Origin of the sequence: Proteiniborus sp. MB09-C3 (assembly GCF_030263895.1) — a bacterium.
Lineage (GTDB): Bacteria > Bacillota > Clostridia > Tissierellales > Proteiniboraceae > Proteiniborus.
Map to the genome: position 1 here is coordinate 1 of NZ_CP127161.1, position 922,746 is coordinate 922,746.

At 33.7% G+C, this 922,746-nt stretch carries 887 protein-coding genes, 9 tRNA genes, 9 rRNA genes, 1 other RNA gene, 7 pseudogenes, 6 riboswitches and 6 other annotated features (1 of these 925 only partly in view); of the genes and pseudogenes, 435 read left to right on the forward strand and 478 right to left on the reverse strand.

What is annotated here, in order from left to right:
• Positions 1-209 precede the first annotated feature (209 nt).
• The 15 genes and pseudogenes from QO263_RS00005 to QO263_RS00060 all read right to left on the reverse strand — a co-directional run bounded on the left by QO263_RS00005 (position 210) and on the right by QO263_RS00060 (position 8,638).
• Entirely contained in the window at positions 210-413 is a 204-nt protein-coding gene (locus QO263_RS00005; RefSeq protein WP_285624924.1) for a hypothetical protein, read from the reverse strand.
• 104 nt (positions 414-517) lie between these two features.
• A pseudogene (locus tag QO263_RS00010) lies at positions 518-742 on the reverse strand (ATP-grasp domain-containing protein); the annotation flags it as partial.
• A gap of 304 nt (positions 743-1,046) precedes the next feature.
• Positions 1,047-1,193, reverse strand: coding sequence for a sugar transferase (locus QO263_RS18905; protein WP_352169097.1), 147 nt, complete (start codon positions 1,191-1,193; stop codon positions 1,047-1,049).
• Positions 1,190-1,261 carry a sugar transferase gene (locus QO263_RS18910; protein WP_352169770.1) on the reverse strand — a complete coding sequence of 24 codons (72 nt, stop codon included), beginning with the start codon at positions 1,259-1,261 and terminating at the stop codon, positions 1,190-1,192. The genes QO263_RS18905 and QO263_RS18910 overlap by 4 nt, the downstream gene beginning before the upstream one ends.
• Positions 1,262-1,615: 354 nt before the next feature.
• On the reverse strand, positions 1,616-1,966 hold the full coding sequence (locus QO263_RS19090) for a DegT/DnrJ/EryC1/StrS family aminotransferase (RefSeq protein WP_502928678.1): 351 nt from the start codon (positions 1,964-1,966) through the stop codon (positions 1,616-1,618).
• Between the two features lie 409 nt (positions 1,967-2,375).
• A pseudogene (locus QO263_RS19095) lies at positions 2,376-2,528 on the reverse strand (DegT/DnrJ/EryC1/StrS family aminotransferase); the annotation flags it as partial.
• A gap of 15 nt (positions 2,529-2,543) precedes the next feature.
• Complete coding sequence (locus QO263_RS19100) at positions 2,544-2,714, reverse strand: hypothetical protein (protein WP_502928679.1); 171 nt, start codon at positions 2,712-2,714, stop codon at positions 2,544-2,546.
• 56 nt (positions 2,715-2,770) lie between these two features.
• Positions 2,771-3,145 carry a nucleoside-diphosphate sugar epimerase/dehydratase gene (locus QO263_RS00025; RefSeq protein ID WP_285624928.1) on the reverse strand — a complete coding sequence of 125 codons (375 nt, stop codon included), beginning with the start codon at positions 3,143-3,145 and terminating at the stop codon, positions 2,771-2,773.
• 98 nt (positions 3,146-3,243) lie between these two features.
• Positions 3,244-3,402 carry a hypothetical protein gene (locus tag QO263_RS00030; protein WP_285624931.1) on the reverse strand — a complete coding sequence of 53 codons (159 nt, stop codon included), beginning with the start codon at positions 3,400-3,402 and terminating at the stop codon, positions 3,244-3,246.
• Positions 3,403-3,653: 251 nt separating this feature from the next.
• Positions 3,654-4,081 (reverse strand): annotated as a pseudogene (gene fabZ, locus QO263_RS00035) (3-hydroxyacyl-ACP dehydratase FabZ).
• 67 nt (positions 4,082-4,148) lie between these two features.
• Positions 4,149-4,637 carry an AEC family transporter gene (locus QO263_RS00040; protein ID WP_285624933.1) on the reverse strand — a complete coding sequence of 163 codons (489 nt, stop codon included), beginning with the start codon at positions 4,635-4,637 and terminating at the stop codon, positions 4,149-4,151.
• Positions 4,638-4,642: 5 nt separating this feature from the next.
• On the reverse strand, positions 4,643-5,071 hold the full coding sequence (locus QO263_RS00045) for an AEC family transporter (protein WP_285624935.1): 429 nt from the start codon (positions 5,069-5,071) through the stop codon (positions 4,643-4,645).
• A gap of 168 nt (positions 5,072-5,239) precedes the next feature.
• Positions 5,240-5,392 (reverse strand): Spo0E family sporulation regulatory protein-aspartic acid phosphatase, encoded by a 153-nt coding sequence (locus tag QO263_RS00050; RefSeq protein WP_285624898.1) that lies wholly within the window; start codon positions 5,390-5,392, stop codon positions 5,240-5,242.
• A gap of 73 nt (positions 5,393-5,465) precedes the next feature.
• On the reverse strand, positions 5,466-7,229 hold the full coding sequence (locus tag QO263_RS00055) for an adenine deaminase (RefSeq protein WP_285624938.1): 1,764 nt from the start codon (positions 7,227-7,229) through the stop codon (positions 5,466-5,468).
• 50 nt (positions 7,230-7,279) lie between these two features.
• Entirely contained in the window at positions 7,280-8,638 is a 1,359-nt protein-coding gene (locus tag QO263_RS00060; protein WP_285624903.1) for an amidohydrolase, read from the reverse strand.
• 228 nt (positions 8,639-8,866) lie between these two features.
• Here QO263_RS00060 and QO263_RS00065 point away from each other — a divergent pair, with 228 nt between their 5' ends.
• Positions 8,867-9,418, forward strand: a complete 552-nt coding sequence (locus QO263_RS00065; RefSeq protein ID WP_285624905.1) for a helix-turn-helix domain-containing protein — start codon at positions 8,867-8,869, stop codon at positions 9,416-9,418.
• A 79-nt stretch (positions 9,419-9,497) separates the two neighbouring features.
• On the opposite strand, the gene QO263_RS00070 is transcribed toward QO263_RS00065, so the two are convergent.
• The 5 genes from QO263_RS00070 to QO263_RS00090 form a co-directional block, all read right to left on the reverse strand.
• Positions 9,498-10,184, reverse strand: a complete 687-nt coding sequence (locus QO263_RS00070) for a hypothetical protein (RefSeq protein ID WP_285624907.1) — start codon at positions 10,182-10,184, stop codon at positions 9,498-9,500.
• 16 nt (positions 10,185-10,200) lie between these two features.
• Positions 10,201-10,908: a DUF5058 family protein gene (locus QO263_RS00075; RefSeq protein ID WP_285624941.1), complete on the reverse strand. Its 708-nt coding sequence runs from the start codon at positions 10,906-10,908 to the stop codon at positions 10,201-10,203.
• Between the two features lie 140 nt (positions 10,909-11,048).
• Entirely contained in the window at positions 11,049-12,473 is a 1,425-nt protein-coding gene (locus QO263_RS00080) for an amidohydrolase (protein WP_285624944.1), read from the reverse strand.
• Positions 12,474-12,521: 48 nt separating this feature from the next.
• Positions 12,522-12,989 carry a nucleoside recognition domain-containing protein gene (locus tag QO263_RS00085; RefSeq protein ID WP_285624947.1) on the reverse strand — a complete coding sequence of 156 codons (468 nt, stop codon included), beginning with the start codon at positions 12,987-12,989 and terminating at the stop codon, positions 12,522-12,524.
• A gap of 74 nt (positions 12,990-13,063) precedes the next feature.
• Positions 13,064-13,717, reverse strand: a complete 654-nt coding sequence (locus tag QO263_RS00090) for a hypothetical protein (RefSeq protein WP_285624949.1) — start codon at positions 13,715-13,717, stop codon at positions 13,064-13,066.
• Positions 13,718-14,117: 400 nt separating this feature from the next.
• Between QO263_RS00090 and QO263_RS00095 the strand changes: the two genes are divergently transcribed.
• Positions 14,118-14,348, forward strand: a complete 231-nt coding sequence (locus QO263_RS00095) for a helix-turn-helix domain-containing protein (protein WP_285624951.1) — start codon at positions 14,118-14,120, stop codon at positions 14,346-14,348.
• Between the two features lie 157 nt (positions 14,349-14,505).
• Here the strand turns inward: QO263_RS00095 and QO263_RS00100 are convergent, their stop codons facing one another.
• From QO263_RS00100 to QO263_RS00150, 11 genes are all read right to left on the reverse strand, one after another.
• Positions 14,506-15,921, reverse strand: coding sequence for an RNA/DNA-binding domain-containing protein (locus QO263_RS00100; protein ID WP_285624953.1), 1,416 nt, complete (start codon positions 15,919-15,921; stop codon positions 14,506-14,508).
• Positions 15,922-16,204: 283 nt separating this feature from the next.
• Positions 16,205-16,534 carry a rod-binding protein gene (locus QO263_RS00105; protein ID WP_285624955.1) on the reverse strand — a complete coding sequence of 110 codons (330 nt, stop codon included), beginning with the start codon at positions 16,532-16,534 and terminating at the stop codon, positions 16,205-16,207.
• A 13-nt stretch (positions 16,535-16,547) separates the two neighbouring features.
• Complete coding sequence (gene flgG, locus QO263_RS00110) at positions 16,548-17,345, reverse strand: flagellar basal-body rod protein FlgG (protein WP_285624957.1); 798 nt, start codon at positions 17,343-17,345, stop codon at positions 16,548-16,550.
• Positions 17,346-17,402: 57 nt separating this feature from the next.
• Positions 17,403-18,476: a flagellar hook-basal body protein gene (locus QO263_RS00115; protein ID WP_285624960.1), complete on the reverse strand. Its 1,074-nt coding sequence runs from the start codon at positions 18,474-18,476 to the stop codon at positions 17,403-17,405.
• A 12-nt stretch (positions 18,477-18,488) separates the two neighbouring features.
• Positions 18,489-19,520, reverse strand: coding sequence for a rod shape-determining protein (locus QO263_RS00120; protein ID WP_285624961.1), 1,032 nt, complete (start codon positions 19,518-19,520; stop codon positions 18,489-18,491).
• Between the two features lie 325 nt (positions 19,521-19,845).
• Positions 19,846-20,100 (reverse strand): sporulation transcriptional regulator SpoIIID, encoded by a 255-nt coding sequence (spoIIID, locus tag QO263_RS00125; RefSeq protein ID WP_285624962.1) that lies wholly within the window; start codon positions 20,098-20,100, stop codon positions 19,846-19,848.
• A 119-nt stretch (positions 20,101-20,219) separates the two neighbouring features.
• On the reverse strand, positions 20,220-21,053 hold the full coding sequence (locus QO263_RS00130) for a M23 family metallopeptidase (RefSeq protein WP_285624963.1): 834 nt from the start codon (positions 21,051-21,053) through the stop codon (positions 20,220-20,222).
• A gap of 251 nt (positions 21,054-21,304) precedes the next feature.
• Positions 21,305-22,294: a stage II sporulation protein D gene (spoIID, locus tag QO263_RS00135; protein WP_285624964.1), complete on the reverse strand. Its 990-nt coding sequence runs from the start codon at positions 22,292-22,294 to the stop codon at positions 21,305-21,307.
• A gap of 189 nt (positions 22,295-22,483) precedes the next feature.
• Entirely contained in the window at positions 22,484-24,844 is a 2,361-nt protein-coding gene (gene hypD, locus QO263_RS00140; RefSeq protein ID WP_285624966.1) for a trans-4-hydroxy-L-proline dehydratase, read from the reverse strand.
• Positions 24,845-24,848: 4 nt separating this feature from the next.
• The gene (locus tag QO263_RS00145) at positions 24,849-25,757 is read right to left on the reverse strand and encodes a glycyl-radical enzyme activating protein (RefSeq protein ID WP_285624968.1); all 909 of its coding nucleotides are present in this window, start codon (positions 25,755-25,757) and stop codon (positions 24,849-24,851) included.
• A 271-nt stretch (positions 25,758-26,028) separates the two neighbouring features.
• Positions 26,029-27,426 (reverse strand): sigma-54 interaction domain-containing protein, encoded by a 1,398-nt coding sequence (locus QO263_RS00150; RefSeq protein WP_285624971.1) that lies wholly within the window; start codon positions 27,424-27,426, stop codon positions 26,029-26,031.
• 191 nt (positions 27,427-27,617) lie between these two features.
• Here QO263_RS00150 and QO263_RS00155 point away from each other — a divergent pair, with 191 nt between their 5' ends.
• Both QO263_RS00155 and QO263_RS00160 read left to right on the forward strand, forming a co-directional pair.
• Positions 27,618-27,764, forward strand: coding sequence for a hypothetical protein (locus QO263_RS00155; protein ID WP_285624973.1), 147 nt, complete (start codon positions 27,618-27,620; stop codon positions 27,762-27,764).
• Positions 27,765-27,890: 126 nt separating this feature from the next.
• Positions 27,891-28,100, forward strand: coding sequence for a hypothetical protein (locus QO263_RS00160; protein WP_285624976.1), 210 nt, complete (start codon positions 27,891-27,893; stop codon positions 28,098-28,100).
• A gap of 32 nt (positions 28,101-28,132) precedes the next feature.
• Here QO263_RS00160 and QO263_RS00165 read toward each other — a convergent pair whose 3' ends face one another.
• The 36 genes from QO263_RS00165 to QO263_RS00340 all read right to left on the reverse strand — a co-directional run bounded on the left by QO263_RS00165 (position 28,133) and on the right by QO263_RS00340 (position 64,595).
• Positions 28,133-29,923 (reverse strand): 5'-nucleotidase C-terminal domain-containing protein, encoded by a 1,791-nt coding sequence (locus QO263_RS00165; RefSeq protein WP_285624978.1) that lies wholly within the window; start codon positions 29,921-29,923, stop codon positions 28,133-28,135.
• A gap of 212 nt (positions 29,924-30,135) precedes the next feature.
• Positions 30,136-30,930 carry a DUF169 domain-containing protein gene (locus QO263_RS00170; RefSeq protein WP_285624980.1) on the reverse strand — a complete coding sequence of 265 codons (795 nt, stop codon included), beginning with the start codon at positions 30,928-30,930 and terminating at the stop codon, positions 30,136-30,138.
• Between the two features lie 5 nt (positions 30,931-30,935).
• The gene (locus tag QO263_RS00175) at positions 30,936-31,787 is read right to left on the reverse strand and encodes a MetQ/NlpA family ABC transporter substrate-binding protein (protein ID WP_285624982.1); all 852 of its coding nucleotides are present in this window, start codon (positions 31,785-31,787) and stop codon (positions 30,936-30,938) included.
• A 20-nt stretch (positions 31,788-31,807) separates the two neighbouring features.
• Complete coding sequence (locus tag QO263_RS00180) at positions 31,808-32,482, reverse strand: methionine ABC transporter permease (RefSeq protein ID WP_285624985.1); 675 nt, start codon at positions 32,480-32,482, stop codon at positions 31,808-31,810.
• An 18-nt stretch (positions 32,483-32,500) separates the two neighbouring features.
• Positions 32,501-33,484, reverse strand: a complete 984-nt coding sequence (locus QO263_RS00185; protein ID WP_285624987.1) for a methionine ABC transporter ATP-binding protein — start codon at positions 33,482-33,484, stop codon at positions 32,501-32,503.
• Between the two features lie 223 nt (positions 33,485-33,707).
• Positions 33,708-34,964 (reverse strand): UDP-N-acetylglucosamine 1-carboxyvinyltransferase, encoded by a 1,257-nt coding sequence (murA, locus tag QO263_RS00190; protein ID WP_285624989.1) that lies wholly within the window; start codon positions 34,962-34,964, stop codon positions 33,708-33,710.
• Positions 34,965-35,086: 122 nt separating this feature from the next.
• Positions 35,087-35,872, reverse strand: a complete 786-nt coding sequence (locus QO263_RS00195; RefSeq protein ID WP_285624992.1) for a YwmB family TATA-box binding protein — start codon at positions 35,870-35,872, stop codon at positions 35,087-35,089.
• 301 nt (positions 35,873-36,173) lie between these two features.
• Positions 36,174-36,575 (reverse strand): F0F1 ATP synthase subunit epsilon, encoded by a 402-nt coding sequence (locus tag QO263_RS00200; protein WP_285624994.1) that lies wholly within the window; start codon positions 36,573-36,575, stop codon positions 36,174-36,176.
• Positions 36,576-36,587: 12 nt separating this feature from the next.
• The gene (atpD, locus tag QO263_RS00205) at positions 36,588-37,988 is read right to left on the reverse strand and encodes a F0F1 ATP synthase subunit beta (protein ID WP_285624997.1); all 1,401 of its coding nucleotides are present in this window, start codon (positions 37,986-37,988) and stop codon (positions 36,588-36,590) included.
• A gap of 136 nt (positions 37,989-38,124) precedes the next feature.
• Positions 38,125-38,982: an ATP synthase F1 subunit gamma gene (gene atpG, locus QO263_RS00210; protein ID WP_285624999.1), complete on the reverse strand. Its 858-nt coding sequence runs from the start codon at positions 38,980-38,982 to the stop codon at positions 38,125-38,127.
• A 42-nt stretch (positions 38,983-39,024) separates the two neighbouring features.
• Positions 39,025-40,530: a F0F1 ATP synthase subunit alpha gene (gene atpA, locus QO263_RS00215; protein WP_285625002.1), complete on the reverse strand. Its 1,506-nt coding sequence runs from the start codon at positions 40,528-40,530 to the stop codon at positions 39,025-39,027.
• Positions 40,531-40,544: 14 nt separating this feature from the next.
• Positions 40,545-41,096, reverse strand: coding sequence for a F0F1 ATP synthase subunit delta (locus QO263_RS00220; RefSeq protein WP_285625006.1), 552 nt, complete (start codon positions 41,094-41,096; stop codon positions 40,545-40,547).
• Positions 41,084-41,596: a F0F1 ATP synthase subunit B gene (locus QO263_RS00225; RefSeq protein WP_285625008.1), complete on the reverse strand. Its 513-nt coding sequence runs from the start codon at positions 41,594-41,596 to the stop codon at positions 41,084-41,086. Before QO263_RS00225 ends, QO263_RS00220 begins: the two co-directional genes overlap by 13 nt.
• A 230-nt stretch (positions 41,597-41,826) precedes the next feature.
• On the reverse strand, positions 41,827-42,096 hold the full coding sequence (gene atpE / locus QO263_RS00230) for an ATP synthase F0 subunit C (RefSeq protein ID WP_285625011.1): 270 nt from the start codon (positions 42,094-42,096) through the stop codon (positions 41,827-41,829).
• A 53-nt stretch (positions 42,097-42,149) separates the two neighbouring features.
• A complete protein-coding gene (gene atpB, locus QO263_RS00235) occupies positions 42,150-42,851 on the reverse strand; it encodes a F0F1 ATP synthase subunit A (RefSeq protein WP_285625014.1) in 702 nt (233 codons plus the stop codon).
• Positions 42,852-42,926: 75 nt separating this feature from the next.
• The gene (locus QO263_RS00240) at positions 42,927-43,325 is read right to left on the reverse strand and encodes an ATP synthase subunit I (protein ID WP_285625017.1); all 399 of its coding nucleotides are present in this window, start codon (positions 43,323-43,325) and stop codon (positions 42,927-42,929) included.
• 4 nt (positions 43,326-43,329) lie between these two features.
• The gene (locus QO263_RS00245; RefSeq protein WP_285625020.1) at positions 43,330-43,554 is read right to left on the reverse strand and encodes an AtpZ/AtpI family protein; all 225 of its coding nucleotides are present in this window, start codon (positions 43,552-43,554) and stop codon (positions 43,330-43,332) included.
• Positions 43,555-44,035: 481 nt separating this feature from the next.
• Positions 44,036-45,382 (reverse strand): short-chain fatty acid transporter, encoded by a 1,347-nt coding sequence (locus tag QO263_RS00250; protein ID WP_285625022.1) that lies wholly within the window; start codon positions 45,380-45,382, stop codon positions 44,036-44,038.
• A gap of 116 nt (positions 45,383-45,498) precedes the next feature.
• Positions 45,499-46,164 carry a CoA transferase subunit B gene (locus QO263_RS00255; RefSeq protein WP_352169772.1) on the reverse strand — a complete coding sequence of 222 codons (666 nt, stop codon included), beginning with the start codon at positions 46,162-46,164 and terminating at the stop codon, positions 45,499-45,501.
• Positions 46,160-46,813, reverse strand: coding sequence for a CoA transferase subunit A (locus QO263_RS00260; protein WP_285625027.1), 654 nt, complete (start codon positions 46,811-46,813; stop codon positions 46,160-46,162). The genes QO263_RS00255 and QO263_RS00260 overlap by 5 nt, the downstream gene beginning before the upstream one ends.
• 19 nt (positions 46,814-46,832) lie before the next feature.
• Positions 46,833-47,654, reverse strand: a complete 822-nt coding sequence (locus QO263_RS00265; RefSeq protein ID WP_285625030.1) for a beta-keto acid cleavage family enzyme — start codon at positions 47,652-47,654, stop codon at positions 46,833-46,835.
• Positions 47,655-47,811: 157 nt separating this feature from the next.
• Positions 47,812-49,002 (reverse strand): thiolase domain-containing protein, encoded by a 1,191-nt coding sequence (locus QO263_RS00270; RefSeq protein WP_285625033.1) that lies wholly within the window; start codon positions 49,000-49,002, stop codon positions 47,812-47,814.
• Positions 49,003-49,031: 29 nt separating this feature from the next.
• Positions 49,032-50,210: an acetyl-CoA C-acetyltransferase gene (locus QO263_RS00275; RefSeq protein ID WP_285625036.1), complete on the reverse strand. Its 1,179-nt coding sequence runs from the start codon at positions 50,208-50,210 to the stop codon at positions 49,032-49,034.
• Positions 50,211-50,569: 359 nt separating this feature from the next.
• Positions 50,570-52,312 carry a sigma 54-interacting transcriptional regulator gene (locus tag QO263_RS00280; RefSeq protein ID WP_285625038.1) on the reverse strand — a complete coding sequence of 581 codons (1,743 nt, stop codon included), beginning with the start codon at positions 52,310-52,312 and terminating at the stop codon, positions 50,570-50,572.
• Positions 52,313-52,614: 302 nt separating this feature from the next.
• The gene (locus QO263_RS00285; RefSeq protein WP_285625040.1) at positions 52,615-53,439 is read right to left on the reverse strand and encodes a methyl-accepting chemotaxis protein; all 825 of its coding nucleotides are present in this window, start codon (positions 53,437-53,439) and stop codon (positions 52,615-52,617) included.
• Positions 53,440-53,930: 491 nt separating this feature from the next.
• Positions 53,931-54,590: a CoA transferase subunit B gene (locus tag QO263_RS00290; protein ID WP_285625043.1), complete on the reverse strand. Its 660-nt coding sequence runs from the start codon at positions 54,588-54,590 to the stop codon at positions 53,931-53,933.
• The gene (gene atoD / locus QO263_RS00295; protein WP_285625045.1) at positions 54,590-55,243 is read right to left on the reverse strand and encodes an acetate CoA-transferase subunit alpha; all 654 of its coding nucleotides are present in this window, start codon (positions 55,241-55,243) and stop codon (positions 54,590-54,592) included. The genes QO263_RS00290 and atoD overlap by 1 nt, the downstream gene beginning before the upstream one ends.
• Positions 55,244-55,449: 206 nt before the next feature.
• Positions 55,450-56,628, reverse strand: coding sequence for an acetyl-CoA C-acetyltransferase (locus QO263_RS00300; protein ID WP_285625048.1), 1,179 nt, complete (start codon positions 56,626-56,628; stop codon positions 55,450-55,452).
• 310 nt (positions 56,629-56,938) lie between these two features.
• Complete coding sequence (locus tag QO263_RS00305; RefSeq protein WP_285625050.1) at positions 56,939-58,375, reverse strand: sigma-54 interaction domain-containing protein; 1,437 nt, start codon at positions 58,373-58,375, stop codon at positions 56,939-56,941.
• A gap of 235 nt (positions 58,376-58,610) precedes the next feature.
• Positions 58,611-59,750 (reverse strand): non-hydrolyzing UDP-N-acetylglucosamine 2-epimerase, encoded by a 1,140-nt coding sequence (wecB, locus tag QO263_RS00310; protein WP_285625053.1) that lies wholly within the window; start codon positions 59,748-59,750, stop codon positions 58,611-58,613.
• A gap of 16 nt (positions 59,751-59,766) precedes the next feature.
• Positions 59,767-60,828 carry a glycosyltransferase family 4 protein gene (locus QO263_RS00315; protein WP_285625055.1) on the reverse strand — a complete coding sequence of 354 codons (1,062 nt, stop codon included), beginning with the start codon at positions 60,826-60,828 and terminating at the stop codon, positions 59,767-59,769.
• Between the two features lie 177 nt (positions 60,829-61,005).
• A complete protein-coding gene (locus tag QO263_RS00320; protein ID WP_285625057.1) occupies positions 61,006-61,455 on the reverse strand; it encodes a deoxycytidylate deaminase in 450 nt (149 codons plus the stop codon).
• 371 nt (positions 61,456-61,826) lie between these two features.
• Positions 61,827-62,438, reverse strand: a complete 612-nt coding sequence (gene upp / locus QO263_RS00325; RefSeq protein WP_502928727.1) for a uracil phosphoribosyltransferase — start codon at positions 62,436-62,438, stop codon at positions 61,827-61,829.
• 58 nt (positions 62,439-62,496) lie between these two features.
• Positions 62,497-62,946 carry a ribose 5-phosphate isomerase B gene (rpiB, locus tag QO263_RS00330; RefSeq protein WP_285625064.1) on the reverse strand — a complete coding sequence of 150 codons (450 nt, stop codon included), beginning with the start codon at positions 62,944-62,946 and terminating at the stop codon, positions 62,497-62,499.
• Positions 62,947-62,948: 2 nt separating this feature from the next.
• Positions 62,949-63,428 (reverse strand): low molecular weight protein arginine phosphatase, encoded by a 480-nt coding sequence (locus QO263_RS00335; RefSeq protein WP_285625067.1) that lies wholly within the window; start codon positions 63,426-63,428, stop codon positions 62,949-62,951.
• A gap of 114 nt (positions 63,429-63,542) precedes the next feature.
• Positions 63,543-64,595 (reverse strand): L-threonylcarbamoyladenylate synthase, encoded by a 1,053-nt coding sequence (locus tag QO263_RS00340; RefSeq protein WP_285625070.1) that lies wholly within the window; start codon positions 64,593-64,595, stop codon positions 63,543-63,545.
• 197 nt (positions 64,596-64,792) lie between these two features.
• On the opposite strand from QO263_RS00340, the gene QO263_RS00345 reads away from it, so the two are divergent.
• Positions 64,793-65,536, forward strand: coding sequence for a ZIP family metal transporter (locus tag QO263_RS00345; RefSeq protein ID WP_285625074.1), 744 nt, complete (start codon positions 64,793-64,795; stop codon positions 65,534-65,536).
• Between the two features lie 123 nt (positions 65,537-65,659).
• On the opposite strand, the gene QO263_RS00350 is transcribed toward QO263_RS00345, so the two are convergent.
• The 43 genes from QO263_RS00350 to QO263_RS00560 form a co-directional block, all read right to left on the reverse strand.
• A complete protein-coding gene (locus tag QO263_RS00350) occupies positions 65,660-66,193 on the reverse strand; it encodes a PIN domain-containing protein (protein ID WP_285625078.1) in 534 nt (177 codons plus the stop codon).
• Positions 66,186-66,944, reverse strand: coding sequence for an ImmA/IrrE family metallo-endopeptidase (locus tag QO263_RS00355; RefSeq protein WP_285625080.1), 759 nt, complete (start codon positions 66,942-66,944; stop codon positions 66,186-66,188). Before QO263_RS00355 ends, QO263_RS00350 begins: the two co-directional genes overlap by 8 nt.
• Before the next feature lie 3 nt (positions 66,945-66,947).
• Complete coding sequence (locus tag QO263_RS00360; RefSeq protein WP_285625083.1) at positions 66,948-67,286, reverse strand: helix-turn-helix domain-containing protein; 339 nt, start codon at positions 67,284-67,286, stop codon at positions 66,948-66,950.
• A gap of 213 nt (positions 67,287-67,499) precedes the next feature.
• On the reverse strand, positions 67,500-68,570 hold the full coding sequence (prfA, locus tag QO263_RS00365) for a peptide chain release factor 1 (RefSeq protein WP_352169774.1): 1,071 nt from the start codon (positions 68,568-68,570) through the stop codon (positions 67,500-67,502).
• A 137-nt stretch (positions 68,571-68,707) separates the two neighbouring features.
• Positions 68,708-69,637, reverse strand: a complete 930-nt coding sequence (prmC, locus tag QO263_RS00370) for a peptide chain release factor N(5)-glutamine methyltransferase (RefSeq protein ID WP_285625089.1) — start codon at positions 69,635-69,637, stop codon at positions 68,708-68,710.
• Entirely contained in the window at positions 69,631-70,512 is an 882-nt protein-coding gene (locus tag QO263_RS00375) for a DUF1385 domain-containing protein (protein WP_502928728.1), read from the reverse strand. Before QO263_RS00375 ends, prmC begins: the two co-directional genes overlap by 7 nt.
• 261 nt (positions 70,513-70,773) lie before the next feature.
• The gene (locus QO263_RS00380) at positions 70,774-71,049 is read right to left on the reverse strand and encodes a hypothetical protein (RefSeq protein WP_285625093.1); all 276 of its coding nucleotides are present in this window, start codon (positions 71,047-71,049) and stop codon (positions 70,774-70,776) included.
• Between the two features lie 145 nt (positions 71,050-71,194).
• Positions 71,195-71,665 carry an HAD family hydrolase gene (locus tag QO263_RS00385; RefSeq protein WP_285625095.1) on the reverse strand — a complete coding sequence of 157 codons (471 nt, stop codon included), beginning with the start codon at positions 71,663-71,665 and terminating at the stop codon, positions 71,195-71,197.
• A gap of 184 nt (positions 71,666-71,849) precedes the next feature.
• Positions 71,850-71,948, reverse strand: coding sequence for a putative holin-like toxin (locus tag QO263_RS00390; RefSeq protein ID WP_285625097.1), 99 nt, complete (start codon positions 71,946-71,948; stop codon positions 71,850-71,852).
• Positions 71,949-72,104: 156 nt separating this feature from the next.
• Complete coding sequence (locus QO263_RS00395) at positions 72,105-72,848, reverse strand: phosphate ABC transporter ATP-binding protein (RefSeq protein WP_285625100.1); 744 nt, start codon at positions 72,846-72,848, stop codon at positions 72,105-72,107.
• A complete protein-coding gene (locus QO263_RS00400; RefSeq protein WP_285625103.1) occupies positions 72,849-73,685 on the reverse strand; it encodes a PstA family ABC transporter permease in 837 nt (278 codons plus the stop codon).
• Positions 73,686-73,707: 22 nt separating this feature from the next.
• A complete protein-coding gene (gene pstC, locus QO263_RS00405; RefSeq protein WP_285625106.1) occupies positions 73,708-74,571 on the reverse strand; it encodes a phosphate ABC transporter permease subunit PstC in 864 nt (287 codons plus the stop codon).
• Between the two features lie 143 nt (positions 74,572-74,714).
• Positions 74,715-75,638: a phosphate ABC transporter substrate-binding protein gene (locus QO263_RS00410; RefSeq protein WP_285625109.1), complete on the reverse strand. Its 924-nt coding sequence runs from the start codon at positions 75,636-75,638 to the stop codon at positions 74,715-74,717.
• A gap of 199 nt (positions 75,639-75,837) precedes the next feature.
• Positions 75,838-77,121, reverse strand: a complete 1,284-nt coding sequence (locus QO263_RS00415; RefSeq protein ID WP_285625111.1) for a CapA family protein — start codon at positions 77,119-77,121, stop codon at positions 75,838-75,840.
• A 307-nt stretch (positions 77,122-77,428) separates the two neighbouring features.
• Positions 77,429-78,034, reverse strand: a complete 606-nt coding sequence (locus QO263_RS00420; protein ID WP_285625112.1) for a thymidine kinase — start codon at positions 78,032-78,034, stop codon at positions 77,429-77,431.
• A 91-nt stretch (positions 78,035-78,125) separates the two neighbouring features.
• On the reverse strand, positions 78,126-78,326 hold the full coding sequence (rpmE, locus tag QO263_RS00425) for a 50S ribosomal protein L31 (RefSeq protein WP_285625114.1): 201 nt from the start codon (positions 78,324-78,326) through the stop codon (positions 78,126-78,128).
• A 200-nt stretch (positions 78,327-78,526) separates the two neighbouring features.
• Complete coding sequence (gene rho / locus QO263_RS00430; protein ID WP_502928680.1) at positions 78,527-79,888, reverse strand: transcription termination factor Rho; 1,362 nt, start codon at positions 79,886-79,888, stop codon at positions 78,527-78,529.
• Between the two features lie 211 nt (positions 79,889-80,099).
• A complete protein-coding gene (glpX, locus tag QO263_RS00435; RefSeq protein WP_285625117.1) occupies positions 80,100-81,071 on the reverse strand; it encodes a class II fructose-bisphosphatase in 972 nt (323 codons plus the stop codon).
• Positions 81,072-81,197: 126 nt separating this feature from the next.
• Positions 81,198-82,502 (reverse strand): amidohydrolase, encoded by a 1,305-nt coding sequence (locus QO263_RS00440; RefSeq protein WP_285625119.1) that lies wholly within the window; start codon positions 82,500-82,502, stop codon positions 81,198-81,200.
• Positions 82,503-82,628: 126 nt separating this feature from the next.
• On the reverse strand, positions 82,629-83,720 hold the full coding sequence (locus QO263_RS00445) for an ABC transporter substrate-binding protein (RefSeq protein ID WP_285625122.1): 1,092 nt from the start codon (positions 83,718-83,720) through the stop codon (positions 82,629-82,631).
• A 33-nt stretch (positions 83,721-83,753) separates the two neighbouring features.
• A complete protein-coding gene (locus QO263_RS00450; protein ID WP_285625124.1) occupies positions 83,754-84,815 on the reverse strand; it encodes an ABC transporter ATP-binding protein in 1,062 nt (353 codons plus the stop codon).
• 28 nt (positions 84,816-84,843) lie between these two features.
• Positions 84,844-85,629: an ABC transporter permease gene (locus tag QO263_RS00455; RefSeq protein ID WP_285625126.1), complete on the reverse strand. Its 786-nt coding sequence runs from the start codon at positions 85,627-85,629 to the stop codon at positions 84,844-84,846.
• 5 nt (positions 85,630-85,634) lie between these two features.
• On the reverse strand, positions 85,635-86,459 hold the full coding sequence (locus tag QO263_RS00460; RefSeq protein ID WP_285625128.1) for an ABC transporter permease: 825 nt from the start codon (positions 86,457-86,459) through the stop codon (positions 85,635-85,637).
• A gap of 42 nt (positions 86,460-86,501) precedes the next feature.
• On the reverse strand, positions 86,502-87,425 hold the full coding sequence (locus QO263_RS00465; protein ID WP_285625130.1) for a nucleoside hydrolase: 924 nt from the start codon (positions 87,423-87,425) through the stop codon (positions 86,502-86,504).
• A gap of 1 nt (position 87,426) precedes the next feature.
• The gene (locus QO263_RS00470) at positions 87,427-88,407 is read right to left on the reverse strand and encodes a LacI family DNA-binding transcriptional regulator (RefSeq protein WP_285625132.1); all 981 of its coding nucleotides are present in this window, start codon (positions 88,405-88,407) and stop codon (positions 87,427-87,429) included.
• A 187-nt stretch (positions 88,408-88,594) separates the two neighbouring features.
• Positions 88,595-89,239: a fructose-6-phosphate aldolase gene (gene fsa, locus QO263_RS00475; RefSeq protein ID WP_285625134.1), complete on the reverse strand. Its 645-nt coding sequence runs from the start codon at positions 89,237-89,239 to the stop codon at positions 88,595-88,597.
• A gap of 11 nt (positions 89,240-89,250) precedes the next feature.
• Entirely contained in the window at positions 89,251-90,102 is an 852-nt protein-coding gene (locus QO263_RS00480; protein ID WP_285625136.1) for a class II fructose-1,6-bisphosphate aldolase, read from the reverse strand.
• A gap of 163 nt (positions 90,103-90,265) precedes the next feature.
• Positions 90,266-90,925, reverse strand: a complete 660-nt coding sequence (locus QO263_RS00485; RefSeq protein ID WP_285625138.1) for a hypothetical protein — start codon at positions 90,923-90,925, stop codon at positions 90,266-90,268.
• A gap of 289 nt (positions 90,926-91,214) precedes the next feature.
• Entirely contained in the window at positions 91,215-92,027 is an 813-nt protein-coding gene (gene kce, locus QO263_RS00490; protein WP_285625141.1) for a 3-keto-5-aminohexanoate cleavage enzyme, read from the reverse strand.
• Positions 92,028-92,030: 3 nt separating this feature from the next.
• Positions 92,031-92,420 (reverse strand): 3-aminobutyryl-CoA ammonia lyase, encoded by a 390-nt coding sequence (gene kal / locus QO263_RS00495; protein ID WP_285625143.1) that lies wholly within the window; start codon positions 92,418-92,420, stop codon positions 92,031-92,033.
• Positions 92,421-92,570: 150 nt separating this feature from the next.
• A complete protein-coding gene (locus tag QO263_RS00500) occupies positions 92,571-92,954 on the reverse strand; it encodes a response regulator (protein ID WP_285625145.1) in 384 nt (127 codons plus the stop codon).
• Positions 92,955-93,255: 301 nt separating this feature from the next.
• A complete protein-coding gene (locus QO263_RS00505; RefSeq protein WP_285625148.1) occupies positions 93,256-95,295 on the reverse strand; it encodes an S-layer homology domain-containing protein in 2,040 nt (679 codons plus the stop codon).
• A gap of 348 nt (positions 95,296-95,643) precedes the next feature.
• Complete coding sequence (locus tag QO263_RS00510) at positions 95,644-98,220, reverse strand: sulfatase-like hydrolase/transferase (protein WP_285625151.1); 2,577 nt, start codon at positions 98,218-98,220, stop codon at positions 95,644-95,646.
• Positions 98,221-98,365: 145 nt separating this feature from the next.
• On the reverse strand, positions 98,366-100,258 hold the full coding sequence (locus QO263_RS00515; RefSeq protein ID WP_285625153.1) for an S-layer homology domain-containing protein: 1,893 nt from the start codon (positions 100,256-100,258) through the stop codon (positions 98,366-98,368).
• A gap of 173 nt (positions 100,259-100,431) precedes the next feature.
• Positions 100,432-101,853, reverse strand: a complete 1,422-nt coding sequence (locus tag QO263_RS00520; RefSeq protein ID WP_285625154.1) for an S-layer homology domain-containing protein — start codon at positions 101,851-101,853, stop codon at positions 100,432-100,434.
• Between the two features lie 25 nt (positions 101,854-101,878).
• Complete coding sequence (locus QO263_RS00525; protein WP_285625156.1) at positions 101,879-102,961, reverse strand: acyltransferase; 1,083 nt, start codon at positions 102,959-102,961, stop codon at positions 101,879-101,881.
• Between the two features lie 333 nt (positions 102,962-103,294).
• Positions 103,295-103,564 (reverse strand): hypothetical protein, encoded by a 270-nt coding sequence (locus tag QO263_RS00530; RefSeq protein WP_285625159.1) that lies wholly within the window; start codon positions 103,562-103,564, stop codon positions 103,295-103,297.
• Positions 103,565-103,741: 177 nt separating this feature from the next.
• A complete protein-coding gene (locus QO263_RS00535) occupies positions 103,742-104,767 on the reverse strand; it encodes a stalk domain-containing protein (RefSeq protein ID WP_285625161.1) in 1,026 nt (341 codons plus the stop codon).
• Positions 104,768-104,902: 135 nt separating this feature from the next.
• Positions 104,903-106,069 (reverse strand): TolC family protein, encoded by a 1,167-nt coding sequence (locus tag QO263_RS00540; protein WP_285625164.1) that lies wholly within the window; start codon positions 106,067-106,069, stop codon positions 104,903-104,905.
• 278 nt (positions 106,070-106,347) lie between these two features.
• Entirely contained in the window at positions 106,348-108,990 is a 2,643-nt protein-coding gene (locus QO263_RS00545) for an S-layer homology domain-containing protein (protein ID WP_285625167.1), read from the reverse strand.
• Between the two features lie 308 nt (positions 108,991-109,298).
• Positions 109,299-110,915, reverse strand: coding sequence for a CTP synthase (gene pyrG / locus QO263_RS00550; protein ID WP_285625170.1), 1,617 nt, complete (start codon positions 110,913-110,915; stop codon positions 109,299-109,301).
• Between the two features lie 162 nt (positions 110,916-111,077).
• Positions 111,078-112,232, reverse strand: a complete 1,155-nt coding sequence (locus QO263_RS00555; RefSeq protein WP_285625173.1) for a S41 family peptidase — start codon at positions 112,230-112,232, stop codon at positions 111,078-111,080.
• An 83-nt stretch (positions 112,233-112,315) separates the two neighbouring features.
• Positions 112,316-113,254, reverse strand: coding sequence for a protease complex subunit PrcB family protein (locus QO263_RS00560; RefSeq protein ID WP_285625175.1), 939 nt, complete (start codon positions 113,252-113,254; stop codon positions 112,316-112,318).
• Between the two features lie 206 nt (positions 113,255-113,460).
• Between QO263_RS00560 and QO263_RS00565 the strand changes: the two genes are divergently transcribed.
• Entirely contained in the window at positions 113,461-113,730 is a 270-nt protein-coding gene (locus QO263_RS00565) for a hypothetical protein (protein ID WP_285625177.1), read from the forward strand.
• A 25-nt stretch (positions 113,731-113,755) separates the two neighbouring features.
• On the opposite strand, the gene QO263_RS00570 is transcribed toward QO263_RS00565, so the two are convergent.
• The 4 genes from QO263_RS00570 to QO263_RS00585 form a co-directional block, all read right to left on the reverse strand.
• Positions 113,756-115,246: an S-layer homology domain-containing protein gene (locus tag QO263_RS00570; protein ID WP_285625179.1), complete on the reverse strand. Its 1,491-nt coding sequence runs from the start codon at positions 115,244-115,246 to the stop codon at positions 113,756-113,758.
• A 74-nt stretch (positions 115,247-115,320) separates the two neighbouring features.
• Positions 115,321-116,997, reverse strand: a complete 1,677-nt coding sequence (locus tag QO263_RS00575; RefSeq protein ID WP_285625181.1) for a hypothetical protein — start codon at positions 116,995-116,997, stop codon at positions 115,321-115,323.
• A 5-nt stretch (positions 116,998-117,002) separates the two neighbouring features.
• The gene (locus QO263_RS00580; protein ID WP_285625183.1) at positions 117,003-123,287 is read right to left on the reverse strand and encodes an IPT/TIG domain-containing protein; all 6,285 of its coding nucleotides are present in this window, start codon (positions 123,285-123,287) and stop codon (positions 117,003-117,005) included.
• Between the two features lie 19 nt (positions 123,288-123,306).
• Positions 123,307-124,764 (reverse strand): hypothetical protein, encoded by a 1,458-nt coding sequence (locus QO263_RS00585; RefSeq protein ID WP_285625186.1) that lies wholly within the window; start codon positions 124,762-124,764, stop codon positions 123,307-123,309.
• A 287-nt stretch (positions 124,765-125,051) separates the two neighbouring features.
• Here QO263_RS00585 and QO263_RS00590 point away from each other — a divergent pair, with 287 nt between their 5' ends.
• From QO263_RS00590 to nagB, 3 genes are all read left to right on the forward strand, one after another.
• Entirely contained in the window at positions 125,052-125,633 is a 582-nt protein-coding gene (locus QO263_RS00590) for an S-layer homology domain-containing protein (RefSeq protein ID WP_285625188.1), read from the forward strand.
• A gap of 301 nt (positions 125,634-125,934) precedes the next feature.
• Positions 125,935-127,611: a flavin monoamine oxidase family protein gene (locus QO263_RS00595; RefSeq protein WP_285625191.1), complete on the forward strand. Its 1,677-nt coding sequence runs from the start codon at positions 125,935-125,937 to the stop codon at positions 127,609-127,611.
• Between the two features lie 197 nt (positions 127,612-127,808).
• Positions 127,809-128,534, forward strand: coding sequence for a glucosamine-6-phosphate deaminase (nagB, locus tag QO263_RS00600; RefSeq protein ID WP_285625193.1), 726 nt, complete (start codon positions 127,809-127,811; stop codon positions 128,532-128,534).
• A gap of 76 nt (positions 128,535-128,610) precedes the next feature.
• On the opposite strand, the gene QO263_RS00605 is transcribed toward nagB, so the two are convergent.
• Positions 128,611-128,892, reverse strand: coding sequence for a hypothetical protein (locus tag QO263_RS00605; protein WP_285625196.1), 282 nt, complete (start codon positions 128,890-128,892; stop codon positions 128,611-128,613).
• Between the two features lie 217 nt (positions 128,893-129,109).
• Between QO263_RS00605 and QO263_RS00610 the strand changes: the two genes are divergently transcribed.
• Positions 129,110-129,448 (forward strand): type II toxin-antitoxin system RelE family toxin, encoded by a 339-nt coding sequence (locus QO263_RS00610; RefSeq protein ID WP_285625198.1) that lies wholly within the window; start codon positions 129,110-129,112, stop codon positions 129,446-129,448.
• Positions 129,449-129,490: 42 nt separating this feature from the next.
• On the opposite strand, the gene kamE is transcribed toward QO263_RS00610, so the two are convergent.
• From kamE to spoIID (QO263_RS00730), 24 genes are all read right to left on the reverse strand, one after another.
• Complete coding sequence (gene kamE, locus QO263_RS00615; protein ID WP_285625201.1) at positions 129,491-130,249, reverse strand: lysine 5,6-aminomutase subunit beta; 759 nt, start codon at positions 130,247-130,249, stop codon at positions 129,491-129,493.
• Positions 130,250-130,311: 62 nt separating this feature from the next.
• Positions 130,312-131,871 carry a lysine 5,6-aminomutase subunit alpha gene (gene kamD / locus QO263_RS00620; protein ID WP_285625203.1) on the reverse strand — a complete coding sequence of 520 codons (1,560 nt, stop codon included), beginning with the start codon at positions 131,869-131,871 and terminating at the stop codon, positions 130,312-130,314.
• Positions 131,872-132,051: 180 nt separating this feature from the next.
• Positions 132,052-133,686: a lysine 5,6-aminomutase reactivase ATPase KamC gene (gene kamC, locus QO263_RS00625; RefSeq protein WP_285625206.1), complete on the reverse strand. Its 1,635-nt coding sequence runs from the start codon at positions 133,684-133,686 to the stop codon at positions 132,052-132,054.
• Positions 133,683-134,723, reverse strand: coding sequence for a lysine 5,6-aminomutase reactivase subunit KamB (kamB, locus tag QO263_RS00630; RefSeq protein WP_285625208.1), 1,041 nt, complete (start codon positions 134,721-134,723; stop codon positions 133,683-133,685). The genes kamC and kamB overlap by 4 nt, the downstream gene beginning before the upstream one ends.
• Positions 134,724-134,894: 171 nt before the next feature.
• On the reverse strand, positions 134,895-136,151 hold the full coding sequence (gene kamA, locus QO263_RS00635) for a lysine 2,3-aminomutase (RefSeq protein ID WP_285625210.1): 1,257 nt from the start codon (positions 136,149-136,151) through the stop codon (positions 134,895-134,897).
• Positions 136,152-136,180: 29 nt separating this feature from the next.
• Positions 136,181-137,218: an L-erythro-3,5-diaminohexanoate dehydrogenase gene (gene kdd / locus QO263_RS00640; RefSeq protein WP_285625213.1), complete on the reverse strand. Its 1,038-nt coding sequence runs from the start codon at positions 137,216-137,218 to the stop codon at positions 136,181-136,183.
• A 294-nt stretch (positions 137,219-137,512) separates the two neighbouring features.
• Positions 137,513-139,129 (reverse strand): sigma-54 interaction domain-containing protein, encoded by a 1,617-nt coding sequence (locus QO263_RS00645; protein WP_285625216.1) that lies wholly within the window; start codon positions 139,127-139,129, stop codon positions 137,513-137,515.
• A gap of 85 nt (positions 139,130-139,214) precedes the next feature.
• Positions 139,215-139,646: a hypothetical protein gene (locus tag QO263_RS00650; protein WP_285625218.1), complete on the reverse strand. Its 432-nt coding sequence runs from the start codon at positions 139,644-139,646 to the stop codon at positions 139,215-139,217.
• Between the two features lie 63 nt (positions 139,647-139,709).
• The gene (locus QO263_RS00655; protein WP_285625221.1) at positions 139,710-140,129 is read right to left on the reverse strand and encodes a YwiB family protein; all 420 of its coding nucleotides are present in this window, start codon (positions 140,127-140,129) and stop codon (positions 139,710-139,712) included.
• Positions 140,130-140,141: 12 nt separating this feature from the next.
• A complete protein-coding gene (murI, locus tag QO263_RS00660; protein WP_285625223.1) occupies positions 140,142-140,948 on the reverse strand; it encodes a glutamate racemase in 807 nt (268 codons plus the stop codon).
• A gap of 167 nt (positions 140,949-141,115) precedes the next feature.
• Entirely contained in the window at positions 141,116-142,480 is a 1,365-nt protein-coding gene (ypeB, locus tag QO263_RS00665; RefSeq protein WP_285625226.1) for a germination protein YpeB, read from the reverse strand.
• Positions 142,481-142,493: 13 nt separating this feature from the next.
• Positions 142,494-143,207: a spore cortex-lytic enzyme gene (sleB, locus tag QO263_RS00670; protein WP_285625228.1), complete on the reverse strand. Its 714-nt coding sequence runs from the start codon at positions 143,205-143,207 to the stop codon at positions 142,494-142,496.
• A gap of 157 nt (positions 143,208-143,364) precedes the next feature.
• Complete coding sequence (gene spoIIR / locus QO263_RS00675; protein ID WP_285625230.1) at positions 143,365-144,042, reverse strand: stage II sporulation protein R; 678 nt, start codon at positions 144,040-144,042, stop codon at positions 143,365-143,367.
• 173 nt (positions 144,043-144,215) lie between these two features.
• On the reverse strand, positions 144,216-145,391 hold the full coding sequence (locus tag QO263_RS00680) for a Ger(x)C family spore germination protein (RefSeq protein WP_285625232.1): 1,176 nt from the start codon (positions 145,389-145,391) through the stop codon (positions 144,216-144,218).
• Positions 145,375-146,490 (reverse strand): GerAB/ArcD/ProY family transporter, encoded by a 1,116-nt coding sequence (locus QO263_RS00685; protein ID WP_285625234.1) that lies wholly within the window; start codon positions 146,488-146,490, stop codon positions 145,375-145,377. The genes QO263_RS00680 and QO263_RS00685 overlap by 17 nt, the downstream gene beginning before the upstream one ends.
• On the reverse strand, positions 146,474-148,063 hold the full coding sequence (locus QO263_RS00690) for a spore germination protein (RefSeq protein WP_285625237.1): 1,590 nt from the start codon (positions 148,061-148,063) through the stop codon (positions 146,474-146,476). Before QO263_RS00690 ends, QO263_RS00685 begins: the two co-directional genes overlap by 17 nt.
• Positions 148,064-148,073: 10 nt before the next feature.
• The gene (locus tag QO263_RS00695; protein ID WP_285625239.1) at positions 148,074-148,289 is read right to left on the reverse strand and encodes a CLC_0170 family protein; all 216 of its coding nucleotides are present in this window, start codon (positions 148,287-148,289) and stop codon (positions 148,074-148,076) included.
• A 165-nt stretch (positions 148,290-148,454) separates the two neighbouring features.
• Positions 148,455-149,207, reverse strand: coding sequence for a nucleotidyltransferase family protein (locus tag QO263_RS00700; RefSeq protein WP_285625242.1), 753 nt, complete (start codon positions 149,205-149,207; stop codon positions 148,455-148,457).
• A gap of 22 nt (positions 149,208-149,229) precedes the next feature.
• On the reverse strand, positions 149,230-149,922 hold the full coding sequence (locus tag QO263_RS00705; protein WP_285625245.1) for a GntR family transcriptional regulator: 693 nt from the start codon (positions 149,920-149,922) through the stop codon (positions 149,230-149,232).
• 12 nt (positions 149,923-149,934) lie between these two features.
• Entirely contained in the window at positions 149,935-150,786 is an 852-nt protein-coding gene (gene ispE, locus QO263_RS00710; RefSeq protein ID WP_285625248.1) for a 4-(cytidine 5'-diphospho)-2-C-methyl-D-erythritol kinase, read from the reverse strand.
• Positions 150,787-151,068: 282 nt separating this feature from the next.
• Positions 151,069-152,634 (reverse strand): DUF3794 and LysM peptidoglycan-binding domain-containing protein, encoded by a 1,566-nt coding sequence (locus QO263_RS00715; protein ID WP_285625251.1) that lies wholly within the window; start codon positions 152,632-152,634, stop codon positions 151,069-151,071.
• 223 nt (positions 152,635-152,857) lie between these two features.
• A complete protein-coding gene (speE, locus tag QO263_RS00720; protein WP_285625253.1) occupies positions 152,858-153,700 on the reverse strand; it encodes a polyamine aminopropyltransferase in 843 nt (280 codons plus the stop codon).
• Positions 153,701-153,896: 196 nt separating this feature from the next.
• Entirely contained in the window at positions 153,897-154,163 is a 267-nt protein-coding gene (locus QO263_RS00725; RefSeq protein ID WP_285625256.1) for a Veg family protein, read from the reverse strand.
• Positions 154,164-154,309: 146 nt separating this feature from the next.
• On the reverse strand, positions 154,310-155,740 hold the full coding sequence (gene spoIID / locus QO263_RS00730; RefSeq protein WP_285625258.1) for a stage II sporulation protein D: 1,431 nt from the start codon (positions 155,738-155,740) through the stop codon (positions 154,310-154,312).
• Between the two features lie 263 nt (positions 155,741-156,003).
• Here spoIID (QO263_RS00730) and QO263_RS00735 point away from each other — a divergent pair, with 263 nt between their 5' ends.
• Positions 156,004-157,806, forward strand: a complete 1,803-nt coding sequence (locus QO263_RS00735) for a methyl-accepting chemotaxis protein (protein WP_285625260.1) — start codon at positions 156,004-156,006, stop codon at positions 157,804-157,806.
• Between the two features lie 526 nt (positions 157,807-158,332).
• On the opposite strand, the gene QO263_RS00740 is transcribed toward QO263_RS00735, so the two are convergent.
• From QO263_RS00740 to QO263_RS00805, 14 genes are all read right to left on the reverse strand, one after another.
• A complete protein-coding gene (locus QO263_RS00740; protein ID WP_285625263.1) occupies positions 158,333-158,596 on the reverse strand; it encodes a metal-sensing transcriptional repressor in 264 nt (87 codons plus the stop codon).
• A gap of 21 nt (positions 158,597-158,617) precedes the next feature.
• Positions 158,618-158,815 carry a copper ion binding protein gene (locus tag QO263_RS00745; RefSeq protein WP_285625265.1) on the reverse strand — a complete coding sequence of 66 codons (198 nt, stop codon included), beginning with the start codon at positions 158,813-158,815 and terminating at the stop codon, positions 158,618-158,620.
• Positions 158,816-158,952: 137 nt separating this feature from the next.
• On the reverse strand, positions 158,953-161,328 hold the full coding sequence (locus tag QO263_RS00750; RefSeq protein WP_285625268.1) for a heavy metal translocating P-type ATPase: 2,376 nt from the start codon (positions 161,326-161,328) through the stop codon (positions 158,953-158,955).
• A 320-nt stretch (positions 161,329-161,648) separates the two neighbouring features.
• Positions 161,649-162,851, reverse strand: a complete 1,203-nt coding sequence (locus tag QO263_RS00755; protein ID WP_285625269.1) for a thiolase family protein — start codon at positions 162,849-162,851, stop codon at positions 161,649-161,651.
• A gap of 128 nt (positions 162,852-162,979) precedes the next feature.
• On the reverse strand, positions 162,980-164,098 hold the full coding sequence (locus QO263_RS00760; RefSeq protein WP_285625271.1) for a muconate/chloromuconate family cycloisomerase: 1,119 nt from the start codon (positions 164,096-164,098) through the stop codon (positions 162,980-162,982).
• 32 nt (positions 164,099-164,130) lie between these two features.
• Positions 164,131-164,772: a 3-oxoacid CoA-transferase subunit B gene (locus QO263_RS00765; RefSeq protein WP_285625273.1), complete on the reverse strand. Its 642-nt coding sequence runs from the start codon at positions 164,770-164,772 to the stop codon at positions 164,131-164,133.
• Positions 164,765-165,454, reverse strand: a complete 690-nt coding sequence (locus tag QO263_RS00770) for a CoA transferase subunit A (RefSeq protein ID WP_285625276.1) — start codon at positions 165,452-165,454, stop codon at positions 164,765-164,767. Before QO263_RS00770 ends, QO263_RS00765 begins: the two co-directional genes overlap by 8 nt.
• Positions 165,455-165,473: 19 nt before the next feature.
• On the reverse strand, positions 165,474-166,199 hold the full coding sequence (locus tag QO263_RS00775) for a carboxymuconolactone decarboxylase family protein (protein ID WP_285625278.1): 726 nt from the start codon (positions 166,197-166,199) through the stop codon (positions 165,474-165,476).
• A gap of 50 nt (positions 166,200-166,249) precedes the next feature.
• Positions 166,250-167,740, reverse strand: a complete 1,491-nt coding sequence (locus QO263_RS00780) for an SLC13 family permease (protein WP_285625281.1) — start codon at positions 167,738-167,740, stop codon at positions 166,250-166,252.
• A gap of 34 nt (positions 167,741-167,774) precedes the next feature.
• A complete protein-coding gene (locus QO263_RS00785; protein WP_285625284.1) occupies positions 167,775-168,617 on the reverse strand; it encodes an alpha/beta fold hydrolase in 843 nt (280 codons plus the stop codon).
• A gap of 212 nt (positions 168,618-168,829) precedes the next feature.
• Complete coding sequence (locus QO263_RS00790; RefSeq protein ID WP_285629354.1) at positions 168,830-169,156, reverse strand: DUF3870 domain-containing protein; 327 nt, start codon at positions 169,154-169,156, stop codon at positions 168,830-168,832.
• 190 nt (positions 169,157-169,346) lie between these two features.
• Positions 169,347-170,837 (reverse strand): SLC13 family permease, encoded by a 1,491-nt coding sequence (locus QO263_RS00795; protein ID WP_285625287.1) that lies wholly within the window; start codon positions 170,835-170,837, stop codon positions 169,347-169,349.
• 370 nt (positions 170,838-171,207) lie between these two features.
• Positions 171,208-172,260 (reverse strand): Mrp/NBP35 family ATP-binding protein, encoded by a 1,053-nt coding sequence (locus QO263_RS00800; RefSeq protein ID WP_285625290.1) that lies wholly within the window; start codon positions 172,258-172,260, stop codon positions 171,208-171,210.
• A 169-nt stretch (positions 172,261-172,429) separates the two neighbouring features.
• Positions 172,430-173,161 (reverse strand): Crp/Fnr family transcriptional regulator, encoded by a 732-nt coding sequence (locus tag QO263_RS00805; protein ID WP_285625293.1) that lies wholly within the window; start codon positions 173,159-173,161, stop codon positions 172,430-172,432.
• 164 nt (positions 173,162-173,325) lie between these two features.
• On the opposite strand from QO263_RS00805, the gene QO263_RS00810 reads away from it, so the two are divergent.
• Complete coding sequence (locus QO263_RS00810) at positions 173,326-173,988, forward strand: hypothetical protein (RefSeq protein WP_285625295.1); 663 nt, start codon at positions 173,326-173,328, stop codon at positions 173,986-173,988.
• Between the two features lie 51 nt (positions 173,989-174,039).
• Here QO263_RS00810 and QO263_RS00815 read toward each other — a convergent pair whose 3' ends face one another.
• The 4 genes from QO263_RS00815 to QO263_RS00830 all read right to left on the reverse strand — a co-directional run bounded on the left by QO263_RS00815 (position 174,040) and on the right by QO263_RS00830 (position 176,817).
• Entirely contained in the window at positions 174,040-174,177 is a 138-nt protein-coding gene (locus QO263_RS00815) for a hypothetical protein (protein WP_285625297.1), read from the reverse strand.
• 32 nt (positions 174,178-174,209) lie between these two features.
• Entirely contained in the window at positions 174,210-174,788 is a 579-nt protein-coding gene (locus tag QO263_RS00820) for a 5-formyltetrahydrofolate cyclo-ligase (RefSeq protein WP_285625299.1), read from the reverse strand.
• A gap of 570 nt (positions 174,789-175,358) precedes the next feature.
• Positions 175,359-176,276, reverse strand: coding sequence for a cation diffusion facilitator family transporter (locus QO263_RS00825; protein WP_285625301.1), 918 nt, complete (start codon positions 176,274-176,276; stop codon positions 175,359-175,361).
• Positions 176,277-176,421: 145 nt separating this feature from the next.
• Positions 176,422-176,817, reverse strand: a complete 396-nt coding sequence (locus tag QO263_RS00830) for a phage holin family protein (protein ID WP_285625304.1) — start codon at positions 176,815-176,817, stop codon at positions 176,422-176,424.
• Positions 176,818-177,029: 212 nt separating this feature from the next.
• Here QO263_RS00830 and QO263_RS00835 point away from each other — a divergent pair, with 212 nt between their 5' ends.
• On the forward strand, positions 177,030-177,215 hold the full coding sequence (locus QO263_RS00835; protein WP_285625306.1) for a DUF1858 domain-containing protein: 186 nt from the start codon (positions 177,030-177,032) through the stop codon (positions 177,213-177,215).
• Positions 177,216-177,252: 37 nt separating this feature from the next.
• On the opposite strand, the gene QO263_RS00840 is transcribed toward QO263_RS00835, so the two are convergent.
• The 6 genes from QO263_RS00840 to QO263_RS00865 all read right to left on the reverse strand — a co-directional run bounded on the left by QO263_RS00840 (position 177,253) and on the right by QO263_RS00865 (position 182,375).
• The gene (locus tag QO263_RS00840) at positions 177,253-177,477 is read right to left on the reverse strand and encodes a glutaredoxin family protein (RefSeq protein ID WP_502928681.1); all 225 of its coding nucleotides are present in this window, start codon (positions 177,475-177,477) and stop codon (positions 177,253-177,255) included.
• A gap of 113 nt (positions 177,478-177,590) precedes the next feature.
• Positions 177,591-177,956 carry an ArsR/SmtB family transcription factor gene (locus QO263_RS00845; protein ID WP_502928682.1) on the reverse strand — a complete coding sequence of 122 codons (366 nt, stop codon included), beginning with the start codon at positions 177,954-177,956 and terminating at the stop codon, positions 177,591-177,593.
• A gap of 82 nt (positions 177,957-178,038) precedes the next feature.
• The gene (locus tag QO263_RS00850; protein ID WP_285625313.1) at positions 178,039-179,733 is read right to left on the reverse strand and encodes a hypothetical protein; all 1,695 of its coding nucleotides are present in this window, start codon (positions 179,731-179,733) and stop codon (positions 178,039-178,041) included.
• 59 nt (positions 179,734-179,792) lie between these two features.
• On the reverse strand, positions 179,793-180,674 hold the full coding sequence (gene rsmA, locus QO263_RS00855) for a 16S rRNA (adenine(1518)-N(6)/adenine(1519)-N(6))-dimethyltransferase RsmA (protein WP_285625316.1): 882 nt from the start codon (positions 180,672-180,674) through the stop codon (positions 179,793-179,795).
• Complete coding sequence (gene rnmV, locus QO263_RS00860; RefSeq protein ID WP_285625319.1) at positions 180,658-181,206, reverse strand: ribonuclease M5; 549 nt, start codon at positions 181,204-181,206, stop codon at positions 180,658-180,660. Before rnmV ends, rsmA begins: the two co-directional genes overlap by 17 nt.
• Positions 181,207-181,343: 137 nt before the next feature.
• Complete coding sequence (locus QO263_RS00865) at positions 181,344-182,375, reverse strand: resuscitation-promoting factor (RefSeq protein WP_285625321.1); 1,032 nt, start codon at positions 182,373-182,375, stop codon at positions 181,344-181,346.
• 494 nt (positions 182,376-182,869) lie between these two features.
• On the opposite strand from QO263_RS00865, the gene QO263_RS00870 reads away from it, so the two are divergent.
• The 6 genes from QO263_RS00870 to QO263_RS00895 all read left to right on the forward strand — a co-directional run bounded on the left by QO263_RS00870 (position 182,870) and on the right by QO263_RS00895 (position 188,348).
• Positions 182,870-183,433: a hypothetical protein gene (locus tag QO263_RS00870; protein WP_285625324.1), complete on the forward strand. Its 564-nt coding sequence runs from the start codon at positions 182,870-182,872 to the stop codon at positions 183,431-183,433.
• Positions 183,434-183,680: 247 nt separating this feature from the next.
• On the forward strand, positions 183,681-184,256 hold the full coding sequence (locus QO263_RS00875; protein WP_285625327.1) for a nucleoside recognition domain-containing protein: 576 nt from the start codon (positions 183,681-183,683) through the stop codon (positions 184,254-184,256).
• A 7-nt stretch (positions 184,257-184,263) separates the two neighbouring features.
• Positions 184,264-184,797, forward strand: coding sequence for a spore maturation protein (locus QO263_RS00880; RefSeq protein ID WP_352169146.1), 534 nt, complete (start codon positions 184,264-184,266; stop codon positions 184,795-184,797).
• 125 nt (positions 184,798-184,922) lie between these two features.
• Positions 184,923-185,168, forward strand: a binding site (T-box leader).
• 110 nt (positions 185,169-185,278) lie between these two features.
• On the forward strand, positions 185,279-187,246 hold the full coding sequence (gene metG, locus QO263_RS00885) for a methionine--tRNA ligase (RefSeq protein WP_285629157.1): 1,968 nt from the start codon (positions 185,279-185,281) through the stop codon (positions 187,244-187,246).
• A gap of 12 nt (positions 187,247-187,258) precedes the next feature.
• Complete coding sequence (locus QO263_RS00890) at positions 187,259-188,026, forward strand: TatD family hydrolase (RefSeq protein ID WP_285625330.1); 768 nt, start codon at positions 187,259-187,261, stop codon at positions 188,024-188,026.
• An 82-nt stretch (positions 188,027-188,108) separates the two neighbouring features.
• Positions 188,109-188,348 (forward strand): AbrB/MazE/SpoVT family DNA-binding domain-containing protein, encoded by a 240-nt coding sequence (locus tag QO263_RS00895; protein ID WP_285625332.1) that lies wholly within the window; start codon positions 188,109-188,111, stop codon positions 188,346-188,348.
• Between the two features lie 117 nt (positions 188,349-188,465).
• On the opposite strand, the gene rsmI is transcribed toward QO263_RS00895, so the two are convergent.
• The 11 genes from rsmI to QO263_RS00950 form a co-directional block, all read right to left on the reverse strand.
• The gene (rsmI, locus tag QO263_RS00900) at positions 188,466-189,311 is read right to left on the reverse strand and encodes a 16S rRNA (cytidine(1402)-2'-O)-methyltransferase (protein ID WP_285625334.1); all 846 of its coding nucleotides are present in this window, start codon (positions 189,309-189,311) and stop codon (positions 188,466-188,468) included.
• 7 nt (positions 189,312-189,318) lie between these two features.
• On the reverse strand, positions 189,319-190,068 hold the full coding sequence (locus QO263_RS00905; RefSeq protein WP_285625337.1) for a tRNA1(Val) (adenine(37)-N6)-methyltransferase: 750 nt from the start codon (positions 190,066-190,068) through the stop codon (positions 189,319-189,321).
• A gap of 246 nt (positions 190,069-190,314) precedes the next feature.
• The gene (gene fdxA, locus QO263_RS00910; protein ID WP_285625340.1) at positions 190,315-190,485 is read right to left on the reverse strand and encodes a 4Fe-4S ferredoxin; all 171 of its coding nucleotides are present in this window, start codon (positions 190,483-190,485) and stop codon (positions 190,315-190,317) included.
• A gap of 100 nt (positions 190,486-190,585) precedes the next feature.
• Positions 190,586-191,488 (reverse strand): PSP1 domain-containing protein, encoded by a 903-nt coding sequence (locus QO263_RS00915; protein ID WP_285625343.1) that lies wholly within the window; start codon positions 191,486-191,488, stop codon positions 190,586-190,588.
• A 5-nt stretch (positions 191,489-191,493) separates the two neighbouring features.
• Positions 191,494-192,474, reverse strand: coding sequence for a DNA polymerase III subunit delta' (gene holB, locus QO263_RS00920; RefSeq protein ID WP_285625346.1), 981 nt, complete (start codon positions 192,472-192,474; stop codon positions 191,494-191,496).
• 12 nt (positions 192,475-192,486) lie between these two features.
• Positions 192,487-192,939 carry a YaaR family protein gene (locus QO263_RS00925; protein ID WP_285625349.1) on the reverse strand — a complete coding sequence of 151 codons (453 nt, stop codon included), beginning with the start codon at positions 192,937-192,939 and terminating at the stop codon, positions 192,487-192,489.
• Positions 192,940-192,950: 11 nt separating this feature from the next.
• The gene (locus tag QO263_RS00930; protein ID WP_285625352.1) at positions 192,951-193,280 is read right to left on the reverse strand and encodes a cyclic-di-AMP receptor; all 330 of its coding nucleotides are present in this window, start codon (positions 193,278-193,280) and stop codon (positions 192,951-192,953) included.
• 179 nt (positions 193,281-193,459) lie between these two features.
• On the reverse strand, positions 193,460-193,786 hold the full coding sequence (locus QO263_RS00935) for a cyclic-di-AMP receptor (RefSeq protein WP_285625355.1): 327 nt from the start codon (positions 193,784-193,786) through the stop codon (positions 193,460-193,462).
• A gap of 13 nt (positions 193,787-193,799) precedes the next feature.
• Positions 193,800-194,426, reverse strand: coding sequence for a dTMP kinase (tmk, locus tag QO263_RS00940; protein WP_285625358.1), 627 nt, complete (start codon positions 194,424-194,426; stop codon positions 193,800-193,802).
• 40 nt (positions 194,427-194,466) lie between these two features.
• The gene (locus QO263_RS00945) at positions 194,467-195,888 is read right to left on the reverse strand and encodes an aminotransferase class I/II-fold pyridoxal phosphate-dependent enzyme (RefSeq protein ID WP_285625361.1); all 1,422 of its coding nucleotides are present in this window, start codon (positions 195,886-195,888) and stop codon (positions 194,467-194,469) included.
• Between the two features lie 197 nt (positions 195,889-196,085).
• Positions 196,086-196,268 carry a sigma factor G inhibitor Gin gene (locus QO263_RS00950; RefSeq protein ID WP_285625364.1) on the reverse strand — a complete coding sequence of 61 codons (183 nt, stop codon included), beginning with the start codon at positions 196,266-196,268 and terminating at the stop codon, positions 196,086-196,088.
• A gap of 214 nt (positions 196,269-196,482) precedes the next feature.
• Here QO263_RS00950 and QO263_RS00955 point away from each other — a divergent pair, with 214 nt between their 5' ends.
• Together QO263_RS00955 and QO263_RS00960 are read left to right on the forward strand one after the other, a co-directional pair.
• Complete coding sequence (locus tag QO263_RS00955) at positions 196,483-197,148, forward strand: protease complex subunit PrcB family protein (RefSeq protein WP_285625367.1); 666 nt, start codon at positions 196,483-196,485, stop codon at positions 197,146-197,148.
• 164 nt (positions 197,149-197,312) lie between these two features.
• Complete coding sequence (locus QO263_RS00960) at positions 197,313-197,492, forward strand: hypothetical protein (RefSeq protein WP_285625369.1); 180 nt, start codon at positions 197,313-197,315, stop codon at positions 197,490-197,492.
• A gap of 36 nt (positions 197,493-197,528) precedes the next feature.
• On the opposite strand, the gene QO263_RS00965 is transcribed toward QO263_RS00960, so the two are convergent.
• The 7 genes from QO263_RS00965 to QO263_RS00995 all read right to left on the reverse strand — a co-directional run bounded on the left by QO263_RS00965 (position 197,529) and on the right by QO263_RS00995 (position 203,698).
• On the reverse strand, positions 197,529-198,155 hold the full coding sequence (locus QO263_RS00965; RefSeq protein WP_285625372.1) for a 50S ribosomal protein L25: 627 nt from the start codon (positions 198,153-198,155) through the stop codon (positions 197,529-197,531).
• A gap of 78 nt (positions 198,156-198,233) precedes the next feature.
• Entirely contained in the window at positions 198,234-198,506 is a 273-nt protein-coding gene (locus tag QO263_RS00970; protein ID WP_285625375.1) for a pro-sigmaK processing inhibitor BofA family protein, read from the reverse strand.
• A 68-nt stretch (positions 198,507-198,574) separates the two neighbouring features.
• Positions 198,575-198,883, reverse strand: a complete 309-nt coding sequence (locus tag QO263_RS00975) for a DUF2508 family protein (protein WP_285625378.1) — start codon at positions 198,881-198,883, stop codon at positions 198,575-198,577.
• 230 nt (positions 198,884-199,113) lie between these two features.
• Positions 199,114-199,467, reverse strand: a complete 354-nt coding sequence (locus tag QO263_RS00980) for a DUF4870 domain-containing protein (RefSeq protein WP_285625380.1) — start codon at positions 199,465-199,467, stop codon at positions 199,114-199,116.
• Positions 199,468-199,655: 188 nt separating this feature from the next.
• On the reverse strand, positions 199,656-201,434 hold the full coding sequence (locus QO263_RS00985) for an aminopeptidase P family protein (protein ID WP_285625383.1): 1,779 nt from the start codon (positions 201,432-201,434) through the stop codon (positions 199,656-199,658).
• A gap of 208 nt (positions 201,435-201,642) precedes the next feature.
• Positions 201,643-202,389, reverse strand: a complete 747-nt coding sequence (locus QO263_RS00990) for a TIGR03915 family putative DNA repair protein (protein ID WP_285625385.1) — start codon at positions 202,387-202,389, stop codon at positions 201,643-201,645.
• A 1-nt stretch (position 202,390) separates the two neighbouring features.
• Positions 202,391-203,698, reverse strand: a complete 1,308-nt coding sequence (locus tag QO263_RS00995) for a putative DNA modification/repair radical SAM protein (RefSeq protein WP_285625387.1) — start codon at positions 203,696-203,698, stop codon at positions 202,391-202,393.
• A gap of 341 nt (positions 203,699-204,039) precedes the next feature.
• Here QO263_RS00995 and QO263_RS01000 point away from each other — a divergent pair, with 341 nt between their 5' ends.
• A complete protein-coding gene (locus tag QO263_RS01000; protein WP_285625389.1) occupies positions 204,040-205,377 on the forward strand; it encodes a TldD/PmbA family protein in 1,338 nt (445 codons plus the stop codon).
• 11 nt (positions 205,378-205,388) lie between these two features.
• Positions 205,389-206,618, forward strand: coding sequence for a metallopeptidase TldD-related protein (locus tag QO263_RS01005; RefSeq protein WP_285625391.1), 1,230 nt, complete (start codon positions 205,389-205,391; stop codon positions 206,616-206,618).
• A gap of 128 nt (positions 206,619-206,746) precedes the next feature.
• On the opposite strand, the gene eutH is transcribed toward QO263_RS01005, so the two are convergent.
• Positions 206,747-207,868, reverse strand: coding sequence for an ethanolamine utilization protein EutH (eutH, locus tag QO263_RS01010; protein ID WP_285625393.1), 1,122 nt, complete (start codon positions 207,866-207,868; stop codon positions 206,747-206,749).
• A gap of 443 nt (positions 207,869-208,311) precedes the next feature.
• Here eutH and abc-f point away from each other — a divergent pair, with 443 nt between their 5' ends.
• Positions 208,312-209,967 carry a ribosomal protection-like ABC-F family protein gene (gene abc-f, locus QO263_RS01015; RefSeq protein ID WP_285625395.1) on the forward strand — a complete coding sequence of 552 codons (1,656 nt, stop codon included), beginning with the start codon at positions 208,312-208,314 and terminating at the stop codon, positions 209,965-209,967.
• Positions 209,968-210,058: 91 nt separating this feature from the next.
• Here abc-f and QO263_RS01020 read toward each other — a convergent pair whose 3' ends face one another.
• From QO263_RS01020 to QO263_RS01045, 6 genes are read right to left on the reverse strand one after another with little or no spacing between them, the layout of a single operon-like run.
• Positions 210,059-211,300 carry a glutamate-5-semialdehyde dehydrogenase gene (locus QO263_RS01020; RefSeq protein ID WP_285625397.1) on the reverse strand — a complete coding sequence of 414 codons (1,242 nt, stop codon included), beginning with the start codon at positions 211,298-211,300 and terminating at the stop codon, positions 210,059-210,061.
• 58 nt (positions 211,301-211,358) lie between these two features.
• The gene (locus QO263_RS01025; protein ID WP_285625399.1) at positions 211,359-212,105 is read right to left on the reverse strand and encodes an ABC transporter ATP-binding protein; all 747 of its coding nucleotides are present in this window, start codon (positions 212,103-212,105) and stop codon (positions 211,359-211,361) included.
• On the reverse strand, positions 212,092-212,739 hold the full coding sequence (locus QO263_RS01030; protein WP_285625401.1) for an ATP-binding cassette domain-containing protein: 648 nt from the start codon (positions 212,737-212,739) through the stop codon (positions 212,092-212,094). The genes QO263_RS01025 and QO263_RS01030 overlap by 14 nt, the downstream gene beginning before the upstream one ends.
• A gap of 9 nt (positions 212,740-212,748) precedes the next feature.
• On the reverse strand, positions 212,749-213,558 hold the full coding sequence (locus tag QO263_RS01035; RefSeq protein WP_285625403.1) for an ABC transporter permease: 810 nt from the start codon (positions 213,556-213,558) through the stop codon (positions 212,749-212,751).
• Entirely contained in the window at positions 213,559-214,506 is a 948-nt protein-coding gene (locus QO263_RS01040; RefSeq protein ID WP_285625406.1) for an ABC transporter permease, read from the reverse strand.
• Positions 214,507-214,510: 4 nt separating this feature from the next.
• Positions 214,511-216,154: an ABC transporter substrate-binding protein gene (locus tag QO263_RS01045; protein WP_285625408.1), complete on the reverse strand. Its 1,644-nt coding sequence runs from the start codon at positions 216,152-216,154 to the stop codon at positions 214,511-214,513.
• Positions 216,155-216,388: 234 nt separating this feature from the next.
• Between QO263_RS01045 and QO263_RS01050 the strand changes: the two genes are divergently transcribed.
• On the forward strand, positions 216,389-217,162 hold the full coding sequence (locus QO263_RS01050; RefSeq protein ID WP_285625410.1) for a DUF364 domain-containing protein: 774 nt from the start codon (positions 216,389-216,391) through the stop codon (positions 217,160-217,162).
• A 58-nt stretch (positions 217,163-217,220) separates the two neighbouring features.
• Entirely contained in the window at positions 217,221-217,562 is a 342-nt protein-coding gene (locus QO263_RS01055) for a hypothetical protein (RefSeq protein WP_285625412.1), read from the forward strand.
• Between the two features lie 2 nt (positions 217,563-217,564).
• Here QO263_RS01055 and QO263_RS01060 read toward each other — a convergent pair whose 3' ends face one another.
• The 6 genes from QO263_RS01060 to QO263_RS01085 all read right to left on the reverse strand — a co-directional run bounded on the left by QO263_RS01060 (position 217,565) and on the right by QO263_RS01085 (position 230,743).
• Positions 217,565-218,359, reverse strand: a complete 795-nt coding sequence (locus tag QO263_RS01060) for a transglutaminase-like domain-containing protein (protein ID WP_285625414.1) — start codon at positions 218,357-218,359, stop codon at positions 217,565-217,567.
• A gap of 13 nt (positions 218,360-218,372) precedes the next feature.
• Positions 218,373-218,457, reverse strand: a riboswitch (cyclic di-GMP riboswitch).
• Positions 218,458-218,570: 113 nt separating this feature from the next.
• A complete protein-coding gene (locus QO263_RS01065; RefSeq protein ID WP_285625416.1) occupies positions 218,571-219,308 on the reverse strand; it encodes a class D sortase in 738 nt (245 codons plus the stop codon).
• Between the two features lie 163 nt (positions 219,309-219,471).
• Entirely contained in the window at positions 219,472-224,889 is a 5,418-nt protein-coding gene (locus QO263_RS01070; RefSeq protein ID WP_285625418.1) for a collagen binding domain-containing protein, read from the reverse strand.
• 213 nt (positions 224,890-225,102) lie between these two features.
• Positions 225,103-227,670, reverse strand: a complete 2,568-nt coding sequence (locus tag QO263_RS01075) for a GH39 family glycosyl hydrolase (RefSeq protein ID WP_285625420.1) — start codon at positions 227,668-227,670, stop codon at positions 225,103-225,105.
• 66 nt (positions 227,671-227,736) lie between these two features.
• Complete coding sequence (locus tag QO263_RS01080; protein ID WP_285625422.1) at positions 227,737-228,849, reverse strand: diguanylate cyclase; 1,113 nt, start codon at positions 228,847-228,849, stop codon at positions 227,737-227,739.
• 124 nt (positions 228,850-228,973) lie between these two features.
• On the reverse strand, positions 228,974-230,743 hold the full coding sequence (locus QO263_RS01085; RefSeq protein ID WP_285625424.1) for a methyl-accepting chemotaxis protein: 1,770 nt from the start codon (positions 230,741-230,743) through the stop codon (positions 228,974-228,976).
• Between the two features lie 440 nt (positions 230,744-231,183).
• Here QO263_RS01085 and QO263_RS01090 point away from each other — a divergent pair, with 440 nt between their 5' ends.
• Positions 231,184-231,603, forward strand: coding sequence for a HutP family protein (locus QO263_RS01090; RefSeq protein ID WP_285625426.1), 420 nt, complete (start codon positions 231,184-231,186; stop codon positions 231,601-231,603).
• Between the two features lie 241 nt (positions 231,604-231,844).
• Entirely contained in the window at positions 231,845-232,057 is a 213-nt protein-coding gene (locus QO263_RS01095) for a sulfurtransferase TusA family protein (RefSeq protein ID WP_285625428.1), read from the forward strand.
• On the opposite strand, the gene QO263_RS01100 is transcribed toward QO263_RS01095, so the two are convergent.
• Positions 232,054-232,950, reverse strand: coding sequence for a LysR family transcriptional regulator (locus QO263_RS01100; protein ID WP_285625430.1), 897 nt, complete (start codon positions 232,948-232,950; stop codon positions 232,054-232,056). The two genes, QO263_RS01095 and QO263_RS01100, sit on opposite strands and share 4 nt — an antisense overlap.
• A gap of 224 nt (positions 232,951-233,174) precedes the next feature.
• Here QO263_RS01100 and QO263_RS01105 point away from each other — a divergent pair, with 224 nt between their 5' ends.
• Positions 233,175-233,867, forward strand: coding sequence for a YeeE/YedE thiosulfate transporter family protein (locus tag QO263_RS01105; RefSeq protein ID WP_285625432.1), 693 nt, complete (start codon positions 233,175-233,177; stop codon positions 233,865-233,867).
• Between the two features lie 23 nt (positions 233,868-233,890).
• Positions 233,891-234,424 (forward strand): YeeE/YedE thiosulfate transporter family protein, encoded by a 534-nt coding sequence (locus QO263_RS01110; protein ID WP_285625434.1) that lies wholly within the window; start codon positions 233,891-233,893, stop codon positions 234,422-234,424.
• Between the two features lie 356 nt (positions 234,425-234,780).
• Here the strand turns inward: QO263_RS01110 and QO263_RS01115 are convergent, their stop codons facing one another.
• From QO263_RS01115 to QO263_RS01135, 5 genes are all read right to left on the reverse strand, one after another.
• Complete coding sequence (locus QO263_RS01115) at positions 234,781-235,566, reverse strand: ABC transporter ATP-binding protein (protein ID WP_285625436.1); 786 nt, start codon at positions 235,564-235,566, stop codon at positions 234,781-234,783.
• 67 nt (positions 235,567-235,633) lie between these two features.
• Positions 235,634-236,698: a taurine ABC transporter substrate-binding protein gene (locus tag QO263_RS01120; protein WP_285625438.1), complete on the reverse strand. Its 1,065-nt coding sequence runs from the start codon at positions 236,696-236,698 to the stop codon at positions 235,634-235,636.
• A 31-nt stretch (positions 236,699-236,729) separates the two neighbouring features.
• Positions 236,730-237,515, reverse strand: coding sequence for an ABC transporter permease (locus tag QO263_RS01125; RefSeq protein ID WP_285625441.1), 786 nt, complete (start codon positions 237,513-237,515; stop codon positions 236,730-236,732).
• Between the two features lie 140 nt (positions 237,516-237,655).
• Positions 237,656-239,356, reverse strand: coding sequence for an FAD-dependent oxidoreductase (locus tag QO263_RS01130; RefSeq protein ID WP_285625443.1), 1,701 nt, complete (start codon positions 239,354-239,356; stop codon positions 237,656-237,658).
• 79 nt (positions 239,357-239,435) lie between these two features.
• Complete coding sequence (locus QO263_RS01135; RefSeq protein WP_285625444.1) at positions 239,436-240,740, reverse strand: YeeE/YedE family protein; 1,305 nt, start codon at positions 240,738-240,740, stop codon at positions 239,436-239,438.
• 314 nt (positions 240,741-241,054) lie between these two features.
• Here QO263_RS01135 and QO263_RS01140 point away from each other — a divergent pair, with 314 nt between their 5' ends.
• The 4 genes from QO263_RS01140 to QO263_RS01155 all read left to right on the forward strand — a co-directional run bounded on the left by QO263_RS01140 (position 241,055) and on the right by QO263_RS01155 (position 244,916).
• Positions 241,055-242,074, forward strand: a complete 1,020-nt coding sequence (locus tag QO263_RS01140; protein WP_285625446.1) for an ABC transporter substrate-binding protein — start codon at positions 241,055-241,057, stop codon at positions 242,072-242,074.
• A gap of 1 nt (position 242,075) precedes the next feature.
• Positions 242,076-242,978 carry an ABC transporter permease gene (locus QO263_RS01145; protein ID WP_285625448.1) on the forward strand — a complete coding sequence of 301 codons (903 nt, stop codon included), beginning with the start codon at positions 242,076-242,078 and terminating at the stop codon, positions 242,976-242,978.
• A complete protein-coding gene (locus QO263_RS01150; RefSeq protein ID WP_285625450.1) occupies positions 242,971-243,747 on the forward strand; it encodes an ABC transporter ATP-binding protein in 777 nt (258 codons plus the stop codon). The genes QO263_RS01145 and QO263_RS01150 overlap by 8 nt, the downstream gene beginning before the upstream one ends.
• A gap of 107 nt (positions 243,748-243,854) precedes the next feature.
• Positions 243,855-244,916 (forward strand): muramidase family protein, encoded by a 1,062-nt coding sequence (locus tag QO263_RS01155; RefSeq protein ID WP_285625453.1) that lies wholly within the window; start codon positions 243,855-243,857, stop codon positions 244,914-244,916.
• A gap of 129 nt (positions 244,917-245,045) precedes the next feature.
• Here the strand turns inward: QO263_RS01155 and QO263_RS01160 are convergent, their stop codons facing one another.
• Positions 245,046-246,194 carry a glycosyltransferase family 4 protein gene (locus tag QO263_RS01160; RefSeq protein WP_285625456.1) on the reverse strand — a complete coding sequence of 383 codons (1,149 nt, stop codon included), beginning with the start codon at positions 246,192-246,194 and terminating at the stop codon, positions 245,046-245,048.
• 424 nt (positions 246,195-246,618) lie between these two features.
• Here QO263_RS01160 and QO263_RS01165 point away from each other — a divergent pair, with 424 nt between their 5' ends.
• From QO263_RS01165 to QO263_RS01180, 4 genes are all read left to right on the forward strand, one after another.
• Positions 246,619-247,254 carry a glycerol-3-phosphate acyltransferase gene (locus QO263_RS01165; RefSeq protein WP_285625459.1) on the forward strand — a complete coding sequence of 212 codons (636 nt, stop codon included), beginning with the start codon at positions 246,619-246,621 and terminating at the stop codon, positions 247,252-247,254.
• Between the two features lie 142 nt (positions 247,255-247,396).
• Positions 247,397-248,953 carry an ABC-F family ATP-binding cassette domain-containing protein gene (locus tag QO263_RS01170; protein WP_285625461.1) on the forward strand — a complete coding sequence of 519 codons (1,557 nt, stop codon included), beginning with the start codon at positions 247,397-247,399 and terminating at the stop codon, positions 248,951-248,953.
• A 357-nt stretch (positions 248,954-249,310) separates the two neighbouring features.
• On the forward strand, positions 249,311-249,526 hold the full coding sequence (locus tag QO263_RS01175) for a heavy-metal-associated domain-containing protein (RefSeq protein ID WP_285625464.1): 216 nt from the start codon (positions 249,311-249,313) through the stop codon (positions 249,524-249,526).
• A 36-nt stretch (positions 249,527-249,562) separates the two neighbouring features.
• Positions 249,563-251,416 (forward strand): heavy metal translocating P-type ATPase, encoded by a 1,854-nt coding sequence (locus QO263_RS01180; RefSeq protein ID WP_285625467.1) that lies wholly within the window; start codon positions 249,563-249,565, stop codon positions 251,414-251,416.
• 252 nt (positions 251,417-251,668) lie between these two features.
• On the opposite strand, the gene QO263_RS01185 is transcribed toward QO263_RS01180, so the two are convergent.
• The 20 genes and pseudogenes from QO263_RS01185 to QO263_RS01280 form a co-directional block, all read right to left on the reverse strand.
• A complete protein-coding gene (locus QO263_RS01185; RefSeq protein WP_285625469.1) occupies positions 251,669-252,676 on the reverse strand; it encodes a BMP family protein in 1,008 nt (335 codons plus the stop codon).
• A gap of 99 nt (positions 252,677-252,775) precedes the next feature.
• Positions 252,776-253,708, reverse strand: coding sequence for an ABC transporter permease (locus QO263_RS01190; RefSeq protein ID WP_285625471.1), 933 nt, complete (start codon positions 253,706-253,708; stop codon positions 252,776-252,778).
• A complete protein-coding gene (locus QO263_RS01195; RefSeq protein ID WP_285625473.1) occupies positions 253,709-254,809 on the reverse strand; it encodes an ABC transporter permease in 1,101 nt (366 codons plus the stop codon).
• Positions 254,810-254,847: 38 nt separating this feature from the next.
• Entirely contained in the window at positions 254,848-256,374 is a 1,527-nt protein-coding gene (locus QO263_RS01200) for an ABC transporter ATP-binding protein (protein ID WP_285625476.1), read from the reverse strand.
• Positions 256,375-256,644: 270 nt separating this feature from the next.
• A complete protein-coding gene (locus QO263_RS01205; RefSeq protein WP_285625478.1) occupies positions 256,645-257,412 on the reverse strand; it encodes a transposase in 768 nt (255 codons plus the stop codon).
• Between the two features lie 132 nt (positions 257,413-257,544).
• Positions 257,545-258,396: a DUF438 domain-containing protein gene (locus tag QO263_RS01210; protein WP_285625480.1), complete on the reverse strand. Its 852-nt coding sequence runs from the start codon at positions 258,394-258,396 to the stop codon at positions 257,545-257,547.
• Between the two features lie 16 nt (positions 258,397-258,412).
• On the reverse strand, positions 258,413-258,637 hold the full coding sequence (locus QO263_RS01215) for a DUF1858 domain-containing protein (RefSeq protein WP_285625482.1): 225 nt from the start codon (positions 258,635-258,637) through the stop codon (positions 258,413-258,415).
• 107 nt (positions 258,638-258,744) lie between these two features.
• Positions 258,745-261,069: a xanthine dehydrogenase family protein molybdopterin-binding subunit gene (locus QO263_RS01220; protein ID WP_285625484.1), complete on the reverse strand. Its 2,325-nt coding sequence runs from the start codon at positions 261,067-261,069 to the stop codon at positions 258,745-258,747.
• Complete coding sequence (locus QO263_RS01225) at positions 261,069-261,518, reverse strand: (2Fe-2S)-binding protein (protein WP_285625486.1); 450 nt, start codon at positions 261,516-261,518, stop codon at positions 261,069-261,071. The genes QO263_RS01220 and QO263_RS01225 overlap by 1 nt, the downstream gene beginning before the upstream one ends.
• Entirely contained in the window at positions 261,515-262,309 is a 795-nt protein-coding gene (locus QO263_RS01230; protein WP_285625488.1) for an FAD binding domain-containing protein, read from the reverse strand. Before QO263_RS01230 ends, QO263_RS01225 begins: the two co-directional genes overlap by 4 nt.
• 34 nt (positions 262,310-262,343) lie before the next feature.
• On the reverse strand, positions 262,344-263,099 hold the full coding sequence (locus tag QO263_RS01235; protein ID WP_285625490.1) for a GntR family transcriptional regulator: 756 nt from the start codon (positions 263,097-263,099) through the stop codon (positions 262,344-262,346).
• Between the two features lie 161 nt (positions 263,100-263,260).
• Positions 263,261-264,604 (reverse strand): uracil-xanthine permease family protein, encoded by a 1,344-nt coding sequence (locus QO263_RS01240; RefSeq protein WP_285625493.1) that lies wholly within the window; start codon positions 264,602-264,604, stop codon positions 263,261-263,263.
• Positions 264,605-265,374: 770 nt separating this feature from the next.
• Complete coding sequence (locus QO263_RS01245) at positions 265,375-265,974, reverse strand: nitroreductase family protein (protein ID WP_285625495.1); 600 nt, start codon at positions 265,972-265,974, stop codon at positions 265,375-265,377.
• A 50-nt stretch (positions 265,975-266,024) separates the two neighbouring features.
• Positions 266,025-266,726: pseudogene (locus tag QO263_RS01250) on the reverse strand (pirin family protein).
• 232 nt (positions 266,727-266,958) lie between these two features.
• Complete coding sequence (locus QO263_RS01255) at positions 266,959-267,267, reverse strand: winged helix-turn-helix transcriptional regulator (RefSeq protein WP_285625498.1); 309 nt, start codon at positions 267,265-267,267, stop codon at positions 266,959-266,961.
• Positions 267,268-267,423: 156 nt separating this feature from the next.
• Positions 267,424-268,797 carry a M1 family aminopeptidase gene (locus tag QO263_RS01260; protein ID WP_285625500.1) on the reverse strand — a complete coding sequence of 458 codons (1,374 nt, stop codon included), beginning with the start codon at positions 268,795-268,797 and terminating at the stop codon, positions 267,424-267,426.
• 162 nt (positions 268,798-268,959) lie between these two features.
• Positions 268,960-271,161: a DNA helicase RecQ gene (recQ, locus tag QO263_RS01265; protein WP_285625503.1), complete on the reverse strand. Its 2,202-nt coding sequence runs from the start codon at positions 271,159-271,161 to the stop codon at positions 268,960-268,962.
• A gap of 216 nt (positions 271,162-271,377) precedes the next feature.
• Positions 271,378-272,136, reverse strand: coding sequence for an ABC transporter permease (locus QO263_RS01270; protein WP_285625506.1), 759 nt, complete (start codon positions 272,134-272,136; stop codon positions 271,378-271,380).
• Positions 272,123-272,851 carry an ABC transporter ATP-binding protein gene (locus QO263_RS01275; RefSeq protein WP_285625509.1) on the reverse strand — a complete coding sequence of 243 codons (729 nt, stop codon included), beginning with the start codon at positions 272,849-272,851 and terminating at the stop codon, positions 272,123-272,125. Before QO263_RS01275 ends, QO263_RS01270 begins: the two co-directional genes overlap by 14 nt.
• Positions 272,851-273,795: an ABC transporter substrate-binding protein gene (locus tag QO263_RS01280; protein ID WP_285625511.1), complete on the reverse strand. Its 945-nt coding sequence runs from the start codon at positions 273,793-273,795 to the stop codon at positions 272,851-272,853. Before QO263_RS01280 ends, QO263_RS01275 begins: the two co-directional genes overlap by 1 nt.
• Positions 273,796-274,000: 205 nt before the next feature.
• On the opposite strand from QO263_RS01280, the gene QO263_RS01285 reads away from it, so the two are divergent.
• A complete protein-coding gene (locus QO263_RS01285; RefSeq protein WP_285625514.1) occupies positions 274,001-275,239 on the forward strand; it encodes a glycosyltransferase family 2 protein in 1,239 nt (412 codons plus the stop codon).
• Between the two features lie 67 nt (positions 275,240-275,306).
• Here QO263_RS01285 and QO263_RS01290 read toward each other — a convergent pair whose 3' ends face one another.
• On the reverse strand, positions 275,307-276,053 hold the full coding sequence (locus QO263_RS01290) for a SagB/ThcOx family dehydrogenase (protein WP_285625516.1): 747 nt from the start codon (positions 276,051-276,053) through the stop codon (positions 275,307-275,309).
• Positions 276,054-276,144: 91 nt separating this feature from the next.
• On the opposite strand from QO263_RS01290, the gene QO263_RS01295 reads away from it, so the two are divergent.
• Positions 276,145-276,330: a helix-turn-helix domain-containing protein gene (locus QO263_RS01295; RefSeq protein WP_285625519.1), complete on the forward strand. Its 186-nt coding sequence runs from the start codon at positions 276,145-276,147 to the stop codon at positions 276,328-276,330.
• A gap of 330 nt (positions 276,331-276,660) precedes the next feature.
• Here QO263_RS01295 and QO263_RS01300 read toward each other — a convergent pair whose 3' ends face one another.
• The 3 genes from QO263_RS01300 to QO263_RS01310 are packed head-to-tail and all read right to left on the reverse strand — an operon-like array spanning position 276,661 to position 278,193.
• Positions 276,661-277,140 carry a flavodoxin domain-containing protein gene (locus tag QO263_RS01300; protein ID WP_285625521.1) on the reverse strand — a complete coding sequence of 160 codons (480 nt, stop codon included), beginning with the start codon at positions 277,138-277,140 and terminating at the stop codon, positions 276,661-276,663.
• Positions 277,141-277,161: 21 nt separating this feature from the next.
• The gene (locus QO263_RS01305; RefSeq protein ID WP_285625524.1) at positions 277,162-277,548 is read right to left on the reverse strand and encodes an FMN-binding protein; all 387 of its coding nucleotides are present in this window, start codon (positions 277,546-277,548) and stop codon (positions 277,162-277,164) included.
• 15 nt (positions 277,549-277,563) lie between these two features.
• A complete protein-coding gene (locus QO263_RS01310; protein ID WP_285625527.1) occupies positions 277,564-278,193 on the reverse strand; it encodes a TetR/AcrR family transcriptional regulator in 630 nt (209 codons plus the stop codon).
• A gap of 412 nt (positions 278,194-278,605) precedes the next feature.
• Between QO263_RS01310 and QO263_RS01315 the strand changes: the two genes are divergently transcribed.
• A complete protein-coding gene (locus QO263_RS01315; protein ID WP_285625530.1) occupies positions 278,606-279,139 on the forward strand; it encodes a DUF6144 family protein in 534 nt (177 codons plus the stop codon).
• Positions 279,140-279,387: 248 nt separating this feature from the next.
• Here QO263_RS01315 and QO263_RS01320 read toward each other — a convergent pair whose 3' ends face one another.
• Positions 279,388-280,116 (reverse strand): hypothetical protein, encoded by a 729-nt coding sequence (locus QO263_RS01320; protein WP_285625533.1) that lies wholly within the window; start codon positions 280,114-280,116, stop codon positions 279,388-279,390.
• Positions 280,117-280,283: 167 nt separating this feature from the next.
• Between QO263_RS01320 and QO263_RS01325 the strand changes: the two genes are divergently transcribed.
• On the forward strand, positions 280,284-280,775 hold the full coding sequence (locus QO263_RS01325; protein WP_285625535.1) for a GyrI-like domain-containing protein: 492 nt from the start codon (positions 280,284-280,286) through the stop codon (positions 280,773-280,775).
• A gap of 142 nt (positions 280,776-280,917) precedes the next feature.
• On the opposite strand, the gene hflX is transcribed toward QO263_RS01325, so the two are convergent.
• Positions 280,918-282,174 (reverse strand): GTPase HflX, encoded by a 1,257-nt coding sequence (hflX, locus tag QO263_RS01330; protein ID WP_285625537.1) that lies wholly within the window; start codon positions 282,172-282,174, stop codon positions 280,918-280,920.
• Positions 282,175-282,933: 759 nt separating this feature from the next.
• Positions 282,934-283,521: a YdcF family protein gene (locus QO263_RS01335; protein ID WP_285625539.1), complete on the reverse strand. Its 588-nt coding sequence runs from the start codon at positions 283,519-283,521 to the stop codon at positions 282,934-282,936.
• Positions 283,522-283,778: 257 nt separating this feature from the next.
• On the opposite strand from QO263_RS01335, the gene QO263_RS01340 reads away from it, so the two are divergent.
• Entirely contained in the window at positions 283,779-284,237 is a 459-nt protein-coding gene (locus QO263_RS01340) for an Lrp/AsnC family transcriptional regulator (protein ID WP_285625542.1), read from the forward strand.
• Entirely contained in the window at positions 284,230-285,822 is a 1,593-nt protein-coding gene (gene pruA / locus QO263_RS01345; protein WP_285625545.1) for an L-glutamate gamma-semialdehyde dehydrogenase, read from the forward strand. The genes QO263_RS01340 and pruA overlap by 8 nt, the downstream gene beginning before the upstream one ends.
• A gap of 97 nt (positions 285,823-285,919) precedes the next feature.
• On the opposite strand, the gene QO263_RS01350 is transcribed toward pruA, so the two are convergent.
• The 13 genes from QO263_RS01350 to thiW form a co-directional block, all read right to left on the reverse strand.
• Positions 285,920-287,032 (reverse strand): hypothetical protein, encoded by a 1,113-nt coding sequence (locus tag QO263_RS01350; protein WP_285625548.1) that lies wholly within the window; start codon positions 287,030-287,032, stop codon positions 285,920-285,922.
• Complete coding sequence (locus QO263_RS01355; RefSeq protein WP_285625550.1) at positions 287,019-287,552, reverse strand: RNA polymerase sigma factor; 534 nt, start codon at positions 287,550-287,552, stop codon at positions 287,019-287,021. Before QO263_RS01355 ends, QO263_RS01350 begins: the two co-directional genes overlap by 14 nt.
• 518 nt (positions 287,553-288,070) lie before the next feature.
• On the reverse strand, positions 288,071-288,538 hold the full coding sequence (locus QO263_RS01360) for a (2Fe-2S)-binding protein (protein WP_285625552.1): 468 nt from the start codon (positions 288,536-288,538) through the stop codon (positions 288,071-288,073).
• 1 nt (position 288,539) lies between these two features.
• Complete coding sequence (locus QO263_RS01365; protein WP_285625554.1) at positions 288,540-289,373, reverse strand: FAD binding domain-containing protein; 834 nt, start codon at positions 289,371-289,373, stop codon at positions 288,540-288,542.
• Entirely contained in the window at positions 289,370-291,697 is a 2,328-nt protein-coding gene (locus tag QO263_RS01370) for a xanthine dehydrogenase family protein molybdopterin-binding subunit (protein WP_285625555.1), read from the reverse strand. The genes QO263_RS01365 and QO263_RS01370 overlap by 4 nt, the downstream gene beginning before the upstream one ends.
• A 549-nt stretch (positions 291,698-292,246) precedes the next feature.
• Positions 292,247-292,855 carry a methyltransferase family protein gene (locus QO263_RS01375; protein ID WP_285625557.1) on the reverse strand — a complete coding sequence of 203 codons (609 nt, stop codon included), beginning with the start codon at positions 292,853-292,855 and terminating at the stop codon, positions 292,247-292,249.
• A 140-nt stretch (positions 292,856-292,995) separates the two neighbouring features.
• Positions 292,996-294,207, reverse strand: a complete 1,212-nt coding sequence (gene tyrS, locus QO263_RS01380) for a tyrosine--tRNA ligase (RefSeq protein ID WP_285625560.1) — start codon at positions 294,205-294,207, stop codon at positions 292,996-292,998.
• A gap of 197 nt (positions 294,208-294,404) precedes the next feature.
• Positions 294,405-294,878, reverse strand: a complete 474-nt coding sequence (gene tnpA, locus QO263_RS01385; RefSeq protein ID WP_285621037.1) for an IS200/IS605 family transposase — start codon at positions 294,876-294,878, stop codon at positions 294,405-294,407.
• A gap of 154 nt (positions 294,879-295,032) precedes the next feature.
• Positions 295,033-295,290 (reverse strand) — a binding site (T-box leader).
• A gap of 261 nt (positions 295,291-295,551) precedes the next feature.
• Entirely contained in the window at positions 295,552-296,181 is a 630-nt protein-coding gene (thiE, locus tag QO263_RS01390) for a thiamine phosphate synthase (RefSeq protein WP_285625562.1), read from the reverse strand.
• Entirely contained in the window at positions 296,171-296,983 is an 813-nt protein-coding gene (gene thiM, locus QO263_RS01395; protein ID WP_285625565.1) for a hydroxyethylthiazole kinase, read from the reverse strand. The genes thiE and thiM overlap by 11 nt, the downstream gene beginning before the upstream one ends.
• Positions 296,941-298,179 (reverse strand): putative hydroxymethylpyrimidine transporter CytX, encoded by a 1,239-nt coding sequence (cytX, locus tag QO263_RS01400; protein ID WP_285625568.1) that lies wholly within the window; start codon positions 298,177-298,179, stop codon positions 296,941-296,943. Before cytX ends, thiM begins: the two co-directional genes overlap by 43 nt.
• Positions 298,172-298,978, reverse strand: coding sequence for a bifunctional hydroxymethylpyrimidine kinase/phosphomethylpyrimidine kinase (gene thiD / locus QO263_RS01405; RefSeq protein ID WP_285625570.1), 807 nt, complete (start codon positions 298,976-298,978; stop codon positions 298,172-298,174). Before thiD ends, cytX begins: the two co-directional genes overlap by 8 nt.
• 34 nt (positions 298,979-299,012) lie before the next feature.
• Positions 299,013-299,501 (reverse strand): energy coupling factor transporter S component ThiW, encoded by a 489-nt coding sequence (thiW, locus tag QO263_RS01410; RefSeq protein WP_285625572.1) that lies wholly within the window; start codon positions 299,499-299,501, stop codon positions 299,013-299,015.
• Between the two features lie 98 nt (positions 299,502-299,599).
• Positions 299,600-299,710, reverse strand: a riboswitch (TPP riboswitch).
• A 385-nt stretch (positions 299,711-300,095) separates the two neighbouring features.
• On the opposite strand from thiW, the gene QO263_RS01415 reads away from it, so the two are divergent.
• Positions 300,096-300,551: an 8-oxo-dGTP diphosphatase gene (locus QO263_RS01415; protein ID WP_285625575.1), complete on the forward strand. Its 456-nt coding sequence runs from the start codon at positions 300,096-300,098 to the stop codon at positions 300,549-300,551.
• Positions 300,552-300,759: 208 nt separating this feature from the next.
• Here the strand turns inward: QO263_RS01415 and QO263_RS01420 are convergent, their stop codons facing one another.
• Positions 300,760-301,647, reverse strand: coding sequence for a LysR family transcriptional regulator (locus tag QO263_RS01420; protein ID WP_285625578.1), 888 nt, complete (start codon positions 301,645-301,647; stop codon positions 300,760-300,762).
• A gap of 112 nt (positions 301,648-301,759) precedes the next feature.
• Here QO263_RS01420 and QO263_RS01425 point away from each other — a divergent pair, with 112 nt between their 5' ends.
• Positions 301,760-302,773 carry a YeiH family protein gene (locus QO263_RS01425; RefSeq protein WP_285625580.1) on the forward strand — a complete coding sequence of 338 codons (1,014 nt, stop codon included), beginning with the start codon at positions 301,760-301,762 and terminating at the stop codon, positions 302,771-302,773.
• Between the two features lie 74 nt (positions 302,774-302,847).
• Here QO263_RS01425 and QO263_RS01430 read toward each other — a convergent pair whose 3' ends face one another.
• The 6 genes from QO263_RS01430 to QO263_RS01450 form a co-directional block, all read right to left on the reverse strand.
• Positions 302,848-303,528 carry a P-II family nitrogen regulator gene (locus QO263_RS01430; protein ID WP_285625583.1) on the reverse strand — a complete coding sequence of 227 codons (681 nt, stop codon included), beginning with the start codon at positions 303,526-303,528 and terminating at the stop codon, positions 302,848-302,850.
• A gap of 6 nt (positions 303,529-303,534) precedes the next feature.
• Positions 303,535-305,007 (reverse strand): DUF1538 domain-containing protein, encoded by a 1,473-nt coding sequence (locus QO263_RS01435; RefSeq protein WP_285625585.1) that lies wholly within the window; start codon positions 305,005-305,007, stop codon positions 303,535-303,537.
• Between the two features lie 124 nt (positions 305,008-305,131).
• A complete protein-coding gene (locus QO263_RS01440; protein ID WP_285625588.1) occupies positions 305,132-306,865 on the reverse strand; it encodes an ABC transporter ATP-binding protein in 1,734 nt (577 codons plus the stop codon).
• The gene (locus tag QO263_RS18920; protein WP_352169176.1) at positions 306,852-307,388 is read right to left on the reverse strand and encodes an ATP-binding cassette domain-containing protein; all 537 of its coding nucleotides are present in this window, start codon (positions 307,386-307,388) and stop codon (positions 306,852-306,854) included. The genes QO263_RS01440 and QO263_RS18920 overlap by 14 nt, the downstream gene beginning before the upstream one ends.
• 34 nt (positions 307,389-307,422) lie before the next feature.
• On the reverse strand, positions 307,423-308,622 hold the full coding sequence (locus tag QO263_RS01445) for an ABC transporter transmembrane domain-containing protein (RefSeq protein ID WP_352169178.1): 1,200 nt from the start codon (positions 308,620-308,622) through the stop codon (positions 307,423-307,425).
• A gap of 203 nt (positions 308,623-308,825) precedes the next feature.
• Positions 308,826-310,097, reverse strand: a complete 1,272-nt coding sequence (locus QO263_RS01450) for a M14 family metallopeptidase (protein WP_285625591.1) — start codon at positions 310,095-310,097, stop codon at positions 308,826-308,828.
• A 176-nt stretch (positions 310,098-310,273) separates the two neighbouring features.
• On the opposite strand from QO263_RS01450, the gene QO263_RS01455 reads away from it, so the two are divergent.
• The 3 genes from QO263_RS01455 to QO263_RS01465 all read left to right on the forward strand — a co-directional run bounded on the left by QO263_RS01455 (position 310,274) and on the right by QO263_RS01465 (position 314,264).
• Complete coding sequence (locus QO263_RS01455) at positions 310,274-311,767, forward strand: spore germination protein (RefSeq protein WP_285625594.1); 1,494 nt, start codon at positions 310,274-310,276, stop codon at positions 311,765-311,767.
• Positions 311,760-312,917, forward strand: a complete 1,158-nt coding sequence (locus QO263_RS01460) for a Ger(x)C family spore germination protein (protein WP_285625597.1) — start codon at positions 311,760-311,762, stop codon at positions 312,915-312,917. Before QO263_RS01455 ends, QO263_RS01460 begins: the two co-directional genes overlap by 8 nt.
• 255 nt (positions 312,918-313,172) lie before the next feature.
• Positions 313,173-314,264, forward strand: a complete 1,092-nt coding sequence (locus QO263_RS01465; protein WP_285625599.1) for a GerAB/ArcD/ProY family transporter — start codon at positions 313,173-313,175, stop codon at positions 314,262-314,264.
• 67 nt (positions 314,265-314,331) lie between these two features.
• Here the strand turns inward: QO263_RS01465 and QO263_RS01470 are convergent, their stop codons facing one another.
• The 20 genes from QO263_RS01470 to QO263_RS01560 all read right to left on the reverse strand — a co-directional run bounded on the left by QO263_RS01470 (position 314,332) and on the right by QO263_RS01560 (position 335,432).
• The gene (locus QO263_RS01470) at positions 314,332-314,529 is read right to left on the reverse strand and encodes a cold-shock protein (RefSeq protein ID WP_285625602.1); all 198 of its coding nucleotides are present in this window, start codon (positions 314,527-314,529) and stop codon (positions 314,332-314,334) included.
• A 241-nt stretch (positions 314,530-314,770) separates the two neighbouring features.
• Entirely contained in the window at positions 314,771-315,664 is an 894-nt protein-coding gene (locus tag QO263_RS01475; RefSeq protein WP_285625603.1) for a TPM domain-containing protein, read from the reverse strand.
• Positions 315,661-316,722, reverse strand: coding sequence for a TFIIB-type zinc ribbon-containing protein (locus QO263_RS01480; RefSeq protein ID WP_285625605.1), 1,062 nt, complete (start codon positions 316,720-316,722; stop codon positions 315,661-315,663). The genes QO263_RS01475 and QO263_RS01480 overlap by 4 nt, the downstream gene beginning before the upstream one ends.
• Positions 316,723-316,745: 23 nt before the next feature.
• A complete protein-coding gene (locus QO263_RS01485) occupies positions 316,746-318,080 on the reverse strand; it encodes an SPFH domain-containing protein (protein WP_285625607.1) in 1,335 nt (444 codons plus the stop codon).
• 390 nt (positions 318,081-318,470) lie between these two features.
• A complete protein-coding gene (locus tag QO263_RS01490; RefSeq protein ID WP_285625611.1) occupies positions 318,471-319,877 on the reverse strand; it encodes an MATE family efflux transporter in 1,407 nt (468 codons plus the stop codon).
• 110 nt (positions 319,878-319,987) lie between these two features.
• Complete coding sequence (locus tag QO263_RS01495; protein ID WP_285629158.1) at positions 319,988-321,811, reverse strand: ABC transporter ATP-binding protein; 1,824 nt, start codon at positions 321,809-321,811, stop codon at positions 319,988-319,990.
• Positions 321,804-323,546 carry an ABC transporter ATP-binding protein gene (locus QO263_RS01500; RefSeq protein ID WP_285625614.1) on the reverse strand — a complete coding sequence of 581 codons (1,743 nt, stop codon included), beginning with the start codon at positions 323,544-323,546 and terminating at the stop codon, positions 321,804-321,806. The genes QO263_RS01495 and QO263_RS01500 overlap by 8 nt, the downstream gene beginning before the upstream one ends.
• A gap of 140 nt (positions 323,547-323,686) precedes the next feature.
• Positions 323,687-324,361 (reverse strand): flavodoxin family protein, encoded by a 675-nt coding sequence (locus tag QO263_RS01505; RefSeq protein ID WP_285625615.1) that lies wholly within the window; start codon positions 324,359-324,361, stop codon positions 323,687-323,689.
• Positions 324,355-324,927, reverse strand: a complete 573-nt coding sequence (locus QO263_RS01510) for a flavodoxin family protein (protein WP_285625617.1) — start codon at positions 324,925-324,927, stop codon at positions 324,355-324,357. The genes QO263_RS01505 and QO263_RS01510 overlap by 7 nt, the downstream gene beginning before the upstream one ends.
• A 13-nt stretch (positions 324,928-324,940) precedes the next feature.
• Positions 324,941-325,453, reverse strand: a complete 513-nt coding sequence (locus QO263_RS01515; protein WP_285625620.1) for a helix-turn-helix transcriptional regulator — start codon at positions 325,451-325,453, stop codon at positions 324,941-324,943.
• A gap of 215 nt (positions 325,454-325,668) precedes the next feature.
• A complete protein-coding gene (locus QO263_RS01520; protein ID WP_285625623.1) occupies positions 325,669-328,053 on the reverse strand; it encodes an ABC transporter permease in 2,385 nt (794 codons plus the stop codon).
• A gap of 5 nt (positions 328,054-328,058) precedes the next feature.
• Positions 328,059-328,730, reverse strand: coding sequence for an ABC transporter ATP-binding protein (locus QO263_RS01525; protein ID WP_285625625.1), 672 nt, complete (start codon positions 328,728-328,730; stop codon positions 328,059-328,061).
• 90 nt (positions 328,731-328,820) lie between these two features.
• Entirely contained in the window at positions 328,821-329,867 is a 1,047-nt protein-coding gene (locus QO263_RS01530) for a sensor histidine kinase (RefSeq protein ID WP_285625628.1), read from the reverse strand.
• Positions 329,860-330,546 (reverse strand): response regulator transcription factor, encoded by a 687-nt coding sequence (locus QO263_RS01535; protein ID WP_285625630.1) that lies wholly within the window; start codon positions 330,544-330,546, stop codon positions 329,860-329,862. Before QO263_RS01535 ends, QO263_RS01530 begins: the two co-directional genes overlap by 8 nt.
• Positions 330,547-330,768: 222 nt before the next feature.
• Positions 330,769-331,539, reverse strand: a complete 771-nt coding sequence (locus QO263_RS01540) for an amidohydrolase family protein (protein WP_352169185.1) — start codon at positions 331,537-331,539, stop codon at positions 330,769-330,771.
• A 26-nt stretch (positions 331,540-331,565) separates the two neighbouring features.
• Positions 331,566-331,730 carry a hypothetical protein gene (locus QO263_RS18925; RefSeq protein ID WP_352169187.1) on the reverse strand — a complete coding sequence of 55 codons (165 nt, stop codon included), beginning with the start codon at positions 331,728-331,730 and terminating at the stop codon, positions 331,566-331,568.
• A gap of 32 nt (positions 331,731-331,762) precedes the next feature.
• Positions 331,763-332,422, reverse strand: coding sequence for a class I SAM-dependent methyltransferase (locus QO263_RS01545; protein WP_285625632.1), 660 nt, complete (start codon positions 332,420-332,422; stop codon positions 331,763-331,765).
• Positions 332,423-333,002: 580 nt separating this feature from the next.
• Positions 333,003-333,887: an SPL family radical SAM protein gene (locus QO263_RS01550; protein WP_285625635.1), complete on the reverse strand. Its 885-nt coding sequence runs from the start codon at positions 333,885-333,887 to the stop codon at positions 333,003-333,005.
• 90 nt (positions 333,888-333,977) lie between these two features.
• Positions 333,978-334,874 (reverse strand): helix-turn-helix transcriptional regulator, encoded by an 897-nt coding sequence (locus tag QO263_RS01555; RefSeq protein ID WP_285625636.1) that lies wholly within the window; start codon positions 334,872-334,874, stop codon positions 333,978-333,980.
• A gap of 135 nt (positions 334,875-335,009) precedes the next feature.
• Positions 335,010-335,432: an acyl-CoA thioesterase gene (locus QO263_RS01560; protein ID WP_285625639.1), complete on the reverse strand. Its 423-nt coding sequence runs from the start codon at positions 335,430-335,432 to the stop codon at positions 335,010-335,012.
• A gap of 712 nt (positions 335,433-336,144) precedes the next feature.
• On the opposite strand from QO263_RS01560, the gene QO263_RS01565 reads away from it, so the two are divergent.
• Complete coding sequence (locus QO263_RS01565) at positions 336,145-337,614, forward strand: methyl-accepting chemotaxis protein (protein ID WP_285625641.1); 1,470 nt, start codon at positions 336,145-336,147, stop codon at positions 337,612-337,614.
• A 256-nt stretch (positions 337,615-337,870) separates the two neighbouring features.
• Here the strand turns inward: QO263_RS01565 and QO263_RS01570 are convergent, their stop codons facing one another.
• From QO263_RS01570 to QO263_RS01585, 4 genes are all read right to left on the reverse strand, one after another.
• Positions 337,871-338,080, reverse strand: a complete 210-nt coding sequence (locus tag QO263_RS01570; protein ID WP_285625643.1) for a hypothetical protein — start codon at positions 338,078-338,080, stop codon at positions 337,871-337,873.
• A gap of 305 nt (positions 338,081-338,385) precedes the next feature.
• Positions 338,386-339,153 carry a hypothetical protein gene (locus tag QO263_RS01575; protein WP_285625647.1) on the reverse strand — a complete coding sequence of 256 codons (768 nt, stop codon included), beginning with the start codon at positions 339,151-339,153 and terminating at the stop codon, positions 338,386-338,388.
• Positions 339,154-340,032, reverse strand: coding sequence for an ATP-binding cassette domain-containing protein (locus tag QO263_RS01580; RefSeq protein WP_285625650.1), 879 nt, complete (start codon positions 340,030-340,032; stop codon positions 339,154-339,156).
• Position 340,033: 1 nt separating this feature from the next.
• Positions 340,034-340,402, reverse strand: a complete 369-nt coding sequence (locus QO263_RS01585) for a GntR family transcriptional regulator (protein ID WP_285625652.1) — start codon at positions 340,400-340,402, stop codon at positions 340,034-340,036.
• 197 nt (positions 340,403-340,599) lie between these two features.
• On the opposite strand from QO263_RS01585, the gene sigV reads away from it, so the two are divergent.
• From sigV to QO263_RS01605, 4 genes are all read left to right on the forward strand, one after another.
• Positions 340,600-341,085: an RNA polymerase sigma factor SigV gene (gene sigV / locus QO263_RS01590; protein WP_285625655.1), complete on the forward strand. Its 486-nt coding sequence runs from the start codon at positions 340,600-340,602 to the stop codon at positions 341,083-341,085.
• A 20-nt stretch (positions 341,086-341,105) separates the two neighbouring features.
• Positions 341,106-341,993, forward strand: coding sequence for an anti-sigma-V factor RsiV (gene rsiV / locus QO263_RS01595; RefSeq protein ID WP_285625657.1), 888 nt, complete (start codon positions 341,106-341,108; stop codon positions 341,991-341,993).
• A gap of 331 nt (positions 341,994-342,324) precedes the next feature.
• The gene (locus QO263_RS01600) at positions 342,325-343,062 is read left to right on the forward strand and encodes a coiled-coil domain-containing protein (protein ID WP_285625660.1); all 738 of its coding nucleotides are present in this window, start codon (positions 342,325-342,327) and stop codon (positions 343,060-343,062) included.
• Between the two features lie 45 nt (positions 343,063-343,107).
• Positions 343,108-344,367, forward strand: a complete 1,260-nt coding sequence (locus QO263_RS01605; RefSeq protein WP_285625664.1) for a polysaccharide deacetylase family protein — start codon at positions 343,108-343,110, stop codon at positions 344,365-344,367.
• Positions 344,368-344,424: 57 nt separating this feature from the next.
• Here QO263_RS01605 and QO263_RS01610 read toward each other — a convergent pair whose 3' ends face one another.
• From QO263_RS01610 to QO263_RS01635, 6 genes are all read right to left on the reverse strand, one after another.
• A complete protein-coding gene (locus tag QO263_RS01610) occupies positions 344,425-344,580 on the reverse strand; it encodes a hypothetical protein (protein WP_285625667.1) in 156 nt (51 codons plus the stop codon).
• Positions 344,581-344,613: 33 nt separating this feature from the next.
• A complete protein-coding gene (locus QO263_RS01615; RefSeq protein ID WP_352169193.1) occupies positions 344,614-344,808 on the reverse strand; it encodes a cysteine-rich CWC family protein in 195 nt (64 codons plus the stop codon).
• Between the two features lie 113 nt (positions 344,809-344,921).
• Entirely contained in the window at positions 344,922-345,698 is a 777-nt protein-coding gene (locus QO263_RS01620; RefSeq protein ID WP_285625672.1) for an AlwI family type II restriction endonuclease, read from the reverse strand.
• 438 nt (positions 345,699-346,136) lie between these two features.
• Positions 346,137-347,066: a Dam family site-specific DNA-(adenine-N6)-methyltransferase gene (locus QO263_RS01625; protein WP_285625675.1), complete on the reverse strand. Its 930-nt coding sequence runs from the start codon at positions 347,064-347,066 to the stop codon at positions 346,137-346,139.
• 15 nt (positions 347,067-347,081) lie between these two features.
• Positions 347,082-348,386, reverse strand: a complete 1,305-nt coding sequence (locus QO263_RS01630; RefSeq protein ID WP_285625678.1) for a DNA adenine methylase — start codon at positions 348,384-348,386, stop codon at positions 347,082-347,084.
• Between the two features lie 399 nt (positions 348,387-348,785).
• Positions 348,786-349,511, reverse strand: a complete 726-nt coding sequence (locus QO263_RS01635) for an MBL fold metallo-hydrolase (RefSeq protein ID WP_285625681.1) — start codon at positions 349,509-349,511, stop codon at positions 348,786-348,788.
• 267 nt (positions 349,512-349,778) lie between these two features.
• Between QO263_RS01635 and QO263_RS01640 the strand changes: the two genes are divergently transcribed.
• Positions 349,779-350,135, forward strand: coding sequence for a PadR family transcriptional regulator (locus QO263_RS01640; RefSeq protein ID WP_285625683.1), 357 nt, complete (start codon positions 349,779-349,781; stop codon positions 350,133-350,135).
• Positions 350,122-351,132, forward strand: coding sequence for an HAAS signaling domain-containing protein (locus tag QO263_RS01645; protein WP_285625686.1), 1,011 nt, complete (start codon positions 350,122-350,124; stop codon positions 351,130-351,132). Before QO263_RS01640 ends, QO263_RS01645 begins: the two co-directional genes overlap by 14 nt.
• Before the next feature lie 333 nt (positions 351,133-351,465).
• Here QO263_RS01645 and QO263_RS01650 read toward each other — a convergent pair whose 3' ends face one another.
• Both QO263_RS01650 and QO263_RS01655 read right to left on the reverse strand, forming a co-directional pair.
• Positions 351,466-352,395 (reverse strand): GNAT family N-acetyltransferase, encoded by a 930-nt coding sequence (locus QO263_RS01650; protein ID WP_285625688.1) that lies wholly within the window; start codon positions 352,393-352,395, stop codon positions 351,466-351,468.
• 71 nt (positions 352,396-352,466) lie between these two features.
• The gene (locus QO263_RS01655) at positions 352,467-352,862 is read right to left on the reverse strand and encodes a helix-turn-helix transcriptional regulator (protein ID WP_285625691.1); all 396 of its coding nucleotides are present in this window, start codon (positions 352,860-352,862) and stop codon (positions 352,467-352,469) included.
• A gap of 540 nt (positions 352,863-353,402) precedes the next feature.
• Here QO263_RS01655 and QO263_RS01660 point away from each other — a divergent pair.
• Entirely contained in the window at positions 353,403-354,158 is a 756-nt protein-coding gene (locus QO263_RS01660) for a class I SAM-dependent methyltransferase (protein ID WP_285625693.1), read from the forward strand.
• Between the two features lie 246 nt (positions 354,159-354,404).
• Here the strand turns inward: QO263_RS01660 and QO263_RS01665 are convergent, their stop codons facing one another.
• The 9 genes from QO263_RS01665 to QO263_RS01705 all read right to left on the reverse strand — a co-directional run bounded on the left by QO263_RS01665 (position 354,405) and on the right by QO263_RS01705 (position 362,618).
• Positions 354,405-354,941, reverse strand: coding sequence for a GNAT family N-acetyltransferase (locus QO263_RS01665; protein ID WP_285625695.1), 537 nt, complete (start codon positions 354,939-354,941; stop codon positions 354,405-354,407).
• Between the two features lie 72 nt (positions 354,942-355,013).
• Entirely contained in the window at positions 355,014-355,658 is a 645-nt protein-coding gene (locus QO263_RS01670) for a flavin reductase family protein (RefSeq protein ID WP_285625697.1), read from the reverse strand.
• A 25-nt stretch (positions 355,659-355,683) separates the two neighbouring features.
• Complete coding sequence (locus QO263_RS01675) at positions 355,684-356,373, reverse strand: AlkZ-related protein (protein ID WP_285625700.1); 690 nt, start codon at positions 356,371-356,373, stop codon at positions 355,684-355,686.
• A gap of 122 nt (positions 356,374-356,495) precedes the next feature.
• Entirely contained in the window at positions 356,496-357,404 is a 909-nt protein-coding gene (locus tag QO263_RS01680) for a helix-turn-helix transcriptional regulator (RefSeq protein WP_285625703.1), read from the reverse strand.
• Positions 357,405-357,805: 401 nt separating this feature from the next.
• The gene (locus QO263_RS01685; protein ID WP_285625706.1) at positions 357,806-358,600 is read right to left on the reverse strand and encodes an ABC transporter permease; all 795 of its coding nucleotides are present in this window, start codon (positions 358,598-358,600) and stop codon (positions 357,806-357,808) included.
• Position 358,601: 1 nt separating this feature from the next.
• Positions 358,602-359,384 (reverse strand): ABC transporter permease, encoded by a 783-nt coding sequence (locus QO263_RS01690; RefSeq protein ID WP_285625709.1) that lies wholly within the window; start codon positions 359,382-359,384, stop codon positions 358,602-358,604.
• Positions 359,377-360,153: an ABC transporter ATP-binding protein gene (locus QO263_RS01695; RefSeq protein ID WP_285625712.1), complete on the reverse strand. Its 777-nt coding sequence runs from the start codon at positions 360,151-360,153 to the stop codon at positions 359,377-359,379. The genes QO263_RS01690 and QO263_RS01695 overlap by 8 nt, the downstream gene beginning before the upstream one ends.
• A 171-nt stretch (positions 360,154-360,324) precedes the next feature.
• The gene (locus QO263_RS01700) at positions 360,325-361,335 is read right to left on the reverse strand and encodes an ArsR/SmtB family transcription factor (protein ID WP_285625715.1); all 1,011 of its coding nucleotides are present in this window, start codon (positions 361,333-361,335) and stop codon (positions 360,325-360,327) included.
• Positions 361,336-361,865: 530 nt separating this feature from the next.
• Positions 361,866-362,618 (reverse strand): GNAT family N-acetyltransferase, encoded by a 753-nt coding sequence (locus QO263_RS01705; protein WP_285625718.1) that lies wholly within the window; start codon positions 362,616-362,618, stop codon positions 361,866-361,868.
• Positions 362,619-362,860: 242 nt separating this feature from the next.
• Here QO263_RS01705 and QO263_RS01710 point away from each other — a divergent pair, with 242 nt between their 5' ends.
• Positions 362,861-363,760 carry an AraC family transcriptional regulator gene (locus tag QO263_RS01710; protein WP_285625721.1) on the forward strand — a complete coding sequence of 300 codons (900 nt, stop codon included), beginning with the start codon at positions 362,861-362,863 and terminating at the stop codon, positions 363,758-363,760.
• Between the two features lie 258 nt (positions 363,761-364,018).
• On the opposite strand, the gene QO263_RS01715 is transcribed toward QO263_RS01710, so the two are convergent.
• The 6 genes from QO263_RS01715 to QO263_RS01740 all read right to left on the reverse strand — a co-directional run bounded on the left by QO263_RS01715 (position 364,019) and on the right by QO263_RS01740 (position 374,251).
• Positions 364,019-364,558, reverse strand: a complete 540-nt coding sequence (locus tag QO263_RS01715) for a DUF5698 domain-containing protein (protein ID WP_285625723.1) — start codon at positions 364,556-364,558, stop codon at positions 364,019-364,021.
• Positions 364,559-365,042: 484 nt separating this feature from the next.
• Positions 365,043-367,289: an RNA polymerase recycling motor HelD gene (helD, locus tag QO263_RS01720; RefSeq protein WP_285625726.1), complete on the reverse strand. Its 2,247-nt coding sequence runs from the start codon at positions 367,287-367,289 to the stop codon at positions 365,043-365,045.
• A gap of 739 nt (positions 367,290-368,028) precedes the next feature.
• Positions 368,029-369,780, reverse strand: a complete 1,752-nt coding sequence (locus QO263_RS01725; protein ID WP_285625730.1) for an ABC transporter ATP-binding protein — start codon at positions 369,778-369,780, stop codon at positions 368,029-368,031.
• Entirely contained in the window at positions 369,773-371,542 is a 1,770-nt protein-coding gene (locus tag QO263_RS01730; RefSeq protein ID WP_285625733.1) for an ABC transporter ATP-binding protein, read from the reverse strand. The genes QO263_RS01725 and QO263_RS01730 overlap by 8 nt, the downstream gene beginning before the upstream one ends.
• Before the next feature lie 199 nt (positions 371,543-371,741).
• Positions 371,742-372,839, reverse strand: coding sequence for an ArsR/SmtB family transcription factor (locus QO263_RS01735; RefSeq protein ID WP_285625736.1), 1,098 nt, complete (start codon positions 372,837-372,839; stop codon positions 371,742-371,744).
• 338 nt (positions 372,840-373,177) lie between these two features.
• Complete coding sequence (locus QO263_RS01740; RefSeq protein ID WP_285625739.1) at positions 373,178-374,251, reverse strand: NlpC/P60 family protein; 1,074 nt, start codon at positions 374,249-374,251, stop codon at positions 373,178-373,180.
• 429 nt (positions 374,252-374,680) lie between these two features.
• Here QO263_RS01740 and QO263_RS01745 point away from each other — a divergent pair, with 429 nt between their 5' ends.
• Together QO263_RS01745 and QO263_RS01750 are read left to right on the forward strand one after the other, a co-directional pair.
• Positions 374,681-375,946: a M28 family metallopeptidase gene (locus QO263_RS01745; protein ID WP_285625741.1), complete on the forward strand. Its 1,266-nt coding sequence runs from the start codon at positions 374,681-374,683 to the stop codon at positions 375,944-375,946.
• A gap of 365 nt (positions 375,947-376,311) precedes the next feature.
• Positions 376,312-377,217: an ABC transporter ATP-binding protein gene (locus QO263_RS01750; protein ID WP_285625744.1), complete on the forward strand. Its 906-nt coding sequence runs from the start codon at positions 376,312-376,314 to the stop codon at positions 377,215-377,217.
• A 117-nt stretch (positions 377,218-377,334) separates the two neighbouring features.
• On the opposite strand, the gene QO263_RS18930 is transcribed toward QO263_RS01750, so the two are convergent.
• Entirely contained in the window at positions 377,335-378,075 is a 741-nt protein-coding gene (locus tag QO263_RS18930) for a transposase (protein WP_352169205.1), read from the reverse strand.
• A 183-nt stretch (positions 378,076-378,258) separates the two neighbouring features.
• Positions 378,259-378,639: an IS110 family transposase gene (locus tag QO263_RS18935; RefSeq protein ID WP_352169207.1), complete on the reverse strand. Its 381-nt coding sequence runs from the start codon at positions 378,637-378,639 to the stop codon at positions 378,259-378,261.
• A gap of 368 nt (positions 378,640-379,007) precedes the next feature.
• On the opposite strand from QO263_RS18935, the gene QO263_RS01760 reads away from it, so the two are divergent.
• Entirely contained in the window at positions 379,008-379,856 is an 849-nt protein-coding gene (locus QO263_RS01760) for an ABC transporter permease (protein WP_285625747.1), read from the forward strand.
• Positions 379,857-379,859: 3 nt separating this feature from the next.
• Positions 379,860-380,648 carry an ABC transporter permease gene (locus QO263_RS01765; protein ID WP_285625750.1) on the forward strand — a complete coding sequence of 263 codons (789 nt, stop codon included), beginning with the start codon at positions 379,860-379,862 and terminating at the stop codon, positions 380,646-380,648.
• Between the two features lie 391 nt (positions 380,649-381,039).
• Here QO263_RS01765 and QO263_RS01770 read toward each other — a convergent pair whose 3' ends face one another.
• The 7 genes from QO263_RS01770 to QO263_RS01800 form a co-directional block, all read right to left on the reverse strand.
• Positions 381,040-381,639, reverse strand: a complete 600-nt coding sequence (locus QO263_RS01770; protein WP_285625753.1) for a HutD/Ves family protein — start codon at positions 381,637-381,639, stop codon at positions 381,040-381,042.
• 236 nt (positions 381,640-381,875) lie between these two features.
• Positions 381,876-382,754 carry a damage-control phosphatase ARMT1 family protein gene (locus QO263_RS01775; RefSeq protein WP_285625756.1) on the reverse strand — a complete coding sequence of 293 codons (879 nt, stop codon included), beginning with the start codon at positions 382,752-382,754 and terminating at the stop codon, positions 381,876-381,878.
• Positions 382,755-382,801: 47 nt separating this feature from the next.
• Positions 382,802-383,068, reverse strand: coding sequence for a DUF2087 domain-containing protein (locus QO263_RS01780; protein WP_285625758.1), 267 nt, complete (start codon positions 383,066-383,068; stop codon positions 382,802-382,804).
• Positions 383,065-383,835: a DUF2087 domain-containing protein gene (locus QO263_RS01785; RefSeq protein ID WP_285625763.1), complete on the reverse strand. Its 771-nt coding sequence runs from the start codon at positions 383,833-383,835 to the stop codon at positions 383,065-383,067. The genes QO263_RS01780 and QO263_RS01785 overlap by 4 nt, the downstream gene beginning before the upstream one ends.
• Before the next feature lie 244 nt (positions 383,836-384,079).
• A complete protein-coding gene (locus tag QO263_RS01790) occupies positions 384,080-384,805 on the reverse strand; it encodes a class I SAM-dependent methyltransferase (RefSeq protein WP_285625765.1) in 726 nt (241 codons plus the stop codon).
• A gap of 343 nt (positions 384,806-385,148) precedes the next feature.
• Positions 385,149-385,355 (reverse strand): hypothetical protein, encoded by a 207-nt coding sequence (locus tag QO263_RS01795; RefSeq protein ID WP_285625768.1) that lies wholly within the window; start codon positions 385,353-385,355, stop codon positions 385,149-385,151.
• A 57-nt stretch (positions 385,356-385,412) separates the two neighbouring features.
• Positions 385,413-385,541, reverse strand: a complete 129-nt coding sequence (locus QO263_RS01800; protein ID WP_285625770.1) for a helix-turn-helix transcriptional regulator — start codon at positions 385,539-385,541, stop codon at positions 385,413-385,415.
• A gap of 350 nt (positions 385,542-385,891) precedes the next feature.
• On the opposite strand from QO263_RS01800, the gene QO263_RS01805 reads away from it, so the two are divergent.
• The 4 genes from QO263_RS01805 to QO263_RS01820 all read left to right on the forward strand — a co-directional run bounded on the left by QO263_RS01805 (position 385,892) and on the right by QO263_RS01820 (position 388,497).
• Complete coding sequence (locus QO263_RS01805) at positions 385,892-386,962, forward strand: GNAT family N-acetyltransferase (protein WP_285625773.1); 1,071 nt, start codon at positions 385,892-385,894, stop codon at positions 386,960-386,962.
• A 171-nt stretch (positions 386,963-387,133) separates the two neighbouring features.
• Entirely contained in the window at positions 387,134-387,496 is a 363-nt protein-coding gene (locus tag QO263_RS01810; RefSeq protein ID WP_285625776.1) for a helix-turn-helix domain-containing protein, read from the forward strand.
• A gap of 242 nt (positions 387,497-387,738) precedes the next feature.
• Entirely contained in the window at positions 387,739-387,918 is a 180-nt protein-coding gene (locus QO263_RS01815) for an IS3 family transposase (protein ID WP_285625779.1), read from the forward strand.
• 9 nt (positions 387,919-387,927) lie between these two features.
• On the forward strand, positions 387,928-388,497 hold the full coding sequence (locus QO263_RS01820; RefSeq protein WP_285625782.1) for an IS3 family transposase: 570 nt from the start codon (positions 387,928-387,930) through the stop codon (positions 388,495-388,497).
• A gap of 65 nt (positions 388,498-388,562) precedes the next feature.
• Here the strand turns inward: QO263_RS01820 and QO263_RS01825 are convergent, their stop codons facing one another.
• The 20 genes from QO263_RS01825 to QO263_RS01915 form a co-directional block, all read right to left on the reverse strand.
• A complete protein-coding gene (locus QO263_RS01825; protein WP_285625785.1) occupies positions 388,563-389,129 on the reverse strand; it encodes a GNAT family N-acetyltransferase in 567 nt (188 codons plus the stop codon).
• Positions 389,130-389,365: 236 nt separating this feature from the next.
• A complete protein-coding gene (locus QO263_RS01830; protein ID WP_285625788.1) occupies positions 389,366-390,250 on the reverse strand; it encodes an alpha/beta hydrolase in 885 nt (294 codons plus the stop codon).
• Positions 390,251-390,580: 330 nt separating this feature from the next.
• On the reverse strand, positions 390,581-391,291 hold the full coding sequence (locus tag QO263_RS01835; protein ID WP_285625791.1) for an HAD family hydrolase: 711 nt from the start codon (positions 391,289-391,291) through the stop codon (positions 390,581-390,583).
• A 387-nt stretch (positions 391,292-391,678) separates the two neighbouring features.
• Positions 391,679-391,810, reverse strand: a complete 132-nt coding sequence (locus tag QO263_RS18940; RefSeq protein WP_352169686.1) for a M23 family metallopeptidase — start codon at positions 391,808-391,810, stop codon at positions 391,679-391,681.
• Positions 391,807-393,060, reverse strand: coding sequence for a serine hydrolase domain-containing protein (locus tag QO263_RS01840; RefSeq protein ID WP_285625793.1), 1,254 nt, complete (start codon positions 393,058-393,060; stop codon positions 391,807-391,809). The genes QO263_RS18940 and QO263_RS01840 overlap by 4 nt, the downstream gene beginning before the upstream one ends.
• A gap of 353 nt (positions 393,061-393,413) precedes the next feature.
• Entirely contained in the window at positions 393,414-394,502 is a 1,089-nt protein-coding gene (locus QO263_RS01845; RefSeq protein ID WP_285625796.1) for a hypothetical protein, read from the reverse strand.
• Complete coding sequence (locus QO263_RS01850) at positions 394,503-394,979, reverse strand: pyridoxamine 5'-phosphate oxidase family protein (RefSeq protein WP_285625799.1); 477 nt, start codon at positions 394,977-394,979, stop codon at positions 394,503-394,505. It abuts the gene before it with no gap.
• A gap of 96 nt (positions 394,980-395,075) precedes the next feature.
• Positions 395,076-396,056, reverse strand: coding sequence for a helix-turn-helix domain-containing protein (locus QO263_RS01855; RefSeq protein WP_285625801.1), 981 nt, complete (start codon positions 396,054-396,056; stop codon positions 395,076-395,078).
• A 596-nt stretch (positions 396,057-396,652) separates the two neighbouring features.
• Positions 396,653-397,132: a 23S rRNA (pseudouridine(1915)-N(3))-methyltransferase RlmH gene (gene rlmH, locus QO263_RS01860; RefSeq protein ID WP_285625804.1), complete on the reverse strand. Its 480-nt coding sequence runs from the start codon at positions 397,130-397,132 to the stop codon at positions 396,653-396,655.
• 19 nt (positions 397,133-397,151) lie between these two features.
• Positions 397,152-397,904 carry a 5'/3'-nucleotidase SurE gene (gene surE, locus QO263_RS01865; protein WP_285625808.1) on the reverse strand — a complete coding sequence of 251 codons (753 nt, stop codon included), beginning with the start codon at positions 397,902-397,904 and terminating at the stop codon, positions 397,152-397,154.
• Between the two features lie 37 nt (positions 397,905-397,941).
• On the reverse strand, positions 397,942-398,109 hold the full coding sequence (locus tag QO263_RS01870; RefSeq protein ID WP_285625810.1) for a CxxH/CxxC protein: 168 nt from the start codon (positions 398,107-398,109) through the stop codon (positions 397,942-397,944).
• Between the two features lie 128 nt (positions 398,110-398,237).
• A complete protein-coding gene (locus tag QO263_RS01875; RefSeq protein WP_352169688.1) occupies positions 398,238-399,026 on the reverse strand; it encodes an MBL fold metallo-hydrolase in 789 nt (262 codons plus the stop codon).
• 108 nt (positions 399,027-399,134) lie between these two features.
• Positions 399,135-400,391, reverse strand: a complete 1,257-nt coding sequence (gene murA, locus QO263_RS01880) for a UDP-N-acetylglucosamine 1-carboxyvinyltransferase (protein WP_285625816.1) — start codon at positions 400,389-400,391, stop codon at positions 399,135-399,137.
• Between the two features lie 96 nt (positions 400,392-400,487).
• On the reverse strand, positions 400,488-401,339 hold the full coding sequence (locus QO263_RS01885; protein ID WP_285625819.1) for a two-component system regulatory protein YycI: 852 nt from the start codon (positions 401,337-401,339) through the stop codon (positions 400,488-400,490).
• A 26-nt stretch (positions 401,340-401,365) separates the two neighbouring features.
• Entirely contained in the window at positions 401,366-402,817 is a 1,452-nt protein-coding gene (yycH, locus tag QO263_RS01890) for a two-component system activity regulator YycH (protein ID WP_285625822.1), read from the reverse strand.
• Between the two features lie 25 nt (positions 402,818-402,842).
• A complete protein-coding gene (locus tag QO263_RS01895; RefSeq protein WP_285625824.1) occupies positions 402,843-403,403 on the reverse strand; it encodes a hypothetical protein in 561 nt (186 codons plus the stop codon).
• A 99-nt stretch (positions 403,404-403,502) separates the two neighbouring features.
• Positions 403,503-405,305, reverse strand: a complete 1,803-nt coding sequence (locus QO263_RS01900; protein WP_285625827.1) for a sensor histidine kinase — start codon at positions 405,303-405,305, stop codon at positions 403,503-403,505.
• Positions 405,306-405,309: 4 nt separating this feature from the next.
• Complete coding sequence (gene yycF / locus QO263_RS01905) at positions 405,310-405,999, reverse strand: response regulator YycF (protein ID WP_285625829.1); 690 nt, start codon at positions 405,997-405,999, stop codon at positions 405,310-405,312.
• 324 nt (positions 406,000-406,323) lie between these two features.
• On the reverse strand, positions 406,324-407,148 hold the full coding sequence (locus QO263_RS01910) for a peptidase MA family metallohydrolase (RefSeq protein ID WP_285625832.1): 825 nt from the start codon (positions 407,146-407,148) through the stop codon (positions 406,324-406,326).
• A 97-nt stretch (positions 407,149-407,245) separates the two neighbouring features.
• On the reverse strand, positions 407,246-408,001 hold the full coding sequence (locus tag QO263_RS01915; RefSeq protein ID WP_285625835.1) for a polysaccharide deacetylase family protein: 756 nt from the start codon (positions 407,999-408,001) through the stop codon (positions 407,246-407,248).
• 303 nt (positions 408,002-408,304) lie between these two features.
• On the opposite strand from QO263_RS01915, the gene QO263_RS01920 reads away from it, so the two are divergent.
• Positions 408,305-409,552, forward strand: a complete 1,248-nt coding sequence (locus QO263_RS01920) for an IS110 family RNA-guided transposase (RefSeq protein ID WP_285629162.1) — start codon at positions 408,305-408,307, stop codon at positions 409,550-409,552.
• 229 nt (positions 409,553-409,781) lie between these two features.
• Here the strand turns inward: QO263_RS01920 and QO263_RS01925 are convergent, their stop codons facing one another.
• The gene (locus tag QO263_RS01925; protein WP_285625838.1) at positions 409,782-410,378 is read right to left on the reverse strand and encodes an MATE family efflux transporter; all 597 of its coding nucleotides are present in this window, start codon (positions 410,376-410,378) and stop codon (positions 409,782-409,784) included.
• A 45-nt stretch (positions 410,379-410,423) separates the two neighbouring features.
• Between QO263_RS01925 and QO263_RS01930 the strand changes: the two genes are divergently transcribed.
• Complete coding sequence (locus QO263_RS01930; RefSeq protein ID WP_285625841.1) at positions 410,424-411,764, forward strand: S8 family peptidase; 1,341 nt, start codon at positions 410,424-410,426, stop codon at positions 411,762-411,764.
• 46 nt (positions 411,765-411,810) lie between these two features.
• Here QO263_RS01930 and QO263_RS01935 read toward each other — a convergent pair whose 3' ends face one another.
• On the reverse strand, positions 411,811-413,337 hold the full coding sequence (locus QO263_RS01935) for a M23 family metallopeptidase (RefSeq protein ID WP_285625844.1): 1,527 nt from the start codon (positions 413,335-413,337) through the stop codon (positions 411,811-411,813).
• A gap of 174 nt (positions 413,338-413,511) precedes the next feature.
• Positions 413,512-414,291 carry a gluzincin family metallopeptidase gene (locus QO263_RS01940; protein WP_285625846.1) on the reverse strand — a complete coding sequence of 260 codons (780 nt, stop codon included), beginning with the start codon at positions 414,289-414,291 and terminating at the stop codon, positions 413,512-413,514.
• A 118-nt stretch (positions 414,292-414,409) separates the two neighbouring features.
• Between QO263_RS01940 and QO263_RS01945 the strand changes: the two genes are divergently transcribed.
• A complete protein-coding gene (locus QO263_RS01945; RefSeq protein WP_285625849.1) occupies positions 414,410-415,483 on the forward strand; it encodes a DnaD domain protein in 1,074 nt (357 codons plus the stop codon).
• Positions 415,484-415,488: 5 nt separating this feature from the next.
• Positions 415,489-416,484: an ATP-binding protein gene (locus tag QO263_RS01950; RefSeq protein WP_285625852.1), complete on the forward strand. Its 996-nt coding sequence runs from the start codon at positions 415,489-415,491 to the stop codon at positions 416,482-416,484.
• A gap of 135 nt (positions 416,485-416,619) precedes the next feature.
• Here QO263_RS01950 and QO263_RS01955 read toward each other — a convergent pair.
• The 14 genes from QO263_RS01955 to rpsF all read right to left on the reverse strand — a co-directional run bounded on the left by QO263_RS01955 (position 416,620) and on the right by rpsF (position 424,740).
• Positions 416,620-416,695, reverse strand: a tRNA-Thr gene (locus QO263_RS01955).
• A gap of 5 nt (positions 416,696-416,700) precedes the next feature.
• A tRNA-Asp gene (locus QO263_RS01960) sits at positions 416,701-416,777 on the reverse strand.
• A 172-nt stretch (positions 416,778-416,949) separates the two neighbouring features.
• A tRNA-Val gene (locus QO263_RS01965) sits at positions 416,950-417,025 on the reverse strand.
• A gap of 42 nt (positions 417,026-417,067) precedes the next feature.
• Positions 417,068-417,142, reverse strand: a tRNA-Glu gene (locus QO263_RS01970).
• Between the two features lie 130 nt (positions 417,143-417,272).
• Positions 417,273-417,348: transfer RNA gene (locus QO263_RS01975), tRNA-Lys, on the reverse strand.
• 350 nt (positions 417,349-417,698) lie between these two features.
• Positions 417,699-418,274 carry a GNAT family N-acetyltransferase gene (locus QO263_RS01980; RefSeq protein ID WP_285629164.1) on the reverse strand — a complete coding sequence of 192 codons (576 nt, stop codon included), beginning with the start codon at positions 418,272-418,274 and terminating at the stop codon, positions 417,699-417,701.
• A gap of 47 nt (positions 418,275-418,321) precedes the next feature.
• Positions 418,322-419,665, reverse strand: coding sequence for a replicative DNA helicase (gene dnaB / locus QO263_RS01985; RefSeq protein WP_285625854.1), 1,344 nt, complete (start codon positions 419,663-419,665; stop codon positions 418,322-418,324).
• A 79-nt stretch (positions 419,666-419,744) separates the two neighbouring features.
• The gene (gene rplI, locus QO263_RS01990; RefSeq protein WP_285625856.1) at positions 419,745-420,194 is read right to left on the reverse strand and encodes a 50S ribosomal protein L9; all 450 of its coding nucleotides are present in this window, start codon (positions 420,192-420,194) and stop codon (positions 419,745-419,747) included.
• Positions 420,194-422,200 carry a DHH family phosphoesterase gene (locus QO263_RS01995; protein WP_285625858.1) on the reverse strand — a complete coding sequence of 669 codons (2,007 nt, stop codon included), beginning with the start codon at positions 422,198-422,200 and terminating at the stop codon, positions 420,194-420,196. Before QO263_RS01995 ends, rplI begins: the two co-directional genes overlap by 1 nt.
• 22 nt (positions 422,201-422,222) lie before the next feature.
• Positions 422,223-423,179, reverse strand: coding sequence for a DUF2232 domain-containing protein (locus QO263_RS02000; protein ID WP_285625861.1), 957 nt, complete (start codon positions 423,177-423,179; stop codon positions 422,223-422,225).
• Positions 423,180-423,181: 2 nt separating this feature from the next.
• Positions 423,182-423,508: a MazG-like family protein gene (locus tag QO263_RS02005; protein ID WP_285625864.1), complete on the reverse strand. Its 327-nt coding sequence runs from the start codon at positions 423,506-423,508 to the stop codon at positions 423,182-423,184.
• Between the two features lie 224 nt (positions 423,509-423,732).
• Positions 423,733-423,966 (reverse strand): 30S ribosomal protein S18, encoded by a 234-nt coding sequence (gene rpsR, locus QO263_RS02010; RefSeq protein WP_285625867.1) that lies wholly within the window; start codon positions 423,964-423,966, stop codon positions 423,733-423,735.
• A 14-nt stretch (positions 423,967-423,980) separates the two neighbouring features.
• The gene (locus QO263_RS02015) at positions 423,981-424,433 is read right to left on the reverse strand and encodes a single-stranded DNA-binding protein (protein ID WP_285625870.1); all 453 of its coding nucleotides are present in this window, start codon (positions 424,431-424,433) and stop codon (positions 423,981-423,983) included.
• 22 nt (positions 424,434-424,455) lie between these two features.
• On the reverse strand, positions 424,456-424,740 hold the full coding sequence (rpsF, locus tag QO263_RS02020; protein ID WP_285625873.1) for a 30S ribosomal protein S6: 285 nt from the start codon (positions 424,738-424,740) through the stop codon (positions 424,456-424,458).
• A 225-nt stretch (positions 424,741-424,965) separates the two neighbouring features.
• Here rpsF and msrA point away from each other — a divergent pair, with 225 nt between their 5' ends.
• Positions 424,966-425,445 (forward strand): peptide-methionine (S)-S-oxide reductase MsrA, encoded by a 480-nt coding sequence (gene msrA / locus QO263_RS02025; protein ID WP_285625876.1) that lies wholly within the window; start codon positions 424,966-424,968, stop codon positions 425,443-425,445.
• Positions 425,446-425,554: 109 nt separating this feature from the next.
• A complete protein-coding gene (locus tag QO263_RS02030) occupies positions 425,555-425,872 on the forward strand; it encodes a hypothetical protein (RefSeq protein ID WP_285625878.1) in 318 nt (105 codons plus the stop codon).
• A gap of 187 nt (positions 425,873-426,059) precedes the next feature.
• Here QO263_RS02030 and QO263_RS02035 read toward each other — a convergent pair whose 3' ends face one another.
• The 5 genes from QO263_RS02035 to yedF all read right to left on the reverse strand — a co-directional run bounded on the left by QO263_RS02035 (position 426,060) and on the right by yedF (position 429,166).
• Positions 426,060-427,031: a WD40 repeat domain-containing protein gene (locus tag QO263_RS02035; RefSeq protein ID WP_285625881.1), complete on the reverse strand. Its 972-nt coding sequence runs from the start codon at positions 427,029-427,031 to the stop codon at positions 426,060-426,062.
• Between the two features lie 54 nt (positions 427,032-427,085).
• Positions 427,086-427,307, reverse strand: a complete 222-nt coding sequence (locus tag QO263_RS02040) for a DUF951 domain-containing protein (RefSeq protein ID WP_285625883.1) — start codon at positions 427,305-427,307, stop codon at positions 427,086-427,088.
• A gap of 88 nt (positions 427,308-427,395) precedes the next feature.
• Positions 427,396-428,271, reverse strand: coding sequence for a mechanosensitive ion channel family protein (locus QO263_RS02045; RefSeq protein ID WP_285625886.1), 876 nt, complete (start codon positions 428,269-428,271; stop codon positions 427,396-427,398).
• A 16-nt stretch (positions 428,272-428,287) separates the two neighbouring features.
• The gene (locus QO263_RS02050; RefSeq protein WP_285625888.1) at positions 428,288-428,554 is read right to left on the reverse strand and encodes a putative Se/S carrier protein; all 267 of its coding nucleotides are present in this window, start codon (positions 428,552-428,554) and stop codon (positions 428,288-428,290) included.
• Positions 428,555-428,566: 12 nt separating this feature from the next.
• Positions 428,567-429,166, reverse strand: a complete 600-nt coding sequence (yedF, locus tag QO263_RS02055) for a sulfurtransferase-like selenium metabolism protein YedF (RefSeq protein ID WP_285625890.1) — start codon at positions 429,164-429,166, stop codon at positions 428,567-428,569.
• Positions 429,167-429,539: 373 nt separating this feature from the next.
• Here yedF and QO263_RS02060 point away from each other — a divergent pair, with 373 nt between their 5' ends.
• Genes QO263_RS02060 through QO263_RS02075 form a run of 4 tightly spaced genes read left to right on the forward strand, consistent with a single transcriptional unit; the run spans position 429,540 to position 432,250 of the window.
• Positions 429,540-429,941: a hypothetical protein gene (locus QO263_RS02060; RefSeq protein ID WP_285625893.1), complete on the forward strand. Its 402-nt coding sequence runs from the start codon at positions 429,540-429,542 to the stop codon at positions 429,939-429,941.
• 16 nt (positions 429,942-429,957) lie between these two features.
• Positions 429,958-430,323 (forward strand): DUF2089 domain-containing protein, encoded by a 366-nt coding sequence (locus tag QO263_RS02065; protein ID WP_285625895.1) that lies wholly within the window; start codon positions 429,958-429,960, stop codon positions 430,321-430,323.
• An 18-nt stretch (positions 430,324-430,341) separates the two neighbouring features.
• Positions 430,342-431,859 carry a DUF4097 family beta strand repeat-containing protein gene (locus QO263_RS02070; RefSeq protein ID WP_285625898.1) on the forward strand — a complete coding sequence of 506 codons (1,518 nt, stop codon included), beginning with the start codon at positions 430,342-430,344 and terminating at the stop codon, positions 431,857-431,859.
• Between the two features lie 16 nt (positions 431,860-431,875).
• Positions 431,876-432,250, forward strand: a complete 375-nt coding sequence (locus QO263_RS02075; protein WP_285625901.1) for an SHOCT-like domain-containing protein — start codon at positions 431,876-431,878, stop codon at positions 432,248-432,250.
• A 35-nt stretch (positions 432,251-432,285) separates the two neighbouring features.
• On the opposite strand, the gene QO263_RS02080 is transcribed toward QO263_RS02075, so the two are convergent.
• The 5 genes from QO263_RS02080 to QO263_RS02100 all read right to left on the reverse strand — a co-directional run bounded on the left by QO263_RS02080 (position 432,286) and on the right by QO263_RS02100 (position 436,757).
• Positions 432,286-432,918 carry a LiaI-LiaF-like domain-containing protein gene (locus QO263_RS02080; protein ID WP_285625903.1) on the reverse strand — a complete coding sequence of 211 codons (633 nt, stop codon included), beginning with the start codon at positions 432,916-432,918 and terminating at the stop codon, positions 432,286-432,288.
• 33 nt (positions 432,919-432,951) lie between these two features.
• A complete protein-coding gene (locus QO263_RS02085) occupies positions 432,952-433,641 on the reverse strand; it encodes a CvpA family protein (protein ID WP_285625906.1) in 690 nt (229 codons plus the stop codon).
• Between the two features lie 32 nt (positions 433,642-433,673).
• Positions 433,674-434,801, reverse strand: a complete 1,128-nt coding sequence (locus QO263_RS02090) for a DUF5711 family protein (RefSeq protein WP_285625908.1) — start codon at positions 434,799-434,801, stop codon at positions 433,674-433,676.
• Positions 434,802-434,831: 30 nt separating this feature from the next.
• The gene (locus tag QO263_RS02095; protein WP_285625911.1) at positions 434,832-435,902 is read right to left on the reverse strand and encodes a YkvI family membrane protein; all 1,071 of its coding nucleotides are present in this window, start codon (positions 435,900-435,902) and stop codon (positions 434,832-434,834) included.
• Between the two features lie 63 nt (positions 435,903-435,965).
• Positions 435,966-436,757 carry an HAD-IIA family hydrolase gene (locus QO263_RS02100; RefSeq protein WP_285625914.1) on the reverse strand — a complete coding sequence of 264 codons (792 nt, stop codon included), beginning with the start codon at positions 436,755-436,757 and terminating at the stop codon, positions 435,966-435,968.
• Between the two features lie 359 nt (positions 436,758-437,116).
• Between QO263_RS02100 and QO263_RS02105 the strand changes: the two genes are divergently transcribed.
• Positions 437,117-438,319 (forward strand): polysaccharide deacetylase family protein, encoded by a 1,203-nt coding sequence (locus tag QO263_RS02105; RefSeq protein ID WP_285625916.1) that lies wholly within the window; start codon positions 437,117-437,119, stop codon positions 438,317-438,319.
• Positions 438,320-438,413: 94 nt separating this feature from the next.
• Here the strand turns inward: QO263_RS02105 and rrf (QO263_RS02110) are convergent.
• From rrf (QO263_RS02110) to QO263_RS02125, 4 genes are all read right to left on the reverse strand, one after another.
• Positions 438,414-438,530, reverse strand: a 5S ribosomal RNA gene (gene rrf / locus QO263_RS02110).
• Between the two features lie 88 nt (positions 438,531-438,618).
• A 23S ribosomal RNA gene (locus QO263_RS02115) occupies positions 438,619-441,559 on the reverse strand.
• A 207-nt stretch (positions 441,560-441,766) separates the two neighbouring features.
• Positions 441,767-441,842 (reverse strand) — tRNA-Ala (locus QO263_RS02120).
• 142 nt (positions 441,843-441,984) lie between these two features.
• Positions 441,985-443,592, reverse strand: a 16S ribosomal RNA gene (locus QO263_RS02125).
• 565 nt (positions 443,593-444,157) lie between these two features.
• On the opposite strand from QO263_RS02125, the gene yyaC reads away from it, so the two are divergent.
• Positions 444,158-444,727: a spore protease YyaC gene (gene yyaC / locus QO263_RS02130; RefSeq protein WP_502928685.1), complete on the forward strand. Its 570-nt coding sequence runs from the start codon at positions 444,158-444,160 to the stop codon at positions 444,725-444,727.
• A gap of 13 nt (positions 444,728-444,740) precedes the next feature.
• On the opposite strand, the gene QO263_RS02135 is transcribed toward yyaC, so the two are convergent.
• The 27 genes from QO263_RS02135 to ftcD form a co-directional block, all read right to left on the reverse strand.
• On the reverse strand, positions 444,741-445,022 hold the full coding sequence (locus tag QO263_RS02135) for a YkuS family protein (protein ID WP_285625918.1): 282 nt from the start codon (positions 445,020-445,022) through the stop codon (positions 444,741-444,743).
• Positions 445,023-445,079: 57 nt separating this feature from the next.
• Positions 445,080-445,964, reverse strand: a complete 885-nt coding sequence (locus QO263_RS02140; protein WP_285625919.1) for a diacylglycerol/lipid kinase family protein — start codon at positions 445,962-445,964, stop codon at positions 445,080-445,082.
• Between the two features lie 27 nt (positions 445,965-445,991).
• Positions 445,992-446,501: a DUF4446 family protein gene (locus QO263_RS02145; protein WP_285625922.1), complete on the reverse strand. Its 510-nt coding sequence runs from the start codon at positions 446,499-446,501 to the stop codon at positions 445,992-445,994.
• A 270-nt stretch (positions 446,502-446,771) separates the two neighbouring features.
• Positions 446,772-447,914 carry an aminotransferase class V-fold PLP-dependent enzyme gene (locus tag QO263_RS02150; RefSeq protein WP_285625925.1) on the reverse strand — a complete coding sequence of 381 codons (1,143 nt, stop codon included), beginning with the start codon at positions 447,912-447,914 and terminating at the stop codon, positions 446,772-446,774.
• Positions 447,915-448,058: 144 nt separating this feature from the next.
• Complete coding sequence (gene yqeB, locus QO263_RS02155; RefSeq protein ID WP_285625928.1) at positions 448,059-448,865, reverse strand: selenium-dependent molybdenum cofactor biosynthesis protein YqeB; 807 nt, start codon at positions 448,863-448,865, stop codon at positions 448,059-448,061.
• On the reverse strand, positions 448,862-449,455 hold the full coding sequence (gene mocA / locus QO263_RS02160; protein ID WP_285625931.1) for a molybdenum cofactor cytidylyltransferase: 594 nt from the start codon (positions 449,453-449,455) through the stop codon (positions 448,862-448,864). Before mocA ends, yqeB begins: the two co-directional genes overlap by 4 nt.
• Before the next feature lie 14 nt (positions 449,456-449,469).
• The gene (gene yqeC / locus QO263_RS02165) at positions 449,470-450,219 is read right to left on the reverse strand and encodes a selenium cofactor biosynthesis protein YqeC (protein WP_285625934.1); all 750 of its coding nucleotides are present in this window, start codon (positions 450,217-450,219) and stop codon (positions 449,470-449,472) included.
• A 7-nt stretch (positions 450,220-450,226) separates the two neighbouring features.
• Positions 450,227-451,246 (reverse strand): molybdopterin-binding protein, encoded by a 1,020-nt coding sequence (locus QO263_RS02170; RefSeq protein ID WP_285625937.1) that lies wholly within the window; start codon positions 451,244-451,246, stop codon positions 450,227-450,229.
• A gap of 389 nt (positions 451,247-451,635) precedes the next feature.
• The gene (gene ade, locus QO263_RS02175) at positions 451,636-453,366 is read right to left on the reverse strand and encodes an adenine deaminase (protein ID WP_285625940.1); all 1,731 of its coding nucleotides are present in this window, start codon (positions 453,364-453,366) and stop codon (positions 451,636-451,638) included.
• 86 nt (positions 453,367-453,452) lie between these two features.
• Positions 453,453-454,436: a xanthine dehydrogenase family protein molybdopterin-binding subunit gene (locus QO263_RS18945; protein ID WP_352169233.1), complete on the reverse strand. Its 984-nt coding sequence runs from the start codon at positions 454,434-454,436 to the stop codon at positions 453,453-453,455.
• Positions 454,433-455,710 (reverse strand): xanthine dehydrogenase family protein molybdopterin-binding subunit, encoded by a 1,278-nt coding sequence (locus QO263_RS18950; RefSeq protein WP_352169235.1) that lies wholly within the window; start codon positions 455,708-455,710, stop codon positions 454,433-454,435. The genes QO263_RS18945 and QO263_RS18950 overlap by 4 nt, the downstream gene beginning before the upstream one ends.
• 2 nt (positions 455,711-455,712) lie before the next feature.
• Positions 455,713-456,186: a (2Fe-2S)-binding protein gene (locus tag QO263_RS02185; RefSeq protein ID WP_285625943.1), complete on the reverse strand. Its 474-nt coding sequence runs from the start codon at positions 456,184-456,186 to the stop codon at positions 455,713-455,715.
• Positions 456,187-456,224: 38 nt separating this feature from the next.
• Positions 456,225-457,088, reverse strand: coding sequence for an FAD binding domain-containing protein (locus tag QO263_RS02190; RefSeq protein ID WP_285625946.1), 864 nt, complete (start codon positions 457,086-457,088; stop codon positions 456,225-456,227).
• A 295-nt stretch (positions 457,089-457,383) separates the two neighbouring features.
• Positions 457,384-458,706, reverse strand: a complete 1,323-nt coding sequence (locus tag QO263_RS02195; protein WP_285625949.1) for an NCS2 family permease — start codon at positions 458,704-458,706, stop codon at positions 457,384-457,386.
• A gap of 359 nt (positions 458,707-459,065) precedes the next feature.
• The gene (locus QO263_RS02200) at positions 459,066-460,880 is read right to left on the reverse strand and encodes an adenine deaminase (protein ID WP_285625951.1); all 1,815 of its coding nucleotides are present in this window, start codon (positions 460,878-460,880) and stop codon (positions 459,066-459,068) included.
• A gap of 21 nt (positions 460,881-460,901) precedes the next feature.
• Positions 460,902-461,186 (reverse strand): EutN/CcmL family microcompartment protein, encoded by a 285-nt coding sequence (locus QO263_RS02205; protein ID WP_285625953.1) that lies wholly within the window; start codon positions 461,184-461,186, stop codon positions 460,902-460,904.
• A 17-nt stretch (positions 461,187-461,203) separates the two neighbouring features.
• Positions 461,204-462,037 (reverse strand): hypothetical protein, encoded by an 834-nt coding sequence (locus QO263_RS02210; RefSeq protein ID WP_285625956.1) that lies wholly within the window; start codon positions 462,035-462,037, stop codon positions 461,204-461,206.
• Positions 462,038-462,103: 66 nt separating this feature from the next.
• Positions 462,104-462,385, reverse strand: a complete 282-nt coding sequence (locus tag QO263_RS02215; RefSeq protein WP_285629168.1) for a BMC domain-containing protein — start codon at positions 462,383-462,385, stop codon at positions 462,104-462,106.
• 18 nt (positions 462,386-462,403) lie between these two features.
• Positions 462,404-462,799: a BMC domain-containing protein gene (locus tag QO263_RS02220; protein WP_352169239.1), complete on the reverse strand. Its 396-nt coding sequence runs from the start codon at positions 462,797-462,799 to the stop codon at positions 462,404-462,406.
• A gap of 25 nt (positions 462,800-462,824) precedes the next feature.
• A complete protein-coding gene (locus QO263_RS02225; protein ID WP_285625958.1) occupies positions 462,825-463,340 on the reverse strand; it encodes a hypothetical protein in 516 nt (171 codons plus the stop codon).
• A gap of 19 nt (positions 463,341-463,359) precedes the next feature.
• The gene (locus QO263_RS02230) at positions 463,360-463,626 is read right to left on the reverse strand and encodes a BMC domain-containing protein (RefSeq protein WP_285625961.1); all 267 of its coding nucleotides are present in this window, start codon (positions 463,624-463,626) and stop codon (positions 463,360-463,362) included.
• 19 nt (positions 463,627-463,645) lie between these two features.
• Positions 463,646-465,010, reverse strand: coding sequence for a UbiD family decarboxylase (locus QO263_RS02235; protein WP_285625964.1), 1,365 nt, complete (start codon positions 465,008-465,010; stop codon positions 463,646-463,648).
• Between the two features lie 20 nt (positions 465,011-465,030).
• Entirely contained in the window at positions 465,031-465,585 is a 555-nt protein-coding gene (locus QO263_RS02240; RefSeq protein ID WP_285625966.1) for a UbiX family flavin prenyltransferase, read from the reverse strand.
• Between the two features lie 193 nt (positions 465,586-465,778).
• On the reverse strand, positions 465,779-466,390 hold the full coding sequence (locus tag QO263_RS02245; protein ID WP_285625969.1) for a cysteine hydrolase family protein: 612 nt from the start codon (positions 466,388-466,390) through the stop codon (positions 465,779-465,781).
• A gap of 98 nt (positions 466,391-466,488) precedes the next feature.
• A complete protein-coding gene (locus QO263_RS02250) occupies positions 466,489-468,087 on the reverse strand; it encodes a dihydroorotase (RefSeq protein WP_285625971.1) in 1,599 nt (532 codons plus the stop codon).
• 279 nt (positions 468,088-468,366) lie between these two features.
• Positions 468,367-470,037: a formate--tetrahydrofolate ligase gene (locus tag QO263_RS02255; RefSeq protein WP_285625974.1), complete on the reverse strand. Its 1,671-nt coding sequence runs from the start codon at positions 470,035-470,037 to the stop codon at positions 468,367-468,369.
• Positions 470,038-470,101: 64 nt separating this feature from the next.
• Complete coding sequence (gene ftcD, locus QO263_RS02260) at positions 470,102-471,046, reverse strand: glutamate formimidoyltransferase (RefSeq protein WP_285625976.1); 945 nt, start codon at positions 471,044-471,046, stop codon at positions 470,102-470,104.
• A gap of 805 nt (positions 471,047-471,851) precedes the next feature.
• Here ftcD and QO263_RS02265 point away from each other — a divergent pair.
• The gene (locus QO263_RS02265) at positions 471,852-472,547 is read left to right on the forward strand and encodes a cyclase family protein (RefSeq protein ID WP_285625979.1); all 696 of its coding nucleotides are present in this window, start codon (positions 471,852-471,854) and stop codon (positions 472,545-472,547) included.
• Positions 472,548-472,572: 25 nt separating this feature from the next.
• On the opposite strand, the gene QO263_RS02270 is transcribed toward QO263_RS02265, so the two are convergent.
• Together QO263_RS02270 and QO263_RS02275 are read right to left on the reverse strand one after the other, a co-directional pair.
• Positions 472,573-474,246 (reverse strand): PucR family transcriptional regulator, encoded by a 1,674-nt coding sequence (locus QO263_RS02270; RefSeq protein WP_285625982.1) that lies wholly within the window; start codon positions 474,244-474,246, stop codon positions 472,573-472,575.
• Between the two features lie 334 nt (positions 474,247-474,580).
• Entirely contained in the window at positions 474,581-475,219 is a 639-nt protein-coding gene (locus tag QO263_RS02275) for a cyclodeaminase/cyclohydrolase family protein (protein ID WP_285625985.1), read from the reverse strand.
• Between the two features lie 295 nt (positions 475,220-475,514).
• Here QO263_RS02275 and QO263_RS02280 point away from each other — a divergent pair, with 295 nt between their 5' ends.
• Entirely contained in the window at positions 475,515-476,327 is an 813-nt protein-coding gene (locus tag QO263_RS02280) for a formate/nitrite transporter family protein (RefSeq protein ID WP_285625988.1), read from the forward strand.
• A 45-nt stretch (positions 476,328-476,372) separates the two neighbouring features.
• Here QO263_RS02280 and QO263_RS02285 read toward each other — a convergent pair whose 3' ends face one another.
• The 33 genes from QO263_RS02285 to rpmH all read right to left on the reverse strand — a co-directional run bounded on the left by QO263_RS02285 (position 476,373) and on the right by rpmH (position 509,855).
• Positions 476,373-476,597, reverse strand: a complete 225-nt coding sequence (locus QO263_RS02285) for a MoaD/ThiS family protein (RefSeq protein WP_285629170.1) — start codon at positions 476,595-476,597, stop codon at positions 476,373-476,375.
• Between the two features lie 66 nt (positions 476,598-476,663).
• The gene (locus tag QO263_RS02290; protein WP_285625991.1) at positions 476,664-478,496 is read right to left on the reverse strand and encodes an aldehyde ferredoxin oxidoreductase family protein; all 1,833 of its coding nucleotides are present in this window, start codon (positions 478,494-478,496) and stop codon (positions 476,664-476,666) included.
• 199 nt (positions 478,497-478,695) lie between these two features.
• Complete coding sequence (locus QO263_RS02295) at positions 478,696-480,633, reverse strand: sigma-54-dependent Fis family transcriptional regulator (protein WP_285625994.1); 1,938 nt, start codon at positions 480,631-480,633, stop codon at positions 478,696-478,698.
• A gap of 84 nt (positions 480,634-480,717) precedes the next feature.
• Positions 480,718-481,182 carry an MOSC domain-containing protein gene (locus QO263_RS02300; RefSeq protein WP_285625998.1) on the reverse strand — a complete coding sequence of 155 codons (465 nt, stop codon included), beginning with the start codon at positions 481,180-481,182 and terminating at the stop codon, positions 480,718-480,720.
• Between the two features lie 4 nt (positions 481,183-481,186).
• Positions 481,187-481,630 (reverse strand): MOSC domain-containing protein, encoded by a 444-nt coding sequence (locus tag QO263_RS02305; protein WP_502928686.1) that lies wholly within the window; start codon positions 481,628-481,630, stop codon positions 481,187-481,189.
• A 115-nt stretch (positions 481,631-481,745) separates the two neighbouring features.
• Positions 481,746-482,219: a cyclic pyranopterin monophosphate synthase MoaC gene (moaC, locus tag QO263_RS02310; RefSeq protein WP_285626000.1), complete on the reverse strand. Its 474-nt coding sequence runs from the start codon at positions 482,217-482,219 to the stop codon at positions 481,746-481,748.
• 2 nt (positions 482,220-482,221) lie between these two features.
• Entirely contained in the window at positions 482,222-483,178 is a 957-nt protein-coding gene (moaA, locus tag QO263_RS02315) for a GTP 3',8-cyclase MoaA (RefSeq protein WP_285626002.1), read from the reverse strand.
• A gap of 23 nt (positions 483,179-483,201) precedes the next feature.
• Entirely contained in the window at positions 483,202-485,097 is a 1,896-nt protein-coding gene (locus tag QO263_RS02320) for a molybdopterin biosynthesis protein (protein WP_285626004.1), read from the reverse strand.
• A gap of 29 nt (positions 485,098-485,126) precedes the next feature.
• Positions 485,127-486,353, reverse strand: coding sequence for a molybdopterin molybdotransferase MoeA (locus QO263_RS02325; protein ID WP_285626006.1), 1,227 nt, complete (start codon positions 486,351-486,353; stop codon positions 485,127-485,129).
• A gap of 1 nt (position 486,354) precedes the next feature.
• Positions 486,355-486,981, reverse strand: coding sequence for an ABC transporter ATP-binding protein (locus tag QO263_RS02330; protein ID WP_285629174.1), 627 nt, complete (start codon positions 486,979-486,981; stop codon positions 486,355-486,357).
• Positions 486,982-486,988: 7 nt separating this feature from the next.
• Positions 486,989-487,687 carry an ABC transporter permease gene (locus tag QO263_RS02335; RefSeq protein ID WP_285626009.1) on the reverse strand — a complete coding sequence of 233 codons (699 nt, stop codon included), beginning with the start codon at positions 487,685-487,687 and terminating at the stop codon, positions 486,989-486,991.
• 252 nt (positions 487,688-487,939) lie between these two features.
• Positions 487,940-488,776, reverse strand: a complete 837-nt coding sequence (locus QO263_RS02340) for an ABC transporter substrate-binding protein (protein ID WP_285626011.1) — start codon at positions 488,774-488,776, stop codon at positions 487,940-487,942.
• Positions 488,777-489,039: 263 nt separating this feature from the next.
• Positions 489,040-489,161, reverse strand: a riboswitch (molybdenum cofactor riboswitch).
• A complete protein-coding gene (fdhD, locus tag QO263_RS02345; protein WP_285626013.1) occupies positions 489,130-489,912 on the reverse strand; it encodes a formate dehydrogenase accessory sulfurtransferase FdhD in 783 nt (260 codons plus the stop codon). (Overlaps the previous riboswitch by 32 nt.)
• Positions 489,913-489,920: 8 nt before the next feature.
• Positions 489,921-490,526 carry a molybdenum cofactor guanylyltransferase gene (mobA, locus tag QO263_RS02350; protein ID WP_285626015.1) on the reverse strand — a complete coding sequence of 202 codons (606 nt, stop codon included), beginning with the start codon at positions 490,524-490,526 and terminating at the stop codon, positions 489,921-489,923.
• Positions 490,527-490,535: 9 nt separating this feature from the next.
• Complete coding sequence (locus tag QO263_RS02355; RefSeq protein WP_285626018.1) at positions 490,536-491,024, reverse strand: MogA/MoaB family molybdenum cofactor biosynthesis protein; 489 nt, start codon at positions 491,022-491,024, stop codon at positions 490,536-490,538.
• Positions 491,025-491,026: 2 nt separating this feature from the next.
• A complete protein-coding gene (locus QO263_RS02360; protein ID WP_285626019.1) occupies positions 491,027-491,527 on the reverse strand; it encodes a ferritin-like domain-containing protein in 501 nt (166 codons plus the stop codon).
• A gap of 5 nt (positions 491,528-491,532) precedes the next feature.
• Entirely contained in the window at positions 491,533-494,211 is a 2,679-nt protein-coding gene (fdhF, locus tag QO263_RS02365) for a formate dehydrogenase subunit alpha (RefSeq protein ID WP_285626021.1), read from the reverse strand.
• Positions 494,212-494,216: 5 nt separating this feature from the next.
• Positions 494,217-495,164 carry an NADH-quinone oxidoreductase subunit G gene (locus QO263_RS02370; protein WP_285626023.1) on the reverse strand — a complete coding sequence of 316 codons (948 nt, stop codon included), beginning with the start codon at positions 495,162-495,164 and terminating at the stop codon, positions 494,217-494,219.
• A gap of 28 nt (positions 495,165-495,192) precedes the next feature.
• Positions 495,193-496,983 carry an NADH-quinone oxidoreductase subunit NuoF gene (nuoF, locus tag QO263_RS02375; protein ID WP_285626025.1) on the reverse strand — a complete coding sequence of 597 codons (1,791 nt, stop codon included), beginning with the start codon at positions 496,981-496,983 and terminating at the stop codon, positions 495,193-495,195.
• A 227-nt stretch (positions 496,984-497,210) separates the two neighbouring features.
• On the reverse strand, positions 497,211-497,582 hold the full coding sequence (locus QO263_RS02380; RefSeq protein WP_285626028.1) for a (2Fe-2S) ferredoxin domain-containing protein: 372 nt from the start codon (positions 497,580-497,582) through the stop codon (positions 497,211-497,213).
• A gap of 128 nt (positions 497,583-497,710) precedes the next feature.
• Positions 497,711-498,196: an NADH-quinone oxidoreductase subunit NuoE family protein gene (locus QO263_RS02385; protein ID WP_285626029.1), complete on the reverse strand. Its 486-nt coding sequence runs from the start codon at positions 498,194-498,196 to the stop codon at positions 497,711-497,713.
• Between the two features lie 646 nt (positions 498,197-498,842).
• Positions 498,843-499,739, reverse strand: a complete 897-nt coding sequence (locus QO263_RS02390; RefSeq protein WP_285626031.1) for a PhzF family phenazine biosynthesis protein — start codon at positions 499,737-499,739, stop codon at positions 498,843-498,845.
• Between the two features lie 733 nt (positions 499,740-500,472).
• Positions 500,473-501,357, reverse strand: a complete 885-nt coding sequence (locus tag QO263_RS02395; protein WP_285626033.1) for a ParB/RepB/Spo0J family partition protein — start codon at positions 501,355-501,357, stop codon at positions 500,473-500,475.
• Between the two features lie 5 nt (positions 501,358-501,362).
• Entirely contained in the window at positions 501,363-502,130 is a 768-nt protein-coding gene (locus QO263_RS02400) for a ParA family protein (protein WP_285626035.1), read from the reverse strand.
• Positions 502,131-502,477: 347 nt separating this feature from the next.
• Entirely contained in the window at positions 502,478-503,284 is an 807-nt protein-coding gene (noc, locus tag QO263_RS02405) for a nucleoid occlusion protein (protein WP_352169252.1), read from the reverse strand.
• A 126-nt stretch (positions 503,285-503,410) separates the two neighbouring features.
• Entirely contained in the window at positions 503,411-504,127 is a 717-nt protein-coding gene (rsmG, locus tag QO263_RS02410; protein ID WP_285626038.1) for a 16S rRNA (guanine(527)-N(7))-methyltransferase RsmG, read from the reverse strand.
• A gap of 16 nt (positions 504,128-504,143) precedes the next feature.
• Entirely contained in the window at positions 504,144-506,036 is a 1,893-nt protein-coding gene (gene mnmG / locus QO263_RS02415) for a tRNA uridine-5-carboxymethylaminomethyl(34) synthesis enzyme MnmG (protein WP_285626041.1), read from the reverse strand.
• Positions 506,037-506,191: 155 nt separating this feature from the next.
• On the reverse strand, positions 506,192-507,574 hold the full coding sequence (gene mnmE / locus QO263_RS02420) for a tRNA uridine-5-carboxymethylaminomethyl(34) synthesis GTPase MnmE (protein WP_352169254.1): 1,383 nt from the start codon (positions 507,572-507,574) through the stop codon (positions 506,192-506,194).
• 117 nt (positions 507,575-507,691) lie between these two features.
• A complete protein-coding gene (gene jag / locus QO263_RS02425; protein ID WP_285626044.1) occupies positions 507,692-508,321 on the reverse strand; it encodes an RNA-binding cell elongation regulator Jag/EloR in 630 nt (209 codons plus the stop codon).
• A 1-nt stretch (position 508,322) separates the two neighbouring features.
• Entirely contained in the window at positions 508,323-509,087 is a 765-nt protein-coding gene (locus tag QO263_RS02430; protein ID WP_285626046.1) for a YidC/Oxa1 family membrane protein insertase, read from the reverse strand.
• A gap of 15 nt (positions 509,088-509,102) precedes the next feature.
• A complete protein-coding gene (gene yidD, locus QO263_RS02435; RefSeq protein ID WP_285626047.1) occupies positions 509,103-509,312 on the reverse strand; it encodes a membrane protein insertion efficiency factor YidD in 210 nt (69 codons plus the stop codon).
• An 11-nt stretch (positions 509,313-509,323) separates the two neighbouring features.
• The gene (gene rnpA / locus QO263_RS02440) at positions 509,324-509,662 is read right to left on the reverse strand and encodes a ribonuclease P protein component (RefSeq protein WP_285626052.1); all 339 of its coding nucleotides are present in this window, start codon (positions 509,660-509,662) and stop codon (positions 509,324-509,326) included.
• A gap of 58 nt (positions 509,663-509,720) precedes the next feature.
• On the reverse strand, positions 509,721-509,855 hold the full coding sequence (rpmH, locus tag QO263_RS02445) for a 50S ribosomal protein L34 (RefSeq protein WP_285626055.1): 135 nt from the start codon (positions 509,853-509,855) through the stop codon (positions 509,721-509,723).
• Positions 509,856-510,562: 707 nt separating this feature from the next.
• Between rpmH and dnaA the strand changes: the two genes are divergently transcribed.
• The 27 genes and pseudogenes from dnaA (at position 510,563) to QO263_RS02575 (ending at position 539,676) form a co-directional block, all read left to right on the forward strand.
• Positions 510,563-511,900 (forward strand): chromosomal replication initiator protein DnaA, encoded by a 1,338-nt coding sequence (dnaA, locus tag QO263_RS02450; RefSeq protein ID WP_285626057.1) that lies wholly within the window; start codon positions 510,563-510,565, stop codon positions 511,898-511,900.
• Positions 511,901-512,149: 249 nt separating this feature from the next.
• Positions 512,150-513,256, forward strand: coding sequence for a DNA polymerase III subunit beta (gene dnaN / locus QO263_RS02455; RefSeq protein ID WP_285626059.1), 1,107 nt, complete (start codon positions 512,150-512,152; stop codon positions 513,254-513,256).
• Positions 513,257-513,312: 56 nt separating this feature from the next.
• On the forward strand, positions 513,313-513,522 hold the full coding sequence (locus QO263_RS02460) for an RNA-binding S4 domain-containing protein (protein WP_285626062.1): 210 nt from the start codon (positions 513,313-513,315) through the stop codon (positions 513,520-513,522).
• A gap of 98 nt (positions 513,523-513,620) precedes the next feature.
• Positions 513,621-514,736 (forward strand): DNA replication/repair protein RecF, encoded by a 1,116-nt coding sequence (recF, locus tag QO263_RS02465; RefSeq protein WP_285626065.1) that lies wholly within the window; start codon positions 513,621-513,623, stop codon positions 514,734-514,736.
• Positions 514,737-515,030, forward strand: coding sequence for an extracellular matrix regulator RemB (remB, locus tag QO263_RS02470; protein ID WP_285626067.1), 294 nt, complete (start codon positions 514,737-514,739; stop codon positions 515,028-515,030).
• Positions 515,031-515,088: 58 nt separating this feature from the next.
• The gene (gene gyrB / locus QO263_RS02475) at positions 515,089-516,999 is read left to right on the forward strand and encodes a DNA topoisomerase (ATP-hydrolyzing) subunit B (RefSeq protein ID WP_285626069.1); all 1,911 of its coding nucleotides are present in this window, start codon (positions 515,089-515,091) and stop codon (positions 516,997-516,999) included.
• Positions 516,968-517,117: pseudogene (locus QO263_RS18955) on the forward strand (MerR family transcriptional regulator); the annotation flags it as partial. The gene gyrB and the pseudogene QO263_RS18955, both read left to right, overlap by 32 nt.
• Positions 517,118-517,319: 202 nt before the next feature.
• Positions 517,320-518,303: an RnfABCDGE type electron transport complex subunit D gene (locus tag QO263_RS02480; protein ID WP_285626072.1), complete on the forward strand. Its 984-nt coding sequence runs from the start codon at positions 517,320-517,322 to the stop codon at positions 518,301-518,303.
• A complete protein-coding gene (locus tag QO263_RS02485; protein WP_285626074.1) occupies positions 518,300-518,905 on the forward strand; it encodes an RnfABCDGE type electron transport complex subunit G in 606 nt (201 codons plus the stop codon). Before QO263_RS02480 ends, QO263_RS02485 begins: the two co-directional genes overlap by 4 nt.
• A complete protein-coding gene (locus QO263_RS02490) occupies positions 518,906-519,535 on the forward strand; it encodes an NADH:ubiquinone reductase (Na(+)-transporting) subunit D (protein ID WP_285626077.1) in 630 nt (209 codons plus the stop codon).
• A complete protein-coding gene (locus tag QO263_RS02495; protein ID WP_285626080.1) occupies positions 519,532-520,122 on the forward strand; it encodes an NADH:ubiquinone reductase (Na(+)-transporting) subunit E in 591 nt (196 codons plus the stop codon). The genes QO263_RS02490 and QO263_RS02495 overlap by 4 nt, the downstream gene beginning before the upstream one ends.
• 10 nt (positions 520,123-520,132) lie before the next feature.
• Positions 520,133-521,233, forward strand: coding sequence for an NADH:ubiquinone reductase (Na(+)-transporting) subunit F (locus QO263_RS02500; RefSeq protein ID WP_285626082.1), 1,101 nt, complete (start codon positions 520,133-520,135; stop codon positions 521,231-521,233).
• Between the two features lie 155 nt (positions 521,234-521,388).
• Positions 521,389-523,821, forward strand: a complete 2,433-nt coding sequence (gene gyrA, locus QO263_RS02505; protein WP_285626085.1) for a DNA gyrase subunit A — start codon at positions 521,389-521,391, stop codon at positions 523,819-523,821.
• A gap of 103 nt (positions 523,822-523,924) precedes the next feature.
• Positions 523,925-524,236, forward strand: coding sequence for an STAS domain-containing protein (locus QO263_RS02510; RefSeq protein WP_285626087.1), 312 nt, complete (start codon positions 523,925-523,927; stop codon positions 524,234-524,236).
• 3 nt (positions 524,237-524,239) lie between these two features.
• Entirely contained in the window at positions 524,240-524,683 is a 444-nt protein-coding gene (locus QO263_RS02515) for an ATP-binding protein (RefSeq protein ID WP_285626090.1), read from the forward strand.
• Entirely contained in the window at positions 524,680-525,444 is a 765-nt protein-coding gene (locus tag QO263_RS02520; RefSeq protein WP_285626092.1) for a SigB/SigF/SigG family RNA polymerase sigma factor, read from the forward strand. The genes QO263_RS02515 and QO263_RS02520 overlap by 4 nt, the downstream gene beginning before the upstream one ends.
• A gap of 309 nt (positions 525,445-525,753) precedes the next feature.
• Positions 525,754-527,285, forward strand: a 16S ribosomal RNA gene (locus QO263_RS02525).
• A gap of 142 nt (positions 527,286-527,427) precedes the next feature.
• Positions 527,428-527,503 (forward strand) — tRNA-Ala (locus tag QO263_RS02530).
• A 275-nt stretch (positions 527,504-527,778) separates the two neighbouring features.
• A 23S ribosomal RNA gene (locus QO263_RS02535) occupies positions 527,779-530,843 on the forward strand.
• A gap of 77 nt (positions 530,844-530,920) precedes the next feature.
• Positions 530,921-531,037: ribosomal RNA gene (gene rrf, locus QO263_RS02540) — 5S ribosomal RNA — on the forward strand.
• Between the two features lie 172 nt (positions 531,038-531,209).
• Positions 531,210-531,767, forward strand: a complete 558-nt coding sequence (locus QO263_RS02545) for a uracil-DNA glycosylase (protein WP_285626096.1) — start codon at positions 531,210-531,212, stop codon at positions 531,765-531,767.
• A 34-nt stretch (positions 531,768-531,801) separates the two neighbouring features.
• Positions 531,802-532,383, forward strand: a complete 582-nt coding sequence (locus QO263_RS02550; protein ID WP_285626098.1) for a uracil-DNA glycosylase — start codon at positions 531,802-531,804, stop codon at positions 532,381-532,383.
• A gap of 640 nt (positions 532,384-533,023) precedes the next feature.
• Positions 533,024-534,555, forward strand: a 16S ribosomal RNA gene (locus QO263_RS02555).
• Positions 534,556-534,915: 360 nt separating this feature from the next.
• Positions 534,916-537,981, forward strand: a 23S ribosomal RNA gene (locus QO263_RS02560).
• Between the two features lie 77 nt (positions 537,982-538,058).
• Positions 538,059-538,175, forward strand: a 5S ribosomal RNA gene (gene rrf / locus QO263_RS02565).
• Positions 538,176-538,629: 454 nt separating this feature from the next.
• On the forward strand, positions 538,630-539,154 hold the full coding sequence (locus QO263_RS02570) for a transcription repressor NadR (RefSeq protein WP_285626101.1): 525 nt from the start codon (positions 538,630-538,632) through the stop codon (positions 539,152-539,154).
• Positions 539,155-539,406: 252 nt separating this feature from the next.
• Positions 539,407-539,676 carry a zinc ribbon domain-containing protein gene (locus QO263_RS02575; RefSeq protein ID WP_285626102.1) on the forward strand — a complete coding sequence of 90 codons (270 nt, stop codon included), beginning with the start codon at positions 539,407-539,409 and terminating at the stop codon, positions 539,674-539,676.
• A 296-nt stretch (positions 539,677-539,972) separates the two neighbouring features.
• Here the strand turns inward: QO263_RS02575 and QO263_RS02580 are convergent, their stop codons facing one another.
• A complete protein-coding gene (locus tag QO263_RS02580) occupies positions 539,973-540,179 on the reverse strand; it encodes a hypothetical protein (protein WP_285626104.1) in 207 nt (68 codons plus the stop codon).
• A gap of 221 nt (positions 540,180-540,400) precedes the next feature.
• Between QO263_RS02580 and QO263_RS02585 the strand changes: the two genes are divergently transcribed.
• The 6 genes from QO263_RS02585 to QO263_RS02610 all read left to right on the forward strand — a co-directional run bounded on the left by QO263_RS02585 (position 540,401) and on the right by QO263_RS02610 (position 547,760).
• Positions 540,401-542,170: a sigma-54-dependent Fis family transcriptional regulator gene (locus tag QO263_RS02585; protein ID WP_285626106.1), complete on the forward strand. Its 1,770-nt coding sequence runs from the start codon at positions 540,401-540,403 to the stop codon at positions 542,168-542,170.
• A gap of 277 nt (positions 542,171-542,447) precedes the next feature.
• Entirely contained in the window at positions 542,448-543,731 is a 1,284-nt protein-coding gene (locus QO263_RS02590; RefSeq protein WP_285626108.1) for an L-cysteine desulfidase family protein, read from the forward strand.
• Positions 543,732-543,934: 203 nt separating this feature from the next.
• Positions 543,935-544,142 (forward strand) — a binding site (T-box leader).
• Between the two features lie 169 nt (positions 544,143-544,311).
• Positions 544,312-545,589: a serine--tRNA ligase gene (gene serS, locus QO263_RS02595; RefSeq protein WP_285626110.1), complete on the forward strand. Its 1,278-nt coding sequence runs from the start codon at positions 544,312-544,314 to the stop codon at positions 545,587-545,589.
• Positions 545,590-545,897: 308 nt separating this feature from the next.
• Positions 545,898-545,974 (forward strand) — tRNA-Arg (locus QO263_RS02600).
• 24 nt (positions 545,975-545,998) lie between these two features.
• Positions 545,999-546,448, forward strand: a complete 450-nt coding sequence (gene tadA, locus QO263_RS02605; protein ID WP_285626112.1) for a tRNA adenosine(34) deaminase TadA — start codon at positions 545,999-546,001, stop codon at positions 546,446-546,448.
• Between the two features lie 118 nt (positions 546,449-546,566).
• Positions 546,567-547,760 (forward strand): MFS transporter, encoded by a 1,194-nt coding sequence (locus tag QO263_RS02610; RefSeq protein WP_285626114.1) that lies wholly within the window; start codon positions 546,567-546,569, stop codon positions 547,758-547,760.
• An 84-nt stretch (positions 547,761-547,844) separates the two neighbouring features.
• Here the strand turns inward: QO263_RS02610 and cls are convergent, their stop codons facing one another.
• Complete coding sequence (gene cls / locus QO263_RS02615) at positions 547,845-549,290, reverse strand: cardiolipin synthase (protein ID WP_285626115.1); 1,446 nt, start codon at positions 549,288-549,290, stop codon at positions 547,845-547,847.
• Positions 549,291-549,486: 196 nt separating this feature from the next.
• Here cls and QO263_RS02620 point away from each other — a divergent pair, with 196 nt between their 5' ends.
• Positions 549,487-550,242: a polysaccharide deacetylase family protein gene (locus tag QO263_RS02620; protein ID WP_285626117.1), complete on the forward strand. Its 756-nt coding sequence runs from the start codon at positions 549,487-549,489 to the stop codon at positions 550,240-550,242.
• Between the two features lie 132 nt (positions 550,243-550,374).
• Here QO263_RS02620 and QO263_RS02625 read toward each other — a convergent pair whose 3' ends face one another.
• Entirely contained in the window at positions 550,375-551,514 is a 1,140-nt protein-coding gene (locus QO263_RS02625; RefSeq protein ID WP_285626120.1) for a sodium/glutamate symporter, read from the reverse strand.
• Positions 551,515-551,745: 231 nt separating this feature from the next.
• Here QO263_RS02625 and QO263_RS02630 point away from each other — a divergent pair, with 231 nt between their 5' ends.
• The 3 genes from QO263_RS02630 to QO263_RS02640 all read left to right on the forward strand — a co-directional run bounded on the left by QO263_RS02630 (position 551,746) and on the right by QO263_RS02640 (position 553,188).
• On the forward strand, positions 551,746-552,177 hold the full coding sequence (locus QO263_RS02630; RefSeq protein WP_285626122.1) for a DUF1893 domain-containing protein: 432 nt from the start codon (positions 551,746-551,748) through the stop codon (positions 552,175-552,177).
• Between the two features lies 1 nt (position 552,178).
• Positions 552,179-552,592, forward strand: coding sequence for a DUF3842 family protein (locus QO263_RS02635; protein WP_285626124.1), 414 nt, complete (start codon positions 552,179-552,181; stop codon positions 552,590-552,592).
• Between the two features lie 62 nt (positions 552,593-552,654).
• Positions 552,655-553,188 (forward strand): ECF transporter S component, encoded by a 534-nt coding sequence (locus tag QO263_RS02640; RefSeq protein WP_285626127.1) that lies wholly within the window; start codon positions 552,655-552,657, stop codon positions 553,186-553,188.
• 58 nt (positions 553,189-553,246) lie between these two features.
• On the opposite strand, the gene QO263_RS02645 is transcribed toward QO263_RS02640, so the two are convergent.
• Positions 553,247-553,633, reverse strand: a complete 387-nt coding sequence (locus QO263_RS02645) for a pyrophosphohydrolase domain-containing protein (RefSeq protein ID WP_285626130.1) — start codon at positions 553,631-553,633, stop codon at positions 553,247-553,249.
• Between the two features lie 506 nt (positions 553,634-554,139).
• Positions 554,140-554,235, forward strand: a riboswitch (glycine riboswitch).
• A gap of 216 nt (positions 554,236-554,451) precedes the next feature.
• Between QO263_RS02645 and gcvT the strand changes: the two genes are divergently transcribed.
• The 19 genes from gcvT (at position 554,452) to QO263_RS02740 (ending at position 573,102) form a co-directional block, all read left to right on the forward strand.
• Positions 554,452-555,558 carry a glycine cleavage system aminomethyltransferase GcvT gene (gene gcvT / locus QO263_RS02650; RefSeq protein ID WP_285626132.1) on the forward strand — a complete coding sequence of 369 codons (1,107 nt, stop codon included), beginning with the start codon at positions 554,452-554,454 and terminating at the stop codon, positions 555,556-555,558.
• Positions 555,559-555,616: 58 nt separating this feature from the next.
• Entirely contained in the window at positions 555,617-556,000 is a 384-nt protein-coding gene (gcvH, locus tag QO263_RS02655) for a glycine cleavage system protein GcvH (RefSeq protein ID WP_285626134.1), read from the forward strand.
• 1 nt (position 556,001) lies between these two features.
• Complete coding sequence (gene gcvPA, locus QO263_RS02660; protein WP_285626137.1) at positions 556,002-557,342, forward strand: aminomethyl-transferring glycine dehydrogenase subunit GcvPA; 1,341 nt, start codon at positions 556,002-556,004, stop codon at positions 557,340-557,342.
• 1 nt (position 557,343) lies between these two features.
• The gene (gene gcvPB, locus QO263_RS02665; RefSeq protein WP_285626140.1) at positions 557,344-558,801 is read left to right on the forward strand and encodes an aminomethyl-transferring glycine dehydrogenase subunit GcvPB; all 1,458 of its coding nucleotides are present in this window, start codon (positions 557,344-557,346) and stop codon (positions 558,799-558,801) included.
• 120 nt (positions 558,802-558,921) lie between these two features.
• Positions 558,922-559,419 carry a hypothetical protein gene (locus QO263_RS02670; RefSeq protein WP_285626142.1) on the forward strand — a complete coding sequence of 166 codons (498 nt, stop codon included), beginning with the start codon at positions 558,922-558,924 and terminating at the stop codon, positions 559,417-559,419.
• A gap of 174 nt (positions 559,420-559,593) precedes the next feature.
• Positions 559,594-560,274 (forward strand): PAQR family membrane homeostasis protein TrhA, encoded by a 681-nt coding sequence (gene trhA, locus QO263_RS02675; protein ID WP_285626144.1) that lies wholly within the window; start codon positions 559,594-559,596, stop codon positions 560,272-560,274.
• A gap of 219 nt (positions 560,275-560,493) precedes the next feature.
• Positions 560,494-560,578, forward strand: a riboswitch (cyclic di-GMP riboswitch).
• Between the two features lie 93 nt (positions 560,579-560,671).
• Positions 560,672-561,712: a tetratricopeptide repeat protein gene (locus QO263_RS02680; protein WP_285626146.1), complete on the forward strand. Its 1,041-nt coding sequence runs from the start codon at positions 560,672-560,674 to the stop codon at positions 561,710-561,712.
• A 19-nt stretch (positions 561,713-561,731) separates the two neighbouring features.
• Positions 561,732-562,265 (forward strand): metalloprotease family protein, encoded by a 534-nt coding sequence (locus tag QO263_RS02685; RefSeq protein WP_285626149.1) that lies wholly within the window; start codon positions 561,732-561,734, stop codon positions 562,263-562,265.
• Positions 562,266-562,840: 575 nt separating this feature from the next.
• Positions 562,841-563,878 (forward strand): FecCD family ABC transporter permease, encoded by a 1,038-nt coding sequence (locus QO263_RS02690; RefSeq protein WP_285626152.1) that lies wholly within the window; start codon positions 562,841-562,843, stop codon positions 563,876-563,878.
• Positions 563,875-564,663: an ABC transporter ATP-binding protein gene (locus QO263_RS02695; RefSeq protein WP_285626154.1), complete on the forward strand. Its 789-nt coding sequence runs from the start codon at positions 563,875-563,877 to the stop codon at positions 564,661-564,663. The genes QO263_RS02690 and QO263_RS02695 overlap by 4 nt, the downstream gene beginning before the upstream one ends.
• A 62-nt stretch (positions 564,664-564,725) precedes the next feature.
• Positions 564,726-565,547 carry a radical SAM protein gene (locus QO263_RS02700; RefSeq protein ID WP_285626156.1) on the forward strand — a complete coding sequence of 274 codons (822 nt, stop codon included), beginning with the start codon at positions 564,726-564,728 and terminating at the stop codon, positions 565,545-565,547.
• A gap of 54 nt (positions 565,548-565,601) precedes the next feature.
• Positions 565,602-566,726: an ABC transporter substrate-binding protein gene (locus QO263_RS02705; RefSeq protein ID WP_285626159.1), complete on the forward strand. Its 1,125-nt coding sequence runs from the start codon at positions 565,602-565,604 to the stop codon at positions 566,724-566,726.
• A 348-nt stretch (positions 566,727-567,074) separates the two neighbouring features.
• On the forward strand, positions 567,075-567,848 hold the full coding sequence (locus tag QO263_RS02710; protein WP_285626160.1) for a hypothetical protein: 774 nt from the start codon (positions 567,075-567,077) through the stop codon (positions 567,846-567,848).
• Positions 567,849-567,977: 129 nt separating this feature from the next.
• A complete protein-coding gene (locus tag QO263_RS02715; protein WP_285626163.1) occupies positions 567,978-568,526 on the forward strand; it encodes an isochorismatase family protein in 549 nt (182 codons plus the stop codon).
• A gap of 24 nt (positions 568,527-568,550) precedes the next feature.
• Positions 568,551-569,423: a radical SAM/SPASM domain-containing protein gene (locus QO263_RS02720; protein WP_285626166.1), complete on the forward strand. Its 873-nt coding sequence runs from the start codon at positions 568,551-568,553 to the stop codon at positions 569,421-569,423.
• Positions 569,424-569,531: 108 nt separating this feature from the next.
• On the forward strand, positions 569,532-570,227 hold the full coding sequence (sfsA, locus tag QO263_RS02725) for a DNA/RNA nuclease SfsA (protein WP_285626170.1): 696 nt from the start codon (positions 569,532-569,534) through the stop codon (positions 570,225-570,227).
• A gap of 90 nt (positions 570,228-570,317) precedes the next feature.
• Positions 570,318-571,694, forward strand: a complete 1,377-nt coding sequence (locus QO263_RS02730) for an MATE family efflux transporter (protein WP_285626172.1) — start codon at positions 570,318-570,320, stop codon at positions 571,692-571,694.
• Between the two features lie 193 nt (positions 571,695-571,887).
• On the forward strand, positions 571,888-572,250 hold the full coding sequence (locus tag QO263_RS02735; RefSeq protein WP_285626173.1) for a demethoxyubiquinone hydroxylase family protein: 363 nt from the start codon (positions 571,888-571,890) through the stop codon (positions 572,248-572,250).
• 15 nt (positions 572,251-572,265) lie between these two features.
• Positions 572,266-573,102, forward strand: a complete 837-nt coding sequence (locus QO263_RS02740; protein ID WP_285626174.1) for a family 1 encapsulin nanocompartment shell protein — start codon at positions 572,266-572,268, stop codon at positions 573,100-573,102.
• Between the two features lie 32 nt (positions 573,103-573,134).
• On the opposite strand, the gene QO263_RS02745 is transcribed toward QO263_RS02740, so the two are convergent.
• A complete protein-coding gene (locus QO263_RS02745) occupies positions 573,135-573,854 on the reverse strand; it encodes an EcsC family protein (protein ID WP_285626175.1) in 720 nt (239 codons plus the stop codon).
• 363 nt (positions 573,855-574,217) lie between these two features.
• Between QO263_RS02745 and QO263_RS02750 the strand changes: the two genes are divergently transcribed.
• The 4 genes from QO263_RS02750 to QO263_RS02765 all read left to right on the forward strand — a co-directional run bounded on the left by QO263_RS02750 (position 574,218) and on the right by QO263_RS02765 (position 577,760).
• On the forward strand, positions 574,218-574,913 hold the full coding sequence (locus tag QO263_RS02750) for a response regulator transcription factor (RefSeq protein ID WP_285626178.1): 696 nt from the start codon (positions 574,218-574,220) through the stop codon (positions 574,911-574,913).
• A 90-nt stretch (positions 574,914-575,003) separates the two neighbouring features.
• Entirely contained in the window at positions 575,004-575,927 is a 924-nt protein-coding gene (locus QO263_RS02755) for an ATP-binding cassette domain-containing protein (RefSeq protein WP_285626180.1), read from the forward strand.
• Positions 575,920-576,687 (forward strand): ABC transporter permease, encoded by a 768-nt coding sequence (locus tag QO263_RS02760; protein WP_285626183.1) that lies wholly within the window; start codon positions 575,920-575,922, stop codon positions 576,685-576,687. Before QO263_RS02755 ends, QO263_RS02760 begins: the two co-directional genes overlap by 8 nt.
• A 155-nt stretch (positions 576,688-576,842) precedes the next feature.
• On the forward strand, positions 576,843-577,760 hold the full coding sequence (locus tag QO263_RS02765; RefSeq protein WP_285626186.1) for a sensor histidine kinase: 918 nt from the start codon (positions 576,843-576,845) through the stop codon (positions 577,758-577,760).
• A gap of 306 nt (positions 577,761-578,066) precedes the next feature.
• Here the strand turns inward: QO263_RS02765 and QO263_RS02770 are convergent, their stop codons facing one another.
• Entirely contained in the window at positions 578,067-579,257 is a 1,191-nt protein-coding gene (locus QO263_RS02770) for a coenzyme F420-0:L-glutamate ligase (RefSeq protein WP_285626188.1), read from the reverse strand.
• 119 nt (positions 579,258-579,376) lie between these two features.
• Between QO263_RS02770 and QO263_RS02775 the strand changes: the two genes are divergently transcribed.
• Complete coding sequence (locus QO263_RS02775) at positions 579,377-580,276, forward strand: LysR family transcriptional regulator (RefSeq protein ID WP_285626190.1); 900 nt, start codon at positions 579,377-579,379, stop codon at positions 580,274-580,276.
• A gap of 7 nt (positions 580,277-580,283) precedes the next feature.
• Here QO263_RS02775 and QO263_RS02780 read toward each other — a convergent pair whose 3' ends face one another.
• Entirely contained in the window at positions 580,284-581,201 is a 918-nt protein-coding gene (locus QO263_RS02780; RefSeq protein ID WP_285626192.1) for a hypothetical protein, read from the reverse strand.
• 200 nt (positions 581,202-581,401) lie between these two features.
• On the reverse strand, positions 581,402-582,955 hold the full coding sequence (locus tag QO263_RS02785) for an aldehyde ferredoxin oxidoreductase N-terminal domain-containing protein (RefSeq protein ID WP_285626194.1): 1,554 nt from the start codon (positions 582,953-582,955) through the stop codon (positions 581,402-581,404).
• Between the two features lie 587 nt (positions 582,956-583,542).
• On the opposite strand from QO263_RS02785, the gene QO263_RS02790 reads away from it, so the two are divergent.
• Positions 583,543-584,169 (forward strand): DUF2238 domain-containing protein, encoded by a 627-nt coding sequence (locus tag QO263_RS02790; RefSeq protein WP_285626195.1) that lies wholly within the window; start codon positions 583,543-583,545, stop codon positions 584,167-584,169.
• Between the two features lie 114 nt (positions 584,170-584,283).
• Here the strand turns inward: QO263_RS02790 and QO263_RS02795 are convergent, their stop codons facing one another.
• Positions 584,284-585,363, reverse strand: a complete 1,080-nt coding sequence (locus QO263_RS02795) for an XdhC family protein (protein WP_285626196.1) — start codon at positions 585,361-585,363, stop codon at positions 584,284-584,286.
• A 135-nt stretch (positions 585,364-585,498) separates the two neighbouring features.
• Between QO263_RS02795 and QO263_RS02800 the strand changes: the two genes are divergently transcribed.
• On the forward strand, positions 585,499-585,756 hold the full coding sequence (locus QO263_RS02800; protein ID WP_285626197.1) for a YkuS family protein: 258 nt from the start codon (positions 585,499-585,501) through the stop codon (positions 585,754-585,756).
• A gap of 79 nt (positions 585,757-585,835) precedes the next feature.
• Here QO263_RS02800 and QO263_RS02805 read toward each other — a convergent pair whose 3' ends face one another.
• Together QO263_RS02805 and QO263_RS02810 are read right to left on the reverse strand one after the other, a co-directional pair.
• Positions 585,836-586,162, reverse strand: coding sequence for a P-II family nitrogen regulator (locus tag QO263_RS02805; protein WP_285626198.1), 327 nt, complete (start codon positions 586,160-586,162; stop codon positions 585,836-585,838).
• A complete protein-coding gene (locus QO263_RS02810) occupies positions 586,163-586,534 on the reverse strand; it encodes a P-II family nitrogen regulator (RefSeq protein ID WP_285626199.1) in 372 nt (123 codons plus the stop codon).
• A gap of 286 nt (positions 586,535-586,820) precedes the next feature.
• On the opposite strand from QO263_RS02810, the gene QO263_RS02815 reads away from it, so the two are divergent.
• Genes QO263_RS02815 through QO263_RS02825 form a run of 3 tightly spaced genes read left to right on the forward strand, consistent with a single transcriptional unit; the run spans position 586,821 to position 590,415 of the window.
• Positions 586,821-587,522, forward strand: a complete 702-nt coding sequence (locus QO263_RS02815) for a response regulator transcription factor (RefSeq protein WP_285626200.1) — start codon at positions 586,821-586,823, stop codon at positions 587,520-587,522.
• A gap of 1 nt (position 587,523) precedes the next feature.
• Entirely contained in the window at positions 587,524-588,915 is a 1,392-nt protein-coding gene (locus tag QO263_RS02820) for a HAMP domain-containing sensor histidine kinase (protein WP_285626202.1), read from the forward strand.
• Positions 588,916-590,415: a hypothetical protein gene (locus QO263_RS02825; RefSeq protein WP_285626203.1), complete on the forward strand. Its 1,500-nt coding sequence runs from the start codon at positions 588,916-588,918 to the stop codon at positions 590,413-590,415.
• 257 nt (positions 590,416-590,672) lie between these two features.
• Here the strand turns inward: QO263_RS02825 and QO263_RS02830 are convergent, their stop codons facing one another.
• Positions 590,673-592,700 (reverse strand): class I tRNA ligase family protein, encoded by a 2,028-nt coding sequence (locus QO263_RS02830; RefSeq protein WP_285629180.1) that lies wholly within the window; start codon positions 592,698-592,700, stop codon positions 590,673-590,675.
• A 105-nt stretch (positions 592,701-592,805) separates the two neighbouring features.
• Positions 592,806-593,075, reverse strand: a binding site (T-box leader).
• A gap of 253 nt (positions 593,076-593,328) precedes the next feature.
• On the opposite strand from QO263_RS02830, the gene QO263_RS02835 reads away from it, so the two are divergent.
• Positions 593,329-594,819, forward strand: a complete 1,491-nt coding sequence (locus QO263_RS02835; protein ID WP_285626205.1) for an amidase family protein — start codon at positions 593,329-593,331, stop codon at positions 594,817-594,819.
• A 45-nt stretch (positions 594,820-594,864) separates the two neighbouring features.
• Complete coding sequence (locus tag QO263_RS18960; RefSeq protein WP_352169694.1) at positions 594,865-594,999, forward strand: zinc-ribbon domain-containing protein; 135 nt, start codon at positions 594,865-594,867, stop codon at positions 594,997-594,999.
• Positions 595,000-595,040: 41 nt separating this feature from the next.
• Here the strand turns inward: QO263_RS18960 and QO263_RS02840 are convergent, their stop codons facing one another.
• Positions 595,041-595,607 (reverse strand): acetylglutamate kinase, encoded by a 567-nt coding sequence (locus QO263_RS02840; RefSeq protein WP_285626207.1) that lies wholly within the window; start codon positions 595,605-595,607, stop codon positions 595,041-595,043.
• Positions 595,608-596,270: 663 nt separating this feature from the next.
• On the opposite strand from QO263_RS02840, the gene QO263_RS02845 reads away from it, so the two are divergent.
• The 31 genes from QO263_RS02845 (at position 596,271) to QO263_RS02995 (ending at position 626,355) form a co-directional block, all read left to right on the forward strand.
• A complete protein-coding gene (locus QO263_RS02845; protein ID WP_285626209.1) occupies positions 596,271-598,226 on the forward strand; it encodes an endonuclease MutS2 in 1,956 nt (651 codons plus the stop codon).
• 147 nt (positions 598,227-598,373) lie between these two features.
• Positions 598,374-598,649, forward strand: a complete 276-nt coding sequence (locus QO263_RS02850; RefSeq protein ID WP_285626211.1) for a DUF1905 domain-containing protein — start codon at positions 598,374-598,376, stop codon at positions 598,647-598,649.
• 44 nt (positions 598,650-598,693) lie between these two features.
• Entirely contained in the window at positions 598,694-599,569 is an 876-nt protein-coding gene (locus QO263_RS02855; protein WP_285626213.1) for an alpha/beta hydrolase, read from the forward strand.
• A gap of 288 nt (positions 599,570-599,857) precedes the next feature.
• The gene (gene dhaK, locus QO263_RS02860; protein ID WP_285626215.1) at positions 599,858-600,856 is read left to right on the forward strand and encodes a dihydroxyacetone kinase subunit DhaK; all 999 of its coding nucleotides are present in this window, start codon (positions 599,858-599,860) and stop codon (positions 600,854-600,856) included.
• 195 nt (positions 600,857-601,051) lie between these two features.
• On the forward strand, positions 601,052-601,687 hold the full coding sequence (gene dhaL / locus QO263_RS02865; protein WP_285626217.1) for a dihydroxyacetone kinase subunit DhaL: 636 nt from the start codon (positions 601,052-601,054) through the stop codon (positions 601,685-601,687).
• Positions 601,687-602,208 (forward strand): type 1 glutamine amidotransferase domain-containing protein, encoded by a 522-nt coding sequence (locus QO263_RS02870; protein WP_285626220.1) that lies wholly within the window; start codon positions 601,687-601,689, stop codon positions 602,206-602,208. The genes dhaL and QO263_RS02870 overlap by 1 nt, the downstream gene beginning before the upstream one ends.
• An 11-nt stretch (positions 602,209-602,219) precedes the next feature.
• The gene (dhaM, locus tag QO263_RS02875; RefSeq protein WP_285626222.1) at positions 602,220-602,618 is read left to right on the forward strand and encodes a dihydroxyacetone kinase phosphoryl donor subunit DhaM; all 399 of its coding nucleotides are present in this window, start codon (positions 602,220-602,222) and stop codon (positions 602,616-602,618) included.
• A gap of 49 nt (positions 602,619-602,667) precedes the next feature.
• The gene (locus QO263_RS02880) at positions 602,668-603,234 is read left to right on the forward strand and encodes a glycerol-3-phosphate responsive antiterminator (RefSeq protein ID WP_285626225.1); all 567 of its coding nucleotides are present in this window, start codon (positions 602,668-602,670) and stop codon (positions 603,232-603,234) included.
• A 58-nt stretch (positions 603,235-603,292) separates the two neighbouring features.
• Positions 603,293-603,640, forward strand: coding sequence for a Lin0368 family putative glycerol transporter subunit (locus QO263_RS02885; protein ID WP_285626227.1), 348 nt, complete (start codon positions 603,293-603,295; stop codon positions 603,638-603,640).
• 65 nt (positions 603,641-603,705) lie between these two features.
• Complete coding sequence (locus tag QO263_RS02890; RefSeq protein WP_285626229.1) at positions 603,706-604,038, forward strand: Lin0368 family putative glycerol transporter subunit; 333 nt, start codon at positions 603,706-603,708, stop codon at positions 604,036-604,038.
• A 56-nt stretch (positions 604,039-604,094) separates the two neighbouring features.
• On the forward strand, positions 604,095-605,594 hold the full coding sequence (gene glpK / locus QO263_RS02895) for a glycerol kinase GlpK (RefSeq protein ID WP_285626231.1): 1,500 nt from the start codon (positions 604,095-604,097) through the stop codon (positions 605,592-605,594).
• A gap of 227 nt (positions 605,595-605,821) precedes the next feature.
• Positions 605,822-607,264: an NAD(P)/FAD-dependent oxidoreductase gene (locus QO263_RS02900; protein WP_285626234.1), complete on the forward strand. Its 1,443-nt coding sequence runs from the start codon at positions 605,822-605,824 to the stop codon at positions 607,262-607,264.
• Between the two features lie 15 nt (positions 607,265-607,279).
• On the forward strand, positions 607,280-608,542 hold the full coding sequence (locus tag QO263_RS02905) for an NAD(P)/FAD-dependent oxidoreductase (protein ID WP_285629182.1): 1,263 nt from the start codon (positions 607,280-607,282) through the stop codon (positions 608,540-608,542).
• A gap of 1 nt (position 608,543) precedes the next feature.
• Positions 608,544-608,900, forward strand: a complete 357-nt coding sequence (locus QO263_RS02910; RefSeq protein ID WP_285626236.1) for a DUF1667 domain-containing protein — start codon at positions 608,544-608,546, stop codon at positions 608,898-608,900.
• 531 nt (positions 608,901-609,431) lie between these two features.
• Positions 609,432-610,364, forward strand: coding sequence for a CobW family GTP-binding protein (locus tag QO263_RS02915; RefSeq protein ID WP_285626238.1), 933 nt, complete (start codon positions 609,432-609,434; stop codon positions 610,362-610,364).
• Between the two features lie 11 nt (positions 610,365-610,375).
• Positions 610,376-610,717, forward strand: coding sequence for an ArsR/SmtB family transcription factor (locus tag QO263_RS02920; RefSeq protein ID WP_285626240.1), 342 nt, complete (start codon positions 610,376-610,378; stop codon positions 610,715-610,717).
• 3 nt (positions 610,718-610,720) lie between these two features.
• A complete protein-coding gene (locus QO263_RS02925) occupies positions 610,721-611,737 on the forward strand; it encodes a permease (RefSeq protein WP_285626243.1) in 1,017 nt (338 codons plus the stop codon).
• A gap of 20 nt (positions 611,738-611,757) precedes the next feature.
• On the forward strand, positions 611,758-611,988 hold the full coding sequence (locus QO263_RS02930) for a thioredoxin family protein (protein WP_285626245.1): 231 nt from the start codon (positions 611,758-611,760) through the stop codon (positions 611,986-611,988).
• Positions 611,989-612,005: 17 nt separating this feature from the next.
• A complete protein-coding gene (gene mnmL, locus QO263_RS02935) occupies positions 612,006-612,929 on the forward strand; it encodes a tRNA modification radical SAM protein MnmL/YtqA (protein WP_285626247.1) in 924 nt (307 codons plus the stop codon).
• A 226-nt stretch (positions 612,930-613,155) separates the two neighbouring features.
• Positions 613,156-614,433 carry a class 1 isoprenoid biosynthesis enzyme gene (locus QO263_RS02940; RefSeq protein WP_285626249.1) on the forward strand — a complete coding sequence of 426 codons (1,278 nt, stop codon included), beginning with the start codon at positions 613,156-613,158 and terminating at the stop codon, positions 614,431-614,433.
• Positions 614,434-615,285 carry a GNAT family N-acetyltransferase gene (locus QO263_RS02945; RefSeq protein WP_285626251.1) on the forward strand — a complete coding sequence of 284 codons (852 nt, stop codon included), beginning with the start codon at positions 614,434-614,436 and terminating at the stop codon, positions 615,283-615,285. It abuts the gene before it with no gap.
• 70 nt (positions 615,286-615,355) lie between these two features.
• Positions 615,356-615,880: a GNAT family N-acetyltransferase gene (locus tag QO263_RS02950; protein WP_285626254.1), complete on the forward strand. Its 525-nt coding sequence runs from the start codon at positions 615,356-615,358 to the stop codon at positions 615,878-615,880.
• Between the two features lie 294 nt (positions 615,881-616,174).
• Entirely contained in the window at positions 616,175-616,702 is a 528-nt protein-coding gene (locus QO263_RS02955) for an RNA polymerase sigma factor (protein WP_285626256.1), read from the forward strand.
• On the forward strand, positions 616,689-617,996 hold the full coding sequence (locus QO263_RS02960) for a DUF4179 domain-containing protein (protein ID WP_285626258.1): 1,308 nt from the start codon (positions 616,689-616,691) through the stop codon (positions 617,994-617,996). Before QO263_RS02955 ends, QO263_RS02960 begins: the two co-directional genes overlap by 14 nt.
• A 270-nt stretch (positions 617,997-618,266) precedes the next feature.
• Positions 618,267-618,725 carry a GNAT family N-acetyltransferase gene (locus tag QO263_RS02965; RefSeq protein ID WP_285626261.1) on the forward strand — a complete coding sequence of 153 codons (459 nt, stop codon included), beginning with the start codon at positions 618,267-618,269 and terminating at the stop codon, positions 618,723-618,725.
• Positions 618,726-618,811: 86 nt separating this feature from the next.
• Entirely contained in the window at positions 618,812-619,252 is a 441-nt protein-coding gene (locus QO263_RS02970) for a J domain-containing protein (protein WP_285626263.1), read from the forward strand.
• 40 nt (positions 619,253-619,292) lie between these two features.
• Positions 619,293-620,072: an APH(3') family aminoglycoside O-phosphotransferase gene (locus QO263_RS02975; RefSeq protein WP_285626264.1), complete on the forward strand. Its 780-nt coding sequence runs from the start codon at positions 619,293-619,295 to the stop codon at positions 620,070-620,072.
• 80 nt (positions 620,073-620,152) lie between these two features.
• A complete protein-coding gene (locus tag QO263_RS02980; protein WP_285626265.1) occupies positions 620,153-620,875 on the forward strand; it encodes an NAD-dependent protein deacylase in 723 nt (240 codons plus the stop codon).
• A 114-nt stretch (positions 620,876-620,989) separates the two neighbouring features.
• Complete coding sequence (locus tag QO263_RS02985) at positions 620,990-622,897, forward strand: ABC-F family ATP-binding cassette domain-containing protein (RefSeq protein ID WP_285626268.1); 1,908 nt, start codon at positions 620,990-620,992, stop codon at positions 622,895-622,897.
• A 153-nt stretch (positions 622,898-623,050) separates the two neighbouring features.
• Positions 623,051-625,429 (forward strand): excinuclease ABC subunit UvrA, encoded by a 2,379-nt coding sequence (locus QO263_RS02990; RefSeq protein ID WP_285626270.1) that lies wholly within the window; start codon positions 623,051-623,053, stop codon positions 625,427-625,429.
• Positions 625,426-626,355, forward strand: coding sequence for a serine hydrolase domain-containing protein (locus QO263_RS02995; protein ID WP_285626273.1), 930 nt, complete (start codon positions 625,426-625,428; stop codon positions 626,353-626,355). The genes QO263_RS02990 and QO263_RS02995 overlap by 4 nt, the downstream gene beginning before the upstream one ends.
• 69 nt (positions 626,356-626,424) lie before the next feature.
• On the opposite strand, the gene QO263_RS03000 is transcribed toward QO263_RS02995, so the two are convergent.
• Positions 626,425-626,604, reverse strand: coding sequence for an antitoxin VbhA family protein (locus QO263_RS03000; protein ID WP_285626276.1), 180 nt, complete (start codon positions 626,602-626,604; stop codon positions 626,425-626,427).
• A gap of 78 nt (positions 626,605-626,682) precedes the next feature.
• Here QO263_RS03000 and QO263_RS03005 point away from each other — a divergent pair, with 78 nt between their 5' ends.
• From QO263_RS03005 to QO263_RS03350, 72 genes and pseudogenes are all read left to right on the forward strand, one after another.
• A complete protein-coding gene (locus QO263_RS03005; RefSeq protein ID WP_285626279.1) occupies positions 626,683-626,823 on the forward strand; it encodes a hypothetical protein in 141 nt (46 codons plus the stop codon).
• Positions 626,824-627,241: 418 nt separating this feature from the next.
• Entirely contained in the window at positions 627,242-629,428 is a 2,187-nt protein-coding gene (locus QO263_RS03010; protein ID WP_285626282.1) for a DNA topoisomerase III, read from the forward strand.
• 229 nt (positions 629,429-629,657) lie between these two features.
• Complete coding sequence (locus QO263_RS03015; RefSeq protein ID WP_285626285.1) at positions 629,658-630,353, forward strand: response regulator transcription factor; 696 nt, start codon at positions 629,658-629,660, stop codon at positions 630,351-630,353.
• Positions 630,354-630,369: 16 nt separating this feature from the next.
• Positions 630,370-631,431 (forward strand): sensor histidine kinase, encoded by a 1,062-nt coding sequence (locus QO263_RS03020; protein ID WP_285626287.1) that lies wholly within the window; start codon positions 630,370-630,372, stop codon positions 631,429-631,431.
• A 138-nt stretch (positions 631,432-631,569) separates the two neighbouring features.
• Positions 631,570-632,337 (forward strand): ABC transporter ATP-binding protein, encoded by a 768-nt coding sequence (locus QO263_RS03025; RefSeq protein ID WP_285626289.1) that lies wholly within the window; start codon positions 631,570-631,572, stop codon positions 632,335-632,337.
• Positions 632,324-634,300, forward strand: coding sequence for an FtsX-like permease family protein (locus QO263_RS03030; RefSeq protein ID WP_285626291.1), 1,977 nt, complete (start codon positions 632,324-632,326; stop codon positions 634,298-634,300). The genes QO263_RS03025 and QO263_RS03030 overlap by 14 nt, the downstream gene beginning before the upstream one ends.
• Before the next feature lie 211 nt (positions 634,301-634,511).
• The gene (locus tag QO263_RS03035; RefSeq protein WP_285626293.1) at positions 634,512-634,964 is read left to right on the forward strand and encodes a bactofilin family protein; all 453 of its coding nucleotides are present in this window, start codon (positions 634,512-634,514) and stop codon (positions 634,962-634,964) included.
• A gap of 333 nt (positions 634,965-635,297) precedes the next feature.
• Positions 635,298-635,771: a GNAT family N-acetyltransferase gene (locus QO263_RS03040; protein ID WP_285626295.1), complete on the forward strand. Its 474-nt coding sequence runs from the start codon at positions 635,298-635,300 to the stop codon at positions 635,769-635,771.
• Between the two features lie 193 nt (positions 635,772-635,964).
• Positions 635,965-636,594: a nucleotidyltransferase family protein gene (locus QO263_RS03045; RefSeq protein ID WP_285626297.1), complete on the forward strand. Its 630-nt coding sequence runs from the start codon at positions 635,965-635,967 to the stop codon at positions 636,592-636,594.
• 418 nt (positions 636,595-637,012) lie between these two features.
• Positions 637,013-637,840: a DUF2785 domain-containing protein gene (locus tag QO263_RS03050; RefSeq protein WP_285626299.1), complete on the forward strand. Its 828-nt coding sequence runs from the start codon at positions 637,013-637,015 to the stop codon at positions 637,838-637,840.
• Positions 637,841-638,167: 327 nt separating this feature from the next.
• Entirely contained in the window at positions 638,168-638,290 is a 123-nt protein-coding gene (locus QO263_RS03055) for a class I SAM-dependent methyltransferase (RefSeq protein WP_285626302.1), read from the forward strand.
• A gap of 44 nt (positions 638,291-638,334) precedes the next feature.
• Entirely contained in the window at positions 638,335-638,598 is a 264-nt protein-coding gene (locus QO263_RS03060) for a class I SAM-dependent methyltransferase (protein WP_352169696.1), read from the forward strand.
• A gap of 50 nt (positions 638,599-638,648) precedes the next feature.
• Positions 638,649-639,431 carry a hypothetical protein gene (locus QO263_RS03065; protein WP_285626305.1) on the forward strand — a complete coding sequence of 261 codons (783 nt, stop codon included), beginning with the start codon at positions 638,649-638,651 and terminating at the stop codon, positions 639,429-639,431.
• Between the two features lie 81 nt (positions 639,432-639,512).
• The gene (locus tag QO263_RS03070) at positions 639,513-639,977 is read left to right on the forward strand and encodes an NUDIX hydrolase (RefSeq protein WP_285626307.1); all 465 of its coding nucleotides are present in this window, start codon (positions 639,513-639,515) and stop codon (positions 639,975-639,977) included.
• A 71-nt stretch (positions 639,978-640,048) separates the two neighbouring features.
• A complete protein-coding gene (locus QO263_RS03075) occupies positions 640,049-640,498 on the forward strand; it encodes a chromosome partitioning protein ParB (RefSeq protein WP_285626309.1) in 450 nt (149 codons plus the stop codon).
• Positions 640,499-640,585: 87 nt separating this feature from the next.
• Positions 640,586-640,771 carry a hypothetical protein gene (locus tag QO263_RS03080; protein ID WP_285626311.1) on the forward strand — a complete coding sequence of 62 codons (186 nt, stop codon included), beginning with the start codon at positions 640,586-640,588 and terminating at the stop codon, positions 640,769-640,771.
• Between the two features lie 536 nt (positions 640,772-641,307).
• On the forward strand, positions 641,308-642,012 hold the full coding sequence (locus tag QO263_RS18965; protein WP_352169292.1) for a UTP--glucose-1-phosphate uridylyltransferase: 705 nt from the start codon (positions 641,308-641,310) through the stop codon (positions 642,010-642,012).
• On the forward strand, positions 641,984-642,535 hold the full coding sequence (locus QO263_RS18970) for a UTP--glucose-1-phosphate uridylyltransferase (RefSeq protein ID WP_352169294.1): 552 nt from the start codon (positions 641,984-641,986) through the stop codon (positions 642,533-642,535). The genes QO263_RS18965 and QO263_RS18970 overlap by 29 nt, the downstream gene beginning before the upstream one ends.
• Before the next feature lie 207 nt (positions 642,536-642,742).
• Positions 642,743-643,171 (forward strand): GrpB family protein, encoded by a 429-nt coding sequence (locus QO263_RS18975; RefSeq protein ID WP_352169698.1) that lies wholly within the window; start codon positions 642,743-642,745, stop codon positions 643,169-643,171.
• A 237-nt stretch (positions 643,172-643,408) separates the two neighbouring features.
• Entirely contained in the window at positions 643,409-643,657 is a 249-nt protein-coding gene (locus QO263_RS03090; protein WP_285626313.1) for a hypothetical protein, read from the forward strand.
• A gap of 406 nt (positions 643,658-644,063) precedes the next feature.
• Positions 644,064-644,534, forward strand: coding sequence for a pyridoxamine 5'-phosphate oxidase family protein (locus QO263_RS03095; RefSeq protein WP_285626315.1), 471 nt, complete (start codon positions 644,064-644,066; stop codon positions 644,532-644,534).
• A 430-nt stretch (positions 644,535-644,964) separates the two neighbouring features.
• Positions 644,965-645,240 (forward strand): hypothetical protein, encoded by a 276-nt coding sequence (locus tag QO263_RS03100; RefSeq protein ID WP_285626318.1) that lies wholly within the window; start codon positions 644,965-644,967, stop codon positions 645,238-645,240.
• A 108-nt stretch (positions 645,241-645,348) separates the two neighbouring features.
• On the forward strand, positions 645,349-645,966 hold the full coding sequence (locus QO263_RS03105) for a cyclase family protein (RefSeq protein WP_285626321.1): 618 nt from the start codon (positions 645,349-645,351) through the stop codon (positions 645,964-645,966).
• A gap of 174 nt (positions 645,967-646,140) precedes the next feature.
• Positions 646,141-646,554, forward strand: coding sequence for a hypothetical protein (locus tag QO263_RS03110; RefSeq protein ID WP_285626324.1), 414 nt, complete (start codon positions 646,141-646,143; stop codon positions 646,552-646,554).
• A 168-nt stretch (positions 646,555-646,722) separates the two neighbouring features.
• Entirely contained in the window at positions 646,723-646,878 is a 156-nt protein-coding gene (locus tag QO263_RS03115; RefSeq protein WP_285626327.1) for an ASCH domain-containing protein, read from the forward strand.
• A gap of 293 nt (positions 646,879-647,171) precedes the next feature.
• Positions 647,172-647,951 carry a class I SAM-dependent methyltransferase gene (locus tag QO263_RS03120; RefSeq protein WP_285626329.1) on the forward strand — a complete coding sequence of 260 codons (780 nt, stop codon included), beginning with the start codon at positions 647,172-647,174 and terminating at the stop codon, positions 647,949-647,951.
• Positions 647,952-648,349: 398 nt separating this feature from the next.
• A complete protein-coding gene (locus QO263_RS03125) occupies positions 648,350-648,829 on the forward strand; it encodes an NUDIX hydrolase (protein ID WP_285626332.1) in 480 nt (159 codons plus the stop codon).
• Positions 648,830-649,303: 474 nt separating this feature from the next.
• On the forward strand, positions 649,304-650,380 hold the full coding sequence (locus tag QO263_RS03130) for a hypothetical protein (protein ID WP_285626335.1): 1,077 nt from the start codon (positions 649,304-649,306) through the stop codon (positions 650,378-650,380).
• Between the two features lie 788 nt (positions 650,381-651,168).
• Positions 651,169-651,732, forward strand: a complete 564-nt coding sequence (locus tag QO263_RS03135; RefSeq protein ID WP_285626337.1) for an NUDIX hydrolase — start codon at positions 651,169-651,171, stop codon at positions 651,730-651,732.
• A 178-nt stretch (positions 651,733-651,910) separates the two neighbouring features.
• Positions 651,911-652,843: an amidohydrolase family protein gene (locus QO263_RS03140; RefSeq protein ID WP_285626340.1), complete on the forward strand. Its 933-nt coding sequence runs from the start codon at positions 651,911-651,913 to the stop codon at positions 652,841-652,843.
• A 185-nt stretch (positions 652,844-653,028) separates the two neighbouring features.
• Positions 653,029-653,733: a nucleotidyltransferase domain-containing protein gene (locus tag QO263_RS03145; protein ID WP_285626343.1), complete on the forward strand. Its 705-nt coding sequence runs from the start codon at positions 653,029-653,031 to the stop codon at positions 653,731-653,733.
• 71 nt (positions 653,734-653,804) lie between these two features.
• Complete coding sequence (locus QO263_RS03150; RefSeq protein WP_285626346.1) at positions 653,805-654,014, forward strand: hypothetical protein; 210 nt, start codon at positions 653,805-653,807, stop codon at positions 654,012-654,014.
• 48 nt (positions 654,015-654,062) lie between these two features.
• Positions 654,063-654,407 (forward strand): hypothetical protein, encoded by a 345-nt coding sequence (locus QO263_RS03155; protein WP_285626349.1) that lies wholly within the window; start codon positions 654,063-654,065, stop codon positions 654,405-654,407.
• A 129-nt stretch (positions 654,408-654,536) separates the two neighbouring features.
• Positions 654,537-654,713: a hypothetical protein gene (locus tag QO263_RS03160; protein ID WP_285626352.1), complete on the forward strand. Its 177-nt coding sequence runs from the start codon at positions 654,537-654,539 to the stop codon at positions 654,711-654,713.
• A gap of 313 nt (positions 654,714-655,026) precedes the next feature.
• Positions 655,027-655,671 carry a hypothetical protein gene (locus tag QO263_RS03165; protein ID WP_285626355.1) on the forward strand — a complete coding sequence of 215 codons (645 nt, stop codon included), beginning with the start codon at positions 655,027-655,029 and terminating at the stop codon, positions 655,669-655,671.
• Between the two features lie 153 nt (positions 655,672-655,824).
• Complete coding sequence (locus QO263_RS03170) at positions 655,825-656,241, forward strand: NUDIX hydrolase (RefSeq protein WP_285626400.1); 417 nt, start codon at positions 655,825-655,827, stop codon at positions 656,239-656,241.
• A 163-nt stretch (positions 656,242-656,404) separates the two neighbouring features.
• Entirely contained in the window at positions 656,405-657,097 is a 693-nt protein-coding gene (locus tag QO263_RS03175) for a methyltransferase family protein (protein WP_285626403.1), read from the forward strand.
• Positions 657,098-657,341: 244 nt separating this feature from the next.
• Positions 657,342-658,100 carry a class I SAM-dependent methyltransferase gene (locus tag QO263_RS03180; RefSeq protein ID WP_285626405.1) on the forward strand — a complete coding sequence of 253 codons (759 nt, stop codon included), beginning with the start codon at positions 657,342-657,344 and terminating at the stop codon, positions 658,098-658,100.
• Positions 658,101-658,213: 113 nt separating this feature from the next.
• Entirely contained in the window at positions 658,214-658,384 is a 171-nt protein-coding gene (locus QO263_RS03185; protein WP_285626408.1) for a hypothetical protein, read from the forward strand.
• A gap of 65 nt (positions 658,385-658,449) precedes the next feature.
• Entirely contained in the window at positions 658,450-658,884 is a 435-nt protein-coding gene (locus QO263_RS03190; RefSeq protein ID WP_285626411.1) for a hypothetical protein, read from the forward strand.
• 271 nt (positions 658,885-659,155) lie between these two features.
• Positions 659,156-659,785 (forward strand): GNAT family N-acetyltransferase, encoded by a 630-nt coding sequence (locus QO263_RS03195; RefSeq protein WP_285626414.1) that lies wholly within the window; start codon positions 659,156-659,158, stop codon positions 659,783-659,785.
• Between the two features lie 114 nt (positions 659,786-659,899).
• A complete protein-coding gene (locus QO263_RS03200; protein ID WP_285626416.1) occupies positions 659,900-660,820 on the forward strand; it encodes a MerR family transcriptional regulator in 921 nt (306 codons plus the stop codon).
• 449 nt (positions 660,821-661,269) lie between these two features.
• Positions 661,270-662,094, forward strand: a complete 825-nt coding sequence (locus QO263_RS03205; protein WP_285626418.1) for a GNAT family N-acetyltransferase — start codon at positions 661,270-661,272, stop codon at positions 662,092-662,094.
• Between the two features lie 438 nt (positions 662,095-662,532).
• On the forward strand, positions 662,533-662,934 hold the full coding sequence (locus QO263_RS03210) for an ankyrin repeat domain-containing protein (protein ID WP_285626420.1): 402 nt from the start codon (positions 662,533-662,535) through the stop codon (positions 662,932-662,934).
• A 193-nt stretch (positions 662,935-663,127) separates the two neighbouring features.
• Positions 663,128-663,607 (forward strand): NUDIX domain-containing protein, encoded by a 480-nt coding sequence (locus QO263_RS03215; RefSeq protein WP_285626423.1) that lies wholly within the window; start codon positions 663,128-663,130, stop codon positions 663,605-663,607.
• A 504-nt stretch (positions 663,608-664,111) separates the two neighbouring features.
• Positions 664,112-664,657, forward strand: a complete 546-nt coding sequence (locus QO263_RS03220; protein ID WP_285626426.1) for a 2'-5' RNA ligase family protein — start codon at positions 664,112-664,114, stop codon at positions 664,655-664,657.
• A 266-nt stretch (positions 664,658-664,923) separates the two neighbouring features.
• A complete protein-coding gene (locus QO263_RS03225) occupies positions 664,924-665,364 on the forward strand; it encodes a DUF4275 family protein (protein ID WP_285626429.1) in 441 nt (146 codons plus the stop codon).
• A gap of 181 nt (positions 665,365-665,545) precedes the next feature.
• A complete protein-coding gene (locus tag QO263_RS03230) occupies positions 665,546-666,073 on the forward strand; it encodes an HAD-IIIA family hydrolase (RefSeq protein WP_285626432.1) in 528 nt (175 codons plus the stop codon).
• Between the two features lie 147 nt (positions 666,074-666,220).
• Positions 666,221-666,736: a hypothetical protein gene (locus tag QO263_RS03235; protein WP_285626435.1), complete on the forward strand. Its 516-nt coding sequence runs from the start codon at positions 666,221-666,223 to the stop codon at positions 666,734-666,736.
• Positions 666,737-667,024: 288 nt separating this feature from the next.
• A complete protein-coding gene (locus QO263_RS03240; protein WP_285626437.1) occupies positions 667,025-667,321 on the forward strand; it encodes a hypothetical protein in 297 nt (98 codons plus the stop codon).
• A 222-nt stretch (positions 667,322-667,543) separates the two neighbouring features.
• Positions 667,544-667,897 (forward strand): DUF6054 family protein, encoded by a 354-nt coding sequence (locus QO263_RS03245; RefSeq protein WP_285626439.1) that lies wholly within the window; start codon positions 667,544-667,546, stop codon positions 667,895-667,897.
• 88 nt (positions 667,898-667,985) lie between these two features.
• Positions 667,986-668,339: a hypothetical protein gene (locus QO263_RS03250; RefSeq protein WP_285626441.1), complete on the forward strand. Its 354-nt coding sequence runs from the start codon at positions 667,986-667,988 to the stop codon at positions 668,337-668,339.
• A gap of 147 nt (positions 668,340-668,486) precedes the next feature.
• Positions 668,487-669,401 carry a hypothetical protein gene (locus QO263_RS03255; protein WP_285626445.1) on the forward strand — a complete coding sequence of 305 codons (915 nt, stop codon included), beginning with the start codon at positions 668,487-668,489 and terminating at the stop codon, positions 669,399-669,401.
• Positions 669,402-669,817: 416 nt separating this feature from the next.
• Positions 669,818-670,270, forward strand: a complete 453-nt coding sequence (locus QO263_RS03260) for a GNAT family N-acetyltransferase (RefSeq protein WP_285626447.1) — start codon at positions 669,818-669,820, stop codon at positions 670,268-670,270.
• A gap of 99 nt (positions 670,271-670,369) precedes the next feature.
• Positions 670,370-670,711: a DUF3795 domain-containing protein gene (locus tag QO263_RS03265; protein WP_285626449.1), complete on the forward strand. Its 342-nt coding sequence runs from the start codon at positions 670,370-670,372 to the stop codon at positions 670,709-670,711.
• Between the two features lie 8 nt (positions 670,712-670,719).
• Positions 670,720-671,175, forward strand: coding sequence for a YdeI/OmpD-associated family protein (locus QO263_RS03270; RefSeq protein ID WP_285626452.1), 456 nt, complete (start codon positions 670,720-670,722; stop codon positions 671,173-671,175).
• A gap of 691 nt (positions 671,176-671,866) precedes the next feature.
• Complete coding sequence (locus QO263_RS03275) at positions 671,867-672,484, forward strand: lactate utilization protein (protein WP_285626454.1); 618 nt, start codon at positions 671,867-671,869, stop codon at positions 672,482-672,484.
• A 234-nt stretch (positions 672,485-672,718) separates the two neighbouring features.
• Positions 672,719-673,147, forward strand: coding sequence for a hypothetical protein (locus QO263_RS03280; protein WP_285626457.1), 429 nt, complete (start codon positions 672,719-672,721; stop codon positions 673,145-673,147).
• Between the two features lie 19 nt (positions 673,148-673,166).
• Positions 673,167-673,511 (forward strand): annotated as a pseudogene (locus tag QO263_RS03285) (GNAT family N-acetyltransferase); the annotation flags it as partial.
• A gap of 97 nt (positions 673,512-673,608) precedes the next feature.
• Positions 673,609-674,589: a ribose-phosphate diphosphokinase gene (locus QO263_RS03290; RefSeq protein ID WP_285626459.1), complete on the forward strand. Its 981-nt coding sequence runs from the start codon at positions 673,609-673,611 to the stop codon at positions 674,587-674,589.
• A 111-nt stretch (positions 674,590-674,700) separates the two neighbouring features.
• Entirely contained in the window at positions 674,701-675,405 is a 705-nt protein-coding gene (locus tag QO263_RS03295; RefSeq protein ID WP_285626461.1) for a DUF4309 domain-containing protein, read from the forward strand.
• Positions 675,406-675,554: 149 nt separating this feature from the next.
• The gene (locus tag QO263_RS03300; RefSeq protein ID WP_285626463.1) at positions 675,555-678,473 is read left to right on the forward strand and encodes an insulinase family protein; all 2,919 of its coding nucleotides are present in this window, start codon (positions 675,555-675,557) and stop codon (positions 678,471-678,473) included.
• Positions 678,474-678,602: 129 nt separating this feature from the next.
• Positions 678,603-679,184: a signal peptidase II gene (locus tag QO263_RS03305; protein WP_285626465.1), complete on the forward strand. Its 582-nt coding sequence runs from the start codon at positions 678,603-678,605 to the stop codon at positions 679,182-679,184.
• 225 nt (positions 679,185-679,409) lie between these two features.
• The gene (locus QO263_RS03310; protein ID WP_285626467.1) at positions 679,410-680,273 is read left to right on the forward strand and encodes a GNAT family N-acetyltransferase; all 864 of its coding nucleotides are present in this window, start codon (positions 679,410-679,412) and stop codon (positions 680,271-680,273) included.
• A 223-nt stretch (positions 680,274-680,496) separates the two neighbouring features.
• Entirely contained in the window at positions 680,497-681,456 is a 960-nt protein-coding gene (locus tag QO263_RS03315; protein ID WP_285626469.1) for a helix-turn-helix domain-containing protein, read from the forward strand.
• A 152-nt stretch (positions 681,457-681,608) separates the two neighbouring features.
• Positions 681,609-683,426: an ABC transporter ATP-binding protein gene (locus QO263_RS03320; protein WP_285626470.1), complete on the forward strand. Its 1,818-nt coding sequence runs from the start codon at positions 681,609-681,611 to the stop codon at positions 683,424-683,426.
• A complete protein-coding gene (locus QO263_RS03325; protein WP_285626473.1) occupies positions 683,423-685,153 on the forward strand; it encodes an ABC transporter ATP-binding protein in 1,731 nt (576 codons plus the stop codon). The genes QO263_RS03320 and QO263_RS03325 overlap by 4 nt, the downstream gene beginning before the upstream one ends.
• Positions 685,154-685,330: 177 nt before the next feature.
• A complete protein-coding gene (locus tag QO263_RS03330) occupies positions 685,331-686,239 on the forward strand; it encodes an aminoglycoside phosphotransferase family protein (RefSeq protein ID WP_285626476.1) in 909 nt (302 codons plus the stop codon).
• Positions 686,240-686,379: 140 nt separating this feature from the next.
• A complete protein-coding gene (locus QO263_RS03335; RefSeq protein WP_285626478.1) occupies positions 686,380-686,517 on the forward strand; it encodes a hypothetical protein in 138 nt (45 codons plus the stop codon).
• A gap of 67 nt (positions 686,518-686,584) precedes the next feature.
• Entirely contained in the window at positions 686,585-687,043 is a 459-nt protein-coding gene (locus QO263_RS03340) for a DUF441 domain-containing protein (protein ID WP_285626480.1), read from the forward strand.
• Positions 687,044-687,077: 34 nt separating this feature from the next.
• Positions 687,078-687,233, forward strand: coding sequence for a hypothetical protein (locus QO263_RS03345; protein ID WP_285626483.1), 156 nt, complete (start codon positions 687,078-687,080; stop codon positions 687,231-687,233).
• Between the two features lie 164 nt (positions 687,234-687,397).
• The gene (locus QO263_RS03350; RefSeq protein ID WP_285626486.1) at positions 687,398-688,207 is read left to right on the forward strand and encodes a VanW family protein; all 810 of its coding nucleotides are present in this window, start codon (positions 687,398-687,400) and stop codon (positions 688,205-688,207) included.
• A 47-nt stretch (positions 688,208-688,254) separates the two neighbouring features.
• Here the strand turns inward: QO263_RS03350 and alr are convergent, their stop codons facing one another.
• Genes alr through QO263_RS03365 form a run of 3 tightly spaced genes read right to left on the reverse strand, consistent with a single transcriptional unit; the run spans position 688,255 to position 691,948 of the window.
• The gene (gene alr, locus QO263_RS03355; RefSeq protein WP_285626488.1) at positions 688,255-689,463 is read right to left on the reverse strand and encodes an alanine racemase; all 1,209 of its coding nucleotides are present in this window, start codon (positions 689,461-689,463) and stop codon (positions 688,255-688,257) included.
• Entirely contained in the window at positions 689,463-690,869 is a 1,407-nt protein-coding gene (locus tag QO263_RS03360; protein WP_285626491.1) for a UDP-N-acetylmuramoyl-tripeptide--D-alanyl-D-alanine ligase, read from the reverse strand. The genes alr and QO263_RS03360 overlap by 1 nt, the downstream gene beginning before the upstream one ends.
• Positions 690,866-691,948, reverse strand: coding sequence for a D-alanine--D-alanine ligase (locus QO263_RS03365; RefSeq protein WP_285626495.1), 1,083 nt, complete (start codon positions 691,946-691,948; stop codon positions 690,866-690,868). Before QO263_RS03365 ends, QO263_RS03360 begins: the two co-directional genes overlap by 4 nt.
• 306 nt (positions 691,949-692,254) lie before the next feature.
• Between QO263_RS03365 and QO263_RS03370 the strand changes: the two genes are divergently transcribed.
• The 13 genes from QO263_RS03370 to QO263_RS03430 all read left to right on the forward strand — a co-directional run bounded on the left by QO263_RS03370 (position 692,255) and on the right by QO263_RS03430 (position 705,731).
• Positions 692,255-693,718, forward strand: coding sequence for a sigma-54 interaction domain-containing protein (locus QO263_RS03370; protein WP_285626498.1), 1,464 nt, complete (start codon positions 692,255-692,257; stop codon positions 693,716-693,718).
• 136 nt (positions 693,719-693,854) lie between these two features.
• The gene (locus QO263_RS03375) at positions 693,855-694,271 is read left to right on the forward strand and encodes a MaoC family dehydratase (protein ID WP_285626502.1); all 417 of its coding nucleotides are present in this window, start codon (positions 693,855-693,857) and stop codon (positions 694,269-694,271) included.
• A gap of 599 nt (positions 694,272-694,870) precedes the next feature.
• Positions 694,871-695,764: an intracellular short-chain-length polyhydroxyalkanoate depolymerase gene (phaZ, locus tag QO263_RS03380; protein ID WP_285626506.1), complete on the forward strand. Its 894-nt coding sequence runs from the start codon at positions 694,871-694,873 to the stop codon at positions 695,762-695,764.
• 85 nt (positions 695,765-695,849) lie between these two features.
• Positions 695,850-696,674: a methyl-accepting chemotaxis protein gene (locus QO263_RS03385; RefSeq protein ID WP_285626508.1), complete on the forward strand. Its 825-nt coding sequence runs from the start codon at positions 695,850-695,852 to the stop codon at positions 696,672-696,674.
• A 27-nt stretch (positions 696,675-696,701) separates the two neighbouring features.
• Positions 696,702-697,730 carry a 3-oxoacyl-ACP synthase gene (locus QO263_RS03390; protein ID WP_285626511.1) on the forward strand — a complete coding sequence of 343 codons (1,029 nt, stop codon included), beginning with the start codon at positions 696,702-696,704 and terminating at the stop codon, positions 697,728-697,730.
• A gap of 12 nt (positions 697,731-697,742) precedes the next feature.
• Positions 697,743-699,062 carry an acetyl-CoA hydrolase/transferase family protein gene (locus QO263_RS03395; RefSeq protein ID WP_285626513.1) on the forward strand — a complete coding sequence of 440 codons (1,320 nt, stop codon included), beginning with the start codon at positions 697,743-697,745 and terminating at the stop codon, positions 699,060-699,062.
• A 17-nt stretch (positions 699,063-699,079) separates the two neighbouring features.
• On the forward strand, positions 699,080-699,898 hold the full coding sequence (locus tag QO263_RS03400; protein WP_285626516.1) for an alpha/beta fold hydrolase: 819 nt from the start codon (positions 699,080-699,082) through the stop codon (positions 699,896-699,898).
• A gap of 15 nt (positions 699,899-699,913) precedes the next feature.
• The gene (locus QO263_RS03405) at positions 699,914-700,786 is read left to right on the forward strand and encodes a branched-chain amino acid ABC transporter permease (RefSeq protein ID WP_285626519.1); all 873 of its coding nucleotides are present in this window, start codon (positions 699,914-699,916) and stop codon (positions 700,784-700,786) included.
• A 12-nt stretch (positions 700,787-700,798) separates the two neighbouring features.
• Positions 700,799-701,854, forward strand: a complete 1,056-nt coding sequence (locus QO263_RS03410; protein WP_285626521.1) for a branched-chain amino acid ABC transporter permease — start codon at positions 700,799-700,801, stop codon at positions 701,852-701,854.
• Positions 701,832-702,650, forward strand: a complete 819-nt coding sequence (locus tag QO263_RS03415) for an ABC transporter ATP-binding protein (RefSeq protein WP_285629186.1) — start codon at positions 701,832-701,834, stop codon at positions 702,648-702,650. Before QO263_RS03410 ends, QO263_RS03415 begins: the two co-directional genes overlap by 23 nt.
• Before the next feature lies 1 nt (position 702,651).
• Positions 702,652-703,368, forward strand: coding sequence for an ABC transporter ATP-binding protein (locus QO263_RS03420; RefSeq protein WP_285626525.1), 717 nt, complete (start codon positions 702,652-702,654; stop codon positions 703,366-703,368).
• Between the two features lie 30 nt (positions 703,369-703,398).
• Complete coding sequence (locus QO263_RS03425) at positions 703,399-704,637, forward strand: ABC transporter substrate-binding protein (protein ID WP_285626527.1); 1,239 nt, start codon at positions 703,399-703,401, stop codon at positions 704,635-704,637.
• Between the two features lie 482 nt (positions 704,638-705,119).
• Positions 705,120-705,731, forward strand: a complete 612-nt coding sequence (locus QO263_RS03430) for a peroxiredoxin (RefSeq protein WP_502928709.1) — start codon at positions 705,120-705,122, stop codon at positions 705,729-705,731.
• A gap of 13 nt (positions 705,732-705,744) precedes the next feature.
• Here the strand turns inward: QO263_RS03430 and QO263_RS03435 are convergent, their stop codons facing one another.
• Complete coding sequence (locus QO263_RS03435; RefSeq protein WP_285626532.1) at positions 705,745-706,674, reverse strand: serine hydrolase domain-containing protein; 930 nt, start codon at positions 706,672-706,674, stop codon at positions 705,745-705,747.
• A gap of 321 nt (positions 706,675-706,995) precedes the next feature.
• On the opposite strand from QO263_RS03435, the gene QO263_RS03440 reads away from it, so the two are divergent.
• The 26 genes from QO263_RS03440 (at position 706,996) to QO263_RS03565 (ending at position 729,125) form a co-directional block, all read left to right on the forward strand.
• Complete coding sequence (locus tag QO263_RS03440) at positions 706,996-707,388, forward strand: ATP-binding cassette domain-containing protein (RefSeq protein WP_285626535.1); 393 nt, start codon at positions 706,996-706,998, stop codon at positions 707,386-707,388.
• Positions 707,389-708,008: 620 nt separating this feature from the next.
• Positions 708,009-709,559 (forward strand): ABC-F family ATP-binding cassette domain-containing protein, encoded by a 1,551-nt coding sequence (locus tag QO263_RS03445; RefSeq protein ID WP_285626538.1) that lies wholly within the window; start codon positions 708,009-708,011, stop codon positions 709,557-709,559.
• 354 nt (positions 709,560-709,913) lie between these two features.
• Positions 709,914-710,690, forward strand: coding sequence for an ABC transporter permease (locus QO263_RS03450; RefSeq protein WP_285626540.1), 777 nt, complete (start codon positions 709,914-709,916; stop codon positions 710,688-710,690).
• Position 710,691: 1 nt separating this feature from the next.
• Positions 710,692-711,465 (forward strand): ABC transporter permease, encoded by a 774-nt coding sequence (locus tag QO263_RS03455; protein WP_285626542.1) that lies wholly within the window; start codon positions 710,692-710,694, stop codon positions 711,463-711,465.
• Positions 711,466-711,622: 157 nt separating this feature from the next.
• Positions 711,623-712,582 carry an ABC transporter ATP-binding protein gene (locus QO263_RS03460; RefSeq protein WP_285626544.1) on the forward strand — a complete coding sequence of 320 codons (960 nt, stop codon included), beginning with the start codon at positions 711,623-711,625 and terminating at the stop codon, positions 712,580-712,582.
• A gap of 308 nt (positions 712,583-712,890) precedes the next feature.
• The gene (locus tag QO263_RS03465; protein WP_285626546.1) at positions 712,891-713,211 is read left to right on the forward strand and encodes a PadR family transcriptional regulator; all 321 of its coding nucleotides are present in this window, start codon (positions 712,891-712,893) and stop codon (positions 713,209-713,211) included.
• Position 713,212: 1 nt separating this feature from the next.
• On the forward strand, positions 713,213-713,902 hold the full coding sequence (locus QO263_RS03470; RefSeq protein ID WP_285626549.1) for a DUF1048 domain-containing protein: 690 nt from the start codon (positions 713,213-713,215) through the stop codon (positions 713,900-713,902).
• Positions 713,903-714,261: 359 nt separating this feature from the next.
• Positions 714,262-714,819: a biotin transporter BioY gene (locus QO263_RS03475; RefSeq protein WP_285626552.1), complete on the forward strand. Its 558-nt coding sequence runs from the start codon at positions 714,262-714,264 to the stop codon at positions 714,817-714,819.
• Between the two features lie 491 nt (positions 714,820-715,310).
• Entirely contained in the window at positions 715,311-715,793 is a 483-nt protein-coding gene (locus QO263_RS03480) for a PTS sugar transporter subunit IIA (protein WP_285626555.1), read from the forward strand.
• 234 nt (positions 715,794-716,027) lie between these two features.
• Complete coding sequence (locus QO263_RS03485) at positions 716,028-716,417, forward strand: YtxH domain-containing protein (protein WP_285626558.1); 390 nt, start codon at positions 716,028-716,030, stop codon at positions 716,415-716,417.
• A 101-nt stretch (positions 716,418-716,518) separates the two neighbouring features.
• Positions 716,519-716,974, forward strand: a complete 456-nt coding sequence (locus QO263_RS03490) for a hypothetical protein (RefSeq protein WP_285626560.1) — start codon at positions 716,519-716,521, stop codon at positions 716,972-716,974.
• A gap of 181 nt (positions 716,975-717,155) precedes the next feature.
• On the forward strand, positions 717,156-717,482 hold the full coding sequence (locus tag QO263_RS03495) for a winged helix-turn-helix domain-containing protein (protein WP_285626562.1): 327 nt from the start codon (positions 717,156-717,158) through the stop codon (positions 717,480-717,482).
• Positions 717,483-717,581: 99 nt separating this feature from the next.
• Entirely contained in the window at positions 717,582-718,427 is an 846-nt protein-coding gene (gene modA / locus QO263_RS03500) for a molybdate ABC transporter substrate-binding protein (protein ID WP_285626565.1), read from the forward strand.
• A gap of 9 nt (positions 718,428-718,436) precedes the next feature.
• Positions 718,437-719,090 carry a molybdate ABC transporter permease subunit gene (gene modB / locus QO263_RS03505; protein ID WP_285626567.1) on the forward strand — a complete coding sequence of 218 codons (654 nt, stop codon included), beginning with the start codon at positions 718,437-718,439 and terminating at the stop codon, positions 719,088-719,090.
• Between the two features lie 61 nt (positions 719,091-719,151).
• Positions 719,152-719,244 (forward strand) — tRNA-Ser (locus QO263_RS03510).
• Positions 719,245-719,256: 12 nt separating this feature from the next.
• An RNA gene (ffs, locus tag QO263_RS03515) (signal recognition particle sRNA large type) lies at positions 719,257-719,521 on the forward strand.
• Between the two features lie 220 nt (positions 719,522-719,741).
• Positions 719,742-722,408 (forward strand): HD domain-containing phosphohydrolase, encoded by a 2,667-nt coding sequence (locus QO263_RS03520; RefSeq protein WP_285626569.1) that lies wholly within the window; start codon positions 719,742-719,744, stop codon positions 722,406-722,408.
• Between the two features lie 90 nt (positions 722,409-722,498).
• Entirely contained in the window at positions 722,499-724,157 is a 1,659-nt protein-coding gene (gene dnaX / locus QO263_RS03525; protein ID WP_285626572.1) for a DNA polymerase III subunit gamma/tau, read from the forward strand.
• Positions 724,158-724,173: 16 nt separating this feature from the next.
• A complete protein-coding gene (locus QO263_RS03530; RefSeq protein WP_285626575.1) occupies positions 724,174-724,509 on the forward strand; it encodes a YbaB/EbfC family nucleoid-associated protein in 336 nt (111 codons plus the stop codon).
• 128 nt (positions 724,510-724,637) lie between these two features.
• Positions 724,638-725,237, forward strand: a complete 600-nt coding sequence (recR, locus tag QO263_RS03535) for a recombination mediator RecR (protein WP_285626578.1) — start codon at positions 724,638-724,640, stop codon at positions 725,235-725,237.
• A 1,240-nt stretch (positions 725,238-726,477) separates the two neighbouring features.
• Positions 726,478-727,143, forward strand: coding sequence for a class I SAM-dependent methyltransferase (locus QO263_RS03540; RefSeq protein WP_236915962.1), 666 nt, complete (start codon positions 726,478-726,480; stop codon positions 727,141-727,143).
• Between the two features lie 121 nt (positions 727,144-727,264).
• On the forward strand, positions 727,265-727,423 hold the full coding sequence (locus tag QO263_RS03545) for a DUF6438 domain-containing protein (protein ID WP_272879144.1): 159 nt from the start codon (positions 727,265-727,267) through the stop codon (positions 727,421-727,423).
• A gap of 186 nt (positions 727,424-727,609) precedes the next feature.
• A complete protein-coding gene (locus QO263_RS03550; RefSeq protein WP_236915961.1) occupies positions 727,610-727,849 on the forward strand; it encodes a hypothetical protein in 240 nt (79 codons plus the stop codon).
• A gap of 288 nt (positions 727,850-728,137) precedes the next feature.
• Positions 728,138-728,650, forward strand: a complete 513-nt coding sequence (locus tag QO263_RS03555) for a GNAT family N-acetyltransferase (protein WP_236915960.1) — start codon at positions 728,138-728,140, stop codon at positions 728,648-728,650.
• Between the two features lie 97 nt (positions 728,651-728,747).
• A complete protein-coding gene (locus tag QO263_RS03560; protein ID WP_236915959.1) occupies positions 728,748-728,903 on the forward strand; it encodes a hypothetical protein in 156 nt (51 codons plus the stop codon).
• A gap of 48 nt (positions 728,904-728,951) precedes the next feature.
• A complete protein-coding gene (locus QO263_RS03565; RefSeq protein WP_236915958.1) occupies positions 728,952-729,125 on the forward strand; it encodes a DUF6438 domain-containing protein in 174 nt (57 codons plus the stop codon).
• Positions 729,126-729,311: 186 nt separating this feature from the next.
• Here the strand turns inward: QO263_RS03565 and QO263_RS03570 are convergent, their stop codons facing one another.
• Positions 729,312-729,716: a four helix bundle protein gene (locus tag QO263_RS03570; protein WP_236915957.1), complete on the reverse strand. Its 405-nt coding sequence runs from the start codon at positions 729,714-729,716 to the stop codon at positions 729,312-729,314.
• Positions 729,717-730,258: 542 nt separating this feature from the next.
• On the opposite strand from QO263_RS03570, the gene QO263_RS03575 reads away from it, so the two are divergent.
• From QO263_RS03575 to QO263_RS03585, 3 genes are all read left to right on the forward strand, one after another.
• On the forward strand, positions 730,259-731,173 hold the full coding sequence (locus tag QO263_RS03575; RefSeq protein WP_236915956.1) for a ParM/StbA family protein: 915 nt from the start codon (positions 730,259-730,261) through the stop codon (positions 731,171-731,173).
• 5 nt (positions 731,174-731,178) lie between these two features.
• Positions 731,179-731,460 carry a hypothetical protein gene (locus QO263_RS03580; protein ID WP_236915955.1) on the forward strand — a complete coding sequence of 94 codons (282 nt, stop codon included), beginning with the start codon at positions 731,179-731,181 and terminating at the stop codon, positions 731,458-731,460.
• Between the two features lie 183 nt (positions 731,461-731,643).
• A complete protein-coding gene (locus QO263_RS03585) occupies positions 731,644-732,462 on the forward strand; it encodes a hypothetical protein (RefSeq protein WP_236915954.1) in 819 nt (272 codons plus the stop codon).
• A gap of 552 nt (positions 732,463-733,014) precedes the next feature.
• Here the strand turns inward: QO263_RS03585 and QO263_RS03590 are convergent.
• The 3 genes from QO263_RS03590 to QO263_RS03600 all read right to left on the reverse strand — a co-directional run bounded on the left by QO263_RS03590 (position 733,015) and on the right by QO263_RS03600 (position 733,920).
• A complete protein-coding gene (locus QO263_RS03590) occupies positions 733,015-733,302 on the reverse strand; it encodes a hypothetical protein (RefSeq protein ID WP_236915953.1) in 288 nt (95 codons plus the stop codon).
• A gap of 83 nt (positions 733,303-733,385) precedes the next feature.
• The gene (locus tag QO263_RS03595; protein WP_272879143.1) at positions 733,386-733,517 is read right to left on the reverse strand and encodes a hypothetical protein; all 132 of its coding nucleotides are present in this window, start codon (positions 733,515-733,517) and stop codon (positions 733,386-733,388) included.
• A gap of 58 nt (positions 733,518-733,575) precedes the next feature.
• Positions 733,576-733,920 carry a hypothetical protein gene (locus QO263_RS03600; protein ID WP_236915952.1) on the reverse strand — a complete coding sequence of 115 codons (345 nt, stop codon included), beginning with the start codon at positions 733,918-733,920 and terminating at the stop codon, positions 733,576-733,578.
• Positions 733,921-734,073: 153 nt separating this feature from the next.
• On the opposite strand from QO263_RS03600, the gene QO263_RS03605 reads away from it, so the two are divergent.
• On the forward strand, positions 734,074-734,364 hold the full coding sequence (locus QO263_RS03605) for a stage V sporulation protein S (RefSeq protein WP_236915951.1): 291 nt from the start codon (positions 734,074-734,076) through the stop codon (positions 734,362-734,364).
• A gap of 232 nt (positions 734,365-734,596) precedes the next feature.
• On the opposite strand, the gene QO263_RS03610 is transcribed toward QO263_RS03605, so the two are convergent.
• Positions 734,597-734,842, reverse strand: coding sequence for a helix-turn-helix domain-containing protein (locus tag QO263_RS03610; RefSeq protein WP_052221636.1), 246 nt, complete (start codon positions 734,840-734,842; stop codon positions 734,597-734,599).
• A 108-nt stretch (positions 734,843-734,950) separates the two neighbouring features.
• On the opposite strand from QO263_RS03610, the gene QO263_RS03615 reads away from it, so the two are divergent.
• Positions 734,951-735,838, forward strand: a complete 888-nt coding sequence (locus QO263_RS03615; RefSeq protein WP_236915950.1) for a diguanylate cyclase — start codon at positions 734,951-734,953, stop codon at positions 735,836-735,838.
• A 621-nt stretch (positions 735,839-736,459) separates the two neighbouring features.
• Here QO263_RS03615 and QO263_RS03620 read toward each other — a convergent pair.
• A complete protein-coding gene (locus QO263_RS03620; RefSeq protein WP_352169330.1) occupies positions 736,460-737,431 on the reverse strand; it encodes a transposase in 972 nt (323 codons plus the stop codon).
• Positions 737,385-737,765, reverse strand: a complete 381-nt coding sequence (locus tag QO263_RS18980) for an IS110 family transposase (RefSeq protein WP_285622916.1) — start codon at positions 737,763-737,765, stop codon at positions 737,385-737,387. Before QO263_RS18980 ends, QO263_RS03620 begins: the two co-directional genes overlap by 47 nt.
• Positions 737,766-738,707: 942 nt before the next feature.
• Here QO263_RS18980 and QO263_RS03625 point away from each other — a divergent pair.
• The 9 genes from QO263_RS03625 to QO263_RS03665 all read left to right on the forward strand — a co-directional run bounded on the left by QO263_RS03625 (position 738,708) and on the right by QO263_RS03665 (position 751,527).
• Positions 738,708-739,535, forward strand: a complete 828-nt coding sequence (locus QO263_RS03625; RefSeq protein ID WP_236915949.1) for a hypothetical protein — start codon at positions 738,708-738,710, stop codon at positions 739,533-739,535.
• Positions 739,536-739,815: 280 nt separating this feature from the next.
• Positions 739,816-741,483: a hypothetical protein gene (locus QO263_RS03630; protein ID WP_285626581.1), complete on the forward strand. Its 1,668-nt coding sequence runs from the start codon at positions 739,816-739,818 to the stop codon at positions 741,481-741,483.
• Between the two features lie 181 nt (positions 741,484-741,664).
• Positions 741,665-743,695, forward strand: coding sequence for a type I restriction-modification system subunit M (locus QO263_RS03635; protein ID WP_352169333.1), 2,031 nt, complete (start codon positions 741,665-741,667; stop codon positions 743,693-743,695).
• Positions 743,688-744,998 carry a restriction endonuclease subunit S gene (locus tag QO263_RS03640; RefSeq protein WP_285626586.1) on the forward strand — a complete coding sequence of 437 codons (1,311 nt, stop codon included), beginning with the start codon at positions 743,688-743,690 and terminating at the stop codon, positions 744,996-744,998. The genes QO263_RS03635 and QO263_RS03640 overlap by 8 nt, the downstream gene beginning before the upstream one ends.
• On the forward strand, positions 744,995-746,830 hold the full coding sequence (locus QO263_RS03645; protein ID WP_285626589.1) for a DUF262 domain-containing protein: 1,836 nt from the start codon (positions 744,995-744,997) through the stop codon (positions 746,828-746,830). The genes QO263_RS03640 and QO263_RS03645 overlap by 4 nt, the downstream gene beginning before the upstream one ends.
• A gap of 15 nt (positions 746,831-746,845) precedes the next feature.
• Positions 746,846-749,833 carry a type I restriction endonuclease subunit R gene (locus tag QO263_RS03650; RefSeq protein WP_285626592.1) on the forward strand — a complete coding sequence of 996 codons (2,988 nt, stop codon included), beginning with the start codon at positions 746,846-746,848 and terminating at the stop codon, positions 749,831-749,833.
• Between the two features lie 277 nt (positions 749,834-750,110).
• Positions 750,111-750,353, forward strand: coding sequence for a hypothetical protein (locus QO263_RS03655; RefSeq protein ID WP_236915943.1), 243 nt, complete (start codon positions 750,111-750,113; stop codon positions 750,351-750,353).
• Positions 750,354-750,394: 41 nt separating this feature from the next.
• Entirely contained in the window at positions 750,395-750,976 is a 582-nt protein-coding gene (locus QO263_RS03660; RefSeq protein WP_236915942.1) for a DUF7686 domain-containing protein, read from the forward strand.
• A 29-nt stretch (positions 750,977-751,005) separates the two neighbouring features.
• Positions 751,006-751,527, forward strand: a complete 522-nt coding sequence (locus QO263_RS03665) for a DNA-deoxyinosine glycosylase (RefSeq protein WP_285626594.1) — start codon at positions 751,006-751,008, stop codon at positions 751,525-751,527.
• A 327-nt stretch (positions 751,528-751,854) separates the two neighbouring features.
• Here QO263_RS03665 and QO263_RS03670 read toward each other — a convergent pair whose 3' ends face one another.
• Entirely contained in the window at positions 751,855-752,151 is a 297-nt protein-coding gene (locus tag QO263_RS03670) for a hypothetical protein (RefSeq protein ID WP_285626596.1), read from the reverse strand.
• 204 nt (positions 752,152-752,355) lie between these two features.
• Between QO263_RS03670 and QO263_RS03675 the strand changes: the two genes are divergently transcribed.
• The 4 genes from QO263_RS03675 to QO263_RS03690 all read left to right on the forward strand — a co-directional run bounded on the left by QO263_RS03675 (position 752,356) and on the right by QO263_RS03690 (position 754,781).
• Positions 752,356-752,745, forward strand: a complete 390-nt coding sequence (locus QO263_RS03675; protein ID WP_262429062.1) for a helix-turn-helix domain-containing protein — start codon at positions 752,356-752,358, stop codon at positions 752,743-752,745.
• Positions 752,746-752,747: 2 nt separating this feature from the next.
• Positions 752,748-753,539 (forward strand): ImmA/IrrE family metallo-endopeptidase, encoded by a 792-nt coding sequence (locus QO263_RS03680; RefSeq protein WP_502928687.1) that lies wholly within the window; start codon positions 752,748-752,750, stop codon positions 753,537-753,539.
• 1 nt (position 753,540) lies between these two features.
• Positions 753,541-754,107, forward strand: coding sequence for a PIN domain-containing protein (locus QO263_RS03685; RefSeq protein ID WP_091729318.1), 567 nt, complete (start codon positions 753,541-753,543; stop codon positions 754,105-754,107).
• A 476-nt stretch (positions 754,108-754,583) separates the two neighbouring features.
• Positions 754,584-754,781 (forward strand): hypothetical protein, encoded by a 198-nt coding sequence (locus tag QO263_RS03690; RefSeq protein ID WP_502928688.1) that lies wholly within the window; start codon positions 754,584-754,586, stop codon positions 754,779-754,781.
• A 342-nt stretch (positions 754,782-755,123) separates the two neighbouring features.
• Here QO263_RS03690 and QO263_RS03695 read toward each other — a convergent pair whose 3' ends face one another.
• On the reverse strand, positions 755,124-757,100 hold the full coding sequence (locus tag QO263_RS03695) for a hypothetical protein (RefSeq protein WP_138205140.1): 1,977 nt from the start codon (positions 757,098-757,100) through the stop codon (positions 755,124-755,126).
• Between the two features lie 410 nt (positions 757,101-757,510).
• On the reverse strand, positions 757,511-758,419 hold the full coding sequence (locus QO263_RS03700) for a tyrosine-type recombinase/integrase (protein ID WP_285626601.1): 909 nt from the start codon (positions 758,417-758,419) through the stop codon (positions 757,511-757,513).
• Between the two features lie 250 nt (positions 758,420-758,669).
• Between QO263_RS03700 and QO263_RS03705 the strand changes: the two genes are divergently transcribed.
• The 36 genes from QO263_RS03705 to QO263_RS03875 all read left to right on the forward strand — a co-directional run bounded on the left by QO263_RS03705 (position 758,670) and on the right by QO263_RS03875 (position 796,327).
• Entirely contained in the window at positions 758,670-762,449 is a 3,780-nt protein-coding gene (locus QO263_RS03705; RefSeq protein ID WP_285626604.1) for a KAP family P-loop NTPase fold protein, read from the forward strand.
• A gap of 251 nt (positions 762,450-762,700) precedes the next feature.
• Positions 762,701-763,063 (forward strand): IS66 family insertion sequence element accessory protein TnpA, encoded by a 363-nt coding sequence (tnpA, locus tag QO263_RS03710; RefSeq protein ID WP_285623717.1) that lies wholly within the window; start codon positions 762,701-762,703, stop codon positions 763,061-763,063.
• Positions 763,057-763,413, forward strand: coding sequence for an IS66 family insertion sequence element accessory protein TnpB (gene tnpB, locus QO263_RS03715; protein WP_285623714.1), 357 nt, complete (start codon positions 763,057-763,059; stop codon positions 763,411-763,413). The genes tnpA (QO263_RS03710) and tnpB overlap by 7 nt, the downstream gene beginning before the upstream one ends.
• 130 nt (positions 763,414-763,543) lie before the next feature.
• Complete coding sequence (tnpC, locus tag QO263_RS03720; protein ID WP_502928710.1) at positions 763,544-765,103, forward strand: IS66 family transposase; 1,560 nt, start codon at positions 763,544-763,546, stop codon at positions 765,101-765,103.
• Between the two features lie 199 nt (positions 765,104-765,302).
• Positions 765,303-765,431 (forward strand): hypothetical protein, encoded by a 129-nt coding sequence (locus tag QO263_RS03725; protein WP_279232922.1) that lies wholly within the window; start codon positions 765,303-765,305, stop codon positions 765,429-765,431.
• A 232-nt stretch (positions 765,432-765,663) separates the two neighbouring features.
• Positions 765,664-766,416 carry an aminoglycoside adenylyltransferase domain-containing protein gene (locus tag QO263_RS03730; RefSeq protein WP_138207003.1) on the forward strand — a complete coding sequence of 251 codons (753 nt, stop codon included), beginning with the start codon at positions 765,664-765,666 and terminating at the stop codon, positions 766,414-766,416.
• A gap of 248 nt (positions 766,417-766,664) precedes the next feature.
• Positions 766,665-767,105 (forward strand): hypothetical protein, encoded by a 441-nt coding sequence (locus tag QO263_RS03735; RefSeq protein ID WP_285626607.1) that lies wholly within the window; start codon positions 766,665-766,667, stop codon positions 767,103-767,105.
• A gap of 159 nt (positions 767,106-767,264) precedes the next feature.
• Positions 767,265-767,720: a hypothetical protein gene (locus tag QO263_RS03740; RefSeq protein ID WP_207207980.1), complete on the forward strand. Its 456-nt coding sequence runs from the start codon at positions 767,265-767,267 to the stop codon at positions 767,718-767,720.
• Positions 767,721-768,043: 323 nt separating this feature from the next.
• Positions 768,044-769,606, forward strand: a complete 1,563-nt coding sequence (gene istA / locus QO263_RS03745; protein ID WP_285626609.1) for an IS21 family transposase — start codon at positions 768,044-768,046, stop codon at positions 769,604-769,606.
• The gene (gene istB, locus QO263_RS03750) at positions 769,594-770,337 is read left to right on the forward strand and encodes an IS21-like element helper ATPase IstB (protein ID WP_285622950.1); all 744 of its coding nucleotides are present in this window, start codon (positions 769,594-769,596) and stop codon (positions 770,335-770,337) included. Before istA (QO263_RS03745) ends, istB (QO263_RS03750) begins: the two co-directional genes overlap by 13 nt.
• A 425-nt stretch (positions 770,338-770,762) precedes the next feature.
• Positions 770,763-771,620, forward strand: a complete 858-nt coding sequence (locus QO263_RS03755; RefSeq protein WP_285626611.1) for a TnsA endonuclease C-terminal domain-containing protein — start codon at positions 770,763-770,765, stop codon at positions 771,618-771,620.
• Entirely contained in the window at positions 771,601-773,760 is a 2,160-nt protein-coding gene (locus QO263_RS03760; RefSeq protein ID WP_285626614.1) for a TnsB C-terminal domain-containing protein, read from the forward strand. Before QO263_RS03755 ends, QO263_RS03760 begins: the two co-directional genes overlap by 20 nt.
• Positions 773,732-774,700: an ATP-binding protein gene (locus QO263_RS03765; RefSeq protein ID WP_285626616.1), complete on the forward strand. Its 969-nt coding sequence runs from the start codon at positions 773,732-773,734 to the stop codon at positions 774,698-774,700. Before QO263_RS03760 ends, QO263_RS03765 begins: the two co-directional genes overlap by 29 nt.
• 66 nt (positions 774,701-774,766) lie before the next feature.
• Entirely contained in the window at positions 774,767-775,480 is a 714-nt protein-coding gene (locus QO263_RS03770) for a hypothetical protein (protein WP_285626618.1), read from the forward strand.
• Positions 775,480-777,189 (forward strand): TnsD family Tn7-like transposition protein, encoded by a 1,710-nt coding sequence (locus QO263_RS03775; protein WP_285626621.1) that lies wholly within the window; start codon positions 775,480-775,482, stop codon positions 777,187-777,189. Before QO263_RS03770 ends, QO263_RS03775 begins: the two co-directional genes overlap by 1 nt.
• Positions 777,190-777,714: 525 nt before the next feature.
• Positions 777,715-778,578: a hypothetical protein gene (locus tag QO263_RS03780; RefSeq protein ID WP_052221605.1), complete on the forward strand. Its 864-nt coding sequence runs from the start codon at positions 777,715-777,717 to the stop codon at positions 778,576-778,578.
• 28 nt (positions 778,579-778,606) lie between these two features.
• The gene (locus tag QO263_RS03785; protein WP_052221604.1) at positions 778,607-779,200 is read left to right on the forward strand and encodes a hypothetical protein; all 594 of its coding nucleotides are present in this window, start codon (positions 778,607-778,609) and stop codon (positions 779,198-779,200) included.
• Positions 779,201-779,275: 75 nt separating this feature from the next.
• Positions 779,276-779,971: a Shedu anti-phage system protein SduA domain-containing protein gene (locus tag QO263_RS03790; RefSeq protein WP_285626623.1), complete on the forward strand. Its 696-nt coding sequence runs from the start codon at positions 779,276-779,278 to the stop codon at positions 779,969-779,971.
• A 212-nt stretch (positions 779,972-780,183) separates the two neighbouring features.
• Positions 780,184-780,927: a hypothetical protein gene (locus QO263_RS03795; RefSeq protein WP_285626626.1), complete on the forward strand. Its 744-nt coding sequence runs from the start codon at positions 780,184-780,186 to the stop codon at positions 780,925-780,927.
• 854 nt (positions 780,928-781,781) lie between these two features.
• Positions 781,782-782,405, forward strand: a complete 624-nt coding sequence (locus QO263_RS03800) for a DUF3885 domain-containing protein (RefSeq protein ID WP_285626629.1) — start codon at positions 781,782-781,784, stop codon at positions 782,403-782,405.
• A gap of 101 nt (positions 782,406-782,506) precedes the next feature.
• Complete coding sequence (locus QO263_RS03805; RefSeq protein WP_285626632.1) at positions 782,507-782,890, forward strand: hypothetical protein; 384 nt, start codon at positions 782,507-782,509, stop codon at positions 782,888-782,890.
• A 78-nt stretch (positions 782,891-782,968) separates the two neighbouring features.
• Positions 782,969-783,151: a hypothetical protein gene (locus QO263_RS03810; RefSeq protein WP_285626634.1), complete on the forward strand. Its 183-nt coding sequence runs from the start codon at positions 782,969-782,971 to the stop codon at positions 783,149-783,151.
• A gap of 424 nt (positions 783,152-783,575) precedes the next feature.
• Positions 783,576-784,541, forward strand: coding sequence for an ABC transporter permease (locus tag QO263_RS03815; RefSeq protein WP_285626636.1), 966 nt, complete (start codon positions 783,576-783,578; stop codon positions 784,539-784,541).
• 14 nt (positions 784,542-784,555) lie between these two features.
• Entirely contained in the window at positions 784,556-785,395 is an 840-nt protein-coding gene (locus tag QO263_RS03820) for an ABC transporter permease (RefSeq protein ID WP_285626638.1), read from the forward strand.
• 10 nt (positions 785,396-785,405) lie between these two features.
• Positions 785,406-786,362, forward strand: coding sequence for an ABC transporter ATP-binding protein (locus tag QO263_RS03825; RefSeq protein ID WP_285626641.1), 957 nt, complete (start codon positions 785,406-785,408; stop codon positions 786,360-786,362).
• A gap of 9 nt (positions 786,363-786,371) precedes the next feature.
• A complete protein-coding gene (locus QO263_RS03830) occupies positions 786,372-787,334 on the forward strand; it encodes an oligopeptide/dipeptide ABC transporter ATP-binding protein (RefSeq protein WP_285626644.1) in 963 nt (320 codons plus the stop codon).
• A gap of 152 nt (positions 787,335-787,486) precedes the next feature.
• Entirely contained in the window at positions 787,487-789,097 is a 1,611-nt protein-coding gene (locus tag QO263_RS03835) for an ABC transporter substrate-binding protein (RefSeq protein ID WP_285626648.1), read from the forward strand.
• A 161-nt stretch (positions 789,098-789,258) separates the two neighbouring features.
• Complete coding sequence (locus tag QO263_RS03840) at positions 789,259-789,708, forward strand: hypothetical protein (protein WP_285626651.1); 450 nt, start codon at positions 789,259-789,261, stop codon at positions 789,706-789,708.
• A gap of 185 nt (positions 789,709-789,893) precedes the next feature.
• Entirely contained in the window at positions 789,894-790,535 is a 642-nt protein-coding gene (locus QO263_RS03845; RefSeq protein ID WP_285629190.1) for a lactate utilization protein, read from the forward strand.
• A 52-nt stretch (positions 790,536-790,587) separates the two neighbouring features.
• Entirely contained in the window at positions 790,588-791,178 is a 591-nt protein-coding gene (locus QO263_RS03850; RefSeq protein ID WP_285626653.1) for a pyridoxamine 5'-phosphate oxidase family protein, read from the forward strand.
• 151 nt (positions 791,179-791,329) lie between these two features.
• A complete protein-coding gene (locus QO263_RS18985) occupies positions 791,330-791,548 on the forward strand; it encodes an aminotransferase class IV (protein ID WP_352169349.1) in 219 nt (72 codons plus the stop codon).
• Between the two features lie 27 nt (positions 791,549-791,575).
• Positions 791,576-792,244, forward strand: coding sequence for an aminotransferase class IV (locus QO263_RS03855; protein WP_352169701.1), 669 nt, complete (start codon positions 791,576-791,578; stop codon positions 792,242-792,244).
• 188 nt (positions 792,245-792,432) lie between these two features.
• Positions 792,433-793,254 carry a GNAT family N-acetyltransferase gene (locus QO263_RS03860; RefSeq protein WP_285626656.1) on the forward strand — a complete coding sequence of 274 codons (822 nt, stop codon included), beginning with the start codon at positions 792,433-792,435 and terminating at the stop codon, positions 793,252-793,254.
• 248 nt (positions 793,255-793,502) lie between these two features.
• Entirely contained in the window at positions 793,503-794,123 is a 621-nt protein-coding gene (locus QO263_RS03865) for a histidine phosphatase family protein (RefSeq protein ID WP_285626659.1), read from the forward strand.
• A 210-nt stretch (positions 794,124-794,333) separates the two neighbouring features.
• Entirely contained in the window at positions 794,334-794,843 is a 510-nt protein-coding gene (locus QO263_RS03870; protein WP_285626662.1) for a PDC sensor domain-containing protein, read from the forward strand.
• 14 nt (positions 794,844-794,857) lie between these two features.
• On the forward strand, positions 794,858-796,327 hold the full coding sequence (locus QO263_RS03875) for a methyl-accepting chemotaxis protein (RefSeq protein WP_285626664.1): 1,470 nt from the start codon (positions 794,858-794,860) through the stop codon (positions 796,325-796,327).
• Between the two features lie 458 nt (positions 796,328-796,785).
• Here the strand turns inward: QO263_RS03875 and QO263_RS03880 are convergent, their stop codons facing one another.
• The 3 genes from QO263_RS03880 to QO263_RS03890 are packed head-to-tail and all read right to left on the reverse strand — an operon-like array spanning position 796,786 to position 797,906.
• Positions 796,786-797,043, reverse strand: coding sequence for a hypothetical protein (locus tag QO263_RS03880; protein ID WP_285626667.1), 258 nt, complete (start codon positions 797,041-797,043; stop codon positions 796,786-796,788).
• 13 nt (positions 797,044-797,056) lie between these two features.
• Complete coding sequence (locus QO263_RS03885) at positions 797,057-797,401, reverse strand: anti-sigma factor (protein ID WP_285626670.1); 345 nt, start codon at positions 797,399-797,401, stop codon at positions 797,057-797,059.
• A gap of 1 nt (position 797,402) precedes the next feature.
• The gene (locus tag QO263_RS03890) at positions 797,403-797,906 is read right to left on the reverse strand and encodes an RNA polymerase sigma factor (protein ID WP_285626673.1); all 504 of its coding nucleotides are present in this window, start codon (positions 797,904-797,906) and stop codon (positions 797,403-797,405) included.
• A gap of 433 nt (positions 797,907-798,339) precedes the next feature.
• On the opposite strand from QO263_RS03890, the gene QO263_RS03895 reads away from it, so the two are divergent.
• From QO263_RS03895 to rlmD, 6 genes are all read left to right on the forward strand, one after another.
• On the forward strand, positions 798,340-798,609 hold the full coding sequence (locus QO263_RS03895) for a CD3324 family protein (protein ID WP_285626676.1): 270 nt from the start codon (positions 798,340-798,342) through the stop codon (positions 798,607-798,609).
• A 294-nt stretch (positions 798,610-798,903) separates the two neighbouring features.
• Positions 798,904-799,503, forward strand: coding sequence for a GNAT family N-acetyltransferase (locus QO263_RS03900; protein ID WP_285626678.1), 600 nt, complete (start codon positions 798,904-798,906; stop codon positions 799,501-799,503).
• Between the two features lie 20 nt (positions 799,504-799,523).
• On the forward strand, positions 799,524-800,555 hold the full coding sequence (locus QO263_RS03905; protein ID WP_285626680.1) for a class I SAM-dependent methyltransferase: 1,032 nt from the start codon (positions 799,524-799,526) through the stop codon (positions 800,553-800,555).
• A 237-nt stretch (positions 800,556-800,792) separates the two neighbouring features.
• Entirely contained in the window at positions 800,793-801,983 is a 1,191-nt protein-coding gene (locus tag QO263_RS03910) for a winged helix-turn-helix domain-containing protein (RefSeq protein ID WP_285626682.1), read from the forward strand.
• A gap of 65 nt (positions 801,984-802,048) precedes the next feature.
• On the forward strand, positions 802,049-802,378 hold the full coding sequence (locus QO263_RS03915) for a tRNA-binding protein (RefSeq protein ID WP_285626684.1): 330 nt from the start codon (positions 802,049-802,051) through the stop codon (positions 802,376-802,378).
• 136 nt (positions 802,379-802,514) lie between these two features.
• Positions 802,515-803,828, forward strand: a complete 1,314-nt coding sequence (gene rlmD / locus QO263_RS03920) for a 23S rRNA (uracil(1939)-C(5))-methyltransferase RlmD (RefSeq protein WP_352169703.1) — start codon at positions 802,515-802,517, stop codon at positions 803,826-803,828.
• 379 nt (positions 803,829-804,207) lie between these two features.
• Here rlmD and QO263_RS03925 read toward each other — a convergent pair whose 3' ends face one another.
• Positions 804,208-805,419 carry an AGE family epimerase/isomerase gene (locus QO263_RS03925; RefSeq protein WP_285626686.1) on the reverse strand — a complete coding sequence of 404 codons (1,212 nt, stop codon included), beginning with the start codon at positions 805,417-805,419 and terminating at the stop codon, positions 804,208-804,210.
• A 16-nt stretch (positions 805,420-805,435) separates the two neighbouring features.
• Positions 805,436-806,335, reverse strand: coding sequence for an SDR family oxidoreductase (locus QO263_RS03930; protein WP_285626688.1), 900 nt, complete (start codon positions 806,333-806,335; stop codon positions 805,436-805,438).
• A 600-nt stretch (positions 806,336-806,935) separates the two neighbouring features.
• Here QO263_RS03930 and QO263_RS03935 point away from each other — a divergent pair.
• The 9 genes from QO263_RS03935 (at position 806,936) to QO263_RS03975 (ending at position 815,494) form a co-directional block, all read left to right on the forward strand.
• Positions 806,936-807,448, forward strand: coding sequence for a ferritin-like domain-containing protein (locus QO263_RS03935; protein WP_285626690.1), 513 nt, complete (start codon positions 806,936-806,938; stop codon positions 807,446-807,448).
• A gap of 299 nt (positions 807,449-807,747) precedes the next feature.
• Complete coding sequence (locus QO263_RS03940) at positions 807,748-808,074, forward strand: helix-turn-helix transcriptional regulator (protein WP_285626693.1); 327 nt, start codon at positions 807,748-807,750, stop codon at positions 808,072-808,074.
• A 507-nt stretch (positions 808,075-808,581) separates the two neighbouring features.
• The gene (locus tag QO263_RS03945) at positions 808,582-809,025 is read left to right on the forward strand and encodes a GNAT family N-acetyltransferase (RefSeq protein WP_257531356.1); all 444 of its coding nucleotides are present in this window, start codon (positions 808,582-808,584) and stop codon (positions 809,023-809,025) included.
• Between the two features lie 608 nt (positions 809,026-809,633).
• Positions 809,634-810,341, forward strand: a complete 708-nt coding sequence (locus QO263_RS03950; RefSeq protein WP_257531358.1) for a response regulator transcription factor — start codon at positions 809,634-809,636, stop codon at positions 810,339-810,341.
• Positions 810,338-811,246 (forward strand): sensor histidine kinase, encoded by a 909-nt coding sequence (locus QO263_RS03955; protein ID WP_285626694.1) that lies wholly within the window; start codon positions 810,338-810,340, stop codon positions 811,244-811,246. The genes QO263_RS03950 and QO263_RS03955 overlap by 4 nt, the downstream gene beginning before the upstream one ends.
• A gap of 204 nt (positions 811,247-811,450) precedes the next feature.
• Entirely contained in the window at positions 811,451-812,374 is a 924-nt protein-coding gene (locus QO263_RS03960) for an ABC transporter ATP-binding protein (protein ID WP_285626696.1), read from the forward strand.
• On the forward strand, positions 812,358-813,104 hold the full coding sequence (locus tag QO263_RS03965; RefSeq protein ID WP_285626697.1) for an ABC transporter permease: 747 nt from the start codon (positions 812,358-812,360) through the stop codon (positions 813,102-813,104). Before QO263_RS03960 ends, QO263_RS03965 begins: the two co-directional genes overlap by 17 nt.
• 12 nt (positions 813,105-813,116) lie before the next feature.
• A complete protein-coding gene (locus QO263_RS03970) occupies positions 813,117-813,941 on the forward strand; it encodes an undecaprenyl-diphosphate phosphatase (RefSeq protein ID WP_285626698.1) in 825 nt (274 codons plus the stop codon).
• A 632-nt stretch (positions 813,942-814,573) separates the two neighbouring features.
• The gene (locus tag QO263_RS03975; protein WP_285626700.1) at positions 814,574-815,494 is read left to right on the forward strand and encodes a Vgb family protein; all 921 of its coding nucleotides are present in this window, start codon (positions 814,574-814,576) and stop codon (positions 815,492-815,494) included.
• Between the two features lie 3 nt (positions 815,495-815,497).
• Here QO263_RS03975 and istB (QO263_RS03980) read toward each other — a convergent pair whose 3' ends face one another.
• The gene (istB, locus tag QO263_RS03980; protein ID WP_285622216.1) at positions 815,498-816,241 is read right to left on the reverse strand and encodes an IS21-like element helper ATPase IstB; all 744 of its coding nucleotides are present in this window, start codon (positions 816,239-816,241) and stop codon (positions 815,498-815,500) included.
• Positions 816,229-817,791 carry an IS21 family transposase gene (gene istA / locus QO263_RS03985; RefSeq protein WP_285622221.1) on the reverse strand — a complete coding sequence of 521 codons (1,563 nt, stop codon included), beginning with the start codon at positions 817,789-817,791 and terminating at the stop codon, positions 816,229-816,231. The genes istB (QO263_RS03980) and istA (QO263_RS03985) overlap by 13 nt, the downstream gene beginning before the upstream one ends.
• Positions 817,792-818,137: 346 nt before the next feature.
• Here istA (QO263_RS03985) and QO263_RS03990 point away from each other — a divergent pair, with 346 nt between their 5' ends.
• The 8 genes from QO263_RS03990 (at position 818,138) to QO263_RS04025 (ending at position 827,375) form a co-directional block, all read left to right on the forward strand.
• Positions 818,138-820,879, forward strand: coding sequence for an ATP-dependent DNA helicase (locus QO263_RS03990; protein ID WP_285626701.1), 2,742 nt, complete (start codon positions 818,138-818,140; stop codon positions 820,877-820,879).
• Between the two features lie 300 nt (positions 820,880-821,179).
• A complete protein-coding gene (locus QO263_RS03995) occupies positions 821,180-822,820 on the forward strand; it encodes an ATP-dependent nuclease (protein ID WP_285626702.1) in 1,641 nt (546 codons plus the stop codon).
• Positions 822,817-823,920, forward strand: a complete 1,104-nt coding sequence (locus tag QO263_RS04000; RefSeq protein WP_285626703.1) for a UvrD-helicase domain-containing protein — start codon at positions 822,817-822,819, stop codon at positions 823,918-823,920. The genes QO263_RS03995 and QO263_RS04000 overlap by 4 nt, the downstream gene beginning before the upstream one ends.
• Before the next feature lie 685 nt (positions 823,921-824,605).
• Complete coding sequence (locus QO263_RS04005) at positions 824,606-825,103, forward strand: class I SAM-dependent methyltransferase (protein ID WP_285626704.1); 498 nt, start codon at positions 824,606-824,608, stop codon at positions 825,101-825,103.
• A gap of 38 nt (positions 825,104-825,141) precedes the next feature.
• A complete protein-coding gene (locus QO263_RS04010) occupies positions 825,142-825,288 on the forward strand; it encodes a hypothetical protein (RefSeq protein ID WP_285626705.1) in 147 nt (48 codons plus the stop codon).
• 107 nt (positions 825,289-825,395) lie between these two features.
• Positions 825,396-825,584: a hypothetical protein gene (locus QO263_RS04015; protein ID WP_285626707.1), complete on the forward strand. Its 189-nt coding sequence runs from the start codon at positions 825,396-825,398 to the stop codon at positions 825,582-825,584.
• A gap of 47 nt (positions 825,585-825,631) precedes the next feature.
• Positions 825,632-825,934, forward strand: a complete 303-nt coding sequence (locus tag QO263_RS04020; protein ID WP_285626709.1) for a hypothetical protein — start codon at positions 825,632-825,634, stop codon at positions 825,932-825,934.
• 445 nt (positions 825,935-826,379) lie between these two features.
• On the forward strand, positions 826,380-827,375 hold the full coding sequence (locus QO263_RS04025; RefSeq protein ID WP_285626710.1) for a virulence RhuM family protein: 996 nt from the start codon (positions 826,380-826,382) through the stop codon (positions 827,373-827,375).
• A gap of 195 nt (positions 827,376-827,570) precedes the next feature.
• Here QO263_RS04025 and QO263_RS04030 read toward each other — a convergent pair whose 3' ends face one another.
• The 3 genes from QO263_RS04030 to QO263_RS04040 form a co-directional block, all read right to left on the reverse strand.
• Complete coding sequence (locus tag QO263_RS04030; protein ID WP_285629194.1) at positions 827,571-828,434, reverse strand: IS3 family transposase; 864 nt, start codon at positions 828,432-828,434, stop codon at positions 827,571-827,573.
• A gap of 8 nt (positions 828,435-828,442) precedes the next feature.
• Positions 828,443-828,736, reverse strand: coding sequence for a transposase (locus QO263_RS04035; protein WP_285626712.1), 294 nt, complete (start codon positions 828,734-828,736; stop codon positions 828,443-828,445).
• A gap of 205 nt (positions 828,737-828,941) precedes the next feature.
• On the reverse strand, positions 828,942-829,382 hold the full coding sequence (locus QO263_RS04040) for a GNAT family N-acetyltransferase (RefSeq protein ID WP_285626713.1): 441 nt from the start codon (positions 829,380-829,382) through the stop codon (positions 828,942-828,944).
• Positions 829,383-829,491: 109 nt separating this feature from the next.
• Here QO263_RS04040 and QO263_RS04045 point away from each other — a divergent pair, with 109 nt between their 5' ends.
• The 12 genes and pseudogenes from QO263_RS04045 to QO263_RS04100 all read left to right on the forward strand — a co-directional run bounded on the left by QO263_RS04045 (position 829,492) and on the right by QO263_RS04100 (position 838,042).
• On the forward strand, positions 829,492-830,019 hold the full coding sequence (locus QO263_RS04045; RefSeq protein WP_285626714.1) for a GNAT family N-acetyltransferase: 528 nt from the start codon (positions 829,492-829,494) through the stop codon (positions 830,017-830,019).
• Between the two features lie 121 nt (positions 830,020-830,140).
• Positions 830,141-830,320 carry a hypothetical protein gene (locus QO263_RS04050; protein WP_285626716.1) on the forward strand — a complete coding sequence of 60 codons (180 nt, stop codon included), beginning with the start codon at positions 830,141-830,143 and terminating at the stop codon, positions 830,318-830,320.
• A 234-nt stretch (positions 830,321-830,554) separates the two neighbouring features.
• Positions 830,555-830,887 (forward strand): nucleotidyltransferase family protein, encoded by a 333-nt coding sequence (locus QO263_RS04055; protein WP_285626718.1) that lies wholly within the window; start codon positions 830,555-830,557, stop codon positions 830,885-830,887.
• Positions 830,853-831,179 (forward strand): HepT-like ribonuclease domain-containing protein, encoded by a 327-nt coding sequence (locus QO263_RS04060; protein WP_285626720.1) that lies wholly within the window; start codon positions 830,853-830,855, stop codon positions 831,177-831,179. Before QO263_RS04055 ends, QO263_RS04060 begins: the two co-directional genes overlap by 35 nt.
• A 495-nt stretch (positions 831,180-831,674) precedes the next feature.
• A complete protein-coding gene (locus tag QO263_RS04065; RefSeq protein WP_285626722.1) occupies positions 831,675-832,052 on the forward strand; it encodes a BlaI/MecI/CopY family transcriptional regulator in 378 nt (125 codons plus the stop codon).
• Position 832,053: 1 nt separating this feature from the next.
• A complete protein-coding gene (locus QO263_RS04070; RefSeq protein ID WP_285626723.1) occupies positions 832,054-834,957 on the forward strand; it encodes a M56 family metallopeptidase in 2,904 nt (967 codons plus the stop codon).
• Between the two features lie 39 nt (positions 834,958-834,996).
• Entirely contained in the window at positions 834,997-835,173 is a 177-nt protein-coding gene (locus QO263_RS04075) for a hypothetical protein (protein ID WP_285626724.1), read from the forward strand.
• A gap of 34 nt (positions 835,174-835,207) precedes the next feature.
• Positions 835,208-835,492, forward strand: a complete 285-nt coding sequence (locus tag QO263_RS04080; protein WP_285626725.1) for a type II toxin-antitoxin system Phd/YefM family antitoxin — start codon at positions 835,208-835,210, stop codon at positions 835,490-835,492.
• On the forward strand, positions 835,485-835,793 hold the full coding sequence (locus QO263_RS04085) for a type II toxin-antitoxin system RelE/ParE family toxin (RefSeq protein ID WP_352169367.1): 309 nt from the start codon (positions 835,485-835,487) through the stop codon (positions 835,791-835,793). Before QO263_RS04080 ends, QO263_RS04085 begins: the two co-directional genes overlap by 8 nt.
• Before the next feature lie 422 nt (positions 835,794-836,215).
• Positions 836,216-836,788, forward strand: a complete 573-nt coding sequence (locus QO263_RS04090; RefSeq protein WP_285626728.1) for a hypothetical protein — start codon at positions 836,216-836,218, stop codon at positions 836,786-836,788.
• 255 nt (positions 836,789-837,043) lie between these two features.
• Positions 837,044-837,232, forward strand: a pseudogene (locus QO263_RS04095) (recombinase family protein); the annotation flags it as partial.
• A gap of 300 nt (positions 837,233-837,532) precedes the next feature.
• Positions 837,533-838,042, forward strand: a complete 510-nt coding sequence (locus QO263_RS04100) for a hypothetical protein (protein WP_285626730.1) — start codon at positions 837,533-837,535, stop codon at positions 838,040-838,042.
• Here QO263_RS04100 and QO263_RS04105 read toward each other — a convergent pair.
• The gene (locus tag QO263_RS04105; protein ID WP_285626732.1) at positions 838,023-838,310 is read right to left on the reverse strand and encodes a transposase; all 288 of its coding nucleotides are present in this window, start codon (positions 838,308-838,310) and stop codon (positions 838,023-838,025) included. The two genes, QO263_RS04100 and QO263_RS04105, sit on opposite strands and share 20 nt — an antisense overlap.
• A gap of 251 nt (positions 838,311-838,561) precedes the next feature.
• On the opposite strand from QO263_RS04105, the gene QO263_RS04110 reads away from it, so the two are divergent.
• Both QO263_RS04110 and QO263_RS04115 read left to right on the forward strand, forming a co-directional pair.
• The gene (locus tag QO263_RS04110; RefSeq protein ID WP_285626734.1) at positions 838,562-838,831 is read left to right on the forward strand and encodes a type II toxin-antitoxin system Phd/YefM family antitoxin; all 270 of its coding nucleotides are present in this window, start codon (positions 838,562-838,564) and stop codon (positions 838,829-838,831) included.
• Between the two features lie 115 nt (positions 838,832-838,946).
• Positions 838,947-839,168 (forward strand): type II toxin-antitoxin system death-on-curing family toxin, encoded by a 222-nt coding sequence (locus QO263_RS04115; RefSeq protein ID WP_285629196.1) that lies wholly within the window; start codon positions 838,947-838,949, stop codon positions 839,166-839,168.
• Between the two features lie 413 nt (positions 839,169-839,581).
• Here QO263_RS04115 and QO263_RS04120 read toward each other — a convergent pair whose 3' ends face one another.
• From QO263_RS04120 to QO263_RS04130, 3 genes are all read right to left on the reverse strand, one after another.
• Entirely contained in the window at positions 839,582-840,547 is a 966-nt protein-coding gene (locus QO263_RS04120) for a helix-turn-helix transcriptional regulator (protein ID WP_285626736.1), read from the reverse strand.
• A gap of 270 nt (positions 840,548-840,817) precedes the next feature.
• Positions 840,818-841,714 carry an IS3 family transposase gene (locus tag QO263_RS04125; RefSeq protein WP_285629198.1) on the reverse strand — a complete coding sequence of 299 codons (897 nt, stop codon included), beginning with the start codon at positions 841,712-841,714 and terminating at the stop codon, positions 840,818-840,820.
• The gene (locus QO263_RS04130; protein WP_285626738.1) at positions 841,657-842,025 is read right to left on the reverse strand and encodes a helix-turn-helix domain-containing protein; all 369 of its coding nucleotides are present in this window, start codon (positions 842,023-842,025) and stop codon (positions 841,657-841,659) included. The genes QO263_RS04125 and QO263_RS04130 overlap by 58 nt, the downstream gene beginning before the upstream one ends.
• Before the next feature lie 745 nt (positions 842,026-842,770).
• On the opposite strand from QO263_RS04130, the gene QO263_RS04135 reads away from it, so the two are divergent.
• The 5 genes from QO263_RS04135 (at position 842,771) to QO263_RS04160 (ending at position 848,228) form a co-directional block, all read left to right on the forward strand.
• Entirely contained in the window at positions 842,771-843,247 is a 477-nt protein-coding gene (locus QO263_RS04135; protein WP_285626739.1) for a GNAT family N-acetyltransferase, read from the forward strand.
• Positions 843,248-843,606: 359 nt separating this feature from the next.
• Positions 843,607-845,118 (forward strand): IS1182 family transposase, encoded by a 1,512-nt coding sequence (locus tag QO263_RS04140; RefSeq protein WP_285626740.1) that lies wholly within the window; start codon positions 843,607-843,609, stop codon positions 845,116-845,118.
• Positions 845,119-845,611: 493 nt separating this feature from the next.
• Positions 845,612-845,983: a BlaI/MecI/CopY family transcriptional regulator gene (locus QO263_RS04150; RefSeq protein WP_285626741.1), complete on the forward strand. Its 372-nt coding sequence runs from the start codon at positions 845,612-845,614 to the stop codon at positions 845,981-845,983.
• The gene (locus QO263_RS04155) at positions 845,976-847,355 is read left to right on the forward strand and encodes a M56 family metallopeptidase (RefSeq protein ID WP_285626742.1); all 1,380 of its coding nucleotides are present in this window, start codon (positions 845,976-845,978) and stop codon (positions 847,353-847,355) included. Before QO263_RS04150 ends, QO263_RS04155 begins: the two co-directional genes overlap by 8 nt.
• Before the next feature lie 345 nt (positions 847,356-847,700).
• Complete coding sequence (locus tag QO263_RS04160) at positions 847,701-848,228, forward strand: hypothetical protein (protein ID WP_285626743.1); 528 nt, start codon at positions 847,701-847,703, stop codon at positions 848,226-848,228.
• Positions 848,229-848,404: 176 nt separating this feature from the next.
• On the opposite strand, the gene QO263_RS04165 is transcribed toward QO263_RS04160, so the two are convergent.
• Positions 848,405-848,932, reverse strand: coding sequence for a GNAT family N-acetyltransferase (locus tag QO263_RS04165; RefSeq protein ID WP_285626746.1), 528 nt, complete (start codon positions 848,930-848,932; stop codon positions 848,405-848,407).
• A gap of 138 nt (positions 848,933-849,070) precedes the next feature.
• Here QO263_RS04165 and QO263_RS04170 point away from each other — a divergent pair, with 138 nt between their 5' ends.
• The 14 genes from QO263_RS04170 (at position 849,071) to QO263_RS04230 (ending at position 858,859) form a co-directional block, all read left to right on the forward strand.
• Positions 849,071-849,277 carry a hypothetical protein gene (locus QO263_RS04170; RefSeq protein WP_285629360.1) on the forward strand — a complete coding sequence of 69 codons (207 nt, stop codon included), beginning with the start codon at positions 849,071-849,073 and terminating at the stop codon, positions 849,275-849,277.
• Positions 849,278-849,293: 16 nt separating this feature from the next.
• On the forward strand, positions 849,294-849,458 hold the full coding sequence (locus tag QO263_RS19105) for a hypothetical protein (protein WP_502928690.1): 165 nt from the start codon (positions 849,294-849,296) through the stop codon (positions 849,456-849,458).
• Positions 849,455-849,646 (forward strand): hypothetical protein, encoded by a 192-nt coding sequence (locus tag QO263_RS19110; protein WP_502928691.1) that lies wholly within the window; start codon positions 849,455-849,457, stop codon positions 849,644-849,646. Before QO263_RS19105 ends, QO263_RS19110 begins: the two co-directional genes overlap by 4 nt.
• A gap of 303 nt (positions 849,647-849,949) precedes the next feature.
• Complete coding sequence (locus tag QO263_RS04180) at positions 849,950-850,507, forward strand: DUF3795 domain-containing protein (protein WP_285626748.1); 558 nt, start codon at positions 849,950-849,952, stop codon at positions 850,505-850,507.
• A gap of 226 nt (positions 850,508-850,733) precedes the next feature.
• The gene (locus QO263_RS04185; RefSeq protein WP_285626750.1) at positions 850,734-851,093 is read left to right on the forward strand and encodes a helix-turn-helix transcriptional regulator; all 360 of its coding nucleotides are present in this window, start codon (positions 850,734-850,736) and stop codon (positions 851,091-851,093) included.
• Positions 851,094-851,125: 32 nt separating this feature from the next.
• Positions 851,126-852,001, forward strand: a complete 876-nt coding sequence (locus QO263_RS04190; RefSeq protein ID WP_285626751.1) for a methionyl aminopeptidase — start codon at positions 851,126-851,128, stop codon at positions 851,999-852,001.
• 264 nt (positions 852,002-852,265) lie between these two features.
• Positions 852,266-852,703 carry a hypothetical protein gene (locus tag QO263_RS04195; RefSeq protein ID WP_285626753.1) on the forward strand — a complete coding sequence of 146 codons (438 nt, stop codon included), beginning with the start codon at positions 852,266-852,268 and terminating at the stop codon, positions 852,701-852,703.
• Between the two features lie 607 nt (positions 852,704-853,310).
• The gene (locus tag QO263_RS04200) at positions 853,311-853,811 is read left to right on the forward strand and encodes an RNA polymerase sigma factor (protein ID WP_285626755.1); all 501 of its coding nucleotides are present in this window, start codon (positions 853,311-853,313) and stop codon (positions 853,809-853,811) included.
• On the forward strand, positions 853,804-854,868 hold the full coding sequence (locus QO263_RS04205; RefSeq protein WP_285626756.1) for a DUF4179 domain-containing protein: 1,065 nt from the start codon (positions 853,804-853,806) through the stop codon (positions 854,866-854,868). The genes QO263_RS04200 and QO263_RS04205 overlap by 8 nt, the downstream gene beginning before the upstream one ends.
• A 203-nt stretch (positions 854,869-855,071) precedes the next feature.
• Positions 855,072-855,815 carry a hypothetical protein gene (locus QO263_RS04210; protein ID WP_285626758.1) on the forward strand — a complete coding sequence of 248 codons (744 nt, stop codon included), beginning with the start codon at positions 855,072-855,074 and terminating at the stop codon, positions 855,813-855,815.
• A 54-nt stretch (positions 855,816-855,869) separates the two neighbouring features.
• The gene (locus QO263_RS04215; RefSeq protein ID WP_285626760.1) at positions 855,870-856,100 is read left to right on the forward strand and encodes a hypothetical protein; all 231 of its coding nucleotides are present in this window, start codon (positions 855,870-855,872) and stop codon (positions 856,098-856,100) included.
• A 31-nt stretch (positions 856,101-856,131) separates the two neighbouring features.
• Entirely contained in the window at positions 856,132-856,578 is a 447-nt protein-coding gene (locus QO263_RS04220) for a DUF3788 family protein (protein WP_285626762.1), read from the forward strand.
• A gap of 817 nt (positions 856,579-857,395) precedes the next feature.
• Positions 857,396-858,058, forward strand: a complete 663-nt coding sequence (locus tag QO263_RS04225) for a Dph6-related ATP pyrophosphatase (RefSeq protein WP_285626764.1) — start codon at positions 857,396-857,398, stop codon at positions 858,056-858,058.
• Positions 858,059-858,316: 258 nt separating this feature from the next.
• Positions 858,317-858,859, forward strand: coding sequence for a hypothetical protein (locus QO263_RS04230; RefSeq protein ID WP_285626766.1), 543 nt, complete (start codon positions 858,317-858,319; stop codon positions 858,857-858,859).
• A gap of 291 nt (positions 858,860-859,150) precedes the next feature.
• Here QO263_RS04230 and QO263_RS04235 read toward each other — a convergent pair whose 3' ends face one another.
• The 3 genes from QO263_RS04235 to QO263_RS04245 all read right to left on the reverse strand — a co-directional run bounded on the left by QO263_RS04235 (position 859,151) and on the right by QO263_RS04245 (position 864,808).
• On the reverse strand, positions 859,151-861,436 hold the full coding sequence (locus QO263_RS04235) for an SdrD B-like domain-containing protein (protein ID WP_285626769.1): 2,286 nt from the start codon (positions 861,434-861,436) through the stop codon (positions 859,151-859,153).
• Positions 861,437-861,674: 238 nt separating this feature from the next.
• On the reverse strand, positions 861,675-864,197 hold the full coding sequence (locus QO263_RS04240) for a hypothetical protein (RefSeq protein ID WP_502928692.1): 2,523 nt from the start codon (positions 864,195-864,197) through the stop codon (positions 861,675-861,677).
• Positions 864,198-864,265: 68 nt separating this feature from the next.
• Positions 864,266-864,808, reverse strand: a complete 543-nt coding sequence (locus tag QO263_RS04245; RefSeq protein ID WP_285626772.1) for an SdrD B-like domain-containing protein — start codon at positions 864,806-864,808, stop codon at positions 864,266-864,268.
• A gap of 392 nt (positions 864,809-865,200) precedes the next feature.
• Positions 865,201-865,396 (forward strand) — a binding site (T-box leader).
• 83 nt (positions 865,397-865,479) lie between these two features.
• Between QO263_RS04245 and serS (QO263_RS04250) the strand changes: the two genes are divergently transcribed.
• A complete protein-coding gene (gene serS / locus QO263_RS04250) occupies positions 865,480-866,760 on the forward strand; it encodes a serine--tRNA ligase (protein WP_285626774.1) in 1,281 nt (426 codons plus the stop codon).
• Positions 866,761-867,336: 576 nt separating this feature from the next.
• Here the strand turns inward: serS (QO263_RS04250) and QO263_RS04255 are convergent.
• The 8 genes from QO263_RS04255 to QO263_RS04290 form a co-directional block, all read right to left on the reverse strand.
• A complete protein-coding gene (locus tag QO263_RS04255) occupies positions 867,337-868,590 on the reverse strand; it encodes a M56 family metallopeptidase (protein ID WP_285626775.1) in 1,254 nt (417 codons plus the stop codon).
• 11 nt (positions 868,591-868,601) lie between these two features.
• Positions 868,602-868,961, reverse strand: a complete 360-nt coding sequence (locus tag QO263_RS04260) for a BlaI/MecI/CopY family transcriptional regulator (protein WP_285626777.1) — start codon at positions 868,959-868,961, stop codon at positions 868,602-868,604.
• A 433-nt stretch (positions 868,962-869,394) separates the two neighbouring features.
• Positions 869,395-871,749 carry a DUF4183 domain-containing protein gene (locus QO263_RS04265; protein WP_285626779.1) on the reverse strand — a complete coding sequence of 785 codons (2,355 nt, stop codon included), beginning with the start codon at positions 871,747-871,749 and terminating at the stop codon, positions 869,395-869,397.
• 201 nt (positions 871,750-871,950) lie between these two features.
• Positions 871,951-872,331: a DUF4183 domain-containing protein gene (locus tag QO263_RS04270; protein ID WP_285626782.1), complete on the reverse strand. Its 381-nt coding sequence runs from the start codon at positions 872,329-872,331 to the stop codon at positions 871,951-871,953.
• A gap of 42 nt (positions 872,332-872,373) precedes the next feature.
• Positions 872,374-872,586, reverse strand: a complete 213-nt coding sequence (locus tag QO263_RS19115; RefSeq protein WP_502928693.1) for a M24 family metallopeptidase — start codon at positions 872,584-872,586, stop codon at positions 872,374-872,376.
• A gap of 115 nt (positions 872,587-872,701) precedes the next feature.
• On the reverse strand, positions 872,702-874,987 hold the full coding sequence (locus QO263_RS04280) for an ABC transporter permease (protein ID WP_285626784.1): 2,286 nt from the start codon (positions 874,985-874,987) through the stop codon (positions 872,702-872,704).
• Positions 874,987-875,688, reverse strand: a complete 702-nt coding sequence (locus QO263_RS04285; protein WP_285626787.1) for an ABC transporter ATP-binding protein — start codon at positions 875,686-875,688, stop codon at positions 874,987-874,989. The genes QO263_RS04280 and QO263_RS04285 overlap by 1 nt, the downstream gene beginning before the upstream one ends.
• Positions 875,689-875,710: 22 nt before the next feature.
• Positions 875,711-876,304, reverse strand: a complete 594-nt coding sequence (locus QO263_RS04290) for a TetR/AcrR family transcriptional regulator (protein WP_285626790.1) — start codon at positions 876,302-876,304, stop codon at positions 875,711-875,713.
• Positions 876,305-876,639: 335 nt separating this feature from the next.
• Between QO263_RS04290 and QO263_RS04295 the strand changes: the two genes are divergently transcribed.
• Positions 876,640-876,810, forward strand: coding sequence for a hypothetical protein (locus tag QO263_RS04295; RefSeq protein WP_285626793.1), 171 nt, complete (start codon positions 876,640-876,642; stop codon positions 876,808-876,810).
• Positions 876,811-876,820: 10 nt separating this feature from the next.
• Here QO263_RS04295 and QO263_RS04300 read toward each other — a convergent pair whose 3' ends face one another.
• Entirely contained in the window at positions 876,821-877,078 is a 258-nt protein-coding gene (locus tag QO263_RS04300) for a hypothetical protein (RefSeq protein ID WP_285626794.1), read from the reverse strand.
• Between the two features lie 436 nt (positions 877,079-877,514).
• Here QO263_RS04300 and rsgA point away from each other — a divergent pair, with 436 nt between their 5' ends.
• From rsgA to QO263_RS04355, 11 genes are all read left to right on the forward strand, one after another.
• Complete coding sequence (gene rsgA / locus QO263_RS04305) at positions 877,515-878,561, forward strand: ribosome small subunit-dependent GTPase A (RefSeq protein WP_285626797.1); 1,047 nt, start codon at positions 877,515-877,517, stop codon at positions 878,559-878,561.
• Entirely contained in the window at positions 878,558-879,535 is a 978-nt protein-coding gene (locus QO263_RS04310) for a GNAT family N-acetyltransferase (RefSeq protein WP_285626799.1), read from the forward strand. The genes rsgA and QO263_RS04310 overlap by 4 nt, the downstream gene beginning before the upstream one ends.
• A gap of 633 nt (positions 879,536-880,168) precedes the next feature.
• Positions 880,169-880,924 carry a prolipoprotein diacylglyceryl transferase gene (locus QO263_RS04315; protein WP_285626801.1) on the forward strand — a complete coding sequence of 252 codons (756 nt, stop codon included), beginning with the start codon at positions 880,169-880,171 and terminating at the stop codon, positions 880,922-880,924.
• A gap of 361 nt (positions 880,925-881,285) precedes the next feature.
• On the forward strand, positions 881,286-882,155 hold the full coding sequence (locus tag QO263_RS04320) for a uroporphyrinogen decarboxylase family protein (RefSeq protein ID WP_285626803.1): 870 nt from the start codon (positions 881,286-881,288) through the stop codon (positions 882,153-882,155).
• 57 nt (positions 882,156-882,212) lie between these two features.
• Positions 882,213-882,869 carry a cobalamin B12-binding domain-containing protein gene (locus QO263_RS04325; protein ID WP_285626806.1) on the forward strand — a complete coding sequence of 219 codons (657 nt, stop codon included), beginning with the start codon at positions 882,213-882,215 and terminating at the stop codon, positions 882,867-882,869.
• Between the two features lie 15 nt (positions 882,870-882,884).
• Positions 882,885-883,901, forward strand: a complete 1,017-nt coding sequence (locus QO263_RS04330; RefSeq protein ID WP_285626809.1) for a methylcobamide:CoM methyltransferase MtbA — start codon at positions 882,885-882,887, stop codon at positions 883,899-883,901.
• A 7-nt stretch (positions 883,902-883,908) separates the two neighbouring features.
• Positions 883,909-885,699 (forward strand): ASKHA domain-containing protein, encoded by a 1,791-nt coding sequence (locus QO263_RS04335; protein WP_285626811.1) that lies wholly within the window; start codon positions 883,909-883,911, stop codon positions 885,697-885,699.
• Between the two features lie 63 nt (positions 885,700-885,762).
• Entirely contained in the window at positions 885,763-886,827 is a 1,065-nt protein-coding gene (locus QO263_RS04340) for a uroporphyrinogen decarboxylase family protein (RefSeq protein ID WP_285626812.1), read from the forward strand.
• A 158-nt stretch (positions 886,828-886,985) separates the two neighbouring features.
• Positions 886,986-888,032 (forward strand): MerR family transcriptional regulator, encoded by a 1,047-nt coding sequence (locus tag QO263_RS04345; RefSeq protein WP_285626814.1) that lies wholly within the window; start codon positions 886,986-886,988, stop codon positions 888,030-888,032.
• 323 nt (positions 888,033-888,355) lie between these two features.
• Positions 888,356-889,831 (forward strand): protein adenylyltransferase SelO, encoded by a 1,476-nt coding sequence (locus tag QO263_RS04350; RefSeq protein ID WP_285629202.1) that lies wholly within the window; start codon positions 888,356-888,358, stop codon positions 889,829-889,831.
• Positions 889,832-889,966: 135 nt separating this feature from the next.
• Complete coding sequence (locus tag QO263_RS04355) at positions 889,967-890,455, forward strand: M48 family metallopeptidase (RefSeq protein WP_285626816.1); 489 nt, start codon at positions 889,967-889,969, stop codon at positions 890,453-890,455.
• 185 nt (positions 890,456-890,640) lie between these two features.
• Here the strand turns inward: QO263_RS04355 and QO263_RS04360 are convergent, their stop codons facing one another.
• Positions 890,641-891,195 carry a cupin domain-containing protein gene (locus tag QO263_RS04360; RefSeq protein WP_285626819.1) on the reverse strand — a complete coding sequence of 185 codons (555 nt, stop codon included), beginning with the start codon at positions 891,193-891,195 and terminating at the stop codon, positions 890,641-890,643.
• 273 nt (positions 891,196-891,468) lie between these two features.
• Between QO263_RS04360 and QO263_RS04365 the strand changes: the two genes are divergently transcribed.
• The 12 genes from QO263_RS04365 (at position 891,469) to QO263_RS04420 (ending at position 905,110) form a co-directional block, all read left to right on the forward strand.
• Positions 891,469-892,179, forward strand: coding sequence for a DUF5058 family protein (locus QO263_RS04365; RefSeq protein WP_285626821.1), 711 nt, complete (start codon positions 891,469-891,471; stop codon positions 892,177-892,179).
• Positions 892,180-892,198: 19 nt separating this feature from the next.
• Positions 892,199-892,867 carry a hypothetical protein gene (locus QO263_RS04370; protein ID WP_285626823.1) on the forward strand — a complete coding sequence of 223 codons (669 nt, stop codon included), beginning with the start codon at positions 892,199-892,201 and terminating at the stop codon, positions 892,865-892,867.
• Positions 892,868-892,886: 19 nt separating this feature from the next.
• Positions 892,887-894,014 carry a M20/M25/M40 family metallo-hydrolase gene (locus QO263_RS04375; RefSeq protein ID WP_285626825.1) on the forward strand — a complete coding sequence of 376 codons (1,128 nt, stop codon included), beginning with the start codon at positions 892,887-892,889 and terminating at the stop codon, positions 894,012-894,014.
• On the forward strand, positions 894,004-895,356 hold the full coding sequence (locus tag QO263_RS04380; RefSeq protein ID WP_285626826.1) for an amidohydrolase: 1,353 nt from the start codon (positions 894,004-894,006) through the stop codon (positions 895,354-895,356). The genes QO263_RS04375 and QO263_RS04380 overlap by 11 nt, the downstream gene beginning before the upstream one ends.
• Positions 895,357-895,651: 295 nt before the next feature.
• Positions 895,652-897,412 carry an ABC transporter ATP-binding protein gene (locus tag QO263_RS04385; RefSeq protein WP_285626829.1) on the forward strand — a complete coding sequence of 587 codons (1,761 nt, stop codon included), beginning with the start codon at positions 895,652-895,654 and terminating at the stop codon, positions 897,410-897,412.
• On the forward strand, positions 897,384-899,123 hold the full coding sequence (locus QO263_RS04390; RefSeq protein WP_285626831.1) for an ABC transporter ATP-binding protein: 1,740 nt from the start codon (positions 897,384-897,386) through the stop codon (positions 899,121-899,123). The genes QO263_RS04385 and QO263_RS04390 overlap by 29 nt, the downstream gene beginning before the upstream one ends.
• Before the next feature lie 191 nt (positions 899,124-899,314).
• Positions 899,315-899,890 carry a DUF4342 domain-containing protein gene (locus QO263_RS04395; RefSeq protein WP_285626832.1) on the forward strand — a complete coding sequence of 192 codons (576 nt, stop codon included), beginning with the start codon at positions 899,315-899,317 and terminating at the stop codon, positions 899,888-899,890.
• Positions 899,868-900,551, forward strand: coding sequence for a response regulator transcription factor (locus tag QO263_RS04400; RefSeq protein ID WP_285626834.1), 684 nt, complete (start codon positions 899,868-899,870; stop codon positions 900,549-900,551). Before QO263_RS04395 ends, QO263_RS04400 begins: the two co-directional genes overlap by 23 nt.
• On the forward strand, positions 900,544-902,034 hold the full coding sequence (locus QO263_RS04405; RefSeq protein WP_285626837.1) for a sensor histidine kinase: 1,491 nt from the start codon (positions 900,544-900,546) through the stop codon (positions 902,032-902,034). The genes QO263_RS04400 and QO263_RS04405 overlap by 8 nt, the downstream gene beginning before the upstream one ends.
• Positions 902,035-902,195: 161 nt before the next feature.
• Positions 902,196-902,254: riboswitch (Fluoride riboswitch) on the forward strand.
• A gap of 57 nt (positions 902,255-902,311) precedes the next feature.
• A complete protein-coding gene (locus QO263_RS04410; protein WP_285626840.1) occupies positions 902,312-903,484 on the forward strand; it encodes a cation:proton antiporter domain-containing protein in 1,173 nt (390 codons plus the stop codon).
• Positions 903,485-903,755: 271 nt separating this feature from the next.
• Positions 903,756-904,643 carry a peptidylprolyl isomerase gene (locus tag QO263_RS04415; RefSeq protein WP_285626842.1) on the forward strand — a complete coding sequence of 296 codons (888 nt, stop codon included), beginning with the start codon at positions 903,756-903,758 and terminating at the stop codon, positions 904,641-904,643.
• A gap of 263 nt (positions 904,644-904,906) precedes the next feature.
• Positions 904,907-905,110 (forward strand): hypothetical protein, encoded by a 204-nt coding sequence (locus QO263_RS04420; protein WP_285626845.1) that lies wholly within the window; start codon positions 904,907-904,909, stop codon positions 905,108-905,110.
• 70 nt (positions 905,111-905,180) lie between these two features.
• Here QO263_RS04420 and QO263_RS04425 read toward each other — a convergent pair whose 3' ends face one another.
• Together QO263_RS04425 and QO263_RS04430 are read right to left on the reverse strand one after the other, a co-directional pair.
• The gene (locus QO263_RS04425; protein ID WP_285626848.1) at positions 905,181-905,780 is read right to left on the reverse strand and encodes a response regulator transcription factor; all 600 of its coding nucleotides are present in this window, start codon (positions 905,778-905,780) and stop codon (positions 905,181-905,183) included.
• Positions 905,781-905,785: 5 nt separating this feature from the next.
• Positions 905,786-906,829 carry a sensor histidine kinase gene (locus QO263_RS04430; RefSeq protein ID WP_285626850.1) on the reverse strand — a complete coding sequence of 348 codons (1,044 nt, stop codon included), beginning with the start codon at positions 906,827-906,829 and terminating at the stop codon, positions 905,786-905,788.
• 222 nt (positions 906,830-907,051) lie between these two features.
• On the opposite strand from QO263_RS04430, the gene QO263_RS04435 reads away from it, so the two are divergent.
• From QO263_RS04435 to QO263_RS04465, 7 genes are all read left to right on the forward strand, one after another.
• Positions 907,052-907,984: an ABC transporter ATP-binding protein gene (locus QO263_RS04435; RefSeq protein WP_285626852.1), complete on the forward strand. Its 933-nt coding sequence runs from the start codon at positions 907,052-907,054 to the stop codon at positions 907,982-907,984.
• Position 907,985: 1 nt separating this feature from the next.
• Entirely contained in the window at positions 907,986-909,041 is a 1,056-nt protein-coding gene (locus QO263_RS04440) for an ABC transporter permease (protein ID WP_285626855.1), read from the forward strand.
• Complete coding sequence (locus QO263_RS04445; RefSeq protein WP_285626857.1) at positions 909,028-910,158, forward strand: ABC transporter permease; 1,131 nt, start codon at positions 909,028-909,030, stop codon at positions 910,156-910,158. Before QO263_RS04440 ends, QO263_RS04445 begins: the two co-directional genes overlap by 14 nt.
• 318 nt (positions 910,159-910,476) lie before the next feature.
• The gene (locus QO263_RS04450) at positions 910,477-911,862 is read left to right on the forward strand and encodes a lipopolysaccharide biosynthesis protein (RefSeq protein WP_285626860.1); all 1,386 of its coding nucleotides are present in this window, start codon (positions 910,477-910,479) and stop codon (positions 911,860-911,862) included.
• Between the two features lie 214 nt (positions 911,863-912,076).
• Complete coding sequence (locus QO263_RS04455; RefSeq protein WP_285626862.1) at positions 912,077-912,541, forward strand: MarR family winged helix-turn-helix transcriptional regulator; 465 nt, start codon at positions 912,077-912,079, stop codon at positions 912,539-912,541.
• 46 nt (positions 912,542-912,587) lie between these two features.
• Positions 912,588-914,840 (forward strand): ABC transporter ATP-binding protein, encoded by a 2,253-nt coding sequence (locus QO263_RS04460; RefSeq protein ID WP_285626864.1) that lies wholly within the window; start codon positions 912,588-912,590, stop codon positions 914,838-914,840.
• Positions 914,837-916,684, forward strand: a complete 1,848-nt coding sequence (locus tag QO263_RS04465; protein ID WP_285626868.1) for an ABC transporter ATP-binding protein — start codon at positions 914,837-914,839, stop codon at positions 916,682-916,684. Before QO263_RS04460 ends, QO263_RS04465 begins: the two co-directional genes overlap by 4 nt.
• Before the next feature lie 57 nt (positions 916,685-916,741).
• Here the strand turns inward: QO263_RS04465 and QO263_RS04470 are convergent, their stop codons facing one another.
• From QO263_RS04470 to QO263_RS04480, 3 genes are read right to left on the reverse strand one after another with little or no spacing between them, the layout of a single operon-like run.
• The gene (locus QO263_RS04470) at positions 916,742-917,920 is read right to left on the reverse strand and encodes a quaternary amine ABC transporter ATP-binding protein (RefSeq protein ID WP_285626871.1); all 1,179 of its coding nucleotides are present in this window, start codon (positions 917,918-917,920) and stop codon (positions 916,742-916,744) included.
• Positions 917,910-918,785, reverse strand: coding sequence for an ABC transporter permease (locus QO263_RS04475; protein WP_285626873.1), 876 nt, complete (start codon positions 918,783-918,785; stop codon positions 917,910-917,912). The genes QO263_RS04470 and QO263_RS04475 overlap by 11 nt, the downstream gene beginning before the upstream one ends.
• A gap of 12 nt (positions 918,786-918,797) precedes the next feature.
• Complete coding sequence (locus QO263_RS04480; protein WP_285626875.1) at positions 918,798-919,778, reverse strand: ABC transporter substrate-binding protein; 981 nt, start codon at positions 919,776-919,778, stop codon at positions 918,798-918,800.
• Between the two features lie 382 nt (positions 919,779-920,160).
• Here QO263_RS04480 and QO263_RS04485 point away from each other — a divergent pair, with 382 nt between their 5' ends.
• From QO263_RS04485 to QO263_RS04495, 3 genes are all read left to right on the forward strand, one after another.
• A complete protein-coding gene (locus QO263_RS04485) occupies positions 920,161-921,273 on the forward strand; it encodes an ATP-NAD kinase family protein (RefSeq protein WP_285626878.1) in 1,113 nt (370 codons plus the stop codon).
• A gap of 23 nt (positions 921,274-921,296) precedes the next feature.
• Positions 921,297-922,241: a magnesium transporter CorA family protein gene (locus QO263_RS04490; protein ID WP_285626881.1), complete on the forward strand. Its 945-nt coding sequence runs from the start codon at positions 921,297-921,299 to the stop codon at positions 922,239-922,241.
• Positions 922,242-922,347: 106 nt separating this feature from the next.
• Positions 922,348-922,584 (forward strand) — a binding site (T-box leader).
• An 81-nt stretch (positions 922,585-922,665) separates the two neighbouring features.
• A protein-coding gene (locus QO263_RS04495) for an ABC transporter substrate-binding protein (protein WP_285626884.1) crosses the window boundary here: on the forward strand, positions 922,666-922,746 show its 5' end (the start). 891 nt of this gene lie beyond the right edge of the window; the window shows 81 of its 972 coding nt (coding positions 1-81); it begins with the start codon at positions 922,666-922,668; its stop codon lies off the right edge, out of view.

Genomic DNA, 922,746 nt, shown 5'->3' on the forward strand with positions numbered 1-922,746 from the left:
ACCCACTAATCCGAGGATTAAATTCCCAAACTACATACTCACCGTTATCTCTCTGGTGTACATCTGCACTTAAAAGGTCCTAGATGTTTGAGCTTTTCACCTATTGATATTCCAAGCTGAATTAAAGAATTATCTCTATAAGTTTTTATATGAAATGTTTCCCCAAAAATGTTTGAATAAGTTAACCATTCCCACAACGCTTACTGGTTTTAAACGTACATCATTAAAAACATGAATAGAGAGTATTGTTCACTATTTATGTACTCTTGAAACATAAGTTTTTCATCTTCAGGGATATCCATTGACTCCATTTCTTCAACGTCATATATTAATTGCTTCATGTTGTATAATAGATGTATACCAACACTTCTACTGCCTTTTCTTGGCTTTGCTATTATAGGAAATTTAATCAAACTTAATTCTATGTCCTGTTTAAGCTTTTCTTTTCTCAGTATATAAAATATGTCCTAGGAACCGGGATTTCATTTTTTGTACAAAATTCATAGGTCCACTATATTTATCCAAAACATATGTCCATTATCTTAGGGTCAGATATAATTGCCATAATATTATTTTCAGCAAGTTGGTCTTTATATTTGGCTAAAATAGGCAATTCTATATCATTAATTGATAGGATTCCCTTTATGTCGTTATTTTTACATATTTCTAAAAGTTTTGAATAATATTGAGAATCTTTAGCCATAGGTATCACAAAGGCTTTATCTGCATTTTGTAATGCCGGGGCATATCTTGTTACCTATCTGCAGCATATATGCAAATTCACCATTGGCGCTTTCTCTAAAGTGATCTATCAAGTAACCTCTTTGCCTAATACACTTTGTTATCAATATATTCATATATCTCTTCCATTCCTTTCATCTCTTGCACTGTCTCTTACCAAGCTCTCATAAATACTTTTTATTTTGCGTAAACTCGATTCCTTCTTCTTTAATAAATACTTTTTATTATTGTCTTGAAAATTATCATCATATCACAGACTTAGAGTTATATTGTCTACGTACTCAACATCTAAATTAAATTTATCTTTAACTAATAACGTCCGACCATGGACTTATTGCTTCCCAACCAGTTAGACCAGGTCTTACTTCAAGCGTGACATGACGCTTTTGGTGTTCATTATGTATAAAAGATAGATATTGTACTAGTAAAGGTCTTGGCCCTATAATACTCATATCGCACCTTTAAGTATATTAAGTAGCTCTGGAAGTTCATCTAATGATGTTGATCTTAGAACTTGCAAACTTAGTAAGCCTTACGCTATCTGGTAGCAACTTACCAAACTCATTTCTCTCATCTGTCATAGTTCTAAACTTATATAGAGTAAATATCTTCTCGTTTTAATCGGTCTTTCTTGTTTGAAAATTACTGGACTACCAAGTTTTTATTCTAACCATTACGGCCACGACCAACAAAACAGGGCTAAGTACTGTAATTGCTATCAAAGATAATATGAAATCCATTGGTCTTTTAAAAACATCTTCTATATAAACCACTATTCTGTGGTGACGGTTTTATATTAGATTTAGCTTCCAGTTTCCATTCTACTTCCACAACTCCTTAATCACATTACATATTCTGCTTAAATCCTCATCCATCATCTTTGTATCACTTGGCAAACAAACACCACTTTCAAATATCTTATCAGAGAAACTCCTTCGCCAATGAAATCATATCCTTCAAATACAGGCTGCATATGCATAGGTTTCCAAATAGGTCTTGACTCAATATTTTCTTTCTCCAAAGTTTCCATTACATCTAGTGGTTTAACTTGTCCACTTAACATTACACAACTTAACCAACAATTTGATTCATTCCATTTATTAATTGGCATAAACCGAATTCCATCAAGTTGTTCCAATTCTCTTTTATAAAAATCAAATATGTATTTCTTCTTAGTTACTCTTTTGATCCAATACCCTAAGCTGTCCTCTTCCAATACCAGCAACTATGTTTACTCATTCTATAATTATAACTTATTTCACTATGTTGATAATGCCTTGCCTGATCTCTGGACTGTGTAGACCAGAAACGAACCTTAGCAATCCTTTCTTCATTATCAGAAACTAACATTCCCTTGCACCAGAAGTGGTGATGATCTTGTTTCCATTAAAGTAGAAAATATCCCATAATCTCCAAAAAGTTTCCTGTATATTTGCACCTTTATATGTAGTTCCCAAACTCTCAGCAGCTTATCTTCCAATCAGAATTGCATTATGTTTCTTACAAATCTCAACAATCTTATCCATATCTACAGCAAGTCCATATAAAATGAACAACTAAAACAGCTTTAGCATTAGGGTACTTTTCAGCTTTCTCTAATGCTATCGGACTCATATTCCAAGTTTTGCTAATCACTATCTATAAACACACCGGTATTGCATTCTGATAAATAATCGGATTAGCTGCTTAGCTGAAAGTAAGACTTTGACAAAAACACAACGTCTCCCTTCACCAACTCCTGCGGCTTTAAGAGCCATATGTATAGCCGCTGTTCCGGAACTTAGTGCTGCAGCATGTCCACACTACCAACAACTGCTGCCTAGTTCCTTTTCAAATTCGTTCACATTCTTGCCAAGAGGTGCTATCCAATTTGTATCAAATGCTTCCTTTATGTACTCTTGCTCATATCCTTCATCGCTCATGTGTGGGGATGATAGATATATTCTACTATTAGTTGTTTTTTGTGTTGTCATAACCTATTGCTTCCTTTCGTCAAGTAGTTTGATAGTTAAACAGTTATTAGCTTCCTCTACCAAAAAAACCTAACCACCCTACCACCATCATACCCAACTTCCCCAAGCCTTCTTCTTATATCATCCTCATAGGTATAGCTGGTAATCACTATAGCATCATGGTTATATTTTTCTATATCGTCTCTTGATATTATCTTATATCCTAACAGTTTCTTGTTTTTCTTAGCCTCATCATCGTCTATTATTCCTGCTATATTTAGCCTAGATGCACCCCTGTCTCTTATTACACTAAGAATAGTCTCTGCTACTTCTCCTGCTCCGTATAGTAATATGTTTCTATAGCCTTTATCTTCTAATTTTTCTAAAAACCCTTCTATGTTCTCTTTCGCTAATCTATATAGTTTTAGTAGCTCATGCAGGTAAGTTATCAATAGATAATTTTTTCCTTCTCACTCCTGCTGATGTTATTTTATATTTCACTGTTTTCGTTGATATGTATTCTCTTATTATATATCCTTTTTCTTCATAATCATTGATATATACATTGATCCATAGAAGGTGCTGCATTTACTAGTTCTGCTAGTTCTTTTTGAGTTGTATCTTCACTATTTTCTATATGCTGAAGTATTGTAAGTTCTTTTAACTCTGCTGTTGGTGTAAAAAATTTAATATTTTTTATAAAGTCCAAACAAATCACTTTCCTTTTCAATCATTTGTTGAATGAACAATTATAATTATACTATTAGTTTTCTTTTTTTTTTATGAATTTGTCGAATGATTATAAGAATATCATTTTTTTTTTTTTTCTACACTATCCCATTTTTTTTTTTTTTTTATTTTTTCATATTTATAATATAAAAACCATCTTAAAATATATGTGAGCATATACTTTTTAACGGTCTTAGATCCTTCACTTGCGTTCAGGATGACAATAAAGTACTATTTATCTATTATCCCAAACATCAAAGTTCCTTTACAAGCCACTTCTCCATCTACATATGCTACTGCTTCTGCTTTGCCTATTCCTCTTCTCATGGATATAAGCTCTACTTCCATCTTTAGTGTGTCTCCGGGTCTTACTTGTTTTTAAATCTTACATCATCTATGCCTGCAAATACTGCTAGTTTGTCTTTGTTTTCCTCTAGAGTCATGACTGCCACTGCTCCTACTTGTGCCATAGCTTCTACTATTAGTACTCCTGGCATTAATGGATTATTTGGAAAATGTCCTTGAAAGAAAGGCTCATTTATAGTTACATTTTTTATTCCGATTGCTTTTTTCCCTTCTTCTAGTTCTATTATCTTGTCTACTAGAAGGAAAGGGTATCTGTGGGGGATTATGTTTTGTATTTCTATGTTGTTTAGCATTTAGTTTCCTCCTTGGATTTTTAAAATAGAGATCCTTCGCTGGCGCTCAGGATGACATATTCGTTCATTATAATGTTAGTAAATAAATTATCAATGGTGCTGTTAGCATATTTAGCAGTGTTGTAATAAATACTCCTTGGGATGCTAATTTTGAATCAGAATTGTATTTGGTTGCGAATATAGCTGTGTTTACTGCTGATGGCATACCTGTTAATGTTACTAGTACCCCTTTCACTATATCTGGCACTTTGAATACGGAAAATATTAGTATCATTGATATAGGGGCTATGAGGAGTCTTATAACTGCTAGTATATAAAGCTTTTTATTGCTCAGTACTTCTGATATTTTTATATCTGCTAGCATTGCTCCTGCTACAAGCATTGCAAGGGGTGTAGTTGTATCTCCTAATAGCTTTAATGGACTGTAGATTATATTCGGCAGCTTTACTGGAGATATGAAAACTAGCAGTCCTATAAATACTGAGATAATTCCAGGATTTATGAAGTTTTTCAATCCTGAATTGGTTTTATCTTCAATTGCATTATGAGCAGTCATATATTTTACTCTAGTGTCCATGTCAACAGATTGAATAGAAGATTGTATATTGCTCCATAAAATATTCCTATGTCTCCGAACATGGCTTTTAATATGGGAAATCCCATAAAACCAGTGTTAGGGAATACTATTAAAAAGCTATACACACCTTTTTGAGGCTCATCAGGTTTAAATACTTTATTGAATATAATTGCAATTATTATGACTATACCGTATGAAATAGCTCCATATATGAAGGTTAGCACAGAGTTATTAAGCATTTCTAATGAAAAGCTGTAGTTCATAGCTGTTATCATCATAAATGGAAGTGTTACGTTTAATATTAGTCCAGATAAATCTTTTATCATCTGGTCTGATATTACATTTTTCTTTTTAATTATGAAGCCTATTAATATTAAAATAAATAAAATCATTGTCTGGGTAAGTACTGTCATTAATAACCTCCGATTTTAATAATAAACATTAGTGCTCAAAGTCCATCTATAGAAAAGTACAATAATAAAAGAAGGCTTAAGCCTTCTTTCATTTATAATAACATTTTTTTGATATTATCGCCATATTTATTTAGGTTAAGGAATAAATTATGAAAGTACTGCTATCCTCTATTCTTTCTTCACTTTTATATATTCATATATAACCTTGTCCATTTCTTGGCTAATACCAAGCAATTCTTCTGCATTGCAGCCATCCATATCATCAGTAAGCCTATTTAGCTGTTCTCTCAGCCCTTCCATCCGTTTTTCTACTTCATACATGCGTATATCCCCCAATTCTTTGATTATGGAGCAAATCATAATATTATGCTTGCTCCATAAATATCCTAATCTATTATTTGATTAACTCAAAAACTGGGTTAATAATTTTTTGCTGCATTACATCAATAAAACCGTAATCAGTTACTGCATATTCAGGTATAGCAGCTAGACATATAAAGGAAAGAAACATAAACGGAATGCTTATAGTACAGCCTAGTTCGTGGATTTTAGAATTCAATATTTTTTTCTGTGAAGCTAGTTCCCATGCATCTAAATCTGATAGCAGACCTAAAATAGGATACTCCACTTCGCAAATAACCTCACCATTGTTAACTAGGACCTGACCTCCTTGGATATCTGCTATACGATTTACAGCAAGAGCCATGTCTTCAAAATTGGTTCCTAAAACTATTATATTGTGATTATCATGACCTACTGATGATGCAATCGCACCAGATTTTAAATTAAACCCCCCCATAAAGGCCTTGCCAATATTTCCATTTTTCCCATGACGTTCTACCTGTGCTATGTATAAAATATCCTGTTCTAAATCGCATTCAACAACTCCATCTTTAACAGGTAGTATAGCTTCCTGCCCAAATGTAATAGGTATCCAATCTAAAGTACGCATTACTTTTACTTTTGCTTCCTTAGCCTCTTTGTCCACCTTGATCATAAGGTCCTCAGCTGTAATTTTTTTAGACAATTTAATAGTGTTGAGAAGACAAGCTTTATGCTCTACCTTATCATAGCACTTGATTAGCTTGCTGTCTTCAACTACTAAATTTCCGCCTGATATTACAGACAATACCTTGAAGTCTTCTGGACCCTCTGAAATAATAATATCTGCACGTCTTCCAGGAGCCAAAGCTCCTATCTCTCTATCTAAATTAAATGCTCTTGCTGCATTTACAGTTACCATCTGTACAGCAGTAACAAAATCAATGCCATTTTTCAAAGCAGTACGTACAGCATCATCCAAATGTCCTCTTTCTACTGCATCAACAGTATGTAAATCATCCGTTACAATACTGCACATAGTTGAATCTAGCTTATGCTCTGTAATAGCCTTTAAACATTCTGTCATATTTCTCGCTGCTGAGCCCTCACGCATCATCAAATGACAACCTGCACGTAGTCTTTCAATTGCATCCTCTGTGCTAAGAGATTCATGATCAGTACTGACGCCCGCTGACATACAGGCATTCATAGCTGGTCCCTTCATCTCCGGAAGATGTCCTTGAAGTGATTTTCCCATAGACGAGGCTATTTCCATTGCTTTAATTAGTTCTGCATTTCCCTGCAGGAGATACGGTGCAACAATTTCAGATAGTCCCACTGCATCCCTACGACTAAGTGCCTTTTTTATGATTTCACTATTAAAGAAGCCTCCACTTGTTTCTAGTCCAGGAGCAAATGGTACATGAGAAGGCACTACAAAATAAATTTTAAGATCAGTTGCTTGTGCTTCATCTAGAACTGCTTCTATGGCTTCCAGTCCTCCAACAACACCAACCTCATGCATATCAGCCATTACTGCTGTAGTACCATGTGTCAGAACTATTTCAGCAAAACTCCTAATGCTCAAATTTGTGCTTTCAGGATGGATATGTCCATCAATAAAGCCTGGAAGAAGGTACTTACCTTTTGCATCAATAATCTTAGTATCTTCGCCAATACAATATTTAATATCTCCTACTGCAGCTATTTTTCCGTTAGAAACCGCAACTCCACCATCATACACTTCTTTCGAATAAACATTAACAATTTTCCCGTTTACAACAGCTAAATCAGCTTTTTTCATTCCCATAGAAACAGTCACTAATTGTTTGTCCATTCTTAACCCTCCATTTTAATTAATTTGTATTTTAATCTATAATACTATCCTTATATATATGGAAACCTATGAGGCAGCTGTATTCCAGCACGCTTATAAATCGCCGCTGCTCTTTTCTTAGCTTCATTTAAAATTGCACTTTCATCCACTGTCAATATTTTGCGCTCTCTCATAATCCACTTTCCATCGCATATGGTACTTTCAACATTAGATGAATGCATAGAAGTAACTAGATTTGCAATATTATCGTGAAGAGGAAGCATCCCCGGAGAATCAGGATTTATGATTATCATATCGGCCTTTTTACCAACCTCAATAGAGCCAATACTATTTTCTTCAAGAATAGCCTTGGCGCCATTTACGGTAACCATCCTAATAATTTCCTCAGCCTTCATAATAGTAGGATCTAACCTCCAGCCCTTATGAATAAGAGAAGTAAGCCACATTTCATCAATTAGATCCATACGATTGCTAGATGGAGCTCCATCAGTTCCAAGAGTTACACAGATGCCCTCTTTAAGCATTCTTGGTATCTTAGCAAATCCAAGTACTCTCATTGCAGCAGCTGGATTGTGTGAAACCTTGACCTGCTTATCTCTAAAGATATCCACTTCCTCATCAGTAAGCCAAACTGTATGAACTGCAAGAAAGTTTTTGTCAAGAACACCTAAGTTATCTAGATGTTTTACAATAGTAGCCCCTCTCGTTTCTAGTGCAAATTCAACTTCCTCCTTTACTTCTGCCACATGCATATGTACACCTACACCATATTTATCTGCAAGCTCCTTAGTTTGAATAATCAAATCATCAGAGTTATTAAAAATAGTACGCAATCCAAACCAGACTTGAACACGGCCATCAGCGGTATTGTGAAACTTACGTAAATCCTCCTCCTGTTTTTCAAGCTCTTCTCGTGTTGTTTTCTGCCAACGTGCAGGTAAGCCTTCTCCACAATCCATGACTGATTTTGCAAGCTTGGCACGAATTCCAATCTCACCAACAGCCTTTGCCATACTGCTTACAAATTGTCCTCCTGGCTCTGCAAATGATGTAACCCCTGCTCTAATTTGCTCAAGACAGCAAAGTAATGTAGATATATATGAGTCTTCCTCAGTTAAATTGCTTTCATATGGGAAAATGCGTTCATGTAACCAAGTCAAAAGGTTCACATCATCCCCAAGGCCTCTACCCAATTGCTGAGATGTGTGCACATGTGTATTGATTAGACCCGGCATTATAATCTTTCCTTTAACATCAACAATCTCTGCATCAGAAGCTATCAAAGACTGTTCTACATCCCCTACTGCCTTTATCCTATCATTCTCAATTAAAATACTTCCTTGGGTATATACCTGCTCTTTTTTGTTCATAGAAACTACAAAACCATTTTTTAACAATATCTGTCTCATTCCATCTCCTCCTTAGCCTTAGTTTGATTAAAAATCTTCCAGAGCTTTATCTTAAATAAAACACCTCCTTGAACTTAATTCTGTTGTACGCTACAATAAAAAATGTTCACTATTTTTAACATTCGCTATTTTTCGAAAATTTCCTCTAAATTTTTCAAATTTTATTTTATATGTTATTATTCTTGTATATGGTAATAATCAAAGGAGCTTTTAGAAAGGAGAGCAAAATTGGACATAGGAAGCATAATAAAAAATAAGCGTTTAGAAAGAAAAATGTCACTTCGTGAGCTAGCTACTAAGACAGGGTTATCTGCAAGTGCCATAAGTCAAATAGAAAATAATAAATCTATACCTAATATACTTACTGCTAAACAGCTAGCTGATGTTTTAGGTTTTTCGATTATTTCTTTTTTTCTTGATGATATAGATAGTAAAATTTCACTTGTACGAAAAGAGGAACGGAAAAAAATAATTCGCAACAAAAGCAAACATGGTAAATTAACAGAGGAACTGCTCACTAAGGAAAAGAATGAAATTTTAGGCGGTTTAATTACTATCCCTCCTTTAGCTGATTCGGGTAATGAAGTAAGCCATAGTGGCGAAGAAATAGTATATGTACTTGAAGGCGAAGTAATGTATACTCTAGTAGGAGTTAATAGTTATACGCTTAGAGCAGGAGACACCCTGACATATCCTTGCTCTATTCCTCACAAATGGTGTAACACCCACGACTCAAAGGAAGCAAAGATTTTGATGGTTGCTACATCAAAGGATTTTTAAATAAAAATGACTCCCCTTAAGATAAATAAAAGCCTAATATCTTAAGGGGAGAATACTTTTACCGCTGCTTCCTAAAAAATTAGTTCTTCCTTTCAGCTTTGATATTTTGTTTTTGGCCTTTGTTGTGTATCAATATATTTATCAGTATAGTCAGAATAATAGTTAGAAAAGTCTTCAAATATCCTGGAAGGAAATTTAGGTTTATTATGAGGAAAGAAACTGTAATAGCTATTATTCCAGATTTATAGTTTATAAGAGCAAATTGAGCAAATATGGCGCCAAATAAAGCTGGAACAATATAGCTAAGCAGTTCTATAAAACTGCTGGGCAGAACTTTAAGTGCACTTACTCCCCCTATGACTAATATAGCTAAAAATAAAGTATTAACCAGAGTTGATGATATAGCTCCTATAGTTGATATAATATCTTCCTTTGGTGTTCCTTGTTCTGCGCTTACAGCAGCTTTAGCAGCTAATACGCTAGGTAATCTCATGTTTTTGATATTGCCAGTAAGTGAAGACATATATGTTGCTGCTGGTCCCATAAGCAAAATGTAAGTCATTAAATCAGCTAAATTTACCCAGGTATGTCCAACCATTGCAGCCACTCCTAGAAATCCAGTAAAAATCCGATCCCATCCTGGATGATATCCTTTAAAAAAGCTCAAATATACAGCATATACAAAGCTAAAAACTATACCTAAACCTAATGTCAATTGACCCCAAAAATGTACTTTCTTATAATAATCCTTTGCAGAGCTTTCCATAACCTGTTCTCCCCCTCTAAGGAATCATAGCAACAACAATTACTGAAATAATAATAGAAAATGCAAGTGACCATTCCTTAACCCATAGAATTTTAAACTTCTCTCCAAGCTTTGTAACAACTAACACTGTTAAGAATGCAACTGCCACAGCAACTAAGTTCTTGTTACCTTTTTTTGCATAATCTAAAGAAAAATAGCCAAAGGATGCTAAGGAAGCACTAATTCCAATAATTTTTGCTAGATTCCTTTTATTAATTACTTTTTTACTTATATTCGATAATGATTTAGTAAATATAAGGGGCATAATGAGCATACAGCTACCTCCTAAACTCATTACCCAAACAGAGCATGTATAAGCAATAAGACTATAGTCTGGTGAGTTTATGCTAGTGCCAAGTGCAGCTGCGCCAAGCTCAGCAGCTGAAGCTTCAAATGTCGCATTGCCTATTACGCTTAACCGTGCCAGAGTTAGAGGGCCACCTATCTGCGCTACTAATCCTAATCCAACTATAAATATTGAAAGTGCAGGACCAACTGTAGTTATAATTCCTGATTTGGATGGCTTTTTTATTTCACTTGAAGAAATACCAAACTCTTTTCTATAATTTAAACTAATTTTAGAAAATACAAAAGTCTGAAAAAATACAAGCACTACTATGAGTAAGCAAAATATCCATGCAGCAGCACTATTGGCAACTTGCATCACTTGATCATGCAGAGTCATCACATCACCTCTTTATATGCCATAATTATATTGCAGTCTTTATATATGAATATTTGATATCATAAAGCTTTTATATGATTAGTCGTTTATATGGTTTACTGTGAGTTTAAGAAATAATCTATATTGTCTATAAAATACTCTTATTCTTGACCTGGTTTAATATTTTTAGGAAGCGGACATGTATATGGATATAAATTTAACTGTTCATTGTACTCTTTTTTCGCTCTCTCCAGAAGGTCTGAATCGGTCAATATATCTAATGCCATCATTGCTATAGCTTGTCCTGCACATAACATGCCTTTATGTCCTATGCTCATTCCAGAAGATACTACCTGCTGCCATGAATGATTAGCAGTACCAATAGGCTGAGCTGCTATAAAGAATTGGCACATAGGAGCTTGCCAGCTTACATCACCTGAATCTGTTGAATAAGGAGAAATTATACCCTCTGTCATATTTGATGAAATCTCATCATGAAGAGTTTTCTCAGCAACCTTGCTGTCAGATATACCGTAAGGAATCAACGATTTGACTTTGTCTGCAACAGTTATTCCTTTGCTTAGCTTTTCTGCAAAAACCTTATCTTCCTCTGTAAACTTAGGAGGACCTACTTTATTAAGATTTATCAAGGCTCTTTCAGAAAGTACCTTATTAGGCAAAGTATCAGATGAAGCACTGATAAGTCTTATATCTACTGTAGTCTCAGTAGCCATTGCCATTCCTTCTGCAATTTTATTCATTCGACTATATATTGACTCCACTTCAGCTCTTTTTGGAGCACGGATATAGTACCAAATCTCAGCTAATTCTGGGACAATATTAGGAGCTACTCCGCCCTTTGTTATAATTGAATGCATTCTAACATCTGGAGTAACATGTTCTCTTAAATAATTGACACCTACATCCATCAACACAGCCGCATCTAAAGCGCTTCTTCCTAAGTGAGGGTTGGTGCCTGCATGAGATGTCTTTCCATGAAATACATACTTAACTGAATACATAGATAACGCAGGAGATAGACTTACATAGGATACATTTACAGGATGCCATCTGACAATAGCATCTATTCCATCAAATACATTATCACGTACCATAAATACTTTTGCTGCTCCTCCTTCTTCAGCTGGACATCCAAAGTACTTTATCCTGCCTTTAATATCTAGTTTTTCCATAACTTTTTTAGAAGCAATAGCTGCAGCCATGCTTCCTACACCTAGCAGATTATGTCCGCATCCATGGCCTGAACCACTCGTAGGTTCTTTTGTAGTAGATATTTTATGTCCCATGTTTGGGAGAGCATCATATTCTCCTATCATAGCTATAACTGGTCCCTGTCCATTAGCCCATTCCGCAGTAAATGCAGTCTCGATTTCTGCTACTCCCTTAGCAATTTTAAATCCTTCCTTCTCAAATTCATTAATTAAAGTCTCACTAGACTCAACTTCTTGAAATTTAGTCTCGGCAATACTCCAAATTCTATCACTTATATCAGTAACTTTTTTTTCGTTATCACAAAACCATTGTTTTATGAGCTTATCAACATTATCCATTATTAAGCTATTCATACAACAATACACTCCTTTTATAATACATATTTTATGTGCTTTGGCTCATCAAGCTATAATCCTCATAAAAAGTCCTGCAATAACTGCACATATAATTCCAATTGCACAGTTAATTAAATATTTGTTGCTGGGTACATCTGCAACAGCCAAAACTCTACCAATAAACTGAACCTGGCTTCCTATGCATAAAATCATCGGTAGTATAATAGTTGCCTGTTTTGCATCAAGAATACCATTAGCTGCGAGAGAAGCAGCAGCCGCACAACCTCCAGATAGAGCCATAAAAGAAGTTAACAGAGCCATCATTGCTTCCCCTGGAAGTCCAAATACTGCCATGATAGGTGTAAATAATTTTCCTACTATATCAAGAATGCCTGTAACCTTTAATACTTCAATTGCAGAATACCCTAAAACAACGCCAGGCAACAAAGCATTAAACCACAGATTGATGCCTTTCCTAGCACCAATCAAAAATATGTCTATAAACCCAACCTTTTTCTCACTTACATTACTCATTTCATAACACTCCTTGTCTATTGATTTTATATAGGCCATATTGCTTTCTTGTACTCATCATGGCATATTGTTATTTATGCTTCTGCGGGAGCTTTCTTAGTCTTGCCTTCAAGCATATTTACATATAGTCTCATCATATTGCCTGCTAAAAATTTTAGAACCATTATAAGTAACAGAATTACTCCAGGTGCTACAGTTAAATATGGGAATAACAAAGCACCGTTACTATACAGCATCCCTATTATTGCAGCCCCAACGAATTCATAACTAAGCAATATGTCTCTTTCTTTTTCTGATATAACACCTTTATCTAGTAAATCTCTTGCAACAGCGGCACCAGTATCAGAGCTTTGCCAATTTGATACAATAGCTAATGTGGCCGATCCCGGAACACCTAAAATAGGCTTTGATATTGGAGTTAACAATTTTTGAGCTGCTGCAAGTCCTTTGTAGTGTTCAATAATTGTAACAAATGTTACTGCCATAAATACACCTGGAGCAATGGTTAAGGATTGAAAAAATCCTCCTCTTACACCATAGCCTCCTGCTCCCATTATCCCAGGTCTAGCCCCTTCAGCTATGGTTCCAAATTCTCCAATTAAAGTCTGAAGATCTAGTACTCTTAATGGACTTTCCATTTTGCCAAATATACCTGAGAAAAATAATACTGCAATCAATAATGATATATATCCACCTATGCCAACCTTATCTTTCTTGTTTTCTTCCACTGTATGACCTCCTCTGTAATTTATTTTTTCTTAGTAATCACTTTTCATAGCTTATAAACCTCTTGTTCTCACAGTCCAATTAATTACCATCTTCTTGACTTCTCATAATATTTTAAATTTTTTTGCAAAAAATAGTTCTTACTATATATAATCCTGTTGTGTAAATGTAGAAGATTTGGTAAAATATTATCATAAAGTTTGTTGCCGCAAGCTTTATGATAATTTGCTGAATTTTTTGATGCTATTTTTTTGATGTTTCAATATTTGAAACAGTATTTTGATTGCTCATCCTTAGTGTGCAATCCTTTTGTTCTCACCACCTTTTTAAAATATTTTTCGCTAATCGCGTACTTTAATTTTATGATATATCGCCATTAGCGAAATGTCAAGGGGTTTTTGTATGTTTTCTAAAGAAATTTTTGCTGAACGTATTAAAACATTACGTATAGAAAGAAATATCAAGCAGTCTGAACTGGGTGAAATAGTTGGTCTTACTTACACTGCAATTAGTGATATTGAACGTGGAAGAAGAACTACCACTATGGAAAAGTTAGATGCTCTAGCAGACTATTTTGAAGTATCAGTTGACTATCTTATGGGTAGAACTGATAATCCAAAGGTTAATAGGTAGTTTTGTGTTTATCAGCCTTTAGCTTAGAAAAACAAAACACTCTCGATTAATCGAGAGTGTTTTGTTTTAGTACTGTTATTGTACTAAGTTATGTTCTTATGACATATGGATTTTTCACCACTTTTTCTCTGCTTTGATACTTAATATTGTACAATTCTTAAGAATAATATTTCTGCTTTGGACTTGTGGGTTTGTCAGGAATTGTAAGCTTTAGTAAACCACCTTTTACTAATGGGTTGAGTACCTTTATTCTAAAATATCCTCTATTATTGAGCTTCATAAAATTCTGCATTTCTTCCCTACTTCGTGGTATTTTACAGAACTCTAATAGTATTCTTATATCTTCGTCAGCTTGGTCGGTAGCTTGGTCGGTAGCTTGGTCGGTAGCTTGGTCGGTAGCTTTAGTTATTAAAGGAATAATGGTTTTGAAAATATCTCCTTCAATAAAAGTAGGTTCTGAACCTGAGTATATCTTATTATATTTATAAATATTTCTAACTCCAGATCCCAGTTCATCAACCCAGCCAATTTCTTTGAAAAATTTCGCTATAGTAGGGTTCTTGGGAAACGGTGAAAAGTTTTCAGGGTCTATAATTCCTCTACCATGAGGTTTATTACTATTTTCTATAAATACTCTGTCTTTTTCGATAACAAGCTTTGCTGGAAATGGGTTTGCAAACTCTCTATGAATTAATACATTAGATATAACTTCTCTAAAAATTTTATCTCTAAGGCTTATCCTTTGATCCTTTTCCAGATAAAACTTATCATTAAGATGTTTAGCAACAAACTGCATTAATCTCTCATAGCTGTCTATCAAATTAGTTCTAATATCGTCTCTATCGTCATAACGATCTATGTCCTCTCTGCGAAGAATAGCATCCGTTCTATAATGAGGCAATGCAGCATGAATCAATTGGTCATTTCCAAAAATAAGAATCCCTGCTAATGTAATTCCTTCTTTCCCACTCTGTAAATCCTTGAGATACAAGCCAGCACTTTTTAAAAGCTCAAAATCATCCATCAACTCCCAAGGATGATTAGCTTTTTGATTGCTAGCTAGTTTTCTTATTTTTACAAATACATCACTTTTCAAATCTGAGAACTCTGCAAAAGGAAAGATTCGATTTTCTGTGTACGTTCCCTGTTTTCTCATATATAATCCAGAAACTAAATTTGTATTATCGGTAATATCAATATCACCATCTTCATTTCTATCATAAATTTTTCCATTGCACCTATGAACTTGAGAACTCTCTGGAACAAATATATATAATATGGTTTTCTCATCTATATTTACTTCTTGAATAGATAAATAAAATGTTGGACTGATTTTCTGAGGGTTATTCATAGAAGTCACAAAATCCTTTTTGACTTTTTTAACTGATCTGGGATTAATCCCTACGATATCGCCTTTATCTTCAATACCAAGAAAAAGATGTCCACCATTTCGATTTAGAAAAGCACAGACTGATTCAAAAACATCTCTACTTAATTTATCTTTGCTTTGCTTAAACTCAACAGTTATGCTTTCTCCACCAGCAAGAATTTCTTTTAGTCTTTTTATTTTCATAATATAACACCTGTCTTTTCTCATTCTAATATATTATGTATAGTTTTCACTAATTTTATTTTGAATCACTTTAATTATATCATCAATTTCATCTTACAAACAATAGTGTTATTTACAAATATTACTTATGAATTTTTTCTCAATTCTTTATCAAAAATCCTAATAAAACAAAAAATTTATATTTTACTTCAATTAGCACAAAAACTCCTTCTACAATTACTTTTTCTTGTAGAAGGAGTCTATTATGTTCGTCATCTTGTAATAACATTTCACTTAAACTATATCAAAGATTTCTTTTCATCTGATTATACAGAAGCTGTGCTATGCCTAAGCCGTTTTTGCTTGTGCTCATGGTTGAGGCTAATTCTTGGTCATACATGTCTTCGAACATTTCTGTGGCTGTACTTTTTTCTATTAGCTCACTTTCTGGTATTGTTGAACGCATGGATTTTAGAAGTATATGAGTAAATATGGACTCAAAATCCTGACATGCCTTCAATAGTGCTTTATCATCTTTTTTATTATTAGCACTTTCTGCAATCTGTTTTATTTTGGTTTCATTGTATTGGTTTGTATTTATCAACATATTAGTACTTGTATCTACTATGGACATATAATCACCCTATTTATCTTTTTAGGCTATTTGCCATTTGAAGCATTTCGTCTGATACTTGGATTGCCTTTGAGTTTATCTCGTAAGCTCTTTGAGCTGTTATCATTTTTACCATTTCTTCTACTACTTGAACATTGGAAGCTTCAAGGTATCTTTGTATGACTTTACTTTCCATTTCATCTGCTTCTAGTAAATATTCTTCACCAGATGCTGCTGTTTCACTGTATAGATTTTGTCCTTCGCTTAAAAGTCCTGCAGGATTCAAAAAGTTAACTAGCTTCAATCTTCCTAGCTCAACAATTTCACCATCTACATCCTTTGCAGTTATGTAGCCTAATTGATCCACATTTATATCCTTCATGCCATTTTCTATTATTATTGCATCATCATCTTCATTAAATACCATATATCCATCTGATGTCACTAGCATAGCCTCATCACCATCTACACTTAGCTTGAAGCTTCCATCTCTTGTATATCTTACCTGATCATTAGGCAATAGTACTGAAAAGAAACCTTCTCCATCTATGGCAAAGTCAAGGTCATTCTGTGTTTCCATTAAGCTTCCTTTTCTAAAATCTCTCGTTGTGGCACTAGGCATTACTCCGTGTCCTACTTCAAGATTCACCGGTGCTCCCTGATCATCTCTTAGGTTTGTCTTTTTGATTGCTACATATAGAAGGTCTTTGAATTCTGCCCTTTGGGTTTTATATCCGTTCGTATTTACGTTAGCAAGATTATTTGAGATTGTATCGATGTTTAATTGTTGAGACTTCATTCCTGTAGCTGCCGTATGTAAAGATCTTAACATTTATTTCACACCTTTCCTTACAAGCTGACGCCCAACGGACGCCACACATAATTGTTCTTATACTCTTCCCAATTCATTTACTACCTTCTCCAAAAGTTCATCCTGAGCCTTGATTACTTTTTGGTTGGATTCATAGCTTCTTTGGGCTGTTATCATGCTCACCATTTCTTTTATGGTGTTCACATTTGAAGTTTCTAGATAGCCTGATAGTAGTTGTCCATCAAAGAACGCTTCTTCTGCCTGTACATTATCAACTGTTCTATATAAATTATTTCCTTGTTTTCTTAGATATTCCTTATTGTCAATTCTCACTATATCTAGACTATTTTCGACTTGTCCTCCTACTATTATATCACCATTCTCACCAATTTCGAAGTCATTACTAGATAGTACTATAGGACCATTTTGTCCTAATACAGCATATCCTTCGTTAGTTACAAGTCCTCTATTAGCATTTAGTGTAAATGAACCATCTCTCGTGTAGGCTATTCCATTTGGAGTTTGTACTTTGAAGAATCCATCTCCTTGTAGTGCAAAGTCCAGCTTGTTTCCTGTTTCTGTTATGACGCCAGGTGTAAAATCTGTGGCTATCTTGTCAAATCTAACTCCGCCGCTTGTAGTACCTATAACATTAAATGGTGGAAATGTTATTAGATTATCTATTATCTGTCCACCTGAAATTACATTGCCTCTATAATCTATTTCAATATTTCTGTCTTCTACTCTAATTGGTCCGTTTTTGCCTAAAACATAATTCTCTCCGTCTGCTTTAAGCTCATCCTCTGTGTTTTTATAAAATGTTTTGAGATATCCATTGTCATCTACAATAAATCTCAAGCTTCTGCTATTTCCTACTCCTGCCGGAGTACTTACTTTAAAATATCCTGAGTCTATTGTTAATGTAAATATATCTCCATCTCTTTCAACATTTACTCCCCTAAAAGCTCTATGGTTGTCCATATCTATTCTATCATTGATCTTGCTTAGAAGTACTTCTGGAAAGGACTCCAATATAGCCATATCCTTTTTAAAGCCTGTAGTGTTTACATTTGAAAGATTATTTGATATTACTTCAATATTTTTTTGATTTGCCAATAGCCCAGATGCGGCTATATACATGGAATTATTCATTAGCTCAGCTCCTTATTCATAACTTCTTTTTCTTTGATCATCAGACAATACACTGTTTTCAAGAACATCAACCCATTCTAGCGCTTTTCCTGTCCCTGCTGCAACACAGGATATAGGGTCTTCTGCTATATGCACTGGTATGCCTGTACGTTTACTAATTAGCTTGTCCATTCCCCATAGCAGTGATCCTCCACCTGTCATCACTAGTCCAATATTTCCTACGTCAGCTGCTAATTCTGGTGGTGTTTTTTCTAAAACGGAATGGACTGTATCTGCTATTGCTGTTACTGGCTCTTCTAATGCTTCTAGCATTTCATATGAGGAAACGGTTATAGTTTTTGGAAGTCCAGTAACTAGATTTCTACCTCTTATTTCAATAGATACTTCTTGATCTCTTGGATATGCAGTTCCTACATTTATCTTTAACTCCTCTGCACTTCTTTCTCCTATCATTACATTGTGTTTCTTTCTTATGTATCTAACTATAGCTTCATCAAATTTATCTCCTGCTACTTTTATTGATTTGCTAACAACTATTCCACCAAGGGATATGAGGGCAACATCTGTAGTTCCTCCACCTATATCTACTACCATATGTCCAGTAGGCTCTGTTATATCAAGTCCTGCTCCTATGGCTGCTGCTATAGGCTCTTCTATTAAATAAGTTTTCCTTGCTCCTGCCTGATTACTTGCCTCTAATACTGCTCTTTTTTCTACTTCTGTTACTCCGCTTGGTACACATACGATGATTCTAGGCTTGAAAAGCATTCTTCCTGCTGCTTTCTCTATAAAATATTTAAGCATTCGCTCTGTAACTTCATAATCAGATATTACTCCATCTCTAAGTGGTCTTATGGCTACTATATTGCCTGGTGTTCTTCCAAGCATTCTTCGGGCTTCTTCTCCTACGGCTAATAGCTTGTTTGTGTTTTTGTCTATGGCCACTACTGAAGGCTCTTGCAATACTATTCCTTTTCCTTTTATGTATACTAGTATACTGGCTGTTCCTAAGTCTATTCCCATGTCAGATCTAAGTGAAAACATAATCGCACCTCTTCCCCTTTTATTATCAGATATGTAATCTTCGAGTAAACTCGAAGCTACTTTAGCAATACGATATGTAAACTCCAAATGAACTCGGAGCTAATCGAGCAGTGGTAACCCTCCACATGTGTTTTAATAATTCTCAATTCTCAATTGATATTTGTTAATTGTTATTTTCGCATAGTTATCCTTAATGAAAAGTATTTCTATAAATTTTCCAAAATTCCTCTTTTTTTTCTCTAATAAAACAAAAAATATTACTTCCACGTACGGAAATAATATTTTTCGTTATACCCGCTATATATAAAGTTGCATCTAATCATCATTAGTTGTTAATTGCTTTATACTTCATCTTTGTTGCTTTTCCACCTCTAATGTGTCTTTCTGCCTTATTCATATCAAGTACTTTTTTTACATCTCCTGCTACAAGAGGGTTTATCTTGGGAAGACGCTCGGTTACGTCCTTGTGCACGGTGCTTTTACTTACACCGAAAACCATAGCAGTTTGTCGCACTGTAGCATTTTCGTTTATGATATATTTTGCAATCTCTAACGCTCGTTCTTCTATATAATCTTTCAAATTCTGTTAACCCCCTTTGACGGTATTATTGAATTTATGAGTCTTTTTAAGTAATACTTATGCACAATTATAAAATATTAGAACTACTGAAATTCTGCTGTATTCTTATTTTTCAAAGATTATTTAATTTTCGGTAAATAATTTTTAGGATTTACATTTTTCCCATCTTTTAATACTTCAAAATGCAAATGTGGACCATCTGATAATTCAATTCCTACTCCCTTGCCTATTCCACTTATTGCATCACCTTTTTTTAATTTTTGACCTACCTTCACCATTTCATCTGTAGATAGGCAGCCATACTTGGTTTCTAATCCATTTCCATGATCTAAAGTAACTACTATTCCCAGCTCTGTATCTTTTTCTATTTCTTTTACTGTTCCATCTAATACTGCCTTCACTACTGTTCCTTCAGTTGCTTTTATGTCTATTCCATTATGTGTAGTCCACTGCTCTAATGTTTTTGAATATACCAATGTACTATCTGCATAATCCCTTAATAAATTTCCCAGAGTTGGCTGAGCCATTACTGTGGATGTTGGTTCTTCTTTAATAGAATTGCCTGAGGTTGATGTAACCTTTGTCTTTTGTTCTTCTGGAGTCACGGCTCCTTTGTCTTCTGTATCTTTGGTTGTTTCTTTTTCTGTTTCTCCATCTATCTCTATTAATGTGACATCTTTACTCTCATCTTCTTCTAAGTCTTCAATGTCATCATAATAGCCTTCCGCAAATTTTAAGTAATCCATATCTTGTAGATTGTTTGCTTTGTCAAAATTAGTTTTTGAGACCCAAACTGCTGTAGTTGTCACTATACATATACAAATAAATAAGATTACATAGAAGCCATCTTTATCTACAATAGATTTGGTTCTCCGCGATACTTTGTTTATTATTGGATTTTTTATTTTATTATTGCCTTTATTATTATCTGGTTCTTTATTAAACTCGTCCATACGCCTCACCTCCATTAGATATTGTGACCAATTATAGAAAATTCATACATAATATAAAAAAATTTTTTATAAAAAAAGAGATCCTTCGCTTACGCTCAGAATGACAAGCTGATATGAAAACCAGCTACTGCTTTTATTGTCATTCTGAACGAATGTGAAGAATCTCATTTAATTTTTAAGACTAATTTTCTACGAAACGACGATGACATCAATCCCTGCATATTCTTAGTTGTTTCAATAATTCTTAATTCTCAATTGTATTTCCTAATCTCTACTCCTTGATAATAATGCTTTAATATTTGCTCATACGAGCTGCCGTTCTTTGCCATAGCATTGGCTCCCCACTGACTCATACCTACTCCGTGACCGTTGCCTAAGGTTTCTATTACTATATTATCTCCTATAAGGTTGATTTTAAAATTAGTTGAATTTAAGCTAAAGGCTGTTCTAAAATCTCTGCCTTCAATAATTTTTTCTCCTATCATCAATTTCTTTATTCTGCCTGTTTCACTTTTGTCAGCTACTTTTATTACTTGTGTTACATTTTTCTTCGTAATTTCAATATTAGGCACCATTTCTTTAATCTTTTTGACAAAATCGTTGAATGTCATAGTGATACTTGAATGAAATTTAGGAGCACTTTCTTCATTTGGACTAGATACTGATCTTAGATAAGGCTTTAATGTTGCAAATACATTTTCCGAATCCTCTGTCATTCCTCCACTAGATGAATGGTACAGTGCATCTATCAGTTCTCCTTCAAATGTTACTACCATGCTTTTGGTCTCATCTACTGCCTGAACTATTTTAGGCCAATATTCTGTAGTCCAGCTTTGACCATGAGCCTGCTCTAGCTCCTCTAGTGTTAGATATGCCTGACAATGAACTCCTGTACAAAGTGGTGCTGTTATATGGTCAAGATGTCCGTCTTTAAATCTTTCTATTCTAGTCAATGCATAAGTTCTAGCTGCTATGGCCTGAGCCTTCAATGCCTCTATATGAAATGCTGCTGGCATTTCAGCAGCTACTACTCCCTTTAAGTATTCTTCCAGCTCCATTTCATCTGTATTACCTGTTTTTGTATTATATATTTTCACCAGTTCTTTACCCTCTATGATTTTCTGCTGATCGTTTTTTATTGGAGCTTTTCCTTTATCTACATCACAGCTTTTTACTAAAAATAATGGCAGCAGTATGGTCATAAAGAGAATGAAGATTATGTACATAGCAATGTTTTTCATAAGTGTTATCCCCCTGTTTTTTAAATTTGTAAAGTTGAGAAATCAATTCTATTTTAATTGTATGCAAGAGGGATAAGCTATATGAAAAAAATTAGAGATACTTCGCTAATGCTCAGTATGACACAAAAGCTGCCATTCTGAGACGCAGTCGAAGAATCCCTTTTTTCATTTCTCAACTCTCAATTGCATCTAAAATGCCCTGTGTTCAGTTCTAGCTATGATTTCATTCTGCAATTCTTCTGTTAAATCATTGAAATAATCACTATAGCCTGCTACTCTCACTATTAAGTCCTTGTACTCTTCAGTATTTTGCTGTGCCTTTCTTAAAGTATCTGCACTTATGACATTAAATTGTATATGATGTCCGTCTAGTTTGAAATAGGTTCTAACTAGATGCATTAGGTTTTCTATTCCTTCATCATCATTTAACAGTGATGGTGTGAATTTTTGATTTAGTAATGTTCCACCAGTTCTCAAATGATCCATTTTTGAGGCTGATTTTATAACTGCTGTTGGCCCTAATCTATCAGTACCTTGAACTGGCGATATACCTTCTGACTGAGGCATATGAGCTTTTCTTCCATCTGGTGTGGCACCTGTTACTGAACCAAAATACACATGACAGGTGGTAGGAAGCATATTTATTCTATAGGTACCTCCTTTTACAGATGGCCTGCCATTTACTGCGTTATAGAAATAATTAAAGGCTTCTCTCATTATTTCATCAGCATAATCATCGTCACTGCCATACCTTGGTGTCTTATTTAAAAATAGCTGTCTAATACGCTCCTTGCTTTCAAAATTATCTTTTAAGGCTTCTAGCATTTCATTCATAGTCAATGTTTTATTCTCGAAAACATGATATTTTATAGAGCTTAAGCTGTCTGTTAATGTGCCTATACCTACTCCCTGTATATACATGGAGTTGTATCTTGCTCCACCTGAATTATAGTCCTTGGCATTTTTTATACAATCGTCAATTATGATTGATAAAAATGGCGACGGCATGTATTTCATATATAGTTTTTCTATAATGTTGTTTCCTCGTATCTTTATATTTATAAAGTAATTTATTTGCTTTTCAAATGCAGACATTATCCCTTGGAAGTCATTAAATTCTCTTGGATCTCCTGTTTTTATTCCTATTTGCTTTCCTGTCTGCGGGTCTACTCCATTGTTTAGGGTTACTTCCAACACCTTTACCAAATTAAAATATCCTGTCAATATAAATGCTTCTTTACCAAAGGCTCCTGTTTCTACACATCCGCTGGTGCCTCCACATCTTGCATCTTCAATGGACTTGCCTTGTCTAAGCATTTCCTCTATTACTATGTCAGCATTAAATATTGAAGGCTGTCCCCATCCCTTCTTTATTATTTCGCTAGCTTTTTTAAGGAATTTATCAGGACTTTTTCTGCTTAGCTGAATATTTGAGCTAGGCTGTAACAGTCTCATTTCATCTATTACTTCAAGCATCATATAGCTTACATCGTTTACACCATCAGTACCATCTATCTTTAACCCGCCACAGTTTATATTTGCAAAGTCAGTATAAGTGCCGCTTTCCTTCAATGTAACTCCTACTTTAGGAGGCGCTGGCTGATTGTTAAATTTAATCCAGAAAAGCTGTAAAAGCTCCTTAGCCTTTTCTTCCGTTAATGTTCCTTCTTCTATTCCTTTTTTGTAATGGGGATAGAGATGTTGGTCTAATCTTCCTGGATTGAATGAATCCCATGCATTTAACTCTGTTATTACAGAAAGATGTACAAACCAATAAGCCTGCAACGCTTCATGGAAGCTTCTCGGATTATTAGCTGGTACATGACTGCATACATCGTAAATCTTTAACAATTCTTCTTTTCTTTTTGGATTTTCCTCCAATTCTGCAAGTCTTTTAGCCTCTAATGCATGTCTTTCACCAAAGATAATTATTGCATCACAGCATATTGACATAGCCTTAAGCTGTTCATGCTTATCGTAGGCAGCTAAATCGTTGATGAAATCCAGCTTTTCAATTTCTTTTTGAATTTCCTTTTTAAACTCTAAGAAGCCTTTATTAAATACTTTATTGTCTCCTACAGTGTGTCCAGGTGCTCTTTGCTCCATAAATTCAGTAAATATTCCTGCATTGTAGCAGTCCTTCCATTCCTCAGACATCTGGTCAAATAGTAGGTCTCTTATGGACTTGCCTTTCCAGAAGGGTATTATTTCTTCTGCTTGAATTCTCTTTGACTCTTCATCTACTCTAAAAAACACTTTTTCTCTTTTATCAATGGTTTCAAAATCCTCTATGCTATGGCAGCAAAGCTCAGGATAAGTTGGTGTAGCCTTGGGTAATGGTCCTCTTTCTCCTACTATAAGCTCACCTTCGCCTATGTATACTGTCTTGTTTTCCATAAGCTCTTTAAATGTCAATGCCCTTAGAACAGGAATTGAAACTTTGCCTTGATATTTTTTATAGGCATTAGTTACTATCTGTGCCCTTTCCACAGAAATAGTAGGAACAGCATCTAAGCTCCTTTGTCTCAAAATTCGTACTCTTTCATTCATGTGATCATCCCCCTATCTTAACATTTATACCACAGCCTCTGATTATATCGGCACTAAAGTCCATTGCTTCTTTAGTTGGTTCTTCTACCTCTAACATTCTGTATGATTTACCAAGTCTATTGTATTTTTCCTGCCCAATCCTATGATATGGCAGTAGATTTACCATTTTTACATTGGGTAAGGTTTTAATAAAATCCCTAAAGGCTTCTAAATCTTCCTTACTGTCATTTATCCTTGGTATCATAGGTATTCTAATAATCACTTCTTTGTTTAAGTCTCTTAATAGTTCAAGGTTTTCTAATATCATTCTATTCGGAACACCAGTATACTTTTCATGTTTGATAGAATCCATCTGTTTTAAATCATATAGAAATAAGTCTGTTAACTGACTGACTTCTTCCATTATCTCTTTTGATGCAAAGCCACAGGTATCAATGATAGTATGTATTTCAAGCCTTTTCATTTCCTTTAATAATGCAATCAAAAATCTTGGCTGCATTAGTGGCTCTCCTCCAGAAAATGTGACCCCACCCTTTGATTGCTGGAAAAAATCCTTATCCTTCAATATCTCTGATACTACTTCGTCTACGGTCATGACCTTGCCTGCCATTTTTCTGGCTTCGGCATAGCACACCTTTGCACATTCACCACAATGGACACATTCTTTTATGCTTGTAATAACCATGCCATTTACTTCTTTTATTGCATTTTGCTTGCATGCTTCTATACATGCCTTGCAGCTTATACAACGATTTGGGAATAGCAAAAGCTCGCTTTTTATCTCCTGACTTTCAGGATTGTGGCACCACCAGCAGCTTAAAGGACAGCCTTTTAAAAACACTGTCGTTCGTATTCCCGGACCATCGTGTATAGAATATTTCATTATGTTAAAAACTCTACCTTCTATAACCATCACCCCTGTTTTATCCCTTTACCTATATATTTTTTAATAGCAAGTTTTATGCCAGAAAAAGAACTAAAAAGAGCTGATATCTGAGACGTTCGTCTAGAAACGCTCTTAACTGAGTCCTTACGGGCAGAAATTGAGACTGGTTAAGAATATGGATTTAAGTTTGAAAATTGAGAGCTGATTTAAAATAAGAAAAAGCCTAAGTACTGGAATGAGTACTTAGGCTTTTTAGGATTAAAAAGTCCTATTTTTAGGACTTTTTAATCTAAGGATATTATAATTCGTACCTTTTTAATTTTCCATGCAGAGTTTGTTTAGGAATTTTTAGGGCTCGTGCTGCTTTGGCGCAGTTTTGTCCTGATTCTTCAAGAGCTGCTTTAATAAGATGCTTTTCATATTCGTCTACAGCATCCTTTAGGCTTGTACCTTTTGGCAATGATGATTCAGTCAATTTTACCTTGGCATCTTTTACGCAGGATGTAGTTTGAAGCTGTAAATCTTCTAAGGTTATATATTTTCCTTCTGCAAAATTCATAGTTGATTCAATAATGTTTTGCAGCTCCCTTACGTTTCCTGGCCAGTCATGATTAAAAAAGTATTCATTTACTTCCTTATCCACTCCTTTGATGGATTTGTTCATTTTGCTATTGCATGTATTTATAAAATGCTCAACTAGCATTGGAATATCTTCTTTTCTTTCTCTGAGAGGAGGTATGCGAAAATATATAACATTCAGCCTGTAGTACAAATCCTCCCTAAGTGTTTTCTGTTCTACTAGTTTTCTAGGTTCTATATTTGAGGCTGCTACTATTCTAACATCTACAACCTTAGTTTTAGTGCTTCCTACTCTCCTTATAACTCCATCTTCTATTACTCTAAGCAGCTTTGATTGTAGCTCCAAATTCATGGAATTCAATTCGTCTAGGAATAGTGTTCCTCCATCGGCCAATTCAAACAATCCCTGTTTGTCTTTAGCTCCTGTAAAGCTACCTTGTACTGTACCAAAAAGTATACTCTCAAGTAAATTTTCTGGCAATGCTCCGCAGTTTTGAGCAATAAAAGGCCTATTTCTTCTGCTGCTTAAGTTATGTAAGCTTTGAACTATAAGCTCTTTTCCTGTTCCTGTTTCTCCGAAAACAAATACTGGAGAGTCACTATTGGCAACTTTTTGGACCTTTTTCTTTAATTCCGCTATAGGAGTACTATTGCCTATTATGTCTACAAGTCTATACTGACTACCATTGGGTAAAAACTTATTTTCACCTGTCCCCTTACCATGTAATGTACTATGCAGCATAAGTATCTTTTCAGATAATTCCTTTACATGGGTTAAATCCTTGAAGATTTCAATGGCACCCTCTATTTTGTCTCCCTTTATTATAGGTATTGTTGATGTAACAATTGAAACATTTTTCCCTTTACAATTTATGTAGTTTTGAACATGATTTATTATTGGCTTTTTACTATTTATTACTTTATAAAAGGTGCTATTATCTTTATTTATGTTTGGAAATACCTGAAAAATATTTTTACCTACTGCTTCTCGTGGACTAAAGCCTGTAATATTTATGGATGGTTCGTTGAAATAGACAATGCTAAGATTTGAATCTACGACTATTACTCCTTCTTCTAAATGGCTAATCATTAATTCAATAATCTTTTTATAATCCATATGAGCCACCACCGTTCTTTTATGAATTGAGAACTGAAAGTTGAGAATTGAGAATTAAAGGAAGAAATACTGCTATATATTAAATTGTATAATATATTGAAATGAAATGCCATAGAATTTATTCTTGAGATGATGATATAGTCATTATATGGTATAATGAATGTGAATATTGGTAAAAGGTGATGATATTATTGGAAATCATATATTCTAAAACAGCAGCAAAGGCTATTATCTCAATGAACAAGAATACTAGGGAAAGAATAAAAATAGGAATAGAAGGACTAGTTGATATTTCTCCTAAAGGAGATATTAGACAGATGCAAGGAATAGAGCAATAATATTTCGCTTAAGGATAGGTAAGTATAGAGTATTGTTTGAATATATTATGAAAAATGAGGAAAGATTTCTATTTATAAAGGATATCGGATCTAGAGGAGATATATATAAATAAAGGAGATGGTACCATGACCCAAATAACTAAACAAATTATCGAAATGATAGATATGTTACCTGAAAAGGAACAAATATTAGCTTTTGAGTTTATTAAGAGAATGGTTCTCGCTTGGGATAATGATTTTACAAAATTAACACCATCAGAAAGAGAGACTTTAAAAAAAGCGGATGCTGAACTTATTAATAATGAATTTTTAAGCCATTCCGATGTATGGAGCTAAAGTAAAAAAGACGAGTTTCCTCGTCTTTTTTGCTAGTTTGCTGGTATTAATATCTGTTGTCCTGGGAATATTAGGTGTGGATTCTTTAGGCTATTGAATTCAGCTAGTTTTTCCCATACTGTTCCAAATTGTTTTGCTATCTTCCATAGTACATCTCCAGGTTTTACTACATATGTTTGTGTTGTAGCTGCTGCTGGTTCTTCTTTTTTTGGCTCTTCTACTGATGGTTGTTCTACTGCTGGTTCCTCAACTTTTGGTTCTTCTACTTCTGGTGTTTCCTCTACTACCTTTTCTATAACTGTCATTCTTGGTCTAGCTTCAGCTGGTATTGAATCTAGTCCTTTAACGTAGTCTATAAGCACTTCGTCAAGAGCTTGTAATTCAACTACTAATTTACCTTCTTTGAACATTACATAGTCGTCTCCACCTACTGCCATGAAGTCGTTTGTAGCCACTTTATATATTTTATCTAAATCTAGAGCTTCTCCGCCTATCTTAACATCCTTAACTCTCTTTCCTGCTTCCTCGTTTAAATCTAAAGTAAATGTAGCACCTGCAACTTGTGCAAATGAACCTGCCAAGTCTGGATAGCTTTTTGTTCCATGCTCAAGAGCTGCTAATATTTGAGCTCCTGTATATTCTTTAACTATTACATAATTTCCAAATGGAAGAACTGTAATTATATCTCCCATAGTGATATCTCCAGCTTTAATAGATGCTCTTATTCCACCACCATTGGTAATAGCCATGTCAGCACCTGAAGCCGCTAGCATAGCATCTGTAATAAGATTTGAAAGGTTAGTTTCTCCACCTCTTACATGTTCTCTTACACCATCAAGTTCCACATCAGTTTTTGCTACTATTTCTGAAGTAATAACTTTGTTCTCTTCTTCAATTTCAGTGATTATTGCAGCAACTGTAGCATCTGTCTCTAACTCTGCTGCTTCATCTTTACTAAATAATGTAGGTTCTACAGCTGTTAATTTTCCATCTTGGAATGTTAATTCAACTATACCTAGATTATTATTATATTCGCCTGTTGATACTATCTTAGTAGCTTTGTCTGCATTGTCTATAGTATCTAAAGCTGAGTGACTATGTCCGTCTATAATTAAATCTATTCCTTCAACATTGTCTCTTACTTTATAAGATGTATCTACGCTTTCTTTATCAATTCCCAAGTGTGCTACTGCTATTATAGCATCTACGTTCTTTTCTTTTAATTCTGCTACTATCTTTTTAGCCGCTTCTACTGGATCTGCAAATGTTAGACCTTCAACATTTTTAGGATTAGTCTTGTAAGCTGTCTCTGGAGTTGAAAGACCAAATATACCTATTTTAAGTCCTCCTACTTCTTTTATTACATAAGAATCTAAAAGTGTAGTTCCATCTTCTTTTACTAGATTTGATGATAGTAAAGAGAAATTCATTAATTCTTTAAGCTCTAATAATCTCTCTTGTCCATAGTTGAAGTCATGATTTCCAGGAGTCATTACATCATAACCTATAGCATTCATAACTTTAACTATACTCTCACCTTTTGAAATTGTAGCGAAAGTTTGTCCATGTAGAGTATCTCCTGCATCTATTACTAGTACGTTAGGATTAGCTTCTTTAATAGCTTTTATTTTAGTTGCTACTTTTGCAAATCCTAGGCCATCTGCAACTCTTGAGTGCGTATCGTTTGTATGTACTATTGTAACTGTTACCGCGTTATCTGCTGCTTCCTCTGCGTATACTCCCGCAACTGGAGCAAATACTAGCCCTAGTACCATTGAAAGCATAACTAGTAGGCTAAGAATTCTTGTTTTCTTAAAATTCATTTTACATCCTCCTTTTGTATTTTTAATTATATTTTTATTTTTCTGCATATATTAAATGTTATTCTACAGATAAAAGAAAATTCCTGCCAATTTATAAAAATTGTACGAGGCTATATATTTGAATCACTTTTCATATCTGAATATCATTCCCTTTTGTAAAATTATAATATCCTATGCATGAAAAAAAGACGAGATTTCTCTCGTCATAGATACTATTTTAAATACAAACCAGTATAATAATTTTTATCGTATACTATGTCTAAATCATCTCGTCCTTCCTCTTTAAGCTTGGACTCAATTATTGATTTATTTTTATTTGGCTCTATGGGATTTATGGTAGCATATATACCATCTACCACTGTAGAAAATCTATTGAATGGCATACCTATACCAATTTCATCATCGCCCCAGCCACACATATGTCTAGTTCCTGAGCATAATAAGCTTACATTGATATTGTTGCTCTCGTATGGATAAGCGGTACATTCTGAGCACACTGCATTGTTACCTAGCATCTTAAAGGAACTGTATGCGCCATACATATAAGTGTAGCCTTGTATTATTCTCATTGCATTATATGAACTGGTTATTATCAAAACAACATCTGGATTTTCCGTATATTCCTCTAATGGCTTTATCATTACTCCGTATGCCTTATGTTTACACATAGTCATGTTACTGATAGTATTTTTTGATGTGGTCAAATCCTGATATAATCCTGATTTGCTATGGTATCTGCCTGAAGTAATGATTTCATCAGCTTCTAAAATTCCTAAGTTCCTCGCAGATGCAAGGCAGCCAAAATTCTCTAAAGTTGCTTTAATTGAATAGCCGCTCATGGCAGTCTTCACCATAACACAATAAGGAGATTTTGCTCTTAGTTTTTTGGCATTTGCTTCTTCAAATTCTTCCTCTGTAAATAGAAACTTTACACCTACTACTTTTCTTTTTAATTCAAGAGAACAATTTACTTTACTTATAATGTCTCTTAGCTTTACTGCATCCATTTTAATTACTCCTGTTCAAATAATTTGTATTTGCCTTGGAAGTGGTCATTAAATTTGTCTTTATATTCATCTGATGTAAGTAAACTGATTACATCCTTAGCCCATTCTGATTCAACATCTTCACTTCTTGTTATTATACCAATTGGAAAATCTTTATTCTGTACGTCTTCATATAAGTATTCATCAGCCTTAACTACTCCAGATTCTGCCATATAAACTGCAGGTGAAATCAATGCATCTACATCGTTTATACTACGTGCTGTATGAATAATATCAGTTTCAATTAATTTTATATTTTTAGGATTATCTTCTATTTCGAGGATTGTATAGAATGGTCCTGTTTTTTCTCCTAATGTTATTAAACCAGCATCTTTTAAGATTATTAAACTTCTGCTTAAGTTAGTTGGGTCACCAGGTACTGCTATTTGTGCATTCATTGGAAGCTCATCAAGTGACTTAATCTTTGCAGAGTAAATGCCAAAGAAAGAATAGTAATAATATGGTTCAACCATTGCTAAGTCAGCATTGTTTTCTTTGTTGAAGGTTTCCATCCATGGCTTGTGATTTGCTAATATACCATCTAAGTCACCATCTTTTAGAGCTGTAGCTGGTAGCTGATTAGCATCAAACATAATTACTTCTACATTGTATCCCTTGTCTTTAAGACCTTCTTTAACCCATTGTAATACTGGTTCTGTTGTTGAAAGACAGCCTAGTTTTATATCCTTTTTTGCTGCAGATGAATCATTATTAGCATCGTTATTAGCAGGTGCTTTCTCTCCACTGCAAGCTGCTAGTGAAAGTAGCATTGTCATAGCTAATATAAGTACAATAGCTTTAATTGATTTGTTCTTCATTTTAGTGTCCTCCTAGTATTTTATAATATTTTTTTATATAACAAATTCCCAACACTTTGAATAGCCTGTACCATTATGAATAATATAAATACAGAAGTATAGAGAATTGTGTTGTTAAAGCTTTGATATCCATAGTTTAAGGCCACTGCTCCTATGCCTCCTGCACCAACTGCTCCTGCCAGAGTAGTTGCTGACAAAAAGCTTATGGCAGACAATGTTGTACCTGCTACTATACTAGGTATCGCTTCCTTTACCATGACTCTCGTGATTATTTGCCAGTCTGATGCGCCAAATGATCTGGCAGCTTCAATTAGTTGCTTGTCTACTTCGTTTAAGCTATTTTCTATAATTTTAGCCAAAAATGGCGTAGCTGCAACTGTCAATGGTATTATAGCTGCTTTTTCTCCTATTGTTGTACCTACTGCTAGTCTTGTAATAGGTGACATAGCCACTATAAGTATGATTATAGGAAATGATCGTATACTATTTACTATAAAATCAACTCCCTTGTAAATCCATTTTTTAGGTCTTAGGCCTTTTGGTCCATATGTAACTAATACAATGCCAAGGGCAAAGCCTAAAACAAATGCCAATACCATAGAAGCTGACAGCATTCTAAGTGTAGCTAATATGGAAGGAGCTATAATAGTATTGAAATATTTTAACCAGTATTGCCAGTATTCTTGTGAGGTCATTTTTTCACCCCTTTCAAACTAATCCAATGAATAAATGTTCTTATCGATTAATTCCCAACTTACATTGTTTAATTTTAGATAATCTTCTACAGATTTATAGTGTTCATTAGAAACATTTATAATAACTGAACCGAGTATTTTGTCTCTGTAAGATTCCATATCTCCTCCCAGTATTGAGAAGTCTATGTCTAACTGTCTTGCCATTCTAGTAATTATAGGCATGGTAGTAGTGTTTTGTGCAAGAAGTATGCGTAAATTTGTTCCCTCCTTGGGCAATGTTATATCACTTTCACCAATGAGATTTTTCAATGCCTTTGGTTGTTTCAAAAATATATCTTCTACCATTCCGCTGGCAGCTACTACTCCATTTTCAAGAATAGATATTTCCTCGCAAACATTAGTTATTACGGACATTTGATGAGTTACTACTATAACTGTAATTCCTAACTGCTGGTTTAATTGAGTTAATAAATTTGTTATTGACTTTGACGTTTTAGGGTCAAGTGCTGATGTTGCTTCATCACACAGCAATATTTTAGGATTCAAAGCTAATGCTCTAGCTATGGCTACCCTTTGTTTCTGACCACCTGATAGTTCTTTAGGTTTTTGATGTATTTTATCTGGAATTTCAACTAGTTCTAAAAGCTCCTTAACCTTCTTATCTATTTTTTTAGAATCATATTTCCAGCATTTAAGAGGCAAAGCTATATTTTCATAAACAGTTAGCCTGCTAAGGAGTGAAAAGTGCTGAAATATCATTCCGATGTTTTTTCTAAATTCTCGTACATCACTGGGATTAAGATGCTTTAGATCCACCCCATCTACAATTAAACTACCTTCATCGTAGGTCTCTAATCCATTAATACATCTTAAAAGAGTAGATTTTCCAGCACCACTTCTACCAGCCAATCCATATATTCTGCCCTTTTCTATTTGTAAATCTACTCCACAAAGTACAGGAGTATCTCCATAGGATTTTACTATGTTGTTAGCTAGAATCATAGGAATTTACCTCCTCCTAAGAATAGTTCCTTTTACACGATAACAGATGTGAGTTATATAGTAAAATCAAATTATTTAATAGTTTGTCTTCAGAGTATTGATAAAATCAATACTTTTTTTATGACTTTTTTGTTAACTTTTACAAAGAAAAAAGCTAGTTTGTTATCCCTAGACTCTAATATTCTTCTCAGAAAAATAAAAAGGACAAGGTTTCCCTTATCCATTAATCTTCTTTTCTATATATTTTAGCCCCTAAATTTGCGAGTTTTTGTTCTATGTCTGTATATCCTCTATCTATATGGTATATATCGCTTATTTCTGTAGCTCCATCTGACACTAAACCTGCTAATATAAGTGCTGCACCTGCTCTTAAATCTGTAGCCTTTACTGGTGCTCCCATCATATTTTTAGTACCTTGTATAATTGCGCTTCTTCCATCTATCTTTATATCTGCGCCCATTCGTTTTAGTTCGTCTATATGCATAAATCGATTTTCAAATACTGTCTCTATCATTATACTTGTACCCTCAGCTATACTCATAAGCGCCATAAATTGCGATTGCATATCTGTAGGAAATCCTGGGTATGGAAGAGTCTTTATATCTACTGCTTTTACTCCATTATTAGCAATTACCCTTACTGTATCTTCTCCTTCTTCTACTTTTACTCCTGCTTCTATAAGCTTAGCTATTATGGGCTTAATATGGCTTGGTATTACATTCTCTATTAAAACATCTCCTCCAGTAATCGCAGCTGCTACCATGTACGTTCCTGCCTCTATTCTATCTGGAATCACTGAGTGCTTCACTTTACCTAGTTCTGTTACTCCCTTTATCTTTATATTATTAGTGCCTGCTCCTTTTATATCTGCTCCCATTTTATTAAGAAAGTTGACTAGGTCTACAATTTCAGGCTCCATTGCAGCATTTTCTATTATAGTTTCTCCTTTTGCCATAGTAGCTGCCATTATAATATTTTCAGTAGCTCCTACACTTGGAAAATCAAGATATATTTTATCTCCTATGAGTCTATCTGCACTAGCTTCTACATATCCATGACCTACATCTATCTTTGCTCCCAATGCCTTAAAACCCTTTAAATGCAAATCTATAGGCCTTGTTCCTATTGCACAGCCACCAGGAAGAGATACTCTTGCTTTTCCCATGCGGGCCAACAATGGTCCCATTACCAAAAAAGAGGCCCTCATTTTTCTCATTAACTCATAAGGTGCTTCAACATTAATAATTTTCGAAGAATTAATTTCTAAGCTATTTTTACTAGCTCTATTTATGTCAACCCCTAAAGATGCAAGTACATCACTTATTACGTCTACATCATCTAAAGCTGGAATATCTTCAAGAGTACATACTTCCGAAGACAGAAGTGAAGCTGCTATAATTGGTAATGTAGAGTTCTTTGCTCCACTAATCTTTACAGAGCCTTTTAAAGCTGGGCTCTTTTCAACAATTATCATTGGCACGGTGTCTGTTCCTCCCTTTACGTTCATTTGTTTAGGTAGTTTTCCAATTACGCCCTATCTAAAGTAAGATCCTTCGTTACACTCAGGATGGCAATTCGTTTCAGTTGTTAATCCTCAATTATCTAGTATCCTATTGTAATTATTGGGTAACCCATAGTTATGTATGTTTTCCCCTCATACTCATTATAACTCAATGCAATGTTTAAATTCATCTTTTTATTTCCTGTATATATAGTTCTATCTAAATTTGGCGAATAAGCGGAAATACTCACAATATCGTCCCCTAATAAGCCTTCTACCTTTTTGCTGTTTGTTGCTGAAAGAATTTTTGTTATTTTCTTAATTATATTATCCTTATTCAATTCTGCCTCAAAAGTCCCAATAATGCAATAGGTAATTTCTGTTTTTATATTGTATACTTTACACAAATTATCAATTTTTCTTCTTATTTCTGCAATTTCTGCATAATCATCATCCATAATAATATCTATCACTATGCTAGTCTCTCTGCTATTTTTTTCTCTTTCAAAATATGAATAAAGTATTACTGTTACCTGATTATCATATTTATCCTTTCCATACATAACTAGCTGCAAGCTATCAAATGTTTCGCTATGCGAACTCATATGTCCTTCATTTTCAATGCTGTAATCTGCTTTTTGTTCTATCAGTCCTAATTCTTTTATAATATGTTTCTTCATACTTCTAAGTTGTTCCTCATCCTTATATAGTTCGTTGACTATTCCGCTAAAATTAAGGTTGAGGCTGGAAAAATCTGCTCCTGTTTCTTCAAAGGCTTTTATAAACAGTTCTTCGTCATTGAGATTTGTTTTCTCTGCATATGCAGAATTAATAAATGCTAGTATAACTATAAGTCCAATTGACAGCATCCCTTTTATAATTTTCATTTGCTCCCTCCATTGCACAAATTAAGGAAAGGACTTAAAGAAGCAAAAATGTAAAGGGGGACAAAACATTTTTGCTGTGAAGCCATCCTTCCCTCATATCAAGTATTAACATCTAATGGGGGGTTTTATACACGGTAAATTTAAAATTTATAAAAAGATAAATTCTTCATTTACGCTTATAATAAAGCAAAAATTAATAAAAAATAGGGACTGTCAGGAAACCATTCTTAATTATATCCGTGCGGAAATAATTTAAGAATGCCCCTAAACAGACCCTATCGCCTCAAATCGAGTGCATATTTTATTCTTTTTCTTCTGCTATTCTTATTCTATTTACTGCTTTTCTAAGAGCAATCTCTGCTCTGGCTACATCTATGTTGTCTCTTCTTTTTAGTCTTTCTTCTGCTCTTTGCTTTGCTTCTTTTGCTCTAGTTACATCTATTTCTTCAGGCCATTCTGCTGAATCTGAAATAATAGTTGTCTTTTCTTTGGTAACTTCTACGTAGCCTCCAGCAATAGCAGCTATTCTTGTTTTACCATCTTTTTTGATTTTGATTCTTCCTATATCAAGCGGTGTTACTAACGGAGCACGACCTCTAAGTATTCCTAAGTCGCCTTCTACACCTCTTACAATTACCATGTCTACTTCTTCCTCGAAAAATTTCCTATCAGGAGTTACTATTTCTAGCATAAACCCTGCCATTTATAGCACCTCCTAATATCCCATTTTTTTAGCTTTTTCTACAGCTTCATCTATTGTTCCTACAAATAAGAATGCAGACTCTGGTAAGTTATCGTGCTTGCCTTCAAGTATTTCTTTAAATCCTCTTACAGTTTCACTAATTGGTACATATTTACCTGCCATACCTGTAAACTGCTCTGCAACGCTAAAAGGTTGAGATAGGAAACGTTGAATTCTTCTAGCACGTGCAACTGTTATTTTATCGTCATCAGATAATTCATCCATACCAAGTATGGCTATAATATCTTGAAGCTCTTTATATCTTTGTAAAATCTCTTGTACTTGACGCGCTACATTGTAGTGCTCTTCCCCTACAACTAATGGATCTAGAATTCTAGATGATGAATCTAGTGGATCAACTGCTGGATATATACCTAGCTCTGATATCGCACGAGATAGAACTGTTGTAGCATCCAAGTGGGCAAAGGTAGTAGCCGGTGCAGGGTCTGTTAAGTCGTCAGCAGGCACATAAACAGCCTGAACCGATGTAATAGAACCCTTCTTAGTTGATGTAATTCTCTCCTGAAGCACACCCATCTCTGTAGCTAATGTAGGTTGATATCCAACGGCACTTGGCATACGTCCAAGTAAAGCTGAAACCTCTGAACCTGCTTGCGTAAATCTAAATATGTTATCTATAAATAGAAGTACGTCCTGTCCTTGCACATCTCTAAAGTATTCTGCCATTGTAAGTCCTGTAAGAGCAACTCTCATCCTTGCTCCTGGCGGCTCATTCATCTGACCAAATACTAGAGCAGTCTTGTCTATAACTCCAGATTCCTTCATTTCATAATAAAGGTCATTACCTTCTCTGGTTCTCTCTCCAACTCCAGAGAATACTGAAAGACCACCGTGCTCTTTTGCTATATTGTTAATAAGTTCTTGAATAAGAACTGTCTTTCCAACACCAGCTCCACCGAATAGTCCTATTTTACCACCCTTTGCATAAGGTGCTATAAGGTCTATGACCTTAATACCTGTTTCAAAAATCTCTGTTGCTGTTTCCTGCTCTTCAAAGGATGGTGCTGATCTATGAATAGGAAGTTGTTCACCAGTCTTTATTGGTTCACCTTCATCGATAGTTTCGCCAAGAACATTAAATAATCTACCCAATGTTGCTTTTCCTACAGGAATTGTTATAGCATTTCCTGTATCTACAGCATCCATGCCTCTAATAAGACCATCTGTAGAAGACATAGCAATACATCTAACTGTATCGTCGCCTACGTGTTGTGAGACTTCTGCTATTACCTCTCTGTCCCCTAATTGTATTTTGATTGCATTCAGAAGACGTGGCAATTTATCCTCACCAAATCTTATATCCAACACAGGTCCGATTATTTGAATTATTTTACCTATGTTTTTTTCGGCCATTCATTTCACTCCTTTGTTATTGCATTATTAACAATCGTTAAACAATAGTCAAGCTGTCGTTGTATCATCGCTAAACTGAGATCCTTCGCCTACGGCTCAGGATGACGAGAATGAAATAATTCTCAATCCTCAATTATTATTTAAGCGCTTCTGCTCCGCCTACTATTTCCGATATTTCTTGTGTTATCGATGCTTGACGTGCTCTATTGTATCTGAGCTCTAGATCTTCTATCATTTCTTCTGCATTATCTGTTGCTGACTCCATGGCGGTTCTTCTAGCCCCTTGCTCACTTGCAGAAGATTCAATTAGTGCTCCGTATATGGCACTGTGGATATACTTAGGGATTAAATAATCAAGTACCTCTTCTGGAGATGGTTCATATTCTATTAGAGTCTTAGAGCCTTTGTCTCCTTCTTCTCCTATGCTTTCCGCTGGTAGAAGCTTTAATATCTTTGGCTCTTGTGACATAACGCTTTTGAATCCAGTATATACAATATTTACTTCATCTACTTTGCAGTCTTCATATAGCTCTACAGCTAAGCCTCCTATACTGCTGGCATCCATAAAGCATGGTTCTTCAGATATGTTTAAAAATTCGCCAGCTACATTATATCCTCTTCTTTTAAAATAGTCCCTGCCCTTTTGTCCAACAGCTAGTATAACAGCATGTTCCTTGTCATCTATTTGGCTTTCTGCCAGTCTCATAACATTGCCATTATATCCTCCTGCCAAACCTCTATCTCCAGTTATGACAATAAAAGCACGGTTCTTCACTTCACGCTTTACAAGCAGAGGATGTCTTATCCCAGTTGTAGATGAAAGAATGTCTTGGATGCTTCTGACTAGTGTTTGATAATAAGGTCTGCTCATTTCCAGCCTTTCTCTAGCCTTTCTAAGCTTAGCAGATGAAACAAGCTCCATTGCCTTAGTTATCTGCTTTATGCCACCGACACTTCTAATTCTTCTTTTAATATCCTTCATCGATTGAGCCATGTGAGATCACCTCTTTTCTCTTTGAATCACAGCCTTTATACATTACATAAAGCTCTTTTTAAATTCTTCTATACCTTTAACTAGTTCAGCTTCTACTTCCTCTGTTAGTACTTTTGTATCACGAATACTCTTTCCAACTTGTGGATAACTGCCTTCCATAAATGCTAAAAATTCGCTTTCAAAATCCTTTAATCTATCTAGTGGTATATCTGAAACATATTTATTTGTAACAGCATAAAGCACCATTACTTGCTTTTCTACAGACATAGGACTGTATTGAGGCTGTTTTAGAATTTCCATTATTCTTTCACCATGAGATAATCTCTCTTCAGTTTCTTTATCTAGATCTGAACCAAACTGAGCAAATGCTGAAAGCTCCCTATATTGAGCAAGCTCAAGCTTAAGTCCTCCAGATACTTTTTTCATAGCTTTTATCTGCGCAGCTCCACCAACACGTGATACAGAAAGTCCTGAGTTAACAGCAGGTCTTTGTCCTGAGAAGAAAAGCTCTGTCTCTAGGAATATCTGTCCATCTGTGATAGATATAACGTTTGTTGGTATATAAGCTGATATATCTCCTGCGAGAGTTTCTATTATTGGTAGTGCAGTTATTGAACCGCCACCATATTTTTCATCAAGTCTTGCAGCTCTTTCCAAGAGTCTTGAGTGTAGGTAGAATACATCTCCAGGGTAAGCCTCACGTCCTGGTGGACGCCTCAAAAGTAATGACATTGCACGGTATGCAACCGCATGCTTCGATAAATCATCATATATAATCAATACATCTTTTCCGTTATACATAAATTCTTCTGCCATAGCTACACCAGCATAAGGTGCTATATATTGAAGTGGTGCTAGTTCACTTGCAGTAGCTGATACTATGATTGAATATTCCATAGCTCCCTTTGATTCTAGTGTATTAACTATTTGAGCTACTGTAGATCTTTTTTGTCCAATAGCTACATATATACAGATTACATCTTGTCCTTTTTGATTTATAATAGTGTCTATTGCAATAGCTGTTTTACCAGTTTGTCTATCTCCTATTATAAGCTCTCTTTGTCCTCTACCTATTGGTATCATAGAGTCAATAGCCTTTATACCTGTTTGTAGTGGTACAGAAACTGATTTTCTCTCAATAACTCCAGGTGCTCTTGATTCAATAGGTCTAAACTTATCTGAGCTTATTGGTCCTTTTCCATCTATTGGCTGGCCAAGTGCATTTACAACTCTTCCTATTAGATTATCTCCTACTGGAACCTCAACTATCCTTCCAGTTCTCTTAACGATGTCACCTTCTTTTATATTTTCATCAGAACCTAAAAGAACGCAACCTACGTTATCCTCCTCAAGGTTAAGAGCCATACCATATACTTCACCTGGGAACTCTAGAAGCTCACCAGCCATACAGCTTTCAAGGCCATGAATTCTTGCTATAGCATCTCCGACTTGAATTACAGTACCAACGTCTACTACATCAAGCTTTTTTTCATATCTTTTGATCTGCTCTTTTATAATTGAGCTAATTTCTTCAGGTCTTAGATTCATTTAGTTCTTCACCCCTATCCTATTCTTACTCTTACATTATTTAAGTCCTTGTAAAGTTCTTCAAATCTACCCTTGATACTTGAGTCTATAATCTTATCTCCTATTTTTACGAGGACTCCACCCATTACGGTGCTATCGATTTCATTTGAAAGAAGAACCTTTTTGTCAAGTTTCTTAGATAATTGTTTTTCTAGCTTCTTCATTTCTTCATCTTCCATAGGAACTGCAGTAATAGCCCTTGCTTCTACTATTCCTTGCTTTTCGTTTGAAAGCCTTGTATACTCTTCACTTATACCAGTTAGATGAGTCTCTCTGCCCTTATCTATGACTATATAGCAAAGATTAAGAATCTCTTGAGAAACTCTCTCCTTGAAAATAGAGTTAATAATATCCTTCTTTTCATCCTTTGAAAGCTTAGGGTGCTCAAATATGGTTTTTAGCTTTGGCTCACTTTTAAGTATCTGTGATATAGCTTTTATTTCTTCTTTAAACTCTTCTAGCTTATCCAGTTCAAGGGCAACCTCATATAGGGCTTCAGCATATCTTTTTCCTATTAATTCTGCCATTGCGCTTCCCCTACCTCATCGATAAACTTGTTTATCATTTCCTTATGAGCCTTTTCATCTAAGCTTTTCTCAACTACCTTTTCTGCAGCCATCATGGCTATCTCAACAACCTCTGACTTTAATTCAGCCATGGTTTTTTCTTTTTCTCTTTCAATGTCGCTTTTTGCTTTCGCTAGTACATTACCAGCCTCTGTCTTTGCTGATACTACAATTTCAGCTTTAAGCTCTTCGCCTCTCTTCTTTGCAGAATCTACTATGCCTCTTGCCTCTTGCTTGGCTTCATCTATCCTAGATTCGTACTCTTTTTTTAGAGTCTCTGCTTCTTCTCTATGAGACTTTGCTTCCCCTAATTCTTGAGCTATTCTTTCTTTTCTATCAGCTAAAAACTTTGAAACTGGCTTAAATAAAAAATGTCTCAAGATTAAAAATAATACTAATGTAGCTGAAATCTGCAGCAAAAAATTGACGGGATCTGGTAATACATTTACTTGAATATCCATGCTTTAAGCCTCCCTTCCTTGCTCGAAGTGTATAAACTAAGACTAAGTTCAGATGGGTAACCCCTCTAAACGCTAAGTCGTATTATCCAAGGATCATGCAATTCCTCAATTTCCACCTGAATAAATGGAAACTCTGAAATTATAAGCCAGTGGATAAAAAATGGCTTTCCATATTGTGTTACTCATAATTCATAATAAAGAGATGGGTAATCTACCCACCTCTTTGCATTCTATAGACCTGCTAATAGTGGTCGAACGAATAGCAAAATAATAGCTACAACTAAGCTGTATATACCAGTTGTCTCTGCAACAGCTTGACCTAGAAGCATGGTCTGCATAATATCTCCCTTAGCTTCTGGTTGTCTACCAACTGCCTCTGCTCCCTTACCAGCAGCAAATCCTTGACCTATACCAGGTCCTAAACCTGCAATTAGTGCTATACCTGCGCCTATTGCTGAACATCCTAATACAAAAGCCTCATTTGAAATTCCTTGTAACATTTTATTTCCTCCTTAATTATTAAATATTTTTTTAATTTTTTATTGTTAAAATCTTATTTTATAACCTCAGATGGTTCATCTCCCATCTTGTTCGCTATGTTTAACATAGTAAGCATAGTGAATATAAGTGTCTGGATTAAACCCGAGAACACATCAAAATATGCATGAAATACTGGTGCCACAAATGGTGTAATGAACATAGACAAGCTATTTAGGCCTGAATAAATTAAGGCCATTATAATAGTACCACTTAAAATGTTTCCAAAAAGACGGAATGATAATGATATAGGTGTAGCTAATTCACCTAATATGTTAATTGGAAACAAAAAAGGCATGGGCTCAAAGAAACCTTTTAAATAACCTAAAATTCCATTTGATTTAATACCATTAAAATGCATCATTACAAATGTTATTAACGCTAATGCTAGAGTTACATTATAGTCTGATGTAGGTGGTGTAAAGCCTAATAGACCAAATAAATTGGCACATACTAAATACATGGCTAATGTTCCCACATAAGGCATAAAATTCATCCTAGTTGGTCCCATTGCAGACCTTACTAAAGATTCCAATCCTTCTACGAGAATCTCAGCAACATTTAATAAGCCAGTAGGCTTTTCATCAATATTCGCTTTTTTCAATTTTCTATTTACCACAATTGCAAATATTGAAAGTAAAATGACTATTATCCATGAGTTAACTACTGTATCATGAATATAAATCTCTTTGCCATTCATCATAAATTTAATCCCCATCTTCTAGTTCTCCCTCCTCTCTTAAAATGACTAGTTTAAATGAACGCTATTTTAATGGCACATCAAAATGTATATTTATTTAGTTTTCTTATGAAGCGCATCTAATATTATATCGTAAAAAGCAGCAGAAAGTATAACAATTTTAACCATTAATATTCCAACTACAGCAGCAAAAAAATTGATGTAGTCGGCTACTGCTGAGATGGACAGCATAATTCCGTAAATTATATATCTAACAGAATAGTTTCCCATAACGTACTTTTTTATTCTGCTTTGAGGCATGTGTACTGCTTTCTCCATGGTGATAGCCATGAGCTTAAAGTTCAAAACATTTATGGAGGTTCCAAATGCTAAGCCATAGATATATTCTTTAGGATTAGGAAATACGATTAAACATACTCCCGATAATATTAATGCTAATAGCAGTGCTCTAATTATTATATTTCTTTGATAGTTTCCCTCCAATATTTTCATTATATCACTTCCTCTTAGTAGTTCCTACAGTCATCTTATATAGAGTCAAAAAAGAGGACATTATGCCTAATATAGTAAAAATCGCTAGAAATATGACGCCTGTACCTATTTTCTGATCAATAAAATGACCTAATAAAATCCCTCCAAAAGTAGGAACTATCATAGATATACCTATTTGCGAAACAAGAACTAAGTTTTCGAGTACTCTTGAATTTTTATTTGATTTCAACCTTATCACTCCAGCCTTAGCACTTTATAGAACATTTTGGATAAATATATTAGTTCATTTTGTCAAATATATTAGTCATTTTGACAAAGTTTTTGTTATTTTTATTTTACCCTATAAATGATACTATATAATATTTCGATATATTTTTGCAATGGTTTTTTGTAAAATAAGTCTAAATTCACTTTTCATTAGCTTCGCAAATGTTATTTTATAAGGAAGTATTAAGGTTTATTTATAAAAATCAGAGAGTTCAATCTCTGATTTTTATAAATATTATGAACAACTCACTAGTCATAAGCCAGTTATAGGTCCAATGCTAGTTCTGTTGTTCATAAGGTTAAAAATCTATCTGCTTGTGTATGAGATATTAAGTCAAGGTCATAATATTAAAATTGATGTGTACCCTGCTTTTATTGTCATACACAAGATTCTATTTATTATCAGCGGCTCATAAAAAAGCTATTTTTTTATTTTATAATATCTATACTAAGAACGCGAAACCTAAACAAGTAATTATACCTATAACTATTAAGTCAATTATACAGTAGCCCATGATGTCTCTCGCTCCAAGTCCTGCAATACCAAGAGCTGGTAATGCCCAGAATGGTTGAATTAAGTTTGTCCAAGCATCTCCCCAAGCTATAGTCATACCTGTGACTGCAGGATTTACACCTAGTTCAGCACCAGCAGGCATCATGATAGGTGCTTGCACTGCCCATTGTCCTCCGCCTGAAGGAACAAAGAAGTTTACTATTCCAGCACTTAGATATGATAAAAGTGGGAATGTTTTTACTGTAGCTACAGAAACAAATCCGTCTGATATTATTTTTGCTAAGGATACTCCATCCGCATTAGCCCCTACCATCATGCCCATTATACCTGCATAAAATGGGAACTGTATTAAAACACCAGCAGCACCTTTTACAGAGCCTTCTACAGAATCGAGGAAGTTTCTTGGATTTCCATGTAAGATAATACCAGCAAATAAGAATATAAAGTTAACAATATTTAAATCTAAGTTAAATCCTTTAGTTGCAAACCAGTATACAATAAAAGCTAAACCGCCAACACCAATTATCATTGAAAGGATTGGACTGTTTTCCATTCTTTCAGCTGGAGTCATTAATGACTTATCTTTTGCAACTGCAACCTCTTCTTCCAATAAGCTCGTATCTAATGCTACTACTTTGTCTGGCTCTGGGTGCATAGCTGAATTCACTAGTGGTATGATAATTAATATAGCTAACTGCATAATAAGATTCCATGGTGCAAATATAGTTTCTGTTATTGGTATAGCCGCAGTTAATACTCCTGCCGTTTCAGCTTCTAGTCCTCCAGTAGCCATTTTCAAAGGTATAGAACCGGATATTCCGCCATGCCAGTTTGCAATACTTGCATAAGCAGATGCTATCAATAGTCTATAGTCAACACCTTTTATTTTTTTTGAAAGCCTTCTAGCAAATAGAGGTCCAATAACTAATCCAAAGCCCCAGTTAATAAACATAGCAATTAGTGAAATAAAGGAAATAAACCAAATTGCTGAACGTGGGGTCTTGGGAATACAAGCAAGTTTATCTAGAGCTTTTTTTACAGGCTTTGTATCAGCTAATACATAGCCTGTTACTACTACTAATGCCATTTGCATAGCAAATCCTAGTAAGCTCCAAAAGCCATCACCCCAATGCTTAATCATATCTACTGGTCCTTGTCCTGTTGTAGCCATACCAGCTACAAAGACGATAATAGTTAAAATAACTGCGAATAAAAACGCATCAGGTAAATATTTTTGGACTAAAGCAATACATCCATTAGTAAATTTTTTGAACATAGCACAAATGACCTCCCTATTTTTTTCTATTGAAAAAATGAGCCGCTGACTAATTATCTTACAAAGAAACAAAACACTTGATGCAATCTTGCTCTCTGTAAAAAACTAAATTATAATTAAACATCCATAACTTTGAGATTGTCAGAAATTTTCAGGGTTGCCTCTGTTAATCTCAATACATCTCCAACAGTCACTTCAGGACCAATCTCAGTTAATAGCAATCCATCTTTAGACACTTGTATTACTGCCATTTCAGTAATAATCATATCTACTTCTCCTGCTGCTGTTAATGGAAGATTACATTCTTTTAGTATCTTAGGATTGCCTTTAGCTGTATGTTCCATGGCTACTATTACCTTTTTAGCTCCAACTACAAGGTCCATGGCACCTCCCATACCTGGAACCATCTTCCCTGGTATCATCCAGTTTGCAAGATTTCCATTTTGATCAACCTGTAAAGCTCCTAATACTGTTATGTCAACATGTCCACCTCTAATTATGCTGAAGGACATAGCACTATCAAAAAATGCTCCTCCTCCATTGATAGTAACGTGTTGACCACCTGCATTTACTAAATCCTTGTCTTCTTTGCCTTTTTCTGGAGCTGGTCCAAGCCCTACAAAACCATTTTCTGATTGAAATGTTACATCCATGCCTTCTGGTACATAGTTTGCTACTAGTGTAGGCAAGCCTATTCCTAGGTTGACAACGTCCCCATCTCTTAACTCTTGAGCTACTCTTTTAGCTATGACTTCTCTTACTCTCACTTTATCCACTTTAATTTTCCCCCTTTACAATGAAGTCTACAAATAGGCCTGGTGTCATTACATCATTAGGGTCAATTTCACCCACTTCAACTATTTCTTCTGCTTCTACAATAACCATGTCTGCTGCCATAGCCATCAATGGGTTAAAATTTCTTGTTGCTGCTTTATAATATACGTTTCCTTTTTTATCAACCTTTGAGCCTCTTATTATTGCTATATCAGCTTTTAAAGGTAATTCGAGAAGATAAGTTTTCCCACAAACCTGTATTTTTTCCTTTCCTTCTTCAACAATAGTGTCTAGTCCAGTAGGTGTAAGCACTCCACCTAGTCCTGATCCTGCAGCTCTTATTCTTTCTGCTAATGTTCCTTGAGGTACAAGTTCTACTTCCATCTCACCTGCATTCATTTGTTTTCCTGTTTCAGGATTCGTTCCAATATGACTTACTATTGCTTTTTTAATTTGTTTATTTACTACAAGCTTACCTGTGCCTACCTCTGGAATTACTGTGTCATTAGCTATTAAAGTTAAATCTTTCACATTTTTCTTCAATAATCCATCGACTACGGTATTTGGCCCACCTACACCAATAAATCCTCCTACCATAATTGTTGAACCATCATTAATCTTTTCTAATGCAGCTTCCAATGATATTACTTTAGACATATAAATCCACCTCCAGCTTTTATTTTTTCAATTTCAATATTTCTCTTGCCTCATTCGGAGTTGCAGGTTGCTTCCCAAACTCTTTTACAACCCTTACAGCTCTTTCGACAAGCTCAGCATTTGATTTTGCTAGTACACCCTTAGAGTAGTAGATATTATCTTCTAAACCTACTCTGATGTTTCCACCTAGAGCTAATGTGGCGTACATTATTGGCAAGTGTCCTTTTCCTATGCCAAAGGCTGACCATATAGAACCTTCAGGCAATGACTCCTTCAGATGCAACAGGTTTTTAACAGTAGCTGTCATTCCGCCTGGTGCACCTAAAACAAATTGAAAATATATTGGAGCATCTATTAAGCCTTTATCTGCATAGTACATAGTGTTGTATATCATGCCAGTATCAAATATTTCTACTTCTGGCTTTACGTTCACTTCTTTCATTTTTCTAGCAAGCTTTTCAAGAAATTCTGGTCTATTCTCAAATACTGTTCTATGCTGCCAGTTCATAGTTCCGGCATCGTATGATGCAATTTCTGGTTTCAATTCATAAAACGGCCTTATTCTTACATCATCAGTCAATCCTATACCACCCGAAGTAGTTAGGTTTATCACTACATCGCATCTTTCCTTTATTAGTTTTACTGACTTTTCAAAATTTTCAAAATTCATTGAAGGAGTTTCGTCTTCTTCACGCACATGAATATGTACTATAGATGCCCCTGCTTTCCATGATTCATATGCATGATCAGCTATCTCTTCTGGGGTTATTGGAACATATGGTGTCTGCTTTCTAGAGGTCGATACCCCAGTTAAAGCAGCACTGATAATAACTTTCTCCATCAGCTTTCCTCCTCTTATCTAAATAAATCTTTAGTATCTTATCAGACTTAGCTTTTGTAATTAAAAACTTTTTTTATAAAAAGCAAAAGTTTTGGGACTTGAGCACAAAAATATGTAATTAGTGCTCAAGTTCTCTGACTTTTAACACTTACAAATCTTACTTAATTCTTGTTAGTACAGAAGATATGTTAGTTCCACCACTGCCACCTATGTTTAGAACTAATCCTTTTTCCGCATTTTGTATTTGAAGTCCTATAGCTTCTCCAAGCAACTGTTTTGCAATAAGAACAAACATAGATACTCCTGTTGCCCCGATTGGATGACCTTTTGCTTTTAATCCACCTGAAGCGTTAATTGGTAGCTTTCCGCCAACATGAACAGTTCCATTTAATATTGCTTCTCTTCCTCTACCTGGCTCTGTCAATCCTAATGCTTCGTATATTAATAACTCTGTTATAGTAAAGCAGTCGTGAACCTCTGCAACATTAATATCATTAATAGTCACCTTAGCATCCTCTAAAGCCTTTTTAACTGCTAATTTAGCTCCAGTTAACTCATAATTTGCTCTTTTTCCTTCTACTATTGATAGATAGTCTGTAACATGTGCTATACTAGATATTTCTACTACCTTATCCTTCTTTGCCTTAGCTATATCTGTCTTAGTCAACACTAGAGCTGCAGCTCCATCAGATACAAGAGAACAATCAGAAAGCTTTAGCGGATCAGCTATCAATGGATTCTTATCTGAAATTGTTTTAGCAAATTCGTGTTCAAACTCAACATGCATTTGAGCAAGGGGGTTACTCATTGCGTTTTTATGAGCTTTCACTGTTATATGCGCCAATGTGTCATAAAGCTCTTCAGTGGTATAGCCATAACGTCTCATATATCCTTTAGCATATTCAGCATATAATCCTGGGAACGTATATCCTTTTGCTCCTTCTTCTGGATAATATGATGCTAATGCTAATGTTTCAGTGACACCAGCAGTCTTCAATGTAGTCATTTTTTCAACACCAACTACTAATACGGTTTCTGCTCTGCCTGATTCTATTGCATAAATAGCTTCTTTAACTGCATTTGAACCACCAGCACAAGCATTTTCTACTCTTGTACAAGGTGTAAATCTTAGATCTGGATCAATCTCTAAAGCATATGGCGCTAAGTGTGATTGTTTATTAAAGGATGGTCCTCCATAGTTGCTAACATAAACAGCATCTATATCTTTTCCAGTAACTTTAGCATCCTTCATTGCTTCTCTACCAGCGTTAACTAATAGTGAATATAAAGTCTCGTCTACCAATTTCCCCATTTTTGAATGGGCTGTACCAATTATTGAAACTGACATTAAAACTACCTCCTTAAGTAAAATTGTTTTTATCTTGTTACAATCATTGCAATACCTTGTCCTCCACCTATGCATAGAGTTGCTAGTCCCGTTTTGACATTCTTTTTAATCATTTCATGTATTAATGTAACTAATATTCTTGTTCCTGAAGCTCCAATGGGATGTCCTAAAGCTATTGCTCCTCCATTTACATTTGTCTTTTCCATATTTAGTCCTAGCTCTTTTACGACGTATAGGCTTTGTGATGCAAAGGCCTCATTTGCTTCCACTAAATCAATATCCTCTATTTGTAAGCCAGCCTTCTTTAAAGCCTTCCTTGCTGCTGGTATTGGACCGATTCCCATAATACTTGGGTCCACACCTGCCGAAGCATATGCTTTGATTGTAACTAAAGGTTTCACATCTAATTCATCTGCTTTCTCCTTAGACATAACTACAACTGCTGCAGCTCCATCATTTATTCCAGAAGAATTGCCTGCAGTAACAGTTCCATCTTTTTTAAAAGCAGGTTTAAGCTTTGAAAGGGCTTCCAATGTGGTTCCAAATCTCGGATATTCATCCTTATCTATGATCACTTGATCACCCTTTTTTTGAGGAACAGCTACAGGTACTATCTCTGACATAAATCTACCATTCTTAATTGCCTCTTCAGCTCTTATTTGGCTTCTAAGTGCAAACTCATCTTGTTCTTCTCTAGTAATATTCCACTGTTCAGCAATGTTCTCAGCGGTTATTCCCATATGGTAATCATTAAATATGTCCCATAGCCCATCATGAATCATGTAGTCAACAAGCTTTCCGTCGCCCATCCTTTGTCCCCATCTAGCATCATTTAAGATATAAGGGGCAGCACTCATATTTTCGGTTCCACCAGCTAAAATCACATCCGCTTCGCCAGATAAAACAGCTTGAGCTGCCAATGCTACAGTCTTTAAGCCTGAACCACATACTTTATTTACTGTGAAAGAAGGAACCTCAATAGGTATTCCAGCTTTTACGGAGACTTGTCTAGCTACGTTTTGTCCTAATCCAGCTTGTAAAACGTTTCCAAAGATGACATCATCAACTATTTCAGCGCTTATCCCAGCTCTAGCAATAGCTTCTTTAGCCACAATAGCTCCTAGATCTACTGCTGTCATAGACTTAAGCTTGCCTCCAAAAGCCCCTATAGGCGTTCTAACAGCACTAGCTATTACTACTTCCCTCATGTTTTTGCCTCCCTTTTTAATAAATAGGACTTTAATCTACGCTAGCGAACTCCAATGCAGTGACTGCATAAATATATATAGCAAATGCCGTGCCACTATTTTTATTTTCCATTTCTTTTTTTATAATGCTGTAGTATAGCCGTTTCTAAGGCTTTTTGTCTTTTTTTCTAAAATTCCTTTTTTCATGCTTTTTCGATTTATATAGATATTTTTCTACATAATTTTTCATTTTTTTTAATAAATAAATAATATACTCTGAAAGCTGCATTTTGAGACATTACTTAAAATAAAAAAGCGTATAAAAAAATCTACACTTTTCTTTCAAGAGTAGATTTTTTTATACGCTTTTTTATTCTTATTTAGTTAGTCATATTGTATATATCCATTTTCTTGTATAGAGCAGTTCTATGGATACCAAGTTTTTTAGCTGCTAATGTCTTATTGTCATTGCACTCGTGTAAAACCTTTATAATTGCATCTATTTCGGCTTTAGCAACTACATTTCTCAGTAGACCGCCTTCGACTATTTGATGCTTATTAAAGTCTGCCTTTTCCAATATATAGTCCGGTAAGTATTCAGGATAAATAGTATCTCCTGAAGCTATATTTATAGCCCTCTCAATTGCATTTCTCAATTCTCTAACGTTCCCAGGCCAATCATGCTTCATTAATATGTGTATAGTTTCTGTCGATAGTTTTCTTACTCCTATCATTAAATCTCTAGATAGATTTCCCAAAATATTTTGGGACAATATAGGTATATCTTCTAACCTGTCTCTTAAAGGTGGTATCTCTATTCTAATTACATTTAATCTATAGAAGAGATCCTGTCTAAATTTACCTGATTTCACCTGTTCCTCCAATGACTCATTTGTCGAAGCTATGATGCGTACGTCCATTTCTATACGGCTTGTCCCGCCAACTCTTTCAAATTCCCTTGCCTCTAGTACTCTTAGTAGCTTAGCCTGCATTTCAATAGGCATTGAACCAATTTCATCTAATAGTATGCTTCCTCCATTTGCCAGTTCAAATTTACCCATCTTTCCATGTTTTTTAGCTCCTGTAAAGGCACCTTCCTCATATCCAAACAGTTCCGATTCTAAAAGCTCCCTAGGAATAGCTGCACAGTTTATAGTAACAAAGGGTCCATATTTCCTTTGGCTTCCATTGTGTATGGAATGAGCGAAAAATTCCTTGCCTGTTCCACTTTCTCCTTGTATCAATACTGTAGAATTACTCCTCGCAGCTTTTCTGGCAATATCTCTAATTTTGAGCATTTCCTTGTTTTTAGTTATGATATCATCAAATGAATATTTTGTCTTGTACAGCCTGCTTATTTCACTTTTGTATTTGTTTACGGTATTTTCTAGCGAATCAATCTTATTCGCTAAGATTTTCAGTTCTTCCACGTTTTTGAAGAAAACTGTGCCTACAGCTCCTATTGCTTTGCCATCTCTTATTATGGGGATACGAGAAGTTATAAGATATCTCCCATTTACCATCTGCAAATCACATATTTCTTTTTTACCTGTTTTAGCTACAATATGCAGTCTAGTATTTTCTATGACATCTGGAGCATATTTCCCTAAAACCTCCTCTTCTTTATAACCTAAGAGTTCCTCATAATCCCATTTAATGATTTTACCTTCATCATCAACTATAGCCATCCCATGATATGCATGGCTATACAGATCACCAAGCAGCTCAAGGTTTTCATTTAGTTCCCTAGAAAAAGCTTTTGAGAAATTCTCCATAGTAATATCTTTAAATACTAGTATATTTGCAGTGGCACCATCATTTACTTGAACAGTGTTATTCTTAATTAAGACTTGCTTTTTTCCAATACTTATCTCTTTTTTTTCAATATTTGCAGATTCAGATATAATCCTCACGAGTTCTTCATCTTTGAATACTAAGTCAAGTGGCTTATTTATTATATCATCCCTTTTTAAATTCATCAGGTTTTCAAAGGGCTCATTGCAGAAAACTATTTTCCCTTTTATTTCTATTGCTGTGCCATCAAAAATATTATCTATTATAATCTGCAAATGGTTTAAAGTTATTTTACGATTATCTAGTACACCTGAATATAAAGCTTCCATTTAATATTTTCATCTCCTTTCTAGTAAAACATGTTATTATAACTTCAACTAATCATCTCATTGATTAAAGCATCGACAACATTACTTCTTATGCTTAGTATTTAAAACAAAATAATTAAACATATTAAAATGAGATTTACATATTTTTATACAAGGATAATAATTAGCTATAAAATAGAATAGGAGCAAATATATAAACAAAAGTTTATAATTTTATATAGTGAATTACTAAATAGGATAATGGATTTATCAAATCTTTTTAAAACATTTTCCTATATCTAAGAATTTTTTATTTAACTTGACTAGTCATCTAATAAGTTTCTAGCATCTTCTAATAATATTTCTGTATATGTACTTAACTCTTTTATGTTACAATTAATACTTTCTATAATACTAACTTGTCCTTTTACTATATTATTTATTTCATCTACCACAACGTTTTCTTCATGAGACGTTTCTTTTATATTGGTTAATATTGAGCTAATTTTATCTAACGACTCTGAGCTATCTATTGCTAGCTTTCTAATTTCCTGCGCTACCACGGCAAAACCTTTTCCTTCAGCACCTACTCTAGCAGCTTCTATAGCGGCATTTAATCCCAGTAAGTTTGTTTGCTTCGCAATTTTTTGAATCATGTTTAGGATTTTATCTGTTTCCTCAACGTACTTTGATAATCCATCAGATATATTCCAAATTGACTCTGCAATCTTTATTAAATCATTTGATGAACTTTCAATTGAGATTGATGAACCTTTTAAATCATGTAAAGTGTTTGATAATTTCTCAGCTAATTCAAATAATTTTTCCTGCTTATCAATTGTTATTAGAAATGATACTGCTCCTACCAATTCATTATTTTCATATATAGGTACTCCACAAGCTATATAAGGAAATCCTGCTACTGAATCAGGAACCTTCTTAATTACCCTCGTACCAGTTTTGATACAATCATCAACTGCCGAACCCTTAGCAATAGGATCGCCTTCGCTGACTAACTGAGGTATTGTTTTACTCCTAATGAAGTCTATGTATTTTTCCCTATCTGCTATAGTTACTGCAATATCATTAAATGTTAAATCATTGATATAAGGTGCAACTACTTTAAAAGACTCTAAAGTTAACGACATAAGAATTCCTCCTCTATTATACTATGTTGATATATTAAATGTGGATGAAACATTTTAAATGCCACTCTAGTACCTCAATTCTATATAAATGAATAGAAACTTATACTGGACATTTCAAAATCAGTATATTTTACCAATGTATATATATTAAATTATTTTTTAGTAGTTTTCAAATATTCAGTATTTCTTATGAAGAAAACGAAGACACAAGTATAATTTCTAAAAAACTAACCCATGTCTCGTTTAAAATTCAGATAAAGTATGAATGTTTTTCTACATCTTAGAAAGTCCAATAGCTTACTTTGTAGTAATAAAAGATTAAACTTATAATGATTCTAAGATTAATTAAATCTATATATGGTAACCCATAATATTTCTTTCTTCTAGGCCTAATATTCTACCTGAGATAAATCAAAATTACTGAATCATGTTTAGCTAACCTCTTTTTTTACTATTAGATAATTAAGATAACACACTGACCACTTATAATCTTAAATATCCATTACTTTTAAATCATCGGAGATTATAAGTTCTGCTTCTGTCGCAGCTACTACATCTTCAACTGTTGCTTCCGGTCCTAATTCTTTTAGAACTAATCCTTTTTCTGTTACTTCCATAACTGCCATTTCTGTGATTATTAGATTAACTTCTCCTGCTGCAGTAAGAGGGAGATTACATTCTTTTAGTATTTTAGGATTTCCTTTTGCTGTATGTTCCATTGCTACTATAACTTTCTTTGCTCCAACTACTAGATCCATTGCTCCGCCCATTCCAGGTACCATTTTGCCCGGTATCATCCAGTTTGCTAGGTTTCCTTTTTGGTCTACTTGAAGTGCTCCTAGTACTGTTGCATCTACGTGTCCACCTCTTATTATGGTAAATGACATAGAGCTATCAAAGAAAGCTCCACCAGGATTGATAGTAACAGGTTGTCCTCCTGCATTTACTAAATCTTTGTCTTCTTTTCCTGCTTCTGGAGCTGGTCCTAAGCCTACAAAGCCGTTTTCTGATTGGAATGTTATATCCATTCCTTCTGGTATATAGTTAGCCACAAGGGTTGGTAAGCCAATGCCAAGGTTTACAACATCTCCGTCTTTAAGCTCTTTTGCTACTCTTTTAGCTATTACTTCTCTTATCATGTTCTTATCCATTATTCGTCCCCCCTAACTATATAATCAACGAAGAGTCCTGGAGTCATTACTACGTTAGGATCTATTTCTCCGATTTCTACTATTTTTTCTGCTTCTACTATGACTGTATCCGCTGCTGTTGCCATTATTGAGTTAAAGTTTCTTGTTGCTTTGTTGTAAAATACGTTCCCTTTTTTATCTACTATGGAACCAAATATTAATGCTACATCTGCTTTTAATGGTTTTTCTAGTAAATACTCTTTTCCGTCAATTTCTATTTTTGTTTTTCCTTCTTCTACTACAGTTCCGACTCCTGTAGGTGTGAGTATTCCTCCTAGGCCTGCTCCTCCTGCTCTAACTTGTTCTGCAAGAGTTCCTTGCGGAACTAAAACTACTTCTGTTTCTCCTGAGTTCATCTGATTTCCTGTTTCCGGGTTTGTACCTATATGTGATACTATTGCTTTTTTCACTCTTTTATTTACTATTAATTTACCTATTCCTATCTCTGGGAATGCTGTATCATTGGCTATGATTGTAAGGTCTTTAACTCCTTTTTCTAGAAGAGCGTCTATAAGCTTATGCGGATTCCCTGCTCCTAGAAAGCCTCCTATCATTACAGTCATACCGTCTTTTACATGTTCTAATGCTTGGTTAATCGATACAATTTTGCTCATGTTTACACCTCCGATAAATGTCGTTTGCACTGTCACCCTGAGCATAGCGAATGAGTCTCGTCCTTAGCTCCTTCGTGAGTAGGCTCTTCGTAAGCAGATCCTTTGTGAGTAAAGCTTATACTGTTCGTCTCAGGATGACAGCTTTTTTAATTCTAAATTTTTAATTCTTAATTGCTTTAATAATTCTCAATTGCCCTTTAGGACCATTATCTTTCCACTATTACAGCTGTTCCTTGTCCTCCACCTATGCAAAGTGTTGCTAGACCTGTTTTTGCATCTCTTCTGTTCATTTCATATATTAGGGATATTAGGATTCTTGCTCCTGAGGCTCCTATTGGGTGACCTAATGCTATTGCTCCACCATTTACGTTTACTTTCTCAGGATTTAATCCTAAATCCTTTACTACTGATACTGATTGTGCTGCAAACGCTTCGTTCGCTTCTATTAAGTCTAAATCCTCTACTGTAAGTCCTGCTCTTTCTAGTGCTTTTTTAGTTGCTGGTACTGGACCATATCCCATTATCTTTGGATCTACTCCTGCTGATGCGTAGGATTTTATTGTAACTAATGGTTTTAATCCTAATTCTTCTGCTTTTTCTTTTGACATGACTATTAGCATTGCTGCTCCGTCGTTTATTCCTGATGCATTTCCTGCTGTTACTGTTCCATCTTTTTTAAATGCTGGTCTTAATTTTGCTAGCTTTTCTATTGTAGTGCCATGTTTTGGATACTCATCTTCTGCTACAATTATTGGATCTCCCTTTCTTTGTGGTACTTCTACTGGGACTATTTCGTCTTTGAACTTTCCTTCTTTTTGTGCTCTTTCTGCTTTGATTTGGCTTTCTAATGAGAGTTTATCTTGATCTTCTCTAGTAATATTCCACTGTTCTGCTATGTTTTCTGCTGTTATTCCCATGTGATAGTTGTTGAATATGTCTGTTAATCCATCATGAACCATGTAGTCTACTATTTTCCCATCTCCCATTCTCTGCCCCCATCTTGCTCCTGGGATCAAATAAGGTGCATTTGACATGCTTTCTGTTCCTCCTGCTAGTATTACATCTGCATCTCCTAGCATAATGAACTGAGCTGCCATACTTACTGTTCTTAGTCCTGAGCCACATACTTTATTAATTGTGGTTGCAGGTATAGCATCTGGAAGTCCTGCTCCTATAGCAACTTGTCTTGCTGGGTTTTGACCTAATCCTGCTGATAAAACGTTACCAATGATGACTTCATCAATGATTTCAGGCTTTATGCCTGCCCTCTTAATTGCTTCTTTAGCTGCAATAACTCCTAGGTCAATTGCAGATAGCGAAGCTAAACTGCCGCCAAAGCTTCCTATTGGTGTTCTTGCAGCACCAACTATTACTACATCTCTCATAAAAAAAGTCCTCCTTATTTATTGCTATAATAATACACGTAGCAACTTCTATGCCAAGATATGTCTTATAGATTTTTGAAGGCAGAAGCAGCTTGTTTACAATGGTTACAGGAAATTTTATGAAATAGCTTTTAAAACTGTGATTGATATAAAACTAAAATAATGTAGAAATTTTTCTACAAGTTTTCAGAATATTTAGATTAGGCTTTCTGAAGATGTCCATTAATAGAGCTTATAAGGCATAAAAAATGATGTAGCTATTATTCTACATAAAAACTGATTTGTAGAAAAAAAACTACATCCTTCCCAATTACAAATTACTAATATCCAATCCATATGCTTCTATTTTCTTATATAATGCTGTTCTATGAATTCCGAGCCTTTTTGCTGCTTCCGTTCTATTTCCATTAGTCTTCTCTAATGCTTCTCTAATAGCTTTTATCTCAGCCCTAGCTACTATATCTTTTAGCAAGAGTCCTTCTTCAGCGCTCTTTTGTCCTACTTTTGCATTTTGTATCAAATAGTCGGGTAAATTTTCAGGACATATTATATTTCCCTTTACAAGGTGTAGAGCCGATTCTATAATGTTCCTAAGTTCTCTTACGTTTCCAGGCCAATTGTAATTTTGAAAAATATCCATAGTTTCACAAGCTATTTCTTTAGATTCTATTCCAATTTTATTAGATAAATCATCTATCATATGTTTTGAAAGCAAAGGTATATCATCTCGTCTATCTCTTAAGGGAGGAATATTTAATCTTATGACATTTAAACGATAGTATAGGTCCTTCCTAAATTTTCCTTTGACTATGGCTTCTTCTAGCTCCTCATTTGTTGAAGCAATTACCCGTATATCTAATCCTATTCTTTCTGTTCCGCCTATTCTTTCAAATTCTCTTTCTTCTAACACCCTAAGGAGCTTGGCCTGCATCTCAAGAGGCATGGTGCCTATCTCGTCAAGAAGCACAGTCCCACCATTTGCAATTTCTAGCTTTCCTAATTTTCCTTCTTTTCTTGCTCCTGTAAATGCACCTTCCTCATATCCAAAAAGCTCTGCCTCTAAAAGCTCTTTAGGTATTGCAGCACAATTTATTCTTACAAAAGAACCATATCTCCTATAGCTAGCTTTATGAATACCATGGGCAAAATATTCTTTTCCAGTACCGCTTTCTCCTTGAATCAATACAGTTGAATTGCTTTCTGCTGCTATTTTAGCCACTTCCTTTAAATGCTCCATCCTTTTATTTTGAGATATTATATGGTCAAAGGAATAATTGGCTTCATGCATCATCCTAATTTCACCCTTATATTTATCTACACTCTTCTGATAAGTTTCTATCCTATGAACTAAAGATTTAAGTTCTCTAACATCCTTGAAAGTAACACTACCGATAGCTCCTAATATCTTTCCATCTTTTATTATTGGAATACGAGTAGCTATCATGTCCTTTCCCTGTATTTTTTGAACATCATTAACTTCTTTTTTCCCAGTTTTTATTACTATATGGAGTCTTGTATTATCTATGACTTCATCTACATGCTTTCCAATTACGTCCTTTTCTTTGATACCTAATAATTTTTCGTAATTAAACTTAACTATTCTTCCATCTGCATCCACTAGTACCATCCCCTGATATTCGTGGTCTAATATATCCTTCATTACATCAAGGCTTTGTTTAAGTTTTGTTAATTCGTACTGAACAGCTTGATTTTCATTAACTTTATTCAATATATCTTTAGACTCCAAAACATCACCTTCTATTTTTGTTATTTAATATATAACATGTATAATATATACTACACTATATGATTGGATTCCTTCTTATACTAATTGTGAGTCGAGGTTTCAAAAACAAAAAAGAGACCCATTCGCTTTGCTCAGGATGACAGAACATCATCCTGACCATTGGAAAAGGTCTCTTTTTATTATATTCTTAATTATTAATTTTTAATTATCTTTCCTAATTTTCAATTTTCAATTCTCAATTTTCAATTGTTTTAGCATTTCCCAATTGTTTTATAATTATATCCACTATTCTCTCTGTTGCATGCCCATCACCATATGGATTTACGGCATTGGCCATTTTGTTATATTCTTCTTTATTATTTAAAAGTAAATCTACTTGGTTAAATACTTCCTCATACTCCACTCCTACAAGCCTTGCTGTTCCTGCCTTTATTCCCTCTGGCCTTTCCGTTTCCTTTCTAGCTACTAGAACAGGCTTACCTAATGTAGGTGCCTCCTCTTGTAACCCTCCAGAGTCTGTAACTACAAGATAACATCTTGCCTGCATGTTAACTGATGCTTCATAATCTAAAGGCTCCATAAGATGTATCCTCGGATTATCCCTCAATACTCTATATGCAATTTCCCTTACTTTAGGATTTAAATGCATAGGAAAAACCAACTCTGCATCTTGATTTTTATTTATTATATCCAACATAGCAGTAAATATATCTTCCATAGGCTTGCCTATGTTTTCACTTCTGTGACAAGTCATATATATAATTTTTTTATTTGCATAGTCTAATTTATTTAAAAACTCATCTTTAAATACATAAGTATCAGATACGGTTTCTAATAGAGCATCTATGGCAGTATTTCCTGTCACATATATTTTATTAGGATCATAACCTTCATTTAGAAGATTTTGTTTACTTTCTTCTGTAGGACAGAAATGGTATTCTGTAATTGCTCCCGTAAGTTTCCTGTTGGCTTCTTCAGGATAAGGTGAATACAAATCGTGGCTTCTAAGTCCTGCCTCTACATGTCCAACTTTTACTCCGTTATAAAAAGCTGCTAAAGCACCAACAAATACTGTAGTAGTATCTCCTTGAACCAATATTAAGTCAGGTTTAAACTCCTTTATTACAGATTCAATCCCATTTAAAGCTCTAGTTGTAATTTGACTAAGACTTTGACCTGCTTCAAATATATTTAAATCATAGTCTGGAACTACACTAAATATATCTAAAACTTGATCCAGCATCTGCCTATGCTGAGCAGTTATGCAAAGCTTATGCTCGATAAAAGGGTTTTCATTTAACCTTTTAACAACAACGCACATTTTTGTAGCCTCTGGTCTTGTCCCAAAAACAGTTAAAACTTTAATCTTATCCATTGACATCTATACCCCTTTATCCTCTTTTTTCTCTGTTCTTTTTCTTCATATCTAAGGCACCAATAACTCCGAATCTTGCGGCTCCTAGAAATACTAATGTTAGTACACTACCCATGACTATCACTCCATAGCCTGGTTTTAGACCTGCCATAAGCACTGCTGCAGAGCCAAATATAGCACTTACCATGTAAAGTATCAAAACTACTTGTTTTTGACTAAGTCCTTTAGCTAGAAGTCTGTGATGTACGTGACCTTTATCTGCTTCCATAATAGGTCTTTTGTTGATAAGTCTTCTAAGTATTGCAAATGCAGTATCAAATATAGGAAGTCCTAAAGCTAATATAGGAACTACTATAGTAATAGTTGCTACACTCTTCATAACACCCTCCATAGCTACTACAGAAAGCATATATCCTAAAAATAAGGCTCCTGTATCTCCCATAAATATTTTGGCTGGATTGAAGTTATGTGGAAGAAATCCAAATGCTGAGCCAGCGATTATTGCACATATTATCATAACCATACTAGTATCAATATAATCAATGCTTGCAGCTACAAAGAATAACGATACAGCTGCTATAGCCCCTACTCCTGCTGAAAGTCCGTCAAGACCATCAATAAGGTTTAGAGTATTAGTTATACCAACTACCCAGAAGATAGTTACTGGTATAGAAAGCATCCCTAGATTGATAATACCATGCCTAACAAAAGGATTTCCAAGAAATTCTATCTTTACGTCTCCTATGATCAAAACTACTGCTGATAATATCTGAAAAAATAGCTTCCATCTTGCAGACATAGGTTTAACATCGTCTATTATTCCTGTTATTACGATTATAGTACCACCTATTATAATAGAAATTATTGTTTTGTCCATTGGAAGGAATATTATCATAGATATCAGTGTAGCCAAATAAATTGCAAGTCCACCCAGCCTAGGAATAGGCACTTTGTGTACTCTTCTATCGTCCTTAGGAACATCAATAGCCCCTATTTTCTTTGCTGTATACTTAGCCAATGGTGTAAGTAGATATGATAATATTATAGGTATAAGAAAGACTATATAATAATCAGTCATGATTAACACTCCTCTTCTTTCGAGTCAAACTTGAATAGTTCCTAGTCAAGCATGTATTCTAACTTTGATTGTACTCTAATTAATTTATTTAGTCAATCTAAGGAAGGATAATTGAAATATATGGGAATACCTTTGTCCATGTATTTTAAAGGTTTAAAGCCTTATATTACAAGTTCATTACAATTTAACATCAAATCTTACAAGCTCAATTCCTGCTTCCTGCAACATGCTAGCAGACAGTTCATCAGGATAGTCCCCACTAAAAACTACTCTTTTGATGCCTGCATTTATTATCATCTTTGCGCATAATACGCATGGCTGATTTGTTACATATATTGTTCCACCCTTTATGCTAATACCAGAATTTGCAGCTTGCACTATAGCATTCTGCTCAGCATGAAGTCCTCTGCACAACTCATGTCTTTGTCCAGAAGGCACCCCAAGCTTATCTCTCAAGCAACCCACTTCTGAACAATGCTTTAAACCTGTAGGTGCTCCATTATATCCAGTTGTCAGTATTCTTTTATCCAGTACAATAAGTGCACCAACCTGTCGTCTACTACATGTTGATCTTTTTTTCACTACATTTACTATTTCTATAAAATATTCATCCCATGATGGTCGCATATATACTCCCCCTTTATCTAATGTCAACTGTCATACTGAGCGAAGGCCAAATGGCACTCCTAACTAATGTATCTCATCTCTATATCATTCGTAAGTAGCTCCTTCATAAGTAAGGCTTATACTGTCCAACTCAAGATGACAATTCTTTTCAATTCTTAACCCTTATTTTTAAACTGCTTTTCTAATTCTCAATTCTCCATTCTTCATTCTCAACTTAGAGATCCTTCACTACGTTCAGGATGACACAAAAACAGTCATTCTGAGCGAAGCGAAAAATCTCTTTTTAATTGTAAGCTGTAAATAGTAATTTTAGTTCTCAATTGTCTTATATTTCTTCTGACGTAAAAAAATAAGGATGGGTTCCCCCATCCCTACTTTGTTCCAAATAATCTGTCTCCTGCATCACCTAATCCTGGAAGAATGTATGCATGATCATTTAATTTTTCATCTACTCCAGCAACATAGATATCCACATCCGGATGCTCTTTGTGTACAGCTTTTATTCCTTCTGGAGCAGCTATTAAGCACATAAGCTTAATATTCGTAACCCCTCTATCCTTTAGGAATGTAATAGCTGCTTTTGCAGAGCCACCTGTTGCAAGCATTGGGTCTAATAATATTAGCTCCCTTTCTACTGCATCATATGGTAGCTTGCAGTAATACTCTACTGGTTTAAGGGTTTCTGGATCTCTGTAAAGTCCTATATGCCCAACCTTCGCAGCTGGAAGCAAGTTTAATAATCCCTCTACCATTCCAAGTCCTGCCCTTAAAATAGGCACTATTCCTAGTTTTTTCCCAGCTATTACTTGGGATTTTGTTTTCATAAGAGGAGTCTCAATTTCTATATCCTCAAGGGGTAAATCTCTAGTAACCTCATAAGCCATAAGCATTGCAACTTCTTTTACTAACTCTCTAAACTCCTTTGGTCCAGTATTTTTGTCTCTTATAAATGTTAATTTGTGCTTTATTAATGGGTGATCCATAACTATAACTCTATTCACGCACACTCTCTCCTCTCATTTAGAAAATTACCATCAAATATTATATCACATACTTGTTTTCTATGTCTCTAATTTTATTTACTCTTCTTTCATGTTTTCCACCTTGAAATTCTGCTTTAAGCCAAGTATCTATTATTTCAAGAGCTAGGTCTTTTCCTGTAACCCTTGCTCCTATGGCAAGTATATTGGCATTATTATGTTCTATTGACATTCTTGCAGAGTAGCAGTCACCACATAAAGCACATCTAATTCCTGGAACTTTATTAGCAGATATTGATATGCCTATTCCTGTGCCGCAACAAATAATTCCTCTGTCACATTCGCCATTTTTTACTGCCTCTGCAACCTTTTCTCCAAAATCCGGATAATCTACTGATTCTGTAGAGTTTGTGCCAAAATCTATATATTCTATACCTTTTTCATCTAGATATTCTTTAATATATCCTTTAAGTTCATATCCGGCGTGATCACAGCCTAATCCAATTTTCATGCTTATTCCTCCTCATTTTTTTCTGCTAATTTTTCTATAATATTAATAAGTGCATTTTTTATCTCCATTAAGCTTTTTTCATATTCCTCCACAGGAGCTCCATATGGGTCCCTAATATCCCTGTGTTTTTCCATATTTTCATAAGCAAATTCGGTTAGTGTAAATGTTTTGTGTATAGACTTATCGTTAATGGATATTATTGCTCTTTTATGATCGTTTGTCATTGCAAGTATCAAGTCTGCATTATCTATCATCTCTTTTGTAAGCTGCCTAGATTTATGATCAGATATATCTATAGATTGTCTTTCCATGGCTTCTATAGCCTGACTCGAGGCAGATTCTCCAGTTGCCGCAAATACTCCTGCGGATTCTACATTGAATTCCTTCTGCAAGCCTTTTTTATTTATCATGTCTCTAAATAGACCTTCTGCCATACTGCTTCTGCATGTATTTCCAGTACAAACAAAAAGAATAGTTCTCAACCTATCTCCTCCTTTACAAGTCATACTAAACGCAGTGAAGTATCTCATCCTTTAACCAAAGACCCGTTCGCTATGCTCAGGGTGACTATTTTCACGCAGCCTATATTTCTAAAATTAAATTATTTTACCTCCTGCTGCTTTTTTCATTCTATTCATAATTGCCTTTCCTATACCTTTTTCTTCTACAGCTTCAGCTATTATTATATCAACCTTTATTTTATCAAATTCTCTTAAGACATTGAATAAATTTGCTGCTATAGTCTCTGGAAGCTCTCTATCTCCAACTATAAGTATATTATTATTTTGATATTTTTCATAGGTTTGCTTAGTGGCCATTATCCCCACATTCATTCCCAGAGCCTCATATTCTCTACAAAGCTCTGTAGTCCTTTGGATAATTTTTTCTATATTTCCCCTGACTATAACCATCTTTGCATCAGGTGAATAATGCTTATATTTTTGTCCAGGTGATTTTGGAATAATATTAGTATTAGTCATTTCAATGGCTTTATCATATTCTACCTTTGGTAAAACAGTCAATAGGTCTTCAATAGTGATACCGCCTGGCCTCAATATAGTAGGTACATCGCCAGAAATATCTAGAACAGTAGATTCTAGCCCCACTCCAGTACTTCCTCCATCTATTATCATATCTATTTTTCCAGATAAATCATGTATTACATGAGAAGAATTTGTTGGACTTGGTTTCCCCGAAGTATTTGCACTTGGAGCTGCTATAGGAAGCTTTGAATATCTTATTAATTCTAATGCTATATTATGATTTGGCATTCTAATGGCAACTGTTGATAATCCACCTGTTATTATATCAGGAATTTTATTTGTTCTTCTGAATATAAGGGTCAAAGGCCCTGGCCAGAACTTCTCCATGAGTATGTATGCTTGCTGCGGTATGGCTTCTACAAGCCCTTCAAGCTGAGATATACTGCTTATATGAACTATTAAGGGGTTGTCCTGAGGCCTGCCCTTAGCTAAATATATACTTTTTACTGCTGCTTCCTCTAATGCATTTGCTCCTAGACCGTATACTGTTTCTGTAGGAAATGCAACAGTTCCACCATTTTTAATTATTTCTGCAGCCTCCATAATCTTATCTATCTCTGGATAGAATGGGTCTATTGATAATATATTTGTGCTTTTTTCTTTCATTATTTTTTCCCTTCTTTAATTTATCTTTAGCTCTGAAGAATAAATCCCCTGATGCCATCAATTTTGTCATCTTGAGCAAAACAAAGGATCTATTTTCATATTTGATTTATATAATTCTATTATCTGCTTTCTTAAAATATATATTATATTAGCTTTATAAATAATTCAACATATTAATATGGATTGAGGTGTTCTTATTGTCTCAAACTTTAATAATAACTATTATAGGAACATTGGTAGGCGTTGTTGGAACAGGCTTAGGCGGATTGATAGCATTGTTTATTGTTAAACCAAGTTCAAGATTTTTAGGAATTCTTATAGGAATTACTAGTGGCATCATGTTGAGTGTAGTTGCATTTGATTTGCTCCCAGAATCCTATGAAATAGCTGGTCTAGGAACGGAAATACTGGGGATACTTCTTGGAGTACTTACTGTAGTAATTATTGAAGGTTTTTTTCCTGCTAATAAAAAAAATAAAACTTCATCGAATTCTAAAGTACACTTTTTCAGAACAGGGGCTCTTTTAGGAATAGCTATAGCTATCCACAATTTGCCTGAAGGATTAGCTATAGGCTCTGGATATATGTTTACCTCTAAAATGGGAATCACAATGGCCATAATAATTGCTCTGCACAATTTCCCTGAAGGGTTAGCCATGGCCGCCCCTTTAAGATTAAGTGGCTCATCTGCATTTAGGGTAGTGCTTTATACGATTCTTGTAGGAATACCTACTGGTATTGGAGCATTTATTGGAGCATTATTAGGAAGTGTGTCTAACTTTTTTATTGGATTGTGTTTAGCCTTTGCTGGAGGAACCATGCTTTATATAACCTGTGGTGAAATGATTCCAGATGCTAAATCCTTACATGGAGGCAGAGCATCAGCCATAGGAATAGTTCTTGGATTTATTATTGGGATCGTTGTGTCGGTTAGCTTGTAGGTAGGAGTAGAGTAGGGGAATGAAAATTTCATTCCTCCCTCATCAGACCGTACATACGACTTTCCCGCACACGGCTTTCCAATATTCTTTTTCCTTCAGAGCCTGTACAAAATCTATAAAACACTATTTAATTGTTCTAAGGTACTCAGTAAAAGTCGCAGTTGGCAGTATTCTTCTTTTACCAATCATGTTTGTCCATATCTGATTCCCAGTTGTCTCATCAATATACCCTTCATTTAATGCAGCTACTAATATATCACCAGTAGCTACATGCTCTAAACCATATTTTTCAATATACTTAGATATATCTCTTAGATTATTAGATGCAATAATTCCATTATAAGTTTTAGCTAGGGCTATAGCTGCTGCTTCACCTTTACCAATTACCTTTTCTCCTTTAGGTGGTGCTATTGCCAATTCGTAATATAGATTGTACTCCTCTGTATTTACCAGTATTTCTTTTGTAGAAATATCTCCACTTAAACATAATTCACTCACCTTACGCTTTATGTGTGGAATACTAGGGCTAGATAATTCGTTAAATACAGGCCTTGGCAGTATTATTTTTCCTGGATACAGCTTGAGTAGAATGTTCTCTTCCTTCACCCACAAGAAAGAAGAGATACAGTCAGTATCAAAAAAAAGTTTATCAGTCATATACTTCTTCCTCTTCTGTATCTAAACCATAAACAATATCGCTTCTAAATCCATCTAATAAAAGTTCCTCATATTTTCCATGTGATATCGCATCTTCATTTTTTAACTTCTCAGCTAATCTAATATACTTTCCAAAAGTAACATACTGCCTATCTTCTGGCGTGGGTGTATATAATTCATCATCATATCCAAGTCTTCTAGCAGAAGCTATTATTCCAGTCTTCATAGTATTAGCTTTTTCATGACTTAGATATCCATCATTTATTAATCTCCATAATATAGCTTGCCTACTGATGCCAAAATTCTGTTCTATTCTTATAACATCTTCTATATCAAGTTCCTGCTTTTCTTTTTCAAGTTTATTTCTTACAAAGTAAGATAATGCTTCATAGGGTATTAAAAAGTAAGATGCGAACATATCTGCTTCCTTTTCTTGAGGGTCCTTATTTATTTCAAGGTCCGTAGAGCAGACAATGCTTTTAAAATCCTCGTGAAAAAACAGATGATAAAGTTCATGGGCTATTGTAAAACGCTGTCTACCATAAGTTGAAGTGGAGTTAACTCCAATGATTTTATTCTTTCCATCTCTAATGCAAATCCCACTTACTCGACCACTCATAGGATAAAATACTATAGTTAAATCATCGCTATTATGGATTAGAGAAAATATATCTATTGGAGAGTTGGCATCTTCGCCAAATTCTTTTCTTAAAATTATAGCTTCACTGTTCAGTTCAATCTTCTCTTTCAAGTTTTATTCCCCCTCAAGTAAGCCTTCCATAAACCGTAGATTTAGTGCTATCTTATTCATAGCAGCTATGGTATTTAAATCTTCTATAGTAACACTTTTTGCCCTAAGAGCTATTGGCATCTGTACGAATTCACAAGACTCATCCATAAAATAATCCATAGTACATCCAAAAAGCTCTGCTGCCTTTTCGAGCACATCAACACTAAACTGCCTTTCATTTTTTTCACATTTTGAAATATAACTCTGGTCAACATCTAAATACTCAGCAATCATACTCTGTGTAAAACCGCTTCTATTTCGCAACTCACTAAATCTTTTACCTACTAAATCAAAATTTAGCATAGTTACACCTCCCTAATTACATTATATGTTAGTCTTGTCATAATTGCAACTGAATATACAAGAAAAAATATGACAAACTTAAGTTTTTATTTTGGATTCTACCTATTTCAAACATAAAGAAAAGCATAACTCCTACAACTATAGTTGTATAAGTTATGCTCAATTTCTATTTAGCTAGAGCTTTTTCAGTGGCATCGGGAAACCCCGACTTTTTTAGTCTACCTGCTGAAGTTTTTCTGCCTGTGCACTTGTTATTAGTGCATCAAGCATTTCATTTATATCTCCGTCTAAAAATGCTTCCAATTTATAAACAGTTACATTTATTCTGTGATCTGTTATTCTTCCTTGCGGGAAGTTATATGTTCTTATTTTAGCACTCCTATCTCCAGTTCCGACCTGATTTCTTCTAGCCTCTGCAATTTCAGCATTTTGTTCTTCCATCATCTGGTCATAAAGTCTAGCCTTTAGTATCTTAAAGGCTTTTTCTTTATTCTTTAACTGAGACTTTTCATCCTGACATGCTACAACCATTCCTGTAGGTATATGGGTAAGCCTAACAGCTGAGTCTGTAGTATTAACACTTTGCCCACCATTACCTGAAGAACGATACACGTCAACACGTACATCTGCTGGGTTAATTTCAAAATCAATATCATCTACTTCTGGAAGCACAGCTACAGTTGCAGTTGAAGTGTGAATTCTTCCACTTGATTCAGTAGCAGGAACTCTCTGAACCCTATGAACTCCACTTTCATATTTAAGCCTGCTATATGCGCCCTTACCCTTTATCATGAATATAACTTCTTTGAATCCACCAATACCTTGATCGTTGGAATTCATCATCTCAACCTTCCAACGCTGTCTTTCAGCAAATCTAGTATACATTCTAAATAAGTCGCCCGCAAATATCCCTGCTTCGTCTCCACCAGCACCTGCACGGATCTCCACTATAACGTTCTTATCATCATTTGGATCCTTTGGAATAAGAAGTGTTCGCAATTCTTCAGTTAATTCATCACATTTTTGAGTAAGTTCTTCCACTTCAAGCTTTACAAGCTCTCTGAAATCGTCATCTAACTTTTCCTTAAGCATTTCCTTTGAATCTTCTAGTTGAGTAACAGCTTCATTGTACTCTCTGTATTTTAATACTATAGGCTCAATTTCAGCATGTTCTTTCACATATTTTTGCCATTCTGGAATATTGTTTATTATCTCTGGATCAATTATCTTTTCACTTAATTCTTCGTATCTCTCTTCTGTAAATTTTAATTTATCTAACACGATTTTCACCTCATCACTACGGATTTATCCAGTGTAATATTATATCATATTTTTATACTGCACGCTACTATTTTATATCGTCATACCGGATACAGCAGATATAGATTAAACCCTTCGTAAGCAATACTTATACTGCTATTTCAGGGCAACAGCTTGCAGTCTCCATTCTCAATTGCCTTAAAAAAACCTACAACTACTCTATCATGCCCAGCCAAATCTTTTATTATCTCTACGCATGACAAGGGGACGTTTCCCTTGTCTTCTTCCAGCATTTTTCTGACGGCAGCTCCTTGATTATATCCTATTTCCATTGCTAAGACTCCATTATCTGAAAGGTATTTACCACTATCCTTTACTATTCTTCTATAGAAGTCTAGGCCATCATCCCCCCCATCTAATGCAAGCTTTGGCTCGTACTCTGCGACTTCTTTTTGTAACCCTGCTATATCATTTGTTGGGATGTATGGCGGATTTGATACGATTATGTCTATAGAATTCTGTAGTTTTAACTTCTCTAGCGGTTCAAATAAATCTCCATTGAGAAAAGTCACCTTTGATTCTAGACCTAGCTTCTTTGAATTTTCAGTAGCCACTTGAAGAGCTATGTCGCTTACATCTATAGAATATATATGAACATTTTCTAGATAGTGCGCCAGGCTTAATGTAATAGCTCCACTTCCTGTTCCAATATCTACAATCTTTATAGTATCTTTATTATTAAAATACCCTTTATTTACAATATCTATTATATACTCAACTAAAACTTCCGTATCAGGCCTTGGAATCAGTACTCCTTCTTTTACAAAAAAGTCAAGACCCATAAATTCTTGATTTTTCAATATATATTGAATAGGATATCCACTTTTTCTTTTATCAATAAGATTTAAAAACTTATCCACAAAATGACTATCAACTACTTGATCTTTATGTGTATAAGTATAGATTTTGTCAACATTAAGCACATTACAAAGTAATAATTGAGAGTCAAGAAGGGGATTATTATATTCCCCTTCTTCTAAAGCTTCTAAGCCTTTTTTAATTAAATCAGCAATTGTATAGGCAACTACCAACGGTCTGCCTCCTTGTCATCTACTAATACTCCTTTTAGTGCTTCTATGGCAACTTCTATCTGTGGACCATCTGGCTCCCTTGTAGTAGCTATTTTTTGTATCAATAGCCCTGGATAAGATAGCCAATATGCTAGCTTGCTGTTACTTCTACCTATAATTCTATTTATCTCATATGATATTCCAGCTATAACTGGAAGCATTGCAATTCTTATTAAAAATCTTTTTAAAGGATTTGGCCAGCCAAAGAATGCAAACACTAATATACTTATTATCATTACCATGAAAAGAAAGCTGGTACCACATCTTGGGTGAAGAATAGGATATTTCTTTACATTTTCTACAGTAAGCTCCTCTTCATGCTCGTAGCAGTGAATGGTCTTATGCTCTGCACCATGATATTCAAATACTCTTTGTATATCCTTCATTTTTGAAATAGCAACTACATATGCTAAAAACATCAGTATCCTTATAAGTCCTTCTATTGAATTTAGAATTATAGGAGATTCAATATTTCTTTTTATGAGGTTTGTTATAAATGTTGGTCCCAGCATAAATACTACTATTGCAATCAACATAGAGATAAACACTGAAATGTACATTGCTACGTTTTCTGCTTTATCCTTAAAAACCTTATCGAAAAACTTATCTATTTTCCCGGGTTCGGTTGCTTCTTCTTCCTCATAAAACTGTGCTGAATACATAAGAGATTCTACACCTATGACCATAGCCTCTATAAGACCTACTACACCTCTCACAAATGGCCACTTTAAAAATTTATATTTTGTAGATGGAGTTTTTATGGCTTCTTTTTTAAGCTCTATCTGATTATCAGGCTTTCTTACAGCAATGGCTATATCTTTTGGCCCCTTCATCATTACTCCTTCGATTAATGCCTGCCCGCCAATAGTAGTGCAGTGCTTTGGTTTTCTTTGTACATCTTTTATTTTTGGCAAAAAAACCACTCCTAAATTTTAGTCTTTGATTTTTATTATAACATACAATAATAATATTGAATACAAAAGTAAAAAGTCAGGGATTTTGAACAATTAATAGCCCCTGACTTGATAACATCAATAATTATACTTATTGTATTAATGACTTTATTTTTACTATATCTGACCAATTATTCGCTGTTATTAGCTCAACACCTGTGAGGCTTTTTTAATACTTTCTATGTCTCCCTTCATGTGAGCTATGTCATTAGCCATATTATCGTGTTCTGCCTTATTTACCTGCGCTAAATGCTCTAATGCTCTAAGAATTTGGGTATGTTCGTCCAGTTTAATGCTATGCTGATTAAGTATTTCTGAATGATTTTTCAATATCACTGTATGATCATCTAGCTTTGCCTTAATAGGCTCTAATTTTTCATCTAGTAAGTCACTTAATACTTTTATCATTTCTTCATCCACAAACTCACCACCTTATACATATAACTTTTTTCATTTTTCGGACAATAGATATATGTTAGATATTATTATATATTATTAATGATGGTTTTGGTAGTGGTAAGTGTAAATATTTTAGAAACAACCTAAGTATAGCTTCCCAGGTCTTTCAGTTTCTCAATGTAGCCTTCATTCTGTTTTCATATAAAATAATATTTATAGCATCATTTATGGAGCCAGTCACTATGTCTGAGTGAGCTAATAGTTTTCCGCTGCAGCCTTCGTTCTCCATGACAGCTATTGATATTTTGCATATTTTAAACATCTCAATGTCATTGTATCCGTTTCCTACACAAATAGTCTTTTCTGGATTAAGATTCTCTACTATTTCCTTTTTCGAAAGACTAGCCATTTCCTTTGGGAATGTGGCTACTTTTACACCTAGCTTCATACATTCTTTTTCTACTGTCCCATAGGTGTCAGCTGTGAGTATATGTATATTAGCATATTCCTTTAGCTTTAATATAAGCTTTTTAGCATCATCTATAAGCTTTCCATCTACTGCTATAGTACCATTGTAGTCAAATACTACATTTTCTATCTCTATTTTTCCTATACCTGGTATGTTATAGATTAACATAAAATATCCTCCTAGAAGTAATTTAGGTTCTATACTGGTTATGAATCAATAGCAATATATATTTTAAAATGTTTACTTTTATCCAACTTGTGGTATAATAAAAGTAAGGTAATCGGTACCGCATGGTGCGGTTGCCGCAAAGGTGATTTAATTCATATAATCACACTGCGTGCAGGCAGGGTGATTATTTTTTTCGGCTTTTATCCCTATCTAAATAGGAGATAAGTGATATTAATAGTACTCCAAACGCAATCATTAAAGATATCGCTTGATATGTACTCATACCACACCACCTCCTTCCTTTGTGAAATGAGGCGGCAACCACACCCTGCTTTTCCGATTACCTTGTCCATAGTTTACCATATTAGTATAGTATCTTCAATTATTTTATTTTTACTTTATAAAATCTTAACTATCACCACCGCTTCCACGGCTTCTTTTAACCATATATTCCTTCGATATATTCTCTCGTTCTCTTGTCTTCTGGAGCATTAAATATTTTTTCAGTTTCGTCGTATTCCACAAGCTCTCCATCTAGTATGAATGCTGTATAGTCTGAAATTCTTTTAGCCTGCTGCAAATTATGTGTAACTATAATTATAGTATAGTTCTCTGAAAGCTTCAGAAGCATTTCTTCTATATTAGCTGTGTTTTTCACATCTAATGCAGAGCAGGGTTCATCTAGCAGCAATACCTCTGGCTCTACTGTAAGAGCTCTTGCTATGCAGAGTCTTTGTTGTTGTCCACCCGATAGCTTCAATGCAGACATATTTAAATCATTTTTTACTTCCTCTAAAAGTCCAGATACCTTTAATTTACTCTCTACCATTTCATCAAGCTTTTTTCTGTCCCTTATTCCATAGTACATAGGTGCATAGATAAGATTTTTATATATTGACATTGGAAATGGAGCAGGCTTTTGAAATACTATTCCAATTCTTTTTCTTACGTCTTCTTTTGGATAAGATAATATATTTTTCCCGTCAAAAATTATCTCACCCTGTATTCCTCCACCATTTTCTTCTAGCATTCTATTTAGAGCCGCTAAAAGAGTTGATTTACCACAGCCTGATGGCCCTATTATTGCGGTTATCTTATTCCTTTTAATTTTCATATTTATATTATTCAGTATTCTTTTATTTCCATAGTATGCCTCTAAAGAGGCTAATTCAATGATATTCATTTATTTAAGCTCCTTTCGTCTAAAGGTTAGAGCTAATGACAGTATATTTATAATAAATAAAAGCAATATCAGCACTAATGCTGTTGCATATGATTTTTCTAATGAAATTCCTTCTCCTGTGAGAATGTAAAGGTGAAAAGGTAGTGCCATTACTGGAGAAGATAATGATTTTGGAGTAGGGGCAAATATTACTGCTGCTGTAAGTATTATAGGAGCAGCCGCTCCCATGGCAAAGCCTCCTGCAAGTGTTATAGCAGATACTATGTCTGCCCTACACATAGGTAATACTAGCTTAAAGAGAGTATATGATTTTGACACTCCAAGGGCATAGGATGAATTGACCAGCGAAAAGTTGATTTCTCTCAATGTTTTTTCCACCCTTACCTGTATAAAAGGAAATATCATTATTCCTAGAGTTATACCACCAGATAATAATGATCTGCCTAGCTTTAAATTAGCTACCAAAAGCGTATATCCAAAAAGTCCTAGAACTATAGATGGAACTCCAGCCATACATTGTACTATTACATGAACCATGCTTTCTATTTTTTTAGATTCACAGTAGAATACGACATATATTGCTGTAGAAATAGCCAGTATCATTGCAAAAATACAAGCAATAAGCGTTAACAGCAAGCTGCCTGCAATAGCTGGAAATATTCCTCCCTCTGAGCCTAATGGTATGCCTTTAGGTTTTCCAAATATGAATTCAAGATTTATGGAGCCTATCCCATTTTTTGTAATATATGCAAATATAAATACCACAGAGGAAAGTACTATTATTGCACTTAATGTAATCCACAATTTAAATAGAATTGCCTTTATTTTTTCTCTCATAAATAGGGTCCTCTCTAATAATTTACAAGCTTATACTTCTCTTTACATAATATATGATTATGTTGATTATCAAAATCATAATCATCAATACAAATCCTGCTGCAAAAAGTCCATGATAATGTAAGCTGCCTACCTCTGCCATGCCCATTTCAAGTGCAATAAGTGAAGGTATTGTCTGAGCTTTTCCAAGCAATTTTGGTGCCATAGGTGCATTTCCTATAACCATCATCACTGCCATGGTTTCCCCCATAGCTCTGCCCAGTGCCAGCACTACTGCTGCTATTATGCCTTTTTTACTCTCTACTAATACAAGCTTTCTTATAAAATAATTATTTGAAACACCTAGAGCCTGAGAAGAGGATAAATGAGAATTATATACCTTTTCCATAGTTTCATCACAGGTTGATATTATATATGGAAGCACCATTAAGGAGAGAAGTATACCTCCTGCTAATACTGACTCTCCAGTGGGAAAATCAAATTTAACCTCAAAAAACTTTACTAACACCAAAAGACCTATAAATCCATATACTACTGAAGGTATTCCTCCTAATATATCTATAATTCCTCTGATTATAGTTCTTCTTCTGCCTTTAATATATCCGGATAATAATAGGGCACTGCCTACACCTATTGGTAATGCTATGACAATGGCTACAAAGGCTACATACAATGTTCCCAGTATTATATTTAGTATTGATAATTTATCCGGAGATGACAAAGGGTTCCATATTCTACCTGATATGAATTTGAATATTGATACTTCCTTGAAAAAAACAAAGCTTTCCTTGAATATAAATATTATTACGAAAGCCAATAGCAATAGAGAAAATAGTGTCAGTAGCTTTATTATAATGCTAAATGCTTTATCTAATATTCTATACATATGTGCACCTCACAAAGAAATTCTTCGCTTCGCTTAGAATGATGCAGACGGGACACCTGTCATCCTAAGCCGTGGCAAAAATCTCATTTAATTAAAAAATTCAGAGGACTGCATCCCCTGAATTTTTTAATGACTAATAATATTTATCTTACAGGTACAAATCCCATTTTTTCTATAGTATCTGCTCCCTTTTCAGATGTGACTAAATCCATAAAAGCTTTCTGTTCAGGAGTTAATTCTCCTCGCTTAACTGCTATAAGTGGTCTGGATATTTTATATGAACCATTTACTATATTTTCTTCTGTAGCTTCAACTCCATCTACTTTTAGAGGGATAAGCTTTCCTGCATTTTGATTAACCATTCCAAATGATGCATATCCTATTGCATCCTTATTTTCGATTATTTTAGTTACTAATGCTCCCATTGATGGGGATTGTATAGCATCCTCTCTGATTTGTGCTTCTTTCATTACGCTTTTTTGAAATACCTCGTGAGCTCCACCACTTAGGTCTCTGATAACTACTACTATTTCCTTATGTGGAAGACTGCTTTCTACTTCATCCCAGTATTTATATTCGCCTGCAAATATCTTTTTTACTTCCTCTGTAGTTAAATCATCTTTTATTTGTAATATAGGGTTTTCTGGATTTACAGATATTGTTAGCGCATCTATTCCAAGCATAAATACTTTTGCATCCCCTATTTTTTCTAATTCTTCGTCTTTGATTTCTCTAGCTAGCATACCGAAATCAGAAGTATTATCTAACACTGCCTTAACTCCTGCTCCTGAACCGCCAGCAGATACGTAAATTGCTATATTTTCTTCTGGAAAGCTTGCATCTACATTGTTCCATGTAGTATTTCCTTCTATAAAATCAGTTGCTATGGCTGAAATTACTGGTGCAAGTGTTGATGAGCCATTGAAAGTTATTTGAGCTTTAAATGAGCTATCATTGTTATTTTTTTCACCATCCACTGCCTGATTATTTTGTGTACATCCAGTCAATGCTAATGCAAAAACTAATAGTAAGCTTAACACAATAATTATTGATTTTCTTGTCTTCATTTTATGCCTCCTATGTATAGCTTGTTTTTATTTGTTCCCAATAGAATTCTATTACGAACAATAAACTTTTACTAATAGTTTTTGTCTATAGCTAATCCTAACATTATAGATAAATTCTATTACATTAAAAATAATTTTCATTACTTTAAAAAAATAACCCCTTGCTTCTAGTACCCAAAATCCTTAGATACTATAAATACTACCTTATCCTTTTAGTATTCACAATCACAATAACCATCAGTGCTACAGATAATACTCCACTAATTATAAACACCTTTAAGCCATATTCAGTAAGAAAGTCTACAAGTGTTTCAATATCAAATTTTCTATTGTCCTTCTCAATTCCATTCTCATTAAAAGCTTCATCATCAGATGAGCTTTCTGTTCCATCTACATCACTGCTGCCCTTTCCCTTGCCATTCTCTGACTCGTTATGAGATACATACTCTATATTCCCAATGATATTTCCATTATCTAAAACCTTTGTGCCCCAATCCGATGACAGCTTATTTATTAGTTCTATTGTATTCTCCCTGTCTTCTCCCTCAGATATATTTGGTTGTCCTAGCTTTATTCTTCCTGGAATTATACTAGTATTTATTATCCCATCTTTATTTATTTCCATATTGAATATCATAGTTTGGGTAGTTCGTTCTCCTTTAGCACCAAATACAAAATTGCCTAAACTATAGACAATAGGTCTATTCTTGTAGAACTCAATTCCTTGAAGCACATGAGGATGATGTCCCATTATACAATCTGCTCCGCTGTCTATTAGCTCTTTAGCTATGGCTACATCATTATCCCTAGGATAATCTGCTTGTTCAGTCCCCCAATGAAGAGACACTATAAGAAAATCCACATTCTCCTTTGCCTGCTGCACTGCCTGAAGCATATTTTTCGCATTGCTGTCATATCCATTAGAAATTCCTGCCCTGTTTTCTGTAGCATACCAATCTACATGAGGCGTTACTCTCGAAAAACCTATAAATCCAACATTTACTCCATTTATTTCCCATATAGCAGGTTCATATGCGGCTTTAATATCTTTACCGCCGCCTACATATTTGATATTATAGTTCTCTAGATTATCTAGAGTCTCTACAAAGCATTCTCTCCCAAAGTCAAGAGAATGGTTATTAGCAAGTGAAACTCCATTAATTCCAGCATTTACTAGACCTTTTAAGGTCTCTGGCTTTGCTCTATATGTATATTGCTTGTCTTGAGGCTCCCCAGCAGTTCCCACTGTACATTCCATATTAACTAGTGATAAGTCAGAATCGAGAAGAATCTCCTTCACATTTTCCCAAGGATAATCCACACCATGTTTATCTATGTGGTTTCCTACTGAATCACCTAATAGCATGTCACCTGCCAACGAAATAGTCACACTATTTTTTCCTGCATAGGAAAAGCTTATAAGAGCTGAAGACAGTACAATAACCACTGAAATAATTGCTATGTATTTTTTCTTTATAGTCATTTGCTAATTCTCCTTCGAAGTTTTTTTACTTCTACCCTGTTTATTGAACATTATTACATACTATTATCAATAAGGCAAAATTATTTATCAATCCTATTAGCTAGACGAATTATTTTAGTTTTTGTTTCAAAAAAATAAAATAGGAATAGTTCAAATCTCTAAAAAAAGAACTATTCCCAGCACACCTCGTTTTCCGCAGTCTCGAAGCACAGATTTATTTGTCATTCTGAGACGCAGTCGAAGAATCTTATGTTTTCAATGCATGAGAGCTCCTTCGCTGACGCTCTGGATGACAAAAAGGACTTTTTCAGTGGCCTTTAAAACCAGCCCTATGCATTTTTTCTCTAATATAACATTCTCCGCAAAGTGATTCATATTCAATATTGTTTTCACGATCTATGGCTACTTGCTCACCTTCAAATATATATTTACCGTTTACTTTTCTTGCATTGCATATTGCTTTTTTGCCACATGAGCAAATAGTTTTTAACTCCTCTATACTGTGTGCTATAAGTAACAGTCTCTCACTACCTTCAAAGCCTACCATCTGAAAATCAGTTCTAAGTCCATAGCAAATGACTGGAATATTCATCTTTACTGCAATCTCAAAAAATTCATCAATTTGATGCTTTGGAAAGAATTGTGCTTCATCTACAAGAATACAATCTATTTTCCAATTTTCCTCGTTCCATTTCTCAACTACATCATAAACATTTTTTTCCCTCTCCAATAACAGGTCAACATCCCTAGTTATACCTAATCTAGATACTACCTGATTTCCTCCCTTAGTATCTATTAAAGGCTTTATTATAATGACCTTCATGCCTCTTTCTTCATAGTTATAGGCTACCTGCATCAGGTTAGTTGATTTGCCACAGTTCATCGCTCCATATCTAAAATATAACTTGGCCAACTTGCTACACCCCCAAAATATCAAGTAAGTCAAAAACAATAAAGGTTAGAAGCCAATGGCATCTAACCTATCAGACAGACCTAAGTAGTTATTATTTAATACCGTATTTTTTCTTGAATTTATCAACGCGTCCGCCTTTGTCAACAAATTTTTGACGTCCTGTAAAGAATGGATGACATTCTGAACAAATTTCTACTTTTAATTCATCCTTAACTGAACCTGTTTCGAATGTATTTCCACATGCACATGTTACAGTAGCTTTTTTGTAGTTTGGATGGATTCCTGCTTTCATTGATTTCACCTCTCTTCAAACTCTGTTAACTGTATATTTAAAAGTAATCAGTTTTCAACTAGTATAGTATAGCATAAATTTATAAGCATTTCAATAAAATAATACAGGCAAATCCTAGCTTGTCATCTTTAACGTTGGGGGGAGGATCTTCTATTTATTGAAAACAGGAGATTCTTCGACTTCTTCTCAGAATGACAAAACTATTCCCACATTTTATTTCTAATACTATTTATAAATTCATCATTAGTCTTTGTCAGCACTAACTGTTTTATTAGTGTTTCTGTAACCTCTGATACAGGAGCATTGCTTAATGCCTTTCTTATTCCCCATATTGTCTCAAGTTCTTTTTGATTCATAAGTAAATCTTCTCTTCTAGTACCAGATTTGTTTATATCTATGGCAGGGAATACTCTCTTTTCTGAAAGCTTTCTGTCTAGATGGATTTCCATGTTTCCTGTTCCCTTGAATTCTTCAAATATTACATCGTCCATTCTACTGCCTGTCTCTACAAGAGCCGTAGCAAGTATTGTAAGGCTTCCACCCTCTTCTATATTTCTTGCCGCACCAAAAAACCTTTTAGGTTTATGTAGTGCACCTGGATCCAATCCTCCTGATAATGTTCTCCCAGTTGGTGGTATTGTAAGATTATAGGCTCTAGCAAGTCTTGTAATACTATCTAAAAGTATGACTACATCCTTACCGTGCTCCACTAGTCTCTTTGCTCTTTCAAGGACAATTTCTGCGACCTTTACGTGATTTCCAGGCAATTCATCAAATGTAGAATATACCACATCACCTTTTACAGATCTTTTCATATCTGTGACCTCTTCTGGTCTTTCATCTATCAATAATATTATTATTTCGATTTCAGGGTGATTTTGCACAATTCCATTGGCGATTTTCTTAAGAAAAGTAGTTTTACCTGCTTTAGGGGGGGCTACTATCATTCCTCTTTGCCCTTTTCCTATAGGTGCTATTAAATCTAATAATCTTGTCGATAGCTCGCTGTGGTTTGTTTCAAGTGATATTCTCCTATTGGGAAAAATGGGAGTCAATGTCTCAAAGTCTGGCCTTTTAGTGGCTGTTTCTGGATTTTCTCCATTCACTGCTTTTACGTATAATAAAGCCCTGTATCTTTCTCCTGATTTTGGCGGCCTGGTAATACCAAATATCTTGTCTCCAGTTCCTAAATTAAACCTTCTTATCTGAGAAGGAGATACATATATATCATCATCTCCAGATAAATAATTTTGTGAACGCAAAAAACCATAGCCATCTGTATGAAGCTCTAGTATTCCCTCAGCTTCAGCAGATTCTCCATTTTGTACATATGCATGTATTTTTTCATGTGGTCTTTTTGCAATTGTCTCAGTTAATGTATAGCCATTATTTTCTTCTACGCTTACTGGCTTCAAAGTCTGAGACTCTTCCTTCATAGAATTCTGTAAAATAATATCTATTAGCTCGTCTTTTTTGTATTTTGTAATACTTTTAATTTCCAGATTTTTAGCTATCTGGCGAAGTTCATCTAACTTCTTTTTCTGTAAATCATTGGGATTCAAACTTACACCTCCAAAAAACATTAAATATATATAATTAATTTCCATACTATTGTCATAATATATGGGAAAATTAAGACTCAAGATAACAATTGAATATTCGCAGGAAAAGCAAAGAGAAGTGTATTAAATTTATATTAATAGTATCATTATATAGGATTATAGTCAACTTTTTGAAAAATAAACAATAAAATGCCCAATAAAGGGCATCTTATTATTTCGCATATTCAGGCTTTTTATCTAGTCTATGAATAGTATCAATAAATCTAACAGTTCCAGTTTCTGATCTTGCTACCATTGAATGAGTCTTAGCCACATTGTTTTGATGGTAGACTACGCCTCTTAGCAGCTCGCCATCTGAAATACCTGTAGCTGCAAAAAACACTTCGTTTCCTTTAACTAAGTCGTCCATAGTAAGTACTTTATTTATATCTTCTACGCCCATTTTAATACATCTTTGTCTTTCCTCATCATTCATTGGATATAGCTTCCCTTGGAACTCTCCGCCCATGCATTTTAATGCTGCTGCTGCAATTACTCCTTCCGGTGCTCCACCTATTCCTAAAAGTATATCAACTCCCGCATGTTCAAAGCAAGTAGCCATAGCTGCTGCCACGTCTCCATCCGTAAATAGCTTTATTCTAGCTCCTGCTTTTCTTACCTTATCTATAAGCTCAGCATGTCTTGGTCTATCTATTATTGTAACAGTTAAATCAGATATGTCCTTGTTCAAAGCCTTAGCCACTGCTATTAGATTTTCTTCTACAGGTGCTTCTATGTCAATTTTACCTGCTGCCTTTGGCCCTACAGCTATTTTATCCATATACATGTCTGGTGCATGAAGTAAACAGCCTCTTGGAGCCATAGCCACTACTGCAATAGCATTTGGTAATCCCTTTGCCACTGCTGTAGTTCCATCTACTGGATCCACTGCAATATCTACCTTTAGGCTATTATTTATACATCTGCCGATTTGCTCTCCTATATAAAGCATAGGAGCCTCATCCATTTCTCCTTCGCCAATAACTACAATACCGTCGATATTAAGAGTATCAAACATCTTCCTCATACCGTCTACTGCAGCTTGGTCTGCTGCGTTTTTATCTCCTCTACCTAAGTACCTTGCGCTGGATAATGCAGCCGCTTCTGTAACCCTTACTAAATTCAAAGCCAGATTTCTGTCCATATAATTAACCCTCCTAGGTTTAGTATTCCTTAGTATTCATATAAATAGTATATTCTATTTAATATTTATTTGTCAAAAGTATATCATATAAATTATTAAAATGACTAAGAATACTTATTTTATTTTTTATAAGCTCCTAGCAGCAGACATTACTCTGTTTTTTATATTTTTAAATTCATTAGTCAAAATACTGTAATCTTGAGTAAGTAAAGCCTTATCCTTTACAATGACTTTTCCATTAACTATAACTGTGGAGACATTGCTGGCATTGGCTGAATACACTAATACTGAATAATAATCATAGATGGGCTGCATATTTATGGATTTAGTTTCAACTATTACCAAGTCTGCTTTTTTTCCTATTTCTATTGAGCCGATTTTACTATCTAAATTTAAAGCTCTTGCTCCACCTAATGTAGCCATTTCCACTATTTGATCTGCTGAAAAAATTGTTCTGTCATTGTTCACTAGCTTATGTATTTTTGCAACTAATCCCATCTGAGTAAATATATCTAAAGTATTGCCACTCATAGGTCCGTCTGTACCTAATCCAAGCTTCAAATTCATATTATACATCTTATATGCAGGTGCAACACCATGTGCTCCTTTAGCATTAGCACCAATATTATGTGAAATACCTACTTCTTTTTCCTTTAATATTCTTAAATCTTCATTATTTACGTATATAAGATGTGCACCAACCATTCTAGAGTTTAAGACTCCTATTTTATCTAAATATTGCACAGGAGTTAAATTATACTCCTTCATATACTTTTCACTTTCATAAGTCATTTCTGCTATGTGCATCAATATAGGAACATCTTTGCTCTCAGCAAGGTTAAGGGCTTTTTGCAGGTGCTCAGTATCATTAGTATATGGTGCATGAGGTGCAACAGAAGGAATAATCAATTCATCCTCCTTCCACTTGTCAATGAACCACTGGCAATAATCCAATCCCTCATAGGCTTTGTCTGCATCAGGAGCTACGAAGTCCACTATGGTTTCTCCCAGTACTCCTCTTAGACCAACCTCTTTAGTTGATTTTGCTACTTCATCCTCATAGTAGTACATATCAGCAAAGGTAGTCACTCCTGATAAGGCCATTTCACAGATACCGTATTTGGACCCTAGAGAAACTAATTCTTTGTCTACCAGCATTTTCTCTAAAGGAAATAAATATCTCTTTAATCTGTCAGCAACATCATCTCCAAGACTTCTAAAAGCTGTCATGGCACAGTGAGTATGTGCATTTACAAAGCCTGGAACCAGTATACCTTCTTCTCCATCTATGATTTCATGGTCAGGGTATTTGCTCAATAATTCGTTTCCACCAATATCTACAATAACATCATTATCAATAACAACTACACCGTTTTCAATTATATCCTTATTAGAGTTCATAGTTAAAACAATTACATTTTTTATCAGCATATCACTTATTCGCCTCCCTAGCATCAATTTTATTATGCTTTTAATAGTAAAGAATTTTCCCTAGACTAAAATATATTATACAAGATAAGCACCTAGATTTTCCTAGGTGCTTATCTTTATTGCTTATTAATTGCCACTTGTTATTTCCTTATTCCATCTTTCTATCCATTCGCTATTAACGCTGTTAATGTAATCCCAGTCTGCTAATATCAATTTATCTATTACATCAGCACCATATGTCAATCCTTCAGCTTCTTCTTCTGTAAGTACTACATTTTTATTAGCTGGTGAATCTACTTTATCAATCGCATTAGCTTTCTGAACTTCTTCACTTAGAATCCAATCTATAAACTTTTCAGCTAATTCTTTGTTTTTAGTGCCTTTTACTATATTGATTGTATTTACTACAGCATAAGCACCTTCCTTAGGATCTACCCATTTTGCTGTAGGAACTGCTTCTTTAACTTGGCCAAATGAGAAGTCTTGTCCAGCAACTACAGATACTTCACCTTGGCTGAACATGTTTACGACCTCAGATGATTTAGAATAAATCTTTACTATATTATTGTCTAAAGCTTTAATCTTGCCAAAAATTGCATCTGTGTCTTTTTTAACATCAAGACCTTCTACATCAGCTACTATGAAAGGCATGAAAGGTCCAGCCGTTGTTGTGATATCTGGAACTGTTATCTGTTTAGCTAGAGATTCATCCCAAAGGTCAGCCCATGATTCAATTGGCTTACTTACTTTAGCTTCATCATACATGATTCCATATCTTCCTACAGTATATGCAGGACCATAATCTTCACCAAATGGTGCCTTAGCAACATCATATAGATTTTCTATATTTGGTATATTTGAACGGTCAATCTTTTCAAATAATCCTTCTGATATTGCTTGGATTGCAAAGCCTTCTGCTATTTGAATAATATCCACATTGCTGCTGCCTAGTCTTAGTTTGTTAAGTCTGTCAGCATTGTTGCCTACTTCTAATACAATCTTTACATTATTAGCCTTTTCAAATGGTTCATAGATATTCTTTCTTAATAAATCTTCATTAAATCCCCAAGTTGAAATAACTAATTCTGTAGGTTTACCTGAGTTCCCTTGTTCTGAGTTGTCACCATTAGGTTTATTGTCATCTGCTGCAGGTGAACATGCCACCATAAACATTGACAATGCTATTAATAGTACTAATAATAAGCTAATCTTCTTCATTTGATAATCCTCCTCATAGATTAATAATTTATTTTATTTTACTAAAATAATCTTATCTTTAGGGAAGTAGACACTTACTTTATCGCCTACTTCAAAGGTCTCTAGAGCCTCGTGGTTTACAAGGAAGGTTCCAAGCTCTGTCTCTACCTCGTATTGATAATCCCTTCCCAGAAATGTTCTAACTAGTATCTTTCCATTTATCATGTTAGTACTTTCATTGGAGTTTATACTGCTAATTATTAAATCATCTGGCCTTATAACTCCTTTAGAAGGTTCTATACTATCATACATATCTAAATTATCTACAATAAAGCTAGTATCATTATTGGCTTTTAGCTCTAAGGATTTGTCCTTTTTAGAAATCAGCTTTAAATCGACAAAGTTCTCAAAGCCAACAAATCTTGCTACGAATTCACTTGTTGGATACTTGTAAATCGTTGATGGCTCATCCATCTGCTCAATAACACCATTGTTCATGATGGCAACACTATCTGAAATAGAGAAACACTCTTCCTGATCATGAGTTACATATACAGTTGTAATACCTAGCTCCTGCTGTATTTTTCTTATTTCAACCCTCATTTTCACTCTCAATTTGGCATCTAGATTACTTAAGGGCTCATCCAACAATAACAGGTCGGGCTTAATTACTAAAGCTCTTGCCAAAGCAACTCTTTGCCTTTGACCACCTGATAGCTCTGCTGGAAATCTCTTTTCAAGAGGAAGTAAATCTACGATTTCGAGTATTTCTAAAACTCTTTTTCTCGTTTCAGACTTGCCAACCTTTCTAAGATTCAATCCAAAAGCTACATTGTCATATACACTTAGGTGTGGAAATAATGCATAGCTCTGAAAAACAAATCCGAAATTTCTCTTATGAACAGGAATATTAGAATAATCTTTGCCATCAAAGATAAATTTTCCACCTTGCGAATCTAAGAAACCTGCAATCAATCTTAATGTAGTAGTCTTACCACAGCCACTAGGTCCTAATAAAGACACAAGCTGACCTTTTTCTACCTTTAAGTCTAAATCTTTTAAAATAACATTGTTACCATAAGCAACAGTTATTTTTTCTAAGTTAATCAGTGACATCTGCTACCCTCCTATAATCTACTTGAGCCTATTTGGCAAAATACGCTAAACCCAGAGTTTTTTCAATAATAAACATCAATAAGGCTGTCATTGCCATGAGAATTACTGATAAAGCTGCAATTGTTGGATCAAAATTATATTCCACATGAATGAGCATCTGTATAGGTAAAGTGCTAATACCTGGTCCTGTTAAAAATAGCGATATCGGAACATTATTAAACGAGTTAATAAAAGCAAGAATAAATGCTGCAATCACACCAGACCTAATATTAGGCAATACAACAGTAAAAAAGGTCTTTATCTTATTAGCTCCTAAGCTCATGGAAGCCTCTTCTATAGAGTAATCAAAGCTGCTCAAGCTAGAAGATATAACTCTAATGATATAGGGCATTATAATAATCACATGTCCAATCAATAAGCTTGTGTAAACAGGTAGCTTACTATAAATAACTAGATATTTCAGCAGTGAAAACCCTAAGACTATTCCTGGTATTAATACAGGTGATAGAAATATACTATTAAAGAAGTTCTTTCCTTTAAAATTATATCTGCTAAGTGCATAGGCTGCAGGAATTCCCATTATTAAAGCTATGATAGTGCCAATAATAGATAACTGCATACTAATCAAAAAGGTCTTTCTAAACATCTCTATTTTAAATATATTCGCCATCCACTTTAATGAAAAGCCTTTTGGTGGAAATATCAAAGATTTATCAGGGCCAAAAGATGTTGCAAATATAATAACTAAAGGTGCTAGCAAAAAGAAATATACTAAGAAAGCAAATACTCTTAATCCTGTACTTTTTTTATTCATTGACATCACCCCCTAGAGTTTAATTTCCTTGCAAAGGAATTGATTATGCCACTAACTAAAATTGTGACTACAATCATGACAGTTGCCACAACTGCTGCAGTATCCCAATTAAATAGTGTCATAGCATTTTGATATATAACCGTTGCTAATACTCTTGATTTTGTACCACCTAACAGCTGAGGTGTAGTATAGGCTGTTAAGCTTCCTGTAAATACTAGCACGCTTCCTACTATTAATCCTGGTACACTCAACGGGAAAATCACCTTCATAAAGGCTTTAAATCTTGTTGCGCCTAAGCTTTCAGCAGCCATTACTAAATCTTTATCTATATTTTCTAGTACTCCTACTAAAGATAAAATCATAAGGGGCATAAATAGATATACAAATCCTACAACAATTGAAAACTCGTTATAGAGTAAGGATAAAGGCTCCTTTATTATACCTATCTTAGTGAGAACATTATTTACTATACCATACTTCCCTAGGATAACCATCCAGCTAAAGGATCTGACTACAGGGCTAGTTAGCATAGGAAATACAGCTAGAGCAATATATAGTCCTCTTCTATTGATGCTGGTCTTGCTAATATAATAGGCAGTTGGAAATCCTAAAGCTGCCGCAACTAAAGTCGATATCAACGATAGCTTTAAGGTTCTAAGTAAAATAGTAGTATAGTAGCTATCTGTAAAGAAATCAATATATCTGCTTAATGTAATGCCTCCTTCACTAGTGAATGAGCCTGAAATCAACATAATGAGCGGAAATACTGCAAATATAAGCAGAAATAAAAAGCCCGGGGCTAAAAGTAAATAAAATGAATGTTTTTTCACTTACACCATCCTCTCCTTTAAGTTAACTAGAACATATTCAAATTACTTCATAATGCTTTGCAGAAACATACCCATGAATTTATCCCTATTTAGTTCTAAAGCTACTTTAGCATTTGGTTTTTTCCCATATTTATTATTAAAATCACAGACACTCTGTCCATCACACAATCTACTGGAATATTCCACATCTACAAAATAGTCCTTCATACCGACTATATCTTCATCTATAGCCACAGCAACAGCAAGCGGATCATGAAGCAAGCATCTTCTAATAGGTTTTCCTGAAGAAACTCTATCTATGTAATGCTTTGTAATGCTCATGACAAACTGAGTTAATGCTGAGTTGTTTTCAATTCTATCTAAATCTGATTCAAAAAGCTCTGCCTTTCTAGTTACATCCAATCCAATTAGTTTAATAGGCACTCCGCTATGAAGCACCTCATAGGCACTTTCTGGATCAATATAAAAATTAAATTCAGCTACGGCACTTTCATTGCCAGGTCCATTTACTACTCCCCCCATTATATAGAGTTCTTTTACCTTACCCTTTATTTCTGGGGCTTTTTCAAAGGCCTTTGCTAGATTTGTAAGAGGTGCCAGCATTATCATAGATATTTCATTAGGATGACTATTGATTTCATCTATAATAAAGTCAACAGCATGCTTAGAATTTTTTCCCTTAGTAACAGCTTCCTTCAATTGTCCAGCTAAGCCATTCTCTCCATGTATTGACCCCTTAAAGTAAATTCCTCTAGCCTTAGGCTCATTGCTGCCTTCATAGACCTCTATATCATGACGTTTTAGTAGATTTAATACCTTAAGCGTGTTCTCTGTTGCTAGCTCTACTGGGATATTGCCGCAAACAGTTGTAACACCTCTAATATTAAGCTTTTCACTATTAACAGCTAAAATCAAAGCAAGGGCATCATCTATACCTGTATCTACATCAATTATGACTTGTTTCAATTTAAGTACTCATCCTTTCAATTATCTTATGATTAAATACTCTTAATAAATCTGTTTCTCTTTTTTCTATCATATCTATCAGCAGATTAACCGCTTCAAGTCCCATATCGTATATAGGCTGCTTAACAGTAGTTATGGGAGGATTAAAATAGCTGCTTATAAATATATCATCTAGTCCGATTATCTTAACATCCTTGGGAATATCTATGTTTTTTTCTTTTAATGCCTTAATAGCTCCAATAGCGATTAGATCGTTGCCACAACAAATACCATCAACTTCACTATTTTCAATTAGCTTTAAGGCTCCAGCGTATCCAGCTTCTACAGAATAATCCTTAAGGTATACAATCTTTTCGTCATAGGGAATGTCATTTTCCTTTAATGCACTCATATAGCCCTCAAGACGAGAACGTGACAAAGAATTAACTGTATCTGAAGATATGAAGCCAATATTGGTACATCCCTTATTGAGCAAAAATGTGACTGCATCATAGGTACATTTTTCATTGTCTATTTTTATTCTGCCGACTGGTCTATTAGTTTTAATATCCCTATCAAGTAATACAATGGGAGCTATGCAGTTTTCAAAGCTAGTATCACTGCTATTCTCTACGGCAGTTATGATAATACCATCTACTCTTTTTGATTGTAGTACCTGAAGATATTTTTTCTCCTTATCAGTACTGTTATCCGTATTACAAAGTATAAGTGAATAGCCTCGCTTGTCAGCAGAATCCTCTACTCCTTTAGCTAATTCACTAAAAAACAAATTCATCACATCAGGTATTATCAGCCCTATAGTCTTTGTGTTGTTTATCTTAAGGCTTTTGGCTATGGCATTGGGAATATATCCCTCTCTCTCTACGATTTCCAGAACCCTCTGCCGCGTAGATTCGCTTATAGCTTGGTCTTTTCCATTTAGTATTTTTGAAACAGTAGCAGTTGATACTCCTGCCATTCTAGCTATTCTATTAATACCCATATCTGACCCTTTCCTCATTACATAATATACTAAGGTAAACGATTACCCTATTATATTATATCCAACTCAATAAATCAATATCTATTTATTACATTTATTTTTCCCCTTTATTTTTTCTGCTCATGAAAAAAGAGAAAATCTCCCAAAGGGTTAATTTTCTCTTATCTCATCATAATATTTTTAGTTTTTATTTTGGTACACCTTCCCAGTCCTTTAAAAACCTTTCTATACCTATATCAGTCAAAGGATGATTTAGCATAGCTTGAAATACCTTATATGGCACTGTAGCTATATGAGCACCTGCCTTTGCAGATTGAATTACATGCATTGGATGTCTTATGCTCGCAGATATTATCTCTGTATCTATTCCATGTAAATCAAAGATATCGACTATATCATCTATTACGTCTATACCTTCGTTGCTTATGTCATCCATTCTCCCTACAAATGGGCTTACATATGTGGCACCTGCCCTTGCTGCAAGAAGTGCCTGACTTGCAGAGAATATAAGAGTTACATTAGTTTTGATTCCCTTTTTGCTAAGTACACTGACTGCCTTTAAGCCTTCCTTTGTCATTGGAATCTTTATGACTATATTTTTGTGAATTTTAACTAATTCTAATGCTTCTTCCACCATCCCATCAGCATTTAGGCTTATAACCTCTGCACTAATAGGTCCGTCTACTATGCTGGTTATTTCGTGAATTACCTCTTTAAAATCTCTGCCTTCCTTTGCAATAAGTGATGGGTTTGTAGTTACTCCACATATTACTCCCCAGTCGTTTATTTCTCTTATTTCATCTATATTTGCTGTATCAATAAAAAGTTTCAATATATCACTCCTTACGCTCTGCCTGCTGAGCCAAACATTATCATCTTTTCTGCAATAATCTTCTGCATAGCTTTTCTTGCTGGATCTAAAAGCTTTCTAGGGTCATATTCTTTAGGATTATTTGTTACGACTTCTCTTACTGCATTAGAAAAAGCCATTCTAATATCTGTATCTATATTTATTTTATTTACACCAAGGCTTACTGCTTTTTTAATGCTTTCCTCAGGAACTCCTGATGAGCCGTGAAGTACTATAGGCATATTCAATCTTTCTTTTATGGCCTTTAGTCTATCAAAGTCTAGCTTAGGCTCTCCCTTATATGGTCCATGAGCAGTGCCTATTGCTATGGCTAATGAATCTACTCCTGTTTCTCTAACAAATCTATCGGCTTCATCTACATCTGTAAAAGTAGCTTCTCTATCTGATACTGTAACATCATCTTCTGTTCCGCCTATTTTCCCAAGCTCAGCCTCAACAGAAACTCCTACAGCATGGGCAAGCTCAATTATCTTTTTAGTAACTGCAATATTTCCATCTAGGTCATGTTTAGAGCCATCTATCATAACTGAAGTAAAACCATGTCTAATACATTGCATTATCTGAACAAAATCTGTCCCGTGATCTAAATGTATAACTACTGGAACCTTCGCATTATATGCAGCTATCTGAGCCATTTTAGCAATATATTCAACTCCTGCATATTTGAGTCCACCTTGACTAGCTTGAAGAATAACTGGTGAGTTTGTTTCCTCTGCTGCTGCAACAATAGCCTGAACTATCTCCATATTATTCACATTGAAAGCACCTACAGCATATCCATTTTTATGTGCGTGTTGAAGAACTTCATTTCCTGATACTAGCATGTGTAAAAAACCTCCTTATATTTATATAGCTAAGATATTTTAATCCTTTGTCTAATGTATAGAGATCCTTCGTGAGTAAGGCTTATACTGTCCGTCTCAGGATGACAAAAAAAGCTGTCATTCTGAACGTATGTGAAGAATCTCTTTTTAATCTTGCATTATATCACTTCTTATTTGTATCTTTATTCTGATTTATTGCATCTATACATTCAAAACTGTTTTCGCGAAGAATTATTTTTTCCTTAGACATAAAATTCCTATAGTCATCATTAGTTTCTGCATATATTAGCTTAATACCCTCACAGCTCATGCATCTTAACTCTATTCTATCTGGAAATATGTTCATTTCTATGTTATTTTCACCACAGCTACAGCCTAAAAGTCCACTGCTATCTAGTTCCTTTATTCTTTCAAGGGACTTCATCATTATTTCAGGATTGTTAAAGTAATCTAAAAATTCTAGCTCCTTATAGAATCCATCGCAGTTCATTTCATATTTTTCTATTAATTCGTTGACATCCCCGCAGCTTACTATAAAGCATATTTCTACTCCTGTTTCAATGCATCTTGTAATTATATTTCCTCTTAAAAGCTGTTTTAATGTATATTTGAATGTATGTTTATCTTGACATACGTAGCAATCTATATCCATCCATAAAGACTTATGGTTCTTAGTCTTTATAATAGCATTATGCTGACCACAAGTACATACTATCTCTGTTGTTTTATTTGTAAAAAGCTCAAACAACGAGGTCTCATGCACATTAAGATTATCACATGTACCGCATTTTACAGCAATTGCTATTTTAGTATCAATAAGCATAACATTTTCCCTCCTTACTATATATTTTAATTCTTCATTTGAATAATAATTCCTTCTTGTAAAATATAAATTCGAAATAAAAAAGTAGCTAATACAGGTAATTTTACCTATTAGCTACTTTATGAACAAAATTTAATATTTCTAACAGTAATTAAACTATGGTTAATCATGCGAGATCTTTCGTAAGTAAGGCTTATACTGTCCGTCTCAGGATGACAAGAAAACTGTCATTCTGAACGTATGTGAAGAATCTCTTTTTAAATCTCATTTCCTAACTCTCAATTCTCAATTACTTTAACCCTAATATCTTCCTTGCCTCATCCGGTGTGGCTACCTCTCTGCCTAATTCTTTAGCAAGTCTAACTATTCTTTCCACAAGCTCAGCATTAGACTTTGCAAGGACTCCTTTGCTATAATATACATTATCCTCAAAACCAACTCTTACATGTCCTCCTAGGGTTATTGCAGCTGCTGCTAATGGAAGCTCAAATCTACCTATACCTGCAACAGTCCAAGTAGAGTCAGCCGGTATGCTTTCCACTAAGAATATAAGATCTCTAAGCTCTGCTGTCATGGCTCCTGGAACACCTAAAACAAAATCAAAATGCAATGGTGTATCTACAAGGCCCTTTTTGACAAGCTTTAAAGCATTATTTATCATTCCTCTTTCAAATACTTCAATCTCAGGCTTTACCCCTAGCTCCTTCATTCTCTTCGCAAACTTTTCCATGTACTCTTCACTGTTCATAAATACATCAGGACCAAAGTTGCAGGTTCCACAGCTAAGTGTAGCCATCTCAGGCTTTAACTCTACAGGTTGAAGCCTTTCTTCTGGAGAATGCCATACTGCTCCCCCAGTTGAAGGCTGAAATATAACTGGACATTTTGCTTCGATTTTTTCCTTAATTTCCTTATATACTTCATAATCCTGTGTAGGATTTCCTTCACTATCTCTGGCATGAACATGTACCATAGCTGCCCCTGCTTTATATGCTTCATATGCAGCTTCTGCTATTTCATCTGGAGTTAATGGCAAATTAGGCTGCTCTTTTCTAGTTACCTCTGCCCCTGTAAGTGCTACTGTAATTATTAGCTTCTCCATCAGCTATTCCTCCTTTTTTCTTTGCTTATCTTTAGGAACTACACAAGTCCCTACTGCTTTACATACTACTATAGGCTCTTCTAAAACATCACATGCAGATTCGCTGATATCTGGCCTTGGAGCTATGACTTTTCTAGCTTCAAATATCATTTTTCTAGAAGAATTGCCAGTTTGAGTTATTTCACCTACAGCTTCAATATAATCTCCTGCATACACAGGTGCTTTAAATTCGACACTTTCATATGCTACAAAAAGCCCCTCATCTCCATCGTGTCTTATCAATAATTCAGTTGCCACATCCCCAAATAGTTGAAGCATCTTTGCCCCATCAACTAGATTTCCACCATAATGTGCATCATGCATACTCATTCGCACTCTTATCATAGACTTCATAGTACATCCCTCCTGTTTTTTTTCCCTATATCCCATTATACAGGATGCTCTCAATATTTAGCAATTAATTAAGCAATTATGACAAATATTTAGCAAAAAAACAAAAGAGAACAAGTAAGTTTATTCCTGTTCCCTTCTGTTCCCCCCAATTTAACAAACTCGAGTTCCTTTCGTGGATTTTTCTATAATCTCCTTGACACTGTTTTTAATCTGTTCAACCTCAAATGGCTTAATAATAATTTTTTCTGGATTGGATTGTTTAATTTCATTTATCAGGTCATAGTCTTGGTACCCAGTTAAAATTATGGTTCCAATACTGCAGTTAATTTGCTTTATTGATTTTAATACCTCAGTTCCCTTCATCTTCTCTAACTTCATATCTAGTATTACCACTTGAGGATCAAATTCCTGTACGTTTTCTATAGCCTCTTCCCCTGTTTCTACAGTCATCACCTCATAGTCACTTTTTAAAATTTCTTTCAGTAATACTCTTATGCCGTATTGGTCGTCTACACATAATACTTTCGGCTTCATTGAAGTTGTTCTCCCACAAAAATTCCCCCTTGATTACCTGAATCAATTATATATATTCTTTTTTTGTAATTAAATTCCTGCTAAATATTTGCATTATTTCAAAAAAATTTATCAACCATATATGACACCATCTGACGTTTTTCTAAATATTTTTTAAACTAACTTGATATGCTAGTTAATATAATACGGCATTAGGTCGAAACTTAATGAGTTTATTAGAAAAGCGAAGAAAAAATTTTGCTTCACCTTAAAAAGCAAAAAAAGCTGGAGCAATTCCAACTTTTTCTGCTAAATATGCGCTTTAATCTTCTATATCTATTTCAACAATGGATCCATTGAGTATTGTAAATTCGCCTTCGTCTCCTTTTAGTAAATCTTCAATTTTAGCATTTCTAACATTTTTTATATAAATCTTTACATTTTTGTGAACAGGATAAGAGTATTCCTTATCTGTATCTTCTTCCTTTATTTTTAGTGTAGTGCCTAGAAAATCTTTAGTTATGCTTATTATTTCACCTTCAATAATCTTTTCTGCATTCTCAGCATCTATAGATACCACTACACCGTCTTCAAGCACTAGCTTAGCATACATACCTATCTTTAAATCAGCTAAAGCTTTATTTTTTCCATCTATTTTCACTTTTGCATCTGCTTTTATATCATATGTTTTCTTATCTATGGCAATTTTATTGTATCTTCTAGTAAGCTCTAGGTTAGTTATGCTTCCCTCTACCTCTTCAGCCTTTGCTACAGTGTCGATATATACATCTACAATAACATCATTTAGTATCTCAAATTCTCCTTTGTCACCTTTTCTAATATCTTCTATCTTTGCATTTCTTAAGCCTTCTATATAAACACTAGCATCCTTTTGAACTAAATAAATATATTCCTTATTAGTTTTGTTCTCTTTTATTTTTAGTGAAGTACCTTGCACACTTTTAGTTATATCTATTACATTACCGCTGATAGTTTTTTCTTTATTTTCAGCATCTATATACATTACTACATCTTCTTCAAGCCTTGCATCGACATACATACCTAATTTTAAATCTGCTAATTCTTTGTTTCTTCCGTCAATTTTTACTTTTGCTTCTGCATCTAAATCATAGGTTTTCTTATCTATAGTAATCTTGTTGTATCTTCTTGATAGCTCAATGTTAGTTATATAGCCTTTAACAGTTTCAACTGGCTTTACATATTTTCTTGCAACTTCGATTTTTATCACTCTATTTTTTCTATCAACTACTGCTGTCACTTCGTCGTCCTTTTGAATGCCTGAAAAGCTTCCATTTTCACCTTTGAAGCTAACTTCTACATCATCTACCACTTCAAACATTATTATCATAGTCTCTGCTTGTATAGCAAGTTTATATGGCTTTGATTTGTTTATTTCTTTTACAGTACCTTTATATCTGGTAATTATCTTATCATCTTCAATAACATCTACTACTTCAATAAACACTACTTTTCCATCTTTAATTTCCATCTTTACCTTTGTACCTACTTTTATATCATCAATGTCTATTCTCTTATCATCCTGATATACTCTTACTCTGCTATCCAAGTCAAAAGTTTCTGTCTTATCCTTTGTTTTGACTGATATTTTATTGCTATAAATTCTAGTTACCTCACCTGATACAGCCCCATCTTTTCCAGTATCTACCTTGTCGTCAATTCTTGAAAAAAGTACAGCCATTTCTGCTCTAGTCATAGTTCCCATTGGATTGAATCTTTTTTGGTTATCACCTTGCATAAGTCCAAAATCATTTACAAGATACACATAGCCTACTGAACCCTGTGGTACTAGGGCAGCATCTACAAAAGGTATTTCCTTGTTCATATTTTTCTGAGCTTCCTTTTCGTAGCCCAAGGCTCTTACTACATATTTTGCAACTTCATGTCTCAATGCAGGATCATTAGGTTTGAAATACATCATATCAACATCATCAAGTATTCCTTTTTCATAAGCAATTGTAACATAACCTGTAGCCCAATTAGCTACCTTATCTCCCTTATATTTCTTTGGAAGATTTGTTATTCCCTTAGCTTCCTCTTCCCAGCCCATTACTCTTAGCGACATTATAATGGCTTCTAGCTTTGTAACTGCAGCCTTAGGAGCAAACATATCATTGCCTACCCCAAAAATGAATCCTTTTTGGAACATCTTCTCTATAGATTTTTCTGCCCACTTGAAAGCATCGATATCATTAAAAGTTTTTTTAGCTAGTCCTGGCGGTACCATTCCATTTCCCCAGCCACTAGCATGTACAGACGTCATGCCTATACTAAACACTAATACTAGTGTTAATGTAAGTGAAATTATTTTCTTCATCCTCATACAATATTACCTCCTAATGTTTGTTTGTAATATATATTCGGGAATTTACGAGATTATTTTAGGGTGGTTATATTTCATTTGTGTTACAAATCAATGTTATTTTTTGTTACCCTAGCATAGGCAGGTTGCTGAAATATTTGATTTTGTGCAAGTCGCTTATACAGGAGCTAAAAAAAGGACAAAATGCATAGCATTCTGTCCGAGGTTGCTGAAAAAGTCCGTTTTTTGTTTGTCATTCTGAGACGCAGTCGAAGATATATGTTTTCAATGCAAGAGAGATCCTTCTCTTACGCTCAGGATGACATAAATAGACTTTTTCAGCGGTATCATTCTGTCCCATATCTTTCTTTAAGGTAACAATTCATCAGTATAAAATCCGTCTACTCCATTTGCCTCCAACTCTTTTCTTAACTCAGGCTCATTTATAGTATGAGCATATACAAAGACATTTTCTGATTTAAGTTTTACTGGCAGCTCTGTTCTTGCCCTTTCTATGGGCATAGTAACAGCAAAAATCTCATGTCTCCTTACAAAATCTATCAGCTCATCATCTGGATACTCAGATGAATATAAGGTCAATATAATATTTGTATAGCCCATCCCCTGTACAGGAATGAATTCGTCCATCTTATATATCTGTGGAATAAATTTAGCTATCAAGTCAGGATATCTTTCTTTAATAAGCTTCAAAGCCTTTATATTGTCACTTTTTATGTCTGTAACTATATATACATCTCTATGCTCATAGAGCCACTCTGCCAAGTCCTCCAAGGACATTTGTGTAAGACCATTTATCATATTAAAGCTCTTGAATTCTTCAGTGCTATATGCCTTTGACTCTTCAGAGAATAGCTCATTCACCTTCTCCTTCCACTCATGAATAAGCACCAGGTTTTCATCAGTAGTCCATTCAAAATCCAGCTCTATGAATTTATATCCATTCTCAACGCTTTTATCAATTGCCTCTCTTGAATTAGTATAATATAGTCCCTCTATTTTCCCACCTGCATGAGAAATCAACGTTTCTGGCACAATACGCTTATTAGCAGCTTCTCCGTCTTTAGACATTTCTTCTCTATCCGTAAAGTATTTACTTAGCAAATCATTTTTCAGAATATAATTTGACTTGTTTATTTCCCTAATGGCTCTTTCATAATCCTCTCTGCACTTTTCTAAATCCACAGGCTGTCTGGTATTTATATTCCAAGCTCTGCTATTATTGTATATTCCATCCCTAGACATAGAAAATACCATATCATCTTTTATATATGAGCCCTTTAGCATATAGGTTTGTTGGGCAACAAAGCCTTCTTTAGCATTTACTAAATCCTGTCCAAGCATTATACCCTTTTTGTTTTCAATTCCCAGTAGATTCAGTACTGTAGGTAAAAAATCTATTTGCCCGCCTGTGGTACTTATCCTCTGATTAATTCCTGATTTAGGCATATGGATTATGAAGGGTATATTCATCATTTCGTCAAAATCATACTCATAACCTAGATATTCTGTCATTTGTTTTTTATTTTCTTCGTCTATTGAAGATAATCCAAAATGATCCCCATATATATTGATTATTGTGTTTTCATATAATCCTTCTTCTTTCAATTGTTGAATAAATTCACCTAAAGCAGTATCTGCATGGTTAATAGATTGAATATAGTTTCCAAACAAAGTGCTTTCATGTTCTTCTTTTAGCTTGATTTTCTTAAATTCATCAGGCATTTCAAAGGGATGATGACTTGATAAGGTAACTAAAAAGGCATAGTAAGGCTCCTTCATAGATTTAATATAATCCATTGACTGCATAAAGAACTCACTATCATTTATTCCTAAACCAATTGTAGCTCCCACACTATTATAGTCGTTATCAGCATTGTAGTACCTGTCAAATCCCTGATAAGGGTATGCCTTATCTCTGTTCCAAAAGTCCCCTTTATATCCATGGAAAGCTGCTGTACTATAGCCACTATCCTTTAATATCCAAGGCAGTCCATAGTATGTGTTGTTATAATACCATAGATAGGTCTGCCCATCCATTGCAGGATATAATGAATTATGAGACACAAACTCTGCATCAGATGTATTGCCTCTGCCTAGCTGCTGATAATATTGGTCAAAATATATACTATCTTCCTTTATTAGCTTGTTTAAATTAGGTGTTATTTCCTGACCTTCGTATTCTCTATCTATGACAAAGTTTTGAAGTCCTTCTACTTGAATAGTTATTACATTTTTGTTCTTAGCTATTCCATACAGATTTTTTTCCTTATTACTTACTTTTTCTATTGATTCCTTCAACAATTCATCTATATCTTCACCCTCATATTTTGAAAAAAAGGTATTGTATATATCACCTATATGATAAGTAAAAAATTCTTGATGAAACAAGTTAATGTTGTCACTAAAAGCATTCACAGAAACAACAGACAAAATTACTATAGCCAATGCGCCTAATGCAATGCCAAAGGATTGTTTTTTTCCTAAGGTATTTATCCTACTAGATAATATGATTTTGCGACTATAGATATAGTAAATAATCAAAGGTATGATATCAGCAACTAATAGAAAATTGACTGGCTCTAGCACATAAGATATACTTTCTCCTACTGAACTAAGCTGATTAACTTGCTTCAATACAACTATAGAAGTAAGTTGATTAAAATGCTTAAAATATGCTGAATCTATGAACATTATTAAAGCTATTAATGAATATAGAGTTAGGAGAACTACATCACGTCTTTTCCCTTTGAACATGTTAATTAATGCAATGATAAAAACTATATACATTGAACTTATTATGCTTAGCCTTAGACTTACATTTCCATTGCCAATTAAGATATTATAGATTAATGCCTTAATTAGGAAAAGAACTAGCAATGCTATATTTTCAAGTTTTTGTACTCTGTGTTTTTTTGTTATATTCATAGCAACCATCCTCATAAAGTAAAAAATTTTATTTACATTCAAATTAGATTATATAATACTGATGTCTCAATGGCAACTTTCCAATATAAAAAACCTAAGGCTTGGGAGTTTCCTCCTTGCCCTAGGCTCTTTTAATTACTAGCTCTTATTTTTCGTATGGAATAATTATACTCTTTGCTTCTATGAAGGAGTCATTGTAGTCGCCTATGATGATTACCTCGTCTCCAACCTCTAGCTTGCTTTCACGTACTGTATTCCCATACAAATCTATGAATGTAGTATATCCTGAATATACTATTGTCTTTTCAGCATATGTGCCATCCTCATCATCTACTGTTACAGTGATGAGACTGTGTTTTGTTGTTATACTGCTTATATTTCCTATGATAATTTGATTCTTTTGTCTAGTGAGAGCATAAAGTGAAACTATTTCGTCACCCTCTACTGTGAAATCAACATAATACCCTACTTTTAAATCATAAAGCTCTGCTCTTTCCTTATCTAGTCTTACGGTTGCTCCTAATCCAAGATAATAGGTCTCTTTTTCTCCTTTACTATTTAGTATAGTAATCTCAGGTTTTTTAGCCTGAAGTATAGAAACTATAGAGCCTTCTCCTTCTTTTTTAACTATCTTAGCTTCTATATCAGTGATTACTCCATCTTCTACTTCTATAGTTACATCATCACCTTTTCTAAGGTCTGTAACCTTACCTCTGCTTTTATTTCTATATATAGACACGTTCTTGTCTAAGGGATATTCAAATGTTTCCTTATCTTTATCTTGAATGACTAGTAAATAATCACTTGAAGATAATTTTATTTCTTTAATAGTTCCTGTAAGCTTTAAGTATTTACTTTTAGCCTTTATTACAGTTATCTTGCTATTTCTTACTTTAATTTCAATAGAATCTCCATCTTTAATATCCCTGAAAAATGCTTCCTCTCCATTTAAAGTGATATCTACATTAGGATCAAGATAGAAGGCTTTTCTTTCAGTTGTTTTTGATTTGTCATCTTTAGTATATTCTATTGTAAGCATTTGAGGACTAGTTTGGATAGTAGACCTTACCTTTCCCTCATATTCCTCATTTATTCCCTCTGCGCTAAAGGATATGACTTTATTATCCTCTGTAATCTCTGCTTCAAACTTTAGCCCTTCAATAAGCTCGCTATAATCTATTTTACTTCCATCAAGCTTTACAATGGTCTTTTCATTGACTATATATGTAGTTTTAGTTCCTATTTTGTTTTCGATTGTGACATATAATTCATTAGGTGCTCTCAATATGCTAGATATAGTGCCCATTATGGTTTGAGTCTTAACTACAACTTCTTCATTATTTAAAGGTCTGTTTAATAAAAGGTTTGAAACCATATAATCGTATCCTATGGATAGCATTTTTGCCATGGCATCCCTCGTAATAGGAGAAGTCGGATTGAACTTTCCTTGTGCATCTCCATCTGGGTTGATTATGCCTTTATTTACCATCATATACACATATCTTTGATCTTCTGCTCCTATAAAGTCTACGTCTTTGAATGAAAGCTTAACTACAAGAGGTTTTTTTGCTTCTTCTTCAAGGGCCATAGCCTTAGTTAGCCAACGAGCTATCTCTACTCTTTGAGCAACTGCTTCTTTATTATTTAGGTAAAAACCTTTTGCTTCAGTTTCAGTTATTACTCCTGCTGCCAATGCTACTGCTATGCCGTCTTGAGCCCATGTTGGTATGTTTTGCTGAGTTAAAAAGGCTTGATGTGTTTGTCTAGCCTGTGCTGTTTTAGTTGCATCCATTCCCATCATTCTCGCCATCATAATAGCTGCTTGTACCTTTGTAACATTCCCACTAGGGTTAAAATTTCCCGCTCCATCACCAGTAATTATACCCGCTTTACTTACCTTATCTATGTAATCTTTTGCCCAATGGTTGCTAGGGACGTCCTTGAAATTTTGTGCAAATGCTACCGTGTTTGTAAAGATGAATAATAAAGCTAATACAAGTGAAAGTTTTTTTAGATGCTTTTCTGTTCTTCTGTACATTGATACTTCGCCCTCCCTCTTAAATTTAATAGATAATATATTCTTTAAATAATGCTTAAATCCTTCTATTTTCGATAAAATATATCGTTTTTAGGACATATTGACTAACTATTAGACAGCTAATCAATATGTAAGACGATATTTACAGATATTTGTTCCATATTTGGCTGCTTCTAATTTAATCTGAACTTTTCAAAGGTTCCTTTTACCAATATAATTCCTTCTTCTCTAGTAACATTACTTTTTGGTGATACTCTATTGTCTCCTACACCACTTAGAATGCCATAGTTATTCATAAAGCCTACGGCTTCTAATGCCCAATTAGAAATATCGCCTTTATCCGCAAAGCTAACATCGCAATTGCCCTCTATCAAGGATTCATCTACTGTTCTCAATGTTCTATAAAGCATAGCAGCTATTTCTTCTCTTGTAACTTTCGTATTTGGTGAAAACTGTGTTTCGTCAACTCCATTTACGATGCCTAAAGCATTTGCCTTTAATATTTCTAGATTGCTTGTATCCATAAATCTATTTGTAACGGGTGCAATTGCTTCTTCTCCAGACATTGCTTCATATAACCTTACTATCAATTCACAAAGCTCTTCTCTTGTTATATCCTGTTGAAGATTTTCAATAATATTATCTGTAACTAGATTATATTCTCTTGCCTTCTCAATTTGAGCTATGCCCCAGCTTGAAGGAAGTATATCATCAGTATAAAATCCATCAACTCCATATAGCTCTAGCTCTTGTCTTATCCCATGATTATTGATTGTATGAGCATATACAAACACATTTTCTATTTTTAGCTTACTTGGCAGTTCAGTCCTTGCCCTACTTATTGGCATAGTGACAGCAAAGATCTGATGGTCTTTCACAAAATCTAACAGTTCATCATCTGAATAATTAGACATATATAAAGTCAGTATAACATTTGTATAACCTAACTCTTGTACAGGAATAAACTCGTCTATTTTATATATCTGTGGTATAAATTGAGCTGTTAAATCAGGATATCTGTCTCTTATAAGCTTCAATGCTTCAATGTTACAAGTCTTTATGTCAGTAACTATATATACATCTTCATGACCATAAAGCCAATCTGCTAAATCATCTAAGATCATCTGATTAAGGCCTTCTATCATACTAAAGCTCTTAAATTCCTCTGAACTATACATTTTAGACTCCACACCAAAAGCACTATTTACATATCCTCCCCAATCATGGATAAGAGCTAGGTTTCCATCAATAGTCCATTCAAAATCCAGTTCTATAAACCTATACCCATTTTCATAGCTTCTATCTATGGATTCTATAGAGTTAGTATAGGATTTTCCTTTTACTCTCCCTCCAGCATGTGAAACCAAGTTTTCAGGAATAAGCTTCGTAATAGCAGGATTTATTTCATTTAATGTTTCTTTTTCATCTGTTATATGGAATTCTACATTTACATAGATATCATCATACCCATTTTCCATATTAGAATCAGAAGCATTTACCACAATGACTGATGTTGCAGCTAACAACAATGAACCTACCATAGCACTGATAATCTTTCTTTTCTCTAAACTAAAGCCTTTTCTAATTGCATCCATGAGTCCATCTCCGTATATTGATTATTTATTTTGGAACAACCTTATTTAATAATGGTATCCTTTGCAAAATCACAACTGCAAGATAGGATACTATAAATGTGATGCTGCCTACTAGTGGTATCCCTATTATAGGATTAAAGGATGAAGCATCTATGATGATGCCAATATCTCCAGAAGAAATAATGTCCAGTACCAGTAAATGTACTAGATATATTCCAAAGCTTGCCCTATTAAAGCTTGAAATCAGCTTATTTATAATAGGACTTTCCCCAATAATTTTATCCCAGTTTATATTTTTAAACAATAGATATACCATTATAGACATGAATATAATATTAGGAGCTAAATATGAATACAGATGTGGAACAAGGACTCCGTCATTATTTTTAGTCAATACATATGTTCCATATACAGTCACAATCATTCCTAAAAGTCCAAGAGCATAAGCAGCTTTCCTTTGCTTCCTTGAAAAACTATATTTTTCGATGAAAAAACCTAACACATAGTAACCTAGACTCCAATGGAAAAAGCTTAAATTAAAGCCTATATTATACTCTGTAAATTTTTCAAGAAATGCAATTATTCCATTAGATATAAACCAGACTACTATAAAATATATCAAGCTCTCTTTTCTTGCATTATTTACATATGGCTTGATAATAGGTGTAATCAAGTATAGTCCTACTAGCATATAAAGATACCACAAATGAATGTGTACATTACCTGTATAGATGTTTTTTAAAAATGATATAATTAACGACACATCCCACTGAATAACTACTTCATTTTTTCTTATCATATACAATAAGCTCCAAAATACCAGAGGGATAATCACCTTTATAAGCCTTTTTCTTAAAAATAGAAGTACACTTTCTTCTCTATCATTGTATAGCATAAGTCTACCACTAATAAGTATTAGTACAGGTACACTCCATCTGGTAATAGAATCTGCTAGATTACCTACCCACCACCATTTAATACCATAGGTATTCGTACTTGCTGCAAATGGGGCTGAGACATGTAATACTACAACTGCAAATATTGAAAGGATTCTCAATATATCTATATATATAATTCTAGAGGTTTTTTCAGTTCTAATGTGAATCACTCCTTAAAAAAGACTCTAAAATCCGAAGCCACTGAGAAACCTTAATTTTCTTGCTTGTCATTCTGAAACGTAGTTGAAGATGTATGTTTTCAATACATGAGAGATCCTTCGCTAACGCTCAGGATGACAAAAGAGAACTTTTTCAGTGGCCTCTACAATCCACCGCTTATTGTTTTCCCTAGACTCATGCTATAAAATATGTATTTTACTTGATTATAGCATAATTATGTCTACGACATCAAGGAAAGTATTGCATTGAAGTTTTTTATTTGTCATTTCAAAATAAAAAGAGACAAGAATGATAAGAATATTATCCTCTTGTCCTAACCCTAATTATTTTGCTCCTTTAATTACTCTAATTTCAACATCTTGTTTCTCAATCTTTTTATCTACTTCATCTACTTTCTTTTCAAGTGTTGTTAATTTCTCATAGGTTTGTTTATATCCATCAAATAATGTTTTTTGGTTCATATCCATTTTATCTTCCATTGCAACCAACTTCTGCTCAATTTTAATTAAATCTTCCCTAGTCACCATATTAAGTTTCATATCTTGCATTTCGATATACATCTTTTCCATTAATTCAAATATCTTATCATCCATTCGACATTCTCCTCTTGATAAGAAAATAATCATATCTATTATAATCTAATTATATTATATCATTTTGCAGATATTTTAAAAGTACTTTCTGCAACATAGCAATAGTCAATGCCCTTGAAATATGTCATAAAAAAATGAGACAATAAGAATAATTACTATCCTATTGTCTCATTATACTTACCTTAGAGTTATATTCCCTCGTGAATCAAATTTAAAATAGTATTTTGTATAATTATCTTCGATATAACCATCAATATAAGCATCTGGGAATTCATAACTTATTTCTGAATAAAGATCCTCTAAATAATCTTCTATCTCATATGTATATAGGTCATCTAAATAATTTCTGTTTGTAGCAGTAACATATACCTCAATATCATCTTCATCGCCATATAACGTGATTTTGAAATATACTCCCCCATACTCGTCATAATTTCTATTTAGATAATCTTCCAAATCGCTCAGATCTGTTACATATTTACTATTTTTAAGTTCTGTCACTAGTTTTCCCTTTGTACTCAAATAAAATTTTACTAATTTTTTATCATTTGAACTATCTTCTATATAACCAGTTATATCAGCATTTTTAAATTCTTTTTTAACATCATCTATTATGTACTGAATAAACTTCTCAATCTTAGTATCACTCAATGCATTCCATTTAGAATAATAATCATCAAGGTCTACATAAATCTCTACCTCAATATCATCTTTATCTCCATATAATTCTATGTCAAATGCAACCTTCTCATATTTTCCGTATTCTTTATTAAGATAGTCCTCTAATTCACCTAAAGTATACTTAGAACCTTTTTTTGTTGTAGCTAATTCAGCTTCAAGCTGTGCAACCTTTGTCTCTAATTCATTTATTTTCGTTTGTTTTTGCATTATTTGCTGACTTAGATACGCTATGTTTGGATCAGGTTTATCGGTGATATCAATTCTTAAATTTGTTCCATCCCAGTTAATATTTTTATTAAAAATATTGCTTAATGCCCTTAAAGGTACGTATGTAGTTCCGTCAATTATAAAGGGCTTTACTTCTAATTGTACCTGCTGATTGTTAGAAAAAATCTTAATGTCACCAAACCATGCTTTTAAGTCTTTAAAACCGTTATCGGCAAATGCTATTGAGGTCAAAAATAAGCTTAGTATCAAAGCAGTAGTGATTACTGCCATCCTTTTTCTTGATGTAGATTTCATTTGTTACCATCTCCTTTATCACAGTTATTACTTATATTTTATAACTATATCCATGATATGTCAAAGACCCTAATAGTTTGCCATTTTTTCAAAAGAATAAACAGGGACAAGATTTTATTCCTTGCCCCTTAGCTGTTAAAGCGCTCCGCCTATTGCATTTTTTCCTAAGCCTATGCTATATTTAAAATCTAATAATGCTAGATTATATGCATGTACTTGCTTTGAAAGGTTTTTCTTAGCATCCATAAGGTCTATCCTAGCCTTAGTTACATCATTTGAAGTATTTTGACCTAAATTATAGCTTAATTCGGTTAGCTCATATGCTTTTTGGGCATTTTCCACTGCTTTTTCATAGGTCTTTATCTGCTTTTCAGCTGTGATTAGACTATGATAAGCAGACCTTACTGACATTTCAACTCCATTTTTAACTGTATCAAGACTCTTAGCTGCCTGTTCTACTGCTATTTCTTGTTCTCTGTACTTATATTGGTTTGGAGTAGAGTATTTAGCTTTAACCGCTTTAAAAGTAAGTTCAGAAAGCTCATATCCTTCTTTAGCAGCCTTTAGTATTGCACTATTTTCATTAGCAGTTTCTATAGCTTCATCTAGTTTAATTTCATCATGCTTTTTATACTCTATTTTATCTGTTAATTTTATCTTTTGGACTAAAGATAGTCCTAAGGTATTATTAAAGCTCATCTTTTGCAGCTCGTATCCCATTGTAGCCATATCAAAGCCTGATTGAGCCTGTGATACTGCAAGCTCTACTGATAAAAGCTGTTGATGAGAAATAGTACCTAGCTCATACATCTTTTTGCTCTGTTCATACTGTCTGTTTGCCAGCTCTAAACCTTCCTTAGCTATTTCCATATCTTTTTCACTCTGTAACAAATCAAAGTAGGCTTTTTCTACATTATATTTTATTTCATTTTCTTTTATTTCTTTGTTCCAAATAGATATTTGCTTTGAAAGCTTAGTTTGTCTGTCTAATATACCCAAATCAAAATATTCTTTAGGTAGTATTTCTGAATTAATAAAATCTTGTTCTTCTCCTGATGCTCCATTGTAATCCCTCAATATCTTTCTATCTTGATCGTACTTAAGCTCTGCTCTCTTCATTTCTAAATCTTGTATTTTCATATCCTTACTATTTTTTAAAGCATATTCTGTAGCTTGTTTAAGATTCAGTTCTATTTCTTTATTTGGATCGAATTCTTTAACAGCATCATCCTCTGCATATGTAATAATACTCATTGAAAAAAGCATAACAGCAACTAAAGCAAGTGACAAAAGTCTTTTCATAACTAATTCCTCCCTATATTTAACAGCATATCAAGTATACATGTATTTTACCTGATTATAGCATAACTATGTATACAACATCAAGATATGTATAGTTATGTTAGACTATAGTTTTTTATCTATTACTTCAAAAAAGCATTGCTTCTTAAAATGGAGAAGCATTGCTTTTTTTGAATATGTTGCAACGTCCCATAAAGATTATTCACTTGATCTAACTCTTAGTTACTACAAAAAGAGACCTGAGGTTAGAACCCCAGGTCTCTTTTTTTATAAGGTAATTAGTTAAGAACTTGAATATATGCTATGTTGTCTGTTCCTTCTACTAATACAAAATTAATTACTTTATCTTTAGCAATATTTCCTGTCGTCATAACATTGCCATCAGCATCTTCTATTAGAGCTGTTTTTAATACAGTATAAACTTTTAAATTGTTTCCTACAGTTAGATAAATATTTTTATCGTTGCTGCTATCTATCGCAAACGCAGTTCTAACTGTTGCTTGACCTTTTGGAGTATCTGGAGTAGTTCCAGCTAATGCAGTTCTTACTACATATTTAACAAAAGTATCTGTTTCATCATCCATCATAAACACGTTTACTGTATCATTTTTACTTAAGTCTCTTAAGTTAATTTTCTTAACTGAAGAGCCTGTTGCATCATAAACAACTGCTTCTGGTATCAACTCATATGTTAAGTCGCTATAAACAGCATCAGCAACTGTTAATTCATTTGATGATGTGCTTACTCTTACAACTTTTTTACCTGCTTCTTTGTATGGCTCTACTTCAACATAGCTTATCTTTCCAGCATCTGTTAAAGTGATTTCTACTATTCTACCTTCTAATAATGTACTACTTACTCCAGTTATACCTTTAACTGTTTCGTATACTTTTTCTTCTCCAGCTATCATAATTGTAACTTCCCAGATATCATCAGATGATCTAACTTTCTTAACATCTGTTACTAATCCAAGATGGTACTCTTCATGTATATCAGCTGAATCTGCAATTATTACGTCTACTCTTCCTCTAGATGTAGAATATATCTCTCCAGCTTTTATAACGCTGAATTTCTTAGCAGCATCTGTCCATTTTACTACATCATAGTCAGAAACTACAGTTCCTGAGCCTCTACCATCTGTTATGAATACAACTGTACTGTCTTGTATTTGGTATCCTTTAGCATGAGTAGCTTCTACTTTTATAGTATCATTTGAACCTAATGTAACAGGATTTTTTAGTGCTTCAGCTTTTACAAAATCTCCATCTTCATCAACTGTCACTTTAACTACTCTGCCTTTAACCATATCTGCAGCCCAAGAAGCACCGTATTTTGTTACATAACTTGTTGAAACATCATATTTTTTAATCTTACCTTCATTATTTAATAAGTCAAATGTATAATATTGTCTTGATGCTGAAGTACCTTCAACTTGTGAATTAGCAGTTAGCATTCCAAAGAAGTAATTTGTCTTAGTTTCTCCTCTTTCGCCTTTGATAACTACGATTGTTCCTGCAAAGTCAAAGAATACTTCAACTTCACCTTCGTCTTTCATTGCAGCTGCAACATCTTTGTCAACTATACCTACAACGTCTTCATCAACAAACTTCACATCATAATTTCCAGCATTGTAGTCGTAGTCGTCTCCATCAAACTTAAAGGATTCTGTATAAACTTTTTCAATTTCTCCAACTTTGCTATCGTTATGAACTACAGCAAATTTAGCAGTTTTATTGAAGAATAGTACATCGCCTTCTTCTAAACCTTCAATACCTAAATCTTTGCCTTCTTTAACTATTGTATAGTTCTTTAATTCTAATTTATCTTTATCGAAACTATAAGCAACTTCTTTTTCAGTTTCTTTAACTACAAAAGTATCATCCCAAGTATATCCTCTTGCCCATACAATTTCATCATCTGAGTTGAAAACTATTCTTGCATAGTCAGCAGTAAATTTGCTAGCTTCTACTTCTTTATCATTTAACAATAAAGTAGCTTTATCAGCAACTGCATATTTTTTATTTTCGCTAACTATAGTAATTTTTTCTCCACCTTTAGTTGCTTCGTATTTAGGAGTATCTGCTTTTGTATAGATAACTACTTTGCCTTTTCCATCTAACCAAGCATTAAGTCTTAATCCATAAACTTCTTCAAAATCAAATCCTTCTGCAACTTTTGCTTTTCCATATTTTTCGAATCTGATTTCATTTTTATCACTGTTAATTGAAACTACTCTTTCTCTTGCAACTTTGTCAAATCCAAGATCATCAAGTAAATATACTTCTTTAGTATCTTCTGTTCCTGATACAACCCATTTAGTTTGTGTACCAAATCCAACTTGAACCATTAGAGGAATTTCTAATGCATTGTCAACTAATTGAGCTACTAGTCCTCTAGGAGCTGGAAGTCCTTGAGTTCCTTTAACTGCATCAAGTAGACCATTTTCGTTAGCAACGATTAGGTATCCGTATGGATATCCCCCTCTAGCTTCTGCTGCTGGATCATAGCCAAGTGCTCTTATAACCATAGTTACAGCTTGCTCATAAGTAACAGGAGCTGATGGAGCAAATGTTCCGTCTCCCATACCTTTAACAAAGCCCATCTTAGAAGCTATGTTAATATATCCTGCTGCCCAGTTTCCTGCTGGAACGTCTGAAAATGCAGTAGCTCCCTTTGCAGCTTGAGCAGCAGCTTCTAAGCCTTTTACTCTAACTACTACAGCAGCAAATTCTGCTCTTGTTATAGTGTTATTTGGTTTAAATGTGCCATCTGTGTAGCCTTCTAGTACACCTAGTTGGCCTAGTCTTTCAACAGCTTCTTCGTATTCTGTACCAACTACGTCGCTTGGAGCTGCGAAAGCGAAACTAAAGCTACCAAGTACTAATGTAAGTACTAGTACTAATGATAAAACTTTCTTCATTGAATAAAACCTCCCTATAATATAATTTTATTTTTTTCTTTTGAAGGAATTTGGAAGTTGTGAGCCAGATTGTAACCCCTTCCCAAACCAACCTGACTTATACTTGTAGAATTAGGCAATATGTATATTACCTGCATTCTATTCCTAATTATAGCACTAACATATCTGCCCGTCAATTAGACAAGTATGTTTGTAATGAAAATGTAATATTGGGTATTTACCTACTTCCCTATTACATTAGTTATTATATAACATAAATACTTAAATTAACATTACAGTTGTATTACATTTGCTTTACAGTTCTATGGCTAGGCTCTAGTGCTGTCTATACCTGCCTTTGCTGCTTTTATGAATTCTCTGAATAGTGGATGACTTCTAGTAGGTCTTGACTTAAACTCTGGATGAAATTGCACTGCTACAAACCAAGGATGGTCTTTAAGCTCTACTATTTCTACCAGTCTTTCATCTGGTGATACTCCACTTATAATGAGTCCTTGGTCCTGTAGCTTATCTCTAAACTCATTATTAAACTCGTATCTGTGTCTATGTCTTTCATATATAAGCTCATCATTGTATGCTTCCATTGCCTTTGTGCCTTCCATGAGCTTACATGGATACAAGCCTAGTCTCATAGTACCGCCTAAGCTGTCTATGTCTCTTTGCTCTGGCATAAGGTCTATAACTGGGTAAGGGGTATCCTCCTTTAGTTCTGAGCTGTGTGCATCTTTTAATCCTGCTACATTTCTTGCAAATTCTACTACTGACATTTGCATACCCAAGCATATTCCGAGGAATGGTATCTTGTTTTCTCTAGCAAATTTTATAGCACAAATCTTTCCTTCTACTCCTCTGTCTCCAAATCCACCTGGGACTAATATACCATCTGCTGTTTTGAGAAATTTAACACAGCTGTCTTCATCCATGTCTTCTGATTGAACCCACTCTATGTTTATATCTACTTCATTAGCTATGCCTGCATGTCTAAGGGCCTCAGCTACTGATAGGTAAGCATCCTTTAACTCTACATATTTACCTACTAAAGCTATGTTTACTTTTCCTTTTGGATTTTTAACCTTTTGAAGCATGTCTGTCCATTCTTTTAAGTCTGGCTCATTGCATTCCAATCCTAGATGATCAATGACTAGGTTTGGCAGTCCTTCTTCTTCTAATAGCATAGGTACTTCATAAAGTGTTTCTGCGTCCATATTTTGTATTACATGCTCTGAATCCATATCGCAGAATAAAGCTATTTTATCCTTCATTTCTTGTGATATAGGATATTCTGTTCTACAAACCAATACATCTGGGCGGATACCTATACTCATAAGCTCTTTTACGCTATGCTGGGTTGGCTTTGTCTTTAATTCTCCTGCCTTTGATAAGTATGGTACTAATGTAACGTGAATATACATGACATTTTCTTTTCCTATGTCATATTTAATCTGTCTAATGGCTTCAAGGAATGGAAGACTCTCTATGTCTCCTACTGTTCCTCCAATTTCCGTAATGACTACATCTACGTCTTTGTCTTTTGATACTCTGAATACTCTTTCCTTTATTTCGTTTGTTATGTGAGGTATGACTTGTACTGTCCTCCCTAGATATTCACCTTTTCTTTCTTTATTGAGTACAGACCAGTATATCTTTCCTGTGGTTACGTTTGAGTATTTGCTTAAGTTAATGTCTATGAATCTTTCATAATGTCCTAGGTCTAGGTCAGTCTCAGCTCCATCGTCTGTTACAAAAACTTCTCCGTGCTGATAGGGACTCATGGTACCCGGGTCTACATTTATATATGGGTCAAATTTCTGGATGCTTACTTTTACTCCTCTTGCTTTTAATAATTGTCCTAATGCTGCTGCTGTGATTCCTTTTCCTAATGAGGAAACTACTCCTCCTGTTACGAAAATGTACTTGGTGGACATTGTACTTTTACCTCCTTTATCTTAACCGTTTCCGAGTATGTTATTAAATAACTATAGTATTTTATCCTAAGAGTATGTGTATGTCAATGTGTAAAAGAAATATCCTTCGAGATTCTTCGCTATCGCTCAGAATGACAGTTCTCCATTCTCAACTCTCAATTCTCATTTCTTTTTTAACACTTCTATTGCTTTCTTTAGCTGTAGGTCTTCTTCTGTTTTATTCTCCACTTCAATGTCTGGTTTTATACCTACTTTATTCACTGGGTTTTTATTTGCTGTTAGGTATTCTGCTACGGTTAGTTTGATTCCCCCACCATTTACTAAAGGTATAATTGACTGTACTGTCCCCTTTCCAAAGGTAGTCGTGCCTATTATAGTGCCTACCCCTGTATCCTTGATAGTTCCTGCAAATATCTCTGATGCACTAGCACTGCCCTTATTGACTAGTACTGCAAGCTTGAAGTTTACCTCGTCATTATATGAGTAATGTGTTTGTATTTCTCCATCTGAATATTTAACATGAACTATAGGTCCTCTCGGTACAAGAAATCTAAGTACATTAACTACTTCACTTAAACTTCCTCCTGGATTGTTGCGTACATCAAACACTATCTTATCTACTTTGTTTATATTAAAGTGCCCCATTGCTTTAAGTACGTTTTCTAATGTGTGATTATTAAATTCTGTTATCTTTATGTAGCCTATATTATCTTTAAGTATTTCATATTCTATAGGATTATTGATTATTAGTTCTCTAACTATATCAAAATACAGAACTTTTGGCTCTCCTTCTCTTACGATACCTAGTTTAACCTTTGTGCCTGGTTCGCCTCGCATTAAATCTGCTGCTTTTTTTGTTGTAAAGCCTCTAATATCTATATTATCTACAGATACTATAGTATCATCTGGTTTTATTCCTGCTTTAAAGCCTGGAGTGTCTTTAATAGGTGTCACTACTGTTACATTTCCGTTTTTTTCTGTTACGTGAAGGCCTATGCCTCCAAAATCTCCTGTGACTATTTCATTAAGCTCATTGAATTCTTCTTCAGTATAATAGTTGCTGTAATCATCTAAATTATAGAATAACCCCTTCATAGCTCCTTCTATGAGCTGTTGTTCTGTTACTTCGTATGCATAGTTAGCTTTTATAAGCTTTAATAGTTTGCCTAAAAACTCCAACTCTTGTTGGATGTCTGTTTCCTGTTGCTGCTGTGCTGTTGCTTCTTGGCTGAAGGCAAATGTACTAGGTACTGATATAATAAGTGTAAATACTAGTATAAAGAGTATCCCTTTTTTGAGGATGTTTTTTACGTTCATTTGTTATCTCTCCTTTAGTTTATTTAGATCCTTCGCTTCACTCAGGATGACATAGAGACTCTTCGCTATCGCTCAGAGTGACATCATTTTGTTTTAACATCCGTACTTCCACCTGTCATTTCAAACGTGTAATTTCCACTATCTAATAGCTTTCTATCTATTTCTATGGTAATACTCTTGTAGGTTATAACTTGAAGTAATATGGAATTTGGTGCAGGCGCTTTAACGTCTACATGAATCTTGTATTTACCATAAGCATATTTTTCAACTCTCTTTACTGTTAGATTATATCCTGACGTTGGAAATTCTTTTGTAACTGTAACTATGGCCTTGCCGCCACTTTGCTTTGCAGTCACTTGGTTGTTTGTCCCAGTTCCAGACCATTTTTCTTCTACTATTTTAAAAGGTATATTTTTATTCATTTCTTCTATCTCACCTTTCAACCTTTGCAAAAAGATTATACTTTCTATGGCAGTTACATCTTCTTCTGGTCTGAAGGTACTGTCCCCATAGCCTTTGATTATACCTATCATACTAGCTTTAGCAACATACTTTTTATATTCATCATTTAGACCTAGAATATCTTTAAAGGGCATAAAGCCTGTATCTGCTAGCTGTATCTCTCTTGAAAGCTCTAAGGTTTTTATAATATATTTTGCTGCTTCTTTTCTGGTAAGCTTTCCTTCTATGCTACCATTTTTCTCAAGTATTTGTTTATTTTTAAGGTATCTTGCTGCGTTTTCAATATTAGTCTTTTCAGAGGTCTTGTCTATGCTTTCTTTTTGGTGCTCATTTAGTATTGTATAAAGTGATAGCAAAAAGTATTTTTTATCTATAGCATTGTTCAAGTCCGATACCTTCATGCCTTCTTTCAATAAATACTTAAAATGATCTTGTATAATTTGTTTGTCTACGATGCTCTCTGCCCAGTGCCCCTTGAAATTTAATTCTATATCTGCAAATGCTATTATGGAGCTTAGGAAGAGGGCTATGATTAAAATAAGTGCAATGTTTTTTTTCATTGATACATCCCTCCCATTTATATTATATCATTGGAGAGATAATCTAATATTTCATTAATATTACAAATTTGATGCAAGGAGATTCCTCACTGCGTTCGGAATGACAAAAGGGATATTCACGATAACAGAAAAGTGTTTACATTAAATGTTTTTATGTTAAAATGTATTTAAGAAATAAAACGGAAAAAATTTTGGAGGTGAACAGGGTGAATAATGAGGAAAGAATATTTAGCTTGCTGGAAAAAGTTTATATTGAGTTACAGGAAACTAAAAAGGAACTTAAAGCTGAAGTTCAGAAAAATAGAGAAGGCATAGAAAGACTTGAAATTGAAGTTCAGAAAAATAGGGAAGGCATAGAAAAACTTCAGTCAGGAATGGATGAGCTAAAAATGGAAGTCAATAGTCTCACTGCAAAAACTGCTCATAATGAAAATAAAATAATTGAACTTTCACGTGATTTAAAAAGAGTTAAATAAAGAGAGCCTAGGCTCTCTTATTTTTTTAATAATTTATTATATTTTCTCTATAATCTTTTTGTAAATCTTTTTCTAAGAACTCTAAGAATCTGACTAGCATAGATGAAGCTTCGGCTCTTGACATTTGTTTGTTTGGAGAAATGTTGTTAGCATTGTCTCCTTGTATGATACCTAGCTCTCTAGCTACGTATATGCTATCCTTCGCCCATGCAGGTATCTGGGAACCGTCAGAAAATGTGAAATAATATCCTGGTGCTGGCGCTCTGTTTTCAAAGCCTAAGGCTCTTATGAGTATGGAAACAGCCTCTGCCTTGCTTAATGATCTTTCAGGCTCAAACTTGCCAGACAACTCTCCTTTAGCTATACCCTTTTCATAGGCTTCCTTAATATATGGATAGTTTTCATCTTCTGTTGATATATCTATAAATGGTGATTCTTCAACTTCTTTTTTTCTTCTACTAGATGTAGTCTTCTTTTTTTCTTCCATTGTAGGTCTTATATTGCAAGCCTTCATGACTGCTTTTGTAAACTCTAATCTTGATATAGGTATGTCAGGTGTAAAGAACTGTGAGACTTCGTCAAATACTTCTAATGAGTATAGCTTACTTATCTGGCTTTCTGCCCAATGGCCTCCTAAATCTCTAAATTTAGGTACTACTAGTCGTTCTACCTTAGGAACCATATTTTTTGAAAGACTTATGCTTCCTCTATTTCTGGCCTTTTTATTAGGTTCATCTCCATTCATCTTAGGCAAATTATACTCATATCTAGAAACTATTTCGTTACTGGTAGTCTTTATATATCCACCGTCAAAGCTGGATAGATTAGCTTGATTATCTGAGTATTTAAGGTTTTTTACTAAGCTATCAGATACTTGTACATCAACTGTGCCTTCCCATGTGATAGTATCATTGCTGTCTTCAGCCATATTTCTAGTGGAATTGAGAGTATAGTTTAGCAACTGGGTTTCTGTACTGCCCCAAAAATTTTCGTAGCCTACATCTCCTCCTGATATATTAAGAGTTACACTTCCTTGATTTTTGTTAACAGTGTAATACTTTCTTCCCTTTATGCTTCCTGAGTAAAAATCTGATGCAGGTCTCTGATCTATAACTTCAGAATGGGATAGCTGATAGTCCTTTAGTTCAAAAGTATCTCCGTCTATGATTATTTTTTCGCTATACTTTGTTAATTCTGTTTGCCCTATGGTTTGTCCCTTATCATTTTTAGGAGTGTATAGGGTTTTATAGCTTATAGTCCTTTTCAGAGAGCCTTCTATGGATTTGTCCTCTGGAACTAAGTCAAATTTGTATGAAACTGTTAATTCATTATCTTTTTCTTTTTCTGTTACTTTAACTTCTCCTATAAAATTTACTGGCTTACCTGTAAGGAATACTATTTCTTCGTATTCATACTCATTGTTTACTCCGCCTGCAAAGTCCAAGGGTTTTGCCCATGAGGTTGTGGCTGTAGAGAGTAATATTAATGCGATAAATACTGCTATGATTCTTTTCATTGTTATCACTCCTCGTGTTTTAAGGCTTTTAAAAGAGAGATCCTTTGCTGACGCTCAGGATGACAACTAATATACTATTTTACTATGACAACCTTACCTTTATAGTCGTCTCTAATTACATAGACATTGTCTCCAGGTTTTAAGTCTTGGTAGGTTATGAGTTTATCCTGTTTTATTATTATTGCTTTATTTAAACTGACCTTCAATGACATTTCTTTTGGTATCCACTTTTCATGTCTTGCACTCCAGTCCTTAGCTTCTCTTATTATCATTTCTTTTCCTAGTATGTTACTATCTGAAGCAGACTCTACTATACCTATGGTCATTCTCTGCTTAAGTAGGGAATCCATTTCCTTCTGTACCCCTATTACACTTATATGGTCTCCATCTGTATATATATATCCATGCCAATCTCTAAGTCTATTATCTTTTGCATGCCTGCTTTTTTCATCTACTGCATAATCCTTTGTATAAAATTCCTTTGAAGTTATTAGCTTGTCCTTTTCTAAATCATATATAAATGTATCGTTATCGTAATAAAGCTCTTTTATATCTTCAAAGCCTTCCCACTGATGCTTTACTACAAGAAAGGGATTTTTAAGCTTTACTGTGTTTTCTACTATTTCATCTAACCTTGCAACATATACATTGTTTTGTCCGATATTGGAATTGTTTATATCCTCATTATATATGTATATGACGTCTGCTGTAAGTCCTCCACCTTTGCCATTTGCTATAAAAAATCCATCTGATTTTGGGTTTAGTGAATACTTATCTACTAGCCTGTCGCTTTTTACTATTATAGTACCATCATTAAATTCTATGTTTTTATTGTTACCTAGTTCTAGGTTTTCTGAAAACCAGTTTATATCTTTTATTTTTTCTGAATATGTGGTTTCATAGGCTCCTTTTACTACTAGCCTTTCTATTTTTTCTTGTCCAAAGAAATTTTTTATGGCTGCATATACTTCTTTTCCTTTGTAGTATTTAAGATTATTGCTGGGAACTACATATCCTTCTATATATATGGGGGAGTCCGATGAGTAGCTTATCCTAAGTCCTCCCTTTGTATCTTCCCATTTACCTTCTACTAGAGTCTTCACATTTTCTAGAAATATGGTGTTTTCTAGTTCATCTACTGCTGCTAGTTTCCCTTTGTACAAGTTTTGTATCTTTATAGAATCTCCTTCTATAGATATTCTACTGACTATATCTGTATTTATATCGTCAAAATGCAGTTTTACTCTATCTCCTACATAAAGAACGCTTAAAGGTACATTTTCACCTTTTTTTATTGCTATAGTAGCTGGTGAAAAGTAGTAGGTTTCATCATTTCCTATTGATGTTTTAATGATTATCTGATTTCTGTCTATAGTCTTTATTGTACCTGTTCTCATTTTGCTGCCTGGCTTTATATATCCTGGATTAAGGGTAGAGAAGCTATCCATGTACTGGATGCTTCTACCTCTTATCTCTGCATATACTTCCATGCCTGGTTTAAAATCTATTCTCTGAGCTTGATGCCCATCTATTAGTAGATTTGCTGTATTAGGTAATTGTATTTTATACGTTCCGCCTTCATATCTCTCTATAGTTACTGTCTCTGAATTTATTTCTTTTATATAGCCTTCTATATATCCAGTTCTAAGGGGCTGAGCATTATTCTCTGCTCCATAGGCTACAGCAGTAAATACAAGGGTTAGAATAAGCAAAAACATAATTATCTTTTTATTCAATATACTTTTTTTCAACACTCCTACCCCCTCTTGCCAAATATTGTGTATATTCCAAGTTTGTTTATGGTTGCTTTTATTGAACTGTTAAATCCTCTTTTTTCAGTTGCTATGCTTTCCCAGGATGAATTATAGTCATTGTATCTTCCTAGATAAACTTCTTTTGTTCTTCTTAGGTCTGCCTTTGCACTGTCATATTCCAGAGTTAGGTCTATGGCTGATATTAGCCCTTCCATTTTAGTACTGCTCTTTCCTGTAAAGAAGTCAGCATATAGTAAATATTGGTTTGATAGTACTGTTTCACTTCCTGTCTTAGTGTCACCTTTATTTTTTTCTATAGTAAATCTAATGCCTGAGTCTTTTTTGTCACTGTTTGCTAAGACGTCTGAGTATGCAAAGACATTTGGATTAAATATCAATGCATAGTCTGGTCCTATTACGGTTATATTTCTTGAGTCTTTTGCTGCTACTATTTCCGCAGGCAATGTTATGATGGCTTTGTTAATTCCTGCATACTCTATTTTGGTCAGATCTACTACTATATCTTTTTTATAATAATCTTCTGTGCCTATGCTTACATTCACTGTATCACCAGACTTACTGGTTGTAGTGCTTTCTGTGATTCCACCGTCTGTATCTGGAGGACCTACCACCTTACCAGTTCTAACTGTATTGCTTTCATCTGAAGCTATGGATAGTCCATATTCTCCTATAGTCTTTATTATAAATCTATATCTTGTATTAGGCTCTAGCTCTTGATATACAAAGGAAGTGAGAGTGGTATTTCCTATGTATTCTGTTTTTCTATCATTAATCACCACATATATCTCGTAGCCCTTTGCTCCTTCTGCTTCTAGCCAATGGACCTTTATATATCTGTCATATACTAACTCTGCCTCTACACCCATAGGTGGCTGCAGCTTTGGCAATCCATAGACTATGTCCTGGTATATTTCACTTGCACCTTTGTCAGGATTAATGACTATGACTCCCTTTTCACCCTCTTTATTGGGTGGTGTTTTAACTGTAATGGTCTCTGAGTCTAGTACATTTACTTCTGTACCATTGGAGCCTGACTCTAGTATATACCATTCTCCGTTAATGTTTATTGCATTTGCATTGTTTTCTTGGTCCTTTTCTGCTTTCTTCAGTACCGGTGCAAATACTACTCTAGCTCCAGCTGCAAAGCTTGAACCTTTAAGCTTTATAGTCTGTCCACCTTCTACCGATATGCTGGTTATTCTTGTAGTCTCCCTAGAGTCTAGGGGATCTACTACTGCCGATATGGTAGGCGAGCTTAGGTAGGTAAAGCTGCCTATTGGCTGTGCCAGCTCTCCATCTGGATTTTCTACTTTTACATCTACTTTTCCCGGCACATTTGGAGGCGTAATGACTTCTAATGTCTTATAGTCTATAAACTTTACATCTTTATCAGGTACTTTCACTTCTCCAAAGTATACTGATATTCTCTTGCCCTCGTAGCCATCCATTGTTTCTCTAAAGTCTTTTCCTTTTATAGTAACTACAGTTCCGCCCTTTACTGGTCCTCTATCTGGAGTTATGCTTTCTATAGTCGGTGCTGATTCTCCTTTTATTATCTGTATATATATAGGCGGTGTTAGCTTATCAGATGATGCCGAGGCTCCATCTTCATTGATTACTGTTACTCTATATAGTCTGCCTACTAGGTTTTCATTTACTGCAGGCATAGTTACTCTAAGTCTATCTGGAAGCTGATATTCTATTTTATCTGGCGCAAATGTAAGCACATCTCCTATTTGGATTGTGGCATTTTCTCTAAAGTCACTTCCTATGATAGATAATATGTTCCCACCTCTATAGGATATTTGGTGCACTTTCATGTCCTGATTATTTATCTTGCCTAATTGTGGATCCCTACCATCTTTTGTGATGTTTGTTATTTGAGGCTTACTGTCTGGGTTTCTGTATTCAAATTTGCCTGTAGCTTGGCCTCCATCAGGATTAAATAGGGTTATAGGAACTGTACCTATGGAATGATATGATGGAGAATACAGGCTAATTTGGTTGCTTGAAAAACTCATGTTTGAATGATATGGAGTATATCCTCTTTCAACAATAAGCTTCCTCTCAAGCCTATCTACTTCTATCCTAACCATTTCATATGCACCATCATAGGATTTACCTTCACTGTCTTTTAAACTAATTATATTGACATATTTCACTGTATCATCATATCCATTTACAGTAAAATTAAAGCTTTTTTCTTCCTTAGTTATTGATAGGGTTAACTTTTTAGTGCCTGAAGTAGCATCATAGTCTACAGATAGGTTTCCAATATCTACCTTGGCCTTTCCGTTTACTATACTGCCTCCTTGACCACTGGCATCTGTTACAGGTATATGTCTATTAGATATTCTTCTATCTTTAATGTCTCCAAAGTGAACTAAAGGCATTTCCACTGTTTCTATATTTTGCGTTCCAGAAGCATCAGTTCCTTCTATATATATCTGAAGTTCGCTCTGGGCAAAGTCAACTCCATTTAATTCTATCTTGTCTCCACCTTGTTTTTTCCCTACAGCTGGTACTATGCTGTTTATTCGTGGATTCGTTGCTTCATATGTGAATTTCACCTTGTTGGAAACGCCAAAATCATTATTTACCAAAAATACATCTACTGCTCCCTTTTCTGCTTTAGGTAGCTTCGCAACTAAATAACCATCAGAAAACTCAATGATCTCTGCCTGTTCTTTTCCAAAGTAAACTCTTGGAAGTATCAATTTATCTTTATCGCTTAGGTCTTCTATTTTTTTCCCTTCTAGATTAGTCCATACAGGGTTTCCATCTGAATCTATATCACCATTTATATTTTCAAATCTCTCACCTTTATCATATTTGGCGTTACCATTTGCATCTTCATAAGGTTCAAAGAAACGGAAGTCAGAACCAAATATTCTTACTATCTCTCCTCCTGCAGCATTACCTTTATCAGGAGCTATACGATTTATTCTAGGATTACTAGTAGGTATTACATAGGTAAATCCTTCTTGTAGGTATGCATTTCCCCCATCACTATTTACTATGACTACAGGTACTGTTTTTCTTCCACTTTCTGATTCTTTCTTTAAATCACCTGAGTATGCAGGCATTTTTCTAATAGTTATTTTTTTCTGATCTGTGCTAACTATTACATCTGCTTTAGGTACTTCTACTCCTCCAATGAACACACGGCTCTTATCTATTCCATTGTCTTCAAAATCCTCACCTATAATGTCTACAGCATAACCTCCATCAGCAGAACCTTGAGATGGCTCTAAGCTGATAATGGTTGGATTTTTCTTGGGCTGTTTAAAGTAGTAGAACCCATTTTGTCCTGTACGTGTGTCTATTTTCGTATCTGGATTTTGTACAGAAAGGTCATACCATTTTTCAGTTCCTAGTTGTGGAACGTAGAAAATTATTTCACTACGACTCAATACTTGAACTCTATTTCCTGTGATGATTCCATCACTTATTGCATATGGGGTCATTATTTTCAACGTCGTACTAGTTCCATTGTTAGTGATGATAAGCTTATCTCCATCTGCTCCTGTACCTGACTGAATTTCCACTTCATATTCTAATCCATTTTTCGCAGCAATATACTTTCCGTCAGCTCCACTGAATCTAAAGCCTTTATAAGTATTCTGAACTCCGTCTGAAAGTACTATTCGTTCTCCCGCATCTATCTCAAAGGTATAGTACTTGTCTGTACCTTCTTCTACTAGTATTAGACTATGATAGTAATCTGCTAACTTTACTCCCATAGGCCCTTCATTTTTAAGTAGAGGACCTGCTTTGCTTGGATCTGGGTTAGACTGATATGGTTGTAATGCTATGTTGTTTCCAACTGTATAGTAACTGTTGATGTCTTTACCATCTAATAATATTCTTGTACCTATTAATCTATATATACCTATGCCTGAAGTATCTCTAGTGGTTGGATCAGGTTTTAGGAAATTGTCTCCCTTTACAAATACTAATGTGCCATTTCCTCCTTTATTTGGAGAAAAGCCAGAAATCTGAGGGTCTTTTTGCAGGGTTTGAACATATATAAACTCTGCCACTGCCATCCCACCAGATGGGTTCATAACTAATAGCTGAGTAGTACCCTCTCTTCCTTTTGGAGCCTTAAACCGTAAAATAAATTTATCACCTTGAGGTGCAATATCTCTGCTTACTCCTGGTACCTCTTTTCCATCGATGAACACTTTAACTCCTTCAAGGAAGTTGCTCCCCTTGACCTGTATCTCCTGTCCCCCGTCTACCGGCACAATATTAGGTACTACTTCGTCTATTTCTGGACTATCATTTGTTGTGATAAATTCTAATGCATCAATTTTTATATTAGATTGTCCAGCTTCATTAGATTCTCTGGTTGGATTAGTTATTTGGAGATTTTTCATTCCTATAGTAGCAGGTACCTCTTTAGGTAACCTCACTAAAAGTCTGGTACCTACTTCTCGACCTACAGTGCCATCTATTATACGGTCTGCATCGTCTAGGACTACTATCTCTGCCCCAGTAATCTCTACAAGATCTCCTCCGCCATCTCTATAATATGCCTTAGCCTCGCCGTTTCTTTTTTGTATCATGAATTCATAATTGTTGGTATCTATATCATTGGCTGTTTTTATCAAAATACGCGGATAGTTTATAATAGCATCTCCATGATCATCCATATATCTATTAACTAAAAAGTTTTTACCTTTGATAGAAATTAAGGTATCATCTTTTAATTGCCCTTCTATAACTTGTACCCTTGAAGGTGTTATATTGTCTATACTAGGTATCAATGAGCTAGGATCAAATATGAAGCGCCTATCCCATAATGCCCTTTCTTCGAATACATACTCTTTGTTGGTATCTTTTTCTTTAACAACAGTTGTAATCTCTATAAGCACTTCTTTTTGAGGACTTATATTTGCATCATCTACCTTCGGCGTGATTATGTAAAGCTTATCACTAGTTGAGCCAATATCAACCCTTGGTTTTCCTGATTCAGTCTCTTGAAAAACTACCTTGCTTCCTATTTGCACTTTTGCATTACGTATCACAATTGCTTCTTTTCCTTGATATGTAGCAGCATTATATGTAACTGTAACCTCTTGTTTATCTGTAGATAATTTAATTTCTCGATTGCTTTCAGAATAATCAATAGTAAGTTCTGAAGGATTGATACTAGACCTTAAAAGATTTCTTCCTTCGATACCTACAGGTGTACCCCCTATATCTGGTCCTCTCCCTGGGTATACATCAGTGATACGAGGGCGGTTGGTAGCATCTACTACAGTATATTCAACAAATTCAGTACCTTTTTTTATAACCTTCTGTGCTACTACTTGGTTATTTATAGTTTCTGCTAATACTACATAATGTCTTCCTAATGCCACTCCTTGCGGTACTTCAACTGTCAGAAGTGCCGGACTTTCATTAGATTTAGGAACAAAGCCTTTAAATATAGCTCTGTTTTTGTCAGAAAATCCTTCTGTTCCATCTAAGGTTTTAAAAAAGTATACATCATAGGCTTTTGTGAATTCCTCTGAACGAAAATACACCTGATCGCCTTTAGAGCCTGTATTAGGATACATCTCAATATCATTTACATCTATGTCGCTTACAAAGCTGAATATGTTGTTATAGTTGTATTCCACTATGATTGCTGGGTCTACCGTCGCTCCAGCCTTTTTTTCTTTTATTAGCCTTATGCTTTGAAGTCCCTTATCTCCAGGAGGTGTTGCATTTGTAACAGTGATTGTATTAGAATCTGGATTACTCTCCCCAAAAGTTTTGTATTGCCCTGCCTTGCCATATTCCCCACGTACTACATAATCCCCTACTTCCTTAAATTGATCAAGATTTCGCCCATTGATAATCAAGCTCCCATTTGAGCTGACATTAACTATCCTAGTAGTAGAATCTATAGTAGGAAAATTGCCTAAATCTAGATTAAATATTCCTGTGCCTATTCTAACTTCTCCAGTAAAACGTCCTACTTCTTCAGGCGTAAAGCTATATTGCAAAAAGTTTTCATACTGAAGCAGCTTTTTGCCCATAGCTTGAGTTCCCTGATCTGTTGAGAATAGTACTACTTTGTTTAATAAATTCTCTCCAGTAAATTCGACTAAAGCCTGTGTAATATTATAATTTTCGTCTCTTACTACCTGGTATTTTATTCTAGTGACTGTTGCCCCTCCACCAATATCTACTGCCATAGCTAAATTAGCCCCTTGAAGCAGTAGCATTACTGTCATCATTATAATGGCGGTTAATTTTCTCCATTGTTTCATACTATCCACCTCACTTTATCTAGTCCTGAGTTTCTATTATCACAAATATTCCTTTGTTGTTGGTTGTTATAATTACCTTCTTTTCTACTTCATCTATATAAAAGAATTCGTCTTCCCATCTTCTAGTGGTTTCGTCATATCTTAGTGCCTTTAGATGTTTCCCATCACTTTCTCTGTAAGGAATTGATAGGGTAATATCGCTTACGTAATAACCGCTGCCTGATGCATTTATGAAATCTGATTTTATTTCAAAGCCTTTAAGCTTTTCTTTCAGGACTTGTGCTGTATATGGATCTACCCGCCCTGTTATTATTTCTACATCATCTTTTCTATTGATCGTTGAAGCTCTTACATGAGTAAAGCTTATATCTGCCCATTTGGATCTGGTAACTAGCCAGCTTATATTGTCCCCTCTGTGAGCTTCGTATTTTATTCTTCTAATCAGTGTATCTTGTCCTAGAATATCATCTAAATCCACTTGAAGTATTGTAGTATTTGAATACCTTGAAGATAGCATTAATGTAGTATCACTGGTATTTACTGATTCTATTACATCGCCTATTCTTGTAGTACTGTTTAGTCTTTCTGTTTCATTTGGTAAATGATGGCCTTCTTCAACTACGCTAAAGGCTGATAGTAATACTGTTTCATGGTCGTATCCGTTAGATACTACAATATCATATGTACCCGGTATTAGCCGGTTCTTCCCTCTTGGAAGATAAACTCTTAAATATGTTTCTTCTAAATATTTATCTGAAAGTATATCTACATCATGCGCTTCTGTCGAGTTAAAATATACTGTTACATAGTCATATGACGTATTTACAAAAAAATCTCCTTTTATGATTATTGGTTCTTTTTCATTGTAGTTTTCTGTTACGCTTCCAACTATAATTGAATCTACTTGCGGAAATGTTCTAGTTGTAAACTCTATATTAACTGGTGGTGTATATGCTGTCGCTGTTTTACTTGAATCATTTGGATCGGCTACTGTTAAAGATACTAATCCCTCTCCTATATTTATATAGTATTCTGTATTTGGGCTTAAACCTTTTGTTTGTATGGTTATCGTAGATTTGCCATCACCTCTGCTAAGAGCTGTACTGGTGTTTTCAAAGTCAATAAGATTTTCTGTTGCTCCTTTTGCATATAGTGTAATTCCTCTTAGAACTTCTTCACTTAATTTGATATTGTTTTTGTCGTCTTTATGATGATTAAAGGTAATTAACAGCATGTTAAAATCCTTAGAATATTCAACATCCCAGTTGCCTCGATTTTCTCTTAGAAGCCATAGATATCTTCCTCTTGCTCTAAGGTGTACGCTGTCTATATATGGCTTTCTGTTTGCTGGCACAACTATAGGCTGGGGATTTTCAGTATTGTCTTCTGCCAATGATATTTGTGGTACACCCAGTAATGAGACAAATAGTAGTGCTGCTATAAATGATATCATGAATTTTTTTGTGATTTCTTTCATAGGGTTCTCTTCCTTTCTTATTTGACTAGTGCCTCATAATATTATCGACATAAAGGGCTATTTTGTAAATTACAATATGATTACAATACATATAAGAATATACTTGTTAATGCTCAGTATGACAGACCTTTACATCATTCTATTTATTATTCAACAAATTTCCCTTTTTTCCTGCAATACTAGATGCCCAATTTGTAACACAAACGAAATGAAAATATTCTGTTTTCTTTGATATAATGTATATAAAATAGTGCTATCCCTGTGCATAAATATAAGGAGGTGTTGATGTGTTTAAAAAGGCTACAAGCTTTTTACTAGTATTTGTGATTATGTTTAGCTCTATGGCTTTTGCTACTGACATAGATAAGCAAAGACAAGAGTCTGCCGAGAAGCTAATAGCTATGGGAATACTAACTGGCTTTGAGGATGGCTCCTTAAGACTTGAGGAAAACATAACTAGGGAACAATTTGCTACTTTAGCTGTTAAGCTGCTTAACAAGGAAAGTGAAGCAGAAAAGCTTAAGAAGGATTCCATATTTAAGGATGTCAAAAAAGACCGATGGTCAGTTGGATATATCAATGTGGCTGTAAATCAGGGTCTTATAGTAGGCCGTGGTGACGGTACCTTTGCTCCAAGTGCTAATATTACACATGGAGAAATATTGACTATTTTAGTTAGACTTCTTGGATATACAAATACTGTAGATCCAAATAAGAAATGGCCTCAAAACTATGTGGACAAGGCTAAAGAGTTAGGTATTGATATAGCGAATGGTATTGACCCTTCTGCTCCTGCTATCAGGGGAGATGTGGTGGTATATATTGATAAAAGTCTTATAGTTAAGCTAAATGGAGTGAGTCGAAAGTAATCGACTCACTTTTTTTATGACCTAGAAAACCAAATTTGCACGGCCGAAGGAGTAAACAAATTTGTATTTCGAAACTGCGGTTTATGTGAGCATTAATGTGGTTTGTGCCTAATATAATTTAGTGTAGGCGATATGTCACACTGCATAAAAATCTGTATTACGTATATTTTTATCATTCTAATTGTATATGAAGAATCAAGAAATCCTTCGCTTCGCTCAGTATGACAAAAAATGAAGCTCAGGATGACAGTTTTAACGCAGTCTGACTTTCCTACATTAATGTTTTTACATGAAGGAGTTGATGTTTTTGCATAAAGATAATGTTAACAATCCTACCAATCTTGAAAGATATAGTATTATGGAAGAATTGCTTATAAACTCAAGAAGAGATCCTAGGGAGCTTCCTGGTATAGTAAATGCTCTAAGTCCTCCTGCTGACATAACGTCTATTGCTAAGCCAGGTACCTTTAAAAATAAAAAGGTAGCCATAATTGGTGCAGGTGCAGCTGGACTATCTGCTGCCTTTCAGCTAAGAAAGCTAGGCTTTGATATAACCATATTTGAGGCTAGAGAAAACCGCGTTGGCGGAAGGATATATACTTATTATTTTAATAGTGAAAACTATGGAGAGCTGGGAGCTATGAGAATTCCTGTATCTCATGAAACTACTTGGCATTACATTAACCTTTTAGGCTTAAACACCCGTCCTTTTGTTCAGGTAAATCCAAATGCTTTTATCTACGTTAAAAATACCCGTGTTAGAAATGATCCTGAGGGTGAAAATGTAAAGCGTGAAATATATCCTAAGTTTAGAATGAAAAACTGGGAGAGACAGCTTTCTTGGACCGAGCTTCTAGGCTATGCTATGGACACCCCATTGCTTGAAATGTCTCCTGAACTACGTATAGAACTACTGCATATTAGGAAAATAACTAATAGTGTAATTAATTATTGGGATTACTTTAATCATAGGCAGGTTATGGAAAAACTAGGTTTGAGCAGTGGAGCTATAAATATGCTTAACAGTGTATCTCCTTTTACTCGTCTCCTTTTATATTATAGCTATATTGAAACAGCCATGGAAAATAGCAGCTTATCCTCTAGTATTATGTATGAAATTGTTGGAGGAAACTCCTTACTTCCTTTGGCCCTATATAAATCTTTAACTAGTCCTAATCCTAAAGAATATACTGGTATAGAAGCCAAGGATTTAGGTAAAATAGACATTAGAATGGGCACTTGGGTAGAAGGAATTTGCAGACTTGAGCAAAGGAACAAGGTTGGCATAATCCATAACAACAAAAAAAATCTTGGAGCAAAAAAAGAAGACTTTGACTATGTAGTATGCGCCATACCTTTCTCTACTTTAAGAAATGTAGACATAAATCCACTTTTCAGCAATAGAAAGATGGAAGCAATTATGGAAGTTAACTATACATTGGCTCAAAAGACTCTTTTATTTTGTAATAAAAGATTTTGGCAAGAGCAAGGGATAATGGGCGGAGGCTCTTTTACTGATTTACCTATATCAACTCTATGGTATCCATCAGATGGAAAAAGTACTGCTCAGCCTGGTGTGTTCATTGCATCATATAACCTTGAGCTTGATGCCATAAGGTTTGGTAATCTGCCTAGATTCTTAAAGCTTGAAGAATTAAAAAATCAGGTTGAAAGGGTTCATGGTCTTCCATATGGGTATTTAGATAGAGTAGTAATAGATTGGAAGTATCTAAATTGGCATGATGAGTCTTGGTCATTAGGAGCCTTCTGCTATTTTCTGCCTGAGCAAAGAAGATTATTTTTATACGCTATGGGAGTACCTGAGTACAATAACAAGGTTTTTTTTGCTGGAGAGCATGTTTCTGTTACTCATGGATGGATGAATGGTGCTTTGCAGACTGGTATGAAGGCTGCTAATGATTTAGCTATTGAAGCAGTCTGTCATTCTGAACCTTCCCATAAAGGCAATTCTAACTAATATCCCGAGGATGAAATTAGGTTAGTAAGAAATTTGGTAAGTAAGGCCATACTGCCAGCTTTAGATGGATAATAATTACTTAATCAGACACCAGATTTGTATAGCATTAACATTTGACAGAAAATACAAATAAAACTATAATTAAATGAAGGTTTATAAGAAAATACACAGGTTTTATTGTTCGGGAGGAATGAAGGATGAGAATAATGATTGTTAATGATTATGAGGAAATGAGTAAAAAGGCTGCTCACATTATTGCAAGTCAAATTGTTTTAAAGCCTAATAGTATTTTAGGCTTTGCTACTGGCAGTACTCCGATAAATACATATAAGGAACTAATTAACCTTTATAAAAATGGAGTTATTGATTTTTCTGAAGTGACATCATTTAATCTAGATGAATATTTTGAGCTGTCAAAGGATAATCCGCAAAGCTATGATTATTTCATGAAGGCAAATCTTTTTAATCATATCAATATTGATGATGATAGAATAAATATTCCAAATGGAATGACTGACAATATTGAGAGAGAATGTGCTGAATATGAGAAGAAAATGAAGGAAGCAGGCGGCATAGACCTGCAATTACTTGGTATAGGCAGAAATGGGCATATAGGCTTCAATGAGCCTGCTGATCATTTCCAGTCTGATACTCACCTTGTTCAGCTAGATGATGATACTATTGAAGCTAACTCTAGATTTTTTGATTCTGTTGATGAGGTGCCTACAAAGGCCATTAGTATGGGGATAGGCTCTATAATGAGAGCTAAGAAAATACTGCTTTTTGCAAGTGGTACTGGAAAAGCAGAAGCTATTTATGATACTGTGAAAGGCCCTATTACTCCAAGAGTGCCAGCATCAATTCTTCAGCTCCATCCTGATGTGGTTATAATTGCTGATAAGGAAGCGGCTAGTAGGCTGTAATCTTACTACTTGAATATTGTACAATAAGCATAAAACTGCTGTTTGACATAAACAGCAGTTTTATATTAAAATTTTACTAATCGCGATTTTTTAATGAGTTTTTAACCTCGGACAATGAGTATCTTTTTCCACTATCATTTGCTTTTCTTTCCTTAATCATATTATAAATTTCGGTGTGCTCTATATCATCTAATATTTTCTGTATTTCTTCATATACACTAATATCCATTAAGACCATATCTGGTACATTGTTTTTAAATATTACAGTTTTGCCCAATTGTTTTGTTTTATCCCTGCAAAATTTGTATTTTTTTGTTATATCAGTACTAGAAATAATTTCTTCAGTTGTAACTCTCATATTAATCCCTCATTTCTCATAGAAATAACTTCACTAATATTATAATACCAAATTTCATATTATTATTCAAACAATTATTAGAAAACTAATTCAACTTTTTTCTAGGTAAGGTTATAATTGGTTGCCAATTTCAAATGACAATTATATAATTAAATTATGATAAATTTATAAACAGAGCAAGAAACTGTTCACTTAGTTAAAAGAAAGGGGACAACCAATGAAGTGTAAAGTATATTTTACAGAAGCAGCATTACAAGATCTTAAAAGGCTTCCAATGAAATTACAAGAAAAATGCCTAGACATGCTAGACAAGCTAGAAAATAACCTACATCTAGGACAAGCCCTAGAAAATAAAAACGGAAGAGATTTAACAGGATATTATAAGATTTATTTTGATAATGCCAGATATCGAATAGTCTATAAGAAATGCGAGAAGAAGATAGAAGTCGAAGAAATAATAATTACTGCAAAGATTGCAGAAATATGGGGTATAGGGCCTAGACATAATGAAAATATTTATAAAATGGTTGCCCAAAGGATACAAAATAAGGGTTGAATAAAACTTTTTCTTTTTTATTCAACCCTTGAGTTATTTATGTTACACAAGATTTCTATTAACTATTTCTGTCACTATAAATGTGGCTACGTCGTCTGCATATGAGCCTGATCCAAAGCCTGCATCGTAGCCTAGCTCTTTTGCTAGCTCGTGAGTTATTCTTGGTCCACCACAGCATAGGATTATTTTATCTCTAATCCCCTCCGCTTCAAGTAGTTCTACTAATTGCGTTAGATTTGGAATATGAACATTTTTCTGGGTAACTACTTGGGATACTAGTATCGCATCTGCATTTTCTTCTATAGCCCTTGCTACTAGTTCTTCATTTGGAACCTGACTTCCCATGTTTATTGCATTTATACCTTTATACCTTTCAAGGCCATAATGCCCTGCGTACCCTTTCATGTTCATGATGGCATCTATGCCTACAGTATGGGCATCTGTTCCTGTACATGCTCCTACTATTGTTATTTCCTTTTTTACATTCTGTTTTATATATTCTTCAACTTCTTCCATAGTCATAGAATCTACTTCTACTTTTGGCACTTCTATTTTTGTAAAGTCTACTGTATGCTGACATTTTCCATACACTACAAAATGTGTGTATCCTATGCCTAAATCCGATGCATGAACTACATTTGGTTCTTCGAAGCCCATTTGTCTGACTAATATTCTGGCTGCTTCTTTGGCTTCATCTCCATATGGAACTGGAAGAGTGAAAGAAAGCTGAACCATCCCGTCATTTAGTGTGTCTCCGTAGGGCTTTACTTTTGTCAAATCTACTTTTTGAATATTATCCATTGGCTTTTCCTCCAATCTGGGAACAATCATTAATTGTTTTAATAATTCTCAATTCTCAACTTTCAATCCTCCATTTTATTCAGCATCATATCAATGAATGGGTTGAAATGTTTTTCTCCTTTTTGTACTACTCCCTCTAAGCCCTTGCCACCATTTCTAGCTCTTTTTATGGATGCAAATTTACCTTTTTCTATTGTTGAGAATAGTCCTTCTTTTTCTATTTCTAGTAACAGTTCCTCTGCATTTTTAAGGACTTCCTGTGCTCTTGTCTGGATAATGCCGCCTTCTTTAAAGGTTACTTCCTCTCCTATGTCCCTTGCATTGTTGAATATATATTTTGCATTTTCTATTGCTAGTGCTCTATCTTGAAGATGAGGAGTATGGATAGCCTCTGTAAGCATTCCTAATAATTGTATGCCTTGATTCGTCCATATTGATACTAGGTTAAACATTGCATTTTGTAGATGTCCCTTAAATATGTTTCCTGTCATGAATTTTGTAGGCGGCATATATTTTAGTGGTGCTTTAGGGAATATTTCTCTAGCCATCTGTGCTTGTGCCAGCTCTAGCAAGAATCCATTCTCTATGTCTGGTGCCATTTCAAATGCGTGTCCAAGTCCCATTTGTTCTTCTGGAATACCTGCTTTTTTGGCAAATTGCTCGTTCATAAGCTGGGATGCAAGTACTGTATGAGCTTCTTCTACTGCATCTGCTGTAGTTAGGTAATTGTCTTCTCCTGTATTTATGATGACTCCTGCAAATCCATTTATTACCCTTGAGAAATATTGATCTACTAGAGTTCTCTGCATATTTATATCTCTAAACAATATGCCGTACAATGCATCGTTTAGCATCACATCAAGTCTTTCAAGTGCTCCCATGGCTGCTATTTCTGGCATGCATAATCCAGAGCAGTAGTTGCAGAGTCTAATGTATCTGCCTACTTCTTCTCCTACTTCATCTAGCGCTTTTCTCATTATTTTGAAGTTTTCTTGAGTGGCATATGTTCCCCCAAAGCCTTCTGTTGTAGCACCGTATGGTACATAATCCAGTAAGCTCTGAGCTGTTGTTCTGATAACTGCTATAATGTCTGCTCCTTGTCTTGCTGCTGCTTGAGCTTGAACTACGTCTTCGTATATATTTCCTGTCGCTACTATTACATAAATATATGGCCTAGGCCCTTCACCAAGTCTCTCTAAGTAATCTTCTCTTTTCTTTTTATTATCTCTTATTCTATTTACTGTTTTTTCTGCTATTTCATTTATTTTTTCTTTTATTTCACTTTCGTTAGCTATGGGAAGCTTGGTAAGGTTTAAATCTCCTCTGCTTACTTTTTCTGCAATATTCTGTAGGGTGTCTCCAGTTTGGAGCATGGCATTTCCTAACCAATATGCTACTCCTTCTCCTAAGCCATTGCCTTCTTTTATATTATCTACTACTACGTTTGGAAGGGGTCTGTCTATTTCATCTACTCCATCTATCCCAAGAAGTCTCGCTATGGTTCTTTCTACTGTTACTGTGGTATGTCTATCTATGAAGCCTTGTACATCCTCTGCTATGTTTGCTGCTGCATTTCTGGCGCTTTGTATTGTTTTAGAATCAAGTTTAAGCTTGCTGTTCAATGTGTTTTACCTCCTTTGCGATTCTATGTGTCATCCTGAAATCGTGAAGCGTCCTATTATAAAGAGATACTTCGCTTACGCTCAGCATGACAGAGTAAAGATGCCTTGTTAACTCTTAATTGTTTTTATAATTCTCAATTCATACCAGACCTTTCGTAAATAATGCTTATCCAGTCCGTCTCAGTATGACGCGAGAATTTTTTCTGCACATTCTATTATGCTTTCGTCCAGCCCCATTAGTCTGGCTATGTTTATGGCATCTCTTGGTACTTTGGTGTCTTTTGTGACCTTTTTCAGTCTGTAGTTCATGTATTTACTTACTATGCTCATGTTGTTTTTATTTAAATATATATTTTCTTTTAATTTTTCATAGTCAATCTCTGAAAGCCCTATAACCTGATAATGAAGTACGTCATCTGTATTAGCTATATTGTCGTAGTGAGTGGTTATGAGGGTTATGCTTTTTTTGTTCTTTAAGAAATTCACTATTGCCTTTGATATGGCATAGCCTTCGTCGGGATTTGTCCCTCTCGCTAGTTCATCTATTAATATAAGCCCATTTTCATCTGCTCTTTTTAGTCCTTCTTTTATGCTGCTGATTTCTGAACCAAAGGTGCTGAGGCCCTTATCTGTAGATTGCATATCCCCTATAGAGCCATATATAAACCCATGAAGTCCTGTTTCCATACTGGTACATGGCACGAAAAGTCCGTACTGTACCATGGCGCACAATAGTCCTACCAGCTTTAATGAAACTGTCTTTCCTCCCATATTTGCACCTGTAATACAGGAAACACCTTTCTTAAGCATTATGCTTATGGGAGTAAATGCTTGAGATCTGGATTCTAGAATAGCCTCGACTTTAAGATGTCTTCCATCAACTATATTTACTGTATTCTCCATGGATAATATAGGTTTTACACTATCTGTATCTATGGCCATATATGCCTTTGCCAATATTAAATCCAGCTTTCCTATTATCTGAATATTTTTAGTTATATCATCGTAATGGCTTCCTATCTTACCTGATAGATATTGCCTTATCTTCTGCTCTTCTTCCTCTTCTCTTTCTTTTATAACAGAAAGCTCATTTTCTAATTCGTCTAAAACTTGAGTTGGCTTTAGCATGAATTTAATATCCATATATGTTTCTGAGCTGTATATAAGATTGGGATTACTTTTAACTTTTTCTAAGGTGCTCTTATTATTCTTTGATACCAAGATAGAACCATCTGGTCTTATTTTTATAGATAATTCCTTCTCCAGCTCTTCTTTTATCTTTTTCTTTTCAATTTTTATCTTAATATCTATTTGTCTTTTCTTTTCTCTAATGAGCTTTAGCTCATTTGAATATTCATCGTATATATAAAAGGCTCTAAGCTTTGTGTTTTGTGGATCTAAAAAGATTTCAAGTTCTAATATTCTGTCAACTATAATGCTATTGTCAAGTTGAGCTTTTTTAGCATTTAGTTCTAAATTCAACTCTGCCAAGGTCAATATAAAGCCTTTTATTTCAAATAACTCTACATCACTTAGAGTATATCCTTCCTTAGCCCTCGATGCAGAGTTTCTGATGTCTTTTATATTACGCAGTATGCTTTTTATATTTTTAAAGAAGAATTTGTTTTCAATTATAAGACTAACAAGCTTTTCTATTAGATTAAGCTCCTCTATCAATAAATCTTCTTTTCCCATTTTAAATGGCTGCATATGTTCTTTTAAATCCTTGCCATATGGAGTTAGGGTATTTATTTTCCCCAATACATAATTTAGTCCAATGATTTCTTTAGTATTATTGTCTATAAAATTGTTCACATTAACTCACCACCATACATTACATCAAGGACAAGTATATCATTTAGGTATTCCTTCATTTTTACTAGAAACTCCTCTTGGTTAAAATAATAACCCTCAGGTGAATACGGATTTACTGTTACAAGTATTACGTTTACTGATTCAAGAACCTGAACATCTAAACCTCTGCTTTTATATATCAGCCACTCTCTAGGCTCAATGAATATCTTAGTACCATCATTCACTACAAATTTTACGTACTTGTACTTATCTGTGGTGCTCATTATATCATCTATTGTCTTTTTCACCAAGGAGCCAGGTAAAGCCACGTACCTTGAATCCTCCGTGATATTTTGTGCTATTGTAGCTCCACTATTTAATGCTGTTTTAATATTGAGATGGGTTATATTGTATTGGCTATCTATGATTGCTGCCTTTCCGTCCTCAATCAGTCCTTCTATTATGGATTTTGCTTTATTGTCCTTTACCTCTGGTAGTTGAAAAAGTCCTATAGTATGAATAGTTTCTTCTATGACCTTGTTCATATCTCTACTTAAAACCGCTCCTGTAGCTAATACTACTCCTTCTGATACTGAGGGAGAAGCTGATGCAACCCTGTTTATGGCTCCATCTACAAGGACTAATTGTGCTCCAAGATTTAACATAAGCTCTGACACTGCTTTTATGCCTTTGTTAGTCTGAGGCCCTGCTATTTGAAGATATCCACTTTCTCTCACTTTGCCTATGGCTATCCTACCTAAAGGAGTGCTGTAATCTGTAATGTCTAAAATCTCTATTTTTGCATCTCCTAGTTCTAAGGTTTCTGTGGCCGTTGCTATCAGTGTACCTTCTTCAGCGTAAATAAGAGGTTTTTCTGTTTTGGTAACAATATCTTGACTCTCACCGTCCCTGCCTGTTGAAGTAATTCCTATGGTTATTGCGTTTTCTATGGCTTCCTCGATTATTTTATTCAATGTAACTGTTTTACCTGAGTTCTTTGCCATGCCTACAATGGATACTATTTTGTATTGTGGGTGCAGTAGTTTTATTAAAGACATGTTATTTCTCTCCTCTTCTGGTAATAGGGATTAGTGTGGATAAACCTCAATTTCTGCCCGTAGGACAATAATTAAGAGTGTCCTGCGAATCAACCCCTGTTTCTGTCCGCAGGACAATGATTAAGAGTGAGCTTGGCCAGTCCTGCTGTTTTGAATGGTCAATGTCCGTCCCTACACTCTATTTTTTACTCTTTCTCTTCTTTCAAGCTGAACAGGCTCTATGGCTATTCTATTCCCCTGTAGTAAGCCTGCTACACCTGTCAGTTTACGTTCCCGTTCTCCTCTGCATACTGGGCAATTGCAATGGTCTGTATAGCTCTCTGGTTCAGTATATGTTGTAATGACACCTTCAAAGTTTCTCAATACTACTTTATTTGGTGACATTGATATTATATAATTAGGCATTACTGGAGTTTTTCCTCCTCCTCCTGGAGCATCCACTACAAATGTTGGTACTGCATAGCCCGATGTATGTCCCCTAAGTCCCTCAATTATCTCTATTCCCTTTGATACAGAAGTTCTGAAGTGTTCTATTCCCATGGATAAGTCACATTGATAAATATAATAAGGTCTTACTCTTATTTTAACAAGATTTTGGACTAGCTCCTTCATTATATGAACACAATCATTGACTCCTCTTAGTAAAACTGATTGATTGCCTAATGGAATTCCTGCATCTGCTAGTTTAGTTATAGCCTTCTTTGATTCTTCTGTTATTTCCTTTGGATGATTAAAGTGAGTATTAAGCCATATTGGATGATACTTTTTAAGCATGCTTACTAGATCATCTGTAATTCTCTGTGGCAGTACTACTGGCACACGTGTACCTATTCTTATGATTTCAACATGTGGTATTTCCCTTAGTTTCTTTATTATTGTTTCAAGTCTTTCGTCTGATACTAAAAGTGCATCTCCCCCTGAGAGCAGTACATCTCTTACTTGTGGTGTATTTCTTATATATTCTATTGATGCCTCTATTCTATCCATTCCCATAGCTGAATCATGCTGTCCCGCAAATCTTCTTCTTGTACAATGCCTGCAATACATTGAGCATTGGTCTGTTATAAGCATAAGAACTCTATCAGGATATCTATGAGTAAGCCCTGGTACTGGTGAATCCGTGTCCTCATGAAGTGGATCTTCCATGTCTGCTGCACCTAAATGAGTTTCTAATATTGTAGGTATTGCTTGTTTTCTAATAGGGCATTCTTGATTATCCTTATCCATTAGTGATGCATAATAAGGAGTTATCCCCATTCTAAATTTTTTTAGTGTCTCTTCAATATCCTTCTCTTCTTTTTCTGTAAGATTTACCACCTGTTTTAGCTTATCTACTGTGGTTATTCGATTTCTAACCTGCCATTTCCAATCGTCCCATTCCTCTTGGGAAACGTTTTTCCATAGCTCAATATCTTTGTAGGATCTCACAAGAAAAACCTCCTTCTCCCCTATCACCCCTAAGCATACAGTTCTGTATAAATTTTTCTTAGGGTTTCACTTTCTCTCATTATTTGTAATGATATCTCTGCATGTCCTTTTGTATATCCGTTCCCTACTATCATTGTCACATCTTTTCCTACGCCTTCTGCTCCTAGAGCTGCCTTTGTGAAGCTGGTTGCCATGCTGAAGAAATAGATTAGTCCTCCGTCTCTTGTTGCAAGTATACTTGTCATTTCTGTATTTGGTATATTAACGCAGTTTATTGTTATATCTGCCATTCTTCCATTTGTCAGTTCTTTTACTTTATCATGTAATGCTACCGCATCTGTTGCATCTACTTTAATGTATTCGTCTGCTAGATTAGCTGATTTAGCTCTAGCTACGCTTTTATCAGTACTTCCTACACATATTACTTTTCCTGTTACACCTACTCTTTTCTTTGCTTCATATAGGCAAAGCATTCCTGACTTACCTGTTCCGCCTATTACTACCACATAATCTCCAGGCTTTACTAGTTTAGCTGCTTGGGCTGGTGCTCCTGCTACATCAAGTACTGATAATGCTAGATTTTCTGGTAGGTCACTTGGAATAACCGCATATATTCCGCTTTCAAATAGTATTGCCTTTCCTTTAATGTCTACTTGGTCTATGTCTTTTCTCACTTCAAGGATTTCATCTATTCTAAGTGGTGTGAGTGATAATGAAACTAATGTAGCTATTTTATCTCCTACTTTAAGGTCTGTTTTTCCTTCTAGTGCTGGGCCTATTTTTTCTACTGTTCCTATGAGCATTCCACCTGAACCAGTTATAGGATTTTGATGTTTCCCTTTTGTTGCAACTATGTTTTTCATTATTTCTTTGATCTTTTCAATGTCTCCGCCAGCTTGTTCTTTTATTTGTGTAAAGCTTGCTGAGTCAACATTAAGTGTTTGGACATCTATAAGTATTTCGTTGTCATAAATATCCATGTCGTTGTCAATTTTTAAAGCTGGTTGTGGCAATACTCCTTTTGGCTCAATAACTCTGTGGGTTCCGTATGGACATCCTTTTTTCATTAATAATTCCTCCTTTTTTAATGTTTATTATCTTTAAGTGAACAAAGATTAAATTTCGAAGGAGTTTTAATTCCCTCACTAGAAATTGTTAAACAATTAATTATAATGATTACGTTTTCCTGCTAGTTAAGCAAATAGATATATTGCAAAAAATATGCCATCTTTTTAATGCATATTTCCATGTAGTTTTGTGGAGTATTATGTCGTATTATGTCTAAAATGGATATAAAAAAGAGAGTGCCGCCCAATATTAAGCACTTCTCTAAAGATTATGAAAACTTTTCTGTTATTTTCTTATTTTGTTAATCCGTATTTTTTTATTTTATATTGTAATGTCTGTCTAGGTAAATCAAGCTGCTCTGCTGTGTGGGTAATATTCCAATCTGTGGCTACAAGAGTATTATGAATCATTTCTTTTTCCATGGATTCTAAGGCCATTTTCAACGGTACAATATGTGCAGTTCTTTTTAATTCTCCTGGATTCATGACGTTCTTGTCATTCTGAAGATTAGCAAAAGGTCTTGCTGCTAAGCTGCCAATTAAGGAGCCTTCGTGTATAGCCCCTTCGTCAGCATAGCTTGTGCTATCTATATCAGGATGATATTTTACAGATGATACAGAAGAAAAGTCTTCTGTAGGCAAGACAAGAGAAACGTCCCCCTGTCTCTCCTGCCCCCTTGACAAGACGAGAGAAACATCCCCTTGTCTTAGTATTTGGGATGGGAGGTGTTCTAGTTTTATGATTTCTGTGTCATATATGGTCGCTATGCCTTCTATCAGGTGTTCTAGCTCTCTTACATTTCCTGGCCAAGTGTAATTCATGAATAGCTCCATGGCTTCATCGTCTATTTTTCTTATGTTTTTTCTTAAAAGCTTATTGTATTTTTGAATAAAGTAATCAGCCAGTCTAGGGATATCATCAGTTCTATCTCTAAGCTCTGGAATATTTATAGACACTACATTTAGTCTATAGTATAAGTCCTTTCTTAATAGCTTTTCTTCTATTGCTTTTTCTGGATGTATGTTTATAGCTGCAATTATCCTTACATCTACCTTGGTGGTTTTTATTGCTCCTACTCGTCTTACTGTTTTGTCCTGAATTGCCCTTAGAAGCTTTGCTTGAAGATCTAGAGGCATTGAGTTGATTTCATCTAATAAAAGGGTTCCGCCATCAGCAACTTCGAATAATCCCGGCCTATCCTCAGCTCCTGTGAAGCCGCCTTTAACTGTCCCAAATAGGATTCCTTCAAGCAGGTTGCTTGGCAGTGCTGCACAGTTTTGAGCAATAAACGGCTTGTTTTTTCTTGGACTTGCGTTGTGAATTGACTGTACAAATAATTCTTTTCCCGTTCCTGTTTCTCCATAGATAATGACTGGCGAAGATGTCTCAGCGGCCTTTAATGCAATCGATTTTATTTTTAACATTTCTGCATTTTGTCCAATAATATCTACAAAGGTAAAGCCTGCGGTTCTTTTTTCTTTTTGCTTGCCGCTGTGTTCTGTACTATAGAGCTCGCTTTGCAGCTCTACTATTTTTTCTGATAGCTTCCTTACCTCTGTTATATCTTTTGATATTTCAAGGGCACCTGCTATACGACCTTTTGATTTAATTGGAATAGACGAATTTATGGTAGTTATCTTATCTCCCTTATAATTTACAAATGTCTGCTCTACATCAAATATTGGTTTTCCTGTCCTTATTACTTTTAACAAAGTACTTGTGTCATGGGAAAGAGAAGGGTATATCTCGAGTATGTGTCGTCCTACAGCTTTTTCTCTGTCTATCTCGTCTATTTTCTGTGCAAATTTATTGTAATATATTATCTTCCCTGTATTATCTATGATGTGTATTCCTTCTTGGACGTAATCTAATAATTCTGATATGCTTTCCCCTAAGAGTAAATCAATCATGGCATCCCTCCTGACTAAAATCCGGCACCTAGTGCCTGATTTTGGGCTATAATGTTGAAAATAAAGGCTAAAGAATGACCTTAGCCTAATCTACTTTTTTAAGTATCTGTATATAATATTCATTAGGTAGTACAATACCTTTTTCTAGTATCCCCGTTTCCAGCTTTCCAACTCTTTTATCTACCTTGTCATACTGAGAACCAAGCTGTGTAATTCCGTCAAATAATACCTTAGTGCTGTCGTCCATTTTATTCTCTAGCCTTATAATGTCTTTACTGTTATGCTCTACCTGTTCTCCTAACCTTAGTATGTCCTTACTGTTTTGTTCTACCTTTTCTTCTATTCTTAGTATGTCTCTACTATTTTGTTCTACTCTTTCTTCTATCCTACCTAATCTGTCCTCAACATCGTCCAGTCTGCTTTCAACTCTGCCAAATCTTTCATCTACATTCTTAAATCCTTTTTGCATGTCGCTATACATTTGGGTCATCAATTCAAACAATTTTTCATTATCCATTTGATCACCTCCACCATTAAATATATAATATCATTCAGCGACTAAATATATCAAGGATAATTTTTACATTATATCTATAGTCAAATGATTATTGCTTTCCATATTATCTGATAAATTTAGTCTATATAAGAGGTCTATGTTTCCTTTTCCCGTTTCAGAAGATATATTTACATTTATTTTATCTGTCATCACTTCTAATGTCATATCTCCATAAGCAGTCATGTATTCCGTTCTATGTCTTTGACCTTTTTCAAAAATTAAGTTAGATGAATTATTGCCAAATCTTTTCATTGATATCTTTTGTCCCTGTATTTTTAATGTTGTAGTTGAGCCTTCCATTCCTGATATTTCGGTCTCATCGTATACTAAATAGTAGGAGTCATTTTTATTATATAGCTTTCCCTCTGTAATGAGCTCAATTATATTTTCTTCACCTTCTATATTTGTCTGCTTGCCTTTTATCTTAAGCATTACATTCTTCATGGCCTCTACCCCCTATAGTTTCTCTATATCAACCTTCTCTATACTCACAATATTTTTGTTCATTATATTCCCACCAATTCTTCTGAACTTTTCTGGGTCATCGCTTACGTAATATTCGTAAATAGGCTTTTCCTTTTTATCTGATAATAAATCCCTTTGCTTCAGTAGGTTTTTAATTTCCTTTGCTGTCTCAAAGGCAGGATTTACTAATGATACCTTTTCTCCCATAACCTTTGAAAGTGTATATCTTAATATTGGATAATGAGTACATCCTAGTACTAATGTATCTACATTGTGTTCTTTTAATTCCATAAGATATTTCTCTGCTGTTATTAGGGCTACATCTGTGTCCTCCCATCCATCCTCTACTATTTGAACAAATAGTGGACATGCAATTCCTATTACTTCTGCTGATTTGTTTAACCCTCTTATGGAGCTTTGATAGGCATCGCTATTTATGGTTGCTGTGGTGCCTATTACACCTACCCTATTATTTTTTGTTGTAGCAACTGTAGCCTTAGCTCCAGGCTGTATTACGCCTAGTATTGGAACACTAAATGCCTTTATTGCTTCTTCATAAGCTAATGCACTTGCAGTATTACATGCTATTACTATTGCCTTTACATTTTTACTTAATAAAAATCTTGCGCATTGGAATGCATATTTTATTACTGTCTCTCTTGATTTTGTACCATATGGTATTCTAGCTGTATCTCCAAAATATACTATATCTTCATAAGGCAGCTGTTCTGCTACCTCTTTAAGCACTGTAAGTCCTCCTATACCGGAATCAAATATTCCTATTGGTCTATTATCCAAAAAAATTCCCCCTTGCTTGCTGCAAAAATATATTATATATATTATATGATAAAAAGTCATAAAAGACCATTTAAAATGCATGGAAATATAAAACAATGGTTAAACAATTGGCTACAAATAGAAAAGGAGTAAGCTGGACAATAGCGTTCCGCTTACTCCTTTAATCTTTAGAATGTCAATGTTCCATTTTCGTCCTTTATTATCTGTAATATTTGCTCTTCTCTTCCATCTAATGCATTGATATATACTATATAATCATTTTCTTTATATTTTCCTTTAAATTCGTAGCATAATACTTCCTTTGATCCTTTTGGAATCATTGCAAGCCTTACGCTGTCTATATTGAAATCTAGTCTAACCTTGCCCCTAGCTTCTTCCTGTGTTATTTGTGGAGCTGGTATTTCTCTACTATGATGGGCATGTAAGTATGTTGCTGCATCAAAGCCTACTATTTCTCCACTATCTAAGGCTACTCTGACTTTTATCAAATCAGGATATATGGTTACATCGTTTTCTGTATATGCGAAATTAAACAATCCAGTGCCATCATTTTTCAATGAATAGTTTGGTTCCATGTTTTTATAGCCTTTTTCCTCTAAAAATTTTAGCGCCCTATCCTGTGCTTGCTTCATAGATAGACTAATGCTGCTTACATTTCTTGGATTAGTCATCCAAACTACATGGCCACCTTGCTTGCTTATACTAATATATGCTCCAGCTGCTTCTTTTTTGTTTCCTGTAGATAGGCTAAAGGTATAGGAAGGTATAGTTGCTGCATTGTTTGAATGCTCACCTTCTTCAAATAATTCTAGATTTCCTTTCTGCTGATCCCCAAGAAAATCTTCTGCTATTTTTCTTGCCTCATCAGCACTTACATTTTTCTCTCCTAATCCTTTAGGCTTCATATTCATAATTTGATCAGAAAATGGTCCATCATATATTAATTCTGGGTATTCTGTCATTGTTTCTTCAAATTTAGTCAATCTTGTATTTAGCATATCCTTATCTGCTTCCTTCAAGCCTTCTCTTTGCTTCTGCTGTATTTTACCTAGAGTCATTTGGCCTGTCATTATTTTATCCTGTACTGTGGATAGCTCCCTTGTTAAGTAAGCTGAGTAATCTTGAAGCTTGAACATTGCCTCTCTTTGCTTACTATCTGGTTTATTTCCATCTAAATGCTGTCTTATCATTGAGTAGCTATAGTCAGCTACTTGTGTTAGATACTTTTTAGTTTTACTTATGTCACTATGGCTTACTGGTAATTGTGCAAGCTTATCTTGAGCTAAAGATGCCTGCTGCATTATCTGAGATAGCAGAAGTACATTTTGATCCATTGAATCAGACAGAAGTGCTTTTGATAGTCCTACTTGAACATTGGCTACATGGGCTTTTGTATCATGAAATAGCCTTTGATAATCATTATTTAAAGCTATTTGGTAATCATTTTTAAGCTGATATTGGTAAGCTCCCCAAACTCCCACTGCTAAAAGTGCTATTGCTAATATAGCAGAAGTTATTCCTTTTCTATTCATTCATATCACCTCCCTAGTTTCCGAACCAGTGTTTACCTATTTTTATAACCACCTGTCTAGACCATATCCATGTACTAGTAGCTGTTGCAGGATTCCAGTAATACCTACATCCATAGGTTGGATCCCACCCATTTATTGCATCTCTTGCAGCTCGTATTGATTCTTCATCTGGCTCTAGATTTATCTGCCCATCGTCTACTGCCGTAAAGGCTAAGGGTTGATATATTACCCCTGCTATTGTACTAGGAAATGAAGGGTGTCTTGTTCTATTGAGTATGACTGCTCCTACAGCAACTTTTCCTATATAAGGCTCACCCCTTGCTTCTGCATGTATTGCCTTTGCTAATAAATACACGTCTCCTTCCCTGCTAAGTCCTGTACCAGTTTCGGCAGCTGGGCCAGCAAGGGAAATCCCTATTGCTGATGCTGTAGCTGGTCCTACTACCCCATCTTCATTTAAGCCATTAGCTCTTTGAAACCTTCTTACGGCCCTATATGTATCAGCTCCATATATGCCATCAACATCACCTACAAGATATCCCCATTGAGAAAGTCTGGATTGAACTTGCCTTACGTCTTCTCCTTCTGACCCCCAATATAGAATTCTTTCCTGTAACATTGCTTGCTCCTTTGCCTGCACTGAATGTATATTTTCGTTTATGTAAAAGGTGCCTGCAGTAAATGTTACTATTATTAAGATGCTTAAGATTAAAACTATCTTCTTCAAGTTTTTCCTCCCCTCCTATGTTGTGTATAATAAATTCGGATTGGTCTTATTTTCTGTAAAAATATCTATATTTATACAAACATTTTAAAACTGCTTGGAAATACAAAAAACCAGAGGGTCATTTCTTAACGTCCCTCTGGTTTTTATGCAGCTTCGACTAATGTCTGCCAGCTACAAAAATCTTTGCAAGTTGAATTCTTCCTTTTTCAAATAGCTCTAGTACCTTTGATTTTAAAATTATTGGCATTTCCTCTTTGTCTTTTGCACTTATTATCATATTGAATTCTTCTTCTGTTAAAACCTTTCTTAACTCGTCCTTTGTTTTGTTATCTGTTAATCCATTTGTTATATCTATGAAGCATAATGGCGGAAACATTACACACCACCAGTTTTGTCCCTTGCCCTCTCCTATGACTACTCTCAGGGCCTCATATTCTCCTGCGGGTAATGTAAATCCTCCGTAGGATTTTGTTGGGAAATTTTGATTATCCAATGAAACTGATACCTGATATTCCTTTCCGTCCAATTTTATTTCTTCTAGGGCTGTTTTCTTTATTTCTTCAATATTGCTTTTCACTATTTCTCTAGTTTCATCGATTGAATTTGAATCCTTTAGCTTATCATTCATATTATCTATTATTTTGTCTCTGACTTTTAGCTTTAATTCTTGATCCTCTGGCGAATCACTATTTGCTAGTACATGTAGTCTTATGAGCTTATTCTTATATGCCTCGCTACTAATGCTTGAACTAAATATGTAATTTAAAAATACTGCTGATATTACAATTACAATACTAGTAAGTAATATCCACTTTCTATTTTTCATTAATCTCATTTTCTCCTCTCCCCCGCCTATAATTTTTAATTCTAAATACGAGATCCTTCGCTTATACTGCCCATCTCGGGATGACAAAAGAAAGTTGTCATTCTGAGAATCTCGTTTTTCGTTCTTAATTCTTTTCCCTTTATAACTAAGTATTAGCAATTATTGATTATTTTAAACATAATTTACTTAGTCATTCCAATTCTTCTTAATCTTGCATCTACATTTATTTCGAATTCTATGTCTGGAAATATATCTTCCCAATCATCCTTTATATCATCCCATAATTTAGGATTATATTTGCTAATATTCCTTCCTAAGCCTAAAGCATCTACCTTAAACTCTTTTTGCAATTTATTAAATGTAGCTCGTATTTGCTTGCTCAGTGTGTCTTCCAGTTCATTTTCTATATTCATTATTGTCTTCTGATCTGTTATCTTTTCCTTAGCTCCCAGCTTGTACTGCTGAATATAACCTTCTGTAGTTATATTTACTGTATATTTTATTTTGTCTCCATCCATAGTTACATGATTCTTTGTATGTGAATTTGTGATTACATATGGTACTATAGCGTTCTCATGTACTATATTAATCACAGCAGTGCTTACTCTATTCATTAGGAACATGGCTGAAATATTTTCTGCATCTTCCAGCCATCCTACAAGCTTGAAATCCTTTACTATTCCAGATCCACCTACCTTTACCTCTCCCTTTCCAGGTATAGCTCTAGGAAAAAGTGCATTGCCGCTAAAATAAAGCTCCGTCAATATTTCCTCCAAAACCATATCGTTATATCTTGACGACCCTTGTTTTTTACCAATTATTTGATTTATAAGATAGCCTGTCTCAGGCTCAAATGGGTCTTCTATGTTGATTACTTCCTTTGCAGTACCTTTTACTACGAGAACATTAAGTTTTCTGCTGAGCTGATCATGCCTACCTAGATTGTCTAATATTTCCTTCATATACTCCCTATTTTTAGCTATTTCTTCTCCTAAAAGAACTACCTTTGTATGCCTAAATGTAAAATTTCTAGTGGTTCTAGTAGCCAATTCCTTAGTCGTCTCATAAGGATTGCTGCTTATACTTGCCATAACAATTCTAGGCTTATCACTTGTAGCATTTTTCCCTATTGCCCTTAAATCTGGTGCTACATAAGTAACCACAAATCTATTTTCCTTCGATATTTCATTTCCCTCTACTTCTCTTTCAACCTCGTCAGCTGCATTCTCTTCTGGATTATAGGTATCTATTCCTATTGTCGATATAAAAAAGTACTGATCTAACTCTATTAAATCCCAGCAACCAGTGAGTAAAATTGCCATGCATAATACAATAATTAGCTTACATGGTGTTTTCATTTCTCTTTGCTTCCCCTTTCTTTTTAAGTACTGCAATGATAAATAGCAGTGTGGGATAAATTATTGAAGCAAAAGTAGCAAAAATATAAGTAGATATTTGTCCATAATCATAGACTAATACCACATTTCTAGGAACAAGTGACATAAAGTAGATTATTGGCACAAGAGGTAAAGCAAAGTATTTATATTCTTCTGCCTTGCACATTTTTCCTATTAATATTGAGGCTGAAAATATAGCTGACATTAGGGTAGTAAAAGCTACTATTACCCAAATTGCCATGACTATACCATCTATGTTTTCTATAAAGGCACTAGGAAATTGTATGGCTTTTGTCAGAGACAATAGGGGCCAAAGCTGTTTTTCTAGTCCTTTCTCACCAAATCTTGCAAGGGTCAAAAAGAAGGATAATGAATATAATACCGTTATTACTCCAATTGCTCCAAGATTATATTTCATTGCTGACTTAGGATTTTTCGAATAATGCATATATATTAGTAAAAACTCCATTCCTCCAAAGGAAAAGAAAGTAAAAGGTATTGATTTAAGTATCTCCACAGGACTAGTTTTAAAAACAGGCAAAAGATTGCTGAAATCTAAATCTGGTATTAGCACAAAGCTGAAAACTAAAAGTGAAACTACTATAAAAGGTATTACTACAACTGAAAACCTTCCCATTGCTTCTACACCACTTCTGACTGTATAGACTGCTGTTAAAAGGACTGTCACTATGATTACTTCTATAGGAGTAGAAAATAGCAGGAACATCTTTATTACTTCACCAAATATTCTTGCGACAATGGAACCCTGCTCTACCATATGTATGACCATAATTGCTAAGGTTATATATGTAAGTGGCTTTCCTATAAGCAGACTACTTATTTCCATTATATTTTTTCCTTCATACATAATCATTAGCTTTGTCATCATAGCTACTGGTATAGCTACTATTACTCCAGTTATCACCAATGAAATCCACCCGGAAGTTCCAAGCCTTTCTGCTAAGGTACCTGGCAAAGACAGCACTCCTACTCCAATTATTGTATGAAGCATAAGCACAGCAGCTTGAAAATTAGATATCCTTTTATTTTCTCCTATCATTTTTATCATCTCCATTATCCTTATGCTCTTTGTATATGAGCCTATCTTCGTCTATTAAATTAGACAATTTTTGCCTTTCTCTCATTTTAATTAAGGGTACTTTTATAAATGTGTCCTTTAAGTCCGATATTGTTCTTCCCAATGTTGCAAAAGGAGCCATATAAGGTATTTCAAAGCTAGTTAATTTTACTAAATGAGTGATTATCATAATCAATGCCAACATTATCCCATATAAACCAAGAACTGATGCAAATGCCATTACTATAAATCTCAATATTCTAAAGGATGAAGCGAATCCAAAATTCGGTATCATAAAGGAGGCTATTGCTGTAACCGCTACTACTATGACCATAAGAGGGCTGACTATTCCTGCTTCTACAGCTGCTTGACCTATGACAAGACCTCCTACAATACTTATAGTAGTACCTATAGGACCTGACATACGTGAGCCTGCTTCCCTTAAGAGTTCTATGGTTATCTCCATCATAAATGCCTCTATAAAGGCTGGAAATGGCACATTTATTCTGCTTGCTCCTATATAGAGTGCAAGCCTTGTAGGCAATAGACCAGGATGGTAAGAAACTACGGCTATATACAATGCAGGACCTAATAATGACACAAATACTGCAAAATATCTAACTAATCTTGACAATGATATTATTGGCCATCTCTGATAATAATCTTCTGCTGCTTGTAAAAATGTCATTACTGTAGCAGGAGCTAATAGACAAAATGGTGTATTATCTACAACAATGGCTATACGGCCCTGATAGAGTGCAGCAGCAACTGCATCAGGTTTTTCTGTGCTTTCTAGCTGCGGGAATGGAGAATAATGGCTATCCTCAATGAGTTGTTCTACATATGAGCTTTCTAATACGGCATCTATTTTAATACTTTCTATTCTCTTTATTATTTCTTTCACTAGATTAGGATTCGCTATGTCTTCTATATATAATACTGCTATATCTGTCTTTGATCTTTCTCCTGCCTGCATATTTTTTACTTTAAATTTAGTATCCCTTATTCTTTTTCTTATGAGTCCTGTGTTAAATTTTAGAGTCTCTACAAAGCCGTCCCTGGGGCCCCTAACTACGGTCTCCGACTCGGCCTCATTTATCCCTCTAGTAGGATATCCTCTTGAACCTATAATGATTATTTTTTCGTATCCATTTATTATTACAGCAGTATCTCCTACTAGGATGCTATCTATTGCTTCTGTGAGATTATCTATTTCCTTTAGCTCTGTAGTTGCTATGGCTCCATCCATTGATAATCTAAATAGACCATCCCTAACATCTTCAGGAGCCTTACCTCTTCCTTCTAGCATTAGGGGCCTTAATACATGCTGATTTACAAAATCCTTGTCTGCTATTCCATCAATCTGTATTACAGCAAATTCGTGTATTTGCTCCGCGCCTACCTTAAAGTTTCTAAAAAGCACATCATCACAATCCTTGAAAACTTCCTTGAGCTTTTTCATATTTTCTTCTAAATTTTTTGATGAGGGCATCTTTTTTTTCACGGTATTTTTCTCCTCTTGCTGTTTTTTAAAGAATCTATCTAAAAAACCCATATATGCCTCCTTAAATGATTCTACCTATTAGGTAGAGTACTGGCCCTGCTATTATGTATACTATACCTATTGCCTTTGCTAGCTTTGCATCTCTTTTCTTTCCTGAACTCTGTAATTCTCTTCTATCCATTAATAAAATAAATATGCCAACTGCAATAACGAAAAATGGCAGAAAGCTTTTTAGTAATGGCTTGATGCTATAAACAAGAACATATCTAAAAGTCATTTTTCAATCAGCTCCCTAAGTAAATGAATTACTTAGTATAATATTTGCCAGCAAAGTACATTTTATGCAAAAAAGCACAGAGTGCATTTTCTAAATGTACTCTGTGCTTTTTACTCAAGCTATGGATATTATATTGAACGTGGAGAATATCTATCTGTCTTATAATCAAATTTCAGTTTTATATTTTTGTAAATATTTTTCTGCCATATGAATATGTTCTGGTTTGTCTACGTCATTTCCTATTTCTGCATAGTCTGATATTATGGCCTTTCCTCTTATATTGAGAAGCCTGGATACTCTGTTTTCTACCTCTTCTATGGCAAGTCTTCCTGCTGCCAGCTTTATTAAGAATGGCAAGCCTAATACTCTGCTCATTTTTGCAGGACTTTTTCTATAGCTTATCATTTGTTCTGCTATGTCTATGCAGCTATTAAGTATAGCTGGATTTAGCATAAATAAATTTCCGCCTGTAAATTGACCTTCCTTTAGAGTCGCATAGGTTCTTTCAGACTCTGGATATGCAAGCTGACATGTAGTCCTGTTTATTATGGGATAACATATATCTGCTTTGACTTCTAAAGACCTTTTTATAAAGTCTTCCACTGCTTCTCCTGTTAAAAGCGGTATATCGCAGGTAGATATGAGAAGCATAGAGTCTTCCTGAAAGTGCTTTACTCCAGCTACTATGTTGTCCAACATGCTACCAGTATGGTCTATTATAGCATCTACTTTTGCCTCCAAACTGGCAAGCTGGTTTTTATCACCTACTATGACTACCTTATGTATGCTATTAGATGCCTTCAGTGCATCTATAACATACATAACCATGGGCTTGCCTTGTAGTTCAATAAGAGCTTTGCTGTTCTTTGATTCTAGCTGATCCCTTTCGTTTCCTGCAAGAATTATACAATTTATCATATACTTCATTCCTCATATTTTCTCATATATTATCTATTTTGAAATTATCTTTTACACGAGATACTATAAACTTTTCAATATTTTCTATATGCTTCTGTGCATATTCATTTGCTTTTTCAGAATTTCTGCTTTCTATTGCATCTAAAACATTTTGATGTTCTTTTACAAGATATGTGGTCATATTGTATTCAGTAAAATAAGTTACTCGAAATCTTTGTACCTGTTCTCTTAAGCTTTCTATAATGGATGTTAGCTTTTTATTTTTTGCAGCCTGTAGTATGACCTCGTGAAATTCTGTATCCTTGTTTATCATTCCTTGAACATCACTTTTCTCTATACATTCCTTAAATTGAGTGGATTTTTCCCTTAATAGCTGTATCTCTTCTTCACTGGCTCTAATGGCTGCAAGGGATGCAGCTAACCCTTCTAGAGAAGATCTGACTTCTAATACATCTACCACGTCTTTTAATGAAACATCTGCTACATATGCTCCTTTTCTAGGCTCCATTATCAATAATCCCTCAAGCTCAAGCTTTCTTATAGCTTCTCTCACTGGAGTTCTACTGACGCCAAGCTTCTCTGCCAATTGTATTTCCATGACTCTTTCTCCAGGCTTCAGTCTTCCGTCTAATATAGCTTCTCTTATAGATTCAAAGACTATTTCCCTAAGTGGCTTATAGTCATGTAGGTCTAGTTTATCTAAGTCAATATCCATCTGTAATCCTCCTTAAACAGTCTTTGTTGATAAAACTGTTTTTATACTGTGTTTTAAATTTTTTTCACATTTAGTCATATCTACTGGATCTTTAAATATACCAAAAATAGTTGGTCCACTACCACTCATAAGGCTTCCTAAAGCCCCATGCATTATCATCTGATCTTTTATTTTACTTAGAACAGGATTTTCTTTGATTGTTACTGTTTCTAGGACATTTTTCATTTCTTTAGCTACAAGCTCTGTATCTCCATATTCTATGTGTTTCAGCATGGCCTGAGTCTGAGGCCTATCTGCTATTTTATCTAGATTAAGATTATTGTATACATAGGCAGTTGAAATATTTATTCCTGGATTTGCTATTAATATAAGTCTGTCAGAAAAGCTATTAAGCTTAGTAAGCTTTTCACCTACGCCTTTGGCCAGTGCTGTTCCACCCATGATACAATAGGGTACGTCTGCACCAATCTTTAGCCCTATATCCATTAGCTGCTCCTCGTTAAGATTTAATTTCCATAAAGTATTAAGTCCCTTTAAAACTGCTGCAGCATCTGTACTTCCACCTGCAAGACCTCCCGCTATTGGTATATTCTTCTCTATATATATATGAATTCCTTTATTTATATTAAATCTTTTTGCTATTATAGCATAAGCTTTATATACCAGATTAGAAGTGTCTAAGGGTATCTCTCTTGAATTTGATTCTAAAGTGAATCCCAGGTCTCTCTCTTCTATAGTAATGATATCCTTTAAGGACAATTGCTGCATTATCATCTCAAGCTCGTGATAGCCGTCTTCTCTCCTTTTAAGGACGTCTAATGATAAATTTATTTTTGCATGAGCATCTATTTTTATTTTTTTCATGGTGTTCTCCTGTTCTATTCCTCTTGCATTACCATGATTTAAATGAGATATTAAGCGAACATTTGCAGAACGCAACTACAATTTTTAGCGAAATAAGCTTTAGTATTGTTTGCATTCGAAACCATAAGCCTATATTTCATTCAAATCCTTCTTTATATTATAGTATAATATATTCTTTATACAAAATACATAAAAAAATAGCCTTGAGATTTCCTCTAGGCTATTTTTGATTAAGCCACTGCATAAGTGACTAGCACAGAATCAAAGATTCTGGCTATCTACTTATAGCTCAAAGTTCACATTCTTTTCAATTATTATCTTTTCTCCGGGCATTATATTTTCAGGAGAAACTATATCGTTGGTTTTTATGATTTCTTCTACTGTTGTATTATATCTCTTAGCTATATCCCATATTGTATCATCTTTTTGCACAATGTATATTGTAATACTAGGTCTAGAAACTCTATCTATGGTTTCCTCTGTTTCTATTGCTTCTGTAACAATGTTTATCTTCTTTATTCTATTTACAGCTACACAGTTGTTTACAGTTGCTTCTAGTTCCACTTCATGACTGTTTATTTTCTTGTAGCTTATATCTTCTAAAATGTTTTCAACTTCTAAATCCAACTCATCCTCTACTTGCTCTATATCTACATAAGTTTTAAATGGTATCTCATGCCTAGCATCCTTTATCTCATCATTTTCTTCTATTTGATATAGCATATCTACTTCTAATAATCCTTCTATAATCACTTTGCCTTCCATTATCTTATAATCAGTAATTAATGATCTGCCATTTATGCTATAGATGCTTTTGATAATTTCTTTGCCAACTTCTAGAACTCCTTTAATCATTTCCTTTGAAGTGCGCTGTCCTATGCTTTCTGACACTACTACCTCTTGTTTTTTGATGTCAAATATCTTGCTAGTAGAGTAAGTGTCAACTGCCACTTCTTTTTCTACCTGCCTATATACCTTTGCGTTAATCTTTACTGTAGATTCAATATCTAATATTCTTAGAACTCCATTTATGTCTTCTTTTATTTCAAAATTCGTATCATATGAGCTAAGCTTTAATCCACAGTCCATGTCTTTTTCAGCACCAGGCAGCTCTACAAAATGTGTAAATGGTATTTCATGATTAATATAATTTACTTTATTCTCCTCATCATCGCCAAAATACATAATTGAGCATGCTACTACACCTGCTACTATAACTTTATCATCTACAACCTTTGTCTCTTTTTCATGTACCTTCGTATCAATCCTAAGAACATCTATAATATCTGGCATCTCTTGTTCTAATTCGAATGCTTCTTTTACTAATGTAGATGAGGTGTTTACACCCATTACATCATTGTATTTTATGTTTTCTTTCAAAACCTGTATTCCATCCGATCCTTTTATATCTTTAATTATATCTATGGTATTATCATAAGTTGCTTTTCCTGTTATGGAGATTACACTTCTTACTGATATAGACGTGTCTCCATCTTGATCATAGTCTATGTGTTCAACATTAGCCTTTATATCCGTTACTGTACCTTCAGCTACTCCTTCTATCTCTATTTCTTCTTTAAAGTCCGTTCTTGCATTTAAATTATGTACCGACTGCAGCTCATCATCTGTACTATATAGGACATTAAAGTTTACGATCCCATTAACTGTGATTTTCCCTTTTGCAGTTTTTGTGCCTGTTACCTCTACATCCCCATCTATTTTTAGTACCTTTTTAATTCTCGGCTTGGTATCTGGCACTTTTATTTCTCCCTCAACTAGTGCTTGTATCTCATCTTTCCCTATTACTTGGTCTATCTTAAGTAAATCCTTGATTAGTTCAACTGCCATGCAATTCCTCCTCCCTTTATCTGAGACTTTAAGTTATCTTAAAATATCACACTAATATATTCCTATGCAAAATAATATGTTATAATGTCCCAAAAAATTACTAATTAAATTAATAAAAAGTTTTATTTATCTAATTCTATGTCTACAGGAAGAGGATTAGAATTTTAAATTAGAAAAGCATGAACAAAATTTGACTGTCCATGCTTTTCTAATTTCAGTAAATCTATTCTAACATTTTATTGACATAAGTAGGCAATGCAAATGAACCTAAATGAACATTCGTATTATAATACTTCGTTTCTAGCCCTATTTGCTCCCATCTCTCTCCATCAAAACCATGAGTTGGATGAAAGGCCTTAGATGAAAACCCTAGAATCCAATGTCCAGATGCATATGTGGGAAGATGGCACTGAAAAACTTCTACTATTGGAAATACATTTTTAAGCTTTTTAGTAGCTTTTATCATCTGCTCTGCTGTATCTGCATAATATGGGCTTTCATTTTGATTTATTAATATACCCTTTTCTGTAAGTATTTTATAGCAGTCTCTATAGAATTTAGTAGTAAATAAACCTTCCCCAGGCCCTATAGGATCAGTTGAGTCTACTATTATCAAATCATATAAGCCCTTTTTTCCTTTTACAAACTTAATTCCGTCCTCTATATGAAGTGTAACCCTTTCATCATCTAATCTATTTGCTGTAAAATCCAAGTATTTTTTGGCTGCCTTTACTACTACATCGTCAATCTCAACCATATCAATTTTTTCGATTGAGCTGTATCTGGTCAGCTCCCTAACAGCTCCTCCATCACCGCCGCCTATGACTAGCACATTTTTTATATTTGGATTCACAGCCATAGCCACATGAGTAATCATTTCATGATATATGAATTCGTCCTTTTCTGTAACCATTAAGTATCCGTCTATTACTAATACTTTTCCAAATTCATAGGTATCTATTACATCTATTTTTTGATATTCGCTTTCTGCTGAAAATAGATGCGACTTTACTTTCATTGAAAATTTAACGTGTTCTGTATGATTTTCTGTAAACCATAAATCCATAAACATCGCCTCCCTAGTATATTTCTATAAAATATTAAGTATCATTATACTGAATACTTATATCTACTAAACTTATTGGGTAAAAGCCTTTCGCTTAGTATTATTAAACTTAGAGTTTACTAACAATAAATATACTATATTTATGGATAAAGTCAATAGCAAAAAAACAATCAAGCCACCCAAAGGGCAGCTTGTGTTAGCTTATCTGAATTTTTTTCTCTTCATTACATAGGGTAACTTCAACTGTTTCTGTCAATATATCAGAATAACTATATGATACTCTCCTTATAGAATTATATCCGCCATCGATTTTTACTACAAAAATACTAGGGTATGCGCTTTCTATAATTCCTTCCCTGATTGTTGTCTTCTTCCTTCCCTTGTTAGCTTTTAACCTGACTTTCTGTCCTACGCAACTTTCTACATTGGCTCTGATTTTCGCCAGAGAGTTTTTTTCCAACAAACAATCACCTTCTTTCCATTTATCCATATATAATACTATCACATATGAGTCCAGCTGTCAAATATAACTTTTCATTGTACTATACAATGCTACCTCTTGTCAAACACAAATTTCTTACAAATTGTTATGAAAAAATAGCTGCTTTTCTAATATTTGTAGTATTCTACAAATCCAGCCGTAATTCGAGCTATTACTTTGTCAATATATGTCTCATCATTTAATTTCAATTCTTTATTAGGATTAGTTATATATTCTAGTTCTAGATGTAGTGACCCTACATTGACTTCTCTCAATAAGTAAAAGTCTGCTACCCTTATTCCACGGTCAAGAATTTCTCCATCTTTAGTTAGGTTTGCCATTATTGATTTTGCTAATGTCTCGCTTTCCTTGTCACTTCTATAATAATATATCTCACATCCATGTATTGAAGGATTAGCGTAGCCATTCAAATGAACGCTAAGAAAAAAATCAGGCCTTAATTTATTAGCCATTTGCGCCCTATTAGATAATGAAACGTACTCGTCTTTGTCTCTAGTCATAGAAACCTTTGCTCCAAGCTCTTCCAATGATGCCTTAAGCTTTTGAGATATTTTAAGAACTAGCTCCTTTTCGCTTGTTCCATTGACTCCAATATAATCGTGGCTATTTTCTCCTCCATGACCAGGATCTAACATTATTATTCTTCCACTTAACGGCTTTTCTATACATGGTGCTTCAATTTTCTTTATTTCAATGCCTGTAAAATAATAATTTAATATTTCTAAATAATTTTTGCCTTCTAAGGCCATTTGATTTCCACCATATTGACATAGCCCTAATCCATCTCCTTTTCCTCTAGTGACGAAGGCTATTATCGTAGGGGAGAAGCTAAATCTTGTAGAATTAAGCCCCAGTAATTCTATAATTTCTGTTCCCTTGAACTCCTTACCTGATATTTTTATACTGATAACACGCCCATATTCATCTCTTTTTACATCATCAAAAAAGCTTTCTATACTAGTTTTTAAGGTAGGCTTTAAAGAAGGGAACTTTACATTTAGCTTTTCCTCAAGTTCTTTTACGGATATAGATTTACTATCATCCCAATTAGGTGATTCAGTACAATAATCACATAATACTCTTCTTAGATATACTATTTCTCTTGCCATGACACTTTCTGAATTTTCCGTAGAACCTCCACAGGTATCATGAAATCTAGCATCTATTGGTTTGTTATCAAAGGTCATGATAACCCCTTCTGTTTCTCTTACGGCCTTTTCTACTATTTTTACCCTATTTTCGTATTCATCTCCCCAAATCTCTTTTAAGCGATTATTGTCTTCTAATTGTATACAATGTCCTTCATCGCAGATATCACATCCATAGTGATTTGAGCATCCTGCTCCGTCATAGGCCCTCATTAAGCGTACAAGCTGTGTTCTCGCTACTATTCCTTGTACTTTAATCATCTCAATATGAAATTCTTGCTTTATTTGTGTTAAAACCGCCATTGCAACAATCTCTTCCAGTGGCATCCGCACTATTCTATTTTCTCTATGAATAAAAACATTTATATAAATAATGTTATTAGATAACATGAAAATACCTCCTTAAAAGTCAAACATGAAAATCAGGCTATTTACTTTAATCCTCATAAAACACACAAAAATATCTCAAAAGTTATAGATATATATAATATAGTATGAAAATAAAGCTGTCCGTGTGAATGAAAGGTCAGAGGACACGGTTTAATGTCACTCGAACAATTTATAAATAAAAAAGAAGGAATATGTCAACTTTTGTGGAACATTTAAAGTAATGAGTCTAGAAATAAAGGAGGAAACGGGTTAAACCCTAAATTATGAAAGGAACTATTGTATCCGCATGGATTAAAACTTCAAGAAAGCTTTACGACGACTCCTTAGTTAACGAAGCTATGACAGCAGTTGGAATGAATCCTGATAAGATATTTAAGCCTACTGAGGATATAGAGGATTCTTATGCAAGAGGATTTGTAGATGCTATTTCAAAAAAACTTGGTAAATCTGCCAATGATACATGGGAAGAAATAGGTATTGATAATGTGCTTACATTTTCTGAAGATTATCCTGGTTTCTTTAAGTATAAAAATCTGTATTCATTTTTAAAAGCCATGTATGATATACATGTGGTAGTTACAGAAAGAATACCTGGCGCCAATCCTCCTATATTAAGCATGAAAGCCATAAGTGGAAATATGGCAGAAATGACCTATAAATCACAAAGAGGCATGTTTGGTTATTTTCATGGTATGCTTAAGGGAGCTGCTAAGTATTATAATGAAAGTATCAATGTGGAGGTTATTGAAAAAACTGATACTTTCACTAAAATACATATTACTTTTGCTGAACAGATTTACGAATATAAACAATATAGATTTAATAAATTTTTATCTTTAGGATTTATAAAAAAATTTGAAATCAAAGTCGCTGTTGCCTCACTAATTTTAGTTGGAATTCCTCATATATTGCTTTCTAGCTTCTTAGATAAGTGGCCTTTAGCAGGTATTACCTTAGTACTAAGCTTTTTAGTTCCAGCAATAATTACGAAGCTGCTTCTAATGCCTACTAAAAGTATTATGTATCAGCTAAGAAACTTAAAGGAAAATAACTTTTCTGAGGAACATGACATATCTACTAATGATTTTTTCGAAGATATAAATTCATTAATCAATGGGTATAAAGATGTTTTGAGAGAAGATTTTGTCGGATTTAAAGGCATGACCGACGAGTTAAATGTATTTAGCGATAAATTTAATGATATCTCGAATAATATGAATTTTACTTCAAAGGAAATCTCCGCAGTCGTTGAGCAGGTAGCTATGGGTGCAGTAAATCAGGCAGAGGAAACTGAAAACTCTGCATATCTGTTAAACAATAATATTGTAGCACTAAATAAAATATCTGATGATGAAAATCATAGTAAGGATGAGCTTGAGAAGGTTGTCGAAAGAATAGGTAATAGCTACAATGAGCTAAAAAGCACTTCTTCCAATTTAGATAATATGCTAAATGAATTTGAAAGAGTTAAAGAGAATAGTCTTTCTCTTCAAAAAAGAGCTCAGGATGTTACAAAAATAGTTGAAACCGTTGAAACTATTGCTGACCAAACTAATCTACTTGCTTTAAATGCTGCCATTGAAGCCTCAAGGGCAGGTGATCAAGGTAGAGGATTTGCTGTTGTAGCTGATGAAATAAGAAAGCTTGCAGAGGAGTCAAAAAATGCAGTTCAGCATATTAATTCTAATTTATTATCATTTATAAATGAAATTGATTCTGTAGTGTCTCAGGTTGAAAATCAATATTCAATATTAGACAATGAAAATACTAAGCTTTCAAGTGTTGCTGATGTAAATCACTCTATTGTAATTTCTGTTAAAGAAGTATCCTCTTCTCTAATAGAAGCTATTAAGCAGCTTAATGATGAAACAAGCAATATAAATAAGGTATCCGAAAATATTGAATCACTGGCTGCTATAGCCGAGGAAAACTCTGCTTCCTCTGAAGAAGTAAGTGCAAATATGACTTCTTATGCAGCAGAGCTTGAAAAGATGATGGATAATATTGTTGAATTCAAGAATGTATCTGAAGCCTTTAAGGAAGACCTTGAAAAATATAAGATGTAAATTTATTAAGACTATAAGCTTGTTTAGCTTATAGTCTTAAATTTTTTAGCTTATCAAATTCATAAATAGCGTTGATAATGCAGTTCTATTCCAGTATCACCACTTCTATGGACACGTAAAGCCTTGAGCTTTATAGCTAGTTCTTTATTATTTGTGGTAATCATTCCTCTGTCTCCAAGTCCGCATGGGTTATTTCATCATATATTAATTGATTTTCCAATTTTATATTTATTAAAGGTATACTCATATATAAAAATCTCCCTTTTATACTAAATAAAATTGCATACATAATCTACAAACTGCTTTGCTCTTACAATATATTAGCTCACATCCCCCTATTTGAGCAGAGGTATCCTTTCTATATATAAAGGTAGCGAGGCCATTGAAAAAGTCTTCTTTTGCCATCCTGGATTCTAGTAAAGTGTATCTAGTGTATTAAAACATACATCTTTGACTACACTTCAGAATAGCAGGCAAGAAATTTAAACTTTTTTCAGCGACCTCGCTTTGACATCAATATTATTTATTATTTTATATACTTATCTATTACATTGATTATTTCTTCTATCTTTTCATCTCCATGCCCTTCTAAAATAGCATCCTTTACACAGCTCTTTATGTGCTGATCTAATATATTTAGATTTGCTTTTTTTAGAAGGCCTATTACTGATAGTATCTGCTTTGATATGTCTACACAGTATCTTTCTTCCTCTATCATCTTTATGATACCTTCTAACTGTCCCTTAGAAGTTTTGAGAAGATTTAATGCATTCTTCCTTCCTTTATTCATTTTTACTCTCCATTCTATTTTCTATACTACTTCATAACCTGCATCTTCAATTGCTTCTTTTATTGCTGCATCTTGTAGATTGTCTCCCTCTACTTCTACTTTCTTTGCTGCTAGATCTACCTCTACTGATTTTACTCCTTCTAGTTGACTTAATGCATTTTTTACTGCCTTTACACAATGCTGACAATTCATTCCTTCTACTGTTAATGTTTTTTTCATATCTACACTCTCCTTTTTTATTAATATTATTCTAAACATAGTGAAAAATCTCAAGATCTTTCGCTTTGCTCAGTATGACAAAAATGCTCATGATAACAATTATTTTCAATTCTTAATCTTTAACTTCTAATTCATAGTTACTTCACTCTAAATCTCTTTAATCTCAATGAATTGCTGACTACAGAAACTGAACTGAATGCCATGGCTGCTCCTGCTATCATTGGATTTAAGAAGCCTAAGGCTGCAAGAGGAATACCTGCTGTATTATATGCAAATGCCCAGAATAGATTTTGTTTTATTGTTCTCATGGTTTTTCTGCTTAACTCTATGGCATGAACTATATCCCTTAAATCTCCCTTTATAAGAGTAATATCTGCAGCTTCCATAGCTACATCAGTTCCTGTTCCTATGGCAAATCCTGTATCAGCTGCTGCAAGGGCAGGAGCATCGTTTATTCCATCACCAACCATTCCTACAACTTTTCCTTCTGCTTTAATTCTTTCAATATTCTCTGCTTTATGCTCTGGAAGAACTTCAGCTAATACATTATCTATACCGACTTGTCTTGCAATTGCTTTTGCAGTCCTTTCATTATCTCCTGTTATCATATAAACTTCTATTCCCATATCTGTCAGTCTTTTGATAGCTTCCTTTGAATGTTCCTTTACTGTATCTGCTACTGCAATTATTCCACTTATTTTCCCATCTATAGATATCAGCATAGCTGTCTTTCCTTCATCTTCTAGAGAAGATATCTTCTCCTCTACATGTGATATTTCTATATTTTTGTCTTTCATAAGCTTTCTGTTTCCTACATATAAATCTTTTCCTTCTATAGAAGCGTATATTCCATGACCTGGTATGGCTTCAAATTTATCAGCATCATTTAATGCAATGCCTTTTTCTTTTGCTCTCTCTACTATTGCTTGACCTAATGGATGCTCAGAATTTTTCTCTGCAATTCCTGTAAGTCTCAATATCAAGTCTTCTTCATAGTCAAAAGCTATTATATCTGTAACTTCTGGCTCACCCTTAGTTATGGTTCCTGTCTTATCGAATACTATGGAATTTAGCTTGTGAGCTCTCTCTAGATGTTCTCCGCCTTTTATTAATATACCATTCTCTGCGCCCTTTCCTGTACCTACCATTATAGCTGTAGGGGTAGCCAAGCCTAGGGCACAAGGGCATGCTATTACCAATACTGCAACTGCACTGATTAAAGCCTGTGTAAAGTCTCCTGCTATGAAATACCATAATAAGAAGGTAGCAAATGCTATGATAACTACTACGGGTACGAATATGCCTGATATTTTATCTGCAAGTCTCTGAACTGGAGCTTTAGAGCCTTGAGCATCCTCCACTAATTTTATAATCTGTGCTAATGCTGTATCTTTCCCGATTTTTGTTGCTTCAAATTTAAATGTTCCAAATTTATTTATTGTAGCACCTATTACTTCATCTCCGACTTTTTTATCCACTGGTATACTTTCACCTGTGAGCATAGACTCATCTACTGAGGAATTCCCATCTACAACCTTTCCGTCTACTGGAATCTTTTCTCCTGGTCTAACTATTATTATATCTCCTACTTCTACTTCTTCTATGGGTATATCAATTTCTTCTCCATCCCTAAGTATTCTTGCAGTTTTAGCCTGCAATCCCATTAGTTTCTTGATTGCCTCTGATGTTCTGCCTTTTGCAGAGGCTTCCAAAAGCTTTCCTAACAGTATCAATGTAATAATAACTGCTGAGGCTTCAAAATAATAATCAGGAACTCCTATTATTACATTATATAGACTGTAAAAATACGCAGCTGATGTACCCATGGAAACCAGTACATCCATATTGGCTCCTCCGCCCCTAAGAGAATGATATGCACCCTTATAAAATCTATATCCAACAATAAATTGAACAGGTGTAGCTAGTAATAATTGAAAATATCCGTTGCTTAAAATAGTATGGATATTTGCCATATGGAAAAACATTGCTGAGAAAAGAGGGAGCGCAAATACGACCGATACTACAAACAGAGTTTTTAGCTTTTTAATCTCTTTTTCTCTGGCTTCCTTATCTCTATCCACACTTGAATCTATTTCCTCTGTTGCTTTATATCCTGCCTTCTTAACAGCATTTTTAAAATCCTCTGCTGTGAGTTCGCCTTCTATATACTCTATGGTCCCTTTATTTAAAGCTAGGTTAACATTTACTGATGTCACTCCATTTATTTTACTAAGGACTTTTTCTACCCTTGATGAGCAAGCTGCACAGGTCATGCCCTCTATATTTAAAGTAATCTTTCCTGTTGAAGTTTCATATCCTGTTTTTTCAATAGCCTTTACTATATCATCAATAGAAAGTTTTGCATCGTCGTATTCAACAGTAGCTTTTTCTATAACTAGATTTACTGTAGCAGTAATTACTCCTTCTAGCTTTGATAGAGAATTCTCTACCCTTTTTGAACAAGCTGCACAAGTCATCCCTGAAACCTTTATAGTTGATTTTTTTATAGCCATCTTTTTCACTCCTTTATGAACCACGGGACAAGCCCTTTTTTTATTTTACCCCACCCATGGTGGGGTAGGTTGATTCCATTGTAACATTTCATTATTATTTTGTAAATAGTTTCTCCATAAATAATTTAATAGAAACATAATTCTGAGATAGTCAATAAAAAACCAAGCTTAAAAAGCTATAATAAACATTGTTTCAGCTTTTCAAACTTGGCCTCTTGTTTTTAATTTTGCTATATGGACAAAAATACTATGAATTTAAGATTATTTTAACTACTTTATTTTTTTCATTTATATAATTCTTAAATTTTCTGGGTTTAAATTTATTTTATTTCAATTCTTTCAACTATTGTAGTTATTCCAATGCCGCCTGCAATACATAAAGTAACAACTCCATATTTACCTTTAATCCTGTTTAGTTCATGCATAAGTTTTGTCATTAATATTGAACCAGTGGCACCAATTGGATGACCTAGAGAAATTGCTCCTCCATTAGGATTTGCTTTTTCTGTTGTTGGGTCTAATTTAAATTCTCTAAAGAATGCTAATGCTTGGGCCGCAAAAGCTTCATTTAATTCTATTACGTCTATATCCTCTATTGATAAGTTTGCTTTCTCCAGAGCTTTTTTAGTAGCTGGAATTGGTCCTAAACCCATGTAGTTTGGATCTACTCCCGCTGAGGCAAAGGCAACAACTCTAAACCCATTTTTATAGCCTAATTCTACAGCTTTTTCTTTAGACATAATAAGTAATGCTGCTGCACCATCATTCCTACCACTTGCATTTCCCGCAGTTACTGTTCCTTCCTTTTTGAAAACTGGTTTTAGTTTTCCTAATGCCTCCATATTTGTATCACGAGGGTATTCATCAGTATCAAAAGAAAAACTGTTCTTTTTTTGCTGTATGATTAATGGGACTATTTGATCTTTAAATCTGCCTTCATTAATCGCTCTACGAGCTCTTTCTTGAGACTGTAAGGCAAACCTGTCCTGCTCCTCTCTAGAAATTACGTATTTTTCAGCAACATTTTCTGCTGTCATTCCCATGGTTAAATCTCCATAAACCTCATAAGGTTGTGAACCAGGTTGGCTAGCTGTATTTGGATCTTTTAACTCAATATTCCCCGCTTTTACTCCAAAACGAACATTGTTTACATAATATGGTGCAGTGCTCATTGACTCGGCTCCTCCACACACAACTATGTCTGCATTCTCAGATTGAATTTGTTGCGTTGCATTATTTATAACCTGCAAACCTGATCCACATTGCCTGTGAACTGTGTATCCAGGAACTTCTAGCGGTATTCCTGCACGTAGAGAGGCTACTCTAGCAATGTTGGAAATATCTGCACTTTGCTTTGCCTGACCTAGTATCACCTCATCGATTTTATTTGGATTAAGTTCTGTACGTTTCAATAACTCCTTAATAGTCTCAGCTGCGAGTATATCAGCTGCAATATTTTTAAGTGTTCCTCCTAATGAACCTATTGGTGTTCTCACAGAATCTATAATAACGACATCTTTCACGGCTATGCCTCCTATATCCTTTTATACGATACTATTATTCTAATTTAGCTTCCTTGATTTGAATTTAAGTCAAGGAAGCTAAAGTTTAACTAATTTTTGTAATTTACTGTCTATAAAGAACTTTTAGATTAATAAAAGTCTCTTGCATAGAATTTTACTTTATCTACATCAACCTCAAGACCAAATCCCGGCTTATCAGGAATAATTAATTCATAGTCTTTAACTTGTAATTCGTCAACTGTTATTCTGTCTTTGTATAAGAATTGTCCGAATAGTTCGGTTCCAAACTCAAATGCTGAAATTGTTGAATACACAGAAAGTGCCATTGCAGAACCAAGGCTTGATTCAATCATAGTTCCCCCATATAATCCAAAGCCAGCTGCTTCAGCAATAGCTGCGACTTTTTTAGTTTCTAATAAACCTCCATGTTTGCATGGTTTTAATGCTATACAATTTCCTGCTCTATGTTTAGCAATAAGAAAGCAATCATGTATATAAGTTGAAGATTCGTCTGCCATTATAGGAACATCAAATTTTTGTGTCAGTCTCGCCATAGCTTCATAATTCCAAACAGGAACTGGTTGCTCAACCATGTTCACACCATAATCCTGTAATTTTTTGATGCAACGCACAGAAGTATCTTCATCCCAGGCCTGATTTATATCAACAGTTACTTTAGCTTGATCTCCAACGGCTTCAATTATTTTTCTAACATGCTCTACATTTGCATCTGGATCTCCAGTACCTATTTTCAGCTTAAATATTTTATGTCTTTTAATAGCCAATAGCTCTTTAGCTTCTTTTATATCTCTTTCAGTATTGCCAGATGCTAAAGTCCAAGCCAATGGAATAGAATTGTGAATTTTCCCTCCTAATAATTCATAGGCAGGAATTCCTTTTTGTCTAGCTGCTAAATCAATAAGTGCTCCCTCTACAACTGCTTTAGAATAGTTGTTACCTTTAGCAGCATGTCCAATTTCGTGCATTATTAAATTAAAGTCTTTAGCTTCTCTACCAATTACAAATTTAGCTAAATAAGTATCAATATTAATCTTAATTGCTTCTGGTGTTTGCTCCCCATATGAAATTCCACCAATGTTTGCAACTTCCGACCAACCCTCAGTTCCATCTTCATCAATAGCACGTCCTACAATAATGGCCTGCGAAGTAATTGTAGTCATTGATAGTTGATGAGGTCTCACAGTCTCCATATCTAAAATATATGTTTTAAATTCTTTAATTGCCATAATGTTCCCCTTTCTTTCTGCACAGTTATTTTCTATTTAAGTTTTTCTATAAAATTAGCTTCTGTTTTTGCCCTAACTTCCTCAATAGTTGCTCCAGGCATTAATTCTGTTAAATACATCTTACCTTCTATAAATTCAAATACAGCTAAATTTGTAATTATCATGTCCACTTGTCTTTCAGAAGTAATTGGATAGGTACACTTTTTAAGAATCTTAGACTCACCAGTTTTAGTTGTATGCATCATGGTGCATATTACTTTTTTTGTTCCACAAAGTAAATCCATCGCTCCACCTACTCCAATGATGTCTTGACCTGGAACAGACCAGTTAGCTATTTTACCTGTTTCATCAGCCTGTAAAACTCCCAAGATTGCCACATCTACATGACCTCCACGAATCATACCAAAAGATTGAGCACTATCAAAATAGGATGAACCAATCATTTCTGACACAGGTAATTTACCTGCATTTACTAGATTAGGATCAATGTTATTGTCGTCTACAGGACCAACACCTAACATCCCATTTTCTGTATGCAAAAATACCTGTTCATCATTTACATAGTTAGGAACTAAAGTAGGTACGCCAATTCCTAGATTTACAATAAGTGGCCCTTTGAGTTCTTGAGCTGCTCTTTTTGCAATATTATATTTAGTTCCATCTTTTTTATCCATTATATACCACCCCTTCCTTAGTTAAAATATGAGTTGCTTTCACTATAGTATCAACGTACAGATGTGGTGTAACTATACACTCTGGATCTAGTTCTCCAGCTTCTACAATTTCATCAACTTCTGCAATAACATAATCAGCAGCAGTTGCCATTATAGGGTTGAAGTTTCTAGCAGTTTTATAGTATACTAAGTTCCCTAAAGTATCTGCTTTATGTGCTCTAATTAAAGCTACATTACCTCGCAAAGCAGTTTCAAGTATATACTTATCCCCATTGAAGCATCTTTCTTCTTTTCCTTTCCCTAAGTCTGTTCCTTGAGCTGTCTGTGTATAAAAAGCAGGGATTCCCACTCCTCCAGCTCTCATTCTTTCTGCAAGAGTTCCTTGAGGACTTAATTCTAATTCAATAATTCCTTTTTTATATGCCTCGCCTACATCTCTATTGCTAGTAAAATAAGAGCCTATTCCCTTTTTTATCTTTCCTTGATTTAACAGCTTTCCAAGTCCTCTGTTTTGCTCTCCTAAATTGTTGCTTACAACTGTTAAATTATCTACATCTGAATTGATCAATCCTTCAATTAATGATAGTGGGCTACCAACCAACCCAAAGCCACCAACAAGAAGGGTATCACCACTCTTGACAACTGATAAAGCTTCTTTAATGCTATTTTTTATTTTTGTCATGAAAAGCCCTCCATTTCTATTATTTACTGTTTAAATGATCACTGAGTTCAAACCAGCTAGGAATTCCTGCAGTTATCATAACAATGTAACCCAAATCTGCTAATTCTGCTTCTGTCACTCCAATATTTCTAGCTTTCTCAATTAATGGTCCTACAGCATTTCCTCTAAGTTCTGTAATATATTGACCTATTAGATTTAAATACTTCTTTTTTCGAGACACTTTCCCATCACTCATGATTAAATCAATAATTTCAGGAGAATTATGATTTTTAGAATCATCTAATAATGTATAAACTTTTTTTACAAGAGTATTGTCACTATCATTTGTCCACTCTATAATTTGTTCAAACACTTCCTTGTCCGTTGCATAGTTATTTTTACGTTCATTCACTGTTTTTTCTTTTTGTATCAAAGCATTTTCAAGAGCTGCTAGTGATAATTCAAGAGCATCCTTCCCCGAATAAACATAAGCTACTAAAAAATATTCTATTAAATCTCCAATCTGTGAGCCTTTGATTATTGCAGCTTGAGTATGATAGAGCATACTCCTTTTGTACAATCTTCCTGCATTCATACTAGCGATGAATTCATCCTTTTCTTTTGCACTTAATTCTGAATCCTTAAATGCTTCTCCCCTAATATCTGTGTAGTAATCTAGCATTTTGGGGTTATAGTCATACATGATTTGAACCCAATTAGGAATATCATTGTATACTTTCTTAAAATAAGCTAATCCGTCTGCCATTTCAAACTCCTTCCATACATTCAATAGTTAATTTTTATACGTAAATTAAGCTACACCGCAAAAAATAATGGGAGTATAAATTTAACACTTAATACAATCATGATAAAGGATACAAACACAAGGGAAATCCCTACCTTAACCATTTCTCCCATTTTAAAATCTCCAGTACCATAGATTATTCCCATGAGAGGGGTTCCGCTTGGTAAAGTTGAAGCAAAGCCTGCTCCTAAAGCAGCAGCTGTCATTAAATATAGAGGATTTATTCCAATTGCATTGGATAATGATGCTGCAATTGGTATCATTATAGTTCCAGTTGCTGTATTTGGCGCAAATTGTGTTACTAATAAGGCTAGTAAGGTTACAACCATAATAACAACTATTTCTGGCTGCCCCTGGAAATTCATGAGTTGATTTCCAATCCACTGCGCTAAATCCGTTTGTGTAAACCCTGCTGCAATAGCCATACCTCCTTGTAACATTAGGATAACTGCCCAAGGCATCTTTTTAACTGAGTCTGCTTCTAGTATTCTTCCTCCTGTGCTTCTACTTGGAAGTAAATAGAGAAGAATACAAGCAATTATAGATACAACAGTATCTGATATACCTGGTATAAACTTTTTCCAAATAAATGATACAGTTACCCACATGAATACAGTTCCTATAAAAACTGCTGAAACAACCTTTTCTTCATTACTCATCTTACCTAATGCCTTCTTTTCTTCTGCTATATAGCTCCTTCCTTGCTCTACCTCTTTTATGCTAATCTTGTAAAACACTTTTGTTAAAATAAATACCATTAGAATAAATTGAGCTAAAGCAACTGGAAATTCGAAAAATGTAAACTGAGCAAATGACAATTCATATCCCAGCAATTGTGAAGTAAAGCCAGATAGCGAAATGTTGGTAGGTGTTCCAATAAGTGTCATTGAACCTCCAATAATCGCACCAAATCCAACTGCAAATACAACTGATTTTTTAAAATTGTCGGCATTCTTCTTTGAGTAGGTATCTTCCCTTTCCATCAGTTCTACTATTTTTGATCCAATTGCCTGTGCAATTGGGAGAAGCATCAACATAGTAGCGGTATTAGAAACCCACATGGAAATAAAGGTTGCTGAAAGCATCAAACCTACAATTAATTTAGTCATGCTTGTTCCAACAATATTGATAATAGATAAAGCAATTCTATTATGTAAATTCCACTTTTCTAATGCCAATGCTATAGCAAAACCACCAAAAAACATAAATACTGTGTTGCTGCCATAAGCAGCTGCTGTTGCTCCGGGACTTAATGTTTGTGTTAAAGGAAATAAAACTAGTGGAACTAGCCCAACAATTCCCGTATTGGCTGCTTCTGTCATCCACCACGTTCCAATTAGTGCCAAAGTAGCTAACACACCTTTACCTTCCTTGCTAAGATTTTCAAATGGTATGAAATAATAAACCAATAAGAAAAGTGCAATTCCTAAAATTAAACCAAACATTTGACCTTTATTGTAAGATGATTTTTTTTCTACAACTGTTTTTTTCACAGTTCCCATATGCTTCACCCCACCTTTATATATTTTTTATGGACTAGTTTTCTAGCTTATTTAGGAAATCATGAATAAACTTATTAATATCCTCTCTTTTTTCAAAAACCATTGTATAGTGACTTGCCTCAGAGATTTCAATTTTTAGATTTCTTATACTCTTCTTTGTATTGACATAGCTTTCTGGAATAAATAAAGGAGGATTGTTGCCAATGTTTCCAGTAGCTTCTACTAATAAAGTAGGACAATTGATTTTAGTCCCAATTGAGTTAATGTCAAATTCCCAAAAACTTTTCCAATCCTGTCTTATAGTTCTTTCACAAGATTTATTGCCCCAATAATCACCTTTATTTTCTACTTCGTATCCAACGTTTTTTATTAATTCTTGTGTTATGCCAATTCCCATATTCATGTAGCTACTTGTAACTGTAGCCACATAATCTTCTTTAGAAAAATAATGTTTGCTTAATCTGCCGAAAGTTGGCTCTACTATAGGTATCTGATGTTCACTCATTGTAGCAGCTCCATCCAGAAGAATTAATGCTTTAATAGGAATACCTATAGAAGCAACAATTGAGCTAACGAACCCACCCATTGAATATCCCATTAAAATAGGACTATCTAATTTCATCTCTTCAATCAGATTCCTTATATCATTTGCATGCTCAAATATTGAAGATGGATTTTCTGCTGAGTCACTGTCTCCCCTTCCCCTAAAATCAAGTGTAATCACTCGATATTCTTGATTAAGACTCTCGACATAATGCCGAAGTTGCAGATAGTTCCCGGTAAGTCCATGAAGTGCAATTATTGGACCTTTTTCTCCTGGATAGTCAATAACCTTTAGTTTTCTTTTCGTATTAATTGTTTCATTTTGAATATTCATTCTGATCTCCTTTCTTAATTTTTTTAAAATATAGTAATAAAAAAAGTGACCATGAAAAAGCTTCTTATTATTCATAAGAATTAAACTATTTTTCATGATCACTATATTTTTCAATTTAGTTTAAAATTTTTGTTTTTAAACGTTGAAAAACATGAACGTGAATTAGATATTTAATTATATTGTGTATATGAATTGCAATAAACATATTTTTATCAATCAGTCGTTTCTTCTTTCAAAATCGTATCTATATACCTTTGGTGCGCAATTTTAAGTGCAACAATTAAGGCATTAACAGAAGGTATTATCATGTTTCCTTCAATTGATTCAAGCATGTCTTCAAAGTCTTCTTTAAAATTCGTACCTACAACAAGCTTTTTACAATAATTTTTAGCTAAATCCGTAATAAAAGTACATTCAAAATCCACAATAATGTGGCTGTCTCTTCTAATTTCCAACATAACACCTAAAGTCTGTCCATTTTCAGATAGCTTTGTTCCCTTAGGCGCTTGACTATATGCGGAAATAAAAACTGTTGGCATTATTTTCACTGTTATCACCTAATTCCTATCATATTATTATGTAGAAGAAATTTCTCCTAAGCCAATTTTAACGCAATTCTAGCTTCATCACAATTCCTCTAATAAAATAATACAATTACATCTATATAATAACTACATCTGTTTTTGTGCAAAATCTTTGAGAATATTCTAGTTATATATTTACATGATACTAGATTCTAAATATTAGTGGCATAATAAATTTTACACTTAATACAACCATGATTTCTGATACGATGGCAAGTACTAACCCTACTTTGATTATCTCAGACATCTTGAATTCTCCAGTTCCATAAAGGACTCCCATAAGTGGAGTACCACTTGGTAAAGTACAAGCAAACCCAGTACCCATAGCAACCGCTGTCATTAAAGGTAGGGGATGCATTCCCATTGCATTAGCAAGAGATGCTGCGATTGGTATCATTATAGTTCCAGTTGCTGTATTTGGTGCAAATTGTGTCACTAATAAAGCTAGGAAAGTTACACCTATAATAACAATCATTTCCGACTGTCCTTGAAAACTCATGAGCTGATTTCCAATCCATTGGGCCAAATCCGTCTGTGTAAATCCTGCCGCAATTGCTAGTCCACCTTCCAACATTAATATAACTTCCCAAGGAATCTTTTTTACAGAGTCTGCTTCTAGTATTCTTCCTCCTGTGCTTCTACTTGGAAGTAAAAAGAGAAGAATACATGCAATTACTGATACAACAGTGTCTGAGATTCCTGGAATGATGTCTTTCCAAATAAATGATACAGTTACCCACATAAAGACAGTTCCTATAAAAACTGCAGATACAATCTTTTCTTCATGGTTCAATTCTCCTAATGCTTTTAATTCCTTTAATATAAACGTTTTCCCTAATTCTACTTGCCTTGCTTCAATTTTATAAAAAACTTTTGTTAAAATAAAAATCATTAAAACAAACTGGACTACAGCAATTGGAAATACAAAAAAACTAAATTGAGCAAAAGGCAAATCAAAACCTAATAGTTCTGTAGTAAACCCTGACAGTATAATGTTAGTAGGGGTTCCTATCAATGTAATTGAACCTCCAATGATAGAACCAAATCCAGCAGCTAAAATAGTAGCTTTCTTAAAATTGCTAACATCCTTTTCTGCATATGGTCCTTCTTTTTGCATAAGCTCCGTTATTTTTGATCCTATCGCTTGTGCAATTGGGAGTAGCATTAAAATAGTAGCAGTATTTGAAACCCACATAGATATAAAAGCAGAAGCAAACATCATTCCAATAATTATTTTTGTCATGCTTGTCCCAACAACATTAATAATGGATAAAGCGATCCTATTATGCAAATTCCATTTTTCTAGTGCTAAGGAAATTGAAAAGCCACCAAAGAACATGAAGATTGTATTACTGCCATATGCAGCTGCAGTCGCTTCAGGGCTTAATGTTAGCGTTAAGGGAAATAAAACCAATGGTATTAGTCCTACAATTCCAGAGTTTACTGCTTCTGTCATCCACCAACAGCCAGCTATTGCTAAAGTAGCTAATACTCCTCTGCCTTCTTTACTTAATCCTTCAATTGGTATAACAAAATATACTAGATAAAAGAGTACAATTCCTAAAATTAACCCAACTATTTGGCTAGTTGTGTAAGAAGATTTTTTCGTTATAACTGCTTTCTCCACAGCTTCCATATCTTTCACTCCTTCTATTATTTTATTCATAGACGAATTACTTAATAGTCTAAAATTCTGAATAAATATTAATATCCATTTTTCTTTTTCACGAACTGTTATATTATTAGCACCATTAAAATAAGGCAATAAAAAAGGTCATGAAAAAAGATTCTTATGATTTATAAGAAACCTAATTTTCATGACCACTATTTTTTTCAATTTAGTTCAAAAACTTTAATTTCTGAACGTTGAAAAAACGTGAACGTGAATTAGATATTAAGCTGTTAATGCTAATATACCACATTTTTTATGTTTGTCAAGTATTTTTATAATATAATTCTTGTGTATTATTTTTTGTCTTTATTTCGTCACCACTTATGTCAGATTGCTAATCCAAGTGTCCCAATTTCTTCGCAATTTTATTATATATTTTTCCTATTTCCGTATTTATATCTCCAGCAAACACATTTCCTTTGTCGCTTCCTTCTCTTAGGGTTGTCATTAGGGGTATTTCGCCTAGATACTCTGTGTTAAGCTCGGCACTTAGCTTTTCTCCTTCTCCTTTGCCGAAAATAAAATGCTTTTCAGAGCAGTTATCACAAATAAAATAAGACATGTTTTCAATAACTCCTATTATCTTATTTTTTGTCTTTTCTGCCATGAGACCTAGTCTCTTAGCTACACTTGCTGCTGTTATCTGTGGTGTTGTGATTATTAAAATCTCAACCTTTGGAAGGCTTTGCATTAGGCTTAGGGGTACATCTCCTGTTCCTGGTGGAAGGTCTATAAACATATAATCTAGCTCTCCCCAGTAAAAATCATATATAAATTGTGATAATACTTGACCGAGAACTGGACCTCTCCAAATAAGCGGTTCATCTCTTTCAAGAAGGTTTCCCATTGATATTACCTTTACTCCCTGCTTCTCTATGGGCATTATGATGCCTTCTTCTATCATTGTTGGTCTTTCTTTATTTATTCCCATTATTTGAGGAATACTGTAGCCTAATATGTCTGCATCTATGAGTCCTACTTTATATCCAAGACTACTCATTGCCACTGCTAGATTTGCTGCTACTGTCGATTTCCCTACTCCGCCTTTTCCACTGCCTACTGCTATTACTCTAGTATTGGTAAAAGGATCTTTTCTTTCATCTATGCCATGAAGTTTTTGAGCCAATTCTTGTTTTTGCTCCTTTGTCATTTCACCATAGATCACTTCGACATTTTTTATTCCTTCTATTTTTCTAACTTCAGATAATATATCCTTTCTTATTTTATCTTTTAAAGGACAGCCCTCTGTTGTAAGTGTCACGGTTATGATTACATCTTGTCCTGATATTTCTATATCCTTTATCATATTTAGCTCTACTAGGCTCTTCTTAATTTCTGGGTCTAGTACGTTTTTAAGTGATTCAAGTACTTGTTGTCTTAAGTCCATTTCTATCCCTCCAAAGCTATTCTTTTGTCATCTATAATTATACAACCATTATTCCCCCAGTAAAATGATTTAAATCAAAAAAGCAAAAATAATATGTGCTCGCAGCTTAAATGCACAAAATTTAAAGAAAATCTTCAGATTATCAGGCCTTTGTTGTTTTCTCTAGTATCTATGTCGCCATGTATTCTAATTCTTCAATATCCTTTATGATGATTTTCTTGCTTCCTATTAATTCTATTACTCCTTGATCCTGCATACTTCCCAGCTTTCTGCTTATTGTTTCTCTGGTGACTCCTATATAGTTAGCTATATCTTCTCTGCTTAAGGGCAGTTCAAGTTCTATGCTGTCGCCTTTACGAACTCCAAAATCTTTTATGAAGCTAAGCAGAAGCCCTGCTATTCTAGCCTCTATATCCTTTGTACTTAGGCTTTGGATAAGATTCTCTAGCTTCACTATTCTATCGTAAACTACTTGTAGTATTGATATGGCTATTTCAGGACTTTCTTTTAGTATGCCATCGAAATCATCCTTCGTCAGCACGCATATGTTTGCATCTTCTAAAGCTTCTGCATTGAATTTAAATTCATCCTTTTTAAGAAGGCTTAAGTCTCCTACAAAATCCCCTTCTGAAAGAATATAAAGTATCTGCTCTTTTCCCTCTCTAGTATACTTAAATATTTTAATCTTTCCTTTATTTATGACATATAGCTTATCTGATATATCTCCTTCAAAAAAAATAATCTGGCCTTTTTTATAGTTTTTATGTGCTATTTTTTCTGTTAGCTTTGTTAATTGTTCTTCCGAAAGAACTGAAAATATTGACACCTTATGGGCACAGTATCTTCCTTTGCACAAATTACAGACTCTGTACTTTTTTCCAATGTCTATAACATCGCTCATAAAATCTCTCCCCTTTATAATAAATGTGACCTTTATCACATAGCTATGTGATTCTTGCCATATTAATAGTTTTGATATTTTTGTACATTATAAATATATAACCCGTACAAGACAATAAACTTAATTAGATAATTACATTATATCTAAAAAGGAGGATTTTTCAAATGAGTAGATTTTTAGCTCCAATTCATTTTTGGTTATTTGATAAAATTAAATACCATGAAAACCTTGAAAAAAATATAATAAAAGGATTTAAAGAAAGCTTTGGAGAAGAAGTAAATGATATAGAAGATGCTAATATTAAGAAATATGGCGAAAGAATCTCTGATAAACCTTTGGACGAATTAATTGATATTAATAATATCCACGGTTGGCTTCAAGAGAAAATTAAAACTGTGGAAACCAGACAGGCTGCCATATTAGCAGATTTATTTGCAAAATACAAGGATCATGGAATTCTTCTTGCTAAAAATATATACAAACAAGATGGGATAGCTTTAGGTAAGGATGCAAAGTCAAAATATGATACTTCAACTCCTAAGGATATATATGATGCATTAAATAACTATATTCTAAATGGAATGCCATGTGATAATGTGAATTCAATTAGAGTATCTGAAGACGACTATCTGGAGTATAGCCAATCCAAATGCCTGCATAAAGGATATTGGAATGAGGCTGGTGCAGATCCCCGGGTAATGTATGATTTAAGAACTACATGGACTGGAAGCTTTGTAAATACTGCCAATCCTGATTTTAAATATCAGGTTAACACTGAAAATTTAGGACAGGAAGAGGGCTTTCTTCATAAAATATTTAAGAAATAATGCAGCAAAGACCATAGATATGTCAAATCTATGGTCTTCGTTATTTTTTGCTTATATACTGCAAGGACTGTATCCACAATTAGGGCACACAAAGCAGCCGCCTTCTGGCTTCATTATGCAGCCACATTCTTCACATACGTTTTTTTGTACCTTCTTTTCCTCATTATTTTTGTTGCATTGATTCTCCATACTAATTTTCCCTCCAATAGGCCTATTACACCTTATCTCACTACTATTCTCTTATCTGTTACAATATAATCCACTGGTACATCATGTTCTTCTGATGGTATTAAATCCATCAATTGAAAATCGTATGCTAATCCTATAGTGGGTATTGTAAAATTTAGTTTTTTAAGAAATCTGTCGTAGTAACCTCCACCATAGCTTACTCTGTAGCATCTTCTGTCAAATGCAAGACTTGGAAGTATTATTAAATCAATTTCTTCTGTACCTACAGGCTTTACAAGCTCTTTTTTAGGCTCTAGATATCCAAAGCTACTTCTAACTAAATCCTTATCCATATCTCTTATTTCCGTAGGTACTAGTCTTCTTCCCTCATTTATACAAAAAGGGACAATTATCCTCTTACCCTGCTCTCTGCAAAATTCAATTAGCTTAAAGGTATCAACTTCATTGCCGAAGCTTAAATAGAGCATTATATTTCGGCTATTTTTGAATATTGGCAGCTTAATTAGAGTTGAAATAATTTTTTTGCTCAAGGAATCTACTTGCTCTTTCGTAAGCTTATTCCTTAAGCTAATCATTTCCTTTCGTATATCTTCTTTCCTAAAATTATTCATGCTTATCCTCCTAAAAATGCTAGTTAATATATATCCATAATTTTGTCCTTTAATCAAAATCTTTATAGTCAATTTTAGGAAGAAATCGGGTTAGGTCATAAAAAAGAGTAAAGCTTTATGGGCTTTACTCTTTATATTGCTTAACTACAGGATGAGCCACCTCTATTTGGCACTATGTGGAATCCCCTTCTCAGCCAATCATTTGTATAATCTACATTAAATGTTCCGTAGGTATTTATTAAATCCTTATCCACTAAATAGCTATATTCACCAATTTTAGTTACTTCATCATTTTCTTTTTGCCCATCCAGAGCGATTCCAAAGGATGGACCACCTCAACCAACACCTGCTATATATATTCTTACAGATTTATCATTTGAACCTTTTTTATCTAATATTCTTTTTAATTCTTCTTGAGCTTTTTCTGTTACATTTACATTCATCATTAACCCTCCCAATATTCTATTATTTTTAACATACCCCATTGGGGTATGTTAAAACAAATTTTACTACATATTTAGTTTTGGGTCAATGATTTTTATTTATTCCTGTTTTTATTTGCTTATACTTCTATTTATTCTTAATCTCTGTACAATTCTCTACACAAGGGTTTACATGAACTAAAACTTTTTTTACATTATCTAAATTATCATATATAACTTTTTCAACATCTTCAGCTATATCATGGCCCTCTAATACAGAGATATTAGGATCTACACAAACCTCTACATCTATAAACACTTTAGAGCCGTGTCTTCTAGCTTTCAGATCATTTATTTCTTCTATTTTGGTTTCGCTTAAAATAACATTTGATATTTGAGTTAGCTCCTCTTCCTCTATAGATGAGTCCATAAGCTCGTTATAGCCTTTCAAAAACAAATCGATTCCAACCTTTACAACTATAACTGAAACTATAAATCCTGCTAGTGGATCCAAAATTTTATACCCCAATCTTGCTCCCCCTATGCCTATAAGTGTTCCCACAGAAGATAGTGCATCAGATCTATGATGCCAAGCATCTGCCATTAAAGCACTGCTGTTTATTCTTCTCCCCTGATTCATGGTTATTCTATATTGAAATTCCTTAACGACTATCGATGCTAAGGCTGCCCACAGTGCTAACATACCTGGAACCTTAGTAGTTCCAGAAATCATAAGCTCTATTGAGGAATATCCAATTTTTATACCTACACTAATGAGCATTAGAGATAAAACAAATCCAGCAATGGACTCAGCTTTTTCATGCCCATATTGATGCTTCGAATCTTCAGGCTTATTTGAAATTATGAAGCCTACAATAATACCTAATGAGCTAGCCACATCTGAAACAGTATGAACTCCATCTGCAATCATTGCAGTTGAACTTGAAATTATACCTATACCAATCTTTGCTATGGAAAGAATTATATTTAGTATAATTGTAAGCCAAGTTATTCTACTTGCAATTCTAAATCTTTCGTTATCATCTACTGCCTTAATACTGCTCAATATTGACACCCCTTTTTTCAATTGAAATATTGTAATATTATTATATTACAATATCAATATAAATGTAACCCTGTATTTCACAAAGATACAGGGTTACATTTGTTATTAACTATTGTTTTCAATTGATAACGAGTTATGTTTACATTTAGATTGAAGCTCTGCTTGGTATTATCATATCGATTATTCCTATTACTATTGCACCAATAATTGCTCCCAGCCAAGTTACATGGAAACCTGGTACAATAAGTCTTGTTACATATAGAATAACTACTGTGATTAAGAACCCTTTGATTCCTTTACCAAATGCAGAAGCATCCATTCCTGTGAATCTCTCTACTAAGTAGTCTAGAATTCCTATAACAATACTTGCAATAAGTAGGCTCCACAAGCCATCAACACTAAAGCCTGGTGTGAAAAATGCGGTTAATCCTACGACTATAGCTGTTATTATTACTCTAACTATCATTTCGGTAATACTAAAATCTTTGTTGTCTCGCGTTCTTTCATTATTTCTGTCATTGTTCCTTTCATCATCTGGCATTTACATCCCTCCTCATAAGTATTTTGGCTAATTTATTATTTTTTATTCATTTTTTATTGATTTTTTATTTACATATTGTCATTTTTTCTTAATTGATATATTATAATTTGTATTAGTAGTGGTATAATAATTGTAAAATGTGATTAAAATCACATAAAACATTTTATTCTATGTTATTATTAGATTAAATAGAATTAAGGAGGAAATTTAAAATGGCTATAACTAAAGATATGCTTATTGGTGAAATATTGAAAGAAAAACCAGAATCTGTGGAAGCTCTTTTAAGATTTGGAATGGGATGTATAGGATGTCCTTCTTCTCAAATGGAATCATTAGAGCAAGCTGCTATGGTACATGGAATTGATTTAGAAAAACTTCTTGCAGAATTAAATAAATAACCTTGGCTTACGCCAAGGTTTTTTATTATATATTATATTATAGAAGCTCTTCTAGTTTTGCCTTATCGAATCCTACTATATCTTGTCCGTCTACTACTATTACAGGCACTGCTCTAATGCCTTTTTGCATTAGCTCTTTTCTTGCATTAGGATCTGTTTGGACGTTCTTCTCAGTATAACTTACACCTTTCTCCGAAAGATATTGCTTTGCTGTTACGCAATGTGGTCATGTATTGCTTGTGTAAACTGTTACATTAGCCATTAAAATACGCCTCCTTTGTATAGAAATCATCTATTGTATTAGTTCTCATTATAGATTATTTCTATACTGCCCCAAAAAAACCTTTTTTAATCGCAAGAAAATTTAATTATTTTTTATTCATGAGATATGTGTTCCATACCTTGATTGAATAATTGGAGCACATGATCATCATCTAATGAATATATTGCCTGCTTGCCTTCTTTTCTAAATTTTACAAGTCTTAATCCTCGGAGTACTCTTAGCTGGTGAGATATGGCTGATTGACTCATGTTTAATAAATCTGCTATATCGCAAACACATAGCTGATGTTTTGAAAGCACATAAATAATTTTAAGCCTTGTAGGATCACCTAGTGCCTTAAAAACCTCTGATAAGCTTATTATTGTTTCATCTGGAAGAATGTCTTTTTTTATCTTCTCTACAGTATCTCTATTTATTTCAGTTACATCACATATTCCGTCTTGCTCCATGTAGACCATCCCCCTTTTTGCTCTTTTACTAAATTATAGCATATATAAAGTGTTTCCTTAAATAAAAAAAATAACCTCTAGAAAATAGAGGTTATTTTGTAGGTATTGTAGGATTTACTGGATTTATTATCTTTCCACTTAATGCATCTATATATATGAGCCAATAGCCTAGGTCTTCTTCTGAGTTTTTGTCTTTAAGCCATGTATTAAAGCCTGTTGCCCCATTATATGGATGATCTGCTATGGTAAATTTTCCTGGTACTCCATAGACATAGTATTTTATTTCCTCCTGCTTTGCTACTGTACCAAAAATATAGTGACCATATTTTTCTACCATGCTTTGACAAGTGGTTGTTCTTGAAGTTAATGGATATGGATAATATACATTAACTAGATAATTATAGAACGGAAGAAAACCTCTATCAATGTCTTCATTGTTATGCTCTATCCTCCACCAAGTACAATCCCTTAGATTTTCTCTAAAAGGCTCTACCTTGTTAAAGAACTTTAAAATGTCCATTGTATAATTTGCTACTTGCATGCTATAGTTTCTAGCAGTATCCATGTATTCATCTATCTTGTATATTTTGCTGCCATAAGTATTATCAATGTAATCTCCATAATTATAGGTAACTTGGTGATTTTGCATGAAGTCTTGCATTCCTTCTCTAGCCTCTAAGTCTATCCAATCAGCTTCTGCGCTGTTAATCTGTTCCTGTATTTCTTCTTGTGCTTCTTCTTGGATTTCATGTATCTCTTCTTCAAGTATTTCCAGTTCTTCTTGCATTATTTCTGTCTCGCATTCTTCCAGAGACTGTTGAACTTCTTGGATTTCCTGCGTTGCTTCTATCTCATCTGTCTCCTGTATTTCTTGAGCTTCCTGAACTTCTTGCACCTTTTGAATTTCTTGAATCTCTTGATAATCCTGCTCTTTTTGTTCCATATCCATATTCTGAAGATCAAGTTCATCAAACCTGAAGCCTAATGGAATTATGTCCTCGAAGGATAAATCTTCTACTCTTGGCTCTTCTGGTTTAAATTCATTTGAATCTAAATCTTGTGTCACCATATATTCTTGCAGCTCTTCCTGTTTTTCTTCTTGGATGTCCTCTGTTTTTTCTTCCCCTATACTATCCTCTTCTATATTTTCTTCTTTAATAGCTTCTTCTACTGAAGCTATATATGTATCTTCTTGTATTTGTTCTGGCTCTATTTCAACCTGTTGTAAATACTCTTCAGGATTTATTTCTTCCAAGATTTCTTCATTATGAATCTTCGATTCTTCTGAATGAACTTCCTCTATGCTTTGTTTTTGTATTTCTTGTTTTTTAAAAGACTCTTTTTCACATTGCTTTTTCATCAGCTTAACGAGGCTGCCATCCTTTTTATAAATATAGCCTGACAATGGAACAATCATTTCTTTATTTTCGTTTGCCATGTCTATTTCTTTTACAAGTACATTATTGAACTTCTCTATGGAAAGACTTGTACCTCCTACTGATGCTGGGTCAAACTTCCATTCTATACTTCCTTTTCCTCTATCGTTTAGCACTATAACACCTAAGTCAACATCTACATAATTTTTATTGCTTTCTCCTACTAAGCAAGCCTTATACAGCTTTCCTTCGTCTGGACTAATCTTAAGATTATCAACATTAATAGTGAGTTTTCCTCTACCGTCTCTTACTTCAATATTCATATGGCCCTTTGGAGTTAGCCCTTGTACTTTCTTATAATAATCAGGCTGCTCCTCTAATATCACGAATTTCCTCATAAACGCGCTCAAATTACTCCCTCCTTTATACATCTTGTTATTAATATATGTATAAAAAGGGAAATAGTGAACTAATAGTTGTTTATCATCATATATATTTCATCTGCTATTCCTGCAAATTCTGTACTATCAAGGGTTTCTCCTCTTCTTACTGGGTCTATGCTACATTTTTCTAATATTATTTCTATCTCTTCTTTTTTTAGGCCTATACCGCTAGTGAGTGCATTTAAGAGTGTTTTTCTTCTCTTTCCAAAGGCAGCTTTTACAACATTGAAAAACAGTTTTTCATCTTTAACCTTTATGACAGGTTCATTATACACATCCAGCATTATTACTGCTGAGTCTACATTTGGTCTTGGCATAAATACATTTTTAGGAACATCTACTATTATTTCAGGCTTTGAATAGTATTGTACTGCGATAGATAAAGCTCCATAATCCTTGTTACCGGGTACAGCTTTCATTCTATGTGCAACTTCTTTTTGCACCATTACTACAATCTTATCTATATTAAGATTCTCTTCTAGAAGCTTCATTATTATAGGCGTAGTTATATAGTATGGAAGATTTGCCACTACCTTTACTGTTCTGTCTTCCAGCTTTTCTTTTATTAGCTGATTTAAGTCCACCTTTAGCACGTCTCCGTGTATGACTTCTACATTGTCATAGCTCCCTAATGTTTCTTCTAGAATTTGAAGCAGATTGTTGTCTAATTCTATGGCGACTACTTTTCCAGCACTTTCACATAATTTTTGTGTGAGAGTACCTATTCCTGGACCGACTTCAATTATTCCATCACTTTCCTTAATATTTGCACCTTCTATTATCCTATCTATTATATTGCCATCAATTAGAAAGTTCTGTCCTAGGCTTTTAGAAAACCTAAATCCATGCTTTTCAATAATTTTCTTTACTACAGCAGGTGAGTAAAGCCTTCTATTCTCTGGTTTCATTGTATAACCTCCTGATGCTTTCTTCAAACTCTTCTCTGGTTATCCCATAATTATTCAGCCTTTTTAGAAACTGTTTTGAGTTACAATATCCTATGCCTAACATTCTCCCTACTATATCTCTTTTTATACTTGAATCTGTACTTCCTATGAGTCCGCTTTCTAGCAAATCTTCTTTTGTAAACTCAATTGTTGGCTCTGATGATTCTACTCTTGCCTTAGATAAGGCTTCTATTATATCCTCAGGCTTTGCATTTTCTATTCCTATATCTCCATCCTTCGTAGCCTTATCCTTTGGCAAAAATGCATGCTTTGCATTTTTTACTTTTTTAGATATAATATTTCTGATTTTTTCTCCTGCAAAATCAGGATCCGTAAATATTATGACTCCTCTTCTTTCTGCCGCTTTTTGTATTCTCTTTATTGTTTCTTCTGTAATTCCAAAGCCGCCTGTGGCTATTAATTCTGCATCTACTGCTTTTTTTACTGCTGATATGTCATCTCGTCCTTCTACTACTATTATTTCTTTTATCATTTTGTTCTCCTCGCAATCTTAATGAAAAGTACTCTCTATATTATAACTTTTATTTATAAATAATTAAATATTCATTTATTTATGATAAAAGCCTTCAGGAAATCGGTTATGTAACAAAAATAGAGCAGTTACCTGCTCTATTTACCAATTATATAAACTTTTACTTTTCTCCTCCCAAATGCTTTTACGTCTTTAGCATCTTCTATGAAGAGATCTATTTTGTTTCCTTTTATTGCTCCTCCTGTATCTTCTGCTATTGCATAGCCATAGTCTGGAGTGCCATCTAGTGATTCTACATAAAGCTTAGTTCCCAAGGGAATAACCTTTGGATCTACTGCAACTACACCTGGTCTTGCCTTTGTCCCTGATGCAGTAATTCCATACCATTTGTCCCCGGGTTTTTTACCTGTGCTTTCATATGATAAGTCATAAGCTGTAGCCACCATCTCTATTTCTCTTTTACCTGCAAAAGTACCCCTTGATGCAATTGTATATTCCTTTTCCTTTGTGCCTTTTTCCACAATTTCATCAATTGGCTTTTCTAAAGTTTTTTCTTTAATTATTTCTGTAGTCAAAAGTTTTCCATTTTCATATACTTTTTTAATCTTTATTTCTTTAATTCCTTCTTTTCCACCTTGTACAGTTACTAGTTTTCCTTTATCTAAATTAATATTGTCTTTTATTATTGTTTTATATGCTACTGTCTCATTTATAGTTTCTATTTTTTCATCTATTTTTACAATATTTATTTCTGTACCTGATTTAACTTTTTCATCGAGTGAAGGTGATATTATATCCTGGTAATAATCCAGCTTCAGTGAGTCTAATAACCCCTTTACAGTTTCTTCAGTGGTATTGACATCAATAATATTACCTCCATAATTTATGACTACTGGCACAGCCTTTTTAATTTCAATTCTTATGTTATCTTTTAAGGGACTATCTACAGGTATATTTATATCATCGGATTCTCCTAATGATATATTTTTTTCTTTAAGCACTTCTGATACAGTTTTTTTACTAGTATTCACGGACATTTCCTTCCCATCAACTACAATATCGACCTTTTTCATTACAACATCGTATATTGCAAGGGAGAATACAGTAATTCCAGTAAGGATAAGGGCTGTAATAACTAGAAGCCTATACCCCCTGTTTTTCTGTTCCATTTTGAAACCTCCTAGATTTAATATAATATAATATGTTTCGTGCAGGTCTATATATACTTTTTTATTTCCTGCAATTTGGAAAACCATTTTTTCATTCTATTTTAAAATAACTAATTTGTCAAATTTATAAAGTAATTTACATAATAATTAACAATTTCCTCATGATAATAGTTTGATTTTGCACTAAATTGAAAATATTGTTTGTCCTTATGGTCTTAGCTACTAGTCTTGACTATTTTTTCAAATTTATACCTTTATTTTTAAGTATCCTGCCCTAGCCCCATGATTAGCATTATATATATCAATTCTTATATAAACCTGATATTTAGCTGTTTCATAAGGTAAATCAACTCTTTTAGATTTATTCACGAACAAAAAAGTAACGGTTAAAAATATAGTTCATATAATGGTAGTAGTCAATTAATAATATTATCCAATTTTATCTTAATAAAAGGAGTTGAGCTAATTTGCTAAGAAGGCCTAGGGAGCGCTGTATGCCTCCAAAAAAACCTGAAGAAGTTGCACCAAAGCCAGTATGTCCAGAAAAGCCTAAGTACCCAACTTATCCAACATATCCGAGCTTTCCATCTGTAGGACATTGCCCAATGATGAATCCTATGATGATGCGATGCATGATGATGTGCATGTCAAATATGGGCAGACATATGTTTGGGGAAGAAGAAAGTTACATGGAGCCAATGCATCCGATTTTTCCAGTATTACCTAATAATCCAATGTATCCTAATAATCCTGTTAGTCCTATTCAACCTAACAATCCAATGTACCCTAATAATCCTATTAGTCCTATTCAACCTAATAACCCAATGTACCCTAGTAATCCTATTAGTCCTATTCAACCTAATAACCCAATGTACCCTAGTAATCCTGTTAGCCCTATTCAACCTAATAACCCAATGTACCCTAATAATCCTATTAGCCCTATTCAACCTAATAACCCAATGTATCCTAACAATCTTATGTACCCAGCATCAATGGACTCAATGTATCCGATCATGCCAATGATGGATGATGAGATATACATGGATGAAGAGCTATAATTAAGGCTATGCTAATTAGAGAACATACGAAATAAGACTAAGTGCTTTTTGTACTTAGTCTTATTTTTTGCATTTTATTATAATTTCCCGGGAAATGCGACAAAAAGGTATAAAGTTAGAGATATTAGCACTTTAGCTAATTTTGTAATCCCAAGGTGTTTATATGCATATAATCTAAATATAATATTACCTCCATTAAGTCTACAGATAAAAATAAAAAGCGTGAAAAGAAAAAGGAGACTTTATAATGATAAACTATATTTGGTTTTTTTTGATAGCCATAGGTGTTGTAACTGCAATCGCCACAGGTAATATTGACTCTATAAATACTGCTATTGTAGCGGATGCATCCGAGGCTGTCATGTTTGCCATAGGTCTCACTGGTATAATGGCTGTTTGGCTAGGACTGATGAATATTGCAGAAAAATCTGGATTGATAAAAACTTTTAGTAAATTGTTAACTCCTATTACAAACATTTTATTTCCTGATATCCCCAAAGGCCATCCTGCTATGAGCGCTATAATAATGAATATGGTAACAAATATGTTTGGTGCTGGAAACTCTGCTACTGCAATAGGACTCAAAGCCATGGAGGAAATGAATAGTCTGAACAAAGATAAAAAAAGAGCCACAAATGCCATGTGCATGTTTTTAGTAATCAATATGTCCTCAATACAAATTGTCCCTCTTACAGTTATAAAAATCAGAACAGATGCAGGCTCATTGAATCCAACAGAAATAATAGGTACCTCTCTTATTGCATCTACAATTTCTACTATTGTAGGGATTTTAAGTGTCAAAATATTAGAGAAAAAGGAATGAGTTACTTATGATAGAGATTTTAAAAATATTGTCTGTTGCAGTTATTCCTGCCATAATGAGTATAATATTGTTACATGGATACATAAAGGGAGTTAGTTTATATGATACCTTTGTAGATGGTGCTAAGGAAGGCTTTGCGGCCTCTTTAAGAATAATGCCCTATCTAATAGCCATTTTTATAGCCATAGGAATATTTAAAAGATCTGGTGCCATGAATATTTTAGTAAACATTGTAGACCCCTTTGTTAAAATAATTGGAATACCAAAGGAGGTAATGCCTCTTGCCCTTATGAGACCAATTTCTGGAAGTGGCTCCTTAGCTGTTGTAAAAGAGATAATAACTGAATACGGACCTGATTCGTTCATAGGGAGAGTTGCATCTACTATGATGGGCTCTGCCGAAACCATATTCTATACTATGGCTGTATATTTTGGAATTGTGGGCATAAAAGATTCTAGACATACATTACCTGCAGCACTGCTATCGCATGTAGCCTCTATAATTGCATCTGTTTTTATATGCAATATTGTGTTCAAATAATAGAAATATACGTTCACGGTTTCGGATGCAAATGCTCGCTTAATATTTCTATTATTTTTCTTGAATGGTGACTTGACAAATTTAAGCATTTTGTGTATAGTTTTTGGTAATATAAGAAATATTATTAAAAAGCAATGAAGGGAAGAGTAGGCTCGTGTGTCTATCTACTAGAGAGCTAGGTTAGGTGAAAGCTAGCGTTAGATATTAGGCTGAACATGGACCCTAAGCTATGTAGCTGAACATTTGAGTAGGCTATGTCGGATTTGTTTCCGTTATACTAACAAGGTTATGTAAGTAACTTACTGAGTTCTAAGTCGTGAGGCTTAGATAAACTAGAGTGGTAACACGAGGAATATGCCTTCGTCTCTATATAAATAGAGATGGGGCTTTTTTTATTGAATTGTAAAGTTAATGTTATGTTAATACTAAGTTCTATATGAGTATTAATTGCTCTATTTAATGATTAATGATGGGAGGTTTTATCATGAAAAAAACATTTTATGTGACTACGCCTATTTATTATCCAAGTGATAATCTTCATATAGGTCATACCTATTGTACTGTTGCTGCAGATACAATTGCAAGATTTAAGAGGCTCCTTGGATATGATGTAAAGTTCCTTACTGGAACTGATGAGCATGGTCAAAAAATTCAAACAGTAGCTAATGAAAAAGGAGTTAGTCCAAAGGAATATTTAGATGGCATAGTGAAAAACATTAAGGAACTATGGAAAACCCTAGATATTACCTATGATAGGCTCATAAGAACTACTGATGAAGATCACAAAGAAATAGTACAAAAAATATTTCAAAAGCTTTATGAAAAAGGTGACATTTACAAAAGTGAGTATGAAGGTCATTATTGTACTCCATGTGAATCCTTTTGGACAGAAAGCCAGCTTGTAGATGGAAAATGTCCAGACTGCAATAGGGAAGTAAAGCTTGCAAAGGAAGAAGCTTATTTCTTCAGATTATCTAAATATCAGGATAGACTTTTAAAGCTTTATGAAGAAAATCCAGATTTTCTACAGCCTGAATCCAGAAGAAATGAAATGTTAAATAATTTCTTAAGGCCTGGTCTAGAGGATTTATGTGTTTCAAGGTCTACATTTGACTGGGGAATTAAGGTTCCCTTTGACGAAAAGCATGTAATATACGTATGGATAGATGCACTAAGTAACTATATTACAGCTTTAGGCTATCTTACAGATAATGATGAAGAATTTAAAAAATACTGGCCAGCAGATATTCACCTTGTAGGTAAGGAAATTGTCAGATTCCACGCAATAATATGGCCTGCTATTTTAATGGCTCTAGACATTGAACTGCCTAAGAAGGTATTCGGACATGGCTGGATACTATTTGATAATGATAAAATGTCAAAATCAAAAGGAAATGTAATTTATCCTGAGCCACTAATTGATTTATACGGAGTAGATGCATTAAAATATTTCTTGTTAAGAGAATTTTCATTTGGTCAAGATGGCTCATTTACAAAAGAGAAATTTTTAAATAGAATTAATTCTGATTTGGCTAACGATTTAGGAAATCTAGTTAGCAGAACAATAGCAATGGTGGATAAATACAATGGTGGAATAATTCCTGAAAGTAAAGTTAAAGAAGACGTTGATAATAGTCTAATAGATTTGGCAACTTCTACAGCTCAAAGGGTAGAGAAGCATATGGATAATCTAAGCTTTGGAAATGCTTTAGAAGAAGTATGGAAGCTGATAAGCAGAGCAAACAAGTATGTAGATGAAACTACTCCTTGGGTATTGGCTAAGGAAGATGAGAAAAAGGGTAGACTGGATACTGTTTTATATAATCTAGCAGAAGCCCTTAGAATAGTATCTGTACTAATAAGACCTTTTATGGAAAAAACATCAGATAGCATTTGGAGACAGTTAGGAATTGATCATGGTCAGGGAACATCCTGGAATGATATTTCAGAATGGGGTAAGCTTCCTACAGGTATTAAGGTCAGAAAAGAAAGTCCTATGTTCCCAAGACTTGATGTAAAACAAGAGCTTGAAAAAATTAACAATGCTAATGACCTTTTCATTGCAAAAAGATATGGTAAAATAGATAATGATGGCAAAAATACTGATGAGCAAAAAGATGATAACAGCTATATTACCATAGATGATTTAGATAAGGTTGATTTAAGAATAGCTAAGATATTAGAAGCTGAAAAGCATCCAGATGCAAATAAGCTATTAGTCCTTCAGCTTGAGGTTGGAGATGAAAAAAGACAGGTAGTATCAGGAATTGCTAAGTATTATAGTCCTGAGGAGCTAATAGGTAAAAATGTGGTTTTAGTTTACAATCTTAAGCCAATTAAGCTTAGAGGAGTAGAATCTCACGGAATGATATTAGCTGCTGACAAAAGTAAAAATCTTACACTGGTTACTGCAATGGATGACATTGGAAGTGGAGCAAAGGTTAAGTAAGGAGGATTAAAAATGCTAATTGATAGTCATGCACATTTAGATGATGAAAGATTTGATAAGGATAGAGATGAAGTAATTAAGGATCTGAGCAATCAGGGCGTTGAGCTTGTGATAAATCCTGGGTCAGATGTTGCATCATCTGTAAAGGCAGTATCTTTGGCAAATAAGTATAAAAATATATATGCAGCTGTAGGTGTGCATCCTCATGATGCAAAAACCGTGGATGATACAACCTTACAGCTGCTGTCCTCTCTTGCTAATAATGAAAAGGTAGTAGCCATTGGGGAGATAGGCTTAGATTATCATTATGATAATTCACCTAGAGATATTCAAAGAAAATGGTTTGTAGAGCAAATAAGGCTTGCTAAAAAGCTTCAGCTTCCCATAATAATACATGAAAGAGAAGCCAGCCAAGATATGTATAATATTTTGAAACAAGAGGCTGATAATAGCCTTACTGGTGTACTTCACTGTTATTCCGGAAGCCTTGAAATGGCAAGGGAATATTTGAAGATGGGATTTTATATATCCTTTGCCGGGCCAGTAACCTTTAAGAATTCACGTGTTTCAAAAGAAGTTGCTCAAAATATACCATTGGATAGAATGTTAATAGAAACTGATTCTCCATACTTGGCTCCTGAACCAAAAAGAGGAAAAAGGAATGAGCCCCTAAATGTAAGATATGTAGCTGCTATGATTGCAGAGCTTAGAGGCGTTTCTTTTGATGAAATAGCCATTGCGACAAGTGAAAATGTTAAGAAATTATTTTTTATTAAATAAGTTGACTTTAAATGGAATATATGGTACAATTTTAGCTGTAATAAAAAGTCGATTTTTGACACATAGTAAAGGAGGTTGTAAAATGAAGTCAACAGGAATTGTAAGAAAAGTAGACGAGCTTGGCAGAGTAGTTATTCCAATAGAATTGAGAAGAACTCTTGACATAGCTGAAAGAGACTCTCTTGAAATTTATGTAGATGGAGAGCAAATCATTCTAAAAAAATATGCTCCAGCTTGTATATTCTGTGGACAAGCTAAGGACATTACGATTTTTAAAGGCAAAAATATTTGCCCTGAATGTCTAGAAGAACTAAGTAAATAGATTACATATTTACTTATCAAAAGGAATTCTGTATTTATAGAATTTCATATTAGTAAAAAACCCCTTGAATCAAAAGCAACATTTTATGAAGCTTTGATTTTCAAGGGGTCTATTTTTTTATATATCGATGCTTTCCTTATACACTTCATTTTTAGGCAATCCTCTGTCTTCTGCCACTCTTTTCACCGCATCCTTTTTAGTCATTCCTTCGTCAGTATATTTAAGTAGATGGTCTTTTATGGTCATGCCCGCCCATTCTTCTGATATAGAGTTAACCTTTGTTTTTTCTGCACCTTTAACTATTATTACAAATTCTCCCTTTGGATCATCTTGAGTAAATCTATTTATAGACTCTTTTATACTTCCCCTGAAAATCTCTTCATATTTTTTAGTGAGTTCCCTGCAAAGGGCTATGTCTCTTTCTCCAAATATGCTTAACATATCATCAAGTAAAGCCTTTACTCTATATGGAGATTCGTACAATATAATGGTTCTTTCTTCACTTTTTATGCTTAACAGCGCTTCTCTTCTTTCCTTTTTATTAGATGGTAAAAAACCCTCAAACACAAATTTCCTCGTAGGCAAGCCAGATATGACCAAGGCTAAAGTTGATGCAGTAGGTCCTGGCAAGGCTATGACTTCAAGGTCACTTTCTATGGCCAGCTTTATCAAGTCTTCTCCAGGATCAGAAATTCCAGGCATGCCTGCATCTGATACTAAGGCTATATTCTCTCCATTTAATAATTTTTGTATGAGGAGCTTCCCCTTTTCTCTTTTATTATGCTCATGATAGCTAGTAAGTGGCTTTTTGATATCAAAGTGGTTTAGTAGCTTTATTGTATGCCTAGTATCCTCTGCCGCTATTAAATCCACTTCCTTTAATACTTTTAATACTCTTAATGTAATATCTTCTAAATTTCCTATAGGTGTGGGACATATATATAGCTTACCTTGGACATCCAAAATCACTTCACCTCGTTTCCATTCCGTATATCTTATATATCTCCTCAGTAAACGTCAAGTCATCATTGTATACATATAGAGGAGCTTCAAATTTAAGCTCTGGCTTTGATGCCTTCACACTTTTTATCAATACTAGATTTGGTTTATCTCCAACCTTTGGATGTACAAATCTAATTTTTTTAGGCTCCAGCTTATATTGTCTTAGAAGACAAAAAATATCCACTATTCTATGGGGTCTATGTACCATGAAAAAGCTGCCATTATGCTTTAATAGTCTGCTGGCAGTTTTTATTACATCTTCTAATGTGCAGGTGATTTCATGTCTAGATATGGCTTTTTTATCCTCTGGATTTATTAAGCCTCCTCCTTGAAACATATAAGGCGGATTTGATGTTACGGAATCAAATTTATTTACGCCTAATATTTCTGGTGCTTTAATAAGATTTGTATTGATTATCTCTATATTATCCTCAAGGTTGTTCATAATCATGGTCCTTTTAGCCATTTCTGCAACCTCTTCTTGTATTTCTATGCCGTATATTTTATTCACATTATTCTTTGCCCATATTAAAAGGGGTATTATACCAGTACCTGCTCCTAAGTCTACTATTTCTGAGTTTTTCTTGATATCACAAAAATTAGATAATAGTACTGCATCCATTCCAAAACAAAAGCCTTCTGTGTTTTGAATTATCTTAAGTCCTTTACATTGAAGATCATCTATTCTTTCGTTTTGTCTCAGTGTTACTTGCTCCATAAAATCTCTCCTTGTTTATAAATAGCTTAAAAGAGAGATCCTTCGCCTAAGGCTCAGGATGACAAGCATTATGTCCTTCTGAGCATCACCTAAAAGTCACTCCTAATTATTGCCCTTCGGACAGATATTGATGTTGACGAAGAATCTATATTTAGCATATAAATTCAATTAATCTAATAGTATTATACCATTTTACATAGATAAATAAAAAAGACCTTTTCAGGTCTTTTCTTTAAGTAAAAAATATTATTCTGGCATTGGTGCATCTACTGGACAAACATTTGCGCAAGCCCCACATTCAATACAACCTTCTGCGTCTATTACGTATTTATCATCTCCTGCACTTATAACGCTTACAGGACATTCTGCTTCACATGCTCCACAGCTTATGCATGCATCTGTAATTTTATATGCCATTAGGGTTCACCTCCTTAAGATAATGACACTGCATTTACCTTTAATATTGTACCACTTATTGTTTTCTATTTAAAGCATTTTATTAAATATTTAATAAAATCTATTCCTCTTTCATGAGTTCCTCCAGTTTTTTCATATCTTCTATGTCTTCAATCTCTATGAGTGTACTTTCCTCTACTGGAGCAGTAGGCTTTTCTACTTCCTTAATTTCATCAATTACAAAAGGTATTATATCTTCAGTGTCATCTGGAAGCTTTACTTTTACTTTTGCAATCTCAAGAAGCGTATTTGTCTCTACAACTATTCCCTTTCCATTGGGTGTCATTACTATTGAACCTATGCTTGGAAGCCTTTCCAATATTTTTTCATACATTTCATGCTCATATTTTAAGCAGCACATTAGTCTGCCACATATTCCTGATATTTTTGTTGGATTCAATGACAAGCTCTGTTCTTTTGCCATTTTAATAGATACTGGAGCAAATTCTCCTAGAAATGTTGAGCAGCAAAGAGTACGTCCACATGGGCCTAACCCGCCTATCATCTTTGATTCATCCCTGACTCCAATTTGTCTAAGCTCTATTCTAGTCTTAAATATGGCAGCTAAGTCCTTAACAAGCTCTCTAAAATCCACTCTTCCATCAGCGGTAAAATAAAATATAACTTTATTGTTATCAAAGGTATACTCTACATCTATTAATTTCATATCCAAATTATGACATTCTATTTTTCTAAGACATGTCTCAAATGCTTCCTTCTCTTTTCTAACATTCTCTTCATTAATTACAATATCCTCCTCAGTTGCTACTCTTAGAACTTTTTTAAGGGGAGGAACTATTTCTTCTTCACTTATTTCCTTGATTCCAACTACTGCCTGGCCAAATTCAATTCCTCTAGCAGTCTCTACAATAACATAATCATCTTTTTTGATATCTATATTATCGGGGTCAAAGTAATATATTTTCCCGGCCTTTTTAAATCTAACTCCTACGACAGTTACCATTCTTCTTATACCTCCTGAATATTTAAAAGCATTACTTCAATGGCAAGTTGAAAGTTTACATTGGAGTGGATATCTTCCTTAGTTCTTCTCACTACATCTAGTATATCCATTATTTTTTGCTTTGATAATTTTTGACATTGATAAGAAATTGAGTCAGCTTTATCCTTATTTATTAAAAACCCCACATTTTTTGTCTCTTTATATATCAGTAGGTCCCTGTACCATAATAAAATAATATCCATAACTTCGTCAATAAGCTCTTTATTTTGTTCGAAAAATTCACTAATAGAAAAAATCTTAAGTTTATCTCCGTTTATAACTGTATTTAATTTCTCTATTATTTCATCCCTAAGCAGTTTAAAGTCATCTGACTTAGATAATTCTATAGCCTTCCCTATTATTCCATTTGAAAATGAAGCTATAAATCTTGCCTGCTCTTCTGATCTACCAAAATTATTTACCAATGCCTTCTCTATCTTATGCCTCTCTATGGGAGTAAACTTTACTATTTGACATCTTGAAACTATGGTTGGAAGTAAACTGTAACCATTAGTAGCCAGCAGCATAATTATTGCATATCCTGGAGGTTCCTCTAAAGTTTTCAAAAAGCTATTTTGCGCCTGTTGCGTCATCTTATCTACATCGTCTAATATATATATTTTCCTGTTTGATTCTAGAGGAATCTTTCTAATAGTTCTCTGAAGCTCCTCTATCTGCTCCTTCTTAAATGAATCTTTATCTGGATATTCCATATGAAAATCAGGATGATTTCCTGATTCTATTTTCATGCAAGATGGGCATGTGTTACATGGACTATCTCCACCTCTCTGACACAATAATGTCTTTGCAAAAACCTTTGCTAGCTTTTCTTTTCCAATAGACTTAGGTCCTTCAAAAAGATAGCTATGGGAAACTGTATTATTTTTTATTGCATTTTTAAGATTTTCGATAATCTTTTCATGCCCTATTATATCATTAAAATCCATAATCAACCCTCACTACATGTATATGTCTAAAATCAATCCTCGTATATCATCTAGTCTCTTTAGTATTCTTATGTTGTCCTTTTCTTTAGATAATACGTCTTTCGTAAGCCCCTCTAATTCTTCATCTACTTTCTTTATAATACCATAAACTCTATGTCTTCCTCTACCATCTAAAAAGCTATCCTTTTTAAATTTAACCATTGAATCTACAGATTCCTTTAAGAATTCAGAAATTAAGGTCTTGTATGCTAAAACTTCTTTAATTGTAATATTTTTTGATAATCTATCTGCCTGCTTGTCTATTCTTTCGAGAAGTTTTTCAAGCCTTTCTTTTACAGTTAGCTCATCCACCCTATTTAATTCCTCTGTGAACTTAGACCTTTGAAGATCCTTCTTTTTTACATCCTGTGTGCTTGGCAAGTCAATTGCCTGAGTTGTTTTATTCATCACATCGTTTATTTTCATAAAAATCTCTCCTAAACCTTTTCAAATCTACTTATATCTACTACAAATATTGTAGCTCCTCCTACCTGGACCTCTACTGGATATGCCATATATATTCCAGATGACCAAGCAACAGGTGGAGGCGGAGTGGTAATCATCTTTCTAGATCTGCATAATTCCTCAATGATGCTAATGACACTATCTACTTCTTCTTTTTTCACCCCTATCAATAAGGTTGTATTTCCAGACTTCAAAAAACCTCCTGTTGATGCAAGCTTAGTAACACTATATCCCGTTTTCATCAGTTTATCCACAAGCCTAGGTGCATCTTCATCTTGAACTATGGCTATGACAAGCTTCATTTTTTACCCTCCTTTCATTTTTACAAGAATCTAATGAAATGTTAAACAAACTTCAAATCTAAGCAATAATTCTTAGCAAATGGGGATTAGAAATCCATTAAATAACTTACACTGTTTGAGCAAAGCTAGTTTGCAAGCTATAAAATCATTTGTATCCAAAACCGTGAGCATATATTTTATTATATTCGCTCATATCTATCAACATCTAATATGAAGATAGTTGCTCCCCCTACTTTTATGTTATAGGTATATGGCATATAAACATCTTCTACCAATGACATCGGGGTTGCAGGAGTTGTAACCTCCCTTGGCCTACATACCTTCTCTATTACTTTCACTAAATCCTCAACCTTATCATCATCTACTCCTATCAATAAGGTTGTATTTCCTGATTTCAAGAAGCCTCCTGTTGAAGCTAGCTTAGTAACTCTAAATCCTTCTTCAGTTAGTTTAGATACTAGATTAGCAGTATCTTCATCTTGAGTTATGGCAATAACAAGTTTCATTTTTCACTCCTCCTTAGATTTTTTCAAATAAATTATCTAGAGCGGCCTTTGCCTGTTGAAAAGTATCATTTTTAGTTTTTGTTGCATCTATTGTTTTAATTTTACCCTCGTATACTTCCATTAAACTGAGGTATCCCTCGTATACCTTTCTATGAAAATCTAGCTTCTCCCTTTCTAGTCTATCTCCTTGGTTCTTTTTAGTTTTTCTTCTAATAGCAATTTCCGGCGGTATATCAAAAAACAAAATTAAATCAGGCTCTACTCCTTGAATTGCAAAATCGTTGATTTCTTTAACCTTTTCTATACCAAGACCTCTGCCTATACCTTGATATACAAGACTTGACAATACAAATCTTTCGCATATTATCACTTTACCCTCATCTATTGCTGGACGTATCTTTTGGGAAACATGCTGCGCCCTTGAGGCTGCATACAGAAGAGCTTCTGTTACATATGACATGCTGGTATTATTATTATCAAGTATTATGTCTCTTATATCTTCACTTATTTTGGTTCCTCCTGGTTCTCTGGTAGTGATTACATCATATCCTTTTTCTTTTATATAATCTGCTAAAAATCTAGCTATTGTGCTTTTCCCTGAACCATCTGGCCCTTCTAAGGTTATAAATAGTCCCTTCATCTTATGATCATCCTTTCATTCTGCTCTTGCGTGATGCCTTTTATTCATTTACGATTTTTATCTTTTCTTTATTATAATCTAAAAACCCTAATATTTGTATATTATTTTTTTTCAGAGCTTCAATATATGAAATAATATCATCAGATATAGCTTCTCCAGGACATACTATGGGGATACCTGGTGGATATGGTATTATAAAATCTCCTGATATTTTTCCGCTGCTCTTAATAAATTCTATCTCTGCTTTTTCACTATGGAATGCATCATGTAATGATTTTTTGATGTCTGGCCTAATCTCCTTTATATCTATACTATTCAACTGCATATCTATATAGGAATATTTTTTTGCAATATCTTCAACTGAATAGGCTAGCCTTTCAAAATCCTTATCCTCATCTAGTATAGTAGCTAGTGCAAGCCCATAATAATAATCGCTCATCTCTAGTTGAATCTGATACTTTTCTCTTAATATTTCTTCTATGGATTTGCCTGTTATTCCGTTTATTTTCATGAGAAGCTTTGTATTATCAAAATCATATATTTGACTATCTCTTGAATCTTTATCTATTATATTAATTTTTTCTATTTGCTTCATATATGAGGTCCACTTTTCAATATTGTCAAGTAAGCTTTCCAGCTTGTCCTTCCCTTGACTATTCATGTAATCCACGGCAAAATCAATTGAAGCCATAAGTATATATGAGGGACTAGTAGTCTGGAAAACAGAAACCATTGTTCTAAGCTTTTCAACATCCACTCTTTCGGAGCCTACATGGATCATTGAGCTTTGAGTAAATGCTGGAAGAGTCTTATGCGTACTCTGTACTACTATGTCTGCTCCCGCATCTAGTGCAGATATAGGAAGCCTGTTATTAAATCTTAAGTGGCTGCCATGTGCCTCATCTACTATCAATATTTTATTATATTTGTGGACAATTTCAGCTATTCTTTTTATATCTGAACATATGCCATAATAGGTCGGATATGTGATTATTACTGCATCTATGTCTTTATCTAACGAAAGTTCCTTATCTATTTCCTCTGGTTCTAATGTGGTCGTAATATTTTTCTCCTTGCTGTACCTAGGATAAATATATTTTGGAGTTATCCTGCCAAGTATAAGAGCATTGTATACGGCTCTATGACAGTCTCTTTGTATCAAAGCCTTGCCTCCTGGTTTAACTGCTGAAGTGATTGCTCCATGCAGTCCTCCGGTGGTTCCATTTACGGAGTAAAAGGTTTCTTTAGCTCCAAAGACCTTAGCTGCCAGCTTTTGACTCTCATAAATAATAGTGCTTGGGTTGTGCAGGTTATCAGTGCCTTCTACTTCTGTTACATCTATTTCTGGTATAAGCTCTCCCAGAAATTTTAGGAGTTCTTTTCCTTTATGTCCAGGCATATGAAATCTTTTATTATTTTCTAATGTATATTTTTTTAATCCATTAATTATTGGTGTTTTCATAAATTTCCTCCTAGTGTATTATTTCTACTAAAGAGGCTATTATCCTTTATTTTTATTTGCATAATGCAAGAAATACAATGAAATATAAGTGAACTCTAGATTTAAACTATAGCTCTTTGTGAATGAAATTAAAAAAATCCGTTAAGTAGCTTGCAAGCAATTTAAAAAGATATAGAGCCTCCCCTATACCTTTTGTTTTAGCAGTATTCAATTATGTAATCAAGCCATATTTTCTTAATTACAGATTTATAGTATTCGTACCTTATATCTCCAATCTCTGTTTCTGATATTGCTTCCAAGCATCCTTTGCATAAATGTAAACCTAGCAAATTTATTCCGTTATTTTCTGCGCCATTACATATCTGACAAATAGGCTTCACAAGATCAACTCCTTAAATCAGGTTATCTTAATTATTGCCCTTATAATATATTCTATTCTCATTGCATGGCCATTGTTCTTATTTTTATGATCTAGGGTTGAACTATTATTTCTCCGTACTTGCTTAGCAGGTCTTTTATTTTTTGGTTGGAACTATTATAATAGTATTGCGTCTAACTAATATGAAATAAAATATTTTTAAAGGAGGTAAAACAATGAATATGAAAAAAATAATAGGATTAGTGCTGATAACAGTTCTTGGTTTATCATTGTTTACTGCATGCTCAACAGCTAAAAATACATCTGCTGTAATTGGAGATATTGATTTTGAAGTAGTAGGCTCAGATGTATTAACAGATAGCAAATTAGAAGAATGGTACAATGAAAACTATAAAAAAGAAGGAATTTTTTCTATTGACTCTAAAGAACATAAATACATTTTAGTAGGTGCTGGAGAAGAGCCTACTGGTGGCTATTCTGTAGAGATTACATCTGTAGTTGGAAAAGAAGACTCTATTTCAGTTGATGCTAAGGTAAATGCTCCAACTCCAGAGCAAATGGTTACTGAGGCTATAACTTATCCAAATACATTAATAAGAATTTCAAAGGATTCAAGAAAAGTAGAGTTCGGAGAATTCCTAAAAGCTGTTGTAGAAGAAGATTCTGAAGATACTGTTGAGGGAACAGGAATATTCGTTGGACTTGCTGACAGCAATTCCTGCGAAATAAAAGTAGATGGCGAAGCTACTCCATTTAGACTTTCAGAAGAAGTAAAGGAAGCTGCAGGAAGCTTAGAGATGAACCAAAAAGTAAAATTCTCTTATTACTTAAATGAATATGAGCAGATGGTTATTACAGAAATTGAAATAATAGAAGATTAGATTAGTAAGTAGTAGGGGTCAGGCTTTTGTGATTTTATTACAAAAGCCTGACCCCTACTATATTACTATAGAAAAAAGTACTTTTTCTTGATATAATGTAAAAATAGAAACTTATTTTGTATCTTTTGTATTTTGTTGTAAATTTTTGTAATGGAGATGATAATATGACAGTCATGCTGTTAGTTTTACTCCTCATTCCTATTTTTGCATTTCATGTGTATATTTTTGTTGACGTGGTTAGCTCTCTTAAAGTACCTATAAATAAAACGTCAACAAACATGGAAACTGCTCCCTTTGACAATGAAAGAGCTTCAAGAAAAGCTAATATAAGAGTCATAAAATAATACAGCCTAGGATATCACTGTCCTAGGCTGTATTGTTTATTCATCTAATATACTTTTTTCACTTTCATAAATAGGAACTTCTTTTTCCTCAACTTCTTCATGCTTACTGCTAGCTGTTAAGGACACTATTACTTCATCTAGCTCCGTAAATATTTCATAGTTTTCATCCTTAGAAATATCAAGGTCTGAAAGTTTTATTACATCTCCAAATTCAAGATTAGAAACATCCACAGTGACGTATTGAGGGATAAATTTAGGTAAACATTGTAGTTCTACTTCCATAAGCTGCTGTTCTATAACTCCTGATGTCCTTACTTCTACAGACTCTCTTCCTTGAACAGCTACTGGTATACGAAGTCTAACTTTTTTGTCAGCTGATAGCTTCTGAAAATCCACATGTAATACAATATCTTTTATTGGATGCCTTTGTACCTCTTTAATCAGTACAGGAGTTATTTCATCTGCTATTTCTAAATCAATTGTTCCAGTACTTCCGTATCTGTTTATAATTCTATTTAACTCTTTATTCTCAAGCTTAATAGATTGAGTGTCTTCACCCTGGCTATATATTACCCCTGGAATATATCCTTCTGCTCTAAGTTTGCTACAATTTCTTCTTCCAGCATTGTTTCTAATTTCCGCTTTTAATTTAGCTTCTTTCATGTTGATTCCTCCCTTAGTTTTTTTGTCCTTATATATATTAAACCAGAAAATTTATGAAATTTCAAATTTTCTATTTTTTTATAATATATATTGAAGGACTATAAGCAATATGACACCAGGTACACCTAAAAGACCTGCTATAATGGCTGTTATTGGATTGATAGCTATATGCACACCTATAAATCCTCCTAATAAGTTAACTAAGAACAAGAGAACTCCACCTATTACACCATTTATTATTAATTTTACTAAGTATCTTATCGGAATAATGAGAATCCATCCTATAAAATATAAAAGTATTAAGCCCGCAGCATAAGCAAGTATAACACTTAACTCTATATCCAAACCCATAATTATCACCTCTATATTAGAATATTATGTTCTACATTATCTAATATATAAGCTTTAAGGGACAAATATTACAAGCTATTATCTACATTTTCAGCTTTAATTCCCATCTTCTTCGCTTGTTTTAATAAATAAACATATTTTGTTTTTGAAGCCTGCATTTTGTATATTGCATAGTCTATTAAATCAGACTCCGTCACGCTTTGAAAATATAGTTCTGCATCATGCCATTCCTCATGGGCTTGATTTAGCTGCTCCAAGAACTTTTCATACTCATTAATTTCATTTGCTACAAAATTATTCTTTAGTCTACCTAGAAAGCGATTAATATTTTTGTGAAATTCTGTAGCCCTTACCTCCTTATTTTTAAATTTATCCACATCTATACCCCTTTCCCACTAAATAATTGTTATAATTATTAACTTTTTGTGGATAAGTTATACTCTTCAAGTTCTGTTGTACACATAATGTATATGATTGCTTTAGGAGAATAATGAGCCATAATGAAAATGATTTTTATAGATACAAAAAACTATGAGCTAACAAAAAATGAGCGTTCATTTCATCACGCTCATTTTTTGTCAGCTCAGCATATTAAAAATACTTCTAACTAGTTGGCTTGTTTTTCAGCCATATCGCCTATTATAGGAAGCTTAAAATACTCATATTTGTATGCCTTAATCATCAGTATAATCCATAGTATCAAGCTAAGAGGTCCTATAATTAGAGATATAATCCATCCAACAATAGGTATAAAGCCTAGTATAAATGATAATACCATAAGTCCAATACTATAAATAATCGACTGCATTGCATGGAATTTTACAAATTTACTGTCTTTCTCTAGTACATAAAAAATAATTCCTGTAATAAATCCTAAAACATAGCTTAATAGTGCAGCAATATTTTCTTCCATTCCTAATGAGCTTTTTTCTTTGTCTGAAGCTTTATTATCGTTATCCATTTTTAACACCTCCTATTAATTTTTATTTAGCAGCATACGAAATTATGCAATACTCCCTATATTTTCATATTATACCTTTTTTGATTAATATATCAATATTTGAATTATCAGTTTAATATTTTTCGAAAAAAATAGATTAATAAAGTTTTTTCTAAAACAAAAATAGCAGGTTTCCCTGCTATTTCATTTTAGATTTCTCTAGTTTCTCTCTTAAGCCATTCTTTTTCTTCATCATTTAGATATGGATATAGCTTTTCATATACATCTTTATGGTAGTTATTGAGCCAATCCTTTTCTATGTCAGTTAATAAGTTAGACTCAACTCCATCCAAATCTATTGGACAATAGGATAATACTTCGAACTTCATGAATTGTCCTGAATCAGTTAATTGGTCTTCAGCTACTAAGAGTACATTTTCTGTACGTATTCCGTGTTTTCCTTCCTTGTATACACCTGGTTCATTAGTTATTACCATGCCCTTATCTAATCTTGTATCATTATATTCTATACTAAATCTTTGAGGTGCCTCATGTACGCTTAATAAAAAACCTACTCCATGTCCTGTACCACATTTATAGTCTATGCCCTGCTCCCATAGTGGAAGTCTAGCTAATACATCTAGATTAGTGCCTGTTACTCCGTGTAAAAATTTTGCCCTGCATAATGCAATATGTCCCTTTAGAACATATGTAAAATCTCTCTTCTCTTCTTCTGTAATCTTGCCTAAAACTATTGTTCTTGTAATATCTGTAGTTCCATCAAGATACTGTCCTCCAGAGTCTACTAAAAACATTCCTTCTGTTCCTAGTGTATATTGATTTTCTTCTGTAGCCTTATAGTGCATCATAGCTGCATGGTCCTTATATGCCGCTATAGTATCGAAGCTTGTGCCTATGAAGCCTTCTTGTTGTTTTCTAAAGCCTTCAAGCTTATCTGTAGCAGATATTTCAGTTATTTGTTCTTTATTTATGGTATTGTCAAGCCAATATAAAAATTTAACCATTGCAACACTGTCTTTAACGTGGCACTTTCTAAGATTCTCAATTTCCGTTTCATTTTTTATAGTCTTAAGCAGCATTACAATATCTTTTTCTTGAACTTTTTTATTGTTTTTTGGCATACATTCATGTAGCCATCTGCTTATCTTATTTGGATCATAGAAAACGCTTAAGCCTTTATCAATATTCTTTAATGTATTTCCTATTTCCTCGTATTCTTTTACATCTACTCCATTTTCTTTTAAGAAATATCTTACTTCATCAGTTACTTTTCTAGAATCTATAAATATGGCTGCATTATCCATTGATACTATGGCATAGGCTATGGTTACAGGATTGTTCCTTACGTCATTACCTCTTATGTTAAAAAGCCAAGCTATATCATCGAGACTACTCAGCAGATAATATCCTGCTCCCTTTTTATTCATTTCTTCTCTGACCATATTAAGCTTTTCTTTTGTGGATTTACCTGAGTATTTCTCCTCGTGGATATATACTTTTTCTAAGGGTAATTCAGGCCTATCCCTCCAAATCAAATCGATCAGATCATATCTATCGTCTATTGTTATATTTTTATTCTTTAATCTTCCTTCTAGTTCTTTAGCTTGGTTACATGAGAAAACCTTCCCATCAAAGCCCAAGCAATCTCCTTCTTTAAGCACATCTGCAACCCATTCTGAATATGTGGGTACACCTGGCTGTCTCATTTTAAAAAGCTTAATACCTGTTCCTTTAAGCTCTCTCTCTGCTTGTATGAAATATCTTCCATCAGTCCATAGTCCAGCTTTATCTAATGTCACTACTACCGTACCTGCTGAGCCTGTAAAACCAGATATCCATGCTCTTGATTTCCAATGTTCTGGCACATATTCACTTTGATGAGCATCAAAGCTAGGTATTACATAAGCATTCATTCCTTTTTCCTTCATTAGCTCCCTAAGAGCTTGAAGCTTTTCATTTACTAGCACATGAATTCCTCCCTTAAATAAGCTTTTTGATGTAGTTAATATATGCAGTTTCGAAGCACAAATTTGTTCACTCTCTATGGTCGTGCAAATTTGGTCCTAACGGACGCTCCTATCATAAAACTACAATAGGGCTGATTCTCATTGCCTTTGACCTACCATCGATTAACCTTCACTTTATTATAATATATCATATTATTATAAAATATATCTATATTTCAGTTTGCTTTTCAATCAAATGCTTCCAATACCTTTTTGGCATATGCTGCCTTTGCAGCTTTGGATTTATTTTATTCCTTATTGCAATAGTATTAAAATATTCCTTCCACAGCTTTTGATAGTCTTCTTCCTCTTCTTGAAAGCTAATCTCTCCAGAAATGTTTAAGTCTCTCATTATCCACTCTTTTTTATTATACATTACTCCTATATTTCTCCTTACGTCATGAATAATCCAGCATTCATCAGATAATCTTTCCGCAAAATGAGGAGCCATAAGACCTACTATATCATTATCCGGCTCTATCTGAGAGTAATATACTCCATTACTTAGATGACTAAATCTAATGAATCCAAGCATTAAATGCACCTCTTTGCTTACTTGTTGGCGAATCTTATGCACTGTTAGAACTGAATCATTTTTTAGATTTTGATCTATTCCCCTTCCAACTTTCCATCCCAGTCTTAAATACCTATAAATTGCAGTTCCTCTATCAGGTCTTTCTGATAGAAATACATAAAAGCAATTTTTAAGTGTATATTCTGAAATCTTTGTCTTTATTGATGAGTAGACTTTTTTAGATTTCTCTAAATCTGTTTCAATATGTACTTTTTCAACAAGAAGGCTTTGCTGAGGACTGTCCTCTGATAATATTTCATCTGGTATTTCTCTTCTATAATAGGCTTCGTATATGGCAGTCAATAATCCGTCAAAGCTTCCGTCATATATGTAATATAACATTTTAAAATTCCCCCGTTATTGTTGAAACAATATCATTTGCTGGTAATAGCTGAGGATATACAGAAAACAAAGAAAGCTGTTCGCCCTTTTCTCCAAAGTCCTTACTATTGAGACTAAATAGCATGCTATTTCTTATGGCAGAAGAATCCATGCTTTTGATGCCATAATGTTTTCCATTACAGGTTATAAAGTATCTAGCTCTCTTCAACACTATTCCTAGCTTTTTCAAATCCCTAAAGCCTAATGCCCCAAACTTTCTCGCTGCAATTATTCTCCTAGCAGACGTTACTCCAATACCTGGGACTCTTAACAACAGGTAGTATTCTGCCTTATTAATCTCAACAGGAAACAATTCAATGTTTCTCAATGCCCAATCACACTTAGGATCAAGTGCTAAGTCAAAATCAGGCTTTTCATCACTGAGAATCTCGGCAGCATTGTAGCCATAAAATCTTAAGAGCCAGTCGGCTTGATAAAGCCTATTTTCTCTAACTAATGGCGGTGAAGCAAGGACTGGAAGATTAGGATGCTTTGATACTGGCATAAAGGCTGAATAATACACCCTTTTTAGTTTAAATCCCTTATATAATGCCTCTGAAAGCCTGAGTATCTTTAAATCACTATCTTCAGTAGCACCTACAATGAGCTGAGTAGTTTGCCCGGCGGGGACAAAGCTCTGAGAATACTTAAATTTCTGTCTCTCTTCTACAGATTGATGTATTCTTGAATTTATAAAATTCATAGGCTTAATAATAGCATCCTTCTTTTTTTGTGGCGCAAGCAGCTTTAATCCATCGTTAGAGGGCAGTTCAATGTTTACACTCATTCTATCAGCATACATACCTGCTTTTTCTATTAAAGCTTTATCTGCTCCCGGTATTGCCTTCAGATGAATATATCCATTGAATCTATGCTCTTCCCTAAGCCTTTTAACTGTACTGGTTAAAAGCTCCATAGTATAATTTGGGCTCTTATATACAGCAGAGCTTAAAAAAAGTCCTTCTATATAATTTCTCTTATAAAAGTTTATAGTCAAATCTGCCACCTCATCAGGTGTAAAGGCCGCCCTAGGAACATCGTTTGAAGCCCTGTTTACGCAATAAACACAGTCGTATATACAGTGATTAGTAAAAAGTATTTTTAATAGCGATATGCACCTTCCGTCATCTGCCCAACTGTGACATATTCCACATTGGCTAGTGCTTCCCAACTCTCCTTTTTTCCCTTTCCTATTGCTGCCACTAGAAGAACAAGACACATCATACTTCGCGGCGTCTGATAATATTTTTAGTTTATTAAGTATTTCCATAGTATCACTCCAAGTGTTTGTTATCTATATTTTACCACTAATTTTAACGTTTGCAAACATATGTTCGTGTATTTTTTTGCTTTTTTATTTCTGCGTGATTCCTGTTTTTTAATGGGGATATTAAAAAACGCCCTACGTATTTATTAATATTTTTAAAATATTTATTAATTTTATTAAATTTCAACTTGACATTATTAATTTTTGATAGTAGTATGAAGTCAAGAGCATATTATCCTGTGTTATTAATATATATAATTTATGAGCCAAACTATATATTAGGCTTAATATGGATAATTAAATGCATATTTAAAGTAAAAATACAAAATGTTAGGGGGTATTACATGTACACTTTTCCAAAAAATCTTTACACAGATGTTAGATTGGAGGATGCTTCTGTAAGTGAAATCACTTATCAAAACGGAGATCTAATGCAAAATTTAAAGAGAAATCGCAGGGGGGGATTTATTCGAATCTTTGACGGTAAAAGATGGTACTATAGCTCTACAACAGACATAGATAATATACAGGAAGAAATAAATAAGCTGGCACTTATGGCTAATGAAAATGAATATATAATGGATAATCCAGTTGTGAAAAAATTTGAGGTCAATAAAGGGGAATTCCTTCAATTTAAGGAAAATGACATCTTGAATGTAAGTCAGAAAGAAAAACTAGAGCTTTTAAAATCATATTTTCCTTTCGTAGAGAATAAGGAAGAGATAAAAATGTGGAGAGCTGTATATATAGATCGCAAAACCACAAAGGAATTTTATTCTAGCAAGGGAGCTAATTTAAAATTTAATTACCAAACCTGTGCAATAGTATATAGATATTCATTGAATATAGAAGGTAAAACCTTAAATGGTGGCTGTGATAAGACAACTACAGATTTTAATGAGCTTAAAGCATTTGGAGAGAAGCTAGAGAATACATTAGCTAGAGATATTGAATATACTAAAACCGCTAAGCCAATAACTCCTGGAAAATATACTGTTATATTTGCACCTATAGCTACAGGAGTATTTACCCATGAAAGCTTTGGGCACAAAAGTGAGGCAGATTTCATGGTTGGAGACGAAGCTATGATGAAGGAATGGACCATTGGCAAAAAAGTTGGAGCAGATAATTTGTCCATTGTAGATACTGGAAGCCTTTTAGGCAGCGGCTTTGTACCATTTGACGATGAAGGAACTAAATCTAATAAGACCTATCTGATTAAAAATGGAATTCTTTCAGGTAGACTTCATAGCAGTGCTACAGCAGAGTCTCTTAAGGAAAATCCTACAGGCAATGCTAGAGCATTAAATTTTGAATTTGAGCCAATAGTCAGAATGACTAATACATACATTGAAGCTGGAAATAAAACTAAAGAAGAGCTTATCTCGGAAGTAAAGGAAGGTATATTAGTGGAGGAGGTTAATCATGGCTCTGGTATGTCTACATTCACTATTGCACCTAGTATTTCTTATATGATTAGAGATGGGAAAATAGCAGAACCTGTAAATATAGCAGTCGTTAGCGGAAATGTGATGGAAACTCTTCATAATATAGACGGAATTTCAAAGGAAATAGAAGTATTTTCTTCATCCTTAGGAGGCTGCGGAAAAATGGAGCAATTTCCTCTTCCAGTCGGTATGGGTGGACCTTATATAAGAGTTAATAATATGACGGTACAATAGGGGGTGTAGTCGTGATAAAGGAAAAATATATTAGCAATGAAAAAGAAATCACTATAAATATCGTTCAAACAGAAATAAAATCCATAAGAAAAAAAGACATGACTAAAACAGGCTTGAGGATTTATCAAGATGGGTACATAGGAGTTGCAGGAGCTGTAGGTAAAGCTGATGAAGTAGAGCTAGAAAAAAGGGCTGTGGAAAATCTAAAGCTTCAAATTCCATATCCTTATGAGCCTTCAAGCAACCATGCTGAGGAAGTAGATTATAGAAAAGAAGTTCTTTCTGATGAGGATTTTGTAAAGGAAGTAGAAGAACTTCTAAGAATATTTAAAAATGAATTTCCTGATTTTATTTTCTCAAATAATATTTCCATTCAAGAAATGGATATTAGACTATCCAACAATAAGGGCCTAGATTTAACCCATAAAGATAGGTTTATATCAATAGAACTTATCATAAAAGAAAAATCATCTTTAAACGTTTTTGATGCTTTTGTATTTTTAACAGATAGAGAATATAGCAAAGAAAAAACATTAGATATAGTTAGAGAAACATTGACAGCATGTGGAAATCAAGTTAAACTACCTGTGGAAGGAAAGCAGCCTGTAGTATTTATGGCAAATGATTATCTACCACTTAAAAAGATAATAGAAGAATTAAACGGTTACAAGGTAGGTACAGGCGCCTCTTTATTTAAAGATTCTATTGGAGAGAAAAAGTTTAGTGAAGACTTTACACTATATCAAAGTGCGGAAGAAGAAGACATGACAGGGTATGTATTTTTCGATGCAGAGGGTGTGGTAAACAAAAATTACAGATATGCTCTAATTGAAAATGGAAAAATAATCAGCCCGTACACAGATAAAAAGACTGCTGCTCAATTTAATTTACCTCTAACGGGAAGTGCCGCAGCAGATTATGACAAGGTACCTTCACTAGCCGCTAGAAACTTTAAGATAGCATCAGGTGGTAAAACCTTAAAGGAACTTTTAAATGGTCAGTTGGCAGTAGCAGTTCTCATAGCTTCTGGCGGAGATTTTACAGCAGAAGGAGTATTTGGTACACCTGTCCAATTAGCTTTCTTAACTGATGGTGAAAAACTAATAGGCAGGCTTCCTGAGCTTACTATTTCAGGTGAGGTTTATACAATGTTTGGAGATGACTTTATCGGCCGTTCAGAAGATAAATCCTTCTTAGGACAAAATGCCTTAGCATTTAATTTAGATGTGAATTATATATAGCTGGATAAAATCATAAAAAATAAATGTCAAAGTTATTGCATATTTATTGATTTAATGCAGTAGCTTTGACTTTATTTAATTTCTAAACGTTGAATTTCAATGACTCTCCATGAAAAGCTAAGCATGGACTACATGGAATCTAGATTTATCTGGCCTTTAGCATAAGTAGATTTGCTATGTTCATTAAAATTTCTAGTAATAGCTATGGCCAATATAACAGCACTTATGCCTGCTAATAGCTTTGAAACAATAAAAGGAACTATGACTGTTTTTTCGATGCCAGCCACAAATCCAAGCTGTCCTCCAAATGTAAATGCACCACTTACAGCAAATGCTGAACATATTACCTTTCCTCTATCGTCCATGTCTTTCATCATTAAAAATGCAGGAACATTATTAGCTAAAGAAACTACAACTCCAGCCACTACATTCTCTCCTATGCCCATCTTCTCACCTAGTTTAGACAGAGGTCCTCTAAATACTTTCGTCACTATATGCATCATTGGATAAGCTCCGCAGAGGACTATAGCAATACTTCCCACTATCTTCAGTCCTTCGTCAAATGGCTCCATTCCTGGTATGATAACTATACCTGATATTCTTTCAAATATGCTTACCATAAGTCCAATTGCTCCAATAGTAACTATTACTTTACTAAAATAGCCAAATCCTTTTATTAATTTATCGGGCCATTTAATGAGTCCAAGGGCTAAAAATGCAGCCAATAATATAATTGGAATCATGTTGATTATAAGCGTAGATATATTGATTCCTAAAAGTATTCCTCCAAAAATGCTTCCAAGAGGTAAAGTTACTATGCCTAATAATATTCCTTTTGTAAAAAAGTATTGATCTTTCTTTTCGATAATTCCTGCTCCAATTGGAATTGTAAATACTACTGTAGCACCTAGCATAGATGCTAGAATAAGTCCTGAAAATAACCCTAGTTCCTTTGTCTGTGCCATTTTAGCTGCTGAAATATATCCTCCCATATCGCATGCAAGAATAGAGCCTGGTAATATAGAAGGGTCTGCCCCTATGACCTCGAAGAGCGGACCAATTATTTTTGACAATTGACTTGAGATTACTGGTGCTAGTGAGTATATTCCTATTATGCTCATAGCCATATTGCCCATTGACTTAAATCCTTCTTCAAATTTTTCTCCTATCCCAAATTTATTGCCTAATACTCTATCTATACATCCTAATACGGCAAATACAAAAATGATATAAAGAACTATTTCGTTCATTTAATTTCTCCTTATCCTAGTTTGATTAGTAGTATCTTCTACTATTTATTGTTTTAGATTTATATCCCATATGATCCATAGTAATTATAATAAATTTATCTAAATATGTACACGACAAAATTAAAAAGAGACATAGCTTTTTGATAGTATGATTTTATTTGATAATTTTGAGATAATATGGTATACTATCTATATCAAATACAGGAGGTACAATACAGTGAGCAATAAAATAAACCTATCATCTCAACAAAGCTCTATACAAGTGTTTATTCGTCAGGTTTATGGTACCCCTTGTCTATTCAGATCTAATGCTTAAAATAGTTATATTTATATAATATATTTGTAATCAAAGCCATGGGTATACATATCTATGGCTTTTTTTGTGCTAGCTATAGGGTTAAAAACCTATAGCTTTATTTTTTTGTAAAAAAGGAGATGGATATATGTTATTAGATGTAAATAATATATCTAAGTTTATTGAGGATAAAGAAATATTAAAGGATATTTCCTTTAAGCTATATAAAAAGGATAAAGTCGGGATAGTAGGCAGAAACGGCATTGGAAAAACTACATTACTTAAAGTAATCACATCAGAACTAGAAGCTGATAGCGGAACTGTGAATTTCTACGGAAAGTATGGATACCTGCCACAAAATTTATTTGTAGAAAATGATTTATATGTATATGAATTAATGGAAGAGACAAAAAAATATGGAGAGTTTTTAGAATTGCTTAATAGGTTTGGTTTAATTTCTATTGAAGGACAAAAAATTAGGACACTTAGTGGTGGTGAAAAAACTAAGCTGTATCTTATTCGTCTTCTGCTTCAAAATCCGGATATATTGATACTTGATGAGCCTACTAACCACTTAGATTATGAAACTATTGAATGGCTAAAAAGCTTTATCAATAGCTTCAACGGTTCTGTTCTAATGGTAACTCATGATAGATATTTCCTAGACAAAACTGTTTCTAAAATATTTGAGTTAGAAGATAAAACCATTAAGGAATATAGCGGTGGATATACATTCTATGCAAATCAGAAAAAAGCTGAGCTTGACAGAGCAAGACTAGAATACCGCATTTATATGAAGCAAAAAAAGCAATTAGAAGAGGCTGCTAGAAAGCATATGGAACGGGCAAATAGGTATAATGATATGTCGCAGAGTGATTTTCAAAGGCATAAGGCTGCAAAAATAGCTAAAAGAGCAAAGGCAATTATTTCAAGACTTGAAAATATGGATAAGAAAGAAAAACCTATAGTTTCTAAAAATATTAGTATCAAACTAGAGGAAAGTAGTGAAAAAACTGGCGATATTCTAATTAGAGCAGAGCAAGTGTCTAAAACCTATGATAAAATCCTTTTTAATAATATAAGCTTTAATGTATACCGTAATACAAGAATTGGACTTGTAGGAAAAAATGGAGCCGGAAAAAGTACGCTAATAAAAGGATTAATTGGGAAGATACAGCTAGAAGGAAAAGTAAGTATTTCTCCATCTGCAAAAATAGGCTATTTCTCTCAGGAACTTGAAGAGCTAAGCCTAGACTCTACAATTTTACAAGAACTGAAAGAGATAACTAACGATGAAGGTTATGTTAGAACCTTGCTTGGCTGTATGCTTTTTAGAAGAGATGATGTATATAAAAGGATTGAGAACTTAAGCTACGGTGAAAGGGTTAGAGTGGCCTTCCTAAAGCTGATTCTTGAAGAAAATAATCTGTTGATATTAGATGAACCTACTAATTTTCTTGATATACCTACAAGGGAAATAATTGAAGAGGCTCTTCTTGATTATGAAGGCTCTATACTTTTCGTAAGTCATGACAGATATTTTGTAGAAAAAATGGCAGAAGAAATATGGGAGCTTTCAAATAGCTCGCTTACCCAATATATAGGAGGATATTCCTATTATCTAGATAAGAAAAAGCAATCTTTTTCTAAGCATAGTATTGATATAAGAGAAGAAATTCTTAAATTGGAAATGCAGCTTTCTCACATCTCATTTAAGCTTATGGGATGCAAGGATGAAGAAAAGGCTGATTTGGAAAAAGAATATTTTGAAGTCACCCAAAAGCTTAGAGTATTAAAAAAGTAATAGTTGACTCATATAAAGAGCTATGTTTTGGTTATAATATTGACTTGCTCAGGCTTGAAGTAAACAATTCAAGCCTGACCCTTTTTTATCCTTAGTATCTTAAATTACCATTACCAGATAGAAAATATTTTTGTTGCATTAGATGGTATATCCCAATGGGACCACCTACATGGAATTTCTGAGTACTTATACCAATTTCACTGCCTAGACCAAATTCAATGCCATCTGTCAATCTTGTTGAAGCGTTATGACATATAACATTTGCCTCTACATAATTCATAAAATAAGATACGTTTTCCAGATTATTACTTATAATCGTTTCTGTATGTGGTGTTCTATATTTATTTATATGATTAATTGCTTCATCAATGTTTTCAACTATTTTCACTGCAATAGCAGGAGCGAAAAATTCATGTTCAAAGTGATGCTCATCGGCTAATTTAATACTTGGATGTAATTGTACTGATTTTTCACAGCCGAATATCTCGATATTGTTCTTAAGCAGCTTGGTTATAAAATCAGTAAAGTATTGCGAGCTCCAGTCTTTGTGTACTAAAACTGTTTCAGCAGCATTACATGCCTTTGGCCTTGGAACCTTACTATTGATTACAATATCACATGCCATGTCAAAGAAAGCATCTTCGGCAATATAAATATGGCAATTCCCTTCACCAGCAACAATAATAGGTACAAGAGCATGTTCCCTCAACACCTCTACAGCCTCTACTCCTCCTCGAACAACCATCAAGTCCACAAACCTATTTTGTCTTGACAGTGCAATTTTACTTTTATGAGAACAATCAAATAAATACTGAATATTATCAGGGCATATTCCAAACTCATTCAATGTATCTCGAAGTATTTCGGAAATACATTTATCAGTATTAGTGCTATGTCTACTTCCTGCCAAAATTACTGAGTTTCCTGTTCTCACGCAAATACCTACAGAATCCGTAACAACATCGGGTCTAGCTTCATAAACAACAGAAATAACTCCTAGTGGCACCTGCTTTTTTTCAATAATTAGTCCATCTTTTTTCATAACATAACTAATTCTTTCTCCAACAGGGTCTATTAGTCTTGACATTCTCTTTAAGCTTTCTCCCATCGCTTCAATACTTTTTTCATTCAGTGTAAGTATGGAAAGTCGAGATTCATCTAATTTGTTCCTATAAGCTATATCAATGTCTTGTTTATTAGCCAACAAGATTTGATTCTTTTTAGCCACGATGTTTTCTGCCATCTTAACCAGAATTCTACTCCTTAACTCTCCTTCAACTAATGCAAATTTACGAGAATTTATTTTGGCTGTATAAGTTATATCTTCAGGCATTGGCCACACTCCTTTTTACTCAAAATTATTAATAGATGCACATAATCTAAATAGGCTTTTATCCATAAAAATATTTATGACTATTAATTAATTCCTTTGAGTAATCACTTGACGCATATTCAAAAAAATCTCTAAAGTCCATTAAATCAACTAGCTTGTGGTCGTTTATTACTGCTATCTTATCCCATCTGTCATTATAAAAATCTATGTCATGAACTATTGATATTATAGACAATTCATAGCTGCTTTTTATTTTGTTTAAGAGATTATTTATTTCTATTCTGTTATCATAGTCAAGCATTGATGTTGCTTCGTCTGCAATTATCAGCTTTGGATAAGTAATCAAAGCTCTTGCTATACATATTTTTTGCTGCTGACCACCACTGAAGGTTGATATTTTGCGTTTCTTCTGCTCCAGAAATCCTCTATCCACCATGGCAAGGGCATCGTCAATGTCCATGGGATTATATTTATTTCTCCTACATATATTAACTGTTTCCATTAGGGTTTGCTCTAAGGTAAAACTAGGTTCTAATGCACTATAAGGGTCTTGAAATATATATTGAATCCTTGCCAAATCAGAAAATGTTCTTTTACGATAGTTATTATTCAGCTTTTTACCAAGATGAATAACATCTCCTGAATCACATCGCTCAAGTCCAATTATTATCTTTGACAAAGTAGTTTTTCCACTTCCAGATTTTCCTGCTAGAACAAGACTTTCTCCAAGTTCCAAGTCAAAGCTTATATCTTCTAAAACCTTAAGCTTTCCATAGCTTTTCATAATGTTTCTAACCTTCAGCATTGTCATACCCCTCAAGCATTATTATTCTGTCTGTCACTTTTTCAAGCAATACTTTTTGATGAGCAACCATTATTATGGTGAGTTTCCCTTTAAATGAAGTTAAAAACTCAACTATCTTTTTCAATGTAATTAGGTCTATTGCTGAAGATGGCTCATCAAGAATCAATAGCTTTGGTCTTTTCAATATGGAAATAAGTAAAATCAAACGCTGTTTTTGTCCCCCTGATAGCATATAAGGATAATATTTTAAAAGAATTGGATCTAATTCTAATCTTTCCATTAGGTTAGCTATTTCTCTTTCATTATATTTCAGCCCATTCCCTTTAAGTGTTAGATGTATATGCTCTAACACACTTAGCTTTGGATTGAATGCATTTTGTGAAAACTGTGGACAGTAGCTTATATAGTCATACTTCCTACTATCAATCTCCTTAATATCCATATTATTTATTGTGCATTTATCATATTTTAAGTCCCCTTGAAAATCCAAACCAAAAAGAGCCTCTAGCAATGAGGTTTTTCCACAGCCACTTTTACCATATAAGCCCACAAACTCATTATCTTTAATATGGATACTAGGATAACTGATAGCTATTTTATTATAGAATATTTTAAGATTTTCAATAATTATCATAAAACACCTCTAAAGGTCATTATTTTCACTTGAGAAAAGAGTAAGTGATATAACAAATAAAATCAAGCATAAAACAGGCGGAATCAAATACCATAAGAATGTACTGTCATAGTATAGTTCGTCATAATCTAAGGCTGCTCTAATAAGCTTTCCCCAAGTTTTCTTAAGAGGATCTCCTATACCAAAAAAGGATAGAGAAGCTTCATACATAACTGCCTTATTGCATTGAAGCACAAAGAAGGTTGACACTACTGGTAGAATATCAGGAAATAGCTTCTTTAACACATCGAACCAATTCCCCTTTATTAATAATGTGTATTTTACTTTACTTTTTTCCATATAATTCATGATTTTAAAAAGCGCTATCTTGTATACTTTAGGCCATGAGAAAAACACAATTGCCATAATAGTATAAACTAGTTTAGGTCTTGCTAAGGACGAAAAAAACATAATCATTACAATTTCAGGAATTATCACAAACAAATTCGCTATTTCAGAAATAATGGTTTTAATAGCTCTTCCATAATAGGCTGATATATATGCAAGAGAGGTTCCTATAAGTGTAGTGAAGAATCCTGATATAATAGCTGTAAAAATCGTTATTCTAAAACCATAAATTAAGAGTGAGAAAATATCATGACCTATTTCGTCAGTACCAAGTAAATAGCTTAAGCTTGGTTCAAGTAATCGAGGATGACTTATGTCTTCATGAGAGTAAGGCATCAACAAATTAGAAAAAACAGCAACCAACAAAAACGTTATTAGAATAATTGCACTAACTTTTTTTGTTTTACTTAATTTCTTAAATGAATTTAGCATTTAACACCTCTTAATGTTTCTTAAAGCTATCAGCTCAAAAATGAAGTTTACCACCAATCCATATGTGCAGCAAACTAAGAGTATGCCCTGTAATAATGGATAATCCCTGTATGAAATTGCGCTCCTAAGAAGTTGTCCAAGACCAGGATAGGAAAAAACAGCTTCTACAAAAATTGAACCTGTTATTGCTAAAACAAATTGTATATTAAGTCTACCCAAAAGCTCAGGTATAATGTTTTTGAAAATATACTTTAAATAAATATCTTTTTTATTGATTTTTAAGTAGCTTGCCATCTTAACAAACTGCTCTTTCTTAACATTTGCAGTACTATTTTTTGAAAATAAATATATAGGTGGTATTTGTGATATGACCAGAACAAATAAGGGTAAAATCATGTGAATTATAACATCAAGAACATACCCAGGTTGTCCAAAGCTGGTCCCTGTAGTATATGCTCCTGTGGCTGGTAGCAGCCTAAGCTTGTAGGCTATTAATATCTGAAAAATAGCTGCTATAAGAAAAGTAGGTGTAGCATGAATACTTATAAATGCACTAATCAAAAGCTTGCTTTCTCTGCCCTTAAGTCCAGACCATATACCAAGAAAAATCCCGAGTAATGACGATATTCCAATAGATAAAAAAGAAAGCAAAAGTGTCCATCCAACTCTCTCCTTTATCAATTGAAATACGGACATTTTATAATAAAAAGAATATCCAAAATCTAAATTAAAGAGATTTCTAAGATATTTTACAAATTGCTCCAGTAGAGGAAGCTCTGGAGAGTAATACTTTTCAAAGGCTTTTAAAGCCTCATTTGTCATCGTATCTACAGAGCTTATGTCCTCTACCATAGCAAACAAAGGACTGCCAGGGATTAACCTTGGCAGTGCAAATGAAAGTGCTATTATTAATGTCATATAAACAGAATATTTAATTAGTGATTTCATCTAATCACTCCACAAAACAAAGCTTATTGTATGCAAAAGGAATTGCAATACCTATCCCATCTGGAGTATAGTAATATCCGTCATAAACAGCTGGATTATAAACTGTAGCATTAAGATTGTAATACATAGTTATGGTAGGTAGCTCCTCTGCTATGATCTCCTGTAATTTGCTTACAAGTTCATGTCTTTTTTCTTTATTTAATTCCATTGCTGACTGTTCAAAAATTTTGTTATACTCCTCATTATGCCAAACCTTTCCACCCTGAGCTGTAACCTTTGGTGCTCCATCTGAATCAGAAGCAAAACGTCCAAGAAGAATTGGGTCTCCACCAAATGAACCATGTCCATTCACAGCTAAGGTGAAGCTTCCTTCGCCTATAAGAGTTTTAACAGTATTGTCATCAAATGTTTTCACTTCAAGTACAATTCCTATTTCCTTTAAGTAGCTCGCTACAAGCTCTGCGTATTGAACATCCTTTTCACCGAATATTGTTTCATATTTCATTTCTTTTCCATCGTATTCCATTACTCCGTCATTGTTTGAATCAACTGCACCAGCTTCTATAAGTAATGCTTTTGCCTTTTCTACATCATAAGGATATTGTTTAACATCAGGATTGTACCATGGTGTATTAGGTTGGAGATGCCCTGCACTACCCACTATGGCTGCTCCACCTGTAACCTTATCTACTATTTCATCTAAATTAATGGAATGATGTATCGCTTGCCTTATTTCCTTTGAATTAAAAGCAGGCTCATTAAAGTTAAAATACAATCTACTTACCCAAAGGCCTGGACCCTCTAATACTTTATACTTATCATCATTCTTAAAGCTAGTAGCTTTTTTATATCCCATAGTTGCGGAAACATCCAGATCTCCCGCAACAAATGCTTCTCTCGCATCGTCATAGTTGCTTACTATAAGCTTGTCAGCAGCAACCTTTCCATAAAAATAGTTCTCATTTTTAGTATATACATATACTCCGGCAGCACTATCATAAGATTCTAATTTAAATGGACCTGTAGCAATTACTGCCTCTGGAGCTGTGAATGTTTCTGGCTCAGTCACATCCTTCCAGATATGCTCAGGAAGTATTGGTAGACAGCCTGCAACATCACTTATAAATGGAACATAAACATCTGAAAGCTCGATTTCTACTGTATAATCATCAATAATCCTTGTTTCTTTAACCATGCTTGTAGAAGCATAATGATAAGGATGTTCCTTAGTATAGTCAAATGTGAACTTAACATCCTCAGCGTTGAATTCTTCCCCATCAGTAAATTTAACTCCCTTTCTCAAATAGAAAGTATAAGTCTTATTATCTTCGGAAACCTCATATTTTTCTGCAAGATATGGAATTTCTCCTGTGTTATCCTTCCATATAAGTGTATCGAAAATAAATTGAAGAGCAACATAGCCCTGTCCTTTTTTGGACACTGTATAAACAGATGGGTAACCTACATCACTTAGATCCATTCTAACTATCTTTTCCTCTGTAGAAGGAGTATCTTCTTCAGTCAAAGGCGTATTACTTTCAATAGCTGGGTTCTCTACAGGTATTTTGGGTCCACAGCTAGCAAGTCCTATGCTCATTATTAAAGCAATGGATAACGCAAGAATTTTCTTTAAAAAATCCATTTTCATTTTACAGTCCCTCCTGTTTTAGATAATCATTAATTGCTAAAACCCTTAATATTCCTATGTACAATCCAATTATAAGGTACACCCTGAAATTATTCAACAAACCCTCTATTGATTATTTCTATCAGGCTCTGAAGTTAAATAGAAATGTTGAATACTATGCTAAACAGCAAAACTAATGTGCTATAATTTTCCTGATATATCATAATTTATTATGAAAAGGGGGTATATAGCTAAATGCTAATTGAAAGGGTCTTTGATATTGCAAAAAATGATTTGGAGGGTCTTTATATTAAAGACGTTATCGTAGGAATATCTTTTGCAGGTGTTCAACTGTCAAATGATAATGTTGCTTTTATATACTTAATGAGAGAAAAACTGCCCTCGGGATGCTCTATATTTTCATATGGTGAGGAAATGATAGGTATGAAAGCAATTGATTGTGCTAAATGGGCTGTTACAGGAGCTGAGGATTTGCAAAGAGGTTTAGGCTGTGCTGTTATAAATGCAGCAAATAAATACATACGTACTACTAAATCTACTGAAGATATGGATACATTATATGAAAAAATAACATCTAAAGATACTGTAGGTGTAATCGGACATATGCCTCCTTTAGTTAAAAATCTAGCATCAAGGGTAAAAAGATATATTCCCTTTGACAGAGCAATAGATATTCAAGGAAGTGTTGAAGGCGCTTCAGTATATCCAATTTCAATGCAAACTGAATTATTGCCTCAATGTGATGTAGTTATTATAACTGGAACAACTATGATAAATCATACAACTGATGAAATACTTAAGATGTGTACGAATGCTCGTGAAATAGCTCTTATAGGCTTCTCCGTCCCATTTTATCCTAAAGCCTACAAAGCTAGTGGTATAACAGCAATAAGTGGAATTGAATTTATGAATGACTGCAAAGAAACACTATTCAAGAAAATATCTAGAGGATGCGGAAGATTAACTATGCATGAATATGGAAATGGTCATTTCTGTAGGATTATATGATAAAAGAAAGACATCAATGACTCTTTTTTATTACATGATTTAAGATTTGAAGTCCTTTTTGGAAATTAACAGGCTATTTAGGGGTAATGACAAGCTTATACTTAATATGTTATTCTATTCTTCTGTATCAGGCTGGGTATGTCTCTATACTTTTAAGGCTTTAAAGGGCGATTTTAAAGGTATAGCTAATTTACCCTATAAAGGAAGCAGGGCGTTTGTCACTAAGGAATTTTATATGGTTATAGGAGGTACTATATCTCCTATGGTATGGCATCTAATAGTCGTTTTAGTAGTATCTATTATAATACTTCCAGATTCTGTCTACATTCGCATTGCCTTTTTAGTTTATTCAGCATATAGAAAAACCACTGGCCTAAACCAGTGGTTTCTATTAACATAGTACTAGTATTGTTTTTCTATTTTATATTCTTTCTCGTCTTTTATCATTGAGCTAGCTGCATTTTCTTTTTTAAGTGCTGCATCATAAGTTGTATCTATAGTTACCCATTCCTTAGAATCTTCTAGATATACTTGATTCCATGCATGATATGCTTCTACATCATTTTTTCTTCCCATAACTAGCTTTGTAGGTACATCTAGGCTTCTAAGCATTGCTGCAAATAATGTAGCATAATCATAACATATTCCCTTTGAAGCTTTTAATATAATGTCTATGGAAGGTATGTATCCTGCTTGTACACTTGCAGCCTTGTCATTATCGTAGCTAATATTGTTTATAATAAAATTGTAAATTGCAATTACTTTTTCCTTGTCATTTTTTGCATTCTTAGCTAATTCTTTGGCTTTTTTCATAGCCTCCATGTTTTCGTTCCAGTTTATTATCTGATTAGATTGTAGGAACACTTTATTAGCATCTGATAGCTTTAGATTTATCTCTTCTTTTTCTACTTGTCTATATTTGTTACCTTCTACATTTTCTAAAATAGAAACAGTATATTTTCCATCTCCAAGCTGTAACGGATAGCTGTTGTTTGCTTTTATATCATAAGTATATTTTATATCGCCTTTAGTAATCATTACTTTTGCTGCAACATCCTTTTTTGGTATATAAGTGATAGTTACTAATCCATTTTCTAATTGGCTTTTATCAATATTTGAATTTGAAGCAAAAGCTATTGTAGAAAGTAATAATAATGAAATGACTAGTAAGAAGAGCACAAGATTTCTCTTTAACATAAAAAACTCTCCTTTCGGTAACTGGCTGCCATCTTATTTTTAAGTAAGGCCCTTTAGCTTTGCGTCCCTAGCTTTCACTAGGTTTGCCTTTATCGGTGAAAAGTCACTGATAAAAAAATATATTTATTTTCTTAATTTTACCATAGCTTGTCCAATTATTGCATAGGGCTACAGTCCTATGATTCTATTTTCATAGCTTACGGTTTAAGGATTATTCAAGTATTTTCCCTTTTATAATCAGCCTATGAGTTGGGTTCTTCATAGGGTGGCAGGTTATTAAGGTTATTTCTTTATCCTCCTTATTACTATATAATACCCAGACTTCTTCTGGATAAACATATAGCTTTTCTGTAACAGTATATTCAAACTGACTATCTCCAATATCTACTACTATTTTATCTTCAATCTCGACCTCTTCTAGTCTATTGAAGTTCCTTCCAAAACTACGATTTCTATGTCCTGCTATGGCATAGTTTCCGATTTCTCCTGCTCTCCCTGTGTTTTCCACACTGGCTACTGATATGTTTAGGTTGTTTTGCGTAGCTCCTTTTAGTATGGGCTGACTGAATTTGATTTTTTCTATTTTAAGAATACCTTCCATGTGCTTTTGTATATATTCTTCTCTTTCTTGTGCTACTCTTTCTGCTTCTTTTCTCTTCTTTTCTTCCCTATCTGCTTCTTCTTTCTTTTTCTTTTCTCTTTCTCTTATCTCACGGGAGTTTAGTTCTTCGATTGCGCCTATTTCTAATTCCTCCTCGCCGTATGACTCTAAGCTATTAATTTCTTCTTCCTCTTCCATATCTACACTATCTATTCTAGAGAGGCTTTGCTGCCACTCTTCTATAAGTTTAGATTGTTTGTAGTCTGCATATAGCTCTGATGCTTTTGGATATGCAGCTATGAATAAACCTGTGATGATTATTATCCATGGTATTATTTTTCTCTTCATTCTTTACCCTGCCTTTAAATCATCTTTTTAATGATAATTTTATCATCTATATATTCTTCAATACTAGTAGTTTTATGTTTAAAAGGCAGAGATTTTAGCCTCTGCCTTTCATACTATTTCCCTTTACTTCGTATAGCACCCTTTTGCTGTAGTTCTACTTTTTTTATACTATTTTTCTTCTTAGGAATAGTCCTAGAAATACTAATAGTAATCCTGTTATATAATATCCTATTTTGCTGCCTTCCCCAGTTTTAGGAAGTACTGTGCCTAATGGGATATCGTCTACATCTATCTCGATGAGCTCTTCTGTCCCATCTGGATGTCTTATGACAAATTTATCCTTGCCCTTAAATCCAGGGTTTGGAGTGTACTTCCAGTTGCCATCTTCGTCAAACTCAACTGTTCCGTTTTCTGGTGGTGTGACTATTGTTGGTTCTTCTGGTTCTGGTTTAGGTTCTGGCTCTGGTTCAGTTGGTTTTTCTGGCTCTTCTGGTTTTGTTGGTGGTTCTGTTGGTTTCTCTGGTTCTTCTGGTTTTGTTGGTGGTTCTGTTGGTTTCTCGGGTTCTTTTGGTTTTGTTGGTGGTTCTGGGTCTACTGGTGGACGATAACTATTTGTGATAGTTAGTCCGTCGCTAGATATTGACTTTCTGTAGCCACTTGGAACTTTTACCTCGTCTATTGTATATTTATGTTCTTTTCCATCTATATCTGTTTTGTCTAAGCCAGTCCAGATATATTCTGTTTCTCCGTCTTCTAATTTTACTGGTTCCCCAAAAGCTTCACCATCTCTGTATAGTTGCAGCTCTATGGCTGGTCTTGTACTTGATCCACCAATCCATACCTTTTTACCTGTTATGTCTATCTTAGGTATTATATAGGTATTGGTTACTGTCATATATTTATCTGAAACTGACTTCTCATAGTTTTCTGGAACATTTACTTCGTCCACAGTGTAAACATAATCAATACCTTTTTCATCTGTTTTATCTAAACCTGACCATTTGTAACTAATTGCCTCACCACTTAGTTCTACAGGTCTACCATATGGAATTCCATTCCTATATAACTGTAATTCTATAGTTGGTCTAATAGACGGCCCATTCACCCATACCTTTTTACCTATTACATCTCTCTTTGGTGATTGGTAGGTATTGGTTATAGTTAATCCATCATCTGATACCGACATACCATAATCTTCTGGAATGCTTACTTCTTCTACTGCGTATTTGTAATCTATCCCATGTACATCGGTCTTATCTAAATCAGTCCAAGTATAGGATATTTCTCCATCAGCTAAGGTTACTAATTCTCCATACTGAACATTGTTTTGAAGCAATCGTAACTGTATAGTTGGTTTTGGTTCTGGACCATTTACCCATACCTTATTACCTGTTTTTTCTATCTTCGAAGATACATAAGTGTTAGTTACTGTTAGCCCATCATCTGAAACAGACTTTATATAATTCTCTGGAACATTTACTTCGTCTACTGTGTAGACATAGTCCTCACCATTTTCATCTGCCTTATATAGATTCTCCCAAGTACAGCTTGCAATTCCATTTTCTGTCTCTATTGGTTCTTTTGGATCACCAAGAGCTTTGCTGTTTTGGTATAGTTGAAGTTTTATAGTTGGCTTGTCATTTGACCCACCCAACCACTTTTTAGTTCCTTCTACATTGATTTTTATTCTGTTGTTTGGAACTTCTAATACAATTGATTTGTTAATATTGTCCAATTTTAGCTTTATGCTGACATCTTTGCTACCTTCTTCGTTGTTTACTTCTACTATTTCATAGTCTTTTAATGCTTCTTGTAGTTCTTCCTTATCCATTTTTTCATAGCCTGCTGGTGCTTTTACTTCTTGCAAATAGTAGGTTCTTATATTTAATCCTTTAAATTCTAGAACTCCCTGACTATTTGTGCGATGTATATCGGTACCATCACTGGCTTTAACGTAATAAGGTTCTCCATTTAGTAAATAGTATAGTTTAAATTCTGCATCTTTAAGCTTTTTATTCTCATTTTCTGTATTATATTTGGTAATCTTTATATTTCCTGAACGTACACCACTGCCCGTTGCACCTGAATATTGAGTTACGTTGAATTTTATATCCTCTGTATCTGTGGTTGTAGTACTTTCACCATTAAATACTGCTTTGTTATTTATCTGCTCTCCATTTCCAGCAACTACTACGGTAGTGTACTCAACAAAGTATCTAGTATTAAACCCATCCTTAAAGGTTATGGTCAATACTCTTTCTCCCTTTGCATTTAATTCGTTCTCTAGAGTATAATCACCTTCAGTATCTTCGGTTGTTCTGAATAGTTCATCTCCATCAGGATTTTTAATCTTTAAGCTGTTTTCTATATACACTAAGCCTTTACTTATAGTATCAACTAAAACTGCACCAGCCTCTATAGGAGATAAGCTTTCATTTATGGTAAGTTTCCAGTTAATTTCATCATCTGAATATACTGTAGTTGTGCCTGCATCTTTAATAAGGAAGGTCTTATAGTCCTCATATTTCTCCTCTGCTGTATATGCTTCAACTCTGCCTGTAATCTGCGCAGAGTTTTTATACTTTTCTTTGGATAGTCCAACAATGTTGGTATAAAACTCTACCATATACGGTTTCTTTATGCCATGAGGAAATGTAAGAGTAAATTCATGTTCAGTATCATTCCAAGCAACAGTATAATTGTAATTTTCGTTTTCATCTTCTTTAGGCAGGACAGCACCAGGAATTATACTGCCATCCTTGTTTAGAGTATACTCCTTAACGACTATAGAACCTTTATCAAATACCTGACCTGGATCTGTAGAGTCTGTAGAACTGAGAGTATCGGTGATAAAAAATTCTACTGGTTCTCTTTTTGTTAAATCCTGACCTAGGGCATTTACATAGATGGTCCATTTGATTTTTCTATTTTCTCTGTCAAGGTCTACATCTTTTTTGCCGCCATTGAATACCACTTGATTTATGTCGTATTTGGCTGTTCTTTTCTCATTTATGTCATGATTTAAACCCTTTACATCCTTAGTGGTGCCCGAAAAAACAGCTTGGTTTATATATGTTCTATTTGGATTTAGTTCGCCTCCACTTTCAGGTGATAATACTTCATTAGGGTCAAAGGAAGTTTTATAGTAAATTTCGTATTTAGCCCTATCTATAGGATTCGTAAATGATAAGATGAATCCACCTGCACCATTATCTTGAATAATATAATCATCATCTTCCTTTAAAATTTCAGAACCCTTAATTATCCTCAAGGAATCTTTTATAAACACCATACTGTTGCTAGGAGTAAATATGGAACCATCAGCAGTTGTAAAAAAGGAATCTGTAATTGTAAGTTCTGTTATCTCCTCTTTAACAGCATCTACAGTAATCTTCCAGCTCATGGTTTTATCTGTGTGATTTAGTCCGTCATAGGTTATTTTGCCTTCTTCAGTGTCTATGGTCTTGTTTGATTCTTCTTTCTCTTTTGTGTAGATATTTTTTACTTCGTTACTTGGAGTAGCTTCTTTCCGTATGCTGTTATCTGAACCTATTCCATCTCCTTTTAATCCAGTTCCAGATAGCTCTGCTGTATTGTCTTTAGCTTGTGTAGGATCAGTTATTTTAGTTTTATATACTATTTTGTAATAAGTAGTTATAGTTCCTAAATTGGCTACAAATCCATTATCTGTTATATCCTTTAGACTTGGTGTCCCTGGTGAATCTACTAATGAAACTAAAACCCCATTATGGTCATATATTTTAATATCATAGTCACCATTGTCGTTTTTCATTAGTGTAAGCCCCGCACTTATAGTGTCTGTTATTGTAGCATTTATTATACTGTGATTAGCCCTATTTACATGGACAGTCCATTCTATTTCAGGATCTCCGTAGTTTGTGGTTTCCACTCCATACTTTTCTAACAGGGTCTCTCTGTTTACAGTAACAGTAGCTGTGTCTGTTCCTTTTTGATCTCCTTTTACTTTTAGTACTGCTGTATTTGAAAATGTATTTGAGGGGTGATACTCTGTATAGGATATATTTGTATCAAAGGTTATTCTATAGGTTTTTCCGTTTAATTCATTTAAATCTCCTAAATCAAATGGGAACTTCTTTTCAGTGCCCTCAGAGAAAATTACACTCGTCACTTCATCTCCAACAACAAAATCCTTACCACTTTTGCTAAGCTTAAAAATCCTAATGGAACTATTAACAATAGATAATCTAGAATCTAAAATTATATCATCTATAGACACATTATCTAAGTTCAGTTCAGCCTTGTTTACATCTATGGTCCATGTAATCTTTGTAGAGTTTTGACCTGCATTACTTTCATCAGGATTTTCTGGAACGCCTGTTTTGTCTATAGGTTTGCCTACTTGCAGACTGCCTATGTCACAATTTGCTGTTCCCTTTACATTGACTCCATCTTTTAATGTGGCAATGTTATCATAATTATTTTTTGAAGAGTCTACAATATCGGTCTTATATTTGATTCTATAGGCAGAATCTACCTCTCCTAATACTATTGGAAATCCTGTTGCTTCTTTACTAGATAGTTTTTCTTCCTTTACCTCTCCGTCATAGCCGATTGTTAAATCATATATTTCTATACTTCCTTCCATTAACTCAAGTCCTGCTGGAATTGTATCTTCTACTATTGCATTGCTTAGTTTGTCTAAAGAAGTATTCACGTCTATGACCCAGTTAATGTATGTTGCATTTATAGGCTCATTTGGACTACCAGATTTTTTTATAGCTGGATTGTTTCCTTTTGGCTTTACAGTTATATTGTAGGTTCTATCTATTGGTTCCTCAAAAGTAATGGTTTGTTTTGCATTTCCTTTTATTATTTCCTCATTAAACTGGAGTCCTAACCATACATCGCCTTTTCTATTTTTTAAGCCTACTAGTTCATTATTAAACACGACCTTTAGCATATTGTTCTCTAGGGCATATGTGCCTACTGTAATTTCATCACCATCAACATTAAATATCACATAACCACTAGCAGGCATCTTATTATGCTCTTCAAATAAAGTGGGGATAGCTATCTCTGCCCAATCGCCATCTACAAGTTCAAATTTATCAGAGTTATCTTCTATTTCCCAATGAAATTCAAGCAATATTACAGTATTGTCTTCAATTTCCACTATATCAGACTCTCTAATCTCTACTGGTTCTCCACTGCCATGTTGTATTTTAAGAGATACTCCTTTAAAGATATTTACTAGTTCCTTAGGCTCAGCTGAAAATAAGCCTACACCCGTTATTGCCTCTGTTTCTTCCCCTTCATCTGTTGCTTGGGCTGGCAACTGGCTATTATCTTCTTCATCATCTTCACCTATAGCAGTACCCTCATCTTCTGTATCTTCTTCATTAATATCGTCTGATACTATAGAATCGAGATCTTCGTCATCATTGTTGTCACCCACTACCCCTTCTACTGTTATAACATCATCTTCTATCTCTAGCTCTGCATGGGAGTAGTTCATCCCAGGCACTACCATCTGAACCAGCATAGCCAATACAACCACTAAAATCATCATATGTTTATTTTTTCTGTAAAAAATTCTCATTTTTTACCTCCTTCCCACATTTTTATAATACTTTAAATTAAATAAGCATGTTTCTAATAAATACACGCCTACTGTATAATTATCTTAAATTATATAAATTGAATCTATGCCATTTTTGTCAATATTCACCCTTTTTTTTGCTGTTTTGGTAAGTTGTTTAATTAACGAAAAACGGTTTCATTTAGAAAATGAAACCGTTTTTGTTATCGCATTCTATTTTACTCTTTTCTCTAACACTATTAGCTCTGCTCCATGTACTGGTATATGCAGCTTGTCTTTATATTTTCCGTCTAGCTCTAAATATTGTACAGTTATTTTAGGATAAGCTTTTCCTTGAAGATATTTTAGTTCTTCTTCTGTCATATTTTCTGGTGCACCCATGCTTATCCATGCATCTACTACTGAGCCATGTTCTCTATTTAACTGATATCTTATTATTTTATAATAGCCTAAAGGTCCGTTTATGTTTAGCTCTATTTCCTTTGATGGCTTATCTTCAAATACCAGGTATCTTTCTGTATTAGATAATGCAGATGTGTCCCCATTCAAAAATAGATCATCAAAATACGCATAATTGTAAGCTAGTACCTGAATATCCTCACCTTTTTTTGTGACGATATGCTCCTCACCTTGCTCAATTATTCTATCTCCTAGCTTAGATAAGAGATAGTATGCAAAATAGGAGGGTTTTTTTAGCCCATTTTTATTGATTAGTCCAAATCCACCATGAAATGCAGAAATACCAGCTTTTGATTCCTCCATTATATCAGTAAATGTCCAAAATCCTATAGAATCAGCTTTTCCTATGTTTTTTAAAACATTGCTTATAATAAATGTGCTCACAAAGCATGTGTCATTAATCAAATTTCGACAATATGATGAAGCATTCCATTCTGTTATATGAAGCTCAGGTCTATAAGGCAAAAACTTATTTATCCTATCATTTGCCGAGGTTAAGATATCGTAAGTGTGATGCTTATCATAGTAAATTCTTGTTAGCAATTGCCAGACTGTCATTAATTCTACAGGGTTTTTCCCTAGATTTGCTTCGATCATTATATCCTGAACCTGTTCCTTTGATGAAAAGGATTCTGGGTAAATATGCAGGGAAACAAAATCTAAAGGAATTTTATTGGTATCACAGTATATCAGATAATCTTCAAGCCAAGTACTATCCATAGTAATTTGATGAGTGATAGAAGGACCTCCTACTTTCAAATTAGGAGAAATTGATTTAATTGCTAATACTGTTTCTTTATAGAATTGAAAATAGCTTTCTTTACCTCCAATCCAAAATACATATTCTAAATCTGGCTCATTCCACACTTCAAAATACCAAGTTTCTACTTCCTTTAAGCCATACCGATTTATGCAATGCTTGATAAATTCCTTTACTAGATTGGTCCATAGTTTTATATCTCTTGGTTGAGACACATTTGCCCTCCACCAAAACATGACCTCATCTGAACTTTTTATTTCAGAAGGCATAAAACTCAGCTCAACAAAGGGCTTAATATTTACTTTTTTAAAGAAATCAAATAGCTCATCAACATACGACCAATTGTAGATTACATTGCCTTCTTCATCAATATTGTATACCATCATGTCATCAGAAAAGACTCCGTGAAATCTTATGTATTCAAATCCTATATAGGCTTGTAATTCCTTAAGTTGATTTTGCCAGCTCTGCCTTAGTCCTTCAGAAGCTCTGCTAAAGGTAGTTAGCTTTTTCCAATAAGACTTATATTTTTCACCTTGACTGCTCGCATCTGCAAATATAACTTCACTGCTGACAGATGGCATGTTATTATCTGGTGTTTTATTATCTAATGGCTTTAAATAGCTAAGTAACTTTTTAAATGCTGCACTTCTATCTACGTCTAAATAAGTTTTGCTCTTTATTCTCTCTAATTCTTCGCCACTATTTTTTGTAATATTTATTTTGTCTTCATATTTTTTTCTATAATCTGTAGGAGTACAACCATATGTGTTTTTAAAAAGCTTATTAAAGGATTTAGTACTAGAAAAGCCACTTTCATATGATATTTCTGTTATTGTTTTATCAGGCATTGATAATAAATTAACAGCCTTGTCCAGCCTTATATTATTTAAATACTCCTGGAACGTCATTCCCATATTCTTTTTGATGAAGTGAGACAAATAATAAACACTAAGATTTTGATTGTCGGATAATTCCTTTAAAGAAACTTTCCTTTCTAAATTTTCATTTATATAATTAATAATACCTTGAATCCTATCAATATCTTTACTCATACTTGCTATCTTTTCAGATTCTATCAGTGTATAGTCAAAGTTGTCCACTAAATGAGCTGCAAGTAAATATATTATACTTCCTATTGTCAACTGATAGCCTTCTCTTTTTTTACTAAGCTCCCAAACTATTTGAGCTAAATAATGTCTAATTATATCGAATCTTTCTTGTTTGTCATCTCCATGGAGGAAAGATTTGCACTGAAATACCATTTTTCCTATTTGTGGATAATGTGAAGAATAATATTCAGGATTAATTTGCAATGCCAATATAATGTTGTCTTCCTCAGTTTTGCTTGTATTATGTATTTCATTTCTGTTTATAAGTATTAAATCGTTTTCACTAAGTAGAAACCTGTCATTTCCTACTCTAATATTGACTGAGCCCTGTAAAACAAGCAGTATCTCTATTTCATTGTGCCAATGCATTTCAAATCTATTGATGCTATGGATAAATGCTTTTATAGGAAATCCCTCTTGCCTTTTTACTATCTCATATTTATGTCCCATTAAGTCACCCCTTTCCTGTTATTATTCACTATTGCAGTTTACTATTCCTTTTTATTAAGGGATAATTTAATATATGCAGGTTTTGTTCTTTCCTTGGGTTTTAGCTTCGTATAAGGCCATATCTGCTCTTTTTATAATATCTTCTATCTCGTCATCAACATTTTTTACTTCAGTAATCCCTGCACTAAAAGCTCCTTCAAATACAATACCAGTATTACTTTTCATACACTTCTCATAACTAATATTGTCCCTAAATCTTTCCAAAACATAATAAGCATTCTTTTCGTTTGTTTCAGGGAATAAAATCACAAATTCATCTCCACCAAATCTGAATACATAGTCTGTAAACCTTAAGGAAGACTTAAGCGCATATACAAAGCATTTTAAAGCCTCATCCCCCATTAGATGACCATGAGTGTCATTTATATTTTTAAAATCATCCATATCCACAAATGCAACAGAAAATGTTTTTTTGTTCCTTTGATACGCACCCTTTATTTCCTTTATTTTTCTCCAGAAATAGCACTTAGTATATGCAGCAGTCAGTCCGTCTTCAATAGATATAGCCTTAAAGCTTAAAGCTCTAGCTAGCGCTCTTTCTACCCTAGCTATTAGTTCCTTTTCTACAAAAGGCTTGGTAATATAGTCGTCAGCTCCTATTCCTAATGCTCTTATCTTGTTTTCTGTATTGGAGCTTCCTGACAACATAATAACCGGTAGCTCTGGCTCAGTCTTCCGAATTGATTCTATTATCTCAAATCCGTCCATTTCAGGTAATATCAAATCTATAATGGCAATGTCTATTTTATTCTCTTTTATCTTCTTAATCACCTCAAAAGAATTTGAACAGAGGATTACATTGTATCCCCTTTTTCTGAAAATCTCTTTAAGTATATTTAATGTTACAACATCATCATCTACTATGAGTATTCTACCCAAGGCTTCAAGGCTGTCATCAATATTTCCATATAGTGAGAATGTAGATAATTTATTTCTTATGTCTGCCGGTTTTTCACATCCAAGCACCCGACTAGCTTCATTTAATTGACTAGGATATCTTCCTATATGATCTACTTTCTTACTTTCATCATATAGGCAAAATTGCTTTAGATTATAAAGCTGTTCATCTTTTTCATATTCATATAGCAATTTCTTTGTAAGTCCTTGATCGATACCCATTTCATCACCTTCTTGTTTATTAAATATCCAATCGTCTGTTCTGAACTTATTCTCTTGCTGATGGAATATAGTTTTTTGATATAACTACTTCTTTTCATTTTAAAAGATTATTCTAATCAGACTATTATTTACTTCTATGATCTAGAATTTCCAACTTATCTCTTAAGCTTTCAGCCACATTTTTCAATTCCATACTTAAGGTCTCTAATTTAAAAGTGCTACTGTTCTGTTCTTCTATCTTTGCACTAACTTCTTCAGTACTTGCATTGTTCTCCTCTGCAATGGCACTTAAGTGATCTATTATAGCTACTATTTCTTCTTTCTTTTCCACAAGTATTTTTCCACTATAATTGAAAACATCTATCACACTTTTGATTTCTTCTATTTTTTCTTTTATTCCTTGGAATTTTTCTCCCGTTTTTTCTACACTTTCTGTTTGACAATCTACTATTAATCCTACCTCATTTATTACACCTACTGCTTCTTCTGTCCCTGCCAATAATGTTTTAATTATATCTTCTATTTCTAAAGCGAATATATTAGATTCTTCAGCTAGTTTTCTAATTTCATCTGCTACTACTGCAAAGCCTCTACCATACTCCCCTCCTCTAGCTGCTTCTATACTTGCATTAAGGGCTAGAAGATTTGTTTGATTAGCTATTCCCTTTATTTTTGCGCTTGCTTCCTCAATTTTATTGGCGTTAAAGCTGGATTTTTCTATAACTTCTTTTACCTGTGTGGTTGCATCATTACTCTTTTTTGTGTATTCTACTAGCTTTTCTATTATTTTATTTCCTTCCTCTTTAAGATTATCTATATCTTCAACTCTTAAATTTAATATTTTTAAATTTTCTTGTTCTTCATCAATTATTTCTTTTAGTGAATTTAATTCTTCTGCACCTTTTATGGTTTTTTCTAACTGTTTTTCACTTCCTCTTTCTATTTCATCCATTGCAGCTAAAATATCTCCACTACCATGACTATAGCTTTTACTTAGACTTTCTAAAACTTCACCTTTTACTACTAGCTCTTCACTATGCTCCCCTAAGCTCTTTACTATATCTGTCATATTTTTTGAAGAATCTAATAGCACTTGGTTAGTCTCAAAAATTTCATCATTAATCTTAGCCTTCATTTCTTTCAGACTTCCAAAATCACCTTGTCCAAATTTTCGAGCATTTTCTTCAACAATTTTTATTTTATCTCTTACTAATTTTTTAATTAAATAAGTAAAGATGACGGAAGCTATTATAATCGTACAAAACAAAGGAATAAGTATTCCTTTTGCTCTTTGTTTCGCCTCTGCAACTATAGAATATTCATCTAATATGCTTGCAATATAAAGGCTCTCCCACTTTTCAATTCTAGCATAATAGTTTTTCCCATCTAATTCAAATTGTTTTTCTCCTATTTTAATACGATTGAATTCTTCACCATTACTGCTAGTTTCCTTAGGGGTATTTTCCAGAGAATAATGTAGTATATCATCATATATCAAGGTCTGCTCCCCATTTGTTTTAAATCCATACTTATCTAAATGCTCCATGTCTGAGTGCAGCTTTATTTCTCCCTTATTATTGAAGGCTACAAAAAATCCTTCCTTTCCAATATTTAAGCTTTCTATGTAGTTTTGGGCTGAAAGTATTTTATCTAACTCCTGACTTTCTCCCTGAGAAATGGAATTTACATATTGTATTGCACGGCTGGCAGAAGTCATCGCATCAACAGCAACATTATTGACATTTTCCAAGTTTCTTTGCTCTGTGCTTACAGCCACATTAGTATAGCTGTTTATAGCTATAAAGCCTAAGCCAGATATGATTAGTATGAATAACGCTAATATAGGTATCAATATTTTTGTACTTAAACTTAGATAGTGTAATTTAATCTTCAACTTTTTTTCATCCTCCTACAGTTATTTAGAATGACTAGACAAATTCATTTTTTATTTTTCTTTTCCATGGAGCTACTAAGGCTTCAGAGCCTACTAATATGACTTTAAGTAAATACAGATTTTCCCCTAATCAAGTTATTGATTTTGAAAGCTTGTCCCATACTAAGCTATACCCTTTTATAACATAATTTAACTCTAGAATGAGTATTTTGTCTTTTCAGAATTTTTACAATAATTTTCTAATTTGCATCTAATATATTCTATACTAGACTATCAAATACATCATTCCTTTTGTTGCTAAAATATAGGTACTTTTTTGTCATATTTTTTATATTACTCCATAAAACTGTCTTTATGAAGTATTAAGTCTTAAAATTTTTATATTTTTTATGCCTATTGTTATATTTAATGTTACAATAAATATAAAAGAGGTGATTAAAGTGAAAAATATTAGTGCTGATGTGGCTAAAGCTGCGATAAAGCTAGCAATTTCCACTCGAGATGAAGAAAAGAAAATTATTGAAGAGCTAAAAAAAAGCAATTATAGTGTTGCTGCTGTAGATATAGGTGGAGATTTGATTAATTCAATACCTAAAATTATTGAAAGAACTCTAGTGGCTTCTAAGAAAACTGGAATAATAAAAGATTATCATGTTCATGAGGGTGCTGTAGCAGGAGCAATAATGGAGGCAATAACCCAAGTAAATCCAAGGGCTATGGGCTTAAACTTTGGCGGCAAAATTGGTATCGCAAGATATGATGAGCATATTAGTGTCTGTCTCTTTATAAGTATTGGGCTGCTTCATCTTAACGATTTAGCAATCGGATTGGGACATAGATCTATACCAAATATAGGTTAATAAATAAAATGCATTAAATAAGTTACATTGCCTTATATCGTATCTGAGCGATAGCGAAGGATCTTCTCTTAAGTTACACTTATCTAGAGATTCTTCTAGCTTTGCTCTCAGAATGACAAGTAAGAGAATGTAATGTTATTATTGCATTTTATATGAATAAAAATATTTCTTAAGATATGCATAGCTTTTTATGATATAGTTTAATACGTAACAATATTTTTGCTGTTAGGAAGTGAGTTTTATGAAAACCATAGATTGTCTAGGTGACATGTGTCCTATTCCAATTTTAAAAACACGAAAAGAGCTCAAATCATTGCGTTCAGGTGATACTATTAAAATTGTGACTGATCACAGCTGTGTGCTTGAATCTGTAATAAGCAATTTTAAGAAATATAATATAACCCATGAGGAAGTCATAAATGGTGTTTGGGAAATCTTCATAGTAAAGCCTTAGCATAAATTTTTTTGTGCTATTTTCTTGAAATATTCTATAAATTCGTAGAATACTTTGTTCTCTCTTATTTTCTTGTCATATATTAAGTACATATCATATTCTATGGAAAAATCTGCAATACTTATTAACTTTAGTTGCTTATTATATAATTCTTTTTTTATAGATGTATATGGTAGAAAACCTATACCAAATTCATTTAGGACCGATAGCTTTACTGATTCTGCAGAATCACTATTGTATAGGATTTTTAGGTTGTCAATTTTTAATCCTAGCTGTTTCATTTTATTTGTAATAGGTTCTACAACATGAATTTTATCATTTAATAAAACTAGCGGATATTTTATTAAATCCTTAAAATCAACTTCATTTGATATGTTATAGTTTGATGAAGAAACGAGAACTATTCTATCCATGCCTATTTTATAATAGGAAAGACTTTGGCTTTTAGGTTTACTGTATATAACTCCAATATCACATATATTGTTCATAACATTTTCTTCTATTAAATCTGATTCATTTGGATTTAATTCATAACTATGTTTTGGAAATCTATTTTTAATTTTATACATAACACATGGTAAGGAGTAAGTGGCGATTGACCAGCATGCCTCAATTTTAATGTTTCGGGCATTTTCATTGTCTGACTGTAATTGATCTATCATGGCTTCATATGTCCTTACTATATTATCAGCATATTTTAAAACAATAATGCCTTTATCAGTTAGTTCTACACCCTTATTACTTCTATCTAATAGCTTATAACCCAAAACCTCCTCGAGTTTTGAAATCTGCTGACTCAATGCCGATTGAGATATATGGGCGCTTTTAGCTACTTTTGAAATGTTACCCATTGTAGCAACTTTATAAAAGTAATCTAGGTACTCTATATTCATTCTTCACTCAGCTCCTCATGTAAAAATATTACTATATACATTATATATTAAAAAGAACCAAATAGCAGTAGTTATAACAAATTTAATCATAACCTTAGTAGAATTTATATCTCTAAAAAGGTTCTCTTAGCATTTATGATATAATAGTATTACCATATTAAATTACCCGCACTATGCAGTTAATTAAGTAGAAAGTAACTACATTTGAAGTAGAGGTGCATTGCATGAATAGCAATTTAAACAAAACTTCTTCATTTAAAAAAAATGTATCTTTAAACAAGGACAGCAAGTTAAAAAATCAAGTTCCCATTGGTATATTGATTTTAGTCATTATCATAGCTGTAGGTGTGTTTTTAGAATCAATAGGAAATACATTTGGTTTTTTTTGGTTAACTGGTATAGCTTTTGGTTTTATCCTTCAAAGATCAAAGTTTTGCTTTGCTGCAGCTATAAGAGATCCTTATTTGATTAAAGGCACATCATTAACTAAGGCTATGCTAATAGCCTTTGCTATAACAACTATCGGCTTTACTGCAATTAAATACGGAGCATATATTAATAACCAACCAATTCCTGGACAAGGCTCTATTGCCCCAATAAGCTTTGCAACTGTAGTGGGTGGAATTCTATTTGGCATTGGAATGGTTTTAGCAGGTGGATGTGCTTCGGGTGTTCTTATGAGGGCTGGAGAAGGCTTCCAAATGCAAATGCTCACGCTTATTTTCTTTATTATGGGTTCCGTGTGGGGAGCTCATGATTTTGGGTGGTGGCATGAAATCTTTATTTCCAATTCTAAAGCAATATTTCTGCCCGATATTTTAGGTTGGTTTGGTGCTTTATCAGTACAATTATTGCTTATTGCTTTCCTATATATTTTAGCAGATAAATGGGAATCTAAAAATAATCAAGACTATTAGATGTATAGTTTGGGGGAATAGGTTTGAATTTAAATGATAATAAGTTTTATCTTAAATGGTTTAAAAATTCTTGGACTTATGTTACTGGTGCAGTTCTTTTATCATTACTTCAAATTGTTACTTTAGCAGTAACAGGGGAAGCATGGAGAATTTCTTCTACACTAACAAACTGGGGTGCATGGATATATAAATCTTTTGGAGGAGATGTATCATCCTGGTTCTATTTCAGTTCGGAAAATTCCCAGGCCATTTTGCAAAATGGTTTTTTAAAAGATCCTAAATCAATTAGAAATGTTGGAATAATTACAGGTGCATTACTATCCGCCTTAATGGCATCTCAGTTTAAGCTTAGAAAGATTAAATCTAAAAAACAAATAATTGGGGCTTGTATAGGTGGACTGTTGATGGGCTACGGTTCTAGGCTAGCTTCTGGATGTAATATAGGAGCTCTATATAGTGGTATAGCTTCTCTTTCCTTATCTGGATGGGTGTTTGGCCTTTTCATTTTTATAGGAGCCATTATAGGCAGTAAATTAATAGTTAGATTTTTTTTATGATATTTTAATTATTCATTAATATAGAAAAGAGTCCAAAATTGGAGACCACTGAAAAACACTTGTTTTCTTGCATGTCATTCTGAGACGTCAGACTGTATGTAAACTGCCACCCTGAGCGAAGCTAATGGGTCTCTAATAGCTCAAATACAGATTCTTCACTGCGTTCAAAATGAAAAAAACGTATAGAATGTGAATTTTCACACAGTCTGACGTAGTCAAAGAATCTCATGTTTTTAATGAAAGCGAGATCCTTCGCTGACGCTTAGGACGACATAAATGGACTTTTTCAGTGCCCTCCAATATTGATTGTTTTGGATTCTTTTTTACCTATTAGAGCTCAATTTAATTAAACTCTCCTATTGGCTAATTTTATCTACTATTTCTTCCTTAATTTTCATATATTCTTCTCCAACTTTTACACGACCATTTTTGTTGCCTATGGCTGTATAAGTAAAGTCAAGGCTAAACTCCTTTAATATCTTGCCAGGAGTCTTAGACATGACGACGACTTTTGTTCCAAGAGATAATGCCTCATCTATATCATGGGTTATCATGAATATTGTACTCTTAGTTTCCTCCCAAATGCTTCTAATTAAGGTTTGCATGTTCACTCTCGTAAGTGCATCTAATGCTCCAAAGGGTTCATCCATTAGTATAACTTCAGGTTCATTTGCCAATGCTCTAGCTAAAGCTACTCTTTGCTTCATACCGCCAGAAAGCTCAAATGTTGCCTTGTCTCCATATTCAATTAGCCCTACTTGTTCTAAGTAATGCCTTCCTATACTTTTAATATCTTTTTCTGGAAGTCCTCTCATTCTAGGACCATATTCAACATTTTTTCTTACATTCATCCATGGATATAGAGTAGGTGATTGGAACACAATGCCTCTATTCCAATCAGGACCTTTAATAGGTTCGCCCTGCATAAGACATAGACCCGTAGTAGGTTTTATATAGCCAGCAATGATTTTTAACAAAGTGCTTTTACCACATCCAGAAGGTCCTAAAACACACAAGAACTCTCCCTTTTTTATCTGTAAATTGATATCTTCTATAGCTTTTATTGGCTTTGTATTAGTCTCATAGGTTAAGCCTACATTTTGAACGTCTATTATTACTTCTCCGTTTCTGTCTTTTCCCACATTTATCCTCCTCCATGGTAAGGCAATACTAATGATATAGATTGCTAATAGTTCTTAGTTAACTGCATTATTTTAGAATTTTTATAGCTTCTTCAATATAGCTAGAATTTATAAATTTACTGAATTCTTCTTGAGATGGCACTTTATTTAAAAAACCTTGTTTTGCTAGGAAATCTGCTGTATCTTTCATAACTGCTGCAAACTTACCAGCAGAATCAGAGTTACCTAAATATTGTTCCTTTAATTTCTCTTCAGGCGATAACCATATTGAGCCTTTCATCTGCTCTAAAGCATCTTGTGGCTCAATTTCAAGCTCTTTTGCTACAATATTAGCTCCTTCATTTGAATCTTGTCTATATATCATTGAGCCTTCTGCTAAGCATGCTATTAAAGAAGCAACTAAATCAGGATACTGTTCGGCAAATTTTTTTCTTACTAATTTTACGTTTGCTGTTACATAGCCTTGATTTGCCATTTCTTCGCTATTTATTATTACCTTGCCATCCTTTAATATTTTTCCTAGAGAAGGCTGCCAGGTATATGCTGCTTCAATATCTCCTCTTTCCCACGCAGCAACAATATCCGCTGTCTGCATATCTAAAAGCTCTACCTTATCTTCAATCCCTGCATTTTTAATTGCATTTAATAAACTATAGTGAGATGTAGAGGCAAAAGGAGTAGCTATCTTCTTACCTGCAAGCTCTTCTATGCTATTAACATTGGAGCTTTCCTTTACTGCTAATGCTTCTATTTCTCCAAGAACTTCATGAATCCATATAAGTTCTACATCTAAGCCAGTGGATAAAGCTACTACTGCATTGGTATGTCCCATAGATGCAAAATCGATGCTTCCTGATGCAAAAGCTTTGTTTGCTTCTACTCCTGAATCAAAAACAATGAAGTTGCATTTGATACCTTTTTCCGTAAAATATTTATCAAATATTTTTTGCGAAATTGCTATTGCCTCATCATTTGGAACTCTCAAAATTCCAAAATTAATTTGTTTTGGTACGGATGGATTTGAGCCATTTTCTTGACCAGAAGCACTTAATTTGTTCCCACAGCCTACTAATGAAGGCGCTAAGAAGGCAAGTAAAATAATTGAAGCTATGGTCTTCTTAATTTTTCTCATTCTATACTACCTCACTTTCTTACTTAAAAGGTTAAACATATCCTTTCCAATATACCAGCTTTTTTTCCAGAAGCCTTAAGACTACATCGATTAAAATGCCCGTTATACCCATAATTATAATACCTACAAACATTACATTGCTTTTTAAGTACCTAGATGCATCAATTACCATCCAGCCTATTCCTGAAGTAGCTGCTACCATTTCTGAAGCTACTAAGGTAGTATAGGCTACTCCTACTGCTGTCCTAAGTCCAGTAAAAGTTTCAGGCATAGTAGCAGGCAATACTATATGAAAGAAAATTTTTCGGTGATTTGCTCCTAGTGATTCGGCACTTAATATATAGTCTTGATTGATTTTAGTAACCGCTGAAACACATGCAATATATATAGGTGCAAAGGCAGCTAGAAATAATAATGTGACTTTAGATGTTTCATCTATTCCAAACCATAATATAAGCAAGGTATAATAAGCAAGTGGTGGAAGTGGGCGATAAAATTGAATTACAGAGTCCACAACTGCTCTAATTTTTTCGAAATACCCGCTTAATAATCCAAGAGGTATTGCAGTTAAGACAGCAAAAAATGAAGCAACAAACAGTCTTTTAAAGCTAATCCCTAAATGCATTATTAATGGAGTGCCATTATAGCCATCCTTTAATATATTTAGAAAAGTAATCCACACCTCATCTGGTGATGGAACTAGTACAGACTGTACTAAATTAAGTTTAGTAACAAAATACCAAATTCCGAATATTCCCATCCAAGTTGCTATAGTTAATTTATTTGAGCCTTTCACTATCTTGTTTTTTTCTTTCATTTCCTTCTCCTCCTCTTTTTCTCACTTCACATCATGAAAAAAAGACATTCCTTTGCTTGTAAATAAAAACCTTGTAAGTCTTTTTTAGCCTACAAGGTTTTTATTAGCTACTTAACTAATCTACCTTATACGATAATGATTTAATTAAAGTTATACTCAGTTACTATTTTCTCTCTTCCTGATACTTGATCATTGAAGTATTCATAGCAGCATATACCTAGGTAAGAACCTGAAACATTGTATAGATTGTTATATCCCATATGTTGTAAAGCCATAATAGCATTGTAGCTTCTTTGACTTGAACGACAATGTAAATACACTGGTACATCTTTCGGTATTTCTGAAGTTCTATTTCTAAACTCACTTAATGGAATGTTAATTGCGTTAAGCAAATGACCTCTTTCATATTCGTGCTTTTCTCTTACATCTATGATACAAGCATTGCTTTCTACTAATTCTCTTACTTTTGTAACTGGAACTTGTCTAAACTGTCCATTTAGTATGTTTAATGCTACTAAAGCAGCATGATTTACTGGGTCTTTTGCAGTACTAAATGCTGGAGCATAGCATAATTCTAGTTCCTTCAAATCTTCTAATGTTCCACCCATCATAATCATAGCAGCTATTACATCTACTCTCTTAGAAGCATTACCCTTTCCTATGGCTTGAGCTCCTAATATTCTTCCTGTTGGTACTTCATATATTAATTTAAAGTGGAATTGACTATTTCCAGGCATTATTCCTACAATATCTCCTGGAATAATATAAACAAAGTCATATTGTATCCCAGCCTTTTGAGCAGCTTTTTCTGTCAATCCAGTAGAAGCAGCATTCATGTCAAATATTTTTACACATGAAGAGCCAATAACACCAGTATTTCTATGTGGAATTCCATACATGTGATCTGCTGCAGCTCTTGCTTGTCTTTGAGCTGGTCCTGCAAGTGCAAGTCTTGTTTTAGTACGAGTCAACTTATTATATACTTCAATAGCATCTCCTACTGCATAGATGTCTCTGTCGTTTGTCAAATAGTTATGATCTACTTTGATTCCACCTGTTTCTCCGATTTCAAGTCCTGCTTCTCTTGCCAATGTAGTTTCTGGTCTTACTCCTATAGCCATAACTACTACTTGTGCTGGCACTTTTTTACCTGAAGCAAGTTCAATATGGTCATCATCAACTTTACCTATTGCATCTCCTACAATTAGATTAACTCCCTTTTCCATCATCTCTTTATGAAGTAGTTGAGCCATATCATAGTCAAATGGAGCCATGATTTGATCTGCTGCTTCTACTAAGGCTACATTAATATCTAAACCTGATAATTGTAAGTTTTCTGCTACTTCTACTCCAATGAACCCTCCACCAATAACTGCTACATCCCTTACCTTTCCATTTCTTATATATCTGTTTAATTTGTCAATGTCTATAACATTTCTAACAGTAAATACATGTGACTTATTATGACCATCAATTTTAGGAATTATTGGATTAGCTCCAGGTGATAAAACTAATTTATCGTATACTTCCTCATATTCTTTCTGTGATTCTAAGTCCCTAACTGTAATAGTTTTTTTGTCTCTGTTAATTTTAATAACTTCACTATTTACTCTTGCTTCAATATTATACTGGTTTTTAAACTGTTCTGGAGACATAAGCACAAGGTCATCACTATTTTCTATCATTCCACTTAGATGATTTGGTAAACAACAGTTTGAAAATGATACGTGAGGTCCCTTTTCAAACATAATAATTTCTGCAGATTCATCTATCCTTCTTGCTCTTGCAGCAGTAGAAGCTCCTCCTGCTACTCCACCAACTATTAAAATTCTTTTACTCATAATCTTTTCCTCCCTTTATGGTTTTATTTTCTTTATATAACAGACATATATTGAACTAAGAGTAAAACGTTTGCAAAAGCTATGAAGCTTTGGTTTTTTGCTTATATCTATTCGGTGGTATTATGTTGACTTTGCCTTCAAACATTTTAAGTGCCACAATTCCTCCTAACCAAAGAGCAACAAGGAATCCCCATCCAGATAATGAAAAGCTACTGATTGCAGAATATAGTGCGCCAAGATTACATCCACCTGCTAGCCTTGAACCGAATCCCATAAGTGCTCCACCGATAGCATAATATACAGCATCTTTAAATTTGAAATCAAAATTGAATCTAAAATTACCTGCTAATAACATACATAAAGCTGCTCCAATTACAATACCAAAATTTCTAAGTGTTCCAGCATCATATAATAGTCCCGCGTTTACATCCTTAACAATACTTGTGAAAGCTGGTGATGTAATTTCTATACCAAAGAAATTCACTATTTTAACTCCTAGCTTTGTAAAAGCAGAAGTAACTCCCCAGTTTTTCCCTGTTGTATTTAACACAAATATAAATCCAATTGATAATAACATTCCACCTTTAAGGAAGCTCCATCTTTCAATGAAGAATTTGTGATATGTGTTATAGCTAAATAATTTAAAATCTTTATCCTCAGGTAGTGGCTGCTCGTTTGGTTCAAAAACTGTCTCTTGATAAAAACCTTCTTTTTTTCTAAAATCTTCATATTTTCTAGTTATTACGTATAATACTAATAGCAATGCAAAAGAAACAATAATTGTTCCTATAAATCCAAATACATCTGGCAAATATACTTGTGCACCAATCTTTCCAATTTCTGAATCTGCAATTACATGTCTTAAAGCATGCCCTGGTATGGCGAATAGAGCAAAGAATGGAAGAGCTATTGCAGAACGAATTTCTCCTTCACCTAAGTCGCTAAGTGTGCCTGAAGCACATCCTCCAGCAAGCATCATCCCAATACCAAAGAAAAGTCCTCCAAGTATTGTAGAGATATTAAGCATCTGTACTGAATCACTTCCAGGAATAACCAGGTCTGAAGAAGCAGCTCTAAATTGAGGTACTGCATCTTTTGCTACAGCTGCCCATTGGATTCCTGCTGATGCAACCATAGTAACTGCAAACATAATTAAAAGTACTTTAGTGAGACTACCTTCTCCTGTAACATAAATTCTTTTGATTCCTCCTGCAAAACCATATCTAGAACGAGAAAGTATGTATCCTAAAACTACTCCAGTAATAAGATAAAGTGTTAATTTGTTGTTGGTTTCACTTAAGAGTTTCCCAAAAACTACAATAAGAACAATAATACATAAAGCAATAATTAATTGAGTTTTGTTGATTTTTCCTGTTGTATGCATTTCTATTCCCCTTTCATTGTTTTTTTTTTAACATTCTCTTTTTTTTATTATATAACAAACAATACGCTTCCTATAATTAGCTTTTCTTATGCAGTATTAAAGATTCTGAAAGCACTAAAAAATCTATTGCTTTTTACTAAGTTCAAAATTTTCCTTGACATTTTGTCGAAGAGGTTATAAAATAATTTTTAATTATTATTGTTAGTAGGTTTGTTTTATTGTAGGCAGCTCTAGTGCTATAAGTAGCTATGAGAGCAAGGTAGGAAAACGTAGAAGGGTTTTAAACAAAAAATTAAAAATTGGAGGACGGTAGTATGGTAGGAAAAAAACATTTCACCAGTCTAAGTAATTGCTTAGGCTTAGTTTCATTTCTTTTAATTATCACTTTATTTTTAAGTGCTTGTTCATCTGGTAATTCCAATAACAATTCCCAGAACACAATATCCATAGGAATAAGTCAAATAGCAGAGCACCCTGCACTAGATAGTGCTAGGGCTGGTTTCATTGATGCCTTAAAAGAAAAAGGCTATGAAGAAGGTAAAAACCTAAAGCTAGATGTTCAGTTTGCTCAAGGAGATATTGCCTTGACAACTACTATTGCTCAAAACTTTGTATCCCAGAAAAAAGATTTAATTCTTGCTATTTCCACAGCTTCTGCTCAATCAGCACATAACTCTACTAAAAACATTCCAGTATTATTTACAGCTGTAACCGACCCTGTGTATGCAGGCCTGCTTAAAAATCCTGATGCCCCAGAAGGAAATGTAACAGGTACTAGTGACCTTACTCCTGTGGCTAAACAGCTTGAGCTTGGAAAAACAATATTTCCTAATGCTCGCAAAGTTGGGATTTTATATAATACTAGTGAGCTTAACTCACAGCTGCAAGTGGATATAGCAAAGGAATCAGCTAAAGACATGAATATCGAAATAATTGAAATTCCTGTTACTAATACATCAGAATTTGAGCCGGCATTAAATGCTAAGATAAAAAATATAGATTTTTTATTTCTTCCTTCTGATAATTTAGTAGCTTCGAATATGCCAATAATATCTAGGATTGCTATGAACAACAAAATCGGCATCATAGGTGTAGATGAGCCAATGATAAAAAATGGAGCTCTTGCTTGCGAAGGGCTTGATTACTATAAACTAGGACATCAAACAGGCATAATGGCTGCTGAAATACTTGAAGGTAAAAGCATTAAGGACGCGCCTGTATCAATGCTTAAAGAAACACAATTAATAATAAATGAAGATGTTGCAAAAAAACTTGGTGTAAATATCCCTGAAGAACTGTTAGAAAGAGCAGCCTTAGTGAAGGGAGCTGAATAATATGAATGATTTTATATTAGGCATCCTTTTACAAAGCTTTATGTTTTCAATAATGGTAATGGGAGTTTATATAACCTATAATTTTTTAAACTTTCCTGATCTGTCAGTCGATGGAACCTTTACATTGGGAACTAGTATATCCGCAGTTTTGATTACAAAAGGGGTTGACCCTTTTGTAGCTCTTTTGCTTTCTGTCATAGGAGGAGGTTTAGCTGGAGCTATGACAGGAGTGCTTAATGTAAAGCTTAAAATAAATGACCTGCTTTCAGGGATTTTGATAATGCTAGGATTATACTCAATTAATTTAAGAATAACTATGGGGAAATCTAATTTACCTATGTTTAATAATTCTACTATTTTTTCTAATGGAAATATGGTAAGCAATTTATTTATTGCCCTTGGACTTTCTGTTGTCTGTGCTGTTCTTTTTACGGTTTTCTTTAAAACAAAACTTGGTTACCTTTTAAGAGCAACAGGAAATAATGAAGGTATGGTAATCTCTTTAGGAATAAATACTGGAAACATTCGAATATTAGGTCTTGCATTGTCTAACGCTTTAGTAGCCTTGTCTGGAGGTATATTTGCTCAATATCAAGGCTATAGCGATATAAATATGGGTGCAGGTACCATGATTATAGGTCTAGCATCTATTATAATGGCTCACTCTATATTTAAAAATGTGAGATTGATAAGCCCTAGTTTTTTGTGTATAATTGGAGCTTTCCTCTATAGAGCTAGTATTTCTTTAAGTCTAAAAATAGGATTTAATCCAAGTGACCTAAAGCTTATAAGCTGTATAATTGTGATACTTGCACTTTATTTAGGAGGTAAGGAGTCCTCATTTAAACTAAAGAGTTTTCAATTATCCAAAGAAAAGAGACAGGCAGGTGATTTACGTGCTTGAGTTAACTAATATATGTAAGACCTTTAATCCTGGTGATATTAATGAAGAAAGGATTTTTGACAGGGTTTCTCTACAAGTAAATAAAGGAGACTTTATTTGCATCATAGGAAGTAACGGTGCTGGTAAATCAACTCTTCTCAATTTAATATCAGGAAAGCTAGGTATAGATAAAGGCATAATAGCTTTAGATGATTCAAATATTACTAATGAGCCAGAAAGTCAAAGATGTAAAAAGGTATCTAGAATCTTCCAAGATCCATCTTTAGGTACAATTCCTTCTATGACAATTCGAGAAAATCTTTCTATGGCCTTAAATAAAGGAAAAAAATTTGATTTTTCTTTTTTAGTAAGCAAAAAAAATGAAAGCTATTTTAAGGACACTTTGAAAACACTTGATTTAGGTCTTGAAAATAAGCTAGAAATGGCTGTATCTAAACTATCTGGTGGTCAAAGACAGTCCTTAGCATTAATTATGTCTACACTAACAGATCCTAGTCTCCTACTATTAGATGAACACACTGCTGCCTTAGATCCTAAAACATCTGAAATTGTCATGGATATTACGGATAAGATTATAAAAGAAAAAAGTTTAACTGCTCTTATGGTTACTCATAATATAGATCACGCCATAAAGTATGGAAATAGACTTATTATGATGCATAGAGGTCAAATAGTAATGGATGTATGTGGAGAGGAAAAGAACCATCTTACAAAAGAAAAACTTCTTTCTTTATTTAAAAACGTTAGCGATAGGAGTTTATTTAGTTAAAAACCTTCTTGGCACAAGATAAGTGCCAAGAAGGTTTTTTTCTCCTGCACATTTAGCCTTTATTGTGAATATTATATATTACAAATCTAAGTGAGGTGATATGTAATATGCGTGAAAGAACATGTCCTCCTTTTGCTGAAGCCTACACAGTAAAACGGGGTGATACGGTTAGTAGAATAGCAGCTGAATTCAATACTACTATTGCGGTTATTCGATTTTTAAATCCTACTATTGATATTAACCGCATTTCAATCGGTCAAGTAATATGTGTTCCTAGAATAGTTATTACTCCTACTTGTCCAAACGGAAGCATCTACACGGTTAAGGCTGGAGACACATTCTATAGAATAGCTGATGAATTTAATATAACTGTAAGAGAATTACAACAAGCAAATCCATTAGTTAATCCTTATAATCTAGTGGTAGGTCAAAGAATTTGTATACCTAGGAGACCAGCTCCTCCACCTCCACCACCTGCCATACCTCCTTGTATTGATGGAACTTATTATGTTATAAGGTCCGGAGATACATTCTATAGTATTGCAAACCGCTTTAATGTAACAATTAGGGAGTTAGAGACAGCTAATCCAGATGTGAATCCTAGTAACTTAGTTGTTGGACGAATAATTTGCATACCAAGAAAGGTAGTTCCACCTGGAACACCACCTTGTGCTGGCGGTGCTTATTATACTATAGTGTCAGGGGATACATTTTTTAGCATAGCCAGCCGATTTGGAGTAACAATTAGAGATTTAGAAGCTGCTAATCCAAATGTAGACCCTACTAGACTAATGATAGGTCAAATAATTTGTATACCAAGAAAGCCTAGATGCCCAGGAGGCAGAATACATGTAATTGGGACAGGAGATACACTCTACACACTAGCACAAAGATATGATGTTTCCTTTAGAGCCCTAGTAGATGCTAATCCAGGCATTGATGTAGAAAACCTTCAAATAGGCCAGGAAATATGCATTCCTCCTTATGAGCCTGCTGAACTGTGTCCAACTGGAAAAACTTATGTTATCATGAGAGGAGATACTCTATCAAGTATTGCAGAAAAGTTTGTTGTATCTGCAGCCGACATTCTAAAATATAATCCAACTATGATTCCAAGCGAATTCGTAGCTGGCAGACGTATCTGTATACCACCTGAAGTCCAGGTGTAAAGTAAAATAGACCCTTTGCAGCCTTATTGCCTCCGTGAAAACAATAAGGTATGCCTTTGGCATTGGCTCAGGATAATACAATTTGTGTCATCCTGAGCTTTAGCGAAGGATCTATAAAACGAATCTAATCTAAAATACTATATGCCTTAAATACAGCTTTTCAACCTCAGATGCAAATACATCTAATGAAAACCTCTCAACTGAATTTTTAGCCTTTCCTCTAAGTTCTTGAATATCACCACTCTTACTTATCAGTGATTTAATGCTTTGCTTAAACTCTTCTTTGTTATTGTACATATAGCCATTGGTACCATTGATTACAAGTCCTTCTGCTGCTTCATCATATCTGCATACTACAGGTAGTCCACTAGCTAGTGCTTCAATATAAGTAAGTCCTTGAGTCTCACTGGTAGATGCTGTTACAAAGATATTTGCTAGAGAATAATACAACGGTACTTCTTCAGGTGGTACCATTCCTGTAAATACAATTCTCTCTTCCAGTCCTAATTCATTTACCATCTTCTTTAGATTATCCATGTAGGGTCCTCCCCCTACTATTAACATTTTAATATCCAGCTCCTGATTTAGTTCCTTTACATTCATTATTATCTCATCTATATTTTTTTCTTTTCCTAATCTTCCAAGGAATATCAATACTTTATCTTTTTCTTTGATCCCTATATTATTTCTTATCCCTTTTATCTTTTCTGTATATTGATTCTCTATTGTAAATCTTGATAAGTCAATGCCTGTAGGTATTATACTAATGGGTCTATTAATCCCATATGCATTTAAAGAGCCTTTTGCCTTTTGGGTTGGTGTAATGATCTCATCAACTGAACCTATTAGTTTCTTTATTATAGTCATGGCTCTTCTTTTAGATATTAATTTTCCTTTAAAAATATAGCATAAATAGTCATCATACATAGTATGATATGTGTGAATATGAGGGAGTCTGAGTCTCTTCTTTATATATTTAGCATGTATCAATGTACAAAATTCTGTATGAGAATGGACTATATCAGGTGACCATTTAATGATTTCTTTTATGAATCTGTTCTTATATGAAAAAGTACCTCTTGCACCTGGATATATCCTAGCATCAAAGGATCTTAAATAGTATATATCTCCTTCTTTATATGAGTATCCTGTAAATGAAAGTGTTAATATCCTCACTTCATGTCCTCTTTTAGTCAATTCTTTGTAAAGATTTTTTACGGAAATAACTACCCCATTAATTGATGGACTGAAAGTATCCGTAGTCAATAATATTTTCATGTTCTCACTCCTATTTTATTAAAGCCCCGATATTCTGGTATCTTCTGGTCTACAGTATCTGATATACAAGGTAATCTTCACCTATTGGACTGCCTGCCACTTTAGAAGTGAAGGGGTTCCAGCTAAAATGATTATAATATCTTGTCTAGATATATTCTAACATTTTCTATTAATTATTGTTAAATAATTTTCCACCAGTTTTCGACTTCTATTTTTTAGTCTCATTATCTATGCCTTTTACTTCAATATTTTATTGGTTCCTAATAATTCTTAGTCTATTACCTAACAGTACATCTACTTATTAGTATTATGGAGAAAAAGTGATTATACAAATTTACCCGCAAACATAAGTTATAATATAGGGATACTTAAATTTAATATTATTTGATATAATAGATTATATAATTTTTGGGGGAGACTGGTTATGGAAAACTATGTTATTGTAACAATGCTTGGCTATTTATTTGGTTGTTTTCAAGCATCTTATATTCTAGGAAAACTATTTAAAAAAGTTGATATACGTACATTAGGAAATGGAAATGCAGGAGCTTCTAATACTGTCGTAGCCTTGGGCTGGAAATATGGAGTTGCAGTAGGATTATTAGATATAGGAAAGGCAATTTTATCTATTATTGTTGTACGACTTTTGCTAAAAAATATTCTTCCTCAAGGACAGACACCTTTCTTTCTTTATCTAAACGGACTATCTGTAATTTTAGGACATAATTATCCTTTTTATATGGGCTTTAGAGGCGGAAAAGGTACAGCTTCATTAATAGGCATGCTTTCTGCTGTGGATTATCGCATTGCTGCTCTAGGAATAGCAGCTATTTTAGCTATTACCATTGCTACTGATTATATTGCCTTGGGCACTATTAGCCTTGTCATATTATTTGTAGCATCTACCTTTTATTTTGGATATAGTAAAGGCTGTATAATTATAGCAATTATCTTAGCTGCTTTAAGTATTTATAATCACAGAGCTAATATTATAAATATAATTCAAAAGAGGGAAACTGGCTTGAGAAGTACAATGAAGAAGAAGCAAACGGCAAATTAAGTGATGCAAATATAATAGAAATATATGCTCACGGTTTCGGATATGAATAATTCTATTATATTTCCTACTAAAAATTACACTTTCAAATTGATAAAATCTCATATATAATTATTTTTGTATGTTAATTTGGAAGGGGTTTGAAATGAGTATTTTAACAGTAAATAATCTTAGTCATGGATATGGTGATCGTGCTATTTTTTACAATGTCTCTTTTAGATTATTAAAGGGAGAGCATATTGGACTTGTAGGTGCTAATGGTGAAGGCAAGTCTACCTTTATGAATATCATAACAGGAAGGCTTGAGCCTGATGAAGGAAGAATTGAATGGTCAAAGCGTGTAAGAGTAGGCTATCTGGATCAGCATACGGCTCTTACTAGGGGAATGACTATTAGAGATGTTCTAAAAGGTGCATTTAAGTATCTCTTTGATATGGAAAATGAAATGAATCAAATTTGCGAAAGAATGTCTGATGTTTCACCTGAAGAGCTTGAAGTATTACTTGAGGATTTAGGAAATATACAGGACATACTAACTAATAATGATTTTTATGTAATAGATGCTAAGGTTGAAGAGATTGCGAGAGGATTGGGCCTTAATGATATAGGCTTAGACAAGGATGTAAATGATTTAAGCGGCGGTCAAAGGACAAAAGTACTTTTAGCAAAGCTATTGTTGGAAAAACCAGATATTCTATTATTAGACGAGCCTACTAACTATCTTGATGAGCAGCATATTGAATGGTTAAAGCGTTATCTACAGGAATATGAGAATGCTTTTATCCTTATATCTCACGATATTTCTTTTTTAAATAGTGTGGTAAATCTAATATACCATATGGAAAATCAAGAGTTAAATCGCTATGTAGGCGTATATGATGATTTTATTCAGATATATGAAGCTAAGAAGCAGCAGCTTGAAGCAGCATATAGGAAACAGCAGCAGGAGATTGAGGAGCTTAAGGACTTTGTTGCCAGAAACAAGGCTAGAGTAGCTACAAGAAACATGGCAATGTCGAGACAGAAAAAGCTTGATAAGATGGAGGTAATTGAGCTTGCTAGGGAAAAGCCTAAGCCAGAATTTAATTTTATTGATGCTAGAGCCTCAGGAAAGCTAATCTTTGAGACAAAGGATTTGATAATTGGCTACAGCGAGCCTCTTTCAAAGCCCTTGAATACCAGAATGGAACGAGGTCAAAGAATAGCTCTAGTAGGAGCAAATGGTCTAGGTAAAACTACGTTGTTAAGAAGTATTCTTGGTGAGATTAAAGCAGTATCTGGTTCTGTAGAGCTGGGAGACTATCTTCATATAGGGTATTTTGAACAGGAAATCAAGAAAACTAATACAAACACTTGTATTGAAGAAATATGGCAGGACTTCCCTTCATTTACCCAGTTTGAAGTTCGTGCAGCATTGACCAAATGCGGACTGACTACAAAGCATATAGAAAGTAAGATTACTGTACTAAGTGGTGGTGAGCAGGCTAAGGTTAGATTATGCAAGCTAATAAACAAAGAAACTAACGTATTGATACTTGACGAGCCTACTAACCATCTTGATGCAGATGCAAAAGAAGAGCTAAAAAGAGCTCTTAAAGAATACAAAGGCTCTATACTTCTAATATGCCACGAGCCTGAATTTTATAAGGATATCGTCACTGATATTTGGAACTGTGAATCTTGGACAACTAAAATATTCTAGGAGTAGTTTCGAAGCACTAAAATTAAAATCAGAGGTTTATTGCTGACAATAAACCTCTGATTTTTTAATTATTCACTCTGATTGTTTTCTTTAGTTTTTTTCTTCCTAAAAATTCGCTGATAAATGGATTTTAAAGAAAAAACCATTCCTTAACATTCTCCTCAATTATGCAAAGCGTAATATTAAGATTAAATACTCCTAATTTCAATAATATTATAACATAATTTATTTTTTAAATATACTTATGAATTTATCTAAAACTTTTTTAAAATTTGATTGTAATCAATTTCAAAAATGTAAGACTAATCTATAATGAAGTTAACAATTAGAAAACAAAAATAAAAGGAGGAGTTATTAATGAAAAATGTTACTTTACAATTGGAGGCATTAACTTGCCCAAGTTGTGTGAAAAAAATTGAAGTTGCTTTGTCAAATCAAAATGGAGTTGAAGAGGTTAAAGTATTATTTAATTCAAGTAAAGTTAAAGTAAGCTATGATGAAAATGCGTTAAGTGCAGACGCAATTGTGAAGGTTGTTAGCAACCTAGGCTTTGATGTTTTAAGTAAAAAGTAATGGGGGCTTTTACAGCTCCCATTGGAGGTGAGAGTTATGATGAAAAAAAGGGGGCAAATAGTAATAGTATCTGGAGCATTAATAGTTTTGGCATATATTTCAAACTATTTAGGATTAGATATTAGGATTTTTAACGGATTAATGATAATATCTGCAATAATTGCTGGATATCCTATAGCTAAAAATGCAATTGGAGCTTTAAAATATAAAACCCTAGGTATTGAAGCTTTAGTAACAGTGGCAGTAGTCGGAGCTATTTTCATAGGCGAATATTGGGAGGCTGCTGCAGTTACATTCTTATTTATCTTTGGTGCTTATCTAGAGGCTAGAACATTAGAAAAGACACGTTCTTCCCTAAAGGCTTTACTTGAATTAGCTCCAAATACTGCCTCTGTGATTAGAGATGGACATGAGGTTAAAGTATCTCCTGATGATGTAGAAAGAGGCGAGACAGTATTAGTTAGACCTGGGGAAAAGATTCCTGTTGACGGAATTGTAATTAAGGGAAAAGCATCTGTAAATCAAGCAGCTATAACAGGTGAATCTATTCCTGTTGATAAAGAGCAGGGCCATAATGTATTTAGCGGAACAGTCATAGAAACAGGGTATCTTGAGCTGGAAGCAGAAAGAGTAGGAGATGATACAACCTTTGCTCGTATATTGGAAATGGTCGAAGAAGCACAGGAATCAAAGGCACCAACCCAAAAATTCATAGAAGGCTTTTCAAAATATTACACACCTGGAATCATGATATTATCTATAATTGTTTATCTAATAACTAGAGACTTAGAGCTTACACTTACCTTATTAGTTATCTCCTGTCCTGGTGCCATGGTAATATCGGCTCCTGTGTCTATAGTTGCTGGAATAGGAAATGGTGCTAAAAAAGGAATATTGATTAAGGGTGGGGAGTATTTAGAGAAAGCGGGAAAAATAGATATAGTAGCTTTTGACAAAACAGGTACACTTACAATAGGAAAACCAACAGTAACTAATATTCGTGCTTATAGTATGACGGAAGAAGGCCTTCTTCATTTAGCAGCAAGAGTAGAGATAACATCGGAGCATCATTTAGCAAGGGCTATAATAAATGAAGCAAAATCAAAATTAGCTTTTAAGATAGAACCCGCTACCGATTTCGATGTATTTCCAGGTGGAGGAGTAAAAGCAGTAGTTGACGGAAAAGAAGCCTACATCGGTACTCGTAAATTATTGAGAAACAACAATATTGTAATTCCAGATGAAGTAGAAGAGTACTTGGTAAATGAAGAAAATAACGGACAAACAGCTGTATTGGTAGCAGATAGCTCTAGTATTCTAGGTGTAATCTCCATTGCAGATAAAATCAGAGATGATGCTCACAATATCGTTGCAGACTTGAAAAAGGCTGGAGCTAAAAAGGTGGTTATGCTAACTGGAGATAATAGAAGAATAGCTAATGCAGTATCTCAAAACTTAGGCATTGATGAATATTATGCTGAACTGTTACCTGAGGATAAGGTTAAGAAGTTAAAGGAATTGATGAAGAATAGTACTGTTGCCATGGTTGGAGACGGTATAAATGATGCACCAGCATTAGCATTAGCTGATTTAGGAGTAGCCATGGGAGGCTCTGGAACAGATGTGGCAATGGAAACAGCAGATATAGTATTGATGTCCGATAGCTTAAATAAGCTTTCATATGCTTTTGGACTCAGTCGTGCCACCATGAGAAATATGAAACAAAATATCTATTTTGCTGTGGCTGTGGTATTTACACTATTAGCAGGTGTACTCACAAGAAATGTATTCATGGCCATTGGAATGCTTGTCCATGAAATGAGTGTATTATTAGTTATAATTAATGCGGTTAGATTAACTGGATATAAGAGAGTTCATAGGGAAAGTTAATGTATATAATGACAAATAAAAGTTAATATCGAGACCATTGAAAAGTAACATTTTTATCATCCTGAGCGTTAAGCTAATGAAACTCTAATTATTGTCCTAACTGACAAATATTGAGGTTGCGAAGAATCTCCACAAGCATTCAAAACATGAGATTCTTCGGCTTCACCTCAGAATGACATCAATAATTAAACTTGCTTTCTCAATGGTCTCTTAATACCTATTCTGATTTGTCTTTATATAAATTAGTTATTTTTAATTTCCGCCTTTATATGGATTAGCTATTTCACCTTTTTTAAGTCTTTCTATAACCTTGTTTACATAGTCTTTAGCTTCCTGAGTAGCTTGTTCTCCCCATTGCATATCAAGAACATCATCTGCCCATCCTAGTGATTTGCCTTCTGGCTTAAGTTCTCCAGCTATTAGCTGCTCAACTGTAGCCTTAAATAGCCCTGGTGTATTGTATGTAACACTTGAAATAACAGTATCTGGGGCTACTTCATTTTGTGGTGATATATATCCTATAGCCTTAACCCCTTTTGATTTTGCTGCATCTATTGAACCAAGACCAACCTGATTTGCACTACAGAATATAATATCTGAACCAGCCTCTGCCATTGCAAGTGCTGTCTCTTTACCTTTTTGTATATCTTCCCAAGAGTTAACATAGGTTTTAGTAACCTTTATTGAAGAATCATATTCTTGTGCAGCTGCTTCAAATGCATCTAATGTTCCTGCAATAACTGGGAATGGGAATGAGCCTATAGCTCCCATTTGCTTAGTTTCAGTATACATAGCAGCTAAAGCACCAGCAACATATCCGCCTTCCCATTCTCTAACTCCTATACCACCAACATTTGGCGCTTGGCCTTCTTCACTATTTATTACCATATAGAATGTATTAGGATACTGTGGACCTACTTTTATAGCAGCATCATAGAATTGTGTTCCATGAGCAAATACCAAATCATATCCTTTTTCACCATAGTCTGTAAATACAGCTTCAAAATCAGCCTGCTGAACACTTTCTAGATATTCCATTTTGACTCCTAAGTCTCTCTCTACTAATTGTAATCCTTCATAAGCTGTTGCATTCCAGCCCTGATCATTTATTGGACCTGGTAATACTAATACTATTTTATAATCTTTTTTGCCATCACTAGGTTTTCCTGTGTTTGCTGCATCAGTTGAACAACCTACTAATGTAGAAATTAAAAGCACAGCTACTAAAAGAGATGCAAAAATCTTTTTCTTAGTAAACATTTCTATTCCCCCTTTAATTTTAAATACATTCAATTGGTTAAAAACACTAAGCTCTGTGTGAACATCACCTCCATTAATTTAGCCTTATTTTATTTAAAGTTATTTTTCATATGGCTGACCTAATGCTCTTGGTGATACTGTCCTTCCGACAATTCCTGTAACTGCTACTACAGTAAGTAAATATGGGAACATTAATAAAAACTGATATGGAATTGCTACACCCGCTGTCTGTAGCCTTATTTGAAGAGCATCTGCAACTCCAAATATCAGAGATGCCATCAATATTCCCTTAGGATTCCATTTTCCAAATATTACTGCTGCAACTGCTATAAATCCTCTTCCTGATATCATGTTATCTACAAACATATTAAACTGGCCAAGAGATAAAAAGCTTCCGCCTAGCCCTGCTAATGCACCACTAATTAGAACGCATATTGTTCTAACCTTATCTACAGGTATACCTACTGTATCTGCTGCCATTGGATGCTCTCCTACAGTTCTTATACTCAGACCCCAGGATGTTCTATACAATATGAAGGCTGATATCGGAACAAGTAAAAACGCTATATATACAAGTATGGTTTGTCTGAAAAATATTTCGCCTAAAACTGGAATATTTGAAAGAAGTGGTATATTGACTGACTCGAATGCTTTAACCGTTATTGGTGTAGTAGTTATTCCAAATAATGCCCTATAAAAAAAGCTTGTAAGTCCAACTGCCAAAAGATTTATAGCAACACCACTTACTATTTGATTTATTTTAATCCTTACTGTTATTAGAGCAAATAATGCTCCTATTAAAAGTCCACTCAAAACTGCTGCCAAGGCTCCAATCCATTGATTTCCTGAAAAATATGATCCAACGACTCCTGAAAAGGCTCCTATCAGCATTATTCCTTCTAGACCTATATTAACTACTCCTGATCTCTCTGAATACATTCCGCCTAGAGCCGCAAATAGTATTGGTACTGACAATCTAAGGGATGCAGATAAAAGTGCTACAAAGAATGTTATGTTAAATATATTATCCATCTACTCCAGCCCCCTTTCTTTACGGTTAAGCATAACAATGATCTTAGGCTTAAGCATGTTTCCTGCTAATACAAGTATTATAATAAGTGCTTGTATTATACTTACAATGTTGGCTGGAACTCCAACACCTCTTTGCATTGCATTGGCACCTGTCTGAAGCATGCCTAGAAGCAGTGAAGAAACGAAAACTCCCAATGGATTTGCGCCACCTAATAATGCTGCAGCTATTCCATCAAAGCCTACATTTTTTGAAAAGTTGTCAAGGAGTCTATGATGAATGCCATTTATTTCTGTGAATCCAGCAACTCCTGCTAAAGCACCACTTACTGCAAGAGACAGTATAATATTTCTTTTAATATCTATTCCTGAATATTCAGCTCCATCAGGATTAAATCCAACTGCTCTGAGCCTAAATCCAAATGGGGTCTTCCATAATATTAGATATACAATAAATGCTAATAAGGCTGCTACAATAAAGCCTATGTGAAGTCTGGTCTTTGGTATTATATATGGCAGAAAAGCACCCTTTCCAATTAAGTCTGTCTGTGGATAAAATCCACTTGCCTCTCTTAAGGGTCCGTCTACTACAAAACTTACAAGATAAAGTGCTACGTAATTAAACATTATGGTTACTATTATTTCACTAGAGCCAAATACACCCTTTAAAACTCCAGGGATAATTCCCCATATGGCTCCAGCCAACATAGCCGCTATTAAGCAGAGTGGAATTGCAATAACTGGGCTAAGATGCCCTGTTTTTAACCCGACAAACACTGCTGCAATTGCTCCTGCAAACATCTGTCCTTCTCCGCCTATGTTAAAAAGCCCTGTTCTAAAAGCAAATGTAAATGCGAGACCTGTCAATATTATAGGGGTAGCCTTAACAAAAACCTCTGCCAAATTGTAAAGGTTAGAGAAGTTTGCAAAAATTAAGTACTTATATGCCTCCAATGGATTAACCTTGATAAATAATAAAAGTATACTTCCAAGAATTAATGCTAATAGTACTGAAACTATGGGAACTGCAATAGAAAGAAGCTTGTCTCTATTAACAGTCTTGCTTGTGGCTTTTTTCTCTAAAGAGTTAATTACCTTGTTCACTGTTTGTTCCTCCTCCTAATAAAATTTTAGGCTTTCTACTATGACTTCATGGCTTTCTCTTTAGGTATTCCTGCCATCATTAGGCCTATTGTACTTTCTTCAAACTCACTATGATCTATTTCTCCCACTATTTCACCTTTATATATGACTGCTATTCTGTCTGACAATAGATTTATTTCTGAAAGCTCTGTAGATATTAATAGCACTGCTGTTCCCTGTTCTTTAGCTTTCATAATCTGTTTATGTATAAATTCTATAGCCCCTATATCTACTCCCCTTGTAGGCTGTACAGCTATCAAAAGTCTTGGCTGTTTGTCAACTTCTCTAGCTACCACTATCTTTTGCTGATTACCTCCAGACAATTTTCTAGCCTCTGCATTTTTCCCCGGAGTTTTTATTGAGTATTTATCTATCATATTTTCAGCATGGGAGTTAATCACATTAAAATCAAAGAATAACTTCTTTCTAAAGGGACTCTTGCAATAATCCTTCATTATTAAATTCTCGCTAACAGAGAAATCCAACACCAATCCCCTTTTATGTCTATCCTCTGGGATATATCCGACACTCATATTGATTATTTCCGAAATAGATTTTCTAGTAATTTCTTCATTATATAAGAAAACATTTCCCGATGTTGCATGAACTAACCCTGCTATTACTTCTGCAAGCTCTTTTTGACCATTGCCGTCAACTCCTGCTATACCTAGGACTTCACCTGAACAAAGGTGCAGATTAATATTATTTAAGGCTTTTATTCCCTCAGCATCTTCATAGGAAACATCTTTTAATTCTAATACCCTTTCTCCCTTGCAGCATACATTATCTTTACATACTGGAGAAAGCTCTCTTCCTATCATTGCCTTTGTCAGCTCAAGCTCGTTTGTATTTTTAATATCTATTCTTCCTGTGACTTTTCCATCTCTTAGTACTGTAACTCTGTCGCATACAGACATTACTTCATTAAGCTTGTGGGTAATAAGTATTATTGACATGCCTCCATCTGCCATCTTCCTTAAAGTAGAAAATAGTTCTTCTGTTTCTTGAGGCGTTAATACTGCCGTAGGCTCGTCCATTATAAGGAGCTTAGCTCCCCTATACAGTGCTTTGACAATCTCAACTCTCTGCTGCTCCCCAACTGAAAGGTCTGATACTTTGGAATGAAGAGAAATTTTCATCCCATATTTATTAGCAATATCTAATATTTCCTTCTCAAGCTTTTCTTCGTCTATGACAAATCCTTTTTCCTTACCCATGCCCATGATAACGTTTTCCAGAACTGTATGAACTGGTATTAGCATGAAATGTTGATGAATCATACCGATTCCCACATCTATTGCATCCTTTGAAGAGTTTAAATTGAGCCTATTTCCATCAAAAAATATTTCACCTTTTTCAGGCTTATATAATCCATATAGCACGTTCATCAGAGTAGATTTCCCTGCTCCATTTTCTCCTAAAAGAGAGTGGATTTCACCTTTTTGCACCTCAAGGCTAACATCATCATTAGCTGCAAATGTCCCAAAATATTTTGAAATTGAGACCATTCTCAAAATTGGCTCCATTGATATCCCTCCTTGCCTATTTATTTATTTTATTGCATAAATATTTCCATGTTAAATCAAAATAATCTTTATCCCATAAATGATTCATCAAAAACCCAAAAAAATCCTTTGTTACATTACTATAAATTACCGTTTTATACATAGTCAAAAAATTTTGTATTTTTGTGCACTTATTACATTGCATTTTGCGTTAATATTTTAACAATAAAGACAAACAAGGGAAGACAAACAAGGGGACGGTTCTCTGTTTGAACTCATATATTTATTTCTCTACACCTTTACCTTATAGATCCTGTGGATGGTGAAGCCAGTGAGCCTTGATAGCTGTCTCAGTGATACCCCTTTTTCTCCCTTTAGATATTGTATAATCTCATCCTGGATCACTTGCTCCATATTTTGAAGCTTAGCTAAATCAATATTATATTTTTCTAGTACTAAATTTCTTACCTCTTTATCAGAAAGAGTTCTTTTTCCTTCATCAATATCTATACATTGATCATCCGTGACTTCTTTATGAAATGTGCTAAACTTTATTAAGGCTTTGTTTTTATCAGATGAAAATATCTGTAAAGCAAAATCGGTATTAACTATGCCATTTTGTTTGATGTATTCCCTATAGCTACTCCATTTGTAATTTTCAGCATCGCTTACTAGACCAGCTTTTATTGGGTTTTGATGAATATAGCGCAATACGGTTAAAAAATAGGTGTCATTTTCTACCGGCTCGCTTTTAAATCTTCCCTGAAATAGATGGCCACTTCTGTTATATTGCCAGTTATACCAATAGGCGTAACTGACTCCAATTCGCTTCATGGTATTTCCGATTTCTTCGTTTCCCTCTTTAATCAGTAAATGAAGATGATTACCCATCAAACAATAAGCGTATAACTCAAAGGCAATTTCGTTTTGATATTCCCTTAAAGTATCTATATACCTTGAATAATCATCATCTTCCATAAAAATATTTTGTCGATTTATTCCTCTTGCCATTATGTGATATATACCTGTCGAGCTTTGGTCTCTCTTTGTTCGTGGCAACTCTTATCACCTCAAGGATATTATAAGTCACTATCCTCATTATGTCAAACAAAGAACCGTCCCCTTGTTTGTTTGGTCCCCTTGTTTGTTTGTCCCCTTGTTTGTTTCCAAGAACCGTCCCCTTGTTTGTTTCTATCCAGCTGGGCCGCCTTCTGTTTCTTCTTTTACCTGTTTTTCAACAGCTACTCTTTCTGGTTTCCATTTCTCCCTAGGAGCTACTATGCAATAGCCTATTTCTTCACTGTCCTCTGCAATCTTGAACCATTCATCTTCAGTAAGTACATCAATTAGCATGGGCAGCATTATGCTCTCCTCTTTGAATATCATATCTAAAATTTTAGTTGTCACAGCCTCCGCTCTTTTTTCTAGTTCTTCTGTATCTATATTATCTTGAAGTAAAAATACTTTAAATTCTTTAATATCCCTACGAATTTCATCATCTACTCCCCACATAACCTTTGGTGGAGCTGTAATTCCGTACTTCTCCATGTAAGAAAATAATATATTTTCTTTTCTGCTATAGTGCTTTTCTATATCCATTAACAAATTTATATCCTCAATAATGCTGTATTTTACTTTATCCATTCTATTCATAGCAAAATCTCTTACCTTAGGAAGTAAGCTATTCTTTATTAAATCATCTATGGCAAAATTTTCTTCCTTAAGTACTCTTGCTGGATGACCTGGCTTTTCCTCTTCTTTTGCTTCAATGTGAATTTCTTCTATTGAACCTTTGAATATTTCTGCATGTACATCACAAAGCCTTTGAATCTCTTCAACAGGCATTCCATCTTTTATTAAATCAGCCTCCATTTCAGATATTTCGCTAGCGGATACTCCGCTAATAAGATTTGCAAACTGTTTCTTAACATCTTTAGGGTCTTTTCCATCATGTAGCTGCATAATTATCTCTTTTAATATAATCTGTCTTTTTTTCTTATTTGGATCTTTTAATACTTCCCTGTTATTAATCAATTCACTCATTTCTTTTCCTCCTTTTTTAAATAATCTCAAATCCTTTTTCTTTTAATTTCTCTTTAACATTCTCTATATCTATGTTCTTCATTTGTGTACCCTTTGATATAGTCATTATTTTTCCTGCAGTGTTCATCATAATTGGATTTGTTATATCTTCAAATCCCAGCTCTCTTAAAATTTCTTTTATCTCTGGATATCTAGTGCATATCTCATGTATAGTTTCGTTCAAAGATATAGCCTTACTCATAATATTCCTCCAAAATCTATTTTATATATCTAATATAACCTTATCTCGTTATAAATTATGTGATTGAAATCAATTCTCAATAAAATAAAGGCTAAAAGCAATTGCTTTTAGCCTTTATTTTTGTTTTTTAATAACATTTTCACCTTCTCAGGAGTTATAGGTAGATCTCTAACTCTAACTCCCACTGCATTGTAAACTGCATCTGCAATGGCTGGACATGGTGTATTAGTCACTACTTCTCCAATTGACTTTGCTCCAAAAGGGCCTGTCGGTTCATAGCTTTCTGCAAAATCTACAATTATATTATTAATATCTAATCTTGAGGGTATCTTGTATTCCATAAAGTTATTGGTTATCATTTTACCTCTACTATCTTCTCTTACCTCTTCAAACAGTGCCATACCTATGCCTTGAACTACTCCTCCCTCGGTCTGTATCCTCGCTAAAGCTGGATTTATTATAGTTCCGCTATCTACTACTGCTGCATAATTAATTAAATCCACCTTTCCAGTTTCAATATCTACTTCTACCTCAGCAAAGCCTGATACAAAAGGTGGAGCTACATCACTGGTTCCAAAGGAGGCTGTAGAGGTTAACTGATTAGTTGGGTTTTTATAAATAAGTCTATTGCTTAGATCTCCTAAGCTAATTTTTGTATCTCCAGCTATATTTCTAATCTCTTTTCCATTAAATATTGTATCCTCCACATCTATCCTTAAATGTCTAGCTCCCTCCTGCTCAATTAGCTCCTTCATCTTTGATGCAGCTTTTTTAACTGCATTTCCTGAAAAATAAGTTGTTCCTGAGGCATATGCCCCAACATCAAAAGGAGTTAAATCAGTATCTGAGGAATAGACACTAATAGTGTCATTTTCTACTCCAAGTACTTCTGCTGCAATCTGCCTCAAAATAGTATCGCTCCCCGTGCCTATATCTGTGGCACCTAAAAGCAACGTGAAATAGCCATTATCCTCCAGCTTTATAGTTGCAGTAGCAGTATCTATCCCAGGTATTCCAGAACCCTGCATAGTAATAGCCATGCCTACTCCACGAAACTTATTAGGAGATATCTGCTGTCTTGGATATTTACTGTCCCAGTCTATCAGCTCCTTACCCCTTTTTACACAGTATTCCAATTCACAGCTATTCATTATTATAGGCTCTTTTCCTACACCTACAGTAGTCAGATTAAATATTAGAGAGGTTTCCCCCTTTCTAAGCATATTCTTCTCTCTCAATACAACAGGATCTATATTGAGCTTATGAGCTAATTCATTTACTGCTGATTCAAGAGCAAAGGTGCCCTGAGTTACACCATATCCCCTTAAGGCTCCTCCCGGAGTACGATTTGTATTTACTGCCTTACCTCTAAATCTAGCTGCTTCTACCTTATTATATAATGGCAACGATTTGTACCCAGCTGCACCAAGCACTGTGTTGGCATGCTCTCCATATGCACCTGTGTCTGAAAGAGCCTTCATGTCTATTGCCTTAATCCTGCCATCATTGTCCGCACCAATAGTGACATTTATCTTCATTGCTTGCCGTGTTGTAGTAGATTCAAAGGTTTCTCTTCTAGTATATATTATTTTAGATGGTTTACCTGTTTTTAACGTAACTGCAGCAGTATAAAACTCTACTTGAGCAGTTTGTTTGCCTCCAAATCCTCCGCCTATACGTGGCTTGATTATTCTAACCTTACTGATAGGTAAATCAAGAGACCTTGCTATCATTCTTCTAACATGAAATGGAATCTGGGTAGAAGATACTATGACTAGCTTTCCGTATTGGTCTATATATGAAAATGCTCTATATGTCTCCATCATGGCATGAGCTTGAGCCTGTGAATAATAGCATTCACTAACTATTACATCACATTTTTTGAATGCTTCTTCAACATCACCTATGTCAAAATTATAAACTCCTGCTATGTTTTTCTCAGGGTCAAAGCCAATGTTTATATTTGAATGACATCTATCTCTGAAATGAATTTTAGAAGGGTGAGCTTCTGCCTGCTCTATATCTAATACTGGCTCAAAAACTTCATATTCAACCTTTATCAATTTCATCGCTTTTAAAGCTATATCTTCACTTATAGCTGCTACTATAGCTACTTCATCACCAATATATCTAACATATTCGTCTAGTATATATTTATCATAGGTTGATGGCTCTGGATATGATTGTCCTGCTCTAGTAAACAATATTTTAGGTAAATCCTCATGTGTCAATATACATTCTACTCCAGGAATTTTTTCAGCTTTTTCTTTATTTATGCCTTTAATTTTGGCAAAAGCATAGGGGCTCCGGAGAATTTTTATTATCAATGCATCCTTAGGAGCTATGTCATCAGTATATACGGGTTTTCCTGATACAAGCTGTGCACCATCTGCTTTGGGAGCAAACTTGCCCACTGATTGATTATCCTTCATTATTCCACCCCCATATATTTCTTTATTGCTCTAAGTTGACCTACATAGCCAGTACATCTGCATAGATTTCCTGCCAAAAAATGCTTTATAGATTCCTCTGTTGGAGCCTCTAGCTGAGATTTCATTGCTATAGTAGTCAGTATTAAACCAGGGCTGCAGTATCCACACTGATCTACTCCCTCCACTACTAGATATCCTCCTACTTCCTTTGCTTGCTCCTGAACCCCTTCAATAGTCAATATGCTTCTCTCATGAGCTCTTGCAGCCAAAAATGAACAGGATAATGTAGGTGCTCCATCTATCAGTACCGTACATACTCCACAGGCTCCTGTATCACAGCCTCTTTTTACGCTTAAATATCCATTTTTCCTGAGAACATCTATTAGGTATTCATGAGGCTCTATGTCAAAGATTTTATTTGCACCATTTATGTTAATCTTAATGTTCATCTTGACACCTCCATGATTGCCCTCTTTACGAGTACCTTACATATCTCTTTTCTATATTCTGCAGAACCTCTAGTATTGCTTCCAAAGGCTAATTCCTCAGAAGCTATTTCTCCAGCTCTATATGCACCTTCTTCACTTATTTCAGTATGATTTATAAAATCAATGGCTTTATACGCTAAGGAGGCAGTTCTTGGCCTTGCTCCTACAGCTATTCTATATTTATTATCTATTCTCGAAACTGCTGCATTTAATATGGCATAGTCAACTTGAGAATTTCTCATAGACTGAAAAGCCACCTTGTCGATATTTTTATGAAGAATAATCTTTTCAAGAATATCCTTTCTTTTACCCTTTTCTCTGAGATATTCTTCTAAAGACATTCTTCCACCATTATATAAAACTAATTCTGCATTAAGTGCTAAAAGAGTAGTTATCGGATCTGAAAAACCATATTTAGAAAAAACCGTAGCCCCAATAGTAGCTATATTTCTCAGCTGAACTCCTATAATATGCTTTACAGAATCAAAAACTGCTTTACCAAAGTTATCTGATAATATTTGACTTGTTTCTAATTCTCTTAATGTAACCATGGCACCAATTTCTATAGTATCTTCGTATTCATTTATAAAATTAAGACCAGCATCGCATAAATCGATAGCCAATCCGATTCTCCTATTTCCCATTCTAAGATAACAGCCACCTCCTATTAAGGCAGCATTTTTCTTAGTCTTAAAGCTTTCATATGCTTCTTCTATACTTTTAGGTTTAATATATTCTCCAAATGTTATCAAACTCATCACTCTCCATCTATCACATCAAAGTCTGCTATCTAAAGCATGCTGTCCTACATGCAGTAAATCTTATAAGACTATCCACATAGTATTCTGTGTTATACATTACTGGATAACCTTCCATAGAATATTTAGTTACATCGACTCGCAAAATAGGAGATTTCTCCCCAATCTTCAAAATATCAGCTATTTCTTTAGTAACTAAGCTGGGTATTATCTCCATGAAATCGTGACTAAGCTGACAATTACAGCTTTCCTCAACAAAATCGAACATAGACTTCCCTAAATCCTTTTCATCTATTTCATTATCTAATAAAAACATTTTTGGTATTCTGTTAATGCAATAAGCAGCAGGATTACCATTTGCTAAAAATCTTTTCTTTACTACTAAAATCTCATCTCCAAGTTCTATTTCTAGACTTTTTCCTTCTTCCTTATTACATCTTTCCCATGAGTATGAAATAATATCTACCGTAGATTCATAGCCACAATCATTAATGAATTTTCCAAGTTCTCCAGCATTATCTATTCTCTCTGATAATTTTCTAGCAAAAGTAGTAATCGCTGTACTACTTCCCTGACTTCTTGTAATGAGACCTTCGTTTTCAAGTACTGTGAGAGCCTCTCTTATAGTTAATCTGCTCACTCCCATTTCACTGGCAAGCTTAGACTCAGATGGTAATTTTGTCATTTCATAATTATTCGTAGTTAAAATATAGTTTCTTAGATACTCTATTGCCTGCCCAACAGCAGTTTGTTTTTGAATCTTTGGTAATACAGTACCATTCATGGTTGCTTTCACCTCAATTAGATTTCATCATTATTGATCTTTATAAAAAATATATACTTATGCTATTAAACCAGTAAGGATATACATAAATATCCTTACTGGTCTTTAAGTTTATAGCAGATTAATCTGTTATACCAGTTAATTTATTATAATATTTTATATTACGCTGTTTCCTTTATTTCATCTTTATTTTGTGGAATCGCGATATTTAATATCATGGCAACTAGACAAGCTATAACTATGCCTGAACCACCAAATATTACTTTTATTAATTCAGGGAAATGGTCCATTGCACCCTGTACCTGAGTTAAACCTATACCAAATGCAAGAGATAGTCCTATGATTACTTTATCTCTGTCTGTCAGTGGTTCTGAGGTTAACATGCCTATACCTGTAAGTGTTATTTGAGCAAATATTACTAGACAAGCTCCACCTACAACACTTGCTGGTATAGTAGATACTAGTGCTCCAAGCTTAGGAATTAGACCTGCAATAAGAAGGAATATTGCTCCTATAGCTACTACAAATCTACTCATTATTTTTGTGAAAGCTATCATTCCTACGTTTTGACTAAAAGAAGTGGTAGGTAGTCCATTAAATATTGCTGCAAAAACACTACTTAATCCATTATTTATTATTGAACCTGATAATTCTCTATCTGTCGCTTCTCTGCCTGCACCGCCCATAGTTATAGCTGATACGTCTCCTACAGTTTCAACTGTAGTTACTATAAACATTACCATCATAGGCGCAATAGCTCCCCACTTGAATTCCATTGGGAAATGGAATGGCTTAGGAAGAGCAAACCAACCTGCTGCTTTTACTGGGTCAAAGTTAACCATGTCCAGTGGTATACAAATTATATAACCTACAATCATTCCGATTAAAATAGATGATGTTTTAGTAAATCCCTTAGTAAATTGATTTAAAGCTAAAACTATAAATAAAACGATTAGTCCAACAATCCAATTCTTTGGAGATGCAAAGGTTGGCGAACCTTTGCCCCCAGCCATAGATGTAATAGCAACTGGAAGTAAGGACAGGCCTATAGTAAGTACAACAGTACCTGTCACTAGTGATGGAAAAAACCTCCTTAACGGCTTTAAAAAGAATCCTAATACGGTGCAGAATAGTCCCCCGACAAATGTAGCCCCTAATAATCCGGATATGCCGTATCCTTGAGCTATAGCAATGTTAGTTGGAATAAATCCCGAGCTTGTGCCCATGACCACAGGTAGTTTTCCCCCACATCTCCAAATAGGATAGCACTGGTTGAGAGTTGCTATAGCTGCAACAAACATAGCACACTGCATCATAAGTGTTAAATCTGGTCCAGTAATCCCCACTAATCCAGCAATAAGTATTGGTACGGCTACATTGCTGGCAAACATAGCAAAAATATGCTGCAATCCTAATGGTATAGCTTCTCCTAGTGGTGGTACCCCATTCACCTCATACTTTGACTTGCTTATTTCTTTTTCATTGTAACCCAGTAGTTTTAACATACTGCCCCTCCCCAAATTTACTTTTTAAAACACTAAAGCTATGATAAAGAATAAAGACAAAATACCTTTCTTGAAAACCCTCTCCCCTGAAAACGTTTTCCGAATCTGTATAGACTTTCTTCCTCAGTATGTTTATTTTCTAACATATCACTTCCTCTCATCTTTTCTCTTGAATGTTGTTTGGCTTGCTTGTTTAATGACAAACAATTATAAGAAATGCCCCATAAGAAAGAATATAAAAGCTGGATAGCTATTAGAGCACCTTATTAGATAATCTAAACCAGCATTCAGAGAAAGCTAGAACTCTCTCTGAATAGAGGCTTAGTATTTATAAGGGTTTAATTGAGTAAGCAAAATCTTATAGTGGAATATTAGTTGAATATTATTGTAATTGTTGTCAACATATCTGATAAGTTAATAAGTAATTCTATATAAAATCTAAAAGTCCTTTAGTAAAATATTAATAATTATTTTAATTAAGAATTTCTCTATGGAATCTTAAAGCACTTGTACAGAGAATATAGAATATGAAAATCATTTAGTGTTTAGTATCATTATACAATGGTTTTGTCAATTTACAGTAATGCATACAAACATCATTGTGATATATTGACAATTGTATAGAATATACAACAATGAATTTTCTGAATCAACATAAAAAGTCTGTGTTCCCCTTTGGATATTTTGTTCAGTATATCCAAGGTTAGATTTACACAGACTTTTATAAACATCCTAAAAACTATTTGCTTTATAATTTGCTAAAATACAATCTATCCAAATATCTTAATACGCTCTTCTAGTGTATTAAACTGCTTTTCACCTGGTTGTGATGTTGGCTTGCCAAATGGCATTTGTGCAATAAGCTTCCAGTTATCTGCTATACTCCACTCTTTCTTTACATCAGTTTCAATAAGCTCATTATAATGTTGAAGTGATGCTCCAAATCCTTCAGCCTCTAATGCAGTCCAAATAACGAATTGATGCATTCCGTTTGATTGCTGAGACCAGATTGGGAAATTGTCTTTATAGCTAGCAAATTGTTGTTGAAGAGATTCTATTATACTATTATCTTCAAAGAATAAAATTGTACCATATCCGCTTTTAAATGAATTTATTTTTTCTTCAGTAGAACTAAATCGTTCTGCTGGCACAACCTTTCTCAATGCCTCTTTTGTAATATCCCATAGTCTATCATGATGATTTCCTAATAATAGAACTATTCTTGTGCTTTGAGAGTTAAATGCTGATGGAGTGTGCTTCACAGCATGCTCTATGATTTCTTTTATTCTATCGTCAGAAACAACAGCCTCCTTGCTAATTCCATAAAATGTACGTCTGTCTGCAACAGCAGTTAAAAATTCTTTTGACATTTAAACATACCTCCATTTTTTTATTGTTTATATATAAACCTTAATGTTACTTAATCCTGTTTATTCATCTCTATAATTAAAATGTGGGAAGTCTCTTTTGCTTTAATTAAAATATCTTCCTCGACTATTTCCATTCCGTCTCTTTCACTCAATTCAATCTCATTAATTGATGAGCTTCCTTCTATTTGAACTAAATAAGCCTGTCTGCCTTCCTTTACTGGAAAACTAATCTCTTTTTCCTTCTCAAGCTCTAGGGAATAAATATTTATATCTTGATTTATTTTTATTGGTGCATCCCCCTCTTTACTTGATACCATATGAAGCCATTTGTTTTGCCGATCATTCCAATTAAATCTGTAATCTCCATAGTTAGGTTCATGTCCTTTTTTATCAGGAAAAATTCATATTTGCAAAAATCTCAATGTATCTTCTCCAAGGTTATGCTCACTATGATAAACTCCTGTCCCTGCACTCATATATTGAACATGACCACGAGTTATAGTATTTTTATTTCCCATGCTATCTCCATGAGTAAGTTCACCATTGACAACATATGATATTATTTCCATATCTCTATGAGGATGAGTATCAAATCCAGTATTGGATAAAACTAAATCATCATTTATAACCCTTAACACTCCAAAGTTTATATTATTGGGATTATAATACTCCGCAAAGGAAAAATGAAATTTACTTCTTAGCCATCCAAGGTTACTGCTTCCCATATTTTGACTTTCTATCTTTCTTAACATCTTGTATCACTCCTCTTTAATATTGTTTATAACTTTAATCTTAAATATTCATTCATATTCTTACATATAGTTATTTAAATTAAATAGTTTATTTGATTACATTTAGTAACTAACTTTAAAATAATTATTGCACATTAAATACAATTAGTCAAGAGTTTTTTTCAAAATAAATGAAAAGAATCTTCTTAATTTGACTAAGAAGATTCTTTTTATTTATTCTATGCTTTTATAATTAATTCCACTTTTCAGCCCATTTTTGAATTTCATCCATAACAGCTTCGAGCTCTCGCCCTTTTTCTGTAAGTTCATATTCTATACGTACAGGTGTTTCTGGATAAACTTTTCTAATGACAATTCCCTCATTCTCTAGTTCTTTAAATCTTTCTGTAAGCATACGAGCACTCATGTTTGGAATTGCAGCTGCTATATCAGAAAAACGCTTTTGGCCGCTTAATAATGTTCTTATAATTAATCCAGTCCATCTCTTTCCTAGTAATTCAAACGCATTTTCAAACTTTGGACACATATGATATTTTTCCATATCCAATCACCACCTGACTTTATTATACCATGCTTACTAAACAAAAGTAAGTAGGTTATTATAATTATTCACATGATGATTTTTTATTATTCCATTTACAAAACCTTTTTCAGAAAGTTCCCAGTAAAAGATTTGCTCCTTCAATATAACGCACTATTAATCAATATCTTTTATCATATAAGATAAGTCTTTTCCTCCATATAAACATTCTGATGATTCTATTCCATATATCCATTGAGAAAAAAATTCTTCCAAATCAATATGTGAGGTTTCATTAGCCACCCTTTGAAAGTCCTTGAAATCTGCTTCTTTATCCTTAAATGCATTTAAAAAGTTTTTAATAATCTTACAAAAAGTTTCATCACCAACAACTTCATTAAGGACATATAAAACCCATGGACCCTTTGTGTAACTATTATGACCTATTTTATACTTTCCGTATTCACATATTGGTGTATAGTAATTTATTTTATCTCTATCTACTTCAGATATGAAATATCGTCTGTAAAGTTCCATTTTTTCTTTAAAAGCATTATCTCCATAAAATCTTTTTATTGCAAGTGCTTCAAAATAGGAAGCAAAAGCCTCATCAAAAAACCTTGCTAACTGAATATTATATCTGACTTTTACATTCCATATATGCCCGATTTCATGATATAAATGAGTCAGCTTTTTAGTATCATTGCTAAAACCGTGCTCCTCCATCATTATATAATTATCTCCTGCCTGTGAGCCATAGGATTCCTTTATTTCAATTACTGTAAAATAGCTATCTTTACGATAATCACCAAATAAAGCTGTAAATAAATCAAATGCCCTCTTTAATTCCTTTTTTACGACATTTTCGGCATTATCTCTATGTTCAGGAAATGCAAATATTTTTAGATTCATATCTTTATCTTCTATTAAAGAATATTGAGCAATTCCAATATCAAATCTCCATGTAGGAAATTCACATGAATATTGAAAAATATTACGGCTCTTTCCATATATAACTTCTTTCAATACACCACCACAACCTACAGTATACTCTCTTGGGACATCTATAGTAATTTTATATAAAAAAGTGTTTTCATAACTCTTTAATATACTCTCAAAAAATGGCTGTGAAATAATTGGATACGCATGGCTATCAGGTCTTAGGATAGAAAAGTCCTTATCTACTCTATCTTTAACATATCCCATTATATGTGAATATCCGTTGATGCTGCCTTCGTATTCAATATATAGCTTTATCTTCTCATCTGGTTTCAAAATACTTTTTAGTTTAACATCTATATTGTTTACATAATAATCCTTTTCGTCTTTTAAAGATACTTTTTCTTGTGTGAAGTGTAAGCTTTCATCGTTGGCATCTTTTATGCTTTTTACCTTAAGGCTATGATACAATAGAATATTTAATTGGCTCAATTTTTCAATTGTTTCATTACTTATAGTCATTATTCCATATGAAATAAAGAAATTTTGTACTGGTTCGATTTTAAAATATAAATCATAATTCAAAGTTCTTGGAATTCCCAACCTGCTCATCAATACTCATCTCCCCTATGATAAAATATTAATTCTCTATATTATAGAAAATGATGTATACGAAAAAACTTATCAATTAAATAATTGATTGAGTTTTGTCCTCACCATAATTTATGGCAAGACTCACAGTAAATCAGCTAAAAAACAAATCACTTTATTTCTTTATCCTAATCTATTCTTAGCAATAACTAGCTTAATGTCCTCATAACTAATCTCTTCAGGCAGTTCTTCTTTAATTGGTTTCAGTCTTTCTATACCTACTTTCTTTATTGCATTTAATATTTTTTCTTCTTTTAAAGGATCATCAATGAATATTGACCAGTCAATTAATTTTCCGTTTTCATCGCACTTTTTTAGATGCTCAATTATGGTACTTATGGTAAAGCCTCTTTTTTCTGCTATTTCTGTTAATGATAAGCCTTCAATATAATAGCTGTAGGTAGCTTCGTATCTATCTACTGCATTGTCTCCTCTTGCTTTCCCTGTTTCTGATCGATCTGTTTCCGATTGAACTAATCCTTCTTTTCTTATTTCGTCGACATTCAATCCTTTTTCAGTACAATAATCATTTATTAAACCTAAGAAGCTTTCCCCATAGCTCTCATACTTCTTTAGGCCTACACCGCTTATTGTTAAGAGTTCATCTTTATTCTTAGGATAGTATGATGCAATTCCTTTCAGCGTTGAATCGTGGAAAATCATAAATGGAGCCACTTTCTTCTCTTTGGAAATTGAATATCTTAGCTCCTTAAGCTTATTGAATAAGTCATTATCATAATTATAGCTGCCATCTCTTTTTCTTTGATCTTCTTTTGCATTTGTTGAATCTTTTCTCTCAATTAGGTATCTCTTATGGTAAACCTTCACTTTTCCCTTTAATACTTCCCGTGACTTTGAGGTTAGCTTCAGAATAGGATACTTATCTGGAGTTATGTGAATATATCCTTTAGATACTAAAGTCATTGCAATCTCTCTTATTGCCATGTCGCTATAATCTGTCATTATTCCGTATGTTGAAACCTTGTCAAGGTTAAACTCTAATATCTTTTTACTTTTTGAACCTTTCAATACCTGTATTATAGTAGTCAAGCCATATCTTTCATTAGTTCGATATATACAGGATAATATTTTCTGAGACTCTACAGTAACATCCATCATTTCTGACTGATCTAAACAATTTCCGCAATTGTTGCAGTTAGTATTTTCTGTATCTTCACCAAAATAGGTAAGTATATAATTTCTTAAACATTCGTTTGTATGGCAGTAATCAACCAAATATTGAAGATTTTTATATAGTATTTCCTCCCGTTCATGAGAGAAAACTTCATTTTGTATTATGAGTTTTTGCTTTACTACATCTGACGGTGAATAAAGTAAAATACAGTGGCTTTTTTCTCCATCCCTTCCTGCTCTGCCTGCCTCTTGATAATATGCCTCCATATTTTTAGGCATATTATAGTGAATTACAAACCTGACATCAGGCTTGTCTATTCCCATGCCAAAAGCATTAGTTGCTACTATTATCCTGCATTTATTAAATATAAAACCATCCTGGTTATTCTGCCGCTCATCTGCTCCCATTCCTCCATGGTATTCAACAGCAGAAATACCTTCTTTTATAAGCTTTTTAGTTAAGGATTCTACTGTTTTTCTTGTAGCACAATATATTATTCCGGATTCCTCCTGGAAATTATTTTTTAAATAGTCAAGTAAGTATGAGTATTTATTGCTTACCTTTACAACCTCATAAAGCAGATTCGGTCTATCAAATCCTATTATAGATTCCAATGGATTTTTTAGCCTAATTAGATGCTTTATCTCCTCTATTATTTCTTTAGTAGCTGTTGCTGTAAATGCGGCAACTACCGGCCTTTCTTCTAATGAGTCTATAAATGCAGGTATTTCTAAATAACTAGGTCTAAAATCATGTCCCCACTGACTTATACAATGAGCCTCATCAATGGCTACTAGTGAAATATCTATATCTCTTATAAGGTCTTTAAAAAGACCAGTATTTAAACGTTCTGGTGCAGCATAAATTATTTTATATTTATTATCTCTTATATCCCTTAGCCTTGTCATAAGCTCGTCCTGTTCAAGCGTACTATTGATATAAGTTCCTGCTATACCCATTTCATTTAAAGAATCAACCTGGTCCTTCATAAGAGATATTAAGGGTGAAACCACTATTGTTATCCCATCTAATATAATAGCTGGCAATTGGTAGCAAAGAGATTTGCCGCCACCAGTAGGCATTATTCCTAAGGCATCTCTGCCATCCATTATTCCTTTAATCAGTTTTTCTTGACCTGCCTTGAACTCATCATATCCAAAATACATTTTCAATGCTTTATAAATATCCACAACTCTTCCCCCTTAAAATCCTAAGACCCTCTGGCAATTAATTACTTATGTATATCCTAACAATAAAAGGGCAGAAAGTCTAGACCTTCTGCCCTTTTAGTCAATCCCATTAACTACTATTACTTTTTTCAGCCTTTGTAGAATGGCTCCAGCAACTTACTCTTTCTGAGCTTATTGGAGTCTTGCTTCTACACAGTCTGTGATATCCTCATGCACTTATATTCTAGTCCATTTACAGAGCATGCTCTCGCCTAAATCTAGAACTTTAAATAGCAAAAGACCTAATAATCCTAATGCAACTATTCCACTGAACATTTCAAGATAATTCACCATACTCCAGCTGTTCATGATGAAATATCCTATGCCATAGGTAGTAGCAAAGTTTTCAGCAAAAAAGAGAACAGCTATACTGACACCTATACAAATCCTTAGGGCAGTAAATATTTTAGGTAGTATTGCAGGCAGGATTAAATGTCTATATACATCTATTCTGCTTAAATCTAATGACTTAACAGACATAAAAAGTTCTTTAGGTATCTCCTTTACACCATCCCTTGCTGCAAGAATAATTTGAAATATAATAATAATGATAATTAAAATAATTTTAGGTAAATCTCCTAAACCCCAAAGTATCATAAGCACTGGTAAAAATGCTACTTTAGGCAAAGGATATAGTATGTAGACAATAGGGCTAATAAAATCATCAACCTTTTTATTTATACCTGTCCATATTCCTATGAATATGCCCAGCACTAGAGAAATCACCATAGCAGCAGCGATTCTCCACAGACTCACTAGTAGATGCGGTGCTAAAACATTGGGAAATATTATGATGAAATTCTTAATTGTATCAAAAGGCGATGGTATAACAGATGATTTTAAGGCAATGTGTAGAACATACCACATTGCGAGTACTACAAAGTTAGCATAAATAGTTTTTAAGTGTTTTTTCCATAGTTTTTTAAGTGTCTTCACGTATCCACTTCCTAACCTCTAGGCAAAACCTATAAAAATCAATGTTCTCTCTTAGTTTTTCTTTTCCGAAATAAGGGTTATCCATGGTATGAATTATGTTGGCTTTGCCCATTATCACAATCTTTTGCCCTAAAAAAGCCGCCTCTTCAATACTATGGGTTACAATAATCAGTGTATTAGGCATCTGTTTATAAATATTTAAAATTACATTCTGTATATGTTCCTTAGTCATAGCATCAAGAGCAGAAGAAGGCTCATCCATAAGCAGCAGGTCAGGCTCAAGAGCCAGAGTTCTCGCAATAGCAACTCTTTGCTTTTGTCCGCCACTTAGCTCCATAGGATATTTATCCTTGTATTCATAAATTCCTAAGTTCTTAAGAATATCTACTACTCTATTTTCAGCAGTCTCTTTGCTAATATTTCTTGCAAGCAAAGCAAACAATACATTATTCCAAACTGTTTTCCAAGGAAGCAATCCATAATCCTGTAATATTACTCCCGTGTTTTTACGAACATTAGTCAGCTTCTGCCTATTGATAAATATTTCACCCTCGTTGGGCTTTATAAGACCAGCTATAGCATATAATAAAGTGGTTTTGCCACAGCCAGAAGGTCCTATTATGGCACAGGTTGTGTTTTTTTCTATATGAAGATTTACATTGCTAAGAGCTGCTTCTTTTCCATAGCTTATATGTAAATCCTTTATTTCAATCATTATTTTACAAACTTCCCTTCAACAAGGTCTTCATATTTTAAGTCAATTTTTTTGTTTAGTACTCTTTCATTCCATTCCATTATTTTTTCAATGTATTCCTTACTTGGTATCCTTGCCATATTATACTCAGGTAAAACGATCTTGTCTCTAACCTCAGGATTAAGCTCTAGTTCCTGTACCAATATATCACGAGCTATATTATCATCATTATGGATTTGTTCTACCGCCTTATTATATGCTTCATGGAATAGCTTAATAGCTTTTTCTTTGTTTTTTATAGAATCCCCTGTAAAAACCATGATTTCAGGAGAAAATTCATCTTTATTTTCATAAATTTTCTTTTCAAGACCCATTAATTCTCCTTGAGATGCAACTGGCTCAGGAAGTACTGCCATATCTATTTGACCCTGATTTATCATCTCTAGTCTTGCAGGAATCTCGTTAATAAATACCTTTTCCACACTATATTTTTCACCAAGGAACTCATCAGAAAGGTAATTCACCACACTTACCTCCATGATCCCTACTTTAATATCTTTTTTCTCTTCAAAACCCTTTTTAACTAATATAGGAAAGCTTCCATCAGTACTAGTAGTAACCTTTATATCGAATCCATTTTGCACATTGTTAACTAATGCAATAACATCTGTCATCGCTCCATCTAGTTCTCCACTTTGAAGAGCACTTTGTCTATTCATTGCATTCATATATATTTGAACTTCCACATTTAATCCCAATTCTTCAAAGTAACCATTTTTTGCGGCAATAAAAATAGGTGCTGAATCAACTGCTGGCATTACTCCAACCTTCAGATTTAGATTTTCCTCTATGTCAGCTCCTTCTCTCTGTGGCGCATCCTTAACAATTTCCTTAGGAGTACAGCCAATCATCCAAATCATCGATGCAATAACTATAAATAAAACTAATCTCTTAAAATTACTCATTTGTATTCCTCCCATTATAAATTCAAAACCCATACTAATTCTACTCCTAAAAGATTGTTAAATCAATGTCACATATAGTTTTGGTAATAAAGTAAATAACAAAAATAAGAATGTATTCATAATGGAAATACATACCTTGAGTGACATCTTTTTAAATGGATTCAATATTTTATTTTTTATATAATTGGACTAGGAGGAATATAATTTGAGCACAGAATTTAATTTACCATATATAAAAGTTGAAATAAAATATTTGATTTCTCATTTTATTGCTGCTATATTTATAATTGCAGGTATTGCCTATGTTCCGGGATATATAAATGCCTTTATTTTAGTAAGCCTGTTATTGGACAAGCAGCCTAAATTCAAGGTTAAGTATCCTAAAGCTCCCATTACGATAGTTATTGCATGTCATAATGAGGAAAGTAGAATAAGAGAAACGCTCAGCTATGTTGCAAAGCAGGATTATGCGGGAAATATAAAAATCATTGTGGTTGATAACTGCTCTAGTGATAAAACTGCTGATATGGCTAGACAGGCAGGGGAAGACTACCACTTAGATTTAGATGTAATATTTGAAGGAAATCCAGGAAAATTCAATGCTTTAAATAAGGCCTTAAACTATGTAAAAACTGAATATCTGATTACACTAGATGCAGATACTTTATTGCATAGGGAAGCCCTTAGATATTTAGTATCTCGTATGAACTCTGCTCCTAAGGAGGTCTGTGCCGTAGCGGGAGCAGTTTTAGTTAGGAATAGCAGAACAAACTTTGTTACTAAGCTTCAGGAATGGGATTATTTTATAGGCATTTCTAGTATTAAGCGTATGCAAGGCCTATATCAGGGAACTCTAGTAGCTCAAGGAGCCTACTCTCTATATAAAACAGATGAGTTAAGAGCAATAGGCGGATGGCCAAATGCAATTGGTGAAGACATTGTAATCACATGGGATTTCTTAAGAAAAAATCTTAGGGTATATTTTGAGCCTATGTCAATTGCTTTTACAGATGTTCCAGAGAATCTTAAGCATCTTGCCCGTCAAAGAAGTCGCTGGGCTAGGGGAATGATTGAGGCACTAAATATGGTAAAGCCATGGCAGCACCCTATTAGATATGTACGTTACTTAACTGGTATTAATTTAGTAATGCCTTATCTCGATATTGTATATACTTTTTGCTGGATGCCTGGTCTTGTTCTTGCATTACTGGGCAAATTCTGGATAGTAGGGCCTATGACTCTTTTAGTAATTCCATTGGCGATAATGCAAAATATGGTGCTACTGAAATACCAGAAAGAAATATTTCAAAGGCTTGGATTAAAGATTCGTGAAAATTACTTAGGATATATTGCGTATATCCTATTCTATCAGATGATTATGAGTCCTATATCTGTAATAGGCTATATACAAGAGTTGATGGGGTTAGATAGAGTATGGAAATAAAAAACTAATGTTTAAATGAAGTTAAGATACCTCATCTAAGCATTAGTTTTATTTTAACATTGCTTTACTATCCTTGTATCCTTTTCCCTAATGTAGCCACATATACTACAAACTGCTCTTCTCCATCTAGGCCAAGTAATTTGTTGATCTCGTCATCGTCAAAAGAGGCAATAGCACAAACTCCACTATCAATAGACCCTGCTGTCAGATAAAGGTTTTGACATACATGGCCTGCATCTAGATGAATATATCTGTATCCTCTTTCTCCATATCTCCACTTCATTCTATATGCTACAGCACTCCAGATAAAGGTCACTGCACTGTTTTTAATAAACTCCTGTTCATGACATGCAGTAGTGACTTTTTGAGCCATTTCAGGGTCTGTACTTATTTCCATAAGCTTATGGGAAATAGCTATATATCTATATAATCCCGGTTTTAGTCCCTCTACATTGTTTATCAGAAGAAATGTCTCAAATGCATGTCTAGCCCCTGCTGAGGGAACTGTCCTTAAAGTAGCAGGTCTAGAGACAACTTGCTTAACTCCTTGTGTACACCATAAAAGATAAGAAAGCTCTTCTAATGCCAAAGGAGTATCAGCATATTTTCTAAGACTTTTTCTAGTTTCTATAGCCTTTCTTAAATCCATGCTTTTCATTTCTAGCTTATCTACAGATGGTAAGCCAATTAGTACTGCATTTTCATCCCATTCTAATTCTAAAGGCGGTTGTGGCAGACCTTTTTCTTGATCAGAATCCTCCTCATACTTATGCTTTGTTTTTTCCATAAATTCTTTTCCTATACCTTTAGTCATGTTTTCATCTCCCTTGTTTTTAAATATCTATATACTACTAATTGTACAATATATTCTTTAATATTTCATCAATCATCTATTTTTACTTAATATGTGGAATTCTCTCATCGAGAAAAGCAAGTATCTCCTCTGTAACTCTGATAAGTCCATTTTGGATATAGCTATACTCATGGGCTTCAATAGCCAAAGCTATTTCACTACCCAGTTCAAAAAATATACCGGACTTTCTCCTAAAGAGTTTAGAGATGGAAATAACAATACTGGTTATATTTTTTAAGTTACAAATCTATTCTAATGCTTGATCATTTCAATCCTAATAAAATGGTGGACATAGGCTTTCAACCATTATTGCTACTGATAAGCTTATTGCGAGCATGGCAAGGTAGTACAAATAGGTACACATGAAACATTGGCGGAACAAGACGGCTGCTATAAAACCCTTATCTCCTCCCAGCTATAGTTGTGGAAGGAGATAGATAAGATTAGAATAGCTTATAGAAGCCCAGGAAAGACGATTACCCTTCTCTCTTGAAGGTGTGTCATAGCCTTTGAGTCATAGCCACAATAAAATCATGGTAATTGCAGGTTTTTTTATACTATAGGCAAATTAAATAGTATTCATGACTTGAGCAAATCTGTGTATATTATTCTCCAGCATATTAGATTTATCTGATGTTATTTTAGATATCTTTTTTACTATAAATTTTTCTAGAAAGTTCATTTTATCAAAAATAAACGCTCCTCCAAAGTGCTCCTTAGCTTCTGTGATTTTAATGAGCTCAGGATTAAAATTTTGACTAAATTCAGTATTGATTGCTTCTCCTTCTTGCATTCCACAAATAAATAATCCTATTCGTTTTTCTCTTAATTTATCTAAGTTCTTTGAGCAGAACTCTGTTACTTCTTTTTGTATTTTGCCAATATATATTGAGCCACCAATAATAATCCTTTCATATTTTGAAATATCGATATTGCTCTCTTTCTTTAAATTAATTATTTCTACTTTACCAGTAAGCTCCTTAGACAGCAATTCTACGCATTTTTCGGTAAATCCATATTTGCTTGCATATACTATCAATGTATTCATTTATACACCTCACATTTTATTTTAATCATTTAACGCTTTTTCTATTGACTTAAGATATGCTTTGGATGTCACTGTAGCTTGCGATACTACATCTACCTCGGTATTCTGTGCTTCTATGACTTTACTGAATAACTCATCACTTACACCAGACTTTACAAAAGTAACATCGTCTACTATATTAATTTCTATAATTTTATGATCCTTTACTGTAACACTGAGTTGGTTTGACCATCTTCCAGCATTATATTTCCCATTATATATCCCATCATTTAGATCTGATATTCTTACTCCGTTCACTTTAACTTCACTTCCTTCTTTAAGTCCTTGAGATAGATAAAGTATTCCGCTTGCACAAACCAATATAAATATAATTATTATTGAGATTAGTATTTTTAATATGGACTTCAAGTTCTCCCCTCCTTCCTAATTGAATGTATTACTATTAGCTATTCTTAATATTATTTCATTTGAATAAAAGTCAATCAATCTTTCTCTTTGCTCATCACCAATATCTTTTTCTATTATGAGCTTAAAGATAAGACCTAAAGTTGATACTACAATCATTTGAGCAGTTAATTCTATTATATTTTCATCTATAGCTTTACCCCTATACATTTCTTGTAGACATTGGCATAATGCAGATAAAGCTGGTTTTTCTTTTGAAGCACCTTCAAATAATGAAGAAGTATGCTTTAAGGCTAATTTGGATTGATTTAATTGAGCTGCCATAAATTCATCTTGCATACTTAGTGCTACCCTTATATAATTTTTAGTCATTTGCATTAATCTTTCTTCAGGAGAGCCGTCTTCAATCTTTACAGAAGATACTGCTGATACTATTTTTTTATAGCCTCTTTGCATCAGATTGTTTAATATTTCTTCCTTATCTTTAAAATAATGATAAATAATAGACGGAGAGTATTCGATTTTTTTAGCAATTTTTCTAATTGATAGCTTATCAAATCCCTCTGAAGCGATAATATCACCTGCTGCTGAAAGGATAAGCTCTTTCATTTCTTCTATTTCTCGTTCTCTTCTTTTTTCTATGGTCATTATGTCACTCCTTACCTTATTAAACACTGTTTAATAATAAGACATTGTTCAATAAAAATATAGCATTTAGCGTAAATGTTGTCAAGATATGAAGGAATTTTTTTGGATACAACATTTTTATAAGGATGAATGTCAAAATACAATATATGAGGACATGGAAACGTCAGACTGTGTGTAAATCGTCACCCTGAACGAAGCGAATGGGTCTCTAATAGCTTCAAATACAGATTCTTCACTGCGTTCAGAATGACAAAAACGTATAGAATGTGAATTTCACACAGTCTGACGTTAATATGCTCCCCTTGCCTTCTTATATCCCCAAAAATCCACTAACCTTCAGAAAAACAATTTAACATGACATACTGTTGTCATATTTTGTATGGTAAGATAGGGAAAAAGGGGGATGATGTTATTGGCAAATAAAGTTGATAGAATACTTGAAAGCATTAAAGCAACCACTGGGATTGATAGTTATAATAGTATAGTATCAGCTTGTGGAATCTTAGATCTGAAGGCAACTCCTAACAAGCAAGCAAAATATGTTAAAAAAGTAATAGAAAAAGTCAAAGAAAATCAAGGTAAAGATGTTATCGAAAAGGTAATGAAACCCTGTGGATATCAGTGCATTTCTAATTCAATAATTGATAAGGTTAAAAAACTGCATGAAAAATCTAATGATATAGATGAATTTTTGCATTTACTAAATGAACAGCATATTGGTGGTGGACAGCTACACACAAAGGATGGGAAAATAATAGGTGTATATAGTTCCTGCTACTGTGGTCTTGCAAAGCAGTCAAAAGATATGTCACCAGCATACTGCTATTGTTCAGCAGGTTGGTTTGAAAAGCTATTCTCATCTATTCTTGGAGACTCTGTAAAGGTAAATAAAGTGCAATCAATTTTGGATGGTTCAGATAAGTGCATATTTGAGATTACTATTTAGTACAAATATTACATAGAGTGTCCAATGACAACGGGATTAGAGGATACCTAGATAAAATAACAAAGAGACCATAAACCAATTTATTAGGTTTATGGTCTCTGCTCCTGATTTCAAGCATGTTTATGTTCCTTACATTCTAATGATATCAACGTTCCATCGCTATTATACTCAGTTGAATTGATATTGGCGTTGTCATTAAGATACGATAGCACAGAACAATAATAGGTATATTAATTTTTAAAAATATATTATGGATTTATAGAGAGTTCGGTTTCAATATTCTTTTGAGAAAATTCATACCACACTGCATCTTTTTTCCCAGATTGTTCATTCACGAAAGAGTCAAAGGATTCTTTTGTAACTGATTTATTATTAATGAAATATGATATGACCAAGTTATCATCGCCTTGACTTGACTCACTGTACCCTAGTATGTCAGTTTTAAAGGCATCTGACTCGAATTTTAATTTTCCAAATCCATTATCAGCCGCACCACTTGAATAACGAAATGTTCCATCTGCTTTTAGCTCTTCTAAACCCCTGTGCACAATAAGGTATCCATAAACTGTATCATTCATATAATGCAAGACTTCATAAAACTCTGGTTCATCGCCTACTGATAATTCAAGAACAATTTCAGGTACTTTGTCACCGTCCATGTCAAGTACAGTAAAGTGCGTTACTTTGAAGATAGTACCATAAATTTCTTCGTTAGTTAAGAAATCATTCAAGTATAATTTTTTCTTATTATCTGTGCTGAATAATTCAGTCTTGTTCTGCAATATCGCTTTATATGCTTCCAACACCGAATCATTAGATAGCATCTGGGTATTTATGTTTTCACCATTGCTATCTAAAGAGGTAGAAGAAGGATTTGCTGGAACGCTGGTGTCAGAATTTTTGTCACTACTCGAACACCCAGTAATTGAAATACTTAATAGGAACACAATAAGCGCACTTATAATTTTGGTTTTCATCTAAATCAACTCCTGCTAAAAATATTAATAATCTTTAGTTCACTTTATGCTACAACTATGTACTAAACCAAAGTTTTCTATATTACGATTATATCATAAACTCTAGACTTTGTTATATGAGTGAACACAATTTTATTTGCTTGTTCAAAAAATCTTAAATAGAATATATGGAATATAAGATCGTGGAAAGAGAAAGCTTTAAGCTATTGGCAAAGGTAGAAGCCTTTAGAAACGAATCTATTTCAGAAGAAGGTAATACAGAAATACCTGATTTTTGGAAGACTTGTGGAGATAGTGGAGTTTTTGATGTATTAAGAAGGAATACAAAAAATCATGATATTTATGGAGTATGTGGGCCCGTGTCAAAAGAAAGCACTCATTTTAATTATGGTATAGCCATGAAATACGATGGTGGAGTTATTCCAGAAGGCTATATAGTATGGGATGTAAAGCCGACATTATGGGCTGTGTTTAAATGTATTGGCAATGATGGTGAATGTATAGGAGAAACTTGGGACAGAATATTTAAAGAGTTTTTGCCGAGTTCAGAATATAATATGCTTGATGACACTGACTTTGAGCTGTACCCAGAAGAAAATAGTTCAGAATGTTTTTGTGAAATTTGGATTCCTGTGACGAAAAAATTAGAGGATATTTAGATAAAATAACAAAGAGACCATAAACCAATTTATTAGGTTTATGGTCTCTGGTACTGATTTCAAGCATGTTTATGTCCTATGGATTTATCTCAAACATGCTCATATACCATCCTATATCTTCCTTCTTTTCATAAGCTAATATCTATATTACAAATTGTTTATATTTTTTGTAATCAGCTTCCTTACATTCTAATGATATCAACGTTCCATCGCTATTATACTCAGTTGAGTTTATATTGGCATTGTCATTAAGGTACGATAGCACATCTCCTTTATCATAGGGAATTAGCATCTCACAATTAATATATTCCTTGAAGGCCTTTTTGCAGATTTCATCTACTAGCCTATCTATTCCCGTTTTATTCTTAGCTGAAATATATACACAGTCTTCTTCATCTCTTAAGATTTCACTATCTACTAAATCTACCTTGTTATAGGCGTAAATAGTAGGAATATTATCTGCACCAAGTTCTTTTAATGTTTCCCTTGTAACTTCAATATGCTGTTTATAATTTGGATTTGAATAGTCAACTACATGAATTAGCATATCAGCCTCAGAGACTTCCTCCAATGTTGAGCGAAATGCTTTTACAAGCTGATGAGGAAGCTTACTGATAAATCCTACAGTATCGGTTAACAAAAAAGATTTGCTATCTGGCAATTTAATGCTTCTTACAGAGGTTTCTAAGGTAGCAAACAGCATATCCTTTTCGAAAACCTGCTTATCAGTTGATAAATTGTACGAGTCTATCATGGCATTCATAATGGTTGACTTGCCTGCATTTGTATATCCTACTAGAGCAACAACTGGTACTTCCGTCTCCTTACGTTTTTTCCTTTGGCTCTGACGTTGAACTACAAGGGTTTCAAGCTCCTTATGCAGCTTGGCAATTCTATCCTCAATCTTTCTACGATCTAGCTCAAGTTTTGTTTCTCCAGAGCCTCTGTTTATAAATCCAGCACCTCCTCTTTGACGACCTAGTGATTCGCCTAAGCCGATTAAACGTGGAAGCATGTACTGTAATCTTGCTATTTCTACTTGAAGCTGTGCTTCTTTTGTTTTTGCCCTCTGAGAAAAAATATCGAGAATCAAAACAGTTCTGTCTATTACCTTACATCCTAAGGCTGCCTCTATGTTTCGAATCTGCGAAGGTGATAATTCATCATTAAATATCACCATATCTACATCCATCTCATCAAGTGATGTCGCTGCCTCTAATATCTTCCCGTTACCTAAATAATGTGATTTGTTCACTCGATTCAAATTCTGAGTAATTTCGCCAACCACTTCTATATCACATGCTTCAGCTAAATTGAATAGCTCCTCCATCGAATTCTTAAAATCTTCCTGATTGTTGAGATTAACACCTGCTATTATTGCCCTCTGTCTTTGTTCCATATGTCTTCTTCCTCCATTCATTTGAAATATCCACAGGCTTGCTACCTGTGCATTGAGTAATAGGGAAGATATATAACATTAAGGAAGTCCCTTGCTTATGATTATAAGAACAAGCTATCCTTATTAATTAACCCCGTGGACGTAGTGAAACAATTAAAATAGCTTCTCATAAAGTGAAACATTCAATATTCACCTTCCTAATCAATCTATAAACAGGAAAATGTAATCTTAGTTATGCACTTCATCAAGAAAATTTTATATATTCTCACTCGTTATCATTCTATTTTTAAATAAACACAAAAAAGGGTAGATTTGTCCCTACCCTTAGAAGCATTTATATATTGTTTATAAGGTTTTCTTAAAAATAGGCAGACTAATCCCGATTACCCTACACATAGGTAGAGCCTTTAAGCACTATTAAATTAGTTACATAAAGTATAAAATCGGAATCTAATGCGCATTTTAAGCAACCCTCCATTCATTGAAATTACTTACATATTATCATACATCTATATTTATTACAATACCTTATTAAAATTAACAAAACAAGAGAAGACAAGGGGACATCAGACTGTGTGCAAACGGTCACCCTGAACGAAGCGAATGGGTCCCTAATAGCTTCAAATACAGATTCTTCACTGCGTTCAGAATGACAAAACGTATAGAGTGTGAATTTTCACATTGTCTGACGTTTACATTGTCTTGTCTAAAAAGCAATAAGCAAAGAATAGACAAATACAAACATACCTTATCCCAAATCTATATTCTGTCAAATAAAAAGGATTTAATTACTGCAAAATATTCTCTTATATATGACTGCAATATAGTCGTTGGTGGTATTTCTGCAGGTAATCCATATGGAATTGCTCCTAGTCTCTTTGCTAACATTTTTGATCTGAAAATGTGAAATTTATTCGTAGCTATCAAGATTTTTATGTTATCCTTGTCCTCCATCTCTCTTATCTTTTCTAAGCTTAGCTTTAGATTTTCAAATGTATTAGTAGATTTATCTTCTACTATTACTCTGTTTTTTTCAATTCCATTATCTACTAAATACTTCTCCATAGCATATGCTTCTGGAATATCTTCATTTGCACCTTGACCACCAGATACTATTACTTTCACATCTTTATTTTCATCTAAGTACTTCTTTGCAGCCTTAAGTCTTTCTAGTAAAGATGGAGAAGGTGTACTTCCGTAAAGTCTAGCTCCTAATACAATTACATAGTCAACCTTTTCTGATGTAACCTTACTTCCCTCTATAATAATCAAGCCTTCAATTACAATAAAGGAAATCAAAACTGTCACTGTCAAAATAATCATTAGTTTAAGCATTTTTTTCTTCATAATTTTATCCTGCCTTATGGTCTAAATATATTTACTTATGCACTGACTAACTTCAATACATAGTTCACAATCCCTTTAAAATTATTTAATTATTATTATAGCATTAAATATCACTTACTAAAAGTTATTGTATGTATTGCTTTGGATGGGGTTCTCCAGCAGTTTAGTTACTAATCGTAGTATTTAGCCTATTTTTCATACTTATAGTTGTTTATAGTGCCATATTTATATATTATATTAGTAAAAGGGGTGGACCTATGGATGAAATTGATGTGAAAATTTTAGAACTATTAGAAACCAACGGTAGAATTTCTCATGAAGAAATAAGCAAGCAGCTGAATATGTCAAGACCAGCAATACGTCAAAGAATATTGAAATTAGAGGAAACGGGTGTAATTAAAGGTTACAATACTACAATTGATTGGAGTAAAGTCGGTCAAGGTATTAGAGCTATTATATTGATAAAGGTTAAAACAGGAGATTTCAACAAGCTAATGGAACAGATTATACATTTAAACGTTGATGGACTTACAATAGAAAAATGTTATAGAATCACTGGACAATGGTGTATAATGCTTCAGATGAGAGCTAGCATTACAGATCAAATAACACAACTCCATGATGAAATGCTGAAAATTGAAGGTATTTTAGAAACCTTCACTATGCTCATATTATCTGAAACAAATAAATATAAAGGGGATTTACTAAATGAATAATTGCATACCAAAAGAACATAGCTTTGTGAATGAAAAAATTTTGAATTACCTTCCCAGCAGTATAGAAAAAAAAGAATTAGAAGCTGAATTAGTACGAATGAAGGATACAGTTATTGATATACCCGTCATTGTGGGAGGCAAGGAAATCAGGACTGGAAATAAAGGTTATTGTACTATTCCGCACAATCATAAGAAAGTAATTGGTGAATATCACAAGGCTGGAAAGAATGAAGTAGAAATAGCTATTGAGGAAGCTCTCAAGGCAAAAGCAAAGTGGGAGAGATTAGACTGGCAATCAAGGGCAGCTATTTTCTTAAAGGCTGCTGAACTAGCATCAGGTCCATGGAGAGCAAGGCTTAATGCTGCTACTATGCTTGCACAGAGTAAAACCTATAAGCAGGCTGAAATTGATTCTGCTTGTGAGCTAGTTGATTTTTTAAGATACAATGCCGCTTGCCTGCACCAGATATACAGCGAACAGCCTATATCTACTGGTACTGTCATCAACAGAGTAGAATATAGACCTCTTGAAGGCTTTATATTTGCAGTATCACCATTTAATTTTACAGCCATAGGCAGCAATCTAGTAGGAGCTCCTGCTATCGTTGGGAATACAGTGCTTTGGAAGCCTGCTTCTAATGCAGTTTATTCATCATATATGGTGTATCAGCTATTTAAAGAGGCTGGTTTACCAGATGGTGTTATCAACTTCCTTCCTGGAAATCCAAAGGATATTGGTGATGTTGTGATGGTAAATGAAAGTCTTGCTGGTGTACATTTTACTGGCTCCACTGAAGTATTTCAAAATATGTGGACTACTATCGGCAATAATATCGCGAACTACAAGACCTTCCCAAGAATTGTAGGTGAAACTGGTGGTAAAAACTACGTTATAGCTCATCCTTCAGCAGATATAGAAGCTGTTTCACGTGGCCTTCTTGAAGGTGCATTTGAATATCAAGGACAGAAATGTTCAGCAGCATCACGTGCATATATTGCTCACAGCATATGGCCTGATGTTAAAGAAAATCTTCTGAAAAAGGTTGAAAATATCAATGTTGGTGATGTGGATAATTTCACAAACTTTATGGGAGCAGTCATAGATAAAAAGTCATTTGAGAATATAAAAAGCTATATTGAATATGCAAAAAATTCTTCTGAAGCAGAGATACTATTCGGAGGCAAATGTGATGATTCTATTGGCTACTTTATAGAGCCTACGATAATACTAACTGACAATCCTCACTTCAAGACAATGGAAGAGGAGATTTTCGGGCCTGTACTCACTATTTTCATATATACGGATGAGGAGTTCCTAGATACACTTAAATTATGCGACAGTACGTCCAAGTATGGATTGACTGGATCGATCTTTGCTAAGGATAGATATGCTATATCAGAAGCAGAAAGAGAATTGACAAATTCAGCTGGTAACTTCTATATAAATGTTAGACCTACTGGTGCTGTAGTAGGGCAACAGCCTTTTGGTGGCTCAAGACAATCTGGTACAAATGATAAGGCAGGCTCCAAGTTAAATCTGCTACGCTGGATTAGTCCTAGAGCTATAAAAGAAAGTCTTTTATAAAACAAATTCATTTAAAAGCAATTTTTATATAGTTTGGTTTTTATCTTAATTTAAAATAGCCTACAGATGATATTTATCACCTGTAGGCTACCAAAAACTATTTCAGCTTTAATACTCTGCCAGTAATTACACCATTAACATCTCTCGATAATTGGATAGCAGTTGGTTTTTCTCCGTCTTCTTCGAATATACTTACAATTTTAGATACTTCTGTCTCCTCTTTTTCGAATAGCTCCTCTATGTTGACAGAAATATTGTAATCTTCATATTCATAGCATGCTAAGCCATTTTCATCATAAATAACTTCTTTTATAGATTCAGGTATGATGACACCATCTTCAAATTCTTTTTCCCAGTCAATTTCTGGCTCTTTGCTATCTGTAGAATCTGATTCTGGTTCTCCTAGCAATTCCTTCAAATACTTTTCTGCTTTCTCATGATCAGCTTTTGTTATATCTAGGGGCAAGTTAAAAAGAGCATTAGCTCCATTATAGTCGGTATTAGGGCTAACTTCGCCAGTTTCTTCATCATAATTAAAAGCATTTATATCATAGAAATCACTGGTGCTTATGCAGAGATAAAGTCCTCTATCAGCAAACATTTCAACTCCATCACATTCAATTAATCTGTACATAACTCCATCAATTACAGATTCAACATATCCTCCATTCATAGAAGCTATGTTAACTAACCATGGCTTTTGTCCCTTTACTAAAGGAGAGATAAAAAATCTAACCTGCCCATATTCTTCATCTTGAATCTCTGGCATATTACTGCCATCTTCCTTAACTATTGAAACTACGGCATAAGTTCTATCTGGATGTATTTCCTGTGCAGAGCTTTCAAAATCACTTAAGCCTTCGCCTGACACAATTCCAAGTAGAGTAAAATTATATCCACCTGAAACAACTGATTCATTTAGCTCAATTGCTCTTTTATCTTCAAATGCATTAGCAAGTCCTTCATCTCCAAAATGCTCTGCAACCTGTTTTGGTTGGAGAAAATTCCAAGCAGCAAGTGCTGTTATTGACATTATCAAAGTAAGTGTAGCTGCAATCAATGCAACTGACATTCTATTTTTGCGAACTGGCCTCATAATATTATCCTCCTTAAATTTGCTTATAATTTTTTGGTTCAAATCTTTACTAGGTTCAACTGATGGAGAAAGGGCCTGCTTTAGCAATTGATCCATTTGATCAAAATTTTTCATATCTATTCTCCTCCAAAATATTTTTTAAAACTTTCCGCGCCTTATAAAGTCTACTTTTCACAGTTCCCAGTGGAATCTTCAATGCCGATGCTATTTCCTCATTAGTCATTCCTGCAGTATAGTACATGTACAAAGGTATTCTCAACTTATCATTTAAGGTATCCGCTGCTGTCTGTATCGTAGCGCAAAGTTCATTTGATATAACAACATCCTCTGGAGTCAATTCGTCTTTGAATATGTAATCATTATTTACTTCTTCATTAATTTCCTCTATTGGCGCTATTTTTTGACGCCAAGCGTATTTACGGCATTTGTTTTTCCATATTCCTATTGCAATGGAAATGAGAAAACCTTTAGGATTATTGTCCTTATCTATTTTATGACATAGCTCCATTGCCTTCAGAAATGTATCTTGATATAAGTCATTTGTATCAGCTTCATTTTTTGCAAGCTTGTAACAAAATCCATATACGGCTTTACCATGTAACTCCACAAGCTCGCTTAAATCTGTAATGTTCAAACAACCTCTCCTTTCAGCATAATTAGAACCTCCCTTCTTAACAGCCCTTACTTATATATTGTCATGGGATTATAAAAGGTTCATTTTTATAGTCAAAATAAATAAATTAGGATTCTCTATACTTGAAAATGGACATAAATTTAATCTCTAATCATATACCCATCTATTTTCTTCAATTTCACTCTTTGCATTCTTTTAAAATAACATCTATTATTATATAATACATATTGATATAGCTAATACAATATTGAATAAAAGCAGGATTATATAAACAGTATTTTTATTAATTCAGAGTAGCTGTGAATAGTAACAATAAAAAATCCTATTGAATTTATATATCTATGTATTAAATCAATAGGACTTCTTTACCTTATACAACATTTTATGACCTCAAAGTATCACTCTAATATTGATCTCTATATATTATTGTCTAAAACCAATGATCATCAACTTAATTCCTTCATTAACATTCTCCAGTAATGCTAAATTTTAGAATATATCTTTATCAATTGCTTTATTTAATCAGCATTTAATATTGATTTAACTGCTTCTTTTATTTCCTGGTAACTAGTGCATCTACAGAGATTTGACTGAAGCCATTCCTCTGTGAGATATTCATCTGCATTTGGATGAATATGGGCCAAAGAATGACATACCATTAAAAAACCAGAGGTGCAAAATCCGCATTGAAACCCCCACTTTTCTACAAATGCTCTTTGAATGGGTGCATTTTTTAAACCTTCTATAGTTGTTATTTTATGTCCAATCATTTCAACAGTAAGTACAAGACAAGATTTCATTGGCCATCCATCTACAATAACTGTACAAGCTCCACAATCTCCATTCTCGCATCCGGGTTTTGTCCCAGTAAGATTCAATTCATTTCTTAATGTATATAGCAATGTGTCTGAAGGATCTACAACAACCTTTCTTTTTTCATCATTTACATCAAGTTCAATAATACTTGTGTCTAATATCTTTATCATATTACACCTTCTCTAGCATTTTTATGGTATTCTTAAGAGTCTTTTCAAGTACAAATTTTCTATAATTTGATGAACCTTCTATATCACTAAGTATACTATCTGACAAGCTTCCAATTATCTTACTTATTTTTTCCTTATTATTTAGAGTATTGTCATTTATATAGCTTTCAATTTCTAGTGATCTAAATGGAAATCTGCATAGTCCACTGAAAGCTACTCTAATTTGATTATCCTTTTTAATTGCAGCAACTGTTAATAATGGATATGCTATTTTTTCATTTTTTGTTTTTTTTACATGAATATAAGGTAGTGAGCAATATTCGCTATCTACTATAATACATGCTAAAATTTCGCCTGGCTCTAGCACAAGCTTTTCATTAAATATTTGATTAAAGGGAACTTCTCGTTTGCCATTTCTACCAAAGACTACTGCTGTGCTATCACAGAGCAACAAGGGTAGTGATGTTTCACGGTAAATTATAGTTCCACATAGGTTTCCACCTATTGTTAGCTTACACTGAACAGTATGATCTGCTATTCTAGCTGAAGTCTGACCTAGCAATGGAAAAAGCTTCGATTCTGTTATCTGGCTAAGTGTCACTGCTGAACCTATCTCTAGTCTATTATCTCTAACTTCTATATTACAGCATTCAGTAATCCCTTTTACATCTATAACAGCCCCCATATGTATATTGTTTGCTCTCGCCATGGTGATGATTTCTGTTCCGCCACCATAATAAACCGGAACTTTACCTTGAAGGCTAAGGTCATTAAATAAATCAAAGGCTTCTTCTAATGTTTCTGGCTTATAATATTCAAATTTAAAAGGTATCATCTATTACCTCCTTGTTTCTTCTTCCAAATATACTCCGGTGTAATTGGAATTTGGTCAACATCTATCTCAGCTGCTAAAGCTATGGCATTTCCCAATGCTCCAGGGATCCCGATAATACCGTGCTCTGCAATTCCTCTTGCTCCATATGGAGCAGATATATCAGGAGTTTCAACAAAATCAACTAAGTATTCGGGGTTTTCTCCGTACCTCATTAGCTTATATGTTCTAAAGCTTGTAGTCAGAATTGTTCCATCTATCCCATACAAAAATTCCTCCCTGCTTCCAAGCCCTAAACCCATATTCATACCACCCATTATGAGTCCTTTAGCAGCCAATGGATTAAGAACTCTACCTGCATCTATGACAGTCGCTGCTTTAATTAACCTATATGTATAATCCGCCTTGTCAAATTCAAGCTCAACTGCCTGTGCTCCCAATGCCCATGATGGACCTGCCTTGCCCTCTCCTGTTTCTGGATCAAGATGAGTAAGACGACTCATGATAAAGCTTCCTCTACCTAGTATCTGACCTTCAATTGAATTGCCATTTTGGTATTGATATCCATTAACTATATCTTTAAAGGCTATAAATATTGTAGGGTCTTGCTTTAAAAACACACGCATATTTTCTACTTCTAAATCCTCTGGTGTGCATCTAAGCACCATGGCTGCAACACTTTTAAGCTGCCCTATTAGGTCCTCAGCAGCTCTTAAGGTCGCTTTGCCTGCCATATACGTACTCATACTCGCCACTGTTTTCCAATGTTTAGGGCTTGATTGAGTATTTACATTCATAACGACATTAATCTTATCAACATCCATCTTCATTTTTTCTGCAAGAATTTGAGCTAAAGTTGTCTTTGTGCCTGGTCCTATTTCAACTACTCCACAATTTAGGTTTATACTTCCGTCATAATTGAAGCTAAGAAAAACTCCTGAGGAAGCATCAGTAGGAGAGTTGGATGTTTTCCAAAAGCAACTAATACCTTTTGTCCTTACTTTTCCATTATCCAAATCAATTTTTATGCCCTCATCCCAATTAATTAATTGTTTAAGCTTTTCTATACATAAAGCAAGATTACCTGTATTATTTTTTGTAATCTTTACCTGCGTAGGGGAATGGTCTTCCTCAAAAATAGCATTCCTTAGCCTTAATTCTAAAGGATCGATGCCTAGCTTTAAAGCTAGTTTATCCATCATTCTTTCTATACAAAATGCATGACTTGCATGACTAAATCCTCTAAATGAAGTTGCATAGACATGATTTGTATATACACTTTTTGAATCACAAGATAAATTTTCTATATTATAAGGTCCTGAACAATCTACAGCAATAGCTTTTGCCAAACGTGGTGAAATGTCAGAATAAGCTCCTCCATCGACTATAAAAACCATTTCAGCAGCCTTTATTTTCCCGCTGCTATCCGCACCAATCTTAATCCTTGCCTCTAATCCCATCTTACAGGGCGAAGAAGAAATATCATCTTCACGGCTATTTGCAATCTTTACAGGTCTTCCGCCAACTGATCTCGAAGCTAAATATGCTATTAGCTCTAGCTGTACTGCTGCTTTGCCCCCAAAGGCTCCCCCAACAAGAGGTGTATGTACAATAATTTTTCCTTCATCTAATTTAAAATGCTTGCTAATATATTCTTTTACTGAAAAAGGAGCCTGTGTAGATGTACTTATTAGGACTGTACCGTCATTCAATATTTCAGACCTTACATTTCTTACCTCCATTGCAGCATGATCTGCCTGAGGTATTGTGAAATTACCTTCGACAATTACCTCGCTTTCTGACCATCCTCTATTCATATCCCCTTTTCTGATTTTCACAATATCATATATGTTTGTATTGGCTTGGGGGTACACATAGGGTAACTCACGAGTATAGTTCATTAAATATTCATGTATCAAAGGAGCATCTTCTTTAATAGCTTCACTGACAGAATTAACTACAGGAAGTGGTTCATATTCAATTTCTATCATACTTGCGGCATGTTGTGCTGTTTGTTCACTATCGGCTACTACTACTGCCACTGGTTCTCCATAATATCTCACCTTGTCTTTTGCTATAGGAGGTCTATCATTTATAATAGTTCCAAATAATATATCAAAATCATTGCCAGTTATTATTGATTTTACACCAGGTTCTCTTAATGCCTTAGACGTATCAATGGATATGATTTTAGCATGAGCATATATACTAGTCAGCATCTTTGCATGCAATACATTCTTTACGACTTCATCAACATTGTACTTTGCCGAGCCATTTACTTTGTCCCAAGCCTCTTTTTTTAGAATGCTTTTCCCTAATATTGTCATAACTATTTCCTCCTTTTTATCCTATGAATTGTAGTCATACTGCAATTAATTATTTACTATATTTCCCAAAGCGCCAAATAATATGTAAGATAGCAGTATTTGGTTTATAAGTCTAATTTTTTTAACTCCCTTCTCTAAATATATATGTACTTATCAATAATTCGTTAGACATGGATAAAAGCTTAATTTCACCTCTAATACCTATAATTCAAATTACATTTTATTATGATATAGAATCCTAAGAGTTCTTAGAAAGCTGTAAAGCGATCAATAAAAAGTACTAAAATAAAGGCTTTCAAAAATAGAAAAGCTCTTCCTGATATCTAAATCAGAAAAAGCTTTTCTAGTATACGAGCTTATTTTATTTTCAGTTAAGCAGTGAAAGGCATTCCCCTCTTATTTTACTGTTCATAGTTATCTTTCACCAAGAATATTAATGATTTTTATAACAATAGCAGCCCACAAACCCTTTACTTTCTAATAAACATGACATGTCACCTGTCTCAAGCTTTCTTATCCCCATACCCTATATAGTTCAAAGCTCAGATTCTAAAATATCAGCAGATATCTTGGCACTCTTCTTTTATATACCTCATACTCATTACCAAACATAGAAAATAGGTGCTTTTCCTCTTGCAGTATTAATAAATGAAAAGCAAATATATTAACAATCAATACAGATAATGTAAGAATATTAGGATAAGTAGCAAATAGACCGATAAACATCAAGTCAAAGCCTACAAAAGCAGGGTTTCTACTGAATTTATAGATACCACCAGTTACAAGAGATGTCTTTGTGTTTTTATCTATACCTACTCTCCAAGAGTTTTTCATAAAAATTGTTGCCAAAATAAATATACCCACCCCTAAAGCTGTTATAATTATACCTATGTATGTCGAGTAGGTATTAATGAATAGAAAACCAACAATAGAAGATATTTGAGTATGAAATATGATTTCAGATATCCAGATCAGCAGCCATAATGAACTTGATATTCTAACAAACATTTCTGTACTATAAATTGAAAAATCCTTATTCCCTTTTGCTAATACACTAGCATTAATTTTGTCATTTTTCTTTAATAATACCAATTTTATAATATATCCAGCACCAAAAATAATTAATAATACCAAAGAAATGATATCAGTTGTATGCATATTGCCCCTCCTAGTTTACATGATCATATGAACAATCATTCATGCATAATGATACCTTATATATTTAAAATAATCAAGAAAAACTTGCTAGAAAATTTGGAATCCAGCTATTGGGAACACATTGTAAATTAACTTTAATGCTATTTTACAAGTTTTACAAAACGTTTTTTCCCAATTCTCATGACATCGCTAGAAATAATAATTTTCTCCATATCATCTGATGTCAGCTTCTCACCATTCAACTGAACGCCCTCTTGATCTATCAACCGAATGAATTCACTTTTACTTTTTATTAATTTCATTTGTATTAGCTGCGGAATTATATCTGCAACAGTTTCTTTATCTCCTCCAAGTAAAAGCTCTGGAATGTCCTCTGGAATAGCTTTCTTCCCAAAGGCCACATCATAATATTCAATTGCCTTTTCTACATCATTTGGTGAATGGTAAAGTGACGTTATAATTTTAGCTAGACGGTATTTAACATCTCTAGGATTTGTGCCTCCATTGAGTTCTGCATTGATTTTCTCAATTTCATTAGGATGTTCATCTGTAGCAAGTTCAAAGTATTTAATTATAAGCTTATCAGGTACCTCCATTACCTTTTTAAACATCACCTCAGCAGTCTCGCTGACACCAATATAATTTCCAAGACTTTTGCTCATCTTTTCTACACCGTCTAAGCCCTCAAGAATAGGCATAAATATAGCAATTTGCTGCTCATGATTGAAAGTCTTTTGAAGAGTTCTTCCCATTAGGATGTTAAAGGTTTGATCGGTTCCTCCTAATTCAATATCTGCTTTAAGCTCGATAGAATCATATGCCTGCATCAATGGATAGAAAAATTCATGAATTCCTATGGGAACTTGGTTTTCATATCTTTTTTGAAAATCGTCACGTTCCAAAATCCTAGCTACAGTAGTAGTAGCAGCAAGCCTAATAACATCTTCAAAGTTAAGCTTAGAAAGCCACTCACTATTAAATCGTACTTCTGTTTTATCTTTATCAAGTACTTTAAATATCTGCTCACAATAGGTTTTTGCATTTTCCTTTACTTGTTCATCAGTCAGCGCAACTCTGCCTTTAGATTTTCCAGTGGGATCACCAATTTTTCCGGTAAAATCGCCGATGACTATTACGGCACGATGTCCTAAATCCTGCATTTGTTTGATTTTGCGCAGTACGACCGCATGGCCTAGATGAATATCTGGTGCTGATGGATCAAGCCCTAGCTTAATCGTTAAGGGTTCATTTTTCTCAAAAGATTTTTTGAGTTTTAAAAGCAGCTCTTCTTCGTTTACAAGAGTATGCACTCCTTTTAATATAATTCGCATCTGTTCTTCTGGCATTAACATACTTAACATCTCCTTGAAATATTATTTTTAATATTTGTAAGGTCTATAAGAAAAAAGCTGACAATAATCAAAACTACCCGCTCAGCGGGTAGTTTGTTCAGCCCTATAAGGGCATGTTACTCGCTTGAGCCTTAAGGCTCATTGAATGGTTCGCCAACTGCTTTATTTCTCAGGCTGCTGCTAAAGCAGCTAATCCATTACTTTTTGCCTTTCTTTACTTGCTCACCCGTAAACGGGTCTACATATTCTAGTAGACTTATTTGATCATTTGCTATATCTTCTTGTAGTTGATTTTTTACATATTCTCTAATCGCTTTTTCATTACGTCCTACTGTGTCTACATAATATCCTCTGCACCAAAAGTGTCTATTTCCATACTTATATTTTAGATTCGCATGTCTATCAAATATCATTAGCGAACTTTTCCCCTTTAAATATCCCATTATACTTGACACACTATATTTAGGCGGTATAGCTACCACCATATGTATATGATCAGTACAAGCCGTCGCTTCTAATATTTCCACTCCTTTTTGTTCACACAACTTCCTTAAAATTTTTCCTATATCATTTTTAATTTTTCCATATATCACTTGTCTTCTATATTTTGGTGCAAATACTATGTGATATTTGCAATTCCATTTAGTATGTGCTAAACTATTTTTATCCATTTCGGATACCTCCTTTGTTCTTAATTCGGTTGGCGAACCTGAATTAATTTTAACAAAGGAGGTTTTTAAAATCTACTCATAGCTAAAGCTTTTTGGAACCCCTGGTAGAACCAGGGGTTTTCATGATACAAAAAAAATCCCGTCCTCTTGTTTCCAAAAGGACGAGATGTCATCTCGTGTTACCACCTTAAATTCGTAAGCAATTCACATTACTTACCTTATTGAGTACATCATCACATATGAGATACCCTAGCACGATAACGAGTGCTGACTTCCGTTGCAGCCTACTAAGTAAAACTGTTCGGTGCAAAGCTCAAAGATGTATTCACAATCACTATCCATGCACCTCTCATCACCCGGTAGCTTTCTGTTTGGCATCCTGATTGCTACTAATTCTTATCACAGCTATTATTTCTTATACTCCGAAATGTGAAATATCACAAATCTTTGTTATGCAGATATTAGATTAGTAGTATTATACCCAATAACATATTACAAGTCAATAGAATGATAATTTAATGTATTTTTGAAAATCAGAAAAATATATGCCATAAAATATAAAAGTGAATTTTATGGCACAAAAAGCAAATAGATTACAAGAATCTCAAAAGCTGTTTGATGGAAAAGCTAATTTTTTAATTAATTTTTAGTCAAGATAGAAAGCCAAAATAAATTAGGATATTATATTGTAAAGGTCTTTAGCTGCAGAATAAACATCTTTTTTCCCTAATATAGCTGATATAACAGAAATACCGTCAACACCTGTACTCATTACTTCCTTAGCATTTAATTCATTGATTCCACCAATACCTACTACTGGTATTTGAACAGAGGATTTAATAAGTTTCAGCTCGTCAAGGCTTACGCTTTCGGCATCTTTTTTTGTCTTTGTAGAAAATATTGCCCCTACTCCAAGATAATCAGCCCCCTGGCTTTGTGCTTCAATGGCTTCATCAATATTTGATGTAGATACACCTAATATTTTATCAGGTCCCAGCAAATTTCTAGCAATCTTTACCGGAATGTCATCTGCCCCTATATGAAGACCATCTGCATCTATGGCCAAGGCTATATCCAGCCTATCATTGATTATAAGTGGAATACTGTATTTGTCTGTTACTTCCTTTACCTTTAAAGCAATGCTATAAAACTCTTTAGTTTTAGCATTTTTCTCCCTTAGCTGAACTAAACCTACTCCACCTTGAATAGCTTGTTCTATGCTCTCACATAAATCTTTATCGCCTAGAATATTTCTATCAGTAACTAAATATAAGGCATAATTAACCTTTGATTTATTGTACACTAATCTCACCTGCTTTCATTATGATATCTGAATTTAAGTTATAAATATTATCAAATAAATTTACTTTAAAGCTTCCTAGTCCTCCATTGTCCTTCAATGAATTAAAGGCTGTTTCACCTGCAATGCCCATAGATACTACTCCTCCTAAAGCAGCTGTCAGATAGTCACTCGTAATACCACAATATGAAGCTATTAAAGAGGATGTCATACAGCCAGTTCCAGTCACTTTTGATAACATTTCATGTCCATTCTTTACATAAAAAACATTGTTTCCATCTGATAAAACATCCTGTTTCCCTGTTATAGCAACTATACAGCCTAATTTTGAGGCTAACTCTTTTGCAGTTTTTCCACTTTCTTTGTTATCTGCTATAGAGTCCACTCCTCTTATTTCCACCTCTAATCCAGAAACAATTTTTATTTCAGACATATTGCCCTTGATTACGGTAACTTTTACATTAGATAATATATCTTCTACAGCCTTACTCCTTAATCTAGTTGCTCCAACCCCTACAGGATCGAGAATAACGGGTATATTCAGTTCATTTGCCTTTTTCCCTGCTAATATCATGGTTCTTACCATATCAAGACTCAATGTACCTATATTCAATACCAATGAGGATGACATTGATACAACCTCCTCTACCTCTGTTTCATCATATGCCATAATAGGCGAGCCACCTATGGCAAGAGTTATATTTGCACAATCATTTATAGTGACAAAATTAGTAATATGATGAATTAACGGTTTTACTTTTCTTATTTTTGGCAGCAATCTTGCGGCTTCTTGTAATATTTCCATCCTTGCATCATCCTCCAGCTTAAGCAGTATATTATTGATGTTATTACCATAACAGGAACTGTGGCTCCCATTATGAAGTCAATTTTAATAAATTGATAATATAGTATGATACCAACTATCCACACTATAGCTGCTCCCCAATTGACAAGAAGATTTTCCTGTAGCTTTCTGTTCTTCTTTATAATGAAATAATCAGTTAGGAGAATAGAAAATAGGGGAGCAAATACGGAGCCTATTGCATATAGAAAGTTTTCATATTGCTCAATTGGAAATACTATTGCAATTAAGGTTCCTATAATCCCCATTATGGTTGCTATCTTCCTCTCATCAAGCTTCTGCAAAATATTTAAAAATGTAACTCCTGCAGAATAAGCATCTAAAAATGTGGTTGTTACCGTAGACAATACTACTATGCCTAGAGCAACTATCCCTAAATTAGCAGCAAGCATCATGGCGCTTGGATCTGGATTTTCAGCTACTATTGCAGCCCCAAGGCCTATAGCATACATCCAGCAGCTGCCTATGAAATATCCTGCAAAGCTTCCTATTATCCCATCTTTCTTTTTCTTTGCATGTCTTGTATAGTCGGCAATTAGTGGTAACCAAGAAAGAGGCATGATTACACTTAGCTCCATTGCAGTTCCAAATGTTATATCCCCAGCAGGAATTTTAGTAAATAATTCGTTGTTTTTAAATATAGTAGTACTTAATACTACTGTTAATACAAATAAGAAGGATACAGCAAAGAGATTAAGCTTTTTCCACCCTTTACTGCCTATTACTATCCATAAGCATATAAGCCCGCCTATTACTAGACTCCAAACAGTCATATTGTCAAATGACCATAGTATTTTGGTTATCTGGTTTACTGATCTCGCACCTGATATTATCATTACCGCAGTCCATCCTATAAGCTGCAATACATTTAGTATAGAAAATAGGTAGGAACCATATAATCCAAATGATATTCTAGTAGACATTATAGATGGAAGCTTTTCTTCTGCACCTATTATCCCCCCTAATATTAGAATAGTTGTACCAATCAGATGTCCAGCTAGAATTGCAATTAATCCATTTTTAAATCCAATTGGCGCTAATAATCCGCCAGTTAGAATCTCAGCTATAGATATTGAAGCACCAAACCAAAGCATAAAAAAACTAATTAGAGAAAAATTATTGTTTTCTGAGCTACTCACTTATTACACCCGCCTTTTTGTATAGTGTATAAAAATGATTCGTAGGTCCAACACCCTTTCCTAGAGATAAAGAATGCTTTATTGCAGTAGTTATATAATCCTTAGCATTAGCAACTGACTCTTCTATTGTAAGACCTTTAGCAAGATTAGAAGCAATAGCTGATGATAAAGTACATCCAGTACCATGAGTATTTTTAGTATTTATTCTTTCTGATTTAAAATATATAAATTTGCTGCCATCATACAATACATCTGTTGCAGCGTCTTCCATATGACCGCCCTTTATAAGTACATTCTTCACTCCTAGCGAATGTATCTTTATTGCCGCCGCTTCCATTTGCTCCAAGCTATTTATGGTCACCCCAGATATAACCTGAGCCTCAGGAATATTTGGTGTAGCTATCGTAGCTAAAGGTAAAAGCTCTTTTATAAGAGTTTCCTTTGCCTCCGGTGCAAGCAAATCATACCCACTTTTTGATATCATAACAGGATCTACTACTATATTTTTAGGAGAGTACTGCTTTAGCTTACCTGATATTGCTTTTATAGTTTCTATTTGTGAAACCATACCTATCTTTAAAGCATGAACTTCTATATCGTCAAATATTGCATCAATCTGCTTTTCTATCATATCTACAGAAATATCCTGTACTCCAAAAACACCTTGTGTATTTTGAGCTGTAATAGCAGTAATTACACTCATGCCAAAAACACCATGCGCAGAAAAAGTTTTTAAATCTGCCTGTATTCCAGCTCCACCACTGCTATCTGAACCAGCTATAGTCAATACATTTTTCATATATAAACACTCCCATTTATTGTTTTTTAACAACTCAATCTGTTATGCTAATTAATTTACTTGAAACCAATATCTTTAGTAGTCCATTTCCAATTATGGTGCCTCCAATAGTACTGACCATAAATGGCAATACAAAGAAAAATACTGCTACATCTTTACCCATAATCAGCTTGGCAACTGGATATGCAACTAGTCCGCCTAAAATTCCAGTTCCTAATACTTCTCCTAAGGAAGCCATTATATGCTTTCCAGTCTTCCTATACAGAAATCCAGCTAAAAATGCACCTATCATACTGCCTGGAAAAGCTAATAAAGAGCCTGTTCCAAGTATGTTTCTAAGCAGAGAAGTAGCAAATGCATTAGCAGCTGCATACCAAGGCCCTAGTATTACAGCAGATAGTATATTGATGGTATGCTGTATTGGAAAACACTTTGAAACGCCTACAGGAATATAAAATATGTGACCTGCTAATGTTCCAATTGCTATAAGGAAAGCACATAGTGTAAGCTTTTTAGTTGACATGAACATCCCTCCCTTCAAAAAATCTACGTACTAGAGGATGTTTGAGATGAATAAAAAAAGCATAAATCCCAAAATAAGGATTTATGCTTAAATATATAGCATGACAAATATAACTTCCCTACGCTGGCATTATCCAGATCAGGTTAAGGGTCAAAGACTTTATCGAGTCTTAATCTCAGCTGGTCTCTCCAGCCCCCCTAGTACTTAATCTTATATTTAATTTCAAGACAATCTTATCACATGTATTATAATTATTCAATATAGAAAAATTAACAGCTTTCCTCTAGTTTTTTATCAAATCTATTAAAAAGAAATCTAATCTTGTAAAACAAATACTGCTTTTCAGTCGCCCTGCCCATATTTAAAAGACAAAAAAATGTAACCATCTTACTGTTCTCGCCTAATCTTCTGCTCAATATTTAAGTTTCTTTTCAAGTAATATTTGCTATTGTATAATAAACTAGTGTGATAAAAAGATTTCTCCACATATCTGTTTTTTTACATGTATTATGAGAAAAAATGAATATCTCCGTTAAATAATTATTTGCTTAAGTATGAGGTATTTATCTCAATAGAATTTAGGAGGACAAAGAATTGAAAAGAAGCGAATTAGCAATATTTACAACCCTATGCATGGTATATGATGATGAAAATAGAATATTAGTTCAAGATCGCATAGACCCTAGCTGGCCAGGTATCTGCTTTCCAGGTGGACATGTTGAATATGGAGAGTCATTTGTAGAATCAGCTATACGTGAGGTCTATGAAGAAACAGGATTGACGATTAAACATCCACAGCTTTGTGGGATAAAGCAATTTCAGACTGAAGATGATGAGCGTTATGTCGTGCTGTTTTTCAAAACAAATAAGTTTTCTGGTGAACTACGAGACTCTGATGAAGGCAAGGTTTTTTGGATTCAGCGTGAAGAGCTTAATAAGTATACTTTAGCACATGATTTCGAAAACATGGTAAAAGTTTTTGAAGAAGATAAGCTTAGTGAAGCTTATTATTATAAAGAAAGTAATACTTGGGGATTAAAACTACTTTAGTTTTTCAATAAATATAAGGGTGTTAAGTATCACAAGGAAATGAAAGGAAAGGGCAAGACAAGTGAAATGTCAGGCTGTGTGAAAATTCACATTCTATACGTTTTTGTCATTCTAAATGCAGTGAAGAATCTGTATTTGAAGCTATTAGAGACCCATTCACTTCGGTCAGGGTGACAGTTTACACACTGTCTGACGTCCCCTTGCCTCCTTATGCTCTATTCCTAAAAAAAGAAAAGAAAGTATCATAGTCTGACTGCATTATATCGTTTTTCAAATAAATAAAGTTAAATTCTCTTTCTATAATAAAATCTGCTATTTTAATCTCTGCTATTTCTTTTCTTTTGATTTCCTCACTAACTGCATCTTTATACATAAAGCTAAGTCCAATCCCATCCTTAACCATTTTCTTTATAACATTAACATTTCCTATTTCAATAATGTTTTTGAAGTCTTTAAGAGTATGGTTTTTATCATATAATCCCCTTTCTAAAACTTCACGGGAACCAGAGCCAGATTCACGAATGATGATGGTTTCATCCTTAAGGTCATCTAACACAACCTCTTTCTTACTCATCAATGGGTGACCAATAGGGGCTGTCAATATAAAGGGTGCAATTTTATATAGCTTAGTTTCATAGTCTGATTTTTTAAATAAGCCTTCTACTAAGGCAAAGTAAATCTCGCCATTCTGTAGCATTTGAAGTACTGTTTTTGTATTATCTACATACATGGTGATGTCGTATTCTTTAAAAGTATTCATAAATTCGCCTAATATTGGCGGCAAAGTAAACTCTCCAATTGTTAAAGTGGCTGCAAATTTTAATGTCTTTTTCTCATTATTAATCTCCTGTAGCTTCTGCATTATAATCTGCTCATTAGCTTTTGCATTTAATACATATCTATAGAGAAGCTCTCCGGCTTTTGTAAATCTTAATTGTCTATTAGAATACTCAAAGAATTTACACCCATAATATTTTTCTAGCGACTGAATATGCTGAGTTATGGCAGGCTGAGTTAAGTTAAGCTCCTCTGAGGCCTTTGTATAGCTTTTATTTTTCCATACAGATAAAAATGACTCCATCCTAATATCTAGCACTTTATTTCCACCTCTATAATTATAATTTATAGATTTATAAGTATTTATAATTAGATTTTATAGATAGTTGATGTTAAAATCAATATTGACTTTAGATTAAGGAGTTGATATTGTGGAATTTTTAAGAAAATATTCAGTTGGAATACTGTTTACAGCTTTACTTGCCTACATTTCAGTTTTTATAAGCAAGCTTATTCCCTATCATCTTATAGGTGCAGGGGTTTTTTCATTATTGATTGGTATGCTATTAAACCCTATAGTTTCAAAATATCAGGTTTTTGAAAAAGGCTTCGAGTTTACATCAAAAAAGATATTACGTCTTGCGATTGTTCTTATGGGAGTAGGACTTAGTTTTGGACAAGTAGTAGAAGTCGGAAAATTTTCTTTAATTGTAATGCTGTTTACTCTAATAACAGCCTTCGGTGGAGGATATCTAATAGGAAAGCTTTTCAATATGAACTGGAAACTATCTAGTCTTATTTCGGCAGGAACGGGTATATGTGGTGGTTCTGCAGTTGCAGCTATTGCTCCTGTTATTGATGCTGAAGAAAGTGACATTGCCTATGCAATTTCAGCAACCTTCATATTTGATGTGATTATGGTAGTGCTTTTTCCTATAATGGGTCGTTATTTTAATATGTCTGATTTAGGTTATGGCCTATGGACTGGAACTGCGGTAAATGATACTTCATCTGTTGTAGCGGCAGGCTATGCTTTTTCAGATATAGCAGGTAATTTTTCTGTTATTGTTAAGCTAACACGTACTTTATCTATTGTGCCTATTGTTCTCATATTCTCTTATATAAATGAGCGACTTATACGAAAGGCTGGAGAAAAATCTTCAAGAGAAAAGGTTGATATAAAGAAAATTTTCCCTTGGTTCATTTTAATGTTCCTTGGAATGGTAGCAATTAAAAGCACAGGTATAATTCCTGAAATATTAAGTCAATCCATTTCTAGCATAAGTAAATTTTTAATGGTTATGTCATTAGGCGCTATAGGTTTAAGAACAAATTTTAGCAAGCTCGCAAAGTCTGGATTTGCTCCAATGATACATGGATTTATAATTTCTGCATTAGTTGTTGTAGTTGCTTTTTTGGTACAGATGGCAATAGGATTAATATAATTTTTTAAAATTAATAGCGATAACAATATGCAGTAGAGACTGTCCCTACTGCATATTGTAAATAAGCCATCGTTTTATTTTTTATCCTTTAATAGTCCTGATGTCTTGCTGACATCCATTGCAAACATTACGCCCTTACCCGGTTCATCTATATGCATAGCTTCCTTTATAGATTTAATTACTTTATCTGATTTTTCCTTTTCGATTATTATCATAACTATTTCTTTTTCTGGCTCAATATTCATTGAAAAGAACATAGTGTTTTCGTGAATACCTGAACCCCTTGCATTTATTATAGTTGCTCCCCTTGAGCCTGCAGAAGTAGCAGCATCTACAACCTCTTGTCCAAGTCCCCTTTCAACTATAGTAAAAAGCACCTCATGTTCCATGTCATTCTTACCTCCTATTCTTGAATCTTCAACAGACTCATTATAATTTCTCACGCCTACAATCCTATTCACAGGTGAAGAAAAAATAATCCCCTTATTAGGTTTATCTAGGTGAAATTTTCCAGTTAATACCTCATGTAATTTATTTTCAAGCTTCTTATCTGAAATCATAAATACTATTTCTTTTTTTACTTCATCAAGCCCTAATAGCTCTAGAATAGGTTTTTTAACTGTACCTCTTCCTAAAAAAATAGTTCCTCCTGAAACTCCAATTTTCTTTGCTTCATTTAAAATCCTGCTACCCATTCCTAAATCTACAACTGCAATAAACAGGATTGGCACTATATTAATAATTTCTACTCCCAATTTATCTCAACTCCTTTTTGCAGATTTATGTTCATATATTAAACCTAAAACCTGTATGGCAATAAGAGGTGTTAATGCTACCATGGCAATTACTCCAAAAGCATCCATCAGCACATCTGCTCCTTCTATTGCCTCCGCTACACCTTGAGCAAAAGCCAAAATAAATGTGGCAGTCATAGGCCCTGAGGCCACTCCTCCTGAGTCAAAGGCAATGCCGACAAATAGCTTCGGTGTAAAATATGATAAAATTATTGCTATTGAATATCCTGGTATTAGAAGGTGCCATAGCTTAAGACTAGGTACCAATATTCTTACCATAGAAAGAGCTACAGCAATTGCAACCCCTATTGACAATGTATATAAAATAACCTTCTTCTTAATATGTCCACTTGTAACGTCTTCAATCTGCTCATTTAATACATATACTGCTGGCTCTGCTAATATTACTGTGAATCCAAGTACTAAACCTATTAATATGATAAGCCAGTTGTTCCCAAGTGTTGCAACTGCATGTCCTATAGCACTTCCTGCCTCCATAAAACCTGCATTGACTCCTGTAAGAAATAGTACAAAGCCTACATAGGTATATACTAGACCTTTTAGAATCTTTATAAACTGCTTTTTAGATAGTTTAAAAAATAACACTTGAAATAAGAGAAACAATAATAGCAACGGTATCATAGCCATCATTACTTCAATTAACATTGTAGGAATTTCTTTTAAGAATGGAATTAACACACCTTTTGTATTAGCAGAATGATATGGTAAACTGCCTGTTAATGATTTTATGCCAGAAAGCAGACTCATCATAAGAACTGCTATCATTGGACCAGTAGATGCTATGCCAACTAATCCAAAGCTATCCTCTTCAGAGGCCTTTCCTCCTTGTGTTGAAGACACACCTAAACCTAAAGCTAAGATAAAGGGTACTGTCATTGACCCTGTTGTTGCACCACCTGAATCAAAAGCTATACCTAAAAATTGACTAGGTGCTAATATTACCAATAAAAATATTATTCCATATAGTAGAGTTAAAAGCCTATGTAATTGTATTTTAAACACTATTCTCATTAAACCTACTGCAACTAATACCCCTACTCCAATAGAAACTACAATTAAAACACTTGCTTGTGATAATACTCCTGATGTTACCTTGTCTACTTGTCTTGCCAGTACAAGTAAGTCTGGCTCAGCAATATTTATAAGGAATCCAAGGATAAATCCGAATATTATTATAATCCATAAGTTCTTCTTTCTCGTAAGAGATGAACCCATGAGTGTACCTATTGGCTGTATTCCTAAATCAACACCAAATAAAAATATGGCAAGTCCAAATATTATGAAAATTGCCCCTATTAAAAATCTTAAAATTAAATTTGTTCCTATAGGTGTTATGGTGAAATTAAGTATTAGAACGATTATAGTGATGGGGAGTATAGAAAATACAACATCCTTAATTTTCTGTGTCAAAATATTCAAATGGTATCGCCAACCTTTCTCCCTTTAATTTTCTATATAAAATATTATATTATAACAGTTAAACCAATGTAAACCCTAAATATGCTTTTTATAAGATACAGCGGAAATTAATCCTACTGTATCACTAAGCATACTGTGCCTCGTAAAGCTCTTTGTAGTATCTTCCCCTCTTCATGAGCTCATCATGATTTCCTATTTCAAGTATTTTACCTTTACTTAACATTATTATTTTATCTGCATTACGTATTGTAGATAGTCTGTGGGCTATTATCAGTGTTGTACGATCATTAGAAGCATTCTCAATAGATTGTTGAATTAAAAGCTCTGTCTTTGTGTCAATATTTGCAGTAGCTTCATCTAATACGAGTATTGAAGGATTGTGAGCTATGGCACGTGCAAAGGATAACAGCTGTCGCTGTCCTGCTGAAAAAGTGCTGCCTCTCTCTCTTACAGGCTCGTTGATTCCCATAGGCAGCTCTTCTATAAAATCCTCTGAACAGGATAACTGTAATGCCTGCTCAATTTCCTTGTCAGATATGTTAGAGTTAAGACGAATATTGCTTTTAATGTCTCCTGAAAAAAGAAAAACATCCTGTAAAACTACTGCCACATTGCTTCTCAGGTCCCTAAGCTTATAATCCTTGATATTTACCCCATCAATTAATATCTCGCCTTTTTGTATTTCGTAAAGCCTAGATATTAAGTTGATAATCGTAGTTTTCCCAGCTCCAGTCGCTCCTACAAAAGCTGCCGTTTCTCTAGGTGCTATTTTAAAGCTGACGTTTTTTAATATCCATTCCTTTTCTCTATAAGCAAACCATACATTTTTGAATTCAATTTCTCCCTTAAGCTCATCTATAGGCAAACCCGAATCTAAATCCTCTAGAATATCCTCCTGATCTAATAGTTCAAATATACGATCCGCTGATACAACAGCAGATTGAACAGTATTATAATTCTCTGCTAAGTCATTAATTGGAGCAAAAAACTGTTTAATATAGTTAGTGAAAGCATATAAGACTCCTAACTCCAAAGTCTGATTCATTACCTTTCCCATACCATACCACACCAATACAGCTATAGTCATGGTTTGCAAAATCTCTATTATAGGCCTTAATAGGCTATTCATCTTGATCTGAAATAAAGTCGATTCATGATATTGAGTATTTAGCTCCTTAAATTCCTTTTGCTTTTCCAGCTCACGATTAAAGACCTGCACCAATTTCATACCTGATAGGTTCTCTGCGAAAAATCCATTAATCCGTCCAATCAGACTCTTCATCAACTGAAAGTTTTCTTTTATTCTATTTTTAAAATAGCATGTTATTAAAAAAATCAATGGTAAAGCAACAAGACTGATTAGAGCCAGACTGACATGCATACTAAACATTGCAAATACGATTCCTATTAATAAAAAAACATCTCTAAAAAGATTAATCAATACATCTGTAAACATTTCATTTAGTGCCTCAACATCATTGGTAGCTCTGGTTATAAGTCTCCCTGTTGAATATTTATCTAGATATGATAAGGGCAAATGCTGTATATGATTAAAAACTTTTCTTCTTAATCCGCTGATAATCTGTTGACCAACATGGTTCATAAGATTAATTTGAACAAATGTAAAAAGAGAACCTAAGACTATAATCACCATATACAAAATTCCCATAGATTTAATAGAATACAATCCAGTCTCCGGCTTCTTAAGAATAAGAAAATCATCAATGACTATCTTCAGAATAATAGGCTTCATAAGCTCAGCACAGTTTACTAATAAAACACTTAATCCAGCCAGTATTACAGCTTTCCTGTGTGGTATCATTAATCTTAGCAGTCTCAAAACACTATGACGCTTCATGGCCTACCTTCTTTCTCATTTCTTCTTTAAACTGCTCTTCGTATATATCAAAATATATTCCTTCTCTCTGTAGAAGTTCTTCATGATTACCTCTCTCCAGAATCTCTCCATGATCCATCACAATAATTTCATCAGCATGCTTTATGGCAGAAATACGATGGGCAATGATTATACCAGTCTTTCCAGTTAAGATGTGTTTAAAATGGCCTATAATCTTCTCCTCTGTCTTTGTATCAACAGCAGATAGCGCATCATCTAAAATAAGAATAGCAGGATTTTTAATAATAGCTCTAGATATGGAAATTCTTTGTTTTTGTCCACCTGATAAATTTGTTCCTCTCTCTCCAACTCTAGTATCAAAGCCATGGGTAAAATCCATAATATTATCATAAATACAGCTAAGCTTAGCAGACTCTTCAATTTCCTCATCTGAATATATGTCTCTAAAAAAATGAATATTTTCTTTTACTGTAGCTGAAAATAAGAAATTGTCCTGTGGAACATATCCTATATTTTCTCTCAAAACCTTTAATGGATAGTCGTTAATATCCCTTCCATCAATGATTATCTTTCCTCTCTACATTATAAAGCCTTAGTAAGAGATTCACCAAAGTAGTTTTTCCACTGCCAGTCCTTCCGATAATACCTAGTGTCTTTCCTTTATTAAGCTTTATATTAATATTCTTTATGGCTGCCTCTTCCGTATCTGGATAGTTGAAAGTCAAATTATTTATCTCTATATCTCCACCTATCTCTGTTAAAGTCACATCTCCTGAATCATCTGTTATATCTGATTGAACCTGGAAAATCTCGTTTAGTCTCCTGAAGGAAGCTATTCCTTTTTGAATGATATTAATAACTCTGCCAATTGAGGATACAGGTTTTATAATCATGGTAAGATAGCCGTTAAAAGCTACAAAATCGCCTAATGTAATTACATTATTCTTTACCATACTGCTGCCATAAATAAGGCTAATCATAAAGCTTATTCCAAAGCACAGCTCAATCATAGGAGAAAGTAAAGAAGAAACCCTTACCATCTTAATATTTGACTCCCTCATGGTCTCATTTAAATCATCAAATCTATGAACTTCTTCATTCTCTTGAACATAGGATTTAATTACTCTAATTCCCGAAATATTCTCTTGTACCCTATCTGATATAGCAGCAAAATTTTCTTGAACAATCTTAAATCTTTGACGTACCAAATCTCCAATCTTAATCATAAGCAAAGTAATTATAGGAATAGGTAAAAGGGATAATAGAGTCAATTTAAAATTCACAGATCGTGCCATAGCTAATATGGATACGGTACACATTCCAATGCCATTTACAATATGAGCTAGGCCTGGACCAAAGGACATTCTAACTGCAGAGATGTCGTTAATAGCATAAGCCATCAAGTCTCCTGTTTTTCTCTGATGATAGAATTGTACTGGAAGGGTTTGAAAATGCTGAAATAATCGTTCTCTCAAATAACACTCAAGATTTCTGGAATTTCCTATAATTAGATATCTCCATATGTACCTTGTAATAAATGCACCTATAGAAGCAATAATCATCATTCCTAAGTAAAAGAGTATTTTTTCTTTATTGATATCTTCCATGCTTAGTATATCAATAATTATACCTAGCAGCTTTGGTGCAATAGTCTGCATATAAGTAGTTAGCACTAAGAAAACTACTCCAGCTACATAGTGCATCCAATATTTTTTAAAAAAATCATTGATCACTTTACCTTTCATCTTCATTTTCATTCTGTTTCTTCTCTCACACCTTCCATCAAGCAATATTTAGACTCTCTAAATATTGTAGCATAGTTGTTTAAATATTTCTACAACTATGGTGAGTAAGAAATAAAGTTATGATATTGAGGAAAATTACGACTTTCTTGCAGATTATAAATAACAAAAGATGAAACATTTAAGCTTAACTGTTTCACCTTTTATAATTCTCATTTTTATACTATAGCTGCTAGCAGCAATATTTCTTCGTTTTGATTGTATATTGTAGGAAATTGAGTAATAGGTATTGGATTTATTCCTAGCCCAACTTCTATTGTAAAGCCTGGTCTCCTGAAATCCTGGATAAACCAATCTTTGTATCCTGCATAGGATGCCTCTCCTGGATTGTCTGATATTGCATAGCCGCTGGCTCTAGAGAACATCTCGGCAATCCTTCGGGACTCAGCTGGAGCTAAGTTTTCGAATTGATAAAATATTACTTCCCCCTGTGTATGATATGCAATTACTAGCCTAAAGTTATGCTGTCTAGTGAAGTTCACCATTGCAATTGACTCTGGCTCTGATAATGGATAAGGTCCACCATAGTCTCTAGGAGCAGGACCTGTTATTCCCTGTTCAATTTCTAGCTCATGCTCTCTTTCCCATTCCGCAGGATAGTTTAAGTTCAAGTCAGTACCTCTAATATTAGCTTTCCACACTCTTGGTAATGGCAGTCCTGTATTGTTTAGCTGAGCAGCTTGATGATAGGCTGGATTAGTATAGTTAGGCCAATAGTTTACTAAATCTACACCATCTGGATTCACCATTGGAATGATATATATGCTACTGTTTTCCCATATGACTCCAGTATTATAGCCTCTTATACTTTCTCTATTTGCATATGCCTTAGAAAAGTTCTCTATGAACTTCATTAGCAAAGGAGTGGTAATCCACTCATTTGCATGATGAGATGCATTATAAGTAACCTCATTAGGACCTGTACCAAGTCTTATACAATATAGATTTTTACCCATAACACTTCTTCCAATAATGCTGGTTTCAATAAATGGATATCTTGCTTTTAGTCCGCTTATTTGCCTCTCCATTATGTCATAAGTATAATCAATATCTGTAAATACAATATCTATTCCAAAAGGAACTATTATCTGCTGTCCTATATACAAAGCATTCGGATTTATGCCAGGGTTGGCAGTTAGTATTGCATTAACTGTTGTATAATATCTAGCAGCTATATTATATAGGGTATCCCCTGCTCTAATTGTGTAGGTATCATATCCTAAAAGAAGTCTATTAAATACTCTCCATGTTGCTGGGCCTACAACACCATCAGGAGTTAATCCGCTATTTCTTTGGAATGCAATAACTGCCTGCTGAGTTAAGGCTCCAAAAATGCCATCTACTGCTCCTGCATTATATCCAATTCTATTTAAAAGACTTTGAATTAGTTTTACATTCGGACCTCTTGAGCCTAAAGTTAAAGTTTCCATTTTCATTCCACCCTTTTTGACTTTTAATATATTTTATAGCTTAAAAGTAAAATTGTGGCTGTCCAAATAGTTTTTATATCTATTATTTTAATAATCGACTTTAAAAAATGGAATATATGACCTTAGTTTTGCAAATACTGATTGTTAAAAGTATATTATACAAGGTGGATATACATATGTTAAATTTTGAAAATATTATTTTATCTAAATCCTTAGAAAACAATATAGAAACAATTAAAAAAGTATTTAATGAAGATGATACTCTAATTATTAGACAATTTGAGAATCAGCATGATAGCAAATTAAAATGCTGTATCTTTTTTGTTGATGGAATGGCAAATACAGAAATGATTAGTGAAAATATTATTTCTCCCATAGTAACAAGCTCTGTGATAAAGTCTAGTCGTAATACTATTCATACGCTCCAATATCAAGTATTGCTTTCTAGACAAATTACAAAAACAGACTCTCTAATTAGACTGATAGAAGCTATTATTAATGGAGATACTGTTCTTCTTGTAGATAGTTTGTCTGAAGCCTTAATTATCAATACTAAGGATTGGCAAACAAGAGCTATAGAAGAGCCTCCATCTGAAAAGGTTTTGAGGGGACCAAGAGAAGGGTTTACAGAATCTATTTTAGTGAATCTTTCTATGATAAGAAGGAAGGTCTCATCAAGTAAGCTCAAGTTTAAGCTTATAACACTGGGTGAAGAAACACGTACAGAAGCATATATATGCTATATTGAAGAAATAGTAAACGAAAAAATACTAGATGAATTGTATAGAAGACTTAGCAGCTTCAACATGGACGGAGTTTTAGCTGTAAACTACATACAAGAATTCATTAAAGATGCGCCGCTATCTCCTTTTAAAACAGTAGGTACTACTGAAAGACCTGATGTTGTAGCTGCTAAGCTGCTAGAAGGACGCATTGCCATTATTCTTGACGGTACACCTACTGCTATTACGCTGCCATATTTGTTTATTGAATATTTTCAATCTAATGAAGACTATTATCTAAGTTTTTATTTTGGATCTATCGGCAGAATATTGAGGATACTTGGATTTATCATTACAACTAGCGTTCCTGCCATCTATTTAGCGCTTGTTACTTTTCATCAAGAACTAATACCTACTCCGCTAGTTTTGAGCATATCTGCTGCTAGGCAAGGAGTTCCTTTTCCTACAGTTGTAGAACTCATAGGAATGCTAACTGTTTTTGAGATATTGAGGGAAGCTGGCACGCGTATGCCTACATATATAGGTCAAGCATTAAGCATTGTAGGTGCATTGGTGCTAGGGCAGGCCGCAGTACAAGCAAGGTTTGTAAGTGCTCCAATAATCATTATTGTTGCATTGTCTGGTATCACGGGACTTATGATACCTGCTCTTACTGGAATTTCCATTATAGCTAGAACTGCTCTACTTCTTCTGTCTTCAGCTTTAGGATTATATGGTTATGTTTTTGGCATGCTAGGAATAGGAATACATTTATTCAGCATACGTTCCTTCGGAGTACCATATATGTCAAATTTAACTTCTATGAAATTACAGGATTTAAAAGATACATTTATAAGAGCGCCATGGTGGTATATGGAATATAGACCTCAATTTATTGCTTCTAAAAAGCTTAGAAGAAAAGCCTTTGGGGGAAAAAATAATGAATAGGCATTTTATTTTTTTCATCTTTATGTTCATTATGATTTCATTTTTGCTTACTGGCTGCTGGAACTATAGAGAAATAGACAAATATGCCATAGTTTCTGGTCTAGCAATAGATAAAAATGAAAAAGGAGATGGCTTTTTACTTACTGCCGAAGTAATCGATATAAGACCAGGTATGAATGAAGTAAAAATAAGTTCAATAAGAGTGGAAGCAGAAGGTAATACAATATTTGATGCTATCAGAAATATGATAAAAATTTCTGGTAAGAGGCTGTACTGGGGTCATGCAAAAATTGTTATCATAAGCCAAGATGTTGCCAAAGATAGTATTATACCAATTGTAGACTGGATATCTAGAGATCAAGAACCGAGGCTTACTACAAATATTCTGGTTTCTATCGAAAAAACTGCAAATGAACTATTATCTCAAGAAAGTGTTACAACAGAAATACGTTCCTTTGAAATGAGCTATATGCTTGTGGGAAACCGTGTATTATCAAAGGCTCCAAAAGTAGGCGTTTATGAATTAATGAATGACTTGTCATGCAGCGGCATATCTCCAGTCTTGCCAACTATTAGTATAACCACTAATGAAGGAAAAAGGACCTCAGAATTATCAGGAATAGCAGCATTTAAAGGGGATAAGCTGATTGGTTTCTTAGATGGTGAAGATGCTAAATTTTATCTTTTTATAAAAGACAAAATAGAGAGTGCATTGCTTGTGGCAAAAATAGACGAAGGAAATTCAATTGATAATATTACATTAGAAGCATTCAAAAATAAAACAAAAATAAAGCCTGTATATGATGAAGGTAAACTATTGATGAAAATACATGTTAGGACAGAGGTTGTCATATCAGAAGAAGATAAAGGTAGAGATTATATCAGCGAAAAAGGTAGAGCTAAGCTTAAGACTTATGCTGAAGCGACTCTAGAAAAGGATATTGAAAATGTCATTAAAAAGGTACAAAGTAATTTTAAATCTGATATTTTTGGATTTGGTAAAATTGTTAGAGCTGAGATGCCATCTTTATGGAAGGATATTAAGAATGATTGGGATGATATTTTTAATAATCTGGAAGTAGAAGTAAAGGCTGAAATACAAATCAGAAATAGTGGACTTACTATATCCCCGATTAAGGTAGGCGAATAGACATGATAATGATTTCATTTTTTTCTTTTTTATACGTTCTATTTATATTTACAGACTTAGTTCCAATCTATCGTGATAAAAAGTGGAAGCTGTTTTATATATATTCAATTATCACAGCAATTTCTTACATAATGATAATATTAATAGGATTTGATGTAAATATACCTAGTCCTGCACCAATTATAAAAAAAGCTGTTACTTCAATTTTTAATTTATAGTCATTTCTTATTTTCAATATTTAGGGGTGAAATTTATATGAAAAAGGAAATAATATCAGCTAAGCAAGGTGTCACAATTATGTCCATGTTCATAATAGGAAGTACCTTGATACTAGGTGGGGGCAAGAAAGCCAGTGAGGATACTTGGATTGCCATTATAATAAGCATGATTATGGTTCTGCCTATGCTTATTATTTATGCAAGGATCCTTAGTCTTTTTCCCGGTAAAAACTTATTCGAAATAGCAGAAGAAGTGTTTGGGAAAATATTTGGTAAAGTCATCATTTTACTATTTACCCTATATTTCTTTTATTTAGGTGCCTTAGTCATCAGAAATGTTACTGAATTTGTTCAAATTGTTTCTTTCCCTGAGACACCTCAATTTTTCATTGCATTTTCTATTGGTCTATTAGCTATTTATATGGTCAAGAGCGGTATTGAAGTATTAGGGAGACTGACGGAGTCTCTTCTTTATTTAATAATTCTTATAGCTATTTGCACTATTTTTTTATCCATAAGTAAAATGGAATCAATCAATATAAAGCCAGTGCTGTATGATGGGTGGAAGCCAGTTTTAGAAAGCGGATTCTCTTTATTTGCATTTCCTTTTGCAGAAACAGTTATTTTCACAGTGGTTTTAGGTTCTTTAAAGCAAAACAGTAAACCCTATAAAGTTTATATAGGAGGTTTGATTATAGGAGGAGCTTTTATATTAATAATATCTGTAAGAAATATTTTAATCCTCGGTATTTCAAACATGCTTATCCATTACTTTCCAACCTATTCTGCCGTTTCTTTGATAGAAATAGGAGACTTTCTTGAACGCATTGAAACAATTGCAGTTATAGTATTCATATTGTCTAGCTTTGTGAAAATTAGTATATGCTTATTTTCAGCCAGCATGGGTTTTGCAAGCTTGTTTAATTTTAAGGATCACACACAGATAACTGCTCCTATAGCATTCTTAATGCTGAATCTCTCTATTATAGTCTATAATAGTATAATGGAGATGTTTGAATGGCTAGATATTTATCCCTACTATGCAATACCTTTTCAAATAATATTGCCGCTAATAGTTTGGATAGCCGCTGAAGTGAAAACTAAATCTAGAATTCCAAGCGAAGGTTAGTGGACTGACTGGAATAAAACAATAAAACCTGAAGAATTATCTCCAGGTTTTTGTTCGTCTTGTAAAATTATAATATTGTAATGTTTTCAGCTTGTGGGCCTTTTGCTCCATTAACAACATTAAATGTTACTTTTTGACCTTCTTCTAAAGTTTTGAATCCGTCTTTGTTGATTTGTGAGAAATGTGCAAATACGTCATTTCCTTCTTCTGTAGTGATGAATCCAAATCCTTTTTCTGAATTAAACCATTTTACTGTACCATTCATGTTTTATTACCTCCGAAATTTTTATTCCTTTAATTCTCGGTAAAATTAAATGCTAATAAAAATTTCGAAAATCTATATCATCACTTAATTTCCTTTTAGATAGTTCGAAAAATATTCTTACATAATTATTTTACTTCTGAATTAAGGTTCTCTATTAGTATATCCTATATAAAAAATATTACAAGTGTTTTTTTCAAATTCCCTAAATTTAACCATGAAAAATAACTATAATTAATTTTATTTAAAATTTACGTCCACCTCCACCGTGGCTTCTCCCACTACTGGAACTATGCGTAGTACTTCTTCCACTACCGGAACTATGGGTAGTGCTTCTTCTACTGCTTTTAGAATTAGAATCATTATCAATGCGTACAAATGTTACTCTAGTGTTTACATGAAAATCCTGACTATTAATAAGCCTAAATGAATTTTTATCTAAATAAGTGCTCTGATTAGTAGTAGTCCTTCCTTTATTGTTAATAGCCATGACCCCAACAGATATACCCCCTATGCCAAATGAAATAAGTAGGTAAATTAATAATCTATTTGCTAAGTCACTTTGCTTTGAAGTAGATATATCCATACTGTCATTTGGATATGCTCCAGTATTTTCTTTAGTAGAATTTCCAGTGTTTTCGTCATATGAGTACTGATTAGAAGGAATACCTTTTTGCACATAATACTCCACTTCGTTTAAAAAGGCTTCTGCTCCTTCACTATAATTTTCCTCTGTGAGACAAATGTATACCTTGTCTAAAATACTATTTATCCTTACATCTGTAAAATACTCAATCGCTTTTCCACAGGTGGAAATATAAACCTCTCGGTCAGCCATATTTATAAGTAAAATCAATCCATCGTAGCTATCTCCATATCCGAAGTCATTTTCATCATAAAAATCATCAGCATAATCGCGAGAAGTTTTTCCTTTATTATCCGCTATTGTAAGGATAACAGTATCCAAGCTTAGTTTTTCGCTTAATTCCGCTGCTTTTATTTGCAATGCTTCTTCCTGAGCTTCAGAAAACAGGTCTGCCTCATCGTAAACCTTTTGATCTACGGCATAGGAACGTCCTCCAATCAGGGCTACTAATAATATGGCTGTTATTAGGATAATCCTTAGCTCTTTTCTCATAGGAACATACCTCCTATAGAAAGAATACCAAATACAAGCCCTGAAATAATTCCAAACCAAGCAGCCATCCTTGCCTTACTTAAAGGGAGGCTTCCTGCAATCTTTCCTGTCTGCCCATTCATCGCAAATACATAGGTCTTACCTTTATAATTGTAAGTAAATATCCAGGCAGGAAGCAAAACATAGGCTGCTTCTGATTTATATATATCTATACCACTATTTCTCACTGTTACACTGCTATATCCTTGTATAGTATTACGGAGCAGCGTATCTGTATATCCATTAACCCGTTCAGATATTCTGCCAAATACGGCTTCTTTATCCACATCATATTTTTCTGCCATATAACCAGACAGGTAAGACATAGAAAAGTCCACCATTTGACTATAATCGTAGGGTTCTAAAGTTTCCATCAACCTATCATCTGCTTTTTTTGATCCATCTGCAGGTATTCCACTAAAGCTAGTAGTAGCAGCCCTAGTTACATCATAATATTTTGTCTCAGTATATCTTTTATTTCCACTTACCCATGTACGGACCTTTCTTCCCTCTGCATTTATTTTTCCTCTCGCTTCACAATCAAATAGCCAAAATGGAATATATATTCCAGAAAGCAGTTCTAACTGAGAGTTTGATGTAAATTGCCTTGAAAGTAAAGGTTTCTTTTTACACCATTTTATAAATATGTCTCTGGCAGCTTCCTTTTTAAATTTAAAGGGAATTACTTTCGCAGGTCTATATTCTCCTGAAAGCTGTTTTGGTATTATTGCAGGATTGTGACAGTAGTAGCAAAAAGTTGCAGCAGTTGTTTCATCAGTTACTATCTCTGCACCACAGCTTGTGCAGCTATATACCCTTGCTTTTTCTGCGAATTCAGTGTCCTCCTGGGATGCTTGCTGCTCAAAAGAGTCATCCTTGGGATTTTCATCATTTGCAAGAGCTTTTACTTCTTCGTTATTAAAATCACTTAAACAAAATTCACATTTCCAGTTTTGTGAATCAGCGTTAAATTCTAGTGCTCCTCCGCAGTTTGGACATTTATAAGTAACAATAGCCACCAATGTCACCTTCTCTTTTAAAATTATTTTACATCATCTTCATTAAAAGGGTCTCCACATTCAGGACAGAACTTTGGCATCTTGTCAAAGTCCTTAGGTTCAAAGCCACACTTGTTGCATTTATATTTTTTAGGTCCCTCTGGCTTTTTTGAACCACATTCAGAACAGAAGTTTCCTGTATTTACTGTGCCACATTTACAAGTCCACGAATCTTGATCATTGCTTGGCTTGGCCTTTCCACATTGAGTACAAAAGCGGCTTGTATTAGCCTGACCGCAACCACATTTCCAGCCTTCAGTATGGGCTGTGTCAGTAGTTGATGCCTCTTGTTTACTTTGAGCCCTTTGTTGCTCTTGCTGCTGCATTTGAAGCCTATTAGTCTGTGAAGCTGCATCCATAAAACCGCCTGCTCCTTGCAGACCCATACCTACTCCCATAAAGCCTGTCATAGAACCATTTGCATTGGAGCCAGCCGACTCTATTCCTCTAGCAATGGAGCCTTGGACATAGCCTTCTCTAATTGAAGCATCCGATAGCATAGCTCCTTGATTTCGCATATTTATTAGCTTCTGGGATTCTTCATCATATGAAATACTAGAGATTCCTACAGATTGAATCTGCATGCCACGCATTTGACTCCAATCGTTGTCTAGTACTGTTGACATATATTTTGCAAGCTCCATGCTTTTTGAAGCCACAAGAGAAATTCTTATTCCATCGACAGACATTTGATTGATAGCAGATTGTAGTGCCGTTAGAAACTCTGATAAATACTGCTCATTGATGTCATTGATATCCACTTGAGACTTATCCTTTGGAATTGCTTCCATATAAAATTTAAGTGGATCTAATATTTTAATAGAATAAGTTCCATGTGCTCTTAAAAATAGCTCAGCATTGTAAAAATTATCAAAATAATTGACGGGATTACGTGTTCCAAATTTAATCCCCTTAACCTCTTGAAGATTTATATAATATACTTTTTGGACAGTAGGCGTTACACCGCCAAACTTAAAACGATTAAATGTCTCTTTTAAAGAATCTCCAAACTGACCATTAAACATTGAAGGTAAAGTTGAATTGCTAACTTTGTAATATCCCTCTTCTGCTGTATAATCAACTATTTTTCCACCTTCAACCAGCATCATAAACTGATTTGGATATACATGGATAATAGAGCCATTTGACACCGTATTATCTGTGCCTTTCTTATTGCTGTTACGCCTATCCTTTGCTCTTACTTTGACCCCAGATGTCATAACTGTGGTATCGCTCATTTCCTGCGGCTCGATGACTTCTAGCCATTGATCTGCAAATCCTCCTCCTATAGAGCTAAAAGCAGCTTTAATTATTCCCATAGTATCCCTCCAAAAAAACTATTTATATTTCATACTTATTTTAAAATACATGTAATTATACTTATTCGTTTAATGCTTTAATCTCAATATTCACGACTTTTTCTGTTTGGATTTTATCCTAGAAATGCTTGTCCAAGAAATCAGTCAAACGCCCCACATAAGGCATCTACCTTTTTATATCCATTCCTTTCTTCATCAATTGAAATCAAGCTGAACTAATTATGCGTAGCTGTAGGTTATTTACTTAAGTTTGATTTTATAACATTTTCGTACTTTTTTAAAGTATAGTTTATCACTATAGATATGCTTTAATTATTTCTCAGCTTCAAAAAAAGCAGATACCTCTTCTGATTTTTCAGAAGAGGTATTTACCTTTTTAAATAGGTTAATCTATCTTAGCTTCGTATATTTCCAATGTCCTGTTCTAAATCTCGCATAGACAAATAGCCACCTTACAAACTGATCCACAAACACGGCAATCCATGCTCCCGCCAGTCCATATCCTAGTATCTTGACAAATACATGTGCTAAACTGACTCTAACCAACAATACTCCAAAAAATGTACCTACTAAAGGCCAAAAAGTATCTCCTGCACCTCTTAGGCCTCCCGCTAAAATAAGTTGAGAAGACTGGAAAGGTTGTACTAAGGCAATTATTTTCAATGCTAAAGAGGAATTTTTGATAATCTCTGGATCTTTTGAATACAGTCCTACAAGCTGTGGCCCAAAGAAAAAGAACATTATGGCCATAAAGGTAGATATCATTGAGCCAATCCTTCTAGTTTCCTTTGCATAATTTTCAGCCTTTGAAAGCTCATGGGCTCCTAAGCTTCTACCAACCAGAGATGAAGCCGCTATTCCAAAAGCCTGACCTGGCTGAAACGATAAGCTTAATATGTTTAAGGCTATTTGGTGTGATGCATAAACAACAGTACCTAAGCCTGCTACTATTTTTACAAACATGAGCACCCCTATTCTTAATGCCATTTGTTCCAATGAGGCAGGGAGTCCAATCTTCACTAGATTATATATAATATCCTTATCAAATTTAAAGCGTTTCTTAATATTTAGCTTAACAATGCTTTTACCTTTTATAACATAGCTAAATAAAAGTACACTTGCAATTATATTAGATAACGCAGTTGATATACCTGCTCCAGTAACCCCAAGCTTAGGAAAACCTAGAAGACCATAAATAAGAAGTGCATTCCCTATAACATTGAGGAAATTTGCTTTTAGATTTATCTTCATAGGTGTCTTAGTCTCACCAATACCTCTTAAGGCTGCAGACATGGACATGTTTAATGATTGAAATACAAAGCCTACCATAACAACTTTAAAGTATCCTCTACCAGCCTGCAAAGCATCGGCTTCTGCTCCCATGAAATTCAAAATAGAATCTGTAAAGATTATACCAAGTATTGATAAAGGTATTGCAAGCATCAGCAAGCTCAACAGCATTACATGCTTTAAAGTAGTTTCTATCTTATCCTTCTGATCTGAGCCAAGATATCTTGCAACCATGGCAGTTCCACCCACATTTAAAGCCTGTACAAGAGATATCCCTATGAATAATGGTTGATTCGTCATACCTACTGCAGCAACAGAGGCAGCTGCCAATGAATTATCGCTTATTCTTCCAAGCATCATCATATCTATCATGCCAAAAAGTGAACCTAAAAGAAGCTCCACAAGAACAGGCCATGCAATATTAATAACATCAGCTTTTGTGGGATTTTTTAACCACATGAGTAATTTGTTTTTTTTCTTATTCTTTTCGCATTCTGAACTAGTCATTATACCTCTTCTTTCTGTAATAACTTAGAGACACTAAATATTATATCATAAAAATCAATATTTTTTAAGACACTGAGCTAACTTTCAGCCACTTATTTTACTTTAGGCCTTTATATACTTACATTAGCAAATTGACTTTGATGCAATCTGTAATAATGTCCTTTTTTCTCTAATAGCTCTTCATAACTGCCTTTTTCCACTATCTCACCATGATCTATTACCATGATAATATCAGCATCCTTTATAGTAGATAGTCTATGGGCAATGATAAATGTAGTCCTACTTTCCATAAGCTTTACCATGGCCTCTTGAATTTTTAATTCTGTCCTAGTATCTACGGAAGATGTAGCTTCATCTAATATGAGTATGGATGGATCAGCTAAGATTGCCCTTGATATAGCTAGCAGTTGTCTTTGCCCCTGACTTAAATTAGTTCCGCCTTCGTTTAAAAACGTGTTATAGCCTTGAGGAAGCTTGCTTATAAAATCATCAGCTCTTGCTAGGACAGCTGCTTTAACTATAGCCTCATCTGAAGCCTCCAGATTTCCATACTTTATATTTTCCTTTATGGTTCCTGAAAATAGATAAGTATCCTGTAGCACCATTCCAAATATTTTTCTTAAGCTATTCTTTTGATAATCCATTATATTGATTCCGTCTATTAATATCTCACCTTTATTTATCTCATAAAATCCAGTTAGTAAATTTACTATAGTAGTTTTTCCTGCTCCCGTAGGACCAACCAAAGCAATATTAGTCCCAGGTGCTACCTTAAAGGATATATCCTTGAGAACAGGTTCATCTTTTTTATATTCAAAGGTCACGTCTTTAAATTCTACTTCTCCTTTAATATTTTCTATATCTACTGCATTGTCAACATCTTTCCTTTCCTCTGTCTCATCTAATATTTCAAAAACCCTTTCTGCCCCTGCTATGCCTGATTGCAATGTATTAAAGGTATTTGCAAGCTCATTTAATGGCCTTGTAAATTGCTTCGAGTAGGAAATAAAACTGGCAATTATCCCTACAGAAATAACACCTTTTACAGCCAGACTCCCTCCAAATATAGCTATAACTCCAAAGCCAAAGTTGTTTATTACATTCATAAGTGGCATAATATACCCAGACCAAATCTGAGCCTTAACTCCTACATCTCTTAATATATCATTTTGAGCCTTGAATTCAGCTATGACTTTTTCCTCATTATTGAAGGCTTTTACTACATGTATACCTGATATGGACTCTTCAATGTGACCATTTAAGCTCCCGAGGGTCTTTTGCTGTTCTCTAAATAATAGCTTAGTCTTCTTTGCTATGAATCTAGTCAATAAATATACCATAGGTACAGTAATCATGCTAGCTATAGTCATAAGCGGGCTCAGATAAATCATCATGACCAATGAGCCTAATATATTAACTGCTGATGTCATAAACTGTACGGTTGATTGGGATATAGTAGTACTTACATTATCAATATCATTGGATAATCTACTCATTATCTCACCATGTGTATGAGTATCAAAAAATATGATAGGTAGGGATTGAAGCTTCTCAAATAGCTTTTCTCTCAGGTTAAATACTACCCTTTGTGCAATCCCTGCTACTATATATTCCTGCAAAAAAGTAAGCAAGTTATCTAGAATATATACTGACAATAGTATCAATACAATGGATCTCAGTTTACCAAATTCAACAAGATATTTTCCAGGAAATATAGCATCTATTGCTTTTCCTATAAGAAATGGAACTGATAGTCCTAAAAGTCCTGATGCAAATATTAACATAAACGTTATAATTAGCTGTCTTTTTTCACTTTTAAAAAGCTTCCATAATCTTTTTAAAGTGTATCTAACATCTTTTGCCTTTTTTGCAGGCATAATAGCACCTCTCCCCCATGCAATACCTGCATGGCCTCTCTGATCTTGTCTAGGCATCAAGGTCCAACGCTCCCTTTCCTATCTGAGAATGATAGATATCTTGATAAACTTCGCAAGCCTTCATAAGCTCCTCGTGGGCTCCCATTCCTACTATTTTTCCTTTATCCATTACAAGGATTTTATCTGCATCCATTACTGATGTAATTCTTTGAGCTATCAATATGGTTGTAGTATCTTTTAAGTATTCTTTTAGACCCTTCCTTATATTCCTCTCAGTTATTAAATCAACTGCCGATGTACTATCATCTAAAATAAGTATGGCAGGTTTCTTTATAAGTGCTCGAGCTATGGATATTCTCTGCTTTTGACCACCAGACAAATTTACCCCGCCTTGTCCTAGATAAATGTCATAGCCTTCATTGAAGGATTTGACAAAATCATGGGCTTGAGCTATTTTAGCAACCTTTTCTACTTCTTCGTCTGTTGCCTTTTCGTTTCCCCATTTTATATTATCTTTTATGCTTCCTGTAAACAACAACGCCTTTTGAGGAACTATAGCTATTTTTTCTCTTAATTCATCAAGGCTAATATCTCTTACATCTATATCATCAATTTTTATCTTTCCTTTAATTACATCATAAAACCTAGGTATTAAATTTATTAAGGTAGATTTACCAGACCCTGTAGATCCTATAATTGCCACAGTTTCTCCAGGATTCGCAGAAAAATCAATATCTTCTAACACATATTTGCCGCTGGAATGGTATTTAAAATATACATTTTCAAATTCTAATCGTCCTTTTCCGTTGTTAATTGAGATTGGATTATCCATTGGAAGTATGCTATTCTCTGCTTCAAACACCTCTCCTATTCTCTCAGCTGAAGCCTTGGCTCTGATAAGCATATTTAGCACCCTAGTCATTATCATAAGTCCAAAAAGAACTTGAGTCATATAGTTGATAAAGGCCATGATTTTGCCAACCTCCATATTTCCTACATTAACTCTTAGTCCTCCAATCCATAAGACTAATACTATTCCTATATTCACTGCCAGTGCTACTAGAGGATTAAAAACTGCTACTATTCTCATTCCTTTAAGGGTAATATCCTTTAAATCTCTATTTACTGTTCTGAAACGTTCTCTTTCATAATTAAATCTATTAAAGGCTTTCACTACTCTGATACCAGCTAGATATTCTCTCATTACACCATTAACCTTGTCTAATGCTTTCTGAATTCTTGTGAAAATAGGATAGGATATTTTAAGATTTATAGCTATGACTATACCTACTACAGGAACTACTCCTAAAAGTATTAATGACATCTTAGGATTTAACAAAAATGCCATTACTATGGCACCTAATCCTAATACTGGAGCCTTTACGAATACTCTCATCATTCCGTGTGAAAAGTTTTGTATTTGATTTACATCATTTGTTAACCTTGTAATCAGTGAAGCATCTTGAAATTCGTCTATATTGTCAAAGGAAAACCCTTGTATTTTAATATATAAGTCCTCTCTCAGATCTGCTCCAAAGCTTTGAGATACCTTAGAGGATACTATATTTCTAACAACTGCACAGGCGGCTCCTAGAGCAGTTACTAGAAGCATAAGTCCTCCTAGCTTAAGCACATAATTCATATCCCCTTGCCTTACTCCATTATCTATTATCCTTGACATAATGGTGGGCTGTATTAAATCCCCCATGGTTTCAAGAATTAAAAAGGTAAGTCCTATAGAAAACTGCTTCTTATACCTATTTATGTATTTACTTAAATAACCAGTATTCATTTCCAAGCTCTCCTCGTTATGATATATAATATTATTATATTATTTAGACACCCTAAACACAATAAAAACTGAACTAAATTTATTAGCTCAGTTTTTGTGGTTTCATATAGATTTACTTTTTCACTTTATATTATGAGGATCTATTTTAGATAAGGCTTCGCATAAAGCTCCTTTTTTGCTCCAAGCCTTTTAGCCTGAGTTTTCCAGCCTTGATTTGCCATAAAAACATATAAGGGTGTTGGTATCAATCTGCCTGACATCAACTCAAAAGCTGCGGGAGGAATTTCGCTATCCTTAGCTATGGCCTCTACAGCCATATCAAGGGCAGCAACTTTGTTTCTAGTCATACCGCCTAATTGCTCAATAGGCTTACCATTTATTGCTGCACCAGAGCCCATAACGAATCCTCCAATCCACTGAAACCCTGCTTTACCTGCAAAGTTTTTACATATATTAAGAGATGTATAGTTATGAAAAGATTCTGGAAATCCATTATTTGCAATAGCAATTAGTTTTTGCTCTTTTATATTTCTCCTTTCCTTCCTATTTTCTCCTATAAGCTCTAAGGCTCTAATTAGAGGCGATGGCAAGTTATCTACGTATAGTGGAAATGAAATAATAAGTAAATCTGTATCATTCACTTTTGAAAAAAGCTCATCTGCATTATTTTTAAGTACAGTAAGTATATGGAACTTATCACATACATATCCTTTTTTATGCAAGCCTTCAAGCAAATAATTCCCTAAGGATTCAGAAGTACTATTTTTAGATTTTGGACTTCCTATTAATAATAAGGCCTTTTTTTCAGCTAGCATCTTAACACCTCCATAGCTTTCAATTTGTCTCGTATCTGATATTTGATATCCTTTTCTGAATTGTCTATTATGATACCTCCTACAAAAGAATTGTACCAGTTCAGGGAATTTCTTTTGACTAGGCTTTCAAATAGTTCCTTGTCCTCATTATCTTCCTCTGACATCATGCCTAATACTACTACTTTTGGATACTTTTTATATCGCTTTTTATGATGAACCTCTCCGTTAACTTTCTTAAAGAAAGGAAGAAGTAAAGGTATTATTCTGTCTAAGGCCTTTTTCAACTCAGATGAATATCCTCCATATACTACTGGAGTAAGAAATATTACCATATCACTGTTAATAATGTTTTCTGCAAGTATTCGTCCATAATCTTCTACTACGCATACACCCGGTGTCTTTACCCAACAACCAAAACAGCCTAAGCATTCTCCTATTTCCTTTTCTCTAAGTAAAATATAATCCGTTTCATATCCCTGCTCTGCAATTATCTCCTCAGTTAGCTTCCTTGCTTTTTCAAAACTTTCATCCCCTTTTAATTCCCCGTTAAGTATTAATGCCTTCATTTTTATTACCCCCTTACTTTTTACTTAAATTATTTAAAAGTCTTTCATACCAATTAGCCATAAACTTTAGATGGTCTATCCCAAAATGAAGTGTAGATATCTCAAAATATTCTGCCACTGGCTTTACTTCAATTTCAAGCTTCTCAAGCCCACTAATTTTATTATTAATATCCTCAATCAATTGTTCAATAAGCTTTGAGGCCTTTTCCTTAGATAATTTTTCATAGAAAAATACTTTAGCAAGTATGTCTTCATATGATCTCATGAAATCTATAGGCTCTTCCAGCCATTGAATAAATACCTTCTCCCCAATTTCATTAATTGTATAGATCTTCTTGTATTTTCCGTTTTCTATAGCTTTTGTAGAGCTTATAAGTCCTTGCTTCTCTAATTTACTTAGTGCGGGATAAATGCTTCCAAAGCTTGCGTTCATGAAATTAGAGGTGGTACGAGTCATTATTTGCTTTATATCATATCCAGTTAATTGCCCATAAGTTAAAAGACCTAAGATCACAAATTTTATCATTAATATCATCCTTTCCAACAATCACATATCTCATTATATATCGTATCGATATATATTATATAGATATATGAGACAAAAATCAATACAAAAAAACACCTATTTAGAAAATAGATGTTTTTTATTTAATTAATGCATAATTCAATATGTTGTACTAGCATCCTCTCAATTGCAAAAGCATTGCTATAATTTTTTATGAGTAAAGTTTATATGATGATTCAAGCAGTATTTCTCATGCGCTCTATAACAGGTGTCTTTGAGATTGTCCGAACACCATAAAAGATTAAAAATAGCTGTACTGCCAGTAGAACAATGAAATAGATAAGTGACGCTTGCCACGGAAAATTATATATGGAAGTCCGTGAATTATCGGCTAACGTGCAAGCCATATAACCAACCGGGACTCCAGCCAGAATAGTTATCATGGTAGCCATAAGGGTATTTATGAAGCCCTCCATCACAAGGGAGGCGCGTAATTGCTTTGATGTCATTCCAATGGCCTGAAGTACTCCTATTTCCTGTCCACGTGAAATCATATTTGTCATATGGGTGTTAATCAGATTTATGATGCCAAACACACCAAGAAGCAGGGCAAGTATATAAATAATGCTCCAACCTGTAGCATTTGCCGCCTTTTGTTCTTCCAACGCTGCCAAGTAAGTGCGTAATTGAAGATGGGAATTGCCATGTATCAAAGCGGTTAACTGAAGCTTTATCGTGTCATCTTTAGGGGCAGCTGTGATAACCTCCCAACTATCCAAGCAATCTGTACCCGTTATTTGTTGTAATGAAGCATCCGTCATTCTGAAAAGCTCTGCAAAACCATCGTTATTTTTGGTAATTCCCATAACAACAAGGGTAGTTTCCACATACTCACCATTTCCGGCAAGAGTGGTAAGCTCTATCATATCGCCTAACTTCGGCTCCCATCCGAAAATATCCTTGATGGTATCAGGTGAATTGAGGATAACACCATTATTTCGTGATAACTCGTTATAATCTGCCGTTCCGTCAACCAAAGCATGGGATAATTTTGCTTCATATTGTGGTGCATAGCCAAACAAATTGATAGATGTATTTCTCACATTGGTGTTATCTATCGTGATTTTTCCGTTAATTGCCCGCCATTCATGGATATTTTTCACTCCGCTTATGTTGAGTATCTCGTTTCTTAATTCTTCTGTAAGTGGGTTATTACGCTGCTGAATCTCGGAATAACTGGCTTGTTCACCGCCTATTACTACCAATTTATAATCGCCGTATTGAAATCCCACGGAACGGACGATATTTTCCGCTGTAATATTTTTTTGCAGGCTTGCAGCACAGAGAAACAACACCCCGCATAATCCAAGAGAAAGGATGGTAAGGGCTGTTTTTTTCGGACTTCTCACAACATTCAAAAACGCAATACGCAAGGGCGTAGACTTTTTATATCCAGTCTTTATTTTAGCGACAGATTTGCCGCCTATATAGGATGAATATCGGCCTGCTTCAACTGGAGATACGTTTCCTGCCATTTTCGCGGGAGCCCTCACGGAGAGCCATACAATGAGTATGGAAAACAGCACGACAATTAATATAGCCAGTAAAGTATTTACAAAGCTCCAACCATCTGGATGCAAAGCATAGCCAATTGCTAAGCCTGGCAAAGTACCTGCTACACTGCCAATAGCCCCAAGAATGATACCTTCATAAACCACGATTCTCTTTATTTGCTTCTGGGTTGCACCGATTGTGCGCAGCCTGCCGTATTCCCGTATCTTTCCACCAACGGAAATATAAAATATTGTGTAAATGACCACAGCCGCCGCAAACAAAAGAAAAAGTCCAATCAGTACAATAGGCAGCAAGGTGGCAGTGTCCATAATTTTGCCGACGTACTGAAAATATGGACTGTTAAAGCCAATCTGCTCTGTGCCAATGCCATTATCCCTGCAGACCTGTGTTAAGGTCTCCTGTGCTTCGTGCATACTGAAATGTTTTATATTCTTTAGCCACAAGTAGACATTGTAATCTATACTTTCTCCACCCTTGAAGTTCTCCGAATAAGCTTTTGAGAAAAATAGGATAAATGTATCGCTGCGCATTTCTGTATCATCCAATATGCCTGTTATTTTGAAATCGGCAGCAGCATTTCCCCCTAATCCAAGCTGGATTGTACTGCCAATATCAGCCTTCTGCCCAATCATATCCAAATAAGACTGCGCCACTACAATTTCATTTTCACCGATTGGAGCAGAACCCTTTAGATTAGAAAGCGACTTAAGCATGTCGTCATTATAGTAGAAAAAATATACAGTTCCATTCGGAGTTTCAGTAGCATCCAGACAATAGGTAACCCCAGCTTTCTGGATGCGGTTGTCGCTGGAAAGTCCTACAATTTCTGTATCTTTGACATTTCTGACAACAACATGGTAGGTGTTTTTGACAGAATCATATTTCGCCTGATTCACCGCAAGGGATGTAAGCGCCAAGCTTAGAACAACACAAACAGTAAAGGCAATCGTAAGGATTGAGGCAAGATTTCTGCGCCGGTTTGCTTTCAAGCTGTTTTTAACAAGATTGTGAATGACTTTGTTATTGTTGTTTTTTGTATAGTCCATTTCATTCACCTGCTTTCGGCAATGCGCCCGTCCTCTATCCTTATGACGGTATCTGCCATTTGCGCAAGTAATTCATTATGCGTAATCATCACAATTGTCTGTCCAAACGAGAGATTAGCTTGCTTCAAGATTTCCATAACGTTCCCGCTGGACTTGCTATCAAGGTTGCCCGTCGGCTCGTCAGCTAAAAGGATAGTCGGTTTCCCCACAAGGGCACGGGCGATAGCGACACGCTGCTGCTGACCGCCTGAAAGCTGATTCGGCATATTGTAGAGCTTTTCTCTTAATCCAAGCAAGTCAACAATCCTTTCAAAATAGCTTTTATCAACCATGTCACCATCCAAATCAGACGGAAGCATGATGTTCTCATAGATGTTGAGAATCGGCACAAGATTGTAGTTCTGAAATACAAAACCGATGTTTCTACGCCTGAAAATAGTAAGCTGCTCGTCGTTCATAGACTGGATTTGTCTTTCACCAATGATTACGGTTCCCTCTGTTGGTGTGTCCAAGCCCCCAAGCATATTCAGCAGCGTAGTTTTCCCGCTGCCGCTTGTGCCGACAATAGCCGTAAAGCTACCCTTGCTGATGGACAGAGAAACACCATCCAGCGCTTTTGTCCTATTAGGCTCTTTGCCATAGTATTTTTTTAAGTTGTTGGTTTCAACAATATTCATAAAATCATCCTTTCCTCAGGAGTTTCTTTCCCTGTGATATAATGGTAACACCCAAATATCCTAACATTCTCCCAAAGGAAAAGAATATTGTTACAAATCAGGGACATTTGCCGTTTTGTCGTTTTGCAGATAAACAGATATAGTCGTTCCCTTATCCACACAGGATTGAACCGTAATATAGCCCCCCTGCCGTGAAATGATTTCCCGCGTGAGATACAGCCCAACACCTACTCCGCTGGTCTGGCGCATACGATTTTCACGATAAAACCTCTTAAAAATATCATTCAAATGTTCTGGCAATATGCCAATACCCGTATCGCTGATTTCAATACGGGTGTATAATGCCATGCGACATACGGATATGGTGATGCTACCTCCATCCGGCGTGTACTTTACAGCATTGTCCAAAATATTGAATAAGGCTTCTACTGTCCAGCGCATATCAAAGTATAGCTGCAAATCACTTTCACTGCCCGTGATTTTGATATGTTTCTTTGCCGCCGCTGGATGAATGGCTTCTACAGCATTTTGAATCAATTCCAAAACAGGAGATAGCTTCGGCTTTGGTGCAATTGTTCCGTTCTCCAAGCGTGAAATTTTCATCATAGCGTCAATCAGGAATTCCAATTTTCCGACTTGAGTTTTTAAGCCCGAAATAAAGAATTGTCGCCGCTCCCTATCCGTGCTTTCGTCATCCAATGTTTCAGCCACCATCTTGATATTGGATAAAGGAGTTTTCAACTGATGGGAAATATCCGAAACCAGTTCCTGAACACTCTTTTTCAGGTGTTCGCTTCGCTGGGCGGCTCCCTGTGTAATCTCCCTGACCTTTAGCAGCTTTGCCCCGATTTTTGAATGAAGGGATTCATCCTCGAGTTGTATATAATCGGCAGGTGTATCTTCTATGATGCTGTCAAGCTGATGGCAGACATATTCGGTAAATCTCACAAACTGTGCCCGCGCCACCAAACGTACAGCAATTAGGCATAGGGCTATACTAAGGGAGCAAAGACAAGCCAACAGGCGTAAAACGAAGTCAGACGATAATAAAAACACTCCGATTACCAAAGTAAGTATTACAGCTATTTCCACAGCACAAATCATAATATCCACTGTTCTTAGCTTAGTTCTATTCATCGTCTTTTTCACCTACCCACCTATAACCAATGCCGTAGTAAGTTTTTATATATTGATACTCCGTATCGGACAACTTCGAGCGCAAACGGCTGACAAGCGTTGTCAGAGTATGCGCACTAACAAAGTTCCCATCACTATCCCATAAGATTTGGAGTATTTGATTTCGCGTCAATAGCTGCCCCGGATTATCAATGAAAAGACTAATTAGCTTCCATTCATTTTGTGTTAGCCTCAAAGTCTCCCCACTCTTTTCTACTTGTCCTTTCGCTAAATCGATCATCAAATTTCCACAACGGATAATAGAGTTTGGAATGACAGTATTCCGTTTCAGCACAGCCCGCACCCGCCGCAGCAAGACGGGAATGCTGAATGGCTTCGTAATATAATCGGAGGCTCCTGCGTCAAAGCCCTCTAAAATATTTTCTTCAAGGTCATTCGCCGTTAAAAAGATTACCGGACTACTGGTATGTTTATTGATGAACTTGCAAAGCTCTATGCCGTTTCCGTCTGGCAAATTGATGTCCACAATAAAAAGCTGCCAGTTATTATTCAAAACTTCCGTTTTTGCTTCGGAATAGGTAAACATTGGTTTAACTTCGTAATCGCAATTTTGAAGATGGTAGCAAATACCTGCATTCAACATTTCATCATCTTCAATAAGCAGGACTTTAGGTCTCATCCTTCTTCACCTCTTTTCGCCGTGCATCCTTTGGCTTCTTCGCGTTCTTAGGTATCAGCCTCTTTGGTTGTTACCCCTATTATATTTCGTTTATCCAAAGTATACAATCAATAACAGAAATATAGAAGTTTTTAAGAAAAGGAATACACAGTACATACTAAAGCTCAAGGATCGAATCCGCACTACATTCTATCATAAGAAAGGTAATTGAAGCTCATGCTGTTAATCTTGAAATCCTCTGCTCTCTAATCCATACAATCTTATTTGATTTAACTCCGTAGCTGTAAATACCTTAGCTTCATATAGCCTCATATATTCTTTAGATACCTCAGAATCAAATATTATGATGTCATCTGAGTTAATTGTAACCTTTACCCCATAATCATATAGCTTTCTAATTGGATGTTTCTCTATGCTTTCTACTCTATTTAATAATACATTGCTAGTGAGAGTTATGTTTAGCTGTATATTATTGTCTCTGAGCCAATTCATTATAGCTGGTGAAGCTACAGCTGATATTCCGTGCTGTACTTCATTAAGCTCCAGTTCTTCTACTGCCTCTTTAACATCATCTGCTGTACCCCATTCACCTACATGAGCCTTTAATATCCAACCCTTTTCCTTAGCCTTTCTATAAAGACCTTTAAAGTTTTTAATAGGCTGAGCAAATTCATCACAGTATAAATCTATTGAATAGAAGCTATCTTTTTCTAAAAAAGGCTCCATCCACCTTTCTAAAAGCTCTATGCGGCAATGTCTTGATAACCCAACTTGAAATCTAAAATCAATCTCAGGGCATATTTTTTTATGTGCATCTTTATAATGCTCTATAAGCTTATCTATATCTCCGCTATAATAATGACCATTCCCCCAAACATCTTCTCCTACCTCTAAGACCACCACACCATCATCCTTAGCTACCTGAAAGCATCCCTCTAATAGTACATTTCTTCCTTCCACAGTATCAAAATAACTATTGATATTTTGACTCATCCACTGATGCATTTCATCCATTGATTTTAATTTTTCTTGAGTAGAGGAATATCTATTCCAGTATTCTTTTTAACATATTCTCTTGAACATCCACTAGTGCTATGGTTATGCAAATCAGTCTTTGGTACCTTCCTTAACAGCTTCATATCTCCACTCTCTAAAGCTTGTATAAACATTTCACTATTATTCATGAACTATCCTCCCAATCAAAAATTTATATTTTTTATGCTGTATATGCTATTAAGATTGCTGAGTTTTCCTTTTGGTAAATTGCTTTTACTCTACTGAAGCCAGCTTCTATTAACAGATTTTTTTGGGTATTCGCTGAAAATGGAATATCGATATGATAAAGCTCCTTATCAAGCTGTTTAAGCTTATCATAATAATCCTTTAGATATTCTTTCTCTTTTTCATCATCCACAATATAGTCTCCCTCGATATAGATGCCTGTTTCTTTTTTCAAATAATCTTTAATATTGCTGTATAATTGTCTCTTTACCTCATAGGTAAAATGATGCATAGTCATGCTTGAAATCACATAGTCATATTTATTTTTAGGAAAACTAATATTGAGATAGGAGCCTTTTATTAATTTGATCTGTTTAGAAAACTCCACATATTTATTCTTTAACAGCTCTAGCATGCTCTCTGACATATCAATTCCAGTTATATTTGCATTTGGACACTTCTTAAATATTTCTTCTAGTTCTAATCCTGTACCACAGCCTAAATCCAGTATCTCTATTTTATCATGATTAGGAATTATTTCCTTAGATAGAGTTTTATAATAATTAATACTATCTTCAAGGCCTAACATATGCTCCTCATAGCCCTCTGCCCTATTATTAAAAAACTCAGCCATTTGTTCAATATTACTCGCCATTTTTTCTACCTCCTATAATTATATCAATAAACATATCAAGCTTCTTAGACTTTACTGGCATAGCTTCACCTCACTTCACAAAAAAATAAAAGGCCGCAGTGAAATAAGATTCACTTACAGCCTTCAAAGTCTAATGTTATGCCCCATAAAAAAACTATAATATAGTTAATTAATTATTTATGAAAATAAAAAAACCGTAGATTAAGTACGGCATTTTCAGCATAACAAGTATATAAATATATATCTTAAAAACAATAGAAAAAATTTTCTCTATGCTTTTAAGAATAACATCTATAAAGGTATAAATGTAAAACTATTCCGTAACATTGCATTTATCTAAAAGGACATGACAAAATAAGCCTATATTAGATACAGGTAAAAAACATCCTTTAGATACGATATTAAGTTAATTATCTTGCAATATTTAGAATAAGTTTTCTCATATATTCTTTCCTCCAATAAATGTTATAATAAAATCTTATATTATGTTTATCTGATTGTCAACTAAACACTAGAAATACTGTAGAAATAACAAGGCTTAAATATTAGGGGGGTAATACTGTTAGCCATCGGATAAAAGTTAGAACAAGGACATTTGTTTATTTTCGTATTTTCTTTTTAATTCTTTTATTATGTCTGTCATTCTGTACAGAAGACCATATCTATCACACTCAGTTTTAAATACTATCCATAGCCTGTTTTTATATAGAGAATTGCATTCATATTGTCCTCCAAAGGTGCTTATATATTTTTGTTTTAATCCAGGAAACAATATATCTAATTGTTGATAAAAGTATAATCGTTGATTTTGACGTAATGTTACTCCCAAGTAAGGACTGACGAAGCTTGCACCATTTTCTGCCGCAGCTTTCACTATAAGCTTTATATTCTCATCAGTATCATTTATAAAGGGTAGTATTGGGCACATAAGTATGCCTGTAAATATACCTGCTTCAGATATTTCCTTTAATGCTTTAAATCTCCGTGAGGTCACAGATACATTAGGCTCTATTTTTTTACATAGCTCATCATCGTATGTTGTTATGGTGAATTTTGCCATAGCAGGCGAATGCTCTTTGATTTTAGACAATATATCAATATCTCTAACCACTAAGTCGGACTTAGTAAGCACGCTTGCTCCAAATCCATATTTATTAATGAGCTCGAGTGCTCCTCTTGTCAGCTCATATTTCTCTTCAAAAGGATTATAGGAATCACTCATTGCCCCTGTGGCTACAATCCCCTTTTTCCGTTTTGACTTAAGATCATTTTCTAAAGTTAACAGTACATTTTTCTTTGCTCTTACTTTATCAAAGTTATCAACTCTATAGCACTCACTTCTAGAATCACAATAAATACATCCATGACAACAGCCCTTGTAGATATTCATTCCATAATTACATCCAAACCAGCTATCTCCATTAGACCAAGAAGATAATATTTTTTTAGCTTCTATAAATTCCATAATTTAAACCCGTTTATCCTTTCTTATGTTAATAGACATTCTACCTTAATTATATCTAGGATATATGACAGCAGCTTGTCATATTAGAATTTATTCTTCATAGGCTTCTATTGCATCTTTCATTCTAGTAGTAATAATATCTTTTATATACTGCGGCTCTAACACCTTCACATAATTCCCAAAGGAAAGTATATAGCCGTATACCCATTCATCCTCTGGAAAGGTTACAGTTACATCATAGGTATTGTCTTCATTTTTAACTATGGCTTCTTCATCAAAATCATCATAAATTCGATACAATGCCTTGGACTTGAACCTAAGCTTTAAAGTAACATTATTTGTAGCCATATCATTGTATTCTAAGCTCTGGATATTTTGATCTTTTCTTCTCAGAAATTCTTCATTATTTATAACAAGATTTTTTATTCTAGAGATACGGAAAATTCTAAAATCAGATTTTAGTCTACAATAGCCATGCAGATACCATGCATGACCTTTATACAATAGCTTCATTGGCTCTACTACTCTATTAGTTATATCTCCAAAAGCATTAATATAATCAAAGCTTACAATATATCTTCTAAGTATTGCCGTCTTTATTTTAGTAAACTTATGATTTTCATTTGGATTACTTCCCCACTGACTAAAGTCCACATGTACCCAGTCTTCTGAATTATCGTCATTGAAAATGCCACTAACCTTTTCAAGAACAGAATCAGTCTCTGGATATTTCGTTACCTGTAAAGTCTTTAAGGCTAAAATTAAGCTTTCCTTTTCCTCCACCGATAGAATAGCTCTATTAATGGAATATTCCTGCAATAAGGATATTCCTCCACCATTCCCCTTGCTCATATATACTGGAACTCCTGCCATGGACAGAGTTTCTATATCTCTATATATGGTCCTCGTAGAGACCTCCAGTCTTTCCGCAAGCTCTTTTGCTGTTATTATTTCCTTATTAAGCAGTATTACAGTAATCTCAATCAATCGACTTATCCTCATAATATCACCCATAATAATTATAGCAGTTAAATAGGACAAATGTGTGTCATATTTAACTGCTATAAAAAAATTATAGAGCTGGTAAGCTCTGGGTTCATTAATTTAATCTGTTATATTAGTCTACTTATTCAGTTCCTGTTTGTGAGTTAAGTATCTCTTCTTTCCTTCATCAAACAAATCACTCTCTTCATCACTAGTAATTTCTAAAGAAGGCACAGTCATAGGCTTTCCATATTCATCTAAAGCGACCATAGTAAAAAAAGCTGTCGAAACTACTTTAGCTGATGCTTCTTTTGTTACATCCTCTACTAATACTTTGACAAATACCTCCATGGAGCTATTTCCAACAAAGCTCAATTTTGCCTGACATGTTACTAGATTGCCAATTTTGATAGGATAATGAAATTCCAGCTTGTCTACCCTTGCAGTTACAACATTCGATCTAGCATGTTTAGCTGCTACTATTCCTGCAACATTATCCATTAATTTCATGATTTCTCCTCCATGAACATTACCAGCAATATTAGCTTGATTTGGTTGCATTACGCCTCCGATGATTACCTCTGACTGTTTTACTGTTTTAGTTTCTATGATGACCACCTCTTTGGTTTATTTTGATATTTTTATCCGATAGTTTGTAATTCCAGGTTCTCCACCTATTTAAGCGAGAAATTGAAGGCTCTTTAACTCTTGGATAACGTAGTTTATATAGATAACCAAAATATTTGATTTTATGCTAGTTAGTCATGCAGTACATATGTTCAGAATGAATTAAAATTCCTTTAACCGACCTAAGTCCTTCATTTTAAAAACTATTTTCGTTACAAATATATTTGGTTCCATATGATATTTTAACATAAAAACCACCCTATTATCATTAGTAAATATATCATAATCAATTATAGCTAATCAAAAGCAAAGCTACTTCACTTTTCCAAGCTCTTCTAACGATATACAAGCTTAAATAGAGAGAGTATAAGCTGATAAATGATTCATTGTAAGAATCCATTAGTATAATAATAGGGCTAATAAATCTAACTTTTTAGTCAAGTGTAATCTCATAATAGATTTATCTAACAACTAAACTACGTAGGAAAGGTTTAAAAGCTCAACTTCTTGGGTATTCATAAATCATTGTACCAAATCTATCATAATAACTTTATATTTGCTATAATTAAGTATTCGGTTTTAATTTGTAGAAGAAACTTGAGTTAATTTTACGCAATAGTGTATATAGTTAAAGGAGTGAAGTTTTATGCTTAGCAGATTTTTTAATAAACCGCAATGTGAAGAATCAGAATGTATAGTCGAATATGTAGAGAACGCATTGAAGGGTAATAGAAATAACAGCCCTAACGTTAAATATCCTCTGCATGGTAAGGTATTGGGACATTTCGAAAGGCTACTTGATAATGAAGCAAAAATGTCTTCGGCTGCAAAGGAAATACTTAGTATAGTTAGCTCATTGAGTAGCTTTGATGTTGGCATGACTCACATTTCTCACCAATTAATGGACTTCGCAGGAGAAATGGCATCTGTAAGTGAATCTAATCTTGCAATTGTTGAACAGACAACTGCAAGCATGAACCAAGTAAATGACACTATAGAGACAACCTCAGAAACCTTAAATAATCTAGCAACAGAATCTGAAACATTAGTGAAAAAAAATGACGAAAGCATGCATCTGCTTATAGAGGTTCAATCACTTAAAGATAATGTTATACAAGATACTGGAATCATGAACGAAAAAATACAGCAGCTAGTGGATTTAGCAAAAGAAGTTGGCAAAATAGTTGATAGTGTACAAGCCATAGCAGAACAAACAAATCTTTTAGCATTAAATGCAGCCATAGAAGCAGCAAGAGCTGGTGAAAACGGGCGTGGGTTTGCAGTTGTAGCACAAGAGGTTCGAAAATTAGCTGATGATACAAAACACAATCTTGAAGGAATGAGGCAATTTGTAAGCAGTATTCATATTGCTGCCCAAGATGGAAAAGAAAGCTTAAGCAATACTATAACATCTACTGGCCAAATGAGTGAAAAAATAGAATTAGTATCTAATACCGTTAGTAGAAATGTAGAAGCACTAAACAGTGTAATTGAGGATGTAAATTTAATCCATACATCTATGCAGGGTATAAATATTGCAGCTAATGAGATTAATCAAGCCATGGAGTCTTCAAGCAATGATGCAGAAAGACTTAGCTACATGACTCAAAGCATACATAAAGAAGCAGTACAAAGTGTGGAGTTTGCTGGGCAGATATCCCAAATAGATAATCAACTGTCTGCAATAGTCCACGATATGTTTGAAGGACTTGAAGGTGGCTCTCATTCTATTAAAAATGAAGAATTACAAGATGTCATAAAAAAAGCAATGGAGGCCCATGTAAAATGGGTTGAGGGACTTAAAAAGATTGTAACTGAAATGCGCACGTACCCAATCCAGACTAATTCTAAAAGATGTGCATTTGGACATTTCTATCATGCTATTCGGATAAATCACTCAGCAATATCAAAGGAATGGGAACAGATAGATGTAATTCATCATGATTTTCATAATATAGGAAATAAGGTCATTGACGCTGTCAAGCAAAATGATGAATCTACTGCACAGCATCTCTATAGCGAGGCTGAAGAACTTTCAAAACAAATGTTGACCTTATTAGAAAAAGTCAACGGCAAAATAGGTCAACTCATTAAAGATGGAGTAAGTATTTTTTAATAAACATAAAGTACAAGGCTTATTTAAGTAAAGGGCAATCCAATCAAAAATTGCCCTTTCATTCTGTTTAGAGTGAATTATTCTCCATTTATTATTAATGGAACGTATAGTTCTATTCTATCTACATTTCTACCATCCTTGCCATATTACTAGTAGATTTCTATAAAGAGTTTGTTGACAAGTAAAGCTTTGGAACAGCCTTCATAATAACAGTTCTAGGCTTTTCAGCTGTTGTTATATAGAAGCATACACATACTTATAATTTTATTTCATTAAAATTAATTAACGATTTAATTCTGGATTTAATTTCATTAAGCTTATCTATATTCCTGGTATTTAAAACATCCATGTACATACTGACTCCAATTTTATATTCTAAGAGTTTATTTTCAATACAATACTCGATTACATAGATTAAATCTAAGCGTTTCAATCCCAATTTTATATTTTTTTGATACTTCTCCAATTAGCATACAATCCCTCCCTATAAATAGTATATATCCTTGAGTTAGCTACAGGTCAAGGACATTTAGCTATATTTATTAAATTTACTTAAATAGTATTCTATTTAAAAAGCTGAGAAAAAACATTCATTGCTAGAAAAAGTAAAAAGATGCAATAGACTATTTAACAAATCTACTGCATCCTTTTACAACTCTTTTGCCTCAAAAATAACATATATGAAAAATCAAATATATTATAAATCGAATCCATTTTCATTTAACTCGTCATCATTCAATAATTCTAACCTATATGATTAAAATATTTTGCTTAAGCCGCCTTACCTCTGATACTAGTATTAATGGTTAAAAAATACCCTAATGCATAGCAAATAACAATGATTATACTAAAAGTCAATAATCGAGGTAAATCTATTCTAGCACTTAGTATCCTCCCTAGAAAATCCACTATTGTGTTCCCTATAATGTTCCCTTTTCTACTAAACATAAAAAATGAAAAAACAATACCGAATACTATCCATATTTTATATCCAAATTTATAGTTTAACGCAGCTAACATATTCATTGCCGAAGCAAAGGTTAGATAGCAAATAAAAAGGGAAAATACAATGAAGATTATATTGTCTGTGTTAACATTAAACATAGTAAATTCTAACATGGGATTCCTATCAATTGCCTTAACAAGTATTGGATCTATCTTCATAAGTACTCCTTGTATCAATGAAAATAGAAAAACTACTGGAAGGCTGTTAGCTATTATGGATTTAAAGAAATCTTTACGAGTTACACTAAAGCTTATGGCTATAGGAAAAGTTTCATAATATATTAAGTAGCTATATGCTATAAAATAAACTGCTATTGCCATGAGATTAGACCCTACTACGGAAATTTCTATAACACCATTTATTTCTCTGCTTACTCCTACATTAGCATTAAATCCTAAATAGGAGTTAGAACTTCCATATAGGTTTATAAAATAAAATACTATATTGACTATTAATATTACTGCCCAAAAAGATATTACTGATTTTTTTGCATCTATATTTTGAAATTTAATAGCTCTTTTAAGACTATCCATTTATATAACCTCCTCTAAAATTGAATTTTCTGTAAGATATACAAACAATTTTTGAAGAGGTATTGGATTTATCTCTATATTATTCTCCTTAAGCCTCATCTTTTCTTCATTAGATAAATTATCAAATATACCTACTATAATAGATGAACCAAACTCTTCTTTGTGAATAATACTTTTATCTTTTATTAACGGAAAAATATTTTCAGGTTTTCCATTTAGAAAATATGCTTTTCCCATTAAATTATCTACTTCATCTTTGACATAAACACTTTCATTCTTTAATATGATTACTTCTTCAAATAAATTTGTTACTTCATCAATTAGATGAGTAGAAATGATTACAGTTCGTGGATTATTCTCTACATCCTCTAAAAGTGAATTGTAAAATTTATATCTAAAGGCAGCATCTAAGCCTAGTGATGGCTCATCAAAAATAGTTAGCTTTGACCTTGAAGCCAAGCCCACAATAAGCCCAACAATAGTTTGATTGCCACGTGATAGTTTATTATATTTCTTTCTTACATTGATATTAAATTCTTTTATTAAAAAGTTTTTATACTCCTCATCCCAGTCCTTGTAAAGAATCTTTGCTATTTCAAAAATTTTTCCTACTTTAATATCATCTACACCAATTCCCTTTTCTTTTACTATGCAAATATTTTCTAAAGCCTTAGAGTTTTCGAATATGTCTTCACCGTATAGCTTTAATTCACCACTGCTTTTCTCTATTTGGTTAGAAATTATGTTCAGTAATGTGGTCTTTCCAACACCATTTCTACCAAGCAATCCATATATTTTGTTTTCCTCTAATTTTAGATTTATATCAGTAAGTACTCTTGTACTGCCATAGTATTTGTATAAATTCTTAATTTCCAGCATCCTATTCCCTCTCCTTAAACTTTAATATATAATCCGAAATCTCTTCTATTGATATCTCAAGCCTGTGAGCTTCTCTTATTATTTCAGGCAATATTTCCTGAAAAAATGTGCTCTGCCTTTTCTTTAATATCTTTTTTCTTGCACCCTCAGCCACAAACATTCCCAGCCCTCTTTTCTTATATAATATTTCCTCATCTACAAGAATATTGAGTCCTTTTCTTGCAGTAGCAGGATTTATCTGGTAAACCTTTGCAAACTGATTAGTAGAAGGTGCTTGTTCTTCTTCCTTAAGACTTCCTAGCAGTATCTCATTTTCTATTATCTCTGCAATCTGTATATAAATTGACTTGTCTGAACTTAGGTCAAGCAAATCCTCACCTCCATTATTTGTTGCCTAGTTAGTTACTTATGCAACTAACTATATATCCCTTTGTGATTTTTGTCAATATGTTTAGAAAAATTCTTAAAAAATAAAAATAGAAATATAACTAAAACTTTTTGTTATGTTTATCCGTCTATAAAGTGTGAGACAATTAAGATACGTATCTAAAAAGGGGACCTCGTTTTATGAAAACTAAAGATATGGAAAAGATATTTTCAGATTATATTATAGAAAATAAAGAAAAATACTATAGGCTGGCATATAGTTACGTAAAAAATGAAGAAGATGCTTTAGATATAGTACAGGAATCTATATATAAAGCTATTTCATCGCTAAATACAATTCAAAACCCTGAGTACATAAAAACCTGGTTTTACAGGATTGTAATTAACACTTCTTTAGATTTTTTACGAAAGCAAAAAAAAGTCATAATAACAGATGATGAAACTTTAGAATTTTATAGTCCTGGGGCAGATGATAATTATCACGACATAGATTTGCAAAGGGCCTTAGAAGATTTGCCCCCTAATTATCGTAGCATAATAGTACTTAGATTTTTTGAGGACTTAAAAATAGAAGAAATAGCAGATGTTTTAGAGCTAAATGTAAACACAGTGAAAACCCGGCTATATTCTGCACTTAAAAAGCTACGGCTAAGCTTAGAAGAATAATATTTAGGAGGCAGCAGTTTATGAATAATAAAGAAATTCAAAAGTTAAAAAAGCAATATATGGATGTACCTATTCCTGATGAATTAGATTTTATCGTAAAAAAAACTTTAAAAAATGGAGGAATGAAAGTTATGAAAAAGAATAATAAATATAAATGGATTGGTGCAACTGCCGCAGCAGCAGTAATATTTACTGCAAGCGTTAATATCAGTCCAACATTTGCAGATACTCTATCAGGAGTTCCAGTTATAAAAGATATAGTCAGTGTACTTACTTTTAGAGAATATAAAGTAGATGAAGACAATTACAATGCTAATATTAAAGTACCAGCTATAGATGGCCTAGGAAATAAAGATTTGGAAAACAGCCTAAATGAAAAATATATTGAAGAAAACAAAAAATTATATGAAGATTTTATGGCTGAGGTAGAAGACTTAAAGGCTTCTGGTACAGAAGGACATTTAGGCGTAGATAGCGGATATGAAGTAAAAACTGATAACGATAGAATTCTTTCAATAGGTCGTTATGTAGTAAATACTGTAGGCTCTTCATCAACAGTATATAAATTCGATACTATAGATAAGAAAAATGAAGTTTTAATAACTCTACCAAGCTTATTTAAGGATAACAGCTATGTTGACATCATCAGTGCAAATATCATAGAGCAGATGAAGGAGCAAATGAAAGCTGATGAAGGAAAGATTTACTGGGTTGAAGGTTTCGAAGATGCTATAGAGGTATTTGAAAAAATATCTTCAGATCAAAGCTTCTATATCAATGAAGAAAATAAATTAGTTATTTCATTTGATAAATACGATGTGGCACCAGGATATATGGGAGTTGTAGAATTTGAAATCCCTACAGATGCAGTTTCTGAAATATTGGTTAGCAATGAATATATAAAATAAGTTCCTTAAACGATTTTTCATGATTTGTTAAAAACTATATAAAAAATGAATATTAAGGGGTTATCTCAAATAAAAAGTAATTTTTAGAGATAACCCTTTAAATATTCCATACTTTATGATATGTTTTGTATTTCTTCCATAAAAGCACACCAACATCTTATATAGTTAATTCAGAAACATAGCAGCTGCTAATAATCTTATAAAACTAATATTTTTCTATCCTATTTCAATAGAACTAGAATATTATAGGTATTTGGTACTATCCTACTATTTTTACTTTTGCCGATATTTTAGATGAGGAGAATATTAATCTATATAGGGGGACGATGTTGTGAGCAAGGAAAATATAAAAAAGAAAGGAATTAGCTGGTTTAAATCAAATAATCATAGTCAGGATCAGTTAGTTGAAAATAATTCGGAGCAGCAAGCTGCAAAAGAGGAACAACTTCTCAATATAGAAAAGCATGAGCAAGCAAATGCCCAAAAGGATAGTTACTTATTTTCAAAGGATAATCAGGATAAAGTAGTATTAGATTTAATGGTTTCTTTAGAAAATATAGTTAAAGATCGCCAATTAATACTCTATAAAAACAAAGGATTGGAAGAACAATTATTTACTGCAAATGAGACAATTAGTCGTATTAAGCAAGACTTAATTAAAAAGGAACAGCTTCTACAAGAAAGTAATAAGGAAATCCTCAGATTAGAAGGCATTCTAACAAATAAGCAAATGAGCTATGATCAGCTGCTTGAAGATTATAAGGAATACCAGGACTCTTCAAACACAGAATATGAACAGATTTCAAACCAGCTCGAGATAGAAATTAATAAATACAACAAGCTTAACGAAGAATCTAAGAATACACAATATAAAAATATGCTAAGAATTAATGAGCTCGAGGAAGTAATTAGAAGCCTTGAAATAGAAAATCAGCGATATGAGCAACAGTATCAACAGATTCTTGATGAGAAATCTGAATTAATGCAGACCATAAATGATTTTACAGCACGTATGTCTTTCTCGTTCTCTCCAAAGCCATCTACTTCTAATTCAACAGATTCAAAATAAACGGCTATGAAAAATTTACCTTCAACTAAGGAAAGGAGGGCAACTATGTCAGACTATCGTGGAAAGCTACTTGAGCTAAAATCAATTGAAAATGAATCAGACAAATATTGGCTACATATAGAGCTTTATTTTTATCAAGATATTGAGATTCTCTGGAAAATTGATGAATATACAGCTGAAAACTTAAAATCAGCTGCTCAATTTGATAAAAAATATAAATATAGGTTATCCTTTAATAGTTTTTGGGACGTAACCCAAAATCAGCATAAAAGTATGTTGACACGTACATATCTCGATCAGAGTGATTCAATCTACTTCCCATGTTCAAAAGACTATATAGATAATTTAGCTGCTATCAAGCATAGTCAAGATATTAGTAATCTGGATAGATCAATCTTTACATTTATGGATTTGGTACCAGTTTATGAAAAGAATAAAGATGGAATTTTACAAGATGAAGGAAATACCTCTAAAAATTATAGTATTAAATTTATCCGGAAACCTCTTACTGTTATAGGCATCATATTCATCATATTATTTAGCTGTTCAGGCTTCATTTATTTGAATAAATTTGCATTTAATGAAAAAGTACTTGCTGAATCTATACAATTAGAGCAGTTAGAACAATTAGAAAATGACGTAGCTATAAAACAAAATGAAAATATGGAATTAGGGGACGATAGGATAATTGAGGAAGCTCTCTCTAATGAACCTGATATTCCTTTTATAGAAATTGATGAGACAATATCATACAGTATTCCAGAAGGGTATGTTGCTCTCACTTTTGACGATGGTCCTTCGCAGTATTCTATGGAAATTATGGAAGTACTAAAAAAATACGAGGTTGGGGGTACTTTCTTCTTTACTGGGTATAATGCCAAAAAATATCCGGATCACATTCGATATATCCAGTCAAATGGTTACTCTATTGGCAGTCATTCAATGAGTCATGTCAATATGGCAGCCCTTTCCTGCGAAGAGCAGGAAAAGGAACTTGTACAGTCTATTAAGTTACTTGAAGAAATAACCAATGACAAAGTAACTCTCTTTAGAGCACCTTATGGTTCTTTTGATAAGCATTTAAAGGATTTAATAAATGAAAATCAATACAAAATGATACTTTGGAACAATGACCCAAAAGATTGGAAGTCTCGTGATGCAGATAAAATATTTGATTCTATTAAAGCCTCCAATGTATCAGGTTCCATCATCCTTCTACATGAATCTCAAGCTGTTATTGATGCATTACCAAGGATAATTGAGTATTTGCAAGAACTAGACTTGAAAATTGTCAGCATAAAATAAATAAGCTTATATTTGATATTTGTTAAATTAGACTACTAGTTAAACTGAAGGGAAAAGCTAATTGAAGCTGTACGCTTCATAAGCTTTTCCCTTTACAATTATCTTTTTCTTCTCCTGTTTTGCACCTTTTATAATTTCTTTTATATCACCTAGCAATGTCATTTCCATTTTTGATTGGCAGCTAACCAAAGCGATGACACAGCAAAGAATCAATATATTGCCTTCCTATCAGATATGTCTTTTCAATTATTTAAGATATTTTTCTAGACAAGACCTGCAAATACATGCTTTCCCTTTTTTATCATCAGGAATCAAATCCAATACATGTTTGGGAAACTTCACAGTCTCACACCAGCATGACCCTTGACCATGCTGACAATTATTGTCCTGTCCACAAAGAGGACAAATTTTTTCCGTTTCTTTTAAATTCACTAATATCACCCTTCTTATATTTTTAATTCTATTGCATTAGCATATTCCACAATCGTTTATGCCCATAATAGTCCTATTTCCCTTGAAAATTACAGATATATTTTAAGTTATAAACATAAGACTTAAAATGCTCTAGCGTCATCTTTTGAAAGAAGCTTCTTAATTTCTTCCATGTAATGATTATTTAACCTCAGTCTCCAGCCATAAAAACTTATGTAATTTGTTTCTTCAAAATATCTTCTATTATTGTCAATATAATCATCTAGACTATTAGCATTCTCATATTTTTTCAATAAGCTATTCAAGTTAAACTTATTATTCCTATAATTAACTAAATCATTTACAAAATTGTCTATTTCGTCATATCTTTTTAATGTCATTACAAAGCATCCAAATTCATGCTCTGTTATACCATTTGAGCTCCCTGTCTTTTCTTCTAACCTATTCAAAAAATGGAGTGTCCCAATATATGGCTTTATATTTGCTCCATTTGCAGTAATTTTCCACTTTGACAAACCTATCGTTAATGCGTCCTTTAAACTATATTCTCCACTTATCAATTTCTTTCCTGATTTGCTTATTTTAATTTTATCTGATTCTAGTTTAACAAATCCTAGTTTTTTTAATGGATTAAATGATACTCTTCCCCTCATAGACTTGCCTATATATCTTGCTTTATCATAAATATCTTTAGCTTCTTCGTAAGATATTTGTTCGTTTTTCAATGCAGGATGAACAATGTCAGGTCTATACTTTTTTTCTTTAATCAGTAGTATTTGATACTCATTCTGTGTTGCTTCATCCCAATATTGACCTTCTAATTGACTAATAACTTCTAGAAAACCTAGTATCCTATTAGGATTTCTAAGCGTAGTTGATACATTCCATATTTTTCTCATCGCTATACCCCCTAAACATTTTTCCCTTGTAACCCCATAAAATTTCTATATTCATTTTTTGTCGTTAGTATAATTTCTAGAAAAAGATATAGAATTTAAATTCTATATCTGATACACTGCCTCCTTTCTTTAAAAATAATCTTCTTAGTTTGCATTCCAATTAGCAAAAAAGTCTGCAGCAAAATATTTTCTTTTGCTAAAATTCTTTGTTTTATATATTAAACCCTATCTATTTGCTGTATACTTAAAGTCCACCCCTATTCCCAAACATTCCATATGTTCATTATACACTATTCATATAATAATGACTTCTATGGAAGTATTAATAGATTGAGGAAGCCTTTACTGAAACCCACTTTATAGAAGGTTAAAATTAAGGAAAATCAAGATTTCCCCATGGGATGCAAAAAATCCCCTAATGTCATAAGGGATTTATAATCAATAATTTGTTATCAACACTTCAACTGTTTTAGCTTTTTTATTATCTTCTTTTTTCTGATAATTAGAATTATTGTAATTGAAATTCAAATAGTGAATATTATATTTTTTACTCCATTCTTTCAAAATACAATTAGATTTCCCATCATGTTCTAGAACATTTGATAAGGCAAACTTTATTTTATTACTATTTATATAGTCAAGAATTTCTAGTAAAAGCTTCTCTTTTTCCTCATTCCAGCCGTCTTGCTCTGTGTATGTAGCAGTAGTAATTAGATATGGCGGATCAGCATAAATAAATGCATCTTTTCTGCAAAATTTACTAAAATCTATTTCTCCAAAATCATTTAACTTAAATAATATGTCTTTTTCTTTTATTCTATCTATAAAACTGGATAGTTTTTTTTGGAGATTACTATTAAAATCTCTTTTCCCTACAGGTATATTGCACTCGCCTTTTTTATTGAATCTTATTTGATTATTGAAGGAATAGATTACAATTGTATAGAAAAGAATGTCGTAATAAGAATTATCTTCATCCCTATTATTATAGTCATTCCTCATTTTTAAAAATCTGTCTTTATTGTATTTTCCTAAACCACTAGAGCTATTACAATCATAATATTCATAGCCATTTAGATCAGAATTTGAAAGCTCATATTCATCAATTACGTTATAAATTGTATTAAAAATATAGTCCTTTTCAAGCCTTTTTAAAGTATCAAATAAGCTTATCAATTGTTTTTGATTATCTATAGAAATAACACTGTTAGCATTTACATTAACTCCTACATTATTTCCCCCTGAAAATAAGTCAATAAAAGTATCTATACTATTAGGGAATATAGGTATTAACTGTTTTAGCAATTTATATTTTCCACCAGTATAATTTAATGGTGATTTAATCAAATCATTGAAATTTTGATTCAAGAAAATTCTCCTTTCTTACTTGCACTTGCACAAAAATAGTCTTTCTCGATGGTCTTGTAAATCAGTTTTTCCAGTAGTAAAATATTGATGCTCTGTGTCAAACACCTTTACCTCCCCTCTACTTTTTAATGAGTCAATAATTTCTTCGTCACTAATTTTAGCATTAGATCTACCATTCCCTTTTTTAGCCATATTGTTATAGGAAACTAAAATATATTTTGAATTAACATTCGCAACTAGATCATCAAAAGCTTGAGGAGCTTTTATAGTACAGTATTTGCTCTTTATATGACTTCTATCTATCATCTTCTTAGCTACACCTACTACCTCTGGCTTCTCCCACTTTGCTATATTTTCTAATAGATGATATGCATCAGAATACTGCCTTGAATTATAGGGAGTATCTATGTATACTATATCACTGTGAATTTTCCTCACGAGCCTGTTCGCATCCTCTCTATATATTTCATTGCTTTTATTAATATCATTATTTATTGCTGGTACTTGAAGCTTTAGAGACTGAGTAGTATCTAGATTTCGCCTAAATGCATCGTAATGACCACAAGTATTTGCTACCTTATCCATAGCATATAGTAAGGATGTAATCAAAATTGCCTTTTCTCTAAAAGTAAGTGTAGGGGAAATCAACTCTATTTCTTCTCTTATTGCTCCAATTTTCCTTGCATTTTCCGCAGTGAAATATTTATCTCCAAAATTTCTAGAAACATAGTTTTCTTTTTTAGCTGATATATTATTGAATTCATTTATGTATCTATGTATTTTGTTAGAATTATATTCTTCATTGCTAAGCCAAGTATAATAAGCTAAATAATTCGAATATAAAATATCATTTACAATAACCTTAACTCCTTTAGAGTTAAAGGCATAACTTACTATTCCTGTACCTCCAAAGATATCCGCAAATACCCTGATATCTTTGCATTCATTAGCAACAATATCCTTTATAAAAGGTATTAATTTATACTTACTTCCTAGATATCTTCTATTCTTTATATGTAATTTCTCATTTTTCGAAATTCTAACTTTTTTTATTCTATTTGTTTTACTTTTATTTTCCTTTACTTGTTCTATTTCATCCATTATATTTTCTGTCCATAATCTCCAGCCCCTCCAATCTCTTTCTGGATCAGATATTAAGCCATTTTTAGTCCAGTTGTATAATGTTTGTCTTGTTATGTCATATTTCTCTAAAACATAAGAAGTCTTATAAGTTTTCGGTACAATGTCCATGTATTTCTCTCCTCTATAGAAATATGCATCTAATGCATCTTTTTGATTTTTACTATTTAATTCTAACATAGATTTCTTATGCACTCAATATATTAGCTAGAAGCAAAGCTATTTTTAACAGGGCCTATATTCTTTCAAATTTATTTGATTTATGTTTTCTTATAATAGCAAAACCTTTAATCCCGTTCTTGACATTCTAATTTATTGATTATCTCCACATAAGCTATCTCTAGCATTTTCTTCTTCCAACCTCAATCATAAAAAAACAGCCTACGAAAGTAGTATCTATCTCATTACTTTCATAGACTATTTTTTTCTCCATCATATTATATTCTGGCAATCAGAAGTATACCCTGCATCTATGCTGTAATCTTCGCATTTGCTGCACTAATATGAGAGCTTTGCTCAGAATCTAAATATTGGTTTGAACGCAGTATTTGTATCCGTTCTCTTAGCTTTCCTGTTTCTTTATTGATTCAACCAAGCCAGATTAGCTTTATGATACTCCTCGAACTCTTTGGACTTTATTTCTATAATCCCACCAGATATAACCTTTTTCACATAATCAAGATTATCTCTAATCAAGTCCTTATTCTCACAGTCGGTATGTCCTCCAATGATAATATCCGCATCTATTTTTAGATAATCTTCTAACGTACTCATATATTGATTAAGGTCTTTTGACATAGTATAAGGTATAGGTCTCTCCAAATTATCACCAGCAAATAAAACTCTATTCTTCATATCTAAAACTGATATCCCATCATCTGTGTGTCCAGGAGTATAGTAAATAAGAACACTATCTTCTTCAAATAATATTTTGTCAGTAAAGGTTAAGTTAGGATATGTTATAGTAACCTGACCTTTCTGATATTTCTCAAACTTTTCAAGTGCTTTTAATCCATCCTGCTCCATATATTTTTTGCATTTTTCATGAGCTATAATAAATGAAGAAGAATATAAACTATTTCCCCATACATGATCCCAATGGCTGTGGGTATTTATAACAATAATTGGCTTACTTCCAAATGAATCCTCTATGTATTGATTAACTAATTTCATTATGTCAGGCCCCAAGTAAGTATCTACTATGTAGATATAATGATCTCCTTGAATTATGTATACATTTGTAGGAATACCTAGATCATGAAATGTAAAGAGAATACCTCTGTTCCTAATTTTTTTTATATTCATACTGACCTCCTATATATATTAATAACATTATTTTACTCTACATTCATAAAAAGTTTTCGTACTTATGCCTCAGTTTACTACGGTGAAATAGTCTATTTAATCTATTCATTTTAATAATATACCATATCCTGTTAATTATCAATTTGAAATCCATAATACAATCAGCTTTTCAAATATATTGCTTAAAATAAAATAATAATATAATCTTAATAATATTATCTTGACAATATTGTATGTCATACAGTATATTGAATATGAGGTGATTATATGAATACTATCGATGAACTAATGAGCTCTCTTATTGTTGAACTTAGACGAGGAACACTGGTGCTTTCAGTTCTTAGTCAGCTTAGTAGTCCTGAGTATGGTTATTCTCTTGTTCAAAAATTAGAAAATAAGAATGCACCAATTGAAGCAGGAACACTCTATCCACTACTTCGTCGATTAGAAAAACAACAGCTTTTAATAAGCAATTGGGATACTACGGAAAGCAGACCACGTAAATTTTACGTTTTAAGTGATGAAGGAAAACAAGTATACGAACATTTGAAGAGTGAATGGAAAAGTCTTTCAATGCAATTAGAAAAATTATTAATGGAGGATGATGATAATGAAGCTGATTGATCGTTATATTTATGCTGTCACTGAGCATTTTCCAGCCGATTCTCGTGATGACGTGGATAAAGAACTACGTGCAAATATAGAGGATATGCTGCCTGACAATGCAACAGAAGACGATGTTCGTATAATACTTGAAAAGCTTGGCAGTCCAATAAAGCTTGCAGATGAATATTGTCAAACGAAAAGGTATTTAATAGGGCCTAGCCTCTATGATAGCTACGTTTCCGTTCTTAAGCTAGTATTAGGTATTGTTGCAGCTGTGCTTGTAAGCATCTCTCTGCTTGATATGGTCTTTACTCCCTCAGGCAATACTGGATTATTTGAGATATCAACTAGTGGCTTTGTAAATATATTCGTAGATGTTTTCGTAAATATTATAGTTTCTGCAATTCAAGGAATAACTCAAGCATTTTTATGGGTGACATTAACCTTTATAATATTAGAGCGAACTAGGATTAATGAAGGTAATTTACCCTTTGCTAATAAAAAATGGTCAATTGATGATTTACCTTCGTTACCTATACCTGATAAAAAGAAAATCTCACGAGGAGAGACAATATTCTCCATGTCCTGTACTGTATTCTTTACTGCCCTATTTTGTCTTAAGCCGGAGCTTATTGGATGGTATACGAAAGGTAGTGATGGATTAATCCTTCACGAGCCATTAATTGTAGTTGAACGTCTGCAATACTATATTCCCATAATCATGCTCCTTGCCATCGTTCAACTTTGTATTTTTGTCTATAAGTTTATTGTTATGAGATGGAATCTTCCTTTAGCTATTGCTAATGCCATTCATAATATAGCATCATCTGTACTTGTTTATGTAATGGTAGGCGATACTACTTTATTCAATCATAGACTTGCAGCTAATATTACTGAGCATGCAGGAGCTTCTGCTTCTAAAGTTATATTAACGTTGGCTCCAAGGTTTGTAATAATTTTCATTGGAATTTGTATCTGGGATAGCATTGCAGGTTTTATGAAATGTAAAAAATAGTGCATTTTGAACGATTCTTTTTGCATTCATATTTTGAATTATATAATCCTGCAAACTTTATATCAATCCATTTAAGAAGATATAGGTAAGTATTTGTTTTAAATAACTTTTGTTCATCTATAAGCATCCTTTTTAACTTATTAACAAAATTATTATAAAAAGGATGCTTATATTATGAAATCCATATTTTCTCTTACAAAACTATTTTCTGAAATAAGCCACCTGCTGCTGATATGTACTCATTCCTATATTGTTTAATACTCATACTCCTTTTTCACCCCTAGTTACAATACTCTGGTTTATATCCCAAAAACAGATTAGTAGAGATTGTATTTATTTAGTTCTAATGAAGTAGGAATCAAAAGGTACTATGGTTTTGTTTTCTAATTCTGTAAACCCCTGATTTTTCAAAGCAGCAATTCTTTGCTTTGCCTCAGGAATGGCTTTCGTTATAATATGTTCAACTTCAAAGTCATCATAAAAATCATCAGATATTGTATCTATTATTTCCATAATAAATCCCTCTTTTTCGTACTTTGAAGCAAGATCAAGCCTTAACACACCTATCTTGGAAAATTCACTGGTAGTTACCTGTTTTGCAAAGAATTCAATAGTACCAATTGCTTTGCAATTTAGTTTATCTACAATACTAAAGCGAATATAGTATTGCTTACTATAATGGTCAAGCCAAAATTTAATGCAGTTTTTCATTTCATCCAAGGATTTGTAATTAAACTTACTAGTACAATTATCACTATTAAACAATCTAATAGACATAGGATCTGAATAGCATTCAAGTAAATCTTCCGCATCTTTTTCATCAACCATTCTAAAAATAAACTGTTTAGTCTCATAGACCGGGCATTTTTGATATGGATTTTCTTTTTTTCTTAGTAAATGCAATATTTGCTCTTCACTATCTAAAATATCATAATCTCCCTGTGTACCATCTGCTTTATGATATTGGATACCTTGCTCATAATTTCTCTTTAAATACGTAGCTAAGCTATGCAGTCCTTCATCTTTAGCACATTGAAGAAATACCCTGTTTCGTTTATTTTTGAAGATCCTCTTTTCGCAAGGAAACTCACTACATTCCCAGCACCCATTTATACTTCTAGTTTTTGCACATTCCTTAATTGAGCATCCATCACATTTTTCTCTACATCCCTTACATTGACCTGTTTTACCAGCACTACAAAGTTTACACACAAGCCCACAATAAGCAATGCTATCTTTTATTTCTTCTATCGAATATGTCATAAAAAATCCCCCTTTATTATTAACTTCAGTTAGATTATATAAGGAGATATGCGACAACTATATGGCGTATATTAATCATAAATATCAACAATTTCTTTTGCCTTTAACATAAACTCTGTTTTTAATTCTTCTGGCTCAATTATTCTAATTTTATTGCCATATGTAAAAAGCAAACCTTTCCAAACAATTTCATTCATCAGCGCATGAAATTGTAATATGAAATCGCCATCTTCATATGCAATTATTTTGGCATTAGGAAAATACTCCTCAATGGAAGCATGTACTTCTTTCTTACACAACATCTTTACATGTATATATTTTTGATTATCTTGTTTCTCATGCTGAATTAATAAATTGTCGATACCTTCGTGCTTTATCGAAAAAGGCTTCTCTAGCTTTTTCAAATTTCTCATTCTTACTACCTTAAAAAGCCTATAGTCCTTCTTGTCACGACAATATCCAAGCATATGTCAACGGCTACCTCAGTATTAACATTTATATTGTTAGCTATAGATAAAACATCACAAAATAGTAATCCCAAAGCTAATATTTCAATGATACAACGTAGACTTGGACATATATCAGTATAGTAGACATTTTTTAAAATGATTTTTTCACTGGTATTCTAGTATTTCTCCACATTTACTACATAATCGTCATATCTAAACATAATTACTGCCTAATATAATATTTATTATTAAGTATATATTACCAATTCCTACATTTCAATTTTTATTTATTTTTGTAGTAGTGCTAATAACTACATTAACTTACTTTCAAATTCTCTTTGTATCCGTGTTCTACGTTCCGTAAGATAATAAATATTTAATCTATCTAACAATATATTATTGCTTCAGACTTTTCAAATTAGCAAAATAGGATAAGAAAGTAATTCTCTTAAATGGTATTATAATTTAAAAGATATCATCTAAAAGAAAGGATTTCAATTATATATTTAAATCAAAATAAAGTATTTGATTATAATAATTATTTGGAGGTAAAACAATATGTTTAGTTTTTATAGTAAGCTTTCTACAGAAGTATACAATATAGACAAGCCTATCGGACATTCCTTTGGAGATGTGGAATTTTACAAGGAAAGACTTGGTAATATTAAAGGAAGAATTCTTGAGCCAGCAGTAGGGACAGGTCGTATCTTAATTCCTCTACTAGAGGAGGGCTTTATTGTAGATGGTATAGATTCCTCTCCTGAGATGCTAGATTTATGTAAATCTCATTGTGAACAAAGAGGTCTTAAGGCTGAGCTTTATCAAGAAAACATGCAAGCTTTTTCCCTACCACATAGGTATGAGGCAATTATTATTCCTACAGGCTCTTTTCTATTACTTGAAAATTCAAGAGATGCTATTAATGGATTAAAATGTTTCTATGAGCATCTTTCCATAGGTGGCCGTCTTATTGTAGATATATTTATGCAATCAAATTTCAATACTGGACCTATTTCAACAAGAACTTGGAGCACTCCTCATGGAGATTTAATCACATTAAACGAGTCTCTTGTAGAAGTCAATTTTATTGATCAATATACGGTTTCTCATTTGCGATATGAAAAATGGCGTAACAATCAGCTAATACAAACTGAGTTAGAGCGTTTTCCACTGAAATGGTACGGAATAGAGGAATTTAGATTGATTCTAGAGAAAGTTGGATTTGTTGATATTACTATTTCCTCTGATTATAAATTCGGCATACATCCTACGGATAAAGATCAAGTAATTACTTTTGAAGCATATCGTAAATAAAGTAATATTTTATCTTCTATCAAGCCTATTTATTTAAAAAGCTGTATTTTAAGATAGTGGTGATAATATAGCAATATTTAAGGGAAGTTAAAAAACTTCCCTTATTGCATGTTTTATTAGTAGCCATCTTATCAAGTCTTTATTTTATTTAGATACCGTAAATTTCTTATAATAATTCAACTGCTGTTTTATGAGCTTCCTATTTCATCATAATAAAAAAGTGCCTTAACATTGAATATATCATAATTAAATTTGTGTATTATCAAATGTAAATATTAGTTTATAACCATCAAATGTTTGTCCATTCTTTTCTTCAAATTTACCTTTAGCATAATCATTAATTGTTTTTCTCCAAAACTTTTCTGCTCTTAGGTTTGTCCCTGATGGTGCCACATATAATCCCCATTTGCCTAAAAACTTATCAAATATCTGCTTTGCTGCAATAGATGCAATATCCTTTCCCCTATATGGTCTCAATAAAAAGAACTCGTAAACATAATAATCCATTCCTTTAGGTGCATATTCACCTGTTGACACTAAATCAAACCCTGCAGGCTTTCCATCCACCATTATAATAAATGGGAATAGCAGGTTAGGCTTCTGAAACCAAATATTCTGAACATCATATTGTTCAGCTAATGTTTTTATAGACTCATCCTCATAAATTCCATATTCATTAGGTACGTTTCCATAGACCTCCGATAAGTCATGTAAGTACAAAGGATAAATATTTTTTATTATATTTGCATTTTCTTCATTTGCTAAAACTACCCGGACTTCCATAAATCTCATCCCCTATTTTATAATATAGTTGTTAAATAAATAGCATGATTTAGCATAGGCAGTACATTATTATCACTTGTATTCCACAAAGCCAAGTTTATCATCTAATGATTCTCCCGTTAAAGGATTTTTAGGTGAGTGAATATTCATGACAAATCCACTTTCACCAAAGCGCCCTTTTTTGTTTTCGTCGAAATATTCATCATCCATAGCTATGTGCTTAATACGGCCACATACTATGCAACACTTACTACCTTCATAAAGAGGCTTAATCCATTCCAAAGTGCACTCTAGATTTAAAAAGCATTCCTTAATTCTAGGTGCATTGATTGAAACTGCTTCTTCAGCTGTTAATCCACTTTCTACTATCTCATCAACCTCATATTTATTATTTTCAATTGTGCTATAACATTTTTCCCAGATTTCTTTACTTGGAAAGTTAATGCAAAACTCTTTATTTTTAGTTATATCTTTAATCGTATGTCCATATTCTATAGGAACACCACCCATTATACAAAAATGACCTCCCTCTTCTCCTGAAAAAGAAGACCATGAATGTAAGCATGCATTAGGTAAACCATTTTCTTTGTAAGTAGTAATCAAGAATATAGGCATAGGTATACCTACAAGATACTCTGCCCAGTTAAAAACCTCATACTGTCCCTCCCAAGTAGTAGCAAATGCTTCTGGCTTTTTGTTCTCAAACTCATGTTTCATTATATTTTCCCCCTCTCTTAATAGACTAAAATCCAATAAATGATCTTATTTTCTTTGCCCCAGCACGTGGAGTAATATCTTTAATTCTCGCAATTATTTCTTCTATTGCATCCTCTGGTTTTATACCAATAGACTCCTCTATTAGCTCATTTCCTGCCCATGCTTCTACAGTGGAATATACAGTAGAGGACCAACCATAAGCCTCTCCTTTAGAGTTCATTTTTCGTTTCGTCCCATTTACTGTTAAAAACATCCACATCTGTAACTCAGACATGGCAGATTCATATTTCGAGTCTAGCTCCTTTGTAAAACCACCTAATGATCTAATTTCATGTGTAGCCAAGCTTTCATGTTCCTCAAACAGGCTATATATTTGCTTAGCATGATTACTTAGCAAACCATCTGAATACAGCTCTAAAAAGCTTCTTCCTTTTCTTCTAGCTGCGAGAAACTTAGGATACCATTCTAGAGAGATAAATCCTGGTTTCTTACCAAATAGCTTTGCATATGCTGCTTTATGATCTCTTTCAATATTGATTCGCCACTGCCAGGGATCTGATGGTAAATCAGTATGCCACTGCTCTGGCCTTGTTAAATCTGAAAGGTTTATAAAGTCAATGCAATTATTTGACAAGGGCATAAATCCTAAATCTTCGACTATTGAAACAAAATCACTATATTCAGTAATTTTTGTGTCCGTGTAATTATTAGACATGATACTTATCTCCTTTCCTTCATTCCGAAAAATTATTAGAAAAACAATTTTCAATATGAACTAATAATTGTGCTTTATTGGCATCAGCATAACATAATGAACATGTCAACTGTGTGTCATGTTCATTTATACATATCTAAAATATTTTTTGCATTAGCCTTTAATTCGTCAACTATGGATTTCGGTGATAACACATATGCTTTATCGCCAAAGCTTCGAATAAAATCCATTGCATATTGATGGTTGTTATAGAATAAAGAAAATTTAATCTGATTATCTTCCGTGATTTCATAAGAATAGACACCATAATGATCAACAATTTGATATTCAAGAGAACGGTCAATAAGCATTGTTATTACTTTTTTATCATCTTGAAAATAATTATCCAAGTTAAGACTTTCTGTCGGAATATTTCTAGGAATAAAATTCATATCAGTAATTTTAAGATTGTTCATTCTATTCAGTTTAAAAAGCCTAAAGTCCTCTCTTAATTCACAGTATCCAAAGACGTACCATGCAGACCACTTAAAGGTAATAAAGCAAGGTTCTATATGCCTACTGGAAGTTCCTTTTGTAGAAAAATAATCAAAAACAACCTCACGGCTATTATTTATTGCTTCTCTTAAAAGATTTATTTTCTGAGAAAGACTTGTTTTGTAAAAAGAAGTTAAATCGATAAAAATATTATTGCTAATGGAAATAACGTCTTCATGCTTTAGAGATAATTTATCTAGTAAAAGATTAATCTTTGAATCATTTGATATGCTTTCAATGCTTTTTAAGCCGATTATTATATTGCCTAGCTCATCACTGGTTAATATGTTCTTATCCAGCTTATAACCCTCAGCAATACTGATTCCTCCACCGCCGCCTTGATATGTGATTATTGGTATACCTGCATTACATATGCTTTCAATATCCCTATGAATGGTACGAATGGATACCTCAAATTTTTCGGCTAAAATCTTTGCTGTTGTTCTTTCGTTATTTAAGAGTACTGTTATTATTCCAAGAAGTCTGTCTATTTTCATATGATACATCATCCTTATCTATATACGTTTATATTTTTTAAGATATAATTTTTGCACACATTGAGCGCCATGGCAAAAATTATACCTCTTATAATGTAATTAGCTTATCTACCTGCTTCTACAGTTATTAAAGCAAAAGCATAAGTCGATATGCTTAATAATATTCTTTATCTATGTTTGAAAGTTCGATTATTATTTATAAGAATACATGCAGTACTCTCATCGATAACAGTCCTATAAATATCCTTAATTCTACATTTACTCCCTAATTCCTTCCATTGATATTCATCGATTCCAAATCAATCTCATGTAAACAAATATTATTTTAGAAAAAATAAAGGCTTACACTCCCTGAGGTAAGCCATACTAAATCTCTATATGATTCATATAAAAGTATCTTCTTAATAAATATCAAGAGTTGCTTTGTTTTTAGCCAATCCTTCCATAATCTTTAGTGTTATATAGGCAATAATACAGTATGACACTCCAATTACTAACTCTTTAAATATATACATGCCTACAGCTTCATAGGATACTATGGCAGGGCTAATAAGTAGTCTTGATGCCTTCAATGCATTAGTTAGTGGCAGTATATGACTTATCCTTTCGAGGAAAAACGGAAGCTTTTCTGTAGGGAAATTAACACCGCTCAGACTCATTAGTAGCATAGAAGACAAATTTAGTAATAAATTTATATCCCTTGTTACAAGCCCTATACTACCAATAAATAATCCCATGGAGCATGCCGTAAATATAGCAGCAATTAATGATATTAAAAAATAAGGTATAGTATGTAAAGGTATCCTTAAATTCAAGAAAACAATTCCTGTCAGCAAGCCTATAAATACAGTTATCATGCCGTCTAATATATGAAATGTAGATTTTGATACAAACAGCTTGAACTTATTGGCTGGAGAAGCTATAAGAATTTTTAAAGTCCCTACGCTTCTTTCAGAAATCAAATTGACTCCCACACCAAAAAAGGCATTGTACATACAAAGCACAAATGCATTCCCTATTACAAAGGGAGTTATATCTATGTTTCCATAGGCATGTTTGGCTACTAAAGAGAAAAATAATACCTGAAATATTGGATTTATAACCTTAACTAGTACATAAATTTCTGGTTTTAAAAAACCATATAATCCCTTAAATGAATACAGTCCATTTCTGTATGATCTTTTCAAGCTATCCATACTAGCTCACCCCCAGAGTTGCTTCTATTCTTGTGCGCTTATCTACTTTTGAAAACAAAACCTTACTAGCTATAAGATAGACAGCCGATATAAAAAACAGGATAAACATTTTTTTATAAAATGTAGAAAAATCGTCAATACCTAAGGAGCTTTCCCTCAATATATCTATCGCCCAAGTAGGTGATAATACATAGCTTAAAGGCTTTATGAAAGATGGCAATATATCTATGGGAAATACAAAGCCACATAAAATAAACATAGGGTATTCCAAGCAGTTCATTAAGGCTCTAGCATTTTTAGAAAGAGTAAATATAGGAGCAATAAGCAGAGCTATAGATATGAAGGAAAATATCATTAAAATGAAGCTTATTAAAAATAGAAATCCATGCTCTATATGTAAAGAACCATTAAAAAGCACTTTAGTAAATACTAGGCTTAATATCATTCCAGTCAAACCTAAAAAAGTATTTGCTAAAACTTTTCCTAAAACTATAGTTGTAAACTTTGAAGGACTAGAAACTAAATTTTCCAAGGTTCCCATATAGCGTTCTCTTTCTATATCTCCTGCTGAAGAAAAACAAATAGAACTCCAAAGGCTGGTAAGTCCACTTCCTAAGATAACATAGTTTACGTAATTGATATAAGATGATTCCCGATATACCATATAGAGAATAAAAGTATATATTAAAGGCTGAACTATTATACAAAACCTAAAAGTAGCTCTAGAAAGAGATTGAGATAGGTGAAGCTTAAAGGTAGAAAACACTACTTTTAAATTAAGCAATTGCATTCCCTCCTATAAGCTTTATGTAAACCTCTTCAAGGGAACCATTTTCATCCTCAAGATACTTAAGTTTTAATTGCTTGGGAGTATCTATATCAATTAATTCTCCGTTATTAATTATGGCAATTCTATCACACAATTCATCTGCCTCATGCATATAATGAGTAGTCAGAAGTATAGTTTTTCCTTCCTCTTTAAGCTTTAGTATAATATTTCTTAAATCCTTAGCACCAATAGGATCCAATCCAATAGTAGGCTCATCTAAAAATAAAATCCTTGGATCATTTATTAATCCTCTTGCTATTTGAAGTCTTTGCTTCATTCCCTTAGAAAAGCTTTCTACCTTTTCATGTTCTCTTCCCTGTAGATTTACTAATTTTATCAGTTTAGGTATACGTTCCTTTAAAACTCTCCCTGGAACTTTATAAATATCACCAAAATATTGAAGGTTTTCATAAGCAGAAAGCCTCCAATATAGTCCTCTCTCTCCTCCAAAAATAAAGTTTATCTTATCTCTTATGAACTTTTCCTCTCCAAAACAATCATAGCCAAAAATTTTTGCCTTTCCTGAAGATGGAGCCAAAAGAGTAGTTAACACCTTAATAGCAGTAGTTTTTCCTGCTCCATTTGGTCCCAATAACCCAAATATTTCTCCTTCATCTACTGTAAAAGATATTCCTCTTAAAGCTTCAATAGTTTTTTTCTTTGTCATTCCTAAAGTCCCCTCGTAGGTTCTCTTTAGATTATCTACTTCTATAGCTACACTCATTTCACAACCTCCTTTGAATAAAAAATACAATTGTTTTATGTATATCTAATTAGATGATTATATTATAAGTTTCTTCTATACTTATGTCAATAGAATTGCTCATAAAAATAAAGACTGCTAAAGATCAATACTTCTCTAATCTTCAACAGCCTTTATTTTTCCATATAAAATTTAGTGTTTATCATTTTTAAATCTAGATGATAGATTATTTATAAACTTATCCATGGAATTATAATTTATACTATAGTATTTAGAATTTTTTACTCGTTCCTCATTAGTAAATCCAGCTTCTTTTAATTTATCAATATGATGAGATATGGTCGGAGTTGAAAGGCCTAATTTACTAGCCAAATCTTTTCCAGTCATAGGAGCTTCCTTAGATAATAGCTCTATGATTTCAAATCTAGTTTCATCTGATATTGTCTTCAAAATATTTATTATATCTTTCTTAGTAAAATCTTTATGATTAAGTGAATAGATTAATATCTGATCTTTTCCAAAAAATCTTATGGCCTTTATATTTATAAGACAGCTTGGAATAAAAATAAAATCTTCATAAGGACCCCTGTTCCTGAAAGTTTTGCCCATAATCTTTTGAGACAATTCCAGAGGCTCTATAGTTAAAAGAGAGCTTTCTAGCCCTGGCAATTCGTCATAGATTTTAATCATTGTTTCTTCATAATAGCTTATAAATTCCTCTGTATATAAGCCATCTAAGCAGGAGAAAAACTCCTGTAAAAACAAATCTTTATTAGAAAACAAACCCTTTAAAGCTAAATAATTGGTACTTATATCACCATATTCCGAATATAATTTATTTAAGTTTTCATCGTCCTGTAGTGCTAGCTTTAGAAATTCTTTATCTATATATTGCCCATAGAAAGTATAAAAAAAGTCTTCATCCTTTAAGCTAAGTACATAGCTTTTATAAGCTTCTAAATTATTAAAGTTCTTATTAAGCAAAAGAAACTCTAGCATTCCATATCCATTAAAAGGCAAGGAATTTGTTATTTCTCCTAAAAACCTATAATTCTTTTGTATACTTTTAATATAATCCTCTGTATAGATATCTGAATATTTATTGGAATTATTGTTATAAAAAATATTTATTAAAATAGAGACTAAGTCTACAACAATGGAATGTGTAAAATAACAGTTATTTCTGCTGCTAATCTCTTTCATTAAGCTCACCCTTTTATTTTATCCTATGGTAAGATTGTATAATAAATCTATGTTAATTGCTATATGAGTTTACTGTTGTGTTATTATTAGCACTTATCTTTTTTACAAATAGTATTCTCTAAAATAGCAATTGCCGCTATTACAATGTCAGGTAACTTTGACACTTATTAAAGATTTCTTTACATACTTGATAATTTTGCACGATAAAAATTATAAGTACTGTAAAAAACTCTTACCTATACTGCTAGGTAAGAGTTTCAACACAACATATATTCACAATTTTTGTAATGACAAGAAGTCTACGTTATTTATGATACGGTCCACCATATCGCTGTAACTGAGGTTTTGTTATGTTAGTTACGGTGCTTGCCACCTTAATCCAATATAATATATATCAGTTTAGCCTGATTCAATTCGAACCATTCTATCGTTCCTGCTTCAAAGCATCATGACAGTAAGAATAAGACAAATGAAACGTCCCCACATCATCTTTTTTCCATTATTTGTCACATGAAAATTATCGCATAAATTTAACTATCTAATTTTTTTGAATACACTTCTGCCCATGCAGGAAAAAATCCAGCATTTATAGCAATATTCCTAGAAATTATATGAGACACTGAGGTTCCATAAAAAGGTACCTTTCCACGCTTTAAAAGTTCATGTTTTAATAATGCAACTAGATTTGTACCAATACCTTTTCCTCTATATTCAGGTAACACATCAATACCAATTTGGCATAAGGTTTTACTATCTTCACTAGCCCCTGCCATACCCATTATATTATCACCATCAAGAGCAGCGACTCCAAGAATATCAGGGTAATTCTCATCAAAAACAAAAGCTTCATCAAATCTGCTATCATCCTCAAATTGTAATATCTCTTGTTTTTCAAACCATTTTGTTGTAGCAATTGGTTTTATATCACAAGTGACAGGATTGGGTAGATAAAAGTGAGGCATTTCATCAATTTCATGACCAAATTCTCTTAATTTATTATCTATAGCTCTAAGTTTACCATAGTCAAACAGCCAGCTGGCATCTCGTTTTAGAATCTTTTCTTCAAGCCAAGGTCTTATTTTGTCATCAGCACAGATTATTGCCCTTCCTCCTATACTAATTATTTTAAGAAAGCAGCCATCACTTTCATAAATACGCCTACCCTCTAGAAGTTTATTTTCAGTAATTGTATTTCCCTCTTTTTCAAAGTCTAAGAGTTGACAATTATAATCAAGTGCCAATTGTCTTTTTGCTATACTAAGTATTTCAACTTTTGTATACATAATTTCACACTTCCAATCTTTAATTATCATTTTCTACATCTATGTATTTTAGAATATATATAATTTTACCATTATTTTATATACGAATCAATTAATCTATTTATACTTAGGAATATCATATAAGAGTTTCTTTAGTTTTAAATAATAATTGCTATCTTAGCAAAATAGGAAAAGGAACTTATTAGAAAGTATGTTAACATATAATTACCGTACAGAAATTGAGCCTTCGAAGGAGGGATTCTTTGGACTATATAGATTTAATCCAAAATACCATAGACTATATCGACGATAATATTTGTGAAAAAATAACAGTTGATAAACTAGCAGAAATTGCAGGTTTCTCTACCTATCACTATTATAGGGTATTCTATAGCTTTGTCGGGATTCCTGTCATGGAATATGTAACAAGACGAAAACTTCAGTATGCTCTTTCTGAACTCAGCAATAATAAAAAGATATTTGATATTGCATTAGACTTTGGATTTGAAACCCATGCAGGATTTACGAAAGCTTTTAAAAAACAATTTGGATATGCACCAAGCTTTTATAGGATGCACGCACCAATAGGCTTTCCACAAAAAGTAGACTTAAAAAAAGTTAAAATAAACAAAATTGGAGGTATCATAATGCAACCTAAAATAGTAAATAGAGATTCTTTTAAAATAGTTGGATATGAATTTAAAACTACACTAAGAAATAATGCTCATTCTAGAGATATTCCTGCATTTTGGGATCAATGTAACATAGAAGGTAAAGAAGCACTTTTATATAAGACGCAGAATCCTCCTAGACATGGAGAATACGGTATTTGCGTGAATACCAATATGGAAACTGATGAATTTTCCTATGTATTAGGGATCGAAGTTACAAGCTTTGATAATGCATCAGAAGATATGTATACACTCGAAGTACCTGCTGCAACTTATGCTGTTTTTACCACTCCCTCTGTAGCTTCAGATGATGGCAGCTTTGTGAGTTCAATCCAAGGCACATGGAAGTATATACTCGAAGAATGGTTTCCAAATTCCTGCTATGAAATTGATGATTCAAAGCTAGATTTTGAATTCTATGATGAACGCTGTCATCCTTGGGAATATGAAAAAATATGTATGGATATTTACATTCCAATCAAAAAAAGATAAACAAGAAATAAATAAAACTGCAGGAAGATTTTCTATTTAAATCATACTGTAGTTTTATTTTAAAATTATATATTAAAAATCGGGTAGTTACTCCAAATGCATTTTATAAATACTTGATGGGTATATAATATCTGTTCCCTTCTTTATGATTAATTTTAATCTTTTCTCATCTTTATATCAATTATTTCGTTACTAGTTACCCCTTTAACTATAATGGACTACTAGCATTGCTAGTAGCCCATATATTTGGCAATATTCCTAAGCTTCTTTTAATCTTGTAGTTGTAATTTTGCCATCTACTTTACTTAGGGTTTTTATTTTCATAGTTGGATTTACTATACCAAAATCTTTTGTAATTTCCTCAAGTATTTTAAGTTCTTTTCTCTTGATAATAACTTCAATTTGATATCTTTTCTCATCATTATTTCCTCTGACAAGAGAATTATTAACTGAATATCCTGTTTCACGAAGCTTCTTAGCTACCTCCGTAGCCTTGTTCTTATCATTTAAAAATAAATCTACTTCTAAAATGCCAAGAGCCAACCTGTCTTCAATTTTACCACCTATAAAAACTCCTGCAGTTCTGCCCAAGGCATATGCTATAGTAAATTGGATCCCATCCGAACTAGTAACCTTACTAACAATAGTTGCAAAAATCATAGCGTCTGTAAAAACTAATAAATATACTGGATTCATTATTTTTTTAGACATTAATATTGTTTTCAATGTTGCCAAAACATTTGTAAAAGCAGTTACTAGAAACAAACCTATAAGTGCAAACATAACATTTGTTGTCATTGCCACACCTCCTTCTTTTTTTCATAAAAAAACTAACATACAAATTGTATGCTAGTTAGTAATTTAATTAGTCGTATACTTATTTAAATAATCTATATAAAAAGTTCAAGATTGAATAAACCTAATCTTTTTAAGTCTCTATAAATATAAAATAAGTTGTAAATATGAAAACCATAACTACAAAATTATAAAATAATGATAAGATTATTGTAAAATATGTTTTATGATACTCCAGCTTTCTTCCAACTATTAACCTAACTTTACTATTATACCATATATATTTATTGCTTGCAAATATTTCTATACTTAAAAGAGAATTTTCTAGCCTAAGCAGCTCACCATAAGCTTTAGTTATTGTTCTATTGGTGATATATCCTTATATTCCAAATAAAGATTATTCATGTTTTCATCTAAGACCTGCGCTCAGAAACCAACAAAAGTTACCCGCGAGCACTTTTAACGGCTCTTGGTTTTATTTCTGAAGTCATTCTCTTTCTTTCAGAAATGGTGTACACTCTCCAGAATAGTATATACATAAAATATGAAGCGCTCTGGTACAGGCAGTATAAAGCAGCAGCCTTTCCTCTTCACAGCAGTAATTTTCATTTCCTACATTATAAATAAGCACAACATCAAATTCTAATCCTTTAGCAAGGTATGCAGGTATTACTAAGGTATCGCTCACATATTCATCATCATCCTTCATTATTGCTTTAACATGAACCCTACCTTTTAAGAAATTATATACCTCGTCTGCTTCCTTTACAGTTCTTGTTATTATTCCAATGGATTTGTGTCCTCTCTCCTTATATACCTTTATATCCTCAATCAACCTTTCTTTTATAGCTTCTTCTTCTGAAAAGCCAAGAAGTAAAGGCCTATCTCCATTTCTCTGTACACATTCATCAGTAATTTCATTATTGAGCAGCTTTCTTGAAAACTTAGTAATTTCCATTGTGGATCTATAGCTCTTGGTTAAATTTATTATACAGGTGTTGCTCTGAGGAAATATATGAGATATATTATTATAACCTCCTACATTCATAAATGGATTAATGGATTGATTTAAATCGCCCAATATAGTCATATTTGCAGACTCAAAAAGCTGATACAATATTTCATACTGAAGTGGTGTATAGTCCTGGGCCTCGTCAATGATAACATACTTAATTTCTGAAGCTTTCGGAATATCTCCCAGCACAATTTTTAGATATAGCAGAGGAGGCTGATCTTCATAGTTAAGTTTTTGTCCCCCTAGGTTTTCTAAAGTATAGCTTTTGATTTCCTCAATTTTCTCCTCACAGTATTCAATATTTAATTCTCTAGAAAAAAACTCTAGTTTCTCAAAAAGCTTTCTATAAATGTCTATTAAATTAAATTCTGTTATCCTACTGATTTCATGATATATTCCCTTCATTTCCTCTTTTACAATAGCTATGCTGTCCTGCATGATCTCCACTTTGTCTATATAAGAGCCTGTATACTCAAGTTCAGCAGCAACTTCTTTTATCCGTTCTTTTTTATAGGGTTCTATAAGGAATAAAATTCTTTCTTTTATCTTTTTAAGTCTTCTTTTCAATGGAAGCCTTATATAGTCTTTAAAAAACAATTCCTGTAAATCTTTTGAAGAAACTATTAAGCTTCCTCTAAAGATGATGTCTGTAAAATTTCTATCCGTTTTTTCAACATATGTCACATAAAGCTTTAATATATCTAAAAATTCCACGCTAGACTTATACTTTATATTACTGATTCTGTTTTCATAGTTCAATTTATTTTTTGAATCCAGAATATATTCCATCATTTCGCAGTAATCTTCCTTCATAAGCTCATCCCCCAAAGCCTTATGCATATATTCTTTAAATGTTGTCTGGTACATATTGTCTTCTCCAAGCTCTGGCAATACATTAGAGATATAATCATTAAAAATCTCATTAGGAGAAAATATTACTATATTCTCAGGTGTTATTTCCTCCCTATGCTTATATAAGAGATAGGCAATCCTATGAAGAGCAACTGAAGTTTTACCGCTTCCTGCAGGACCTTGAACAATGAGATTTTTATACTCTTCATTACGAATTACTTTATTCTGCTCTCTTTGAATAGTTGTCACTATAGCCTTCATCTTGCTATCGGTGCTTTTACCCAATATATCTTGAAGCACTTCATCATCTATCTTAAGATTGCTATCAAACATATATTCAATTTTTCCACTATTGATTTTGTACTGTCTTTTCAGCGTAAGCTTTCCATCTATAACTCCTTCAGGGCATTTGTAATTTGCTTCTCCTCTTTCACAATCATAAAACATGCTGGAAATCGGCGCTCTCCAGTCGTATATGAAGAAATCAAGGTCATCATTGATGAGGTTTGATATCCCTATATAATACTTCCCAGCTTTCTCCTCTCCATTTTCAATAAAATCAATTCTCCCAAAATAGGGTGATAAAAGCATTCTTTCGTATTTTTTTTGAAACTTTCTGCTTGACTCATGACTTCTCTTTTGTATTTTCATGAAATTTATGAATTGCATAAAGTCTACAATCTGATCTAATCCATTGATTGCGGAAACTGAGCCTACGTCATCCCATAGCTCTTTTTGCGTTTCAATAGCATCAGTTCTAATCTTTTCTTTAAGTTCATTGTTCTTGTCAAGCTGCTTCTGAGCCTCTTTAAGAACATCCTGTAGCCATTCATTTTCAAGCTTCCATTCATAGTCATTCCTGTCCATAAATATAACCTCCCTATAGATAGATATTTCAGCAAAAAAATATTTTTTGAAAATTTTTAAAAAAGCATTGACATTGTTTTTTAAAAGGTATATAATATAATTGGAGATAAATATACATTCATTTAAAAGTGGCAATATAGATTTATCATATCACTTTTGTTTTGTTGTGTCAATAATAGAGACATTTGTCATTGAACAAATGTCTTTTTACTTAATTGCAAAACTAAATTAGACCCCTTTTTCAAAAACAGTCTAATTTAGTCTTACAAACTTTCCATACTTATATTTCCTATTAAATTTGTTTTGTGAAGCCTGAAGGTTGCTTGAATCAAGGAGCTGCCACAGGGAAATGTTGATGTGAGGTTCTGAAAATGATAAGCTCTACTTACCCGAAGCAAGCATGTTCTAAACTTTGTTTTGCTTGCCTTCGGGTATTTTAACACGCATCATTTTATAGTTGCTAAACATAGGTTTTTTGTTGCAAAAGTTCCTGTAACAATGTCTGTAATTTTTGAGGCCTCTAAAGTAAACCTATTAAGCTTTTCAGAAATAAAGATGAGCCATAACTACATAAATAGTTTATGACTCATGAAGTGCTCATTTAGAATATTAAAAGCTGAATCTCAACAAATAGGTTAATTATCAAGTTTTCCTTATTAGGTTCAGTCTATCTGAATACTATAAAAAGTGCATATCACTTTTTTACGCTGTATTAATTCTTCTCATACTATTTTATTTTTTAATTATGACCTTTTATCTGAAGGTCATAAAGATGCTTATATGTTCCTTCCACAGATATTAGATCTCTATGTTTTCCTTTTTCTACGACCTTCCCCTCCTGAAGCACATAGATTTCATCTGCGGCTTCAATGGTTGATAGTCTATGGGCTATAGCTAATGTGGTTCGTCCCTCCATTAATCTATCAAGTGCTAACTGTACAAGTTGCTCGGATTCAGAATCAAGAGCAGATGTGGCTTCATCTAAAAGCAATATTGGAGCATTTTTGAGAAGTGCCCTTGCTATTGCAATACGCTGTTTCTGTCCTCCTGAAAGGTTAGCACCCTTTTCACCTACCATAGTATGGTATCCATCAGAAAGCTCCATGATAAAGTCATGGGCATATGCAATCTTAGCTGACTCTATTATTTCTTCCTTTGTTGCATCTAGCCTTCCATACCTTATATTTTCTTCAATAGTTCCATAAAAAAGATAGGAATCTTGAGGTACGTAAGCAATTATTTCTCTTAACTCCTTTAATGACTTACTTGCTATAGAGCAACCATCTATGAATATCCCACCATTATCTACATTATAAAATCCCATAAGTAGCTTTATCAGTGTACTTTTTCCTCCACCGCTTGCTCCTACAATTGCTGCCATCTGCCCTTTCTCTACAGATATATTAACCTCATCCAGAACCCTTTCCCTATCATCATAGCTATAACATACCTCCTTCATCTCTATCATACTGTTTGAAAAAAGGTTGCTTTCATCATTTTCTTTATTTTTATCTGATTCAGTAGGGCTGTTAAATAACTCAAATACCCGGCTTGCACCAGCAAGGGAGCCTTGGATACCAGCAATAAATTGTCCAATATTTTCAAATAAGTAGCTAGCATTTCCCTGCAAGTGCAGCATTGCAGCTATTGTACCAACATCCATTTCTCCCTTCATTGACATATATAATCCTAGTGCTAGAATTCCTATAGTCTTTAAAGTTCCATAGGAGCTATTGACAACCTCTAATGCAGAGCTTATATTTCCCCTTTTAATAACTGCCCTATTCAAATCTCTATTTTCATTTTCATATTTATCAAATATCTTCTCCTCTATATTGAACATTTTTGTTTCAATAAATCCATCTGATATGTCAATTAGCCTCTGAGTCATCCCACCCATTTTTGTCTGCACATTATCTCCAGCTTTTCTTAATGGTTTACTAAAGAAGGAGCTTATGAGGACAGATACTAGTCCAATAAAAATAACTATAATAGCAAACTGCCAATTCATTAAAAGCATGGAAATCACAGCAACAGTCCCATGGATAAAAGCAAATGTAAGCATAGGCATATGATTCATGTATACCTCTTGAATGGCATCAATGTCATTTGTCATTCTAGTAATCAAATCCCCTGTATGTCGCCCTTCAAAGTTTTTCACAGTCAAGGCCTCCATGTGTTTAAAGGCAGCCATTCTAATATTGCCCATGGTTTTTCTAATACAGCATTTATATGAATACCTGAATAAGGGCTGAAATATAAAGGCTATGGAAAAAGACACAATGGCTATGAAAAATGCTCTTTTTATCAACAGGATGTTTCCATAGGTTATTGCATTTATAACATCCTTGATTATATAGGCAAGAACAATATTGTAGCATATGGATGTAAAGCCAGAATCAACTATCATTGAAATTATACATTTCATAATATTAGGTTTCATAAAGGACAGAACTCTTATTAATTCATTTTCCTTAAGCTTTTTACGCATATGCTATCCCTCCTTCGCTATCTTTAAAATCAAATTGCTTATTATACAACCTCCTATAGAAGCTATCTCTTCCTATAAGCTCCTCATGCACTCCCTTTTCAACGATTTCTCCATCTTTTATAACTAATATCATGTCTACATTTTTTATTGTAGACATTCTATGGGCAACCACTAATACTGTACGGTTTTTCATAAATTCCTGAAGAGATTTCTGTACTAGACCTTCTGATTCTAGATCTAGAGCTGAGGTGGCTTCGTCTAAAAGAAGTATGGGAGCATCCTTTAATATAGCTCTAGCAAGGGAAATTCTCTGCTGCTCTCCACCAGATAGCTTGACACTTCCATCACCTATTACTGTGTTGTATCCATTTGGCAGGCTCATTATAAGATCATGGGCATTTGCAAGCCTAGCAGCCTCTATAATCTCATCTTCTTTAGCTCCGTCTCTTCCATAAGCTATATTCTCAAATATTGTTGCTGGAAACAGGTAGATGCTCTGTGACACATAGGATATATTCCTTCTGATATCTGTGGGGCTGCAATTCATTAAATTATTTCCTAAGACTTCAATATCTCCCTTATAGCTTCTATAAAAACTACACAACAGCTTCAATACCGTAGTCTTGCCACATCCACTTGGACCTACAATTGCCGTCACAGTCCCTTTTGTTAATTCAAAGCTTATATTATTTAAGACCTGATTCTCTTCCTTATATCCAAAGCTAACCTCTGAAAATCCTACAGCTGGATAGTTTTCTTTGATTTTAAGCTTCTCACCAGCTTGCAATTCTATCTCCTCGTTTATAATCTCAAATGTTCTGTCAATAGCCGGCATGGCCGTACGCATATGCTTTTTTAAACCAAGCAGGGACTCTACAGGAATAAATACATACCAAATCAATTGCGTACTGGCCAAGAGTTGACCTACAGTGATCTCACCCTTAATTGCAAGATAACCCCCAAATAGAGGTACTATTAGCTGTGGTATATATCTTAAAGCAAGAAAAAGCCTTACTAGATTTGCATTTATCCTCTCTATTTTCACTCCCCTGTTAATTATTCCCTCTATATTTTTCTTGTATTTTTCGAGCAAAACTCCTTCTAAATTAAATGCCTTTAGTATATAAACTCCACTTATGGCATCCTTGGCAAGTGCATTTATCTTTGCAGTATCCTCCATTATCTGTCTTGAATTTTTCTCCATAGGCTTTGAAACTATATTGAATATGTATCCTGTAAGTGGTATTAAGACTACACTTAAAATTAGCAGCTTCCAGCTAATAGAATACATATATATAAATGCAGCAATAAACATAACTGGATTTAATACAAGTTCAGGTATGTTTCCAACTAACTCCGTAACTGTTAATATGTCATTATTTATTCTTGAAATGATATCACCAGAATGGTATTTCTCCTTAGTCTTCAATGGCAAGTCAATAATATGCTTAGCAAAATAATTTCTTATATCGTAGGCAAAATCTCCCTTATACCTTACTGAGGAATATTTATTTATATAACTGACAATGATACTTACAGCTACTATTACAACGGTAAAGCATACAAAGCTTTTAAACTCACTTATCTGCCTATTCATGGCCATATCAGTAAGGCTTCTTGTTGCAAATGCAAAGTAAATCATTATGAGTCCTTCAAGAAAGGCAGCAATACAGTTTAGAATTATCCAACCTCTTAAGGGCTTTATAAATGGGCTTAATTGATTTAACCTTCTAAAGGAACTATTTTCATTTTTCTCTCTCATCCCTTCTCCTCCTCGTATACTTAATAAAGACATCAATCTTCTAAAGGCTTCACTCTACACACCACCTCAAACTAATTTAATTCTATAGATAATGCAAAACTTCATTACACTCTATATAGGATGTTTAGAAAATCATTTGAATGCTTATTGCATTCCATGGTTTTCGAATGTTGTTTTTGAGAAAATGCATGAGCTTGAGCTACTCATGCAAATAGATTTTCATTGCCTCGTTAAACAATTCTCGTAGCTTATCCTTGTTAAGATAATAATAGAATCTATGCTCATATCTTTCGAAGTCCACTATTCCAAGCTCCTGAAGGTTTGTCAAATGATATGAGGTAGTAGCCGCACTCATCCCTATCTCTTCTGCTATTTCATTTACATACCAGGGCTTTTCAGCTAAAAGCTCGATTATGCTCATCCTCCGCTTATCAGAAATAGCCTTTAAGAAATTCAAAATTTTTTCCCTCTCAGGCTCTTCTTTAATGAACCTCCATGTTTCACTTCCAAGTATAATACATTCTATGCCTTCCCTTGAAGACCAGTAATCAGAACCTCCGAATTTAAAGAGACTTATGTGAATCATAACTACTGGCCCAAAAACATTTATATCCTTTATAAAGTATTTCCTGCAAAATCTTTCGGGATTTGATAAGAACTCCTTTTCATACTTTTCCATTACTGGAACTATTGCTTCATATATTTCCTCTTCAAAAGGCATGTATGCCTTTTCATAAAACTGCTTTAAAAGCATAATATATCTTTGTTTTGTTTCTTTAGCGTTTTCAATACTCTCTATAAGCTTCAGCTTCATATCTTCATCAGTTAATTCAAGTTTTTTAATAATATTCAGCAGTTCATTAGGATTGTTTTTAATCATATCCCAGTCATATACTTCACGAATATTCCTATTATTATTTTCGTAAAATATATTCTCCACCACATATGAAAGCATTGTATATTCATCACTTTTATCAATTATTTCAAACATTTGCTCAATGGTATTTACCTCAGGATTATGCTTTAGGTATGTCATATAAATAGATACTCCCATTGCATTACAATAGGTACATGTATATTTATGAAAAAAGTAACTAAGTTCCCATCTCATATAGCTTGATAGCCCTTCTTTCATACTGAATGTCATATCTATTATGCTTTGTATCTCTCTTTCTTCCTTTTCATAAACATCTGCGAAAATTTCATCTTTAAAGGATACTGCAATAAGTGAATATAGTAGCTCCAAGGGCTTGCTAAACATAAAATTGAATTCCTTACTATCTATCTTGTGTAGCATTTGGCATCTCCTTTCGAAACATTTCTAATCTTCGAACATTTTTATGTATTTCTAATGTTATATTATTCCTCATTTTTAGTATTGTCAAGTAGAAAATTTAACATAGGCTTTTATATATTTATATAGAAAGCATTAAATCAATTTATTGGATATTCTAAACAGCTATAGAAATACTCATCAACTAAAAAAATCTGTTTTTTCGTTTGTCATTCTGAGACACAGTCGAAGAATCTTATGTTTCCAATACATAGGAGATTCTTCGCTGTTGCTTAGAATGACAGAAAAGGGACTTTTCAGTGGCCTCTATTAATAGAGTGGTTTTTTATATCAATTTAATGCTAAGGAAGAACCTTTCTTGCTGTATAATAGTTTTTTGCATAATATCCTGATAAAAGTGTTGATGTCTTTACTACATCTCCCGAACTAGGAGCATGTACAAATTCACCACTTCCCACGTATATTCCTACATGATTTACATTTTTCCCATCTTTAGCGAAAAACACTAAATCTCCATAGGATAAACTTTCCTTTGATACATACACTCCCGCTTTCGATTGATCACTTGATGTTCTAGGCAATGCTATGCCAAGCTTGCCATATATAGAATATATTAATCCCGAGCAATCATAACTATCTGGTCCTACTCCACCCCATTTATATGGCTTGCCCATTTCTTGAGATATGAAACTTGCTAACTTTAATCTTATGTCACCCTGCCTACTAACACCGCCTCTTGATACATTGGCACTGCTATTCAAAGCAGCTCCATATTCTAAAACTTTTCCATGCATTCTTTTAGCAAGAACAATTGCTTCCTCTCTTGTAGTATTGCCACTAGGGTTAAATCTATTATCTCCAACTCCACTTATAACGCCAAAGTAGTACAAATAATTGACGGCTTCTTTTGCCCATGATGAAATACTATCATAATCAGTGAATATGTATTCATACGATTTTGAATAGTTGAACTCAGGCTTTAATATTTTTAATTCACGATACAACATCGAACTTATCTCTTCTCGATTTATGGTGCTATTAGGATCAAATCTACCATTTCCCTTGCCATATACTATTCCTAATTGATATGCTATCAGAACCTGTGTGTTTTGTGTGTCTGTAAAAGGGTTTTTCCCTTGAAATGAACATTCTTTGCCACTTAATAATTCATACAACTTCACAGCAACCTCGCTAAATTCTTCCCTCGTAATACTGCTCCTATAATCTCCTTGTATCTTCTTTGGAACAAGATTAATCTCTTTAGCTTTATCAATATCTGCCTTCGCCCAGTTACTTGGAGTATTAATATTATTCTGTGATAAAGCTGTATCAGCATATGTAATATTAGGGATAATTACAATAGCTATCATTATAAGCATAACAAGTAATCTTAATTTACTAAATCTCTTTATCATTAGTTACCATATCCTTTCTAGTTAGATTAGTATATGAATTTCATTCACTAGACGACATGTCTCATTTTGATTATATACATACTATCATAAAAATTAGTCATTTGTTCTCACTTTATTATCCCATGTTTTCCATAATATTCTTATTCACTATTGTTTACTATTTTTTATGTATTTATGAAATACAATTATTTGCGATAAAAAAATAGAAGCAACCCAGAGAAATTATCATCTTGAATTGCTGCTAGAAATGCCTTATGTGTCTAACCTTTTGGTTTAATCCAAAACCAGTAAAGTATCTCAAAATTTATTTGGGATTAAATTTTGGGCTGACCGTGACATACCACCTTGTCCCATGGCTACATTATTGTTTTGAATTTTCCTTTAACTCGAGTATACTATATATAACTACATAAATAAGGGGGAAATGCTATGCTAATTAATAGTCAAAGAGAGTTTGAACTTTTAAAAAGAATTGGTTTTATACGAACTAGTGGCTCGGAAGAAGAGTTAAAGGCCGCTAATATTCTACTGGAAGAAATCTCCTCAATAGGATGTAAGGGGTACCTAGAAGATTTTAAAATTCCTACTTCTAAAATTCAAAAAGCTACGTTAAAAGTAGTTGAGCCTTATGAAAAAGAATATGAGATTACACCATATAATTGCTCAGCTAGTACTTCTGAGGGTGGAATAACTACAGATTTTGTATATATAGAAGATGGACTTGATGCAAATTTAGTTGATCTTAAGGACAAATTTGTACTTATAAATGTGAGGCCAGATTCCAAGCTTTATAAAAAACTTATAGAAGCTGGTATCGCAGGTTATATAACCATGTGTGGTACTGCCATGGATGAGGAAGATAAAACTGATATTACTGTGGCTAGAATGCGTGAAAAGAATACACAACATGGAAAAATGCCTGCTATAAATATGCGCATGAAAGACTGCTTCCATATGGTTAAGAACAATGCTTCTAAAGTTAAAGTAGAAATAATTGCTGAGGATATAGAGCTAACTTCTCATAATGTTGTTGTAACCCTAGAAGGTTCTAAATATCCTGATGAAATAATATCTTTCGGTGCTCATTATGACAGTGTTCCTTTCAGCACAGGTGTATATGACAATGGTGCTGGTTCAGTTATAATAATGGAGCTACTTAGACATTTTAAAGAAAATCCACCTATCAGAACAGTGGAATTTGTTTGGTATGGCTCTGAGGAAATTGGACTTCTTGGTAGTAAAGCCTATTTAAAGGCTCATGAGGAAGAACTAAAAAAGCATCTTTTAATGATCAATGTTGATGTTGCAGGTTCTATTCTTGGAAGAGAAAAGGCTTTGGTTACTGCTGAACAAAGCTTAGTTGATTATATTGACCACATAGCTAAAATTAAAGGCTTCCCACTTAAGGTAGAGCAGAGTATATATTCAAGTGATTCCACAGCCTTTGCTGATGCAGGGATTCCTTCCGTTACGTTCTGTCGTTTTGCCCCTAACGGTGGAGCATTCATCCACACTCGTAACGATGTTATTGATTTTTTAAGTGCTGAAGCCTTAGAAATGACTACTATAATAACTAGAGAATTCAGTGAATCAATTGTAAACTCAGTGGTATTTCCAATTGAAAGAAAGATTCCAGATAATATGAGAAAGGAATTAGATAAATACTTTGGTAAAGAATCTAAAAAAGAAGATTAAAAGAAATCAAAAAAGGCAGTGGATACAGATGTCCACTGCCTTATATATACTAAATAATACGTCTATCCTATTTTAGATAGTAGGAAACAAAGCTATAGCCTCCTCAAAAACGACTATATTAATAGCGTATACCAAAACTAACAACCTGTCAAGAAATACTTTGGAAAATTGAGAAAAACTAAGAAAAATATTTTTTTCTCCCATTGTGATTATAGGAACCTATACTAACAGGTTTTCTTTTTACTTTCATATAAGGTAGAATTATTAAGCAATGAAAATGGAGGTGAATTGTCATGCCACAAATTGAACTAAATGGAATATCTAAAATCTTTAAAGTCTCTGAAAGACCCGAGGGACACTTTGGTGTGCTGCGTGGGGCTTTTAATCGTAAAACAAAGATAATTAAAGCTCTTGAGGACTTAACCTTTCAGATCGATGAAGGTGAACTTGTGGGCTATATAGGCCCAAATGGAGCAGGAAAATCTACCACTGTTAAAGTTATGAGTGGAATATTGACTCCTGAAAGTGGTAGCTGTACTATTCTTAACCGAATTCCATGGAAGGAACGTATCCCTCATGTTTCTCAAATAGGTGTTGTATTTGGCCAGCGTAGCCAGCTATGGTGGGATGTCCCAGTAAAAGATTCCTTTGATTTATTAAAAGATATTTACAGCATAGGAGCCATAGATTATTCTAATCGTTTGAATGATCTTGTTGAAATTCTCCATATGTCAGATTTTCTTAAGACGCCTGTAAGACAGTTATCTCTAGGTCAACGAATGCGATGCGAAGTTGCAGCTGCACTGCTGCATAGTCCACGAATAGTATTTCTTGATGAGCCGACCATTGGACTCGATGCAGTTTCTAAGCTTGCTCTGAGAGATTTCTTAAGGAATGAGAATCGCAAGAATGGCATAACGATGATTCTCACAACTCACGACATGGATGATATCGAATCATTATGTAATCGGGTCATGGTTATTGGTCACGGTAAGCTCCTATATGATGGCAAGCTAAGTATGCTAAAAGAACAATATTCATCTTACAGGCGTATACGTGCAACCCTACATAAAGATATGAGTGAATTTCCAATTGAATTTGCAGAAAGTGTAAAGATCGAAGGAAACATCTGGACAATAATATTCAATCCTCTAAGAATAGCTCCCCATTCTTTAATTGAGTATCTTGTAAAAAAACTACCAATAAAGGATATTACCATTGAGGAAGAAAATATAGACGAAATAATCGCCTCAATGTACAAGTCCAGCTAAGAATTGTCAATAAGTAATTTAAAAATATTTGATATACCAGTTGCGCTAAAAAAGGGTAACGTTAACAAGCCTTTTGAGTGATTATCAAAAAACAAAAATTTGAAATATAGAATTTCACTATGCAGCGATGTCGCATTTCGCTTTTAAGTAATTCATTTGATGTTGTTCTGGAGTGATGATTTCAAATTCTTTTTCATCACGTAAAATTGCAAATACAATATTGCATACTTTGTGCATAATTGCTCCAAGAGCTACCATCTTAGGTTTGCACTGACATTTTTTAAGATAGTATTCACGTAAAACAGAATTGTTAGCAGATCCATTACGATTTAACCCAATACTGACTAAAGCCATGGTGTGTATTACTCTTCTAGCAGTACGCGAACCACGTTTTGACATACTAATTTTGCTGCCATTAAACTTGCCAGATTGCTTTACCGCCGGGTCTAGACCAAAATAAGCAAAAAGCTGTTTAGGCGAATGAAAAGCAGAAAAATCTCCGATTTCACCCATAAGGCTTACAGCAGAAAGAAATCCTGCACCTTTAAAGGATTCAATGAGGTGTATCTGTTTTACAAATTCAGTATCCTCGTTAGCATTCACGAGTTCATGCATATCAGAGAGTATGGTTGAGATTTCTTCATCATACTGACGGATAAAACGAATATATAGAAGAATACGCTTAAAGTTGCTGCTTACTGAATGACCAAAAGTCTTTGCATCATTTGCTGCCTGAATAATTGCATTATACTTGTTTTCAGCATAAGTAAGACCAAAACGTGCAGTAGAGCGAATGGAAAGAATTATTTCATCTTTAGAAGCGTTTAAAAAAGCATCTGGTGAAGTATATTTTTCCAACAAGGTCAAAGCAGTATTTGTAGTTATTTTAGAAAAATATTTAAAAACTGAGGAAATACCATCCGCAGTTCACCTTGGAGCTTATTAACATAAGCAGAGCGGTTATCCATCAGATCATAATATTCTCTTGAAAGATTTCTTAAATCAAGTACAAGGTCTGATGGCATAATAGAAACTTTTTAATCAGTCTTTAAACCAATTAATGCATCTTTTTGAATCAAATTTATCATTATGTACTTTTCTAATGTTAATATTTGTGCTATTCTTAGTGATGATAGGATTAATGATGGATACCAAAAATCCCTTATCACGAAGATAGCAGAAGAGTGGGTAATGATAAATTCCCGTGGATTCGAGGAAAATGCGACTTTCCAAAGAATACAGCTCTTCTGCTTCTTTGATTTTAGAAACAGAAGCAGCTAGGGAATTTAAATCAGAATGTAGAATTTTGAAAGGTTTTCCTACAAAGGTTTGGTTAGGTAGTGCAATAGACATCCAGCTAAAGTCAGCACCAACATCAATACCAACCGAAATAAAAGAATCATATTTAATAATGTTTGACATGATCTACAGCTCCTTTCTGATAGGAATCCATTTCCAAGCAATGAGTACACATCCTAGCATGTGATACAGGTATAGCCTGAGGCTCCCAACCAGCCAAATCATAAAACCTCATTGAATGGACTAATTGACTTAATCGTAGGTATAGGTCAGTAGAAACTGACTTCCCAAGGAGATGAACATTCTTTATCCTATCCGTAAAGATTATACTTTATGATAGGTCTGGAGTCTACCAGGAACCGTCAGACATGTTAATTTAAGAAGTAACGTCTGATGAAGGAAGAACTCCTTCTTCTGTTACGAAATAATAGAAATGTGTTAACAGCATAGTCATTCGTGACTATGACATTATTATACTAGGAGATGTGCCTATGATGAAGCCTACCCAAAGATTAAAATCTACGATAAAGGCCTGCTTCTCTTTATTCAGAATTAGAATTGCTGCAAGTGTTCAATATCGTATGTCAGGACTGGCTGGTGCTTCAACCGGTATATTTTGGGCACTTATTGAAATAACAGCTTATCGAATTTTCTATACCTATGCCAACAATAGAGAGGTAGGCATGATGGCAACGCTTACCCTTAAGCAGGTAATAACCTATACGTGGCTAGCTCAAGTATTGTGGCCAATGCAGCCCATGAATATAGACAGTGAAATATTAAATAAAATCACCAGTGGCGATATCGGTATAGAAATGTGTCGCCCATTAGACCTATACTTCCACTGGTTTTCAAAAACAGCCGCTACTAGGTTAACTCCGTTGTTATGGCGTAGCTCCATAGTTCTAATATTCGGCATGCTCATGCCTGCAGCCTACAGAATAAGTCTACCTTCATCCTTGCCAGGCTTTCTATGTATGCTCATGTCTATTGTTAGCGCTTTACTCCTGTGTACCTCCTATGCTATGCTTACTTGTGCCGTACGACTTAACATCTCTTGGGGTGACGGTCCAACCTATATCATGATGCTCATAGGGGGAGTGCTGTCAGGTGGTTATCTTCCACTTCAGCTTTGGCCCGAATCTATACAGAGGTTCTTGCTTATTCAGCCCTTTGCCGGATACCTAGACATTCCTTTGCGTTTTTATGTAGGAACGATAAATCCTAAAGATGCTTTTTGGGCTATAGGATTGCAGCTCGTTTGGATAGGTGCTTTTATTGTAGCAGGTAGAATGTTAATGTCCAAGAAGCTAAAAAATATTATTGTACAGGGGGGTTAGGATATGAGCAGCTTTAAACTATATTTTAAATATATTCGGCTAAACTTCCTCGCAGGTTTACAGTATAAAGGATGGCCTATAATGGTTCTACAAGTAATGATTGTCGTCATAACTGATCCACTTAGCCTTATACTTATGTTTTCTCGCTTTGGAAATATAGGTGTCTGGTCAGTAGAAAGAATAGTCCTTATTTATGCAATGGCGGTTACAAGCTTTGGTCTTGCAGAAACCTTTTGCAGAGGCTTTGATTACTTTCCATGGCGTATGATTCGAACTGGCGACTTTGATCGTGTATTGCTACGTCCTCGTTCATTGTTCGTGCAAATATCTGCCTCTTATTTTCATATTCATAGAATCTCAAGAGTTGTTGGTGGTACCAGTGCAATTATTTGGTGTCTATGGAAGCTAAAAGTACAGCTTACAGCATTAGATATAATGACAATCATATTTGCACTCATAGGTGGACTTTTAGCATACGTAGGAGTTTTCTTGATGACATCCGGAATCGCATTTTTTACTATACAGGGCCTAGATTGGATATATATATTTACAAATGCAAGCTATCAGGTTACCCGCATGCCTATAGATTATATGCCAAAAACCCTAAGATATATTTTTACTTTTTTTATGCCAATGTTAGTTATAAGCTATTATCCTGCCTCTGCCGTCTGTGGATGGGGTGAGAGCTATTATAAAGGTCTGCTTGCTCTGCCAGCAGGAGCTGCTTTTTTTATCCTCTCAAATTTTATATGGAGGTTTGGAGTGAAGCATTATAAGAGCACTGGAAGCTAATAAGTGTCTTATATAAGACACTTAGAGATACTGATACACAATGTGCTTTGTCAAGAGCCTATAGAATTTTTTTATATTATATGAACTATATAAAAAAATACTCTTCTTTGCTAATAATTGGAATAGACAAAATAACAATTATTACAAGGAGGGGTATTTTTATTTCGAATACTTCTAAGGAATTTTTAAGAGAAAGCTGTACCAACTGTTTAAGCGAAGCACAATTACAAATCCTAAGCAACGCAGCATAACAATTGTTATTAACTAGTACAACAGATTAATTTAATTATCCTGTAAATAAAAAAGATGTCTGGAGTGTCCTCTTATCTTCGTAATACAGCAGTTTTTATTAAATTCGCTCTTTTGGTAAATAAGGATTATAAAGATTTTCCTATTTAGATATGTTAGCTATAACAATATCTGATATATCTCCACCCATACTTTGTATTTCTATTTCTACTTGCTCCCGATACTCTATGACTAGTAGTTCCCCTTCTTCTAACGGTACTTTTTCTCCATCTGAAGATACTTTTATATTCCCCTTATAGCAATAAATACAATGAAATCCATTTAAAAAGTCTATATTGTTCCTTAATTTCAATCTCTCGTTATAAGTCGCTCTATAATGTTCTAGAATTCCCTTCGTTCCTTTTCTCAACATTAAGTTAAAGTCCCTTGCATTGCCGAAGCTTGTGGTATTCCAATCTCCTTCAAAGCTATCCTGCTCAAATTGCTTAAGTGTTACAGTATGATGCTTATCATGTACTAGCTTCAGTTCCTTCTCCAAGACCATAAGATGTCTTTCAAAACCTGGTAACTCTGTAAAGGTTGATTCTTCAAGCTCTACAACTGCTGAGCTTAATCTCCAGATAAAGTTCCTATCTCCATAGATTGCATTCTCTGGAAATATAGCTAGTTGGGTAGTAATACCTCCTGCCCATTTATTTGTTATCTGCTGCTCCTTATTTATTATCTTTATACTATTGATCATTCTCATACTCCTTGTGTTATTAATATGATTATGCAATACTGCTATAAACGCAATCAAAACGTCCTCTTCCCTTTAAATATAGCATAATCTGTGATTCAAGACAAAGGAAAGTATGGTTTATTTAATCTACATCAAAGTTTTTGTATTCAAATGTAATGTAGTTTTCTATGCTATTTGTACTAGTTGCTTAAAATAAATACTAATTTTCTACCCCTTGCATCATATTCTTAAATCAACTAATTGAGAAATTTATTCTGGTAGCTTGTAAGCACATAGTCCATTGGCTTACATCCGATAGCAGAAGCAACCGAACTACATTTTGCTCGCAATAGATAGAATATGTTTTTATCTTTAATATCACTCAATGTTTCAAAATTAGCTTGCCCTTTACTTATAATAAGATCTGCTTTATTAAATTCACTCTTAAATGTACTTGAGCAATCCTTTAATATGGTTCCCTGTGCAGAATGTCCATTATCAATGACTCTTACTAAGTCTGTAACACCTGTACTTATTGCATCCTCCATGGTTGCATCATTAACTATTGGACCTCCCTTAACTACATAAGTAACCTTGCTTGTCGGGAGATTCTCTAACAGAAATTTATCAAATATGATTTCACCAGAATTGTCAGCAATATACATGATATTCTTTGACATTTCTACTGCTTCTCTTAGAGCAATTGTTCCCGTACCAAAAATATCATGTTTGATACTGTCCTCAACAGACTTAACGATATCTGAAGGCTCCAGCTTTAGTCCAACTGAAAAATCTATAATATTTCCGGCAATAGCCAACCTACAAGCCATATCAAAGCGATCTTCTGCCTTATCTAACCACTTTTCCTCAATAATTCTCTCATAAATCTCTTTAGCAATTTCATTGTACTGCTCTTTCAATCTTTTATATGGATCATTAACACCTGTAATATTCTTAGCATGTTGATGCATTCTAAAGGCTATCTCAGGTGCTGCCTCATTGAAATCTATTTCTCCCAGTTCTCTCAAAGCCCTTTTTATTATTTCTTCTTGCATTGTTACATTATTTGTAGCTTCTTCAGCTATTTCTACGGCTTGTCTAGCAAGACAAGAAATGCATTCACGTGATATCTTCATAGCATTCTCCTTAATAGTAATATGGTTTTATTTTACTAAATGTTATATTAAGCATCTTCTTCTCTCCAATATTTTGCTCCATCCTTTGTCCTTGAAAGAAGGCCAGCATCTATGAGTCCTCGTCGCAAGAGAAAGTAGTCATTAAATGTATGCCAATTATTGATAACCTCATTAACTTCGCGTTCTGTATAAGATCGTCCACACTCAAACTTACCAGACAGATATTCAAGAACCTCAAGCTTTAACGCTTGTTTTGACGGCCAAATCTTTATCCTGTCTTCTTTATCCAAAAATCTTAAAATATTATTTTTCATTTCAACCAATACTCCTTACAGTCTTTTGTTCTCTCCATAAATCCATATTCAATCAAATAGCGTCTGATTGTTGCAAAATCTTCATAGATATCCTTTATAATATCGTTAACTTCCCTTTCACTATATCGCTTGTCTCTTTCAAATTGCTCAGATATCTTCTTCAATATTACTATCTTTTTTTTCTCTTTTGTAGAAAAAGTCTTTAACCTTAAGGGTTTCATTGAGGAAAACATGGATTGTATAACCTTTTCTTCCTCTTCTTTAGTTATAAAATAACGATCATCTACCATTTTTGCACCTTTATGCATATCTATAAACTCACTATTTTTATCATATGATTTTTTTCTAATATCAGCACCTTGTGAAGCTAACTCGTAGAGTGCAAGGTAAAGCTTCGCCTGCTTTGCTTTTTCTCTGAAGACAAAACGCTGATGACGAATCGTAGAAGAAGCAACACCATTCTTTTTGGCAATTTCGCTATCATTCATGCCAGAATAGACCATCCTGAGTAAATCTTTTTGATTTTCTGTCATGCCTGTATATTTCTTATCATTGGAAGCAAGTATGTCAAACATATCGTCATGTTCGCTTTGAATATGAATCTTGATCATTCTGGAGGCATCGTAGTATTTGTCATTAACTCTAAAAACTTCTCCACTCTCAAATTCTTTCCCACAAATGTTGCATATGAATTTCTGATGCTGACTCTCATATGAATAACCCTTTTTAATTTCATCTAAAGTCATGCTAATAAGATTTTCAAGCATAGTCCACACCTCGTCCATTTCAGTTTACTATATCTATAAATATATTTTATTATTGTTTATTATTTTTGTCAACAACATTTAATAAATTCAAACTAAAAGTTGATGATTATATCTGCCCATATTCACAAAACAAAAACTGTCATATTATCTTTTAATAACACAACAGTTTTCGATATGAAATTCTTCTAAATTTCGGACACGTATAATTAATACATAATATATTACAGTAGTTATTAACCACATCTTACTTTTCTACTACAATACACATTGTTTTAGATTCTTCATCATATACTTTGCTTGAAACATCTGAATATATTTTAATGTTTTTAAATCCTACTCTTTCAAGTTCAGCTCTTATCGTTTCTTTTGTATAACAACAATTCCATACACGAATAACTTCTATCTTGTTTTCATGATCAATGATAACATATTGGTCAAGTCTTATATTATCTTCATAAATATAGTGAGTTTGTAAACATAGATGGGTTTCTGGTTTCCAAAATCCACTTCCCTGATTTAAATACCAATCCTTACTTTCCTGCTTTCCTTCATAATTTTTTGGAGTAAATACATCAAATATAAACTTCCCTCCTTCTTTCATAGCAGAATAAATTTTTTGTAATAAGATTCTCCTCTGTTCATGTGATAATACTCCAAAATCACAATAAATTAATAAAACTAGATCAAATTCATCATTATAATCCATCTCAAGATAATCCATATATATGTATTTAATATTATAACCTTGTCTTTTCGCTTGTTCTCTAGCATACTCTATAGATCTTTTAGAAAAATCTATCCCTGTTATTGAATATCCCTTACTAGACAATCTTTGCGCATATAATCCAGGTCCGCATCCTAAGTCTAAAACATTCTTCTTAACTTCAGGAGAAGCTATTGTTTGAATCCATTCTACTGACTTGTCCATGAAGCCATGACTTCTACTTGCAGCTTCTAATTTAGGATGCAAGTGAGCCTCCAACATCTTTTTCGAAATATGCTCATCATCTCAAAATTTTGCGCTACTTGCTGCATACAACTCTGGCCTTTTTGAATACTCTAATAGTTTATTTATCATTTTACAGCTCTCTGAACTCCTTTAATTGATTTTTATTATTTTACTTCTCATTCCATTTTTTACAAAGTACAATTTCTTCACAAGCTTTTCTATCAATGTTCTTTAGCCTATGTTATAAGTATGAATACTGCATCTTCAGAAAAATTTGGCATTTCACTGACTTTTCTAATGTCTAAATAATTTGCCAAACATATAATAATACTAGTGAGTAGCTCTATCTAATCTTGATAAACATTTATGCAGGAAAGCCATTAAAAATACAATACACTATCATTGAAATTAAATCAGCAGCTAGGATTATTGTCATAATTATTAGCACCATTTCCGATATTTTCTTTATAGACACCTTAACTTTTTCTCGATTAATAATATTAATTATTGTTTTAAGTCTATTCGTTTCTAATGATTCTGTTCTTATACTCTCTTTTGCTTTTATGTCCATTACTAACTCATCTAAAGATACTTCAAAAAAATTTCCTAGTGCTATTAGCTTTCCTAATTATGGTGTGGTTTCACTAAGTTCCCATTTAGAAATTGTCTGTCTTGAAACATTTAACTTGCCACCTAAATCATCTTGAGATAAACCTCTTTGTTTTCTCAAGGAATATAATTTATTATTGAACGCCATCTGTCTTGAACATTTAATGATAATACAGAGTCCCGATTATAAAATAAAGACATACTAAAGTTTTATTTCTAAGTTTCTTGTATGCCTTCCAATTAACAAACTTATCCCAAAAATTATTTATCTAATTTTAGTAAAAACCTCATTTGCTTACGATAGAGTTCCTCTTCATTATCTTAAACCCTCTATACGAAGCAATAACCCCATTCCCTTGCTTCATAATTATAAAAATACTTTCCATTGAAGTATTATAAATATAGAGTAATAATAGTATAAGATACTATTATTACCTTGAAAATTAGGCAATTTAAAGTAAATCATTTATAAAAAATGATAAATGTAGGAGTGATAAAGTGATTAAATTAGATAGTAAAGAATTTAAGAAAATAACCCATTTAGTTAAATCTCAAGATGAATTATCAGTATTTTCTGTTATCAATGGTGAAAGCCCTGGTGAGATATATGTAAACAACATTGATAATCCAACTGCAGCATTGATAAAAACTAGTGAGTGTAATTTAATTGCTGGTAGCCCAAATGATGAAATGTTTAATTCTGAGGTGTCTACAGAATTGGATTTTTGGGATCAATTAGTTCCTGATTCTTGTGAATGGATAGAGAAAATACCAACTATTCATAAAAATCATTTCGTTAGAAAATACCAAAGAAGGCATTATGTGTTATCTAGTGATAAATTTGTGGATAGTAATGCCCCTTTGAAAGAAGGGTATACATTAGAAAAAGTTGATATATCTTTCTTAAAAGAATACTCCTTTGAAAACTCAGAAAAAGTACTAGAATGGGCTGAAAATTGGGGTGACATTGATAAATTCAAAAAAAATGGCACAGGGTATTTAATACGTAATGACAAGGTAATTGCGAGTTGGTCATTAAGTGATTGTAGTTTTAAAAAGACAATTGCAATTGGAATACATACCGATGAAAGATATAGAAAAAATGGTTTCGGGAAAATAGCTGCTGCTGCAACTATTAGAGATTGTTTTACTAAAGGATACGAAAAAATTGATTGGCTTTGCGTAGATTCTAACAAAGGTTCAAGTGCAACTGCGGAAAAGTTGGGATTTGAATTTATTAATCGTTACTGTTCTTTCACTTCATATCCTCCAATTGAGAATTTAAAGGATTTATCTGAATCTGAATGGCACGAATGGGGCGAATATTTAGAAGATGCAGCTAAAACTGAAGAACGTTTGATAATGGAATGTGTTTATGCTTATATAAAATCTAATGATGTTGAAAAAGCTATTAATATTATGACAAATATTAAGCAGAAGAAAATTGAACTAGATTATTTAAGATTTAAAGACTGGATTATTAAACTTCAAACCTGTGGTATGTGTTCTAACTTTACTGAAAAAACTTGGATTAATTTTTTAAATGAAAATATTCATCATAATGATTAATGTTTAATCTATATTGTATTTGCATCATGTTTTTCATAAAAGATGTAGCAAGGACTTACTTAATTACAGTAAGTCCTGTTTTTTATACCTAGTTCAAAAGTATGAAGCAACAACCTGAAGTGCACCCCAAAAGTTAGACAATAAAATTAACTTTTGGAGGTGCATTTTTAAATGAGCAAATATAATAAAAAAGATAAAATTAAAGCTATCAGATTAATTCAAAACGAAAATTATTCAATAAGAGCTGTTTCAAAAGAACTAGGTATTTCTAAATCTACCATTGCAAGATGGTGGAATAGCTATGATATTCATGGAGAAGCTAGCTTTTCTATGAATCCTAGAAAATATACTGGTGAATTTAAAATAGAAGTAGTAAAATATATGCATAATAACCATCTATCCCTAGACCAGGTATCTGCCCTGTTTGGAATACCAGGTACAACTACTGTTCAAAATTGGGAACGCATATATAATGAGGAAGGAGAAGTTGGTCTTTTAACTGAAAGACGTGGAAGATCACAAAACAAGGTATGAAAAAGATAAAAATGAAATAAATATGGACTCCTTAGATAAGGCTACAGAAGATAAATTAATATTAGAAATCAAAAAGCTTAAAGCAGAGGTTGCCTACTTAAAAAATCTATAGCCTTAAAGGAAGAAAAAATGAGCTTAAAAACAAAGAAAAAGCACAGGTAGTAAACTCTTTAAGGCATGAACACGATCTAAATACCCTGCTAGAAGTTGCAGGATTAAAAAGGTCAACATTTTACTACCATATGAAAAGATTCGACATACCAGATAAATATGAAAAAATTAAAGAAAAGATAAGGGAAATATATGATAGCAGTAAAGGTAGATACGGCTATAGAAGAATAACTATGTCCCTAAATAGCTTTGGCTTTGTAATTAATCACAAAACTGTACAAAAACTTATGAAAGAACTAAATATCATATGACAAGTGAGAATGAAAAAATATAAATCCTATAAAGGTGAAGTAGGAGAAGCAGCACCAAACCTATTGAAGAGAGATTTCTCAGCAGAAAAACCTAATCAAAAGTGGGTTACAGACATAACAGAGTTCTCACTATTCGGGGAAAAATTATACCTATCACCAATACTAGATTTGTTTAACGGAGAGATCATTAGTTATTCTATTACAAGTAGACCACACTTCGGGCAAGTAATGGAGATGCTTGATATTGCATTTGAAAAGCATAAAAACTTAGAAGGTTTAACATTTCACTCAGATCAAGGGTGGCAATACAGACACAAAAGATACAGTTATCGATTAAAACAACTAGGAATAAAGCAAAGTATGTCCAGAAAAGGAAACTGTTTGGACAATTCAGTAATTGAAAACTTTTTTGGTTTGTTAAAATCAGAATTACTATATCTTCAAAAATTTGATGATACAGATCACTTTAAGAGAGAACTAATAGATTACATAGAGTGGTATAATAAATACAGAATAAAGACCAAACTAAAAGGATTAAGCCCTATCCAATATAGAGCTCAATCCTTATCAGTAGCTTAATTCAAAATGTCCAACTTTTTGGGGTCAGATCAACCCCGTCCCCTTGCTTCCCTACTAGAAAAAACTTATTCTGTAGTGTCAGACTTCAATAAAGAATATAATATCAGATCAACAACACCTTGACCTTTCCAAACATACCCTTGCCTGATTATTCCCTCTTTAACAAAACTATTTCTTTGTAATACGTTCTGTGATTTAATATTTTCTGGCATAACAAAGGCTTGTATGCGGTTAATGCCAATATCATTAAAGAGATAATCTGTCATTGCCTTAACAGTTTTTGTAGCGATTCCTTTACCCCAAAATCTGTCATTGAGTCTGTAACCTATTGTTATCATGTTTACATCATGAGAGTAGTCAAATATTTCAGCTACACCAACAATATTGTTAGGCTCACTATTTAGGCAGATTCCAAGAAATATCTCTTTTCTTTTATTAAAATCTCTTTCAAAATGTCCTATCATATTAGCAACAGTATCTTTATTCTTTTTAAGCATTAAAGGAGAGTATTGAAAAAGCTTTTCATTGCTATATATTTCAAAAAGGCTGTCAAGGTCAGAAACTACAATTTTTCTTAATGTTATTTCATCTGCTACAATATGTGGAAATTGTTCATATGGATTTTTACTCAAAATTATCATGCTCCTCTCGTACTAAATATAAACAATCCTATTTATATAATTTTACAATTGCACATTAAGTACATTTTACATTTTTGAATAATTTGTTCATAAAAATAAGACAGTGATAAGACAGTGGGACGTTTCGAGACCACTGAAAAAGTGGTCTCGTACGGTTCACTGTACCGCTCTAACAGCGGTTTTTCAATAAGTACTAAAGTACCTTTCCCAATACCAATGGCTTTTCATTAATATTGCCCTATCTCCTTATGAAACGCTTGAATCACCTTGCTAAATTCTAGCGGATACTGGAATGCAACATATGCATGACTCCCTCCAGGAATAATCACAACCTGACTTGACCTCAAAAGCTTTTGAAAGTTTTCTATGCCTGCTTTTATCTCCTTCGACTTCCATTCCTCTTCACTCGGTAGCATTAAAACAGGGCAGATAACGTTTTCAAAGTACTTTTCGAATTTGATATCCCAAAAATCTTCTAAATATTTATCTATTACCCATTTGGGACAAGCAGATGTATATTTCCCATCTCCTGTTTCTGAACTATCGTATATTTCGAATTCTTCGATTTGCTGATTCCACAGAATACCGCCTTGCTCATAATTCTGCTTTGCCATCTCAATTTTTTCAACTATTGAATCAAAAACAGGATTGTTTTTCTTTGCTCTTTTGGTTCGCAGTTCTATTTTTTTATTTGGTATTTCTTTTTCTGCTATATCGCACACACCATTTTCACCAAAGTAGTTCTGAATCGCACCTTCCGCTACAATAGACTGTACTCTTTCCGGAAAATGTGCTGCCAGATTTACTGCAATCTCCCCACCTAAAGAACTTCCCACTATATGTGCCTTCTCTATCCCTAATTGATTCATAACATCTATAATATCTATTGCCATATTGTCTAATGTGTATCCATCTACTACTTTCTCTGACTTACCATGTCCTCTAAGGTCCAACGTAACTATGTGATATTTATTAACAAAATATGGTACAACTCCATTCCATTGTGCCAGGTTTCCCCCTGAAAAATGTATAAACACAATCGTTTCTCCATTTCTAGGATACTGATTCACTTCTAATTCCGTTCCATTAACTCTAACTCTCAATTTCTCCATTATTTTGTCCCCCTAATATTAAATAATAATGTGAATGCCGCTATATAAAAAACAATCAATTTCTATTTTTCCCAGTATAACACAATTCTAACTTGTTCATAATGAATTATGGTTTAATTAAAAAAGTAAGTGCGAAGTAGAGAAAACATGACTGTAGCAAATTATACAACTTTATTTAATGGAAAGTAGATGGACTTAAATCTAAATTTCTCAAATTTCTTAGTTCAAAGAAAAAACTTACTGCTATTTATGATATAGTTCAGGGTTCAACAGAATGTAAGAAAATAATATATGTAGAAGTATAAAGTTAATATGAAATGTACATCAAATTTATTTAATAATTTCCAATAATTCATTTAACGATTTAATCTCAATAAAATTTTTGTTATTAATATCAGTATCTTGTTTACGGTTTATAAAAACCGGTGTAAAGCCAAAATTTTCAGCGCCAAGAATATCAGCTTCAAAGTTATCTCCAATGAAGTAAACTTGTTCCATTTCGATGCTAGCATCATGCTCTTTAATATCATCAAATACAATTCTGAATAAATCTTTATGTGGCTTCCTTATCTTATAATCTGCACTAAAATGTATATTAACAAAATATTTTTCTAAATCATATTGGTTAATGAATTTTTTCATTACATTTTTTTTAAATATAGAGTTGCTTAACAAATAAACTGGAATTCCTAACAACTTAAGTTGCTCTAAGGTAGAAATAGTGTCATTAAATAATTCGGTGGTATTTATTTCAAGTACACAATTAAATAGAATTTTTTCTATTGGATGATCCACTTTAAAGCCATATTTATTTTTAAAATCTAAAAGCTCATCTTCAAATGCTAATTCTGAATTATCCTCGCTTCTTTTATCATAAAGTTCTTTCCAATATGTAGCTGCATACTCTAGAAATTCAACTTTATCAGTATATTTTGACAAAATATTTTCATGTAGATAATATAAACCCGAATCAAAATCAAATTTAATATCATGAAGCAATGTTTCAAATAAATCAAAAACAATAGCTCTAACTTCTGTCATAGAACCCCTCCATGAATTCTTTATTTGCCTTACACCAAAAAATCACTCCTCTTTCTTATCATAACATATTTTGTAAATGCATTGTTACTTATAATACGGCAGACTGTGTGAAAATTCACATTCTATACGTTTTTGTCATTCTGAACGCAGTGAAGAATCTGTATTTAAAACTATTAGAGACCCATTCGCTTCGCTCAGGGTGACAGCTTACACACACCCCTTCATTATTCTAAATCCTCTATCTATTTATTCCAATATATATATGAAGCAACAATCTCGTCCGAGATCAGTAAAAAACTATATTTTTTGCTTGTCATTCTGAAACTCAGTCGAAGAATCTCGTGTTTTCAACACATGAGGAATCCTTCGTTGAATTCATTTGTTAGTTCAAAGTGAAGGTGCGTACTGCCCCATACCTGTATTTCCTACCAGCCCTATAACTTGGCCTTGTTTCACCCTTTCTCCAACCTTCAGATTTGCACTATGACATTGAAGATGATTATATCGTAACTGCTTTATTTAACATTTTTCTTAATACCATCAAAATAAATTTCTCCTTTTTCATCCTTTTCAAATATATATTCTTTGTCTACCCATGTATGATGGAACGCGTTTTCTGATATTGGGTACATAGGCATTACCCATTTGTCTTCTTGTATAAAGTACAGATTATCTTCATTCCTTTTAAATACATATTTAAAATGCTCTTCCTCATATATGCCAGCATAACTACTATCATATACATTTAAATCCAAGTTATATGCCTTAGGCTTTGAAGGCATGCAATAAGTGCTACCAAAAACTATTTTTGCTATATTTTCATTAATACTAATAGAATTAGAAAATCCATAATTACTTAATACAAGGATAGTAACTTTATCATCTATATACCTGTGAAATTGGTGATTAAATCCGTTACCACCACTATGTCGAACTCTTTTACGATTAAGGTTACTATCTATAAACCATCCATACCCATATTCCTCTTTGTATGGTGCAAAAATCTCGTTCATAGTCTCTTTTGAGACAAGTTTTTCATTGTACAGAGCTTCATCCCATAAAAGCATATCGGTAACGGTAGAATAAAGTGCTCCTGCAGAAAAAGCACTCATGGTATCTATTTCGGAGCATATTAATCTATCTCCATTTATATAGTATCCACTGGCTTTATCAGGAAGAATATCCCTGTAATCATCTAGACCGCTACTATTCATTCCTAAAGGCTCAAATATATTTTCCTTTATAAATTCGATATATGATTTTCCTGAAACTCTTTCAATTACAACACCTAGTAAATAGTATCCAAAAAAGCAATAACTCCATCCTTCACCTGGTTCGAATTCTAGAGGCATATCTTTAAAGAGATTAAATATCTCCTTTTGTGTAAGTAAACATTTTCCCATTATAAGATAAGGGTCTATAACTGAAAAGTCATTATATAGTCCAGATGTATGTGTCATTAAATGATGAATAGTTATCCTTTCATCTAATTCAGGATAATCAGGAAAAAACTTTCTAATACTATCTTGAGTGCTAAATAATCCTCTTTCTTTTAGAATCATTATACCCACGCAAGTAATCTGTTTCGTAAGAGAAGCAATTTTATATTTTGTTTTTATTGTATTTGGAGCACTGTGTTCTATGCTCGCCATACCATAGCTTTTATTGAAAATAACCTTACCTTTATCTGCCACTACAACCGCTCCACTAAATGTCCATAATTGTGTGTATGCATTCATATATTCATTTATCTTGCAATTAATACTCATGCTATTTACCCCACATTTCTATTTATATAATACAGAATTGCTTTATATAATTGTAACTTAATTATACAATCTATAAAAGGGAATTTATTTTTCTGTATAACAATTTACACAACAGAGAATTATAACGTCTTTTATTTGTTTTTTGTTAATTATAAAAACATATAATAAAAGGCTGCCACTCATTAAAGAGCATCAGCCTTAACCTATATTATTTTGAATATACAATTTTCTTAATACTATCAATTGATAGATAAAATTCTTCCGCTAAATCCATAATTTTATAACCATTTTTATACTTTTTACACTAATCAAGGTATATAGTATTTTTCCACTATGTTTTACTAATGCTTATACTATACAAATAACAATTCCGTGTCAAGCCAAGTTTCGATAGCATTTCTTATATCAATGATTGAGTCATCCAGTGAAAAACGAAACCCTTGGCAACCTCCATTACAATGATCGCTTATCCCTCTTTTTATTCCACAGCCATATCCCCTTTCAATCATTTCTTGTATAAATGAAGGGAACTTTTCGATGGTATCAGCGTATTTATGCGTGTTTTTCGCTTTGATGTTTACTTGATAACCATTATTAAGTGATACATTAATTCCCCATATCTCTTTACTTTTATAAGAATATTTAATCTTTATCCATAAATCTTTTATTTCCACATCGCATTTAAGCCCTTTATCCAAATAGCGTTGATGTAGCTGCAATATAAAATCTTGCACATTGGCAGACAAAGGTTTCATAGTATCTTTTAATATAGAAATAGCATCGTCGATTTTATTATTTTTCAATACTCTATAATCGCATCGCAATAAAATATCGGAGAAGCGGCAATAACTGATTGTATTGGACTTATTGACCTTCGATTTGTTGGCGTTTGTGCCAAATTCTATCTCGGCTATTGCCATTACCTTCAAGCCCGTTAACATGGCAGGATTATCAGGATACGAAATTTTTATTCCTTCAACTTTTGATAAATCTGGTTTTTTGTCGTTCAAGTCTATACCGTCAATCAATATGCCGCAATCAGTCAAGAATCGTAAGCACTCAATGCTTTTTGAAACGGGAATTTTCGTGCTAAATATATTGTTTCCGACGGTAAGGAATTGAGCGCTTTCTGTTAGTACACCATGAAAACCTATATTCAATAATAAGCATTTCACATTGTGCAGGAATGGAAAATATACCGAAATAGTAACGCGGTCATCAAATACGTGAGCATTCTTTTTATGATTGTCATACGAATCACCTTCAACAATCAAAACATCGCAAAGCTGATACAAAAAGTTTCTGAACGCAAGAACTCCTTCTCGAATATCTTCCTCGTTTGAAATATTTTCAAACATAGGATTAATTGTATATGTTTCAGGTATTTCTGGCGTAATAACATTTTTTAAGTGCTTTGCCATATCTTTGAGTGTCTTTCGCATTTATTTCACTTCTTTCTTCGCAAAGTCAACTTTATACTGCCATTCACCGTATTTTTTGTCGTTATCAGTTATTGTTCCTTCCGTAAGGGTGATACGCAGAACGATTGAGTCAGGGTTGTCTTCGTCGCCATGTGCATCGAACCATGTGAAGATTTTTTTCATCTTTGCTCTTATTTCCACGTTCCTCTCGTCCTTTACCCAACCGAGATTTTCGGCCGTTCCTTGAGCAACAAACAAGTCTAACCCACAGATGGAAACCTCGTTGTTTTTCCCAATTTCTAGCGTTTTATTTTTATTCGCGTCTGTAGAAACATAAAACGCGCCGTCTTCATAATAAGCATCAACCATACGGACAGCGGGGCGGGGATTACCGACGGCGTTCGGCGACAATGCAATAGTTGCAAGAGCAATAAGGTTGTCCTTTCCGTTTCCACAGTATTCTTCCATAAGCTTCATCGCGTTTTCATACTTGTTCATGATAATTCCTCCATCTATTTTTTATTTCCCTATGGGTTCTGTCATACTTTGCATTTCGCAATTACCTAAATAATACATGGGAGATTCCTTGTATTTTTATATTCCTTCCTTTAGCTTAATGGGAAAATATCTTTGCATTTGTTTATAGCCAAGTCCCTTTTCTATGTCTTTATAGGCAATATCTCTTCCATCTTCATATAAATAAGGCATATTGAACATAACATTGCGGCCTTTGTCAAGCTCAAAATTCGTGCTTTCAATCCATCGGCGAACTTTATCTTCCACTTTATGTATGCTCTCGTTATCTTCGTCAATACTGACTGCCATAGCGTATAAGCCTCCCGGAAAATCGAATAATTTAAAAGGGCTTACATCCACATTTGTAACACCATCTTTAACGGCACATATCCATTCAGCCTTGTCATTTTTAGACAGCAAGAAATCAAAACAATCGAAAATCACACTCTTATACAAATGACAATACTGCCACAATTGGTACATATATCCTCCTTCTTTGAACATTTCCCCCCACGGTTGGTTGCCGCACGTTACCGCTTTGAATTCCGGTATCCTGACAACCATTATATCAGGAATTTTTTTATCTAATTTTTCCGCTATTTCAATCAAGCGGTTTACATTGGAGGGCTTGCCGATATAGTCAACGCTTATCAACTGTGTTTCAATCTCTTTAGCCTTGTTATACAGCAGTTTTATGTCGGAGTTGTCTGCAAAGTTCACTTGTTCGATTTCGCGTATAAAATCCAGCACGATTTCTTTCAACTCATGCAAAAGCGCAACCTCGTCGTCTATGCTCTGTACTTTTTTCCCCAGCACTTCTAAAACTACATCGGAACCGGGAGTGTTGAAAACACGTTGAATGTCTTTTATGCTAATATTCAGCTTACGTAAAATGAGTATTTGTTCAAGCCGCCTAACAGCATTTTCGTCGTACATTCTATATGCGTAGTCATCACTTCGGGTGCTGGACAGCAATCCCATATCCTCATAATAACGCAGTGTACGGGCTGTAATGTCATATTTGCTTGATACATCTTTGATTTTGATTAGGTTGTTCATTTGTTTCGACCTCTTTTCTAAATTATCAAGTTTAAACTTAGTATAAAGGATTCCCCAAAGGAAGAGTCAAGAGGGTAATGCTATTTTTCTGTAGAAAAGATGGCATCAAAATTTAGTTCGCTTATGTCTTCTTTTCTATGGTCTCTTTTAGAATATTTATACTCCAAGTATTCATATGCATTTTCAAAATTCACCCTCGGTAATCTAGTATTTACTTATTTGCTCTATTTTGCTCTATCTCGAAAGTAGTGCATTAATAAGCAAATTTTAACCTCCTCTACTAACCTTAGTGTTCCATTATTAATTCTAATACATTTTTTTATATAAATAGTTTATTGTATGAGTATATTTTTCTAATGAGCCAATTATATGTACAAGTGTTGAGGGGATTATGGAAATTGCTAAAAGCCCAGTAATTCAAGTCTATAGTTATCGACCTATTAAATTAGATAGCTTAGGTCTATATCAAATAATTCATAAATTGTCACAGTAAAATGACTCCTTCCAAAGAAGGAGTTTTCTACTTTTCTTATTTTCAACATTAAGATATCTGTTATAGAATTCAGATATTTAGTTTCGTTTTTAAAAAGTCTACGTCATTTGTGGTACGGTTCCCCCTTCATTATCCTAAACCCTCTATATATTTGTTCTAATAAAATCATCCTCATAAGCTGGTGAGGGAAGGTCATTTTGGAAAAGGATAGTTTGAAGCTACTTTTTTGGGATATTTCTTTTGAGAGACCTAGGGAACCCCCTATGATAAAGGTTATGTCGTTTATTCCTTCTACCATTAGGGATTCTATTTTTTCTGAGAGTTCTTCCGAGGATAGTTGTTTGCCTTGAATTTCTAGAGATATTATAAATGAATTGGCAGGGATTTTTGATAGGAGCTTTTCTCCTTCTTTATTTTTAATCTGCTCCATTTCTTTATCGCTTAAATTCTCTGGAGCTTTTTCATCTTCTACTTCTATAATCTCAAGATTACAGTATCTTGATAGCCGTTTTGAATATTCCTTTATTCCATCTTGCATAAACTTTTCTTTTATTCTTCCAACAGAGACGATACGAATCTTCATCCTTACCTCCAATACACGCTTATAGCCAATTCTTTACTTTTTTCATTAATTCATAATTTGTTAAGTCATAGTGTAAAGGAGTAACAGTTATATATCCTTCTTTCAAATAAAATCTGTCTGTTTCTTCTTCCTTTTCTTCTTTATGTCTGCCTTCAATTGCTAATGTTATTTCATCTTCACCATTTTTATTTTCAACAAAATAGTAATCGTAGACAATTCCACCTATTTTACATACCTTAATTCCTTTTATATCCTCTTCTTTTATGCATGGGAAATTTACGTTAAGAACTATATTGTTCTTAATCAAATCTTCTTTTACTTTTTCAAATATACTTTTGGCATGTTTGGCAGCTGTCTCGAAGCAATTAGGCTCTTTTCCCATCTCACATGAAAAAGCCATGGATGGAATCTTATACAAGTTCCCCTCAATAGCCGCTGATACTGTACCTGAGTATAGTACATCCGTTCCAATATTTAATCCTAAATTTATTCCTGATAGTACCACATCTACAGGTTCTTCTACCAGTTTATCTAATGCAACCCTCACACAATCTGCTGGGGAGCCAGATATACTGTAGGCCTTTGATTCGATGCCTGGGATATCTAGCTTTTTTACTAAAATAGGCTTTGAAAGAGTAATTGAATGACTGGCAGCGCTTCTTTGTCCTTCTGGTGCAACTATTACTAGTTCATAATCCTTTTCAAATTCCTTAGCCAATGCTTGAATACCTATAGCATCAATTCCATCATCATTTACTAAGAGTAACCTCATTATTTACCTCCCTATAATGTCTTATTTATATTGTCTTTTATACTACTAGATACTTTGGATGTCTGTCGCAAAACTCGCAAGAATGTGGACTTGTCCAGTCAGTAAAGCTTACTTGGTCAAGCTCATAAATATCCGGAGACTGCTCATATGTCTCTACGAATTCCTCTATGGCAATTTCTAAATGATCATTACAAACTACATACATCTAATCACTCCAAACTCAAATTAATATATGAAAACAAAGGATTATATATAGTATTTGCAAAAAATAAGTGTTTTACAACATCATTAATGAAAGCCTAACTAAATTTGTACCTGTCTAATTCGAAAATGTTAAAAATTATAGACTTTAGATGGTCTGTCTCTATAAGTTAGATCTAAGCTTATATCCTTATTTACATTGATTCCTTTCTCAGTAAGAATATTGGCCACAGTTTGGTATGCTAATTCTGGAAAGTTATTTTCCTTACTTAAGTGACCTAATAGTATACACTCATTTTTTCCACATAATACTTCTGCTAAAAGCTTTCCAGCATCATCGTTAGAAAGATGTCCGTGCTCACTTAGAATTCTTTTTTTAAGATACCAAGGATATTTTCCTACCTTAAGCATTTCAACATCATGATTAGATTCTATTAATAATAGATGAGAATTTTTAATATTTTCCTTTACCTCTTCGCTTACGTATCCAGTATCTGTTACTAAGCTAATCTTAGTGCTTCCATAATAAAAGCTGTATCCCACTGGTTCAATAGCATCATGAGACACCTTAAAGGGATGTATATTTAATCCCTGTATTTCAAAAAATTTATCTGTATCGAATATGATTATATGCTCTTCCTTTACCTCTCCTATATCAGGCTTCATATTTGACCAAGTTTTCTCATTTGTATATATTGGTATGTTAAATCTCCTTGATAAAATCCCTATACCATGAATATGATCCTTATGCTCATGAGTAACTAATATTCCATTAATTGTACTTGGGTCCACTTCTATAGAAATAAGTGCTTCTTGAATCCTTTTTCCGCTAAGACCCGCATCTATCAATAACTTAACCCTATCTGTCTCCAAATATTGGCAATTTCCACTGCTTCCACTTGCTAGCGAACAAAATCTCACGGTCATATACTTTCCTCCAGATATTACTTTTTGTATCCAATCCTATCATAAAGCATAAAACAATTATACCATAAAAAAAGGTATAAGGAAAAAGCCGAGTTTTCTCGGCTATTCATTAACTCTATATATCTTAGCTCCTAGACCTGAAAGCTTTTGTTCTATGTTTTGATATCCTCTATCAATATGAAATGCATTATCTATTTCCGTCTTTCCTTTTGCAATGAGTCCTGCAACTACAAGAGCTACTCCTGCTCTTAAATCAGTGGCCCTAACTCTTGCACCGCTTAAACTCTCTATACCATCTATTATAGCTACTCTCCCATCAACTTTAATATTAGCTCCCATTCTCTTTAATTCATCTATATATTTGAATCTGGACTCAAAAATACTTTCAGTAATTATACTGATGCCTTCTGCCATAGATAAAACAGCTGCCATAGGCTGTTGAAGGTCTGTTGGAAAGCCAGGATAGGGAAGAGTTTTTACATTTACCCCATTCAATTTTCCATCTGAAATCACTCTGACTGAATCATCATATTCTATTATCTGAACAGATGTCTCTCTTAGCTTTGCTATTATTGACTCTAAATGCTTTGGTATTACATTATTGACTGTAACGTCTCCTCCTGTAGCCGCTGCTGCAATCAAGTAAGTACCTGCCTCTATTTGATCAGGTATGACGCTGTATGTGCAGCCATGTAGTTTTTCTACTCCTTCAATCTTGATTACGTCAGTACCTGCTCCCTTTACATCTGCTCCCATAGAATTTAGAAAATTAGCTACATCTACAATATGAGGCTCTTTAGCTGCGTTTTCTATTGTGGTTCTGCCTTCTGCACATACTGCTGCCATCATAATATTTATAGTAGCTCCCACACTTACTACGTCCAAATATATTTTAGTACCTATCAATTTGTCTGCTTTGCACTTTATTATCCCATGCTCTATATCTACCTTTGCTCCAAGTGCCTCAAATCCTTTTATGTGCTGGTCAATAGGTCTAGTTCCTATATCACAGCCTCCAGGATAGGCAACTTCAACTTCTTTGAATCTGCTAAGGCCTGCCCCTAATAAATAATAGGATGCCCTAATTTTCCTTGCAAGATCATAAGGTGCCACAAACTTGCTAACCTTGCTTGTATCTATAATCATAGTTCCATTTTCATTGAATTCAACATCTGCTCCAATTGCAGACATAATATCTGAAATATAAAATATATCCTTTATTCTAGGAAGATTTTCAATTACACATCTTTCACCTGCTAACAAGGCTGCTGGTATTATAGGTAATGCAGCATTCTTGAATCCACTGACTCCAACTGTCCCATTAAGCTTATATCCGCCCTCAATTATTATCTTTTCCATACAAATGCCACCTTCTTTCTGACTTCAATTTTATCAAAAAAAATAGAAGAAATATAGTATTTCTTCTATTTATCTTTACAAAATCCTTTATTTTATTTAATTATCTTCTAAAAATATTTTAGTTCCATCATCAAATATGATTCTCCAAGCAGGTGTAGCCTTTCCACCCTTTGTATTACCAGGGTCACTAGCCCCCATATGCTTTTGAGGATCAAGATAATAGCATATTGATATTTCCTCAATTGTCTTATCATATGCTTCCTCCATAGCTAATAGCTTAAGTAAAGCTCTAGGGGCAGACATAATAGTTATAGTGATAGGGTCATCTGATTCCGCTGATTCTATCCAATATCTCTCAAATCTATTTATTCCAGTTGAACTAATGATAAATCTCATATAGCTTTTCTCAAAGTAAAAATCATCAATAATCTTAGTATATTCAATGAAATATGCACCATCTTCATGATTTATAATGCTTAGCTTATAGTCATCAACTGAAAAACCTTTGTCTTCAATAAACCCCTTAGCTATATTTTCTGCTTTATTAGTTGTTAGATTGTCATATAATAAACTTGTATCAGTATTTTCATAGATTATTTCATTACCATTTTTTACTGTAACATTTTTATTCCCGTTTATAAAATATGAATATGGATTTCCCTTAATGGTTTCTGTAGTGTATCTCTTGCCTAAAAACCTATTAGCTATATCCTGGGGGTTATATATTTCATATTTGATTCTAAATAGCGGTAAAGACGGTATATCCTTAGGTATATCTACTGCTACCTTGATATTCTTTTCTAGCAAAAAAGCTTTCACATCTTTTATAAAATCGTCTCCTACTATAGGGACATTAGTATTTCTGCTATTTATCAGCACATAAGCTAGAAAGATGTTTGTGATGATAAAGGCAATTATGAGAATATTTTTCGCCTTTGACCAATCCATATTAATTTCACCATCCAATAAGTTAATTACCTTGGATTCCCCCCGTTTTCCTCAGAACCATCGTAGGCATCAAATACATAGCTAAAACCTGCTACATTTATAATCCAAACTGGCTTTAAAACTTGGTTTTCCTCCGCGGAGTTATCATAGTATGCCAAACATGCATCCTTAATAGCTAAATTGACATTCTTATCTAATTCATCAGCTGATACTGTGTCTACATTGATATTATTGTTTTCTATGAATTTTATTTTAATAAAATTATAGTTATTAACAATTATATCGTAGGCTGACAACATGTTCTTATAGCTACCTTTTGGCGTTACTTTCCCTATTTCCCTCCATATGTGCCTTGGCCTTCTATATGATTTTACCTGATTATTGAACATTTCTATTTCTATAGAGCTTAGTGTTTGGTTTTCATCTGAAATCACCGTTAATCCATCAAGTTTATATTTAAAGGTAAATCTATATCCCTTATTGTTTTCAAATTCAATTTCATCCACCTTATAGAGGTAGGTATCGTCAGGCCAACCCATATGAGTATCAATGAAGTCTATGGCATTTTTAAGACTCATATAAAGATTTCCTGTCTCTGCATTTGCTTCAATAGACTTAAAAAATTCAAGAGTGCCATTTTCATGTATCTTCAAGGTTCTCTGGCTATCAATATATATTACCGAGCCATCATTTTCTTCAATTCTTCTTATATAAGCTAAGTCTCTATTAAAAAACAACGCTGCTATGTTGTCTTCTTCTAACTCACTACTGATATCTATTTCCTTCCTTACATATACCTGAGATAAGTTAAACTTCACCTGAAGCGGGATATATGTATTATTTTTGATATCAGGGTCTAGTAGATCGGTAACTGTATGTACTCTTGTATAGTCAGTTTTACTAATGATATCAATTTCATCCTTAATATTTTCAAAGTTAAAATCTACTCCACTAATCTTAATGTAATTTTTTCCATCACTAATTATAATAAAATTATCCCTAAGAGAATCTAAATAAATATATATACTGTTAATCTTTTTAATAGATTCATTAATTGAGGATGAAATATCTGCATCGAATACTTTACCAAAGATAAAAGTATGTATATCATTAGGAAAATAGAAGCCAATCGCTCTTTTTTTCCTGATCTCCTCAAATTCCTCATCAGTCATTTCTTCAATTTTAATGTTCTTTGATTGGAATGCTTCTTTAAGTATTTCCTTGCCCTTATTCCAAAGACCATGTGTTTCATCGAAATACATAATAGCACGATTATTTCCACCAAAGTTAATAGTATATTTCTCAGGCAATATAAAATCTGACAGCATACTTTCTTTAACATCAGTTGATTCTTGTCCAAATGCAAGGGAAGAAAATAATTCATCCGGAAACTCAACCCATAATTGTTGTATAAGATAAATCGTTGTAAGGACTAAAAAGGCTAGTAGAAAAGATTTTATTCTCTCTTTGTTTATCATAATATCATCCCCACAGATGACATAATTATTTGTTGCTAATCAGTTTTTTTATAGTATCTATAACAGGAGATATAATAGCATTTTTAGCATCGTCTAAAGTTTTAGCAGCATCATCAATTCCTTTACAAAGAATATATCTGACGTCTTTTTGAGAAAGACTACCATCTTTTTTTGTAACAACAATTTTATAAAGGCCCTTTTTAAGTTCTATTTCTTTTGGATATACACCATTATCATTTAATTCCACATCTTCAGACAAAATCAAACTATAATCTTCAGCTTTTGCAGTCTCAATAAGGCTCTCAATAGTATTAAGCTCTTCCTTTATTGATACATCAGAATTTAAGTAGACTTCTAAAGTCACACTTGAACCTTTTTTCCCTTTGATGGTAATCAAAACAACATCTCCCTCTGTTTGAATACCATTTTCACTATTCACATTTATTTGGACTTCTTTTTCAGTTTTTGACGATTCTACCTTAGTGGCCTGTTTAGGGTTTGTACTGTCACCACCAGCATATGCAATAGTGCTTGTAATACTAATAGCTACCAAAACTATGGCCATTGTAAGGAGTTTTCTAGACATAATAATTCCTCCTCATACTACATAATGATACATTTTCATTATATACCAATTTTATTACAAACATATTACAGTGCAATTAAATTTGAATTACACATATGCTTACTTTAAAGGTAATATTATATCGACCGTAGTTCCAACATTGTACTCACTATTTATTTTAATTTCACCATTATGAGCTTCAATGATCTGCTTAGCAATAGAAAGTCCTAATCCAGTACCGCCCATCTCTCTGGACCTTGCTTTATCTACCCTATAAAATCTTTCGAATATTCGGCTTATATCTTCCTTTGGGATTCCAATTCCATTATCCTTTACTGTTATAATTACCTTTTCATTATTTACTTTTGCTGCTATTTCTATATTTCCATTGTCAGGTGTGTATTTAATTGCATTTGTAATTATATTTAGTATAACCTGCTCTATACCATCTTTATCAGCTATAATACTGCCAATATTTTCTTCTATATTTAAATCTATCTTTTGATCTTTCTCCTCTGCCGATATTTTAATCTTGAGGTAAATGCTCTTTAATAGCTCATTGATATCTATGGATTTTTTGTTCCATTTTGTTTGTTTATAATCTAAATCAGAAAGCTGTAATAAATCTCGTACAATTCTTGCCATTCTGTCACATTCACTATCCACTACTGAAAGAAAGTTCATTGAAATATCCCTATCCTCAATGGCTCCATCCATCAAAGTCTCTGTATAGCTTTTAATTGTAGTAATAGGTGTTTTAAGCTCATGTGATACATTGGCAACAAACTCTTTTCTCATATTTTCAAGCTTTTGCTGCTTTGTTATATCTTGAAATACTATTATCATACCACCAATATTATGGTGTTCATCTATAAGAGGAGCATATTCTGCATTATAAACTTTAGAATCAATTTCAATTACTTTATTTCCCCGCCATTTTCCTTCACTTGTAATTCTATTGAGAGTAATTCTGTTACTTTTCTCATCAAATATCTCATCATATCGTACTCTATCTAATTCTTCAGGTTTCACTTTGAGCATATCTAAGGCTATAGGGTTGGCATGTATAATCTCTCCATCTAGAGAGACTGCAATTACCCCATCAGCCATATGAGTAATTATAGTATCCAGCTTGCTTTTTTCCTTATTTACTTCTGCTAAGGTGCTTTTAAGCTTTAGAGTTAAATAGTTGAACATACTTGCAAGCTGACCAATTTCATCATCTGACTTGACCTCAACTACTTGATCAAAATCACCCTTGGCCATTCTCTCAGCCTTTTTTGTTACATCATTAATAGGCTCTGTAATATTTCTAGCAATTAGAAAACCTATTAATACAGTAATTACTAGTGCTAAAACAGTCGCTTTTATTAAAATCACTTTCGATTCTTCTAAAGTATTGTACATATCTGTCATATCAGATGTCATATAGATAATTCCTTTTACACTTCCGTTATCTGTTAAAATAGGGTATGCTAAATGCTTTGCCCTACTTGCACCATTATCTATGGAGCTATAGCCCTCTTGTTTTTCTCCAGATTTTTTTGCATCAATTATTAGCTCGGCCTGAATTTGGTTAAGATTGAAGGCACTCTGTCCTATTATCTTAGCATTACTGGAATTACTTGCAATAATAGATGCAATGCTTGAATTATCTATAATATATATTATCTCAGTTGCATAAACAGGTAGCCGTTTTACATCTGTTTGAATTTCCTCTTTAACTGAATCCCAGTCATCACTCTTCGATATATTATTAGACATATTTACCAGGTTTCTAACCCTAGCTTCCATAGTTCTTGTAGCCTGATTTAAATGATGATCCTCAAACTTTCTTATGATGAAAGCCATAACGATTACCATTGCAATAAAAACCAGGAGGAAATACACTAATATAAACTTCCACCTTATGCTTTTAAACATTATTTTAGCCCCTCCTAAAGTAGTATCCAACTCCTCGCTTAGTGAGAATGTACTTATAGTCTCCAGATTCTTCTTCTACTTTTTCTCTTAATCTCCTTATAGTAACATCCACCGTTCTAATGTCTCCGTAATATTCATAGCCCCATACTTCTTCCAATAGCTGTTCTCTCGTAAATACCTGCTCTGCTCTTGTAGCTAAAAATTTCAAAAGCTCATACTCTCTCTGAGTAAGATCAATTACTTTGTCATTTCTTCTTACTTCGTACTTATTTATATCAATAACTAAATCTCCTATGTCTATGATTTCACTACCAGTTAGCTGATTAGATAACTCTGTCCTTCTTAAATTTGCTTTTACTCTAGCTACTAGTTCTCTCATACTAAATGGCTTAGTTATGTAATCATCTGCCCCTAGTTCTAGACCCAGCACCTTGTCCACTTCTTCTTCCTTTGCAGTAACCATCAGAACAGGAATTTGAAGCTTCTGTCTTATTTCTTTTAATACTTGAAAACCATCTTTTTTTGGTAACATGACATCGAGTAAAATCAAGTCTGGATTTTCACTAAAGGTTTTATCTATAGCATCTTGTCCATCATAAGCTACAATTACGTCATATCCTTCCCTTTTCAGATTGAAGCTCAGTATGTCTGCTATAGGCTTTTCATCTTCCACTATCAATATCCTCTTATTCATTATATACACCTCATATATTGAATTTTATAATTATATGCTCTTAAAATCAAACATTATTCTAATTGTTTATATTCTATATTCTAATATTTTTTCCTGCTTACAGATTCTGTAACAGGCATTAATAATAAAAAATAATAATAAAGTCATGCAAAAGAAAGTAGAAATATGGACTTTAGGCCCTTGACACATTTTGTAAGAAAAGATAGAATATTCTTAAATATTGCAGGCCCCTATCCTCCTTATTTTTATAACATAAAGTCAACCTCTTATTAGACGGTTGACTTTATATTTTTGTTTCATGATTTTCATATGAATTGAAAAATTTTAATCAAAACTTTTGAGTTCAAAGAGATTAGTTTTTAGTACTGCTCTTGCTGATTGATTTATATTGCTGCCCTCACCTAGTATATCAAGCATATGTCTCAGCTTTTCAAATCCCCATTCATCTGATATTCCCTTTACTACTTCAAAGGATTTTCTATAGGCAAGAGCTTGGTTTATATCATCAAATCTTTTATCTAGATCATCTAAAGTAACTTTATAATCAACAGTATCATAGTTCTGCCACTCAAACCCTGTAGTCTTGTATTCAGTATATAGAGCTAACCCCTCTGTCAGCCACATTGGATAATTTCCTCTAGTAATATCATCAATTAATAAATGTGCAAACTCGTGAATTACCGGACCATTAAACTCATATATTTCATTAAGATTTTCAGTATCATTAATCCATATTTTAGGGGACAAAATGTTTATTGTTCCACTATAATATACACCTATAGGTGTATTCCCTTTATCAAATTTCAAGTTTTCTAAAAAATCCTTTTCATTGCTATAAATTATTATATCACTCTTGGAAGACGGATAATATTTATACATATCACATATGCTCTCATAGTATTTATCTGCTATGCTGCCTGTTAACTTTGCATATTCTTCATCTTCTTTTTCGTATCTTATTATAAAATATTCCGTTTCAAAAGTTTTAAAATCCTCTGTATATTTTAATACCCTAGCTTTTTCAATATGTTTTACCATAGGATAGAAGGATACCTGTAATAACTCAAAATGATATACAAATGTAGTTGCTAGTACAGCCATTAATAATATTGATATAAGGACATAACCCCTTACTATTTTAGTCTTCATAATAATATTCCCCCTTTTCAATTCATATGTATGAGGGAACATCATTATTATAACATAACATTATGTAAAGTTCATTGGTATATTTGAGCAGTAACGTTTACTCTTGTTTTAGGAGCTCGGAAATTGTAACAAATTTATATCCTTTATTGATTAAATCTGGAATAATTTCCTTCAAGGCTTCAATTGTTTGATTTTCACTTGCTTCATTGTGATCATGAAATAAAATAATATCTCCATTTCTTGCTTGGGATATTACTGTTTCAACTATTTTATCTGTTCCCGGATTGCTCCAATCTTTAGAATCTTGATAATATGTCCATAAAACTATTTTACATTGGTTTTTAACTGCTATATCATATACTGTCTGGTTATAGGTACCATAAGGTGGTCTGAATACTTGAGCCTTTCTCCCAGTTTTACTAAAGATTATTTGTTGGGTTTTGTTAAACTCCTCTTCTACTACTTCCTTCTTCTCTTTTTTCATATTTATATGATTATAGCTATGAATACCTATCTCATGTCCTTCTTGATTTTGCCTGATTAATAGCTCTGGATACAGTTCTCCATGCTTCCCTAGAATGAAAAAGGTTGCTTTCACATTATACTCCTTTAATATATCTAATATTTTATTAGTATATATGGGATGTGGCCCATCATCAAATGTTAATGCTATAACCTTTCTATCTCTAGATCCATTAGATACTATATTAGTTGCTTCAGCTAAATCATCTACCTTATTTAAAAAAGCGGGACTAGCTTTACTATGAAATACAAAAATGGCAAATACGCCAAAAAAAATAATATTTACTATTATACTAAGCTTTACCCTATTTTTAATCATCTTTATAGCCATTCCTTTCGCTTCGCTCAAGGCACAAAACGTAATGAAAAAGTGCTTTTGAGCGTTATTTGTTTTATAATTAACCCCATAGGGATTTCGGTAAACTACAAATCACGGGGAGGTGAGTGGGCTGTCTGACTTGTCAGATGACCGTATTTTTATATGTGTAGAACGCCTTTTCAAGCACAAATAAGTGTACCTTAGAGTACGTAACCTTATCTTTGTTTAAACAATCTCGTTTAAATGCCAGGCGTTCAGTCAATGCCGTATCTCCCTATAATTCTTATGAACTTTCTAGTTCAGAAAGGAGTCCCTATGGCTTTAAAAATCGTGTACAAAATCTGCTGCGGAATTGATGTTCACAAAACTTTTGTTGTAGCCTGCATCGCTTCCACCGATAAACAAGGTGTTACCACCTACAAGAGCCATCGCTTTTCCACCTACACCAAAGGTCTGAAAGAGCTGTTACAATGGCTGCTTGAATCTAATTGTAAGGATGTCTGCATGGAATCTACAGGTAAATACTGGATTCCCGTGTACAACGTCTTGGAAAAAGACTGTTCTATTGTGCTTGCACATCCTAAATACGTTAAGGCTATTCGTGGTAAAAAAACTGACAAGAAAGATGCTAAATGGATTGCTGACCTGTTTAAGCATGATCTTGTTGCCGGTAGCTTTATGCCCCCTGCTGATATTCGCCAGCTACGCGACCTTATGCGCTATCGTTACAAACTAACCTGCTTTATGTCCAGTGAAAAGAACCGTCTTCAAAACTGTCTCACGGTTTCCAACATTCAATTGTCTTCCGTTGTCTCCGACACTTTTGGTAAAAGTGCTCAAAAGATTCTGAATAAGATTCTTGAAAATCCTCTAGATACTTCATTCGATATTGAACCTTTAATTCACGGCTCTATGAAGGGTAAAATTCCTGAATTACAGCTCGCCGTTGATGGGCATATCTCCCCGCAACAGGCTGGTAAATTAAAGATTATCAAGAAGCACTTTGAAGATTTGGAATCCCGGAAATCAGAGTTAGAAGAACTGATTCTTGTGCTCGCCAGCCCCTATCAACAAGAACTCGACCTAATCCTAACCGCTCCATCTTTTAAAAACATCTTCTCTGCAATCACAATCATTTCAGAGATTGGTGTTAATATGGAGGCTTTTCCTTCGGCGAAACACTTGTGTTCATGGGCAGGGCTTACACCTACCAACAATGAAAGTGCAGGGAAGAAAAAATCTGTCCGGGTTTCCAAAGCTGGATGCTATATTAAACCACTTCTTGTTCAATGTGCCAACTCTGTGGTTAAAAGTGAAAAGCATCCAGAAATCCGTAACCGCTACCTTCGTTTAAGAAAGCGTCGTGGTCACAAGAAGGCAATCATTGCAATAGCAAGAATGCTTCTAACAGCATTATACAACATGTTGAAGAAAAATGAACCATACAATGCTGAACTTTACAGAAACTCTGACGTTATTCCTGTCAATCGCGAGATTACTGTAGAGCAGGCTATACAATTAGCAAAATTCCAAGGTTACAGAATTAAGTCAGCTACTGAATAACCTTAATTTTGTCTATATATTCAATTTTTTGAAGCCACCGCAAGATGGCTTGTTTGCTATGCCCTTAAGTGAAGTGCCAATCCCTAGTTTTCTTTTTCAACCTTGTTCCTCCATTTTATTCATATGCCTATTATAAATGATATTAGATATCTTCAACCTATATGCAAAAAAAATCAACATAGCCTATGCTTTGCTGAGTTTTTGTTTTTATTCTATATCATGTATAACTCTATTCATCCAGTTGTTCGAAATTAGTCTTCTTACTGCAAAAAAGCATTTTACTATTTCCTCTGTAGTAAGAAGGGCTACTACCCAATATACAGGCAGCTTTAGAAAAACAGCCCCAACATATTTCATTGAGAACCACAGGTATTATAGTTTTAAACGATTTTATTACAAATGAGTTGTCAAAATCAAGCATTTCTTTAATACTAGCTGCCAGTGTTCCTTTACCTATATAAACATAAATTATCAATACCACAGTCTCTACTGCTCTTGCTATAAGAGTAGCTAATGCTGCTCCCCTAACACCCATTTCTGGCGCTCCAAAATGTCCAAAAATAAACATATAATTTAATAAGGCATTGATAAGAAGTGCTACTATACTGACTAACATAGTAAGCAAAGTCTTTCCTATACATCTTAAAGCACTGCTAAAGGCGAAGGTAATAGCTGTAAATACATAGCTTATTCCTACAATTCTAAGGTAATCGCTTCCTAATCCCACTACATTACTATCCCTATTAAATATTCTAATGACTTTTTCAGGAATAGTTAGGGCTACAAATGTAAATTTTATGGAGCATTTTATAATATTTATTAACACTTTTTGGAGCTAGTGCATAGATTAAAGCATAGGAAGGTGAAAATAATGAGAAGAATGAATAACACAAAAATATGCCCTGTTTTAAGTGCAAAACTGCAAACTCAGTCAAATGAAGAACTTCCTGTTATAGTCAGAGTTAGAGAGAACGACACAGATAAGCTTAATAGCTTGGCTCATAGTATGGAGGGCAAAGTAAAAAGGAGCCTTCCTTTAGTTGATGCCATCGCCTTAAATATGAATATGGGTGAAATAGATAAGCTGTCTAGGGATCCCAACGTTGAATATATAAGTTACGATTCAAAGGTATTTGCTTTGCTTGACATTGCCAACGCCTCTATAGGAGGTAGCTTTCCCAGAGGAATAGGACTGACAGGAGAAGGTGTTACTGTAGCTGTAATAGATACAGGAGTGTCACCTCATAATGATTTGACAAGACCTAAAAATAGAATTATTGGATTTAAAGATTTTGTAGGTGATAAAGCTAATCCATATGACGATAATGGTCACGGTACCCATGTAGCTGGTATAATCGCTTCTAATGGTTATTCTTCAAACAGGAAATACATGGGTGTGGCTCCTAATGCTAATATTCTAGCAGTTAAAGCATTAGATGATGCTGGAAGTGGAAATACCTCAGATATAGTATCAGCTATAGACTGGGTCGTTAAAACCAGAGAGCAGTATAAGACAAAAATAATAAATCTCTCATTGGGAAGTCCAGCTAATAATTCCATAAACTCAGACCCTTTAGTAAGAGCAGTTGAAGCGGCAACAAAAGCAGGTCTTACTGTTATAGTAGCGGCTGGAAACAGTGGCCCATCAACTAAAACCATTTTATCACCTGGAAATAGTCCTAATGTAATCACAGTTGGAGCTGTTGATGACAAAAGAACTCCTGATACAAGTGATGATATAATTGCAAACTTTTCAAGCCGTGGTCCTACAAAGGAAGGGTTGAGAAAGCCTGATGTAGTAGCTCCAGGAGTTAGTATAATGTCTTTATCTAATAAGTCAAGCGATGGATATGTTACATCAAGTGGTACTTCCATGGCTACTCCTTTGGTATCAGGTTCTGCTGCTCTTATATGCAGTAAGTATGGCAACTTATCCCCAAGCCAAATAAAGGCTATGTTTGTAAGTTCCTGTACTGACCTAAAGGATAAACAAGAAAATCAAGGGGCAGGCATAATAGATTTAAGAAAACTATTTAAGTCTTCTGATAATGAGTCACCTAAAACTACTCCTCCGTCCAGACCTCCTCGCTTTCCCATTTCTCCGCTACCGCCAAAGGAGGAGAAGAGGGTAGCGTCATCAGATTCATTTAATGAATTCATAATAGTTTTAGTTTTGGTTCTGCTAATTTTAGCTATTAACACTAACAAATAATAAAAAAATAAAAAGCCCACAGCTGTGGGCTTTAACTATATCCTATTTAATATTCTTTTCCTAAATATTTATATGGATCCTGAGCTACTCCATTTTTTCTGACTTCAAAATGAAGATGAGATCCAGTGCTATTGCCTGTATTTCCTACTGCAGCTATGTGCTGTCCTTTGTATACCTTATCTCCTTTTTTCACATATAGCTTACTGCAATGGGCATACCTAGTGACAAATCCACCACCATGATCTATATCAACTACCAGACCATAAGAACCATTCTTTCCTGCAAATATTACGGTTCCTCCATCAGCAGCATTTATAGCAGTACCCGTCCTAGCAGCAAGGTCTATTCCCGTATGTGTTCTACCCCATCTAGCTCCAAACTTAGATGAGAGAGTTCCTCTGGTTGGCATTGAAAAACTTCCTGTTCCCTGTTTAGGAGGAGGATTTTTCGTTCCCTTAAGTATGATCTGTGCAATTGGCTGAGATAATATAGTCTCTTTAATTATCTCCTTAGCTATTTCTATTCCATTATGCTTTTCTACCTTAGCTACTACTTCACTTTTACCAGCTACACCTTTTTTCTTTACAGACTGCTGATCCTTGTACATATTGTCGCTATATTCATATTCAGTTTCAAATTTTATTTCCTCAGTATAAGTTTTTTCCTCATATGTTGCTACTGTTAAAAAAGGTTTAGGCACTACTAGGCTCAATTCATCTCCTGGATGTATTAGTACTGGATTTTTATTAGGATTTGCCTTTTCTAAGTCATCTGTGCTAATGTTGTACTTTTTAGCTATTGTCCAATAATTTTCGCCTTTTTCAACTACGTGTATCTTTTCTTCATCTGTTCCCTTTTGAAGCATATCAAGAACCTTATCAAAACTATCAACCTTTGAAGCAGGTATTTCTCTTCTTACTATTTTTACATCTTCAACTATTTTTATCTCTTCAACCTTTGAGCCTTCTTGCTTTGCGATCTGCATATAGGGTTCTTTTATTTCTTCAAGTACTTCCTTTGCAAGTGTCTCAGACCCTAGATATGAAAAATCTTTGCCATTAATATTAATTGCATATGCAACAACATTAAACGTTATATTTGACCTAATCTTCTTTTCTAAAGCAGACTTGTTTACAAGTTCTTCGTCTTCTGCATGGACTTCTTCAAAAAATAACTTTTCCTTTATAACTACATCAAGTCCCTGTTCTTTCGTTAGGTTCTTATGTATGGAATCGTATAAGTCTGTTGCCACTTGCTTATTTCTGACAACTCCGATTTCCATGTCTCCAAGCTTAACGTTAAATGCTCTTGTAGCAATTTCATGATCTACACCTTTTTTGTATTGGATCAATGAAAAGGTAAGTAAGAGAATGGCAGCTACTGCAATTATACCCGTTCTAGTATTGAAAATGTTCTTGTTAAACTTCAATTTTTTTAACTCTTTAAATTTTTCTTTTACTATACCAACATTAACAGACTTAACCTTTGAAGCTTTTGCAATAATAAACTTCTTAGTATCTGCTAGTTTGACATTTAGTAAACTTTTATTCTCGTTTTCACTTGAGCTTTTCATTATCCAGCTCCCTTCTATCCTGTAATATCGTCGTAACCCATTTGTAACAGGATTGTAATTGTACAGTTAGATTATATCACATTTTTTTCATTTGACAACCCTTTACTTTAGCCAGTATTTCTGTTATTTTTTTCATATTCTAACGCTTTTATACCAAAACATACATATTATTATCTATTTTTTTGTCGATATTATATTAACGTTAAAATCTAAAGTGCCTTGATCTTGAAATTTAAAGAAATAATTTTGCTTTTTTTTAATTTTTTCAACCAGTCTTCCTGATGTTTCTACCTTAAATTCTTCTGGAACTATTATCTCTACAAAATAGTAATTAGTGCCTTCACCTAACTCGTTACTACCATATGTAGGCTCTAGCTCCCATCCATTATTGTACTGTGCTGCAATAGGATACCAGCTGCTTAGCATATATTTTACTGTTCCATCATTAGTGGTAGAGATCATGTGTGAAACAATTATGCTGTATTTTATTTCTATAATTACTTTATCATCTTTCTCTAACTCCTTGTCTAAGCTAATCATTAATAAATTTTTATCTTTTCCTATTATTTTGAAATCAACTTTTTTATTTCTAATCTTTATAGCTTCTATCTCTCCAATTTTATAAGACATCCCTCCTTCTTTTGTAGCTAATTCCTCTTCAAAATCCTGACACAGCTTTTCATTGGCCTTTAATGTGCTATTAAAGTGGAAAAACAGCTTATCCATGCTTTTATTAGCTTTATTTATATACTGCACATTTTCTATTATTTCAAGTCGTTCCTTTTCTGGGAAAAATTCAGCAATAATTGTATATTTATTCATTTCTTTTATATTGTTTATATTCCATGTTAATTGGACATCATCTTCAATGAAAATATATGTAGCTATTGGCAGTGCTACTACTAGGAGGAGCAAAAACATTTTTAATACAATACTTTTTATTAAATCTATCATTATTTTACCTCCTTTTTTTCATTGTCCATGTTATTAATATATTTTACACAATAAGAAATATGACCAAAGGTATGATATAATATCATTAAAGGAAAAAGCTAATTGGTAGGTGAAATGTATGTCCTTTATTTTAGAAGTCACTGATTTGGATCTTGGCGATACACCCGTAGAAAATATTTTTATAAACGATTATATGCCAATGGCAAATGGTACATATGTAAAAGTATATTTATTAGGATATAAGTATGCTAAGGATAATGATGATAAGCTCTGTGTAAACAATGAAAGTATATCTAGGCATTTGAATATCCCTTTGTCAGATGTACTAAAGTCTTGGGATTTTTGGGAGCAAAAAGGAATCATTATAAAGCATAAAAAGGAAGATACAGATGAATACGATTATAGGGTTGAGTTTCTAAATTTAAAACAATTATATATAAAAAATAACTATATGCTGAAAACTCAGGTAAATGCTGCAAGAAGCAGTAATCCTCCAGCATATACTTGTACTGTGGAGGATTTAGTTGAGTCTAATAAAATTCCAAGTATAAATGAGATGTTTTCATCTATCGACTACATAGTAAGGCGACAGCTTGTGCCGAATGAAAAAAGAAAAGTTCTTGAATGGCTATATAACTTTAATATGAATCCAGAAGTAGTGGTTAAGGCTTTCTTTTATGCTGTGGAGAAAAAAGGTAAAAGGAATATTAACTATATTGAAGGTATATTAAGGAACTGGTACGATATGGGCATAACAAATCTCGAGGCTTTAGAAAAACACACAAAAATTCAGGATGAAAGATTCTACAGCTATGATAGGATAATGAAATCCCTTGGTTTTAGTAGCAGAATTCCAAGTGAGGCAGAGATAAAAGTAATAGACAAATGGTTTGATGAATGGAAGTTTACTATGGAGGTTATTTTAAAGGCCTGTGAAAACACTAAAAAAACTGCAAATCCTAGTGTTAACTATATAGATGGTATACTATTTAAGTGGCGAGAAAAAGGAATATCAACCGTAGAGGAAATTGCGGAAAAAGATAAGCCGCAAATCTCTGTTCAGCCAAAGTCTAATGGCACTGCTTCGCCACGTGCAGGTAAGATTAAGACCAGATTCCATACTGCTGAGCAAAGAACTGCAAGATATACACCTGAAGAGTTAGAAGCAATTGCAAGAAAAAGAAGAGGGTGATAACTGTGGATAAGTCATACATACAGGAAATATTGAGAGAATATGAAAATAGAAGGGATAAAGCACTATTCCAACAGAAGCTTAGACAGGAGGAAGTGTATTCAAAAATTCCAAGACTAAAAGAAATAGACGAGGAAATATCCAAAACTGGCCTGTTGATTGCCACTGCCATGCTTCAAAGTCCCCAGTCATATGAAGAAAATTTGAAGAGAGTAAAGACTGAAATGGAGAAGCTGAAGAGAGAAAAGGCAATACTTATGACTGAAAATAACATTCCACTGGAATACTTAGACATTAATTATACTTGCAATAGCTGTAATGATACTGGATTCTTAAAAAACGGTTCTAAATGCAACTGCCTTAAACAGGAATTGATAAATAGAGCATATAAAATGTCTGGAGTTCAGCATGCACTTGAAAGAGAAAACTTTAAAACATTTGATATTAATATATTTTCAACAGAAACTTTTGAGGGAGAACAGATTTCTCCTAGAGAAAACATATTAAACATTTTAAATAGATGTGAGGGCTTCTGTATTAACTTTGATGAAGATAATGAGGAAAATCTACTTTTTTATGGTACTACAGGGCTAGGAAAAACATTTATGTGTAACTGTATAGCAAAGGCTTTGCTAGATAGAGGAAAAATAGTAATATATCAAACATCCTTTAAAATTCTAGAAATAATTGAAGAACATAGATTCAGAAAAAATTCACAACAGGATATTGATGATAATAACTATAATCTATTGTTTGATGCTGACCTTTTGATAATTGACGATCTTGGGACTGAGCTTACAAACACATTTACTAATACTGAAATATTTAATATCATCAATACAAGACTTTTTAGAAGAAATAAGACTATTATATCTACTAACCTGTCCCTTATGGAATTAGCTGAAACATATGATAATAGAACTTTTTCGAGAGTCTTTGGTAAATTTGCTCCCCTCAAGTTTTTTGGACCTGACTTAAGATGGGAAGCTTATGAAAAATAATATCCTCAAATATAAAAAACAAGATGGTTTCCATCTTGTTTTTTTATGCTTAAACATCTGAATTCTAGTAAGTAAAGCTTTTTGGGCATGAAAAAAGCCGTCCCGATTCTTTCAATCAAAACAGCCCTTTTATAATGGAGCTGGTGAAAGGACTTGAACCCTCAACCTACTGATTACAAGTCAGTTGCTCTACCAATTGAGCTACACCAGCATACATGGCGACCTGGAAGGGACTCGAACCCTCGACCTCCAGCGTGACAGGCTGGCATTCTAACCAACTGAACTACCAGGCCAAAATTTTTCACAGTCTCGCAACTCAAATTTGTCCACTCCTTTTCAGTCGTGCAAATTTGGTCCTAACGGACACTCCTATCATGAACTTACAATAGGGTTGGTGCTTGTTGCGTTTGACCTGCCATCAATTCTTTCGATAAAAACACTCGAAACAATCAAGTTAGGTCATAATGGTGGGCGCAATAGGGCTCGAACCTATGACCCCCTGCTTGTAAGGCAGGTGCTCTCCCAGCTGAGCTATGCGCCCATAGTCTTTACATGCATTCCTATCATAAACTTAGATTAAAGTTGGTGACCCTACCGGGATTCGAACCCGGGTTACCGCCGTGAAAGGGCGATGTCTTAACCGCTTGACCATAGGGCCATTATTCGCAGTCTCGCAACTCAAATTTATTTGCTCGCTATCGCTCACATAAATTTGGTGCTCGTTGCGTTTGACCTACCATCGATTCTTTCGATAAAAGCATTCGAAACAATCGGATTAGGTCATAATATGGTGACCCATCCGCGATTCGAACGCGGGACACCCTGATTAAAAGTCAGGTGCTCTGCCGACTGAGCTAATGGGTCAAATTTAATTTACTTCTCGGATTCACTATCCTGTAATACTAACTTGTCCTATGCAACTAAGCGATCCGCACCAAACTAAAAACATGTTTGGGCTCTCTGCTTATGCCGACTGAGCTAATGGGTCTTTTTTGGACTACTCTTAATATGATACAGGATGAGACAAGCATTGTCAACAACTTTTTCTGATTTTTTTGCGATTTTTATCTTCCAATAATATGTAGTTAACATAAAAATAGATTCAGATGATCATCTGAATCTATTTTTATCCACAATTTTTTTAAAATTTTTAAAATTTATCCACATATCCACAAACATATGCACAAGTGTTCGGTATGATTATGGGGATAAACTTAAATTATCTTTTTTTGTACCTTCATCTCGTAATATCTACAGTAAATAATATTATTTCTGATAGAAAAAAATTCATCTCGCCAAACATAACTCTCGTCATTATATGTTTCTTCCTTAAGATCCGAGTGCTTTGCCTGATACTGACGTATAACTCTAAATCCGCATTTTTCATAGCATCTTATAGCACGTTTATTGAACTTAGCTACATCTAGATATAAAGTATTCATTTTCATATCATTAAAAAAATAATCCAGCAATGTCATTATTGCATCAGACCCATATCCTTTGTTTAGTACAGTAGGATCAAATACTATCCCAAGCCTTGCAGTCCTCATTATTTTTCTTATATTTCTTATATTTATGTAGCCTATCATTCTATTTTCCTCATCAAAAACTGAGAAACATCTGGAATCTTTTCTTGAGGATCTATAGTTATACCAGCTGCGAACCTCATCATCGTTTAGACTAGGAAAATTATAGTCTTTAAATAAAGGATCATCATGCTTTCCCCAATTTTTCATTTCTAGCACATCTTCATACCTCAATAGTCTTATCTTTACCTTACTCCCTTTCATTTCACACACTAGCATCTCCCCCTGATCATAGAGTGTGGTTCTAATTCCTATTGTCTCGGTTTTTCTAAATTCAAGAACTTAGTATATTCTCCCATGAATACTAGTTCTACAGTGCCTGTAGGCCCGTTACGATGTTTGGCTATGATAATCTCTCCAATGTTCTTCTTTTCTGAATCAGGGTAATAATAGTCATCCCTATATAAAAACATTACTATGTCAGCATCCTGCTCTATTGCTCCAGATTCACGAAGGTCTGAAAGTATAGGTCTGTGATCAGATCTAATTTCAGGCGCACGAGATAGCTGTGATAAAGCTATTACTGGACAGTCCATCTCCTTTGCTAAACCCTTTAATCCTCTTGATATAGTCGATATTTCCTGCTGTCTATTCTCAACTCTTCCTTCTCCAGACATTAGCTGTAAATAGTCTATCATCACAAGATCTAGGCCTTTTTCTATCTTGAGCCTTCTACATTTAGCTTTCATCTCCATCAAAGTAATTCCAGGTGTGTCATCAATAAATATTTTAGCCTGAGATAATGGCCCCATGGCTCTTAAAAGCTTTGGCCAATCGTCTTCATCTAGTCTTCCATTTATTATTTTTTGCAGCTCCACATGAGACTCAGAGCTTAGCATACGCTGAACAAGCTGTTCCTTTGACATTTCAAGACTAAATATAGCCACTGATGCATTTCCTTTTAGCGCAGAATTGACTGCAAGATTAACAGAAAAAGCTGTTTTTCCCATAGATGGTCTAGCAGCTACTAGTACAAGGTCAGATTTTTGTAAACCTGATGTTTTTTGATCTAAGTCCATAAACCCTGTAGTAAGTCCAGTTAAGTTACCTTTGCTTAGCGCCATTTGTTCAATTCTAGAGAAGCTTTCAAGGAGAACCTCTTTTATTGGGTCTAATCCTTCTCGACTTCTTTTCTGAGTAATATCAAATATCTTTTTCTCTGCTGCATCTATAATGATATTTATGTCCTCATCTGCATCGTACCCTTTTGCAATAATCTCATTGGAAGCATTTATGAGCCTCCTTAGTATTGATTTCTCTTCAACTATTTCACAATAGAATCTTATGTTTGCAGTAGTAGAAATAGCCTCAGATAAATCAGCGAGATATAATATCCCACCTATTGCATCTAAAGTATTTCTCTTTTTAAGCTCTTCAGATAGAGTAATTAAGTCTACTGGTTCATCCCTATTATTTATTTCTAAAATTGACTCATATATTTCCCTATGTGCTTCCTTATAAAAATCACTAGGTCTCAATATCTCCGTAGCAGTGACTATTGCATTTTTATCAAGTATCATAGAGCCTAATACAGATTGCTCACCCTCAATACTATGAGGAGGTATCCTGCCTAATGACTGTATTTCAGTTGACATGTTATCACCTCTTTGACTGTGTATAACGAATACAAGATACTAGATGAATAAATACATCAAGTATCTTGCAGTGTCTAATCTATTCCTCAGTTACCTTTACTTTAAGTTTTGCTGAAACATTAGGATATACCTTTACATCTACAATGGTAGTTCCAATATTTTTTATATTTCCTCCGTCAATGTCCATCTTTCTTTTATCTATATCTATCTTGTGCTGTTTTTTAAGTGCTTCTGATACATCTTTTGTTGTTATTGAGCCAAAAAGCTTACCATTTTCACCTGATTTTCCCTTTAATTCTACTGTAAGCTCAGATATTTTCTCTGCTAATTCCTTAGCTTTAGTAAGTTCTTCTTCTTTCTTGATTTTCTTCGCAGTTTTTTGTTCCTCCAGTACTTTTATATTTCCATCTGTTGCTTCCTTTGCAAGGCTTTTCGGAAATAAAAAGTTTCTTGCATATCCATCCTTTGCATTTACTATTTCACCTTTTTTACCTAATCCCTTTACATCTTGAAGTAATATAACCTTCATTATTTTTCACCTTCCTCAAAATATTCTCTTATAGCTTCTTTTAGCATTTCTTCTGCTTTATCTATATCTACATCTTCTAGCTGAGCTCCTGCCACTGCTAAGTGACCACCGCCACCTAGCTTTTCAAGTATGAGCTGTACACTGATATCACCTAATGACCTTCCGCTAATATGGATTCTTCCATCGCTAATGACTAAAACGAAGGAAGCCATTATGCCATTAATATTAAGAAGATCATTTGCTGCTTCAGCAGCTATGAGAACTGAATCCTTGCTCTCTTTTCTCAGCTTTGATATCGCTATTCTATCATCTATTATCTTAGCTTCTTTTACTACTTCGGCTTTTGTTATAAATGTATTTATGTCATCTTGGAAAAGCTGCCTTACAGAAGTAGTATCAGCACCTGCCCTTCTTAAAAAGGATGCAGCCTCAAAGGTTCTTACCCCTGTCTGGAAAGTAAAGTTTTTAGTATCTACACTAATACCTGCCAAAAGGGCTTCTGCCTCGAATTTATTAATATCCAGCTTTTCTCCCATATAGTTTAGTATCTCTGTAACTAACTCGCATGTAGAAGATGCATAAGGCTCTAGATAGGATAATACAGGGTCTTCTATAAAATCTATGCCTCTTCTATGATGGTCAATAAGCACAACCTTATCGATAATCTCCAAAAGATGCGGGGCCTCAGTATAGCTTGGTCTATGATTGTCAACTAACACACACAAAGAGGCCTTATCTGCCAAGGTCCTAGCCTGCTCTGGCGTTATTATATTCTCCAGATATTCTGGATGCTCAGATTTAAGTCTGTCAAATATGTTTTTTATAGAGGGATTCGTTCCACTTAATACTATATAAGCTTGTTTGCCTCTATTTTTTACTGCTCTATATATACCAATAGAAGCCCCAAAGCTGTCCATATCCCCATTCTTATGTCCCATAATAAACACTTTCTCTGATTGATCTATAAGCTGTCTCAGTGCATGAGCTATTACTCTTGCCTTTACTTTAGTTCTCTTTTCTACAGCCTTACTCTTTCCACCATAAAAGCTTAATTTATCTATTCTCTTTACTACAGCTTGGTCTCCTCCCCTTCCCAATGCTATATCAAGAGCCGCATTTGCATATTCAAACTGTTGACTAAGACTTTTACCGTTTACCCCTATTCCTATACTTAGGGTTACAGGTATTCTATTACCTAAATCAACTTCCCTTACACTATCTAAAATCTCAAACTTCTTCATTTCTAGATTTTCCAAATTTTTATTTTCAAAAATAAGCATATATTTATCATTCTCATATTTTCTAATGAATCCACCTATTCTAGCTGCCAATGAATTAAGAATTTTATCGACTTCAACAAATACTATAGGCCTATTGGCTTCGTCTGTATTGTTTCTGACATCATCATAGTTATCTATTTGTATTATGCCTACGTTTACCTTCTCGTCGTTATATTTAGTTTTTAAAGTCGTAAATCCCGTATTGTCTATCCAATATAACATTATAATGTATTCTTCTCTATTTTCTCTGCTTTTGCTTTTTTGAACAACATTATATAAAACTTTATAATACTTATCCTTAAAGGACACCTCTATGGGAGTATCTTCTTTTTTATTCATGATATTATCTATACTGAAACCTAGCATAATATCCTTAATATTTTCTTCTAATAGCTTTTTTGAATCAGTCATCTGAAGAAACCTTGTATTATACCAGCTAATTGTTCCGTCAGTCTCCACCATCACAAGAGGTATTGGCAAATTTATTATAGCGTATTTTGTAGCGGTATCTAAACCAGTAGTCAAGCTCTCTATATATTTAGTCCACTCTACCTTTTTGAGATGGATGTTCTTCCAATGATAATATATTAGATATGCTAAAAGTATGACTCCAAGAGCAGCAATCTTTGGCTCATAAAAAGCAATAATACTTATTAACACACCAATTATCAGCAAATAGAGCTTTGAATCCGGAATTAGAAATTTAAATATTCTCTTATTTGACATAACATATCCTCCTCCAAGGAGTTTATTCCACCCTTTTCAATTTTCTAAAATCAATTATTACATCTAATAAACCTATAAAAGAAATTAATAGGCCTATTGGCACATTTACGATTATTAGAAATATGAGAATAGCTTTTGTAATTTTATGCATCTTTCTTTTATTCATTAGAAAAACCGTGACGGACAAACCCTGCATAAAGAAAACAAAGGATATTAAAATTAGTGTATTAATAAATATTGTCTCATAGTAAAAAAGCTTCATATATCTAACTACTAGGGCAGCTGCTATAATAACTACAGCACCCATTATAGCATTGCTGGGAAGCCTAAAATACATGAATCTAGGAATTTCTACTGTTCTATGCCCTAATCTCCTAAGTATTGCCGTAGACATCCAATAGTTTATATATACAACAAAAACAGCAAAAATTATTAAAGTTGCTGGTATGATTATTATTGTATACTCTACAATTGCCATTAAAGCATCCTTCATCATAGAAAATTCGTATGTAGAAATCTCCATTTCTTTTAACATATTCAGATTAAGCTTCATACTTTCCGTTAAAAATGTGCTGATTTTGGATAAAAAGCTAACACCTGTCATATATCCAATAATAGTCACAGATAACAATGAAGTTGCTATAATACCTATGATTCCCCCAGTCAATATTTGGTGTGGCTTATATTTTTTATTTATCATATAAGTTAAAATAATAGAAATCAACCCAAGTATCAAAAATATTAACTTATCAGTGAATATGTCAACAAATACCCCTATTAGTATATTAGATGCTAGGACTCCATATATGTTGTATTTTGTATTATGCCTTACCCCAAGAATTATAAAGGGCACTGGATAAAATAAAGTTATTATTGGAAACACATTATATCCAAAGAGCATAATTAGAGTCACAAATGTTGTAATAAGGGCAGTTTCAACAACCCGAGTTGTCTTTTCTCCTAAGTTCAAATTTTTCACCTCTAACTCCTTTTTCTCTTAAAATATTCTAATAAACTACCTAAGTCTCCATACCATTGTTCAATTTTATGTTCCTCTACAAGCGCAAGCTTAGCTTTTTCTTCTACCTTTGCATCTATACTTTCATATGAAACCCCAAGCCTTTTCCCAAGTAGATATGCCACAAGTATTATATTGGATACTGAATCAAGCATTGCATCATGACTATTTTGGATACCCTTCACCAAAAGCTCATACAATGATGCAACAGCCATAAGCAGTTCACTTTTTAACCACTCTATAACCTTTATGTTTTTTGTTACATCTATATTCTTATCATTAAATGACATGATTAATCCCCCCCCATAATACATTATATCAAACCTAAGGCTCTTTAACTAATTTTATTTTACGCATTATGATTCTTATAGTAATTCTATACAGAAGCAGTATCTATGTCAATTAAGTAAGTATTCTAATCTTTCATAAGTTGAGTTAGGTCATAAAAAAATAAAAGAGATATACTACATATTATATAATATATCTCTCTTCTATACTATTTAAAATTTTAAAATTAGTCTGCTGTATATGGTAAAAGTGCAACTTGTCTTGCTCTTTTAATAGCACGAGTTAATTGTCTTTGATGTAAAGCACAGTTTCCTGAGATTCTTCTAGGAAGTATCTTTCCTCTTTCAGTAACATATTTTTTAAGCTTGTTTACATCTTTATAGCTTATGCTAGTAGCATCATCAACACAGAAACTACAAACTCTTTTTTTAGTTCTAAATTTTCTTCCTGGTTGTGCCATTCTTTTTCCCTCCTTTAGAATGGAATATCATCATCATCTGTAGGATGGAAACCATCCATATCTATGTCCATACCGAAATCTTTGTTTGTATTTAAATCTCTATTTGTATTTTGGTTACCTTGTCTAGCTTCTCCCCATTCAAGGAATTGAACTCTATCTGCCACTACATCTGTCGTATATCTCTTAGTTCCATCCTGAGCGGTATAGCTTCCTGTCTGGATACGTCCTTGAATTGCTACAAGTCTACCCTTAACTAAATAGTTCGCACAGTTCTCAGCCTGTTTTCCCCAAACTACAATATTTATAAAATCTGCCGTAGGTTGTCCTTTACTCTCAAATTCCTGTTTCTTTTCTCTCGATAAGTCTTTATCCACCGCTATGCTAAATCTAGAAACTGCCATTCCACTAGACAGATATCTCAGTTCAGGGTCTCTTGTCAATCTTCCAATAAGTATTACACTATTCACAATTACACCCCCAACAGCTTTATTATTCATCTTCTCTAATTATCATGTGTCTAATTACATCATCTGTAATTTTAGCAATTCTGTCTATTTCATCTACAACATCTGCTCCAGAAGTGATATTCAATAAAACATAGTAGCCTTCTTGATAATCATTGATTTCATAAGCAAGCTTTCTGCTTCCCCATACATCAACATTATCAACTGTACCATTTGTCTCAACTATGCCCTTGAATCTTTCAACAAGATTATTTCTTGTCTCTTCTTCCATGCCTGGCGCAAAAATTAGAACAACTTCGTATTTTTTCATGTACTTCACCTCCCTTTGGACTAAACGGCCCTATTTATATAATAGAGCAAGGATAACATACTACATCACTGTATTATATCATTTATTATGTATAAATACAACAAATATTATTGACAATATTTTTACTTGATTAGCTCTATTGTTTTTATTGATAATTTCCATTAACTATAGTATATAATAGTACTATAAAAATACCATAGAAAAAACAAGTTGGAGGTGCCTAAAGTGAAAGAAATCATATTAGCTGGAGGATGCTTTTGGGGTGTGGAAGAATACATGTCTAGAATAAATGGGATAGTGGAAACTAGAATTGGTTATGCTAATGGTACGGCTCGTAATCCTAGTTATCAGGACGTATGTAGGGGAGATACAGGTCATGCTGAAGCTTGTATAGTCAGATATGATGAGAATGTTATTTCACTAGAAGAGCTATTACACAAATTTTGGAAGGTTATAAATCCTACATCATTAAATAAGCAGGGTGGAGATGTAGGCCATCAGTATAGAACTGGTATTTATTATATAGACGATGGAGACTTGCCTATTATAGAAAAGTCTTTGAAGAAAGAGCAGCAAAAATATGACAAAGAAATTGTAACTGAAGTAGAGCCTTTAAGCTGCTTCTATAATGCAGAAGAATATCATCAGAATTATTTGAAAAAGAATCCTGGAGGCTATTGCCATATAGATTTAAGCTCCATGTAAACAATCTATTGTCTAGCTAATAATGATTGCTATACTAATATACTTAAAATTTATATTATATTAGCTAGCATATGAAGTTAAACCATATGATTCTACGAGGTGAAATATAATGGATAAAGACTTTTTCCAAGCCTTCTTAATAAGATTTAGAGTAAACTGTAATCTAAGAGCTGGATTTTTGCCTGCTAATTATAATGATATGGAATTCCCTTTTAGAATATATAAGGGAGCTTATGAAGAAACTAGAGAAGAACTTATAAAGGAAGAAAATCCTACGGAGGAACAATTGAAGATAATCGCCAATGCTTATGAGGTCTTTATGAAGCATCTAGAAGAATCTGAGGATTATGGTTTTGCGGAAAAAGAAATGATAAATTGGGCAGAAAGCATCAAGTCCTTGAACAAAGGTAGAGATTCACAAAGATAATTTGTGGACATATCAAAAGCGATAAACTGAATATGGAAAGAAAAAGCCTCATTCCTAAGAGTTATCTTAGGAATGAGGCCTTTCACAAATATACAGAAAAAAACATCAAAAGCAAAATAAAATATTATAAAAAACCGCTTCTCTTTATGATTATAATCTAGCCCAACAGCGCTACTACACGAAAAGGCTATTTTATCTTAGGCAACACATACCTCCAGAGCTGCTCCTTCGAATTTCCATCCTTTCCAGTCCCAACATATACCACTTCTAAGAACTCAGCGTCTTGCCGAGGCCAGCTTGCTGCAGGATCTCCCATACCCGTAATTACCGGATCGGGAATTGAAATCAGAGTATCTGAGGAAATATCCCAGATATTCATGGTACGTGAGGTGTTGTTTGAATCTGGATTCCCTAGAGGAAATGCCAAAAGTGTACCATCTGTACTGATAGCTCCACCGTTAATAGGGTAGCCGCCAGTAACTTCAAGTCGATTCGTCTCCACCCATTGATTATCATTGTCAAAGTGGCCAAAGTAAATAATCTGTGAGTTGCCACCATCAGGCTGATATGCTAGAAATCGGCCTCGAGCTGCATAGATACGGGGGCTCTCTCCGTGAAAAGTCACGGGAATCACTTTACCGTCTAGCCTACAAATCAAATACTCCGTTTTAGAAACCTGTCCATCATAAATATCGGAGGAGCAAAGCAGAGTGCTGTTGTCTAGCCAGTAATAGATGCTGTAATACTCCCCTTTCTTGCTTTTCAGTAGAATACGCTCCTCTCCTGTATTCAAATCAAAAGCAAAAACAGACATGCCGCCTACATCGATGCAATCTTTGTTGGAATGATAAATCACCGTGCTTCCATCTGGAAAGAGAGAAGCACCACTTGCCCAAATAAGAGCTGAGTTATCGACTTTTCCGATGCTCTCTGCGTAGGAATGCCACTCTTCCTTGCTTTTTCCCTCAAACTTTGGTAAGGCAAGAGCAAGTTCAAGAGTAATCTGCTGTGGATTGTAGTTGTCATATATCAGTTCCCAACTACCATCTGCCAGATTGACAGTTGGCATCAGTGTTGAACTTGAAATCCCTGATCCACATCCAGAAAACAAAAAGGCAAAGACACAAGCACTCATCAAAGCCACAAAAGACTTCTTCATGAGATAATTCCTCCCTGTGTAATATTTATAGGGTTTGATTTTCTATATATAATATCATTCTGTTCTTTGCTTTTCTACTGCCTCTGGATTACTGCTGCTAAGAACCTTTTTTACTCTTCTTTCAAATTCTCTTCTGGCAAGCCATACCTGGCGTTCACAGCCTAGGCACTTTAGTTTAAAATCTACTCCAGTTCTCATGACTTCCCATTTGTTTTCTCCACATGGATGAGCTTTTTTAAGCTGCACCACATCTCCGACATTGTATTTTACAATCATCTAATCCCTCCCCTAACTACAATAAAGCTACCTCTCTATGACAATCATATATGAAGTAGCTTGAGCTATAAATACATTATATTATATTTTAGCTATTTAGTGAACTTTTATCCACTTTATCTTTTTCAATAACAACTCTCCTAGGATAAGGGATCTCTATGCCCGCCTTGTGAAACTCCTCTTTTATCTTTTTTCTTATTTCTCTTTCCACTGCCCATTGCTCCATAGGCTTAGTTTTAGCAACAACTGTAAGCTGTATCCCTGACTGACTTAGATTAGTTACTCCTAGAACTGTAGGCCCTTCAACAATATTATCATTTTCCTGAGACAGCTTTTTAGACAGCTCTGATAAAATTACTAAAGCCTTATCTATATCCTCCTCATAAGTAATTTCCACGTTTACCAGAGATCTCATAGAACCTCTGCTCAGATTAGTTACGGTTTGTATATTTCCATTAGGAACTATATGCAGTTCTCCTGAAAATGCCCTTATCTTGGTGATACGTATGCCGATTTCCTCAACTATTCCATCAAAGTCTCCTGTCTTTATATAATCACCTACAGAATACTGGTCTTCAAATAAGATAAAGAATCCAGTTATTATATCCTTCACTAAGCTTTGAGCTCCAAAGCCTATGGCTAATCCTCCTATTCCAGCAGTTGCAAGAATAGATTCTATAGGTAGTCCAAATTCCTTTAGTATAGAAACTATCCCTATAAAGTAAAATAGATACTTAGAAACACTTTTTAATATAACAGCCAGTGTATTTGATTTTCTTTCTTCGATTTTAAATCTTGAATTATGTCTTTTAGTAAAAAACCTATCTATTAAGGAATAGGAAAATTTTATCACTATTTTCATAAGAATAAATATGATAATAGCTCTCAATAGTTTCCCATATATGTTAAGCTGTCCACTAGGTCCTAACAAAAAACCATATATGCTATTTACTGCCTCCTTCAAGACCTCACCGCCTTAGTTAACTGATTTTGCTTGCTGATCTGCCTGATTCATTTTTTACTAGTCTATATATTCCTTTTATAGATAAGGATGCCCCTTCTAATATATTCTTTACCTGCTCAAAAAATTCTGGGTTGAATCTTATAGATAAGCCACAGCTAGCAGTTATTTCTCTAGGAGTTGGTATTACTTTTATATCAATATCATTGTTTTTTAAAGTCTTTTCGCCTTGTATTGCATAGTGTGTTGAATCAAAGGCTACTACATAATATACTTCTTCCTTCATGTTACCATCCTTTTATAGTGTTATCGTGTTTGTAGCATTTTTCATTTTTTCTACAATAGTATACATATTAGTTATTTCTCCAACAGCTAGTTTTTCTTTTAGACTATAGAAATCAAGACAAGTTCCACAGGATAATATCTCTACTCCCTCTGATTTAAGTTTCTTTAAGTCATCTAATACTGGAGAACCTTCAACTGTAAGCCTTACCCCGCCATTTAAAAATAGCAATGTAGAAGGAAAAGGTGTTGATTCTGTTAGAGTATATATATATCCTTTAATAAGTATATTTCCTAGCTCCTCCGAGCCTTGTCCAAGCTTATCATTACCAAATAATATAACCGTATCCTTAAATGTGTTAGGGACACAAGCATTAGCTTCCTCAACTTCTTCAGCTACGGCTCCCTTTGTGATATGAATATAATATTCATTTTCCCTTTTTTCAACGGTATAATCAAAATTTAAGCTTTTAGCAAGCTTTGAAACATTTTCTTTTGCCACCTCATTATCTACAATAGTAGTGACTACACCTTCTGATGTCTCATCCAATGCTTTTTTAGTCATTATAACTGGTTTTGGACAAGCTTGATTTCTAGCATCGATTTCTTTTTTCATTTTGTATTCCTCCTCAACTTAAAATCTCTATCTATAGTATACTTGTTTTTTCTTTATTCACCTATTTGTGTTATCCATATCCATTGCATTCATTATAGATTTTGTCTATAATTTATCTTTCACATAATCATTATTAACATTTTTAATTTGTATATTAATATTTTTAAAATTAATATTGACATTATTAATTTTAAATACTATTATATAGCTAAAGGGAATATTAAAAGCATTAAATACTTAAAATGTAAATAATAAAAAATCTACTATTATCATTAATATTGTTTAAAATCATCATATATAAAAGCACTTCTATTTTATTATACCCTTTTTATCTAAATAGAAAAAGATATTATTAAGGCAGGAGGGGTTTAATTTGAAGGAGGAAATAAGAAGTATCCTTGACAAACTGGAGAATGGGGAGATAAGCTGCAAAAAAGCTGTAAAGCTTATAAAAAGCATAAATGAAAATAGTATAAATAGAATAAGACCTGCTAGAAAAATCAAGATTAAAATAATTGATGGGGATAATAATAAGAAAATAAGATTACCAGGTATACCATTTTGGCTAATTGCATCCTTAAGTAAACTTGGAATACTAATAGCTCCTTTAGCATTTAAACATAGCAACCACATGGGCCAAAATTCCAGAATGGCTCTTGATATACTAAAAGACATTGACATTAGCGAACTAATTTATGCATTAGGAGCCTATGGTCCCTTCGACTTTGTTGATGTATGCGACGATAAAGATTTAGTCAAGATATCAGTCTTATAGAGAAAGGTAGGATACTATGAAAAAAGAAGCATTAGGAAGATGTCCCGTATGTAATCATGAAATGGATGTAACAAGACTTCATTGTAATTACTGTGAAACGACTATAGAAGGAAAATTTACTTTATGCAAATTTTGTAGATTAACTGAAGATCAGAAAAATTTTGTAGAGGTATTTATTAAAAACAGAGGCAATATAAAGGAAATCGAAAAAGAGCTTGGAATTTCTTATCCAACAGTTAGAAGCAAGCTGGAAAACGTGGTAGAAGCTTTAGGCTATAGTGTTAGACATGAGCCAAAAGTTGATAAGAAAGAAGTTTTAGCAAAGCTCAGCGCAGGTGAAATAACTGCTGATGAAGCAGTAAAGCTTTTAAAAGAAGAATAGTTTTAGGAGGGGAAAGTGGTGAGTGAGGAAAGATTAATGGTACTTACAATGCTACAAGAAGGTAAAATTTCTAATGACGAGGCATCGAAGCTACTTCAAGCACTGGATGAGCTTGAAATAGAAGAAGAGCTTCAAGATCATAATGAAATTGAAATAAATTGTAGCGATGATAGTATTATTGACAGTCAAGTATCCCATGACAATGAGAAATACACAGGTTTTATTCATAAGGAGGATGAAATTGCTGGTAGCTCCGATGAAAAAGTATCATCTAGTAGGATGGAAAAACTAGAAAAGAAGCTGGAAAAAAAGGCAGAAAAATTAGATCATCTAGGAGATAGCTTTGACAAGAAAATGAATGACTTTGGAGATAAAATGGATGATTGGGGCGAAAGCTTCGGTGAGTCCTTTGGCGAAAAAATGGGATCTTGGGGAGAAAATTTCGGTGAAAAAATGGGAAACTGGGGTGAGAACTTCGGTGAAAAGATGGGAAAAGTTGGCGAAGAATTAGCAGAAAGCGCTACTTCCATTACAGAAAAGGTTCTTAAAATGGTAGATGGATTTATTGGAGATGGTTCCTTTAATATATTTCCAGGCAGTTATGAAACTATAACTGAAACTATAGATAGAAACATTGCAGGCTTGGATTCTCCTGTTATTGAGGTTCATGGAATAAATGGAAAAATACTTCTTCACTCATGGGATGAAGAAAAAATAAGTATAAAGGCTAAATGCTCTATTAAAAAATCGGTTTATGATAGGAGCCGATTAGTGTATGAAGTAATTGAACAAAATGACAAGTTTATATTCAAGCCTAGATATACCAATGGAATAGGCACAAGTCTTGAAATATATCTTCCCTCTATAAAGTATGATAAGATTTTTCTATTGACCTCTAATGGAAGAATTGAAGTCAGCGAAATAAATTCTAATGAATTGATACTTGATACAACCAACGGTTCTATCAAAGCACAGGACATAAGTTCTAGTAGAACAATAGCTTGTACTAATAATGGTTCAATAAATATAGAGGATACAAGTTCAAAACGAATAGAGCTAGAAACATCTAATGCCACTATAAACGTGCAGGATGTTAGTTGTGAAGATATAGTTGCTACTACAAAAAACGGCAGAATATTAATTACGGATGCACAATCAAAGGAAATGGTCATCACTAGCTCAAATGCAACCTTAAGAATAGAAGACTCAATTGCATCTTCTATTATTGCTAAAACATCTAATGGAAGTATCAAAATAACTGATGTTGATACGTCGACTTTACGTAAAATTGAAACATATACTTCAAATAGCTCAATAGAAATAAATATCGATGACCATGACAAAGCATATAACATAGATGCTCAAACTTCTATGGGCCGTTTGGATGTGGAAATACCAAATCTTATATATGATTTAAATAAGCAAAATAGTCCTGGTAAGCAAAAGATATTAGCACATAGCGCATACAATACAGAGGCTGAAAATCAGATCAAAATAATTGCTTCAACATCAAATGGCTCAATAAAGATAGTATAATAAGGAGGTCGTTAGTGTGTCATATTTAAAAGAAGAAAAAATGCAAATTCTTAAGATGATAGAAGATGGAAAAATAACATCTGCGGATGGATTGGAGCTTTTAGGTGCATTGGAGGAAAAAGAAAACTTACCAATATCCAAAACCTCTAAATGGCTAAAAATAAAGGTTCATGATCCGGATGACAATGCAAAGGTAAATGTAAATATTCCATTAGCTCTAGTAGATGTGGGACTAAAAATGGCAACAAAATTCTCTCCTGAATTAAAAAACTCAGATCTAAAGGATATTGACTTTAATGAGATTGTTGAATTGATTAAAAACGGTGCAGAAGGTAAAATAGTTGATATTGAAAGTGGAGATGGAGAAAGAGTAGAAATAGTGGTTGAGTAAAAAACAGGGTGCAAAAACTTTGCACCCTGTTTTCATTATGCTTTACGCTTTACATTATCATATATAATTTTAATTCCAACAATTATTAATAAAGCAGGCCAAGCGTAGGATATTACCTTCCAAAAGCTTGCTTTTATTATATCTTTCGATATTAAGTACAGAAACGCTGAAAAAGCAATTAAAATGGTTCCTGGAATTAATGGCCAGCTATTGCCCCTTTTCATAAATTCAGCAATATAAATACCATAAAATGATAAACCTATTAAAAAGAAAAATGCCCAAGACATCTCTCCAGTATATATACTGGATACAAGTGTGTATATGCCTACAGCTGGAAGTATAAAACCTGGAAATACAAAACCCATTATTCTTTTTGTGAAATATAAAACTAAAAAAACTATTCCCAAACCAACTAAAAATGTAAATCCAGCTAAATCAATTCTGGTTGAAAACGCATCATCAATTATAGATGTAACTCCAACCACAATAATTATCATTCCTGAAATTAAGCTCCAAATATATCGTCTAATAAAATATATTACTAAAAAACCTACTCCTATCAAAATCAATAAAGCATTTCCTGATAATAAATCTGTATTAAGTAAAAATATCAAAACCCCTATTAAAATCAAAATAATACCTAATAAATCATTATTTCGCTTTCCCACTTTCTATTCCCTCCATATAAGATTTATAGCTCATTATAGCACTAAGTCCTTTAAATACTTTAATAATATATTATTATCATATAAATAATATCCTACAGTAGAACTAAAGACTCCTTCAGCTAGTGCCCCATTAGGTGATACGGATACAAGCGGGGTAAGTATAGCAAGTATTATTAATATTATCAAAATACCTTTAATAAGACCAAAAGCAAGGCCAAGGATTTTATTAAATTGCTTTAATATAGGAATATCTGAAAAAGCACTTAAAATCCTTACGACAAAAATCAATATTATCCTTGCAAGAATAAACGCAATAATCAGGCTTATTACGTCTATAAATATTCGCGTCAGAGCTTCAGACATAATATCAAGAGCATACTTTGAAACCTCAGATGTATAGGAACCTACCCTAGGACTCTTTGATATGATGTCTACTAAAGGCTTTGGTAAATTTAACCCCTCTAGTAAAGAGGCTGATCCAAAAATATCTGGTTTCCCCTCAAACATTGAATATAATCTCTTATCAACAAAACCTCTCATTTTATCATAAATTCCCTGATTATTTAATATGAACTGGGCAATTATTGGGTAGTATAGTCTAGCAGCAAAGTAAGATATCAAAAGTCCTGCTAAACTAAAAATAGAAACAATAAAGCCCTGGTTAAAACCAATTAATGAATTTACAGCTAGAATAGCAAAAATACACATATCTACCCAATTCATCTAAGAAGCACCTACCTTTTATATGTTATTCTCTAATTATTTCCTTGTTCTTTTTTACTTGATAATTTCCCTATAATTAGATTTTCTTTAGTCAATACAAGAATATTATCTTTATCGAATATTAAGCTTTCTATTTCAGCCTCACATGTATAATTTAAAAAAGCTTCTCCTTCATGTATTCCTATAAGTCTATCCTCTCCTACTAAAAAAACATTTCTTTTATTTGTATATATACTGTTATAATAATTGTCTAATGCAAGTTTATTTTTTGTCTTTCCATTTGGCTCTAGTACTTCTATGTAGCCCTTATCCTCTTCATAAAGTAAATATATTTCTTTTTGCTTGTTGTCTAGCTTTGCATCCTTTAACCTGCCTTTAATATCCTTACTCCATAACAGTTCATTTTCTGCATTTAGGCTAATTATTTTGCTATCACTTATTGCCAGCATAGTATCATTATCTATAAAATCGGCATCAAGAATAATCAAATCTGTATAGTCTTTTTTCCATAAAAGCTGTCCTTCTATTGTATATAACAAAAGACTGCTTTGAAGAATATTTCCTGAAAAGTCTATTGTCACAAGTATAAACTTTTTCTGGTCAGGAGAAATATTACTAGATAAAAGCCTTCCTTCATCAATAATTGTATTCGCTAATAATGAGCCTTTTTCGTCTAAAATATTTATCTGATCAATTTGCTCACCTGCTTTTGTATATATGATTAATAGACCATTCTTCTCAACAAATTTATCTATTGATTGTCTTGCCTCATAGGTCCATTTCTTTTCTCCTTCAATGCTAAAAGCAACAATTTGTCCCTTAATTTTATCACCAGTATAAATCGCATTTTCCCCTAGATGAGTAAAGGGGACTTCAAAATCTACACTCTTTGACCATAGCTTGTCTCCTGATAGATTATATGAAGTAATAATATTATTATCGGAATTTATAATAACTCCACCATAATTTTTTATAATACTATCCTTGTCCCAAGGAATATTAATGGTCTGAACCAGCTCCAATGATTTTTCAGTTTGCTTAAATAAATCTTGTATATCGCCATTTAATAATTTTCCAAAAAACATCAATGCAATTATTATGATTATCAATACTATCCATATCAGCTTTTTGCCTTTATTTTCTTCTTCTTTTGCAATCATAAGTTTCCCTCCCATCTTAATGAGTATAATTCACTTTTGTTTATATAAATTCCTTCTATATAAACCTAAAAAATCCAAAAAATGATTGACAATAATATATACAAGCATAAAAAGTCCTAAATATCCAAACAACGGATATATTATTGATACCAGACTAGAAAACCCTACCTTAGCAAAAGGAATAGCAATTACACAAAATATTCCCGAAATAAATAGTTGACTTTCATTAATGACAGAAGAAATCCTGTTTACACAGCCAAAGCCACTGGCAATAGCAGTAGTAAACATAGCCAGCCATAATATAACAGAATACATATATCCGCCCCAGTCTCCTAAATACTGTGCAGCTCTTATCATGGGGATCTCTATGCTATAAATATCAGTATATAATATTAGAGTAGATAATAAAATAAACATTGCCATAACTCCAAGTCCTATCCCCCCAAATATGCCTCCTTTTATTGCCTGCCTTTCATTTCCTATAATGGGAAGCAAAGATGTCAATATTACAATAGCAGATATGCTATTAAAGCTTACATAAAGAATAGCTGAAGTCACCCAGTTCCCTGTTTTAGCTCTGCTCACTCCATAAAAATTGCTAAAATTGAGTCCTTCCTTTATTATTACAACTGAGCCTACTAAAATAATTCCAATAATTAGAAATGGTACAACTAATCTATTTACAAAGGATATCCCTTTTACGCTAAAAGCTAGCGTTAAAAAGCATAAAAATGCCATAGTATAAATCCCTATATCAGCAGGTATATTAAATTGCTCAATAAATACTGCACCACTTCCAGCAAGCATTATGCAAAATCCGATGAATAGATAAGAAATTATAATAAGCTCCATGACTTTACTTATTCTTCGTCCAAAAAGCGGAGTAATATACTCATTATAAGACGTAATTCTATCTCTGAATACTTGAGATAATACAATTGCTCCCATTACTGAAAATAAAATTGAAGCAAATATGATACCATATATCCCTTTGTAACCAAATACTCCAAAGAATTGAATAATTTCTTGTCCTGAGGCAAAGCCTGCCCCTATAACAGTGCCAATATAAACGCTGGCCAGTTCCTTCCATGAATTTTTCATAAACAATCCTCCTACTCTTAGTTAATAAATACTATGAATAGCAAGGCTTGTCATATTATAGAATCAAAGGAGCATTTCATATAAATCCTTAATAGAATCTAAAATTATATCAGGATCTATTTCAGATTCTTTAAGATCTTCTAATCTTGTCTCCCCGCTTAAGACTAACACCGAAGTTATTCCACTATTTTTCCCAATCATTATATCTGTATAGAGTCTATCCCCTACTACAGCTATATCTTCTGATTTTAGACCTGTTTTTTCAAATATAACATCTACGATTTCTTTATTTGGTTTTCCTATTATTTTAGGTAAAACATCTGTAGAAGCTTTGAACATCTCTATCATGGCACCACAGTCAGGCATAAATCCTCCATTTTCTATAGGACAATTAAGGTCTGGATGGGTAGCAATGAAAGGTATCCCCTGCCTGATAAAATTACAGGCCTCCCATATTTTCATGTAATTAAGAGTAGTATCAAAGCCTAGCACTACATAATCAGGAAGTATTTGAGTGCCATTTATAACATTAAAACCATGTGCCTTAAATTCCATTAACAGTTCATCTGTACCGACAACATACACCTTGGCATTTGGTTTTTGCATATTTAGATAAATACAAGTAGCCTCTCCTGAAGTTAAAACATCACATTCATTCGCTTCTATTCCAAGGCTTTTTAGCTTCTTAACATAATCCCTAGCCGACTTAGAGGAGTTATTTGTAACAAATAGATATCTTTTATTTTGCTCGTTTAGTAATTCCAAAAATTCCTTTGAGCCCTTAAGTAGTTTATCCCCCAAATATATGGTTCCATCCATATCTAAAATAAAGCATTTCTTATTTCTTAAATCCATTATTTATCAACTCCATATTAAATCTTCTCTAAAAGGGTATATATCTAATAATTATATTATCAGAAAAGAAGATATTCTGCATCAACATTGATTTCTATCTGTGGAACAATCTTTTAAGTATCAAAAGTGCCATTATGACCTAAACTGATTTGCGGAGTAAATATTTGGTAGTTCAAACCTAGCAAACATCAAATTTGTACGGCTAGAAAGCAGCTAAATAATTTAAGTTTCAGGATGAAAAGTTCAATTGGTCTAAAGTGTAACTGTTTTGTCATACAATTTTACTATAATATAGTGTATTATGAATGTAGCTAATTCTTTCTTCATTGCATTAGCTGTACAACATGAGGAGGACTATAATGAAAAAAGTTGTAATGTTTTTGCTTATTATGATTACTATATCAAGCTCTGCCTTGGCCGATGGAATGCTAAGCATAATGCCCAATAGTATGCAATTAGCCATGCTAGATGAGGATACATATAAAGATACTGATGAGGACAATACTGATGTTGTAATTGAGCCTAATACTAATTCCTCTACTGATGAGGATCGGATTAATATTGACCCAAATGAAAATGATAACGAAGATAATACTGAACCCGTTGGAGATAATCAGGAAGACAATATGAATCCCGATAAGGGCAAGCCTACTGGTACAGAAGAGCCTGTTCCGGAAATCTCAGATCCTCCTGACACTAAAGTTGAGACGGAGCCCCCAGTAGAGCCTGAGAATAAAGTACCTTCAAAACCAGCATCCAATATAATCAACACTCTAAATAAGGAAAATGCATGGTCTAATAAAACAGTCTATTTTACTTTTGATGATGGCCCTAGTTCTATAACTACTAAGGTGTTGGATCTGCTAAAGAAAGAAAATATTAAAGCTACTTTCTTTGTCATAGGCACCAAAACAGATGAAGGAAAAACACTTCTTAAGAGAATTTCCGATGAAGGACATGCAATTGGCAACCATACTTATAGCCATAATTATAATTATATATATAAAAGTGTAGACAACTTTTTTGAGGATTTATATAAAAATGAAAATATTGTATATGAAGCCACAAAAAAACGACCTAAAATAATCAGGTTTCCTGGAGGATCAAATAATGCTTCAACTAAAACTGAAAAAGGAAAAAAGATAATAAATGAAATAATGAATAGATTGGAAAAGGAAGGCTATGTGCATTTTGATTGGAACGCTAGTAGCGGTGATGCTTCTGCAGTTCCAGCCTCTGTAGATGAAATAATCAACAATACATTGACTTGGGTAAGTAGAAATAATACTGCTGTAGTTCTTTTTCATGATACTGCTGCCAAGACCAATACACTAAAAGCCTTGCCGACCATAATAGAAAAGCTCAAATTCTTGGGCTGTAAATTTGAAGTCTTAACTACGAATTCACCACATATTGCATTCGTAAAAAACAGCAATAATACTAATACTGATACAATTCCAGCTAATGCTAAAAATAAAGATAGAAAACCTCCACACGTAATTAAAAAGCTTATGAGACTAGAGGAGGAAATGGAAAAAAGATTCATAGGAAATGGACATTAGATATACAACAAATAATATAGTAAAATAAAAAACAGCTTAAAAAATTAAATCTTAAGCTGTTTTTTGATATATAAATCTATTTTAAAAATAAAAAATCCAGCAACGTCCTACTCTCCCAGGCGGTCTCCCACCAAGTACCATCAGCGCTGAAGGGCTTAACTTCTGTGTTCGGTATGGGAACAGGTGTGACCCCTTCGCTATTGTCACTGGATTTATGCCCTAAATCATTTGTTCAGAGCTTATATATTTAGTTTTAAGGTATTTATTTGTACCTTAAAAACTACACAGCGTCCATATTTCTGGTCAAGCCCTCGACCTATTAGTATCGTTTAGCTTAAAGCATTGCTGCTCTTACACCTACGACCTATCAACCAGTTAGTCTTTCTGGGGTCTTACTCTGTTTACCAGATGGGAAATCTTTTCTTAAGGGGGGCTTCGCGCTTAGATGCCTTCAGCGCTTATCCCTACCAGACTTGGCTACTCAGCCATGCCCTTGGCAGGACAACTGATACACTAGTGGTCTGTCCATTCCGGTCCTCTCGTACTAGGAACAGCTCCTTTCAAATTTCCTACGCCCACGACAGATAGGGACCGAACTGTCTCACGACGTTCTGAACCCAGCTCGCGTGCCTCTTTAATGGGCGAACAGCCCAACCCTTGGAACCTGCTACAGCTCCAGGATGAGACGAGCCGACATCGAGGTGCCAAACCTCCCCGTCGATGTGGACTCTTGGGGGAGATAAGCCTGTTATCCCCGGGGTAGCTTTTATCCGTTGAGCGATGGCCCTTCCACTCGGCGCCACCGGATCACTAAGTCCAACTTTCGTTCCTGCTCGACTTGTAGGTCTCGCAGTCAAGCTCCCTTCTGCCTTTACACTCTTCGCACGATTTCCGACCGTGCTGAGGGAACCTTTGAGCGCCTCCGTTACTTTTTAGGAGGCGACCGCCCCAGTCAAACTGCCCAACTGACAGTGTCCCAAAACCAGTTTCATGGCCTATGGTTAGAACTTCAGTATCATAAGGGTGGTATCCCAACGACGACTCCACCAATGCTGGCGCACTGATTTCTCTGTCTCCCACCTATTCTGTACATAGGATACCAAAATCCAATGTCAGCTTGCAGTAAAGCTCCACGGGGTCTTTCCGTCTAGTCGCGGGTAACTCGCATCTTCACGAGTACTACAATTTCACCGGATCTCTTGTTGAGACAGTGCCCAGATCGTTACACCTTTCGTGCGGGTCGGAACTTACCCGACAAGGAATTTCGCTACCTTAGGACCGTTATAGTTACGGCCGCCGTTTACTGGGGCTTAAGTTCTTACCTTCGCTTGCGCTAAGCATTCCCCTTAACCTTCCAGCACCGGGCAGGTGTCAGCCCCTATACTTCATCTTTCGATTTAGCAGAGACCTGTGTTTTTGGTAAACAGTCGCCTGGGCCTATTCACTGCGGCCGAAGGAGGCTTATGTGGCTTGCACTTCACCTCCCTCGGCACCCCTTCTCCCGAAGTTACGGGGTTAATTTGCCGAGTTCCTTAACAAGAGTTCTTCCGCTCATCTTAGGATTCTCTCCTCGCCTACCTGTGTCGGTTTGCGGTACGGGTACCTTTAGGCTTGATAGAAGCTTTTCTTGGCAGTGTGGATTCAGTTAGTTCGCTACTTGTATTTCGCTCCCCATCACTTCTCAGGATATTGTATCTACGGATTTGCCTTTAGATACTCCCTACTTGCTTAGGCACACTCAACCAACGGTGTGCTTAACCTATCCTCCTGCGTCACTCCTTCTCTTTTAGCGCCTTCTGGTAGTACAGGAATTTCAACCTGTTGTCCATCGCCTACGCCTTTTGGCCTGGGCTTAGGTCCCGACTAACCCTGAGTGGACGAGCCTTCCTCAGGAAACCTTAGGCTTTCGATGGGTGAGATTCTCACTCACCTCTCGCTACTCATGCCAACATTCTCTCTTGTATACTGTCCACTACTCCTTTCGGTATAGCTTCTACCTGTATACAATGCTCCTCTACCGATACTTACGTATCCCACATCTTCGGTGACTAGTTTGAGCCCCGGTAATCTTCGGCGCAAGACCACTCGACCAGTGAGCTATTACGCACTCTTTGAATGTGTGGCTGCTTCTAAGCCAACATCCTGGTTGTCTGTGTAGTCTTACATCCTTTCCCACTTAACTTGTACTTTGGGACCTTAGATGGTGGTCTGGGCTGTTTCCCTTTTGACTATGAAACTTATCTCACATAGTCTGACTCCCAAGTATATGACTGTGGCATTCGGAGTTTGATAGGTTTTGGTAACGCATGCGCGCCCCTAGACCAGTCAGTGCTCTACCTCCACGTCACTTTCCTTGAGGCTAGCCCTAAAGCTATTTCGAGGAGAACCAGCTATATCCGGGTTCGATTGGAATTTCACCGCTACCCACAGGTCATCCGATAGCTTTTAAACGCTAAGCGGTTCGGTCCTCCATTGAGTTTTACCTCAACTTCAACCTGCCCATGGGTAGGTCACCCGGTTTCGGGTCTACGACATGCAACTTAATCGCCCTATTTAGACTCGGTTTCCCTACGGCTCCATACCTTAAGTACTTAACCTTGCTGCATATCGTAACTCGTTGGCCCGTTCTACAAAAAGTACGCGGTCGTTCATATATAGAACTTCCACTGCTTGTAAACATAGGGTTTCAGGTTCTTTTTCACTCCCCTCCCGGGGTTCTTTTCACCTTTCCCTCACGGTACTATTCTCTATCGGTCACTAGGTAGTATTTAGCCTTGGGGGGTGGGCCCCCCTGCTTCCCACAAGGTTTCTCGTGTCTCGTGGTACTCTGGATCTCAGCTGGTGGGTTATCTATTTCGTATACTGGACTTTCACCTTCTGTGGTGGGCCTTTCCAGACCTCTTCTACTATAGATTATCCCTACCGTTATGCTGGTCCGCAACCCCAGTAAAGTTACCTCTACTGGTTTGGGCTCTTCCCCGTTCGCTCGCCGCTACTTAGGGAATCGATGTTTCTTTCTCTTCCTCAGGGTACTTAGATGTTTCAGTTCCCCTGGTCTGCCTTCTATCTACCTATGGATTCAGTAGATGATTCCTAAGGTTCTCCTTAGGTGGGTTTCCCCATTCGGATATCTACGGATCTATGTCTACTTGCGACTCCCCGTAGCATTTCGGTGCTTATCCCGTCCTTCTTCGGCTCCTAGTGCCAAGGCATTCACCCTATGCTCTTAGTATCTTGACCAGTTAAAAATTGTAGTTTTATTTATCAATTCTCTATTGATTTTAAAACTTTCTTACGCTGTGTAGTTTTCAAGGTACAAGATTGACAACTAAGTCGTCAACTATTGAGAATTGAGAGTTGATAATTGAGAACTATTTATATTCTTTTAATTCTCTATTTTCCATTTTCAATTCTCAATTATCTTTAAACGCTAGTTTAAAGATATCGTGGTGGAGATGAGGAGATTCGAACTCCTGACCCCCTGCTTGCAAGGCAGGTGCTCTCCCAACTGAGCTACACCCCCATATTTTATTGAGTGTTGAGAGTTAAAAATGAGAATTGTTTAGATTCTCTTTTAGTTTCTCTTTCTCTTTATTAAGTTTTATCTATTTGAAAGACTTTGTTAGCCTCTCAAAACTGAACAGTGAAAAGGTACTTCTCCTTAGAAAGGAGGTGATCCAGCCGCACCTTCCGATACGGCTACCTTGTTACGACTTCACCCCAATCATCGATCCCACCTTCGACAGCTGCCTCCTTTAAGGTTAGCTCACTGGCTTCGGGTGTTACCGACTCTCATGGTGTGACGGGCGGTGTGTACAAGACCCGGGAACGCATTCACCGCGACGTGCTGATTCGCGATTACTAGCAACTCCGACTTCATGTAGGCGAGTTGCAGCCTACAATCCGAACTGGGATCGGCTTATTGGGATTTGCTTAACTTCACAGTCTTGCTTCCCGTTGTACCGACCATTGTAGCACGTGTGTAGCCCAGGACATAAGGGGCATGATGATTTGACGTCATCCCCACCTTCCTCCGGTTTGTCACCGGCAGTCCCTCTAGAGTTATCAGCTTTACCTGTTATCAACTAAAGGCAAGGGTTGCGCTCGTTGCGGGACTTAACCCAACATCTCACGACACGAGCTGACGACAACCATGCACCACCTGTCTCCTCTGTATCCGAAGATAAAGGATTATCTCTAATCCGATCAGAGGGATGTCAAGCCCTGGTAAGGTTCTTCGCGTTGCGTCGAATTAAACCACATGCTCCGCTGCTTGTGCGGGTCCCCGTCAATTCCTTTGAGTTTCAGTCTTGCGACCGTACTCCCCAGGCGGAGTGCTTAATGCGTTAGCTGCGGCACTGATGGATGTCTCCACCAACACCTAGCACTCATCGTTTACGGCGTGGACTACCAGGGTATCTAATCCTGTTCGCTACCCACGCTTTCGTGCATCAGCGTCAGTTGCAGTCCAGAGAGTCGCCTTCGCCACTGGTGTTCCTCCTAATATCTACGCATTTCACCGCTACACTAGGAATTCCACTCTCCTCTCCTGCACTCAAGCCCTTTAGTTTCAAATGCTAACTACGGTTAAGCCGTAGCCTTTCACATCTGACTTAAAAGGCCGCCTACGCACCCTTTACGCCCAGTAATTCCGGATAACGCTCGCCCCCTACGTATTACCGCGGCTGCTGGCACGTAGTTAGCCGGGGCTTCCTCCTAAGGTACCGTCCGTTTCTTCCCTTAGGACAGAGCTTTACGACCCGAAGGCCTTCTTCGCTCACGCGGCGTCGCTGCATCAGGGTTTCCCCCATTGTGCAATATTCCCCACTGCTGCCTCCCGTAGGAGTCTGGACCGTGTCTCAGTTCCAGTGTGGCCGTTCACCCTCTCAGGCCGGCTACTGATCGTCGCCTTGGTGAGCCGTTACCTCACCAACTAGCTAATCAGACGCGGGACCATCCCATACCGATAAATCTTTGACTCACGTATCATGCGATACTTGAGCTTCATGGGGTATTAATCCCGGTTTCCCGAGGCTATCCCCCTGTATAGGGCAGGTTTCCCACGCGTTACTCACCCGTCCGCCACTAACACAATATTCAACACTCAATACTCAATACTCAGTTCTATTTGCCTGAGATCCTTCGCTATCGCTCAGGATGACATAAAAGAATTTCGTCTGAATACTCAGTGTTGAATATCATGTTCGTTCGACTTGCATGTGTTAAGCACGCCGCCAGCGTTCATCCTGAGCCAGGATCAAACTCTCATATAAAAGCTTTTTGTTCTCCTGTCACTCGTTATGACGTTGACATGTATTTTTAAGCGTATCTCAAAATTTGAAATTTTGGATGTTTGCTTGTGACTTCTCACTGTTCAGTTTTCAAAGACCAACTATATATTTCGCCCGTTAGGGCTATTGTTATGAGTGTCCGTTAGGACCAACTTGTTTAGCAACTTTTATATCTTAACATTTCTCAATATCAGTTGTCAACATTTTTTTAAATTAATTTTTCTTTTGTTATTTCTTGTCGTATGGTGACGACTTTATAACTATAACAAATTACTTTATCGTTGTCAATAGTTTTTTTGTTTTATTTATTGCTATTAACTAGCCCCTAATTCGACACGTTAAATGCAACTCTCAAGATGCATTTAGTGACAGTGAATAATGTATCACATCAGGGCATAAACAGTCAATAGTATTTTTAACCACATAAATATGTCCTCTACTACATATTAATATTTATAACTATTCAACTTTTTCTCAATTTGCTGTATCAATAACCTTTGTTTGGGAAAACTCTATTTATAATGACTAGTTATGAGGGGGTAAATGCATGTCGGTAAATTCTGATTCTATTTTCGCCAAATCCATGCTTAGCGATATTATTTATAATCATTTAGTAAAATATTATGATGACACCTACGAGGACATCATAATTCTATGTATTGGAACCGACAGATCCACTGGAGATTGCTTAGGTCCATTGATAGGATATAAGCTTTCATATATTCCGAGAATATATACTAACGTTCACGTTTTAGGTACACTAGAAGCTCCTGTACATGCTAAAAATCTTGAAGAAAATATTCGTAACATATACTCCTCATATAAGAATCCCTTTGTCATAGCCATAGATGCATGTTTAGGTAAATTGGAGCGAGTAGGCCATATTAATGTAGCCAAAGGTTCTTTGAAACCAGGATCTGGTGTTAACAAGGATTTGCCAAAGGTAGGAGATATACATATAACTGGAGTAGTCAATATTGGAGGCTTTATGGAATATATGGTTTTACAAAACACTAGACTAAGTACAGTTATGAAAATGGCTGATATTATTTCCTCAGGATTTATCACCTCCTTTTGGAAGCTTTTTAAACAGAAAGAAAAACTGACAACTACTTAAAATTAAGTTGTTGTCAGTCAAATAAAGGACTATATATTTTCTTTTTAATTATATTATCTATTTCTTCTGTTGTTTTTCCCGTTGCATTAATTAAAACAGCACCCTTATTATTTGCTATGTCTATTCCGCTGTTCATATTAGCTAAATTGTTATGGTATTCTATGTCATATCCATCTGCCATATAAATTATGGCCTCCACATCATTATTATTGATGTCAACTATCTCGTACCCAAGATTATTTAAATTACTTTTTAAACTATATAATCCTTCCTGTACTACAATCCTTTTTTTCATAGAAAAACCCTCCAATGCACTATATATATATTTTTATCATTAAGGGTTTTTTTATTCTTATTTATTTGTATATAGCTCTATTTTTCTTTCATCTATTATAAAACTTACCTCTTTTTTTGCTGTAATTATCTCACCATCTATATTTAATAGTAGCTCTTTATCAAATTTTAGTTTCACTTTTTTAGATTTATAGATTTTTACTATATCAGTTAAGTTTACATGAGTTCCTTTAAAAACTAATGGAAATAGAGTAAGAAGTCTAAACTTATTTAGCTTTCTCACAATGACCACATGAAAATACCCATCATTTAATAAAGCCATTGGACATATTTTCATTCCACCACCATAGTATTTTCCATTTGCAATTGCAGCCAACATAGCATCCATCTCAATAGTCTCTTCATCAAGCTCTATTGTAAGCCTTTTAGGCTTATATACAACCAAAGTAGCAATTAAGCTTATTGTATAAGCTACACTGCCTTTTATAATTTTCTTAATATTTTCAGTTCGCTTTACTATTTCTGCATCTAAACCCATACTGGCAACATTTAAAAATAACCTGCCATTGATTTTACCAAAATCAATATGTTTTTTTGATCCGCCTAATAGAGAATATAAAGCTTCCTCAGGGTCTAATGGGATGTCTAAACTTCTAGCTAAATCATTTCCCGTTCCTCCTGGTATAATGCCCAATGTTCCATATCCTTTCTGGATAATTCCCATTGCAACTTCATTTATAGTTCCATCCCCACCTACAGCAACTATACTATCGAAGCCTTCCTCCAGACCTTCCATAGTCAAGCTTGTGGCTTCCTTTGGTTGGCTAGTCAGGACTATACTATAGCTTATATTGGTCTTGTCCATCTTTTCTCTAATAAGTGGTATTAGCTTTTTTGCTTTATCTGTCCCTGCTATAGGGTTTACTATGAATAATATCTTCAAGTTAATATCACCAAGCCTATTTGAAATTTATGAAGTCATGGATTGTTTCTTTGCTCTATCTAAAGCTTGCATTTCCTCTACTGACAATGGATAACTGGATTCTCCTTTTACTACTGGCTTTGCATAGGTTTTGCTTTCATTTCTTCCATATATGCTGGTTATGACAAATCCATTAAGCTTGTCGTCCAGTAATGCAATAGAGAAACTTAAATCACTTCCCATATCATTAAAAGCATTGTATCTTATAAAGCCAATTCTCTGTAAGCAAAACTGTAGCCTATCGTCAATATTCTCACAGCGTTTTTCAACTTCTATGATTTGTCCCTTTACATTTCTTATTTCATCAATATGTTCAAAAAGTATGCCTTCTAAAGAATGTGTCGTAGAGCCTTCTACTAAACGATCATATTTTTTTGTAATGCTGGAAATCCTCACTCTGCTTGTAATATATAACAATAATAACAGAATATTAAGCAGTGACATTACTATGACTATTTCTGTAATATAATCAGTAAAAATGTTAAATATAAGTTCCATAGTTTCTCCTTTCCATTTAACTTTACAGTCTATTGTACTTTAATTCTATTATAATATTAAAAGTCCTGCCACGAAATTAATTTTTGATTACAAAGAAATAAAAAATAAAGAAAATCCATAGGATTGATACAATATCAAAACCAGCATACAGACATACAAACTGTATCTAGCGCCTCAGGATTTTCTTACAAACTAACCAGATTTATTGAGTAAATCAAAGCATAAAACAAATTTGTGTTGCGAAACTGCGAATTGTACTCAATTCTTATTTCATATTTCCTTTGAAATAGTTTTTATTGCATTGATAGCAGCCTCTATATCATCAATTGTATTAAATGGACCAACACTAAATCTGATGCAGCCCTGCTCGTAGCAGTTCACAGTTTTGTGTGCAAGGGGAGCGCAGTGAAGTCCTGGTCTTACAGCAATATTAAAAACCTGATCTAGTATATAGCTTACTTCTGAAGAATCTTCTTCTCCTATATTAATAGAAATTACAGGCGCTTGCCTTTTCATATTACAAGATCCATAAATTTTAACCCTATCAATTTCTCTTAGTCCATCTATAAGAGTTTTGGCCAGTTTTATTTCATGATCCCTAATATTATCTATTCCCTTATCAAGAATATATTTTATTCCTGCGCCTAGTCCCACTATACCAGGCATATTAGGTGTACCGCTTTCAAATTTATCTGGATAGATATCAGGCTGTATTAAAGAATCGGATCTGCTTCCTGTCCCGCCCTCTTTCATCTGAACTATATCTATGCCTTCCCTTATATAAACTCCTCCCGTACCTTGGGGTCCTAACAAGCTCTTATGCCCGGGAAATGCCAATATATCAATATTCATATCTATTACATCTATATTATATACTCCTGCTGTCTGAGCCGCATCTACCATATATATTATATTATGTTTTTTCGCTATGCTTCCAATTTCTTTTATTGGGAATATAGTTCCTGTAACATTGGAAGCATGAGTAGTTACAATAAGCTTTGTATTACTTTTTATATTGGCTTCAATATCTTCAATATGAATGCTCCCAGCTTCATCACATTGTATTATGGTAGTCTCCACTCCAATGCTTTCTAGTGCTTTTAATGGTCTTAGAACTGAATTGTGTTCCATAGATGTGGTTATTACATGATCCTCTGGCTTTAATAGTCCTTTAATTGCAAGATTTAAGCCATCAGTTGCATTAGAAGTAAAAATAATTCTCATTGGATTTTCTATATTAAAGAAATTACCTAAAAGCTCTCTCGTTTCATAAATAGCCCTACCTGCCTTCAGAGCTAGCTTATGTCCAGATCTGCCAGGGTTTGCTCCATATTCTCTCATGGCTTCTATTATTGAATTATATACAATATCTGGTTTAGGAAAAGATGTTGCCGCATTATCAAGATATATCAAAGTTTACACCTCCAATATAATGATCCATAAATATAGTATATTATATGCATATACTATTACAATACTTATTGGTAAAAGAATTTTAGGTAAAAAATAATTTAGAACGGTAAAATCACCGTTCTTTGAAAATAGTTATAATGCTCTTTAGCATGTTTCTCTTTTCATTTTTAAATATAATATGGCTTCCAGAACTCCTCCACCCACTGCTCTTGCCTTCTCAGAAATAGAGTTGCAGTATTCTTGAATTCCTCTAGGATCCACATCTGCTATTTTAAGCCCTTCATGTACTTCTAGTTCCTCCATTATTAGTCCTCTCAGTACACCATCTATAGAAGCTTTTACAGGCACCTCATCTACGTAAGCTATGATATCGTCCTTTTTCACTATATCTCCTATTTTAGAAACGTGCCTGATGATTCCATCAGCTGGGGATTTTATTACCCTTTCCTTTCCAAATCCATTGATTATTCCTGGAATACCAGAGTTAGGCTCCGCAAATCCGTCAAATATTAAAGAGCCTAGGTAGTGACCCCTTTTAGTTTCAATTACAACATCTACATCTACTCCTGCCTCAAAGCCTGGCCCTAATGCTACAGTAATTGGCGCTAGGTTCTTGCTTGTACCTAAATTTTCTTTAGCTAATATTCCATCTACTAATACATCCGCTTTAATTTCATTTAAAATATTTAGATTTTCATCAATTATAACTGGAAGGTTCTTGTCTTCCCAGCATTTATAGATTTCTTCCTTATTATTTACCTTCACAGCCTTTACTCCCTCAACTACTGTAGAACCATCGAAAACAGCTTGAGCAAAGGACACGGTTCTTCTGATAACTGTAGGCTTCTCTATTTCTAGAATCAAAATTTTAAATCCACTTCTATGGAGTCTGTGTACTACTCCTGTTGCAATGTCTCCTCCACCTCTAATTACAATTATATCTTCCATCATTTCTCAATCTCCATCTCCATTTCAATTAATTGCTGATATTCATCCCAAGTATCCATATCTAATCCTACTCTATAATCTTCTATAGAAATATATTTCACCATATGAGGTGCTTTTTCAATTATTTTTCTTCCACCTTTATCTCCTTCTACCTCAAGAAGCTTATCCTTTAATTTAGAAGAAAATATTGTTGGACTGCCTTTTTCATTATTATACATAGGAACTAAAATTTCACTATTGTCATTATTAAAAGCATCTATCATCATATCTATCGTTCTTGAGTTTAATAAGGGCTGATCCCCAACAATAAACATAAATGCCTCAGTATTTAAATTAGATGATTTAATACCTAGCTTCATAGATTCACTTTGCCCTTTTTCAGGGCACGAATTGAAAACTGTCTTTATACCATATTTTATTGCTATATCTTTAATATGTTCTTTTTGATAAACTAATATAATTTCATCTAGCTTGGATTCCTTTGCTGCTTTTATTACCTTCTCTATTACCAGCTCTCCACCAAGGTTAAGAGTTAATTTATCCTTATTCATTCTTTTAGAAAATCCTGAAGCCATTATTATGCCAGTTATCATTTTAGCACCTTCTCCTAAACACTTTTAATTCTTTTGTTAGCCATACTCCCTGCCAATAAGCCATTTATTAAAAGGCCCTTATTCCTAATCATTTTTCCTATTAGGCTAGCTTGTCTCATTTGCATTTCATTATCTGCCTTATTAAATAGCAGATATTTTTTACTATCTGCAGAAGCCCCTTTAAAAAGCCCATCTTTCGCCATAACTAGCTTCACTATAATTTCTTCTATTATTACATCTCCTATACGACTATTTGTCACTTCACAAAATATCTCTGGTCTATGGACATTAGCTTCATCAATTACCTTCCCTAATGCCTCTATTCCTATAACACCTATGACTTTACTTGTATTACTTGGTATTACAGGCTCATGAGAGGCGGGAGCTTTTATAGGTCTTCCTTTAGAGCCATCAGCTTCAATAAGTATAAAATCAAATAAATCTTCATTATAAATGGTATCAAGAAAACCGCTATCTACTCCTAAAAGCTTATTTTGAGGTGATATGCATCTGCCTAAAACAGTAATTGTACCATTTTTCAAGCCATTCTCAATACTTTGTCCATCTTCTAGCACAACTAGATCATCATATAGTTCTGTGCTTGGATTGTATATTGCAGTTGTAGTGGTAACAAGAACTCTCATATCTAATTGCTTCAGTTCAGAAGCTAATTTAAAGATAGTAGTAGTCTTGCCACCACCACCTACTACAGATATCATCTCTCTTGTGCCTATATCAATATCAAAATATTTAATAATACTCATGATATACCTACTTCCCAAAGGGACATACTGGATAGTGGCATACTCTGCAATTTAAGCAAAGCCCTCCATGTCCTAGACTTGTTATATCTTTTCTCGAAAGAACTTCTCCTGCCATTATTCTAGGTAAAATCAAGTCTAACACTGTTGTTTTGTGATACATTCCACAGGCAGGAACTCCAAGTATAGGAGTGTCTCCCCTATATGCAATCATAAACATAGCTCCTGGCAATACTGGTGAACCGTATGTGATTACTCTGTCTGACATATTTCTAATAGATGTGGGAGTTACGTCATCTGCATCTACTGACATACCACCTGATGTAAGTATAATATCAGCACCCTGCTCTATGAATGAATTTATAGAGTCTTGTATCATTTCAGTATCGTCTGATGCATATTTAATGCCTAATGCTGTTCCCCCATAAAATCTCACTTTTTCCTCTAATACTGGACCAAACTTATCTGTTATCCTACCATGGTAAACCTCTGAGCCTGTAACTACTATGCCTGCCTTTAGAGACTTAAGCTCCTTCACAGAAACTATAGTTCCTAAATCATTGCAAATTTTCTCGATTCTTTCAATTTTATCTTTTTCAATAGCAAGAGGTATTATTCTTGTTCCTGCAACTGCTTGGTCTTTATCAACTACAGTATTATTATGCATAGTTGCAATGATGATTAACTCTATATCATTGACAGCTTCTAAGGCTTCTAGGTTTATTTTTAAAAGTCCCCTTTCCTTAGCTTTGATAGTTACTTTTCCTTCAGAAGGCTGGGTAGTATAAACTCCGACCCCAGATATGGCTGTTCCTATTCTAATGGCTGCATCATCCTCATGGATATCGTTTTCTGTAAGTTCCATTACATTTATGTGGTTTTTACCCATATCCTTTAATATTTCAATATCTTCTGGCTTTATAATATGTCCTTTCTTAAATGCTGCGCCTTTAAACTGTCCTGGCACTATTTTAGTAAGATCATGTGCTAATACCAGTCCAGCCGCTACTTCTACATTTACCTTTTTCATTATAATTCCTCCTAAGTTTATAAAGGGTTTATTTTAAATGCATTTTGAACAATTGTTTTATAGCTTATGTCAAATGTGAACAACGATGTGTATTTTGATACATAACGCTAATGAAGAATCAGATAGGGTTAGTTAATTAAGACCCTACCTAAACTAAGTTTTAATGATACATGAGTTTTATTTATATTAAAATCTTGAAAGCAAATTAATTGATAATCCTACTTGATATATTATATCATTTTCATCTATCATGGCAAGAATTTTAAATAATTGATTGGCTTAAACGCACAGCAATTGTTATGGACTAGCACAACAGATTGATTTAAGATTCATGTAAAGATCAGTGTTTTGTGAAAATAGGAATGAAACATCCATTCTCATTTTCATATTTACTCTTCTATTGATAAGTCAATAAAGTCAAATCTCGAAACATCAAATAGCCCTATATCTGTAACCTTAAGCTCTGGAATAACTGGCAAAGCTAAAAATGATAATGTCATAAATGGATCAATGTCTGTATTTACTCCAAGCTGTTCATATGCTATATTTAACATCTCTGCCAGCTTTTCATTTACTTTCTCCATTGATTCATCTGACATAATCCCAGCTATAGGCAGCCTTAAAGTTCTTTGAACATTTCCTTTTGAGACTATAGCAATGCCGCCTCCAACTCTAGCAACTTCATTTATTGCTAATAGCATATCTTCGTCATTATCCCCAATAGCAATCAGATTGTGAGAATCGTGAGCTATTGTTAATGCTATTGCTCCATTTTTCAGCCTAAAATCTTCAACAAGACCTAATCCAACATTTCCTGTAGCATTATGCCTTTCAATAACAGCAAGCTTTAATATGTCTAGATTCTTGTTATTCTTAAATTCCCTATTCTCTACATCAACTTTTCTAACTACCTTCTGAGTAACTAGACTATGGGGAAGTAGCCTTATAACATTTGCTATATCATTGTCTATTGAGATTTTTAGGTCATCCTTAATTACTGCCTTAATCCTTACTGTATCAGTGACATTTGAGCTGTCAAAATCTTTCACATCAAATAAGGGCTCTTTATTATCTCCAACTAGTTTTCCATCTTTATATACTTGCAGCACATTGAAATCCTTAAGGTCATCTACTATTATTAAATCTGCATTATACCCGGGAGCTATGGCTCCAATATTTTTTAGTCTATAACACTGAGCCGCATTTATGGTAGCCATCTGAATAGCAGAGATTGGGTCGATGCCATTTCTTATGGCAAGCCTTACATTGTTATCTATGTGTCCAGTTAATAATATATCCTCTGGATGCTTATCATCTGTACAGAATAAGCACCTTCTCATATTCTCTCTTTTTAATCCTCTAACTAATTCCTTAAGATTTCTAGCAGCAGATCCTTGCCTAATTAGAATATACATTCCTAATCTAAGTCTATTGAGCATTTCTTCTACTGTTGAACACTCATGTTCTGTCAATACTCCTGCCGCTACATAAGCATTTAATTCTTTATCCTTTATTTCAGGCCCATGACCATCTATTAGCTTGTTATGCTCTCTAGCTAGTCTAATTTTATCAACTATTTCTTCATCTCCACCAATAACTCCTGGATAATTCATAAGTTCCCCAAGACCCAATACTCTTTCATGATTAATTAATTCAGCTAGATCATCAGCCAATAGCTTTGCCCCAGATGTTTCAAAAGATGTGGCAGGTACACATGAAGGAAGCATGAAGTATGCATTTAATGGTAAGTCCTCACTTGCCTCAAGCATATACTTGATTCCTTCTATCCCTTTTACATTAGCTATCTCATGTGGGTCTGCAATTATTGTTGTAGTCCCTCTTGGTACCACGGCCCTAGCAAACTGCGTAGGAGATACCATGGAAGATTCTATATGAACATGACCATCAATAAGCCCAGGTGCCACAAACCTGCCTTCTAAATCTACCTCTGCTTCACCGGCATAATTACCTATACCGACTATCTTCCCTTGATGTATGGCTATATCTCCATCAACTATTTCATGAGAAAATACATTTACAATTCTAGCATTTTTAAGAACCAGCTCTGATTTTATTCTACCGTATGCTAAATCTATTTTTTGCTTGATTTCCGATCTCATCTCAAAACCTCCCATTCTCTTATCTAGTTTATCCCCATTTATAGAGTAGCGAAGAATTAATTCTTCGCTACAATAAATTCAATTCATTATTTATTTTCATTCAAAGCCTTAAGCAGTTTTTCAGGTGTAACTGGTATTTCGGTCATTCTAATACCTACCGCATTATATATGGCATTTAATATTGCTGGAGCAACGTATATCATTACAGGCTCCCCAATTCCCTTTGCTCCAAAGGGTCCAGTAGATTCTGGGTCCTCTACTATAATCTTATCTACCTCTGGCATATCCATGGCAGTAGGTATTAAATAGTTTGTAAACCTATTGTTCTTTATATGTCCTTTTACAACATTTAAATTTTCTAATATTGCATAGCCATAGCCCATTGCAAAGCCACCATCTATCTGTCCTTCTATCAATGTAGGATTTATGGCCTTACCAACGTCTTGAGCAACTGTAGCCTTTATTATTTCAACATATCCTGTTTCTGTATCTACTTCAACTTCTACTCCACATGCTCCAAAGGTATATGGCCAGTATGGTGAGCCCTGACCTGTTTCTTCATCCATTTTGGTAGAATGTGCTATAAAAGTAGCTTCTTTTCTTAATAATTCATCACCTATTTTTTCAGCTATTTCTGTAAAAGCTACTTTTTTGCTTGGGAAGGTTTTGATATATACACTTCCTTCCTTAATTACTAAGCCTGTATCGCTGTTTACTTCCAGCATTTCAACTGCGATTTTGATTATTTCATCTCTTAAAGCCTCCGCAGCTTTTTTTATTGCATTACCAGTATTATATGTTTGCCTGCTAGCCGCTGCTGTACCTGCATCTGGTGTAATGCTTGTGTCCTCACATATGAAAATTATATCTTCTACTTTTACACCTAAAACCTCTGCTGGTATTTGACTCATTATCGTCTTTGCACCTTGCCCAACTTCTGTAGCTCCAACGTATATGACTATCTTTCCATCTTTTTTTAGCTCAGCAACAGCAGTTGAAACGTCTGGAAAGCCATTGCCGTATCCCGTTCCATAAAACATAGTTGCAAATCCTATACCTCGTTTTTTCATTGGGCTACACCACCTTTGAATCTTTCTATAAAGTTCATATTCTTTTCCACTTCTTCTATACATCTATCTAGTGGAACACTTTCATCCAATAATTGTCCTGTAGCCGTTTCTGAACCTACTCTAAATATGTTTTTTAATCTAAATGTCACTGGATCAATGTTGAGCTTCTCTGCCAACATATCCATTTGCTGCTCATATGCAATTGGTACTTGAGCTGCACCAAAGCCTCTCATAGCTCCTGCAAATGGATTGTTAGTATATATAGAATAGCTATCAACCTTTACATTTGGTATTTCATAAGGACCAGTAGCATGAACTCCGGATTTTCTCATAACATTTATAGCCCAAGAAGCATAGGCACCTGTATCTCCTATTAGAGTTGCTTCCATAGCTAGCAGCTTTCCTTCCTTTGTAGCACCAGTTTTATATTTCATTTTTACAGAGTGTCTTTTGCTGTGAGCTTCAAATGACTCTTCTCTTGAATATATAGCTTTCACTGGCTTGCCAGTAATTTTTGCCGCCATTGCCAGATGTATCTGCATAGTAATATCTTCTCTTCCACCAAAAGCTCCACCCACAGCTGGATTGATTATTTTAATCCTTTCAGTTGGTATGCCTAAGGCTTCGGCTACTTCTATCTGATCAAAATGAGGATATTGTGTTGCAACTGCTACAACTACTGTACCATCCTCCTCCATATATGCAATTCCAGCTTCAGGCTGTAAAAATGCATGATCAACCATTGGCACAAAATACTCATTTTCCACTAAGACATGACATTCTTTAAAGGCTTCTTCAATGTTTCCTTTTCTAAGCTTATAGTGATATACTATGTTGCTGTTTCCTTCATGTATCTGCGGAGCAGTTTCCTTCATTGCTTCAGAAGGATCAAATAAAGCCTCTAACTCTTCATACTCAACCTTTATAGCTTTTAATGCTTCATCTCCTATCTTTTCTGATTCAGCTACCACAAAAGCCATTGGATCCCCGACTCTCCTCACTTTTTTATTGCAAAGAACTTCATGATCCTTAAACAGTACTCCATGGCTGTTGTGTCCTGGTACGTCCTCTGCAGTCAGTATTTTTACTACTCCATCTATCTTTAATGCTTCCGTAATGTCTAATTTAAAATATGCATGAGGTTTTGTAGATCTTAAAGTTTTGCCATAGAGCATTCCTTCCATGTATATGTCCTGAGGGTATATGGCTTTTCCTGTAACCTTAGAAAGTCCATCTACTCTAATTAAGCTTCTCCCTACTACATCTAGCTTCACTTCTACTCCCCTCCTTGTAAATCTTTTGCAGCCTTCTCAATCGCATTCACAATTTTATTATAGCCAGTGCAACGACAAAGGTTTCCTGATATTGCCTCTCTTATTTCACTTCTATTTGGAGTAGGATTTTTGTCTAATAGTACTTTTGCTGATAACACCATTCCAGGTATGCAAAATCCGCATTGAACTGCACCTTCATCTAAAAAAGCCTGCTGGATGGGGTCAATTCCATTTTCATCTTCCATAGCTTCTATAGTGATTATTTCTTTCCCTTCGGCTTGAAAGGCCATTACAAGACATGAAGCCACCGTTTCTCCATCCATAATTACAGTACAAGCTCCGCATTCTCCTTCTCCACAGCCTTCCTTGGTTCCTAAAAAACCCAATTTATCCCTTATAACATCTATAAGTCTCATATCTTCTTCAATTTCCACTTTGTACATTTTTCTATTTACATTAAGTTCTATTGTTTTCATAGCTTTCACCTTCCCTCTGCAAAATGAATATATGAAATCTAACCATTAAAATTAATAGCATTGTTCAAAGCATTTCTTAACACACCTTTAACAGCTGCACTTTTAAACTCAACCGTCGATCTTCCAGCTAGTCTTTTGGCAACTTGTTGCTGCATAAAATTTACTCCTTCTTCAATGACTTCTTCATTTAGCACTTTATCCTTAAAGAATTGTTCAGTTTCTCTTTCTCTCATTCCAAATCTTCCCAGAGAGCCATTAGCTATTCTGATTTCCTTACAGATTTTTTCTTCATCAAATTCTATAAACACACTTGTGCATATCCTAGAAATGGCAAGCGCTTTCCTAAGGCCTAGTTTACTAAATGATAAAATCTCCTTATGACTTGGATTCTTAAACTTTACAGATACAAGTAGTTCGTCATCTCTTAAGGCAACCTTCCCCTTGTCTAAAAGCAATTCTTCTACTAAGACTTCTCTCTCTTCATGTTTGCTTTTTACTACTGCAACTGCATCTAGTGCTAAAAGTGGAGGGACTGTATCTGCTGCAGGAGAACCATTGCAAATGTTTCCTCCAATAGTTCCTTTGTTTCTAATCTGAGGTGAGCCTATAGAATGAGCAGCTTCCTTTAATCCTGCAAGTCTGCTGCTAAGTAATTTAGATTTTGCTATTTCTGTAAAGGTTGTAGCACCACCAATTTCAACTATTCCATTTTCTATTCTAATAAATGACATTTCCTTTATACTAGATACATCTATTAAGGCTTCAAAATTTGTCTTGCGATTTTTAATTTCTATAACTAAATCTGTACCTCCAGCAATAATTTTCCCTTTTCCTTTATATTGGTATAAAAGTTCAACTGCTTCTTGGATAGTCTCTGGCTTATGAACATATTTTATAGACATATATCCGTCCTCCTCAATTTCACTAGTAAAAATATTATAACCCCTCATATAATATATACCCAAAATATTAATTTGTTTTCTGTTAGCACACTTGATGTATAATTATTGTAAAACTATGATATGGCAATGTTTCGCTGATATAGTTTCGATTTTACAATAAAAAGTAAACTCAGAATATATGAAATAAGTGGGAAAATACTAAGGAATGTTCTGAACTCAATTTTCACCATAAATGGATGACATGAAAAGCTTATTTTAAAGCTCCGCTCCCTAGAAAGGGAGCGGAATTTTAATTCTAAAGGAAAATATATTTTAACACAAACAATATGGATAATATATAAACTACTGGTGATACTTCTTTTCCTCTTCCAGTTAAAAGCTTTAATACTGCATATGAAACCATACCAAATACTATACCTTCTGCAATACTATATGCTATTGGCATCATGATAATTGTTAAGAAAGCTGGTATAGCCTCTGTGAAATCATCTAGATCAATCTTCATAATTGGTGACATCATGAATAGTCCAACTATTACAAGTGCTGGAGCAGTAGCTGCAGTTGGTATAATACCAAATATAGGAGCAAGGAATAGTGCAAGTGCAAACAATATAGCTGATGTAAGCGCTGTAAGCCCTGTTCTACCACCTTCAGCAACTCCTGAAGCACTCTCTACATATGTTGTAACTGTACTTGTTCCTAAAAGTGCTCCTACAGTTGTACCAACAGCATCTGCAAACAATGCAGGCTTAACTCTTGGTAAAGTTCCTTTTTCATCAAGCATATCAGCTTTTGAAGCAACTCCCACTAGTGTTCCTATAGTATCAAATACGTCCACAAACAAGAATGTAAACATTACCACTAGCATATCAAGAGTAAATATTTCAGAGAAGTTTAATTTAAATGCAACTTTTGATAATGATGGTGGAAGTGAAACTAGATTATCAGGTATTGGTGTAACCCCAAGAGGTAAACCTATGACTGTGGAAATTAATATACCTATTAAAATAGCACCTCTAACCTTCTTATATAAAAGAATACCTGTAATTATGATTCCTAGTATAGCAACTATAGCAGCTGGTTCTGTAAGGCTTCCAAGTTTTACTAGAGTAGCATCATCTCCAACTATAATACCTGCTCCTTGGAATCCAATAAAAGCTATAAATAATCCAATACCAACTGAAACTGCATTCTTTAAGTTCATAGGTATTGCGTTTACTATTGCTTCACGTGCATTGACGAAAGACATTAAAATGAAAATAATACCTTCTAAGAATACTGCTGTTAAAGCAAATTCCCATGAGTGTCCCATAACCCCACAAACAGTAAAAGCAAAGAATGCATTTAGTCCCATTCCAGGAGCTAAAACAAATGGATAGTTAGCATAAAAAGCCATGATTAATGTAGCTATAATTGCTGATAATGCTGTAGCTGTAAATACTCCACCTTGGTCCATATTTGCAGCTGAAAGAATGTTAGGATTTACAGCTAAAATATAGCCCATTGTCATAAATGTAGTAATACCAGCGATGATTTCTGTCTTAACATTAGTTTTGTTCTCACTTAACTTAAATGTTCTCTCTAAGAAACCTGTTTGAGCATGCGAATTATTACTCATTATTAAACCCCCTATTTTTTATTTTTCCCTATAAAAATTCTTCCTTTGTAAAAAATATCTCTCTAGCAGCTACCCTCCTTTCTATATTCTATTATGCATATCTTAAGATAATTATTATCTTAAGATAGCTAATTAAGCAGTTAATGTTTTATTTATATCTGCTTAATTATAGCTTGTACACAATCGCTATTTCTTTAATTGCCATAAATAAGGTATATATAATAGTATGAATATTGTTATGACTAGTAAATGCATATCACTTTTATGCACTTACTAGTTATAGCAAGGAAAACGTTTTACCGTTATTATTTTTATGCCCAAGCTTCTACGTTAAGTGTAGAAGCTTGGGTCAGCAACCATTATCTAACTACTGGATCAAGGATCTCAAAGTTATCTACATCTATTAATCCCTTGTCGCTTATTTTCCACTTTGGACTTGTTGATAAAGCTAAGAATGACACATGCATAAATGGGGCATGTAGTGTTCCACCTAGCTGTTCTCTTACAGTTGACTCTAAGCTTGCTATCTTAGCGCTTACCTCTGGACCTGTTAATTCGTCTGTTATAAGTCCTCCAACTGGAAGTGCTAATTCATCTAAAACTCTTCCATTATTAGCAACAGCAACTCCACCGCCCATTTCTATAACTCTATTCACAGCAGCAACCATATCCCTTAAGTTAGTTCCTGTAACTGTTATATTATGAGTATCATGAGCAATTGATTGTGCAAATGCACCTTGCTTTAATCCAATTCCTTTAACCATAGTTTTACCGATGTTTCCGTTGCGTCCGTATCTCTCTATATTAGCTAAGTATATTACATCCTGTTTGACATCTGCTTCTACTATGCCTCTATTAACTCTAACCTGAGCTTCACCAGTTCCTGTTAAGTTTTGATCTGGTATTGCCTGAATGTATCTAACCGTAGCAGTATTTCCATCTGCTTTAATTTCTAAATCCTCTTCAGTTATAGGTGCTCTTTTTACTGAATTCTTAACTACATCTGGATAAGTATATTTTGGTAGATCTATTAATAGCTGCCCTTGGGAAGCTACTAATTCGCCTTTTATAAACACAGCTTCAACAGTCATTTCTTTTATATCACTAATAACTGCTATATCAGCTACTCTGCCTGGTAAAAGAGCTCCTCTATCGTTTAATCCCCAATAAGTTGCGGGATTTATTGTTGCCATTTGTATAGCTTCAATAGGGTCTACCCCTTCTCTTATTGTTCTTCTAATGATATCGTTCATATGGCCTGATTTTTCCAAATCTTCAGCTACCATATCATCTGTAACTAATATGAGTCTTCTTGAGTCAAGTCCTTCCTCTGTTACGGCTCTTATACACTCAGCCATATTTCTTTGAGTAGAGCCTTCCCTCATAAAGACGTATACACCCTGTCTTAGTTTTTCTACACACTCTTCTTTAGTTGTTGTTTCGTGGCAAGAACAAGTTCCTCCACAGCATATTATATGAGCCGCTAAATCTGCGCCAAACAATTCTGGAGCATTGCCATCAACTGGCTTTCCTATGCTTTTAGCATAAGTAGTTGATGTTAATAGGTCTGTTATTATTTCTGGTGTATTTTTATACACATGTTTAGCAAGAGAAAAACCCTGTAGCTCTCCTATACCAAATATATTTGGATAATTTAAGAGATCCTCCATGTCTTTAGAATTTATATCAACACCTGCTGTTTCTAATCTTGGTGCATCAGGAGTTAAAGCTGGAACCTGTAGCCTTACAAAATTTGGGACTACATTGCATTCATCAGCCATAGCTTTCATAGCTATTGGTCCTAGGGCATTACCGATCTCGTGTGGGTCAGCTATTAAAGTAGTGGTGCCAGATGGTATAGACAGCCTTGAGAACTCAGTAATAGTTAACATACTACTTTCAAAGTGCATATGTGAATCCATAAATCCCGGTGATAAATACAATCCTCTCACATCTACAACCTTTGTATCTGGTCCTATTAGCGATTGGCAGTCGCCAACAAGTACTATATATTCTCCTTTTATTGCAATATCTGCTGTATAGACTTCTCTCGTCATTACATTTATCACATTACCGTTATAAAGTACTATGTCAGCAAAATGCTTATCTGACATTAATACATCGATTAGCTCTCTATATTCCATTGCTTGTTTTATATCCTGTGGCTTTAACAAACTTTTGCCTCCTTTCCCTTGTTACTCATCAATAAGTTCTTTATATACATCCATATTATCCACTATACCTACAATAGCAGCATCGATTGCCGCATTTTTCTTATCTGCAGCATTTCTAGATGCAGTTCCGGTTGCATAAAATACTATCTCTCCTATGCCTGCACCTACTGTATCTACTGCTATAATAGGCTTTCCTGAAGGCTTAGAGTCTATATCAATAGGCTGTGTTATTAAAAGCTTGCTTCCTACTAGGCTTTCACTTTTTCTTGTTGCAACTACCGTACCTATAACCCTACCTAATTGCATTTTATCACTCCTTTATTCTAATGTCCCTTGATTATCCTTATTCCTAGTTCTTTTGCCCTGTCGTATGCTAGAGGAGTTATAATTGTTCCCATAGGTACAGTCACTTCATTGTTATTGGCTCTCATTTTAATTAAGTCTTTCTCTGTTATAACTTGACGAGAACTATGGTTTTCTTGTGCAACTGCATTTTGAGAGTTGTGAGTAGTAGTATTTTCAGGCATTGGGCTGTCCCTAAAAACATTTAGCATCTCCACAAGATAATCTTTTTTATCAATACCTTTTACTCCCATATTCTGAAGCTTTTCTACATAGTCATTCATAATCTGTTGAAGCATTGGTACCTTAGACTTATTTCCCCTATACTCAAGTACATTTTCAAAGTCCACAAGTATCTTTTTGCCATGCCATAAGCCTTGCCACAATAGAGTTGACACAAAGCAATCTTGTATTCCTAAGGCTAGTTTAGCAGCAGTGTCTTGGGTTGTCATAGGCACTATTATACCATCTACGCTTTCTAATATCTCTCCAAAAATCGGTTTATCTTTTTGTGTATACACCATATCTGCTTGCAGGGTAGATTTTATAGAGGCTATTCCTTGTATACCAATAATATCTTCCCCGTTTTCAGTTATGGCAATATCAAATGTAAAGCCGTAGCGCCTTGCTTTTGAAAGCTCTTTAAGTGATTCGTCAAGACCAAAATTAGTACCTGTGAACACAGCTAATACATGTCTATTTAAGTAAGGCTGATACTGATGTCTTAATCCAGCTACTTCCCTTGGGTTATATTCGACTTTTATCTTTTGTACTAATTGACTAACTATATCGCTAGTTTGATTATATTTATCCATGTTCTAACACCCCATAAGGTTTATGCTACTACATACTATTTAATAGTAGCTTTTACATAAAAGTCCTTATTCATAGTTCTTAAGTATTACTCTTTCAACTTCTGAGTGTGGTCTTGGTATTACGTGTACTGAATGTAACTCTCCTACATTTCTAGCAGCTTCTGCACCAGCATCTGTTGCAGCTTTAACTGCTCCAACATCTCCTCTTACCATAACAGTTACAAGACCGAAGCCTATTTTATCATATCCAACTAATGTAACATTAGCCGCTTTAACCATAGCATCTGCTGCCTCAACAGCTCCTACTAAACCTTTAGTTTCTACCATTCCTAACGCTTGACTCATTATTATTCCTCCCTTGATTAATTACTTTGTACTTGTTTTCTTTTTGCTTTCTTCTGTATTAGCTTTTTTATCTTCATTTTCCTCTTTTTTTGGTTCAGATTTTTTATTTTCTTTTTTAGTATTTAGATTTTTCTCAAATTCGCTAATTAACTTATCAACTTCTTCATGAGGTCTAGGTATTACATGACTAGATACAACCTTGCCAACTTTGTTACCAGCAGACACTCCAGCTTCAACAGCTGCTTTTACTGCTGCTACTTCTCCTGCAATGTTTATAGTAACACTTACAAGTTTGTCGACCCCAATTACCTTCTCAACTCCTACAAGCTTTACGTCCGCCGCCTTACTTGCAGCATCTAATGCTGTAATAGCTGCAGTTAATCCAACTACTTCGATTAATCCAAGAGCTGATTTCACAACTACACCTCCTTATTTCCTATCACTATAGTAAGGAGCCCTTTTTTCCTATTGAGTCCAAAGAAACCTTAGGAATATAAGCTTCTAAATTGTTGATAACTCCAGTTTTTATATATACATCTTTAGTATTATTCTGCTTTGCTGAATTTCCTACGTTATTTGCTTGATTATCATTTGGTTTCTTTATCCTGCCAGCTAAGTCATTTAAGGTCATCATAGTATTTGATTTAATGTCAGTAGCCTTGCTGCTTCCAGATTTAACTTTACCTTTAACCAAATCTCCAAGCTTAACCTTCTCAAAGGAATCTCCTCTATTGTTGTAATCTGCTGACTTAGATGATAAGCTAAGAGTCTCTAAGGTTTTGGAGGTTCCAGCTGCTCTATCCGAACTTTTTTTCATAACACTTAGCAATAGCTGCTCTTCTTTCTGACCTAGTGTTGATATAGAATAAGTATTTTTTGAATAATTACTTCTCGTATCAGCTATTTTACTATTCTGAGTAATATTATTCATAATTACTCTTGCTAATGGGTTAGCCATTTTATTCACCACCATTTAGCTATACTAGTATTTTATCTACTTCGTCATGAGGTCTAGCTATGACGTTTGTAGATATTATTTCTGCTAATCCCTTTACTACTTCTACTGCATTATCTACAGCTGCCTTTACTGCGGCTACTTCTCCTGATACTATTACAGCAACGACTCCAGAGCCGACAAAATTCACATCAACTATGTGTACATCAGCTGACTTAACCATAGTATCAGCTGCCTGTATAGCAGCGACTAAACTTCTGGTTTCTACCATACCTATGGCCTGTCTCATACTCTATTACCACCTTTAATTATTTTTTCATTTCTGGAAAGTACTTTTGAATGTCTATCTTTCCTTCAAATCCAGGAATCACTGCCATCTCATAAAAATGCGCATTCTCACCTAAAGGCTTTGTAGCATCAATTCCCATTTTATCCGTAACTCCACGAGCAACATGTGATGCTTCCAACCCCGAACCCAATGCTCCTGGCACTATAACTACATCTTGCGAAGCCTGAACTCTAGAAGCTAATGCTAGCTCTACGCTCTTTACATCATATATATCAATATCCTCATCTACTACAACTACATGCTTAATATCATAAAACGCACCGAATGCAGCTAATATTGCAGCCTTGCCATCTCCTTCTTTTTTCTTGTTTATTGAGATAATGGCATGTAATCTGCAACCACCACCTACTGTAATGTTTACATCCTTAACATCTACCATATTTTTAACAGCAGCATATAGCTCAGCCTCTCTAACAAGACCATTAGCGAGATGCTCCTCTCTACAAGGAAAAGCATGCTGAAATATTGGATTATTTCTATGCATAATAGTTCTAACTTCCATTACTGGATTTGGAGCTACTTCTCCATAGTAGTTCATTAATTCACCAAATGGTCCCTCTATTTCGCGTCTATTTGGAAGCAGTACACCCTCAAGAACCATTTCTGCATATGCAGGAACTTCTAAATCAACAGAATGACATTTAACAAGCTCAAGAGGTTCTCCCCTTAAAGCACTATCAACCTCGTATTTGTTAAGACCGTACTTTCTAGAACCAATCTGAGATGCTAATAGGAAAGTAGCGTCATATCCAAGTACTACTGCACATTCTAATGGCTTATTCATCTTTTCAAACTCAGCAAATTGCTCTCGTAGTGCTGGCGAATGTCCAGATATAAGTGCATTTATAATATTCCCTTTGTGAACTTGGAACCTTCTAACAGCCATGTGTGTATAGCCTGTTTCTGGGTCCCTTACTACAAACATACCTGCCGTTATAAAGCTTGATGCATCCTTACCATGTGAAGTAGGTACTGGCAACATTCTTTGTATATCGATATTTCTAGTAACTATATTTTCCTTTACTGGTCCATTATCTACTAGTCTTGCAGGCTGAGGATTTGCTATAGCATCCATATACTTAAATAGCCTTTCCTCAGGCGTAGTATCAGTCATCATATAGTAAAGCTCCCTATTTCCATAAAGGCCTCCTACTACAGGCATATCATATCCTTTGACTTTGTTGAACAATATAGGTTTTTCATTTTCAAAATATCTTAATACAGCCCCTAATTCAAATTTAGGGTCTACAGTTACATTACAAACCTCTAATTCTCTAAACTGCTCTAGCTTTCTTAGAGTCGCCCTTAGCATTTGTTTTTCCATGCTCTCCCTCCTTCCAAGTTTTATTCTCCCCATCTTTTGGATATGTTATGTTCTATATCAAGCTGGTCCAATACCTTGCCTACTATTGCACCTACAATATCTCCTATACTTTCAGGATGATTATAAAATCCAGGTGTCGGAGGTAGTATTGTTACTCCTGCCTGTGCTAATTTCAGCATATTTTCTAAATGTATAGTGCTAAGTGGGGTCTCTCTAGGAACTATTACTAGCTTCCTCTTCTCCTTTATTATAACATCTGCAGCTCTTGTTAACAAATTATCTGATATACCATGTGCAACGGATGCCACGGTTTTCATTGAAGAAGGAATAATCACCATTGCGTCTATTTTAAATGAACCACTTGCTATTGGTGCTGCAAAATTTTTATTATCATGATAATAAGTTGCTAATCCCTTTAATTCTTCAAGGCCTACTCCACATTCATGTTCAACTACATATTCGCCCATTGTAGTCACTACGAGATGAGTTTCTATGTTTAGCTCTTGAAGTACCTTTAAAAGCGCTACTCCATATATACCACCGCTGCCTCCAGAAATCCCAACGATTACTCTCATATGACATTTCCTCACTTTCTGCTATTAGCCAAATAAAATTAGGTCATAAAACAATACTTATTATTCAGGCACAAAAAGTCGTCTCTATATTTTTTAGTTGGCGACTTTTTGTATAAATAATAATATCTTTCTTTTCACTTAATTTGTTACGACTGCCCTAAGAGGGCAGTCATCACATTATTCTAATTTACAATTATTTAACTTTATTTTCTGGATCTCCTGCTCCTACCCATGGATCTAATCCTTTTTCAAATGCATCGATATATTCGTCTATAGTCATAACCTTTGTGAATATACTAAGATCTACTAATCCGTGTCTATGCTGTTCTTCAGTTTTTGAATGAACTCCATCACTTAATGTAATTACCTTATAAGCATTTGCTAAAGCATCTGCAGCAGTAGATCTAACACATACGTTAGTCCATACTCCAGTAACTACTACTGTATCTATACTTTCTTCTCTTAAATATAAATCTAAATCAGTATGCCAAAAAGCACTATGTCTTCTCTTAGGGATTATATACTCGCCCGCTTCTGGATAAAGCTCTTTAACGAAGTCTGAACCCCAAGTTCCTTTAACAGCATGTACAGGTCTTACCCTGAAGTCTGCATCTTTTTCTCTATGGGCTTCTTGAATATGCACTAATTGAACATCATCTTTTCCTTGAGCATTTCTTTCTCTTACCCATTTAAATAGTTTTTGAAGATTAGGAATTATCTCCTCTCCTCCTGGACATCTCAACGGAGCTTTTTCTCCTATGAAATCATTTAGCATATCTATAACTAATATCGCTTGTCTTGTCATTATATTTCTCTCCCTTTACTCTAATTTAAACGCTTTTATATTTCACCAGCTGAGGCCTATAGCCTAGTGTAGTCTTCAATTAATGACAGCCATTGTAATTAATATGTTATTGTTTTAGGTAAAACCTGTATGCTTTGTCTCTTAACAAATCTACCAAATCCAGGTTTTACTTGAATTCCCCTAATATCTCTTACATGCTTATCTATTACTTCTGGGTGTTCTTTTCTATAGCTTCTTTCGTATTCAGCACTGTACAAGTTAGGGAATTTCTCAAATATTTCTGCATATCTTTCTCTAACTCCTTCTGGGTACTCATGAACTATTCTTTGTAGTTCTTCATCTGTTAGTAATGTTAGTACACTTTCATCTACATCTTTATATACTAAATGCCCACGAACTATAGTCTTTACTACTCTTCCTTTTAGCTCCATTCCCTCAAGTGGAGTGTATCCGCACATTGAAGCTTGTTTCTTAGGATCTATAACCCATCTCTTATCAAGGTCTATAATAGTAAAGTCAGCATCTGAACCTATGTGTAGCGCACCCTTCTTTGGATATAAGCCGTAGTGTTTTGCAGCATTAGTTGATAAAATGTCCACTAACTTGCTTAGTGTAATTCTGCCTTTATTGTATCCTTCACTTACTATTACGGGCACCATTGTTTCAACACCTGGTATTCCTGGAAATGCTGTCCAAATATTCAGTCCTTCTTTTATCTTTTCACTTTCTAATTCATAAGGAGCATGGTCTGTAGCTATGAAATCTATACTGCCGTTCCTAATTCCTTCCCATTGCTCTTCGTTATCTCTTTTAGTTCTTAATGGCGGAGCAATTTTTGCATTTGCACCATGTATAGTCATAGATTCTTGATAATTTAATGTTAAATAATGAGGACAAGATTCTGAAGTTACATTTAAACCTTTCTTTTTAGCTTCTCCTACTAATTTAGCACCGATTCCAGTGCTCATATGAACTATGTGAAGTCTAGCACCTGAAGCTTCTGCAAAGCTAATACCTAGTTCTATAGCAACTTTCTCTGCTAATTCCATTCTTGCTTCTGCCCAAGCTGGACCATCCATACGTCCTTCTTTTTGGAACTCCTTAACATAGTAATCGCACATAGCAAAGTTTTCAGCGTGTATTCCTATTGGGAGACCTGTTTTAGCAACAGCTCTAAATGCTTCATACATTTCTGGGTCAGTAACTCTTGGATAAGTTGGAACTGACGGAGTCATATATACTTTAAAAGCAACTACTCCGTAATCTGCTTGTTCTTGGACATTGTGTAGCCATCCTTCTCTAACATCTTCCCCAGTAACTCCGCCCCACATAGCAAAGTCTACTACAGCCTGTGGCTGGCATACATCGATTTTCAGTTTTAATTCATCAACACTTCTAGCTGATGGAACTGAACAGCATGGCATATCTATGATTGTAGTTACTCCACCAGCAGCTGCTGCTGCTGTACCTGTTAAGAAATTTTCTCTATGAGGGAAACCTTGATACATGAAATGTGTATGTGAATCAATACATCCCGGTAAGGTTAAATGTCCCCCTGCATCTATAGTATCTTTAGCTTCTACTCCTTCAATACAGTCTGTAAAGCCTACTATTTTTTCATCTTTAACTAAAATATTAGTTAATGCAGTATTATCTCCTTGAGGGATTCTAGCATTTTTAAGAATCAAATCATACATTTCTATTTCCTCCTTCTTTTTTGTAATGAATTAGGAAAGCTCTACCCTATAACCTTTATAATCAAGAGCCTTCCTTAATGAATTTTAAGCAGATTGCCGAAATCTTTGATTTCGTGCAAGTCGCTTATTCAGTGGCTCAAGAAAAGCTTCTTTAATTTTAATTGCTTCAATTGGAAGACGTTATTAAGATTTACCAAATGTTAGCGTTTTCTTTGTTAACTTCAACAAACTGGAGAGGAACCTCCCCTCCAAGTCTGTTAGATTACATATATACTATTTTTAGAACAAACCAACAATAGTACCATCTGGAAGTATATCCATTTTGTTTGCTGCTGGTACTTTTGGTAGTCCTGGCATTGTCATTACTTCTCCTGTTAGGGCTACTATGAAGCCTGCTCCTGCTGATAGTCTTAGCTCTCTTACTGTTATTGTAAAGCCTGTTGGTCTTCCTAGTAGTGTTGCATCGTCTGATAGGGAGTATTGTGTTTTTGCCATACATATTGGCATCTTGTCTAACCCTAGTCCTTCTAATGTCTTTGCCATTTTTTCTGCGCCTTTTGTAAATGCTACTCCGTCTGCTCCGTATACTTCTTTTGCTATTTTTTCTATCTTTTCTTTTATTGTTTGGTCTACTTCGTATAGTAGCTTGAAGTTGGATTGTTTGTTTTCTACTACTTCTATTACTTTCTTTGCTAGTTCTATTCCTCCTTCTCCTCCTTTTGCCCATACGTCTGATATTGCTACTTCTGCTCCTAGTGCTTTTACTTTTTCAAATACTAAGTCTACTTCTGCTTGGGTGTCTGTCGGGAATTTGTTTATTGCTACTATTGATGGTACTCCAAATTTTGCTACGTTTTCTATATGCTTTTCTAGGTTTTCTATGCCTTTTTCTAGGGCTTTTAGGTTTTCTGTTCCTAGGTCTGCTTTTGCTACTCCTCCATGCATTTTTAATGCTCTTACTGTTGCTACTATTACTGCTGCTGCTGGTTTTAGTCCTGCGAATCTACATTTTATATCAAAGAATTTTTCTGCTCCTAGGTCTGCTCCGAAGCCTGCTTCTGTTATTGCGTAGTCTCCTAGTTTCATGGCCATTTTTGTTGCTAGTATGCTGTTACAGCCGTGTGCTATATTTGCAAATGGTCCTCCGTGAATTAGTGCTGGTGTGTTTTCTAGTGTTTGGACTAGGTTTGGTTTTATTGCGTCTTTTAGTATTAAAGCTAGTGCTCCTGTTGCTTCTAGGTCTTTTGCTCTTACTGGGTTTCCTTCTAGGTTGTATGCTACTACCATGTTGCCTAGTCTTTCTTTTAGATCTTCTAGGTCGTTTGATAGACATAGTATTGCCATTATTTCTGAGGCTACTGTTATGTCAAATCCATCTTGTCTTGGGACTCCGTCTGTTCTTCCTCCTAGACCGATTACTATGTTTCTTAGTGCTCGGTCGTTCATGTCTACTACTCTTTTCCATGCTATTTTTCTTGTGTCTATGTTTAATGCATTTCCTTGATGTATGTGATTGTCTAGTAGAGCTGCTAGTAGGCTGTGAGCTGATGTGATTGCATGGAAGTCTCCTGTAAAGTGTAGGTTTATGTCTTCCATTGGTACTACTTGTGCGTAGCCTCCGCCTGCTGCTCCTCCTTTTACTCCGAAGGATGGTCCTAGGGACGGTTCTCTTAGGGCTGTTATTGTTTTTTTGCCTAGTTTGTTTAGTCCCATGCTTAATCCTATGTTTGTTGTTGTTTTTCCTTCTCCTGCTGGTGTTGGGTTTATTGCTGTTACTAGTATTAATTTTCCGTCTGGTTTGTCTTTTAGTCTTTCGAATACGCTTAGGGATATTTTTGCTTTGTATTTTCCGTAATGCTCTAGTTCTTCATCTTGTATGCCTATTTGTTCTGCTATTTCTGATATGGGTTTCATTTTTGCTTCTTGTGCTATTTGTACGTCTGTTTTCACTAAGTATTCTCCTCCTCAGGTTTTATTGTTTTTTTATTTTTTCCTATGGCTGGCTATTCTTAGTTTATTCCATTAGGTGTGTTTCTAGTATTTGACTTCTTCTGAAGCCTTCTAGTCCTATATAGTATTCTAGTGAATTTATTAAGTATTCCATTTTTACTGGTCCTACTAGTTCTGAGCCTGTTACTGGGATTCCGTATCTTTTAGCTTCTTGTTTTACTAGTTCGTATACTCTATATATTGGAGTGTTTACACAGTCAAACATGTTTACTGATACTACTACTCCTTCTCTTTCTGGGAATTTGATTCCTACTGCTCTTGTTGTTGAGAATCCTCCGCTTGGTCCTCTTACTGCTTTTGCTATTTTCTTTGCTATTTCTAGATTTTCTGTTGCTAGGAATACGTTGTATGCTGTTAGTCCTTCTGCTTCTGCGCTTACTATTGTTGCTCCTGCTGTGCTTGATAGTAAGCCGTCTTTACTTAGGTCTGGTTTTCTTGATTCGTATTCTGCTGTTCTTTCTTTATCGTCTTTTGCTTCTATTAATAGTGCTTTTAGTCCTTCGTATTGTCCTTTTCTTATGAATGCTAATGCTCTTTTTTCTTCTGTTCTTGCGTTTTCTGCTGCGAAGAATATTGGCACTCCTGTTTTTTTATGTAGTTCTTCACCTATTTCTTCTGCTAGCTTTACGCATTCTTCTACTGTTATATTTTTAAATGGGAATAACGGAATTGTATCTTGTGCTCCTATTCTTGGATGTGTGCCTTTTTGTTCTTCCATGTTGATTAGTTCTATGGATTTTGCTGCCATATTAAGTAATGCTGTCTTCAGTGGTGATGGTTCTCCTATTATTGTAACTACTGTTCTGTTAAAGTCATGCTCTGGCTCATAGCTTACAAGCTTCACACCTTCTACTTTTCTTACCTCTTCTACTATTGCTTCTATTACATCTTTTCTTCTACCATCACTAAAATTAGGTACTGCTAAAATATACTGTTTTTCTAAAGACATTTGTTAGCCTCCTTTTCTATTTTAAAGTACTTTACAAGCATTTTTATGTTGTTTTTTCTCTAAATACAGCATTTAATATGCTTTAAGATTATAATACCATAAATAAGGCTCATTTACCTTTGTAATTTTTATATAAATCATAGAAGTTTCCGTAAGATTTTTAGCACCCTGTTTTGTATATCTTCTATAATGCTCTATTTTAAAATATTATCCTCTAAAAAAGTCTTGCAGCACAAATTTATTAGTTCGCTACCCTTCATAAATTTGGTCCTAATGGACACTCCTGTCATAAACTTTCCGAAAATTGAGTTAAGTCAAAAATTAATTTATATAGTTAAGATTTCCTTTTTTATTGCTATTTTCAACCTCACACTTTCTTTTGAAATAAAATCAGAATTAGATATTTGTAAATACTTTATGAATGAATTTTTTTGATTAAATAGTATAATGATATTCAATAGCCAAATTAAATAAATGACTTTGCCAAATAAACAAGTCAATATATTATGTTATAATATTGCCAAGGATTAAAGACTTCCAAAATATTATGTGCCAATTTTCAATATTAGATACAAGTATTTTGTTTATTCTTCTACCCCTTATTTAGTCAAAATATCTCATTGAATGTTTATTTTTATTGGTGGAAAATAGTATAAGTATGGATTTTTTAAGAAAGGCTTTTATATCGAAATATTAATACATTAAGGAAGCGTTTTGAAACCCATTTTCAAGGAAGGTTTACATTAAGTTAATCTAGGAATTTCCTAAAATGGGTTATAAATTAAAATATGAAAGGAGTATTAAAATGGGTTTAAAGCTAATTGATTTGACTCAAGACATTTACGAAGGAATGCCTCTGTTTGGAATCCATCAGAAAACATTTATTATGACAAATCAAACTCATGAGCAAAACCAAAAAGCTACTGGAAGTCCAACATTAGGATTTTATGCTAGAAATCTTCTCATGAGTGAACACTGTGGAACTCATAGTGATGCTGTCATAGAGTATAAGCCCGGAGGAGCAGATATTATTGAGATGCCTATAGATTACTTCTGGGGCAGTGCTATTTGTGTAGACCTAAGCCACATAAGATATCCTAACTATATAGAAGTAAAAGATTTAGAAAAGGCCTTAGCTAAATCTGGACAGACAATAGAAAAGGGAGATATATTCCTTATGTATACTGGCCTATACAACAGAAGCTACGGTACTCCAGATTATGAAAATTATTATACTGGCTTAAGCTATGAAGCGGCAAAATGGCTTGCGGAAAAAGGAGTAGTAAATATAGGAGTGGATTCACCAGCCATAGATCAAACACCAGACGATTTAACCTTTGCTGGACATTTAGTATGTGGAGAATATAATATAACTAATACTGAAAATCTTTGTAACTTGGATAAAGTAGTTAATAAACGTTTCTTATACTTTGGGCTTCCCCTAAGAATACGTGGAGGTACAGGCTCTCCTATAAGAGCAGTTGCACTATTAGAAGAATAGATCGAAGCGGCTATTTTTAGCCGCTTTATTTTTTTAACAATTGCTTAATTTTAAGTGCAATTTCTAGATTTAGTCTATCATTAGGATTTTCTAGACTCATTTTAGTTATTTCATTTATTCTCTGAATTCTATATAAAACTGTATTATAGTGAGTAAATAAAGAATCTGACATTTTCTTTAGATTTCCATTGTTTTCGAAATAGGAGCCAAGAGTTTTAACTAATTCAGTTGATTTCTTCTCATCATATTCAACTAAAGGCCTTAATGTGGAATTATAAAATTTAATTAACTCATTCTCTATATGGTCCTGACATAGTATTTTAAATATGCCTAAATTTTCAAAGTTTGTAATTGTTTTATTGTTTAATATCTTTCCAGTATTTATAGCTTTAACAGAATCAAGATAGCTATTGTTAAAGTTCTCTAAGCCTTCATAAGGTCGTCCGATTCCAATTCTAAAATCTAAATCTTTAAATTTGTCTATGATTTCCTCAAAGCCTTTATTAATCTCTTCTAATAAGGGCTCCATCAGTGTTTCCTTTTTCAAAGATAATAGAATCTGAATTCTTTCGGTTTTACTTACTACTATTGCATTTAGGCCTAGCTCTTTAATAATATTTCTTTCAAGCAAGTCGTGAATTTTTGTGATATACTGTTGGATTTGACTCGACGTTATATCTACCTTATTTGAAATTTCTTCTCTATTTTTTATTTTCAACGTTATGCTTACAAATTTATCTTTTCTATTAATATTAAAAAATGTAGCTCTTTCTATTGCTTTTTCTATCCTTTTTTCTTCCAAAGATATTAAGTCATCTAAAAATTCTGATTTGTATTTATTTTCAACTTCTCTTACAGAAAGCGCCTTTAATATTTCTAGAGCCATTGTCGTAGAAGCAATTTCAAGAACAGATAAGTCATATCCACCTAATGGAGTATTTATAGACCAGGCAACAATATGTCCATATATACTATCCTTAGCAACTATAGGAAAAACCATTCTTTTTATATATTTACCACCAATTAGCTCATTGCTCTCTTCTAATTTTTTCTCCTTTAATCTATCTGAAATAGGAGAAAAATATTTTTCAGCATTTTCTAATAAAAGCTCTTTTATTGAATCATCAACATAATCGAAGTCTGTAATTATCTCTTCTGGAAATTCAAATCTTACATAGACTGGATTCTTTACACTATCGCTTATTAATTTAACAATTTGACTTGTATTTGCTCCCCTTAGCATAGCATCCATGAATTGTTCATATATTTTCTCTATCTTTTTTAATAGATAGGCTTGTCTATTAAATATTTCATTAAATAAGGGAGTCATTATATCAGAAAGTGGTGTAGCATAGTATAAATCAATAATAGGGAAGTTTAGGTCATCTGCTAAGCTTATTACTTCTTCTGAAAGAGATTCTAAATATGGATATATTTTTATACCAATACCTGCTAGTTTCTTTTTAGAACACTCCCTAATAAGATTTTTTTGTTCTTCTATATTATCTTTTTTAAAAGAGTAGGCAGTAGTTAAGAGAAGCTCGCCCTCATCTACCCAGCTTAAAATATCAGGATCCGCCATAACATTAACTTTTGATATTGTATTTCTAATTCCTTTAAAGCCTGCAATAAGTTTACAATTTTTCATATATTCCATATTTAAAGCATCTTCTATGGTAATACCGTTTTGTCTGCCCATTTTTGTCCCCCCTTTAAAAGTTTTTTCAATTTCCCCAGTTTCGAAACACAAATTTGGTCCTAATGGACACTTCTATCATAAACCTACAACAGGATTGGTGCTCGTTGCGTTTGACCTACCAACGATTTTCTGATAGAAGCATTCAGAAAATCGGGTTAGGTCATTTTCCGCAGTCTCGCTACACAAATTTATTTGCTCGCTATCGCTCACATAAATTTGGTGCTCGTTGCGTTTGACCTACCAACGATTTTCTGATAGAAGCATTCAGAAAATCGGGTTAGGTCATAAAAGTAAGGAGGTATACATTATGCCTCCTTACACGATAGTTCTATTATTATATCAATTTAGAATATACTATTTTTAATGTTTCTTCTTTAAGATCTTTTCCTTCTTTAAGTATTACATCGCATTGCTTTCTAAATTCACCTACATAAGCTGCATCGCTTATTCCGCCTAGATTGATTAAAACATTAAATAATGCTCCTTCTAAACCAGCACATGCTAATAAAGCTCCAACTCCTACGTCGGTAATTGCATTTGGATTTCCATAGTCTGCAAATACTTTTTGAAGCTTTAATACTTCTAATGACTCTTTAGCTGCATCAAGGGGGACTTCCATTGCTTTCTTCAGTGCTGCTTCCATTGCTGCTTTTCTAGCAGCCTTTTCTTCTTCCGTTTCCTTTGGAAGCTTCATTGCATCCATGTAATCATTAAAGGCTGTTGTATCTTCATCAATTAGTTCGTTTAATCTTTCTACATGCTTAATAATCTTTTCGAAATTTGTGTCTAGTTGAGCTTTTTGATTATCTTCTAAAGCATTATACGACTTTCTGCCAATAGTTAAATTACCAACCATTGATGTCAATGCTGCACCTAAACTACTTGCTAAAGCTGATACACTTCCACCACCTGGAGCAGGCTCTTTGCTCGCCACAGCAGCAACAAAATCTTTAACTGTTTTTTCTACTAGCATCTTATTCCTCCTTATGTACTATACTTTTTATTATTATTTATTAAATTACTACAATATATTCACATATTAGCATAAACTTTGGACAAAGTCTATGTATATTTTCTACAGTGAATGTGAATTAATTGCTACATTCAATGAAGTGGGAGCCTCTTGGTCAATAGTATTATATTTTTCTTTTTTTCTTGTATACTAAATTTTTTACATTTTCTGAATATACTTGTAAATTGCTAGTTATTATGTTATATTGTTGACAGATAAAGTATCGATAGTTTAGCAATATATAGGAGGTTTTTTTATGTCAAAAGCATTTTTATCACCAGGAGAGATTGCTGAGGCTACTATTGCTACAGGAGTTAAAAAAGCAAATCATTCTACTGTCAATATGATTATTCTAGGTATACTCGCAGGATTATTTATTAGTATTGGTGGGCATGCAGATATAACTATAATGCAAACATTTACTGATATCGATATAGGAATTACTAAATTTCTTGGGGGAGCTGTGTTTCCTGTGGGGCTGCTATTAGTTGTCGTTGCAGGAGGAGAGCTATTTACAGGCAACTGTCTCATGACTATGGCTTTGGTTGATAAAAAAATAACACTTAACCAAATGCTCAAGAATTGGAGTCTTGTATATTTAGGAAATTTTATTGGGTCAATTATTTTCGCAGCTTCTTTAGTTTTTGCTGGTGCATACAAGTTAGGAGGTCCAATGGCTGAAACAGCCCTTACTATAGCTACTGGAAAAATGTCTGCCTCAGTTGCCCAGATAATTGTAAAGGGCATATATGCTAACATCCTCGTTTGTCTTGCTGTATGGTTAGCATATGGGGCACAGGATATTGCATCAAAAACCATAGCTATGTGGTTTCCCGTAATGACCTTTGTTATGCTTGGTTTTGAGCACAGTATTGCAAATATGTTCTTCCTTCCCCTTGCAAAGTTTTTAGGCTTTGAGGTCTCATGGGCGCAAATGTGGTTACACAACATCATACCAGCTACAATAGGAAACATTATAGGTGGAGGAATAGTAATTCCGCTATTATATTATATAGTCTACATATTACCTCAGCGTAAGGCTGACATTAAAAGCAAATCAAGGGCTTAAAATTATTAATAAATAAAAAAGTGGCTAAATATAAAGGCCACTTTTTTATCCTCCACCCACTGGTGGAAATAATGCAACAATATCTCCGTTTTTAAGCTTTCTGTCTGAAGGACCATCTCGTCCATTGAGAAGAAGTATGCTTACTTCTTCTTCTTTTATGTTTAGCATATCTAGAACATTAGAAATTTCTGTGCCCTCTGCCAATGTTATAATTTGCTTTTTCTCTCTTCCCTCTCTAAAATATGCAAACAATCTTACTTCGACATTAATCATATTCTCACCTGCCATTCCCTATGGTGAATTAAAAAATCACTTTTTCTTACTTAAGGACTCGAATTAAGCTTGAGCAAGTCTTGAGTATTTTATATATTCTTCTAACCCCAATCTTTTTAAAGTTTCCTCAGTAGGTATACCTTCTTTATTCCAGCCTCTAGCTGCATAATATTCAGGTAAAAGTTCATTGAGATGATGAACATGACCCTTAGAAGGTCCGCCAGGTATAGGTTCCTCAAGTAACCTCTTTGGTAACTTATCCTCTGAACTTGATATACCTGCCTCTAGGTTAAATAGCTTCTCTAGATTCCATATTCTTTCCCCTGCTTCAAGTAAGGTTTCATCATTGTATATATCTCCACAAACTGCATTATACATTTCTACATAATCATGTAATCCTAAACCAAAGGTAGTAAATAAACATAAGCCTATGGAGTCTATTACAGCAGTTAGGTCATGAAATACCTTAGTATAGGCTGGTTTTCCTTCTAAAGCCAGTCTGTCTAGCTTCTCAGGATATCCAAGGATTTCTGGGTTAATCATATATCCTTTAATATGACATCCCCCTCTATTATTTACCGCATAATTTATTCCATGTCCTTGAATCCCTCTTGGGTCATAGGCAGGAAGTTCCTGTTTCTTAACTGTCATAGATATTTCTGGAGCACCATAAGATTCCGCTAATCTATACGAACCTAGTGCTAATTTTGCTCCAAAGCCCTCCTTTAATCCCATTTTTTTAACCCAACCTGTAATAGCTTTCGAATCTCCCCAATTTAAGCTTAGTCCATCTCCTTCAATTTCCTCATCCTTAATATATCCTCTTTGATATAGCTCCATAGCAGCAGCTATAGTTGCACCAGCTGAAATAGTGTCTAATCCAAATTCATTGCACAGCATATTGGCCTCATTTATTGCATTGTAATCAAATATTCCACAATCTGCACCAAAGGACCAAATAGTTTCATACTCTGGTCCACCTACTATACTGCCATCAGCTAGTTTTACAACTCTACCACAAGCTATAGGGCACCTAAAACATGCATTTTTCCTTACTAAGTATTTTTCTGTTAAAGTTTCACCACTTATTAAATCAGCATTATCAGTATAAGCTTCCTGGTAATTTTTTACTGGGAATACGCCATTTTCATTTATAATATTTACAAGAATAGCTGTACCATAAGATGGCAATCCCTGTCCTGCTACAGGATCTTCTCTTAAAATCTTTATTTTTTGCGAAGATACATTTTTTACTCTTTCTTCATCAAACACATTAATCTTATTTGTTCCTTTCACTACTACTGCCTTTAAATTTTTGGATCCCATAACTGCTCCTACTCCTCCACGACCTGCTGCTCTGTCCACGTCGTTTATTACAGCAGAAATAAGTGAAAGGTTTTCCCCTGCAGGACCTATACATAATACCTTGGAATCTTTTATTTCATTTTGTAAAATCTCAGTAGTCTCCTCTGAGGTTTTACCCCATACATGAGCTGCATCTCTTATTTCAACTCTATCGTCCTCAATACTCAAATAAACTGGCTTATCTGCTTTACCCTCAAATATTATCATGTCATGCCCAGTTGCTTTAAAATCAGCTCCCCATTTACCTCCAGAGTTAGCTATTGCTATTCCCCCTGTTAGTGGAGACTTAGTGATAACCATATATCTTCCGCTTGTAGGTACAGGTGCTCCAGTCAATGCTCCAGCTGCAATTATAAACTTATTGTCTGGACTTAATGGATCTACCTTTGGATTCACTTCATCAATGAGTGTCTTTACTCCTAATCCTCTAGAGCCCAAATATTTTTGTGCTACCTTTAGATCTAAAGCTTCTGATTCAATTTTTCTTTTGCTTAAATTTACTCTTAAAACTTTTCCCATGTAGCCGTACATACACATCCTCCTCTATATTTATTTTGTTCCATTCTTGATATATTAAGCAATTAAGTATGCTAAAACTTAGCGATCTAGCTATCTTTAACTTAAATTGCATAAATCATGCCAACCAAAAAAGACCCTATGATAGCAGTGTTTATCATAAAGCCTTTTTAGGTGTCTCATTATGGAACATTTTATAAAGAATAAGGTGTGCCTAAATGGAACACTGTTCTATATTAGAGCAATCAATGTTATGTTTTTCTAGCTTTCTATATAATGTATTTCTTCCTATGCCAAGTGTTTTAGCAGTCAAAGTAATATTGCCTGAACATTTTTTTAAAGCTTTAATTATTTGCTGTTTCTCAGCATGTTCTAGAGTCATTTCCTCTTGATTGCCTTCTTCATAATCATTTTCTTCATAACTCAACTCTTTTTTATGAGGGCTATTCTCTTTAAAAGGAATAGAGACACATTCTGTGTTAATTATTAGTTCTACAAAATTCTCTAGCTCTCTTACATTACCATACCAATCATGTTTCTTTAAAACTATCATCTGTTCGTCGGAAATATATACTTCTTTTTTATTAAGTCTCCTAGATATTCTCTTCATAAAATAATCTATTAAAAGAGGAATATCTTCTCTTCTTTCTCTTAGTGGAGGTAATTTTACAGGCAAAACATTAAGCCTATAAAATAGATCTTTTCTAAAGTTTCCTTTTAATACTTCATTTTGTAAATCTTTATTACTAGCTGCAATAATTCTTACATCCACTATTATCTCATTTGTTCCTCCTATTCGAGATACTGTTCCTTCTTCTATTACCCTTAGTAATCTTGTCTGCATGTCTAATGGCATCTCAGCTATTTCATCTAAAAATATGGTCCCTCCATCTGCGATTTCAAATTTACCAGGATGCCCGCTTCTCTTAGCTCCAGTAAAAGCTCCTTCTTCATATCCAAAAAGCTCTGATTCTATTAAATTTCTAGGTATGGCCCCGCAGTTAATAGCTACAAAAGCTTCCTCTCGTCTATTACTATAATTGTGTATAGACTGAGCTAAAACCTCTTTACCAGTACCGCTTTCTCCTGTTATTAGTATAGTAGATTTACTATCTGCAACCTTTTTAGCAAATTCCATCACATTCTTGAATTTCTCGTTATTTCCTATAATCTTGTCAAAGGTATATATGGCTTGTCTGCCCATTATCTTATTAGCTAATCTTCTAACCTTTTTAACTTCACTAAATACATAAATAATATCAACTATTTCTTCATTATGATCTAATACTGGATAGGCGCTTAAATTAAATTGAAGCTTATTAGTTTTAGCATTAACAAAAACCTCTTCATCAGTAAAGGATTTTTTAGAATGAATTATATTCTTTAAGGTCGGCCATCCTTTAAATAGCTCTGATATAATCATTCTTTTCATTTCATCATAGCCATACCCAAACATTTCTACAGCATGTTTATTTACTCCTTTTATATTACCATCCAAATCAGAGGTTATTATCCCCATAGGCATGGAGTCTATAATTGTTTCAATATAGTTTTTAGATATCATTAGTTTATGACTGTATTCCTCTATTTCAAATATCTTTTCTATTGCTTTAACTGCTGCTACCACCATTCCAAGAGTATGTGGATGAACAAAGTCAGTATACCCAGTGAGATCAAGACTTCCTATTACTTTGCCGTTATTGTCCATAATAGGGCTAGCAGAGCAAGTCCATCTATGATAGGCAGCTATATAGTGTTCTTCTCCTGTGACTTGAACAGGCTTTTTTTCGTGCAATGCAACACTCATGGCATTTGTCCCTATATTGGATTCGTCCATGAAGGCGCCTGGAGTCATCTTTAAATCAAATGCTTCTGATAATATTTCCTCATGACCTATAACACTTAATATGCATCCCTCTGCATCCGTAAGTATAGTAAAAAAGCTTGCTCCTTTTAAAATACTATGCAATTGATTTATAAAAGGCTCTGAAATGAGTATTAATTCCCTATTCTTTAGCAGCCTTGCTTGTAATTCTTCTTCACATATTATTCTATTACTAATTCTTTGATCCTTCCTAATCCCACTTTTTTTGCTTCTTTCATGTGAAGACATTATATATTCTTTTTTAATATTACCTGCTGATACAGTCATGTTCTTCACCCTTTACATATTTAACTTGATGTATTAGTTAATATAAAATTGTTATTAACTAGCACAACAGGTATATCTAAGATTTTACTGCTTTATTAACACTCTGTCCCCGACTCTAACTGTCCCTCCAGCTATTACATTTGCAAATATAACTCCATATTTAAGGGAGCATACTTCTGTTCTTTTTACAATATTACACTCTGAAAAGCATTTCTTTCCTAGACTAGTAACCTGAAAGGCAGCTGTTCCTATAATAAATTCTTGTCCAATAGAAAATTTGCTGACATCCAAGCCCTTTATTGTCAAATTTTCATAAAACCTATTCACACATAACCCATCGACTTCTATTGTATTAATCCTATTTCTACCTTCAGCAGAAAATATAGTAACTTGTCTATTTCCATGGGATAGATGCTTGTCTCCTATGAGTCCCTGATTTTCTTTAAAAGTACCCTCTTTAACTGACCTAGTAGTCACTTCATTTGAATGTCCTATATATATATCTGCCACTTCGCCATTTAGGTTATACTCTTCACAGTTTGCCTTCATTTATTTATAGCACCTCTATTATATCTCCAGGTTTTACTGCTCCACCTTTAATAACTTTAGTAAAGATTCCTTCTTTAGGCATTACACACTTTCCTACTTTCTGAGCAATAGCACATCCAGTATGGCACTCCTTACCAATTTGAGTTACTTCTTGAATAGTTTCTCCTATTTTCATTCTAGTACCCACTGGTAATTCGTATAATATTATTCCTTCTGTAGTTATATTTTCAGCAAAATTACCATGCTCTAAACCTTCTATCCCAAGCTCCTTCATCTTATTAAAGCTCTCTATACCTAAAAGGCTTACTTGTCTATGCCATTTGCCAGCATGTGCATCTCCTTCTAATCCAAAATCCTCTATGAAAATTCCCTCTTCTATAGGTTTTTTTATAACTCCCTTTTTCTCACTTATATTTATATCTAATACCTTGCCTATTTTGTTCATCATCCTTACCTCTCTCCAATTATAATATAAACTAGCTTCTCAAAGAATAAAGCCTTTACAGCTGTAAAAAGTCTACATCTAAAAACCCAAATATATAGTAATGAATTTTGCTTTTAAGCTAATCTTCTTTTCTAACATATTCTCCTGATTTTCCACCTGTTTTCTTAATAAGCTTTATATCTTCTATTATCATATCCTTATCTACTGCCTTGCACATATCGTATATAGTAAGAGCTGCTAGAGAAACAGCAGTTAGCGCTTCCATCTCTACCCCTGTTTTTCCGACTGTCTTTACTTCTGACTCTATCTCTATACTATCTTCCATAATCTTAAATCTTATATCTGCACCTGTTAAAAATATATTATGGCACATGGGAATCAGGTCACTAGTCTTTTTTGCTCCCATTATTCCCCCAATCTGAGCTACAGAAAGAACATCACCTTTTTTTATAAGCCCATCCTTTATCATCTTAATCGTTTCTTTCCTCATTCTGATAATGCCTGTAGCAATGGCAATTCTCTTTGTGTCCTCTTTTTCACTGACCTCCACCATATGTGCCCTTCCACTTTCATTAAAATGAGTAAATTCCATTTTTAGCCTCCTATTTGATACATACTGTCGGTTATATATTGCCCATCCTCTAAATGATGTGACTCTGGTTTCTGCTTTATAGCAGCCATGATTATCTTTTCTATATCCTCTCCCTGCCTTAGCTTGTCTTTCAAATCTATTTCTTCATTGGAATGCAGACAAAGCTTTAGCTTACCTTGAGATGTTAGCCTAACCCTATTGCAATATTCACAGAACTTACATGAAATAGGGTTTATTATACCCACTCTTCCCTTTGCACCTGGAAGCTTATAGTAAACAGCAGGTGATGATGGATCTAGTCGCTCTACTTTTTCCAGAGTGCTTACTTCATCTAATATCACTTCGTTGGATATAAAGTTTTCTTCAGCCCATTTTGAAGCTTCTCCTACAGGCATTAGCTCTATGAATCTTACATCTATCGCTTCTGTTTTTGTAAGATTTACAAAAGCCTCTATCTCATCTACATTAAATCCACCAATTAAAACAACATTTATTTTTATTGGTGTAAGTCCTACAGATTTAGCTGCCTCAATTCCTTCTAATACATCCCCTAGTCTTCCACCTCTTGTAATCTGTGAATATTTTTTCTCATCCAATGTGTCTAAGCTTATATTCACTCGATTAAGTCCAGCTGATTTTAAATCCTTTGCATATTTCTTCAGGAGGATACCATTAGTAGTCATAGCTAAATCCTTTATTCCGTCTAGCTTGCCTAGCCTTTCAACTAGATTAACTATACCTTTCCTGGTAAGAGGCTCTCCGCCAGTTAATCTAATTTTATTTACTCCTAATGATACAAATATTTTGGCCGCCTCATAAATCTCTTCAAGAGACAGCACTTCTCTGTGTTCAACCTTGCATATTCCCTTTTCAGGCATACAGTATTTGCATCTTAAATTACATAAATCAGTTACGGATATTCGAAGATAATTAATATTTCTTCCAAATGCATCCTTCATTATAATCACCCACTTTATTAGCTTTAGTTAATCAAAATCACTTCTCCTATTTCTTGAAGCTCGTAGCCCCCAAGAGACATGACCCTTTCTTTGAATTCATCTGTTTTTAAGGTTGCAATAAATTCCTTTACTCTGTCATCCTTTAGAATCTCTTGTGTGACCAAAAAGTCATAGTCCTCATATCCTACACTAATAAATTCTAAATCCAGAGCCTTAGCAGCAGAATAAATTCCTAGGCCTGTTGTAGCAGATCCTGTTTTAACTGCTGTAGCTACTGCCATATGTGTAGTCATTTCTCTACCATATCCCTTTATATCAGAAGGATCAATATTGTTCTTACTAAGGAAATAATCTAATAATATCCTTGTTCCTGCACCTCTTTGTCTGTTTACAAAAACTATATCTTTTCTTATTAAATCTGTAAAGTCTTTTATTCTGCTTTTATTTCCTTTTTCTACAATAAATCCTTGAAGCCTTTTAACACCTTTTATTATAGCCATTTTATTTCCCGGGAAATACCTTTTAACATAGCTTATATTGTATTCTCCCATTTCTACATCAAGCAGATGAATTGGCGATATGTGACATTCTCCTCTTTTCATGGACAGTATTCCACCCATGCTTCCTACATGTCCTGAGGTAAGCTTAATCATATCAGCAATTATATCCATGATTAAATCATGACTTCCTATGGAAACTAAAGTATCTTTAATATTACTTAAAGACTTTAATAGCTTTACATCAACCTCATCTCCGGCTTCCACACCTTCTAAATTTCGAGATATTACTGCTATTCCATCTGCCTTAACTAAACTCATAGTAACACCTGCTCCTCCTGGTAAAGGAGTAGCTACAAGCTTATTATTTACATACCCTAAATTTACCCTAATTAATTCCCTGTTTTTTAATGAAGAAACAATTCTTTTTGATACAGTTGCTTTAACAATCTCTCCTTTTTCCTCTTCAAGACCTATATATCTTAATATTAAGGGCTTCACAAAAGTATCAAAAACTAGATAAGCAGAAACCGGATATCCTGGAATTCCTATAACGGGTTTACCTTTTACCACTCCAAGAATTGTAGGCTTGCCTGGTTTAAGTGCAATTCCATGAACTATTACTTCACCGATCTCTTCAATTATTTTTGCTGTAAAATCCTTTGTTCCAGCTGAAGATCCAGCATTTATTAATAGTATATCGTTTTCATCTATTCCTTTCAATATTGCACTTTTTAATAATTCGTATTCATCCTCCATAGGACAATATCTATTTGGAATCCCCCCATATTCTGCAATTAGTCCTTCAAAAACTCTTGAGTTAGAATCAAGTATTTTTCCTATAGTCAAGCTATTGATATCATCAATTATTTCTGTACCTGTTGGGATAATTCCTACTTTAGGCTTTTTATACACTTTTATAGCTTGAACTCCACCTGAAATAAGGGCTCCTATGTCTATAGGTCTTATCTTATGCTTTGATGGAATTATCATTTCTGTAGCCACTATATCTTCTCCTATAGGTCTTATATGCTGCCAAGGATGAGCTGCCTTAAGTATTTTCACTTTACACTCTTCTGATTCAATGACATCTTCTATCATGATCACAGCGTCATATGGTTCTGTTACTGGATTGCCTGTATTTATATAGATAAAGTCTTTATTAAGCTCTAATACTTTAGGGCTGGCTTCGCTGGCTCCTTCTGTATCTATTGATCTCACTAGTATTCCATCCATTGCCGCTGCATTATAGTGAGGAGATGAAGTATTAGCATATACTGCTTCATAAGTCACTCTTCCCAATGCATCTAGTACCTGTATATACTCATATTCAAACTGTCTAGGCAATTTTTCATAATATAAGTTTCTAGCTTCGTCCACATCGGTATTACCTATATATATGTTTCTCTCTTCCTTTTTCAATGGTTTTCCTCGCTTTCATTTTTGTTAATTTATAGAAAATACACCTCTCGTATCTCTCCTTTTGATATACCTTCTTCGTGAGGTTTTAGTACAATATATCCGTCAGATTTTGAAAGCAATGTAATCATTCCTGATTTACCAAAGCTCGGTATAGCATAGGTTTTTCCGTTTCTCTCCCTTATGTTTACCATTTGATAGGTTTCCTTTCCTGGTGAAGATGGAAAATTAAAATCAAGTATGGCTGTAGTTTTATTAACGCTTTCCTTTACATTCAATAGATGCTTTATGAAATATTCTATGAACACTTTAAATACTATTATTGATGAAACAGGATGTCCCGGTAGCCCAAATATTGCCTTCCCTTTTCCTTCTCCTATTATTGTAGGCTTTCCAGGTTTTATAGAAACCCCGTGAACAAATACACCCTTGCCGCTAAAAGAATTTATAACCTTACTAGTATAATCTCTAGTTCCAACAGAGCTTCCTCCTGAAATTATTACTATGTCAGATATTTCAAGGGCATTTTCCACACTGCTTCTAAGCAGCTCAAAGTCATCTCTTACAATGGCTTTACCAGAAACTTCCCCGCCCAACTTAATAATTAATGAATGGAGAGCGTAGCTATTTACATCTCTTACTTTTCCCATAGTAAGTTCTTCATTTAAATCTACTATTTCATCTCCAGTTGATATTATAAAGAACCTAGGCTTTTTATAGACCCTTATTTCCGATATCCCAAGGGCAGCTAATACTCCAATATCTTGAGAATTAAGCCTCTTTCCCTTCTCTATAACTCTTTCTCCTTCTTTTATATCATCACCCTTTAAAATAATATTTTCTCCAACTGAAAGAGGTCTATATACCATTAGAGTTGAATCGTCAAGCTTTTCTGCATATTCTATCATTATTACTGCATCTGCTCCTTCTGGTATCATTCCACCTGTTGGTACATATATAGCTTCGCCACTAGATATCCTTATATCTGCCTTTTGACCCATTCTTATTTCTCCCAAGAGGGTTAAGAAACTGGGTATAGACTCGCTGGCTCCATGAGTGTCAGAGCTTTTAACTGCGTATCCGTCTACTGTAGAGCGGTTGAATTCAGGCACATTATTATTAGCTACTATATCATCTGCAAGTACTCTATTAGTTGCATCTAACATACTAATTTCTTCTATTTCAAAGCTGTACTCTCTAAAGACCTCTATCATCATCCTCTTTCCTTCTTCAACAGAAACTGCATTGAAAAAATCCATTCTAAGAACTCACCCTTCCATTTTCAAGATAAATAATTCTATCACAAATCCTATTTGATTGTTCTAAGTTGTGTGTAACAATTATAATAGTTGCTCCTGTTTCCTTATTGAATCTTACTATCTCCCTCTCTAGAATTTTAATTGATTCTGGATCTATATTTGATGTAGGCTCATCCAGTAAAAGTAGTTCTGGTTCAAAAACTAATGCCCTAGCTAGTGATACTTTTTGTGACTCGCCACCTGAAAGTAAATGTGCTTTTTTTTCTTTAAGATCTTCAAGCTCCAATCTGCTAATAATTCTATTAACTTTCTTTTTCATATCTGCTTTATTTATGTTTCTAATCTTTAATGGATATTCAATATTTTCATAAACCTTTCTTTTGAAAAGATAAGGCTTTTGAGAAACCAATGTCATTGTATCATAAGGCTTCTGGTTTGTGACCTTTGGGTCATATGCTATTGTTCCTAAATAATCTTCATCTAATCCTCCTATTATATTTAGCAGGGTACTTTTGCCAGAACCATTCGGTCCAATTATTCCAGTTATTTTCCCTTTTTCTATTTCTAGCATTTCTATAACTAATACTAATTTTTCATTATAATATTTTTTTATATTATTTAAAAACACTTTCAATTTAATCCTCTCCTTGGTAGGAGTATATTAGACTATTTACTCCAAAAGAAATTATTAAAAGGACAATTCCTAAAGCTATTGCCATAGGATAATCTCCCATGGAATTCATCATTGAAATAGTTGTTGTAATAACTCTTGTATGGTTTTTTATGTTCCCTCCAACTATCATAACTGCTCCAACCTCTGATATTGCCCTTGAAAATGCCGTAGCTATATTGACTAAAATATCTACTCTGAGCTCTCTAATTATAAGTATTATTATATCAAGCTTTCCCGCTCCTAAGGTTTTGCCTACTTTTTCAATTACCTTTCCTCGGTTTTTAGAAAGACTATATGTAAGGCCAAATATTAGAGGTGTTACTAGTATAGTTTGAGCAATTATCATAGCTGTAGGGGTATATAATAAATCTAAAAAGCCTAAGGGCCCTCTTCTTGAAAGAATTATAGCGACTAACAACCCGACTATTACTGAAGGAATACTCATTAGTGTATAAACTAGTCTTGAAAATAGGCGTTTTCCTTTAAACTCCTTTATCCCAAAATAAATACCTAGAGGTATAGACACTATAGAAGAGAGAATAGTAGATATAGAAGATACAAATAAAGACAGCAATACTATTTTATATACTTCTCTATCTAAGCTTATCAATAACTTTCCGGCTTCTTTAAAACCGCTTAGTATATATTCCAATAAATCCACTCCTCTACTAAAAAAATAGCCACATGCTGCCCTTGAGGCTAAGCATGCAGCTAATACAACAATTTTAATTGCTTCATATCAAATAATATAAATTATATACTATTTTTTATAGATGTCACTACTATATAAACAAAAAATAGATTTGTTATAAGCTTTACATATGAACAACCTTATAGCTATATTATGTAAATAGAATCTATTTGTGTTTTCTATAAACCATTTAGGTTATCTATACTATGACCAAGAGTTAACTTATTTTGCATTAGGTACAAATAACGGCATTCCATACTTTTCTACACCATATTTGCCTATTAACTCCTGTCCCTTTTTAGATAGCATCCAATCCATAAATGCTTTTGCTCCTTCAGCATTTATCTTATCACTTTTTTCTGGATTCACTGGTATTATACCATACTGGTTAAATAAATTCTCATCTTTTTCTATTATTATATCAAGATCTAATGTATCTCTTAAGCTTAGGTAAGTTGCCCTATCAGTTAATGTATATCCCTGTTTTTCTGAAGCTATTTTTAATACATCAGCCATTCCACTACCTGCTGATAAATACCAATCTCCTTGTGGCTCAATTCCTGTTTCTTTCCATATCTCTAATTCTTTTTTATGAGTACCTGAATCGTCTCCTCTAGAAACAAAAATGACCTCATGTTCACTTATATAGCTTAACGCTTTTTCAATGTCATTACCAGGTTCAACCTGCCATGAAGATTTTAGAGGATCATATTTAGGCCCAACTAGTATAAAGTCATTATACATTACATCATGTCTTTCAATTCCGTGACCTTCATTGACAAACTCTTCTTCTGAAGCCTTAGCATGAACAAGCAATACATCTGCATTTCCATCTTTTCCATTTTGAAGGGCTTGACCAGTGCCTACTGAAACGACCCTAACCTCTACTCCAGTATCTTTTGTGAACTCAGGAAGCAAATAATCTAATAACCCGCTGTCCTGTGTACTAGTTGTTGTTGAAAGTATAATGCTACCACCTATTTTTTTATTTGCTGAACAGCCAACTAGTAAAGTAAATATCAATAAAATACTTAGAGATATTAATAGAACCTTTTTCATTAATACTACTCCCCCTTTTTTTGTACTCTATTTTTTTGCAAATCTGCAGTCTCGCAACACAAATTTATTTGTTCGCTACCCTTCATAAATTTGGTCCTTACGGACACTCCTATCATAAACTTACAACAGGGTTGGTGCTCGTTGCGTTTGACCTACCAACGATTCTTTCGATAAAAACACTCGAAACAATCGGGTTAGGTCATAAAAAAACAGTCCAAAAGGACTGTTTTAAGCTAATGGCAAAATTATTCTATAAATATTCACCAACAGGTTAAAACTTTCCTTTCCAAATATGGGAGGCATAAGAATTTCTCCTTATACCCATCGGCTCATCTTCATAATCGTTACCAACTTTAGAAGTTTAAGCTCGGAAAATTTGAATAGATATTCATTTTTTCACCTCTGGCAAAGCCTATAAGCGTTATATTCAATTCTCTTGCCAATTCTATGGCAAGGCTCGTGGGAGCTGCTCTAGATATTAATATTGGAATTTCTCTTTTTGCAGTTTTTATAAGCATTTCAGAAGATAGTCGTCCACTAACTAAAAGTATCTTATCTGTAAATGTCATATCATCAATCAATGCTTTTCCTAATACCTTGTCTAATGCATTATGTCTTCCTATGTCTTCCTCGAAGATTAATATATCATTAGTATTACATAATGCACAGCTATGAACTCCCCCTGTACTTAAAAAAAGCTCCGAACTTTTACTAAAATCCTTTACAAGGAACTTTATCTCATCTAAGGTTATAGGTAATTTATTTTTGATTTTTTTAGATTTAAAAGAATCTAGTACATTATAAAATAAAGTACCTTTTCCGCAGCCTGATGTAATAGTTCTTTTTCCATATAGCTTTTCAGCTAAAAGGTCCCTATTTTTTAGCTCAACATATGAAAGACCTTTTTCTTCTTCTATTTTTATACTAAGGATATCTGATATGGAGCTAATGAAGCCTTCTGAATAAAGAAAACCTACTGCTAAATATTTAAGAGACTTGGGGCTACATAATAAAGTAATAAACTCTTCGCCATTAATAAATATAGTAAAAGGATATTCTGAAACTACAATGTCCTCTTCCTCTGAAATGCCTTCGCCTTTTACCTTTAATATATCAAATTTTTTGGTCTCCTTCATATTATCCCTCAATATTCATTGGCTATTTTACTTAAAAAATCATTTAAGTCTTCCTTAGTATTTAGGTTAAGAAACATATCCCAATTGGGACTAAACTTTCTAGCCTCTTCCTCGCTAATATAATGAACGTCTGTCTTTGCTAATAATGAGTTGATTGATTTATTATCACTAAAGAGATGTTCCTCTATTTTACCCTTTAGTTTCTTTGAATAAAAAGCATTAAAAGGCTCAATCCAGCTTCCAAATCTAGTGATACATGCAAAAGTATCTATATGCTTAATTTTTTCTTTCATATATCTTATATATTCAATATTTAGATTAGGCATATCACATGCAATAAAATAAGAAAACTCATTTGAGGCTTTGCTCAACCCAGCATGGATACCACTCAGTGGGCCTTTTCCCACTATTATATCACTAGTTATTTTGTCTCCAAGGCCTTGATAGTGCTCTGGCTTATTAGTTACAATAATAATCTCACTAAACTCCTGCTTAAGCTTGCTTACGAGACCATACATAAGTCTTCTTTCATTAATTATTAAAAGCTGCTTGTCAAATCCCATTCTAGTGCTTTTACCACCTGCTAGTATGACGGCAGTACCAAACTTTTTCATATACATCACCTATCTAGCACATTCACCAGTTTTACCAGTTAATATTTCGAGTCCATGGTGCACACTATCAATTATATAATCTAAAGCTTCCTTAACGGCCTTTGGACTTCCAGGTAAGTTAATTATTAAGGTATCCTTCCTTATTCCTGATACTGCTCTTGATAGCATGGCTCTTGATGTAATATTTAGGCTATAATATCTAATGGCTTCTGAAATCCCTTGAGCCATTCTCTCGCAAACCTTGATAGTAGCCTCAGGAGTAACATCTCTTTTGCTAAATCCTGTTCCTCCAGTAGTTAATATTAAATCCAATTTCAAATCATCCGACATATGAATCATTTCTCTTGATAGTTCCACTTCATCATCTGGAAGAATAACATACTTTTCAATTATATATCCTTTTTTCTCTAAAATATCAAAAATAACCTTACCGCTTAGATCTTCTCTTTCTCCCTTAGAACCTTTATCACTGGCTGTAATTATTCCTACTCTAAACATTTTTATCCTCCCCAGGGAAGATTCATATATTCTTTCATTCTTCTGTCATATTCAGACTTAAATAATTTTTCATGACCATCTTCCCACTTAGCTAGTTTTTCAAAAATTGCTTTTGCTATTTCATCATCAGCATTATCTGCTGCTTTCCTATAGAACTCTGCATAATCTCTTTCAATTAAATAAGCCATTCTCAATATAGTTAAGTCTGGTATATCAGATTCCTTTAATGTTTCAGCTATATGCTCAGATTTCTCTCTGGATTCAAATATATTATTTTCATCTCTATTAAATCCTTCTAGCTCAATATTAAATGAATCTGTTTCAAGATATTCGTCTAGTTGCTCTTTAATAAAATAAAAATGCTCCATCTCAACTTCTGCTAAATTTAAAAAAAGTTTTCTTGTCGTCGCATTATTAAATTTTTCGGCTTTTTCTTTAAAAAAGGTACAGCCATCAAGCTCCATTTGCATTGCATATCTCATTATTTGCTCATACTTCTTCATAACTATCAGCTCCCCATCTTTTGAATTTTTACAGCAGCTACTTTAAGCTCTGGTATTTTAGCTATTGAATCTAGTTTGCTGTTAGTAAGATAGTTAGCTGCACCCTCAGCAAAGTGGAATGGCATAAAGAGCACATTCTCATCTATTATATCAGTAATTTTAGCTGTTGTAATAATTTCTCCACGTCTTGAAGCTAATTTTATCTTTTCTCCATCAGATACGCCAAGCTTTATTGCCGTTATTTCATTTATTTCAACATATGATTCAGAAGCTATTGCGTTTAAGCCTTCTACTTTTCCTGTCATAGTTCTAGTATGATAATGGTATAGTATTCTTCCTGTTGTAAAAACAAATGGATACTCTGAGTCTGCAACTTCTGCACTTACTGTATATTCTATAGGCATAAATAATCCTCTGCCTCTCGCAATTCCCGCTTTATGAAGATATTTTGTACCAGGATGTTCTTTGTCTAAGCATGGCCATTGAATACCATTTCCATTTAATCTATCATAGCTAATACCAGCATATGAAGGAGTAACTATAGCTATTTCATCCATTATTTCTGAGGGATAATTGTATTTTTTAGTATATCCTAGGGTATTCATGATTTCCATGATTATTTGCCAATCTGGTTTTGAGTTGCCAACTGGGTTTATTGCCCTTCTAACTCTTTGAACTCTTCTCTCTGTATTAGAGAATGTTCCATCCTTTTCCGCAAAGGATGCTGCAGGAAGTACTACATCAGCAAGCTCTGCAGTTTCAGTCAGGAAGATATCCTGTACAACTAGAAAATCAAGATTGTCTAGAGCTTTCCTTACATGGTTTATATCTGGATCAGAAACCATTGGATTTTCTCCCATTATATATAGGAATTTAATATTTCCATGCTCTGCCTCATCTAGAATCTCAGGAATAGTTAAGCCTATTTTTGTTGAAAGCTTAACATCCCATGCCTCTTCAAACTTCTTCACTACCTCTGGCTTAAATACTTTTTGATATCCTGGCAAATCAGCTGGTAAGCCTCCCATATCACAAGCACCTTGGACATTATTTTGTCCTCTTAATGGATTTACTCCTGCTGATTCTTTCCCAATGTTTCCACAAAGAAGTGCAAGGTTAGAAATAGACATTACAGAATGTGTTCCAGTAGTATGCTGTGTTATGCCCATTGCATAATATATACCAGCTTTATCTGCTTCTGCATATATAAGAGCTGCTTTTACTATATCTTCGGCATTTACTCCACATATTTCAGCTGCTGCTTCAGGCGTATAGGCTTCTACAGCCTTAACTAGCTCTTCATAATTTTCTGTTCTTTCTTCTATATATGCTTTATCCTGTAGACCTCTTTCAATTATTACATTCATCATAGCATTTAATAACGCAATATTGGTTCCTGGTTTTATTTGAAGGAATACATCTGCATAATTAGCTAATTCTATTCTCCTAGGGTCTGCAACAATAAGCTTTGCACCTTTTTTCTTCGCACGTTTTATCATGGTTCCTATTATAGGGTGATTTTCAGTAGTATTAGACCCAATTACAAACATTGCATCAGTGTTTAATATTTCCTCAATGCTATTTGTCATAGCTCCACTTCCCAATGTAGTTGCAAGACCTGCAACTGTTGAGGAATGTCAGAGTCGTGCGCAGTGGTCTATATTATTAGTACCTACTACTGCTCTAAAAAGCTTCTGAAATAAATAATTTTCTTCATTAGTACATCTTGCAGATGTAAGACCTGCTAATGCATCTGCTCCATCCTGTTCCTTAGTCTCATTTATTTTATCTGCAATGAGCTTGTAAGCCTCTTCCCAAGTGGCCTCCTCAAATTTACCATTTCTTTTTATAAGAGGATATTTTAATCTATCTGGGTGATTAATAAATGGATATGCAAACTTACCCTTTACACACAAGAGACCATTGTTTGATGGGCCTTTTGCAGGCTCTACTCCTACTACTTTTTCTCCCTTTACTAACAAATCCATTTGGCAGCCCACACCACAGTAAGAGCATGTAGTTCTGACTTTTTTTGTCTCCCACAGTCTGAATCTCTCTTTTGATTTAGGCTCTAACGCACCCACAGGACATACAGATACGCAGTTCCCGCATGAAACACATTTTGAGTTTACTAATTCTTCATCAAAAGGAGTAGTTACCTTTGTAACAAACCCTCTATCGCTTAAACCAATAGCGTTTGTTCCTTGAAGCTCTGAACATACTCTAACACATTTACCACAAAGTATACATTTATTTTGGTCACTAATATAAAAATGATTAGAATCATCTATTGGATAGTCTTTTTTTGCACCTTTAAAGCTTCCTTCTGTGATTTCGTATTCATAGCAATAATTTTGCAGACTGCAATCTCCAGATTTTTTGCATGTAAGACAATCAAGTGGATGATTTGTAATCATCAAATCTAAAATATCTTTTCTTGACTTTATTACCTTTTCACTATGAGTTTCTATGACCATGCCCTGTTCTACTTTTGTAGAACAGGCGGTCATAAGGTTCCTTCTTCCTTCAATCTCTACTACACATAGCCTACATGCTGCATGAGGCTCTAATCTGTCATCATGGCATAAGGTAGGTATGTCTATTCCAATTTCCTTACATACTTCAAGTATTGTCTTTCCCTCTGATGCCTCATATTTCTTCTTATTTATGGTAATATCAACCATAACCTTTATTCCCCCTTACCTTTTTTCCCCTCAGCTAATTCAATCTTTTCAATAACCTTAGTTATTCCTAATACTTCACTCCAACTGTCTGGGGAAAACTTTCCATCTTTTTTTGTGAAGGGCTGCTCAGGGTTATCGACATATAATAGTTCGGTCATCAATCTTCCTTTTAGGCATAGAGGTCTTCCCACTCCTGGTTTTTTAGCTTTAACTGCAACTTTTTTTTCGTTTCCTATCATGACTTGGAAGTCACAACCGTATTGACAGCTATTGCACTTCACTTCTTCTATTTTAAAATCCCACACTCTTCCTTTAGATGCAGCTCTTTTATCAATTAAAGCTCCTGTAGGACATACAGATACACATCTGTTACATGAGACACATTTTGATTCTTCTAGGCTAAAGTCAGCATCTGCTACTACTCTAGTATCAAAGCCTCTTCCTGCAAATGATAGTACTTGTCTATCAGATACTTGGGCACAAGTTCTTATACATTTACTGCATAATATACACTTGCTACCTTCTTTTAAAATATACGGACTAGATGTGTCGGTAAGTTCTTTTCTTCTTTCTCCATTATGCTCTCTAAATCTAACATCATATCGATATGCATATCTTTGAAGTAAGCATTCTCCAGACTTTTCACAAGTTAGACAATCATTTGGATGATTATCAAGCAAAAGCTGAAGAATGGTTTTTCTCGTTTTTACTACTTTATCGCTTTCTGTATATACTACCATTCCTTCTGATACAATAGTAGAGCATGAAGTCTGAAGCTTGGTATTTCCTTTTATCTCAACTATACATAGTCTACATGAAGACACTATTTCCAGATCCTTATCATAGCAGAGAGCAGGAATTTCAATACCAAGCTTTTCAGCAGCTTGTAGAACAGTAAGGTTTTCAGGTACTGTGACTTTTTGGTCATCTATAGTCAACGTAACAAAGTTCATTTCCTATTCTCCTATTCTAATTTGTTATTTATTTCTTAATAATAGCATTTACTGGACATGCCGCTTGACATGCTCCACATTTGATACATTTCTCTGTATCTATTACATGATGCTCTTTTACTTTTCCAGATATACATGATGCAGGGCAATTTCTAGCACACTTTGTACATCCTATACATTTATCTGTAATGAAATATTGTAATAAAGCTTTACATGCTCCTGATGGACATTTCTTATCATAAACATGAGCTTCATATTCATTTCTAAAATATTTAAGTGTTGACAGTACTGGGTTTGGAGCTGTCTGACCTAAACCACAAAGAGATGAAGATTTTATAGTCTCTGCTAAGCTTTCAAGTCTATCTATATCCTTTGGTTCTCCTTTTCCGCTAGTTATCTTCTCTAATAATTCTAGCATCCTTTTTGTACCTTCTCTACATGGTGTACATTTGCCACAAGATTCATCTACAGTAAAGTCTAAGAAAAATCTTGCTATATCCACCATACAAGTATCCTCGTCCATTACTATCATTCCACCTGACCCCATCATAGAGCCTAGTGCAATAAGTGTTTCATACTCTATAGGAGTATCTAGATGGTCTGCTGTAAGACATCCACCAGATGGCCCACCAGTTTGCACTGCTTTGAACTTCTTGCCATTTGGTATTCCGCCACCTATATCATAAATAACTTCACGTAGGGTTGTCCCCATAGGTATCTCAACTAATCCAGTATTATTTATTTTTCCGCCTAGAGCAAATACTTTTGTTCCTGGTGATTTTTCAGTTCCTATTTCTCTAAACCACTCTGGACCATATAACAATATCTTAGGAACGTTTGCATAAGTCTCAACATTGTTTATCAGTGTAGGTCTTTGCCAAAGTCCTTTATTTGCTGGGAATGGTGGTTTATTTCGAGGCATCCCTCTCTCACCTTCAATGGAAGCAATAAGAGCTGTCTCTTCACCACAAACAAATGCTCCAGCACCTAATCTTATTTCTATATCAAAACTAAAATCTGTTCCAAATATATTTTTTCCTAATAATCCATTTTCTCTTGCTTGGTTAATTGCAATTTGAAGTCTCTTAACTGCTATAGGGTATTCCGCTCTTATATATACATACCCTTGATCAGAACCAATAGCATATCCTGCGATTGCCATTGCCTCAATAACAGCATTAGGATCTCCTTCTAGTATACTTCTATCCATGAAAGCTCCTGGGTCTCCCTCATCAGCATTACATAATACATATTTCTTGTCACCAGCAGCCTTTGCAGCAAATTCCCATTTGAGTCCTGTAGAGAATCCCCCACCTCCTCTTCCACGTAAACCAGAGGCTTTGACTGTATCTATTACCTGTTGAGGCGTCATTTCTGTAATGACCTTTCCTAAAGCTTCATATCCATTGTATGCAATATATTCTGTAATATCTTCAGGGTTAATGAGTCCACAATGGCTTAATGCTATTCTCTTTTGCTTACTATAAAAATCTACTTGATTAATAGATTTAATCGTATTTTCCTCTATTGCATCTTTGTACAATAATCTTTTAACTATTCTCCCCTTATATAGATGTTCTTCTACTATTTCATCCACATCTTCAATCTTAATATGGCTATAAAAAGCACCTTCTGGATACACTATTACAATTGGTCCTGCTTCACAAAGTCCGAAGCATCCTGTTCTAACGACCTTTATTTCATTATCTAATCCTCTTGCTTTTAATATTTCATTAAACTTCTTTTCTATCTGATCTGATTTTGAAGAAGTACAACCTGTACCTCCACATATCAAGACGTGTGATCTAAACATTTCCATTATTTTTCCCCCTTGCTTTGTTTGTTTCGAAAATATTTTAAAGTTTTACAATATAATTAGTTAAACAAGAGATGTTAATTATTTAACAAGCAAAAATTTCAGCCCGTTTATTTTTTAGGTTGCCAGAATTTACTTTCTTCGAAAAAATAACCTAAGGCATATTTTGTTTTAACTACTCAATATGCTAAATTTCATTTTCATCATTTAATCATTAGATAATTAACCTTCTAAATGTTTTCCTGAGCTCCAATAGTATATTCTCTTACTATTCTTCCATTTACAATATGCTCTGCTATTACTTTTCTTGCTTTTTCTGGATCCATATTGACGTAGGTAACCTTTTCCTCGTCCTTTCTATATACCTCGACTATTGGCTCAAGTCTGCAAACACCTATGCAACCTGTTTGAGTTACTGTGACTTCATTCAGTTTTCTTTTATTAACCTCTTCAATAATCGTCATCATTACAGGTCTCGCCCCTGCTGAAATACCACATGTAGCCATACCAACTACTATTCTAGTAGTTGAATCTTGAGTTCTTAGGTCTATTTTTTCTAAAGCTTCATCTCTAATTTTCTTTAAATCTTCTAATGACTTCATAAATACACCCCCAAAGCTATTTTTGCAGATTTTAATTCAATTTTATAATATATCCTTTTATCCCATGAGCTTATTAACATAAGCTTATACGTAATGTATATTATACTGCTACAGGTTTAATTAATCTATTACATATATTTGTCTAGAATTCCTGTTACTTCTTCTGCCTTCAATCTTCCATATACGTCTTCATTAATAGTAATTACTGGAGCAAGTCCACATGCTCCTATACATCTTGTTGCTTCTAAAGAAAACTTTCTATCTGGTGTTGTTCCTCCTACTTGAAGATTAAGCTTCTCTTTAATTTTGTCAAGTATAGCCTGTGAGCCTTTTACATAACAAGCTGTACCTAAACATACACCAATTTTATACTGACCTTTTGGTATTAATGTGAATTGTGAATAGAAGGTTACTACTCCATAAATCTCTGCAAGTGGTACATTTAGCCCTTCAGAAATTATGGTCTGAACTTCAATAGGCAAGTATCCAAATAAATGCTGCGCCTCGTGAAGTACAGGCATTACTGCTCCTTTAGTATCCTTATGCTTTTCAATTACCTTTTTTAGCTCATTTAGTTTTTCCTCGTTTTTTTCCCAGTCAAACTTAAAATCCATTGAACAGAGCCCCCTTTATAATATGTTTTAAAAATTAAAACCTCACCTTTGCTTAATTAATATAGTGAGTTTAAATAATAGAAATACATTATTATGTTCTAGTTGTCCACAAAAATAGTCAGAATTAAGCAAGTTGGCTGATTTTGGACAAGTTTTACTTCATCTGAAGCTATAGACTAGCACAAGATCATAGATATTGCTTTGTAAGTACTTTGATGCTTAGTTTAATGACTATGGACTACTAACAGCCTTTTTGTATGTTTATTAAGAGAAAATCTACAGTAATTAGCCATATTTTTCCCTATAAAAATACAAGGATATTATACATTAGTATCTAGAAACTGTCAATCTTTCAGCTACATTATATAGCAGTATTGACTACTAGAAGATTTGTTAAGAATTATCAATATAAAAGGTATATATTTAGAGAAATTCTTCTCCTCTATCCACTTCATATTCTATTATGAGCTTTCTTAATTTCCTGAATTCTTCTATCAGGAAATTAAGAAAGCTCATAATACAAGTCTCTGAGTACTGCAATTGCGCCAACCTTATTTTGTTTATATAATTTGACGCGGTGTTAGAGGCAGGCCTATGCGAGCAGTAGCAAGCAAATAAGTTTGAGCTGCAAGCCTTCTTTCCTCTTTTAACACTTAATTACACCTTCAATTATTATGACAGCCTTTCCCCCAACTTTTACAACACTCTTATTGTCATAGTCACAAATTTTACACAATATCTCGCTTGGTCTGTTCATATATTTCCCTTGAAGCGCTATTATTTCATCCGACTTCAATATGTTATTCCTTTTCATATAATAAATAAGTGCACCATTTGCTGTTCCCGTTGCAGCTTCTTCATATATTCCAACTGAAGGTGCAAAGTTCCTGCAATATACAGTACTTTCATTTGAATTATCTAAAGCAAATATATGCATTCCCACGGAATCCTTTTTAGCACAATAACTATCCATTTTCTTAAAATCTATTTTCAATGATTTTAGTACTTCTTCATCTTTAACTGGAACAATAATATCTTTTAGTCCTGTACTAATTATTTCCGGCTTTAGTTCAAAATCTTTAATACCTATCTGTTCTTTGCCAATTCCAAGTATTTCTGATATTTCTTCTATATTGTCAATTTTTCCAAAGGCCTCAGGAGTACCTTGATGCATTAACACTTGAAAAATTTCATCATTTTCAAAGTATAATTCTACAGGCAACAAGCCAATTTTAGTTTTTTGTGTTATTTGTACTTTTGTCCTGCCTTCAGGTCTAATATATCCTTTTTTCCCTAAGACATAAAAGGAAGCAATAGTAGCATGTCCACATAAATCCACCTCACATTCAGGAGTGAAGAATCTAACTTCAAAACAGTCTTTAGCTATTTTTTTTATAAAAGCAGTTTCAGGAAGATTCATCTCATTTGCAATATTTTGCATATCTTGCTCGGAAAGATTTTTAGCATCTGGAACTACTCCAGCAGGATTGCCACCAAAGGGCTTATCTGTAAAGGCATCTACTTGATAAATTATGGCCTCCATCATGTACCTCCTAAAAATTAAGTTTTTACTTTTTTACTATTAAACAATCAATCTGTTGTTTTAGTTAATAACAATTGCTATGCTACCATGTTCAGAGTTTGTAGGCTTGCTTCAATCTTAATTCATTTTACTCAGGCAGTTGGTACAACTTTTCCTTCTCTTCTCTAATAAACTCTTTGAGCCTTGATGCAATGCAATTTTATATTAATTAGCACATCAAATTAATTATATCAAATTTATATTAGTTTACATATGGAATTAATTGTCGTTTGTCTCATAAATAAGGCCTCATAGAAATGCTGCCACACTAAAGACACCTTTTTAAAACCCTTTTTTCAGGAAGTTTATATTATATGATTTTCTTTACACATAACACTAATTTATCCCTTACAGAGGTAATCATATATAATAGCTTAAATACAACGAGCATCAACCTTATTAGATTCATGATAAGAGCATACCTTAAAAACAAATTTATGCGCACATTAGCTAACTAATAACCTTTTTCTGCAAGGCTATTTTAAAAATTGGATTCTCTTTTAAGTTATAAGAAAAGCTTCTAACGAAGTGTTATTAAATCAAGGAAGCTTTTCTTGAAACTCATTGACGGAAAGTTCTTTAAACAAAAAAGCTAAAGTAGAACTTTCCTATTCGTTATAAAAAAGGATCTAGCTAAGCTATACCCCATATGTATATATTCATGAAATTAGAAATTTATGTTTCACGTGAAACACTATTTAGATAAAAGCTCTAAAATTCTTTCTAAATCATCATCATTATAATATTCAATTTCAATCTTTCCCTTTTTGTTTCCCTTGGAGATTATAACCTTTGTTCCAAAAAGCTTCCTTAAAGATTCTTCGATACCAAGAATAATTGGATCCTTATTAGCTACACTTTTGTTTTCGTCACTCTTAATCTTCTTTCCATTATTCTCTAAAAAATCTTTTACAAGCTTTTCTGTTTCTCTAACACTTAAATCTTTTTCCATTATAGCTTGGCATAGCTTTATTCTGCTACTTTCATCCTCTACAGGCAATAAAGCTCTTCCATGTCCACTTGAAATGTTTCCCTCAGCTATTAATTTAACTATTTCATCTTCTAGATTTAATAGTCTCATAACATTAGATATATATGGCCTACTTTTGCCAACTGCCTGAGATATTTCCTCTTGAGTTAATTTGTATTTCTCATATAAATTTTTATATGCCATGGCTTCTTCAATAGGATTTAAATCCTCTCTTTGCAAGTTTTCAATCAATGCAATTTGAGATGCTTCCACTTGACTCAGCTCTTTAATTAATGCTGGTACTTCATTTAACCCTGCCTCTCTTGCAGCTCTCCATCTTCTCTCACCAGCTACTATTTCATATCCTTCGTTACGTTTTCTAACAATAATAGGTTGAAGAATGCCATGTTTCTCAATAGATTGAACTAATTCACTTAATGCTTCTTCATCAAAACCCTTTCTAGGTTGTTCACTATTAGGTTCAATAAGAGATATATCAATAAGCTTAACTTTTTCGTCATTAGTCTCTATGTCAACAATATCTGATAAAGGTTCATCTGGAATCAACGCAGATAGTCCTCTTCCTAATCCCCTTTTTTTAACTGACATCTATATCACTCCTCGACATAATCTAAAAACTCATTTGCTAGTTCCATATAGGCTTCGGCGCCCTTTGATTTTGGGTCATATTCAATAATTGACAATCCGTGACTTGGTGCTTCAGCAAGCCTTACATTTCTAGGAATAATTGAAGTGTAAACCTTGCCTCTAAAGTATTTTTTTACCTCATCTACTACTTGAATTGATAAATTTGTTCTTCCGTCGAACATGCTTAATACAACGCCTTCGATATCTAGGTTAGGATTCAAACTAGATTTTACTAGCTTAATAGTATTCATAAGCTGACTAACACCTTCAAGTGCATAATATTCACATTGAATAGGTATGACAACACTATCAGAAGCAACAAGAGCATTTATTGTCAACAATCCTAAAGATGGAGGACAGTCAATAAAAACAAAGTCATAATCATCCTTTATAGACTCTATAGCATTCTTTAGTGTCAATTCTCTATTTTTATTCTCTGTAAGTTCAATTTCTGCTCCAGCTAGCTCTGTATTAGACGGAACTATGTCAAGATTATCTGTACTAGTGGCAATAATAACTTCTTTAACCTTTACCTCGTTAATTAAAACATCATAGATAGATAACTCAATACTACCTTTATCTATACCAACGCCACTAGTTGTATTACCCTGAGGATCAATATCTATTACTAAAATCTTTTTTCCTAAGCTTGCTAAACAGGCACTTAAATTTACATTGGTTGTTGTTTTGCCAACACCACCTTTTTGATTAAAAACTGCAATTATTTTCCCCAAATCTTACACCTCGCTTTCAAGAATACTAATATATTTTTAAAAAAGTATTATCCTCAAAAGATTTTAAAAAGTATTTATATCTACTGTTTTTCCTTTTATAGAAATTATCCTTTAACTATATTTCGTCAACAAAAAAAATAATCCTTCTCATTTAATAAAAGTAATAGTAAATTAATATCCAAACAACAAAATTTATCCCTAGATAAACCAGCTAAGTACTCAAGAAAGATTGGATTTTCAAAATTTAGCTTTAATTAATGCTATTCTACTCCCTGAGTAAATATTTTAAGATGAAATAAAAAAAACTTAGCATATCGATTGATATACTAAGTAGAATTTTTTAAAAATCACGCATTCTTAGTCTTGGGTATTTTTACAGTTACCTCTATAAAATCCCCCAAATCCTTTTGCTCATATTTTGCATCTACTCCACTGTCCTTGATGGCAGTATAGGCATTACGCAATGTATTTAAATATATCTTGAAATTAATCATGCTCTTAATATTCTGCTTGTGTTCTGGTTCTTTTTCTCTTACTAAATCCTCAAGAACGCTTTTAATCAAGCTTTCGGTTTTCTTTACGGTCAAATCTCTTTTAATGACTTTATCTAAAATATACATTTGCATTTCTTCATCAGGTAGCTTCAAAAGTGCTCTAGCATGTCTTTCTGTTAAATCATTTTCAATAATTGCTTTTTTTACTTCATCAGACAATCTTAAAATTCTAAGCTTATTTGCTATGGTAGATTGATTCTTACCAACTTTTTCAGCTAATTCCTGTTGAGTAAGCCCATGATCATTTATTAAGCTACTATAACCTTCTGCTTCCTCTATAAAATTCAAATCCTCTCTTTGTAGGTTCTCTATAAGCGCTATTACAGCCGAATCCTTGTCCACAAATTTTACGACTATAGCTGGAATAGTCTCAAGCTCAGCCATCTCGGCAGCCCTCAATCTTCTTTCACCGGCCACTAACTCATAGCTATCTTCTCCAATCATTCTCACACTAACAGGCTGAATTATTCCATATGTTTTGATAGATTGACTAAGCTCTTCCAAAGCTCTTTTGCTAAATATTTTTCTCGGTTGATAAGGGTTAGGCTTAATAGATTTTATCGGAATGTAATTAATCTCATTATCTAAGTTATTCATCATATCATCCCTCTCATGTAAGGTAACTCTACATTATGTATTCTATTTCTATATAAATGTACTCTTTCCTTCTAAAAATCTTGAATTTATAAGAATTTCGTTTTACATTATTGTCTATAATTCTATAAATTATAACGGATTTTTCTTGATCTTGCCTGATTGCCTAGGGTATTTTGTCGGAGTATGACTTATTTTCTTTATTATTAATAAACTGTGTATAATGTCGCTTTGAGGAATCTTCACATCCATTTTATCCTCTATCTTCCCTCCGAGTATTTTTATGGCTTTTTCTGCTTCATCTATTTCTTCAATAGAATCCGAGCCCTTCATTGCAATAAAGTACCCATTTAATTTAACAAAAGGTAGGCAGTACTCTGATAGTATATTTAAGGAGGCCACTGCTCTTGATACTGCAATATCAAATTTTTCTCTATATTCCTGATTATTTCCTAAATCTTCTGCCCTTTCATGAAGAGTTCTTATATTTTGAAGCCCTAGTCCCTTTATTACTTCATCCAAAAACTTTAATCTCTTATTTAAGCTATCTAATAATACTACTTCAAGACCTTCTTCAAGTATCTTCATAGGCACACCAGGAAAACCACCCCCTGTGCCTATATCAATAACCCTTTTATTTCCTGTAATCTTACCGCTCTTAAATATAGTTAAGCTATCTAGGAAATGCTTTATATCAATTTCCTCATCATCTTTAATAGCAGTTATGTTTATTTTTTCATTCCACTCTTTTAAAAGGTTTTTATATACTTTGAATTTTTCCAATTTATCATTGCTTATATCCATTTGAAGATCAGATACACCGCGTATTAAGGTATCTATATTGCTCATAGTTTTCACTCCTGCCTCACTTATTCATCCTTCTCTGTTGCTCTAGATATATTAAAAGTACATTAATATCAGCAGGGTTAACTCCTGCAATTCTAGAAGCCTGACCAACGGATTCAGGCTTCATAGAATTAAGTTTTTGCCTTGCCTCAAGCCTTAAACCTTTTATCTGAGTATAATCAATATCATTAGAAAGCTTTTTCCCTTCAAGCTTCTTGAATTGCTCTATCTGCCTCATTTGTTTTTCAATATATCCTTCATATTTAATTTCAGTCTCTACTTGTATTCTAATCTCTCTAGTTAAATCCGGTCTATCCATATCTATATCGTTTAAAGAATCATAAGTTATTTCAGGTCTTCTTATAAGATCATAGAAAGAAGTAGGAGTTTTAAGAGGTGCAGAATTTAAGCTGCTTAAAAAAGCATTAACCTCCTTTGTAGGAGTCAATACCTTATCCTTAAGTCTATTTAACTCCGCTTCCATCTGACTTTTTTTATTTAGCATTCTATTATACCTATCTTCTGATACAAGGCCTATATCATAGCCTTTTTTAGTTAACCTTAAATCTGCATTATCTTGTCTTAAAGTAAGTCTGTACTCAGCTCTTGATGTCATCATCCTATAGGGCTCATAAATTTCCTTAGTAACTATATCATCTATTAAAACTCCTATATATGCTTCTGATCTATCGAGAATTAGTGGATCTTCTCCTTTAAGTTTAAGTACAGCGTTGATTCCAGCCATTATTCCTTGAGCTGCAGCTTCCTCATAACCTGAGGTTCCATTTATTTGGCCTGCAAAAAAGAGATTTTCTATTTCCTTATGCTCTAAAGATCTTTTTAACTGTGTAGCATCTATACAATCATACTCTATTGCATAGGCTGTTCTCATTATCTTAGCATTCTCTAGCCCAGGTATTGTTCTAAGCATTTTAATTTGAATTTCTTCGGGCAATGTTGTAGACATTCCCTGAACATACATTTCACAAGTATCTAGGCCTTCAGGCTCAATAAAAACTTGATGCTTAGTCTTATCTGCAAATCTCATGACCTTATCCTCTATAGACGGACAATATCTAGGTCCAACACTTTCCATAACTCCAGCATACATAGGAGATCTATCTATATTATCCCTAATAATTTTATGGGTTTCTTCAGTAGTATAAGTTAAATAACAGGGTACTTGATTTATTTCCAACTTATCAGTCATAAATGAAAATGGAATTAATTCTTCATCTCCAGGCTGTATTTCCATTTTACTAAAATCTATAGTATCTCTATGTACTCTAGCAGGAGTACCAGTTTTAAATCTTCTCATATTAAAGCCTAAATCTTTTAAGCAATGTGATAGTCTATTGGCTGGATAAAGGCCATAGGGGCCGCTTTCAAAATTTACTTCCCCTATATATATTCTTCCCCTTAAATATGTTCCAGAACAAACTATAATTATATCTGAATTATATACTGCACCCGTATTTGTCAATATTCCCTTTATCTTATTGTTTTCAACAAAAATATCAAATACTTCTCCCTGTTTTAAATCTAAGTTCTCTTGTTTTTCTAATGCATATTTCATTATAGACTGATACTCTTTTTTATCAGTTTGCCCTCTTAAAGAATGTACAGCAGGTCCTTTAGAGGCATTGAGCATCTTCATCTGTATAACAGATTTGTCAATAACCTTTCCCATCTCTCCGCCTAGAGCATCCACTTCTCTTACTAAATGTCCCTTACCTGTTCCCCCAATATTAGGGTTACATGCAAGCAATGCAATAGCATCTAGGCTTAAAGAAAGAAGTAAAGTTTTTTTCCCGAGTCTTGCTGTAGCTAAAGCTGCTTCACATCCTGCATGCCCAGCACCTATAACTATTACATCGTATTTTCCTGCAAAATATTGATAATCACTTTTCATGAAAAGGATTCCTCCTACATATGATTTACTTCATTTTTTTCTTGCTTTACTAGTTAATATAAAATTGCATTTGGTCAAAGCCTTAAAAGTCTGTCAGGAAAGTGAGTTCAGCCCAAAGGAAGCTTACAAACTCTAAGCATAGTAGCCTAGCACAATTACTTTCCTATACAAAATTCTGAAAATATTTTATCAATAATATCCTCTCCAACTGTATCGCCGGTTATTTCGCCAAGGTTTTCCCAACAATTTTTTATATCTACCTCTATACAATCTAAAGGCATGCTTAAATCTAAGGATTGAAGCGCATCTTCAATATTATCCTTTGCTTTTAGAAGCTGATCTCTATGTCTTACATTTGTTACTATAGTATTGTCGCTTATTTTAACTTCAGAGGATAAAAACATATCTTCTAGTATCTCTTCTAACTTATCAATGCCTTCATTTTTTGAAATAGATGTATTAATAATTCTCTTATCTGGTAAATGCTTTTTAATATCCTCTTCATCTATTCTGCTTGGTAAGTCTGATTTATTTAATAATACTATGGCTTTCTTATCTTTAATCAAATTGATAATATCATAATCTTCCTTAGAAAGTTCCTCAGATGTATCAAACACGGCTATTACCAAATCTGCTTGATTTAAAAATTCTTTAGCTCTATCTACTCCTAATTTTTCTACTATGTCTTCCGTTTCCCTTATCCCAGCCGTATCTACTATCTTCAAAGGAATTCCCTTTATATTAACATATTCTTCAATAATATCTCTCGTGGTTCCAGGAATATCAGTTACTATTGCCCTATTTTCTCTTAAAATAGCATTTAATAAAGAGGATTTTCCCACATTAGGCTTGCCTAATATTACTGTCCTCAACCCTTCTCTGAGTATCTTTCCTGTATATACAGTATCTAAAAGCTTACCTATCTTTCCTAACACAAAATTTCCCTGTTCTTGCAGACTATTATATGTCAAGTCTTCTACATCATCTTCTGGAAAATCTATTGATGCCTCTACATGTGCAAGCATTCCTAAAAGAACATTTCGAAGCTTTTTAACCTCATTTGAAATACTTCCCTCAAGCTGATTTAAAGAAACATCAAAGCTTGTGTCTGTTTTGGCACTAATAAGATCCATTACTGCCTCTGCTTGAGAGAGATCAATTCTGCCATTTAAAAAAGCTCTCTTAGTAAATTCTCCTCTTTCTGCAAGTCTAGCACCGTTTTCCAATACTACTTCTAATACTCTTCTAACAGGAATAATGCCTCCATGACAATTTACTTCAACTATATCTTCTTTTGTATATGTGTAAGGAGCCTTAATGTATACCATTAATACTTCATCTATTTTTTTTCCGTCCTTAGGGTTAAAAACATAGCCATAGTTAAGCTTCCTTTCCTCGCACTCTTTAAGGCTAAATTGTTTTTTATTCTTAAATATTTTATCTCCGACATCAATAGCATTTTTTCCACTTATTCTTATTATTCCTATTCCTGCCTCTCCCGGTGCAGTAGATATTGCAGCGATTGTATCAAAATCCAAGCTTATCACCTCGCTAAATTTACGTAAATCATATCTATATTAATTTATGCATTATTAGTATACCAAAAAAAGCAACTACATAACATAAAACCCAGTATTTTTATACTGGGTTTTAATTTAATGCTTAAATTCTATTACAACTCTTCTATATGGTTCTTCCCCTTCACTATAAGTCCTTATATTAGAGCTGTTTTGAAGGGCAGAGTGAATAACTCTTCTTTCATAAGGATTCATTGGTTCAAGCTTTACAGTTCTCCTAAAGGTCTTTGCCTTATCAGCCATTTTAAAAGCCAGCCTTTTTAACGTTTCCTCACGTTTTGCCCTATAATTTTGTATATCAACTAAAACTCTTAAATATTTTTCTCTATTTTTGTTTACAACAAGACTTAAAAGGTATTGTAACGAATCTAAGGTATTTCCTCTTTTCCCAATAAGTATTCCCATGTCGGAATTAGATATATTTTTGATATCTACCAATAGATCAAATTCTTTTTTTTCTACGGCTACGGTAGCTACTATATTCATTTTCTCTAATAATGAATGTAAAAAGTTCTCAGCTAAAGAAATAGGATCATTAGTAATTGTAACTTTAACCTTAGCTTCTTTTGTACCTATAAAACCGAATAAACCCTTACTTGGTTCCTCTAAAACTTCAACAATAACATCCTCTTTTACAGTATTAAGGTCTAATAACGCTAAACTTATGGCTTCTTCTACTGTCTTTGCTGTTTTCACCACAGATTTCATATTACTTTAATTCCTCCTTGATTTTACCTATGGACCTATTAGTAAAATATTGCTGTACTATTTGGAATATGTTGCTTACAGTCCAATATAGAGTAAGTCCAGCAGCATATTTGGATCCCATCCATAGTATAAAAATCGGCATCACTATATTCATAGTAGCTTGTGTAGAATTTGCTTGCCCGTCTGCAGCTGCAGGTTGAGCAGCCATCATCATTTTACTTTGAAAATACGTTGTAATAGCAGCTAGTATAGCAAGTATAGGTATATTAAATCCAGCTATACTTACACCATTCATTACACCATCAATCATCACACTTGGTGCAAGTCCAATATCTTTAATCCATAAAAAGCTCTTCAATATGCCATCATATACTGCCTGATCACTAAATACATAAGGTACAGGAAACTGCATTACTCTAAAGTAAGCTATAATAATTGGAAATTGAATTAATAGTGGAAAGCATCCACCAAAAGGATTTACCTTATGCTCCTTATAAAGCTCCATGGTTTTTTGATTTAGAGTCTGCGGATCATTTTTATATTTTTTATTTAATTCTTGAATCTTAGGTTGAATCTCTTGCATATTCTTCATAGACTTCATTTGCTTAAGTGTAAGCGGCAGCAATAAAAATTTAAACAATATTGTAGTAATGATTATTGCTAAGGAGTATGCCGACAAAGTCTTAAAATCTAAACCAAAACCTATCAATGCATCATAAACGAATTTCAATAAAACCCCCAAGGGCTTTGCAAATATATCTATCATTAAATAACCCCCTTCTTACTCTAGAGGATCATATCCCCCAGGGTTAAATGGATTGCATCTTAATATCCTTTTAATACTTTTATAGCCACCTTTAAAAAAACCATACTTTCTTAAGGCTTGTATCGAATATTCCGAACAAGTGGGATAGAATCTACAGGTTCTAGGCTTCAAAGGAGATATTCCCCTTTGATACAGCTTTATTAAAAATATGGCCAGCCTACTCATATTCATTCACCTTATTTTTTAATAAGTCCTGCTAATTTAAGCAGATGTAAAACAGCACTTTCCAATTCCTTATATCCAACTTCTTTTGCACCAATCCTCGATAAGAAAACTATATCATATCCTTGCTTTACTCTACAATTATTCAATCTATAGGCTTCTCTAATTCTTCTCCTAATCTTGTTTCTGACTACACTTTTTCCAATCTTTTTAGTAACAGCCACTCCAATTCTATTATTGTCTAGTCCATTTTTAACAAAAAAAATTACTAAATATTTATTTGCAAAGGATTTCCCTTTATCATAAGTTTTTCTAAAATCTCTGTTACTCTTTAACCTTAGTTTTTTTTCCATAAAAATAGCTCCTTAGAGATTTCCTTTAAATTGAATAAAAAGGCCACATAATGCGGCCTTATGCTGACAATCTTTTTCTACCTTTTTTTCTACGTCTTCTCAATACTTCTCTACCTGATTTTGTACTCATTCTTTTTCTAAAACCATGTTCTTTGCTTCTTTGTCTTTTCTTTGGTTGATAAGTCATTTTCATACTAACACCCCCTTCAAATATTACCACTTATATAAAATTGCTGAATTTTCATTTATATACCGGAAAATACAGACACTACTATATGATTATATTAGCATATAAACTTAATGTCAAGAATTATAAATATTTTTACAATCACATCAAAAACTTCATATAATAAGCAATATAAATCCATATCCTCGTAATATTCTACACCATTTTCCGTTTAATTTTTATCTATTAAAATTATAAAACCTGTTGATAATACAATTCCACAGCTTGTTATATCTGTGGATATCTTAATATTGTTGTTGATAATTCTAATTATTTTTGTTATTATAAATAAAAATGTGGATTATTTATAAACAATTCAATTACTTATTAACAGTCTGTGGATAAACTTGTGTATAACTTTTTCTTGTTTGTAAATTGTTAACCTTATAATATTGATATTTCCTATTTTATTATCCACATATACAATAAATAAAATATGTTAATAACCATATATTTTATTGTATTTTTTGTGTCTTTTTTGCTGTTATTAACACAGTATTCACATTTTTTATAATTTCCATGTTGATAATTATTATTCATTTAATCTATTTTATTTTTCAGCACTTTGTGGATAATATTGTTGATATTTTTATAAATACTACATACATTCACATGTTAATGTTATAAAAAACATTTTATCTGACAATAATCTGTTATGAATAGGAGGGGAAAAAATGAGTGTTAAATTGGAAGAAGTTTGGGGCAATGCTTTAAAGCTCATTAAAAATGAATTAACAGAAGTCAGTTTCAATACTTGGCTTAAAACAATTGAGCCCATAACAATAAATGATAACTGTATATTGCTTGGAGCTCCAAATGAATTTACTAAAGGCATTCTTGAAGCTAGATATCTTACACTAATTAAAAATGCAATAAAACAAATATCAAACATTGATTTTGATATTAAATTTCTCATTCCAGGAGAAGACATATCTAATGACATTGGACAAACTATTGTCAATGAAATAGTTGAAAATAACTCCTCTAGGTCCCAACTAAATCCTAAATATGTTTTCGACACATTTGTAATAGGAAATAGCAATAGGTTTGCACATGCTGCATCTTTAGCAGTAGCAGAAGCTCCTGCTAAGGCATATAATCCCTTATTTATATATGGGGGGGTTGGATTGGGTAAAACCCATCTTATGCATGCAATAAGCCACTATATCCTTAATCAAAATCCAAAGGCAAGTGTCATATATGTATCATCTGAAAAGTTTACTAATGAACTAATAAATTCAATAAGAGATGATAGAAATGTGGAATTCAGAAATAAGTATAGAAATGTGGATGTTCTGCTAATAGATGATATTCAGTTTATTGCAGGAAAGGAAAGGACGGAAGAAGAGTTTTTCCATACCTTCAACGAGCTACATGCTTCAAACAAGCAAATAATCATATCAAGTGATAGGCCGCCTAAGGAAATAGCAACATTAGAGGATAGGCTTCGCTCCAGATTTGAATGGGGACTTACAGCAGATATTCAACCGCCTGATCTTGAAACTAGAATTGCTATTTTAAGAAAAAAAGCAAAGGTAGAAAACATAGAAGTGCCAAATGATGTTACACAATATATTGCTACAAAAATTCAATCAAATATCAGAGAGCTAGAAGGAGCATTGATTAGAATAGTAGCTTATTCATCATTGACAAATAAAGAAATAACATTAGAGTTAGCCAGTGAAGCACTAAAGGATATTATATCTAATACAAGGCCTAAAGAAATAACTGCTAAGCTAATAAAAGAAATAACTGCTAAAAATCTAAATGTAAAGGTTGAAGATTTCAGTTCTAAAAGAAGGACAAGATCAATATCCTATCCTAGACAAATAGCCATGTATATATGTAGAGAGCTTACTGATTTATCACTTCCTAAAATTGGTGAGGAATTTGGTGGAAGAGATCATACAACTGTAATCCATGCTTATGAAAAAATAACTTCAGATATTGAAAATAATATTGATTTAAAGCAAAGAATAAATAATATAATTGAAGAAATCAAAGGTAATTAGTCAACAACTAAATGTTAGTAACTTGTTTATATCATGTTGATAAGAAATAATATAAATATAAATTGTTTATTTAAAGTTAAATATGTGGATAAAATCAGTGTACTTGCTAACAAACTATCAACAGCTTGTTTCACGAGTATTTTAAGTACTTTTCCACTTATCCACATATCAACTGCCCCTATTACTATTACTACTAATGTATTTATATTTATATATCTCATATTACATAAAAGGAGGTTATCCACAATTATGAAATTTCGTATACAGCAAAAAGATTTATCTAAGTGTATAAATGTAGTACAAAAAGGTATATCTTCAAAGTCTACATTACCTATACTTAGTGGTATTTTGTTAGAAGCAGAAGAAGGTAAACTTAAGCTTACTGGAACAGATCTAGAAATAGGAATAAAATCATCTATAGATTGTGATATAATTGAAGAAGGCTCTATAGTAATAACATCAAGGATTTTTGGAGATATAGTCAGGAAATTACCGGATTTACCTATAGATATATATGTAGATGGTAATAATAATATACACATTGACTGTGGAAATTCTAAATTTAATCTTATAGGATTATCAGCTACAGATTATCCACAATTACCAGAAATATATGAAAGCAGCTATTTTGAAATACCAAAGGATTTATTAAAATCTATGATTAGACAAACAATTTTTGCTGCTGCTCAGGATGAAACTAGACCAATACTAACAGGAGCTTTATTTGAAACTAGTGATAATAATGCTTCTTTAGTTGCTATCGATGGCTACAGGCTAGCTGTTAAAAATGTATCTGTAAATGTAGATGAAAATATTAAGGTCGTAATTCCTGCAAAAACCTTAAATGAAGTAAATAAAATACTTGAAGACGATGATGCTGAAGTGAAGATAAGCTGTACTACAGGTAATGTAATATTTAATTTTGGAGACACTATAATTACGTCTAGGTTATTAGAAGGGCAATTTTTAAATTATAATGATATAATAAGAAATGAATATAAATTGAAGATTAAAGTTAAAACTAGAGATCTTCAGGAATGTCTAGAAAGAGCTTCATTACTTGCGAGAGAAGGAAAGAATAATCTAGTGAAGCTTGATATTTCAGACGATAGGCTCATAATAACATCTAATTCAGAAATAGGTAATGTATTTGAGGAATTACCTATAGTGTTAGAAGGAAATGACATAAAAATAGCCTTTAATTCCAAGTATATATTAGAAGGTATAAAGGCTATTGATAGCGAAGAAATAGTTATGTACATGACTTCGAATATTAATCCTTGTATAATAAGACCAGCAGAAGATAGCAGTTATACCTACTTAGTATTACCTGTAAGACTTGCAGCTGAAGACTAGATATAAGACACCTATTTTTATAGGTGTCTATTAAATTTAGAGAGGAGTTTAATGAAATGAAGGAAATATCCATAAGTACAGAATTTATAAAGCTTGATCAATTTTTAAAATACGTTGGTATAGCAGAAACTGGCGGACATAGTAAGGAAATAATTAAAAATGGTGAAGTCAAAGTTAATGGTGAGGTAGCACTCGAAAGAGGGAAAAAAATTAGGGTTGGAGACATAGTAGAGGTTTCTGGAGAAGAAGCCTATACTGTTAAATAACTAGTCCATTAGACTAATTTTTTATAGTGTTATTTCTAGTATTGTAAAAAAATGATATAATATATAAGATAGATATTAAGTCTTAGGGAGTGCTTTATGTGTACGTAAAAAAAATAAAGCTCATAAATTTCAGAAATTACATGAATTTAGATATGGAGCTAAATAAGACATTGAATATTTTTGTTGGTGATAATGCACAGGGTAAAACCAATTTACTTGAATCTATATATATATGTTCAAATGGAAAATCATATAGGACAAGTAAAGATAGAGAACTAATTAATCTATTTAAAACTAAGGCTTATATAGGTTTAGATATTGAAAAAGAACACTTTAACAAATATATAGAGATAAAGTTTGAAAAGGATACAAAAAAACGAGTAAGAGTAAATAAGGTTGAGCTAGAAAAAATCTCAGAGCTTTTAGGTATATTAAATGTAGTTGTATTTTCACCAGAAGATTTAAAATTGGTAAAAGAAGGGCCTAGTGAAAGAAGAAATTTTTTAGATGAAGAAATATCTCAAATAAAACCTAAGTATAAATATAACTTAGCTAGATATAATAAAATACTCATGCAAAGAAATAATCTACTAAAAAGTCGGTCCCATCAAAATAGCTATAGTTTATTTGATGTATGGGATACTCAGCTTTCTCAAGCTGGAGCTGACATCATAGTTGAAAGAATAAAATTCATAGAAAAGCTTGCTATAATATCAAAAGGTATTCATAATAAATTAACTGGAGGATTAGAGGAACTAAAGCTTGAATATTTATTGTCGTTTCAGATAGATAGCTTAAATAAATATGATATACAGCTAAGACTAAAAAATATACTTGAAAAAAATATTGAAAAAGATATTCAAAAAGGCAATACTGAATTTGGACCTCACAGAGATGATTTGGACATAATAATAAATGGAGTATCTGCAAGAACCTTTGGTTCACAAGGTCAGCAAAGGACAGCAGCTTTATCTTTAAAGCTGGCAGAAGTGGAGTTAATAAAATCAGAAATAGGAGAATATCCAGTTCTATTATTAGATGATGTATTTTCTGAGCTTGATATAAATAGAAGAAAATACTTAGTCTCTACCTTTAAAGATATTCAGACTATAATTACTTCGACGGATGACATAGATTTAGTAGAATTAAATGAAATAGAAAAAAGAGTTTTTTTTATTAAACAAGGGAAAGTGATTGTGGGGGAGGAAATATAGGTGTTTCTTCATGTAGGAAAAAATTTAGTAATACCAATTAAGGAGCTTATAGCTATAATAGATGCCGATTCAGCATTAAAATCAGAGGATACAAAAAATTTTCTGAAGGTTGCAGAGGAAGAAGGATTTATTTTCGATGTGGCCGAGGATAATATTAAATCTTATATTATTACTGAAAAAGTAGAGAAAGACAAAGAAAATTTATCAGAGATTAGACAAAGCATAATATATAGTTCTAATATTTCATCAACGACTCTCTTGAAAAGAGCAGGCTTTATTGATAATATAGAGTGATTTTAGGAAAACTAGCCATAAGACTAAATAAAAAATACTATAGATCGGGGGAAAGTCAATGCACGATAATCAAAATAATACTAATTACGGAGTTGAACAGATTAGAGTTCTAGAAGGTTTAGAGGCTGTTAGACTAAGACCTGGAATGTATATAGGAACTACAGGTCCAAGAGGATTACATCATCTTGTATATGAGGTTGTGGACAATAGTATAGATGAGGCATTAGCAGGAAGATGTGATGTGATTGGAGTTAAAATAAGTAATGATGGATCAGTTACTGTTGTAGACAACGGAATGGGTATACCAGTAGAGACACATCCTAAGACAGGAAAGTCAACTGTTGAAACTGTATTAACAGTTTTACATGCTGGGGGAAAGTTTGATAGCAATGCTTATAAAGTATCAGGTGGACTACATGGTGTAGGTGTATCTGTTGTTAACGCTCTTTCAGAATGGCTTGAAGCTAGAGTTAAAAGAGATGGCAAGGAATATATGCAGAGATTCGAGAGAGGAGTAGCGGTAACTGAACTTAATGTAGTTGGAAGTGCAGAGGATTCTGGAACAATTATTACTTTTAAACCGGATGCCTTAATATTTGAAGATACTAATTTTAAATATGAAACATTAGAATATAGGCTAAGAGAATTAGCATTTTTGAATAAAGGTATAAAAATAATATTTGAAGATGAAAGAGCAGAAAAGAAAAAGGAGTTTCACTATGAAGGTGGTATTAATTCCTTTGTTGAATATTTAAATAAAAACAGAGATCCTGTACATGATAAAATTATTTATTTTGAGGGAGAAAAAGACGGTTGTGCTATAGAAGTAGCTATGCAGTATACAGATGACTATAATGAAAATGTATTCAGTTATGCAAATAATATAAATACACATGAGGGTGGTACTCACTTAAGTGGATTTAGATCAGCTATTACTAGAATAATGAATGATTACTCAAGAAAATATAATATAATTAAGGAAAAAGAAGAAAACCTTTCTGGAGAGGACGTAAGAGAAGGACTGACAGCAGTACTTTCAGTAAAATTAACAGATCCTCAATTTGAGGGTCAAACTAAGACTAAGCTTGGAAATAGTGAAATTAGAGGAATAGTGGATAGCTTAGTAGCAGAATATTTAAATGCATTTTTAGAAGAAAATCCAAAAGATGCAAAAAATATTATTGAAAAATCTCTGAGAGCCCAAAGAGCTAGAGAAGCTGCTAGGAAAGCAAGGGAACTTACTAGAAGAAAAAATGTCTTAGAAAGTTCAGCTCTTCCAGGAAAACTGGCAGATTGCTCAGAACAAGACCCAAGTAAATGTGAAGTGTATTTAGTCGAGGGTGATTCTGCGGGAGGATCAGCAAAACAAGGTCGTGACAGAAAAACTCAGGCCATACTTCCTTTAAAGGGTAAAATAATGAATGTAGAGAAGGCAAGACTTGACAGAATGTTAAGCTCTGATGAAATAAAGGCCATGATAACAGCCTTTGGATGTGGTATAGGAGAAGATTTTGATATATCGAAACTAAGGTATGGAAGAATAGTTATCATGACAGATGCCGACGTTGATGGTGCTCATATAAGGACTCTACTACTAACATTCTTTTATAGATATATGAGGCCTCTAGTTGATAATGGAAATATATTCATAGCTCAGCCACCATTATACAAAGTAAAAAAAGGTAAGGTTGAAAGATATGCTTATAACGATAGAGAATTAGAAAATGTTCTAAATGAAATAGGAAGAACAGGATATACTATTCAAAGATATAAAGGTCTTGGAGAAATGAACCCTGATCAGCTTTGGGATACAACCATGAACCCAGATACGAGAATAATGCTGCAAGTAAATATAGAGGATGCTGTTGCGGCAGATGAGATATTTACAACTCTTATGGGAGATAAGGTAAAACCTAGAAGAGATTTTATAGAAGAAAATGCAAGGTATGTTAGAAATCTTGATGTGTAGGCATTATGACGAAATAGGACTGCTAATATCAGAGAATATTGATAAGTTTATCAGCTACCGATATTACAGTGAGAGTCAACTGCCTGTGGCATGCCGAATTACTGCTGAAAAAGAAATAATGATATAAAAAAGACTGTCTGTAAGAATATGATATGATTTCTGTCAAGTGAAACATATTAAATACAGGCAGTTTTTTTATTCTAGAAATTCATTTAATTTTGTTTTCCATGGTCAATTTTGGGAATAAATCAATTAAATTAGATTATCTATATTATATAACGATAATAATAGAATTTTAAACAAACCATGGGGGTGATTTTTTGTCATTAATCAATACTAAAAAATATTTCACTCCACAAAAGATTATGAGAGCAGTAATCCTATCTCTAATTCCTGTAATATTATCATCAATATACTTTTTTGGCTGGAGATCCTTTATTCTTCTTTTGTGGGTAACACTTTTTGGAGTAGCTACAGAGTGGATTTTTGAGAAAAAGTATGGAAAGAAGGTTTCAGAAGCAATTTTTGTAACATGCATACTTTATACACTTACCCTTCCAGCACGAACACCATTTTGGATAGCAGCTATAGGTATTATATTTGGAGTTGTTTTTGGGAAAGAAGTATTCGGAGGATTTGGAAAGAATATTTTTAATCCTGCCTTAGTAGCAAGAGCATTTATCTATGTATCCTTTCCTGAACAATTGACAATACAATGGTCAAAATCAGCTTTAGGCTTTCCAGGTGGATTTACTACATACCTTACAGAGAATATCGATGCCATTTCACAAGCCACACCAATGCTCATATTCCGTGAAACGGGCGAAAAGATTTCATCTTTAAACTTATTTTTAGGAAACGTTTCAGGCTCCATCGGAGAAACAAGTGCAGCTCTAATAATTCTAGCAGGTATATATTTAATTTATAAAAAAGCAGCATCTTGGGAAACTATGACAGGTGTGTTAATTGGTTTTACAGGTCTTAGTAGTATATTGTACTTCTTAGGTTTTACTCAAATCCCTAATCCTATCTTTGGTATTTTGTCAGGAGGTTTTTTATTTGGAACAGTTTTCATGGCAACAGATCCAGTTTCTTCACCAAAAACTAAGGGAGGAAAATGGATATATGGAATCCTAATAGGAATTGTAACAGTAATAATACGGGGATATGCACTATTTGCAGGTGGAATGATGTTTGCAATACTAATTGGAAATACTTTTGCACCGATAATTGATGAGGGAGTTAATTATTATAAAAAGTCAAGAAAAGCATCTAAGACAAAAAGAAAAGAGGTGGCAGTATGAAAAAATCTTTCATTTTTCCAATATTATTTATGGCATTAATTACAGCTTTTTTTACAGCTATACTTGCATTTCTTAACTATAGTACTGCCGATGTGATTGCATTTAATCAAGAAACAGAATTAAGAAGAACGCTTTTATATGTTTTCAATATAGAAACACCTTCTCAAGAATCTAAAGTAGTAGAAGAAGTTTTCAATAAATATATCAGTGAAGAAGCAATTAATGAAAAAAAAGTTTATATAGCAAAAGAAGATGAAAATATTATAGGCTATGCATTTCCCATAGTAGGAACAGGTCTTTGGGGAACTGTCGAGGGATTTGCTGCCATATCTGAAGACTTTAGCGAATTATTAGGAATTGATTTTGTATCCCATAGTGAAACTCCTGGCTTAGGAGGTAGAATTTCTGAAGATTGGTTCAAAGAGCAGTTTAGGGGATTAAAATTAACTGAAGAAAATGGTGGGAACTATATAATCTACAAGCCTTCACCAGGAGGAAATGTAGATGCTATAGCAGGTGCTACTTTAACTTCTAAATCTGTAAGCAACTTTATGAACCAAGATATATACAGGTTTATAAAAGAAAATAAAGGGGGAAGATAAATGGCTGGAGATAGTCCAAAAAAGATTTTTATACTGGGATTGTGGAAGGACAATCCAGTATTTAGACAGATTATAGGCATATGCTCTGCTTTAGCAGTTACAAACCTTATGCTTAACTCCCTCATAATGGGACTTGGTCTAATATTTGTCACAGCATTTTCTGAGCTTACTATTTCAATTATTAGAACCATTACACCCAAACATATACGTATGATGGTTCAAGTCTTAATAATTTCTGTATTTGTAATTATAGTAGATATTTTCTTAAAAGCTTATTACCCTGAAATGAGTAAGGCTTTAGGTCCATATGTTGGACTTATAATAACAAATTGTATAATAATGGGACGTTGTGAAGCATATGCACAAAAAAATCCTCCACTAAGTTCTTTTCTTGATGGAATTGCATCAGGAGCAGGATATACATTAGTTCTTTTAACCATAGCCTTTGTTAGAGAACTTTTAGGCTTTGGAACTATATTTGGTGTAAAGGTACTGGGAGATTGGTGGACTAATTGGACAATAATGATAATGCCACCAGGAGCTTTCTTTGTGTTAGCAGTAGTTATATGGATAGCGAGAAGTATTTCTTCAGAAGACAAAGAAAAAGAAAAGGAGGCAGTTAAGGCATGATAGAACTTAATCCTTTTGTAATTTTCATTGCATCAATTTTTACAAATAACATGATACTAAGTAATTTTCTAGGAATGTGTTCATTTATAGCAGTATCTAGTGATATAAAAACCTCGTTAGGGCTTGGAGAAGCAGTTACATTTGTACTAACATTTACTACTATATTAAACTATTTCATTTACTATAATGTTCTAGTGCCATTGAATTTAGAATATCTGAGGTTTATAGTTTTTATAATAACTATAGCAGCCTTTGTACAGTTAGTTGAAATGATAGTTGAAAGATATCTTCCAAATTTATATTATGCATTGGGGATATTTTTACCATTGATTACAGTTAACTGTGCTATACTAGGGGTCTCACTCTTTATGGTAATACGTGAATATACTTTGCTGCAATCAATTGGATTTAGTTTAGGCTCAGGCATGGGATGGACTATAGCTATAGTTGCTCTGGCTGGTATTAAGCAAAGACTTAAAAGAGCAAGTGTTCCTAAAGGATTAGAAGGGCCCGGAATAACTATAATAGTAATAGGTCTGATGGCATTAGCTTTTGTAGGCTTTTCAGGCATAGTACAGATTCAATAGGGGGTCTAATATGGGCACAATATTAATCACTACTATAACAATTACATCTATTACTGGGATACTTGCATTTTTACTGACCCTTGCTGATCGTACTATTAATAATTATGGAGAGATTAAAATCACTATAAATGAGGATAAGGAATGCATAGTTGATGGTGGCTCTTCACTATTATCATCTTTAATGAGTGAGCAGATTTTTATACCTTCTGCATGTGGTGGAAAGGGGACCTGTGGTTATTGTAAGGTAAAAGTCCTTGAAGGAGGAGGTCCAGTTCTCCCTACTGAAATCCCATTTCTTACAGAAGATGAGCTTAAGCAAAATGTAAGACTTTCATGTCAATGTAAGGTTAAGCAAGAATTAAAAATTCAGATTTCAGAAGAATTATTTAATGTAAAAGAATATGAAGCTATAGTAGAGTCAATTGAAGACATGACATCGGTAATCAAAAAAATAAGGCTAAGACTTAAGGATGGAGAGGGAATTAACTTTAAGCCAGGGCAATATATACAGTTAAAGGCACCATTGTATAAGGGAAATGATGAAGAAGTCTATAGAGCCTATTCTATAGCCTCATCTCCATCTCATAAAAATTATATAGACTTAATAATTGGATATGTTCCCAATGGAAAAGTAACTACCTATGTACATAAGCTTCTAAAAGAAGGTGATACAGTTTACCTTAATGGACCATATGGAGATTTTTGTTTCCAAGAGGATAGCAGCAGAGAAATAATAATGGTGGCAGTAGGCACAGGTATGGCTCCCATACTTTCTATACTCTATTATCTAAAAGAAAATAATATAAGTAGGAAATCTACATTTTATTTTGGTGCTAAGACACCAGATGATTTATTTTTACTAAATGAACTAAAGGATTTTGAAGAAGCTTTATTTGATTTTAAGTTCATACCTACTCTTTCAAGGGTTACTGAAGAACATAACTGGACAGGTGAGAAGGGAAGAGTTAATACTGCCTTAGAAAAATATATACAAGATGGAGATAATAAAGAAGCTTACTTATGTGGAAATCCTCCAATGATAGATACAGTAGTTTCTGTTTTACAGAAGCTTGGAATACCAGAAGAATTAATATTCTTTGACAAGTTCTAAACTGATTTATAGTTTAATTCGTATACTTTAGTATAAAATAACATAAATCAAGAAAAAACCACTGCCTCATTTCAAATATTTGATTTTTATATGTAAAAAGTTTATAATATAAATGGTAACATATAGTTACAAGGACTATTCTTAGGAGGTTTTTTATGAGTAACGAAGAACGTAATATTTTGCCAATAAACATAGAAGATGAAATGAAAACATCATACTTGGATTATGCAATGAGTGTAATAGTAAGTAGGGCAATACCAGATGTACGTGATGGTTTAAAACCAGTGCATAGAAGAATACTATATTCTATGAATGAACTTGGAAATACACCTGATAAGCCTCATAAAAAGTCTGCACGTATCGTAGGGGATACACTAGGTAAGTATCACCCCCATGGAGACTCATCCGTATACGATGCAATGGTAAAGCTTGCACAGAACTTTTCAACTAGATATATGTTAGTTGACGGTCATGGAAACTTTGGATCTGTTGATGGTGACGGAGCTGCACATATGCGTTATACAGAAGCTAGAATGTCTAAGATAGCTTTGGAAATGCTTAGAGATTTAGGAAAAGATACTGTAGACTATAGACTGAACTTTGATGAAACCTTAAATGAACCTATAGTACTACCAAGTAGATTTCCAAATCTATTAGTAAATGGTTCTTCAGGAATAGCAGTAGGTATGGCAACGTCAATTCCTCCGCATAATCTAGCAGAAGTCATAGATGGGGCAATAATGATGATAGATGACCCAGAGGTTCAAGTAGATGACCTTTTAGATTGTATTAAGGGACCTGATTTTCCTACAGGTGCTGTAATAATGGGAAAGGAAGGAATTAAATCAGCATACAGGACAGGTAGAGGAAAAGTAAGAGTACGAGCTAAAGCTGATATTGAACAGAATAGCAAAGGAAGAACATCTATAATTATTACAGAGATCCCATACCAAGTGAACAAGGCTAGACTTATAGAAAAAATAGCAGACCTTGTTAGGGAAAAAAGTCTTGAAGGAATTTCTGATTTAAGAGATGAATCAGATAGAAGTGGTATGAGAATTGTAATAGAAATTAAAAGAGATGCTAATCCAAACATAGTATTGAACAATCTGTATAAGCATACTCAGCTTCAAGATACATTTAGCATAATAATGATAGCAATAGTAAATGGTGAACCAAAATTACTAAATCTTAAACAAATGTTAAGATATTATCTTGATCATCAAAAAGAAATAATAGTAAGAAGAACACAATTTGATTTAAATAAGGCAGAAGAAAGAGCACACATATTAGAAGGCTTAAGGATAGCATTAGATAATATAGATGCTGTAATTGCTCTTATTAGAGGTTCAATAACTGTAGTTGAGGCTAAAGAAGGCCTAATGAATAACTTTGGATTAACAGAAAAACAATCTCAAGCAATATTGGATATGCGTCTTCAAAGGCTTACAGGATTAGAAAGAGATAAAATTGAAGAAGAGTATGAAGCTCTCATAATAGAAATAAATAGATTAAAAGAGATACTTGCCAACGAAAGACTTATATATCAAATAATCAGAGAAGAACTTATTGAAATTAAAGAAAATTATAAAGATGAAAGAAGAACAGAAATAAGACCTTTAGCCGAAGAAATAGATATAGAAGATATGATACAAGAGGAAAACGTAGCAATTACACTAACTCATTTTGGCTATATCAAGAGGATGCCAGAAGACACATATAAGGCGCAAAAAAGAGGCGGAAAGGGAGTAACAGGGCTTACTACTAGAGAAGAGGATTTCGTTGAGCATCTATTTGTAACCTCAACACATGATAATTTGTTATTCTTTACAAATCAAGGTAGAGTATATAGCTTGAAGGCGTACGAAATACCAGAAGCTAAGAGACAAGCAAAAGGTACAGCTATTATCAATCTGCTTCAATTAAATTCAGGAGAAAATATTTCCGCTATAATACCTATAAAAGATTTTGGTCCAGATGATTTTCTTGTTCTTGTTACACAAAATGGAACTATCAAGAAAACTAAATTAGAGCAGTTTGAAAATATAAGAAAAAGCGGTTTAATAGCCATTAGCTTAAGAGAAAATGATGAGCTTATAAGTGTAAGAAGAACAGATGGGAAAAGCGATATAATACTGGTAACTTCAAATGGTATGTCAATTAGGTTTAATGAAGAAGATGTAAGAGACATGGGTAGAACTGCCATGGGAGTTAAGGCAATAAATCTAAATAAAGATGATAAACTGGTAGGAATGGGTACAGTAGAGGACGGTAAGGACTTACTTGTTATAAGCGAATCTGGATATGGTAAAAGAACTTCTCTTGATGAGTATAGAGTTCAATCAAGAGGAGGAAAAGGCATAAAGACTTATAATGTAAAAGACAGGACTGGAAAATTAATAAGTGCAAAGATAGTAGAAGAAGATGATGAAATTATGATAATAAGTCTTTCAGGAGTTATAATAAGACTAAAAGTATCAGACATATCACAGATGGGAAGATCGACTCAAGGAGTAACTCTAATGAGATTTGGTAAAGACGATAGGGTAGTATCCGTTGCTACAGTAGTTGCTGAGGAATTAGAATAGCGTACTTTTTTGTACGCTTTCTTCTTCTATATAAGTTTACATTAGTGCCAATTTATTATACTATATTAATATATTTATAATAAAAAAGGAGGGACATTATACAATGGAAATTAATAAAATGTTTAACGAAAACTTAGACTCATGGGTAATAGATATTATTGGTGAATTAGATATTTATACATCACCTAAATTTAAAGAAATACTTCTTGAGGCATTAGAAGAAAAAATGTGTAATATAATAATAAATGGCCAAAGCTTATCCTATATAGATAGTACGGGACTAGGAGTATTAATAAGTGCCTTGAAAAAAGTAAAGGAAAATGAAAAAACTATAACTATTAAAGGTATCAAGCCTAATATTAAAAAATTATTTGACTTGACAAGTTTAGATAAAGTGTTTCTTATAAAGGAGTGACCAATGGAAATGGTAGATAATTTTGAGAGTAGCTTTGATAGTATAAAACTTAATGTTCCCAATAAGGCTGAATATGTAAGCGTAGTTAGACTTACAACTTCTGCTATAGCGAGCAGGATGGGATTTGATATAGAAGAAATAGAAGATATTAAAGTAGCTATAGCAGAAGCTTGTACTAGTACATTGGAGCATAGCTTAAGCAGCGAAAAAGAAAACTTTGATATTAACTTCGATATGTATGTGGACAAGTTAGTAATAACAGTAAAGGATATAGGAAAAGGATTTAATGTAGATGATATAAAGGAATTAAAGGTTGAAGAGTTGGGAGAAGGTGGGTTAGGAATATTTATAATCAATTCTCTTATGGATGAAGTTGAAATAATTAATGATAGAGAAAAGGGTACTGAGATAAGAATGATTAAGTATATAAAGGATGATATTATATGACAGATGATTTAACAAAGATTAATAGCAAGGAACTATTTAAAAAGTATAGTGAAAATAAAGATTCTTATATAATAAGAGAAGAACTTATAAAAAGACATCTTTATATAGCTGAAATATTATCCAAAAAATATGTAAATAGAGGAATCGATTATGAAGATATTTATCAGGTAGCTTGTATAGGACTTATTTACGCTGTAGATAGATATGATATATCAAAAGGATATGAGTTCTCTAGCTTTGCTACGCCTACAATAATAGGAGAGATAAAAAAATATTTCAGAGACAAAGGATGGGCCATAAGAGTACCTAGAAGAATACAAGAGCTTTCAAAGAAAATAAATGTGTCAAAAAATACTTTAAGTCAAACTTTACAGCGAACCCCTACAGTTGACGAGCTGGCAGAGTATTTGCAATGCTCATCAGAGGAAATACTTGAAGCTATGGAAGCTAGCAAGGTATATACCCCTCATTCATTAGATGTAGTACTTGATTCGAATGGTGATGATAAGGATATTAATTTATCAGAGCTAATAGGAGAAGATGATAAGTACTTTACAACAATAGAGAATAATGATTTCTTAAAGAAAAATATAGAAAAATTGAATGATATGGAGAAAAAAATACTCTATGATAGATACTTTAATAAAAAAACTCAATTTGAAATTGCTAAGGAATTGAACATATCTCAAATGACAGTGTCAAGAATGGAGAAAAAAATTATTGAAAAATTTCAAAAAGAGTTAAAGAAGATATACAATTAGATAAGAAAATATGGAATAAAGTAACTCTTGAAAAAGATATGATAAAATGATATATTATGTATTGTCGTCATCTGGTATGACTAAAAAAATAAAAAAATGCTTGACACTTTATGAAAAGTTTGATATAGTAGTAAAAGTCAGCGGTAATAAAAATTCTGCGATTGATTAGCCCTAACGGGCGAAATAATAGTTGGTCTTTGAAAACTGAACAGTGAGAAGTCACAAGCAAACATCCAAAATTTCAAATTTTGAGATACGCTTAAAAATACATGTCAACGTCATAACGAGTGACAGGAGAACAAAAAGCTTTTATATGAGAGTTTGATCCTGGCTCAGGATGAACGCTGGCGGCGTGCTTAACACATGCAAGTCGAACGAACTATATTAATGGAAGTCTTCGGATGGAAATCAATATAGTTAGTGGCGGACGGGTGAGTAACGCGTGGGAAACCTGCCCTATACAGGGGAATAGCCTCGGGAAACCGGGATTAATACCCCATGAAGCTCAAGTATCGCATGATACGTGAGTCAAAGATTTATCGGTATGGGATGGTCCCGCGTCTGATTAGCTAGTTGGTGAGGTAACGGCTCACCAAGGCGACGATCAGTAGCCGGCCTGAGAGGGTGAACGGCCACACTGGAACTGAGACACGGTCCAGACTCCTACGGGAGGCAGCAGTGGGGAATATTGCACAATGGGGGAAACCCTGATGCAGCGACGCCGCGTGAGCGAAGAAGGCCTTCGGGTCGTAAAGCTCTGTCCTAAGGGAAGAAACGGACGGTACCTTAGGAGGAAGCCCCGGCTAACTACGTGCCAGCAGCCGCGGTAATACGTAGGGGGCGAGCGTTATCCGGAATTACTGGGCGTAAAGGGTGCATAGGCGGCCTTTTAAGTCAGATGTGAAAGGCTACGGCTTAACCGTAGTTAGCATTTGAAACTAAAGGGCTTGAGTGCAGGAGAGGAGAGTGGAATTCCTAGTGTAGCGGTGAAATGCGTAGATATTAGGAGGAACACCAGTGGCGAAGGCGACTCTCTGGACTGCAACTGACGCTGATGCACGAAAGCGTGGGTAGCGAACAGGATTAGATACCCTGGTAGTCCACGCCGTAAACGATGAGTGCTAGGTGTTGGTGGAGACATCCATCAGTGCCGCAGCTAACGCATTAAGCACTCCGCCTGGGGAGTACGGTCGCAAGACTGAAACTCAAAGGAATTGACGGGGACCCGCACAAGCAGCGGAGCATGTGGTTTAATTCGACGCAACGCGAAGAACCTTACCAGGGCTTGACATCCCTCTGATCGGATTAGAGATAATCCTTTATCTTCGGATACAGAGGAGACAGGTGGTGCATGGTTGTCGTCAGCTCGTGTCGTGAGATGTTGGGTTAAGTCCCGCAACGAGCGCAACCCTTGCCTTTAGTTGATAACAGGTAAAGCTGATAACTCTAGAGGGACTGCCGGTGACAAACCGGAGGAAGGTGGGGATGACGTCAAATCATCATGCCCCTTATGTCCTGGGCTACACACGTGCTACAATGGTCGGTACAACGGGAAGCAAGACTGTGAAGTTAAGCAAATCCCAATAAGCCGATCCCAGTTCGGATTGTAGGCTGCAACTCGCCTACATGAAGTCGGAGTTGCTAGTAATCGCGAATCAGCACGTCGCGGTGAATGCGTTCCCGGGTCTTGTACACACCGCCCGTCACACCATGAGAGTCGGTAACACCCGAAGCCAGTGAGCTAACCTTAAAGGAGGCAGCTGTCGAAGGTGGGATCGATGATTGGGGTGAAGTCGTAACAAGGTAGCCGTATCGGAAGGTGCGGCTGGATCACCTCCTTTCTAAGGAGAAGTACCTTTTCACTGTTCAGTTTTGAGAGGCTAACAAAGTCTTTCAAATAGATAAAACTTAATAAAGAGAAAGAGAAACTAAAAGAGAATCTAAACAATTCTCATTTTTAACTCTCAACACTCAATAAAATATGGGGGTGTAGCTCAGTTGGGAGAGCACCTGCCTTGCAAGCAGGGGGTCAGGAGTTCGAATCTCCTCATCTCCACCACGATATCTTTAAACTAGCGTTTAAAGATAATTGAGAATTGAAAATGGAAAATAGAGAATTAAAAGAATATAAATAGTTCTCAATTATCAACTCTCAATTCTCAATAATTGACAACTAAGTTGTCAACCTTGTACCTTGAAAACTACACAGCGTAAGAAAGTTTTAAAATCAAGACAGAATTGATTGAAAAACTACAATTCAAACGGAAACTCAGAAACAAAGTTTCTGAGTACTACAATTACACCAAATCAAAGATTTGGGTAATTGCAGCATCTGGTCAAGATACTAAGAGCATAGGGTGAATGCCTTGGCACTAGGAGCCGAAGAAGGACGGGATAAGCACCGAAATGCTACGGGGAGTCGCAAGTAGACATAGATCCGTAGATATCCGAATGGGGAAACCCACCTAAGGAGAACCTTAGGAATCATCTACTGAATCCATAGGTAGATAGAAGGCAGACCAGGGGAACTGAAACATCTAAGTACCCTGAGGAAGAGAAAGAAACATCGATTCCCTAAGTAGCGGCGAGCGAACGGGGAAGAGCCCAAACCAGTAGAGGTAACTTTACTGGGGTTGCGGACCAGCAAAACGGTAGGGATAATCTATAGTAGAAGAGGTCTGGAAAGGCCCACCACAGAAGGTGAAAGTCCAGTATACGAAATAGAAAACCCGCCAGCTGAGATCCAGAGTACCACGAGACACGAGAAACCTTGTGGGAAGCAGGGGGGCCCACCCCCCAAGGCTAAATACTACCTAGTGACCGATAGAGAATAGTACCGTGAGGGAAAGGTGAAAAGAACCCCGGGAGGGGAGTGAAAAAGAACCTGAAACCCTATGTTTACAAGCAGTGGAAGTTCTATATATGAACGACCGCGTACTTTTGTAGAACGGGCCAACGAGTTACGATATGCAGCAAGGTTAAGTACTTAAGGTATGGAGCCGTAGGGAAACCGAGTCTAAATAGGGCGATTAAGTTGCATGTCGTAGACCCGAAACCGGGTGACCTACCCATGGGCAGGTTGAAGTTGAGGTAAAACTCAATGGAGGACCGAACCGCTTAGCGTTTAAAAGCTATCGGATGACCTGTGGGTAGCGGTGAAATTCCAATCGAACCCGGATATAGCTGGTTCTCCTCGAAATAGCTTTAGGGCTAGCCTCAAGGAAAGTGACGTGGAGGTAGAGCACTGACTGGTCTAGGGGCGCGCATGCGTTACCAAAACCTATCAAACTCCGAATGCCACAGTCATATACTTGGGAGTCAGACTATGTGAGATAAGTTTCATAGTCAAAAGGGAAACAGCCCAGACCACCATCTAAGGTCCCAAAGTACAAGTTAAGTGGGAAAGGATGTAAGACTACACAGACAACCAGGATGTTGGCTTAGAAGCAGCCACACATTCAAAGAGTGCGTAATAGCTCACTGGTCGAGTGGTCTTGCGCCGAAGATTACCGGGGCTCAAACTAGTCACCAGAAGATGTGGATTGTCATAGATTCAATATTACTCTTAAAGTAAAGGGCAAAGAAAGCTTTGCCGAAGGCCACAAAAGGCTACAATAAAAGCCTTCGGCCAGATTCTAGTTAAGTGAAAACTTAAGGGTAGCATTGAATCTACGACAGTGGTAGAGGAGCATTGTATACAGGTAGAAGCTATACCGAAAGGAGTAGTGGACAGTATACAAGAGAGAATGTTGGCATGAGTAGCGAGAGGTGAGTGAGAATCTCACCCATCGAAAGCCTAAGGTTTCCTGAGGAAGGCTCGTCCACTCAGGGTTAGTCGGGACCTAAGCCCAGGCCAAAAGGCGTAGGCGATGGACAACAGGTTGAAATTCCTGTACTACCAGAAGGCGCTAAAAGAGAAGGAGTGACGCAGGAGGATAGGTTAAGCACACCGTTGGTTGAGTGTGCCTAAGCAAGTAGGGAGTATCTAAAGGCAAATCCGTAGATACAATATCCTGAGAAGTGATGGGGAGCGAAATACAAGTAGCGAACTAACTGAATCCACACTGCCAAGAAAAGCTTCTATCAAGCCTAAAGGTACCCGTACCGCAAACCGACACAGGTAGGCGAGGAGAGAATCCTAAGATGAGCGGAAGAACTCTTGTTAAGGAACTCGGCAAATTAACCCCGTAACTTCGGGAGAAGGGGTGCCGAGGGAGGTGAAGTGCAAGCCACATAAGCCTCCTTCGGCCGCAGTGAATAGGCCCAGGCGACTGTTTACCAAAAACACAGGTCTCTGCTAAATCGAAAGATGAAGTATAGGGGCTGACACCTGCCCGGTGCTGGAAGGTTAAGGGGAATGCTTAGCGCAAGCGAAGGTAAGAACTTAAGCCCCAGTAAACGGCGGCCGTAACTATAACGGTCCTAAGGTAGCGAAATTCCTTGTCGGGTAAGTTCCGACCCGCACGAAAGGTGTAACGATCTGGGCACTGTCTCAACAAGAGATCCGGTGAAATTGTAGTACTCGTGAAGATGCGAGTTACCCGCGACTAGACGGAAAGACCCCGTGGAGCTTTACTGCAAGCTGACATTGGATTTTGGTATCCTATGTACAGAATAGGTGGGAGACAGAGAAATCAGTGCGCCAGCATTGGTGGAGTCGTCGTTGGGATACCACCCTTATGATACTGAAGTTCTAACCATAGGCCATGAAACTGGTCTTGGGACACTGTCAGTTGGGCAGTTTGACTGGGGCGGTCGCCTCCTAAAAAGTAACGGAGGCGCTCAAAGGTTCCCTCAGCACGGTCGGAAATCGTGCGAAGAGTGTAAAGGCAGAAGGGAGCTTGACTGCGAGACCTACAAGTCGAGCAGGAACGAAAGTTGGACTTAGTGATCCGGTGGCGCCGAGTGGAAGGGCCATCGCTCAACGGATAAAAGCTACCCCGGGGATAACAGGCTTATCTCCCCCAAGAGTCCACATCGACGGGGAGGTTTGGCACCTCGATGTCGGCTCGTCTCATCCTGGAGCTGTAGCAGGTTCCAAGGGTTGGGCTGTTCGCCCATTAAAGAGGCACGCGAGCTGGGTTCAGAACGTCGTGAGACAGTTCGGTCCCTATCTGTCGTGGGCGTAGGAAATTTGAAAGGAGCTGTTCCTAGTACGAGAGGACCGGAATGGACAGACCACTAGTGTATCAGTTGTCCTGCCAAGGGCATGGCTGAGTAGCCAAGTCTGGTAGGGATAAGCGCTGAAGGCATCTAAGCGCGAAGCCCCCCTTAAGAAAAGATTTCCCATCTGGTAAACAGAGTAAGACCCCAGAAAGACTAACTGGTTGATAGGTCGTAGGTGTAAGAGCAGCAATGCTTTAAGCTAAACGATACTAATAGGTCGAGGGCTTGACCAGAAATATGGACGCTGTGTAGTTTTTAAGGTATAAGCCTTAAATTAAATATATGAAGCCTTATTAAATTAGGGCATAAATCCAGTGACAATAGCGAAGGGGTCACACCTGTTCCCATACCGAACACAGAAGTTAAGCCCTTCAGCGCTGATGGTACTTGGTGGGAGACCGCCTGGGAGAGTAGGACGTTGCTGGATTTATTGTTTTTTGTTCCAATCTCTAGAAGATTGGTTTTTTATTTTTTTGGCATATAATTACTTGACAACTCATTCTTATGGAAAAAGTCATATGAATAATATATAGTATGATATATAGAGACTTGTAATAAAAGAAGACTAACTAATCCTATATTTTATGGAGTGATGTAATATGTATACCTTAGAAAGTCTAGAGGGATATTGTCAAAAATGTAATAAGTGTCCTTTACATATGACTAGAACAAATGTAGTTTTTGGTGAGGGGAACCCTAATGCTTCCATTATGTTTATCGGAGAAGGACCAGGATACAATGAAGATAAGCAAGGACGTCCATTTGTAGGAGCTGCTGGCCAACTTTTTGATAGGATGCTCAATGCAATAGGACTGAAAAGGGAAGACGTCTATATAGCGAATATAGTTAAGTGTAGACCTCCCAATAATAGAAATCCTTTAGCAGAAGAATCTGAATCATGTATAGAATATTTAAGATGGCAGGTAAAGTTAGTAAATCCTAAAATATTAGTATGCTTAGGAGCTGTATCTGCTCAAAATATAATAAGCCAAGATTTCAAAATAACAAAAAATAGGGGAGTATGGGTAGAGTTAGGTAAATTTTACGTTATGCCAACATATCATCCAGCTGCTTTATTGAGAGATGAAAATAAAAAACGACCTGCATGGGAAGACTTTAAAAATATAAAGAAAAAATATGAGGGATTAAAGCTATAGTATGATATTAAAAAATAGTGAAAGGGAGATATTTTTGAAGAATGAGAGATTAACACAATTAAACATTAAAATTACAAATAAATTTTATGATAAAGAATTAGTGCTTGGAAATGGTAAAATTGATAGTATTGTAATGATGGTAGGTGAAGCACCAGGGGCTAGGGAGGTAGAGCAGAAAAAGCCCTTTGTAGGCTCGGCAGGAAAATATCTAAATGAGTTTTTATCAATTCTTGAATTAGAAAGAGAAAAGCTTTACATTACAAATACGGTAAAATTTAGACCAACTAAAGAAGGTAAAAGACCTGGGACCAAAACAAATAGGACACCAAACAAGAATGAAATAGAAGAGTTTAAAGACTTCTTGTTTGAAGAAATAGATATTATTATGCCTAAAATAATTGTTACATTGGGAAATATTCCATTAAAAACAATATCAAATGACGAAACAATAACAATAGGTAATACTCACGGAAGTCCAATACGTACTAGAATAAAAGAAAATGAATATACTGTTTTTCCATTATACCATCCAGCAGCAGTAATATACAAAAGAGAGTTAAAGGATATATATATAGATGACTTGAAACGACTAGGAGAATTATTGAAAAACATTTAATTAATTGTATAATTTTTTGAAAGTTAGGAAGCCTAATTATAGGGGAATAATGAGCATTGAAAGCCATTAGTTGTTTAGATATTTTTTGGATACTATATATCTGACTTTAGCCTGTATGAGTGTTTATAGATTATAATCTGATTTGGATAAAACTGTATAAGTAAAATCTATTGACTTGATAATTTAAATTTGGTATAGTAAACAAGTCGCCACTAAACGACAGGAAAAACAAAGTAAAAGTGAATTTCGAAAAAAATATTGACAAGCGATAAAAAAAATGTTAAAGTAATTAAGTCGCTAAAAAAACTTAATCTAATGTTGAATCAGTTGGTAAAGATAACATTGAGCAACAGGAAAAAAGATTTTAAAAAGTTTTTAAAAAGCATTGACAAATAAGATTGAAAATGCTAAACTATAAAAGTTGTCTCTAGTAAATCTTCTCAAAGAAGATCTTAACGAAGGATGACAAAATTGGTCCTAATGGACACTCATAACAATAGCCCTAACGGGCGAAATGATAGTTGGTCTTTGAAAACTGAACAGTGAGAAGTCACAAGCAAACATCCAAAATTTCAAATTTTGAGATACGCTTAAAAATACATGTCAACGTCATAACGAGTGACAGGAGAACAAAAAGCTTTTATATGAGAGTTTGATCCTGGCTCAGGATGAACGCTGGCGGCGTGCTTAACACATGCAAGTCGAACGAACTATATTAATGGAAGTCTTCGGATGGAAATCAATATAGTTAGTGGCGGACGGGTGAGTAACGCGTGGGAAACCTGCCCTATACAGGGGAATAGCCTCGGGAAACCGGGATTAATACCCCATGAAGCTCAAGTATCGCATGATACGTGAGTCAAAGATTTATCGGTATGGGATGGTCCCGCGTCTGATTAGCTAGTTGGTGAGGTAACGGCTCACCAAGGCGACGATCAGTAGCCGGCCTGAGAGGGTGAACGGCCACACTGGAACTGAGACACGGTCCAGACTCCTACGGGAGGCAGCAGTGGGGAATATTGCACAATGGGGGAAACCCTGATGCAGCGACGCCGCGTGAGCGAAGAAGGCCTTCGGGTCGTAAAGCTCTGTCCTAAGGGAAGAAACGGACGGTACCTTAGGAGGAAGCCCCGGCTAACTACGTGCCAGCAGCCGCGGTAATACGTAGGGGGCGAGCGTTATCCGGAATTACTGGGCGTAAAGGGTGCGTAGGCGGCCTTTTAAGTCAGATGTGAAAGGCTACGGCTTAACCGTAGTTAGCATTTGAAACTAAAGGGCTTGAGTGCAGGAGAGGAGAGTGGAATTCCTAGTGTAGCGGTGAAATGCGTAGATATTAGGAGGAACACCAGTGGCGAAGGCGACTCTCTGGACTGCAACTGACGCTGATGCACGAAAGCGTGGGTAGCGAACAGGATTAGATACCCTGGTAGTCCACGCCGTAAACGATGAGTGCTAGGTGTTGGTGGAGACATCCATCAGTGCCGCAGCTAACGCATTAAGCACTCCGCCTGGGGAGTACGGTCGCAAGACTGAAACTCAAAGGAATTGACGGGGACCCGCACAAGCAGCGGAGCATGTGGTTTAATTCGACGCAACGCGAAGAACCTTACCAGGGCTTGACATCCCTCTGATCGGATTAGAGATAATCCTTTATCTTCGGGTACAGAGGAGACAGGTGGTGCATGGTTGTCGTCAGCTCGTGTCGTGAGATGTTGGGTTAAGTCCCGCAACGAGCGCAACCCTTGCCTTTAGTTGATAACAGGTAAAGCTGATAACTCTAGAGGGACTGCCGGTGACAAACCGGAGGAAGGTGGGGATGACGTCAAATCATCATGCCCCTTATGTCCTGGGCTACACACGTGCTACAATGGTCGGTACAACGGGAAGCAAGACTGTGAAGTTAAGCAAATCCCAATAAGCCGATCCCAGTTCGGATTGTAGGCTGCAACTCGCCTACATGAAGTCGGAGTTGCTAGTAATCGCGAATCAGCACGTCGCGGTGAATGCGTTCCCGGGTCTTGTACACACCGCCCGTCACACCATGAGAGTCGGTAACACCCGAAGCCAGTGAGCTAACCTTAAAGGAGGCAGCTGTCGAAGGTGGGATCGATGATTGGGGTGAAGTCGTAACAAGGTAGCCGTATCGGAAGGTGCGGCTGGATCACCTCCTTTCTAAGGAGAAGTACCTTTTCACTGTTCAGTTTTGAGAGGCTAACAAAGTCTTTTTACAAAACAATACATTGATTAGTCTAAAGAATACTTAGATTAATCACATAAGCGACCAACACAATTTAAGAAAAACGTTTAAATTGGTTGTCTGCTTGTGTTCAGTTTTGAGAGGCCAACAAAGTCTTTCAACTTAATTGACAACACAGGTTGTCAACCTTGTACCTTGAAAACTACACAGCGTAAGAAAGTTTTAAAATCAAGACAGAATTGATTGAAAAACTACAATTCAAACGGAAACTCAGAAACAAAGTTTCTGAGTACTACAATTACACCAAATCAAAGATTTGGGTAATTGCAGCATCTGGTCAAGATACTAAGAGCATAGGGTGAATGCCTTGGCACTAGGAGCCGAAGAAGGACGGGATAAGCACCGAAATGCTACGGGGAGTCGCAAGTAGACATAGATCCGTAGATATCCGAATGGGGAAACCCACCTAAGGAGAACCTTAGGAATCATCTACTGAATCCATAGGTAGATAGAAGGCAGACCAGGGGAACTGAAACATCTAAGTACCCTGAGGAAGAGAAAGAAACATCGATTCCCTAAGTAGCGGCGAGCGAACGGGGAAGAGCCCAAACCAGTAGAGGTAACTTTACTGGGGTTGCGGACCAGCAAAACGGTAGGGATAATCTATAGTAGAAGAGGTCTGGAAAGGCCCACCACAGAAGGTGAAAGTCCAGTATACGAAATAGAAAACCCGCCAGCTGAGATCCAGAGTACCACGAGACACGAGAAACCTTGTGGGAAGCAGGGGGGCCCACCCCCCAAGGCTAAATACTACCTAGTGACCGATAGAGAATAGTACCGTGAGGGAAAGGTGAAAAGAACCCCGGGAGGGGAGTGAAAAAGAACCTGAAACCCTATGTTTACAAGCAGTGGAAGTTCTATATATGAACGACCGCGTACTTTTTGTAGAACGGGCCAACGAGTTACGATATGCAGCAAGGTTAAGTACTTAAGGTATGGAGCCGTAGGGAAACCGAGTCTAAATAGGGCGATTAAGTTGCATGTCGTAGACCCGAAACCGGGTGACCTACCCATGGGCAGGTTGAAGTTGAGGTAAAACTCAATGGAGGACCGAACCGCTTAGCGTTTAAAAGCTATCGGATGACCTGTGGGTAGCGGTGAAATTCCAATCGAACCCGGATATAGCTGGTTCTCCTCGAAATAGCTTTAGGGCTAGCCTCAAGGAAAGTGACGTGGAGGTAGAGCACTGACTGGTCTAGGGGCGCGCATGCGTTACCAAAACCTATCAAACTCCGAATGCCACAGTCATATACTTGGGAGTCAGACTATGTGAGATAAGTTTCATAGTCAAAAGGGAAACAGCCCAGACCACCATCTAAGGTCCCAAAGTACAAGTTAAGTGGGAAAGGATGTAAGACTACACAGACAACCAGGATGTTGGCTTAGAAGCAGCCACACATTCAAAGAGTGCGTAATAGCTCACTGGTCGAGTGGTCTTGCGCCGAAGATTACCGGGGCTCAAACTAGTCACCGAAGATGTGGATTGTCGTAGATTCAATATTACTCTTAAAGTAAAGGGCAAAGAAAGCTTTGCCGAAGGCCACAAAAGGCTACAATAAAAGCCTTCGGCCAGATTCTAGTTAAGTGAAAACTTAAGGGTAGCATTGAATCTACGACAGTGGTAGAGGAGCATTGTATACAGGTAGAAGCTATACCGAAAGGAGTAGTGGACAGTATACAAGAGAGAATGTTGGCATGAGTAGCGAGAGGTGAGTGAGAATCTCACCCATCGAAAGCCTAAGGTTTCCTGAGGAAGGCTCGTCCACTCAGGGTTAGTCGGGACCTAAGCCCAGGCCAAAAGGCGTAGGCGATGGACAACAGGTTGAAATTCCTGTACTACCAGAAGGCGCTAAAAGAGAAGGAGTGACGCAGGAGGATAGGTTAAGCACACCGTTGGTTGAGTGTGCCTAAGCAAGTAGGGAGTATCTAAAGGCAAATCCGTAGATACAATATCCTGAGAAGTGATGGGGAGCGAAATACAAGTAGCGAACTAACTGAATCCACACTGCCAAGAAAAGCTTCTATCAAGCCTAAAGGTACCCGTACCGCAAACCGACACAGGTAGGCGAGGAGAGAATCCTAAGATGAGCGGAAGAACTCTTGTTAAGGAACTCGGCAAATTAACCCCGTAACTTCGGGAGAAGGGGTGCCGAGGGAGGTGAAGTGCAAGCCACATAAGCCTCCTTCTGGCCGCAGTGAATAGGCCCAGGCGACTGTTTACCAAAAACACAGGTCTCTGCTAAATCGAAAGATGAAGTATAGGGGCTGACACCTGCCCGGTGCTGGAAGGTTAAGGGGAATGCTTAGCGCAAGCGAAGGTAAGAACTTAAGCCCCAGTAAACGGCGGCCGTAACTATAACGGTCCTAAGGTAGCGAAATTCCTTGTCGGGTAAGTTCCGACCCGCACGAAAGGTGTAACGATCTGGGCACTGTCTCAACAAGAGATCCGGTGAAATTGTAGTACTCGTGAAGATGCGAGTTACCCGCGACTAGACGGAAAGACCCCGTGGAGCTTTACTGCAAGCTGACATTGGATTTTGGTATCCTATGTACAGAATAGGTGGGAGACAGAGAAATCAGTGCGCCAGCATTGGTGGAGTCGTCGTTGGGATACCACCCTTATGATACTGAAGTTCTAACCATAGGCCATGAAACTGGTTTTGGGACACTGTCAGTTGGGCAGTTTGACTGGGGCGGTCGCCTCCTAAAAAGTAACGGAGGCGCTCAAAGGTTCCCTCAGCACGGTCGGAAATCGTGCAGAAGAGTGTAAAGGCAGAAGGGAGCTTGACTGCGAGACCTACAAGTCGAGCAGGAACGAAAGTTGGACTTAGTGATCCGGTGGCGCCGAGTGGAAGGGCCATCGCTCAACGGATAAAAGCTACCCGGGGATAACAGGCTTATCTCCCCCAAGAGTCCACATCGACGGGGAGGTTTGGCACCTCGATGTCGGCTCGTCTCATCCTGGAGCTGTAGCAGGTTCCAAGGGTTGGGCTGTTCGCCCATTAAAGAGGCACGCGAGCTGGGTTCAGAACGTCGTGAGACAGTTCGGTCCCTATCTGTCGTGGGCGTAGGAAATTTGAAAGGAGCTGTTCCTAGTACGAGAGGACCGGAATGGACAGACCACTAGTGTATCAGTTGTCCTGCCAAGGGCATGGCTGAGTAGCCAAGTCTGGTAGGGATAAGCGCTGAAGGCATCTAAGCGCGAAGCCCCCCTTAAGAAAAGATTTCCCATCTGGTAAACAGAGTAAGACCCCAGAAAGACTAACTGGTTGATAGGTCGTAGGTGTAAGAGCAGCAATGCTTTAAGCTAAACGATACTAATAGGTCGAGGGCTTGACCAGAAATATGGACGCTGTGTAGTTTTTAAGGTATAAGCCTTAAATTAAATATATGAAGCCTTATTAAATTAGGGCATAAATCCAGTGACAATAGCGAAGGGGTCACACCTGTTCCCATACCGAACACAGAAGTTAAGCCCTTCAGCGCTGATGGTACTTGGTGGGAGACCGCCTGGGAGAGTAGGACGTTGCTGGATTTATTGTTTTTTGGGAAATTAAAACTATGTACAGCCAGTAATATACTCGCGCAGTCTCGAAACACAAATTTATTAGTTCGCTAAAGCTCACATAAATTTGGTTCTCGTTGCGTTTGACCTACCATCAATTTCTTCGATAGAAGCACTCGAAGAAATCGGGTTAGGTCATAAGGAAAGCAGGACGTTGCTGGATTTTTTTATTTTTTGACCTTATCTTAGAGATTGGGTTATTTTTATGTTCAACCATATTTTTGTAGTTTTGCAATATAAATTTATTCATTTCCTAAGGGTCGCGCAAAATTGGCTCTAATGGATACCTTTATCATAAATATACAATAAAGTTGGTACTTGTTGCATATGAAAAGTTGGGTTAGGTCATAAGAACTAGACAACTAGCATTTCTAATAATATAATAAAGGTACGGAATTATAAGTTTTTAGGAGTGATTAGGATTATGGATTCTGAAAAAAGGCGAGAGGCGATAGTTCAAGTTCTAGAAGGTAAAGATCAACCGATAAAAGGTGCAGAATTTTCTAAAATGTTTAATGTGAGCAGACAAGTAATAGTTCAAGATATAGCCATACTTAGAGCAAAAGGTGAAGAAATATTTGCAACTCCCCAAGGATATATGATAGTCACAAAGTCTCCCAAAGAGAAAATATTAAAAACAATAGTATGTAAGCATAAAGGCTATGATGAAATAGATGATGAACTAAAGACCATTATTGATATGGGTGGAAAAGTTATTGATGTAATAGTAGACCATCCTATTTATGGTGAAATAAAAAGCTCACTTATGCTTGGCTCAAGAATAGAAATAGACGAATTTGTAAAAAGCTTAAAAAAGGAAAAAGCGGAACCATTATCTTCTCTTACTGAAGGTGTTCATATTCATACTATAGAAGTTCCTAGTATGGAAATATACGAAAAAATTCTAATGAAACTAGAAGAAAAAGGGTATTCGATAAATGAAAAATAAAGTGCAATATTTTATGCATAAATGTGACAAGGCATTATGTATATAAAAATCAGTCTTAAGTAAATAATCGGAAATAAGTTGGCATCTAGATATATTTTTTTGATTGTTATTCATAAGCTTTAATTCCTCTTTATATTTATGAGTTTATAAAAACTTGAAGCTTTATTCCCAATATGACATATAGCCGTCATATTATACTTGGTATAATGATGACAAGTAAAAAACTAAAAAACATTAAATCGGAGGTATAAAATGGATAACATGAGATTTTGTCAAAGTTGTGGAATGCCAATGGGAGAAACTGATGAATTGTATGGTTTAAATTCAGATGGAAGCAAGAGTAAGGATTACTGTATCTATTGTATTAAAGATGGAGAATTTACAGCCGATGTTAGCATGAATGGAATGATCGAGATTTGTATTCCTCATATGGTATCAGCATACAATGGAATGACAGAAGAATCCGCAAGACATATGATGCAAGAATTTTTTCCAAAACTAAAACGCTGGCAAAACAAATAAAAAATAGAAGGTACATAGAAGATTCAAAAAAATATATATCTTATTCAGTATACATTTTATTTACAAAAGTTAAGGGTGCTAATTATTGGCACCCTTAGTTTTTTGTGACCTAAACCAATTGCTTGAAATATTTTTATAGAAAGAATTAATGAGGCTCAGAAAACAAGTTTCTGAGTACTGTAATTACACCAATTTTGATTTTGTTTCTTGTCCGTTAGGACCAAATTTATTTGAGCGTTAGGGAATAAATAAATTTGTGTTGCGAGACTGCAAATACAAATATCAAGCAGCTAAACTTAATTTTGGCCCCTATTGGATATTCTCAATAACTGCACTTCTTCAATTGACATTGAATCCAATTGTCTAGCTTTTATGGCAATATCATTTCTTTTAATTATTTCCTTTTCAATAAGAATTTCTATTATGCTTGCTATGGCTAAAGTATTCCTATAATCAACATCCTTCATATTACTAAGCTGAGCAACTATATCGATATTATTCATTTACTGAACCCCCGTTATATTTTTAGACTATATTTTGATTATTAACATAATGATCAAATACATACATTCATCCTTCGAATATTTACATATTCTTTAAGACATATGAGAATATGAATTATCTAAAAATATTGAGGGAATATAGTAATTACTAAAATGAAAGTGAAAACTGAACAACTATGATATAATTATAGAGAAAAAGCTATAATAAGGGGAGATAAAAATTGTCTCTATATAAGATACAAGATTCAGTTCAAGAGGTTGCAGAGGCAATATCTGCTGTATTAAATGTTGATGTTACAATTATTGATGAGAGTTTAAACAGAATAGCAGCTACAGGTAAATATAAAAGTAGTATAGGGCAAAAAATACCTAAAAAATGTTCATTTGAGCTTATTATCAATAGTAAAAAACCACTTTTTATTGATACTCCTGATGTGGATGAAATCTGTAGCCACTGTTCTGCTAAAGGAGAATGTACTGAATTAGCAACTCTAGGTTATCCAATAATGAGAAATGGCGAAATATTAGGAGCTATAGGAGTTAATGCCTTCGATGAAGAGCAAAAAGAGAGAATAGAGCACAGCTATAATTCGCTTGTAGTTTTTCTAAATAAACTATGCGATCTACTGGTAGGTAAACTAAACTATTATGATACTATAGCAGAGTTAACCATAAAGGAAGAAGAGACAAGAAAAATTATCAATAGTCTTGATGATGGAATTATATGTATAGATGATAAAGAAAAAATTAAGTTTGCAAACTTGAAAGCACAAAGAGATCTTAAAGTTTCCGAAAATGATATTATAAATAAGTCTTTGAAAGATATATTGCATGATATAGACATTGAATTTGATAACATAAATCCTCAGGAAAAAAGAATCAGTGTGCAGGATAAGAAAAAGAGCTTTATCATAAAAAATATGCCTGTAGTTGTAGATGGAAAAAGAGCAAGTAATATACTAGAAATCCATGAAACTAGTGATTTAGTTAGAAATGCTTACAAGCTTATAGAAGTACAAAATCCAATTAATTTTAATTCCATTATAGGGGATAGTAATGAAATAGTTAGAGTCAAGGACATGGCATACCAGATAGCAGAAAGTAATTCTACTGTACTCCTGAGAGGGGAAAGTGGGACAGGAAAAGAGCTCTTTGCTAGATCTATACACCATACAAGCAATAGAAACAATTTTCCATTTGTCGCCATAAATTGTGCATCTATACCAGAAAATCTTCTTGAAAGCGAGCTATTTGGCTATGAGGGAGGTGCCTTTACTGGTGCAAGAAAAGAAGGACAAATGGGGAAATTTGAGCTTGCAAATGGAGGCACACTTTTTCTAGACGAGATAGGAGATCTTCCACTGCACTTACAGCCTAAGCTATTACGAGTGCTGCAGGAGCAAGCTTTTATGAGAATTGGTGGAAAAGAACTTATAACAGTAAACTTCAGGCTAATAGCAGCTACAAATAGAGACTTAGAAAAAATGGTTGACGAAGGACAGTTTAGAGACGATTTATATTATAGACTAAATGTAATACCTATTCATATTCCGCCATTGAGGAATAGAGATAAAGATATACTCATACTTTGTGATTACTTACTTGAAAAGTATTGCTGCAAGCTAGAGAAGCAAAAGAAGTTTTTTTCCAATGAAGTCAAAGAAACTTTCCTGAAATATAATTGGCCAGGAAATATTAGAGAGCTTGAAAATGTTGTAGAGTATTCTGTAAATATAACGAAGGGTGAAATAATAACCTTTGACAATTTACCAACTACATTAAAAAAATCATTTAATGACTGCAAAACATATGAAAATAAATCTAGAAGAACACTTAAAGATAGAGTTGAGCTATATGAAAAAAAACTTCTTCAATCTATGTTAACAGAATATGGTGATTCAACTCAGGCAAAACAAGAAATTTCGGATATTTTGGATATAAACTTATCTACACTATATAGAAAATTGATGAGATATAATTTGCAAAAATGAGAATCAATTTGCAAAAATGCGAAAACCAAGGTAAATACTTTGTATACCTTGGTTTTAATTTTTGAATGAAGAGTATATCAAATAATTTCGCAAAAATGCGAATGAGAATATTATAAGAATAATCTCCTTAAATAGGAATAAATCAATGTTTTATTAGCTTATAGCCATCAGTTTATTTTTGGCACAGTATTTGCAATAATTCAGTCATAGTTATGAGACTCTTTTTTATATGAAAATATAATTCAAATACTACTAATATGGAAAGGTTGACTATAGAATGAATATTGATAAGAATACAGTAAATATATTATTGGATATGGTTAAAAAGGATACGATTCCTGCTATTGGATGCACTGAGCCTGTAGCAGTAGCTTATGCTTCTTCCATAGCTAGAAAACATTTAGAAGGTCATATAGAACATATAACTGTTAACGTAAGCCTTAGCATATTTAAAAATGGAAAATCAGTTATGATTCCTAATACTAAAGAATGGGGTCTAGATTTAGCAGCAGCATTAGGAGCTATTTGTGGAGATCCAGAAGATGGACTTTGCATATTTAAGAACATTAATCAAGAAGACATAGACAGAGCTCATAAAATGATTTTAAAAAATGCAGTAAGAGTCAGTTGGGCTTTGAATACACCAGATGTCTATGTAGAGATAATTATGAAGAGTGCTGATAGCACTGTAGAGGTGGTATTAAAGAATAGTCATGATCATATAGAAGCAATAAGAGTAAATGGAGAGCTTATATATGAGGATAAAATAGATAATAAGGAACAGACTACTACTGGTTTTCTAGAGAATTTCAGTTTCAAGGAATTGCGTGAAATATGTGAGAAAGTAGATATAAATGAATTGAGCTTTATAGAAGATGGAATACGTATGAATAAGATGGCGGCCGAGCAAGGTCTTAAGAGCAAAAAAGGCTTAGGCTGGGGGGCTTCACTGCTAATTCTTCAGAAACAAGGCAAACTATCGGCAGATGCTTCTCAAAAAGCTAGAATTCTTACTGCAGCAGGAGCTGATATTAGAATGGGAGGAGGAGATTGTCCTATTATGACTAGTGCAGGTAGCGGCAATCAAGGGTTAGGTGTCATTCTTCCAATAGTTGTTGTGGCAGAGGAAAGAGAAATCGAAAAAGAAAAGCTATATAGGGCTATATTTTATGCACATATAATAAATAAGTTTGTAAAACAGTATACTGGAAAACTTTCTGCGCTTTGTGGATGTGCTATTGCCGCAGGAGTAGGTGCTAGTGCTGCAATAGCATGGATGTTAGGAGGAGACGATAACCAAATTGCAGGAGCAGTACAAAATATGATGGCAAATCTTACTGGAATGCTTTGTGATGGTGCTAAGGAAACTTGTGCTCTTAAGCTTTCAACATCTGCTGGAGAGGCAGTATTAGCAGCATATCTGGCTTGTGAAAATGTAATTGCAAAGGCTAATACTGGTATTTTAGGTGGAACAGTTGAAGAAACCATTAAGAATTTGGGGATTTTATGTAATAAAGGACTTTCAACTACAAATGAAGTTATTGTTGGTATAATGAGTTAGAGTAATGATGATAATAGTATTAGAATAATTAGTGATAGTGGCGTTGCTAGTTATTAGGATTAGTTTGCATATAATAGTAAAATGTTTGTATTGATAGCTGCTAAGTTGAATGATGTAGGAGCTGGAAATACCTTTTATAAAAATATTTTATAAAAATATGTTGTAATTTTAAACTCATTGTGTTATAATACGACTTAAAATAATATCATACAATGACAGGAAATAGTAAATATATTAATATCTTTAGAGAGCCAATGGCTGGTGAAAATTGGTGGTATTAAATATTGAATCCATCCTTGAGTATTTTACTGAAAAGGTAAAACCTAAGCAGGGGATAACTGCAAAGAGTGAGCTAAAATTGTTGTTTAGTTAACTAGGGTGGCAACACGGGAGAAGTCTCTCGTCCCTTATATGAGAAATATAGGGGACGGGAGTTTTTTATTTATTGAACAGCTAAAGTAAGAGTATAGATATTTCGCAAGCTCAAGATGATATTACCTATTCGAAGGTGTGAAGAATCTATATCTGAACCTTATAAGCAGTGATTATTATATAATAAATTATTTTAGGAGGAGTTAAAATGTTAGATATTAGACGGATTAGGTTAAATGCTGAAGAAGTAAAAAAAGGTCTTGCCAAAAGAAATGGAGAGTTTGACATAGACAAAATAGTGGAATTGGATGAGAAGAGAAGACAGGTATTAGTAAAGGTAGAAGAAATGAAGGCAAGGCAAAATCAAGTGTCAAAAGAGGTTCCTAAATTAAAAAAAGAAGGAAAAGATGCTACAGAAGTACTAAATGAAATGAAGGAGCTATCTCAAAAAATCAAGGATTATGACAGCGATGTAAAAGAAGTAGATGCCCAGCTTAATGATTTGCTTCTTAGAATACCTAATATTCCAAATCCAAATATTGCAGTAGGCTCTAGTGATGAAGATAATGTAGAGATTAGAAAATGGGGAGAGCCTAGAAAATTTGAATTCGAGCTTAAGGCGCATTGGGATATAGGTACAAATCTTGATATTTTAGACTTTGAGAGAGCTTCAAAGATTACAGGCGCTAGATTTACTCTATTTAAGAGATTGGGAGCTACTTTAGAGAGAGCTATAATAAACTTTATGCTAAACCTCCATACTAATGAACACGGATACACGGAAATATCACCACCATTTATGGTAAATAGAGCTAGTATGACTGGTACTGGACAGCTTCCAAAATTTGAAGAGGATGCATTCAAGATTCCTGACAAGGACTTTTTCCTTGTGCCTACTGCGGAAGTACCAGTTACAAATATTCATAGGGATGAAATACTAGATGAAACCCAACTTCCGGTATATTATACTGCATATACACCTTGCTTTAGGCAAGAGGCAGGTTCAGCAGGAAGAGATACTAGAGGTCTTATAAGAAATCATCAGTTTGACAAGGTAGAGCTTGTGAAGTTAGTTAAACCAAAGACATCATACGATGAATTAGAAAGATTGACTAACAATGCAGAAAAAGTCTTGCAGCTATTAAATATCCCATATAGGGTAGTAGAGCTATGTACAGGAGATATAGGATTTTCATCTGCTAAAACTTACGATATAGAGGTATGGATGCCTAGCTATAACAGATATGTGGAAATTTCCTCTTGTAGTAACTTCGAAGATTTCCAAGCAAGAAGGGCAAATCTAAAATATAGAGATAAGGAAACAGGAAAGGTAGAATATGTCCATACACTAAATGGATCAGGTCTTGCTGTAGGAAGAACTTTGGCAGCAATTCTTGAAAACTTCCAACAGGAAGATGGTAGTGTAGTTATTCCAGAAGCTTTAAGACCATATATGGGCGGCGTTGAGAAGATCGTTAAGAAATAAAAAACCAACTAAAGGTTAGAAATTGGAATTGAGAATCTTATAGGGGCAGATGTTAGAAGCCAGAAGAATGAAAGTTTAAAGGGTAAAAACCAAGTGATGTATATTTAGTAATGACTAGAATGCTTCTATTATTATTCTAATTGTCATATGGCTTTTTATTTAAGTTGACTAAAATAGATGATTTTAAAAGGCCTAGATGAGCTATTATGCAAAGCTAGAGCCTTTTACTTAACCTGGTAATTAAGTAATATTATATAATTGACATAGATGCAATAATATCATATAATATATGGGTATGATATTAAGGTGCTCCCGTAGCTCAGTAGGATAGAGCGACGCCCTCCTAAGGCGTAGGTCGGAGGTTCGACTCCTCTCGGGTGCGCCACTATTATTTTTTGAAGGTGAAAATATGGATGAATATTTCATGAAAATTGCAATAGATGAAGCATATAAAGCTTATAGCATCGGCGAGGTACCTGTCGGTGCTATTATTGTAAATAACCATAAAATCATAGCCACAGGATATAATATGAGAGAAATTTTAAGGGATCCTACTGCTCATGCTGAAATAATAGCAATTAAAAAAGCCAGTGAATTTTTAGGTGGATGGAGGCTAATTGATTGCACTATGTACGTAACTTTAGAGCCCTGTGCCATGTGTGCAGGAGCCATTGTCAACTCAAGAATAGAAAGAGTAGTTATAGGGGCTAAAGACCCTAAAATGGGCGCCTGTGGCTCTATAATCAATATAATACAAAACCAAAGCTTTAATCATAGAGCTGATATTACTTGGGGAGTAATGGAAAAAGAAAGCTCTGAAATAATGAAAGACTTTTTTAGAAAATTAAGAGAAAAATAGATTAAGGTTTATTATTACAAAAGTTAGTGATTTTTGATAAAATAGTAGATAATGAAAATCATTAGGAGGAGATTGTTATTGAGGCTTTAAAAGAGATATTGACTAATGGTGAGGCAAAATGAGCAAGATAAAAGAAAAAACCAATTATCTAATTATTGCATTTATGTTTGCTATTATGATTTTATCTGCAATAGCCGACAATCTAAGAGGAGTATTTATACCCTCTTTTAAAGCGGATTTCTTAGTGAAGGATACCCATATGGGAGTCATGATAGTTGTAGGCTCAATAGGATATATAATCTTTGCTTATTTAGGAGGAATGATATGTGAAACTATGGGACACAAGAAGGTTATAAGTATGGGCATAGCTTTAACGATTCTTTCCCTAGTTACATTGTACCTCAGTCCTAACTTTGCAGTTTTACTAGTAGGAATGTTTCTATTGAATGCTGGATGGGCCTTCATAGGCTTAGCAATAAATACAGCGATACCTATAATAGCTGTAAGCTTTCAGGCTGTAATTATGAACCTAGTACATTTTTGCTATGGAATAGGTGCTACTATAACACAGAAATCTGCAGGTTTACTTTTATTTAAGGGAATAGAATGGCGAACTATGTATTTATGCATATCAATACTATATTTTATAGTTTTTATTGCATTTATTTTTGTAAAGATGCCCTCTGTAAACAAGTCTAAGGAAGACAAAAAGATTGACTACAGGTCTATATTCAAGCATAAGCTTATTTATTTTTATATGATATCCTTAGGTCTTTATGTGGCTGCTGAAATAGGCACTGGGAATTGGTTTGTTAATTATATGAGGGAAACCTATAAATATAATGAAAATCAGGGGACTTATTATACTACATTATTTTTCGGAACATATGCTTTAGGAAGGCTTTTAGGCGGATTTATAGTTGAAAAACTAGGTACTGTTAAGACTGTACTCATATCCTCGGTGCTAGCATTTTTATTTTATATCATAGGACTTGCAGTCGGACAAAAAGGGTTAATATTAATTGGATTTTCAGGGCTTTTCTTTTCAATTATTTTTCCTACACTTATACTATCAACAAATGAAGTGTTCAAGAAAAACACCACCTATATCATCGGGATACTAACCACTGCTTCATCAGCTATAAGTATGGCTGTAAACTTTATTATTGGATGGTTAAATGACTGTATAGGAGTTCCTAAGGCATATTATACTATTCCAGTATGCCTTTTGTTAAATATGGTTTTTGTCTATTTGATATATACAAATTCAAAAACACAGAAAAGTACTTTAAAGAGTTCCACATTGAGCTAAATGAAAAGGGTGTTTTAGAAAAAATTCTAAAATACCCTTGTAACTACTTTTGATATATAGTTTTAGGAAGTACAATAGAGGAAATTAAAGTACAGGAGAAAGTAGTCTTGAAATAGATTCCTTAAAAATAATTACTTTAGAGCGTTTTTTGTATTCTTCTATAGTTATTTCGTTGCAAACCTTTAAATCGTTCTCAAATATTTCTTTAAGCCTTGTAGATGTTTTAGTATCATAAATGAAGGCATTTACCTCAAAATTCAATTTAAAGCTTCTTACATCGATATTTGCAGTTCCAACGGAGGCTATTTTTCCATCTACTACTATTGTTTTTGCATGTATAAATCCATTTTCGTAAGTATAAGCCTTTATTCCAGAATCTAGCAATTCTCCTATATATGAGTAGGATGCCCAGTAAACAAACATGTGGTCTGGCTTATTTGGTATCATTATCTTTACATCGACTCCGGAAAGGGAAGCAATTTTAAGAGCTTCCAGTATACTTTGATCTGGAACAAAATATGGTGTTTGAATATATATACTTTCTCTTGCCGAAGCTATCATTTTAATATAGCCAATTTTTATTTGCTCCTGTTCTGAGTCTGGACCACTGGAGACAATTTGTATTCCTGTTTTTCCCTTAGACTGTATTAATGGATAGTATTTTTCATCATATGCAGTTTTTTCCTTTGATGCATGTCTCCAGTCAAGAAAAAATCTTGTTTGCATCATAAGTACGGCACTGCCTTCTATTTTAAGGTGTGTGTCTCTCCAATATCCAAATTTTTTGCTCAGTCCTAAATATTCATTTCCAATATTGAAGCCTCCTATAAAGCCACATTTGCCGTCTATGATTGCAAGCTTTCTATGATTTCTATAATTAATCCTTAAATTAATGAGAGGTATTTTAGAAGGAAAAAATGATGCTACTTTTCCACCGGCTTTAATTAATTCATTAAAAAATCTTTTAGGAAGAGTTCTTCCCCCAAGTGCGTCATAAAGAAGTCTTACTTCAACTCCCTCAGCAGCTTTTTTTGTAAGAGCAGCCACAATTTTTTTACCAAGGCTATCATTTTTAATTATGTAATAGAGCATATGGATATGGTCATTTGCTTTTTCTATGGAATCAAGAAGTGCAGCAAATTTTTCATTACCATCTGTAAATATTTCGACTTCATTATCCTGAGTGAATATTGAGTCATCGCTAATAAGCTGCATTCTTATCATATCTTGATAATTTATCATTTCTTCATCATTGAAAACTATTTCATTATTTTGTATATATGACATTTGTTCTAATAGGACTTTTCCTATCATCTGATCCTCTTCTGTTTTTGTGTCAAATATTTTTTGCCTACTAAGATTTTGACCTAAAGTTAGATAAAGTATAAAGCCTAAGTATGGGACTAAGAGCAAAACCATAAGCCAAGCCCATGTAGCGGAAGGATCTTTTCTCTCAAGAAAAATTAATATGAAGGCTAAGAAAACATTCAGCACAAGAAGTATAGAGAGTGTAGGTACAAACCAATTCATATACAAATACCCCCATTCATTAGGTTTGCTAAAAAGCTATCTAATATCATTTTATTGTATGTAAAAGATATATTCAATATTTACTATTTAGTTTGAGTTTATTTAAAGCATTAGTGTAACAAAAGACTGCATATAATTATAATGCAATTCATTTAGAAAGTAAAAATATAAATATATAAAATAAAAGGTGATGTTTATGAATAACAACACTATTGTCAAAGTACTTATAGTTATTATAATGATTTTAAGCACAATAATTTTTTGGAAAGACAAATCTATAAGCTCTTTCAAAAACATAATTGATGTGGTAAGTCATCGTGTCGAAGAAAAAGAGGTGATCAGGAAAGGAATTACATATGAAAAAGTCATAGCAATAACTTTTGATGATGGACCACATCCCAGATTTACGCCTAAAGTTTTAGATGTTTTAAGAGAGAATAATGCAAAGGCTACCTTTTTTGTTTTAGGAAAACATGCAGAGTGGTATTCAAAAACATTGTTGCAGGTAAAAGAAGAAGGACATGAAATAGGGAACCATTCTTATAGTCATGTAGATATAAAAAAATCCTCTGAGGAAGTTATAAAGAGCGAGATAGAAAAAACTCAAGATATTATTTTTAAGATAACAGGAGAAAGTCCTAGATTATTTAGACCGCCTTTTGGTTTCTATAGTGAAAAATTACTAAATGTATTGAAGGAAAGCGAATATAGGATAATTCTATGGACAGAAACACAGGATTCCTTAGACTGGAATCATCCAGGAGTAGATAATATTGTAATGAAGATTTTATCAAATGCACAGAATGGAGATATTATACTATTACATGATTATGCAGAAGGTGAATGTGAAGCAATTGAAGCACTAGAGATAATATTACCTGAGTTGAAGAAAAGGGGATTTAGCTTTGTAACTGTTTCAGAGCTTTTAGAACTAGATACTCAGGGAGATTAGCTAATACAATAACGAAAGGCCTTAATTGAAGTTTTGAAATCGTGAAGGGTTTTGTTGAAACGTATTTTATTATGAGTTATAAAATAAGCTGATGATCTGCTATACCAGAGCATCAGCTTATTAAAAATTATATTAAAAACTAAAAAACCAATTTACTATATGAGGATTTATTAAACCTATGAGCCAGGATCCAATAGGTGGGACAATAAAAATCAAATCAGGTATAACTCCTTTTTCTTCACTACAACACTGAATACTTGACAAGGAGTTCGGAGGAAATCCAATTCCAATAGCAGTTAATCCCGTAGCTATGTAAGCAGCAAGTGTATTTTTTCCATAGATTTTAAAAACTATGAAATATGAAAAAGCAATTAGCCAAGATATCTGCATTAAAACTATTAAAATGGCTTTGGGTGTTAGCATACTTAATGTCGATATATCTAAAGAAGCGAAACCCGTAACTAATAGCAATGATAAAAATATGTTGCCAATAAAATTCATATGTGAAAACTGTATATTAAAAATATTGAGCTTGTCCAAAATGAATCTGATTATAATACCGGCAAAGAGCCCTCCTCCCAAAGGAGATAATATTTTTCCGAATCCTAATTGAGTAGGAATATAAGCAATACCTGTTGCAGCAAACAATATTAAAAGATATTTTAGAAGCTCTGAGGTAGTAAAGGTTGGATTAGGAGTTTTAGCTATCTCTGAAAAATCTGCCTTAGGCTCTAAGAGCTTAAACACTATAGTAGATGATATAATTGCTAGAATAACACAAAATACTGAAACACCAGAAAGAGTAGATAAGAAGGCGGTTCCATTATCACCCACCAGTGCAACAGCGTTTTGTGCGAACGAATGGTCTCCTACTAAATTGAGAGAGCTAAACATAATCATATCTTTCTTTGGAAGACTAAAGATTTTTCCAAGTATGATAATGAATACATTTTGCATAATAGCAACTGATACTACTATGACCAGAAAAACCATTTGCTTAAATATCCCGTTCTTGAAAATGTTTTTATCTACACGCAACCCTATTGAAGCAAAAAAACCAGCAAAAAATACGGTGAATAGTGAAAAGTTGATAGATATTTTTATCTTTGGAGAAAGGACATACATAAGTATTGACAATAAAAGTCCACCTATAAAAGGTGCTGGAATATATAGCCTGTTTAGAATAGGGACTTTACTCTTTATAAAGTAGCCCAAGAGAATAAAGGAAATTAGTAGTGCTATGGTTTGTACTGTATTTAGGACAATCGACATTTTTACCCTCCATTTGTTATTTTTTTTCACGAAACTTACACAAACACTTACATAATACTACAAAATATAACATAAAATCAAGGGAAATTTGTGAAGTTTAAGACAATTATAAAAATTATGCTTGCTGTTAGAGCAATTAGCTAAGAAGTTTTTAAGCACTAATAATAAAATTGAAAAATACAATAAAATTTGGTATTATATATTCATATTCAAGAATCAGGAGCTGAGCAGATGAAAGATTTGGAATTGGCTAAAGAAATCCTCGAAGAAAAAGAGCTTACTTTAGCCATAGTAAAAGAGGGAAAAATTCTATTTACAAGTATTGATAAGGGAATAAAGCCTATATATACTGCAGTACGTGAGCTTAAAGAGGAGTTGAAGGGAGCAAGCGTAGCAGATAAAGTCATAGGAAAGGCAGCCGCAATTCTATGCAAATATGCAGATATAAAGGAGCTTTATACAAGGCTTATTTCTAGCGAGGCCATTAAAATATTTGAAGATAGTAGTATCAAGTTTTTTTATGATGAAAGCTCACCATATATTAAAAATAGAGATAAAACAGATATGTGTCCAGTAGAGAAACTATCTCAAAAGGTAGATAGTCCAACAGAGTTAGTTCAAAAAATATCTGAATTTCTAGATAATATGAAAAAGAGGGCATAGTATGAAAATCGCCGTAATAGATGGAAAAGGTGGAGGCATAGGCTGTCAAATAGTAGAAAGACTGAAGTCTTTAAAAAGAGATGATATTGAAATCATTGTACTGGGGACGAATTCCCAAGCCACAGCAAATATGCTAAAAGCCGGAGGTAATGATGGAGCTACAGGTGAAAATGCAATAATATGGATGAGCGACAAGGTGGATATTATTATTGGGCCTATGGCAATAATTGCAGCAAATGCAATGATGGGAGAAATAAGTCCCAAAATGGCAGAAGCAGTTGCAAGCAGCAGAGCTAAAAAGCTTTTATTGCCAGTAAGTAAATGTAATTTTGAAATAATAGGGCTTGAAGGCTATCAATTAAAACAACTCTTTGATGAATTGCTTAAAAAAGTGAAGACAATATTAGAAAAATAAGACCATGAAGGTTTTTTCCAAGAAGGAAACTTTCATGGTTAATTTTTTTGGGAGGTAAGAAAATGAATAAAAAATTTTCAACAAAGGATTTAGTATTAACAGGATTACTATTAGCTTTAGGACTGGTTTTTCCAATGATATTCCACCTATTTGGAGGAACAGGACCAGTATTTTTACCTATGCATATACCAGTTTTAATAGGAGGATTTGTATTACCGCCATATCTAGCCCTATTGTTAGGTATTATTACTCCACTAGTTAGTGGTACGCTTACAGGAATGCCAGTTTTATTTCCTATGGGAGTAATAATGATTTTTGAACTAGGAACTTATGGATTAGCTGCTTCCATAGCTACTAGAAAATTAAAGCTTTCTTCTATACCCTCGCTTATTATAGCCATGATAGCTGGTAGAATAGTAGCAGGTATAGTAGTATTTGTGTTGGCATCAAATTTTGGAGTACAGTTGAAGGCCCTTACATTTGTTAAGGGAGGAATAATAACAGGACTTCCTGGCATAGTTATACAGTTAATATTTATTCCATCATTGATGTACGCATTAAATAAAATCAATAGAGGTGCTAATGTAAATGCATAGTTGAGCAGGAGGTAAATAATTATTTTATTTACCTCCTGCTAATTAAGGATTTTACATGTTATTTAGCTTGACTGTCTATTTCTTTTTTTATTCTTGGATAGGGATCTTCCCAACCTTCAGGTTTAACGGTCTTTCCATCTTCCTTGTAGTGAGGCTTTCCATCGCTCCACAGCTTGTCCATATTAGCAGTATGTACTATTTCAAATATTTTATCAGGCTTGACCCCCATTTCAACAAGGGTCCCTAAAGCAAAATACATTAAATCTATCATTGCATCTGCCTGCTCATAAATATCATTTGCTTCTTTAAACTCATCTATTTCTTCAAGCATCCAGTTATATCTTTTAGATACCCTATCAGCATCGAGAAGCTTAGGAGTATCTCTATAAGGATGCCCAAACTTCATTTGAAAATCTTTAACCATGTCCCACCATTTATTACTCATATACGTTTACCTCCAAAAGTCTTCTATAGTTTTAAATAGCTTGTATTTTATTTATGACACTACATTTTTTATTCTATCACATTTTTATTAATCCGATAAAAAGAAATATGGTGATTTTTTTAACAAAACCTAATAAGTTTTAGCAATAATTATTGATATTTTCTAGAAATTATAATATTATCTAATATAAGCAGTATAAAAGTAACAAATAAATATGACTTAAAATAAAGATAACATAAGATATTACGTCAACCTACTTAAATATAATATATAAGGTAATTTCAGCAGCTATAGTTAATTTTTTAACGATTAAGAAGTTAAAAATATAACAATTATTGATATTTTTTAGAAATTATATTATGATTTAAGACGAATAGGAAAACACAATAGAATTAGGTATCTAGATGAAGGTGGCGTGAGATATCTTTATATAATAAGATAGCCGAAGAAGCAATATAAGATGAGCCGGTTTTTTATAGAAACTTTCAGGCAAAAGTATCGTCATCAGATGGAACTCTGAAGAGTCCGATTATTCGGCGCCGAAGGAGAAATGTATTATATAAGATACAGAAGCTCTCAGGTTAGGAAACAGAGGAATATAATGGCACATGGCTTTATAATGCTTCTATGCTGTTATATTCCTTTTTTGATACATTTTATTTGTATAATTATATGTTGTAAGATTTATTTATTATTTGGGTATATTATACCTATACTATGTCCTTTTAAAAGTGAATATAATGTTTTATTTAATCACATAATTAACATTAGCCATAAGCACAATAAAGTAACTTTAAAATTTGAAGGGAGGAGTTATTTTGGCAGAACCAAGAAAAACATCGCTTTACAATGCACATCTAAAGTATGGTGGCAAGATAGTTGATTATTCAGGATGGGCATTACCAGTACAGTATGAGGGTTTAACGCAAGAACATGAGGCAGTAAGAACACAAGCAGGATTATTTGATGTTTCACACATGGGAGAAGTAGACGTTACAGGACCACAAGCATTGGATTTTGTTCAATACTTAGTTACAAACGACATTTCAGTACTTAATGACAATCAAATAGCATATAGCTTTATGTGCTATCCAGAAGGAGGAGTTGTAGACGACCTTTTAGTTTACAAATTCTCAGAAGACCATTATTTCCTTGTAATTAATGCAGCTAATGTTCAAAAAGACGTGGACTGGATTAATGAAAATGCAAAAGGCTATGATGTTAATATTAAGAATCTTTCAGATGATATATCTGAAGTTGCTATTCAAGGACCTAATGCTCAGAAGATTCTTCAAAAGCTAACTGATACAGATCTTTCTGAAATAGGCTTTTTCCATCTAAAAAGAGATGTAAATGTATCAGGAGCAAATTGTTTAATATCAAGAACAGGATATACAGGAGAAGATGGATTTGAAATCTATTTTGATAATGAGCATGCAGAAGCTCTATGGGATAAGCTGATGGAGGCTGGAAAAGAAGAAGGACTTAAACCAGCAGGACTTGGCTCAAGAGATACACTAAGATTTGAAGCAACTCTCCCTCTTTATGGAAATGAACTTGGTAAGGATATTACTCCATTAGAAGCAGGATATGGAATGTTCGTAAAACTAAGCAAAGAAAACTTTATAGGAAAAGATGCCTTAGCAAAGCAAAAAGCAGAAGGATTAAAAAGAAAAATAGTAGGATTTGAAATGATCGATAGAGGTGTTCCTAGACACGGATACGAAGTTTATGCAGATGGAAAGAAAATAGGCTTCGTGACAACAGGATATTTTTCACCTACTTTAAAGAAAAACATAGGATTTGCAATGCTTGATATGGACTATACTAAGCTTGATACTCCAATTGATATACAAGTAAGAAATAGGAGCTTAAAAGCAAAAGTAGTAGATAAGAGATTTTATCAAAAACATTACAAGAAATAAGATAAACTTCAGTAGTACAAATTAACAAATAATACTAAAATTAAGGAGGAATTTTTTTATGAAAATAGTTGAAGGTCTTTTATATTCAAATGATCATGAGTGGATTAAGGTAGAAGGAAAGGAAGCTTATATTGGAATTACAGATTTTGCACAACATAAACTAGGAGAGATTGTTTATGTTGAATTACCACAAGTTGACGATGAACTGAATTCAGGAGATGTTTTCTCAGTAGTTGAATCAGTTAAAGCAGCTTCAGATTCTTATCTTCCTGTATCAGGTAAAGTAGTTGAAGCAAATGAAGAGCTAGAGGGAGAACCAGGCCTACTTAACGAAGATCCATATGCGAACTGGATTGCTAAAATTGAGCTTTCAGATGAATCAGAACTTGAAGAATTAATGAATGCTGAGGAATACGAAGACTTCTGTAGTAAGGAGGAATAGTATGCATAGATATATACCAAATACGGAGGCTGATAAGAAGCGAATGCTTGAAAGCATTGGTGTAAGCTCTGTCAGCGATTTGTTTTCAGACATACCAGATAACTTAAAATTAAATAGAAAGCTTAATATTTGTGAATCAATGTCTGAGATGGAGATTGTAAGGCATATGGAAAACCTTACAGATAAAAATAAAAGTGTAGAAGAATTAGTGTGCTTTCTAGGAGCAGGAGCATACGATCACTACATACCTTCAATAGTAAAGCATCTTGCTATGAGGTCTGAATTCTATACTGCTTATACTCCTTATCAGCCAGAAATAAGCCAAGGAACGCTACAGGTAATATTCGAATATCAAACTATGATAACTAGTATCACAGGTATGGATGTAACTAATGCATCTATGTATGATGGACCTACTGCAACGGCAGAGGCGGCTATAATGGCCTGCGAAAATACTAGACGTAAATCTATTATTGTATCAAAGACAGTTAATCCTGAAACTAGAAAAGTTCTTAGAACTTATCTGAAAGTAAGAGATATTGAAATAATAGAAGTGGATATGGCCGACGGCGTTACAGATGTAGAAAAATTAAAATCTCTAGTAGATAAAAATACTGCTGGAGTTATAGTTCAAAGTCCAAATTTCTTTGGAATACTAGAGGATGTAACTGAAGTTGAAAAGGTTATCCATGAAAATAAAGGAAACCTAATTATGTATGTTGACCCTATTTCACTAGGAATATTAAAAACTCCTGGAGAATTAGGGGCAGATATAGTAGTAGGTGAAGGACAATCTCTTGGAAATAGGCTAAACTATGGTGGACCACATCTAGGATTTTTAGCTGCTACTTCAAAGCTTGTCAGAAAGCTTCCTGGAAGAATAGTTGGCCAGTCTGTAGATGTGGATGGAAGGAGATCCTTTGTACTTACTCTTCAAGCAAGAGAGCAGCATATAAGAAGATATAAGGCTACTTCCAATATATGCTCTAACCAAGGCTTGAACATGGTTATGGCAGCTATATACATGGTAACAATGGGTAAGAAAGGGCTTAGAGAAGTTGCACTACAAAGCACACAAAAAGCACATTATGCTTATAATGAAATGGTTAAGTCCGGTAAATTTAAGCCATTATTCGATAAGCCATTCTTTAAAGAATTTGTAGTTTCAAGCGATATAGATGCTAGCAAAGTTAATAAAGAGCTTCTAAATAAAGGTATTCTTGGTGGATATGAGCTTAGAAAAGAATACAACGAGTTAAATAATGGGCTTCTTTTCTGTGTAACAGAAAAGAGAACAAAAGAAGAAATTGATAAGCTAATTGGCGCTTTGGAGGTGATGTAATATGCTAAGAAATTACGATAGCTTGATATTTGAAATCTCCAAGGAAGGAAGAACAGCCTATAGCCTTCCCCAAAATGATGTAAATGAGCTTTCACTAGATTCAATCATACCAAGCCAATTTTTAAATGAGAGAGAGGTTGATTTACCAGAAGTAAGTGAAGTTGACGTGGTGAGACACTTTGTTAATCTTTCAAATAAAAACTATGGGGTAGATACAGGATTTTATCCATTAGGTTCATGTACTATGAAATATAACCCTAAAATAAATGAAGATATGGCAGCTCTTGATGGATTTGCTGACCTACATCCATATCAACCTGAAGAAACTGTACAAGGCGCACTAGAGCTTATGTATAACCTTGAAACATATCTTTCAGAAATATCAGGTATGGCTAGAACAACTTTACAGCCAGCAGCTGGGGCACATGGTGAGCTTACAGGACTTATGATTATAAGAGCTTATCATGCTTCTAGAGGAGATAGCAAGAGAACTAAAATAATAGTTCCAGACTCAGCTCACGGTACAAATCCTTCAAGTGCACAAGTTGCAGGGTTTGATATTGTAGAGATAAAATCAGATAAACATGGTGCAGTAGATATAGAGGCACTTAAAGCTGTATTAAGTGATGAAATTGCAGGTCTTATGCTCACAAATCCAAGTACTCTTGGATTGTTTGAAAAGAATATAAAAGAGATAGCTGATTTAGTACATGAGGCAGGCGGTCTATTATACTATGATGGCGCTAATATGAATGCTATCATGGGTATTACAAGACCTGGAGATATGGGCTTTGATGTAATGCACTACAATCTACACAAAACCTTCTCAACACCTCATGGTGGCGGAGGACCTGGAAGTGGCCCAGTTGGAGTAAAAGAAGATTTTATTAAGTTCCTTCCATGTCCAATGATAGAGAAAAAGGGTGATATGTATACTCTAAATTATGATTGTCCAGATTCAATAGGCAAAATGAAGGGCTTCTATGGACATTTTGGAGTGATGGTTAGAGCATATACCTATATATTGTCAATGGGTGCAGAAGGTCTTAAGGAAGCAAGTGAAACAGCTGTTCTTAATGCAAATTATATTATGAATAAGCTTAAGGATCACTACTACCTACCATTAGACCAAATCTGTAAGCATGAGTTTGTATTAGGTGGGCTAAAGGAAGATAATTTAGAAGTAGCTACACTAGATATTGCTAAGAGGCTTCTAGACTATGGCTACCATCCACCAACAGTATACTTCCCATTAATTGTTGATCAAGCAATAATGGTAGAACCTACTGAAACAGAAAGCGTTGAAACACTGGATGGCTTCATAGAAACTATGATTAAGATAGCTGAAGAAGCAGAAAAAGATCCTAATCTGTTAAAAGAAGCACCACATAATACACCAGTTAGAAGAATAGATGAAGCTAAGGCAGCAAAAGACCTTATCTTAAAATGGAGTAAATAAATATTAATCTTAAATTCAGGTAAGGCATGCTCCTTGCCTGAATTTTTATATTGCTGGATAAAAAAATAACAATATGACAAAACTATAAAAATAGTTATAATTTTTTGATGGAGTGATTATATGAATCCAATGTTGAAAAAATTAGTAGACCAAGAATTTATGACAGAAGCATTTGCAAGCTATATCGAAGAAGCAGTAGCTAATAAAGACTCTTTTGTGGTTTCAGGTCACAAAGGATGGGGAATTCTACCTCTTTTTGCTACAATAGGTGCTGTAGCTAAGGGAAATTCTTCAATGAAGCAGGTTAAAAGCTTCGAAGACTTAGCTGATGAAGCTGAATACTATTTAATTGGAGATCTTAAGGATATTGATTATGCAAAGTTAATTACTGACACTATGTTAAAACAAAATTCATCAATGATTTGTCTAAAAGATCCAGATCATCCATACTCATTTTTTAAATTACTTGGTGATGTTTATAAAGCTAATGGAGATACTTCCAAGACATATCAAGTACTTGAATGCGACAAGATCAATGATGAGAAAAAATTGGTCAAGATCACTAAGATTACATTAAATGAAAAAGGAAGGCCTTTAAAGGTTGACTTAAGAGGATAGCTAAATGTTTAGACCCGCAGATAACTGCGGGTTTATTGCGGCATTGAAAAAAATCAGGAGTTTAGATTCCTGATTTTTTTATATTTATGGTGTTTTTTAATACTACTACTAGTGTTTTTTAATACTACATGGTGTATAATATATTTAGAGATATTAAAAGAGGAGAGTGATTTAATGAATGAATTAAATAAATCTTTGGGAGTTAATGAAATTTCAAAGAAGGCTTACTCTATAAAGGAGGAAATAGCCAGCAGCATAACTCACGGCGTAGGTGTTCTATTTAGCGTAGTCACTTTGACTATTTTGCTCATATATGCTATTTGGGATAAAAGTACAATATCAATAGTGGCCTTCAGCATATATGGATTTTGCTCCATCTGTCTGTATACATCTTCAACCCTATATCATAGCTTTCAAAATGAAAAAATAAAAAAGATACTTAGAGTATTTGACCATTCTTCAATATTTTTATTTATTGCAGGTACTTATACTCCAGTTACATTGCTATCTATGACAGGATATTGGAGAATAGGTATATTAGTTGCTGTATGGACTATAGCGTTATTTGGCATAGGATTTAAGATATTCACCTATAATAAATTCGATAAGTTTAAAATGGTTTCTGTACTTATGTATGTGCTTATGGGCTGGATAGTAGTTATAGCAGTAAGGCCTATGCTGCAGATGGTGCCGAAAGGATTTTTCATTTGGTTATTGGCAGGTGGAATAGTCTATACATTAGGAACAATATTTTATTCAGTAAAGAAAATTCCTTATAACCATGCTATATGGCATTTATTTGTACTAGGCGGAAGTGTAATGCACTTTCTAGGAATATTTATATATTTGAAATGAAAAAGCTGAGAATTCTCAGCTTTTTCATTATACTATAATCTCAATTAGATGAAACAATAATAAAAAAATAATGCAAAGCTATTAAATCTTAGCTATAGTACTAAAGTACTAAAAAGCACATAATTAGGAAAACACTCTATTAATCAACGATATTTTGCAGACATAAAATAAAGATTTTGGTATAATATTTTGGTGATAAAACAAAGCTAGCAGGATAATTTTTGAAAAAGGTAAACTTATTGAAAAATAAGGACGCAAGGCTACAGGCCTAAAGTCAAATGACCATGGTAGCTGGGCCACCAGATTATTGCATGTAAGCCCATATCTCTCCATGCCTTTTCGACATGTAGGGATTTTTTGTTTTATTGTTAAAATAACTTGGAAGGAGGACAAAATTATGACAGAGGATATCGAAAAAGCAAACGATGCTGATGAGATAGTTGCATGTTTGAATTGCAGTAGTTCAGTAGTAGAACCTGAGTATAAAGCACCTTTGTGTAGCGAGTGTAGGGACAAATTATCAAATCGTCCAATACCACTATGGATAAAAGCTTTCTTTGGTATTATATTTATTGTTACTATTCTATCTCTTATAATGTTTCCAGCTCTACTGAAAGCAGGTGTTGCTTATGAAAGAGGGGCTAGGGCTGAAAATGAAAGAAAATACATTACTGCTATGAATGAGTATGAAAGGGTTTTAAACAAGTATCCTGACTCAACTCTTGTTTTGGCTAAGCTTAGTATTGCATATTATGAGAATGATAAAATTGATAAAGCAATAGATGCAATTGATATGATAATAGGGGAAGAGGCAGAAGAAGACTTAATAGACAGGATTGATACTGTTATGGATAATATAGCTACATTTTATTTCCTCAATGAAGGCTTAAATAAAATATTGAATAGTTCAGAGCAGGACTATTATACTGAAGAACTTGTAGCTCAGCTAGAAACTTATGTGAATGAACATCCAGAAGATGTTGCAGGAAAGTATTATTTAGCAGATGCTCTATATGAGTTTGGAGAGTTTGATTATGCTGAAATTTTAATAAGAGAAGTTATTAATTCTAAACCTGAATTTCATTCTGCATACTTTTTTCTTGCCGCAATATGTAGGGAACAAGAAAGATACGATGAAGCTTTAGAATACTGCAAAGAAGTGTTGAGCATGAATGCTGAAAATCCAGGAGCATACATAACTATATCCAAAATAGAGCTTAAGAGAAATAATGACGAAGTTGCTTTGGAAATGGCAGAAAAAGCATATAAACTTGACAAAGATAACAATCAAGCTGTTTCAAATCTCTCTCTAGCTTATCATTATAACGATATGATAAGTGAAAGAGACAATATGTTTAATCTTCTTGTAGATAAAAATGCTGAATATGAAACCGAATTTTTGACATCAATTTTTAACGGAACATATCAATGGAGATAAATAAGCGAGGTGTAATATTATGTTTATCATACCAGGATTTTTAATATCAATAATAACTTTTCCTGGAGTAATAGTTCATGAGCTTGCTCATCAACTGTTTTGCAAAACATCTAGGATTGCAATCTTTGATATTTGCTATTTTAGGTTTGGAAATCCATCAGGCTATGTGGTTCATGAAGAGCCTAAAAATGCGAAGCAGCAAATTCTAATAGGCGTAGGGCCTTTTATAGTAAATACGGTAATTGGTGCATTAATTTCACTGCCTGCTGCTATACCAGTTATTAAATTTAAGAGCGGGAATATTTTAGAATATGTATTGATTTGGCTTGGTGTGTCCATAGCTATGCATTCTTTTCCTAGTGTACAAGATGCAAAAAGCATATGGGCATCTATAAGAAAAAAAGAAACACCTATTATAGTTAAAATATTTGGGACTCCAATAGTTGGGATAATTTTAATATGTGCTATTGGCTCTGTGGCATGGCTTGACTTAATTTATGGAATGGCAGTTGCTATGCTCCTTCCTAATTTGCTTATTAAAATAATAGCGTAAAAATTCTATAAAATTATATATATAAAAAGCTTTAAAAATTATTAGAGAGGATAGTAAAGACTATCTTCTTTTTTTAATTAAGAAGCAAAGGGCTATTTTGAAGATGAATGGTTCAAGATTGTAGAGGGCAGTGAAGAAATAGGCTATTGCATAGTAGCTCCCAGCGAGAAGTGGAAACCAGAAAGAGTAGCTGTTGAAAAACAGGTGAAAGAAGAAACGGAAGGCGGCCCAGCTGGACATGTTAAACTTGATACGGGAATATTATATGAGAGCAAAGGGAGGATTAAATGTTATTGGAAGCTATTTACAAAGTCTTATTGTTTTGATTTACAAGTCATGACTTAGTGTGGTATAATAACAAAATCGTTATATTCAATAAAACATAACGATTAAAGAAAAAACATAAACAGATAAGAGGATTGTTTTACTTATGTAAGCGGTGTCATGGACGATATTACAAGTGTGTTTGGCTCAATACTGTATGTTATAGCATTTATTTTAAGTGAAAATATAAATTTAATTATTTTAAAATCTAAATGTGAAAAATATAATTTGAATTTACAAGGAGGAGCAAAGTGCGAACTAGGGCAGATAACTGCAATTCTAATAATTATCTCAAGTTTTTAATACTAATATTAATACCCATAATTGCCTTTTTGCTATCTATGACGATTGGAAGATACTCTGTAACTATTAATGAAATATTTGAAGTAGTAATAGCCAAAGCCCTAAAAAGAAATATAGAATACCCTGAGGTGATTGAGACAGTTTTATTTCAAGTTAGGATACCAAGGATTATAGCAGCCATGATTGTAGGAAGTGCACTATCAATATCAGGTACGGTATATCAAGGAATGTTTAAAAATCCAATGGTTTCTCCAGATATACTAGGAACTTCAGCAGGGGCAGGTTTTGGGGCTGCACTGGCTATATTGCTTTCTTATAATACTGTTGGGGTACAAATATCAGCATTTATATTCGGGATTATTGCGGTTTTTTTAACATACTTTATAAGTATAAAAATAGGTCGAAGCAGTAATTTTATGTTTGTTCTAATATTAGCAGGAATCTTAATAGGTACTATATTTCAATCATTTATATCGTTATCAAAGTACATGGCAGATCCATATAATAAGCTACCTGCTATAACATTTTGGCTTATGGGAAGCTTATCGTCTATAAGTAGAAGAGATGTATTCTTGCTTATAATACCTTTTTTGCTAGGGACTGTGCCTTTATTTTTGATAAGATGGCATTTAAATACTTTATCCTTTGGCGAAGAGGAGGCAAAGTCTTTAGGTATTGACACAAAGAAATTAAGGTTTTTGGTGATAATCTGCTCTACTTTTTTAACAGCTTCATCAGTGGCCGTATGTGGAATGATAGGATGGGTAGGTCTTATAGTTCCTCATATAGCACGGATGATAGTTGGACCTGACTTTAAGGTCTTGTTGCCTGCCTCAGCTCTTATAGGAAGCACATATTTATTACTAGTTGATAACATAGCTAGAGGTGCAGCATCTATAGAGATACCTCTTGGTATACTCACCTCTTTGATAGGGGCTCCTTTTTTTATTTATCTATTGTATAGAACAAGGAAGGGATTGAATTGAAATTAGAAGTAATAAATGCCACTTGTGGCTATCATGATAAAACGATCATAGAAAACTTATCATTTAGTGTAAAAGCAGGAGATATACTTTGTATATTAGGACCAAATGGAGTAGGTAAAACTACGCTTTTTAAAACCATATTAGGCTTTTTAAAATTAAAAGGTGGAGAAATATTACTAGATGGCCAAGATATATTTAAATGGTCACGAAAAGAATTTGCGAAAGCAATAGGATATGTTCCTCAGGCTCATATTCCACCTTTTCCTTATAAGGTTAGAGATGTGGTAGTAATGGGAAGGACTGCACATTTAGGAATCTTCTCGTCACCATCTAAAAAAGATTTTGATATTGCAGAGAAAATAATAGAATCTTTAGGTATTTCATATTTGAAGGATAGTATTTATACAGAAATAAGCGGTGGGGAAAGGCAATTAGTACTCATAGCAAGAGCACTTGTACAAGAGCCTAAAATTCTTATAATGGATGAGCCTACCTCAAATTTAGATTTTGGTAATCAAGTGAGGGTTTTAAAGCATATAAAAAAGCTTGCAGAAAGAAATATAGGAGTAATCATGACATCTCATTTTCCAAACCATGCTTTTATGGTCTCTACTACAGTCCTTGCAATGGGTAGAGGGAATAAATTTAAGTCAGGAAAACCTGACGAAGTTGTTACAGAGGAGCTTCTACATAAGATATACAATATAGAGTTGCAGATTAACACAATAATGGATGAAAAAAACAAGGAAGAACTAAAAGTTTGTGTACCCATAATCAATAGCTAAAGCAGCAGTTCAAAGCTTTATAATATATGAATTTTTAAGCAGAAAATTAGGAGGACAAGTATATGTTGAATGATATCATGAATATGCCAGATAAAGAGCTTTTTTTAAAAGCTCAGGAAATTGGCTTGGGTAAAACCAGAATCAATACAGGGCCTGTAGTTATTACAGGAGAATGTCTGACTCAGCCACATTGTAATCATTGCAAATGGGATAGCTTTAAAATGAGAAACAATCAGTTTTCACAGAAAAGCTCCTTGGAAACTGCAATAGAGCGAGGAAAGCTAATGGAAAGCATAGGGGTTAATCGTGTATTTACTGCATCCGGTTGGATGGGCTATACTGTCCCTGATGATTATCCATACTATATTGAGGCCTTAAAGAATAATACTAATATGGAGGTATTTGGATTATTTGGGGCTATTGATAAAGAGAGCTTGAAGATACTAAAATCAGCAGGCATGGATGGTTATCAATGTGGGATAGAGTCTCCCAATGAAAATATATATAAGCGATTTCGCCCAGGAGGTGATACATTAGAAGATAGATTAAAAACGCTGCACTATGTGAAGGACTTAGGATTAAAAGTCTGGAGTGGTTTTCTAGTTGGACTTGGTGAGGAAAAAGAGGATGTGATCAAAGGCTTACAGATTCTAAAGGATTTAGAGCCTGAATCCCTATCTATTTTGCCGTTTACACCATATCCATTTACTAATATGATGGCTGAGAATCCAGCTAATCCACTTCATTGGGCAAGAACAGTTGCGCAGGCACATGTCTATATCCCGACAGCTAATGTATTTTCTGACATGAAAGTTGGTTTTTATGGTGAATATAGTGTACTGACTGGAGCAAATGGCAGCTATATTTTCCCTAAAAAATCCTAAGGGAAAGTTTTTTACAGAGGTATAATCATTTAAAAAACAAAGGAGAGGAAAAAAATGAATAAATTTAAGAGACATATAAGCATATTATTAGCTGTTTTTATGCTTGTAGCATTATTTAGTGGCTGTAGTAATCAAAATACTGTGAATCCAGAAAAAACAGAAAATCTAGAACAAAAACAAGAGCAACCCTTAGAAGCTAAAACTAAAGTAGTAACTAATCTTGATGGCACGAAAATCGAAGTACCTGTAAATGTAGAAAGAGTAGCTGCTCTATTTGGACCATCTTATGAGAAAGTCTACATTCTTAATGCTGAGGATAAAATTGTTGCTGCTGGAGACTTTCATAAAAATGGTTGGCCTTGGTCTAATGTGATTTATAAAAAGTTAGATTCAGTAGTAGTTATTGAGAATGCACATTCTAGCTTAAATATTGAAGATTTGCTAAAATATGAACCACAAGTCGTATTTTATTTTCCTAATCCAAATGCAGTTGCTTCTATCAACAAAGCAGGTATGGTTGCTGTTCCAATGGCATCTACAGGTAAATTTGAAGACACTAAAGATGTATTAACATTGTATGCAGATATATTAGGAGGAGAAGCAGTAGAAATAGCAAAAAAATATGCTGAATATTTTGATGAAAAGGTAAAAATGGTGACTGATATTACTTCTCAAATTCCTAAAGAAGAAAGACCTGATGTCTATTTTTCAAATCAAGAAATTCTATGGACAGCAGGAAAGAGCTCTGACATAGTAGAAGTAATCGAGCTTGCAGGAGGTAATTGTGTTCATAAAGATATAGAAGGTGGCTCTAAAAATGAAATTACAATTGAACAATTATTAAGCTGGAATCCTGATTATATTTTTGTAGATCATGCAGGTTCTTCAGGTAATGCCAGTGCAGAGGAAGTTATCGATGAGATGCTAGATGATGAGCAATATCAGAATATCAAAGCAATAAAAAATGATAATATATATATTTCTCCAACAGGTGTATTTTTCTGGGATTCAGGACAACAGAAGATATTAATGCTCATGTGGATGGCAAAGGAGTTATATCCAGAGAAATTTTCTAATATAGATATGTTAGAAGAATTAAAGTACTTCTATAAGGAATTTTATCGATATGATTTAACTGATGAAGAGACAGATAAAATTTTGAGACATTTAAATCCCTGATTATTTAGTAGCTATAGATATTGAACTATTCTGAGTATCAATATACTAACATAAGGACAGACATTTTGATTAAAGAAATTGATTTAATCAATGAATCTGTTCTTTCTATATGTTTTGTAATAATAAAAATAGAGCGAGATATCAGATGATATTTTGGCTCTATTTTTTATAGGGATTGATATGCAATCGGTTTTTACCTTACAGGAATAATAAATAAGAAACGAATTTCTCATTTATTTATGTTAATATATAAGAGTAAACAACAAAGTAAATATACTTTGATATTAGTGTTAAGCTCTAATTCCATTCATGCAAGCAAACTAGAATTAAGTGAAGGAAGGATAAAGCATGACAAAAAGACTTATATATACCTTTTTATTTATATGTTTATGCGGGTCCATATTAATCGGATGTGAGAGCTATACTAATTTAATATTTAAAGAGAATATAGATTATATTAAAATACAGATTGGAGAAAGATATAAAGAAATATCCAAGCTAGATGATATTAACAATTTAAAATCTGTAATTGAAAAATCAAATTTAAAAGAAATTAAACAGAAGCAGTCAGCTAAATATTATAAAATCGATGTATCAATTTATTCTAAAGAAAATAAGGATCCTAGAAAACTCACTGTAATTAAAGATGTAATATTCTATAATAACACTTGTTACAAAAGTAAGGATAATCTGGGAGCTCAGATTGAGAATATTTATTTAGATATGAATTACCTAGAATTAATTGATAAAGATGAGGAACAAAAAATAAACGCTAAGAAAGAAAATAGAGAAAAGTTATCGATACAGGAAGCTTTAGAAGGCTATTGGATCGATCAAAGAGGAAATGCATTACAATTTAAAGACGGACGATTATATCAAGAGGAAAATGAGTTTAAATGCATTATAAAATCTATAGATAATGATAAAAATCATATGCATATTTCAGTGTCTGGTGCAAAAGGTTTATTGATAGGAGGGAAAAAGCTCTTTGATATGTATATAACTTTTAATGATAACAGAAATAACTTAAAGCTTGAAAAGGCTATGGTCGGAGGATATACATATACGTATAATATGATCTATATTGACGAGCAAAACTATAAAATTGGTACATTTAAATAATGAATATACATCTGTAGGCGGCAACAGAATTCATGATAATATTCATAAAAAATGATATTATAAAGGAAGGGAGTTTTGAATCCTTTAAAGGGTATATAGCTAATATTAATATAAGAGGAGTGTTTTCATATGGATAAGTTTACATTGAGACAAGATGAAGCAGTACTTATGATAATAGATATTCAGGAACGTCTGGTTCCTGCAATGAAGCATGGGAAAAAGGTCATTGATAACACTAATATTTTAATAAATATTGCACAAAAACTGAATATTCCTATTATAGGTACTGAGCAATATCCAAAGGGTTTAGGAAAGACAGTACCTGAAATAAGCGACAATATAAATACTGAACTATTTTATGAAAAAGTATCCTTTTCTGGATATATAGAGGAAATCAAATTAGCACTTAATGATATAGGAAGAAAAAAAGTAATAATTACAGGAATGGAAACCCATGTTTGTGTTTTTCAAACCGTAAGGGATTTGTTAGACAATGGCTATTATGTTTTTGTAGCTGAAGATGGAGTATGCTCACGAACAAAGGAAAATTACCTAAATGGGCTTTTACTCATGGATAAAATGGGTGCTACTATTGTCAACACAGAGACAATATTATTTGATCTATTAAAAGCAGCAGGCACTCCAGTATTTAAAGAGCTATCAAAATTAATAAAATGATATGATACATTGGAGTATGAACATATGAAAAAATATAAAAGGATTTATATAGAGATTACAAATGTATGCAACCTTTCCTGTAGGTTTTGTCCTCAAACCATGAGACGGCCTGAATTCATGGAGCTAAAAACCTTTAGCAATATATTAGAACAAATAAAACCATATACTGATTATATATATTTTCATGTAAAAGGAGAGCCACTCCTTCATCCGGAAATAGATAGATTTTTAGATTTAAGCTATGAAAAAGGCTTCAAGGTCAACATTACAACAAATGGAACTCTGATAAATAAAGCCAAAGATAAAATATTTTTAAAGCCAGCCCTTAGGCAGGTTAACTTTTCACTTCATAGCTTTGATGGAAATGATGGGCCTCAAAATAAAGACGAATATATCAACAATATTATTTCATTCACAAAAGAAGCAGTTGATAAAAGTGATACATTAATATCCTTAAGACTATGGAATCTAGATAAAGACAATAAGACAAATATAAAAAGAAAAAGGAATCGTCAGTTACTTGAGGTAATAGAAAAGAGCTTCAACTTAAATTACAGAATTGAAGAAATAATTATCCCAAGTAGGGGAATTAAAATAGCGGATAGAGTATATCTAAACCAAGACTACGAGTTTAAGTGGCCGGACTTAAAGGAACCAGAAGACGAGAGTGAAGGTTTCTGCTATGGACTCAGAAGCCAAGCAGCTATATTAGTAAATGGAACTGTAGTACCCTGTTGTCTTGATGGAGAGGGAGTAATCAATCTAGGAAATATAAATGAAACATGTTTTTCAGAGATAATAGAAACCGACAGGGCTAAAGACATCGTAAACGGCTTTTCAAGAAGAGAAGCAGTTGAGGAGTTATGCAGAAAGTGTGGCTATAGAAAAAGATTTTAATTATAGACATGTCAAAGAGGCAGGTAGCGTCCACTGGCAAAGCACTTTTTTGTCATTCTAAGAATCATAGAAGGATCTCTGATTTATTAAAAACTGAGGAGAAGTCAAATGAAATATACTAAAACAGTAGAGGGTATTTTCCTAAAAAGACCTAACAGATTTATAGCACAGGTATTGATAGATGGAAAAGAAGAAACAGTACATGTAAAAAATACAGGTAGATGTAGAGAATTGCTGATACCAGGAGTTAAGGTTATATTAGAGGATTGCTCTCATAATCCAAGCAGAAAGACCAGATACTCACTCATTGCTGTATGGAAGGGAGATATGCTAGTAAATATGGATTCTCAGGTACCTAATGCTGTAGTATTTGAAGCGCTCAGAGAAGGTAAAGTTAAGGTGATTGAGAATATATCATATTTAAAGAGAGAAGTAACCTTTGGCAATTCAAGATATGATATTTACTATGAATCAAAAAATCAAAAAGGCTTTATTGAAGTGAAAGGCGTTACCTTGGAAAACAATCATATTTCTATGTTCCCTGATGCACCTACTGAAAGAGGTGCAAAGCATGTACTGGAAATGATAGAGGCAGTCAAAGAAGGCTATAGGGGAGCACTATTTTTTTTGATTCAGATGAAAGGACCTAATGTGTTCAGACTAAACTGGCAAATGGATAAAGTTTTCTCAGAAGCAGTTAAATTAGCAAGTGAAAACGGGGTAGAGATATTTGCATATGATTCAATTGTATCGGAGAACGGCATCATCATAGATAAACCTGTCAAAATAGACCTTAATCAATAATCATAGAAGAAAAAGAGGGACAGATGAGTTTATTTACTCAAATCTGTAATCTTGATTTAACGTGATCTTAGAGAAGGAGCAGATAAAAGTATGACTAAGACAAACAACTTAACGGAAGGGAATATATTAGAAGCACTATTTAAACTCGCTATTCCAATTATGGGAACATCTTTTGTTCAAATTGCATACAACATGACAGATATGATTTGGGTTGGCAGAGTAGGGTCTAGAGCTGTTGCAGCAGTTGGAACTGCAGGCTTTTTTACTTGGCTAGCAATGGCATTTATCCTCATTCCTAAAATAGGAGCAGAGGTTGGAGTAGCTCAGTCAATAGGCAAGGAAGATATGGATGAAGCAAAGGTTTATGTAAAGCATAGCATTCAGATAATTATTTGTCTTGCAATATTTTATGCATTTATACTTATAACATTTAGAAAGCCCTTAATAGGATTTTTTAACCTTGGAGAAGAAGATATTATAAACAATGCTATCACATATCTTGTAATCATATCCTGCGGATTAGTATTTTATTTTATAAATCCTGTTTTTACAGCAATATTTAATGGATATGGAGAGAGTAAAACACCTTTCATTATAAATACAGTGGGCCTTATAGTAAATATAATTTTGGACCCTTTATTGATTTTAGGCATAGGGCCTTTTCCAAGATTAGAGGTTGCAGGTGCTGCTATAGCAACGGTAATAGCTCAGGCCACTGTAACTATTATATTTATCACGAGGACAAGGAAAACAGAGCTTTTTTCAGGATTAAATCTTCTAAGATGCCCTGATATGACACATATAAGGAAAATAGTTAAATTAGGACTTCCTGTATCTCTTCAAAGTGGATTGTTTACCATATTTGCGATGGTTATTGCAAGGATTATTGCACAGTGGGGACCTATACCAATCGCAGTACAAAAGGTAGGCTCTCAGATAGAAGCCGTATCTTGGATGACGGCAGGAGGATTCCAGACTGCAATGAGTGCTTTTGTTGGGCAAAATTATGGTGCTAAAAAGTGGCCGAGGGTTTTTAGAGGGTATTTTGTTGGTATTACAATAATGTCTATAATAGGAATATTTACTACTGGACTTTTAATTTTTGCTGCAAGACCGCTGTTTTCTATATTTATTCCAGAGGAAGAATCTATTAGATATGGGATTGTATATCTTAGAATATTAGGACTTTCACAGCTATTTATGTGTATCGAATCGACTACAGCAGGTGCTTTTAATGGACTAGGAAAAACTATTCCGCCATCAATTGTAGGCATATTGTTTAATGGGCTCAGAATACCAGCCGCCCTTATACTTTCCTCAACGAGTCTTGGTCTCAATGGAGTATGGTGGGCAATAAGCATATCAAGCATATTTAAGGGTATAGTGCTATCTACTTGGTATATAGTTATGCTTAAAAGGAATCCGGAGACAAAAGGCTTAAAACTGCTGAGTCTAAAGCTTAATTAGCGCTGAATGTATTAGCAGAAACTTTAAATTATGAAGACAGGTAAGTTGGTTATTCAAATCAATGAACCTGTCTTTTTGAATTTTGGGAATTAAACTATGTGGTAATTCATATACATTTTGTAAAAAAATGATTATTTTTTTAGTTGTAGGGTAAGAATATAAAAGCAAATAATTAACGAAGGAGCGTGTTTTTATGCCTAGTTTTGGTAACCCATTTAGTGCAAATGTAGAGAGAAAAATTACGAAGGAAGAATTGATACAAGCAATACGTTTGGATATAGCCGGTGAATTAGAGGCAATATATATTTATGATGCCCATGTTCAAGCTACTGATAATCCAATTGCAAAAAGAGTACTTGCAGATATTAGGGATGAGGAAAAAGCCCACATTGGAGAGTTGATGGCATTGCTCAGGATACTAGATCCACGTGAAGGTGAGCTTTTTGCAGAAGGAGAAGAAGAGGTAAGAGAGATGCTTGAGGACTTGGGTATTGTGGAGGCAGAGCTTGACACAGGGGTAAGCAATATTAAAACAGTTGGAAGCCTTTTAGATTAGTGAGGAGGGAAATAAATGGATTTTTTATTAAGAGGAGATGCTCCTTTTTCAGATGAGTTATGGGAAAAGATAGATGAAACTGTTGTTAAAAAGGCAAGAGAGCAATTAGTAGGAAGGAAGTTCATACCAATTTTTGGCCCCCTAGGCTCAGGCATACAAAGCATAAATGTTGATTTAATAAGTGCAGATAATGACAGTGTAGTCAGCTCTAATGGAGAAGAAGATACAGAGTTAGTCAAGGTTCAAAACCGTAGATATGTTGAAATACCTATGATATTTAAGGACGCATTTATATCATGGAGGGATTTAGAAAATAGCAAACAAACTGGTCTGCCATTAGATCTTGCTCCTATCTCTATTACAGCTGCAGTATGTGCCCACAAAGAAGATCAGATTGTATTCTTTGGTAATGAGGAATGGGGATATAAGGGCTTAATGAATGTGGATGGAAGACAGACTATACAAAAGAATAATTGGAATGAAGGGGAAAACGCATTTTCTGATATCGTAGCAGGCCTTGAAAAGCTTGTGGAAAAAGGTTTTTATGGACCATATGCTCTTGTACTAAGTCCTGACTTATATGCTCAACTGCAAAGAATACAACCAGGCACAGGAAAGTTGGAGCTTGAAAGGATTAGAGAGCTAATAGATGGAAAGGTTTATCAGACACCAATTCTAGGAAGCAATAAAGCAGTTCTCCTGGAAAAAGGAATGGAAAATATGGATCTGGTTATTGGCCAAGACTTGGTAACAGGATATATTGGGCCCGAAAAGCTTAACCATGTGCTTAGAATACTAGAGACTGTTCTACTGCGAATTAAACGTCCGGAATCAATTGTTACATTTGAATAAATAATAATAGAGAGCTTTTTAGCTCTCTATTATTATTTTATCACTCTCATTCTATACGCATTCATAGCAGTAACTCCAAGCTTTTCCAAAAGCTTGGAGTTAGTATAAGCACCTACAATTGCACCTATCCCTGGTACAATCTGCAATAGCTTTGCTATATCTATATAGTCCCTATATTCCTGCTGAAATTCTCTCCAATCAAAAAGATTTATATTACTCGGAAGAGCTTTAGAGTATTCTTCCCAGTTTTCTATCTCATAGAATATCTTATTTACTACGGATTGACTAGAAAAAGCAAGCTGAAATATCTTAAGTATATATAGTCTTTCTTTATAATCTGTAATATCAAAGCCATAAATGGCTGCAATATCATATAAAAATTTTATCTTTATACTCAGAAGCAATGGAAAATCAGCAAGAGCCATTAAAAAACCGCCAGCTCCAGTGCCAGCACCTTCTAGCATAGCAGTTCTTTTATAAAAATCTATTTTTTCTTTAACCAGCTTTTCTCTTTCCTCAAGAGACATAGAGAAAGGATAAGATTTTTTAGTTATGAATTGGGAGCCTGACAATACAATTTTAACCATGTTTTTTATAGCAGAAGTGAGAATTTCATGGTATTTATCAGGTAGCACATTATTAATTTTATTTTGGACTCCTTTAGATGCCTTATCTATTATAGATGGCTTTTTTATAATTTTTTTCTTCCACTGATTCAATTCTTTTACCGTATTTATATAGTACCTATCCATTTTCATCACCGACTTTTAAAAGTATAATTAAAGTAAAAATAAATCTTATTAATAGATTACAGTATTTTACCCCTTTAGTATATAAAAAATCACAATTTATTATTAATATTGGGCTAAATAAAATGATATGGATAGAGAAAATAAAAAAGGATAAATCTATAAAATTTTATGAAAAATAAAGATGTATATAGGAACTAGAAATTTTAAGGCTTTATTCAGAGGATAAAAAATCTTTTTAGAATGGAGCCTTATTTTATGTTATTATATATTCAAATTATATAATGATAAGATATTATGTATAATATAATTGTCGTATGCTTTTGATATTATAAAAAATGTAAAAATAAAGTGGTGATTTTTAATATGAACGAAAATATAAAAATATTAGTAGTAGAAGATGACTCGGATATAAATAATTTACTATGTAAAATATTAAGCAAGCAAGGCTATAGTGTAAGAGGGGCCTTTTCAGGCTCCGAAGCTAAGATGTGTCTAGAACAATATGATTTTCAGCTTGTTCTACTGGATTTAATGCTACCTGCCATATCAGGAGAAGAAATAGTTTCACAGATAAGAAAAATTAAAACAATGCCTATTATAGTCATCTCTGCAAAGCTAGGACAGGATACAAAAATAGAAGTATTAAAGCTTGGAGCTGATGATTTTATTTCAAAGCCTTTTGATATCAATGAGGTCTTAGCAAGAGTTGAGGCTCAGCTAAGACGATATATGGTATTTTCTAATGTGGCTGAAAAGCAAAGTATTTTGAGATATAAGGATTTGACCTTAGATCTTGAGACAGTAGAAGTAAAGGTAAAAGGTCAGAAGATTACTTTAACAGCGAGAGAATTTGCCATATTAGAATTAATGATGTCTTATCCTAATAAGGTTTTTACAAAGGCTAATTTATTTGAAGGCGTTTGGAAGGAAGAATTTCTAGGTGATGATAATACGGTAAATGTGCACATAAGCAACCTTAGGTCAAAGCTAGCCAAGGTAGCCCCAGATACAGAATATATCAAAACAGTATGGGGAATTGGATTTAAGATGGGGGAATAAACTTAAGACTTTCTTAAGTTTTTCTTTATGGTATCTTGTAGATTATGCTTTAATATATAATCATACAAGAAAAAGGAGGCTGACTTATAAGTGGTTGAAACAGTATTGAAGACGAAAAACATTACCAAGAAATACAATAACCATATTGCTGTGAACAATGTCAATATGGATGTAAAGCAAGGAGATATATATGGACTTGTAGGTAAAAATGGAGCGGGCAAAACAACCTTGCTTAGAACTATAAGTGGACTTACAATGGCATCGAATGGAGAAATAGAGATGTTTCATGAAACATCTAAGGATGGGCTAAACAAAGCAAGAATGAGAACAGGCTGTATAATTGAAACCCCAAACTTCTTTCCATACTTATCTGCAAGGAAAAATCTTGAGTACTATAGAATACAAAAAGGAATTGTAGAGGAAAAATGTGTAGACGATGTTCTTAAAACTGTAGGACTTGAGGATACAGGAAGGAAGAAGTTTAAAAACTTTTCTCTTGGAATGAAGCAACGCTTAGGACTAGGATTTGCAATAATGGGAAATCCAGATATACTTATTTTAGATGAGCCCATAAATGGACTGGATCCAACTGGAATTGTGGAATTTAGAGAATTATTATTAAAGCTTAATAGAGAAAGAAATATAACAATAATCATTTCGAGCCACATATTAGGAGAACTTTCTCAGATTGCAACAGTTTACGGTTTTATTCATAAAGGGGAGCTTGTAGAACAAATATCATCAAAGGAACTAGAAGAAAAGTGTAAGAGTTGCTTGTCAATTAAGGTAGACGATACTGGAAAAGCTACAGTGATAATAGAAAACCAGCTAAATAGTAGCAAATATCAGGTTCTTAGCAATAATGAAATAAGATTGTATGACTATGTAGATACTCCAGAGTTAGTTACAAAAGCCCTTATAAATGATGGAGTTATGGTATCTTCAATTAATCAGATTGGTGCAAATTTAGAAAACTATTTTATCGATTTGATTGGAGGTGTCCATAATGCTTAACTATATAAGAGCAGAGCTTTACAGAAATTTTAATCGACTATATTTTTGGAATTTTGCAGGGATAATATCTATTCTAGCATTGGTGTTCAATATACTAATGAAGTCTCTTGATTCTGCAAATCTACCTATGCTATTGCAAATGGGGATTGGAGCGCTTACTTTGCCAGTTTTTTTAGTCGGTATAATAATTGACATGGTAATAGGAGAGGAAATAAAGAATTTGACTTTGAAAAATGTAGTGTCATTTGGTATTCCTAGAAGAAAAATCGTCTTATCAAAAATCATAGTAACTGTTATTCTTTCTTTCATAGCAGCTATTATTATTTTAACTTTCTATTTAGGCAGTGGAGTGATATTGTTTGGGGTAGAGGGAGTTTCTCTAGCCTTATTTAAAGACTTTTTGCTGAGATTATTGGCAGCGATTCCATTATGGATTGGCGCTATATCAGTGGCAACCTTAATGGGCTTTATTTTTAGTAATAATACTATATTTGCGTTTATATATGCTTTTATGTTTTCTTTGACTGGATCTATACTAAAGTTTCTTTCCGCCCTTGTTTCTGATAAAATTATGTATATTTACAATATACTAATTATGACACAGATAAAAAACTTAAGTGCTCTAACTATAACAGCTGATAACAGTGTTCAGGCTATATCAACAGATAGTTTGATTTCTGCAATTCTAATAGGAGCTATATATACGGTAGTGTTTACAATTTTAAGCATTCTGTATTTCAGCAAAAAAGAAGTTAAATAAAGATGGTATAAATATATGACTATAAATGTTACTATTGGAATTATTTTGATTTTTGCTGGTATTGTTATTTATGCTATTGGTACAAAACAAGAAAACAAGAGCTAAGAGGATATCTAATATAATTTCAAATAATTAAAAAAAGGATGGTGGATTTTATGGAAATTTTAATAATTATTTTTATTATAGCTATAGCAGGTATATTTGCCATCCTTTATTTTTTATCGATGAAAGAGATTAAAGGCATAACGTATCAACTAGATAATATTAATGGAACTGATACCAATTCAAAAATATTGATTTATTCACCAAATAAAGCAATAGAAAAGTTAGCTATAGAGATAAATAAGACCTTAGAGGAAAAACAGAAATCAGAAATTGAACATAAAAGGATGGATATGGAGCTTAGGCAGGCTATTGCAAATATGTCCCATGATTTAAGAACTCCTCTTACATCTATAATGGGATATATACAGCTTATAGAGGATGACAGCCTATCTAGCAATGAGAAGAAAGAATATACTGATATAATTAAAAGAAGAGCGAAATCATTACAAACTCTAATATCTAGTTTTTATGATTTATCAAGACTTGAAGCTAAGGAATACAAATTTGAGCTTAGCTCATTGAACTTAAAGAATATATTATATGACCTAATGGCTTCCTTCTATAAGGATTTCTCAAGCAACAACATAGAGCCTGTCATTAATGTGGATGAAAAAGCGTATTTAGTTATTGCTGACGAAAATGCAGTAAGAAGAATCTTCTCAAATCTTATACAGAATGCATTAAAATATGGAAATAGTTTTGTTTCTATATCTCTAAAAAATCATAAGGACTATGTTGTAACAACTTTTACAAATGATGCACCTGACCTAAGCGAGGAGGATGCAAGTCATCTATTTGAACGTTTTTTTACAGTTGATCGGACAAGGAGTAGAAAAAGCACAGGGCTTGGCCTTGCTATAACAAAACAATTAGTTGAGCAGATGGGGCATAAAATCTTTGTAGAGCTATGCGATAGTAAGCTTAGCATTATAATAAAGTGGAAGGTAAAGTCAAATATTAAAGGTTAGACAGTCTCGCAACACAAATTTACTTGTTCGCTACCCTTCATAAATTTGGTCCTAACGGACACTCCTATCATAAACCTACAACAGGGTTGGTGCTCGTTGCGTTTGACCTATGCTGCAATTACCCAAATCTTTGATTTGGTCCTGACGGACACTCATAATTCTAGAAGCAAAATCAAGGTTGGTGTAATTGTAGTACTCAGAAACTTGTTTTCCGAGCTTCCTTAACTTTCCGACAAAAGCATTCAGAAAATCGGGTTAGGTCATAAAAATGAGTCAATGGATATCCATTGACTCATTAATAATTTATTATTTAGTGTAATTATCAAAATAACCTTGAATATATACAACTGGTGTCCCTTTATCTCCACTGCCTGAAGTTAAATCACAAAGTGAGCCAATAAGGTCCGTAAGTCTTCTAGGAGTAGTACCCTGTGCTTCCATGGCTCCTACAAGGTTAGATTCTTTGTTTTTAATATGTTCAGAAATAGCTTTTTTAAGCTCTTCTCCTCTTAGATCTGCAAAGTTATTATCTGCAAGATATTTTAGCTTAATCTCATTAGGTGTACCTTCAAGACCTTTAGTATAAGCTGGAGATACGACAGGGTCTGCAAGCTCCCAAATCTTGCCTACAGGATCTTTAAAAGCACCATCTCCGTAAATCATAACCTCAATAGTTTTTCCAGTTTTCTCTTTAATCAGAGCTTGAATACTATTAACAACAGGCTGGCAATCCCTTGGAAAAAGCTTTATGCTTTCTTCTGTTGCTTTATTTGAGCCCAAAAGGCCATAAGCCTCGTTATAGCCGCTACCATCAATAGAAGCGGTCAAAATATCATCAAGGCTATAGATTTTCTTTCCGCCATTCTTTTTTAATATTCTTTTTGTTCTAAATCTAGAATGAATATCACAAGCAAGAACACTTGTTGTATAATCTAAAATAGTTTTTGGATTATTTGAGAATATAACTTCACACTCAGCACCGTATTCTGTGATTAAGGACTTATAGTAATCTATATAATCAACACCAGTAAAAGTATGTTTGCTGTATCCAAAATGGTTACGAAATTCAGTTTCTGTTAAAACATCAGTCCAAGGATTAACACCTTTTTCGTCAAGTAAATCTATATCCACTAAATGGTTTCCTACTTCATCAGATGGAAATTGAAGCATTAATACTATTTTTTTCGCTTTTTTTGCAATGCCGCGAAGACAGATAGCAAAACGATTACGGCTTAAGATAGGGAATATGACCCCAATAGTATCTTCTCCAAATTTTGAATATACATCCTTTGAAATGGCTTCAATGGTTGCATAATTACCTTGAGTACGAGCAACTACAGATTCTGTTATTGCAACTATGTCTCTATCATTTATTGAAAAACCTTCTATACTTGAAGCCTTTAATATACTGTCTACAACAATTTCTGATATATTGTCTCCTTCCTTAACAATGGGAGTTCGAAGACCTCTAACAACAGTACCAACTACTCTTTCCATTCTAATCTCTCCTTAAATTCTTATTTTAGAAGAAACATTTATCCCTCATTTGTAATATACAACATTTTATGATATAAGTAAAATAAATAGATTTGATATTATATATAAGGGGTGCTTATATGTCAGTCAAATTGGACTTATATAAAGTTTTTTGCGAGGTAGCTAAGTATAATAGCTTCTCTAAGGCTGCAAAATATCTCTACATGACTCAGCCAGCCGTTAGCCAAGCAATCATGCAGCTTGAAACTGAACTAGGCATAAGACTTTTTACTAGAACATCAAAAGGAGTTATTCTTACAGATGAAGGAAAGCTCTTATTTGAGTATGCCAATTCAGCGATTAATTTAATCGATGTAGGTGAAAAGAAAATTATGGAGACTAAGAATCTAATGGTAGGAGATCTGAAAATAGGAGTGGGAGATACTATATCACGCTATTTTCTATTGCCGCATCTAGAAAAATTTCATAACAAATATCCAAATATTAAGTTTAAAATAATCAACCGTACAACTATAGAACTTTGTATGCTACTAAAATCCGGAGAAATTGATATTGCAATATGTAATCTTCCTATAGAAGATTCTTCTATAGAAGTAAAAGAATTGTTAACTATTCATGATATTTTTGTATGCGGTGATAAATACAAAGATAAGTTTTCCATGCCTTTGAGCTTTGAGGAATTGACAAAGCTTCCATTGATATTACTTGAGCATACTTCAAATTCAAGGCAATATGTAGAAAAGTATATATTATCAAAGGGCATAAAAATAGAGCCAGAAATCGAGCTTGGCTCCCATGAGCTGCTATTAGAGTTTGCAAAGATTAACTTAGGTATATCCTGCGTTATCAGGGAATTTTCACATGAATATATGCAAAAAGGCTTACTTTATGAGGTACAGTTAACTGAAAAAATTCCAGAAAGAAATATAGGAGTTTGTTCCTTAAAGAGTGTCTCTCTCTCTCCTTCCTCCACAAAGTTTGTAGAGATATTAGAGGATGAGAGACATAGAAGGCAATAAAGAACTTTTAAGCAGAAGTTTTAAAACTTTTGCTTGAATTTGGTGTAGTTGGACTTTTGGGTGAAAAGCTATTATTTATTACAAAACTTAAATCCTTAGCTTCATTAAAATATTGCTGCTTATTGAAGGGGCTAAGTCTGTTATATATAACTCCAGCCATTGGATTGTGAAGCTTGTTATAATAGTAATATATTTCATTAGCTAGCACATGTGTAGGATACTCTCTTCCTTGAAGCTTAAAGCTTGCTGCATAAGGCTCAAAGAGAGATATATATTCTGGTGGGATATATACTAAGGTATCTTTATTATCGTGCTTAACACAATTTATGTTCTTTGCTTCTTCGGAGCTACTGTACCAATGTTTTTTGGCTACGGTACATTTATAGCTACAGTAGGAATTTGCCAGTATAGCATAATTATATTTTTTAGGAAGCTCCTTTAGCCTATCGAAAGCCCTATTAAAGGGAAAATGCAGTACAATTTTATCATACATTGAATAGTCGTTTTCAGCTATATCATTTGCACTTAGAGTTTTGGTTATAGAAGCTACTACATTGTAGCTAGAATCTTTATTTTTTATATTTATTGCAACCTGATCATTATTTACTACAAAGTCTTTAATGCCTAATTTAAAATAATAGTCCAGTTTTTTCATTGGAGCTGGTTCAACTTCTTGAAGCAATATAGCTGGTCTATAACCTCTACTTTGTATTTCCTCAATAATTTTAGTATATTCATCTCTAGTTTCAGGTACTCTATAGGTCCAACCATTTACATTTATATTTTCCACGTGACTTCTGGCATTTATGCCATCTTCCTTGAAAGGAGATAAAAACAAAAATTCAATCCAGTTCCTATCTATATTATTATCCAAAAAATTTAGAAGCTCCATATCGAAATTGAAAGGTATTTCAAACTTTTTCATGATAACCATCCTCTACTAACTATTTAAGAGATTTATAAAAATCACAATATATTTACATTAAAAAGCTACAATAACATTTTATTACTTTCAATAAAATTCGCAATAGTATTTTAGAAGAAAATAAGCCATAATTAAACAAAAACTCCTTCTTGTAGAATATTAATTCATAAAAGAAGGAGTTTAATGCAATTTAAATATATTTAATTTTCACCATCAAAATACCTATAAAGTACCTTTACGAATTCAGGTATTGTCTTCTGAGCGGAGATACCTTTTGCTCTTCGTTCAAAGTCAAGTTCTCTTTCCAATGACTTTAACCCATAATCGATTAATTGCTTAGCTTCAATCTCTACTCCTGTTGTGTAATAATACAAATTCTTCAAAATAGCTAATGCCTCTTCATTGTCTATTAATGCAAAAGATGAAAATAGACAGAAACCTAAATTTTCTAGCATGATAATCTTACTATAAAGCAGCTCTAAATCGCTAATATTGTTAAAGCTTTTCTTCATAGTTAGCTTTACATTAAAGTTTTTTTCCTCCGTTGTAGAAGGCCTTGAAACCATAGGTAAAAGCTCTGATCTTTCACTGTAAAGCTTATAGATACCTTGAGTTCTGCTTCCTATCACTCTACCAGTGACGTTTAACTTTTCTACATCTGACAATAGCTTTATTAGGATTTCTTTAGTTCCTGTGATGTTTTCTGCTTTTAGATAAAGGGCACATGCAAATATAAGTTCTATAGAATCCAACCCCAGTTCAAATGCAGCCTTATTAAAATCCTTTGTAAAAGTCATATCGTCTATATGGAATATTCCTTTTAAAGCTGCATAGGCTTCGCTTTCTGCTGGGGATGAAAACATACTATCATGGCTATCACTATGTCTGTTCAAACATCCAATAACACATAAGGGAGCACAGGTTCTATTTATTTTTTTATCAAGGATTTTAGTAGCACCTTTTTTCTCTTTTTTTTCAAATTTTATATTTCTGCCGTCCTTTAGCATTTTCATCAATGTTATAGAACCATAGCTAGGTAAAGCTCCGCCGCAAATAGGGTCCCCTACTATGATTTTTCCTAGCTTTTTTGCTTCTACTCTTAAGCTTTCTTTATCAGCCACACTACTCTTAAAATAGTTATTTGATTGTACTACGATAGCCTTTAGCCCCTTACTTCCAAAGATATCGCCAAAGCATCCTCTAGAACAGTAATATACAGGTTCTCCTTCTGGATAAGTACTAAATGTAGTGCTTAAAGGAAGCTGTGCTTCTCCGCTAGGTCCTATACCTACTATAGCTGAATTGCTTCCATAAATATTTCTAAGATAATCTATCGTATTACTTACTTTTAAGTCTTTCAGATCATTTTCGTGGGAAATTCTACACCCATCTGAGTTTATGGTGATTATAGCATTTTTATCCCTACTTTTTCCTTTTATAACTACAGCAGCTATATCTAAAGATGCCAGCTTTTGTGCCATGGCTCCAGAGATATTATTTATCTGTAAGCCTTTTTCTCTTTTAGCTTTAGTAGCTAAGACAATTCTACCAGTACTAGGTACATTAGTGCCTGTAAATAACCCGGGAACCATGACTATTACATTGTCTTCATCAAATCTATCTGTATTTTCTCTTACATTTTTCTCAACTAAATATCCAGCAAGACCTCTTCCATAATGTTCTAAAGAATTTAAATCATAATTTTCTACTGAGATATTTTCATTAGATAAATCAATGGCGTAGAGCTTCTTCATTATTTGACCCCCTATTTAATATTATAAGCACCATCAATTCACATTTAATATTATTATTGAAAATCCTTTAACAATGTGATTTTAACATAGGGACAAGCTGTATATCAATTGATTGAAGGCAGTATAGGATATTTTAATAGGTTGTCTATCAATTATTTGTTTAGCCAATACTCAGATGCTGTATACCAAAGATAGCAACCGTTCTGTAGCATATTGAGTTATAGAAAGGTTTAATATCCTTGCTTAGAGGTATAAATACGAAAGAGAGAGCATTATGAAATTTACTAAAGCACTTAAATTCGGGATTTCATTAGAGGATTCTAAAGAATATATAAAGCTAATCCAGTAAACTTTTAAGACTTTAATCATATAATCAAAGGATGGCCAAAATAAAAAATTGCTAGTTTTTTTATGAAGATTACATAAATATAATATATAAGCTCATACTGTTTTTTTATATGATCTGAGTACTACAGTATAAAGAAATATTTTGTACAAACAAGAATGAATCAAGGATGTTTAAGTGAAAAGTTGCATTGATTTTATCCATATGATAGACTTAAATATATTTGGGGGGACGTGTATATATGAATTTAATTAATATAATAAGAACAACATTTTCTGTACATGCAGCATACTTGCTTGTTAAAGGAGATATAAAATATTCATTGTTTTTGGTTATGAGCTTAGGGCTTACATTTTTACCAAGTATAGCTGAGAAAATATTTAAATTTATAATGCCAACGTTGCTTGAGGAGATTATAATAGTATTTATATTTTGCTCTCAATGGCTGGGTTCTTACTTTAGATTTTATGATATTTTTTCATGGTGGGATATACTGCTTCATACAGCATCTGGCTTTATAATTAGCTACTGTGCCATTATTATACTATATGTATTTGATAGAGAGCGAATATTTTTAAAAAGTGAAAACTATAGATTTATAGCCTTATTTACCTTTATAACATCATCTGCCAGTGCATGTATTTGGGAGATATTTGAATTTACATCTGATACTCTGCTTGGGACGAATGCTCAACTAGGAAGTCTCTGGGATACTATGACTGATATGATTGTCTGTGTAATTGGTGGATTTATATTTTCACTACTCTTATATGCAAGTGGGAAAAAAGGTAAGAAAAATTTCTTAGTAAGGCATATTGATGATTTCATAGAAAGAAATGAAGAGAAATTACAGCAAGCAGAAGCGTAGTATGAAAATGGCTGTAGGGGTTCAGCATGAATATAAACATAGTAAGAGAAAAGATAAAGGGGTAGTCTTTTATGCGACTATCCCTTTTGTTATAGATTGAATGTAAATAATTATCTAGAAGGATTCAATGAGCACGTCCATTATACCACCACATACCATGCCCTCATCTTCAGCCACATCTCCGGTCATATCAACATGCTCTATGGTGTATTCATTATTTAGTATTGTATTTCTTGCAATAGTTATTATATTTGCCTCGCTGCAGCCTCCGCCAATACTTCCCATAACCTTGCCATCAAGCCAAACAATCATTTTTGCTCCAGCTTTTCTTGGGACAGAGCCCTTAGAAGATATTATAGTGATAAGTGCTCTAGGAACTTCCGTTTCTTTTGTCATTTCCTCAATTACGGCATCATCAAACTCAGGCCAGTTAAATTTCACACCTAATTCCTTATATATAGTATTTCCCCTTGCTCTTCTAAAGCTTATGACCTGAGCAATTATAGAAACAGCTATTTCTTCAGGAGTAATAGCACCAATATCTAGTCCAATAGGAGAGTTAAGCTTTTCTATCTGTTCCTTAGAATAGCCTTCATTTAATAATTCTTCCTTCATAGCTTTTACTCTGCGTTTTGAGCCTATCATACCTAGATATGCTGTATTATATTTGAGTGAATTACGTAAGCAAACTCCATCATGTCTATGACCTCTTGTAACGATTACAATAAAATCAGATTTTTTAATATTTAGCCTAGAGAAGCAATTTTCAAAGCTTTCACATATTACTTCACTTGCTTCAGGAAAACGGCCAGAATTTGCAAAGGTCGGCCTGTCATCTACGACAACAACAGAAAATCCAACCCTAGCTCCAAATTCTGATAGAGGCTTAGCAATGTGACCTCCTCCTAAAATAATCAATCTAGGCCTTGGAAAATAAGGTTCAATCAAAATAGTTTCTTCCTTATTGTCAACAAGCTGAAGATTACCTGAGTCAAATGCAAATAATACTTTTTGGCGAAGCTCTTCATTCATATCCTTAAACAATGGATTATCATCTAAACTATCCTTATCTAAAACAATCTTATTTACTATAGAGCCTTTTTTGCCATCGATAGACTTCATAAAGGTTAACATAACCAACTCATTTCCAGAAGATAATTCATTCGATAAATTCCTATAAATATGACTAAACATTTCATTCACCATCCAATACCTGAAATTTTATATAACCATTTTATCATATATATTTTATTTTGAAAGCTAAATAGCTCACAAATGCAGAGTATATATTAGCATATATCTGTACAAAATAAACTTGAGGTGATACATGTGAAAAAAGTTGGTATAGAAAAAGGGCTAAGAAATGTTGCAGATTATTTAAGCAATGAAGGCTATACTGTACAGGAGTTAAGCGGTCCAATAAAAGAAAATCTTTCAAAGCTAGGTGGTCTGGATGTAGTAGTGACTTCAGGATTTGATACAGATATGATGGGCGATAGCACTACAGAAACTAAGACACCAGTGGTAAATGCAGATGGACTAACTCCACAACAAGTTAGAAGCATGATTGAAAGACAAACTAGATAATATATACTTCATAAAATCCAAAAAACCTGCAACTTGGCTAGCTTAACCAATGCAGGCTTTTATTTTTTGTATTATTACTTTAATTATTAAGATAATGGCTTATTCCTACTGCTCTTTTCACATCTATGACGAATGCAATACCCTTGCCTGGTTTGTTAATACCAACCTTATCTGAAATAGCCTGTAGTACTTGTTCTGTCTTATTAGCATCTACAAGGGTTAATATAATTTCCTTTTCTGGCTCCATGAGAAAACCAAAAAGCTTTGCTACTTCATGTATTCCAGAGCCTCTACCATTAATAACAGTTCCACCTTCAGCCCTAGCTGTTTTTGCAGCATTTATCACTTCTGATGAGTGGCCTTTATTAACAATAGTTATAATTAAATCAAAGTTATTTTCATTCATTTAAAAACCTCCCTTCTTATCTGTCCATTTTTCTAGTAAATGGGCAATACCAAGGTGATTTTTTACATCTATTACAAACGCAATACCATTGCCTGGTTTATTTAGGTTAGCTCCGTTAGAAATGGCATTAATAACATTGTCAGCAGCCTTTTGTTGAACTAAGGTAAGAATTATTTCCTTTTCTGGATTGTAATCCATTCCTAAAATATTTTGATATACACATTCTTCTGCTATTCCATTGCCTAAAATAATAGTTCCGCCTTCTGCACCTGAATTCTTTGATATGTCTATGACATCAGAGCCTAGACCTTTTCTCACTATAGTAATAATAAGACTGTATTTTTTTCTATCAATATTATCCACTGTCATCATGAGCTTTCTCCTTCCTATTACGGCTGAAACAATTTTTAGTTATATTAAATATTATAATTAAAATATCTCAATAAATCAATGTTTCACAGAAAATACCTTATAACATTGGCCTGTTAAATCGTAACTTTTTTGTAAATCTTTAAATTGCATAAAGGTTTATTATTGTAGTATGAAATGTATTATGAGAAAAATAAAAGGGAATTATTACATGCTTAAAAGGGTTACATGATAAAATTAATAAAGGTATAATTAATTATTAGAAAGATACAGTTCTGGAGTGATGATCATGGAAGAAATAAAAACAAAGGTACTAGTGGTTGAGGATGAAGCTTCCATTAGAAAATTTATTTCTATTAATTTAAATAGAGCTGGTTTTCAAGTAATGGAGGCTGAATCCAGCGAAAAAGCACTAGAGATAATAAATGAGTTTAATCCTGATGTAGCTATTCTAGATGTTATGCTGCCTGGGATTGATGGTTTTACACTTTGCAATTATTTACGCAACCAATCCCCTAATATGGTGATTATAATGCTAACTGCAAGGGGTCAGGACACAGATAAAATAAATGGTCTTGAGATTGGAGCAGATGATTACATGGTAAAGCCTTTTAATCCAATGGAGCTAATAGCAAGGATAAACGCAAACATAAGAAAAATCCATAATGTGAATAGATTATCGACAACGAGGCTTAGTCTTATGGATATGGAAATTGATTTAGGTGCCCAAAGATTTTTCAGAAAAGAAGAAGAAATAGAACTAACTCCAACAGAATTCGCCATTATGAAAATGTTTATACAGAATCCAGATAAGGCATTAAGCAGGCATGACATACTAGATTTAGTCTGGGGAAAAAACTATTTTGGTGATATAAAAATCGTGGATGTAAATGTTAGAAGAATTAGAGAAAAAATAGAGGACAATCCTTCTGAACCTAAAATAATTGAAACCGTATGGGGAGTAGGGTATAGGCTGCGAGGAGAGAGCTAATGTGAAAAGTATTAAAAAAAGATTAGTCGTGTATTTCATGTTTATCATAGTAATTACTGTGGTGGCTCTAGAGATATTTCTAATCAATACAGTAAAACAAAACTATTATAAGAATTTAGAGGATAATTTGTACAATCAGATAAAGATGTCTTCTGATTTATACTGTCAATATTTTTCAGATGCTACTCTTCATGAAAATGTGCTAAATAATGTAGATACTTTTTGGAGACAAACTACAGCACAGGTCCAGATCATTGACCTAGACGGAGATATTATAATGGATTCAATTGGAGTCACAAATTTTGATGACGAGAAAATGGATGATGTAAATAAGGCATTTAATGATCAGAAGGGAAAATGGATTGGAAAAGTGAACTATGATATTGAGCAGGTTATGGCTATATCATATCCTCTTAAATCAGGTGATAATATTGTTGGAGTGCTAAGATTTATTACTTCATTAAGGGAAGTAAATAATGATATTAGAGAGATAGCCTCTGTATTCGTATGGTTTGGGTTAGTGGTAGTAATTATTTCAGGATTTTTGAGCATATTTTTAGCTAATTCAATTATTGGTCCTTTAAAGGAAGTAACTACTGCTGCAGAGGAAATGGCATTGGGAGACTTTAAAACTAAAAGCAAGAAGAAATATAATGATGAAATTGGAAAGCTTTCTGATACATTGAATTATATGGCAACAGAGATATTAAAAAGAGAACAATTGAAAACAGATTTCATTTCTTCTGTTTCTCATGAATTGAGAACTCCATTAACATCCATAAAGGGCTGGGCTGTTACTCTAAAGCAAGGCTATGAGACAAAGGAAGTTTTAATGGATGGACTTGATATTATTGAAAAAGAAAGTGATAGGCTTACTCTTATGGTAGAGGAGCTTTTAGATTTTTCAAAGTTTGTATCAGGTAAAACTGTTCTTGAAAAGCAGGAAATTGATGTAGCTAGCATTATAGAGCATATAAGGAAGCAACTGACTCCAAGAGCTCTTAGAGATCAAATAGACTTTCAGATATCCTATGAAGATAATCTACCAAAGCTCCATTCTGATGGAAATAGGTTGAAGCAGGTGTTCATAAATATACTAGATAATGCTTTTACATTTACTCCATCTGGAGGGAAAGTTACATTTGATACTAGGTATGAGAAATCTAATTTGATTTTTTCTGTTAAGGACACTGGCTGTGGAATATCAGAAGAAGATCTTCCAAAGGTTAAGGAGAAATTTTATAAAGGAAAAACAAGTAAGTCTAAAAATGGAATTGGATTGTCTATTTGTGATGAAATAGTTGCATTGATGAGTGGTAGCCTAGAGATAAAAAGCCAGCTTAATGAAGGAACTGAAGTTGTAGTTACACTTCCTTTAGAGGAGGGTGAATAGATGAAAAAAGTTAAACTCATGTATATAATGATTCTAATAGCTTTAGTCATGGTAGGATGCGATGCTTCTCCTAAGGAGTCTACTGATAGAATTTCATCTCCTAACAATAGTCAAATTCCTATTTCAGGTACATGGAAAATTGCAAAAGTCATTGAGGAGAATTCAAATGATGAAGATTCTAGGAAGATAGAGTGGGAAAATAAAACACTTGAGTTTTCAGAGGAATATGTGACATTAGGTGATTATTATTTAAAAGAACCTAGATATCAGGTAAAACGCGTTAATGGAAGAGAGTATTTATTATATAATCATAAAACTTTTTTAGAGGATTTTAATATTCCTGATGGAGAGGTTGAAGTTATAACGGTTATAGATAAGGATAAGTACTTTTGTGATATTGTTAGAATCAGTGAGAATGAATTAATTTTAAGTGTTTCAAACTATAATTTTAATTTAATAAAGATTTCTGATAAAGTAGAAAATAATTCTGGGAATCAAAATATGCAAAAAACCGAGGGAAATAATTTCACAGTATATGAGAATGATTCACTTATTCGTTCTGGTATTCTATTAGGCCTTCGTTCTAACAATTCTAATGAATATACCTATAGGACTGTATGGATTGGATTTAAAAATAAAAGATTAGACCCTATCTTAGAAACCGAGGGAATAATCTTTCCAAGAAGAAGTGGATTCTGGAAGATGGAGATCATAAAAAATACTGAAGCTGGAAAGACAGAGGATTTTTTATTTGCTCATAATATTTCGAAGGAAAATGCTAATGAAGCAAAGATACTACAGTTTGATTATTCAGATTGGACAGAAAAAGTAGGAAATATTCAAAAACGCATTGATTATATTGGAAATGATTATGTATCTATTGAAGTTTTAGGTAATGGAAGCTATGAACAAAGCGATAAAATTTGGCAGGAGAATATCCTTCAAACCTTGCCTATAGATAGCCTAGCTAGCAAAAAAAACATAAAAATAACCGACCTTTCTGGAGATGAAAGCATTGGAGCTATAGAGCTTGGAATACAAAAAACAATGGAAAATCTAAAAATTAAAAAAAGTAATCTGATAAATAAATACAAGCTTTTAAATAGCTTTGGTCTAGAGAGGAAAATGGGACATTGGTTTTTTAAAGGAAGAATCAATTATATGCTAGATGATGAATTTTATTATGAAGATTACAATATTAATATAATTCCTCCTTCTAAGCTGGTGATGTATGATGATTTGAATATCTCTTGGACTCACATAAAAAACAAGGTTCCAGGAGCAATAGATGCTTTTACTTCACCTTATAAAGATGTGGTCCTTGTCCTCACTAAAAGCGAAATAATCATTTATGGGATTGAAAAGGGAGAAATAGAAAGCTCACCTTTGAGGAGAATAGGCTTAAAGGATAATGAAGCAGTAATAATGGCAGAATGGGCTACGGGTGACTATGTAGATAATTGGAGCAAGACTTTAATGGGTTTAAATGATAGTGAGTGAACAAAAGTATATGTTTAAGTGAATATTCTCTGTTATAGAATATGTGTATTGTTATGTGAGTATTGAAAAAAGACAAGGACAGCCAAAAGCTACGAGATCACTGAAAAAAATTAGTTTTCTTGCTTGTCATTCTGAAACGTAGTTGAAGATGTATGTTTTCAATATATGAGAGATCCTTCGCTTACGCTCAGGATGACAAAAGAGAAGTTTTTCAGTGGTCTCAAAGCTATTCTTGTCTTTTTGATTTTAAAAGGTAGCTATACAAATTGGCTAGGATGTTTTTTGAAAAAGTCTATTCTAGGCTCTAAAAACTTAAGGCAATGCTCTTGTGGGTCATCCATAAAATCATATATTGTGTGGAAGATTTTTTCCCAACTCCAAAACTCCTCACCTAAATTTAGATATTCAAGAATCATTTCTGTCCCTTCTGGTGCGATTGAATGCATTAGAACCATGGCAGTCCTAAGTCTATGAAAAGCATCGACTACAACCTGTGAATGAAAGCTGGGCTCCTTATTTTCATCTGCTAGCTTCATATCTCTTACCCAAGACTTGTTAATATTACGAATATAGGAATCCATAAGGTTCATTATCGTATGAAATTCGTATCTATGCATTAATCTCTCAAACTCCAATATTGTTTCCTGAGATTCGTACAAAACTTCCTCACTAACATTGCCTACTGGTATTTTCCCATTGTAATATTGTTGTACAGTATAAAAACATGAACGAGCAACTCTATTAAAGACATTAGTCAGCAAATTACCTTCTTTCAGTACAGGATCGCTATCTTTTTCTGAAGCTTTAGGGTTAAAGGGCTTAGGCTGAAAGCTGACACTCCTAATTCCCAGACCTAATCCTAGAAAGTGAGCTCTTAGCTGCTCTGAAGTATAGTAATTAAGCAATTCTTTTGCAGTAGGAGGTTTTACATTACCACTGCTGCTTGCCTTTTTATCTAAAAATAGTATATGGTTATTTGCAACAAGATTAGGCAGCTGGAGCTGACCTTCTGATGGATGGCTTGAAGACTCTCTGCCTTGAGTAGCCATAAACATAGCCATTTCTGCTGGCCCATAAAAATAAATATTATCTTCTCCCATAAACTGATATATACTAGAATCTGAAGAGCACCACCAGTTTCTCCAAGCATCGTCATTTTTGTCTAATTGTTTAAGATAGGTTTTAGTAAAGGATATAGGTGCCCAAAGAGATTCTGGCCATACCCAAAAAGTTAGATCATCTATTCCTTCAATAGAGGGTACAGGAACTCCCCATTCAACATTACCAGTTAATCTAAAAGGTACCAAAGTCTTTCCGGTACGAAAACGGATGGACTTTTCTCCTAGTAGCAGGCAAGCCTTATCTCTCTCCCCTAAAGAGTTAAATATCATGACAAAAGAAGATTTTTTATCCTCGTCTTGAAGAATATATTGAGGAAGCTGATTTTGTATAGAATTTAATAAATCAAATTGATCTTTTTTTACGTAAATAACAGGAGGCTTTAAAAATTCTTTTATAGTTCTTATTAAAGATGGTCTGCAATCGAGTGTCTCCTCAAGATAATTAATCCATTCTTCCAACAAGTCATGAAAATTATCAAGATTAAAATACCAATTAGTCACATCTCTCATTTCTGGCTTTTTCCCTGAGAGTGTACTCTTGGGATTGATGAGATTTATTGGCATATATTGATGTCCTAGTGAACATTCGTCAGCATATGCCTTTTCAGAGGAACATCCTTCAATAGGACACTTACCAATTACTTGGCGGCCATTTAGAAAAACTCCAAAGTCAGTATCATAAAATTGAGAGGTAGTCATTTTAGTTAAATGTCCATTTGAATAGAGATTTTGAAAAAAATCACTAGATACTTGCTTATGAACCTCAGATGAAGGTCCAAAGCTAGAAGCTGCAAATAGATTCAAGTCAATGTTATAGTGTTCTAATACTTCTTTTTGACGCTCATGATTAAATTGCACAAAATCGTTAATTGTTCCTTTGAATTTTCCATTATTAACTAATTGACGATAATTTTCTGATATTGGAGAACCATAACAATCTGTGCCAGAAACAAAAATGACATTTTCCCTGCCAATTCTATCTCGTAGAAATCTAGCGAAGGTGTCAGCATGAACAAAAACCCCACCTATATGACCTAAATGAAGCTCTTTATTACCATAGGGCATTCCAGCAGTAACTACTGCTCTTCTGGGGAATTGTGGTCTACTGATATTATTAATAGATTTGTCTATACGACTAGTATTATTTTCAACAGAATCATTCATAGTTTTTATCATTCCTTTCTCTAATGAATTAGTTTTATTTCTGATTTTTCTATATTTAAAGCTTGTTTTCTAATAAAAAAAGCTCTCACCTCCAAGACTTTAAATCTTGAGGACGAGAGCTATAGCTTCGTGTTGCCACCTCAGTTTGTTAATATGTCACCACATTAACCTCTTCAAGTACGGCATGCTATACTAAGCATACTTATACTCTAGTTCTTTAACGAGAACAATCGTCACAGTATCATTTCATATAATATATGAAAATCCAAGTGCAGCTCCAAGTCTTGTTTCGATAAAATATTCTTGCTCCTTTTCAGCTACCGGAGCTCTCTGCTAAAGAATCCACTTATCTACTCTTCTCTTCACAGCTTTTTTATACTAATAGTATTGCTCTGTATCATATCATAATATTCAATATCTGTAAACATTGTTTCGTTTTACTAAAATATTTATGGGAAAAGCCAAGAAAAATTAAAGTTATTATTGAAACCTTATAAGATACCTACACCCTTTTTGTATTGAAATAACAATGATTATACAGGATAGATACATGTATAATAAGTATAAGGCGAAGTGTAAACGTTTTTTGTTAACATAGAGTTAAAAATATATTTTGGTAGGTGATATTGTGAGTACAGAAAAAGTAGGCTTTATATTAAAAGAAGCAACAATTTCATCGGTACATGCTGCAATGGAAAGAGGAGAGCTTAATTGTCGTCAGCTAGTAGAGATGTATATAAAACGAATAGAAGCATATGACAAGAAAGGACCTGCTCTCAATTCAGTAATTATGATAAATCCAAAGGCCTTAGAAATAGCAGATGAATTAGACAGAAAGTTCAAGGAGTCAGGCTTTACAGGAATACTTCACGGAATACCAGTATTATTAAAGGATAATGTAGATACAGGAGATATGCCGACTACAGCAGGCTCTTTAAGTCTAGAAGGTGTAGTGCCAGAAGATGATGCTTTTATCGCTAGAAAATTAAAAGAAGCAGGAGCTGTCATAATAGCAAAAGTGAACTTACACGAATTTGCAGTTTGGGGTGAAACAGCCAGCTCTATACTTGGTCAGACCTTAAATCCATATGATTTAACTAGAACACCAGGTGGTTCCAGTGGTGGAACAGGTGCAGGGATAGCAGCTAATTTTGGTATGATAGGAATAGGAACTGATACAATTAACTCAGTACGTTCTCCAGCTTCAGCATGCAGCTTAGTTGGACTTAGACCAACTGTTGGACTAGTTAGCAGGGATGGTATAGTACCTTATTCTATGACTCAGGATACTGCTGGCCCAATTATGCGTACAGTAGAAGATGCAGCTAAGGTGTTAGATGTAATAGCTGGATATGATCCTGCCGATCCACAAACAGCTTGGTCCATAGGACACGTTCCAGAGACATATACAGCATTCTTAAATAAAGAAGGTTTAAAAGGAAAGAGAGTGGGAGTATTAAATAGCTTCTTTGGCAGCAATGACATACATGAAGAAGTAAATCAGGTTATAAATAATAGCTTAGAAGAAATGAAGAAGAATGGAGCTACTTTAGTTTCAATTGAGGAAAATATTGATGCAGATAAGCTTGTTAAAGAGGTAAGTGTACACCTTTATGACTTAAAGGCACATTTGAATGTATATTTACAGGATTTAGGCTCACGTGCAAAGGTAAATTCTCTTGCAGATGTCATTGCTTCAGGCAAATATCATGAGGGGATAGAAGAAAATATCAAGTTTGCAGAAACCCTAGATATAAATACTCCTGAGTATAATGAACGTCTTATTAAAAGAGCAGAGCTTAGAAATCTCGTCATGAGAATCATGGCAGAATATAATCTAGATGCCATAGTATATCCTCATCAAAAAAGACCAGTAGTAAAAGTAGGAGAACCACAAGCCGAAAGAAATGGAGTACTAGGATCGGCAACAGGCTTCCCTTCTTGTGTAGTACCTGCTGGATTTACAAAGCCAATGGATGTAGCTCCTATTGGAGTTCCAGTAGGATTAGAAATTTTATGTAGAGAATGGGATGAAGGTAGATTAATAGAAATTGCATATGCATTTGAACAGGCAACACATTTTAGAAAAGTTCCTGCTAGTACGCCATGCATAAAATAGAAAGAATAGTAACTCAGATTATAATTCTTTATAAGCAAAAATAGTATAAAAGGAGATTATAATATATGCCCTTATTGCGGTGCTAGTTTATCAGTAAAGTGTCATAACTGCGGGACAGCTATAGAAGACGATTGGTTGGTGTGTCCCAGATGTGCAAAGCCTTTAAAAGAGAATGTTTAAAAAGGCAATCTAAAGACCTCCTATTTTTGGAGGTCCTTAGGTTAACAACAAAAATAGCATGCAAACTGACAAATAATTCCTTTAGCCATCATATCTGCCATTTGTAATATCTGAATCTCCATTTTATCATATGTGTCTATACTTTTCTGATATTCCTTATTAAGCATATAGACGGCTTCAGCTTTTACAAAGGCTAGATGTTCATGCAGCATTTCTCTCCAATTCTTTTCTGACCAATATGGATTAATGTAACCAAGCAAAGCTGCTATATCGTCTGCATTTTTATACCATCTTTTTTCAGCATCTTCTGCTTTTTGACTGTCACCTGCTTTAGCAGCTTTAATTAGCTCTGCTGCAATAGTAAGATGATATGTTAATAATTTTTCAAATCTTGTAGCAATAATATCTCCGTAGAAGGGCCTTAAAGCATTCGCAAAATCAGTTGGATTTCGAAGAAGTCGTTTAACAGTGGGATCTTCATCTGGCAATCCAAAGACAATGCTTATTATAGCCATCCTTGTCCAGGCACCATGTTGCTCCCAAAGCATGCGGATATGGTTTATTAGATTTACTGCTGAACTACAAATACAGTTAAATGAAGTGTACATATTATCTCCACCTTTACTTTCTAATTAATACATAATATGTCATGTAAAAAGGAAGGTTCAAAATTTAATTCCTTGAAAATCAGTATGCTACATGGTATAATATGTATGAATTCGCAATAGAGGAGACTGTTTTATGATAGAGGTTGTTCTTAACTAAGCAATTAAATATTTAAGTTTTGGAATGCTTAAAGGCCTGTAAATTAAGTAGGTCTGTTTACGTACATCTATTTTAGATAACATCCAAGACTTGAACTTAGATAAGAACACATAAAACAGCATCTTTATTATAATTGAGCAATAATATCTGTGCTGCTGCACGGATTTTTTTGTTCCCAAAAGGAGCTTTTTACCCTATGGAAGACTATATATTATTTCTAGCTGAGAAATATATACTTTTCCATGCTATGAATTAAAACTTTAAAATATTGTTTATTAGTTTTAATTCATACTTTTTAGGTACAAAGAATACTTTATTTGTTATTTTAAATGACTATAAAGGCTGTAAATGAACATTGTGTTCATTTATGGCCTTTTATTTTTTGCTACTAAACTATTGCAGAATCAAAGATTTTAGCTATCTACTTAGGGGGTGTGAGGATGTTAAGTGTGCTTGAGACTTCACTATGTATAAGGAATTAATTTAAAAAGTCTGGAGGAATAGAAGTGAATAGAAAAACCATTGAACTATTAGAATATGACAAGATTAAAGAGATATTGAAGAGCTTTGCATTATCGGATTTAGCAAAAGAACAAATCCATAAGCTGGAGCCTTATATAGACATTAGCTTAATAGAAAAACACATGAAGGAGACTACTGAGGCAAGGGCTGTAGTAGATATTAGCTCAAGTATTCCAATCCATAGCTTGATTGGAATCAATAATATAAAACAGAAGATTGCAAAAGGCATAGTACTCAATCCTGAAGATTTAGAGACTGTTGCAGGGCTGTTAAGAGAAGTGAAGAAGCTTAAGAGATTCATATCAGACAAAGAATATGTAGCACCTACTATTAGTTCCTATGCATTGTCTACCTTTGAACTAGATGATCTGTTACAGGAAATAGAGCGTTGTATTGTTCATGGAAGAGTAGATGATAGGGCTAGCTCTGAACTATCAAAGATACGAAAAAAGATAGCAATTCTAGAAGAAAGAATAAAGAATAGGCTTGAAAGCATACTTAGAAATGAGAAATATAAAAGTTATATTCAGGATGGCTTAATTAGTACCCGAAATGGAAGATATGTAATTCCAGTGAAAAATGAATATAGGAAAAACATAGAGGGCAGTATTCATGATATGTCTGGCAGCGGTTCTACTGCTTTTATAGAACCAGCAGAGGTTAAGAAATATCAGGATGAACTCAATATACATGTTATTGAAGAAGAAAAAGAGATATATAGAATATTATCTACTCTTACTGCAATGATAGAAAGTAGAGGAAGGGAATTAAATATTAATATTGAAGCTATGTGCTACTATGATTTTATTTTTGCTAAAGGAAAATATAGCAAGAGTATTGATGGAAAAACAGTGAAATTCAACTCTGATAATTATATAAACATTAAAAAAGGAAGACATCCTCTCATAGGTACATCTGTAGTGCCTTTAGACTTTGCAGTTGGTAAAGACTACAAGGGAGTAATTATTACTGGTCCCAATACTGGTGGTAAAACTGTGGCTTTGAAAACTGTAGGTTTATTGACTATGATGGCTCAGTCAGGTATTCATGTACCAGTAGAGGATGGGAGTGAGTTTGCTGTATTTGCAGATGTGCTAGTAGATATTGGAGATGGTCAGAGCATAGAGCAGAGCTTAAGCACATTTTCATCTCACATAAAGAATATTATAAGTATTTTAGATGCCGCCAATAAATATACTCTAGTCATTATGGATGAAATAGGAGCAGGTACAGATCCAGGAGAAGGCATGGGTATAGCAATTGCAGTCTTAGAGCAGCTTTACAGAAAAAAAGCAACAATATTAGCCACTACTCACTATAGTGAAATAAAAGATTTTGCTTTAAATCATGAGGGGTTTGTTAATGGGTGTATGGAGTTTGATATCGACACTCTCAAGCCTTTATATAAACTCAATATTGGCAAGCCGGGAGAGAGTAATGCTTTTTTAATAGCATTGAGATTGGGTATGAATAAAAATATAATTGAAAGAGCTCACGAAGTTACCTACAAGGAGCATAAAGAGTATTTAGAATATAAAAGTGAGGATAAAAAGGAAACTCTGGAAAACAAGAAGGAAACTCATACTAATGAACAGCAGCTAAGAAAATTTGAGGAAGCTAAGCTGATAAATAAGGTGTATGAAAAGCAGAAGACAGAGCCTAAGTTTAGCTTAGGCGATAGTGTATATGTTAGCTTTATGAATAGAACAGGAGTAATATATGAGTCGGAAAACGCAAAAGGAGAATATGGGGTTATGGTTATGAAAAAGAAGCTAAAGATAAACAAAAAACGCCTTTCACTTCATATTACTAAAGATGAGCTATATCCAGAGGATTATGATTTTGATATTGTGTTTGAAAATAAGGAAGACAGAAAAAAGAAAAGCATAATGAACAGAAAGCATGTAAAGGGAATAGAAGTTGAGCTAAAGAAGCAGTAAGACTTCCCGTGATGTGTGGCTTGACTATATATCTAGCGCGATTACAGATTAGAAGTGGCTAAAAATTCCTAGTAACTATGCTATAATGAGATTAACTGGATTACGTAGACAAGTATTTGAAAAATAAATTAATAGAGAGGTCGTTATATGAGCAAAGTATACGAGTTTGAGGCTGAAATAAAAAAAGTGCCTGACATTGATGGTGCATATATTGAAATACCATTTGACGTAAAGGTGGAGTTCGGGAAAGGACGTGTGCCTGTTTATGCTACATTCGATGATGAGCCATATGAAGGCAGTTTAGTCAGAATGAAAACACCTTGCCATATCATAGGAATTAGAAAAGATATTCGAGCAAAAATTGGCAAGCAGCCAGGAGATACTATTAGAGTTACAATAACAGAAAGAAAAGTGAAAAGATAGATGAAAGTAAGTATTAGATAAAAAAATTTTTGTGAGGTATAACTATGGTAACTAACTTAAGCACATATATGTACAAAAAAACTGATGATTGTTCTATATATTTGGACTTTTATAGTTCCAATAAGAAGAATTCACCAGTAATTATATATACTCATGGTGGAGCTTTAATATGGGGCTCAAGAAAAAATATTAATCCTAAACAAGTTGACTTATATAATGAAGCAGGATACTCGGTTATTTCTTTAGATCATAGGTTAGCACCTGAAACCAAATTAAAGCATATAGTTGAAGACATTAATGATGCTATAGTTTGGGTTAAAGAAAATGGTGAAGATTTGCTTGGCATTGACAATAACAGAATTGCAATGGTGGGAAGCTCTGCAGGCGGTTATTTAAGCTTGTTATCAGGCACCTTTGACGTAAAGCCTAATGCCATAGTATCATTCTATGGATATGGGGACGTACTCGGCGAGTGGTATGGAAAACCTAGTGAGCATTATTGCAAAATGCCCTTAGTCAATAAAAATGAAGCCTATGAGGTTGTTGGCAATGAACCTATTACCCAGGGGGATAGGGAAAGATTTATATACTATCTATATTGCAGACAAAAAGGAATATGGACAAAAGAAGTAAGTGGATACCATACCCTATTTCAAAAGGAAAAGATAATACCTTTTTGTCCAATATATAATGTAAGCTCAGATTTTCCGCCTACTCTTTTAATACATGGGGACGTAGATACTGATGTGCCATACGAACAGTCAGTCAACATGTCCGAAAAGCTAGAAGAGTACGGAGTATATAATAAATTGATAACCGTTAAGAATGAAGGACACGTATTTGATAATGATATGAAAAAGCCAGTAACAATAGAGGTCTTTAATCAAGTTTTGAATTTTCTGAAAATGAAATTACAGTAATATATGTGATGCTACCTTAGCTTAATGAAAACAAATAAAATAACAGTCTTATGCATATATATAAAAAAGCAAGCATATCTATAATAAATATATGAATGTAGTAGACAATTGAATATTTTGTGGAGACTTGGAGAACCACACTATCTATCCTATGGAGACATAGGCTAGATACGTGTGGTTTTTGCATACTAAAAATGTTTAACGCTTGTCATAATTTACTTTGATTCAAATATATATTAGTAACACAAATAAAAGGATAAAAAATCAATTTTGAAAGGAAGTGGAGTCATGAAAAAGATCATTAATAACAGAGAAAATGTTGTAGAAGAAATGCTTCAAGGCATAGTAGCAGCTCACCCAGAGTATGTGAAAAGAGTAGAAGACTACAATGTGCTAGTTAGGAAAAGTTCACCAATAAAAGGAAAAGTAGGCTTAGTAAGTGGCGGAGGAAGCGGACATGAGCCATCTCACGGAGGATATGTAGGAACTGGTATGTTAGATGGAGCAGTTGCAGGCGAAGTATTTACATCACCTACACCGGATCAGGTTTATGAGGCTATTAAAGCTGTAGATGGTGGTGCAGGGGTATTATTAGTCATTAAAAACTATACTGGAGATATTATGAATTTTGAAATGGCCTCAGAAATGGCGGCAGCAGAGGGTATAACCGTTCAAAGTGTTGTAGTAGACGATGATGTAGCAGTTGAGGATAGTACCTATACTACAGGAAGAAGAGGAATTGCAGGCACTGTATTTATTCATAAAATAGCTGGTGCGGCAGCTGAAAAAGGTTTAGAACTAAGTGAAGTTAAAAGAATTGCTGAAAAAGTAATAAAAAATGTTAGATCCATGGGAATGTCTCTAACTCCATGTATAGTTCCAGCAGTAGGCAAGCCGAGCTTCGAGATAGGTGAAGATGAAATGGAAGTAGGCTTAGGCATACATGGTGAGCCAGGAACTCATAAAGAAAAAATACAATCAGCAGATGAAATAGCAGATCATCTGCTAGAAAAAATACTGGGGGATATTGAAATAAAAGATGACGAAGAAGTAGCTGTTATGGTTAATGGTTTAGGCGGGACACCATTGATGGAGCTTTATATAGTCAATAGGGAAGTTCATAGGAAATTAAATGAAAAAGGAATAAAGGTATATAAAACTCTTGTTGGTAATTTTATGACATCTATAGAAATGGCAGGAGCATCCATAAGTGTACTAAAGCTAGATGATGAAATAAAAGAATTATTAGATGCAAGTGCTGATACGCCTGCATTTAGGCAATTGTAGTCTATAGAATCTAAGCCTATTCATGTCATCCTAAGCATCAGTGAAAGATCTCTCCTGCTTAACGATTGTCTAATTCTTCACTGCGTTCAGAATGACAAAAATGTATAGAATGTGAATTTTCATACAGTCTGACGTCTCAGAATGACAAAAGGATTTTACTCTGAATCGAGGCTTAGTTTATGGGGGGAATTAACTATGATTACATCAGATGTGCTCTTAACAATGATTAGAAACATGGGAGAAGCAATAAAAGAAAACAAGGAATTCTTAACAGATTTAGATACTGCAATAGGAGATTCTGATCATGGAATAAACATGAGCAAGGGTTTTACAGCAGTATTAGGTAAGCTGAGTGGTATGGAAGATAAGGATTGCGGAACTATCATAAAAGCAGTAGCCATGACTTTGATATCTACTGTAGGAGGGGCCTCAGGTCCATTATATGGTACAGCCTTCTTAAAGGCAGCTTCAGTAGTTAATGGAAAAGCCTATATAGATAGACAGGATACAATTCAGATGCTGTATGAAGCCATACAGGGGATAAAAGCTAGAGGCAAGGCAGAAAAGGGAGACAAGACGATGCTCGATGCATTAATCCCGGCCTATGAGATGCTTAAGGAATCCATAGAAAATGGAGAGGAAATAACTACTGCCTTTGAAAAGGCTGAGGTGGCGGCAATTGGTGGTGTAGAGTACACAAAAACCATTATTGCAAGGAAGGGCAGAGCCAGTTATCTAGGAGAGAGAAGCATAGGGCATCAGGACCCTGGAGCTACATCTAGCTATATCATTCTAAGGGCTATAAAAGATACTCTGAAGGAGGCAAGATAATGAAAGATGAGAACAAGAAAATTGTAGTATTAGCCGAGGATGGCTATGAGGATCTAGAGCTTTGGTATCCAGCCATAAGGTTAAAGGAAGAAGGCTACCATGTTGACATAGTCGGTAGTGGAAGCAAAAAGAAATATATTGGGAAATATGGAACCTCTGTAGAGGTAGATTTAGACTATGACGCTATCTCATCAAAGGATTATGATGGAATCATTGTGCCAGGAGGATGGGCTCCAGATAAATTGAGGAGATATGCTGGGATATTAGATTTAGTTAAAGCTTTTGCAGACGAAGGAAAGCTATTAGCCACAATTTGTCATGGGGGCTGGGTGTTCATATCGGCTAAGGTTGTTGATGGATACAAAATGACCTGTGTAAATGCAATAATTGATGACATAGAAAATGCCGGAGCTACTTATATAGATGATGAAGTAGTAGTAGATAGAAACATGATAACATCTAGAACTCCTAAGGATTTGCCAAGCTTCATGAAGGCTATCATCAACTTTCTTCAGCAGTAGGAGGTATTCAGATGATTGGAATAGTCATAGTATCTCATAGCAATAAAATATCTACTGGAATAGTGGAGCTGTGTAAGGAAATGGTAAGGGATGATATTAAGATAATATCTGCTGGTGGAACGAGAGACGGGAAATTAGGTACAGATGCAACTCTAATTATGGAAGCAATTGAAGAAGCCAATAGTGGTGATGGAGTAGCTATATTGGTTGATATTGGTAGCTCCATAATGAGTTCAGAAATAGCTGTAGAGATGCTGCCAGAAGATATGAGGAAAAATACTATTATTCTTAATGCGCCTATAGTTGAAGGCAGCTTAGCAGCTGCTATACAGGCATGTATTTCAAATGATTTGGAGGATATAAAAAGGGCTGGAATGGAAGCAAAATATATGGATAAGGTTGAAAGTTAATTATCACTAAAATGTTTGAACAATCTAGATACATAAAGGGGTGTGTTAAATGGGAGATGGATTTTTTAGAAATATCATTAATAATCCAATAATCGCAGCTATAAATGACATGAATAAAGCAGAGGCTGCTATTAACTCACCTTGTAAGATAATCTTTTTATTAGCTGGAGACATATTTAACATAAAAAGCATTGTAGGCAGAGTAAAGGAAAACAACAAGCTTATTTATGTTCACATAGATTTAATGGAAGGCTTTTCAAAAGATGTTACAGCTTTAAGGTTTATTAATGAACATATATGTCCAGACGGAATAATTACAACTAGAGGGAATCTAATAAAGGCTGCAAAGGAAATGAGTATTTTTACAATACAAAGACTATTTGTTTTAGATTCATTGTCCTTGGATACTGGAATAAAATCCATAAAAAGTACTAGGCCGGATGCAGTAGAAATATTGCCTGGAATTATGCCAAGAGTAGCTAAGTCAATACATAGTGAGACTAGAATTCCAGTAATAACTGGAGGATTAATAAGTGAAAAAGACGATGTAATCCAAAACTTAAGATCGGGTGCAATTGGCATATCTACTAGTAAGGAAGATATCTGGTATATGTAGTAGTGTACAGTCTAGGTGTGTCCTAGTTGTATAAAACAAAAAATAAGGGGGTGTAATGATGAAGCATTTAGGTACAGTTATCGGAACTGCCATAGCAGGTATTTTTGTTATGAGCGTTTGGGGAGCATTTGCTAGTGCATATGGAATCGCTGGTGGATGGTTTGCAGGACTTTTAATCATCGGCACAATGTGGTTTTTAAACCACGCATTAGGTCTAATTAATAATGATGGCGCATTTGTAGACATGGCAGTGGGTATAGGAATGGCGGGTACAATGAGAGACGTATTCATGAACGGAGGACAGGTATTTGTAGATGCATTGCCAACTTTAGTAGTGGTACTTGTAGGTGGTATAGTAGGTGGTTTTGCAGCATCTAAGTTTGAAAAGTATTTAGCTTCAAAATAATAGTCAGAGCTTTAAAAGCGAGTAAATTGAAAATAATAAAAATATATTAAAAAGGGGGGCTAAGGATGACAGTTCAATATGCAATAGCAACATTTGCAGGAGCATTTATATTTCCATTTTTAATTAGAATGATATGGGGAAAGATGTGTGAAAACTGGGGCAATATAGGTGGATGGATGGCAGCTGCCTTTATAGTTGGTCTTTGCTGGACATTGAATCACGGCGTTAGCATGATACATCAAACCGGTGCATGGATAGATATGGCTTGGGCAGCAGGAATCGGATTATTTACAGCTTCAGTAGCTAGTGGAGATAAGTTCGGAAAGGGCGCTGTTAACTATATAGTAGCATTAATTGGTGGCACCTTAGGAGGATTTATATTATCTTGTTTCCTATAAAAGCACACTTGAATATTTGACGTATAAGAACTAAACTGAAATAAGGAGGGTACGATATGGAAAAGAAATATGTTTTAGCCTTTGACCAAGGAACTACAAGCTCGAGAGCAGTACTGTTTGATAATGATGGAAAGATAATAGGTGTTGCTCAAAAAGAATTTACACAGATATATCCTAAGGCTGGGTGGGTAGAGCATGATCCTATGGAAATATGGGGAACTCAGAGCGGAGTAGCAAGAGAAGTTCTAGAAACAGCAGGAGTTAGACCTGAGGAAGTTGCTGCCATAGGTATCACAAATCAAAGAGAAACCACAGTTGTTTGGGATAAAAATACTGGAAAACCAGTATACAATGCAATAGTTTGGCAATGTAGAAGAACTGCTTCCATATGTGATAGTCTGAAAGCAAGAGGACTCGAAGAATATATCAGAGAAAATACAGGACTTGTTGTAGATGCATATTTTTCTGGCACAAAAGTAAAATGGATATTAGATAATGTAGAAGGTGCTAAAGAAAAAGCAGAAAATGGAGAACTGTTATTTGGAAATATTGACACTTGGCTCATTTGGAATCTTACAAGAGGAAGGGTTCATGTAACTGATTATTCAAACGCTTCTAGAACCATGCTTTATAATATTAGAGAGCTTAAATGGGATGAGAAAATATTAGAAGAACTAAATATTCCTAAATCCATGCTTCCAGAAGCTAGACCATCTAGTGAAATCTATGGCTATACAGATGAAGCAACCTTTGGCGGCGCTATGATTCCAATAGCAGGCATAGCAGGAGACCAACAGGCTGCATTGTTCGGTCAGGCTTGCTTCGAGCCTGGTATGGCTAAGAATACCTATGGCACTGGATGCTTCATGCTGATGAATACAGGAGAAGAAATGGTTCCATCTAAGAATGGTCTTCTTACTACAATAGCATGGGGAGTAGATGGAAAAGTTGAATATGCTCTAGAAGGAAGTATATTCATAGCTGGTGCAGTAGTACAATGGCTAAGAGATGAATTGAAACTAATAGATAGTGCAAAGGATAGCGAGTACTTTGCAACAAGAGTAGAAGACAATAATGGAGTCTACTTAGTGCCGGCATTTGTTGGATTAGGAGCACCATATTGGGATATGTATGCAAGAGGAACTATAGTAGGCTTAACTAGGGGAGCAAACAGAAACCATATTATAAGAGCGGCTTTGGAGTCCATATGCTATCAAACTAGAGATGTTCTAGAGGCTATGCAAGAAGATTCAGGCATAGATCTTCAAGCTCTTAAGGTAGATGGCGGAGCAGTAGCTAACAACTTCTTAATGCAATTCCAATCAGATATTCTAGGCGTACCTGTTCATAGACCAGAGGTTATAGAAACAACAGCACTAGGAGCTGCATATCTAGCAGGTTTAGCAGTTGAATTCTGGGAGAGCAAGGAAGAAATAGCTAAGAAATGGAATGTCGATAGAGTATTTGAACATGATATGGAAGAAGATAAGAAGGACGCTTTATATGACGGCTGGAAGAAAGCTGTAGGTAAGGCACTTAAGTGGGAAGAAGCATAGGGGAATCCAGACAATTTAAGGATAAAAAACATAAGACGGTGAGACTAGAGTAAGAGAGCCGCACAATCTATACCTATGATAAGATAGGGTGGATTTGTGCGGCTTTTTTTACTACGTCAAGGTATTAGATTAGATGTCATCCTGAGCGCAAGCGAAGGGTCTCTCTTTAGGACTTTTTAATACGGAGCTTTTATATATTGTTAAAGTAAAAAGGGGTGAATCAAAAGATGTATGACATTGCAATAATAGGGGCTGGTGTAATAGGAGCATTTATTGCAAGGGAGCTTGCACGATATGAGCTAAATATAGTGTTGATAGATAAAGAAAATGATGTATCTAATGGAGCTTCTAAGGCAAACAGCGCAATAATACATGCTGGATACGATGCTAAGCTAGGAACAAATATGGCGAAATTCAATTCACTGGGTAATCCTATGTTTGATAAAGTATGTGAAGAGCTGGATGTTGAGTTCAAGAGAACAGGCTCATTTGTTGTAGGATTTGATGATGCTGATATGGAAACAATAAAAGAGCTGTATCAACGAGGTTTGGATAATGAAATTGAAGGACTAGAGATAATTGATGGAGATAAAGTAAGAGAAATGGAGCCTAATTTAAACGATACAATAAAAGGAGCCCTATATGCACCTACCTGTGGGATTATCAGTCCATGGGAGTTGACTATAGCCTTGGCTGAAAATGCAGCAGATAATGGGGTAGAGATCTTACTAAATAATGAGGTTGTAGATATAAAAAAAATAGAATTAGGATATAAGATAATTACAAATAAAAGAGAGATAGATTCTAAATATGTAATAAACTGTGCAGGTGTCTATGCAGATAAAGTAAATGATATGGTATCTAAAGACTCATTTATAATAACTCCTAGGAAAGGACAATATTTTGTACTAGATAAAAGTGTAGGTGACTTTGTAAATACAGTAGTATTTCAATGCCCTTCAAAGGTTGGGAAGGGTATACTGATAGCACCAACTATTCATGGCAATTTACTATTAGGACCTGATGCAGAAGATATAGAGGATAAAGACGATGTTTCGACTGCTTCGGAAAATCTAGAGTATATAAAGGAAATTGCTAAAAATTCATCATCTAGTGTTCCTGTAAGTAAAGTAATAACTACGTATTCAGGTCTAAGATCAGAGGTCAGCACTGGAGACTTTATTATTGGAGAAGCAAAGGATGCAAAAGGATTTATAAATGTTGCAGGTATTAAATCTCCAGGTCTATCATCATCACCAGCTATAGCAGAATATGTAGTTGACATAATGAAAGGTATAACAGGGGAGCTCAAGGAAAAAAGTGACTTCAATCCAAGGAGAAGAAGAGTTATTAGATTTAATAATCTAGGTGATGAAGAGAAAGCTGAGCTAATAAAGAAAGATCCTAGTTTTGGGAGGATAATATGCAGATGTGAAAGTGTTACTGAAGGTGAAATAGTGGACATTATTAGAAGAAATGCAGGAGCAACTACAGTAGATGGAGTTAAGAGAAGAGCAAGACCAGGAACAGGAAGATGTCAGGGAGGATTTTGTGGGCCAAGAATAGTTGAGATATTAGCTAGGGAGCTTAATAAAGACATGGATGAAATAGTGAAAGATAGAGAAGGCTCATATATATTGATTGGCAATACAAATAAAGGGAAAAAATAAGGGGGTGATGGAGTGATAGAGTACGATATTGTAGTTATTGGAGGAGGTCCAGCAGGCTTAGCAGCAGCGGTAGAGGCTAAGAAAAGTGGAGTAGATAGTATTCTAGTAATAGAAAGAGACAGAGAACTTGGAGGCATACTACAGCAATGTATTCACAATGGATTTGGTCTTCATGTATTTAAAGAAGAGTTGACTGGACCTGAATATGCTGAAAGGTTTGTAGATAAAATAAGAGAGCTTAACATTGAATATAAGCTTGATACAATGGTTCTAAATATTACAGAGGACAAGATAGTAAGTGCAATGAATTCAAAGGATGGATTAATTAATATAAAAGCAAGGGCTGTAATACTTTCTATGGGCTGTAGAGAGCGAACTAGAGGAGCTATAAATATTCCTGGCACAAGGCCCTCAGGCATATTTACAGCAGGAACTGCTCAACGATATATTAATATGGAAGGCTACATGGTAGGCAAGAAAATATTTATACTAGGTTCAGGAGATATCGGACTTATAATGGCTAGAAGGCTTACATTAGAAGGAGCAGAGGTTATAGGAGTAGCAGAGCTTATGCCTTATTCAGGAGGACTTACGAGAAATATCATTCAATGTCTTCACGATTATAATATTCCTTTATTTTTGAGCCATACTATAACGAGGATAGATGGAAGAGATAGAATTGAGGGAATAGTATTATCAGAGGTAGACGAAAATAAAAGACCTATAATAGGAACAGAAAAATACTTTGAATGTGATACATTACTATTGTCAGTAGGCTTGATACCTGAAAATGAGCTTTCAAAAAGTGCTAACTTAAAGCTTGACAATATAACTGGTGGTCCTATAGTAAATGAGTCTATGGAAACCACTGTAGAAGGAATCTTCGCCTGTGGCAATGTAGTCCATGTTCATGATCTAGTGGATTATGTCAGTGAGGAAGGAAGTAGAGCAGGAAAGAATGCAGCAAAATATGTCCTAGAGGGATTGGGTAGAGTAGAAAGGATTATTAATACTAAATTAGGAAAAGGAATTAGATATATAGTGCCTCAAGTAATAAGATTAGAAAATATAGATAATTCAATAACCCTTTTCATGAGATCAGATGATGTATATTCTGATGTAATTATGAACATTAAGCTAGATGAAGAAGTAATTAAAAGGATAAAGAAGAGAACCCTCACTCCAGGAGAAATGGAGAGAGTAAATATAGATATGAGCCTCTTAAAGGATAATATTGCAGAGACCTTGGTTGTAGAGTTAGATAGGGGGGAGGAGTAGCATGGAAACTATTTGCATTGTTTGTCCTATAGGATGTCGTCTAACTATTATTAAAGACGATACAATTCCTGCTGGATATGTAGTTAGTGGGAATCAATGCAAAAGAGGAGAGCGCTATGGAATACTTGAAATGACAAATCCTACTAGGGTAATTACTTCAACTATAAAGATTAACAATGCACATCTAAAAAGATTGCCTGTAAAGACTAATGGCGCAATACCGAAGGATATGAATTTTAAATGTATGGAACTCATAAATTCCCTTGAAGTCCAAGCACCAGTAAAGGTAAAACAAGTTATTGTAAAGGATATATTAGGAACAGGAATAGACTTAGTGGCTTCAAGGAGTATGGAATAATATAGGATCAAATAATACAATTAAGCTTTAAAGGCATCTACATTTTAATAAGTAGATGCTTTTTCATATTTGCTTAAAACAGTTTAAGCTCAATATAGATAACACGACAAAAATATACTGCTTTGGAATTATATTTGTTAAATAACATTGTGAGAGGGGAAATATAATAGAAAAATCTAGGTCTATAACATGGTTACTGAAAAAATCTGTTTTTTTTCGTTTGTCATTCTGAGACGCAGTCAAAGAATCTCATCTTTTCAATACATAAGAGATTCTTTTCTGATGCTCAGAATGACAGAAAAGAAATTTTTCAGTGGCTTCTTTATAACCTAGATTTTTTCTATTAAAAACCAGAAAAAATCATTGATATCTGATATTGAAAACGGTTAAAAATTTTTAAATATTTGGTTAAACTGTTGACAATAGATATAAATAAGAATATCATGTATATGTACATATACCCATATGGATATATTAGCTTATGACTTCTGTTAAAAATGTAGAACCTTGAATATTAGGGAGGGATTTAGGATGATAAATAAAACAAAGCTATATTTGTTTACAGGGTTTCTAGGAGCAGGAAAGACTACTTTTTTAACCAGTATACTTAATGAACTATCAGACAGAAAAGTAGGAGTTATAATGAATGAATTTGGAAAGGTCGGCATAGATGGAGCTATTATTAAAAAGGATGATTTAGAGCTTATAGAAATAAATAGAGGCTCAATATTTTGTTCATGCTTACAGCTTTCATTCGTATCTGCACTTATAGAAATGGCAGAGCGTAATATGGAATATGTTTTTGTTGAAAGCTCTGGATTAGCAGACCCATCAAATATAGGGGAGTTTCTAGAGGTTGTAGAGGTTGCAAAAGGAGATGTTTATGAGTATAGTGGAGCTATTTGTGTAGTAGATGGAGTAAATTTTCTTGAGCAAATTGAGGATATAGAAACAGTAGAAAGACAGCTTAAGTTCTGCAATCTTGTAATCATAAGTAAGGTAGATTTAATAAACAAGGAAATTTTAGATAAGGTTATAGATAAAATTAAAGAAATAAACCATAAGGTAGAGATTCAAAAAGCCACACATGGAAAATTAGGTTACAATATATTAGAAAAGAACCTTATGGAAAATGCTTGGGTAGGTACAGAAGAAACTACTAATTCACCTGAGAATAAGCCAAAAACTTTAACTTTGACGTATGATGGCGAAATAACTAAAGAAAGTCTTATTCAATTCTTAAATATTATTAAAAAAGATAGTTATAGAATTAAAGGCTTCTTTAAGCTTGAAGATGGATGGAATCAAGTTGATGTAGTCAATAGGAGAATAGATTTTAAACATACTGATAAGGAAGAGTCTAGCTCTCAATTAGTCATAATATCTAAAATAGGACCTCAAATAATTAAACCAATATTCAATGCTTGGGAAGAAATAGTAGGCAGAGAAATGAAACTAAGATAGGAAGTGATGGTTTGAATAATCTAATAAATTTCTTCAAAATACTTTCAGATGACACGAGATTAAGAATACTAGTTCTTTTGTATCACAAAAAACTTTGTGTCTGTCAGATGTGTGGCATAATGGAAGAATCACAGCCAAAGGTGTCTAAACATCTTGGAAAGCTTAGAGATATGGGATTTGTCAAGGATGAACGTCAAGAACAATTTGTATTTTATGACTTAAATCTTCAGGATGAAGCTTTAAAAGAAATATTGAAAAGGATTGTAGACAACAAAGATAATTATCCAATCTTGGAAGCTGATATAGAGAAAATTAAAGGTGTAGAGAAATATCTTGAAACATGTAAAGGCTAGGAGATGATTTTTATGCATCAGATTTTTACAGTATTAAATGATCAATTGTTAAAAATGAAATGGCTCTGGGAGCTGATCCGTATACTTGTAGAAAAGGTATTTGGTTTGTCTATAAATGATAGGCTAGGCGGAAGCATACATTTTTTCATATATGACACAATTAAAATTTTTATACTATTATCAGTGCTAATTTTTGCTATATCGTATATTCAAAGCTATTTTCCACCAGAAAGAACGAAAAAAATTCTTGGTGGCATAAAAGGTGTAAAAGGAAATATACTAGGAGCGTTGTTAGGAACTGTAACTCCATTTTGCAGCTGTTCGAGCATACCTATTTTCATAGGATTTACATCAGCAGGACTCCCTTTAGGAGTTACATTCTCCTTTCTTATATCTTCTCCACTTGTTGATTTAGCTTCCTTTTTATTGTTAGTTTCATTTTTTGGCGCAAAGATTGCAATTGCTTATGTTGCTGTAGGGTTAATACTTGCAGTAGTAGGGGGAACTATCATTGATAAGCTAAATATGTATGAATATATTGAAGACTATGTATTGGGAGCAAAAAGCGTAGATACTGAAATTACGGAGATAAGCTGTGGAGAGCGAATATCATTTTCTAAAGATCAAGTTAGGGACATTATAAAAAAAGTGTGGATATATATATTAATCGGAGTAGGTATAGGAGCAGCTATTCATAACTGGATTCCTCAATCAGTAATAGAAAATATTATAGGTAATAACAATCCATTTTCTGTTCTACTAGCCACAATTATTGGAGTTCCAATTTATGCTGATATATTTGGCACTATTCCTATAGCAGAAGCATTAGTCGGGAAAGGTGTAGGAATAGGTACGGTCTTAGCTTTTATGATGGGAGTAACTACTCTTTCTCTCCCTTCTATGATTATGTTAAGTAAAGTAGTAAAACCCAAATTATTAGCAATATTCATAGCTGTAGTAACAATAGGGATTATCATTATTGGATATGTATTTAATGCATTCTCATATGTTTTTGTTTAAACCTTGGAGGTGTAATATATATGATAATTAGAATTTTAGGTACTGGATGCTCAAAATGCGATAAATTAGAGAAAAATGCAAAGAAAGCAGTAAAAGAATTAGGAATAGATGCTATTATTGAAAAGGTATCAGATCTTAAGGAAATGGTGGCTTATGGTGTTATGGAACTACCTGCTCTTGTAATTGATGACGAAATTAAGTCGAAGGGAAAGGTATTATCTTCAGATGAAATAAAAAAATACTTAAGATGAGTAAGGGCAGTGATGATATGATGTGGGGAGATAAAAGATATCGATCATTTAACTATGAAATGAAAAAAACATTTAAGTCTAAGGTAATAAAGCTGTCCTTAGATGGTGGATTCACTTGTCCCAATAGGGATGGAACTTTAGGCAAAAGAGGCTGTATATTTTGTGGAGAAGAAGGCTCAGGAGAGTTTGCCGCTTCTCGGTGTTTAGATATCAGAGAGCAGATTGAGAGCCAAAAAAAGCTTTTATCGAAAAAGTGGGATACCGGAAAGTATATTGCCTATTTTCAGAACTTTACCAATACCTATTCTACCTATGAAGACCTGAAACAAAAATACTATTCTGCCATATCTCAAGAAGGAGTAGTAGGTCTAGCTATAGCTACAAGACCAGATTGCTTGTCTGAAAATGTAATGGATTTATTAGAAGAGATTAATAAAAAGACTTTCTTTTGGGTTGAGCTTGGACTACAAACTATACATGAGAGAACGGCTAAGTTTATTAGAAGAGGCTACTCTTTAGATTGCTACGATGAAGCTGTCAGGCAGCTTAATAAAAGAAACATAAAAGTAGCTACTCATCTGATATTTGGATTACCTAATGAGTCAAGAGAAGATATATTATCTTCCGTAAAGTACGTAGCTGCTACGAATACCTGGGGTGTAAAATTTCATCTACTTTATATACAAAAAGGCACAGACCTCTATGAAAGCTTTAAAAAATCGCCCTTTCACATATTATCTAAAGAGGAGTATATATCTTTAATTGTAGATGGCATAGAGTACCTACCTCCAGACATGGTTATCCATAGACTAACTGGTGATGGAAAGAGAACTTTATTGGTGGAGCCACTATGGAGCTTAGATAAGCTTAGAGTATTGTCCGAGATTGATATGGAGCTCAGAAGGAGAGACAGCTATCAGGGAATAAAGAAAGTATATTAAAGCTTTCATATAAACATAAAGCTAATACGTCTATGCGAAAAACAGCTTGATTAATATTACAGGCTGTTTTTTTATAGCCTGTAATTGTGAACAAAAAATAATATTTCGACACACGAATAATATTAAAGGGATTTTTAGTAATATGTAGAATAATTGAGAATACCGTATAAAGAATAATATAGAATCTTTGTATGTAAATTAGAGTAGAAATTATTGGGGTGGTGAGATGGAAAAAAAGAATGGGCTTGCAAATATAATTGAGAATTTGAAACTTAAATATTTGTCTCTATGGTGGAAAGCTAGTACTGCTTTTTATTTCTTTGAGAAAGAAATTAAGCTTACAGAAAAGTTAAGAAATGAAAGAAAAATAGAGGATTATAGAAAAAGGCTTTTTAATGAACTTCACAAGATGCCAGAGGAAGAGAATAAAATCAAGGAATGGAATAATAGAATCTTTTCCTTGATAAAAGATATAGAAGTTGGAATTACTGGAGAAGAAGAGAGCTACATTGATTTTTTCGTGGAAAAAGGCTATTCATTAATTACTGAGGAGTTTATTAAAGAGGTTAGAAGCTTTGATACTGATATGGATGTTTATGATATATTTCAAGCTATTAGAAACGTATGGATTATGAATAGCATACAGGTATTTTTTAATATGGAAGTGAAATTGACACCCTCAATTTTTTCATATAGCATGCTATATCCCTATAGTGATAACTATTTAGATGATATAGAGGTAACAGCTAAAGATAAGATTAGTTTTAATAATAAATTTAGAAGATGGTTGTTTGGAGAAGAAGCGGAGATTTCAAATACAAATGAAGAGAAGGTATATCAGCTTGTTAAAAAAATTGAGGCAGAATTTCCTAGAGAGATATATAATCAGGTTTTTGAAAGCTTATTGGCTATCCATAAAGGTCAAGAGAAAAGCCTTATTCAGCAGAGAGGAGAAAGTATTCCCTATGAAAGAGATATAATCGGTATTAGTTTTGAAAAAGGAGGGACATCAGTATTAGCTGATGGCTATCTTGTAAAAGGAGAGCTATCGGCAGAGGAAGCAGATTTTATGTTTGGATATGGTGTATTTCTACAGATTATAGATGATCTTCAGGATATAGAGGAAGATTTAAGCAATGGACACATGACTATACTTTCACAGATTGCTCAGAAGTGGCCCTTAGACAATTTGATTAATAAATTACTATGGTTTATTGAAAAAACTATAAATAATGCCAAGTCTTTCTCATCAAAAGATTCTATGAAGCTAAAAAAAGTCATAAAAAAAAGCTGCATTATCATGATTTTTGAAGCAATATCTAAAAATAGAAAAAGATTTAGTAAGAAATATATTAAAGAGCTGGAAAAATACTCAATACTCAGATTTTCATATTACAAAAAATTAAAGAGACGATTTCAAAAGGAATTTTCATCACAGGATATTTTGCATATCTGCACTGTACTGAGTAAGGGATACGACTCTAAAAAAGAAGAGGTGATTTAGTTGATAACTTATAAAAGGTGTACAGAGGTAAATGAAGATATTATATTTCAGGCTTTTAAAACTGGATTTTCAGATTATATCATAAAGATTGAGATATCAAAGGAATTCTTTATTAAACGCTTTTTTGGACCAGAAGGAAATAGCTTAAAGCATTCTGTTATCGCTCTTGATGGAGATATGCCAGTAGGACTCAACTTAGGTGGAATCAAAGTATATGAAGGAATAAAAACACTTAGATGCGGGGCTCTTTGTATTCATCCAGACTATAGGGGTACTGAGGTTGGAAAACAGCTCTTTGAGCTTCATAGGGTGATAGCTTTAGAGAATAGCTGTAAACAGATGTTTTTAGAGGTTATAGTAGGCAATGACAGGGCAATTAATTTTTATAAGAAAAAGGGCTATGAAAAGGTATATGGTATAGCATACTACTCTCATAGTAACCCTTCAGAGATTAAAGCCGCTTTACCAAATAGTTTAAGAGTTGAGAAAGTAGATATGAATATTTTAAGAACCTTAGGTCATGAAATACAGGACATACATATAAATTGGCAGAATGACTTTGATTATATCAGTCAAATTGACGGTCAAGTGCACTATGGAGTATTTAAGGATGAGAAGCTAATAGGAGGACTAAGTATTCATCCTAAAGGAAAGATTAGTTTTTTGTGGATTAATCCAGAGATTCGCTATCATGGTATAGGTCAGGGTATTATAAATTATGCTGTAAAAGAGCTTAATATAGAGAAGCTGGCGATAAATTTTTCTAATAATGCGAGCCTTTTTGGTTTTGTAAAACATCTGAATTTTGCTAAGGATGCTATCTCACAGTATGAAATGTATCATATTCTATAGAATACAGAAAGTATGAATTAGATTGACTTTTATATTAAAAAATATTAATTGTTCATGGGGGAACTACAATATGAGAATTGAAACAGAAAGACTATATTTACGTCATTTTGATATGGAAAAGGACTTGAAAGCCTATGCTGATATCATGGGAGAAAATGAAGTTGGAAAATGGCTCCCAAAAGGAGAGGGACATACAATAGAAGAGACAGAACGGTTTATGAATTATATATTGAAGCATTGGGAGAAATATAACTATGGCATATGGGCTGTTGTTGACAAGGAAACTGATTGTTTATTAGGCCATTGTGGGCTGAACTTCATAAGAGATCTTTCAGAAACAGAGGTTTTATATGCATTCGGCAGACATGCCAGAGGAAAAGGATATGCTACAGAAGCAGCAAAGGCATCTCTTAAGTATGCATTTGAGAAACTGGATTTTGATCATATAATAGCTCTTGCCAAGCCATTAAATAAAGCTTCAATTAATGTAATAGAGAAATTAGGACTTAAATTCGTAAAAGATATGGAGTTATTTGATATGGAGGTAAAATATTTTAATATTACCAGAGAGGAATATGAGAGCATTAAAAAATAAATCCTATAACAGTAAACAAACTTTCAGAAATTACTTATACTTTGAGTTTTTGTTCTAATAATATTTATTTGCATTTTCAAGAGCCTTCAATTAAGAGGGTTCTTTTTTATGACCTAACCCGATTTTCCGAGCGTTTTTGTCGGAAAATCGCTGGTAGGTCAAACGCAACGAGCACCAAATTTATGAAGGGTAGCGAGCAAATAAATTTGTGTTGCGAGACTGCGGAAAAAAATTCAAATTAGAATGAACTTTTTCCATAGTGATATACTCTTATATATGAAAGAAGGTGCTAGAGTGGACACAGAATTACTAGTGAAAAGAGCAAAACAGGGAGACAAGGACGCGCTAGTTCAGCTAATTATGGATAAAAAGCAGGACTATTATAAATTAGCTTTTATATATATGAAAAATAAGGATGACTCATTAGATGCAATGTCTGACATGATTGTAATTGTGCACGAAAAAATTCACCAGCTAAAAAAACCAGAGGCCTTTTATAGCTGGAGCAAAACTATTTTAGTAAATTGCTGTAAAAAGCTCTTAAAGGAAAAAAGTAAGCTGATTTCATTAGAAATTGTTGAGGAGCAAGGCTGTGAGAGTGAGTTGAAAATAAAGGAAGATCAAATTATAGTAGAGGAGCATTTGTCAAAATTGAATGAAAGGCATCAAGAGGTCATCAGACTTAGATATTTTCTAGGTTTAGATTATCAGACTATATCAGATATCCTGAAAATACCTCTTGGGACAGTAAAATCACGTATTTCTATAGGTCTCAAAAATTTAAAGGAAAGCCTTGGAGGTGATAATTATGAAAGAAATTGAAAAGATTCTTAGTGGAAAGAAAGCTGATATAGATAAATTACAGGTACCAGAAGAATTAGAGTCAAGACTATATAAAGCATTAGAAAATAGCTCACCCTCCAAAGTGAAGAAGAAAAACTGGAAGGCAGTAGTTGCAGCCGCCTGTGTTGCATTTTTACTAATAGGATATAACTTTAATGCTCTAGCATACTATGGGAAAAAGCTTCTTGGATATGATCAAATAATGAATGGAACTCTAAGACAGTTAAATGAACTAGGAAAGGGTCAGCCCATAGGGAAAAGCTATACCTTCAAAAATGGTCTATCTGTGACATTGGATGGAATAATGGTTGATGAAAATCAGCTTTTAGCCTTCTATACGATTAAAGATCCAAAGGGTGAAATTGACAAGGCTAAGAATACTAACATGTTATTTATTAAAGGATTTATTAAGGAATATAGTTCTCAGGGCGGACAAGGGGAAATGAATGTTGAAAAAACGGAAATAAAATGGGTTCATAGCTTTGAAAAACCCTCCATATTCGAAAAAACTCTACATTTAAAGATGTATTTAGTGGAAGACAATAAAATGGAAGAAGGAGATATTAGCTTTAGAATCGATCCAAACAAGGCAATGGGACACACATTGAAGCAAAGCATTAATAAAACGATTAAAGCTGGGGACACCAAAATTCATTTAGAATCAATTGTAGCTTCTCCTACAAAAACTGTCTTACATGGAAAGATACAAAATATTATAGAATTAGCTATTGATCAAATACTGGGGGAAAGACTTCGTCCTAAAGATATTGATATAAAATTAATTGCTAATGGACAAGAAATAGATTATCAAGGCGGGGGTATGACCACAGATAATAAGGGAATTAGATTTCACAGTGAATATGATGCTTTGCCAGAGGATTTAGAATCTATTCAGTTATTTGTAAAAAGCTTTTCAGTAGATAAAGATGTCAATAAAAAAATAGAAATTAATGAGGACTTAAATAAGCAAGAGTTTGAAGTCTTAGGACAAAATATTGAATTAAATAAGATATACGAATTAGATGGAAGCACTTATATCACTATTACTACAAGTGATGATGTCATTCTTACAAAGGTAGGACTTATAGTAGATGGAGAAAGAGTAAGCCTTAAGGAGACTATTAATAGTAATATTGATAAGCTAAAGGATAGGGGAATTATGCATACTCGAACATTGCATTTTCCTAAAACAGGTAACAAATATCAACTGAGTATAGAGAAAATGACTTATACAGAGCCATATAATAAGACTATTGATATACCTCTAGATTAGATTATAATATCCAACTTTAGATTGTATTTATGCGACAGGTGAGTTAAATCCTGTCGCATTTTTTCATCTAGAACCAGAAATCATTTAGCTATAAATTGAAGGAAAATTGAAAGATATATTTTAGATTAAAGAAAATATGTCGAGAAAGAAAAAAACAAAATAACATCATGTAGTAGTAGGAGATGGTATAATAGTTATATATTGTTTTTTTGTAAATAAAGAGTTATATGCTGTATAGGCATAAAAGGATATGAAGAGGTGAAAATAGGTATGATTAAAGAGCTAAATCTGAAAAATATAGAAATGGCAAAGTGCATATTAGAATTACAGAAAGCTTCATATAAAGTCGAAGCCGAGATTATAGATTTTTATGAAATACCACCGTTAGAGGACACAATAATTAGCTTGCAGGAATGTGATGAGACTTTTTATGGATACTATATTAATGACATTTTGGCAGGTATAATTTCATATAAAATTATTGACAATGTTTTAGATATACATCGGGTTGCAGTACATCCTAGCTTTTTTAGAAGAGGAATTGCAGGAAAACTGATTAGTTTTGTAGAAGAAGTTAATGGTAGCATAAATAAAATAGTAGTATGCACTGGAAAGAAAAACCTGCCTGCTATTAACCTATATATAAAAAATGGATATCAAAGAGTAAGGGATAAAGAAATAAGTAGAGACATTTATTTAACTGAGTTAGAAAAAATACTTGAAATCTAATTTGAATATACTTAAATGTACAGTTATTAAATGACATCAATTAGAACAGAATTTATGTATAATCCTGCATTATTGGAGGTGGAAGGATGGAAATAGAGCAATTAAAACGTAAGCTGAGAGAGTTGAAGAAGGCTGAAAAGCGAATACGTTTTAATTATGAATCATCCTCGACTACAAAGAAGTATGTCTGGGCTGATTACTTTTCCACAAAAGCATTTAATGAATTAACAGTAAAGTATCCACTATGGAAACTCATTAAACTCAGTAAGCAAGAGCTGGAAGAAGTATTTGAGGAATACTTTTATAGTGTTTATTTTCAGCAATGTAAGGAAAACGGGTTGAATTTTGATGATGTCTATGATGTGGATATTCTATCAGTTTTTGGTTTAAGTCCAGGAGTAACTATTGATGATATAAAGAAGAAGTTTAGAGAACTTGCAAAAAAATATCATCCAGATCATGGCGGAGACAGTGATAAGATGGTTGAAATAATAAATGCATATCATAAGCTAATTAATAAGGAATAGCGACGGGCATATTTACTTATGCTAAAGGAAAGGTGATGTTATGAGCTTTTTAAATAATTTTTATCCACAAGATTTAGGTAAGCTCCTAGCTGGAATGAACTGCGAGAAAAACCATGTTGGTTGTTCAACGGCAGGAGTATATAGGTATTATAACGAAAGAATTTCATACTATTTGAAGATTCAACCTGCTTCACATGGACTTGAAAAAGAGCACGAAATAATAGGCTGGCTGCAAAATAGATTGCCAGTTCCTAAAATAATATATTTTAATTCCTATAATGGTTTTGACTATATGCTTATGACTGAAATTGATGGAGAAATACTTTGTTCAGACAATTTAATATCTAAACCAGAGGAAACTGTTAAGCTATTAGCCGATGGAATAAAAATGATTAAGTCTATTCCAATTGATGACTGCCCTTTTGATAATAGATTTGAAGTAAAGCTAAAGGAAGCGTTGTATAATATAGAAAATGATCTCGTAGATATGTCTGATTGGGAGAAAAACAACAGATATAATACTCCTCAGGGGTTACTTGAGTACTTGAAGAACAATAAACCTAAAACCTATACACCTGCATTTACTCATGGAGATTATTGCCTTCCTAATATTCTCTGTAAGGATGGTAAAGTTAACGGCTTTATTGATTTAGGACGAAGTGGAATAGCCGATATATACCAAGATATAGCCTTATGCGTCAGGTCTTTGAAGCATAACTTTGGAACAGATAAGTATACTGATTTATTCTTTGAGCACTTAGAGATAAAACCAGATTGGGAAAGAATAGATTATTATATACTTCTTGATGAACTGTTCTAGTTAAAAAATATGACTCTTATTCAATGATAGCTTGCATTATGAATAATTGAATCATGTCATTAGAAAGAGGAGGAATATAGATGAGCATTGAGAAACTAAAAAAAATTATAGAAGAGAGCAATAATATTGTATTTTTCGGAGGAGCAGGGGTTTCTACTGAAAGCAACATACCTGATTTTAGATCTAGCTCTGGGATATATTCAACTGAAAGCAGTCTGAAATATCCACCTGAAATGATATTGAGCCATAGCTTTTTTGTGAAGCATACAGAAGATTTTTATAGCTTTTACAAGACAAAGATGATATATAAAGAGGCTAAGCCTAATGATGCCCATATTGCACTAGCAGAACTAGAAAAAAGGGGTAAGGTAAAAGCTGTAATCACTCAGAATATTGATGGACTGCACCAAATGGCAGGCTCAAAAAATGTACTTGAGCTACATGGGTCCATATATAGAAATTATTGCACAAAATGCAATAAATACTTTGACCTTGACTATATTATTGAATCTACTAGTATACCAATATGTGATGAATGCAATGGTACGGTAAAGCCGGATGTAGTTCTGTACGAGGAAAGCTTGGATATGAACGTACTAGACAGAGCTTTAAAATATATTCAAGAAGCAGATGTCCTAATAGTTGGAGGAACGTCTTTAACTGTTTATCCAGCAGCTAGCTTAGTCCAGTATTATAATGGAGACAAGTTGATTTTAATAAATAAATCTCAAACACAATATGATAGAAGAGCTGCTTTGACCTTTAATGAAAGCATAGGCAAAGTACTTAAGCAGGCTATATGAAAAAAATAGAGTATTATAGTAAATGCGACAAGAAAAAATCCCTTGCCGCATTTGCGCTTTTATTATGTATATGTTATAAAGAATTATAAACAAAAGAATAGGAAGGAAAATAATATGAACCTTGTAAGTATAGAGAATATTTCAAAAAGCTATAGCGAAAAGCAATTGATTAATAATATAAATTTTGGCATAAATGAAGGCGATAAAATAGGTGTTATTGGCATAAACGGTACAGGTAAATCCACACTATTGAAAATAATTGCGGGAGTAGAAGCTGCAGATGAGGGAAGAATTATAAGAGGCAATTCTGTGAGAATAGAATATCTATCACAGAATCCGGATTTTGACCCTGAAATAACGGTGCTGGAGCAAGTTTTTAGAGGCAGCTCAGATGTTATGAAAGTAATTAGAGAATATGAAAAAGCCCTCCAAAATCCAGACACACCAATTGAAAAGATCACAAAGCTTACAAGTGCCATGGATGCAGCAAATGCATGGCAGATAGAGAGTGAAGCAAAAGCAGTGCTTACCAAGCTTGGTGTCCTTGATTTTAGTGCAAAGGTAGGTACCTTATCAGGAGGGCAGAGAAAAAGAATAGCCCTAGCCTCTGCATTAATTACCCCTTCAGAATTGCTTATTTTAGACGAACCAACAAACCATCTCGACAATGATACAATAGATTGGCTGGAGCAATATCTAAACAAGAGAAAAGGCGCACTTCTGATGGTTACCCATGATAGATATTTTTTAGATAGAGTAGTTAATCAAATAATCGAGCTGGATAGCGGAAATCTCCATGTGTACAAGGGAAATTATAACTATTTTCTTGAGAAAAAATTAGAAAGAGAAGGAATTGAGGCTGCTAGCGAGAGAAAAAGACAAAGCCTAGTGAGAAAAGAGCTAGCATGGATAATGAGAGGTGCAAAGGCACGAAGTACTAAGCAAAAGGCTAGAATAGAACGGTTTGAAAAGTTAAATGAAAAATCTATAGATTCAGTTGATGAAAAATTAGACATATCAGTAGCTAGCAGTCGTCTTGGGAAAAAGGTAATAGAGCTTGAGCATATCAATAAGTCCTTTGATGATGAAAGGGTAATAGATGATTTTAGCTATATAGTCTTAAGAGATGATAGAGTAGGTATAGTAGGGCCAAATGGGAGCGGAAAGTCAACGCTTATAAACATAATAAGCGGAAGACTAGCACCTGATAGCGGAAAACTAGATATAGGAGAGACCGTAAGAATAGGAGTGTTTTCTCAGGAAACATATCATATGGACGATAGCCTAAGAGTGATAGAATATATTAGAGAAGGAGCAGAGTTTCTGTCTACAGCAGAAGGACAAAAAATAAGTGCTTCACAAATGCTGGAGAGATTTTTATTTCCTCCCCATGAGCAATGGGCTCCAATATCTAAGCTTTCTGGAGGAGAAAAAAGAAGATTATATTTACTAAGAGTGCTTATGGACGCACCAAATGTATTATTGCTGGATGAGCCAACTAATGACTTGGATATAGAAACTCTTACAATTTTAGAAGATTATTTAGACGATTTTCAAGGAGCGGTTATTGCCGTTTCCCATGATAGATATTTTTTAGATAAAATGGCAGAGAAAATATTTGTTTTCGAAGGAAATGGAAGGATAAAACAGTATACTGGAAATTATTCATTATTCAAGGAAAATAAAATTGTGGATAGCGAAGAAAATACTAATAATAGAGAATCTAGCAAAGACAAAGATACAGATAATAAGAGTAATCTGGGAAAAGAAAAGGAAAAACCGCTGAAATTTACTTTTAAAGAGCAAAAAGAATATGATGAAATAGATGACATAATTGCTGAGCTTGAAGGAAAAATACAGGATATAGAGACTAAAATTAGCAAGGCAGCTACAGATTATGTATTATTACAAGAGCTATTGACTCAAAAAGAAGAACTAGAAAAGCAGTTAGATGAAAAGATGCAGAGATGGGTATATTTGAATGAATTAGCCGAAGAAATTGAAAAAAATAAGAAGTCATAGAAAAAGTATCAGAGGATGCACGTAATAATCCAAATTGACTAACACGTACATCCTTCATTTACTAAATTGTATAAGAGTAGTGTGATGCCATATTGTGAGGTGATTTGTCTATTGAAAAAGTAAGAGCCTTAATGTTAGAGGGGGAATGAGCGGGTGAAGGATTTTATTGAGATAAAGAACGCAAGGGTTAACAATCTGCGAGGTGTGGATGTAAGGATACTGAAGAATAAGCTTAATGTAATTACAGGTGTATCTGGGAGTGGAAAGTCAAGCCTTGCTTTTGACACATTGTATGAAGAAGGGAAAAAAAGATATTTGACTTTTTCAGGATCACAGTTCATTATTGATAGGAAGGAGATTTTCGACAGTATTACGGGGCTGTCACCTACTGTTGCAGTTGAACAGAGGATTATCCGTCAGTCAAATCCAAGGAGCACAGTCGCCACTAGAATTAATCTTGACGCTATGCTTGCAGCTCTTTTTGCCCATTATGGAGTAGTAGATAATCAGTATGATGATGGTATTCCTTTAGAAATTGCGAACTTTCAGAAAGGCTCGCCCAAAGGAATGTGTACCAGATGTCGAGGAGCAGGAGCTGTTTTTAGTATTGATGAGGAAGCAATATTTCAGAATATGGATGTGACCATTGAAAATCTATTTGACGGAAACCAGACTCACTATATCCATCTATGTATGCGACTTGACAAAATTTATGGTATAAGCAGGAAAAGGACCTTAAGATCATTAAGTGAAGAAGAGCTTCGCCTGTTCAAGTATGGAGACGGTGGGGGATTTGCCGGTGCTACTGGATTTGCGGGAGTTGTTCCATGGCTGATGGAAAGCTATAAATATCATAAAGGACGTGGAAGGGATAACTGGATTACAAACCTTCCCTATATCGGCATGAAGACTTGTCCAAAATGCCAAGGAGTTGGTCTTGGAATCGCTGCTCTTCATACAAGAATTGATGGGAAGACCATAAGGGAAATTGAAGAAATGTATATTGGAGATATATACGACTTCTTGAAGGCATATGGAGGCGGAAGGAATCAGTTGGTGGATAAAATTTTGGGGCGTTTGGAGGGACTCTCTCAGGTAGGCTTAAGTCACCTTTCTCTTTCTAGGAAGATTCCAACCCTGTCAGGGGGAGAACTGCAAAGAGTGTTTTTGGCTTCCTATATCATGGCAGAGATGGATTCCATTATTTTTGTATTCGATGAGCCTACCATAGGACTCCATGAAGTGGAGAAGGAAAGCTTGATTAAGCTTCTGAGGAGATTGGTCGAAGAAGGAAATACAGTTGTTGCAGTAGAACATGATGAAGGTTTTATGCGTAATGCTGATTATATTATTGATATGGGACCAGGTGCAGGGATAAATGGTGGAAGAAAGATTTTTGAAGGAAGCTATGCAGATTTCCTAAGGTGCAAGGGTTCAATGACCGCACCGTATCTCACGAAAGAAGCTGCGTTTCCAATTAAGCAGGAGTACAGGAGCATACTGGGTAAAAATATGTTACGTATTGAGAATGCTAGCCTGCATAACTTGAAGAATATAAGTGTCTCCATTCCATTAGGTGTAATGGTTGGCGTTGCAGGGGTATCCGGGAGCGGTAAGTCAAGCTTGATAGCAGATACTTTAGTTCCTAGGCTTAAAGGGCTGCTGAAAAATAATTGTGTGGTAGCAGAAGCAGATGATGAGGACGAAGAGGTATCTAATGCACTTCTTATAGGAACAGAGCATATTAAGGATTGCTTTATCATAGATCAGAGACCAATTGGAAGAAACAAGACTTCATGTCCTGCGACATATATAGGGATTATGGACAGAATACGCAGTCTCTTTGCTGCAACAGATGAGGCAAAGGGAAAAGGTTGTACGGTTTCCATGTTTACTAGAAATTCGGATGGTGGCTGCCCGAGATGCAAGGGAGAAGGTATGCTACATCATTATGTGGGGTATGGAAGCTTTGTTGACTTGGTATGTGATGACTGCGAAGGGACTGGATATGTAGATAAAGCAAGAGCTATCCTGCTGGATGGTAAGAATATCTGTGATGTTCTGAACATGAGCGTGGATGAAGCAGAAGAGTTTTTTAAGGATAAGGATGAAGAAATAAGTAGTATTCTGAATATCTTACAGGAAGTTGGTATGGGATACATTACTCTTGGACAATCAATACCCACGATTTCAGGAGGAGAGAGTCAAAGAATCAAGCTTGCAAAGGAACTTTCCGGAGGGAGAAAAGCCGCTAAAAAGAAAAGTAAGCGCTCTCTTTACATTCTCGATGAACCGACAACTGGTCTTTCTCTATACGATACAGAAAGATTACTGGCACTTCTCAATAAGCTAGTAGAATGTGGGAATTCTGTCATCATTACAGAGCATGACGTACATATGCTGGCAAACTGTGATTATCTGATTGAGATGGGAAAAGGCGGTGGAAAAGAAGGCGGAGAGATTATTACGACTGGTACACCAAAGGAGCTGAAAGAAAACAGCTGCTCACTGATAGGAAGGTATCTACCATGATAAAAGAACGTAAATTAGATGAATATATAAAAACAAAGCAATACAGACTAGTCAATAGTGTCCTAATGTGGAAGAATGGCAGGATAATTTTAGAGAGATATTACAATGGCTTTACCAAGGAGAGCAGAAACGTAATCCGTTCAGTGGTAAAAAGCATTATTTCTATTGCAACAGGGATCTGTATTGACAAAGGTTTTATTAAAAGTTTGGATGAACCAGTATGTAGATATTTGGGTGATTTTAATCAGGGAATTCATCCTTATCACAGAGCGATTACAATTAGGAATCTTTTGACGATGACCTCTGGTATCTATTGGGTGGGTGGTGTACATTATCATTGCCCACAGCTGGCTGTTCTCCGTAAGAGCCCCAGCTGGGTGGAGCATATTGCAGAAACAGATATGATTCATGTACCTGGAACGAATTTCAATTACAGTGAATTCGATATAATTTTGCTTACTGCTGTTTTGGAGAAGGCGGTTGGCGGTGATATTTTTTCATTTATCAATGATAATCTGTATATACCCCTACATATAAACAGTGGTCCATGGTGGAGGAGTAAATGTGGTATAGCCTATAGCTGTGCAGAAGCTGGAGAAGGAAATGGTGGTCTAAACGAGAGCCCTTCCAATCTAACAGCACGAGAAATGTTAAGCTTAGGGCAGGTTTTTCTTCAGGAAGGTGTATTTGAGGACAAGCAAATTGTTTCAGGGAAGTACGTTAAGGAGGCAATTTTACCGTCAAAATACAATTCTGCCTACGGGTATTTGTGGTGGCTTGGAAAGGATTTTTATGGGTGCAGAGGATTCGGAGGACAGAATATCACTGTAGTGCCTGACAAGAATCAGATATTTGTAATTCAGGCAACCCCTACTGCCAGAGGTAAAGAATATGACGATATTATCGAGCTGCTTAGGGAAAGTTGAAATAGCAGGCTTGAAGGCATTTCAAGCTAATATAAAAATCCTGTATAGATTTCATAATCTGAACAGGATTTAAACATTTTTACCTCTTTCTATTACCCTATATTTTTTATCTAATACTTTTCTTATATCATCTGTAGTTATTTCTCCTCTTTTTTCTTTTTCAATAAGTTCTAAGTATTCTTTTGAAGGCTCTAAACCATCTATTTTAATCATACCTAAGGCATATTCCCAAGCCTTGTCGTTGTCCATAGATATTCCTCCCTAATATTTTTTATTCAGATTATTAATCACCATATATATATTATAGTATTATAAGAGAGCAGTTTGATGAAATGTATTAGGAGCAGTGAGGGTTCAGATACCATGGGACTGGGTGCAGGGATAAATGGTGGAAGAAAGGTTTTTGAAGGAAGCTATGAAGATTTTCTGAGGTACAAGGATTCTAGAACTTCACCCTATCTCAAGTAGGTAGATACTATCAGTAAATGAGGATTTTTACAATATACTAATATTAGATAAAGCTATTATCTCAAAGGTATTTCTGCATGTGAGATGTTGTTTCAATTTTTATTTAGTTTCGATAAAAGTCCAACAAAAGTCGGGTCAGGAAAACATAAGAGGTATGGTACCATAACCTTTGCATAAACTGTTTAAGCAATAAAGAGATTATTTGGGCTGCTAAAATTGCTTAAAGCTTTTATAGGAGTTGTTTATTGTAAAACTCCATAGGAAATTGTAAATGAAAAAAGAGCTTCTATCTGAAAAAGCTGGATTATGATAGATAATAATTATATACTAGGAGTGAATGATAAAAAATACCGGAAGGCTAAGAATAGAAATAATAGATAATAAAACAGACGAAAGAAAAGATGGGAGTTGATTATAAATGGCACGTACACTAGTATTAGCTGAAAAGCCAAGTGTGGCTAGAGATATAGCAAGAGTTTTAAGGTGCAATAAAAAGGGAAATGGATATTTAGAAGGTGATAAATATATTGTTACTTGGGCATTAGGTCATCTAGTTACATTAGCTGACCCAGAGGAATACGATAAAAGATATAAGACTTGGAAGCTGGAAGACTTGCCTATGCTACCTTCTCAGCTTAAATTAGTGGTTATAAAACAGACTGGCAAGCAATTTCAAACCGTTAAGGAACAAATGTACAGAAAAGATGTAAATGAAATAGTAATAGCCACTGATGCAGGACGTGAAGGCGAGCTTGTTGCAAGGTGGATAATTGAAAAGGCTAATATTAAGAAGCCCATTAAACGACTTTGGATATCCTCTGTCACAGATAAGGCTATAAAGGAAGGCTTTAATAAATTAAAGGACGGAAAAGAATACGAAAATCTATACGCTTCCGCAGTGGCACGTGCTGAGGCTGATTGGATTGTAGGAATAAATGCTACTCGTGCCTTAACATGCAAATATAATGCACAGCTTTCCTGCGGAAGAGTTCAGACTCCTACTCTTGCTATGATTGCCAAGAGAGAAGAAGAAATCCAGAACTTCAAGCCAAGAGAATTTTATGGAATTCAAGCCTTATCAAAGGAGCTAAAGCTGACATGGCAGGACAGTCAGACAAAGGATATAAAAACCTTTGATAAGGAAAAAAGTGATAAAATATTTTTGTCCATAAAGGGAAAAGATGCTCAAGTCATAGATATTGATAAGTCATATAAGAAGAACTTTTCACCAGGACTCTATGATTTAACTGAATTACAGAGAGATGCAAATAGAATTTTTGGTTATTCAGCAAAGGAAACTCTTTCTATTATGCAGAAATTATATGAAAGTCATAAGGTACTTACGTATCCAAGAACCGATTCCAGATATATTTCCTCTGATATAGTAGATACATTGAAGGACAGAATAAAAGCCTGTAGTGTAGGACCATATACAGCTATAGCCAATAAAGTCCTAAGAAGCCCTATAAAAGCAAACAAATCCTTTGTTGATGACAGCAAGGTTTCAGACCACCATGCTATTATACCAACAGAGCAGACAGTATTTTTGCAGGAGTTAAATGACAGAGAGCGTAAAATATATGATTTAGTTGTAAAGCGTTTTTTAGCAGTGCTATATCCAGCCTTTGAATACGAGCAGACGACCATAAAGGCTAAGATTGGCAATGAGACATTTATTGCCAAAGGAAAGATAGTATTATCCCAAGGCTGGAAGGAAGTCTATTCAAACAATTTTGAAGAAGATTATGAGGAAGACGTTGCGGAGCAGACACTACCTAACATAAATAAGGGAGATACAATAAAAATATCTTCTATTACTCAAACTAAAGGAGCAACTAAACCACCAGCGCTCTTTAACGAAGGAACCTTGCTTTCAGCCATGGAAAACCCTAAAAAATATATGGAAGGCGAAGACAAGGCTCTAATCAAGATAATAGGGGAAACTGGCGGTATAGGTACAGTTGCAACAAGAGCCGATATTATTGAAAAGCTATTTAAAACATTTCTAATAGAAAAGAAGGGTAAGGACATATTTATTACGTCTAAAGGTAAGCAGCTTCTTGAGCTAGTTCCTGAAGACTTAAAGTCACCAACTCTGACAGCAGAATGGGAGCAAAAGCTAGGAGCTATTTCAAAGGGACAATTAAATAAAAATGCTTTTATAAGTGAAATGAAAGGCTATTCTAAGACAGTTGTAGGTGAAATAAAGAAAAGCGAAGATACATTTAGACACGATAATCTCACTAAAACTAAATGCCCTGAGTGCGGGAAGTATATGCTTGAGGTAAATGGTAAAAAGGGCAAGATGCTCATATGTCAGGATAGAGAATGTGGGTATAGGAAAAGTATCTCCAAAGAAACTAATGCCAGATGTCCAAATTGCAGAAAAAAACTACAGCTCCATGGAGAGGGAGAAGGACAAATATTTATCTGTAGCTGCGGGTATAGAGAAAAGCTTTCTGCATTTAATGAAAGAAGAAAGGAATCAAAAAATACAGTTTCTAAAAAAGATGTGTCCAGATATCTTAAGGAGCAAAAGAAAAGCAAGGACGAACCAATAAACTCTGCTCTTGCAGATGCATTGTCTAAGCTTAAGCTAAAGTAGGTTTATTTATAGGAGTAAACTATGACACAGTTAAGAAGGAACTTTTGCTTCATCTTAACTGTATGTTACGAGACCACTAAAAGTTTAATATTGTCATCTTGAGCGTTGGCGAAGGATCTCAAAATTGAGATTCTTTACTACGTTCATAATGACATAGTATATAAATTTAACAAAAGTGACTTTTTCAGTAGACAGCTTATTATGTATACTCTAAGTAGAGGTGTTTTCCATGTATAAAATAATGGTAATTGAAGACGATAAAAAACTTCAAGAATTGACTAAAAGCCATCTAGAAAAGTATGGTTATGAAACATGCTCAGTTGAGGATTTCTCACAGATAAAAAAAGAATTTATTTACCATAATCCACATTTAGTTCTAATGGATATCAATCTCCCTTATTATGACGGTTTTTACTGGTGCAGAGATATAAGGACGGTTTCAAAGGTACCTATAATTTTCATCTCTGCCAGAGGCTCGGATATGGATCAGGTAATGGCCATAGAAAACGGAGGAGACGATTATATCACTAAGCCTTTTTCTTATGATTTACTCATAGTAAAGATAAAAGGAGCTATTAGAAGAGTATATGGAGAGTATTCGGAAAATAGTCATAGCGAGGTCTATGAAGTAGATGGACTCTATATGTACATCCATCAAAATATAATAGAGTACGATAGCAAAAAGACGGAGCTTAGCAGCAAGGAATTTTTACTCTTATATTCTCTACTTAAAAATGTTAACCAAATAGTTTCGAGGGAAGAACTGCTAGAGATACTATGGAATGACATAGATTTTGTAGATGATAATACACTATCAGTAAATATTACACGACTTAGAAAAAGACTTGAGGATATAGGAATAGAAGATGCCATAGAGACAAAGAGAGGACAAGGCTATAGGCTTGTCAACAATTGGAGCAGATAGCGAGGTGTTAAAGTGTATGAATTTCAAAAAATATATTAAGGATAGAATCAGCTATATAGTGGCATTCTTTACAAATACACTTTTAATAATTTTAGTAATGTATCTAACTCTAATCATTAATCAAAAAAAATTTCCAAAGGAAAATGTAATTTATTCTTTCTTGATATCATTTGTATTATTTTTATTTTTCATGGGATACGATTATTTAAAAAATAGGCCTTTTTATAAATATCTTAATAAAGCTGCTGATTCAACAGATAAATTGGACAGTATCTTAAGCTTGACAGAGGCTAGAACATATGAGCAATTAATGTACAATAAAATATTACATGAGACATATAAATCATATGGTGATAAGCTATCTAAATACGAGGAGAATCAAAGACAATATATATATTTCATTAATCAATGGGTACATCAGATGAAAACCCCTGTATCAGTGATTAATCTCTTATTGCAGGATAAAAACAAGGAAAATTACAGAGAAACACTTGACAGTATTTCCGAGGAAAATGAAAAGATAACTCATGGACTAGAGATGATGCTCTGCAATGCTAGGCTAAGCCAATTTAATCTTGATTTTAAAGTCGAAAAGGTGGATATACTATCAACTATAAGAAAAGTAATAAACGATAATAAAAAATCCCTAATAAGACATTCCATATATCCTAAAATAGTATGCGAAGAAAATATAACTGTGGAAACAGATAATAAGTGGATATCCTTTGTAATAAATCAAATCCTAGTAAATGCGATAAAGTATTCAAAAGATGTTTCAGATAAAGATAAACATATTACATTTGAAATAAAGGACGAAGGATCAAGAACTATTTTGTCTATTGAAGATCAAGGTATTGGGATACCAAAGGAAGACAGGAGTAGGGTATTCAATGCGTTTTTCACAGGAATCAATGGGAGGAAAACCTCTGAATCTACAGGAATGGGAATGTATCTATCTAAGAGAATATGTGATGAGCTAGGTCATGGCCTGACATTAGAATCAGAGGAAGGAAAAGGGACTAAGTTCTTTATCATATTCTATAAAGGGAAAAACATATTTAATCTTACAATAATGTAAGCTACTTGTCTATAATGAAAGGGAAATCAATACTAAGATTCCCCTTTTTTCTTTATAATAAGTATAGACACTAACCCATGGGATGGTTTTAGGATAAACTAAGAAATAAAATACAAGTTCAGTGGAGGTATAGGGAATATGTCAGTATTAAAAGCAGACAATATAACTAAAATATACGGTAATAAAAAAGGGAGTCTAACAGTAAAGGCTCTGGATAAATTCAGTATCAGTATAGAAAATGGAGAATTTGTAGGAGTAATGGGTCCTTCAGGTAGTGGAAAAACTACTCTGTTAAATATATTAGCTACTATAGATACGCCTTCTTCGGGAGCGCTTTATATAAATGGAACAAATCCTATGCAACTAGATGAAAAGCATACAGCCTTATTCAGAAGAAAAGAACTGGGATTCATTTTTCAAGACTTTAATCTTCTAGACACATTATCTGTAAAGGAAAATATTATACTCCCCTTAGTATTAGAAAAAGTGAAAGCAAGAGAAATAGAAGAAAGAGTAAATGATATAGCAGGGATATTGAATATAAAAGAGATACTCAACAAAAGACCCTATGAGATATCTGGAGGGCAGCAGCAAAGGGCAGCTTGTGCAAGAGCGCTTATACACAATCCATCTATAATACTTGCAGATGAGCCTACTGGAAATCTTGATTCTAAATCTTCTCAAGAAGTTATGGAATCCTTAAAAAGCCTAAATGAAGAAAGAAATGCTACTATAATGATGGTAACACATGACCCCTTTGCAGCAAGCTTCTGCCATAGAATAGTAATGATAAAAGATGGACAATTCTTTTTAGAAATAGTAAAGGGTGGCAATAGACAGGCATTTTTCCAGGAAATATTAGATTCGCTTTCTCTGTTAGGAGGAAACTACAATGACATTGCGTGATATAGCTTATAAGAACATAAAAGGAAATTTCAATAGATATGTAATGTATTATCTAAGTAATACTCTTGTAGTCATGGTATTTTTTATATTCGCTAACTTTATATTTAACCCCACTGTATCTAATGTAAAAACATTAGGAACTAAAGGCGTGTTGGCAGCTAACACCATGATAGTATGTGAGGTTTTAATTTTAGTATTTACTTTCTTATTTACCTTCTACTCAATTTCTAATTTCCTCAAATCTAGGGAAAAGGAATTTGGACTTTTATCTATGTTTGGATTGACAAAGGCAGAGATAAGAAGATACGTAGTCTATGAAAATCTATTTGTTTCCTTAATATCTATTATCTCAGGCCTTTTAATAGGAATACTTTTTTCAAAGCTATTCTTAATGGGGATAACAGTAATCATGGTACTGGATGTAGAAGTGCCATTTCTAATATCAGTTAAGGCTGTAGTCATTACTGCCCTAAGCTTTATTGCACTGTTCCAAGGGATAAGCTTTATAGTCACATTTAGAATTAAAAATAATAACATAGTAGAATTGTTAAAGGGAGCTAGAGTTGCTCAACCAACACCTAAATTTTCTGTAATCAAAACTGTTCTAGCAATTTTATTTATTGTCATAGGCTATGGCTTAGCAGTGATTTCAGGTGGGATGATAATTTTAACAATGTTCCCTGTTTTGTTTTTTACTGTTACAGGAACATACTTTTTATTTTCACAATTCAGTGTATTTGTAACTAGTAAGCTTAAGAAAAATAAAAAGGTGTTTTATAATGGCACTAGCATGATTACATTATCTCAGATAATATACAAGCTAAAGGACAATGCAAAGGTATTGTTTATAGTATCCATACTTGGAGCAATTACACTAACTGCCTCAGCTAGCGTTTACTCTGTTCAGCAAAGCATAAAAGCCAAAGTACAGTTGAGTTATCCACATGATATAAGCTTTATGGAAATAGGAATAGGGCAAAATGATATGTCTATCTTGCAAAAGGCGGAGTATATACTAGAAAAGAACGGCAATGAATTAAGCAACAAAAATCAAGTTGTATTACTAAAAGCTAAAAATCAAGATAAGCCTGTTGATGATGATAAAGATAAAAACCCATATCGAAATCCAAATAGAGAAGATTTTTATGTAATGTCTAACTCCGACTATAACCTTCTAGCAGAACAATTTAAAAAAGAAAAAGTCACATTGACTGAAGGGAAGGTTTACGTTAACTCTTATGAATTTGTAATCATGGGAGCTAAAGATGAGAAGTTATTTACGGGTAATGAATTTTTGACACTAGCAATAAATGGTGAGCCTAATAAGTTTAAGCTAGTAGGTGAGGCAATTGGAGGAGTAATAGATGTTGACAGAAGTAAAACAAATGTGGCTGTAGTAAGTGATGTGGATTTTGAAAGATTTAAAGCTAATACTCCTAAAGAAAAACAAATTATGTATTATGGATATAATATAAAGGATTGGAAAAAGTCAGCTAATGCAGTAAGAGAAATGTATTCTATAGTTCCACAAAATGAAAATATTCTTTTCGCTGAAAAAATAACAGACTTTGCCGAAATAATGCAGACTACTTCATTATTCCTATTTATTGGAACGTTTATATCTATATTGTTTTTCATAGCCACAGGTAGCATTATATACTTTAAAATGTTCAATGAAATTCAAAAGGATAGGCAAGAGTTCATATCTCTAAAGAAAATGGGAATGACAGATGGTGAGACAAAGAAAATTGTTTCAACTCAAACCTTTATAGTATTTTTCTTACCATTTATAGTCACATTCAGTCATGCAGCCTTTGCTATAATAGCTTTAAGCAATTTGCTTTCAGATAACATTACTATGTATTTTTTAACCATAGCAGCAATATACCTAGTATTTCAGGCATTCTATTATGTGTTTGCAAAGACTATGTACACTAAGCAAATAAAAAATCTAGGAGTATAAATTAGTAACCGGGCATATGCTCGGTTTTTTGTTTTGTTAATAATAGTATCTGAATCAACAAGGAATGCTTGAAAAGAATAAATTATGTTAACAAGGAAGATAATATAAACTAATTAAAGCTATAAGATTAAGGGTTGAAGAATCTAGAGGAAAGGAAACTTGAGCGGATTGTTAATATAGATCATGATATAAAGCTTAGGAGGGGTGCTGTGTGCTAAGAAGAGCTACACAAGGTATTGATACCAATAAAACTGTCATAGATAAAGAGACTAAAATAATAGGAAATATAGCAGCAAAAGATATAGATATACTTGGAACAATAGAAGGAAATGTAGAAGCGACAGGAAAAGCAACCATTATAGGTATAATTAAAGGAAATGTAACCGGTGCAGATATAGCTGTAAATGGAAAAATAGAAGGCAATGTGATATCATCAGGCTTAGTTTATGCTGACAAGGATGCAGTAGTAACAGGAGACATTGAATTCGGAAGCATATTAGTTGAAGATGGTGCAGTTCTAAAAGGTACTTTTAAAGCTTCAGAGAAAGGATATTCAGGAGGAACTAATAAAGCCGGTATAAAGATAAAATGGGGTAAAGAGTCTGAATCTTCAAATGAAGCAAAATTAAGGCTGAAAAATTTAATGGATAGGCTAGGACAGTAAAAAGAAAAAGGGAAAATGCCAGGTAGAGATACTTGGTTTTTTTGTTTGAAAAATTAGATATGTGTTTAGCTTTTTATCTTTTATATGTAAAAAGACAAAAAATACAGGAGGAAAAAGTTGGATTGTGTAGAAATAGTATAGGACTAATATGATTACTAAAGATTTCCTTGGGAGCAAAGGACCACTAGGGGTCTATCTTTAGGGCCAAGCTTAGGGATGCCGCAAATACTGGAGTACTACTATATACCATAGTAATATCAAAGCAGAGCTTCGTAGCTTATATTATAAAACTACAAAAAGTGAATCAATAATTATTTGTATGAGGTGATTTATGTGGAGTTAACAGGAGAGAAAATAGCATTGAAATCATATACATTAGAAAGATGTCATGAATTTTACAAAGATTATATTTCAGATCCTGCAATGACATATGATAATTATGTTTATAATAAGGAGAGAGTAGATAGATACTATCAAAATAAAGTTTTGGATGCAGAAAGACGATTTTTTGCCATTTGCTATAATAATAAAGTTATTGGTGAGATTCAGCTGAAGCGTATTGATTTTGAAAAACTTTATGGAACACTAAGTATTCATTTGGTAAATGATACTGTTAAGGGAAGAGGATTTGGAACAGAAGCTGAACGATTGTTAATTGAATATGCTATAAATGAGTTAGGACTTCATACGATTTATGCGGATACGATACATAGGAATTACAGAAGCAAACATATTTTAGAAAAATTAGGATTTGAGCATATTTATGATGATGATGTTTTAGCTTATTATAAATATAGTGCAAAATAATTTATTCCTTTAATAAGTAGGTTAAGTTAGTCAGAGAGTACTTATTTCAACAGCATCTACCTTAACTGGAAGCGAAGCGCCGCTATGGGGTCTATCTTTAAGGGTCGGTCCAGGGATGTTGCAAATACGGGGTTGCTAGGTGGCATTTTTGATTAACTATTCACAATAGTAAATAAAGAAGGAGTCTAATTTAATGATTTTATTGAAAGAAGAAGAAATGCTAATAGAGATAATTGAAAATAGTTTACACCTGCAAAAAATAGTTTTAGCTTTGTATGGATTTAAAGCAGAACATTGTTATATTGGCGCAGGTGCTATTTCTCAGACTGTATGGAATATATTAACTAATAGACCAGTGGATTATGGCATAGATGATATTGATATAGTTTATTATAATTCTCAGAATATTGAGGAAAAATATGAGAAAAAAATTGCAGAATATTTAAATCAGACGCTAGAAGAATATCCACTTTGGCTTGACGTGAAGAATGAAGCGAGAGTTCATTTGTGGTATAAAGAAAAGTTTGGGTATGATATTGAGCCATATAAATCGATCGAAGAAGCAATAGACACCTGGCCCACGACGGCAACTTCATTAGGAGTAAGGAAGATATCTGAAAATTGTTGGGAGATTTATGCTCCTTTTGGACTTAAGGACATTTTTGAAATGAAAGTCGTCGCTAATAACAGACAAATAACGAAAGAGATATATAATACAAAAGTTAAAAAATGGGTTCAAAAGTGGCCTGAGTTAAATATAGTCAAATGGGATAACAAGTCAATTCCATTTGTTGATGATAAAAAGATATATGTAAGAAGATAGCATTATGTAAGGAAAAAACTTCATATAAAACAGCTAATTATTGTCAAGGTTTTTTTGAAAAAATGTAGAATATAGTAAAAATAGGTATAGCAAACAAACTACAGTAAAATAGGTTAAAAAAATATTGCTGTAAGGTAATAATCAATACCACTAGTAATTTAAACCAAAAGGTTTATCACTTTTAAAGATGCGATAAATAATTCTTAATAGTTTATTTGAAGTAGCAATAATAGCTACTTTATAAGGTTTTCCTTTTAGCTACTTAAGGACAAGCTTTCTAAGTAGCAAAGAATATTCCTTAACTAAGCCAAGCCTAGCTAGGTTCAGGAACGTCTTGAATGCAAGGACAGTATATGAAATCTGTTTGCGTGTTCAAGATACTTACTGAGAAAACAAATAAAGAAGAGGAGATTTATATATGCCGAATGTATTAAAAAGAATGTTGAAACAAATTAAAGAAGAAAACTACAGTGTCCCAACAAATGTGAATGTCAATGATATTGTATTAGAGATGATGAATAACATAGGTAATACAGATCCAGAGTTACGGGATAAATTGATATATTCAATAATGTTCTACTGGATTAAAGACAATAAAATCACAATTGATAAATTAAAAGAATTGCTAGCCATAAGTATAGATGACAACCATTTGTTTTTTAGAATTGGAGAAACTGACACAGATTCAGTATTTACTCGATCTTTTTCAATATTATTAGTACCATTGATACTTATGAAGCATGGACAGAATAATTTTCTCTCAGAAAGGGATATACATGAGGTATATGCAAAAGTAGTAGATTATTTTATAAAAGAACAGGATTTGAGAGGATATGTAAAGGACAAAGGATGGGCACATTCAATTGCACACGCTGCCGATGCTCTAGACGACTTGGCTATATGTTCAGAAATAGGAAGAGAAGATCTATTGTACATGCTTGAGATAATAAAAAAGAAAGTTTTTATTAACAATTATGTATATATTAATGAGGAAGATGAAAGGTTAGTAACTGCAATAGTAAGTATATTGAATAGAAATTTAATATCAAATAAAGATTTTTGTGAATGGATAAAAAGCTTTAGTAATATAGAAAAAACAGGAATTTATCCAGAGGATGACAATTTATTAGCTAATGTAAAAAATATGTTAAGAAGTTTATATTTTAGAATAATCGATTTGGATAATACGAAGATATTAGCTGAAGAAATAAAAAATACATTAGCAAAAATAAGTAACTTTAATTAATATGAAAATCCTATCCATATAAATTTTTACCCTCAACTTTTATCGTGTTAAGGAAGGTCTTTGGAGTAATGAAGAAGAAAGTAAGAACCGAAGTCTTAGATTAATTAGGTACACAAGTGGTCTTTCTTTTGAATCATTCCAAGGACCTTTTTAGACTCACAGCTCATAAAAGTGGGATTTAGAGTAACACCATATTTGCGAACATTACACGAAAAATGTGTGTAACGTCGCATAGAAGATAATTAAAAAAACATTGTTGAATATTATGTAAAAGGGAAATATTGCACAACTATCATATATTATTTTATACAAATAAGGGAGATGACAATGATTGACTTTACTGAATTAGATTTTACAAATAAAACAGTTTTAGAAGTTGGTACAGGAAGAGGTGGAACCACTATAGAATTAGCTAAAGCGTTGAAAAATTTCAGAGGGCTAAACTTATAACTACTGATATATATGATGGTAATTTTGAAGAATTAGAAAGAAAAATAAAGGATTATAATGTGGATATTAGATTTATCAAAACAGATGGATGTGAATTAAGTAATATTGAAGAAAGCTCTATAGATTTTTTAGTTTGCAACTATACTTTATGTGCCATTAATTCTAAAAAAGGAAGTGAGATTCTAGCTTTAAATAGATTTAAGGAAGTTTTAAAGTTTGGTGGGAATTTATACATAGAAGAAGAATATCCACTTAATTTTGTAGACAACCCTATGCAACAGGTATGGTCAAGTTTAGGTATATTGTAAATGCTGGGGAAGTTATATGACAACTAATTAACAGATGGGAGAAAGCGAACATGAGTAAGATAGATAGAGACATGATAATTAATTTAATTAAAGATAGATTTATATCTATGAATGAAGTTCATGCATATTGGTTAGAAGGTGCAGATGCATTAAATGCTGTTGATGAATATTCAGATATAGATATTTGGCTTGATGTAGAAGATGGTTTTGAAGATATAATTTTTCAAATTGCCGAAGAGGAATTTTCAAAGCTAGGTAAATTGGCTTTTAAATTCAATGTAGATCATAAACATCCTAAAATTCATCAAAACTATTACCATATTGAAGGAACTAGCGAATATCTTATAATCGACTTTTGCATACAAAGTCACAGCAGAGATAGGAATGAGGTCAAATTTGTTGAAGGGGACATACTTGAATTTCCTAAAGTAATATTTGACAAGTCAAGTGTTATCACAATATTAAAAGATGATGAACAGATAGATTTAAGTTTAATACAGAAAGCTATAAATGAAATTAGGAGTAAATATAAGCAACATTCAAGGGTAATTAAATATGTTGAGCGTAATAATTATCCTGAAGCCTTTATTTATTATCTTAAATATGTAGCAGATCCACTCGTTGAATTAGTAAGGATAAAATATACTCCAAAGTATCATAATTTACATTTCATACATATATCTAATCATATACCTCAAAAAGAGACAAATTGGCTTGAAGATTATTATAAGATTTCTTCACTAAATGATATTCGCATTAAGACTATAGAAGCAAAAGAGGCTTGCAATAAACTAATAAAAGAAATTGAAGAAATATATAAATTAAAATGTTAGAGGATTATAAGGTAACAGATGTCACTACATCTTCTAACATTATATTAAAGAAATTATTAGTAATTTGTAGAGGTGAAAAAAATGGGAGAGCGTTCTAAGTCATTATCAGCAATATTTCCAATTATTTTACAGAAGGAAGATGGCGATGGTAGCGAGCGAATTCTATTGCATCGCAGAAAAAATACTGGCTACCAAGACGGGAAGTGGGATATAGCAGCTAGTGGACATGTCGATGAAGGTGAAACAGCTAGAATGGCTGTTGTGCGAGAATGTGCAGAAGAGTTAGGGATAGATGTGAACATTACAGATTTATCTTTTGCTCATTTGTCTCATCGTGTTAGCAATAATGGAGGAAGAACATATTATGATATTTACTTTGTCGTTAATAGGTATGATGGCATACCTAAAATCATGGAGCCAGATAAATGCTCAGAATTAAGGTGGTTCAAAATAAATGACCTTCCAGATGAAATTATTGATATCAGAAAATTAGTTATTGATAATTGTAGAGATAAAATCCAATATAGTGAGGTAATTCAAATGTAAAACTGTGAAAAATATAAATATCTCACTATTCATGAAAAGAGTGATTCATGTAGTTAAAGGAGTAGAGGTTAATGAATAGTCTATGTACCTTGTCAGAAGCATTTGAGTATTCAAAAAGAGATAAAATTGAAGAGTGGATACATATGTTTCTGCATGACGAAGGCGATAATTTTGAGCTTTCAGATGGATTGAAGCTTGAAAAAAGATTTTTCATAGGGCCAATAAAAATACCATTAAAACTATTCGAAAGATGTTGTGGTCCAGAGGAAAATATTAAATACAAAATTGATGAAATAGGATTTAACGAGAGAGTTTGTTCTATTATCAATAGATATAAAGATGGATGGGACATGCCGCCACTTATTATTAATTACTGTAAAGGTAAATTTGTTTTAAATGATGGTAATCATCGGTATGAAGCCCTTGTTAGAAGTTATATTACGGAATATTATGCTATTGTTTGGATTACAGATTATGAAGATTATCAGAGATTTAATACTGAGTACAATTGTTTTATATAGTTTTTTGTTGTTTATATCTAGATTACATATAAAAAAAGCTTATACCAAGGAAATTTATAAAACACGTATTTGGAAAGGTGGTATGATATGGTCCCAAAATTAAAATACATATTTCTAATCATTGCATTGGCAGCCGTTACGGCATTAGGGATTCTTATATTTAGCTCATCCAATCTAAATCTTGTTCTAATAAAAATCTTTGGTATTGCTTGTTTGATGGGATTGTTAGGTGAGGGAATCTGTATATTAGTAGAATCCAATAAAAAGATGTAAACAATTTGCTGATTAGTTTGAGTTCCATGTTATAGGCACTCACTCCTAGCTGCGGCTTTCAGAGCGCAAAACCCAGCATGGCAATGATTTTATATTCTTACCCTCAAAATACTGTCTCATTGCGTGACAGACAGATAGTGGGACGTTTCAGACAGGAGAACGTCAGGTAAGACTTTTAACTTTGGAGGTATGGATCAAATGAAATTAAATACTAAAATAATTGAGCAATATTTTCAGGTAAATCGATAGATAACATAAAAGGACATTGCGACATACAGAAGTAGAAAATGATATTGTTCTTGACTGTGTAGAAGATGTTTCAATAATTATAGAAAAAATTTGTGAAGTATTAAAGTCCAAAGAAGTATTTTTGCAAGTTAAATTGCCAGTCATTTTATGTATAGAAAATGCGTAAGACACGAAAGAATCGATTGTTTGTTCTCTGCAATAAATGGAATGGTAGTATAATCAATAATGAGATAAGTCTGTGTAAGTATATAAAACAATCATTATTTATATTAAGGGGTATGATGTTTTTGGATAGAAAAGATTTGATAACTTTATTAAAAAGATACGGGCAAGAACATCTTTTGTTTTATTATGATAGCTTGCCAGGAGAACAAAAGAACAAATTTGCAAAACAGATAGAAAAGGTTGATTGGAAGCTTATAGACATAGCTCTTGAAGGACAGAAAAAGCACAAGCGTGGATACTTTGAGCCAATTAAGGGTATGAGTCTGAAACAAATAGAAATGAATGAAAATAAGTTTTCAGAAATTGGTCTTGAAGGGATCAAAGTGGGAAAAATTGGTGCAGTTCTTTTAGCTGGTGGACAGGGAACGAGACTTGGTTGCGAAGGTCCTAAAGGGATGGTGAATATAGGTATTACCAAAGATTTGTATATTTTTGAACTGTTATTTAAGAACATTATGGAGGTAACAAAAAAGGTAGGTGTATGGATTCCCTTCTATATAATGACGAGTGAGAAGAACCACGATGTAACCGTTACATTTCTCAAGGAACATGACTTTTTCGGATATCCTGAAGAATATGTGACATTTTTTGTTCAAGAAATGGCAGTATCGGTGGATTTTGAAGGAAGGATACTTATGGAAGAACCTGATCAACTTTCATTATCTCCAAATGGTAATGGAGGATGGTTTTCATCAATGATGAAGGCAGGTTTGCTAGAGGATTTACAGAGACGAGGCATTGAATGGGCTAAATATATTTGCGGTTGATAATGTTCTTCAACGAATTGCAGATCCGGTCTTTATTGGGGCAATGATTTATTCAGATTGTGCCAGTGGTGCCAAGGTAGTTAGAAAGAATGATCCTTGCGAACGAGTGAGAGTCTTATGTTTAGAGGATGGTAAGCCCTCAATTATTGAATATTATGAGATGACAGATGAAATGAACCATAAGAAAAATCCAGATGGCAGGTTAAGTTACTGTTTTGGTGTTATTCTGAATTATCTTTTCCGTGTTGATAAGTTGGAGAACATTTCAAATACAAGAATGCCTATTCATGTAGTAGAGAAAAGGATTCCATATCTAACCAAGGATGGACAATATATTGTACCTGAAAATCCAAATGGATATAAATTCGAGGAGCTTGCATTGGATATGATTCATCTTTTAGATAGTTGTTTACCTTTTGAAGTAGTTAGAGAAAGAGAATTTGCACCTATAAAAAATGCCACAGGTGTAGATTCGCTGGAAAGTGCAAGAAAACTGCTCAAGAAGAATGGTGTGGAATTATAAAGGTAATTTTTTGAGAGTACCACCGTCCGGGGCATACCATGAATCATAGGACATGGTCCATCACTTAACAAGGATGAGAAAGGAAGAGTAATATGATAGGTTTACCAAAAGGAGTTGTTAAATTAAGTCCCTATTCGGAACAGTAGACTTTATTATTTGAAAAAGAGAAAGAAGAACTAATAAAATGTATAGGTAAATATTATAGATATTCAGCATGTAGGAAGCACTTCAATTCCAGGCCTTGAATCTAAGCCTATTATTGACATAGTAATTGGGGTAAAGAAACTTGACGATGGATTTAATTGTATTGAGCCACTTGCAAATCTGGGGTATCAATACAAAGGGTCACTAGGTGAAAGTAAAAGATTTTTCTTTTCAAAAGGTGATGAAAAAAATAAAACACATCATGTACATATTGTAGAATACGGAGACAAAAATTGGGAAAATCAAATTTTACTTAGGGATTATTTATTACAAAATAAAGATGCTAAGGATGAATATGAAACACTAAAAAGAACACTTGCTAAGGAATATGCAGATGATAGAGAAACATATGCATCAAAAAAGGTAGAGTTTATTTTAGAAACTATTAAACAGGCAAGGATGGAAAAGGGTAGTACTAGGCGAGGAATATAGACTTCATATAAAGCGACATCGAAAAGCACTTGTTTTGGAAGAACCTGACATAGCCAAGCCTAAGAATGTTATAAGACATAGCGATATCGTGTTCTTTGATGTTTTGTTTCATAAGAGCGAAATATTACATGTTTGTTGGATTATGCGAAATAAGATTATTTATTTTCCTTTTACCAGTCCACGAAGTAAGAAATTGTTTAGGTTTCAATCAGAATAAATTGAATAAGAGTGAAAGTTATGAAGGATAGACTTTATTTAAACACTCACGATCCAAATGCGGCGGAAGTTTCAAAAAAATTTGGGTTTGGCATTGAGTTAGATGACTATGTGTACTTTAATTCTAAATGCTATAAAGGCAATGAAGGTAAAACGTTATTTGACCGGTGTGTTGGATTGATTCAGGGATGTAACAAGCTTATTTTTCATGGAACTATTCTCGGAACGAACTTAAAGATGCTTGCAGAGGCTCTATATCAGATATTATAGCATTATGCAACCAATCTTTTGCCACTGCAGAGGCTCTGGGTATCAACCATATTGTATTTCACTCGGATTATATTCTAGGGCATAGCAACAGGCGAGAATGGCTTCACCGATCTATTGCCTTATGGCGAGAATTTATGTCAGACAAGCCAGAAATTTACATGTTTACATAGAAAACTTTGTGGACAATGACCCCTATATGATGGGAGGTGTGCACCACATCCCTTCACCGGGAGCGAGGATAAATCTCTGGGGTCCAACTCAAGGATGTCGCAAATACGGGACGTTCTGCGCAATATTAGTTTGAGCGATGCTCTGTAGCTTTATTTTATTCTAAATTACTTATAATGATGAAAAAGAGATCATTTAAGAACATATAGAAAAATAAAAATTTGAAGGGGGATAAAAAATGGATGTTTATGAAAAAGCTATACAGGTTATGAATGAATTATTTGCAAAAGACTATCAGTTTGCAATGGCTACTGTAAAAGATAATACACCATCAGTTCGGTTCGTAGATACTTTTTATGAAAATAATTCATTTTATGTAGTTACATATTCAAAGTCACAAAAGGTTCAGGAATTGAAAATCAATAGTCAAGTTTCACTATGCAATAAGCTATATCGTTTTAGCGGAAATGGTTATAATATTGGACATCCATTACTAACGGAAAATAAAGAAATTAGAGATAAATTAATAAAAGTATTTGAGTCTTGGTATTTCGCACATAATAATGAGAACGATGAAAATATGTGTTATGTAAAAATTGAACTTAAGGAAGGATTTTTTTATAAAGATGGAGTAGGTTATAAAGTAAATTTTCAACAAAAAGAAGTTAAACATTTCCCATTCGATTTTGATATTATCCCTGTACCATGATTTTTAAATTTCAATCGTAATATTTCCAATTACACCTTTAAAGAGTTTTAATATTTAATACTACGTGTAACAATGTGTTTCCAGACACACCAAAGCCTAAGTGCAATCACCTGATATCCGCATGTTCGCAGCCATGAGCAACCACCTTAATGCTTCAGGCCTCGTTTGATCATACATTTGAGAAGTTATTTATGATGTATTTGTTGAAAAATATGACTTTTTCGCATGCGGTTATTGGTATAGCTTTATGGCTTTATACATTTTCTATAACTGGAGGGAATTTATTTAAAATACCAAAGGAACTAAGTGAATATTGAATTTTGATGAATATTTATCATACTCCATTTATTTTCACAAATTTTCTTTTTGGAGTACCTATTTGTAGAATATTGTAAAGCAAGTAGAAGATTATTACGAGGGGTGTTATATAATGAGAAGAAGAAAAGTTATCATAAGTATAATAGTAATTATTTGGCTCACTTTCTTGATTACTGATTTTTCTTTAGCAAAGGCAAATAGACCTCCGATCTTTGCGATTCCTATAGTAAGGTACAAAGATGGTGGCTCAGCAGAATATTATGGATTGGGATATAAGGTTATAAAATATGTTAATTTAACTGTTGAGAGAGGTGCAGAGGTGACAAAAATTGATTTTGGCACTTGGTTTATGAGATTTTCACCTCTCAATTCAATAATCAAATTATAAAATTACAGTCTAATCATTCTATAAACACGACATAAAAGTCTCCTGAAGAAGTTAGAGATATTGTATGTGGACTAGTAATGAAATTAGTAAGCAGGAGTGATAACTACAATGACTAAACTTATAGACTTAAGTCATAACATTATTAATGATATGCCTGTCCATCCATATGATGATTCTGTTAGGCTTTATCAAGATAAATTTTTAAAAGCTGATAAATACAACAACTTTAGATTGGAAATAGGGATGCACGCAGGTACCCATATTGATACACCTATGCATTTGACTAATAGAGAAATATTCATAGATGAAATAGCTTTAGATACTTTTATAGGAAAGGGATGTTTACTAGATGTCAGGGAAGAAAATGTAATTGCATATAAAGAAGAGTATTCAGATATAGTATCTGAGAATGACATTGTTCTACTGTATACAAATCATAGTGATAAATATGGAACAGAAGAATATTACACAAAACATCCTATAATAGATAAAGAATTAGCAAATTTTTTTATCGAGAAAAAGATAAAGATGCTAGGAATAGATATACCGTCGCCTGACAGATATCCATTTGAAGTTCACAAAATGTTCTTTAATCATAATATACTTATAATAGAGAACATGACGAATTTATCAGAGTTGTTACATATAAAAAAGTTTGAGATAATAGCTTTTCCTTTAAAAATAAGAGCGGAAGCTTCTATGGTAAGAGTCATAGCAAAAATTTAGTTTAGCATTGAAAAATGGTGATAACAGCATATAGCATTACATTTGCGTAAGGATGCGCTAGGGCACAATCCTAGGGCAATGATGTGCAACATATCCCTTCACGGGGAGTGGAGCTCCACCAGAATTTATAAAGTAAGAAGTTCAGAGGGTAACTATAATATAAGAGGTGAAACTATGAAACGAAATAAATACATTTATGCGATTATTGAGGTCTTTATTTTAGTAGTGATTGCCTTGCTAGCATTTACAGTTTTGAATACAGAATATCTATTCGAATGGGCAGCGCATAACTGGAATTTCTATTTGTTTTTAGGCGCGATTGCTCTATTGCTGCTTTTCTTAAATAAACGATTTGTTTCAGCATTTATGACTACAGGAATCGTTGTTGGCATTTTTGTCGGGAACTATCTTGGAAGGTTGATAAAGGGATTTAATGAAGGAAAGATTGTTGAAGGTATGAAGGCAGAAGAAGTATATAGACTTCGGCATCATCCTGGATTTGAAATTTGGATTGGCGTAATTCTTTTGTCTATTGTAATTGGAATTGTTATGCAGATGATAGGGAAACATATACATCAAAAAAGGTAGAGTTTATTTTAGAAACTATTAAACATACAAGGATAGAAAAGGTTAATATTGGGTGAGGAATGTAGACTTCATATAAAGCTACATCGGAGAGCAATTGTTTTTAGAAAATCCTAAGTCACTAACCCTCAGAACGTTATAAGACACGGCAATATCGTGTTCTTCGAGGTTTTGTTTTATAAGAGCGAAATACTAGATGATACATTGGAATCATGGCGTGTGGGACATATTAATTTCTTCAAGAAAGAAGGAAATAAACTTGGATATGAATTTAGAAATGACATGCCAGTGATCTTTGAAGATTTTGAAGTAGTATATCAAGTATAGGTTTTATAAGCAAAATAAATCTAATTTTTAGTATTATAGTTGAGACATAACATTTATATGTTATGTAATAGAAAATTAATGAGATGACTTCCGCATTATCCCTTGGCTCTGCGAGGCGCTATCCATCATCTAACAAAGCATAACTGTTCATGTCGGAAAGACAGGCTTTAAAACAGAGTCAGCATAGATTCCTTCGCCAAGATGAGAGCTATCTATGGTTCAGATATGTCACACAGACTAGGACTTTATGTGACATGAAATAAAATTATTGAAGCTGGAGAGGAGAGAACATGATGAGAATTATAGATTACTATGAAAATTATGATGAAGATATAAGGTTAGTTAAAGATAATGCTCATAAAATTGAATATATTACGACATTATACTTTTTGGATAAGTTGATTAATAAGGAATCTAGGATTTTAGATGTTGGAGCTGGAACTGGAAGATATGCATTTCATTTTGCTAATAAAGGATGCAAATTAACAGCCTTAGATATAGTTTCTAAACATGTTGATATTATGAAGGAAAAATCAAGAGCTAAAGATATAAGTATGGATATTAGATTGGGTAATGCATTAGAATTAGACGGGATAAATGATGATAGTTATGATGTAGTTTTATGTTTGGGGCCATTATATCATCTTATAAAAGAGGACGATAGGAAAAAAAGTATAGAAGAAGCTTTAAGAGTCCTAAGGAAAGGTGGTATTTTAGCCATTGCTTATATTAATAGATACGCTACTTTTGTTAATTACATAAATCGGGAAAAAGATAATATAAATAATGAAGGGCTTTATAATATTGTTAGAACAGGACTGGAATTCGGGGATGAAAGAGATTGTTTTTATTATTCTACATATCATGAAATGGAGAGTTTAATGAGTACTTTTAATATTGAAAAGATTAACCATATTTCCACAGATGGAATAGGTGGAACTTTAAGAGATAGGCTAAAAGAATTTAATGATGATGAATTTCGAAAGTGGATAGAGTATCATTTCATGACTTGTCAGGATGAAAGCCTAATTGGATATAGTCAGCACGGGCTATATATATGTAAGAAATCATAAAAATACATTACCTAACAAAATGTTAAAGTTCATATTTAGATCTATCAGAAATATGTATAAGAACAAAAGCATGAAAGATTTTATGGCGCTTGGATATCAGTATTTTCTTGATAATGAACAAGAAATCTGATTACAAGTGAAATAGACTTTGATTTAGGTTATGAGTATAATCTTATGTTTATTATGGACAGCATGTGTCGAGTGATATATTACAGGGTACAGGGTGTGACGCTCTGTCATACTTTGAGTCACGGGACGTGTGGCTTCGTAGAACAGTGTGCTCTCGAAACCTGAGATAAGCATGAAAGTAGTAAACTGATTGTAGAAATACACAGAATGTTATATAAAATTCCTCGTATTGACCGTGATTGAATAATATGAACTCTGGAGGCATGGTTATGGTAGATTATATTGGGGAGCTAAGAAAGCTAATAGGGACAAGACCAATAATTATGTGTGGAGCAAACGTTATTTTGTTAAATGATCAAGATCAAATCTTGTTGCATCATCGCATTGATAGAGATTGGTGGGGCTTACCAGGTGGAGCAATGGAGCTAGGTGAAAGTCTTGAGCAAACAGCATGTCGTGAGGTACTGGAAGAAGTAGGATTGGTTTGTGAAGACTTGAAACTTTTTAATGTCTATTCTGGTGAGAGATTATATTACAAATACCCAGATGGAAATGAAGTTTATAATGTTACTGCCACATATTTATGTAATGATTATTCAGGAGAAATAGCAGTAGATCTAAGTGAAGGAAGAGACGCAAGATTTTTTTCATTGGATAAAATACCATCAAATTTAAGCACTACAATTAAAGAAATTGTTGAAGAATTTCTTTTGAAATATGAGGATCTAAAAGAACAACGGATAATATAAAACTGCTGAAATGTAACAATTAATTTAGTAATTGAAATCTTGCAATAGAAATAGCATGAAGGATTGACTGAGAACCACTGTCATTGGCAGCCTTAGTTATTTGGGGCATGGAGCTTTATATAAAAAATGTCTGCATAAAAGTGTAAGGTAGTGAGTTCATGAAGCAAAGCATTGAGGTACGAGCATGAATGAAGCTTGGCAGGATACATTTTTTAACTGGATGCAATGTCGTAAGAGAGAAGAGGGCTGTTAGTTTGGTTCAATGACAGTTCTAAAATTGGTTTCATTAGTACATAATTGTGAAATAATATGACATGCAGGTGTCATATTTAATGTGCTACTATGGGATATAGATAGCGGGTTTTATTAGTTGGCGATATTGAATTTTGGATTTAACAGATGAGATATTTCTTATATATGTGGATATTGAGTGGAAACAATAATAAAAGCCTGCGAAAAAGGAGGGGTATGATTGTGGAGAATATTTACTGGATACAGGAGTGGGCAAAAGTAAGGCAGGATGAGGTTGTACGATTGCCTGATAGCCTTGAGATTCATGATTGCTTTTTAAAGCATATAGCAAAGGAAGAATTTGATTCTACATTTAAAGAAATCTGGAATATGTTTACTAATATATATGGTGATATTGCTGAATTACCAGAAACCTTTGGAATGCCTTTACACAAATCATGGGAGTATAATTATTTTACCAAGGAAGCGCGAGAGTCGAGAAATGCGCCATATCGTCCACTTAAGCTATTATATTATCTTTTGATTACTGGTGATTTGTGTAATGGAACTATTATTGTAGATGTAGATAAATTCAAAGCGATAAATGATGTTAAAAATATTCCTGTCATTTTTGAAAGATTGGAGGATTATGGTTTCTCTTTTGAGGGCTTAAAGAAATATAAGCTTGCACGTGAAAATATCTATATATCATATCCTGATAATACACAGGTGTTAACTGCACTGAAATTAATGGCAGATAAGGCCTATATAACAAATCGGACTAATGATTTTCTTGTTTGTCATTATAAATTGTTTCAAGATGATATGAATACTGTGAATTATGGATATGGTGCAGATATAGTTGCTGACAAGATGCATACAAAGGAAGAGAAAGAATTTGTTTATGCTATGGATGATTTGCTTAGCAAAATGGGATATTATGCTGGGTCTAGAGAATCGAACGAAGGGCCTGGTTATGCCTACTATAGTAAGGAAAATGAAATAGGAAAAAAAGGACCGTACCATTACCTAATGTCATCGAATAAAACAAAACTTGTCTTGTATCTTCGCATTAGAAATGTATCAAAATGCCTAGATTATTTGAAAGAGTGTCCAGACTCTGTCAAACAGATTTTTTTATGGGGTGATAATGGATGCTCAAATCGTTTAAATGGCACATGTATACACGGACAAGAGTATACAATAGATGGAAATACCTACTGGAGATGTGGCTGCTGCAATGCATCCTTTTATTTCAATCCAATTATAAAAGATATATCACATTATATAAAATTAGTTGAATTAGGTCTAAAAAAATAGAGTGTATATATCGAACAGGATATAATTATTTGCTATGTAGTTTTCTTATAGTATGAAATAATTTGGTCGGATCTTACTTGAAGTCATGTGATTAGCTCAAAAACTGAATATTTATTTAGTACGGAGGAGTATCGAAGTTCAAATTTCATCTTTCCTGCAATCTCCTTTTTCGAAATAGAAAAGTGGCGGCTTTGATTTGATTCAAAACCGCTGCTTCTCGTCTATCCTCTTAATAACTATGGCTACCTAGATGCTGAAACAACGGTTTTTTATTTCTGCTGGTCAGCATCAAATATTTTTTTCAAGAAAATTAACAGATATATGAGAAATATTTTCAACGAGTAAGCATTTTGCTAAAGCAGTCAATATCAGTGAAGATTGCAGGGATACTACCTCATATGTGTATCGTATCTACGTAAATCAAAAGTAAACTCCATCAGGGAGCGTATCAAAGTTAGCCGACTGTTGATGTTTTATTCATTGTAAGAACAGGAAAATTGTGCTAAAATTACTCTAGCAGTTGTTTTTTATTGACTAATTTTACAATTTTGTTTTAAGTTTTCTACATGTTCTGAAAAGGAGAAAGTACAGATGTTGATGTAGAAGCCGCATTCGATAATCATACTGTTACAATATGTGAAGAGACATCTGGCTTGGATATAAGTCTTATAAAGAAACTGCTTGTCAACTTGTTTGCCGATAAAAATGATGAATGAAAAATAGGTACAATGTCACTGGGTCTCTTTTATAGGCATTGAATATACTCATTTAAGAAAGCAGGTGAGAATATGAGTTGGATTGACTCAATAGAAGAATTTGTTCCTTCCAACGAGCAAGAGAGAAAAGATAAGGAAATAATATTGAAATACATAAATGTGTTTGACGATATTTTAAAAAGAGAGAATGAAATTATTCATATAACAAGTTCCGGATTTGTAATAAATAAGAATAAAGATAAAGTACTGATGGTACATCATAATATATTCAATTCATGGTCTTTGACAGGAGGACATGCAGATGGTGAGGAAAATTTATTAGGCGTTGCTATATCAGAGATTAAAGAAGAAACAGGAGTAAAAAATATTATTCCCATCACTAATAAGATTATTTCATTAGATATTCTACCCGTATTAGGACATTTTAGAAAAGGAAAGTATGTTTCACTACACTTACATGCATCAGTAGTATATTTAGTCCAGGCTGATGAGAATGAGAAGGTTATTATTAAGCCAGATGAAAATAGTGCTGTTAAGTGGATACCAATCAGTGAGATAGATATATACTCAAATGAATCCCATATGAAGAAAATTTATTATAAAATAATATCCAAAATTGAAAAGTTACCAATATAAATATGAATTATATATAGTAGTTAGTCATATTTTTCTTAAATTGTGTATTAGATAAGCAGAACTTTGTGAGGTTTGAGAAACCGAATGCAACTACATGTTTATACATACCATTTTATACAGACTTTTAGAAAATCCATAGTAGTTAGGTTGATCTAGTTAGATGAAAAGGAGAGATTAGATGAAAACCAACTTCATTGAGGCTTTAGAACAATATGACATTGAAGGTATTAAGAGAATTCCTAAAGGCGACCTTCATAATCATGCACCAAGAGGTGGAAATGTACGTTTTATTGAAAAATGGGCAGGGGTTCAAATTCCACGTTTAAATCGTAAGTTTTTGGATCTTGATGATATGCAATCGTGGTATAAAAAAAATGTTAGATGCCATTGTCAAGGGATAGATGGCTATGAGATACGAATTAAAGGTGCTTTTAAGCAAGCCAAAGATGACGGTGTTACTAAACTTGTCTTAAGTTTTGGGCTGGGAGAAGAAACTATTTATGGAAGTTTGTCTAATTTTGTTAAGGTTATTTCCAGAATTCATAAAGATGTTGCACCAGAAATTGAATTTATCCCTGAGCTATCATTAGATAGAGGTACTAATGTAGACTCTATATTACATTTATGTGCTGAATATTTCAATATGAATTTCTATCGATCAATTGATATCTGTGGGAATGAATTTGCGCAACCAATAGCAAATTTTAAACCACTATATCGTTTAGCAAAATCATATGGTTTGAAATTACGTGCACATGCAGGAGAATTTGGCGATGCAGATTCTGTTCGAGAAGCAGTAGAAGAATTAGAGTTAGATGAAGTACAGCATGGCATAGCTGTAGCGAAATGTAAAAATACTACCAGATGGTTAGCTGAGAATAATATTACACTTAATATCTGTCCAGCCAGCAATATTATTCTTAGCAGATCACAAGATTACAAGACCCATCCTATTCGCACTTTATTTGATAGTGGTGTAAGAGTAACAATAAATACTGACGATATTTTAATTTTTGATGTAAGTATATCTCGAATGTTCTTAGATTTTTATAAGGACAATATTTTCACTGTATATGAACTAAATGAGATTCGGCAAAATGGACTTATGTAATTGAAAGCAAAGTGCAAGCTATTCATACTTTTATTATTAGTACGGTTAAATATAATGCTTAAGATGGACGGGTTTCTACAAACTTTATAGGACCAGTAGATTTTCTAATAACATATTGGCATAGAGGTGCAACCTTAGGATGAGATTAAGGTTTAATTTACATAAGGAAGGGAGGCCTGAATAATATGAAAGAAATAATAGAACGATATATTGAATATATGATCAAAAAGCATAAAATTATAGCAGCAATGGTAACTGGATCATATGTAACAGGAGAAATGGGACCACGTTCAGATATTGATATGTTTTTCATATGGGAAAAAGAATATGAGTCAATGAGAGGAAGAGAATATTTTGAAGGTATAGAATTTGAATATTTCATTTCTCCTGAATGGAAGTATTATGATCGATTGAGAACAGACAAAGTATCAATGAAAATATACTCGACATCAAGGGTATTACTTGATTCTGAGAAAAAGTTTGAAAAAATTCAAAAAACAGCTATTGAAAAAGTTAAAGAATATTCATGTAACTTAAGTATTGATAGCCGAAAAGACTATAAATTTTGGTTAGAGACAATTAGTTCTGATGGGGAAGATTTATTTGATAAAGGCGATTATTATAATTTTTTATTCTTTGTAGGAGTTAATTTGCAGAAAATGAATGATTTATTATGTATGTTACATAATAAATTACCTGTTTATGAGAAGTATGGAGTAAAGGAAATAGGAGAAATAGATGAAAGTTATGGCTATAAGTTAAAAGAATTTTTAAAATCTGATTATTTTGAGGGTAAGAAAAAACAATTGTGGGTTGAGATGTGTGGCTATTTACATGAAAAATTAGGAGATTATGACATTACTAGCTACGAAAGATATCAAAGGTTGTAATATCAGAGCTATGGAGATTTTATTGATTCAAAATTAGTAGAAAAGTGTGAACTGAGGGCTATTTATATATAATGAGAGGATTGATATTATTGTTTAAAGTAGATGAACTTAGCTCAAAAGCTATTGATAATATTACATATGCTGACAGTCCAAGTTTTTCAGGAATTGTTGCTGGTGAATGTAAAGGGGATATGTGGGTTGATGATATAGAGAATCCTAATATTGCATTGGTTGCTTCATTTGCAGTAGGTAGTTTTTCAATTAATTGGTTTGAAAATTGAGTGAGATATGACGAATAGATAAATATATTTATGGTGAGGAGACCAACTATGAACATAAATATTAAAAGCAATAGCGAATGGTATCACGGTTCAAATCTAAAAATAGATGTATTACGTGTAGGAAGCACTATTACGCAGTGGAAGGAGCTTGCTGAGGCATTTTCCCATAAGCCAACCCTATTATCATATGAGGAAAATGGTAAAATTACTCATAATGGTAAAGAAACAGGCTATCTTTATAAAATAGATGAAAAAATAACTGTAGGAGAAGACGTTGAGCAGCATCCTAAAACCACAATGGATGCTAATGCAGAATTTCTAACTAAGAGACCATTAAAATTACAATTAATTTCTATACATACAATAGGGGACAAGCATAATGAGCAATTATAGTTAAAATTCAAAATGTTATTATGGAGGATTCTAGAGATAAGAATAATCTACACATCGAAATAATAGAAATCGTTTTTAGAATTTGATGAAGGAGGATTACATAAAAATTATAAATATAAGGGGGAAAATATGTTTTTAATCATTGTTTCATTAATAACAGGCTTTTTAGGTTTTATAATAGGAAGTATATTTGGAGAAGAAATTTTTATATACTTGTTTGTACTTATAGGGGTTTTAAGTCCTGCTCTGTTTATTTTACAGAAAATATATATGAAATTAGAAGAATCGGAAAAGAAGTTGGACTAGCTAGTCTTATATTTTCTATAAATTATTAAAAGTAATAAATTAGTGAGATTAGGGGCTTAGCGATATCCTTGTTGCAACCAGTCCTACGCTTGGAGTACATACAACTGAGAAAATTTCTTAGGTTTAGTTCAGAGACATTGTTAATCTGAGCGGTTAGGTGATAGAGAAAAAATAAGAGTGTTTTTTTATGTACTAAGCTTAATAAATAGAAATTGGAGGTTATATAATGAGAAATCAAAATTTTGTTATTGAGGCTAGGAAATTAAGAAACTTCATTTAGTTTATATTAATAAAACTAAATGGAGGGTTAGAGATGAAAATAAATGATAATTATTTGAAAGAACAATTAAAGCATGTATATTGGTTAAACGGAGGTGCTTGTGCTGGAAAGACAACAATGACAAAAAAATTTGTTAATGAGCTAGGATTTAAAACATTAGCAGATGATGTTTTAAAATACAGATCATTTTCTTGCCCTATTGAGCATAGCACACTTCAGATGCCCAATCCTAATTTAGACTGGAATAGTTGGTTTAATCGCCCTGTAGAGGTCTACTCTCAATGGTTAGTTGACATAGCGAAAGAGATGATGGAGTTTTTTGTAATCGACTTATTAAAAATGCCCAATGAACAGCCAATTGTAGTAGATTTAGGAATAATGCCTGATGTCATATTGCCGTTTATTGCAAAAGAGAAGATTATATGTCTCTATACATCACCTGAAGAAATAGAAAGGCTTTACTTTTTTAGAGATGATCACAAAATGATATTAGATTGTATTAATGCCCATACTTTAAATCCAGAAAAGACGATTAATCATGCTAACAAAGCAATAGTTAGTTTTTCTAACAGTATAATGAATGCTTGTATTAATAGTGGAATTAAAGCAATTGAAAGAGTACCTCATATGACTAAAGATGAACAGTTTAGATTAATTTGTGAACATTTTGAAATTTAGAACGATATCGATATTTCAAAGGTAAGAGATTAACAAGGTTGTGGATGATGGAGTGAGCTGGCATATACGCAGCTTATTCCATCCCCTAACATATGATATATAGTTTTTATTATATAAGGTATGTGATTAACTTGAAGTATGATGGAGGTAAAAATGATAGATAGAATAAATGTACAAGCATTTATATTTACAAGAAAGCCCGATTTTAAAGTGTTGATTTTAAAAAGAATACCTAAAAGAAGTGGATATTGGCAACCTGTTTGTGGAGGAATTGAAGATGGTGAGCAGGAAACACAAGCGGTTAAAAGAGAGATTTTTGAAGAGACTGGTTTAGAAAAAATTGAGAACATTATTGATTTAAAGTATTCATTTGTATATGAAGAAACAAAAAATGGGAAGTTAATGAGTATGAAAGACATATGTTATGCTGTTGAAGTTAATAGTGTTGTAGATGTAAAACTATCTGATGAACATGAAAAATTTATATGGTGCTCTGAGCTTGAAGCAAAACAATATTTGACTTGGGAACATAACTTAATAGCATTAAGGAAACTCATGGAAATGATATAAATACCTAATTAACATGTTTATTATATATTTGCAATAGAAATTTCAAAATGTATATGGATGAAGTGTTAAAACTTGTTGATCTATAAAATTAGTTGGAATGTTATGTGAAACACTAGGGATAATACAGGCTAATTTTTGTAGGCTTAGTTGGTGAGGTGATCTTATGTATACAAAGTTGGAGAAGAGTGGGATTAATTATTTAATTAGAGTTGCTTTTCAGATTATAATTGGGGCCATTCTATTTTTTGTCTCTTCAGGTACATTAAAAAATCATAGAGGCTGGGTTTATTTTATTGTTTATGCAATTTCGACTGTACTGGGAGTGCTCTATTTATCAAAACATAATCCTGAAGTTTTAAATGAAAGAGCAAAGGAAAGAAACAATACTGAGCAATGGGACAATATATTGCTTAAAATATATGTGGCATTAGCATTTTTTGTAATCTATATTATTGCTGGTTTTGATATAAGATTTGGCTGGTCTAGTATATCTGTACTCTGTATGTATCCTGCTTTAGCAATTGTAATTCTGTCTTCTCTTTTTGCAATATGGGCTATGAAAGAAAATACAAATTTCGAGGCTACATCACGTATCCAAAGTGATAGAATACAGAATATTTGTGAATCAGGTCCCTATAAGATTGTTCGTCATCCGGGCTACTTAGCCATAATACTATGGGCTGTAGCGATACCTTTTGTATTTGGATCAATATATATGATGATCCCATCATTTCTTATTTCGGTTATCATAGTGATTAGAACATATTTAGAAGATGAGATGTTGAAAAAGAAATTAGTCGGCTATGTTGAATATTCTAATGGAACAAAATATAGACTTATTCCGTACATATGGTAGAACAAAAGAATTGCTCTGAGGCTTGAGTGAATAATATAATAATGTAAATGTGAGAAAAATTAAAAGAGTAAAAGATAAAATAGAGGATTTATATCACTAGAAAAACAGGCTATTGGGGGAAAGGCTAAAATAAATGATACTTCAGAAGAGGCTTCTATCCTTGGGGCCTATGATGAAACAGTATTATAACAGCAAAGTATAGCGAAATAATGATTTATATATTTTCTAATGAGGGGAGATTTATATGGATAAAAAATATACAGAAATAAACTCTAAAATTATTGATAAATGGATTGAAGAAGGTTGGGAATGGGGACAACCTATTAGCCATGAAGTTTTTAAAAAAGCAAAAAATAATGAATGGTTTGTGTTATTAACACCTACTAAACCAGTACCAAAGGAATGGTTTTGCGAAATGAAAAATGCTGAAATACTAGGCTTAGCTTCTGGTGGTGGTCAGCAAATACCCATATTTTCTGCATTAGGTGCAAGGTGTACTGTATTGGATTATTCAGAAAAACAATTGCTAAGTGAAAAAGAAGTAGCAAGAAGAGAAAATTATGAGGTTAAAACAGTTAGAGCAGATATGACAAATCCTTTGCCTTTTAATGATGAATCCTTCGACTTGATTTTTCATCCAGTTTCTAACTGTTATATTGAGAATGTTCTTCCTGTTTGGAAAGAATGCTATAGAGTATTGAAAAAAGGGGGAATTTTATTGGCAGGACTAGATAATAGTATTAATTATCTTTTTGATGATGATGAAACAAGGATAACCTATAAGCTGCCATTTAATCCCCTGAAAGACAGACAACTATATGAGAGTTCAGTAAAGAATGATTGGGGAATTCAATTTTCACATACCATTGAAGAACAAGTTGATGGGCAATTACAAGCAGGTTTCATACTTACAAATATATATCAAGATACAAACGGTACTGGCAGACTTCATGAGTTTAATGTTCCAACCTTTTATGCGACAAGAGCAATTAAAACAGGTTGATTTTATATTCGATAATGAAAACCTTGAGAATCTTGATCCTGAATTTGCGTTTAAAGGGAGATGTAAAAAATTCCTGACACTTTTCGATATCTATAATTTAGATAATAAATAACTTGAAAATCAGATTGAGATGCATTGACAAGGTATTAGAAAATAATAATATTTACTGCCTAGAAATTGCAAAAAAATATGCCGACATAATCAAAAATGGTGAAGAACGAAACATTCCTAAATATTTAAGAACTAAGATATTTTACACTAAAGAAGAATATGCAATGCTATAGTGGCATTGCAAATATTGAGATGTTAAATGTAATGCCGACTTATAGATGGATTGAGGGAGAATGAAATGAATAAGAAAACATGTGTTATTTCAAATTTGTGCTTGTTATTATGGTTTGCTTTAGATATGGTGGGAATGAGCATTGATGGTCGTATTTTGGTTACCAGTTCTTATACAGAAGATGGGGTGTTTTTTCTTATGTTTTTAGCTTTATTTATCTGGTATATTTTTAAAGACAAAATAGGGAAATATTTTCTGACAGTTTGGCTTTCAATGTGGTTTTTAACTCAATTTTTATCGCATTGGTATTTTACTATATTCGGTCCTTCAGAAGGAAAAATAAATTATTTTTTAGATACAATAAAGCTCATATCATCTTCTAATATTTACATACCTGACTTATATCACATTTTACTACATATATTAATCCTTGTTTCCCTAATAAATATGATAATTTACTGCGTTACTTCAAGAAAATTAAAGACAGTACAACAGCACTAACTATGAACATAGTGCTATAAGAATCAATTCGTAATAGAAAAGCTTAAAGTAATAATTATTTGTGTCAGCTTGAAGGGAAGGATTAGCATAGTGTCATTTAGCATCTGGGAAATAGGAGATTGCTTCATTGAAAATTAGGGAAAAAACAAATCAATAAGTTTCTAAATTTGTAAGGCATAAAATTATGAACTTTGCCCGTAGTAATTTAATATTTTGTACTAGAGATAATCCTAGGGCATTGTCTACCAAATTCCTTTGAGGAGGTACCGATATGAGCGAAATGAATGTCTACATGGAGATAAATTTAAATAATAATATTCCTAGGGCAGTTTTTCCAAAAGGATATGAGTTTAAATCCATAACAAGGGATAAAGGATATATATGGGAAAAGGTTATGGACAATGCATTTGGGAATTACAAGTCAGGTGATTTTGAATATGTAATGGTCGATAATTATGCATATTTACCAGAAAGAGTATATATATTATTTGATGAAAATAAAAACCCATGTGGTACTGCATCAGCGTGGAGTCAACCATGGCATTGGGGTGAGGATTCAGGGTATATTATTTTTGTGGGAGTCATTCCATCGCACCGTGGTAAAGGTTTAGCAACTCAAATGGTATTGAGCTTATGTCAAGTTATTAAAAAAAGAGGTCAGCATCTTGTACTGCTTGATGTTGATAGCGATAACTTACCTGCCATAAAAAGCTATATAAATGCTGGGTTTTTGCCACATTTGACAGCTGTTGAAGAAAAAAATATATGGAACCATATTTTCACACAGTTAAATATAGAACCCTTAGCTTATTCTTTAACTATACGTCCCCCAATGAGTAATCCACATCCAGACAGGCCATATTTGCTAGACTTGAGAAATCAAGGTCATGATGTAAAGTAACCATAACACGGAATAAGGTTGATTTGCTATTTTTAATAAAGCTTGCAATTGACGTAGCGTCAAGTGATATGATTTAAATAAAGAGGATCCTCTAAAATATAAAAGGAGTTTAATATGAAGTTGCCTATCTCAATTAACGAATTATCAAAACAACTAGAGTTAACAAGTCGTACTTTACGCCATTGGGAGTCTGAAGGTTTGTTTCAAAGTATACGTGACTGTGACTCTGGTTGGAGAAGCTATAATGAAGAGGCTGTATTATGCATTAAAATTACTTTTATACTTCGTAGATTTGGTATTCCAATTAGGGATATTAAAACCATACTAGAAGTGAAAACCTTTGAGGCAGTTGACAATGTAGTTAGAAAACAGATTAATATGCTTGAACAAGATACTGAGGAATTAGTTAAACGTAAAGCTATGCTAAATAATTTCTTGAATTCAACATCAAGAGTTAAGGGAGAGAAGGTAAGCTGTTCATTAATTAAGCTCGAAGATTATATTCAAAGTACCATGGAACAAAATCTAGATAATAGAGAGGATGAATATGTAATGAACAATAATGAAACCGTTTATAGTAACATATGTTTTGTAACTCTCCCGCCAATGAGAACAGTATACAATATAGCAGTTGGAACTTCTCCCGAAGACGAAGCTATGATACCAATTATAGAATGGTTAGAGTCTTCTAACCTAATAGGCACAGCAAGAATGTTTGGTGGTAATGTTGAGCCATTTCCAGGTAAAATAAACTCTGAATATGGATATGGAGTGTGTGCATCCATACCTGAAAATGTTGAAATACCGAAGCATTTAAAAGAAATGAGGCTCCCAGGAGGTATTTATGCCATGATGCCTAGTAGTGATGACATTTATGGTTCTTGGAAGCTATTGATGAAATTTCTTTCAGAAAGTAAGGAGTACATATCAGATCGGTCCAGACTTTGCTTAGAAGAGCATATACGAAATGATAACCCTACTGGATATGGTAGTCAATTTATGCTGAATTTATATGAGCCAGTTAAGAAAAAATAAAAGGTGAGGTATTTAGGGGCTGACATCATGTCGGCCTCTGAATAGTAAGAGAAGCCAACTCAGCTTAGAAAAACATGAGCACAATGGCTTGTCTCATGTTCATGATGTATTTCTCATTGGTTGTTTAAGAAGAAGGCTACTTCATACCGATTTGCTAATCAGAGTAGGTCGATGTATTAGTAAGTGAAGTTTTATTAAGAATAGTATTGACCTATAGATCTTACAGATGCTGTATATACTAGACTATTACACGCTATTTTAATAGATGCTCTAATTGTATCTTAGGAAAATTAACAAAGAAAAACTACCTATTAAATTAATAAAGCTATCATAGGAATAAAAAGATTATGTTGCTCCAAATTGGTATTCCATACTATAGGCTAAAATTGAAAAGGAGTTTTAGCTATATACACAATTATTTTAGTTTTGACTGGAGGCACGGCATTAATATGAAAAAGATAAGTATTATTACAGATGATTTAAAGAAAAAGATATTAGAATTTTTGTACCATGATGAAATGTATAATGCTATATTGATTGAATTAATTCAAAATAATACCGATAATTTAGGTGAGTTATATGTTAATGAAACTAAAGAAGGGATAACTGATATTCTACATATAAAAAATGATGGAAATTCAGATTTTACCAACTTTTTATATACATCAGAAAATGGGTTAAGAGATATTGCATGTAAGATTAAAGAATTAAATTACAAGAAAATTCTATTGGCAGGAAAATTGGAGGATGTAAATTGCTTATTGAAAATACTAGGGTATGGAAAATCTACAACTCCTAACCTTTTCTATAAATTAGACATTGAAAAATATAAAAATGTTCATATGCAGTATCAAGGTAAAATTAGACTTGCTAGCTTGAATAGTGAAGACTTGGAAAGAGTAAAATATTTTACATTCAGGTTTTTAGAAGCAGAAACGGAAGAAGAGATTGAAGCTGTAACTGATACAGAAAAAATATTGGCGAAAATGAAAGCAGGAGTCTATATATTGGATTATAAAAATAACGCTATTGGAATGGCAAGATTTATAGGAGAAACTAATAATTTTGCGGAAATCACAAGTGTTTATATTGATAAGGCTTATAGAGGCAAAGGATTTGGGAAAGAACTAATTGGACATATGATAGAGATTGCCATTCAAGAGCAAAAAACTCCAATATTAGTAACATCAGTATCAAATGTTGCTGCAATGAAAACGTATGAATCCATGGGATTTGAAAGACAAGGAGAATATGCATACGAGTTTCTAGATTAGAGCAGCTGTGTCTAACAAAAAATGGTACGAAGCAACGCTACGAAAATCTAAATTACTACAAATATATTGAAAAGTAAAGTACAGGATACTGAAAAGACCATCATAAATTGCTCTTATCAAATCATTATCATATACATATAGATAATAGTGTTGATATAATGAGTTTTAAGGAGAAAATTATATATTTAAGGAGGCGATGTCCTGCTGAACTCTGAGTCACAGGATGTGTAGAAGTGGGGGACAATATATTTACATGAAGAAGCACTAGGATATAATCCTAGAACATTGTGCACCACATCCCTTTACCAGGAGTGAAGCTCTGCCAAGTGGCATATCTTTTATGTTTAGTTCCTAGACGTTGCAAATATTGGAACGGTAGGCAACGTCACTTTCACTTAGGTTGGTGCTTAATATATTTTAAAAAGGGAGGTTTTTCTTTTGTCTAAAAAGTTAATCTTGGTTTTAGTTATAGTTGTATTAATTCTAGGCTTGAGCTATTTGGGCTTCACTTTTATCCACAAACAAAATACCGTATATAAAAGTGCCTCTGACAGTAAATATAGTATAGATGATTTAACAAATGCAGTCCTAATAAATGATTTGGAATTAGTAGAAAAAATAATAAATGATAAAGTTATAGATATTAATCAGAAAGATTCTAATGGGAAGTTTCCTCTAGAAATAGTGCTTGTTATGGAAAACTGTGATATGGCAAGGATTTTGCTTAGAGCAGGGGCAGACCCACAAGTGGTAACAGAAGATGGGAAAACTATTTATGAATTAGTGATGAATACTGATAACAAGGCATTGAAAGAGATCTTTAAAAATACAAGTAATTAATTTAGTGATGTTGATATTTGTGTATGGGTGCATTAGTGCTCAATATTTTGACGTTGTGCACCCTATACTTTTACTTGGGACAAGGGCTTCATGGACGTTGTAAATATTGGTGAATTAATTGCAATAGTAATATGAGTGCAGGGTTTCAAACCAGAACAACGAAAAATAATAAAGGTTTCATAGGAGATATAAAATGTTAAGGAATATGACTTCAATTTATGTTATTTTTAATAATAAGATTCTATTGCTCTATAGAGTTGGTTCAAGAGTAGTGGAACCATCATGGTGTGGTATCGGTGGACATTTTGAAAAGGATGAACTAAATAATCCCAAGGCATGTGTAATGAGAGAATTGCTTGAAGAGACTGGTATTACAGAAAGAGACATTGGGTGTGTAGAGTTAAAATATGTTACACTCCGACAAAAGAATAATGAAATACGGCAAAACTACTATTATTTTACAGAGTTACATAATACAGATATAGATATTAGTAGATGTAATGAAGGTACATTGGAATGGGTTGAAATCGAACGGATATTAAATAAGGAAATGCCTTTTACAGCAAAGGAATGCTTGAGGCATTATTTAGCTATAGGCAAATATGATGATAAATTATATGCAGGAATTGCGACTGCAAGTGGTGTCGATTTTATAGAGTTACAAGAATTCTAGAACAAGGTCATTTTTATAGCGAAGCAATTAATTTACTTTCAATCGATTCACAACTAGAAGTTATTAATGGAGCAAATCATAGTTTTCTTGAACATTTTGATATAGTGATTAAATTGGCAGTTGACTGGTTTAGAAGATATATTTAGAAATATAGTTGTGAACTGAGCAACTGTCAAAAGGTATGAAAAACTTATTGCCTAAAAACCTGTATATAACCTCTACAGGAGCTAAAATAAGCAGGCTTCATTATAGAAAAGACGGGCAATACTAAGAACCATGAATATGATGAATGTATGACTGTCTATTTGAGCCGGGAATAGTATTAGTTTCATATAAGTATTTATGGTAATCATACGAAACAATATGTATAAGTGAATTTGGTAAGTAGATTCCTGGAGAATAACAAAAATTATATAGATTTAGTATAGATGTTCAGATATCAGAAAGAAAACCTATTAGAAGTACTTGCATTTGAACCAATGACAGGAAAAAGGAGGCACAGGAATGAATACAAACATTAAAAAAAGATGCATAATGCTATTCCCCCAATTCGAAAATATTAACATTATCGATTATATAAGAGAAAAATATGATCCACTTTCAAGTCATGTAAGACCTCATATTACACTTGTATTTCCTTTTGAAAGTACCCTAAGTAAAGAAGATCTAGAGGATTACTTAAAAACATCACTTGAAGAAATAAAGTGCTTCAATTTGTCACTAGAAGAAGTAGTAAAGATTGATAATTCTTTAGGATTATATCTATTTTTACGAACAAAAGAAGGTACAGAAAAAATTAAAGAACTTCATAACAAATTATATGAGGGAATGTTAAATATTTATAAGCCAGAGTGGCTAAATAATGGTCATTTTATCCCACATATGACTATTGGAACTTTTAATAACAGAGAAGAGCTAAATAATGCCTATGCAGAAGTAAGCGCAATTGAATATAAGTTTAGTACACTAGTGGAGAGAATATCTGTAGGGATTATTGATGAAAATGAAGATTCAATTATAGAAATGGAAGTAGACTTGAATAAACAGTGAATAAGAAAGCAATATTCTTATAGTATTGCCAATAGGATTTCTTGAGGAAAAATATGAGCATATAAATCGATGCAGTAAAGTACAGTTATCTTACAACTGAGGTGCAATCCTAGCATGTTATATGAAGGCTAAACTTATGAAAGTAAGAAATCTTTATCATAAATAGATTAGAAAAAAAGTTGTTTAAGAGAGCATATGATAAGTAATACACAAATCACATGGTGGTAGAAAATATGTAGTAAATTGATATAAGCGCGGAGGTTTAAATGGACATAGTCAATATACTTCAAAGCAAAAAGATTGATGTAACTAAGATTCCAAAATGGGGAGCTTTTTTGCGGAAACAATGGGAAGATAACTTTGCTAATCATTTAACTATTAAACATAAGAAGGATATATATCTCTGGAATGATAATGGTTTTTGTGGCTACTTATGGCATTTATTTAGCTATGAAAAAAAAGCTTGTCTACAAGGGAAAGAAGCTGAAAAAGCTTTTGATAATGAACGTAAAAATGGTTGCTATATTTTTTGGCAGCATACAGACTATGTTTTAATCCTTGAGAATTCAGAAGTGCTGAATTCAAATGATTTAGAAGATGAATATGACATTTATGTTGTGAACAAAGAATTTAATTGGACTTATGTGAAAACACATGAAACCTTATTGTGTGGACCTTATTTTAGTAGGAAAGATACAGAAAAATAAAATTTGTTGGCTCCACTTTCTTTATATTGCCTAAGAATTGTAGAGAAAAAGATGCTTTTACAAAAACTCATCGACGTCAGGAAAAAACAACAATTGGAAAACCCCACATAATTAAATTTCAGACCTAGGACATGAAAGAGTATTATATTGGTAAAGAATTGTTACGCTAGAGGTGACCTTATTGAAAATAGAAGCTGTATTTTTAGATCGTGATGGCACTATTGGAGGAGATGGGCATTTCATTCATCCAAATGAATTTAAGCCATATGAAAACTTTTTTAGTGCAATAAAAAGACTAAAAGAAAGAGAAATAAAGATATTTGCATTTACAAATCAACATAGAATATCTAGAGGAGAAGTCAAGCTTGAGGAGTTTAGAAAAGAATTTGAAAACTATGGTTTTACAAGTTCATACATATGTCCTCATGAAATGAATTCGAATTGTGAATGTCAAAAACCAAAGCCAGGTATGCTATTACAAGCAGCTAAAGATTATGATTTAAGATTATCAAGTTGTATTGTTATAGGGGATGTCGGAACTGATATGATAGCAGCAAATTCTGTTGGGGCAATTAAGATTTTAGTAAAGACAGGCTGGGGTAATGAGAGTTTAGACCAATATAGATATCTCTGGAAAGAGGTTGAACCAGATTATATGGCCGAGGACATATTAGATGCAATAAACTGGTTGATAAATAAATATTATTAGGCGGCTATGAACATATAGAGCATAATGACAGCCTACATCAGAGATTTAGCAACATCGGGAAGCTATTGATTTTGCGAAATTAGACGTTGTCAGGTTCTGAAACATTATGAAAGGTTGTAATATTTCGGAAAGGAGGATTATGTAATTATGATTTATGACTTGACTAAAGAAGCTATCCCAATGGTAGCTCAATTGATGGCAACAATTAAGCCTGAATTTTGGGACTATAATGGAGCAGAAGAACAGCTTAATTCATATGGAACGACGGGATGGTATATAAGTGAGGATGGTAAACATATTAAAGGGTGGATGCTTGTAAGGGGCTTAGAATCCTATAGCTGTTTAGAATTAGATTGCTTTGGATATAACGAAAACGGAAAATTTGTAACAGAAGAACAAATGAAGCCATTATTTAAAAAGGCAGAAGAGTATGCTTTAGATAAAGGATACCGCATTATGAGGCTTACAATTACTTCATTAGGAATTTCTTGTGATGGGCGTGAACTCGATGAATATTGGAAGGAATTAAAGGAATTAAAAGCTATAGATAGAGTTCATTATTATTGGTTACTTCAATATGGCTTTAAACCTTCAGGCTTTATGCCAAACTGCTATGGGCAGAACTTTCACGGAATAATAATGATAAAAAATATTTCACATTGAAGATGATGCAGACTACGAGTATATTTTCTATGACAGAGATCCAACGACATCAATAGGAAATAGCACAGGTAAATCCAGAATCACTAAGCCTCAGAATGTCATATGTAATGACAATATAAGGGCTGGGATTAAAAATTTTTATAATGTAATTTTGGTATACACAGGATGCTGTTTAGTTCACTCTAATATGAAAATAGGAGAAAGTCGTTGAAGTTACTTTTGAAAAATGGACTAGGAAAATATCGATAAGTGCTGGTAAAATTATATTAAGCATTACGGGAGGTATTTATGGAAAAAACAGAAAAATGTTATCATTATTTTATTGGATTAAGTATTTTATTTGGCATTTTATTTATCTGTGTATTCGTAAGACTCCATTCAGAATTTAGCTATCCATCTTCAAATGAATTATTTCATCTTCTTAGAATCTGCCAGTATTCACTTTTAGTAGGATTTATATTATCAATTTCTTTAGCAATAGCTCTAAAAAGTATTCTAAAGGATTTAGACTGGAAGCTAATAGGCTTGAGTTCTAAAATAGATGATTTGAATAAGAAACTATTAGAGCTTGAAAAGAACAGGTAAAGGTAGGTTTTGTTTTTAAAATCTAGCTTATAAAGCTCCATGAGTTATTTTTTTGGATGTTAAGAGTCATGTGAATTATGGAAGTAGGGCTACGAAGTCTCTAACTAGCCATTATCAGGTTATTAAATATAAACATTTTTACGGAAAGATGATTTCAACTGGTATCTCTTCTGTGGTAGAAATACTTTTTTGTCGATATATTTTTTAAAAAGGGGTGTAAGTATGGCAAAGTATGAGAAAGGCTTTAAGGGAGATTTTAATGAGTTATTGGATTGGCTACACAAAGACATTACTAATGGCAGTGCTTCAGTTAGTTACGAAGATGGAAGTGATATTATAATGGGAGAGACTAAGCTGGCTGTTCGAGTTTATGAGCGGTACAGCATGTCAGGAGGCAATCGCGTAAGTCTTAATGTTACAGTGGCAGGATATGGACAGGAATTATTTGTTTCTGCTATTACATCTGGAGGGAGTCAAGCAGTTTTTTTCAAAATCAATACATTGGGAGAAGAGACATTCCTAGAATTGTGTATCAACTCAGTGGAAGATTATATAAATGAAGCAAAGCATAGATGATTAGAAATTATAAGGAATTGCTACTAATAAAGTTTGAGGTTATAATCACACAAACTATTACTAAGTAAATAGAAAGGATGGTATACAAATGGAACAAAAATATAGAGGAATCGTTGTTGAGGAAGCATTAGATGATAATTTATTACTTAATCAACTTTTGGTTGAAAAAATTCATATCACGGGGCACAAAAAACGAGAAGATAGATGGCACATGTATCAGGTTTTAGTTTCAAAAGAGCAAATTTATGAATTAGCTAATCATGTTATTGATGATTGGTATATTCATTTTTGGAGAGGAACAGACATCATTGCTTTGTTCAGCAACAACAAGCAATTTGAGTTTAATTATTCTAAAAAAGAAACATGGAAAGATGTATTAGCATATGGCCGTTCTATAGGTATTCCAGAGGAACAACTTGATTTTCCTATAAGTGAATTATAAATAACGGTTACTTATTTTAGAAAAGTGCCTTATACCAAGTTCTTCTTTGTTCAAAAAGAAGGATAATATAATTAGATGTCATTTATTAAGTATTTGTATAATTATGTATAATAAAGAAGCTTTATATTTTGTGAGGTGAGTACTGTATTGAAATCGATAATTAATAAAGAAACAAGCTATGTATTTCATATGCTTTCAGTTTCAAAATGTGGTTATGATAATGATTATGGGCGAAAGTATGAGTCTTACCATCCAGTGCGAGATTTAGCAAAGCTTAAGGAGTTAGAAAAATTCATTACTGTAAAAGGTGGAGAATATAGCGGGGCTTTATATTACTTATTGGTTTGCTTACCTGCTAGCATGAAAAACAATGAAGGTGCTTTGCTTTATTATAAAGTTGTAAAAGATCTTTTTTCATATCAAGGTGTAGAAAAAAATAGACTTGAGGCTTTGGAGGATGCTAGAATAGATTGGTTTCAATTTTTTTCTGAATCTTTAAATAATTATATGAGTATATCAGGAATTATAATTAAAATATGTGATATCATGATTAGAAACTACAATGTTTATAGCGATGTAGTCTGGAAAGAATCAAGAGTCTTGTTGAATAATTATTCTAGAGATGTCAATTTTTCTTTGAACCGTCTTAAGATTTCTGAAAAATGGCATAGCTTTTTTAGGCCGACATTTTTGCAAGATAAATTCGAAGTGATTTTATGCCAAGGTCTTGAAAATGGTCCTGAAGCAATTGATATATCTCAAAATCAAGATGTGTTTGGAATAGATCGTTCAATAGAAATGCAAACTGCATTTATTAGCCATGAATATGGTATCTATTTATTAAAGAGAGTTCTTGCAGATACACCTGCATTCACAGAAATGAAATATTATAAACATACCGAAGGACTTGCTGAATTTTATAACAATAAGATTTACTATGGTAAATTACCATTTTACATGCAGAAAGAAGCGTGTGATTTTTATACTGAACTGGCTAACTCAATGGAAACTACAGATGCGAAAAAGTTGTTTTTAGCAGCTATTGAAAAAATGGATATATAGGAAAAGAAGGAGTTTAAAAGAAAATGTAGAATAATATTGTGGAAGAAGATGGGAAATTGATAAAAATCCAAATTAGCAACACCCATTCTTATACCAATCAGACCTAACAAAATATTTTTAAGGAAATATTAATAGAAAAATTTGAGTTTTTAAGAATTTCAAAAAAAATTAAGATGATATTTAGCCAAAAGACTATGTCCCAAGTAATGTAAAAGGTAATTCTAGAGTTATTTTTCGCTCTTTGGATACAACTCTAATATTGAAACTAAAATCCCTACATGATAAATATACTGGTGAAAAATTGATAGTTGATATTGAGAAATATAAGCATATAAATAGCATTAATCATTTAGTTTGTTTCATTCAGCTTGTTTTGGTAAAATCATAAGAAAAATTAATTAATATGAGGTGTAAATATGGAAATATACTTTAACGAAGTCACTCCTGATAACTGGAGAAAAATAAATTCTTTAGAAGTTAGAGAGGATCAAAAAAGTTTTGTAGCTTCAAATGTTGCAATATTAGCTAGAGCATATGCGTATCGTAAAGACAATAGCAAAGTTTCTGTAATATATAGTAATACTAATCCAATTGGGTTAATTATGCAAAGAGACTTTAAAGAAGAGGACAAGCATATCTGTATTCTAGATCAATTCATGATCGATAAAAATTATCAAGGAAAAGGATATGGAAAGACATCAATGAAATTATGGTTATCAATGATAAGGAGGGAAAAAAGATACAATGCCATAGGCTTGTGCTACAAAGAAAACGATTATATTGCTAAAAAATTGTATGAAAGTTTGGGCTTTAGTCGTAAACCAGAAGAAGATGATGAAGATGAGCTAATTATGAGATATGAATTATGATATTCAAAATAGGGTGACAGAAAGGCAAGGTAAAAAACTTATAGGGGCTGATGCCCTGCAGATTTCTGATCTTGTTGGTCATAAAAGGGGGAAAACAAAATGAATAAGATAGTTTCATATTGCGGCTTGATTTGTAATGACTGTCCTGTATTCATAGCTACAAAAAATAATGATTTAGAACAGAAAATAAGGCTTTCTCAAGAATACTCGAATCCAAACTACAAGGTTAGTCTAGAAGATATAAACTGTACTGGTTGTCATAAAGATTCTAAAGTTGTTTCTAAGTTTTGCAACGAATGTGAAGTACGGATATGTGGCATTGAGAAGGGTAAAGACAATTGTGGATATTGTAGCGAATATCCATGTTCAAAGCTTGAGATCCCATTTAAAAGCTCTCCTCAAAATAAAGAAGTATTAGATCAAATTAAAGAAAGGTTATGAGAATTGATATGAGCAAAGAGTTTAATGCGATTTTGCAAAAACTTGAAGGAAAAATGGAATGGACAGTATTTTATATTCCATTTTCTGTAGAAGAAGAGTATGGAACCAAAAGTCGATTTAATGTACAAGCTACAATTGACGGTCATATTTTTTCAGGTACATTGTTACCCAGTAGAAATGGGCATTATATGGTTTATAATAAAGCAATAAAATCTGCATGCAAAAAAGAAGTAGGAGATAGTATTCATGTAATTTTAAAGCCTGATGTTCAAGAACGAGTTTTAAATATACCAGATTATATTTTAGAGGCTATTAAAAGTAACCCAATTGCAAATTCAAAGTTTAACGAGTTGCCATATTATATTAAAAGAGAAGAGATAAATAAGATTGAAGAGTCGAAGAAGGAAGAAACAAAGATAAGAAGACTAGAAAAACTAATACAAAGATTAACTAATAGCATTTAAGGAATTAAGGTACTGTCCCTTAGAGCACTATTCATCAGATAACATAGTATTTATGCAAAGCCGCACCATACAACCTATTAAAACTTAAACCAAGTCTGACTAAGCCCATAATAAGCCTTCATAGAAACGTAATAGGAAACAGTGATACAGGTGTTGCTTTTGAATTCTTATTTGGTCAAGTAGAAAATATTTCATTTATAGGAAAAATCCAACTCTTTATAGAAATTAATGAAGAATATAGGGGGAAATAACGATGAAGCAACCAGAACATGGGGAGAAACAATAGATTTTTTCATATTAGGTTCTATTAGAATAACTATCTATACAGACATTATAGGATGCTATGAGCATCCTTTTTTGAATAGTTGAGTTAATAACTTCATAAAAGTATACCGCAAATTATTAGTAATTTCTAATAAATGAAAGTTTAAAAGTTGCTAAGAAGAGTTAGTAGAAAAAGAATATTTATATATGGTTTTAAAACAAGTAGAAAATTAAGTTTTTGTTGCAAAAATTAAAGGGAAAAGTTGTATTATGTAGAAGAAGTAAAGGACTTATAAAAAAGTGTCTTTAGAGAAGAATCATCAAGTGGTAATGTTTTAGATTCCAGCTTAGACATGATGTAAGAATATTAGATACCATTGGCTAAATTGAGTTTGTTGGTTTCAATAAGATCATGTGGGGTGAGAGAATGGATAAAAGCATGGAATTTGAGATAATAAGAAACTTTAAGTCTAGAAATATAGAGGTTGCTTTTTTTGAAACATTAGAAGAGGCTAAGGATAGAATAATTGATATTATACCCATAGATTGTTCAGTTGGTATAGGAAATTCAAAAACTTTAAAAGAAATGAACATCTCAAAACTATTAAGTGAAAGAGGGAATATCGTACTTGACAAAACATTGACTGAAAGCAAGGCAGAGAGTGAGCTGATAAAGAAGAAATCATTATTATCTGATTGGTATATAACAGGCACAAATGCAATTTCAAAAGAAGGACATGTAGTAAATATTGATCATAGTGGAAACAGGGTAGCAGCAATGATATATGGACCAGATAAAGTCATAATTGTTGTTGGAAAAAACAAGATTTGTGACACCTTAGACGAGGCAATGCAAAGAGTTAGAAATATATCAGTTCCACTAAATGCAAAAAGAGCTGGATATAATCCACCATGTTTAAAACTAAATAAATGCGTAGATTGTAAAACAGATGAAAGAGTTTGTTATAATTTAGTTATTATAGAAGGTCAGTTCATAAAAGACAGAATGAAACTTTTTATCATAAATGAAGAATTAGGTTTTTAATGTTTTGTTTTAGATGTTGGTGGTGGAGAAGGGATTATTGCATAACCTTTGGGTAAAAGGATGGCAGCAATTGAGCCTAGAGGTGATGAGCTTGAAGAGGCAAAAGAGTTTTAGTTTAGAACATCACGCACTACATTCCTCCGTCATGAGTAAGGCTGAGGGTTGTGTTGTAGTTCAGAGCATTAGTAATGGCAAGGCTTTATACAACAATAATCAAAATTTATGGGGGAAAATATGAAGAATATAATTGATAAAGTAAAGGAGTTCCAATATACTTCTCTAGAATATGCTGACTCTGATGATATATCTAATTCAACAATATGTATCAATAATAATGAGAGTCTATTTCTTTATTCTAAGGTAGATGAAAAAGCAACCATAGATTGGGCAACAAATTCAAAGGAAAGCTTTTTTGATGGATTAAAAAAGACTGTATATCTAATTTTTCAGGATCAAACTATCAAAAAAGTATATATAGAATTTGTTCCCGAACATTATATTTCCGAAATGGAAGACATGGGATTTATAATTACTAGTGAATGGGTAGATTTTTGGAATAATAAATTAGAAGATATATGTTTAGAGCAACCAGATTCATTGATTATTAGAAATATAAAGGAGAATGAATATAAAATAGCCTCCGGCCTGCAAGGATTATTCTAGGGGATTTAAAGGAGAAACTTCTGAATGGATGAAAGAATGGAATGAATCTGAGGATTCACATATATTTGTAGCAGAGGTGGATAATGAGGTTATAGGCATATGTTGTATTAGCTTATATGGTTTTGATAGCGAAAAAGGTATAGTCTTATGGATGAGAGAAGTAGCAGTTAAGCCTAGGTATCATTCACAAAAAATTGGACTGAATTTAGTAGCATTTGCAATTAATTGGGGAAAGAGAAATGGTGCAGTGAGAAGCTTCTTAGCATGCGATGCGGACAATGTAAAAGCTATTAAATTATATGAAGGGCTAGGATACGAAAGAAAAACAAAGCGTGGTCAAATTAATATGGAAAAGATGCTATAAAGATATTTCCTAAGGACATATTTCAGGAATGGAGCGGACATGAGAGTACTATGAAGAATCAATTGATTTTAAAAGACCAATACAAGGAGTGATAAGATTGTATGTAGAAAGTGAGATAAAAGTATTTGCAGGAAGTACAGGTAAAGAGTTTGCCGAGAATGTCTGCAATTATTTAGGCTCAGAGTTAGGAAAATCAAAGGCTATTACATTTAGTGAGGGTAATACTTATGTAAAAGTTGAAGAAACTGTTAGAAATAAAGATGTATATTTAGTACAATCTATTGGACTCCGTCCCAATGAGGAATTTACTGAAATATTGTTTTGGATGGATGCTTTTAAAAGAGCAAGTGCACATTCTGTAACAGTTGTTATGCCATATTTTTCGTATGCTAAAGGAGATAAAAAAGATGAGCCAAGGGTATCAATAAGAGGGAGAGTATGTGCAGAATGTATTGAATTGGCTGGAGCAGATAGAGTTGTCACAATGGATTTACACAGTCCACAGATTCAGGGCTTTTTTAAGAAGCCAGTGGATCATTTACTTGCTCTGCCTATATTATGTGAATACATAAAATCCTTGAAAATCGAAGATTTAGTAGTTGTATCACCAGATTCAGGCTTTGCGAAAGAAGCTAGAAAATATGCAAAATATTTAAAATTACCAGTTGCAATTGGCGATAAGGAACGAGAAGGACATGACGAAAACGCTAAAGTAATTGATATTATCGGCAATGTGGAAGGTAAGAATGCATTAATTGTAGATGATTTCACTATTTCTGGAGGTACGTTAATTAATTTAGCCGATGAATTGAAAAAACGTGGAGTAAAGAAAATTTTTGCATGCTTATCTCATGTATTATTAAATGAAAGAGGAGTTGCAAATCTTGAAAATAGTCAAATAGAAAAGCTTATTTCAACTGATTCAGTATGTAATCCCTATCTGTTAAACAGCAGAAAAATCAAAATTATTTCAGTTGCGCCATTATTTGCAGAAGCAATTAGAAGGATACATAGACAGGAGTCAGTTAGTCCATTATTTGATGAAGTACCAATTGGAGTAATTCAAACAGAAGATTAGCATAAAGGTGCATGATGTTCAATCCTTAGAGCAATATGTGCCGTACCCTCATATTGCAGTTTCAGAAACTAAAAATTAGGATGTCAAAGTACTTATGAAAGGAGCAAGGTTATGGGTAAAAAAATAATTATGATATTCATAGTATTAGGCCTTTTAACTATAACTGCCTGTGATAGAAATGCTTATAAAAAAGATGATAACAAAAAGGAAGTAGAAAATGAAATAAATAAACAAAATGAAGATGAAGCAAAATCTAGTAACGATGATAAAATCGATGGGGATCATGAAGGTAAAAATCCTGATGCTGATGAGGATGACAATGAGACAAGCGGGGATGTTACGCTTATAACACATGAAAACAATCCATTATTAGAATTGGCACTTCAAGGGAAAGTAGATGGTATTGATTTTGGAATAGGAGCATCTACTGATAAAATTATTGAAGAATGGGGACTTCCAGATGAATATGATTACTTTTTGGGAGGGCTGTATTTCAGATATGATGACAAAAATATTTTGTTTTTAACTGATGCTGAAAAAGATGATGAAGAAATAATACATGGAGAAGTAAAATGTATAGGGATTTTTGAAGAAAATAAAGAAGTCTTTAACGTAAAAATCGGCATGACTTTCGATGAAATCATATCAATATTAGGAGAGCCAACATATGTAAATACATTTGAACAAAATGAAGAGTCTGAGCTTTTGGCAGGGAGTTGGACTATTGTGTATGATACAGGAGAGTATGAGATTGTATTTGCTTCAAATGCAGAAAAAGGACCAGTAGATGTAGTTTATTTTTGGGGAAAGAACTGATTAGTGAGCTCAGCTTTTACAGGAAAATATGCTGAAATGTATTTATATAATCAGCAATTATATAAGAGATAAGATTATGAGGGGGTGAAAAAGGATTTCTAGAGAAGATTTTTCTCTTAAAAATTACTGGAAAAGGGGGAAGAAATATAATGTTTGAAGTTAACAAAATTTATAATGGATTTAAACTAATCCAAGAGAGTAAGATTGACGAGTTACAATCAGTAGGGAGACTGTTTTATCATGAAAAGTCAGGAGCAAGACTTCTTCATTTAGAAAATGAAGATGATAACAAGGTGTTTTCAATTGGCTTTAGGACACCACCAACAGACGATACAGGGGTTCCACACATTTTAGAGCACTGTGTATTGGCTGGCTCTAGAAAATACACTACGAAGGAACCATTTATGGATATGGTAAAAGGCTCATTGCAAACCTTTATCAATGCCATGACCTTTAGTGATAAAACCGTATATCCTGTTGCCAGCAGAAATGAAAAGGACTTTTATAATTTGATGGATGTGTATCTAGATGCAGTATTTTATCCCCAAATTTATGAATTACCGGAGATTTTTATGCAAGAGGGCTGGCATCATGAAATATTTAATAAGGAAGACAATATTACCTACAAGGGTGTAGTTTATAATGAGATGAAGGGAGCATACTCAACTCCAGAGACTATATTAATGGAGGCTGTTTCACGTTCCTTATTCCCAGATACATGCTATAGATATTCTTCAGGTGGAGATCCAGATGCTATACCAGATTTGACTCATGAATCCTTTTTAAATTTTCATAGCAAATTATATCATCCATCTAATAGCTATATATTCCTTTATGGTGATGGAGATATAGAAAAACAACTTGCTTATATTGATGAAAATTATTTATCAAATTTTGATAAAATAGAAGTGAATTCCCATATTAAAAGACAGGAACCATTTGCTTCAAAAAGAGAGCTAACTAATTATTACAATATTTCATCAGATGACAATCCTGAGAATAAGACATATTTAAGCATGAATTTTGTATTGGGAGACAATTCTGATTTAGAATCTTATTTAATGAATGATATTATTTCAAAAATATTAATAGATTCTCAAGCAGCACCTTTAAAGAAGGCTCTAATAGATGCTGGAATAGGTGAAGATATATTTGTAGCTTCCGCAGGTGGCTTACAGTACGGAATGGGCATAGTTGCCAAAAATACTTCCATAGATAAAAAAGAAGAATTTGAAGATGTTATATTTAAGACATTGAATAAACTAGTTGAAGAAGGTATAGATAAGGAGCTAATAGAAGCTTCGATTAATGTAGTAGAGTATGATTTAAGAGAAGCATCAGGTTTTGCGACAAAGGGAATAATGTACAAGATTAGAGCTATGGATAGCTGGTTATATGATGGCAATCCAATTGAACATCTAAAATATGATGAAACAATTAAGAAATTAAGAGAAAATATTCAAAGCGATTATTTTGAAGAATATATTAAAGAAAAGTTTATAAATAATAATCATAGTTCTTTAGTTATTATTGAACCTAAAAAAGGTTTGGCCGAGGAAAAGGAAAAAACTCTTCAGGAAAAACTAAATGGGTTTAAAAATTCCCTAAGTGAAAAGGAGTTAGAGAAGCTAATAGGAGATAATGTAAACCTTAGAAATATGCAATTATCTGACGACACAGAGGAAGCAAAGGCTACAATACCAAAGCTTGCCATATCAGATGTTAATCCAAAGGCTGAGGTTATTCCTCAAGAAGTAATAAGAGATGATGAGTTCACCATATTGTTTCATGATATATTTACAAGTAAAATAGCATATCTGGATTTATATTTTGATAGCTCTATAATTGAGGAGAAATATATTCCGTATATGAACTTATTAGCTGAATTATTAGGTAAAATGGATACAAAATATAAATCCTATGGAGAATTATCGAATAGTATTTATGTAAGTACAGGAGGAATTAAATTTAATACAGAGGCATTAATAAAAGAAGATAATATTCAGGAGTTCATACCTAAGTTTATTGTCAGCGGTAAGGCTATTGGAGATAATATAACTACGCTAATCAGCTTAATGGCTGAACTAATTTTAGATACAAAGCTGGAAGACCACAATAGAATTAAGGAATTGCTGCTACAAATAAAATCAAGGATGGAAATGAATATTTTCAGAAGAGGTAATTCAGTTGCAACAAGTAGAGTGGGTTCATATTTTTCTGCACCTTGGAGATATGTTGAAAAGCTAAAAGGATTAGATTTCTTCTGGTTTATATCAGATTTAGCTGAGAACTTTGATAATAAAAAAGATGAAATAGTTACAAATTTAAATTATGTATATAATAAGATATTTAACCTAAACAATTTAATTGTAAGCTTTACGGGTGACAATGATGATTTGACTACTGTAAGGGATAATCTAGATATCATAACTGAAAGATTAAATAAAGATATATTTACTCAAGAAAAATATAGCTTTAGTGAAGAAAAATTAAATGAAGGTATTTTATCTAATTCCAATGTTCAATATGTAGCTAAGGGATATGACTTCAAAAAACTAGGCTATGAATATCACGGCAGTATGAGAGTTCTAGAAACCATATTAAATGGAGATTATCTGCACAACAGAGTTAGAGCACAGGGTGGAGCCTATGGAGTTGGTATTTCTCTAGAAAGGGCAGGACATCTAACAGTATACTCCTATAGAGATCCTAACCTTAAAGAAACACTGTCCGTATATGATAACATGGCAGATTATATAAGTAAATTAGAATTAAATGACACTGAGCTTACACAATTTATTATAGGTGCAATAGCACGTTTAGAACCAGCAATGACTCCTTACAGAAAGGGTCAAATTCAAGCTAATAGATATATAATCAATATAACCATGGAGGATATCCAAGAAATAAGGAATGAAGTATTATCTACAAATATTGAAAGAATAAAATCCTTCGTGCCATTGTTAAATGATACAATGAAAGAAGAGTATATATGCGTATTGGGTAATGAAAATAAGATAAAAGAAAATGAAAGGGTATTTAATAATTTTGTTAAATTGATGAAGTAAAATAATGGACCTGATTTGAATATAAATCAGGTCTTTTATGGTATTACACTTATCACAGATACAAGGTAGTTGAAGGAGAAGCTCTGGTTTGAGGTACAGGAGCTATATTAGAATTATTTGGAGGATTTAATGAGAAAGCATGTTAAGCAACTATTAATTATTTTATTAGTATTTTTAGATCAAGCTATCAAGCTGACTATTTCTGCTTTTTTCTTGAGCTATAATGTCCCTATAATAAAAGGTTATATAAGCTTTTTACCAGTTCATAATGATAAGTACTCTTATTTAGGTTCATTGCTTAATTTAAACTTTGGGAAAGCCTTAAATTCCATTATAGTTGTCATCAGTATGATTTTGATCTATTATTTATATAAATTTGCAATAGCTAAAAATAAGAGTACAAGATTCGTTAATGCATCTTTTATTTTCTTTATATCTGGATGTATATGCTCGCTAATAGATAGAGTATTCTGGTCAGGAAGCTTAGATTATATAAGCTTACATGGATTTTTTGTATTTGACTTAAAGGACGTATTACTTTCTCTTGGGGCTGCTATGATTGTGCTGGAGGTCATAGTATATATCAAGCAGAATCCAAAAAAGACCTTAAAAACTGGAATAAAGGAAGACATAGCTCTTATTAAAGAATTTATGAATTTTGTTAAGAAGGATATGATGAAGAGAGTAAGGATAAGTAAAAGAGAATTGTAGAGCATCTTAAGATTCCTATAAGTCCTTGAGGAGATAAAATATCATAACTCAAGGATTTTTTGTTGAAAAAATTCAAATGTAGTATTTAGTAGCAGGTATTTAGGATTTGTTATTGAATAATATGGTAAAGTATGTTGTCAATAACAGTATCTAATATATGAAAATTGGAGGCTCTGTTCATTACACATAGTAAGTATTAAAATAGACATCTTAGGAGGAAAAGCCATGAATGTATTTACCAGAAACATAAAAGATATACAACCTAGCCAACTATATATTAGTAAAACGAAATTATCTAAAGTAGAAGAATATTTGGATTCAGTAGATATAGCTGATATTGATCCCCTGCCTATAAAGAAGATTGGGAAAAACATATTTTTTACAGACGGACATACTAGGGCATTTGCATTAATGAAAAAGGGTATAGAGGAAGTTAAGGTTTATTGGGATGAAGATGATCTTGATTGGCTACAATATCTGATTTGTATTAATTGGTGCAATAAAAAAGAAATTAAGACTATTAGAGACCTTAGGGACAGAGTAGTAGATGATGAGGATTATCAAAAATTATGGAATGCTAGATGTGATTCTATGCAAAAAAGAACTATGAATAATTTAGATTATTATATAGACATTAGAACTATTTCGGAGGGCACAGAAAAAAGTGATATCTGTGAATTAGTGCTAAGAGCTCTACCAACTTGGTTTGGCATAGAGGAAGCAATAAAAGAATATATTAATGGAGTTAAAGATAAAGCTTTTCTCTCAGCATATATAGGAGATGTACCTGTAGGCTTTTTATCAATAAAAGACCATAATGAATTTACTAGTGAAATTTATGTAGTAGGTATTTTAAAAGAACTTCATGGGAGAGGCATGGGAAAAAGGCTTGTAAAAGCTGCTGAAGATATACTAATTAATCAAAACAAAAAATTTTTAACCGTAAAAACCCTAGGCAGTTCTCATCCAGACGAAGGCTACAAAAAAACAAGGAAATTTTACAGAGCTGTAGGCTTTTATCCTCTAGAAGAATTTACTGAAATCTGGGGAAAAGAAAATCCATGTTTATTAATGGTAAAGAACATATAAAGTTCAGTGCCTTTATATGTTCTTTACATTTGTGTTTTGACAATTTTATTTTGTAATGGTAAATTAATATTATCAAGAAGTTAGTTGAAGCTAACTCGCTAACAGAAATATAACTTTCAGGGTCATATCGCCCAAATACATGAAGCTTTAATAGTTTCTTATACCAATTTACAGAGAACTATAGTTTTAGACCATAGAAACAGCTTGAGGAGAGTGAGGACATATGAGTATATTGTCAAAAGATAAGGGCATATACGACTCAGAAGTTGAAATGATTACACAGACTGATGATTGTGTGGTATACAAGATGAAAAATGATAATGGAGAAGGGGTCATGACTAGTTATCAGGTATTTCCAGGGATTGAGTTGATCTATAATGATTTTCATATGGGAGACTGCCTCCATAATAAAAAACCCTCTTCTGATATTATGGAAATCAATCATTGCCGCGAGGGACGCTTCGAATGCGAATTTCTAAATGGAGATTATTCCTATCTAGAGGAAGGAGATCTTGCTGTAAACATGCTAAGCAATAGAACTGCAAAAGCATGCTTTCCCTTAGAGCATTATCACGGTGTTTCTGTGGTAATATGTCTTGAAGAGGCTGAAAAATCCATTTCTTCTGTGTTGGTAGATATATCAATTGACCTCTATTCCTTGCGTGATAGGCTATGTCCTGAAGATAAATGCTTTATCATGCGTGCTAAGGACTCTATAGAACATATTTTCTCTGAGCTTTATAAAGTGCCTGATGAGGTTAAACATGGATATTTCAAATTGAAGGTGCTGGAGCTTCTGCTGTTTCTTAGTATTACAGATGTTGCAGAACAAGGAGAGAAAAGACAATATTTTCATAAAAGTCAAGTGGATATTGTAAAGGCAATTAAGGAATACATGACACAGAACTTGGAGCAGCATAATACGTTAGAGGAATTATCTGACCATTTTAAAATACCTATAACAGCCATGAAGCTTTGCTTCAAAGCAGTTTATGGTACTTCTATCTATGCCTATATGCGTTCCTATCGCATACAGGCTGCTGCTGTGATGCTGCGTCAGTGTAATGACAGTGTTGCTGTCATTGCTGGGAGAGTAGGATATAGCAATTCCAGTAAATTTGCCTCCGCATTTAAAACCCTTATGGGAATGTCTCCATCTGAATACAGGAAAAAGATCATCTAAACGGAGTATTCTCTGACCGTTTGGAGTAGAAAGTAATCTTTAAAAAAGTTATAATCTTCTTTGATATTGTTACTAAAAGCGCCGAAAGGCATATTTTTTAGCACGTTAGTTAGCCTAGACTAACCTAAGATTATTAGAGAGGAGTAAATTATATGAAACAAGAAGTCAAGAAAAAACAGGGTCTTGCCCGCTTATTCCAGATAGCTGGTGAAAAAAAGATGCTGCTGATAGTTTCAGGTCTTTTAGCAGCCATTAGTGCAGCTTGTATGCTAGTACCCTTTGTATCTGTTTATCAGATTTTAGGAGAATTGCTACGAAAGAGAGGCAATATTTCTCTGTTAGATAGTACCATGATGATAAAATGGGGCTGGATAGCCTTTGCTGGGCTAGTTGCAGGTTTGCTGCTTTTATACGCTGCCATCATCTGCTCTCATGTAGCAGCCTTTCGTATTTTATACGGGCTTCGTATGGGACTTGCAAAGCATATTAGCAAGCTGTCTCTTGGATACTTGAATAGCACTGCAACAGGTGCTGTAAAAAAGAATTTGGAGCAGGATGTGGAGCGAATAGAACTGTTTGTTGCTCATACTATACCTGATCTTGTAAATGTGGCAGCAACAGTTGTTGTCATGTTTATCATATTTTTCAGCCTCAATGGCTGGATGGCATTTACCTGTATTATTGCTTTTATTGCCAGCATGGCAATGCAGGCTTCCATGATGTTTGGTAAAAAAGCACAAGGTACAATGAAGGCTTATTTTGATTCACAGGAGCGTATCCATTCTTCAGCTGTTCAATATGTACGAGGAATACCCGTGGTCAAAGTATTTGGACAGACTGTTTTTTCATTTAAAAAATTTCATACGGATCTAATTGCTTACAGAGATTGGGCAGTTGCTTATTGTGACAAATTTGAAAATGGTATGGCAGTTTTCACAGTAGTACTCAATTCATTTTTGACATTTGTTCTGCCCGTTGGTCTATTGATTATGAGCGGGAATCCAAATAACATGTCTTTTGCCCTTGTATATCTATTTTTTATCATTATGGTTCCAGGTGCATCCTCTCCATTGTATAAATTGACCTTACTGGCTTCGGGTACAAGGGAGATATTTGAAGGGGTATCACGTATAGATAAAATCTATGCAGAGGAGCCAATTATAGAAACTTTAAATCCTAAGAAGCCTCAAGGACATGATATTGTATTTGAAAATGTGACCTTTGCCTATGAGAACAAAGCAGAAGCGACAAGAGTTGAGGCTCTGACTAATATCAGCTTTACAGCTAAAGCTGGGGAGATTACTGCCTTAGTAGGGCCCTCAGGCTCAGGGAAATCCACTGTTGCTAATTTGATTCCACGCTTTTGGGATGTAGCAGCTGGCGAAATCAAAATTGGCGGAGTGAATATCAAGGATATCTCCACAGAAGAGCTCATGAACACAGTAGCCTTTGTATTTCAGGACACATTTCTATTTTACGATACTCTGTTTGAGAATATTAGGGTTGGAAAGCCAGATGCCACAGAAGAGGAAGTCTATGAGGCGGCAAAAGCTGCACAATGCCATGAGTTTATTGAAAGCTTACCAGAGGGCTATAACACACTCATTGGTGAAGGCGGTGTATTTCTTTCTGGAGGAGAGGAACAGCGTGTTTCTGTAGCTCGTGCTATTTTGAAAAATGCACCGATTCTAGTCCTTGATGAGGCAACAGCCTTTGCTGATCCAGAAAATGAGTACAAGATGCAGGTTGCATTAAAAGAGCTTATTAAGGATAAGACAGTTATCATTATAGCCCATAGACTGTCCTCCATCAAAACTGCTAACCAAATTATTGTACTGAAAAATGGGAAAGTTGAACAAATTGGTACTCACGATGCTTTAGTGGATACAGAAGGCTTATATCAGAGAATGTGGGAAGCCTATACTAGTGCCTATGACTGGACATTGAAAATTGGAGGTGTGAAAGCATGAGTATTTTTCAAAATATCACTGTAGGACAGCCTAAAAAAATAATTAAGCCTATTGGGTTTACTATTTTGGCTAATTTGGTCAATGTAGTTCCATTTATGTTTTCTATTGAAGTGATAAAAATTATATTTAGTGCTTTTGATGGTTCTGATATAGGTCTTGATATAACTCGTCTTTGGATGATTATTGGTGTCTTGTTTGCCTATATGATAGTGATGTTTATTGCTGAAAAGCCTGCATACCGTCATAGCTACCGTGATGCTTATGCACTTTCTGCAGAGGGAAGGGCTAATCTTGCAGAACACCTGCGCAAGCTTCCTTTAGGATATATTACAAGCCGTGATCCAGGGGATTTGGCCAATATGATGATGGGTGACTTTACATTGATTGAAACTGGGGTATCTCACATTGTACCACAGCTGTTTGGTGCATTGGTTATGCCGCTTATTGCCTTTGTTTCTCTTTTGTGGATAGATTGGCGTATGTCTGTTGCCATGTTTATATCATTGCCCGTCACTATAATTTTATTATGGGCTTGCTCTAAACTTCAAAAGCGTATGGCAGACAGGCAAATGAAATCTAAGCTAGATGCAGGTAATCGTCTCCAAGAATATTTACTAGGTATCCGTGTTATGAAGGCTTATAATTTAGTAGGGGAGAAATTTATCCGTTTAGATAATGCTTTCAAAAAGTTAATGAAAGAATGCATTCGCTTTGAAGCTTTAACAGGGCCTATTGTACTTACCTCTATTACACTCATTCGTGCAGGTCTGACTCTAATGGTCTTAACAGGAACCTATTTGCTGGTAGGCGGCTCTCTGGATGTATTGACCTTTGTCATGTTTTTAGTCATAGGTTCTAGAGTATACGATCCTCTTACTTCTGCACTTATGAAATATGCAGAGCTTCGTTATGATGAACAAGCAGGAGAGCGTATTTTGAATTTGATGAATGAACCAGAAATGAATGGAGATAAAGAGCCCAGTAAAAGTACTGATATTGTATTTGAGAATGTATCCTTTGGCTATGGGGATAATGAGGTTCTTCACAATGTTTCTTTAAAGATGAAAAAAGGAACATTAACTGCACTGGTAGGACCTTCAGGAAGTGGTAAAAGTACAATATTAAAGCTTTGTGCTAGGTTTTATGACCCAAGCCGTGGCAAGATCATGTTTGGAGGCATTGATGAATCAACCCTTGATCCTGAAAAGCTGATGAAGAAGATTTCAATGGTGTTTCAAGATGTCTACTTGTTTCAGGATACTATTGGTAATAATATTCGTTTCGGAAAGGAAAATGCCACAGATGAAGAAATGATTGAAGCATCTAAGAAAGCCTGCTGCTATGATTTTATTATGGGACTTCCTAAGGGCTTTGATACTATGGTTGGGGAAGGAGGCTGTACTCTTTCTGGAGGTGAAAAGCAGCGTATTTCTATTGCCCGCGCAATATTAAAGGATGCTCTTGTTGTCCTTCTTGATGAAGCCACGGCTTCCCTTGATCCTGAAAATGAAATTGAAGTGCAAAAGGCAATTGGTGAGCTGATTACAGGCAGAACAGTTATTGTAATTGCTCATAGACTTAAAACAATTAAAGACGCAGACAATATCATTGTTATGGAGGATGGCAGGATTGCTGAGCAGGGTACCCATGATCAGTTAATACAGAAGGACGGACTTTATAAAAAGTTATGGACGATCCAAGCCGAGTCAAGTGGATGGTCATTGTAGCTATTGTGCTAAAATCACCATGTAATCTTTTAAGATTTACGTGGTGATTTTTTTACTAAGAGTTAGAGTATCCTGAAATAAAATATACATAAATATTTTTCTTTTAATTTTGAGCCCACTTTATGTTAAAATAAAGCTTAAAGGTATCTATAATTTTTGAACAAAGGAGTTGATGCTTTGACAGTAGCTTTTAGCAATATACCAGGCTTTAAAAATTGGGATATAATAAAACCAATTAACAAGGGTTGGTCAGATGATAAGAAGTACTATATAAAAACCAAGGATGAAAAAGAGCTATTACTTAGGTTATCAGATATATCACAATATGAAAACAAGAAAAAAGAGTTTGAAAGCTTGAAGCCACTTACGAAAATGGATATTTTATTTACTCGTCCCATTGATTTTGGAACCTGTAATGATGGACAGTCAGTTTATTCTATACTTACTTGGATTGACGGAGAAGAGGCAAGTGATGCTCTTCCTGCCCTTGATAGCAGAGAACAATACATGCTTGGCAATAAGGCTGGTATGTACCTAAAGCAAATACATAGCATTCCTGCTCCACAAAATCAACCTAACTGGGCAGAAAGATTTAATCGAAAAATTGATAGAAAGATAGCCAATTATAAAGCTTGTAGCATTCACTTCCACAGTGATGATAGATTAATTGATTACATAGAACAAAATCGCTCTCTTCTAATAAATCGTTCCCAGTCTTTCCAGCATGGAGATTATCATGTTGGTAATATGATTATTACACCAAAAAGGGAGTTAGGTATAATTGATTTTAACAGAATGGATTATGGAGACCCATGGGAAGAATTTAATAGAATTACATGGTGTGTGGAAATAAGTCCTATGTTTGCCTCTGGATACATTAACGGATATTTTGATAATGCTGTACCTGGTTTGTTTTTTAGACTAATGGCATTATACATAGCAAGCAATCAGCTTTCCTCTATTCCTTGGGCTATTCCTTTTGGGGAGAAAGAAGTCGATATAATGCTTAAACAGACACAAAGTTTTATGAAATGGTATGATGGCTTTAAAACGCATATTCCGAATTGGTACGTAGCATTAGATTAAATAAAAAGGTTATATACGATTCGATATAGGAAGATTAACATGTTCTACAATTGGATTACTAAAGGAGCATATTATAGAATATATTAATAATATTATAGTGTTCTGTTTTTGCAAATAAAATAAAAAGGGGAATTAATTATGTGGACAATGGCAAAATTCAAACAGATAAATATGTTGCAAATTCCAAACTATATCTAATCTTACACCAGAATGCATTAGAGTATAATATGTGTACCTATGAAGATTTATTGTTAGACAGACTCGACTATGACGGATAAGATGGACCATACTACTAGAAAATAATTATGATTTTTGTCAATATTAAATTATTTGGAGTTGATTGGTTTGGATTCGAACATTATGCTAACGATTATATTGGCAATTGCTGTATTCGGAAAAGCTAACTCGGTAGCTATTGCAGTATGCATATTGCTTATAGTTAAATTATTGAACTTAGACCAATTTATTTATCCACTAATCGAAAAGAACGGAGTGAATTGGGGACTGATTTTACTTATAGCTGCAATTTTAATCCCTATTGCAAGTGGAAAGGTAACGATTTTAAATGTAAAAAACATTTTCACTTCTTGGATTGGCATAACTGCACTAATCCTTTCATTTCTCACTACTTATTTGAGTGGACTTGGTTTGGATTATCTTACTGTCCAAGGAAATAATGATGTAGTACCTGCAATGATTTTTGGTTCAGTGCTAGCAGCCGTCTTTTTAGGTGGTGTACCAGTAGGACCTCTTATTACATCTGGCATGCTGGCACTGTTTGTAAAGCTTATCAAAAAGACTTAAAAATTAACTGAATTTTAAGAAGGAGATGATAGACATGGAAAACATTGTTGTTGCAACAGAATCAATGTTAACAGATTGGGTTAAGATAGGCCTTCAACTATGGCTGCATTGTACTGACGAAGAACTAAGAACCATTTTTCTAGATATCCTAAAATCAGAGAGGGAGTATACGGATTTCCTAAAAAACTAGCGGCAGAGATTGCATTAAGAGAAGTTTCTAAGTTTTTATTAACTGATCAAATACTTAAAGAAGTGATTTTTGTATGCTTTGATGACGAAAATTTCAACATTTACTCAGAAATGCTGATATAAAGTTCTAAGTAAATAGAAATCCTTTTGCATAGGAGGTATTTGATGAAACCAGTTAAGAGAGCTAAAGCTAGAATAGCATTAGGCAAAATCTATTACACATATAATAGATATTTGGAATGGTATTTTGGGAATACCAAATTTGCAAGGAAAATAGAGATTGATGTATTGCCCTATACAGCATTTAAGCATGAGACACCTTTGTTGAGGCAATTAAAAGATGTAGATATGTGGCTACAATATAATAAGATTGTGAACCTCAGAATTGCAGTTGAAAGACTTAATGGCATAATAATTTATCCGGGCGAAACTTTTTCATATTGGCGTCTAATAGGTAAACCTACAAGAAAAAAGGGCTATATTGATGGAATGATGCTATCTAATGGTACCTATAAAACAGGTATAGGTGGAGGGCTATGCCAACTATCTAATTTAATATATTGGCTTGCTCTTCATACTCCTTTGAAAGTAACAGAAAGGCATCGTCACAGCTACGACGTTTTTCCCGGCTCTAACAGAACTCAACCATTTGGCAGTGGTGCTACCTGCTTTTATAATTATCTAGACCTGAGAATATACAATCCAACTGAGCAGCCTTATCAATTAAACATCTACTTAACAGATGATTACTTAGTCGGCCAGTGGAATACTGTAGAAAAGTCACTTTACAGCTATGAAGTCTATGAAAAAGAACATAGAATTACACAAGAATATTGGGGTGGCTATGTCAGACATAACCTTATTTACAGACGGGTTTTCAACTGTAATGGAGAATTAATTAATGATGAATATGTGGTTGAAAACTATGCTATTATGATGTATCAACCACTTTTAGAATCAGGACATGCTATATAATATTGGTGAAAAAGAGGCTAATATAGCCCCTTTTTATCTTAAGATAATTACTTTATATTGACATTAACTTTACTTAAAGGATACTGGCTAGGGCTCCAGGACCTCTCAGTCAATACCTCTACAATTTCATGATTATAATAATATACCTTTGGAACTCTATAAGTAATCATAGAGGGGATTTCCTGTGGAACACTGTTTATGTGTTTAGCAAGGTCTTCAAGAGTGATTTCATTATCTCCATCCTTACCAATTAAAACTACAGGAGTACCAGTAGGATATTTTTTAGGAAGTCTTATCATAAATTGGTCCATGCAAATCTTACCTATAATAGGCATTTTCTGTCCATCTACCAGGACGTGAAATCCTTGAAAACAGCGAAACCAACCATCGGCATATCCTATGGGGACTGTTGCTATCCATTCATCTGAATTTGCCTGATAAGCTGTATCATAACCTACAAAGCTACCTTTTTTAATTTTTTTAACATGTAATAGCTTAGAGTGTACAGAGAGAGCAGTCTGTAATTTTACTGGAGCCGTTCTTCTTATTTCTTCTGACGGATATATTCCAAACATAGCAACTCCTATTCTCACCATATCAAGAAGACTATCCTTGTATTTTAAAGTTGCAGCGCTGTTTGCACAATGAAAGATGGAGATATCTAATCCCTTAGATTTTATCCACTGAATATCATCTAAAAATGCCTTAAGCTGTTTATTAAAATAGGTCGAGTCCTCTCTATTAGCAGTTGCAAAATGTGTGTACATACCTTCTACAACTATATCTTCCTTGTTTAGAATAGGCAGCATTGCTTCTAATTCTTCTTTTTTACTTATACCAATTCTGCCTAGTCCAGTATCCATCTTTAAGTGAATCTTTAAAGGTTTTTTCCCGACCTTATATAATCTCATTTCCTTCAACCAAGAAAGCTGAAAAACAGTGACAGATAAATCGTATTCAATAGCAATATTCACATCACTAGGAAGTATAGGTGTAAGTACTAAAATAGGTGCTTTAATTCCATTCTTTCGTAGATATAATGCCTCGCTAAGTATTGAAACTGCCAGTGCATCGGCTCCTGCTTTTAAAGCTATTCTGGCAACCTGCAAGTCACCATGTCCATAAGCATCTGCCTTTACTGCTGCCATGAATTTAACAGATGGAGGCAGATATTCCCGTATCTGTTTAATATTATTTTCGATTCTATCTAATTGGATTTCCACCCATGCGTCCCTATGAAGCATTGAAGTATCCATTATACTACCTCCTTTTTTTCCAAAAATTCTTCACTCTGTAATTCTTCAACTATTTCTTCTAGCTTAAGCATACGTGAACCCTTTATTAGTATAATAGATTCATATTCCATTATTTTTTTAAGCTTTTGAACTAATTGTGTTTTATTTCTATAAGAAAATACCTTGTTTTTTGCAAATCTTGGTCTTGCAGTTTTGGCTATGTGAGCTGCAAGAGGGCCGATAGTAAGCAAATAGTCAATTTTTTCAGGATCAATTTGTGCTCCAATTTCTCTGTGCATATTAACCTCATCAGTGCCTAGACCTATCATATCTCCAAGAACAGCAATTTTTTGATTGTAATTTTTCATACTGTAAAGCGTATCTAATGCGGCCATGAGGCTTACTGGATTAGATTTATATGAATCATTTAAGATTGTGCATCTTTCAGTATGGATTACTTCATTTCTCATTCCAGTAGCTTCAACATTTAATAGACCATCCTGTATTTGTTCAAAGGATATTCCATAATATCTAGCTACAGTAATAGCAGCAGTAGCATTATACATTTGATGTTTTCCAAGCATAGGTAAATAGAAGGGTGGACAATGAAATTTATCTAAACTAAAAGAAATTCCCTTTTCATCAGAAGAGACTAATCTAGGGATATATGTGTTAGATAAATCCTGACCAAAGGTTATTGTTTTGTAATTAATATTCATATTCTTGATTTTCTTATTCAGTAAAGGATTATCACCATAGTAGACAAATAAACCATTGGAATCTAATCCCTTTAATATTTCAAGCTTTGCCTGGGCAATATTTTCTTTTGACTTTAATTCATCTAAATGTGCTTCCCCAATATTTGTAATGATAGCCACATCAGGAGAAGCTATTGTAGTCAATAGCTCAATTTCTCCTAAATTTGAAGTTCCCATTTCGACAACAGCCATTTCAGTATCCTCTTCTAGCTCTAAAATAGTTAGGGGGACTCCCAAATGATTGTTTAGGTTGCCAAAGGTTTTTTGAGTTTTATACTTAGATTTTAGGAGACTAGCTAGAATATCCTTTGTAGATGTCTTGCCATTACTTCCTGTGATTCCTATTACTTTTACCTTCAATTGTTCACGATATGATTTTGCTAATCTCTGAATAGCCGATAATGTATCGTCTACTAATATAAGAGGTATATCTATATCAGGTATAGTCTCGTTTTTATTCCATATAGCTGCTGCTATTCCTTTTTCTATAGCTTCTTTTATGAAATGATGTCCATTAAATCGTTCTCCCACTATAGGGACAAATAATTGACCGGCCTTTATTTGTCTAGTGTCTATAGTGACTCCTTGTATAATCTTATTTTCATTTTCTTCTTTTAATTCGTATCCCCCAACCATTTCCTCAATTTCTCTTAAAGTACGACAAATCATTTTTCCCACCTCATACTTAAAATTGAATTCTTCTGCTTATGCATACAAAAGCCTAGCTTTATCAGTATTTCTATTAACTCGGCATAGGTAGTGCCATCTGTTTTTTCCCATAGGGCTGGAAACATGCTGTATGCAGTGAAGCCTGGCAGAGTATTGACTTCGTTTACGTAGAACTTATTTTCATCGGTGACGAAGTAATCAACTCTTACAAGGCCACAGCAATTTATTAGCTTAAAGGCTTGAATAGCAGTTTCCCTCATAACTTCACTTATTTCTGTAGATAATCTGGCAGGTATAATAGGAACTAATTTCCCATCCACATACTTAGCAGCATAGTCCATGAACTGTCTTTCTTGAATATATTCACCAACTACAGAGGCTTTAGGACAATCATTTCCTATTACTGCAATTTGCATTTCTCTGCCGATTAATTCTTCTTCAATTATTATTTTACTGTCATATAGGAAAGCTTCCTTTATTGCTTCTTTAAGCTGATCTCTATTTCCACAGCGGTTTATTCCAACGCTGGAGCCTAATTTTGCAGGCTTGACAAAGCAAGGATAACCAATAAGGTCCTCAACTTGTTTATAAACCTGCTCTTCATCTGTTTTCCAAGAATGAAGCTTAGTAGAAGTATACTTTGCCTGTGGAATATTCCCTAATGAAAATATATCCTTCATCACAACCTTATCTATTCCTGCCGCTGATGATAGGACACCATTGCCTACATAAGGGATATTTAGCATTTCAAACAATCCTTGAATTGTACCATCTTCTCCATATGTTCCATGTAAAACTGGGAAGACGATGCTTTTTTCATTTTTCTTAAAGTTTTTAGATAAGAAGTCTCCTAGGGAAGAAGTAACCGTAGCTGAACTACTAGATTGTAGCTGCTCTATGTCCTTTAAATTAGTCTTTAATCTTCCTAGATCGCACCATACACCACTTTTTGTAATATAAACTAGATAAATATTGTATTTGTTTTTGTCTAGTGAATTGATTACTGAAAATGCACTTGAAAGAGATACATCATGTTCTACTGATTTTCCGCCGTAAATTACATAAATATTTGTTTTCATATTTTCCTCCTACTGTCCATTGTTTATAACTTTATTTTACAGAAAGGATATTACAAATTACTATTCATATTTCTTACAAATTTCTTAAAGAACTGAGATCTCATTCAAAATATGTTGTTATGTCATAAAATTGACTAGCACAATAGATAAAATTAGGCTAGTTTTATTTTTTACTGTATTTAACAAGTAACAGATATTATTGTCGATATTAATAAATATCTATGCTAAAATAGAATTAGATTCAATTTTAAAAATATTATTAATTTTTGTACTTTGGTTGCTATGAGATCTGGTGGAGGTGACTTTATGAACGGTAAGCAAGGAGATAATCAAATTCAAAAAGGAAATCAATATAATCAAATCCTAGAGAAAAATGTTAGAGCAATGGATGAAGATACGATACTAACCGAATATTTGATTTCTATGATGAATAAAATATTTGATCCCCTTCCTGTACCTTTTATTTTGTTGGACAAGGATACTAAAATTAGAATGATCAATCAAGTATTTGCTGATTTTCTTGGTTTTCCTAAGGAAGAGATAATAGGTAAGCCAGTATTGCAGGTGGACAAGTATTCCAGATTTCCTTATGTATTTAAAACTAAAAAGCCAGAAATAGCTTGGAAACATACATTTGAAAACGGTCATACTGCAATAGTACATAGGTTAATTGTTTCTGATGAAAATGGTGAAGTAAAATATGCAGTTGGAATGGTGCTCTTTGAAGACCTTGAGCAGTTTAAGAGAATAGTTGAAAAAAATAGACTGCTAGAAACGGAGCTCCATCTATATAAAAATCAGCTAAAGGAAATGCATGGAGCAAAATATTCCTGGGACACTATAATTGGAAACAGCGAAAAGATGGCTCACGCAAAATTTATTGGGAAAAGGGCTTCAAGCTCAAATTCGAATGTTTTGATCCTAGGAGAAAGCGGGACTGGAAAAGAGCTATTTGCTCATGCAATACATAACGGCAGTGTGAGAAGTTTTTCTCCATTTGTAAAGATTAATAGTGCAGCTATACCATCAGAGCTACTTGAATCAGAATTGTTTGGATATGAGGATGGGGCATTCACTGGTGCTAAAAAAGGTGGTAAAATTGGTAAGTTTGAGTTGGCAAACAGTGGCAGTATCTTCCTGGATGAAATTGGAGATATGCCACTTAAAATGCAGGCAAAGCTGTTAAGAGTGTTACAAGAAAAAGAATTTGAAAGAGTTGGTGGCAATAGTATTGTCAAGGTTGATGTTAGAGTCATTGCAGCTACCAACAAGGACTTAAAAAAGCTAATAGAAGAAGGAAAGTTTAGAGAAGATTTATATTATAGGCTAAATGTCATGACTTTAGAGATACCACCTTTAAGGGAAAGATATGGAGATATAGAGGAACTTGTGACAATGCTGCTTAAAAAGCTTTCAAACCAGCTTGGAAGGTATGTTTCTAATATATCTGATAAAGCTAAGGAATACCTTATTGGACACAATTGGCCAGGAAATGTAAGAGAGCTAGAGAATGTATTGGAAAGAGCGATAAATCTTACCGATTCAGATACTATATTGCCTATTCATCTTCCTGTATATTTGACTCAAAGCGCCAAAAGAGTGTCAGATGGTCCTATAAGGCCATTAAAAGATGTAATAGAGGATACAGAAAAAGAAGCTATTGTAAGATGTTTAGAGTATACGGATGGTAACAAGCTGAAAACAGCTAAACTTCTAAATATCAGTCGTTCAAGTTTATATGATAAGATGGAGAGATATGGAATATCTTAATACAAATAGTTCAAAAGTAAAGTATATTTCTAAGCGACAATGTTAAAAAAGTAACAAGGATGTCGAAAGCTCTAATGCTTATGGCATAGAAGTTGCATTGTTATTCAATAAAATATAAATTTGAGGAGGGTGTCAAATGAAAGGTAAAACTATAAGTGAAATTAAGTTAGGAGACAAGGCTTTTTTTGAAAAAACGATTTCAGAAACTGACGTGTACATGTATGCAGGTATTACAGGAGATTTAAACCCAGCTCACATTAATGAAGAATATGCAAAAGATACAATGTTTAAAGGAAGGATAGCACATGGGATGCTGACTGCTGGTCTAGTATCTGCTGTATTAGGAATGAGGCTTCCAGGACCTGGTACTATATACTTAAAGCAAGAACTTAAATTTACAGCTCCAGTTAGAATGGGAGACACAATTAAAGCAGAAGTCGAAGTTTCTGAGATGATAACAGAAAAGAACAGGATAATTTTAAGGACTACCTGCACAAATCAGAATGGAGATATAGTGCTCGATGGTATGGCTACAGTAATGCCTCCTAGGTAATATCAGAAGGTGTGAGGATTAAGATTAAACTGTTTGTTTTTAGGACAGTGTTTGAAATAAGTACAAAATATTGTAAAAAGATAAGCACTTATTGTGCTTAGTAAAAAGCGATTATACAAGATTAGAGGCTACCTTATATTTAAAGGTAGCCTTTTTATGACCTAACCCGATTTTCTGAATGCTTTTATCAGAAAATCGATGGTAGGTCAAACGCAACGAGGACCAAATTTATGTGAGCGTTAGCGAACAAATAAATTTGAGTAGCGAGACTGCGGAAAATGACCTAACCCGATTTTCTGAATGCTTTTATCAGAAAATCGATGGTAGGTCAAACGCAACGAGGACCAAATTTATGTGAGCGCTAGCGAACAAATAAATTTGAGTAGCGAGATTGCGTATAACGAATTAGTACAAATTTTATACATGTACAGAATAAAGACAAAAAAGTTTAGATTCTGAAAGAGAAATTCGGCTATAGATCACCAATAATGGAGATCAAATACAAAAAACGGTATTGGCATATATATTGCATTAGAAAATCTATAAGAAAGCTGCAAAAAACGATTAAATATTTAAAAATATTAAAGTAGGAGGATGACATGTCTGAGATTATGCTAAATTTAATTGAATTACCAAATGGTGAAGCCATGAGTTACAGAAAAACAGGTAAGGGCAGCAAAATTATTATATTAGTTCACGGTAATATGTCTACATCAAAGCATTGGGATACAGTTATGGAGAACATGCCCGAGGAATATACCGTTTATGCCATAGACCTGAGAGGTTTTGGAGCTTCGACCTATAATACTAGAGTAAATTCATTAAGAGATTTTTCAGAAGATCTTAAGCTATTTGCAGATGCCATGGGACTTAATGAGTTTTATTTAGCAGGCTGGTCTACAGGCGGTGGAGTAGCTATGTATTTTGCCATAGATTATCCTACATATGTCAAAAAACTGATATTAGTTGAATCTGTAGGAATAAAGGGATATCCAATATTTAAGAAAGATGCTGCTGGTAATCCTATTATTGGCCAATTCTTAAAGACTAAAGAAGAGATTGAATCTGACCCAGTACAAGTAGTACCTATATTGAATGCATATAGAGATAGAAACAAGGCTTTCCTTAAAGCTGTATGGGATTCATCAATATATGTATCCGCAAAGCCTACAGAAGAAAGATACGAAGAGTACTTAGAAGCTATGCTTACTCAAAGAAACTTAGTAGATATAGACTATTCCTTAGTTCATTTTAACATATCAGATGAACATAACGGAGTAGTGGAAGGTTCAGGAGAAGTTCATAAGATTAAGGCTCCTACACTGGTTATACAAGGCAAAAATGATTTAATAGTACCTATGTCTATGGGTATAGGAATAGCTGATGGCATAGGGGAAAACGTTAAACTAGAATTATTAGATGGAGGAGGCCATTCTCCTATAACGGATGATCTGGATAGATTTATGAATTTAATTTTGACCTTTATGAATTAGGGAAAGTAAATAGGTATTTCAAAATATTATCTAAGGCTTTATGGATTACTTAAATAATATTGCCTTTATGAGAAAGGGGAAGGAAATGAGCAATCTTTTAGATAGTTTTGTAGCTGTTGCTCCCTATATAAATAGACTTACTAATACTGATTTTGCTGTTTCTGTTTGTGACGTTGAGAAATGTTTGATATATATACCAAGTGAAAAGCAAGATCATAAAATAAAGAATGGTTCGCCCCATGTAAAGGGTTCAGTATCTTATGAAAGTATTATTACTGGCAAAAAGGTTGTTAGGAGAGTTGGAAGTGAAGTATTTGGATTCCCTTATATTGCAATCGCTATTCCGATTTTTGACGAATTTGGAAAGATAGCAGGCTCTGTTGGCTTCTTCGAGGCTGTAGATAGGCAGGATTTGCTGTTGGTACTAGCAGACAACCTTCATGATGCAATGCAGCAAATGGTATCTATTACTGAAGTCATATCTGACAACTCATTAAAGCTTAAAGATGTGGGTAAAAACCTTAGCTTTATCACAAATGAATCATTGCAAAGAGTAGAAGATACTGAAAACATATTGGGATTTATCAGAACTATTTCAAACAAAACAAATATGTTGGGGCTAAACGCTTTTATAGAAGCAGCAAGGATTGGAAAAGAAGGCAACGGTTTTAAAGTAGTTGCAGAAGAAGTTAGAAATCTTGCCGATGAGACTAGTGCATATATTAAAAATGCAGACAAAATAATAGAGGAGCTTAGAGAAGCTACTAGCCAAATTACAGAAAGACTTGATGAGCTTTTAAATATTTCATCTCATCAAATAGAAATAAATAATTATATAAATAGTCTAGTTAAGGAATTAAATGAAAGAGCAGAAAAGCTGAGAGAAAAAGCACAGCTACTAACTGAATAAATAAACATAAAATAGGAGGGTTTTACTATGTTAAATACTAAAGCAAATGTAGGAATTGTTGGAACTGGTATGTACATTCCTGAAGGAAGAATGACAGCTAAGGAAATCTCAGAAGCTACTAAAGGCTACTGGACAGAGGAAGCCGTCATAAATAAATTAGGGATTATTGAGAAGCCAATACCAGGGAAAAATGATGGAACACAAGAGATGGGAGTAAGGGCAGGACTTGATGCAATTAAGAGAACTGGAATTGATCCAAAGGAAATAGATTTAATCATATGTATGGGAGAGGAATGGAAGGAATATCCTCTAACAACATCCGGGATCTACATTCAGGAGAAAATAGGAGCTACAAATGCATGGGCTATAGATGTTCAGCAAAGATGCTGTACTACTGTTGCAGCTATGAAAATAGCTAAGGATATGATTCTTGCAGATGAAGATATAAACACTGCAATGGTCGTAGGCGGCTATAGAAATGGAGACTTTGTAGATTATACTGACAAGGACATGTCAATGATGTATAACCTTTCTGCAGGTGGTGGAGCTATAATATTAAAGAAAAACTACAATAAAAACCTATTGCTTGGTACCCATATAATGACTGATGGAACTATGGCAAGAGATGCAGGAGTAGAGTTTGGAGGAACTGAAAAGCCAATTACTTGCGAAAATATTGGAGAAGCATATAAATCATTAAGACTTTTTGATGCAAAGCATATGAAAGACAGATTAAATGAAGTTTCTATGAGTAACTGGTATCATTGTATAGACAGAGCCTTTGAAAAATCAGGAATATCTAAAGACCAGTTAGGTTATTTAGCAGTATTGCATTTTAAATATTCACAACATAAGGGAATGGTAGAATCTCTTGGCTTAACTGAGGATCAATCAGTATATCTCTCTAATTATGGGCATATGGGTCAAGTAGACCAAATACTATCACTTCACTTAGCATTAGAGCAAGGAAAGATTGAAAATGGAACTGTAATATCAATGATAGCTGCAGGGATTGGATATGCATGGGCGGCAAACGTTATCAAATGGGGTAAATAGGAGGGAAAACTGATGAACATAAAGGAAATATACAATAGTAAAGTAATAACAGTGGAAGAAGCAATCAACAAGATTAAAACAGATGACAATGTAGTATCTGCTTTATCAGCTGCAGAACCTAGAGAAATTCTTTCAAAGCTACACACTATTTCAGATAGAGTGAGAAATGTCAATGTAGCTACATGTCTTCCAATGGGTGACTACGACTATTTTGTAAATCCCGAATACAAAGAGAGCTTCTTAATGGAAGGGTGGTTCTACAGTCCATCAATAAGAAAAGCTCATAAAAACGGTAATGTATCTTTTATACCTAACCATCTTCATCTGGCAGCAACTAAAAGAATTTATCATAGAAAACCAAATGTCTTTATAGGAACAGGTTCATCAATGGATAAGCACGGTTTTATTTCCATTTCACTCAGTGCAACCTATGAAAGAGAAATGATTGAAAATGCTGACATTGTGATACTTGAAGTTAATCCAAATATGCCAAGGACCTTTGGGGATGCAATAATACATGTTAGTGATGTAGACTATGTAGTGGAGACTGATTACCCAGTTCCACAGCTAGGAACAGTAGAGCCTTCTGAAAAGGATAAGATAATAGGAAAATATATTGCTGACCTAGTAGAAGATGGTTCAACTATACAGCTGGGAATAGGAGGTATTCCAAATGCAGTAGCAGCAGAGCTGATGCATAAGAAGGATTTAGGAATCCATACTGAAATGTTTACAGATGGCATGGTTGATTTATATGAGGCAGGGGTAATTACAGGAAGGTATAAGACACTACTGCCAGGAAAAATGGTAGCTACTTTTGCTTTAGGAACTCAGAAGCTATACGACTTTATAGACGACAACCCAGCAGTTAATATAATGAGAGGCTCATGGGTAAATGACCCTTATATAATAGGACAAAACTATAAGATGGTATCTATAAATACCACATTGGAAATTGATTTAACAGGTCAATGCTGTTCAGAAGCAATAGGGCATGTTCAATTTAGTGGTACAGGAGGTCAAGCAGATACTGCTATAGGTGCTCAACTGTCTAAGGGTGGAAAATCTATTATAGCCCTATACTCTACAGCAAATGTGAGAGTTCCCGGAACTGATAAGAGAAAAACAATATCTAAGATTGTTACAAGACTGGCTCAAGGTGCTGCTGTATCACTTTCAAGAAACGACGTTGATTTTGTAGTTACAGAATATGGAGTAGCTTCACTTAGAGGTGCCTCCATAAGAGATAGAGTCAAGGCTCTAATAGATATCTCACATCCAGATTTTAGGGAACAACTAAAAGAAGAAGCAAAAGAATTGATGATTTGGTAATCTAAGGAGGGTGAACAATGCCTAAGGTATTGATACAAGGAAAAAACATGTATTACGAAACCTATGGAGAAGGCGAACCAATAGTCATATTAAATGGAATAATGATGAGTACAGGAAGCTGGACTTCATTTATAGATATATTCTCAAGAAAAAATAAGCTTGTCCTAGTAGATTTCATAGATCAGGGACAATCAGATAGAGCAGAAGGAGAATACTCTCAAGATATGCATGTCGAGATGCTAAAAGAATTATTTAGCATTTTAGGACTAGATAAAGTTCACCTTGTAGGAATTTCTTATGGAGGGGAGGTAGCTCAGAGATTTGCATTAAAATATCAGGCTCAGCTTCTAAGCCTCATTCTATCTAACACTACTAGTTATACAAATCACATATTAAAGGATATTGGCGATGGATGGATATATGCAGCTAAAACCTATGATGGAAGCACATTTTTCAAGGTAACTATGCCATACGTTTATTCACCAGAGTTTTATGAATCCAATATTACTTGGCTAAAAGAGCGAGAAAAAGCATTTTCAGTTTCCTTAAAGCCTGAATGGTATGAGGGATTTATTAGGCTAGTTAGAAGTGCAGAGGATTTGAACATTACAGATGCTCTTCACAATATAAAAGTACCTACACTAATAATTGGTGCAGAGTATGACATCACTACACCTTTGAGATGTCAGGAAGAGATACAAAAAAGGATATCTGATTCAAAGCTAATGGTTATAAAAGGTTCAGGACATGCAACCATGTATGAAAAACCATACGAATTCATTACAGTAGTACTTGGATTTGTTGAATGTTATGATAAGGAAATTAAAATTTTGTAAGAAGGGGTGATAGTGATGAGCATATTTATACAAATACTCCTGAATAGCTTAGAAACAGGGGGTATTTACGCACTTGCAGCATTAGGTATAATACTTATTTTCAGAACATCAAATACAACAAATTATGCTCAAGGTTCACTAAGTATGTTCAATGCATTTATAGCTGCCTATATACTCATGGGTACAGGCCTTCCAGCTTATGTAGTGGCCATACTTGGAATGTTAAGTGCATTTCTTGTAGGGGTACTTGTGGATAGGATAGTCATATCAAGGACACAAAAGGTTAATCCTGTATCTAAGCAGATAATAACACTTGGATTAATAATGATATTTTTAGGCCTTGCACCTATGATATTCGGAACAGATCCTCTTCAATTTCCTAGATTTATTTATGGAAGCCATACAATAATGGGAGCCACAATTTCATACAATGCCATTGTGAATATTATAGTTGGTGTTGTAATAATGCTATTTTTATTCTATATGCTTCAAAGAAGCAAATGGGGCCTCTCTGTAAGAGCTACTGCTTCTAATGATATAGTTGCCAGAATGATGGGTATACCGACTACTTTTGTTACTATGGCCTCTTGGGCCATAGCAGCAGCACTAGGTACACTAGCAGCTCTGATGCTAGCACCTACTACAAGTGTCAGCATCTCTATGATGGACGGAGTTCAGATAATTGCTTTTTTAGCTTGTGTTCTAGGAGGATTCCAAACCTTTCATGGACCTGTTATAGCTGCTTATATAATAGGATTTGCAAGTAACTTTATTTCCTTTTATATATCATCCATATGGAGCGATTCAATACTTTATATATTGATTTTAGCCGTAATACTATTTAAGCCAAATGGACTTTTTGGCAAGAAAATAGTTAAAAAGGTATAGGAGGTGTAGATATTGGAAAAGAGAGAAAATAAACTGATTGAAAAATATAAGAAAAGCAGACCATATTCAGATTATATAATCTTTGGAGCTTTGCTAATCTTGCTTCCTATACTAGTAGAGATAGGATTCCTAAAGTATTCCTATCTCACAATAATTGCGAGTATACTCATATATTCAATAGCAGCTTTGGGACTCAACATTCTTTTAGGATATTCAGGTCTAATCTCCTTGGGCACAGCTGGTTTCATGGGACTGGGAACTTATCTTGCAGCTTATTTTACTGCTGATTTAAACCTTCCCTTTGAGCTGTCACTGTTGATTTCTGTAGCAGTTCCAATGGTAATAGGAGTTTTAACAGGACTTGTGTCCCTTAGGATTGAAGGATTTTATCTTGCCATAGCTACCTTGGCCATATCAGAAATATTCCGTAAGGTGTTTGTAGAGTTTGAAGTAGTTACCAATGGCTTTTCTGGGAAAAAAGCAGGGTATCCAGAGCTTTTAGGTTTTATAAAGCTAGGAAGAAATGGCTCCTTTATTCTTATTGTAGTATTTCTGGTGGCTGTTATGATTATAGCTCACAATATAATAAATAGTTATACAGGAAGAGCATTTCAGGCCATGAGAGGAAGCGAAGCAGCAGCTCAGGCCATGGGAATAAATATATACAAATATAGACTTCTTTCCTTTGCAATAGCTGTAGCTTACTCAGCTCTTGGTGGCGTCTTGTATATACACTTTGTAAAATATACTTATCCTAACGCATGGACATTGACACTTTCTCTTAATATTTTGGCAGTAATAATTATAGGAGGAATAAGATCTATACCAGGAACAATATTAGGCTCATTTATAGTTTTTGGAGTACCGGATCTAATTCTAAAAAGATTGCCTATCATTGGTGATTTTGATGGAATGGCCTATATATTCAATGGGATATTAATAATTTTAGTAATATTATTTTATCCTACTGGCCTTATACATATGAAAAATGATATTAGGAGGTTTTTTCTAAAATTTAAAAAAGGAAAGGAGAACTACAGTGAGCATGGAAGTGTTAACACAAAATGAGAAGATGTCTGATAATACAGTATTAAGAATTGAAGATCTCTCCATAGCCTTTGGCGGACTAAAAGCTGTAGATTCACTGTCCTTTGACATTAAAGAGAAGGAGATTTTTGGACTTATAGGACCTAATGGTGCAGGAAAGACTACTGTATTTAACTGTATTACACAGTTCTATAAGCCTGATAATGGAGGAGTTTTCTTCAGAACAAATACAGGAGAGGTTGAAAACCTAGTTGGGAAAAGACCTCATGAAATTATCTCAAAGGGACTTGTAAGAACATTTCAGAACCTAGAGCTCATAAGAGAATTAACTGTAATCGACAATATACTTATAGGCTCACATATAGAGTTCAAGGCTTCAATATTAAGTCAGATACTAAAGCTTCCGAAAGCAAGAAAGGAGGAAGAAAGATTTAGAGGGAAAGCAGAGGAAGTACTTAAATATATGGGGCTTTTTGATATAAAGGATCAGCTTGTAGCAGGTCAACCCTATGGAGTTCTTAAAAAAATTGAGCTTGCTCGGACACTGATGTGTGATCCCAAGCTTATAATACTAGACGAACCTGCAGCTGGATTAAATGAGATAGAGACATTGGATCTAGTAAACATAGTAAAAGAAATAAAAAACAAATACAATTGTGCAATACTTCTTGTAGAGCATGACATGAAATTTGTTACAGATTTATGTGATAGAATATGTGCTATTTCCTTTGGTAAGCTTCTTGCTATAGGAACACCTCAAGAGATACAAGCCAATCAGAAGGTACAAGCAGCTTATTTAGGAAAGGGGGATGAATAGCATGGATGCATTAACGATTAATAACTTAAGAGTAAATTATGGCAGTATAGAAGCCCTTAAAGGGATAGACATAACTGTTAAAGAGGGAAATATAGTAGCTCTACTTGGCTCAAATGGCGCAGGGAAAACTACTACACTCAGAAAAATATCAGGTGTCCTAGAGGCTTCTGATGGCCATATAGAATTCTTTGGCCATGATATTACAAGAATGTCAGCAAATAAAATAGCTTCACTAGGAATAATTCAATCCCCTGAAGGAAGACAGGTATTTAGAGACCTTACAGTTGAGGAAAACCTAATGACGGGAGCATATACAGTAAAGGATAAAAAGGAAATTGCAAAGAATTTTGAGAAAGTATACAGATACTTTCCAGTGCTTAAGGAAAGAAAAAACCAAATAGGCTCAACTCTTTCAGGCGGAGAGCAACAAATGCTTGCAATAGGAAGAGCTCTTATGGGAAGTCCAAAGCTTCTGTTACTAGATGAGCCATCTTTAGGCCTTGCACCTTTAATAGTTAGAGGCATCTTTGAAATAATCAAGGAAATAAGGGAAGATGGCACTACAGTTCTAATTGTGGAACAGAATGCACTACAAACTTTAAAAATTGCTGACTATGCTTATGTTCTTGAAGTTGGGAAGATAAGGATGGAAGGAGATGCAAAGAAGCTTAGTGAAGATCCTGAGCTCATAGAAGCTTATCTTGGAGATAAAAAATAAAAAACCTAAATAATATGAGGGGGTTATGTAATGAAAAAACCTATATCGATTATCCTTATTTTTACCATGCTATTAATGACATTATCAGGATGTGCTAGTAAGGCAACTGTTTCTCAAGGAGTTACTGATACCACTATAAAAGTAGGAAATGCTGCTGCCACATCAGGCGCATTTGCACCTGTAGGAGTGCCATTTAATGCAGGTATACAGGCATATATTCAGAAAGTAAATGATGCTGGTGGAATTGACGGGAGAAAAATTGAATTTGTACATTATGATGATGAATTTGATCCGGTAAAAGGAAAAGCTTTTACAGAGCAGCTAATAAATGATGATAAGGTATTTGCACTTGTAGGGCATTTTGGTACACCAACAATAGGAGCTACTCTTGATCTATTAACAGAAACAGGAATACCAACTGTATACTTTGCAGCAGGTATATCAGCTCTTTACAACGAAGATGCAACTAGTTCTGAAAAGGGTAAGGGGCTATATCCAGTTCAGCCAATATATGTTACTGAAGGTAGACTGATTGTTGCTAGAGCAGTGGAAGAGCATGGTGCAAAGAAAATAGGCGTTATTTACACTAATGATGATGCAGGAAAAGACTTACTTGCAGGAGTAGAAAATCAAGTTAAAAAGCTTGGCGACGATTATTCTGTTGTTAAAGAGCAAATAAATCCAGGAGCAGCAGATGTATCTTCAGCAGTATTAAAAATGAAAAATGAAAATGTTGATGTTGTCGTAGCTGCTTCAATACAAGCAACTTTACCAACTATAGTAAAAGGTCTTATAAGTCAAGGTGTAAGCAAACCAGTGTTTACAACATATTCAAATGCTGATGCTACAACTATAGCAAACTTTGCTGCTGACTATGAAAGTGCTTCAAATAAGTTTCCAATATACTCAAATGCATGGGTTGACCTAAGTAATGCTGAAGAAGTTAATGACTTCGTAGAAGGAATGACTAATTATGGTGAACCAGACTATGCTGGGAATGCTTTTGCTATGGCAGGATGGATAGCTGGACATTTCCTTTGTGAAGGACTTAAGAGAACAGAAGGACAGACGCTTAACTGGGAAAACTTTATGAAGGCAATGGAGTCTGCAGAGTTTAAGATACCTATGGGAGGAACTGTTAACTATGCAAATGGACAACGTCTAGGAACACAGGCAATGTCACTACTTAAGGTTTCTGATGATGGCAAAGCCTGGGAAAGTGTAAAGCCAGTTGAAGATTTAAACATTATAGTAGATAGGGTACAGTAACCAATTAAAAAATAGATTTATGATAAAATAATATGCTCCCCTTAAGATAGATTGAAAAATAAAGATCTGATATCTTGAGGGGAGATTTTTCATGAAAGGTAGGCATGTAAAGGAAAAGGAAAAGCAAATTCAGCTGCTACCCAGCAAGTAACTGCCTCTAGGAGGAACAAACTGCTTCAATTCAAGAAATTGCAAGTGCCAGTTGGGGCCTTGCAAGCCTTGGAGAAAATTTGCAATCAATTATTAAAAGATTTAAGATATAATATAAAAAGCTCTGTGAAGTCTGTAAGGACTTGTTATAGAGCTTTTCATGTTCCGTTAGGACCAAATTTATGTGGGCGACAGCAGGCAAATAAAATTGCATTGATAGACTGTGAATATTAGTTTTTCACTAATGTATTTATAAATTCATATTATATACTGAGAAATCAATATACATTTGGTGGTGAATTATTATGGAAAATAATTGTCTCAAAATAGGAATGAAGGCTCCAGATTTTACTGCTCAAACAACCTTTGGACCAATTAAGCTTTCAAGTCTTGTAGGCAGATGGGTAGTTCTTTTTTCACATCCTGGAGACTTTACTCCTGTCTGAACTACAGAGTTCATTGCTTTGGCAAAGCATAATAATCAATTTGTTATGAGAAATACACAATTACTAGGATTGAGTATTGACAGCAATCCCTCTCATTTAGCTTGGGTTTACAATATATATCAAAATACAGGAGTCCAAATACCTTTTCCAATAATTTCTGACAGAGATGGAAGTATTGCAAGATTGTATGGCATGATTGCTCCTGAAGCAAGCACTACACAGACTGTTAGAAATGTATTTTTTATAGATGATAAACAGATTATTAGGGCTATACTTGTCTATCCACTTACAAATGGTAGAAATATACCAGAGATGATTCGCATCATTGAAGCTCTTCAAACCTCAGACAGGGAAAAGGTAGCAACTCCTGCTGACTGGGTTCCAGGCTGCGCAGTAGTAGTTCCTGCACCTCAAACCTTTGAGGAACTACTAAGGAGGAAGCAAGGAGAAGAAGGGCTAGAATGTATAGATTGGTATTTGTGCTACAGGAATATATAAATGTTCATCCTATCTAAAACATTCTCAGCAAATACTTTTTCATATAATAAATAGGCCTAAAAGAATCATCATAATTATCTGAGATGAATACTGCAACCATGTTTACACTTGGAATTACAAAAATAAACTGTCCTCCATTACCCATGGCAAAATATGCAGTATGAGTTGTTTCTTTAAAAGATAAATCTTTAATCCACCACTGATATCCATAATGTCCTAATGACCGTGATACTAATATCTTAGGTTCTAGAGATTCATTGATCCAGTATTCTGGAATCAATGAATCTTTTCCCTTTTTCCCTTTATTCATATAAAGGCATCCTATTTTAGCCATATCATAAGCAGACATTTCAATTCCAAAGCCCCCATTGCTATTGCCCTGAGGATCAGACATCCAGATAAAATTTTTTATATCTAGTGGTTCAAAAATATGCTTCTGTGCATATTTCTGAGCATTCATGCCTGTAGCCCTGCTGATTATAGCAGATAATAAATGAGAACCACCTGAGCTATAATTAAATACATTGCCAGGGCTATGCTCCATAGGCATGTCTAAAATAAACTTAACCCAATCATTACTATTGACTAAGCCAGAGATAAACTCCCAGTTACCAAATTCAGGCCAAGATATGCCACTAGTCATAGTAAGCAGATGATATACAGTAATATCTTTTTTTCTTTTTTCTATGTCATTCGCCCTTAGCTCAGGGAAAAAGTCGGAGATAGGCTGATGAACACCTTCTATTAGCTTATTGTCTATGGCTATTCCAATGAGAGTCGATATTATACTCTTAGTGCAGGAGTTTATCTTAAATCTTTTTCCTTTATAATCATCTTGTTTGTTATAGTCAACTACGATTTCCCCATCCTTAATTACAACTAAGTTTAGTATATTTTCATTACTGATCCTATCTATCATTTCATTAAATATAGCTTGATTCATATCAGCACCTTCTTTGCATAAATATTACTATTATTTACATTATACTATTGAATAAAAAATCTTCAAAGTTAAACTTATATGATATTCTTCAAAAATTTGCTCTTATCATCTGAGCAATATTCTATTTTCTAATTTAGTATTTTTTCTTAAATAGTTAACATATTGACAATAAGGATCAATGAGGCTATACTTGTTTATATACGTTATACTTTAATAAACATAACGGAAAACATAATAGGAAGATTTATATGCTAGAAATAAAGAATATAAAGCTTAAATTAGGACAATTTTCTTTAAATGATATAGATAGGAGAATATTTTGTGATACTGGGATCTAGTGGTTCTGGAAAGACAGTGCTGCTAGAAACCATTGCAGGTCTTTATAGTCCTAGTGAAGGTAGTATTATATACTATAACAATAAGGATCTGCTTTCTTTACCCCCTGAAAAGAGAAATATAGGCTTTGTCTATCAAAATTATGAGCTGTTTCCTCATCTGACAGTTAAGGAAAATATTATTTTTGGATTAAAAATAAGAAAGATTAGTGAAGATATTATAAATAAAAAGCTATGCAGATTAGTATCAATGTTTAAAATAAACCATCTTCTGCATAGATATCCTGATAAGCTTAGTGGAGGAGAGAAGCAAAGAGTTGCATTAGCAAGAGCAGCATGCTTAAGAGAACTAAATCGAATTTGCTTTCATTCTAAATAAAAAATAAGTATATGGGAATAATACTTTTAAATAATAATATATAATAAAAAATATTATTCAGCTCCTTTACACATTTTGACTTTTGATATATAATAGGAGTGTAAAATAATTCTATTTTAGGAGATGTGAGTCTATAATGTCTAATTACGTAATTCTTACAATTGTTTTAGCTTAAAACAAGGGATAGTTCTGTCCTTTTTTGGCTAATCCAATTTAATATGAATTACGTAACGAAGTATTAAAGACTCTTTTTTGCTGCCATTTTTTATATGTGGATTAAAGGTCTATCAAAATACATGTTCAAAGATTGATTTTGAGAGACTATTATTTTATATTTTATTGACTATATCTGTAATATCTAAAAATACAGCATAAAACTATTTTAAGGAAAGAAGGGCTTTATTACCTTCTTTCCTTTTCTTATGCCCTAACCCAATTTTCTGAATGCTTTTATCAGAAATAAGGGAAGCTCAGAAAGCAAGTTTCTGAGTACTACAATTACACCAACCTTGATTTTGTTTTTAGAATTAGGAGTGTCCGTTAGGACCAAATTTATATGAGCGTTAGCGAACAAATAAATTTGTGTTGCGAGACTGCGAATATTTTAAGGAGGTATAAACATGAGTATTTTAACTGTAGAAAAATTAAACTTTGGATTTGGAGATAAAACAATTTTAAATAATGTATCTTTTCGGCTTTTAAAGGGAGATCATGCTGGACTTGTTGGGCTAAATGGTGCAGGGAAAACTACATTTCTTGATATATTAACTGGTAAGCTTATACCTGATGATGGAAAACTATATCTTTCGTCATCAATAAATATTGGATATCTTGATCAGCATTCACAGCTAGAGGATGGGTATAGTATTAAAGAAAGCCTTAAACAAGCATTTGCAGAGCTTTATCAGGCAGAGGAAAGGATGCTTCATATCGCTAATGATTTAGCTAAGGCAGATAAAAATGAATCGGAGCTGCTTCTAAAAGAATATGGTGAACTACAGGATATTTTACAATCTAGTGATTTTTACAGAATAGATGGTTTAATTGATAATGTAGCAGCGGGAATAGGGCTAATTGAGCTTGGGATGGATACCCATGTGGACAAATTGAGTGGTGGACAGAGAACGAAGGTGAAGCTTGCAACACTTCTTTTAAAAAGTCCGGATGTTTTACTTTTAGATGAGCCTACTAATTATCTCGACAAAGAGCATATTGAATGGCTAGCTAATTATCTCACCAGCTATTCTAACAGCTTTATTGTCATATCACATGATATAGCCTTTCTCAATAGGATAACTAATGTAATTTACCATATTGAATATGGTAAGATGAAACGATATCCAGGAAATTATGATGCTTTTTTAAAGCTAAAGGATGATGAAACAAAAAGATATATTGATATGTACAATAAGCAACAGAAAGAAATTGCACGTATGGAGGATTTTATAAATAAAAATATTGCAGGAGCAGCTACATCTAAGAGAGCCAAAAGTAGAAGAAAACAACTTGGAAAGATTGAAAGGCTTGAAAAGCCCAATAAGCTTCCGAGGCCAAGGTATACATTTTTATCAAGCAGATTATCTGGAGAACTAGTTTTTAGATGCTCACATTTGAGTATTGGATACAACTACCCTTTAATAAAAGATCTCAAGCTTAAGCTTAATAGGGGGCAAAAAATAGCTATAACAGGCTGTAATGGAATTGGTAAGTCAACATTATTAAAAACAATCATTGGAGATATTTCTCCTCTAGGTGGAAACATAGAAATAGGTGACTTTCTCTATCCAGCATATTTTGAACAAGAGACAAAAATAAGCAGCAATACTGCCATTGAAGAAATACAACACAAATATCCAGAGAAAAGCCAAAAAGAAATACGAAATGCACTTGCAAGATGTGGTCTTAAGCAGGAGCAAGTGTTTCAAAAAATGTCATCCTTAAGTGGTGGTGAGCAGTCTAAGGTAAGACTATGTAAACTTATGATGACTCCAAGCAATTGGCTTCTGCTTGATGAGCCTACTAATCATCTTGACATTGATGCCAAGGAAGCTTTGAAAGAAGCTCTTATTGAGTATGGAGGCACAATAATTCTTGTTTGTCACGAGAAAGAATTCTATGAAGATTGGGTGACTGATATATGGAACATGGAGGAGCTTGCTTCTCGCCAATAGTTACTGGTTTTGGCCTTTGAGAGATTTTATAGAATAGGCATTAATACTTAAATCAAGAAAATTTCTGTTGAATTTGTTAAGGAGAGTACTGTCTATGGCAGCACTCTTCTGACGAATTTCATATAAATTGAGAAAAAATTTAGCCTTGTGAAATTAATTTCCACTATTTTAACGGTTTAGAGTGGATTTTATTTTTACAAATTAGTAGGGATACCTAACAATAAAATATTATTATAAACATATTGAATATACAAAATATGTATGATATACTAAGCATCTGCTCACCATTGGGACCTTATCTACCCCAATGAAAATCGCATTTCACAAAATCCTTTTCATAACTTAATAGCGGAGGTGATTGATATTTTTAGGGGATTAGAGCTTGCAAAAAAATCCTTTGAAAGAGATCGTGTCTATTTGCTAAACCATATAGTCAATAATATTGGTAGCATAATATTTGGCTATATCAACGTCAGAATCTGGCTAGCAGTATTAGGAAATACCAATGAAGGCATGGAGGCTGTAACCTATCTTATGGTCAATCAAGCTGGACTATGGCTTGTGATGTTTCTTCCATATGGCTGCTACATACCTCAAAAGGTCAGAGATGGCTCAATAGCATTTGAGATGCTAAGACCTTACGGATTACTATATGGCAGTTTTTTTGAAGTATTAGGCCATATTGCCTACAATTTCTTATTTCGCACATTACCAATTCTTCTTTTTGGTGTTCTAATCATGGGAGTTTCACTTCCAAGCATATATCAGATTTTACCATACTTAAGTACATTATTTAATGGAATACTCTTATCATTTTTAATAAACTATTTCGTCGGCCTTTGGAGCATTAAGTTTTTATCTATTAATGGCGTTCAAATGCTTTATTATTTTGCGAGTACATTGTTTAGCGGTGCATTTATTAATCTAAAATACTATCCTGAGTTTTTTCAACGCATAATTATGAAGCTACCTTTTGCATATACATCCTATGTACCTACAGCAGTTTATCAGGGACAGTTTGATTTACTAAAAGCCTGTATAACTCAATGGATGTGGATTATATGTCTATTTAGTATTGCCTATTTATTGACAGCAAAATTAACAAAGAAAATGACTGTTCAAGGAGGTTAAAATGAGGATTTTTCTAACGCTCTTTAAAGCTTCCTTTAGAAGTGAAGCACAGTATAAATTTGATTTTTTTATTAACATACTTGGTAATATAGCTATCCTAGGAGATTTTTTAATTACTGTATTCATATTGATGCGGTTTAAAAATATTAATGGATGGCTGCTTCAAGAGGTTTCCTTGATGTATGCAATTACAGAGTTTGGATTTGGAGTTTACAGATTTATAGGTGATGGATTTAACAATTTTGAAGTATTGGTACTTTCAGGCAAGTTTGATACATTACTGATTAGACCAGCTTCAGCGCTTGTACAGGTCATGCTGCAAAAAGTTGATTTAAAGAGGCTTGGTATGGTAGTTCAAGCATTAGCAGTTGGTATATGGGGGCTGCAAAGGTGTTCATTTATAGATAATAGCATATATGTATATTTGCCATTCTTATTATTAGCTTCAGTAATAGTCAATACACAAATAGGCATAATGCTTGCTGCTGTGGCCTTTTGGACAGGGAAAAATGAAGATATTGTAGTTCTAGGACACTACTCATCAAGAACGGCAGCTCAGTATCCTGCATCAATTTATAACAAGCTATTTAGTAGCATATTGACATTCATTATTCCTTTCTTTTCTGTAAGCTACTATCCTTTAGTATATTATACTGGGAGATCTGAAAATATACTTTACTTATTAGCGCCATTACTTGCGGTAGTTGCCATGACGCCTATAACTTATATTATATGGAGTTCAGGTATTAAGAGGTATTCGAGTACGGGAACATAGAGGACTGTATACAATAGAAATATACGCTCACGGTTTTGGTCACGAATAATTCTAAAGCTCATTCCAGTAAAAAATCCTACAGCTTGCAAACTCGCTTCGCTTAATATTTCTATTGTATATTTAGTGCTTCAGATTGAAAATGATTGGAGGTAGAGTCATGGAATTTATTACTGTAAAAGGGTTAAAAAAAGAATACACTATATATGAGAAAAAAAGCTTTCTTAGAAGAAATAAAAGGAAGGTTGATGCTCTTAAGGGAATTGATTTTACAGTCAAAAAAGGTGAATTCTTAGGCTATGTAGGACCAAATGGAGCAGGTAAATCAACTACTATTAAAATACTGACAGGGATTATGACTCCAAGTGATGGGATGGTTAGAATAGGTGAATATGTACCATATAAAGATAGAAAAAGATATGTGAGAAATATAGGCGTGGTTTTCGGGCAAAAAACGCAGATGTGGTGGGATTTACCTGTTATTGATACTTATGAGCTTCTTAAGGGAATATATAAGGTAGATGAAAAAAGATACAAGAGTCAGCTGGAGTATTTGGTAGATAGGCTGTTTCTTCAGGATATTTTGAAGCAGCCTGTAAGACAGCTTAGCTTAGGGCAACGAATGAGAGCTGAGCTAGGAGCTTGTATGATTCATAACCCAGATATACTCTTTCTTGACGAGCCTACCATTGGCTTAGATGTAGTGTCTAAGCATAAGGTTGTGGACTTCTTGCAGGAAATCAATCAGCAAGGAAAGACTATATTTTTAACTACGCATGATATGAAAGATATAGAAAAGCTATGTAATGAAATGCTAGTTCTCAATCATGGAGATATTGTATATAAGGGAAAGGTAGAGGAATTGAAAACCATAGGAGAGTTACCAATCAAAGTTGTTGCACAGATTAAGCGTAATGGATATGATACATTGCTTAACGATATAATATCTCAACATTCAGGAGCCTACGATGCCGACAAATCTCAGCTTGTACTAAATCTCAAAAATAAAAAAGAGATTTCTGAAATAGCCAAGGCTCTTTTTAATAACTTTGACATAGATGATTTTAAGGTTGAAGAGCCCAGCATTGAAGAAGTAATAAAGCTCATATATACAAGTTGAAATCTAGAATTCATGTATAAGGAGCTTATTTTAATCTAATAATCTTAAAGCTATTATCTAAGGATTACAAAATGAGCAATAAAGTTAAGGCCCTGTTTGGGTTGATTTCTCTAGGAGAATCACTGCCAAGTAGGGCTTAATTTATTTGTTTTTAACAAGATATAATCAGCCTTGTATTATCTTAATGAAATATTTCTCATCATTTGCTGAACCTTCTTCACTAATTATTCTTTACTACTTGACAATACATAGTAGTTAATATATGATGATAATCAAAGACTATTATGTAATGCAAAGTAGGTGATGAGATGGCTAAGGATACACAAATGTTAAAAGGCCTGCTAGAGGGCTGTATATTGATGATAGTTAGCAGACATGAGACCTATGGATATGAAATATGTGAAAGATTAGGAGAGCATGGCTTTAAAGAAGTGTCTGAGGGCAGCGTATACCCAATATTAATAAGATTAGAGAAGAAAAAACTACTATATTCTAATATGAAGGAATCTCCCCTAGGCCCAATGAGAAAATATTATTATCTAACGGATCAAGGCTTAAAAGAATTGGAAGATTTCATAGATATATGGAAGGAAATAAAAAAGAATGTTGATAGTGTATTGGAGGGATAGTATGTTGATGGAAATAAGACTTAGAAAGATTAGAGCAAGACAGCAAAGGAAATTAAATAGCTCCTATTTGGCATTATATAAGAATATAACTAGCTATATACATCTGAGTACATTAAAGAATATAGAGAAGGAAGAGATACTTCAGGAAATTTTAGATATAATGCTTCAAGCACAGCTTGAAGGAAAATCCATAGATTCATTCATAGGAGCAGATTATGAGATGTTCTGTGACTCTGTTATCAAAGAGTATAGTAAAAGTCATGATTATAGAATACTAAATGCTTTTCAGGGCTACATTAAATATACAATTTTAGGCTTATTAGCGTTTGCTCTGATTAATGCTATTTCCAGTCAGTCCTTATCAAGCTTAAGTATTACTATTAGCCAATTTATCGTGATAAATGCAATTTCAATATTTATTGTTCCTTTGTCAAAGAAAATACAAAAAGAGAGGATATCTGCTCCAAAATATCAGAAGTATTATGTTACAGTAAATAACATAAAAGGAATATATGTTTTGATTGCTTTTATAGGCTTTCCTATGATATTTAAGGCCATATTAGAAAAAATGTATGGAAAAGAAATACTAGGTTATAAAATAAGCTTACTTGCTAATTGGCATTATTTAATTCTAGCTATAGTAGCTATAGCTTCAATAGAAATATATAAAAGATTACGTTGCAGCAATTAAATAGAAAGTACTGGTTTGAATAATGTGGTTTAGAGCTAATACTATAAAGAAGATTATTAATGAAAGAATTCCGTAAATTAGAGGTTACTGAAAAGTTTAAATTTTTTGCCTGCCGTTCTTAGATGTAGTCGAAGATGTATGCTTTCAATATATTAGAGAGCCTTCACTAACACTCAGTATGACAAAAAAAGGTTTTTTCGGTAGCTTCATAATTTAACGGGTTCTTTTTATTTTTATAGAATAGGTTTCTATATTTAAGGTCATTGTCAACTTTAAAGATAAATTTGGTTGACAATGCTGGTATTCCAGTATAAAATTAAATCATAAAATATAGAGACAAGCTTAGGAGGAAAACGACAGTGAAAATTAAAACTCGTGATATGATTTTAGTCGCACTATTTGCAGCACTTACAGCTATAGGAGGATTTTTAAAAATTCCAATTGGAGTAGTACCTTTTACGCTTCAAGTATTATTTAGTGCATATTCAGGAATATTTTTAGGTTCAAGGAAGGGACTATTATCACAGCTACTATATATACTTATAGGACTTTCAGGCATACCTATATTTACTGAGGGTGGTGGATTTGCATATGTGTTTAAACCGACCTTTGGATATCTTTTAGGTTTTATATTATGTGCTTATGTCATAGGGAAGATTACTGAAGGAACTAAAGAAATTAAGTTTATAAGATTTTTTATTGCGTCTTTTGCGGGAATGGCTATAGTATATGTAATTGGAGTACCCTATCTTTACTTTATGATAAATAGGGTAGCTGAAGCGCCTATTACATTTTCAGCAGCTATCAAAATGGGTCTAATTCCTTTTGTTGTCCAGGATATCATTAAATGTGTCATTGTTGCGATTACGGCTATAAAAGTTGTTCCTGTACTAAGAAAATCAGGATATATTAATTAAGCTAGTTATAAATGTAAGTTGTATTAGAAAAACCATATATACTACATGGAAATATGTCTTATGAACATGCTAGAAAGCTCAAGGAAACAGATTGTAAATATGTACTATTATAACATTGAAACTAGTAACGCTTATTGTCTTGACTTTGTAATACTCACTCTTATGTTGATGGCACTGATGAGGATGAGAATATGATTTTGAGTAAGGTACAAGTATACATTAATATTGACTTATATTAGCATTTTTGGTATTCTGACAATAGGGTCAGAATATTCAAAAAATAAATTTTTAACGAGGTATATTACAGATGATAATCAGGCATAAACCTGTGTATGGGAATAAAATATTGCCATATATAGCTTTATGCCTTTTGTTTTTCTTTTATCATATTCTAGGGGAGGTGGATTTTCTTAATAGAAAAAATTACATAGGTTTTAAAACTTTAAACAATAGAAGAATGGCTATATCTATAAATAGATGGGAGGAATGAGATGTTAAATTTTTTAAAAAGAAAAAGAGAAATTTCAATGGCAGCTCCTATGACTGGAGAAATTATAGAAATTGATAAGGTTCCTGATGCTGTATTTGCAGGAAAAATGATAGGTGATGGATTGGCTATAAAGCCATCAGAGGGAACCGTAGTAGCTCCATGTAACGGGAAGATTATACAGGTATTTCCTACAAACCATGCTATAGGTATCTTAACACCAGAGGGGATAGAGCTTTTAATACATATAGGATTAGACACTGTAAATTTAAAAGGAAATGGATTTAAAGTCTTCGTAGCTGCAGGAGATGATGTGAAAAAGGGAGACAAGCTTTTGGAGGTTGATTTAGAGTATGTCTCAAATAATGCTAAATCTACTATAAGCCCTATAATAATAACTAACATTGACATGATCCATAGCCTATCAGTAAAAAAAGGGACTGTAGAAGAAGGAAAAGATGCTATCATGGACATACAACTAAAATAGTAGTCTTAATATAGTCCAATTAAGCAAGTACAGTTAAATAACAAAATAAACAGCATAAGGAGTTGTTTATCTATAATAAGGCATGTATATAACTAAATGTGTTGTATACATGCTATTTGTTTTTTATAAAAAATTTGTTAAGAAATAATGTTTATGGTAGAGTTTCCATGAGTATATACTATAATATACATTATAAGATAAAATTAAATCTAAAAATAAAAAGGGGGGCATAACATGCCAATTAAAAATTTATTTGAAAAATCAAGAAAAGAAAAAGAAAGAAAAGCAAAAAAAGAAACTGCAAAAAAAGTAGTTGTAGGCACAGCAATAGGTACAGCAGTAGGAGCTGTTTCAGGCTTACTATTTGCACCTAAATCAGGAAAGGAAACTAGAGAGGACATTGCAAGAAAAACTAAGGAAACAACAGATGCAGTAAAAGAAACAATAAAAGATTCTGCTCAAGTCTTAATGGAAAAAGGAGAAGAAATCGGAAAGAATATAAAGGATAAGATTGAAGAAGTAAAAAATAAAAAAGAAGACAATTGTTGTGAGTGCTGTGTAGAAGGATATAGCGAGGATGATTGCTGCGAAGATGAATGTTGTGAAGAAGAAAGCGATGAATAAGAAGAGGGTAATTGTGAAATAAAAAGGAGGAAAATAACTGACGTATAACGAATACCCAAGAGAGGAAGTACAATAGAAAACTAAATAGGGGGTAATGAACCATGGATGCGACAATTACTGTTAAGGAACTATTACTGGTAGTAGTCTCTTTAGTTGTCATAGGCTTTGGTATACATCTAATAGTAGTGCTAAGAAACTTAAATGGACTACTAAAGAAAGTAAATAAAATGGTAGATGAGAATGAAAAGTCCATAAAAGAGACAATTTCAAGTTTACCAGAAATAAGCGAGAATGTGAATACAATCAGTACAAGAGCAAAAGACATTATGGAAGAAATTGAACCTGTACTACCGGAAATAGTGGATAATGTTAACTCCATTACAGAGAATGTAAATGACGGTATGGAAATAGCCGTAAGCACAGTAGAGACTGTAGGTGAAAATATTAGCGATACAATAGAAGCAATAAGAGATAGCACAGTAGATGCTTCTACCTACATAAAGCTAATTGGAGAAGTCATTAAGGTAATAAAGCAGGCAATTTCAAGGGAAAAATAAATATAGAGGCCAGCAGACAATTAGTTTTTTCTGCTGGTCTTTAATTTTATGATGATTAGTTTAAAAATAGAGTATGGAAACTATAAAGCTATGAAGGCGGCTTTGAAAATCTCTTTATTATTGTAATCATAAATTTCTTATGATATAATTCATGTATCAAGCAAATGGGTGGTATGTTTTTATGAATATAGGCTGGAAAATATGGCTAACAAAAGATGGAAGCAAGATATATGGCAAGGGGCCAAAAGAGCTTTTGCAAAGAACAGAGAAAATGGGCTCACTTAGAAAAGCTGCTATGTCTATGAATATGTCATACAGCAAGGCCTGGAACCTTATTTCCAACTTGGAAAAATCCTTAGGCTTTAAAATACTTGATAAAACCATAGGAGGGGTAGATGGAGGAAGTTCTACTCTTACAGAAGAAGGCAAGGTACTGATGAGCAAATATGAAGACCTTGAAAAAAGAGTAGAAGAGGCTATTTTAAAAATTTTCGAAGAAACATTCTAATTTTTTCCCGCCGTTATACTGACAAAAGTACAACCCTTACATTAAAAATGCTAGATTTTACACAGTAAAATGATTATGAAAAAGAGGAGATGTATATTCATGAAGAAAGTAATAGCATTATTATTAATATTTACGTTAGCATTTGGACTATATGGATGTTCAAGTGATAAACCAGAAAACAATCCAGATAACAGTAAGCCAATTGAAAATGCTGATCAAGGTCAAAATGATAATCAAGACGAGAACAGCAATCCAGTGGAACTTACTATAAGTGCAGCTGCTAGCTTGACAGAGGCCTATGGTGAAATAAAAGAAGCATATGAAGCAGAAAAGGGAGTTAAATTGACTTTAAACTTTGGTGCATCAGGAACTCTTCAAAAACAAATAGAAGAAGGTGCAGAAGTAGACGTTTTTGTATCAGCAGGCAAGAAACAAATGGATGCTCTTGAAGAACAAGACTTGATAATAAAAGACACTAGAGAAAATATATATAGAAATGAATTAGCGCTTTTAGTTTCAGAGGAGTATAAGGACAAAATAAAATCCATAAATGATTTAGTAGGTACTGACTTAAAGCTTAGTATAGGTGTGCCAGAGACAGTTCCTGTAGGACAATATGCAAAAGATGCATTAGGATACTTAAAAATCTGGGATGGACTAGAAGCAAATATAGTATATGGTAAGGATGTAAGTCAAGTGCTTACATATGTAGAAAAAGGCGAAGTAGCAGCAGGTATAGTTTTTAGCTCTGACTCAGTAAGAGCTACACAAAGTTATTTAGCAGAGATTTTTCCAGAAGAAACTCATACACCAATTGTATATCCAGCAGCTGTAGTTGCATCTACTAAAGATAAAGAAGCTAGCTTAGAATTCTTACAATATTTAAGAACAGATAAAGCAAAAGAAATTCTAGAAAAATATGGGTTCAAAATATATACAGAATAGGTTGATAATATGATACTAAGTCCGATAATAATATCCATAAAGGTTGCGATAATATCTACAGTCATTACCCTGATAATAGGGGTATTACTGTCAAGGCTAACTACAAAATATGATTTCAAAGGCAAAGATATACTAGAAGTAATTCTCTTATTGCCAATGATATTACCTCCTTCCGTTGTTGGATACGGACTATTGATATTGATAGGGAAAAGAGGTATCATAGGAAGGTTTTTGTATGATACCTTTGGAATAAGACTTATTTTTACTTGGGTAGCAGCTTGTATAGCTGCTACCATAGTTTCCCTTCCTTTAATGTACCAAAGCTGTAAGAGTGCTTTTTTAAAAGTCGACTCTGATTTAGAGGCAGCAGCAATGTCACTAGGTGCTAACAAAATGAAAGCATTTTTCAAGGTAAGTCTTCCGCTTGCATCACCAGGCATATTAAGTGGAATAGTGTTGGCATTTGCCAGGTCTCTAGGTGAATTTGGAGCTACTCTCATGGTGGCAGGAAATATACCAGGAAAGACCCAGAACATACCATTAGCTATATATTTTGCCGTTGAAGTAGGAGATACTAGAACTGCAAATATACTACTGGGCATAGTTGTGTTATTTAGCTTTATTGTAGTCTATGGTGTGAATAAGTGGACAAAAAAATCATAGATTGACATATGTTTTTTTTTAAGCTATAATATAAATCTGTTGAGTATTATCTAAAACATTTGGAGAGATGGCCGAGTCTGGCTGAAGGCGCTCGCCTGGAAAGCGGGTAGACGGCTAAACCGTCTCGCGGGTTCGAATCCCGCTCTCTCCGCCAATATAAATTTTGTCGTGCTAGATGGGGAGGTAGCGGTGCCCTATAACCTGCAACCCGCTATAGCAGGATTGAATTCCCGGCCTAGGCCTCCTATTGTGAGGTCTGCCCTAGGAAAGTGATGTTGACGATTGGGTCCTGCGCAATGGAAATTCATGAACTCCGTCAGATCCGGAAGGAAGCAGCGGTAAGTGAACACTTCTGTGTGCCGCAGGGTTGCCTAATCCGAGTTAACTACTTAGGTAACGCTTGTAATAGTATGTCAAAGCTGGGTGCACGGCTAAAAAATGTAGACTATGGATTATCCATAGTCTACATTTTTTTGTGACTTAAATGCTAAAAAAAGAGGAAATTCGTATTAATTGTAGAATAGTTATAATTTGTGTAGGATTCTAATGCAAATAAGGTAAATAAAAAAATCAGCTATACTATATAGTTAATGTGAGAAATTAAAGCATTGTTTTACAAACCTAAATAATATAGGATAGTAGGTGACATCTATGTTTTTAAGCTCGTACAGAAAAAAATTAATAGGTTTGTTTACCCTAATAGCATTGGTTCCAATTATTTTATTTGCTGTTAGTGTGTATGCTAGAATCAATACCTACATAATTGAAGAAAATCTAAATGCAAAAACAAGCTTTGTTTCAAATGAAGCTGAGAAGCTTGATATATGGCTTATGGCTAATGCCGAAAAAGTAAATGACATATCTACTAATTATCCTTTCATAAAAGCTCTTATGAACGAAGAAGATGAAGCGAGGGTTAATGAATATCTTGCATCGCAGCTTACATCTTCTAAGGAAGTAGTTAATTTAAGAATAATTATGATGGATTCAAAAGAGTACTCTTCAAAAGAAACCAATCTTTCTGGAAATCCAAAGTTGAAGCCTGATTATTTAAATGCAGTAGCAGAGAAAAAGTTGATTTGGACTTTGCAAGATTATACTGATGATTATCCAAGTATTATCACAGCATCAGTTCCTTTTTTTGACAATAATGGGGAAGTGGAAGGCGTACTTTTAGTAGATTACAGTTTAGATGGAATATTAAATAAGATTAAAGAAGTTAAAAAAGAAGATAAATTCATTAATTTTGTTGTAACCAAACAAGGAAAAGTATTAGATGTGTTTGGAGAAGAAGAATTAAATCTAGGTACTAGCGAAGACTACGAAAAAAAAATATCTGCATTAGTGTCGAAGACAATATATTCTGATACTGGAAGGGGAAACATCTATCTTGATCGGAACTATTTAGCCTTTTACTCTACTGTTACTTCAATGGACTGGAAGATTGTATCCTTAATTCCTAGATATACTATATACGATAGCCTAGATGTATTAATTAAAAATGTTTTTCTTATAACAGCCATTAGTTTATTTTCAGTATTTGCACTTGCAATGTTGTTTTCAGGGATTTTCTCAGAGCCATTAGTAAAGCTGAAGAATGGTGCAATAGAAATACAAAATGGAAACTATGACTATAAGTTTGAAATAAGAAAAAAAGATGAATTTGGACAGGTAGCTCTAGCCTTCAATGACATGGCATCAAAGTTGAAAAAATCATATAAGGATTTAAACGATAATAATATCATGTTAGTGGATGCTAATGAACAACTGCAAGATATAAATATGGAATTAGAAGCTTCCTATGAACAGCTTAAAGCAACTAGCGACCAGCTAAATGAATCGGAGCAAAGATTTAGAGCCCTTTTAGGGAATATGGATGATTTAGTGTGGATTATGGATAGAAATCTTAATGTGATATTTGCCAATGATAGAGTTGAAGCTGTATTAAAGGTTAGAAAGGAACGTTTTGTAGGGAGAAATTTAAATGAATTAGTAAGCTATGTTGCTGGCGATGGAGAGATATTTTTAAGCGATATTTTTGAAATTGATTATAAAAATAGGGAAATACATGTGACCAATAGCTCTAAAAGCAGTACAATAGTGGAAGTGAACACAAAAAGAGTATATGAAAACAATAGACTCATAGCTATACATGGTGTCATAAGAGACATTACGGAAAGAAAGAAAATGGAAGAGAGCATAATTAAAAGAAATGAGGAGCTAGTAGTAATAAACAGAGTTAGCAAGGGCTTAACCACTGCAATGAATATAGACACTCTAATGCAAAGAGCAGTGGATGGTATCATCAGACTTATGAATATATCATTATGTACTATAAGATTACTGGAGGATGATAAACTGGTACTTAAAGCATTTTCAGGAGATTTGTCGGATTTAGTAAATGCAGGATCTATTCCAGTAGATGAGAATGGTATAGGAGAAGTAATTAGAACAGGAAAAATACAAATATTTGAACTAGCTAAGGATTATCATGAAAATATTTATGCAGAGAAATTAGTTAAATCAGGCAAGATAAATTACTTTAGTGTGCTTCCAATAAAAGCAAGAGGCAAGACTGCTGGGGTAATGATAGTAAGCAGTAAAGAAAAGCTTGATAAAGGAGAGTTTAGCGTTTTGGCTTCTATATCTAGTCAAATAGCTTTGATTACAGAAAATATAAGCCTTTATCAGGGATTAAAGAATAATTACATAAAGACTATAGAAACACTTGCAGCCGCAATTGAGGCAAAAGATGAGTATACAGAGGGACATTCAAATAGAGTTGCGAAATACGGTCTTGAAATCGCTAGGTATATGGGGATGCCTAAAAGGTTTTGTGAAGAGATTGAAGTAGCAGGCATACTCCATGACGTAGGAAAAATAGGAATAAAAGATGGGGTGCTTTCTAAACCAGGAAAACTAACAGATAAAGAATATGAAATGATTAGAAGACATCCAATGATAGGCAGCAAGATACTTGAAGGTGTAGGATTTTCAGATACTATAATGAATGCGATTAAATTCCATCACAAGAGATATGATTTAAAGGGATATCCTCAGGAAATTTATATTGAAGAACTTCCTTTAGAAGCTGCTATTATAGGAGTAGCGGATGCTTTTGATGCTATGACCACAAGCAGAGCATATAAAAGTGCAATTACTATAGAGGAGGCTATTGAAGAACTTATTAAAAATAAGGAGGCTCAATTCAATCCTTACATAGTAGACATAATGGTTGATATATATAAAAGAGACAAATCGATAATTGAGAAAATTATGCAAAGTGACATTATTACAGAAAGAACTAGTCTGGCTTAATAGCTGGACTTTTTTCTTTTATCATTACATTGTGGTATAAGGCAGAAAGATTTGATATAATATATTTACTATACACATGAAGGTGATAAAATGGCTTATCAAGCTTTATATAGGAAGTTTAGACCAAAAACCTTTGACGATGTCATGGGACAGGAGCATATAACTACAACATTAAAAAACCAAATAAAGAATAATAACATTGCTCATGCTTATTTATTTTCAGGCACTAGGGGAACAGGGAAGACTTCTACAGCAAAAGTATTTGCAAGGGCAGTCAATTGTACAAATAGCCATGATGGAAATCCATGTAATGAATGCGAAGCATGTAAGGGAATACTTGATGAAACTATAATGGATGTTATTGAGATGGATGCTGCTTCAAATACTAGTGTGGAGGACATTAGAGATCTTAGGGAAAGGGCAAAGTACCCTCCATCTAAATGCAAATACAAAGTATACATTATTGACGAGGTTCATATGATATCAAAGGGTGCTTCTAATGCCCTCTTAAAAATACTGGAGGAGCCTCCAAAGCATTTAATATTCATACTTGCTACAACAGAGCCGCAAAGACTCCCTGCTACTATTTTGTCTAGATGTCAAAGATTTGATTTTAAGAGAATAACCGTAAAAGATATAATCCAAAATATGCAGAATATATTAGACGAAATAGGTATAAAGGCAGATCCAAATGGATTAGGATTAATAGCTAGAAATTCAGATGGGGCAATGAGAGATGCGCTTAGCCTGCTAGATCAATGCCTTTCATTTTCAGAGAAAGAGATGACCTATGAATACATTCTATCCATACTTGGAGTAGTAAATAATGATATAATATATGAGATAACAGATTCTATAATCGAAAAAAATGCAGATAAGGCTCTTGAACTCATAGAGTATATAGTCCAAAATGGAAAAGATATTAATCAGTTCATTAAAGACTTAATACTTCATTTTAGAAACTTAATGGTAATAAAAGTGTCTGATAATATAGAAAATATACTCGATGAAACAGAAGAAATGATAGAAAGGCTAAAGAAACAGGCAGGAAGTATTGCTACAAATGGAATAATAAACATATTAAAAATACTTTCAGATGCAGAAACTCAGTGCAAATGGTCATCACAGCCTAGAATCGTACTAGAGGTCAGTATTATAAAAATGTTAAATGAATCCTCAGGCAGCGATTATGAAGATATAGTGGAGAGGATTAAGAAGCTGGAAGAAAAGCTTGAAAATAATGTTATTATAAAGGATACTGCTTCCAAAAAGCAATCAGTATCTAATAATTATATTAGAACTAAGGCTACAGAAAAAGCAGAAGAGGAAAAACAAGAAAACACCTCAAATGATGTTAAAGAAAGTAAGGATATTATTCGAACTGACATAGATATTAATAAAGTCAACGAGGAATGGAAGAATATATTAAAGGCAATAAAGTCTGAGAGAATTGGTCTACATGCCTTAATTATGGAAGGAAAGCCTTTGAGTTTTAAAAATGGTGTATTGATAATAGCTTTTGAAGATGGATTCAGATTTCATAAAGAAGCCATTGAAAAAAGTGAAAATAAAGAGCTTGTTCAACAAATTATAAATAGATGCTTAAATGCAAATATGGAAGTCAAATTTGCAATGACAGAGGATGTTGCAAAGGTTGATGAAGAAAAACAGGATAAGGAACAAGACAAAGAACTGATACAACAAGTTATCGATGTTTTTGGAGAAGAACTAGTAGAAATTGAAGAATAATAAGGAGGTTTTAATAATGGCAAGAGGTGGATTCCCAGGAATGGGGAATATGGGAAATATGATGAAACAGGTTCAAAAAATGCAGAAGCAAATGGCGGATTTACAAAAGGAATTAGATGAAAGGGAAGTAGAAGCGAGTGCTGGTGGTGGAGCTGTAACTGTAAAGGTTAATGGGAAAAAAACAGTATTAGAAGTAACTATAGACAAGGATGTAGTAGATCCAGATGATGTTGAGATGCTTCAGGACTTAATATTAGCTGCAACAAATGAAGCTTTAAGAAATGCAGAGGAAATGGTGAGTAAAGAAATGCAAAAGATAACTGGAGGAATGAATATACCAGGATTATTTTAGGAGTTTCAGTATATAATAAAGTAATAGAACAGAGGTGGGATTCAAATAATAAGGTGGAGCCTATTCTCCGCCTAGTCTTTCTATGTTTTTATTTACTTAAGCCAGCGTGATGGAAAGGATGATATAGGATGGAGTATTTTGCACCTCCTTTGGCAAGTCTTATTGAAGAATTCTCAAAGCTACCAGGCATAGGGAGAAAAACCGCTCAAAGACTTGCCTTTTATGTACTAAATATGAATACTAATGATGTAGATGAGCTTGCAAATGCAATAATGAATGCAAAGAGAAATATTAAATATTGCAGTGTATGCAGTAACCTCACAGATACAGATCCATGCTTTATTTGCAGCAATACTAAAAGAGACCAGACTACAATATGTGTAGTAGAAGATCCAAGAGATGTTATAGCAATAGAGAAAACCAAGGAATTTGATGGATTATACCATGTTCTCCATGGAAGCATTTCACCAATGGAGGGTATAGGCCCAGAGGATATAAAAATAAAAGAGCTTCTTAAAAGGATACAAGACCTAGATATAGCAGAGGTGATACTAGCTACAAATCCTACCATAGAAGGAGAAGCCACAGCAATGTATATATCAAAGCTTCTAAAGCCACTAGGCATAAAAACCACAAGAATAGCCCACGGAATACCAGTAGGCGGAGACCTAGAATATGCTGATGAAGTAACACTTTCAAAGGCATTAGAGGGGAGAAGGGAAATATAAGTTTTTAAATGATTTTGTGTATCTCAAATAAAATCCTATCATTATGCAAATTCATTTTAGAATGCAAATAAAGTTGTTGTAGGAAACATGGTTTATTAGGGTTAAGGAAAGCCCTGTAGGCCATGTTTTTTATTAGAAGTTTACGACGGATATAGAAAAAGGAGACAAGGCTAAAAGTCAGATAAATCAATGGATTGGAAGATTGAATGGATAAGAAAATGGAAGAATAAATGGACAAAATCTCCCCTTATCCCTAGTTCCTAAATCCTATTATTTCCTCAATTCTATAAGTACTTTATTTTCATTTTTTGCCCTGATTTTTAAGAAATATAAGTACTTTAGTGGTGCAGGTTCAAGGATTAAGGAATTAAATGGATAAATGGAAGAGAATAACAAGCCAGTAGTATCAAGGGCTTGAGGGGTGTTGGTGAGAGAACTTTATTTGAAAAAGAAGAGGAGTTTGTTTGATGAACACATAGTTAGGATTAAGGATTTAGGGGTAAGGAATATAGGAAATAAAAAAGACAGGATATAGGACTTAATTAGTTGTTATAAAAAGAAAATAAAGTAGTGGTATTTGAAGGGATAAGGAATCAGGGAAAGTATTGGAAATACAGGGTTTAGTTCAGATTTAAGGTTAAAGGAATATGGAGATTAAAGGAAATTTGTGAAAGGACTTTATTTACTTTTACTATACAACATAGGCCTTTTTTTCTGTTTCTAAAAATAATGTGGTGAAAAATTCTAGAAACAGAAAAGTCCTTGCATTGCAGAAAAGTAGTTACAAAAAGAAAATAAAGTTCTTAGATGGTGTTTTACCCACATTTCTTGATACAAGAATGGGGATAAAGTATATAAAATATAACGGGAATGTGGATAAAAGGGCAAATAAATTAGGACCTTATTTGCATTTCCTATAGAACATGCCCTATTTTTTCTGTAAGGAAAATTCTATCAAAATGAAAATAAAGTTGTATTATTTATATCAATATAGGAAACTGGTTGTGGAAGGGGTTAAGAGGGTATTAGAGGAATTGGTTAAAAAGTGGTAAGGTGTAAGGAAGTAGGTGCTTTTACAGGCTATATAGTGTAAAATAAAGGTATATGGTATGGTTTGGTAAAATATGAATATAACAATATTCTTAAGTTTTATCATAGCAGTAAAAAGATGTAACATATGAACGATATAAACAACTCAATAAATAGTAATTTGTTGATTAAAAATTAAAGGGGGATAATCATGAATAACAAGTATGATAAATGTGTGAATGAATGGAATAATATTTTTTCAAAGGAAATACCTAACGTTCCAACGAAGTCAACCTCTGGAAATGAAACCCTTGATAAAGGAATTAGGTGGATTTGTAATGGGACAGAGAAAATTCTCGATTTTGGATGTGGCAATGGCACTATGCTATTTTTATGTGCTATAAATGGAACAAAACTTAATATTGGAATTGATTTATCAGAAAAGGCAATTGAAGTTGCAGAAAAAAGAGCAGAGCAAATGACGCAAGGAGAATTTGATTTTAGTCAAGGCGGAATTGATAAATTAAAGAATATAGATGATTCAGAGGTTGATGCAGTGATTTTATCTAATATTATAGATAATTTGTATCCTGATGATGCAGAGGTTCTAATGAATGAAGTGGAGAGGGTTTTAAAAGAAAATGGTAAAGTTTTAGTTAAAGTGAATCCATACGTAACAACAGAACAAATATCAGAATGGAATATAAAGGTTGTAAAGGATAATTTACTTGATGATGGATTGATTTTATGGAATAATACAACAGATGAATGGATAAAGTTCTTTGAAAGAAAATTTGATATAAGACAATACGAAGAAATTTATTATCCCGAATATGAACAATATAATAGAATGTTTTGGCTTGTTAAGAGAATATAATGATGTATTGATTATGGTGTGGAACCATGCTCGATAAATTCTAATTTTTAGGGATGATATAACATAACTTTAGATTCAGTTCTGTCGTATTTTATTATGTGCACTAATTGTGGGGGCTATCATGTTTGAATATATTAGATTGAAAAGAATAATGTGCTACGGGACTTGCCCCGTTTATAGTGTAATAGTACATAACGAGGGCAATGTAATTTATAATGGGGAAATTATTATAAAGCGTAATGGAGGGATAACAAGTGCAAAAGTATTCTATACATTTTGAGATATCACAAGGACGTAAAACTAAGAATGGAATGCTAGTTCCAACTAATTATAATTTTGGGGACCATTACCATCTTATTTTTTAAAAAAATGTACTCATTTTAGAATTGACTGCTGGATTGATGAAGAAACAGCCATTGAAAGAGCAGAAGTTTTTGGAAGAATTCTTGATACAGGTATAGATAACATGAAAGTTTTCACTGGAGAAATTACAGAAGAATTTGTAATTGAATTAATACATAATCCTTTTGATGAGGAAGACAAGATAAAATGGTTTAGCATCTTTTTCATGGATGAGGATAAGTATGTTTTTTCAGCGGAACATTATGGTTGTGAATTTGCCGCTGAATGTTCGACTAAAAAAGAGGTTGAATGCATTCATTCAATTATACCAAAAGATTTTCATTTTGATGTGTACGATAGATAATTTTAAGAGTGATGAAGTAGATAAGATTAATACAATCACCAAAGACTTATAAATTATCTATTAAAGAATAAAGAAAAATCATGTAAGGATAAGAAGCCTGTTTATATATCTGAACAATACACCGAAAGTCCTAATGCTCAAATTCGTAAATTACATAATGATGAAATAGGAAATTACCTTAAAGAGCAAAAGCAGTTTGTAAAGCAATGAATATATAATGTTTATATTTTGCGCAACAGTGGGATTTTGTGAAGTAAAGGATATTGTATTTTAAGGGGTGTAAGATAAATGGAATTGATAGTACCATGTAAAAAATATTATTCATCTTATATTGATGCTATAAAAGAATTTTCTGAGTATAAAGTTGATACTTATCAATTTTTAGATGCATCAAAATATGACATCTTTGAAAAAATTGAGAATTTTAAAACAGGCAAAAATTTACCGCTTAATTATGTTAAAGCAACATATTTATGGCTAGTAGAAGATGATGAGTTTATCGGAGAAGTATCAATTCGTCATGAATTAACTGACTCTTTGTTATGTTTCGGTGGTAACATAGGATATGGTATTCGATATTCAAAATGGAATAAAGGATATGGCACAATTATGCTTTCTTTGGCCTTGAAGCATGCAAAAGAAGTTGTTGGCTTAAACAAGGTTTTAATTACATGTAATGATAATAATTTAGGTTCTGCCCGTGTTATCGAAAAAAATTTTGGATTATTGCAAGACAAAATTATAAATGTGATTGATGGTGTTGAGAGAATAACAAGAAGATATTGGATTGAAATTAATTAATATAGAGTAGCAAATGTAAAAAACAAATTTAGGTTGTGAATAATATTCTCAAAATATGTATTAAGAAAGGTTATATACATTTGCAGGGGGTGATAGTTTGGCTAAGCATGATTTTGGAATAATAGATTCTTTTGAAGAAAACAAATGGTCCAAGGCAAACAGTTGTTATCAATCGCAGGAACTTCAATTGCTTATTGAAAAGTTATCTAATGCAATTAGTGAGGATAAACACTTAATTCACTATGGAATATAGTGTTTTGTAAATAAGTATATGAATATGAAGGCTAATAGGGGGATTATCATGTTCGAATACATAAAATTGCAAAGAACAGTGTGCTATGGAACTTGCCCTGTTTATAGTGTAATAGTAGATAATGAGGGTAATGTAAGTTATCATGGAGAAATGTTTGTATATAAGAGCGGGGAGCATCATTGGAAGGTATCAAAGAAAAAGGTAGAAGGGGTAAGTTATTAGGATTTTTTAGAATGCTTTGGAGGATTAGCGGCCTTCCAAGGCATTTTTTCTTATTGATTGCACTAATTTTAAAATGGGCAACATTACCTGTAGGGCTAAAAAAATGCGTATAGGAAGGCTAGACGGAGGAATAAGGCATAAGGGGCTAAGGTACAAATTGAAACCTTAACCCTTGTTGTACCATTATTAGGAGTCACTAAAATCCGAATCATTACCTATCTCCAGTTTCAACCTTTTTATGTAACCATAAAGCATTTTGATAATCTCGGTTGTTTTATTATCCAGAATCTCATATTGTTCTTTTGAAATATAATTATTCTGCAAAGAAGTAAGAAGATGATTTCTTACTTCTCCTGCACTGCCAAGGGCAGCATTTGCATGGACCTTTTCTTTTTTAATAAATAACTGAGTATTTCCTTCTGCAAGATTTGCCCCTATACTCCTAACAGCCCGTACTAACTGGTCTGTAAGCCTATATTGCTCACAACTTGGAAATCCTTTAACCAATTCCCTTATATCCTGCTCAAGAACATTCGCCTTCTGCCATACTTTCAGGCTTTTAAAATCTTTTATATACAAATTTTCACTCATAGAATTCATCTTTTCAAATTGATTTTTAACATTATACGGAAGGGCAGGGATAAGTCAAATTTTAATGCTAGAATTTATGTAAAGAAATCACTAAGAAGGTATAAGGGTTAAGGCGTTGTAGTAAAAGTTAATATAGTGCATATACTTGTTCCTTAACCCAATAAACCTTCTCCCTAATATACCATAAACTAGTTTTTGTCGCTTAAAAACTTCTACGAATGCCGTAAATTAAAGGGCTTGAAGAGATTTACTAAATACATAATATATAAAAGGGATTTAGGTAAAAGGAAATAAGGAAAAAGTTAAAAAAGTAGAAATTAGATTTGACTTTGTGGAGAATGATTTATTATAAAATATATGTTTACGTTTATGAAGGCATTTTACAATGTTAATGAAATAACCTCCGTATTATTTTATTTTGTATGCTTACCTAGTTTGCTGGGTAAGCAATTTTTTTGCAGAAATACTTGAAATTATAAAAAATCATCGACTATAAAGAACTACGAGGAACTTAAATTTTATTTATGAATGGAGGAGTTGTTATGAGTAGCAACATTATGTTAATAGGATTAGATAACGGCAATAAATGCACAAAAAACCATGTAGGGTTTGTATGTGAGTCAGGATTTACAAAATCTGATGTTGAGCCGATTACAAAGAGCAATTTATTGGTTTACAAAGGTGATTTCTATACTATAGGGAGCAGTAGGCTAAGTGTTCAAACTGATAAAACTATAAATGATAATACTTTTATTCTATCCCTACCTGCAATTGCGGATGAAATTTATAAACAAGGAATCCAAGGTGAAATAAAGGGGTTTTTAGGTGTGGGCCTTCCTATCGTTCATTACGGTAAAATGAAACATAAATTCAGAGAATACTTTATAAGAGACAACATCAAGTTTAGTTTTAATGGAAGCGATTATGCGATTAATATTGTTGATTGTAGGGTATATCCCCAAGGTTATGCAGCCTTTATTAATATCTACAAAGACTATAAAAATGTATCAGCAGCAAACGTTATTGATATTGGTGGATATACTACAGATTTTTTCATAGTAGAAAACGGGATAATTAATACTGCATCCTGCTATTCGCTACCTAACGGTGTAATTACATTGTTTGGAAGTATACAGCAGGAATTATTAAAGATGAATATAAACCTAACAGAAAAGCAGATACAGGATATTATCTTAGGAAGAGAACCAGTTTTATTCGATGCAGATATCGGCAAAATGATAGAAATGAAAGCAGAGGAATATGTAGAGAACTTATTAACAAAGATTTTGGAGTACGGTTTTGAATTCAGGAACCCAACAATAATCGTTGGTGGTGGGGGTATGATGTTGAGGAAATATATAGAGTCATCGGACAAGATAAAATATATAGAAAACCTTGACCAGTTTGCTAATGCAAAGGGCTATAAAATCCTATTAGAGCAAGAATTAAGAAGGTGATTTTAATGGCAACAAAACGAATAAACCTTTCATTCTCTATGGATAGAGAGGAAGATGCTAAGGTATATAACATACTCTCTACACAGAGATATAAAACGGATTATGTAATAAAGGCAGTATTAAGTTATATAGGGGAAAGGGATAAGGATTTTGATAGGGAAACAGTAAAAGAGGTTGTAAAAGAAGCCCTGCGTGAATATGGTATAGACAGCAAGGATTTAAACAAAATAGAAAACAATCAAGAAAAACTTCCAGGAGAGATTTTCGATATGTTTAATACCTTGTAAGAGAAGAATTTTAAAATAGACTTGATATTTAAGATGTTTACTATGGAACGGCAGATTATTAAACTGCCGTTTTTCTATTTTTAAAAAGAGAACTATTACAAGCAAGGTTAAAATTGGTAACTTTAAAAGTCAGATATGTTATAATTATTTTAATATTAATTATTGAAAATAGGAGAGATAAATATGTTGAAAAAACTTTTTAGCATGTTTAGCAAAAAGAAAAAGAGAAATTTTCCAGAAAAGAATCAAAGTGAATTTTCCGAAGAAGTTGGTGCAATATCAATACAGAAAGTTGGCTCGACTCCAGACAAAATAGGTGATGAAGCCTTTATTATTGATTTTATAAGTATTAGAGAAAGCGGCGAAACCATTAAAAAAGCGGAAGTTATGTTTCCTGCTAACAACCAATACATAACAATAAATGGAGAAAAGACATACTTTGATGCATACTATGTTCGGGATGAAGGCATGAGCAGTGATAATCTCTATTATAGAATAGCAACACCAGATTTCAAGTTTTGGATTCTGCCTAAAGACTATAAAAAGTTTATGTCTATAGCAAATTATCGGCATGATATGCTTATCGAAAATAGAAGGAAGCGTGATGAATTTATTAAGGCAGATATTAATAATTCTTTTGAATACGACCCAATAGATGAAGACATATACAACTGCTTTATTGCAAATAAAACTGGAATGTGTGATGCTATAGGTACATGGGAACAATTTAGGAAAGTTGAAGAACAAATGGCAAAGATATGTGAAGAAAACAACGGGAAATATTTCAAGTCACAGGCTAAGACTGCTAAATTTGCTATTATATTTGATTATTCAAGAAGGACCTATTCCAATATTACTAGTCTAAGGGAAAAGGGATATAAAGTAACAACATTTGAAGCAACACTTGAGTCTTTTGGACTTTCAGATATGTGGAATATAAAAAGTATCAAAAAGATGGAAAATGAACATAAGAAATTTATGAATGAAAGGTATGGAGATTAAAGTACTTTTAAGAACTGGAATAAAAAGTATGGAACTATGAAGAACTAAGGTTTACAAATAATACGGTACATGATATCTTTAAATACAGGTATTTTAGTAAGTAGTTAATAAGCGGGCAAAATAGAGGAGATTATTGCTCTGTAGCAATTTATTTTCTCTGTTTTGTTTTTATATTAAAATATTTTGCATTTTAAGGGGCGAAACTCGATTTTAGAAACGTTACTCTTATATAGAGAAGTAATAAGAATGAATTATTAGAAATGCATCTTTTTGCGTCAGAAACGGAGCAATTTGATAGGTTTTATGCATTTTTATTAAGGAACAAGGGCTAGAAATGGTTTTAAGGGGAAAGAAGAAAAAAGGTGATTCTAAAACATAATTAGAATGGTGAAGAAGGGTTATGGGTTAAAGGGAGATAGGGAATTTAGAATGAGGAAATACATAATATGGCAGTAGTTACTGAAGGTATTAAAATTTCTTACCCATTATCTTATTAAAAATCTATATAAGAAAGGCTTCCCAGTTTTGTTACTGGAAAGCCTTGAAAGATAATTATTCAGATAAGTACTTATCCAAGGAATCAATCATTTGAATTATACTTGGATATTTTTCTTCAAACTGTTGTGGTTCTAGTTCTGACATTTTTTCAGAGAGTTTATTTAATAATTGCTTCAATTCACATAGTAAATCTTTTTCACTATCAAAGTTGTATTCGTAAACGGTTACTAGAATATCAAAGTAATAGTCCAGATTCTGGTATTGAATAGAGTCTTTACCCAACACTTTCTCGGCATTACTTAATAGGGTTTTAATTTCTGATTCAAGATGCTTATTTTTCATAAAACATCATCTCCTTTCCAAGTTTGAGGCATTATAGGAAAGGATAAATATAAAAGTCAACTATTTTTATTATAAATTAAGTTTTAAAAGGGCATATCTTCAGGTTCAATGAGAATAGGATTTGGATTTTCATCTACTAAAGTGGATGGTGTGTATTTTTCAGGGTAGAGATATTCATCAAGTTCAAATGGAATACCATTTATAATCTTACCCACTATGTCAATAATATCTTCTATTGTTGACTTTTCATCGATTTCCTAAATTGTATCCATATCAAACTTTATCAAACTTTTGCTTTAACCAATACAATTGTGCATCTGAAATATTCATAAAGTAGTATTCAGGATTTTGGGAAGAATCTGTTTCACATGATACTACTTCATTACGAAGAGGGGTAAAAGGCTCTATATTTTCTAGTTCAGTTTTGCTACTACTTGTATTGTCCTTAGAATTTTTCATTTCAGGTTCAGTGATAGATGCAATATCTTTTACCTGATTTAGTTCTTTTACATCTAAATCAGCGTTCTGGCCTAATTTTTTAAGGAGTTTAACCTTTACAATTTCATCTCCTATATCCCTGGGGTCTATAGAATATACTCCAGCATTAGTATAGAACAATTCGATAATTACTTCATTACATAAATAAGTATTAGAATGCAAAGATACTTAAAATAATTTAAAGGCCTAATTAAGAATAAAAAATAAATTCTTGAAAAGCCTCATATTCAACCCTTAATATGCCTTCAAAATAGGTAAGGAGGCATATAAGGCATGGATAATATAAAGGTGCTTAAAGTTGCGGGAGACAGCAATATCAATGCTGTTGTAGATGCAGCATTAGAAGAGATAAAGCAAAACTTGGCTGTAAATATCGATTGTATCGGCATGAAGGCCGGCTATCAGACGGTAAAAGTTTTAATTTCGTTTACGGAAAGGTTAGTTAAGATGGGCTACAAATTTTATATAAGACCTTTTTATGTAAAGGTGGACACAGTAACCCATGAAAATGATGCTGTCGCTAAGACAGCCATACGCTGGACTATAATTGCAAAAAAGAAATAGTATAGTTCTTGTAGTTACAATTAAGATGTGGTAACGTAAAGGCATATTGACGAAAGGGGCACACCTTTCTTATACTGCATCTAGAAGTATAAGGGGGTGTGCTTTTTTGTTATAAATTTGGGGTAGAAGATAAAAATAAAGGCACAAATAAATATCTGCTAATGGCATAGGGGTAGGTGGATGAAAGAATCAGTGTTAGATTCATAAGAATAGGTGTATATTGAAACAAAACTTATTTATCTTGACCTAAGAGCCAACTGACGCTTACATTTAATACTTGAGATAAGGCTACCAGTTCAATATCGGTTATAATCCTTTTCTTCTGTTCGAGTTTTGAAATACTTGCTCTATCCACATAAACTGCTAATGTCTCAAGTTTTACTGATAGTTCCTGCTGCGTCATATTATTTTTTAACCTTGCAATTTTAACTCTAGAGCCTGCAATATTGCGTTCTTCGGAATCTAATATTAATTTCATCAAACATACCACCTTTTGTTCTTTATTGGAACACTTGTATTTTATCCGAAGTTGTGCAATAATATGTTCTAATAAAGAACAAACTTATAAATTTGGGGGCTAATTGTAATGCATAAGGAAAGACATGGAACTGAGGAGATAATTCAAATTGTTTTGAATCATGAAAATAAGATTCAGTACAGCAGCATTAATAATGGAGAAGCCTATAATTACCTTAAAAAATTGCATATTTTTGATAGGTTATCTGAAAGTTCATATGTTCAATTTAGTTATGGCAAGCGTTGGGTGACCATTAATAAAATTATTATTGCCAACCAAAAGTATTATGTAATTACCATTGATTCAAATAACTATAAATGCAGTAAGTTATTAACAGATTCAGTTACAGGATTATACAATAGAAACTATTGGCAACAGATTAACGATGGTTCAATATATCATCATCTTTATAGCAAAAAAGATTTCTCCCTAATATTCATAGATATAGATAATTTAAAAGAAATTAATGACACTTTTGGGCATTTAGTAGGTGATAAGGCAATTGAAATAGTAGGACAGGCGATTAAAAACAGTATAAGAAAAGAGGATTTAGGTATAAGGTATGGGGGCGACGAATTTATTATTTTGCTTTTTAATCAGCATAAAAAGGCAGCGAAAAGAGTAACAGAGAGAGTTAGGAGAGAGATTCGTAAACTAGCAGTAGAACAAGGGATGAATATTCAAATCAGTGCGGGAATAGCCTGTACTGATTGTTTAGTAGATTTGGAGGATATGATAAAAATGGCAGATAAAAATTTATATAGAGAAAAGGAAAAGAAGAAAGAACAAAAAGGACAGAATAATGAAGTTAATAATTTAGCAAAGGAAATTAGAGAAATAAGAGATGAACTAAACAGAAAAATTGATGGAAAGAGCAAAATATTTACTAGTACAGAGATATTAGAACTAAGTCAGAAGTTAGATAAACTTATTGTAAATTATTTGGGAAAGAAGTAATATGTTTTATTTATCTTATCTTTTTTGTGGTATGAAAATCCATCAAAACCCCTGTAACTTAAGCCTTTACCCTAACTCCACTAATATACATAATTATAGGGTTAAGGTTTTAAGGATAAAGGGCTAAGGATATAAAAAAATAAACTTGACAAGGATACCCAATTATATATAAGGTATGCCCATCTAATAGTGGTTTCAACAAGCATCCTTTTCTTGAAAAACTGTCTACTTTTTTAGTAGACAGTTTTTTGATGCCAAATTTAAGCATAAATAGTGTCAGTTATTAAGAAAAGGGAAAAAGTTTTTTAAAAAATATATAAAAATAGGACTAAAGACCTATGAAAAATCCATTCTGCCTATTTTTCATGTGTTATGCTCAAAAATAGAAGGGGAGAAAAACGAGATATGGATTATTAAAGAAGTTTTTTAAAATCTTGCAAATCACCTTACTTTTTAAAAACATGTGTTATGTTCAATAATAGAGGGTCGGAAAAGTCCAGCTAAGAATTGTCAATAAGTAATTTAAAAATATTTGATATACCAGTTGCGCTAAAAAAGGGTAACGTTAACAAGCCTTTTGAGTGATTATCAAAAAACAAAAATTTGAAATATAGAATTTCACTATGCAGCGATGTCGCATTTCGCTTTTAAGTAATTCATTTGATGTTGTTCTGGAGTGATGATTTCAAATTCTTTTTCATCACGTAAAATTGCAAATACAATATTGCATACTTTGTGCATAATTGCTCCAAGAGCTACCATCTTAGGTTTGCACTGACATTTTTTAAGATAGTATTCACGTAAAACAGAATTGTTAGCAGATCCATTACGATTTAACCCAATACTGACTAAAGCCATGGTGTGTATTACTCTTCTAGCAGTACGCGAACCACGTTTTGACATACTAATTTTGCTGCCATTAAACTTGCCAGATTGCTTTACCGCCGGGTCTAGACCAAAATAAGCAAAAAGCTGTTTAGGCGAATGAAAAGCAGAAAAATCTCCGATTTCACCCATAAGGCTTACAGCAGAAAGAAATCCTGCACCTTTAAAGGATTCAATGAGGTGTATCTGTTTTACAAATTCAGTATCCTCGTTAGCATTCACGAGTTCATGCATATCAGAGAGTATGGTTGAGATTTCTTCATCATACTGACGGATAAAACGAATATATAGAAGAATACGCTTAAAGTTGCTGCTTACTGAATGACCAAAAGTCTTTGCATCATTTGCTGCCTGAATAATTGCATTATACTTGTTTTCAGCATAAGTAAGACCAAAACGTGCAGTAGAGCGAATGGAAAGAATTATTTCATCTTTAGAAGCGTTTAAAAAAGCATCTGGTGAAGTATATTTTTCCAACAAGGTCAAAGCAGTATTTGTAGTTATTTTAGAAAAAATATTTAAAAACTGAGGAAATACCATCCGCAGTTCACCTTGGAGCTTATTAACATAAGCAGAGCGGTTATCCATCAGATCATAATATTCTCTTGAAAGATTTCTTAAATCAAGTACAAGGTCTGATGGCATAATAGAAACTTTTAAATCAGGCTTTAAACCAATTAATGCAGCTTTTTGAATCAAATTTATCATTATGTACTTTTCTAATGTTAATATTTGTGCTATTCTTAGTGATGATAGGATTAATGATGGATACCAAAAATCCCTTATCACGAAGATAGCAGAAGAGTGGGTAATGATAAATTCCCGTGGATTCGAGGAAAATGCGACTTTCCAAAGAATACAGCTCTTCTGCTTCTTTGATTTTAGAAACAGAAGCAGCTAGGGAATTTAAATCAGAATGTAGAATTTTGAAAGGTTTTCCTACAAAGGTTTGGTTAGGTAGTGCAATAGACATCCAGCTAAAGTCAGCACCAACATCAATACCAACCGAAATAAAAGAATCATATTTAATAATGTTTGACATGATCTACAGCTCCTTTCTGATAGGAATCCATTTCCAAGCAATGAGTACACATCCTAGCATGTGATACAGGTATAGCCTGAGGCTCCCAACCAGCCAAATCATAAAACCTCATTGAATGGACTAATTGACTTAATCGTAGGTATAGGTCAGTAGAAACTGACTTCCCAAGGAGATGAACATTCTTTATCCTATCCGTAAAGATTATACTTTATGATAGGTCTGGAGTCTACCAGGAACCGTCAGACATGTTAATTTAAGAAGTAACGTCTGATGAAGGAAGAACTCCTTCTTCTGTTACGAAATAATAGAAATGTGTTAACAGCATAGTCATTCGTGACTATGACATTATTATACTAGGAGATGATTCTATGGTAAGGATTGGGGCACCAAGTACCAAAGAAGTAAAAGAGGCATTTTGCCGAATGCCCCTTTTACAGTGGAAATTTATAAAAATAAATTTGTTAATAGTATTATATAAAAAGCAAGGGAGAAATGAAATATGAAAAAAATAATTAATCGTAAAGTTTATAATACAGAAACGGCGGAATTATTGGGCAAATACTGGAATAGTCTTGGCAATGATGACTTTAATTATTTGCATGAAGAATTATATATAACCAAAAAAGGCAATATGTTCCTATGATATTCAGGTGGTGCCTTATCAAAGTATGGAGAGTCAGGTTATGGATGTGGATGGGGGATCGAAGGTATTATTCCTTTAGAACCAGAGGAAGCATATGAATGGCTTGAAAAAAATGATTGCAATGAAGTAATTGAGAAGTATTTTGCAGATAAATTAGAAGAAGCATAATAAATTTACTGTAAAAGTGGATTAGAAAACATTTTGTGAGGAATGACTGGGTGCTCCACTAGTGGAGCACTTCCAGCATAATAAAAAAGGAAATATGAATTTAATATTAAAAATAAAAGGAGAGATGAACCATGAGACAATTAGAAATGGTAATTAGTGCTGAAAATAAAAAGACGGTTAAGAATAGAACAAGTAAAAGACTAATCAAAGTCAATTATCTTCTATCTGAAGATGGCAGAGAGGTGGAACTGTATAGTGTTGTTAGCAAAGGCATGCTCCAAAGTATTCAAGTTGTAGTAGGCAATGATGAAATTGCATATTTGGAAGAATGTAAATATGATAAAGACTGCTATAATATAGGGTTTTACTGCATTAAAGAATTCATGAATTCAATGGGTGAATTCGAAGTTACCGGCATACCAACAGAATACTACGATTATGATGAAGAATGTAGATGCTGTACAGGGAATCTAGTCATTAAGTTCTTTAGTAAACCCATGACATTTGAAGAATTATTATCATGGGAAAGAAATAGACAAACAAGACTAAAGCAAGACGAAGGAAATATATTGCAAGATTATTGTTTGAAGAAGTTTGAATGGAACAAAGAAATGATAATTTGGACAAAAGGATATGGAAGCAATAGTTTAAAGAACCTTTCCAATACAACAAGTCAAGCAGATATTTTATATATATACGAAAGGGCTCAGAGGGAACTGCCAGGTTTTGAAATTATTCCGAGAGAATGGCTTGAGTATAAGGTCCTTAATACAGGAGCGATTAACATACCAAACATTGATGCAATCGAAGCAGAAATTCAGGAGTATAGAAAGCAAGGATATGATGCATCAATTAAGAACTTAATAAATGATGAAGAAGATACGCCGATTCCTGTAATATTTATTGAAAACTATCTAGGGAAAAACACACTGATGAAGCGTATAGATGAATTAATTTAAAATATAGTAAAGAAAATAAAAGACCCCTAGTAAAAGAAAAGCAGAAGGCAGCATTAGGTAAAATGCACCTTCTGCAAACAAAATATGTACTGAATAAAACATCTATAACAAATTATTTATTGCTGATAATTGATAAGTAGTCCAAATAAAAGCACACTCCTTAAGAGATGTGCTTTTATTATAACAAATTAATGGTCGATAAAATGCTGTAATTCTGTTGAGGATTATAAAGATATGTCGTAAAATGGAATTAACAGTATTTGGACAAAGGGTGATATCTGTGAAAAAAGAATATAGAGATGTAAAGAAAATAACAAATGTAGAAGATATAATAGAAGCCCATAAAAGAGCGATAAGGCTAGTACATGTAAATTGGAAGGGCAAAGAATTAAAAATACCTGTTTATTATAGCATGAATGCTGCAATCGCTTATGAAAAGGCCTTTGAAGAAACAGAAAGTTATAGAAAATCATTCTGCACAATGGTTTTGAAGATAATCAACAATAATAAAAAAGTTATTTACCAGGAAGATGACTTCCCTATTCTTGATTTAGACGACATAGAGGGTTTATCAGATAATGACTTGCAAAAAGTAGGAAAAGAAATAATAAATAGTTCAGACTATTTAAAAGGATTTGCCAAAGAATTATCTGAAGAAACAGATGACTTCTTCAAAAAATTCTATTTGATACATAAAAAAGAAGCAGAAAAGTATAGAGAACATATGAAAAAAGTAGCAGAGCAATTAAAGCCTAAATTAGATTTTGCTGACTACTATAAAAACTTACTGTCAGACATAGAGTTAGTATCAAAACTAAGTAGAATAACAGAAACAGTAAGACCTCCTTTGGTTGATATGGCAATATATCAAAACATTATAGGAAATTCTGCTTTGATGGAATTGGCGGCTACTGCAAGTAAGATGGGGAATATGATAGGTACATATATGGAAGTTATTAACCCGATACAAAGGAGTATAAATAAATCGATAATAGAAATGCAGCCTATATTAGCACCAGCAACGAGTATTGTTAATGAAACAATTAAAAACTATTATTCTGAAATAAATGCAATAAGGGATATATTGCAGCCAATCAACATGGAATATGTTAAAACGGCATTAGAAAGTCAAGAAGCACTTAGAAATGTCATGAATAGTGGCATTCAGAGCCATATGCAAGCATTTGGAGCAGAATTAAACAAAATACTTAACTTCACACATCATGACAAGTTATTTAATTTTGCAAATGTGCAGCAGGATATCATTGGCAATATAAGGCCGTTTTTATTGGAGACACAGCAAATTCTGTTTGCAAGAAAAAATATTAGCGATAATTTAAATAAAAAGGCAAAAACCATGCTCCAATTTGGATGGTGGTTTATTAGTTCCCTTCCCATAGAAATAATAAACTATATTTATAAAAATAAAGAAACTCTAAAGCAGAAAGATGTAGATAAAATAATATCTGACTATTATAAATCTGATGAATGCAGAGAACTTGAAGAGATAATAAACGAATGGAATGAATTAGAGTATTTTAATAAGTGGGAAAATAAGGTTAAAGATGCTTTCTATGCTCATAAATTAGAAATGTATTCTCTATCAGTTCCAGTATGGGCGCTAATGATTGAAGGCATCATTCGGGACTTTATGAGGGGAAATTATGATGTAACGGCATTTAAATTTGGTGCCTTGTATGACAATTTTAAAGAGAAAGCAAAGGAACTAGATGGATTTATTGTTAGTTATGCTTTTAATTGTATGGATTCATTCTATGTCAGATTTAATCCCGAAAAACCAGATGGGGTACATGATTTTAGCAGGCACAAAATATTTCATGGACAGGCTGTTAACTATGACACTGAAATAAATTCATTAAAATTGATGCTGTATTTAGATGAACTATTTTATATGGCATTGTCTTTGAAAAATCCTATTATTGCATAATAAAGGACTAACTATTACATGCCTTTGGTATGTTTCTTTATATACAGTATTGCACCCTATATAAGATGTAATATGCAAAGGAAAACCTAAAAAGATATAGAATATTAAAGTATAGATGATATAATTTGGTATGAGATACTAATACCTAATTTGATACGCCTGAATTGAAAAATACATAGGAGTGATAAATTTGATTAATTTTCAAGATAAAATTAACTTTATATGGAGTATAGCAGAACTTTTAAGAGGTCCCTATAAAAAAGAACAATACGGGGATGTAGTCTTACCTATGGCCGTACTAAGGAGGTTTGACTGTGTTCTTGCAACCACTAAAGAGGAAGTACTTAAAAAGTATGAAGCATTAAAGAAGTCAGGGCTCCAAAACGTAGACCCTGTTTTAAATAGGATTTCAAGTCAGGAATTTAATAATACCAGTAAATATGATTTTGAAAAGTTATTAGCAGAGCCAGATAATATCTCAAATAATTTAAGGAATTATATCAATGGCTTTTCCAAGAATGCTAGGGAAATCATAGAGTATTTTGATTTTGATAAGCAGATTACAAAACTTAATGATAATGACCTGCTTTATCTTGTGATATCTGAATTTAATAAAATAGATTTGCATCCCGATGTAGTAAGCAACACAGAAATGGGGTACATATTTGAAGAACTGATAAGAAGATTTTCTGAACATGGAGAGGCAGGAGACCACTACACCCCTCGTGAGGTTATAAGGCTCATGGTAAATATTCTCCTAAACGAAGATAATGAGGAACTGACTCAACCAGGGCTTGTTACAACTGTTTACGACTGCTGTGCAGGGACTGGAGGCATGCTTTCGGTTACAGAGCAGCACTTGAAAGAATTAAACCCTGGAATACAAGTAGAATTATTTGGACAGGAGATAAATCCCCAATCCTTTAGTATCTGCAAATCCGACATGCTTATAAAAGGGCAAAATGCAGATAACATCATCTTAGGAGATAGTTTTACAGAAGATGGCCACAGGGGCACAACCTTTAGGTATATGCTTACTAATCCCCCCTTTGGCGTGGAATGGAAAAAAGCAGAGAAATTTATCCGTGAAGAATATGAGAAGGATGGGTTTGATGGCAGATTTGGTGCGGGTCTTCCCAGAATATCTGATGGTTCTCTTTTGTTTTTACAGCACTTAATATCTAAAATGAGGCAAGATGAAAAAGGCAGTCGTATTGCTATTATCTTTAATGGTTCACCATTATTTACTGGAGATGCGGGTTCAGGAGAATCAGAGATAAGGCGATGGATAATTGAAAATGATATGCTGGAAGGTATTATTGCACTGCCCGACCAGTTATTTTATAATACGGGCATTTCTACTTATATTTGGATAGTAACCAACCGTAAGAACAGTGACCTAATGAGGGGTCCTGTAAGGACAGGGGAAATACAATTGGTCAATGCAGTAGATTTCTATCAGAAAATGAGAAAGAGCCTTGGAAACAAGAGAAATGAAATCAATGAGGAACAGATAAAAGAAATTACGAGGATATATGGGGATTTTAAAGAAAACGAATACTGCAAGATTTTTGATAATGAAGATTTTGGTTATCAAAAAATAGTAGTGGAGAGACCCTTAAGGCTTAACTTCCAAGTAACTGAAGAGAGAATTAATAATTTATATAATGAAACGGCTTTTAAGAAACTTGCTGAATCCAGGAAGAAAGGTGCAGCAGGGCTTCAAGAAATAGAGGAAGGCAAGAAAACTCAAAGACAAATAATAGATACCTTACAAACAATGGATGCTAATGTTCTTTATAAAAATAGGGATACCTTTACCAAGGTACTTAAAAAGACTATTAAAGCAGTAGATATTAATTTGAACAGCCCTCTATTAAAGGCTATATTATCTGCCTTATCTGAAAAGGATGAAACAGCAGACATTTGTGTAGACAATAAGGGTAATCCAGAACCAGATTCAGACTTAAGAGATACTGAGAATGTACCGTTGAAAGAGGATATTCATGAATACTTTGAGCGGGAAGTAAAACCTCATGTTCCTGATGCCTGGATAGACGAAAGCAAGACTAAAATCGGATATGAAATACCGTTTACAAGACATTTTTATAAATATGAGCCTCTAAGACCTTCCGAAGAGATTGCAAAGGAGATTAAGGAACTTGAGGGGAGTATTCAGGAAAGGTTGAGGAAGGTGATGGGGGATGAGTAAGTATAGGAGATATGAGAGGTATAAGGATTCTGGTGTTGAGTGGATAGAGGAGATACCAGAGCATTGGGATATTACAAAATTAGGATATAGAGCAAGAATGATTGTTCCAATGAGAGATAAACCTACAGAATTTAATGGGAATATACCTTGGATTAGAATAGAAGATGTTGATGGCAAATATATTGAAGATTCAAAATCAGAGCAAAGAGTTTCAGAAGAATTAGTTAAGAAAATGAATCTCAAAGTATATCCTATTGGTACTGTTTTATGTACGTGTAGTTGTAATATGGGTACGACGGTTATTGTTAAAAAACCACTAATATCGAATCAAACTTTTATAGGAATAGTACCAATGAAGGATTTAGATTCAACGTTTTTATACTATGCTATGAATGCAAATTCAAAAAGGTTGCAGCACCTTGCTGAAGGGGCAATACAACAATATCTATCGAGGCACGATTTTGAGCATTTAAAATTGGCTTTTCCTGATAAAAAAGAACAAACCGCCATTGCCAATTTTCTTGACCAAAAGACTGCTGAAATAGACGGCTTGATTACTGATAAAGAAAAATTGATTGAATTATTACAGGAAAAGCGGCAGGCGATTATAACTGAGGCTGTTACCAAAGGGCTTAATTCAAGTGTTAGGATGAAGGATTCAGGGATTGAGTGGATAGGGGAGATACCGGAGCATTGGGATATACGAAGAATAAAATATTTATCAAATATAAGAAATGTAAAAGCAAGTGATGGTGACAATGATAAAACTTATGTGGGGCTGGAAAGTATTGAGTCGAAAACCGGAAAGTTATTAACGAATAACAACGATGAACAACAAGCAGTTGGAGAGACAGCGAATATTTTTAGAAAGGGCGATGTATTATTTGGGAAATTAAGACCTTATCTGGCCAAATGTATTGTTGCAGATTTTAATGGGAGATGCACATCGGAACTTCTTGTGTTAAGAACTGCTTCTAATATGTTGCCAGAATACTTATACTTATTTATGCTGTCGCCGATATTTATTGATGTAGTTAATTCATCAACATATGGAGCAAAAATGCCACGTGCAAGTTGGGATTTTATTGGCAATTTAAAAGTTCCTTTGCCTAATATTAAGGAGCAAGAAGAGATTGTTGAATATTTGATTAAACTGACAAATAATATGGATGATTTAATATCTGATATAAGTACACAAATCCAAAAACTCAAAGAATACCGTCAGTCCCTCATTTCTGAAGCAGTAACAGGTAAAGTTGATGTGAGGGAATTTGAGAATATGAGCGAGGTGATTAATGAATGAATAAGATAACAGCCCATGCGGGGAATATTCGCAATCTGTTAAATAATAAATATACGGTTCAGTATTACCAAAGAGAATATAATTGGGAAACTAAGCAGATTGAAGAATTGATAGAAGACTTAACCAACGAGTTTAATGAGTTCTATAAAGATGAGGATAGGCAGATGGATGTAAGGAATTATGGGGATTACTTTTTAGGTCCCATTATCCTTACAAATGATAATGCAATTATAGATGGACAGCAGAGGTTATCGTCATTAACGCTGCTTCTCATTTACCTAAACAATCTTCAAAAACAGCAGAATTCTTCGCCTAAAGTAAACATTGATAATCTGATTTACTCTGAAATGTATGGCCAAAAGACCTTTTGTATCAATGTACCTGAAAGGGAAGGATGCTTAGCATCTCTGTTTGAGACAGGGGATTATGATACTACCAATGAGCAATCAGAAAGTGTTCTTAACCTTTACAATAGGTATAAAGATATTGAACGGATTTTTCCTGATGAATTAAAAGAAAGTCCTCTTCCAGTATTTATCGAATGGCTAATCGATAATGTATCTTTAGTGCAGATAAGAACTGATTCGGAGCAGGATGCCCATAAGGTTTTTGTAACCATGAATGATAGGGGACTAAGGCTTACTCCTACAGAAATGTTAAAGGGATATCTTCTTTCGGAGATGGATGATAATACTATCAGAAATAAGGCAAATGACTTATGGAAAAATAAAGTCATACAGTTAAAAGAAATTGAAAAGGATGGAGACGCAGACTTCATCAAGAACTGGTTAAGGGCTCAATATGCAGAAACTATCAGAGAAGGTAAGAAAGAGGCAGAAAATAAAGACTTTGATATTATCGGAACAACATTTCACAAATGGGTTCGAGAAAATAAATCTACTGTGGGCTTAAACAGCAGTGTAAATTTTGAAAATTTTGTCCTTAAAAACTTCAACATGTATGCTGATATTTACGTTCGCTTAAAGGAATACTCCCGTAAGTTTAATAAGGATTATGAGCATGTATTTTATAATGCAGATAGAGGGTTTACGCTGCAGTACCAAATCATATTATCTGCTATAAAAAGTGATGATACACAGGATGTTATTAATAAGAAAATTAAAATGGTTTCCTGTTTTATTGACCAGTTTATCTCAATCAGGATTTTTAATTTTAAGACGGTAGATTACTCCTCTATTAAATATACGGTATTCAATATTACAAAAATGATACGTAATAAGGACATACAGGAGTTGGCAGCATTATTAAAAGACTACATAAGTGATATGGGATATACCCTTGATGGAATTGATGGGTTATATTTAAACCAGTTTACAAGAAGATATATGCTACATATTCTCTCGAGGATGACCTATTACTTAGAGGAACAAAGCGGTATCAACAGCAATTTTGCCGACTATGTAAATAGAGAACAAAAAAACCCCTACGATATAGAGCATATTTGGGCTGATGATTACACCCAAGGAAATCATCAAGTTGATTTTTCAACAGAAGAAGAGTTTAAGGACTTTAGAAATAGATTCGGGGGGTTATTAATACTTCCTAAAGATAAAAACAGAAGTTTGCAGGACATGGAATACAGTAAGAAGGTAATTAAGTATGATAGTGAAAACCTATTGGCTCGAACTTTAAATCAGAACTGTTATCAAAATAATCCGTTATTTTTGCGGTTTATGAATAATACACAGTTACCTTTTAAACCATATGCTCAATTTAATAAGATAGAATTCATTGAAAGACAATCTCTTTATAAAGAGATATGCAAGAAGATATGGAATGCAAATAAAATTGATGTATTAGCAAATAGTTAGTAAGGAGTGAGGAAAATGGCTAGAACTCCAGTGGAACTTACAGAAAAGGGCTTTGAAGAATATGTTGAAGAACATCTTTTAAAATCTGGATATGTGAAGGGTAATTCTAACGACTATAACAAAGAGTTTGCCTTTGACACAAAAATCCTATTTGACTTCTTAGAGGATACTCAGCCCAAGAAAATGGAGCGATTGAAAGAAATCTATAAAGACCAGTATCAATTTAAGGTGTTAAACCGATTAAATCGGGAACTTAATAATCGTGGCATGATTGATGTATTAAGGCATGGGATTAAAGACTATGGGGTATACTTAGACCTTGCTTATTTTCAGCCTGCCAGCAAATTAAATGAGAAAACAGTTAAACTTTATGAAAAGAATCGCATATCTGTTACTAGACAAGTACGCTACAGCACTAAAAACGAAAACAGCATTGATATGCTTATCTGTATCAATGGACTTCCAGTTATTGTACTTGAACTTAAAAATCCTTTCACTGGTCAAACTTATGAAGATGCAATAATTCAATTTAAGAAAGATAGAAGCCCCAATGAACTATTATTCCAGTTTAAGAAAAGAGCCATTGTATTCTTTGCAGTAGATACCGGGGAAGTCTATATGGCTACAAGGCTTTCTGGGGACAAGACTTTCTTCTTACCCTTTAATAAAGGGTGTGATGGAGGAAAGGGAAATCCTGATAATCCTGATGGACTTAAAACTGCTTACCTTTGGGAAGAGATACTTAGGAAGGATAGCCTGATGGATATATTAAAGAAGTTTGTATTTATAGAGACTGGGGAAAAGAAAGATATAGACGGAAATATCGTAACCTCAGAAACTATCATATTTCCAAGATATCACCAATTGGATGCAGTAAGAAAAATGGAAGCCGATGCAAAGGAAAAGAGGGTAGGAACAAATTATCTTGTACAGCACAGTGCAGGTTCAGGAAAAACCTACTCTATTTCTTGGCTTGCCCATAGACTTGCTAACCTTCATGATGATGAGGATAATCCTGTATTTGATTCTGTTATTGTTATTACCGACAGAAGGGTTTTGGACAGGCAACTACAGGACAGCATTTATCAATTAGAGCATAAACATGGGGTTGTTGAAAAAATAGATAAAGACTCCAATCAATTGGCCGATGCCATCCAAGGTGGAACGAGAATTATTATTTCTACCCTGCAAAAATTCCCATTTATTATTGAAAAGGTTGGGGAATTAGGAAATCATAAATATGCAGTAATTATCGATGAAGCCCATTCCAGCAGTGCAGGAGAGAATATGGCTTCTTTAAGGGAAGTGCTATCAGTAAGTAGTCTTGAAGAAGCAGCAAAACTAGATGAAGAGTTGGAAGGCAAAGAGTACGACCCAGATGAAGAGATATTAAAGGTCATAAAGAAAAGGGGAAAACAGCCAAATATCAGTTTCTTTGCCTTTACGGCAACGCCTAAAGCAAAGACCCTTGAGATGTTTGGAACCATAGGTGAAGATGGACTACCCCATCCCTTCCATTTATATTCTATGAGACAGGCAATTGAAGAAGGATTCATACTAGATGTACTTCAAAACTATGTTACATATGAAACCTATTTTAAACTGGCAAAGAAAATAGAAGATGACCCTGCTTTTGACAAGGCTAAGGCCACAAAAGCACTTACAAGATATGTTAGTCTTCATCCCCATAACATCGCTCAAAAGACTGAAATCATGGTAGAACACTTTAGAAACGTAACTAGACATAAAATAGGGGGAAGAGCCAAGGCAATGGTTGTGACCAGTTCTAGGCTTCATGCTGTACGCTATAAGCATGCTTTTGATGAATATATCAAAAAGAAAGGCTACAGAGATATGAAAACCTTAGTAGCCTTTTCAGGAACCGTAAAGGATGATGAAGTAGATTATACTGAAAGTGGTATGAACAAATTTAAGGAGTCTGAACTTCCAGACCGCTTTGCCACTGATGAATATCAAGTGCTGTTAGTTGCGGAAAAGTATCAGACAGGCTTTGACCAGCCCCTTTTACATACTATGTATGTAGACAAAAAGTTGTCGGGAGTTAAAGCAGTACAGACTTTATCAAGGCTTAACAGAACCTGCGGGGGAAAAGATGATACCTTTATCCTCGACTTTGTAAATAAGGCAGAGGATATTCAAGAAGCCTTCAAACCCTACTATCAGGCAACTATCGTAGAAGAAGTGACAGAGCCCAATCTTCTTTATGATATTGAAACTATGCTAAATGCATCTAGCGTGTATTTAAAAGAAGAATTGGATAGGTTTATTCATATATACTTTAAGCCAAAGGATAAAAAGACTTCTGGAGACAGGGCAATATTAAACCATTTGATAGATATAGCCGTAGAAAGGTTTAAAAAGTTGGATGAACAGCATAAAGAGGATTTTAGTAGCCAAGCAACGAAATTCATAAGACTTTATTCCTTCATCCTTCAAATCACGCCTTTTGAAGATGTAGAACTCCATAAGTTATATGTATACTTAACATATCTACTTAAAAAACTGCCAAAGGAAAAAGGTTCTACTATTCACCTAGCAGATGAAATTGCTTTGGAGTATTATGCTGCAAAAAAGACATTTGAAGGGAGTATTTCTCTAACTTCTGATGATGAAAATGTACCAGTTACACCTGTAAAATTTGCAGGAACAGGAGTAAAAGAAGAACAGGAAGATTATCTTTCAAGTATTATTCGGCGACTTAATAATCGGTTTGGAACGGACTTTACAAAAGCCGACCAGTTATCCGTAGAGCAGATTAAAGAGGATTTTGCCGCTGATGAGGATTTGGTTCAAAAGGCTAAGACAAATACCATTGATGATTTTAGGTTTGCTTTTGAGAAAGTTTTTATCAATAAAGTTATTGATAGGATGGACCAGAACCAATCCTTCTTTACCCGTGTTTTGGATGATGAGCAGTTCAAGAATGCCCTTATGGAGTATATGTTGGTTGAGACTTATGAGAAGTTAAACAACAGGGAGTAGTTAATTATATAGACGGAAAACCGTACAAAATTACTTTAATAGATAGGGGCGTGGCTATGGAAGAATGTAAAATATCAAAAAAGATTACATATATCGATATTCAAAGTTCACGCCTTGAATCTGACATTTTACCGTTACTTAAAAATGAGGTTTTCATATACGGAAGTGTGGTACCCATATGAAATTCTTCTTGAAAATATAAAGAAGATTATTATTACTAGAATTTATCAATGAGAGGGAGATTATTATATATAAAAATATAAAAGAATGATAATATATGAATTCTCTTTTTATAGAAAACATTATTAAGGAATTTAATTGGGATATTATCACTAGTATGTACGGCAATTCCCATAGTTCTATTATTGGATTTTTGTCAAGCGAATGGATTAAAAAGTCCTCTGACCATTCTGTGTTGGATGGTACCCCTTCACCTTTTGTAGGTAAGGGAAGAAAAGGGCAAAAGAATGCAGATATCCTAGGAAATCAGCAGCATAGATTATTGGGCTTGTGGAAGTGATAGAAAGATAATTGAAGGATTTTTTTAAGGAGAAAATTTGCATGGAAAGGTGTCAATGGTGTGAAAAAGACTCTAGCGGGTACGGCATGGTAGTTTTAACTATAAAAGAAGATGAGCCATCTCAATTGATATGCGAAGATTGCTACAATGGGTATACGGCAGATATGCTTGGAGTTGAAGACTATAAGGATTTTGAAAATGAAGCAACTTTTAAAGATTGTGATGGTATAGACCACTGCTTTCAAATAGGAAAGAAGATTCATCCAACAGGTATTTGTTGGAAGGCAGTAGAGTTTACAGGAGTAGATAAAATAGGGTATTCCTTTGGGGTACATCAGGATTTTGAAGAAGATTCAAATGATGCCTTGAGAAGGCTTTATAAAAAGATAAGGAAAGGATTATCACAAAAGTTCATAAAAAGAGAAGTATTCCAAGGACATGAACTTATCTCTTTTAAAGACAATCTAGTAGAAGGGCGTATTGAATGGGATGATAGATACGACGATAGAACACCAAAATTTATTATTGATGGACAGGAATATAGCCTAGAAGGAATCGGTAGAATGATGACGTCCTGCGAAGGATGGAATTTTAAATTAGAAATTATAGAACCTACAGAATAAATTATAGTATTTGATTTGAGAGGGGAAAAATGACTACATCTTTTGAACCAATTATTGATAAAAATTGTAAAATACTAATTTTGGGGACTATGCCTAGTGTAATGTCCCTTGAAAAACAACAATATTATGGAAATAAGCGAAATCAGTTTTGGAAGATAATATATGGGCTTTTTAATAAAGAAGTTGAAGAAGATTATGAGAATAGGAAGACATTCTTATTGAACCAACACATTGCTATTTGGGATGTGTTGAAAAGTTGTGATAGAGAAGGAAGTAGTGATTCAAAAATAATTAATCCTGTTTCTAATGATTTTGAAACCTTTTTCAACCAGTATCCTGGCATAAAAACGGTATTTTTTAATGGGAGTAAAGCAGAGGAATTATTTATAAAATTGGTAATAGGAAAAATGTGTCTTAAAAAAGGGTTATTATTTTATAGGTTACCGTCTACCAGCCCGGCAAATGCAATACGATTCAAAGATAAGTTAGAACAGTGGAAGGTTATTTTATCGTATTTAGATTCATTGATAGTAGCCAGTAAGCATTTATAGTAATAGAACCTTGGTCTGGAATCAAGAATCTTGGTTGCTGTAAAAGAGCATATATTATCATAAGGAATAAGGGTTAAGTATAGTTATAGAGGGAATTACGAAGATTAACTTTAATTTGATTTAGTGATATTAAATCCATATAATATAAAAGGTATGGCAATATATAGAAAGGAAGATGTTATAGTATGAATAAGGGATTTTATTATTGCATACAATGATGACTTTCGGTATACTTTGATTGGTGAAATCAAGAGCAAACAGGTAGTTTTAACTAATATTGAAAAGGCTTTGGGGATAAGGTTGCATGTCTTACAAAGCCTTGTTTTATTAGCATTTGGATATCTCGAAATTTATTTTCTCTAAAAAAATCCTTATGGTAGAAATATTGTTCAGTAGAAGTTTGTACTCACAAGGTTCTACTTTCTGCTGAATTTGATTTAGATACTGCTCAACTGCTTGGAGATGGGATAAGGATAAGGAATCATAAGTAGTAGGCTTAAAAAAACAAGTGACTAATACCATGATTGCTTTACCTAATTTCCTCGCATCCATATTTCCTAATGTCCTATTCACAACCTGTTGCAGGTAATTTAGTTCCAATCTCAAAACTTCTAGATTTATCATAATGACCACTCCTTCACGAAATTTGAAGCATTATAGCCATAGGTACACGAGAAATCAAATTATTTGAGATAAAAGTTTTAAAATTAATAAAATAATTTACGGGTATAACTCAAAATTATAGTAATAAAATGTTACATAAATGGATAAGATATTGACACATGACAAACAATAAAGTAATATAATATTACAAAGGAGGGATTCAAAATGGCAAAGGATATTCCTATTGGATTAAAAATAAAGGCTATTAGAGAAGCAAGGGGATTAAGTCAGATTGAAGTAGTAGAACGACTTGTTGAAAGAGATGTTAATATGAGCAGAGAAACATTAAGCAAAATAGAAAACGGCAACAGGACTGTATCGGCTGTGGAGTTAAATGCTCTATGCAAAGTTCTGAATATAGATATAAACATCCTTTTTGAAGATGATGAAGATGATGATTTAGTTACATTATTCAGGAAGAAAAACTTTTCAGAGAAAACGATTAAAGAAGTAGAAAAACTTCAGGATATGGTAAAGGTGTTTATTTATCAAAAGAAAATATATGCTGGGGAGTTTAAACCACAAGAGAGAAAGCCACTATGGGAGGAGTGTTAAGATTGCCAAAGAATAATTTGAATCTCCCAGAAGAATCTTTCAGACTGCAAATTAAAGACTTAGCAGAAGAAACGAGAATAAAGTTTGCTAGAAAAGGGCTTTCCGATATATTTGACATTCTATCGGAGGCTGCATTTTTGATAAGAAAGCCATTGGATACAGATGAATTATCAGGGTTTAGCACTTATTTTGAGGAACAGTTTATTGTCTATTTAAATAGTAATTTTACTTTGGGACATGAACGTTATACTGGTGCCCATGAATTATATCATCTTATTTATAATGCTGACATCCTGAAAAAAGAAAAGATTTTTTTAGATGATGAAAAGCATAAAGCAGAAGATATGAAAGCAAATGTATTTGCTTCTGAATTTTTAATGCCTGAAGACTATGTAAAAGAAGTATTTTATAAAATTGTTAATGTTGATAAAGGCAGTATTTTACCAAGGCATATCGTTAGAATGCACAATTATTTTAAAGTAAGTTATAAGGCGATGTTAAAAAGACTTATCCAACTTGATTTATGCTCTATTAACAAATATGAGGAACTTGTAGATATCTGTTCACTGGAAAACATGGAGCAACTCCAATCTTTAACCAAACGGGAAGGTTATAGCATTGAACTGATAATTCCATCAAAAGAAACGTATGTACCTACAGAATATATAGAATTTGTAAAGAGTAATTACGAACGAGGGAATATTTCATATAAGAACATGAAAAATAGTCTTGAATTTGTCGGACTGACTCCAGAGCAATTCGGATATGAGTATCCTCTAGAAGAGGATTATTAGAATGAGGTACGTAGGAGCCATTTCTGATGCAGATATTTTAATTAATTTAGCCAGAGTTAACAGATTGGATGTTTTAGAACTTTTATTTGAGGAAATCATCATTCCACAATTTGTGTATGATATTGAAATAAAGAAAAATGCAGGCAAGTGTTATGGTGTAATTAATCAAGCCATTCATAAAGATGGGAGCATATTTAAGGTAGTAGATAGGAAGAAAGATATATCTGTAAATATACTTGCAAGAGGTATTATTGAAGATAAGAAAAAGGTAATCGGTCCAGGAGAAAGTGAATGTGCAGGATATGCTCAGGCGTTGAGAATTCCAATAATAATATCAGATAATTATACTGAATTTAAGTGGCTAGATGAGTTCATTACCCTGACACACAATAATATTTTGGCTTTATGTGTGTATTTTGGCGAGATTACAAAAAGTGAGGCAGAAGATATTTTTAATCAAATTAATGATAATTTAACTCGTCCGACTGGGGATACCTTTGAAGACCAATATGGAAAGGCCTTTATAAGATTTGAGAGAAATGGTTGGAAAAAATATTTGGGCATATAGGGGAAGGTATATGATGGGTTAAAGGAATTAGGTCGGATGAAAATGGTAATTGTTACAATATAATAGTTTTCTTCTGTATATTCGCTACAATAGCATTAGTGACACAGACGGAGAGCATATTCTCTTTATACGGGCAGGTTTATTCTGGCATTATTATAGGAGAATGTGCTTTTTATTTTTTTGAAAGAAAATTTAGACGACGAAATCAAGGTTAGGGGTGATATCATTTAAGACCAAAAGTATTCCATTAAACCATATTCCTCTTACTAACCTATAATTCTTTATTTTCTAAATCCCTATTATATATGTATATTAGTTAGAAAGGCCAAAGGCTCATGTATATAGGGATTCAAAGTAAACTGAAAAGACAAAAATTAATAAGATTGTTACAAATAAATTACATTTTATTAAAAGGGACCTGACAAATATTTCTATGCGCGCTACAATTATTATAAAAGGGAAAGGAGTTGATTATGGTGAAAAGGAAAATGAATATAATTTTTAATATATTAATACCTACAGCAGTTGGGTTTACAACATTTTTCTTGATTTACTATTTATATCAAAAGATGTTTTTCGAATATAGATGGCTAGCAGTAATACCTCTTGCAATAGTAACAGGCTATATGATAGTAGAAAATAGAAGAGAGTGGGAAATGATAAAACAGGGATAAGGGAAACCTTATCTCTGTTTTATTAGGGGGGGATTGGCGAATTGATGTATTTAACAATTGTCATGATTTTTTGTATTACCGTTGCTGGCATTGCCTGTATTTGGTTCATGTGTAGAAGGAAATAGCATATTTTGCATAGTTTCAAAAGGTTGAATTTATATTTTGCAATATATTTTAAAAGTGTACAGATGGATGATAATTTTGAAAAAACATATAAGCGATGGAAATCGGGTGAAATAACTGCTGTTAAGGCTATGGAATCATGTATGATGTATTTATCAAGAAGAGAAACAATAAGAACCAACCCCATAGTTAGGTTCTTATTGTTTCTCTTCTTAGCAATTATTCGTCTAATAGGCTATTTTGAATGAGTAGATATTTCTTAGTGTCTATACCTAGTTTTTGATTAATGTTTTTATTAGCCTTCACATATATCAGGTCGTATTTTTGAATGACATCAGGTAAAACCTTCCTAAATTCATATTCTTTTGCTCCACGCCTTATATAATGGTTGTCCACTTTTAATTTATAATCCATAACCATATCTTTGGTGAAGTAACCATAGGTTTTGATTTGTTGCAGTATGAATACTTCTATGGCATCTCTTATGCTTTTGCTTTTCTCGGTATCTTTCACATTTACATGATAGATTTTATTTGCAAACTCTTCTCCAAAACAGTTTTCCAAATATTTTTTGCTCATACCCATGATGCTAAATTTATATTGAAGCATGATGGATGCCCTTTCATCTGCTGTTTTAAAAGCCTTATTATAATCAGGAATAGTATAGAAAGAAATTCCGTTTTGACTATTATCTTTGGAAATTTGAATAGCAGTTGCCCTTAAATTTTTATTTACATGGCTATATGGGATTTTGTTGAGTAATCCTAAGGTGCAAAATAAGTTAATGTATTTATTTGTATTCACGACGCTTTTATTCCTCTTCCCTGCAAGATATCGATTAGAAAAGAAAAATATGCTTTCTCCATTTGTATTAAAGAAACGGTTAACAATATTTTCTTTACCAATTTCAAGAATATCTAATAGTAGAGGGTAACCAAACCTAATGATACGGTTTAGGCTTGGAAATTCATCTTTCCTTTTATCAAGTTGGCTTAAAAGCATAATGTTATTTTCAAATTTTTTATTTTGTTCGCTTATCCAAGTTGAATCTTCTAATTTAATATGAAAATATTCAATTAACTCTCTTATAGCAGTTGAAGTGTCGCAGTTTTCTCTAATTTTAACTATATCAATAATATCCATGCCTTTCCCAGCATTATGGCAAATACAAGTAGGAGAATTACAAAAATACTTGTAATATCCACCGCTATTTTTTATGACAGCACTGGGGTTGTTGTCGTTATGGAATATGCATTTAAAGTTTACATTAGGCTTTGCATCAATACCTAGATAACTTATTAAATCCTGCTGTTTTAAAAATGGAATCAAGTCCTCATACTGTAAGACTGGAGTAGAATGAACTTTATGGGTTCCTTTTTGCAAGTTGCTGGTCTTAGCCCTCGTAGCAGCGGGTTTTAGTTCAAGATTTTTAGCATCCTTAATCAACTCAATGATATTACAATCTATGGCACTTGCAATATCGTGTTGAGTATATTTTATTTCTGTATTGAGGTATATACATTTTATAGTAAATGGGTCTTTTGGATTCTTTAAATGTTTATAATTTATTAGCCTTAAAACTCTATTTATATCCTTTACACTGCTATCAGCATGCTCTTTTCTTTCTTCAAAGGCGGAGAAATAGTCAATAAGTTTTTCTTGGAGTGGGGTAAAAGAGCCTAAACTTTGTGGCTTATCAGGGGCAAGCAGCCAATACACATGAAAGCCGTTTTTAGTTTCTACAATGGCATTTGGAATTAGTTTTAAATTTTCTAATTTCTTCAGAAAAGCAATTTTATATTTCTCTATTTCTTCTTTGTTCCTATATTCATATACAGTCTTTCCTTCAGAATCATTAAAGAGTTCTCCGTTAATAATTTTTGGAACCTTTCCAAAATCCATATCAATAAAGTGTGCATTCACTATTTTAATAGAACCTTTTCTTTGTCCACCACTGTTTACTACAAAATAGACTCCATAGCCTTGTCTCTGATATTTTTGAATAACTTTTTGCATGAGAGGATATTCTAAACTGTCATCTAAAGTAAGAAGACAGTCAAAGTTCTTTGCTATATGCTTTTCCTCCTGAATGAGCCTAAAGTATACTTTTTCATTTTCCTTTTTAAATAGGGATAAAAACTCAAAATCTGTTATGCCTAATGCTTCACGATTTTCATAGTTAATTCCTAAATTCATCAAAACTCCTCCGTTTCAGAGGAGTCACTAGATATTATGTTTTCCGTTTACATTGAGGCGTTCTCCGTATTATTTTATAAATCTCCGTTTTTAAATAATGTGTTTCCCGTTTTGATTAGCGACTCCATTGTTTATTTTTTAGCATTATATTTGTTGTGCTATTGAAATCAAATTTTTACATAGACTTTTTTATAAAAAAGAGAAACAATAAGAACCTAACTATGCGTATAGGTTCTTATTGTTTCTCCTTTTAGAAATTATGAAGCAAGTAGAAAAGGACTGCTTAATAGCAGGTATAGATGGCTAGTAGTAATACCTCTTGCAATAGTAACAGTCTATATGATAATAGAAAATAGGAAGGAAGTATTATAGATTTAAAAAACAGGCAAATGATGCCTGCTTTTTAAATCCTAAATTAATGTTTCTATTGCTGCCTCCAATTCTTCTTGCCTTGGAATAGTATATACTTGTGCCGTAACATAACCAGAAGCATGACCTGCAAGTTGAGCAACTATAGAAATATCAACCCCATTTTTGAGAAGTGTTCTGCAAAAATAGTGCCTAAAAGAATGAATAGTTACATCCGTAATCCCTATTTGTGCACAGTATTTTTTGAAAATCTTCCAAATTCCTGACCTAGTGTAAGGGGTCTTGCGTTCGGATATGAACAGATTATCATACTCCGTTTTAATGTTTTTTCTTATTGTCATCCAGTTGTTAATTGCATCCCGAACATCCCTATGCAAGGGTATATAACGTACTTTATTTTGCTTTCCTATTACTTTTAAGTTTCCTTTTCGTTCAGTTATATCAATATCAGCGATACGGATATTTATGAGTTCAAGATTTCTAACCCCGCATCTTGTAAAAATCTCAAACATGGCAATATGAGCCTTGTTACCTCCACGGTATATATGACGGCGTAAGGCACGGTAGGTCTGTTCATCCAAAGATTTGGGTGCAGCAGGTGATTGAATCTTTATTTTTTTAATTGCTTTGGCAGGATTATTTTTTATATATTTTTCTCCTTCAAGAAATTCAAAGTAACTCTTCAGACTGGCCAATCTTAAATTAATGGTTGTTTCTTTCAAATGCCTTGTTCCCTGTAGATATGAACGCATATCTCTGATATCAATTTCAGTTACTACAATAGGGTCAAAATTTATGCCATTGGTTTCTTCAAACCATTTCGCAAATGCCTGCACATGCTCGATATAAGTTTTTATTGTGGAATCAGACTTGTCTATGCTCATCAAATAAGTAGCAAATTCATCAAGATAAAAATTGCTTTCAGTTAATCCCTTATTATATTCCATCATCAACATCCTTCCTATAGTTTTTAATACTATAAAATATATTGGATAAGAGTTTCAAGAGAGTGTTAAAGTTTTGTTTCCAATTTTTTATGGGATAATGGGCGATTATATGGGTGTTTTTATTTAGATTTAAAGAGAACTGGAAAAAGAACTTATATTTTGTTGAAAGATTTAGTGGATAAAAGAGGAAATATGAGACTAACGTCAAATTAAATAATAATAAGTTATATTAGTATGAGGGGTGAGGGGAATTATGGGAGACACAAAAACAGACAATAATATACGAGTTTTTGTTGATGAGCCAATAGGAAATATAGATAGTGATGAGTTTGGTCATAGACACTATGTGGACGTTATAAAGAATATTATTGATAATTGTCAAAATGAGCAATTAAATATTGGCTTATTTGGGAAGTGGGGAGTAGGGAAAACTACAATTATAAACTTGTTAAAAAATCGAATCGATAATTCAAAGAAATATAAAACAGTTATGTTTGAATGCTGGAAATATACAAATGAACCTATATCTTTAAAAAGAAAGTTTCTTTTAGAAGTAGCAAAACAAACTGGTGAGCCCGTCGATGAATTGATAGAATCACTTTATATAAAAGGAAATCGACAGATAAATAATCAGTCAATTCTAAAAAGTGAAAGCAATCTTAAAAAAAGCATTAAGGAAATGTTTAAAGGATTGCTATGTTCATCTATTATAATATTAATTGCCGAAGTGATTTTTTATTTGTTTTTATTTAGATGGCTTCATATAGAAGGACAAATGTCAATACCTTTATTTTTCAATGCTATTGTTGTTGGGGTTATTTATTATGTGGTTAAAATATTAAGAGACTATACTTCTAATGTAACAATAACAAAGTCAAATGAAAACTTAGAGAGTTTAGAGCAATTTGAAAAGTCATTTAAAAAACTTATAAATAATTTTGTCAAAAATAATAATAAAATTATTGTCTTTGTTGATGATTTGGATAGATGTCAGAGCAAAAAGGTCATTGAAGTATTAGAGACAATAAAAACGTTCATGAATATAAAAAATTGTATTTTTATTATTGCCTGTGATGACGCAATTTTGAAAAAAGCCTTAACTGAAGAAAAAATAGATGATACAGATTATTTAGATAAAATCTTTCAAATTAAAATGGCTATACCCCCATTTAGGCAAGAAAAAATTAGAAACTACACAATTAAGTTACTAAATAGTATAGACATAGATATTCCTAAAGAAGAATTAAAAGAGATTATTCATGTTCTAATTTATAAAAATGTTATGAGCCCAAGGAAAGTAAAAATACTTTTAAATAATTTTATTTTGTTATATGTAATTTTTAAAGAAAGGCTACAAGAAAATTATTTTAGTACAAACTTTACATTAGACTTAAAATTTCTGGCTAAAATAACGGTATTGCAGACGGAATTTACACAACTATATTATGACTTAGTAAATAATAATAGACTATTGGAGTACGTTGAGAGAGTAAGAAGAGGAGATAATAACTTTGAAGAATCACAAGTTGGTATTCTAAGTAAATATTATGTTGAAAAAGAGCAAGGGTTTCAAGTTAAGGATGATTTTAAAGAAGCAATAGAGTATTTGTATTATACAAGCAATTATTTTGTTTCACGTGAGCATATTAAAACTTATATTTATTTATCCCAAGACACATTAAATACTTTCTATTCGGATGAGTATGTAGAAAATTTGGAAAATTTAATAATTTACAAAGATATTAAAGGGTTTATTGCTGAATTAAATAAAACTAAATCTGAAGATGAAAGAGTTGAAATATTTAATAACCTACTGATGAGAATAGATAAATATGAAAATCTAGACATTATAAATATTCTTAATAGTTTATCAAATTTAAATATTGTACAATTAGTTCCAGAAAAAATTGAATATCAATTTGCAAGTACTATATTAAATAAGATGCAACAATATAAAAATAATATAAAACAATTTGATATAAATGGTGTTGTGTATTATATTAATATAACTGAACAATATAATTACTATTTAGATATTATTAATGAGTATATGCATAGCCTGACATTAGATAATTTAAATTATACAATTAATATATTAAATGCTGTTTGTATGAATCATAAGTTGTCATTTGATATTAGTCTACTAGATAGATTTTTAGTTAAACTACATGAAAAAAACCATAAAGAAGTAATAAGGATAATAAGTAAAATTAATAATAACCGGAAAGCATTAGAAAAATATTTTGCAGGAGATATTTTTGAAACAATAATGGATTTTAAAGAGCAATACTCAGACAATGAGAAAGAGATAATAGCAGAATATTTACTTAATATTAGCGAAAAATTGAGTAATAATAGTCACAACTTATTAACTGAAAAACTATTAAATTATATTAATGATGATAATGAAATAATGTCATTTACTTGCGTTGAAATTTTAGATAATATTATAAATTTAAATAAAGATATTAGTGAATATGCTGCAAATATAATTGATGCTTTATCATTGGAAACAAGTAAGTGTAAAGATAGTGACAAATGTAATAAAATATTTAAGTTGATAATAAAAGTTGGGAAAGAATATAAAATTGATGATGATAATAAAGCAAAAATAATTAACAGGTTATGTGATTATTATACTAAAGAAAATGAATTCTTCATAAGAAATTATACAAATGTTGTTAATGATATTGCTGAAGAATATGGCAATATGGATAGAATAGTTCAAAGCATAATACAAGTTATAAATTCCTTAAGAACAACAAATAATAGTAGCAAATATTTAGTTAAATACCTAGATGGTATAAAAGAATACATTGATTCTGCACAAAAAAATTCTATTTTACAAACTATATTAAACTTACTTAGTAACCAAAGTCATCAAGTGAATGAGAGTATAATGAAGTTTTTATATTTGATACTAAGGCAATGTTCATTTATTATAGAACCTGATAAAGTAAGTCCATTGTCAAATATTTTGATTACGATAATAAATTCTCAACAAAGGAATCCTAACCCTGTTAATGAAGAAATCATTAAATTGACATATACTACATATAATGACTTGTTATACTTATTTAATACTAATAGTTTAATAAACCAATACTTTTCTAGTATATTAACTAAAATAGAAAGCAATCTAATATATGATTTTGCTGTAAAACAGTTTATCCAAAACTATACTATACTATCTGATAATAATATTAGGCAAAGAATTTTGTCCAATATAATTTCAAAAAATTCTAAGGAAATAGATAATAACTCACAAAAGATTATTGAAATTTTAATTTATTACGGTAACGAAATTATAAACCAACTTCTAGATACAATATTTAAATTTATCGATAAAAAGTTTAACATGTCTGATAAAATAAACAACTTATGTAAAATAATTTCTAAATTAGATTTTACTTATAAAGATGTAGAATTAAGAATACTTTTATCTATGTATTCAGTATTTGAAAAGGAAGTACAGAAAAATGTGTTCAATAATTTGCTGTTTAACGAAAGAAGTGTAAGGGAAAACACTATTAAACTCTTTATGGAGGGTAAAGTTGATAATGAATATCTATACACATTGAATACAGTATCAGAGAAGATAGATAGTGATGAAGAAAGAAGAGATTACTATTCTCTAATAGAGGATAAAATGAAAAACAGTTCATTAGAGAGTGAAATTAACAGGCTACTTCAATTATTTGTTGGTTTAAAAGATAATGATAAGTATTTAGCAGCAAATAAACTGAATGCGACTATTAATAATACTTTTATTTACTTACTTGAAGGTGGATTGGCACAAAAGAAAGCAGCACTTGACACTTTAACTTTATATTATAATCAAAAAAAGTTTCCAAGAGGAATGAGTTCTAAGTTAGCAAAGGCATTAAATAATATTATTAAAAATGATGAAGAAATAAGGCAGAAAGCGATTAGTATATCTATTAATTCTGGTCTATATAAGATGAGTGGTGCAAATATAAGTGAGTTAAAAGAAATTGTTGAGAAATATTCGAAGACAGGAACTGAAGGTTAACAATTATTACCACAAAGGGTTTTGGTAGGTTATTTAGGCTACTAAAACCTTTTTTAATAAAAATAATTAGTTTGATTTGGAGGAATGAGTTAATAAAAAATCACTCTAAAATTTTATTTGATAGGTAAGCGTATAATAATTGATGGATTTTATAACTAATCCCCAAATGAGATAATAAAGTAAACTTGTGAACACTTTTAAAGTGTTTACAAGTGTTACAAACACTATAAAAGTCTCAAGGAGGGATCCATATGGATATGAGATCTATAAGCCATCAGGTTAAGGTTCAGGAATGGCGTGAAATTATCTCTAGATGTAGAAATAGTGGTATGCCAGTACGAGAATGGTGTAGCGAAAATGGAATTAAACCAAGTCAATTCTATTACTGGCTAAGGGTGATTCGCAATGAGTCCCTGGCATTGATACCAAGAGAACCGCAGGTAGTTCAACCTTCTTTTGCAGCTGTTAAAGTTTCTGAAATGAACAATACAGATACTGATGAGGCTGGTACCTGTGCAGTAATAAAAACTAGTTCATTTTCCATCGAAATTAAGAATGCTGCTAATCCTAAAACATTGGAGCAGGTTCTCCAGATATTAGATAGCTTATGTTAGCAGAATTTAACGGCTTTGTCCATATTTACGTTGCATGCGGACATACGGATATGCGGAAATCAATCGATGGTCTTGCAACCATTGTAGCTCAAAATTTTCATCTTGATCCATTTGAAAAGAGTCTGTTTTTATTCTGTGGGAGAAGACGTGACAGATTGAAGGGATTGTTATGGGAGGGAGATGGGTTTTTACTACTATACAAAAGACTTGAAGGCGGTTCTTTTAACTGGCCAAAAGACCCTCAGGAAGTATTAGAGATAACTCCTCAGCAATATCGTTGGTTAATGGAAGGTCTATCTATCCATCAGAAAAATACCATACCAAAATTAGAGAAAAAGAGAGTAATTTAAAGGCTAAAAAACGCACCAAAAAGCGTATTTTAAGCCTTTTTTTAGTAGCTTTTTCAAACAAAAAATGGTATAATTAAGATAGATAAAAACTTAGAGAGAAGGCTAATTTAAAGTGACTGAAAACATATTAATACAAACACTTCAAAAGACAATTGAATCACAAAATGAAATAATAGAATCTCTAAGAAAAGAGCTTCAGCGTGCTAATGAAAATGTAGAATTTCTATTAAAGAAACTATATGGCAGAAAGACCGAAAAAACATCTGCAATTAATGGACAACTTGTAATTGAGGAAGTGGCTCTTGGTCTTTTTAATGAAGCAGAGGTAGCTGCAGATTTTACAGAGCTAGAACCAGTTCCATTCGAAGAACCTGTAAGAAGAACACGTTCAGGTTACAAAAGGAAGGCAGCATTTAAAAATATTCCTCAGCAAGACCAAGTATACAAATTAGAAGAAACTCAAAGGAACTGTCCTAAATGTGGAGATAATCTATCAGTTGTAGGTAAGAAATTCTTACGTTCTGAAATTAAATATATTCCAGCCGAAATCAGCATTGTAAATATATATCAAGAGACCTATGAGTGCAGAAAATGCAAAAAAGAAGGTCTGCCTTCTATTTTTAATCCATATACTCCAGAGCCAGTATTACAACATTCATATGCCACTGCATCAAGCGTTGCTTGGACTATGTATCAAAAATTTGTACAAGCAGTTCCCCTATATCGCCAAGAAAAAGATTGGAAGCAGATGGGCTTTCCAATTAGCCGTGCAACACTATCCAATTGGATACTAAAGACATCAGAAGAATGGCTAATGCCTGTAGTGGAAAGACTTCAGGAAGAACTCTTAAAGGAGAAGTATTTGCATGCTGACGAAACTCCAGTTCAAGTACTAAATGAACCTGGAAAGAAAAACACTACTAAATCATACATGTGGGTTTACTCTACATCCACCCATGCAAATCGTGGCATTAGGATATTTAAATATGCTACAGGAAGAGCTGGAGAAAACGCAAGCAAATTTCTTAAAGGGTTCAGTGGATTTTTACATACGGATGCTTTCTCAGGTTATGGAAAAGTAAAAGATATCCACCACTGCTTGTGCTGGGCCCATGTCAGGAGATACTTTAATGATGCTATGCCAAAAGATACGAAAAGTCAGGAAGGAGCTCTACCTGCCACAGGAATAGCATACTGTAATCAACTATTTGACTGGGAAAGAAAACTTAAAGACCTCTCGCCTGAAGAGAGAAAAATTAAGCGTCTAGAAAAGGAAAAACCAATTCTTGATGCCTTTTGGTCGTGGGCAGAAACAGTACTCACACAAGTACTGCCAAAATCTAAAATTGGAACAGCTCTTCAATATGCGATAAATCATAAGGAAAAGCTTCAAACATACCTAGAAGATGGGAACTGTGTAATATCCAACAACATTGCAGAAAACAGTATCAAACCATTTACCGTAGGGAGAAAGAACTGGGAGTTTTGCGGAAGCCCTGAAGGAGCCAAAGCAAGTGCATGCGTATATACATTAGTGGAAACCGCAAAGGCAAATGGCTTAAATCCCTACAAATATTTAGAGTTCATTTTATCCAGAATACCTGGTTCTAATTTAAAGACTAACCCGAAAGTACTGAATCTTATGATGCCATGGGATTCATTAATTCAAAAAACATGTAAAGCAGACTAAATCAATCTAAGGGAGATGACCATATGATCATCTCCCTTAAATCATATACCTTATTAGCAATTGATCCAATACATCGATTATTGATCGCTTACTTTGATAGGTGCTATTTATATAATACCTTTAAATTAAAAAATAAATGGAGTGATTATTTATCAGAAGTGTAACGATTTTTGGCAATTTCACTATATTGGAGACTTTTATGCTTAATGGTGTTTATCAAGTTGACAAAGGATTTGATGAGAGGCTGGATATATTCTATAGAGCAAATCTTTGTGCAGAAAATAATGAAGAAAATATTACTGATATATTTATTGATTGCTACTACTGAAATATTGCTGATTTGAAAGAAGACCTGGATAAACCAAACTTAGATTAGAATATGGTTATATCTGGTGGGAATAGTGGCGTCCGATAGACACTAGCAGATAGAATACATGATTATTCTAACGAATGCTATTTCATGATATAATATATAAAGGTTCTGAAGTTTTAGATGATTGCACTGCTTCTGTAATTTAGGATGAATTAAAGTTTATTTATATTTTATGTGGGTGGATATAATGAAAACACAAGAGTTACTGAATAAATTGGTTGAATATAGTTGCCATATTTTTGAGGATAAGTTGATGGGGGTATATTTACATGGCTCTATTGCTATGGGATGCTTTAATCCGATGAAAAGTGATTTAGATATTTTGGTTGTAGTAGAAAATGCAATTACAGACATGCAAAAGAAGATGTTTATGGATGTTGCTGTTGCTTTGAATGATAATGCACCAGCCAAAGGGATAGAGATAAGCGTAGTTAGGAGTGAGTATTGCAAAAAGTTTGTTTATCCAACACCTTTTGATTTACATTTTTCAAATATGCACCTAACTTGGTATAAGAGTAATCCTATTGAATATGTTAAAAAAATGAATGGGATTGACCGTGATTTAGCAGCCCATTTCGTTATTATTAAGAATCGGGGCATTGTTCTATATGGAAAAGAAATTAGTGATGTTTTTGGGGATATACCGTCGGAAGCATATTTAGATAGTATTAAGAACGATATTATAAATTCTGAAGACGAAGTAATAGATAATCCTACTTATATTATTTTGAATCTATGCAGGGTTTTAGCGTATATGCAAGATGGACTGGTGCTTTCTAAAAAAGAAGGTGGAGAATGGGGGATAAAAAATATTCATAGTAAATATCACGGATTAATAAAAGAAGCACTTATATGCTATACCTCAGACCAAAATATGATACTGAATCATTCAATTGCAGTGGAATACTGCAGACATATGAAAAATAAGATAGGATTATAAGAATAATAAAAAACGGTTTATTTTACAACATCCTTATTTTATGCTCCAAAGCAAACAAAAAAGAGTGATTACTAGCATAGTAATCATTGCAAAACTGAATTTGTTTCCAGTTGTTCTGGTTCATTGATAAGGAATATGAAATATCGGTCGTTTAACCGACTAGGAAACTTGAAAAGAGTATGCAGCCCTCTTTATATTATATAGAGTTCAAGAAACAGGAATTTTATAATATAGGGAGGGCTTATACTATGCATTTAAAACCAGAAGAAATTTATTCTAAGTTTAATGAGGTAAATATTAAGATTAAGATTCCCAAGGAATTGTTATTATTATTGCTACGGCAGATAAATAGCCATCTAGAAGTTTTAAGATATGAAGAGGGAGTTATAGATGACTTTGCAATCCATGAAAATATCGCCAATACAGAGATGATAATGACTAAATTACTTATTTTAATGGCTGAACCGTACAATAGGAAGGAAATTTTACTTGAACTAAATATAGCAGAATTTTTAGTTTTTAGGGAGTGTGTACATTTTAATTTACAGTTAACGGATACGCACAATAAGAAATATGAGGACCTTGTACGGCAAATAGAAAGTATATATTTTATGCTTATCAAAGAGGATATAAAGGAATATAGGGATTACATTAATAATTATAAAGAAAATAAGGCTACTTTAAACTGATAGAGGCTAAAATGTTGGCGACTTGTTCGCCAATATTTTTTATAAGTTAAAATTAATACAATTGTAATATAATCTTAATATTATTCTGCTTTTTTTGCAGTTCTAGAAAAATTTTGTGTTATGCTAAAAATAAATAAAGGGAAAAGTGAGGTATACGAAATGGAAAATAATATAGTGAGCCTAGACAATTTTAGATTAAAAAAGATTGAACAAAAGCATAAATCCACCCGTGGTTTTCATCTTAAAGAAAGAAAAAAGAAATTATATCTTACTGAAAAAGAAGTAGAGATTTTATTAGACTTCCTCGATGAAGATATAGGCTATGCAAATGAAGAAGAGGAAATGTTTATAAAACAGAATGAATGGAAGATAGTTGAGAATTGCAGAAAAGATAGACAGGATTGTGAAAGAATTAAAAAAATAATAAAGGATAATATAGAAACCTACGAAGATTATGTTATGTTAGAACGTGATGACATAAGTTTTCTTGATTTAGAAATACACATACGTAATTCTAGCACAGATAAGGAAGAAGAAGAAAGAAATTTTAAAAAATATGAAACAATAATGAAAAAATTCGATGAAAAATTAATAGATAAAAGACCCATTATATGAATTCATAGGGGTAAAGGAGCAAAGGGTTTAGAGTATAAGGGGTTTAGGATTATACCAGAAATTGCATTATGAAAGGCTAAACTCTCCATTAAATATGGGAAAAGGCATTAGGGAATTATGTCCTGCTAATGCCTTTTGGCTTATTACTCTTTATTTTTTGTGTATATAGTTTCTATTTTAACAATAAAGGATAGAATGTGACTGGTATAATAAAAGGGAGAAATTTTGGCAAACAAAAACGGAGAAAATTTTCCAGCTTAATACAATAATACCTCATCTTCTGATAAAATTAAAGATATGTTTTATCAGAGGAGGAAGGTAGCTTGAAGGGATGGAATATGTTTGCTGAAATTAAGCAGTACAAATTAAAGGGATTCAATAAATCTCAAGTAAGTAGATTTCTTAAGATTAACTACAAGACAGTAGATAAATACTGGAATATGTCTTATGAAGAATATGCAGAACTAAAGGAGGAGGCTAAGAGTAGAAGTAAAAAGGTTGATAAATATATGGAGCTAATATTATCTTGGATAAAGGAATTTAGAGATATTTCAACTGCTCAAATATTTGATTGGCTTAGAGAAAGGTATAGTGAAGTGGATTTTAGCGATAGAACATTAAGACTTTATGTAAAGGATTTAAGGGAAAAATATGAACTGCCTAAAGTTCCTTGTATAAGGCAGTACGAGGAGATTCCAGAGCTTCCAATGGGATATCAAGCACAAGTAGATTTAGGTCAAACTTGGTTATCCAAGCGTGATGGCTCAAAAATTAAAGCATATTGTTTTGCAATGGTACTTTCTCATTCAAGATATAAATTTCTATGGTGGAGAGACAAGCCTTTTAATACCCTATCATTCATAGAAGCTCATAATAAAGCTTTCGAATACTTTGGAGGCATGCCAAAAGAAATAGTATATGACCAAGATAGGATTTTGGCAGTATCAGAAAACCATGGAGATATTATCTTCACTGAAATGTTTCAAAACTACATAAGTAGCATGAAATTTAAGACTAGGCTATGCAGAGCTTTTGACCCAGAAAGCAAAGGAAAAATAGAAGCAGTAGTCAAATATGCAAAATATAACTTTGCAAAGCATAGAGCCTTTATAGATATTGATTTACTAAATGAAGACTCATTTAAATGGTTAGATAGAACTGGTAATGCTAAAGTACATGAAATAACAAGAAAGGTACCTAAAGAAGTGTTTACTCTGGAAAAGGAACACTTACAGAAAGTACCTAGCCTGTTTGAAAATATTCAACTTAATGATAGTTTAACCTATTCTGTCAGAAAAAACAATACCATATCATACAAACAGAATAGATATCAGGTTCCAAAAGGTACATATAGACCAGGTAAAGAAGTTAGGCTAATAATAAAAGATAATAAAATGAGTATAGTTGATTTAGATACTGAATTAGTTATTGCAACTCACAGTATCAGTAATCAAAAGGGCAAGCTAATTCAAATATATCATCCAGAAAGAGAAAAAAAGAAAACCAAAGATCAAATGTATGATAAAGCCTTTAAAGCTCTTGGAATGACAGATAAAGCAAAAGAGCTATTAGATAACATACGAAAAGAAAAAGAGAGATATTGTAGAGATCAGTTTGGATTAATAATATCAGTAGTAAAGGATTATGACGAAAAGCTAGTAGGACAAGCAGTAGAATACTGTGTAAAACGAAAGCTATTTAGTGCAGGAATGTTTAAAGATACACTAGAATATTTGAGTATAAAAAAAGAAACAGGTTCAGAAAAGAAATATGATAAAGCAAATCTATCCATCTCTTCAAAGTACCAAGATGTAAAACCAGAGATCAGAAACATTGATGAATATATAAATGCTTTGAAGGGAGATAAAAAGACATGGATAAACTAGAGCAAATTAAAGAACATGCAAAAGAACTTAGCCTGAATTACTTAAGAATTAACGCAGATAAAATTATTGAGGAAGCTGATTTAAACGATTACTCATATCAAGATATATTAATAAAAATACTTGAAAATGAAATAGAAATAAGAGATAAAAAAGCACAAGAAAGAAGATTAAAGAATGCAGGATTTCCGGTAATAAAGAAAATAGAAGACTTTGACTTAGATTTTCAAAAATCTATAACAAAGAAACAGATAAATAGGCTATTAGAAATGGAGTGGATAGATAGGATGTATAATCTTATCTTCCTAGGCCCTCCAGGTGTAGGAAAGACGCATCTATCAATTTCATTAGGATATAAAGCAGTAGAATTAGGGTATAAGGTTAGCTTTGTAACAATGGATAACCTGATGCACGTACTAAAAACACACGAAATATCAAGAAAGAGCAAAGGAAAAATGAATAGAATACTATCTTCAAGCCTTGTAATAATAGACGAACTAGGTTACCTTCCAATAACAAGAGAAGAAGCAAATCTATTTTTTCAGTTAGTATCGGCACTTCATGAACAGGCTTCAATTATTATCACATCTAATAAAGGCTTAGAAGATTGGACAGAGCTATTAGGAGATCCTGCTTTAACAACAGCAGTATTAGACAGAATTACATACAGATGTGAGCTTTTTAGCATGTCTGGCAAGAGCTATAGACTAGAACACAGAAAGTCATTATTCTAATGTTCAAACTGGGAAAAATTCAGTAAAATTATTTGCCGAAATTTCTCCAAAAACACTTGCCAGTAACATAGAAATATAATAAATGAAATTCCTGCTAGCAGACCAAGAAAAAAGCGTATGATAATGTTTTGCACGACAATAGAAAAAGGAATTAAAAATATATTTCCAAGTATAACTAGTTTTATAGTCCTAAAAATACTAAATTTCATTGAATACCTCCTTATGCATGTATTACATAGAATTTTACTTGGCCACTGTACCCTATTTCAAATTGAAATTTAACGTTTAAAATAAAGTCGTTGTATGATAAAATTAAAGTACACAGAACGAATGGATTAAAATGCCATTGACACAGACATCTTAAAGATGCCTTGAGGTCAGTGGCATTTTTTTATTTGCAATTGTAAAGTATTGGAGGTAATTCAATGGCTAAAAGAAGCAATGATTGGGATTCAAACAAATTAAATAGATGGATAAAGGAAGGCAGGGGTCAGGGGGAAGGGAAGGAATATAAGCCTTGGTTAACTGTGCAGGATTTCCCTAGTATGGGCAGGGTAACAAGAGTTTTTGGGTGGACAACACAAAGAATACATCATTTTTTTTCAGATACGCAATTAAAGTATTTTTATTTACTAGATTGGGAAGAAAGAGTCATTGATATTCGAGAGCATTATCCCCTTATAGATTTAGAAGTAGTGTTAAAAGATACATCGGATTTAAGACTTGGTAAGTTTATAGACAGGAAAACCAAGGAGCCTTATATACTAACTACTACATTTTTGATTACACTATTGAACTCTGATGGAAAAAAGAGTTTTGCTGCAAGAAGCATAAAATATGCTTCGGAATTGTCTAAAAAGAGTACAATCGAGAAACTGGAAATTGAAAGGAGGTACTGGAAGGTTCAAGGAATTGATTGGGGCATTGTGACAAATAAGGACATTAATGATGTCAGGGCAAAAAATATAGAATGGGTTCATTCAGTGATGAATTCTGATGGCTGCAACGGTCTTACTAAGGCTGAGTTTGATGACTTATTTGACGGTATTTTATACAGATTTATTGATAATAAGCAGAGCGTAAAAAACATTATAGCAGGATTTGAAAAAGACTATTCACTAGATGTCGGAATGGGATTACTATTATTTAAACGTTTAGTTGCAGAGAAAAGGATAGTTCTAGATATGGATAAGCCTATCAATCTTAGTCAAACAGGGAAATCAGTTTACATGCCTGAAATAAGTGACAAAGGGGGAAATAATGATGTTAAGGTATACGGTTAATTCTTTACTAGAATGGAAAGACGGGACTGAAAGTACTAGCATTGAGAGACTTCTGTGGATTGATGATGAAATAGCCTATACAATAGATGTAAATAAAAATAAAGTCCCTTATATTTGCAGATTAGAGGATATAGAAGATGCATTGGCTGGGGGGAAGGCAGAAATAAAAGATGATGACGAATTTATAGTTGTGTTAAAGGAAGAAGATATACCTGAAAAACATAAGAAAATTAGGGATAGGGCGTGGGAAGTAATTAAGGATATGGTAGATAAGGAGCCAGATATTTTTCAATCCGCTTTTAGAGGGAAGTTAATTAAAAGAGCCTCCGAAACCTGTGGATTAAGTGAATCATGGATTCTGGAATATTTAAAAAGGTACTGGAAAAGGGGGAAAACTTGCAACGCTTTATTACCAGATTACCGAAACTGTGGAGCAAAGGGCAAAGAGAGAAAGGCTGGAAATGTGAAAAGAGGAAGACCTAGAACTAATCAGTCTATTATAGGAGAAGGGGTAAATGTTACTGAGGATATAAAAAGAATATTTCGTATTGCTGTAAATAAATACTACTATACCACAGCAAAAAATTCTTTAACATTGACTTATGAACTCATGAGAAAAGAATATTTTTCGGATGGTTTTAAAGAAGAAAATGGAGTTAAGATACCAATTATAAAGCCTCAGGCGGAAATTCCATCCTTTGGGCAGTTTAGGTATTGGTTTGAGAAGGAGCGAAATGTAAAAAAAGAGATAACTAGCAGATACAGCAATAAAAAGTATCAAAAACAGTATCGACCTATAATAGGAAGTTCTTTAGATGGAGTATTTCAACCTGGAACGTTTGAAATAGACTGTCAAGTAGGTGATGTTTATTTGGTCTCGCGATTCAATAGAAACTGGATTATAGGCAGACCAGCCATTTATATCTTGATAGATAAATTTAGCCGCATGATATGTGGAATTTACGTAGGTTTGGAAAGTGGTTCATATATTGGAGCCATGATGGCACTTTTAAATGCTACAACTAATAAAGTAGAGTTTTGTAAGCAGTATGGTATTGAAATAGAGGAGAAGGATTGGCCTGTACACCATCTTCCAGAAACTATTATTGCAGACAGGGGAGAATTAGAAGGAGGAAATATTGATAACCTTATTAATACTCTAAATGTGAAAGTTCAAAATACCCCACCCTATAGAGCAGACCTAAAATCAGCAGTTGAAAGGTTCTTCGGGCTCACAAATGAGCGAGTAAAGCCATTTCTGCCAGGTGTTGTAGATTTAGATGGAAGGGAACGAGGGGATAAAGACTATAGGATAAAAGCAAAACTGGATTTATTTCAATTTACTCAGATAATGATAAAATGCATTTTATACCACAATAATCATTATCATTTGGATTACTATAAGCGTGATGAAGATATGGTTGAAGATAATGTTTCCTGTATTCCAATAGAACTTTGGAACTGGGGTATTGCAAATCGAGGTGGGACACTTAGAACAGTTCCAGAGGATGCTGCAAAACTAGCACTGATGCCTTCTGATACAGCCACTGTGACTGCAAAAGGGATTAGGTATAAAGATATGTATTATGCAGCAAAGTCTATGCTAAAAAACGGAATGTTTGCTGATGCACGAACCAAGGGAACACGGAAAATTAAAATAAGTTATGACCCACGTAATATGGATTACATCTATGTCTATAATGATAACCCTAATGAATACGAGAAATGTTTTTTGGTAGATGCTAACAGCAGATATAAAGATAAGGCATTCGAAGAAATAGAATACTTATTAGTAGTAGAAAAAATGCAGCAGGAAAAGAGCAAAGATAATGTAGCACAAGCCAAGACTCAATTAATTGCTGAAATAGAGGACATAGTTCAGCAAGCAGAAGAAGATTATGAAAGAGAGACAAGCACAGTAGAAAGTGATAGACAAAGAGTAAAGAACATTAGGGGGAATAGGAAGGCTGAAAAGTCCGTAAGAAGGCTGGAAGAGGCTTTTGATTTAGGCAATGATAATCAATATTTTAAAGCCAACAAAGAAGAAAAAGAAACCGAAGAGATGGATACCCTGCAATTGCTGTTTCAAAAACAGAAAGAGGTGATGATGGATGAAGAAAGTGATGATACCGAATGGTAGTATAGCAGTAGAGGCAGAGTATACAGAGCAGATAATTCCAGATTATAAAGGCAATCCATTCATTGAATCTCTTCCTAATCTCCTTTCCGCCCAAGAGGCAATTGAAAGATTGACTTTTTATCCCGAATTTAATAAAAGTGAAAGATTACTGGACAGTCACTATCGTATTCATATGGTAGACAGATTATTTCAGGTTTTTCAGCCCCTCCCTATGAGCATAGAACTTGAAAGAAAGATTTCTCGTGCAATAAGGCAAGGATACCTTTCCCGGAATCCATTTAGCAGCAAACTGGCTCAAGGGTTTTACAGAGAGTATCATGAGAATATTAGTAACCTAATAAATAATAAAGATTTTTATTCAACGTCACTAGGATTTTCTTTGATAGGAATATCAGGTTTGGGAAAGACTTCTTCTCTTAATAGGGTACTAACTTTATATCCTCAGATAATTGTGCATTCTGAATATCAAGAAATTCCTTTTTCGATGTACCAAGTAGTATATTTGAAATTGGAATGCCCCCATGACGGCTCAATTAAGGGACTCCTATACGAGTTTTTTGCTGAAATAGACAGGCTTCTTGGAACCAATCATAATGAAAAAGTAATGAGGACAAGACCAACTGTTGATGTGATGATGACCGTTATGAATCAAGTGGTAAGAAATTGTGCTCTAGGAATTTTAGTTATTGATGAGATACAACATTTAAGTATGGCCAAATCTGGAGGAAGTGAAAAGATGTTAAATTTCTTTGTAAACCTCGTAAATAATGTAGGGGTACCAGTTATTTTAGTGGGAACCCCAAAAGCAATCAAAGTCCTTCAGGGGGACTTCAGACAGGCACGCAGAGGGTCAGGCCTCGGTGGCGATATGGTATGCGATAGGATTCAAAGAGATGGGGTGTGGGACTTATTAGTAGATTCTATATTGGGTAGACAATGATGTATACGGTCAACTACTTGCAGGGTGTGGGACTTATTAGTAGATTCTATATGGCACTACCAGTGGATGAGGAAAGAAACGCTCCTTACCCCTGAAATAAGTAATGTTTTATATGAAGAAACCCAGGGGATACCTGATTTATTAAAAAAGGTTTATGCTATTGCTCAAGCCCATGCTATATCGACAGGAAAGGAAGAGATAACTCCACAAATTATTAAAAAGGTAGCAAAAGAGAATTTAAAACTAATTCAGCCAATGATTACTGCATTGAAGACGAATAATCTGAGAGAAATTATTAAATACGAAGATATCTATATGGCGGATATTGATTATACAGATTATTTAACTCGGGCGAGAGAATCTATTAACCTGGACTTGCGGGCTAAGGAGATAAAGAAAGAACAAAAGAAACTAAGGCAAGAGGGCTCTATAGGGGTAAAAAAAGAGGCTCTGATAAAACTTGTTGAGTTAGGCGTAGATATTAAAAATGCACAAAAAATAGTTGATACTATGTTTTCTAAAAATCAAGACTTAGGTGTAGATGATGTGATAAAAGGTGTGATAGAACAACTTAAGGATGAAGAAGTAGGGGGGATAGGGAAAAAAGAAACAGGTAAAATGGAAGAAAGAGAATCAGGGCGAAATGCTGTAAACTCATTTGATATTCGAACCATTGTTGAACAGGGCAAAAAGGATAATAAAAGTGCTTATGAGGCTATAAAAGAATCAGGATATATTGTAAGTTTTGAAGATGATATTTTTTCCAAGGAGGTGATATAGTGAACTTTTTTCCTACACCTTATCCAGACGAAATATTATATAGTACGCTGGCACGATACTGTATGCGAAGTGGAAATATAAAAGAAATCCATAATTTTGAAGACTTATTTGGAACAAGGAATTGTATAGCAGTTATGGAACTGTCTACACAATTAGATGCACTAATTGAAAATATGCCTGTCGGTACAAAATATACAGCAGAATATTTTATCTATAAGCATACCTTATTTCCTTTTCTTGCAGCATTTATCCCAAAAGAACGGGCTGAAAAGATAATTGAAACTATGAGAAATGGTGAAGGGGCAGTTTCCTACATGAGGATAGGTCTAATATCAAATTCTATCAATTTAAATAAATACTTTCGATTTTGTCCTGAGTGTTTTAAAGAGGACATAGAAAGATTTGGAGAGCCATATTGGCACAGAAGTCATCAGGTTACAGGGGTATTTGTATGTTTAAAACATAAGATACCCCTTTGTGATAGCACAGAACTCATAAGGGCAGGTAACAGACAGAGGTTTATTAGCGCATCTTGTAAGAACTGTATTGTAGAAAAAGAAATAAGTTATTCAAATGATTTGATGAAGAAGATGCTTTGGATGGCAGGAGATGTAGAAATACTTCTAAATAATCAATTTGGATTTAAGAAGACTGAGTGGTTTAGAAATCAGTTTCGAGTTAAGTTGATTGAAAAAGGCTATGCTAGGATGAACAATTATATTCACCAAAAGAAGTTAAAACAAGACTTTGTGGATTTTTATGGTCATGAATACTTGGCACTTGTTCAATCCCCTGTATCAGTTAATAGCGGAGGTTGGCTACCTGATATGGTTAGAAATAATGATAGGACAACCTATTCAATAAGGTATCTATTATTAGCGAGGTTTCTCGAAATTCCAGTGGCTGATTTATTTAATACAAAACTTGGCTCTAATGATGAAGATGAAAACAATATTGATGCTTATCAGGAACTGTGGGACCAGAGGTTGATAGAACTTACCCAGTCAGGACTATCAATCCGAGAAATATCAGATATATTAAAGTCATCTACAAAGACAATCAGAAAGGCTATTGATAGACTTGAAATAGAAGAATTCTGGAAGTTTAATGGTGGTGGGAAATATCTTCACAGCAAGTTTACTGATACAGAAGAATTCAGAATGAAAAGAGAAAGGTTAAGGGGAAAGTGGCTTGAAATCCATGCTCAATATCCTGATAAAAGCAGTAGCCAAATTCGTAAAAATAACGATGGAGTTTATGCATGGCTAAAAAGATATGATAGTGAATGGATGGAAGAAAACTATCGCAGAATAAAAACAGTAGTTAACACTGTTGATTGGGATAAAAGAGATGCTGAATTGCTTCCTAAAGTTAAGGAAGTGATAAAAGAAATGAAGGAAGGCAAGCCTGAAAGGATAACATGGTCAACTGTAGGAGGCAAGTTAGGGATTAGCGGCTGGCTCTCTAAAAGGAAGGAGAAACTCCCATTGACAAAGGCATATATAGACTCAGAATTAGAAAGTCTAGAAGAATTCCATATAAGAAAAATAAAATGGGGCATTGAAGAATTAGAAAGGCAGGGAAAAGAAATAACATTATGGAATATAGCAGAAACAGCATGTGTTAAGCCAAGGTACATGGAAGGGATTTATAAGGAAATTAAGCAGATATTAAATAACAGAGGATATGATTGCAATTTTAAATTTTAGGGTAAAGTCACATATAAGGATAAAAAATTCCTTAATGTGGCTTTTGTTTATAAAACCCAAATAATAGACTTATTTGAAGGTAAATAGAGGAAATTATGGGTAAATGGCGAATATTTTATATAGATGCGTTTTGGACTAATATTTGAAAGCAAAGTGAAAGATATTATCAATGAAAATGTATGAAAAATGTAAAGTTGAAACGGATTTAATATAGAGTTGCGATTTAAGTAGATTTACAATCTATTTGCAAACACACAGAATTAATACCTTGAGCGAGGATTTTAATAGACCTTGCGAGAACCATATGAACTCTAATATGAGCCTAAAGGAGGGATGTCTTATGAAATTAAATAACATATTTAATATTATTAAATTCCATAGATATGCGGGACTCTCTATAAATCTTGGTATAATAGGACTGAACTTTGATTGGGGTTCTCGCTGAAGGTATTACTATAAAATACTTATGATATAAATAAAACTTTTATTTAAATGTAAAAAATGTTTTAAGGGAATGAGAGAGATATGATAGGTAAATGTGCTTTATGTTATAGGGAAAGGGAACTCCAATTAAGTCACATTATTCCTAAATTTGTAATCCGATATTTAAAGAAAACATCTGTTGGAAATATTAGAAGAACTGATAATCCTAATAAGGTTGTGCAAGATGGGGAGAAATACTATCTATTATGTAAGGATTGCGAAGAAAGATTTAATAGTGCAGAAACACTTTTTGCAAACAAAGTTTTCTATCCATATTTAATAGATAATAAAGAAGAATTTAAATATGATGAATGGCTTTATTATTTTATTACATCAGTAAGTTGGAGAAATCTATATTTAGATATAACTAATTTTGTAAAAGTCGGAGATATTCAAATTGATGATTTACATGTTCTCATAGATAGTGAAAAGATTATGAGAGACTATCTTATGAAAAAAAGAAATGACATGGGTAATATTAAAAATCATATATTTTTTTTTGGAGATATTAGAGAGGCGTATAAAGAGTTTAAACAACAGAATCCGCATGTGGCTTTTAGCAGAAGTGAAGGAGGTCATACGTTTTATAATTCTAAAAGAAAAACATACATGAGTATATCAAACCTTATGGGAATAATTCTAATTACAATATATAAAATGCATTCAGAAGAATATTGGGAGAACACAGAAATATATAATTGCAGGGGAATAATTAGAGCGAAAAATCAGTACATCAAAAGTGTAGTTGGACAAGAGTTCTTTGAATGGATGAAAGAAATAAATGAATCACAGTTGAAGTTAAATTCACATCAGAAAGAGAAAATTGTTAAAAATATAATAGAAAATAAAGAGGAGTTTATAAATAGCAAGATATTTGAGCAAATGATGAAAGATAGAAAATCATAATATCCATTTTATATATGGGGGGAGATGAATGGAAGTAAAGAAACATCCTAATGAAGATGAAAAAGAATTTTTAACCATAGGATATAACAGGTTTTATGACTTGTTTGAAGAAATGATAAATGATGATTTTTGGTTTAAAGAAGATGAATATCGACTTTTTAAAATAAAAGAAATATTTGCAACGTATTTTGAACTATTGAAATATCCACCTATACAATGGATTATCAAAAATCAAAAAAGACCAAATTTTAGTGATGTAGGTAAAGCCTTGTTTAAATTTATTAGAAACGTATTACTGCATTTTCCATACTTTGATAAATGGGATGATATTTGGGTTATGAAATCGCTAATTACTTTATATTCTAATAAACCACAGTTTATAGACCAATTTCTAACGAAATATGAGTTTAAAGAAGAGTTTAAATATAGGTTTTGGGAACAAAAATATAAGAGAATGACATATATAAGTATTAATTTCCCTACAGAATATAGTATGAATAAAAAAATCTTTCTTAAAGATATTTTAACTGAGAAAGATGGAGTAAAATTTTCGCTTATTTTTATGTATAACATTTTAGAGTCCCAAATTGATAGAAGTAATTTTAATCTAGAAATTGAGTAAAGTTAAAATCTTAAACAACAATAGATTAGTACTTTATATAACTAATTAATATAAGATTATATTGGGAGAGTAACTATGAGGATTTATGATAGAGATTATACTAAATTAACCGAAGATGAGATAAATGAATGGGAAATGCTTAAGAAAAAAGAAGTGGTAAAGACTACAGGAAAATTTAATATTAGAAAATCAATGTTTAGGAAATATCCCAAAGCAGTTAGACATTATTTAAGTATATTTCCTAATAACTACTTGGATATAGAAGATTTAAAAAATGAAGATATGCTTAAGACTAGTATTTCTAATTTCTACGATTTTTTAAGTAATGAAAACATTATTGAGAGTGATATTGCAAAGTTTATTAAGAATAATAAAGCATATTTTATAATTGGTTCTATTTTAAAATCAAATTATAACTTTGGGCATCATGATGCATTTATTATACCAGAGTTTATGTTGGGAAATCCATACAAAGTAGATTACCTACTCATAGGAAAAAACTCAGGTGGATATGAGTTCGTCTTTGTTGAGTTAGAAAATCCATATGGAAAAATCACCTTAAAAGATGGAAATTTAGGAGATACTTTTAGAAAAGGTATAAAACAGGTATTTGATTGGGATGAATGGCTTGAGTCAAATTATGTGTCACTCAGAGAAACTTTTCAAAAATATAAGAACCCAAATGAACAGTTGCCTAATGATTTTTTAGCCTTGATAAAACAAGAATACACTATGCAGTTGTTGCTGGAAGAAGAGATGCTTTCAATCTAAAAACATATAAAGAAAAACGAAGATATGTAGATAAGCATAAAATTCTTTTACTGCATTATGATAATTTATGCGATAGTGCAAAAAGTACCATTGGTAAGCCTACTTATTAGTTAGACATATTTTTTATTGTTCCATTATCTTATTGATAAATAGACTTTTTTATATACTAAGATTTCAAAAAATAGAGATTATCCTATAAGAGGAGATATAGAATGGATAAGTACAGTGAAGTAATTACAAATTATTTAGGTAGCACAGATAAAAATTTATGTGATGACTGTTTATCAAAATTGTTGAGCATCGAACCACGTCAAACTATTAATGCTGTTTGTAATAAATTATTTAAGCAAGATATGATAAACCGTTGTAAAGGCGAATGTTCATACTGTAAAAAGATTAAAATAGTAAATGGTATTGGTCATACGTATAATAACGAAGTGGTAAATCATGAAGTAAACAGTCAGAATCATCGCTCGAATCTACAAAACACAAATAATAATGGCGTTTTTTCAAGGCTCCCTTTTGATGAATTTGAAAACAGAGTGGGATTATATTTAAATAGAAAATTTAAGGATAGTTTCTATGAAAAGCCATTAATTGTAGGTGTTAATAAAGTTCATAAGTTTGATTTGGTTTCATTGGATAACTCCATTGTAGCAGAATGTAAAAGTTATACTTGGACAAAGGATGATAACTTTCCTTCTGCTAAAATATCAACTGCAATAGAAGCAGTCTTTTATCTTTCTAGAATAATTGCTGAAAGAAAAATTATAGTTTTCCAAGATGATTTTAATAAAAAAGGAGAAAGTCTAGTAGAAACTTTTATAAGAAGATATGATGGAATACTTGATGATGTTGAAGTATGGAGATATTTAGTCGGAGAATCAATTGAATATGATAGAATTGAAATAAAACGGGAAGGAAAAGAATGCTGGTATAAAAATCTATATAAATAAACGATAATCTGAAATCAGCAATAAATTTATATATAATGGTATCCTTATTCCCTTGCTCCTTACCCCTTGTTCCTGTATCTATGTCTCCATCAAATAAAGTCCTATCATTATGCAAATTCATTTTAGAATGCAAATAAAGTTGTTGTAGGAAACATGGTTTATTAGGGTTAAGGAAAGCCCTGTAGGCCATGTTTTTTATTAGAAGTTTACGACGGATATAGAAAAAGGAGACAAGGCTAAAAGTCAGATAAATCAATGGATTGGAAGATTGAATGGATAAGAAAATGGAAGAATAAATGGACAAAATCTCCCCTTATCCCTAGTTCCTAAATCCTATTATTTCCTCAATTCTATAAGTACTTTATTTTCATTTTTTGCCCTGATTTTTAAGAAATATAAGTACTTTAGTGGTGCAGGTTCAAGGATTAAGGAATTAAATGGATAAATGGAAGAGAATAACAAGCCAGTAGTATCAAGGGCTTGAGGGGTGTTGGTGAGAGAACTTTATTTGAAAAAGAAGAGGAGTTTGTTTGATGAACACAGATTTTGTGTATCTCAAATAAAATCCTATCATTATGCAAATTCTTGATAGGAAGTAAATAAAGTTGTTGTAGAAAACATGGTTTAATAGGGCAAAGGAAAGCACTGTAGGCCATGCTTTTTTATTGGGTTTTTCATTAGAATGCAAAAAAGAGACAAAGTTAAAGGTTAGATAAATCAATGGATTTGAAGATTACCCATACTTTATGGAAGTATTTATGGTACATTTGGCGCATTGTGATGACAAAGAAAAGGTTTTAGTAGAATACAGAGAGCTTAAAATAGACTATTATTTTTTTAGGGAGGCATAGGATTTGCTTAAAGAACAAATTCGGAAAGAATTAGAATTATTTGGGCTAAACAATTTTGAACACCCTATATATTACCACTGCCATACAGGAATTCGTTTTGAAATTGGAGTGGGAAATGTATATGACAATGATAGTACTCCATCAAAAGAATATGTTGAAAACGCATTGAATCGTGCTATGGCGATATATAATAATGGAATAAAGTGCCCTGGTATATTGGTATGGGAAGTATATCCTCAAAATGATGAAGAAAAGCATAATTTTCAAATTATATTTCAAGAAAAAATAGCATCAATCTTACCACAAGAGGAATATCCACAAGATATAAAGGTTGATGGCAATACAACTAAGATAACTGAATTTTATTGGGATTTGAAAAAGTCAAAAATACCAATGGGAAAAATATTTCAGGAAATTATACTTGGTGATTTGGGTGGAGTTCAAGAATTTGTTTCATCGGTATACCTATTTGATATTGAAAATCATGTTATGTTGCACCTGTATGATGATAGAGGGCTTGATATTGTTGCCCATGATAAGAATACATTAATGCTACTTTATCAGAAATTGAATACATGGATACTTGATTATGACCGCGAACAAATAGATAAAATATTTCTCGGTTAGATTATCGAATAAGTATTTTTCTTATTTATATTTAGGGCGTAATCTTTATATAATACAGAATAAACTACCATTTAAATAGGGAAATGTTAGGGGTGAGAATATTGACTAAAATTAAACTGCAGGATTTAACAAAGGTTTTAGAGGCGGATGTAGCAAAGAATAATTCCTGTATTGAAATGAATTTTTGCATTGATAATGATACAGTGTATGATGATTGCTGGCTGGGAAAAATGCCAGATAGAGATAATCCTAGGAAATCAGTATACTGGTACGGATTAGTTCCAGATGGTTCTCAGGCATATGAATATACTGGACTAGAAGATTTTATAGATGCGAAGGTCTTTTATGGTAAAAGTATGCGTGATGTTATTGAAAAAGTAATATGGTATTCTTTAGACGGTTGTAGTATAGAGGAAAGATTACCTGATTATCTAGATGGGTATGAAGAAAGCCCAAAGAGGTCTGCACCTATAGATATTAAGTAGAATAAGAGGTTATGTTACTTCCTATATTACACATTAGTAAAAAAAGCGAAGTAGAAAATTTATATCAGGAGTGCAAACATGATTAACAATTTGTTTTTAATCAAACCTTCAAAGGTTTTAGAAAGGAAAATTTGGGAATATAGGCAGGAATACTTTGATTTTGGAGAAACACAGGTCAATGGAAGTTGTGGCTTGGCTTATCATGATAATTTTGATGGATGGGGAAAGGTATGTTTTTTCAGCGGAGAATTATGGCAGTGAATTTGCTACTGAATGTTCGACTAAAGAAGAGGTTGAATGCACTCATTCATTTATACCAAAAGATTTTCATTTTGATGTGTACGATAGATAATATTAAGAGTAAAGAAAACTAACAAAAAGTTAATTAAACTTAAAATGCTATTTTCTATAGTGATTTGCTTAAAAAAATAAGCAATGTTGCATATAGGAAATGGCTTTTTTATTTCAAAAATTTTATTTGCAAGGTATAGATATAAAAATTATATGAGTGGTAATTTGAGTATTATTATTAAAATGTATAAGAAAACTTTTAGAATAGATAAATCCTATTTAACATAGGGAGGATTAAGTGTTATACTACTCAGTGGAAAAAGAAATTGTCAAAAACTTATCAGACATTTTAGAATAATCTGTATAAATGGAACCTAATAGGAGAGGAAATACTATGAGAGATTATATTAGAAAGCGTATAACTACTGGAATCTTGACAATATTATTTTCTTTTTGTTTAACCTTTTTTTTGATTAGATATGCTCCAGGAAATCCTATAAAGGTTTTAGCAGGTACAGAAAATCCTAATCCAGAGCTTATAGAACACTTAACAGCTAAATATGGATTAGATAAATCGATTCCAATCCAGTTTGTCAATTACATAAAAAATATATTAAAAGGTGATCTTGGATATTCATATATGAGCAATGAGCCTGTGTCAAAGTTAATTGGTGAAAAGTTATTTGCCACAATTTTACTTACCTTAACAGGGGTTATATTGTCAGTTGTAGTAGGAACATTCTTAGGTGTATATGCAGCAAGGAAAGCAGGGTCTATATTTGACAAGCTTATGTGTAGTGCTTGCTATCTTTTTGATGCTATTCCCAGCTTTTGGCTTGGATTAATTTTGATACTTATATTTGCATCTAAATTTGGAATTTTACCTACTTCAGGAATGTATGATTTAAGAGCTGATCATCAAGGGTTTGCTCGTGTTTTAGATGTTATAAAGCATATGGTTTTACCGGTCAGTACTCTATTTATAATTCAGATGCCAATGTATTTCAGAATATCCAGATCCTCAGTTTTACAGACTATGTCAGAGGATTTTATTTTGACTTTAAGAGCGGCAGGAATGAAAGAGAATAAGATCTTTAATAAATATGTATTGAGAAATGCCATAATTCCTACTATTACAAAACTTAGCTTATCTTTGGCATTTATAATTAGTGGAGTAGCTTTGATAGAGATAGTTTTTGCATGGCCTGGTATGGGGAGACTTATTATGGATGCAATAATGAAAAGGGATTATCCTTTGCTGACAGGTGTATATCTGATGATCTCCGTATCTATTTGTATAGTTATGATTATTACTGATATTATCTATGCATTAATAGATCCAAGAATCAGGTTTGAATAAGGATGTGCTATGTTATGAAGAATTTGCAATGTATATTGAAGAAAATATGCTCTACTAAGGAACTATTGATTGGTATTACAATTCTTATAATATTGATTTTAGTAGCGATACTATCCCCCTTTATTGCTACTAATGACCCTTATTTTTTAAACGATGATTTAACTGCAAGACCTTCTGCTAAATATATTTTTGGTACTGATGGTTTAGGTAGGGATGTATTTAGCATGGTAGTTTGGGGTGCTAGAACATCACTAAAGGTAGGAATTATAGTTGCTTTTATATCGTCGATTATAGGGACGTTAATAGGAGGTATTGCGGGATATTTGGGGGGAAAGACTGATAAAATAATTTCCGAGATAATAAATATTTTTTTAATGCTGCCTACTTTTTTTCTAATACTAATTATTATTGCAATCTATGGCAGTAGTTTAACCAATATAATAGTTATCATGGCATTAACAAGCTGGACAGGCACTGCAAGATTGATGCGTTCCCAAGCAATATCACTAAGAGAAAGGACATTTATAAAAAGTGCTCAAACCATTGGTGAAGGTAATATTAGGATATTGTTTAGGCATATTATACCTAACGGAATTTTCCCGATTATAGCAGATTCCACCATGGCAATATCGTCTGCAATATTATCCGAGGCAGGCTTATCCTTCTTGGGTCTTGGAGACCCTAACGTTATAAGCTGGGGTAAAATAATTGCAAATGGAAAAGTATATCTTCCCCGTAGCTGGTGGATATGTACTTTTCCCGGTTTGGCAATTGTATGTACAGTGCTTTCCTTTTATTTAATCGGAGAAGGAATGAATTGTCTGTTAAACCCTAAATTTAATGGGAAAAACTGAGGAGGATGAAATGTCATTAATTAATATAAATAATCTAAATATTGTATATAAAGTTAAAGGGAAGGAAATTAAAGCAGTAAAGGATTTATCTTTGAATATAGAATCAGAAGATTCTGTTGGAATAGTCGGTGAATCTGGGTCAGGAAAATCAACATTTGCCATGTCGATTCTTAGTCTCCTTCCCAAGGAAACAACAGAGATAACGGGAGATATTATATTTGATGGGACTAATCTGTTAAGAATAGATGAAGAAAGATTGAGACAAATAAAGTGGAAGGAAATTGCATATGTTTTCCAAAAATCAATGAATTCACTAAGTCCCGTGCATAAAATTGGGCTTCAAATGAATGATATATATAAAATTCATGAGGCACATGCCACAGATAAGGATATTAAAAAGAGGATATTTGAACTATTTAATCTTGTGAATCTCTCAGAGGGAGTATATAATCTTTATCCTCATGAATTATCAGGGGGAATGATGCAAAGGGTCAGTATAGCTCTTAGCTTACTTCATTACCCGAGATTATTGATATTAGATGAGGCAACAACTGCTTTAGATGTTGTGACACAAGGACAGATACTTGAGGAGATAATGGAGCTTGAAAAAAAGCTAAAATTGACAAGGGTAATGATAACTCATGATGTGTCAGTAGTATCTTTAACATGTAAAAAAGTTGCAGTAATGTACGCAGGTTATCTTCTTGAATCGGGATATGTGAAAGATGTTCTTAGTTTTCCTAAGCATCCTTATACTATGGAGCTTTTGAATTCCTATCCATCTCTTACAGGAGAGAGAAACAAGTTAAAGGGGATTCCAGGTTCTTTTCCAGATCTTAGTGCAGTACATGAGGGCTGTATCTTTGCTGATAGATGCAAAGAGTCTATGGATATATGCTTTGTCAGTGAGCCAAAGACAGTAGAGCTATCAAACGATTGGAAGGTAGCATGTCATTTAGTAGGGTAGGGGGTGAATATGACGACTAATTTAATAACAGTAAGGGATTTAAGGAAATGGTATATTCAAAAAAAGAAACAAACCATCAAGGCTGTAGATGGAGTTAGCTTTTCCCTTGAAAGAGGAAGCATATTAGGAATAATAGGTGAATCTGGCTGTGGTAAATCTACTTTGGGAAGATTATTAGTTGCTTTAGAGAGCCCTACAGAGGGAATTATTGAATTTGAAGGCAGGCCTATTGAATACATATCGAAAAATAAAGATTTAAAGTTTAGGAGAGATTGTCAAATGATTTTTCAAAATCCATTTGATACCTTTGACCCTAGAGATAATGTTAAAAGGATATTGACTACTGCGTTAAAAATACATGGCATAGGGAATTCTGAGGAGGAAAGAATAAATATTTGTATATCAGCTATGGAGAAAGCAGGTATAAGACCAGCAAAGGACTATCTTTTAAGATATCCTCATGAGCTTTCTGGGGGGCAGCTTCAAAGAATATCCATAATTAGAGTTATGCTGTTAAACCCCAAGATTATTATTGCTGATGAGCCTGTATCCATGCTAGATGTGTCAGTTCGTGCAGATATAATAAATCTATTGCTGCAGCTCACTGAGGAGCAAGGGGCTGGGATGATATTTATAAGTCATGATATTGCAACGACACGTTATATATCCCATAGGATTGCAGTAATGTACTTAGGGAAAATAGTAGAGATTGGGCAAGCAGACGATGTAATACATAATCCAAGGCATCCATATACAAAGGCATTGATTTCAAACTGTGGATCCATAAGCCCATTTGATAATAAAGATTTAATTAGAATAAAGGGAGAACCTCCTACTCCCATTGATACAGGTCCAGGATGTTATTTTGCTCCGAGATGCTATAAAGCAGGTGAAGAGTGTAGCAAATCATATCCTATTATGGAAGAGGTAGGAGATAACCACTATGCAAGCTGTTTTTATTTGTTTAATTAAGGAATTAATTCCTTAATTGAATAAATAAAAAATGAAAGCAGAGGTGAAAGGGTATTCCAATGACAAAGAAATTCATTGGATTAGCTTGATATAAAATAATTAATCAAGCTGCATAAGGAAATATACTACATATAAAAGTGGAGGGAAAGCAAATGAGAAAAATATCCTTATTTCTTGTTATAGTTCTATGTTTTGGACTATTTACAGGATGCACTGAGAAAAATGAAGCACCAGAAGCTAACAAGACAGAAGATGTATCAAAAGTTAACCCTGAACCAGAAGTTTCATCTGGACCTAAGGAAGGTGGAACATTTATAGCAAGTGTTTCTAGAGAGCCTCAGACATATAATCCTGATGCTCATTCTGATGACGGTGCATATCCGGTGATTCAAAATGTTTTCAATAAGCTTGTAAAGATTAATGGATATGATCAAGTAGTTCCAGATATTGCTAAGGAATGGGAATTCTCCGAAGATGCTAAAACTGTAACATTTTATCTACAAGAAAATGTTAAATGGCATGATGGTGAAGACTTTAGCTCAGAAGACGTAAAGTGGACTTTTGACCAGATAATAAAGGAAAAGGGCTTTGCTTCAGCATCACTTTCAGATATTGAAGAAATTACATGTCCTGACAAAAATACAGTTGTATTTAAGCTTAAAGGACCTAATTCAGGATTGTTAGGATATATAGCATGGTTTGGAACATATATAATGCCAAAGCATATATATGAAGGAACTGATTGGTTAGAAAATCCTGCAAATCAAAGTCCTATAGGTACTGGTCCATTTAAATTTGTAGAGCATAAAAAGGGACAAAGTGTAACTATTGAAAGAAATGATGAATATTGGGGAGATAAACCATATTTAGATAAGGTAGTGTTCTCCATAATTCCGGAGCAGAGTACTGCTTATCAAGCATGGTTAAATGGAGAAACTGACGAAAATAAAAATGGTGTCCCTGCTAATGAGCTTAGTGAATTTGAAAATAATCCGGATTATGTAATATATGATAAGCTTTGGCCAAACAAAGGATATATACATTTTAATGTAAATGAAGGTAAATTTGCTGACTTAAAGGTTAGACAAGCAGTAGCTTATGGTATAGATAGAGATGAAATTTTCACTAAGGCATTAAAAGGCATTGGTGAAAAAGCAGAATATTTCATATCACCTCTTTATGATTGGGCAATAAATGAAGATGCAAAGCTTCCAGAGAGGGATATTGAAAAAGCAAAATCTCTACTTGAAGAAGCAGGATATAAGGCTGATGATAATGGAATATATTTCACTACAACAGTGGATACTTATCCTGGATTTGATGATATAGTAGAAGTTCTTAAATCAAATTTTAAAGAATTTGGCATAGACCTACAAGTTAATGCAATGGACGATGCAGCTTATGATGAGAAGGTTTGGTTTGGACGTGATTTTGAATTGACAATGCTTGGTGGATACCAAGGACCAGATATATCAGCAATAGGAAATCGTATTGGTGTAGGTACTTCAATGAATCTAGGGGAATATAATAATCCTAGAGTAGAAGAATTATTGAAACAAGGGGTAATTTTATCTTCAGAAGAAGACAGGGCACCTATATATAAAGAAATACAAAAAATATTATCAGAGGATCTTCCAAATATATTTTTATATGAAAAGGGAGCAAAGATAGTTGTTAAATCTTATGTAAAAGGTCATCCAGCAGGTGAAGCTGTGGAAAAAGCGTCAGAATCAGAATATACTTATATATGGCTAGACAAATAATTTAGATAAAATGAGGGACAAACTATTGTCCCTCATTTTGTCTATTTAAAATATTATTCTAAGATCCAAGTTATAGATGAGGAAAATATGGGTATATTTATTGATGATCACAGACAGGCGAGAAGAATAAAATTTACAAGGGAAAAAAAGGAATAAGCATTATGATGAAGACTGTAAGTTTGCAAAATTGGGTATTTAAAATAGACCCTGAAAAGACAAAAGAATACTACGACAACATATCAGTTGAAGAAGGCTGCAATTGTGCTTATTGCAGGAATTATATAAAGGCCTGTGAAACCTTTTCAAAAGAAGTGTCGAATTTTTATAAGATGTTAGGGATTGATCTTCAAAAAGAAGGGGAGTTTATGGAGTTTGAAACTGATACTGATGAGCATTTATATATGGGCTTTTATCACTTGGTGGGTGAAATAGTTAAAAGACCAAGTAATAAAAAGGAAAAATGGGATGAATTAAATACTATTAAAGTTGATAATGTGGATTTTACGTTTAGTGAAGATTTAGACCTTGTACCAGAGAATTTTCCGAGGCCAGTCATTCAATTGGAATTTGAAGTTATGCTGCCATGGTTATTGGACGAAAAATCTCTATAGAAAGCAAAAATAGCAGGAATGTCGAAGGATAATAAGATGGATTGGAAAGAGGTTGCCTAGAAAAAGATATAGATGATTTATTGAGCACTTTTGGAGGGATTCATGATGGTGTTCTAAGAAAAATGCATTTTTGGAATGATTATTATGTAGATAAGGATTTAAGTATGAGCTCTGGAGATGAGGAAATGGAAAAAAACATTACCTGGTATATGGAAAAGAAAATTGAAAGAACAATAGAGGGATTAAGAAAACGAAATATGGAAGGATACTTGGTTAAGGATGAAATAGAATTAATTAAATTATTAAAGGAACTTATTCCTGATAACGTATCAGTAGGTGTGGGAGATTCTGTAACGCTTTTTGAAACAGGAGTCATAGACTTTCTTAGAGAAGGCAAATTAACTTTCCTTGATAAATATAGAGAGGGAATAACAAGTGAAGAAAAAAGAGAAATATATATAAAAAATTTTTCTGCTGATATTTTCATGTGTAGTACCAATGCCTTAACCGAAAGTGGTGAATTATATAATATTGATGGTAATGGAAGTAGAGTTGCACCAATGATATATGGACCTAAGCAGGTCATTTTAGTTGTAGGCATAAACAAAATAGTCCGTGATATTGAAGAAGCAGAGAAAAGAGTTAGACAATACGTGGCTCCAATAGATGCAAAAAGGCTGGGCAAGGATACACCTTGCACTACTTTGGGATATTGCGTAGATTGCAAAAGTCCAAATAGAATATGTAATGATTTTGTGATTATTAAAGGTCAGTTTATTAAAGGCAGGATAAAAATAATTATTGTTGGAAAACAACTGGGATATTAACGGAATGTATTACTATTAAGGCAATTATCAAGGTAAATAGGGGTGTGTTAAAATGAATTGGAAAGAAGCTCATACAGACATGAGACGAAAAGATAGGGAAATGAGTAGGGAATTTGGTATTGAAATCATAGATAAGTCTAAATATGGTGTTCTATCTATGGTTGACGAGGATAATGAACCTTATGGAATTCCTCTTTCCATTGTAAGAAATGAAAATACCTTATATTTTCATTCAGCAATGGACGGAAAAAAGGTGAAGGTATTTAAGAATAATCCTAATGTAAGTATAGCCTTTATAGGAGAAACAAAAATTCCAGAAAACTATGCTAAAGAGGAATTAGACGAGATTATGAAGGATGAATCCAAGGCAGCATCACTTACTAGCAAGGTTTTTACAACAGAATACGAATCTGCTGTTGTAAAAGGAAAAATAGAGCTAGTAGAAGATGAAGAAGAAAAAGTTAAAGCCATGAGGCGACTATGCGAAAAATATACTCCAACAAAGATGGATTACTTTGCGGTGGCTATTAAATCAGGATTAAAAATAACCAATGTATATAGAATATCAATAGAAGAAATAAAGGCAAAAAGAAAGAAATATGACATACATGGTAAAGAAATGAAATGGGGTAGAATGGAGTAATATTATTGTCTAATCATAATAAACATTAGTTAAGACTCTGGAAGTATTTACAGGAGAAACCCTGTGAGTATATAGATACAATAAAAGTTGAATAAAAGAGTAGAAAGTCTAATATTTATAATAGTGACAATGCATTGTAGGGGGATATAAGTTGAATAATAATTTTGTTTTCTTCAATAGCCAATTTATGAGAGAAAACGAGGCTTGCATAGGAGTTAGAAATGTAGCATTTAACTATGGCCTTGCATGCTTTGAAGGAATACGAGCTTACTGGAATGAAGGAAAACAGCAGCTCTATGTATTTAGAATGCAGGACCATTTTTTTAGGCTCTTACAGTCGTGTAAGGTTTTAAGGATTGATATTCCTTAAACTCCTCAGCAGCTCTGTGATATTACAATAAAACTTTTACAGCTTAACAAATACTATACAACGGTATATATTAGACCAATAGCGTATAAGGACTCAAATGAAGAATCTGCGAATTTACTTTATCCTGAAAATGCACTTCTTATTTATAGTTTACCAATGGGAGAAATATCAGAAAAGAAAGCAATTAGCGTATGTGTTTCCTCATGGACAAGAGTTATGCAGAATATGATTCCTCCAATGACTAAAGCGACTGCTTGTTATTTGAGTTCTGCTCTTGCTACAACCGAAGCCTTGGAGAATGGATTTGATGAGGCTATATTTTTAACTATTAATGAAAATGTCTCAGAAGGTCCAGGAGAAAATATTTTTATAATTAGAAATGGAGTTCTGGTAACTCCCCCAGTAACTGATGATATACTTGAAGGGATTACAAGAGATACAATAATGAGAATTGCAAGAGAAGAGCTAGGTATTAATACTGTTATTAGGAGTATACCAAGACCTGAGCTATATTTGGCTGAGGAAGCTTTTTTTACAGGCACTGCTGTTGAGATACAACCAATTACGGAAATTGATAGAATAAAAATTGGTAATGGAGAAATAGGACCTATTACTAAAAAGCTTGAGCAGCTTTATTTTGAAACAGTGCAAGGAAATAATCCTAGGTACAGCAGTTACAATACCCCTGTGTATTGAGATTAAATGAAAAAACATATTGACAGTATGGAAAACATATGTAATAATACATAAAAAGTGAGTATGCTTAAACATTGACATGTGAGCAGCATAGGGGCTACAGAGCCCTACACGAATGGCTATAACCCTTCGGAGTCACTATCACTAGTGATTCTGTGGGTTTTTTTATTTTAGCGGAGGTGATATTAATGATTAGATTACTTACACAATCTGATAAAAAGATAATTCTAGAATATCTTAAAAGGAATGAAATCGAGACATCATTTTTATATGGCAATGTCATTGAATTTGGAATTGATAATATACAAGATAAAAGAAGATGTGCAGACTACTATGGATTCTTCAAAGAAGAAGTATTAAAAGGTATATTACCATTTTATAATCTTGGCAGTTGTATACCCCACTTTGAAGACGAGGATGCCATACCTTCATTTGCGGACCTCATGAAAAGTAAGCATTTTGAGTTTTTATTAGGCATGAGTAAAGTAATAAGACCATTGTATGAAAGAATTGAAGGCCATAAAGAAATTCAGGAGTATGATGAATGCTCTTATTTTATAAATAAAAATTTTAGACCTTATACATTAGAGAGGATAAATTTTATAGATGCAAATGAAGCGATTAATGATGAAATAATAGACTTTGTTCTAGATGCACGGAAAAATGGATTTAATCAAGTCACAACTAGAGAAGATATTAGGAAAACTTTATTACAAAGAGGCGATGAAGAAGAATTTATTATTGCAGAAAAAGATGGTAAAATGGTAGCTCAAGCATGTATACAGACATATACGCCTAAAATCAATCAGATTGGTAGTGTTTATACAGCTAAAGAAGAGAGGGGAAAGGGATATTGCAAGGCAATAGTTTCCGAAATATGTAGGAGAATCATTGGCAAAGGTAAGATACCAACCCTTTCTGTTAAAAAGAATAATACACCTGCTGTCATGGCTTATACTGCCTTGGGGTTTGAACACTACGATGACTATTTAATAATAAGACTTAAGTAACAACCCCAAAAACTACTTTAACAAGAAACCATAATTTCAAGATAAAGGAATTACCTTGGAACTATGGTTTTTTATATATTAAATTTAGTTTATAATGATTATAGAGAGGATTAAGGCTATCAGATAGTCCAAATATAAATACTACATATATTTTACAGACATTATTGCCAAGCAAAAGAGCATCAAAGCTATATATATGATTTAAATAAAGTATAGCAGTATTATAAAAGAAGACAAGGGGGATAAATATGATTGAATTAGTAGTGATCAGGCATGGACAATCTTTAGCAGATATTGAAGGCAGACATGAAGGAAGAGCAGATTTTCCTTTAACTGATTTAGGCAGAGAGCAAGCAGAAAAATTGTCCGAATGGCTAAAGGAAAGATATACTTTTGATATGATTGTAAGTAGTCCCTTAAAAAGGGCAAAAGAAACAGCAGAGATTATAGGACATAAGATGAATCAACCAGTTGTTTTTAACGAAGATTTGATGGAGTGCAACAATGGAGTATTAGCAGGACTTCTAAGAGAAGAAGTCAAACGTAATTATCCTGAACCAGAAGGGGGAAGGAAGTACTTTCAAGCAGTGGAAAAAGGAGAATCATTGATAGATTTAAGAAGCAGGGCAGAGTATTTTCTTGCTAATTTGCTACATTCCATAAAAGATAGGGAGGACAAAACTACTATATGTATAGTATCTCATGGAGGGTTGACAACTATGTTGTACAGAAGCTTTCTCAATTTACCTATAGATACTAATATATGGTTAGCTTCAGGGGATACAGGAGTTCATTTGTGGAGAATAAAGGATGATAAAAAAATAATCGTTTTTTCTAATATGCAGGAACATTTACAGGTGAATGATTAGTATCAGTTCCATGTTAATTGCATTGACCCATAAATTTCCATATAATCAAAAGAGCAAAACGAGTGAACAAAATGACCAAAAGTGCCGATGATATCTATACAAGAACACTTAAGAAAGAAGGTTAAACTGATGAAAAAGATCAGCACAAGAATCATATTAACGGTTTTAATTTGTTCTATTACCACGTCTATAGTTGTTGGAGCTACCAGTATGATTAGAAGTACTAATGTAATTGAGAAGGAAGCAAAAAACAGTCTTTTTGTTACGGGAGAGGCACACGCTAAAGAATTCAATGAGGATTTAGTAGTTTATGAAACCATAGTTTCTAACATGTATCAGATAGTGAAGGGGACTATTGATGAAACGAGATTGTACGAGGAAGGATATCTCTCGGAGTATAGTAGTACAATTTTAAGTCCTATAGTTCAAAAGATGACTGAAGAGACTGAGAAAAGTGCAGGATTATACATAGTTTTTGATCCTAGATACACCGGTAGGTCAGAAGGGATTTGGGCTGCAGTAGATGAAAATGGAAAATTGATACATTCCATACCAACTAATGTTGCCGGAAAAAGTCAAGATGATCCGACAGCTTCTTTCTATTATGATGCTATAAAGGCAGGCAAGGCATTATGGGGAGACTTTTATGTTAACAATGTTAACGTAAATGTGATGTCGTATTCAATGCCTATAATAACAATACACCTATTGGAACAATAGGAGCAGATATGAATGTGGAAGAATTAAAGAAGCATGTAGAGGATATTAAGCTATACGATACAGGCTATGCGTTTATGCTCAACAAAGATTATGATTATATAGTCCATCCTACCCTAGATAGAGACAGTAACTTTAAAACTATTAGCAATGGTCAATATAGTTATATTGCAGATGAAATAGAAAGTAAAGGTTCTGGTATAATAGATACTTTCTTTGGTGGTGAAACAAAAATTATGGCTTTTTCAAAGCTATATGATGATAAAATTATAATTTTGACTATACCAAAAAAAGAAGTATTAGATGATATGTATAATACTGTCTATATTATATTGGGGGTTATAATAGTAGCAACCATATTGTCGGTGGCTATAGCATTTATTTTAGGTAAAAAGGTTTCTGACCCAATAGTATTTGCTACAGATATATTAAATACAACTGCTAATTTAGACTTAACAGATATAGAAGAAACAAATGAGATAAGGGCAATTTTCAATAGAAAAGATGAGGTAGGGGCCATATTTAAGGCAACATCTACTTTGAGAGAGGAAATGAGAAAAGTTATAAGAGCTATAGATGAGACTACAGAAAACGTTGTGAATAATACTAGCAGCTTAACTGTAGCTACTCAAGAAACCAGTCAATCTATAAATGAAGTAGCGAAAACCGTAGAAGAACTAGCAAAAGCTGCTATGGAACAAGCTGAGGATGCAGAAAATGGTTCAGTAAAGCTGGAAAAGTTAGCTGACGAAATAAAATTGGCAGTAGAAAATGGTGAAATAGTTGTAGATAGTTCAATGCATGCTCAAAAAATAAGTGAAGAAGGTTCAAAGGCAATGAATGATATGGTAGAGAAGTTTAATATAACAAATAAATCTACTAATATGGTTGCAGAAAACGTTAACTCTCTATTAGAAAAATCTCATTCCATTGGAAGTATATTAAATACCATAATGGATATTTCGGAGCAGACAAACCTTTTGGCTTTAAATGCAGCAATAGAAGCAGCTAGAGCAGGTGAGGCAGGCAGAGGATTCTCTGTAGTAGCTGAAGAAATAAGAAAACTATCTGAACAAACTGGATATGCCACTAGAAATATAGAGGATATATTACATTCCATACAATCAGAGGTTGAGATTACAAAAGAAAATATGGACACCTCAGAGAAAGCGATAAATGATGCAAATATAACTCTAGATCAATCCATGAAGGCTTTTGAAGAGATAATTTCCTCCATATTAACTTCTATTGAAGCTACAAATAAGCTGAGCAAGGGTCTAAATAATGTAGATGTAAACAAGGAAGATGTGGTACTAGCTATTCAAAGCATATCTTCAATAACAGAAGAAACAGCTGCTTCTACAGAGGAATTATCAGCCTCTATAGAAGAGCAGGCTGCAACTATGGAGACCATATCTAATAATGCAGATAATTTGGCCCAAACAATTGAAAAATTAAATGAATTAGTCAGTAAGTTCAAACTTTAAGTAAAAATTTCAATAAATCTTTTTAGATATATTACTCCCAGAAAAGACTAACACTAGTGTTAGTCTTTTCTGTATGGAAGATCTTGAATAGACGGGTTATCATATTGCATATAGATATTGCTAGAATGCTGTGAATGCAGAAAGCATAGTTAATTAAAGGCAAAACCATAGCCTTTGCCTCAAAAAAATGTGCCCTCGACTCTTAAAAAGAGAGAGGGCTGATTTTTTATTTGGATAAAAGCTTTAAAGGTAGAAGTTGACTTAGTTCTTGAGTTAGTTTATTTGCTGTTTTTCTATCCAATCCAGATAAATGTAATTGCCTCGTGAAGGAATGCTTAAACATAATATATCTTGCAAAAGAATAAATTATCCAGAAGGGCAGAATTATCAACAATACTAAAAGCTTAATGGCTAATTTCCCATAGGTATATATAACTGTCATTTCATAAACCCTTAGGCTACTTGTCAACTATTTTTGAAATATCTTTTAAAGATAGCATGTAATTTTTGGCCATATCAAGAGCCGCATCTTGAGGTATCCCCGACCCAAGCAATTCTTTGTAAAAGCTGCCTACAGCCTGCCCCATGTTCTTCCCAGCTTCAGCAGAGTAAAGAGTACCTATTAGCCCATTAATAATTTTTGGTAATTTATCAGAAACCGTGTCTAAGAGTTCTCCGATTTCTGGAATAGTTGCATCTGTCTTAATTTCAGGCATTTGTATAACCTCCTTATATAAATTGTAATGCAAGCTTAATTGACTTTTTTGTAGTAGATAAAACACAAGGTATAATTTTTAAGGTATTAAGTGCAGATTTCAAATCTGCTAATGTTACATTAACGTTTTCTTTATCTGTTTTTGGAATCAAAGAGAATGCACCTTTCATGATGTCTTTTGGCACATCTTTCATTGTATTTGAAATCAATTTACTTAATTCCAAAGTTATTGCAAATTCCTTTCTGCATTCAGGACAGATACTGAGATGATTTATAAGCTTAATTTTATCAAATTCATTTATATTATCGTTTATATAGCCGACAATGAAATCTTTCATGCTTTGGCATTCTTCGCTCATCTCAAACACTCCTTTCTTCGAGCAAAGGACGTAACTTATACTTCAGATAATGAATTCTGCTCTTAATAGTACCCTTTGGAATCCCAGTTATATTAGCAATTTCAGTATAGCTTAGCTGTGCATTGAATATTAGGAATAGTAATTCTCTATCTTGTAGTGATAATGTAGCAAAAGATTTTTCAATATCTATGCAGTCAATCATATTATCTATTTGGTCAAAGGAAGAAGATATATTTTCTATATCCTTGAATTCCAGAGTTTCAAAATAGTTACTGTTATAATGCTTACGATAAAAATCTGCAATTTTTCTTCTGGTTATTCCAATTACCCATGTTTTAAAAGATGAATTTCGTTTAAAACCCTTTAATCCTTGCCAAGCTGCTAACATAGTTTCCTGTAATATGTCCTTTATATCTTCAGTACTTGAAATATTAGAGAGTATATAGTTGTAAAGGATTTTAATATATGGATTCATTAATTCTTCAAAGGCAACAGTATTGCCCAAAACTGCTCTATCTAAAAGCTTTTCAATACTATTACTGCTACCTCCTAAAACCCCATATATATCACTCCCTTGAAAGCTGCTTTCATTTATTTAGTCGTATAAAAGCTGAAAATGGTTCAAATGAAATTAAATATTTTTATTTATTTTATAAAGTCTAGAATTTATATCATCTTTATTGTATTTTATCATATTTTAAGTTGAGAGTGGGGGATAGGGCTACTGCTCCATTTAGATAAGGAAGAATTTATAATAAGACAAGAAAGGCATTGTAAATATTAGGCAAGTAAGTTAATATATTATATAGATATCTTTAAGAAACAGGATATTTTAAAGGAAAATTCTAAAACAAATAAATTAAAGGAGGTGGGTATTATGATGAAAGATACATTGAGTATCTATAAATCTAATACTTTATTGCAGGAGGTACTATTATTTGAGTTACAAAAAAGGTGTAGAAATATTACCAGCTCACCTTCTAAAAGAGGTTCAGAAGTATGTTGATGGAGGATTAATATACATACCTAAAAAGAGTAAGAGGGTTGGCTGGGGTCATTTAAACGGCTCAAAAAAATCATTAGAAAAACGGAATAGAAATATATATGAATTATTTAAGAATGGAATACCTATAGATGAGATAGCCGACACGTATTATCTAAGTGAAGAAACAATTAAAAAGATTGTTTATGGTAAAAAACAATTATAATTATTCTCTTCCTATGATTTAAAGATGAAAAATGAGAAAATATAATCGACCGGTTAGTACTAGAGGAAGGGGATGGTATAAGTTGAAAATAGAGGTGCTTTTAGTATAACTCATTAAATAATGGATGCAGGTGCATCCATTATTTTTTATAAAGTTTAGAATTTTAGATAGCTTAAAAGTGAATAAAAAGATGCATCTAGTAGATAAAATCTAAAGTTATAAGACATGATGATAACAATGTTACTCTTTGGAGGCTCGTATACACTTGTTGAATTATGGGAGGTGAATAGAAGAGTGATTATTGTTTATAAGGATATTATTCTACGCGATTATAAAGAAGGGGATATAGTTGATGATATCCGATGGATGACTGAAGAAATTGCTTGGCATGAATGGGATGCACCTTGGGAAGCTGAAAAAGATTTAATCAATTTTGATAAAGAAAAATTCTGTGAAAAGGCAATGAAGAAGTTGAAAGACAAGAAAGATGACAATGAATTTCGCTGGGGATTTGAAATTGATACGAAAGATGGAATTCATATAGGTGGCGTTAATTCTTATCTTAACGATGAAGAATATAATTGGAAATCTGCCTCGCAAGGTGGTTGTCTACATACGCTTGGAATAGATATTTGTGAGTCTTCTTACTGGTACAAAGGTTATGGGACACAGGCTTTTACTGCTTTCATAAAATATCATTTTTCTAAAGGTATTACAGATATCTATACAGAAACATGGTCTGGAAATTTTCCTATGATTGCTATGGCAGAAAAAGTTGGCTTTAAAGAATGCAATAGAGAAAGGAAATTTCGGATTATAAGAGGGAATTCATATGATAGTTTAACGTTTAAGTTAAACATCAAAAAATTTGAAGAATTACTTCAAAAATATTGAGTGATAATGGGGGTTATTTGATGTTAATAAAAAATCAAAATATTAGCGAAAGAAGTGTTTTTGACTGGATAGAAGCAGAATTAGAACCTATATTCTGTACATCTGAAGAATTCATATACAATGATATGGAATCTCAATCAGATTATAGTCTGCCTATTATATATCAGTCATTTGACCCAACTAAAAAATCACATTGGACAGACAGAGGAGATCTCTATGATTTTCTTTATTCAACAAAAGGTGAAGGGAAAAAACTCTTAGATTTTGGTCCAGGAGATGGGTGGCCTTCATTAATCGTTGCTCCTTATGTTAAAGAAGTAATAGGCTTAGATTCCTCTGAGAAGCGTGTAAGGGTCTGCACAGGAAATGCTAAACGAATGGGAACTAATAATGCAAGCTTTACAAGCTATATATCTGGAACAAAACTACCTTTTGAGGATAACTGCTTTGATGGAATTATGGCAGCATCATCTGTAGAACAAACACCAGATCCAAAGAAAACTATAGAGAAATTATATCGGGTTTTGAAGCCAGGAGGTCGCATTAGAATCTCCTATGAGGCATTAAATGATTATAAAGACGGATATGAAAAGGATTTATGGATATCAGATTTGAGTGAAGAGTCATGCAAGTTGATACTATTTAATAGAGATTTAAAAAATGAATATGTTTTACAATACGGATTAACTATTGCAATGTCAGAGGAAAAATTTGAGAACAAATTATCATCAGATAATAATGTTATCTTTGATCAAGTTACAGTTTCTTTTCTAGAAGAAATAAGAGCGATAATCACTAATGTTCAAGCATGCAAAACTATTCATCCTTCCGGAAAAACCTTAGCAGCTTGGCTAAAAGAGGCAGGATTTAAAGAGATACTTCCTACCTATAGTGGCAGAGCCGCAGCAGCAAAATTATTTAATCAATATTCAGATGATAATAGACCAGATAATTTAGACTCAGTAGATGAAGTAATAAAGAAAGTTGTAAAAATAGTAACAGAATTAGAGGCACCCTTAGACATTGATCCCATGATAACAGCTATTAAGTAAAAAGTTAATAGTTTTATAATATACGTATTTAAGTTCATGACTTTGTTCGGTGAATAACAGCTTAAAGGCTCCATTCATAGAGAGTACAAACTCTTTTTGACTGGAGTTTTTGTTTATATATTGGGTATAGAGTTATCTTTTAATACCACAAAATTATTAACATTATATTTTGCAGAACATACGTTTGAAATGTTTTATTATATAGAATATAATGGAATCATTAGGGAGGGGATGAGGATGGAACAAATTAAGCTTACAAACAAGCAGGCTCGGCATTTTATCTTATTAAAGCAAGGTCTAATGGGTAATTATAAATTTATTGGAGAACAGGGAGTATGTGATTATATAAAGCAAGCAGGCTGTATCCAGTTTGATCCCATTGATGTTTGTGGAAAAAATCCTGAGCTAGTATTGCAATCAAGAGTAGAAGGATTTTCTAAGGATATGCTGTACAAGCTCTTATACACAGATAGAAAGCTTGTAGATTATTTTGATAAGAATATGTCTATATTTAGTATAGAGGACTGGAAGTATTTTTCACGTCAGCGGGCCGCTTATGGACGAAATGTCAGAAGTAAGGACCAAATCGATGCTGTTATAGATGAAATAAAGGCAATTATTAAGGAAAAAGGCTTTGTGTCTTCAAAGGATGTTAATTTTAATAAACAAGTTGATTGGTATTGGAGTCCTACGACTTTATCTCGTGCAGTACTAGAAGCATTGTATTTTCAGGGGGAGCTTATTATCCATCATAAAAAAGGAACAATCAAGCATTATTTTCTTGCTAATGAACATATACCAGAAGAAATATTAAACACCCATGACCCAAATATAACTCAAGAAGAATATTTTCAGTGGGGAATTTTGAGACGTATTGGTGCAATGGGGATGCTTTGGAACAAACCATCAGATGCATGGCTTGGGATTAGTGGGTTAAAATCAGCCAATCGAAATATTGCATTTGAGAAACTACATAAAGAAGGTAAGATTAGCAAAATCCTTATTGACGATATATCTGACGAATTCTATTGCCTTTCAGAAGATAAACCTTTAATTGAAGCTGTGCTAAATGATGGTGAATTTATAGGACGAACTGAGTTCATAGCTCCTCTTGATAATATGCTTTGGGATAGAAAGCTGATTAGAAAAATTTTTGATTTTGAATATAAATGGGAAATATATACACCTGTTATTCAACGAAAATATGGCTATTATGTATTGCCTGTTCTATCTAGGGATAGCTTTATTGGTAGAATAGAAGTAGTAAATGATAGAAAATCAAAACAGCTTATAGTTAAGAACCTTTGGTTTGAAAATACCGCTGACAGCTATAATTGTCTTTATGAGGATATTGAAGATTGCATTGAAAGATTTGCCAGCCTCAATAATTGCAAGAATATTGTCTTAGAGTGTAAAATTGAAAGATAATAGTATTAAGTAAGTTTCAATTAGCATTATGCATATAAAAATACTTAAGAGGAAGGTGTTTACACATGACTACTTTTGATGATTTTTTAAAATTGGATATTAGGGTTGGAGAGATTATTCAAGCAGAGAATTTTGAAAAGGCAAAAAGGCCTGCATATAAATTGTGGGTAGACTTTGGAGAAGAAGTAGGAATAAAGAAATCTAGTGCGCAAATCACTGAATGCTATAAAATAGAAGAGCTTGTCGGAAAACAAGTATTAGGAGTAGTTAATTTTCCACCAAGACAAATTGCAGACTTCATGTCAGAGGTCTTAGTATTAGGCGTATACTCAAAGCAAGGTGTAGTTCTAATTCAACCAGAACAATTAGTAAAAAAAGGAGATAAGTTAGGATAGAAAGATATATAATAATGTTTTTGATTTAGGAAATATCATTATATATAATGATATTAAGGATTTTTATAAATTTACATAGGAGGAGATTACTATTAAAAAGAATGACATACTGGACGTTTATATAGATGAAGTAGAAATTCCTAACAAGGGACTAGCAAAGGTTGGAGATAATAGGATAATAGTAAAGGATGCTATAAAAGGACAAAAGGTTAAAATAAGAATAACGAAAAAAAGAAAAGATAAAATAGAAGGTAAAGTACTAGAGGTTTTAGAAAAGTCGCCTATAGAAAAGGAGCCGTTTTGTAGGCACTTTGGTGCTTGTGGTGGCTGCTCCTATCAGACATTATCATATGAGGAACAATTGAATATTAAGAGTAATCAAGTTACTAAGTTATTAAGAGATGCTGGAATAAAGGATTTTGAATATCTAGGAATAGAACCAAGTCCTCTAGAGTATGACTATAGAAATAAAATGGAATTTACATTTGGAGATGTTGAAAAGGGTGGAGAATTAAGCCTTGGTCTTCATCAAAAAGGAAAATTCTATGAAATAGTTACTGTAGAAGGCTGCCAGATAGTAGACAGTGATTTCATTAAAATACTGACTAATACATTAGATTACTTTAGAGAAAAAGGTGTAGAGTTATATAACAAAAGAAGTCACAAAGGCGTATTAAGACATCTAGTAGTTAGAAAAGCCATAAAAACAGGGGAGCTACTAGTTAATCTAGTCACTACCTCACAACAGCAATTAAAATTAGACGAGCTTATAGAAAGGCTAAAGGATATTGAATATAGGGGAAGGCTTGTAGGTTTTCTTCATACCGTAAACGATAATTTTTCAGATACAGTTCAAAGTGATGAAACAAAGATATTATTTGGAAGAGATTATATAGTAGAAGAAATACTAGGTTTGAAATTTAAGATATCTGCATTTTCATTCTTCCAGACAAACACATTAGGAGCAGAAAAGCTATACTCCATAGTAAGAGACTTTGCAGGAGATAAAAAAGATAAGCTCATATATGACCTATACTGTGGAACAGGTACAATAGCGCAAATCATGGCAACTGTTGCAAGGAAGGTTGTAGGTATAGAGATAGTTGAGGAAGCGGTAGAATCTGCTGAGGAAAATGCAAAATTAAATGGGTTAGATAACTGTCACTTCATAGCAGGAGATGTAATGGAAAAAGTATCAGAGCTTAATGAAAAGCCTGACTTAATAATACTAGACCCTCCAAGAGATGGTATACATCCAAAGGCTATACAAAAAATAATAGACTTTGAACCAGAGGAATTCATATACGTATCATGTAATCCAAAGTCATTGGCAAGAGATTTACCTGTATTTGAAGAAAGAGGATATAAGGTTCAAAAAGTAAAATGTATGGATATGTTTCCTCATACACCGCATACGGAATGTGTCACAATTTGTCGAAAAATCGAATGAATATAAGCGCAAAAAGGGCTGTGAATAGAATCTCTCCATCGAATATATGAGATAATTCTCTAAATTAGCGTTTTAGACTTTTTCGGTCAAGTTTTGTTATTTGTATTGTCTACTCAGGGGGTAGCATATCGCAGGAGAGTATTTCATGATCAATTACAACTCCTGACGGCAACCTTGCTTGGCAGCAATCTCATATCTTTCAATATAATTTAACGTAATAGGAATAGCATAAACAAGGATAGCTTGCGCAACAAAAAAGTATGATGGATTTCTTTTATCATCAGCTATAGCCATTGATTCAATTATAGTTTCTTGCGATATTCCACTTTCATCAATTAATTGCTGAGTCTCATTAACAATACTGATTAAGGTATTGTATTTATATTAGACTGAGTGCCCGTATGGTTTCGTAGCAGTTAGCAATGGGATGATAATCCGTTTTTGTAAGCGGGCTTTTTATATTGCTGTACCTTTTTCCCTCTCTGTTTAGGATATTGTACCAGCCGCCGTAGACCGTATCAATCATATATGACCAACAGTACCTAAACATGGAATTATACACATCCCAATAGTATTGTGAATTTTTCCGTACGGCCATCAACGCTGAAGCGCCAATGGTTTCAGCAAGCACCCAATAGATTTTATCTGTATTGATAACGGCACCATCTCTGGACAAAAGGTAAAACACACCGCCGTATTGGGGATCAAAACCTTTGCTTAATCCTGCATGATATAGATATTTTGCTCTTTCAAGCATCCAATCCTCATGGTAATACCGCTCCAGGAGCAGCAACAGCTTACTCCATTCGATTTGATGCCCTGGGACAAACCCTGTCGGACGGAATTGCTGCAGGGATTCGTCTTTTTCGTAGTAAGTCCAGTCAATCGTCCAGTCTGGATAGAAGTTCTCCCAGATCATGCCCCCGGACTGCGCAGCCAGTTTAACAGTCACAGATTTCGCCAGATCATAGGCTCTTTGAAGGTACTTCACGTTTGATGTGGCATCGTAGGCAGCCATCATCGCTTCGCACATGTGCATATTCGAATTTTGCCCGCGATAAGGAGATACCACCGACCAATCGGCGCTTATTTCGTCCTTGTAAAGTCTGTATCGGGGTTCCCAGAAATGCTTTTCCAACACGTTATAAGTATATTCGATGATTTTGGTGGCCTGCGCCATCCCAGCTTGAGCAGCCCTTGCAGCTGACAGCAGGACGAAGGCATGGCCATATGCGAATTTGGTGGGATCTTCTACCCTTTGATCTCTAAGAATCCAATAATATCCTCCGTTTTTATGATCCAAATGGTTTTTTTGAAGAAAGCTGAGTCCCTGCGACAGTGCACGGACATACCATCCTGGCTGATTTCCAATTATTGAGCCAACGCTGAAATCATAAATAAAACGCGTGGTGCTTATCAGATGCTTGGTATTGTAATCACAAATAGTTCCGTCATCTAGAAAACAGTTATAATAGCCTTCGTTTTTATCATCCATGCACTGGGGGTAATAAAAGTTCAGAATGGTGAATATATGGCTTTTCAGCCATTCAGAGCTTTGAAAACAGGAACTTCTCAACGTTTCGGTGTTCATATACTCACTCCTTCTTTTACGATTGCATGGAGGCACCGCCGTCCACATGAAGAACCTGCCCTGTTACATAAGAGGAATCGCCGGACGAAAGATAAACATATGTGGGGGCCAGCTCCCATGGTTGCCCGGATCTTTTCATGGGGGTATCCGAACCTAGAGTCGTGACATATTCCGCTGGCCAGCTTGCCGGCTGAAGCGGTGTCCAAATGGGGCCGGGTGCCACTGCATTGACACGGATTCCCTTTGACACAAGAGAATGTGCCATTGCACGTGTAAAACTGACAATCGCACCCTTTGTACTGGAATAATCAATCAGCTGATCATTCCCAATGTATGCGTTGATGGAAGTAGTGTTAATAATTGTGCTTCCGCTTCTCAGATGTGGCAGCGCGGCTTTTGTCATGTAAAACATCGCAAAAATGTTGACCTGGAAGGTTAGTTGAAGCTGTTCAGCAGATATATCTTCAATACTATTCTGCGGAAACTGTACACCAGCATTATTTACCAGTACATCCAAACGACCAAGGGATGTAACGGTATCCGCAACCGTCTGTCTGCAGAACGTTTCGTCTCGCACATCTCCAGCAATCAGAATACATTTCCTGCCTAGCTTTTCTATATATGCTTTTGTATTTTGCGCATCCTCATGCTCGTTGTAATAAACAACGGAAATATCCGCGCCCTCCTTGGCAAAGGCAACCGAAACAGCCCTGCCTATGCCGCTGTCACCCCCCGTTATCAGCGCAACTTTGCCTTTGAGCTTTCCGGTTCCGATATGATCTGGATTATCGAAAATGGGTTTCGGATTCATGAGTGTTTCCAAACCGGGCTGCACAGGCTGGTGCTGCGGCGGAAACTGTACTGGAACTTGATGACATACTTTTTTGTAACCTAAATAAGGATAGTATAAATTCATAAGGTAACCCTCCAAATTAAACAGAATTGATAATATAATATATGTAGATAATTGCCTTAATGCCACTTTATTGTAAACGAGGAATTTGTTATAAGAAATTTGTAATATGCTACCAACAGAATCTACATCTGGATGACACCTGTTTTAAAATTCGTGACAATATTGATAATAAGCAGCTTCTTCTTGATATATTGTGTTTTGCACATGCAGTTCACAATTGATTGCGATATTATTGCTACTATATATGAATTTCCAAAATTTAAAAAATTAGGAAGTTATGTTAGATTTATTATCGACTTCAATGTTTGTTGGAGATTTTGTACTAGAAGTTTTTGCCAAAACCATATGAGTTGTATCTAAAAAAATAAGTGCGCTAAATGATGAATTAGAATAAGGATTTTGCAATGCAGAAGATAACTCTAGAATAGGTAATCATTCAAATCCTTTGATGTCAATCAAAAGAGATGGTGTTCTATATTCATACACTGAAAACATTGGCTGAAGGTTGGAAGACTCTGAGATATTTAATGAGTGTACATATTTGGTGAGTATAACGAATATTATGTTATAAAAATTTAATAAAAGGGAGGTATTAATAATATGAGTTATACATATCCAAATGGACAGCCCCAGGGCATGGCTCATCAATTCACCAATAAGCTAAGAGAGATATTAATTGGTGAAATTATAGCTATTAATGGATATCAGAGTCATATTACCAATTCGAACATAATAGAAATCAACAATGCATGGCACAGCATTATGCTTGATGAGAAAAAACATTATGGATGGATATTGCAGTTGCTTCGAAAATATGATCCAGAGCAGTGTCAGCAGTTTTTATTACATAAAACTGATAATCCGGGGCCACAAATACCGATTCAAAGCTATAATCCGAAGCCTGACAATCAGATTATACTGAATAATCTGCGGGATGATATTAAAGGCGAATTTGAAGCTGTTATACTGTATGAAGCCGACATATTAAAATTTCCATACAAGGATATCCAGGATGTCTTAAGAGTGGTTACGCTGGAAGAAAAAGGGCATGCTGAACACTTGACAAAGCTGTTGTTAAAATATGATCCAGATGCATATGATGGCCTAGCATAAAAAGTGAGATAGATATAAGCAAAGACAAAATGATAGATGCAGGTTTAAAGAGGTAAAACCGAGACTTATGAACTCCAAAGCGTTCAATCTAAAATATATAACATGAACTATATTTTTAAATCTAATCTTATTCCAATACTTGTAATCGTCTATGAATTATTAATAACAATATTAAGGTATAAACAAATAGGAAATAAGGATTTTAAAAAAGCTGTTAATGTACTTACAATAATTACATTAATCTTCTTGCCTTTTTTATTTTTGAATCTTTTCGAGTGTATATTCCGGTACTTGAAGATGTGATTTTACTTAAAATATTGTTATTGCCTGCTTACTTTCTGGTGATAAATATATGTTCACTTGGTTTTGCATATAGATATTTCAATTCGCCAGCGTTTATTGAAGATGACAAATTAACGGAATTCTTTATAAAAAAGTATTCTATTACAGAAAAAGAAATTGAAGTAATTGAACTGCTTCTTGCCGGACTTACATATAAACAAATTGCTGAAAACCTGTATATAGCCAATAAAACTGTGGATAACCATATACAGAACATATATAAAAAGCTTGAAGTAACAAGTAAGATTCAGCTTTTTAATCTCGTCCGTTCAAAAGAAAAATAAAAGGAAATAATTAAAAGTAGGAGTAATCAGTCATTGCAAAGTATGAACTAAATGTAAAGAAGATTATTCTAATACTCAGCTCTTGATTGTATTATCAAAGGCAAGTTAGTAATTTAGTAAGGTGTAAGCCGGTAATATACATTTATTATTCTGACATCAAGGGAGTACTGGGCTTTATGGTCATCTTTTTTGTATCCTCAAGGCACGTTGAGAGTATAATTCTGATGACGTATTGTGGTTGAAAGGAGAAAAAGTAGGGTTCGACCACAATATATAGTGGTTTCGGGATAAAATTTGGGTCAAAAATCGGCTAAAAAACACCGATTTTTGACCCTTTTAAATAGGACATTTGACAGATGACATTGGATAATTGGAGATATAGGAAGAGTAAATGGTTAAATTTGGTTGATATTATGGTAGGTGAATTATATACTATAGATGAACATAGGTAAAATATTGTGCATGTAAAAAGAAAAAGCAAACAACAAGTTGTGTAGGAGGAGAAGCATGGAAGAATTAGTTTTATCAAAAATTAAAAAACATATGATTAATGATTGTGTGGATTTATATATTGAAACATTCACTAAAGAACCATGGAATGATATTTACGAATCAAGAAAACAAGTAGTGGAGTTTTTTAATAATCATTTTAACAATAACTACTTTGTAGGTTATGCAGCTTTGTTAGATGATAAGGTAGTAGCCTTGAGTATTGGTATGAAAAAACCATGGATAGAAGGCTTTGAATATTATATAGATGAATTTTGCGTTAGTTATGAAATGCAGGGTAGAGCTATTGGCAGCTGGTTTATAAAGGCAATAGAAGAAGATATTAAAGAGCAAGGAATGAATGCAATGATATTAAATACAGAAAAAAATTATCCATCACAGAAGTTCTATGAAAAAAACGGATTTAAAACACTTAGTGATTTGATAATTCTTGTTAAATAGTGCGGAGATAAAATTAAGTATATATACAGTTATATAGGAAAAAATGTTTTCTAACATTTATATTTGGCGTCGCAGTGGTAAGATGTTGTACGCTAACTATGTCTATCCAAATTACATTTATATGATGATTTCAATTATAGTTATCATAAAAATTTGTGATTCAATGGTGATGGGCAAAATAGGCAATATAGATTAAATAATATTTATCAACATATTTTGAGATATCTAGATACAAGAAATAGAATTGAAAACCAAGGGGCTAAGTTTTTAGGTTAATTTAAATTATAGACATAGCCTCTTTTTTATATCTCGAAATAAAAAGGGAGGGGTAAATTTCCTTGATTGGATATTTATTCCTTTTTAAATTGACTAAAGTTGGCTATGTATATATAATAACAATATCAATGCTGTTGATATTGTTATTGATAATGAGCGGATAACATAAGTGATGTTAACGAGCTATTAGAAGAAACTATCATAGAAACGGAATCTCTTAACTGGGTTTGCAAAATGAATGGCAATCTAAAGGTGATTGAAAAGACTTAATTAAATAAACAAATTTACAAGGAAATGTAATGTTTTAATTTTGCTAAAAAGAAGGTGAAAACGTGAAACAAAAAATTTTAATCATAGATGATGACATAGAACTTTGTGCTCTTGTTGAAAGGTACCTTGAAACAGAAGGCTATGTCGTTACCACCAAACATAATGGAGCAGACGGTCTTACAGAAGGATTAACCACTTCATATCAGCTTGTTGTGCTTGATGTCATGCTTCCGCAGAAAAATGGCTTTGATGTACTTTCTGATCTGCGTAAAACAAGCAGCGTGCCGGTTCTTATGCTTACTGCAAAAGACAGTGAAATCGATAAGGTTTTAGGACTTAGGCTCGGTGCTGATGATTATCTTACAAAACCATTTAGTATGAATGAGTTTGTTGCAAGGGTGCAGTCTATCATTCGTCGCTATACTACTTTAGGTGGTGAGAGTGTAGAGGAATCTGCATCTATGCTGACATTTGATAATCTTTCAATCGCACCTGCTACAAGGGAGGTTATAGCCTCTGGAGCAACTGTGGATCTTACAGCAAAGGAGTTTGATTTGCTTTATTTCCTTGCTAAGAACAGTGGTAGGGTTTTTACCAAAAAACAGATATATCGTGCAGTATGGAAGGATGAATATGCATTTGATGATAACAATATTATGGTACATATTCGTAGACTCCGCAAAAAAATAGAGCCGAATCCTGAACAGCCTCAGTTTATTCAGACTGTATGGGGTGTTGGTTACAAATTTGATGGAAGGAGTATAATATGAGTATATTTATTATAGTTACCCTCAGCCTGATTTGTATTCTGTGTATATTTCTCTTTGTTATGCAGAGAAAACAGCTAAGGCAAATGTTAGACGTTCTTGTGGCGGCTAAAAATGGAGAAAATAAAAAAATATTTATCAAAGATAACGGAGTTGTTTCGAAAATAAGTTTTGAAATTAATGAGTTAATTTATAGCCATAACCAAGAATTATCACGTCAGAAAAGGTTAGAGCAAGCAAACAAAGAATTACTCACAAGCCTTTCCCATGATGTGAGAACGCCCCTTACATCTTTGCTTGGTTACTTGGACGCACTTGAAATTGATATTGTTGATGATGGGGAAAAAGAGGAATACATCAAAATTGCTAGAAAAAAAGCCTATGACTTAAAGAGGCTTATTGATACACTGTTTGACTGGTTCAAGATAGACTCCAAAGAATTGAAGCTGATCATGCAAGATACTGATATTTGTGAGTTAACTAAAGAAATAGTTATTGATTGGTTGCCTACATTAGAGCAGAAGGAAATAACTCCCGAAATAGAAATTCCAGATGAGGAATGGATCCTAGAACTTGACACTTCTGCATATAAGCGTATGGTATCCAACCTTATTCAAAATGCGGTAGAGCACAGTAGTTGCAGTCATTTGAAGGTTGCCGCCAAACAGAATAACGGTATTATTAGCATAATAGTAAAAGATAACGGGATTGGTATAGGTAAAGATAAACTACCACAAGTTTTTGAACGGTTATATAAAGGGGATACATCAAGAAGTAGACAGAGCAGTGGCCTTGGACTTTCTATTGTCAAAGAGCTTGCAAAGATGCATGGGGGTAGGGTAACTGCACAAAGTAATATAGGTGAATATACAGAATTTACTATTGAACTACCAATGTTTAAGAGATGAAGTCATTTGTCATCTCTTTTTATAATGGGCAGGAAAATATAAATTTTTCGCAGTTTTAGACTTTCTGTTACACATTTAAAAAAGGCTTCCTTAACCTCCCAACCAATGGGAGACTTTTTTATTAAAGTAAGAAAAAAGTAAGATTTGCGCAAGTGTGATGTCAGCATTACCTGATACAATAAGTATTGTAAGGAGGTCATGCAGATGAGTGAATATGCAATTAAAACAACCAAGCTGACAAAGCGGTTTGGTGAACAAATAGGTGTGGACCGTGTGAATATGCATGTTCCACAAGGGAAAATCTATGGATTGCTTGGTAGAAATGGGGCAGGCAAAACCACTACTATGCGCATGCTGTTAAACCTTGCTGCACCTACAAGTGGAGAAATTTCATTGTTTGGAGAGGATTACCGAAAAAATTTAAAGGGAACTTATCGTCGCATTGGTTCTATGATTGAAACACCTGGTTTTTATGAAAACCTAACAGGCAGAGAGAATTTACAAATCTTTGCTTGTTTGAGAGGACAGCACAAAAAGGACAGCATACAAAATGCACTTGAAATTGTAGGTCTTGATAAGGAAAAGAAAAAAACCTTTGGCAACTATTCCCTTGGTATGAAACAGCGCCTTGGCATAGCAGCAGCGATTATGCACGAACCAGAGATGCTCATCTTAGATGAGCCAATTAATGGACTCGACCCTGTAGGTATACAAGAGGTACGAAAATATCTTGAAAAGCTCTGTATTGATAAAGGAGTAACAATACTCATTTCAAGCCATATTTTAAGCGAGATTGAACAGCTTGCAGATATTATCGGAGTTATGCATGAAGGTAGGCTTATTGAGGAAGTAGCTATGCAGGAACTTCACCAGCGCAACAGGCAATATGTTGAGTTTATGGTCTCAGATGAAAACAAAGCTTGTCTTTTGCTTGAGCAAAAGTTTGGACTTACTGATTATAGCGTACATGAAAAGGGTAGTATTCGCCTCTACACTAATTTGGAAATGAGATCAATGCTAAATCAGTGTTTTGTAGAAAGTGATATTTCAGTATCAAAAGTCAATATTAGTGAAGAAAAACTGGAGGATTATTTCTCAAACTTGATTGGAGGTGGGAAACTTGGCTAATCTAGTATATTGTGAATTTTTAAAGCTAAAACGCTCAAAAATGTTTTTTATCAGTGTTTTAGGTGCAATGGTATCGCCTGTCATGGTTTTTGCTGGGCTGATAAAAGCTAAAATTACTGAGCCAAATAAAGTTATTACTTATTGGGATATGCTAGAACAGACAAATTTATATGTACTTCTTTTATTTGGTGTTATTGTATATGGAGTGATAGCTGCATACCTTTTCAGCCGTGAATATACTGAAAATACGTTGAAGTCGGTGCTTACCGTTCCTGTTTCAAAGGGAGCTTTTTTAACTGCAAAATTCTTTATGCTTTTTATATGGATGATGATCTTAACAGCAGTAGCATGGTTATCAACTTTGCTTTTAAGTATTATCGGCAATGCTGCCCAGTTTAGTGCTACTGTTATTACACAGTCACTTAAAGAGTATTTTCTAGGTGCTTTTTTACTGTATTTTACAATGTCACCTTTCGTCTTTATAACACTTTGGCTTAAAAACTTATTTACACCGATTATTGCAGCAGCCACAGTAGTTCTTGGCAATGTTGCACTGGCCAATGAAGACTTAGGGGTATTGTTTCCGTGGACATCTCCTCATTTGATTGCAAGCGGGGATATTGAAAAATATAACTATTCAATTGAAACAGCTCTTGTTATCATATTGACTGTTTTCTTCTTTGGAGTTTTTTCAAGCTTTGCTTATTTTAAAAAACAGGATGTTAAATAAGGAGGCTAATTTATGGATATTTTAGAATTAATAAAAGTGATTATTATTGGAATTGTTGAAGGTATTACAGAGTGGTTGCCTATCAGTAGTACAGGGCATATGTTACTTATTGATGAGTTTTTGCAGCTTAATATGAGTGAAGAGTTTAAGGAAATGTTTTTCGTAGTGATACAGCTTGGTGCAATTCTGGCTGTTGTAATTATGTTTTGGGATAAGATGTTTCCCTTTGGCTTTAGAGAAAATCCAATAATCAAAAAAGATATTTTTTTCATATGGTTTAAGGTGTTGGTAGCGTGTATTCCGTCGGGAATTATAGGCCTCTTGTTTGATGACTTCCTGGAAGCATACTTAGGTACTCCTATTGTAATTGCCGCAATGCTTATACTTTATGGAGTGTTGTTTATAGTTATTGAGGCTTGGAATAAAAGACGTAAACCAAAAACGAATACGTTAGCGGAAATTAGCTATCAAACGGCTTTTATGATTGGAGTGTTTCAAGTGCTGTCTCTTATCCCTGGAACATCTCGTTCAGGTGCAACCATTATTGGTGCGCTTATTATTGGTGTATCCAGAGTAGCGGCGGCAGAGTTCAGCTTTTTTCTTGCTGTGCCGACAATGTTTGGTGCAAGTGCATTTAAACTGTTAAAGTTTGGCTTTGATTTTACAAGTTCAGAGCTTCTTACTCTTGGATTTGGCATGGTGATAGCCTTTATGGTATCGGTATTTGCTATAAAATTTTTAATGGGATATATTAAAAAGCACGATTTCAGAGTGTTTGGTTGGTATAGGATTATACTTGGAATTATTGTACTGCTGTATTTTGTATTGGTGCGATAATATAGATTATGAACATTAGCTTTAGATAGACTATAACAAAATCGCGATATATTCTTTATATACTGTGTCAAAAACATTTTATAATATGTCTCTATATAAGAAGTTCTTTAGCAATTAAGTAAAATTCTTCATAAAGTAGGAGAATTCGTAGAAAAAACTCTATGATAACTCCTACTTTTTTATTGACATGAAATGATTACTTCTAAGATAAATTTGGGGTAAAAGATAGATAGAAGAGAATAGAAATATGCCAAGCTCTACAAATTCACTGATAAATCATTGAATTATAATCTTAAATGTACTATACTTTAAATGTAAATAAAATAAACATGAGGTGATTAGTTAAAATGATCATATAATCTTATCTAGTTTTTAGAAGTTAAGGTAGTATAGGTAAAGTTAACATATCTTTTAACATTTAGGGTATGTTAGTTGGTGTTGCTTAAACTACTATAAGTTTTGGATAGGATTATAATAGTGTCAATTTAACTAGATTTATATAGTATTAATTAACTACTTCTATTTGAGAATAGTTGTTTTATACTAAATTTATATAATGATACTTGTAACCTTTCCGAGACTTTTAGTTGGGAAAGGTTTTTTTGTTTTTAAAATGAAAGGATGATAAGCAAATGAATATAAACGTAAATGAATATAAACTTCCAATGGATAAATCAGGACCATATGGAATTACTGTAGGACCTGACGGAGCCATGTGGTTTACAGAAAATAGAGGAAATAAAATAGGACGAATTACAACGAAAGGTGAAATTACAGAGTATTTACTTCCAACTCTAGATGCAGAACCTTTAATAATAACAAAGGGAATTGATGAGGCTATGTGGTTTACAGAATATAAAGCTAATAAGATAGGAAAGATTACAATAGATGGGAAGGTTACAGAATATGATATCCCTACTACCAATGCAGGCCCCTATGGAATAACATTAGGTCCTGATGGTGCAATGTGGTTTACAGAGATTACTAGCAATAAGATTGGAAGAATCACCGTGAATGGAGAAATTAGTGAGTATGATTTACCTAATCCAGGTTCATTTCCATCAATGATTATAGCAGGTTCAGATGGAGCACTTTGGTTTACAGAGAACCAAGGAAACAGAATAGGTAGAATTACCATATCTGGGGATATAACTGGATTTAACATTCCAACTATGGCCTCTGGCCCAGTTGGAATTTGTAAAGGTGGCGATGATGCTATTTGGTTTGTAGAAATAATGGGTAACAAGATAGGTCGAATCACTATATCGGGAGAATTTACCGAATACTCACTGCCAACACAAAATGCTAAACCTCATGCAATTGTATCGGGTAAAGATGGGGAACTTTGGTTTACAGAATGGGGAGGTAACCAGATTGGTAGGATTAAATCATGTGGCGAAATAATCGAATATCAAATCCCCACAATAGATTCAGAACCACATGGTCTTGTCCTTGGACCAGATGGAGCAATATGGTTTACAGAAGAATTGTTACTGGCAAGTGTTTTTGGAGAAATTTCGGCAAATAATTTTACTGAATTTTTCCCAGTTTGAACATTAGAATAATGACTTTCTGTGTTCTAGTCTATAGCTCTTGCCAGACATGCTAAAAAGCTCACATCTGTATGTAATTCTGTCTAATACTGCTGTTGTTAAAGCAGGATCTCCTAATAGCTCTGTCCAATCTTCTAAGCCTTTATTAGATGTGATAATAATTGAAGCCTGTTCATGAAGTGCCGATACTAACTGAAAAAATAGATTTGCTTCTTCTCTTGTTATTGGAAGGTAACCTAGTTCGTCTATTATTACAAGGCTTGAAGATAGTATTCTATTCATTTTTCCTTTGCTCTTTCTTGATATTTCGTGTGTTTTTAGTACGTGCATCAGGTTATCCATTGTTACAAAGCTAACCTTATACCCTAATTCTACTGCTTTATATCCTAATGAAATTGATAGATGCGTCTTTCCTACACCTGGAGGGCCTAGGAAGATAAGATTATACATCCTATCTATCCACTCCATTTCTAATAGCCTATTTATCTGTTTCTTTGTTATAGATTTTTGAAAATCTAAGTCAAAGTCTTCTATTTTCTTTATTACCGGAAATCCTGCATTCTTTAATCTTCTTTCTTGTGCTTTTTTATTTCTTATTTCTATTTCATTTTCAAGTATTTTTATTAATATATCTTGATATGAGTAATCGTTTAAATCAGCTTCCTCAATAATTTTATCTGCGTTAATTCTTAAGTAATTCAGGCTAAGTTCTTTTGCATGTTCTTTAATTTGCTCTAGTTTATCCATGTCTTTTTATCTCCCTTCAAAGCATTTATATATTCATCAATGTTTCTGATCTCTGGTTTTACATCTTGGTACTTTGAAGAGATGGATAGATTTGCTTTATCATATTTCTTTTCTGAACCTGTTTCTTTTTTTATACTCAAATATTCTAGTGTATCTTTAAACATTCCTGCACTAAATAGCTTTCGTTTTACACAGTATTCTACTGCTTGTCCTACTAGCTTTTCGTCATAATCCTTTACTACTGATATTATTAATCCAAACTGATCTCTACAATATCTCTCTTTTTCTTTTCGTATGTTATCTAATAGCTCTTTTGCTTCATCTGTCATTCCAAGAGCCTTTAGGGCTTTATCATACATTTCGTCTCTGGTTTTCTTTTTTTCTCTTTCTGGATGATATATTTGAATTAGCTTGCCCTTTTGATTACTGATACTGTGAGTTGCAATAACTAATTCAGTATCTAAATCGACTATATTCATCTTATTATCATTTATTATTAGTTTAACTTCTTTACCTGGTCTGTATGTGCCTTTTGGAACCTGGTATCTATTTTGTTTGTATGATATGGTATTGTTTTTTCTAACGGTATAGGTTAAACTATTATTAAGTTGAATATTTTCAAACAGGCTAGGTACTTTCTGTAAGTGTTCCTTTTCCAGAGTAAACACTTCTTTAGGTACCTTTCTTGTTATTTCATGTACTTTAGCATTACCAGTTCTATCTAACCATTTAAATGAGTCTTCATTTAGTAAATCAATATCTATAAAGGCTCTATGCTTTGCAAAGTTATATTTTGCATATTTGACTACTGCTTCTATTTTTCCTTTGCTTTCTGGGTCAAAAGCTCTGCATAGCCTAGTCTTAAATTTCATGCTACTTATGTAGTTTTGAAACATTTCAGTGAAGATAATATCTCCATGGTTTTCTGATACTGCCAAAATCCTATCTTGGTCATATACTATTTCTTTTGGCATGCCTCCAAAGTATTCGAAAGCTTTATTATGAGCCTCTATGAATGATAGTGTATTAAAAGGTTTATCTTTCCACCATAGAAACTTATATCTCGAATGAGAAAGTACCATTGCAAAACAATATGCTTTAATTTTTGAGCCATCACGCTTGGATAACCAAGTTTGACCTAAATCTACTTGTGCTTGATATCCCATTGGAAGCTCTGGAATCTCCTCGTACTGCCTTGCACAAGGAACTTTAGGCAGTTCATATTTTTCCCTTAAATCCTTTACATAAAGTCTTAATGTTCTATCGCTAAAATCCACTTCACTATACCTTTCTTTGAGCCAATCATATATTTGAGCAGTAGATATATCTCTAAATTCCTTTATCCAAGATAATATTAATTCCCTATGTTTATCAACTTTCTTTCTTCTATTCTTAGCCTCCTCCTTTAGTTCTGCATATTCTTCATAAGACATATTCCAGTATTTATCTACTGTCTTGTAGTTAATCTTAAGAAATCTACTTACTTGAGATTTATTGAATCCCTTTAATTTGTACTGCTTAATTTCAGCAAACATATTCCATCCCTTCAAGCTACCTTCCTCCTCTGATAAAACATATCTTTAATTTTATCAGAAGATGAGGTATTATTGTATTAAGCTGGAAAATTTTCTCCGTTTTTGTTTGCCATAATTCCTCCCTTTTATTATACCAGTCACAAGGAGTAATAGTTAATAGATAGCTAGAATGAGGCAAAATAGAATATTGAATATATTTTGAAGCTAATATTTACGATAGTAATAAGGCAAGAATTAAAATTTTATCATAATAATATACTGGTTGTTTTGTTTTAAAAAAATTAAACTAAGTAAGGAGTATTTCAGATAATTAAATCTAAGGTAAGTTCAGAGATTAATAGATATGGGGGAGATACTTTCAATGAATAAAATAGATGCTAAAATTTTAGATATTGATAAAGTAATATGTAAAAATATAGATGTGTTTAAATGCACTGAGAGAGGGCTTTTATCACAAAACATTTTGTCTCAGCTAAGAAATTTTGTTGAGCATATTTCATTAAAAATATATGCGAATGGACGAGACATTGATAACACTTATCAAAATATAGAAAAGGCAAATGATTATATAAAAACTAAGGGCAATCTGAGATTTCTAAGTAAATTTCATAGATTGCTACAGATTTCAGCATCACATTATACTCTTGATGAGGAAAACTCAGAAAGGTTAATGATAAAGTACTATGAATATTTAATTAGAATTAAAGATTTTTTAAATAGCACATATAATATTGAGGTATTGAACAACATAGAAGATTTTCCGATTAATTTTGATCCTAACCTTAAAGAATATTATGAAAAGATAGCAGAAAAGATAGATTATTCCCGTGCAACAGAATATAAAAGCAACTATAGTGCTAGATATTATATTAAAAAAATCAAACCTTTTTTTATTGGGCAGAAGATATATTATGAGATTACATTTACAATTGCTGATGATAGGATAAGTAAATTCGATAGAATCATAGCATTTACAGATATAGATATTTCTCCAAATTATGCAGTTGAATTTCAAATTAAAAATGATAGTATCGATATTCTTGGTAAAAAGATGCCTATATTAATTATTAAAGATTGGAAAGTTAGTATTAGACCCTGTGAATTAAATAATTATTCAAAGATTTTTGGGACAAATATTAATATAAGTCGTGCCTCTTTAGAATATAGAATGCTAATGGAATTTTTAACTTTAACCAAATTGAATTTAACTGAAGTGATCCAACTTAATGATAAATATTACTCCACGATTAGGAAGCGAGTAATATCAAAAACAGGAAATTCTAAGATATTTGATATATTGGATAAAAGTAGAGAACTTGTAAAGGATAATAACCCTGGGAGCAATGTAGTTAGATACTTGCTTTATCGCCTAAATAATAGAATTATTAAAAGACAATATAAGGATGGATATTGGGATTCTAGAAACTATGAATATATTTATAAGGGATGTTCATACTTATCAGGTTTGTATTTAAATCTTGGTTGCATACCTTTTGATAGATTGCCTTTTAATTTTTCATTATTAAATCACAACCCTACTTCATCAGACCTATTTGATTGTCTTGATGCTTCAAACCGTGAACATGAAATGTTAGCAAGATTGATTAGGCATAATACTGAGACAAAGGGCCAATTATATACTTCCAAAAAAGAAATTATAGGGTTTAATAATATCGAGGATATAATTCAAGATTATAATGATGAACTGTATTACAAACATGCACATCAAAAACTGGATATTTATAAAGAAAATATTTATATTAGTGGTTACGAAGATGACACTATTTATATTATAAAGAGACTTAGAGAGCTTACTACATCTGGTGTTGAAAATTATTTGAACTCTGTTGATTATTGGTTGCAAACATCTACTTATTATATAGATTGTGATGAAAAGAAGGAAATACTAAGGAAAATGTTTGAAGACTCAAAAGTCGGATTAATATATGGTGCTGCCGGTACAGGAAAATCTACCTTAATAAATCATATATCAAACTTTTTTAATGATAAGGAAAAACTTTACTTAGCAACAACTAATCCAGCAGTGGATAATTTAGAAAGAAGAATCAATGCTGCTAATTGCACATTCAAGACTATAGCAAAATTTTTATATAATAATAACGGAGATACAGAGTATGACATATTAATTATTGATGAATGCAGTACCGTTAGCAATAAAGATATGGTATCTATTTTAAAAAAAGTATCTTTTAGGCTTTTAGTTTTGGTTGGGGATATATATCAGATAGAATCGATCATTTTTGGAAACTGGTTTAGCATGGCACAAGAATTTGTTTCAAAATCTGCTATTTCTAACTTAACTAAACCTTATCGTAGCAATAGTAATAAGTTACTTACTTTATGGGATAGAGTTAGAAATATGGATGATGCAATACTCGAAATACTTACTAAGAATAATTATTCAACGACTCTAGATGAATCAATTTTTGAATTTACTGAAGAAGATGAAATAATCTTATGTTTAAATTATGATGGACTTTATGGTATAAATAATATAAATAGATTTTTACAAGGAAATAATAAAAATGATGCAATACAATGGGGGGTTCATATTTATAAAATTAATGATCCTATTTTATTTAATGAGTCTGAAAGATTTTCTCCTCTAATCTATAATAACTTAAAAGGGAGAATAATTGATATAGAAAGATACGATGATAGAATACAATTTGATATTGAAATTTATAAGTCGATCAACGAATTAGATGTAGAGGGATACGATCTTGAGTTTATTGGAAATTCTGATAGTGGAAATTCAGTGATACGCTTTTGGGTTAATGAATTTGGTAATACTGATGAAGATGATAGTATGTCATCCGAAACTATAGTTCCTTTCCAAGTGGCTTATGCTATATCAATTCATAAAGCACAGGGATTAGAGTATAATTCAGTTAAAATTGTTATAACAGATGAAGTTGAGGAGAGAATTACACACAATATATTCTATACGGCAATAACCCGTGCAAAGGAAAAGTTGAAGATATATTGGACACCAGAAACAGAGAATAGAATATTAAATAACTTATCAATAGAAAACAATAGAAAAGATATAGCATTAATCTCAAATAAATTTAACCTATAAAATTGAGTGTAGAAATAAGTGTTAATGAAAGATTCCTGAATAAAAGAGCAAACTTTTTATTATAGTATCTAAAACTAGAATAAAGATAATAACTACGTGTAACAAAACAAGCTTACTACAAAGGATGTGTATTAAATAATGTTTGTAGGATAAAAATATTGAAAAGTAGTAGATTGATAATTATAATTACAACAAAGATATTTTGGAGATATACATTATCTTTGTTATGATTATAAAATATATGACTATTGTTTTTATTTTTATTCATCTCATTGGTAAAGCTTCGCTAGGGGGGAAGTCATGATAAAAAAGATTATAATTGAGAATTTCAAATGTATTTATGGGAGATTTGAATTAGACTTTAATGAAGGAATTAATATATTAGTAGGGAATAATGAGGCAGGGAAATCGACAATTCTAGAGGCTATACATCTAGCCCTTAGTGGTATTTTTCGTGGAAAGTTGATAAAGGGAAATTTGAGCCAGTACTTATTTAATTATGATGTTGTTAACAAATATTTAAATGATATTAATGATGGGAAATCTTCTGAGCCACCATATATCTTAATTGAATTATATATGGATGATGGTTTTCCAGAATTAGAAGGTGACATGTATACACATGAAAATTTGAGTGGCAAGATTTATGGAGTATCTATGAAAATTTCTTTAGATGAAAAGTACTATGAGGAATACGAATCTCTAGTAAAAGCAGGTAATGTTATGAGTTTACCGATTGAATACTATGATGTAGAATGGTATTCTTTTTCACGTAAAGCACTTACATCTAGAAGTATTCCTATAAAATCTTCGTTTATAGATGTTGGATTTAGTAAATTTTGGAATGGCTCAGATATTTATATTTCAAGAATAGTTCAAAATATACTTGATACGGATGAAAAAACAAAAGTGGCTCAGGCATTTAGAAAAGCAAAAGAGGAATTTTCTAAAGACCCATCAATTACTAACATTAACTCCAAAATCACAGGGGTTTCAAAATTAAGTGATAAGAAAATAGAACTTTCTGTTGATTTAGGTACCCGTTCTACATGGGATGGTAATCTTATTACACAACTTGATAAAATTCCATTTGATTTTATTGGTAAGGGTGAGCAGGCAATAATAAAGACTGATTTAGCATTATCAAATAAAAGATCAGAATCATCTTCAATTATACTTATAGAGGAGCCGGAATGTCATATTAGCCATACTAGGCTTAATCAACTATTGAAAAACATTAAAGAAAATTATGAAGATAAACAAATTATTCTATCAACACATAGTAGTTTTGTTTCTAATAAACTGGGGTTAGATAATCTAATTTTATTAAATCAGCAAAATACTGTTAGGTTTGATAAATTAGAGTCAAAAGACTTCTTTGAAAAAATTTCAGGTTATGATACATTGAGATTTATTCTTAGCAAAAAAGCTATTTTAGTAGAAGGAGATTCAGACGAGCTTATAATTCAAAGGGCATATATGGATAACCATGGGGGAAGACTTCCTATTGAAGATGGTGTTGAGGTTATTTCAGTAGGGACATCATTCTTAAGATTTTTAGAGATTGCTAAATATCTTAACTTTGATATTAAAGTTGTAACAGATAATGATGGTGATGTAGATGCTTTAGAAAGAAAATATAAAGATTATATTAATGAAAATAAAAAAGAAAATATTGATATATGTTATGATAAAAAGGTATATGAGGGAGATTTAACTGTAGGCAAATATAATAAACCTTTTAATTATAATACTTTAGAACCTCTCTTATTAAGAGAGAACAGTTTAGAAAAATTAAATTTAATATTTGGTACTGATTATAAAACGGAGAATGAATTACATAAATTTATGAGAACACACAAAACTGACTGTGCTTTAAAAATATTTTCCTCTGAACAATGTATAAAGTATCCTAAATATATTATGAGGGCCATCGTATGAAAAACAAACTTTTTATAGCATCTGCAGGTGCGGGAAAAACAACACTTTTTGTAAAAAGGGCTATGGATTGTAAGGAAACTGTACTAATAACTACATTTACAGAGGGAAATAAAGAAGAGATAAAAAAGAAGTTTTTTGAATTAAATAATGGAGCTATACCATCACATGTAACAATTAGGACTTGGTTTTCATTTCTTATTGAACATGGTGCAAAGCCGTACCAGGGAAAATTAACAAATAAAAAGATAAATGGTCTATTATTAGTAAACCAAAAGTCAGGCATAAAGGCTAGAAGAGGAAAATTCATCTCATATTATGGTGAAAAAGATATAGATAAACATTATTTTAGTAAAGAATATAAAATATACTCCGATAAACTTTCTAAATTTGTAGTCAAATGTAACGAGAAAAGTAATGGATATGTTATTGATAGAATATCATCATTATTCAAATATATATTTATTGATGAAGTTCAAGATATGGCAGGATATGATTTAGAGTTTATAAAATTACTATTAAATTCAAAGTCTATAATTAAGATGGCAGGTGATCCTAGACAGGTGACATATCATACACATTTTGCACAAAAATATAGAAAATATTCAAATGGAAAAATTGATGATTTTATCCTCAATGAGTGCAATAATCTACAATGTGATATTGACAATACAACACTTAGAGGAAGTTGGCGAAACAATCAAATTATATGTGAGTTTGCAAATAGTATATTCCCAGAAGAACCAAGTTTTGGTTCCTTAGAAACAGAGGTTACGAATCATGATGGTGTTTATTTAGTAAGGGAGAAAGATGTTGAAAGATATTTGAAAGAATATAACCCACTTCAGTTAAGATATTCTAAATCTAAAAAGGTAAACCAAAGATATAGAGTGAAAAATTTTGGAGAATCTAAGGGTAGCACATATAATCGTGTTTTGGTATATCCAACAAAAAAGATTGAAGATTGGTTATTTGATAATAAAGAATTGGACAATTTTGAGATCAAGTGCAAATTTTATGTCGCTATAACAAGAGCAAGATATAGCGTAGCAATAGTATGTAAGAACAATTTAAAGACAAGGATATTACCTTTTTATGAATAACTAAAAACCATTGTAGAATAAATGATAAAGCTATTGTAGCTATGCATATAAAAAAATCAAATGAAGAATAAAGGAAAAAATAACTTGTATTGAATTAAGCCTTCAAATAAATATTATTTGAGGGTCTAATTGTTTGTAAATTATTAAAATAACTGTAGACAAGTGAAAGGTAATTTTTTAAAAATATATTTTTCTAAGTGAATTTTTAGAGTTATCTGGTTCCACCAAGGGGGCAATATCAACCTACGACATCATTATTGTCATCTCAAGGCATGTGGAGAGTATAATTCTGATGACGTATTGTGGTTCAGAGGGGAAATAGTAGGGTTTGACCACAACATATAGTGGTTTGAGGACGAAAATTGGGTCAAAAAACAGTGGAAAAACACCGTTTTTTGACCCTTAAAAATAGGGTGTTTTATAGATGACATTTGATGATTGAGGATGTTTAAGGGGTAAATGGGAAAAGGTGGTTGATATAATGGTGGGTGAATTATATACTATAGATGAATGTGTAACTAACTATTAAATACAAAGAAAAAGATATATACCTCGAAAGGTACTGGATGCATATTAAACCTGCCCTAATCACTATAAAAGGTTTTGTAATTAAGTATTTTTAATTTGTTCATCATTTAAATAATGTAAATTATTGATTATATAAATTAATGGAGGTGTAGACAAATTGGATAAAGTTATTCAATATTGGGATAATGCTGCTAAGAGTTATTCGGAATTTGAAGCAACCTCACAGTATTCCAATTTTTGTCGTGAGTTTATTATAAATTATTTTACGAGTGTTCAAAATAAAATAATTCTTGATGCAGGTTGTGGTAATGGTGAACATACACATATCTTGTCACAAAAAGGTGCAAAAGTTGTGGGTTGCGATGGATCTGTTGAAATGCTTAAACTGGCAAAATTAAAATATCCATCTTATAGATTTGATCATGTTAACCTTTTAAATCATTTGCCGTATAAAAATAATGAGTTTGATATAGTTCAATGTAATTTAGTTCTAATGGATATTGATCCCATAGATAGGGATATTTCAGAATTTTACAGAGTTATAAAAAATAATGGTACATTCTTTTTTTCTATTGTTCACCCTGCATTCTATAATGCCATTTGGGAAAGAGACGAACGAGGTGTTGCATTATCAAAAAAGTATCAAGCTACATAACTCCTTTAGCGGTACAGCAAAATTTTTGGGGGAATAAAATGCATTTTCATCGCCCAATTTCTTATTATTTCAATAAAATTTCCGATGTTGGATTTTCATTGAAAAATATGTTTGAACCCAAAGTATATGAGGAATCAAAAATTCCAGATATTCCGTTGTATCTATTTGCTGAATTCATGAAGTAATAGCGTTATAAGCATAATTAGAAGTTATCTTGCTTAATAATTTTCAAAAATTTATCGTAGTGGTAGGGAAGTGTGAAGTAAATTAATTAAAATATGGAAGTTTTGATATGAAAAAGGAATTAAGATTGGGTATTCTTTTACAAGCAATTTATTTTACACTAAATCGATTTTTAAATATTCATAATTTTGTTTTAGGATTATTGCTAGGTCTTGGATTGGGTCTTATTATTATAGGGATATTGCCTAAGAGGGCTTATGTAAAGATAAATCAATTAAAGAAGACTGCAACTAGATAAATAGGAAGTTGCAAGGAAGATTGTTTATATTTGATGAGGTGAACAAAATGAAAACTATAACAATTTGTGGTAGTATAGAATTTGCGGAGGAAATGAAACAGATCGCTTGGAGACTGGAGATTGAAAAAGGGTTTAATGTGCTTCAATGTATCTATAATGAGAAGAATGAGCCTATAACCGATGAGGCACAAAAGCGTCTTGTTGCAGCACATTATAGGAAAATAGATATTTCCGATGCTGTTTATATTGTTGATATTGATGGTTATATTGGCATATCGGTTGCTGATGAAATTTTATATCAAAAGAGAATGGAAAAGAGCTTATTTTTCACAGCGAACAGTCTTAAATAACTTCGTGTAATGAGCATATTACGAAGTTCACAAATTTTATTTTAGCGGGATATTTAAAGATTTCTGCAATTACTATTGTTGTAGGCTTTATTATCTCCCCAATTGAACTCAATAATAAATAATGATAAATTAGAATTTTTCAAGTGCAACCACAATGCAACTGATAATTGCGTAATAGTTGGTGGTTGTAACCGTGCTTTTTTTGTATAGTAGGAGTAAAGAAAGAAGGAGAATCTTATGGGACCAATTGAAAAATCACCTACGGCTTTTTTGACTGTATTATGGGTTATATTAGCTATCTTATTTATCGCTATTATCATTCTTGTTGTACGAGCATTATTAAAGTACATCAAATCAAGTTATAGTGTACTTCTGGTAAGGGAACACATCTTTATAAGGTGTAAGATTACTTGTTGAGCATGAGAAAATTGTAGGAGGTATACTTTTGGATACAAATCAAAAAGGTGAAATCCTTATTTACCAAACCGAAAAAGGTGAAACTAAGATTGATGTTTATATGGAAGATGGTACTATATGGCTTACCCAAAAACATATAGCTCAACTTTATGGAAAAAGTGTTAATACTATTAATGAACATATAAAAAATATTTTTTCAGATGGCGAATTAAAAGAAAGTTCAACTATTCGGGAATTCCGAATAGTTCAAAATGAGGGAGGACGTGAGGTTGCAAGAGATACAAAATTCTACAACCTCGATATGATCCTTGCTATAGGCTATCGTGTTCGCTCTAATGTAGGGGTTCAGTTTCGTAACTGGACAAGCAAAGTCCTTAAAGAATATATGCAAAAAGGATTTGTAATGAATGATGAACGGTTAAAGAATCCTAAAAAATTTGGGGAAGACTATTTTGATGAACTCTTAGAACGTATTCGTGATATAAGGGCATCAGAAAAGAGATTCTATCAAAAAATAAAAGATATTTATAGTCTGTCTGTTGATTATAATCCTGCTCTTGAGAGCACAAAAGATTTTTTTGCAACTGTTCAGAATAAATTACTCTATGCTGTTACAGGGCAAACAGCAGCTGAACTTATTACAGAGAGGGCAGATGGTTCTAAGGACAATATGGGTCTTACTGCTTTTAAAGGAGCTGTTGTTCGTAAAGGTGATATTAATATTTCAAAAAATTACTTACAAGAAGATGAGATAACTGATCTTAATCGTATTGTAACTATGTTTCTTGACCATGCAGAAGATATGGCAAGAGGGAAAATGCCTATGACAATGAAAGACTGGGATAACTCGCTTAATGAATTTTTACAGTTTAGACGTAGAGAAATCTTAGAGGGCAAAGGTAAAGTGTCTCGTGAAGATATGGAGCGTAAGGTATTACAAGAGTATGCAGCCTACAATACTAGAAGATTAAATGCTCCACCAGAAGATGAAATGATAGATGAGTTACCTGAAATTGAAAAATAATTATAAAGATAATCTTGATTGATAAAATATCAAGGTTATTTTTTTGTCCTATTTTAGCTGCAATACATTCTCGAAATAAATTATTTTAAATATTATTCAAAAATGATTGGCAAAATCCCCTTCTTGTTGCCTACACATTGAGTGGTCTTCTGTCAAGAAAACGGACAATAAAAACTTAATATATTCTTGAGTCAATTAACCAACATGCTTATCCTCAAAGTCATAAGGTGAAGACATATCACAATGACTGTGAATTCTCTTAGTATTGTAGAATGTTTCGATATATTCAAAAATGAGTTCATGAGCATGACTAATATGCCTTATGACAAATCTGTTGAGCCATTCTCTCTTTATTAGAGCATGAAAAGACTCAATGACAGCATTGTCCCAAGGGGTTCCCTTTTGTGAATAACTTCGTATAAATTCTCCTGCTGGTGTAGCCTCAATGTATGCTTTGGATACATATTGTACACCTCTGTCGCTATGAATGATTATCGGAGCATCTATCTTCCTAGATGATTTTGCCTTATTGATGGCTTTTAGCACTCCTTCTGTTGAAAGAGTATCTGAAAGATGCCAACCTATTACTTTTCGTGAGAATAGATCCATCACAGTTGTTAAGTAAACGAATCCACTTACTGTCCATACATAGGTAATATCTGTTACCCATACCGTATTTGATGAATTAGGTGAAAAATTTCTATCTAGAATATTTCTAAGTTTATTATCAAAATCTGGATCAATTGTTGTCCTGCTATATGGGCTTATCCAAATTGCTTTTATGCCTAACTCACGCATATAATTCCCAACTGTTTTCTCTGCAATGACATGACCTCTGCTTTGCAGTATGGATGTTATTTTAGGGGCACCATATATTTGTTTAGATTCATTGTAAATCTCTGTAATTTCTTGCTTAACCTGTTGTTTTCTAATCTTCTGATTTGAATCTTCTCTTTTTAAATAATCATAGCATCCAGAAGATGAAACGCCTAGTATTTTAAGCACACTGTTAACTGAAATTCGGCGTTCTTTAGATAAATTTTTTACTTCTTTATATATTGCTCCAGTTAATCTTTGTTCAGTATGCCTATGGCCTTTTTTAGTATTTCGAGTGCATCCTCTTTATCTCTAAGTTCTTTTTTTAGTTTTGCAATTTCTTTTTCTGCATCTGATGAATAATTACCAGAACCTCTATGATTTACTACTCCATCATTATTTTTGGCGTTTTGAATCCAATTATTAAGACCTGTAGTACTAACCTTTAAATCTTCTGCTACTGCTTTGATTGATTTGCCAGATGAATAATAATAATTAACTGCATCTTGTTTAAATTCTTTACTGTAATGCTTTTTAGTTCCCATAAATGATCTCTCCTTGTCTGTTATATTTATTATACCAGATTCAAGGACATATCATGTTTATGTTCTCCGTTTTTTATTCTATCACCAATTGCATTTTTCTTCGCTGCTGGTGAAAGGGGCTGGATAGTGGCAATAATAAAGGGGTATGGCGGTTTGGGGGGGTGAGTTGTGTTATGCTTATTAAGAACGACACCTAACTGCAAACTTAATATTTTGGTATGTATAACCGCATAAAAAGATAACCGTCTTCCATATCGTCTGTCATTTCAAAGCCTACTCTACTCCATAACCTTTGTGCGGCTATATTTCCTGGCTCAACTGGTAAAGAAATTTTACTTGCGTTGTACTCTTTACACAAATATTCAACACAAAGCCTAGCTGCTGCCACTCCATAGCCTCTTTTCTGAAAACGGCTATCTATCATGAAATTTATGATTTGATGGTTCTTTTCGCCAATATACATTAAAACATAGCCCACCATCACATCATCGGCATAAATTGCAAAGGGGCGCGAATCATCATAAAACACCCACGCCTCGGCCAAAGACCACGCGACAGGGTCTACAAAGTCTGCATTGGCAACAGAAGCACTCAAATTCAAACACTCTTCATAATTATCTTCGTTAATCGTTCTTAATTCTATCAAAAGAATCCTCCTTTCTTAAACATAGCCAAGGTTGTTTAATATAGATAATACCGCACTACGCCTATTTCCTTCGTGTTCGTATAAAAGAATGGTACAATATTGGAATTAAATGAAATATATTTTAGAAACAGAGCGATTACGGTTTAGAAAATTTGAATTATCTGATGCAGAAGAATTGTATAAACATCATCAAGAACCCGAACTGATGAAATGGATTCCAAATGAAAGTTATCAAGATATAGCAGAAGCAAAGGATGCTATAAAATTTTATGCTGATTGTGTTGATAAGAATCAGTTACCATTTGTTTTAGCAATTGAACTAAAAGAAAATGGTAAATTGATAGGTGATACTGGCATAAACCAAGTTGAAGGAAAACAAGGCGAGGCTGAGATTGGCTATTCTATCTGTGGAACATATCAAGGTAAAGGACTCGCAACGGAAACATTAAAAACAATAACTAATTTTATTTCAAACCATTTTGGGGTTAAGATTTTATACGGAAGAATAATGCACGGAAATATTGCATCGGTTAAAGTGATGAAAAAATGTGGTTATAATTACATTGACGAGGAATTTGGTGCAGAAGATGACCCATACGGAAAAGGTATGCTTATCTATAAACATGAATTGGACTAATCGAAAGCATGTATAATTTCCAACTTATAGAAGAGAAAAATCCGCAGGTAGCGGGCAACCTTATGGATGGGAATTTTTTCGTCAACTTAATTTATGGTATATGATTACCGACGATGTTTATTTGGATTGTGAAGATATTGCCCAAATAAAAAACCAAAACTATGAACAGTGGCAAGAATTACTTCAAGAAGCTAGTATTACGGCTGTTGATTGCATTACCAATGCTACAAATAAAATGAATCAATTTCCACTTACAGCAGGCGAAGTAGTAAAGGAATTCATAAGCAAGCATGATAAATAAATGAACGTGACATAGTCTTGTGCTGTTACTGTCTTTCTTTATTAGTATATAATTTAAAAGGACTTAATTGCAAGACTAAATTAGACTGTTTTTGAAAAAGGGGTCTAATTTAGTTTTGCAACTAAGTAAGTTATTTATGTTTAGTATATCTTTGAGTAGATGTTCAATTGATAAACAAATTATGATATAATCAGTATATAATGTATAGTTAAATAGCTAAGGAGGCTTAGGACTATGACTTCTAAATTTATTTCAGTTGAAACTATAAGGGAAAAAACAGCTCCTATATTTGAAAATTATCCTATAAATAAGGCAATACTATTTGGTTCTTATGCAAAAGGCAATGCCACAATAAGTAGCGATATAGACTTATACATTGATACAAATGGAAAGTTAAGAGGACTTGATTTTGTTGGATTGTTAGAAATACTTGTTAATACTTTAGAAATAGATATAGATTTGATTGATAGGTCTCATATTGAGCAAGATTCTTTAATAATGCAAGAAATAGAAAATGAAGGTATGGTTATATATGAAAAATCAAAAGATTATTCAAAAGATAATTAACTATATCGACTCTATATTAAAGTATACTAATGATGTAGATTATGCTGAATTTAGAAATAATAGTATGATGGTTGAAGCTTGCGTGTTTAATTTAAGTCAAATAGATGAATTAGTTAATAAACTTGATAAAGAATATCTTTCAAAACATCATGAGGTTCCTTGGTTCAAAATGCGTGGATTAAGAAATCGTATAGTCCATGATTATGAAGGTATAAATTTAAATCTAATATGGGAAATTATTGATATGGATATAAAGTTATTAAAGGAACAGTTGTTGAAGCTAATTAATTAGCTTCTTTTTATATCCTTGAAATTAAGAAATACATCCCTTCCACCAAGGGGATACCATCTTTCTACGACATCATTATTATCCTCTCAAGGCATGTGGAAGTTATTGTGAAGTTAGAAAAGCAATAGAATATAGTAATATCATATGTAAGCCGTTGAGTGTGGAGATGACATTCAATGGCTTTCTGTTTGCGGGAACATATCCATAGAAATTGGTAAGATAAAAAAAGAAATAGTGGTAGTATAGAAAAACAAATATTATTTAAAAAGTTATTCCATTTTAAAGTGACGATTATTCTTGCTTGTAATGAAATAATGAGCATAATTGTTTGGATTGAAAGAAGGTGCATTATAACAAATTCTGAAGGAATAATGAAAATGGTAAACCTGCTAAAAATGACAATAGATTAATTATAGAAACAATTTTCCAAATATCTCCTTGACTTCATATTCTACAAGATGTAAAATAAGGATATACTACACAATGTAGAAAGAAGAGGTGAGTTCATTGGATATAATTAAAATTTCAGATGCAGAATATGAAATAATGGAAATTATTTGGAATGAAGGCGGAGAAGTTACTACAGCAGATATAATTAAAAAGCTTGGAGAAGATAATTATTGGAAACATACGACGATACTTACTTTGGCAAAGCGTTTAGTAGATAAAAATGTATTAAAGGTAAGAAAGGAAAAGAGAGTAAATTATTATTCTCCTAAAATTACCAAGGACGAATATAAATCTTATCAAGCTAATGGGCTTATAGAGGATATGTATGATGGGAGTATAAAGTCTCTGGTAGCATCGTTATATGATAATAAAAGAATCGATGAAAAGGATTTAAAAGAGTTGAAAGACTGGATTGGGAGGATATAGAATGAAAATCCTAAATATGGTATTTAATATGTCTGTTACGGGAAGTATTATGTTTCTCATATTTTTACTTTTAAAACCTATAACTAAAAAACACTTTAACTCATCTTGGTATTATAAAATGCTTATCTTAATCTTAACTTTTTTTATTATATCAGCAAATAATTTTATAGTATTGCCTATAAATCCAATCTCAAATATCTCTAAACTAGAAATTATGGAAGCAATAGTTCCGAAAAATATAAATATAAAAGAAGAGATAAAAGGTATAGAGAATAATATAAGCATAGAAAAAGAGATGCCAGAGAATGCGGTAGAAATAGAAGATAAAGTAACGGACAAAGATATTAATAAGATAAAAACAGAAAACCAAGATTTTCAAGATATAGAATTCGATATAAATAACTATAAAGATATGATTCAATACATTTGGATGATTGGTGTAATTACTTTACTCTTATTAAATCTTGTACCCTATATAAGGTTTAAATCATCTGTTTTAAGAGATAGTACAATAGTAGAGGAAGAGGATATTGTAAAGTTATTCAATATATGTAAAGAGGAGCTAAATTTAAAGACAAAAGTACAATTAAGAACTTGTAATACTGTTGGTTCTCCAATGTTGATAGGGATATTTCGTCCTGTAGTACTCATTCCTGACATTGATAAAGATTATAAAAGATTGAAAATGATATTTCTACACGAACTCAATCATTATAAAAGAAATGATATTATAATAAAATCTTTTAGTGTTGTTATAAATGCTGTCCATTGGTTCAATCCACTTGTCTATATATTGTTAAAAGAAATGGATAAATACTGTGAATATTCCATAGATGAAAAGGTGGTAGAAGAGATGGATATCAATGATAGAAAATACTATGGAGAAACCATTTTAAGTGTAGTAAGCAGTTCCATGTTTAAGAAAGCTTCACTTACAACAGCTATGGGGAGTAGTGGAAAACAATTAAAAACTAGATTAGAAAATATGATATATTCATTTAAAATTACGAGAAAAAAACAGATCATGTCCTTGTTTGCGGCAATTTTAATGCTAATATCAGGCATTACAATAGCCTATAGTATTTTACCTGATAATACTTTAGAAGAGAATGCCTCTTTTGTAGTATTTATCAAGGAAGATGGACTTTATTACTCTTATTTAAGTGGTGAAAATGAGACAAAAATTCATGATGGTAATAACTTTGAGTATCCCCTAATATCTAGTGGAGGAAATTATATAGCATATACCAAGGAAGACAGTTTTTTTATATATAGTGTAAAAGATGAAAGCTATGAAAAAATAGATGATGGAATTGAGCATTATTATAGATCCTATGATTGGATCGATGATACATCCATAATATATGGTTCAGGTGGAAAGTCAGGATTTACAGTATTGAATGTACTTTCTAAAGAAAGAAGGTCACATTTAGATGAATACTATTATACAGGATTAATGTCTTCTAAGAATGATATGGTCTATGGTAGAAAAGCTAGTAGATGGACTACAGCAGAAGGAGATTTTATGGCCAATGATGGCATAGTAGAAATAAGCCTAAATAATTATGATGAAAATAAGAAACAATTTTCTACAAATATAATCGTGGAAGGCAAAAAATCTACAGATGAAACAATAGGTTATAATCCTGTTGTTTGGGATATTTCAGCTGATGGAAGATATGTTTATATAATGGAAAAACCAGCTTCCGGTTCTCTAAGTAGTGATGGAATTGGGATAGGTATATATGATGTGAAAGAAAAGACCCATACGGAAATTACAGGTATAGATACATCATCCTACAAAAATCATTTAGCGATTAATACAAATAATAATACCATTGGATTAATTGAAGGTACTAGTAGAGACATGATTGAAAACAAGAAGGTCATGTTATTAGATATATATAAGGATAAATCCTATGGTATTATTAGTATTACAGATGAGGACTTTGTAGCTATGACTCCTCGTTTTACTTTAGATGGAAAGAAATTATTATATTCAGCGACTGAAGCGGTAGATCCTAAGATGATAACGGATTATAATCAAGCTTATAAGGACTGGCAAAACCAGCCACATAATATTTATGAATATGATTTAAAAAGTTCTCAAGTACGAAAGATAACAGAAGGAAATGATTTTGATTTCATGCCTATAAGTATATCTAATAATGAAATATTATTTATTAGATACAAGGGTAATGATTATTATAGTTTAATGAAATTAGTTAATGGTAAAGAGAATATAATGGTAGATAATATTATGTTTAGTGGTGGCAAAGATAATTATCCATTTAGGTTTTATGGGCATATACAAACTGAAAAAGGAATGGATATTTTTATAAACAAAGAAGGAAAGCTATATACAGGGGTTACATCAATTAATCAGGACAACAGCAGTAATATTACTACCGACATATTAGAGCAACTTGCAAACCAAGAGTTTTTTATTAAGGGAGAAGGTTCTAGCAACTCAGATGATGAAGTAATTGTAGAGTTTGGAAAGTCCTTTGTAAATTTGTTTAATGGCGCAGTTGCAAAACAGAAGAAGGTATCTTTTGAGAAATATATATCCAATGAAAATCTTCAAATATTTACTGATAAAATGTTAGAATTAACACAAAAACAGGATATAAAAGGTGGTAATGATGTTAATTATGGATTGGAAAATAAGTTTGGACAGGTAGAATTACGACAACATTCAGTGGATAAACTATGGTATCTTGAATTGCCATTTCAATTTGAAGGCTCTGGAATGACAGCTAAATTATTAATAACAAGTGAAGATAAAGTATTAAAACTTATTGATCTGTACTTTGGAAGTAAAGATGGAGTTGATATCTTTGCTACAGGTCATCCAGCTGATAGAAAGTTAAGAGATCCATATTTATGGGAAAATGAGGATTGAGTAAAAGATGTTTTTATAAAGTTAAAAGATTTTGAAAAAATGCTAGAGGTTCAGAATAGTAATACTTCCTCTACCAAGTATATTAATTTGGAACTTACAAAGTATGAAACTATAAATAATCTTGAAGGAGTTACTATGAGAATTAAAACAGGAACTTTATCTACTGAGGGAGTAAGCATAATATTTGATAACAAGTCAGACAATGAATTTACTTAATGGGTATGAATTTAAGATGGAAAGAGGTGCTATCATGGAATTAAATATTAGACCATCAGCAGATCTAAGAAATAAATATAATGAAATATCTAAACAGTGCAGGGAAACCAGAGAGGCTGTGATTATTACTGTAAACGGTCGTGGCGATACAGCTGTTCTTGGATTACAGGATTATAAGCAAATGAAAGCTGAATTAGAATTGCTTCGAACCCTTGCAGAAGCAGAAGATGATGTACAAAATGGAAGGGTAGGCTCCATGCAAGAATCTTTGGATGAACTTCGTGAATCTTTGGTAAATAGGAAGAATGAAAATGTATAAGATTATGAGAACAGACAAAGCAGAAGATCAACTGAGAGATATAATCTATTATATTGCAGATGATTCAGGTAGTGTTGATACTGCTCTCAAATATTTGGATAAAATAGAGGAATCCATTAATCGTTTAAAAGAGTTTCCTAACTCAGGAAGCATACCTAGATATTCTATTTTGAAAAAACAGGGTTATATAATAGTCTTTGTAGAGAAACATCTTATATTTTATAAGGTAAGTGAAGAAAATAAAATGATTATTGTATATGCAATAGTTGATGGAAGAAGAGAATATAGAAATTTAATATAGTTAGGCTACAATAGTTTTAAGCTCTATAGCAATTGGCTTTAGGGCTTTTTCCATGCTCGTTATAATTTAATTATTAAAGAAGATGAGTTTTTTGGTAATTGTACTTCTAAAAAAAGAAAGTATAGTAAATAAAAAATATATAGACTTCCACCAAGGGAACAGTATGTATTTATGACATCTTATTGACCTTTGAAGGCACGTGGAGTGTGTGGTGTTGTGTCAAGGGTAAAAGAAAACACATTGAAACATTTATTTACCCCTTGACTCTGCCGTTGGGGAACAGTTTATACTATAACTAGACGAGTGTTCTGGTCATCAAATGCTGTGTAATATGATATATCCATATGATGATATTAAAAAAAGGCTTGGCTATCATCAACTTGAGATTTATGTGCCAATTAAATTGAAGGGAGAAAAGTAAAATGGCAAGAGTTTATGGAATTAAAAAGAAGTTGTCGCTAAATAATGTTGGTGAAAAAATAATAAAAGAAATCATCGGCAACGAAGATTTGGTAGATGTTATTGTGCGAATGGAGAAATTGCTTGATCCAGATATAATGCATGAGATTTTAGATTCATGCGCTTGTGGAGGCGGACAGGAATTTTTAAAACAATGTAAAAAGATTGGAAAAGATCTGACTGGTAAATCATTAGATGAAAAGGTAAATCATCTGAACAACAACATTTATGATTCAGAAAAAATTATTCTTAATGGGAACAATTTATTGACAGGAACTCTTTCATACAAAGGAAATGAAAAATACAAATGTGTCTGTCCCGCTGCCGTAAAAAAAGGCATGACAGTTTCTGATCTCACAGGCGATGCTGATGATCGCGCTATGCCGCTTTCTTATTGTTTTTGTTGTGCCGGCTCATTTCGGCGTCACTTACAGCTGCAACTGGGTGTTGGGCTGAAAACAAAAGAAATTGTTTCATCTCCGATTAACAGCAAGGGGCAAAAACCTTGTGAGTTTATTTTTGAAGTAATGAAGTAATATAGATGTTTTGATTAAAAGTATATTTTGCCTCTAAGGAGGATAGGTTCAATAGGTATCTTTTTTGTATCCTAAGGGCACGTTGAGACTTTAACTTTGATAGAGAAGGAATAGGTTGAAATAGCTAGGTTGAAAAGGTTTTAAGTAAATATGTAGGTGTGTTTTATGTTCCCTTAGACGATAAGTTTAGGGGAATTTTTTGTTAGGGGGTCTATTGTGTACGCGAAAATAGAGCTATTACCTGGAAAGATAGATATGATAATAACTAAATCTATATCAAGGTTTGCAAGGAATACTCTAGACTGCCTAAACTATGTTAGAGAACTAAAGGAACTAGGGATTGGAGTAATATTTGAAAAAGAAAACATAAATACATTAGATTCTAAAGGAGAAGTACTTATAACAATACTAGCAAGTCTGGCTCAGGATGAAAGCAGGTCCATTTTTGGTCGCGTATCGACAAAAGATGTTGAAATATGCAAGAAAGCGTCGAACGAAAATGGTTGCAATGATTACTTGAAAGCATGTACGATAATATCAGAAATACACTTACTATACATGGGGATTTTTAGTATTAGTCAGCAAGTGATAAGCTGTTTTTTGAATTGGCTAATCCAGGTAATCGCCACGGATGTGGTGCTCACAAGTCAGATCATTCTTAATATTATTAAATAACCAGCGATGCTGGTTATTTGATTTTAATCATGGATTTGTAATGGTCAAGCATTTTTGTAACACTTCTATATGATTTTTAGCATAATTGAGAAATTAAAGAAGAGTGATATAGAAGTAGATGCGTCAATATTGTGGAATAAAGGAAATTTCATAAAAAGAAGAGAGATTAGGAATTGGTCTTTAGAAAGAGGTATTAAGTTAAGGGAAAACTTTATACACTTTGATAAAATTGATTCATCTGAATGTGTTGAGCAACATAATATATCTGATTACGATTTAGAAAAACTTATTATGGAAAATTATATGTTTGAAAGTGAAGATAGTTTAAATAATAAGATTTGTGGTGGAAAATATTGCAATCTTGCAATTTCAACAAATGGAGATATTTATCCATGTACGTATATAAGGACCCCTATTTCAAATGTATTAAGTGAGAATATTATTAAAGATTACAATATGTGTACAGATACAACTTACTATAGAGAATGTATGGAGTTCATTGAAATTCGGCGTTCTTTAGATAAATTTTTAACTTTTTTATATATTGCTCCAATTAATCTTAGTTCAGTATGCTTATAGCCTTTTTTAGTATTTCGAGTGCATCCTCTTTATCTCTAAGTTCTTTTTTTAGTTTTGCAATTTCTTTTTCTTCATCTGATGAATAATTACCAGAACCTCTATGATTTACTACTCCATCATTATTTTTGGCGTTTTGAATCCAATTATTAAGACCTGTAGCACTAACCTTTAAATCTTCTGCTACTGCTTTGATTGATTTGCCAGATGAATAATAATAATTAACTGCATCTTGTTTAAATTCTTTACTGTAATGTTTTTTAGTTCCCATAAATGATCTCTCCTTGTCTGTTATATTTATTATACCAGATTCAAGGACATATCATGTTTATGTTCTCCGTTTTTTATTCTATCACCAAACTAATCCAAAACATGACGAATGATGTCGGGAAGCGTAGAACGAAAATAGCCGCAATGAGTATTTTAGGGTATGTACAATAATAAATATTGTGATTGCAACTGGAAGTAATTGAAATACCATAATGCTATTATTTCCAATAGTTTTAGATAGGAGATGGTTTTATGAATATTAATATAAATAATTTAGTTTCAATATCTGAAGCAAATCAAAATTCTTCTAAAATAGCAAGAATGGTCGATGAAAATGGAGTTGCAGTAATATTAAAAAATAATAAGCCTCGTTATGTACTAATAGAATATAGGCAGTTAGAAAAAGAAAAGATAGTTGGTGAAATGAAAATTGATGAAGTAGCTAAAAAGATATTGTCCAAACACATGAGAGCCTTTGAGGAATTAGCAAAATTAAAAGGCTTCGTAAAGAACAAGTTATAAAAACTCATAGTATGTTGATAAACCAAACTGGTGGTATCGATGGAATTAATGATTATTAGAATCTGCATTAAATGCACCATTTCAAACCTTCGATGGGGAATATATTTATAAAACGATCAAAGCAAAAGCAACCAAATTAGGATATTTTTTAATTAAGAACCATCCTTTTATAGATGGAAATAAGAGGATGGGTATTTTAGTGATGATGATATTTCTAGAAATTAATGGAATTGAAATTGACTGTACAGATGAAGAATTGATTATTCTTGGATTCGGGCTAGCAGATGGCTCAATTAATGATATGGAACTGCTAAACTGGATAATAAATCATAGTTAAGTTCAGAAAAAAGCCTTTCACTAAGGGGATAATATCTACCCACCACATCATTATCATCGTGGAGACGTGCATGCTTTTGTCCCACAAAAACTCACAAACATCTCCATCGTCTTTATAAACAGGAAAATTGAGTAAAATAGACTTCAAAGACATTTCAGCTTCATCGTATACTTTATCAAAGTTAACCAATAAGGTATAGATGTTTTCAATGTGATCACATCTTGCTCCATGGCTTTGATTGTTATTCAAAACCGACGTTAGGCTACTGTATTTTGTACAGGCGCATAGCTATCCTGCCGTCATAACAACGGTTTTTTATTACCGTTATTGTGGCGGCAAGTGTGTACTTACTTAATGTTCTAATTGATTCCTTCATTAGCGTCTGTATAGAGTGGATAGGAAGTCAATATTATTTACTTCCGCACTGGTCTGATATACTTAAAAAACCGTTCCGGGTTAAAATAAAAGTAAATTATTCTACCGGGGGAAGTATCAAAGCAGTAACCAGTGCCTGCAAAATCAAAAGTTGCCATTGCCTTTTCAATCTTTTCCTCCACACTACGATTTTCCTGCTCATAATCGAATGGCCCATGTTCAAAAACAATATACTCAGCTTCGGGAACATTAACCATAAGCATTTGCGGTGGCACTTCCCCTTTATAATCAAAAGGAAGTCGTACACCCCAACACTCTGTACGCGGAATACCCCAGTCGCAGAGTCTACCGTCCGGGTCGTTAATGTACGCCATAATCTGACCGCTTCCACAGTTAGGTTCGCTCCCACCATCGTCATCTAATTTGCTCTTGATACTATCGAGTAATCCACAAATTGTTTCGTAGTCCTGTCCTGGAATAAGACTTTGCTTTTGCCAAAAGTCCCAATACCCATTGCTCTCATAATTTTTAATGTGTAAAAATTTGTGTGCAGGAATGGTTATAAAATAAATTTTTACATCATCTGTAGATTTCATCATACCAATTTCTCCTAATCCTAAAAAGTAGCGGTCGAAAGGGTTTATTTTTGTACGAAGAACGACAGGCTTAGGCTTTCTTCGGTATTTACTTGGAGTTACACCATATGTTCCCTTAAAAGCTCTGGTAAAAGCTTCATGTGATGAAAAACCATAATCAAAAGCAATATCTAAAAGGCTTTTTTCACTATCTCGAACCTCTTTTAGTGCAAAGGCTAATTTTCTATGCCTCAGATAATCCCTAAATTGCATACCCGATATTTCTTTGAATTTTCTCGTTGTATAAAATTCGGAATAACCCAGCTTGCGAGAAAGAAAGCGTAGTGTCAAGGCTTCATCATTATAATCTTTAATACAATCGTCAATTTCATCAACGATTATTTGAATTTGTTTCTGCCACTCGTACATTCGTCTATTCACCTCGTTTCAATCACCCTACATTTATTATAAAGAAATAGAGAGATTACTGCTTGATTTTACTTGCTATTATTTCATTTTTCTCTTTTAAGTTCTACATCTTTTGGTTTTTCAGCGCATTTAGGTATCGTCTATGCTCAACCAAATTTTTCAATACCCTCAATGCGGTTTTTTTCACATAATTTTTGTATCCATGACTACCAAGGGGACCGTACCAAGGGGACAGGAATGATCTGACCCCAAAAAGTTGGACATTTTGAATTAAGCTACTGATAAGGATTGAGCTCTATATTGGATAGGGCTTAATCCTTTTAGTTTGGTCTTTATTCTGTATTTATTATACCACTCTATGTAATCTATTAGTTCTCTCTTAAAGTGATCTGTATCATCAAATTTTTGAAGATATAGTAATTCTGATTTTAACAAACCAAAAAAGTTTTCAATTACTGAATTGTCCAAACAGTTTCCTTTTCTGGACATACTTTGCTTTATTCCTAGTTGTTTTAATCGATAACTGTATCTTTTGTGTCTGTATTGCCACCCTTGATCTGAGTGAAATGTTAAACCTTCTAAGTTTTTATGCTTTTCAAATGCAATATCAAGCATCTCCATTACTTGCCCGAAGTGTGGTCTACTTGTAATAGAATAACTAATGATCTCTCCGTTAAACAAATCTAGTATTGGTGATAGGTATAATTTTTCCCCGAATAGTGAGAACTCTGTTATGTCTGTAACCCACTTTTGATTAGGTTTTTCTGCTGAGAAATCTCTCTTCAATAGGTTTGGTGCTGCTTCTCCTACTTCACCTTTATAGGATTTATATTTTTTCATTCTCACTTGGCATATGATATTTAGTTCTTTCATAAGTTTTTGTACAGTTTTGTGATTAATTACAAAGCCAAAGCTATTTAGGGACATAGTTATTCTTCTATAGCCGTATCTACCTTTACTGCTATCATATATTTCCCTTATCTTTTCTTTAATTTTTTCATATTTATCTGGTATGTCGAATCTTTTCATATGGTAGTAAAATGTTGACCTTTTTAATCCTGCAACTTCTAGCAGGGTATTTAGATCGTGTTCATGCCCTAAAGAGTTTACTACCTGTGCCTTTTCTTTGTTTTTAAGCTCATTTTTTCTTCCTTTAAGGCTATAGATTTTTTTAAGTAGGCAACCTCTGCTTTAAGCTTTTTGATTTCTAATATTAATTTATCTTCTGTAGCATTATCTAAGGAGTCCATATTTATTTCATTTTTATCTTTTTTCATACCTTGTTTTTGTGATCTTCCACGTCTTTCAGTTAAAAGACCAACTTCTCCTTCCTCATTATATATGCGTTCCCAATTTTGAACAGTAGTTGTACCTGGTATTCCAAACAGGGCAGATACCTGGTCTAGGGATAGATGGTTATTATGCATATATTTTACTACTTCTATTTTAAATTCACCAGTATATTTTCTAGGATTCATAGAAAAGCTAGCTTCTCCATGAATATCAGACTACCAAGGGGACAGTGACTACCAAGGGGACAGGAACCTTGGTATTTTAAATGAAAATTATTGCAAATGTATTAGTATTATCATACAATAAAAGGTAGTAAAACCATATACTACAGCATATGAAATGTCATTTAATAATAATCGGAAACATCAAATTATTAGATAGAGGAATCAAAATGATAGAATGCGAAAGATGTGGATATTATTTTCATGCAGATGAAATTAGAGAGTGCTCAGAGTGTTTATTAGAGCTTTGTGAGAGCTGTTACGAGGAGCATTATTGCCTAAAATTAATTGCTGAAATGACGTATATGAAGAAGGTGAAAAGCTACCTAAACACTGTCCAAGGTGCGAAGAAAAAGGCGTGTTTGAGGAGTTAGAATTAGACATTGATTAGACCTAAGATTAAAAGATTTTTAGTGGAATCATTGAAACATCCATTCAAAAAGAATGAATATATTTCGAAAAAATGTAATGCCCTCTAAGGAGGGAGTGTTAGAAATGGGCATCTCTATTGTCATCTCAAGGAACGTTGAAGCCGTAATCCTACTTACAAAGTAAGTAGTGGTACGTTTCATGTCAGGAATGTTCAAGAGCACGAGCAAAGTGAAGTGTGATTAGGAGCATTCTACGACTGAAAGTATACTTCTCATGATGCATTACGGAGTAGAGGAGAGATAAGTAAATTTATATAACAGGAAGGGGGCAAAAAGACTTGTTTACTTTAATGACAAAAGAATCCGCATTTGAAATATCACAATGGATGTATCCAGATATATATTCTTGCTATAGCTTTGATAGGAGCGATGAAACATTAGCGGAGCTTATGAATGGTGAATATTATGCGGCTTTTGATAATGATAATAAAATTTTAGGTTATATTTGTATTGGAAAATCCGCACAAATACCAACTTTAGAGAAGGATGTATATATGGACGAAACGGTTTTAGACATCGGACTTGGGTTAAACCCAGTATTATGCGGAAATGGGTTTGGTAGTAAGTTTTTGGCGGATAGTATTTCTTTTACTAAGCAGAAATTTAACACAAGTCACTATAGACTTACCGTTGCTTCATTTAACCAAAGAGCAATTAAAGTATATGAGAGAATTGGGTTCAAATATAACAGGAGTGTTCATCATGCTGTATCAAACGTGATTTTTCATATTATGCTTTATACTACTACACAATAAAGATTCCTTTAAGCAAAACTTAATATGATGTAAATACTACAATTAATCTAGTGTAAAATATAGTTGCGTTTATAATAAATTCGAGTTTGAAGTCTCTGTACACCAGTATATATTCAATGAAAAGTATATGCTAGAAACGATTAAAGGTAGATAATTGATTATAAAAGTCTCTCTATAAATGTAGATGTTTTAAAAACATAGGTTTTTTCCAAGAAATAACAAGGTATCCATAACATCATTGCTGTCATCTCAAGGCACGTTGAGACGTCAGACAGTGTAGAAAATCCAACAAATGGTTGACATAATTAAGGTCAAATATGCTACAATTTACCCATGATATCATAAGAAAGGGTGGTAGCATGAGATATATAGAAGGAATAAATAGAAAAAGTAAGATTGCATTTCCTGAATATATAGATGACTATATATCAGAAGATAATCCTGTGAGAATAATAGACGCATTCGTGGCATCATTAGATATGATTGCACTAGGCTTTAAAAATGCAGTGCCTAAAGATAAAGGCAGACCTAGCTATGATCCGAAAGATTTACTTAAACTATATATTTATGGTTATATGAATAGAATAACATCATCAAGAACATTAGAAAAGGCTACTCAAACAAATATAGAAGTGATGTGGCTACTAAGAAGATTAACTCCAGATTTTAAATCAATATCTGATTTTAGAAAAGATAATAAAGAGGCCATAAATTTAGTATTTAAACAATTTGTAGCTCTATGTAAAGAATGGGATCTTTTTGGTAAAGAGGTAGTAGCCGTTGATGGTTCTAAATTTAGAGCTTCTAATTCCAAGAAAAACAACTTTAACACCAAAAGTCTAAATCGTAAGATTAAATATTTAGAAGAAAAGACTGAAAAATACATGGCAGAAATAGAAGAAAATGATGATAAAGAATCCCTTGACCGTAAACCAAACAAAGAAGAAATTAAAGAGAAAATTAGGGAACTTAAAGAACGAAAGGAAAAATACGAGGCATATAAAGAAGAAATAGAAAATGGCAAAACAACAGAAACATCAACAACAGATCCAGACTCAAGGCTAATGGCCGTAAATAACAATGGGGTCGATGTATGTTATAATGTTCAGACTGTAGTAGATGGCAGGCATAAATTAGTAGTAGATTGTGATGTCATAAATAACCCGACTGACCATGGGATGTTAAGCAAAATGGCTAAAAGTGCAAAAGAAATATTTGATGTAGAAGAACTTAAAACCCTAGCAGATAAAGGATATTACAATGCAGTGGATTTAAAAATATGTGAAAAGGAAAACATAATCACCTATGTTGCAAAACAGGTATTTCCAAACTCTACAGGGGAAGAAGAATTTTATTTAGATAAATTTAAATATGATAAGGAAGAAAACGTCTATATATGCCCTAAAGGAGAAAGGCTTTATTCCAGAAGACAGAAACCTATAGATGAAAACACAAAAGAAATAGTATATAGAAATTTTGAGGCTTGCGGTAAATGTGAATTTAAAGATAAATGTACAAAAGATACGAAAGGAAGACGAATAAGAAGGTCTATAGATCAAGATTGCCTAGACATAGTCGATGAAAGGACCTCAGAAAACAAGGAATTCTACAGACAGAGACAAATGATTGTAGAACATCCCTTTAAAACAGTAAAAAGAGGATTTGGAATTACGTATTTTCTGACAAGAGGCTTAGAGTCAGTGAAGGCGGAGGCCTCTTTGGCCTTTTTAGCCTATGATATGAAAAGAGTGATAAATATACTCGGTATAAGAGAAATAATAAGGAGGTTAACAGGTAAAAAGGCACCTGTTAACCCACTATTTTCCAAACATGCAATATTATTTGGTAACATTAAACAGCTCATAGCATAAAAGACTACGGTAATTACATTGGAACAGGTATCCATTTTTGCACGTTGAGACGGTTGTATCGCTCTCCTACAAAAAAGCAGACACACATATCAACATAAATGTAGAGTTTGGTGATGAGGAAGGGCAAATTCCCATTGATAGGATAGTGAAAAAACTGAAGAATATAGACCAAGCAAAAGGGTTACCTGTAAAATGATACAAGAGTATATAGAAAGCAAGTATAATTTCAAGGTGTATGCCGCCTATATTGCAGAAGTAAAAAGAGATTTGGATTTGGGGTTGCCAATATATGATGCTTCCAAAACACCCAACATCCGAAAAGATAGAAGCAATTAAAGATGCATTAAAACATTTTGGAGTTATCCAAGCTTTTACATTTTATGATAATAATTAAAATTTATATACATTTTAAAAATTTATTATTGACAATCTGGTCTATTTGATATAGACTCACAGTGTAAGGTCGATAGCTTATAGATCAAGGAGGTTTGTCATGAAGGCATATAAACTTGCAGAAACTGAAGAAAAGTTTGCAGAATTAATCTGGCGGAATGAGCCGATTGGCTCTGGCGATCTTGTGAAACTATGTGAAAAAGAAATGAATTGGAAAAAATCTACAACGTATACAGTACTGAAAAAGTTATGTGAAAAGGGTATTTTTCAAAATGAAAATGCTATAGTTTCATCTCTAATTACAAAGAATGAATATTATGCCAAGCAAAGTATACGTTTTGTTGAGGATACCTTTGGAGGTTCTTTACCTAAATTTTTAACAGCTTTTATCAGTGCTAAAAAGTTAAGTAAACATCAAGTTGATGAGTTGAAAAAGCTAATTGATGAGTATGGGAGGGATAGCAATGAGTGAACTATTTCTTTCTGTCATAAATATGAGCCTTACTGCAAGCTATGTAATCCTTTTTGTGATAGTTATTAGGCTACTACTTAAAAAAACTCCAAAACTCATCTCCTATGCCTTATGGGGTGTTGTGGCATTTCGCCTTATAATTCCATTCTCCTTTGAAAGCATGTTTAGCCTTTTGCCTCGGAGTACGAATACTGTTCCAATTCCTCGTGATATCATCTATCAGCAAATCCCTCATATTAATAGTGGAATAGAGGTATTTGATTCATTTGTAAGCCAATTACTTCCTGCACCGACTATTGGAGCAAGTGTAAATCCATTGCAGATTTATATAGAAATAGGTTCTTACATCTGGATTTTAGGAACATTGATGTTGCTTATTTATAGCTTAGCATCTGTTTTACTCTTAAAAAAGCAGCTTAATAGTGCACAGTTAATAGAGCAAAATATCTACGAATTTAAGAATTTAAAAACACCATTTGTACTTGGCTTAATAAGACCGAAGATATATTTACCAGTTGGACTTAATATTGAAGAAAGAAGCTATATTTTACTACATGAACAGACCCATATTCAGCGAAAAGACCATATCATTAAAATATTAGCTTTCTTGATATTGTCCATACATTGGTTTAATCCTCTTGTGTGGATTGCATTTATGTTAATGAGTACAGATATGGAGCTATCCTGTGACGAAAGAGTGTTGAGAGAAATGAATGAAGATATTAAAAAGTCTTATGCCAATTCGTTATTATCCATTGCTACTGGAAAACATATTTTAAATGGAAGTCCACTTGCCTTTGGTGAGGGAAATGTGAAAAGGAGGATTAAAAACGTGTTAAATTATAAAAGACCAAGATTTTGGGTGATTGTTTTATCGGTCATTATTGCAACAGCTGTTGGGATTGGACTTTTGGCAAATCCTGATAGCTTGAATCTAGGTTCTATAGTAAAAAGTGGCACAGATTCATCTATGTCAAGATTAATAACAGGATACATGGTAATAGAAGATAACTTATTATATCTTGATGAGGTTGAAATCATTACGATGGAAGATAAAGCACGAATAGAAGAACTTGAATTGGAACAAAGTGCAGATATGCCGAGTGGATATTATATTTATAATGCAGACATAGAAAAACAAACTTTTGAAATCACCAATGTAACAACATTTACCTTTGTTGACTATAACCTTCTATTTGTTAAAGATGAAGATGGTGACAGACTATATACTACGACGAAAAAAGAAGAGTTTATCCTACATTTAAATGAATCATATTCTGACTCACCACCAGCACAGAAGGTTCCATTTTTTGTTGAAGTAAAAGATGGTAAGGTAATAAGTATTACAGAAAAATTTGAATTTACCATTTAATTTTATGCATCATATAGTCGACATGTTCCTGCCTATTGATAGTTCCAAAAATGCTATGGATATGTTTTCGGCAACCGACATTCGCAAGATATTCATTCTGTCCTCTCGAGCCACGTTGAAGCCGTAATCCTGCTTACAAGGAGTGAAGTGAGTTGTAAGTAGAGGTACATCTTATGTTAGGAATGCCCAAGAAGTCAAGCATGGCTAAGGCTGATTGGGTATATTCTACGGCTGAGATTATAATTCTGATGACGTATTGTGGTTCAGAGGACAGAAAATAAGATCTGTCATAGTAGAATCATGCGAAATAAAGAGAATTTATATTTTACAAGGAGATGAAGTATTGTGAAAAAATTTAAGAATTTATTTATTATAACTAGTTTATTATTGATATTATTAGTTTTAGTATCTTGCCAAAATAAGATGATACAAGAGCCGGCCATTAAAATATCATATGATTCTAAAGAATTAAAACCAATTTATTATGGAGATAGAAATAATAAAGATAAAAAGGATATCGAAGAAGCGATAAAAAGTGCTATGGTTGGGAAAAGGTTTATTGATTTGCAAACAATTTATTTTGGAGAAAAAATTGAAATTGAAGCAATAAATTTTAAGACAAATGAATTTGAAGTCTATGATTACATAGTAGATGAAGGTGGTAATATTGTTTCTGATTATGACATAAGTCCACTTATATTAACTTCAGTAGAAGACATAAATACAGAATTTATATTTGAAAAAAGCGAATACTTGGAAAGCTATTATGATTATATGGTTGAAGGCAAATCCATACATTGCTTATTGATTAGAAGTAAGATAAACAAATCTTCTTTTGCATTCGCAACACTTATATTAGGTCAGAGTAAATAATAATTATTTTTAGTCAATTAATTTTATAATTAAGACACATTCTTTTTATTATTTGGACGATTTTAGGTATATAGATAGTAAAAAAACAGAACAATAATTCGGTTTTGAATTATTGTTCTGTTTTGATATTGTTTAAATTTTATTGGTTTAATAGCTTAATGATGGTGTGCTTATACCTACAATAGCATTTCATATAATCTAAACCAATTTAGTCCATAGTTTCTAAGACCTAAATCAACCGTATCAATATATTTAAAACCGATTTTTTCATATAGAGCAATGGCAGGGATATTCTTTTCAAAAACATCTAAACGGATTGATTTCATTTGCATTTTTCTCCCTAACTGAATGAAAAAGCCCATCAGTTTTTTCCCAATACCAGCTCTTAAAAAATCAGGGTGAACTACAAAAGTATGTACAACAAAAATACTACTATAATCTGTATCTATGTTCCATTTGATTTCATGATATGCATCCTCCGGCTCGTGGCTAAGAATTACAGATCCTACTATTTTACCAGAGTATTTTGCCACATATAAATTCTTATTATTGATACCTACAGCAGCATTTTCTCGAACAGGATATACTCCTTTTAGCCATCCTGGGTAATTTGTTGTTGTTGATAAATATTCGTTTAAATCATTGTATAGCAACTCTAATTCATCCAAATCGGACAAGGACCCTATTTCAATTACAATTTTCATATTGTTACCTCCAAAAATATAAGTACAACTTCAAAAAGCTATTATATGGCAGAATTTATAGAATGATTTTATCATAGTAAAAGCAAAAAAACCAGATTTCAATTGTTAATAAAATCTGATTAAAGGAGGAGACAATCAATGAAATATATAAGAGCATCTCCTTTACATAAGCATTTGCTGGGCAATACTTGGCATATAATAAAAAAAATAAAATTAATCGGGCTTGGAGTCTGCTATCTACCTAAAACTTACCAAGATACAGTAGGTGCATTATGTGTAGGTGATGAAAAAGGTAATGGTAATCAATATGTAAGTCAGAATATTATCAGATTAAAGCGTAAGTGATAGGATCTATGCACTTATGACAGTATTAAAAGGGATAGCTGAAATTGAAAGGCTATGCCTTAACTCAAATGAAAACTTTGATGACAATAAGCAGTATCTAAAAAGAAGAATGGAAACGGAGCAAAATTCTATTATAAGAAAACCATTACAGCAGACCTTGATAGAATGTAGGAGCAGATGACAACTGCCCATAAATTTTTAATTATAATAAGGCTTAAAAATGATAAGGAATCAAATATGTTTCCTTATCTTGCAGGGATAGAAGAGAGTTTGAAAAATCAAGGTTTTGTAGCTAGAAGAGCAGATAATAAGGATATTAAATACTCCTTGGAATATTATGAGCAGAATGTAACTACAGAAAGGTATTAGGATTATGATGGAAAGAGGTGGATTGTATTTTGAGATATGTGGAATACTATATGATTTTTTAGGAATCTATGATATAACAATATTACAATTAGATATAGGCTAATATTGCCAAGGTGTAGAGCTATATGAAAGGAAGAAAGAGTTTCACAACTGCAGAAGCACAGAAAATAGCAGATCTTATCGGATAGAAAATTAAAGGCTTTATAAGGTTTTATTGCGTACAATTATATACAAGGTGGCAAACAAATGAAATTCTTTCTCTAGAGTGTGAAGAGAACTTATATCCATGTAAGGAGGATAAGTATGAAAAATTTTCAAAGGAAAGACCTAATGTTTTCGTTATGTGGTTTAAATTGTGAACTATGTACTATGAAATTGGATAATTATTGCCCGGGTTGTGGTGGAGGTGCAGGTAATCAAGGCTGTTCTATTGCCAAGTGCAGTTTACAGCATGGAGACATTGAATACTGTTATCTATGCAATGAATATCCTTGTGAAAAATACAAAGGCATAGATGAATTTGACTCTTTTATTACCCACCGCAATCAACTTAAAGATATGGAAAAAGCACAAAAAATAGGCACAGAACAATACAATTCTGAATTAATAGAAAAAGCCGAGATACTAAGATATTTGCTTGCAAACTATAACGATGGACGTCGGAAAAGCTTTTTTGGTATAGCTGTAAACCTTTTAGATTTGCATGATTTAAAAAATATTATAGAACAAATCAATTCCAAGACTGCATATGAAAACTTAACGTTAAAAGAAAAAGCAAGTGTCGCAGTAACAATTTTCCAAACTGTTGCAGAATCGAAAAATATTGTTTTAAAGCTTAATAAAAAGCATGCAAAGAAGTAATATATTTTGGTGAAAATAAGCACCAAAGTGACAGGAACTTTTACATAGTCATAGATTCTTGATGACTTACTGAATGGTAGGTGATATAACATCATAAAGATTGTAGTATTTGTAAACAGAATTCAAGCATAAATGAGTTCAATTTATATGATGTATAAAAATTGAAACTGTAATCAAGTTTTGAAATATAAAAGAATGTATAATATAATTGCGGGAGTGAACAGAATTGTCTATTAAAACAATTGAAAATATGGTGAAGTGGGTTGAAGAAAATTTAGAAGAAAGTCCAACCTTAGAAGAAATGTCCAGGTTTGTAGGATATTCACCTTGTTATTGCTCTACTAAGTTCCACGAATATGTCGGTGTTTCATTCAAGGATTATATTCAGAAGCGGCAACTAAGTATGGCAGCGGTGGCGTTACAGAAAACGAAGTATCGAATTATTGACATTGCTATACAATATGGTTTTTCATCACATGAAGCATTTACAAGGGCTTTTGTGCGTGTCTATGGTTATACACCCTTTCAATACCGTAAATTATTGCCGGAAATCTTAACTTTTGATAGAGCTCAAATAGACTTTTGAACACCCCACAGTAAATATAAGGAGCGTTTTTAATGTTAAAAAAAATTGGACGAAATGATTTATGTTGGTGTGGAAGCGGAATTAAGTATAAAAAATGTCATGAGTCTTTTGACGAAAAGCTATCATGGTACAAAACCCAAGGTTGTATTATTCCCCCCAGAAAAATTATAAAAAATCCAGAACAAATTATTGGGATTAGAGAAAGCGGGAAAGTCAATGTAGCAGTTTTAGATTTCATATCTGAACAGCTACATATAGGAATGACAACAGAACAAATTGATCTTTTAATTTATGAAAAAACGGTGGCTTTGGGTGGAATACCAGCAACACTAAATTTTGAAGGTTTTCCTAAAAGCGTATGTACATCAATCAATGATCAAGTATGCCATGGCATACCATCAAGCGATGTTTTGCTGAAAGATGGCGATATTATTAATATTGATGTTTCTACAATATACAATGGATATTTTTCGGATTCATCAAGAATGTTTTGTATTGGAAATGTAAGTCCTGAAAAAAAGAAACTGGTGGATGTGGCTAAGGAATGCATTGAATTAGGATTAGCACAAATAAAGCCATGGGGATTTTTAGGCGATATGGGGCAAGCTGTGCATGAACATGCTATGAGTAATGGATATACGGTTGTACAGGAAATAGGCGGACACGGTATTGGCTTGCAATTTCATGAGGAACCGTGGGTAAGCTATGTTTCAAAAAAAGGAACAGAAATGCTTTTAGTCCCGGGCATGGTATTTACTATTGAGCCAATGGTTAACATGGGAACTGATGAAGTTTTTGTAGATGATAATGATGGTTGGGCAGTTTATACAGCAGATGGAATGCCATCAGCTCAGTGGGAAGTCATGGTCTTAGTTACTAATAATGGCTATGAGATATTAGCCTATTAGCGCCACCAAATCAGCGATATATTCAAGAAGTTTTTACAACAAACGAAAAATGGCAAAGAGAAGAGTCACGCGTGTATGATGTGCGACAGAAGGAGAAGTTGTGAAGCAGCATTTGACAGATTGATGAAGAACATAAAAAAGGAACAAAGTAACTTCTTTTAAATCCATATGTGTAGATGTAGAACGGAGAATTATGTTCAGTAAAGAGCTTTTATATAAATTAGATAAAATAAATTAGAATTTGAAAGAGGGGGCAGTAGGAATATGTGTGAAGAATGTTATAGTGATGAAAATAGAATAACACCATTACTTAATCCATTGGACTGCTTACAGAAACATACACAATATATTTGTGGCACTTGTGGGCGCTGTATCTGTATAGAGCATGATGAAAAGCGAGGACTGCAAAGATGGAATTTTCCATTTAAATCATTAGAGATTGCAAAATTATATTTAAGAACCGCTGATTATACAACGAAAAAATCGTGTGGTATTTATGAAATTACTAGTAGCAAAGGACGAATATCATATAAGATTTTTGTGGACATTGAAGATTTAGAATTGTTCTTGAAAAAGAATAAAGACAAAATTTGCAAGAAAATGGCACCTGTTTTTACAAGCGAAAAATACAAAGAATATCCAAATACGGAAGTGAAGAGATTGACTTCTAAAGAAATTGAAAAATATATGTCAGAGCGATAAATTCAATTTTAATCTTAAATATAAATAGTAATCTGGTAATCTTAAAAAATAAGTTATACGGTAGATGATATGCAAAAAGCACGGATGGAGATATTTCCGAGAACGGATAGTTCAAAAGACATTTATTTTATCATCTCGTTCCTAAATAGTTTGCCAAGTATTGAGGAAGATTTGTGTATACTCAATAATAAAAAGGCTGTATGGGTAATCCATAACCCTCCATTATGTAAAAAATGAATAAAGTTAAAACTATAAATGCGTTGAGATATAAAAATCTTGATGCATTTTTTTATATAACCCCAAAACTAAATACAAAAAACAAAAAAGGCTAAGTTTTTAGGTCAGCTTAAAGGACCAAATAGACTTAGCAGGTTTTTTATATCCAAAAACAGAATGAGAACAATATCAAAGTTATTTATATATGGTAAATCACTTGAATATATGAACTTATATAAATAATATGGATAGATAATTAGGTTCTTTATAATTGCAATTGTGATGCTTTATTACTAAGCGGATAGAAAAATTATGCTTGATAAGCTAATTTGTTTATATTTATGAGATATTTATAACTAGTCATTCGTGTTATATATGAGGAGGTGAATTAGTGAAAGAGTTAGATTGCTGGAATGGAGAAGAATTTAAGGAGGTGTATGAGCAGTACTTTAGTATGATTTATAGAATAAGTTTGCTTTACCTAAGAAATACAGAAGAAACTGAGGATATAGTTCAAGATGTATTTTTGAAATTATTAGGCAAAGAAAGAAATTTTAAAAGTGAAGAAAATAGAAAAGCATGGTTAATACAAGTAACTAAAAATGCTTGTAGAGACATAAATAAAAGTTTTTGGAAGTCTCGGAGGGTAGATATAAAGAGTTTGCCTGAATTAACTAATGAGGAAAAGGGTCCAGATTTATATTATGTTCTAGAAAAGCTGCTTTTATTACCGGATAAATATAAAATAGTACTTTATTTATTCTATTATGAAGATTATTATGTTAAGGATATTTCTAAAATATTAAACATAAAAGAAAGTACAATTCAAACACAGCTGTCAAGAGGACGGAAGTTATTAAAAAAGAAGTTAAGGAGGGAATTAAATGAATAAAGATGATATTAATAAACTCTTTCAAAAATTAGAACCAGGTGATAATAAAAGGATAGAGATTTATAATAAAATTATGGATAAAAAAAATAACGCAATGGAAAATAATATGAGAGAAATTAAAAATGATGTAATCATAAGAGCCGTGGAATCTAAAATTAAGGGTAAAATATTTAGACCGATAATAGTATTATCATTAGTGTTTGTATTGAGTATAATAGGATTTGCAGTTAGCAATAAGTATCAAGACTTTTCAAACAGAGTAATAGACTGGTCTGTATCTGAAGACGCAACACAGATAAATATATCAGACGCAGATAAAGGATATAAGATAACAGCAGAATCTTTATTTGGAGATAGTAAAGTGGTTTATATAGTATTTTCTATAGAAAGAGAAGACGGAAAGGAAATAAGGATTAGAGAAAGGGATGGAAGAACAAGCTTTGGAGTAAAAACAAGTAGAGAATATATAGGAGCTAGTGAAGATGAAGATATATCAGATGCTAAAAGCTATTATGCTTTAAATCGTATAGATGAAAAATTAGAAAAAGTATATTTTCTAAAAAGATATTCAACAGATTTCCACGATATAGTAGGAGGGACTTTGATAGGTGAGAACTTACATCTAGAAATAAGTGGATTAAATCTAGGGTTATTTGGAAGGACGGTAAATGGAAATTGGGTATTGGATGTACCACTAGAATATAAAGATCTAGGTCAAATACATGAAATAAATAAAGAATTCGAATATGAAGATGGAATAGCTAAATTAGAAAAAATATACTATTCACCATTGGATATAAGAATATACCTTACTTCTGAAAATGGAGATTTAAAGGGAATGTCATTAAAAGATTTCAATGAAGAACATTATGTAGATATAAAATTAAAAGATGGAAATTATATACCTAGAACTGGCGGTAGTGCAGAAGGAGATAATCTAGGTACCTATTATAATAAGAATATGTACACAATAGAATATGGAGAAATAGAATTAGAAAATATAAGATATATCATAATAGGGGATTTGGAAATACTGATTGATTTTAACGATATATAAGTAAGAATCATGTATAATTATAAAGAGTTGATAAAAGATTTATCAATTAGTCGTGAGATAGATGTTATTCAAAAACTATGTAAAGATCCTTTTAAATTTTGGACTGCTACAAATGGTAATTATTGCAGCATCATATGTGTTAGGATATTTGCTGTATGAGGAAAATAGTATATAATGAAATCACTTAAGGAAGGTGATAAATTTTGAAAATTATTAAGATATTAGGACTTACTATCGTAACATTGGCAATTTTATTTACTAATACAGCTTGTGGGGAAAATTCTGAACCAGAAAATACGCAAAATCAGTCAGCTATAGAAGAACAGTATATTATACCATTGCAATTCAAAGACGTTGTTATAGAAAATAATATAACTCATATAAACGAAGACAAAATTCAGGAAATTATAAAGCAACATAATGTAGGTGACAATAAATTTATTATTTTCATTCATAAAGAAGATAAAGAGGATTTTCATAGTGGTGTTATTATAAATAAAAAAATATATGACTTTGGAAAAGTGTCTATGCTAATAGAGAAAAATAATTCAGACCTATATTCAATTGAAGAAGTGAAACTATTTGGTATAAATTCAGTAAAAATTCAGGGAGCAATGGGTTCAAACTATGCACTAACTAATTATTACTTTATTGATAATGATTTGCCACAAACGTTATTACGTGCAGAAGGACATACAGAGGAGCTAGATCTAGATAAAGATGGAATGCAAGAAGTTGTTTCATCAGTAGTTGCAGGAGCTACTTCATTTATCAATATCTATGAGTACGATAATGGAAAATTAACTGTATCAAATTTAAACGAAGCATTGGATGCTATAACTGTTATAATAAAAGATGGGAAGGTTTTTGAAGCCTATTTTGAGTATTTGCCAAATCAACTTAAGCAATATGAATATTTACATAAAAAACTAATAGAAATAAAATAATTTTATTTCAAATATCACTATAATGTATCACTGTCGTTGATCTATGAGAATGGAGTGAATGAGATAACAAATCTTGGTGCAGAAGTTTGCGACGTACCTCATGGCCTGTTTATTGTGGGCAATGTTGTGTTAAATGAATTTGGGGTAGATGGAACCGTTGATATAGGTTTATCCATGCAGAAATCATCGCAGGAAATTTTTGCTTGCCTTAATGAAATGCAGGGTTATGAATTGGATATGTCGAAAAGAAGATTTATAGAAGAGCAGATCTTTGAAAAAGAATAAGATCAAAAGTAGCTTTTGTGAGGTGAGTTTAATGTATGAACGGATGTTAAACAAAATGAATATTCCAACGACGGATGCAATTCAGAAGACGATCGGAAAGACAGCATTGGATAGATTAAATCAATTTGAATCTTTTTTGATGGAGTTATATGATTTACATAGAGAATTAAAAATTCCATTTGGTAAGAATTATGGCTGGGGATATAAATACAGTCATAAAAGCAAACATCTATGCTATTTGTTTTTTGAACAAGGTGGATTCACAATTTTAACTCAGATTGGTGATAAACAGGTTTCCGAAATGGAGAATAAACTAGTTTTTCTATCAGATAAAGCAAAATCGATATGGTCTAGTCGTTATCCGTGTGGTGAGCATGGTGGCTGGATTAATTATCGAGTAATTAGAGAAGGAGATATAATGGAAGCATTAGAGTTTATTAAGGTAAAAGTAAAACCCATTGCTGTGACAAACAAATAATTTCTAGAGCAATGAGATACAACTTAGGTGGCAACAATAATGTTTAAGGTATCCATTATTGCAGAAAGTACAAGCAATAGAAAGTCTCCTCGCCAAGGCCTCACCAGGTTCAAGCATCATCTTTTTTGACTGTCAAGACCCACATGGAAACAAGTGATGAAGACAGTAAGAATAGGCTGATATAAAAGGCTTTTAAGAAGTTTAAGTTAATATTGAAGTATGTCTTATGCTTCCTCATACGGATAATAAAACCTCCTGAAATTTATCCTGGAGGTTTTATCCTTTGATAAAATGTATATAAAAATTGATACTTATTTATATACTTACTAGAAGCGTTGTTCTGTGTATTTTTTATTGTATATTTGAAAATGTGATTGGAGCCATTTACGAATGGAATATTTTTATTTGCTGTATTTATGGTAAATATAGATGATACCTGATATGCTTAGTTACATAAATGGAAATATAACTCTAAAATAGTGCCATAAATATTGCATGAGAAAATGTGTCTACTACGTTGTTATAGATCTAAAGTATATCAAACTAAAATACGAGGGTATAAATAAAAAATAGGTAAGATAAAAGAAGGCTGTATAAAAATTTATTATATTAGACAGTCTTTAGCTCGTATATCCTAGATTTCTGACTGATAGATAAAAAACAAGCTAAAATTGGGCGAGAATGAGTGGTTAATTATGGAGTTATTTTGGAAAAGTAGCAGACCGTTTATTTTTGTAGAATCTTTTTTATCCCCTCAAGTCATATGTAGATGCTTATGAAGTTGAGCAAAAAATAGTAAAAGTAAGGAGAAATGAGTATGAATAAAGAAATAAAGTTTGTTTCATCTTATAGTGGAGGAAAGGACGGAGTACTTGCACTATATCGAGCTATAAAAAGTGGGTATGAACCAGTAAGATTACTGACTACTTATAATGAGAACGCTGGCCGTTCATGGTTTCATGGGGTACCAGTAGAGATTTTGAATAAGGTTTCACAGCTTATAGATATTCCTTTAGACCTTGTAAAAACAGGGGTGGGAGATGATTATACTAAAGATTTTGAAAAGGCTTTGTTAAAGCTTAAAGACAATGGTATTAATGCTTGTGTTTTTGGTGATATTGATATACAAGCTCATTATGACTGGTGCGATTCTCGTTGCAAAGTTGCTAATATTGAAAGTATATTTCCACTTTGGAATGAAAGCAGAAAGGAATTGGTTTATGAATTTATAGAAAGTGGTTTTAAAGCTGTCATAACCATTGTGGATTCATCTAGACTTAGCGAAAGGTTTCTAGGAAGAACCTTAACAAAAGAGCTTATGGCAGAAATTGTAGCTGAAGGTGCAGATATTTGTGGAGAAGATGGCGAATACCACACATTTGTATACGACGGACCACTTTTTAAAGAATCTATAGACTTTAAATTTGACGAAATAATAAGAAATGGTAATTACTCAATATTGCCTCTTTTATTAGAATAAAAATAACATAATCAGATATTTTTTCTGTTATATAAAAAACCCATAACATGGGGTATCAGGCTGTCGATATTCATATGCTAATAGCCTTTTTGTATGAATCGTATTATAACATTTATCGGATAATATGCAAACTGGTTAAGTTAATATAATATTTATACTGTAGAAAAGAAATATTTGGTATGATATACTAATTTTACGATGTAACGAACAAATTTTGTATTATCTTGTGGTGGATATTAAATAGGAGGGTCTATGCAAATGAAAACTATGCTGAAAATTATGCGAATGCGTAAAAATGAAATTCCTGATGATATATTGCCTTTGTTTGAGCATATTGTTCAAACATATAAAGGAGACGAATGCGAAGAAAAATTTATAAAAGCGATGGAAGAACAGCTCACTAAGGAGCAACGCTTTCGGCTATACGAGCAAAACGGAAGTTGCAGAGGTACTGGGTACGATAAAGAACGCAAAGCCTTTGCACTTGAACATGCTAACAAGACCCTTGCCGAAAGGCTGGAACTATTTACAAACACCTTTGGCAGAACAGCCGTTTTGAATGATGATAATACAATCACAGTCACTTTTGCCTGTAACCATGGATACTACAAGCATGCACCAAAAGGAATGTTTCGATTTCCAGCATCAATTGAAACATATTTTGAAAGATGTGCAGGTGGGCGTTTGTATGAATACCAAAAAGCATTGGGAATAAAACTGAAGATTAAGTCAGTTGATGTGTCTCCCCTTAGCGAAAATATTGTAAACCCCGTTGTATTTACGTTTGAGATAGTGGATTAATAACACACTTACCAAATAAGCACAACGCCGTTTAGAGCCACTAAAGGCTTTGTTTCTTGATTATATAGTTTTTCTACGTTTGCGTGTCATACCATAAATATTCAGCACATACATAAGAAAAAGGTATGTGCTGTTTTTATTGGAAGCTGCCCAAAATCAATAAAATATGTTGTAATGGCTTCTTGATTTTAGCAAACCAAGAAGCCATAAGTTAACAATCTGAAACCTTATAATATGGGGTTTTGAATTATCTGAATCCTTTTGTGGGGATGAAAAACATATTTTATTATATTAAGAATTATAGACTATATTTTTATAATATTTGCAGCCTTTGTTTTTATTTTTGCAACGGAAACATTTTTTTAGATAATTGCAGACTAAGGTAGTTACTGTTGAGGTATTATTGCTTGGATTTGGGTCTGGTGTTGTAGAAGTTACATTTGCAGTATTAGATATAGTTCCTGTAGCTGATGCACATACAGTTCCTCTAATTAAAATAGTTCTAGAAGCTCCACTTGGTAATGTGCCTATATTATAACTTCCTGTCCAAGGTCTCCAAGTTGCTCCACCATCTGTAGAGAATTGTGCTCTCAAAATTTTAGATGGTATAGCATCTGTCAAAACAACATTCTGTGCATCTGATGGTCCAGCATTTGATACATTAATTGTATAAACTAATGTTCGCCTTGGCATTACTGGATTAGGACTTGCTGATTTTACAACCGAAATATCAGCTAATTCTGCCGCTCCGATTGTAGTAATAGCTGTAAATGTGTTGTTGTTTGGGTTAGGATCTGGTGTTGTGGAAGTTACATTTGCAGTATTAGATATGGTTCCTGTAGCTGACGGATTTACAGTTCCTCTAATTAAAATAGTTGTGAAGGCTCCACTTGGCAATGTGCCTACATCATAATTTCCAACCCAAGTATTCCAAGTTACTCCACCGTCTATAGAAAACTCTGGGTTAATAATCTCTGGTGGGATAGTATCTGTTAAAGCAACGTTTTGAGCATCTGATGGTCCAGCATTTGATACGTTAATTGTATAAATTAACATTTCTCCAGCATTCACTGGGTTTGGATTAGCTGTTTTTATAACTGAAATATCTGCTGAGGCAAGTACTTCAAGTGGAACAGTATTTGAATTTACGGTATAATTATTTTCAATTCCTCCTTCTACAGGGGTATAGGAGTAATCCATCGTTGCTGCATTAAGAGTTGGATTAGGAACTGGAACAGAATCAACTTTAGCATCAAAGGTTATTGTAGCAATAGAACCTCCTGGAATATCAGGTATAGTAAATCCAGTATTAGGATCTGCGGCTAGATCTTGTGATCCATTAATTGTTACAGTTCCAGGTACAAAAGATAAACCATTTGGTACGATATCCTGGAAGGATACATTTGTTAGAGGACTAGTACAAGTATTTTCCAATGTTACGGTATAGGTTACTATTTGTCCAACACTCGCAACAGGTGTGCTTACAGTTTTTATAGGCATAAATTCTGGAACTTGAATTTCTCTTAATGATATATCATCTATAGCATAATCATTTCCAATAGCAGCAGGTCCTTCACTTAAGAATTCTACTGTAAGATTTGTGTTGTTTTGTGAATTGATCACAGTACCTATTTCTTTCCATTCTGGAGCGTCAGCATTAACAGGAATTTGATTACCCAATGTTGTACTGTATATTGGGCTGCCGTTTTCATCTAATATTCGTACACCGAGCTGAGGATCTGGGTAACCAGTTACTTTAAATAGGTTTAGAATCCATGAGCTAAACAAATAGTTTGTATTTGGCTGCACTGGAATGGTATCTCTAAAGAAAACAGCACCTGGATTAAAACCATTTACTACCATCATTCTTCCCGTTTCATTACCTGTGGTATGATCTGCAATACGCCACCAAGCTCCTATTGTATTGCTGAATGCATCATTCATAATATTTTGCACAGTATATTCACCATCAGAAGGCGTATAGTCACTTGGATCTGGCAATACATAGGTGAAGTCTGGTGTCACACCTGGATAGGGTTCGACTGGAGCCCCAGTATTAGCAGGCGTACCTTGAGAGAAAAAACCAAATGTTCCATTGTTAGCAGCATCGATAAGATTTATATCTGAAACTGTTGCACATGAATCCAGTATATCTTCTATAGGTGTATAGATAACTGGTCCGTCAAGAAAGTCTTGATCAGTTAAATCTGCTCCTGATACAGTTACTAAAAGCGTATCTGGAGTTACAGAATCTAAATTAGTAGAACCTGGCGGAGGATTTGTTGCAAAACTGATTGGTGGATCTTCTCCTGATGGAATAAGTCCGACTGCTGCAGTACTAAAATCTCCTGGTGTGGGAACCCCTCCTGCTGTTCCATAGGATTCTACAATTCTATAATCACCATCTGGGACATTTTCAAATGAATAATTTCCATTAGCATCCGTAAGAACTACAAGCCTAACGTTTGTTGCCGTATTTTGCAATACTATTGGTACATTCGCTAGACCTGAGTCTCCAGCATTAATTGTAGCACTTCTATCTCTGTCAAATACAACTCGACCTGAGACTGTAGGCATAATATCACATCTTTCATGAAAAATTTGTCATATAATGATATACTCTATGACCTACAATATATTATTCAATATAAAGCTTTTGGTTACATTAGTAGGTTTCTCATTAGGAAGATATTTAGAGTGAAGATATATGTGAAATTTTCGATCTGTGAGAATTTTACTCCTGTCGTCATTGCAACAGAGAAATAGTATTTTGAGAATGATCGTGGCCTTTAAGATATTATATAGAAAAATCCCATTAATATGGGGTTTTTAATGATTTGAATCCTTTTGCGGGGATGGAAGGACATTTTATTATATTAAGATTATAAATCATATTTTTATAATATTTGCAACCTTTGTTTTTACAACAGAAACACTTTTTAGGATAATTGCAGATGAAGGTATTTACTGTTGACGTGTTGTTGCTTGGATTTGGGTCTGGTGTTGTGGAAGTTACATTTGCAGTATTAGATATAGTGCCTTCAGCTGATACACACACAGTTCCTCTAATTAAAATAGTTCTAGAAGCTCCAGCTGGTAATGTGGCTATATTATAACTTCCTGTCCAAGGACTCCAAGTTGCTCCCCCGTCTGTAGAGAATTGTGGTCTTAAAATTCTAGATGGAATATCGTCTGTTAAAACAACACTTTGTGCATCTGATGGTCCAGCATTTGATACATTGATTGTATAAACTAATGTTCTCCTTTGCATTACTGGATTGGGACTTGCTGATTTCGTAACCGAAACATCAGCTGATTCACCTGTTGCTATTGTAGTAATTATTGTAGATGTATTGTTGCTTGGATTTGGGTCTGGCGTTGTGGAAGTTACATTTGCAGTATTAAATATGGTGCCTGTAGCTGATGGATCTACAGTTCCTCTAATTAAAATAGTATTTGAAGCTCCAGCTGGTAATGTGCCTATATTATAATTCCCTGTCCACGGTAACCAAGTTACTCCTCCATCTGTAGAGTACTCTGCACCTAAAACTTGAGGCGGTATAATGTCATTTACCATAACATCCTGTGAATCTGATGGTCCAAAATTTGTTGCATCAATTGTATAATTTAATATTTGTCCTGGTATTACAGGATTAGGGTTTCCTGTTTTTATAATCGAAACATCTGCAAGTGCATTAACATCTGTGACGATCGTATATGAATTATTATCCGGATTAGGGTCAGGTGTTGATGAAGTAACATTTGCTGTATTAATTATAGGTCCTGGTGGAGTTGATGGATCTATTTTTCCTCTAATTAAAACTGTTGTAGTAGCTCCAACTGGTAATGTGCCTACATTATAGGAACCAGTCCAAGGATTCCAAGTTACTCCACCGTCTATTGAATATTCTGCACCTAAAAGTTGAGGTGGAATAGCATCATTTAGGACAACGTCTTGTGCATTTCCCGGTCCAGCATTTGACACATCAACTGTATAAGTTAGCATTTCTCCAGCATTGACTGGGATTGGACTTGCAGTTTTTACAACTGAAAGGTCTGCTGGTATTGCGTTGACTTCTGTAATCACTGTAGATGTGTTATTATCTGGATTTGGATCAGGTGTTGTTGAAGTTACATTTGCAGTATTAAAAATAAAGCCTGATGGAGTTGAAGGATCAACCGTTCCCCTTATTAATACAGTTGTTGATGCTCCACCTGGCAATGTGCCTATATCATAAGAACCAGTCCAAGGTAACCAAGTTATTCCACCGTCTGTCGAATATTCTGCACCTAGAAGTTGAGGTGAAACCGCATCAGTCAAAACAACGTTTTGTGCATCTCCTGGTCCAGCATTTGCCACATCAATTGTGTAATTTATCATATCTCCAGCGTTGATTGGGTTTGGAGTGCCCGTTTTCACAACTGAAAGGTCTGCTGGTATTGCATTAACATCTGTAATAACTGTAGATGTGTTATTATCCGGATTAGAATCTGGCGTAGATGAGTTTACAGTTGCAGTATTAAAAATAGGTCCCGATGGAGCTAATGGGTCAACTGTGCCTCTTATTAAAACAGTTATTGATGTTCCACTTGGCAGTGTTCCTATATCATAAGAACCAGTCCAAGGTAACCAAGTTATTCCACCGTCTGTCGAATATTCTGCACCTAAAAGTTGAGGTGGAACAGCATCTGTCAAAACAACGTTCTGTGCATCTCCCGGTCCAAAGTTTGATACATCAACTGTATAATTCAGTATGTCTCCAGCGTTTACTGGATTAGGACTTGCAATTTTTATAACAGAAAGGTCTGTAAGTGCATTAACATCTGTAGTTATTGTTGATGAATTGTTTCCTGGATTAGGGTCAGATGTTGTGAAAGTTATATTTGCTGTATTAGTTATAGGTCCTGATGGAGCTAATGGGTCAACTGTTCCTCTAATTAAAATAGGCCTTATTTCGCCGCTTCCCATAATTCCTATATCATAAGAACCAGTCCAAGGTAACCAAGTTGTTCCTCCATCTGTTGAGTACTCTGCACCCAAAATCGTAGATGGGACAACATCATTTAAGGTAACATCTCGTGCAGCAGATGGTCCAAAGTTTATTACATCAATTGTATAATTTATCATATCTCCTGGAGCTATAGGGTCTGGACTGCCTGTTTTTGTAACCGCAACATCTGCAAGTGTAGTAATTGGTGTAATTGCTGTAGATGAGTTATTACCTGGATTAGGGTCGGGTGTTGTAGAAGTTACACTGGTAGTATTAAAAATAGTTCCTGTAGCTAATGGGTCTACTATTCCCCTAATTAAAATAGTCCTTGTGTCACCACTTGGCAATGTGCCTATGGTATAAGAATCGGGCCACGGAATCCAAGTTATTCCTCCGTTTATCGAGTATTCTGGATTTAGAATTTCTGGCGGAACAATGTCCTTACAATAACGTTTTCTGCATCATCTGGTCCAGCGTTGGATACTTGGATTGTATAGGTTAGTATATCTCCTGCATTTACTGGGCTTGGACTTGCTGTTTTTATAATTGAAACGTCTGCTGGGTCAAGTGTATTAAGTGGAAGGACATTGGACTTTATTGTATAATTATTTTTGATTTTATCAACAAAGTTTTGGTCAAATACATCTTCTCCTGATACAGTTACTAAAATTGTACTTGAAGTTACATAATCTAAATTATTTAAAGTATTTGTTGCAGAACTAAAATCTCTAGAAGTGGGAATACTTTCGGTTATTCCATAGGATTTTGCAATTTTATAATTACCATTTGGTACATTTTCAAATGAATAATTACCATTAGAATCTGTAAGAACCACAAGCCTAGCATCTGTTGTCATATTTTGTAATACTATTGGTATATTTGCTAAGCCTGAGTTTTCAGCATTAATCGTGGTATTTCCATTTCTGTTAAATACCACTCGACCTGATACTGTAGGCATAATATCACATCTTTCATGAAGAATTTGTCATAAAGTAATATACTTTATGACCTACAATATATTATTCAGTATAAAGCTTTTGGTTACATTAGTCGATTTCATATTAAGAAGGGATTTAGGGTGAAAAAATGTGTTTAACTTTCCATCTGTGAGAGTTTTATTCTTGCAGTTATTGCGACAGAGGACTAGCACTTTGAAAATGATCTTAGCCTTGTAGAATATCTTTATGAAGATTCACTTTGTTTTTGAATTTGATCTAGGAGAAGGTGCTACAGACGATATCATTGGGCTGGTATTTCTCAAGTAAGCCTTAGAGATAAGGTGAAATCTTATGCTTTTCCACAGAATAACAATTCTTCTTGTAAAATTATCTATATATGCATATAATATATTTAATAGCGATGATAAAAACTAAGGTTTATAAATCTCCCAGAGAGCCGGTGGTTGGTGTGAACCGGTGAGAGGTTAAACTGTTCCATTTTTAGAGCTGTCGGCGATGAGTCGAAGGGCGTGCCCTTTACAGCACTTTAGAGTGGTCAGTTTTATCTGACAAATTGGGTGGCACCGCGGATGCTTTCCGTCCCATATTATTTGTATGGGTTCGAAAGGCTTTTATTTTTCTCAACTCATACTGTTATCTCTATAAAAAAATATATATGAGGAGGAAAATAATGTTAGACATTAAGTTGTTGCGTGAAAACACTGAGATTGTAAAAGAAAATATTAGAAAAAAATTTCAGAACGAAAAAATCACGCTTGTAGATGAGGTTATTGCTTTAGATGTTCAAAATCGGGAAGCAAAATCAAGACGTGATTATCTCAGAAGCAGAAGAAATTCAATCAGTAAAGAGATTGGCGTATTGATATCAAAAGGGAAAAAGGATGAAGTTGAATTAGCGAAGACAAATATAGCTGCTATGGCAGATGAACTCTCCGAATTGGAGAAGAAAATTGAGGATATTGAAGTTCAGATTCGCAAGAGGATGTTGGTTATTCCCAATATTATAGACTCCACTGTGCCTATCGGCAGAGATGATAGCGAGAATGTTGAAATTGAACGATTTGGAGAGCCTGTTGTACCGGACTTTGAGATACCATATCATGTTGATATTATGGAAAAATTAAAAGGTATTGATCTTGATAGTGCAAGAAAAACAAGTGGAAACGGTTTTTATTATCTTTGCGGTGATATAGCACGTCTGCATTCTGCAATTCTTTCATATGCACGGGACTTTATGATTGACAAAGGATTTACCTATTATATTCCTCCATTTATGATTAGAGGCAATGTTGTAAATGGTGTTATGAGCTTCTCAGAAATGGAAAATATGATGTATAAGATTGAGGGCGAGGATTTATACCTCATAGGCACAAGCGAGCATTCCATGATTGGCAAATTCATAGATACAATTATTGATGAAGAAAAACTTCCTCAAACACTAACCAGCTATTCCCCGTGTTTTCGTAAAGAGGTTGGTGCTCATGGCATTGAAGAGCGTGGAGTATATCGAATTCATCAATTTGAAAAACAGGAAATGATTGTGGTATGTAAACCAGAAGATAGTGCAGCTTGGTTTGAAAAGCTATATCAATATACAGTTGAGTTTTTCCGCACTTTAGATATACCTGTACGTACTTTGGAGTGTTGTTCAGGTGATTTAGCAGATTTAAAAGTAAAGAGTATAGATATAGAGGCATGGTCACCAAGGCAGAAAAAATATTTTGAAGTTGGTAGTTGTTCTAATTTAGGAGATGCACAGGCAAGACGTCTTTCTATCCGGGTAAAAAGTAAAAATAAAGAAAACTATATCCCGCATACTCTTAACAATACAGTTGTAGCGCCTCCAAGAATGCTGATATCATTTTTAGAAAATAATCTGAAAGAAGATGGTACCATATCAATACCGAAACCATTGCAAATGTATATGGGTGGTAAGGAGTTAATCAAATAATTGTTGTTTATTACCGTCACTTTTGTGGCGGTTTTTTGTTGTAAGCATTAATTGGTATTCTTATAGATATCGGCATTTTCTTTATCTCTACATATCTATTGAGGATATCATATATCAAATATACTTTTGGATAGGTAGTGCAGTTATGACGTTGAAAAGAGAAACAGCGGCTTTGAGTTTTGATTTCAAAACCGCTTACCCTTATTATCAAAGGAAATTCTGTATGAGCCATATTCCTACAATAATTCCCACTTGATTTAATATAGCTTACGAATATTCATCAATTTGGATAGCAATCATTATCTTAGAGTTTGATATCTTCTTTGCTAATGCTTCAAAGTCGCTTTTTAGGTTTTCAAAATCACCAATCTGGTTTTGTGATTTTTGCTCTAAAATCTGTTGTATTTGTTCTAATGTGGTGTTTAACGTATCGTCACGTTCTCCTACCGTCAATTTTTCTGAGCCAGTCCAGAATATTGTAAAATCTAATTTAGCGCCATAATATTCCTCGTTGGCATTTACCTTATTAGACCCTGTTGAGATTGAAATACTAGGTGTAGCAGGAGTTTGTTCAAATTATTCTTCAAGCAGAGCATAGTATTCTGAGAGTGAATATTGCAGAGTTTTAAGAAAATCCACGTTTTCATCATTTGGGTTATAGCCTGTATAAATCATATAGGCATTGTTTTGCTGCAAAATATCCAGAAAGTCCTGCGTTTTCAATTGGCGATAATCATCGGTTTTCAGAGTCATAAGTGTCTCATATTCTTTTTCTGTATAACCAGAATGATTGCCAGGAGTGCCAGGGAGCTGGTAATGCAATACCTTATCTTCATTTAAGGCTAATTGTTTTGTACTATTGGGTGATTCAGATGTGCCCGCAGATGTTGCAAATACAACTCCAATACCAAACACCAAAATAATTGCAAGTATTATGCTTACAGAAGAAATTTTTTTCATCTTCATAATCGACACAATCCTTTCTTCAATTGAATTTTTGCTGAAATTGTTCACAAGAGGGGTAAGACTGCCTTTCTTTTCCTCCAATCCGATTAGGGTAAGGGCGTAAGCTGATTTCATACTTTCTCCAAAAGTCTTCACAACAGTTTCGTCGCAGGACAATTCGATGTCTCGGTTTGCCAGTACATACATCAGCCATACAAAAGGATTGAACCAATGAAAGCATAATGCGGTTGCCAGCAGTAACTTTGTCAGTGTATCAAAACGCTTGATATGTACAAACTCATGTGTAAGGATATAGCGCAGCTGGGTATCATCTGTCCAATTTGTTTTCTTGGGCAGTAGCACTACAGGGCAGAATATCCCATAGGTTAGAGGAGCTGTTATCTTATCTAGCTGCCGGATTTGTACATTTCGCTTTGTCAGATGTTCCTGTTGCCAGCGCTTTACAAATTCATTGTCAACTGGAAGTGCAGTCTTATACTCCCTGCGGCAACGAAGATGTGTTACAAGAAAAAATAATGCACAGACTGACAAGCCAATAAGCCATATAATCAAAATAGGCGACATGCTAACAAATGTCACTTCTGATAAAGCTGGCACTGTATCAGCAATTGTTGTACTGTTAAAGGTAAACGATGCTCCTACCAAGGGCAAATCTGCTTTATAAAAGCTATTTTTTAACCTGACTGCAATCGAATAAATGCTAAACTGTGACGGAAAAGAAAAGGGAATCAATAGTCGGCACAAGGCCACTCCCCATAGCACGAGAAAGGTTCTTTTAGGTAGCTTGTGTAGTAACAGTACACGGACTATCACAATAACCATAATAAGGACAGTAGCCGAAAAGCTCATTTTTAATAAGCTCATGACCATTCTCCTCATTCCAAATTGCTAACAATCTGCTTTAGCTTTTTAATTTCTTCTGGAGACAGGTTTTTTCGTCCTAAAATGGAAGCAACAAGCTGGTCGGCAGCACCGCCATACATTTTGTTGATTAGTTCTGTCGTTTCAAGATCTCTGGCTTGCTCAATGGTTACAAGAGGGTGGCACACAAAGCTTGGCTCAATGCGCTTTATAGCTCCTTTGTCGATACATCTTTTGATTAGAGTATAGGTTGTGGTTTTACTCCATCCGACTTGCTTTTTCAGGATTTCCGCAATTTGTTTGGCAGTGGTATCACCGTTTTGCCAAAGAACATCCATTATCTTTAGTTCTGAATCGAATAACTTAATTTGCATAACTAAACTCCTTTGCAAAGATATTTTACTACAGTAGAATGCCTGTGACTTAATTCTACTACAGTAGAATATAAATGTCAATAGTAGTTTATGACTTAAAAAAATGCACTTCATTCCAGATTAAGAAAGCTTCCGCAAAATGGCTAGTAATTCATATGTGGTACAGAGTAATCCATTTAAAGCTTTTTCGCATTACACTCTAAAAAACTTCTTGCTAGGGTTGGCTCTTCAAGCCTATTACTTAAAGAGAAATGAATTTTCAAAGAATAGACCCGAAGGCTAAACAAGGAGTACACGTATAAATTTTCAGTTGAGATTTTGAAATTAAGCTTCATATCCAAAAAATGCAATTTGATTTTTGCCTGTCATGCAGATTATTGATTACTTCCCATGGATTTGACACTTCCAGTACTGCTTCAAAACGCCAACCTATTTATGAAAACAAAGAAACAAATTGTATAGAAATAGGAGCTTCTTTTATAGGTACGCATTCTGCTTCTAGCATTAGGATACCTGCTCTAACCATGTAATTGATGCTTGGCTGAATGACCCCATTTATGAAAAGATTTTGATAAGAAGTTTGTTTGGGATCAAGAATTCCCTTATTACCATACACAGTTAATTCGTCTGCATTTGTATAAATGCTTTCTCCATTTGCGAGGGTGTTATATTGGTATAATTCTGCCTTTAAGAGTTGATTGTTTTTATCCTTTATTATTAAATATTCAAGAATAATTGGGACTCCATTTTGAGGAGAATTCACGGTGGTTAGGGTTAAAAGACCGGGCTCTATCATATAGTTAGTTTCTGGTTGTAATACTCCATTAATAAAAAGATTAAAGAAGGAGACATCATTTGGATCAGGTATGCCTTGATTACCATACATTATTAACTCATCATCATTTGTAAAAGCTTTTTTAACTCCATTTGAAACTGTATTATATTGATAGTTTTCCACATTGAAAATCTTATTCTTTTTATTATAAAAAGAACCAGTGACTTCTGCTACTATTACAACTGTATTATTTGAATTCAAGGTTCCTATATCCCAGATAATCTGATTATTCTGTTGCGATATAGTACCCTGTGTAAAACTGGTTACATTAAAATCAACTAAATTATCTAATAGTAAGCTATCTGTCATGACAACATTGCTAACTGGACCATGTCCATCATTAGCTAATATAATTTCTGTTCTCCATGTATTAATATCATTAGCATTGACTTCTAAAGGACCTGCAGTAATGTATTTTTTAATAGTTAGATTGCCAAATAAAGCAGGACATTGGCCACTGTTCCTATCTTTTGTTGATTTGTTTTGAAAGGGTAGCTTCTTTTGCAATGGATAGAAATTAGGAAAATATTTAAACTTAAAAATATTATGGCTAGAAATTTCAACGAACTCCTCGCATATGGGAGGAGCTGGAGAAAATCCGAAGCTAGGTATTAATAAATCTACCTTTCCTACTGCTTTAATAATAACAAATACTCCTACCAGAAATTTTAATTGGTTATTTAATTTAATAGGAGCTTGTAAAAGCCTTGAGCTGGTTTCTACTACAATGTTAAATGAAAACTCATCTCTTGACCTTGGTATAAACATGACAATGTTTTTATCTATATTTGGCAAAAATCCTTTGATTATATTATCATTTGTAGTAGTTATTTCAAAGGGTATTTTCAAGATGAAACTAACCTTCTTAAAATTAGGCTTATCTTCTATATCAGTAATTATTAAGGTGTTTTCTACAATAAATCCTGGCTTAAATACAATGTGTTTGAAATTACTTGTATCTATATCCACACTGATATCCTCAAAGCATTTTTTTTGCTTGCATTGAGAAAAAACTCTGTCGGCAATAATGCAGGCTTTTTTAAAATCATGCATATAATCTAAAACTCTAATAGATGGTCCAGAGGATATGTTTGATATTAAACAAGAATTTGAATTTGGATTTAAGCCTGTAGCAATAGCTCTATTGATGGAACGTATACCACTAGCCTCAAAGCAACCTTCTATTTTAAAGCTTGCAGTGGCAGATTTTCCTGTATCTATAATATCTATATTCCAGGTAATAGCTTCATCCTTAAAAGAAATCTGACCAAGAGACGTAGAAAAATTTTCTATATTCACAATACAATCCAGCAGGATATTATCTATTATAATAATATTGCTAATTGGTATGTTGCTTATATTACTTATTATTAGCATGAATTCCCAATTAGCTATATGTCCTGCGGGAATAAATGTAGGGCCAGATATAATAATTTTTTCTAGTTTTAGATAGGAATGCACAGTATCCTTAATACTAATATCCATATCTGTTACAGGGCCAATAGATATATGCTTTGAAGGTAAGATGCCTTTGGCTATAGCAGAATTAAGCTTAGCAGATTTCTCACCTTTGAAAGTAACAAAAATAATAATAATAGTAGAATCTTTTAAAGGAATATCTTCAGTTTTAAGGCGAAGAAGACCTTTTTGAATTTCATAATTAACCTTTGGCTGCAATACTCCATTAATAAACAAGTTAAAATAAGAGACGTCATTAGGATCAAGGATGCCCTTGTTTCCATATTCAATTAATTCATCATCATTTGTATAAAATTTTTTTATGCCGTCAGATAATGCATTATATTGATAAACATCTGCATCTAATAGTTTTTTTTTGTGATTAAAGTAGCCCACCTTATCGGGTAAAGTTTCTGATTGTTTTTTCGAATGATTTTGAATCATTGGATTTTTATTTCCTGAATAAGTAATAACCTTAGAACCATCTTTGAACACTGCTATCACTCCAAAAATAAAGATATATTCTTTCCTTATCCTATGTATATGATAAGGAATAGGTTCTTTACTGTAGGTATAGTAAGTATAAGTATTAAACTATACATTTTATGTTACTATGTAGATAGAAACAATATTAGTTATAAAAGCTTATAAAAGCAAAAGGATGTGCCAATTATGGCACATCCTTAAATATTATAATTAAGTTGTTATTGTAGTATTGGAATCAGAGACTGGAGCAAAATTAGTTACAATTAAGGTAATTGGTGCACCTACAGGGATTGTAGATGCTTCAGTAATAACAACTTGAGAACCATCACCACTTACCGTATATAGACTGGATTGCTGTAATACGCCATTTATAAATAAAAGGTAATACCCATTGTCTGTAGATACAGTCGTAAGATTACCTGTCATGATATTACCATCATCATCTGTAAATTGGGTTGCTGGAATAGTAACAGTGTCACCAGTTCTTTCGTCTTCTCTCAATTCATAAAAATATTTATCAATTTCCGGATTAATATCAGTATCTGTTGTAGTAATAGCATCTATTACAAGCTTGAATAATTTTGTAGCCATTATTTGCCCTCCACATTGTTATACTTTAATTCTCTTTGCATTTTAGTATATTAGACAAATTGTTAATTTGTTACTAATATCTAAATGAATTGTTATAGATTTGAAGGACAGAGAATCTATAGTAATAGTATGTTCATAATCAATAGTTATCACATCTCCTTCAATCAAGGGAGTTGAATCCGGGAATCCGTGACAAGTTACATCGTTTTTGGATGCGCAAATAGATGCAGGGAAGCCATGATGTCCATTTAACATTGCATTGAGTAGAGGCTTGAAGAGCTTGTTGGCGAAGATAGTTTTAGGATAACTGCACTTCAGGAAGTCATCAAGCCTAGCACCGATGATAGATATGGTAAAGTTGCTTTAAGCCTTATTCCACTGACTTTAGAGCACTTACCATATCTATTTTACTTATATTTTTAGAAAGCATTAAATTAATAATTAGCGATAAAATAAAGGTTCCACAAATACTAATAAATAGAGATATTATTGAAATATCAGGTGGCATATCTAGGAAAGCAGGCATTGTAGAAAGCATAAAATGAACAAGCCAATATCCAGCTGGAATTCCTATTATAACTCCTAGGACTGTAAGCCATATATTCTGCATTTGAAGGAGTGAACGAATTTGCTTTGGTGAAAAACCTAGAACTTTAAGAGTTGCCAATTCCCTTATTTTCTCTGTAAATGAGAGGGCACCTAGGTTATAGAGCACAACACTTCCTAGTACTGCTGCCGCCAGCACCAGCATTGCAATAATCATTTTCATGCTTTCCAGCATATCATTAAAAGCATCCAACAGATTGTTTTTATACTGTATGCTTTTGGCAGCTTCAATCTGTCTGTCTCTTCCTACCTTTTCTGAAGTCAGAAGTGCAGTAGGCTTAAAGCATTCACCGCTATTTTCATATTCTTTTCTTTTAACTACTATTCCCTGTCCTATTGGCGTCCTGTATATTACAGAAACTATAGATTTCTTCCAGCTTTTTTCTCCATAGGATCTCCATTCTACAGTATCTCCGGTGTTAATCTTCAGGAGCTTTGCCATTTTATAGGACATACCTATTCCTTTTGCAGGCAATGATATTTTTCTGCGCTTGTCATCTTCAAATCTGATTTCTTCGCCAACATCAAGCACTGTAAGAGAACCATTTTCCTTTCCAGTCTCACTTCTGAGTTCTATTGCAGACTCCTGTATCCACTGCCCCTTATAACTTTTGCTTAAGGCGTCTAGGGCCTCTTTCGATGAATTTTCAATCAAATTAATTTTGCTTTCATATACATTTAATTCTTTATACATCCAAATGCTCATACTATTAACTGTATCTTTAAGTCCAAGTCCGAAAAGCAGGAGTGCTGTACAACCTGTTACACCGATTATCACCATAAAAGAACGAATTTTGCTTCTCATTATATCTCGTAAATTCCACTGAACTGTGAAGTCTAAGCTGTGCCAAAGTTTGCTTTTTTCAAGATGGGTGTGTCTACCAAACTTCGGAGCTTTTGGCCTTAAAGAAACAGCTGGTACCTCATTAAGCTGCCTACGGCAGGCAAAATAACTGGAAGCACTGCAGTTTAGGACTAAAAGAGCCAATACTAGGAAAGAAGAGGGAGATATTGCAATAGACCAGTTAGGAAGTGTATAAATGGTTTTTTGCATAGAAAACAATATAGGTGGTATTAATAAAGGGCCAGTAAAAATCCCGATTAATCCTCCAATAAGACCAATCCATATTCCATAGGAGATATAATGAAATAATATTCTGTTTCTTGAAAACCCTAGTGCTTTCAATGTACCTATCTGAATTCTCTGATTGTTTGTAATTCGTGTCATAGTTGTGAGCATGCTAAGAGCAGCTATGAGGAAAAATACAATGGGGAAAACCCCTCCCATGGCTTTATTTTGTTCAATCTCTGAATTGAAGGAGGATACACTTGGATGGATATCTCTGTTCACTATTATGATATACCTATCTGAAAAAGCATTCTCCAATTCTTTAGATATAGTCTTTTCATCCATATCTTCATTTATGGTTATGAGAAGTTGATTATAGGGTATCTTAAAATCCTGTGAAAAGGAAGAAGAATATAAAAATGCAAATCCAAAGTTTTCAGGATCAGGCATCAATGTGCTGTCATCTCTTGAGCTGTAAACATATTCAGGATGTAGGATAAGTCCCAAAATAGTTTTTTGAATTTTCTTGCCTGCAAATTCAAAGGTAATCTCTTCTCCTACCTTAAGTTTATTTGCCTTTGCAAATGAATTGTCAAGCCATAAACCATCTTTTATAGAATCAAGCGGACTTCCTTCTACCACTTTTGGAATTGAAAGAGTATCATCCGCCATGATATTTATTCTGATTATTTTATCATTATCATTATCCATAGGTGAATCAAAACTTAGCCTAAGAGTTGCATTTGATATACCAGAAAGATTTTTTATCTTTTCAATATCTTCTTTATTAAAGTTTGTGCCCATTATCCAGATATCTGGAAGACTGGTTTCTTCATAATACTTGTCTGATTCAGTTTTCATACCATACCATTCTGCATTGATGCCTGAAAATACAAGCATAGCAAGAATTGCCATAAAAAAAATTGAAATGAATTGGCCCGTATTATTTTTCATATCTCTTAGCATTTTACGAAGCAGCACTATAAGATCACCTCTTCTGCAGAAAGAGGGGATAGATTTATTATAATGTCACTGATTTTTCCACTTCTCATTTTTATAACACGATTGGCAATAGCCGCCACTTGTGAGTTATGGGTTACAACTATTACAGTCTGACCTTTCTTTTTACTTAGCCCTTGTAATAATGCAAGTATCTTTATTCCGGTCTCACTATCTAGCGCACCTGTAGGCTCATCACAAAGAAGGAGCTTTGGATTTTTGCAGATAGCTCTTGCAATAGAAACACGCTGCTGCTCTCCACCGGAAAGCTGAGAAGGAAATTTGTTAAGATGTTCTTCAAGACCAACCAGAGTCAGAGTTTCTCTAGTATCCAATGCATCTTTTTTTATAGCCTTTGTTAGTGACACATTCTCATAGGCTGTTAAGCTGGGAATAAGATTATAAAACTGAAATACAAATCCAATAGCATCCTTACGATACGAAGTAAGTTCATTTTCATCGTATTTTGTGATATCCTTTCCATCAATGTAAATAGAGCCATTAGTTACATGATCCATTCCACCAAGGAGATTAAGCAGAGTACTTTTCCCAGCACCACTTGGACCTAAAACTACAACAAATTCACCTTTTTTTATATCAAAATTAATATCATCCGTAGCTCTGTATTTAAGTGTTCCCATATCATAATCCTTAATTACGTGTTCAAATTTTATAAAAGACATGCCCTCATTCCTCACATTCTTTTCACTTTTCTAAAATTTTCCGAATAATTACTGATATTTCTGACTTTACAGCTTTTATATCTGCAGGATATTCATATAGTATTGCTGATTCCAGTATTTGATGGCCAATGTCAAAAATAATCTTTCCATATATTGCTGGATCTAGTTGTCGGAAAAAGCCTCTTTCAATTCCTTCATTTATAAATTTAGAAATTTTACTGATGATTAAATTGGAATAGTGATTATTTAGATTTTGCTCCGTAATGATTCCAAGAACTTCACGGGTATGGAATAGCCTTAAACTTACATCGGTCTCCTGCATATGAAGGCAAATATTATCAAAAATGTTATCAATTTGAGAAAATGGGTCATCACTCATAATTGATAATTCCTTCGAGATGGCATCATCAAAATTTTTAAATAGATTATTTGTTATGTATATAAGTAAATCTATTTTGGTTTCAAAATACAAATAGAAGGTTCCTTTGGCACAGCCTGCTTCTTTTACAATTTCCCGCACTGATGTGGCCTCAAAGCCACTTTTATGAAAAAGCTTCTGAGCACTTACGATAATTCTTTTTTTTGTTTCTCTTGCTTTTTTTGTCTTAATTTCCATAGTTGATCACTCCTTACAAAACATGATCACCAGCATACTTTTATCATAGCATCCACTAATTTCAATATCAATGTACAAATATGTACTATCGGTCAGTTTTATATATCCTCAATTTTCCAAGGGAGGCAAGCATTGAGACATATAAAGTTTAACTAGAATCACTGGATTTGTCTCGCTCTTAGACTATTACATTTATTGGACAAATCTCAGGCTTTGCAGAGTCTCATTCTAACTGCTTTTCTATTGCAACTAATACAAATGTATTGAAATAAATAGATAATATAGAATAAAAACAGAGTTGGTAGAGAAATCTGAATTTGAAGGAGAGATTTACGATGGATTTAGGCATAAAAAATAAGGTAGTATTGATTACAGGAATAAATAATCCTGAAGGAATGGGAGCCGCCACAGCATTTGATGTTAATGTAAAAGGTACTTTATTCATGATTCGTGAGTTTGTGAAAAGGCGAGGAAACTACGGGCTGCCTACCTTTGAACGACAATGAAAGTAAAAAACTACAGGACTAACTTTAACATCCCCAAGCCTATAAACACAGCAACCAAAACAAGGATGTTATTTACATTTTTCCTGTACCAACCAAATCTATTCAGAGCATTTATTACCAAGAGCATAACTAGTAAAAATAAGGGGAATGCGAGATATAGCAGGTTGCTTTTAACTGACAATAGAGAATACATAAGGTATTCCATACCTAGAAAATTAAATGCTAGTATAAATATTAGTCCTATCAGTTGGGCTATTTTTTTTACCATGAAAATACCTCCTTAAAATTAGGTAGCAAGGAAACCTGCTACCTAATCTTATCACTATTTAAACACAAAAGAAAGTAGAAATAGCTTAATAACTGTAAAGATAATCATAAGTATTCATGTACTAATTTCAGTAGATGCTTGGAAATGGACTTGATGAAGTTGATTATATTTATATAATTATAAATTATAGTTGTATTTTTTATTCCAGTTTAGTACAATATAGGAGTAATATAGCTTTCAATTTGATTTCGGAAGGGGCTGATTAAATTATGGCAAAGATGGATATGGTGGTGGATCAATAATTTAATACTTGAGTATACATTTGAACCATGCTTTTTTTGTGTACTCTATGAAAAAACAACCCTTTTGTAAATACTGTATAAACAGGACTTGTCGATGGGCAAGTTTTTTTATGCAAAAAATTGGAGGTAATATGGTGAGATTTAAAGAAAATTATAAGAATGAAACGATTTTGACAAGAGAAAAAAATAAATTAATTATAGCGCGTGTCAGCGAAGTACAGAGAGAATTATTCAAAGTACTATGTAAATATGGAGAAACAAATGCAAGATTAAAAGGTGCTTTTTATAAAGATAAAACGAATATAGAGTATCCTGTAGTAGGAGACTACGTTCTTTTACAATATAATGAAAATGGGAATTCTTTAATTGAGGAAATATGTGAACGAAAGAGTTCTTTTTCTAGAACAGATTTTTCAGGACATGCTGCTGGATATGTTAAAACAGTGAAAGAGCAGGTCATAGCAGCTAATTTCGATTATGTATTTATTCTTTCATCTTTGAATCATGATTTTAATTTGAATAGAATAACAAGATATATTAGTGTGGCTTTGCAAAGTGGCGGAAAACCGATAGTTATTTTGACAAAAGCAGATGAATGTGATGATCCAAATGCTTATATAGAGCAAGTGAAAAGCATATCAGAAAAAGCTGATGTTTTAGCTATTAGTGCCAAAACTGGATATGGAATGACACAGTTGAATGTGTATATGCAAGCAGGGAAAACTATAGTCTTTTTAGGATCTTCTGGTGTAGGGAAATCGACACTTGTAAATGCAATTGCAGGGGAAGATATTATGGTGGTAAGTGAGATACGTGAAAATGATTCTAAAGGACGACATACGACAACTCATAGACAGTTGATTGAGCTTGCTTCAGGAGTAATTGTTATTGATACTCCAGGAATTAGGGAACTTGGAATTTGGGATGCTGAAGATGGCATAAACGATACGTTTTCAGATGTAATTCAGCTTTTTGCTAAATGTAAATATCGTAACTGTAGCCATAGCAAGGAGCCAGGATGTGCAGTAAATCAAGCAATTGAAGAGGGGATACTTTCCAGAGAGAGATGGAAAACATATTGTCAGCTGTCAAATGAAAATGAATGGGGAAAAAATAAAGCAGTATATACTAAAAAAGAGAAATTGGCAAATAAGATAAAAGGGGGAAAAAATAGAAGATGAAATTTCAAAATATGGAACCAAGACATGTAAAAGAAGCACTTGCATTAGCACTTGAAGAATATGGTATAGAGTGTACAAAATGTCCGCAATTAATAAAGCGAAGCTTTGAAAAAGAATTGGAGGCTATCATTCAAAGATTATTTAGAAATAAGTATGGAAAAGTAGCTGTTGAAAATGGAAAGGTTATTGGATACTTAGCATTTGAAGAACCTCGGGATGGATTTCATGGGAATGTAAAAGGTGCATTTTCGCCATTAGGAGGAAGTGCATTTGCAGGTGATAATAGAGATATGCTTGCTTCAAAACTACTACAAGAAGTTACAGCAGACTTGGTTGCCGATGGGATATGTAGTTTTGCATTAAGCAGATATGCTCATGATGAAGAAGTTGGCAGATCTTTGGTCATGAACGGATTTGGTATTAGGTGTAGTGATGCCATTATGAAGCTGAGCTTTCGTACCAAAATAAGTGATTTTAATGAAGACATTAGATTTCAAGAGCTAGTGAAAGATGATAAAAAAGAAATATCAAGATTAAAAAAAGAACTGATAAAGCATTTGTGCAGTGCACCAACATTTTTTCCCGCAAATATAGCTCATTATGATAATTGGTTTGAAAACGACAGGATTCGAGTGTTTGTAGCAAAAGAAAATAATAGAGTTATTGGATATATGTCATTGGATACAGAGGCAGAAACCTTTGTTTCTGAGAGCGATAATATCTATAACATTTGTGGAGCATATGTTGATAAAGAATATAGGAATAAAGGTATTGCACAACAATTGTTAGAGCATCTTTGTGAAATTTCGGAGAGAGAAGGAAAGGAGTACCTAGGAGTTGATTGTGAAACATTGAATCCTACTGCTCTTAGATTTTGGGGTAAATATTTTGAAAATTATACATACGGCTATGCCAGAAGAATTGATGAAAGAGTGCTTGGCTACGATAAATATCTAGAAAATGAATGGAATTAGTTATCTATGTTATATGGCAAACCTTTCATAATGACAAATTATTTTCCAACTAAGAAGTGATTATTTTTAATATAATAAAAAGATAATCGTAAAGACACGTTCAAATTTTATGGCCACTGAAAAAAGCTGTTTTTTGTTTGTCATTCTGAGACGTAGTCGAAGAATCTTATGTTTTCAATGCATGAGAGATCCTTTGTTGACACTCAAGATGACAAAAAGGATTTTTTCAGTGGCCTCTCAAGTTTTGGGCGTGTTTTTTTGTTGATCAGAAGAGATAAGACTATATAGGTTATTTATAACTTATTACTCATTAATATAATCTATCTATTAGATAGAAGGAAAATCCTTAATATGATAGAATACTAACGTATAATAGAAGGAAAATACAAGCTTTAAGGTCTAATCACCAATAGCTCGATTATTATTACAAAAACTCTGCGAAGAAAATTGTATCCCCGACGTTGTGAAGTTTAGCCCTATATGGTTGATACCCAAAAAAGTAAAGAAACCCGATGACGGGAGGCTCAAAGAAAATAAAAAAGTTGAAACAGTTTTATTATTACTCAGTTTTACGAGTAGACGAACGCACCATAATCCTAACAAGTATTGGCATTTTGAGGGAGGAGTTTAAATTTGTACAATGATATATTAAAGATTGGTTTCATTACAATTCGTGGTTATGGGCTAATGATAGCCATAGGTATAATCTGTGCTTTCCTGTTAGCTGAAAAACGGGCCAAAAAGCGTGGTCTCAATATAGACGTTTTATATAGCTTAGGGTTGATAGCTCTTATTTTTGGCTTTGTCGGAGCTAAGGTACTTTATTGCATAGTCGAAATAGAACAGATATTAAAAAATCCTGCAATGATTTTTTCTGGAAGCGGATTTGTGGTGTATGGTGGCATTGTTGCAGGTTTAATAGCGGCAATTTTTTATTGCAAGAAAAAGGATGTCAAGTTTTTGCAGTACTTTGATTTGGTTGCTCCATCTATTGCTATTGCACAGGGCTTTGGAAGAATAGGATGTTTTCTTGCTGGTTGCTGTTATGGCAGAGAAACAGATTGTGCTATTGGTATCGTGTTTCGTCATTCAGCGATAGCACCCAATAACATCAAGCTTTTTCCAACGCAAATCATGTCAAGTGTGGGAGATTTTTTAATAGCGTTTATCTTGCTGCTATATGCAAAGAATGACCGAACCACGGGCAAAGTCGGTACTTTATATCTTATCCTTTACAGTATTGGACGTTTCATAATTGAATTTTTTAGAAGCGATGAAAGAGGGGCAATTGGAATCTTATCGACATCACAGTTTATTGCACTTATTGTCTTAGTGGTCGGACTTATAATGTTTGTTCCAAAAAAGCTTCCGTGGAAAAAAAACTCGTAGAAATATAGTGAAGGGAAAGCAAAAAGTTTGAAACACTTCTAGGTTTAACAGTAGTTGTAGACTATATGTAAGTCTTTAGCAGATTTCAAAACATTTATTTTATATTATATCGAATCTTGGGTGTGCTCTTTCGTCAATCAGAAGAAAAAAAGAATATATAGGTTATCTATGATCTACAAATTATCAATAGAAAACATCTATTAGAAGGAAAATTCTTTAAATGATAAAATAATAACGTATAATGGAAGAAAAATACAAGCTTTAGGACCTAGCCACCAATAATTAAATTATTATCTAGAGTGACTAGGCTTTAGACATTTTATAGGCTCTAATTATTTAAAAATGATTTGAGGGAATTTATATGAGTAAAATTACTGATTTTCAGTGTACCTATGACTATACCACAGGTATTGGCAGCATATTTAAAGAAAATACTGATTTGAAATTTCCAGAGGCATACAAAGAATGGGAAGCTATGACACAATTAGCTATTGCTATAAAAGAGCGTGATAATGCTAAATTTTGTGAGCTTCCTTTCTGTCATACCCTTGAGGCAGAGGCTTTGGGCGGAATCATAAATTATGGAGATGAGAATATTGGGCCAAGGGTTAAGGAGTATATATGCACTACTGCCGAAGAACTGTTAAGGCTGCCAGAGATAGATTTTACAAAAGGAAGGATTGCAGAGGTTCTGAAAGCCTGCAGGTATTTAAGAGAAAAAGGAGAGGATATAATTTTATATGTGTCGGGACCTTTTACAATATTAAATACCTTGATGGATGCAATACATATTTTTAAGATATTAAAGAAGAATCCGGAAGCCATGCATAGGATATTTGAAAAGCTTCAAAATGAAATATTGCGTTTTATAGAGGAAGCACTAAAATCAGGAGTAAACATGATAAGCTATGGAGATTCCACGGGAGGATTAAATATATTGGGGCCTAAGCTTTCTGAAGAAGTGGTGGAGAGGTTTACTTATCCCTTATGTAAAAGGGTTGAGGATATCTTGGAGGATAGAGCAATTATGCTGCTTTGTCCCAAAACTGCTCTTGCATTATTGGGAACAGAAAAGGCTGTCTGGAAAGACATAAATATAGGTAAGACTGTTAGATACCTAGATGGCTGTAAAAGAATTATTGGCAAAGCTAAATTTACCGGGCAGATGTGCGCTAAAAATAGGAGCCTTGAATTAAAAAATGGAATTATAAAGGCTATTGATTTGCTTTAAATTGAACATTTGTCTTGAAAATAAAAAATAGCTGCCATATAGAATGGAGTGAAAATAATGACAATATCAAAGGAAAGCTTATTAAAGAAATTATCTGATGCTGTGGTTAATATGGAGGATGAAGAGGTTGTTGAAATTTGCAATGAGTATATTGAAGCAGGATATCCAGCATTTGACGGAATTATGGAGGGGCTTGTCGATGGAATGAACAGAGCAAGCCAGTTGTATGAGGAAGAAGAATATTTCGTTACGGATATATTGCTTTGCTCTGATGCAATGTACGAGGGCCTATCTATACTGAGGCCTCATCTTCCAGAAAGCGAGCTGAATAAAGAAAGGCTAAAGGGTGTAATTGGAGTAGTTGAGGGAGATACCCATGATATAGGTAAAAATATAGTTAAAATTATGCTGGAAACAGCTGGCTTTGAAATGTACGACCTGGGTAGGGATGTTCCATTGCAGAGCTTTGTAGATAAAGCTATAGATGTCAATGCTTCCTTTGTATGTCTGTCAACTCTGATGACAACAACCATGGCAGGAATGGAAACAGTTGTAAATCTATTGAGGGAGGCTGGAATCAGAGGACAGGTAAAGGTAGTAATAGGCGGTGGACCAATTTCAAAAAAGTTTGCAGATACTATAGGTGCAGACGGTTATTCTCCAAATGCTGTTAAAGCTGTTAAATTAGTAAAAAATCTGCTTAATATAGCATAGAATAGGAGGGTATTTATGCTATTACCTAAAGCACGGTTAAGGAGAGTACTAAATGGAGAAGAGGTTGACAGGCCGCCATGTATATGTCCTGGTGGCATGATGAATATGGTAACTAAGGAGTTAATAGAAAAAGTAGGTTCAGGCTTTCCAAAGGCTCATATGGATTCTGTGATGATGGCTGACTTAGCAGCTGAAGTTTATGAAACAGGATGCTTTGAGAACTATGGAGTGCCATTTTGTATGACCATTGAAGCAGAAGGATTTGGGGCCAAGATTGATATGGGAACAGGTATCAGTGAGCCCCATGTTGTTGAATACATAATTAATTCTGTCAAGGAATGGAGAGAAATTCCCCGATTTAGTCATAGGCAAGGAAGGGGAAGGGTAGTATTGGATGCAATTAAACTTCTGAAGGAAAGGAATAGCAATGTGCCTATTATAGGCAATCTAACTGGACCTATGAGTACGGCCAGCTCTATAATTGAGCCTGTAGTCTTTTATAAGGAGTTAAGAAAAGCCAATAAGGAAGCTCATGAACTTATGACCTTTATCACGGATCAGCTAATATCTTTTGCTGAAGGGCAAATAGAGGCTGGTGCTGATATGATAGCAATTTCCGATCCTAGTGGTACTGGAGAAATTCTAGGACCTAAGCTGTTTGATGAGTTCACTGTAGCTTATATAAACAAGATCATTGATAGTGTAAAAAAAGCAGGTATTCCGACTATCGTACATATATGTGGTCAAATGAAGAATGTCTATACTCAGTTAAATAAACTTAAAAGTGATGTCATAAGCTTTGATTCCATAGTCAATATGAAGGAAGCAAGGGAAAACCTGCCAGATAGACTGCTAATGGGAAATGTTAGTACCTATGCAATTGAGTTTGGAGATCCTAGAAAAATTGCAGAACTAACAAAAAAATGTGCTAAAGACGGAGCCAATATAGTATCTCCAGCATGTGGATTGGGGATGAAATCTCCTCTAAAAAATGTAATGTCAATGTTGGAAGCTTTAGAAAAGGAGCTGTAGTTCATAGATGCCTAATATTTTTATACATAACAAGAATAAAAACATCGAATATATACCAAATGAAAATTTAATGCAGATTTTAATAGAGAATGATGTATTTGTTGATAATCCTTGTAATGGAAATGGATTCTGTGGAAAATGCAAAATAAAATTACTTGAAGGTGAGCTTCCTCAAATGTCAGAAACAGAAGGTAGATTTTTAAGACAAGAGGAGATTGCCGACGGTATCAGACTTTCTTGTCTTGTAATTCCTAATAAAGATATAACTATAGAGGTTTTGCAAAGGGAAGGGAAGCATGAGATACTTGAAAAGGGCTATATGCCACATTTTAACTTTAAGCCTACAATTAAAAAGATTCTCAAGGAGATAGTTAAGCCCACTCTTAACAGGCAAATAGCCTATGAGGACTCTTTATGCGAAGCCTTTGAGATTGACAGCATCAACTGGAGATTATTAGAACAGCTGGATATCTCCTATGGAAAGGTAACTGGCATATTTTATGATGAAGAATTAATTGATATTGAGACAGGAGATACTACGAATCGTCTTTATGGGGTGGCAGTTGATATTGGAACTACAACTATTGTTGCTGTCCTAATAGATATAATAACTGGGAAAGAGCTGGCAACAGCTTCACGACTTAATCCTCAAAAGAAGTATGGGCTGGATGTGTTAACTAGAATTACTTATTCTATAGAGTATCCAAAGGAGGCTGGAGGAAGGCTTCAGCAGGAGATAGTTGCCGTATTAAATGAAATGATAGAGGATATGAGCATCCAAGTGGGAATAGACAGGGAAAGTATTTATGAAATCGCTGTTGCAGGGAATACCACCATGCTTCACTTCCTGCTTGGGATAGATGCAGCGACTATTGGTAAGGCTCCCTATTTCCCTATATTTATAAAATCAAAAATTCTACATGCTGAAGAGATCGGCTTAAGAGTTAAAAAAAATGCCATACTATATTGTCTTCCATCTGTTTCAGCCTATATTGGTGCAGATATTGTAGCTGGTGCATATATTTGTCAGCTTCATAGGCTAAAGGAAAATACTTTATTTGTAGATATAGGAACTAATGGGGAAATGATTTTATCAAGTAATGGCAGACTGTTATCCTGCTCCTGTGCCGCTGGACCAGCTCTTGAGGGAATGAATATTAGCTCAGGTATGAGGGCAGCAGAAGGTGCTATTGAAGATGTGAGGATCACAGAGGCAGGTTTTGAGCTCAAGGTTATAGGAAATCAGAAGGCTGTTGGAATATGTGGAAGCGGTGTTCTAGCTGCTGTGAAGGAGCTTTTACGCGTTGGTCTTGTAAAAAGAGATGGAGCCTTTATAAAAAAAGAGAAGCTAGATGAAGCCGACTATCGTTATGAAATGCTTCAATTGAATGGGACAAAACGTGAATTTATTTTGACTAAGCATCCAGAGAAGTTATTGATTACACAAGGAGACCTTCGTCAGGTACAGTTGGCAAAAGGAGCTATACTTTCTGGCTTTCATGCATTGCTTAAACAGGCGAATATTGAAATTCAACAGCTGGATAGGATTATGATAGCAGGACAATTTGGTGCTCATCTGCCTTCTGACAGTTTGATAGGACTAGGCATCCTGCCTAAGGAGGTAAAGGATAAATTAGTATATGTAGGTAATTCTTCAAAAACTGGAGCTTACATGGCCTTAATGTCTAGTGATACACGAAGGGAAATGGAAGCCTTGGCAAAGGGAATAGATTATATGGAGCTTGGAGCCTCTGAAGGCTATGAAGAGTTATTTGCTAAATGTCTTATGTTTCCATAAGTCAATCTCAACTTGCTGTAGCTTAGGGTAATTTAACTATTAATGGAAGGGAGTGCTTTTTAAGTGATCAAAGAAGAAATGACTCCAAGAGAGCGAATGGATGCCTTTAGTCGAGGAGAGGAAATAGATAGGGTGATTTGTGTTCCTGATATGGGTGTAACTATGGCACCTTTTCTTGGCATAAAGGCAAGTGATTACTATCATTCAGCAGAGCTTATGGCGGAGCTGGAAATTGAATTATTTAAAAGATTGCACCATGACAGCGTAAGCATATCCACTAGCTTGCGAGGTATGGCAGAGGCTATGGGCTCTAAAATAGCATATCCTGATTATAATATATCATATCTTCTAGAGCCGGCTGTTAAATCTATAGATGAAATAGAAAAATTAAAAGTGGCTAATCCTTTAAATGATGGTAAGCTGCCTATACTTCTTAAAGCTCTGAAACTTACCAGAGATGCATTAATAAAGGATGTAGATGTTGGAGCTGCCATGTCAGGTCCATTTAGTGTTGCCGCCTCTGTAGTCGGCACAGAAAACCTATTAAGATGGATGGTGAGATATCCAGAAGAGGTGCATACTTTAATGGGGATAGTAGCAGAATCCAACAATAGATACATTGAAGAAGTAGCCAAGCTTGGATTATCAATCGGTTTTGCAGATCCCATGTCATCTACCAGTATTATAAGTCCAAAGCTGTTCAGAGAATTCTCCTTGCCTTACCTGCAAAGGAATATCAATAAAATTAAAGAAACTACAGGAAGTGCACCAGGTATACATATATGCGGGAAAAGCCAAAAGCTGTGGAGAGATGTTGTTGATGCAGGGATTTCTAATTTTAGCATTGACAATGAAGAAGACTTGGAGGATGCAAAGAAAATAATGGGTGATGAGGTGGTGATTACGGGAAATGTTCCGCCTGTGGATGTAATTTATTTAGGCAGCAGGGCTGATATAAATAAATCAGTAAAGGAGTCTATTAGGAAGGGATATGATTCTCCAAAAGGTTATATACTAAGCACTGGCTGTCAGATTCCAATGAATACACCTATTGAAAAGGTGGAAATGTTTATGGAAGCAGGACGAAGGTACGGAAAGTATCCAATAGACTTAGATTTATTAAAATAGGATGACGATAATCTTGGTGGGAATGAGGTAATTTGCAAATGAGCGAAGGGAACAAACATAACTTTACCATACAATATCATAATAATATAAATTCATATTGACCTTAGTCTAAGACTAAGGTTTATATTATATGCAGTATGATAGAGGAGGTTTGCAAAATGAGTAAACACTATTTAATAAAGGAAGCAGCTGAAATACTTAATATTTCTACAAATAAGATTAGATTTTATGAGAAGAAGGGATTAATTAAGCCTTTAAGGGATGAGGAAAATGGCTATAGATATTTTACCGAAAATGAACTAATTAAGCTGCAAACAATTCTAATGTATAGAGAATTAAATCTCTCAATCGAAGGCATTAAGGATATATTTGAGGATGGTAGCAAGGATAATATGTTAAATCATTTTCATGCTCAATGGGAAGCTATCAATAATCAAATTCACAAAATGCAGTTGATACAATATTCCTTAGAAGAAATAATGGATAGTATATATGAAAGTGAAGATGAGAGCTATAAAGAAAAGATAATTAGCATAATAGAATTAATGCATAAAACATGGAAAGTGAAAAGTGAATGGAAGGATAAATGGAATTTCAATAGCTGGGCTAGGACCTATGATGAATCAGTAGTAAAGGATATTGGTACTTTAAAATTCTATAAAAAATATGATATGCTGCTGGATACAGTCTTTAAAAAGGCAGTGGCTGGAAGAGAGAGGTCTATTAATGTATTGGAAATAGGTGTAGGTACAGGAAATTTAGCAGCAAGATTTTTGGATGAAAAATATAATATTATAGGAATTGACCAGTCTAGGGATATGCTAAATGTAGCAAAAGAAAAATTTTCCGATTTAAAACTAAGGCTGGGAGATTTTTTAAAAATTCCCTTTGAAAATCATAAATTTGACGTCATAGTATCAACCTATGCATTTCATCATCTGACTGAAAAAGAAAAAGTAATCGCTATAGAGGAGATGCTTAGAGTTCTAAAGCCTGATGGAAGAATAGTTATAGGAGATTTAATGTTTGAAAGTGAATTGGATAAAGAAAATATGCTGAAATCATTAACGAAAGCTGAAGTTGAAGAAATAGAAGATGAATATTATTCAATTATTGAATTTCTGATAGAGTATTTTAAGAAGCATAATAAAAGACTAGAAATGACCAAAATAGATGAACTGGTTTTCATAGTTGAAGTGAATTAATTATCCTGTGTCTTAGGAAACTGGGAGACAGTGCAGATTTAAGTGAGATATTATTTCACAAGCCCTATGTTAGCGTTAGTAAATTGCCTTAAACAGCGGGAAAATGGTATTGGAACTCGATATTTTGAGAAAGATTATTTTGATGGATTATTAGAGCTTGAATAGATAGACAGTAGGGTATAATAAACTGACAGGAACAGATACTAAAAAGGATTGCCATGTATTTATGGGCAGATAAAGAAAAGTATCACAGGAAATATACGACTTTGAACTATTCAAAACAAAAAACCATGGCATAAAAATATATAAGGAAGTGAGAGATGATGGCAGTGCAAAAGTCAACAATAAAAATAGGATGGAATTTAGATAATAGCTATTCTCGTCTTCCAAAGTTGTTTTTTACTAATACTAATCCGACTCCTGTATGTTCACCTAAGCTGGTCATTCTCAATTATCCATTAGCAGCATCCTTGGGTCTTGACGCTCATACACTACAAAGTAATGATGGTATAGCAGTACTTTCTGGAAACAAGATTCCCGAAGAGGCCTTTCCTATTGCTCAGGCTTATGCAGGTCATCAATTCGGATATTTTACAATTCTAGGAGATGGTAGAGCTATATTGCTTGGAGAACAGATTACGCCCTCAGGTGAGAGGTTTGACATTCAGCTTAAGGGCTCGGGCAGAACACCATACTCCCGTAGAGGTGATGGTCGAGCGGCACTTGGGCCCATGCTGCGTGAATATATTATAAGCGAAGCAATGCATGCTCTTGGTATTGCTACTACCCGTAGTTTAGCAGTAGTAACAACTGGAGAAAAAATAATTAGGGAAACTGATCAGCCTGGTGCAATTTTAACCCGTGTGGCTTCTAGTCATTTGCGAGTAGGCACTTTTGAGTACGTGGCAGAAAAGGGAACAGATGAAGATATTCGAACTCTAGCCGATTATACATTACAAAGACATTTTCCAGACTTTGATTCTGATGATAATCCATATATTTTCTTACTTAAGGAAGTGATTAAACGCCAAGCTGTACTGATTGCAAAATGGCAGTTAGTTGGATTTATTCATGGAGTAATGAATACGGACAATATGGCTATTAGTGGAGAAACTATTGATTATGGGCCTTGTGCATTCATGGATACCTATAATCTTAAGACTGTGTTTAGTTCCATAGATACTTACGGACGCTATGCCTATGGCAATCAGCCAGATATTGCAGCATGGAATCTTGCAAGATTTGCCGAAACTCTATTGCCGCTGTTGCATTCTGATCAAGAGCGTGCTATCCAGCTAGCTCAGGATGCAGTTGAAGATTTCTTTAAGCTATATAATTTTCAGTGGTTAAAAGGAATGAGGGCAAAATTAGGGCTATTTAATCAAGAGGCACAGGACGAAGCCCTTATTGAAGATCTCCTTAGTATAATGGAGAAATATCGTGCAGACTATACTAATACCTTTCGAGCATTAACCTTCGACAGACTAGAGGATATGACTTTGTTTAATACCACTGAATTTGCTAATTGGTACGAGCAATGGAGGGCAAGACTAGAAAAGCAGCAGGAAACAAAAGCCTCTTCGCATCAACTGATGCGTAGTGCTAATCCAGCATTAATCCCTCGCAATCATCGGGTGGAAGAGGCACTAGAGGCAGCAGTGAAGCAAGGAGATTACAGCGTGATGGAAGGACTTATTGATGCTCTTTCAAATCCCTATGCACATTCACCTGAACAGGCCCATTACTCAACGCCGCCTGTAGAATCATCTCAACCCTATAGAACTTTTTGCGGTACCTGATAAGTGATACAAGAGTGCTTCTATTGACACCTAGAGTTTGAATTGATATACTTCAAAATCAAGGTGTTTTTTCATGCTGAGATATGCTAATAAAGAACTCAATCGATAATTAAATCAATATAAGGAGTCACCTATATGGAACAACAAACTAATATAAATTGCTACTATTTAGGGAAGCTGTATCCTTTATATATAGAGTTAGATTTATCTATAAAAAAGATTACTATTCAATGGAATGGCAAAGCTTTTATATGCACCAGTCCACAAGAGGGAGAAATTGACATTGCTGCTGCTCTTCAAGCTTTTTATACTAAAGCTGGTAAAAAGCTAATTGAAGAAAGGCTAAAATCATATCAGCAATATATTAAAGTAAAATACAAGTCCTTTTCCATAGAAAATCACCCAAGTAAATGGGGAAGCTGTAATTCAAAGGGTCATTTAACTTTCCATTGGAAACTAATTATGTTTCCCTTAAATGCTATTGACTATGTTGTTGTACATGAGCTCTGCCATTTGATCCATATGAATCATGACCGTTCCTTCTGGCGTTTAGTAGGTAAAATATATCCAACATATAAAGAAGCTATGACTATTTTAGGAACAGAAAAAACTAGAGAGATGTAGAAGAAATAATGATTGAAAATATAACTTTACTTGTGATTAACGGGCTGCCCATAAGGGTAGCTTCAATAAGTTTGGGTATTTCTTTGTAATATTTTCTTAGTACCGTAAAAAGCAACTTTTTATGGAGAACTTGACCTTATCAGAAAGCTATTCCTTTATGAACTCTTTATAGCTGCTTTTGATATCTAGTGTCTGTGATGTTCTTCGGCATCTCTTTTGGTTTCATGAACTGTACCATGAGGATGTGCAGGTGGCGCATAAATAGAGTATAGTTTAAGTGGTTTATGACCTGTATTTATTAGGTTATGCCATTTCCCAGCAGGTATAATAAACGCAAAATCATCATACACTTTTGCTTGAAAGTCTAACCTATCTCTTCTATCACCCATCTTAACAAGTCCTTGACCTTCTTCAATACGTATAAATTGATCAGTATTAGGATGAATCTCTAAACCAATATCTTCTCCAACATTTAAGCTCATCAATGTAAGCTGCAAATGTCTTCCTGTCCATAAAGCAGTGCGGAAATTATTATTTTGCTTAGTAGCCTCTTCAATGTTAACCACAAATGGCTCTGGTCCATAATCCTTTAATCGTCTCCAAAAATCAGGAGTGTACATTGGCGTATTAATCCAGTAAGCGTATGGATATGTTCCATAAGCTTCATACATGTTGTTTGGATTATACATTAGCGAGTTAATGTAATAAGGGCACTCATATGGTTCATAAAAATCATACATATTTTCCATTCCTTTCATAGGCTTTATAGTATTTTATGTTTCATATTTATGGGGTGTGATTAAGTTTACAGCAAAGTTATATTTTTAATCCACCACTTTCCCACTTAATTAAATGCATAAAATAGAATACTATAGGTAAGCATAAAAATAAGCTAATTAATTGCTATTTACACTGCAAAATATAAGTCTTAAATATTTTTAATAGGATGAATAAAATATTATTCTCTAGGTTATGGATTCACATAATCGATTAAAGAAAGGTGGAGTTAAAAGATGGAACAAACAAATCATTTATATTATGCAAACCATCCTATTATGTGGATCGTATCAATAATAGGTATTGCTGTTATATTAACTCAATCTATATTGATAACCAGAAAGTCAATTAGGGCTGGTCTAAATATGGGGATGGATTATTCTAGGATGAAGAGAGGTATTAAGACAAGTGCTATTGGTAGCATAGGTCCAGCATTAGGAGTCGTAGGTAGCTTATTGGCTCTATTAGTTACCATGGGTTCTCCTGTATCTGCCTTTAGATTAAGTATAATCGGGGGCTCTAATTTTGAGGCAATGGCAGCTAACTTTGGAGCTAAAGCTTTGGGTTCTGAACTATCTACTAATATGACTCCTGTAGTATTTGCGAATGCTCTATGGACAATGACATTAGGGTCAATTGGCTGGATAATATTTGTATATTTATTTGCACATAGAATGGATAAGGTAAATAATTTGTTAACAAGCGGAAGAAAAGCATTATTACCAGCAGTTAGCATAGGAGCTATGCTTGGATCCTTTGCATTTTTCAACATTGGTAATTATTTAAAGTTTAGAACAAATCCTGATGTAACGGTTTCAGCAATTTCAGGCTTAATCATTATGATTATCTGTGTAAAGCTAGGAGAAAAGAAAATTACTTGGTTAAAGGAATGGGCTTTAACAATTGCAATGTTTGGAGGAGCAATTATTGGTACTTTAACATTTTAGTGTATAGGAGGGTTATGTAATGAATACATATAATGAATACATCAAGGATGTGACAAGAATTGGTAGATTCACTATGCTTCTTGGGATTGTTGTAAGTTTCCTTCCTCCATTAGTTATGACTTGGGGATTTGGTTTTAATCCGGGATTTGCAGCAATTATAGCTGGAGCAATTTCTCAGATATCAGTTTCTGGGGCTTTTTATTTTAGTGAGCCCATAAGCTATTTTCCTATTGTCGGTAGAGCTGGATTATACATGGGCTTTTTATCTGGAAATTTAGTGAATATGAGAATACCAGCAGCAGTATCGGCTTTAGAAGGTTCAGGCTATGAATCTGGTACTAATGAAGGAGCAATTATGGGAACTGTAGGAATAGGGGTTTCCATATGGATTGGAATTGCATTTTTACTACTAGCTGTATTTGCTGGGCAAGCTGTATTATCTGCATTACCTGAATCCTTTATGAGAATGCTATCCCTTATTATTCCTGCTTTATTTGGAGGAGTTTTTGCTCAATTTGCACTGAAATCACCAAAATCAGGTATATTTGCCCTTGTCATTGCATTTGTAATGACCAAAATTGTATCTTTTATTCCAGGACAGCCGTCATTTATCGTTACATTAGTATCAGTATTTGGAACTATTGTATTTGCCAAGAACCAGTTAAGTAAGAAATTAGATAACAAATAAATTTCAGGAAGTGATAGTTTTGAATAAGGAAAGATTGTTAAATAATTTTATGGAAATGCTAAAAATACATTCGCCCTCAAGGAAGGAAGGAAAGTATGCAGAGTATCTCATAAATTTATTGAAGGAGATGGGTGCTTCAATATACTTAGATGAAGGATACCTGCAATATGGTGGAGATTCTCCTTCAATTATAGCCAAGTTTCCCGGTGATATAGAGGGAGAGGGAGTAACGCTTGCTGCTCATATGGATGTAATTGAGCCTAATTTAAATGTACAGCCAGTAGTAGAGGGTAATATTATTAAAACAGATGGAAGTACTACATTAGGTGGAGATGACAAAGGAGGAGTAGCAAGTATTATAGAAGCTTTGAGAACTATCAAGGAAGAGAAGATATCTCACAAAGATATTTATGTTGTTCTGACTCCTTGTGAAGAAGTTGGGATGCTTGGTGCAAAGTATTTTAATTGGGACAAAGTACCTGAAGGTATGCGACCTTCCAAGAATATGATTGTCGTCGATAATGCTGGCGCTGCTGGGCTTATTGCACATTCTGCTCCAAGTAAGTACGATATTGAGGTTGTTTTCCAAGGTAAGAAGGCTCATGCTGGTATAGAGCCAGAAAAAGGCATAAATGCTATTGCTGTAGCTTCCAATGCTTTATCCCGTATGAATATAGGCAGAATAGACGATTTAACAACATCGAATATTTCTTCCATAAGCTCACAATTTCCTTCAAATGTAGTTCCTGATATATGTAAGGTTGCCGGAGAAATAAGAAGCCATTCTGAAGAAAAAATTTTGGATATTATTGAATATTATAAAAAGGCATGTGATGAGGCAGTTGAAAAGCTGGGAGGCACCTATAAATTCGATTATCAACGTGATTATCCAGTATTAAAGCCAAAGGATGATTTGAAGTTCGCAAAGGAGTTCGCGAAAATATATGAAGAACTTAATATTCCTTCCGAACTCAAGGTAATTGGAGGGGGTTCGGATAGCAATATATTTGCCGAGCAAGGATTCAACTCAATCATTATAGGGGTTGGCATGAATAATGTCCATACTGTAGAAGAATATTTAGTAATTGATGATCTATTCAAAACTACAGAGGCTATTATTAGATATATAAAAAGGAATGAAAAATAAAATGGGCATGAAAAAAGAAATAATGAAATCAAAAGTAATTTCTGCAATTGATGACAATAAGAATTTGATTTTTGACATAGGTAGAAAAATTTACAAAAATCCAGAGCTTGGATATAAAGAGTTTGAAACAACAAAAATTGTAAAGGAATTTTTTAAAAATGAATTAAAGCTTAATGTAATAGATAATATTGCTTATACTGGCTGCAGGGCTCAAATAAATCATGATAAATCCGGCCCAAAGGTTGCAGTTTTAGGGGAATTGGACGGCATAGTTTGCAATGAACATCCAGATGCTTTAGACTCAGGGGTTTCACATGCATGTGGTCACAATTTTCAGATTGCAGGAATGATGGCTGTGGCAATTGGTCTTATAAAATCAGGTGTATATAGAGAATTAGACGGTAAAATTGATTTTATTGCAACTCCTGCAGAAGAATTTATTGAACTGGATTATAGAAATAAACTTAAAGAAGAAGGAGCTATTCAATATTTTGGAGGGAAACAAGAATTAATAAGAAATGGCTCCTTTGATGATGTTGATATCGCAGTTATGTTTCATGTTTTAGACATAGGTGATAAGAAGGTATTAGTTGGGCCAGTAAGTAATGGATTTATTGGAGAAGATATTCGATTCATTGGTAGAGAAGCTCATGCCGGTAATGCTCCGTACAAAGGAGTAAATGCAGTAAATGCAGCATTATTAGCAATAAACAATATTAATGCCCAAAGAGAGACCTTTAGAGAATGTGATAGGGTAAGAGTTCATCCAATCATAACAAAGGGCGGAGATATTGTAAATGTAGTGCCTGCTGATGTGAGAATAGAATCATACACAAGAGCGAGAACTATTGAGGCAATGTTGGATGCTAATGAAAAGGTTAATAGATCGTTAATCGCTGGTGCTATGGCTGTAGGTGCAAATGTTGAGATTAAACAATTACCAGGTTATCTGCCAATATTGAGGCATGAACAAATGGAGGATATATTATTTGAAAATTTATTGAGTCTTGGAATAACAGAGGAGGATATAATACAAGGAGGAGATTTTACAGGTTCCTTTGATTTAGGAGATGTATCCCATATAATGCCAACCCTGCATCCTATGTTTGGTGGAATAAGGGGAGAACTTCACTCAAAAGAGTACCGTATAATCAATGAAGAATATCTCTATTTGGAGCCAGCAAAGGCATTGGCATTAACTATTATAGACTTGCTATTTGATAATGCAAAAGAGGCTAAAAGAATTCTTGAAGATTTTGCTCCAGCTATGACAAAAGAAGAGTATCTGAAATTTATGGAATCCAATAATAAAATCATAAAAAAAGAGTTTTTAGACAAATAGGTGTATATAGGCAATAAAAGAAGCAAAAAGAACTAGTTCTTTTTGCTTCTTTTATTTATTAAATATACAGTCTAAGGGAATTTTGTGATTGATTGAGTATCTAGTACAATTAATTTTGTGTTTTTCTAATGATGTTGACAATAGAAAGAGGTAGTATTACATTTAAAATAGCAGGGAAAGAAGAATCTAAGGTATTGAATAGGTAGATAGCTTTTAAAAATGGAAAACCGAGAAATTTCGTAGTAGCGGAATTATTCCTGATAAGAAAAGATTTACGCTAGGGGTGTTAAATGTTATGTCAAAATTAAAGATTGAACCTATGCAGCATCCAGATAAAATCATAAACTATTGGAAGAAAGAAAAATTTGTTGTATCTTGCATTATAATATTTGGATTGTCATACAACATCACAATTATTTTAGGTCCCATATATCAGGGAAAACTCATAGATTCTATTGCTTATGGAAAAAGTTTATCTTTTGTAATAATTCTTGCATTTACTTATATACTGATTATCGGAACCAACCAGCTTCTGCGATATTTTAAGCGCTTTTATATAAGGCGTTTTGCCAACAGCACTAGTGCTACCATGAGACTCATGATATACAATAATATCATGCATAAAAGTGTTTCTGAGCTGGACAATGAAAATACGGGAAACCTAATGACAAGAGCTATTTCAGATGTTGATTTATGTGTTGAAGGGATGCGAAAATTTACTACTGAGGTTTTTGATACCGGTGTCCTCATGGCATCATATCTTATATCAATGCTCGCCTATGATGTGAAAATAACTATGTTTTCTATTATTTTCATTCCTGTTGCTATGGTACTTGCTGAAAAGTTAAAAGGTGTTATCTATAAATATTCAAAGGAATATCGTCAAAAAAGCAGTGAGGTGGCGGACATCACCTATGATGCAATTGAGAATTCAATGCTCTATAGAGTAAGTGGCATGGAATCTAAAAATAGAATGAAATATATTGAAGAACTAGAGGATTTGCAGAAAAAGGCAGTTAAAGCCAATATATTAGAAAACTCTATGCAGCCTATTTACCATGTTATTGCCATGCTCGGAATAATAATAGTAATCTACCTAGGAGGTACAAAGGTCATTAATAGTAGCTGGACCATAGGAACTTTTTCTACTTATATCGCTATGTTTACTGCTATGGCAGTTAAGGCAAGTAAGGCAGCAAAGCTATTTAATTCTGTACAAAAATCCCAGGTATCGTGGAAGCGTATTAAACCATATCTTGAAGAATATAAAATCAAAGATACTTATTTAAATATAAATCGAAGGGATACTACACTTTTAGTCGAGAATCTTGTATTCACATATGAAGAAGGTAAAGAAAATATCTTAAATAATATTAGCTTCACAGGGAAACAAGGGGAAATTATTGGGGTGACAGGTTCCATTGCTTCTGGTAAATCTACCCTTGGATTATCCTTGTTAGGTATATATCCTTATATGGGAAGTATCAAGATAGATGGTAAGGAACTAAGAGACTATTCGGAATATGAGCGAAGCCAAATGATTTCTTATTTAGGACATAAGCCTCAGCTACTTTCAGATACCATATACAACAATATAACTATGGGAAGCAAAGAAGACATTACTTCTGTATTAAAGGATGTTTGCTTTGATGAAGACTTGAAAGCAATGCCTAATGGACAAGATACTTTAGTTGGAAATAGCGGAGTAAAATTAAGTGGAGGTCAGCAGGCCAGAATATCCCTTGCAAGAGCACTTCTCAATAAAAATAAAATTATCATATTAGATGATCCTTTTTCAGCTGTTGATATGAAGACAGAAGAAAAAATTATAGAAAGCTTAAAAAATAATTATAAAGATAGCTTGATTATTTTAATTTCTCATCGCTTAGCTATTTTTAATAGAATAGATAAAATTATTCTCTTAAAGAATGATAAAACAGTAGATTATGGTACCCATGACGAGCTTATGAGAAAATCTGAGCTCTATGCTACAATATTTAATTTACAGTTCACAGAGGGGGAGAGCAATGGATGCAATAAAAAAGTCAATATTTAAAGTGATTAAAAATAATATTGGAACGAGTATGCTGTTGGTTTTTACCATTTGCGGTGTTGTCATAGCTAGTTTAATTCCTCCTCAGATTTTAAAATATATAATTGATCACAATCTTGTGCCAAGGAATTATGACAAATTATTTGTTTTAGCTATTGCTTATATTGGTATACTGCTACTTATCGGAATATTTGATTTTGTTAAAGAGGCTATTCTTACAGTTTTAGGACAAGGGATTACAAAGGAAATACGAATTGAGATGATGGAAAAGCTTGAGAGAATAAATTCAGCATTCTTTTCCTCTAACAGTTCAGGAGCAATAGTTTCACAATTCACAAATGATGTTGATGCAATTAATTCACTATTTACAAGTGGCATCATTGGAATGATGATTGACTGTCTTAAGCTTATAGGTATTGTCATCTCAATCTGGATATTCAGCAGCAAGCTTGGAATTGTAACAGTATTACTGATGCCAGCTATTTATAGTATCACTCGGCTTTTTCAAAAAAGAATGCTAAAGGCACAGATTGAGAATCGAATATTGGTAGGTAAAGTAAATAATCATATTTCTGAAAGCATAAAAAATGTACAGATGATTAAATCCTACAGCAAGGAAGATTATATGGAAAATAACTATACAAGGTATTTGCTTCATAATTATAGAACGGTTGAGAAAGTTAATTTCTATGACTCTGTATATTCCCCAATAATTCAACTTACTCGTGCAGTTGTTATTGGTTTTGTTGTAGTACTATCCTCTAAACAATTTAATTATTTAGGTATATCTTTAGGTATGGTTGCGGCATCAATTGAATTAATATCAAACCTATTTGCACCAATTGAGAACTTAGGTATGGAACTGCAGAATATTCAGCAGGCCATATCTGGCATCAAAAGAGTAAATGATTTTTTTAGCGAAGCAGAAGATGATTTTAAGAAGAAGGAACTAAAGGCAGAGGATATCATACCTAAAGGTAAAGATGTAAGATTGTCCTTTAATGATGTCACATTTCAATATGAAAAAGGTACTGATGTTCTCCAAGATATTGGCCTTAGCTTAAAACCAAATGAGAAGGTTACATTTGTAGGAAGGACAGGAGTTGGAAAGACTACATTATTTAAGCTCATAATGGGGATTTTAAAACCAACAAAGGGCAATATCACAATAAATGGGATTGATGTTTATGACATACCAAATTCAGAAAAGCGCAAAATATTCGGATATGTAGATCAAAGCTTTCACATGATAAAGGGAGCAGTGTCAGATCAAATAAGTTTGCAGGACGAAAGTATAGCAAGAGAACAAATAGAAAGAGCCTTGGATTTTGTAGGACTTACAGAATATGTAGAATCTTTGGAAAATGGACTAGATACTAATGTAACCAGCGAGACTCTTTTTTCTCAAGGACAGAAACAACTTTTGGCAATAGCTAGAGCTATCGTAACAAATCCTCCTATTCTTTTGCTAGATGAGATTACGGCAAACCTTGATTCTATTACAGAAGAAAAAATAGTTTCCGTGTTGCAAAAAACAAGCGAGGCTCATACAATACTGTCCATATCTCACCGTTTATCCTCTATGCTTACCAGCGATACAGTAGTTATATTAGAAAATGGTAGAGTTAAAAACGCAGGCTCTCCTGAGATGCTTTTAGAAAGTGATGATTGGTATCGAAATCATATTGCATTGGAGAAGCTCACTTGGAGTTAAATGGTATCTCTCTTTATTTTTAGGAGATATATTTTACATACTTTTTTACAATGAACGGGTGGAGCCAAATCAAATAATAATTTTAATCTGTCGTGCTAGCTAATTTTAATGAAATTTTAATGTTCCTTGAATTGTTTTCAAAGTTTGTATTGTTATAATTAAGCCATATTAAATAACAGGAGGTTATAATTATGGTTACTTTAGAACAGGTAGAAAAGTTATGTCAGCATGCGAATATTTCTTATGAAGAAGCAAGGGCAGTGCTTGAGGAAACTAATGGTGATATTCTTGAGGCAATAATAAAGCTAGAAAAGCAAAATCGTATTCAAGCACCTGTGGGAGGTGGACATTACAGTTCTAAGAATAGTCAGCAAGGTACGGAAAATAATTGTCGAGAGAAAAGTTTTAAAGAAGAAAAAAATAGAACTGATAATGCATCTTTTTCAGAACTAGTAGGAAGGTTTTTTAGATGGTGTGGAGAAATAATAAATAGAGGGAATAAGAATAGCTTTGAAGTCATAAAAGGCGGGGAAAAGGTAGTAACTATTCCAGTTACAATATTAGCGTTGCTGCTATTATTCATGTTTTGGGTAACTATTCCTCTTATGATTGTGGGACTCTTCTTCGGGTATAGGTACATGTTTAGCGGTCCTGACTTAGGAAAGGAAAATGTTAATCGTGCAATGGATTCTGTTGCAGATGCAGCTGAGAATCTTAAAAAGGAAGTTAAGGGTGATAAATCCAATGGAAAGAATTCTGATAATTGAAGATGAAGAAAAAATAGCACGTTTTATAGAATTAGAGCTTAAATATGAAGGCTATGAAGTAGAGAAGGCATTCAATGGAAGGGATGGGTTGAAGCTTGCAACAACCCAACCCTTTGATCTTGTATTGCTGGATATCATGTTGCCAGCCTTAAATGGACTTGAGGTTCTTAGAAGAATTCGTAAAAGTTCTGACTTGCCTGTTATACTTCTTACTGCCAGAGATGCTGTTGTAGATAAAGTTACAGGACTTGATGGGGGTGCAGATGATTATATTACTAAGCCCTTTGCAATTGAAGAGCTGCTTGCACGAATCAGAGCTACTCTTAGGAAAAAGTCTAATAACAATGCGACTAAAACCTTGTCTGAGCTCATTGCTGGGGAGCTAAGTCTTGATCCCATCAGAAGAGAAGTTAAGGTAGGGGATAACTTGCTGGATTTAACAAAAAAGGAGTTTGATTTGCTGCACTATCTTTTAGAAAATAAAAACATTGTTGTAAGTCGTGAAACTTTACTTCAGCATATATGGGGTTATGATTTTTCAGGCGGAACAAATGCAGTTGATGTGTATATTAGATATCTTCGTTCAAAGGTTGAGGAGCCATTTGGACTAAAATTGCTTCATACTGTTCGTGGAGTGGGGTATGTGATAAAAGATGAGTAATACTAAAAATATGCATTCAAGCAATATTACTACTAAAATCCGTTCATCTCTTGTTTTAAAGCTTAATATACGAATGATAGGCAGATTGTTCTCTGGATTTATGTCAATAAACCTTATTATCATTTCAATAGGGTTTTTCGTTATTTTGTGGAAAACCGAAGAGGGAGCTAAAGATATAGTTGAAATAATAGAGTCAATGCCTGATAATTTACAGTCAACATATCATGGCGGCTATGAAATCTCAGTAATAAGAAAGCCTTCAAGGGGTGTCACATTTCCTCAAAGCATACAAAAACTTTTGCCTCTAAAAATTACTGATGCGAAACGGAGCATCAGAATGGCTAAAGCCTATAAAGAGACTAAATTATTAGAAAGAATAGACTTAATCAGATATACTGTTGCATTTCCTATTGAAGACACTTCCTACGAAATAGTTTATGCATTGGGCTCTGATTTGAAATTGTTTTTATATTTATTTTTAATTTTACTAATATTTGAGCTGCTAATTATAATTGAAAACATTGTGAAAGGTTCAGGGATAATAAGAAAAACCCTTAAGCCCTTGTCCGATCTTGCAGAGACAGCAAAAAGTCTTAATGCTGAGGTACTATCAATGGGCTCTAAAGCAGATGGGACATATATAAAGGATTTAGCAGGTGTTATTAGCAGCATCGATGCTAATAAGCTGGATAAACGTATATCTGTTGATAGTTCTCAAAATGAGCTTAAAGATTTGGCATATGCTATAAATGATATGCTAAATCGCATCGATGATTCTTATCAATCTCAGGTAAGATTTGTTTCAGATGCTTCACATGAACTAAGAACTCCTATATCTGTAATACAGGGATATGTAAATCTTCTTGACCGCTGGGGTAAAAAAGATGAGAAGACAATGCAGGAATCGATTGATGCAATTAAGAGCGAGACAGAAAATATGAAGGAGTTAGTAGAGCAGCTTCTTTTCCTTGCTCGTGGTGATAATGAAACTATTCAGCTTCACAAAGAAGACTTTGATGCTAGTGAAATAGTTGATGAGATAGTTCGCGAAACACAAATGATTGATCCAAATCATAACTTTGAAATTGATTTAAATAGGCCAGCCTATATTAATGCCGATAGACAGCTTATAAAGCAAGCAATTCGAATACTTGTAGATAACAGTATAAAATACACTCCTCAAGGGAAGAAAATCATTCTAAGAGTTGCTAATGAGGATAATTCTGTTCATATTACAGTCCAAGATAGCGGTATAGGAATAGCTCCAGAATATTTGCCCCAAGTTTTTAATCGCTTTTATCGTTCTGATGAATCAAGAGCAAGAAAAACAGGTGGAGCAGGACTAGGTTTATCCATTGCTAAATGGATAGTAGAACGCCATGGAGGTCATTTTGAAATATTGAGTAGAATAAACATAGGAACTCGTATAACGATTATCATTCCTGTATCTAAAATGCCTTCTACTGAATTAGCAATAGGATAAAAAATGCTATCTATTGTTTTTTGATTCTAGAATCACTGTATAATAATTTTAACTAAGCCATAGTAAATTCTTTGATGAAGATATGATTAATTTCATGAAAACTAAAAAAATGCCTATATTATTGACACGAAAATCATATTAGGCTATAATTCTATTAGAAATCAAAAAATGGTGATGGAGTTCACCAAAACTGCAAAATGCTAATGACTCCTACAGGTGGTAGTGTACCTATGCCTGTAGGAGTTTTTTTATTTTCTAATCAAAGGAGGAGCCAATTATGGCATCGAGTTTAGCAATTATTTTATTATTAGGATTACCAGCGAATAAGTTGTTTGAAAAGATTAAGATTCCAGGCTTATTAGGAATGCTTATATTAGGGATCATCATAGGTCCTTATGGTTTAAATTTACTTCAGGCAGATATGATTCATGCCTCAGCGGATTTGAGAAAAATTGCTTTAATCATTATTCTATTAAGAGCTGGGCTTGGGATCAATAAAGATGATCTGAAAAAGATTGGCGGAACTGCATTAAAAATGAGCTGTATACCAGGCTTAATAGAAGGTTTTTTTATTGCTCTCGCATCAGTTAAGCTTTTAAATTTTTCCTTTGTTCAAGGGGGAATATTAGGCTTTATTATCGCCGCTGTTTCTCCTGCTGTTGTAGTCCCATCTATGCTACGCTTAATAGAGAGTAATATGGGAACTAAAAAAGGCATTCCAACCTTAATACTAGCGGGAGCTTCTATTGATGATGTTTTTGCTATTACTATATTTAGTGCTTTTTTAGGTCTATACAGTGGTGCTCACATGAACATTGGCATACAGATATTAAGTATTCCAATATCAATATTACTTGGTATTGCCTCTGGTATTATTATTGGTTTTATAATGATAAAAATCTTCAAAAAATATCACATAAGAGATACTAAAAAGGTCTTATTGATATTAGGACTGTCTATTTTGCTCACTGAATTGGAAAACTTGCTAAAGACCAAAATAGAGATAGCATCATTATTGGGAGTTATGACTATTGGATTTATAATTGTTGATAAGATGCCTAATGTGGGAAAACGACTTGCATCAAAATTCAATAAAATATGGGTTTTTGCAGAAATACTATTATTTGTGCTAGTAGGAGCTCAAGTAAACATTAGAGTAGCCTTAAATGCAGGAGGAGTCGGAATTATAGTAATTCTGATTGGTATTATTGGAAGAAGCATAGGAGTTATTATTTCTCTGCTAGGTACGGATTTGAACTGGAAAGAGAGACTGTTTTGTGTTATCGCCTATGTACCAAAAGCAACTGTACAAGCTGCAATGGGAGCAGTTCCTTTATCATTAGGAGTAGGATCGGGAGATGTCATTTTGGCGATTGCAGTGCTATCTATACTGATAACAGCACCTTTGGGAGCTATAGGGATTAATATATCAGCAGAAAAGCTGCTATAATGGCTTATTGTGGTATAAATTTATGAATTGTGGCAAAAAAATATAAGCTACAGAATATGGAACTGCATATTTTATTTTTAAGTATGTGGTTTAAATTATTATTTATTTCACAATTTGTTCACAATTATTTCACACTTTTGTTGTATAATAGATAAAGCGAGACTTTTTATCATTTCTATGATATAAAAGAAGTATATTATATGGATCGGAAATCTAAACAAGTTATTTTTTATATAAACTCCTTTCCATAAATCAAAATTTGGAGGTAAATATGATAAAAAAATTAACAAACAAAAGAATGTGGCAGTACACACTATTAGCTATTTCATTAGTACTTGTCATAGGCATGACTGGGTGCAAAAATGAAGAAATCGTAGCTAAAGTAAATGATGACATCATTACTAAGGACGAGCTATATAATATATTAGTCGAACAAAGTGGTGCTCAAGTGTTAGATTCTTTAATTGCTGAAAGGATTATAAAGTCTGAGGCAGAGAAGCAAAAAATTGATGTTCCTAAAGAAGATGTTGAAGCAGAGCTTAACAAAATTAAAGAAAATTATGGTGGAGAAGCAGCATTTAATCAAGCTATGGAGTATTATGGATACTCAGTAGAAGATATAAAGAAAAATATCACTACGAATACTCAGATAAAGAAACTTCTTGAACCTAGTATTTCAATAGCAGAAGAAGAAATACAGAAATATTTTGAAGAAAATAAGGATACATTTAAACAAGAAGAGCAAGTAAAAGCAAGCCACATTCTAGTTGAAACAGAAGAGGAAGCCAATGAAGTTAAAGAAAAGCTTTCAGCTGGAGAGGATTTTGCAAAATTAGCAAAAGAATATTCAAAAGATGAAAACAATAAAGACTCAGGAGGAGACTTGGGCTTCTTTGAAAGAGGAGATATGATTTCAAGCTTTTCAGATGCTGCTTTTGCTTTAGAAATAGGTGCAATTAGTGAACCTGTTAAGACAGAGCATGGTTATCATATAATCAAAGTAGAAGATAAGAAAGAAGAAAAAGAAGCAAATTTTGAAGAAAATAAAGATAATATAAAAAACATATTGCTAGAAGATAAGCTTCCTGATGCATATCAAAAATGGTATCAAGAAAAATTAACTGAATACAAAATAACTAATTATCTTACTGAAAAATAAGAAATATTTTTTTGCATAAGAAAATAACAAAAGGGATGGTTTATGACAATTAGAAGCTATATTTTAAAACAGTCTTAAACTATCCTTTATTTTTTTGCAAAATAGTATCAAAAGCTTACTTCAGACTTATTTTCACTATTTCCTTAATACTATATCAAAGGATACATTATTGGAATTGATCATAGTATAATAATAGTAGGACTGGAGAAGAGCTTAATTAGTCAAGAAGATTTAATGTTTAAATAATATAAGGGGGAGATTACGTGAAAATTTTATTATTTCCTTTCATTGCATTGGCAAAATTAGTTGAAGGAATAATAAGAATGACAGGGAGATTAGTAGCTGTTATTTTAGGTCTAGTTTTCATAATCATTGGTATAGTATTAAGTGTAACAGTTATTGGTGCTGTACTGGGTATACCTTTAGCAATTCTAGGACTTACGATGATAATAAGAGGATTTTTCTAAATACGGAGGGGGAGGAAAGGCTCTCTTACCCCCTACCTTCTCAGGGTGCGGCAGATGTGGCACATCTTGCCTACAGCTTATAATAATAAATTGCAAGCTGAGTTCTATCCCTTAGAGATAATTTTTCTAGCATGTTAGAAATATAGTTTCTAACAGTTCCCTCGCTTAAGAATAGCTTTTCTGCAATTTCCTTGTTATTAAGCCCCTCTGCTACTAAAAGCAGGATATCATATTCCCTATCCGTTAAGTCAGGGCTTATGTTCTTCTTAGAATGGCTTTGAATATTGGATACAATTTTAGAATCAAAAACTAGGTTTCCTGAAAAAACTGCGTTGATGGCAGGAATGATTCCTTGAATATTTTGCTTCAATATGTATCCTTTACAGCCTAATGAAATGGCTGCAGATATGTAGTCATCATCTTGGAAGGTTGTAATTAGTAGTATTTTAGCACTTGACTCCATACCTAAAATTTTTTTAGTAGCTTCTATGCCGTTCATTTTTTCCATTCTTATATCCATAAGGATTACATCTGGTCTATGCTGAGCATAAAGCTCAACTGCTTCCATACCATTATAACCTACAGCTAAAACTTCTATTCCACTGGCATTTACAATTGTTTTTAAAGAGTTTACTACCAGATAATCATCATCTACGATTATAACCTTCACAAACATCATCCTTTCATTAAAATAAGGTGTATTTTAAATCCGTTATTAAATTCATAGTTCAAAAAACCATTGTATTTACCAGCTATTTCTTTCATAGAAAGAAGACCTATTCCCTTAGCCAAAAGCTTATCTGTTTCATCGAAATTACTTCCATTATCATTTATTATAATGGAATAGAACTTAGGCTGATTTAAAAGACTTATCTTAAGCTTTGTAGCATTAGAATGCTTGACACAATTGGTAATGGCTTCTTTTATAATGGATAGAATATCAAATTTTAGGTCATAAGGCAGATTGTTTTCTAGTTTGTAGATTAGATCAATATCTATATTAGAAACTTCCCTGCAAATACTCTCGATTTTACTCTCTAAATCAAGAGATTCATTATATAAATTATGTATACTATTTCTAATGTCATTCATCCCGTTGCTTAATGTATTTTGAAGTAAATTTAGGCCTTCCAACATGGCACTATCAGAGATTATCTTCAAGGCCTCTACCTGCAAGATGCTGCTGCTTATGGCATGACCTATTGAGTCATGGAGCTCTCTTGCAATTCTATTTCTCTCTGTAAGTATGGCAATGTGAATATTCTTTTCCTTATCAATTTTTAACTGTTCATTATATTTTTTTAAATAAATAGTATTTTCCTTCAGTTCATCCCGTATTATTGTATTTTGTTTAAAAAATGTACTAAATTTTTTCGTCATAATTGACAGATAGATAGATATAGAAGAAGCTAATATATTTGCTATGGAAAAATCCATTAGAATTAGCATCATGGACAAAAGAGCATATATATCAAAATCTAGATACAGATTATATAAGACTAAAGGCAAGTAATAGATGAATATAGAATCATAAAAATATAGTATAAAAAAGGATAAATAAATAAAAATCCTTATTTTTTTGGAGCGGAATAAATCTAAGGCTAAGGAAATAATCAGGCTTATAAGAAAATACAAAGCCAAATCTCTTACAGAGCCTGCCATATAGTTATTATATAAGCAAAAAAGAGCAATAAATGATTTTTCTATAAACCTTCTCATATGAAACTCCTTATAAATTTCTCATAAGTATTTTATAATCCTATAATCCAATTATACTAACATTAATTGAACTATACAATTATATTGTAGTTCTGATTAATGCTAGAAATATCCTTCTGCTTATGATATGACAAATGTCATATCATGTTGTGATTCTGAACACTACAAGAAAAAGTTTAAAATCAGTATAATTGATTTAAGATTGAAAGGGGAGAGATTAAGATGATAGTAAAGGTAAATAATTTAGTTAAAAGGTATAAGGAATTAATTGCCCTTGAGCATTTTAATATGGAGGTTGAAGAAGGAGAAATATTAGGGCTTTTAGGACCTAATGGCTGCGGTAAAACCACAGCAATCAATTGTATTCTTTCTTTATTAAGCTTTGATAAAGGAGAGATAGAGATATTTGGGAAGAAAATGACTCCCAATTCCTATGATATAAAAAAGCAAATAGGAGTAGTGCCTCAAGAGGTCTCAGTTTTTGAAAACCTAACAGTAAGGGAGAATATAGATTATTTTTGTGGACTTTATGTAGAAGATAAAGGCCTAAGAAAACAATATGTAGAGGAAGCAATAGAATTTGTTGGCTTAAAGGATTATGCTAAGTTTTATCCAAAAAAGCTAAGCGGAGGGCTTAAGAGAAGATTGAATATTGCCTGTGGCATAGCTCATAGGCCTAAGCTGATATTTTTAGATGAGCCTACTGTTGCAGTAGATGCCCAAAGCAGAAATTTCATATTAGATGGGATAAAAAAGTTAAATCAAGAAGGCAGCACCATAATATATACGACTCACTACTTAGAGGAAGCAGAAATGCTTTGCAAGAGAATTATAATAATGGATAATGGAAAGGACTTGGTTTCAGGGACTAATGAAGAGCTGAAGGCTATGATAACAACAACTGAAAAGATAGTAGTTGGCTTTTCTGTCATTGATGAGGAAAGGGCTCAGACAATGAAAAATATACCTCATGTAATTGATATAGAGAAGAGAGAGGATGACTATATTATAAAGTTTGAAAACGGACCCAATAATTTATCCAATCTTTTAGAATTCATAAAAGAGAACAAATTAATTTATACAAAGCTATATAGTCAATTGCCTACATTAAATGATGTTTTCTTAGAATTGACAGGGAAGGAGCTCAGAGATTAAAATGAAAAATCTGTTTAGAAATTGTATATATCAAGGGAAAAATTTATATAGAGATAAATCTTTTCTTTTCTGGACCTTAATGTATCCATTGATAATGGCCATATTTTTCTACACAGCCTTCAATGGAATAATGAATGTGGAATTAGAAAACATAAACATAGGAATAAAAGATGAGAATCCCATTGGATTTATACTGGAGGAAATCGAGTTTCTAAATGTCCACAAAATCTCTGAAGATGAGATAACTGAAAAATTAGAAAATGAAGAGATTGAAGGATTTGTTGAGAATGATTTAAGTCTATTGGTTAAAAAATCTGGGATGAATCAAACCATAATTAAGGAGGTTCTAGATCAAATAAAGCAAATGGGAGAGTTAAAAGTACCCATTGAAAGATTTGACTTTAATATAAACTATGTATCTGGAAGAAATCAAAAAGCAGATGTGGTAATTATAATATTCTATTCACTAATTGCCATGGTTTCTGCCTATGGAATTTTTCCTGGAATTACGACTGTAAGTTTAATTCAAGCAAATTTGACTAATGTAGGCAAGAGAATAAATGTAGCACCATTGAGAAAAAATGAATTTTTATTGGCAGGGGTTATAGTTGCACTAATTTTAAACCTGCTTTCAAACGCATTATTGCTGATTTTTATAAAATATGTCCTGAAGATTGATCTATTTACACAAATGAAGTATAGTGCAATTTTTATAATAATAGGAAACCTGTTTGGAGTAGCACTTGGAATATTTATAGGAGCTTCCAATAAACAAAACGAAAATGTAAAGGCTCTTTTAGGTGTTATGATTACATTGTTCTTATCGGCTTTATCAGGAATGATGTCACCAAATATAAAGATTCTGATTGATGAGAAAGCTCCAATAATAAATAGGCTAAATCCCATTGGCATAATAACTAATAATCTCTATAGGATAAATCTATTGGAAAATACTCAAAACGTAAGTGAAGGAGTTTTTATCTTATCGATTTATTGCTTAGTTCTAATTAGTATATCCTATGTATTTTTAAGGAGGAAGACCTATGACAGTATATAAATACTTTATTAAAATAGCGTTAAAAAACAAGGGAGCCATTCTTGCATATACAGCTATTTTTTTCGTTCTGTCAATATTAAATGGTGGGGGTAATACGCAAAAAGAAACTAGCTTCATTGAAACTAAGTTTAATATTGGAATAATTGATAATAGCAGCAGTGAGTTATCAGAGAGTTTGGTAAATTACTTAGAAAAAGAGAATAATATAGCTCATACAAGGTCAGATGAAAAGTATATTAGAGAGCAGGTTTTTCTGCAAGTATTAGATGCAGTAATTGTTATTCCAGAGGATTTTGAAAAAAGAGTAATCAATAAGGAAAATGCTATTGAGATATTTAAAGATGACAGAAATATAGCATCTTATCAAATTGAAAATCAGATTAATAAATTTATTTCCTTTGCTAATGCAACTTATGAAAATGGTCAGTTTGATTTATCCAATGTGAGTGCTGCATTAGATGAAAGCATAAAAGTAAATTTAATTAAATCTGATAATAATGATATAAATCAAAAAGCCAATACCTGGTTTAAGTTTTATTTCAATTTTACTTCATATATACTTCTAGCTTTGTATATTGCGGTAATAGGCTTTGTAATGACTGATTTCACGAGTGAAGAAATTGAAAGTAGAAGAAAGATATCTTCAATAAAGTTTTTGAAATTCAATAGAGAAATGTATCTGGGGCAATTAACGATAGCATGTTTCATAACATTAGTATTTATTCTGGGAAGCATTGTATTAAAGGGAAAATACATTGGTGAGGTAAACTTTTTGAAATACGTAGTTAATACAATAGTGTTTTCATTTTCAGCCTTATGTCTTGTATTTTTAATCAATAATGTGACACACAATAAGTTCATCATATCTGGTGTAAGTACGGTATTATCTCTTGGGACTTCATTTATATCGGGAGTAATGGTACCTCAAGAGCTTTTAGGGGAAAAGGTGTTGACAATAGCTAAATTTTTCCCAACATATTATTTTGTAAAAATAAATGAGACAAATATCAAATCATTCTTAGATGTGAAATATGAAATATTTATGCAACTATTATTTGCCATGGCTTTCCTACTAGTAGGACTATATTTTTCTAAGATAAAGCAGAAAGCTCATTAATAGATTTTATTTGGAATGCTTAAATTAAAGCTAAAGCAGCTAAACGATTCTGTCTCATGACAGGGCAAAGGTTTCATGTAAAAAATTGGTCAGGTAATATCATCCTATTTACAAAAAGCTAAGATAAATAATAGAATAATTGCTGGCACATTTATCTGGAATGTGGTACTAATATATTAAGGAAGATTAGCAGACTTCATATGTGGATTTTTATTCAATGATTGAGGCAGTAACCTTTATGCTATTTTTCTTAGCATCTGAGTCAATTTTATAAGGAAGAGGTTTATAGAAAATAGCAACAAAGAATAGGGTGATTTAATGGATAGATATAAAAAGCTTGCCTCTAATACTTTTACTTTTGCCATAGGAACTTTTAGCTCTAAGCTGCTTGTTTTTCTCATGCTGCCATTATATACAAGGGTGCTGACAAGTGCAGAATATGGAGAGGTAGATTTAATAGTACAGACCTGCAATGTTCTAGTTCCTATTGTATCAGCAGGTATCTTGAATGCTGTAATTAGATTTGGTCTTGATAGTGCTGTCAACAAAAAAAGTGTATTTTCTATAGGGCTCCTAACTATACTTTTAGGCTTTATAGGATTATGTATTCTAGAGCCTGTTCTTTTGCATATTGAGTTTATTTCCCAATATACTAGATATATTTACTTTTTTATTCTAATGTCAAATCTCCACTCATTATGTTCAAATTTTGTAAGGTCTCAAGAATACGTAAAGCTATATGCCTTTGATGGAGTGTTTAGAACGGTACTAACTGTCATTCTAAATATTGTTTTTCTAGTAATATTTAGATATGGAATATCTGGTTACTTATTGGCAACTATTTTATCAGACTTTATTTCCACTATCATGCTGTTTTTTGCAGCTAAGCTCTATAGGTTTATAAGTCTAGGCTATATTGACAAAAGCCTTTTTAGCAGTATGATGAGATATTCTTTGCCTCTTATTCCAACAACTGTCTCAACATGGATTATAAATATGTCTGACAGATACGTTCTTTCTTATATGCTTGGAAGTGAAGCAAATGGACTGTATGCTATTGCCTATAAGGTACCTACAATAATAACCATTGTGACGGGAATTTTTATGGATGCGTGGCAAATATCAGCCGTAAATGAGCATCAAAAAGGAGATGGAGGTAGGTTCTTTTCAAAGGTACTGGATGTGTACAGCTCCTTAGTATTTTGTGGTGCTTCAGTTATCATTGCATTAACTAAAATGATTACAAAGATACTTACATCACCAGAATTTTTTTCATCATGGATATACATACCTGTTCTTGTGATGGGAACTATATTTGCCTGTCTAGCTTCTTTTTTAGGGAGTGCATATATGGCTCAGAAAAAAAGTGAACAAATACTGATTACTACGATGATAAGTGCAGTTTTAAATATAATTCTTAACTTTATTTTAATACCTGCTTATGGAATTCAAGGTGCTGCCATAGCAACGCTTTTAAGCTATATTTGCATGCTAGTCATAAGAGCTGTTAATATTAGAAGATTTATGAATATATCTTGGAATATTCCAAAGCTAATAATTAATATGAGCGTGATAATGACACAAAGTGTGATAATACTGCTGCAAATAGAAAACTGGTTTATTTATGAAGTAGGGCTTATTCTTATAATAGCATTAGTAAATGTGAAGGCCTTATTGATGGGAGCTAGAAGAATTATAGAATAAGCAGAATATTTAAGGACACACTTTTAATGGATGTAGTCATAGATAAGTTAATTTGAGTTAAAATAGTCAGATTAACTTATTTTAATTTGATATTACTTAGCCGGCTAACTTTAAAATAATTTGTAGTTTTATTTTAAATATGTATTGACTAGTAAGTATCATAATGCTATTATTATAAATATGCTTAGGCGACTAACTAATGGAGGTTATTAATATGGAGAGGTTATCCAAGGATTCTTTGTATTATATATTTCTAGAAATACTTAGACTTCACTATTATCGTACTCATGTACTTCTTGACGAAATAGGAGTATATCCGGGTCAGCCCCCTTTATTATTTATTCTAAATAAAGAGGATGGATTAAGTCAAAAAGAAATAGCGGCTAAATTAGACATAAAGCCTTCAACTATAACAGTAATGCTTAGGAGAATGGAGAAAACAAATTTAGTAGAACGCAGACAGGATGCTGAAGATCAAAGAGTATCTAGAGTATATCTTACAGAAGCGGGTAGAGATATTTGCGATAAATCTATGGAAGTAATGAAAAAAATTGAAGAAGAGTGTTTTGGCAATTTTATAGTAGAGGAAAAGGTGGTTTTTAGAAGACTATTGATGCAAATGAGAGATAATCTGCTTATGGTAAATGATAAGGAATCAGGTTCAATCAAGTGTGAGTGATTTTAAAAAGGATTATAGGAAAATTTAGATGACATAGGAGGGCAATATGCTAAAATTATTTAAAGAGTTTAAACCGTTTGTTATATCTATACTAATAATAATAGCCTTACTTTTCCTTCAAGCTAGTACAGAGCTTGCTCTTCCTGACTATATGTCAAATATAGTTAATGTGGGAATTCAGCAAAATGGTATAGAAAATGCAGTACCAGAGGCAATCAGACCTACGGAGATGGAAAAAGTTAAGATATTTTTAAGTGATGAAGAGATAAATATAATAGATGATAGCTATATATTAGTAAATGAAAGTAGAGATAATTTAACTGAAAAAAAGTATAAAGATTTTGTTAAAAAATATCCTATATTGGAAAAAGAAGCTTTGTATATATTAGATACAAAGGAAAAAGAAGACATTGAGAAAATGAACTCCTTTTTCGGTAAGGCATTGTTAATTGTAGCAGGAATAGAAAAGGGAGCTCCTCAAGGAGTATCAGCAGAAAATATGGGGAACAATCCTTTTGCTAATCTACCTGAGGGAGTAGATCCTTTTATAATGCTAAAGAATGCACCGAAGGAACAAATTGATGCCTTAAAAGCTGAGATTGATAAGCAGTTTAATGGATTGCCTGAAACAATAATAAATCAATCTGCAATAAATCGTATTAAAACCCAGTATGAAGATATGGGGATAGATATCAAAAAAACACAGTCTAGCTATATCTTCTATATAGGGGGAATAATGATACTTATTTCGCTTATAAGTATGCTAGCATCAATAGCTGTTGGATTTTTATCTGCCAAGGTTTCCTCTGGACTTGGGAGAAACCTAAGAGACAAGGTATTTAAGAAGGTAACTGCCTTTTCAAATGGGGAATTTGACGATTTTTCAACAGCATCCCTAATAACTAGAAGTACGAATGATATACAGCAAGTGCAGATGTTTACAGTAATGCTGTTAAGATTAGTATTCTATGCACCTATACTAGGAGTTGGCGGAGTTATTAGAGCTTTAAGGACGAATACATCAATGGCCTGGATAGTTGCAGTAGGAGTTGCTGCTATACTTACTTTAGTCATATTTCTCTTTGCTGTAGCTATGCCAAGATTTAAAAAGCTGCAAAAGCTAGTAGATAAGGTTAATCGTGTGATGAGAGAATCTCTTACTGGAATGCTAGTAATCAGAGCCTTCAACACTCAGAGAGTTGAAGAAAAGAAATTTGATGAAGCAAATAAGGATTTAACCAAAACTAATCTTTTCGTATCAAGAATAATGACTGTAATGATGCCTACTATGATGCTTATTATGAATGGAATTACATTATTAATCATATGGGTAGGCGCTCATGAAATAGATAAAGGAGCAATACAGGTAGGAGATATGATGGCATTTATGCAGTATACAATGCAGATAATCATGTCATTCCTTATGATTTCAATGATATCAATAATACTTCCAAGGGCCTCTGTATCAGCTGGGAGAATTTCTGAAGTATTGAATAAGAAGCTTACAGTAGAGGATCCAATAACTCCAAAGGAGCTTAAAAAGGATATAAAGGGATTATTAGAGTTTAGAAATGTCAGCTTTAAATACCCAGGAGCAGAGGAAAATGTTATTGAAAATATATCATTTACTGCAAGGCCTGGAGAAACTACTGCCTTTATTGGTAGTACAGGAAGTGGTAAATCTACGCTCATTAACTTAATTCCAAGGTTCTATGATGCTACAGAAGGAAAAATTCTTTTAGATGGCATGGATATAAGAGATATGAGGCTATATGACCTAAGAGAAAAAATTGGATATGTTCCACAAAAAGGAGTTCTATTTACAGGAACTATAGAAAGCAATATAAAATACGGTAGAAATGCTGATGCTAGTGATGAAGATATTCTAAAGGTTATAGAAATAGCTCAAGCCAAAAAATTCATAGATGAAAAGGAAAAGGGAGTCTTATCTGAAATATCTCAAGGAGGAACTAATGTTTCAGGCGGTCAAAGACAAAGACTTTCAATTGCTAGGGCATTGGCCAAAACACCAGAGGTACTCATTTTTGATGATAGCTTTTCAGCACTTGATTTTAAAACAGATGCTGCTTTAAGAAAGGCTATGGGAGAAGAAATAAAGGATAGAACTGTACTAATAGTTGCACAGAGAATAAGTACCATAATGAACGCTGAAAATATCGTAGTTTTAGATGAAGGAAAAGTAGTTGGTATGGGTACTCATAAAGAGCTTCTAAAGAACTGTGATGTTTATAGGCAAATAGCTCTGTCACAGCTATCAGAGGAGGAATTAGCAATATGAGCGAAAACAATATGAAAAATCAACAACCAAGGAGAATGGGCCCTCCTGGTCCTATGGGAAGAGGATTTGAAAAGCCTAAGGATTTTAAAGGAACTTTTTCTAAATTACTTAGATACCTAAGACCTTATAGACTAAAACTAATTATAGTAATGCTATTTGCTATAGGAAGTACAGTCTTTACCATAAGAGCACCTAAAATACTTGGTAAAGCAACAACTAAAATATTTGAAGGATTAGTGTCTAAAATATCAGGGGCTTCAGATGGGGGAATTGATTTTCAGTATATATTAAATATAATCTTAATCCTAATAGGACTATATGTAATCTCAGCAATATTTTCCTTTATACAAGGAATTATAGTTACAGGTGTTTCACAGAAGGTATCCTATAACCTGAGAAGGGAAATATCTGAAAAGACAAATAGGCTTCCACTCAAGTATTTTGATTCTGTGTCTCACGGAGATGTGTTATCAAGGGTCACAAATGACGTAGATACTGTTAGTCAGACATTAAATCAAAGTATGAGTCAGATAATTACCTCTGCTACTACACTTGTAGGTGTTCTCATAATGATGCTTTCCATAAGCTGGCAGATGACTATTGCTGCTATTTTGATACTGCCAATCTCTATGGTTTTAGTCATGGGCATAGTCAAGCGATCTCAGAAATACTTTAAGACACAGCAAGAATCTCTTGGTCGCGTTAACGGACATATAGAAGAGGTTTATAGCGGACACAATATAATGAAAGCCTTTAATGCAGAAAAGGAAGCTGTAGAGAAATTTAGAAAGATTAACGGTGAGCTTTATAACTCTGCCTGGAAGGCACAGTTTCTTTCTGGAATGATGATGCCTATCATGATGTTTATTGGCAATATAGGATATGTAGCAGTTTCAATTTTAGGCGGATGGTATGCTATAAAAAAGACTATAGAGGTAGGAGATATACTTTCCTTTATACAATATATAAGGAGCTTTACTCAGCCAATAGCACAGGTAGCTCAGATAAGCAATGTACTCCAATCGACAGTTGCTGCTGCTGAAAGAGTATTTGAATTCTTAGATGAGGATGAAGAGCCTAAGGAGTCTGAAACACCTGTTAAATTAGAAGAAGTAGAAGGAAGAGTCACCTTTGAGAATGTCAAATTCGGGTACAATGAAGACAAGATAATAATAAATGACTTTTCAGCAGACATAAAGCCAGGGCAGAAGGTTGCCATAGTAGGGCCTACAGGAGCAGGAAAAACTACTATAGTTAAGCTTTTAATGAGATTTTATGACTTAAATGAGGGTAGAATTTTCGTAGATGGTCATGATATCAATGATTTTACAAGAGAAGACTTAAGGGATAATTTTGGAATGGTTCTTCAAGACACATGGCTTTTTTCTGGAACTATAATGGAGAACATAAGATATGGGAGACTAGATGCTACAGATGAAGAAGTAATAGAAGCTGCAAAATCTGCCCATGCCCATAGATTTATTCATACTTTACCAGATGGATACAATATGATTATAAATGAGGAGGCAAACAATATATCTCAAGGACAGAAGCAGCTCCTAACCATAGCTAGAGCAATTCTTTCAAATCCTAAGATTCTTATACTAGACGAGGCAACATCCTCTGTAGATACTAGAACAGAAATATTGATACAAAGGGCCATGGAAAATCTAATGAAGGGAAGAACAGCCTTTATAATTGCACATAGACTTTCAACCATAAGAGATGCAGATTTGATCCTAGTTATGAAGGATGGAGATATAGTAGAGCAAGGCAGCCATGAAGAGCTTCTATCAAAAAATGGATTCTACGCAGAGCTTTATAACAGCCAATTTGCAGCATAAATCGATTAAAATAGAAATCACTCTTAAAGAGAAGATCGTATCTTTAAGAGTGATTTTTTATATCATTGATGATAGAACATCAGCCTTTGACACAATACCTTTTAGAGTTCCATCATTATCAACTATTGCTATAGGATATTTAGTTTCTACAGCCATCGAGATAATATCGTGCAATAAAGCATCAGGGGAGGCAGTTATTATATCTCTTATCATAACATCGGAGATAGTCAGTTTTTCCTTATTTGCTCTTATAGCATCATCGATAGTAATGATTCCCTGTAGCTTCATTTTTTCTGCTACTATATATGCACTTGATACCCTGTTAGAACGCATCATATTTATGGCATAATTAGGATTATCCTTTAATCTAACTATACTGTTTGGAGTGATCATTACATTTCTGGCGCTTATTACCTGTGTCTTGTCCGCACCATCTATAAACTGCTTTACATAATCATTAGCAGGATTTTCACTCATTTCTTCGGGAGTATCTACCTGTATTACTTCTCCATCTCGCATTATAGCAACTCGGTCACCTATTTTAAAAGCTTCATTTATATCATGAGTTATAAATATTATAGTTTTCTCCAATTTTCTTTGAATTGATAGCAATTCAAACTGCATATCTTTTCTAACTAAAGGATCCAGTGCTGAAAAGGGCTCATCCATAAGAAGTATTTCAGGCTCATTGGCTAGAGCTCTTGCTATTCCAACTCTTTGCATCATTCCTCCTGAAAGATTTGATATCAGCTCGTTTTCTAATCCTTCTAAACCTACCATGGAAATTATTTCTTTTGCTTTTACCTGTCGTTGAGATTTAGGTATACCCTTAACTTCAAGACCATATTCAACATTGCCTATAACATCCCTGTGGGACATAAGCCCGAAGTTTTGAAATACCATAGAAACTTTATTTCTTCTATAGTTAACTAATTCTTTTTTCTTGAAGCTGCCAATGTTTTTATCTTCAAAAAGAATTTCTCCTGATGTAGGTTTATTGAGCATATTAAAGCATCTTACTAATGTGGATTTACCAGATCCGGACAAACCTATAATGACAAAGATTTCTCCTCTCTTTATATCTAAATTTATATCCCAAAGAGCTACAGTCACTCCAGTTTTTTTATATATAGTATCCTTATCTAATCCAGAGTTTTTTAATTTAACTGCTCTGTTTTTTTCTGTACCATAGAGCTTAGATAGATTTCTAATACTTAAGATATTGTTATTTTGCATTATTTTTCACCTCATTACCTTTAACCAAACCTTGAGTGATTCTATCTAATATAACTGCAATAATTACAACTGCTGTTCCAGATACTAATCCTCTACCTATCTCTACACGGTTGACACTTATTAGAACCTCCATACCGAGACCTGTGGCACCAATCATGGATGTAGTAACAACCATAGCCATAGCCATCATAATAGTTTGATTAATTCCCTCCATTATTGTAGGTAAAGCCTGTGGGATTTGTACTTTTATGAGAGATTGTAGCTTGGTCGAACCAAAGGCTATAGATGCTTCTACAACTTCTTTATCTATTTGCCTGATTCCATGACTTGTAAGTCGGATAGTTGGAACAATAGCATAAATCGTAGTAGCTATTACAGCAGGAGGTTTACCTAATCCAAAGAATAAAAGTGCTGGTATTAGGTAAACAAATACTGGCATTGTTTGCATTGTATCTAAGATAGGTCTAGCAATTGAATTTGCTTTATCACTAGTTGAGATGAGGATTCCCAGTGGAAATCCTAGTGCCAGAGAAATAATTACAGATGCTATAACTATGGACAGGGTTTCATTCATAAGGCTCCATAATCCAAAGGCTCCTATTAAAAACAAGAGAGCTGAGTATAAAATACCTTTACTAACTTTACCGCTTAGCTTCCATCCTGCAATAAATACTAACAAAATTAACACAAACCAGGGTATTAAATTTAATATTGAATGTATTCCGTTTACAAAACCCCCTAAAGATAATCTAATTTTGCTAAAGAATACATCATATTTGATACTGAAGTTTCTTACAGCTTCGTCTATTGCGTTGGTGTTAACTGGAATCCTAAGAGGAAAATCAAATATCAAATAATAAATCATAATTTTTTCCTCCTATTTTAAATACTCTCTAAGAATCTGTGCATCATCAGAGCTTAACCATTCGTCTAGTAAGTTATCATGTTTTTTTAAGAACCATTCAGCAGTTTCATTATAGTTAGCACCCGTATCCTGCATATAGGCTAGGGCTTCCGATGTCAATGCACTTGATGTCTTATATTTAGTTAAGAATTCAACTATTTCTGGGTTAGACTCTGCGAAATTATTGCTTACAGCTACAGTTACTCTAACAGATGGCAAATTAGTTTTTCCGTCTTTATAAGTTGATCTATCAAATGGTTCATCTTCTAATAGCACAAAATCATACTTACCCATTAGCCAAGTAGGTTCCCAATAATATGCTGCTATTGGTTCACCTTTATCATATGCAGAAGTTATTGCTGCTGCAAGAGAAGCATCTGAGCCAGGTCTGAAATATATAAAGCTTTCATCCAAACCATAGTATAGATATTTATTGTACATAATATCGTCTACTTCCCAACCAGGAATTGCACCATAAATTCTTCCCTTGTCCTTAGATTCTTCATCAGGAAATACATCAGGATATTTTTTCAAATCCCACACGTATTTTAATTCAGGAGCTAAAGCTTCTATTCCTCTACTTTTATCTCCCTCGATAACGTATCTTGGCACATAAATTCCTTGGGAATTATCATCATAATTAACTCCAAGCTCTTTAAGCTTGCCTTCTTTAATATCTGATTCATAAGTAGCTAAATTATCTGTCCAAATTTCCATGTGGACATCAATTTCTCCTTTTATCATGCCTTCATGCATTACAGTAGACGAACCAGGAACTTCTCTCCATCTGTATCCATAGGCTTTTTCTACTATCAAACCAGCAACTGCATTATGGAACTTTATACTATCCCATCCTGAGTCTGCAAAAGTAATCTCATTTGAGTTATTTGAGCAACCAACAGCAGTAACAATTGTCAGCATCGTTAATATAATTAGACACATAATCCTCTTCAAATTTTATACCTTCCTTCTTAAAATCGTGGTTCATTCTTTGTAATTATGTTAACATTAGCTTGGAAACGTGTCAAATTAGCCATTCATAAAAGCTGATTGATTAAATGCTATGAAAACCTATTTTCCAATGGGTACAGCAGATTATATTTTTTTATATTTTTGCTGAATTTTCTATTTTGATTTGCTGAAAATGAGAGGGAAAACCTAGATATTCAGACTGTATTTGGATCTGTCCAAAAAACCATAGTAGAATCCATATATTCTGACGATTATTGCAGCTTTTTTGCTCCGTTGACAGCAAGAAATTGCAAAACCTATATTAATATAATATATTTAGGGTAAGAATATTAATAAAAAATACAAAAATTAAGAGGTGTATTTTATGAAACTAGGGTTTATAGTCAATCCTATTGCAGGTATGGGAGGTAGAGTAGGGCTTAAGGGTACTGACGGCTTAGAAGTCCTAGAAAAAGCTCGTAGACTAGGAGCAGTGCCTGAATCTCCAGATAAAGCAAAAAAAGCCTTAGAACGCTTGCTTTCTGTTAAAGATAAACTTCAAATTTTCACTTATCCTGGAAGCATGGGAGAAGAAGAAGCAGCTCAATTAGGATTCGAGCCAGTGATTTTAGGTGAAGGGAAGAACAGCTTTGGACCAGAAGATACAGAGGAAGCTGCAAAGCAAATGTTGGATAAGGGAGTGGATATCATACTTTTTGCTGGCGGAGATGGTACAGCACGTAATATATACAATGCCATAGGAACACAGATACCCGTAATTGGAATACCAGCAGGAGTTAAAATCCATTCAGCCGTATATGCAAGTCATCCTAGAGCAGCAGGAGAGATAACCTTAAAATATCTCCAAAATGAAGATATAAAAACAAAAGAGGCAGAGGTAATGGATATAGATGAAGAGGCATTTAGAGAGGGTGTAGTAACAGCAAGGCTATACGGATATATGAGAATTCCTTTAGAGCCAGAGCTTATTCAAACAAGTAAGTCCAGCGGCATAGGCTCAGAGGAGGATGCCTTAGAGGGAATTGCCGAAAAAATAGTTGAAGAAATGGAGCCTGATGTATTTTACATAATAGGCTCTGGAACGTCTACCAGACCTATTATGGAGAGGTTAGGACTGCCTAATACTCTTTTAGGAATAGATATTGTAAGGAATAAAGAATTAATAGCATCTGATGTAAACGAAAAAGAAATTCTAGATATAATAGGAGGCAATCGAGCTAAAATAATAGTTACTGTCATAGGTGGTCAAGGTTATATATTTGGAAGAGGGAATCAACAAATCAGTGCCGAAGTCATTAAAACAGTAGGAAAAGATAATATTCGTATTATTGCAACTAAAAACAAGCTTATGTCATTAAAAGGAAGGCCGCTTTTAGTAGACACAGGAAATGAAGAAGTAAATAAAATGTTTAACGGATATAGGAAGGTATTGATCTCTCATTACATGGAGACAGTAGAGAGGGTAGAGGGGCTATAAGCAGTGAATGAGGAGATATTATCATGGAAATATACAACCTTACAAATGACAAGATAGAGAAACAGGATTTTACACAAAATTGGTTTAATGAAAATCAAAAATATTTAGTTATATGCTATGGCAGGGAAGTATTAGATATCCAAGCTATGTTCAACCTTGCTCAAGAAACTATTGATGAATGTATTCATCTTGATGATTTTGTTCGGATGGAAAGCTATGATGACTATGACTATATAAATTTGAATTACTTTTATTTACAAGAAACGAGGCTAAAATTTGAGGAGATTAATTTATATATAGGAGAAAACTATATTGTATTGGTATTAGATCCAAAAGGTATCCTCAAGGAAGATCTAAAAGAGTATATATTTCAAAAGATTGAAAAATCACCAAAAGCTGATGGAAGACTTAATAAGGTATATTACCTAATCTTTGACAAACTATTATCTGATTTATTCATAACTCTTGAGGAAGCGGAAAAAAAAGTACAGGATTTAGAAGATTCCATAATACAGGAGGCAAATCGAAAAATGCTAGAAAGGATAAACTCCTTTCGTTTAATCGTGAATACTATGAAAAGAAATCTTCGACCTCTTTTATATATAGGGGATCAGATAATGGTCAATGAAAATGGATTTATTACAAAAAGCTATCTCAGATATTTTAAGAGTATTGATATACGCTTAAATAAATTATATGATTTTGCTATGGATTTAGCTGAGATGGTTAATCATCTGCAATATATGTATGACAGCACATTATCTACAGAAAGAAATAAAATAAGTGAAAGATTAACGATCATCGCAACATTTTTTGCCCCATTAACTGTAATAACAGGCATATATGGAATGAATTTCATTTATATGCCTGAATTGCAGTGGCAATACGGCTATCCTATAGCTATGGGAATAATGACTATTGTCAGTATTGGATTATATATATTCATGAAAAAGAAGAAGTGGCTTTAAATAGAATCCACTCTGTTTTGAGAACTACAGTATGACCTCAATTTTTAGAAAAGCTCAAAAAACAGTTGACATTTTAAAATGAAACTAATATCATATATAGATAATAGTAAATGCTATGACGGAGAGAAAAATATCAAAACTTGTTTACAGAGAGTTGGAGAGGGTGAGAGCCAGCAATAAGAAGATATATAATATTCACTCCTAAGCAGATTCGTTAAACGATTGTTCAAGTAGGCGAATCCGAAGGCCCATCGTTACAGGGGATAGGACTGTTAGGTCTGATGAGTGATGACATTGTCATAATTAGGGTGGTACCACGGAAATATAATCTTTCGTCCCTATAAATATAGCTTTTGGCTATATTTGTAGGAGCGAAAGATTTTTTTATTCCCAAAAACACAAAAATATTTAGGAGGAAAAGCAAATGAAAAAAAGTATGAGTAATAAGTTGATGGTATTAGTAGTGATTGGAGTGCTAGTATTAGCAGGATGTGGAAGCGACGGA

Excerpts from the sequence above, each read along its gene's own strand:
- tyrS (WP_285625560.1), bottom strand. The coding sequence starts at position 294,207 with ATGTTAATGCCAGAAGAACAGATGCGAATTATATTAAAAGGAGTGCAT.
- QO263_RS00970 (WP_285625375.1), bottom strand. The coding sequence starts at position 198,506 with ATGGGTTTGGATATAGAGTTAAGTGTTATACTTGCTTATGCTGCGGGC.
- QO263_RS01040 (WP_285625406.1), bottom strand. The coding sequence starts at position 214,506 with ATGAAATCACTAATTAAATATTCTGTTTATATGACATTAATAATAGCA.
- QO263_RS00300 (WP_285625048.1), bottom strand. The coding sequence starts at position 56,628 with ATGAGAGATGTAGTAATAGTTGGTGCTGCAAGAACACCAATAGGAAGC.
- QO263_RS02765 (WP_285626186.1), top strand. The coding sequence starts at position 576,843 with ATGGAAATTTTAATAATTATTTTTATTATAGCTATAGCAGGTATATTT.
- QO263_RS03015 (WP_285626285.1), top strand. The coding sequence starts at position 629,658 with ATGTATAAAATAATGGTAATTGAAGACGATAAAAAACTTCAAGAATTG.
- QO263_RS02805 (WP_285626198.1), bottom strand. The coding sequence starts at position 586,162 with ATGAATGAAAATAACTTTGATTTAATTATAACTATTGTTAATAAAGGC.
- QO263_RS04130 (WP_285626738.1), bottom strand. The coding sequence starts at position 842,025 with ATGAATCCTAGAAAATATACTGGTGAATTTAAAATAGAAGTAGTAAAA.
- QO263_RS04415 (WP_285626842.1), top strand. The coding sequence starts at position 903,756 with ATGATAAAAAAATTAACAAACAAAAGAATGTGGCAGTACACACTATTA.
- QO263_RS00485 (WP_285625138.1), bottom strand. The coding sequence starts at position 90,925 with ATGCTTATTGATACTAAAATAGCAATTGCTGTAAAATGCGGTACATGT.
- QO263_RS02300 (WP_285625998.1), bottom strand. The coding sequence starts at position 481,182 with ATGAAGGCAAACTGTGAAGAGTATAACCTAAATGGCGAAGTGGCAGAT.
- mnmG (WP_285626041.1), bottom strand. The coding sequence starts at position 506,036 with ATGAAAAGTGATTATCAATATTTTGCAGGAAAATACGATGTAATAGTT.
- QO263_RS01170 (WP_285625461.1), top strand. The coding sequence starts at position 247,397 with ATGAGTATTTTAACAGTAAATAATCTTAGTCATGGATATGGTGATCGT.
- QO263_RS01100 (WP_285625430.1), bottom strand. The coding sequence starts at position 232,950 with ATGAATATAGAGTACCTAGATTACTTTTATAAAGTTGCTACAATGGGT.
- QO263_RS03165 (WP_285626355.1), top strand. The coding sequence starts at position 655,027 with ATGAAAATAAATGATAATTATTTGAAAGAACAATTAAAGCATGTATAT.
- QO263_RS02250 (WP_285625971.1), bottom strand. The coding sequence starts at position 468,087 with ATGTATGATTTGATTCTTAAAAATGCTAGAATCCCTCAAGGAGATAAT.
- QO263_RS03770 (WP_285626618.1), top strand. The coding sequence starts at position 774,767 with ATGAGGAAAGAAACGCTCCTTACCCCTGAAATAAGTAATGTTTTATAT.
- QO263_RS01135 (WP_285625444.1), bottom strand. The coding sequence starts at position 240,740 with ATGCATACAACAGGAAAAATCAACAAAACTCAATTAATTATTGCTTTA.
- QO263_RS00780 (WP_285625281.1), bottom strand. The coding sequence starts at position 167,740 with ATGGGAACTGTGAAAAAAACAGTTGTAGAAAAAAAATCATCTTACAAT.
- QO263_RS00510 (WP_285625151.1), bottom strand. The coding sequence starts at position 98,220 with ATGAATATAACAAAAAAACACAGAGTACAAAAACTTGAAAATATAGCA.
- QO263_RS04150 (WP_285626741.1), top strand. The coding sequence starts at position 845,612 with ATGAAGGCATATAAACTTGCAGAAACTGAAGAAAAGTTTGCAGAATTA.
- QO263_RS00395 (WP_285625100.1), bottom strand. The coding sequence starts at position 72,848 with ATGAATATCATTGAATTAGCCTCTTTAGAGGCATACTATGGAAATAAA.
- QO263_RS00915 (WP_285625343.1), bottom strand. The coding sequence starts at position 191,488 with ATGGTAACTGTCGTAGGAGTTAGATTTAAAAAGGCCGGGAAAATATAT.
- spoIID (WP_285625258.1), bottom strand. The coding sequence starts at position 155,740 with ATGTTATCTAATAACATTATTTATATAAATGTTTTTATTCATAGAGAA.
- QO263_RS04395 (WP_285626832.1), top strand. The coding sequence starts at position 899,315 with ATGGTTACTTTAGAACAGGTAGAAAAGTTATGTCAGCATGCGAATATT.
- gcvH (WP_285626134.1), top strand. The coding sequence starts at position 555,617 with ATGAAAATAGTTGAAGGTCTTTTATATTCAAATGATCATGAGTGGATT.
- QO263_RS01300 (WP_285625521.1), bottom strand. The coding sequence starts at position 277,140 with ATGAATACATTGATAGTATATGCAAGCAAATATGGATTTACCGAAAAA.
- QO263_RS03570 (WP_236915957.1), bottom strand. The coding sequence starts at position 729,716 with ATGAGTGAAAATTTGTATATAAAAGATTTTAAAAGCCTGAAAGTATGG.
- QO263_RS01280 (WP_285625511.1), bottom strand. The coding sequence starts at position 273,795 with ATGAGTAATTTTAAGAGATTAGTTTTATTTATAGTTATTGCATCGATG.
- QO263_RS03830 (WP_285626644.1), top strand. The coding sequence starts at position 786,372 with ATGACGACTAATTTAATAACAGTAAGGGATTTAAGGAAATGGTATATT.
- helD (WP_285625726.1), bottom strand. The coding sequence starts at position 367,289 with ATGGACAGGAATGACTATGAATGGAAGCTTGAAAATGAATGGCTACAG.
- QO263_RS01215 (WP_285625482.1), bottom strand. The coding sequence starts at position 258,637 with ATGAGTAAGGCTATATCTTTGAACGAAACTATACATGAGATATGCACT.
- atoD (WP_285625045.1), bottom strand. The coding sequence starts at position 55,243 with ATGAGCAAAATTGTATCGATTAACCAAGCATTAGAACATGTAAAAGAC.
- QO263_RS03265 (WP_285626449.1), top strand. The coding sequence starts at position 670,370 with ATGAATAAGATAGTTTCATATTGCGGCTTGATTTGTAATGACTGTCCT.
- QO263_RS01365 (WP_285625554.1), bottom strand. The coding sequence starts at position 289,373 with ATGATACCTTTTAAATTTGAATATTATAAGCCAGAAACATTAGAAGAA.
- QO263_RS02635 (WP_285626124.1), top strand. The coding sequence starts at position 552,179 with ATGAAAATCGCCGTAATAGATGGAAAAGGTGGAGGCATAGGCTGTCAA.
- QO263_RS04075 (WP_285626724.1), top strand. The coding sequence starts at position 834,997 with ATGCTAGAGGTTCAGAATAGTAATACTTCCTCTACCAAGTATATTAAT.
- QO263_RS02005 (WP_285625864.1), bottom strand. The coding sequence starts at position 423,508 with ATGTCATTTAATGATAAGAATATAGATGTAACAAAAAACATAAAGGTT.
- QO263_RS04485 (WP_285626878.1), top strand. The coding sequence starts at position 920,161 with ATGAAACTAGGGTTTATAGTCAATCCTATTGCAGGTATGGGAGGTAGA.
- QO263_RS04470 (WP_285626871.1), bottom strand. The coding sequence starts at position 917,920 with ATGCAAAATAACAATATCTTAAGTATTAGAAATCTATCTAAGCTCTAT.
- QO263_RS01510 (WP_285625617.1), bottom strand. The coding sequence starts at position 324,927 with ATGAAGGCATTAATACTTAACGGGGAATTAAAAGGGGATGAAAGTTTT.
- QO263_RS03695 (WP_138205140.1), bottom strand. The coding sequence starts at position 757,100 with ATGAATTTAGGAATTAACTATGAAAATCGTGAAGCATTAGGCATAACA.
- QO263_RS01130 (WP_285625443.1), bottom strand. The coding sequence starts at position 239,356 with ATGAGTAAAAGAATTTTAATAGTTGGTGGAGTAGCAGGAGGAGCTTCT.
- QO263_RS03030 (WP_285626291.1), top strand. The coding sequence starts at position 632,324 with ATGACATTGCGTGATATAGCTTATAAGAACATAAAAGGAAATTTCAAT.
- QO263_RS00845 (WP_502928682.1), bottom strand. The coding sequence starts at position 177,956 with ATGGTCTACATGGAGCAAGACGGAATATGTGATGTAACTGAAATAAAT.
- QO263_RS03110 (WP_285626324.1), top strand. The coding sequence starts at position 646,141 with ATGAAACGAAATAAATACATTTATGCGATTATTGAGGTCTTTATTTTA.
- QO263_RS04385 (WP_285626829.1), top strand. The coding sequence starts at position 895,652 with ATGTCAAAATTAAAGATTGAACCTATGCAGCATCCAGATAAAATCATA.
- istB (WP_285622216.1), bottom strand. The coding sequence starts at position 816,241 with ATGGATAAACTAGAGCAAATTAAAGAACATGCAAAAGAACTTAGCCTG.
- QO263_RS01845 (WP_285625796.1), bottom strand. The coding sequence starts at position 394,502 with ATGCGAAAGACACTCAAAGATATGGCAAAGCACTTAAAAAATGTTATT.
- tnpA (WP_285621037.1), bottom strand. The coding sequence starts at position 294,878 with ATGGATAAAAATAGTTTAGCACATACTAAATGGAATTGCAAATATCAC.
- QO263_RS01455 (WP_285625594.1), top strand. The coding sequence starts at position 310,274 with ATGTTAAATTTTGAAAATATTATTTTATCTAAATCCTTAGAAAACAAT.
- thiW (WP_285625572.1), bottom strand. The coding sequence starts at position 299,501 with ATGTCAACTAAAAAGCTTACACTATGTGCTTTCCTTATAGCAATTGGA.
- QO263_RS00820 (WP_285625299.1), bottom strand. The coding sequence starts at position 174,788 with ATGAATAATTTTAGGAAAGAAGATATACGAAAGGAAATGATTAGCTTA.
- QO263_RS04190 (WP_285626751.1), top strand. The coding sequence starts at position 851,126 with ATGTTAAAAAAAATTGGACGAAATGATTTATGTTGGTGTGGAAGCGGA.
- QO263_RS04070 (WP_285626723.1), top strand. The coding sequence starts at position 832,054 with ATGAAAATCCTAAATATGGTATTTAATATGTCTGTTACGGGAAGTATT.
- QO263_RS02490 (WP_285626077.1), top strand. The coding sequence starts at position 518,906 with ATGGCTGGAGATAGTCCAAAAAAGATTTTTATACTGGGATTGTGGAAG.
- dhaM (WP_285626222.1), top strand. The coding sequence starts at position 602,220 with ATGATTGGAATAGTCATAGTATCTCATAGCAATAAAATATCTACTGGA.
- QO263_RS00530 (WP_285625159.1), bottom strand. The coding sequence starts at position 103,564 with ATGGATGATAAGATATTTGAATTAATGGAAAAGATGTATATCGAAATG.
- QO263_RS00960 (WP_285625369.1), top strand. The coding sequence starts at position 197,313 with ATGACAGTCATGCTGTTAGTTTTACTCCTCATTCCTATTTTTGCATTT.
- QO263_RS02105 (WP_285625916.1), top strand. The coding sequence starts at position 437,117 with ATGAAAAAAGTTGTAATGTTTTTGCTTATTATGATTACTATATCAAGC.
- QO263_RS04465 (WP_285626868.1), top strand. The coding sequence starts at position 914,837 with ATGAGCGAAAACAATATGAAAAATCAACAACCAAGGAGAATGGGCCCT.
- QO263_RS02035 (WP_285625881.1), bottom strand. The coding sequence starts at position 427,031 with ATGAAGAAGTCTTTTGTGGCTTTGATGAGTGCTTGTGTCTTTGCCTTT.
- QO263_RS03640 (WP_285626586.1), top strand. The coding sequence starts at position 743,688 with ATGAGTAAGTATAGGAGATATGAGAGGTATAAGGATTCTGGTGTTGAG.
- QO263_RS01145 (WP_285625448.1), top strand. The coding sequence starts at position 242,076 with ATGAATGATTTTATATTAGGCATCCTTTTACAAAGCTTTATGTTTTCA.
- QO263_RS01705 (WP_285625718.1), bottom strand. The coding sequence starts at position 362,618 with ATGTATACAAAAGTTGAAATACTTAGTATAGCAAAAAGACAATTGGCA.
- QO263_RS01220 (WP_285625484.1), bottom strand. The coding sequence starts at position 261,069 with ATGAAGGATAATCAATCAGTGGGCAAGTTTGCTCCCAAAGCAGATGGT.
- QO263_RS03675 (WP_262429062.1), top strand. The coding sequence starts at position 752,356 with ATGGCAAAGGATATTCCTATTGGATTAAAAATAAAGGCTATTAGAGAA.
- QO263_RS03815 (WP_285626636.1), top strand. The coding sequence starts at position 783,576 with ATGAGAGATTATATTAGAAAGCGTATAACTACTGGAATCTTGACAATA.
- QO263_RS00980 (WP_285625380.1), bottom strand. The coding sequence starts at position 199,467 with ATGGATAACGATAATAAAGCTTCAGACAAAGAAAAAAGCTCATTAGGA.
- QO263_RS02370 (WP_285626023.1), bottom strand. The coding sequence starts at position 495,164 with ATGAACTTTGTTACGTTGACTATAGATGACCAAAAAGTCACAGTACCT.
- QO263_RS03215 (WP_285626423.1), top strand. The coding sequence starts at position 663,128 with ATGTTAAGGAATATGACTTCAATTTATGTTATTTTTAATAATAAGATT.
- QO263_RS01620 (WP_285625672.1), bottom strand. The coding sequence starts at position 345,698 with ATGAGAAAAATATGGAATGTATCAACTACGCTTAGAAATCCTAATAGG.
- QO263_RS00225 (WP_285625008.1), bottom strand. The coding sequence starts at position 41,596 with ATGGATATTCAAGTAAATGTATTACCAGATCCCGTCAATTTTTTGCTG.
- QO263_RS04350 (WP_285629202.1), top strand. The coding sequence starts at position 888,356 with ATGGCAGTGCAAAAGTCAACAATAAAAATAGGATGGAATTTAGATAAT.
- QO263_RS02100 (WP_285625914.1), bottom strand. The coding sequence starts at position 436,757 with ATGGATTTAAGAAATAAGAAATGCTTTATTTTAGATATGGATGGAACC.
- atpA (WP_285625002.1), bottom strand. The coding sequence starts at position 40,530 with ATGAATCTAAGACCTGAAGAAATTAGCTCAATTATAAAAGAGCAGATC.
- QO263_RS00045 (WP_285624935.1), bottom strand. The coding sequence starts at position 5,071 with ATGACAGTACTTACCCAGACAATGATTTTATTTATTTTAATATTAATA.
- QO263_RS01935 (WP_285625844.1), bottom strand. The coding sequence starts at position 413,337 with ATGAAAAGCTCAAGTGAAAACGAGAATAAAAGTTTACTAAATGTCAAA.
- modB (WP_285626567.1), top strand. The coding sequence starts at position 718,437 with ATGATACTAAGTCCGATAATAATATCCATAAAGGTTGCGATAATATCT.
- QO263_RS02720 (WP_285626166.1), top strand. The coding sequence starts at position 568,551 with ATGAAAAAATATAAAAGGATTTATATAGAGATTACAAATGTATGCAAC.
- QO263_RS00180 (WP_285624985.1), bottom strand. The coding sequence starts at position 32,482 with ATGACCTCACAAGAATACTGGCAATACTGGTTAAAATATTTCAATACT.
- QO263_RS00315 (WP_285625055.1), bottom strand. The coding sequence starts at position 60,828 with ATGACTGATTATTATATAGTCTTTCTTATACCTATAATATTATCATAT.
- QO263_RS04085 (WP_352169367.1), top strand. The coding sequence starts at position 835,485 with ATGTATAAGATTATGAGAACAGACAAAGCAGAAGATCAACTGAGAGAT.
- QO263_RS01340 (WP_285625542.1), top strand. The coding sequence starts at position 283,779 with ATGGATGAAATTGATGTGAAAATTTTAGAACTATTAGAAACCAACGGT.
- QO263_RS03050 (WP_285626299.1), top strand. The coding sequence starts at position 637,013 with ATGCCGAATGTATTAAAAAGAATGTTGAAACAAATTAAAGAAGAAAAC.
- QO263_RS03685 (WP_091729318.1), top strand. The coding sequence starts at position 753,541 with ATGAGGTACGTAGGAGCCATTTCTGATGCAGATATTTTAATTAATTTA.
- QO263_RS02145 (WP_285625922.1), bottom strand. The coding sequence starts at position 446,501 with ATGGAACTTATATTTAACATTTTTACTGATTATATTACAGAAATAGTC.
- QO263_RS03580 (WP_236915955.1), top strand. The coding sequence starts at position 731,179 with ATGGCAACAAAACGAATAAACCTTTCATTCTCTATGGATAGAGAGGAA.
- QO263_RS03435 (WP_285626532.1), bottom strand. The coding sequence starts at position 706,674 with ATGAATCAAGCTATATTTAATGAAATGATAGATAGGATCAGTAATGAA.
- QO263_RS01035 (WP_285625403.1), bottom strand. The coding sequence starts at position 213,558 with ATGCTAAATTCATTTAAGAAATTAAGTAAAACAAAAAAAGTTAGTGCA.
- QO263_RS00440 (WP_285625119.1), bottom strand. The coding sequence starts at position 82,502 with ATGCTGATAAAAAATGTAATTGTTTTAACTATGAACTCTAATAAGGAT.
- QO263_RS03915 (WP_285626684.1), top strand. The coding sequence starts at position 802,049 with ATGACTACTTTTGATGATTTTTTAAAATTGGATATTAGGGTTGGAGAG.
- QO263_RS01235 (WP_285625490.1), bottom strand. The coding sequence starts at position 263,099 with ATGAATGGTACTGTATTACCAAAGATTCAAAAACAAACTGCTGTTGGG.
- QO263_RS01225 (WP_285625486.1), bottom strand. The coding sequence starts at position 261,518 with ATGAACATTAAGATTAACATAAATGGTGCAAATAAAATCTTTGACATA.
- QO263_RS03260 (WP_285626447.1), top strand. The coding sequence starts at position 669,818 with ATGGAAATATACTTTAACGAAGTCACTCCTGATAACTGGAGAAAAATA.
- QO263_RS03565 (WP_236915958.1), top strand. The coding sequence starts at position 728,952 with ATGTTCGAATACATAAAATTGCAAAGAACAGTGTGCTATGGAACTTGC.
- QO263_RS02830 (WP_285629180.1), bottom strand. The coding sequence starts at position 592,700 with ATGAATGATTCTGTTGAAAATAATACTAGTCGTATAGACAAATCTATT.
- QO263_RS01140 (WP_285625446.1), top strand. The coding sequence starts at position 241,055 with ATGGTAGGAAAAAAACATTTCACCAGTCTAAGTAATTGCTTAGGCTTA.
- QO263_RS01180 (WP_285625467.1), top strand. The coding sequence starts at position 249,563 with ATGATGAAAAAAAGGGGGCAAATAGTAATAGTATCTGGAGCATTAATA.
- tnpB (WP_285623714.1), top strand. The coding sequence starts at position 763,057 with ATGTTAGCAGAATTTAACGGCTTTGTCCATATTTACGTTGCATGCGGA.
- QO263_RS03820 (WP_285626638.1), top strand. The coding sequence starts at position 784,556 with ATGAAGAATTTGCAATGTATATTGAAGAAAATATGCTCTACTAAGGAA.
- QO263_RS02205 (WP_285625953.1), bottom strand. The coding sequence starts at position 461,186 with ATGCAATTAGGTAGGGTTATAGGTACGGTAGTTGCAACAAGAAAAAGT.
- moaC (WP_285626000.1), bottom strand. The coding sequence starts at position 482,219 with ATGGAATTTACTCATTTTAATGAAAGTGGAAGGGCACATATGGTGGAG.
- QO263_RS02700 (WP_285626156.1), top strand. The coding sequence starts at position 564,726 with ATGTTGAATGATATCATGAATATGCCAGATAAAGAGCTTTTTTTAAAA.
- QO263_RS03660 (WP_236915942.1), top strand. The coding sequence starts at position 750,395 with ATGGAAAGGTGTCAATGGTGTGAAAAAGACTCTAGCGGGTACGGCATG.
- QO263_RS00735 (WP_285625260.1), top strand. The coding sequence starts at position 156,004 with ATGAAAGGAACTATTGTATCCGCATGGATTAAAACTTCAAGAAAGCTT.
- yidD (WP_285626047.1), bottom strand. The coding sequence starts at position 509,312 with ATGAGTAGGCTGGCCATATTTTTAATAAAGCTGTATCAAAGGGGAATA.
- QO263_RS01640 (WP_285625683.1), top strand. The coding sequence starts at position 349,779 with ATGAATACTATCGATGAACTAATGAGCTCTCTTATTGTTGAACTTAGA.
- QO263_RS02620 (WP_285626117.1), top strand. The coding sequence starts at position 549,487 with ATGAATAACAACACTATTGTCAAAGTACTTATAGTTATTATAATGATT.
- QO263_RS01715 (WP_285625723.1), bottom strand. The coding sequence starts at position 364,558 with ATGACAACAAATGTTATGTTTGCACTTATAGGTTTGTTTCTAGTAACT.
- sfsA (WP_285626170.1), top strand. The coding sequence starts at position 569,532 with ATGAAATATACTAAAACAGTAGAGGGTATTTTCCTAAAAAGACCTAAC.
- QO263_RS01800 (WP_285625770.1), bottom strand. The coding sequence starts at position 385,541 with ATGGCGTTCAATAATAAATTATATTCCTTGAGAAAACAAAGAGGTTTA.
- QO263_RS01820 (WP_285625782.1), top strand. The coding sequence starts at position 387,928 with ATGAAAAAATATAAATCCTATAAAGGTGAAGTAGGAGAAGCAGCACCA.
- QO263_RS03905 (WP_285626680.1), top strand. The coding sequence starts at position 799,524 with ATGTTAATAAAAAATCAAAATATTAGCGAAAGAAGTGTTTTTGACTGG.
- QO263_RS04445 (WP_285626857.1), top strand. The coding sequence starts at position 909,028 with ATGACAGTATATAAATACTTTATTAAAATAGCGTTAAAAAACAAGGGA.
- kce (WP_285625141.1), bottom strand. The coding sequence starts at position 92,027 with ATGGAGAAGCTAATAATTACAGTAGCACTTACAGGGGCAGAGGTAACT.
- QO263_RS00790 (WP_285629354.1), bottom strand. The coding sequence starts at position 169,156 with ATGCCAACAGTTTTTATTTCCGCATATAGTCAAGCGCCTAAGGGAACA.
- QO263_RS04290 (WP_285626790.1), bottom strand. The coding sequence starts at position 876,304 with ATGGAAATTAAGACAAAAAAAGCAAGAGAAACAAAAAAAAGAATTATC.
- QO263_RS02870 (WP_285626220.1), top strand. The coding sequence starts at position 601,687 with ATGAAAGATGAGAACAAGAAAATTGTAGTATTAGCCGAGGATGGCTAT.
- gyrA (WP_285626085.1), top strand. The coding sequence starts at position 521,389 with ATGAGTAACGAAGAACGTAATATTTTGCCAATAAACATAGAAGATGAA.
- QO263_RS01855 (WP_285625801.1), bottom strand. The coding sequence starts at position 396,056 with ATGAACAACCTAATCAAAATCAAAGATGTATCAAGCAAATATGACATT.
- QO263_RS04225 (WP_285626764.1), top strand. The coding sequence starts at position 857,396 with ATGAATAAAGAAATAAAGTTTGTTTCATCTTATAGTGGAGGAAAGGAC.
- QO263_RS02795 (WP_285626196.1), bottom strand. The coding sequence starts at position 585,363 with ATGTTTAGTCATATTTATAGGAATTTATCGAATGAATTATCTTCTGGA.
- QO263_RS01290 (WP_285625516.1), bottom strand. The coding sequence starts at position 276,053 with ATGACTAAAGGTATAGGAAAAGAATTTATGGAAAAAACAAAGCATAAG.
- QO263_RS03135 (WP_285626337.1), top strand. The coding sequence starts at position 651,169 with ATGAGTTGGATTGACTCAATAGAAGAATTTGTTCCTTCCAACGAGCAA.
- QO263_RS04440 (WP_285626855.1), top strand. The coding sequence starts at position 907,986 with ATGAAAAATCTGTTTAGAAATTGTATATATCAAGGGAAAAATTTATAT.
- QO263_RS03925 (WP_285626686.1), bottom strand. The coding sequence starts at position 805,419 with ATGAACACCGAAACGTTGAGAAGTTCCTGTTTTCAAAGCTCTGAATGG.
- QO263_RS03075 (WP_285626309.1), top strand. The coding sequence starts at position 640,049 with ATGAATAGTCTATGTACCTTGTCAGAAGCATTTGAGTATTCAAAAAGA.
- QO263_RS00390 (WP_285625097.1), bottom strand. The coding sequence starts at position 71,948 with ATGAGTACATATCAAGCGATATCTTTAATGATTGCGTTTGGAGTACTA.
- QO263_RS01505 (WP_285625615.1), bottom strand. The coding sequence starts at position 324,361 with ATGCTAGCTGAAAAAAAGGCCTTATTATTAATAGGAAGTCCAAAATCT.
- QO263_RS00520 (WP_285625154.1), bottom strand. The coding sequence starts at position 101,853 with ATGGATGCAATTAGAAAAGGCTTTAGTTTAGAGAAAAGAAAGATTATC.
- QO263_RS01485 (WP_285625607.1), bottom strand. The coding sequence starts at position 318,080 with ATGGGAATAATTAAAGCTGCTTTTAGCTCTATAGGAGGAGGATTTGCA.
- QO263_RS00130 (WP_285624963.1), bottom strand. The coding sequence starts at position 21,053 with ATGGACGAGTTTAATAAAGAACCAGATAATAATAAAGGCAATAATAAA.
- QO263_RS01655 (WP_285625691.1), bottom strand. The coding sequence starts at position 352,862 with ATGCTTGGATATTGTCGTGACAAGAAGGACTATAGGCTTTTTAAGGTA.
- QO263_RS01785 (WP_285625763.1), bottom strand. The coding sequence starts at position 383,835 with ATGCTTGAAAATCTTATTAGCATGACTTTAGATGAAATTAAAAAGGGT.
- QO263_RS00995 (WP_285625387.1), bottom strand. The coding sequence starts at position 203,698 with ATGGAAATACTTAATAAACTAAAAATATTATCAGACGCCGCGAAGTAT.
- QO263_RS00265 (WP_285625030.1), bottom strand. The coding sequence starts at position 47,654 with ATGGAGAAAGTTATTATCAGTGCTGCTTTAACTGGGGTATCGACCTCT.
- QO263_RS00450 (WP_285625124.1), bottom strand. The coding sequence starts at position 84,815 with ATGTCACTGATTAACTTAGAAAAAATAACTGTTGCTTATGGTAACAAT.
- QO263_RS01680 (WP_285625703.1), bottom strand. The coding sequence starts at position 357,404 with ATGAAAATAGACAGACTTCTTGGAATAATAACAGTACTCTTAAATAAC.
- QO263_RS03055 (WP_285626302.1), top strand. The coding sequence starts at position 638,168 with ATGATTGACTTTACTGAATTAGATTTTACAAATAAAACAGTTTTAGAA.
- QO263_RS03305 (WP_285626465.1), top strand. The coding sequence starts at position 678,603 with ATGAGAAAGCATGTTAAGCAACTATTAATTATTTTATTAGTATTTTTA.
- QO263_RS01580 (WP_285625650.1), bottom strand. The coding sequence starts at position 340,032 with ATGCTGGAAATTAAGAATTTATACAAATACTATGGCAGTACAAGAGTA.
- QO263_RS02645 (WP_285626130.1), bottom strand. The coding sequence starts at position 553,633 with ATGAGTAATAAATGGTGGGACATGGTTAAAGATTTTCAAATGAAGTTT.
- QO263_RS02760 (WP_285626183.1), top strand. The coding sequence starts at position 575,920 with ATGCTTAACTATATAAGAGCAGAGCTTTACAGAAATTTTAATCGACTA.
- QO263_RS04260 (WP_285626777.1), bottom strand. The coding sequence starts at position 868,961 with ATGCAAATTAAGTTATTCGATTCAGAACTAAAGATAATGGATGTTCTT.
- QO263_RS02380 (WP_285626028.1), bottom strand. The coding sequence starts at position 497,582 with ATGAAGTCATTAGAAGATTTAAAGAAAATTAGAGATGAAGCTTTAGAA.
- QO263_RS02630 (WP_285626122.1), top strand. The coding sequence starts at position 551,746 with ATGAAAGATTTGGAATTGGCTAAAGAAATCCTCGAAGAAAAAGAGCTT.
- QO263_RS03485 (WP_285626558.1), top strand. The coding sequence starts at position 716,028 with ATGCCAATTAAAAATTTATTTGAAAAATCAAGAAAAGAAAAAGAAAGA.
- QO263_RS03725 (WP_279232922.1), top strand. The coding sequence starts at position 765,303 with ATGCTTAATGGTGTTTATCAAGTTGACAAAGGATTTGATGAGAGGCTG.
- QO263_RS01940 (WP_285625846.1), bottom strand. The coding sequence starts at position 414,291 with ATGATAGATTTAATAAAAAGTATTGTATTAAAAATGTTTTTGCTCCTC.
- QO263_RS00805 (WP_285625293.1), bottom strand. The coding sequence starts at position 173,161 with ATGAGCGATGTTATAGACATTGGAAAAAAGTACAGAGTCTGTAATTTG.
- QO263_RS02580 (WP_285626104.1), bottom strand. The coding sequence starts at position 540,179 with ATGAATAATATCGATATAGTTGCTCAGCTTAGTAATATGAAGGATGTT.
- QO263_RS02090 (WP_285625908.1), bottom strand. The coding sequence starts at position 434,801 with ATGATTGCAAAAGAAGAAGAAAATAAAGGCAAAAAGCTGATATGGATA.
- QO263_RS00700 (WP_285625242.1), bottom strand. The coding sequence starts at position 149,207 with ATGATAAATTGTATAATTCTTGCAGGAAACGAAAGGGATCAGCTAGAA.
- QO263_RS03970 (WP_285626698.1), top strand. The coding sequence starts at position 813,117 with ATGGATATTTTAGAATTAATAAAAGTGATTATTATTGGAATTGTTGAA.
- QO263_RS00685 (WP_285625234.1), bottom strand. The coding sequence starts at position 146,490 with ATGATAGGAGAAAATAAAAGGATATCTAATTTTCAAGCTGCTGTGCTT.
- QO263_RS01740 (WP_285625739.1), bottom strand. The coding sequence starts at position 374,251 with ATGATAAAGAGATTTAGTAAATTAAGATTACTTGTTATGCTTATAATG.
- QO263_RS00470 (WP_285625132.1), bottom strand. The coding sequence starts at position 88,407 with ATGGGTATTAATAGAATAGCTAGAATGGCAGGAGTATCAACTGCTACT.
- QO263_RS04330 (WP_285626809.1), top strand. The coding sequence starts at position 882,885 with ATGCTATTACCTAAAGCACGGTTAAGGAGAGTACTAAATGGAGAAGAG.
- QO263_RS01675 (WP_285625700.1), bottom strand. The coding sequence starts at position 356,373 with ATGTCTAATAATTACACGGACACAAAAATTACTGAATATAGTGATTTT.
- QO263_RS01000 (WP_285625389.1), top strand. The coding sequence starts at position 204,040 with ATGTACACTTTTCCAAAAAATCTTTACACAGATGTTAGATTGGAGGAT.
- QO263_RS01850 (WP_285625799.1), bottom strand. The coding sequence starts at position 394,979 with ATGAACAAGTATGAAAACGCGATGAAGCTTATGGAAGAATACTGTGGA.
- QO263_RS03025 (WP_285626289.1), top strand. The coding sequence starts at position 631,570 with ATGTCAGTATTAAAAGCAGACAATATAACTAAAATATACGGTAATAAA.
- QO263_RS03785 (WP_052221604.1), top strand. The coding sequence starts at position 778,607 with ATGGAAGTAAAGAAACATCCTAATGAAGATGAAAAAGAATTTTTAACC.
- QO263_RS03945 (WP_257531356.1), top strand. The coding sequence starts at position 808,582 with ATGGAAGAATTAGTTTTATCAAAAATTAAAAAACATATGATTAATGAT.
- QO263_RS01325 (WP_285625535.1), top strand. The coding sequence starts at position 280,284 with ATGGAATATAAGATCGTGGAAAGAGAAAGCTTTAAGCTATTGGCAAAG.
- QO263_RS00540 (WP_285625164.1), bottom strand. The coding sequence starts at position 106,069 with ATGAAAAGACTTTTGTCACTTGCTTTAGTTGCTGTTATGCTTTTTTCA.
- QO263_RS04270 (WP_285626782.1), bottom strand. The coding sequence starts at position 872,331 with ATGGCTACAAAATTATTCAAGCTTGTAATAGATGCTATTACTACAACA.
- gcvPA (WP_285626137.1), top strand. The coding sequence starts at position 556,002 with ATGCATAGATATATACCAAATACGGAGGCTGATAAGAAGCGAATGCTT.
- QO263_RS03155 (WP_285626349.1), top strand. The coding sequence starts at position 654,063 with ATGAACATAAATATTAAAAGCAATAGCGAATGGTATCACGGTTCAAAT.
- QO263_RS01360 (WP_285625552.1), bottom strand. The coding sequence starts at position 288,538 with ATGATAAAGATATTAGACACAAGTATTATTGAACTTGATGTAAATGAT.
- QO263_RS00570 (WP_285625179.1), bottom strand. The coding sequence starts at position 115,246 with ATGAAAAGAATCATAGCAGTATTTATCGCATTAATATTACTCTCTACA.
- QO263_RS03295 (WP_285626461.1), top strand. The coding sequence starts at position 674,701 with ATGGGTAAAAAAATAATTATGATATTCATAGTATTAGGCCTTTTAACT.
- QO263_RS02050 (WP_285625888.1), bottom strand. The coding sequence starts at position 428,554 with ATGAAGGAAGAAGTATATTATGTAGTAGCCTTTGATTCAACACACTAT.
- QO263_RS01630 (WP_285625678.1), bottom strand. The coding sequence starts at position 348,386 with ATGTTAGAATTAAATAGTAAAAATCAAAAAGATGCATTAGATGCATAT.
- QO263_RS03070 (WP_285626307.1), top strand. The coding sequence starts at position 639,513 with ATGGGAGAGCGTTCTAAGTCATTATCAGCAATATTTCCAATTATTTTA.
- QO263_RS02265 (WP_285625979.1), top strand. The coding sequence starts at position 471,852 with ATGGGTTTAAAGCTAATTGATTTGACTCAAGACATTTACGAAGGAATG.
- QO263_RS01575 (WP_285625647.1), bottom strand. The coding sequence starts at position 339,153 with ATGGATAGTCTTAAAAGAGCTATTAAATTTCAAAATATAGATGCAAAA.
- QO263_RS03180 (WP_285626405.1), top strand. The coding sequence starts at position 657,342 with ATGGATAAAAAATATACAGAAATAAACTCTAAAATTATTGATAAATGG.
- QO263_RS18925 (WP_352169187.1), bottom strand. The coding sequence starts at position 331,730 with ATGAATAATAGTGAAATGTTTATACAAGCTTTAGAGAGTGGAGATATG.
- QO263_RS01725 (WP_285625730.1), bottom strand. The coding sequence starts at position 369,780 with ATGCGTAAAAAGCTTAAGGAAAATGAATTAATAAGAGTTCTGTCCTTT.
- QO263_RS00770 (WP_285625276.1), bottom strand. The coding sequence starts at position 165,454 with ATGACAAAAATAAAAAATAGCATTAAAGAAGCTTTATCAGTTGTCAAG.
- QO263_RS04020 (WP_285626709.1), top strand. The coding sequence starts at position 825,632 with ATGAAAACTATAACAATTTGTGGTAGTATAGAATTTGCGGAGGAAATG.
- QO263_RS00290 (WP_285625043.1), bottom strand. The coding sequence starts at position 54,590 with ATGGATAAGAACATGATAAGAGAAGTAATAGCTAAAAGAGTAGCAAAA.
- QO263_RS02225 (WP_285625958.1), bottom strand. The coding sequence starts at position 463,340 with ATGGCTAACCCATTAGCAAGAGTAATTATGAATAATATTACTCAGAAT.
- QO263_RS02135 (WP_285625918.1), bottom strand. The coding sequence starts at position 445,022 with ATGAAAAAAAGGATTGTAGTACAGGAAGGATTATATAGTTTAAAAAGT.
- QO263_RS01465 (WP_285625599.1), top strand. The coding sequence starts at position 313,173 with ATGAAAAAGGAAATAATATCAGCTAAGCAAGGTGTCACAATTATGTCC.
- QO263_RS04310 (WP_285626799.1), top strand. The coding sequence starts at position 878,558 with ATGAAATTTCAAAATATGGAACCAAGACATGTAAAAGAAGCACTTGCA.
- QO263_RS04345 (WP_285626814.1), top strand. The coding sequence starts at position 886,986 with ATGAGTAAACACTATTTAATAAAGGAAGCAGCTGAAATACTTAATATT.
- QO263_RS04170 (WP_285629360.1), top strand. The coding sequence starts at position 849,071 with ATGAAATATATAAGAGCATCTCCTTTACATAAGCATTTGCTGGGCAAT.
- QO263_RS00870 (WP_285625324.1), top strand. The coding sequence starts at position 182,870 with ATGCCTCCAAAAAAACCTGAAGAAGTTGCACCAAAGCCAGTATGTCCA.
- QO263_RS01980 (WP_285629164.1), bottom strand. The coding sequence starts at position 418,274 with ATGAAAGGGAGTAAGGTAAAGATAAGACTATTGAGGTATGAAGATGTG.
- dnaA (WP_285626057.1), top strand. The coding sequence starts at position 510,563 with ATGAGTGTTAAATTGGAAGAAGTTTGGGGCAATGCTTTAAAGCTCATT.
- QO263_RS03575 (WP_236915956.1), top strand. The coding sequence starts at position 730,259 with ATGAGTAGCAACATTATGTTAATAGGATTAGATAACGGCAATAAATGC.
- QO263_RS03360 (WP_285626491.1), bottom strand. The coding sequence starts at position 690,869 with ATGATTTGTCGTACTTTAAGAGAAATTGAGGAAATGGTTGGGGGATAC.
- QO263_RS02195 (WP_285625949.1), bottom strand. The coding sequence starts at position 458,706 with ATGAGTAATAATTCGCATGCTCAAACAGGTTTCTTAGAGAGAACATTT.
- QO263_RS01445 (WP_352169178.1), bottom strand. The coding sequence starts at position 308,622 with ATGAAAATGAAGATGAAAGGTAAAGTGATCAATGATTTTTTTAAAAAA.
- QO263_RS01490 (WP_285625611.1), bottom strand. The coding sequence starts at position 319,877 with ATGACTAGTTCAGAATGCGAAAAGAATAAGAAAAAAAACAAATTACTC.
- rnpA (WP_285626052.1), bottom strand. The coding sequence starts at position 509,662 with ATGGAAAAAAAACTAAGGTTAAAGAGTAACAGAGATTTTAGAAAAACT.
- QO263_RS04295 (WP_285626793.1), top strand. The coding sequence starts at position 876,640 with ATGGATTTAGGCATAAAAAATAAGGTAGTATTGATTACAGGAATAAAT.
- QO263_RS01770 (WP_285625753.1), bottom strand. The coding sequence starts at position 381,639 with ATGATCAATAGTATAAAGATAATAAATAAGGAGCAGCAGATAACAAAT.
- holB (WP_285625346.1), bottom strand. The coding sequence starts at position 192,474 with ATGGATTTTAATGATATAATAGGGCATGAAAAGATTATCGAAAATCTT.
- QO263_RS01700 (WP_285625715.1), bottom strand. The coding sequence starts at position 361,335 with ATGAAAGAGATTAGCAGCAGAAATAACTGTTATTTTACACATTCCATT.
- QO263_RS00160 (WP_285624976.1), top strand. The coding sequence starts at position 27,891 with ATGACCCAAATAACTAAACAAATTATCGAAATGATAGATATGTTACCT.
- QO263_RS00415 (WP_285625111.1), bottom strand. The coding sequence starts at position 77,121 with ATGACTATAAAGAAAAAATACATAGCAATTATTTCAGTGGTTATTGTA.
- QO263_RS00605 (WP_285625196.1), bottom strand. The coding sequence starts at position 128,892 with ATGAGAGTTACAACTGAAGAAATTATTTCTAGTACTGATATAACAAAA.
- QO263_RS01795 (WP_285625768.1), bottom strand. The coding sequence starts at position 385,355 with ATGGACATAAAAGCAAAAGAGAGTATAAGAACAGAATCATTAGAAACG.
- QO263_RS04100 (WP_285626730.1), top strand. The coding sequence starts at position 837,533 with ATGATTTTTAGCATAATTGAGAAATTAAAGAAGAGTGATATAGAAGTA.
- QO263_RS00040 (WP_285624933.1), bottom strand. The coding sequence starts at position 4,637 with ATGACTGCTCATAATGCAATTGAAGATAAAACCAATTCAGGATTGAAA.
- QO263_RS03010 (WP_285626282.1), top strand. The coding sequence starts at position 627,242 with ATGGCACGTACACTAGTATTAGCTGAAAAGCCAAGTGTGGCTAGAGAT.
- atpG (WP_285624999.1), bottom strand. The coding sequence starts at position 38,982 with ATGGCTCAATCGATGAAGGATATTAAAAGAAGAATTAGAAGTGTCGGT.
- QO263_RS01645 (WP_285625686.1), top strand. The coding sequence starts at position 350,122 with ATGAAGCTGATTGATCGTTATATTTATGCTGTCACTGAGCATTTTCCA.
- QO263_RS03150 (WP_285626346.1), top strand. The coding sequence starts at position 653,805 with ATGAGAGGATTGATATTATTGTTTAAAGTAGATGAACTTAGCTCAAAA.
- QO263_RS04255 (WP_285626775.1), bottom strand. The coding sequence starts at position 868,590 with ATGAGCTTATTAAAAATGAGCTTTTCGGCTACTGTCCTTATTATGGTT.
- QO263_RS03065 (WP_285626305.1), top strand. The coding sequence starts at position 638,649 with ATGAGTAAGATAGATAGAGACATGATAATTAATTTAATTAAAGATAGA.
- QO263_RS04180 (WP_285626748.1), top strand. The coding sequence starts at position 849,950 with ATGAAAAATTTTCAAAGGAAAGACCTAATGTTTTCGTTATGTGGTTTA.
- QO263_RS03545 (WP_272879144.1), top strand. The coding sequence starts at position 727,265 with ATGTTTGAATATATTAGATTGAAAAGAATAATGTGCTACGGGACTTGC.
- QO263_RS01660 (WP_285625693.1), top strand. The coding sequence starts at position 353,403 with ATGTTTAGTTTTTATAGTAAGCTTTCTACAGAAGTATACAATATAGAC.
- QO263_RS18935 (WP_352169207.1), bottom strand. The coding sequence starts at position 378,639 with ATGTCAAACATTATTAAATATGATTCTTTTATTTCGGTTGGTATTGAT.
- QO263_RS03760 (WP_285626614.1), top strand. The coding sequence starts at position 771,601 with ATGTTAAGGTATACGGTTAATTCTTTACTAGAATGGAAAGACGGGACT.
- QO263_RS00875 (WP_285625327.1), top strand. The coding sequence starts at position 183,681 with ATGATAAACTATATTTGGTTTTTTTTGATAGCCATAGGTGTTGTAACT.
- QO263_RS01095 (WP_285625428.1), top strand. The coding sequence starts at position 231,845 with ATGAAAACCATAGATTGTCTAGGTGACATGTGTCCTATTCCAATTTTA.
- QO263_RS03145 (WP_285626343.1), top strand. The coding sequence starts at position 653,029 with ATGAAAGAAATAATAGAACGATATATTGAATATATGATCAAAAAGCAT.
- QO263_RS04045 (WP_285626714.1), top strand. The coding sequence starts at position 829,492 with ATGAAATATATTTTAGAAACAGAGCGATTACGGTTTAGAAAATTTGAA.
- QO263_RS03045 (WP_285626297.1), top strand. The coding sequence starts at position 635,965 with ATGATTTTATTGAAAGAAGAAGAAATGCTAATAGAGATAATTGAAAAT.
- QO263_RS03200 (WP_285626416.1), top strand. The coding sequence starts at position 659,900 with ATGAAGTTGCCTATCTCAATTAACGAATTATCAAAACAACTAGAGTTA.
- QO263_RS02185 (WP_285625943.1), bottom strand. The coding sequence starts at position 456,186 with ATGAAAACAATAGAACTTAATGTAAATAGAAAAATGTACAAAGTGGAA.
- glpK (WP_285626231.1), top strand. The coding sequence starts at position 604,095 with ATGGAAAAGAAATATGTTTTAGCCTTTGACCAAGGAACTACAAGCTCG.
- QO263_RS02930 (WP_285626245.1), top strand. The coding sequence starts at position 611,758 with ATGATAATTAGAATTTTAGGTACTGGATGCTCAAAATGCGATAAATTA.
- QO263_RS02975 (WP_285626264.1), top strand. The coding sequence starts at position 619,293 with ATGAGCTTTTTAAATAATTTTTATCCACAAGATTTAGGTAAGCTCCTA.
- hypD (WP_285624966.1), bottom strand. The coding sequence starts at position 24,844 with ATGAATGAAAGAGTACGAATTTTGAGACAAAGGAGCTTAGATGCTGTT.
- QO263_RS01255 (WP_285625498.1), bottom strand. The coding sequence starts at position 267,267 with ATGGAAAAATATCATATGTGTCCAAAGTTTGAAAATGCGTTTGAATTA.
- fdxA (WP_285625340.1), bottom strand. The coding sequence starts at position 190,485 with ATGGCATATAAAATTACAGATGCATGCATAAGCTGTGGAGCATGTGAA.
- QO263_RS03385 (WP_285626508.1), top strand. The coding sequence starts at position 695,850 with ATGAGCAATCTTTTAGATAGTTTTGTAGCTGTTGCTCCCTATATAAAT.
- QO263_RS02915 (WP_285626238.1), top strand. The coding sequence starts at position 609,432 with ATGATAAATAAAACAAAGCTATATTTGTTTACAGGGTTTCTAGGAGCA.
- QO263_RS03840 (WP_285626651.1), top strand. The coding sequence starts at position 789,259 with ATGATGAAGACTGTAAGTTTGCAAAATTGGGTATTTAAAATAGACCCT.
- QO263_RS00945 (WP_285625361.1), bottom strand. The coding sequence starts at position 195,888 with ATGAAAACACCAATAATTAATGGATTAAAAAAATATACATTAGAAAAT.
- QO263_RS02210 (WP_285625956.1), bottom strand. The coding sequence starts at position 462,037 with ATGGATAAATATAATCAAACTAGCGATATAGTTAGTCAATTAGTACAA.
- QO263_RS03095 (WP_285626315.1), top strand. The coding sequence starts at position 644,064 with ATGGATGTTTATGAAAAAGCTATACAGGTTATGAATGAATTATTTGCA.
- QO263_RS00360 (WP_285625083.1), bottom strand. The coding sequence starts at position 67,286 with ATGCTAAATTTTGATTTAGTAGGTAAAAGATTTAGTGAGTTGCGAAAT.
- QO263_RS04405 (WP_285626837.1), top strand. The coding sequence starts at position 900,544 with ATGAGTAATACTAAAAATATGCATTCAAGCAATATTACTACTAAAATC.
- QO263_RS03650 (WP_285626592.1), top strand. The coding sequence starts at position 746,846 with ATGGCTAGAACTCCAGTGGAACTTACAGAAAAGGGCTTTGAAGAATAT.
- QO263_RS02740 (WP_285626174.1), top strand. The coding sequence starts at position 572,266 with ATGGATTTTTTATTAAGAGGAGATGCTCCTTTTTCAGATGAGTTATGG.
- yqeB (WP_285625928.1), bottom strand. The coding sequence starts at position 448,865 with ATGATGGAAGATATAATTGTAATTAGAGGTGGAGGAGACATTGCAACA.
- QO263_RS02750 (WP_285626178.1), top strand. The coding sequence starts at position 574,218 with ATGAACGAAAATATAAAAATATTAGTAGTAGAAGATGACTCGGATATA.
- QO263_RS00955 (WP_285625367.1), top strand. The coding sequence starts at position 196,483 with ATGAATATGAAAAAAATAATAGGATTAGTGCTGATAACAGTTCTTGGT.
- QO263_RS02640 (WP_285626127.1), top strand. The coding sequence starts at position 552,655 with ATGAATAAAAAATTTTCAACAAAGGATTTAGTATTAACAGGATTACTA.
- QO263_RS03220 (WP_285626426.1), top strand. The coding sequence starts at position 664,112 with ATGAATACAAACATTAAAAAAAGATGCATAATGCTATTCCCCCAATTC.
- QO263_RS02385 (WP_285626029.1), bottom strand. The coding sequence starts at position 498,196 with ATGGATTTTAAGTTTGACTGGGAAAAAAACGAGGAAAAACTAAATGAG.
- QO263_RS01525 (WP_285625625.1), bottom strand. The coding sequence starts at position 328,730 with ATGAATATTGTTGAAACCAACAACTTAAAAAAATACTATGGCAAAGAG.
- dnaB (WP_285625854.1), bottom strand. The coding sequence starts at position 419,665 with ATGTCAACTGAAATACAGTCATTAGGCAGGATACCTCCTCATAGTATT.
- QO263_RS00560 (WP_285625175.1), bottom strand. The coding sequence starts at position 113,254 with ATGAAAAAAAACATTGCACTTATTTTAATCATAGCCCTCTTCCTAAGC.
- QO263_RS02745 (WP_285626175.1), bottom strand. The coding sequence starts at position 573,854 with ATGGATAGGTACTATATAAATACGGTAAAAGAATTGAATCAGTGGAAG.
- QO263_RS02360 (WP_285626019.1), bottom strand. The coding sequence starts at position 491,527 with ATGAAGAAGTATGAGCAAATAATGAGATATGCAATGCAAATGGAGCTT.
- jag (WP_285626044.1), bottom strand. The coding sequence starts at position 508,321 with ATGAAATCTGTGGTGAAAACAGCAAAGACAGTAGAAGAAGCCATAAGT.
- yqeC (WP_285625934.1), bottom strand. The coding sequence starts at position 450,219 with ATGAGTATTATTAAATATTTTGATATTGATATAGGCACAAGAGAGATG.
- QO263_RS02970 (WP_285626263.1), top strand. The coding sequence starts at position 618,812 with ATGGAAATAGAGCAATTAAAACGTAAGCTGAGAGAGTTGAAGAAGGCT.
- QO263_RS03275 (WP_285626454.1), top strand. The coding sequence starts at position 671,867 with ATGGATAAAAGCATGGAATTTGAGATAATAAGAAACTTTAAGTCTAGA.
- QO263_RS03530 (WP_285626575.1), top strand. The coding sequence starts at position 724,174 with ATGGCAAGAGGTGGATTCCCAGGAATGGGGAATATGGGAAATATGATG.
- QO263_RS01160 (WP_285625456.1), bottom strand. The coding sequence starts at position 246,194 with ATGAAAATATTATTGACTACGGATACTTTCAGTCCATCAATTAATGGG.
- QO263_RS04400 (WP_285626834.1), top strand. The coding sequence starts at position 899,868 with ATGGAAAGAATTCTGATAATTGAAGATGAAGAAAAAATAGCACGTTTT.
- QO263_RS02825 (WP_285626203.1), top strand. The coding sequence starts at position 588,916 with ATGAAAAAAGTTAAACTCATGTATATAATGATTCTAATAGCTTTAGTC.
- kamB (WP_285625208.1), bottom strand. The coding sequence starts at position 134,723 with ATGTCTTTAATAAAACTACTGCACCCACAATACAAAATAGTATCCATT.
- QO263_RS04365 (WP_285626821.1), top strand. The coding sequence starts at position 891,469 with ATGGAACAAACAAATCATTTATATTATGCAAACCATCCTATTATGTGG.
- QO263_RS03105 (WP_285626321.1), top strand. The coding sequence starts at position 645,349 with ATGACTAAACTTATAGACTTAAGTCATAACATTATTAATGATATGCCT.
- QO263_RS03740 (WP_207207980.1), top strand. The coding sequence starts at position 767,265 with ATGGAAAATAATATAGTGAGCCTAGACAATTTTAGATTAAAAAAGATT.
- QO263_RS01775 (WP_285625756.1), bottom strand. The coding sequence starts at position 382,754 with ATGAAGATATCACGTGAATGCATTTCTTGTCTTGCTAGACAAGCCGTA.
- QO263_RS03375 (WP_285626502.1), top strand. The coding sequence starts at position 693,855 with ATGAAAGGTAAAACTATAAGTGAAATTAAGTTAGGAGACAAGGCTTTT.
- surE (WP_285625808.1), bottom strand. The coding sequence starts at position 397,904 with ATGAGGTTACTCTTAGTAAATGATGATGGAATTGATGCTATAGGTATT.
- QO263_RS01175 (WP_285625464.1), top strand. The coding sequence starts at position 249,311 with ATGAAAAATGTTACTTTACAATTGGAGGCATTAACTTGCCCAAGTTGT.
- QO263_RS02170 (WP_285625937.1), bottom strand. The coding sequence starts at position 451,246 with ATGAAAAAGGTAAATGTAGAAGTAGCGGCTGGACTGGTATTAGCACAT.
- QO263_RS03930 (WP_285626688.1), bottom strand. The coding sequence starts at position 806,335 with ATGAATTTATACTATCCTTATTTAGGTTACAAAAAAGTATGTCATCAA.
- QO263_RS04460 (WP_285626864.1), top strand. The coding sequence starts at position 912,588 with ATGCTAAAATTATTTAAAGAGTTTAAACCGTTTGTTATATCTATACTA.
- QO263_RS01260 (WP_285625500.1), bottom strand. The coding sequence starts at position 268,797 with ATGAGCAGGTTGGGAATTCCAAGAACTTTGAATTATGATTTATATTTT.
- QO263_RS02270 (WP_285625982.1), bottom strand. The coding sequence starts at position 474,246 with ATGGGCAGACAAAACGGTATTACCATAGAAGATGCTTTAAATATGGAA.
- QO263_RS04320 (WP_285626803.1), top strand. The coding sequence starts at position 881,286 with ATGAGTAAAATTACTGATTTTCAGTGTACCTATGACTATACCACAGGT.
- QO263_RS01335 (WP_285625539.1), bottom strand. The coding sequence starts at position 283,521 with ATGAAGAAAAAAATGCTTAAACTAATGATTATTTTGACAGTGACAGTT.
- QO263_RS02275 (WP_285625985.1), bottom strand. The coding sequence starts at position 475,219 with ATGCTAGTAGAAAAAACAGTTAAAGATTTTGTTGCTGCTGTGGCGAGC.
- QO263_RS03670 (WP_285626596.1), bottom strand. The coding sequence starts at position 752,151 with ATGATAAATCTAGAAGTTTTGAGATTGGAACTAAATTACCTGCAACAG.
- hflX (WP_285625537.1), bottom strand. The coding sequence starts at position 282,174 with ATGGAACAAAGACAGAGGGCAATAATAGCAGGTGTTAATCTCAACAAT.
- QO263_RS02950 (WP_285626254.1), top strand. The coding sequence starts at position 615,356 with ATGAGAATTGAAACAGAAAGACTATATTTACGTCATTTTGATATGGAA.
- QO263_RS03250 (WP_285626441.1), top strand. The coding sequence starts at position 667,986 with ATGGAACAAAAATATAGAGGAATCGTTGTTGAGGAAGCATTAGATGAT.
- QO263_RS04010 (WP_285626705.1), top strand. The coding sequence starts at position 825,142 with ATGCATTTTCATCGCCCAATTTCTTATTATTTCAATAAAATTTCCGAT.
- QO263_RS01470 (WP_285625602.1), bottom strand. The coding sequence starts at position 314,529 with ATGAATGGTACAGTAAAATGGTTTAATTCAGAAAAAGGATTTGGATTC.
- QO263_RS01920 (WP_285629162.1), top strand. The coding sequence starts at position 408,305 with ATGGCTTTAAAAATCGTGTACAAAATCTGCTGCGGAATTGATGTTCAC.
- alr (WP_285626488.1), bottom strand. The coding sequence starts at position 689,463 with ATGGATACTTCAATGCTTCATAGGGACGCATGGGTGGAAATCCAATTA.
- QO263_RS01240 (WP_285625493.1), bottom strand. The coding sequence starts at position 264,604 with ATGTTAAAACTACTGGGTTACAATGAAAAAGAAATAAGCAAGTCAAAG.
- rlmH (WP_285625804.1), bottom strand. The coding sequence starts at position 397,132 with ATGAAGATTCGTATCGTCTCTGTTGGAAGAATAAAAGAAAAGTTTATG.
- QO263_RS00925 (WP_285625349.1), bottom strand. The coding sequence starts at position 192,939 with ATGAAAATAAACGATGTGATGAATAAAACAACTCAGGCAATTGACTTG.
- QO263_RS01810 (WP_285625776.1), top strand. The coding sequence starts at position 387,134 with ATGAGCAAATATAATAAAAAAGATAAAATTAAAGCTATCAGATTAATT.
- QO263_RS03845 (WP_285629190.1), top strand. The coding sequence starts at position 789,894 with ATGGAAAAAAACATTACCTGGTATATGGAAAAGAAAATTGAAAGAACA.
- QO263_RS02235 (WP_285625964.1), bottom strand. The coding sequence starts at position 465,010 with ATGGAAAAACAAATGCTAAGGGCGACTCTAAGAAAGCTAGAGCAGTTT.
- QO263_RS04450 (WP_285626860.1), top strand. The coding sequence starts at position 910,477 with ATGGATAGATATAAAAAGCTTGCCTCTAATACTTTTACTTTTGCCATA.
- QO263_RS01440 (WP_285625588.1), bottom strand. The coding sequence starts at position 306,865 with ATGAAGCGTCATAGTGTTTTGAGACTGCTAAGATTAATGATACCACAC.
- QO263_RS03460 (WP_285626544.1), top strand. The coding sequence starts at position 711,623 with ATGGAATTTATTACTGTAAAAGGGTTAAAAAAAGAATACACTATATAT.
- QO263_RS02815 (WP_285626200.1), top strand. The coding sequence starts at position 586,821 with ATGGAAGAAATAAAAACAAAGGTACTAGTGGTTGAGGATGAAGCTTCC.
- QO263_RS00585 (WP_285625186.1), bottom strand. The coding sequence starts at position 124,764 with ATGAAAGAAATCACAAAAAAATTCATGATATCATTTATAGCAGCACTA.
- QO263_RS02095 (WP_285625911.1), bottom strand. The coding sequence starts at position 435,902 with ATGAAAAATTCATGGAAGGAACTGGCCAGCGTTTATATTGGCACTGTT.
- QO263_RS00320 (WP_285625057.1), bottom strand. The coding sequence starts at position 61,455 with ATGCGACCATCATGGGATGAATATTTTATAGAAATAGTAAATGTAGTG.
- rsmG (WP_285626038.1), bottom strand. The coding sequence starts at position 504,127 with ATGAGCAATATAGATACCTTAATACGCGGTGTATCTGATCTTCAAATG.
- QO263_RS00480 (WP_285625136.1), bottom strand. The coding sequence starts at position 90,102 with ATGCTAGTATCAGGAAATGAAGTTCTTCAACACGCACATAAAAATGGA.
- QO263_RS01540 (WP_352169185.1), bottom strand. The coding sequence starts at position 331,539 with ATGAGTCAAAATATCAATAGTTATTTTGATACTGTGGAAGGAAGAAAT.
- tnpA (WP_285623717.1), top strand. The coding sequence starts at position 762,701 with ATGGATATGAGATCTATAAGCCATCAGGTTAAGGTTCAGGAATGGCGT.
- QO263_RS03225 (WP_285626429.1), top strand. The coding sequence starts at position 664,924 with ATGGACATAGTCAATATACTTCAAAGCAAAAAGATTGATGTAACTAAG.
- QO263_RS01030 (WP_285625401.1), bottom strand. The coding sequence starts at position 212,739 with ATGATAATTATTGAAAATCTTAAAATATTCTATAATAAAATAGCTATC.
- QO263_RS01075 (WP_285625420.1), bottom strand. The coding sequence starts at position 227,670 with ATGGGACATAAATATGAGATAGTAAAAAGGCAAGAGGGATTTCCTATA.
- QO263_RS01080 (WP_285625422.1), bottom strand. The coding sequence starts at position 228,849 with ATGGGTATCGATCAAGGACTTACAAAGAAATTGCTATATGAATATGAA.
- QO263_RS04000 (WP_285626703.1), top strand. The coding sequence starts at position 822,817 with ATGAAAAACAAACTTTTTATAGCATCTGCAGGTGCGGGAAAAACAACA.
- QO263_RS01895 (WP_285625824.1), bottom strand. The coding sequence starts at position 403,403 with ATGTCTAGAAAACTCCTTACAATGGCCATAGTTTTGGTAGCTATTAGT.
- serS (WP_285626110.1), top strand. The coding sequence starts at position 544,312 with ATGTTAGATATTAGACGGATTAGGTTAAATGCTGAAGAAGTAAAAAAA.
- QO263_RS00400 (WP_285625103.1), bottom strand. The coding sequence starts at position 73,685 with ATGAGAGAAAAAATAAAGGCAATTCTATTTAAATTGTGGATTACATTA.
- QO263_RS02520 (WP_285626092.1), top strand. The coding sequence starts at position 524,680 with ATGACAGATGATTTAACAAAGATTAATAGCAAGGAACTATTTAAAAAG.
- kdd (WP_285625213.1), bottom strand. The coding sequence starts at position 137,218 with ATGAAAAAAGGATGTCCATACGGAACCCACAGAGTTATTGAGCCAAAA.
- QO263_RS03235 (WP_285626435.1), top strand. The coding sequence starts at position 666,221 with ATGATTTATGACTTGACTAAAGAAGCTATCCCAATGGTAGCTCAATTG.
- QO263_RS03865 (WP_285626659.1), top strand. The coding sequence starts at position 793,503 with ATGATTGAATTAGTAGTGATCAGGCATGGACAATCTTTAGCAGATATT.
- mnmL (WP_285626247.1), top strand. The coding sequence starts at position 612,006 with ATGATGTGGGGAGATAAAAGATATCGATCATTTAACTATGAAATGAAA.
- QO263_RS01210 (WP_285625480.1), bottom strand. The coding sequence starts at position 258,396 with ATGAGTGAATTGATTAATAACAGGGAAGTATTAAAAGATCCAAATAAG.
- tadA (WP_285626112.1), top strand. The coding sequence starts at position 545,999 with ATGGATGAATATTTCATGAAAATTGCAATAGATGAAGCATATAAAGCT.
- QO263_RS00935 (WP_285625355.1), bottom strand. The coding sequence starts at position 193,786 with ATGAAACTTGTTATTGCCATAACTCAAGATGAAGATACTGCTAATCTA.
- QO263_RS02485 (WP_285626074.1), top strand. The coding sequence starts at position 518,300 with ATGAAAAAATCTTTCATTTTTCCAATATTATTTATGGCATTAATTACA.
- QO263_RS04015 (WP_285626707.1), top strand. The coding sequence starts at position 825,396 with ATGAAAAAGGAATTAAGATTGGGTATTCTTTTACAAGCAATTTATTTT.
- QO263_RS03005 (WP_285626279.1), top strand. The coding sequence starts at position 626,683 with ATGAAATGTATTAGGAGCAGTGAGGGTTCAGATACCATGGGACTGGGT.
- QO263_RS03365 (WP_285626495.1), bottom strand. The coding sequence starts at position 691,948 with ATGAAAACAAATATTTATGTAATTTACGGCGGAAAATCAGTAGAACAT.
- QO263_RS00645 (WP_285625216.1), bottom strand. The coding sequence starts at position 139,129 with ATGATTGATTTACTCTTAGGGGAAAGCATATCAGAATTATTAGATTAC.
- QO263_RS03955 (WP_285626694.1), top strand. The coding sequence starts at position 810,338 with ATGAGTATATTTATTATAGTTACCCTCAGCCTGATTTGTATTCTGTGT.
- QO263_RS00810 (WP_285625295.1), top strand. The coding sequence starts at position 173,326 with ATGAGTAGATTTTTAGCTCCAATTCATTTTTGGTTATTTGATAAAATT.
- QO263_RS03000 (WP_285626276.1), bottom strand. The coding sequence starts at position 626,604 with ATGGACAACGACAAGGCTTGGGAATATGCCTTAGGTATGATTAAAATA.
- QO263_RS01560 (WP_285625639.1), bottom strand. The coding sequence starts at position 335,432 with ATGCAACCAAATCAAGCTAATATTGCTGGTAATGTTCATGGAGGAGAA.
- sigV (WP_285625655.1), top strand. The coding sequence starts at position 340,600 with ATGAAAACTAAAGATATGGAAAAGATATTTTCAGATTATATTATAGAA.
- QO263_RS04435 (WP_285626852.1), top strand. The coding sequence starts at position 907,052 with ATGATAGTAAAGGTAAATAATTTAGTTAAAAGGTATAAGGAATTAATT.
- QO263_RS00815 (WP_285625297.1), bottom strand. The coding sequence starts at position 174,177 with ATGGAGAATCAATGCAACAAAAATAATGAGGAAAAGAAGGTACAAAAA.
- QO263_RS01200 (WP_285625476.1), bottom strand. The coding sequence starts at position 256,374 with ATGGAGCCAATTTTGAGAATGGTCTCAATTTCAAAATATTTTGGGACA.
- QO263_RS00445 (WP_285625122.1), bottom strand. The coding sequence starts at position 83,720 with ATGAAGAAGATTAGCTTATTATTAGTACTATTAATAGCATTGTCAATG.
- QO263_RS01515 (WP_285625620.1), bottom strand. The coding sequence starts at position 325,453 with ATGATAAAATTTGTGATCTTAGGTCTTTTAACTTATGGGCAATTAACT.
- QO263_RS01545 (WP_285625632.1), bottom strand. The coding sequence starts at position 332,422 with ATGGCGAGTAATATTGAACAAATGGCTGAGTTTTTTAATAATAGGGCA.
- QO263_RS00375 (WP_502928728.1), bottom strand. The coding sequence starts at position 70,512 with ATGATGAAGGGGCCAAAAGATATAGCCATTGCTGTAAGAAAGCCTGAT.
- QO263_RS02880 (WP_285626225.1), top strand. The coding sequence starts at position 602,668 with ATGGGAGATGGATTTTTTAGAAATATCATTAATAATCCAATAATCGCA.
- QO263_RS03370 (WP_285626498.1), top strand. The coding sequence starts at position 692,255 with ATGAACGGTAAGCAAGGAGATAATCAAATTCAAAAAGGAAATCAATAT.
- QO263_RS01900 (WP_285625827.1), bottom strand. The coding sequence starts at position 405,305 with ATGTTTAAAAGCATAAGGTGGAAGTTTATATTAGTGTATTTCCTCCTG.
- QO263_RS02570 (WP_285626101.1), top strand. The coding sequence starts at position 538,630 with ATGGATTCTGAAAAAAGGCGAGAGGCGATAGTTCAAGTTCTAGAAGGT.
- moaA (WP_285626002.1), bottom strand. The coding sequence starts at position 483,178 with ATGAAGGATGCATTTGGAAGAAATATTAATTATCTTCGAATATCCGTA.
- QO263_RS01275 (WP_285625509.1), bottom strand. The coding sequence starts at position 272,851 with ATGATTGAAATAAAGGATTTACATATAAGCTATGGAAAAGAAGCAGCT.
- QO263_RS01125 (WP_285625441.1), bottom strand. The coding sequence starts at position 237,515 with ATGAAAGAAAAAAACAAGATAGTGAAAGGCTCAAATAAATTAACTATA.
- QO263_RS03755 (WP_285626611.1), top strand. The coding sequence starts at position 770,763 with ATGGCTAAAAGAAGCAATGATTGGGATTCAAACAAATTAAATAGATGG.
- QO263_RS00515 (WP_285625153.1), bottom strand. The coding sequence starts at position 100,258 with ATGTACAGAAGAACAGAAAAGCATCTAAAAAAACTTTCACTTGTATTA.
- recR (WP_285626578.1), top strand. The coding sequence starts at position 724,638 with ATGGAGTATTTTGCACCTCCTTTGGCAAGTCTTATTGAAGAATTCTCA.
- tmk (WP_285625358.1), bottom strand. The coding sequence starts at position 194,426 with ATGAAGGGACTATTTATAACCTTAGAAGGGCCAGATGGTTCAGGGAAA.
- QO263_RS00185 (WP_285624987.1), bottom strand. The coding sequence starts at position 33,484 with ATGATTCTAGCTAACAACATAGTAAAATCCTATGGAGATACTCCTGTA.
- kamE (WP_285625201.1), bottom strand. The coding sequence starts at position 130,249 with ATGGATAATATTCAAAAAGTAGATTTGACAAAAGTAAAGCCCTACGGA.
- QO263_RS04140 (WP_285626740.1), top strand. The coding sequence starts at position 843,607 with ATGAGATATATAGAAGGAATAAATAGAAAAAGTAAGATTGCATTTCCT.
- QO263_RS01050 (WP_285625410.1), top strand. The coding sequence starts at position 216,389 with ATGCTAATTGAAAGGGTCTTTGATATTGCAAAAAATGATTTGGAGGGT.
- QO263_RS02510 (WP_285626087.1), top strand. The coding sequence starts at position 523,925 with ATGGAAATTAATAAAATGTTTAACGAAAACTTAGACTCATGGGTAATA.
- QO263_RS02710 (WP_285626160.1), top strand. The coding sequence starts at position 567,075 with ATGACAAAAAGACTTATATATACCTTTTTATTTATATGTTTATGCGGG.
- QO263_RS02985 (WP_285626268.1), top strand. The coding sequence starts at position 620,990 with ATGAACCTTGTAAGTATAGAGAATATTTCAAAAAGCTATAGCGAAAAG.
- QO263_RS01320 (WP_285625533.1), bottom strand. The coding sequence starts at position 280,116 with ATGAAAACCAAAATTATAAGTGCGCTTATTGTGTTCCTATTAAGTATT.
- QO263_RS03405 (WP_285626519.1), top strand. The coding sequence starts at position 699,914 with ATGAGCATATTTATACAAATACTCCTGAATAGCTTAGAAACAGGGGGT.
- QO263_RS04430 (WP_285626850.1), bottom strand. The coding sequence starts at position 906,829 with ATGAGAAGGTTTATAGAAAAATCATTTATTGCTCTTTTTTGCTTATAT.
- QO263_RS01870 (WP_285625810.1), bottom strand. The coding sequence starts at position 398,109 with ATGTATGTAGTTTGTAATGATCATTTAGAAATTGCCATAGAGGAATTC.
- gcvPB (WP_285626140.1), top strand. The coding sequence starts at position 557,344 with ATGCTAAGAAATTACGATAGCTTGATATTTGAAATCTCCAAGGAAGGA.
- QO263_RS04195 (WP_285626753.1), top strand. The coding sequence starts at position 852,266 with ATGTGTGAAGAATGTTATAGTGATGAAAATAGAATAACACCATTACTT.
- QO263_RS00750 (WP_285625268.1), bottom strand. The coding sequence starts at position 161,328 with ATGGCTATAAAAAAATCAACTATAAAGGTTTCAGGGATGACTTGTGCA.
- QO263_RS00785 (WP_285625284.1), bottom strand. The coding sequence starts at position 168,617 with ATGAATATTCAAAATGAAACAATTAATACGAAAAGAAAACTAAAGGTT.
- QO263_RS00250 (WP_285625022.1), bottom strand. The coding sequence starts at position 45,382 with ATGTTCAAAAAATTTACTAATGGATGTATTGCTTTAGTCCAAAAATAT.
- QO263_RS03730 (WP_138207003.1), top strand. The coding sequence starts at position 765,664 with ATGAAAACACAAGAGTTACTGAATAAATTGGTTGAATATAGTTGCCAT.
- QO263_RS02705 (WP_285626159.1), top strand. The coding sequence starts at position 565,602 with ATGAATAAATTTAAGAGACATATAAGCATATTATTAGCTGTTTTTATG.
- QO263_RS02910 (WP_285626236.1), top strand. The coding sequence starts at position 608,544 with ATGGAAACTATTTGCATTGTTTGTCCTATAGGATGTCGTCTAACTATT.
- yycH (WP_285625822.1), bottom strand. The coding sequence starts at position 402,817 with ATGATAAACAAAGAGAGAATAAAATCTTTTCTACTAGCCTTTTTAGTC.
- QO263_RS04285 (WP_285626787.1), bottom strand. The coding sequence starts at position 875,688 with ATGTCTTTTATAAAATTTGAACACGTAATTAAGGATTATGATATGGGA.
- QO263_RS02885 (WP_285626227.1), top strand. The coding sequence starts at position 603,293 with ATGAAGCATTTAGGTACAGTTATCGGAACTGCCATAGCAGGTATTTTT.
- rsiV (WP_285625657.1), top strand. The coding sequence starts at position 341,106 with ATGAATAATAAAGAAATTCAAAAGTTAAAAAAGCAATATATGGATGTA.
- QO263_RS02840 (WP_285626207.1), bottom strand. The coding sequence starts at position 595,607 with ATGTACACTTCATTTAACTGTATTTGTAGTTCAGCAGTAAATCTAATA.
- QO263_RS00150 (WP_285624971.1), bottom strand. The coding sequence starts at position 27,426 with ATGGATTATAAAAAGATTATTGAATTAATGATTAGCCATTTAGAAGAA.
- QO263_RS00555 (WP_285625173.1), bottom strand. The coding sequence starts at position 112,232 with ATGAACGTAAAAAACATCCTCAAAAAAGGGATACTCTTTATACTAGTA.
- QO263_RS02305 (WP_502928686.1), bottom strand. The coding sequence starts at position 481,630 with ATGATGAACAAAATAGGCAAGGTATTAGATATAAATATAAGTGAGAAA.
- QO263_RS03195 (WP_285626414.1), top strand. The coding sequence starts at position 659,156 with ATGAGCGAAATGAATGTCTACATGGAGATAAATTTAAATAATAATATT.
- QO263_RS00200 (WP_285624994.1), bottom strand. The coding sequence starts at position 36,575 with ATGGCAGGGTTTATGCTAGAAATAGTAACTCCTGATAGGAAATTTTTC.
- QO263_RS03700 (WP_285626601.1), bottom strand. The coding sequence starts at position 758,419 with ATGATGGAATATAATAAGGGATTAACTGAAAGCAATTTTTATCTTGAT.
- QO263_RS03345 (WP_285626483.1), top strand. The coding sequence starts at position 687,078 with ATGGAAAACATTGTTGTTGCAACAGAATCAATGTTAACAGATTGGGTT.
- QO263_RS00080 (WP_285624944.1), bottom strand. The coding sequence starts at position 12,473 with ATGAATAGCTTAATAATGGATAATGTTGATAAGCTCATAAAACAATGG.
- QO263_RS03765 (WP_285626616.1), top strand. The coding sequence starts at position 773,732 with ATGAAGAAAGTGATGATACCGAATGGTAGTATAGCAGTAGAGGCAGAG.
- ade (WP_285625940.1), bottom strand. The coding sequence starts at position 453,366 with ATGAGATCGGAAATCAAGCAAAAAATAGATTTAGCATACGGTAGAATA.
- QO263_RS00695 (WP_285625239.1), bottom strand. The coding sequence starts at position 148,289 with ATGACTTTTAGATATGTTCTTGTTTATAGCATCAAGCCATTACTAAAA.
- QO263_RS03880 (WP_285626667.1), bottom strand. The coding sequence starts at position 797,043 with ATGCCTGAAATTAAGACAGATGCAACTATTCCAGAAATCGGAGAACTC.
- QO263_RS04355 (WP_285626816.1), top strand. The coding sequence starts at position 889,967 with ATGGAACAACAAACTAATATAAATTGCTACTATTTAGGGAAGCTGTAT.
- QO263_RS04080 (WP_285626725.1), top strand. The coding sequence starts at position 835,208 with ATGGAATTAAATATTAGACCATCAGCAGATCTAAGAAATAAATATAAT.
- QO263_RS00740 (WP_285625263.1), bottom strand. The coding sequence starts at position 158,596 with ATGAATAAAGGAAGGAAGAATGCATTAAATCTTCTCAAAACTTCTAAG.
- gyrB (WP_285626069.1), top strand. The coding sequence starts at position 515,089 with ATGCACGATAATCAAAATAATACTAATTACGGAGTTGAACAGATTAGA.
- QO263_RS00275 (WP_285625036.1), bottom strand. The coding sequence starts at position 50,210 with ATGAGGGAAGTAGTAATAGCTAGTGCTGTTAGAACGCCTATAGGGGCT.
- QO263_RS01295 (WP_285625519.1), top strand. The coding sequence starts at position 276,145 with ATGTGGAATTCTCTCATCGAGAAAAGCAAGTATCTCCTCTGTAACTCT.
- QO263_RS02355 (WP_285626018.1), bottom strand. The coding sequence starts at position 491,024 with ATGTTTAGAGTAGGAATAATTACAGCCAGTGATAAAGGTTCTAAGGGA.
- yedF (WP_285625890.1), bottom strand. The coding sequence starts at position 429,166 with ATGAAAAAAGAAATCGATGCTAGAAATCAAGCTTGTCCAAAACCAGTT.
- QO263_RS00800 (WP_285625290.1), bottom strand. The coding sequence starts at position 172,260 with ATGGACTTAAGACAACAAGTACTTGAATCACTTAAAAACGTACTAGAC.
- rpsF (WP_285625873.1), bottom strand. The coding sequence starts at position 424,740 with ATGAAAAAATACGAAGTTGTTCTAATTTTTGCGCCAGGCATGGAAGAA.
- pyrG (WP_285625170.1), bottom strand. The coding sequence starts at position 110,915 with ATGTCCACCAAGTACATTTTCGTAACAGGAGGAGTAGTTTCCTCATTA.
- QO263_RS00690 (WP_285625237.1), bottom strand. The coding sequence starts at position 148,063 with ATGGGTTTTTTAGATAGATTCTTTAAAAAACAGCAAGAGGAGAAAAAT.
- QO263_RS03520 (WP_285626569.1), top strand. The coding sequence starts at position 719,742 with ATGTTTTTAAGCTCGTACAGAAAAAAATTAATAGGTTTGTTTACCCTA.
- QO263_RS04220 (WP_285626762.1), top strand. The coding sequence starts at position 856,132 with ATGTATGAACGGATGTTAAACAAAATGAATATTCCAACGACGGATGCA.
- QO263_RS03350 (WP_285626486.1), top strand. The coding sequence starts at position 687,398 with ATGAAACCAGTTAAGAGAGCTAAAGCTAGAATAGCATTAGGCAAAATC.
- QO263_RS04475 (WP_285626873.1), bottom strand. The coding sequence starts at position 918,785 with ATGATTTATTATTTGATATTTGATTTTCCTCTTAGGATTCCAGTTAAC.
- QO263_RS00930 (WP_285625352.1), bottom strand. The coding sequence starts at position 193,280 with ATGAAGCTTGTCATAGCCATAGTTCAAGATGAAGATGCACCTAGGCTT.
- mobA (WP_285626015.1), bottom strand. The coding sequence starts at position 490,526 with ATGAAAAAGTTTGGTACTGCCGTCATACTAGCAGGTGGTAAAAGCACT.
- QO263_RS01245 (WP_285625495.1), bottom strand. The coding sequence starts at position 265,974 with ATGTCAAAAGAATTTTTAACTGCTGTTGCAGACAGACGTACATTTTAT.
- spoIID (WP_285624964.1), bottom strand. The coding sequence starts at position 22,294 with ATGAAAAACATTGCTATGTACATAATCTTCATTCTCTTTATGACCATA.
- QO263_RS03395 (WP_285626513.1), top strand. The coding sequence starts at position 697,743 with ATGAACATAAAGGAAATATACAATAGTAAAGTAATAACAGTGGAAGAA.
- thiD (WP_285625570.1), bottom strand. The coding sequence starts at position 298,978 with ATGAAAAATGTATTGACTATAGCTGGTTCAGATAGCAGTGGTGGAGCT.
- QO263_RS03885 (WP_285626670.1), bottom strand. The coding sequence starts at position 797,401 with ATGAGCGAAGAATGCCAAAGCATGAAAGATTTCATTGTCGGCTATATA.
- QO263_RS04410 (WP_285626840.1), top strand. The coding sequence starts at position 902,312 with ATGGCATCGAGTTTAGCAATTATTTTATTATTAGGATTACCAGCGAAT.
- QO263_RS03240 (WP_285626437.1), top strand. The coding sequence starts at position 667,025 with ATGGAAAAAACAGAAAAATGTTATCATTATTTTATTGGATTAAGTATT.
- QO263_RS00050 (WP_285624898.1), bottom strand. The coding sequence starts at position 5,392 with ATGTATGAAGTAGAAAAACGGATGGAAGGGCTGAGAGAACAGCTAAAT.
- QO263_RS01460 (WP_285625597.1), top strand. The coding sequence starts at position 311,760 with ATGAATAGGCATTTTATTTTTTTCATCTTTATGTTCATTATGATTTCA.
- QO263_RS03780 (WP_052221605.1), top strand. The coding sequence starts at position 777,715 with ATGATAGGTAAATGTGCTTTATGTTATAGGGAAAGGGAACTCCAATTA.
- QO263_RS03140 (WP_285626340.1), top strand. The coding sequence starts at position 651,911 with ATGAAAACCAACTTCATTGAGGCTTTAGAACAATATGACATTGAAGGT.
- atpE (WP_285625011.1), bottom strand. The coding sequence starts at position 42,096 with ATGTTACAAGGAATTTCAAATGAGGCTTTTGTATTAGGATGTTCAGCA.
- QO263_RS03610 (WP_052221636.1), bottom strand. The coding sequence starts at position 734,842 with ATGAAATTAATATTAGATTCCGAAGAACGCAATATTGCAGGCTCTAGA.
- QO263_RS01745 (WP_285625741.1), top strand. The coding sequence starts at position 374,681 with ATGCTAATTAATAGTCAAAGAGAGTTTGAACTTTTAAAAAGAATTGGT.
- QO263_RS01670 (WP_285625697.1), bottom strand. The coding sequence starts at position 355,658 with ATGAAACATGAGTTTGAGAACAAAAAGCCAGAAGCATTTGCTACTACT.
- QO263_RS01500 (WP_285625614.1), bottom strand. The coding sequence starts at position 323,546 with ATGAATACTGGTTATTTAAGTAAATACATAAATAGGTATAAGAAGCAG.
- QO263_RS02030 (WP_285625878.1), top strand. The coding sequence starts at position 425,555 with ATGGATAAAGACTTTTTCCAAGCCTTCTTAATAAGATTTAGAGTAAAC.
- QO263_RS03615 (WP_236915950.1), top strand. The coding sequence starts at position 734,951 with ATGCATAAGGAAAGACATGGAACTGAGGAGATAATTCAAATTGTTTTG.
- QO263_RS03495 (WP_285626562.1), top strand. The coding sequence starts at position 717,156 with ATGAATATAGGCTGGAAAATATGGCTAACAAAAGATGGAAGCAAGATA.
- QO263_RS02430 (WP_285626046.1), bottom strand. The coding sequence starts at position 509,087 with ATGATAGATATATTTGCAAAGCCCTTGGGGGTTTTATTGAAATTCGTT.
- QO263_RS03270 (WP_285626452.1), top strand. The coding sequence starts at position 670,720 with ATGAGCAAAGAGTTTAATGCGATTTTGCAAAAACTTGAAGGAAAAATG.
- QO263_RS19105 (WP_502928690.1), top strand. The coding sequence starts at position 849,294 with ATGACAGTATTAAAAGGGATAGCTGAAATTGAAAGGCTATGCCTTAAC.
- QO263_RS02085 (WP_285625906.1), bottom strand. The coding sequence starts at position 433,641 with ATGAATTGGGTAGATATGTGTATTTTTGCTATTCTAGCTGTAAATTCA.
- QO263_RS02680 (WP_285626146.1), top strand. The coding sequence starts at position 560,672 with ATGACAGAGGATATCGAAAAAGCAAACGATGCTGATGAGATAGTTGCA.
- QO263_RS01020 (WP_285625397.1), bottom strand. The coding sequence starts at position 211,300 with ATGCCTGAAGATATAACTTATACAGCCAAAATAAATTCTCGTAAATTT.
- QO263_RS01885 (WP_285625819.1), bottom strand. The coding sequence starts at position 401,339 with ATGGATTGGTCAAAGGCGAAAAATATTCTCATAATTGCCTTTATCATC.
- QO263_RS01060 (WP_285625414.1), bottom strand. The coding sequence starts at position 218,359 with ATGTTAAAGAGAAATCTTGTGCTCTTCTTACTAGTCATTTCATTATTA.
- QO263_RS03655 (WP_236915943.1), top strand. The coding sequence starts at position 750,111 with ATGAATTCTCTTTTTATAGAAAACATTATTAAGGAATTTAATTGGGAT.
- QO263_RS19100 (WP_502928679.1), bottom strand. The coding sequence starts at position 2,714 with ATGACAACACAAAAAACAACTAATAGTAGAATATATCTATCATCCCCA.
- QO263_RS00100 (WP_285624953.1), bottom strand. The coding sequence starts at position 15,921 with ATGAAAATAAAAAGACTAAAAGAAATTCTTGCTGGTGGAGAAAGCATA.
- QO263_RS04060 (WP_285626720.1), top strand. The coding sequence starts at position 830,853 with ATGAAAAATCAAAAGATTATTCAAAAGATAATTAACTATATCGACTCT.
- nagB (WP_285625193.1), top strand. The coding sequence starts at position 127,809 with ATGAGAATAATGATTGTTAATGATTATGAGGAAATGAGTAAAAAGGCT.
- QO263_RS02515 (WP_285626090.1), top strand. The coding sequence starts at position 524,240 with ATGGAAATGGTAGATAATTTTGAGAGTAGCTTTGATAGTATAAAACTT.
- QO263_RS01475 (WP_285625603.1), bottom strand. The coding sequence starts at position 315,664 with ATGAGAAAAGAGCTAAGGATTATCCTAATAACAGCCATATTATTAGTA.
- thiM (WP_285625565.1), bottom strand. The coding sequence starts at position 296,983 with ATGGAAATATTACAAGAAGCCGCAAGATTGCTGCCAAAAATAAGAAAA.
- QO263_RS03790 (WP_285626623.1), top strand. The coding sequence starts at position 779,276 with ATGAGGATTTATGATAGAGATTATACTAAATTAACCGAAGATGAGATA.
- QO263_RS04090 (WP_285626728.1), top strand. The coding sequence starts at position 836,216 with ATGGCAAGAGTTTATGGAATTAAAAAGAAGTTGTCGCTAAATAATGTT.
- QO263_RS01350 (WP_285625548.1), bottom strand. The coding sequence starts at position 287,032 with ATGAAAAATTTTGATCAAATGGATCAATTGCTAAAGCAGGCCCTTTCT.
- QO263_RS00545 (WP_285625167.1), bottom strand. The coding sequence starts at position 108,990 with ATGAAGAAAGTTTTATCATTAGTACTAGTACTTACATTAGTACTTGGT.
- QO263_RS01650 (WP_285625688.1), bottom strand. The coding sequence starts at position 352,395 with ATGACATATTCGATAGAAGAAATAAAAGATAGCATTGCTTATTGTGGG.
- QO263_RS04300 (WP_285626794.1), bottom strand. The coding sequence starts at position 877,078 with ATGGTAAAAAAAATAGCCCAACTGATAGGACTAATATTTATACTAGCA.
- QO263_RS03245 (WP_285626439.1), top strand. The coding sequence starts at position 667,544 with ATGGCAAAGTATGAGAAAGGCTTTAAGGGAGATTTTAATGAGTTATTG.
- QO263_RS00580 (WP_285625183.1), bottom strand. The coding sequence starts at position 123,287 with ATGAAACAATGGAGAAAATTAACCGCCATTATAATGATGACAGTAATG.
- QO263_RS01765 (WP_285625750.1), top strand. The coding sequence starts at position 379,860 with ATGAGCAGCTTTAAACTATATTTTAAATATATTCGGCTAAACTTCCTC.
- QO263_RS02850 (WP_285626211.1), top strand. The coding sequence starts at position 598,374 with ATGAGCAAAGTATACGAGTTTGAGGCTGAAATAAAAAAAGTGCCTGAC.
- QO263_RS00085 (WP_285624947.1), bottom strand. The coding sequence starts at position 12,989 with ATGAGTAATGTAAGTGAGAAAAAGGTTGGGTTTATAGACATATTTTTG.
- QO263_RS01165 (WP_285625459.1), top strand. The coding sequence starts at position 246,619 with ATGGAAAACTATGTTATTGTAACAATGCTTGGCTATTTATTTGGTTGT.
- QO263_RS02340 (WP_285626011.1), bottom strand. The coding sequence starts at position 488,776 with ATGAAAAAGGTTCTATTAATATCTCTAAGTATTTTATTGATATTTACT.
- ftcD (WP_285625976.1), bottom strand. The coding sequence starts at position 471,046 with ATGTCTTTAGAAAAACAGTATATTTTAGCAGTACCTAATTTTAGTGAT.
- spoIIR (WP_285625230.1), bottom strand. The coding sequence starts at position 144,042 with ATGAGATTAATGAAAAATAGAAAGTGGATATTACTTACTAGTATTGTA.
- QO263_RS00895 (WP_285625332.1), top strand. The coding sequence starts at position 188,109 with ATGAAGTCAACAGGAATTGTAAGAAAAGTAGACGAGCTTGGCAGAGTA.
- QO263_RS00760 (WP_285625271.1), bottom strand. The coding sequence starts at position 164,098 with ATGGCAATTAAAGAATTTAAAACATATATTTTAGATATGGAGACTGTG.
- QO263_RS00865 (WP_285625321.1), bottom strand. The coding sequence starts at position 182,375 with ATGGAACAGAAAAACAGGGGGTATAGGCTTCTAGTTATTACAGCCCTT.
- QO263_RS02545 (WP_285626096.1), top strand. The coding sequence starts at position 531,210 with ATGTATACCTTAGAAAGTCTAGAGGGATATTGTCAAAAATGTAATAAG.
- QO263_RS03975 (WP_285626700.1), top strand. The coding sequence starts at position 814,574 with ATGAATATAAACGTAAATGAATATAAACTTCCAATGGATAAATCAGGA.
- QO263_RS00385 (WP_285625095.1), bottom strand. The coding sequence starts at position 71,665 with ATGTTAATCTATAACATACCAGGTATAGGAAAAATAGAGATAGAAAAT.
- QO263_RS04105 (WP_285626732.1), bottom strand. The coding sequence starts at position 838,310 with ATGGGAACTAAAAAACATTACAGTAAAGAATTTAAACAAGATGCAGTT.
- QO263_RS00075 (WP_285624941.1), bottom strand. The coding sequence starts at position 10,908 with ATGACTCTGCATGATCAAGTGATGCAAGTTGCCAATAGTGCTGCTGCA.
- pruA (WP_285625545.1), top strand. The coding sequence starts at position 284,230 with ATGAATAATTGCATACCAAAAGAACATAGCTTTGTGAATGAAAAAATT.
- QO263_RS19110 (WP_502928691.1), top strand. The coding sequence starts at position 849,455 with ATGACAACTGCCCATAAATTTTTAATTATAATAAGGCTTAAAAATGAT.
- QO263_RS02790 (WP_285626195.1), top strand. The coding sequence starts at position 583,543 with ATGAATTTAATTAATATAATAAGAACAACATTTTCTGTACATGCAGCA.
- QO263_RS03705 (WP_285626604.1), top strand. The coding sequence starts at position 758,670 with ATGGGAGACACAAAAACAGACAATAATATACGAGTTTTTGTTGATGAG.
- QO263_RS00285 (WP_285625040.1), bottom strand. The coding sequence starts at position 53,439 with ATGTCGTTAACTTTAGAGTCTTTTAAAGTAGTTGCACCTTATATCAAT.
- QO263_RS02670 (WP_285626142.1), top strand. The coding sequence starts at position 558,922 with ATGAATCCAATGTTGAAAAAATTAGTAGACCAAGAATTTATGACAGAA.
- atpD (WP_285624997.1), bottom strand. The coding sequence starts at position 37,988 with ATGGCCGAAAAAAACATAGGTAAAATAATTCAAATAATCGGACCTGTG.
- QO263_RS01155 (WP_285625453.1), top strand. The coding sequence starts at position 243,855 with ATGCGTGAAAGAACATGTCCTCCTTTTGCTGAAGCCTACACAGTAAAA.
- QO263_RS00060 (WP_285624903.1), bottom strand. The coding sequence starts at position 8,638 with ATGAGACAGATATTGTTAAAAAATGGTTTTGTAGTTTCTATGAACAAA.
- kal (WP_285625143.1), bottom strand. The coding sequence starts at position 92,420 with ATGAAGTCTATGATAAGAGTGCGAATGAGTATGCATGATGCACATTAT.
- rsmA (WP_285625316.1), bottom strand. The coding sequence starts at position 180,674 with ATGAAACCAGAGAATAGAAGGCTTTACTCACCTGCTGTAGTAAAGAAA.
- QO263_RS00270 (WP_285625033.1), bottom strand. The coding sequence starts at position 49,002 with ATGTCAGTTTCAATAATTGGTACAGCCCATTCAAAAATGGGGAAATTG.
- QO263_RS01685 (WP_285625706.1), bottom strand. The coding sequence starts at position 358,600 with ATGGATAGCTTGAAAAGATCATACAGAAATGGACTGTATTCATTTAAG.
- QO263_RS02780 (WP_285626192.1), bottom strand. The coding sequence starts at position 581,201 with ATGAAAAAGTTTGAAATACCTTTCAATTTCGATATGGAGCTTCTAAAT.
- QO263_RS01550 (WP_285625635.1), bottom strand. The coding sequence starts at position 333,887 with ATGGAATTTATAGAAGCTAAAAAAATATTATCTTCTTGGTCTAATGGA.
- QO263_RS01815 (WP_285625779.1), top strand. The coding sequence starts at position 387,739 with ATGAAAAGATTCGACATACCAGATAAATATGAAAAAATTAAAGAAAAG.
- phaZ (WP_285626506.1), top strand. The coding sequence starts at position 694,871 with ATGTCTGAGATTATGCTAAATTTAATTGAATTACCAAATGGTGAAGCC.
- QO263_RS00705 (WP_285625245.1), bottom strand. The coding sequence starts at position 149,922 with ATGGATATTGACTTAGATAAACTAGACCTACATGACTATAAGCCACTT.
- QO263_RS00350 (WP_285625078.1), bottom strand. The coding sequence starts at position 66,193 with ATGACTGATAAACTTTTTTTTGATACTGACTGTATCTCTTCTTTCTTG.
- QO263_RS02980 (WP_285626265.1), top strand. The coding sequence starts at position 620,153 with ATGAGCATTGAGAAACTAAAAAAAATTATAGAAGAGAGCAATAATATT.
- QO263_RS03310 (WP_285626467.1), top strand. The coding sequence starts at position 679,410 with ATGAATGTATTTACCAGAAACATAAAAGATATACAACCTAGCCAACTA.
- QO263_RS00775 (WP_285625278.1), bottom strand. The coding sequence starts at position 166,199 with ATGGCAGACGGATTAGCTTATTTTAAGAAAGTATACAATGATATTCCT.
- QO263_RS01535 (WP_285625630.1), bottom strand. The coding sequence starts at position 330,546 with ATGAGACCTAAAGTCCTGCTTATTGAAGATGATGAAATGTTGAATGCA.
- QO263_RS04390 (WP_285626831.1), top strand. The coding sequence starts at position 897,384 with ATGGATGCAATAAAAAAGTCAATATTTAAAGTGATTAAAAATAATATT.
- QO263_RS03645 (WP_285626589.1), top strand. The coding sequence starts at position 744,995 with ATGAATAAGATAACAGCCCATGCGGGGAATATTCGCAATCTGTTAAAT.
- rpsR (WP_285625867.1), bottom strand. The coding sequence starts at position 423,966 with ATGGCACAACCAGGAAGAAAATTTAGAACTAAAAAAAGAGTTTGTAGT.
- QO263_RS00165 (WP_285624978.1), bottom strand. The coding sequence starts at position 29,923 with ATGAATTTTAAGAAAACAAGAATTCTTAGCCTACTAGTTATGCTTTCA.
- QO263_RS03080 (WP_285626311.1), top strand. The coding sequence starts at position 640,586 with ATGGTCCCAAAATTAAAATACATATTTCTAATCATTGCATTGGCAGCC.
- QO263_RS01185 (WP_285625469.1), bottom strand. The coding sequence starts at position 252,676 with ATGTTTACTAAGAAAAAGATTTTTGCATCTCTTTTAGTAGCTGTGCTT.
- QO263_RS01695 (WP_285625712.1), bottom strand. The coding sequence starts at position 360,153 with ATGAGTGTAGCTATAGAAGTAGATAATCTAAAGAGAACCTACGAGGGG.
- QO263_RS02390 (WP_285626031.1), bottom strand. The coding sequence starts at position 499,739 with ATGGAGGCCATAATTTATCAAGTAGATGCCTTTACAGATAAGCCCTTT.
- QO263_RS02230 (WP_285625961.1), bottom strand. The coding sequence starts at position 463,626 with ATGAGACAGGCCATAGGTATGGTAGAAACCAGAAGTTTAGTCGCTGCT.
- QO263_RS03795 (WP_285626626.1), top strand. The coding sequence starts at position 780,184 with ATGGATAAGTACAGTGAAGTAATTACAAATTATTTAGGTAGCACAGAT.
- QO263_RS00965 (WP_285625372.1), bottom strand. The coding sequence starts at position 198,155 with ATGAAAGAAGCTAAATTAAAAGCGGAAATTAGAAACAATGCTGGAAGA.
- QO263_RS02575 (WP_285626102.1), top strand. The coding sequence starts at position 539,407 with ATGGATAACATGAGATTTTGTCAAAGTTGTGGAATGCCAATGGGAGAA.
- rpiB (WP_285625064.1), bottom strand. The coding sequence starts at position 62,946 with ATGAAAATTGGATTAGGCTGTGATCACGCCGGATATGAACTTAAAGGA.
- QO263_RS03665 (WP_285626594.1), top strand. The coding sequence starts at position 751,006 with ATGACTACATCTTTTGAACCAATTATTGATAAAAATTGTAAAATACTA.
- QO263_RS02890 (WP_285626229.1), top strand. The coding sequence starts at position 603,706 with ATGACAGTTCAATATGCAATAGCAACATTTGCAGGAGCATTTATATTT.
- QO263_RS01065 (WP_285625416.1), bottom strand. The coding sequence starts at position 219,308 with ATGAAGAGAAAAATAATACCATGGATAATAATCATCACAGGTTTATTC.
- QO263_RS01370 (WP_285625555.1), bottom strand. The coding sequence starts at position 291,697 with ATGACAATATTAGGGAAAAGCATTCTAAAAAAAGAGGCTTGGGACAAA.
- QO263_RS02715 (WP_285626163.1), top strand. The coding sequence starts at position 567,978 with ATGGATAAGTTTACATTGAGACAAGATGAAGCAGTACTTATGATAATA.
- rplI (WP_285625856.1), bottom strand. The coding sequence starts at position 420,194 with ATGAAGGTTATATTACTTCAAGATGTAAAGGGATTAGGTAAAAAAGGT.
- QO263_RS18980 (WP_285622916.1), bottom strand. The coding sequence starts at position 737,765 with ATGTCAAACATTATTAAATATGATTCTTTTATTTCGGTTGGTATTGAT.
- abc-f (WP_285625395.1), top strand. The coding sequence starts at position 208,312 with ATGTTATTAGATGTAAATAATATATCTAAGTTTATTGAGGATAAAGAA.
- QO263_RS04455 (WP_285626862.1), top strand. The coding sequence starts at position 912,077 with ATGGAGAGGTTATCCAAGGATTCTTTGTATTATATATTTCTAGAAATA.
- QO263_RS01665 (WP_285625695.1), bottom strand. The coding sequence starts at position 354,941 with ATGGAAGTCCGGGTAGTTTTAGCAAATGAAGAAAATGCAAATATAATA.
- QO263_RS01120 (WP_285625438.1), bottom strand. The coding sequence starts at position 236,698 with ATGAGAAAAATTAAGAAGACCATAGCTTCAATTATTTTACTTGCCTTC.
- noc (WP_352169252.1), bottom strand. The coding sequence starts at position 503,284 with ATGATGAATAACTTAGATAATGAGATTAATTACATTCCGATAAAATCT.
- QO263_RS04120 (WP_285626736.1), bottom strand. The coding sequence starts at position 840,547 with ATGTACGAGTGGCAGAAACAAATTCAAATAATCGTTGATGAAATTGAC.
- QO263_RS18905 (WP_352169097.1), bottom strand. The coding sequence starts at position 1,193 with ATGAGTATTATAGGGCCAAGACCTTTACTAGTACAATATCTATCTTTT.
- QO263_RS00170 (WP_285624980.1), bottom strand. The coding sequence starts at position 30,930 with ATGGATGCAGTAAAGCTAAGAGACATTATAAGTAAAGTAAATTGTTCT.
- QO263_RS02770 (WP_285626188.1), bottom strand. The coding sequence starts at position 579,257 with ATGGAAAGAGTAGTTGGTACTGTTGTTAGAGGTCTTCGAACTCCCATT.
- QO263_RS03605 (WP_236915951.1), top strand. The coding sequence starts at position 734,074 with ATGGATAATATAAAGGTGCTTAAAGTTGCGGGAGACAGCAATATCAAT.
- QO263_RS01605 (WP_285625664.1), top strand. The coding sequence starts at position 343,108 with ATGTCAGACTATCGTGGAAAGCTACTTGAGCTAAAATCAATTGAAAAT.
- QO263_RS00835 (WP_285625306.1), top strand. The coding sequence starts at position 177,030 with ATGGCTATAACTAAAGATATGCTTATTGGTGAAATATTGAAAGAAAAA.
- QO263_RS00240 (WP_285625017.1), bottom strand. The coding sequence starts at position 43,325 with ATGAAAATATTGGAGGGAAACTATCAAAGAAATATAATAATTAGAGCA.
- QO263_RS00115 (WP_285624960.1), bottom strand. The coding sequence starts at position 18,476 with ATGAATAATTCCATGTATATAGCCGCATCTGGGCTATTGGCAAATCAA.
- QO263_RS01995 (WP_285625858.1), bottom strand. The coding sequence starts at position 422,200 with ATGTCAAATAAGAGAATATTTAAATTTCTAATTCCGGATTCAAAGCTC.
- QO263_RS02280 (WP_285625988.1), top strand. The coding sequence starts at position 475,515 with ATGTCAAAAGCATTTTTATCACCAGGAGAGATTGCTGAGGCTACTATT.
- QO263_RS03935 (WP_285626690.1), top strand. The coding sequence starts at position 806,936 with ATGAGTTATACATATCCAAATGGACAGCCCCAGGGCATGGCTCATCAA.
- cls (WP_285626115.1), bottom strand. The coding sequence starts at position 549,290 with ATGAATTGGTTTGTACCTACACTCTCTATACTTCTTGTGCTGAATGTT.
- QO263_RS04205 (WP_285626756.1), top strand. The coding sequence starts at position 853,804 with ATGAATAAAGATGATATTAATAAACTCTTTCAAAAATTAGAACCAGGT.
- QO263_RS01530 (WP_285625628.1), bottom strand. The coding sequence starts at position 329,867 with ATGAATAGAACTAAGCTAAGAACAGTGGATATTATGATTTGTGCTGTG.
- QO263_RS00070 (WP_285624907.1), bottom strand. The coding sequence starts at position 10,184 with ATGGAAAGCTCTGCAAAGGATTATTATAAGAAAGTACATTTTTGGGGT.
- QO263_RS03910 (WP_285626682.1), top strand. The coding sequence starts at position 800,793 with ATGGAACAAATTAAGCTTACAAACAAGCAGGCTCGGCATTTTATCTTA.
- QO263_RS00220 (WP_285625006.1), bottom strand. The coding sequence starts at position 41,096 with ATGGCAGAATTAATAGGAAAAAGATATGCTGAAGCCCTATATGAGGTT.
- QO263_RS00680 (WP_285625232.1), bottom strand. The coding sequence starts at position 145,391 with ATGAAAACACCATGTAAGCTAATTATTGTATTATGCATGGCAATTTTA.
- QO263_RS02610 (WP_285626114.1), top strand. The coding sequence starts at position 546,567 with ATGAGCAAGATAAAAGAAAAAACCAATTATCTAATTATTGCATTTATG.
- QO263_RS02040 (WP_285625883.1), bottom strand. The coding sequence starts at position 427,307 with ATGATTGTAAAATACAATGTCGGAGATGTGGTGCAGCTTAAAAAAGCT.
- dnaN (WP_285626059.1), top strand. The coding sequence starts at position 512,150 with ATGAAATTTCGTATACAGCAAAAAGATTTATCTAAGTGTATAAATGTA.
- QO263_RS03550 (WP_236915961.1), top strand. The coding sequence starts at position 727,610 with ATGAAAGTTTTCACTGGAGAAATTACAGAAGAATTTGTAATTGAATTA.
- QO263_RS03390 (WP_285626511.1), top strand. The coding sequence starts at position 696,702 with ATGTTAAATACTAAAGCAAATGTAGGAATTGTTGGAACTGGTATGTAC.
- QO263_RS03540 (WP_236915962.1), top strand. The coding sequence starts at position 726,478 with ATGAATAACAAGTATGATAAATGTGTGAATGAATGGAATAATATTTTT.
- QO263_RS03490 (WP_285626560.1), top strand. The coding sequence starts at position 716,519 with ATGGATGCGACAATTACTGTTAAGGAACTATTACTGGTAGTAGTCTCT.
- QO263_RS01450 (WP_285625591.1), bottom strand. The coding sequence starts at position 310,097 with ATGGAAACTTTAACTTTAGGCTCAAGAGGTCCGAATGTAAAACTAATT.
- QO263_RS00595 (WP_285625191.1), top strand. The coding sequence starts at position 125,935 with ATGTTTTTGCATAAAGATAATGTTAACAATCCTACCAATCTTGAAAGA.
- atpB (WP_285625014.1), bottom strand. The coding sequence starts at position 42,851 with ATGGGGATTAAATTTATGATGAATGGCAAAGAGATTTATATTCATGAT.
- QO263_RS03470 (WP_285626549.1), top strand. The coding sequence starts at position 713,213 with ATGTTGATGGAAATAAGACTTAGAAAGATTAGAGCAAGACAGCAAAGG.
- QO263_RS03090 (WP_285626313.1), top strand. The coding sequence starts at position 643,409 with ATGAAGGATAGACTTTATTTAAACACTCACGATCCAAATGCGGCGGAA.
- QO263_RS02190 (WP_285625946.1), bottom strand. The coding sequence starts at position 457,088 with ATGTCTATAAAATATGTTCATAAGCCAGAGACTATCCAAGAAGCAGTT.
- QO263_RS00715 (WP_285625251.1), bottom strand. The coding sequence starts at position 152,634 with ATGGCAGTTGAACTAATCAAGGATTTACTTAAGATAGACCAAGTAATA.
- QO263_RS00055 (WP_285624938.1), bottom strand. The coding sequence starts at position 7,229 with ATGGACAAACAATTAGTGACTGTTTCTATGGGAATGAAAAAAGCTGAT.
- QO263_RS00535 (WP_285625161.1), bottom strand. The coding sequence starts at position 104,767 with ATGAAATCTACATCAAGAAAAAGGATGGCAGTAATCACTACTGCTTTG.
- QO263_RS00500 (WP_285625145.1), bottom strand. The coding sequence starts at position 92,954 with ATGAAGCCGAAAGTATTATGTGTAGACGACCAATACGGCATAAGAGTA.
- QO263_RS01045 (WP_285625408.1), bottom strand. The coding sequence starts at position 216,154 with ATGAAAATGGATTTTTTAAAGAAAATTCTTGCGTTATCCATTGCTTTA.
- QO263_RS02500 (WP_285626082.1), top strand. The coding sequence starts at position 520,133 with ATGGGCACAATATTAATCACTACTATAACAATTACATCTATTACTGGG.
- QO263_RS01025 (WP_285625399.1), bottom strand. The coding sequence starts at position 212,105 with ATGCTGAAGGTTAGAAACATTATGAAAAGCTATGGAAAGCTTAAGGTT.
- QO263_RS00890 (WP_285625330.1), top strand. The coding sequence starts at position 187,259 with ATGCTAATTGATAGTCATGCACATTTAGATGATGAAAGATTTGATAAG.
- QO263_RS03960 (WP_285626696.1), top strand. The coding sequence starts at position 811,451 with ATGAGTGAATATGCAATTAAAACAACCAAGCTGACAAAGCGGTTTGGT.
- modA (WP_285626565.1), top strand. The coding sequence starts at position 717,582 with ATGAAGAAAGTAATAGCATTATTATTAATATTTACGTTAGCATTTGGA.
- QO263_RS04230 (WP_285626766.1), top strand. The coding sequence starts at position 858,317 with ATGAAAACTATGCTGAAAATTATGCGAATGCGTAAAAATGAAATTCCT.
- QO263_RS03555 (WP_236915960.1), top strand. The coding sequence starts at position 728,138 with ATGGAATTGATAGTACCATGTAAAAAATATTATTCATCTTATATTGAT.
- QO263_RS00990 (WP_285625385.1), bottom strand. The coding sequence starts at position 202,389 with ATGTTATATTACATATATGACGGAAGCTTTGACGGATTATTGACTGCC.
- QO263_RS03870 (WP_285626662.1), top strand. The coding sequence starts at position 794,334 with ATGATTAGAAGTACTAATGTAATTGAGAAGGAAGCAAAAAACAGTCTT.
- QO263_RS03415 (WP_285629186.1), top strand. The coding sequence starts at position 701,832 with ATGGAAGTGTTAACACAAAATGAGAAGATGTCTGATAATACAGTATTA.
- QO263_RS00195 (WP_285624992.1), bottom strand. The coding sequence starts at position 35,872 with ATGAAAATTATAAAAGGGATGCTGTCAATTGGACTTATAGTTATACTA.
- QO263_RS00880 (WP_352169146.1), top strand. The coding sequence starts at position 184,264 with ATGATAGAGATTTTAAAAATATTGTCTGTTGCAGTTATTCCTGCCATA.
- QO263_RS02900 (WP_285626234.1), top strand. The coding sequence starts at position 605,822 with ATGTATGACATTGCAATAATAGGGGCTGGTGTAATAGGAGCATTTATT.
- QO263_RS01520 (WP_285625623.1), bottom strand. The coding sequence starts at position 328,053 with ATGGACTATACAAAAAACAACAATAACAAAGTCATTCACAATCTTGTT.
- QO263_RS02735 (WP_285626173.1), top strand. The coding sequence starts at position 571,888 with ATGCCTAGTTTTGGTAACCCATTTAGTGCAAATGTAGAGAGAAAAATT.
- QO263_RS03455 (WP_285626542.1), top strand. The coding sequence starts at position 710,692 with ATGAGGATTTTTCTAACGCTCTTTAAAGCTTCCTTTAGAAGTGAAGCA.
- QO263_RS03300 (WP_285626463.1), top strand. The coding sequence starts at position 675,555 with ATGTTTGAAGTTAACAAAATTTATAATGGATTTAAACTAATCCAAGAG.
- QO263_RS03315 (WP_285626469.1), top strand. The coding sequence starts at position 680,497 with ATGAGTATATTGTCAAAAGATAAGGGCATATACGACTCAGAAGTTGAA.
- QO263_RS03735 (WP_285626607.1), top strand. The coding sequence starts at position 766,665 with ATGCATTTAAAACCAGAAGAAATTTATTCTAAGTTTAATGAGGTAAAT.
- upp (WP_502928727.1), bottom strand. The coding sequence starts at position 62,438 with ATGGATCACCCATTAATAAAGCACAAATTAACATTTATAAGAGACAAA.
- QO263_RS02730 (WP_285626172.1), top strand. The coding sequence starts at position 570,318 with ATGACTAAGACAAACAACTTAACGGAAGGGAATATATTAGAAGCACTA.
- QO263_RS02245 (WP_285625969.1), bottom strand. The coding sequence starts at position 466,390 with ATGACAAGACAAGCGATATTAGTTATAGATATGCTAAATGATTTCATA.
- QO263_RS04155 (WP_285626742.1), top strand. The coding sequence starts at position 845,976 with ATGAGTGAACTATTTCTTTCTGTCATAAATATGAGCCTTACTGCAAGC.
- yyaC (WP_502928685.1), top strand. The coding sequence starts at position 444,158 with ATGTCGGTAAATTCTGATTCTATTTTCGCCAAATCCATGCTTAGCGAT.
- QO263_RS03175 (WP_285626403.1), top strand. The coding sequence starts at position 656,405 with ATGTATACAAAGTTGGAGAAGAGTGGGATTAATTATTTAATTAGAGTT.
- QO263_RS03280 (WP_285626457.1), top strand. The coding sequence starts at position 672,719 with ATGAAGAATATAATTGATAAAGTAAAGGAGTTCCAATATACTTCTCTA.
- QO263_RS03835 (WP_285626648.1), top strand. The coding sequence starts at position 787,487 with ATGAGAAAAATATCCTTATTTCTTGTTATAGTTCTATGTTTTGGACTA.
- QO263_RS03100 (WP_285626318.1), top strand. The coding sequence starts at position 644,965 with ATGAGAAGAAGAAAAGTTATCATAAGTATAATAGTAATTATTTGGCTC.
- QO263_RS03590 (WP_236915953.1), bottom strand. The coding sequence starts at position 733,302 with ATGAAAAATAAGCATCTTGAATCAGAAATTAAAACCCTATTAAGTAAT.
- QO263_RS03825 (WP_285626641.1), top strand. The coding sequence starts at position 785,406 with ATGTCATTAATTAATATAAATAATCTAAATATTGTATATAAAGTTAAA.
- QO263_RS02065 (WP_285625895.1), top strand. The coding sequence starts at position 429,958 with ATGAAAAAAGAAGCATTAGGAAGATGTCCCGTATGTAATCATGAAATG.
- mocA (WP_285625931.1), bottom strand. The coding sequence starts at position 449,455 with ATGATAACTGGCATAATAATGGCTTCAGGATTTTCTAAAAGAATGAAT.
- QO263_RS02625 (WP_285626120.1), bottom strand. The coding sequence starts at position 551,514 with ATGTCGATTGTCCTAAATACAGTACAAACCATAGCACTACTAATTTCC.
- QO263_RS03120 (WP_285626329.1), top strand. The coding sequence starts at position 647,172 with ATGAGAATTATAGATTACTATGAAAATTATGATGAAGATATAAGGTTA.
- QO263_RS01945 (WP_285625849.1), top strand. The coding sequence starts at position 414,410 with ATGTCCTTTATTTTAGAAGTCACTGATTTGGATCTTGGCGATACACCC.
- QO263_RS03585 (WP_236915954.1), top strand. The coding sequence starts at position 731,644 with ATGTTGAAAAAACTTTTTAGCATGTTTAGCAAAAAGAAAAAGAGAAAT.
- QO263_RS02775 (WP_285626190.1), top strand. The coding sequence starts at position 579,377 with ATGTCAGTCAAATTGGACTTATATAAAGTTTTTTGCGAGGTAGCTAAG.
- QO263_RS04360 (WP_285626819.1), bottom strand. The coding sequence starts at position 891,195 with ATGTATGATTTTTATGAACCATATGAGTGCCCTTATTACATTAACTCG.
- QO263_RS03420 (WP_285626525.1), top strand. The coding sequence starts at position 702,652 with ATGGATGCATTAACGATTAATAACTTAAGAGTAAATTATGGCAGTATA.
- QO263_RS03425 (WP_285626527.1), top strand. The coding sequence starts at position 703,399 with ATGAAAAAACCTATATCGATTATCCTTATTTTTACCATGCTATTAATG.
- QO263_RS02495 (WP_285626080.1), top strand. The coding sequence starts at position 519,532 with ATGATAGAACTTAATCCTTTTGTAATTTTCATTGCATCAATTTTTACA.
- QO263_RS03190 (WP_285626411.1), top strand. The coding sequence starts at position 658,450 with ATGAATAAGAAAACATGTGTTATTTCAAATTTGTGCTTGTTATTATGG.
- ypeB (WP_285625226.1), bottom strand. The coding sequence starts at position 142,480 with ATGAATAGAAAAGGAATAACTTCTGCTATATTAGCAATAGCACTTTTA.
- QO263_RS00410 (WP_285625109.1), bottom strand. The coding sequence starts at position 75,638 with ATGAAGACAAGAAAATCAATAATTATTGTGTTAAGCTTACTATTAGTT.
- QO263_RS01830 (WP_285625788.1), bottom strand. The coding sequence starts at position 390,250 with ATGGAGAAATTGAGAGTTAGAGTTAATGGAACGGAATTAGAAGTGAAT.
- QO263_RS03170 (WP_285626400.1), top strand. The coding sequence starts at position 655,825 with ATGATAGATAGAATAAATGTACAAGCATTTATATTTACAAGAAAGCCC.
- QO263_RS04055 (WP_285626718.1), top strand. The coding sequence starts at position 830,555 with ATGACTTCTAAATTTATTTCAGTTGAAACTATAAGGGAAAAAACAGCT.
- QO263_RS01915 (WP_285625835.1), bottom strand. The coding sequence starts at position 408,001 with ATGGCTATAAAGATGATTAAAAATAGGGTAAAGCTTAGTATAATAGTA.
- dnaX (WP_285626572.1), top strand. The coding sequence starts at position 722,499 with ATGGCTTATCAAGCTTTATATAGGAAGTTTAGACCAAAAACCTTTGAC.
- QO263_RS03160 (WP_285626352.1), top strand. The coding sequence starts at position 654,537 with ATGTTTTTAATCATTGTTTCATTAATAACAGGCTTTTTAGGTTTTATA.
- QO263_RS00765 (WP_285625273.1), bottom strand. The coding sequence starts at position 164,772 with ATGGATAAAAAAGATGGAACTAAATATAATATTGCAAAAAGAGCAGCT.
- QO263_RS00905 (WP_285625337.1), bottom strand. The coding sequence starts at position 190,068 with ATGGAGCAAGTAACACTGAGACAAAACGAAAGAATAGATGATCTTCAA.
- QO263_RS04165 (WP_285626746.1), bottom strand. The coding sequence starts at position 848,932 with ATGAAAATTGTAATTGAAATAGGGTCCTTGTCCGATTTGGATGAATTA.
- QO263_RS01375 (WP_285625557.1), bottom strand. The coding sequence starts at position 292,855 with ATGCATACAACTGATATCATTTCTTTGGTATTATTAATTATTTTTGGT.
- QO263_RS02325 (WP_285626006.1), bottom strand. The coding sequence starts at position 486,353 with ATGGATTTTTTCAATGCAGTTTCTGTTGAAGAAGGAAAGAGGATGATG.
- QO263_RS03860 (WP_285626656.1), top strand. The coding sequence starts at position 792,433 with ATGATTAGATTACTTACACAATCTGATAAAAAGATAATTCTAGAATAT.
- QO263_RS02810 (WP_285626199.1), bottom strand. The coding sequence starts at position 586,534 with ATGATGACAGTGGATAATATTGATAGAAAAAAATACAGTCTTATTATT.
- dhaK (WP_285626215.1), top strand. The coding sequence starts at position 599,858 with ATGAAAAAGATCATTAATAACAGAGAAAATGTTGTAGAAGAAATGCTT.
- QO263_RS03400 (WP_285626516.1), top strand. The coding sequence starts at position 699,080 with ATGCCTAAGGTATTGATACAAGGAAAAAACATGTATTACGAAACCTAT.
- QO263_RS00280 (WP_285625038.1), bottom strand. The coding sequence starts at position 52,312 with ATGGAAGCTTTATATTCAGGTGTACTAGATAATCGTAAAATAACTTTA.
- QO263_RS02940 (WP_285626249.1), top strand. The coding sequence starts at position 613,156 with ATGGAAAAAAAGAATGGGCTTGCAAATATAATTGAGAATTTGAAACTT.
- QO263_RS00340 (WP_285625070.1), bottom strand. The coding sequence starts at position 64,595 with ATGAAAGAAAAAAGCACAAATATATTATCAATAGACCCATTCTATCCA.
- QO263_RS02995 (WP_285626273.1), top strand. The coding sequence starts at position 625,426 with ATGATAAAAGAACGTAAATTAGATGAATATATAAAAACAAAGCAATAC.
- ispE (WP_285625248.1), bottom strand. The coding sequence starts at position 150,786 with ATGAAAAAAATAAAAATAGATGCTCATGCAAAAATAAATTTATCATTA.
- dhaL (WP_285626217.1), top strand. The coding sequence starts at position 601,052 with ATGATTACATCAGATGTGCTCTTAACAATGATTAGAAACATGGGAGAA.
- QO263_RS01735 (WP_285625736.1), bottom strand. The coding sequence starts at position 372,839 with ATGCTACACAAGATAGATAGTAAGGAATTCAATTTTATGTTTAGCAAG.
- QO263_RS01835 (WP_285625791.1), bottom strand. The coding sequence starts at position 391,291 with ATGACAGAAGTTAGAGCTATTGTTTTTGATTTATTTGAAACATTGCTT.
- QO263_RS02960 (WP_285626258.1), top strand. The coding sequence starts at position 616,689 with ATGAAAGAAATTGAAAAGATTCTTAGTGGAAAGAAAGCTGATATAGAT.
- glpX (WP_285625117.1), bottom strand. The coding sequence starts at position 81,071 with ATGGACAGAAATCTGGCTTTGAATTTAGTAAGGGTTACAGAAGCGGCT.
- QO263_RS00455 (WP_285625126.1), bottom strand. The coding sequence starts at position 85,629 with ATGAATAAAAAAAGTACAGGATTAAGAGTATTTGCTTTCTTAGTATAT.
- QO263_RS01105 (WP_285625432.1), top strand. The coding sequence starts at position 233,175 with ATGAATAGCAATTTAAACAAAACTTCTTCATTTAAAAAAAATGTATCT.
- trhA (WP_285626144.1), top strand. The coding sequence starts at position 559,594 with ATGAATGAATTAAATAAATCTTTGGGAGTTAATGAAATTTCAAAGAAG.
- QO263_RS03205 (WP_285626418.1), top strand. The coding sequence starts at position 661,270 with ATGAAAAAGATAAGTATTATTACAGATGATTTAAAGAAAAAGATATTA.
- QO263_RS03445 (WP_285626538.1), top strand. The coding sequence starts at position 708,009 with ATGAGTATTTTAACTGTAGAAAAATTAAACTTTGGATTTGGAGATAAA.
- QO263_RS03625 (WP_236915949.1), top strand. The coding sequence starts at position 738,708 with ATGAGACAATTAGAAATGGTAATTAGTGCTGAAAATAAAAAGACGGTT.
- murA (WP_285625816.1), bottom strand. The coding sequence starts at position 400,391 with ATGGAAAAGATAATAATTGAGGGCGGATATAAGCTTAATGGGACAGTT.
- QO263_RS03995 (WP_285626702.1), top strand. The coding sequence starts at position 821,180 with ATGATAAAAAAGATTATAATTGAGAATTTCAAATGTATTTATGGGAGA.
- QO263_RS01190 (WP_285625471.1), bottom strand. The coding sequence starts at position 253,708 with ATGGATAATATATTTAACATAACATTCTTTGTAGCACTTTTATCTGCA.
- QO263_RS04235 (WP_285626769.1), bottom strand. The coding sequence starts at position 861,436 with ATGCCTACAGTCTCAGGTCGAGTTGTATTTGACAGAGATAGAAGTGCT.
- QO263_RS03325 (WP_285626473.1), top strand. The coding sequence starts at position 683,423 with ATGAGTATTTTTCAAAATATCACTGTAGGACAGCCTAAAAAAATAATT.
- QO263_RS04335 (WP_285626811.1), top strand. The coding sequence starts at position 883,909 with ATGCCTAATATTTTTATACATAACAAGAATAAAAACATCGAATATATA.
- QO263_RS18945 (WP_352169233.1), bottom strand. The coding sequence starts at position 454,436 with ATGAAAAAACGAGGTATAGGATTTGCAACTATGTTTTATGGAACGGGA.
- QO263_RS01930 (WP_285625841.1), top strand. The coding sequence starts at position 410,424 with ATGAGAAGAATGAATAACACAAAAATATGCCCTGTTTTAAGTGCAAAA.
- QO263_RS03620 (WP_352169330.1), bottom strand. The coding sequence starts at position 737,431 with ATGATAAATTTGATTCAAAAAGCTGCATTAATTGGTTTAAAGCCTGAT.
- rnmV (WP_285625319.1), bottom strand. The coding sequence starts at position 181,206 with ATGATAAAAGAAATAATAGTAGTAGAAGGACGAGATGACATATCAGCA.
- QO263_RS00830 (WP_285625304.1), bottom strand. The coding sequence starts at position 176,817 with ATGCCAGATGATGAAAGGAACAATGACAGAAATAATGAAAGAACGCGA.
- QO263_RS00095 (WP_285624951.1), top strand. The coding sequence starts at position 14,118 with ATGTTTTCTAAAGAAATTTTTGCTGAACGTATTAAAACATTACGTATA.
- QO263_RS00745 (WP_285625265.1), bottom strand. The coding sequence starts at position 158,815 with ATGAAAAAAACATTAACAGTAGAAGGAATGAATTGTCAGCATTGTGTA.
- nuoF (WP_285626025.1), bottom strand. The coding sequence starts at position 496,983 with ATGGAAATGTTTAGATCACACGTCTTGATATGTGGAGGTACAGGTTGT.
- QO263_RS00260 (WP_285625027.1), bottom strand. The coding sequence starts at position 46,813 with ATGTCTAAAGTAATATCATTGGAAGCTGCATTAGAAAAGATTAATGAT.
- yycF (WP_285625829.1), bottom strand. The coding sequence starts at position 405,999 with ATGAATAAGAGGATATTGATAGTGGAAGATGAAAAGCCTATAGCAGAC.
- pstC (WP_285625106.1), bottom strand. The coding sequence starts at position 74,571 with ATGTATAGAATATTAGATAAAGCATTTAGCATTATAATAAAGCTACTG.
- QO263_RS01070 (WP_285625418.1), bottom strand. The coding sequence starts at position 224,889 with ATGAGAATTTTTTACAGAAAAAATAAACATATGATGATTTTAGTGGTT.
- QO263_RS03465 (WP_285626546.1), top strand. The coding sequence starts at position 712,891 with ATGGCTAAGGATACACAAATGTTAAAAGGCCTGCTAGAGGGCTGTATA.
- QO263_RS00610 (WP_285625198.1), top strand. The coding sequence starts at position 129,110 with ATGAAGTGTAAAGTATATTTTACAGAAGCAGCATTACAAGATCTTAAA.
- QO263_RS03850 (WP_285626653.1), top strand. The coding sequence starts at position 790,588 with ATGAATTGGAAAGAAGCTCATACAGACATGAGACGAAAAGATAGGGAA.
- QO263_RS02855 (WP_285626213.1), top strand. The coding sequence starts at position 598,694 with ATGGTAACTAACTTAAGCACATATATGTACAAAAAAACTGATGATTGT.
- QO263_RS02395 (WP_285626033.1), bottom strand. The coding sequence starts at position 501,357 with ATGTCAGTTAAAAAAAGGGGATTAGGAAGAGGACTATCTGCGTTGATT.
- QO263_RS02785 (WP_285626194.1), bottom strand. The coding sequence starts at position 582,955 with ATGAAGAAGCTCTACGCCATTGATTTATCTAATGAAAATATCTCAGTA.
- QO263_RS02925 (WP_285626243.1), top strand. The coding sequence starts at position 610,721 with ATGATTTTTATGCATCAGATTTTTACAGTATTAAATGATCAATTGTTA.
- QO263_RS04110 (WP_285626734.1), top strand. The coding sequence starts at position 838,562 with ATGAATATTAATATAAATAATTTAGTTTCAATATCTGAAGCAAATCAA.
- QO263_RS04490 (WP_285626881.1), top strand. The coding sequence starts at position 921,297 with ATGGAAATATACAACCTTACAAATGACAAGATAGAGAAACAGGATTTT.
- QO263_RS02460 (WP_285626062.1), top strand. The coding sequence starts at position 513,313 with ATGAAGGAAATATCCATAAGTACAGAATTTATAAAGCTTGATCAATTT.
- QO263_RS01635 (WP_285625681.1), bottom strand. The coding sequence starts at position 349,511 with ATGAATATAAAAAAAATTAGGAACAGAGGTATTCTCTTTACATTTCAT.
- QO263_RS00120 (WP_285624961.1), bottom strand. The coding sequence starts at position 19,520 with ATGTTTTCACTTAGATCTGACATGGGAATAGACTTAGGAACAGCCAGT.
- QO263_RS01840 (WP_285625793.1), bottom strand. The coding sequence starts at position 393,060 with ATGAGTATTAATTGCAAGATAAATGAATATATGAATGCATACACACAA.
- fdhD (WP_285626013.1), bottom strand. The coding sequence starts at position 489,912 with ATGAAGGAGACCAAAAAATTTGATATATTAAAGGTAAAAGGCGAAGGC.
- speE (WP_285625253.1), bottom strand. The coding sequence starts at position 153,700 with ATGGATTTATGGTTTACAGAAAATCATACAGAACACGTTAAATTTTCA.
- QO263_RS03125 (WP_285626332.1), top strand. The coding sequence starts at position 648,350 with ATGGTAGATTATATTGGGGAGCTAAGAAAGCTAATAGGGACAAGACCA.
- QO263_RS02965 (WP_285626261.1), top strand. The coding sequence starts at position 618,267 with ATGATTAAAGAGCTAAATCTGAAAAATATAGAAATGGCAAAGTGCATA.
- QO263_RS01310 (WP_285625527.1), bottom strand. The coding sequence starts at position 278,193 with ATGACCATAGAAAAAAGAAGAGAACGAGAAATAGAAGAAATGAAAGAG.
- QO263_RS02240 (WP_285625966.1), bottom strand. The coding sequence starts at position 465,585 with ATGAGAGTAATCGTTGGGATTTCTGGAGGCAGCGGTGGTATATATGGA.
- QO263_RS01730 (WP_285625733.1), bottom strand. The coding sequence starts at position 371,542 with ATGAGAGAGAAAAATGAAAATAGTTCCTTTAGAAGGTTAAATCAATTA.
- eutH (WP_285625393.1), bottom strand. The coding sequence starts at position 207,868 with ATGAACGAAATAGTTCTTTATATCATTTTTGTATTTGCCGTATTAGGA.
- QO263_RS01910 (WP_285625832.1), bottom strand. The coding sequence starts at position 407,148 with ATGAAGACTAAAATAGTAAGGGGTTATGTCCTTATATCAATATTATTA.
- QO263_RS04325 (WP_285626806.1), top strand. The coding sequence starts at position 882,213 with ATGACAATATCAAAGGAAAGCTTATTAAAGAAATTATCTGATGCTGTG.
- QO263_RS03810 (WP_285626634.1), top strand. The coding sequence starts at position 782,969 with ATGATTAACAATTTGTTTTTAATCAAACCTTCAAAGGTTTTAGAAAGG.
- QO263_RS04370 (WP_285626823.1), top strand. The coding sequence starts at position 892,199 with ATGAATACATATAATGAATACATCAAGGATGTGACAAGAATTGGTAGA.
- istB (WP_285622950.1), top strand. The coding sequence starts at position 769,594 with ATGGATAAACTAGAGCAAATTAAAGAACATGCAAAAGAACTTAGCCTG.
- QO263_RS01565 (WP_285625641.1), top strand. The coding sequence starts at position 336,145 with ATGCTTAGCAGATTTTTTAATAAACCGCAATGTGAAGAATCAGAATGT.
- serS (WP_285626774.1), top strand. The coding sequence starts at position 865,480 with ATGTTAGACATTAAGTTGTTGCGTGAAAACACTGAGATTGTAAAAGAA.
- QO263_RS01780 (WP_285625758.1), bottom strand. The coding sequence starts at position 383,068 with ATGAAAAATAATATTTTAAGATTTTTGGATAAAGAAGACAGGATAAAG.
- QO263_RS00175 (WP_285624982.1), bottom strand. The coding sequence starts at position 31,787 with ATGAAGAACAAATCAATTAAAGCTATTGTACTTATATTAGCTATGACA.
- QO263_RS02290 (WP_285625991.1), bottom strand. The coding sequence starts at position 478,496 with ATGTACGGCTACATGGGAAAAGTTTTAAGAGTAAATTTAAGCAAAAGA.
- rpmE (WP_285625114.1), bottom strand. The coding sequence starts at position 78,326 with ATGAAAGCAGGAATCCATCCAAACTACAAAAAAGCTACTGTAACATGT.
- wecB (WP_285625053.1), bottom strand. The coding sequence starts at position 59,750 with ATGGATAAGATTAAAGTTTTAACTGTTTTTGGGACAAGACCAGAGGCT.
- QO263_RS04245 (WP_285626772.1), bottom strand. The coding sequence starts at position 864,808 with ATGCCTACAGTATCAGGTCGAGTGGTATTTAACAGAAATGGAAATACC.
- QO263_RS00655 (WP_285625221.1), bottom strand. The coding sequence starts at position 140,129 with ATGAAGAATGTAATGCTTAAGATAAAAGGCAAGCAGACAAATATAGAA.
- QO263_RS03020 (WP_285626287.1), top strand. The coding sequence starts at position 630,370 with ATGAATTTCAAAAAATATATTAAGGATAGAATCAGCTATATAGTGGCA.
- QO263_RS00145 (WP_285624968.1), bottom strand. The coding sequence starts at position 25,757 with ATGGTTATAGAAGGTAGAGTTTTTAACATAATGAAATATTCTATACAC.
- QO263_RS03990 (WP_285626701.1), top strand. The coding sequence starts at position 818,138 with ATGAATAAAATAGATGCTAAAATTTTAGATATTGATAAAGTAATATGT.
- QO263_RS03480 (WP_285626555.1), top strand. The coding sequence starts at position 715,311 with ATGTTAAATTTTTTAAAAAGAAAAAGAGAAATTTCAATGGCAGCTCCT.
- QO263_RS02295 (WP_285625994.1), bottom strand. The coding sequence starts at position 480,633 with ATGACTGTATCAGCAGGTAATATTAAAAAAGAATATATAATGTCTTCA.
- QO263_RS00505 (WP_285625148.1), bottom strand. The coding sequence starts at position 95,295 with ATGAGGATGAAGAAAATAATTTCACTTACATTAACACTAGTATTAGTG.
- flgG (WP_285624957.1), bottom strand. The coding sequence starts at position 17,345 with ATGTTAAGATCTTTACATACGGCAGCTACAGGAATGAAGTCTCAACAA.
- QO263_RS00795 (WP_285625287.1), bottom strand. The coding sequence starts at position 170,837 with ATGGAAGCTGTGGAGAAAGCAGTTATAACGAAAAAATCTTCTTACACA.
- QO263_RS01495 (WP_285629158.1), bottom strand. The coding sequence starts at position 321,811 with ATGCCTAGACAAGATCAGAGAGGCCATGCAGGTATTGCATGGGGGAGA.
- QO263_RS00650 (WP_285625218.1), bottom strand. The coding sequence starts at position 139,646 with ATGGATAATGAAAAATTGTTTGAATTGATGACCCAAATGTATAGCGAC.
- QO263_RS03320 (WP_285626470.1), top strand. The coding sequence starts at position 681,609 with ATGAAACAAGAAGTCAAGAAAAAACAGGGTCTTGCCCGCTTATTCCAG.
- QO263_RS04035 (WP_285626712.1), bottom strand. The coding sequence starts at position 828,736 with ATGGGAACTAAAAAGCATTACAGTAAAGAATTTAAACAAGATGCAGTT.
- QO263_RS19115 (WP_502928693.1), bottom strand. The coding sequence starts at position 872,586 with ATGTTAAATGGACATCATGGCTTCCCTGCATCTATTTGCGCATCCAAA.
- QO263_RS02685 (WP_285626149.1), top strand. The coding sequence starts at position 561,732 with ATGTTTATCATACCAGGATTTTTAATATCAATAATAACTTTTCCTGGA.
- QO263_RS01760 (WP_285625747.1), top strand. The coding sequence starts at position 379,008 with ATGATGAAGCCTACCCAAAGATTAAAATCTACGATAAAGGCCTGCTTC.
- QO263_RS00105 (WP_285624955.1), bottom strand. The coding sequence starts at position 16,534 with ATGTCCATAGTAGATACAAGTACTAATATGTTGATAAATACAAACCAA.
- QO263_RS02590 (WP_285626108.1), top strand. The coding sequence starts at position 542,448 with ATGAATATTGATAAGAATACAGTAAATATATTATTGGATATGGTTAAA.
- QO263_RS04380 (WP_285626826.1), top strand. The coding sequence starts at position 894,004 with ATGAAAAATAAAATGGGCATGAAAAAAGAAATAATGAAATCAAAAGTA.
- rpmH (WP_285626055.1), bottom strand. The coding sequence starts at position 509,855 with ATGAAAATGACTTATCAACCAAAGAAAAGACAAAGAAGCAAAGAACAT.